The following is a 908,038-nucleotide window of genomic DNA, read 5'->3' on the forward strand; positions in this document are numbered from 1 at the left end:
CCCGGGTGGAAAAGTAAGCCCCTGGAACCGAAAAGCACCCAACAGGAGACCAGGTCGACCGAGCACGTTTTACGACAGAACCGCGCGCCCACAGCGCAGCGGCAGGCGCACCAAAGATTGGCCGCGGCCGCGTAAAAGTGGTATGTTTTTAGCGGTTCTGTGGCTACAATACGGCCCATCATGCGTCGGAACATCTCTGGTGCAAGAGCAGGAGGGCAGATCTTGGTCGTGCTGATGATCGCAAGCGCCGTAGCGGGTGTTCTTCTTGGGCGTTTTCTTCGCGCATACGCCCTTATTCCCGCAACGATGCTGATCCTGGTTGCAGCGTGGTATTTGGGTCTTGAGCAGGGTTTCGCCACGGGCGCGATAGCATTCGTCGCCAGCGCGGTAATTTTGCAAGTCGTCTATTGCGCGAGCCTCCTGATCTATCTGCTCATCGCGAACCTCTCGGTGCTCGACCAAGTGCAGTCGGAGGCATCACCGCAGATGCCTGAATCGCAAATCGCAGTCTAGTCACCCCCCTATCATGAGCGGCCAGCGAGCATGTTGTCGCATGGTCCGTGCATTGTGACATCCTCCTGCAGAAGCTCCGCACCTGTTTAATTGCCATGCAGATCATCCCGCAGGGCCGCATTCCTGCCGGTGTGCTTGTGAGCCGCTTCGTTTACGCGGCATGATCCCGTCCACGAGTGATGCTCCGCAGAAACCGTTGGCCACAACTCTAATCTGCTCTCAACGGCTCGACAGATCTCCTGCACCCAACTGAATACGCGTATGAATGCGTGGCGGAGGCTCCTTCCTTTGACTTTGATTTCGGCTCCTTGAAACCGCAGCGGAATGGCTGTGTTGCACAAAGGCCAAATGCTTTTGGATGACACGAATCCGCGACAAGCTGGTGCGACACTTCACTTTATGACTTTATGCTCAAGACGTTTGGGAATGAATGGCAATGCAATCTATTTGGAACCGACGCGAAACCGCCGGCCGATAGTCCTCGATTGCAAATAAGAAGCGCACATTTGTAGCTCGCCGCGGGCTTATGAGGCTAGATCAACCCGCTGGGACAATGTGACCGTCCATAGCACCTATATTCGCCGTCTTTATCGTAGATAATGCAGATGTGATCGGTTGGCTGGAAAATCTAAAATGGAATTGCTGGCGAGAGCAGCGGCGGGCGGCAACCGCGCGCGGAACGCGTTACAAGGGTCGATCGTAAGGGGTCAAGCGGCTGTCGCACTTTTGACGCCAACGCGATCACGGGCCAAGCATCCCGATCCAGTCATTCACCGGATTGATAGCAGGCCGCTCGACTTCGGCGCCGATGAGATCGTGGCTGTCGGCAAGCTTCGCAACGAAATGCTGCGATTACCCGATTTCCTGCGCCACCATCGCCGGCTCGGGGTCGGACGTTTCCTCGCGATCGATGATCGTTCGGATGACGGCACGCGAGCATTCCTACTCGATCAGCCGGATGTTCACGTGTTCGAGATCCGAGAGCCCTTTGCAGAATCAAGTGGTGGCGCGCGTTGGACCAGCGCCGTGCTCGACCAATTCGCGCCAGGACGGTGGGCGCTGACGCTCGACGCAGACGAACTCTTTGTCTATCCCGGTTGCGAAAATTTTGATCTTCGATGGCTGTGCCGATATCTGGAGAGCACCGGCGCAGATTGCATGACTGCGGAGATGGTCGATATGTATCCACGCTGGCTCGGTGGCCCGGAGCGCTACCATGCCGGTGAGAGCCTCGTCGCGTTCTGCCCCTACTTCGATTCAGATACCTATGTGAAGCGCCGTCGGCGCGGCTTTCCGACCAACTACCTGGTGGGTGGTGCGCGAGCAAGGTTGTTTTATGACGAACCGATGCCGCCGAAGATCGCTCTTTACGACGCACTTGTGCGGTTGCTTGAGCCATACGGGCTGGCGCGGCTGCTGCCTGCAGTTAACATCACGCGCTGGCAGCCACCGCTGCTCACTAAAGTGCCGCTCGCGCGCTGGTTGCCCGGCCGTCGCTATATCGCCGCCGGTCACCTGATGGCCCCACCAGGCAAGCCAGGCGATGTCACAGGCGCCCTGCTCCATTTCAAATTTCTCCACGACTTCACCGACAAGGTCGCAATCGCGGTCCGCGAGGGCAATTACTATCTCGGATCGGTCGAGTATCAGCGTTACGCGGAGCGGCTCGATCAGAATCCGTCATTCGAGCTCATCTATCCGAAAAGCCTGATCTACCAATCATCCGACGATCTTGTCCGTTGCGATCTGATGCGTCTCTCTCCGGCCTATCAGGCCGCGACGCGATAACCTGACCCACCGCTTCTCGTACACAGGAGGCGCGCTGGAGCCTTCCTCCAAACGTCATCGGACCCCGTCGTTGTGCTTGATGTTTTCGTCGGAAGGACCGACCGGTAGCCGCTGTTCCGGAGCATTGATCTCATCGATCAGCTTGCGGCCGAGAAGCCGAAGGAGAAGCTTCCTTCCGCGCACCAGTGCCGGATAAAGTGCCCTTGCGAGGCGTGGCCGGGAGAACACGAGCCGATTAAGGCGATTGAAGACAGTCGCCTCCCCGGCAAGCGTTGCCAGCAGATGCATTGCATCGGCCCCATAGTAATGCCGCCCACGCCAGCGAACCACCATGCCTTCATTGAGATCGAGATTGCGGGCGCGGATATCGCCTACGATTGGATGCTCCGAACGCGCATCGATCAGGTGAATGCGCTGCCCACGCTCCCGCAACTGGTACAGCAGAACATAGCGGCTGCATAAGGGGCATTCGCCGTCATATACCACCCAGATATCGTCATCACTATGGGTCAATTCGATAATCCGTACGCTTCCGAACGTCGCGCACAAGCTTGCCCTCCGCCAGACCGAGGCATACTGAGTCCACCACATAGTGATAGGCGACAATATCGTCCATGGCCAGCTTGTTGAATTCGCCATACAGCCATGGATTGGACAGCATGTGGTGCGGATAGGCATAAAAGCTGTTGTTGTCCTTCACCCAGGGATAGACACGGAAAAAGCGATCCGTCTCGCGGACCAATTTTTCCACGGCCTCCATGGGTACGCCTGTGTCCTGACGCGGAAGGATCTCCGGGCCGCAGGTGGTCGCGTCATGCCAAGTCGCAAGATCGTGGTTGTTGCCGCCAACGCGAGCCCGGAAATGATTCTCAGGGATGTACATGGTTCCGGTCCCGATCATGTACGAGTAGATGCCGAAATACGTGGAAGGCGCGAGAACCTGGCGACCATCGCGGGTCTCGACGAAAAGCCGCGGGCTTGCCAGCTTCGGCCCGTCCAGCCATCCGAGATGATTGGTGTAGAAGAAGAACCGGCCGCAGATGACGGTCACGACCATCACAACCTTCATCGCCGGGGTGAATCCATCACGCGGCAGCGTCCGCGCCGCGGCTACGATGAACAGGTTGAGCGCAATCCAGAAGAAGAACAGAGCCCCGAGCGTGAAGTACACGCCGATGTGGAAGATGTCGAACAGCAGGCAGAAGAACGACAGCGCGCGCGCCGAGATCGCAGCCAGGGGCGACAGGAGCTGGGCACCCAGCACGAAAACGTTGAAGATCAGCTGGTTGCTCGCGATCGCGTCCCAGATCGTCTGCAACGCGCCCGGCCATAGGCCGAGCGGGGCGTCGCCGCGTTCGAGTCCCATCAGGATTGAGGTTTGCGTGGGATTTGCGAGCAGCCAGGTCCATGGCTTCTCGCCACCAGCCTGCAGCTTTGAGATTCCCGACCAGAAATAGCTGCCGAGATGCGCCCCGACGGCGCACGCCCAAATCAAGCCATAGGCGCGATCGCGAAGCTGCTTCACGTTATCTGCGGAAGCGAACAAAGTTCGCAGCCACGGCACGCGATCGATCACCCAGGCGCTGGTGAGGACGATCGTGCCGAGTACGCCAAGGACGGCGAAGTTACCGACGTCGAGCATCCCGAGATAATCGGTCTCAGTCACGAAGATGCCGGACACGACGCTCACCATTTCGCGCCATGCATGATAGAAGTAGAACAGCGGCACCAGAAATGAAGGACGCCAGATCGCGGCTATTCCTGCCACAACCGCAAGCACCGCACCGTAGCGGAAGAACAGTGCTTTGTCGCTCGAACCGAACAGGATGTTGGGAGGCCCTGCGAAGGGCCCCAATGAATCGAACAGCAACTGCACGAAGATCGTCATTCCGATCGCGAAGGCGGTGATCCGCAATGGCGGCGAGAAATCACGGTAGCGAATGGAGCTGAAGGCGAGCGCGCCGGCAAATGCCAAGCAAACCAGCACCAGAGCGTAAATGTCAGACCAGCGCGCGAGATGCGTGACGGCCCGCCGCGAAATCGCAGAAAGAATGACGGCTACTGCAAGGAGGAAGAGAGGTCCCGCAAGCGACGCGACGCCAGACCGCGCTCCTTGCTGTGATGCAACGGTATACAACGTCATCCCGTCTCGGACCTCCGGAGCTTCGCCATCGAGATCAGCCGAACATTATAGAATCACGAGCGGTCTGCAAACATCGCAAGCGCAGCTTGCCCTTCGCCTGGTGTGAGTGCACAAAATCATCTCACGGGAACCTCAGCACTGCGAATTGAAATATGACAAACTGCGGGCATTGATGTGACCACAAGTCTCCGCATTGACATTGGTGATGGTCAGGCCATCGTTTGAAATCAGCTTCGACCAGGCTCGCCCAGGTACGCCGGTCCCACATCGCCCGATCACGTCTTCCGTTCGTGTCAAGGCCAAGCTAAAAGCCGGAGACGATCGGAACCGCCATCGTTCGGCGCGCTGGATTTCCCGCGGCATTTTTTGGCAGGCGCAAGACCGCGCAAGAACTGTTTGAGATCGCGGGGGTGAGCTCGTTGGACAAGGACAGCAAGTCACGGGCCGTAAACAACATCCTCATAACGGGCGGGTCCCAGGCCTGGAAACTGTCGGCCGGTTTTGTCTTGACGATATTCTCGACGCGAAATCTTGCCCCGTCCGACTTCGGCCTGCTGGCCATGTCTGCGACGGCTGCAACGTTCCTCGGGCTCATCAAGGACGTCGGCGTTGGACAGGCCATCATTCAACGCACGGAAATCGCCAAGGGCCAGATCGATGCGCTGTTCTGGCTATCGGTGCTCGCTTCCGCGGCATCTGCTCTCGTTCTGGCGTTGAGCGCGCATCCGGTTGCGCTGTTTTACGGCGATACGAGGCTTCAACAGCTCATGATCGCAATTGCCGGCCTAAGCTTCATTGCTGGCCTTGCGACCGTTCCGGCGGCGCTGCTTGCCAGAGAATCCCGGTTCAAGACCCTGGCAATCCTGGATGTCGCTGCGACAACCGCTTCCGTTGTCGCCGGGATCGTCGCCGTAATCATCTTGAGAGACTATTGGGCACTTTATCTGTCCACGCTCGTTCTCACGCTCATTTCGACAGTCGGGATCTGGGTCTATTCTGGCTATCGCCCCGGATATGCCCGTCTGGACAGCGAGACGCGGCACATGGCGCGATTTGGCCTGCACGTGTCAGGGTTCAATCTGGTCAACTATCTCTCGAGAAATGCGGACAACATTCTCATCGGCAAATTTCGAGGCGGCGACGAACTCGGCCTGTACGATCGGGCCTATAAGCTGTTGCTGCTGCCGATCGTCCAATTACACAACCCCATCGGTCAGGTGATTGTCCCGCTGCTTTCGCGGCTTCGTTTCGATAAGGAGAGATATCTCAGCACCTACAACGATGCCCTTTCCATGGTTATGCTCATATGTCAGCCGGGCATCGTCTTCGCCATCCTGCTCTCGGAGCCGCTCTTCAGAGTTCTCCTCGGGGAGCATTGGGTGGGTGCAGCCCCGATTTTTTCTTGGCTTGGTGTTGCGGGCTTGATCCAGGTCGCAACCGCGACGGCAGCTTGGCTGTTCCTCAGTCAAGGCCGTGGCCAGGAGTACTTCAGGCTCGGCGTTTGGACCGCCCTGATCAACGTGACCTCATTCCTCGTCGGTCTTCCCTGGGGCGCCCTCGGAATCGCGGCGGCGTATACGCTGGTGAACTGCACCGTCGTGCTGCCGCTTTACGCGATGTCAATCGGTCGTCATGGCCCGGTGACGACTAGGAGCCTGGTCAAGACGACCGTCCCACATTGGATCGGTTGTGGCGTTGCGGCGGCCGTCACAAGGATTTCGATTATCTCATTGCTGGATGGAAACTCTTTCGCTGGGTTAGTTACGCTGCTGGCGCTTGCCTATGCATCATATCTCCTCCCCATGACCTTCTTCGCGCGGAAACGGGAACTTGCGAAACGCGTATTACGCAACGTTTTTCGAAAGGCAAAGACCTTCAGCGAAGGATGAAGTCATGCAACTCGGCCAGATGGGCATCAATCGGGGCTACCGCGTGAACGGCGTCGACCTGATGAAGGCTTGAGTTAACATCTGGATAAGTGGTGGCCACGAGGAGCCTTGCCTTGGCCGATTCATGAAAAGCCTCGTTGCTGAACTCATATACGGTGGGGATAGCGGACTGCTCGAACACGAACCCGTCGTCTCGCGGGCGCGCGGGGCCGACGGCCGGTGCGGTAGGAGGAGGCTGCGACGGCGCAACCGCCGAAAAATCAAAGCTGGCCTTCGGAGGATCGATGACCAGCGTGCCCCCGGATCCGTCGCTCGAGAGATTGAACGTGGAGTTGGTGTAGTCGCCAACAAGCGAGATATGTGCCGTGTGATTTTGAGCATCGACCACGGTCAACACGCCACCGGCTGTATCGCCGGAAAAGGACGCCGACGTTCCCGCTCCATACGCGATGTCCTTCAGGTCCATATGATTGGAATTGGACGCGGTGCCGTCACCCGTCAGACCGATGAGCGTTCCCGTAAATTGCGACGCGTGGTCCAACACCAGATTGCCGGTCGACGCCTTGAAGGTGATCGACCCGGAAGCGGCGCCGGACAATTCGAGCGTGGCGCCGGGGTCGACCGTCGCGGCCTGTGACATATTGCCCAGATTCAATACGACATTTCCGGAGATCTTGAGGATGGTCGATGACGTATTGATTACACCATCGCCATTGAGGTCCTGATAAAAAGTCGTCTCGACCGCTTTAAGAGCAGGGTCGGTCGGGGCCACCTTGTTCAGGAGGTTCGATACATAGTTGCCATTGCTGTCCGTGGTCCACACACAGAGTTCGCCGGTGGCTGGAATCTTCCAGGCCACATCATAGCCGCTGGTCGTTTGCTCCACGCCCACCGGCGTCCAAGCGCCGAACTGTCCCGACACAACCGCTACGCCACCGTACTTCAAGGTCGGTCCCGCGCCGCTGGCCATCGCGTCGAGCAAGTAATTCGAGCCGACCAGAACCAGGCTGGTTGAGCCGGACGCCTCGATTGTCGTGCTTGAAACCTTCTCGGGTGCTGGTGGAAGACCAATCACGCCATCACCGTTGAGATCCTGGTGAAAGAGGGTCTCGCTCGACTCAAGAGCCGGGTCGGTTCCGGACACCTTGTTCAGATAGTTGGATACGAAATTGCCGTTGCTGTCGGTGCTCCAGACCGCGAACTGGCCGGTCGAGGGGATCTTCCACGCGACGAGATAGCCGTTCGACGACGCTTCCGCAGCTACTGGCACCCATGCGCCAAGCTGCCCCGCGACAACCGCGGTTCCGCCATTCTTCAAGATCACCGATGAGCCGGCCGTCGAAAGGTAGAAGTTGCTTCCCGACTTGATAAGCGATGTCGTGCCGGCCGCTTCGATCACCGTACCGACGGCGGAGCTGAAAGCGTTCGAAAGCTGGCTCAAATTGCCGGCGATGTCGGTGGCGGTCGCGGTGAAGCTGTGTTGCCCTGCCGTGAGCGATCCGGTGGTGACGCTCCAGGCCCCACTCGTCGCCGCGACGCCCGTGCCGAGCAAGGTCGAGCCTTCGTACAGCCGGACAGTGCTTCCGGCTTCTGCCGTGCCGGACACGATTATTGCGCTCGAAGCTCCAGGTGCACCCGAGGTCAGGATAGGTGCAACCGGGGCACGCGTATCGACCGTGACGTTCAACGCGCCGGACGAAGCGCTGACGTTGCCGGCGGCGTCCGCGGTCTTGCCGGTAAAGGTGTGATTACCGTCCGCCAAGGTTGCGGTGGCAAAGGACCAGGCTCCGTTGGTGTCGGCGATCGCCGTTCCTATCATCGTCGCGCCGTCGAAGACTTGCACCGTGCTCCCGGCGTCCGCGGTTCCAGTCAAATTCACGTGGTTGACATTGGTGACGCCATCGCCGGCAACGTTGCTGTCTGGCGAAAACGACGCGAGCTTGGGCACGTTCGGGGCGACCGTATCGATGGTGACATTCACCCCGGCTGAGAGCGCGGTGAGATTGCCGACACCGTCCATCGCTGCGGCGGCAAAGGCGTGGCCGCCTTCGGCCAGCATTGCGGTCGCCATACTCCAGTTACCGTTGCCGTCGGCGATCGCCGTGCCGATCTGAGTTGTCCCGTCGAAAACCTTGACGGTTACACCTGCCTGCGCGCGACCCGTGAGGACCAGATGATTTGTATTGATGAGGCCCGACACGATCGAACCGCTGTCGTTGACAGCCGAGATCGTCGGCACGGCGATAGGTGTCATCGCCATCGGCGAATTCGTCGCGGAAACGAATGAATAGTCGGCCGACGTCAAGCTGGTGACGCCCGCAATGCGCAGCGTATCTGCTCCACCCGCGTAGTGAACGGTCCACACGTCGTTCACATGGGTCAAATAGGCGCCGCTGTCGTATCCTTTCAGAATCAGCTTGTCGTGTTCGGCAGTCGAGGTCGTGAAGACGTGGAAATCGGCGACCGTATCGTTGCCGCTGCCTGCATTGTAAATGAACGTATCGTTTCCGGCTCCTCCGGAGAGCCAGTCATTCCCGCCCGCGCCATCCAGGGAATCGTCACCGCTCGAGCCGACCATGCGGTTTGCCATTTGGTTGCCGACGCCCGCGAGCCCGCCCATCATCAACGTCAGGTTTTCGACGTTTGCCGGCAACGTGTACGACGTCCACGCCTCCACGCTGTCAATGCCGCCGCCGGGATTCTCGACGATTTTCTGGTTCGCGTTACCGATGACGTAGGAATCGTCGCCGTTCCACCCGACGAGCGTGTCATCGATATTGACCGCCGAGAGCTTGTCGTTTGCCGCGGTACCGTACACCATGCGGCTGCTCGCTTTCCCGCTGATCCAGGACGTGATCGTCCCACCGACCGGGAGTGTTGCCGGCAATTGGAAATCGTCGCTGGTGAATGCCGAGACCGTCGTGTTGCGGAACACCACGGTGTCCTGGCTGGTCAACTTCAGATAGACGTCGCTTCCGACCTGGGTCATCGCCGCCTGCACATCGGCGAATGAGGTGAAGGCAAAGCCGTTGAGCTGGACGACGTCGTGCGCGGCACCCGATCCCGGAGAAAAGTCGGTGATGATGTCCGAACCATCGCCGGAGTTGACCACGAAGGTATCCGCACCGCCGCCGCCGGTCAGCATATCATTGCCGAGCCCGCCGGTGATCACGTTCGCCGCGGAATTGCCGATGATGATGTTGGACTGAATATTGCCGGTGGCGTTGATGGCCGCCGAACCGGTGAGCGTCAGATTCTCGACGTAGCTCGAAAGCGTATACGTCACGGAGGAGTTTACCGTGTCGATGCCTCCGCCATAGGCCTCGATAACCTTCGCACCGGAATCGGTCACGACATAAGTGTCATCGCCGGCACCGCCGGTCATGGCATCGGCGCCTCCTGCACCACCGATCAGGTCATTACCGGATGTGCCGCTCAGCGCGTCCGCAGCCGCGCTTCCCACGATCGTGTTGGTCGGTGCGCCACTCGTGAGCAGGGTGTAGTTCGCAAGCGTGTACTCCGGCAGTTGATAGGCTTTGATTGAATCGATGGTCATCGTCGCCGTCGATCCTGGAGCGGCGTTGCCCGGCCAGCTGCCGCCCATCGCCAGATTGGCGATCATGTACATCGCCGTATTCATGTCGGAGGGCGTCGCCTGCTGTGCGACCTCCTTCCCGTCGACGAAGAACGTCAAGTCGTAAGGGGTCCATTTGAGCGCAAACGTGTGCTCTCCACTGGTCAGGTTGGCTGTATTTGCCCACCCCCCATTCGTCGCAGGCGCGTAGGGCGAATGAATGGCCCAATGAGCCTGGTCAGGATCCTGACCAAATGCTTCGAGCACGTCGATTTCCGTGTTGAGGTTATTGGCAGTGCTGGGAAGCATCCAGAACGCCGGCCACGCGCCGCTTGTGCTGGGCAGCGTGGCCGTCATCTCGAAATAGCCGTAGGTCTGGGTAAAGCTGTTCTGGGTCGAGATCATGCCCGACGAAAATATGGCACTGCCTGTATAAGGCGTTGCGCTCGTAGGCAACGGTTGCGCCGTGATGACGAGGTGACCGTCCTGAATCGAGAACGGATTAAGCCCGAGCGACGTTGATGCCTGAGTGGCCGGCAGTCCGGAAAAGCTGGGATCGACATACACTTCCTGTTCGCCGGCCAGCCCGTACCCTGCGGCTCCGCTCCAGGCATAGCTCGTGCGCCAGGTCAGGCTCGGATCCTGGCCCGCGGAGAGCGTGTTGAAGTCGTCGTTGAAGGTCTGGACCAATCCGGTCAGCGGACTGACGATGTTTATATTGGCGGTCGTGAGATTCTGGAGGCTGGTGTTTTCAAGTGTTATCGTTTCGCCGCTCGCGAGTTTCAGAACAAGGTCGGTGCCGACCTGTTTCATGGCCGCCGTGACATCGGTGAACGTCTTGAAGCCGGTGTTGTTGAGCTGCAGGACGTCCCCGCCGGCGCCCGCCTGAAAGTCGGTGACGGTGTCATTGCCGTTGCCCGCTGTCACGACAAAGGTGTCGCGACCGGCCCCACCGGTCAGCACATCGTTGCCTCGCCCGCCGTCGATCATGTTGTCGCCGGCGTTGCCGACAATGATGTTGTTGAGGTCATTACCGGTGGCGGGAGACGGAACACTATCTGTCAGGACAAGATTCTCGACGTTCGGCGCATTGACGAGGCTGTATCCGTTGATGTTCCAGACACGGATCGTATCGATACCCTCTCCGGCCTGCTCGACGACCTTGGTGTTGTGGTCATAGACATAGTAGGTGTCGTCCCCTGCTCCGCCGATCAGCGTGACGCCCGTGCCGCCGGCCTCCATGCCGTCATTTGTCGCCCCGGTCGTCAGCGTGCCGCCTGCGGGGACGGTGCCCGCCCAGTTCCATGCCGTTCCGCTCGCTGGCAGCGGATTGTCCAGCACGACATTGCTTGCAACCAAGGTCGAAAGCGCGACATTCTGCAGCGTCAGGGTTTCGGTGGACGACAGCGTGACGACCGTATCGGAGCCCACTTGGGTGGCCGCTGCCAGGAAGCTCGCGAACGTCGCGAAGCCGTAGTTCTGCACTCGCAGCACATCGCCGCCTAAGCCCGCCTGAAAATCAGTGACGGTATCGGAGCCGTACCCCTTCGAGACAACGAAAGTATCGCTGCCTGCTCCTCCGGTCAGAACATCATTTCCGGTACCGCCAAACAGAACGTCGGCACCGGCGCTTCCATTGATAGTGGTCATGATGGATTACGTGCTCCTCTTACGTGGCACACAACTATGCACGCGTTCAAAAGAGCCTTATGGATTCGACGCAATTTGACGCATGACGAGAGAATCAGCTGACGGCTGGAGATTTCTGCGGAGACACCGGAATGCTACGGGCTCATGTGAAGTCCGCGCTGCTTTGCAACAAGCACGCTCAGTGCATTGCCCGTCGTTCCCTGGGCGGGCGCCGAACACGCTGGGTTCCGATTAGGGAACCGCATTTTGCATCCGATAGTATTCAACCCGTATGAGACCCTCGTTGGCCGAATAGAGTCGCAACACGTGGGTACGATCAATCGGCGGCATGCAGACGCGTGGAGCTGCCACAAAGGCCCGAAACGGTGCAATACGTGGATTGACGTTGCCAAATTATTGCTTCGCTGCGGTCTGGTCCGAGGGATAGAATCGCGCCTGATGCGCTTCCGATAGAACCTGTCCCGCCGATGATTTCACGAGGGCGGTCCATTCATACAGACCCGGCTTGCAAGGACCAAATGTCCGGATCGTCCCAGACGGCACAACGCCATTACCAGGAACCGGAACGTTCTGGCCTCCCATTTCGCGAGCACCTTCCGCAAGTGTGAGCGTCATCGAAGTGCCACCGGCGGGAATGTTGCGCAGACGTATCTCCGGATTTGGGAACAGCGTGACACAGCCGTGCGCCCCGCGCCATGAAAAATCCAACGTCATCGGATCGGCCGATGCAGGATGACAGACCGCTAGCAACAAAGCGACGGCAACAACAACAGCAGCTCTCACATATCGCTCCCAGTCCGGTTCGCTTCCGATCTTCGAGCGATCGGGGCACGCACTATTCACGATTCACGCAGAATAGATCGCCCATTTTAAGGCGCCATCGGTAAGCCCACTTGCAACCGATGCATTAAAAGAAGCAGTCACGAGTTGGCCATTCTTTTGACGGACCGTTGGTTCGTCCTTTGGCGTGCATCAACGACCATTCCCGCGCCTGCCAACGGATTAAGCAAACAACCGCAAGCGGCAGCTAAATCGTGTCCAGAGAAGTCCTGATTGTCATACCGGTACTGAACGAGGCCCCCCAGATTGAGACGGTTGTCCGCAACCTGGCCGGGGACAGTCTTCACGCAGGTCGCACAATAGTGGTTGCAGATGGCGGCAGCACCGATGGGACGCCCGACATTGTCCGCCAGCTCGCCAAAGACATTGGCGGCGTCCATCTGTTGCGCAATCCGCAGCGGCTGCAGAGTGCCGGGGTCAATCTAGCCGTAAAGGTCTATGGTGCTGCGGCGCAGGTCCTAGTGCGGTGTGACGCCCATTGCGGATATCCAGCGGATTATGTTTCGAGCCTCCTCGAGACTCTGGACGAGCGTAAGGCCGACTCGGTCGTGGTTCCCATGGACTCGCGTGGCGAGGGTTGCCTGCAGAAGGCCGTCGCCTGGGTCTCGGACACAAAGGTCGGTTCGGGTGGATCGGCACATCGCGGCGGAAAGCAAAGCGGCTTTGTCGATCACGGGCATCATGCGGCGATGACCATCGACGCATTCCGCAGGGCTGGTGGTTACGACGAAACCTTCGCTCATAATGAAGATGCAGAGTTTGACTGCAGGCTGCGTGCAATCGGCGGCCGGATATTTCTGGATTCGGACATCCGCCTTTCATATCGACCGCGGTCGAGCTTTCTGAGCCTGGCGAAGCAGTACTTCAACTACGGTCGCGGTCGATCGAGAACCGTGAGGCGGCATCCCGGATCGTTGCGACTGCGTCAATTCGTGGTGCCCACGCATGTTGCATTGACGCTTGGCGCCATCGTGCTGTCGCCGGTGGCGCCGCTGCTGTTGACATTGCCGGCAGCCTATCTGGCGATACTGGCGCTGACTGCAATGATGATTGCAGTAAAACATCGCTCTATTTGCGGGCTGCTTGCACTGCCGGCCGCTGTCGTGATGCACTTCGCGTGGGCACTTGGCTTTTTCTGGGGCATCCTGTCGATCCGCCAGGCCACCTGGCAGATGACCCCTTCAGTTTCCTGAACCCTGTAGAACCTGGGCACTGGCCGGCGCGCCCACACGCCGGCCCGCCTTCGCATAGGCCGCCTCGGTCAGGCGTGCAATCGAGGTCCACGTCGGCACCGAGTCTCGCAGATCCAACATTCCTTGACTCTTGCGGTTTCGATAATCAGGGTCGCTGATCAAGCGCTCGAGCGTCCGGGACAACGCGGCGGGATCACCTGGAGGAACGAGCGTCCCCTCTGCCCGATCGCTCAGCCATTCCGAAAACGTTCCAAGGTTCGAAGCGACGATCGGACGTCCCGCCGCGATCGCCAGCATCAGCACACCCGATGCGTCGATATCCCGGTACGGAAAAGCCAGGATGTCAGCGCGCGCGACCAGTGAGGTAACTTCATCTTCCGGAACGAAACGCAGGTCGAATTCGACATGGTCTTCGAGCTGCAGATCCTTCACCATCGCAAACAGCGGCTCCATCGCCATTTCCGGCCAGCCCACGACCTTCACCACGCAATGCGCCCTGACCTCTCGGGGAAGCAGCGCAAGCGCGCGAAGCATGACGTCGACGCCCTTGTAGGGCTTTATCTTGCCGAACAGGAGTATTTGAACGCGCCCGTTCCCGGCCGAGGTCTCGTCGGCCGGTCGGGTGATATGATCCGTCAGCAATCCGTGCGCGATAACGGATATCTTTTCGTCCGGGATACCAACGCGTAGCAGGCGATCGCGTGCAACGGTCGTATGAACGATAAGATGGTCGAAGCAATGCAGAATGCTGAACGCGCCAATTCGCTGTATCCGCGAGCTCGGATTGTTATTGAACGGATTCGAGTCATGAACGGTCAGAACCGTTGGCGCGACCCTCCTGAACTTGGGAATGAACTGGCTGTCGACGATCGCCAGCGGTGCCCATTGGAAATGGATCACATCAGGCGGCGTCCTCCTGAACCGCCTGATCAGCCGTGTCATTGATTCAGCGTGACTGAGGCCTTTCAGCCCCAGCTGCACGTTGCGTGGAAGTTTCTTGAAAAAGCGCGACTGCAATCCCGGATAAAAATGCCGGTCGAGAAACAGGTCTTCATCAACGGAAGGCTTCCGCCCGAGCTGGCGCCCGACAATGCTGGCTGCATGCCCAATATCGGTCAATCCTTTGGCTAATTTAAGATCATATGGCCAAGTAAACAGCGACGGATCGATCAGAGCGATTTTCATGCGATTGCCTCACCAACCATGCTTTGCGGACCGTGAAATTACTTCTGGCTCATCAAGGCATGGATTGATAGCCTCTTCTGTCACCTGCAAATTGTGAGCGACACGCGTTGAAGATCAGCATCGTCATAACTGTCTACAATTACGAACGGTATGTCGGATTGGCAATCGACAGCGCGTTGAATCAGACCCGTCCGGCGGACGAAATCGTCGTCGTCGACGACGGATCGATCGACGGTTCCCGCCAGATCATCGCCGGCTATGGTGACAGGATTCGAGCCATATTTCAGGCAAATCAGGGCAACATCGCAGCATTCGAAGTTGGGTATCGCGCAGCGATAGGCGATGTACTCCTGTTCCTCGATGCGGATGACATCCTGATGCCGACGGCGGTCGAAAACGTCGCGGCGCACTGGCGTGAAGGTGTTTCGAAAGTTCAGTTCAATCTGGACATCATCGATGGCGCCGGCAGGCGACTTGGGCGCTCGTTTTGTGCGTTTCCTAAATCCTACGCGCCAGACGATGTGCACGCAGAATTTACCCGGTCGGGAACGTACATCTGGCCAGTCATGTCGGGAAATGCGTACTCCCGAGAGTTTCTTCGACAGGTCATCCCGCTCAATCCGCCCGTGGGATACGACGGCGCCCTCAACACGATCGCGCCTCTTTACGGAGACGTGGTCACGGTGCAGGAAACCCTGGGGCAATATCGGCTCCATGGCAGAAATATCAGCCGAAATGACGCGAAGGGCCGGGCGCAGCGGTTTCCGGATTTTCCTAGGCAGATCGGGTTCCGTGTCGCAGAGTTCGATATCCTGAAGGCGCATTGCGACAAGAAGTCCATGCACGTGCAAGCGGCACGGCCGATCGATAACGAGATCGTCTTTGTCAACTATCGCCTCGCGTCGCGTAAACTGGGATTGCGCTATGTTCGGCAGGACGCGGACACATCGAGTTCACTTCTGCGCCGTGGGATATGGCTTGCGCTGACCACGACAACACATTGGCGCGCCGCCGCCTCTCATATCGTCTGGTTCACAGGGCTGTTCTTGAGCCCTTCCTGGCTTGCGTATCAGCTGATCATGCTCCGCTTCAACAGGGCAGAACTCTTGAGGCCGCTCGTCAGGTTCGGAAGTGTCATCCGGCGCAAGCCCGCCTGAGTGGGCAACGCCGCAAAGGCAACCCGCCTCGTCAGATCTCGTCCTACGCCTCCAGGCGTCGATCACACGCTTTCGATCGTACGAATTGTCTCCGGCATTGGCCCGGAAAGACTGGTTGCGCCGGCGAGGCGGGCGCGAATCCGCCTGTCGGACTGGCGAAGGCGGATATTTTCCGACAGGCGCAGAACATATTCCTTTGATTTCCACGCAAACCGAGCCGCTCTGTCAAACGCAGTAGGCTCGCGGACCGACTCCGCCGCCTTTGCGATCGAAGACGTCAGCGTCACCTCAAGGCACGGAAAAGGAAACAAGGCATAATTGTGGAGGCCATTTGCCCAGAAGCGATCCATCTCCCAGTCGATCGGCCGATGGATCGTTGTCACGCTGTCGATGAATCGACGCGCGGCATGGCCGGAGATTAGATAAGCCTGCGTTCCCATTGGCGCACGCTCAAACCGCACCAATTCCCGCTGATCCAGCCAGGCCACGTGCGTGCACGGCGCCATGTGTCGCCCATACAGCCGGAGATAGCCGATCTCGGCCGCCTTGCAGATGTCCGGAAGCGATCGAAAGCTGAACCCGGCATCGAGAATGACGTCGTCTTCGACCACAAGTGTCCATGAATCGTCGGCGTCTAACGCTGCCACTTGCGCCATGATGCTCATATGACTAGCTGCGCAGCCGATCTCGGCACGTGAAAGGCCCCTGCCCCAAAAGCGGATGGCCAGCGCCTCATCATATTGCGGGAGCCCCTTGGCGGGCACACGCAAGGCATCAAAGAAGGTCCATGGAATCTCAAGCGACTCCAGATTTGCACTCGCGCGCTCGCGGCGCACGGAACCGGCCAAACTAATCGCCACAATTTTGAGATTGCTGCCCATCAATTGATCAGTCCGACGCGTTGATTGGGAACCGTATTGCACGTGATCTCCAAACGATTACCGCGAACCGGTCTGTGCTGACAAGGACGCGGCGCCCGGCGGCTGCCATGCTGGTGGCCATTTCACATTCTTGTTTCGTAAAGCACGGCGAAATCTGCGGCTATACCTAAAGCGGTCGCATTCGGATGCCTTGGATCGAACCAACGGTTCCTCACAGACGAGTGAAACATGTACATCGCGAAAGTCGCGATGGTCTCAAGCAAAGAGGCGCGGATGCCATCAAAGCATCGATTCACCAGCACCATGGCAGCATTGTTCGTCGCATCATTGGTTGTCGGTGGCTCAGTACTTTATCTTGGCCTGAGCAACGATGGTTTGCGACAGCGCCTGCAATTCATCCCGCTGTTTAAGCAACGCAGCCAGGTCGTCGGCGGCGCCGTCGTCGGCCAGAACGGCAGTGGGTTGTATGCCGGCTATACGCTGTCCTGGGGTGATGAATTCAACACTCTCGATATCGTGGGTCCGGCAAACCCTCGCGGCAAGTTCTTCCCGACTGGCGCCTATCATCCAGGCATCCGCGGCAATACCACGTCGCTCGGGACCGCTTTTGATGCCGACCCGCTGACCACCGGCTACAAGGACCGCAACCGCGGCGTCGCGGTTGGCTTCGACAACATGTCGATCTCCGGCTCGGTGCTGCGCCTCGGAGCGCGCAAGGCAACAACGCGCGAGCAGGCATTCCTTACGCCGACCGACCGGTCCATCAACGGAGGCGTGCGGCCGCACCTATCCGCGATGATCCATACCGCCGGGGCGTTTGCATACTACCCGACCGCCAACGCCGTCATCATCGAGATGCGTGCCCGGTTCAGCCCCAGGCTTACAAATCCGGCCGGCTTTCATCCCGCGTTCTGGACCTATTCGGTCGCACCCGTGCTTAATCCAACCGGCAACGAGTGGGATCTCGAGTGCAACTCCCAAGGGATGCACTTCAGCAATATCGTCCATACCTCGGGGGCGATCTCGACCGACAACAGCGCCGGACCATTCGACTATATGGACGGCGCGTTCCACGTCTTCAGCTTTGTTTTTCGAAACGGCGGAAACACCCAACTCTACGTCGATGGCGCCCTTCGATCCCAGTTTGCCGGCGTGGATTCCAATACCAAGAATATGCCCTCATTTGTGCTGCTGACGTCACACATATTCAATAACACGTTCGCGGGCGAGGCGTATGACGCCGCAGCGTGGGCCAGTTCGGCGACCGGCGCCTATCTCGATGTCGACTGGATCCGCGGCTGGCGCACGACAGGCGTCAAGCATTGGAAGCCGCTGGTTTCGGTCGCAGATCTCAATGTCGATTACGACGGCAACGGCAAGATTGTGCTGCCGAGCGCCAAGGCCCTCTGGGGTGATGCGAGCGTTACCGAATTCGTCCAGGTCGTACCCTATGACAGCTCCGAACCGGGTATGACGGAGCAGACGACGTTTACGCAATTCCCGGAAGGCATTTCGTACGATGCGACATCGCGCACGATCAAGGCGGACTTCACCACTGCCAAGGGCAATGCCGGGCGGTCTCATGTCGTCGTTTATGGCTACAAGCCTGACGGCTCAACGATGGAGCCACTGCGATTCTCCATCAATCGCGGTCCGCGCGTGACGACGCGCCCCCTTTCATCCGCCGCAGGCGACAGCTACCGCCACGATATCTATGGGGAGTGCGATGTCGGAGTCATGATGCCGAAGATATTGTCCGTCAAAGGACTGCCGCAGGGGCTCGCTTTTGACCGTTCTACCGGACTGATCAATGGTGCTCCAACGACGCCAGGGGTCACCAGCCTGACAATCTCCTGCGCAAACAATGCGGGCCAGACAACAAAGAGGACGACAACGTTGACCGTCCACGCGCACGATCCGGCGAACCGCCCGTACGGAGGATGATGCTCGACCCTCAACCTTGATCCGTCGGGGCCGAACTGCCCTGGCAGATATCCAGAAAATTTGCGAGGGCGTCGTCCACACTCGTGCTCAGTGGCCGGCTCAACTTTTCGAAGGGCTTGCTCCACGCATCGACGAACGTGCTGATTTTCCCATAATTGTTGTCAAGGACCGAGTGCGGCACATTCAGCAACACGCAAAAGATATGCGTGTGAAGCCGGTCCGTGATCACGTAGGCCGACGATCCAACCTGCCTCATTCCACGGGCTACACGGTTCGACGCCAGCAGGTGAAACCACCGAATGCGCACGTCGAGCTCCGACGGCGTCATGCCCTTGAGCAAGAGGAGCGCCGTCTCGAGCAGCGCCTTGACAAACAACCTCTTTCCCAAGCCTCGTTGTTCGATGAGCCAGTCCTCGACAACTGCAAAGTTTGGGAGCGTCGGAAAACGCTTTTGCTCCACCTTCTCGTGATCGGTTCGGAGCAGCAGCAACAATTTCCTGGTTACTGCCGCTGACGAGCTCTGCGCCCCCAGGCAGAATGCCATGTCCGGACAGAGATCGACGGGCGCAGTAAATTCCGTTGTCGCGATATTCAAACTTTGCACGTCGCGGACCAAAATCCGGAATTTCTTATGCGAGTTGATGATCTCCGCGGCGCGTTTGAGACTTGCCTTCGAGGAGAAGTGTATGGTTTGCGGCAACTGAATGATCTGGCGATCCGGAAACTCCGACAGAAGCCTGAGCCGAAACTCCTGATGGCTAGGCCACAGGTCGCCGAAATTGCCGCCACCATGGATAAGGATAGGTCCGACAGGAACGGCTCTTTCAAACTCTTCCTTTGACCAGGTGTCATAGGTGCAGACGTAGGACGGTGCTCGGCCTAGCTTCTTCTGCAGATAGGTCTCTTCACCCAACCATATGGCGCTGTCGCCCACATTCGAGTGGTTGGGGAAGTCCACTAGCGCAAAATTCTCGACACCCTCCAGATGAGGCCCGATGACCTTTTCAATCTCATCCTGCATTTCTGCAATCAGTGTACGAGAGTCCTTCATGGGAGTTTCGGCCATCGTCCTGAGTTCGGTCCCGTCGGTCGCATCACAGCATCGAACGGCTTTCGATGCATCGGCAAAACTTCCCATTCGATTAATCCATTTCTGCCATTGCGCCAGGTACTCGCTGCGGTTGAGCGATGACGCATCTGCCTGCCGTCAGCGAGAACGCCGGACGTTTGCGCTGCGAGCTTCCCGCGTCAGTCATTCGATCTTTCGCGCTCAGCCGGCTTCTGCCTCTATCACGCACTCGTGCCTCTCTCGGTGTCCCCTCGCCGATGCGGAAGCTGACCGGGTTCCAGAGCACGGAATAGATCGGCTTAGCAGCCAAAAGGCAAGTCTCGGCAACGCTGCCGATTAGCGACAACACCGCACATATTCATGACAAGAATCGAATCTATTGAAGTCTTAAGGCAGGCAAATGTGTTGATCGCAACGAACATAGGCAGCGAGCCTGCGGGAATGCCGCTTCTTGCAGCAAGCCTGCACCCAGTGCGTTAGCGAGCTCGGAGTCACCATGATCGGTTTGTTGAAAGACTACGTAAAGGCCCGCCTGCTTGATAACGACTTTATGATATCCGGCACCTCAAAGGAGCAGGAGCTCAGGGAATTCTTCCGGGACCTTTTCCCTGTCGTGACGGACAAGAAATTGATTCGACTGGGCGGATCGGCTGATGGCGGCTATTTGGTTCCGGACGACCTCGATGGCTGCGTCGGTTGCTTTTCGCCGGGGGTCTACAACGTCTCTGACTTCGAGCTCGGCCTTGCCGAACGTGGCATCCCGTGTTTCCTCGCTGACTTCTCGGTGGATGCACCGGCGATCCACAATGACCTGCTCGATTTCGAAAAGAAGTTCCTCGGAAACGAAAACAACGCCAAGTTCATGACTTTAGAGAACTGGATGTCGAGAAAGGGCCCTCGGACCGGCGATCTCATCCTCCAGATGGACATTGAAGGCGGCGAGTACGAGGTTCTCATCGAAACGAGCTGCGACGACCTGAAGCGCTTCAGGATCATGATCATCGAGTTCCATTCCATGGACAGAATTCTCAATCCCATCGGTCTCAAGCTGATCGGCGCTGTTTTCAAGAAGATCACCAAGCACTTCGACGTCGTACACATTCATCCGAACAATTACTTCAAACCCATCGAGTACAGGGGCTTCAAGGTACCGCCGATCATGGAATTCTCGTTCTTGCGCAAGGATCGCGCTGCTCGCCGGACGCCTGCGAGAAAGTTTCCTCACGACCTCGACAGGAGAAACGTCGCAAACAGGGACGATGTCGTGCTGCCGAAATGCTGGTTCGCTCCGGAGTGATCGCCCCCGTGGCCGCGCCGACGAATCACGCCAGCCGCGCACGACGGGCGCGCGGATGCGTGACCGTTGGCTCGCAATGGCAGAAGTGCGCTTCCTACTCTCGCGCCTGCAGATTCTCGCCGAGATATGCCTGATAGGCCAGCTTGAGCCCATCCTCGAGCGGGGTCTTGGCCCGCCAACCCAGTTTCGCCAACCGGTTGACGTCGAGCAATTTGCGCGGAGTGCCGTCGGGGCGCGAGGTGTCAAAGCTGATCTCGCCTGAATAGCCGACGGTCTCCGCGACCACGCGGGCGAATTCGGCGATCGCAATGTCCACGCCGGTGCCGATGTTGACGAGCTCGCCGCTCGAATAGGTCTTCATCAGATGGATGCAGGCGTCCGCAAGATCGTCGACAAAGAGGAATTCGCGCCGCGGCGTGCCGGTGCCCCACACCACGACGTTCTTCGCTCCCGACGTCTTGGCCTCATGGAAACGACGGATCAACGCCGCGACGACGTGGCTGTATTCGGGATGATAATTGTCGCCGCGACCGTAGAGGTTGGTCGGCATCACACTGATGAAGTTTGAACCGTACTGGCTGCGATAGGCCTCGACCATCTTGATGCCCGCGATCTTGGCGATCGCGTAGGGTTCGTTGGTCGGCTCCAGCGGGCCAGTCAGCATCGACTCTTCGCGAATCGGCTGGACTGCTAGTTTGGGGTAGATGCAGGAGGAGCCAAAGAACATCAGCTTCTCGCATCGATTGACATGCGCGGCGTGGATGACGTTGGTCGCGATCGCCAGATTTTCGTAGAGGAACTCGGCGCGCAGCGTATTGTTGGCGACGATTCCGCCGACCTTGGCAGCAGCAAGGAACACTGCCTGCGGACGCCTTGCCGCAAACCATTTATCGACCGCGGCCTGGTCACGCAGGTCGACCTCGCTTCGCGAGACCGTCAGAAGTTCGACGTTTTCCTCCGCGAGCCGCCGCACCAACGCGGAGCCAACCATGCCGCGATGGCCGGCGACAAAGACGGTCTTACCGGCCAGCTCAAATGGAGTGCTTGGCATTGGTAACCTCTCGCCTGGCCTCGAGCAAATCGGAAGCCACCATTTCCTTGACCAGTTGCGCGAACGGGGTCCTAGATTTCCAGCCGAGCTTCTCGCGCGCCTTGCTGGGATCGCCGATCAGGAGATCGACCTCGGTGGGACGGAAATAGGTCGGGTCGATCCGCACGATGATCCTGCCTGACTTCTTGTCGATACCGGTTTCCTCGACGCCCTTGCCCCGCCATTCGACTTTGCGGCCGACTTCGGCGAAGGCGAGCTCCACGAACTCACGCACCGAGCGAGTCTCTCCGGTTGCCAGCACGAAATCGTCGGGCCGGTCGGCCTGCAGGATCATGTGCATGCCTTCGACATAATCCCTGGCATGGCCCCAGTCGCGCTTGGCTTCGAGATTTCCGAGATACAGCGTCTCTTCGAGGCCTGTCTCGATGCGGGCAACGGCACGCGTGATCTTGCGGGTGACGAAGGTTTCGCCGCGGATCGGGCTCTCGTGGTTGAAGAGAATACCGTTCGAGGCAAACATGCCGTAGGCTTCGCGGTAGTTCACCGTGATCCAATAGGCATAGAGCTTCGCCACCGCGTATGGGGAGCGCGGGTAGAAGGGAGTCGTTTCCTTCTGCGGCACTTCCTGCACAAGGCCGTACAGCTCGGAAGTGGACGCCTGATAGAACCGCGCCTCCTTCTCCATGCCAAGAATGCGAATCGCCTCCAATAGCCGCAGCGTTCCGATCGCGTCAGCGTTCGCGGTGTACTCCGGGCTCTCGAAACTGACCGCCACATGGCTCTGTGCGGCCAGATTGTAGATCTCGGTTGGCCGGATCTGCTGCATCAGGCGGATCAGGTTTGTCGAATCCGTCATGTCGCCGTAATGCATCAGGAACGGCACATTGCCGGCATGCGGATCCTGATAAAGATGATCGACACGGGCGGTGTTGAAGGAGGACGAGCGCCGCTTGATGCCGTGGACGATGTAGCCCAGGCCGACCAGATACTCGGCGAGATAGGCACCGTCCTGACCGGTGACGCCCGTAATCAGCGCGACGCGCCGCTTCGACCTTTCATTCATATTGCTCACCCGACTGCTCGGTTATCATCGACGATTTTTCCCATTTTCCCAAACCTATTGGCGATTGCGCCGAGGATTCGCAGGATCTCACGCTCGGGCCCGGCCGGCGCGCCTGTCGCTCGCCAGAATCCAAAGAGTGACCCGACATAGGCAAGAGCGCTCACGAGAACAACAGCGATCAACCGAGCATAGACGTGAGACTCATGGCCAAAAGATGTGATGAAAGCCCAATTCGTCAGAAGACCGACAATGATCATCGTGCAGGTGGACAAAGCGGTCCTCAGATTCACGAGAAATTGCCGGGAGACAGAAGTGTCGATCAATTCGCGGACCAGGACCATGTTGTAGACGACACCGCCGAGCGTAACCGCCACGCGGGCGACCAGCAGGCCAACTAGCCCTCCCATCCACAAGCCCGCAACAATGAAAGGCAGCCTCACGATCAGGATCGCAACGTCGCGATGAAATAACCTGCGCGTCTGGCCAAGGGCCAGACCAAGGGGTTGGACGGTCGCGCTGAGCGTGTGCAACGCAATTGCACCACCGAGAAGCTGGATCACGATCGTCGCGCCTGCCCAAGCCTCACCCAGTGCGAGCGGAACGAATTGATCGGCGATCAACGCGAAGCCGAACCCGGCCGGAAAGGCGATCGCACACAGCATTGATTGCGCTGACAGATAAGCTCGCTGAAGAGCGGCTTTGTCGTCCCTCAGCCTCACGAACGCGGGAAACAGCGTCCCGGCGAGCGGATTTGTTGCTTCTCTTGTCGGCGTGGCGGCGAGGTCGCTGCCAAGCACATATCCACCCAGGGCGGATTTCCCGAGAAAATATCCGATGATGATCTGGTCGAAACGCCAGTTCAGCGTGCTGACGGCCTGCCCGAGCGATAGCCACACAGAGAACGAGAATAGGGAGCGGCTACCCTTTATCCGGAATTTCGGCCGGAACGGCTGGATCAGATAAGAGGCGACGACATCGATGAAGTTGGCGACGACGGCTCCGGCGATAAGCGCCCAGTAGCTCCTGAAGCAAATGGCGATCCCGGAGGAGACGAGGATGGTTGCGAGCGCCCGGCTGCTGCTCGTCACAAATTCCTGCCAGAAGACGAGTTGACGCTGCATCATCGCAAGCATCGGATTTCGAAGGCCGGATATCACGATCGAACAGCTCAGGACCAACAGGATCGGAATCAAGCGGCCGTCGCCGTAGGACAATGCCACCGGATAGGCGAGCAACGACAGCAAGAGTGCCAGCAAGCAGGCACGAGCCAGGCTCAACGTCCACGCGGCGTGGAATTGATCTTCACTTGGATCCTTGTGGTGAATGAGCGCCGATGCCAGGGACAGTTCAGTCATCGACGTCAGAACAGCAATGATGGCCGTCGCGACGGCAACCAGGCCGAAATCTTCCGGCGTGAGCATTCTCGCCAATATGAGCGTGTTCAAGAAGCCGAGACTGGCAACCACCAGCCGGCTCACGCCGATCCAAGCAGCTCCGATGGCGATTGAATTTTTCGACAAAGGGAGCGTCGTACGCGCACCAATAGCGACCATTTTCAATGCTCGTTCATTGACAGATGGTTTCCAGTGCGCGCTCGAAGATGTCAGGCGCAACCTCGAAATCGAATGGACTGGGCCCAAACGCTCCCTGCGGGCGCGTTCCCTTGCTGTCCCCCACGATGTAAGAATAGTCCGCGCCGGCGGACGTTGCGATCGTGTAGTAGTAGGGATGCACGTGGTCTGACGGGATCAACTCCAGGACTTTCGTTCCAGGCGAGCAGAATACGAGATTGGTCAGCCCCGCACCATGTGCGCCAACGACAATCGAGCATTCCGAGAAAAACGCCGCTTCATCCTCAACGTCATCAAAGTCGTAGATCTGGAAGCCGAACTTTTTCAGTGCAGGCATCAGCTCTTCTTCGTTGGCGACCTTCCTTTGTCCTTTGCGCGGAACGTATACGCGCCTGTCGTGACGAAGCGGCGACTTGGCTACCTGCAAGCGGAAGAACTCCGTAAGCCAGGGCGCATAATTCCGTCGCAAGCCTGGAAACGAAGTGCCGATCACGAGATCGGCCTGGATATCCTCCTGGCCTGCCCACACGCACTTGTGCATCGGAATTCCAAGCCGGCGAACGAGCTTGGCTGCCGTTTCGGACCCAGGCTTGGGCAAATAGACATAATCGACATCATCGAGCGAGAGGCCACTTTTCTGAAATAGCGCCAAGCGTCCCAGGCAATCGAGCAGGAAGTGCCCATAGTTTCCTCCGGCGAAATCACTCGCCAGCGAGAGACAGGTGCCGCTTAGCGGCAGCGGCGTGCCGTAGGAAATTGATCGCGGATGGCGCGAGAACGACGATCCGTACCAGGTGCTCTCGTAGAGCAGCGATCCATCCTCCGTCACGAGCCAGCCGTCGGGACCGAGGATGCGGGCCTTGTCCAGGCGGAGAATGCCCAGCTCTGGCATTCTGTTGTCAACGCTTTCACCGAAACCTGCGTCGCGGCTGCCGAATCGAACCGGCGCCTTCCGCGCCAGTACCTCTTCCTCGACGGCAGTCAGCCAAGTATGCGGATGTTCACTTCGCCACGCGCGATGATCACAAAGCCGGCTCGGGCTGCCGCGCAATGCGCCACGGAGGATTTGCCTGACGGCGCGAACCTTTGAGTTCATGGATGACTACCATTGCAAGAGACACTGACCGTGACAGGCAAGCCCGCATGACGGCCCACCTGCCACAGCCAAAGCAAAATTCAGACCGGCCGTACCGATCGCAATCAGCGGTACTCGGCTTGATCCAGATCACACGGAGTTGTGCGCACGCTGGATGCACCCCTCCGATCAGCGTCGCACATGCAGCGACAATAGACGGCAAGATCTGGCTTTTTTTGGTTGGATCACCGTGGTGTCGCAAGCAACGGGGACTTCTTTGGGGCCGACCTCGCCCGCGACTTCAGCCGTCAGTTTGCTGCCCAGCAGATAGTTCCCTTCGCGCGGCACGGCGGGCAGCGCGAATTCGATCACGCTGACGCCATCTTCCCCTTCCTTGCGAGAGACCTGTTGCAGCGGCTTCTTTGCCGATGCGACCATGGCGCCGGTTGTTGCATCGAAGACGTACGCATGAAGCGTTCGATTTGTCGGATAGTCTTCCGGAATCTTGATGGGAATTTCGATCTTGAGCGGATCGGTTGTGCTCAGCGACAATACCCCCGCATTCGGCTTCTTATCCGCTACCACATTCGTAACATTGAGGAATGTCGGCTTGGGCATGTCGTTGAGCGCTGCCGTATATCCAAAATCATTGGGATCCGGTGTCACGTCGCTCGGACCGCATTTTCGGCTTCCCCGCTCGGACGTCGTGAACTGGCAGACGCGAACGTAGTCGATCTTGAACGTCTGCGGGAAAGCCGCATCATCGACCCCGTGCCGGCCGGCCCAGGCTGCTCCGCCGACGGCGTAATTGAGATCAATGTGCGCCGGCGGCCCCAGTTGGCCGTCCTTCCTGAGCCACTGGTACATGCGCGTGTAGATGAGACGGCCGTCCCAGAAGAACGAAATGCGGTCAGGAGCCCAAACGAAGCCGGCAATATGCCAGTCCTTGTTCAGATCCTCCTTGCCGACCATGTCCTGAAACCTGAGCACGAACGAGTTGTCTACATACGTGTAGGACTGTGGCGTCCACTTATCTTTACTCATGGCATTCGAGTGCAGCATGTTCGGCTTGTCTTCCACGCCATTGATGACGTACTCGAAAATGTCGATCTCCGGCGGATGCCAGAACTTTCCATCGATGTCGTAATCGGCTTCGAGCCAGAATGCCGGCCACGATCCCCGCGCATTCGGAAGAAAGACCCGCGCTTCATAGTAGCCATAGTAGAATGTCTGATGGCTACGGATCATCGCGGAATCGAACGTGTCCGCCCCCTCATTCTTTTTTGCAGTCAGATTCAGGGCACCTTCGGACACCACGTGGTTGTCGCGGTAGTGCTGCTTTTCATCATTGAAACGATCCATCGTTTCGTTGTTGTAAATGTATCGGGTCGCCCATTTGGTTCGATCAAGCTTGTCGCCGTTGAACTCGTCCGAAAAAACCAGCTCCCAGCCAGCGCACCAGGCCGGCGCTGCGGATCCGAGTGCAACGACTATCGAGGCGACACAAAGGACTTGCCTGCGCACGGCTGCGATCATCAACGAGATCCTTTCGGTTCGGCTGTTAGCCCGGCTGGGAAACGCTCTGCCGGCCCAATGCGCAAAGACGATGGCAATGGTGACGCGCCACGTCGCAAGCCGGCACAATCAAGCGCACGAGCTCTGCGGCATTTTCCCGAATAGACAGTCAACTTGCGATCGTTTTGGGGCGGTGACTTGTCGAACAATCAAGAACATTTGACTGTTCCCCGATCAGGTTCCCTCCTTGAGTGCCGTCGAGTGCTTGATTGATCGGCCGGACTGGCGGTTTCGCTTCCGAGGCCCTGTCGAGCCGTTTTCGAATTTGTCCCGTCGCCTTCACTTCAAGGAAGCGATGGCTGATCGTTGCAACGATAAGCGACGGCGGAAGCGAAACCAGGAGGAAAAACAGTTGCGATCCGCTCCCCAATGCATCGACCATGCCCGTCCGATACATGATCAGCTTGACCCCGGCCATGACGATCGGCGGCCAGAGATAAAAACTGAAGCTGATCGTTCCAAGCCACTGCATCACCTGCCAACGCAGCATTCTTCCGATCAGACCGTTTCCTCGGGACATGCCAAGCAGGAAAATAGTCCCGAAGACGCCACCAAGAACAATAAATGGAAAAGCAGAGATCCAGTCATGGAATGACAAATATGCCGGCGTGACAAAGCCAACGTAGTCTGTTGCGCTGGCCAGCTCGAGGCCTCTCCAGACAGTCAGGAACAGCACGAAGAAGATCGCCGGGTACTTCGCCAGGGATTGCAACAAGGTCGACGATAGGTACTTCTCCGCAATGAGCACGCCACCAATCATCAGGAGCGCGCGGGGATAGTACACGACCAACATCAGCGAACTGACGGCTAATGCCAGCGCCAGCGGCCGACTGACGCCGCTGATCAGGAAAACGACGGCACATACTCCATAGAACAGGAATTCGTATCCGAGCGACCACGCGGCGGGATTGATCTGGATGATGTCAACAAATGGAGGCGGCGCCAATAGATTTGCACCAACCAGCAGCAGACTTGGACCCTTTCCTAAAAGCCAGCCAAAAATCGCGATCGCGATCACGGTCGCCCAGAGCACAGGAAGAATCCTCGCATAGCGATCAAGAATAAAGGTCAAGACCGACGATGCGCGATACAGGCTTGGCAGAATGACGATTCCACTGATGCCGAAGAAGAACTCGACACCGAATTTTCCGGTCTGCAGCGCTTCTCCCAACAGCCCCCTGGCAAACAGATCGAACGTCGGGAGGCCGGAATGAACGACGTGATAGACGAATACCATGAGGCAAAACAAACCTCTGGCACCATGAACGTAAGGGTTAAATCTTGCGCTCGTGTCGTGTTCCATATGGGAAGTCACTACAGGCTCAAGTATAGAGGGTGAACAGCCTCACGAGCGAGACCAAGATCGACCGCGATCGTTGCCCTGCGCTCAGACGTACCCACCAATCGAGGCGCCAAGAAGCAGTAATCGACGAGTCCTAACATGGTGAGCCTCGACACATTCCCAGCCAGAACCTCGTCTAACAAGCGCGCTGCAGTAGCGTCAAGCGACGAGACCAACAGCGTCATTTTCGCGCATATCGCCTTCATTCTGTGCATTTGCATGCAGCGCTTCGGACTCCTCATAGGAACCGGACAGATCTTCTTTTCGCTGTTCGGATTCTTCGCGCTCGTTGCGTGGGGATGGTGGGTTGGTCTGGTGAGCATTCGCGGGCCGCAGACTCTTGCATTCGGACTCGTCGTCGTCTGGTCTCTCTTCAGCGCGGTCGCCGCAGCCGAATCTCCCGATCGCGGTGTCGAGACCAGTGCGGCATCACTTGCGATGGTTCTTGTCACGAATTCGATCTTCCTATTCGGACCCTCGACGAGATTCTCGAACGAGGCGGTCCTTCCCGTCTTCCTGTTCTATGTTCGCCTGTGCGCCGTTCTGGCAATCGTCCAGATCGTTCTTCAATTCGGCGGAATACGCATCTTCTCGTTCAAGGATGCAATCCCGGCGCTCGATCCGGTCCTCGTCGAGTCCGCCTACAATCAAAATGCGGTGGAATTTTATGGGTCTTTGAATCGGCGCGCGAACGGGTTTTTCCCGATGGAGCCGGGGGCGCTATCCCAACTGCTCGCTATAGGTGTGATCGTCGATGTGTTCATTTTGCGGCGACTTGCCTATCTTCCGTTGTACGCCATCTCGTACGTGCTCACTCGGTCCGGATCGGGCCTCCTGGTGCTCGTCGTGTCCCTCGGTGCCTATCCCCTGATTGCTCCGCTCAAATCACTGCGGGTTATCGCCATCGGGGCGGCCGTTGCCTTGGTGATCGGCACAACGTACCTCGTTGCACCGGAACCTTTTGATCCCATCGTTAGTAGGCTTGATGAATTCAGTTCAACCAAGTCGAGCGGCTATGCTCGCTACGTCGCACAACTACAGACCTGGGACTATCTCTTTCAGACCGACAGAGTGCTTATCGGCTCCGGGCCCGGCGGGTTGGAACGGTCGCCCGCCTACTTTGGCGGCAGCGGAAATCCCGTTCTCAAGCTCGTCGCGGATTACGGAATTATCGGGCTACTGATTTTCCTGTTCTATCTCATCCTCTCGATATTCAGGAAAGACAACTCGATGCTCGCATTGACAATGCTGGCCTGCTATCAGCTCGGCGGCGGCAACCTCGCCATGGCCCCATTCCTGATCATGATGGCAATGCTGTGCGTATGGTCGCAGCCGCCAGGCGCCGGCCTGAGGTCGATCCGTCCCAAAGCTGCCGTCTGACCGAAGCGTCCCAGCCCTGCCTTGATCATCGAATGATGCGGAATCGACCGAGCAAAGCGCGCAACCATTTCGGCCGCTGGGCGGGCACGTAGCGCAAACTCACCAGGGCACGACGGAAGTACTGCGGACTGATCAGGATGCAGAAGATCCAGGCCAGCAGCGATATGCGCTGCGATCTTGAGAAACCTTGCGGCGACGCAGCCGCTCCAAGCGCATCGACAGCGATGCTCAACGAGCTATCCGCTGCGATTGGATGAAGGTCCGGCCGCAGCTTGAACGACGCTATCCGCAAACAAAGAAATATCAAATTGCGCTTGAGTGCATCGGGCGCAACCGGCAGCTTCTCCGTGCGCGCGATCTCGGAAAAGAACTTGTACCGCCTCCGCGTGAGGTCGATCTCTCTCGCAAAGCGGGTATCGTCGAGTTGAAGGAAAGCCCCGTGATTGAGGCCGTGCACGCGATAGTCTGCCAACGGCTTGGTGATCGTTACGATCTCGCCACATGCAGGAGCGGCCGCCAAAAGATAACTGTCCGGAGCCCGATCAACGAAGTCGGACTCAAAGCCGAAGACACGCTCGACAAACCATTTCGGGTAGGCATTTCCCGACCCGGGCGGCGTCGGATAAGCGCCGGTGGTTGCCATCCACTTGAGGACGTCCTCCGAGGACGGACAGGAGAAGTACTGCGGCAGGACATTTCCGGTCGGCTGCCCGTCGGCATCGATCACGCGCATCTGAAACTGATATTTGCTCGCGGCTTTGGACCAGACGGATACGATCTCCGTCATGACATCAGGACGCAAGGCGTCGTCCGAGTCGAGAAATATGATGATATCGCCGGACGACCTGCGAAAGCCATTCACACAGGACATCATCTGCCCGGCGTTCGCCTGGCTGATGATTGTGACTTCGTCTGCAAATTCGTTGATGACGTCGAGTGAATGGTCCGTCGACCCGTCATCGACGACGATCACTTCGACGTTTGGCCATCGTATGTCCAGCGCGCTGCGGATCGCGGATCCCACGTAAGCTGCGTAATTGTGGTTCGGAATGACGACCGAGAGGCGCGGCAGGGTCGCCAGTTCGACTTCTGGCAACACAGCGTGCTCTGGTATATCCTTCAACATTCGCCGCCCAGAATACTCGCGTTGTAAGTACGTCGCATGACCGCCGACAGAACGTCATAGTCGACGGACGTCAGACACCCAATCCAGGAAGGTGCAGCCTCTAGCACGTGTTTTCAAGCGCAAGGAAGAGGCAAGATTCCTCCTGCAATCCGCGGAACCATTTTACGTGTCATTCTGTTGCCGCAACTGCAACTCTATCCTGCCGCCGACAATCGCGGCTTCGTTTCGAGAGCTGGCCCCAACCATCATGGATGTGCAGAGCAGTGAAGATGCATGATAACCGATCTAGGCGCTCAGACGGTTATGCGGCGATATGTGTAGCTATCGCTTCATCGCTCCTCGCAACGACGGCCGATGCTCAAATTTCCGGCTTCGGTCGCACATCTCCTCCGATGTATGGCGGCTCCGGCATTTCCACTCGGCCTTCGAGTTCGATTCGACCGATGGAAGGTACTTTCGCTCCAAATCACACGACAGCGGACGGAAAGCTTTGCATATCGGTCAATCCGTTGACGCACCCCCAAGCCAACAATCCCAAGATCATCGAGCAGATTGTGCTGGTTCAAAACATTTGCGGTCAATCGATCAGGGTTCGGGTTTGCTACGCGGGAAGTTCCGACTGCATTGTCGTTCCGCTCGCAGGCTACCAGAAGCTGCAGAGACTACTGGGGATTGCGGCCGGATCAACGAACTTTCAATTTGAGTATCGCGAACTCTATTGAGTCGTTGATTCAGACGAACACCCCTGGTTGAACGCTCACAAGAAATGTGCGCGTTGCCGCTTGAACCAACGCCACCGCATTCGGGATCGCCAAGATGGAACTGATGTTTCCGCGTTCACACGCGCTGCCTGTAACGATCTTGTTATCGCCGCATCAAAAACGCACGACTAACCAATTGCTGCCCCGATTTGCTCGCTTCATTGATATCCAGCAGCGAAAACGCTCGCGGTCGCGAGCGGGCGTACTGCGCGTCAAGCGATCTTGGTCTGTGCGGGCACAACTCTTGCAACGGCGGGGCGTGCAGTTCTTCAATGCGCGTGCTCGATCGTCAGCAAGCCTTGACCGAACTTCGTCGCAGTTGATTCAGCACCTTCACTCACGTTGACCCTCGCGCACATGTCCCATCCCACCCAGGCTATTGTATTCGGAGGCGCAGGCTTCATCGGTACACATCTGATGACGCGAATGCTCGCTTCCGGCCGCTACGACCGTATCGTCTCAGTGGATATCGGGAAGCCCAGGGCGTGCGTCGAAGGCGTCGAGTATGTCCATCATGATGTCCGTGAGCCAATCGACCCGAAGCTCGGTGGCGGGGTGCCTGCCGACATCTTCAACCTGGCTGCGGTCCATGTCACCCCGGGTCATCCGGACGGCGACTATTATTATACAAACGTGCTAGGTGCGGTGCACGTCTGCCGATTTGCGAGAGACACTGGCAGCCGGAATGTCATCTTTACCAGTTCGATATCGGTCTACGGTCCGACGGAAACCCCACTTACCGAAGATGCGACGCCAGTCCCGGTCAGTGCTTATGGACGTTCCAAACTCTCGGCCGAAGCAATCCATCGTCTATGGCAGTCGGAGGACCCGGACAGGCGGCTTACCATCGTGCGCCCCGCCGTCATCTATGGGCGCTACGAGCGAGGCAATTTCACGCGATTGTCGAGGCTTCTCGAAAGGCGGGCCTTCATCTATCCCGGCCGCACCGACACCATCAAGTCGTGCGGCTACGTGAAGGACCTGGTCTCGTCGATGCTCTTCATGGCGTCTCGCAACGACAGTCTGTCGATTTACAACTTCTGCTATGAGCACCGTTACACCATCAGCGAGATTTGCTCCGCCTTCTCTCAAGCTGCCGAATACCCCAAGCCGACGATAACGATTCCGGTATGGCTAATGAATCTCGCCGTGCTTCCATTCGAGGTGCTGCAGGCTGTCGGCATCAAGACCGGCATCAATCGTGACCGGATCAAGAAGTTGTGGTTTTCTACGAACATTCTGCCGAAGCATCTGATCGCAAGCGGGTTCAAATTCGACTACGATCTGGCAAGCTCGCTTGTGGATTGGAATCGGGAATCCTCCATCAAGGATTTTGATTGAGGTCCCGTTGCTTGATCTTTCGAGTGCCCGATCGATCGGGGATTCACCGTGGAACTGCGAAGCCGACCCTCGCCACCATAGTGGATGCTCCGAAACCGGACTCGTTCGCATTCCGCCGTCACGTGCTCAGTCGCAACCGCGAGACCGGATTCGCCTTGCCTGTGGCAGTTGCAAGATCCTCATGCTTGTCCGTCACACTCAGGTCGATATTGCATTGCAGAATTCGAGGCCGGTCGGACCCTGTCCACCGGCTCGGCACGTGAGATTCGTGGAACCCTGCCCAATTCGTGGGCGACCCATGATCTTCTCAGGCGGCGTAATTCGTCTCGATCTTGAAAGTCGCTTTTTTGGCAGAGTTGACGGAGATGGGCATTGTGACGATTTTGCGGCGAGCAGCACCGACAAAGGGCCGGCAGCGTTGCCGAAACTTCTCTGACCAACAACGTGTCGAACGACCTGGCTAGGTGTTTCGCCGAGAGCCTCGATGGCACTGGTCAACTCTCGAGCGCTGCGACGTCGACCACCACATCCGACGTGTCGAATTCTTACCAGCAGGAACTTCTACGTGACACTTTAACGTTCACGAGTTCAGCCGCGGCACGGCCAGCCTGATGCCGCATTCACAGAGATTTAAGTAGGCGGGCCGGATGCTTCAAAAGATCACATCTCGCGAGATTGAAACCACCGCACCGGAGGCTCCATCGCTGGAGCAGACCATCTCCTCTGCGCTTGCGCTGGTGAGCCGCCAGTATCCAGTGATGATTTTCACGCTGCTCCTGTGCATCTGTCTTGCCGGCGTTTACGTGTTCACGGCGCCGAAGCGATATACCGGAACGGCCATCCTGATGATCGACAGCCGCAAGATGCAGGGCCTGCAGACGCAAGCGCCTGCGAGCGGCGCAGACAACCCGATCGACTCGGCGATGGTCGACAGTCAGGTCGAACTTCTCAAGTCCGAGGCGATCGCCTCCAAAGTCATCAAGGACCTGAAACTTGCGGAGTCGGCAGACTTCATGAGCGACGGTGGCGGATTGCTCAGCAGCATCAGTAGCGCGATTACCGGAATATTCTCCGAGTCGACCCCGCCCACGGAAGAGCAAATACTGCGCGCGGCACTCGCTCGCTTTGCGAGCGGCCTCAGCATCAAGCGCGTCGGCGTGAGCTATGTTATCGAGATCTCCTTTCAGGCATTGTCGCAGGACCTGGCAGCACGGATCGCCAACGCGGTCGCCGACGGCTATATCGTGGACTCGTTGGAATCGAAATATCAGGCCTCGAGACGGGCGGCGGTCTGGCTGCAGGACCGATTGAAGGAATTGCGGTCGCAGGCGTCTTCCGCTGAACGCACCGTCGCGGATTTCAAGGCCAAGAACAACATCGTCGACGCCGGCGGGCGACTGCTCACCGAGCAGCAACTCGCTGAAATCAATACTTCGCTGACGGCTGCGCGTAGCCAGCGTGCGGAGGCACAAGCTAAGCTCGAACGCATCACCGCGATATTGAATGCGGACACCGACGATTCCAAGGTCATTCTGAATGAACTGGCGACTGTGAGCGAGACGATGGCCAACCCGGTCATCACCAAATTGCGCCAGACCTATCTCGAGTACGCGGCCAAGCAGGCCGATTGGTCGAACCGGTATGGATCGACACATCTGGCGGTTGTCAATTTACGCAACCAGATGCGAGAAATCCGACGCTCGATCATTGACGAACTGCGACGCACGGCCGAGGTCTACAAGAGTGACCTTGAAATTGCCAAGGCGCGCGAGGAGTCCAGCCAGAAGAGCTTGAACGATACGATCGCGGTCTCGAATAATACCAGCCAGGCCCAAATCATCCTGAGGGATCTGGAAAGCAACGCTCAGAGCGCTCGCGCATTATCGGACAACTTCCTGCAACTGTACATGGTCTCGGTTCAGCAGCAGTCGTTTCCCGTTACCGAAGCGAGGGTGATCAGTCAGGCCGCGTCGACTCTTCCCAACAAGACGTCGCCAAGAACGACACTCATCCTGCTTGCGGCGATTGTGGGTGGGTCGATTCTCGCAGCTCTCGTCGCAATCCTGCTTGATATGATGGATCGCGTCTTCCGTACCGTTTCGCAGGTCGAGCAGTTCGTGGATACCCGCTGTCTCGCTTCGATTCCGGTCATAGAGCAGGGTGCCATCAAAGCGAATTCCGCTCAATCGGGCAAAGCGGCCTGGCGATTCGGCAAACGCGACAAGCCCAAACCGCAGCAGGCATCACCGAGTCACGGGGCATCCGGCACGACGTTGCCACTCCACGGGTCCGCGCCCGCGTTCAGCCACCAACAGTCGCATCGCGACCGTCTGCTTTCAACCGAGGAGAGCGTCGGGCGGCACGTGATCAATGCCCCGTTTTCACGCTTCGCGGAGGGATTTCGGTCGATCAAGCTCGCCAGCGATTTCGCAAATTTCGGTGCAGGGTCCAACAAGGTCCTGGGGATTACCTCCGCTCTTCCGAACGAGGGAAAGTCAACCGTCAGCGAAGCGCTGGCGCAGACCTTGGCGCAAAGCGGCTGCCGTACGCTGCTGATCGATGGCGACATCCGCAACCCCAGCCTCACCGCAAGGCTTACTCCGGCTGCGCAGGACGGCTTAATCCATGTCGTCATCGGCCAAGCCGACTGGAGGGACGTGGTCTGGATCGACCCGCAGACGAATCTACATTTTCTTCCTTGTGCTATCACATCCCGCTTCTCGAATTCGAGCGACCTGCTGGCCTCGCAACAGATGGACGATCTGTTCCAGCAACTACGGCAGCACTTTGATCGCATCGTTCTCGATCTTAGCCCGCTGGCGCCGGTCGTCGACGTTCGGGCGACCAGGGGGCTGGCTGATTCCTATATCCTTGTCATCGAATGGGCGAAGTCGAAAATCGATATCGTCGAGCGCGTGCTAGGCGAAACGCCGGTTGTGCGCGAGCGGATGCTCGGTGCGGTTCTTAACAAGGTGAACGTGTCGGTGATGAGCCGCTACGATACGTACGGCGCAGCCTACTATCGCAATCGATACTACAAGAGGTATGGTTACGTCGATTGACGTCAGATGCTTGATCCGGAGCGGTGGGCAGCACTACAGGGCCCTTGGATACAACATGAATGATTTGGCGCTAGCGCATGTTAGGTCGGCGCTTCTGATGGTGCGCTCAGTTCTGCTCGGTGCTGGTCTCTTGATGACGACGGCTCCTGGTCGAGCCGAGCCGGTGCGTCCGGGCATTCTGAACTGCGGGTCTGGCATCAGCGCCGAGCAGCGTCGACGTTGCGACGAAGAGGCGTTCAAGCAGATCGAGTCCGGCAGCCAATCGACACAGCTTGAGAGCGGATGGCGACTAGTTAAGAGCAAAAATCCAGACGGCGGCGCCGATGCCATTTCAGTGATGCATGTCGTCGATAGTGCCAAGTCGGATACGCGCCTTGCTGGTCTGAGCCTGCAATGCGGGAAGAGTGGCATCGAAATTGTACTCATTGTACTCGAGCCACTGTCCCGCTCGGCGCGACCGAACGTAGCCCTCATAGCAGGAGAGAAGCGCGCAGAGTTCCAGGCATCTGTGATCCAGGGCGGCGTGGCGCTCCTACTACCCGCCGACGCCTCGAAGCTTGCTGCCAGCGACTGGCAGACCGCAAACGAGCTTGCGGTTGAAATTGGGACCACACCGAGCGCGATCCGCGGCGCGGTGCCGATGGCTGGACTGGCGACGGCTCTCCGTTACTTGTCGCAGTACTGCTATGCTCGATAGTTTAGCCGGTCACGGAACTGTCATGCCGGGCGAATCCCGCAAATCGACTGCATGTGACCAGTTGGCAGGCCGCGTGTGATGATGCTTTATAGTGGCAACTATCCGGCCATCCATCACCGAGACGACGGTGGCCTCGCATGCTCGGCTATGCGACGCGTATCAATGTCCCACTTGTGCAATGCTGCACTCCATTCCCGCTTCCACGTCTCACGGTTTTCCGATTGCTCATCGCTTCCTGGCTTTTGATCACATTGCTGGCCGCGACTCCGATCTTGGCCATCACAAGCGGGTCCTTCGCACAGCATGTGATTTCACTTGCTACGGCGTTAATGATGGCAATGGCAACAAGAGGTCCGGAGGCGCAAATCGCGTCGGCCGCGCAGTTGCTGAAGCAATTTCTCCTCATATTCTTGCTTCCGGTCGTCTGGATGACGTTGCAAATCTTTCCGATGTCTTCGCTTGCGAACCCGATCTGGTCGGCGACTTCGATCGCATTGAATCAGCCATCGCTGCCGGGCCGCATCAGCGTTGATACGGGCGCGACGTTGCAAAGCCTGTTCCTCTTTCTGGTCGATGTGTCGCTCCTGGTGTCGACCATCATCATCGCCAGGGATCGCCGTATGGCCGAAACGATCCTGTTCGTATTGAGCGCAGTGACGACCCTCATGTCAGTCGAGCTCCTACTCGGCCGGCTCGATTTATTCGCCGGAATCATTCCCCAATCCGGCGCAGCTACGAACCTGTTTCCGGCAGCAGCCGCTCTTGCGATATTGACAAATGGCGCGCTCGTCGCCCGGGCACTCGAACGCCACCTGCACCAGCAGAACATCCACAATCTGGCCTCGCCCCAACTGTGGGTCGGCGTTTTCTGCGGCCTGTTAGGAATTGCCGTAGCATTCGTCGCACTTGCGACCCTCGAACAACACACATTGGTGACGGCTACTGGCTGCGGATTGATGGTCCTCGTGTTCATAGCCGCTGTCCGGCGCTTGGGATTTCGGTTTTGGCCTTCGGCGCTATTGTTCTTGGTCCTTGCAGCGATCGCCAGCGCGATGGCTGTGCCGCACACTCTATCCGGAGGCTTGGGCCTGCTTGGATTCGTCAGCCTCCCCCCGGAAGCAGTTGCGCCGGCAAAGCACCTGCTCTCTGATGCACCGACGTGGGGCAATGGTCTCGGAACCTTTAGGCTGACTTCGAGAGCCTATCAGGAGTTCGGCGCTGCGCTGGCAGACCCTCCTTCCACCGCGGTCTTAATGGCTGTCGAGGCGGGAAGATTGGCGAGCGCCATCCTGGTGGCCTTCGCCGCCCAGTTCTTCCTCGTTAGCTTTCGCGGCGCCGTTCGGCGAGGACGTGATTCCTTTTTCGCGGCCGCTGCGGCCGCCGGCGTTGTCGTTGTACTCTGCGAGAGCTTTCTTGACTCAAGTCTCTCAAACCCCACGATTCAAGCGATCGTTGCGGTGATGATCGGAGTTGGACTTGCACAATCCGTGGGACGGACCAGTGGCGCCAACCACTCGGCGGCATCCGCGCGACCGTAACATTGGGCATCGAGAATGAGTTCATCGAGCAGATTTCGCATTCTTCTGATGGCGTCGGCCTTGACGGTCGGATCCTATGCGATCGTGTCGGCCGTAGCGGAGGTGACGGCGCGGGGGCGGATAACATTTCCCGCAGATGCGGCCGAGATTGGGGCGCGGTGGACTAGAGACGCCCCCTCATTGTTGGGAACGCGCTCGCCGTTTGGATCAGAGCTGGAGAGCAATTATGCATTGATCGCCGCGCTACAGACAATTGAGTCCGGTCAGCAAAGGGCCACGATCCTGCGATCAATAGCGCCCGATGCTCTCGGCCGGGTCAGGCGGACGCTGTCGATCTCTCCCTACAAACCCGAACTATGGCTGGCACTGGCTCTGCTTCAAGTCCAGCGCGACCCGTACGATCCGGTCGTGGTCGAGGCCCTGAAGATGGCATATTTTGTCGCACCAAACGACGCGCGATTGATGCCGGTGCGGATCGACATGGCGGCCCGCTTCGACGCACTCGCCCTTCCCGACGTCAAGGACCTCGTACGCAATGACGTTCGGCTCATCCTGATTCGCCGACCTGGGTCGAGATCGGCACTGGTGTCCGCTTATCGGCGGGCATCAAAACTGGGCAAGGCTTTCCTTGAGGATGCCGTTGAATCGATCGATCCGTCCTTCCTGGCGACACTGCGCGGTTGAATTCGGACAGGACACCTGATGAAGTGCGGGGAGCTGTCGGCACCAAAACACGAGGCGCGAACTTCGCCCGGAACAAGCACTCGCTTCGCTGCACTCATCCGAACCCAGCCTCACCGGTCGATCTGGGGTGATGCCGGAGTTGACCGCTTCGCTCATAGGTTACAGATCTTCGATCGTTCAGGAAAACGGTTATGATTGGCGCGCTGCCGCGCGTTTTCTTTTCACGATCAATCCTCTTGCGCAATACGGGGGCGGTTGCCGCCGCCGGCGAACTCACCTAGCGCTCGCGCGATCCATAGGTCCAGCGCCAACCGTAGTGGTACGGAGTCCACAAACGACGGTCATTGTCGTAGCCGATGTTTGCGCGGATTGATGAAGGCGGGCGTGAGGTGATCGAGATAGAGTATCTCCGGGAACTCGTCGGCTGAAAGGAGCCGGCTTACATTGCAACAGCGCTGTGCACCCTTTCCTTCTGAGGTTCCGACGGTTAATTTGACCCCATACTCTTGCATTTCGGTGGGACTGGATGACGGTACTTGCCATATTAAGCATCTGGCTACTGCTCAACGTTTTATTCGTGCTCATCGTGGTTCCTCCCCGCGGGGCGCGATCGCGGCTCAACAGGTCAGGAACAATCCTTGCGCCCGTCCCGATCGAAAAGCATCAAGACCAGCTCGATCACAACGAACAGTTCTCCCTTCGCCACGCTCTCGGATCATTCGCAACGGGAGTCTTTTTCGTCCTGATGCCCCGGCTGATCGCAATACGGGAGGCCATCATGCGGCTGTGGAACAGGGCGCGTAGGCATAAGACCTAAAACTTGGTGATTGGCGCGACGGCTGAAGGGCTCCAAAAGGAGCTCTCGCCTCAATCCGCATCTAGCTCAGCGCCTATGAGTCCGCGCCGCGCCGCCAATGACGCCTGCGCTGACCTAGTACGCCTCCTGGGAAATGACGGTAGCCGCCGTGCGCGCCATAATTTTCAGGTCGAGCCAAATGCTCCAGTTCCTTACATACCAAACGTCATATTCTACCCGCTTTTCCATCAGGTCGATGGTCGGCGTTTCGCCCCGGAAACCATTAACCTGAGCCCAGCCCGTGAGGCCCGGCTTCATGTGGTGGCGGTATACGTAATTGCTGATGATCTCGTCATAATAGTTGTCGTGGGCAAGCGCATGTGGGCGCGGTCCGACCAACGACATGTCGCCGCGCAGCACGTTCCAGAGCTGGGGCAACTCGTCAATGCTGGTCATGCGGAGGAAGCGCCCAATCCTCGTGACGCGCGCGTCCCTCTTGGTTGCTTGAGCAATCGAATGACCATTCTCGCACACGTACATGCTGCGAAATTTCCAGATGTCAAACGGCTTGCCGTTGAAGCCGCGGCGCGACTGTCGAAAGATCACGCTCCCAGGCGAATCCAGCTTGATCAGAATGGAGACGGTGATCAGCACCGGCGCCAGGGCCACTAGCGAAAACAACGCCAGACCGACGTCGAGGCAGCGCTTCTGGAGACGTTCAAACACGCTGAGCGGTGGTCGCTGAATCTCGATTGCCACCGTGCCGCTGACCGGCAAAAACGGACGCGATACCAGATCTGCAATCGAGTTATCCGGCAACAGACGGATCGGCTGTGGTACGGCGCGCAGGTGCAGTTCGAGTTGCTGCAACGACGGCAGCTCGTTCCAGTCAACCGCCAACAGGTACTCCTCGACATCTGCTGCACGGGATTGGAGGATGACATCGCGGATTTGCCTCTCCCAGCCGTTCCCATGGCTGTTAGCGGGAAGCACGAAATGGCGAACCACGTCGAATCCGTTCTTGCGCAGGTCCTTGAAACGGCTCGAGGTGAAATCAAGCGGCTTCAGGCTGAGCAGGGCAACCTTGCGATCGACCAATCTGCCCTTGGCAAAGCTCGTGCCGAGCGCCCACTGCCACGCAAAGCGCAGGCTGAGCAACCCAACGCCGCCAACGCCGGTGAAGATAAGGAACGTGCCGCGGGACAAATTGTCCGACGATTTCAATAGAAACGCCGCGACAGCAAGGATTGTCAGTGACACCAGCCAGATGATCACCGCTTTGCGCAATTGCCAGACCAGGCTGAGCAAACGGTGCGTTGCATACACACCCTGAAAATATGCGATCGCAACGAACACTGCGCTGACGATCAGTCCGGCGCCGATGGGCGCTCCGTCTCCAGATGACGGCGTAGCGAGGCTATACAGTTCCGACGCCACCGCGTAGCAGAGCAAGATCAGCAAAAGGTCGGCCGCGATGACGAGAAGCTGAAAGGGCCTCTGAAGAGCCGTGCCCCGTGCGGAGGACACCGCATAGGTGCTTTCAGAACCATAAGTTGCAACAACCATTCGATCCTCTACGTGTGGAGAGTGCCTGGCGGTCATTGTGATGCTGAAGATTTGCCGCTTCCCAGACGAAGGGTGTTAAGTGATCGCAGCGACATTGTGGCGCTGCATGCAAAACTTTTGCGATGCACTGATGCGTCGCGTCGAATGAGAAGTGATAATCCGACGCGCTGAAAATCTCGTCACAGTGCTGACATATCGGCGACGCGCTGCCCTATTTTGAATCGAGTTCCACATCCAACACGATGCTTTAATGCTCGCGCGAGCGCGTCTTCGCTCATCTTTGAGGCGCCGATCCGTTGCGAGACTGCGAACAGTATTTGCGGGAACTTCAATTTCTGACTACGAGGGCATCGTAGGATTTGCATTGAGGCATGCATCTTTGCCGCGCTCTGCAGTTCAGCGATGCAATTTCCACGGACCGCTCTTCGCTCGACCCGTTGCAAACAGGTAGGCAAAAAGTTCCGCCCTTCTTTTGGCGTGATCAAGCCGGAGAACGACGACGCTACCCTATTCACCGCACATTGTTCGCGTCAGATGGGGGAGTTCTCAGGTGCCGGCGACTTGGGGAAATTTTCTCGACCACCTCATCGATTGTGCGCCATGATATCTTTCGCCCGACCACGTCGGCCAATCCACAAGCCGCACCTGCCGGAGGGAATTCGCATCTATGCGATCTCGGATATTCACGGCTGTGCGCACTTGCTCCAGCCGATGTTGCGGGTGATCGACGCCGACGTGGCTCGCAGCCGCCCGCACTATGCGATCGAGGTCTTCATGGGCGATTACATCGATCGCGGCCCGGACACGCGCGCCACCCTCGACATCCTGGTCGAGCGTAGTCGCCGGGGCAATGCGGTCTTCCTCAAGGGTAATCACGAGGCATTTCTGGTGAGCGTGTTCGAAGACCCTTCACTGTTCGCGGACTGGATTGCCGTCGGGGGGAGCCAGACATTGATGTCTTACGGGCTCGCCCCGCCGGACTTGAAGCGCGACGAGCCGACGTCGATCTTGCGCGATTTGATTCGCGCAATGCCGACTGAGCATCTGGAATTCCTGGACAATCTGCGGCTGAGCTTTACGTGCGGGGATTTCTTCTTTGTGCATGCGGGCGTTCGACCGGGCGTGGCGTTATCCGAACAGCAGGAGAACGATCTTTTGTGGATTCGCGAGGAGTTCCTGGAGAGCAAAAAGCATTTCGGCAAATATGTCGTGCACGGTCACACGCCGGTGCGGAACGCCGATGTGCGAAATAACCGCGCCAACATCGATACCGGCGCCTATGCGACCGGCAATCTCACCCTGATGAGCATCCAGGGAAGCCGCATGCTCGCGGTGTGACATCTGGCAACCGCTTGCCATCTGCCAAAGCCTCTTCCGCGACGAGGGTCGAATGGGCCTCGGCGCCCAGAGGTGAAGCGCCTTGCTAATTGAGGACTTGCCTAATTGAGCAAGCAGGGCTTCTGCGGCCGGGCACGCGTCTCGGCCATCCAATCGTTCCAGGCTCGCTCATGCTTGACGTAGAGCTCCAGCCAACGCGCGCCGTGCTCGTTCTGCTGCAGACGACGCTCCTGGTCAGGTAAACCGGCGCGCAATCGCGCATCCGGATTGTCCAGCGTTTCGAACTCGACCGTCTCCGAAATCGTCAGGCCGACGAGAACACGCTGTCCCGCGCCATCCACGATGTATCGCCGCGGAGCGTCCTTCTTGGGTTCACTCATCTCGTCATGCCCCCATTCGTTTCAGTGAGACCCCCGCGTGCCCGCCGACGAGCCGGACGGTGCCTAAAAGGCTCGTCGGGCATGGCCGAATGTTGAGGTGGGAGTCGAGGTCTCACCGGAACTTGCAGCCCTTCGCTGGACGCGCCAAGCACGCAGCGCATATCCCACGATGAGGCCAGCGCCAAAAATGGAAGCGGAGACAAATGCAGAAGCCATGGAGAGTTGTCCCGGATAGTCCGGGGACACATCAAGACCGAGCAGTGTGTCGACATCATGATTCTCGATGGCTCCCGGCGCCGAAAGATTGTTCACGCCTCGACTTCTTGTGTGCATGCAATGCGGTGCCGTGTCAGATCGTCCTTTCCCACCTCTCATCTCGGTCGGCAACGATCACTCTCTCTATATAACGATCACTCTCTCTATATAGAGAAGCCTTTGCGACCTTGCGGGCCGGGCCTTTATCGTCGAACAGGAGCGCTTCGAGCTGACCTCGCCTCCCGCAATGGGAAATTTCGGGCTGATCGGTCGACCGATGCCCTTGCAACCGTCCGGGAGCCGTCGCATTATTTCGCATCGCATTTAGAAGGGATTCAATCCAATGAACTTCCGCGTGCTTATTCCATGCATTGCCCTGTCTGCCCTTGGCCTCACCTTGACGGCATCCGTGGCGCCAGCCGCCGAGCTCGCGCTTGGTCCGGCGCATCATCGGGCGGCTTCCGTCCAAGGCGGAGTTGTGCTGTGGGATGATGTCTACCCGCCCGCGATCTATGGTCCCCAGCTTCGCCCGGTCGAGGAAGTCGCGGCCATGAAGGCGCAGGCACGGCCCGTGTCCCAGCGCTGGTGGGGATACTGGTACGCCTGGTAAATTCGAGAGCGCTTGGCTGAGGCCGAGCCAGGCTCGGACTAACGACCGCCGCCACACCGGGCAACCGGATGGCGGCGGTCTTTGTTTTGAGGCGCGCCGCATATATCCGGCGGCCGCGGTGGGCCAGAGGGCCCCGACGCCGACGCCTCCAAAGCCTAGGTGATGAGGAAGTTGCCATTGTGCAGCGTGCCAGTGGCGTTTTGCAGGCTAACGTCCATATCACTGGCGCCGTCGCCGTCGATATCGATCTGGAGGTAGTCGTTGCCAGGCCCAAAACTCTGCAAATGGGCCGAAGCCTGGTTGGCGCCGAGGAGCGCCGCACTGTCCACATACTCGATGTGACCGCCGGCGATGCTGATGCCTGAGAAGGTAAAGCTATCGTTGCCCGCATCGAAATTGTGAATGGTGTCGGCAGCACCGGCGGCGGAATCTGCGATGCTGGCGAAACGGAAACTGTCGTGGCCCGCACTGGCGAAGATCTCATCCGCGCCCGCGCCGGCAGTGATCGTCGTGTTGCCTGACGTATTGCCGATCGTGATCCTGTCGAAATTCGCGCCAGCATTGATGTTTTCGACGTTGCTTACCGTGATGTCGTAGACGTTCGCGTTGAAGGTCAAGCTGTCGTTGCCGTCGCCGAGATCGATCACGTTCGCCGGACTGCCGTTCAACGTCAGGGTATCGTTCGACGAGCTCCCGTTGAGCAGATTCACGTTCCAGAGATTGTCGAACGAATTGCTGCCTGCGGCGAGATTCAGCACGTTGGCTGTACCCTCGCCGAGATTGACCGTGACGCCGGACACGGTGTTCAGGAGTGTGACCGTGTCGTCCGATGGGTTGAGATTGCCGGTAAAATCACTGCCGTTGAGGTTTTCGACGCCAACGATGCTGAGCGAATTGACGCCGTTGGCGAGAGAAACCAGATCGCTGCCACCGCCCATGTCGATGGCAATGCCGTCGACATTATCCGTCAAGCTCAAGGAATTATCGCCTGCATTGCCGTTGATGTGCTCGACACCGACCGCGGCAAATGCAGCGAAGTTTCCGTTAAGGACGATGGTGTCCTCGCCATTGCCGAGGTCAATTGCGACCCCGTTCGCAGCAGAGATCGCACCGGTCACGCTGAGAGTGTCATCACCCGCGGTTCCGTTGACGTGATTGACATCGAAGATATTCACGAACGAGTTCGCGCCGGCGGCGAGATTCATCGTGTTGTCGCCGTTGCCGAGGCTGATCTCCAGGCCAGTGACTGTCGTCGACAAGTTGAGCACGTCATTGACGCCAGGCGTCGCACCGAAATCGGATCCGGCGATCCCCTCGACATCCACGAGGCTCAGCGTGTTGGTACCACCCACGAGGCTGAGATGGTCATTGCCGCCACCGAGGTTTACAACCAATCCGTCAGCGTTGTTCGTCAGGTTGACGAATTCGTCGCCATTGCTGCCGACCAAATTCTCGACGCCGGCAAGATTGAGCGTGTAACCGTTGCCGAAGACGCTGCCGTTGAGCAAGACAGTGTCCGCGACCCCGCCCCCCAGATTGATCTGATGGCCGAAGATGTTGCTCCCGATACGAAGATAATCGTCACCGGCCGTTCCGATGACGGGCGCACTGCCGGAGATCTGCTGTTGCGTCGAGAGATCAATCGGACTGCCCGAAGCACCCGACGACAGCAGCACGATGCCGTCGCTGAACTGCAGAACTTCGACATTGGTCAGGCTGTCGGTGCCGTCACGGCCCGCCGTATTGTCTTGAACCACAATCGGTCCAGGCGTCGTGACGGTGTATTGCGATTGCGTCCCGCTGAAGATCACCATGTCGGTGCCGGCGCCGCCGTCGATCGTGTCGTTGCCGCCCTGGCCGGTGATGCCGTCATTGCCGCCGCCGGCACTGATCGTGTCGGCGCCGCCACCGCCGAAGAAGTACTCGTCATTTGAGCTGCCGACCAACGTGTCGGCCAGATTGGAACCCTGAACGCTGTTGACGCCACCCGTGATGACGTCGGCGCCTGCGGCCCCGCTCACCACTCCCGTCGAGAGATCGACGGAAACGCCTCCGCTTGCCTGGGAGTATGAGACGCGCGTATTGCCGTTGCCGGTGACGGTATCATTGCCGAGGAGGCCTTCGAATAAATTGAAGGTACCGAACAATCCGACGAATGTCGCCGCATTGTAAGTGTCGGCCTGATTGCTGCCGGTCACACTGTTGACACCCGTGTAGGTGTCGGCGCCGATCGAGCTGCCGCCGGTTGCAGTTCCCGCCTGCAGGTTGATCGTCACGGCATCGGTCGCGCTGGCGTAAATGATGCGGGTGTTGCCGTTTCCGGTGATGGTGTCGTTGCCGGCCAAGCCTTCGAACTGGTTGAAATTGCCGTTGTTGCCGACGTTGTTGACGGCGGCATTCTGGAAGCCAATCGCACCAAAATTCGTCGCCGTGAAGACGTCGTTCAAAGTGGTGCCCTGCGCGCCCTCGATACCGCGGAACGTGTCATTGCCGATCGAGCTATCGCCGCTCGCAGTGCCGACCGTGAAGTCGATAGTTACCGGGCCGGTGGAGAAGTAGATATTGTTGTAACTGATAATGTCGAAGCCGCCGCGACCATCGATGGAGTCGTCACCGGCAAGGCCCGTGAACGTCTCGGTAGCTGCGGTGTTATTGCTTCCATAAAGGACATCGTTGAACATCGAGGCCATCACGGCATTGACCCCGCTGAAGGTATCGCTGCCGGTGGATGCGTCACCACTCGCCGTGCCCGCCAGCAGGTCGACCGTCACGAGACCGGTCGCATTGGTGAACGCGATACGCGTGTTGCCGTTACCGGTAATGCTGTCGTTGCCTCCCATGCCGATGAATTCGTTGAAGGTCCCGTTGGAGCCGGCATTCGTGCTGCCTGCACCGAAGCCGGTGGCGTTGAAGACGTCCGCGTCGTTCGAGCCGCGCACGGATTCGATCGATCGAAGCGTGTCGGTGCCGACCGTCGCGGCGTCGCCCGTCACGGTTCCCGCAGCGAGCTGAACGTTGATCCCGCCCACGGCTGCCGGATCGAGTGCGTAGTCCGCCCGGTCGAAACCGGCCCGGCCATCGATGGAGTCGTTGCCGGCGCGACCTTCGAAGGTCTCCACGGTCCCCGGTCCGTTGGTGCTGCCCAGCAACTGGTCGGCAAATCCGGAGCCGACGATGCCGGCAAAGCCCGAGCCCACCAGGGTATCGGTCCCGACCGAGCTATCTCCCGTCGCCGAATGCGCGGCCAGATCCACTGTCACGCTACCCGTCGCGTTGGCGTAAGAGATGCGCGTCAGCAGCGCACCCAGGCTGTTGGTGGCTCCCGTGATGTTGTCATCGCCGCCGCGGCCCTCGAATTCGTTGAAGCCGAGATTCGTGCCGGCAATGCCGGTGTTGCCCGCAAAGCCGGTCGCGTTGAACGTGTCAGCAAAGCTGCTGCCGACGATGCCCTCGACGTTCACGAGCGTGTCAGTTCCGACACCCGGACCTGTCACCGAGCCTGCGGCGAGACTTGCGGTAATGCCGCCCGTTGCATCGGTATAGTCGGCGCGGTCGAAGCCGAGGCCGCCGTCGAGCAAATCATTGCCATCGAGGCCTTTCAGGCGGTCGTTGCCGCCGAGGCCACTCAGGCTGTCGGCATAGGCCGTGCCGGTCAGCGTGTTCGCGTTGCCGTCGCCAGTGAGGTTGACGCCTTGCCCCAGGATGAAATCGGCCGCCGTGAGGTTCGAGAGCGTCACGTTCGAGAGCGTCAGGCTGTCGCCATTGCCGAAGTCGATGACCGTGTTCAGCCCAACCTGAGTGGCAAGCGCCTGAACCTGCGCAAAGCTGGAGACGCCCGCGATGCCCGTGAGGTCGATCTTGTCGGTCTGCGCCTGCAAGAAGTCGCCGATGGTGTCCGCGCCACCACCGGTGGCGTAGACGAAGGTATCGGCGCCGAGACCGCCACCGAGGAAATCGTTGCCTGCACCGCCGTTGATCAGGTCGTTGCCGTTGTTACCGAACAACTGGTCGCCACTGGCCGAGCCGGTGATCGTGTCGTTGAAGTTCGAGCCCGCGACGTTGGTCACCCCTCCTGTGATGGTATCGTGACCCACCGAGCCGTCGCCGTCCGCGGTACCGCCAGCGAGATTGACGGTCACACCCGACGTGGCGCTGCCGTACTGGATCTGGGTGGAGCCGTTGCCGGTGATGGTATCGTTGCCGGAGCCGCCCTGGAAGAAGTTGGCCCCGACGAAGCCGGCCGCGTCGAACGTGTCGTTGCCGCTACCGCCGACCGCACTGTTGACGCCTGTGAAGCTGTCATGGCCGGTCGAGGCATCGCCACTGGCCGTGCCTGCCGTGAGGTTGATGGTCACGCCGGACGTCGCATTCCCGAACAGGATCTGCGTGTTGCCATTGCCGATGATGGTATCGTCGCCGCCCTGGCCCTGGAACGCATTGAACCCGACGAATCCCGTCGCGTCGAAGCTGTCGGCAAGATTGCTGCCGGTTGCGCTGTTGACACCCGTAAAGCTGTCGTGCCCGACTGAGGCGTCGCCGCTGGCGGTTCCGGCCTGAAGGTTGACAGTCACCCCGTCGGTCGCATTGGCATAGATGATGCGGGTGTTGCCGTTGCCGGTGATGACGTCATCGCCGCCCAGGCCCTCGAACTGGTTGTAGCTGCCGTTGTTGCCGACGTTGGAAGCACCGTTCTGGCCGTAGCCCGTTGCGTCGTAGCTGTCGGCGTAGCCGGTGCCCTGAATGCCCTCGATCGAACGCAGCGTATCGCTGCCGATCGACGCATCGCCGGTCGCCGTGCCCGCCGCCATGTCGACGGTCACACCGCCCGTGACCGTGCTGAGGCTGTTGTAGATGGCAACGTCGAACCCGCCGCGACCGTCGATGTAATCGTCGCCGCCAAGGCCGGTGAAGTTGTTGTTGAAGCTGCTCCCGAGCAGCGTGTCCGAGAAGGTCGAGCCCTGCACGGCGTTGACGCCGGTGAAGGTGTCGGTTCCCTCGGTCGCACCCGTGGCACTGCCGGCGACGGTGACTGCATTCGTCGTCCCGACGGCGCTGGTCTCGAGGTCGACGCTGACGCTCGAGGCGGCGATCTGGTAGTTCAGGCGGGTGAAGCCGTTGCCGATGATGGTGTCGTTGCCGCCGGCGCCGGCGAAGTCATTGAAGGCCCCCGAGGAGCCGACATTGGTCGCCCCGGCCTGACCGAAGCCGGCCGCATCGAAGGTGTCGTCAAAGTTGGTGCCGCGGGCGGCCTCGACGTTGCGCAACGTGTCGGTGCCGACGGTCGCATCGCCGTTCACAACGCCTGCGGCAAGGTGAACGTAGATGCCTGACGTCGTCGTCGTATCCGAATTGTAGGTGACCTGGTCGTAGCCGCCGCGGCCATCGATATAGTCGTCGCCGCCGCGACCCTCATAGGTCTCGTAGGTGAAGGCGGCATTGTCGCTGCCGTAGATGGTGTCGTTGTAGGCCGAGGCCCAGATGGTCGAGACATTGGAGAAGGTGTCGTGACCGACGGAGGCGTCGCCGTCGGCGGTGCCTGCGCCGATGTCGACCGTGACGGCACCGGTCGCGCTCAGATAGGACAATCGCGTCACCGCCTGCCCCAGGGCGTTCAGATCGCCAATGACGCTGTCGTCGCCGCCACGTCCTTCGAACTCACTTTGACCGGCTGCCACGCCGGGCAGGCCGGTCGAGTCGGTAAATCCAGCCGCGTTGAACGTATCCGCAAAATTGCTGCCGACCGCCCCCTCGATACCAACGAGCGTGTCGGTTCCGACGCCCGATCCTGAGGCGACGCCTGCTGCCAGATTGACCGTGATACCGCCGGTCGCGTCGGTATAGACGGCGCGGTCGAAGCCCGCTCCGCCATCCAGGAGGTCGCTGCCACCCAGGCCCTGAAGGCGATCGTTGCCGCCGAGGCCGCTGATGGATTCGGCATTTGCCGTTCCGACGAGGCTGTTGGCGTCGTCGTCGCCGACGATCGGCGCGGCCGGCGTTCCGAACAGGAAATCGCTCGCCGTCAGGCTGCTCAGAGTGACGTTCTGAAGCGTGAGCCCGTCACCGGAACTGAACGTGATGATCGTGTTCGGGCCGCTCTGCTCCGCGTGCGATTGCAGATCGGAGAGGCTATAGATGCCGTAGACTCCGGTCAGATCGATCTTGTCCTGGCCATGGACGAAATCCTGGATGAAGTCGAAACCACCGCCGCTCGCATAGACAAAGGTGTCTGCACCGGCTCCGCCGCTAAGGAAATCGTTGCCGGCTCGGCCATCCAGCGTGTCATTGCCGCCGCTGCCGGAGAGGCCGTCATTGCTGGCGCTACCGACGATCGTATCGTTGAAATTCGATCCGAAGACGTTGAAGACGCCCCCGGTGATGGTGTCATGGCCGACCGAGCCGTCACCGTCAGCCGTACCCGCGGTGAGATTGATGGTCACGCCGCTGGTCGCGCTGCCATACTGAATCAGGGTGTTGCCGTTGCCGGTAATGCTGTCGTTTCCGGCGTTGCCCTGGAATGAATTGAAATTCGCGTTGACGCCGATGAAGCCCGTTGCGTCATAGACGTCATTGAAATTGCTGCCGATGGCGCTGTTCACGCCGCTGAAACTGTCGTGGCCGACTGACGTGTCGCCGCTGGCAGAACCGGCCGCGAGATTGATGGTCACACCGCCGGTGGCGTTGTTGTACTGGATCTGGGTCGTGCCGTTGCCGATGATCTGGTCGTCGCCCCCCTGCCCCTGGAACGAGGTCCCGCTCGGGCCAGAGAATCCGGTCGCGTCGAAAATGTCGGCAAAGTTGCTGCCGAGGGCACTGTTGACACCGGTGAAGGTGTCGTGACCGATTGAACCGTCACCGGTAGCGGTGCCGCCCACGAGATTGATGGTCACGCCGCCGGTGGCGTTGGCGAAAATGAGGCGAGTGTTGCCGTTGCCGGTGATGACGTCGTCACCGCGCAGCCCTTCGAACTGGTTGAAGGTCCCGTTGTTGCCGATGTTGTCCCCGGTCACGCCGTAACCGGTCGCGTCATAGGTATCGTTGAAGTTTGTGCCCTGAATGCCTTCGATCGAACGAAGCGTATCCGTGCCGTTCGAGACATCGCCGGTGACGATGCCGGCCGCCATATTGACGGTGATGCTCCCCGTGGTGAAAAAGATGTTGTTGTAGGACGACACGTCGAAGCCACCGCGGCCGTCGATATGATCGTTGCCGGCAAGGCCGGTGAAGGTATCGTTGGTCGCGCCGCCGTAAAGGGAATCATCGAACATCGATGCTTGGACGGCGTTGACGCCCGTGAAATGATCGGTGCCGACGGATGAATCACCGGTGGCGATGCCGGTCACGAAGTCGATCTGGACGCCCGCCGTCGCATTGTTGAAACCGAGCCGCGTAAAGCCATTGCCGGTGATGGTGTCGTCGCCACCATTGCCGGTGAACTCGTTGAACGTCCCATTCGAGCCGGCATTGACGCTGTTGGAGCCGAAACCGGAGGCATTGTAGGTATCCGCGAAGTTGGTGCCGCGGATTGCCTCGATCGCGCGCAGCGTGTCCGTTCCGACGGTGGCGTCGCCGGTCACGATGCCGGCTGCCAGATTAACCGTGATTCCCGTCGCCGTGGTCGGATCGACGTTATAATCGACGCGGTCGTAGCCGCCGCGGCCGTCGATATAGTCGTTGCCGGCAAAGCCCGCGTACACCTCCGCGGTGAACATCGGATTGTTGCTGCCGAGAATCGTGTCGTCATGGGCCGAGCCCCAGACGCCGTTGAAGCCGGAACCGACCAGCGTATCGTGGCCCACCGACGCATCACCCTGCGCATAGCCGGCCGCGAGATCCACGGTCACCGCCCCGGTCGCGCTCACATAGGAAACGCGCGTGAGCTCCGCCCCCTGGCTGTTGGTATTGCTGATGATGGTGTCGTCGCCGCCCTTGCCCTCGAACTCGTTGTAGCCGACGGGGCTGCCCGGAACACGCGCGTCGCCGGTGAATCCGGCGCCGTTGAATGTGTCGGCGAATTCGCTGCCGATGGCGGCTTCGATATTGACGAGCGTGTCCGTATCCACTCCTGCGCCGGACGCTGTTCCCGCCGCGAGATTGATCGTGACTCCGCCGGTCGCGTCGGTATAGACGGCGCGGTCGAATCCTGGGCCGCCGTCGAGAACATCGTCACCGGCACCGCCCGTGAGATAATCCTTGCCCGCGCCACCAAAGAGAATGTCGTTCCCGGCGCCGCCGCTGATGCGATCGTTGCCGTCCTGACCGTCGATGAGATCGCTGCCGCTCCCACCCGAGAGCACGTCATCGCCGAGCGAGCCGAACTGGGCGCTGCCGACGGGCGTGAGCACGGCATTCTCGACCTGCTGGTCAAGGTTGTCGACGTAGAGAGTGGTGAGCTCAGTCACCGCCTCCGGGTCGGAAAAGTTCGTCGCGGCCAATTGGTCGGCGGCCGCGCCTTGAGCGACCTGGCCGGCCTGCGCCAGTTCAGTGACGTTCGTCGCCGACTGAATGCTGTCGTTCGCGGCAGCAACGACCTCGATAACCGTCGCGGCAGCCGCCGCATCGACGCCGGAGGACACCACCACGCTCTGCACCGTTTCCTGCGAGCTGAGATCGAAGGGCAGTGGATTGTCCGGATCGGCCTGAGCGGTCGCAACCGCATCCGCAATTGCGGCTATGACCGTATCCGGCGCAACGCCGACGGCCGAGACCTGCGCCACCGTGCTCTGGACCTGGATGGCCGCCGCAAGCACCGCGGTCGCCGTTGGATCGCTATTCACCGCGTCAGGCACCGGATCGTACGACCTCAAGTCGATACCGGTGAGGTCAAGGTCGAAGGCGGCGGCCACGGCGCTCATGGCCTGGTCCGCCGTCAGCGACGTGCTGTCGATCAAGGCAGCGACCAACGTCGTCAGCGGAGTGATGACGGTCGATCCCTCCGGCGCCCTCAGCACCCCAGCGACCTGCAGTCCCGTCGAGATGTCGACACCGCCGATGCTCACGAGTGGACCGGATCCGCCGGACAGCGTGAAGCTGCCGTCGGCTCGGGTCGTCGTGAACGCCTCGCCCGCATCGAGAATTCCGTTGTTGTTGGCGTCTGCAAAGACCGTGGCTCCGCCGATGTAGCCGTCGATATCCAACGCGTTGATTTCGTTGGCGCCGGGCGTCACGGTCAGCGTGAGCTCGGCCGAGTTCGACGCCTGATGCACGCCGTCGTCGGAGGTGGCCGTGACCTTCAGCGTGAACGGGGTCGTGCTGCCGACGGCATTGTGCGGGATCAAGACGATCTCGGAGATTGAATCGCCAGTCACGAGCCAGGTGCCGTCCCCGATTGCCACGCCGTTCTCAACGTCAAACGTCGTCGGCACACCTTCGATCTTGACCGACAGGGTGCTGCCTTGGTCGACTTTGCTGGCCGCGACGTTGAGCGTGATCTCTCCGTCGGCGGCGCCAGATGCGTCCTGAACGCTCAAGCTCGGCGCGTCCTGCGCGCCGTGAATATCGAAGCTGATGTCCTTGGTCGTGCCGTCGGCCGACGTGACGGTGAAGGTCTCCGTCTTGGTATCGCTGGCACCGAGATATTGGATCGCTGCGTTGTCGACCGAATAGGTGTAGTGACCGTCGGCAGACAGTGTCACCGCACCGAGATTACCCGATGCCGTAATCACGCCGGCCTGGAATGCGGCCTGGTTCTGGTCGGGATCGCTGATGGACAGCTGCCCCGATGCCGTCAGCTGGCTGTCCTCGGTGACGTCGTGCTCTGCAGGATCGCCTATCGCGGCTACGTCGTTGGCGCCCGTGATGTTCACCACGATATCAGAGGTGGCGCTGCCGTCGGCCGAGGCGACCGTCAGGGTGTCGGTGACGTGCTGCCCTGCGACGAGCGAATCCGATTTCGCAGGATCGAGCGTATAGGTCCAGGCACCGGTCGCTGGATTGAAGGTGAAGTTGCCGTAGGTGCCGGCCAGGGAGGCCGGGGCGGCGAAATGGTCTTGGCCGCTGTCGAGGTCGTGCACCGCTAGTTGGCCCGACGCGTTGGGATCGCTGGACACTGCGTCGGCAACGCCGCCGGCCTCGATCACCGAAATATCCTGGCTCCCTGACACGGTGATCGTGGCCGCGTCGTTGCTGCCGGTGACGGTCACCGTGAGCGTCGACGAGCCCGTTCCTCCGTGGTTATCGGCATTCGTGTAGGTGAACTGATCCGTTACCTGCTGGCCTTCGGCGAGCGCCTGCACGGACGCACTGGAATTGTTGAGCGTATAGGTGTAGGCGCCGGTCGCCTTGGTGACGACCAGCGTTCCATAGGCGCTGACGACGGTGATCGTGGTGCCGTTGTCGGTGCCTCCCGCTACCGCCGACACGATGTGGGTGTCGCCGACATCGGCGTCCGTGTCGTTTGCGAGCAAATTGCCGCTCGCAACCGTCGTCGCATCCTCCGTGACGGAGACGATATCTGCGACTGCGACCGGCGCATGATTGGTCGCGCCTTCGATGACGACCTCGACCTTCTCGATCGAGACGATGGCCAGGTTGAAGCTCCTGAACGCGTAGTCCGCGCTGCCATAGCGCGCGATAAGCGCCTGGATTGCCGCAAGATCGGACCTGAACGAAGCCGAGTTCGCCAGTTCCTGCGTGACGACGAGGCGGAGCGTGTCCTGGCCCTTGCCGCCGTCATAGATATCGCAAGAACCCACATTCTCCGAAACGCGGTAGATGAGGGTATCGTTGCCATTCTCGCCGCTGACGATGTCAAGACCCGCGCCGCCGTCGATGACGTCGTCGCCGTTGCCGCCGCCGATCAGATCGTTGCCCGTCCCACCGAGTAGCGTATCGTTGCCGTTGCCGCCGAAAATGAGGTCATTACCGGTGCCGCCATCCACCGTGTCGTTGCCATTTCCGGCGTCGATCAGGTCGTTGCCCGCACCGGCGTTTATACTGTCATTGCCGTTGCCGCCCTGAATGAGATCATTGCCTGCCCCGGCGTTGACGGTATCGTCGCCGTTTTTTGCATTGATGACGTCAGCCGCGTTAGTGCCGGCGATCTGATTGCTTGCGTCGGTGCCGTTGATGATCATGGCGGTTCATCTTCCTCGATAGGGCAACAGGCATTGCTCGCGAGCGCGCGGAAGCGGCTTGCGTTATGCGGATGGAGAAATCTTCAATCGTCGATGGTGGAACGCGATATGGACGCGACGCGTAACGTCGTGCGGTCCCTCATGGTGAGCCCCTTCGTAACCTCTTTGATTTTTCAAGTTCGCCGTCAGCCCAACGGCGCGAGTTGGAAATGAACTGGTCTTGTTATTGTTCTACTGAAGTACCGTTCGACGAGGCATCGTGATGCAGCATCGAACGTCGAAGTCGTATCGCGGACCGTCAAAAGGTTTTTGACAATTGCAAATTGTTTCCATTGTTGCGCGACAGCGTCAAGACAGCACAGCTGCTAACCTTAAGCAGGACGCGAACCGAACACTGCAGCTGCGAAATCATGCGTTTCCGATTTGCGACGGCCGGCCATCTCACCGAGCCAGAGCATCGACGCGTCGCCGGGCCACGGCGCAATCCGCACCGAAATGAAATGTGCGCGCTCTCCACCTTTCGCGATCGGACCAGATCGCTCAAGCTGCTGATAAAACGAATTGCTACCGTTGATAGCGCCGGCCCCCGGGCCGCGTCGCGTGCTGCAGACCGCACTGCGACACTCTGACGCGCCGAGGCGTCCCCACAGAAACAGAGCATGAGCGGAAACCGAAGACCTGCAACAAACTGGCTCAAGGCCTTAATTCCTGGATCAAAGACTATTCCTCGCCAATGGAATAGCGCTGGCACGTCTCGACGCATGACCCGAATGGGTCATTGAGAGATTGCTGGCGCCGCCTCACGGCGGCGATCTCATTAGACTTTCGTCGACCGCGATTCTTCAGGAAAAGCAGGCAACAGGGCTTGCTTCGAGCTGCCGCCTCACGAAGCATCCCGGACCAGGGAAGCGCGTTCGAGGGGCCCAATGTCGGTTGTGGGCCTTCTGCCGGCATGCAACGAAGCTCGCCGGCTGCAACGAATGCCTTGGGCACGGCGGAGGGGGGCCGCTCTTGAGGACCAATAAGATAGACGATCAAGAATTGTCGAAGGTCATCGATCGGCTTGGCGAAGCCGCCGTGAATCCGGATGCGTGGCGCGACATCATGGATGACATCTGCAAGGCGGTCGGGGCGTCGGCGGCACTACTGCTTCAGAGCGACATCAGGACCCCGGACGTCCCACGCACCGAATCGATCGACGAAGGGACCCAATTCTACTTCAGGAACAACTGGCATCTGAGGGATCCCCGCGCCAGGGGGTTTCCGCGCATGATGGCGGGCGAGGTCGTCACCGACCTCGACGTGATGACCCTGGAGCAGATTCGCTCCGATCCCATGTACAACGAGGTGCTATTTCCATTCGGATACCGTTGGTTCGCCGGCATAGGCTTCTGGGCCGACACCGCAGCATGGGCATTGACGATCCAGCGAACCGGACCCGAGGGCATGTTCGAGGCCCGCGACAAGCAATTGCTCGCGCAATTGGCGCCGCGCCTCACCGAGACCGCCACGCTCGCGACCGCCGTCGGCAGGGTCGCACTGACGTCGATGACCGACGTCCTCAGCCGTGTTCGACAACCTGCATTAGTCCTCAACCGAGAGGGAATGGTCCTGCGCACGAACGAGGTGGCCGACTATGGCTTTGACGATGAGATCCGCATCAGGGAGCGGCGTCTCGTTCTGCGCGACAAGCAGGCAATGACGAAGCTCGATCAGCTGATCAGCTTGATCCGGTCTACCCCTGATGCCGCCGCTATCCCCGCCTCTCCGATCCTCATTCGTCGGACGACAAAGCCGCCGGTTGTCTTGCGCATACTGCCAGTGGATGGCGCCGCGCGTTCCGTCTTCCTCGGAGCGCGTGCCGTGCTGATCCTATCCAACCTCGTCCCGCGCGCTGCGCCAGACCCGGCGCTCATCGGCCAAGCCTTCGACCTCACACGAGCCGAATCTCGATTGGCCGCGCTGCTTGCAACTGGCGCATCGATCGACAGCGCCTCCGAACACCTCGGCATTTCGCGCGAAACGGCTCGCAATCACCTGAAAGCGATCTTCTCGAAGACGGGAGCGCACCGCCAGTCGGAGCTGGTCACTCTCGTTTCTCAACTGGCATGAGCGGGACGTTACTATCAACGCTGCAAGACTCTTCGGCGTCCTCAAACAAAGGTCGCTACAGGTCCAGCTGGTTACGCAATGCGTCACGCTCTTCGAAGAGTTCTCGGAGTCGCTGAGCATTGTCGGATTGCATCTCCTGCCACTCGATGCGATCCTCCGCGGTCCACAAGTAAGACTCGCGATTGAATCGGTCTTTTTCTGCCTTATCAAATTCCATGTACAGTTTGATATCGCACTCAACTTGGTCAAGTTGCTCTCGAAGAGTTCTTGGCATCAGCCGTTCCCTCGGCTCTGCCTCTAGCCCACTTTTGATCTTTGACGCTATCGGTGCGGCGATCAATAGGCCTTCTCTCCCCACGGATGACACCCTCAATCTTATTTAAAGTTGTGTGGTCGGCGTGGCTCTCTCTGCGTCAATCCTTGGCCCGAACGATCAACAAGTCGGCCCTGTATAGGCCGCCTGCTGATGAACGCGTCACTCCAAGCTGCCGTAGCATTGTCCAGAATTATTCACTTACGATTTCAACGTATGCAAAGTGAAGAGTGATCGGTGTTTTTGAACCGTCCAATATGATGCGGAGGCTTTTGGGATGATATCCAGCACCAATCAAAGTCCCAGTTCTGCCAGACAACCGTGGCCCGGCAGATGGTCTTACCTCGATGCGAGCACCAACAGTAAATTGCTCTTTGATCGAGAGAGATTCTTGCATCGCTGATGCCTGCACCAAATTCCGGGTTTACTCGATCCAGGCTACGGCTTCTTCGTCGAAGCGCCGAAGACGCTGGCTTGCCATTTCATCACCAGGCGCGGTCCAACAAGGATTTCCTCGTCGGCGACTTTCGCTCAGCCCGCCGCTGTTGCTTGCGGACTCGCGAGCCGAAGGCAATAGTGACCTCACTTAGTAGCAAGCGTATTTTGCCCCCGGCCTGCATCCCTTCTTAGCGCCCTTGGCTTTGTCGGGTGTGTTTTGCTGAGCCAGCGCTGGTGGCGAATAGAGCGGCGCCACGGTTGAAATCGCGAATAGAATTAGAACTGTGAGCATGATCGATTTCATCGAAGACACCCCTTCTTGACCCGCACAGATTTATCTGCCATTTTAAATCCGACGCATTGATATAAAGTATTTAAAAACACCTCTTCAAGAGCTATTTTCAAATATCGTACTCATTCCCGCCCGGATGGAAGATGATGGACGAGAAGATTGTCCGTTTGCGCACATATCAGAAGAACATAGATCGGTATGTGCGCCTACTCGAAACGACGCTGACCGAAGTTGAACGGCAGTACATTGAGAGGCGCCTAACCGAAGAACGATCGGCTATGGCACTGCTGTCTGCCTCGTCGCTTCAGATGGCCATCGAGGCTAACGTTGCCAATCAGGCATGCAATCGCCAGCCCAGCTTCAACGCCGCAGAATAGAGCTAACATCGGTCAACCGAGATCCGCTGTGCAACTGCCCCGCAAGTGAGGATGCACAGAGATCCGGGCAACGACGAATGCACGAATCTGCGCAAGCGGCTGCCGTCCGCAACTCTACGCCAGCATGGCCGGAATCGGGCCCGGTGCCAAAAGCCGGTATTTTTTTGGTCATTGCATCGGTGACGCGCGCGCCGATGCTCTGGGCCTGCTGCTGCTTGCACAAAGCTGAAGGACAAGCTTGGGCAGCGGTTGCCTCTCTGATCGGGACTTAGGTCAACTAACCTTCGGATGTGCCTCGGAGCGCAATTTGAACAGCTTTGCGAATTCGCTCACCTTGGCTGGGGGCGATGCCATCCAAGTGGTAAATCCGGCATAGCAGGCCGTTGATGCGCCTTACGATAACGCGGTTACCGGAATGCCGGTTGCGCGCGCGCACCAACTGACGCCGCACCTCGATCAGGTCAAGGCGACGAAACGCTCTTGATCGTACCATGTGAGTTGGACCTTCCGCACGGGTGCCAACGCTCTCGTTTGATTCCGGGGTCGAACGATCATGGGCTTCAAAACAGATTCGGCGCCGACCGCACAATCTGTTTGCAGTTAATTTACGATGTGTTATTAACACAAAATTAATTAATTTCAATTTCTGAGTGGGGCACTATTTGAATACCCCATTAAACCAAAAGCTCGATGTTGCCGGATCTGAGGTCGCTTGGGAGTCCTTCAGCTTCCCTGAACCTCGCCCAGCCAACGCTCTCATCATTCCTGACGCGCATCTCCTGTTCTCGGGTGAATATGCACGTTCGGACCATGATCTCATCATTTCCGATCCCAACCATCGGATCACGATCCCCAATTACTTTCTCGGTGAGAAGCGTTCGCCGCTCAGCTCTGCGGACGGTGCGCTGCTCGATGCAAGAGTCGTTGAAGCTCTCACCGGCTACCAAACCTTTGCTCAAGCCGGAGGAAATGCTGCCGCTGGAAAGGTGATTGGCCATGTCGCCACCATAACGGGCAGCGCCAGCATCGTTCGCAACGGCGTTACTATCGAGGCGAATAACGGGGACGTCGTCTATCAGAACGATATCGTGCAGACTGGAAGCAGCTCTACCCTCGGCCTCGTTCTGATCGACGGCTCAACGTTCAACCTGAGTGCCAACGCTCGCTTCATGTTGAACGAGTTGGGGTATGAGGGGCAGAGTAGTGCGAGCGGTACCTTAGTCAGTCTGACGAGTGGCGCGAACCATTCGCTGTTCACTCTCGTCCAGGGCGCTGCCAGTTTCGTCGCCGGCCAGGTTGCCAAAACGGGTGACATGCAGGTTGCAACGCCTACCGCCGTGATCGGAATTCGCGGTACAGCCGTCCTTCTTAACGTCGATGCGGTGGATGGACAGGTCTCGGTTTCCGTTGCTGATCAGCAAGACGGTCAGGTTCATTCCGTACAGGTCTTCAAATGCGTCCCAACGAACTTGCTTCAAGGCGTTTGTACCGCGGGGGATCCAATCGGGATAGTTACCAGCGACGGTCCATCGATGACCATCACGCCAACCGCGAATTTCGAGGTGATCACCCAAGCCGTTAGTAAGAGCCCAGGCCAGGTTGCGCAGGAATTCAATGCCTTTCAGCAGGTGTTAACGACCTACGATATCGGGAAACAGATCGCTCCAGACACTCCGGCACCTAGCGACGGCAAGCGAGGAGACGTCGATACAAAATCACTGCAGAAGTTCGCTGGGAGCCCGCCACCATCACCCACCGAGGCTCCGACTACCGTTGTTGCGGACGACGTCAAGGGCCAACCTGGTGGCGGCTCGATCACTCCAACTTTTGCGCCCCTCGCCTCCATCACGGGAGGTTCTGCGTCCGCATCGAAACCGCTCGTCCCGACTTTGGATACAACGCAAGCTATCGCCTTGGTGTCGTTGGCGCCTGTAACAATCGCCAATGCAGGTGGGCCAACCAATAAAGGAGGCCAAACGATCAGCGGAACTGTCGATGCGTCCCTCGTTGGAACGACAGTGACGCTGTACGATACCTACAATGGTGTCACCACACAAATTGGAACGGTGACCGTTGGCTCCGGCGGTGTTTGGAGCACGGCAGTCACTCTGGCAGGAGATGGCGACCACAGCATCGTCGCTTTGGACGCTAGCGCCAACGTTAGCACAAGCGTGCCCGTTGTTTTCACCCTCGACACCACGGCACCCGCGGTCGCCATCACGAGCGCGGGCGGGCCAGTCAACCAGGCCAGCCAGACCATCACCGGCACGGTGGGCGTCGCCGATGCCGGCGCCACCGTCACCATCCTGGACGGCACCACCGCGATCGGCACCGCCATCGTGCAAAGCAACGGCAGCTGGAGCAGCGCGGTCACGCTCAACAACGGCCCGAACACGCTGACCGCGCGGGTGAGCGATGCCGCCGGCAACATCGCAACCAGCGGCGCGGTGGCCTACACGCTCAGCACCACCGGCCCGACGGTGACCGAGGCCCTGGTCGTCGACACCGGCACTTCAGTCACCGACCACGTCACCGCCAACCCGGCCGTGAGCGGCACTGGTCTTGCCAACACGGTGGTGCATCTGACGATCGATGGTGTTCTCAGCACCTCCACGGCGACGACCGATGCGCAAGGCGCCTGGTCGTTTACGCCGAGCGGGCTGGCCGACGGACCGCACACCATCGTGGCAAGCCAGACCGACACCTTCGGCAACACCGGCTCGGCGTCGCTGAGCTTCTCGCTCGACACGACGGCGCCTACCGTCGCGATCACCAGCTCAGGCGGGCCGGTCAACCAGGCGAGCCAAACCATCGCCGGCACGGTCGGCATCGCCGATGCCGGCGCCACCGTCACCATCCTGGACGGCACCACCACAATCGGCACCGCCACCGTGCAGGGCAACGGCAGCTGGAGCAGCACGGTCACGCTCAATAACGGCCCGAACTCGCTGACGGCACGGGTGAGCGATGCGGCCGGCAACACCGCGACCAGCAGCGCGGTGGTCTACACGCTCAGCACCACCGGCCCGACGGTGACCGAGGCCCTGGTCGTCGACACCGGCACCTCAGTCACCGACCGCGTCACCGCCAACCCGGCGCTGAACGGCACCGGTCTCGCCAACACCGTGGTGCACTTCACCATCGACGGCAGCCCGATCGCGGCAACCGTGACCACCGATGCGCAAGGCGCCTGGTCGTTTACGCCGAGCGGGCTGGCCGACGGACCGCACACCATCGTGGCAAGCCAGACCGACACCTTCGGCAACACCGGCTCGGCGTCGCTGAGCTTCTCGCTCGACACGACGGCGCCTACCGTCGCGATCACCAGCTCAGGCGGGCCGGTCAACCAGGCGAGCCAAACCATCGCCGGCACGGTCGGCATCGCCGATGCCGGCGCCACCGTCACCATCCTGGACGGCACCACCACAATCGGCACCGCCACCGTGCAGGGCAACGGCAGCTGGAGCAGCACGGTCACGCTCAATAACGGCCCGAACTCGCTGACGGCACGGGTGAGCGATGCGGCCGGCAACACCGCGACCAGCAGCGCGGTGGTCTACACGCTCAGCACCACCGGCCTGACCGTGACCGAGGCCCTGGTCGCCGACACCGGCACCTCGGTCACCGACCACGTCACCGCCAACCCGGCGCTGAACGGCACCGGTCTCGCCAACACCGTGGTGCACTTCACCATCGACGGCAGCCCGATCGCGGCAACCGTGACCACCGATGCGCAAGGCGCCTGGTCGTTTACGCCGAGCGGGCTGGCCGACGGACCGCACACCATCGTGGCAAGCCAGACCGACACCTTCGGCAACACCGGCTCGGCGTCGCTGAGCTTCTCGCTCGACACGACGGCGCCTACCGTCGCGATCACCAGCTCAGGCGGGGCGGTCAACCAGGCGAGCCAAACCATCGCCGGCACGGTCGGCATCGCCGATGCCGGCGCCATCGTCACCATCCTGGACGGCACCACCGCGATCGGCACCGCCATCGTGCAGGGCAACGGCAGCTGGAGCAGCACGGTCACGCTCAACAACGGCCCGAACTCGCTGACCGCGCGGGTGAGCGATGCGGCCGGCAACACCGCAACCAGCGGTGCGGTGGTCTACACGCTCAGCACCACCGGCCCGACGGTGACCGAGGCCCTGGTCGCCGACACCGGCCCTTCAGTCACCGACCACGTCACCGCCAACCCAGCCGTGAGCGGCACCGGCCTCGCCAACACCGTGGTGCACTTCACCATCGACGGCAGCCCGATCGCCGCAACGGTGACCGCCGATGCGCAAGGCGCCTGGTCGTTTACGCCGAGCGGGCTGGCCGACGGACCGCACACCATCGTGGCGAGCCAGACCGACAGCTTCGGCAACACCGGCTCGGCCTCGTTGAGCTTCACGCTGGACACGACGGCACCCAGCGGCGGCACGCCAGATCTGACGGCGGGCTCGGACAGCGGCAGCTCGAACACGGACAACATCACCTCGGCGACCTCGCCGAGCTTCACGGTGGCGCTGAACCCGGCGGCTGCCATCGGCGATACGGTGCAGCTGTTGCTGGGCGGCTCGCCGCTGGCGCATCCGGTCACGCATGTGATCACGGCAGTCGACGTGACGGCCGGCAGCATCAGCCTGACGGTGACTGCCGGCGATCTTGGCGCCGATGGCGCCAAGCAGGTCACGGCACAGTTCAGCGATGCCGCCGGCAACAGTTCGACGACTGCAGCGCTGAGCCTCACGGTGGACACGACGGCCCCCGCGGTCGCCATCACCAGCGCTGGCGGGCCGGTCAACCAGGCTAGCCAGACCATCACCGGCACGGTCGGCGTCGCCGATGCCGGCGCCACCGTCACCATCCTGGACGGCACCACCGCGATCGGCACCGCCATCGTGCAGGCCAACGGCAGCTGGAGCAGCACGGTCACGCTCAACAACGGGCCGAACTCCCTGACCGCACGGGTGAGCGATGCGGCCGGCAACACCGCGACCAGCGGTGCGGTGGTCTATCTTGTGGGCGTGCCCGGCGCCATTCTCGGCGACGCTGGCGACAACATCCTGACCGGGACCGCCGGGAACGATGTGTTCCAGGGCTTTGGCGGTAATGACATATTTAACGGCTTGTCGGGTGTTGATCGAGCGGTCTATGTCGACGCGACCGGGGGCATTACCGCAGATCTGACGACAGGGACCGTGACGGGTCCAGGTGTCGGCACCGATACGTTGATCGGTATCGAAGCCATCCAGGGCAGCAACTTTGCCGACCATTACTCGGCGGTCGGCTTCAGCGGCAATTCCGGGGTGCCTGGTACGCCAATTGGCTTCAACAGTTTCGAAGGCATGGGGGGCAACGATATCATCGTCGGCACGGTCAATCCTTCCGGCGAGAGTCTGACCCGCATTTCCTATGTCAGCGCGACAGCGGCAGTCGTCGTTGATTTCGCCGCGGGAACGGCGAACGGCGATGCATCAGTTGGCAACGACACCTTCACCAACGTCAACTCGGTCATTGGCTCGGCATTTGGAGACACGCTACGGGGCAGCGACAATCCGAACGGTACTTTCGAGCAATATGACGGTCGTGCCGGCAACGATCTGATCGACGGCCGCGGCGGCTACGATTTCGCCATCTATAACAACGACGTCGCCACAGCCACGGGCATAACCGTCAATCTGGCAACCGGAACCGTCACTGGCGATGCGACGATCGGAACCGACACGCTGCGTTCAGTGGAAGCCGTCCGCGGCACCAACTTCGCTGATACTTACGATGCCACCGGTTTCAGCGGCACCAGCACCAATGCCGGATCGAGCGGCACCTTCAACAATTTTGAAGGCATGGGCGGCAACGATACCATCATCGGAAATGGCAACACCCGAATCCAATATACGCAATCAAGCGCCGCCGTAACGGTCGATTTCCTCGCGGGCACTGCGATCGGCGATGCCTCGGTGGGTACCGATACATTCACCGGCGTCAACGCCGTCATGGGCTCGATGTTTGCCGACACCTTTTCGGGCAGCGGCGCCAACGAGAACTTCATGGGCCTTGCCGGCGATGATTTCATCGACGGAAAAGGCGGCTTCGACACGGCGCAGTATGCCAACCTCACCTTCACGACGGGTGGGATCAGCGTTCACCTTGCAGCTGGAACGGTGACAGGCGATGCCTCGAGCGGCACCGACACCTTGCGTTCAATCGAAGCCATTCAGGGCACTAACTTTATCGACACCTATGACGCGATCAATTTCGGCGTCACGGGAGCTATCGATCCCGCTACCGGCCTCCCCTATGCCAACGTCGGCAACAATGGCACCTTCAATCAATTTGAGGGAATGGGCGGTAACGACATCATCACCGGTAACGGCAATACGCGTCTAATCTACGCCAATGCGACCGGCCCTGTGACAATCACTTTCAGTCTCAATGGCTGGACCAGCAGCGCCAGCGGCGCGTCGGGCACCGTGACCGGCGATGGGTCCGTAGGCACCGACACCTTCTCCGGTGTCGGCTCGGTATCGGGATCGTCATTTGCCGACACCATCACCGGCTCGAACAATCCAAACAACACCTCCGAAGAATTTTCGGGTCGCGCCGGCAATGACTTCATCGACGGCAAGGGTGGGTTCGACAGAGCATTCTACAACAACGATGGCTCGGCTTCAGATATTCAAGTCGATCTGGCTTCGGGCGTGGTGACCGGCGATGCGGCTATCGGAACGGACACCCTCCGATCGGTTGAAGCGATCCGCGGGACCGCCTTCGCCGACACTTATGTCGCGACCAATTTCGGCGCCTCCGGGCCAAATATCGGCGATTTCGGTTCTCTCAACGAGTTTGAGGGGATGGCCGGCAATGACACCATCACCGGCAACGGCAATACCCGCATAGCATTCTACAATGCTCTGGATGGGGTGACTGTGGATCTCGCCGCCGGCAACTCCCACGGGACGGCCTCCGGTGACGTCGCAAGTGTCGGGACAGACACGTTCACCGGCGTGAATGCCGCCCGTGGTTCGTCGTTTGCCGACGTCATCCTCGGAGATGCCAATGCCAATACGCTCGACGGCAGGGATGGCAACGACCGGATCGATGGCCGTGGCGGTGCCGATACCCTGACTGGCGGGAACGGCTCTGACACTTTCGTCTATGCCGATGGCGGCGGAGCAGACACCATCACGGACTTTGACCGCAGCCAGGGCGACACCATTGATCTGACAGGTTTGTCCGGCATCTTCACGCTCGCGGACGTTCAATCGAAATCGACGGTGAGTGCCGGCAACACCATAATCAATTTCGGGAGCGGAAATACTCTGACGCTGATTGGTGTGACAAGCCTCCAGCAAAGCGACTTCATCTTTCCGAACGCCACTAACGGCACCTCGGGCTCGGATGTGCTGCTCGGAACGAGCCAAGCGGATGCAATTTATGGGCTTGCAGGAAATGATCGGCTTCAGGGGTTCGGTGGCAACGATCTGCTCGATGGCGGGGCCGATTTCGACCGCGCTGTCTACACCGATGCCACGGGCGGAATCTCCGTCGACCTCGCGGCGGGCACGGCATCCGGTCCGGGAGTGGGCACCGACACGCTCGTCGCGATCGAAGGTGCGATTGGCAGTGATTTCGCGGACACATTCAATGCGACCGGCTTCGCGGGAGCCACCGGTATTCCCGGCACACCCGTCGGGTTTAACGAGTTCGAGGGTCGAGGCGGCAATGACACCATTCTAACTGCCGTAAACTCTCTAGGCGCGGCTCTGACGCGGGTTTCTTATGTGAGCGCCACCGCGGGTGTGACTGTCGATATCGCGGCCGGTACGGCGGATGGAGATGGATCCGTTGGTCACGACACGTTTGTCGGCTCCGGCATTATTGCAGTCTGGGGCTCTTCGTTCGCCGATACCCTTTTCGGAAGCAACAATGGATTCGGCACGATCGAGGTCTTTGCAGGCTTTGCTGGCAACGATGTGATCGACGGCCGCGGCGGCTTCGACCGTGTCGACTATAATAACGATCCGACCACCACGTCAGGCATCACTGTCAATCTCGCGGCCGGCACCCTGACGGGAGACGCCACGGTTGGTAATGATACACTGGTGTCGATCGAAGCTGTTCGCGGTACCAATTTTGCCGATACCTACAACGCCTCCGGGTTTGGCAACACCAGCACGAACTCCGGATCATTGGGGACCTTCAACGAGTTCACCGGCGAGGGCGGCAACGACATCATCATCGGCAACGGCAACACGCGCATCGGATTCAATAATGCGACCGCGGGCGTTGTGGTGGACATAGCAGCCGGCACGGCTACCGGGGACTCCTCGGTCGGAAGCGATACGTTCACCGGCGTCAATGCCATCATGGGCACGATGTTCATCGATTCCCTGTCGGGAAGCGGCATCAACGAGACATTTACCGGGCTTGGCGGCAACGACACGATTGACGGTCGCGGCGGCTTTGATACTGCCAGCTATAACAACATCTACCTTTCGACCGGCAGTGTCACCATTGACATGGCGACCGGCACGGCTACGGGCGATTCCTCGATCGGCGTGGACACGCTGCGCTCGATCGAAGCTATCCAGGGAACCATCCTTGCCGATACCTACGTGGCAACCGGATACGGCCTCTCAGGCGCTCTTAACATCGGCAACAACGGCACCTTCAACCAGTTCGAGGGACTTGGTGGTGACGATTCCATCACCGGCAACGGCAACACGCGTCTGATCTACACCAATGCGACCGGTCCGGTGACGATCACTTTCGGCCTTAATAGCTGGACCAGCACCACCAGCGGCGCGTCGGGTACCGTGACCGGCGATGGGTCCGTAGGCACCGACACCTTCTCGGGCGTTGGCTCCGTATCAGGGTCGTCATTTGCCGACACCATCACCGGCTCTAACAATCCCAATGGTACAGCGGAAGATTTTGCGGGTCGTGGCGGCGATGACTTCATCGACGGTAAAGCTGGCTTTGACCGAGCGTTCTACAACAACGATGGCTCGGCTTCAGGTATTCAAGTCGACCTGGCTTCGGGCGTGGTGAGCGGCGACGCTTCGATCGGAACGGACACCCTTCGATCGGTCGAAGCGATCCGCGGGACCGCTTTCGCCGACACTTATGTCGCGACCAATTTCGGCGTGTCCGGGCCGAATCTCGGCGATTTCGGTACTTTCAACGAGTTTGAGGGGATGGCCGGCAATGACACCATCACCGGCAACGGCAATACCCGCATTGCATTCTACAATGCCCTGGATGGAGTGACCGTCGATCTCGCCGCCGGCGACTCCCACGGAACGGCCTCCGGTGATGCCGCAGGTGTCGGGACAGATGCGTTCACCGGCGTGAATGCCGTCCGTGGTTCAGCCTTCGCTGACCTCATTTTCGGCGATGCCGGCAACAACACATTGGATGGGCAAGCAGGAAATGACGTGATCCAGGGGCGCGGAGGCGCAGACACCTTGATAGGAGGAGCGGGAAACGACCAATTCGCCTTTGCCGCGGTGTCCGACTCTACGGTAGCAAGCCATGATACGATCAGCGATTTCGTTCATGGTGCAGACCTCATCGACACCTCGGCGATCGCGGGAGTAACGAGTGTCCAGGGCTTGCTAAGCGGGAGCGCCCAAGTCGCGGCGCATAGTATCGCGTGGATTCAGAGCGGCACGAATACAATTGTCTACGTCAACAGCTCGGGCGCTGCGCAGAACCAGGGGTCGGCGGATATGGAAATTGTTTTGACCAGCGTCACTGCGAATACTTTGACCAATCAGGACTTTCTTTTCCAGATCTAACGGCGCAATTCTTTGCCCCTCGGAGATCGAGGACAACCCGCTGCGCTACGGTTGTCGTTAGCCGGTCAAGTTCGAAGCACTGCTTCGCGATTGTGCATCGACTGCCTCACAATTGTCATAGCGCTTCCATTGCATCGCAATATAATTCGACTAGCAATCAGGAATGTCAGGCGAACTTTCGATGATCAGGCATGCTATGCGCATGCTGGCCATAATGTATTGCGTTTGCAGCCAGCCAGCCCATTCACACTACGAATCTCAAGCGGTGGCACCTCCGCTTTCATTCTCTCAATTCTGCATTCAATATCCCGGGGACTGCCAGCGCCACGATGACCGCAGGATCCGAGATTTCCGCTCCTCCATTCAACGTTGGCGAGAACTCGCCCAGATCAATGCAACGGTGAATTTCGGCATAGCGGCAAAGAATCCGCCCGCAAGTCGAAATGACGCGGAGTGGCAGATATTCCCTTACGAAGGCAATTGCGGCGACTATGCCGTCACCAAGCTGCTGCGATCCGGCTGGCCCAGCTCATCAGTCCTTCTCGCCGAGGTCATCATCCGAGCAACCGGAGAGCACCACCTCGTGCTGCTTGTGCGTGAGGGAAGAGCGGTCCTTGTCCTCGATAATCTGAGCCCGGTCGTGACGCCGCTAGTCGATGCGCTGGATCGGTACGTCATCGTGCGCGTGGAATCTGGTACAGATCCACAACAGTGGACACGGGACGTCACCGCCTTCTAGCTAGTCTACTGGCCGACTACCGGGCCAAGCCTGAAAGCTGTCATCAATCCGATCCACCCTTTCTCTGGGGAGGACTTTTGGCACACCCGCTGCAGCCGAGCTGCCGTTAATCTAAGCTTGATTTTCGTTCTGTTTAACCCTCCCTAGCCAAGTCAATTCCGTGTAAGCACAGATTTCCATTTTTGGGACTGATATGACAAAGAAGCGAGCACTTATTACCGGCGTCACCGGCCAGGACGGCGCTTATTTGGCCGAACTTCTTCTACAGAAGGGATACGAGGTCCACGGCATCAAGCGCCGGACCTCCCTCTTCAACACCGACCGAATCGATCACCTTTACCTTGACCCGCATGAGCCGGACCCGCCGTTCCGGTTGCACTACGGCGACCTCACGGACTCATCGAGCCTGATCCGGATCGTCGGGCAGGTGCAGCCTAATGAGATCTATAATCTCGCTGCCCAGAGCCATGTTGCCGTTTCGTTTGAGGAACCGGAATACACCGCAAATTCAGACGCGCTGGGCGCGCTTCGGATTTTAGAGGCAATCCGGATCGTTGGCCTGGAGAAGAAGACGCGTTTCTACCAAGCCTCGACATCCGAACTCTATGGCCTCGTGCAGGAGATCCCGCAAAAGGAGACGACGCCCTTCTACCCACGTTCCCCTTACGCGGTCGCCAAGCTCTACGCGTATTGGATCACCGTGAACTATCGCGAAGCCTACGGTATGTATGCCTGCAATGGCATCCTGTTCAATCACGAGTCTCCCGTCCGCGGCGAGACCTTTGTCACCCGAAAAATCACGCGCGCCATGGCGCGGATCCATTTGGGCCTGCAGGAACGTTTGTATCTCGGTAATCTCGACGCGCTGCGCGACTGGGGACATGCCCGCGATTATGTTGAGATGCAGTGGTTGATGTTGCAGCAGGAGAAGGCAGAGGATTTCGTCATCGCTACCGGCAAACAACACTCGGTGAGGGATTTCGTCAACGTCGCGGCCAGCGAGATTGGAATGCGAATTCGCTGGGAAGGCGCGGGGGTCGATGAAAAGGGATACGATGCCAAAACCGGAAAGTGCGTTGTATCGGTCGATCCCAGGTACTTCCGACCGACCGAAGTCGAGACGCTTCTCGGTGATCCTGCCAAGGCGAAACAGAAGCTCGGGTGGGAGCCGAAAACGTCGTTCGAGAGCCTAGTTCGGGAGATGATGAAGGAGGATCTCGAATCCGCGAAGCGGGACGAACTGATCAAGCAGCACGGCTTCCGCTACTTCGCGCGACACGAATAGCCCTGTCTGTGGGTCGACATCGCGATTGATGAGAAGCAAGTAAGCGCTCTCGCGGCGCTTACTGTTGGCTGCTCTTGCCCAAGCGTCGTCATCACGGTGTCATCCCTCTTTAGGCAAGCGAACCGCATCTTCCACCGGCAGTGAGGAATGAGGCGTTAGAGACCGGACCGACGTCTCGCTGCTCTTGCCAAGACGCCAAGGTTTCCGAGGAGATGTCTTGCCGCTATCGCCGCACTCTTGCCTTCGGTGACTTCCTGGAGCTTATACTCAAAGTAGTCGGGCAAGACGCGATCCAGGTCGAAGGGGCTGGTTAGCGAGGAATAACCTGCGGGACAACAATCGCCGCGACAAAAAACGAGAAGGTTCTGTCGATACCAGGGCCGAATTCGGCTGTCGTCATATATCTGCGGTCGGACGCAATCGAAGGCGCTGTAACCATGGCCGCCGAAACGTTCTGCCCAGTAGGATGGCCACTGCTCGTTCAGGTGGTTTCTACCGCCTTGCCCTTTGACTGCAGCAGAGAACAATACGATTGGTGCAGCGGCCACGAGCGCGGAAACGAACTCATTCGCGCTACTCTCGGGCAAATGCTCGGCCACCTCTAACGAACAAGCCAAATCGAATTTGCGGCCGATATCGGTGATGGATCGAAGGTCCATGGATCTGAACCTTTCCGACGGAATTCTGAGCTGATCACGAGGCACATAGTCGCCGTCAATTCCGAGATAATCGCTCACACCGTTCGTAGCGAATTCGTGCAGCCAAGCGCCGACACCGCAGCCGACGTCAACGACCGAATTGACTTTGAAAAGTCGAAGCACCAGTGGGACGATCACCGACGCAGATTCGAAAGACCCGCCTGACTGCTCCTTAAAGAACTGCGCACCGTAATGCTCAGCGACAGACTTCTCCATATCGACACCTCCGGACAACCAAGGCTGCGCCATGCCGGCGCATAACGTCAAGCCCGTCACCAATTGGAGTTTGCAGCAAAAATGTGACCTGTGCGATCGAGTTCCGCATTGCCACATTTGTGGTGCGCGACCTCGGCTCGCGGATCGCACCCTCAACTTCGGGCGCTGCAATAACGCATGCTCTATCGCGGCAATACGTTCGGCTTTCGGAAAAGACCTTCCTCCCTTCTTCAATTGATCTTTCACCGACTTTGAAGCAACTGGGCAACATCGCGTACTTCGTCGAATGCGTCGCCGCTTTGTCGCCATTGTTTCCAACGGAACACTGGCGTGCTTAGCATAGAGCGGGTTGACCTCCCTTCATGTGGAGGTCAAGTTGCCGGGTGGGCTGTTCAGGCGACAAGTACAGGTGAACTCATTATGCTCACAGCGCCGCTACGTTTTGCCGGCCGATTGCGCCGCTACATTTCCCGCCGCCTTTACGGCGATCCCGACTCCTATCTTGAACTATGTTCCGGCGTGATTCATGTCGGGGCAAATGCTGGCCAAGAACGAGAGCTCTATGCCCGACACAAGCTCAAGGTGGCGTGGATAGAACCTGTCCCGGAGCAATTTGAAAAGCTTCGACAAAACATCCGCTCGCTGCCTGACCAGCGGGCAATCAACGCGCTGATCGCCGATACTGATGGCAAGCCCTATACTTTCCATGTCTCGAACAATGATGGCCTGTCATCGTCCATTCTGGATTTGCATGACCACAAGGACATTTGGCCGGATGTGCACTTCGTCCGCGACATAACGATTCGTTCTTCGACGTTGAAAACGGCTCTTGAAATGTGGCAAGTCGATCCCGGGCAATACAATGCCCTTGTGTTGGACACCCAGGGCTCGGAGTTGCTGGTTCTGCGGGGTGCGCAAGAAATCTTGCGGCAATTCAGATTCATCAAGGCCGAAGCGGCGGACTTCGAGTCATACCGGAATTGTGCGACCGTTGATCAAATACGCTCGTATCTGAAAGCTTTTGGCTTTCAGGTGAGACGCGAGGACCGGTTTGCGAAGCGTGCATCTGGTGGCGCCTATTTCGACATCTTGTTCGAACGCGTCTAAGGCTGAGGTCACCGAATGACGCCAACCTGCCGGCTTTGGTCCGAGCGGATATTATCTGCAGATTACTTCCCCGCGCTTGGCGGGTCAGGCCCGACTTCTCCTTCGCGTATCCGCCGACACTAGCCCTTGCCTCGCCGCCGCCCCACGAACAGCCGAAAACGGACAAACTCCCCGAACGAAATGCGTGGTACTGATTGTTCGCGCGTTTCTAGATGCAATGTGCACAGCAATAGACATGCAGCCCGTATCGCGAGCGGCGACCCATTTCAGAGCTGATGTCGAGGGGCTGAGGGCGATCGCAGTTCTATCGGTGGTCGCCTTTCATTACGGAGTTCCGGGCTTAACCGGCGGATTTGTCGGTGTAGACGTGTTCTTCGTCATATCCGGCTTCCTGATCACGCAACTTTTGCTTCGGGAGATAGCCGCGACCGGGAAAGTCGATTTTCTTGGCTTCTATGGTCGCAGGGCTAAGAGACTCTTGCCTGCCGCCTTCGCGGTCACGCTAGCGACCTTGATCATCGGATACTTCGTGCTGGCGCCCTTTGAACAGAAGGAGATGGCCAAGTCGGCCGCAGCTTCAGCGCTGTATGCCGCCAATGTTTGGCTCCTCCGCCAATCCATGAATTATTTCGCCCCCGAAAGTTCGCTCAATCCCTTCCTTCATACGTGGTCACTTTCAGTCGAGGAACAATTTTACTTGGTCTGGCCCGCGTTTCTCCTCATTGTCGGTCGTTTCAGCCAAAAGATCATCCTGCTAGCTTTGCTGATCGTAGTGTTCGGATCGTTCGCTGGCTGCATCTACCTGACCTACGGCAAGCAAGCTTGGGCGTTCTATCTCGCGCCCCCTCGGGCGTGGGAGTTTGGAGCAGGAGCTCTGATCGCAACAAGACCCTTCGAGCGCTGGGCAAAGCAGCATGGCTCGAGTTCAATCGTTGGATGGTTGTCATTCGCACTTCTCATCCTGTCATTCTTTGCTATCGACGGCTTCATGGCGTTCCCGGGAGTAGTTGCCGTTGTTCCAGTGGCAGCTACGGCACTGCTGCTGCTCACGGGGAACAATCCTGCTGGACCGTCGGCTTTGCTCAGGACGTATCCGTTTCAGTTCTTCGGTGCCCGGTCCTACGCTATTTACCTCTGGCATTGGCCGATTGCAGTTCTTGGTACGGTGCTTGTTGGCAGCACGGCACTCGCCAATTGCCTTTTCTTTGTCATGACGATCGTTCTCTCGTCGCTCAGCCTCGCCTGGCTCGAATACCCCATCAGAGCTAGTCACTGGCTGGCACAACGACCTGTACGATCAATAGTCATGGGCGGCGCCGTTACGTTAACCGCCACAATTGCCGGCATCCTTTCGTTCGCGATTGCGCAGTACGTCACGAATGGCGCGCAAGCGAAGATAGTTGCTTCGACTTCGAAATATTCGCTCTCGAGCGAGAGTGGTTGTCTGGCCGGGTTCACCACACAAAGTCCCATCCGCTGCGTGTTCGGCCCATCCAGCTATACAAGGACAATTGTGCTGTTGGGAGATTCTCACGCCGATCAATGGACGACCGCGCTCGCGGCTATTGCCGAACAGAGAGGATGGCGGCTTATTACCTACCTGAAGGCCTCGTGTCCTATAGCCGATATCCCGGTTTCCAAGGTCTACAGTTTGCGACTTCGCCGGCTTTCGCCCCAGTGCGCGAGTTGGCGCGAGCAGGCAATCGCGATGATAAAAACTCAAGATGGCCCGGACGCGATACTGTTGGCGCAGTTTTCGAGCGGAAACGTCAAGGGACCATTCACCAATCTGGGACCTCACGCAGTGAGCATTGAGACCTGGGAGCGTGGATTATTTGGAGCGCTCAAGGAACTCGAACCGGTCAACGCCAAGCTCATTGTGATCCGCGACAATCCCACTCCTTACCACCCGGTCGGCAATTGTCTTGCTCGGGCGGAATGGCGGCGCTTACCATTCAGCACCTGCAGTCGCAGTCTTTCGCTCACTACAAGCAACGAAGTGTTCGAAGCGGAGCAACGTGCCGTCTCGTCCATCAACAACGCGCGCATGATCGACCTAACATCGTCGATTTGCACAGGCTTGGTATGTCCGGCCATTCGCGACGGCATCGTTGTCTATAGAGACGCAAACCATCTCACAGTCGATTTCACACTAGTGCTTATGGATCGTCTCGCCGCAGAACTAACAGCCGCCCTCTGAGGAAGATCGTGTCGGTCAAGCATCGCAGCGAGCGAGACTCGGGTATGAGCGCTCATCGCGGCGCTTACTTCCGGCTAGTCTCGGTCGACAAAACTATCGCAGCGCAGCTGGTTGAGGCTAGGCACCTCAGGGCACACGAACCGCATCCTCCACCGGCAATGCAACGTTGTCGTTAGCGCCTGCCGAGCCGCTTTCCTCTTTCCCAGTTGAGTTGGACTCGCCTGCCATGACTTCCGCCCACCGCCGAACGATGGTCCACCGATCCCATCGCTCGAGGGCGCGCTTTCGTCCTTCATCGCCGTAACGCCGGCGGAGTGCGGGCGACTCACTGAGCTGGCAGACCGCAACTTCCAGAGCGGACAAATCTCCCGGCGGAATCACGAGACCGGCGCCGGTCACTTCCGCCGCCAGCCCCGTACCTTCTTCGGCCATCGCTATGACCGGCCGCGCGGACGCGAAGATCGCACCAAGTTTCGAGGGCAACACCAGATCGGCCGCCTCGGCCTTCTGCGGAATGAGATGAAAATCGGCCGTCGCCATCAATTCGTTGAAGCTCTCGTTGGGCTGAAGTCCGAAAAAATGGACGTTGGAATGTCCGGCGCCCATCTGCTCGAGCCTCGTTTTGTGCGGTCCCTCGCCGGTAAGAATAAAGTGAACATTTGGATGGCTTTGCTCCAAGCTGACCGCAGCCTCGATTACGAGATCGAGCCCCTGCTTGTTCGACATCGTTCCAGAGTAGAGCGCAACAATATCGCCTTCGCCGAGGTTTAACTGCCGGCGGTATTTTGTCATTCGTGATCCGGGGCAGACCGCGCTGGTATCAATCCAGTTTCTGACCTCAAGCGCTTTGTTGGGCGCTAGCCCCTTGATTACCAGGCGCAGCAACATCGCCTCAGAAATAGTTGAGATGCGATCGAATGATTTGAGGATTGCAGCTTCCGTTCTCAACATCCACTTGCGCAGCGAATGGTTGCGCAGCAGACCAAGATCGAATGCCGCGTCCACCTCGAAATCCTGCACATGAAGCCATGATTTGGCGCCGACGCGACGAGCGACGAACGAGACGAAGGCAGCCGACATCAGCGATGGCGCGACGGCGATCATAACGTCTGGTCGCCAGGATAGCGCCTCGAAGAGGACCGGCGCCGCGCTTGTGAGTGCGAACGAAGCGTGATGGACCAGCCGTTTAGCGCCCGAGGGATGTCCGGGCACATAAATCGGCGCACGTGTTACTCGAACACCGCCAACATCTCTCGATCTGAAGTACGACGATTTGAACGCGGGGGGGATCTTCCAGGCCGGATAATAGGGAGGCGCCGTAATGACCCGAACTTCATGACCGTCGGCTGCCAAACTTTCGCAGAGCTCGGCGTTGTATTTCGCAACGCCGATCAGATCTGGGGCATAGTTGATGCCCACCAAGAGAACACGCATAAAGCCCCGCCCAAGTCAAAGTTCAGAATAAAAAGCTTTGTTGTAGTCCAAGTAGTCTACTCAGCGCGCTGCGCTGACTTCCAGATGACGTCCGTAGCCTTCCAAGAAATCTGCGTATGCGGCCGCGAGACCAGCCTGCAAAGCGACGTTCGGTCGCCAACCAAGCCCGCGAATTCTCGAGCTATCGAGCAGCTTGCGTGGCGTTCCGTCAGGCTTGGAGATATCGAACGCGAGCTTGCCTCCGTAACCCACGACTGCCGCTACGGCCGCCGCGAAGTCTGCGATCGATAACTCATCACCACTGCCGACGTTTATCGGCAGGTCGCTCGAATAATTCTTCAGAAGGAAAACGCAGGCATCGGCGAAATCATCGACGTTGAGAAATTCGCGGAGCGGCGTGCCGGTGCCCCATACGGAGACGCTCGGCGCATTGGCGATCTTGGCTTCGTGGAAGCGCCGGATCAGCGCTGCAGGGACGTGACTATGGTCCGGATGATAATTGTCGCCACGGCCGTAGAGATTGGTCGGCATCACCGAGATGAAATCATCGCCATATTGCCGACGATACGCCTGGCACATCTTGAGGCCGGCAATCTTGGCGATCGCGTACCATTCGTTGGTCGGCTCGAGCGGCCCCGTCAGCAATTCGCTTTCGGCGATCGGCTGCTTGGCGTGCTTGGGATAGATGCAGGACGAGCCGAGAAACAACAGGCGCTGCACGCCAACCGTGTGACTTGCGCGGATGACGTTCAATTCCACCGCAAGATTGTCGCAGAGAAAGTCGACCGGAAAACTGTTGTTGGCTGCGATACCGCCGACCTTTGCAGCGGCGTGCACCACTACGTCGGGACGATTGGCCTGCAGCCATTTCAGCGTGGGCTCTTCCTTTGTGAGGTCCAGCTCACGCCGGTCGGCCGTCAGCACAGTGCAATTCTCTGATGCAAGCCTTCGGACGACAGCTGATCCGACCATGCCGCGGTGACCCGCGACAAAGACACGTTTGCCCGTGAGATCGTAGGTTGAAACCCCTGTCATCGTATCCTCTACCAGCGACCGATTGGCCGGATCACCACTCCCAGGAGATCCAGCCACCGCCGCCTTAAGCAATCACGCTGCCGATGCAGCCCCGCCGATCTGGTAACACAATCTTCACCATGCGAAAGCCTATCCCGGCCCGACAAAGATATTCATGGTGAACCTGCGCTGCGCGCACAAAAGAGCAGCACTCTGCGAAACAAAAATGAGCAAGGCAGCCGCATGAGCTGTGCGGCTGCCTTTAAATCTTTGCAAGAAACGGCGGCCGCCGCTTGTTCAGCCCAAGCTTAGTATGCCCGACGTAGGACAGGGCCGACAGGCGCGCAAACGCGGTCCATGTACCAGCCATAGGGCGTCTCGACCCGCACCAAGGGGCAACGGCGCACCGGCACATAGCGGTACGGGTATGGCTGCGCCCAGAACGTAACAGGCGTCACTTGGCTCTCGCCCGTGAGCAGGGCTGCCGGTGCGGGCATCTGCATCGCGGCGCTTGCTCCGCTCGCTGCGCCGAGGGTAACAGTTGCGGCCAAAAGACCTGCTCGCATCAACGTCTTAAACATCCAAAAAGCTCCTCGCCCCTGCGGATTTGATCCCCGTGCTCGTCAGACCCCAGCCGGCCGACGTCGCGGTCCGCAACTAGCCCAAATAGTGAACCGAACTTTACCAAGGCCATCGGTAGAAATGCAACCGATGCCACGGCGGCCAAAGGCCTTTTGGGTCGATATGGCGCATAGGTGTGGCTTCTTGGTCCTACTTTTCCTCGCTCCAGGCGCCCGGGGCAGCGAGGTCGGGTGAACGGCGGTACACATCCCGAAGGAACTGGTAGTTGACCGTCTGAGCCAGCGGCACGTCTTCCTCGCCGAGCTTGGCGAAAATGAGTATGTCGCGGAGCGTCCGCCAGCGGCTTTCGTCGTAGTCGCCAATACGACCGCCCGTCGGCAGCACCAACGGCCGCTGCTGCTGCAGCTCGAATTTCAACCGCTCAGGGCTCAGCCTGGTCGGGCCGGCGCCGGCGAGAACGGGCACGCTCCGTGCATAGTCCGCGTAGGTAAATTGCCATCCTCGAATGAGGCCCTGAAGGATGTCGGCAATCATGGATGGCTGTTCATGGACGAGACCATTGCTCGCGAAGTAGACCAAGCCAGGGACATGGATGCCGTAGTCTTGCGGCTTGATGACATTCAGCTTCACGAAAGCCGAACTGGAGGGATCGGGTTGCTCGTCGATTGCGGTGATGATCGCATCCACCTCCCCGGCCCTCAGAGCTTCGAAGCTGTCGCGGTCGGGCACCTTGGTGATCTGGCTCCGGGGAAGCCCGAGCTGCGCCATCATGGCATCGAAAACGACGTCTCCCTCACTCGCCCTGCGGTATCCGACCCGCTTTCCGACCAGATCAGCCGGTCGCCGCAATCCCGAGGCTTCGAGCGTGAAAATCGCGACAGAAGTGTCGAGAAAGCTCGCAGCAAACGCGGTCACGGGCACGCCACGCCAGCTCGCCAGCAAGAACTTCTGGCCGCTGGTCACGCCGATGGCATGTTGGCGTGCAATGGTTTGGACGAAGTCAGGGTCTTCAGGCTGGGCCGACACCTCAATGCGGGAGGAGAAGTATCCCTGTCGGGATGCCGCGAGTTCGCCGGCAAACCGCGCGCCATATGGCCCGTCCAGGAGAAGCTTGACTGCGGCGGCCCTGGAAGCTGTCGGAGCTCGCATGGGCGCCCTATCGGGACGAAGAACGAGGAGTACGCTTCCTACCAACGCGACGACTGCAAGGCCAATGACGAGATAGCGCTTCCCTCTCGGCCGAGGTCGCCGCCGGGACTGGGTTCGAGGCAACGAGAACTTCCTAACGGGTTGTGAAATTTAACATATCAGTCACGAGGCGAGATGGGCTACAATACAGCTTGTGGGGTAAGGTTAATTTTTCCTTCGCCTTGTTCTAACAGCGATTTTGACCGATAGCACGGCGCGTTCGGGCAATGAATATTGCGTCAATGGGTTTGGCAGGATGACTATTCTTTCCACGCGACCGGTGCCCGTCGCTGATTCGGCGGGGGAAATTGGCGTGGTCGCGCCGGTCGCGTCCACATCTGCAGGGTTTGCGCCGAGCTGGCTACGACCTGTGGTTGTCGAGCGCTCGATGGCCGTGATCGATGCGGCGCTGATCGTGGTCAGCGGGATCGGCTGCGCGGTCGGGTATCACGTCATAACCGCCGGCACGCTCGGCAAGGCCGACGTCTATGCGGCGGCGAGCCTGCTCGTCGCCATCAATTTCGTGCTGCTGACCATCGTGCAGCAGGGCTATCGGCTGAAGGCCATCACCAACCTGCCGCGCACGTTCCGGATGACGCTGACGACGTGGACCTTCCTGTTCGGCGCGCTGCTGGCGATCGCCTTCACGATGAAGGTCAGCGACGAGTTCTCCCGCGGCACCACGATCTCGTTCTATCTGGTCGGCCTCGCCGTCCTCATCGCCTGGAAGACCGCCGCGGCGCGCTGGACCGCGCACGCCTTGCGCACCGGCGCCTTCGCCAACGGCCGCGCGCTTCTGATCGCCGAGTTCGGCCTCGCCACCTCGTCCAACGCGGTCGACGACCTCGGCCAGCACGGCTACCGCCTGATGCGGGTGATGGAGGTGCGGCCCAAGGAGCTCGATTCGCCGCTGCTGCTGTCTTCGCTGGCGCCGCGCTTCGAGGAGCTGATCGCGTACGCGCGCGAGCAGCGGATCGAGCACGTCTTCCTGCTGATCAACTGGAGCCGGCAGCATGCGATCGACAGCATTCTGGACGTGCTGAAGATCCTCCCCGTTCCGGTGCATCTGGTGCCGGACGCCAACACGGCGCGCTTCCTGCGCTATCCGCTCGAAGGCACCGGCAACACCTTCACCGCCGAGCTGCGCCGCGCCCCGCTCTCCTTTCGCGAACGCGCGCTCAAGCGCGCGCTGGACCTCGTCGGCGCGAGCCTTGCGCTGATCGTGTTCGCGCCGGTGATGCTGGTGACGGGAATCGTGATCAAGCTGACCTCGAAGGGCCCGGTGTTCTTCCGCCAGACCCGCCACGGCTTTGGCGGGCGCGCGTTCAGGATCTTCAAGTTCCGCACCATGCGCGTGCTCGAGGACGGCCCGACGATCGTGCAGGCGCAGAAGAACGACCCGCGCGTCACGCCAATCGGCAAATGGCTGCGCAAGACCTCGATCGACGAGCTGCCGCAGCTCCTCAACGTGCTCAAGGGCGACATGTCGCTGGTCGGCCCCCGCCCGCACGCGGCCGCCCACAACACCGAATATGAGCAGATCATCGGCAACTACGCCTTCCGCCACCACGTCAAGCCCGGCATCACCGGCTGGGCCCAGGTCAATGGTTATCGCGGAGAAACCCGCACGCTCGACCTGATGCAGAAGCGCGTGGAACATGACCTTTGGTACATCAATAATTGGAGCTTGTTGTTGGACATCAAGATCGTGGTTCGGACTGCATTCAGCATGCTTCAAAAATCGGCCTACTAGCGTCGGCAGGAAGAGCAGCGCGAAGGCGGACGATCGAGCTCAGCAGCGCTCACAACGGCCAAGGTAAGGACGAGTATTCCCCGCAATGATCATCAGTATTCCACTGTTCGCGATCCGACATGGTCAAATCGGCGGCGTAGAATCAGCTATCTACAATTTGGTGAAAGGGCTCCACGAAAACGGGGCTAAGCTGAACCTGCATTATGCCGAGCTTGATCGCCTCTCACCCTCGTTTCTGGATTGGGCACGATCTCGTTCGAACAACGTCTGCCTTCGCAAACACGTCGGACTTCCCGGACCGAAGGCAGGACGCTTCATCGAAGAAGCTCTGTTTGAATTTTCGGCGTCAGATGACTTTGTGATATATCCGAACTATTTCCTGCCTCCTCAGCTCCGGGCGAAACGGCAGCGGCGTGGAGTGGTCATTCACGACAGCCAGTTCAAGATTTTTCCTGAGTTCTTCAGCAGGAGTAAACGGCATTGGCTGCAAAGCACCTACGAACGTGCATTGAAAATGGCCGATTACATCTTTCTGATCTCTGAGCACGAAAAACAAATGATTATTGAGCACTTCGGAGCTCGATTTGCTGAACGATGCCACGTAATTTATAATGCGATCGATATTGACCGCTTCTCGCTGGGCGGATCGACACTGGCCAATTCGGGAATTCTGTCTGAGCGGTATCTGCTCAGTGTCTGCCATCAATTTCCCCATAAGAATGTGAAAACTCTTATCAAGGCGTTCGCCGTATTGGCCAACGAGCTACCGGACCTTCACCTATACCTGGTCGGGAAAGAGTCCAACGAAGCGCGCCTCTTATCAGACAGTCTCGACGAGAGCATTCGTCGAAGGATTCACTTTTTCGGGTTTATCTCCGATGCCGATCTGGGCGCGCTCTACAGTCGCGCTAGCCTCTTCGTTCTTCCCTCACTGTATGAGGGCTTCGGCATGCCAGCTGTCGAGGCATTGAGTTATGGTGTCCCGACTATCCTAAGCGATATTCCTGCCCTGTCGGAGATCGCATGCGGCCTAGCTCGGCTGATTCCTCCTCAGTCAGATCCTTCGGATTGGGCGCGAGCGATGGCCGAAGCGTTGAGCACGTCCCCCAAACTTTCGAACGACGATCGAGATTTTATTCGTTCCCGCTATTCGCCAGAGCGCGTAGGCGCGCGCTTATTGCAATCCATCGCATGTCAATAGTGTCGCTGCGGCTTGCACTGCACCTGACGCATTCTCTGCACTAGCGGAACGTATCGGGCACGATAGGGATGTCCGAGGTCAAAGCTGGAGCTATCGACATAGTCTCGGCAAGTTTCTGGGGGCCGAAAGGCTTCCCCCGAAGCGGAGACTCAAGTCGAAATCGAAAGTCGCCCTTGTCCACATTCACAAATGCAGGGTCGATCTCTATAGAGTTTTCATCGTGGCGGCGCCCCTTCCAATCCATAAAGGTCGTATCAGTTTTGTAAAACGTACCCTTGCCTCCATCGAACCAATAAACGTTGTGATCAGAAGCGAAGCTTGCTTCGCTGCACTTCTCCAAAAAAATAGGCGACGAACCACGGTGAAAAATGATGTTGTACTCAAACAACACAGAGTTGTGCATCTCACTTCTCGTGCACCTCACCTCGGAGTTTATGCCGAGAGCCAGCACATTATGTTCAAAAGTATTGGCCTTTCCGTAATGTACATGAAATCCCCCATCACGCGTCCGATATACGATGTTGTCGTAGATCCTCAAAAAGGATGAACCTTCATCAGCGTAAATTCCCCAGCCGCCATATTCGAACGCCTGAACGTCATGCACGATGTTTCCGCTAATCACTGTACCCGGACTTGGGCCAAGCGTGTAAATCGCCCCCAGATCGCTTAGCACTCCTTTTCCGATACTATGGATATGATTGCCGATAATCCGATTGTGGTGTGCGCCGCTCTTACCGTATCCCCATGTCCAGCCGACGGAAACACCCGAATAGTAAAAGTCGGCCACCTCATTGTTTTCAATCGTGACATTGTCCACACTACCAACCCATATCGCCACCGCTCCCGGACTTAAGCGTCCGCCTTCGGAAATGAGATTGTGGCTTACAACAACCCTGTCTCCATCGAGCGCCGGCGAAACATTCTCGGGGGCGGGCATCGCAGCTCCCACATTGGGGGTACCAATCTGCAATCCACCAGCTCCCAAATCTCTCATTTCGCTGTTTTGAATTCTAACTCGCAGACTAGACGACCCGATTGCCACGGCGTGAGCTCCGGTATGCACAACGGCCACACGGTCCAACGTAACTCCGTCTGCTGCGCCAATTTCGATAGCCGCGGGCAAACCCACTTCCGCCTGCGGAGAGCTGCGACCTAGAGGAGGCATATCCCAATTGGTGTGGGCAAAAACAATTCCGCGCACCTCAACCTGTCTAACAGACAGCTTCGAACCATAGCCATCGCCGATCTGCAGTAGCCTCGTGAGCCGCGGCGCAACAAATCGCGTCGATTCGGGTGCCTCGCCAAAAAGCGGTGCGTAAGTCAACTCTCCAGTCGAATAATCGAGGTGCCATTGTCCGGGCTTAAGTGCTGATACCGAAACATTGTCAAAAAAATACCGTGCACCTGTTCTGATCTTACCATTGCCGTTACTGGTAAAGGTATGCCCCTTCGTTGTGAGGACACTTTTCGTTCGATCGATCTCAGCGATTGGAAGCCTCGAGGTGGTCCAACTATGAAAGACGAACAATTCCGCATCACGTCCGAGAACGGAGTCATTAGGAAAGGTACGCGGATCGAATACAAATCGATTGTGACCAACCTCGCGCACCTCGTCTGTAGGATCCGCCGGACCGACAGCAGAAAGATATCCAGTTGTCGGATAACGAGGACGGCCTCTTCTCTGCTCGTCGACAAACAAATGGGAAAATTTCCACGTTCCGGTCGCAACGTCAGTAAGCTTCGTCCGCCAGCGGCCATCGGTCCCCACCTTCCAGTTCCTGATCTCACGACCGCCACTCAGAACTGGCCTCTCTCCTTGATATCCCTCTAGTACCAGCGGTGGTAAGCCTTCCCCTGAAATCGTCGGTGCTACGACTAACGGCTGCCCTAAGAAGTATGTCCCGCCGCGAAAGACGATACGTCGCGTGTCGGCCGAGCCCCGCCACTTCTCAAGGCATGAAGCCATTCGATCGAGCGCCAGTTCGGGTGAGCGTAGAGGCCCATCGACACGGCTCTCGTTAGGCTCAGCGATCGCCCCAGACCAAAGATCGGATCCGGCCAGTGACACGAAAAGAGTTCTGGGACACAACTCAGTAGCGGGTTGTGCCATAGCCAGTTTTTGCGAAACAGCCGAACTCACTCCCAGGAGAATGATGCTCGCTGTGCTTGCTTTGATCAAGAGCCTCCTCAAAATAGACCTCTAAGTCCCAACTCAAGAGAACGAGTGCTTTCCGACGAGCACCGCTCACGCGCACTTCTGCAACACAAAATCGATAACATCTCATACGTTCCTAAGTCGGCCTTCAGCTCTAGCTGCCTTGTCAGGCCGTCCGAGGGTTATCCTGCCGGCCGAAGGACTGCCTCCGATCAACATCCCGGCAAAAGGCAACAGAAAACCGGCATCAAAATATCCAGCACCGCGAATTACGTTTCCTATCATTAGATTCAGAAAGATTACGCCTAGCATTTTGCGTGGTCCTCTTCCGAAGGCATCCTTTGCGTGCTTCGCAAGCACAACCAGAAGCAAAATGAAACCAGGCCAACCGAATTCAGTCAAAAACTTCAGAACCGTACTTGATCCATCTCTCTCATTCAAATGACCAAAAGCTTTCGTAAGTTGAAAACCGTACATCCAATTCGCGAAGACGTAGTTGTCCAACCCAAAGCCAAAAGGGTAGTTCTCCATAACTCGTTGGAGAATGTAGACGCTCTTCGCATAAACGATTGAAGAAACGTTCTTGTGTTCATCAATTGAGCCCGACAGAATATCTAAGAGATCAACAATTCGCTGAAAGATCGGATTCTGATCTCGTAAGACGTATGCAATCGATAGAAGCGAGGGCGCTATAAACAAGCAGGCGAAGAGAATAAGTCGTCCTCGATTGCTGCGAGCCATTAGGATAGCGCAATTCAGCAAAACGCTCACAAACAAAGAAGCAGAAGGGCAAAGCACCACGATCAAGAGAAGAGAGACTGATTGAATTATTCCCATTTCCGCGAGCCACCGACGAGTGAACTGCAAGAACAGAGAAATTGGAATCGACAACATGATGCCGAGGTGAGAGGGCTCACGGAGCAGTCCGGCTTGTCGCTCAATCGGCAGGAAATAATGTTGATATTCGGAATTTCCAGACGAATAGCCAAGAACAAGTTGGGCCATCATCACGGCAGCCTGGAGAGGCAAAAATATCTTTACCGAGAACAAAATTCCTCTTTCGAAGGATCCAATAGACGAAGCGCTCTTCGCTATAGAACCCAGGGCCAGAGACACGAAGATCGCTACTGCTATGTGCCGCGCATCAACTCCCCCGCCTCCGGACGAAATGCCCGCGAATTCGGCGGCAATGTACAAGTGGAAAAGTAGCGCGAGGAAGGAGGCCAAAGTAACAAAAAGGAGGTTTGTCAGCGAGCCCAAACGCCCCACACAAACGAGGAAGAGAGGGATCGATACATAGAACCAAACAGGTGTGGTACCCAGCGCAAAATCAAATTTGATCCCCCAAGTATAAAGGTAAAAAAATAGCGCCAGGCCGAGAACTATGCCTGCCTCATTTGCACGAGATTTTTGTGCAGCAACTTTCATTATGCCTTCTTCCACCAAGGCTGAGTCGTTCCATCTAACCAGGCAAGAACGCGCCTTGATCTGATCGTCAGAAAAAGGGCAGTTAGTGTCGAGATGAAAATTACGACTCCTGGCAATCCACCAGAGAGGGCGGCCACTGGTAGAAGCGCGATATAGATCGCGAAGAACGTTAAATTGCCCGCGGCAATGAATTTGTCATCGTGAGCGCTAGCTAGTGTTGCGTTCATAGCCCCAGAAAGAATTGCCAGCCATTGATAGCATGCCATGGCCCCCGATAGCCAAAGATAAGGAACCACCTCGTCTCCTTTAACTAGCAGCGCTGAGAAATAGGCAGCAATTGCTGCTAGAAAGCAGAGACAGAGGGCGAAAACTGCAACTTGACGAAGATACTTCTTCACCTGAGCGACCCATTCCAAGTGACTGCGGTCAGGGTGCCGCATTCGAACTAGCTCGGGCCATTCCGTTTGAACTACTCCTGCTTCGACAAGCGTGAATACCGCATTTGCGAAAGCCCAGAAGAAGCCATAAATTCCGACCTCCCGTAGGCCCAAAAAGTAGGCGATGATATAGCGATCGACATTAGAGGCAATCGCATGAACAAGCTCGTTGAGATAGATATACCACCCCTTCCGAGCTAAAGCGAGGTAGCCACCAACTCTGACGTTAGTCCGAAAGAAGTTTCGATTACTCCAACTAACCAGGAGAGCAAGCACCGCCAAGTAACTCAGCAGAGTAAAGCCGATCCAAATATCGAAGAGCGCTTTCAGTGAAACGAGCCAGCCATATGCCAGATGCCCGCAAATAACGAGGGGTATCCATGCCGAGGACCGGAAAAAATAGATAGTGTTCGCGAGGACTGATTTCCGGACTGCATTGAGGCCAATTTGAATATCTTTTCCGATAACCTCGAGAAAACAGAGGCCAAGAATTTCCGGCGCAAGACCACCAAAACCGAGATCGATCCAAGAAATGACTGGTAATAGGACAATCGAAACGCCGCAGCACAGCAACGCTGACAGTGCCATGCGGTCGCGAATCTCAAGACTGACTTCATTCAAGGACGCGTGAACCAAATCGCGTCCCAAGAAAAAGTTGATTCCAAGTCCGAGCACTGCCGGCGATGGAGCAATCAAAGATTGTACTACGCTATAAACGCCGATGCTTTCGAGGCCCAATTCACGGGTAATAAAGAGGATTAGCGCGAACCTAAAGACAATCGAAGCGGCCCTCAATCCCGCGTTTGTTAGAGCTATCCATCCCATCTCTTGCCTTGCAGGTTGTCCATTCTTCCAAGCGATCGCAAATATTGCTTATGCTCTAGTTTTCTTTGCCGCGATCAATCGAATGAACTTGGAATGCGAATCGACCATTCTATGAGGGTCGATCATTTCCTTAACTGCCTGACGTGCGTTAGCTTGGAGATTTCGATACAGATCTTTATCGTTGCGCAGCCGTTCCACCGCCTCACCGAGAGAATCAGGCTCATCAGGATCGCAAAGCAACCCATTGACGCCATCTCGGATTATTTCAGGCAATCCGCCGCGGTTTGACGCAATGACAGGCAGGTGATGAGCACACGCCTCGAAGGCAACGCCAGGGAAAGTGTCAGGCCAAATTGACGGAATTATGCAAACATCGATTTGAGCGTAAAAGGATTTGGAATCAGAGTATCCTAAGAACTCGATATTCAATCCTAGGCTCAGTTGCTTTAGATGCGAGATATACTCTGCATCTCCGTAGCCTGCGATTAAGAGCCGATTGCCTATCTTCTTCTTAGAGAATTGAGCTAGCAGCCACGACAAACCCTTCGCGGGCATGATAGTGCCAATATAGCCGAATGTGAGTTCAGCCGGAGAAACCTCTTTTCGCGAGCGCGGCTGATCGACAATTGCACGGGCGTTGTGAATGGTGCGCGCTGCAGCTGCATTGAAATATCCCTCCGAACGAAAACGCTCTAGAATATAGTTGCTAACGCCAATAACGCCGTCGATCCTGTTCGTGACGATCCGGTGGGGCAGGCGAACCAGACGACAAGCCGTACATTGCCGGTTGCATGCATGGCCATTCTTGAACATGAGTGCGGAACGACAGAGCAAATAGGAGTCGTGAAGGACTGCAATGGTAGGTAGGCCGGCGCGCTTGGCTGCGACACAGGCTGATATGGACCATCCGGAGAGATTGTGAAATACAACAATGTCCGGCTTTTCCGCGCCAATCGCCTCTTGGAGGCGTCTACCCATCCATGGATTGTAAGTGTCCAGCAGATGCCAAAGAAGCCGCATAGGCTTTGGAGCTTTTTGTCTGCGAAGGTGCCAATAGATATTAGCGATTGGGATCCGGATGACCTTAATTCCATCGATTACCTCGATATTTTTTTCTCGTGAGCCGGTTGTTGCAAGAACAACGACTTGCGTGCCCGCCGCAGCTAATGATGTATATATCGAGTTGATCGTAATTTCCGCTCCTCCCCCTACATCAGGCTTGAAGAACGAATTGACCACTAAGACTTTCATCGAATCTCTTCCAAAACTCGCCTCAGACATGATGAGATCATCGCTGAGAGATCAAATATCTGAAAAATCGAATCCCCTTCATTGAGCCCAACACGGTGTCCACGCGCTTGTATGGTTGTAGGTCAACGTCATTGCAGTGATCGGAATTGAAATAGCACACTTTCACCTTTATCAGCCGCGCGCAGTTGTTTTTTATGCTCACCACGTGCTCCATCATTTGCGGATTGACGATTTGAGCTCTTGCCGCCGCCTCCACATCCAGGCACGGGCGGCCGAGTGGATCCTTTATTGAGGTCGCGCCAGATCGCTCTGGTCCGCTCTGCATATTGATCTTTGGCGACGTCTGAGCCACAGCTGGTTCGCAGCTCGCTGCGGCTAGCAAACCCAAGACAACCATAAAACTCCTCATCGGTATTTCTCGCTACCTGAACCAGGGCCGTACGTCGGCCTCTATTCCGGGAATCGACAGCAACGTGCCATCCCTGGCGAGAAGCTTCGACAACGCTTGCTTGGGTACCATATCGACGTCTCTGAGGCCCGCCAGTAGACGATCTCTGTGCGGCCAACCGATCCCCATAAGGGTGAGCGCGGCAGCTTCTGTAAAGTCGCTGTCGACCATATTCGCAAACTCGGAGATTACTTTTTCCTGCATCTTTTCGTTCAGGCTAGGAAAGGCCGCCAGCGCCAACCTGTTGCGCCGGAGTGCGATCCACCCTTCCAGCGGGCCGCTTTCGTAGGACTGATTAAGAAAGCCAATCAACCCATCATGGAAGCCATTGTGCGAGATTTCCACCGAGTAGAGCATCAGCCACAATAAGGAATCGGCAGGATTTAGAACGAGGGCAGATTTCAGCTTGCGATCCGCGACGGTGGCATTGTGGTCTAAGTCTTGTAGGTTCTTTTGCTCCATAGCTCCTTCTGCGATCCGTAGCCGTATGAGCGCTTCTGCCCGAGCTAAATCGCTGCGTAGGAGTGTACGTTCGTCGCGGATTTGAATAGACGCAAGCAGGTCGTTAAGCGCGCCTGGTTTGAAACGATCTCCGATGAAGATATGCGTACTTACGTCCTTCACGGACGCCGCCCGCCAGAAAACTGGCAGCGAGAGGCTGGTCCAAATTACGCCGGAAAAGCCGAGCAGCAGTAGTACCAAGCGCGGCCATGCGCGCCTCTCGTAACGAGGGCTACTCAACATACCCGTAACGAGCGTAGTATTTCTGGTAATAATACCGTCCGTGATAGGACTCGTAGCGAGCCAGCAGCTTGGTATCAGCCTTGTTCAGCACGACGCCGAGCAGCTTGTCCTGAATCTCCGGCGCGTTGCGCAGGTTGTGCTGCACGACATCCGTCTTCGTCTTTCCCCATTCAACGACGAAAACGTAAGAGTCGACAAATGACGAGGTGACGCGCACGTCCACCACTGGTGCCATCGGCGGCATGTCCAGCACGACGTAATCATATTTGCTGCGCAGGAGACTGATCACGGCGTGCATCGCCTTGGAAGCCAGGATCTCGTTCGTGTGCAGCAGCTTTGACGTGGTGCCGGCCGGCAGCACCGCAAGCCCAGTCTGCGGGTCAAGGCTGACGGCATCATCGAGCTGTACCTTCTGCGCGACCAGATCCACCAACCCGATCTTTGCGTCCGGCCTAAGTGCGCGAGACAGCGACGGATTGCGCAGGTCGGCATCGACCAAGATCACCTTGGCGCCCGAATGCGCGATGAGCTGCGCGAGATTGGTCGAGAGCGTACTCTTGCCCTCGTTCGGCAGCGTCGAGGTCACCGCCAGCACGCGGTTCTCGCGCACGATGGAGTTAAGATCGACCGCTACCTTCAAAGAGCGCACGGCTTCGGCAAAGCGGGAGAGCGGGTTGTCCACTACATAGCGCAACAGGTTCGGCTGCGGGTCGCTCTTCGATTTCCCTAATCTGTCGACAATGCCAGCGGGTGTAACGCCGCCAAGCGCCGGCAGGATGGCGATGCAGTTGGCCCCGAGTTGCTCCTCCACCTGAGAGGTGGTGCGGAATACCTTGTCGGTGAATTCGCGCGCCATGGCCGCGCCGAAGCCCAGCATCAGGCCGCCGAACAACCCTCCGGCCAGGATGATCAGCGTCTTGGGATAGCTTTTCTTCAGCGGCGTCGTCGCCGCGCTGATCACCCGCGCCTCGGTAATCGGGAACGATTGCTGCTGCACGCTCTCCATATATCGCTGGAGAAAATTGTCATACATCGCCTGATAGGACTGCGCGTTGCTCTCGAGCTCGCGGAGCTGAACCTGCGCCTGGTTGGTAAGCTGTGATTCCGAGACGACATTGTTCAGGCTCGACTTGATCGCCTCCTCGCGGGTCACGGCGATGTCGTAGTCGCTCTTGTAGGATTCCTGGATGCGCTTCAGCTCGTCGATGATGTTCTTCTTAATCTCCGCCATCTGCCGGCGGAGGTTGACCGCCGCCAAGTGATCCGAGCCGTATTTCATCGACCAGATCGATTCCTTGGAGGCCATGTCGACATATTGGCCGCGCAGCTTGACGATGGTGTCGTTCTTCAGCGCGTCGGCGACGCTGGCGTCCGGAATCTCCTGCTTGAGGATGTCGTTGATGCGGTCCATCCGCGCCTTGGCTTCGGCGGTGGCTGCATGGGCCATGACAAGCTGGCTATTGACCTCGGCGAGCTGCTGCTCGTTCATCAGCCGCCCGCCTGTGTCGACGATGTTGTTGGCGGTCTTGAAATCCACCACCGCCTTCTGCGCGGCGGAGGCTTGCGTGCGCAACTCCTTGATACGGTCCTGCAGCCAGACACTGGCGCGACGCGTGGCCTGGTACTTCGCCTCGAGCGTGTCGACTATATAGGCATCTGCAATCGCGTTGGCGATCTTCGCTGCTTTTTGCGGGTCCTTCGAGGTAAAGCCGATCTCCATCACATAGGTGAGGCCAAGGCGTTTGATGGTGCGGTTCTTCTCGAAGCGCTCCAGCGCCCTGCGGGTCAGCTCGAATTCAGACGATGCATGTCCGTCAGAGAACAAACTCCCAATAAAATCGACCACTGCGCCCACTACACCGCCACCAGCGCCGGTGAATTCGGGATCGTCAATCAAATGTTGGTCACGGATGACGGCGAGGCTGATGTTCTCGGATTTCAATATCTCGACCTGGGTTTCCACGGTCGCGGAATCGACCGCGATGTCGCCGAGCACGGATTGCTGCTGGAACAGCTGCACCTTGCGGGTGTCGATCACCATCGAGGCGGTGGAGGTGAACTGCGGCGCGGCGGTGAAGAGATAGAGCAGCGCCAGGATCACGCAGGCCGAGACGATCGCGACCACGGTCGGGAACTGGCGCTTGATAATGTCGAGATAGGAGGTCAGCGTCTGCGACGGGGAGCCGTCGGCCTCGGGGAAATCACGGTTGATCTCCGAGGTCGGCTTGTTCACCTGCAACATCTAGCAATTCCTGAAAATGGATCGATGTGACTTCTTGGGATTAATGTTCGTCAAAAGCCTGGATGCGTCCGGAGCAAACCTGATGCCAAAGCCCGCGCTACGCGAACCCCTAACATAATCCTGCCTGCAATTGAACGTGCTCGATGCTGCGCACAGCGCCGCTTGCACGACATTTTGCACGAAGCTTAACGGCGCAAAAGCAAAGCGGCGCCCGCTGGCGCCGCATGCCGTGATGTTCATGGACCGGCCGCTGGCCGGTTTCCGATCAGCGCGGGCTGACGGCGTTGGTCGTGCCGGTCACGCCATTGCTCGCGTTCGGCGTCACCGTCGTCGCGTAGTGCAGGCCGCCGAAGGTGCCGAGGCTGCCGCCCTGTCCGCCGTTGGCGAAGCCACCTCCGACCGGGCCGCCCGCGCCGGAGCCACCGCCGCCCGCGCCGCCGCCGGTCGCGGCGATCGCGACGTCGCCGGTCGCGGCCTGGTAGGCGGCGATCACGTCGGGGTTGCCGATGCCGGCGATCGCGGTCTGGATCTCATTGGCGAAAGCCGCATCGCTCTGCGCCGCCATGCGGGCGACCTGGGCGAGGCCGCCGACGATCGCGCGCATCTGGTCCTTGGTGGTCGCGGGATCCTTCAGAAGCGCGATCAGGCCCGGGAGCGTGGTCGGATCGGAGGCGCCGAGATCGCGCACGCGCGAGATCAGCTGCGGGCCGCCGGTCGGATATTGCTGCAACAGGCTATTGGGCGAGGACTTGAACTCGGAAATGATTTGGGCCGGCAGCTGGCGCTGCGGCGGATAAACGGCGGCGCTTGCGGCTGAGGTGATCGTCGCGGCGAGGGCCGCGGCGGCAGCCATGCGAAGCGCAATCCTGATAACGCTCATAAATAGACCTCCAAAAAATCAGCTGCCCCGATTTGCTTCCTCGGCCCGGGCAATGGCTTGCAGTTGCGGAACCTATCCGAAGAGAATTGGACTGTCCACTTATTCTAAAGACTTCGTAAACAGCGCAACTGCTTCAAATCTAGACACTTTTGTGAAGCTCGGGCATTCGCCGCGAGGTTGTGTCGGCGGTTGAGGCGTGGCGCTCGCCTCGCCCGCCGGTAGCGACGGCATCGCTTGCGGCGCGGCCCTCTTTGGTTCGGAAGGATTGCGCCAGGCCGGCGCCGAAAAGCGCAAAGAATGGAATGCTGTAGCCGGGCACCTGGAGCGTGAAGTCGAGGCACGAATGCAGCAGCGACAGCGTCGCGGTGGCCGCCGCCGCCAGCGGGATGATGGCATCGCGCCGTCGCCCGAACACGCCCCTGGCCAGAACGAGCAGCATGATCGCCCAGGCAGCCGCCACCAAGAGCGCCATCGGAATGCCCACCTCGGAGGCAAGCTCCAGCGGCGTCGAATGCGCGGCATCCCAGATGCCGCGAATCGAAATGTTGGGGCTGCGATAGGGCGGGAAGGCCCATTGGAAGGTGCCCATGCCGGTGCCGAACCAGGGATTGTCGGCGATGATCTTAAGCGTGGATTTCCAGGCCTCGACGCGCCCTTCGTCGACCAGGCCCTGGCTGTCGAACCGGCTCGAGACGCGGCCGCCCAGGAGCTGCAACAGGCCCAGCGCGACGGCAAGGCCGGAGCCGAGCGAGATCCAGATGCCGGTGCGTCGCGGCAGGTCCTTTCGCAGGAAGAGCGTGAACGCGACGATCATCGCCAGCAGCGACAGGCCGACGCCGGCGCGCGATCCCGTCATGAACATCGCCATCAGGCAGATCAGGAGGCATGTGAGCTGCGGCAGGATTTCCTTTGGCGGGATCGTGCGCAGGTCGAGCGACAGGCGTCGCCATTCGATATGCCGCTCCGGCAAGCGGCGGCGGACATCTTCCAGGATCAGCAGCATAAAGATCACCGCGCAGGAGCCGAAATAGGCCGCCGCCGTGTTGCGGTTGATGAAGGTGCCGGTGACGCTGCCGAGATAGGCCGTCTTGTCCCGCCACAGGATCATGGTCGGCTCGATCAGGAACGAGAGCACGCCGTAGAGCGCGTAGGCCGCGCCCGAGATCGCGATCACCCACAAGAGGCGGCGCGCGCGCTCGCGGTTCGCGCCGACCGTGATGCCGAGGACGATGGCGAGAATATTGGCGAGCGGCGCGCCGAGCGCAAAGAACGCCTCGTTCTTCACGATCGAAGCGGACGGGGCGATCGGCACGCCGAGCAGATCCGACGCCTGCTTCCAGATCGGCTGGAATGGCGCGAGGAAGGGATGATCGGACAGCTGCTCATGCAGCACGAACGCGTAAGCGGCGACGATCACGGCGATGCCGGCGAGCAGCCCTAGATGCGGCCTTCGCAGCTCGCGCGTCGGTGCGAACATCACCGCGATTCCCAAGCACAGGCACCAGAACGCGATCGACAGATCGTTGGTCGAGCCGAACGGAAACGGCGCGCCGGCGACCACGAAGAACAGGATGAAGGTCGCGGGCAGGCTCCACGACCAGCGAATCCTGGACCAGCTTATGTTGGGAGGCCAAAGGCGCATCGTCGTTCTGGAGCGAGCTTTGCTTTAGCTTCTAGAGGAAGCAATCAATCGGATAGATCTTCAGATCAACGTTGAGGCGGCTGTTCCGGGTCTGCGCCCGGAAGGCGTAGAATAGCCCAAGACTATCACGCCCCGGCTCGAGTTTTATTCCGGGGGTTAACTCATCCGGCGGGACCAGAAGGCCGATGTGCCGGTTGATGGCGGAAATCTCGATCCGCCCCTCCCCCTCGCCGAACCGACCCTCAAGCCGGGTCACGGTGACCTTCGGCAGGCCCCGGCGCTGATGGCAGACCTCCTCCTCCCAGAGCTTGATCTGTTGGACCAGCGGCTTGCCCGAGCCATCGGGGACGACGATCTCCGGGAAAGACGGGCGCAACATTCCGAAGAACCGGCTCTCTTTGGAGTTCGCCGACAGCCGGACGGTGAACGAGAGCTCGCCCTTGGCTCCGCGCAGACGCGACAAGATCGGCGCATCAGGTTCGGCGGAGACGATCACGTCGATGCGATGGCGAACGCCGAGCTCCCCTGCAGCAGCAAGGGCCTGCCCGAACGGTGCAAGTCCGACGGCAGCAGGGACGAGAGCCAGAAGACGCCAGAATGCTCGAAAGCGCATGTAGCCCCTTGCAACACTGCGGGGTGACCTATCGGCGCGACGTGCTCAGTGGCGCCTGGATCCGAATCCCGAACTCGTAGCCGCAGCAGAACCGCTTCAATTGCTAAACGAAAATGGCACCGGGACAAAGCCCCGGTGCCATCGGTTTTGGTCGATCAAGTCGGCGTCTTACGGCGCCGTCTTGATGTTGTTGCGGAAGATCAGGACATCGTTGGAGAGGTTCACGGCATCGCTGCCGGTCGCCATGATCACGCGCAGGTAGTTCAGGAACTTGGCAACTTCGACGTTGCGCGAGTTCGAGACGTAGATGATGTCCTGGTTCTTCATCATGACCTTGGTGGCGAGGAAGAAGCCACCCGGATCGCGGAAATTGACCGCGAAGATGACCGGGATCGTTTCTGACGTGTACTTGCTCACGTCGATGCCGAGCTGGGCGGCAACCTCGCGCGGCTCGCGGCGGTAGAGATACACGGCAGCCGGATCGGCCTGGCCATCCAAGAGACCACCGGCCTTGCCGACGGCTTCGCCGAGGTTGATGCGCCAGGCATCGAAATTGAACTCGCCGCTCTGGCCGCTGGCGCCGAACGCCAGGAACTTCTGCTGCTCGCGATAGACATAGATGCTGTCGTCGGGGCGAACATAGATGTTGTTCTCGGGCGTCATCACGAGATTTTCGAACGGCACGGTAGCCCGCCGTCCGCCACGCTCCAGCATGACCCAGGTCTCGAAGCCCTGACCCTTGATACCGCCGGCGCGGGTGATCGCGTCGAGCACGCGATCCTTCGCACCTGCCGCGCTCGCCGGATAACGCGCCGGCGTATTGACTTCGCCGAGCACGCTGATGAGCTGGGTTCGCTGCGAGGACATCGCAACCACAACCTGCGGCTCGATGGCGCGGTTGGATATCTTTTCAACGATGGCTCGCTGAATCTGAACCGCTGTGAGGCCCGCCGCCTTGACCTGACCGGCATAGGGCACGGTGATGAAGCCGTCATTGTCGACCGATTGATCCGGGATCGTCACGAAGTTACCCGGACGGACGCCGGCTTCCGCCGGGATGAACAGACCACCGGCGGCAGCTTCGAAGATGGTAACGCTGACGACGTCGCCGATGCCGAACACGATGCTGGCCGGCGGCCGCTTGTCCGTGAAGGCCCCCGCGAGCCCCTTGGGCTCATGGGTGTGCAGAATCTTCACCGTAGCCGGATTGATCGGCACCAGCTCATAGGCCGGCGCATTTTCGGTCTGGATCTTATTGTTGACGTCATCCGTCAGCGGGCCCGAACCGGGATTGGTTGAACACGCTCCGAGCGCTAGAGCGACCGCCAGAAATGCCGGCTTGAATACATAAGTTTTGGCAAAGGAATGCATGAATCGCGCCCCAAGAGACCCCAATTACCGTCGATTGGTACGGCGGCGCGGGCGGTGCGACAAGGGTTCCCTAGTGGTTAACGGTGCGATCAGTCGGCTACTGTTGCGTGCGAGCCACTGTTTGGGGCTTAGTTTAACCCTTTGTGACTATTTGTTGTATTTCGCGTGCCCGGTCGGCGAGCAAACCGCCCAAGTCAAGGGCTAGGTGTGTCGAGCGTGAGGCTTCTTGGCCTCGCCGCCCTCGGCTAAGGCTGGGCTATTAAGAGTAGGAATCCCCGTGTCTGGCCTCCTTCTGATCCCGCTGCTGGCAGGTTCCCTCCTTGGCGCCGCTGATCGCCCATTGGACGGTACAATACCTTGCGCTGACAGCGCCCGATCCACCTGCCACGGCCCGGCTGTTGCTGAGGTCGCCACCTCCGCCTCCTCCTCCGTCTGGAAATTCAGCCGGACCCAAGGGACGAAGGACGGCGAGAGCTTCGCCGCCATCATGAAGACGGCGGACACCAGCCAGTCCGACCCGGACTTCGCCGGCCTGATCGTGCGTTGCGCGCCGAAGGGCAAGATCGACGTGCTGGTAGCCTTGATCCGGCCTTTCCCGCCGCGGAGCCATCCCAAGGTCACGATCGCCGCGGCCGGCGGCGGCACCTTGACCTTTGATGCCAGCATGGCGGCCGCGGGGGCCGCAGTGCTCTTGCCCGACGAGGTCTCCGCCTTTGCCGCCGGAAAGTGGCAGACGACCCCCTCACTGTCCGTTGTCGTCAAGGAAAGCGACAGCGAGATCAAAGGTGCGGTGGCCCTAAATGGACTGCGGGAGGCCTATCATTCGCTGCTGGCAAATTGCAGCCAATAGGCCAAATTTAGCCTTACAACTTAAGGGTCTTTTTAGCGGGGGAACCTAGGGTCCGGAGCACGGAGAGTGTTTCGGATGACCGCGTTTTTGATTTTCAGCTTTCTCGTAGGTGCCGTGCTGGGCCAACGCTTTCGCGTCCTGGTGCTCCTGCCGTTGACCTTCGTCATCGTGCTCGCCGCGATTCCGGTCGGCTTGATGGTCGATCTCACCGTGGTTGAGAGTCTGAAAGACGTGGTGTTGGCCGCCATCGCCCTCCAGGGCGGCTACCTCTTTGGGTCAGGAGCGCGCTTTGGCCTTGCTGCCGCGCGTACCACCCGCGTATTCACCCGCCCGGTCAAAACTGTCCGCTGACGACGCCGGATTGACGCGGCAATGAACCTTTCGCGCGCGCGCGAAAGGTGAAGACCGAGCTGTTGTCCTGACAGAGCTCTGTTTGAAAACCCATCGCCCGCTTGTATGCTGACCTGACCGTTTCAGGATTCCCTTCGAGCGCGCCGTTTGTCCTTCGCTTATTTTGCCCTCATCGTTTCAATCGTCTCAGCTTCTGCTCTCGAAATTGCCGGCGCCAGGGTCGGTGCGCAGCTCGGGACGATGGCCGCAGCGCTGAGCTTGCTGGCGGCCGCTTCGGCCGCGCGGAAGGCCGACTACGACCACTATGTGCGCGCGGCCGCCTGGGGCCGGTGGATCCTGCTCGCCATTCCGCTGTGCATCGCCGCCCAACTCGCGCCTCTTCCGCTGAGCTGGGCGCATCCGATCTGGGCCAGCGCTCACGACGTCCTCGGCGGCCTGTCGCTCGGGCCGATCACGGCCGATACCGGCTTGACGGTGAACGCGCTGCTGCTGGCACTCGCGGCGATTTCGTTGCTCGGCGTCACCATCCTGGTGGTCCGCAACCGCGGCCGTGCCGAGCTGGTTCTCTTCGTGCTCAGCGGAGTGACCGCGGTCTCCGCCTTGACCTTGGACTTGCATCGACTGTCGCCGGCCGTTGCGGCAGCCGCGCCCGCTGACTTCACCACGACTTTGGCCGGCTTCGGGCTCATGCTCAATTTAGCGGTCATGCAGCTCGCTGCTGAACGGGCCGAAACGCATCACTCGGTCCTTCGCTCGATCGCGATCGGCCTTTGCGGCCTTGTCGGGACCCTGGTCTGCGCAGCCGCGATCTTTGGGTTTTCCGGGACGAACAGCGCGATCGCAGCGGCCTTTGGCGTTGTGCTGATCCTGCTGATCCTCGTCATCCGGAGGCTCGACCTCTCGCCATTGGCCGCGGGCGCATTGTCGGCAGCAGCTCTGATCGGCGCGACTATCGTCCTGACCTTCCTCTTCGAGAAGAGTTCTGGGCCGGTCCTCATGCGGCTCGTCCCGGATGCGGGAGGCGAGACGAAGGCCGCCCTCGAGCGGATGTTGGCCGACACACGCTGGTTCGGCGCGGGGGCAGGAAGCTTTTCGGCCGTCGCGAAGATCTATCAGAGCGAGGCTGGCACGACTTTGGCCGCGCCCTCGGCGGCCATCGCCGTCTTTGCGGACACGGGATGGATCGGCTTGACGGCCATGATGGCTGTAAGCCTGATCGCTCTGGTGCGCCTGTTCTTCGGCGCGCTCCAGCGCGGACGCGACTCGTTCTTCCCAGCGGCGACCGCGGCCTGCGTTCTCTTTGCACTCGTCCAGAGCTTCGCCGGTCCGGGACTGCTGCGCCCGGCAGCAATCCTGTGTCTTTCGGTGATCGTGGGACTGGGGCTGTCGCAGAGCGTCAGCCAATCCTCATCACGATAGAGCGCCGGTCATCAGACGGCGCGATCGCCGAGTGACGCCCAGTAGTTCGGGTTCTTGGGTGATTGGATGCGGACCCAGCGATAGGGCTTCTTCGACCACGGCAGGATGTGACCGGAGAGATTGTCCAGCACGAGATCGCCGGAGAAGGTGCGCACCACGACCACGAGATGATGCTCGCCCCATGTGGTCACGACCTCGCTGAGCAGCACCGAGCGCGCCGGAAAGCCCTTGGCGATCAAATCGTGGCGTTTTGTCACAGCGTAGTCGTTGCAGTCGCCGCTCGCCGGATGTAGCAGCCATTTCTCGCCGCGCAGCCCCTCCAGGTTGGCCTCGGGACGGATCGCGCTGTTGATCCGTTGGTTGATCTCTTGCATCTGCGCCAGCCGCTCCGGCGTGAGCTTCAGACGGCCGCCCCTGAACACGACCTGCTGCGGCCGCGGCCTGCACTCGTCCTTGTACTTCAGGCAAAAGAGCGTGAATGCCATCGGCGCCAGCGTCGGCTGGTCGAACTTGATGTACTGGATGGCACCGCGCAGCCCCAAGGGCGCGCCGACGAAGGCGGCTTCCGCTCTCTGCTGCACCCCCGCAGCAACGACGATTGCGGCCACGGCCGCCAGGAACTTTACAACTTTGCGCATGTCGCGCTCCCCTTCTTGTAGGAAAGGACGCTACGCGAGACCTCTTGAAATACGGCTCAAAGGCCACGCGATCCTTTAATCAAAATGCGGGCGCGTTGGTTGCAAACAATTAAGAATATCGATGTGTGACTGGTTCTGCTAAGAGCGGTCACGATGATCCGCTCGTGACGCTGGAAGCGATTCGACCGACCTGATGGGCCTTTCCTCACGCTTTCGAAAGAAGACCAAGCCTCGGCTTCCCGACGGCGTTCGCGTCTATGCGATCGGCGACGTGCATGGCCGCGCCGATTTGCTTCAATCGCTGTTAACCGTGATCGACGCCGATCTTGCCCGCTCGGCTCCCCAACGAGCCATTCAGGTCTTTCTCGGCGACTATGTCGACCGCGGCCCGGACTCGCGAGCCGTTCTTGATCTCTTGATCGCGCGCTCGAAATCACACGAGACGGTCTGTCTGAAGGGCAACCACGAGGTCTTCCTACTCGAGGTCCTCAAGGACCCCGCCCGCTTGCAGGAGTGGCGCCACTATGGCGGCCTCCTGACGCTGGTCTCCTATGGCATCAGGCCGACGATGAATCCGTCCGCGGAGCAGCAGGTCGAGCTGATCGATGAATTGAAGCGCGCGCTCCCGCCCGAGCATCTCGCCTTTCTCCAGCAATTGCCTTCCTCCTTCACCTGCGGCGATTTCTTTTTCGTCCACGCCGGCGTCAAGCCGGGCATCGCGCTCGATCGCCAAAAGGATGAGGATCTGCTCTGGATCCGCGAGGAATTCCTGGCCTCCGAGGAGCGCTTCGGCAAATATATCGTTCACGGTCACACGCCGGTCAGCGCGCCCGATATTCGACCAAACCGCATCAATATCGACACCGGCGCCTACGCGACCGGCAACTTGACGCTGTTGACGATCCAAGGCGATAGTCTGCTCGCAATTTAAGAGTTGAATGTCGGTCCCGTCGTCGGCTCGCGCTCATAGGCCTCGTCAATTCCACCATGAATCGCATGATCCTGCTTCGCGTCATCGGCATCTTGACCGCAATCGTGCTGGCGCTTCACGCCGGCATGACGTCCTACGGCGATCTCATACGACCGAACTTTCGCGCCAGCGACTTGTTCTCGGGCGAGATTCCGCCCGACAAGGCCAAGCTGGCGGCCGCCGGCGGCCTTGCATCCTTTTCATGGGATGGCGAGCTGCTTGCGAATTACGCGGCAGCGATGGCCGCTGACTTTCTTCATCGCCCCTCCACCGACGCGGGCGGCAGGGCCAGCGAGAACAAGGCAGCTCAAGGTGCCGTCGTGGCTGCCTTGAAAGTATCACCGATCAGGCCCGCGCTATGGCTCACGCTCGGCACGCTGCAGGCCCAGGCCGGCGAGGCGGTAACGCCTGCGGTGAAGATGTCTTACTTGACCGGGTCGGTGCCGATCGACGTTGCCTTCTCTCGCGTCCAAATCGTGACGTCGGGCGCGGCCGCGACCGATGAAGAGATCAAGCTCCTGGCGCAGTCCGACATCCGGTCGGCGCTGGCCAATCGCTCTCGTTACGAGCCACTGCTGATCGCGGCCTACGTGCAGGCGACTCCGCAAGGCAAGTCGCTGCTGCTGGAGACCACGAAAGTGGCCGACCCCAAATTCAACGAGATCATGCGGCGATACTGAACCCGGACGAGCTTCGTTGCCATCGCTCCTGGGGCTGCAGCGAATTCCTCAGCGCACCGATTTCGGGTTGACCGGCACAAAGTCGTGGTCGCGGCGCGGTTGCTCGGATCGCCCCTGGTAGACGAACATGCCTTTCTTGGTCGCGACGATGTCGCCCCTTTGCAGGCTCTCGTCGTTGAGGAGACGTTCGCTCGCGACAAGGTCCGGATCTTCGGGAATCGGCTTGTAGAGCTCTGGATGCTCGCGCCGCTCGCGCGAGACCTCCTTGGCCCGCCGCCGCGCATCCTCGATCCGCTGCCGCCATTCGTCGCGCGTAACTTCCGGCTCGCTTGGCGGAAGATAATCGTTGAGCGAGGGCTCCGGTTCGCTCTGAGCGAGACACAAGGACGGACTGGCGAGACCAAGGCCGAGCACGCCGACAACAATGATGACCGCCTGAGGCAGCTTCCCAAACCGCTTTTCACAGTGGCCACGTCGACCCGTTCGCACGCTGATGACTCCAGGCAGAGCGACAAGGACGACCATTGGCCAATTTCCTCATCTCCAGCTTTTCAATCTATACCTTTGCCGATTGCAAGAAAGCCAATTCGCCGGGCACCCTTTCCACTTTAGCGCGCGGGGATTTCAGCACCTGGGGCCGTTCGAGGACCATCCCATCAAAAAATTGAAAAACAACCCCATGCACAGTAGCCGACACCAGTCGGATCAATTTGTTACGCCTTTTCCGAAATTCGGGTTGACTCGTCGGGCAAAACAGGGGCAGGATGGCATGATCCGGAAAGAGGCCGACCGGAGGATTGATGTACCCGAGATCCGCGTCATTTGATCGGCTTAAGGGCAAACGGCCCTGTTCTAAGACCTCGTTAGGTCATTGCTGTTAACTTTGGCATGCGCTCGTGGAGTTGCCGAGAATGCGTGCAAGACCGTTATTGCTGTTAAGTATTGCCGTCGCGGCTTCCTTCATGTCTGGCCTGACGGCGCACGCCAGTCCCGTCTGCATCAAGGAGCGGACGCCTTTTGCCTTTTCGGAAGATTCAGTGAGATGGACGATGTCGATCGCGCCTGGGGCAGATTGCATCCAGGGACTGCGTTGGTCGTATATGCAGATTTTCAACGTGTCGGTCGTGAGCGGACCATCGTGGGGACAATTGGCGGTGGTCGGGTCCGGCTTCCGCTATTCGGCAGGAAACGAAACGCCCGGCGCCGACAAGTTCACGCTGGTGATCTCGGGCAAGAGCCGTCATCATCGCGGGACATCGATCCTGGAGGTCGAGGTAAACCCGCAATAGCTGTCTCACGACGCCACCGAAAGGTGCAGGCAGGGCTAACGACGGCTCGACCCGCTGCCCCGGGTTCTGTTCCCGTGATAGGGGCGGGCGTGTCCGCCCCTCGTCACGGGGGGCTCGATTCGACTCGGAATATTTGGCGTCGCTGTGGACGGCGAGGGCTGCGACGGGTTGACGATGATCACGTTGCGATTGGGCGTCGACGGATCGTTGACGCCCTGGGCCCAGGCGCCGGCAGGCACGACAAGCGCGAGTGTGATCAAGACTAAGCGTTTCATGCGAGATCTCCCGAGCAAGAACGTCAGGGAGGCGAACACCGTTCCTTCACGGCTGCTTCACGGTTCCTTGCGTGACCTCACCGAGGCACGGCAATCAGCTTGCCATCCCGCCAGACGCCTTGGGCCGCCCTTCCGGCAGGAAGGCTCCCCGTCACATTTCGGACGGCGGTCGGCCGCGACGCGGCCTGGATGGTCTGCGCCTTTTTCGTGGGCGTTGTGATGATGCTGGAGCTGGTAGTGTTGGCCTGATCCTTGACCCCTTGCGCCGAAGCGGGCTGAACCAGGAACGCCAAAAACGTGATTGCTGTCAAAATGCCGCGCATCATCAAACACCGGAAAGAGGAGTTCGGCGAAATGTCACAGGTTTTTGCCCAAAAGCAAGCTCTTCGAGACATGCGCGCGCAGGACCCAGGGATCCGGGGGTGAAAAAGCCTAGCGAAACAGCTGTATCCGGGGTAGTTGATCGGCCTTGATGACCGAGCCCGGCGACACTGCAGCCAACGCGGACGAGATCAAGGCCGGACTTGTCCGCCTGTTATCAGGGCGGATCCGCGAAATCTCCGACGACCCCCGGCAGATGCGGGACGTCGTTTACGAATTGGCCCGCATCAAGCTGCTGGAACAATTCAACCACGCCGATGCGCGGGAGGCGCGAGCGCTCCAGCAAGTGCTCGAACGCGCCATCCGGGAGGTCGAACGGTCCTTTGAGCGAAGCGAGCCGTCCTCACCGGCAAAGGCTGCCGGCACTGTCGTGGCGAATTCTCCGCCGGACAACGCCCCTGCTCCGCCGCCCATTCCGACGCCGCCGGCTCTGGCTTCACCAGCCCCTTCGACGGCCGCGGAAACGCCACGCGGACCTGCGGCACTGTCAAGATCGCTGGACCAACTCAAACGGAGCGGCGCCTTCAAATCTCTCGTTCGATTGACCGCCATCCTCCTGCTCATTGCGGGCGCCGGGGCCGCGGCTGCCTATTGGCTACATCTGAGGACACAAGTGACCGCATTGCCACAGGTGGCGCTGCCGTCCGCGCGCTCACCGGAAACCTCGGGCCCTCAGCCGACCGCCATCCCGACTCCCTCGGTGGGTGAACCCGCTGAACGGACGCCGGATAGCGCAAAGGAGCCGGCGCAAGCTGCACAACCGTCGATGCCTTTGCCGACGACGTTCGGCGTCTACGCCTTGAGCGAGGGCCAGCTCCATGAGCTCAAGCCGGTGCCCGGAAAGATTCCGGACCGGCGCGTCGCGATCTCGGCAGCCATCAACACGCCGAGCGCAACCACATTGATGGGCGGCGACGTCAGATTCATCGTGTTCAGGCCCGACGGGGGTGTCGATGCAAGCGGGACCGAAGTTCGGGTGGTCGCGAAAGTCTCCCGGGCGATGGGCGTCGATGCCACCGGGAAAGCCGCCATGGTCAGCGCCGGCGATTCCTGGGTCATCCGCAGCATGTCGTACCCCTACAAGGTAGGTCCGGTCGAAGACCAGTCGAGAATGCTGTTGCTCCAACCAGAGCAAGACGGCTTTACGCTCGCCCCCGGCCGCTACGTCGTGGTGGTCAAGGGTATGGGCTACGACTTCACGGTCGCCGGAACGGTCACTGATCCCAATCAATGCGTCGAACGCATCAATGCGGCGAACGGCGCGTTCTACTCGCCCTGTCCGCCGCCCCGACGCTAGAGCATGATCGGTTCTGATTGAATCAGAACCGAAGCTCTAGATTCTAGTTTTGACGCGTTTTCTTCACGCGAACCGGTATCCACTTCGCTCGAAAACGCTCCGGCCGTAGCCACCCTGTTCTTATTTCGCCGGCTTGTTGTCCTTTGGCGCGTCCGCCGGCATGTCGTCGACCTTGCCATTGTTGGCAACGCATTTTTGGAAGTATTCGCGCTTATCCTTGGCCGTTCCCTTAGTGCTCCCGGCCGCGGGGTTGCCGATCTGTCTGGGCGGAAAGGCCTTGGCCATCGCCGCATCGCATGCGCGGGCCACTTCCGCCGTGATGGCCGAAGCCGTCGCCGGCGCGGCCAGCGTCAAAGCGCATGCCAATCCAACCAACGTCCTCAAATTCTTGACTGGCACCTCTTCGCTCCTTCAATCCATGAATGCTTGCCGGGACCATATCAAAAAGGGTCGAAGCGCCCAACGGCAAAGCAGCGCCGAATTGTCACGCGGTCGTCCTTACTCGGCGCAGGGCTACTGCATTTGTGAGTGTTTCCCTGCGGCCATCCTTCGAGACGCCCGCTTTAGGCGGGCTCCTCAGGATGAGGACGGAGTGCGCGGCAGCAGTTTCAACGGGCACCGACGCCGATTAGCCTCATCCTGAGGAGACCGCTGGAAGCGGTCGTCTCGAAGGACGAGGCGCGCGCTCAGGCCGCCGCCAAGATCATATCCGATTGCCCTGCTACTCGGCGGGACATTGCGCGCGACAAAGCCGTGAAATCCGCGCGTCGCCTCGGCGTCGCGGCGCATCGCGATGCGGAGCATCGTCCAGTGCAATCCGGGTGAGGGGCCGCGGCAGACAACTGTAACCCCTCACCCGGATCGCATCTTTGATGCAATCCGACCTCTCCCTACGGGAGAGGGTGCCCTCCTCGGCTCGCACCGATTCAACCAAAGCTCAACTCGCTTTAGCTGTCGAGCTGCGGCGGCTTGAAATCCGGAAAGCGCGTGAGCATTGCGGTCTTGACGAACTTCAAGTGCGCGATGGCGCTTGCCAATTCCTTGAGCCGTCGCTGGCCATTCGAGATGTCGGCCGCAAAGAGATCCTGATGATAATTGTCGAGCGGCTCACGCTCGAGATATTCATCGGTGCCGTTTCCGAAGGTGACGGATGCACGTGCGAGGGCATCGTCAACACGCCGGTTGAGGCCGGCCTGCTCCCTCTCCGCCTCCTGCAGTGCTGTTTCGATCGCCGCCAGGACGGCACCGATCCGCGCGCGGTCGGTCTCTGCATCACGCTCGACGGAGCGGGCTTTAAAACCTTTGTCCTCACGGCGGGAGCCGAGAAGATTGTGTGCGCGCGCTCTCAGGAACAGCTGAAACATTTGGGCCATCCCACATTCGAGATTTAGGCGGCTACCATCGGTCAGACATAGTTAACAAAGCTTAAATCCTGCGCCCGCTCCGCCTGGCTTTGTGCGATCCACGCCCGCCAAGCCCCTTCGTGCTTGGAATAGAGCTCAAGCCAGCGAACTTCGTCCGCCGCAACGGCTCCGTCGTTCACGCAAATCTCGGACGCGAATTGCGCTGTCTCGTTCGATGAAAGATCCAGCGCTTCGAACTCCGCCGTCTCTTCCAAAGAAAGGCCGATCAGGACGCGATGCCCTTGGGCGTCGACGAAATACCTGCGGGGCGCGTTGTGCCTTTGATCAATCATTCGAATGGCCCTCATTCATGATCCAAGGCCGCGGAAGATCTTTCAACCGCCGATCAAAGGTACGAACAAAAGCGATCAAAATAAGGACGCACGTCGCGCCCAGCAACGCAATCAAATACGCCATCTACGCCCACCCATGCGGGCCCCGAAAAAATCGAGGCGGCTAAACTCTCACAATGAACCGATACGTTTTAGGTTGCCTTTCCGAAGCTCTCAAGGACCGCACCACGTTAACCTAACCGCACATGGTTATCCGACCTTGCCGCGAGGCAAGATCAACTTCCGACTGAAACATCGCGCCCATGGTTCTGCATTACGATGGATGCTCGCTTTGTTTCACTCCCATCGATGCCGGCGTGTAGGGCGCATAGAGGCGATATCGTGCTGATCGCTTGCGCGAGCGCCACGCCCGCACACCATAGCCACAGCCAAAGCCAGCTGCAAAAATCGAAATCAAAACCAGAATCGCAAGCATTTGGAATGTTCCCAATTTTTCGGAACGCTCCTCCCGGTACATTTCAAACGTGATGTTGCGACGACTTCAAGGTCATCGGCGCTGAAACTTTTGTCAGACGATCATGAAGTTTGTGCAACGTAGTGCTCGAAGTTTGGTCGTCGCGCGAAAACCTGGCGGCAGGAGAGGATGACAAAATCTCTCATTGTTCGAGAGCGATATCCAGCCGACGATGTTAACCCCTGTTCACCTCGGCAAGCAGCCTGAAGCCACGAGCGCGCTGGTGGTCGAGCGTGTCTGTCCTCTGCGTGATGAAGTCGCTTCCGACACATTTTTCGCACGCGGCTGCTGGCGATTGCAGACAACACCGACGAAACCTCCGTGGTTATACGGAGCGGCATACACCAACTTCATCGCGGTAAGGTTGAGCGGTTAGCTTAATCCGCGGTGTTTGTTGCGAAGTCTCGCGTTTCGCTTATCCATCTTCGCACCGGGCTCCCCCAAGTCCGGCCCCACCCAAGCAAAGCCGTCGAGCGAACATGGGTCGCTTGGCGGCTTTGTCCCTTGTGTCGACGAGAGGATCATTTCGGTTATGGCGCGCAAGCCCTGGTCGTTCAAGGAAGACCGCCGGCTCATGGAGCTGGCCAAGTCTTCGGCTTCGCTGGAAGAGGCGGCGAAAGTTCTCGGGCGCTCGCCTGATGCGATCAAGCGCATGGCGTTGCGGCTTGGTCTTTCGTTGAAGTCGAAAGCGAGCAAGAAAGGCTAGCCTCGGGAAAGGCTAGCCTCGGAAAGAGAGAGTCGAGGACGGCAGCGCCATCATCGCGGCAACGCTCCTCTTCGACCCAGCCGCAGCTTTTCGCCTTGGCAGGACGGAACCAAAGCAACCATTGGGTGTTTGATTCCAGACTTTCAGCGAGGTCTGGCAGTGCTCCACTTTGCCATTTCCGCGATATTGGTTTGGCTGGCGATCAACGTCGCTTTCGTGGTGCTTCGGCTGCGAGCCACTCGCCATCCCGTCACGCCCCACAGCGATAGGCCCAGCCGACCCTATCCAGAGGTCATTTCCGTCCGCCATCGCGGCGGGCGGTGAGCGTCGATTGAGCCGCCTGCCTGCGGCGGTCCGTCCGGCCCGTTCACCGGCCAGTTGTACGTCTTCTGGGCCCCCTCTAAGGCTGGCTCCGTAGCGGGGCATCCCCGTTCCTTCGTCCCGTTAAACGCTATCTTAGTCCCCGCAGGCTAGGATCAATTTTCCAGGCCTGCCCTGAATTTCGCCCGGACCGGATGAGATTACAGCGACCCAACCTCCTGTTTGCGGCGCTCGTGCTTGAGAGCACGATGGCGTTCGCCCTGGCGGGCCATTTCGCGGCGGAGGCCGTCATTCGCCACCAGCAGGCGCATCAGCTGAGCGAGTTGACCGAGGTCGTTCTGCGCCGCTCCGAATTTGCGGTCGATTTTGCCGCGGCCAGCCTGGACGAGCTCGCAAAACGCAATCTCGCCAGCTGCGAGCCCGGGGCGTTGCAAGCCATCCGCCTCCACGTCTACCAGCGCTCGGCGATCAAGGACGTCCGCCTCGTCAAACCGGATGGCTCGGTGATCTGCTCGGCCTATTCCGAGACGCTCGAATTCGACAAGGGATGGGTGAATCGCCGCGACATGCTGCCCTCGCGCGACAAGGCACTTTCGCTGTTCCGCGTGGAGCAGTTCGGCGGCGACGCCTTGGGCGTGCTCAGGGACATCAACGACAGCTCCGCCCTCGTCGCCATTGTCGGAATCAACGCCAGCCTGTTCGACATCATGCCCGCCGAATTGCGGGCGCACAGCGAGGTGATCCTCGCCTTGAGCAGTGGCGAGAAGCTCGGCGAATTCCAGACCGACGCCGGCAAATCCCTGCCGGAGCCGGTCAGTTTCGACAGGACTTCCGCGCGCTTCCCGCTTCATGCCACGATCGGGCTCGAGCACGCGGTGCTTTCGAGCTGGAACCACGAGGCTTATTGGCCCGTCCTCGCAGTAGCCCTTGGACTTGGCGCAATCTTTGGCATCCTGCTGGCACGCAGCCGCCGAATGGAGGGGCCCGTCGCCGATCTCGATCGGGCGCTGGCGGCCGGCGAATTCAAGCCGTACTACCAACCCATCTTCGATCTCGGGACAGGTCAGATCAAGGGCTGCGAGATTCTGGCTCGCTGGCTGCGCCGAGATGGCTCGGTCGTCCCGCCGATGAACTTCATTCCGCTCGCCGAATCCAGTGGACGCATCCAGGCGATGACCTGGCAGATCCTGGCATCGGCGCTCGCCGAGCTGAAGCCATTGCTGAGGGCAAACAAGAATTTCAAGATGTCCTTGAACGTCGTGCCCGGGCATCTCCTGAGTGCAGGCTTCGTTGAAACGCTGCGTCGCAAGGTTCTGACCGCAAGAGTCTCGGCGCGCCAGATCGTGGTCGAGATAACCGAGCGCGACGAGCTCGACGATCTCGCGCGCGCCGCGGCGGTTGTCGCCGAGCTGCGGGACCATGGCTTCCGAGTTGCCATTGACGACGTCGGCGTCGGCCATAGCGGACTGTCTCGACTGAAGGGCCTCGGCGCCGACATGATCAAGATCGACAAGTTCTTCGTGGACACGATCACGGTGGACGCGTCGACGACGACGATCGTGGAGATGCTGGTTGCGCTCGCGAGAGACCTCCATATGAGCGTGGTCGCGGAAGGCATCGAGACCGAGGAGCAGCTCCGCGCACTGCTCGCGTCCGGCGTAGCGGAGGGCCAGGGTTATCTCGTTGCGCCGCCCCTGCCCTTCGCCAGGTTTAGTGAGCTCGTCGAGTCGCGCCTTGTGCCGCAGTCAGGCGCGGCGGTCTCGAACGATGCGGCTTTGGCGGCCTGACGGTCGAGGAAGAACTTCTATTTCCCTAACGGGGGGTGAGCCGCCAAACGGTATCACCGTGCTTGTGCCAGCGGAGCCTTTGGCGGCGGCCAGCGCCTTTAACGATATTTTCGTCTTTCGAACCAGACGGGCGCCCAACCTTGTATGTTGGCGCCATGCGCAGGAGCCACCTCATCGCAGCCGCGAGCATCTGTCTAGCGCTGATCGTCTATGCCACCCTGGCGAAGCTGGCGGGAAGACCCGCGCTCATGGGACATCACGAGGCCTATTGGATTGTCGTGATCGAGCGCTTCAGTGCCTATGGTCTGCTCGGCTTCCTGCTTTCCTTCCTGTTGCCAGGACGGCTTGGTTTGGCTTGCTCGCTCGTCGTGGCGGTCGCTATGGGGCTGGAGCTGATGCAGGTGTTCATACCGGACCGGGATCCGGGCTTTCTCGACGTGCTCCAGAAGGCGGCAGGAGGCACCGTCGGCGTCATGCTCGCCCAGATGATCCTGGCGTTCTTGCCGAGACCGCCGTCCTAAGCAGCCAGCATCCCCTCAGCGAGATGACCGGTGGACGTACACCCGGTCTCTACTTCACTTCATCATCTGGCCGCGCAACTCGCCGCCCGGGTTCGCGGCCGTATGGATGTTCGCGTACCATTTTCCGGTCAGCAGATCTGCCGCCTGCGCGTCGGTGAGCGTGGCACTGCCCTGGATCGGGCTTTGCACCGTCTTGAACGGGAGGACGATGCCGGCGTTCTTGCCAGCTTCGCCGGGGCCATGGAAATGCGCCCCCATTGCGGGTCCCGTCAGCCCGGCATAGGTGACGGTGTAAGTCAGAACTTTCGTTACAGTGTCGTAGCTGGCTTCTGCCTTGCCCGATCCGGACGAGCTGTTCGGGGGCACTTCATTGCTTCCCTTGAGCTCGGCTTGCAGCTTCACGGCTTCCGCGTTTGCCATTCCGCTCGTCGCAACGACGCTTCCAACCAGCGCGAGCGTCCCCAACAGTGCCACCGACGGCCGACGCACAGCTTTGCTCATGCACTCCTCCTGCAGACTTCGCTCCCCATCGCGATTTGAACACCGACGACAGCCGGAAATTCCGCCGCAGAGCTTATGCTGATTCGGGACAACGAGCGCGGGAATTAGCCTTCGGCATGGGCCGGAACACGCGGAGGTTCAGGCCGCTCCACGCCTGTTATGGAGCTGGGTGGGAGCCAGGAGTTCGGCCATTTGCCGGTGGGTGTTGTGCAGCGCCTCAATGGCGCAATCGAGATCGAAATCCGCCTCACGAACGGATGCGAAGAACTTGGCCGTCAGTGCCAGATCGAGTTTGACGCGCGTCGTCCCGTCGCGACTTTTGCGACGATCGAGCGACAGATGGATGGCGCGATCCCTCGCCTCCATTGCACCGCAGCCGCAAAGCGCGCCGAGTTCATCGTATGTCATCCAGATTTGAGGCATGTTCTTCCACCACACTTGATCGGCCGCAAGGCTAGCCCTCGCTTCTAAAGGCAGAGTTGCTGCAGCGCGGCCGCGGCGTGATTTCGAGACAACAGCGTCAATGCAACGCTAATCACGAAGATGGGCGCGCGTGGAGCTGCGCGATTTCACTTGGACGGGCCTGCCGTGAACGGATGCCGCGGCCGGTAACGGCTGTCGGCCCCCTTGGGCAGCTTATCTGCATTCAGCCTCACGACCGCGCTCCTGATGTCGGCAGCCGGCGCGTCTTCCTGGCTGTAGATCAGCGTCGCCTCGAACTTCACCTCAGGCGCTTGCTTCGCCGTCCCCGAGCAGGTCGCTATCGCACCGCTGAAGACGCCGGAGAGATAGACTTCGACCTCGTCACGCCCGAACACGGTGGGCGGGCCCTCGGCATGCCGGCGCGTGGTTAGAACGGCCGTGAAACGCTGGTCGTCATCGAATTGATAGGAGCCGCCATAGGTGAAGAAGCTGTCGCTCCCCGAAATCCGGCCCTGGGACAGATGCACAATGCCGGTGCCTTGCGCCTGCGCGGTTCTAAACCACGCCGCGTATTTGCCCTCTTTCAGCATGGAAACATCCGTCGTGAATTCCATGCGTATTTGCAACGAACCGTGGGGCGCGACAATGACCGACGCGGCGCGCATTCCGCCACGGTTAATGCCTCGCAAAGTCAACCTGTCAAATTGCTGCCGACGCGCGAAGCCGGCAGCAACGTCAAAACAGTTCTATGCCGTCATCGGCGGTCTCGACCGCCTCGACCCGGCGCGTGGTGGCGATCGACGCCAGCCCGAGCGTTTGCAGGAATTCGCGGTGGACGTCCCGCTCGCGCTCCATCGTGTAGCGCGCGAAGAGTTCGTCGAGCATGGCCTCGTCCTGCGGACGCGGTTTCTGCGCGCCGGCACCGGCCGTCGCGAGGCGCGCAGCGACCGCGGGCAAAGCCGCGGAGCCTTCGCCGAGCGTGCTCATCAGGCCTTGCGCCGAATTCATCAGCCCCTCGAACTCCGCGCCTTCAACCACGAGCCGGTTCATTAGCTTGCCGAGCCGTTCATTGCCGGCCTCGACCTCGCGCAGCGCCTGAAGGATCTGCGGCTCGAGCTTAGCGAGCTGCGTGGGATCGCCCCGCACGCGCAGCTCCTTCAACTCCTTGGCCGAGCGCTCGATGCCGTCGAGCACCGGCCGCAAGCGTCCTGCCCCCGCCGAGACCTGGTCGGCCGTCGTCTTGAGCTCGTTGGCGATGACGACGAAGGCGCTGCCGCGGCTGCCGAGATGGCTTGCCTTGAGACCGGCATTCATCCCGATCAGCGTGATGTCGACGGTCGCCTCGGCAAGCCCGGCGATCGCCTGACGAAACTTCGTCAGCGTGTCCTCGACGATCGCAAGCGCTTCGTCCACCGAGCGGCCAGCACCCTCGCAGGTGGCAATCAGGGTCGAGGCGTGTGCCAGCGTCTGCTTGATGCGCGCCAGGAACGATGACGACCCGCCGTCCTCGCCGCCGAACAGCGTGCGGCCGTGGCCGACGACACTGCTCGCATCGTGCAGGATGGCGGTCAGCGCGCGAACGATCTGGCCGATGTCGCCGCCGAACTCGCGCTGGGCATCCCTGAGCTGGACCGCCTGCAACTGGCAAATCGCGCGCGCGCCGTCATTGCTCGCGCCCGGTTCGGGAACGAGGCTCGGGGCGGATTCCGAGGCGAGGCCGAGGCCGTGCGCGACATGCTCGAGGCGCTGGCGCGTGCTGTCGCCGGCCTGCAAGGAGATGATCGCGCTGCCCACCGCCTCGGCGATCTTCCTGGTGCTGGAACTCGCGCGGTCGGCGAGATGGCTGCTGTTGCGGCGCTGATCGTGCAATCCGGAATAGGCCGCACCAAGCTCGACGCTCTCGGCCGCCAGTTGATTCCGGTAGCGGCTCTCGAACTCCTTTTGCCGGCCGAGTGCGGTGGCGACCGCCTCGGACAGGCGCTGCTGATCCCGCGCGCAGCCCTCGATCGAGCCCTGCACGGCCTTTCCGAGATCGTAGGCTTCCTGCGTGAAGGCGAGAAAGCCCTCGCGGTCGCTGTCAAGCGAGGCAGCCTCGATCCGCGCGCTGCGGGCAATGATGGTGATCATCTGGATGTGCTTGAACACCGGCTTGAGCAGCGAGGACGCCTCCGCCGTGCTCCTGCCGATCGTCTCCAGCAGGGTAGTCTCGGCCGGAAGCGCCTGCGCCAGCTCGCTGAGCTGTGCGGCGATCTCCTGCAACGCGGTCGCGGCGCCCTCGATCTCGGCACCGGAGAGTTCCGAGGACAGCGTTGCGAGACCTTGGTTCAGCTCCTTGAAGATGAGATGGCCGCGCCCGAGCTCGTGACCGACGCGCGCGAACACGTCCTCGATGCGCGAGGAAACGTCCTCGATCGCAGCGATTGCCTCATTGAGCGTGTTGGCCGGAATGACGGACATTGCGATCAACCTGCCGCCGCGGCGTGGCCGGCCTGATACCAGTGCATGATCTCGCGCGGGATATGGTGCAGCGATACGACCTTCTCGACGCCGCCATGCGCGATGGCTTCCTTGGGCATGCCGAACACCACGCAGCTCTCTTCATCCTGCGCCCGCGTCGAGGCGCCGAGCTTGCGCATCTCCAGCATTCCGCGCGCGCCGTCGTCGCCCATGCCGGTCATGATCACCGCGAGCGCGTTGGCGCCGGCATGCTGGGCCGCCGAGCGGAACAGCACGTCGACGGACGGACGATGCCGCGACACCGGCGGGCCGTCCTTGATCGCGATCTGGTAGCGCAGGCCGATGCGCTGGAGCAGCATGTGACGGGCACCCGGCGCGATATAGGCGCAGTCCGGCAGCACCGGCTCGCCGTCCTCGGCTTCCTTGACCCGGATCTGGCAGACCCCGTCGAGACGTTTGGCAAAGGCCGCGGTGAATCCCGCCGGCATGTGCTGGACGATCAGAAGCGGAGGACAGTGCGGCGGCAACATCTCGAGGACGTCGTTGAGCGCTTCGGTGCCACCCGTCGAGGCGCCGATGCACACGATGCGCTCCGTGGTCGGCCGGACCTTGCCCTGCACCGGCGGCGGGATGATCGCATCGGCAGTCAGCTTCTTCTCGACCACCCGACGCTGCGCACGCGGCCGCACCCGGGCGCGGGCGGCCGACTTCACGGCCTCGCGAAGCCGCGTGGAGCATTCGAGCAGCGCCTGCCGCGTGTCGATCTTCGGCTTCGGCACGATGTCGACCGCACCCGCCTCGAACGCCTCGAACATCACGTTCGAGCCCTCCTCGGTCAGCGAGGAGCAGATGATCACCGGGATCGGACGTTGCGCCATGATCTTGCGCAGGAACGTCATGCCGTCCATGCGCGGCATCTCGATGTCGAGGATGATGACGTCGGGGATTTCGTTCTGGAGCCGGCGCGCCGCCGCGAACGGATCCGAAGCCGTTGCCATCACCTCGATGTCGGGATCGTCGTTGAGGATCGTCTGCAGGATTTGGCGCACCGACGCCGAATCGTCCACGATCAGTACGCGAACTTTCTCCTTCGGCATTTTTGGCGGCGCTCCGATCAAACCTGGAAGATGGTGGGCTGGACCTGCTTCAGACCAGGCACGGCGCTGTGAATCATCGATTCCGAATGCCCGACCAGCAGATAACCGCCGGGCCGCAAATGGCTGCACAGCTGCTCGATCACCTTGCGCTGGGTCTCGCGCTCGAAATAGATCAGGACGTTGCGGCAGAAGATGATGTCGACGTCGCGGTCGACGGGATAGGACGTATCCATGAGATTCATCCGCATGAAATGCGTCATGCGCCGCAATTCCGGCACCACCCGCACCTCGCCGCGCGACTTGTCCCGCGACGACAGGAAATATCGCTTCACGAAGTTTTCCGGCACCGGCGCAAGCACGTCGCGCGTGTAGATCGCCGTCTTGGCAAGGCGCAGCACTGCAGTCGAGATGTCGGTCCCGAGGATGCGATACTGGAAGCGCGAGCCGTTCCGCGTCATGTCGTCCAGCACCATGGCGGTCGTATAGGCTTCCATGCCGGTGGAGCTTGCCGAGCTCCAGATCTTCAGGTTCGCATTCTTGCGGCCATGCGATTTGAGCAGGGCGGGGATCGCGACATCCCGCAAGAAGGTGAAGTGCTGCGGCTCCCGGAAGAAATCGGTCTTGTTGGTCGTCACCACATCGATGAGATGAGTGAGCTCGGTATCGAAATGATCGGCCTCGAACAGGTTTTCGACGTACTCGTTCAGATCCGAATAGTTCAGCGCGCGCACGCGCTTGTGCAGCCGCCCCTCCAGCATCAGCCGCTTGCCCGGCGGCAGCTTGATGCCGACCTGGCCCTCGATCAATTGGGCGATGGTCCGGAAGTGGCGGTCCGACAGATGCACGGCCGTATCCTGCACGGCGAGCATCATGGCCGCCTGCCCCGGTCCGGGATGGCCGCCTGCAGTGAATGTCGGGCCGTCCTGGCCATCTTGAATCCTACGCGTTCACGTAACCGCTGAAAGCGGACCGGTCCACCGTCATCGAGCGGGCCGGCCCGCAGGAGCCCTCGCGGGCCCTAGCGCTGGAAATCGGCGTCCCGGTCGTCCCCGCCATCGTTCATGTCGAAGGCGAAGCCGCCGCCATTGGCAGCCTTCAGAGCGCGCACCGGCTTGCCTTGCGGCTTCTTGGCCGGACGCTCAGTGGCCGCCATTGTCGCCGCCTTGGCCCGCAACTGATTGACCGCCCGGTCGATTGGCGCCGCCGCCGGGCTCTTTCCGCCGTGCTCGATGCGGAAATAGGCGATCGTCGACTGCAGCTGTTCGGCCTGCGAGGCGAGCTCCTCGGAGGTCGAGGACACCTGCTCGGAGGCGCTGGCGTTCTGCTGGCCGACCTTGTCGAGCTGCTGAATCGCCTGGTTGATCTGCGCCGAGCCGACGTCCTGCTCGCGGCAGGCGGCGGTGATCTCCTCGACGAGCTCGGCTGTCCTCTTGATGTCCGGAACGAGCTTGGAAAGCATGGCGCCGGCCTCCTGCGCCACCTTGACGGTGTCGGCCGAGAGCGTGCCGATCTCGGCGGCGGCGGCCTGGCTGCGCTCGGCGAGCTTGCGCACTTCGGACGCCACCACCGCAAAGCCCTTGCCGTGCTCGCCGGCGCGGGCGGCCTCGACCGCCGCGTTGAGCGCGAGCAGGTCGGTCTGGCGCGCGATCTCCTGCACGATCGTGATCTTCTCGGCGATGGTCTGCATCGCGTTGACGGCGCGGCCGACGGCGGCGCCGCTGGCTTCCGCGTCCTTGGCGGACTGCGCCGCGATCTTCTCGGTCTGGTTGGCGTTGTCGGCGTTCTGCTTCACGTTCGAGGCCATCTCCTCCATCGAGGAGGAGGCTTCCTCGGCGGACGAGGCCTGCTCGGTCGCGCCTTGCGAGAGCTGCTCGGCGCTGGCGGAAAGCTCCTGGCTGCCAGCCGAGACATTCTGCGCCGCGGTGAGCGCCTCCGATACGATCTGCCGAAGCTTCTCCACCATGCGTTCGAGCGCAAGACCGAGCGTGTCCTTGTCCGACAGCGGCTTGGCTTCGACCATCAGATTGCCTTGCGAGATCTCATTGGCGACGGCCGCGGTCTTGTTGAGGTTGACGGTCATCGCGTTCAGGGATTTCACGAGATCGCCGATCTCGTCGTTGCTGGAAGCATCGATCTTCTGGCTGAGATCGCCGACCGCCACAGCATCCGCCAGTCCGACGGCCTTGGCGAGGGACCGGCTGATATTGATCGAAATCCAGACTGCGCTGATCGCGGCAGCGATGAGCGAGACGACGACGAGGACAATGAGGATCAACTGGGCGCGACGGCTGTCTTCATTGGACTGCACGGCCTGCTCGGCCATCTGCCTCTTCGTGTTCGCGACGTAGGCTCCCATCGCCTCCGTCGCGTCCGCGACCACCTTGCGCCCGTCACCCATCGAGCGCTCCGTTGCCTTGGTCTTGTCCGTCTTTGCCAGCCTGATCGTCTCTTCCTGGTAGACGTTCATCCTGGCGTAGACACTCGCAAAATTGTCGAGCAGCTTCTTGCCGCCTTCGCTGGCGAGCGCATAGACCTCGTCCCTGATCTTCGTCGCTTCCTCGCGGAGCTTGGCCGCGTTCGCGGCGAATTCATCGACTTCGCTTGGTGTTCCCAGAATTGCGTTCTTTTCCGCCCTGACCTGCTGCCAAATGATCCTTTCGACTTCGGATGCTTTCTCCATCCGCTTGGCGCGAAGCACCATGGAATCTGCAGTCGCGGCCATGTCGGCCAATTTCGTGTAGCTCACAGCGCCTGCCACAATGAACAGAAGGATGACGACGCCGAAGGCGCTGGCAAGCTTAGCTTTGACGGTGAATCTCATGTTCGATCTCATTGGTTCAAATTGGGATTGCTACTCGGCAACGCTTTACGCTTCGCAATTCATGCGGCGCGAGATGCATCGGCATCACGCCCCTCCGGGATCTCGTCATGCGCCATCAGCTTGGCGAGATCGAAGATGACGACGAACTTTTCGCCCTTGCGGCCGATTCCCGCAGCATAGTCGGATTGCCATTTCCCGCCGACTTCGGGGATGGGCTCGATCGCCTGCTCGTCGATATCGGTGACCTCGAACACGCAGTCGGCAACGAAGCCGACGCCGACCAGGCGATCCTTCATCGGTACATCGAGGATGATGATCCGGGTTGCTTCAGTGGCAGCGACGCTCGGCAGGCCGAGCTTGGTCCGGAGATCGACGATCGGATAGCCGCTGCCGCGCACGTCGATCATGCCGAGCAGGAAATCCGGCGCATGCGGGAGCCGCGAGATCGGCCGCATGTCGAGAATTTCGCGGACGTTGCGGATGCTGATGCCGAACGTCTCGCCGGCGAGCCCGAGCGTCAGATATTGCGAGGTTGCGGCCATGATGCAGTCCAAGGGTCCGAAGGAGGGTCCGAAGGTTTGGAAATGAGCACGGTCCGGCTCGAGGCCGGACCGATCAGTCAGCGTTGAAACTCGGTGTCGCGATCGTCTTCGCCGTCATGCATGTCGAAGGCGAAGCCGCCGCCGCTTGCGACCTTCATCGCACGCGCCGGCTTGCGGACGGGCGCGGGCTTCTTCGCGCCCCGGTCTGCCGCCGCCATGTGCGCGGCCTTGGCGCGGAGTTGGGTCACGGCACGGTCGATCGGCGCGGGCGTGGCACTCTCGCCCCGTCCGGCATGCTCGATGCGGAAGAACGAGATGGTCGACTGGAGCTGCTCGGCCTGCGAGGCGAGCTCCTCCGAGGTCGAGGACACCTGCTCCGAGGCGCTGGCGTTCTGCTGGCCGACCTTGTCGAGCTGCTGGATCGCCTGGTTGATCTGGGCCGAGCCGACGTCCTGCTCGCGGCAGGCGGCGGTGATCTCCTGAACCAGCTCGGCGGTCTTCTTGATGTCGGGCACGAGCTTGGACAGCATCTGGCCCGCCTCCTGCGCAACCTTCACGCTCTCGGTCGACAGCGTGCCGATATCTGCCGCAGCGGCCTGACTGCGTTCGGCGAGCTTGCGGACCTCGGAAGCGACCACGGCAAAACCCTTGCCGTGCTCGCCGGCGCGCGCGGCCTCGACCGCCGCGTTGAGCGCGAGCAGGTCGGTCTGGCGGGCGATCTCCTGCACGATGGTGATCTTTTCGGCGATGGTCCGCATCGCCTCGACGGCGCGACCGACAGCGACACCGCTGGCTTCGGCATCCTTGGCCGATTGGGCGGCAATCTTCTCGGTCTGGTTGGCGTTGTCGGCGTTCTGCTTCACGTTCGACGCCATCTCCTCCATCGAGGAGGAGGCTTCCTCCGCGGACGAGGCCTGCTCGGTCGCGCCTTGCGAGAGCTGCTCGGCGCTGGCCGACAGCTCCTGGCTGCCGGCGGAAACGTTCTGCGCCGCCGTGATCGCCTCAGCGACGATCTGCCGAAGCTTTTCCACCATGCCGTTCAGCGACTTGACGAGATCTCCGATCTCGTCGTTGCTCGCCGAAGGTATGGTCTGGCTCAGATCTCCCTCCGCCACCGCGCCTGCGAGGCCAACTGCCCTCCCGAGCGAACGACTGATCGAGATGGAGATCCAGAGCGCGGCCCCGATCGCAACCGCCAGCGAGACGCCGATCAGCGTCATCAGCAAGAATTGCGCCTGGTGCCCCTCTGCCTTGGATTGGACGGCCTGCTCGGCCATCTGCTTCTTGGTGTTGACGACATAGGCGCCCATCGCCTCCATCGCGTCTGCGACGACCTTGCGGCCGTCGCCCATCGAGCGCTCCATGGCCTTGGTCTTGTCCGTCTTCGCCAGCCGGATCGTCTCTTCCTGGTACGTATTCATCTTGGCGTAGGCGGCTGCAAAGCTGTCGAGCAGCTTCCTGCCCGCCTCGCTCGCCAACGCGTAGACCTCATCCCTGGTCTTCGTCGCCTCCTCACGAAGCCTGGCTGCTTCGGCTGCAAATTGTTCGGCCTGGGCTTCCGTTCCGAGAATGGAGTTCTTTTCCGCGCGCAGCTGAAGCAGGATATCCTTTTCGATCTGCGTCGCCTTCTCCATCCGGCTCGCGCGCAGGACCATGCTGTCTGCGGTCGCCATCATGTCGCTGAGCTTCATGTAAGCCACACCACCCGCAAGCGCGGACAGGATGATGATCAAGCCGAATGCAGTGGCAAGCTTTGCCTTGACGGTAAATCTCATTTCCAGCCCCTACCCCAGTCTCGCCCGAGACCCCGTTTCAATTCAGAATGCGTTCCATGTTGGGAACGATGACGAACTCTTCACGCCATTTGGCGATGAAGCGAATGAACTCCGGCTTCCAATGCATGCCGACGCGCGGCGTCTGCTGCACGTCCGTGTGCGAAATCTCCGTGACCTCGTAGACCTTGTCGGCAGTAACGCCGACCAGCACAGGCTCACCGTCAAGCTCGAGCTCGATGACGACGATGCGCGTATCGGCCGAATTGTCGAGCTGGGGCATACCGAAGCGGATACGGAGGTCGGCGAGCGGAATGACGTTGCCTCGCACATTGATCACGCTGGGAACGAAGGCCCGCGCGCCCGCCACCTTGGTCACCGGCACGGGGTCGATGATCTCGCGCACGAGGCCGGCGTCGAGCGCGAATTTCTCCTCCCCGAGGCCGATCATCACGACCTGCATCGCGTCATCCTGGCGCTCGCCAGCCAAACCATCGTTCATCACGCTGCCTCGCTGATGTGCTTCTCGACCTTCGACTGAGCCAGCGCGACGAGCTGCGCGACGTCGAGGATCAACGCCGCCGTGCCGTCACCGAGGATGGTCGCGCCGGAGAACATCGTGACATCCGAATGCAGCTTGGAGAGCGACTTGATCACGGTCTGGTGGTTGCCGATGATCTGATCGGCGACGAGGCCGACGCGGGTCTCTCCGGTCGAGATGATGATCGTCTTCTGGTGCCGGTCGGGCGCGCCGGATGCGGCCATGATCTCGCGCAAGCGCAGGAAGGGCACGAGATTGCCGCGCACGTTGAGGAAGTTGCGGCCGCGCGAACGTTCGTCCTCGGCCGTGAGCTCGACGCATTCTTCCACCGCCGACAGCGGAATGATGTAGCGGCCTTCGCCGACGCGGATCAGGAGGCCCTCGATGATCGCGAGCGTCAGCGGCAGCCGCAGCGTCACGGTGGTGCCCTGGCCCGGCCTGGTCGACAGGTCGATCGAGCCGCGCATGTTCTCGATGGTGCGCTTGACCACGTCCATGCCGACGCCGCGGCCGGACAGCGCCGAGATGGTCTGCGCGGTCGAGAAGCCCGGGTGGAACAGGAATTGGTGGATCTCGTGATCGGTGAGCACGGTCCCGGCCGCGATCAGCCCCTGCTCTTCCGCCTTGGCGCGGATGCGCGCGGTGTTGAGGCCGCCACCATTGTCCTTCACGGTGACGAGCACCTGCGCGCCGGAATGGACGGCGGCGAGCTCGATCCGGCCCTGCTCAGTCTTGCCGCTGGCAGCGCGCGTCGCGGTGTCTTCGATGCCATGGTCGATGGCGTTGCGGATCAGGTGCACCAGCGGATCGGCGAGGCACTCGATCATGGTCTTGTCGAGCTCGGTGTCCTCGCCCGAGGTGACGAATTCGACCGGCTTCGACAGGTCGCGCGACAGATCGTGCACCAGGCGGCGGAAGCGGCCGAACAGCGAGCCGATCGGCACCAGGCGCGCGCCCATCGTGGTGTCGCGCAAGGAGGACGCAAGGCGCTCGATCTCCTCGGCGATCATCTTGATCGAGAGGTCGGAGCCGGCGGCGGCGAGCTGGGTCAGCCGCGCTTGGGCGATGACGAGTTCGCCGACCCGATCCATCAGCTCGTCGAGGCGCTCGGCCTGGACGCGGACGGTGGCGATGCCGCGATCGTCGCGTTTGGCCTCGGCCTTCGGTTCCGGCTTTGATTCAGATTTCGGCTCCGCCTTTGCAACAGGCTGCTCGACGACCGGCGCGGCAGCAAGCTCAACCGCCGGCGCAGGCATCTCGGCCGTCGGGCCCGCCGGCTCCTCGTCGAGCAGCTGGAACAGCGGTACCGGGGCAGGCGCCTCAACATGCTCCAGCGGCGAGAGCGTCAGCTTCATCTCGTCCTGGACGAACATGAAGACGTCGTCGATCGCGTCCTTGTCGCAGGCCGCATGCAGCTTGACGTCCCACTTCAGATAGCAGTCTTCGGGCTCCATCTCGTCGAGGAACGGGATGCCGTCCGTGATCGGGACGACGAAACAGGGGCCGAGCTTGCAGAGATCTTCCAGCAGGTCGAGCGGGTTCGAGCCGTTGCGCAGGACGTGCGATTCGAATTCCAGATTGAGGTGCCAGCCGGCCTGCTTGCGCGCGCCGGGGGCCAGCGGCGGCGCTTCGGCGATCTCGACGACGGGAGCGGCAGGCTGGTCGGACGAGACGAAGCGCCTGAGGTCGTCGAGGATGGCTTCGCCGATGATGTCGTCTGTGGACTGGGGAGCCTCGATCAGCGCGCGGATGTAGTCCTTGGCGGCGAGCGCGACCGAGATCAGCTCCTGCGTCGGCTTGATCTCGCCCTTGCGGACGCGGTCGAAGGCGGTCTCGAATTCGTGAGTGAAGGAAGCGACCTTGTCGAAGCCGAACATGGCGCCCGAGCCCTTGATCGTATGCAGGGCGCGGAAAGCGGAATCGACCAGCTCGCGGTCGTCGGGACGCTGGCCGAGATCGAGCAGAGCCCCTTCCAGAACTTCGAAGAGCTCGCTGGCTTCCTGACGAAAGACCTCGGTCGGGTCCATTGCGCTCATGTACGCACCAGCTTGCCGACGACGGCGAGCAACTGCTCGGGCTTGAACGGTTTGGTGATCCAGCCGGTGGCACCGGCGCTCTTGGCTTCCTGCTTGACCGCATCGTTGGATTCGGTGGTCAGGAACACGATGGGCATGCCGACCGCGCTCGGCAGCTTGCGCAGCGCCCGGATCAGCTCCAGCCCGTTCATGACGGGCATGTTGAGGTCGGTGATGACGAGGTCGAGCTTGCCGGCCTGGGCCTTGGCGAGCCCCTGCGCGCCATCGCCGGCCTCGATCACGTTGTGACCGGCCGGCTCGAGCACGACCTTGATCATTTGCCGAATGCTGGGGGAATCGTCGACGGTCAGAATCGTGGCCATCAGGTGCCATCTTTCTTTTGCGGGAAGTGCTGATCCATCATCGCCTCGCTGGCAAAGCCGGCGCGGCGAAGGGTATTGCGCAGAGACTGAGAGAAGGAGGTCAGAACCACCGGGCGGCCCTGCGCCTCGCCCGTCTTGGCGGTCGACAGCAGAAGCTGGATCGAGGTCACGTCGGCCTTGTCGACGCTCGAACAGTCGATCTCGAGCCGCTCCTGGCGGCCGAACGCCTCGCGAATGAGGTCGTAGACGCTGCGAATGGCCGCAATGCTGCAATCGGCGGGCAACCGCAACGACCACTTCGGCTCCGTGGGATTGAGCGCCATCGCTGCCCCGCCTTTGCAAAATTCCGATACACGTTTGACGCGAATCGAATGAGCAAACCCCTAACGCGGGACTCCGTACAACTACGGGTCACATTCCGTGAGCCTTCGCGCAGTGCATGCAAGCGTGCATAGCGTGCCGAAATCCCATGCGACACGCGCATAACCGCAGCACCGGGACTCCCGATCCGCATTTGCTCGGCGTTAAACGCGCTCGGCTATGCCTTGGGTTCGTGCCTCCGCCAGCGAAGAGAGCTCCGGCCGCCGATGCTGACCCAAGCGCTTCTGGTTGATGACAGCCGTTCCGTCCTCAACTTCCTGAAACGTCACATCGAGGCTGGAGGTCTGGTCGAGGCCACCACCTTCCTCGATCCCGTCGAAGCGCTGGCCTGCGCGCAAGAACGCGTCTTCGATCTCGCACTGGTCGACTACGAGATGCCGCATATGGACGGCATCAGCTTCATCCGCGTCTTCCGCAGCCTGCCCGGCTGCGCCGACATCCCGATCGCGATGATCACCTCGCGACAGACCGATGACCTCAAGATAGAAGCGCTGCAGGCCGGTGCGACCGATTTCCTGCCCAAGCAGCCGCAAAGCGTCGAAATGACGGTACGTCTGCGCAACTTGATTCAGCTTGGTGCAGCCGTGCGCAAGCTCAGCGATCGTGCCGCGCATCTGGCCAGCGACGTCGCGGCAGCAACACGAAAGCTCGGCGAGCGCGAGGAGGAGATCATCCTGCGGCTCGCGCTCGCGGTCGAATACCGCGACAACGACACCGGCGAGCACACCCTGAGAGTCGCCCGCTATAGCCGCATCATCGCCGAACAGCTCGACCTGCCGGCCCGGCTCTGCCGCGACATTTATCTGGCCGCGCCCCTGCACGACGTCGGCAAGGTCGCCATTCCCGACAATATCCTGCTCAAGCCCGGCAAGCTCACCGAGGAGGAGATGGCGGTGATCAGGACGCATGCAACGATCGGCGAGCGGATCCTGGCGGATTCCAGCTGCGAGCTGATCCGGCTCGGAGCACAAATTGCCGCAGGCCATCACGAGCGCTGGGACGGCGCGGGCTATCCGAACGGCCTCAGGGCGGACGCGATTCCGGTCGCCGCGCGCGTGGTCGCGGTCGCCGATGTCTTCGACGCCCTGACAACCCGTCGGCCCTATAAGGAGCCGATGCCGCTCGAGGTGGCGCGCAATTACCTGGTCGAGAACAAGGGTCGGCAGTTCGATCCGGCCTGCGTCGAGGCCTTCCTGTCGCGCTGGGACGAGGTGGTCGAGATCGCCGCCGGTCGGCTTGATACCCGGTCGCCGATTTGAACCTGTTCCTGATAAAGTGCACCAATATCAAAGAGTGATTCTGGTCACACTTACCTGGGCGCGCCGCTGCTAAGCATCGGACCGGGACGGGGACCGGCAAAGCATCGGTCGAACTGAATGAGAATACGCATGAGAAGCCTGATCGGCGCCCTTGTCGGCGCGTTGTGTGTTGCGGGCCCCGCCTTGGCGGAGACCCCGGCCGCAATCGTCGAGGATGTGCAAGGCAAGATCGACGGCGTCGAGTTCATGGACTATGTGGCGCCGGGCAAAATCATCAAGCTCGGGCCCAAGACCAGCATTACCCTCAGCTATCTCAAATCCTGCTTGCGCGAGACGATCAGCGAAGGCGTCGTCCTGGTCGGCACCGAGCAGAGCACCGTGCAGCTCGGCGACGTGCAGCGCGCCAAGGTGCCCTGTGATACCAAGGCGGCGCAGCTCTCCGAACGCGAGGCGAACCAGAGCGCCGCGACCACGTTCCGGACCATGCGGTCCGATGCCAAGGGCGCTCCGTCCAAGCTGCCGACGATCTATGGCGTCGCGCCGCTGGTCCAGGCCAAGAGCGGCAGCACGCTGGTGATCGAGCGTACCGACGGCAAGGAGCCCACGATCAGCGTGCCGCTCAAGAACGACGTCATGATCCGCGGCAAGTTCTATGACTTTGCCAAGGCCGGAAAGTCACTGACCCCGGGCGGCAGCTATCTCGCCATTCTCGGCGCCAAGCGTTACGCCTTCCAGGTCGACGCCAGCGCCACCGCGTCGCCCAGCCCGGTGATCGGCCGCTTGCTGCGGCTTGAATAGACGGCCTCGACAGCACGATGCGGCGGATCGGCAGGCGGGACATCGTTGCGGCGATCCTGATCGCGCTCCTCGCGGGCGCGATCGTCACGTCCCCGCCGCTCCAGATGCTGCAAGGTCTCTCGCTCGACATCCTCACGGCGATGCGCGGCAAGCTGGTTGGCGAGCCCCGCGAACCTGCGACGTCGCCGGTCGTCGTGGTGGCGATCGATGGAGAGACCTACGACACCCCGCCCTTCAAGGGATCGCCGACCCAGACCTGGACGCGCGAGATTGGCCGGGTGCTCAGCAGCATCACCGAGGGCGGCGCCAAGGTCATCGGCTTCGACGTGATCTTTCCGAGCTCGATCGAGCAGTCGGAGATTCCTTTCGGCGACATGGCGGTCGGCAGCCGCATGAAGGGATTTGACCGGGATTATCTGATCGCCCTGCGGCAAATCTCCGACAGCGGCAAACTGGTGCTCGGCGAAATCCTGAGCATCGATCATCCGGAAGTGCCCTATCGCGCACAGCAAGTGGCCGTGCGCAACACCATCCGCGCGCTCAATGTCCACACCGATCCCGACGACGTGATCCGGCGCATGCCGTTGAGCTTTGCCATCGAAGGCAGGTCGGTGCCCGCGATGGCGGTCGAGCTCGCTGCGCATGCGCTTGGCGCAAAGCCCGAGATTGCGCCCTCCGGCGCGACCGAATTGTCCGGCTATGCGATCCCGAGCGCGATGCCGAATACAATGACGCTCAACTTTCGCGGGCTGGGACGCGACGTCCCGACCTTCTCCTTCGCCGACCTGCGCGCCTGCGTCGAGAAGGGCGATCGCGATTTCTTTCGCCGCGCCTTCGACGGCAAGGTCGTGCTGCTTGGCACCGTCCTGAATTTCGAGGACCGTAAGCTCACCTCGATGCGCCTGTCTGGCGGATATGACGGCACGCCGGCCGCGCGATGCGCCCTGCCCGCGCCGGAGCGTGGCGCGCAACGCCCGCGCAGCGATGTCGCCGGCGTGTTCGTGCACGCCACCGTCGTTCGCAACCTGATCGAACGCGATGCCGTGACCGAGCTCGGCTTTCCCGCGCGGAGCATTCTCACGATCGCGTTCGCCCTCGTCATCGCTTGCGCCGCCTGCATGCTCGCGCCGAGCGGCGCGCTGATTGCATGGCTCGGCCTCACCGCCGTTTACGCCGGCGTGGCCGTCGGTGCGTTCGTTCACGCATTGGCGCTGCCGCTGACCGAGCCTGCGCTCGCAAGCCTTGCGGCGCTCGCGATGATGATCGGCTACCGTTTCGTGCTGGCCGATCGCGACGAGCGCTTCCTGCGCAAGAGCTTTGCCCTCTATCTCGCCCCTGAAGTGATCAACACCATGGTTGCGTCCGGCAAGATGCCGGCGCTCGGCGGCGAGATGCGCAATGTCACCATGTTCTTCTCCGACCTCAGCGGCTTCTCCTCGATCGCGGAGAGGATGACACCTGGCGAGCTTGTGACCTTGATGAACGAGTATCTGTCCGCCATGACTGACATCATCGAGGGCCATGGCGGCTATGTCGACAAATATATCGGCGATTCCATCGTCGCCATGTTCGGTGCTCCGGCCGACGATCCCGCACATGCGCGCAATGCCGTCCATGCCGCGCTGGAGTGCCACCGGAAGCTGGCGGAGCTCAACGCCGACAATCCTGCCTTCGCCGGCCACGGCCTCTCGCACCGTATCGGCCTCAACAGCGGCGAAGCCGTGGTCGGCAACATCGGCTCGCGCCGCCGCTTCAACTACACCGTGATGAGCGACACCGTGAACGTGGCCTCGCGGCTCGAGGGCGCCAACAAATATTACGGCACCGCGATCATGGCCTCCGAAACCACGATGGCGCAGACCGGCGACACCTTCGCCTGGCGTGAGCTCGATGCGATCAGGGTGCTGGGGCGCGGCGAAGCGATCAGGGTGTTCGAGCCGCTGGCGGAGAGGGGCGCGGAGAGCGCCGAACAGACGAAGGTGGCCGCGGCGTATGCAGAAGGGCTGGCATGCTGGCGGGCGCGCGAGTTTCGCAAGGCGGTTGAAGCGTTCGACGGCGCAGCGAAGATCGATCCGCCGTCATCCATGTTCGCGGAGCGCGCAAAAGCATTAACTGCTAATCCGCCACCGCCGGAGTGGACGCCGGTAAACACGTTGGAAGGGAAGTAGCGACGTCAACCGCGGGCGTACTTCCCCTCTCCCCTTGTGGGAGAGGGTGGCTCGCCGCGCAGCGGCGAGACGGGTGAGGGGTCTCTCTCCGCGCGCACTTTTCTCAATGAGTCCGTGGAGAGACCCCTCATCCGGCGCCGTAGCCGAAGCTCCGCTTCGGCGTTCTTAAGAACGGCGGCCGAAGGCCGCCTATGCCACCTTCTCCCACAAGGGGAGAAGGGAAGACGTCCGCGCTAGACGCGCCCCTGCCTAAAACGGCAGCCCCACATAATTCTCCGCGAGCAGGCGCTGCGCGGTCTCCGACGAGAGCAGATAGTCCAGCTCCGTCTGCTGAAGCCGATCCTCGTATTCGAGCCGGTCGGGGAAGCGGTGCAGCAGCATCGTCATCCACCAGGAGAAGCGTTGCGCCTTCCATATCCGCGCCAGCGCCTTGGCGGAATAGCCCTTGAGGCCGGAATCGTCGCCGTGCTGATAGTGCGCGAGCATGGCGTGGTAGAGATAGTAGATGTCGGAGGCGGCGCTGTTCAGTCCGCGCGCGCCGGTCGGCGGCACGATGTGGGCGGCGTCGCCGGCGAGGAATAGGCGGCCATAGCTCATCGGCTCGGCGACGAAACTGCGCAAGGGCGCGATACTCTTCTCGATCGACGGACCGGTGATCAGGCGGCCGGCGACCTCTACCGGCAGGCGCCGCTTCAGCTCGGCCCAGAACGCATCGTCGCTCCAGTCTTCCACCTTGTCGGTCAAGGGCACCTGGATGTAGTAGCGGCTCAGCACCTGCGAGCGCAGCGAACAGAGCGCGAAGCCGCGCTCGTGCTTCACATAGATCAGCTCGGGCGATACCGGTTTCGTGCGCGACAGCACTCCTAACCAGCCGAACGGATAGACCTTCTCGTATTCGCGCAGCACGTCTTTCGGGATCGACTTGCGGCTGACGCCGTGAAAGCCGTCGGCGCCGACGATGTAGTCGCAATCGATGCGAACGGTCTCGCCGTTCGAACGATAGGTCACGTAGGGACGGTCCGACGTCAGATCGCGCGGCGTCACGTCCTCGGCATTGTGCACGACCTTGCCGCCGAGCCGGTCGCGCGCTTCGTAGAGGTCGCGCGTCAGCTCGGTCTGGCCGTAGACCAGCACGGAATTGCCGCCGGAATGCTTGTGCAGGTCGATCTGGGACAGCATGCCGTCATGGGCGATCTCGAATCCCCGATGGATCTCGCCCTCGCGGTCCATCCGCTCGCCGCATTGCGCCTCGCGCATCAGTTTTGCAAAACCGTGCTCGAGCACGCCGGCGCGGATCCGGGCCAGCACGTGGTCGCGGCTGTATTTCTCCAGCACGACCGTCTCGATGCCCTTCAGATGCAACAGCTGGGACAACAGCAGCCCGGACGGCCCGCCGCCGATGATACAGACCTGAACTTTCATTTTTGCGTCCTCCCGTCGGCGCTATTTTGCAGATTCAAAGCCGCAAACCGATGGAGGGTTTCGTCTTTGTCTTGTATTATTCGAACATGAGAAGCACAGCCCCTGCCCCGGCGATCCGGGTTTACAATCTCTTTGGCGAGTCCGGTGACCTGCCCGACGTCGTGCATTGCGAGACCATCGCCTCCCGCTCGGTGCTGCACGACTGGACACTGGCCGTGCACCGCCACGCCCGGTTGCACCAGGTGCTCCTGATCGAGCGCGGTGGCGGCGAGGCAACGCTGGACGGACGCGTGGTACCCTTGAGGCCGATGCAGATCGTCAACGTTCCGGTCGGACACGTCCACGGCTTCCGCTTCGTGCCCGATACCCAAGGATGGGTGCTGACCATCGCGGCGGAGATCCTGGACGAGGCGCTGCTCGCGGCCGAAGGTCTGCGCGGAGCCCTGTCGCAATCGGGCGTGGTGCGCGGCACGCCTCAGATCCGCGCCACCATGAAGCAGATCTTCGCCGAACACGCCGCCCGCGATTTCGGTCGCGCGCATGTGCTGCGCGCATTGTCGTCGGCCATGATCGGGCTCGTGGCGCGCGCGCTCACGAGCGAGAGCGGCGGCAACGGTTCAGCGGAAAGCGGATTGTTCCGCCGCTTCGAGGCGCTGCTGGAGCAGCATCATCTGGAGCGCTGGAGCGTCGCCGACTATGCCAATGCGCTGTCGGTGACGCCGACGCATCTCAACCGGATCACGCGGGCGGCGACCGGCGACACCGCCTCGCATCTGATCCTCAACCGGCTGATCCGCGAGGCGCGGCGCAACCTCGTTTACACCAACCTGCCGGTCTCGACGATTGCGTACGCGCTCGGCTTCGAGGATCCCGCCTATTTCAGCCGGGTTTATGCCGCTGCCACCGGGCTGTCGCCGCGCGCCTTCCGCGCGCAGCTCCATGGCAGCGAAAACTGAGGCCCCGGATGCCAAACTTCCAAGCGTCGCATTCTACTCGCGCGCGCTTTCGTGCCTGCCATGGATCGGCTCTTCCTCGGGATGCCTCTTGTCGTAATGGAGGAAGAGGTCGAGCAGCGCCAGAAGCACAATGACGATACCGAAGCCGATGCTGAGGTGCATCGCGCGTGTGTGCGGGAAGCCAAGCAACCAGGGCGACACGATGAGCCAAATGCCCATCAGAACGTTGAGCCACTCCTCCCAATCCCGATAGGCGATGATGGCAGCCAGCGACAGGATGCCGATGATCGCGCTCGTTACCCAGAGGTCGATCTTGCCTTGGCTGATCGTCAGCTTGAACAGCCACGGGGATATGAAGAGTATAGCGGCGAGAAACAGATTGTAGACGTCAGGGACAGTTTGGCGCTCTTGCAACCTGCTCATGACCCACCTCTCAACGAGGATATGTTGGAGGAAGCATTCGCCAGCGCTTTGGTTCCCGATCAACGCGCTTCGCATGATAGACTTTGGTCGCAGCCCGTGGTTTGAGCCGACCTCCTCAATCCGGCGTCTTCGCAGCCACTTACCTTCGTATATAGGCCCTTTACCTCAGTACAATTGAGTGGGGCATGCGCGCGCTTTAGCGTAGCTGCATTCGGCGCCCTGGCGCTGGTGGCATGGAACCTCCCTGACCTTGGCGCAAGACGGCCACCCCTGTCTGGTCGTCTGCGCCGCCTTTTTCAGCAAGCCATCGGCGCCTTCAGTGTTTTCGGGCTTTTTTGCGGAACTGGAGATTTGTGCACAATGTCTTCTCTCGAGAAGATCGCACTCTTTATCGATGGCTCCAATCTCTATGCCACCTCCAAGGCGCTCGGCTTCGACATCGATTTCAGACGGTTGCTCGGCGAATTTCAAAGCCGAGGCGCACTGTTGCGCGCCTTTTACTACACGACCGTCATCGAGGATCAGGAGTTTTCGTCAATCCGCCCGTTGATCGATTGGCTCGACTATAACGGATACACCGTCGTCACCAAGCTCACCAAGGAGTACGTCGACGCCACCACCGGCCGCCGCAAGGTGAAGGGCAGCATGGATGTCGACCTCGCCGTAAGAGCGATGGAGCTCGCCGAGCACGTCGATCAGATCGTGTTGTTCTCGGGCGACGGGGATTTTCGTTCGCTGGTGGAAGCCCTGCAACGCCGCGGTGTTCGCGTGACGGTCGTCTCCACGCTCTCCACTCAGCCGCCCATGGTCGCCGACGACCTGCGCCGACAGACCGACGTATTCATTGATTTGGCAGAGCTGAAACCAAAAGTGGGGCGCGATCCCGCCGACCGGCCGCGCGAGCTGCGGCAGCCACCGCAATTCCTCACGCGCGGATCGATCAATCGGGGCGACCCGGTGGAGTGATCCCAGGACGGCCGCCCGTCACACGTCGAAGAACACCGTCTCCTCCGGCCCCTGCAAATTGATCGTGAAGGCATACACGACCTTGCCGGCACGTCCGCTGCGCGTGGCGACCAGCGTCTTGCGGCGCACCGGCGGCTCGACCAGGTTGAGCACGGGGTCGGCGGCATTGGCGGCCTCTTCATCCGAGAAATAGAGCCGCGTGTTCAAGCCGATGTTGATGCCGCGCGCGACGATCCAGACATTGACATGCGGCGCGCATTTGCGGCCCGCCTTGTCGATGATGGCACCGGGCTTGATGGTTTCGAAGGTGACGAGGCCGCTGTCGAAGTCGGAGCCGGCGCGGCCCCAACCACGAAACTCCTGCTCCAGCGCACCCGCCGAGCGGTCGGCCGGATGGTTGTAGCGGCCGGCCGCATTGGCCTGCCAGATCTCCAGCAGCACGTCGCGCAGCGGCGTGCCGGTACCATCGAGGACCCTGCCTTCCAGCGTGATGCGTTCGCCCTTGGTGTTCGGCGTCACCAGGACATTCGAAAAGTTCTTCTCGAAGATGTCGAAGCCGGCCATTGCCGGGATCAGACCGATATGAACGTAGGGACCGGCGGTTTGCGAGGCGGTTTCCTTGAGGTAGTTGAGCGGCTGCGGCATGGCTCAGTTTCCTTCGGAGCGATTTTCGAAATAAGTGGAGCGCTGGCCGCGCAGCACGATGTCGAAGCGGTAGGCGAGCGAGTCGAAGGGCGTGGAGGCGTTGAGATCGAGCGGCGCGATGAGGCGGTCGAGCGCGTCCTTGTCCGGGATCGTCGTCAGGATCGGGCAGACCGGGATCAAGGGATCACCCTCGAAATACATCTGCGTGATCAGCCGCTGCGCAAAGCCGGAGCCGAACACCGAGAAGTGGATGTGGGCGGGGCGCCAGCTATTGACGTAGTTGCGCCAGGGATAGGGCCCGGGCTTCACCGTGCGGAAATAGTAGTAGCCGGTGTCGTCGGTCAGCGCGCGGCCGCAGCCGCCGAAATTGGGATCGATCGGCGCCAGATAGGTGTCCTTCTTGTGCCGGTAGCGGCCTCCGGCATTGGCCTGCCAGAACTCGACCAGCGTGTTCGGCACCCCGCGGCCGGTCTCGTCCAGCACACGGCCGTGGACGATGATGCGTTCGCCGACGGGATCGCCGTCCTTGGCGTAGTTGCGGATCAAATCATTGTCGAGCGGCCCGAGATCGTTGTGGCCGAACACCGGCCCCGTGATCTCCGAGACCGAGTTCTCCAGCGACAGCAGCGCCTGGCGCGGCGAACGCAGCACCGAGGACTTGTAGCCGGGCGCATGCGCCGGCGGATGGATCGAACGGTCGCGCTGGAAGAAGCCGCCGTCGCGGGGCGTGAACGGCTCGGGGCGGTTGAGGCGGGGATCCTGCAAGGCTGCGAATGGAGCCTGGGCATTCATCGGCGTTGTATCTCCCTTGGCGCCCGGGGTCCGGGGGCGCGGCTTATCGGGAGATCATGAGCCGGTCTATTCCACAGATAAATAGATCGATTATAATATATTGCATGAAAGAAATCGATCATTTGGCTCTCGACGGCCACGCGCTCGAGCTGTTCCTCGCCGTGCTGGAAGAAGGCTCGGTGACGGCGGCCGCCACGCGGCTCGGCCTGACGCAATCCGCCGTCAGCCACGCCCTGAACAAGCTGCGGCGGATCGCGGGCGACCCGCTGTTCGCCAAGTCCGGCCGCGGCATCGTCGCCACGGCGCACGCCCAGGCCCTCGCGGCGAAGGCGCGCGCGCTGATCGACGAGATGCGCAGCTTCGCCGGCGGCGTCGCTTTCGCGCCGGCGCAGGCCCAGCTATCGCTAACGATCGCCGCCAATGACTTCCAGCGCGACCTGCTGCTGCCACGGTTCTTCGATCATGTCGCCGCGCAAGTGAAGAGCTTGAACCTGCGCGTGATCCCCTCGCAGTCGCCCTCGCCTGCGATGCTGCGCGAAAACCGCTGCGATCTGCTGATCACGCCGTTGCCGCCCGCCGGCGTCGACATCGTGCAGAAGCGGCTACTGAGAGATCATTACGTCTGCTATTACGACGCCAAAGCGCGTGCCGCGCCAAGCGGCCGTAGCGCCTATCTTGCCGCGCGCCACATCACGGTCGTCTACACCGACAACGAGCGGCTCGACTTCGACCGTCGCCTGGCAGCGAATGGCTTCCACCGCGATATCGCCATCTCCGTGCCGAGCTTCTCTGGCGTGCCATCGTTCCTGCGCGGCTCGCAGATGCTCGCGAGCATGCCGAGCCTGCTGGCGCCTGGCGTCATGCTGGGCTTCGCCCACGTGCGAATTCCGCTGGCCTCGCGCACACAGACACTGGCCGAGCTGCCGATGTTCATGGTCTGGCACCAGCGCTACCAGAAGGATCCGGCCCATCGCTGGATCAGGAATCAACTCGAGACTGTCGCGGCGACGGCCGCCGCCTGAGCGACGGTCCGCGGCCTGCGAAAACCTGATTCCCACCAAACCCACTGGTTGCGCAGAGGGAGCCACGCTAAAATCCGCCCATGACCGTGACCGACATTGCGAGCCGAACCTACAATCACAGCTGGCGGCTGGATCCCATCATCCGCAGCCTGCTTGATACCGATTTCTACAAGCTGTTGATGTTACAGATGATTCGGGAGGATTACCCGGATCAGCAGGTGACCTTCTCGGTCATCAACCGCTCGCGCCATGTGCGCCTCGCCGAGATCATCGACGAGGGCGAGCTGCGCGCCCAGCTCGACCATGCCCGCACCATCCGTTTCTCCAAGAAGGAGCTGATCTGGCTTGCCGGTAACACCTTCTACGGCAAGACCCACATGTTCTCGGCGGACTTCATCCGCTGGCTGGCCGAATTCCGCTTGCCCGAATACGAGCTGCGTAAGGTCGAAGGCCAGTACGAGCTGCATTTCCACGGCCCCTGGACCCACACCACCATGTGGGAGATTCCGGCACTTGCGATCCTCAACGAGCTGCGCTCGCGCGCAGCAATGAAGGACCGCGGCCGCTTCGAGCTCGACGTGCTCTACGCCCGCGCCAAGGCCAAGCTGTGGACCAAGGTGGAGCGGCTGCGCAAGCTGGAGAATTTGCGGCTGTCCGACTTCGGCACCCGCCGCCGCCACGGCTTCCTCTGGCAGCGCTGGTGCGTAGAGGCGGTGAAGGAAGGCCTCGGCTCGTCCTTCATCGGTACCTCCAACGTTCTGCTCGCGATGGACAACGATCTCGAAGCCATCGGCACCAACGCGCATGAGCTGCCGATGGTCGCGGCCGCGCTCGCCAGGGACGACGAGGAATTGCGCTGGGCGCCGTATCGCATCCTCGACCAGTGGCGCCAGACCTATGGCGGCAATCTCCTGATCGCACTGCCCGACGCCTTCGGCACGAAAGCCTTCCTGCGCGATGCGCCGGAATGGGTCGCCGACTGGACCGGCTTCCGCCCCGACAGCGCGCCGCCGATCCAGGCCGGCGAGGAGATCGTCGCCTGGTGGAAGAAGAAGGGCCGCAATCCCAAGGACAAGCTGCTCGTCTTCTCCGACGCGATGGACGTCGGCTCGATCGAGGAGACCTATCACCACTTCGCCGGCCGTGTGCGGCTCTCGTTCGGCTGGGGCACCAACCTCACCAACGACTTCGTCGGCTGCGCGCCGGACGGCTCGTTCAATCTCGATCCCATCTCGCTGGTCTGCAAGGTGTCGTCGGTCGACGGCCAGCCGGCCGTCAAGCTCTCCGACAATCCGGAGAAAGCGACCGGCCTGCCCTCGGAGATCGAGCGTTACCTGCGTGTGTTCGGCGATGCCGGCCGCGTGCGCAAGCCGGTGCTGGTCTAGAGCGCGATAAGATCAGGATGAATCGTCATCGCGCTTTAGGTTATTGTTTGAGCATGATCTTTTCGCAAAACCGCTGCACACTTTTCCGGATCATGCTCTAGCAGCGCACCGGACTCCTCTCTCGATCGGTAAACGGCGCACGATGAATGCGAAGCATTGGTTCGCCGATGCCGCGCCAGTTCCGATTGACCAGTATTTGAAGCGATCTGCGCGCACCCACTTCACAGCGCCTTCACCCTGCGGCGCAGTCGCTCGCGTTTTCAGGTCGAGTTAAGCAACATTCTGCTCTACTTCGCGTTGTAGGCCAACGCTCCGCTGGGATCGTTGATCGATTTGGGGAACGCAGGGTGTTTCGCAGAACAGCGACGTCGACGAAGGGACACAGTTTCCTTCACGTCATCAAGCTCGTCTCGCCTTTCGTGATGGTCGTCCTGCTCCAGGCGGCGATCGCGGGATTCAGCCTCGAGGTGATGTCATCGGTCCGCGCCTATGTTGCGGGCGAAGCGTTGTGGTCGCGCTCGCAGAAGAACGCCGTCTATTTCCTCCATCGCTACCTGCATTCGGGCGAGGCAAGCCAGTTCGCGCAATACCGGGCCGCGCTCGCCGTTCCCATTGGCGACGAATTCGCGCGCTGGGCGCTCGAGCGCGATCCGGTCGACGTCGACGTCGCCCGCATCGGCTTCCTGCAAGGCGGCAACCATCCCGATGACGTTCCGGGACTGATCTGGCTGTTTCGCTACTTCAATCGCGTCAGTTTCCTCCAGGAAGCGATCCGCGAATGGGCTGCCACCGATCCGATGCTGCTGGAGCTCAGCGTGTTCGGCGAGGTGATCCGGTCCGAGCTCGAGAACGGCCCCATTCAAGACGACGACCGCCTGCAATTCCTGTCGTCGCGCCTCTCGGATCTCAACACCCAATTCACGGTGCACGCCAAGCGGTTCTCCACTGTCCTCGGTGAAGGCTCCCGTGCCATCAAGCTGACGCTGACTTGCATCAACATCGTCACCGCCGCGACGCTGATCCTGCTCCTGATCTGGCATACGCGGCGATTGGTGCTGCAGCGACAGGCATTCGAGGATGCCTTGCACGCCGAGAAGGAGCGCTTGGCCTGGCAGGCGTCGCACGACTGGCTGACCGGCCTGTCCAACCGCCGCGCCTTCGAGGCGCGTCTGCAAAGCGAGCTGGACAATAGTGCGGCGGGTTCGCTCGGCCTGATCCTGATCGACCTCGACCAGTTCAAGAGCGTCAACGACAGCTGCGGTCATCTCGCCGGCGACCGCCTGCTCTGCCAGATCTCGCGCCTCCTGCAACAGGACCGGCATGCGCATGATCAGGTGGCCCGGCTCGGCGGTGACGAATTCGGCCTGATCCTGCCGCGGTGCCCGCCCTCGAAAGCCGTCGATATCGCCGAACGGCTGCGCCGATCGTTCGAACTGTTCAATTTCGCCTGGGACGACCGTTGCTTTGCGGTGACCGCCAGCATCGGCGTTGCCTGCATCGCCGATCGCAACACCACGCTCGAGGACGCGATGCGGCGTGCGGATGCAGCCTGCTATCGCGCCAAGGAAAAGGGACGTAACCGGGTTCAGGTCGACGGCGGGAGACCGGATGTCGTCGTCGTGTCAGCCCGGCCACGCGAAGCTGCGCGCGCTTGACGCTGCCCGCCCCGTCACCGCCGAGGCAAAATGCCGAGGCCGGCGAGATGGGCGTCAACAAATTGTTCGATCTGCTGGCGCAGCATCTGCGGCGGCACGGCCACCATGCGCTCCTCGAGGCCGAGCGAGATGATTCCATGCACGGCGGAAAACAGCGTGCGCGACAACAGCGCGATCTTCACGTCATCCGCATCCGGCAATAGCCGCACCAGCGGTGGATGCATCAGCGCGAAGGCGTCCATGACCATCTGAAGGATGTCGTCGGGATAAGGACGATCGTCCTCCATCCGATGCTCGAACAGCGAGCGCAGCAGATTGGCGTGCTCGGCAAAGAAGTCGAGATAGGTCGCGGCAAGCCCATAGAGCTGGCGAACGGGATCCTCGGTGGGAACTCCGCGCAGCCGCGCCGTGAGCGCCTGAACCGTCTCCCGATTGACGGTCAGGATCACCCCATCGAAGTCGCCGAACTCGTTATAGACGCTGCCGACCGAGCAGCCGGCAGCCTCCGCGACATCCCGAACCTTCAATGATCTCAGCCCCTTACCGGAAATGATGCCGCGGGCGATCTCCACGATCTGAAGCCGTCGCCGATTTTTTTTTCGCCCGCGCAGCGATTCTTCTTGAACATTGTTCATTTTCAAGCTACTCATGTGAACATTGTTCAAATTAACCCGGAGACCTGCAAAATGCAAACCCTCGCTGTTGATATCGCCGCCACCTTCCTCGATGACGCCGCAGCTCTCGTGACCGGCTTTGGCCGGGCCCTGCTGCGGTTCGCCATGGCCCCGATCGATCGCATCGCAAATGCCTGCGACATCGCCGGCGTGCTCACCGAGCGGCGCGCGACCTTCCGGATGTGGCGGAAGAGCCGTGCTCGTGCGCGTCACGAGGGCCGCCGGTTCAGCCTGCTCGGCCGCCTCTCGCCCTTTCGCCACCTCGCCCATCTCACCTGAGACGGGCGCAGCCGGCACGTTCCGATCGGTTCGAATGCAATATCCGGTTGCAATAAAGGACTCACCATGTCCCGACATTCGCAACCGACACCGCGGCGCTAGACAATGCGGTTCAGCTTTTCCTCACCGCTGGGCCGATATCCCGACAAGGCGTTTCCGGCCGAACCTGGCCGCGATCAGATATTTGCGAACCGAACAAGACCACTTGGAGACCAACAGGATCGGAGGGATCGAGGGGACAAAGCAGGCCGGCAACCGTCGTCACCCTGCAATCGTTCGTCCCATACCTTCCGGTCGTGACGCTTCACAGACAACGTAACGAACCTCAGGCTGCCTTTTTCAAAACAGGACTAGTCATGATCAGGGAATTGATGTCGTCACGCCGCTTCGCGCCGCTGTTCTGGGCGCAATTCTTCTCGGCGCTCAATGACAACGTGCTCAAGAACGCACTCGTCATCATCCTGCTTTACAGTGCCGCGACCGGTCACGGCGATGCGCTAGTGACGGTGGCAGGCGCCGTCTTCATCTTCCCTTATTTCATCCTGTCCGGGCTCGGCGGCCAGCTCGCCGACAAATACGTCAAGTCCGTCGTCGCAAGGCGGCTCAAATTCGCCGAGATCTTCGCCGCTTGTTTTGCTGCCGCCGGCTTCTTCCTGCATTCGGTGCCGCTGCTGTTCGCAGCGCTCGCGCTGTTCGGCATCATCGCCGCCCTGTTCGGCCCGGTGAAATATTCCATGCTGCCGGACCAGCTCGAGCTCGGCGAACTCGCGACCGGCAACGCGCTGGTCGAAGGCGCGACCTTCATGGCTATCCTGCTCGGCACCGTCGCCGGCGGCCAGTTCGTGGCCGGCTCGGCGCATATGGGCTGGGTCGCATCGGCCGTGGTCGTGCTGGCCCTGTTGTCCTGGGCCTTCGCCTCCCGCATTCCCGCGACCACGCCGTCTGCGCCCGAACTGCCCGTCACCGCCAATCCCTGGACCTCGACGCTCAGCCTCCTCAAAACGTTGCACGCCGACCACCGGCTGTGGGATGGCACCGTGATCGTCTCCTGGTTCTGGCTGGTCGGCGCCATCGTGCTGTCGCTGCTGCCGGCGCTGGTGAAGGACGTCGTGGGTGGCACCGAGGGCGTGGTGACGCTGTGTCTTGCGATCTTCGCGATCGGCATCGCCATCGGCTCGCTGTTCGCCGCCAGCCTGAGCCACGTTCGCCCGAACCTCGCACTGGTGCCGATCGGCGCCATCATCATGGGATGCTCTGGCCTCGATCTCGCTTGGGCCATCGCCGTGACCACCAAGGGCCAGGACATCACCGCGGCCGGTTTCGCGACCTCGTTCGCGGGCCTGCGCATGATGATCGACTTCGTCGCCTTTGCATTCGGCGGTGGCTTGTTTGTCGTTCCCTCATTTGCGGCTGTTCAAGCCTGGTCGGCTCCATCCGAGCGCGCCCGCATCATCGCCGCCGGCAATGTACTGCAGGCCGCCTTCATGGTGGTCGGCTCGCTGTTCGTCGCGCTGTTGCAGGCGGGCGGATTGCATGTCGGCTGGATCTTCTTCGGCCTCGGCGTCGCGAGCTTCGGCGCGGTGTGGTTCGTGCTGACCAAGTGGGGCAAGGAAGGCGTGCGCGACTTCGGCGGACTGCTGTTCCGTGCACTGTTCCGCACCGAGGTGCGCGGGCTCGAGAACCTGCCTCCATCAGGCACCCGCATGCTGATCGCGCCCAACCATGTCAGCCTGATCGACGGCCCGCTGCTGCACGCCGTGCTGCCGATCGACGCCAGCTTCGCGGTGGATACCGGCATCTCGAAGGCCTGGTGGGCCAAGCCGTTCCTGCGCGTGGTCAAGCACTACACCATGGATCCGACCAAGCCGCTGGCTGCGCGCGACCTGATCAAGCTCGTCGCTGCCGGCGAGCCGGTGGTCATTTTTCCGGAAGGACGCATCACCGTCTCCGGCTCGCTGATGAAGGTTTATGACGGCACCGCGATGATCGCGGACAAGGCCGACGCCGTGGTCGTGCCGGTCCGCATCGAAGGCGCGCAGCGCTCCCATCTCAGCTATCTCAACAGCAGCCAGATCAAGCGCTCCTGGTTCCCGCGGGTGACGGTCACCATCCTGCCGCCCGTCAAGCTTCCGGTCGATCCGGCTCTGAAGGGCAAGGCGCGCCGCAACGCCGCCGGCAGCGCGCTCCAGGACGTGATGATCGACGCCCTCGTTAAGAATGCCATGCTCGATCACACCCTGTTCGAAGCCCTCGGGCACGCCTATCGCGACCGCGACACCGGCAAGGTCATCATCGAGGACGCGCTCGGTACCAAGCTGACCTACCGCAAGCTGATCCTCGGCGCGCAGGTCCTGAGCAGCAAGCTCGAAGCCGGCACCTCGGTCGGCGAGAATGTCGGCGTGCTGTTGCCGAATTCCGCGGGCGTCGCCGTCGTCTTCATGGCGCTGCAAAACATCGGCCGGGTGCCAGCGATGCTCAACTTCTCCGCCGGCCCGGTCAACGTCCTCGCCGCCATGCAGGCTGCGCAGGTCAAGACCGTGCTGACCTCGAAGGCCTTCATCGAGAAGGGCAAGCTCGACAAGCTGATGGCGGCGATCTCCACTGAAGCCCGCGTCGTCTATCTCGAGGACATCCGCGCCTCGATCAGTGCCGCCGACAAGATCAAGGGCCTGCTCGCCGGCACCGCGCCGCGCGTCACCCGCCAGGCGAATGATCCGGCCGTCGTGCTGTTCACGTCGGGCTCGGAAGGCACGCCCAAGGGCGTGGTGCTGTCTCATCGCAACATCCTCGCCAACGCGGCGCAGGCGCTGGCGCGGGTCGACGCCAATGCCAATGACAAGGTGTTCAATGTGCTGCCGGTGTTCCACTCCTTCGGGTTGACCGGCGGAATGATGATGCCGCTGCTGGCGGGCATTCCGATCTACATGTACCCCTCGCCGCTGCATTACCGGATCGTGCCTGAGCTGATCTATCAGACCGGCGCCACGATTCTGTTCGGCACCGACACGTTCCTCACCGGCTATGCGCGCTCGGCACATGCCTACGACTTCCGCACCCTGCGGCTCGTCATCGCCGGCGCCGAAGCGGTCAAGGATCGGACACGTCAGGTGTTCATGGAGCGCTACGGCATACGCATCCTCGAAGGCTATGGCGTTACCGAGACGGCGCCGGTGCTGGCGATGAACACGCCGATGGCCAATCGTCCCGGCACCGTCGGCCGCCTGTCGCCGCTGATGGAAAGCCGGCTCGATCCGGTCCCCGGCATCGAGGACGGCGGTCGCCTCTCGGTGCGCGGACCGAACGTGATGCTCGGATATCTTCGGGCCGAAAATCCCGGCGTGCTTGAGCCGCTCGCCGAGGGCTGGCACGACACCGGCGATATCGTGTCGATCGACGCGGCCGGCTTCATCACCATCAAGGGCCGCGCCAAGCGCTTTGCCAAGATTGCGGGCGAAATGGTTTCGCTGTCGGCGGTCGAGAGCATCGCGACGACGCTGTGGCCGCAGGCCGCATCGGTCGCCGTGTCGATCCCCGACCAGCGCAAGGGCGAGCGCATCGTGCTGCTGACGACGGAGAAGAACGCCGAGCGCAGTGCGATGCAGGCCCAGGCCAAGTCGATCGGCGCGTCCGAGCTGACCGTTCCAGCGGCGATCATGGTGGTCGACAAGGTGCCGTTACTCGGCACCGGCAAGACCGACTACGTCACGGCAACGACGATGGCCCGGGAGCAGGCATCGGCACCGGAGCGCGAGGTGGCGTAACGAGAGATGCATGGGGCGCCCCAAACAGGCGAGGCGCGATGCCCGGGAGTGGTTTTGCTTCATGGCATCGCGCGGACCTCTGCTTCCCTGACCAAGCTGGAACGGGCGCTCCAGGCAAGCAAGTTCGCGACACTCAACATCGACTATGCCAGCCGCAAGAAGCCAATCGCAGCGCTTGCGGACGATATCCACCCGGCAATCGTCCGCTTCGCCGAACAAAGCGCGCCGCTGCACTTCGTCGCGCATTCAATGGGCGGTCTCGTCGCGCGAGCTTACATCGCAAGATACCGGCCGCCCCGCCTTGGCGGCATCGTGGTGCTGGGCACGCCGAATGGCGGCAGCGAGGTCGCCGATCTCTTGAGCGGATCTCGGCTCTACCGCGCATTCTATGGGCCCGCCGGGCTGGAGCTCACCACGCCGGCGACCCAGCCGGGCGTGCTGCCGCCCGTGGACTATCCCGTCGGCGTCATCACGGGTAGCCGCTTCATCGATCCCGTCGCCGGCCTCTTCGTCCTGCCGAAGCCGAATGACGGGCGGGTGTCGGTGCAAAGCGCAATGCTCGTCGGCATGGCGGACCATACCATCGTGAAGGCGTCGCATACCGGGCTTCCGCGCCACGCAGTCGCAATCGAACAGACGATCGCGTTCCTGCGCGAGGGCCGCTTTCAGCCGGGGTAACGGTCACGCCGCCGTCCGCCGCTCCTGCGCGTAACGGACCAGCGCCGCGAAGCGATAGATGCCGTGCACGAACTTACCGTAGGGCATGGTGATGAACAGCGCGAACACCGCGCCGAGATGCAGCGCCAGCAACGGCCCCATCGCAGAGGTCTCGCGCAGGAGCAGAAGTGCCAAGCCTGTGATGCCGGTCAGGAACAGCATGGCGATGAAGCCGACATCCATGCCGTAGCGACTCTCGTCGAGCAACGCCGGATCGCGCCGCATCCTGGCCCAGAACAGGCCGATCGGCCCGATGATCAGGCCGATGCCGCCGAGCGTGCCCAGCACGACCGGCAGGTCCCACCACGGATACGGCGCCTCGCGGCCGAGCAGATAGTGATACAGCGTGGCGACCGAGGTCGCGGCAAAGCACAGCAGGAAGCCATATAAGGTCAGGTGGTGATAGAGCTTGCGCCGATCGGTCGGCTTGTCGTCTTCGTTATAGCAGCCGACGCCGCCGCCATGGAGATAGCGCAGCTCGCCGGCATCGCGGATCGCCTGAAAGATCGAACCGCCGTCGGCGCGGCCACCAATCGGTGGACCGATGTCACGCCAGAAGGCGCGTACGCTCAGGACGAGAGCCAGGATCGCATAAAGCAAGGCGGCGCTGAACAGCGCGGCCATCGCATTATGCGGCATCAGCCTGTAGAACGCGCCGGGGCCGGTGTGCACGCCGAACAGTACGCTGCGGTCGTTCCAGATGGCGAAGCCGAGGATGAAGGCAGCCATGCTGAGCGCAGCGATGATGCTGATGACGAGGCCGTTCCGCGCAAATGTGCCGGATAGCGCCCGCGGCCAGGCATAGGCCGCATAGGACTCGGCGCGCGCAATTGCCAGCGTCTTCGGAACGTTGACGTTGAATTCGTGCGGCGGCGAGAACTGGCAGTCGACATAGCAGGCGCCACAGGCGTGGCAGAGATTGGCGAGATAGTTGAGATCGCCGTCGGAGAAGGCGCGGCGCATCTCCATGGCCGGAAACACCGCGCACAGGCCCTCGCAGTAGCGGCAGGAATTGCAGACCGTCATCAGACGGTCGGCTTCGTCCAAAATTCTGGTTCCGTGCATGGCTTTACTTCGTCAGGCCCTTTGCTTCGAGCCATTTCTGGATCAGGCCTGCGACCTCAAGGTTGTTCTTGTCCATCATCACCATATGCGAATTGCCCTTGATGCCCGCCTGCGGCAGGTCGACGACGTCGACGCGGCCCCCGGCCGCCTTGATGGCGTCTGCAAAGGCGATGCCGTTGGCGCGGATCTTGGGCCAGCGCGAATCGCGCTCGATATAGTCGCCATAGATGATGAGGGTCGGAATGTTCTTCAGCACATCCGCCTTGGCGGGATCGCCGATGCCGGCCGGCTCGATCGCAATCAGCGCCTTGACCTTGTCAGGCCGGGCTTGTGCGACCTTGAAGCCGAAGCTGCCGGCCTGGCTGTGGAATAGGATCACCGAGGGACCGACGCGATCGATCTCGGCGATATAGGCGGCGATGGTTGCATCATCAGTCGTGGTCCAGCGCGGGACGTTCTGCTTGACGAAATTGTCGTAGCCCTCGACCGGAAACTGGCTGCCCGGCAACAGCTTTCGCTTGGCGGGATCGGGGTCGTAGGAGTTTGGCCCATCGCCGATCCGGAAACGCTCGAACGGATTGGCGGTGGTGAGGAAGACCGGCTCGCCCTTGAAGATGTCGGGGTATTGCGCCCAGCCTGCGCGCCCGCGCTCCACCGCGTCGGAATTGTAGACCGCCCACCCCTTGCGTAAGAAATAATTCAGCCAGCCTTCGCGTCCGTCAGGCGTGGTCTCGTAGGTGACGCCGGTCAGCCCGCCGCCATGCCACATCAGCAGCGGATAGGCCCCCTTCTCGTTTGCCGGCAGGAAGTATTGCACATACATCTGCTCGACCTGATAGGTGCCGTTGGGATCGACCTTGGCCGGCACGCCGCCGGGCGTGAACACGACCTCCTTCACCGGCTTGCCGGAGATTTCGACGAGACGCCCACCGACATGGAACGAACCCATGTCGCGCAGGGTGATCGGCTCGGCAGCGTGGGCGTGGCCGGCGATCAGCAGCGCCGCGATCGAAGCGATGGCAATGCGTGACATGGTTTCTCCCTGTCTTTTCTTCATTCTAGTTCTTCGCATGGCGTGCCGCTTCCCGTCCTGCGATCCGCCCGAACACGCTGCCGATGGTCATGCCCATGCCGGCGGCATAGCCCTTGCCGAGCACGTTGCCGGCCATGATCTCGCCGGCCGCGAACATGTTGGCCGACAGCCTGCCGTCAGCCATTAGCATGCGCGCCTCCTTGTTCACGCGCGTGCCGAGATAGGTAAAGGTAATGCCGGGCCGCACCGGATAGGCGAGATAAGGCGGCGTCTCGATCCGCCGCGCCCAATGGGTCTTCTGCGGCGTTATGCCCTCGGTGCGGCAATCGTCCAGGATGGTGTGATCGAAGGTGCCGGGCCGCACCGCGGCATTGAACTCGGTGATGGTCTTCTCCAGCGCCGCCGGATCGAGCTCCAGCTTGCCGGCGAGCTCCGCCACGGTCTGCCCGGCGATCGGCGGAAACAGCGTCGGCATGAAGCTCGTGACCACGGTCGAGTTGAAGATGATATAGGCGATCTGGTCGGGCTGCGCCGCGACCAGCCGGCCCCAGATCGCGTAGCGCTTCGGCCAGATGTCCTCGCCTTCGTCATAGAAGCGCTGCGCATGCTTGTTGACGACGATGCCGAACACGACGGAGTCGTGGCGAGTGATGATGCCGCCGTCGAATTTCGGCGCGCGGGCGTCGATCGCAACCGCATGGCACTGGGTGGGATCGCCGACCTCCTGCACGCCTTTGTCGAGCAGCATCTTCAGGATCGAGCCGCGATTATAGGGCGTGCCCCGGATCAGGAAATTGTCGGCGGCCTCGCCCCAATATTGCTTGAGCCATTCGATGTTGGCCTCGAACCCGCCGGCCGCCGCGACCAGCGAGGTGGCGCGGATCTCGGTCTCGCCCTTGATCGGCCGCTTGAGGCGCGCGGCGAGGAACATGCCGTCCTCGATCACGAGGTCGATGACTTCGGCATCGTATTCGACCTCGACGCCCAGCTGCTCGGCCGTGAGATAGAGCGCATTCAGCATCGCCCGGCCGCCGCCGAGAAAGAACGAGTTGGTGCGGCCGAGGCTCAGCGTGCCGCCGAGCGACGGCTGCCAGCGCACGCCCTGCTCCACGATCCAGTTCAAAATGTCCTTGGACTCCCGGATCATGTGACGGGCGAGCACCTCGTCAGTCTGCCCGCCGGTAACGCGCAGCAGGTCCTCCCAGAACTCCTCCTCGGTGTAGGGGCCGGTCAGGATTTCCGTGGCGGCGTCATGGGCGCAGCGCATGTTGCGGGTGTGGCGGGTGTTGCCGCCGCGATAGAACTTTGGCGCACCCTCGAGCACCAGCACCGACGCTCCGCCGCGCCGCGCGGCAATCGCCGCGCACAGAGCGGCATTGCCGCCGCCGATCACCAGCACGTCGTACTTGCTGCCCATACCGCCTGTTCCAATGGCGCGCGAGACTAGAGACATTCTGTCCGTCAACGGCCATGCCCAACCACGATCACCGTTGCGTACTTTTGTATACAAAGATATACATAGACGACGCAAGCGGCGTCTTCGCATGGGCCGGATGCGCATTGAGGAACAATGGCCAGACGTCCGGCAAAGACAGGCGGAACGATCGCGCGCGGCGGCGGTGTCGCGCTGGGCGAAGCCGTGTTCCGTTCGCTCTGCGAGGCGCTTCAGGCCGGGAGCTACCGCGCCGGCGACCGCCTGCGCGAGGAGGAGGTCGCGCAGCGGCTGAAGGTCAGCCGCACCCCGGTTCGCGAAGCCCTCGGCCGGCTCGCGGCGCGCGGCTTCGTCGAGCCGGCCGGCGGCCGCGGGCTGATCGTGCGCAACCTCGACATATCAGAGGTGCTCGAGCTCTACGCCATGCGCGAGATCATGGAAGGCGCCGCCGCGCGCCTCGCCGCCGAACACGCCTCCGCCACGGAGATCGACGCGCTCCGCGATATCGAGCAAGCCTTTGTCGAGGTATCGGAGAGCGACGCGGCCGAGATGGCGAGGCTCAATCGCGCCTTCCACGAAGCCATCTGCCGCGCCGCGCGCAACCGCTATCTCGACAACGCGTCGCGGGAATTGCAGGACTGGATCGCCCTGCTCGGCCCGACCACCTTTACGGTGACCGGCCGTCCTTCAACCAGCCACGGCGAACATCGGGCCATCATCGACGCCATCGCCGCACGCGACGGCGACAGGGCCGAGCAGCTTGCGCGTGCACACATTCGTGAAGCGCTGCGTTGCCGGCTGAAACTGCTGCAGAAGCAGTAGCGCGGATCACGCCTCGAAGACGCGCGTCAGCAGCCAGTAGCCGCCGAGCAGGCTGATTGCCGCGGAGACAGCATAGACCAGCCTCGCAGCCCGCACTGGCTTCGTCCGGTCGGCTGCAAACAGCCGATCGACCAGGCCAAGCAGCGGCAGCACGATCGAAACGATCGCGACCTGCCCGATCTCGACGCCAATGTTGAAGGCGGCGAGCGCCGGCACCACCGCGTTCGGCGGCAGGCCAATCTCCTGAAGCGCACCGGCGAAACCAAAGCCGTGGATCAGGCCGAACAGAAAGGTCACGCGCCAGCGCTTGTCGATGTCGCGCGAAAAGAAATTCTCCACGGCAACGAACAGGATCGAGGCGGCGATCGCCGGCTCCACGATCCGGCTCGGAATGACGAGGACGTTCAGCGCGGCCAGGGACAGCGTGAGCGAATGGGCAATGGTGAAGGCGGTGACGATCTTGATGACGGGAATGAGCCGGCGCGCCCACAGCACGACGGCGATCAGGAAGGCGATGTGATCGTAGCCGAGAAAAATGTGCTCGATGCCGGTGAGGAGATAGCGCTGCATCGTCGACCACAGCGGCGGCGCGGGGGCGGACAGCGTGACCGTGGTATTGCCAGAATCGAGCAGCGCCTGCGCCTCGGTCCCATTCTGCGCGACCAGCACCACCTGACGCGCGGTGGGATCCCTCTCGGTCAGCACGGTAGAGCGATAGACGATGTCACCGGCCACGGCGGCACAATCGAAACTGTTGCGATAGATGATGCCGTCGCCGTCCGCCAGGATCGCGGCAGTCCCGGCCGAGCACGCCGTGCCGCCGGCGCCGGTTACCGCGAGATGTGATCGCACATAGGTCAGGATCGATGCCGCGGCCACGTCGACCGCGGCCGGATCGACCGCATCTTGCTTCGCGTCATAGACCTTTGTACCGACAAGCCGGTCGACGTCGCTACCTTTGAGTGCCACCTCGATGGTCACGGCGCGAGCGGCGGTCAGTGCCACACGTGCGGTCGACAGATTGACCTGGTGTGCCCACGCCGGCATGCCGATGCCGAGCAGAATCATGCCGAGCAGCGCCAGGCGCGGCCGCATCATGATCCGGCTCCGACCGCGCGCAGCAGCTCCGTCAACCGGCGCATCTCGAACTCGGCCACCGTGACCACGGCGCCCTCGGGCGCGAGCCGCGCGTAACGATCGAGACTGTCGGCGGAGGCGCCGAATTCGAGCCTTGCGAGCGGCGCGGGCGCGTCGCGCGCGAAGACCAGAACGATCAGGCTCGGCAGATTGAGACCGTACCGCCCCAATTGCGACGGATCGGCAGCGCCAATCCGCGTCTCGACCGCAGCGGCATCGAACGCACGCAGCGCTGCATCGATGATGCGGGCCTGCTCGGGATCGGCGACATGGACGACATTACCGGCGGCATGATTGTGCTGACCGAGATGGCGGAACCAATTGCCACCGGCATCGCGCTCGAAACGGGTGAGCTTGCCGGCGAAGACGATCTCGAGCGCCCAGACCTGCGCCATCGATACCGGCAGCAACAGGCTCTTGCCGCGGCTCGCCGCATCGGCGCCGGCCGGACCGCGCAGGCGGCGTATCATGTCGAAGGTGACGCGCCACTCCTCGCCGACATGGCGCGGCATCAGGTATACGGCGGGGCGGCCGCTGACCCGGACATAGTGCGACGTATTCGCCGGATTCAGCGCGCCCACATTCACCGACGTCGCCGTACCGTCGACCGCCTCGATGACCGCGACGGTTGCGGGTGGGTCCAGACCGAAGCCAGCGAAGCTTGCCGGGCTGAGCTCGCCGGCGGGGATTTCGCGCGCCGGCTCGCTTACCGCGGCGAGCCGCAGCGCCGTCTCGAGATGCGTCCTGAGCTCAGCCGGCATGGTGCCATCCAGCCCCTCGATCGCCCATGCGCCTTCCCTGCGAAGCAGGACGACGCTGTCACCATCCGAACGGATCTCCACTCTCCGAACGTCGGCCGGCGTGAGAGCCAGGAGGCCCTTGGGTGCGAACGCGACCTTGCTGCGCAGCGCCGGCCACTCCCCGCTGAGAACCAGCAGCCCGAGGAGCGCCACCAGCACCACAGCCAGGAGCGGCATCAGCCATCGGGGCGTCCCGCCTCTGGCCGCCCCGGCCCTCACCGCCGCCTCCACCACATCGCAACACCGAACAAGGCCGTGCTCAGCGGCAACAGCACTTCCAGCACAATGAAAGTGTCGCGCATCTGGCTGCTGGTCAACACGATCTCCGGCAGCTTGAAGGTCTGCGGTGCGACACTTGGCGAGTGATCATCCTCGGCGAGCCAGCGTAGCGTGGCGAGCGACAGCTCGCCGTTGGAGACATAGGGGAAATATTCGTTGCTCGCGAACTTGCTTGTCCCGGCCACGACCATGCGGAAGCGCTTGTCTGGCGCGCCGCCCGGCCAGGTCCCCTCGAGAGCAACCGCGAGCGGCTGGGCACTGCGGGTCCCTGTTGCCGCCCCATCACTCGCAGCGGCAACAATCCTGGGCGAACGCAGGTAGCTGTCCTGGCTGCTGGCCGCGAGCACGATCGTGCTTACGCCGCTTGGCGGCTGCGCCACCGCGAGCGGCCGGACTTGCGGAAACACGGTCAGCGCCAGGCGCCGGGTGATCGGATGCGGCGGATAATAGGGGACCGCGACCTTGTCGGCGTCGGTGCGGAAATGATTGAGGGGATCGATCACGATCGCCGCCTCGGTCGACAAGCCGACAGGCCTCAGCAGCAGGCGCTCGAAATCGCCGTTGACCTCCGACAGCGGATCAATCAGCAGCAGAAGCCGGCCCCCTCCTCTGACATAGCCGCCAAGCAGCGCCGCCTCGTCAGCGGAAAAGGCGGTGCGTGGGCCGACATCGGCGACGACCGAGCAGTCCGACGGGATGCTGGAGGCAGTCGCCGTGACGAGATCGCGCATCTCGAAACCGATCTGGTTCAACGCGAGCTGGAGACGGTCGAGCGCTTCCGGCGCCGCCTCCAGCACGTCGCCGGCGCCGGGCGTCTCGTGCCCCTTCAGCGTCTCGACATGGCTGAAATGGAAATGCGAGGGCAACGGCCGAAATGTCTCGCCGTGACCCGTGACGAAGCACACAGTCTCCACCCGCTTGCGCAGCACCCGCAGCGCCGCATAGCCGATGCGGGCGGGATCAATGACGTTCTCGACCAGGACCTTGCGATCCTCGGCCTGGAGCACCGCCGTGTTGTAGGCACGAACGCCGAGATCGCGGGCAAGGCCTGGCTCCTTGTCGAGATCGATGGCGCGGAACGCGAACAGCGGATGATTGCGCGCGGCGGTCTGAACCAATTCCTTGACATTGACTGCATTTGCATCGCCCGCATTGTAGAAATAGGTCAGGGACAGCGGGACGCGCAATTGCGCGATCACGTCGGTGAGCTGCTGCGGCGGCGTGTTGCGCCCTTCGCGGCTGACGTCGAAGTGCAAATCATGGCGATAGAGCGCAATGTTGGCGCCGATCACGACGGCGATGGCGGCAAGCACGATCGACGTGTTCGCGAGCCAGGCCGAACCGCCGCCGCGCAACGGCAGCCTGATCGCGACGATGAAGAGTGCGAGCAAGGTGAGGACGCAGGCCATGAACAGCAAGGTGTTCGAGGCCGTCTCGCCGAGTCCGGCAAAGCCGAGTGCGCCGCAGATGATCGCTCCGGCCGCCAGGACGAGCAGCGCGACGTTCGATCTGGCGGGGCCGGTCATTCGGTTGCCTCTCACCGCCGCGCCAGTGCGCGGACCGTCAACAGCAGCGTCAGCAGCGTGACGCTGAGGAAGAAGCCCACGTCGGACAGGTAAATCGAGCCGACGGCAAAGGGACGGAAATGAACCGAGAGCGACAGGTTCACCACCAGCGTGTCGAACGGGCTCGGCAGCAGCCAGCCGAAATTGTCGATGATCCAGAGCAGAAGGAACACGCTGAGCGAGATCAGCGCCGCGATCACCTGGTTGGCCGTCAACGCCGAGGCCAACAGCCCCGCGCCGATCAGCGCCGAGCCGAATAGCAAGAGGCCGAAATAGCCGCTGTAGATCGGGCCGAAATCCGGATCGCCGAACCAGGCGAGCGCGGCCGCATAGGCCCCCGACAGCACAAGCATGACCACAATCAGGCTCATCGCGGCGAGAAATTTCGCAAGCACGATGGCGACCTCGGAGACAGGCGCGGTCAGCAGCACCTCCAGCGTCTTGAGCTTCCGCTCCTCCGCGAACAGGCGCATGGTGATCAGCGGCGCGGTCAGCATGAACAGCACGAACATCTGGAAAAAGACGTGCACCATGCTCGGCTGATGGCTGAGGAACAGCGTCAGCGTGAAGCTATAGCCCATGATCAGCAGGAACACGGTCATCAGCACGTAGGCGATCGGCGAAGAGAACAGCGCCGTCGCTTCCTTGCCCAGCAGCACGGCGAAGCTTCTCATGCGGCCGCCTCCGGCTGGCGGGTGAGGTCGAGAAACACCCGCTCGAGGTCGGGCCGCAGCTCGGTCAGCTCACGCACCGCAATTTGCGCACCGATCAGCGCGGACAGGAGGTCGGAGGCAAGTGCGGGACGCCGATCCGCCGCAACGAGAAAGCGCCCACCTCCATCGGCATCGGCGACGATGTCGCGCACGCCGGCGACCGCACCAGCCGCAGCGCGAATGGATTCGAGCGACGCATCCGCCGACAAGCGAAGCCGGAGATCGGGCGCGGCATCCTTCAATGCATCGGATGTCAGCAGCACGCCATCGAGCAGGATCATCACCCGCGAAGCAATCTTCTCGATCTCGGGCAGGATGTGCGAGGCCATGAGCACGGTGTGCCGTCCGGCCAGCGACTGGATCAGGTCGCGTACGGCGATCACCTGATGCGGATCGAGCCCGCTGGTCGGCTCGTCCAGCACCAGAACGTCTGGATCGCCCAAGAGTGCTTGCGCGATCGAGACACGCTGGCGGAAGCCGCGCGATAATTTGCCGGCCGTCAGCTTCATGACGCGCGCAAGGTCGAGCCGCTCGGCCGCCTCGTCGACCGCGGCCCTCGCCTTCGCCCCGTGCAGGCCTTTGAGTCCCGCCATAAAATGCAGGAATTCGCCGACCCGCATATGATCGTAGAGCGGCGCATCTTCCGGCACATAGCTGATGGCGCGGCGCACGCCGATGGAATCCTCAACCACGTCGTGGCCGGCGACCGCAATGCGCCCGCTCGTCGGCACCAGATAGCCCGTAAGCATGCGGAAGATCGTGCTCTTGCCGGATCCGTTCGGCCCGAGCAGTCCGACGATCTCGCCCGGCGCTATGGAAAACGAGACGTCGGCGACAGCGCGCCGCGGCCCGTACCATTTTGTCACGCGCTCGGCGACAACGACCGGAGAGACAGCCGGAAGCATGGAGACTTTAGATACCCCTCTGGCAGGTACTCCCTCGGAGCACCGAACGGAATCCCGGGCCCAGGGACCCGGGATAACGACTTGCGCGAGATGACCCGATGTCGCGACCGATCACTCGTAGAATTCGGGCGAGTGCTTGTGCGCCTTGAACACGTCGGGATCGTGGGCGTAGATGATGTCGGCGCCCTCGGTGTCGCGGACCCGCTTCACCCAGGCATAGGCATCGAGCATGCCGACCGGATCATAGACGCTGCCGATGCTCGGCAGGATGTTCTTATCCAGATTCTCCTGGAGATAGATGGCGTCGCTGGTCAGCACCACTGTTCCGGTCTTCGGCAACCGCACCACCAGGATCTGGCTTCCGGGCGTGTGCGACACGGTGCGATGGATGAAGACGCTGTTGTCCCCGAACAGATCGAGATCGCCGTCGAGCTCGATGGTCTTGTACTTGGCCGGCATGCCGCCGCCGACGCTGTTGCGCAGCATGGCGAAGTCGTCCGAGATGAAGAAGGTCGCGTAGCCAGGCGCCGGCCAGAACGCGTTCCTGATCTCGTCACGCTGGAACACGAAGGTCGAGTCCAGGAATTTTTGGATGTTGCCGGCGTGATCGACGTGGAAATGGCCGAGCACGACATATTTGATATCGGACGGCTTGACGTTGATCTTGGCAAGCTGGGCGTCGATGGCGATGTCGGGCGAACGGCCGGGGTCAAGCGCCTTCACGAACGGGCCCCAATAGTCGGGATCCTTGATGATGCGGTCGTTGTTGCCGCAGTCGAACAGCACGTCGCCCTTCGGATGCCGGATCAGAAAGAAGCCGACCGGGATCTGGACCTTGCCACTACTGCCATTCTGAATGATCGACTTGTCGAGATTGAGCGCCCCCGACGAGAAGACGTAGAGCTTCATCTCCTTCGGCGGCTCCGCGGCCGTCACGGCACCGGACATAAAAAAAAGTCCTGCGGCCAGCGAGCCAAGGACCTTCGACGCAATCACCCGCATGTCGTCCTCCCTGTTTTCGACGCACTTTTTTTCCGCGGATGTCGTACCCTACCATAGTCTAATGATGCTGTGCAGGCTCAATGCACGCGAGCCCGCAACAAATTCAACTTGCACGACGCCGCGTTTGTGCACCGCAACTGATGGCGCGTGCGACCGCCTGCGTGGTCAGGCGATCACGTCGGCCACGACTGCCTTGAGGACCTCGCGCGCATCGTCCGGCTTGAGCCGCACCTGTAAGCCGCGCTGGCCCCCGTTGAGATACACCTGTTCCTGCGTCATGGCCCGCCGGTCGATCACAGTGCGCACCGGCTTGCGCTGCCCGAACGGGCTGATGCCGCCGACCTTGTAGCCGGTGACGCGCTCGGCCTCGAGCGGCTTCATCATCTGCGCCGACTTGCCGCTCACGATTGCGGCGAGCTTCTTCATGGAGACTTCCTGGTCGGACGGGACGACCACGCAGACCGGCTTGCCGTCCACTAAGGCCATCAGCGTCTTCAACACCCGCGCCGGGTCTTCACCTAGCGCGGCGGCGGCCTGGAGCCCGATGCTTTCTGCGTCGGGATCGTAGTCGTATGTGTGGACGGTGAAGGCAACTCCGGCGGCTTCAAGCGCGCGCGTGGCGGGGGTGACTTTGGACATGAGTCACGTTTACCACCGTCATTGCGAGGAGCGAAGCGACGAAGCAATCCAGAATCTTGCCTTTGAGGCAGTCTGGATTACTTCGCTGCGCTCGCAATGACGATGCGGATGCAGACATGCGCCACACGCTCGATTGTCGTCCCGGCGAAGGCCGGGACCCATAACCACCGGGAGTGGTTTGACGGAGGCTAGTCGTTCGGGACTGCGACCGTCCGCAATCGATGGATCACGCGGTATGGGTCCTGGCTTTCGCCAGGACGACACTGAGGGTTTGGCGGCAGCGCGTCGCCGAACGAGGCCGTCCCTACTCCGCCGCGTCGCGCATCTCCACGCGCTCCGCCCTGGCCGCGCAGAACTTGAACTCCGGGATCTTGCCGAAGGGATCGAGCGCCGGGTTGGTCAACAGGTTCGCCGCCGCCTCTGCGTAGCAGAACGGCATGAACACCATGTTCTCGGGCACGTCGCGGTCGGAGCGCACCTTGACCTCGACGGCGCCGCGGCGGGTCTCCAGGCGAATGAAGTCGCCCGGCGCGAGCCTCTTCTTGCGCATGTCCTTCGGCGACATGAACGCGACCGCCTCGGGCTCGATCTGGTCCAGCACTTGCGCGCGGCGCGTCATCGAGCCGGTGTGCCAATGCTCGAGCACGCGGCCGGTCGACAGCACCATGGGATATTCGGCATCCGGCAATTCGTCCGGCGGGACGACCTTGGCCGGCACGATCTTGCCGCGGCCGCTCGCGGTCGGGAAGCCCGTGGTGAAGATGATCTCGTTGCCGGGCTTATCGGGAGCGTCGGCCGGATAGGTGACCGCGCCTTCGCGCACCAGCCGTTCCCAGCTGATGTTTTTCAGCGACGGCATCAGCTCCGCCATCTCGGTGTAGACGTCGCCGGGGCCGGAATAATTCCACGGCAGCCCCATCCGCTTGCCGATCTCCTGGATGATCCAGAGATCCTGCCGCGCGTCGCCGGGCGGCTTGATCACCTGGCGCGCGAGCTGCACGCGGCGATCGGTGTTGGTGAAGGAGCCCTCCTTCTCGGCGAAGGCCGAGGCCGGCAGGATCACGTCGGCGTGGAACGCGGTCTCGGTGACGAAGAGATCCTGCACCACGAGATGATCGAGCATGGCCAGCGCGTGGCGCGCGTGCTGGAGATCAGGATCGGACATCGCGGGGTTCTCGCCCTCGATGTACATGCCCTTGATCTCGCCGGCATGGATCGCGTTCATGATCTCGACCACGGTCAATCCTCGGACCGGATCGAGATCCTGCTGCCACAGCTTCTCGAAAGCGCCGCGCATGTCGTCGCGGCCGACCGGCTGATAGTCCGGCAGGAACATCGGGATCAGGCCGGCATCGGAGGCGCCCTGCACGTTGTTCTGGCCGCGTAGCGGATGCAGGCCCGTGCCGGGACGGCCGACTTGGCCGGTGATCAGCGCCAGCGCAATCAGGCAGCGCGCATTGTCGGTGCCGTGGACGTGCTGGCTGATGCCCATGCCCCAGAAGATGATCGAGGATTTTGCGCGCGCATAGGTCCGCGCGACCTCGCGCAGGGTCTGCGCCGGGATGCCGCAGATCGGCTCCATCTTCTCCGGCGTGAACTCCTTGATCTTCTCCTTGAGCTCCTCGAAGCCTTCGGTGTAGCCGGCAATGTACTGGTCGTCGGTCAGGCCCTCGGTGATGATCGTGTTGATCATCGCATTCAGCATGGCGACGTCGGAGCCCGGTTTGAACTGCAGATGCTTGGTCGCGTGGCGCGACAGCGACTGCCGGCGCGGATCCATCACGAACAGTTTTGCGCCGTTCTGCTTGACCGCGTTCTTGATGAAGGTCGCGGCGACCGGATGGTTCACGGTCGGGTTGGCGCCGATCACCCAGATGACCTCGGCATCCATCGCTGCAGCAAACGGCGCCGACACCGCGCCCGAGCTCAGGCCTTCGAAAAGTGCGGCGACTGACGAAGCGTGGCAGAGCCGTGTGCAGTGATCGACGTTATTGGAGCCGAAGCCGGTGCGCACCAGCTTCTGGAACAGATAGGCCTCTTCGTTCGAGCCCTTGGCCGAGCCGAAGCCGGCCAGCGCCTTCACGCCCTTCTCGTCGCGGATCTTGACCAAGCCCTTGGCCGCGATGTCGAGCGCTTCTTCCCAGCTCGCTTCGCGGAAGTGAGTGAAGGGATTGGCCGGATCGACCTGGTCGTTGGCATCCTTCTTCGCGTTCGGCAGCCGCACCAGCGGCTTGGTCAGCCGATGCGGATGGTGAATGTAGTCGAAGCCGAAGCGGCCCTTGACGCAGAGACGGTTGTGATTGGCGGGGCCGTCGCGGCCCTCCGCATAGATCACCTTCTCATCCTTGACCTCGTAGGTCACCTGGCAGCCGACGCCGCAGAACGGGCACAGCGAATCCACTTTCTTGTCCGCATAGGTGACGCGGGTCTGCTTCTCGTCGAGCATCACGGCCGGCATCAACGCGCCGGTCGGGCAGGCCTGCACGCATTCGCCGCAGGCGACGCAGGTCGACTCGCCCATGGGATCGTCGAAGTCGAACACGATCTTGGCGCCGGCATTGCGGTAGGCCATGCCGATGACGTCGTTGACCTGGACCTCGCGGCAGGCGCGCACGCACAGGCCACACTGGATGCAGGCATCGAGATTGACGCGCATCGCCGGATGGCTGGCGTCGGTCGCCCAGCGCTCGGCAGCAGGAAAGCGGCTCTCGGTGACACCCGTGGTCTCGGCCCAGTGCCAGAACTTCGAATCCGGATCGTGCGAGGTCTCGCGCGCCGGCTGATCCGCGACGAGCAACTCCATCACCATTTTTTGCGCGGCGACGGCGCGCGCGCTCTCGGTCTTCACCTTCATGCCGACCGATGGCGTGCGCTTGCAGGACGCCGCCAGCACGCGCTCGCCTTCGATCTCGACCATGCAGGCGCGGCAGTTGCCGTCAGGGCGATAATCGGGTGCGGGCGAATAGCAGAGGTGCGGGATCTCGCGGCCCTGGCGCTGGGCCACCTGCCAGATCGTCTCGCCGGGTTTGGCCTCGACCTGCTTGCCGTCAAGCTCGAACGTAATCTTGGTCATTCGGCCGCGTCCTTGAACTCGTCAGGGAAATATTTGATCACGGTGGTCAGCGGATTCGATGCCGCCTGTCCGAGCCCGCAGATCGAGGCATCGCGCATCGCCTGGCTCAATTCTTCCAGCAAGGCCCGGTTCCAGACCGGCTTCTGCATCAGCAGCGCTGCTTTCTGGGTTCCGACGCGGCACGGTGTGCACTGACCGCAGCTCTCGTCCTCGAAGAACTTCATCAGGTTCAACGCCGCTGCGCGCACGCTGTCCTTCTGCGACAGGATCACGATCGCGGCGGAGCCGATGAAACAGCCGTATTTCTCCAGCGTGCCGAAATCGAGCGGGATGCCGTCCATCGACGCCGGCAGGATGCCGCCCGACGCGCCGCCCGGCAGGTAGGCATAGAACTGATGGCCGTCGGCCATGCCGCCGCAATATTCGTCGATCAGCTCGCGCACGGTGATGCCCGCGGGCGCCAGCTTCATGCCGGGATTCTTGACGCGGCCCGAGACCGAGAAGCTGCGCAGGCCATGACGCTCATGGCGGCCATTCCCCTTCCACCAGTCGGCGCCCTTCTCGACGATGTCGCGCACCCACCACAGCGTCTCGATGTTGTTGATCAGCGTCGGCAGGCCAAACAGGCCGACCTGGAACGGGTAAGGCGGCTTGTGCCTGGGCAGGCCGCGCTTGCCCTCGATGCTCTCCAGCAGCGAGGATTCCTCGCCGCAGATATAGGCACCGGCGCCGCGGCGCATATGCAGCGTCGGACCGCCCGGCGGGAGCTTGGCGATCTCGCGTTCCAGGATCTCGCGTGAGGCCGGATATTCGTCGCGCAGATAGATGTAGACGTCGGAGGCCTGCACCACATGCGCGCCGATCAGCATGCCCTCGATGAAGCGATGCGGATCGGTTTCGAGATAGTAACGGTCCTTGAACGTGCCGGGCTCGCCCTCGTCGCCGTTGATCGCCATCAGCCGCGGCCCGGGCTCGCCGAGCACCGCGCGCCATTTGCGTCCCGTCGGGAAGCCTGCGCCGCCGAGACCGCGGAGCGAAGCGTCATCGAGCGCCTTCAGCAGCTCGTCCGTCGGTAATTCGCCGGAGCGCAGGCGATTGAGCAGCTTGTAGCCGCCGCCGCCGACATAGGCCTCGTAATCGATATATTTCGGCAGATGCGCGTGGGTGTCGCCGGCCTTCGCGGCCGCCATCACATTGGCGACGGTCGCGTGGTCGACGAAGTTGTGGCCGACCTCAGCAGCAGGTGCCGTATCGCAACGGCCGACGCAAGGCGCGCGCACGACGCGGATGCCAGGGCCCGAGGCGCTCTGCAAATCCTCGAGCAGCTTCTCGCCGCCGAGCATCGCGCAGGTCAGCGAATCGCAGACGCGGATCGTCAGCGGCGCGATGTCAGGCTCACCTTCCTTCACCACGTCGAAATGCGCGTAGAAGGTCGCGGTCTCGAACACCTCAGCAAAGGCGAGCTTCATCTCGTCGGCGAGCGCGGCGAGATGCGCGGCCGAGATCTGGTGGTATTTGTCCTGGATCAGATGCAGATATTCGATCAGCAGATCGCACCGCCGCGGCCTGTCGCCGAGCAGTTGCTCGATCTCGTGCGCCGCCGTAGGGTCGACCTGGCGCCCCTTGGGCGTCGCCTTGGCTCGCTTCCGTCCCTCGCCCGGATGTTCGAACGAGCGGACCTGTTGCACCTCGTGGCTCATCGCTGCGTCTCGTAGCCCTTCTTTAGAACAAGTCCAACTCTAATCATTGGCATACCAGATGCCAAGAGAATTCGTGCGTTGCAATAAGTATTTAGGGGGCATGCGGCCAAAAAGCCGCATGCCCCGCTCGGATCGATCTAGCGCCGCCCTCATGCACCTTGGAGTGGAGATTCCCGCTGCAAGAGAGCCTGCGCGATCAGAAGATCTTCACCGCGCTCTCGAGCGTCTTGTACACACCCCATGCCAGCGGAACACCGACGAAGGCCCAGAACAGCGCGGCCCTGGCATCCAAACCGCCCTTGCCGATGCCGAAGGAGCCATACTGGATGCCGGCCTGGGTCTTGGCACTTGCAGCCTGAAGCTTGGCAACCTCCTCCTCGCTCATGTTCCACTTCGGATCGACCGGCTTGATCAGGTAGTTGCAGATCAGGCCCGCGATCAGCATGGCGCAGAGGATGTACATGGTGGTGTTGTAGAGCTGGTCACGCGGAACGCCTGCCGCGAGCTGGAACTCGCGAATGTAGTTCACCACGACCGGGCCGATGATGCCTGCAGTCGACCACGCCGTCAGCAACCGGCCGTGAATGGCGCCGACGAACTGCGTGCCGAACATGTCGGCGAGATAGGCGGGCACGGTCGCGAAGCCGCCGCCATACATCGACAGGATGATGCCGAAGCCGAGCACAAAGAGCAGCTTCGAGCCCATCGCCGCGAAGGTCGGCGCCAGCGCGTAGAGAGCGATGCCGAGAATGAAGAACGTGTAGTAGGTGTTCTTGCGCCCCATGAGGTCCGACATCGACGCCCAGAAGAACCGGCCGCCGATGTTGAACAATGACAACAGACCGGCGAAGCCGGCGGCGATCGCAGCGATCGCGGCCTTCTGTTCGACCGAAAGCTGGCCGAAGGTCAGCTCGGGATGCCCTATCAGCTTGCCGGCGAAGATCTCCTGAAGCATCGGCGAGGCCATGCCGATCACGCCGATACCCGCCGAGACGTTCAAGCAGAGCACCCACCAGATCAGCCAGAACTGCGGCGTCTTGTGCGCGTTGTCGAGGTGCACATGGTGCTCGGTGATCATCGACTTCTTCTCGCTCGGCGGGGTCCAGCCTTCGGGCTGCCAGCCGGCCGGAGTCACGCGATAGGCGAAGGCGCCGATCATCATGAAGACGAAGTAGACCACCCCCATCGTGACGAAGGTCTCCCAGACGCCGACCGAACTGGGTGTCTTGAAGTAGTTGATCAAGAGATTGGCGAAAGGCGCTCCAATCATGGCACCGCCGCCGAATCCCATGATGGCCATGCCGGTCGCCATGCCGCGACGATCCGGAAACCATTTGATCAAGGTCGACACGGGGGAGATGTAGCCGAGCCCAAGTCCCACGCCACCGATCACGCCGGCGCCGAGCCACATGATCCAGAGCTGGTGGACGTAGACGCCGAAAGCACCGATCAGAAGACCACCGCCCCAACAGCAGGCGGCGACGACGCCCGCCTTGCGCGGACCGGCGCGCTCGAGCCAGCCGCCCCAGATCGCGGCGGAGACGCCGAGCAAGACAAAGAACAGCGTGTACATCCACCCCAGGCTTGCGACCTTCCAGTCGCAGGTGGTGGTGAAGAGCTCTTGCCACAGCGACATATCCGGGCAGGCTTTCGGTGCGGTCAACCCGATCGCGCGCGAGAGCGGCAGCCAGAACACCGAGAAGCCATAGGCCATGCCGATGCACAAATGGATGCACAGCGCTGCCGGCGGCACCAGCCAGCGATTGAAGCCGGCGGTCGCGATCGTGCGTTCACGATCGAGAAAGCCGGGAGCACCAATTGGTGCAAGAACGGTATCGGCAGTCGTCATAAGCATTACCTCCCAAGCGCGGCCTTGCCGGCACATCGGTTTGAGACCGGCCGTGCGAGCTTGGCAGCCGCGCATGACAGGTCGGACTTCATGCCGAAGCGGAATCGTCTGGTGCGCATCCGTCATGTGCGCCGAGCAAGCAGCTGGTTGCGGGTGATGTCCCTTCACCCCGCAAGCAGCGCTGCAGTGACGGCTATCGCGCCCTCATCCCCCTCAACACCCTGTCTTGAGATGAGCAACGCGCGTGCCAGAAGTCGCATCGTGATGATTCAACGACTTCCCGCAGCGCAATACGCTGCGCCGGACAGAATGTCCTGAGATCCTCGGACAAAATGTCCAATCAGGTCGCTTCCGGCAGCCACACCGTGAATGTGCTCCCGGAACCGACGCGGCTTTCGGCCGTGATCTGTCCGCCCTGGCGCTTGATCAGCGTCTGGCTGATGGAGAGGCCGAGCCCGGTGCCTTGCCGCCGTTTCGTGGTGTAGAAGGGGTCGAATATCTTTTCGATCACCTCAGTGCTCATGCCGATGCCGGTGTCGGCGACCTCGATGGCGACGCCTTGATGGCCATCGCGCTCCGCATCGAAGGAGCGGAGCGTCAGGGTTCCGCCTTCCGGCATGGCATGGATCGCGTTGACGATGAGATTGACCAGGACCTGCTGCAGCTCGTTGCGGTTCATCAGCACGAGCCGGTTGGCGCGGTCGTCCCTGACCACGGCGATCTCAGTCTTGTTCAGAAGATGCTGCACCAGCGGCAGACAGTCGGAGATGACGCTCGCCGGCGCATGGCGCTCGACATAGCCGGCATATTCCTCCGGCCTTGCAAACTGCAACAGCTTGGTCACGATCTGGCTAATGCGGTGAATCTGCTCGTCGAGCAGGCGAAACTCGACCTTCGCCTTGTCGGCATCGGCCCCGAACACGCTGCGGATGACGTCGAGATTGCCCTGCATCACCGCGATCGGATTGTTGATCTCGTGCGCAACGCCGGCGGTGATCTCGCCGATCGCAGCCAGCTTCTCCGACATGATGAGCTGCTTGGTGGTTGCCTCGAGCTTGAGATTGGCGTGCTCGAGGTCCCGGGTGCGCTCCCGCACGCGGACGTTCAGCTCCTCATTCCACTCCCGGAGCTGTCGGTCGCGTTCCTGGATCTGATCGAGCAGGCTATCGAGATGAACCGCGACGCGGCCGATCTCGTCACCCAACACCGGCATCTTGGTGCGGGCGGAAAGGTTCCCGCGCTCCACCTCGGTGATCGTCGCCGTGACGCGCTCCAGCGGCATGAAGATGGAGCTCGCCCAGCGCAGGAAGATTGGTACGGTCGCTGCGGTGATCGCGATGAACGCTACGATGATGATCATCAATGTCTGGTATTTGGCTTCACTGAACGGCTTCTCCAGAAAGCCGACATAGAGCATGCCGACCCGCTTGCCGTAACTGTCGACCAGCGGCTCGTAGGCGGAGATGTACCAGTCATTGACCACGAAAGCGCTGTCGAGCCAGGTTCGCCCCTCGCCCAGCACGGCCGAGCGCACCGCCGCCGACACGCGCGTGCCGAGCGCGCGCCGTCCCTCGAACAGACGGACGTTGGTCGATATCCGCACGTCGTCCAGGAACAGCGTCGCAGTGCCCTGGCTGCCCTCCGGCAGGCTCGCCGCGCGATAGACGAGATCGTTGATCGTGTCGATGAATTCGAGATTCTGGTTGAGCAGCGTGCCGCCGACCAGCGCAGCGGCGCCACCGTCAGGTAGCATCGCCCGGCTCGCCGCATGCACGACCATGCCGCGCGTCTCGGTGCTGCGGTCGGTCGGCACCGCGTTCGGGGTCGGCACGAGGTCTAATCGCGCGCGCTCAGCCAGGGCCGGCGAAATTGCCGCGAGCTCGTCATTGCCGAAAATGTCGACGCCCGTCGCAGGGACCTGTCCCGACAGCGCCGACCTGATGATCGGCCAGTCACTTCTCGGTCGATGCTGCAGCGGCGGCGATGAGGCCAGGACGTCGCCGCGATCGTTGGTCAGATAGAGGAAATCGAGACCGATTTCCTTGCGGGTCTCGTCGAGCAGATCCTGCAGGGAGCCGCGCGCATCCGGCGCCAGCACCTCATGGAAGCGGGCCGACAGGCTGAGCGCCCGGAGCTGGACGCCGGTCTTTTCCAGGATGCGGGCGAGATATTGGTGGGCGATGGTGAGATCGCCGTTGACCTTGGAGATCAGGGTCGCGTCGAATTTCGCGTTCCAGCGATAGATCGCAACCCCGAGCAGGAGCGGCAGGATGACCAGCATCGGCAGCAGCGCGATGGCGAGCAGCCGGAAGCGGACGGAGCGTCCCCGCACGGGCTCGCCGCTGCGGCCGGCAGCATCAGACATCCCACAACGCGCATTTGCGGTCGATGGTCTTGCGCGAGATACCGAGGCGACGCGCCGCCTCCTCGCGATTGCCATTGACCTCCTTCAGCACGCCGAGAATGTGACGGCGCTCGAGCTCCGCGAGACTGTCGGCAGGCGCCGACTGACCGTTGTTGCGGGGACCGGCGAAATCGTCGGGGAAGGCGCCGAGGATCAGCGTGCGCTCGATCAAATTGCGCAGCTCGCGCACATTGCCCGGCCAGTCATAGCTTGCGAGCGCCGCCCGCACCGAGGCGTCGATCGGCACCGGCGGCATGCCGAGCTGAGCCGACAGCTTGCTCATGAAGATGGCGGCAAGCTCCTGCACGTCATCGCCGCGATCCTTCAGGAGCGGCAGGCGGATTTGCATCACGTTGAGCCGGTAGAACAGATCGGCTCGGAAACGGCCCTTCTCGACCTCCTTCTGAAGCTCGGCATTGGTTGCGAAGATGAAGCGAAGGTCGACCGGAACTTCACGCTCGGAGCCAACCGGACGGACGCGGCGGTCTTCGAGCACGCGGAGCAGCTTGCTCTGCATCGGCAGCGGCAGCTCCCCGATCTCGTCGAGGAACAGCGTGCCGCCATGCGCATACAGGAATAAGCCCTCGCGCCCCGAATCGGCGCCGGTGAAGGCGCCCTTGATGTGTCCGAACAGCTCGGCCTCGATCATCTCGGGCGGGATCGCCGCGCAATTCACGGGCACGAAGGGCTTGTCGGCGCGGTCGGACAGCGAGTGGATCGAGCGCGCTGCCACTTCCTTGCCGGTGCCGGATTCGCCGGTGAGGAGAACCGAGGTCGGCAGGCGCGCGACCCGCGCGATGGTCTCGCGTACGCGCAGCGTCGCTGCCGATTGTCCGATCAGATTATCACGCAGAAAGGTGCGGTCGGACGAGGCACGCAAAGCATAGCGCAGGACATAGTTCTCGCGCTGGAGGCGGACACGGTCGAGGCATCGCGCCACCGCGTTGAGGATCTGGTTGGAGCGGAACGGCTTGAGCACGAAATCGGCCGCACCGGCGCGCAGGGCCTGGATCGCAGTGTCGAGGTCGGCATAGGCGGTGATCAGGATGGCGTCGGCGAAAAAGCCGACGGCGCGCTGCTCGGCGAGCCAATCGACGCCATTCTTGCCTGGCATGATGTTATCGAGAATGACGACGTCGTAGCGGTTGGAATCGAGCTTGCGCGAGGCCTGGTCGGTATCGGCTGCCTCGTCCACCAACTTGCAGCGCGGCGCAAGCGTGCGCACTAGGAAATTGCGCATGCCCGGCTCGTCGTCGACGATCAGGATGGAGGCCTGCGCCAGCGCGCCGAACTCCGGCCCTGCAGCCGTCTTGCCGAGCTTGACGGCAGGCTCGCGGCCCACCGCGGGACTCGCGGCTGTGCTTGCCCTCGGCGTTGAGAAAGTCATGCCCGATGTCTTAGGTTTGAGATCATCCACCGCAATATTCGGCGCCTTTCGCACTGCAGCGAAGCTTCGGCCGTCCCCCGCAGGCGCAGCATAGTCAAACGTCGCCGCCGTGAACATTCGCCTTTCTACGGGGCGTCGCTCTTTTCGACCAGGAATACGATGCGCGCCTCGTTGCGCTCGGTGATCTCGACCTTGTCGCCGGTCTCGCGAATCAGATTCGGAATGTCAATCACCGACAAGGGATCGGTGCAGTGCACTTCGAGTTGATCGCCAGGCTGCAACGGCTTTAGCGCCTTGCGCGTCTTCAGAGCAGGTAACGGGCATTTCAGCCCGGTGAGATCGAGCGTCGTTCGGGTCATGGGCGCAACATGGCGGGATGAGGCGATGGCGTCAACGCAGCCGCATCAGAGCAGATCGGCGTAGGGTAGGAAACCTACGCTGTGCCCCGGCTCGACGCCCGTGACGCTTTCGGCGAGTTCGACCAAGCCGTCGGTCTCGATCAGCGACGACAACAGTCCAGCGCCTTCCCGCGGGAACTTGATCGCCTCGAGCATGCCATCCTCTCCGCGCCGCAAGGAGACGCGAACATATTCGCGCCGGCCCGCCTTCTTCTTGTAAGTGAACGCGGCGCGCACAGGGATCGGCGTCAGCGGCTCCGGCAGGCTGCCGGCGAGCGCCAGCACCGTCGGCCGCACCACATGGACGAAGGTGACGAAGCTAGCAACGGGATTGCCGGGCAATCCGATCAGCGGCGTGCCGTCGATGATGCCCATTGCGACCGGCCGGCCGGGCTTGATCGCCATCCGCCACAGCACCAGCGAGCCGATGCTCTCGACCGCCGCCTTGACGTGATCCTCCTCCCCGGTCGAGACGCCGCCGGTGGTAAGGATAAGGTCGTGTTCGCCGGCGACCTGCTTCAGGCCGTTCGCAAGCGACGTCGGTTCGTCGCGCAAGATGCCGAGATCGCTGACCTCGCAGCCGAGCCGGCGCAGCATCGCCATCAGCATGAAGCGGTTGGAATCGAACAGTTGCGAGGCTCCGCGCGGCTCGCCGGGCGAGGCCAGTTCGTCACCTGTCGAGAACACCGCGACACGGATGCGCCTGACGACGTCGAGGCTGGTCAGGCCGAAGGCGGCAGCGAGGGCAACGTGCTGCGGCCGCAAGCGCTGGCCGGCGCGCAGCGCGACGTACCCTTCGGGAATGTCCTCGCCCGCAGGGCGAACATTGGCACCCGGCTTCAGTCCCGGCGGCAGCACGATCTTGCCGGAATCATCGATGCGGACATCTTCCTGCATGAAGACCGTTTCGGCATCCGGCGGCATCGGCGCGCCCGTGAAGATGCGCGCGGTGTGGCCGGGCTTGATCGGCGCTTGTGCAAGGCCGCCGGCCTGGATGCGGCCGTCGAGCGGCAACGCCTGCTCGGTGCCTTGCGGAAGATCCGCGCTGCGGACGGCGTAACCATCGACGGCCGAGTTGGTGAAGGGCGGCAGCGGCAAAGGCGCTGCGATATCGCGCGCCAGCACGCGCCCGTCCGCTTCGACGAGCGCCACGGTTTCGAGATCGGCGATCGCATTGACGCGCGTGGTGATCAGGCCAACGGCCTCGTCCACCGACATCATCGGGCCGCCGAAGGCAAAGCAATCGTCCGATAATTGCGCCATGGTGCCTCGTCAGCGCATTGCGGCGCTTTTCGCCACCGCTTCCTCAACCGGCATCGCCGCGCGCAGCAACAATGCCGCCACGGCTGGAATATCGTCGAGATGGACAGTCGGCAGCCGGGTTTCAATGGCCACGTCGGTCGCAATGCCGGCAATGCCGGGATCGTCTGGAAACAGCAGTGGCTTGCCATTGGCGCCGCGAAACACCTCGATCTTGCGATGTGGCTCGCGCTTGAAGCCCTCGACCACGACCAGATCGACCGCGGACAGCTTGCCCAGGAGTTCCGGCAGCCGCGGCTCCGCCGCGCCGCGCAATTCGTGCATCAAGGCCCAGCGGTTGGACGAAGCAACTAGCACCTCGGCCGCACCGGCCTCGCGATGGCGCCAGGAATCCTTGCCGGGCACGTCGACGTCGAACTGGTGATGCGCATGCTTGATCACGGAAACGCGCAGGCCCTGCGCGTTGAAATGCGGGATCAGCCGCGTCAACAGCGTGGTCTTGCCCGCCCCACTCCAGCCCGCAAGGCCGATGACTTTCATAACCACCCGATCTCCGCCAACGGCTCGCCAGCCGATGGAACTTCCGGCCTCTCCCCGCCATGCTTATATCGGCTTGACCCGAATGTCATGCTAACCTCGCAACCATGATGAAGATCGACAAGACCCCGGTGCCCCTGATCGTCCCTGACACGGACGACCCGCGCCTGACCCAGAGCGTGACCGGGACCGACCAGACCGGCGCCAGGGTCGAGATCAAGGTGCCGATGGAGCGGCCGCTGACGCTCTACCTGAATTCGCAGGAGATCGTCACCATGATGACGATCGGCGATTACCCCGAATATCTGGCGCTCGGCTACCTGCTGAACCAGAACATGCTGAAATATAATGATGCGGTCACCGAGGTCGAATACGACGACGACCTCCAGGTGGTCGTGGTGCGCACCTCACACCACACCAATTTCGAGGCCAAGCTGAAGAAGCGCACGCAGACGTCGGGCTGCGCGCAGGGCACAGCTTTCGGCGACCTGCTGGAGGCGGTCGAGAGCGTCGCATTGCCGAAGGCGGAGCTGCGCACCTCCTGGCTCTACCAGATGACCCAGACCATCAACACCATGCCCTCGCTGTACCTCGAGGCCGGCGCGATCCATGGCTGCGTGCTGTGCAAGGAGGGCACCCCGCTCTGCTACACCGAGGATGTCGGCCGCCACAACGCGGTCGACAAGATCGCGGGCTGGATGTACCGCCACGGCGTCGAGCCTGGCGACAAGATCCTCTACACCACGGGACGCCTCACCTCGGAGATGGTGATCAAGACTGTGCGCATGGGCATTCCGATCCTGGTGTCACGCTCCGGCTTCACCGCCTGGGGCGTCGATCTCGCAAGGCAGGTCGGGCTGACGCTGATCGGCCGCACCCGCGGCAAGCGCTTCATCGCGCTCGCGGGCGAAGACCGCATCGTCTACGACCAGAACCTCGCTTACGTCGAGGAGGAATCGGCGAAGCACAAGCGCAAGGGTGAAGGTGGTGACGACTAGTTTTCCGGCCGCGAGCATTCCGCCGACTCTTGGCGTGCTGCTCGCCGGCGGTCTCGCCCGCCGCATGGGCGGGGGCGACAAGCCGATGCGCAGCATCGGTGGCCGCACCATCCTGGAGCGTGTGATCGCGCGCCTTTCACCCCAATGTAGCGGACTGATCCTCAATGCCAACGGCGATCCCGCGCGCTTCGCCGCGTTCGGCTTGCAGGTGGTCGCCGACGACGTGCCCGGCTTTCCCGGTCCGCTCGCCGGCATTCTCGCGGCGCTCGACTGGACCGCGGCCAACCGGCCGGAGATAGAGTGGGTGCTCAGCGCCGCCGGCGACTGTCCCTTCCTGCCGCGCAACCTGGTCGCCCGCCTGCATGAGGCGCGGGCGCGCGAAAACGCGCAGCTCGCGGTCGCCGCATCGGGCGATCAGTCGCATCCGGTGATCGGCCTTTGGCGCGTCGACCTGCGCGACGAGCTCCGCCACGCGCTGGTGGTCGAAGACCTCCGCAAGATCGATCGCTGGACCGCGCGCTATCCGCTGGCGACGGTGACGTGGCCGACCGAGCTGCTCGACCCGTTCTTCAATGCCAATACCGTCGAGGACATCGCCGAGGCCGAGCGGCTGGCGGCGCTGGATGCCGCCTCGTAAGGCGGTGTGCTCCGGTTAGGTTGGATCATTGAGAAGCGCCGCTTCGTCAATCTACGCGGGCCGGAACCCCGCCCGCTCCAGCGCAGCGCGCGCTTCATTCGAGCCGAGCGCATCGAGAAAGGCCTGCACTGCCGGCCGGTCTTTGCGCGCCGTCACCAGCGCGAAGTCATAATGCTCCTCCGCGAGCGGAATGAAACCGAGGCCGACCGCATGGGCGACCGGCGCAATGGTCATGCCCCAGTCGGCACGATGCTGGGCGACGGCCGCGGCCACCGCATTGTGCGAGCGCGGCTGGTTCCAATAACCTTCCGGGTGCGCGCCGCCGAGCAGCCGGTCGATCAGGATGCGCGTGCCGGCGCCCTGGTTGCGGTTGACCATGATACAGGCGGGGTCAGCGAGCGCAGCCGCGACGGCGGCCTTTGCGCCGAGGCCTTCGAAACGCTTGTCGCCCTTGCGGAAGACAATGCCCTGCATCCGCCGCCAGCCCGGAACAAGCTCAAGGCCCTCGACGAGATAGGGCGTGTTGTAGGTCCCGCTTTTGCCATCGAACAGATGGATCGGCGCGAGATCGCACTCGCCACGCTTCGCCGCGGCGAGCCCGCCGAGGCTGCCGACCGCGATCGAGCGAACAGTCAGGCCAGCATGTGCGAGTTGTGCGGTGACGAGATCGAGGCCGGTGCAATGGCTGCCGACGATGACGAGATCGGGCACGCGCACATGCGGCGTGAACAGCGTCACCTCGGCCTCGGTCCCGGCCGGCATCTGGTCGGCGAGCGCATCGATACGCAGAAAACCATCGGCCTGCGCGAATGACGTGATCGCACCGGATCCCTTGCCGGAGGGATAGGCGATCAAGCCGTCCCTGCCCTCGACCAGCGAGACCATGACGAATTCGGTGCGGCCGAGTTCGGAAGCGATGCGCACCGGCACAGTCGCGTTCACCTTGGCCTCGGAGCGCGGCGGCAGCCCGGCCATCCTGCGCAGCACCGGCACGATCATGTCGTGGAAGGTGAACATCGCCGAGGTCGGAAAGCCCGGCAGGATCACCACCGGCTTGCCGTCGCAGACCGCAAGGCACAGCGGCTTACCGGGCTTCAGCGCAACGCCATGCGCGACGATACCGGGTTGGCCGAGACGGGCGATGATGCGGTGGGACAGGTCGCCCGCGCCTTTCGACGTGCCGCCCGACAGCACCAGCATGTCGGCATCCGCCAGCGCGCGGCGCATGGCGGCTTCGAGCTTGGCTTCATCGTCGGGAATGGCGCCGAGGAAGACCGCCTCGCCGCCATTCTCGTCGATCGCAGCAGTGACGATCGCACCATTGGTGTCGTAGATCTCGGCGGGCGCGAGCCCCTCTCCGGGCTGCACCAGCTCGTCGCCGGTGGAGACGACGGCCACAATCGGCTTGCGCGCGACATTCACCTCGGCGATGCCGCAAGCGGCCAGCATGCCGATCTCGCGCGAACCGATGATCGTCCCCGCACGCAGCAGCGCTTCGCCGCGCGCGATGTCGGATCCGGCATAGGAGACGAATTGCCCGGGAGACGTAGCGCGACGAACCTCGATCGCATCCGATCCGGCCGGCTGGGTGTGCTCGACCATGACGACAGCGTCGGCGCCGCGCGGCAGCGGACCGCCGGTGGCGATCGCCGTTGCGGATCCAGCCGCCACTTGCAGCGTCGGGGCTGTGCCGCAGTGGATGGTTTCAGCGTTCAGCGCGAGACGAACGGGTGCACCTTCCCCCGCCGCAACGACATCGGCTGAGCGGACCGCAAAGCCGTCGACATTGGAGCGGTCGAACGGTGGAACGTCGATCGGTGCCGTGACGTCTTGGGCAAGCGCTGCACCGAGTGCATCGGCGAGCTTGCACGCTGCACTCGAAATCGGACGCGGGAACAGCGCCGCCTCGAAGCGAGCCAACGCTTCCTCCCGCGACAGGATCTTGAGGAACTGCTCCTGTTCGAGCGCGCTGCGCTCTTGCGATCGCGGAATCATCGTCATGCCGGAACCCATATCATTCCCGCATCAGATAAGCACCGACCGGCGTGCCCGCCGCAAATCCCTCGTGGCTGGCGGGGACGAGCAGCCATGCATCGGCACGGGCGATCGCCTGGAGCGGCCATTCGCCCACGGCAAGCGGCATCCACGCATGATGTTCCTCGGCCAGCAGGACGATTTCGGCGATACCGACGCCGGATGCGATCTTGCGCGTGAGCGGCAAGCTCACCTGTCGGCGTGGCCGGCGCGCCGACAGGTGGTCAATGAGCGGCAGCACGAATGCGAGCCAGGCCGCGAGCGCATGATCGGGCGAGCCGGGCAAGGCGACCACGGGAATTCGCCCGAGCCGGCCGACGGCGGCGGTGCGTCCAGGCTGCAGCGCAAGGCCATGGGCAAGCACCTCGCCGCGCCGGGCTAGCGCCGTGACAGCTGCATCCCGGCGGCCGACGCCACTGCCGCCGACCGTCAGCAGCAGATCGCTGGATGACGCATCGAGCGCCTCGGCAATCGATGCTTCGTCGCGCGCACCGGCCTCAAACGTCTTCACATCCAGCCCCGCCGCGCGCGCGATCTCGGCGATCATCTGCGCCGTCGTCGTTGCGCCCGGCACAGTGACGATGCGCAGCCGCGGCCGCCGCACGAAAAGCTTTGCCAAGCCCGCAACGCGCGCGATCAGCAGATCAGCCGCACCGATGGGATAGCCCTCGGCGCCGGCGGGCGTGCGCGCGGCGACGTCACTTCCGGCGCGCCTGACGCCCTGCCCCGGCACGGCCTCTGCCAGCACCTGGGCCAGCGGACCCGATACCTCGACCGCGCCAGCATCGAGCACGCAGTCGCATCCCTCCGGCATCGCGTCACCGGCATCGACCCACGCAGGAGCCATCGCCAGCGGCAGCGGCGCGTACGCGGACGCACCGACGAGATCATTGGCCGAGAGCGCCCAGCCGTCTGCTGCGGCAATGTCGCACGGAGGATAGGCGGCAAGCAGCGGAGTGCCCACCGCGATGCAACCGATCGCTTCCGCCAACGGCAACTCCACCGGCGCAACAGCATCGACGCCTCGCAGCAACGCGGCGAGCGCAGTGTCGAGCGGCGTGAGCGAGGACGGCAGACGTTGGGTCATGCGCCATGATGGACCATGCATCGCCCGGTTTGGCAACCGCCGGCAATGCGGCCTCAGCCGCCCGATCTGTCCGAATTGGGAAAGAATAGCTGCTGCCCGTCGACCTTGTAGCCGGCGATCACCGTCTGCCCCTCCGGCGAGGTCAGCCAGTCGATGAAGGTCTGTGCGAGGTCCTTCTTCACGTTCGGAAACTTCTCGGGGTTCACCAGCATCACGCCGTACTGATTGAGCAGCCGCCTGTCGCCTTCGACGACGATGTCGAGATCGCCGCGATCCCTGAACGAGATCCAGCTGCCGCGGTCCGACAGCACATAGGCGTTCGCGGCGCGCGCGGCGTCGAGGGCTCTCGTCATGCCCGGCCCGGCCTCGCGATACCAGGCGCCCTTGGCGCTCGCGATGTCGATGCCGGCGACGATCCAGAGCGCGAGCTCCGCGGCATGGGTGCCCGAGCGGTCACCGCGCGTCACGAATGGCGCCCCCTTGGCCTCGATCGCCTTCAGCGCGGTCGCGATGTCCTTGCCCTTCACCGCGGCGGGATCGCTCTTCGGCCCGATCAGCACATAGTCGTTGTACATCACGTCGAGGCGCTTCACGCCGAAACCATCGGCGACGAATTTCTCCTCCTGCGGTCGCGCATGCATCAGCACGACGTCGACCTCGCCCCTTCGCGCCCCGTCGAGCACTTCATCGGCGCGCCGCGCGATCACCGTCACGTCGATGCCGGTCTTCGCGCGGAAGATCGGCAGCAGATAGTCGAGCAGGCCGGACTCCTGGGTTGCCGTCGTCGTGGCGATGACGATGCCACGCTCCTCCGCGGCTGACGCCGCAACGCCCGCGGCAAGGCCGCAAAGAAGCGCGAATGCAACGGCGAGGCGGCGGACGGCCATGATCGGGTTCCCATTAGCTGTGACGGAATCATGATGATGATCGATTGCGCCGCACTCGTGACGTCATCTGCTCCTTGCGCTCCCCACTCGGGAAATTTCGGCAAAGCGCGAGTGCTTTGGGATCGTTCACCAAAGCAGAAATCGCGCGCGCGGATGTGTTGCAAAGCAGCGAGATGATCGGGCATGGTTCCCGCGGACACGAATTGAAATGCAGAATTCCACCTGCGTCGAACGTCAAAAAGAAGCAAGAATTTGCATAGGAATGCAGGATGGAATTCCTGACGACCAGCGAAGCCGCCGACTATCTTCGGCTCGGCGAACGCAAACTTTACGAACTCGTCACCACCGGTGCGATCCCCTGCACCAAGGTGACCGGGAAGTGGCTCTTCCCGCGGCACGAGCTCGATCTCTGGGTGCTGTCGGGACTGGCGCGCCCGGCCGGCATGCTGATCGCGGAGCCGCCGCCGGTCGTCGGCGGCAGCCAGGACGAGCTCTTGGCTTGGAGCCTGCGCGAATCCGGCTCTGGGCTCGGATCGATGAGCGAGGGCAGCGCGCGCGGACTCGAGCGCTTGCAGCGCAACGAGGTGATGGCTGCGGCGGTGCACTTCCATGCCTTGGACGCCTCCGACAATCTCGCCAGCGATGCCAGTGTCGAGGCGCTGCGGGCAGCTCCCGATCTGCACGACGCGGTGCTGGTCGCGTTCGTGCGCCGCGAGCAGGGTCTCGTGCTGCCGCACGGCAATCCCAAGCATCTGCACGGCCTGTCCGACGTGCTCGCACGCGGCGCCAGGATGGTGATGCGACCACAGGGCACGGGCGCGCAGATGCTGCTCGACGGGCTGCTCAAGCGCGCCGGCGCCTCGACGCGGGATTTGCGCCGCATCGAGACGCAGGCTCTGACCGGCCCGGACCTCGTCGAGATCGTCCGCGCCGGCCAGGCCGATTGCGGTATCGCGACGCGCGCGGCGGCGCGCTCGGCCGGGCTGGATTTCGTGCCGCTGGTCTGGGAGAATCTTGACCTCGCGATGCGGCAGCGCAGCTATTTCCGCCCTGCCATGCAGGCCGTGCTCCGGCTGCTCGGCGAAAGGCGGCTGCGACAGCGCGCCGAGGAGCTGACCGGCTACGACCCCTCGCTGGCCGGACAGATCCGCTTCGCGGCCTGACATTGACGCCCGCCCCCAAATAGTTGCAAAAGAAACCAATTCAGCCGGGCATACCCGGGCAACACCGGCCAACGAGCCGGATCAGGGGAGGAGAAGCATGAATCCAATCAGATTTGCACTGCCGGTCGCGGCCGCCTTGGCGGCGCTGCTGCCGGGTGTGGCGTCGGCGCAGGTGTCGGACAACGTCGTCAAGATCGGCGTGCTCACCGACATGAACGGCCCGGCCTCGGCACCGACCGGCCAAGGCTCGGTGACGGCGGCGCAGATGGCGATCGACGATTTCGGCGGCACCGTGCTCGGCAAGCCGATCAGCGTCGTGATCGGCGACCACCAGCTCAAGGCTGATGTCGGCGGCGCGATCGCGCGGCGCTGGTACGACGTCGACCAGGTCGATCTGATCGTCGACGTGCCGGTCTCCGCGGTCGGGCTCGCGGTGCAGAACATCGCCAACGAGAAGAAGCGGCTGTTCATCACCCACTCCACCGGCACCGCGGATTTCCACGGCAAATTCTGCTCTCCTTACGCGATCCAATGGGTGTTCGACACCCGCGCGCTCGCGGTCGGCACGGCGGATGCGGTGGTCAAGCGCGGCGGCGACAGCTGGTTCTTCATCACCGACGACTACGCCTTCGGCCATTCGCTAGAGCGCGACGCCTCCGCCGTCGTCACCGCCAATGGCGGCAAGGTGCTGGGCTCGGTGCGGCCGCCGCTGGCAACGCCGGACCTCTCCTCCTTCGTGCTGCAGGCGCAGGCCTCCAAGGCCAAGATCATCGGCATTGCAGCCGGTCCCCCCAACAACATGAACGAGATCAAGACCGGCTCGGAGTTCGGCGTGTTCAAGGGCGGCCAGCAGATGGCGGCGCTGCTGGCGCTGATCACCGACATCCACGGTCTCGGCCTGCAGGCAGCCCAAGGCCTGCTCCTGACCACGTCGTTCTATTGGGACATGGACGACAAGACCCGCGAATGGTCGAAGCGCTATTTCGCCAAGATGAACAAGATGCCGTCGATGTGGCAGGCCGGCGTCTATTCCAGCGTGATGCACTATCTCAACGCCATCAAGGAGACCGGCACCGACGATCCGCTTAAAGTGGCCGCCAAGATGCGCGAGAAGCCGATCGAGGATTTCTTCGCCCGCAACGGCCGCTTGCGCGAGGACAATCTGATGGTGCACGACCTCTGGCTGGTGCAGGTGAAGACGCCGGAGGAGAGCAAATATCCGTGGGACTATTACAAGATCCTCACGACCATCTCCGGCGACAAGGCGTTCGGGCCGCCGGACCCGGCATGTGCGCTGGTGAAGAAGTGACGGCGTAGCAAGAAAGATCGTCATGCCCGGGCTTGACCCGGGCATCCACGTCTCGCCACGCGGACAGAAGAACGTGGATGCCCGGGACAAGCTCGGGCATGACGAGCGTGGGTGTGGTTGCGACCGTCACTTCGTCACGCCGATCTCGCGAAAATACTTCATCACGCCCGGATGGATCAGCTCCGGCTTCGGCGCTGCCGCGACCGTGTTCGCGGCCGTGGTCTCGCAGGCCTGCGCGAGCTTCTTGCAGAACGTCACTTCTGCGCCGTGCAGCGTCTTCGCCAGGCGATAGGCGACGTCATCCGGCAAATCCTCGCGCGTCAGGACAAAACTCCACGATCCCAGCGAAGCGATCGGCTCCGTCTGCTTCGGATAGCTATTGGCCGGCACGGTGAGCGGCTTCAGGAACGCATGCTTGGCGCGGATGCGTGTGATCTCTTCTGCGCTGGGCGCGATGAAGCGTGCGCCTGACGCGCTCGATGCGACCGCGGCAAAGCCGGGCCAGCCGATGCCGGCGCCCCACAGCGCGGCGACGCGGCCGTCTTCGACCATTGCGGGGCCGTCGCCGGCGCGGTCGAGATAAATCGCCTTGAAATCTTCGTCCTGCTTGAGGCCGAGGCCATCGAGCACGTAGCGCGCCAGGATCGGCAGGCCCGAGCCCTTGGCGCCGAACGCGACGGGCTGACCGACGAGATCGCGAATGGTCTTATAGGGGCTGTCCGCCCGCACCACGAACATTCCAGGGTTGGAATAGATCGCGGTGAGAATCTTCAGCCGCACAGGCGCACGGCCGATGCCGGCAAAGGCTTCATAGGCCGGCTCGCCTGCGACCAACGCGAGATCGAGCTCGCCTTTCTCCAGCAGCGGGATGTTCTCGTTGCTGCCCTTGGTGTTGCGCGGGACGATGGTGATTCGCGGATCGGCCGCGTTCATCACCTCCGCGAAAGCGTTGCCGTAGAGCGGAAAGCCGCCGCCGGGCGTCGCAGTGCCGAGGCTGAGTGTCGTGGTCGGAATGGCGTTGCCTCCGGTTTGGGCAGCAGCGGGGCCAAAGAGCAGCGCCGCGGCGAGAAGGATAGTCGCGAATCTCATGGTCATTTCCGCCGAGCCTGCGTCAACACCGACTTGCGACGATGTAGGCAGCAGGCCGATTTTGTGAAAGCATGCCCCCAACGACAATAGAACAATGGGAGGCGTCATGTTGCGAATTTTGCGTAACGGTGTTTTTGGGCTCGCAGTTCTTTTAGGTCTTTTCAGCGCAACACCTCCGGCCTCCGCCGCCTATCCCGACCGCCCCGTGCATTGGCTGATCGGCTTTTCCGCCGGCGGCCCGGTCGACATCGTGGCGCGGATCATGGCGCAGTGGCTGTCGGACCGTCTCGGCCAGCAATTCATCGTCGAGAACCGCACCGGCTCCGGCGGCAACATCGCGGCCGCCGCCGCGATCAACTCGCCGCCGGACGGCTACACGCTGCTGTTCGTCGCGCCCAACAACGCGATCTCGACCTCGCTCTACAAGAAGCTGCCGTTCGACTTCCTGCGCGATACCGTGCCGGTCGCGAGCATCATGCAGCTCACCAACATGCTGGTCGTCTCCAACGCGTTCCCGGCAAAGACGGTTCAGGAATTCATCGACTACTGCAAGGCCAATCCCGGAAAGGTCTCCTTTGCCTCCTCCGGCAACGGCACTTCGGTGCACATGTCGGCCGAGCTGTTCAAGGTGATGACCAAATGCGACATGGTGCACGTGCCCTATCGCGGCTCCGCCATCGCGTTCCCCGACATCATCTCCAACAAGGTGCAGCTGATCTTCGACAACCTGCCCTCCGCCATGGAGCAGGCGAAGGGCGGCAATGTCCGCGCGATTGGGGTGACCTCGCCGCAGCGCTGGCCGAGCGTGCCCGACGTGCCCGCGATCGCCGAGACCGTGCCGGGCTTCGAGTCCGTCGGCTTCTACGGCATCTCCGCGCCGAAGGGCACGCCGCCCGAGGTGATCGAGATCCTCAACAAGGCCGTCGGCGAAGCCCTGAAGGACCCGAAGCTGGTCGCCCGCCTCGCGGAGACCGGCGGCATCGCCAAGCCGATGACGCCGGCCGAGTTCGGCAAGCTGGTCGCCGACGAAACCGAGAAGTGGCGCAAGGTGGTCGAGTTCGCCGGAGTTTCGGTGGATTAGGCGGCGCCCCGCCGCGGGTGCATCGCTTCCCGGCAAGACGTTTGAGGGGACCCGACAGGCCCCCTCAACACAAAAAGTGCAAAAACAACCCCATGCACAGTAGAAGACGTGAGCAATCACAGTGGGTTAGAGAAACGCAAGAGCAGGAACCGGCCGGATGACCGCATGGCCGTTTGACTCGTCGGGCAAAACATTGGCAAAATGCGATTATTCCGAATCCAGCAATCATCCGACCAGCAGTGCTTGCCGCGCAGCCCCGGATTTCCGTTGACCAGAGCCGGCATTGCACCCCCGCCTCAGGCCCTGTAAACGAACCGCGCACCGTTGCGGGCCGCGCGAAGCGGCCGCCTCGCGGCGGGGCCTGTAGCTCAATGGTTAGAGCCGGCCGCTCATAACGGTCTGGTTGCAGGTTCGAGTCCTGCCGGGCCCACCAGCCTTCGCTCGCTTCGCGAGCTACGGCTCGGCAAGCCAGCTCAGGCGGCTATGGCGCGAAGTGTGCGAAGGCTGCCACGCCGGAGCCCGAAGGGCGAAGGCGGGCGCTGCCATGAAAGACTTCGGAACAGCCCATAACGCGCGGCAGGCTGAGATCGTTTGCAACTAGGGGTTTCGATGGCAAGCCTACGAAAAGGAAAGCGCCGCGCTCAGCGGCCAAGCTGAGCGCGCTCGACGACCTTCTCAAGGAAGACGGCAAGCTCGAAGAATTTCAAGCCGTAGCCATCAACGTCTTCAGTCCCACGCGGCTCGTAGGCTCTTTGGACGATACGTACGCGACGACTTGTGCATAACTGACCTGTTCCGCTTCTGGCGCGGATCATCGCGGGCATAGCCCGCTTGGCTAGCATCGTCGTCCCCTGTCAAATATACCACTTTTTTGCCCAGCACAGTAACGGCCGCATTTGCATTGCATTGTCGAATAGGGTGACATGCACCCAAATGACCCTCGTCAATTTCACGGATTCGGAGGCTCACGATTTAAGTGCGTCACCGTAATGCGAGGGGGCGGGGGAAGTTCCGGCGTCGGTCCTCGGATTTTTCTGCATTTGTCGGTGGCCTCATTAAGGTGCTGCACATTGAGTCCAACTAAGGGGACAGCCTGATGTCGGAGATCGACCCGCATACGCTGGAAGGCCATCTCTCGAAGCTAGTAGAGGACTGCGAATCCTTGACGATTGTGTTCGGCGTGCAGAATGCATGCACCATGTACCCGCCCTACATCGTGGGGAGGGATTTCATCGCTGGGAGCGATCATACGGACCACGCAAAAGCTAGGCCTCTCATGGCGCCGTTCAACAGCATCCAACAGATCATCTGTCACCCGACGAAGAGCTAGATGATCAAGCCCCCGCACATGGCAGGGGGTTTTACGTCACTACACGTATTGCCCCGCAGCAGCTCGACGCGCCGTGATGGGCGCCCCGGATTTGAGGATTTGGAAACGCCGCCTGCGGCATGGCGAGAGGAGCGCGATTTGACGGCGCGGAAGCTATTACGGTGACAGTGGATTCAATTGACCCGCCTCGACACGCATCATCGCGGGCATGGCCCGCTTGGCTCGCATCGTCGCCCCCTTGTCAACCGCACCACTTCGCCTAGCGCGGGACCAGCCGCACTCGTTGCCAATTGAGTGCACTGCCACCGTAATCTTGTAAACGAACCGCGCACCGTTGCCGGCCGCGCGAAGCGGCCGCCTCGCGGCGGGGCCTGTAGCTCAATGGTTAGAGCCGGCCGCTCATAACGGTCTGGTTGCAGGTTCGAGTCCTGCCGGGCCAACCAATAAATCAATCATTTGGCTGCTCTTCATTTCACAGACTGCTGGCCGCCGCACCAGAAATGCCTCGCTTCGTTGTGCCGAGCAGCGTCGCCAGCCTGGTTCGCGTCCAGCCTTCGCCTTGCTCCATGGCAAGACATGCCAGCAGCGCACGCGAGCGGCGACTGCGCACTCTTGCGCGTGCAAGTCCCGCCGTAGGTTGAACAAGTCGTTCTAGGCGAACGGCATGTCGATGAGCCGAAGCTGGATCGCCTTCGCTATCGCATGCGGCCTGTTCGACGCGTTGAGGTGCACGATCGCGCGCTTCATGTGCGAACGTACCGTCTCGCAGGACAAGCCGAGGATCAGGGCAATGTCGTCCGAGGTCTTCCCTTGCGCGGCGAGGGACAGGCACTCTTTCTCACGCGCGCTGAGCCATGCCTTGGTGTCGGCGGCTTGGTTCCACAACCATCTCCGCAGAGAGGTGTTCTGAAATTGATGACACAATGCGAACAGCCCATTGACAACCGTCGGTGAAGAACCGGCCTCATACTTGGTCGCGGTTTCCGAGATCGCACTGACGAACGCAAATGACCCGTTCGGCATGTGCATCGGAACTGTGATGCCGTAGTGCAGGTTCTTGTCGTTCAGGTGGTCCACGCACGCCCGCTCGCCAGCGCTCAGGCGTTCATGGGCTTGCACGTCGACCCACCTCAGAGGCAAGGTCGTCGTGAAGCAGAAGCGGTAGTAGGGGTCGCAAAGGTGGCTCCAGTGCCGATCCCATCGATTAGGGAAGGCTCGCGTCTTCACGATAGGTGACGTGAAGCTGCCGTCTTGCGCTCTCGGCGTGCTGGCCATGCCATAGGCGAAGGCGGAAAAACCCAGCCCCGACAGGGTTTGATGCAACGCATCCAAGGCGGACTCGAGGTCACCCGCCCGTTCGAGGTCGGCCGCGAAGCTTCCCATCAGAGCTTCGCGGTCGACGGTGGGAAATGCATGAGCTGCTGGGAGAGACATCAAGGTCCATCTCTCATCATGGGCCATAATGGTCCTCCTGCGGCCCGCAGGTGTCAAGCCACGCTAAAGCGCGATGAGATTGGGATGAATCGTCATCGCGCCTTAGGTTGTTGTTTGCGCATGATCTTTTCGGAAAACCGCTTCGCACTTTTCCGGATCATGCTTTAGACAGCCAGTTTCGGTCGCCGACGCTGCCAGGGGTGCGTCGCGCCTTCGAACGCGGACGCGATGCGGAACACCCTCAGGTCGTCATAGGCCGGACCGACAATCTGCATCCCGGTGGGCACGCTTGTTTCAGCATCGAAACCGGTGGGCACCGACATCACGGGAAGGGTGCCGACCAGGTTGAAGGGATACGTCATGAACCAGCCGATAAACGGGTTCACCGACTTACCGTTGATGGTGAGCGGCGCTTCGCTGCTTCGCCCTGCGACGATCTTCGTCGTTGCCGTCGTCGGGCAGATCAACGCGTCGTGGGTCTCGAAGATCTTCGTCATCGACGCGTACATCTTCTGCCGCACGGTATTCAGGTTATAGAACTTCGTGACGTCGTGCTTCTTGCCCTCTTCGAGGATCTTGATGACGAACGGGTCCACGTCGTTGCGGGACTTGGTCAGAAGACTGCCCGCCAGCGCGTAGAACACGCCTTGCCACCTTGTGTTCCACGTCTCTTCGATTTCCGTGGTCCAGCCGATGTCGACTTCATCGACCACGGCGCCGAGCGAGCGCAGGACCGACACAGCATTGCGCGTGTTCTTCTCGACCTCGGGGTCGACCGCGAAATAGCCCAGGTCCATCGACAGCGCGATCCTCATGCCGGCGATGCCGTCGAAGGTCGGCGGGATGATCACCTTGTCCCGCAGGGACGACATGTCGGCCGGATGCTGGCCGGACGTAACGTTCTGCATCAGCCCGCAATCGCCGACGCTGCGGGCCAGTTCGCCATAGTGGATCAGCCATTCATTCGGGTGCTCGCGGTCGTCGGGGTTGCGTCCCCATGGCGGCTTGTAGCCGAACACGCCGTTCATCGCAGCCGGGATGCGAATGGACCCGCCACCATCCGTGCCGTCCTGCAAGGTCGTGTAGCCGGCGGCCAAGGCCGCGCCGCCTCCGCCTGTCGAGCCGCCGGGGGTATAGGCAGGGTTCCACGGGTTGTGCGTGACGCCCCAAAGCAAGGACGCCGTCACACCTGAATGCGCGAACTCCGGTGTCGTCGTGCGGCAATGCAAGATCGCCCCGGCGTCGAGAAGGCGCTCCACGGTCGGCGCGGATTGGTCCGGAACGAAATCCTTGTAGAGCCGCGAGCCGTAGGTGGTGATCTTGCCCTTGACGGAGTGATAATCCTTGATGGCACAGGTGATGCCTTCCAGCGGGCGGACCGGTTCACCACGCGCGTACTTGCCCTCCGCAATCCGTGCCTGTTCCAGCGCCTCGTCGAAATAGGTGTATGTCAGTGCCTTGAGCGTCGGCTCCCATGCTTCGACCTGTTTGATCTGCGCCCGCAACAGTTCGACCGGCGATAGCTTCTTGGCCTTGAATCTCGCGAGCGCCTCGCTGGCCGTCAGGTAGGCAATGTCGTCGACATCGACCTTTTCGGACGGCCCGGCGGCGGCCGCGCTCGACGCTGCCGGCAGGACCGACCCGGCGACGCCTGCGAGGGCGATGCTCAGGAGCAGGCGGCGCTCCAGGTTCGGCTGGCCTTCAAAACTCTCGTAGCGGGCTTGGCTCATGATGTCTCGTCTCCCGTTGGTGGAGCTGGTGGGCGACCGAATGCTTGCGCCAATTCGACGCCGCGCGATTCCAAGTCGCAATTCCCCGAAAGGGTGAATCGAGATGAGAACGAGACGGAAATAGTGCTGCGTCGTCACGGAAAGTCCTGCCGGGCCCACCAGCGGATCAATGGACTAGATGCTTTTCATTTCGTAAGCAGTGCTTCCGCGTCACCGCGGTTTCCGCGGCATTACGATTCGCGGTCACCCGCTGCGTTCGGTGATCGAAACGGCCTTTTGACCGATTGAGAACCTACGAACGGAACGTACAGATCGGCGATGTCGACAGCGACGCATCCGCATGGCCTCTGCTCCTGCTCCAACCTCGAAAGCAGACATAGCGGCGGCCTGACCGAATCTCGGCTAAGGGCCGATTCCGTTGAAAAAGGCCGGCAGTATTTCGTTGTAATAGCTCCGTCGCGACGTGGCCGGAACTGCTCTTACTGACCCTATGCGAGCGTCGGGGTGGGCATCGGGATCAGCTTGGCCATCTTTCGAAGGTTTTGGGCGGTGGCTGCGAGGATGAACTCGTCGCGCGCGCCGTTTGGACCTCGTAAACGCAAACGGTCGAGCTTGAGAATGCGCTTGAGGTGCGCGAACAACATCTCGATTTTCTTGCGGAGCCGGCGCGAGGTGCCTCCCTCCCACGATCTCGCGATCTGGCGCGCCATGTCGCGAGCGCCCTCGTAGATCGAGCGGGGCACTCTCCGTGAAGCCTGCTTGGGGCAGCATCGGGGCTTCAATGCGCATCGATCACAATCGCGCTTGCTGGCGAGGTAAAGCATGGTAGCACCATCATTCACCAACGTTCCGGTCGTGGTAAGAATGTTGCCACCGGGGCAACGATAGATGTCCCCAGCATGGTCATAGGTGAAGTCGTCGCGCGAGAAGATCCCGTCTGTGCGGGCCGACTTGTCGAAGACTGTAACGTGCGGCTCGATCCCGTGCTCATAGACCAGCCAGGCGAGCATCTCGGCCGAGCCATAGCCGCTGTCACCGAGCAGCCGGCTCGGATAGAGATCAAACCGCTCCAGCGAGCGCTCAATCATGCGCTTGGCGGCCAATACCTCCGCCTGCCGGATTGCCGTCGTTGCCTCAACATCGACGATGATCGCGTTCTCGATGTCGACCAGATAGTTCGTCGAATAGGCGAAAAACGCTTGGCCGCCGTGCGCCCCCGTCCAGCGCGCCGCCGGATCGGAAGGCGATACGAACTTCGGGGTAACCTCGGTCGCGGCTCCGAAAGCGGCATCATCAAGGCCGGCCAGATACTCATCGATTGCTCGGCTGGCAGCCTCCGGCGGAAGTCCCTTATCGCCTTCGATCCCCTTCTGCCGATTGGCATCGGCCTTGATTAGGCTCGCATCGACTGCAAATCCCTCACCGCCGACCAGTCGTTCCTCGATGCAGCGGCGCAGCACGCTCTCGAACACGCGACGGAAGAGGTCGCTCTGCCGGAAGCGGCCGTGCCTGTTCTTGGAGAATGTCGAATGATCCGGCACCGTCCCGTCCAGACCGAGCCGGCAAAACCACCGGTAGGCCAAATTGAGGTGAACCTCATCGCACAGGCGCCGCTCCGATCGGATGCCGAAGCAGTAACCGATCAGGAGCATCCGGATCATCAACTCGGGATCGATCGAAGGCCGACCGATGCTGCTGTAGAAAGGCGCCAGGTCCCGCCGGACCTGTTCAAGATCGACAAACCTGTCAATCAACCGCAGCAAGTGATCAGTCGGGATATGTCTTTCGAGCGAGAACTCATAGAACAACGCGGTCTGTTCGACTTGCCGATGCCCCATCATGATCTTCAGTCCTGCCAATTAGACAGACTGAATCACTGATATCTCTGCGTCGCAACAGCCGTCTTTTTCAACAGAATCGGCCACAAGCGGAGATTCCACACAGCGCGGTTGATGAATTGAAATGAGATCAGAAATTCCCGAACAACCGCAATCACGGGGGTAGGCCCACGATGCGGCAAGCTCGCGTTATCCTTTCGAGGTGTTCCGGCCTGTAAATTCTAGCGAGCTTGGGAACGAGTGTAGAGACGCGCAGAGCCGGTCTCGCTTCCAGCAGGCGTGCCCCGATCATCCGGGCTTCCTCGACCCTTCCAGACATTGCCTGGCATGTCGCCAGAATAAATTGTGCGTTTAGATAGTTGGGCCGGTGCAGCACAGCCGACTTAGCCCATGATGACCCTTCCTCGTATTGACCTGTCAAAAAATGCGCAACTGCTATTCCGGTCTGCATCAGAAAAAGAAACGGATCCATAGGGCTTAAACGCACCCCGGCATGGAACTGCTTGAGCGCCGCCTCTATGTCGCCGCGGCGTATGTGTTCCCAGCCGATAGTATAGCGTGCGACAGCCAGATTTGGGTTAAGCTCATGCGCTCGGAAGACGAGGGTGATGCCATCGTCTACCTCATATAGTACGGCAGCAATTGTCTGCCCAACCCTCACGAGTACAGTTGGATCCTCCTTATCGAGCTCGATTGCGCGACTTGCCAATCGTCGGGTGTCGTTCAGTTCCTGATCCGCGTCGATCGTCCAGCCGAAGACCTTTCGTTGCAGATAGCAATAAGCACCAAGCGCGTATGCTGCGGCCAATCCGGGATCGATTTCGACAGCAAGTCGGGTCAATCTGAGGGCTTCAATGTTTTGTTCGCGGGTGAATTGGTAGAAGCTCGAAAGTGCGCGAAGATAGTAGTCGTAGGCTTGAAGATTTTCGGTTGGCTTGCGTTTTGCGCGCTCTATCTCGGCCCGCTCCAATTGAGGAAAGAGTGCGCCAATCACGCTACTCGTCACTTGGTCCTGCAGTTCGAAGATATCGCTGAGTTGGCTGTCGAAGCGGTCCGCCCAAAGATGGGCACCCGTCGTGGCCTCGATCAACTGCCCGGAAATGCGAACTCGGTCGCCGGATTTGCGCACACTGCCTTCGAGCACATACCGAACGCCTAGCTCGCGCCCGACCTGCCTGATGTCGATAGGCTTGCCCTTATAGATAAAAGTGGATTGGCGCGCGATGACGAACAGCGATTTGGACCGTGAAAGGCCGGTGATGATGTCCTCGACCATGCCATCGGCGAAATACTCCTGCTCTGGATCCGAGCTCAGGTTAGTGAATGGGAGAACGGCGAGCGACGGTTTGTCGGGAAGTGTGAGGGCAGGTTTAGCCGTCTCCCTTTGGATTTCGGTTACTGCCACGGTGGGAGCTCTGTGGGCTTCCTGCACCCTACCGATAAAGCGATAGCCCTTCCTCGGCAGCGTCTTGATCAGACGCTGGTCCTCCCCGGAATCGCCAATTGCTGATCGAGCGGCATTTAGCCGGGTCGTCAGCGCGGCATCGGACACGCACCGCCCCTTCCAAATGGCTGTGATGAGCTCGTCCTTGCCAACTACGCGCTCGCGATTGCGGATGAGATAGTCGAGCAGGTCAAAGGCCTGTGGCGCCACGGCAATGACGTTCGAGTCGCGGTATAGCTCGCGGCGGCCGGAATCTAGTTCGTAATCTTCGAAGAGATAGCGCAAGACGCGAAATCCCTTTAGGCGGTCGCCGGTTAGGCCCGGCAACACTTAGAAAGTAAAGAATAAGCTGCCCGTAAGGAAAATGTAAGCAGCACGTCAAGCGCGCTGGACCGGATCTTGGCAGCTTGTCTGGGTGGAAACAAGGCACCCGAGGATGCTGCAATGAGCACGATTTACCAGACAACGAGCTTGGTCCAGACGACCGTGTCGCAGCGACGCAATGTCAGTGCTTTCAAGAATTGTTGGGCCGCTTTTCAGGAGTGGCGAAAATGGGAGCGGCTGCGGCGCGACCTTTGCAACCTGAGTGATCAGGAGCTGATGGATATCGGGATTACGTATGGCGAGATCGACTACGTGGCCTCGAACCGAAATACTGACCCGCGAGGCATACAATCGGCCGAATGATGTCGACCGCCGGCAGAGCCGACGTATGGCGTAGTCTTTGGTCGCCAGGAAGACAAAGTTGCGGACACGATCACCTTGTTGCGAACACGATCACTTAAAAGCGAGTTCGACTTGGCGATCGTTCTATCAAAGGAGAATTGCGCCGCGCATCGCAAGCGCCAGCGCCGACGCAAAACGGACTCAGCGTCTCATCGGTCATGGAGATGCTTCTGTTCTTGAGTCAAGCTTGCGCTTCCTCGTCCGCCACAGCATTTATCGTGCAGGTGGTTCAGTCCCGAGGCTCCAACGAGAGATAGGGCCCTCGTCGCACACAGCGACTTTGTCCGAGTTTAAATCCAGCCTTTCGGAGAGCCTATCTTCGTCGTACCATGCTTCCCCCCGAAAAATCGGGTGAACGCGAGACGGCGCGAATTCCTCCGGGCGCAACGGCGGCCTGTTCGTCTCCCACTGGTGCTGAGGCGAGGGATGGACCGCAAGTCGGCCAGATGTTCCTCCAGCGCACGCGTCGTCTCTTTAAATTAAAAGTCAGTCATAGTGAACGACCCAATTGCCTAGTCCAGGCGCCGACGATGTCCGATCGACGATCGCCCGACATGGATTCATACCGCAGCGTCAGCTACGTCGGCGGTCTGGTCGTGATTGGAGCGATCTATTTCGCCTCGGCAAAGGGTGGCCTTGCCCTTGCCTCCATTCATCCCAGCGCAACGCCAATTTGGCCGCCGACAGGTGTCGCGCTGGCGGCGGTTCTGTTGCGGGGATATCGAACTTGGCCCGCAATTTTTGCGGCGGCGCTGATCGCCAATGCGACGACGGCAGGCTCCGTTGCCACTGCAACTGCGATTGCAACCGGGAACTCTCTTGAAGCGATTGCCGGCGCGTATCTCATCAATCAGTGGTCAGGCGGGTGTGAAACGTTCTCAACGCCAAATTCCGTCGCAAAGTTCACCCTGATCTGCGTCGTGATCGCGACACCGATCAGCGCCAGCATTGGACTGACCAGCCTGGCACTCTTCGGGTACATCGAGCCGGAGAATTTCGCGGACGCGTGGATCACCTGGTGGTTGGGCGATGTCACCGGCGCCCTGCTCATTGCCCCCGTGATCGTGCTGTGGGCATCAAACCACCATCATGCCTTCAACCGCCACGATTTTGCGGAGACGGCAGCGGTCCTCGCAACAGCGGCGGCTGTTGGCCTCATTGCTTTCAGCCCCCTGATCGAGCAGACGCCCGGCCGAGATCCACTCGGCTTTCTGGTGATCCTGCCCATGTTATGGGCGGCGCTGCGTCGCGGTCCACGCGATACCGCAACGGTTGCCCTCGTGCTCGCGGGCATCACGATTTGGGGAACGCACACGGGCGGCGGCCCCTTCGCGACACCAGATCCCAATGCGTCATTCCTGCTCGTGTTGATGTTCTTGATCAGCATTACCGTTCCAAGCTTGCTGCTGAGTGCGGATGTCGAGGTCCGCAAGAGCGCGGAAGGAAGCCTGCGCCGCGCGCACGTCGAACTCGAGCAGAAGGTCGCAGCGCGCACGCAGGAACTGGAGCTCGCCAACGCAGCGAAATCGCGCTTTCTCGCCATGGCAAGCCATGATCTGCGGCAGCCGTTACATGCGTTGGGGTTGTTCGTCGCCCAGCTGCGCACGCCGCTCAACCCGGAGGAAAGGACAAAGACGATCGAACGGATCGACGCCACCCGCAAGGAAATGGATGAAATGTTCAATTCGCTCCTGGACATGTCCAGGCTGGATGCCGGGATGCTTACGCCCAGGATCACCGAGTTCCCGATCGGGCGCCTGTTGCAAAAAATCGAGACGGCGTTTGACCAGACGACGCAAAAAAAGGGGCTGCGGCTACGCGTCAGGCCAAGTGACGCCTGGGTGCGAAGCGATGCGATGCTGCTCGAACGCATCATGCTGAATCTTGTATCGAATGCGGTGCGCTATACGTTGCAGGGCGGTGTCCTGGTCGGATGTCGTCGTCGCGGTGAAATGTTGCGCATCGAAGTATGCGATACCGGTCCTGGCATTCCCGACGATCAAAAGCACAATATCTTTGGTGAGTTTTTTCAAGTTCCTACCTCAGGACAGAACCGGTCCGGCGGACTAGGCCTCGGCCTCGCCATCGTCGACAAGCTTCGCCTGCTTCTCGACCATCAAATCGACCTGGCTTCGACTGTGGGCCGAGGTTCGCGATTTGCGATCCTGGTTCCAAAAGTCGATCAATGCGTCAGGTCAGCGGCGCCCGCCGACTTACCATACCCTGATGCCTTGGCGGTCGACGGCAAGGCAATTCTTGTTATTGCCGATACTCCGATCGTGCAGGAGGGAACGGGCGGATTGCTTAGCAAATGGGGATACTCGGTTCTTGCCGCCGGATCCGACGAAGCTGCACTTGTCCGGCTTGCCGAGCGCGAACAGCGCCCCGATCTCATCATCTCGGACTATCATCTCGCAAGCGGGAAGACCGGAATCAGGGCAATTGAACAAATCAATGCGGCGTTTGGCTCGTCAATTCCCGCCATTCTCATCAGCGGCGATACCGGGGCTGAACCTCTGCGGGACGCCAGGGACAGAGGATACATTCTGCTGCACAAGCCCGTCGACCCGATGCAGCTCCGCGCTGTCATGCATGAGCTCCTTAGCGATCATGATGGTGGAAGAGGCACCGGAGCAGTTTCATGATTCAGATTTCGGCGGCCATTCCCAGCCCATTTTTCCGACCTTTATGACGGCCTCAGTGCGCGTCGCTACGCCGAGCGCCTTGAGAACGACCGTGATGTGATTCTTCACTGTCGGCACCGCCATATTGAGCGTCCTGGCAATGACCTTGTTGCTTTTTCCCTTCATCAGCAGCGCAAGTACGTCGATCTGACGATCGGTCAATCCGCGCTCCTTGAGCAAGTCGCGAGCCAATGGTTTATCCGCAAATCGCGGACCCGCCGTTTCCTCCAGAATCTCCGAGGGAATGTAAACTCCGCCGGAGAACACCAACTCAATAGCGTTGAGCATCACTTCACGTTCCGTGGTTTTCGGGATGAAACCCAGCGCGCCAAGTTTGAAAGCGCGCCTGACCGTGTCGTGATCATCGGTGGACGAGAGAATGATGATAGCAATCGTCGCATAGCGATGGCGCAGTTCGCAAAGGACAGAGAAGCCGTCGCGGTCAGGCAAATTGATATCGAGCAAAATGAGGCTGATATCGGGATGCTGCTCGACGATGTGCATGGCCTCTCGACTGCTCGAAGCTTCGAATATCACGGCCTCTCGCTTCAATTGCTTCAGGACGCCGTGCAACGCCTCGCGGATCAATGTGTGATCGTCAACAACAAGAACCTTCATAAAAATGCTCTCCGTTCTCTGAGCGCCCGGAGATCAATGAAATCATACACCCACCTTCGAAACCGTCCACCTTCTATCTCTGGTCCAGTGGTTCCGCCGTCAAGCACTCAAAGTAGGAGTCGAGCGCTGCTGTGTGCAATGGTTGCAATCGGCACACAATCGTAGTGAGCGCGGACGACGTGAAGCGCGGTACTCGCTGGCCTCTCCGTCCACGCGAGCGATGAATTGCTCGTCACGTGTCTGAGGGTATCAAATAGATACCGCGGCCCGGACGATACCTTGGTCATAGGACCTAGGCACCTCTCTGTACCGACCTGCGGCCGATTTACACACTGCGCCACTTGAACGATGATGTCGACAGTCCGCCTCTCCACCAGCGTTTTACTCGGCGCGGCCATATGATCATTGTCGCAATTGCTGTCGTGGCCAGGTCGATGTGAAGCAACCCTGAACTGCGGCGCTGTCACGACCCGCAGCGCCGCGTTTTTTTCAAATTCGATCCGTCTCGATCGTTCCTCTTTAAGCGTGCGCGCACGCTGGACGAGGCAAGCCAATGCATGATCGAACAGCCACCCTGAAGCCATCCGCGGATGCGGCGCCGGAGCTGAAAGCCAACGGCGGCCGCGACCTGCGCATTGACGCCTGCCGCGGCATCGCGCTCTGGTGCATCTTTCTTGATCATGTCCCCAATAACATTGGAAGTTGGCTGACGCTGCGAAACTACGGCTTCAGCGATGCCGCGGAAGTGTTCATGTTCGTCTCGGGCGTCACCTGCGCACTGGCCTACGGAAAGGTATGGAGGTGCGAGGGATGGACCAGCGTGATCCGCCGGACGCTGCGGCGAAGCCGGGACATTTATGTCGCATTTCTGCTGCTCACGCTCGCCTGCGCCCTCCTGGTCCACATCGCTGGCGTGGAACGCCTTGCTGACGAGAGCAATACGCGCATTCTGCTGGACCAGCCGGGCGCGACGCTCGCGCATGCGGCGATTCTGCAGTACCGCCCGGTCAATACCGACGTGTTGCCGATCTTCGTGCTTCTCCACCTCTTGTTCGCGCCGTTGCTGTGGATGCTGCTCCGACTGCCGAACGTGACGCTTGGCGCCTCGTTGGCGCTTTATACGCTGGTGCATATGTTCGGCTGGTCCTTGCCGGCGTGGCCGAGCGGCCACTGGGCGTTCAATCCGCTGGCCTGGCAGCTGCTAGTGGTGCTTGGCGCGTGGATGATAATCGAGGGCGAAAGAGTGCGCCCCTGGTTAACGTCACGTATGGCGCTTACGCCTGCCGTTCTCTATCTGGTCTTCAGCCTCGTCATCGCATTGAGCTGGAGAATCAAGCCGCTGGAAGTATTGATCCCGCAGGGGCTGACGAAGTTGGCTTACCCGATGGACAAATCGAATCTCGATCCGTTGCGTCTATTGCATTTCCTGGCTCTTGCAGTTGTAGCGGTATGGTTCGTGCCGCCCAATCGACAAGCATTGACGACTGCGGTGATGCGCGGCGCCATCCTCTGTGGCAGGCACTCGTTGCCAATCTTCTGCCTCGGCGTTCTGCTTACGCTCGTCAGCCTCCTGGCGCTGCTCGACATATCTGCGGGGCTTGCGATGCAGATCACGCTCAGCGTTGGTGGCGTCCTAACGATGATCGTGGCGGCGACGCTGCTGAACTTGATCAAGATCAAATCCAGGCCGCAGCAGACCAATGCACTGCCGATGGGTGCGCGCGCCCCGCAGGACGCCTGGGGCACCGTTGGCTGGCGCACCCTGGAGGCGTTTCGCCGAGGACTGCGCGAGGTCGGATGGGCCGGCGGCCAGAAGCGCCTCATCGATGGCCGGTTCGCGGAGCGGCAATCCCACCAGGGTCCTCGCCTCGCAGGCGAATTGGCACGGCTCAAGGCGGATGCCATCGCGGCGTCGCCGTGCCCACCAAGTCAGTCCTCTTCCGTATCCGTCTGACCTGACTTCTATCACTCGAGCAGAAGGTCTGTTCCCTCCGCGACGGGCTTGGCGAAAAGGCCAGCATGATCGTCGCGGAGTCGAGGCGGACGCCCGGATCAGATCTTGGGGATCTTCGCCCGCTCAACCACGCCCGACCACTTCGCGATTTCAGACTGGATCAGCTTCTTCATCTCGTCGGGAGAGCTGCCACGGACTTCGCCTCCGACGGCCGTTTCCAGCCGCTGCTTGATCTCGGGATTCTTGAGGATGTCGAGTGTCGCTGAGTTGAGTGCGGCGACGACGGCAGGCGGCGTGCCCTTGGGAGCGAGAAGGCCCGCCCAAGTCCGCACGTCATATCCCTTGACGCCGGCTTCTTCGACCGTCGGAACATCCGGCAACAGCGCGGTCCGCGTCGGCGAAGTGACTGCCAAGCCCCGAATGGCCCCACTCTGGATTTGCGGTGCAAGCAGGACGGGCGTGCCGACGATCACGGGCACTTCTCCGCCCAGAAGCGCGGTGACCGATTGGGAATCCCCGCGATAGGGTACATGTACCATGTCGATGCCGGCCATCGCGTCGAGCAGCTCTCCCGCAAGATGATGCGTGCTGCCGAAACCGACCGAGCCGAAGCTGAGCGCGCCGGGCTTCTGCTTTGCCGCCGCGATCAATTCGCCAAGCGATTTGGCCGGGTAGTCGTTACGCACCGCAATGACAAGCGCGTAGTAGACCAGCGTCGAGATCATGTCGAAACTATCGGCCGGCTGGTAGCTCAGACTCTTGTAGGTCGCGGCCGATATGGCGTGGGCGCCCGTGACGAGTCCGATCGTGTAGCCGTCGGGCTCAGCCTTGGCGATCGCGTCCGCCGCAATGTTGCCGCCAGCGCCGGGCTTGGCCTCGACGACGATCGGTTGCCCGAGCTTCTTGGACAGCCCGTCGGCGACGATGCGCGACAGCGTATCGGCCGCACCGCCGGCGGCAAAGCCGTGAATCAAGCGTATCGGGCGCGACGGATAGTTGTCCGCCGACTGAGCCGGGCCGGCTGCCACAAAGCTGCCAAGCAGAAATCCGGTCGCAGCAAGTCGCTTCATCCATCGCATGGATGCATCCTCCCTTTGGCTGTTGTTTATGCTCTAGCGGGCGAACTCGACGCATTCCGGTGATGGCGGCAGACCCCAGACGTCGCGCGGCAGTCCGACCCAGACCTTCGGGCGCTGCGGACGATCGCGATGCCACGGACGCGGATCGAAATAGCCGAGCTCCTCATCGATCATGCGGTCGAGATCGTGGAACAGCTCGACCAGATGACCATCGGGATTGCGGTGATAGACGGCTGTGTTGTGGCCGGGACCGTGACGGACCGGTCCCCAAAGGATGGGGAGCTTGTGGCGGGCGAGATGATCGCAGGCCTGCTGCATGTGGGAAGGGCCGCGCAATTCGAATGCAAGATGATGCAGGCTGCGCACGGGAGCACGGGCGAAGTTCAGCGTGTGATGTTCATAGCCGCTGCGCATGAAGACGAAGCGGTCCTCGACCCAGTCGGAGACCCGGAAACCCATGACGTTCGCATAGAACTCCGAGGCCGCAAGCGGATCGGGCGTACGAAGCGCGACATGGCCGAGCTTGGTGACGGCGAGCGCACCGATCCGCTCCTGCGCCGGCGTCGGCGTCCAACCCTGGATCAGCTCGAATTGCGTTCCTTCGGGATCGATGAACGACAGCAGCCTGGAGACACCGGGCAGAGCATCACTCCGCAGTTCGGGACGCAAATCCGCGCGTTTCAGGGCGGCGCTCAGCGACTCGATCTCGACATTCGGAGAAATCTCGAAAGCGATGCTCTTCAGCGCCGCCTCGCCGGGCTCGATCACCAGCGAAAGCTGCTCGGAATCGCTGGCGAGAAAAATGCGATGTCCATCGCGACCGACCAGGCCGAGGCCAATCACTCCGCGGTAATAGTCGAGCAGTCGCTCGCAATCCGGCGAGGCGAAAGTGGCGTGTCTCAGCCGTGTGAATCGAGCAATGGGCGCTTGGGTCGTCATTGTGTTGGTTCACTCTCTCATGGCGTCATGATGATCTTGCCGAGCGCGGAGCCCTGCTCGAGCAGTGTGTGAGCTTGCCTGACCTGGTCGAGCTTCAGTGTCGCCGAGATCGCCGGCTTGATCGCGTTGCGGCTCAGGGCCTCAATCACGTTGCGCATCAGCGCACGACGTCCTTCGCGATCGTGGTCATAGATGTGGAAGGAGAAGCAACGCACGGCCGGGCAGATGTCGAGATGATTGCGCATCGCCGCCATCAGATTCTCTTCCGGCAACCCGGCGAAGGCGTTGTATGACAGCAGCGTGCCCCATTTGCCGAGCGCGCCAAGATAGGAGGTGAACTCGGATCCGCAGACGTGGTCGAGCACGAGACCGACACCTTCGCCATTGCTCAGCTCGCGGGCCCGCGCCACGACATCTTCGCTACGGTAGAAGATGACGTGGTCGGCACCGTTGCTTCGCGCAAAGGCGGCCTTCTCCTCGGTGGAGACCGTGCCGATCACGGTCATCTGCGCCAGCTTGGCCAGCTGCACCAGCGCAGTACCGACGCCGCCGGCCGCGCCGATCACCAGTACGCTTTTTGGCGCGCGCGGATGCCGACACTCGTGCAGCAGTGCGTAGGCCACCTGGTAGTTCGACAGGCACACCGCCGCTTGCAGATCGACATTGTCGGGAAGAGCATGAACGGCGTCTGCCGGAGCGACGACGTATTCGGCGTAACAGCCGCCGCGCTGCGACAGGTCACGCGCGCTCAGCAGGACCTTCTGGCCGACCTGCAGGCCTTCAACGCCCGATCCGAGCGCAGCAATACGGCCGGCAACATCATTGCCGGGATTGGCCGGCAGCGGCGGCATCCATTTGTAGACACCACGGCGGATCAGCACGTCGGGCTGCCCGACCCCGAACGCCTCGGCACGAATCTGAACCTGTCCGGCGCCGGGCGCTGGCACCGGCGCCTCGACCAGTTCGAGTGCATCCGGCCCGCCCGGCTGACGTACCAGAACCGCTCTCATGAGCTCATTCCCCCCTCCTCGAACCTATATTTTCGAAAATACTAGCGGTTGCGAAAATTATTGCAAGATGGTCGTTGGCGCGGCATCTTGGGCCATCGATTCATGGGCAGGACCATGCCTGACAGCGCCATTCGCCCCCGCAAGGAATTCGGCAAGACGATCGCCGCCGACATCACCCATCGGCTGCGAGAGGAGATCGTGACCTGCGGTCTGGCGCCGGGCGAGCCGCTGCGCTTCGACGTGTTGCGCGAGCGCTTCGGCGCGAGCTTCACCACTTTGCGCGAGGCGCTGACCGCCCTTGCCGCCGAGGGGCTGGTCGACGCCCAGGAGCAGCGCGGATTTCGCGTGGCGCCGGTCAGCCGTCAGGATCTGGTGGAGGTCACCGACGCCCGGGTTCTGATCGAAGTGGAGTTGATCCGCCGCGCGATCGAACGGGGCGACGACGACTGGGAAATCGCCGTCATCTCGACGCTGCACAGGCTGAAGCGCATCGAGCAGCGCGATCCCGAGCATCCCTTGCGCGATCCCGAATGGAAGATCGCCCACCGGCAATTCCATCAGGCGCTGGTCTCCGCCTGCGGCTCTGCGACCCTGCTCGCGATCCGCGCCGAGCTGTTCGATCGCGCCGAGCGTTACCGGCATCTGTCGGCCAATTTCCGGCCGCGCCCTCGCGACAAGGCCGGCGAGCACCAGGCGATCATGCAGGCGGCCATATCGCGCAATGCCGATCTCGCCGTGCAACTGATCGAGACGCATATCCGCACCACCGCGGACAATGTCGCGAAATACGCCGGACACCTGCTCGACGCCGAATAGATGGCGCGGCTTTTTCAGGCGCAGTGGGCTTGCGTCCCGCATGATTTTCGAAAATACTAGAGATCATCGAAAAATGCCAACTCGTGGGTCGTAATCATGAAGCTGCTGTCGTTCTTGGATGGAAATCGCGAAAGCTGGGGCGCCGTTGTCGAAAACGGGGTCGTGGATCTGGGCCGTGCCCTGCCCCAGTATCCGACGCTCGCGGACTTCGTCGGCAGCGACGACTACGCGCGACGCGATGCCATCGTCGCCCAGCACAAGCCGGCGATGGCGCTGAGCGCCATCAAATATCTCCCCGTCATTCCGCGCCCGGAGAAGATCGTCTGCGCCGTGCGCAACTATCTCGACCACCACAATGAAGCGGTCGCCTTCGGCATGAAGCGCGAGATCACGGAATTCCCGCCGATCTTCCTGCGAGTCTGGCGCTCCCAGGTCGGCCACAACGCACCTGTGATCCGGCCGAAGGTCTCGGACAATTTCGACTGGGAGGGCGAGCTCGCCGTCGTCATCGGCAAGGGCGGCCGTCACATCAGCCAAACCGACGCCTGGAATCACGTCGCCGGCTATTCGATCTACAACGACGTCAGCGTGCGCGACTGGCAGCGTCATGCGCAGCAGATCGCCTCGGGCAAGAACTTCGTCGGCACGGGTCCGTTCGGACCCTGGCTGGTCACGCCGGACGAGATCGGCGATCCCACTAAGCTGAAGCTCGAGACGCGGGTCAACGGCGCGACCGTGCAGTCCTCGGACACTTCGATGCTGATCTTCTCGATCCCGCGGCTGATCGAATATTGCTCGACCATTTTCGACCTCGTCCCCGGCGACGTCATCGCCACCGGCACGCCGGCCGGTGTCGGCTTCACCCGCAAGCCGCCGATCTTCCTCAAGCCCGGCGACGTGGTCGAGGTCGAGATCGAGAACATCGGCGTGCTCAGTAATCCGGTCGTGGACGAGGCATAGGTTCGCATGTCGTCCTATGACATTCGCAAGACCGCGCTCAGTGTCGAGACGGTCTGGCACGAGCGCGGCCCCCGGCTGGAAAAGCCGCTCCTGGTCGGGACGGCCGATGCGGTCGTCGCCAATCCCTTCGCGGGCCGCTACGAGCCGAACCTGATGCCGTTTCAAGCGTCGTTGCGTGAGCTCGGGCGCGAGCTCGCGAGCACGCTAATCGCGCAACTCGGCGGCGCGCCGCACATCGAAGCCTATGGCAAAGGCATCATCGTCGGCGAGGACGGCGAGCTCGAGCATGGCGCCGTCTGGCATGAGGCTGGCGGCCAGGGCATGCGCGAAGTGCTCGGGCAACCCAAGGCGATCGTTCCGGCGGCAAAGACCATCGGCGGTCCCGGCACGCGCCTGATGGTCCCGCTTGGGCACATCCATGCGTGTTATGTGCGCAGCCATTTCGGGACGGCGGAGATGACGCTCTGGGATGCGCCCAGGCGTGACGAGATCGCCTTCGGCCTGGTGATGGCGACCGGCGGCAGGCCGCATGCGCGGATCGGCGGGCTCGCCGCATCGGATATCTCGGTGCACGATGGGCAGCGCTGAGGATTGACGGCGGATCGCGCCACGAAACTCACAAGCCTGGCAGTCATGACGCCCGCGGGAGCTTCAGACGAGGCGCCGGTTCATTCCGGCGCCTTTTGTCTTGTTTGAAAGGCTCAGGCCAAGACCTACCTGGCGTCGCCGCGATCAAATCCCACCTCGATCATCATGCAGCTCTCATTTTTGATCTGAATCAAAGATCGCGACGATCGATATAATTAACATGTTAATCATTATAGCAAAGGGAGGTGCCCCATGGGTGAAATCGTGCTTGCAGCCAAGATTGCACACGTCCCCTCGATTCTGATTTCGGAACGTGAGGGACCCCTAAAGGGCAAGCGAGCGGCGGCAATTCAGGCGTTACGAGAGATCGGCAAGCGCGCCCGCAATAGAGGAGCCGACACATTCCTCGTGTTCGACACGCACTGGATCTCGAATTTCGGCTGCCACATGAACGCGAACGCGCGTCATCGCGGCGTGTATACGAGCCACGAGGCGCCGCACATGATCCAGAACATGAACTACGATTATCCTGGTGATCCAGAGCTCGGCGATGCCATTGCGGTCGAAGCCTCAAGGAGCGGCCTCCAGGTTCTGGCGCACAAGGTGGAGACGCTCCCGCTCGAGTACGGCACCATCGTGCCGATGCACTACATGAACGAAGGCGGCTGGGCGCGCGTCCTGTCGGTCGCAGCCCCGATCTTCGCCAGCATCGAGGAGAACCGCACGTTTGGAGCGGCCTGCGCCACGGCGATCGCCGCGTCGAGCCGCAAGGTCGCGGTCCTCGCCTCCGGCTCCATGTCGCACAAGCTAATTGCCAACGATCAGGTCGGCGACGGCCAATGGGAACAGGTCGGCAGCGAATTCAACCGTCAGGTCGACTTACGCGTCCTCGATTTATGGAAGGAGCGCCGCTATGCGGAATTCGTCCGCATGCTTCCCGAATATTCGACCAAGTGCAACGGCGAAGCCTTGATGGCCGACACCCACATGATGTTCGGCTTGCTCGGTTGGGATGCATATAAAGGCGAAACCGAAGTGCTGTGTCCTTATTTTCCGTCCTCGGGCAGCGGCCAGATCATCGCCGAACATCATCTGTGAACGAATCCGTGCTGTCGGCTCTGCCGCCGACTGCGCACATCCAGCGGGAAGTTCGCAGCATCCGGTCGAGGGATGGCCATGTTTTTTGTCACCAACTCAAGCCTTTCTGGGTCGCCTTGACCGCGGCCTGCCTTCGCCTCGGGACGGAGAACTCCCGGCAGCACGTGTCTCGGCGGGCATCAGATGCCCAAGCGGCAACTGCGAGGTTTGCTTCAGGCAATCGAGGACTATGGACGAGCGCACGTGCGCGACACTGTCGTGCGGCAGAAATACGCCGTTGAGAAGCATCGAGAGCGCCTTGAGGTCGGTGATCGCCACCTTGACGAGGTAGTCCGCTTCGCCCGTGAGTGCGTAGGCCTCCTGCACTTCTGCCAGGCTCTCGATGAGCTTGAGGAAGCGTCTCGAATTGTCCGGCGAGTGCGTTGCGAGCGTCACCTGTACGAAGACGACGATGCCCAGCCCAAGCGATTCGCGATCGAGATGGGCATGGTAGCTTGCGATCGTGCCGTCATTTTCGAGCGCCGCGCGACGGCGCGAACATTGAGATGCCGACAGGCCGACAACATCGGCCAGTTCAAAATTCGACAACCGTCCATCGGACTGGAGCGCTTGCAGCAATTTCACGTCAAACTGATCCATGCGCGATCCTTGCACGATAAGGGGGACGTGCGCATGTTTCACGCATAACTTGTCTTTGTCGAGCAGATTTTGCGGAGATCGTGCAGAGGGCTGGCAGTATATTTCTTTGGTCGGATCAAATACCATTCCAGGAGCGCGATATGGGCCCCTTCCCTCACGATGCCCCACCCGCCACGATTTCGGCAGCCAATCCAGCCGGCACCGACGGCTTCGAGTTCGTCGAGTTCGCCCATCCGGAGCCGCAGAAGCTCGCCAAGCTCTTCGAGCAAATGGGCTACACCGAGGTTGCCCGGCACAAGACCAAGGACATTTCCGTTTGGCGCCAGGGAAAGATCAATTACGTCCTGAACCGCGAGCCGAACTCCCATGCCGCCCGCTTTGTCGCCGAACACGGACCTTGCGCGCCGGCGATGGCCTGGCGCGTCGTCGATGCCAAACACGCCCTGAAGCGCGTCCTCGAACTCGGCGGAACGGAATACACCGGCAACGACAAGTCACTCGACGTGCCGGCCGTTATCGGCATCGGCGGATCCCTGCTGTATCTGATCGAGACCTATGGCGCGAAGGGTTCGCCCTATGCAGCCGAATATGACTGGACCGGCGAAGTCGATCCGACACCGAAAGGCGTTGGGTTCTACTATCTCGATCACCTGACGCACAACGTCATGCGCGGCAACATGGACACCTGGTACAAATTCTACAGCCAGACGTTCAATTTCCGCGAGATCCGCTACTTCGACATTTCCGGCAAGCTGACCGGCCTGACCTCGCGCGCTCTGACGTCACCCTGCGGCAAGATTCGGATCCCGATCAACGAAAGCGCCGACGACAAGAGCCAGATCGAGGAATATCTGCGCCAGTACAAGGGCGAGGGTATCCAGCACATCGCCGTCGGCACCGACGACATCTATGCGGCGACCGACGCTATCGCCGGCCGCGGGCTCGAGTTCATGCCGGGCCCGCCCTCGATCTACTACGACAAGTCGTTTGACCGCGTGAAGGGCCACACCGAGCCGCTCGATCGCATGCGCAAGCACGGAATCCTTATCGACGGCGAAGGTGTCGTCAATGGCGGTCTGACCCGCATCCTGCTTCAGATCTTCTCCAAGACTGTGATCGGCCCGATCTTCTTCGAGTTCATCCAGAGGAAGGGAGATGACGGTTTTGGCGAGGGCAACTTCAAGGCCCTGTTTGAGAGTATCGAGGCCGATCAGATTCAGCGCGGCGTGCTCAAGGCATCCTGATGGAGGCAGCCATACCTGACGCATGGAAGAGCTATCGCGGCGCGCCGGCCGAAGGAACCATCCTGTGCGACGCCCATGACGTTGGCGAAGGGAGCCTCAAGTCCATCAAGTTCGGTCCCGCAGATTTTCCGATCCTGATCGTCAGGTCGGCGGGCACTCTCGCAGCCTATGTCAATGCATGTCCGCATCAGTACCTACCCCTCGATCATCGCGGGGAGAACGTGCTGAGCGCGGACGGCACGGTTCTTCGGTGCACCAACCACAGCGCCGGATTTCGCGTTCAGGATGGCACCGGCGTCGAGGGACTGGGCCTGGATTGCGCCCTCGATGCCATTCCGATCGTCGTGGACGACGACGGTCGGATTCGCGTGCATGCCGCATCAGCGGCTTGAGCAATCCAAAGTCCACTGCCCGACCTTGGCAGTCGACAAGGATCATGCCTCATCTGCGATCGTGTTGCGCAGGATACCGACGCCCTCTGCTTCTATCTCGACGACGTCGCCGGGCTTCAGCCAGATAGGCGGCTCGAAGCGCGCGCCGGCACCTGTCGGCGTACCGGTCACGATGACATCGCCAGGAACCAGCGTCGTGAACGTCGAGATATAGTTGATGATCTTGCGGAAGGAGAAGATCATCCGGCTCGTGCGGTCCTGCTGGCGGACCTCGCCGTTGACCCGGGTTTCCAGCTTGATGTCGGCAAGCTGGCTCTCATCGGTATAGGGGATTAGCCAGGGTCCCATCGAACCGGTGCGATCGAAGTTTTTCCCCTGCGTCACGTTGAATTTGGCGTGCCGCACCCAATCGCGGATCGTGCCTTCGTTGCACAGCGATATTGCGGCGATATGGTCGAGCGCTGCGCTCTGTGGAATCCGGCGACCGCCCTTGCCGATCACGATGACGATTTCGCCTTCATAGTCGAGCTGCGGGCTCTCCGGGGGACGCAGCAGAGCCTGTTCATGGCCCGTAAACGAGCGCGGAAAACGGATGAAGAGCGAGGGATTCGAGGGGGCCGCCTGCCCGTCCTTGTATTCCTCGTTCCGGTCGGGGAAGTTCACGCCGACGCAGATGATTTTTTCCGGTGCCGGAATCGGAATCTCGTAGCGGATATCAGTGACCGGAAAATCCGCCGGCAACGCGGCGCTCTCCTCGGCCAGGGACACCAGCGCGCCGGCTTCGATCACCTCACGCAACGTACGCCAACGCTTGCCATGGCGGCCGGACAGGTCGACGACGCCCTGATCGCCCAGGAGACCGTAGCCGGGCGTGCCGTTGCGAGTGAAGCTGACGAACCTCGGACGAGACATGTGGTGCCTTTCCCTCGTTTCAGGCGATATGCGAATGCCGGTCACGGGGCGATGATCGGCTGGGCGGCCAGATCGGCGTCGCGCGGTTCAGCTCCGGCAAAGAGGCTGCCATGCTCGAACCAGGATTTGGGCGCGGGCGCTCCCCAAAGCGTCTGACGTTGCGGATCCTTCAGGTCCCATTTGATCGGCTCGAGATCGGGATCGACCGTCTGGTAATCCGAGCAATAGATCTCGATCCGATGACCGTCCGGATCAAGGATATAGAGGAAGAAGGCATTCGAGATGCCATGGCGGCCGGGACCGCGTTCGATGTTGGACACCCATCCGGTGGTGGCCATGAGGTCGAGAAGATCGATGATGTTGAGCGGGGTCGGCACCCAGAATGCGGTGTGGTGCAGGCGCGGGCCGCGGCCATTGGTGAAGGCCAGATCGTGAACGCCGCCCTTGCGGTGAGTCCAGGCCGCCCACAGCCGCCCAGTCTCCTCATCCGCCGTGTACTCCGTCACGCGAAAGCCGATCTCGTTGTAGAAGGCAACGGATTCATCGACGTTCGGCGAGAAGCAATTGAAGTGATCGATGCGGAGCGGCTTCACGCCCTTGTAGAGCGCGTATTTCTGATGAATCGGCGGCAGCCGGTCCATCTTGGAGTAGAACTCGAGGGGAATGCCGTGGGGATCGCGGGTGCGGAACGTGCGGGATTGATAGGGACGCTCGACCCACTCAACCGGCAGATCCCTGCTGCTGAAGAAGCTGGCGGCCTTGTCGAGATCTTCCTCGCTGAACACCTTGAAGCCGAGGTCACGGGCTTCGATCTTTTCGGACTTCCGCAGCACGATGCAGTGATGGCCGCGCTCTTCCATCGCGCGAAGATAGATCGCATCGGAGCTCTCGTCCGTCACCTGCAAACCAAGCGTGTCGACATAGAAGGCCCGTGACCTCGCAAGATCGCTCACGCCGAGTTCGACATGACTGAGACGCACGATGTTGAATGGTGGATAAAGGTTGGGCTTGGGCAATGCCATGATTTCCTCCGTTGGTCTGCTGCGGACCGCTTAGCCGCCCAATTTTTGGATGTTGTGCGCGGTGGTGGCGAACGCGACGTTCTTTGTCTCCATATAGAAATCGAACGACCAATCTCCTCCGTCGCGTCCGATGCCCGAGCTCTTCACACCGCCAAAAGGCGTCGGCAGGTGACGAACATTCTCCGAATTGACCCAGATCATGCCGGCTTGCAGCCGGTCGGTGAAACGGAAGGCACGGGTGACGTCGGCAGTCCAGAGATATCCGGTGAGGCCATACTGAACGTCGTTGGCGAGCGCGAGGGCATCGGCCTCATCCCTAAACGGGATCGCCGTCAGCACCGGCCCGAAGATCTCTTCCTGCGCGATGCGCATTTGGTTGTTGGCGCCGGTAAAGAGTGTCGGCGCAACGTAGCAACCGCCGCCGGGACCGTCGATCTTGCGGCCGCCGGTCGCAATCTTGGCGCCCTCCGTTCTACCAATCTCGACGTATTCGAGCACCTTCTTCTCGTGAACCGGGTGGATCAACGGACCGATGACGGTCTCGGGATCGAGCGGATGCCCCACTTTGATCCGGCTGGCCTTCTCCGCAACAATTGCCGTGAACTTGTCATAGATGCTCGCCTCGACGAGAAGACGCGAGGACGAGGTGCAGCGTTCACCGTTGAGAGAGTAGATCATGAACACCGCCGCGTCCGCGGCGCGTTCGAGGTCGGCATCCGCGAATACGATCACCGGATTCTTGCCGCCCAGTTCGAAATGAACACGCTTCAGCGTATCGGCGCCCTGTTTCATGATCATCGATCCGGTGCGGCTTTCGCCAACGAAGCCGATCGCCTTGATGAGCGGGTGCTCGGTCAGCGCCTTGCCCGCGTCCTCGCCAAAGCCGTTGACGAGATTCCAGACGCCCTTGGGCAGCCCGGCCTCCTCCGCAATCTCGATCAGCAGACGTGCAGTCAACGGCGAGAATTCGGCGGGCTTGTGAACGATGGTGCAGCCCGCCGCGAGCGCCGGCGCGATCTTCCACGTCGACAGCATGAAGGGCGTATTCCAGGGCGTGATGATGCCCACCGGGCCGATCGGCACGCGGGTGGTCATGTTCACCTGACCGGCGGTGCGAAGCGACTTGCCGTCGCGCGCCTCGGGCGCGCGGTCGGCGAAGAAGCGGAAATTCTCGGCTCCCCTCAGCGCGGCCTTGGCCATGAACTTCAGCGACTGTCCCGTATCCATGCATTCGACGAACGCAATCTCTTCAGCGCGGGCGACGATAGCGTCAGCGACCTTGTGCAACAGTTCCTTTCGCGCATCGCCGGATGTTTCGGCCCATTGCGGAAAGGCCGCCTGCGCCGCCCTCGCGGCGCGATCGATGTCCGCGGCCTTGCCATGCGATACCTTGGCGAGCGGCTTCAGGTCGACCGGAGAGATCGTTTCAAAAGTCGCATTGTCCGCAGCCGGGATGTCTTCACCGCCGATGCGGTTGAGCACGCCCGTCTCTCTGAAGCGGGCAAGGTGGCGCTCGGCCTTGGCGATATTTTCCTGCAGCTTGGACATGACGGTTCACTCCCTTTTGCAGCGCCGCACGCGGGCAGCGACCCTCCACCTGTTTTCCGCGAATCCAGGGACGAACGGCATCGCCCTTCCGACGCATCAATCCCGGGTACCGGTGGATATACTTAACATGTTAAGTATTTCGTCAGCTGTCAAGCGTTTTCGCACCTCCACTTCACGGCGAAACGCCCCGACCGGTTTGACACAGGGTACGAGACACGAGCCCATGCCGGGAATATTCTCCTCGGCCAAGCCATGGTCGAATCCATGGTTCCATAGATCGCATTGAAGAAATCGACGGCGCCGGCTTCCTTGAGGGATCAGCGCGTGCGCGTGATCCAACGGCTGCCGTTGTAATTGGACGCGCGGCGTCGGAGCTAAAATACCAGCAGCAGTCCCGAAACCAGCAAGATGCTGAGAATAATCCGCCGGAACAGCGCGTCATTGACGCAGCGAAAGACATAAATACCGAGCGCCGTTCCTGCGAGGAGCGCCGGGATGCTGATTGCGAAGTCAACCAGGACCTTTGTCGACAGATCTTTTCGGATCAGCATAAGAACAAGGGCGAATATCTGCATGGCGGCGATGAAGGGTTGAACCATTCCGCGCTGCTCGGTTTTGGGGACCCCGTGGATGTCACACCATATGGTCGGTATTGCACCCGGCATTGCCGTCAACCCGCCGATAAAGCCTCCGCCGAAACCGATTAATGCATTGCGTCCCGCATTCATCTGCAAGCGATGGGAAAGCACCGGCCGGAATAATGTGTAGGCCGCATAGCAGGCGACCGCGAGACCAAAGCTCTCCCTGAAGATCCGCGCGTCAGCGGCTTGCAGCAACCACACGGCGATCGGAACGCCAAGCAATCCGCCAACGACGAGAACCGAGCTCTGTTTCCAGCGGATGCTTTTTCTCAAGGCCCAAAGACCCGTGGCCTGCACGGTGATGCTGCAGGCCATCATCAGCGGGACCGCCTCCAGTGGCGGGAGAACGTGAAGGAGAATCGCGCCGGCCACCGCCGAAAAGGCAAAGCCCGCGAGGCCCGAGACGAACGCGCCGCAAAACACTGCGATACTGAGCAGGCAAAACGACGCAATGTCGCCCATGAGCTAATCTTTCATCCTGGAGTGGCGACCTTGCGATTAGTCCTCCGACGACAGTCCGGGCGGCTCGGGCGCGGCTCCGGCATCGCTCTGGCCGGTCGACGTCAACATCGTGGCTGCAAGGATGTGCAAAATGACAAAGCAGATGGCGATCGTTGCAAGCAGCGCATTCTCGCTCAACGCCGAAATCAGAAGCTTGCGTTCGAACAACTCTTCACTGACCGACATTGTCACCTCCGCCAATATCTGACCGAGAGGCAAACTGGTGCCACGTATTGTCGATCAGACGACGATACTGTCGAAGGGTGCGCCCTGCCTGCAGCCGTCGCGAATGGTGGAGCGTTTGAAGGAGGCGCCCAAACCGGTCTTCTTTTCGAGAAGAACCTGTGGAGGCGACAAACGAATTCGCTGAAAATGGCGCGTCGCTTTTGGTTGAAGCTCTGCTGTTGAATAATGGTACGGAGGGTGCCGCGATCGACTGACACATCTTGTGAAGCAACGCCCCATAGAACACGCGAGTGAGACGCGGCGCCCTTTCTTCCAAGCGCATGACACGAACACCTTGTGTGAGTGGCTGGATACGGCTGGAAGTATCGAACGGGACACCGCGCCGCGCTTTAAGACGAGCTTAATTTGTCCTTATCGTTTCCTTGATTTTGCAGGGTGTGCTTGATTTCGACCCCGTGTACCGGTTGAATATCCGCCTCGCGCGCACCTCCGAAGGCATTGTTTTGCTGTATCTATTTGACGAATTTGTTCTCGACACCGACCAGCGGGAATTGCGCCGCGACGGACGTGCGATTCCGTTGCAGCCTCAGGTTTTTGACCTCCTCGAATATCTGATCCGCCACCGTGCCCGGGTGGTGACCAAGGACGATCTGATCAGTGCAATTTGGGGCGGGCGCATCATCTCGGAGTCAGCGCTCACCACCCGCATCAACGCCGCTCGTACGGGAATAGGCGATTCCGGCGAAGCGCAACGGCTGATCAAGACTTTACCGCGCAAAGGCGTCCGCTTTATCGGCGCGGTGCGCGAAGCACCCAGGGAGGCCGAGAGCGCAGTCGCACCTCTGAAGCTCGAAACCTCCGCCCTGGTGGTCGGCCGGACAGCCCCCCTCGGGATTATCGACCAGATGGCCCGGCACGTATTGTCCGGCAAACGGCAGATGGCTTTTGTCACGGGAGAAGCCGGAATAGGCAAGACGGCATTCATCGCCAAAGCCATCGAGCGGCTGACGGAACAGGGCTTCGATCTGCTTTATGGGCGCTGTACCGAACGGTTCGGAACAGATGAGGTCTTTCTGCCGCTCATCGATGCCCTGGTGAACAGGTATCGAACGAACGGTCCCGAGCTGATTTCGGCTGTTCGCACCCACGCGCCCACCTGGCTGCTGCAATTGCCAGGCGCGATCGACGCATCGGAACGCGCGGCTTTTCAGAATGAAGTGTTCGGCGCGACGCGTGAGCGGATGCTGCGCGAGTTTTGCGATCTCCTCGAAGCGCTGAGCGCCGGCCGCCCCTGGGTGATTGTTCTCGAAGACCTGCATTGGAGCGACTTCGCGACACTCGACGTGCTGTCTCGTTTCGCGCGCGGAAACGGTAGGGCACGCGTGCTGGTCCTCTGCTCTTATCGGCCGGCCGACAGCGCCATCGGTGGGCATCCGATCCGCCGCCTGCACCAGGATCTCCAGGTTCATGGATGCTGCAGCGAATTGCACCTCGATCGATTGTCGCCCCAGGAGGTCGAGCACTACCTCGCATTGCGTTTCAATGACGCCGAATTGGCCTCGGCCCTGTCAAAGCCGGTATTCGAGCGAACGTTGGGGCACCCGCTGTTCGTTGCGTCACTGCTCAAGCATCTGATCGACCAGGAATGGATCGTCGAGGTGGACGGCAGATGGCGCCTATCTTCACAAGACGCATTTGCTCGAGACGGCATTCCAGACAGCCTCTTGAAGATGATCGGCCATGAACTCGAACGCCTTACCGATAACGAACGGCGCCTGCTCGATGTCGCCAGCGTTGCCGGCGAAGAATTTTCTGCAGCTCTCGTTGCAGCCGGCCTATCCGATGACACCATCGACGTTGAACGGGACATCGAAGCGTTGATCCGGAAGGATCATATCCTGGTTCGTTCAGGTGTTTCCGAATGGCCCGATGGAACTTATTCGGGTGCTTACGCCTTCCGTCACATTCTCTATCAGAACGTCATTTATCAGAATCTGCCGCCCGGACATCGCGCGCAGACACACAAGCGCTTGGGCAAAAGGCTGGAGGAGGCCTATGCGGGCCGCACCGGTGAAATAGCGCCAGAGCTCGCCCTTCATTTCGAGCAGGGTCGCGACTTCCCGAGCGCGTTGCGCTATCTCGGAGAAGCGGCACAGAACTCGATGAAGCGCCTTGGCCATGCCGAGGCCGCGAGCTATCTCACCCGCGCGCTCGGCATACTCGATCGCTTCGATGCTGCCGACAAACTCTCAACCCGCATCGCGCTTCTGCGGCAACGAAGCCTGGCTCTCCGTTCGGGTGGCGACCTCGTCGGCTCGATCCGCGATCTCCAGGATGTGATTGCGTGCGCCGAACAGGTCGGCGAAATCAAGCAGCAGCTCAACGGTCTCATGGCCGTGAGCTCTTTATGGCTGCGGGTCGATCGCCACGCCTGTCTCGAGGCAGCCGATGATGTATTGTCACGGAGCCAGGCGCTTGCGGACGACACATTCAAGGCCCTGGCCCAGGGCAGCAGCGCCAGCATCAACCTGTTCCTCAACGGCTGGCGGGATCAGGACGCCACGCTCTGCGACAGGGCGATCGAGTTGAGCGCCAGCGCGACCAACTATGGCATCCTCATCCGGCGTCATGGAATATCGGGGATCGTTGATTGTTGGAGATCGCGGTACCAGCAATGCCGCCGCGCCGGCACGGAGGGAAAGCGGCTGGCGCGCATGGTTGGCGACGTTTACACGTTCGTCCTGTTCAATGTCCTTGAGTCGATCGCGCTCATTCATCTCGGCGAGTGGCGCGAATTACAGCGCGAAATCACGGCCGGCCTCGAACTGGCGGTCAGGAACGCGAACGATCCCAGCAGCGCATTGTGCCGGCTGACGCTTGCGTGGTTGCATGTCGAAGCGATGGATTTCGAGGGAGCCCGGGAGCTCTGCGAAAGCGTCGACGACAGTCTGCTGGTGGGCGATCAGTCCACATATTTCCACAAGCGGGCCGTCCTTGCGAAGGCGTTTGTCGGCCTGAATGATCCGTTGGGAGCTCGCAAGCAATTCGATGATATTGAGCGCCGCAGGCGTGAAGAAGGCATCGACATCGAGTTTACCGCCGCAACGCAGGTGTATCATTGTCTCGGCGAATATTGCCTGCTGATCGGCGACTTTACCCAGGCTCGCAGATGGGCACGCCAGCTGCACGACTATGTCGCATCGGCGCCCGATCTCAATCACCTGGCCAAGGCCCACGAGCTGCTCGCGCGCATCGCATTTGGCCTGGGCGATTCGGGGGACGCTCTACCGCACCTCTCCCGCGCGCTGGAGATCGTTGACGACGCCGATTTCCCGATTGCTTCGTGGCGGGTGTACGGCACCGCCGCCGAGATCTTCGCGAGGTACGGAGACGTCGACAGGGCGGCGACTTATCGCTTGCGATTTGTCGAGACCGTCCGAAGGCTCGCGCGAAATTTCGAACCCGAGGATCGGCTGCACAAGAGCTTGCTCGCTGGGTTAGCAACGCGAACAGCGCAACTGGAAGCGATGACCTCGCTGCCTCTGCGACCCTCTTAGCCGACGGCCGTGCCGACGCGTTTGAGAACTCACCCCTCCACCCGCCACAGCCGCCACCGCTCCGGCACGCCTTTCAGCTGATGCACGCCGTGATCCCTGAACCGGATCTCGGGCTGCGAAACCAGCTCCTTCACCGCGCTCGACACCAAAACCTCCCCCGCCCGCGCCTTCGCGGCGACGCGGGTGCCGATGTGGAAGGCGAGACCGACCATTTCGCCGCCGCTGATCGTGTATTCGCCGGCGTGCAGGCCCACCCTGATCTCGAGGCCGAGCGTGCGCACGGCCCTCTGGATCGCGGTCGCGCAACTGATGCCGGCAGCGGGCTTCTTGAACGTTGCCAGCACGCCGTCGCCGGTGGTCACGACTTCCTTGCCGCGCGAGCTCTTCAGCTCCTTGCGGACGGCAGCGTAATAATGGCCCATCACCTTGGTCCAGCGCACATCGCCGAGCTTGGCAGCCTTCGCGGTGGAGCCGACGATATCGACGATCAGGATGGTGGCGAGCGCCTGCTTGAGCTCGGTGCCGCGCTCGGCGGATCGGCGCCGCAGCGCGATCGGTCCGGTCAGCGGCTCGTAGCGATGGTTACGACGCCGCGCGATCGCCGCCGTTGCGTAATCAATGGCACGTTGCGCCGTGCCACAACGAACGGTTTTCTGCTGCGGCGATCGCGACCAGTAGACTTTGCGCCCGTCGCCGGCGCCCTGCACCTCGACGGCGCCCCACTTCAGGAAGACTGCCGAGCCGACGCGCCTGACACACCACGCCTTCGACGTGTATCCGGAAACGTTGGACTGATGGACTCCGATGCGAAGGAATTTTGGCATGAACGAGCGGCCAAAGACCGTTTGGGCGGACCTTCGGCAAAACGTAGCCCTACAATCCAACGTTGGCAACAAGACTCCCGCCACTCCGCCCTCCGGGATCTAAGCCCGCTTCCTAAGCTCCCCTGCCGCCGCCCTGCTTGCCGATCGTGCAGCGCCATGCGGCCAGACGTTCGGCCGGATGCTGCGCCATCCATTCGGCGAGCTGCGGCGCGCCCATCAGGCAGGACTGCATCGTCACGTCGGCGAAGTTCGAGGTCGTGACGATCTGTTCACGACAGTCCGTCGGAGACGAAAGGCTACAGAGCACGGCAATGATCCTGATCATTTCACGCCAGCTCCTTCGACCAGTCGTATTCGGCTCTGGCGGCCGAGCGCTCCAACGCCCTGGCCGCATCGACGCTCGAAGTTTTTTCGGCGCGCCGCTGATAGTCCTCAGCCAGCATCTTCAACCGCGCCGCAACCACCTCGTCCGTCATGCTCCGCGCCGCGCGCAGCAGGCTCTGCGCCGTTTCGATATATTGCTTGCCTCGTCGTGACATCTGAAGCGTCATAGCGCCCTCGCGCGGTTCCGATGAAGCGGGCGGCATTCGTCGTCTGGGCCGCCAACGAAACCAGCCTACGGGTCTTGCGCGGGAATCTCTTTCAACAAGGCGCTCTCGATTGCCCATCCGCACGACGAGCGGCCCCGCGCATGAGGGCGGCCAAACGTCCCGTTTGCGCAACCGATGCGCCAGGCCAGAACGCGCCAGATCGCGGGGTCCGAATTTTCGTTCGATCTCGGAAACGCAACGACCAGGCAGGCGCGATCACGACCACGGCCGTTGCGGGCGCGACCATTCAGGCCAGCCCGCCCCCGAAACGACATGGAGATCTATGACGACGACGTCGCCGGTCTTCCGCGCGCCGTTACCCCTGATACGCAAACAGTTCGATGGGATCGCTGAAGCCGCGCACCTCGTGTTGGCCGACATGCTCCAGCTCGAACTTCCGCTCCACCAGCTCGGCGAAGGCGCGCGACAGCAGCACCGTTCGTCCCAGCTGCTTGGTCAGAGCCTCCAGGCGGGAGGCCATGTTGACGGCGGGGCCGATGACGGTGAAGTCGAGCCGGCTGGTCGAGCCGATATTGCCGTACATGACGTCGCCGACATGGACGCCGATGCCGTAATTCAGCGGCGCGCGGCCGGTCCCGTTGTTGCGCTCGTTCAGCGCGGCCATGGCCTTGCGGGCTTCGGTCACGGCATGCAGCAGGTTGGCGCAGGCATCGGGCTGGCTGAGCGGGAAGATGGCGAGCAGGCCGTCGCCGATGAATTTGAGGATCTCGCCACCATGTCGCGCGATCGGCTCGGACATCGCATCGAAATAGTCGTTGAGCAGATCGATGACGTCGTCGCGCGGCCAGTTGTCGGAGATCTTTGTGAAATCCCTGAGATCGCAGATCATGATCGCGGCGCGGACCGTTGTGCCGGTGCCGCGCCTGGTGGCACCGGCCAGGATCAGTTCGCCGGCATGGGAGCCGACATAGGTCTCGAGCAGCGTGCGCGCCAGCCGGTTCTTGACGCGGATCTCGCTGACCAGCGCTAGCACCGGCAGCAGCTTCTTCAGGCCCGCGATGTGCGCATCGTCGAACCCGCCGGGACGATCGGTGGCGAAGGTGACGAGATGGCGCTTCCCGAGTGTGTGGTAGAGCGGCCAGGCCACATAGTCGGTCAGGCCTCGTGCCCGCATCTCGTCATAGAGGGCGTGCTTGCGGCCGAGCGAGGAATCCTGCTCGAGCCGCTCGCGCACCTCGGCGGCGCCGTCATGGATTTCGTTGGCGGCGCTGCCGATATATTCGGACCGCTCGCGCACGTCATAGTCGACCAATGCAATCTCGGCCTCCCGCATCCCGTCGGACCACATCATCCGGGCCCCCAGCCATTGCGGGTGGTGGATCAGGATGTGAAGCGTCGACCGCTTGAGCGGGATGCCCGCCTGCTGGAGGCGGATGCACATCTGTGCGAAGATATTGTCGACGAAGCGCTCATCGCGCGTGCCGTTGGTCAGCCAGTCGACGACGCTGTCGGCTTGCGTAGGGGCGTTGTTGTCTGTCGGCGCGTTCATATCCTGCCCCTTTGAGCGGCGGTCTGCATCGAGCAGATATCGTGCTCCGACGCGGCGGCGTCAACCTGGCCAGTTGCCCGGTTTGTGCGCAGCGGCTCGGCGGGTCAGTCGCCGTCTAGCCGACGATCCGGATCGATCCCAGCACCGCCAGACCCGATGCAAGCGCGAGGCGCGATGGTTCGGTGACTTCGATCTTCAGCGTGCCGCCGCCAGGAATGGCAAAATGCGCGTCGCCAAGACGGATACTGCAATCGCCCCGAACCGCGTAAACCAGATGCGTGCCGGGAAACAACGATCGATCGCCGGGCTCCCTGAGCGCTTCGAGCTCGATCTCCGCCGCACCCCGCCGCGCCATCAGGTTCACGACCTCGACGGGACCCGCCTCGAGCTCGGTGACGATCGCGAGCTCGCCGGCAAAACGCACCGCGGTGAACGGCTCGCGCTCGTCGAATTCCTGCGTGGGCGACTTCAGCAGCAGCCCGCGCCCGCCTACGACCATCTGGAGCCTGTCGATGCCCGGCATATGGGAGAACGGACCCGGCGCCACGATCGGCGTCGAGGCGAAGCGCCAGAGCAGGCTGTCCCAATCCTTCACGGGCGCGCCAGCGCGATGGGCACCGGCGATATCGGTGAAAATGCCACCGCCATTCTTCCAGGGCGAGCGGGTGTAGTGTTCGGGCTTGAGCAGCGTGGTTTTCATGTCCGCATCATGCCCGTGATGGGCCGACTTTGCCAACCGGTTTGGCAAATGACGCGCGCCGATTCCGCGCGCCTGCCATCAGACCTTCGCGTCGGAGTCCGCCGGTCGGCTCGTTGAGCAATGCTTTTGCTACTTCGTCGTCAACGCTGCGACCGGACGCCAGGAGTCATCGGGTGCAGCGGCGGACAATTTCCGACAGCGCTCGCGCATCAGCTCGGCTGGACTATCGCGGCCGCGCTCAGACAGCACGGCTTCGAAATCGGCGAGCGCGGCAGTAAACCGGCGTGCGCGGTAGTGGGCAAGGCCCCGCGCGTAGTGACCGACCCAGGCGGGGGGTTCGTTGCCGACGCCATCCTCCCCGACGAGCCCGATCAGCTCGTAGACCGAAAATCCCTCCTCGCGTCCGTACACGGCAATGCTGTCGATCTCGCGCGTGATTATGGCGCCGCGGGCCAGACGTTCGGTTGCCTCGCCGATCAGGATTTGCGTGCCATAGGATTTGTTGGCGCCCTCGAGACGGCTGGCAACGTTCACGGCGTCGCCGATCACGGTGTAGTTCAGGCGCAGCTCCGAACCGATATTGCCGACCAGCATACGGCCGGAATTGATGCCGATCCGGATCTGGAGCGGCTGGCCGAGATCGTCGGCAAGGCCAGAGGCGTCGATTGCTCTCCGACAGCCGAGTGCCGCGCGGCAGCATCGCAAGGCGTGGTCGGACTGCGGCTGCGGCGCGCCCCAGAATGCCATCACGGCATCGCCGATGAACTTGTCGATGGTGCCGCCATTGGCAACGATGACCTCGGAGGCGAGGTCGAGATAGCGCGACAACAGCGGCACCACGCGGTCGCCGAGCCGCTCCGACAATCCGGTGAAACCGGCGATATCGATGAACATCACGCTGAGCAGCTGAATGCTGCCGCCGGGTTTGGCCTCGACGCCCTGACGCAGGAGCGAACGGACGAGATCGGCCGGAATGAACTTGCGGAACGCGGAGAGGCCGGCTGCCATTTCGGCGATCGCGCCCGACAGGCTCGCGATTTCCTTGAGACGCGACGGATGGCGGCGGACCTGCTCAAGCGCGAAAGCCTCGACGTGGCGGAGCTCGCCCACGACACGCGACAGCGGCGCCGCAATGACGGAGCGTGCCAACATTGCCGATGCCAGCGCCGCGAGCACGGCGCCGATTGCGAGGCCGAGGATCAGCCGCCGCAGCGTCGCCTCGACCGGCCCGAGAAACTCGGCCTCCGGGATCACCGTGGCGAGCGACCAACCGTGAAAAGGCAGCGGCGCGAGCGCGACTTCATAGGCGGCGCCAGCGAAATTCAGCCGGCTGCGCGAGGCCCGCTTGCGGCCCTCGTCACCTGCCGTCGCAAGCGCCAGCCGCGCCAATGGGAGCAGCTTGGTATCGCCCTTGGCGGGATGCAGCTCGTCGGCGTCCTTATCCGGTGCGGCGACCAGCTCACCGCTATCATCGATGATGAAGGCCGTTCCCGTCCGCCCGACCTCGAGCTGCGACAGGAAGCGCGCGAGCCGCGTATATTCAATCATGATCGCGAGCACGCCCTGCCGCTCCTGATAGACGTCGATCGGTCCTGCGAAGGCAATCGACGGCCGCTCGCCGGTGGGATGGTCCATCACCCTGAACCATTGCGGCTCCTCGGCGGCGAGCCCAGCCTTGAACCAGGCGCGGTCGGCGACGCGAAACTCGGTCGGCTCGAAACGGCGATTGGCGAACTCGATATCGCCGGGCACCACGTCATACTCGTCGACGCGCCGCTGGCCCGCATGGTCTGTCAGCGATATCTCCATCATCTCCAGGCGGCGATCGCCGAGCTTGTGCGCGGCGAAGAAGGAACCATCCGGCCAGCCGAAGGCGACCCAGGAGATCGTCGCCTGCGACTGCAACTGCGAGAGGAACACGAATTCGCGCTTGTCGGCCTCGCGGGTGTCGAGCACGTTCTGGAGGAACAGGGTGCGGATTGCGGTGTGCGCGGCGCGCGCCTCGTCGACGATGGCCGAGACCTCCTTGCGGACCGCCGCGACGATCTGCTCGTTGATAGTCGAAGCAAGCTGCCGGCTGGTCGCCTCCGCCGTTCGCCACCACAACAGGCTCGACAGCGCCGCGGTCAGCAGGATCGCGGCCAGGACCAGGGCCGAGACGGCCAGGCGAATGCTGACCGCCAGCCTGGCGATCGCGCGAAGCTGCCGTCCGGGATCGACGTTCATGGTTGTTTCCGCCTTCGGCCGGGCACGGCTCCTATCATTGCTCTACGCAGGCTTCCGCCGTTCATTACCTCTGGCAGGCCCAATCGATCGCAGCCAATGCTCTCCCGCTAATGTCTCGATAGCGCCAAGGCATTGGATTTGAACGGCCGCATGCCCGCTAATCCTGACCCAAGCGCACCTGTGGTGCGCCAGATCCAAACGGTCTCACGGATTCGTGAGCAGCTTCGCGGTAACGCGGGCTGCGCGCGGAGCGAAGCAGACCATGCGCCTTCGCCTACCCTGGCGATGCTATCTCGAACAGGAGAAACTCCGATGTCTGCCAAGCATGTCGTCACGTCGATCGTTCTCGCCGGCGCGGTATCAACCGCCCTCGCCACCTTTGCCGCCGCCGGCCCGCTGACCAAGGCGGAGGGCGATGCGGCCATCGCCGCCAAGAAGGAAAAATGCTTCGGCGTCGCGCTGAAGGGCCAGAACGATTGCGCGGCGGGGCCGGGCACGACTTGCCAGGGCACCTCGACCGTCGACTTCCAGGGCAACGCCTGGAAGTTCGTGCAGGGCGGCACCTGCGCCAGCATCGAGCTGCCGAACGGCAAGAAGGGTTCGCTCAAGCCGGTCTAACGCGCTGCGTCGCGCCCACGACAACATGGAAAAGCGGAGGAGACCATGACGACGGCAATCGTGCCCGACGTGTCTGCGGTGCCACTCCGCTACTCCGCTCCCATCGGCGGCGTTGCCGGGACGAGCTTCAAGCCCGAGCACCTCCAGGCCATCCTGAGCGCGGACCGGCAACGCGGATTCTTCGAGGTGCACGCCGAAAACTACATGGGCGCGGGCGGCCCGCCCCATCGCGCGCTGGAGGCGATCCGCCGCGACCATCCGCTGTCGCTGCACGGCGTGTGCATGTCGATCGGTGCACCCCAGCCGCTCGACAAGGCGCATCTGGCCCGCTTTCGAGGCTTGGTAGCTCGCTACCAGCCGGCGCTGGTCTCCGAGCATCTTGCCTGGTCGACGCATGACACCAGCTTCTTCAACGATCTTCTGCCACTGCCTTACACCGAAGCGACGCTGGCTTGCGTCTGCGACCACATCGACCAGGTGCAGGACGCGATCCGCCGTCCGCTGCTATTGGAAAACCCGTCGACCTATGTCGCCTTTCGCGAATCGTCGATGAGCGAGACCGATTTCATCCGCGCCATTGCCGAACGCACCGGCTGCGGGCTGCTGCTCGACATCAACAACGTCTTCGTATCCGCGACCAATCACGGATTTTCCGCGCTTGAGTATCTCGCGGAGTTTCCGCTGTCGCGCGTCGGAGAGATCCACCTCGCCGGCCATGCTGAGCAGGCCGACGACGAAGGCGACCTGCTGCTGATCGACAGCCATGACGGCCCGGTCGCGGATGCTGTGTGGAAGCTCTACGAGATCGTCATCCGGCGCCGCGGCGGCGTGCCGACGCTGATCGAATGGGACAGCATGATTCCGGACTGGCCGGTCCTGCAGGCGGAAGCCACCGCAGCACAAGCGATTCTGGATCGTTACGGCCCGGCCGTGCTGGTGGGAGACCGTCATGCCGCCTGAGCAGGATCTATCCTTTGCCGCCGCCTTTGCGCGGGGCCTGCTGGACCCCGCGCGGTCGGCGCCTGCGACCGTGGCGGGTCCCAACGGCAAGGCCGCCGGCAAGCGCTACGCCGTCTACCGCAACAATGTCACGGTGAGCCTGATCGACGCGCTCGCTGCGATCTATCCGGCAGTGCAGCGCATCACCGGTGCTGATTTCTTCCGTGCCATGGCGCGCTTCCACATCCGCAGCAGCCCGCCAACTTCCCCGCTGCTGTTCGAATATGGCCGCGAGTTTGCCGACTTCATCGCACAATATGAGTACGCGCAGACAATGCCCTGGCTTGCGGATGTCGCCCGCATCGAGCGGGCATGGCTCGATGCCTACCATGCGCGAGACGCCGCACCGCTGTCGCCCGCCGGGCTCGCAGCCGTCGCCTCGGAGCGACTTGCCGATCTCGTCTTCATCCCGCACCCCGCGCTGCGAATCGTACGCTCGTCATTTTCGGCGGTGACGGTCTTTGCCGCCAACCGCGACGACGCACCGGCTGGGCGCATCGACGCGTCCACGCCGGAAGACGCGCTGATCAGCCGGCCCGAATTCGACGTCATGGTGCGGCGCCTTCCGCCCGGCGGCGCAGTGTTTGCCGAACGTCTGGCGTCGGGCGAGCCACTCGGCGGGGCCGCTGCGTCGGCGCTGGATGCATGCCCCGATTTCGATCTCGCTTCCAACATCACCGGCCTGATCGAGGCTGGCGCGTTCACTTCGCTTGCTCTCGGAGACGCACGATGATCACCGACCAACGCATGACCGCAGGAAGCGGCCTGCCATCACTCGGGCTGCTGCTCGACAAGGCCAACGATTTGATACGGACGATTGCCGCGCCCTCGCTCGTTCAGCTCGTGCTGCGCACGGCGCTCGCCGTTCCGTTCTGGCGCTCGGGCATCCTCAAGTGGGACGGCTTCCTCAGACTCAACGACACCGCGGTGACGCTGTTCAGCGACGAGTTCATGCTGCATCTGCCCGGCGGGCCCTATCACTTTCCTGCGCCGGCGGTGCTGGCCTTCCTGTCGGGATGTGGCGAGATCATGTTTCCGATCCTTCTGGTGCTGGGTCTCGGCACACGGTTTGCCGCGCTCGGATTATTGTTCATGACCGTCATCGTCGAGCTCACCGTGCCCGACGGCTGGCCGCTTCACCTCACCTGGGCGGCCATGGCACTCGCTCTCATGGCTTACGGACCCGGGCATATCTCGCTCGACCATGTCATCTGTCGCGCGCGATCGCACGCGCGATAAGACGCTGCCGCGCTTACATCCCGCTCAGGCCGCTGTCGACCGCGAGCGTCTGCGCGGTGACGTAGACGCTTTCGTCCGACAGGAAGAACAGCACGGCAAGGCGATGCCGGAGCCGGTCTGGTTCACATCTTTGCTGGCGCGGTGACGTGGCGATCCGTGCTAGCTTGGATTTCGTGTCCAAAGCTTCAGCGAGGCAAGCATGTCCGACACTGACAAGGTTTTCGCCGGCTCGGTCCCAAGGCTCTACGACGAATATCTCGTCCCGATGATCTTCGCCGAGTATGCCGACGACATCGCAAGACGTGTCGCCGCGCTCTCTCCCTCCGTGTTGCTCGAAATCGCGGCGGGCACCGGCGCGGTGACGCGCGCCGTGGCAGCGGCGCTGCCACGCGGCGTCCGCTATGTTGCGACTGACCTCAACGAGCCGATGCTCGCGGTCGCAGCGCAGCGTCAGGCGGACGATGCTCGCATCACCTGGCGCCAAGCGGATGCGTCGGCTCTTCCGTTCGACGACGCCGAGTTCGACGTGGTCTGCTGCCAGTTCGGCGCCATGTTCTTCCCGGACCGCGTCAAGGGCTATTCGGAAGCAAGGCGCGTCTTGAAGCCAAGCGGCACGTTCCTCTTCAATGTCTGGGACCGCATCGAGGAGAACGTGTTCGCCCACGATGCAACGATGGCGCTCGGCAAGTTGTTTCCCGATGATCCACCTCGTTTCATGGCGCGGGCACCGCACGGCCATTTCGACCAGACGATCATCCGAGCGGATCTCGAACGCGCAGGTTTTGGCAACGTCTCGATCGAAACGCGGGCCACCATCAGCCGCGCGCCAACGGCGGACCACGTGGCGATCGCATACTGTCAGGGAACGCCGCTACGTGGCGAGATCGAAGCCCGGGATGCGAGCAAGCTTCAGGCTGCGACCGACGCCGTCGCCGAGGCGATCCGAATCCGCCACGGGTCAGGGCCGGTCGAAGCCAAGATCCAAGCGTTGGTGATCACGGCGCGCCGTATCTGATGATTTCGGCGTCCGTCACGTACGGCCCCGGCGCGGTGGCGCGCCCGCTTACCACCAATTCCGCTGCATCGGCTGCGTCGATTGATAGTACTGGTACTGGCCACGCTGCCGGCGCGGATTGACCGGTTGCACATACGGATCGCGCTGCTGGAAGAAGAAGAAGCCGTTGCCGCCATTGTCCCAGCCGTCATCGCTCGCGATCATGGCAGGCGCGGTCGGCTTGCGCGTGATGAAGCCGCCCTGCGGCTGATTGCTCAGCACCGCGACGAATTCGGTGCGGTAGTTGGTCTCACTGCTCAGCGGTTCGTCCGAGATGATGATCGAGGAGCGCGGCAACGCGGTCGGCGCGATGCGGTCAAGCACCTCCTGCGGGATGGTGATCCGGTCGAGCGCGTTCCTCGCCTCGTCGCCGTTTTCGATCGTCACCACGCTCCAGCGCAGACCCGTATCAGTCTTCGCCATCGCCGTGAAGATGTGCGTGCCGAGCGGCAGGTCGGGATTGCGGATCGTGACGGGGACCTCGATGCTGGTGTCGAACACCTCGCCGCCGCCGTCGGGCGCCGGCTTATGGGTGTTTCGCCGCACATACAGCTTCTGCGTCGCGCGGCTGATGTAGACCGAGACCGGCTCGAGCGCGAGCTTTGCGTCGGTCGCCGCCTTCACCGCGTCGGCCTTCTTGGTCGCCGTCGCCTTGGCGGCCTCCTTCGTGGCGGCGGCGGCGTCGCGCTTCGGCTGCGCGGCGGTCTTAGCGGCATCGAGCTGCGTCGCGGCCTCCGTCGCCTTGGTCGCGGCCTTCTGCTTCAACTCCTCGGCCTTGGCGCGAGCCTGATCGGTCTTTGCGTTCGCGAGCGACTTGTCGGCGAAGGCGAGCTCGGCGTCAGCGCGGGCCTTCTGCTGTTCCAGCTTGCGTAGCGCCGCCGGGAGCGAAGCAGCTTCTTTTGCGGCTGCCGATGCGGCCTTCTTGGCCTCGTCGGCGGCTCTCGTGGCCTCGTCGGCCTCGACGGAGAGCTTGTCGGCACGGCTCGGCGCCGCCGCCATGGCCTCCCGCTTCGGCATGAATAGCGACGGGTGAGAGAACTCGGTCGGGACCGCATCGTCCGGCGAGATGATCACGCGCATCCCGATATACGTCTTTTCGAACAAATTCTCGGCAAAGCCGAACGGCATCCGCACGCAGCCATGCGAGGCGGCATAGCCGGGCAGCGGCCCGCCATGCAGCGCGATGCCGTTCCAGGTGATGCGCTGCATGTTCGGCATCCAGGCATCGTCATACATGGTCGAATGATGGTCCTTGTCCTTCTCGATAACGGCGAAGACGCCGGCCGGCGTCTCGCGTCCCGTGGTGCCGGTCGACACCGGCGCGCGCAGGATCCAGCCGTCGGCGTCGTAGAAGGTGACCTGCTGGCTCTTGATCGACACAATCGCCATGATCGGCTCGCCGGCCACACGCGGCGCCACAGCCTCGGCCGCCTGGCGGGGCTGCTTGGCCGCGGTCGCCGGGGCCACCGCTGCAAACATGGCCACTGCCGCAAGCGCAATGATCCCGGCAGGCCCCCGACGCCGCATCGCCCTGGTGGATTGCGCCGTCGTCGATCGGTTTTTCATGCCATCCTCGGTCGAACTGCCAGTCTGCCGGTGTCGCTCAAATGTCAAATTGCGATCTTTGACTTAAGAATTCGCAGCCGCCTTACGTTCCCTCTGTGGCGAGATTCGGCACGTTCCGGCGACAATCTCTCATATATGACGGTTCGCACAGGCGGAAGGCGGCCTCCGGCCGAAGCTGGCCCGAAGCTGGCCTCGATCGCTGCGGCAGAATGTCCGGATCGGCCGCCCGGGGCCGGCGTCTGGCGGCGACCACGCCCACTGCGCAACTAGACGCCCAGCGCCTTCCGGTTGAACGTGCGCAGGAGGCGCAGTGACAACGTTCGCACGTTCGCAACGTTCATCAGCCACGCCGCGGCAGCGTAAGCGAGGCCACCGGCGAGGCTCACGACGATGAGCGACCCGAGACCGGTGCCGCCCGTTTGCGATCGCGCGATCAGGATCGCGACCGCCATCGCCGCAGCGGAAGCGGCAACAGCGGCGAGGCGGTTGAGGTCGAACGGGACCGGGTGGGCGCGATGCATCAGGACGACGGCAACGAGGAAACCGATCGCCTCGGTCGCGAAGGTTGCCAGCGCCGCACCGTAGAGCCCGTAGCCAGCGACCAGCGCGAACATCAAGACGACGCTGACGACCAGCGTGAGAAAGGACTGTGCCGCCAGCATGAAGGGCCGTTCGGCGAGCTGGAAGCTGATCTGGACATAGAACTGATTGGCAATGCCGAACAAGCGCGCGAGCACCAGGGTCGGCAGCAGCGCCGACACGCCGGCGCGGAAGTCGACGCCGACCAGCGTGCCGGCGACCTGGTCTGCCGCCAGCGCGAGCCAGACCGCGACCGGCGCGACGACGACGAGCAGCAGCTCGAGGCTCTCGGTCAGCCGCTCCCGCGTCACCGCATCGTTCTTTTCGGACAACGACCGGAACACCAGCGGCACGGTGGCCGCCGCGACGCTGGAAGCGATCATGACCATGAACTGGCGCGGCAGATCGGCGGCGACGCCAAAAATGCCGGCGGCGTCCGTGCCTAGCAAATAAGCGACGATGAGACGGTCGCAGGCTGAGTAGACCGCAACGGAAAGCCCGGCCAGCGTCAATGGAAGGCCGTAGCGCGCGAGCTGCATGAACTGACTGCGCTGGAAGCGCGCGATCTTGGTGCGGTCACCGACCAGATTCAGGATGATGCCGGTGAGCGAGCCCAGGCCGAATGCCGCAAGCAGCCCCAATCCACCCCAGCCGAGCCAGATGCCGGCGAGGCCAAAGCCGACGCTCGACACGCTGCGCACGATCGAGATCGCCGCGAACCGGTAGGGCCGCAGCTTGGCGCGCTCGAATTCCTGGCCGACATCGACCGCATTGGCCATGATCGCGACGAACATGCTGGCGAGCAGCAACTCGACGCTGACGTCGCTGCGGAACAGGAAGACCAGTGGAGTGGTGGCGCAGAGAACCGCGGCGGTCAGCGCAAAGGCGACCATGGCCGTGCCGCGAAAATCCACCTCCGCAGACATCGCCTGATAGCGCGACACCGACAGCTTGATCCAGGCGAAAAAGACCGCGCCCAAGATTCCGGCAAGGCTGATGCCGACGACATAGACGCCGTACTCCGCCGGCGTCAGCAGCCGCGTGTAAGCCGTGACCGCGAAGAACCCCACCGCCGCCGGCAGGATGTAGGCGACGAGATAGATCGAGAAATGGCGATTCAGCATGCGAGCACGGGACCGTTGGCGGCCATTGAGATTAACGGGTCGTTAAGACTGATGGACTTTGCTGGAGCAATCGAACTCCGCCGCTGGGCATCGGCAAGATACCCGCATAAGCCTGCAAATCGGACCGCGAATGAAACGTTCGCGCGGTTATCGCGCGTTAGCGTTAAATTTGCCCTGTTCTTGAACGGGCCGGCGGGATCACAGAAAAGAAGCAATGATATCGAAACGTCGCCCGACTCCTCCGATGCGCTGATGTGACTGACATGGACGTTGCCGAACGAACACGGGCGAAGCCGACCTCTCGGCCGCATCGCGGCGCTGACGCGCCGCTGGTTCCGGCAACCCCAGGCATGACTGGCGGCGACAGGATGGTCCTCAACCTCTTCTTCGAAGAGCGGGACGACCGCTGGTTTCCGGGCGACCGCCACCTCCGGCCGCTGCTACGGCGCTTGCTGCTGGGCAAGTCCTACGTCAGCGGCCAGCGGCGCGTGCTCCTCAATCTGTGCGCGGGCCTCGATCGGCTCGGCATCCGCTATCGCGTCAACGACTATCGCTACATCCAGAAGCATCCCGAAGAACTGGCCTGCATCATCGGCCGGCCGTTCGTGCTCGACTGGTTCAAGTGGAAGAACCCGCTGCTGCTCGGCGTCGCCATGTATGACCACCCGATCGATGCGCCGGAGAGTCTGAAGGACCTCGACGTAAAGCGCGTGCTGGTGCCATGCGCCTGGTACGCTGACATGTTCCGTCCGCACTGGCCCCATGTCGGCGCCTGGCCCGTCGGCATCGAGACCGATTTGTGGATACCAGCGCCAACCGAGCAGAAGTGCGTCGACGTGCTGCTCTATGACAAGGTCCGCTGGGATTACGAGCGGTACGAGGCGGAGCTGATCGAGCCGGTCCGCAGGTATCTCGAAGCGAGCGGCCGCTCCGTCGAGGTGATCCGCTACGGCTACTATAAGGAAGACGACTACAAAGCGGCGTTGGCGCGTTGCCGCAGCATGGTCTTCCTCTGCGAACACGAGAGCCAGGGCATCGCCTGCCAGCAAGCGCTGTCGAGCGGCGTCCCTGTCTTTGCCTGGGATCGCGGCGGGCCGTGGCAGGATCCAAAATATTTCCCGAACAAAGTGAGGTTCGAGGGCGGCGTATCCTCGGTGCCCTATTTCGACGCGCGCTGTGGCATGACCTTCACCGATGCGGACGGCTTCACCTCCGGCTGGAACGGCTTCTGGTCGCAGGCTAGCGCCGGCGGCTTCGCGCCGCGCGACTATGTGCTGGACAATCTGACGCTCGAGAAGGGCGCGCTTCACTATTACGAGATCGCCGAAGCGGCGATGCAGAACCACGCGTGACCAGGCTCGACAGACGCGAATTCCTGCTCGGTAGCGCCGCGACGCTCGCGACGGGCGCATCTGCGTCTGCCGCGCCGGCCTCGAAACGTGCCCAGCGCCGCCCGGGCTATGGTGCTGCGGCCACGCTCTGGGACCTGCAAGCCGATGCGCGGCTCGGGGACGCCATCAGCACCTATTGCACGCAGGTGGTGCCGGTGCTCGAGCTGAAATGGCCGATGCTGCGGCCGGACGCGCACACCTTCGCCTTCGAGCGCGCCGACGCGATCCTGGATTTCGCGCGAGACAACGATCTGACGATGCGCGGCCACGCGCTCGCCTGGTATCACGACATTCCGGACTGGACCAAGCAGATCAAGGACGGCAAGGGCGTCGAGCGCGCTTTCGTCGACCACATCGGCACCGTCGTTTCCTATTACAAGGACAAGCTGACGTCTTGGGACGTCGTCAATGAGCCGATCCCGGACAATCCGAAGAAGATCACCGATCGGCGCGACACGTTCTGGACGCAGCATCTTGGGAACAGCTGGATTCCGCTGGCCTTCCGCACCGCCGCCGCGGCCGACCCCTTCGTCAAGCTCGCGATCAACGAATACGACATCGAGTCGGCCAAGGACTCCTTCATCGCCAAGCGCGCGGCGTACCGCAACCTGATCATGGACCTGCTCGACCAGGGCGTTCCGCTCCACGCCGTGGGCTTGCAATCGCATCTGCATGCCGAGCTCGAGATCGACACGCACGGACTTGCCGAATTCGTCACCGAGCTGCGCTCCTGGGGGCTCGAGGTGCTCGTCACCGAGCTCGACGTCGACGATCAGAAGCTGACGGGGAGCCCGGCCGAGCGCGACGTCATCGTCGCCAAGCGCGTCGACGATCTGCTGACGGCCATTTCAACCAGCGGACCGGTGCGCTCGATCCTGACCTGGGGCATCTCGGATCGCTACAGCTGGATCAACGGCACCTTCGCCCGCAAGGACAAGCAGCCGAACCGTCCCCTGCCGCTCGACGGCGAGTTCAAGCCGAAGCCGTTCATGGACGTGATCAGCAAGTTCACGAAGGATGCTTGAGCGCGCTATTGTTTGAGCATGATCTTTCTGGAAAACCGCTACACACTTTGCGCGAACGCGGCCCTTCGGGTCGGGATCATGCTCTAGCGCGTCTTCGGCACCTCGAATGCGGCCACCTCTCCCATATCGTCGGGAGACAGGCTCGGCGCGCGCCGGTCGCGCGAATTCAACCGGAACACATCGCGGATGTCGTCGATCGAGGTCGATGAATAGGACTGGATGCAGAGCGCGACCTGTTCGGGCGAGGCGGCGCGCATCATCGCTTCGATGGCCGGACGGTCGAGGCGCGTGTCGTCCCAGTGCGAGACCGCGATGCTGTCTTCCGTGACCTGGTGAGTGGCCAGGTGCGCGGGCGAGCTCCCGACGAAATGGCCATAGAGCAGGTACTCGGAAAACTTCTTCTTCCGGCACAGCGCCAGGGCCCAGTTCAGCCCCGTCGCCGCCTTGATGGCGCCGGTCATCGCGCGCGCGGTGTCTCTGTCCCACACCAGCGCGTTGCCGACATAGTCGTCCGCAGGGAAGGACCTTTCCTTCACGCCGAGGAGCTGATCGACGGTGCGCAGCCACAGGGCGTGCAGCGGCGCATCGGCAGCGATGGCCTTCGGCGTGACGAAGAGCGGCGTCTTCTCACGGCCGGCGTATTGGCCGACGTCGAATTCGCGAAAGAACAGATTGTCCGAGTCCAGGATGCAGACGCGCTGCTCCGGCGCGTTGAGGACGCCGGCGATCTTCAGGATCTGCTGGATGTGCCAGCCGTGCACCGGCGACGACAGCAGCGAGAGCCAGACGCGCCGGCTGCTGATGAACTGGAGGGCCGGCGGCAGCGCGAAGAGCCATTTCGGAAGGTAACGCGAGGCCGGGACGATGACGCGCTTGTCGGAACCGAAGCGCTCGAACAGCGGCACGTCCTCATCGTTAACGAGAACATAATGCCGCGTGTATCCTGAGAGCCAGGTGTCGATGCTCTCGCTGAGCAGCGAAAAGCGCTCGATATCCTTGGCGTAGCTGGCGGTCAGCAGGGCAACGGAATGCATGGGCGCGCTCGAATGGCAGTCAGGCCGCAGTCATAGCCGCGTCAGGACGCGTTGGATACTTCCATTCGCAATCAAGGTAAAATGAAACGAAGCATTAGCCATCCGACGGCAGCCCCTGTTCGAGCCTGCGAAAGCGCAGCGGCGCCAGCGCGGAGGCGCGCTGCCACCAGTCGGCGACGCGGTCGTCGAGCGCGGACACGCCGCGGCCCTGGCCGGGAAATATCCGGATCTGCTGCACCGCCTCGGCTTCAAAACCCCTGCCCTTGCGCGTGATCTTGAGGGCGGCACCTTCACGGTCCCGCTGCGTCAGCGGCACCAGGAGGCGGCCGCGCGGACGGAGCTGCTCGAGCCAGAGTGGGTGCGGGTGCGAGAAGCCGGCGTGCACGATGATGACGTCGGCGAGTTCGCTGATCTTCTCACATCCATCGCCATGGACCACCTCGACATTGCGATAAGCGCGGAGGTGACCCGTAGCACGCTTCGCAAGCCGCTCGTCGCATTCGATTGCAAGCACCCTGCCCTTTGGGCCGACGATCTTCGACAGCACCGCGGAAAAATAGCCGAGCCCACAGCCGATCTGGACTACCCGGTCCTTCTCCCCAACCTCGAGCACGTCGATGAAGTGCGCCCACAGGCTCGGCAGCCCGGTATCAAGCTTGCGGCGCGCGTCGATCGCGACCAGCACATTGTCGTAGAGATGTACGGGATCGGCGTCCGGCGTCAGCCGATAGCTGCGCGCCGTCGCGCTCTTGATGCGCCAGGGTCCTCTTGGCAGAAAGCCCTCGCGCGGGACGGTGGCGAGCGCTTCGAGCAGGCGCTTTGAGGCAATCCGCTCGCGCTTTGCGATTGTCTCGGCGTAACGCGCACGCGCTGCGGCAAGATCGCTCATGTCAAGGGGCGGCCTGCTCGCGGACGAGCGCGTCCGCACCGAGCTCGTCGACCAGCTGCATCGCCTGCTTCAGGTCCGGCGTGTAGAAACCTTCGCTGAACTTGCCGACGATAGGCACGAGCAGGAGCCTTGCGTGCTCGCGCCTGCCGGCCTGGTGCGACAGCCGCGCGAGGCTGACGGCGGTACGAAGCTCCCAGGACAATGCGCCCTGCTTGCGCGCGGTCTCCAGCGACAGGGCGAACATATCCTCGGCCTCCCGCACTGATGCCGGGTCGCCGTCCGACAGCGTGATCTCGCCTTGCAGGCGATAGACTTCGGCGAGGTAGGAGTGATCGCCGGTTCGTCTTGCGGTCGCGAGCGCACCATCCAGCGCGCGCAAGGCGGCATCGCGCATCCCGACCTTGGCATAGGCCTCCGCGAGCAGGCAGCGGAACCAGCAGCCGGCGAGCCAGGAATCCATCGCCTCATACTCGTCGAGGCCAAAGCGCATCTGGCTGAGGCCTTCGTCGGCTTCGCCGAGCTGAGCCAGCGCCCAGCCGCGCAGGATCGCCGCCTGCTGCTTCCAGTGCAGGAAATTGTGCTCGGTGGCGATGATCATGGCGCGGTTGGCGTGATCACGTGTGCCCTCGACGTCGCGCAGATGCTGGCAGAGATAGGCGCCGAACATGAGCGCGAAAGCGAGCGTGAAGGGATGGCGGATCTTCTCGGCGTTCGCGATCGCTTGCTCGCTATGCTGGCGTGCCGCGTCGGGACGGCCGAGGAACCAGAGGAGATAACCGAGATAGGAGAGCGAGACGACGCCGGGATCGATGCCGTGGCGCTCCATCAGATCGGAGTGCAGCTCGGGGCTGTAGAGGTTGATGCAGCGGTGCAGGTGATGCTGGGCGGCAGCAAAGCGGCCGCGATAGAGCATGGTCATCGCGATTGCGCGGTGCGCCTCGATCAAATAGCCGGTCTGCTGCGACGGCTGCGTCCGCTGGTTCAGCCGCTCGCGCTTGGCGAATCTCAACAATTCGACGCTGAGATCGTGCGCGCGCGTGAGATCGGCGCGGATGAAATGGCAAACCCAGAGCCCGCGCGTGGCGGCGAAGGTCTTTTCGTCGTCGTCGAGCTGCTGGCCGAGCTCGAGCGCGCGGATGTAGTTCTCCTCGACCTCCTGCACGGCATAGCCTTTGGCGGCGATCAGCGCGTTGCCAAGTGCGATCCGCAGCTCGAGCTCCATCTCGTCGGCGCCCTGCATGCGCGCATTGGCCTGCACGACGCTGAGGCCGCGCCGCAAATGACCGATCGCTTCCAGATTGGCGCCGCTCTTGGCCGCCTGCTTGCCGGCCTTGAGCCAGAAGCTCGCGGCGCCCTCGCTCTGCCCGGATTCGGTCAGGTGATGAGCGAGCAGCTCCGGTTCGCGCTCTGTCTTCTCCGGATACATCTCGGCGAGCACCTGGGCGATCCGGGAATGCAGCTTGCGGCGCTCGCTGTGCAGCAGGCTCGCATGTGCGGCGTTCTGGATCATCACGTGCTTGAAGGAGTAGAGCGCGTCCGGCGGATGGCCGCGGCGCATGATCAGGCCCGCCTGCTCCAGATGATTGAGCGCGGCTTCGATCTGCTCGGCGGGCGTGTTGGCGACTGCGTGCAGCGTCTCGTAGGAAAACTCGCGGCCGATCGTGGCGCCGATCTGGGCGATCCGCTTGAACGGACCCATCCGGTCCAGCCGCGCCATCAGCGAGTCCGTCAGGGTCGCCGGGATCGCGAGCTGCCGCCACGGGCCCGACAGCACGTAGCGCCCGTGCCGCTCAGTCAGGAGGTTGGATTCCAGAACCGTCTTGGTCAGCTCTTCCAGGAACAGCGGCACGCCGTCGGTCTTGACGATGATCTCCTCGACGACTTCCTTAGGCAACTCTCGTCCGGCGACGCGCTCGACCAGCGTCGTGCGCAGCTGCCGGCTCAGACGGTTCAGCACCAGGGTCGTGACATGCGAATGCGCGTTCCAGCTCGGCTGGAATTCGGATCGCGCGGTGATGATGACCAGCATCGGCCGGTTCTGCACCCGGTCGACCAGGAGGTCGATCACCTCGCGCGAGGTTGGGTCGATCCAATGCAGATCCTCGAACACAATCACCAGCGGCATCTCGCGCGCAAGGCCGAGGAAGTGATTGACCAGCGCCGCGACGGTCGCATCCTTCTGCTGCTGCGGCGAAAGGTCGAGCCGCGGATAGCGGTCGCCGGTCGGTATCGACAGCAGCGCGGCAAACAGCGGCGCGACCTGATCGACGTCGCCATGCGCGGCGGCGATCGCGGTTTCCAGACTCGCCAGCGACTGCGCGGACGCATCCTCGCGGTCGAGGCCGAGGGAGAATTTGAGCTGTTCGACGAACGGATGGAACGCCGTGGAGGTGTAGTAAGGCGAGCACTGGAGCGAGACTTGTCCATGGCGATCGCCGGATATCCGTTCGAAGATTTCCTGGATGATGCGCGACTTGCCGATGCCGGGCTCGCCGAACTTGACGACGACCTGGCCGTCGCCGTCCTTGACCTGCTGCCAGCGCCCCATCAGCAGCGCGATCTCCTCCTCGCGGTTGACGAGCGGCGTTAGCCGCGTGCCCATGGCAGCGGCGAAGCGGGTCTCCACCCGCGAGGCGCGCATCACGTGCCAGGCTTGCGTCTTTTCGGAGATGCCCTTCAAGTCATGGACGCCGAGATTGCGGTAGTCGAACTTCCCCTTCAGCAGCGCTTGTGTCGAGGCGGAGATCACGACGCCGTTGGGCGGCGCCAGGCCTTGCAGGCGCGCGGCGAGATTGACGGTTTCTCCGACCGCGGAATCGCGCTCTTCGGTGCCCTGTCCGACGAGATCGCCGACCACGACGAGACCGGTCGCGATCCCGATGCGGACGGCGGGCGAGTGGCTCAGCGCGCCACGTGGCTCGGTCGCGCGCGCGCTCGACAGCACTCGCACGATCTCGAGCCCGGCGCGCACCGCGCGCTCGGCGTCGTCCTCATGAGCGGTCGGATAACCGAAATAGACCAGGATACCGTCGCCGACGAAACGGGCGGCAAAGCCCTCGTAATGCTTGACCACGCGGACGCAGGTTTCGCGGAAGCCCGCGATCATGTCGCGCACGTCTTCCGGATCGAACTGAACCGAGAGCGAGGTGGAATCCACCATGTCGCAGAACATGGTGGTGAGCTGGCGCCGTTCCGCGCCGACCTCCGCCCGCGCTTGCGGAGGCGCCACTGCCGCCGACGGCTCCGCCGTTTCAGCCTGGAATAGCGCCGACATGGCTCGCTGAAGCCGCTTGCGATCACCGAGCGGCAATCCGAGCTCGACCAGATCCGACTCGGTCAGGTCCGCCACGACGTCGAGATCGAGACGGTGTTGCGCGAACAGATCAGCGTAGTGGCCGAGACCGATGCCCTCGAGCCAGCGCTTCAGCCCGCCCTCCGTTCTCGTACCCGGCTCGTTCTCCAGCATGGTGATTTCTGCCCGACCATCACTCCGTCCTAGGGCTTTGGACCCCTCAACCACAGATTTTGGGGCCCGAACTTCACCTCAGACTGGACGCGTTCCCTAACTCCTGGAAAGAATAGCTCAATCAGATCAAAAGGGAATGGCGTTGTCGGACATTGCATCCGGAGCGAAACGGGAATCGGAAGGCATAGGCGCCGAAACCAGGTCGTTTGCCGATATCGGCGGCGTCCTCGACTTCCATGCGCGGAAGATGTCGGCGGCACCCGCCCTCCTCGCCCCGGGCCGGCCGGCCCTCAGCTACGGCGCACTGCGCGAGTCGATTCAGCAACTGGTCCATACCCTGCGTGGGCTCGGCATCGGTCCCGCAGACCGCATCGCCGTTGCGCTGCCGCGCGGCGCCGACAGCGCGCTGGCATTGATCGCAGTCGCCTCGAGCGGTGCCTGCGTCCCCATCAATCCCGATCTGACCGCGGACGAGCTGCAGCGCTATTTCAGCGAACTGAAGCTGACGGCGCTCGTGACCCGGGCCGACATGAACTCGGCGAGCCGCGACGTCGCTAGGTCGCTCGACATCGCAGTGATTGATTTCGTGCCGGGGCCGGTGAACGATCTTGGCGGCTGCGCGTTCATCGGGCCGACGATCGGGCCGGCAAATGCCAGCGGCACCTCGCGCGGCGACGACGATGCATTCATCCTGCTGACGTCAGGCACGGCGGCGCGGCCGAAAATGGTGCCGCTGACGCATCGCAATGTGTGCCTATCCGCCCACAATGCCGGCCGCGTGCTGTCGCTCACGTCGCACGATCGTCTGCTCAACGTCCTGCCGCTGTTTCACGCCCATGGTCTGATCTCCGGCCTGCTGACAGCGCTGACCGCAGGCTCCAGCGTGATCTGCACCGACGGTTTCGACGCCTCGTCCTTCTTCAGTTGGATGCGGCAGCTGCAGCCAACCTGGTACACGGCGGTGCCGACCATTCATCGCGCGCTGCTGACGGCGGCGGAAGCTGATCCGGACCGCGTCCGGCCGTCGTCCTTGCGCGTGATCCGTTCGGCCTCCGCCTCGCTGGCGCCGGCGATCCTCGAAGGGCTGGAGGCGACGTTCGGCGTTCCCGTGCTCGAGACCTACGGCATGACCGAGGCGGCCTCGCAGATCGCGGCCAACCCGTTCGAGCTACGCAAGGTCGGATCGGTCGGCCGCGCGGCGGGCCCGGAGATCGCGATTATGGACGAGACGGGCCGCGCAGTCGCGAGCGGCACGCATGGCGAGATCATGCTGCGCGGCCCCAACATGAGCCGCGGCTACTATAATGACGCGGCGGCGACAGAGGCCGCGTTCCGCAACGGCTGGTTCCGGACCGGAGATCTCGGCTATCTCGACGCCGACGGCTACCTCTTCATCGTTGGCCGCATCAAGGACGTCATCAACCGCGGCGGGCAGAAGATCTCGCCGCTGGAGGTGGAAGAGGTCCTGCTCAGCCATCCGGCGGTGCTGGAAGCCGGCGTGTTCGCCGTCCAGCACGACAAGCTCGGTGAGAACGTTGCGGCCGTCGTGGTGCTGCGACCGAATTCCGAGGCGAGCTCGGAGCAGTTGCGCCAGTTCGCGCGAAAGCGGCTCGCGGCCTACAAGGTGCCGAGCCTGATCCGCAGCGTGGCCGCGCTGCCGAAAGGCGCCAGCGGCAAGGTCAAGCGCAATGCGCTGGCCGATCTGATCGCAACAGTAGAGGGCGGCGACGAGGCCCGGCTGCCGCGCAACGCGCTGGAGACCCAGCTCGCCGCGATCTGGGCCGGTCTATTGGAGCTGCCGCAGGTCGGCGCCGATCAGGACGTCTTCGCGCTCGGCGCGGATTCGCTCGCGGTGACGCAGATGCGCTCGCGCCTGCGCGAACGCTTCAACGTCGATTTCTCGTTCGAGGACATTTTCGACTGTGCCACGGTCACAGCTCTTGCGGCCCGGCTCGAGACCGCCGCAAGCCACCGCGAGGCGGCGCTGCCGGCATGGCGCAAGGCCATAGACGCGAACGCGCCGCTGTCGTTCCAGCAGCAGCGGATGTATTTGCTCTCGCGGCTCGATCCGACCAACTACAATTACAATGTCGCCGAAGTCGCGCTTCTCAAGGGCCCGGTCGACGTCGCGGCGCTTTCTGCGGGCCTCGCGGCGATCTGCGTGCGCCACGAGGCGCTGCGCTCGGTTTTCACCGAACGGCAGGGCGAGCCGGCGCAGCTTGTGCTGCAATCGCCACCGCAGTTCGAGCGGATCAAGCTCAAGCCGTGCCCTGCGGACAAGCGGATCGCAGTGATCCGGCGCGAGGCGCTCAAGCTCGCACAACATCCGTTCGATCTTTCGCACGAACCGCCGCTCAAGGTGACGCTGCTGTCATTCGACAAGACGAGCCACGCGCTGGTGGTCAACGTCCATCACATCGTCACTGATGGCTGGTCGCAACGGCTGTTCTGGGAAGAGCTTGCCGCCCATTATGCGGCCGCGCACAAGAGGAGCGCCGCCGCGCTGCCGCCACCCGCCTTCCAATATCGCGACTTTGCGCTGTGGCAGCAGAGCTGGGCGCAGACGCCGGCGGCAAAGGAACAGCTCGACTATTGGCGGACCCAGCTCGACGGCGTCACCATGCTGCCACTGCGAACCGACCGGCCGAGAGCGGAGATCTGGAGCGGGCACGGCGCCCGTCGCTATCTCGAATTCTCAAGAACTCTGTCGGCCGATCTGCGCACGCTCAGCCAGAACCAGGGCGTCACGCCATTCATGACGCTGCTCGCCGTGTTCCAATGCCTGCTGTTTCGCCACACCTCGCATGAAGACGTCGCCACCGGCTCGCTGATCGCCAACCGCAACCAGATCGAAAGCGAGCGCCTGATCGGGCTGTTCGCCAACACTCTGATCCTGCGCAACGATTTTGGCGGCGATCCGAGCTTCGGCGAGATGTTGCGGCGGGTGCGGCAGGTCACGTTGGACGCCTACCGCAATCAGGACCTTCCAATCGAGGAGGTGTTGCGCGCGCTCCAGGTCGCGCGCCGTAGCGACGGCAATCCGCTGTTCCGGATCATGTTCATCCTCCAGAACGCCTCGATCGAGGCAGCGCACTTCCCGGGCCTCTCGATGCGGCGGCTGGAAGTCGATCCCAAGGTGGCGCGCTTCGACATCACGCTCGAACTGGTCGAGGCCGACGGCCGTTTCACCGGCTTCTTCGAATACGCCACCGATCTGTTCGACGCGGCGACGATCGACGGCATGGCCGCCCAGTTCAAGACCCTGCTCAAGGCGGCCATCGCCAATCCGGAGCAGCGCATCTCGCGCCTGCCGCTGCTGACCGAGGCCGAACGCCGGCAATTGCTGGCGAAAGGCCGGGGCGTGCCGGCCAATTTCACCACGCGCGGCAATTTGAGCGAACGCTTCGATCTTCAGGTCAGGACGACACCGAACGCTATCGCGGTGTCGGACGGACGCACGTCCCTGAGCTATCGCGAGCTGGCGCGCCGCAGCCAGGCGGTCGCGCGCTGGCTGACCCGCGAGGGCGTTGGTGCCGAGAGCGTGGTCGCCTTGCTGGCGGAGCGCGGGCCCGACCTGCTCGCCGCGATGATCGCGGTGCAGCGCGTGGGCGCGGCCTTCCTCAATCTCGATCCCGACCAGCCGACGGCACGGCTCGCGACCATACTCGGATCGAGCTGCGCCCGCGTGCTGCTGACCGGGCGGGCTCAGTCCGCCATGGTCGAGACGCTGATCGATCCGCTGGTCGAGCGCATACATGTGGCCGAGCTCGAAGACGCGATAGCGCCAGGGACGACCAAGCCGGCCCGCGCCGCACCGCGCGCCGCCGCGAGCCTAGCTTATCTCGTCTATACCTCCGGATCCTCCGGCACGCCGAAAGGCGTCATGATCGAGCAGCGCGGCCTGTCGAACCATCTGGCCTCGCTCATCTCCGAGCTCGGGCTCACGGCCAGGGACGTGATCGCGCAGACCGCTCCACAGAGTTTCGTCATTTCAGTCTGGCAGTTCCTCGCCGGGCCCATGGTCGGCGCACGCGTGCATATCTGTGGCAACGCGACCATGCAGGACCCGATCCTGCTGGCGCAGGAGATCGAGCGCGAAGGCGTCACGGTGCTCGAGATCGTTCCCTCGCTGTTGCGGGTCGTCGTCGAACGGATGAACGAGGCGCAGGTCCAACGCGCCTTCTCCAAGTTGCGGCTGCTGATCTCGACCGGAGAGCCGCTGCCCGTCGATCTCTGCCACGCCTGGTTCGCCCGCTACCCGAAAGTGCCGCTGATCAACGCTTATGGCGCGTCGGAATGTTCTGACGACGTCTCCCTGCATCGCCTGACCAAGGCGCCGGCAATCGCGACCGGCAACGTTCCGGTCGGCGCGCCGCTGCCGAACACCCAGCTCTATGTGCTCGATGCAAACCTCCAGCCGCAGCCGGTCGGCGTGACCGGCGAGCTCTGTATCGGCGGCGCTGGCGTCGGCCGCGGCTACATCAACGATCCCGCCCAGAGCCGGCAGCGTTTCATGCCCGATCCGTTCACGCGCCGGGTGGGCGCGCGGCTTTACCGGACCGGCGACCTCGCCCGCCGCCGCGCTGATGGCACGATCGAATGCCTCGGCCGCGCCGACCATCAGGTCAAGATCCGTGGCTACCGGATCGAGCTCAAGGAGATCGAGAGCGTACTTGCCGAGCATCCGACTGTGCACGCCGGCATCGTCGAGCCGCGTCGCGAGGCGAGCGGCGATGTCAGACTGATCGCTCATATCGTCGCAAGGCCCGGCAGCACGAGCAGCGCCAGCGAGCTGCGCGAATTCCTGAAGGGCCGGCTGCCGGGCCACGCCATCCCGTCCGCATTCCTGTTCCTCGATCAGGTGCCGCTCAATGCCCATGGCAAGCTCGACCGGTCTGCGCTGCTGGCGCCGGCGCAGCGGGACGTGTCCGGACCGGATGCGGCCGTGCCGGCGCGGCGCCTCACCGAGAAGGTGCTCGCCGACATCTGGATCGACCTATTGAAGGTCGAGAGCATCAGTGTGACCGACAATTTCTTCGATCTCGGCGGTCATTCGCTGCTCGCGGGACAGGTGATGGCGCGCATCGCCCGTGCGCTCGGCGTGTCGCTGCCGATCAAGACCATCTTCGAGGCCCCGACGATCGAAGAGCTGGCCCGGCAGGTCGACACGGCGGTGGCCGCGAAGCCGCGCAAGCCTGCCGCAAGCGGGACAAGGCAGACTGAAACGAGTCTGGCAGACCGCAGTCCTCCGGCGCTCTCGATCGCACAGGATCAGATGCTGCGGATCGAGCAGAACCTGCCGGGGCTGCCGCTGTTCAACCTGCCTTTCGCCTTCAGCCTCAAGGGCCCACTCGATCGGGACGCTCTGGCGCAGGCGATCGATGATATCGTCCGCCGGCACGAAGCGCTTCGAACCACATTCAGCTGGAACGGCGAGGGGCCCGTCAGCCAGATCGTCGCGCCCGGCACCCTCGGCCGCGTCCTGACCAATGAGGTCATCGGCGATGGTCTTCCCCACAACAACAAGCGACGCAGGGCCCTGGAGCTCAGGAAGATCGATCTCCTGATCGAGCAGGAAACCTATACTCCGATCGACACCACGCGCGCGCCGCTGATGCGCACCCGGTTGTTACGACTCCACGATAATGATCATGTGCTGCTGCTGGCGCTGCATCACGCCGTCGTCGACGGCTGGTCGATCGGCGTGGTGTTCGAGGAATTGTCGAACCGCTATGCGGCGCTGGCCGGATATCCGTCGGTGCCGCTGCCGAAACTGCCGCCGGCCTTTTCGGACGTCGCGCGCTGGCAGCGCTGGTGGTGCGGCACCGACGCGGCCCGCCGCCAGCTCGCCGACTGGACCGAGAATTTGCGCGGCGCGGCCCCGCTCTTCGATAGCGAATCAAGACCGGGTGCGTCCACCGGGCATCATCCGGTGAGCCTGGATCGTGAGCTGATCGGCCGGCTCACGGCGTTCGCCGGCCGGCATAACGCCACTCTGTTCATGTGCCTTCTCACCGGCCTGAAGGCGTTGCTGCTGGCGCGAACGGGGCGCACCGACATCGTGGTCGCCACCGCCATGGCCAATCGCGCCCAGCCGGATACTGACCGAATCGTCGGCCCGTTCGAGAACACGGTGATCGTCCGCACCAAAATCACGCCGGAGCTGTCGTTCGTGCAAGCCTTGGCGCGGGTGCGCCAGAACGTGCTGGACGCGCATGCCCGGCAGGAGCTGCCGTTCAACATCCTGGCCGAACATCTTGAGCGGGAGGGGGTAGATCCGGCCTCGCTGTTCCAGGTCTATTTCACCTTGCAAAATCCGCTGCGCCAGCCGCTCGATCTGCCCGATCTCGCGACAGAATCGATCGGCAACATCGCTCGCGAAGGCCAGCCGGTGCTGCCGATCGACCAGACCTGGCTGTCACTGATGCTCAAGGAACGCCCGACCGGAATCACCGGTTCATGCAATTACAAGCGGGAGCTGTTAGACGGCCGCATGGTCGGCGCCTGGATGGAGGATCTCGTCGCGTTGCTGGCGGCGGCGATCGCCGAGCCCAGCGCGCCTCTCGGCAAATTGCTCGACCGCAGAGCAGCCTGATTTCAAGCCGGAGGAAAACGCCGGCTCGTCGAAGCTGTGAATGATCCAGTTGCATCTTGATTATTTGGCGCCGCCGCGCAAGATTGTTCGCGGGCTTTGATTTGCACGATTATTTTCAACCGGGGAAATGTTATGGGTTTCATCAAATTTACGAAGAAGACCTCGCTCAGCGAGGAGGACCGCAAGGCACTGCGAGAGCTGCTCAACTTCGAGAAAGACAAGCTCAAGGTCGCGCTGAAGGATGTCGACGACAGCCTTAAGGCTCTGCGCGGGGCCAAGAAGAAATCCAGGAAGAAGAAAAAGTAAGCGTCGGCCGGGGACGCCGCACGATTGTTTAAAAATCGACCGCTCGCCTGTCGAGTTGGGGTCTCGCACAAGCTTGCGTCTGTAAACCGGCCAGCTATCGACAAGGATTCGCCCGAGTGGACCGCTAGAAGCGGTCTGCTCAATTGATTCTTGCGTCCCGCGCCGGGGGATCCCCTCCCGCCTGACGCCAAAGGCCTCATTGATGGCAGACGACGGAATTGAACTGTTTGTCGGACTGATCGAGACCATCGACACGCCAGGCGTCGTCGATGCGTGCTGGCGCCTGCTTTCGGCCGACGAGCGGATACGCGCCGACCGCTTCATGTTCGAGCGGCATCGCCGGCAATATATTTTCGCGCACGCCATGCTGCGCATGGCGCTGTCGCAGGTCGCCACCAACGTTGCGCCCTCCGACTGGTCCTTTGCGGCCGGCCGCTATGGGCGGCCGTTTGTCGCAGCGCCCAAGACCGCGACCGCGCTGCATTTCAGCCTGTCGCATGCCGACGGCTGCGTCGCCTGCGTCGTGTCGCGGCATGAGGCCGTCGGCGTCGACGTCGAAACCGTGTCCCGGCGCGTCGCGCCGTTATCCACCGCGCTTCGCTTCTTTGCGCCAGAGGAAGTCGAAACCTTGCGCGGATTGCCGGAGCCCGCCGCGATCGACCGCTTCTTCGACTATTGGACGCTCAAGGAGGCCTACCTGAAAGCCAGAGGCTTTGGGCTCAACTTGCCGCTGGACGCCTTTGCGATGCAGGTATCGCGCGAGGGCATCGAGATCAGCTTCAAGCCCGATATCGCCGACGATCCGCATGGCTGGCGCTTCTCGCTGTGCTCGCCATCGCCCTCACATCGCCTCGCGATCGCCGACGGCTCCCGTGCGCACGGCGGCCTTCCCATCAGCCGCAATGCCTGGCCGCTCCAGGAAGCGGCTGAATGACGACCTCGCGGCCGCGCGTCTGTCGAGGCAATGACGTGTTTTCCGGCCTCTGCCCGCATCCGCCTTCGCCAAGGCTTCGGGCAAGGGCGGCAAGAGGCGGAGATCACCGCGCCTCTTCGAACCCTGCCAGCACCGAGGTCAGGTTCGCGCCCAAAATATCCGAGAGATAGCCGCCCTCCTGCACGAACACGGTCGGCAGGCCCATTTTCGCGATGGCCCGGCCGATGCGGCGGAAGCCCGGCGTGGTGACGGCCAGTCCCTTCAGCGGGTCGTGCTCGGAGGCATCGAGACCGAGCGCGATGACGAGGGCGCCAGGCGCAAAGGACTCGATCGCCTTGCGCGCGACGTCCAGCGCCTGGATGTAGCCGTCATCGCCGGTGCCGATGGCCAAGGGAATGTTGAGATTGGTGCCGAGGCCGGGGCCCTCGCCCCGCTCATGGGCATAGCCCCACACGAACGGATAATACGCAATCGGATCGGCATGGATCGAGATCGTGTAGACGTCCGGTCGCGCGTAGAAGATGCCCTGCGTGCCGTTGCCGTGATGGACGTCGACGTCGAGGATCACGACACGCTCGTGCTTCTGCCGCAGATGCGCCGCTGCGATCGCGCTGTTGTTGAGGAAGCAGAAGCCGCCCGCCATATCGCGATAGGCATGATGGCCCGGCGGACGGCAGAGCGCATAGGTCGCATCCTCGCCGTCCATCACCATCTGCGCCGCCGTGACTGCAACGTCGGTCGCGGCACAGGCGGCCGCCCAGGTGCCCGGCCCGATCGGCGCGGCGGTGTCGGCGGTGTGCCAGCCGAGCTTGCCGACGATGTGGGTGGGATAGGTCGCGGCGTGGCGCACCGGATGGATGTTGCCGATCATCTCCGGGCCGGAATCGCCAAGCGCAGTCCAGGCATCCCAGGCTTCGCTCAGGAACGACAGATATTCCGGACTGTGAATGCGCGCGCGGGGGCCCTGCCCGAATTTCGTCGGCTCGACCAGTTGATGCTTGCCATCCTTCAATCCCTTGAGCAGGCGGTCGGCGCGCTCGGGCTGTTCGGTGGTGCGCTTGACGACACCGCGGACCAGGAAGAATTGCGGATCATGGCTGCGATGCAGTTCGGTATGGACGGCTTTCACTCACACACTCCGTGGGTCGCATGCTCTTTAATGTGCCGCAGAGTCTTGATCTCCGCGGCGGCCAGATGCAAGCAAGAAGAATGCCGCCCCTGTCGGGTTGCCCTGCGCTGAAGGCAGATCGCCCGTGATGCTCAGCAGCGCCCGCGCTGAAGACAGTGCTCGCGGCCCTGCTGATCGGTCCGGAAGGCCTCAATGAAGCCGCCCTGGCGCTGCGTGACGAAGACGGTCTTACCGTCGCCGCCGCCGAAGGCGAGGTTGGTCGGCTCCTTGGCCCTCAGCGCGATCTCGCGCTCGACCGCGCCGTTGGGCTTCATCAACGCGATCGTGCCCTTGAGAATGCGCGCCACATACAGCCGACCGGTGACATCGGTGCGCAGGCCGTCGATGGTGTCGGGCTGGAACGACTTGACGAGCTTTGCGTCGACGAGGTCGTTGCCCCGGATGCCATAGGACCAGATCTGGCCGCTGCTGGATTCGCCGACATAGAGCGTCTTGCCGTCAGGACTGAGATCGATGCCGTTGGTAGTGCCCATCGCGCGCGGCGCCGCCATGACCTGGCCCTGCACCGATCCGACCGCTGCCTTCGCGATGCGCCAGATGTGCCCCTCGCGGCCCTTCCAGTTCGGGTCGCTCGCATAGATCGTTCCGTCGCGGGCGATCGTGATGTCGTTGGGCTGGTTCATCTCGTCGGAGTGAAACCAGAGGGACGGCTCTGTCGCTCCCTTCGGAATCGTGAAGACGTTGTGCTTCTTGTAGTCGGCAATGAACATGGTGCCGTTCCGATCGAAACGGATGGCATTGCCGACGCTGCCTTCGGGCAGCATCGTGAACGGCTCCGACGCCGCCCCGCCGGCTGGCAGCCTGCCGATGGTGCCTTGCTTGCCGAGATTGACCACGAAGAGATTGCCGTCGAGGTCGGCGGCAGGCCCTTCGATGCCGAAGGTGTATTCGCCCGTGGGCGTCACCTGCACGCTTTCAAACAGCTTGGTCTCGGCAGCGGCCGGCAGCGTCGCGACGAGCAAAATGCTACTGCACAGGCACCAGAAATTCCTGCCGGATGTAATAGCCATCGTCGTCGGAGCACTCGCCGTTCAGATAGGGATCGGCCGGCCGGAAGAATCGGCTGAAGCCGGGTTTGTCTACAGCGCTCCTTTGTGTCACGACCACGACCTTGGCGGCCGGTATTTCGCCGCATTCCTTGTTGGTCTTGCCGAAGAACTTGCGCTGCGGCGGACCGGGCTTGATCCGCATCCGCGTGCCCGGAACCATTTTCGCAACGAGCAGGTCCGCAGTGTCGAGCAGCCGCGTGTAACCCGGCTCGCTCTTCGGCAGGCCCTCGCCGCCCGGCGGCATCAGCTTCTCCGCACCGAGACCGCGCAGCCGCGTGCGCAGCTTGCCGGCGTCGGGATCGCCCGGATAGATCCAGCCGTCCTGCGACAGCATGAAGCGGAGCACCGTCGAATCCTTCTCTGCGTCCGATTGTCCTGGTTTCAGGCCGAAATCCGAGTGGCAGCCGACGCAATGCTTCTCGACGTGGCCCTTGCGCAGCGTCGTGAGTCGGACGCTGTTCTGCGCGTCTCTGGCGACGAACGCCGCGAGCTGGTCGATCATCGCCTGGCTGCGGATGTCGCAGGGTAGCGGCGCCGGCGCGTCGCCCGCGGCGCGATCGATGCGGATCACGGTCTTGTTCTTGTCCTCGACCAGCCAGATCGCGCCGTCTTCCGCCACCGTCATGCCGACCGGGGCGCCTTGCGGCCGCGCGCCGTTGACGCGGTGCCAGCCTGAAATCAGCTCCTCGAACGGCGCGGCGGCGACTTCGCCGGCATCGGTCAGGAAGCTGCGGGTCGGGTCTGCGGCGCAGCTGACGTGATAGTGCACCGGCGCCGGGACAGGCTTGGGGAAGCCGTGGTCGTCGACGTCATAGATGAGGACGCGGCTGCCGGTCGGGCGATAGCCGTGCAGACCGACCAGCAGCTTACCCTCCAGCTCCGGGAATTTTGTGCCGTGATAATGATAATAGAGCATCGCGAGCGGCGCACCGTGCGGCGGCATCAGCGAGAGCGGCGGCTTGTAGAGCGCGTTGGCGGTGCAGAGCGATTTATAAATCCCGGACTGCAGCACGCCCCTGAATTCCGGGCTCGGCGTCGACGCATCGTAACAATAGGGCCAGCCATAGTGCCTGCCCTGCTCGATCGCGTTGATCTCCTCGTTGGGCTTGAGGATGTCTGGCAGGTCGCGGCCGTTCTCGCCTTGCAGGAAGGCGTAGCCGGTATCGGGAAAGTTCGGATGCAGCGCCAGCGCCATCGAGTTGCGCAAGCCCCGCGCATAGACGGTGTGCGGCGGATCGGGATCGTTCGGCTTCAGCGCCGGGAAGACGCCACCCGCAGGCGGCGTGTACAGCCAGATCGATGCCATCGCCGACGCGCCCTCGGCGGCCGCGCAAGGCTTCGTGATCGGTGCCGGCGTGATGCAGTCGTCGCTGTGCGAGCCGATATTGACGAACAGCCGCCCGTTCCTGTCAAAGACGAACTGCTTGAGCGGATGCGCGCTTTCGTCGAGCCTCGTGCCGTCGGGCAGACTGATCCGCCGGCCGGGCATGCGACGGATGATGGTCTCGACCGTGCCGCGCGGATTGTCCGCAAGCGGATCGAACCGGAAGATCGTCTCTGCGGTCGAGGCATAGAGCTTCCTGTCGGGGCCGATCACCAGGCCGAACGGATACTCGACCCCGGTCAGCAATTCCTTCAACCGTTGGCCTGGGGGCGCATGCGGATCGAGCAGCAGCAGCCGTCCGTCGGCATGGCCCCAGCCGCCCATGTCGGCCACCACGAACAGGTCGCGGCCCGGCACCTGGATGATCGCGCGCGGGAATTTCAGGCGGTCGTCCTCGCTGGCGACGAGGCCGGCGCAAAAGCCTGCCTTCATGTCGATCTGGATTCTGGGAAAAGCGAGATCGCCGCTGCCGCAGACGTCCGTGCCGATCGCATAGCCGCCTCGCCTGACGAGCTCGGATGATGCCCCGGGGGCAAGACCAAGCAGGAGCGCGGCGAAGGCGACTGCCCACGCGGGCAGGCTCCGGCCTTCCTTGCAGATTGTGAGATGTTTCACTGCCGCCCTCCCCCGACTTTCGTCGGAGGTTGTTCCATGCCGCCGAAGCGCGGTCCAGCTGATCATCACCCGCCTGTGATTAAACCTGTAACGACCTCGGAGGCGACCAATCTCCGTAAATTCCCTTACCGGGTTCGGCCCGAATGTTTCGCGAATGCCTCGGGTGGTATCAGTTTGCCATCCCAATCGCTCCCTACAGGAGGCGTATATGGTCCAGGTCTATTTTCACTGCTCCAATACCGAGGGCACACTGATCGATCGCTACGGCGCCGCCGTCTCCAATCTCACCGAGGCCCGCGACCGCGCCGCCCAGATCATGCGGTCGATGATCCTGACGCCGAGCAACGAGGATTGGCGCGACTGGGTGATCCATGTCAGCGACGACGATGGCGAGGAGATTTTCGATCTCCCCTTCACGGCCATGCTCGGCAAGCCGCATTGAGGTGATGCCATGCTGCTCGCTCCCTTGACCCTGCTCCGCCACCCCCTGAGCTTCGTCGCCACCAAATGGCAGACCTTGATGAGGGTCGCAGGCGATCCTTACCGCCCCGAGCTTCACTACATGCGCGGGCCCGGCCCGAAATGGCGCGCCAAGTATCAGGCCAGCCGGCTGACCCGCCCACTCTGAGCGCTCCGGCTCGTCGCTTTCCCATTGATCTGCGTCGTCATGGCCGGGCTTGTCCCGGCCATGACGTTCTTGGAGCACCCGCGGAAGACGTGGATGCCCGGGACTAGCCCCGGCACGACGAGCCAGTATCCCGACCGCGCCATCCCGCGCCTGTTTCACACCAGCCATGTCGCGCCTCCGTTTCGATGTTCTCGTTGGCGGCAATGTGCCATTGTCTGCGGGCTTCGCCAATTGCGGAGCCTCGACGTCAACGCAGCAAAGCCACGACAAACATCAAGACCACAACATGCCTCACCAGTTCAGCCGCGCCCAACAGATCCGCAAACCCGCAGTTAGAACCAAGGGCGGCATCGTCGCCGCGCAATCGCGCCGGGCCGCCGAGGTCGGCGCAGAAGTGCTGGCGGCGGGCGGCGACTGCGTCGACGCGATTGTCGCAACGACGTTTGCGCTGAACGTGCTGGAGCCCTGGATGAGCGGCATGGGCGGTGGCGGCGCGATGGTGCTCTACCGCGCCAAGGACAATCGCTACGAGGTGATCGACTACGGCATGTGCGCGCCGCAGAGCCTGCGCGTAACCGATTATCCGATCACGGGCGAAGGCGCGGCCTCCGACCTGTTCCCCTGGCCGCGGGTGAAGGACGATCGCAACATTCACGGGCCCGGCTCGATCGCGGTGCCCGGCGTCGTCGCCGGCATGGAGGAAGCGCATCGCCGCCACGCCAGGATGCCTTGGAAAGATCTGGTCGCGCCCGCCGCGACGATCGCGGGCGAAGGCCTGCTGGTCGACTGGTGGACGACGTTGATGATCGCAAGCACCGCCGCCGACCTCAGGCGCTATCCCGCCAGCGCGGAGATATTCCTGAAGGACGGTCTGCCGCCGAATGCGCCCTGGGGCATCAAGGCCGAGACGCGGCTGCCTCAGGACAAGCTGAAGGCGACGCTGGCCCATCTCGCCGCGGCCGGCCCGCGCGATTTCTATGAGGGCGATCTCGCCAAGAGCATCGCTTCCGACATCAAGGCCGATGGCGGTTCGCTGTCGGTGGAGGATCTCGCCGCGTTCCGTAGCCACCTGCGCGAGCCGCTCGCGATCCCCTATCGCGGCGGCAAGGTGTTTGCGACGCCGGAGCTCACGGCCGGGCCCACGATAGCGCATGCGCTACGCCTGTTGCAGCAGAACCTGAAGCCGGGCACCGCGCCGGATGCGGCCGCCTACGCTGAATACGCGCTCGCTTTGCAATCGGCCTACCGCCAGCGGCTGGGCGACATGGGCGATGCCGACGGCAAGCGCTCGCTCGGGGCGGAATATCTCGCGCCGGCCTGCACCACGCATTTCTCCGTAGTCGACCGTCACGGCAACATGGCCGCGGTGACGCAGACGCTGCTCTCCACCTTCGGCTCGAAATACGTGACGCCGCATAGTGGCATCCCCATGAACAACGGCATCATGTGGTTCGACCCGACGCCTGCTACCACCAACTCGCTCGCCCCCGGCAAGCGTTGTCTCACCAACTACACGCCCGTCATCGCCGAGACGAAGGACGGCAGGCGCCTCGCGGTCGGCGCCTCCGGCGGCCGCCGCATCTTGCCGGCGGTGACGCAGCTCGTGTCCTTTGCGATGGATTTCGGCATGGACCTCGATGCCGCCATCCACCAGCCGCGCATCGACGCCAGCGAAGGCGCGGTCGTGATCGGCGATGCCCGCCTGCCGGCGGAGGCGCGCAATACGCTGGCGGCGCGGTTCGACTATGAGGAGACGCAGGTGCAGGCACTGCCGATGAAGTTTGCTTGCCCGAGCGTGGTGATGCGCGAGGGCGACACCAATTCGGGCGCGGTCGAGATTTTCCAACCGTGGGCGGAAGCGGTGGAGGAAGGCTGAGCGCACGGATCGATGCGAGCTTGTGCCAACGTTCGTTGAGCCGTCGCGCCATTGCCATCTCCGCGAGCGTCATGACTCCTCCACATTCGCAGGGAACTTACCTACCTGCCGTTCGTTCAGTGAACGGACAAATGCGCTCGCCCCAGTGGAGGACATGATGAAGAAACTTGCGCTCGCCGCGTCGCTGATCGTTGCGGCCGGCCTCACACTTACCAGCCCTGCACTGGCCAAGGGTGGGCATGGACATGGGCACGGCTACGGTCGTGGCCACGCGATGGGCTATCATTACCATGGCACGCCGCCGGGATGGTACCACGGGCGCAAGGTCGGCTGGCGCGGCATGGGCTGCCCGCCCGGCCTGTGGAAACAGGGCCGCTGCTGAACATCGGATCGAGCAAGGCGCTGCCTCGGCAGCGCCTTTTCTATATTCCTAACCGATCTCTCACCCGCCCCGCGATCACCGCTGTAGTCACCCCGATCGGCCAGAACGCGTGCATCGGCATCGGCTTGATGCCCGTTATCGGCATATCGATCTCCACCTTCGGCCCGCCGATCAGCCGGCGCGCCAGCTGCGCGCCCATCGCGGTGGAGAGCGCAACGCCGCGGCCGTTGCAGCCCAGCGAGATCAGGATGTTCTCCGCGGGCTCATGCACATGCGGATAATGATCCACGGTGATCGCGAGCCGGCTGTTCCAGCCATGCGTCCAGGCGACGCCCTTGAGCTGCGGCCATAGCCGCTCGGCGTAACGCATGAGGTAGGCGACGTCGTTCGGCGACTTGATCCAGCGCATCGGGCCGCGGCCGCCCATCAACAGGCGGTTGTGCTGATCGATGCGATAATAGACCGTGATGTGGCCGCTCTCGTAGAGCACGGGACGCGTCGGCATGATCTCGCGCGCAATCGCGTCCGAGAGCGGCGCGGTGGCGGCGATCGAGGAAAACACCGGCACGATGGTGCGGCGAAGTGCCGGCCAGAGGTCGTCGGTGAAGCCATTGGTGGCGAGTAGGACTTTTTCGGCATGCACGATCGCGCGCGGCGTCTCGATGCGCCAGCGCGTGCCCTCGCGGCGCAGCGACAGCGCCGGCGTTTCTCCATACACTTTCGCGCCGGCGGAGATCGCCGCGCGCGCGAGGCCGCGGGCATAGCTGAGGGGATGCAGATCGCCGCCACGCGTATCCAGCATCGCACCGATATAGCGGTCGGTGCCGGTCATCTCGCGCAACTGCTCGCGGTTCAGGAATGACACCGGCATGCCGCGGCGGATGCATTGCTGCGCGGTATTTTCGATCGCGGCGGCGCCGGCCTCGTTATAGGCCGCGCGCAGCGTGCCGTTCTGCCGTGCCTCGCAGGGAATCTGGTAACGGCGGATCAATTCGTGGGTGAAGTTGGTGGTGCCGTAGGAGAAGTCGATCATGCGGCGGCCGAGATCTGTGCCGAAATCGGCCTCGATCTGATCGGGATCGTGCTTCAGTCCGGGATTGGTGTGGCCACCATTGTTGCCGGACGCGCCCCAACCGGGCTCCTGCGCCTCCAGCACCAGCGCCTCGACACCCTGCTCGGCCAGATGCAACGCCGTGGACAGGCCGGTGTAGCCGCCGCCGACGATCGCGACGGAGACAGTCTTGTCGACGTCGAGCGGCGGCGTGGCGATCGGCGCGACGGCGGTGTCGGCGTAGAGCGAGGGAGGCAGAGGCAGGCGTGTGGTCATGGCGAAGACCGATCAGAGCGGATGCAACACGCGGCGCAGAAAATCCTGCGTGCGCGGATGCTGGGGTTGATTGAGCAGCGCCTTGGCCGGCCCCTGCTCGACAATGACGCCGCCGTCGATGAACAGCACGCGATCGGCGACATCGCGGGCAAAGCCCATCTCGTGGGTGACGACGACCATGGTCATGCCGTCATCGGCAAGCTTGCGCATCACGCCGAGGACGTCGCCGACGAGCTCGGGATCGAGCGCCGATGTCGGCTCATCGAACAGGATGGCCTTGGGCTGCATCGCGAGCGCACGCGCGATAGCAACGCGCTGCTGCTGGCCACCGGAGAGTTGCGGCGGATGCGCATCGGCTTTCTCGGCGAGCCCGACCTGGGCGAGCAGCGCGCGGCCGCGCTCCAGCGCCTGCGCACGCGGCTCCTTCTTCACATAGAGCGGTCCCTCGACCACGTTCTCCAGCGCCGTACGATGCGGGAACAGGTTGAAGCGCTGGAACACCATCGAGACCTGGGTGCGGATCGCCACGATCGACGGTGCATCGCGATCGACCTTCAAACCTTCGACGCTGATCTCGCCGCGATCGTAGCTCTCCAGCCCGTTGATGCAGCGCAGGATTGTAGACTTGCCCGAGCCGGACGGGCCGATGATGCAAACCACCTCGCCCTTTTGCACCGACGCATTGATGCCCTTGAGCACCTCGACCTTGCCAAAGCTCTTGTGGACGTCGTTCAGCTTGATCATCGCTTGCCAGCCCGCTTCTCGAAGTGACGGACCAGCAGGATCAGCGGGATGCTCATGGTGAGGTACATCAGCGCAACAAGGGTGAACACGCTGGTGTTCTTGAAGGTCGAGGACGCGATCAATTTGCCTTGCAGCGCGAGCTCGGCGACCGTGATGGTGGAGGCCTGCGACGAATCCTTCAGCATCATGATCATGACGTTGCCGTAAGGAGGCAGCACGATGCGGACGGCCTGCGGCAGCACCACGCGGCGCATGGTGAGCCACCAGCCCATGCCGATTGTCTGCGCCGCTTCGATCTGGCCCTTGTCGATCGCCTCGATGCCGGCGCGGAAATTTTCCGCCTGATAGGCCGAATAGGCGATGCCGAGCCCGAGGATCGCGGCCTGCAACGCCGACAGCGTGACGCCGAGATCGGGCATCACGAAATAGAGGTAGAACAACAGCACGATGATCGGGATGCCCCGGATCACGTTGATCAGGCTGGCGCTGAGCATCGACAGCGCCTTGATGCCGGAGACCCGCATCATCGCCCAGACGAGGCCGAGCACCGTCGAGAGCAGCAGCGAGCCGACCGTGACGATGATCGTCAGCGCGACGCCGTTCAACAGGATCGGGAAGAACTCAACGGCGTCGCGCCAGAAGCCTTTCATCGGGCAGCCTTCATCGATCAGCCTCCTCTAATGATCAGCCTTGTGCCTTCAGGCCCCATTTATCGAGGATCTTGGCGATGGTGCCATTGGCCTTGAGCTTCGCCAGCGAGGCGTTGATCTTGCCGAGCAGCGCGGTCTCGCCCTTGCGAACGCCGATGCCGACCGAGCCGACGGTGACGGGCTTGTAGCCGTCGACGAGGCGCACCTCGGGGAAGCCGCCCTGCTTCAGATTGTAGGCGAGGATCGGATAGTCGGCGTAGCCGGCCTTGAGGCGGCCGGTGTTCACGTCGCGCAGGATGTCGGGGATGGTGTCGTAGGCCTTGACCTCGGCGAACAGGCCGGACTTCTTCAGCGCATCGACGAAGGCGGTGCCGACCTGGGCACCTACCGTCTCGCCCTTCAGGTCGTCCTGCGTGGCATAGGCCTTGGTGTCGCTCTTCGGCACGACGAGGCCTTCGCCATAAGTGTAGATCGGGTCGGAGAAGTCGACCACTTCCTTTCGAGGCGGCGTGATGAACATCGCGGCGGCGATGATGTCGATCTTGCTCGAGGTCAGCGACGGGATCAGCGCCGAGAATTGCATCGGCTCGATCTGCACGTTGAAGCCGGCGTCCTTGCCGATCTCGGTGACGAGATCGACCATGATGCCCTGGATGGTGTTGGTCTTGGTGTCGAGGAAGGTGAAGGGAATGCCCGTCGGTGTCGAGCCGACTTTCAGCACCTGTTGCGCCGAAGCCGGCACCACGGCTGCAATTGCGAGTGCCGCGATCGCGGCCAGACCAAAACGCTTCATCGCATCCCCCTTTGGGTCTGGCCGATGGCGGCGCTGGCGCGTGTCATGGGATCAGACGTTGCGGGCCAGACCGTTTCGGCCTATTTTCACCAATATGAAAATTTGGTCACACTTTCGCGGATCGCGCAAGCGGTTTTCATGCACATGAAGGAAGCGATCTGACGTGAGCGGTGGCAAAAGAATGCGCAAACCGGCCGCGAGGCCGGCGAAGAAGCTGAAGGCCAAAGCCAGGACCAAGGCTGTCACCAAACCCGCAGAGCCCGCAATGGACGTCGCGGTCGGCCGCCGCATCAGGGATCTCCGGCGCGTCAGGCAGTTTTCGCTGGAAACGGTCGCGGCGCGCACGGAGCTGTCGATCGGCTTCCTCAGCCAGATCGAGCGCGGCCTGTCATCTCCCTCGCTGCGCGTGCTGGCGACGCTGGCCGACGTGTTCGGCGTCGGCATCGCTGCGCTGTTCGGCGCGAGCCCGAGCGCTGACGGCGGATCCAACCAGGTCGTGACGCGTGGGCTTGAGCGCCCCGAGCTGAAGCTCTGGCGCACCGGCGTATCCAAGCAATTGCTGAGCCCGGCGAGCGCCGACAACAAGCTCAATCTGTTCCTGGTGCATCTGGAGCCCGGCGGCTCCACCGGCGACGAGCTCTACACCCATGACGGCGAAGAGGCCGGCCTCGTGCTCGAAGGTGAGATGATGCTGACGGTGGACAGCGAAACGTGGTCGCTGAAGAGCGGTGACAGTTTTAGGTTTGCGAGCCGGCGGCCGCACCGGTTTTCCAATCCGGCGCAGGATGCCAAGGCGGTGGTGCTGTGGGTGAATTGCGTGACGGGGGCGAGCTGACTGCTCTCCCTCTCCCCGTTCTTACGGGGAGAGGGCTGGGGTGAGGGGCTCTTTCCGCACGAATCGAGAGAGTTGGACTCGCGGAAGCTCCCCCTCACCCGGAATTTGCTCTCGCAAATTCCGGCCTCTCCCCGCACGCGGGGAGAGGCGAAGAGAACCACGGCGCCTCCGCGCCGTCATTGCGAGCGAAGCGAAGCAATCCAGAGTCTTTCGACAGAGACAGTCTGGATTGCTTCGTCGCAAGGGCTCCTCGCAATGACGCGCGGAGAGACCGTCACCCAAACCGGTGCTTGTACCGGTCCACCACCAGCGCGCTCACGTCGATGTCCGGCTTCTTGCCCGACAGCATGTCCGCGAGCACGCGCGCTGAACCGCAGGACATGGTCCAGCCGAGCGTGCCGTGGCCGGTGTTGAGGTGGAGATTGGCGTATGGCGTCGGGCCGATCACGGGTGGGCCGTCCGGCGTCATCGGACGCAGGCCGCTCCAGAACGTCGCCTTGGCGAGATCGCCGCCGCGCGGGAACAGGTCGGTCAGCGAGTGATCGAGCGTGGCGCGGCGGGCGTCGTACAGCTTGCTGGAATAGCCGGAGATTTCGGCGGTGCCGCCGACGCGGATACGGTTGCCGAGGCGGGTGATCGCGACCTTGTAGCTCTCGTCCATCACGGTCGATTCCGGCGCGCCGGAGGCGTCCTTGATCGGCACCGTGATCGAATAGCCCTTCACCGGATAGACCGGCAGCGAGATGCCGAGCGGCGCGACGAGCCGTGACGACCAGCTTCCGAGCGCAAGGACGTAAGCGTCTGCCTGTAACAGGCCGGCACTGGTCACAACGCCGCTGACACGCGCGCCGTCGGTGACGATGCGATCGATGCCTGTGTTGAACATGAAGCGCACGCCGAGCGCCTGGGCATGCTTGGCCAGCGCCTGCGTGAACATGTGGCAGTCGCCGGTTTCATCCTGCGGCAGGCGAAGCCCGCCGACGAACTTCTCCTTCACGCCGCCGAGCGCCGGCTCGACCGCGATGCAGCCCTCGCGGCTCAGCACCTCAAAGGGAACGCCGTACTGCTTGAGCACAGCGATGTCCTCGGCCGTACCGTCGAGCTGCGCCTGGTAGCGGAACAGCTGGAGCGTTCCTTTCGAGCGCTCGTCATATTGAATGCCGATGTCGCGGCGCAGATCGCGCAAGGAATCGCGGCTGTATTCCGCGATCGGGATCATTCGGCTCTTATTGACCGCGTAGCGCGCGCTGGTGCAGTTGCGCAGCATCTTGAGTAGCCAGACCCACATCACCGGATCCAGCTTCGGCCGGATCACCAGCGGCCCATGCTTCATCAACAGCCATTTGATCGCCTTCACCGGCACGCCGGGACCGGCCCAGGGCGAGGAATAGCCCGGCGACACTTCGCCGGCGTTGGCAAACGAGGTTTCCAGCGCCGGCTCGGGCTGGCGGTCGATGACCGTCACCTCATGGCCGGCACGCGCGAGGTAGTAGGCAGAGGTGACACCGATGACACCGCTGCCGAGGATCAAGACTTTCACGCTTCGTCAAACTCCCGCGGCATCACGCGCGCCGCTGCAAGAAGAAACTCCGTGAACCGCGGGAGCAATTATCAGGCCACCTTCTTGATGGCGTCGCCGAGGATCGAGACCATCTGATCGATGTGGCTCTTCTCGACGATGAGCGGAGGCGACATCGCGAAGCTGTCGCCGCTCATGCGCAGGTAGAGGCCCGTGTTGAAGCAATCGACCATGACGTCGTAGCCGCGGGCGCCGACGGCACCGTCGCGCGGCGCCAGCTCTACCGCACCCATCAGGCCGCAATTGCGGATGTCGACGACGTTCGGCAGGCCCTTCAGCGAATGCAGCGCATCGCGCCAGTATTCGGCGATCGACGCACCGCGCGTGAGCAGGCCTTCATCCTTGTAGATGTCGAGCGTCGCGATGCCGGCGGCGCAGGCGGTCGGATGCGCCGAATAGGTGTAGCCGTGGAACAGCTCCATCTGGTTCTCGGGGCCGACCATCAGGCCGTCATGCACCTTGCGGCTCGCAAACACCGCGCCGCAGGGAATGGTGCCGTTGGTGATGCCCTTGGCCGTCGTCATCAGGTCCGGCGTGACGCCGAAGAAGTTGGCGGCGAATGGCGTGCCGAGGCGGCCGAAGCCGGTGATGACCTCGTCGAAGATCAGCAGGATGCCGTGCTTGTCGCAGATCTCGCGCAGGCGCTCCAGATAGCCCTTCGGCGGCGGCAGCACCGCGGTCGAGCCCGGCACCGGCTCGACGATGACGGCGGCGATGGTCTCGGCACCGTGCAGGCCGACTAGACGCTCGAGATCGTCGGCGAGTTCGGCGCCGTGCTCAGGCTGGTCCTTGGCAAAGGCGTTGCGGGTGAGATCGTGGGTGTGGCGGATGTGGTCGACGCCCGGGAGCAGGGTCGCGAAGGCGCGGCGATTGGCGACCATGCCGCCGACCGAGGTGCCGCCGAAGCCGACGCCGTGATATCCGCGCTCGCGACCGATCAGGCGGGTGCGGCTGGCCTGGCCGTTGGCGCGGTGATAGGCGAGAGCGATCTTCAGCGCGGTATCGACCGACTCGGAGCCGGAATTGGTGAAGAAGACGCGATCGAGGCCCTTCGGCGCGATCTCGGCGAGCCGCTCGGCGAAGTCGAACGCCAGCGGATGGCCCATCTGGAACGAAGGCGCGAAGTCCAGCGTCATGAGCTGGCGCTCGACCGCGGCAGCAATCTGCTTGCGGCCGTGACCGGCATTGACGCACCACAGGCCCGCGGAGCCGTCGATCACCTTGCGGCCGTCGACAGTGGTGTAGTGCATCCCCTCAGCGGATGAGAACAGGCGCGGCGCCTTCTTGAACTGCCGGTTGGCCGTGAACGGCATCCAGAACGAGTCGGTCTTGATAGTGTTCGGAATCTGATGAAGGGTCACGGCCGCGCTCCTTTGCTGACCTGTTAGCAGAGCCACGGCTGATAAAGCGCAACAAGTCCTTTTCTGATCAGCTGCAAGCCATTGATTTCACTGGGGCTGCTGGTCCATATTTGCGCGATCCGCAACACCTGCAACACAGGACCAAGGCATGAGCGTCGACATCGGTGGACGGCTGCGATTCATCCGGGCGCGCCACAAGCTGTCGCAGCGTGAGCTGGCAAAACGAGCCGGCGTCACCAATTCGACGATCTCGCTGATCGAATCCAACCAGATGAACCCGTCGGTCGGCGCGCTCAAGCGCATCCTCGACGGCATCCCGATGGGGCTCGCCGAGTTCTTCGCGCTGGAGCCAGAGAGCCGGCGCAAGATCTTCTACCGCGCCGAGGAACTCACCGAGGTCGGCAAGAAGCCGATCTCCTACCAGCAAGTCGGCGACAATCTGTTCGGCCGCAGCCTCCAGATCCTGAAGGAGCGTTACGAGCCCGGCAGTGATACCGGGCGCGTCCACCTCATCCATGACGGCGAGGAAGGCGGCATCGTGATCTCCGGAAAGCTCGAGGTCACCGTCGAGGACGAGCGGCGGATCCTCAATCCGGGCGATGCCTATTATTTCGAGAGCCGCCGGCCGCATCGCTTCCGCTGCGTCGGCGGCAAGCCGTGCGAAGTGATCTCGGCCTGCACGCCGCCGACGTTCTGAAGCGAGCCCGCGTCGGCCCGCCGGCCTTCTTGCGCTAACTCAAGGAATTTGGTCCCGCTCGAATTCTCAGCGCGCTTGAGCCACCTCAATGTCCGCTGGCCGAACCTGGGCTAACTGTCATCACGTAGCCGAGCAGCCTCGCGCAAAAGGTGCTGAGGTTATGGCCCCGGACTCCTAGGCACTCCGGGGCCGCTTTGTTCCGGGACGGCAGCTAGAACTGCGTCAACAACTCGTCGATCCTGATCGGAAAGCGGCGGACACGCACGCCGGTCGCATGCCAGACCGCGTTGGCGACCGCGCCGGCGCTGCCGGTGATGCCGATCTCGCCGACGCCCTTGATGCCGAGCGCATTGACGTGCGGATCGTGCTCCTCGACCGTGATCACGTCGAGCGGCGGCACATCGGCATTCACGGGGATGTGGTACTCGCCGAGATTGGCGTTCATGATCCGGCCGCTGCGGCGGTCGGTGACGGCCTCCTCGTGCAGCGCGAAGGACAGACCCCAGATCATGCCGCCGAACAGCTGGCTCTGCACCATCCGCGGATTGACGATGCGTCCCGCCGCGAAGGCGCCAACCATGCGGGTGACCCGGACCTGGCCGAGCTCGGGATCGACCTTCACCTCCGCGAACACCGCGCCGTGGGCGTGCATCGCGTATTCCTCCATCGCCGCAGGGTTCGGCGCGCCGGTGCCGCGCGCCTCGACCTCGGAGACGCCAGCGCGTGCCAGGATCTCGGCATAGCTCTCGCCGCGGCTCTGGTCGTCGCGTCGAAACAGCTTTCCGTCGCGCGCGACCACGCCGGCATTGCCGGCGCCGAACAGCGGCGAGCGCTCGTCATTGGTTGCGAGATCGGCGAGCTTTGCAATCACGGCCGCGCCGGCGCTGTGGATCGCCGCACCGGCGGTTGCCGTGTGCGCCGAGCCGCCGGCGATGCCCGCGTCGGGCAGGTCGGACGTGCCGGCCTTGAACGTGAGGCGGTCCATATCGAGACCGACGGCATCGGCGGCAATCTGCGCCAATGCCGTCCAGGCCCCCTGCCCCATGTCATGCGCGCCGATCTCCATGGCCCCGGAGCCGTCACGGCGGATCACCGCGCGCGCCTCGGCCTGGAACATCAGCGCCGGGAAGGTCGCGGTTCCCATGCCCCAGCCGACTAGCAGGCCGGCATCGTCGCGCATCTGCCGCGGCTGGAGCGGGCGCTTCGCCCAGCCGAAGCGCGCCGCGCCCTGCTCGTAGCAGGCACGCAGCGCCTTCGAGGAGAAGGGCTTGCCGGTGATCGGCTCGACCTCGGCGTAGTTCTTCAGGCGAAAGGCCAGCGGATCCATGCCGCAGGCCCAGGCCATCTCGTCGATCGCACTTTCGAGCGCGATCGATCCGGTCGCCTCGCCGGGCGCGCGCATGAACAACGGCGTGCCGGTGTTGACGCGCACGGCGTCATGCGAGGTGCGGATTGCAGAGGCTGCATAGAGCGAGTGCGAAGCGCCGGCCGCGGGCTCGTAGAAATCATCGAACGTGCTCGACACAGTGCGGGCATGATGATCGAGCGCGGTCAGATGCCCCTCGCCATCGGCGCCGATGCGCAGGCGCTGGCGCGTCGGCGCCCGATGGCCGACCGGGCCATACATCTGCTCACGGCGCAGCACGAGCTTGACCGGCCTGCCGACCAGCCTGGCCGCCATGATACCGAGCGTCGGTGGACCGGCCATCAGCCCCTTGGAGCCGAAGCCGCCACCGAGGAACGGGCTGCGGATGTGGATCTTGTCGTGCGCGATGCCGAACAACTCGGCGATACGCGCCAGCGACATCATCAAACCCTGGGTCGGCATGTCGACCGACAATTTATCGCCGTCCCAGCTGGCGACGATCGCATGCGGCTCCATCGCGTTGTGATATTGCGGCGGTGTCTCATAGACCGCGTCGATCTGCTTCTCGGCAGAGGCAAGGCCCGCCTCGACATCGCCGTGGTGATGCGCCGCGGGGTTGCCGACGCCGACGACCGGCGGCACGAAACTTTCGCCGGCGTCGAGACCGATCAGCACGGGCAGCGTCTCGTAACGCGGCGCCAGCAGCGCCGCGCCTTCCGTTGCGGCCTCCAGCGTCTCCGCGATCACGACGGCGATCGGCTGGTTGGCGTAGCGGACCTCATTGCTCTGCAACACTTCCATCCGGAACACGAACGGATTGGTCTTGATCTCAGGGTCGATCGCGAGCTGCGGCTTGTGGTCCGGCGTCATGACGTCGACCACGCCGGGATGGCGCTTGGCGGCATCGACATCGAGCGAGGCCACACGGCCGCGCGAAATGCTGGCGACGGCCATCACCGCAAACAGCATGCCGGGCGGATGATTGTCGGCGGCATAGACCGCCTGCCCCTTGACCTTGAGGATGCCGTCACGGCGGGTCAGCGGCTGGCCGATGTTCGAGCCGTGGCGCAGATGGGCGGGCGCGCTGGTCAGGTTGAGCTCAGGCATGGATGGCTCCGGAGGTCGAGGCAAAGGGAGAGGCCGGCAGCGCCGGCAGGCGCGCCGGCGTACCGGCTGCGGCCAGCGTCAACGCGCGCACGAGAATGCGGCGCGCGAGCTCGATCTTGTAAGCATTGTCGCCGGACGGCTTTGCATCGGTGAGCGCGCGGCTGGCGGCTTCCCGGAAGGCGTCGGCCGTGGGCGCGACGTTCCTGAGAACATCCTCCGCGGCGCGGGCACGCCAGGGCCTTGCCGCGACACCGCCAAGCGCGAGCCGCGCCTCCGCGATCTTGCCGCTCTCGATCCGCAATGCGGCCGCAGCCGATACGACGGCAAAGGCATAAGACGTACGCTCTCGAACCTTGAGGTAGCGCGCATGCGCGGCAAAGCCGCGCGCCGCAGGCGGCAGGCGCACCGCAGTGATGAGGTCGCCGGGCTCGAGCGCCGACTCGCGCTCCGGGGTATTGCCGGGCAGGCGGTGCAGCTCGTCGAGCGCGATCTCGCGCCCGCCGTTCCTGCCCTCGATCTCGACAACGGCGTCGAGTGCGACCAGCGGCACGCAGAAATCGGACGGATGCGTGGCGATGCAGTTCTCGCTCCAGCCGAGCACGGCATGGCTGCGATTCTCGCCCTCACGCGCATCGCAACCGCTGCCGGCCTCGCGCTTGTTGCAACGGCTGGCGGTGTCGTAGAAATAGGCGCAGCGCGTCCGTTGCAACAGATTGCCGCCGACCGTCGCGGCGTTGCGCAGTTGCGCGGATGCACCCGAGAGCAACGCTTCGGCGACCGCGGGATACGATCTGGCGAATTCAACATCATGTGCGAGATCGGCGTTGCTGACGAGCGCGCCGATGCGCAACGACCCGTCAGCGAGGCGCTCGATCCCGTCGAGTCCATCGAGATGCGTGACGTCGACGAGACGATCCGGACGGCTGACGCCGCCCTTCATCAGATCGAGCAGATTGGTACCGGCGGCGAGATAGACGGCGCCCGGCTGGGCCGCGGCGGCGACAGCCTCGGCGACCGTGGCGGGCCTGACATAATCGAACGGTTTCATGCGGAACGCCTCTGATTGGATTCGTCCATGCGTCCTTGCGCGTCGAGCACGGCATCGACGATGCCGGCATAGGCGCCGCAGCGGCACAGATTGCCGCTCATGCATTCGCGGATGCGCTCGGGATCGTTGCCGACCTGCGCCTCGCTCATCATGCCGATGGCGCTCATGATCTGGCCGGGCGTGCAGAAGCCGCACTGAAAGCCGTCATGGGCGATGAAGGCGGCCTGCACGGGATGAAGCTGGTCGCCGCGCGCAACGCCTTCGATGGTGAGGATGTCGGCGCCGTCATGGCTGATGGCGAGTGCGAGACAGGAATTGATGCGCTTGCCGTCGGCGAGAATGGTGCAGGCACCGCACTGGCCGCGGTCGCATCCTTTCTTGGTTCCGGTCAGATGAAGGCGCTCACGCAGGAGATCGAGCAGCGTGACGCGCGGATCGTCGAGGACGAATTCGCGCCGCGCACCGTTCACGGTGAGGCTGATGGAGTGGTTCATACAAGGCTCCGATCAGATATGGACATGACTAGTCGTGCAGCGCGCCACCGCCGTGGCCGCCGTCAACGTGGCGCCGCCCGAACATGATCCGGGCCAACACTTGAGCGAAGATACGGAGGCACCCTCCGCTTAACAAGAGCCACAGGAAAATATTTGGAATTCGTCAAAACCCCGTGCGCCACCAACGCGATGCAGCCGGCCAAGGGTTCAACAAGGGTTCAATCTAACCAATTCGTGATCTACATTGCCGACATGGACGAGCACACCGACCAGACCCGAAAGCCCCGCGCCGATGCCGTGCGCAATCGCGAGCGCGTGCTCGAAGCCGCCAAAACCGTGTTCAGCGCCGGCGGCCCCGAGGCCAGCCTCGAGGCCGTGGCGAAACGCGCCGGCGTCGGCATCGGCACGCTCTACCGGCATTTCCCGACGCGCGAGGATTTGTTCGAGGCGGTTTACCGGCGCGAGGTCGAGCAGCTCAGCGAGCTTGCCGAGCAGCTGAAGAATGCCAAGGACCCGGTGGATGCGCTGCGGCGATGGCTGCGCTCCAACGTCGAATTCGTGGCCACCAAGAAAGGCATGTCGGCTGCACTGGCGCTGACGTTCCAGAGCTCGTCGGAGCTCGCGGCCTTCTCGATGGACCGGCTGACCAAGGCGATCGGCTCCCTGCTCGATCGCGCCGTCGCGGCCGGCCAGATGCGCGGCGATGTCAGCCCCGAGGACCTGCTGCGGGCATTTTTCGGGATGTGCTACATGCACGATCAGCCGGGGTGGCAGGCCTCGGTGCTGCGCCTGCTCGACGTGTTCGTGGACGGGCTGCGGGTGCAGCCCGTCACGAAAGCCAAGCCGCGCAGCGCCGTCGCCAAACCTGCGAAGCCCATCGCGAAGCGCAAGCGATAATGGAGGGCGATCAAAAGATAACCGGAGGCTCGCTGCTGAAAGCTGGACGGGAAGCCTAAGTCGCAAAGCCCGGGCCGGTCTTCGTTGCGTTCATCCGCGAGCGGATCAGAAGCAACACGACGATGCCGATGTTCAGCGCGTTCCATCCCACGCCGTTGGCGAACGCTGCGGCATAGGAGCCGGTGGCGTCGAAGATGACGCCGGACACCCAGCCGCCGAAAGACATGCCGAATACGGACGCAAAGATCACGATGCCGACGCGCGTTGCGGCTTCGCTCGCCGGCATCGCCTCGCGCACGATGATGGCGTAGCTCGGCACGATGCCGCCCTGGAACAGGCCGAACATCGCCGAGATCAGATAGAGCGAGGTGAGGCTGTCGAAGAACAAATAGAACACCAGCGCAAAGCCCTGCGCCAGCGATCCCACCAGCAGCGTGCGGATGCCGCCGATCTTGTCGGCGAGATAGCCCGACCCGATCCGGCTGACGATGCCGCAGCCCATCATCAAGGACAGCATCTCTGCACCGCGCGCCACGCCATAACCGAGATCGCCGCAATAGGCGACGATATGCACCTGCGGCATCGCCATGGCGACGCAGCAGGAGATGCTGGCGATCGAGAGCAGCACCGTCAGCGTGTTGGTCGACAGCTTGAGATCGACCCGCGGCGGCGGTGCATTGGCATGGTCGCGGATATGGTCGTCGCCCATCTGCGCGCGCAGGACGAGGACCAGAAGTGCCATCGTGCTCGCGCAGACGAGGCCGATGCCGATATGGGTGTAGCGCCAGCCGGCGGTCTGCGTGCCCCAGCTCACGATCGGCGGCCACATCGTGCCGGCGACATAATTGCCGCTGGCAACGATGGTCACCGCAAGTCCGCGATAGCGCTCGAACCAATGCGAGGCTTCCGCCATCAGCGGCGCGAAAGTCGCGGAGGTGCCGAGCCCGATCAGGAAATACGCCGCCACGAACTGCCAGAGCTGCGTCGATAGCCCCGCGAGCACGTTGGCGATGCCGAGAAAGGCGATGCTGATCGCCATCGCCAGCACGATGCCGAACCGGTCGGTGATCTTGCCGGCGATCACGCCGCCCAGCCCAAAACCGAACATCATCAGCGTGAAGGCTAGCGACACCGCGCCGCGTGTGGCACCGAATTCGGTCTGCACCACGGGAATCACGACCACGACCGCCCACATGCCGACGGCGCCGATCGAGCCGATCAGGAGCGCAATGACCAGCCGCATCCAGGCCTGACGCGAATCAGGGGTGAATGAAGCCGGGGTTTGTCCTGGATGATTTGGCGCGTGCACGGAACGGACCATGTTCGCTGATTGCCACATGGTCAAGCATTGTGGCGCGATATTGGGCATGCGCGGTGCACTGCGGTAAGAAGGAGCTTGGCGAACGCGGGTTTTGCCACTAGTTTGCAATCAGCGTGTGCAACATTGCCGCGCGGGGAACATGTCGGCGGAATGCTATTGCAATTGACACGATCGATGCGGATCAGAGTGGGGCGCCTCGTTGCCCTCGCCTATCTGTTCTGCGTGCTCGCGCCCGCAGCAGCGCTCGCCTGGGGCGGCGGTCCGGCACCGTGTCTTGCGGACGAGGCCCCGCTCGCCGATCTCGCGCCGGCGCACCACCAGATGCAGGCAAGCCATCAGCATGGCGCTCCCTCGCATGACCACGCGGGAGCGCATGCGCATCACCAGACCGCTGCGCAGGACGCGCCCGCTCCGCATCATCATGGCGGCAAGGGCACGACCGGACCGTGCTGCGGGATGATGTGCGTGAGTGCGCTGCCGACCGATCTGCCCAGCGTCGCCAAGCCGCTTCAGCCCATCTCCGCCTGCGCGCCCGAGATCGTGGCCAGCCTGCACAGCGCGACGCCGCCCCTGCACTACCGCCCTCCCATCGCCTGATTTGACGCGACGACGTCAGGCCGAGCGCGCGTCTGCGCGCGCGAACCTGTGGTCTCTACGGACAGATCAGGGATGAATCATGTTGACGCTTTCCGGGGCGAAGTCCGCCGCCGCATCCGCGGCGCGTGGACGACACTTTCTATTTAATTGGCCGCTGCTGGCCGTGATTGCGCTGGCGTTGGCCGGCTGCATGCCGGCAACGACACACATCGCCGCCGCGGATCCTGCCGATCCCGCGGCTAAGGTGGCGCCGACCATCTATCGTTCGACGATCGCGCCCTACAGCAGCCTGCGGCCGGCGACGCCGGCACCATGGCGCGAGCGCAACGAGAATGTCGCGCCGCAGCCGAAGCAAGACCGGTAGGAGCGCGCCATGGCACATCATTTCGCGCGAAGCCTGCTCGTTCTCGCTGCGCTCAGTCTGTCCGGCTGTGCCGCGTTCTCGCCCGACAGCGGGATGACGACGGTCTCGGAGCTGACGAGCCAGAGCATCAACAAGGACGTCGCCTTCGTGCGAACAAGCGAGGGAGAGGGCGCAGTTGACGGGCGCATGCGCCAGCTGCTGTCGCGGACATTGACCGCAGACACTGCCGTGCAGATCGCGCTGCTCAACAACAAGGGGCTGCAAGCGGCCTATAACGAGCTGGCGCTGGCCGAGAGCGATCTGGTCGAACAGAGCCTGCCGCCCAATCCTGTGTTCTCGATCTCGCGGATCTCAGGCAATGGCGCCAGCGAGATCGAGCGCCAGGTGGTGGGTGACATCCTCGCGCTCGCCACCCTGCCGTTTCGCTCCGACATCGCCCGCGACCGCTTCCGCCAGGCCCAATTGCGCGCGGCGCTGGCGACATTGCGGCTCGCCGCCGACGTCCGTCGCGCTTATTGGCGCGTCGTTGCCGGCAACGAGATGGTGGTGTTGCTGACGGACGCGAAGGCGACGGCGGAATCGACCGCACAGCTCGCGGTCAAGCTCGGCGAGACGGGCTCGCTCAACAAGCTCGACCAGGCGCGCGAGCAGGTGTTTTACGCCGAGACCACCGCCGACCTCGCCACCGCACGGCAGACGGCAGGGAGCGCACGCGAAAGGCTCGCGCGCCTGATGGGGCTGTGGGACGGCGGCCTCGACTTCCGCCTGCCGAACGCGTTGCCGCCGCTGCCGCGCCGGCCGCACACGTTGCCTTCGATCGAAACCGACGCGGTCGCCCATCGCATTGACCTGCAGATCGCGCGGCTGGAGCTGACGGCGCTGGCGAAATCGCTGCACCTCACCGAGGCGACGCGCTTCGTCACCCTGCTCGATCTCGCCGGCATCTCCCGCCGCACCCAGGATCCGGAAGGTGCGCCGTTCCGCGAACGCGGCTTCGACGTTCAGTTCCAGATCCCGATCTTCGACGGCGGCGAGGTGCGCGTGCGCCAGGCGGCGGAGACCTACAATTTCGCCTTCAACCGCCTGACCGAGCGCGCCGTCAACGTCCGTTCGGAGGCACGCGACGCTTATCGCAGCTATCGCTCCAGCTACGACATCGCCAGCCACTACCAGCGCGAGATCATCCCCTTGCGAAAGATCATCACCGAGGAGATGCAAGTGCGCTTCTCCAGCATGCAGGTCGACATCTTCGCGCTGCTCACTGAGGCACGGCAGCGCCTGGCGTCGCTGCGCGGCGCCATCGATGCCAAGCAAAGGTTCTTCCTCGCCCAATCCGACCTGCAGACCGTCGTCAATGGCGGCGGCTCGCCTGCGGCCGGCAGCGACAATCCAACCGCCATCGCCGCGGCAGCGCCTGCCGATGGCGGTCACTGACATGGAGGCCGACATGTTTTCCCGCCGAGGATTTTTAGGCACCGCCGCGCTTGCCAGCGCCTCAGCCATCAGCGGCCGCGTCCAGGCCGCGTCGATTCCGGAGGCTGCGCATATGGACAAGGTGGTGATGCAGCCGCCGCTGCATCCGATCAGCGGTCCGGACTACCGCCCCGTGGTCACGCTGAACGGCTGGGCGCTGCCGTTTCGCATGAACGGCGACTGGAAGGAATTCCATCTCGTCGCCGAGCCCGTGGTGCGGGAGTTCGCCGAAGGCATGAAGGTGAATCTGTGGGGCTATAACGGCCAGTCGCCGGGCCCGACCATCGAGGCGGTTGAGGGCGACAAGGTCCGTGTCTTCGTCACCAACAGACTGCCCGAATACACCACCGTGCACTGGCACGGCATGATCATTCCGAGCGGCATGGACGGCGTCGGCGGGCTGACCCAGCCGCACATCCAGCCGGGAAAGACCTTCGTCTATGAGTTCGAGATGAAGAAGAGCGGGACCTTCATGTATCACCCGCATTCCGACGAGATGGTGCAGATGGCGATGGGCATGATGGGCATGGTCGTCGTGCATCCGCGCGATCAAAACTTCCGGCCCGTCGACCGCGACTTCGTCTTCGTGATGAGCACCTATCGCGTCGATCCCGGCACCTATCTCCCCCTGGTCAATGAGATGACCGACTTCAATATGTGGACCTGGAACGCGCGGGTGTTTCCCGGCATCGATCCGCTGCCGGTGCGGCTCGGCGACAAGGTGCGCGTGCGCATCGGCAATCTCAGCATGACCAACCATCCGATCCATCTGCACGGCCACAGCTTTGCGGTGACCTGCACCGACGGCGGCTGGATTCCGGAGAGCGCGCAATATCCGGAGACAACGACCGACGTGCCGGTCGGCGCGGTGCGCGTGTTCGACGTGCTCGCCGACAATCCCGGTGACTGGGCGTTCCACTGCCATAAGTCGCACCACACCATGAATGCGATGGGGCACGAGGTGCGCAATCTGATCGGCGTGTCGCGCAAGGATCTCGCCAAGGCCGTCGGCAAGCTCGCGCCTGACAGCATGGCGATGGGCTCGACCGGCATGGCGATGGGCAACATGGAGATGCCCGCGCCCGACAACACGCTGCCGATGATGACCGGCACCGGCCAGTTCGGGCCGATCGAGATGGGCGGCATGTTCACCGTGATGAAAATCCGCGAGGACCTCGCACGCGACGACTATCGCGATCCCGGTCCCTACCAATTCCCGAAAGGCACCGTCGCCTACGAGGTCACGGCGCCGGCCACAGAGCCGGCACGGCAAAAACCGGGCAGCCCGCCGATGAAGAACATGAAGATGTGAGCGTTTCGATGAACCACCCCCAACTGGAGACTACAATGAAGAAGACCGTCACATTCGTCCTCGCGCTGGCAGCGCTCTCGATCTCGTCCGCCGGTGCGCACGAAAATCACGGCCATACATCCTTTTCAGCGGGCGAGCCTGGCGACCCCAAAAAGCCGGCGCGCACCATCGAGATCGCGCTGAGCGAGATGTCGTACGAGCCGTCGAACATCAACGTGAAGCGCGGGGAGCAGATCCGCTTCGTGCTGCGCAATGTCGGCAAGGAGGATCACGAGTTTCTGCTCGCCACACCCAAGGAGAATCTCGCGCATGCCGAGGTGATGAAGAAACATCCGCACATGGAGCATGACGATCCGAACGGAGTACGGCTTGCCCCGAACAAGACAGCTGAGATTCTCTGGAAGTTCAGCAAGGCCGGCACGTTCGAATTTTCGTGCCTCATTCCCGACCACCGCGACTACGGCATGGTCGGCCACGTCACCGTGAAGTAAGCAATGGAGACCCGCATGAACCGCATCATCCGTATCACTGCAGCGCTGGCGCTGACGTTAGGCGTTGCCACTGGAACTCTGGCAGCCGGGGCGGCCTCGATCAGCGGCGAGGTCAAGAAGATCGACGAGGGCGCCGGCAAGATCACGCTCAAGCACGGACCTGCGAAGAGCCTCGGCATGGAAGAACCCATGACCATGGTCTACCGCGTCAAGGACACCGCGATGCTGAAGCAGGTGAAGGTCGGCGACAAGGTGACCTTCGAGGCCGAGGAGGCCGCTTCGGGGTACACGGTGACGAAGATGGAGAAGGCGAAGTAGGCGACCGCTCTTCAGCCGTCATTCCGGGGCGCGCCTCTTGGCGCGAGCCCGGAATCCATTTCCCCACAACACCTGCAGCACGATGGATTCCGGGTTCGCCCTTCGGGCGCCTCGGAATGACAACCCTTGGTGGCCCGAAACACCCGCCCCGCGCTCCTGCCCCACCCCCCGTTAACCCTTTGCTAACCATACACCGGGCAAAAATTGCCGGGTGAAGTCGAGTGTCGTCAGCCGGGTAGAACGGGAGATCCCCCGTGGACGCCAGTGCGGTGCCTCACTTTCGGAACGGCGGCCCATCGGCCGCCGCGCAGACGTTTGGGGCGCGCGGACGGCAGTCGCGCGGGGAGGCAGCTACCATGGTCGACGTCACCGCAGGACAGGGCGTAGGCGCAGCAAGACCCTCGATCCCCTCCGTCAACGAGATCGTCACCATCCTCAAGCGCGGCGACATCGCGCTGGCGCTCGGCATCCTCACCATCCTGGTGGTGCTGATCCTCCCCCTGCCCGCGATCGTGCTGGATCTGTTCCTGGCGATCTCGATCACGCTCTCGATCCTGATCCTGATGACGTCGCTGTTCATTCAGGCGCCACTGGAATTCTCCGCCTTCCCGACCATCCTCCTGATCTCGACCATGCTGCGCCTGTCGCTCAACATGGCCTCGACCCGGCTGATCCTGTCGCACGGGCACGAGGGCACGGCTGCCGCCGGTCACGTTATCGAAGCCTTCGGCAGCTTCGTGATGGGCGGCAATTTCGTCATCGGTATCATCGTCTTCGCCATCCTGATCATCGTCAACTTCGTCGTCATCACCAAGGGTTCGGGCCGTATCGCTGAAGTTGCCGCCCGCTTCCACCTCGACGCCATGCCCGGCAAGCAGATGGCGATCGATGCCGATCTCTCTGCCGGTCTGATCGACGAGAAGGTCGCCAAGGAGCGGCGCAAGGAGTTGGAGGACGAGAGCGGCTTCTTCGGCGCCATGGACGGTGCCTCCAAATTCGTCCGCGGCGATGCCATCGCTGGCCTGCTGATCGTCTTCATCAACGTCGTCGGCGGCATGATCATCGGCGTGGCGCAGCAGGGCATGTCTTTTGCCGACGCCGGCCGCAGCTACACGCTGCTGACCGTCGGTGACGGCCTCGTCACCCAGGTGCCGGCGCTGATCGTCTCGACCGCGGCCGGCCTGCTCGTCTCCAAGGCCGGCGTCTCCGGCGCCGCCGACAAGGCGCTGATGAAGCAGTTCTCCGGCTATCCGCAGGCCCTGGCCATGTCCTCCGCGGTGATGCTGGTGCTGGCGGCCCTGCCCGGCATTCCGACCATCCCCTTCCTGGCGCTCGGCGCCGGCGCTGGCGCGCTGGCCTGGCACGCCCGCAACCACAAGAAGACCGCCGTCAAGGCCGAGGAAGCCGCCAAGGCCGCGCCTGCTCCGGGCATGCCGGGTGCGCCGGGCGCCGCTGCGGCCGAAGAGCCGATCTCGGCGGCGCTCAAGATCGACGACCTCAAGATCGAGCTCGGCTATGCCCTGCTGCCGCTGGTCAACGGCCCCGATGGCACCGACCGCCTCACCGAGCAGATCAAGGCGCTGCGCCGTTCGCTCGCGATCGAGATGGGCTTCGTGATGCCGGCGGTGCGCATCCTCGACAACGTCCAGCTCGAGGCCAACACCTACATCATCAAGATCAAGGAGGTCGACGCCGGCACCGGCAAGATCTGGCCGAACCAGTTCATGGTCATGGACCCCGGCGGCAGCCAGGTGCAGGTGCCCGGCATCCACACCACCGAGCCGACCTTCGGCCTGCCCGCGACCTGGGTCGATGCCAGCCTCAAGGAGGAGGCCTCGCTCAAGGGCTACACCGTCGTCGACGCCGCGACCGTGCTCTCGACCCATCTCACCGAGCTGCTCAAGGCCAACATGTCGGACCTGCTCTCCTATGGCGAGGTGCAGAAGCTGCTCAAGGAGTTGCCGAAGGAGCAGAGCGAACTGGTCAAGGATATCGTCCCCGGTCAGGTCACGGTCTCCGGCATCCAGCGCGTGCTGCAGCTGCTGCTCGCCGAGCGGATCTCGATCCGCGATCTCTCGACCATCCTCGAAGGCATCGCGGACTCGCTCGCCTTCTCGCGCAATCCCGCGACCATGGTCGAGCACGTCCGTGCCCGCCTCGCCCGGCAGATCTGCGCGCAGAACACCTCCTACAACGGCTATCTGCCGCTGATCGCGCTGTCGGCACGGTGGGAGCAGGCCTTCGCCGAATCCATCATCGGCCAGGGCGAGGAGCGCAGCCTCGCGATGCAACCCTCGAAACTGTCGGAGTTCATGACCGCCGTGCGCGAGGCGTTCGAGCGTGCCGCCCGCGAAGGCGAGGCGCCGGTGCTGGTGACCTCTGCCGCAATTCGTCCGTTCGTGCGTTCCCTGGTGGAACGGTTCCGAGCCCAGACCACCGTGCTGTCGCAGGCCGAAATCCACCCTAGGGCGAGGTTGAAAACGGTCGGAAGCATCTGATTTGCCTTAAGAAGCCGTGTGTTTTTCGGCCACAGGCAAATGGTTTTTGAGTTCCTGGCGCCTTGTGGACCAAGCATCGAGAAGGCAACCCGCAGGCGCATTACATCTTTGAAATAATTATATAATCGAACGATCCAGCGACGTTTTTGATCGCGACGTTTCACGTCATTTCACGCCCTTGTGATGGCCTCTTGGGAACGAATCCTCCCAATACTAGGTTGTTGGGCACCGGAAGCATGAACCGGCCTGAAAGGGCTGGCGACTACTTCGGGTAGATGGCGGCAGGAGGCTTCCATGAACCACTCGATCTACAGCGCTGATCGCGCGACCCATTTGAAGATTGTGGTCGTCGCCCTCGTCGCAGGGATCGCGGTGGCGGGCCTCGGCATCACGGCACGCACGGGTTCGGATGAAGGTCTGACCCAGACCGCCCGCGTCATCAAGGCCGACAAGCCGGTCGTTATCACCAGTTCGAACGCGTCCCTCGTTCGCTAAGGAGATCTGACGAGTTTTGTGAATTCACGCGGCTCTTTACCAGCCCCCCAAAGTCGCCACGTGGATATGTAGACGACCCCAACCCCAAGTCGACTACAGAAAGCGCCCGCCCCCCACGGGCGCTTTCTCACGTCTGGGTACCCGTCATTGCGAGCGCAGCGAAGCAATCCAGACTGTCTCCGGCGAGGTAGTCTGGATTGCTTCGTCGCATCAGCGCAAAATTGCTACGCAATTTTGTCGCGAGCTCCTCGCAATGACGGAGTGTGAGGCGAACGCTTCGTTGTCTCAATTCGCATCTTCATTGCAGACACACCTTCGCAGCCTCGCGGCATGCTTCGCCCGAGCTTTGCTTTATCTCTTCACCCTCAAATGAAAGAGGGCGCAGGGAAGACCGGGAGCCCGCTGGCACCCGCGGTCCACTGTGCGAAATTGCAGTGAGAAAATCTGCACAGCGGCATACAGGTGTAGCCAGGACATCCCGGCCTTCCCTGCGCAGTGGTTGGAACGGCGTATGTCGTGCTCTCCCCGGGGAGCGATGCACTATTGCCCCCGTCGCCTTGCAGATGGCTGATGCACGTGCCCGGTTGGGCCGCCACATCACTACAAGACTTGGCGCACAGACCCCGGGCGCCAGGACCACACGATTTTGCCGTACGCCGATCACACCGGTCGTATGCGCGAGGCCATTGCTCACGGTTACCCGCCCTGCAAAACCCTTCGCGCCGATGTGACCCACGTCCACCGCCGCCCGGCCCGCCTTCGTGACGATCGCGATACGCCCCTCTTCCTTGGGCCGGGTCGCCGCAATGGATACGCCGTATCCGAATTTCGGTAAAGTGGAATATTTTTGGTGGCGCCTGGTGTGTTTTGCCCGTCAGGCAACGCAAGGGCTTGTAGATGGACGCAACCTGCCGAATTGGAAGCGATCAGTAGCCTCTGTGTCAAATTTCTGGATTTGGAATCAAAGCTGACGTCGGCGAACCGCAGCGCAAGGTCAGCTAAGGGCCGATTCCGTTGAAAAAGGCCGGCAGTATTTCGTTGTAATAGCTCCGTCGCGACGTGGCCGGAACTGCTCTTACTGACCCTATGCGAGCGTCGGGGTGGGCATCGGGATCAGCTTGGCCATCTTTCGAAGGTTTTGGGCGGTGGCTGCGAGGATGAACTCGTCGCGCGCGCCGTTTGGACCTCGTAAACGCAAACGGTCGAGCTTGAGAATGCGCTTGAGGTGCGCGAACAACATCTCGATTTTCTTGCGGAGCCGGCGCGAGGTGCCTCCCTCCCACGATCTCGCGATCTGGCGCGCCATGTCGCGAGCGCCCTCGTAGATCGAGCGGGGCACTCTCCGTGAAGCCTGCTTGGGGCAGCATCGGGGCTTCAATGCGCATCGATCACAATCGCGCTTGCTGGCGAGGTAAAGCATGGTAGCACCATCATTCACCAACGTTCCGGTCGTGGTAAGAATGTTGCCACCGGGGCAACGATAGATGTCCCCAGCATGGTCATAGGTGAAGTCGTCGCGCGAGAAGATCCCGTCTGTGCGGGCCGACTTGTCGAAGACTGTAACGTGCGGCTCGATCCCGTGCTCATAGACCAGCCAGGCGAGCATCTCGGCCGAGCCATAGCCGCTGTCACCGAGCAGCCGGCTCGGATAGAGATCAAACCGCTCCAGCGAGCGCTCAATCATGCGCTTGGCGGCCAATACCTCCGCCTGCCGGATTGCCGTCGTTGCCTCAACATCGACGATGATCGCGTTCTCGATGTCGACCAGATAGTTCGTCGAATAGGCGAAAAACGCTTGGCCGCCGTGCGCCCCCGTCCAGCGCGCCGCCGGATCGGAAGGCGATACGAACTTCGGGGTAACCTCGGTCGCGGCTCCGAAAGCGGCATCATCAAGGCCGGCCAGATACTCATCGATTGCTCGGCTGGCAGCCTCCGGCGGAAGTCCCTTATCGCCTTCGATCCCCTTCTGCCGATTGGCATCGGCCTTGATTAGGCTCGCATCGACTGCAAATCCCTCACCGCCGACCAGTCGTTCCTCGATGCAGCGGCGCAGCACGCTCTCGAACACGCGACGGAAGAGGTCGCTCTGCCGGAAGCGGCCGTGCCTGTTCTTGGAGAATGTCGAATGATCCGGCACCGTCCCGTCCAGACCGAGCCGGCAAAACCACCGGTAGGCCAAATTGAGGTGAACCTCATCGCACAGGCGCCGCTCCGATCGGATGCCGAAGCAGTAACCGATCAGGAGCATCCGGATCATCAACTCGGGATCGATCGAAGGCCGACCGATGCTGCTGTAGAAAGGCGCCAGGTCCCGCCGGACCTGTTCAAGATCGACAAACCTGTCAATCAACCGCAGCAAGTGATCAGTCGGGATATGTCTTTCGAGCGAGAACTCATAGAACAACGCGGTCTGTTCGACTTGCCGATGCCCCATCATGATCTTCAGTCCTGCCAATTAGACAGACTGAATCACTGATATCTCTGCGTCGCAACAGCCGTCTTTTTCAACAGAATCGGCCACAACCGGACCTGCTCTGAATGCGACAGCCGCCCGTTAACGAGCAGTAAAGTAAGAGCATCCAAAAGAGCGCTGGAGCTAACGCGCCCTACAACTTCTGCATGCTATGTCGCTGGATGACTATCCGAGCCCTCGCTCCGCAAAGGGCGCTTGCTAGACAGGCCAAATGGGGGTCCACACGGCGATGGTGCGTTCACACATTCGCTTTTCTCTGGTGCTTGCGGTAGCCCTCGCACTCGCAGGATGCGGCAGAAGCGAGAGCTACCGTTACAAGCTGACATTGGCAGTCAACACCCCTGCCGGCGTCAAGCGTGGTTCGAGCGTGACAGAGGTAGCTTTCTTTGAGGTTTCGATCCCAGCGAGAGGAATTATGCACAAGCTTCGCGGGGAAGCGCTGTATCTGGACCTTGGTCCGGGTGCGCGGCCAATGATCGCCTTAATCGGGAGGAAATCTCGCCCGTCGTCTGGACAGTGGAGTCGCGATGGGGGACCTGCAACGACGCAGTTGTCCCGGCTCTACGATATTTCTCCCTCGACCGACGTCATGGATACCTTGGCCAAAATAGCACGCATGCGCGGCCCACGAAACATTACCGCGAATGAGCTGCCTGATCTTGTTACGTTCGCGAGCGTAAACGACCCGAACACCGTAACCGCGGTCGATCCAAACGATCTGCAGGCAACGCTGGGGCCGGGCATCACGTGGAATGAAATCATACTTGAGATCACCGACGAGCCGATCACAAAAAGCATCGAGCAGAAGTTACCTTGGATACCTTACTACTATTGTGCGATGCTCGATGGTGCACGGTACACGTCTAAGAACACCCTCGCCAACGGTCTTAGTACGGCTGACTTTCGCCAAACCGAGGAAGTGAAGAAGAGTAAAGAGCAAACGCCTGGCACCGATTGTTTGACACTCGTGAAAGATTGGCAACGGCAATCTCGATAGCGCACTCGGCTAGGACCGCTATGGGTCTTGGCCGTGTAAAAACGGCTTCAAAGGGCATCGGTCCGGAAGCTAGGAACCGCGCCTGTCTCAGGCCGCGATCGCAGTGATCAGTGGCTTGGCCCCGACGATGTTCATGACCCGTGTAAGATTATAGGCCAAGACCGAGAGTGCCATCTCGGCCGCTACTTTTGGGAGCGTTTTGGTGAGGAAGTGTGTCGCTCCCATGCGGGCCTTCATCGTGCCGAACGGATGCTCGACCGTCTCCCGACGCTGACGCATGGCTTCTGGGTTTGCGTCAAGGCGCTGCTGCACAGCCTCAAGCAGATGCTCGTGCTCCCAGCGTGTAATTCGCCGCTCTGGTCCTGTCGTGCACTGCGATTTGAGCGAACAACTTTGACAGGCAGTGGTCCAGTAGCGCCGCAGCATCTTGCCGTCTTCTTCGTTTGTGTAGCGATACGGCAATCGCTCCCCAGCCGGCAGCGATAGGCGTCCTCCTCTGGCAAATAGGCAAAGTCCTGCTTACCGAAGCGCCCCTCCGATTTGGCACCCGACGTCAGCGGCTTGGGCAGAGTTACGGTGATGCCGGCCTCGTGGCACGCGAGGATCTCCGGGCTGTTGAAGTAGCCGCGATCGGCTACAGCTTCGAGCGTCTCGGTCTCGAGAACAGCCTTCGCCTGCTTGGCCATATTGGCGAGTTGTGCCCGATCTGAGCCGCTGTTCGTCACCTCGTGCGCTACGATCAGATGGTGCTCGGTGTCGACGGCGACCTGCACGTTGTAGCCAACGGTGCCGGAGCCCCGGCCGCTTGTCGCCATCGAACGGCTGTCGGGATCGGTCAACGAGATTTGCTGATCGGGTGACGCAAGCATCTGCTTCTCGTAGACGGCAAGCTTGCCCATCTCTTCCCTCAGCTTCGTCAGCTTCTCGGTTAGCCTCGTCACCTTGGCGGCCAACGCCTCGCTCGGCTCCTGCCGGTCGGCCGTGTCCAGTTGGCTCAGATAGCGCGCGACGCTCTCCTCCAGCTGCGCGCGCCGCCGCTCCACCTTCGCGCGTGTGAAGTTCTTGTCCCGGTTGTTCACAGCTTTGAACTTGCTGCCATCGATGGCGACGCTCGACGTCGCGAGGAGACCCATTTCACGGCAGAGTTCGACGAAGCGTGCGCATACCTTGCGGAGCGCCAGGCCATTGTCTTTGCGGAAGTCCGCGATCGTCTTGTGATCAGGTGCGAGCCGGCCCAGCAGCCACATGGCCTCGACATTGCGTCCGGCCTCTCGTTCGAGCCGCCGGCTCGACTGCACCCGGTTCAGATAGCCGTAGATGTAAAGCTTCAGGAGAACCGAGGGATGGTATGACGGCCGACCGGTCGCCGCCGGCTTCACCCCCTCGAAGCTTAGCTCGGCCAAATCGAGCGCATCGACAAACACGTCGATCACGCGAACAGGGTTGCTCTCGTCAATGAAATCATCGAGGCACTCGGGCAATAGCGTCGATTGCCCACGATCCGCCTCCGCAACGAAGCGCTTCATTCCAGCCCCCCGCAAATCGTGCGGGAATCATATCGCGCGAATCACATCAAGCGCAGCGTTTTCACACAGCCAGGGCCAATTGCCGACCTCTCGGCAGCTAGCGGCAAGGTCGGCTAAGGGCCCCGGAGCGGACGAAGGCCGGCAGCCGCCGCGCTGGAGCTGTTCGCCCCAGGCGCTGCCGACTACAAGCTCCAACATGTCCGATGATGCCCCGGTTCTGAACGCTTGCGCTCATCTACGCGAGGCTGTTGCAAAGCGGGTCTCTTCCGTGGTCGTGGCGATTTCGACCATGCGAGTCCGTCGCCTACGTTTCGTTTCGACTGGCTGATGGACGCATGAGCCAGCTCAACGACGCGGCGCCCCATAGGTCGGCGGCGGCGCCTGCACCATCGGCGCAGCGGCCGCAAACAGCTCCTCCTTGCTACCCGTCAGCGGCGGATAAATTCGCCTGCGGTTGATCGTCTCTTTGGTCACTTTCGCCGCCGCGCCGGTGGCGCGCACCTCGCGGTCCCAGCCTTCGGTATAGAGCGCGCCCCAGCCGCCGAGGTCGAGCACGGTCACGTACCAGTCGATCCGCAGCGGCAGCATCGGCAGGCCGGCGAGATCGGCCACCACGTTGTGGCCGGCGAAGCGGCCCATGGGCCGCGCGAACTGACAGGACATCACGGTCGGATGCAGCCCGTCGATCACGCTCGAGGCAACGTCGCCGGCCGCGAACACGCCGCCGACATCCGCAACCCGCATGAAGGGATCAACCAGAATGCGCCCGAGGCGATCGCGCGCGTCCGGAAAGCTCGCCGCCAGGGGGCTTGCACGCATCCCTGCGCACCAGATCACCGTCTGTGTCGCAATGAACTCGCCCGAGCTCAGGCGCATGCCGGCGGCCTCCACGGAGACCACACGCACGCCGAGGCGTGTCTCGACGTCGAGCGACGACAATGCCGTCTCGATGACGGGGCGCGCGTGCGCGCCAATGGTCGCGCCGACCGCCGGATTGGGATCGACCAGGATGATGCGGCGGCTGCCACTGATGCCCGCACGCGCCAGCCTGGCCGGCATTTCGGCCGCGACCTCGATGCCGGTGAAGCCGGCGCCGACCACCACCACCGTCGAACGCCCCGGCGACGGGGCGCTGCGTCCGAGCGAGACGAGATGATCCTCGAGGCGAAGCGCCGCGGAATAGGTGTCGACGTCGAAGGCGTGGTCGGCAAGGCCTGGAATGTCCGGACGCATCACCTCGCTGCCGAGCGCCAGCACGAGGCGGTCATAGTGCAACGTCTCCTCGCCGCCGCTGGTGACCAGCGAGATTTCGCGATGTGCATGATCGATGGCTTCAACCTCGCCGAGACCATGGTTGACGCCGATCGGATCGAGCAGTTGCGGCAGCGGCAGCGCGACCTCGCCGAGGTCGACCTCGTAATTGCGCACGCGGATGTTGTGATAGGGATTGCGGTCGATGAGGCGGATCTCGATGTCCCGCCCGCTCGCGCCGATCTCGTCGCGCTTGCGCGCAGCACCGATGGCCGCCCACAGGCCTGCAAACCCGGCGCCGAGCACGACGATACGCGCCATGTCCGCCTACACTACTTTCCAAAGCAATCCCGCGGTCTGCCCGCGCAGGTAGATATAGCTCAACAGCCCGCATCCACCAACTACGGCAGCGCCGCACCGCTGCACAAAATCGCGACTTACGCCTCGCGCAGCTCCGACGGCGTCGCGCCAAAACGCTTGCGAAAGGCGCGATTGAAATAGGACAGATCGGCGAAGCCCGAGGCGTGCGCGATGTCGCTGATCTTGCGCGCCCTGGCGCGGGGATCGCCGAGCAGCTTGCGGGCGTGGAGTAGGCGCTGCTCCAGCACGAATTCAGTGAAGGTCGTGCCGGCTTGCTCGAACAGGCGCTGCGCCTGGCGCGGGCTGAGGCCCGAGCGCGTCGCGATCTCGGACAGGCAGAGATCGTTACGGCCGAGCGCGGCCATCACGTCGGCGCGCATGAGATCGAGACGCGCCGCGGCATGCCCGCGTCCGCGCGCAAGTCCGGCATGCTCGGCGTCGGTCCCGAGCAGGAGGCCGACGAGATCGACCATGTGTTGCGCGGTCAGACGCTGGCCGACGGCATCGAGATGCGGCGCCTGATTGGCGGCGAGCGCATGGTAGCGGAAGATGGTCTCGGCGACCGCGCCGTCGGAGAGCACCTGTGACAGCTTCTCCTCCGCGCGCGGATTAATGTCGAGCAGCGCGCGGCGCGGCATGCGGATGGTGGTGAAGCGCTCCTCGTCGGTGTGGCCGACGGTGCCGGTGATGCTCATGTCGACGAGCACCATCTGCGCCGGCGCGAGCTCGACGGTATGGCCGTTCTGCCCGACGCGGACGAGGCCCGCATGTGCTGCAATCAGCACAAGATCGTCGCTGCCGTCGGCAAGGTGGCTCTGCGTGCGTGAATATTGTGCGGAGGCGCCTTCGGGAATGGCGAGCGCGATGTTGTCGACGACGCTGACCTGGAGCCGGCAGTCGATGCTGTCGCCCTGGCTCGGGCCGATATCGAGGCCGCAGGACCCGAAGGCCCGCTCGCGCCAATGCTCGAATGCCGGGCCGTGCGGCAGCCCCGCATATTGGTGAATGAAGATGCCTGGCGTTCTCGCTGCATCCATCTGATTTCTAGCCCCTCTCCGGCACCATGATCGGCGTGCCGACTGCAAATTCCGGGGATTTGACGCCGCCAAGTGCGGGGAGGTTCAAATCGGGGGCGGATTCGGCAGGACTTGTCGGGATGCGACGGAGGGTGGACCGTGGCGACAATTTTTGCTCGTAGCCCGCATGGAGCAGAGCGGAATGCGGGACGGTGGACCCGGATTGCGCTGCGCTCCATCCGGGCTACGACACCTACTTCTTCGCCGGCGCCGGCGGCTGCGTCGGCGGCACGGTCTCGATCAGCTTGCCGGAAAACACCGGCGTCGAGGTCGGCTGGCCGTTGGGCGAACCGCCGGCCTGCTCGACCGTGACGGCATAGGTCGCGCCGTTGACGACGTCGGAATCGTAGGAAGCGAGCAGCGGACGCGCGGTGAAATCGCTCGCACCGATCACGCCGAGCGAACGCGGCCGCGGCAGCTTGTCGGAGATCAGCCAGAGCTCAAAGCTCTTGCCGGGCTCCGGGGTCGCGCCGACCTTCCGGACCGTGAAATTCCGCGTCGCACCGTCGACCGTGAGGATAAAGGCGGGGCCGCCACCCTGGCCCTGCAGCAGGGCAACATATTGCGCAGAGGCGGTGAGCGGCGCGGCCGGTGTCTTCACTTCAACCGTCTGGATGCGTGGCGCAGGACGCAAGAGGCCCGGCAGTGCATCAGGCAGGAAGATCTGAAGCGACAGCGTCACGAGCAGCGCGGCCGCAAGTGCGCCAACGGCGGATGCGATGTTGCGCCAGCGCTTCACGCGCCCCTCGAGACGGATCACATTGCCATCGTCGACGACCGGCGCCCGCGGCGCGCGGACGACATCGAGATCCGGAGCATGGACCTGCGGGATGAACTGCGCCGCGATGTCCGGGATGGCGTCGGGCTCGGGACGCGACGGCTGCGGCTGCTCCGCTTCGGGTTGCTGCGGCTCCGGGGACTGCACGCCCTCCGTCGCGGATTCCGATGACGCAGTCTCCGGCGAGGGCAATTCCGGTATGGGCGGAGGTGGCGGCGGCGAAGGCTCGGCAAGCGCAGGCGGCTCCTGCGCAAGCGCCGTGCGCGCGATCTCGGACCTGATGTTCTCCCACACGATCGGACGCGGTTCGACCGAGCCGACCATCTGGTTGAGGACGCCGAGCCGATGGGCCCAGGCCTGCACGATTTCGGCGAACGCCTCATCCACCGCCATCATGGTCTCGACCTGCGCGCGCTCATCGGCGTCGAGCGTACCGAGCGCATATTCCGCGGCGAGCGCGATATGGTCCTCCGTGTAGGCCATCAGTTTCCTTCACCTCTCCCCAACGGGGAGAGGTGGACAGTCGTTGCCGCGCTGGTTTCTGCCACTCTCATCATCTTCTAAAGTCCGAGGCACTCGCGGATATCCAACATGCTGCGCCGAAGCCACGTCTTCACCGTGTTGACGGGCGCGGCGAATTTCTCCGCCAATTGCTCGCGGCTCCAGCCGTTGTAATAGGCGAGAAGCACGAGGCGCTGGCGGTCCGGCTCGAGCCGGCCGATACATTCCAGGAGCCGCTTCAACTCCTCGGTCATCTCCCTCCGCGCCAGCGGATCAGGACTGTCGGCCGCCACCTCCATCGCCTGAGGCTCTTCCTCGATTGAGACTTCCGATTTCTTGCGCACGATGTCGATCGCACGGTTGCGCGCGATCGACGCCATCCACGTGATCGGCGAAGACATGGCCGGATTGAACTGGCCGGCGTTGTTCCAGATCTTGACGTAGGTCTCTTGAATGACCTCCTCTGAAAGATCCTGACGGCGCAAGATACGGAGCACGACGCCATAAAGTTTCGCGCGCGTGGCGACGTAGAGCCGCTCGAATGCGGCCTGATCGCCCTTCGCCACCGCCTCAATCAGCCCGACCAGCTCTGCCGGCGTCAGCATTCAGCCCCCTGAAACGCGGCCCGTCGCTTCCCTTCACCTCTCCCCGACGGGGAGAGGTCGATTTGCGCAGCAAATCGGGTGAGGGGGCGCAGGACTAACGGGAGACCGTCACCCCTCACCCGGCGCTCCGCGCCGACCTCTCCCAGGGGAGAGGTGGGCACCGCCGTCGCTGGCACAGCATTCATTCCCGCTACCATAGCGCGCGACAAAGCCGACCACCAAGCGGCGCGGCGCCACACTGTGGACAGCACATACGAAAACCCGGACCTTGCGGGTCCGGGTTTTGCAGATTTCTCGGCGATCTGGCTGCTGGCGCCGTTAGGCGACGGCGCCGATGCGGGCGCGCATCAGGCCGATGCTGTCGAGGTCGGCCTGCTCGCGGGCGTTCTCTTCGGCCCGTTCGCGGGCCTGGTCGCGCTCGTCCAGCAGCTCGACCTTCTTCAGCTCCTCGAAGGCCTCGGCCAACGCGGTCTTGGCTTCGTCGAGCTGGCCCTTGAGCTCGTCGGCCGAGCGGGTCAGATTCTCGCGGCGCTGGATCGCGGCCTTGGCGTAGGTCGGGTAGGCGAAGTGCGAGGGATCGTTAATCCCGGCGCGCTCCTGCTCGGTCTGGATCTCGCGCTCAAGGTCGACCGACATCCGCTGGAAGTCGGCGATCATGGTCTCGATCTGGGTGACCCGGCGGCGCTTCTCGTCGACCTGAAACTTCTTCAGGCGGATGAGGGTATCACGTGACTTCATCGACTCGTACTCCCCAGAAGTCCCCTCGCTGCACGTGGGACGGCACCGGTCTGCCCACAGGCCCGATTGCGGCCAAGACCGGCTCTGCTACTCTGTGGGATCGGATGATGAACTGACAAAGTTAGCGTTCCGTTTCCAAATCACCGAGGATTTGCGCCAACTGGCGATAGCCGTCCGCGAGTGATGCATTTTCGTCCTTGCGCTGGCGCAGGAAGGCCTCCAGCGGCTCGTGCAGGCGGATCGCCTCGTCGACCTCGGGGCTGGAGCCGGCCCGGTAGGCGCCGAGCCGGATCAATTCCTCCATGTCGGCATAGGTCGCCATCACCTGCCGTGCCCGCTGGATGGTCGGCCAGAATTGCGGATCGGCCGATTTCGGCATGGTGCGGGAGACGGATTTGAGGATGTTGATGGCGGGGTAGCGGCCGCGCTCGGCGATCGAGCGCTGCATCACGATATGGCCGTCGAGGATGCCGCGGACGGCGTCCGCAATCGGCTCGTTATGGTCGTCGCCGTCGACCAGCACCGTGAAGATCGCCGTGATGGCGCCCTCCCCCAGGCCCGGTCCGGCGCGCTCCAAAAGCTTCGGCAGCTCCGTGAACACGGTCGGCGTGTAGCCCTTGGCGGTCGGCGGCTCGCCAGCGGACAAACCGATCTCGCGCTGGGCCATGGCGAAGCGCGTCACCGAGTCCATCAGGCACAGCACGTCCTTGTCCTCGTCGCGAAAATACTCGGCGACCGCGAGCGTCAGATACGCGGCCTGACGGCGCATCAGCGCCGGCTCGTCCGAGGTCGCGACCACCACGACGGAGCGCGCCAGGCCCTCCTCGCCGAGGTCGTCCTGCAAGAATTCCTGCACCTCGCGGCCGCGTTCGCCGATCAGCCCGATGACGCTGACCGCCGCATCGACGTTGCGCGCCAGCATCGACAGCAATACCGACTTGCCGACGCCGGAGCCCGCGAAGATACCCATGCGCTGGCCGCGACAACAGGTGAGAAAGGTGTTCATCGCGCGCACGCCGAGATCGAGCGGCGCGCCGACACGCTTGCGCGAATGCGCGGGCGGCGGCGTATTGCGGAACGGCATCGGCGAGGAACCTTGCGGCAACGGCCCCTTGCCGTCGATCGGTTCGCCCAGCGCATTGACGACGCGGCCAAGCCAGGCCGCTGACGGTCGCACTTGATTGGCGGCATTGGCGATGACCGCCTTGCAGCCGCGGCGCACGCCATCGAGACCGGCGAACGGCATCACGACAGCATTGTTGCCGGAGAAGCCGATCACCTCGCAGGGGATGGAGCGGTTGGCGCCGGTCTCGATCACCAGCCGCGCGCCGACCGACATCGCGTGAATGGGACCGGCCACCTCGACCATCAGGCCGCGCACGCCGACCACGCGGCCATAAATGTTGATGCCGTCGATGTCGCCGATCTGTTCGGCAAGAGCCTTCATCGGTGAGCCTTCATTAAGGGGCGCGCCTAGGTCATCCGGGACTTCACGGTGAAACTCTTAAGTTTCGCCATATTTCTGAACGGCGCTTAACTTCGTGTTTACCCGCATCATTAATCATTGCGTCACTGTCTTTGAGACTGAGCGTGACTTCCCTTCAGAAGAAGGCTGAGTCGCGGGAGTCGGTTAGGTCCGTCTCTTAAAGTGGAGCTTGAACGGAATCGGGTGACGAAAGCTGCTTCGTACGCAAGACCTTAGGGCGATTCGACAAAAATTGCACCGGGGGGACTTGCGTTCCAGAATCAGAGTTTGTTAACCATCTGTTGTCAGGATCCGAATCAGTTGTTCAAAGGCGTTTTGTTGAGTGCCGCGAATGCGGCCGACCTGACGCCCAGGAGCGGCGACTATGGGGAACTGGCATGCGCGTTTTGCTGATTGAAGATGACAGCGCCGTCGCGCAGTCGATCGAGCTGATGTTGAAGTCGGAAAGCTTCAACGTCTACACGACCGATTTGGGGGAAGAAGGCGTCGATCTCGGTAAACTATACGATTACGACATTATTCTCCTCGACCTCAACCTGCCCGACATGTCCGGCTACGACGTGCTCAAGCAGCTCCGGGTCTCCAAGATCAAGACACCTATCCTGATCCTCTCCGGCCTCGCCGGCATTGAGGACAAGGTCAAAGGTCTCGGCGTCGGCGCCGACGACTACATGACCAAGCCCTTCCACAAGGACGAGCTGGTGGCGCGCATCCACGCGATCGTGCGCCGCTCCAAGGGCCATGCCCAGTCGGTCATCCAGACCGGCGACCTCGTCGTCAACCTCGACACCAAGACGGTGGAAGTCGGCGGCCAGCGCGTGCATCTGACCGGCAAGGAATATCAGATGCTGGAGCTGCTCAGCTTGCGCAAAGGCACGACCCTCACCAAGGAAATGTTCCTCAACCATCTCTATGGCGGCATGGACGAGCCGGAGCTGAAGATCATCGACGTCTTCATCTGCAAGCTCCGCAAGAAGCTCGCCAACGCTTCCGAGGGCCGCAACTTCATCGAGACCGTGTGGGGCCGCGGCTACGTGCTGCGCGAGCCGCATGAGGCCGACGAGCGCATCCCCGCCTGATCCTGGGTTTACGTCGCGAGCCCCTCGGGGCTCGCTCCTCCCAGCCTGGACCCCCGCCGCAAATGGCGGGGTTTTGTTTTTTGGGGACGCCTCATACGAAGCTTAATGTTTGAACCGCTACCCTCCGCCAGCCGACGAATTGGTCGCTGCACGATGGGGGAACGATGATCCTGCAATCACTCGCCGGCCTGCCCGCCTTCCTGGTCTATTTCTGCACCGGGCTGATCGCGATCGTGGCCTATCTGTTCGTCTACACCCGCATCACGGCGCATAACGAATTTCAGCTGATCCGCGACAATGAGCCGGCCGCGGCGATCGCGCTCGGCCTCAGCCTGCTCGGTTTCGTCGCGCCGCTGGTCAGCGCCATCGCGCATTCGGCCAACGTGCTGGACTGCCTGATCTGGGCGACGATCGCGCTGGTCGTGCAGGTCATCGTGTTCTTCCTCGTGAAGGTCCCGGTGCCGAACCTGTCGGCGCGGATCTCTGCCGGCGAGCTTGCCCCGTCGATCTGGCTCGGTCTGTCCTCCCTCGCCGCGGGCCTGCTGAACGCCGCCTGCATGATCTACTGACATGGCCGAGAAACTCTCCAAAAAGGAATTCGGCAAGCGTCGGCCGGTGGCCGAGCCACCGCCTCCGCGGCCGCCGGTGAAGCGCTCCGGCCATGTTGCGCTGCTGGTGATGGGCACGCTCGCGGTCGGTACCACCGCCTACACGATGATGCCGCGGCAGACCTGCGAGCCGCCTCCTCCCGGGGCGACAGTTTCCGGAACGGAGACGCCGGCACAGGTGAGCACCGCGTGCAGCAGCAGAAGCAGCTCCTCCAGTGGGAGCAGCTCGCGCTGGTCGTCGCGATCGAGTTTCTTCAGCAGCGATTCCTCGAGCCATTCCTCGTCGGGAACATCCTCCGATTCCGGCCACAGCAGCGTGAGCCGCGGCGGCTTCGGCTCGTTTGGCCATGGCTTCTCGGGCGGCGGCTAGCGCATGATCCGGAAAAGTGGCCACCGGTTTTCCGGCAAGATCATGCGCAGGAAATAACATGCAACGCATCGTTTGTCTCGAGCGCAACGACTGGCGTGAGACCGCAGCGCAATGCGGCTTCGTCTTCCACACCATCGACGGCGAACGCTATTGGGACGAGCGCGCCTATTACGGCTTCACCCTCGACGAGATCGAGCGCGGCATCGAGACGCCGACCGGCGAGATCGATGCCATGTGCCTGGAACTCGCCGGCCGCGTCATTAGCGACGAGCGCCATCTGCGCCGTTTGAAAATTCCGGAAGCGTTCTGGAGCTTGATTGCCGAGAGCTGGAAGCGCAACGACCGCAGCCTCTACGGCCGGCTCGACCTGAAATTCGACGGCAACGGTCCGGCAAAGCTGCTCGAATACAACGCCGATACGCCGACCTCGATCTTCGAGGCTGCGGTGTTTCAATGGACCTGGCTCGAACAGGCGATCGAACGCCGCATGATCCCGGCGCGCGCCGATCAATTCAACTCGATCCATGAGCGGCTGATCGCGGCGTGGAAGGAGATCGCCGCCGGCCGCCAAGTCCATCTCACCGGCATCACCGGCAATGAGGAAGACGCCGGCACGCTCGCTTATCTCGAAGACACCGCACGCCAGGCGGGGCTTTTGACCAAGCTGCTCGACATCGAACAGGTCGGCTGGCGCGATGAAGGTGGCGGCTTCATCGATCTCGACGATTGCGACATCGCGCTCGCCTTCAAGCTCTATCCCTGGGAGTGGATGTTCCACGACGCCTTCGGGGCAAAGCTCCAGGACGCACCGACGCGCTGGATCGAACCGCCGTGGAAGGCGGTGCTCTCCAACAAGGGCATCCTGCCGCTGCTCTGGGAGATGTTTCCGAACCATCCCAATCTGCTGCCAGCCTTCTTCGAGGACGATCCGCGCGCCGCTGAACTCAGCACGTCCTATGTGCGTAAGCCGCTGCTGTCGCGCGAAGGCGCCAACGTCACGATCGTGTCGGGCGGCATGCCGCTCGACGAGCAGGAGGGTCCGTACGGTGCCGAAGGTTTCGTGCGACAGGCTCTAGCACCGCTGCCGAATTTTTCGGGCTTCTATCCGGTGATCGGAAGCTGGCTGGTGAACCATGAGCCCTGCGGCCTGTCGATCCGCGAAGACGAGAGCCCGATCACGGGCAACCGCTCGCGCTTTCTGCCGCATGCGATTTTGTGAGACATATTTTTCTTCCCTTCTCCCCTTGTGGGAGAAGGTGGCGCGAAGCGCCGGATGAGGGGTTCTATCCGCGCGCCTCAATGCGAGAGATTCGCTTGCGGAGAGAACCCCTCACCCGGCTTCGCTATTGCGAAGCCACCCTCTCCCACAAGGGGAGAGGGAAGAAGCACCTCACCGCGCCGCGGCGATCTTCAGCGGCTGCGGCATCAGCCCGCCCATGGGGCGGCCGGAGCGCGTGGGGTTGAGCTGGTAGAGACCGCGGCGCTCAGTGATGGGGCGGAACGCGTCGGTGATGCCGACGACGGATTCGGCCGCGCCAAGCAGCAGCGTGCCGTCGGCTTCCAGTCCCTTCGCCATCCGCTCGAAGATCACCGCCTTGGTGTCCTGGTCGAAATAGATCAGCACGTTGCGGCAGAAGATCACGTCGAACGTGCCGAGATGGGAGAAGTCCTGCAACAGATTGAGCTGGCGGAACTGCACCATCGCGCGAATGTCGGCATTGAGCTGCCAGACTTCGCCGACTTGCGTGAAGTACTTCATCAGGTGCTGGATCGGCAGGCCGCGCTGCACCTCGAACTGGCTGTAGATGCCGGCCTTGGATTTCTCCAGCACCTCCTGCGACAGATCGGTGGCGACGATCTCGATGCGCCAGCCGGCAAAGACCGCGCCCATCTCCTTCACGCACATCGCGATCGAATAGGGCTCCTGCCCCGTCGACGACGCCGCCGACCAGATGCGCAGCGATTTGCGCGCCGCGCGCGCCTGGATCAGGCCGGGCAGGATGGTATTGCGCAGATGATCGAACGGGATCTTGTCGCGGTAGAAGAAGGTCTCGTTGGTTGTCATCGCTTCGACCACGTCGGTCGCGAGCCGGCCATCGCCGTTCCTGATCTTCAGCACGAGATCGGGAATGCCAGATAGGCTCGCCTTGCGGGCGAGCGGCAGCAGCCGGCTCTCGACCAGATATTGCTTGTCGGCGGACAGGTCGAGACCGGAGCGCTCTTTCAGAAACTTGCGCAAATAGTCGTAGTCGACCGGCGTCACGAGCGGTCTCCCGCGAACAGGCGATTGACCTTGGCGCCGATCTGGTTGAGCGGCAGGATCGCCGCGCAGATGCCGGCATTGGCGGCCGCGCCCGGCATGCCCCAGACCACGCTGGAAGCTTCGTCCTGCGCGATGACACTGCCACCGGCAGCGACGATGTCCTTGCCGCCGCGCATGCCGTCGGAGCCCATGCCCGTCAGGATCACGGAGAGGATGCCGCCGTGCCAGATGTCGATGGCGGAGGTGAAGAGCGGATCGACCGCAGGCTTGCAGAAATTGACGGCGGGGCCGTCGTCGAGCGCGATCACGGTGTCGGCCCCGCTGCGCACGACGCGCATGTGCTTGCCGCCGGGCGCCAGATAAATCCGTCCCGGCTTCACCGGCTCGCCGTCGATCGCCTCGGCCGCCGGCTTGCGGCTTGAGCGCGCCAGATGTTCGGCAAGAATGGTGGTGAAGGTCGGCGGCATGTGCTGGGTGATCAGCACCGGGACGCGGTCGATCACCGGGCCGAGCTCGGTGACGAGTGCCATCAGCGCCTGGGGACCGCCGGTCGAGGAGCCGATCAGCAACACCTTCGGCGTCTGCGTCGAGAACGGGCGCATCGCCAGCGCGCCCGACGACGGCGTGGCCGGGGCCGGCGCAGGCGCGGCGGATCGCGCGACGGCCGGTGCACGCATGGCCGGAGCCGGGCTCGCGGGCGCCAGCGGCGGGCTCGCAACCGCGGGCTTCCGGCGCAGCCGCGCGCCGAGGTGACGGATCTTCTGGATCAAATCGTGGTGGAAGGTGTCCGCGGCGGAGGCCTCGCGCGTCGACTCCGGCTTCGGAATGTAGTCGGCCGCACCAAGCGACAGCGCCTTGAAGCTGATCTCCGCGTTACGGCGAGTCAGCGTCGAGGCCATGATGATGACGAGATCGCGCTTCTTCGCCAGCAGTTGCGGCAGCGCCGAGAGGCCGTCGAGCTCGGGCATTTCGATGTCGAGCACGGCGACATCGGGATTGATGCGTTCGATCTGGTTGACCGCCTCGAGCCCGGTGCGCAGCGAAGCCGCGACCTCCATGTCGTGCTCCGCGCCGATCCAGCGCGAGATCAGACCGCGGATGACGATGGAGTCGTCGACGATCATCACCCGCAGCGGCCCCGCGTCGCGCGACGAACCCGTGGTCGAACTACCTGCGAACGCAGTACTCATTACTCACCAACTCAGACTGAAACGGTTCAGTTGAAAACAAGCGCCGAAGGATCCGTTCAGCCTCCGGGCGATCGCTCAGATAAGGCCGACTTCCTGGAATTTCGCCGTCACGATGTCCTTGTCGAAGGGCTTCATGATGTACTCGTTGGCGCCGGCGTGCAGCGCGCGCGCGATGTGGGCGACGTCGTTCTCGGTGGTGCAGAACACCACCTTGGGCTGGTCGCCGCCGGGCATGCGCCTGAGATGGCCGAGGAACTCGTAGCCATCCATGACGGGCATGTTCCAGTCGAGCAGCACCGCGTCGGGCAAGCCACGCTTGCAGGCCTCCAGCGCCTTCTCACCGTCTTCGGCTTCGAGGATCTGGAAGTCGAGGCCCTCCAGTATCCGGCGCGCAACCTTGCGGATGACGCTGGAATCATCAACGACGAGACAAGTTCGCATGTGAACCTCTGCTTCCTCCCCTTTGCCGGGGCACTTCCAGTTGCGGGCCCGATGATGGCAATGCCGCCGTATCAGGCCGCCATCATCTCGGGCGCGAGCTCGAGGACGCGATCGACGTCGAGGACGACCATGAGCTGGCCGTCGAGGCGGTGGACGCCGCCGGCGAGCTTGGCCATGCGCGGATCGAGGTTGACGGGGTTTTCCTCCTTGCCGTCCTCGGGCAGGCGCAGCACCTCGCCGATCTGGTCGATCAAGAGGCCATAGGATTCACCGCGCAGGTCGACGCCGACCGCCATCGGCACCTTGCCGTCTTCGGCCTTGGGCAGGCCGAGCCGGGCGCGCATGTCGACCACGGTGACGATGCGGCCGCGCAGGTTCAGGACGCCGGCGATCTCGCGCGAGGACAGCGGCACGCGGGTGACGCGCTCGGGCATGAACACGTCCTGGACGCGGGAGATCGGCAGGCCGAACAGCTGGCCGCCGATCATCGCGGTGACGTATTCGACCATGGCGCCTTCGCTGGACTGGGTCTTGCGGCTCATCGCTTGTCTCCTGATCCCTGCGCTTGTTTGAGCATGATCTTGTCGGAAAACCGCTTCACACTTTTCCGGATCATGCTTTAAGCCGCTGCCCGGCTCAGCTCGGAGGCGCCGGCGGCGCCCGCGGTCTGCTCCTTCAGCGCCGCGATCAGACCGGGACGGTCGAACTTGGCGACATAGTCGTGGAAGCCGGCCTGACGGCCGCGCTCGATCGCCGCCGGCGACACCAGCGCGGAGAGGCCGATGATCGGCATCGACCCCAGATTGTTGTCGGAGCGGATCAGTTCGGCGAACTCGAACCCGTTCATGTCGGGCATCTCGATGTCGGTCAGGACCACGTCGAAGCTCTGCGCGCGCAGCGCAGCCAGGCCCTCCTGCGCGGTCGGCGCGGTGCGGACGCGGTAGCCGGCCGCTTTCAGCACCGGCGCCAGCATGTTGCGGAAGAAGGCGCTGTCGTCGACCAAGAGCACCGACTGCGAGTGCAGCGACGGCTTCATCTCCTTGCGGGTGAACCAGTCGGCGAACGCCATCGGCAGGAAGTGACCGACGTCGATCACCTCGGTGGCCTGGCCCTTGATCACGGCCGAGCCCAGAATGCCCGAACCGGAGCCGCCGACCTCGATGTTGAGCCGCTCCTCGACGATGTCGATGATCTCGTCGACGACGAGGCCCATGGAGCGGCCGTCATCGGCGAACACCAGGATCGGCTGGGCGCCCTGGCTCGCGATGGTGACGCCCTCCATCGCGACCAGCGGCATCAGCTGCTCGCGGTACTGCACCATGTAGCGGCCGTTACTGAACTCGATCTTGTCGGCCGGCAGCTCCTCGAGGCGGGTGACGAGCCCGAGCGGGACCGCCTTGGGCTGGGACGAGCCGGCGCGGAACACCAGCAGCGAGGTGGTCTGCTCGCCGCTGCCGATGTGATGGCCTGCATTCTCGTCGGCCATGTCATGGGCCGAGGAGCCGGCGGCGCCGAGCGCCTTGGCAATGCCGTTGGGGTCGATGATCATGATGACGGCGCCATCGCCCAAGATGGTGTTGCCGGAGAACATGTCGATGTGACGCAGCTTGGTCGACATCGGCTTGACCACGATCTCCTCGGTGTGGAACACGCCGTCGACGACGATGCCAAAGGTCTGGCTGCCGACCTGGGTCACCACGATAAAACCGTTCTCGGGATCGGACGCGGCGCCGTCGTCGATCTTCAAGAGCTTCTTCAGATGGATCAGCGGCAGCAGCTTGTTGCGCAGGCGCAGCACCGCGGTGTCCTTGATGCGCTCGATGCGGTGCTCGCTGTTGGCGCGGGCGCGCACCAGCTCGACCACCGAGAGCTGCGGGATGGCAAAGCGGTCGCCGGCGGCTTCGACGATCAGGGCCGAGACGATCGCGAGGGTCAGCGGGATCTTGATGGTGACCGAGCTTCCCTCGCCGGCCACGCTCTTGATGTCGATGGTGCCGCCGATCTGGTCGATATTGGTGCGGACCACGTCCATGCCGACGCCGCGGCCGGAGACCGAGGTGATGGCGGCCGCGGTGGAGAAGCCCGGCGCGAAGATGAACTTGTGGATCTGGGCCTCGCTCATCTTCTCGAGCTCAGCCTCGGTGACCAACCCTGAGGAGATCGCCTTGGCCTTGATCTTCTCGGTGTTGAGGCCGCGGCCGTTGTCGGCGATGCAGATGATGATGTGGCCGCCCTCGTGATAGGCGGACAGCCGAATGGTGCCCTGCTCGCCCTTGCCGGCCGCTAAGCGCTCGGCGGGGGTCTCCAGGCCATGATCGGCGGAGTTGCGCACCATGTGGGTGAGCGGGTCCTTGATCAGGTCGAGCACCTGGCGGTCGAGCTCGGTGTCGGCGCCGTGCATCTCCAGCTCGATCTGCTTGCCGAGTTCGGAGGAGAGATCGCGGACGATGCGGGGCAGCTTCTGCCAGGCATTGCCGATCGGCTGCATGCGCGTCTTCATGACGCCCTCCTGCAGCTCGGCGGTGACATTGGACAGCCGCTGCAGCGGCACCTTGAACTCGGTGTCCTCGTTGCGGCGGGAGATCTCCAACAGCTGGTTGCGGGTCAGCACCAGCTCGGAGACCATGGTCATCAGATGCTCCAGCGTGTCCACGTTGACGCGGATCGACTGGTTGGCGATGCGGTCGCCTTCGCCGGCACTTTCGTCGGCCATCGACTTCTTCGGCGCGGGCTTTTGCTTGGCGGCTTGCTTCGCGGCAGGCGCCGGGGCTTCAACCACCGGCGCGGGCTCGGCCTTGGCTTCAGCCTTGGCAACGGGCGCAGCAGGCACCGGCGCTTCGATCGCGGTCTCGCGGAAGGCGCGCTCGAGCTCGTCGAGCGAGACTTCGCCGGGACGCAACGGGCGCTCCAGCGTCTGTGCGATCAGCGTGCCCGTGGTCATCGCCTTGGTGGGCGCAGCGGCAGCCGGGGCTTCCGGCGCCAGCGGCGGCGCGTCGGCGACCGCAGCTGCGCCAGCCGCCATCGCGGCCATGCCCTGCTCGACCATTGCCTCCAGCTTGTCGATGAGGTCGCGGTCGTTGCCCTCCGGCTCGGCTTCGGTCGCCTCCAGGCCAGCCAAAATCTCCTTGATGCGGTCGATCGAGGACAGGATCACCGTCACCGCCTGCCCGGTCACCGGCATGCCGTCGCGGAATTTGCCCATCAGCGTCTCGCCGGCATGCGCCAGCGCTTCCAGCCGCGGCAGGCCGAGGAAGCCGCAGGTGCCCTTGATGGTGTGGACCAGGCGGAAGATGTTATCCAGGATCTTGGCGTTGTTCGGCTCCTGCTCGAACTTCACCAGCTGATTGTCGACGGTGTCCAGGCTCTCGCTGGTCTCCGTCAAAAACTCCCGCAACAGATCATCCATGAAAACAGGCCTTCATACAGGAAGGGCGCGCACGAGGCGTGATGCGCCATTTCGGAATGGGGCCAGCTTCACCGCAAAGCGTTTAATATTGGTTGAGTAAGTGCAAAAGAACGGAACCAACAAAGAGATAAGGCGCTCCGGACAAGTCGAAGCGCCTCGTAAAGATTGGATTAAGACTTCGAGAGCGAAGGGCGCGTTTACGAAGCGGTAACGGTGATGGCTTCGCCTTCCGGTGCGAGCCTCACGGTGAGTCCGCAGGCCTGCGCCAACAGCCTGGTATAATAAGGCTGGATCGCATGCGCATCCGCGGCAGGTCCGCGCTCGCCGCTCAGGAGCTCGGAGATGTTCTGCGGCAGGCGCGCATTGTGTCCGGTCGCGGTGATGCGGAAGCTCATCGTCTCGCCCTCGCCGATCGGATCGATCGTCAGCATGCCGCCGCGCGGGATCGTGTGCTGGGCAACCACCAGCATGTTGAGCAGCAGCTTGACGCGATTCTTCGGCAGCAGGAGCCGCGGCAGATTCCAGGTGATCGAGCACTTGCCATCCTCGATGTGGCCGCGCGCCATGGTCTGGGCATCACCGAGATCGATCTGCGCGCCCGAGGAGCCGGCAGCGCCGAAGGCAAGACGGCAGAACTGGAGCCGGGCCGAGGCCGTCTTGGCACTCTTGCGGATGAGGTCGAGCGCGAACTCGCGGTCCTCGGGCTTGGGATCGTCGTCGAGCACTTCGAGCCCATTGACGATGGCGCCGACGGGGCTGATGAGATCGTGGCAGACCCGCGAGCACAAGAGCGCAGCGAGTTCGAGCATATCGGGAGCAGTAACGGTCGCGGGCGACGAGGCGTCAGACATATAATGGGGTCCTGGAGGGTTCCTGGAATTGCACGGCGCTGGACGCCGCGAATCACGCATGCTTGACGGATGCTGCGGGTTCTAACATTCGCAAGCCCGCGGCAGCTAGCTTGCGATCACTTCGAGGCGGCCATAAGCCCCCAATCGAATCAATCCGGGCGAATCAGTCGAGGAGGAACGAAATTGCCGATGAATGAGGCATCCAGGTGAAAAGGATCATCGACGCCGCGGTCGCAACCGGCCTGATGGAGCCGCTCACCGCGCTGGTGGTGAAGGCGGGCGAAGCGATCCTTGCCGTCAACCGCACGGCGATGCGGGTGGACGGCAAGCAGGACGGCTCACCGGTGACCGAGGCGGACCTTGCCGCCGACCGCATCATCGCCGAGGGCCTGGCGCAGCTTGCGGCCGACGTGCCGACGCTGTCGGAAGAGCGGAGCCAGCTCGCCTCGCCGCCGTTTCGCGAGAGCTTCTTCCTGATCGATCCGCTCGACGGCACCAAGGAGTTCGTCGCCGGCCGCGACGAGTTCACCGTCAACCTCGCCCTGGTGACTGAAGGCGTGCCGCTGCTCGGCATCGTCTCTGCGCCCGCGCTCGGGCTGCTCTGGCGCGGCGTCGTCGGCCGCGGCGCCGAGCGCGTGAGCTTTGACGGCGCAACCATCGGCGCGGCCGAGCCGATCCATACCCGCAAGCTGCCGGCGCCGGGCGAGCCCTGGATCGCGGCGGTGAGCCGCTCGCACGGCGATCCCAAGAGCGAGGCGTTCATCGATGGCAGGCCCAATGCCGTCAGACGGACGGTCGGCTCGGCCGTGAAATTCGGCCGGATCGCGGAAGGCAGCGCCGACATCTATCCCCGCTTCGGACCGACCTCGGAATGGGACGTCGGGGCCGGCTCTGCGGTCGTGACCGCGGCCGGCGGCAGGGTGACCGACGGCCAGGGCGGCGAGCTCCGCTTCGGCCAGCGCAGCGACAGCGGTTTCATCATCCCGGAGTTCGTCGCCTGGGGCGACCCGCAGGCGGTCGACCGCTACTGACCGAGCTGGTCCTGGAGCGCCGGCCAGCGCTTGCCGACCTCATAGAGGAAACGCTCCGGGTCGGCGGCGAAGGCGTCGCGATTGGCTTCCCGGCTGAACAGATAGAGCCGCTGCGCCACGAGCGCGAAGAAGCGAGGATTGCCGGCGATGACGACGCCGCGGGCGATATCGGCCGGATCATAGCCGCCGAATTGCGGCCCGTAGATCTCGGGATGGGACAGGAAGGAGGCCCGGTTGCCCTCGTTGCGGAAGCGCCAGACTGCGCCCCAGAGATTCGCCTCGAACTGCGCCTTCCCTCGCACGGCCGCGCCATCGACGAAATAGGCGACGGGATCGAAGCCCTCGATGGCAACGCCGCTGAACCGGTTGACGACGATCCGCTCGGTGGTGGCAGCCCTTGCCGGCAACCCTGCGCAGATGATCCAAATGCCCGCCAGCAGGCAGACGAGGCAAACGCGGCGGCCGATCAAGGCAATTCCGGGGCGCAAAGGGCTATCTTCCTGCCGTTGTGCCGTCATAGTTGCTGCGGATAACATCCGAGTCGAGGGGACATCCGGCGCAACCTAGAACCGTGCCTGTTGGCGTCAGGTTAAGGAAGCGATCGGTTTCGATACCAGGGGTTCTTTTATGACTTTCGCATCACGCCTTGCTGCGCTCGCGCTCGCCGCGATGGTCGGCTGGATCGTGCCGGCCTCCGCCCAGCAGGCGCCGCCGCCCAACCTGCCGCCGCCACAGCGCTCCCCGACGCCCAACACCTATGGGCCGGACGAGCTGGTGACCGCCGGTCATCGCTTCTTCGGCAACGTCTCGCGCGGACTCGCCTCGATCATCGAGAAGGCGGTCAGCCAATGGGGTCTGCCCAACGGCTATATCCTGGGTGAGGAAGGTTCCGGCGCCTTCGTCGCCGGCCTGCGCTACGGTGAAGGCACGCTCTACACCAAGAACGCCGGCGACCTGCGCGTCTATTGGCAGGGCCCCTCGCTCGGCTTCGACTGGGGCGGCGACGGCGCCCGCACCATGACGCTGGTCTATAACCTGCCCGCCACCAACGCGATCTACCAGCGCTTCGCCGGCCTCGACGGCTCGGCCTATATCATCGGCGGCTTCGGCATGACGGCGCTCACCGCCAACAACATCGTGCTGGTGCCGATTCGCTCCGGCCTCGGCCTGCGGCTGGGCGCCAATATCGGCTATCTCAAATACACGCCGCGTGCGACCTGGAACCCGTTCTAGGTCTCCTCTCCCAGCTGGGTACGGATCAAGGTTAACGACAGAGCGGGGCTGGCTTTTTGCCGGCCCGCCATGGCATTGTCGTTGGTAAATTTTTCCTTAGCTCTGGGAGTTTTGGCCCATGGTCGAACCGATCATGTACCTGGCGATCGGTTTCCTGCTCTCGATGCTGTGCGGGCTTGCCCTCGTGCCGCTGGTGCATAACCGCGCGGTGCGCCTGACCACGCGCCGGCTCGAGGCCGCCACCCCGCTGTCGATGGCCGAGATCCAGGCCGACAAGGACCAGCTCCGCGCCGAATTCGCCATGTCGGCGCGGCGGCTGGAGATGAGCGTCGAGCAGCTCAAGAACAAGACCACGAGCCAGCTCGCCGAGCTCGGCAAGAAGAGCGACGCCATCAACCGCATGAAGATCGAACTGGGCGAGAAGAACGCCACGATCTTCGCACTCGAGGCGCGCGAGAAAGCGGTGAAGGAGCAGCTCCGCGCCACCGAGGAGGAGTTCAACGCCAAGACCGAGGCGCTGCACGCCGCCGAGCTGGCGCTGAGCGACAAGCAGGCCGAGCTCGCCAAGATCAACTCTGAACTGTCCGACCGTTCGATCATGGCGGAGAGCCGCCAGGTCGAGCTCGTCGCCGTGCGCGCGCAGATCGAGGAATTGAAGAACCGCGTCGGCGATGCCGAGAAGGAGTTTGCCGCGACGCAAGCGCGCCTTGCGCACGAGCGCACCGAATCCGAGACCGCCTCGCGCGAACTCGGCGAGGCGCGCGGCCGCGTCGAGAATTTGAGCCAGCGCGTCACCGAGCTCGATCGCCAGCTCATCGTGCAGGTGAAGGAGGCCGAGATGCTGTCGGGCCGCGTCGCCGACCTCGAGGGACGTCTCGCCACGCAGGGCAAGCTGCTCGCCGAACGCGACTACGAGAACAACCAGCTCCGCCAGGCCAATGAAAGTGCCGAACGCACCGTCAAGGAGCTCCGCGTCGAGATCGCCGCCTTGAGCGGCGGCAAGTCGTCGGCCGCGTTCGAAGCGCTGCGCGCGGAGAAGACCGCGCTGGAAGAGCAACTCCGTACCGCGCGCGACGAGCGCGCAAAGCTCCAGCGCGACATCAACGCGATCCAGCAGCAGGCGGAGAGCTCCTGGGCGACCGAGCGGATGGAGAACGCGCTGCTGCGCGAGCGCATCAACGACATCGCCGCCGAGGTCGCCAAGCTCGCGATGCAGCTCGAAGGCCCGAACTCGCCGATCGAGGCGCTGCTCGCGGCCGAAGCGGGCCAGCCGCCGAAGCCGGCGCCGCGCCCGGCCAACGACGCCGCGAGCAACGGCGCGGCCGGTAGCACCCTGCCCGAGGGCGGCGGAACGCTCGCCGAGCGCATCCGCGCGCTCCAGGCCCACGCCTCCCGCGCCCGCCAACAGGGCGCGTAATCGGGCCAAAACCCGCCCCACCAGCGAATTGCCTGGCTTGCGGCAGGTTTTCCGGCCCCACGGCGCCTGGAAACTTGACACCTTGGGCCCGCACTTCTAAATCGCGGGCTCCGATCTGCCGGCCGGCCGAAAGTCCGGCCGCCTGCATGATGGTCCCGGGCGCATAGCTCAGCGGGAGAGCGTTCCCTTCACACGGGAGAGGTCCAAGGTTCGATCCCTTGTGCGCCCACCATTTTTCTTCCTGAACCACCCAGTTTCGAGCGATCGCGGCCGCCTGACGGCCCACTCGCGGCTGTCCGGACCCGTCTCATCAAAAAAATGGAAAAACAACCCCATGCACAGTAGCGGACGCGAGCGGAAACAATGGGTTACGAATTTTCCGAATTTCAGTTGACGCGTCGGGCAAAACACGGGCAGGATGGCATGATCCGGAGAGAGGCCTGCGTGAGGCTCTAATGAGCCATCAGGACAGGCAGATCCGCATGCTCCATGATATAGCTGGTCGCCCCGCCGAATATCATTTGCCGCAACCTGGTGCGGGTGAAGGCTCCCTTGATCAGGAGATCGCAGCCTTGAGCCCTGGCGGCATCGAGGACCGCCTCTCCGGTCTCGCGATTCTCCAGTCCAACCCTCGTCACATGGGCTGCAATGTCATTGTACCGCAATTGCTCGACGATCCGATCGGCAGATGGTCCTGGTACCCCCTGGCCGCCAATGACGGTTAGGACCGATACCCTTTCGGCCACACGGAGCAACGGCATGGCAAATGCGTTTGCCCGAGCTTGCTCGGTACTACCATTCCAGTGGATCATGATATTTGTCGCGATACTTCTTGGTGCATTCGATGGCGTCAGTAGGACGGGCCTGCCGCTCTCAAACAGCGCGGATTCAATCGCGCGACGGTGAGGGCTCGGAGCATCAATGTCAGACCGTGCCATCACGATCAGATCGAAAGCGCGCCCATAACTTCCGACAACGTCTTCGCCCTCCGGCGCGGTCTCCAGCCAGCCGAAGCATGGTCCACGCGATCCCGCAGTGGCTCGAGGAATATCGTGCTTCAACATGAATGCTTCGAAAAAGTTGCGCATGTCGTTCAATTCGGCTTCGGTCTTAACTTGATACGAATCTAAAAGGACGCCGGTGGCCAATTCCGCGGCTACATATTGAGGCATGCCGAAGCGGAGTGGAAAGCCTTCGATATAGGCGCCGGAACGTTGCGCGAGGCCTACGACGACATCGAGCGTGGATGTCATCATCGAAATATTTCGAAGCGGGACCAAGAGCGTCTTCATTTTGAACCCCCGGTGTTTTCGGTGAACATTGACGCAGGATGCCTAATTTCACTTGGGACGGCGCCTAGGAGATTACACCTTGCGAGCCGTTCCGGTTTGTCATCGACGACGAGAATGGTTGCAGTCATGCCGCTTGCTCGAGCCTTGTATCGATCTCCTGGCGCAGCGCCGCGAAGTCGATAGGTTTGGTCAACAGGTCGGCTGCGCCGTTCTCCAGCGCTTTGCGCTTGGTCTCGGCGTCACCGTAGGCTGTGATCATGATGACCGGAACATCGGGGCGGGCGGAGCGCACGATAGATAGCATCTCCAGCCCGCTCATTCCGGGCATGTTGATGTCAGACAGGATCAGGATCAGGGTGGCCTCCTCAATCTCGACTGCACGCTGCAGGGCCGCCGGTGCCGACGGGGCAAATTCCATGAGGAAACGACCGGCGCGCAGATCACGTCGGAACTGCTGGCGGAATAGCGCCTCGACATCGGGTTCGTCGTCGACGACCATTATATAAACGCTCAACTTCTGCCTCCGGTCTACAATGGTGCCGCCAGCGTGCGCGGCAGCGTAATGATGAACTCTGTATAATCGCCAGCCTCGGTCTCGACCTCGATGCTGCCGCCGTGTTGCTTCACAATGATGTCGTGGCAGATTGAAAGGCCAAGCCCGGTACCTTCGCCTGCGGGCTTGGTGGTGAAGAATGGATTGAATATTTTCTCTCTCAAGTCGGCCGGGATGCCCGCGCCATTATCGCGAATCCGGATTTCGACGGCGCCGCCGAGATTTGTGGTCGTCGCGCGCAGCCTTGGCTCGAAGCCGCCACCGGCGGCGTCCTTTTGTTTGCTAGCCGCGTAGAATCCATTTGAAATGAGGTTGAGGAACACCCGCGTGATTTCCTGCGGATACAGGTCGAGCGCCCCCGCGCTGGGATCGAGATTCCTTTCAAGCTTGATGTTGAAACCTGCCTTTTCAGCGCGCGCGCCGTGATAGGCAAGGTTGAGACTTTCCTCAACGATGGCGTTGATATCGGCCGAACGGCGCTCGCCAGAACCCTCGCGCGAGTGAAGAAGCATATTCTTGACGATGGAATCAGCGCGCTTTCCGTGCTGCACGATCCTTTCCAGGTTGCCTTGTAGCATGCGTATCAGCGCGTCGATGTCCTGCCTTGCTGCCTCGCCGAGGGCGGCTGAGCGCAGCCCGTCGCCGAGCTCGTCAATCAGTTCGGAGGAAAGCGCAGCAAAATTATTGACGAAATTGAGCGGGTTCTTGATTTCATGTGCGATGCCGGCGGTGAGTTGCCCGAGCGAGGCGAGCTTCTCGGTCTGGATCAACCGATCCTGCGCGTTTCGCAATTCCTCGAGCGATTGCGACAATTCCATAGTTCGCTCGCGCAGTTCATTCAGCAGGCGTGCATTCTCGATCGCGATCACACCCTGATGCGCGAAATTGGACACGAGCTCGACCTGTTTGTCCGTGAAGGGCTTAACCTCCTGGCGGAAGATCGTGATGGCGCCGATCAGCTCGTCTTCCCTAAGCATGGGCACGATGACGAGGGTCCTTGCGCCAGCAAGGTCGGCAAGCGCGCGAACGTTCGGGTTGCCTTCGACGTAGGGCGGCTGCGTTCTGATGTCGTCGATATGAACCATCTGATGAGTTTTCTCGACGGTGCCGAGCCCGCTCGCGGGATGTGGGCGAATGCTCTGGTGCAGCCGGGTCTCAACATAAGCTGGCGGCGCGTTGTGCAATGCGACCGTACGAAAGCCGCCTTCCTCGTAGAGATTCATAGTGCCGAAGCCGGCGCCGCAGATCCGTGTCGCATTCTCCAGCATCTTGTGGAAGACCGGAGTCAGTGCGCCCGATGAAGCGCTTATGATTTCCAGCACCTCCGACGTTGCGGTCTGCCGCTCCAGCGATTCGTTCAATTGCTCGAACAGACGCGCGTTGCCGATGGCGATAACGGCCTGATCTGCAAAAGTCTGGAGCAGGTTGATCTGCTTCTCGCCGAATGGACGAACCTCGGTGCGACGGAGCACGATCGCACCCATGCTCTCGCCTTCGCGCAACAGCGGCACGCTTAGAACAGTCCGAACGTTGGAGCGAAGCGCATATTCCCGTCCTGTCGGGAATTCGTCCCCTTCGGGCCCAAGCAGGTCGTGCACGTGAACGGTGCGGCGGTCGCTGATGGCCCGGCCGCTGGGCGATTGCACACTGATCGATCGTCGGCTCCACACCACGGGAACTGGTCCATGGTGCGCCTGGACAACGATGTCGTCGCCGTCCCTCAGAACGACTAGCGCATCATATGCCTCGCAAAGCCCGCATGCGCTTTCCACAATCGCTTCGAGCGCCGGACCGACTTCAGTCGGCGAGGAAGCTATAACCCTCAGGATATTGGCGCTGCCGGTCTGGTACGTCAGCGCCTCGGACAGATCCCGCGTCCTGCTTTGCAATTGTTCGAAGAGCCGTACGTTCTCGATGGCGATCACGGCCTGATCGGCAAACGTGGCGACGAGCTCGATCTGCTTTTCCGTGAAAGGCTGCACGCGCTTGCGAGCGATCACGATTGCGCCGATCGGCTCATTCTCGCGCAGGAGGGGAACACCGAGCGCCGTGCGCTGACCAGCCATGGTAATCGACTCGCGCAGGCCATATTCGGGATCGGCAGCGACGTCGAGGATCTGCACCGGACGGCGCTCGAGTACGGCCCGACCTGTGACCGTGCTCCGTCCGGGGATAATGGGGTGAGCTTGCAGATACTCGCTGTATTCCTCGGAAAACCCGACCGCGGCACCGGCGTGATATTCATCACCTTCGCGGCGCATGATGAACGCCATCTCCGCTTCGCACAGCCGTGCCGCCGAATCGACCAGCGTGTTGAGCACGGTTTGCAGGTCGAAGGTCGAGCGGCTGATCACCTTCAGCACATCGGCCGTCGCGGTTTGCTGTTGGAGCGATTCGGCGAGATCGCGCGTCTTCGCCTGGACCTCATCGAATAGCCGGACATTCTCTATGGCGATGACGGCCTGATCGGCGAAGGTCTGCAGAAGCTGCACATGATGTGGAGCGAAGGTGCCAGGCTCGACTCGCGTGACGCTGATCATGCCGATCACCACGCCGCCGGTCGTGAGCGGAACGAACAGCATGCTGCGAAAGCCGCGGGCGCGCGCGATAAATTTGATTTCGGTCGTCAGCGCCTCAGTGTCGGGGGTCGGTACCACCTTACCCGCCTGCGTTCTTGCGAAACTCTCAAAATCGGCAATCGGCCTCGGAAACATGTTCTGCAAAGCCGCATCGGCGGCAGGATTCGTCGGCGTGAATGCCGCCAGATGGGCCATGCCGTCGATGAAACGGAATACGGTCGTCGAAAAGCCGCCGAGCAAGGCATTGGCCCGCCTCGCGATTGCATCGAATACCGGCTTCACCTCCGATGGCGAACTGGCAATGATCTTGAGAATGTCCGCGGTGGCGCTCTCGCGATCTTGTGCGGCGCGCAATTCGGCCAGCAGCCGCGCGTTCTCTTGCTGCAAATCCGCCACCACGTCCTGAGGAAGCGCGGCCATCATGAAAATCCACGTCGCCAGCCGGTTCGGGGTCGACGTCAAAATCTGATCAAGAAACCATTGCGAATTATTCCACTGTCGGGTGCTTCCGACCAGACTTATCGTTAGTTGATTTTCAATCGACTACGCGTCAATTCGCCTCCGCGATCGACCGAACCGGCGAGTTCCACCAACTGCCGCTGCCGTCGACTTCCCTCATGCGGCATGATGGCAGGCCTTGACGAGCCGCTGGACCCAAGTGCTGCGCTAAGTGCGGCGCCCGCAAGATCCCAGCAACCAGCGTGCAACGATGACCGCACCGTTACCGGTGCAACCACCGAGCTGGAGGGAAGCTCTTGCGCAAAGCGGCATCCTTCGGACATGAAGTCCCGTGGTCATGCCCTTTTACTTACCCCGATATCGGAGCGCTTCCACGAGCAGCGAGAAGGCCGGCGAAGGCTGGCGCCGACTGGGATAGTAGAGATGGTATCCCGAGAACGGCGGGCACCAATCGGAGAGCACGCGGACCAGGCGGCCCTGGGACAGGTAGGGCTGCACATGTCCTTCCGTGAGGTAGGCGAGGCCCAAACCCTTCAACGCTCCGTCCAGCAGAAGTCCCGCGCTGTTGAACACGAGCTGGCCCTCCACCCGCACATTGAGCTCCCGCCCGTTCTTTTCGAATTCCCAGGCGTAGAGGCTGCCGCCGTGCGTCGGCAGGCGGAGGTTGAGGCAATTGTGGTGAGTTAGATCCTGCGGCGTCTTCGGTCGCTTGCGTTCGGCGAAGTATGAAGGTGACCCGACGACCGCCATCCGGAGGTCGGGGCTGACGCGCACGGCGATCATGTCCTTGGCGACGAGCTCGCCGGGACGGATGCCCGCATCAACCTGCTGCGCCACGATGTTGGTGAGCCCGTAGTCGATGATCACCTCGACATGGATATCCGGGTACTTGGGCAGGATCTTTCGGAGCGCCGGCAGCAGGATCTCGGCGGCGGCAAACTCCGTCGCCGTCAGCCGGATGGTTCCGGCAGGCTTTTCGCGCAATTCGCTGAGCGCAGCGAGATCGGCATCCATCTCGGTGAACTTCGGGCCGACGCTGAGGAACAGCCGTTCTCCGGCCTGAGTCGGTGTGACGCTCCGCGTCGTCCGGTTCAACAATCGTACGCCGAGCCGCTCCTCCAGATTCCGGATGATCTGACTGAGCGCGGATTGCGTCATGCCGAGCTTTGCCGCAGCGCGCGTGAAGCTGCGCTCCCTCGCCACTGCGAGGAAGGCGAGGAGATCGCTGGCATCCTCTCTGTTCATTCATAAGCCTGGCTAATGACCGCATGCGAAATCTATCACCTAATCGGTAAGCTGCGGAAGTCTTAGGTTCGGATCAGCCATCGGGTGGCAGGGCGGCTCCAGAACGAAGGCAAGGACCTATGACAGAAGCAATCGAGCTCCCGAACGTCGTCAGCGATGCGCAAGACGCCGATCGCCTGCGCCGACGCAGCACGAGCTCTGAGCTCGCATGTCGGTAACAGCCATTCGAGAGGCCGCTGCGCCGCGCGGCGTCGCCAACCTGATGCCGATCATGGCGGTGGTGTTCGTTGCCTTCCTGGTCATCGGCGTCGCGATGCCGGTCCTTCCGCTTCATGTCCACGATGGATTGAGCCTGGGTACCTTCGTGGTCGGCCTCGTCGCCGGCAGCCAGTTCGCCGCTTCGCTGATCTCGCGACCGTGGGCTGGCCACTTCTCGGATCGAAGCGGCGCGAAGCGCGGCGTGGTCGTCGGCCTGCTCGCTGCCGCGGCCTCCGGACTGCTTTATCTGGCTTCTCTCGGCTTCGCCAACACCCCGCTGGCGTCAGTCTCCATACTGCTGCTCGGCCGTGGCCTGCTTGGCGCGGCCGAGAGTTTCATCATCACCGCTGCGGTGAGCTGGGGACTGGCGCTCGCCGATTCCGGCAGCACCGGCAAGGTCATCGCCTGGGTCGGCTCGGCGATGTTTGCGGCTTTCGCGATCGGCGCGCCCGCGGGATCCGCGCTCTACGCCGCCTACGGCTTCGCGGCGATCGCGACCGCCGCTGCGGTTGCGCCGTTACTGACGCTCCTGCTCGTCGTCCGGCTCCCCGCGGTCCCTCCCCTCCACCACCAGGCCCACACCTCCTTCGCCGAGGTGTTCGGTGCCGTCTGGCTCCCGGGCTTGGGCTCGGCACTCGGCAGCGTCGGCTTCGGCGCGGTCACCACATTCGCCGCGTTGTTGTTCGCGAACCGCGGATGGGCCAACGGATGGCTGGCCTATTCCGCTTACGCCATCGCCTTCATCCTGGCGCGGGTGTTCTTCAGTCATGTGGCCGATGTGCTCGGCGGAGCAAAGGTCGCGCTGGTCTGCGCGGGAATCGAAGCCGCCGGCCAGGCGCTGATCTGGCTTGCCGTCCGGCCCGAGATGGCGCTCGCCGGCGCCGCGCTCACCGGCTTCGGCTTCTCGCTGGTCTATCCGGGGTTCGGCGTCGAAGCCGTGCGCAGCGTTCCCATGCAGAGCCGCGGGCTCGCCATGGGAGCATACACGGCGTTCCTGGATCTCGCGCAAGGGCTCGCGAGCCCGGCACTCGGATTGATCGCGACCGGCGCACGACTGAACGTCGTCTTTCTCGTCAGCGCCGTGACCGTGCTCTGCGCAGCCCTGGTGGCGCTGTGGCTGATGGCGCACCCGACAAGCTTGGAAGGAACCCCGTCATGAGGATGCTCGCGACCTTGCTTTCATTGTGTCTGTTCGCCGGCGCTGCCGCCGGACAGACGTCCATCGCAGGAGTAAATCCAATGCCAAAGCCGGAAGACGTCCGCGCCGTCGCTCCCGCCCTCGAAGGCTATGCGCAAAAATTCGTTCTCGGCGATCTCTGGAAACGACCGGGGCTGTCGCGGCGGGATCGCAGCATCGTCACCGTCGCCGCGCTGATCGCGCGCGATCAAACCGTCGAGCTGCCGTACTACCTGAACCTCGCGCTCGACAGCGGCGTGAAGCCGTCGGAGATATCGGAGATCATCACGCATCTGGCCTTCTACACCGGCTGGGCGAACGCAATGGATGCGATCCCGGCGGCGAGGGAGGTGTTCAGGAGCCGCAACATCGGGGCCGATCAGCTCCCGCCGGCCTCGGGGCCGCAGCTGCCGCTCGATGAGACCGCGGAGAAGCAGCGGGCGACGCGGGTTGCAGAGCAGTTCGGGCAAATCACGCCAAGCCTGGTCCAGTACACGACCGACGTGCTGTTCCGGGATCTCTGGCTCAGGCCGGCGCTGGCGCCGCGCGACCGCAGCCTGGTCACCGTGAGCGCTCTCATCGCGACCGGCCAGGTCGCGCAGATCACCTATCACCTGAACCGCGCGATGAACAATGGGTTGACGCGGGAGGAAACCGGCGAAGTGCTCGGCCATCTCGCCTTCTACGCCGGCTGGCCCAACGCATTCTCCGCAGCGCCAGTGATCAAGGACGTCATCGAGAAGCGTCCGCGCTGAGCGGAGACACACCGTGATCACACGACGGGACGTACTCATCGCCGGCAGCGCCGCCGCCACTCTCGGAATTCAGAGGGTGCAGGCGCGCGCGTCCGAAGCACAGAAGGAGGCTCAAATGGAAATCGACATCAAGAGAAACGGGTCTCGGCCCTCGCAGAAGGGCTCCCAAGACTGGTTTACCGGCAGCGTCCGCATCGATCCGCTGTTTCAGGCGCAGGATCCGGCTCGCACTGGGGCCGGCCAAGTCACGTTCGAGCCAGGTGCCCGGACTGCCTGGCACACGCATCCACTCGGGCAGACGCTGATCATCACGGCCGGACTCGGCTGGGTTCAGCGCGAGGGCGGCCCGATCGAGGAAGTCCGCCCCGGCGACGTCGTTTGGTTCCCGCCCGGACTGAAGCACTGGCATGGAGCTTCGCCGACGACGGCGATGACACACATCGCAATCCAGGAGTCCTCCGGCGGCAAGAACGTGGATTGGCTGGAGAAGGTGAGCGACGAGCAATATCGGAAGTGATGCGCAGGCGCTGTAGAGTACGTCCAGTAATCCGGAGAAACAGCGCATGGCGATCGTATTCATCACGGGCAGCACGGACGGTCTCGGCCGGGCGGCGGCACAATCACTCCTCGATCAAGGTCACCGCGTGGTGCTGCACGCACGATCGGTCGATCGCGCCGCGGCGCTTGGCGTGCTCAGGTCGCGTGCTGCCGGAATGGTGGTCGGCGATCTCAGAAGTGCGGCTGAGACGAAGAGCATCGCGGACCAGGTCAATGCGATCGGCCGCATGGATGCGATCATCCACAACGCCGGCGTCTACACCCAGCGGAGCCGCGGCTCGACTCCGGAAGGCCATGCGAGCACGCTGGCGATCAACACGCTTGCGCCGTACATGCTGACGGCACTGATCGAGCGGCCCCGCCGACTGATCTACCTCAGCAGCGGGCTGCACCGCGGCGGCGAGGGCTCGCTGGATGACCTCGACTGGAACAGGCGCGCCTGGGATTCGGCAAAGGCCTACGCCGACAGCAAGCTGCACGTGGTCGCCCTGGCGTTCGCGTTGGCGCGGCGCTGGCCCAACGTCCTCAGCAACGCCGTCGATCCCGGATGGGTGCGCACGAAGATGGGTGGTGCGAGCGCCCCGGTCGATCTCGACACCGGGCAACGGACTCAGACCTGGCTGGCGGTGAGCGAGGATTCCGCGGCCCTGGTCAGCGGGCGCTACTGGCATCACCTGCGGCAGGAGGAGCCAGCCGATGAGGCGACGGACCCGGGATTTCAGGAGGACCTCATCGCAAAATTGGGCAAGCTGACGGGCGTTGAACTCCCACAGGTCTAGGCGGGGGCCATAGACCGATGCGCTCGCTACGCGATCGACAGGATTTCGATCTCCTGGTTGCCTGAACCAACGACATCGCCGACCGCCTTCCCCATCAACGATCTCGCGACCGGCGAGACGAAGGAGATCGACCCTGCCTTCGGATCGGCCTCGTCCTCGCCGACGATGCGATAGGTTTGCACGCGGCCATCGGCGCGGCTGAAGGTCACCGTGCTGCCGAACGCGACTGTGTCGATCGAGGTCGGATCGGAAACGACCTGCGCCGTGCGCAGCCTTTCCGTCAGATAGCGGGCATCGCGCAAGGGCACGGCCGATTGCCGGCGCTTCTCGTTGACGTCCTCGATGGCTTGCGCGGCTTCATAGGCCGCGCGCGCCTCGGCAAGCTGAGCCTGCAATAACTGCAAGCCTTTTTCCGTCACGAGGTTTGGATGCGGCGAGATCGGGCGATCCGGCAACAGCGTCTCGGACGCGGTTTCGGCGCTCTCTTCCTTGGTAAAGGCGACGCTCAATTTCAAAATCCTGTCGAACTTGTTTTGGCTAATGGCGCGACGCTCGCGCCGCCCGCCGATTGCCCTGACTATATCTCAAGTTCGACGAAGCGGCGCAGCTTGAAGACGAGGTCCGGCAGGGCCTGGCGGAACCGGGTCGCGTTCCGGAACGTGGTCGAGAACGGCGCGAAGGTGATCATGGCGTTCCAGTGCCGGTAGCCATAGACCGTGACCGAGACGCCGGTCGCCGGAAAATTCTCGATCTTGCGCAATTCACCAAGCACGAGATCGGCAATTGCTTCCGCAGGCAGCAATTTCTTGCCGTCTCGTGTGGTGGCGATTTTCGGAGGTGGCGCGACCGGCTTGGTCTCGGCTGGTACGGCTTCGGGGGCCGGCTCAGACTCCGCCGGCTCCGCATCGGTGCTGGACGGCTCGACCGCCTCGAACCCGTTCGTCGGCGCTGTCGGAGGAGCCTCGGTGAGCGGCGGCGGCGTCACGACGTCCGCGCGCTTGTTGCCTCCAAGGATGCTGGTGATCATGGCCACAAGGCCAGCATCCTTCCCGTCGTCACTCATTCCTTCCCCCGGACTTAAGCCTAATCTAGCACCGCGCGCCACAATGTATGTGGTTGGATCCCATGGCCAAGGCCATCCTGCAATGGGCAACGGCGACGCAGCCTCTGATCCGGTCGCGCCGCCATGCGATCCGCTACCGCTTATCGAACGGAATGTATTGCTGGTACTGCTTGGGCACCGAGCTGCGGTAGCGCGCGGGAACGGTGCCGGTGTCGATCGAATGATCGATCTCCTGCTGCCGCGTCATCTTCTTCTTCGCCGGCTTCTTCAATGCGCTCTTCTTGGAATCGGTCGGCTGGCTGGAGGTGTCGGTGGTCGCAGCCGGTGCCGTCGTCGCGGCCGGCGCAGTGGTTGTCGCGGCAGGTGCAGCGGTTCCGCCGGCGGCCGGCGCGCTCTGCGCCAGCGCGAGCGGCGTTTGCATCATGAGCACCAGCGCTGCCGTTGCAGCCAGCAAATATGATTTCTGCATCAGAACCTCCAAAATGCCTGATCCGAATGAGGCAAGCCTAGTCCCACGGGATCGAGGCGTGCAAGGTCGTTGAGATAGGTCGGAACCTGTGCGCGAACTGTGGTGGAGATCACATTGTCCGGCGCCGGCTGCGTCACGATGTACATTATGTCGAACGCATCCCGCGTCGCGGACACCAACACAGCATGACCATGCGTCAGACAGCCACGGGAACGCCAAGGCACGGCCGTTCCACCATGCTCGAAGGAGATTTGAAATGCGTCGCACCATCCTCACGCTTGCATCGTTCGCAACCGTGATCGCAGCGTCATTGTCGGCGGCGCCGGCCCAGGCCGCAAACGACAGATACTGCCTGCAAGGCCGCCAGTGGGGCTATCCCGGCAATTGCCAGTTCGCGAGCTATCAGCAATGTGCGGCCACCGCCTCCGGCACGTCGGCCTATTGCGGCATCAACCCGCGCTACGCGTACTCGCAGCCGTACTATTACTGACGACCTGACGAGCTGGCGGCGTGCGTGACCGCGCACGTCGCGCTGCTCTATGCGCGAATTCCGAGGCCGGTCCCCTGAAGCCGCGTCGCGAACCAGCGCGACAGCGCCTCGTCGACGAGGCCGCTGACGTAAACCTCCGACATCGTCACGTGGTGCGCGTCCAGCACCAGCAGCAAGCCGATCCAATAGGGAAACCAGACATGCACGTCGGTCAGCGCCCTCAGCTTGTGCTGATCGTGCTCGAGCGGCGTGTGATTGCTCGCCTTGCGGATCTCGACAGTGAACAGATTGTTCGGGATCTCGCGCTGGTGCACGGCGACATCAGGATAGATCGATTTGCCGAGATGGTCGTCGGTCGAGATGATGCTGCCGTGCGGCAGATGCAGCGTGCGCTCGCCGAGCCGGTCGTAGTTGCAGTCGACTGACCAGCCGGAGAACTGCTTCTCCAGGTGCACGGCGAAGCGGTGCGTGATTGCGCGCTCGCCGACGTCCTTCTCGAACAGGAAAGCTTCCTGCGCGTAGAAGTCCCGGAGCGCCGCGATCACCTTGTTCAGCTCGGTCTGCATCGTGCCTCCGGGCTCACGGCGCTCCGTCTGTTGACGCCCTACATCTGAACTTCGATCAGCCGCGGGCCGGGCTCGGCGACGGCCTCAGTCAGCGCTTTGTTTAGCTCGTCGGCATTGGTGACGGCGCGGCCGGGCACGCCCATGCCCTTCGCCAGCGCGACGAAATCCAGCGTCGGCCGATCGAGCCGCAGCATGTCGTTGGCGCGCTGGCCGGGCTCGCCGGCGCCGACATTGTCGAACTCGCCGCGCAGGATCTGGTAGATGCGGTTGGCAAACACGATGGTGACGATGTTGAGGTTCTCGCGCGCCTGTGTCCACAGCGACTGGATCGTGTACATCGCGCTGCCGTCGCCGACCATGGTGATCACCTTGCGGTCCGGACAGGCGATCGCGGCGCCGATCGACAGCGGTGTCGAGAAGCCGATCGAGCCGCCCATGTTCTGGAGCCAGTCGTGCGGGGCGGCTGCCGCCGTCGGCGGGAAGAAGCCGCGGCCGGTGGTGAGGGATTCGTCGACCATGATCGCGTTCTCGGGAATCGCACAGGCGATCGCCTGCGCGATCGAGGCGAAGGTGAGCGCGCCGGTCGGCTTGACCAGTTCCTGCAACGCCAGCGGCTTGACGTCCCTAGCGCTGGCCTTCACGGCGCCGGCAAGCGCTTCCAGCGCCGCGACCGAGTTCTCGCCCCAGGAGGTCATGCGATGGACCTCGCAGCCCTGGGGCTTGAGCATGCTCGGCTTGTTCGGATAGGCGAAGAACGCCACGGGATCGTCGGACTCGACCAGCACGATGTGACGGAATTTTGCCAGCATCGGCAGCGCGTTCTCGATGACGTAATGGATGCGGTCGATCGAGAAACGGCCGCGGCCGCGCGCCATCTTCGGACGGAAGGTCGGGCCCATCACTGTGCAGCCGGTCTTGCCGGCGATGCGCTCGGCCAGTGCCAGGCCGTGCTCGCTCAGCGCGCTGCCGGTCATCAGCAGCAGCGTGCCCTCGCCGTCGCGATGCAGGATTTTTGCGGCCTGCTCGACCGCCTGCGGCGAATAGCTCGCCCGCTGCTGCTCAGCCGGAAGATCGGCGACGCCGTCGGCTTCGTTCCAGGCGGTGTCGGCAGGCAGGATCAGGGTCGCGATCTGCGGCGGCGCGCTTTTGGCGGCGGCAATCGCAGCGGCGCCGTCGGCAGCAACCGATTTGGAATCCGGCGAGGTGCGGACCCAGGATGACATCGGCCGGGCCAGGCCCTCGATGTCGGAGGTCAGCGGCGCGTTGTAGCCGATGTGGTAGACCGCGTGCTGGCCGACGATGTTGACGATGCCGGAATTGGCCTTCTTGGCGTTGTGCAGATTGGCAAGGCCGTTGGCGAGACCGGGGCCGAGATGCAGCAGCGTCGAGGCCGGCGTGCCCTTCATGCGGAAATAGCCGTCGGCGGCGCCCGTCACCACGCCTTCGAACAGCCCGAGCACGCAGCGCATGCCCGGTACGCGGTCGAGCGCTGCGACAAAATGCATCTCGGAGGTGCCGGGGTTGGTGAAGCAGACGTCCACCCCGCCCTTGACCATTGTCCGCACCAGGCTTTCCGCACCGTTCATTCCAAGGCTCCCACGACCGGCATTATCCAGATATCGGTTCGATCAATCATTGTTCGCGCGTGCCGTCAAAGCAATAGCCGCCATCGCTGCCCTGCCCCGCGTGACGACGCGCCGGCTTGGCTAATTCTTTTTCTTTTCGGCAAATTGGCGTGGTTGCCGATTTGGTAACGCCAATCGTTAAGCATGGTGTTCCTCACGGGGCCGTGGCTTGCGGAAAGCCTGCAAATATGGCCTGTGGCTGTCATTGAATCGATTTTTTGCTGGGGGAGACAATGATCCGGTTTTTTGCCGCGCCGATCGCCGCCATCGCACTGCTGTCGGCCATGGCGGGCGGCGTGCTCGCCGAAGAGTTCGACACGCGCGACATCATGGGTGGCGGCCCGAACTTCTTCCGTTCCGGCGCAAATCCCGTCCCCCGCACCACCGTCATCTATAACGGCAATTACGCGCCCGGCACGATCGTGGTGAACACCGGCGAGCGGCGGCTGTACCTGGTGCTCCAGAACGGCCAGGCGCTGCGCTACGGCATCGGCGTCGGCCGCGACGGCTTCCGCTGGGGCGGGGTGCACAAGATCACCGCCAAGAAGGAATGGCCGGCCTGGACGCCGCCGTCGCAGATGCTGGCCCGCCGGCCCGACCTGCCGCGCCACATGAAGGGCGGCCTCGACAATCCGCTCGGCGCCCGCGCGATGTATCTGGGCTCGACCCTCTATCGCATCCACGGCTCCAACGAGCCGGAGACGATCGGCCAGGCGGTGTCCTCGGGCTGCTTCCGCATGACCAATGAGGACGTCACCGATCTCTACAGCCGCGTCGCGGTCGGCACCACCGTGGTGGTGCTGAACAATTAGGCCGCTACAGCGGGAACCCGCGAGGCGCGTGAATTTGCGGGCTTGTGCGCGCGACGCGAATGCGGCAGCGTCGCACGACAATGAGCGCATTGAACCTGACCGCGCCCGCCTTCCGCATCGCCCTCTTGGCGCTCGCCGCGCTCACATTGGTGCCTGATACCGCTACCACGGCCCGCGCGGGTGAACTGCCTGCGATCGCCTCGCGCCAGCGCTCCGAGAAGAAGAGCTTTACCGACGGCGAGATCGTCGAGGGTTTTCTCAAGACGGCGTTCGGCGCCGAGTACCACCTCGCCGGCCGCGTCGACCGCATCCGCAAGTTCGACGGGCCGGTGCGCGTCTACGCCGAGGGCGACCGCGCCGATCGCAAGACGCAGCTTGCGAAGGTCGTGAACGACATCGCCACGCGCGTGCAGCATCTCGACATCGCCATGACCACGACCAGCGAGGCGGCGAATGTGCGGGTCAAGCTCGTGCGCGACCGCGATCTCTACCGCACCCTCACCAGCTTTTACGGCGCCGAGAAGGCGCGCGAGATCCGCACCTCGCTGGATCCGCAATGCCTGTCCGGCTTCCGCAAGAACGATAATTTCGAGATCGAGCATTCCGACGTCATCCTCACCGTCGACAACGGCGATTTCGTCTTCCTCGACTGCGCCTATGAGGAGCTGCTGCAATCGCTCGGTCCCATCAACGACACCGCCAGCGTGCCGTGGACCATGTTCAACGATAACGTCTCGATGGGCTATTTCGACGTCTACGATCAGTACATTCTCAATCTGCTCTACGATCCCCGCATCAAGGCGGGCATGACGGTGGCGGAGGTCAAGGCGCTGCTGCCCGCCGTGCTCAAAGATGTGCGCGCCTGGGTGAAGCGAGTGAATGATCTGAAGGAGTGAGATGCTTCTTTTCCCTCTCCCCTTGTGGGAGAGGGTGGCTCGCCGCATCGCGGCGAGACGGGTGAGGGGTTGTCTCCGCGAGTTCAATTCTCATTTGAGTATGCGGAGAGAGAGAGAGACCCCTCATCCGGCGCTTCGCGCCACCTTCTCCCACAAGGGGAGAAGGAAGAAAACACCTCTCCGCCCTACTGCACGAGATCGGCAACGGTGGTTGCGGCCTTCAGGCCCGTGCCGGTGAGGACGGCAACTGTGGTTTCGTTCACCTTGATGGCTCCGGCAGCGGAGAGTTTGTCCAGCGCGGCGGCTGCGCTGGCGCTGGTCGGCTCGGCGAACAGGCCTTGCCGCGCAAGACGCCGCAGGGCGGCGACGATCTCATCCTCGGTGAGCGCGACGGTGCCGCCGCCGCTCTCGCGCAAAGCGCCGATGATTTCGCGCAGACGCAACGGATTCTTGATGGCGGTGCCTTCGGCGATGGTTTTGTGCACCTCGCGCGCGACAGGCGTATCCACACCGGCCTTGAAGCTCGCATCGATCGGCGAGCAGTTGAGCGGCTGCGCCGCGAACAGGCGCGGCAGTTTTGCGATCTGACCGGCCCTCAGCAACTCGCGGAAGCCGAAGGCGCAACCGAGCAGGCTGCTGCCGGCCCCGACCGGAACGATGACGTTGTCGGGCGCGCGAAAGCCAAGGTCTTCCCAGATCTCATACGCAAGCGATTTGGTGCCTTCGAGGAAGAACGGCTGCCAATTGTGGCTGGCGTAAAACGTCTGATGCGACTGGCGGATGGCCTCGGCTTCCGACTCCTCGCGCGGGCCCTCGACGAGCTGCACCGCGGCACCATAGGCGCGCACCTGCGCGATCTTGGCCGGCGAGGTCGAGGCGGGCGCGAGGATCTTCACCCGCATGCCGCCGGCGGCACCGAGCCCCGCCATCGACGAGCCACCATTGCCGGAGGAGTCCTCCAGCACCGCATTGACGCCGATCTGGCGCAGGAAGGATAGCATCACGGAAGAGCCTCGGTCCTTGAAGCTGCCGGTCGGATTGAACCATTCCAGCTTGAACAACGGCCGCAGCTCGCCCCACTGCTGCTGGACCAATGGCGTGCAGCCCTCGCCGAGCGTGATCGGATTCTTGATCTCGACCGGCAGCGCGGCCCGGTAGCGCCAGAGCGAGCGCGTGCGGGGCTCGATGTCCTCGCGCGAGATACCGGCTCCCGGCGTCACCAGCAGTGGCGTGCGCTCGTCCGAGCACCAGCGCGGCTGATCCAACGGATAAAGTTGTCCGTTGCGGGGGTCGATGTAGCTGGCGGCGGGCATGGCAGTCTCCTGGGCAAGGGCGATCCGCACGATTGGCCTGATGTCACGTCTTGTCGAGAACCTGACACCCCGTCGCGCGAAACGACGCAGCCCCTTGAAAACATGAAAAATAGAAATATTTCAATTCCTTAAACTGGCCGCACAGGCAGAGCGGCGAGGTCGGCCAACGCGGGCGCGCGGTGTCAAACGGAGGGCCTGCCGGCGCGTTGACCGACGGGAATTTGGCAACAAAGACCCTGCCCGTCCGGCACGATTAACTTGTCTGTCGTCGCCGGCCGCTACAATATGTTGGATTGAGCTCGCGTCGCCGGTGTCCTCGACTGGCAACGCGACCGAGCCAGGCCCGTCCGAACGGCGGGCCGTTGGCTTTTTGGGAGCCTGGACATGAGCCGCGCGAATCGTACCGACCACATCCGCCTGACCTCCCATCCGGAGCCAGGCCGGAAGGCCGCCTTCCCGATCCATTGGGGCGCCGCCGACGCGCGCGCCCGCGGGCCGATCATCGGCACGGTGTCGCGCGCTGGGGATCGCAACGTGATCGGCAGCCATGGCGGATCCTATGCGATGTACCGGGCGCTCGCGGTGTCCGCCGGCGCGCTCGATCCGATCAGGCGTCCCGACCTCACCAACACGTTCCCGGCCGCGACCATCGGCCCGTTCCCGCAATGGAGTGATCCCACAAAAATCGTGGCGCTCGATCCCTGGGGGCATCTCGTCGCCGAGAATTTTCGCCGGGAGATCGCCGAAGGCGCCGATATCAGGCCGAGCATCGCGGTGACGCGAGCGCGCCTTGACCTGCCGGAGATCCGCGAGGCGCTAGCCGCAAAGCGGCTGCGCGCTGACGGCGAGGTCGTGCACGCCAATGGCAGCGTGTCGGTCGTCAAGATCGCGATCGATCCGGTCTGGCACCTGCCCGGCCTTGCGCAGCGCTTCGGCACCAGCGAGACCGAGCTGCGCCGCACGCTGTTCGAGCAGACCGCCGGCATGTTCCCCGAGCTGGTGACGCGGCCGGATATGAAGGTGTTCCTGCCGCCGATCGGCGGCACCACCGTCTACATGTTCGGCGACGTCAGCAAGCTGCCGGACCATCGAACCAAGATCACCTGCCGCGTGCATGACGAGTGCAACGGATCCGACGTGTTCGGCTCCGACATCTGCACCTGCCGGCCCTATCTCATCCACGGCATCGAGGAATCCGCGCGCGGCGCGCAGGAGGGCGGGCTCGGGCTCGTGGTCTACAACCGCAAGGAAGGCCGCGCGCTCGGCGAGGTCACGAAATTCCTGGTCTACAATGCGCGCAAGCGCCAGGAGGACGGCGACGCGGCCGCGGCCTATTTCGAGCGCACCGAATGCGTCGCAGGCGTCCAGGACGCGCGCTTCCAGCAATTGATGCCGGATACCATCCACTGGCTCGGCTTGACGCGCATCGACCGCTTCCTGTCGATGAGCGACATGAAATACGATGCGCTGACCTCGCAAGGCATCGACATCGTCGAGCGCGTGCCCATCCCGCCGGAGCTGATTCCCGCCGACGCCTATGTCGAGATCGCCGCAAAGAAGGCCGCGGGCTATTACTCGACCGACATCGCGCCGGAGAAGGACGTGAACGGCGTGGTCGGCCGCTCGCTGGAAAAATACTGATCGCGCGATGGCGGACGCTTTGGAACGAGAGGCGCGCTCGCTGCTCACCGCAGCGGCGGTTCGCGCGCGGGCCGCGCAGATGCTCGAGCTCGGCCTTGCCGGCGGGCTGAGCCATTTCACGATCGATCTCGACCGCATGGACGGCGCTGCGGAGGCGGTGCTCGCGGTGACGCGCAAGGCCTATCCGACGCTGGACGTTCCCTTCCATGCGCGGTGGCGGCATTTCGTGCTTGGCGGTGTCGATCGCTGGGCGGAGCTTGCGGACGCTGCGTCCTGGTCCGATCGCGCGGCGCGGGCGCGCGCGGAGTTCGACCTTGCCATCGTCAGCGTGCTGCTCGATGCCGGCGCGGGTGCGGCGTGGCGATACCGTGACGCGGTGACAGGAGAATGCATCGGCCGGTCGGAGGGGCTCGCGATCGCAAGCCTCGACATGTTCGCTGGCGGCCTCTTCTCGCGCGATGCCGGCACGCCGTTCAGGGCCGATGCGGAGGTGCTTGCGCAACTGCCGCTGGCTGCGCTCACATCCGCGTTTCAGGCAAGCGACGCCAATCCGCTGCTCGGCCTCGACGGACGCACCGATTTGCTGCGGCGTCTCGGCAAGCTGGTGGCGGAACGGGCTGAGGTTTTCGGCCTGCGCGATACGCCGCGGCCTGGCGGCCTGTTCGATCACATCGCGGCGCAGGCGAATGGCGGCATCATCGCCGCTCCGGCAATCCTGTCGGCAGTACTGAACCAGCTCGGACCGATTTGGCCATCGCGGCTCGAGCTAGCGGGAATTCCGCTCGGCGATTGCTGGCGCCATCCGGCGATCGAGGCCGATGACGCGACCACCGGTCTCGTACCGCTGCACAAGCTGTCGCAATGGCTGAGCTATTCGCTGATCGAGCCGCTCCAGCGCGCAGGCTTCGATGTGACCGACATCGACGGCCTGACCGGGCTGGCCGAATACCGCAATGGCGGACTGTTCATCGATCATGAGGTGCTGCACCTGCGCGATCCCGCGGACGCTGCGCGCGCGCATGCGGTGGACTCGCTGCTCGTCGTCGAGTGGCGCGCTCTCACTGTTGCCCTGCTCGATCGGCTGGCGGAGCGCATCCGCGCCAAGCTCGGCCGCACGCCAGAGACGCTGCCGCTCGCCAGCATCCTGGAAGGCGGCACCTGGGCAGCGGGCCGCACTATTGCCTTCGCGCGCCGGCCCGATGGTTCGCCGCCGCTCAAGGTGATCAGCGACGGCACGGTTTTTTAACCCTCTCCCCTTGTGGGAGAGGGTGCCTCGCGACAGCGAGGCGGGTGAGGGGTTCTCTCCGCGAACCCATCTCTCAGTGAAGTTCGCGGAGACGACCCCTCATCCGGCGCTTCGCGCCACCTTCTCCCGCAAGGGGAGAAGGAAGAAAGGCATCCCATCATGCAAGGCGTCACGATCGTCGATCACCCGCTGGTGCAGCACAAGCTGACGCTGGTGCGGGACAAGTCCATCTCGACCAAGTCGTTTCGCGAGCTGATCAAGGAGATCGGCATGCTGCTCTGCTACGAGGTGACGCGCGATTTGCCGCTCACCGACGTCGTGGTCGACACGCCGCTGGCGCGGATGCACTCGGCCAAGATCGCCGGCAAGAAGCTGGTGTTCGTGCCGATGCTGCGTGCCGGCACCACCTTCGTCGACGGCATGATGGACCTGGTGCCGACCGCGCGCGTCGCCCATATCGGACTCTACCGCGAGCCGCACAGCTTTGCCGCGGTCGAGTACTTCTTCAAATCGCCGTCCGATCTCGGCGAGCGCCTGGCGATCGTGGTGACGTCGGTGGTCGCCACCGCCAATACGGCCGTGGCCGCCATCGACCGGCTGAAGGAGCGCGGCGCCAAGGATATCCGCCTCGCCTGCCTGATCGCCGCGCCGGAAGGACTTGAGCGGCTGCGAGGTCTGCATCCGGACGTACCGATCTGGACGGCGGCAGTGGATGAGGGGCTCGACGAGAACGGCTTCATTCTACCAGGCCTCGGTGACGCCGGCGACCGCGCTTACGGGACGAGGTAGTTCAGAGCACGATGATGTTAGGTTCGGTCGGCTGTCCGTGGCTTACCTCTCCCCAGCGGGGAGAGGTCGGATTGCTTTGGCGCGCAATTGCGCGCCTGAGCAATCCGGGTGAGGGGCCACGGCGCTCTACTGTAACCCCTCACCCGGATCGCATCTTTCGATGCGATCCGACCTCTCCCTACGGGAGAGGTGATTCGAGTTCTGGGCTCGCACCAATTCAAGCAAAGCTCTTCCTGCTTCAGATCTTCCCGCTGCCGCAAATGCCCTTCAGCGACTGCCACTCCTTGTTCGTCAGCAGCGGCGGGCCGCTGGCGGGACGATCTTCCCTGGTCATCCGCGCGAGCCGGTCCTCCGTGAGCGGATGGCTGGCGAGGATATTTGTCAAACCAGAGCCGCCTTCCTTGCCGGTGATGCGGAACATCAGCTCGGCCGCGGGTTTCGGTGAGCGGCCGAGCGCATGCATGATCTCGATGGCGAAGGTGTCGGCGCCGGTCTCGGCCTCGCGCGAATAGGAGGCTTCGACCACACTGCGCGAGGCGAAGATCACGGCCGAGGAGCCGGTGACGTCGCCGAACAGCAGGCCGATCAGGAACGAGGTGCCGCCGTTGTAGATCAGGCCGCGCATGTTGTCGTGATGCTTGAGATGGCCGAGCTCGTGCGCGAGGATGCCGGCGAGTTCGTCGGGGCTTTCGGCCTTGTCGAGCAGGCCCTTCAGCACGAACACCTTGCCGCCCGGCAGCGCGAACGCGTTCGGCACCGGGCTCGGCAGCACGCCTGCCATCGTGGAATCGTCGTCGAGCCCGGCGGCATCGCGCAGGCGGTTGACGAGCTTTGTGAATGCGGCCTTGCCCGCGGGGTCCTCGCACACTCTGCGGCCGAAGATGGTCTTGACCTGAACCTCAGACGCATCGCCAATGCGTCGCTCGATCGGTTTCGGCACCAGCGGCGCGAGCCGGTCGGCGGCGAGCGGCACACCGAACAACACGACACAGACGATGGAGACGGCGGCGGCCACCGACCAGCCCACGATCTTTGCGACGCCGCGGCGCGAGGTCTGGTGCTCGTCGAGCCACAAGCATCGCGCGGTGAGATCCGCTGCAAGCGCGGCATCACGGATCTCGAGCCGCGCGAGCGGCGGCGCTGACGTCGATGCCAAGCGCAAAACCCCCTCTGGGCCGTCGGCACGGCGGATATCGGCATAGGCCCAGCGAACCGGCGCTTCGCCGTCTTCGGCGATCTCGAGCACGTCCCCGAGCGACAGCATCACCTGACGCCTGCGGCTCGAGACGCCGTCGAAGAAGATCGTCGGCTTCACGGACTGCGCCGGGGCCTCGGCAGACAACTCACTCACAGCTCAAAATCCTGCAACATCCAGTCCATCGGCAAAGCCTTCGCCGAGCGCGCTGGCGAGCTTTCCGCTGCCGCGCACATCCGCCGCGGCCGCGATGTTGTGCACCTCGACGGTCTCCAGCACCTTGGCCCAGAGATCGCGCTGAAGATAGACCCGCATGACGATGTTGACGGCAAGGGCGAGCGCGAAATAGCCGATCACCATCATCACCACCATCGGGATGCTCTTGGCAGCATTGCCAGCCCCGAACACCTCCTCGGCCGAAACGCCGGTCAGGGTGACGACGAGAAAGGCGCCGCCGCCCATGTAGGCCGCGAAGGCGGTCGTGAGCAGCATCCACCAGCCGATCACCTTCCAGTACAGGCCATAGAAGGCGTCATGAGGCAGGTGCGAGGACAGGCTGACGCCGCCGATGCGGATGCCGTCGAGCCACCAGCGCCATTCGCGCGCCTTGAACTCGGCATAGAAGAACGGCGCGAGCGGGAAGATCAGCAGCGCGATCGGGCTGAGCAGCCACAACCACCAGCCGCGCTTGAAGAACGTCCAGCCGTCGCCTTCGAAATCGCCGGTGAGATCGCCGTAATGGGTGTGCTGCATCTTGTAGCGTTCGAGTGCAGCCTCGCGCCAGGGCAGCGCCAGGCCGAGCGTCAGGAACACCAGCACACCCCACAGCATGGCGCGGAGCGAATAGGCCCAGCCCGAGCCATCCATCCAGAACCGCACGCCGCGCCAGACCGTACGCGTCAGGCGATAGCGCCGCGCGCGAAAAATCGCGAATTGGCCGAAGGCGTAGAAGGCGATGAAGAGCGGCGTCGAGGCAAAACCCTGCCAGCGCTCGAATTCGATGCCGACAAGAAAATACGCGAGATAGATCGGCATCAAGATCGCAAGCGCGAACAGGAAGCCGACCAAGAGCTCCTTAGCCCGTCCGGTGTATTCGGCGGCATCGCCGTCCACCGCGGTGTTCGTCCACAGATGACGGCGAATGTCGGTGACGAGCCAGAACCGGTAGAAGCCGAAGGTGACGAGTTCGAGCATGGCACCCTTGGTGGCCAATTTGCGGAACTCGGAGCGGTTGCCGGTGAAATCGACCCGCGTGGGCGGCAGCGGCGGCGGGACGGGTTCGGAGCCGATGGGGGCCCATTGCATGTCGTTCACGGCGGCAACCTCGGGGTGCGGATCTGTTACGGTCAAACTATAGATCAGAGGTTAGTCGATCCCCAACATGGCCGGGTTCGATTTACCCCGATTCCAGTTGGTTTCTTGCACGATTCCCCATCGAGCGGCGTGCGGGAGGTCACGTTGGCGTGGCAGCGTGACGGCCATCCGACGCTCGCGTGAAGGTTGGATGTGGCAAAACTCTCCCTTGCCCCGGCGCAGACAACCGGCTGTAATTGCAAATCAAATACCGCAGCGCAGAATTCAACGAGAACGCGCGGTTCACCACAGGGAGAGCGGTCATGCATGGGACCATCGAGAGCGCGGCCACGCTCGACGCACTTCGCGCACGCGCCACGTCGCTGCCGCTGGAGCAGTTCGATCCGGGCGATCCTGAATTGTTCAGGACCGATACGTTCTGGCCCTATTTCGACCGCCTGCGCCGGGAAGATCCGGTGCACTACTGCAAGAACTCGATGTTCGGGCCGTATTGGTCGGTGACGCGCTACAACGACATCATGGAGATCGAGACCAATCATTCGGTGTTCTCCTCGGCCTCCTCGCTCGGCGGCATCACCATCCGCGACATCGATCCGGACTTGCGTCGCGAGAGCTTCATCTCGATGGACCCGCCGCGGCATGCGGCGCAGCGCAAGACCGTGGCGCCGATGTTCACGCCGACGCATCTGGACAATCTCGCGCTGAACATCCGCAAGCGCTCGGCCGAGTGCCTGGACAACCTGCCGCGTGACGAGGTGTTCGACTGGGTCGACCACGTTTCGATCGAACTCACCACGCAGATGCTGGCGGTGCTGTTCGACTTCCCCTGGGAGGACCGCCGCAAGCTGACGCGCTGGTCCGACATCGCCACCACCATTCCCGGCCCCGACGGCCTCGTCGCGAGCGAAGACGAACGGCAGGCCGAGCTGACGGAATGCGCGGCGTATTTCTCTCGCCTCTGGAAAGAGCGCATCGCGCAGCCGCCGAAGAGCGACCTGTTGTCGATGATGGCGCATGGCACTGCTACGCGCGACATGGATGCGAAGAACTTCCTCGGCAATCTCATCCTGTTGATCGTCGGCGGCAATGATACCACCCGCAACACCATGTCGGGCTCGCTTCTCGCGCTGAGCCAGCATCCGGAGCAGTACCGCAAGCTGCGCCAAAACCCCGATCTGCTCGACAGCTTCGTGCCGGAGGTGATCCGCTGGCAGACGCCGCTCGCGCATATGCGGCGCACGGCGCTCTCCGATTTCGAGTTCCGCGGCAAGCAGATCAAGAAGGGTGACAAGGTCGTGATGTGGTACGTCTCGGGCAACCGCGACGAGGCGGCGATCGAGAAGCCCTACGATTTCATCATCGATCGCGCCCGCCCGCGCACCCACCTTTCCTTCGGCTTCGGCATCCACCGCTGCGTGGGCTTGCGGCTTGCCGAACTCCAGCTCAAGATTATTTGGGAAGAAATTCTCAAGCGCTTCGACCATATTGATGTGGTCGGCGAACCCAAGCGGGTCTATTCGAGTTTCGTCAAAGGACTTGAGACGCTGCCGGTGAAGATTGCGGCGTGAGTTAACTCCCTCTCCCCGTCCTTACGGGGAGAGGGTCGGGGTGAGGGGCTCTCTCCGCGAGCACGCTGAGAGACGGACTCGTGGAGAGTCCCCCTCACCCGGATTGCATCTTTGATGCAATCCGGCCTCTCCCCGCAAGCGGGGAGAGGCGAAGAAAAAGATCAACTGGAGCCACGACGATGAACATCCAAGCGCCGGTTAAAGTGGACAAGGCCGAACGCATGCGCAGGGCCCGCGAGGAGGCCTATGCGACGCCGCTGGCGCAATTCCACCCCGGCGCGCCCCGGCTGTTCCAGGACGACACGCTGTGGCCGTGGTTCGAGCGGCTGCGCAAGGAAGAGCCGGTGCATTACTGCACCAATGCGCCGATCGAGCCGTACTGGTCGGTGGTGAAGTACAACGACATCATGCATGTCGACACCAATCACGGCATCTTCTCCTCGGACTCGACGCTCGGCGGCATCTCGATTCGCGACGTGCCGGAAGGCTATGACTGGCCGAGCTTCATCGCCATGGACCAGCCCCGGCATTCGGCGCAGCGCAAGACGGTGTCGCCGATGTTCACCCCTCAGCATCTCGACGAACTGGCAAAACTGATCCGGCAGCGCTCGCAGACCGTGCTGGACAATCTGCCGCGCAACGAGACCTTCAACTTCGTCGAGCGCGTCTCGATCGAGCTGACGACGCAGATGCTGGCGACACTGTTCGACTTCCCCTGGGAGGAGCGGCGCAAGCTGACGCGCTGGTCCGACGTCTCGACCGCGCTGCCCAAGAGCGGCATCGTCGCCTCGGCCGAGGAGCGCCGCCGCGAGATGGACGAGTGCTACGCCTACATGTCCAAGCTGTGGAACCAGCGCGTCAACTCGGCGCCGCGCAACGATTTGCTGTCGCTGATGGCGCATAACGACGCCACGCGGTTCATGGATTCCGACAATCTCATGGGCAACATCATCCTGCTCATCGTCGGCGGCAACGACACCACGCGCAACACCATGACCGGCTCGGTGCTGGCGCTGAATGAGAACCCCGAGCAGTACGACAAGCTGCGTGCCAACCCGGCGCTGATCGATTCCATGGTGCCCGAGGTGATCCGCTGGCAGACGCCGCTGGCACATATGCGGCGCACCGCGCTTGCCGACACCGAGATTGGCGGCAAGCCGATCAAGAAGGGCGACCGCGTCGTGATGTGGTACGTCTCCGGCAACCGCGACGAGGAGATGTTCGAGAAGCCGAACGACTTCATCATCGACCGCCCGCGGCCGCGCACCCACCTCTCCTTCGGCTTCGGCATCCACCGCTGCGTCGGCATGCGCCTCGCCGAGCTCCAGCTCCGCATCGTCTGGGAGGAGATGCTGAAGCGCTTCGACCGCATCGAGGTGGTCGGCGAGCCGAAGCGGATCTATTCGAGCTTCATCAAGGGGTACGAGTCGCTGCCGGTAAGGATTCCGGGGTGATGGCCCCATCCTCCGTCATTGCGAGGAGCTCTTGCGACGAAGCAATCCAGACTGTCTCCGCAGAGGGATCCTGGATTGCTTCGCTGCGCTCGCAATGACGAGGTTTTGCACACTCGTAGCCGCGGCGCGTTGACGCCCGCCAGCTATAAAATTCCGGCATGACAGCTCGCTCAAGATGCGAAGGGCCGGCTGCGGGCTTGTGCCCTAAACCGCTGGCGCGGCAGCGTTCGGTGCGCTCCCTCGCCCCGCTTGCGGGGAGAGGGTTGGGGTGAGGGGGAATCTCCGCGGAGACGGTAACAGTGGGACTCGCGGAGACTCCCCCTCACCCGGAATTTGCTGCGCAAATTCCGGCCTCTCCCCGCAGGCGGGGAGAGGCGAAGATCACGCGAGCCTGATGTCCCACACACCCTCCTTGCGGCAGGCGGCGACCTCCTCGCGCAAAAGCGCGGTGATGGCGAGCGAGGCCGTCGAGGCCGGACGATCGATCGGAGAAGCAAAAATGAGCTCGCGCGTCATCGGCTTGGATACGGGCGCGGCCTCCAATCGCCCATCTGCGACCTCGCCGTGGACCGACGAGGGCGGCAGCAGCGCGAAACCGAGGCCCTCCTCGACCAGGCTCGTCAGCACGCGGAACGAATCCGCTTCTAACTGGACGTCGAGCTTGATCTTGCGCTGGGCGGCCGCGTGCTCGATCAGGGCGCGAAGGCCGTGGGAATGACTCGGCAGCACCAGCCGCTGCCGCAGCAGCCAGCCGATGTCGACGCTCTTTTTGCGCGCGAGACCACAGCCGCGCGGGCCGACCGCGACGATGTTGTCGCGCCCCAAGCTCTGCACATTGAGATGCAGATCGGCCGAGCGGCCGTAGAGGATGGCGAGATCCATCTCGCCGCGATGCAGCCATTCGACGAGATGGCCGCTGTAGCTCTCGACGATGCGCAGCGAGATGCCGGGAAATTTCTCGACGCAGCGCCGCGCAAAACGCGCCGACAGCACGCAGCTCACGGTCGGAACCAGGCCGAGCACGACTTGGCCCGACGGCGGGCCCTTGGCCGACTGGATGTCGTCGCGGATCTGGTCGATCTGCCGCACGATGCCGGAGGTGCGCGCCAGCAGCAGGCGACCGGCGTCCGTCAGCACCATGCCGCGGCCGTTGCGGGTGAACAGCTCGGTGCGCAGCTCGTGTTCCAGGAGCTTGATCTGGCGGCTCAGCGCCGGCTGCGCCACACGCAACGTGTCGGACGCCTTGGACAGGCTGCCGAGCTCCGCCACGCAACTGAAGGTCCTGAGCTGACGGAAATCCATGCTTGCCAATCCTGGAAGGCTACTTCATACGCTATAACAAATGAGCATAGGGGGCTGGCGTTGTTTTCACAACGCCAGAGGATTGGCCGGCGTTATCTTAACTGCCGCTACTGATTGGAAACGCCATGAGTCAAGAACACCACACCGAAGATTACGCCGACATCCGCGAAGCCGTCGCAAAACTCTGCGCGCAGTTTCCCGGCGAATATTGGCGCAAGCTCGATCGCGAGATGGCCTACCCGAAGGCATTCGTGGATGCGCTGACCGAGGCCGGCTATCTCTCGGTGCTGATCCCCGAGGAATATGGCGGCGCGGGGCTGAAGCTTTCGGCAGCCGCGGCGATCCTGGAAGAGATCCAGCGCGCGGGCTGCAACGGCGGCGGCTGCCACGCCCAGATGTACACGATGGGCACGGTGCTGCGGCATGGCAATGCCGAGCAGAAGGCAAAGTATCTGCCGAAAATCGCGAGCGGCGAATTGCGCTTGCAGGCGTTCGGCGTCACCGAGCCGACCAGCGGCACCGACACCACCTCGCTCAAGACCTTCGCGCGCAAGGACGGCAACGACAGTTACATCGTCAACGGCCAGAAGATCTGGACCAGCCGCGCCGAGCATTCCGACCTGATGATCCTGCTGGCACGCACCACGCCGAAGGAGCAGGTCAAGAGGCGCACCGATGGTCTTTCGGTGTTCATCGTCGACATGCGCGAGGCCAAGAACAATGGTCTGGAGATCCGCCCGATCCGCACCATGATGAACCACGCCACCACGGAAGTGTTCTTCACCGACATGAAGGTGCCGGCCGAGAATCTGATCGGCGAGGAAGGCAAAGGTTTTCGCTACATCCTCTCCGGCATGAATGCCGAGCGCATTTTGATTGCGGCCGAATGCGTCGGCGATGCCAAATGGTTCATCGCGAAGGCCACCAATTACGCCAAGGAGCGCGCGGTGTTCGGCCGTCCGATCGGCCAAAATCAAGGCATCCAGTTCCCGATCGCCAAGGCCTATGCCTCGATGCGTGCGGCCGAGTTGATGGTGAAGGAAGCCACGCGCAAATACGAGGCCGGGCTCGATTGCGGCGCCGAGGCCAACATGGCCAAGATGCTCGCGGCCGATGCGTCCTGGGAAGCGGCCAATGCCTGCATCCAGACCCATGGCGGTTTCGGCTTCGCCGAAGAATACGACGTCGAGCGCAAATTCCGCGAGACGCGGCTCTATCAGGTGGCGCCGATCTCGACCAATCTCGTGCTGTCCTATGTCGCCGAGCACGTGCTCGGCATGCCCCGCTCGTACTGAGGTCGCGCCATGGGAGCACTTGAGGGGATCAGGGTGATTGCGGTCGAGCAGGCGGTCGCGGCGCCGTTCTGTTCATCACGCCTAGCGGATGCCGGCGCGGAAGTGATCAAGATCGAGCGGCCCGAGGGCGATTTCGCCCGCGGCTATGACGCGGCGGCCAAGGGCCAGAGCAGCTATTTCGTCTGGCTCAACCGCGGCAAGCAATCGGCGGTGGTCGATCTCGCCACGAAAGAAGGCTGCGCCGAGCTGGAGAAGCTGATCGCGAGCGCCGACGTGCTGATCCAGAACCTCAAGCCGGGCTCGATGGACAAGCTCGGCTTTTCGCGCGAGCGGCTGCTGAAGGACTATCCAAAGCTGATCTCGTGCACCATCACCGGCTATGGCGATGAGGGTCCCTACGCGCATCGCAAGGCCTACGATCTCCTGATTCAGGCCGAGAGCGGCCTCGCCTCGATCACCGGCAACCCCGACGGCGCCTCGCGCGTCGGCATGTCGATCGTTGACGTCGCAACCGGCGCCACCGCACATGCGGCGATCCTGGAAGCGCTGATCGCACGCGGGCGCACCGGCAAGGGCGCCGACATCCGCATCTCCATGTTCGACGTGATGGCCGATTGGTGCACCGTGCCGCTGCTCAACTCCGAGGCCGGCAATCCGCCCAAGCGCATGGGCCTGCGCCATCCCTCGATCGCGCCCTACGGCGTGTTCACCTCCAAGGACGGCAAGGACATCCTGATCTCGATCCAGAGCGAGCGCGAGTGGAAGACGCTCTGCGCCAAGGTGCTGGACCAGCCGGATCTGCCGAGCGATCCGCGCGTCGCCAACATGGTCGAGCGCGTGCGCAACCGCGACTTCACCGATAAGACGGTCGCAGATATCTTTGGCAAGATGACGCGCGACGAGCTTCTGAAGCGGCTGTCGGACGCCGACATCGCCTTCGCCGAGGTCAACACCATGGCCGACCTGACCAGCCATCCGCATCTGCGCCGCATCGAGGTCGACACGCCGAACGGCCGCGTCAGCTATCCCGCGCCGGCGCCGATCATCGTCGGCGAGACGCGCTCGTATGGCCCGGTGCCCGCCATCGGCGAGCGTCCCCAATCCAGGAAATAACAAGAGCGAGGCGTCATGACCGAGAAGCTCGACATCGATCATCTCAGGCAATGGATCGGCCGCAGCACGGAGGCCACCGACATCGTCACCGCGCAGCTCGTGAAGGGCCTGCGCGCGACGCTGTTCCAGGACGTCGGCGAGCCCAGGACCGGCGATGCCGCACCGTTCACGGTGCATTGGTGCCTGGCGCAGCCGGTGTTTCCGATGTCGATGCTCGGCCCCGACGGTCACCCGACCCGCGGCGGCTTCCTGCCGCCGGTGCCGCTGCCGCGCCGGATGTGGGCCGGCGGCGAGATCGAATTTTTGCAGCCGCTGCGCGTCGGCGACGAATCGACGCGGACGTCGCATATTGCCGACGTACAGGTGAAATCAGGCTCGACCGGCACGCTGTGCTTCGTCTCGGTCGAGCACAGCATCTCTTCGCCGCGCGGGCTCGCCATTCGCGAGCGGCAGGACATCGTCTATCGCGAGATGACGAGCAGCGCGCCGGCGCCCGCAAAGGCTCCGCCCCCGCCACCGAAGGCGCAGCATCGCGAAACCCATGTCTCGGATCCCGTGCTGCTGTTCCGCTACTCCGCGCTGACCTTCAACGGCCACCGCATCCATTACGACCGCGACTACGTCACCAAGGTCGAGGGCTATCCGGGCCTGATCTTCCACGGGCCGTTGCAGGCGGCACTGATCATCGAAATGGCGGCGAAACTGCACGGCGGCAAGGCGCCGAAGAAGTTCACCTATCGCGGTGTGCAGCCGCTGTTCGAAGGCACGGAGTTCTCCATCAACGCGAATGACAGCGGCGAGAGCATGGAGCTGTGGACTGCGAACGCGGAAGGGCAGCCGACGATGAAGGGGACGGCGGTGTGGTAAGCCACCGCTGCCTCCTCGTCATTGCGAGGAGCGAAGCGACGAAGCAATCCAGACTGCCACGGCGGCGACAGCCTGGATTGCTTCGCTTCGCTCGCAATGACGAGTGCGGGGCTGCTACCTTCGCTAACCAACAAGGGACGGAACCATGTCCAAGAACGGCAAGACCGGCAGCAGATCCGTCACCGTGAAGCAGGCAACTCTCGACCTGCTGCGATCCTTCGGCATCAATAAGGTGTTCGGCAACCCCGGTTCGACCGAGCTGCCGTTCCTGAGCGACTGGCCCGATGACATCGACTACGTCCTGGCGCTGCAGGAAGCCAGCGCGGTCGGCATGGCCGACGGCTACGCCCAGGCGACGCGCAATGCCGGCTTCGTCAATTTGCATTCGGCGGCCGGCGTCGGCAACGCGCTCGGCAACATCTACACCGCGCATCGCAACCAGACACCGCTCGTGATCACCGCGGGCCAGCAGGCGCGCTCGATCCTGCCGCTACAGGCATTCCTCTATGCCGAGCGCGCCTCCGAGTTTCCGCGGCCTTACGTCAAATATAGCGTCGAGCCGGCGCGGCCCGAGGACGTGCCGGCCGCGATCGCGCGCGCGTATTACACCGCGATGCAGCCGCCGTGCGGCCCGACCTTCGTGTCGATCCCGATCGACGACTGGGCGCATGCGGCAGCTCCCATCGAGGCGCGCAAGGTCAGCCGCGAGATCGGGCCCGAACCTGACGCGATGCAGGCGCTGGTGAAGGCGCTGACGTCGAGCAAGCACCCCGCGCTCGTGGTCGGTCCCGGCGTCGACCGCGCCGGCGCGGTCGACCTGATGGTGCGCGTCGCCGAGAAGGCCAAGGCCAGCGTCTGGGTCAGCCCGTTCTCGGCGCGCTGCTCGTTTCCCGAGCGGCATCCGCAGTTCGCGGGCTTCCTGCATGCGTCGCCCGCGCAGCTGTCCGATGCGCTGCGCGAGCACGACCTCGTGGTCGTCATCGGCGCGCCGGTGTTCACCTTCCATGTCGAGGGCCATGCCGCGATTTTCGACGGCGGCGCGACGATCTTCCAGATCACGGATGATCCGGATGCGGCGGCGGTGACGCCGGTCGGCACCAGCATCATCGCCACCATGAAGCCGGCGCTGAGTCTGCTGCTCGACCTTTTGCCGGAGAGCAAGCGGTCAACGCCGAAAGGCCGCACGCTGCCGCCGCCGCCGCAAGCCGCCGATCCGCTGCCCGTCGACTTCCTGCTGCATTCGTTGTCGCAGGCGATGCCTGGGGGCGCGTCGCTGGTCGAGGAGGTGCCGTCGCACCGGCCGGCTATGCAGAAGTTCATGCCGATGCGCGGCCAGGACAGTTTTTACACGATGGCGAGCGGCGGCCTCGGCTACTCCCTGCCCGCCGCGGTCGGCATGGCGCTCGGCAAGCCAAAGCAGCGCACGGTCTGCCTAATCGGCGACGGCTCGGCGATGTATTCGATCCAGGCGCTATGGACCGCCGTGCAGCGCAAGCTGCCGCTCACCGTCGTCGTCATCAATAATTCCGGCTACGGCGCCATGCGCTCGTTCAGCCAGGTGATGCAGGTGCGTAACGTGCCGGGGCTGGAGCTGCCGGGGATCGATTTCGTGCGGCTCGCCGAAGGCATGGGCTGCCATGCGGTGCGGGTGAGCAAGGCGGCGGAGCTGGGCGAAGCGCTGAAACGCGGGATGGCACATGCAGGCACCTGCCTCGTCGAGGTCGTCGTGGATGCGGCGGTGCCGGTGCTGTACGGGCAGAAGCATTGACACTGTCGTAGCCCGGATGGAGCAAAGCGAAATCCGGGACTCCTGCCACAAGCGAGTTGGTCCCGGATTACGCTGCGCTCCATCCGGGCTACACATCACGACGCCAAAAATCCCCCATCAGCCGCGAGCACGTGTCCCACGACATACGACGACGCGTCCGACGCCAGCCACACCACCGCCTCCGCCACTTCCTCCGGGCTCCCCATCCGCCGCAGCGGCAGGCCGGCGCTCACCGTTGCGACATCGCCGACGCCGGCGCGTAGCATCATGTCGGTGACGACGCGCCCGGGCGCGATGGCGTTGATGCGGATGCCGCGGGGGGCATTCTCCATCGCGGCCGAACGCGTCAGCGAGATCGCGGCGGCCTTGGAGGCCGAGTAGAGCGAGAAGCCGGGATTGGGATTGCGCACGCCGCTGACGGAGGCGTTGACGACGATGCTGCCGCGGCCGTGCCCCAGCATAACAGGCAATTGATGGCGCAGGCACAGGAACAGCGCGCGGACATTGGTGTCGAACACGCTGTCGTAGATCTCCGTGCCCTGCTCCTCCAGCGGCGCGCGGCGCTCCTGGAATCCGGCATTGTTGAAAGCCACGTCGAGCCGGCCGCAACGCGTCACGGCCGCGCTGACGAGGCGCGCGACGTCGTCCTCTCGCGTGATGTCGGTCTTGACCGGAATGGCCAACGCACCGAGTTCGCTGCATGCCGCGGCGGTGGCTTCGATCTCGGCCTCGCGCCGCCCCGCGACAAAAATCGCGTCTGCGCCTTCGGACGCCATCCGCAGCGCGGTGGCGCGGCCGATGCCGCTGCCACCGCCCGTCACCAGGCAGACCTTGCCCCTCATCCGCATCCCCGCCGGCAAAGTTCCGCTCATGGCTACTCCAAAACGCTTGCGCGCGCCGTTGCACGCATATAGTTGTATGATACAACTATATGCCGGGAGTCAAGATGGCCGAGCTTTCGCTGATCGACGATATCCGCGCCGCCTCGCGCCTGATGGTGCGCGAGCTCGGCTTCATGGACGCGACGGTGGCGGCATCGGACTATCCGCCGTCGGCGGTGCACACCATCCTGGAGATCGGCATCCGCGGGCCCATGACCTCGGGAGAGCTCGGCGATTTCCTGCGGTTGGAAAAATCCAGCGTCAGCCGCCTGGTGCGCAAGCTGATCGACTGCGGCGAGCTCAGGGAAACGCCTGATGAGCTTGATGCACGCAGCAAGCTCATGTCGCTGACAGCGAAGGGACGGCGCACGCTGGAGGCGCTGCACGCGTTTGGGCGCCAGCAGGTGAGCGGAGCGCTGGCGGCGCTGACGGAGGCGGAGCAGCGCACCGTGCGCGAGGGGATGATGCTCTATGCGCGGGCGTTGCGGCAAAGCCGGATGGAGGAGGAGATGGCGGCGTAGCCGCACTCTCGGTGTCATCGCCCGGCTTGACCGGGCGATCCAGTACTCCGAGATGGTCGTAGTTTATTCGATAGGCCGCGGCGTACTGGATGCCCCGCCTGCCGCCTTCGCTAAAGCTTCGGCGCCCCTGGACCTCAACCCCGGCGAAGCCTGGGCGTAGCCGGGTCGCGGGGCATGACAGCGTCAAATGTGGCGGTCACTTCCCGAACTCCTCCCGCATCTTCGCCTGGATCTTGGCCATGCCGCCGATCCAGCGGTCGTAATTCTCGGTCTTCTTGCGCATGTAGCCGAGCACCTGGGGATGCGGCAGGATCAGGAACGTCTCCTGTTCGAGGCCGGCGAGCACGTCTTTCGCCACCTGCTCCGGCGTCAGGTCGCCGTCGCCGGATTGCGGGCCTTTCGGGATCGAGCGCAGCATGTTGGTGTCGACGCCCTGCGGGCAGAGGATCGAGACCTTGATGTTGTGGGCCTTGTGCGAGATCGCGAGATTTTCGGCAAAGCCGACCGCGGCGTGCTTCGTCGTCGAATAGGCCGGGCTGCCGACCTGCGACAACAGGCCCGCGGCCGAGATGGTGTTGAGGAAATAGCCGCCGCCACGCGCCTTCATGCGCGGAACCAGATGCCGCGCGGCATAGACGTGGGCCATGACGTGGATGGCCCAGCTGCGCTGCCACGGCTCGTCGGAGGCGCCGCCGGCATTTTCCGACATCGGATCGAAGCCGCCGCCGATGCCTGCATTGGAGCAGAACAATTCGATCGGGCCGAACTGCCGCTCGGTCTCCTCGATGACGTGCGCGATGTCCTTTTCCTGCGCGACGTCGCATTTGAAGGCGGCACCATCCACCATGGCCGCGACCGCCCTCGCATTGGCGGCGTCCATGTCCGCGACGACGACCTTGGCTGCACCCGCCCCTTGAAAAGCCTCGCACAGCGCCTTGCCGATGCCATTGGCGCCGCCCGTGACGACCACGATCTTGCCAGTCACCTGCATGCGACGTCTCCTCTTGTCCTGGACCGCGTCTCTTATACCGCTTCGCGGCTTGCTTAGCTCAACACGAGGTCGAGCACCGCGGTATAATGACACGCCGCGCCGGCCAAGACAAAGCCGTGCCAGATCGCATTCTGGAAGCGCAGCCGCCGCCAGGCGTGGAAGATCACGCCAAAGCTGTAGAGCAGGCCGCCTGCAAGGATGAAGCCCAGCACCAGCGAGGGCAACGCCCTGACGACGGCGTCGTAGATCATGAGGCCACTCCAGCCCATCGCGAGATAGATGCCGACCGAGACCCGGTCGAACCGGCCGGGATAGAGAAGCTTCAGCACGATGCCGAGGATCGCCACGCACCAGACGCCGGCAAGCAGCACCAGCGCGAACACGCTGTCCTTCACTTCCAGGATGAACGGCGTGTAGGTCGCCGCGATCAACAGATAGATCGCGGAATGGTCGAACCGCCGCAGCAGCCATTTTGCCGGCGACACCGGCCAGAGATTATAGGTCGCCGACAGCACCAGCATCGAGATCAAGCCGGCGACGTAGATCGAGACGCCGACGATGTCGGTGGTGTCGGAATAGACCGCGGCCAGCACCACCAGCACGGTCGCTGCGACGATGCCGAAGAGGACGCCGATCGCATGCACGACGCCGTCGGCGATCAGTTCGGCGCGATCGTAGTTCCAGCCGATCGCGTCGGCTGCGGCGTGGACGGAGCTGGATGCAAGCTGTTTCAGTTGGAAGACGGTCATGGCAATCCGCAAAGCGTGGCAATGCCCTCTTGTATGGGTCTTTCGAGATCGGCGCATCGTTCAAACGGCTGATTTGCCGACAAAGGCGGTGGAAGTATGAAGCTTGATTTTCCTCTGGCAGTTGCCACTTTTGTGAACGGTCGCACATTCCTCCCGCCCGAGATCCCCTAACGTTCATATGGCATTCAGTTTCCAGGATATGGTCGAGGAGGCGCGGCTGTCGGCGAGGGCGCTGATCGACTATGGCGAGCATTTCTTCAATCCGACGGTGCGGCTCGGGGTCACCGGCCTGTCGCGGGCCGGTAAGACGGTATTCATCACGGCGCTGATTCACGGCCTCACCCGCGGCGGCCGGTTTCCGGTGTTCGAGGCCTATGCCTCGGGCCGGATCGCGCGGGCGCATCTGGCGCCGCAGCCCGATGATGCCGTGCCGCGCTTTGCCTATGAGAACCATCTGCGCGCACTGATCGAGGAGCGGCGCTGGCCGAGCTCGACCGTCGATATCAGCGAGCTCCGCCTCGTCATCGACTATCAGCGCCCGAACGGCGCCGACCGCACGCTCACGCTCGACATCGTCGACTATCCCGGCGAATGGCTGCTGGACCTGCCGCTGCTGCAGAAGAGTTATGAGCAATGGTCGGCGGAAAGCCTGGCGCTGTCGCGTGAGGCGCCGCGTGCGCATCTGGCAACGGACTGGCACGCGCATCTCGCAACGCTCAAGCCCGACGCACGCGAGGATGAGCAGGCAACACTGACGGCCGCGAAGCTCTTCACCGATTATCTGCGCGCTTGCCGCGACGAGCGCTTCGCGATGAGCCTCTTGCCGCCCGGCCGCTTCCTGATGCCCGGCAGTCTCGCTGACACGCCGGCGCTGACCTTTGCGCCGCTCGACGTGCCCGCCGGCGGGCAGGCGCCGGAGGGATCGCTATGGGCGATGATGGTGCGCCGCTATGACGCCTACAAGGACATGGTGGTGCGGCCATTCTTTCGCGATCATTTTGCGCGGCTCGATCGCCAGATCGTGCTCGCCGATGCGCTCACCGCGTTCAACTCCGGACCCGAGGCGCTGCACGATCTCGAAGCCGCGCTTGCCGGCATTCTGGATTGCTTTAACATCGGTCGCAGCACGTTGCTCTCCAGCCTGTTCCGGCCACGCATCGACCGCATCCTGTTCGCGGCGACCAAGGCGGACCATCTGCATCATTCCAGCCACGACCGGCTCGAGGCCGTGCTGCGCCGTGCGGTCACCGGCGCGGTGACGCGCGCGGAAAATACCGGCGCGCAGATCGACGTGGTGGCGCTCGCCGCCATCCGCGCCACGCGCGAGGCGCAGGTGGCGCATGGCCGCGACAAATTGCCGTCGATCCTGGGAACGCCAACCGCGGGCGAAAGCGCAGGCGGCGAATTCTTCGACGGCAACACCGAGGTTGCGACCTTTCCAGGCGATTTGCCGCTGGATCCCGAACCGCTGTTCAACGGTACGGACGCGTTCCGCGGGCTCTCGACGCAGGCCGCCGAGAAGAGTGATTTCCGCTTCCTGCGCTTCCGCCCGCCGAAGCTCGAGCACGAGGGCACGGAAGAGCCGGCCCTGCCACACATCCGCCTCGACCGTGCCTTGCAGTTCCTGATCGGAGACAAGCTCTCATGAACGAGCGATCCCAGCAGCGGCGGCCGGCGACGTTCCGGCTGGACGATCCCAGTGTCGTCGTCACCGAAGCCGACGAGACGGGACGGATCAGTCGCGGCACCATCCAGATCACGCCGGAGCCCGATCCACTGGCGCTGCCGGTGCCGGTTCAAACCGCGCTTCCGGCGCGCCGCGGCTTTCCCTGGGGCGCGCTGTTCTGGTCCGGGCTCGCCGGATTGACGCTGCTCGGTACCGGGCTCGGTGTCGTCCGTCTGATCGAGGATCTGTTTGCGCGCAGCGAAAGCCTCGGCATGGTCGGCCTCGCTTTCGCGTTCGTCACCGCACTTGCGCTCGCGGTGGTGATCGGGCGCGAGGCGTTCGGGCTGGCGCGGCTCGCGACCATCGAGAAACTGCATCAGCGCGCCGCCGCGGTGCTTGCCAGTGACGATCGCAAGGAAAGCCGCGTCATCGTGCATGACCTCCTGAACATCGCGCACCAGAATCCACAGCTCGCGCGCGCCCGCGCCACGCTCGAGAGCCATGCCGGCGAGATCATCGACGGCGCCGATATGATCCGGCTCGCCGAGCGCGAGTTGATGTCGCCGCTGGATGCGGAGGCGCGGCGGCTGGTGTCGTCAGCGGCGCAAAAGGTCTCGATCGTCACGGCAGTCTCGCCACGCGCGGCGATCGACGTGCTGTTCGTGTTCGTCGCCGCGCTGCGCCTGATCCGCCAGCTCGCCTACCTCTATGGCGGCCGCCCCGGCGCGCTCGGCATGATCCGCCTGCTCCGCCACGTCATCGCCCATCTCGCCATCACGGGCGGCATGGCCGCGAGCGACAGCCTGGTGCAGCAGATGCTCGGCCACGGCATCGCCGCGAAGCTGTCGCAGCGGCTCGGCGAAGGCGTGCTCAACGGTCTGCTGACGGCACGGCTCGGCCTTGCCGCGATCGAAGTCACGCGGCCGCTGCCGTTCGCGGCCCTGCCGCCGCCGAAGCTGTCGGACCTTGCAACGGATCTGCTGCGGAAGAAGGACGAGGAGGAGTAGGGCTCTGCTCGTCCTTACCCTCCCCTGGAGGGGGACGGTCGGCTCACATTGAGCGGAGCGAAATGTGAGACGGGGTGGGGTGACAGTCTCGCCACATCCAACAGTGCCCGAGTGGAAAGATCACCCCACCCCGCTCGCGCTGCGCGCGATCGACCCTCCCCCTCCAGGGGAGGGTAAGAGAAACCGCGCGAGTCTCGCGCTGAATTCCCCCGCCAGCACGCGCCACTGGAACAGCGGCGAATCCTTCGGCGGCGATAGCTCGGGTGTCCAGCCGGTGAGCTTCTCAAGCACATAGGTGTCCATCACGCGCCCACGCCAGCGGCGCTCGACCTGGCCAAGCGGCTCGCGTTTCGCCGGGATGTTCTCCCACATCGATGATCGATTGTCCGGCTCCCGCCCGACATAGATGCCGGCGTGGCCCTTGATCCGATCCATGCCGGGATCGCGGAAATCCTGGAAGCGGCCGCGCTCGTTGATCTCGACGACGGGCACGCGGCCCCTGAACAGCCAGCGCATCATGGCGTAGGTGCGATAGTCCGTGGTGGCGATCCAGGTCGCGCCGGTCTCGTCCAGCGCGGCCTGCGCGCGCGCGGCGACCTGCTCGTAGCCGGCTTCCGCGCCGATCGGGTCGATCTTGCCGAGGAGATTCCAGGGCGCGGCCACGTAGTAGAGGAACACGATGACGACGAAGGCGATACCCGTCGTGATGGATGTCCTGGCCCAGAACGCCGACGATCTGAGCATGCGCGCCGACCATCCCTCCTTCGTCATCGTTGCGAGGTTCACAGCCGCCGCGGCGAAGCCGACCGGCCACATGAACATCGGCCAGGTGTCGCCGACCCGAAGCGTCATCGACTTGACCAGGAAATAGAGAAACGGCACCAGCACCGCGGTCGACAACAGGATCGCGACCGGCTCGCGCGTGCGATAGCCGCGCCATGCCGTCAGCACCAGGCCCGTCAGCACCACGGGTAGCATGACGAAGCCGACAAGGCCGAATTGCAGGCCGATGTAATCGCCGATGGTGCGCAGCGAGATGCCGTAACTGGCGGTGGCGCGGACGCCCTGGAAGCGGAACGAGGCCCAGTCATGCTGCGCGTTCCAGATCAGCACCGGCGAGAACACGAGGGTCGCGACCAGCACCGCGAGATAGGGATAGGGGCTGCGCAGCCAACGCCAGCGCCAATCTGGCACGAGTAGAAAAGCTGCCACGGCGGGCGCGAACATGATCGCGGTGAATTTCGACAGCATCGACAGACCCGCGAACAGGCCGGCCGCGAGCCACCAGCGTCCATCGCCGCTTTGCGCGAGCCGCACCAGCGACCACATCATCGCCACCGCAAACGGGATCATGGCGACATCGGGCGCGACTTTGGCCATCAGCAGGCCGTAATAGAGCGCGGCCTCCGGCATCAGCACCGCGATCATGATCGCTCGTGCGTCATGGGTGAGACGGCGAACGATGTCGGCGAGCAGCAGCTGCGTCACCAGCATCGCGACGATGCCGCCGAAGCGGACGCCAAGCGCGGTGTCGCCGAAGATCGCAGTGCCGAAGCGAATGACCCAGGCGACGCCAGGCGGATGATCGAGGAAGCTGAGCGCTGCCTCCTTCGACCAGGTCCAGTAATAGGCCTCGTCGGTGCGCAACTCGATCGCGGAGGCGTAGACGATGCGCAGCACGGTCATCGCGGCGATGATCGCTGCGGCCATCACGAAGGGCCGGCGCGCGGCGCCGCGGAGGGGCACGGTGATGTCAGGGGCTGTCGTCACGGCCGCGCTTTTGGCCAACCTGGGAGGGGGAGTCAATGCGGGGGGTTCCATTCTCCCTGTCGTCCCGGACAAGCGAGCGGAGCGAGCGCTGATCCGGGACCCATAACCACAGGGAGGTGTTTGGCGAAGACTCGTGGTTACCAGCTCGCGCCCAACCCGTTCCTGTGGTTATGGGTCCCGGATCGGCGCGCGCTTGGGGCGCGCTTGTCCGGGACGACGGCGGAGTGTGTGGCTCCCTGCCGCGCATGTGATCTTCAAAGCTGTCCAGCCCTGGAATTAAACGCTACGCTGGCTGTTCTCCTTCATGAACTGATACAACCGAATCATGGCCACCGCTCCCATACAGATGTCCGTCGTCCGTGCCACCAGCGTGCGGCAGGTACGGCTCATCTGTGGAATCATCCTGTTCTCCTACGTGGTCAGCCATTTCCTCAACCACGCCCTCGGCAACATCTCGGTCGATGCCATGGAGGCCGGGGTCTACTACCACACCTTATTCTGGCAGTTCCTCCCCGTCGCGATCGTGTTCTACACGGCCGCACTCACCCATATGGGGCTCGGCCTCTATGCGCTGTACCAGCGCCGGCAGTTCCGCTGGCGGACGATCGAGCCGCTCCAGCTGGTGCTGGGCTTGAGCATCCCCGCTTTGGTCATGGCGCATGTGATCGGGGTGCGGCTCGGCCAGACGCTGTACGGACACCAGAAACTCTATCCGCAGGAACTCTATCTGTTCTTCGTCGCATCGCCCGGCCGGCTCTGGCAGATGACGATCCTGCTTCTCATTGCCTGGGTGCACGGCTGCATCGGCATCTTCTTCTGGCTTCGCCTCAAACCGTTCTTCACGCGCGCGGCCCCCTATCTGCTCGCGGCCGCCGTGCTGATCCCGACGCTGTCGCTGCTCGGCATCTATCAGGGCGGCCGCAGCGTCGCCGTCGAGAGCGACGATGGAGAATGGCGTACGCACAATCTCACCCGCCGCCAGGTCGGCACGGTCGCGGAAGGCAATACGCTCGACCGCATCACCGGCGGCCTCACCGTCGGTTATTTCGGCCTGCTCGGACTGGCGCTGGCGGCGCGCGGCGTGCGCGCGTTGCGCGAACGGCGCGGCGGCATGATCGCGCTGTCCTACGGCAACGGCAAGACAGTGCGGATCCCCAAAGGGCTGTCGGTGCTGGAAGCGAGCCTGCGCCACAATGTGCCGCATGCCAGCGTCTGCGGCGGCCGCGCCCGCTGCTCGACCTGCCGCATCCGCATCATCGGCGATCACGGCGCCCTGCCCGAGCCGTCGCAGCGCGAGGCCTTCGTGCTGACCCGCGTCGGCACCAGCGATCCCTCGATCAGGCTCGCCTGCCAGCTGCGGCCGACGTCGGATCTCTCCTTCTTTCAGCTCTTCACCCCGCACACACTCTCCGCGAATGCGCAGGCCTCGACGCCTGCCAGAATCGGCCAGGAGCGCTATCTCGTCAGCCTGTTCGTGGACATGCGCGGCTCGACGCAGCTTGCCGAGAAGCGACTGCCGTTCGACACCGTCTTCATCGTCAACCGCTTCCTCGGCGCGGTGTCGCAGGCGGTGATCGAGAACGGAGGCCAGCCGAACCAGTTCGTCGGCGACGGCATGCTGGCGCTGTTCGGGCTGTCGGCCGATCCGCAAACTGCCTGCCGGCAGGCCCTGAAGGCGGCCGCGGGGATCGCCATGCATATCGACGAGCTCAACGAGCTCCTGAGCCACGATCTGCGCCAGCCGATCCGCTTCGGTATCGGTATTCACGGCGGCGAGGTCATCATCGGCGATATCGGCTATCGCGATCACATCGTCTTCACCGCACTCGGCGATGCCGTCAACGTCGCGGCCCGCCTCCAGGACATGACCAAGACGCTGACTTGCGAAGCGATCGTCTCGGAGGAAGTCCGCCGCACCGCCGGCCTTGTCGAGCACGCCCTGCCGCAGCAGGAGGTCGCGATCCGCGGCCGCGACGAGCCGATGGCGGTGCGCGTCATCGCGGATGCGAGGGAGCTGATGGCGCTGGTCGACGGGAGCGTGCGCGTCGCGGCGTAGCGCGCAAGCCACACGGAAGGTGCGCTCCCTCCCCCGCTTGCGGGGGAGGGTTGGGGAGAGGGTGTCTCCGCAACGGGACAATCCCCCAGAGGGAGAGAGCCCTCACGCGGCGCTCTGCGCCGACCTCTCCCGCAAGCGGGAGAGGTGAAGCGCACCGTCGCTGCCGTTACAACTCCAGTCCCTCTCATCACCACGTAACACCGGCCTGTTGCAACGCAGCGGCATGGGCTTGCTGCGAAAGCACGAATTGACTTCGTCCAAATCGTTGCAACAGATGAGCGCAGGATCGCGGTGATGACCGTGATCCAACGAAAAGCTCCGGGAGGGGACCAGAATGTTTGATCGACGCGACCTGCTCAAGGGAGCGGGTCTTTCCGCACTTGCGGCCACACTGAGCTCAACCAAAACGCTGGCGCTCGACACCGTCACCCTGCCCTTTGCCAACGGCGAGCGGCCGCTGGTGAAATATCCGCAGAAGCGGCCGATGATCAGCCTGACGAGCCGGCCGCCGCAGCTCGAGACGCCTTTTGCGATCTTCAACGACGGCCCGATCACGCCGAACAACGCGTTCTTCGTGCGTTATCATCTCTCCGACCTGCCCTACAATCTCGATCCCGACAAGTTCACGCTCGAGATCAAGGGCAAGGTCGACAAACCGCTGAAGCTGTCGCTGAGGGACATCAAGAAGATGAAGGCGACGGAGATCGTCGCCGTCAACCAGTGCTCGGGCAACAGCCGCGGCTTCTTCGAGCCACGTGTCGCCGGCGGCCAGCTCGCCAACGGCGCCATGGGCAATGCGCGCTGGCGCGGCGTGCCGCTGAAGGCGGTGCTGGAGATGGCGGGCGTGCAGGCCGGCGCCAAGCAGGTCACCTTCAACGGCATGGACGGCCCGGTCAACGACAAGACGCCCGATTTCATCAAGGCGCTCGATATCGATCACGCCACCGACGGCGAGGTGATGCTGGCCTATGGCATGAACGGCGAGGACCTGCCGTTCCTCAACGGCTTCCCGCTGCGCCTGATCGTGCCCGGCTATTACGGCACCTACTGGGTCAAGCACCTCAACGAGATCACGGTCATCGACAACGTCTATGACGGCTTCTGGATGAAGTCGGCCTATCGCATCCCTGATACGCCCAACAATGCAGTCGAACCGGGCACTGCGCCGAAGGCGACGATCCCGATCAACCGCTTCACCATCCGCTCCTTCATCACCAGCGTCCCGGACGGCGCCAAGCTGAAGGCGGGAGCTGTGACCCTGCGCGGCATCGCCTTCGACGGCGGCAAGGGCATCAAGGAGGTCCAGGTCTCCACCGACGGCGGCAAGAGCTGGACCAGCGCCAAGCTCGGCAAGGATCTGGGCAAATACTCGTTCCGCGAATGGAAGCTGCCGGTGAAGCTCCCGGCAGGCAGCCACGATCTCAAGGTCCGCGCCACCAGCAATGGCGGCGAGACCCAGCCGGACACGCCGCGCTGGAATCCCGCGGGTTATTTGCGCAATGTCGTCGAAACCGTCCGCGTGACCGTGGCCTGAAGGAGAATGATCATGCAGCGCACCGTTCTCCTCGCCATCTCGCTCGCCCTCGCCACCGCGGTGGGTTCGGCACTTGCGGCGCCGGTCAATTACAAAACCCCAGACGAGGTCGCGGCGTTCAAGCCGGGGCCCAATCTCGAGGTCGTGCAGGGCAATTGCGGCGCCTGCCACTCGTCCGACTACATCGCCACGCAGCCGCCGATGAAGGACAAGAGGGCCTTCTGGCAGGCCGAGGTGACCAAGATGATCAAGGTCTATGGCGCACCGATCGACGATGCCGATGTCGGCAAGATCGTCGATTATCTGGCCGCGACTTATTGACGGATGGCGCGCGGCGTGCCGGCCATTTGACCGTGAAACGGGCAAAACCGGCAAAAACGCTGCGAAGTTGAGCGGAATTCGGCGAAATGCCGATGTGGTTTGAGCTACCAAGCCTGCCACATTCCGCGTATCCTGTTAGGACCGAACCGGCCGGTTGGCGGGGACTGGCGGTTCGAGATCTCGGAGGAAGACCCGCGGAGAAGTCGTGATGGCTAAAGGTACGGTCAAGTGGTTCAACCCGACGAAGGGTTATGGATTTATCCAGCCTGCGTCGGGTGGCAAGGATGTGTTCGTGCATATCTCGGCAGTGCAGAAGGCCGGTCTGTCCACCCTCAACGAGGGACAGACGGTGGAATACGAAGAGATCGCAAACCGGGGCAAGACCTCCGCAGAGAACCTCAAAGTATAAGCCCGCGCCAGCCATTGCTGCCTCCCGGATCTGTCCGGGAGCGGGGCCAAAAAAATTTCAGAAGACGGCCAGTGCATTCGACGACAGGCGTTGCGATTGCACAGGGATAGCTATTTTTTTCGTGAAGACCGCTTATTCAACGCCACAGCAATGACAATCGCGACAGCACTTCGCTAACCCACCGGCAACGGTGCGTCGCGCTTGATCTCTTCCATCACCGCATAGGTCCGCGTCTCGCGCACGCCCGGCATCGACAGCAGGGTCTCGCCGAGGAAGCGTCGATAGGCGGTCATGTCTGCCAGCCGCGCCTTGACAAGATAGTCGAAGCCGCCGGCAACCATGTGACACTCCAGCACCTCGGGCGCGAGCTTCACGGCACGCGCGAAACGCTCGAAGTTGTCGGGCGTTGTCTTGTCGAGTAGCACCTCGACGAACACCAATAGACCGAGGCCAAGCCGGTGCGGATTGAGCCGGGCGCCGTAGCCCTCGACAAAGCCCTCGCGCTGCAAGCGCTTCAGCCGCTCGCCGATCGACGTCGGCGACAGCCCGATGCGCTCGGCGAGATCGACATTGGCGATGCGCCCATCCTCCTGCAAGATCGAGAGGATTTTCCGGTCTGTTCGATCAAGTTCCATATTATACGCGGCCAAACAGGGAATGATCTTAATTTTCTAAGGCAATTCGGTTAAATTGTCTATCGAACCACGGTAACGCGGGCCTTATCCTGGATTTCAGCCACAGGACACGCCATGCCGAACATTCCGCCGCCCTTCTCCGCCCCTTACGCGCCCGATGATAGTGACATCGCTGCGCGCCTGTTGCCGGCCTCGCATCTGTCCCCGCCGCAGGAGGCGCGGATCGACCGCACCGCGACGCGGCTGATCGAGGCAATTCGCAAGCGCGACGACCGGCTCGGCGGGGTCGAGGACATGCTGCGGGAGTTCGCGCTCTCGACCAAGGAGGGGCTCGCGCTGATGGTGCTGGCCGAGGCGCTGCTGCGCGTGCCCGACGCACGCACCGCCGACCAGTTCATCGAGGACAAGCTCGGCGAGGGCGACTTCATCCATCACGAGACCAAATCCACCGCCTTCCTGGTCAATGCCTCGGCCTGGGCGCTCGGCATCTCGGCGCGGGTGATCCAACCCGGCGAGACGCCTGATGGCACCATCGGCCGGCTGGTGAAGCGGCTGGGGGCGCCTGCCGTGCGCACCGCCACGCGCCAAGCGATGCGGCTGATGGGCAATCATTTCGTCCTGGGTGAGACCATCGAGCAGGCCTTGGAGCGCGGCCAGCCGCGCTCCGGCCAGAAGCCGCGCTATTCCTTCGACATGCTCGGCGAAGCCGCGCGCACGGCGGCGGACGCCAAGCGCTATTTCGACGCCTATGCGAGCGCGATCGAAACCATCGGCAAGACTGCCGGCAGCCATCCCCTCCCCGACCGGCCCGGCATCTCGGTCAAACTCTCGGCACTTCATCCGCGCTTCGAGGCGATCAGCCGCGAACGGGTGATGCGCGAACTGGTGCCGCTGCTGCTCGATCTGGCGCAACGCGCGAAGGCCCATGATCTCAACTTCACCGTCGATGCCGAGGAAGCCGACCGGCTGGAGCTGTCGCTCGACGTGATCGCGGCAACGCTCGCCGATCCCTCGCTTGCCGGCTGGGACGGATTTGGCCTGGCGATCCAGGCCTATCAGAAGCGCGCGAGTGCGGTGATCGACTATGTCGAGGCGCTGGCCCGCGCGCATGACCGCAAGCTGATGGTGCGGCTGGTCAAGGGCGCCTATTGGGACACCGAGATCAAGCGCGCGCAGGAGCGCGGGCTCGACGGCTATCCCGTGTTCACGCGCAAGGCGATGACGGACCTGAACTACATCGCCTGCGCGTCAAAACTGCTCGGCTTGCGGCCGCGCATCTTCCCGCAATTCGCCACCCACAACGCGCTGACCGTCGCGACCGTGCTGGAGCTTGCCGGGAAGAGCGGCGGCTTCGAATTCCAGCGCCTGCATGGCATGGGCGAAGCGCTCTACGAGCAGCTTGCCAAGGATCACCCCGAGATCGCCTACCGCACCTATGCACCGGTCGGCAGCCACCGCGATCTGCTCGCCTATCTGGTGCGGCGGCTGCTGGAGAATGGGGCAAACTCCTCCTTCGTGGCCCAGGCGGCCGATTATCGCGTGCCGGTCCCGGCGCTGTTGCAGCGTCCGGCCGATGCCATCGAACGTCCGCAACAGGCGGCCCATCCCAAGATTCCGCTCCCCCGCGATCTCTTCGCGCCGGAGCGCCGCAATTCGCGCGGCGTCGAATTCGGTGAGCGTGCCGCACTCGACCGGCTGCTGGCCGACGTTAAGGCCGAGGCGGCCGATCTCAAGCCCAACGCCGATGCGACGCCGGATCGGGCCAACGCAGCGGTGACTGCGGCGCGCGCCGGCTTTGGCGCCTGGAGCCGGACGCCGGCAGCTGCGCGCGCGGCGGCGCTGGAGCAGGCCGCGCATCTGCTGGAGAGCCGCAGCGCCCATTTCATCACGCTGCTGCAAGCCGAGGGCGGCAAGACGTTGGACGACGCGCTGTCCGAGTTGCGCGAGGCAGCCGATTTCTGCCGCTATTATGCCGCGCAGGGCCGCAAGCTGTTCGGAGTTGATGCCGCCATGCCGGGCCCGACCGGCGAGAGCAATGCGCTCGCCATGCGCGGCCGCGGCGTCTTCGTCGCGATCTCGCCGTGGAATTTTCCGCTCGCGATCTTCCTCGGCCAGGTCACCGCGGCGCTGATGGCCGGCAACAGCGTTGTGGCCAAACCTGCCGAACAGACCCCGCACATCGCGCGCGAGGCCGTGGCCCTGCTGCACGAGGCCGGTATCCCCAACAGCGCGCTGCATCTCGTCACCGGCGACGGCCGTATTGGCGCCGTGCTGACCGCGCATGCTGATATCGCCGGCATCGTCTTCACCGGCTCGACCGAGGTGGCGCGCGCCATCAACCGCGCGCTTGCCGCCAAAGATGGGCCGATCGTGCCGCTGATCGCGGAGACCGGCGGCATCAACGCCATGATTGCGGACGCGACCGCGCTGCCGGAACAGGTCGCCGACGACGTCGTGACCTCCGCGTTCCGTTCCGCCGGCCAGCGCTGCTCGGCGCTGCGGCTGCTGTTCGTGCAGGAGGACGTCGCCGACCGCATGATCGAGATGATCGCAGGCGCGGCGCGCGAGTTGAAGATCGGCGATCCCAGCGACGTCGCAACCCACGTCGGGCCGGTGATTGATCGCGAGGCCAAGCAGCGTCTCGATGCCCACATCGCGCGGATGAAGACGGAAGCGCGGCTGCACTTTGCAGGCCACGCACCGGAGGGCTGCTTCGTCGCGCCGCACATCTTCGAGCTCAAGGACGCCGGCCAGCTCACCGAGGAGGTGTTTGGCCCGATCCTCCACGTCGTCCGTTATCGGCCCGAGACCCTCGAACGTGTCCTGCAAGCGATCGAGCGCACCGGCTACGGACTCACACTAGGCGTCCACTCCCGCATCGACGACACCATTGAGGCGATCATCGATCGCGTCCAGGTCGGCAACATCTACGTCAACCGCAACATGATCGGCGCCGTGGTCGGCGTGCAGCCGTTCGGCGGCAACGGCCTGTCCGGGACTGGCCCCAAGGCCGGCGGCCCGCACTACCTCGCGCGCTTTGCCACCGAGCAGACCGTGACTATCAACACCGCGGCAGCCGGTGGCAATGCTGCGTTGCTTGCGGGGGAGGAGTGAGGCCCTGCGCCAGGCGCCGTTGCATCCCGCGGAAACATCGGTCTAATGCTCCCACGAGGCGCCCGCGCCAATTCCAGCGCGCGGGAAACGACAAGAGCGAGGGAGCAACGCCGCGATGGAAAAGGGCATTTTTGCGGGGCTGAAGGTTCTGGACTGCGCGAGCTTCATTGCAGCGCCCGCGGCCGCGACGGTGCTGTCGGATTTCGGCGCCGACGTCGTCAAGATCGAGCCGCCCGGCACCGGGGATCCTTACCGCAATCTGCCGAATCTTCCGGGCTATCCGACCGGCGAGCACAATTTCGCCTGGCTGCTGGAGGCCCGCAACAAGAAGAGCATCGCGCTCGACCTCTCCAAGCCGGAAGCGCAGGCCGTGCTCTACAAGCTGGTGGCGGAGGCCGACGTCTTCATCACCAACATGCCGCCGCCGGTGCGCGCCAAGCTCGGCATCACCTATGACCATCTCGCCCATCTCAATGACCGGCTGATCTACGCCTCCTTCACCGGCTATGGCGAGAAGGGCGAAGAGGCCAACAAGCCCGGCTTCGACAGCAACGCCTATTGGGCGCGCTCCGGCCTGATGGACCTCGTCCGCGCCGATACCCACACGACACCCGCCCGCTCGGTCGCCGGCATGGGCGACCATCCCTGCGCGATGGCGTTCTACGGAGCCATCGTCACCGCGCTCTATCAACGCGAGAAGACCGGCAAGGGCTCGCATGTCGCCTCCAACCTGATGGCGAACGGGGTGTGGGCCGCGAGCGTGCTGGCGCAGGCAAAACTCTGCGGCTCCAAGTTCGGCGAGCGGCGCCCGCGCGAGCGCGCGTTGAACGCGGTCGCCAATCACTACCAGTGCAAGGACGGCCGCTGGCTGATCCTGTCCCTACTCAACGAGGAGCGGCAGTGGCCGACGCTGGCGCGCTGCCTCGGGCGCGAGGATCTGATCGACGATCCCCGCTTCGTCACCAAGGCCGACCGCCACGCCCGCTCGGTCGAGCTGATCAAGATTCTGGACGACACTTTCGCGACCAGGGATCTCGCCGAATGGCGCAAGATCCTCGACGGCAATGGCCTCGTGTTCGGCGTCGTCGCCATTCTCGACGACATCCCGAACGACAAGCAGATGCTCGACAACGAGGTGCTGGTGCCGTTCGAGAACGACACCATGCTCACCATCAACAGCCCGATCTGGATCGATGGCGCCAGGAAGGTCCAGCCGCGCAAGCCGCCTGCAGTCGGCGAGCACAGTGACGAGATTTTGCGCGGCGCGGGATACGACGAGGCGGCGATCAGGCAGCTGCGCGGGTCGGGGGCGGTGGGGTAGGGTCGAGTCGCTCGCTCCGAACACCGTCATTGCGAGGAGCCCTTGCGACGAAGCAATCCAGACTGTATCCGCGGATGCATTGCTGGATTGCTTCGCTACGCTCGCAATGACGATGCCGTACTATCCCGATATAATTTCACGACCACATTCGTCGTCGTGAGGTCCCCGTGCCCAGCTATCGCCTGCACTACTTCCCGGAATCCGGCAACAGCTACAAGCTGGCGCTGATGCTCACGCTTTGCGGCGAGAAATTCGAGCCGGTCTGGACCGATTTCGGCGGCGGCGTCACGCGCACGGCGGAATGGCGCAAGGCCGTCAACGAGATGGGCGAGATCCCCGTGCTCGAAATCGACGGCGTCAAGATGACGCAAACGGCGCCTCTCCTGCTCAAGCTTGCCGATCAGTACGGGCGTTTCGGCGCCGAGACCGACGAGGAAAAGTTCGAGCTGTTGCGCTGGCTGTTCTGGGACAACCACAAGCTTACCGGCTACATGGCGACCTACCGTTTCATGCGCGCCTTCACCGAGAAAAACGATCCGCAGGTGCTGAAGCATTTTCGCCGGCGGCTCGAGGATTTCCTCGGCATCCTCGACGAACACCTCCAACACAATGAATTCGCGATCGGCGCAAGGCCGACGGTCGCCGATATCTCGATGATGGCCTATCTGCACTATCCGAGCGACGAGCACGGCTTCGAATTCGCCACGAGCCATCCCGCCATCCACGCCTGGCTCGGCCGCATGGCCGCCCTGCCCGGCTGGAAGCCGGCCTATGAGCTGCTGCCCGGAAAACGGATGACGAATTACGCGAAGTGAGGGCTTCGTTCTTCTCCCTCTCCCCGTTCTTACGGGGAGAGGGTTGGGGTGAGGGGCCTCTCTCCACACATGAGATCGCCGAGAGGCCTGTACCCCCTCACCCGGATTGCACCTTCGATGCAATCCGACCTCTCCCCGCAAGCGGGGCGAGGTGAACCCGCGGCTTGCTCCGTGCTTTCAATCGAAAGAGCTTGCGCAGCTACCGCAACGCCAGCCAGCCGAGCGTGAACAGGATTCCGCCGACGATGACGGCAACAGCGACCGCCCAGGTGCTGACGCGGATGCTGCCGGTGACCTGCTTGGCTTCCTCATTGCGCGCGATCTCGCGATTGCGCTCCTTGTTCGCCTCGCTCGTATCCGTCATGGGTCATCCAAATCGCTTGGTTGCTTTATCTTGCGCGTGATCTTTTCGAAGAACCGCTACACACTTTTTCGGATCACGCGCTAACGCGTCTTGATGAAGCACATGCCGATGCGGCGCGAGGCCGCGGCAGCCTGACAGGTGAGACCTTTAGCACAGCTCCATGACGTAAAACTCTTGTCCGCCGTTCCCGATCCCGCAGTTTGCAGGGAACAATGCGCGCCCCAGCCGTCCTGATATTCGGTGCCAGCGAGCTCGCGGCTGCCGCGGGTCTGTGGCCGGCTGGCAAATCCGCGTGAGAAATCAGGGCGCTTGCCCGCGGCGAATGCGGCCAGTATGTCGCGGCGGCGAACCTGGTCGCCGAAGAAATGCGGCGAGGCCGGCACGATGGTGGAATTGGACGGCTGGTCCGCAAGCCAATCCACGCCCGGGAAATGGAAGCCGCCGATGCCGCGGGTCTGGTGGCAGCCGGCGCAGGTGACGTCGTTGAGGCGGCGCTGAAAGCCCGCGACCGAGCGGACGTTCTGCAGATCGATGCCGCGCGCGGCAGCCTGCTTCAAGGCACCGACCACGTCGTCATCGCTGAAAACGGGATCGTCCCTGCCCTCCGCTTTTCCTTCTCCCTGCATCATGCCGAATTCCGGCTGCAAGACGGAGGCATCGAGCCCGGCGGGTGTCGGCACCACCGCAGCCATCGCCAGGAATTTCTCGGGGATCAGCACCGTGCCGCGATCGAACTCGCGCAGATTTTCGGGCGCGAGCAGCCAGGCCTTGAAGTCGCGCCGCAACGCGTCGTCGGCAAGGATCCGGTCGCGGTCGATCTGGTTCTCCAGCGTCGATTCCTCGAACTGCTTGGTGGCAGCGTCGTACTTGAACACCTTGAGCAGATAGTCGGAGCGGAAATCATGCAGCGCCGATTTCGGCGCGACGGAGACCTGGATGTTGGTCTCGATACGATCGAGCATGGCATCGTGAGGGGAGAAGCGACTGCCGATCAAATCTTGCCAGTCGCCATTGTCGAGCCAGCGCCGCGCGATCTCGGCGCAGCTGATGGGATTCCCGTTCGTCTGGCGCGCATCGCGCGCCTTCATCACCAGATTGAGCGTCATCGGCAGGCGCGTTGCGGTCTTGCCGCCGTCCGGCCTGCTCTCGAAACGCGCGAGACGGTAGATCAAGCGGATCTCGCCGCAGGCCTCGTCCGAGACATAGGCGCGGTCCATGCGGTTGACGATGCCGGCGAGGACGAAACGCGTGTCGCGGGATTTCAGATTGGCGAGATCGAACAATTGCACTTCAAAACCCTCGCCGACGCCAATCGTCTCGCCCGGATATGTCGCCTTGTACCGAGAGATGTAGCGGTCGAATTCCGCATCGATCGCCGGCGGAATCGCTTTGAGCTGCAGTAGCGACGAGAACAGCAGGTCGGTCGTGAGCGGAACGTCCGCGTTCCGCTCGGGCCATAGCAGACGCGCGATCGTGAGCGCGTCGCTCTGATCGAGCCAGCGCAACAGATCGGGATCGGTGATCGCGGTGCCGCGCGCCAGTTGCGCGTTCTCCGCCGCCGAAAGTGAAACGACGCCGCCCAACAATGCAGCGACAGCAACGAGAATTCGCAACGCGCGGCTCATGCCTCCAGTAACACCGCGCGGGGATGCCTATTCAAGCAAAAAGGCGCTTCACATGGTGGTGAAGCGCCTCTTCGAAAGTCGAATATCGGACGCTCAGCGCGCGACGATCAGGCCCTTGCTGGTGACGACCACCCAGCGGCCGTCCTGGCGGCGGATCGCATCGACGCGGCCGACGCCGGGGATGGGATCGCCGGGATAGACTTCGTAGAGGCCGTCGCGGCCCTCGATCAGCGCACCGCCATTGGCGGCGTTGCGCAGCCTCCAACCTTCGATCGTCGGCAGGCGGCCGACCTCGGTCTTGGGCGCGGCGGGCGTCGGAGCCGGGGCGGCCGCGGCGGTCGCGACCTGGGTCGGTGCGATCGAGCCGGTGGTCTCCTTGGCGGGCGCGGCGGCTGCGGCCGGCGCAGGGGCCGGCGGCGCGGCGCGGAGCTTGTCGACCATCTCCGAGAGCTTGGCGATCTTGGCCATCGGCTCGGCCTGCGCCTTCTCGAGCTTGTCGAGACGGTCGTTGGCCCGGTTGAGCTGGCTGACGCCGGTTTTCGAGCTGTGCTCGACATTGGCCTTGAGCGCGACGAGGTCGGCATCGATCCGCGCGACGGAAGCATCCAGCGCGCTGGTATCGGCGACCTGAACCGGCGCCGGGGCCGGGGCGGCAAAGTGCATCATGCCGGCGGTCGCGAGCGCGCCGCTGATCGCGCCGACGCAAGCGGCAATCGCCACCACCGCGGCCATCGCCGACAGGCGGCGCTTGCCGCCGGTCTCGCGCGGTTCCTCCGCCTTGACGTGGGGAGCAAAATCCTCGCGGTCCCAGGAGCGCTCCGAGGGCGCCATCACGATCAGCTTGCCGGGACTCGGCTCGACCTTGGGTTCAGCCTTGGACTCAGCCTTGACTTCGAACTTCGGCACCTCGATCCTTGGTGCCTCGATCTTTGGCGGCTCGACCTTGACCGGGTCAGGCTTGGGCGGTGCCTCGTGGTCGGGGGCGATCGAGGGGGCCTCGATCCCGGCAGCCTCGACGGCCTGCGGCGCGGTCGCTGCAGCTTCGACGGCGCCATGATCGAGGGCGGCCTGCTCGGGCATTGGTTCGCTCACGGCTCAAATACTCCAGTCTAAGTTGACCTTTTGGTAACTTTCATTGCTTGCGAAATCCTTACCTTAGGACCCGCTTACCGAAATTTTAGGAACTCGTCCGAGGCCGAATTTGGCCGGGAAAGTGGAACCGGCGTGGCGGCATGCAACAAATTGTAATCGAGGCAAGATGAACGGCCGCGCAACGGCCGGCCGACGCCCTTCGAAGCTCGCTGCGCTCGCGCCTCCAGCGATAACGGCTTCGCCGTTGCGCGAGGGCGATGGCGAGAGAGCCGGCCGCGCTGTCTCCAATTGTCATTGCGAGCGCAGCGAAGCAATCCAGAATCTTTCCGCGGGCAGACTCTGGATTGCTTCGCTGCGCTCGCAATGACGGAGTGCGCGGCGCCTACCTCGTCACATCACAGTCACATCACCACCGGCGCATCCGGCAGCTCGTTCGAATGCGGGCCTTGCGGCGGGAAATGCCGCGCCAGCTCGCGCGACACGGCCTCGATGCCGGCGATCACGCCGCGTTCGAACTGGCCTGACCTGAACTCCGCCTCCATCGCCCGGCAGATCTTTTCCCAGCCTTCCGCGCCAACCTTCGCGTCGATGCCGCGGTCGGCCACGATCTCGACGTCGCGGTCGGCGAGTAGAAGATAGATGAGGACGCCGTTGTTGTGCGCGGTGTCCCAGATGCGCAGATGCGAGAACACATCGAGCGCTCGCGCCCGCGCCGGCTGGTTGCGGAACAGCGGGCGGCCGTCGAGCGCGCCTTCGACCACGAAGCGGACCTGGCCGGAATGGGTGGCTTCGCCCCGCTTGATCGCCTGCTCGATGCGGTCGAGCACGGCTTGCGGGAAAATCTGCTTTGCCCGCCAATGATGCTGCACGAGGTGTCTGGCAATGCGCTTCATGCTCATGACCTACCAGCTCCCCGAGGCGCCGCCGCCGCCAAAACTGCCCCCGCCGCCACTGAAGCTGCCGCTGTCGCTGCTGCTCGATGAGCCGCTGCTCCAGCCGCCGCCTCCCGATGAGCCGCTCGACCACGAACCGCCGCGCGAGGATCGCGTGCTTGGCCCCATCGCCGAAAACAGATCGGCGATGAATCCGATGATGAAGCCGAGAACGCCGAGGCCGATCGCAAGCGCAAGAGAGCCGAGAATGAGCCAGGTCAGCGCCGCGATGATGCCACCGGTCGCCAATGATCCAAGCAGCCGCCCCAGCATGGCCCGGAAGAACCCGCCGATCCCGATCGAGGCGAACAGCGTCACGATGAAGACCGGCGCGAGGTCGTCCAGATGGCCGAAGCTGACGGTCGGCGAGGGAACCGGCAGCGGCTCACCGTCGATGACGCGGATCATCCGATCGACACCATCGGCGATGCCGCCGCTGAAATCGCCCGCCCTGAATTTCGGTGTGATGACTTCATCGATGATCCGCCGCGACGTGACGTCGGTGAGCGCGCCTTCGAGCCCATAGCCGACCTCGATGCGCAAATGCCGGTCGTTCTTGGCGACGATGAGGATCGCGCCGTCATCGACCTTCCTGCGCCCGATCTTCCAGGCGTCGGCAACGCGGATCGAGAACTGCTCGATCGTCTCCGGTTGTGTCGTCGGCACGATCAAGACGGCGACCTGGCTGCCCTTGCGGTTCTCGAAGTCACGCAGCTTTTGCGACAGCGCGGCGATGTCGCCGCCGGATAGCGTGCCGGTCTGATCGACCACGCGGCCGGTGAGCTCCGGCACGGCGACGTCGGCAGAGGCTGGGAGCGCGAAGGCGAGACACAGCATGAGCAGGAGAACGCCGCGCTGTAAGAAGGCAGAATGGGCGCGCCAAAACCTCGCTGTCGTCGCCCGGCTTGACCGGGCGATCCAGTATTCCAGAGACGCCAGAGGACTACGGTGAAGCTGCGACGTACTGGATTCCCCGCCTTCGCGGGGAATGACGGCGGTGGGTGGGGCTAAGGGCATTTGCGAAACGACGCGCGCTTACTTCGACGGCGCCGGGTTGAAGTCCACCTTCGGCGCGGTCGAGATTTCCTTCTCGTTCTCGACCGAGAAGTTCGGCTTCTCCTTGTAGCCGAACGCCATCGCGGTGAGGTTCGTCGGGAACGATCGGACGGTGACGTTGTACTCCTGCACTGCCTTGATGTAGCGGTTTCGCGCCACCGTGATGCGGTTCTCGGTGCCTTCGAGCTGCGACATCAGGTCCTTGAACAGGGCATCCGATTTGAGCTGCGGATAGTTCTCGGTGACGACGAGGAGCCGCGACAGCGCGCTGGTGAGCTCGCTTTGGGCGGCCTGGAATTTCTGGAAGGCGGCGGGATCGTTCAGCACCTCCGGCGTTGCCTGGATGCTGCCGACCTTGGCGCGGGCATTGGTGACGCCGAGCAGCACGTCCTTCTCCTGCTGGGCAAAACCCTTCACCGAATTGACCAGATTGGGCACGAGATCGGCGCGGCGCTGATACTGGTTCACGACTTCGGACCAATTGGCCTTGATCTGCTGATCCTCGCTCTGGATCGCGTTGTAGCCGCAATTGGTCAGGCTCAGCGAGGCCAGCGCCGCCAGCACGGTGAGGATCTTGCGCATCAAATTTCTCCCGGTGGAATCTGGTGCAAACTACCAGATTGAGCGCGTGAGAAAAGCAGCCGACTGACGCAAGCCTCTTGCCTATCCCTCGCCCACATAGTCAACTCGGGCAAAACAAGAACGGAAACGCCAGGGGAAAGCGATGAGCTCGTTCGAGACCATCCTCGTGGAGCGGCCGGAGCCGGCGATTGCCCGGATCGTGATGAACCGGCCCGAGGCGCGCAACGCGCAAAACCTGCAAATGACCTACGACCTCAACGCCGCCTTCGATGCGGCGGTGCAGGACGATGCGGTCAAGGTCATCATCCTCGCCGGCAACGGTCCGCACTTTTCGTCCGGGCATGACCTACGTCCCGGGTCTAAGAATGCCGCGGGCGTCGATTTTCCGCCGATTGGAAATTGGGGCGGTTTTGCCGAGCCCAATGCCCATGGCCGCTTCGCGCGCGAGCAGGAAATTTATCTCCAGATCACCCGGCGCTGGCGCAATCTGGCAAAACCGACCATTGCCGAGGTGCACGGCAAGTGCATCGCCGGTGGGCTGATGCTGGCCTGGGCCTGCGACCTCATCGTCGCCAGCGACGATGCGCAGTTCTGCGACCCCGTCGTCACCATGGGCGTCTGCGGCGTCGAATGGTTCGTGCATCCCTGGGAGCTCGGCCCACGCAAGGCCAAGGAGTTCCTGTTCACTGCCGACAGCTGGAGCGCGCAGGAGGCGCATCAGCTCGGTATGGTCAACCAGGTCGTGCCGCGCGCGGAGCTGTCATCAAGTGTGCTGGCGCTAGCGCGGCGGATCGCGACAAAACCGTCCTTTGCGCTGAAGCTGACCAAGGAGGCGGTGAACCGCTCGGTGGACGTGATGGGCCAGCCCGCCGCGATCGACCAGGCCTTTGCGCTGCATCAGCTCTGCCACGCCCACAATCTCCAGGAGTTCGGCATGATCGTCGATCCCTCCGGCCTGCATCCCTCCGTGCGCAAGCCGCCAGTGGCGGAGTAGCCCCCCATGGACCTCAATCTCAGTGACGAGCAGCGCCTGCTGCGCGAGAGCGCGGAACGGTTCGTGGCCGAAAGCTACGATGCCGATCATCGCCGCAAGATGGCGAGCGATCCGCTCGGCTTTAGCCCTTTGGTATGGAAACAGTTCGCCGAGCTCGGCTGGCTGGCACTGCCGATCGCGGAGGAATTTGGCGGGCTCGGCGGCGGCGCGGTCGATGTCGGCATCCTGATGGAAGCTTTTGGCCGCGGGCTGGTGTCGGAGCCCTATGTCGCAACCGTGGTGCTGGGAGCCGCGCTGATCGCTAGATGCGGCACTACGGAGCAGAAGCAAGCGAGCCTGCCCAAGGTAGCGGACGGATCACTGAAGCTCGCATTGGCGCATTCCGAGCGTGCGGCACGGTTCGATCTCGCCAAGGTCGCGATGGTCGCGGACAAAACGGCGCACGGCTGGCGCCTTTCCGGCAGCAAGATCGCCGTCCTCGACGGCCATGCTGCGGACGAGATCATCGTCTCCGCGCATGTTCACGATCATCGGGGACCTTCGGGACGGATCGGCCTGTTCCTGGTGCCGGCGACGACGCCGAGCATTGCGATCAGCGACTATCAGCGCCTTGGCGGCGGACGCGCCTGCAACATCGAGCTGTGCGACGTGCATCTACCCGAAGACGCTCTGCTCGGCGACGGCCACGACGCGCTACCCGCGATCGAATGGGCGGTCGATCGCGCCATGGCCGCGTTAGGTGCGGAAGCCGTCGGCATCATGCAGACGCTGCTCGACACCACGCTGGAATACACCAAGATACGAAAACAGTTCGGCCGTCCGCTCTCGGCCAACCAGGTGATCCGCCACCGCCTTGCCGACATGGCGATGCAGGTCGACGAATCCCGTTCGATGGCGCTGCGCGCCGCGCTCAAGGCGGATAGCCCGCCGGTCGAGCGCGCGCGAGCCGCCTCGGGTGCGAAGGCGAAGATCGGCAGGTGTGCGCGCTTCGTCGGCGAGCAGTCGATCCAGCTCCACGGCGGCATGGGCGTCACAGAGGAGCTCGAGGTCGGCGCCTACTTCAAGCGGCTCGTCGCCTTCGACACGCTGTTCGGCGGCAGCGCACACCACTATGCCCGCCACGCCGAGCTGAGCCGCACCGCCGTCTCGGCCTGAAACTAGGAGCGCATCATGGACCTGTCCTTCAACACTGAGGAGCGCGCCTTCCAGGACGAAGTGCGCGGCTTCATCGCGAAGAACCTCACCGAGGAGATGAAGCGCGCGACGGCGCTGACGCCGTCGGTGTTCTCCGATCCCGACATCGGCATGGCCTGGCAGCGTGCGCTGCACAAGCAGGGTTGGGGCGCGCCTGGCTGGCCAGTCGAATATGGCGGACCGGACTGGACACCGGCGCAGCGCTGGATTTTCGAGACCGAATGCGCGCGCGCCGGCGTGCCCAACGTCAACGTGATGGGCGTGAAGATGGTCGGGCCCGTCATCATCGGCTTCGGCAGCCCCGAGCAGAAGAATTTCTATCTGCCGCGGATTCTCTCCGGCGATGACTATTGGTGCCAGGGTTATTCCGAGCCGGGCTCCGGTTCCGATCTCTCGTCGCTGAAAACGCGCGCGGTGCGCGACGGCGACGATTACATCATCAACGGTACGAAAATCTGGACCACGCATGCGCATCACGCCAACCGCATGTTCGCGCTGGTGCGCACCAGCGACGGGCCGCGGCAGCAGGACGGCATCAGCTTCATCCTGATCGACATGAAGACGCCGGGCATCACCACGCGCCCGATCCTGACCATCGGCGGTGACCACGAGGTCAACCAGGTGTTCTTCGACGACGTGCGCGTGCCCGTCGCCAACCGCGTCGGCGAGGAAGGCAAAGGCTGGACCTACGGCAAATATCTGCTCGAGTTCGAGCGCGGCTCCGGCATCGCCTCAGCAAAACTGCGCGAGGGCCTGAAGGCGATCGCTGATCTCGCCGAGTCCGACCTGACGGGGCGCGCGATCGACAGCCCCGATATCGCGACGCGCATCTCGGAGGTCGAGGTCGACATCGATGCGCTGGAGATGACCGAGCTGCGCGTGCTCTCGGCGCTGCAGACCGGGCAAAATCCCGGCGCGGTGTCGTCGATCCTGAAGCTGCGCAACAGCGAAATCCGCCAAGCCGTGACGCGGCTCGGGGCCGACGTGATCGGCCACGACGCGCTCGCCGTCGAGCCGATGCGCCCGCTCTACAAGCTCAACCACGAGCCGGCGATCCCGGAGGAGATGCTGACGGTGCTGCCGGAATATCTCAACGGCCGCGCCTATACGATCTTCGGCGGCACCTCCGAGATCCAGCGCGACATCATCGCGAAGATGATGCTGGGGATTTAACCCCGGCTGTCGCAACACCCTCCGCTGTCGTCCCGGCCTAGTGCGCAATTGCGCACGGGGGCCGAGACCCATACTCCGGGGAGAAGCTGTGGTGCGAAGCTGATAACCACCAGCATTCGCCAAATTTGACTCGGTGATTATGGGTCCCGGCCCCCCGTGCGCAATTGCGCACTAGGCCGGGACGACGAGCTGAGTTTGGGGCAGCGACGGAGAACTCCTAACCCGCCTTCGCGTCCCGGATTGCCTGCCAGATCTTCTGCGGCGTCAGCGGCGTATTCAGCTGAGTGATGCCGAGCTCGGCCAGCGCGTCCATCACGCCATTGGTGACGCAGGGCGGGCCGCCGATGGCGCCGGATTCGCCGCAGCCCTTGGCGCCGAGCGGATTGGTGCGGCAGGGCGCGGAATCGTCCAGCGTCACCACGATCGGCGGCACGTCGTCGGCGCGCGGGATGCAGTAGTCCTGATAGCTCGCGGTGAGGAGCTGGCCGTCGGCGTCATAGGACACGCCCTCATACAGCGCCTGACCGATACCTTGCGCAACGCCGCCGTGAATCTGGCCCGTCACCAGCATCGGGTTGACGGCGATGCCGACGTCGTCGACGGTGGTGTAGCGCACGACGCGCGAGACGCCGGTCTCGGGATCGATCTCGACCTCGCAGATATGCGTGCCGTTGGGCCAGCTCGGACCATCCACCTCACCCTCGGAATCGACGCTGAGCTTGGCGCTGCTCTCCTTCTCGGCGAGATCGAACAGGCTGATGCGGCGGTCGGTGCCGACCACGGTGAGCATGCCGCCCTGATATTCGATGTCCTCGACCGAGGTCTCCAACACGTTCGCCGCTTTCTCGCGCGCCTTCTCGATCAGGTCGTTGGAGGAGACCGCAACGGCCGTGCCGCCGACGAACAGCGAGCGCGAGCCAACGCTGCCAAAGCCCATGGCGAGATCGGTGTCGCCCTGCACGACGTCGATCTTGTCCATGGCAATGCCGAGCGTATCCGAGATCATCTGGGTGTAGGTGGTCTGCAGCCCCTGCCCCATCGCCATGGTGCCGGAATGCAGGACGACGCGGCCCTGCGAGGTCGCGTGCAGGCTGACCTTCTCGGTATGCGCACGCCCGCCCGTCCATTCGATATAGGAGGTGAGACCGCGGCCGTAGAGCAGGCCCTTCTTCTTCGCCGCCTTCTTGCGCGCAGCAAAGCCGTCCCAGTCGGCGAGCTTCACGGCGCGATCGAGCATATGCGCGAAGGCGCCGGAATCGTAAACCTGGCCCGCCGCGTTCGTGTAGGGCAGCTGCGCCGGCTTGATGTAGTTGGCTTTGCGGATCGCGCGCGGATCCATGCCGATCTTGCGCGCAGCCGCGTCGAACAGGCGCTCGACGATGAAGACGGCTTCGGGCCGCCCCGCGCCGCGATAGGCGCCGACCGGCGCGGTGTGCGTCATCACCGACTGCACCTCGAAATGCACCAGCGGCAGATCGTAGACACCGGTCTGCACGAACGGCCCGAGCACCAGCGGGATGATGTTGGCCGCACCCGAGGAATAGGCGCCGGTGCAGCCGATCGACTTGACGCGATAGGCCAGCACCTTGCCCTTCTCGTCCAGCGCGAAGGAGGCGGTGGAGGTGAGGTCGCGGCCATGGGTGCCGCCGACGAACTCGTCGGTACGATCGCCGCGCCAGCGGATCTTCCGGTTCAGCTTAGTCGCGGCATAGGCGACGAGGCCATCTTCGGGATAGAGGTTGGTCTTCTGGCCAAAGCCGCCACCGATGTCACCGACCAGCACGCGCACGCTGTCCTTGGGACGCTTCAGCACGGCTTCCGCCAGCACGTCGCGGGTCGAGGCCGGCGTTTGCGACTGCACGTGCAGCAGCAGGCGGCCGGTCTTCTTGTCGATCTCGGCAATGGTCGAGCGCGGCTCCATCGCGGAAGGAACGAGGCGCTGGCTGACGAGATCGAGCTCGACGGTATGCGCGGCCTTGGCAAACGCCTCGTCCACCTTGGCCGCATCGCCGTAAGCCATCGCGCCGACGATGTTATCGGGCGCCTCCGGCCACACCACGGGCGCGCCGGGTTTTACCGCCTCGACCGGATCGACCACCGCCGGCTGCACGTCATATTCGACCACGATCGCTTCGGCCGCGCTCTGCGCCTCAGCGCGCGAGGCGGCCACCACTGCGGCGACCGCTTCGCCGGCGTAGCGCACGATTTCATGGGCCAGCAGGCGTCGCGGCGGCACCGTCATCGGCTTGCCGTCGGGACGCTTGAAGATGTTGAGCGTCGGAATGCCACCGATGTCGTCCTTGACGAGGTCCGCGCCGATATAGACCGCAGTGACGCCCGGCATCTCAGCCGCGGCGCTGGTGTCGATCGAGACGATCTTCGCGTGCGCATGCGGCGAGCGCAGCACATGCAACCACAGCGCGCCGTCCTCCGGCTTGTCGTCGATGAATTGCCCCTTCCCGGTAAGCAGCCGCTGATCTTCCAAACGCTTGACGGGCTGGCCCGCTCCGAAACGCAAATTGCCGGGAAGAATGTTCATTCCGCTATGTCCTTGAAATCCGGAAAACGACCGCGGCGGTTTTAGCCGATTTTGCAGTCGATACAACCGAGCCGCAGCACATCAGCATTGCGTGCCACGCCCCTTTTGGTCGCGCAGATTGCGAGGTCAGGAACGCTCGATGTCGATGATGCCCACATTCACGTCGCGGGTATCCGAGCCGCGCTTGACAGTGAGGCGGACGGTCTTCCCGGCCCCAGCCTGCTCCAGCGCATCGGACAAGTCGGCGAGGCGCCGCACCGGCTTGCCTTCGACCGCGGTGATGATGTCTCCGACCGCTCCGGTCGATAAGTTGACACCGCGAATCCCTGCCCGTTCGGCAGGGCTGCCGGGGGCCGTCCGCACCACGATCACCCCTTCGACGCCAAGCCGCGTCGAAACATCCTCGCTGGCGGCGACGATGCCGATGCCGGGCGTTGGCACCCGGCCGTTGCGAATGAGCTCAGGGACAATCCGGTTCACGACATCGACCGGCACCGCGAACCCGATGCCGGCGTTCGAGCCGGACGGTGAGATGATCGCCGTCGTGACGCCAATCAGGCGGCCTGCGGAATCCAGCAGCGGCCCGCCTGAATTGCCTGGGTTAATCGCGGCATCAGTCTGGATCACATTGGCAATCTCCCGGCCGCCATGGGTCGGAAGCCTGCGCTTGAGGGCACTGATGATGCCGCTGGTCATCGATTGATCGAGCCCGAAGGGATTGCCGATCGCAAAGGCGGATTGCCCGACCTTCAGGTCGCTCGAACTGCCGAGCGCCACCGGCGGAGGGAGTTCGCGCACGCTCCGGATTCGCAGGACCGCAAGATCGTAATTGGGGGCCGTGCCGATAAGGTCCACCTGGGCCACCTCTCCCGACGCAAAGCGCACGGCGATCTCGCCGCCATTGGCCACGACATGATTGTTCGTCACGAGGTGACCCTCGCGGTCCCAGACGAATCCCGTGCCGGAAGCGCCGCCCTGGCTTTCCTCACCCATGAGAGGATTGGCCGCCGATCTCGCCGCCACCTGGACAACCGAAGGAGACACGCGCTCGAAGATGTCGATCGTGGCCTTTTCAGCCTCGGACAGCGGCCCGCGCTGCTCGACGGCTCGCGCAGTGGGAGTGGTCCACGGCGCATGCTGGATTTTCGCAGCAGTAATTACGAGCAGCAGAGCGGCAAGAGCTGCCGCGGCAATTCCGTATCGACGATTCATGGCGATCACCGCGGTGTGTGCTGAAAGCAGTGTTCGAAATGCACATGCATGAGATGGCGGACCTCGCTCACGCAGCAACGTCGCAAGCGGCTGGAAGTTTCCTGATCAAGGCAGATAGGGAACGGCTTTGCTTTCGGCAGGGCGGCCGAGGACATATTGCCGCGTGACAATCGGCTATGCCAACTCCCGCAACGCCGCTTCCACGATCCCCCGCTGCTCGGCCGTCAGCGCGGCCTGAGGCGGGACGGGATCGCCGACGTCGTAGCCCTGGATCGAAAGCCCCGCCTTGATGCAGGCGGCGAGATTGAAGCGGGCGAAGGCCTCGTTGATCCGCCACAGCCGGCGCTGCAGCACTATAGCCTCGTCCCAGCGGCCGGCCTTGCAGAGGTCGTAAAGCGCAACGCTCTGGCGCGGGATGATGCAGGCTGGGCCCGCCATCCAGCCGCGGCCGCCGATCAGCATCACCGCGGCCGGAATGTGGGCGGAGGCCGAGAACACGCGCAAGCCATCGCCGCAGCGGTTCATGATCGAGAGCAGCCGCCCGGTGTTGGTCGAGGCGTCCTTGATGTAGCCGATGCGCGGATGCTCGGCGAGACGTGCGATGACATCGAGGGTGAGATCGGAGCGCTGGAATTGCGGATTGGTGTAGATGACGACGGGGATGTCCACGGCATCGGCGATGGCGCGGAAATAGGATTCGACCTGCGCATCGGCGAGCGGAAAGTAGGCTTCCAAAATCGCCAGGATGCCGTCGGCACCGAGCTTCTGGTACGCTTTCGCCTGCGCCACCGCATCCGCCATCGAGGTGGAGGCGACACCCGCGACAACAGGCACGCGGCCGTTGGCCGCCTCGATCGTGGTCTGCACGATCGCCATGCGCTGAGCGGCGTTGAGATAGGCGAACTCGCCGGTCGAGCCCAGCGGCGTCAGGCCATGCACGCCGGCGTCGATCAGATCGTCGCAGAGCGTGCTGAGAACTTCGCTGCGCACCGTGCCATCGGCGTCGACGGGCGAGACGAGATAAGGAAAGACGCCGTGGAAATCGGCCATGTCGGAGTGTACCCCGGAAGCTGGTTTACGCCAGACCGGTATTACCAACGCGCGTAGCCGCGATCAAACCCTGAGAAGCCGCACCCGCGTGCCCCAGGGATCGACGGCTTCCAGGCCGCTCCCGAGCGCTGTGACCTGCGCGCCGCTCTTGCGCAGGCGCTCCTCCTGTGCGGCAAGCAGTTCCTGCTTTTCCATGACCAGCGAGAACCAGGCGAGACCCGTCGCCTGATCGTCGCGTTGGCCGGCGCCCTGGCTCTGCCAGACGTTCATGCCGAGGTGATGATGATAACGGCCGGACGACAGGAACGCGGCGCCATTGCGGCGGCGGGTCGGGTCGAGGCCGATGGTGCCGTGATAGAAGCTCTCGGCCTGCGCGAGATCGCCGACACGCAAATGCATGTGACCGATACGCATTCCGTCCGGCGCCCTGGCATAATCGGCCACGCGCGTATTGGTGAGCGACAAGAGATCGGGGATGTTGAGCTCGTCGGTCGCCATCTTCACGCTGCCCTCGCTCCATTGCCATTGCGAGGGATCGCGGTCGGCATAGACTTCGATGCCGTTGCCTTCGGGATCGTCGAGATAGACGGATTCGCTGACGAGGTGATCGGCAAAGCCCGTCAGCGGCACGCGATGCGCGGCGGCTGCTACCAACCAGCGCGCGAGATCCTTCCGTGTCGGCATCAGGAAAGCGGTGTGGTAGAGGCCGGCGGCGTTGCGCGGCTCGATGGCGGCTTCGGGCCGGGTTTCCAGCACGAGCAGCGTGATGCCGGCCGTGCCGAGACTGGCTGCGGCCGCCGAGCGCTCCATTACGGTGAGCCCGAGCACGTCACGATAGTAGTCGGCGACCTTGTCGAGGTTCTTGACCCGGAGCGTCACCATGCCGACCCGCATCGGCGTACGGCTGGCATAGGTCGGCCCGCCGCCCTGCGCACTGCCTTCGGCGCGCGCCGCGGCTGCGGCCGCCATTGCGAGCGAGGTCGCGCCGGCAAGTTGAAGCAGGGTGCGGCGGGTGAGATCGATGGTCATCGGTCAGGGCTCGCGGAAATGGTTGAGGCCGTACGGCGCAATGTCAGGCCGATTGCTACACGTTCCCGTGAGCGGCTCCCAATCACATGTTCGTCGGCCGGCGCTGCGGAGGCCTGGCCGTCCCATATGTCCTGGCCACCCGGCCAGTTTCGCAAATGGCTGTGACGTCCCAGATTGAGGACAGCTATAGGAGCCTGCCATGACCGACCCCACTCCTCTGTCTTCGTTATCGTCCGCGCTCGCGGACGTGGTGGCGCGCACCGCGCCGTCCGTCGTCTCCGTGCATTCGCATCGCTCCCGCGCGACCGGCTTTGTCTGGAAGCCTGGTCTGATCGTCACCGCCGACGAGGCGCTGGCCGACGAGGGCTCGGTCGAGATCGGCCTTCCCGACGGCAGCCGAGTGGCCGCCGCGGTCGCCGGACGCGACCACACGACCGATATAGCGCTGCTACGCATCGATGCCGCCATTGCCCCGGTCAAGCTGACCACAGCGATCCCTGCGCTAGGTACGCTGTCGATCGTCGTCGCAACCAACCGCGATACGCCGAGTGCGGCGCTCGGGATGGTATCGGCGTCGGGCAAGAGTTGGCGCAGCCTGCGCGGCGGCGACATCGATGCGCGGATCGAGCTCGACGTCGGCCTGCGCGGCAGCCAGCAGGGCGGCCTTGCACTCGATGCATCGGGCGAAGCCTTCGGCATGGCCGTGCTCGGACCGCGGCGGGTGCTGGTGATCCCGAGTGCGACGATCGAGCGCGTCGCTCCCCAGCTCGAGGCGCGCGGCCGCATCGCGCGCGGCTATCTCGGCCTCGGGCTCCAGCCGGTGCGGCTCGACGACGGGATCGGCGCGATGGTGATGAATGTCGACAAGGCCGGGCCGTCGGCCGCGGCCGGAATCCGCCAGGGCGACGTGATCGTGGCGGTGAACGACCAGAAACTGTCCGGCGTGCGCGCGCTGTCGCGAACGCTGGGACCTTCGAGCGTCGGCACGGTGGTCGATATCGCGGCGCGCCGCGGTGGCGAGCCGGTCAGCTTCAAGGTCACGATCGGCGAGAGGCCAGAGGCGTGAGCGAGGACAACGCGCCGGAGATCGTGCTCGCCCTGGAGATCGACGACCCTGCCCTTGCCGATCGCCTCGCCAAGCTGCTCGGCAACGTCGCCGGACTTCGCCTCGCCGCGCCTGGCGAAGCCGCCGCGGCGACGGTTGTCGCCCGCGATCCGCGCATCATGCCCGGCGACATCGCGCTGACCCAGCGCGAGCTCGACGTGCTGGCGCTGATGGCCGAGGGATCCTCCAACAAGATGATCGCGCGCCAGCTTGGTATCTCCGTGCACACCGTGAAATTTCATGTCGGCTCGCTGCTCGACAAGCTGGATGCCACCGGCCGCACCGACGCGGTCGCGCATGCGGCGCGCCGCGGCGTGATCGAGCTCTGATGCCGTCCGATTCACGTCGTTGATGCCGCCTTAAAGCTGAGCCGGACGGTGAGGCCCGGCACATTGTCGTGCAGCGCGATCTCGGCGCCATGGAGGCGCGCGACCGCGGCGACGAGACTGAGGCCGAGGCCATTGCCCGGCGTATAGCGGCTCTGTTCGAGCCGGTAGAAGCGCTTGAATACGTGATCGCGCTCCCCAGTGGGAATGCCCGGACCGTCGTCGGCGATCGCGATCACCGCACAGCCATCGGCGCTGCGGCAGGTGACGGTCACTTGCCCGCCTTTGCGGCCGTGCTTGATCGCGTTGTCGACGAGATTGGCGATGGCATCGAACAAGAGGTCGCGGTCGCCGGTCACCGGCACCTCGCGGTCGCTGGCGAGGCTGAGCTTTGTAGCAACCTGCTCGGCCGCGGCATCGTAGAGCTCAACGACCTCACCGGCGATCTCGGCGAGGTCGAGCGCACGGAAAGCGCCGGTGCGGGCGCGGGTCTCGATCTCCGAGATCCGCGTGATGGAGGCGAACATGCCGAGCACGGCGTCGAGATCGGCGATGGTGTCGCCGATCAGCGCCGCGTCCGCCTCGCTGTTGCGCGGGGCGTGATAGGCCTTCTCCAGCCGGCCACGCATGCGCGTCAGGGGAGTGCGCAGATCGTGGGCGACGTTGTCGCTGACCTGCTTGACTTCGCCCATCAGCGTCTCGATGCGGTCGAGCATCTGGTTGAGGTTTTCCGCGACGCGGTCCCATTCGTCGTTGCTGCCGCGCAAGGGAATGCGCTGGTCGAGGCCGGCGAGCATGATGGCGCGGCTGGTGGCGTTGATCTGCTCGATCCGCCCGACCGTGCGCCGTGTCACCAGCACCGCCGCGAGCCCGGCGAGCACCAGAAGCAGCACGGCGACCGCGGCCATCGCGAGCTCGATCATGCCGGTGAAGCCGTCATGATCGCCGACGGTGCCGAGCCTACTCTTCACATAGGCGAGCGTGCCGAAATAGACATACGCCATGATGGCCGCGACGATCAGCCCGAACGCCGCGATCGCGATCAGCGCCAGACGGAAGGTCGAGGAGCGGAGCGTCTTAGCCAGGAGCACGGAGGCAATATCCGATGCCGCGGATGGTGTGGATCAGCGGATAGTCCTGGGCATCGTCGACCTTGCGGCGGACCCGTCCGACATAGACGTCGATGATGTTGGTGGAGGGATCGAAATGCAGGTCCCAGACGTGCTGGAGCAGCATTGCGCGGGAGACGACGCGGCCTTCGTTACGGACGAGATATTCGAGCAGTTGAAACTCGCGCGGCAGCAGCGGGATCTTGCGGCCGCGGCGGCTGGCACTGCGCGCGATCAGATCGATGGCGAGATCGCCAACCCGAATCAGCGTTTCCTTGGCAATGGTCTCGCTGCGGCGGCCGAGCGCCTCCAGCCGTGCGAGCAGCTCGACGAACGAGAACGGCTTGACGAGATAATCGTCGCCGCCGGCGCGCAGGCCACGCACGCGATCATCCACCTCGCCGAGCGCGGAGATGATCAGGAACGGCGCAGCAATGCCCTCGTCGCGCAGCTGCCGCATCACGGTGATGCCGTCGATATCGGGCAGCATGCGGTCGATGGTGATCACGGCATAATCGCGCGCGGCGCCATGGCTCAGGGCCTCGCACCCGTTAGCTGCGAGATCGACCTCGTAGCCGGAGGTCGTCAGTTCCTCGACGAGCTGGCCTGCGGTTTCCGGATCGTCCTCGACGACCAGGATGCGGCGGTGACCTCCGGTCATGACGAACTCCGCGCGACGATCGCCACCAGACTATCCCGTCCCGGGGCTGAGCGGAACTGCCCGGTGGCGACCGCGACAATGGTGCGGTACGGCGATGCGACTATCAATAGTCTCCGCACACATTGACCCATTGCCACCCATAGGGCGTCCAGCTCCTGCGCCAGCAGCCGTCGTTGTAATAGTTGGCATAGACGAACGGCGCGCCAATGAAGGCGAAGCGGTGGAAGCGATGATGCCGGAAGAAGAAAGCATGCCGGCCAACGAAATGCCTGCCGTGCCAGCCCGTGCCGGCAAACCGCGGGCCGAAGGCGGCGCGGGTCGCGAGCGGCGCACCGGCAAAGCGCGGCCCGATCGCCGCGTGAGCGGCCATCGGGGAACCGGCGAAGCGGGCGCCACCGAAATGAGCTCCGCCCATGCCACCCACTCGCATGCCGCCGCCCATACCGCCGACATGCATGCCACCGCCCATGCCGCCGGCGTGCATGCCGCCACCACCGAAATGCCCGCCGCCAAACCCGCCGTGGCCGCCACCGCCAAAACCGCCGCGCGCGAGAGCGGGCGCCGCAGCCGCCAGCGTCGCAGCCACTGCCGCTGCGACGAGCCCTGTGAGAAGCCTGTTCTTCATCGGAAGATCCTCCTTGCAGTGCAGCGCTAGTCCCGCTGCACGAGGAGGATCAGGAGAAGCGAATGTGCTGTCCCCATCAACTTACAAATGCGCCAGATTCTGACGCGGGTGTCAGGGAGGCGGCGCTCTGTCACTCCCTCTCCCCGTTCTTACGGGGAGAGGGTGGGGTGAGGGGTGCTTCGGCAAATTCGATTTGAGTTATGAGCCGGATATCCGACGAGTCGGATGGATTCCCGTCTCGGCACCATAGTGCCCTGCCCCTCACCCGGATCGCTGACGCGATCCGACCTCTCCCCGCAAAGGGCGGGGAGGGGTTAAGAGTCACACCCGCTTGCCGCCGCTCTTCTCGGCTGCACGCCGCAACGCCTCCGCAAGCGCGCCGCCGCCGGAGGATTCCTGCTTGCGCGGGGCCGACGAGGTCATGCGTGCGCTGTTGCGCGAATTGTTGTCGCGCTGCATGCCGGGCGCGTCCTTCTTGGCGCCGACCTCGTCATCCAGCCGCAGCGTCAGCGAGATGCGCTTGCGGGCGACCTCGAAGTCCAGCACCTTCACCTTGACGATGTCGCCGGGCTTCACCACCTCGCGCGGATCCTTGATGTAATTCTTCGACATCGCCGAGATGTGCACGAGGCCGTCCTGGTGCACGCCAATGTCGACGAAGGCGCCGAAGGCGGCGACGTTGGTCACGGTGCCCTCCAGGATCATGCCCTTCTTGAGATCCTTGATCTCCTCGACGCCTTCCTTGAACACTGCGGCCTTGAACGCCGGGCGCGGGTCGCGACCGGGCTTTTCGAGCTCGCGCAGGATGTCGGTGACGGTCGGCAGACCGAAGGTCTCGTCGACGAAATCCTTCGGCTTGAGCGTACGCACGATCTCGCTGCTGCCGATCAGCGCCTTGATGTCGCTCTTGGTCGCCGCGAGAATCCGGCGCACCACCGGATAGGCTTCCGGATGCACGCCGGAGGCGTCGAGCGGATCCTCGCCGCCGAGGATGCGCAGGAAGCCCGCGCACTGCTCGAATGCCTTCGGCCCGAGCCGCGGCACGTCCTTGAGCACCTTGCGCGACTTGAACGGGCCGTTGGCGTCGCGGTGCGCCACAATGCTTTGCGCAAGGCCTGCGCCGACGCCGGATACGCGCGCCAGCAGCGGCGCGGAGGCGGTGTTGACGTCGACGCCGACGGCATTCACGCAGTCTTCCACGACGGCATCGAGCGATTTTGCGAGCTTGGCCTGGCCGAGGTCGTGCTGATACTGGCCGACGCCGATCGCCTTGGGCTCGATCTTGACCAGCTCGGCGAGCGGATCCTGGAGCCGCCGCGCGATCGAGACCGCGCCGCGCAGGGTGACGTCGAGACCCGGCAATTCCTCCGAGGCGAAAGCCGAGGCCGAATAGACCGACGCGCCGGCTTCGGACACCACGATCTTGGTCATCTTCAGTTCGGGGAGACCCTTGACGAGGTCGGCCGCGAGCTTGTCGGTCTCGCGCGAGGCGGTGCCGTTGCCGATCGCGATCAGCTCGACGCGGTGCTTCAGCGCAAGCCTGCCAAGGGTCGCCAGCGACTCGTTCCATTGCCGCTGCGGCTCGTGCGGATAGATCGCGGTGGTGTCGACCACCTTGCCGGTGGCATCGATCACGGCGACCTTGACACCGGTGCGGTAGCCGGGATCGAGCCCCATGGTGACGCGGGTGCCGGCGGGCGCCGCCAGCAAGAGATCGCGCAGATTGGAGGCGAACACGCGCACGGCCTCGGTCTCGGCCGAGTTCCACAGCCGCATGCGCAGGTCGATGTTGAGATGGACCTGGATTTTTGTACGCCAGGCCCAGCGCACGGTGTCGATCAGCCAGCGGTCGCCGGCGCGCTTGAGATCGGCAATGCCGAACCGCTTCATGATCTTCAACTCATAGGCGCTCGGCACGCCGGGCGGCGGCGCCTCGGCCTCGGCCTGTATCTGCAGATCGAGGATCTCTTCCTTCTCGCCGCGGAACATCGCGAGGATGCGGTGCGAGGGCAGCTTCGTCAGCGGCTCGGAGAAATCGAAATAGTCGGCGAACTTCTCGCCCTCGGTCTTCTTGCCGTCGCGCACCTTGGAGGCCATGCGTGCATTGGTCCACATCTCCTCGCGCAGAGCGCCGATCAGGTCGGCGTCCTCGTCGAAACGCTCGACCAGGATGGCGCGGGCGCCGTCGAGAGCGGCTGCGGCATCGGCAACGCCCTTCTCGGCGTTGATGAAGGCCTCGGCCACGACCTTGGGATCGTTGCCAGGCTCCGCCATCAGCTGATTGGCGAGCGGCTCGAGGCCGGCTTCCTTGGCGATCTCGGCCTTGGTGCGGCGCTTCGGCTTGAACGGCAGATAGATGTCTTCGAGGCGTGCCTTGCTGTCGGCGGCGAGAATGCTGGCTTCGAGAGCCGCGTCGAGCTTGCCCTGCTCGCGGACCGATTCGAGGATGGCCTTGCGGCGGTCTTCGAGCTCACGCAGGTAAACCAGGCGCTCCTCCAGGGTGCGCAATTGCGCGTCGTCGAGCGCACCGGTCGCTTCCTTGCGGTAGCGGGCGATGAAGGGAACCGTGGCGCCGCCGTCGAGCAGCGTCACCGCCGCCTCGACCTGCTCGGCGCGAACCCCAAGCTCCTGCGCAATCTTCTGGTAGATATTTGCCACGCGAGAATCCCTCTATCCAAGCACGCGACGCAGCGGCGAACCACCGGCCACGGGACGCCGCTTATGGACCAGCCGGGGTTGATTCATCAAGGTGTGGCGGATGGCCGTCGACAGAGGATTTTTTGTTGAACCGATGCGATCTCGCCACAATCGTGGGGAGGACGACGTGTTCGTGCTGTGCTCTCGTGTCCCGGACGCGCTGCAGCGCGCAAGCGATGCGGCGCTGCGTCCGGGGCACGAGAGCGGAGTGCGGCGCCCGCTCTCTCCACGCCGTCATTGCGAGGAGCTCGCGACAAAATTGCAGAGCAATTTTGCGCTGATGCGACGAAGCAATCCAGAATCCGACCGCGGGGAGACTCTGGATTGCTTCGCGGAGCCTGTCATCGGGCCGCGCTTCGCGCGGACCCGGTGGCTCGCAATGACGGAGCGAGGGACATGCTCCATTGAGCCCGCGGGCTACGGTGTCCGGCGGCGGGCCGGTTGCAGCGATCGCGCGACTGTCGGATTGATACAGCCGGCAGCTCTGCGTCCCCGACCTCTCCGCCCCACGCAACCCTGCCCCTCGCGCCAGCTCGGTTGATTCACGCGGTTCCTTGCGAAAGGAAGGTGACGCCGCATCAAGGGGATTTTGACTACATGACTTTGCCGATGAGCTGGAATGAATGGGCGCAGCACGACGGCGTGGCGCTGGCCGCCCGCGTCCGCAACGGCGAGCTGACGGCGAAGGAACTGGCGCGGCAGGCCGCCGCCGGCGTCGCCAAGGTCAATCCGGCGCTGTCGGGCGTGGTCGAGCTGTTCGATGACGTGATCGCCGATCCCGCCAAGGACGGGGCCAACCTCTCCGGCCCGTTCGCAGGCCTGCCCTTCCTGATGAAGGATCTGGGACCGACCATGAAGGGCCGGCTGCAGGAGATGGGCTCGCTCCTGATGCGCGGCAATCGCGCGGCCGCCGATACCTTCCTGACCGGCAAATTCCGCCATGCTGGCCTCAACCTGATCGGACGCACCACGACGCCGGAATTCGGCGTGTGCAGCTCGGCCGACAATCCCGCCGTCTATGTCACGCGCAATCCCTGGAATACCGACTACACCACCTGCGGCTCGTCGGCCGGCAGTGCCGCGATGGTCGCGGCCGGCGTGGTGCCGATCGCGCATGCAACCGATGGCGGCGGTTCGATCCGCATTCCCGCCGGCGTCAACGGCAATATCGGGCTAAAGGTCTCGCGCGGCGTGTTCTCGCTCGCCCCGCACATGTCCGATCTCACCGGCCTTGTCTCGATCCAGGGCTGCCAGTCGCGCTCGGTGCGCGACACCGCTGCCTTCGTCGATCACGCAAGGGGACCGGCGCCCGGCGAGTTCATGCCGTTCTGGACCACGGCGCAGCCCTATTGCGAGATGATCAAGCGCGATCCCGGCAAGCTCCGGATCGCGCTGTCGCACACCTGGGGCGACTACACTGCGACGCCGCACATCGCAGCTGAGCTGGAGAAGACCGGCCGCTTCCTCGAAGGCCTCGGCCATCACGTCGATTACGCCCTGCCCGAACTCGACTTCCGCGGCGCGTTCGCGGCGCAGACCACCTGCTACATCTCCAACTTTGCGGTGGTGATCTCCAACATGCTCGCCGCGCGCGGGCTAACGACGCCGCCGGAAGACCTGATCGAGCCCATGAACATCCGCATCTGGGAAGCCGGCCGGCACACGAGCTTTGCCGAGCGCGCGAAGATGCAAGGCGTGTTCAACACGACCTCGCGCGGCTTCGGCGCCTTCTTCGAGCAGTGGGACGTGATCCTGACGCCGGTCACCGCGCTGCCGACGCCGAAGGTCGGCACCAAGGAATATCTCACGATCTCCGATAATCCCGATGTGCTCGACTGGTTCGGCAATCTCTGGCGCAATTTCGCCTTCACGCCGCTCGCCAATCTCTGCGGCATGCCGGCGATCTCGCTGCCGATGGCGACCCACGAGCACGGCCTGCCGCTCGGCATCCAGGCGATCGCGAAGCAGGCCAATGACGGCCTCTTGCTGCAACTCGCCGCCCAGATCGAGCGCGCGCTCGACGGCAAGTGGAACGGCGGCAAGAAGCCGAAGGTGCATGTGGGCTGAGAAGCTGCGATTGCGCTGACAGGCGATCGCGCTTCGGCCTCAATTCTTCACCGCGGGGATCTCTTCCGTCGGTGGCTGCTGCTGGCCCTGCTTGTACATCGCCAGCGCCTTGTCCAGCGCTTCGCGCAGCGCCAGCGCGGCGGCCACGCTGCAACGCAAGTGCGCGGTCTGGACCACGTCGACCCTGACGGCGGCGCCGACCGGCATCAGGAGGTTCGCGGCGAGCTCGATCTGGATCGCACCGTTGTGGTGACCGAAGCAGGAGGCGCCGTCGAAATAGATGATCGGCGCCCGCTCCGAGCTGGAGGTCGAAATGGTGACGGGCCCCTGGGCGGTCGAGGGCGTTTCGGGGTCGGTCATGGGCGCTCCTTACGGCTAGTCGAACGAAGCACCCACCATCGTCGCTTCGGCCCGCCCTGTCGAGGCCAAACCGCCCGAGGCAGACCGGCGGCGCCTATTCGGGGTTTTGCGGCGCCCGGCGCTGGTCTAGAACGTCATCATGTCCACTCTACCGACCACACTCCCCTTCGAGGAACTCGCCGAGGCCATCCAGGGCCGGCGCTCCGACTACGGCCATATCAGCGGGCTCCAGCTCGACCGCTTCGCACCCGGCGAAGCCTGGTCCAGCCTGCCCTACCGTCCCGTCTTCGTCGGCGACACCGAGACCGGCGTGTTGCACGGTGGCGTCGTCACCGCGATGCTGGACGAGAGCTGCGGCATGGCGGTGCAGCTCGCGCTCGACGGTACGCGCGCGATCGCGACGCTCGACCTGCGTATCGACTATCAGAAGCCGGCGACGCCCGGCCTCGACATCAAGGCGCATTCGGTCTGCTATCGCACCACGCGCTCGATCGCCTTTGTTCGCTCTACCGCCTATCAGGAGTCCGAGGACGATCCGGTCGCGACCGCGACGGCCTGCTTCATGATCGGCGCCAACCGCACCAACATGCTCGCCGACCGCAGGATGGATGCGCGCAGCATCCCGACGCTGGAGGCGCCGGAGGATCCGGATGGCCCGTTCGCGAATAGCCCGTTCGCGCGCTGCCTCGGCATTCGCGTCAACGACGACGGCACGCTGACGATGCCGTTCTCGCCGAAGATCATCGGCAATCCGATCCTGCCCGCGATCCATGGCGGCATGACCGGCGCTTTCCTGGAGACCACCGCGATCGTCGGGGTGGCGCGCGAGCTCGGCACCGCCGCGCCACCCAAACCGATCGGCCTCACCGTCAACTATCTGCGCTCCGGCCGTGCGCTCGACACCTTTGCCAACGTCTCGATCGTGAAGCAGGGCCGGCGCATCGTCGCCTTCGAGGCGCGGGCCTGGCAGGACGATGCGAACAAGCCGATCGCCACGGCCTTCGGTCATTTCATGTTGCGGCCGACGCCTGGAAGTGACGAGGAATAGGCGTATTTTACTTGACGGGCGGGGCGCAGGACACAACGATAGCGCGTTCCCGGCGAGAGGTATTGATTTGCGGCACCCGCTCGACATCGTCGCCATGTTCGCCGCACTCTGGCTGCTGGCCTCGATGGTGCTCGACGCGCTGACGCCGAAGGAGCTGACGGCGGTGATGATCGCCATTGCGATCGGGCCCGCCATCGTCGTCACCGCCGTGTTCTACTACCTGCGCTGCCCGCGTACGGATTTTGCGGTGATGTTCGCGGCGCTCTGGCTGATCTCGGACATCGCGATTGCCTTCATCTCGCCGAAGGAGCTGCCGCATTTCCTGATCATGCTCGGCTTCGTGCCGGCGCTGCTGATCGGCATCGTGCTGCACTGGCAGCGCTTCCAGCGCCGCCACGAGCGGATGCCCGCGCCCTCGATGAAGCGGGGCTAGCGCGATTCCCACCTCTCCCCGACGGGGAGAGGTCGGATTGCGCCTGGCGATGCGGAGCGTCAGTGCAATCCGGGTGAGGGGCCGCAGCAAACGATGAGACTGTAGCCCCTCACCCGGATCGCATCTTTCGATGCGATCCGACCTCTCCCTTCGGGAGAGGTGAACCGCGTTCGTGGCTCGCATTTGCTTACCCAACTTCGCCGCACTTCAGCGCGGCAGCAGGTTCGTCTTCGCGAGGTCGAGCACTTCGTCGCCGCGGCCGTTCATCACGGCGCGCAGCACCCAGAGGCTGAAACCCTTGATCTGCTCCGGCGTGATGGTCGGCGGCATCGACAGCTCCTGCTTGGCGGTGACGACGTCGAGCAGCGCCGGCCCGTTATGGGCCAGAACCTCCTTCATCGCGCCCGGGAGTTCGCCCGGATCCTCGACGCGCTTCGCAAAGACGCCCATCGCACGCGCCATCGCGGCGAAATCGGGATTCTCCAGATCGACATTGGTGTCGACGAAGCCCGCGGCCTTCATCTCCAGCGCGACGAAGCCGAGCACGCCGTTGTTGAACACGATCACCTTCACCGGCAGCTTCATCTGCGTCAGCGTGATCAGGTCGCCCATCAGCATGGTGAAGCCGCCGTCGCCCGACAGCGAGATCACCTGGCGGCCGGGCTGTGCAGCCTGCGCGCCGATCGCCTGCGGCATGGCGTTGGCCATCGAGCCGTGCACGAAGGAGCCGATCAGACGGCGGCGGCCGTTCATGTCGAGATAGCGCGCGGCCCACACCGTAGGCGTGCCGACATCGGCGGTGAACACGGCGTCGTCGGTCGCATGGTCGCTGTTGACTTTTGCAAGATACTGCGGATGGATCGGCTTGCTGCCGGGTGTGCCCTTCGCAAGCGAGTCCAGCCCTTCGCGGGCCTTCTTGTAGTGCGCGATAGCATCGTCGAGATGCTTGCGCTGCGTTTTGGTCTTGAGCAGCGGCAGCAGCGCCTCGATCGTGAGCTTGACGTCGCCGACGAGGCCAAGATCGATCTTGCAGCGCCGTCCCAGATTTTCCGGCCTGATGTCGATCTGCGCGATCTGACAGTCGGTCGGAAAGAACTGCTTGTAGGGGAAATCTGTGCCGAGCATCACCAGCGCGTCGCAGGCGTGCATCGCCGCATAGCCCGAGGAGAAGCCGATGAAGCCGGTCATGCCGACGTCGTAGGGGTTGTCGTGTTCGACATGCTCCTTGCCGCCGAGCGCATGCACGATCGGGCTCTTCAGGGTCTCCGCAAGCTGCATCAGCGGCGCGTGCGCGCCGGCGCAGCCGCGGCCGCAGAACAGCGTGATGCGCTCGGCGCCGTTCAGGAGATCCGCGAGCGCCTTCAACTCATCGGCCTGCGGCATGACCTTCGGCGCTGCCAGCGCGAGCCCGCGCGTCGTCGACAGCGCGCGCTTCGGCGGGCTGCGGAAAGCGACATCGCCGGGCATGGCGACGACGGCGACACCGCGCAGGCCCACCGCGGCACGGATTGCATTCTCCAGCACGTAAGGAAGCTGGCTCGGGTCGGAGACCAGCTCGCAATAATGGCTGCACTCGCGGAACAGGTTTTGCGGATGCGTTTCCTGGAAATAGCCGCCGCCGATCTCGGCTGACGGGATCTGCGCCGCGATTGCGAGCACAGGAACGCGGCTGCGATGCGCGTCGAACAGGCCGTTGATCAGATGCAGATTGCCCGGGCCGCAGGAGCCGGCACACACCGCAAGGCTTCCCGTCATCTCGGCTTCGCCGGCGGCGGCGAACGCCGCGACCTCTTCGTGCCGGACATGGATCCACTCGATGGCGCCGCGACGGCGCAGCGCCTCGGTAAATGCGTTCAGGCTGTCGCCGACGATGCCGTAGATGCGCTTGACGCCGGCCTGTTCGAGCGTTGCCACGAACAGATCGGCCACGTTGTTGATCGCCATGTCGGTCTCCTGCTTCAGCCAATCACATGCACACGATGCGCAGGCATCGATTGCGATGCCGTGAGGCACAATAAGCTATGACACGATCACCGCGTATCTGTTCCGGCTCACTCTTTCACAATCGCCCGATCGTAGGCTGTGATCGTCGCCTTCGCGCGCGCCGCGACATCGGCGGCCGACATGCCGGGCTTGTAGAGGCTGGAGCCGAGCCCGAACGCCGTCACGCCGCCCTTGATGTACTCGGCAAAATTCTGATCGGAGACACCGCCGACGGCGGCGATCATCACGCCGGCCCGCAGCACGGCGCGGATCGCCGCAATGCCGGACGCGCCGAGCACGCTCGCCGGAAAGAACTTCAGGCTCGAGGCGCCGGAGCGCGCCGCCAGCAGTGCCTCGGTCGGCGAGAACACGCCCGGCATCGTCACCATGCCTTGCTGGTGCGCGCGCGCCAGCACCGCGGTATCGACATTCGGCGAAACCATGAGCTTGCCGCCGACGTCGTTGAGACGATCGACATCCTGAGCCGTCAGCACCGTGCCGGCGCCGATCAGCACGCCGGCCGGCGCAAGCTTCACGGCGGTGCCGATCGAGCGGAACGGATCGGGCGAGTTCAGCGGGATCTCGATCGCGGTCATGCCGGCCTCGATCAGCACGCTGACGATCGCCTCGGCTTCCTCTGGCTTGACGCCGCGCAGGATCGCGACCAGCGGACGCTTCATCGGCGGAAAGGGAACGCTCATCTCAAGAGTCCTTCTATTTCGTCCAGATCGCCGCAGCCGCCATCGACAAACCGCGGCGGACGGCTTCATCGGCATCGATCGGCTGCACGGTGACCGACAGTGCGTCGAAAGCCAGCCGGTATAGCGTTGCAAGGCGACCCGATGCGAGCAACATGACGCCTGCTTTCGGTAGGGTACCGGAGAGCCCTGCCGCCAGCTCGACGCCAATCAACGTGCCCGACAGCGCTTCGCGCGCTGCGGCCGGCGTGCCGCCGAACAAGAGCTGCCGCGACCGCGCGGTGAACAGAAGATTGGCGGCGAAGGCCGGCGTCTTGAACGCTGCAATTACTGCCGCCCTGAAGCTTGCGACATCCTCGGCGTCATCGGCGCCGGCGACCGCGAGCGACAGGATGGTCTCGCGCGAGACGACACTGAAGAGCTCGCCGGTCATGAACGTCGAAAAGTGCTCGACAATGCCATCCTTCACGCGGACCCATTTCGAATGCGTGCCGGGCATGCAGACCAGGGCCTCGCCGGCGGCATCGAGGCCGAGCGCACCGAGCAATTGCGTCTCCTCGCCGCGCATGACGTCCGGCGCGTTTGCATCGCGCTGCGCGATGCCCGGCAGGATGCGGATATCGCGTGCCTCGCCCGGCACAAGCGCGGCCTGTTTCAAGATGGCAGCAAGTGGCGCCGGCGTGTCGACATAGCCAGCCTCGACCCAGCCCGTTTTGGCGCCGGCCATGCCGCAGACGAGAACCGGCAGATGATCCGGAGCTTCAACCGCCGCAAGATGCGAATGCAGTACGGCGGGAAAACCGGTCTTGGCCGCAGCCAGCATGCCCTCGCCGCTGCGGCGTTCCGCCAGCACCTGGCCGGCACGATCGATCAGCCAGAGCCGGAAGCTGCTGGTGCCCCAGTCCACCGCGGCATAGGCGGGTTCGGTCATCTCAATTCTCGTCCTCGTCTCACGGCCAAGACGCCGTCTCGCGACAATGAGACAGCGCCTTGCAAATCCGTCTCGGGATATCGGCTATTGCCGCCGTAAACCAGCCTTTTCTCGCAGGTCTGCGGCGCCGCCCGTGCTGGCACACCGCTTGCTGAAGCGTCCCCACTCACGTCCGTGAACCGCGCAACAAGACGCGTCAACATCAGATGAGGAAACCATGGAGATCGGTTATTTCACGATGCCTTCGCATCCGCCGGAGTGCGGCCTGAAGGAAGGGAACGACTGGGACTTGCAGGTCATGCGCTGGCTCGACGAGCTCGGCTATCAGGAAGCCTGGGTCGGCGAGCACCACACCGCGCCCTGGGAACCCAACCCCACGCCGGACCTCCTGATTGCGCAGGCGCTGATGCAGACCAAGAAGCTTCGCATCGGACCCGGCGGCTTCCTCTTGCCCTATCACCACCCGGCCGAGCTCGCCAACCGCGTCGCGATGCTGGACCATCTCTCCGAGGGCCGGCTCAATTTCGGCGTCGCGGCGAGCGGGCTGCCGAGCGACTGGGCGATGTTCAACGTCGACGGCATGAGCGGGCAGAACCGCGACATGACTCGCGAAGCGCTGGAGATCATCCTGAAGCTGTGGACTGAACCTGCGCCCTTCACCCATAAGGGCAAGTTCTGGACGGTGACCAAGCCGGGCACGATGTTCGACTTCCTCAAGCCCCACATCAAGCCGCTGCAGGCGCCGCATCCGCCGATCGGCGTCGCCGGGCTCTCCAAGAATTCGGACACATTGAAGCTCGCCGGCGAGCGCGGCTTCATTCCGATGAGCCTCAACCTCAATCCGGCTTATGTTGGCAGCCACTGGGACTCCGTGGAGATCGGCGCCGCCAAGACCGGACGCAAACCAAACCGGCAGGACTGGCGGCTGGTGCGCGAGGTGTTCGTCGCCGACACCGATGAAGAGGCGTGGAGGCTCTCGACCGGCGACATGATGGGCCGGATGATGCACGAGTACTTTCTGCCGCTGCTTGGCCATTTCGGCTTCAAGGACTATCTCAAGCACGCGCCCGACGTGCCCGATAGCGACGTCACGGTCGAATATTGCGCCAAGCGGAACTGGATCGTCGGCTCGCCCGCGACTGTCGCCGAAAAAATCGAGAAGATCTACGACGAGGTCGGCGGCTTCGGCGTGCTCCTGGTGTTCGGCTTCGACTACAAGCACAAGGCGGAAGCCTGGCACCACTCGCTGTCGCTGCTGAAGAACGAGGTGATGCCGCGCCTGGCGCATCTCGGCTCCGCGAAGAAGGCAGCTTGACCCACAGCGGGTGCGGCGCGATCGTGCCGCACCTGCATCATTTCGGAGATTTCCGCGTGACGGTCGACGCCAAGGATTTCAAGCAGGCGATGCGCCATTGCGCCGGCGCGGTCGCGCTGGTGACGGTTGGCGCCGAGCACGGCAAGCGCACCGGACTGACCGTGACCTCGGCCTGCTCGCTCTCCGACAATCCGCCCTCGCTGATCGTCTGCGTCAACCGCAACGCCAGCGCGCATGGGCGCATCCGCGAGGAAGGCGCCTTTGCGATCAACTTCCTGCACGAGGATCACGCCCTGCTGGCGCTGACTTTCAGCGGCCAGAAAGGCGTCAACGGCGACGACCGCTTCGCATTCGGACAATGGACGCGCGGCACCACCGGCGCGCCGGTGCTGACGGACGCGGTCGCGGCATTCGATTGCGTGCTGGCGCAGGAGTTCGAGACCAAGACGCATTCGATCTTCGTCGGCGAAGTACGCGGCGTGTCGCATGCGGCGACGGCCACGCCGCTGGTGTACTTGCGCAGCAGTTTTCATACACCCCACGAAATCCGCGAGACAGTTACAGTCGGCGACCTCGATTCGCGGCATCTGAGCTGGACGGATTTTTCGTAAGGGCGCTGCCCTCTTCCCTTCTCCCCTTGTGGGAGAAGGTGGCATAGGCGGCCTTCGGCCGCCGTCCTTGAGAACGCCGATGCTCCCCATCGGCTATGGCGCCGGATGAGGGGTATCTATCCGCGTATTGAAACGAGAATTGGACTCGCGGAGAGAGACCCCTCACCCGTCTCGCCGCTGCGCGGCGAGCCACCCTCTCCCACAAGGGGAGGGGGGAAGAAAGAGCGCCGCTTCGCAAACTGTTAGCTGCCTACTGCGCAGTCTCGATCTTCAGCTGCTTGATCTTGCGATACAGCGTGGCGCGGCTGAGTTTCAATGCGCGTGCTGCTTCCGAGACGCGGCCGCCGTGCTTGCGCAACGCGTCGACGATCGTGGCGCGCTCGGCCGCTTCGAGATTCGGCTCCGTCCTTCCGAACGGCGGCAAATCGAGATCGGCATCGGTGATGACACCGTCTTCCGCCGTGCAGCCGGCGAGTCGCAGCACATGGCGGAGTTGGCGCATGTTGCCGGGGAACGGATAGGCCACGAGATGTGACCAGGCTTCCTCCGCGAGGCGGCAGTTCGGCGCCTCCTCGCGCGCGATCTGGCGGATGACATCGTCGCGGTCGGCGCGCTCGCGCAAGGCCGGTAATCGCACCTCCATGCCGCGCAGGCGGAAATAGAGATCGGCGCGGAAGCCTCCCTCCTCGGCCATGCGGCCGAGATCGCGATGGGTGGCGCTGATCAGGCGGATGTCGACGGCCACAGGCTTGAGCGCACCGAGTGGCCAGACCTCGCGGTTTTCCAGCACGCGCAGCAGGCGGGTCTGGAGCGCGACCGGCATGTCGCCGATCTCGTCAAGGAACAGCGTGCCGCCATCGGCCTGCACGATCAGGCCCTTCGAGCCCTCGCGCCGCGCGCCGGTGAAGGCCCCGGCCTCGTACCCGAACAGCTCGGCGTCGATCAGGCTTTCCGGCATCGCCGCGCAGTTCAGCGCGACATAATTGTTGCGCGCGCGGCTGCTCGCGGCGTGAATGGCGCGCGCGAACACGTCCTTGCCGACGCCGGTCTCGCCATGCAGCAGCACCGGCAGATTGTGGTCGCCGATGCGCCTCAGCCGTTTCACGCTTCTGATCAGTCCGGGGTCGCCACCGGCAAGCCGGTGCAACATGACGAAGCGATCGACCGGGCCATCGCCGCGCGGTGCAAGCGGGCGCGTCGACCTTGCGCGCAGCGGTGGCGCGACATGGCCCCGGCCCACGGCACCGCCGTCGGCACGGCGCGGCTCAACAACATCATCCGCGCCACGCACGCCCTGACGGTCGACCTCGATGTAGCGCGACAGATCGATGCCGGATGCGATCGTGCCATCGGTGAGGCCGAGCAGGGCGCGCGCCGAACGGCAGGCGCCGACGACGCGCCGGTCCTCGTCATAGGCGAGCAGGCCGTTGCCGCCGTCACCTCCCGGCACGTGCGCGATCCAGGCGTCACGAAAGTGATCGCGGAAGATCGCGCCTTCGATGCGGCGCGTCGCCTCCATCGTGACTGCGAGTGCAAGCTGATGCGCGGTGCGGCTGAGATCGCCGCGGCACGAGGTGATGTTCACTGCACCCGCGATGCGGCCGGTGGAATCGAACAGCGGCGCCACCGCACAGGAGAAGATGCCCCATTGCTCGCGAAAATGTTCGTCGCGATGCACCAGGATCGGCTTCTCCTCCGCAAGCGCGGTGCCGAGCCCATTGGTCCCCTCGAAGCTTTCCGAGAAATTCGAGCCGGTATAGACCCCCCAGTGCAGGAAGATGTCGGCATCGGCGGCGCCCGGCAGCCAGCTGAGCAGAGCTGTTGCGCTGGGGTCTGCCAGATTGACGCAATAGCCGGCCTCGCGCAGGACCCGCGCGAGATTTTCGAGCTCCGGCGTCGCGAGCCTGATCAGCTGCTCCATCGGTTCGGCGGCATGCCGGATTTCGGCTTCGGTCAACGTCTGGGGCGGCCCGCGGCGGGCCGGATCGAGCTTGTGATTGACCAGGCAGCGCCGCCAGGAATTGGCAATCCGCGAAGAGGCATCGACGTCGGCCACGTGATTGGCGACGGACAAGACACGGGCGACATGGTTCGAGGCCGAAAGGCTGGCCATCGCGGACGTCTCCACCCTGTATTATTGTGCAAAGTCTGGCACCGCAGGCGGGGATGTCAATCGGGAACCGGGAACGCACGCGGCGCAGTCAAAATTGCTGCACCGCCCTCACCACGTATCGATGCACGGCCGCTTCTTCGCCGTCCGCGCCGGCGGCTTCGGCACCGACCGCAGGCCCGCCATGATCCAGCGCCGCGTCTCGGCGGGGTCGATGACGTTGTCGATCTCGAACACCGAAGCGATCGACACCGCCTTGCCGTTGGCGTAGAGCTCGGCGACCTTGTTGCGGTAGTAGGTCTCGCGCTCCTCGGGATCGGCGATCGCCTCCATCTCCTTGCGGAAGCCGAGGCGGACATAGCCCTCCAGCCCCATGCCACCGAACTCGCCGGTCGGCCAGGCCGCGGTGAAGAACGAGGCGTGGAAGCCGCCGCCGATCATCGACTGCGCGCCGAGGCCATAACCCTTGCGCAGCACGATGCCGAACAGCGGCACGGTGAGGCTGGCGCCGGTCACGAACATGCGCGAGACGTGGCGCACGATCGCGGTCTTCTCCGCTTCCGGCCCGACCATGAATCCAGGCGTGTCGCAGAGCGAGACGATAGGCAGATCGAAGGCGTCGCAGAGCTGAAGGAAGCGCGCGGCCTTGTCGCCGGCATCGGCATCGATGGCCCCGCCGAGATGGCGCGGATTGTTGGCGATCAGGCCGAACGGCTTGCCTTCGATGCGGATCAGCACGGTGATCATGCCGACGCCGTAGTCGCGGCGCAGCTCCAGCACGGAGTCCTTGTCGGCGACGAGGTCGATCACGCTGCGGATGTCGTAGACGCGAAGACGGTTCTCGGGAATGGCGCGGCGGAGCAGGCGCTGGTCGGCGGCCTGCCACTCCGTCACCGCGCCCTGGAAATAAGACAGGTATTTCTGGGCGACGGCCGTCGCCTCCTCCTCGTCCTCGACGAGGATGTCGATGACGCCGTTCGGGGACTGGAACGAGACCGGGCCGACCTCGGCAGGATGATAGACGCCGAGCCCGCCGCCCTCGATCATGGCGGGGCCGCCCATGCCGATCGAGGCGTTCTTGGTGGCAATGATCACATCGCAGCAGCCGAGCATCGCGGCATTGCCGGCGAAGCAATAGCCGGAGACGACGCCGACCACGGGCACGAGGCCGGACAGCCTTGCGAACTGCACGAAGGACGGGCCGTCCAGCCCGGTCATGCCGAGCCGGTCGGTGTCGCCGGGGCGACCGCCGCCGCCCTCGGCGTAGAACACCAGCGGCACACGCCAGTCTTCCGCCAGCGTCAGCATGCGGTCGATCTTCTTGTGGTTCATGTGGCCCTGCGTGCCCGCGAGCACGGTGTAGTCGTAGGCCACAACGATGCAGCGCGCGCTCTCGGGATCGAACTTTTCGGCGTTGACGGTCGCAACGCCCATGACGAGGCCGTCGGCCGGCGTGTTCTTGATGAGGTCGTCGAGCTTGCGCCGGCGGCGCTGCGCCGCGATCGCGAGGCTGCCGTACTCCATGAACGAGCCAGCATCGACGAGCTGGGCGACGTTCTCGCGCGCGGTGCGCTGGTTGGTGTTGCGGCGGCGCTCGACCGAGGCCGGCCGGTTCGCATCGAGCGTGTTGGCCTGGCGGGCGATCAGTTCGGCAAGATCGGGACGGATGTGATCGAGATCGACATCGGCTTCCGCCGCCGCGCTATCAGCCGCGACGTCGAGCGGCTCCAGGTACAGGATCGGCTCGCCATGCAGCAGCGTGACGCCGTCGCCGGCAACGAGCTTCATGACCCGGCCGCCCTGCTCGGCCATGACCAGGTGCTCCATCTTCATGGACTCGATCACGGCGAGCTGCTGGCCGGGGCGGACGATCTCGCCTTCCTTCACCTGGATAGTGACGATGGTTCCTTGCAAGGGCGCCGCGACCATCACCGCGCCTTCGGGTACGGCTTGCGCGACATGCGCCTCGGTGCCGTGAGCGCTGCTTCGCTCGGTCGCAGCAAAGTAGAGCGGCTTGGCGGCGCCATCGGCCGCTTCCACGAGCTTTGCGATGTTGCGATCGATGAAATCGGTCGCGATGCGGTTGGTCCTGAAATCGGGATGCACCAGCACGGCCTGAAGGAAGGCGATGTTGGTGACGACGCCGTCGATCCGGAACTCGCGCAGGACGCGCGAGGCTTTTGCGACCACGTCGTGCCAGGCCGCGCTCGGCGTGTGCACAATGACCTTGGCCAGCAGCGAGTCGAACGCCGCGCTGGTCTTATAGCCGGCATAGCCAAAGCTATCGACGCGAACGCCGGGTCCTGACGGCGGCTCGAACACGGCGAGCACACCACCGGTCGGATGCGTCGCCCCCGTTTCGTCGAGCGTCTCCATGTTGACGCGCACCTGCATCGCATGGCCGCGCGGCTTCGGAATATCCCCTTGCGCAAAGCCGATCGACGCGAGCGTCGCACCTGCGGCGACCGCGAGCTGGGCGCGAACAAGGTCGAGGCCGAGCACCGCTTCGGTCACGGTGTGCTCGACCTGAAGCCGCGGATTGGCCTCGATGAAGGCAAAACTGTCGTCGGCGCTGCCATCGACCAGGAACTCGAACGTGCCGAGATTGTCGTAAGAGGCGGCCGCGGCGAGTTGCTTCGCCGCCTCGATGATGCGGCCACGCAAGGGATCGCTCAGCGAGGGGCTCGGGGCCACCTCGACCAGCTTCTGGTGCCGACGCTGGATGGTGCATTCGCGCTCCCAGAGGTGGGAGATCACGCCGTGGCGGTCGCCGATGATCTGCACCTCGATGTGGCGCGCCTGCCGGATCAGCCGCTCGGCGTAGACGCCGTCGAAGCCGAATGCCGCCTTCGCCTCCGACTGGCAGCGCGCATAGGCTTCCGCGAGATCGGCGGCATCCTCCACGACACGCATGCCGCGACCGCCACCGCCGGCCATCGCCTTGATCACGATCGCCGCCTTGCCGCCGAGCGAGGTGAAGAACGCCGTGATCTCCTCCAGCGAGGATGGCCCGCTGGTGCCCGCGATGATCGGCACACCGCAGCGTTTTGCCAGTTGCCGTGCCGCAACCTTGTCGCCGAACAGCTCGAGCGCCGCGGGCTTCGGCCCGACGAAAGCGATGCCTGCGTCAGCGCAGGCTTTTGCGAACGCGGCGTTCTCGCTGAGAAAGCCGTAGCCGGGATGCACGGCATCGCAACCGGCGGCTTTCGCCGCCTTCACCACCGCATCGATGTCGAGATAGGCCCGCGCACCGCGGCCGGGAATTTCGACCGCCTCGTCGGCAACTCGCACATGCAGCGACAGCGCATCGTCGGCGGGATGGATCGCAACCGTTGCGATGCCGGCATCGGCCGCGGCGCGCGTGATGCGGATGGCGATCTCGCCGCGGTTGGCGATCAGGAGCTTCTTGAACGACATGCAACGCTCTCCATGCCCGCGAGGCCAGGCGCGGGTCGGCAGGTTCGATGATCCTGCTTCTTCACTTTAACCGCAGCCGTCAAGAGCGAGAAGACCGGTCACGATGACCGCTCCCGCAGGCCGGAATTTCGATCCGCAGCACGCGCCGTGACGAGGCGAATAATCCACGTCACGGCAGACAGATCGGCGACGATCAGGCCGCCCGCACGCCCGCAACGAAGGCGCCGACCTCGTCTTCGAGCGATTGCAGCTTCTGCGTCAGCCGGCCGCTCGATTGCAGTACGAGGCCGGCGGCCTGGCCGGTTTCGGCCGTGGCATCGGTGACGCCGGAGATGTTTTGCGAGACCTGGTCGGTGCCGGAGGCCGCCTCCTGTACGTTGCGCGCGATCGCCTGCGTCGCGGCGCCCTGCTCCTCGACCGCGGCGGCGATCGACGAGGAGATCTCGTTGACCTCCATGATGGTGGCGCGGATGCTCTCGATGTTGCCGACGACCTCGTTGGTCTCGGCCTGGATCGCGGTGATCTGCGCGCCGATCTCGTCGGTCGCCTTCGCGGTCTGGCTCGCCAGCGATTTCACTTCGCTCGCGACCACTGCAAAGCCCTTGCCGGCTTCGCCCGCCCGCGCCGCCTCGATGGTGGCATTGAGCGCGAGCAGATTGGTCTGCGAGGCGATCTGGTTGATGAGGTCGATGACCTCACCGATCTTGTGCGCGGCCGCGGCCAGCCCCTGCACGGTGTCGTTGGTGCGCTGACCGTCAGCGGCGGCCTTGTCCGCCACGCTGGCAGCCTGCGCCACGCGCTGGCTGATTTCGGTGATCGAGGACGACAGCTCGCCGGCGGCGGAGGCGACCGTCTGCACGTTGCTCGAGGCCTGCTGGCAGGCGGTGGCGACGAAGCTTGCACGGTCGGTCGCCTTGTTCGCGGTCTCCGACATGCCCTGCGCGGCCTGCTGCATCGCGCGCGCCTCGTTGAAGACGTCGCGGACGACGGCCTGAACGCTTGCCTCGAACTTGCCGGCGAGATCGGCCATCGCCCTGCGCTTCTCGTCGTCGGCCTTCTGCTTCAGCTCCTGCTGCTCGGCATGCATCCGGCTGACCGCCGACGCATTGTCCTTGAACACCGCGAGCGCCTTGGCGAGCCCGCCAATCTCGTCGCGGCGATCGGTGTGGGGCACGTCGAACGCGCTATCGCCGGCGGCGAGGCGCTCGGTCAGCGCGGTGATCCTGGTCAGCGGCCGGGTGACGCTTCGCCCGATCAGGAAGGAGGCGCCGAGAACCAGGATCAGCACAGCGAGGCATATATAGCCGAACGTCATCGCATTCTGGCGGAAGGCAGCGTCGACGTCGTCGAGATAGATGCCGGTGCCGATGATCCAGCCCCAGGGCGCAAAGCCCTTCACATAGGAGATTTTCCCGACCGGCTGGTCGAAACCGGGCTTCGGCCAGAGGTAGCCGTAGAAGCCCGCGCCATGCTTGTTGACGACGTCAACGAAGCCCATGAACAGCGCGTTGCCGGCGGGATCCTTCATCCCGGAAAGGTCCTTGCCGTCGAGTTCGGGCTTGATCGGGTGCATGACCATTTTGGGGGCCATGTCGTTGATCCAGAAATACTCGACCTTGTCGTAGCGCAGGCTCTTGATTTCGCCCATTGCACCCGCCTGGGCCTGCTCGCGCGAGAGTTTTCCTTCGCTCTCGAGCTTCTGGTAATGCGCCAGGATGCCGTAGCCGACATCGACCATGTGCTGCGTCTTGGCCTGGCGGTCAGCGATCATCTGCGCGCGCAGGGTCGACAGCGCGATCGGCGCCAGCGCGACCATGCCGAGGAGGCTGATGCCGACAATCAGGACCAGCTTGAAACTGATGCGGGAGAAAACCATCGGTGCTCGCAAGAATTGGAAGGGCTGATATGTCTGTTTATCCCGTTCCCCTTAGCAAAGCTTTAAGCATTGGATTCCCCAGAGCCCGTAGAACCGCTTAAGGATGGGGCGCCATTCATCCGGCGGCCACCTGCGTCCTCGATCCCCGCCGTCATGGACGTCGCTGGAGAGGGTTGGAATGCGTCGGCGCTTCCCTGCATTGGAATAGTTCGAGACAAGGCCAGAGAAGGCTCTTTAGATCTAGAAGACCTCGATATCGCCCCTCCAAGCGTTGACTTGCAGAGGGCTCTGGCAGAACGATCGGCGCAGATCATCAACACCAACCGTGGCGTGAGCGCAGCCGAAAGCCGGAACCTCAATGCATCAATCGACATACACCGGGTCCCTCGACCTTCCCGCGCTGAGCGCGGCGGAGCGGCTCTTCATCTGGGGATTTCGGGCCAAGGCACGCAGCGGAGGCGCTGTCCCGACCGCGGCCGATATCAAGCAGGTGTACGACCATTTTCGCGTCGGCGATGCCGTGCCCTCGCTGGAATCCATCATCGAGATCTTCGCGTGCACGGCGCATACGGCGATCGAAGTGCACTGCCCCACCTGCCCGCGTATGTCCGACAGCGAGCACGGAATCCTGCGGGCGATTGCCGCGGCCCAGCAGGAACGCATCGACGTCGCGCGCGAGCAGTTCGAGTGCTGGCTGCCGCCGGTCGGGGCCGATTGGGCGCTGGCGCCGGTGTGCGGGCTTGCAACGATCTTCCGCATGGCGGGCCTCATTCTGCCCGACCGGCACGTCCGCTCATTCGAGCCTGATCGGACGATGGCCATGAAAAGCTGGTTTGTGGGCAGTCCCACGCTGCACTGATGGGATCGTCGATGATGCAGGACGCGAGCGGCTCCGTGCCAGTCCCGAAGGCGGGCCAATCGCGGCTCTGTCCGCTCCAGGCCGTACTTTCGACGCCACGAAACCTCGAGAGCTACGATCAGTTTTCGCGCGTCGCGCTGTCGTTGTTCCGCTTCATCGAGGCGGCCTATGCGACCGGCGCATCCGATTGCTGGGAAGCAGCCTACCGCTTCGCCGACGAGACTCCTGATATTGCCGACAGCGCGTTGCTGGTGGCGCGGGCTGCCGCGCTGGTCAGGATCCTGCGCAGCGGCCGGCCATGCGAGCTGTGCTTCATGCCGCCGTCCTGCCGGCGTCTGTCGAAGGACGAGACGGAGCTGATGCGGTTGCTCGCCGTCGCCCGCCGCAAGCAGCCGGGCGAGCTCGAGTCCATGGTTTGCCAGTTCGTCGGCTCCGGCAAGGAGGATGCCGCGACACGCGCGGTCAACGCGCTTGCGCTGTGCTGAAACTTTGACGGGTTCTAGCCGCATCCGCAGCAGCCTTGCGGTATCAACATCGCCGTGGAGAGGCGGAGCTCGACGCCTTCCATGAAACCTCCAGACGATCCCAGCGCGATCATCGCTGGGATCGTTGTTTCTCGCATGTCCACCCAAAGCGCGATGAGATTAGGATGAAATCGTCATCGCGCTTTAGGTTGTTGTTTGAGCATGATCTTTTCGGAAAACCGCTGCGCACTTTTCCGGATCATGCTTTAGGCGCCCTTCTTGCCCAGCACGAGGTCGATCGTGTGGGCGGCGATCTTGCGCAATTGCGGCTCGTCGCCGAACGCGCGTTCAAGCACGGCGAGTCCACGCGTCATCGTGACGATGTGTAGGGCTGCGGTGGCGGGGTTGCCACTGAACTCGCCACGTTCGGCGCCGGCCAACAACGTGTCCTGGACCAGAGCAGTGATGCGCGAGACAAGGCTTGCAAAAGCTTGACGCGCCTCTTCATCCAGCCCTTCGTCTTCGGCCGCGCCGAGCTCCATCAAGCCACGCGTGGTCGGACATCCCCGCGGCGGAGAGCCCGAGCGGAAGTTGCTGATGGTCAGGTCGAAGAACGCGGTGAGGCGTTTGCGCAATGAGCCCGCGCCGAGCGCCTTTTGCAGGGCGACGAGATAATCGCCCGAATAGCGCTCATAGGCCTGGAGGAACAGCGCCTCCTTGCTGCCGAACGCATTGTAGAGGCTGCCGCGCTGGACGCCGGTGTCACGCGCGATGTCCGACAGCGACGTGCCGCGCACACCCTTGCGCCAGAACTGGTCGAACGCGATGCGCAGGACGTCGTCGTGGTCGAACTCGCGCGGTCTCAAATGGCGATCCTCCTGGACTGCCGGGTCCTGAATGAACCGGCAGTATTTGACATGATGTCAAGAACGTGCTTTTTTGACACTACGTCAAAAACAGATCGGGGTCGATCGCCCGCTTCGTCCCTGGACCGGCCCGCAAGCAGGCGGTCGCGCCGGAAAGCAAAAGGGGAATCCCGATGCCTCTGCTCCACATCTCGATGCGCGCCGGCAAGCCGGAAGCCTACCGGCAGGCGATCCTCGACGGCCTCTACCGCGCCATGCGCGAGGCGCTGAACGTGCCCGAGGGCGACCAATTCATGACCATCAGTGAGCTCGAGCCCGCGAACTTCCGCTGCGGCAACGCCTACGGCGTCGAGCGCAGCGATGACGCCGTGCTGATCCAGATCACCGTGTTCGCCTCGCGCACCGCCGAGCAGAAGACGGCGCTGTATCGCCGGATCGCGGACCTGCTCGGCGAAAATCCCGGCATCCGCCCCGAGGACGTTTTCGTGAACGTGCTCGATGCGCCCAAGGAGAACTGGTCCGTCGGAAACGGAATCGCACAATTCGCGTGAGTTTGCCGGATCTGCCGACGCCCTCTTGAGAATTGCCGGCCGGAAGGGTCTGATAGGCTGCGGAGGAAGACTCCGCCGAGCCGAACCCGGGACCTGAACGGCATGACCATGTCGATCGAGCAATTGTGGAGCTTGCCGGAAACGGCGCTGATTGGCGCCTATGCGGAGGCGCGGCGTCGCTACGCGGAGAAAAAGTTCGAGCGCGACACCCAGCGGGCACGACTCGAATGGATGCGCGCAAAGCTGTTCGTCAACACGCAAGGCAACGTGACCGAACGCAAGATGGCGGTCGACGTGTCGGAGGAACTGGCGCGCAAGGGCCAGGAGGTCCGCGAGATGACGCACAATCTCGACGTGCTGAAGATCGAGGTGGACGTGATCGACACCATGATCCGGCTGCGCGGCGCGCATGGCGCGCCCCCGGTCCATGCGGAAGAGGCTACTGAGAAGCCGATCGAGCCGGAGGGGGAGTGACTTCGGCTTAAGAGCTTCACCCCGCAACGCACGCCTCCATAATTTCATCGAGCTCCGCCTTGGAGAGGACGCCGAGCTCGGCGATGAAGACGATCCGCGTCCGCGCCGCGCCCGGCGTCGGCGCATCGCCCGGCGCCAGCGTGGCGCGGCCGGCGGCGAACTGAAACACCACCTGGCGGCCGGGCTGCTCGACCGTCTCGAACAGGCCTTTGGCGCGCGCGAGCTTTGGCGCAAGGCGGCTGATGGCCTGCTGCAAGCGGGGCAACGAGATGGGCTGGTCCGATGTCCAGCTCAGCGTCTCGAAGCGCTCTTCCGCCGGCCGTCGCGGCGCTACCTCGCGCGACGCGGGCGCGCGGTCGACATTGGCAGGGAACAGCAGCGCGGCAGGAATCTCGCCGTGGGTCGCATCGACCACCACGGCAGGGACGCGCTGGGCGCGGATCGCCTCGCGCATCCGTAACCCCGCGCCTTCATCCGCGAGATCCAGCTTGCTCAGCGCCACGATATCGGCGACCCGCAACTGCGACCGCTGGAGCGCATCCTCCAGGGCCGCGTGCGGTGCTGTCGCATCGAGCACGCAGAGCACGGTTTCGAGCGGCGCTTCGCGCAGGATCACCGGGTCCATGAGATTGCGCACGATGTCGGCGGGATCGGCGACGCCGCTGGTTTCGATGACGATGTAGTCCGGCTTGGGATCACGCCGCAGCAGCGTCGAGAGCGTACGCAAGAGATCGCCTTCGAGCGAGCAGCAGATGCAGCCATTGGCGAGGCTGACCACGCCGTCGCTGGCACCGGCGATCAGCTCCGCATCGATATTGATCGCGCCGAAATCGTTGACCACGGCGGCGATGCGTCGCCCGTCCGCGTGCGCCAGCAGACGGTTCACGACCGTGGTCTTGCCCGCCCCCAGAAAGCCCGTCACCAGGAGAATGGGGACCGGCATGAGTCAGCTCTCGACAACAGGCCGGCGAACGGGGCGGCCGGGCCGCGCCGCCACGTCAAGCACGCCGTCACTGATCAGCACCTGGCCGCTGACGATTAGATGCCGCACGCCCTCTGAGGGACGGTTCATCGCCGTGAAGGTCGCGCGGTCCGAGAGCCTCTCGTAATCGAACACGACGATGTCGGCATCGGCGCCCCTATCGAGCCGGCCCTTGGCGCGCATCGCGGGCGTGCTCTGCGACAAGATCTCCGCCGGGATCAGCGCGCATTTGCGCACGCCTTCGAGCAGTGACACGGTCTTGCGCTCGCGCACCCATTCGCGGATGAACTTCGTGAAGCAGCCCGCCGAGCGCGGATGCGAGGTGGCGTCATTCGGCAACGGCCAGGCATCGCCGGTGTAGGTCGAGCCGTCGGGCAACGTCCACGGCATCGCGTCGGACGCGATCGCACCGCCGGGATAGAGCACCGACATGTCGAGCAGGTCGCGGTGATGCGCGTTGTTCTCGGTGTCGAGGATGTGCCAGAGCACCAGCGAGGACGGCTCTTCGGCCTGCGCCTTGAGCAGCTCCTCGCGGTCGCGGAAGCGATGACCGTCGGTCACCCGCTGCACCGAATCGTAGCCGGTGCCATTGCGGTCGACGAACTCGGGATCGCTGAAGAAGGCGGCGGCCAGCACGGTCGAGCCCGTGCCGTAAGGATAGGCCTCGACCGTGATAGGCAGGCCCTGCGCCTGCGCCTTCTCGACCAGCACGCGGCAGCGCTCGATGTCGGTCTTGCTCGACGAGTTGAAATGGCAGATGTGCATGTGCGCGCCGGTGGCCCCGGCATAGCCGATCAGGCGGATATAGGCTTCAACCGCGCTCTCGGGATCGATGCGCGACATGAAGGCGACATGGGTGAAGGTCGGCACGTCCTTGGCCGCAGCGAGCTGGCAGACCGCGGTCAGCTCCTGCACGCCGGCGCCCGGAGCGTAGGCGTTCAAAATGCCGATGCCGATGCCGCCTTCGTTGAGGCCGCGCGAAAGGCGCTCGAGGATGCCGGCGACCTCCGCATCGGTCGCGACGTTCTCGATCCAGCGGCGGTCGCGCATGGCATTGCCGAACGCCTCCAGCGAACTCTCCGCATTGGAGCCCGTCATCGCGCCGATGCGCGCAAACGCCCAGTTGGCGGCGGCGCCGTAGTTCAGCACTCGCCCCTTCCTGGCCTGGCGTTCATACCAGGATGCGACCGGCAGCACCCCGGCCTCGAGATCGAGCGTCGTTGTCACGCCGTCGAACGCCTGCATGCGGTCGGCCGGGAGCGACTGGCCATGTGCATGCAGATCGATGAAGCCGGGCGCGACCACAAGGCCGGTGGCGTCGATCACCCGCTCGGCGCCGCCGAGCGAGGAGCCGACCGCGGCGATCTTGCCGTCCACCACCGCCACGTCGCCGATGGCGTCCATTCCGCTGGCGGGATCCACCACCCGGCCGCCAGAGATCACCAAGCCGCTCATATCAAAACTCCTCCGCGCTGAGATCGCATCAAGGCAGATTCCGGGGGCAACGACCACCTCCACTGCGGCCGATGCATCATGCTCACACGGAAGATCATTTGGCAGGCCAATCGCAGACGCGCGCTTGCAGCCTCGCGGCATGTTTTGCCCGAGCTGTGCTCTACTCTTCACCACCCTCTCGAAAGAAAGGGCGCAGGGAAGGCCGGGCGCCGGCTGGCACCCATAAGACCCCTGCGCTGAACGAATGCACACGCAATGCACAGGGGAGACACAGGGCAGCCGAAACCAGGCCTTCCCTGCGCGATGGTTTGACGGCCTATGCCACGCTCTCCCGGGAGCCGAGTTCCTTCTGGCCTCCCTCACCTCCGCGAAATGCACGGCAGCGCGCCGGTTGACGCGATGAGGGCCCCTCGGCGGCACGCCGATGCCAAAGCTAGGTTCCTCTTAGCAGTTCGAGCAGCAACGCCTCGGCAGCCCTGGCGGATATCCTCAGCAATGCTGAGAATTTCGGAATAATCGCTTCTTCCCGCTTCTTGCCTGACAGCCTGAATCTGCTTCCAAAAACTAGGCGCCGCACGCGACCGATAAGTCTGTTCCTGACGCAGATTATAGAAAGGTCGTAGGCTATTTCTCACCCTAGCGATTGCTGACGGCGGCCTTGCGCGCGACACTTGAAATTTCTCCGGATTGAAAGGGAGTGTACAATAATGACGATCAGGCGAAATCGCCGAAGCCACCAGTGGTAGTATACATTTTTCAAGCGCGTCCGGAAGCCTTCGCGCGTCCGACAGCGCGCTTGCCTAATGGTGACTGTTTCGCCGACAGATCGCGGACCACCTTCTGCGCTCTCCCAAGGCTCGCGCCGACATCGTTCCGGTTCGTGGCCCTCCGAGTTGTCGCATGAGCCGATGGTGGTCTGGATAGCGCGTGCATTCGCCCGCGGTCCGCCTCTGCCCGGTTGCGGCTTTGCATGATTTTCCTCCCGACCCGTGGCATTGGGAGCGGTAAGTTCATGTATCCTCATCGGAGTCTTGATTGGCATACGCCCGCGTCCTCGCGGCAGGTTTTGCCCGAGTGATGCTGTCCTTTCACACCCTCTCAATGAAAGGGCGATCGGCATAGAGGCGTGGAGTTTGGCTCCACGTCCCCTGCCACACCACCCGGCATGCGGGTCCGCACCGGGCGGTTCGATGGGTTGAGGTTAGCTTGCGAGGGAGGGGACTCCCAGCCGTCTGAAGCGTTCATTTGGCAACGCTTTGTTGAGCGCCACCTTCGAGGTGCGCCACCAGCGCCGTCTGTTGATGGCCACTCGCCTGGCTTCGTCGGGATGTACGCCGCGCGCGATCAATTCGCGGTAGACGACATGCCCGTTCTTCCAGTGCTTGAGCTGAACCGCCCGCAGACGATGCCGGATCCACCCGTCGATGTCGGCAAAGACGCCGGGCGTCTCTGCAAGGCGGAAGTACCCCTTCCACCCTGTCAGATACTTGCCGAGCGGCTTGCACATTTGTGCGAGACTGCGTCCGGCACTGCGCCGGGTCATGTCGCGCACGCGCTCTTTCATGCGTTCGATGGCCTGTGGTGCGACGCGCCGCCTGATCGTCCGTCCCGCAGCCACCCAAAAGGAGAAGCCGAGGAACTTCGATGCCGTGGCGCGTCGTACCTTGCTCTTGGTTTCGTTGACGCGGAGCTTCAGCTTCCCGAACAGCTCGCGCAGTGAGGTCATCACCCGCTCGCCCGAACGCTGCGTCCGAACGTAGACGTTCAGATCGTCGGCGTAGCGGACGAAGGCATGCCCGCGCCGCTCCAGCTCCTTGTCGATTTCGTCCAACAGCACGTTGGCCAATAGCGGAGACAGCGGACCGCCTTGCGGCGTCCCCTCACCCCGCTCGATCACCACCCCGTCTGCGAGCACGCCCGCATTGAGGTAGCGGCGGATCAGCCGCAGCACCCGACGGTCCGCGATCCGTTTGGCCAGCCTTCCCATCAGGATGTCGTGGTTGACCCGGTCGAAGAACTTCTCCAGATCGATATCCACCACGAAGCTGCGGCCTTCCTGCACATAGGCTTGCGCGCGACGCACCGCGTCGTGCGCACTCCGTCCGGGCCGGAAGCCATAGCTTGCATCCGAGAAGGTTGGGTCGAACTGCGGTTGCAGAACCTGCAGCAGGGCCTGCTGGATGAACCGGTCGAGCACGGTGGGGATGCCGAGCTCGCGCTCGCCCCCGCCGGGCTTCGGGATCGCCACCCGCTTCACTGGCTGCGGCTGGTACTGCCCCGCGAGCAATTTCTCGCGCAGGAGCGGCCAGTGCACGCGCAGATGGTTAGGTAGCTCCTCCACCGTCATCCCGTCGATGCCGGGACTGCCCGCATTCTGCCGAACACGCTTCAGTGCGGCCTGAAGGTTCTGGCGTTCACACACCTTCTCCATCAGATCGCTGCTTCCTGGGCGCTCGTCTCCACTTCCAGTCAGGGGCGCTTCCACGCGCCCGGCCGGCCGCTGCAGCTTCACCGCAGCGGTCGATCGTGCGTCCGGGGCTTCCGGCTTCTGTGGCATAATTCCCCCGAGGTTTGTGGGCGTTTCGCCCTTCCCATCGTTCGGCCCTTCACGGCTTTAAGCCGCTACTACGGCCTCTGCTGACTTCTCGCTCCGAGGGCCTTGCAACCCTCGTCACCCTTTCAGGTGCAAGCGAGATCTCCCCGGGTAAGACCTTCGACCTTCGCTGCACGACCGCCGGATCTACGTCGCCTGCCTTGATCACAACGGCTTTGCGGCTCCTGGCCCGCTCGCCCTGCTCGGCTCCGCCTCATATCCGATTTCTGTTCGTCGGCCCGCAGCTTCGCTCCCCGCTTCCTTCACGCCGGCCTCGCGGTCCGACACTCTGCGGTTCACTTCGCTCGCTGTGATCAGCTCACGGAAGGACTTTCACCTCCAAGTCGAAGCCCATGCCGGGCACACCAGGGAAGGCCGGGCGCCGGCTGGCACCCGTAAGACCCCTGCGCTGAACGAATGCACACGCAATGCACAGGGGAGACACAGGGCAGCCGAAACCAGGCCTTCCCTGCGCGATGGTTTGACGGCCTATGCCGCGCTCTCCCGGGAGCCGAGTTCCTTCTGGCCTCCCTCACCTCCGCGAAATGCACGGCAGCGCGCCGGTTGACGCGATGACGCCTTCGCGAAGGCTTGACCGTAGCAACGACGGCCAGGACCACACGGTTTCGCCGTACGCAGGCCATCCGGCTTCGCCAAGAGGCTTCGCCGGACATGGGCGCCGTCCGTCTTCGCGGGTTCGCGCCATGCTCACGAGGTTCATCTCGCCCTGCATGCTCGAAGCCCGCCTTAACGCCGCCCGCGTCCACCGCAACCCCCAACCCGCGTTCGTGACGACGTACGACCGCCCCTATGGTGGACTGGGATGGGTCGACACATACGACAAATCCGAATTTCGGTAAAGTGGAATATTTTTGACAGAGCGACTTGACAGTGGTGTTTCGCCTGAGAGCCGAGCCGATCCTTTCGGCCAGCTTCCGCGGAGCGCGGCAACTGCCCTTAGTATCCCAACGAGATACGAAGGCCTTGAATTACGTATCCCGACAAGATACGTATTGACATGATCCAGAGCTTCAAGGGGAAGTTCGCCGAGCCGATCCTTAAGGGCCGCACGATTCCGAAAGGTTTTCCGGCGGACCTCGCAAAGATCGCCCGCCGAAAACTCATCATGGTGGACGCTGCCGACTTTCTCGACGCCCTGAGATCACCTCCCGGCAACCGCCTCGAAGCTCTCAAGGGGAAGCTGGCGGGGAAGTACTCGATTCGCATCAACGATCAATGGCGGATCGTGTTCAGATGGACGGACGCGGGCCCCGAAGATGTCGAGATCATGGACTATCATTAGTCCGACAGGCCGATTGTGGCTAGCCAAAAGGAGTTCGCAGATGGCAAGGAAACTTCCGCCGATTCATCCCGGCGAAATCCTGCGTGAAGAATTTCTCGTTCCGCTCAAGCTGACGCCCTACGCGGTCGCGGCCGCTCTGAACGTGCCGCGCACCCGGATCGAACGCATTGCGCGCGAAGAAAAACCCGTCACCGCCGATACCGCGCTGCGGCTGGGAAAGTTCTTCAAGACAGGCGCCGCGTTCTGGATGAACATTCAGACCCGCTTCGACCTCGAAACGGCGGAGGACGTGCTCGCACCTCAGATCAAAAAGATCGCGGCTTACGAGGCGGTTTGAGAGTGCTGCAGTTGCGATGATATAGCGACCAAAGCCAATGCCTGTGAAGTTCCAAGACATCACCACAGCCTTCGAGTTCGCCAACACCAACGGCGACATGGGGGAATTCCGCGCCTTCGTCTGCAGGCAGACCGGGAAGATCTATTATCAAACAGATTTCATGGACGCAGCAGAGTTCAACGACGAACTGCCTGATGACATCGACGACGAGGAGAAATTTCTCGCGCTCCCGGACAAACGAGATCTCGGCCTCGGCAAGCCCCTGGTGCTGGCTTTCGTCCGCGAGTTCCTGCCGGATGATTTCGACGATGTCCGCTATTTCTTCAGCAAGCGGGGCGCCTATCCGAAATTCAAGTCCTTGCTCGCCAGACGCCGCGCGATCGATCGCTGGCATGCCTACGAGAATGAGGCGACGAAGCAGGCGTTGCGCGATTGGTGCACGCTACATTCGATCGAAATCATCGACTGACCTGGCGCTCGTTCGGACACTATGTCTACGCAACCGCGACGCTACTCCGCCGTCTTCTTGCCCCCATTGTCATTCAGGGAGCTAGGCGGGGCGGCGTTACGGTGGGCAAAGTTCCCAAAGGTTCCGTGTGATCGTCCGACGTCTTCTGCAACGCGACTCCGGTCGTTCTGTTTCGCGCCGCGCTCTCCTCGGCGGACTTGTGTCGGCAGGGAGTGCCCTCGCGCTCGGCGGATGCGCCGGCTTGGGTGCGACCGGCGCGCGCTTCGACGCGTCGTCTCTCTCCGTTGACCCCACATTGCTTGTCACCACCACGCGCAAGCCCGTGAACGGCGGTCGCACCAAACCCTGGTTCGGACCGGACCGCGCGACGAGCATGACGGTCGCGCGAGCGAAGCTGGTGGCGCCGGACGAGAGCCGTCTTTCCCTCGCCTCGGTTGGACTTGGCGATTGGCGCCTTGATCGGATCGAACCGGTGTCGGCCGAGGCCGGCGATCTCGCTGCGCAGGCCGGCGCAGGGGACGTGTTGATCTATGTGCACGGCTTCAAACAGACATTCGAGACGGCGGTGCTGGATGCCGCCCATCTCTCCGATGGGATCAAGTTCCGCGGCCGGACCATGGTGTTCTCCTGGCCTTCCAAGGCCGGACTGTTCGACTATGCCTATGACCGCGACAGCGCGATGTGGTCCCGCGACGCTTTCGAACGCGTGCTCTCCGCGCTCGTGTCGGCGCCAACCGGCGGCCGCGTGCACATCGTTGCGCACAGCATGGGAACCATGCTGACGCTCGAAAGCCTGCGTCAGCTCTATGCCCGATATGGCGACACCGTCACGAGCAAGATCGGCGCGGTGGTGTTTGCCTCGCCTGATATCGACATGGACGTGTTCTCGTCGTCGATCCAGCGGATCGGTCCGCTGACCGGCAAGATCACCGTGATTGCCTCAACCAACGATCGCGCGCTGGCGCTGTCGGGACAGATCGCAGGCGGAATGACCAGGGTCGGCGCCGCCGAGAAGGCTGCCATCGCGCAGCTCGGCGTGCGCGTGGTCGACGCCTCGCAGGAAGGCTGGGGCATCATCAATCACGATCTGTTTCTGTCGAATGCGGAAGTGCAGCGGGTGATCCGCCGCTCGATCGACGGCACGACCGCGTAAGAGAGTGCCTGCGCCGAGCGAAGCGAAAGCTTGCTCCTGCGCACGCCCGTTGCGGCTTCAAGCGACAAAACGGCCGGTGGCGGCAATGATTGAACTCTCTGAGCGCGCCGCTCCATGGGAGACGCGCCGCGCGGACAACACGCGCTGAGAAGACGATCCCGGCGGAGCAGGACCGCCCCCTGCGCCATCGTGTCGCGATCGAAGCGGCGGGACCTTTCGGTTCGCTGGCAGGTTACAGCCGGAGGAATCGAGTTGAACGCGGCAAGTTCCTCTCGCGTGGCGGGTAATGAGGCTGGGGAGAAATTAGAGGAAACACGTGCATGCCCACTGGACCCCACGGCTGGCGACCGGTGCCAGCATCGTTCTTGCGACGAGCCTCCTGTCCGGTTCACCAGCTTCAGCTTATTACGCCGGCTTCTTCTGCTCGGAGCAATCCGCCAAACGTGCCAATTACACCTGGGCCGATGGCAGCGCCACGACAACGGTCTATTACAACAACCACTGCGGGCGCAGGGTCAACGTCACGCTGAATTTCATAACAGTGATAGGCAAAGTCGTAAGCAAGTGTTGGCGCACCCCCGCCGGAAAGAGTCACAAGGTCTGGGGCTACTCGGATTTGAACGACATCGCCGGGGGATGCTGACGGACGCGCCGTATCGATGGCTCGCCGGACTTGAGCCCATGCGGCACTCGCGCCGCCGGATACGCTCGCGCCGCCGGATACGCTCGCGCCGCCAGATACGATCTGTCGGCCCGGATGTTGACCGCCAATGCCATGGGTTCACCCGGCGGGCGGAACAATCAATCGGGATCAGAGGAAGGTTGGTTTCGAGAAATGGCGCGCCACTCAGAAAAATGCGAACTCCTATACAATTGAAATTGCTGTATAATCCAGACGTAACCGACGGACGGTCAAGGGCGCCGGCTCCTGATTGAAGGCGACCTGAGACCGCTTGCTCAGCTTAAGGGGAGGAGCGAAGGGAGGTTCGCATCATGGTTGCCAAGGATCTGAAATTCGCGACCGAAGCGCGCGAACGGATGCTGCGGGGCATTGATACGCTGGCGAATGCCGTCAAGGTCACGCTCGGTCCCAAGGGGCGCAATGTGGTGATCGAAAGATCGTTCGGCGCGCCGCGTATCACCAAGGACGGTATCACCGTCGCCAAGGAGATCGAGCTTGAGGACAGGTTCGAGAACATGGGCGCCCAGATGGTGCGCGAGGTGGCGTCCAGGACCAGCGATATCGCGGGCGACGGCACCACGACCGCAACCGTGCTTGCAGAAGCCATTGTCAAGGAAGGCGCCAAGTCGGTCGCCGCAGGCATGAATCCGATGGACCTCAAGCGCGGCATCGATCTTGCGGTGGACGCGATCGTGCATGACCTGAAGTCTCATGCCAGGAAGGTGACGGCTAACGAGGAGATCGCTCAGGTCGCCACCATCTCGGCAAATGGCGACGCCGAGATAGGCAAGTTCCTCGCCGAGGCCATGAAGAAGGTCGGCAATGAGGGCGTCATTACGGTGGAAGAGGCAAAGAGCCTCAGCACCGAGCTCGAAATCGTCGAAGGCATGCAGTTCGACCGTGGCTACATCTCGCCCTATTTCGCCACCAATGCCGAAAAGATGCGCGTCGAGCTCGAGGACGTCTATCTGCTGATCCACGAGAAGAAGCTGTCTGTACTGCAGACCCTGCTTCCGCTCCTGGAGGCGGTGGCGCAATCGGGCAAGCCGCTTCTGATCGTCGCGGAGGATGTCGAAGGCGAAGCGCTCGCAACGCTCCTGGTCAACAAGCTGCGTGGCGGCTTGAAGGTCGCCGCGGTGAAGGCGCCGGGTTTTGGCGAGCGCCGCAAGGCGATGTTGGAAGACATTGCGATCCTGACCGGCGGCACCGCGATCTCCGAAGATATCGGCATCAAGCTCGAGAATGTCACGCTCGACATGCTCGGGCGCGCCAAGAAGGTCGTGGTCGATAAGGAGAGCACGACCATCGTCGACGGCGCCGGCGCGAAAAAGGACATTGAAGCGCGCACGACGCAGATCAAGGTGCAGATCGAGGAGACCACCTCTGACTACGACCGCGAGAAACTCCAGGAGCGTTTGGCGAAGCTTGCCGGCGGGGTCGCGGTGATCCGCGTCGGCGGCGCAACCGAGGTCGAGGTCAAGGAGCGCAAGGACCGCGTCGACGACGCGCATCATGCAACGCGCGCAGCGGTCGAGGAAGGCATCCTTCCCGGCGGCGGCGTCGCCCTGCTGCGAGCGCAGAAGGCGCTCAAGGGCATGAGGACGGCCAATGCCGATCAGAAGGCAGGCGTCGAGATCGTGCGTCGCGCGCTGCGGATGCCAGCATGCCAGATCGCGGAGAACGCGGGTGAAGAGGGCTCGCTGGTCGTCAACAAGGTGCTTGAGAACGACAACTACAATTGGGGGTTCAATGCTGCAACCGGCGAATATCAGGACATGGTGAAGGCCGGCGTGATCGACCCCGCCAAGGTCGTGCGTACCGCGTTGCAGGATGCCTCCTCCATCGCCGCGCTCCTGATCACGACGGAAGCGCTGGTCGCCGAAAAGCCGAAGAAGGCCGAGACGCATGCGCCGGGCATGCCGCCAATGGATTTCTGACGGCAACCAGCCGCTCCCTTCCGGGCGCGATCAAGCCTGCATCAGGCTTGCTCTTGCAATACTGCGGCACCGAGTTCGTCGAAACGAAACAGCTGAAAGATCCGCTGGCCATTGAAATCGAGGACCCTCAAGTCGTCTGTTTCGTGCAAATCGCTCTCGACCGCGTGGAAATGGCCGCCATAGCGCTCCTTCGCGAGATCAAGCGGCACATCGAAGGCGACAAACTTGCCGATTCCCTTGGCTTTGAGCCTGCCCAGGAACTTCGGATCGTGCAGCGTTCCGTGGGACGTGAGGACCAGCAACGGACCACTGGCCGTCAGCAGCAGAAAGGACCTCATCGATCAACTCCCTGGTCGTTGGTTTCATCAGCACCTATGCCGTGAACAAGGCCGCGGCAACCGTCGTGCTGGTGCGTATCGATAGATACATAAGAGCGAGCTGGCTCGACTGCACGGTTGCGATTGTTCAGAGAAAGGGGGCGGCATCGTCTTCGACACGCTCAATCTGCGACACGACCGCACCTGCGCTTCGGCGAACCGGACGGCAGCAGCCTATCGGCAGTGTCGTCGAGAGCTGTGCGCCGCGTGTCCTGATCCCAAGAGGTCGCCTTGTTTTCGAAGGCCCGTCGGCGATGACGACCAGGCCTTTACCGGGCCTTTCGCGCTATCGGCCAGTCGAAGTTATTGCGGGGGGGCATCAGGCTGGCTGCGGTACCGCAACCTGGTCTTGCCAGCAGAGCAAAGGCAATGGCGCGCCGCTCAGAACAAAACCGCGAACTCTTATGTAGTGGAAATACCGATACAATCCTGCACCGCACTGTGATGCGCTGCGGTTCACTGCTGCGCCGCACCAACTGAGGCATTGAGGGCGCTGCATTGCAATAGGCGCCACCTCATATGTGCGAGGAGAGAGGGAGCAAGCCTCGCCAGGTTGACTGAAACGATCTAAACTCGTTGCCAGCTCGTAACGCTCCCGCTGGACGTTGAGCGTGAATTGCGCTCCCGCCACGGCATAGGGAGTGCCGGATGATCGAATTTCTGAGACATGCATTCTTGAAACGGCCTCGCGCTGCGGGCGCCGCCAGCGCCCGCCTGCGCGAGAGCACCCTGCGGCCCGTGTGATTTCGAGGCTACGCGATAGCTTGGGAGACAGCGTATGTCACAAGGAACAGCAGAAGTGTCGGAAGCCGAGATCGCGGTCCACTGGCAGGAAGAGAATTATATCAACCCGCCGGAGAGATTTCTCGCGCAGGCCAACCTGACTGACAAAACGGTCTTTGATCGATTCAGTCTCGATAACGTCCCGGACTGCTTCAAGGAGTACGCCGATCTCCTTCATTGGTACCGGCCCTGGGACATCACGCTTGATACGAGCAATCCGCCGTTCTGGCGATGGTTCGTCGGCGGCAGGATCAACGCCAGTTACAACTGCGTCGATCGCCATCTCGCCAAGTACAAGAACAAGACGGCGATTCACTTCGTCCCCGAGCCGGAGCACGAAGCGATCCAGCACGTCACCTACCAGGAGCTCTATGTGCGCGTGAACGAGGTCGCGGCATTGTTGCAAGACGGCTGTGGTCTCAAGAAAGGCGACCGGGTGACGTTGCACATGCCCATGGTGCCGGAGCTTCCGATCACGATGCTGGCCTGCGCCAGGCTCGGGATCATTCACTCGCAAGTCTTCAGCGGCTTCAGCGGGAAGGCCACGGCAGATCGCATCGTCGATTCCGAAAGCCGTGTGTTGATCACGATGGATGCCTATCACCGTGGCGGCCAGCTTCTCGATCACAAGGAGAAAGCCGACGTCGCAGTCAGCGAGGCGGAGAAGGAAGGCGCCAAGGTCGAGAAGGTGCTCGTGTGGCAGAGATACCCTGGGCGATACTCAAGCAAGACGCCATTGGTTGAGGGCCGCGATTTCGTCATGAACGAGATGTTGTCGGGCTATCGGCGGCGCCGGGTCGACCCCGTGGAAATGCCCGCGGAAGATCCGCTGTTCCTGATGTACACCAGCGGCACCACCGGGAGGCCAAAGGGATGTCAGCACTCTACCGGTGGATACCTATCCTACGTCGCGGGAACGTCGAAATACATTCAGGACATCCATCCGGAGGATGTCTACTGGTGCATGGCCGACATTGGCTGGATCACGGGTCACTCCTACATCGTCTATGGGCCGCTGGCGCTCGCCGCCTCGTCGGTGGTGTATGAAGGGCTTCCTACCTATCCTGACGCGGGGCGCCCGTGGCGCATCGCCGAAGAGCTCGACGTCAATATCTTTCATACCTCGCCGACAGCAATACGGGCGCTTCGGCGCGCCGGGCCGGAAGAGCCGCCAAAGTACAACCACCACTTCAAGCATATGACCACCGTGGGCGAACCCATCGAACCGGCCGTCTGGAAGTGGTACCACGACGTCGTTGGCAAGGGCGAGGCGGTCATCGTCGACACCTGGTGGCAAACGGAGAATGGCGGTTTTCTGTGCAGCACGATTCCGGCGCTGAACCCGATGAAGCCGGGAAGCGCGGGGCCGGGAGTGCCGGGCATTCACCCGATCATCTACGACGAGGCAGGCGCCGAGATTCCACCGCGCTCTGGCCGTGCCGGAAACATCTGCATCCAGAACCCCTGGCCGGGCTCGTTCCAGACGATCTGGAAAGACTCCGATCGTTTCGTCCAACAGTACTACGCGCGTTACTGCAAGGATCGATCGAGCCACAACTGGCGCGATTGGCCGTACATGGCCGGCGACGGCGCTCTACAAGCGGCCGATGGCTATTATCGCATCCTGGGTCGAATCGACGATGTCATCAACGTGGCCGGGCACAGGCTTGGGACCAAGGAAATCGAGTCCGCGAGCCTGCTTGTTGAGGAGATCGCCGAGGCGGCAGTGGTTCCTGCCAGGGACGAAATCAAAGGCAAGGTCCCCGATCTCTACGTCTCGCTGAAGCCTGGGCTCGCCCCCAGCGAGGACATCCGCAAGCGAGTGGAAGACTCCGTGATCCGTGAGATCGGGGCGATCGCTCGTCCGCGCCGTGTCGTGATCGTCCCCGATATGCCGAAGACCCGTTCCGGAAAGATCATGCGCCGCGTTCTCGGGGCGATTTCGAACAACGAGGATGCGGGCGACATCTCGACGCTGGCCAATCCCGAGATCGTCGATGAGATTCGAAAGATGAAATCCTAGTCCGCGGTCTTCGTGGCTTGTCCCGCGAGATGCGTCGGACAGAACACGGAGGAGAGCGATGGAAACAAACGAAATCGTGGAGTGCATCCGGCCGTTGCTCGCAAGGTTCTCCGAGGATGAAGTGGTCGTGCGCCGCTTAGTGACGACAGACGGAACCTTCGACGCACTTTGCCACCAATACGGCCGCGTCACTGATCTCCTTAAAGCTTACGAGGCGAGAGCTGATCAGGAGGCGGAAGTTGAGTGGCTCAAGAAGCGCCGGGCTGTGCTGGAAGAAGAACTGCTGACGCGCATTGAAGGATATCAGCCGCAGTAGTGCTGCTCCTGCGAGGCGCGGAGCGCGCTGTCCGGCGGGCGATCGTCACAGGCACGCTTCAGCGCAAGCCAATTGCGGCGCGACGCGACCTGATAATTCCGAGCGTCCAGACACAAATGGCGCACCATTCAGAACAAAAACACGATCTCTTATGTGCTTGAGATTGCTATCTAATTCTAGACCGCGCTATCCAATCGAGCACGTCATGAAGACGCCGGAGCTCACGGACGAGCACCGCGCCGGCATCCTGGGCGACAACGCAGCCAAGCTACTCAAGATCAGCCTCAGCTGACGCTGCCCCAGCGCGACGACGCTGGCGCCCAGTAGCTCCGGCATCGTCCCTCGGACGACCGCCGTCTCACCGTGCTGCACCGGCGAGAGTGTGGATCATCCTCGAGCTATTCGCAGCTACCAGCCAGGCAGCCTGCGACCCCGTGGCCGTTCGCCGAGCGGAACAGTTCGGCGTCGGAGGCGTTTTTCGCACTGACAAAACGCCATGGGGGGACCTATGTGCTGATGCGAAACGACCGAACTGCGCTTACGCTTAAGTGTCCCGCGTGCAGTCGGGTGACGCCGCATCGGTTTCTTTACATTAAGAACGGTTGCGACATCTTTCAATGTCGTAACTGCGGACTGGGACGCACCGAGGCATCGAGCTTCGATCCTCTCGCCTATTATGACGATGGCTACTTTTCCGGCCGTCAGTCCGACGGCTACGCTGACTATCGCGGCGCCGAACCCGTGCTACGGCGCGAGTTCGCCCGCACGGTCGAGTTCATCCAGCGCCGCAAGCCACAGGGCTACCTGCTCGAGATCGGTTGCGCCTACGGCTTTTTTCTCGATGAAGCCCGCCGCGCCGGATTTGAGGTGAGCGGCATCGAGCCGGCGGAGGCGGCTGCTGCCCATGCTGGCGATCTCGGCTTGAACGTCGTCTGCGGCCTGCTGAGCGAAGCGACTCTCAACTCGTTTGGCACCCTGGATGTCATAGTGCTCCTCGACGTCATCGAGCATCTGCCCGACCCGCAGGAAGCCCTCGCGCTATTTGCGGACCATCTCCGGCCGGACGGAATCATCGTGCTGACGACCGGAGACTTCGGTTCCTTGGCGGCGCGCTCGACCGGCGCGCACTGGCGCCTGATGACGCCTCCGCAGCACCTGTGGTTCTTCAACCGCGACAGCATCGCGTCTCTGGCCCATTCGGTCGGCCTTTGCGTCGAGAGTTCCGATCACCCCTGGAAATTCGTGCCGTTCTCGCTGATCGCCTTCCAGGTCGGTCGCATGCTCGGCCGCAGGATCGCGGCCAGCCCGAGCGGCAACCGGTTCGCCATTCCGGTGAACCTGTTCGACGCGATGCGCGTGGTCTTGAGCAAGGCGCCCCCATATCCTGATACGAGCCTCCCATGACAGAGCGCCTCAACTTCGGCCAGATCGCATTGCTCCTCACCTACGCGGCCGGCATGGCGGCGGGCCAACTCCTGTTCAAGGCCGCCGCGCTGCGCCTCGGCAACGGCCATCCGTTGTCGGCGCGTGCGCTGCTGCTATTGCAGGACGCACCGTTTATCGGCGCCATCGCGCTCTATGCGGCGCTGTCCGTCCTGTGGGTCTGGCTTTTGACATTCACGCCGCTGTCGCGCGCGTATCCGTTCGTGGCCGTCGCGTTTGCGGTAACGCCCGTCCTCGGCGCGCTGGTGTTCGCCGAGCCGCTGTCGGCGCGCCTTCTGGTCGGAATCGCGGTGATCGCCTGCGGTCTTGTGCTTGTTGTGGGTTGATGAGACATGAACGGCCGGATTCGCAATCCCTGGGTCGTTGTCGCGGCGTACAATGAAGCGCCGGTGGTCGGCAGCGTCGTGTCCGGCATTCGCCGCGCGGGATACGCCGTCGTCGTAGTCGATGACGGCTCCGGCGACCGCACCGGCGACGTCGCGTTGCTCGCAGGCGCGGTCGTCGTCCGGCATCCGATCAACCTCGGACAGGGCGCCGCGCTGCAGACCGGCATCGACTACGCCCTCGAGCAGCGTGCGGATGCGCTCGTCACGTTCGACGCCGACGGCCAGCATTCCCCCGCGGCCATCGCCGCGCTGCTCGCGGCGATCGAGCAGCCCGGCATCGATTTCGCGCTCGGCAGCCGCTTTCTCATCGGTGCGACCGCAAATCTGCCGATGTCGCGCCGCATCCTACTCAGCGCCGCGCTCTGGTTCACGCGCGCGAGCACCGGGCTGCCGGTCACCGATACCCACAATGGCCTACGGGCGATGACCGCGCGCGGCGCCCGCGCGATCTTCTTGCGACAGAACCGAATGGCGCACGCGTCCGAGATCCTGCACCAGATCGCGCAGAGCCGCCTGCGCTTTGTCGAAGTGCCAGTAAATATCGAGTACAGCGCCTATTCGCTGGGCAAGGGTCAACGCATCACCGATGCGCTGACCATCCTGATCGATCTGTTTGCACGGAGGCTCTACCGATGATCGCGCAGCTGTTGCTGACGGCCCTTCTGATGTTGGTTCTGGTTTACGCCTGGTCGGCGCATCGGACGGTGCCGATCATCGGCCTTCTTGCGAGCGGCGCTGCGCTCGCCGGCCTCTACTTCGTCTGGGTGCAGGAACACGCTACAGCACTTGCGGCTCTCGTGGGAATCGGCCGCGGCTCCGACCTGATCGTCTATATCTGGGTCGTGATCAGCCTGCTCATCATGCTCAACTTGCATCTCAAGCTGCGGCTCCAGCTCGACATGATCACGCGGTTGGCGCGCGCCGTGGCGATCGATCGCGCCAGGGAGCGACGGCGTGAGGCAGTCCCTCCGCGAAAACGTCGCCCGGTCATGTTGGGTCGAAAGGCCGAGGCGCCCCCGATCGAGTCGCAGGCGAAGAAGTAGATGCCATTGCCAAGTCGCACCGGAACTTGACGTCACTCATCGAGCCCGCGATGATTGGCGTAGATCTTGGCGAACGGGCGGCCAAATCGCGTGACCTCGTCAACCAGTACGGCCGTCGTGCCGTCGGCACAAGGCCAGCGCTCGGTGGCGATCAGGTAGTCGGCCTCTTCCACATGTGTTTCGGCAATCCAGTTGCGTCGGAACATCACGCCTGCGAGTTGCTCGCGCCAGGCCAGGCAGAGGAGCACGCGCGGTGGATCGCCCGCGAACCGGCCTTCGGCGTCAATTCGATCCTCGAGGCGGCGCAGCGCCTCGGGAGCCGCCATGCTCCAATAGTCGAGGTCGAAACGGCCGTAAGCGCCGGCGACGCCGCCTGCCAGACTGTTCATCGCGATATATTCGAGCGGATGTAGGATGACGAGCGTCACCACGATGGCAGCCGTGTGCGCGCCCCCAAGGGCCACGGGCACAATCGGGAGGCGTCGCAAGAAGGGCAAGAGGCTCGTGAGCCCGCGCGCGGCCACGATGGCGAGCATTGGGATCACGAACAATACATGGCGGACACCGTCATAGAGCGTCGAGCCCTGCAGGATGAGCACTGCGATAGGCCCGAACGCCGCCACACTGACGACCAGCACCGCGCGCGATCCTGCGAGCTCGGCCGCGACCGGTCGCAGTCCCACGACGCCAGACCGGCGCAGGGCGCCGAGGGTGGCGCGGGTCCACGACGCTGCAGCACCGATCCAGACCGCCATGCCGAGCAACAGCAACGCCAAAAAGCCCTCGGGCAGACGCGCCAGGAGCTGTCCGGGGATGTACCAGGCGGGCACGTTATCGGTGAACGTGAGCCGGCCCCAGTTCTGGAATTCGAACGAGGTGTCGAGCGTACCAAAGTGCCGATAGGCCTCGAGGAATTGTATGAGCGGATTTCCAATCTGCAACCACGGCCAGAGCGCAATCGCCGTCAGCCAGGCGATGACGATGACGAGCAACGTATGCAAGGCGATCTGGCGCAATTGGCCATAGCCCGCGCGGCCATGGCGCAGCAGCGCCTCGAGCGCGCACAGGCTCATGCCGCCGACGAGGTAGGCGTGCGTGATCACCCCGCCGGTGCGCGTCGCGATGGCGAGGCCGGTGGCAAGGCCCGTCGCGAGGGTCAGAGGCCAGCTCGGCACCTCCTGCCGCACCATCAGGACGATCGCGAGCGTCGACCAGCTCATGGCGAACAGGAACGGCACGTCGATCGGGGCAAAGAACAGGTTGCCGTACAGGTAGCCGGTCAGCAGGCACAGGGTGAGCACCGTCAACCCAGCCCAGCGCCCGACGGTGAGCCGTGCCATCAGCACGACAGCGGCGAGCCCAACGAGGCCGAACAGGAAGGTCATCGCGTGCCGGACCGTGATCGGGCTCGCGAGATCAAGCGACTGCACGGCCGCGACGAGCACCTGAAACCACGGTCCATACATCCAAAGATACTCTTCGACCGTCTCGAACTGAGACCGGTCCGCAAACGCGCTCGTGTACCAGGCAAGTGCCTTGGGGCCGTACTCGTCGGTGTTGAATTCGTCGGTGGACAGCCCGTAATCCGCGGTGGTCACAAGCCCGATGATCAAGGCCACGCCCAGCACAAGGAGCACAAGCAACGTCTCGGCATGGCGAGCAGCGAATGCGAGGCCGAGTTTCGGCCTCGCAAACCCAGAAACGTCGCCATCCACCCGCTCAAGCGCCATGCATTGTCCTGTGATCGAGCCGCTGCACGAGGAATTCAAGCGGCGGATCAGGACGCGAACGGTTCTGCTTGCGCCCGCATCACACCAGGCGACATCCCGCTCAACCGCAATCGCGAACGAACCCCAGCACACCTCGAGTGTTGTCCTGCGCTGGGTTTCGATAACGCGTCTGAAGGGAACTTTGTTCCCGAAGCTTCAAATCAGGTCTCCCAAGGCGGGTTAGCAATGGCGATCCTTATCACCGGAGGTGCCGGATACATTGGGAGCCACATGGTGTACGAACTTGCTGATCGTGGCGAACAGCCCATCGTGATCGATGATTTTTCATCGGGCTTCGAATGGGCAATACCATCCGGAGTTCCGGTTTTCGTTGAGGACATCGGGGATCAGCGGCGAGTTGCGCCGCTGATCGCGAAGTATGGGATTTCCGAGATTATTCATTTTGCGGGTTCGGTCGTTGTTTCGGAGTCGGTTGCCGACCCGCTTCGATATTACCGCAACAACACCGCAAATTCCCGAAGTCTGTTCGAGATCGCAATCAGAAGTGGAGTGCGGCGTTTCATCCTCTCGTCGACGGCTGCGGTGTACGGGAATCCGCCGGCAAATCCTGTCACGGAAGAGACCCCCGTTGCGCCTGTATCACCTTACGGCGCATCCAAATTCATGGCCGAAACAATGCTGCGTGATGCTGCACGCGCTCATGGCCTGCGCTACGTCATCTTGAGGTATTTCAACGTAGCAGGCGCCGATCCTGCTCTGCGCACTGGACAGGCAACCCGAGGGGCAACGCATCTTATCAAGGTTGCAGCGGAGACTGCCGTGGGTCTGCGAGAGAGGATGCAGGTTTTCGGCACCGATTATCCCACGCCTGACGGGACCTGCATTCGCGACTATATCCACGTGAGCGACCTCGTAAACGCTCATTGTCACGCGCTTTCATACCTGCGCGGTGGTGGAGAGTCCCTGACGCTAAATTGCGGCTACGGCTGCGGCTTTTCGGTCATGCAGGTGATCGACGCCATGCGGCGCGAATCTGGATACGACTTTCCCGTCGAACTTGCCGCCCGCCGGCCTGGCGATCCGGCGGAGATCGTGGCGTCGGCGGAACGGATGCGCAACCTTTTAGGCTGGCGACCCCAATGGGATGATCTTTCCCTGATCGTCCGCCATGCGCTCGCTTGGGAACGCAAACTATTGGCACAAGGTAACGCCAGTCTTCCCTCCGGAGTGTCTCAGCTGGTCCCGCTCCGTCCCATTGTCAGCAAGGTTAGACGGGGCAAGCGTCTGCCGCGCGGAAGTTCAACGCTCGTCCAAGAACAGAGGAGGCGCCGGCGATGAGCCTGGTGATGGCAACCAGTGCCATCGCTGCGCTCGTTTTCCGTCAGCCGGGGGTGGGGGACTAGCGACGAGATTCGGCACAAGCGCGAGTCGCGCGCACAGGGGTCGTCTGGTCGGCAGCAGCCGTGATTCAGAGCCCCTTTGCCGGCCGCTACAAGCCGGACTCCGCCTTCCCTACGAGCGCACATTCTGTAGCCGCTTATTATGCGAATTGAGCCGCCAAGTCACAAAACTTCGCTGATGCAGTCGGCTGTGAGGGTCAGCTGGCGAGTGCGAATACTAGCGCCGCCTCACGGGGGGGCGGCATCGTAGAATGTCGTAGAACATCGCGGAAAATCGCAGAATGGCGCTCCCTAGGGGAATCGAACCCCTGTTTCAGCCTTGAGAGGGCCGCGTCCTAACCGCTAGACGAAGGGAGCGTGAGGGGTACGACATAGCCGCGAATTTTGCCGGCGGCAAGGTGAGATTGGGGGTTTCAAAGGTCCTCTCTCGGCCGTCGTCCTGGCGAAAGCCAGGACCCATTACCCCAAATGGTCGTGTTTGAATGAAATCGCGGCCACGATCTCATTCACGCAACTGGATTCGGTGGCTATGGGTCCTGGCTTTCGCCGGGACGACGATGGAGGCTGGCATCCGGGCCGCCTCACGGCTCATTGGCAAATTTCAGCTTTCCGGCCGGCTTCAATGTGTGGGCATCGAAGGTGCGGATCTCGATCACGCCGCCCACGTCCAGCGTGACCACGACGCGGTCGCCGGCCACGCCAGTTGCGACGATCTTGGCGCCCTTCGGCAGGGTGGCGGTGACGTCGCTGACCACCTCGACCGCCCTTCCCTCGGACTTGAAAAGGCGGTAGCCCACCGCGATCAGGACGGCGCAGATCGCCAGCGCCGTGGTCAACCCCGCGATCAACATCATCCGCCGCACCCGCGCGAACAGCGCGGCCTGCTCGGGGGTCGGTTCGGGAATAGCGGTATCAGACGTCGTCATGGACAATTTTGGCTCTGCGCAAAGGTTGGAGGTCGTGGTCGCCGGCGACGAGGGCTCGGCCCGGCTCGACCGCGTGCTGGCGGCGCACCTCACCGACCTGTCGCGATCGAGGCTGAAAGCCCTGATTTTGGCGGGCGCAGTGAGTTTGAAGGCTTCCGCGGTCCGCGACCCCGCTTATCACGTCGCATCCGGCGATACGATCACAATCGACGTGCCCGAGGCGGCGCCGGCGGAACCGAAGGGTGAGGATATCGCCCTCGACATCGTGTTCGAGGACGACGACATCATCGTCATCAACAAGCCCAAGGGCCTGGTCGTGCACCCCGCGGCCGGCCACGAGAGCGGCACGCTGGTGAACGCGTTGATCGCCCATTGCGGCGCTTCGCTCTCGGGCATCGGCGGGGTGCGCCGGCCCGGCATCGTGCACCGGCTCGACAAGGACACCACGGGGCTGATGGTGGTGGCCAAGAACGACCTCGCCCATGCCTCGCTGTCAGAGCAATTCGCCGACCACGGCCGCACCGGCGAGATGCGGCGTGGCTATATGGCCTTTGCCTGGGGCGTTCCGAACCGGCATCGCGGCACGGTGGATGCGCCGATCGACCGCCATCCGCATGCCCGCGAGAAGATGGCGGTACGCCAGGGCGGCCGCGAGGCGGTGACGCATTGGGAAATCCTGGAGAGTTTTGATGGGCGCGACGGCAAGGGCGTCGCCGCCCTGCTCGCCTGCGAACTCGAGACCGGGCGCACCCACCAGATCCGCGTCCACCTCGCCCATATCGGCCATCCCCTGCTCGGGGACGCCGTCTATGGCCCGCATTTCAAGACCAAGGCGAACCAGCTCGGGCCTCAGTCGCAGGCCGCTTTGGCGGCGTTGGGGCGGCAGGCCTTACATGCATACCTGCTGGTATTGCAGCACCCAAGGACGGGAGAACTTCTGCACTGGGAGGCGCCCCTGCCGGAGGATTTGCTTCTCCTCGAAAGCTGCCTGAAAGCGGCGCTATGACGCAGCCATTTTAAGAAAAGCGTTACATTACAAAAAGTTATAGCTGCCACACGGGGACGTGACGTCAGCAATCCTTCCCTTTTTGACCCCCGATGGGGTATATTGCGCCTGTGTTGGAAATGACCAACGCGGAACATCGCAGCCCGGCCGGCTTTGACACAGCGGTCGTCTGCCTGGCCCGCCGCTATCGGGGGCCTGAACCTTTTGGAGGGCGCACTATGGCCCGTACCGCTACGTTGCCGGTCCTCAATGGAGAATCCGGCCTTTCCCGTTACCTCGCCGAGATTCGCAAGTTTCCGATGCTGGAACCCCAGCAGGAATACATGCTCGCCAAGCGTTGGCGCGAGCATGATGATCGCGACGCGGCGCACCAACTCGTCACCAGCCATCTCCGCCTCGTGGCCAAGATTGCCATGGGCTATCGCGGCTACGGCCTGCCGATCTCCGAGGTCGTCTCGGAAGGCAATGTCGGCCTGATGCAGGCGGTGAAGCGATTCGAACCCGAGAAGGGGTTCCGTCTCGCCACCTATGCGATGTGGTGGATCAAGGCGTCGATTCAAGAGTACATTCTGCGTTCCTGGTCGCTCGTGAAGATGGGCACCACCGCGAACCAGAAGAAGCTGTTCTTCAACCTGCGCAAGGCGAAGAGCAAAATCAACGCGCTGGACGAAGGCGATCTCCGCCCCGACCAGGTCGCGACCATTGCCAAGCGGCTGGGCGTGACCGACCAGGACGTGATCGACATGAACCGCCGCCTCGGCGGCGACGCCTCGCTCAACGCGCCGATCCGCGACGACGGCGAAGCCGGCGAATGGCAGGACTGGCTGGTCGACAATACGCCGAACCAGGAAGCCCTGATGGCGGAGCACGAGGAGTATGATCACCGCCGTGACGCGCTGAACGGCGCCATGGGCGTGCTCAACCCGCGCGAACGCCGCATCTTCGAGGCCCGCCGCCTCGCCGATGAGCCGATGACGCTGGAAGACCTTGCCGCCGAGTTCGGCGTGTCGCGCGAGCGCGTCCGCCAGATCGAGGTCCGCGCCTTCGAGAAGGTGCAGTCCGCGGTCAAGGGCACGATCGCAAGACAGGAACAAGCCGCGCTGGAAGCCGCGCACTGAGCGGCATTACGGCGCCAGAGAGATTGGCGGATCGAAGTGAGACAAAAGCCGGCGGCAACGCCGGCTTTTTTGTTGGATCGATGCATCGTTTGAGCGATGCGCAAACGTCGCCGAAATGATGCGAAGCACAGCCCCACACTCGGTGTCATGCCCCGGCTTGACCGGGGCATCCAGTACGCCGCAGCGCCAATAGCAAGAGCGAGATCTTGAACGCACGCCTCTGGAATACTGGATCGCCCGGTTGAACCGGGCGATGACAGCGGCGAGTGAGATGGCCATCACATTTCCCTCTCCCTAAGCCCGACGTAGAACCATGCCTGCCTTGAACCCGCGTTGCCGGTCAGCCGACCCAAAACTGTCGGACCGACAGCATCGATTGGACGGACACCGTGTCGATCATCCTGCAATCCACCGTCGGCGGCTTCGAAGCCCAGTTCATGCGCAAGCTGCCGCTGGTCGAGCGGGCGATGCGCGAGCACGGGCTCGAGCCGTCGGAGTTCGTGATCTCGAAGGATTATGCGGGCACAGCGACGATCCCGCTCATGGGCCCGTTCTTCTATAGTTACAGCGTGTTCTTCGGCGAGGAGCAATTCACCGTCACCGAGCCGAACGACATGGTGTTTCTGGATTACTTCTTCAAACGCGTGCTGGCCGTCGATGATCCGCCGGAGCTGCCGCGGCGGCCTAGTTTGATCCGGCGGTTTTTCGGCTGGATGTCGCAGGCGGTTTAGCTGGCTCCCGTCATTCCGGGGCGCGCCTCTTGGCGCGAGCCCGGAATCCATCAGGCCGCAGAGTTGGTGGATGAATGGATTCCGGGCTCGCGCTGCGCGCGCCCCGGAATGACAGGCAACCCTACTCCCCCCAAACCCGCGCCAGCGTGGCGAGCCAGCAGCCTTCGCAATAGCGGGCATCCTTGTAGTCGATCCAGTTGTGCGCATAGACGTGGTCGAGCGTGATGCCGTAGCGCGCGCGCAGCACCTTGACGAGGATCTTCCAGGCCGCGACCTGCGCCTCGGTCGGGCCGGCCGCGACGTCGGGATAATTGCCGGCGAACTCGACGCCGATCGAATTGTCGCGCACGACCTGGCGATAGGTCGGCCTGTTGTCGATGTATTTGTTGTCGTTGCGGTTGGCGCCGTCGCCATGGGACGGCACCAAATTCTCCGCCACCGCCCAATAGACCGTGCCGTCGGTCTCGACCCACACCGTGACGCCGCGACGGGTTGGGTTCTTCGCCTGCGCCAGCGCGCCGCCGCGCGCCGATCCCGCCGGTCCTTCGGTCTGGTGCACGATGATGTTGCGCCAGGGGTTTGCGCTGCCGACGTCGCCCCATGGCGCCAGCCACACGATCTTCAGGCCGGGAATGTCGGGCGTACCGGAGGCGCGCGCGAATTTTTCCAGTTCGGCGTCCTCAGCGGTGGCGGGGGCTGTCAGAAACAGAGCGGCGAGAACGGCCGCGAACAGGCGAGACATCATGATGCGGATCCAATGCGGACCGTGATGTAGCACGCCTCTACGCGAAGTTGCGCACGGGCTCGCCGGGACCGACCGGCTCGGGCGAGAGCGGCGGCGCCGGATCGTAGACGGCAAAATCGTTCTTGCCGTTTTTCTTGGCGGCGTAGAGGGCGTGGTCGGCATGCGCGATCAGGCGGTCCGGGAATTGGCCGATGCCGCGGTCCCACTGCGCGACTCCGATCGAGATCGCGATCGGGATGTCGCCGCCGGTGCAGGTCGCGGCGTCCTGACGGCAGACCTCGAGCACGCGGCGGGCGATCGCGGCGGCCTCGCGCAGCGACGACGACGGCAGCACGATGCAGAACTCGTCGCCGCCGGTGCGGGCGAGCATGTCGCCGGGCCGCAACCGCGTCTGCGCCATCAAGGTGAAGTGCCGCAGGCAGGCGTCGCCGGCGGCATGGCCATGGGTGTCGTTGATGGTCTTGAAGCCGTCGAGATCGATCACCAGCAGCGAGAACGGCGCGCCGCCGCGCTCCGAGCGGGCGCATTCCTCGGTCAGGCGCTGCAGCAGATGCCGCCGGTTGGCGACGCCGGTAAGATCGTCGAGCAGCGCGAGGTCGGCAACCTCGTTGCGCAAGCTGTCCATCGCCATCAGCAGGAAACCGAAATTCAGCGTCATCGACAGGAACAGCAGCCCCAGCACGATCACGGCATGGGCCTGACCACCGGCGCGCGCCGACAGATCATGGCCGAGCAGATTGCCCACCGTGCGCACGAGCAGGATCGCGATGATGGTGAGGATGACGATGCCGGATAGCCGCGCGCCCGGGCTGACGCGCCCCTCCGGCGACAGCAACAGACGCAGCGCCAGCACCAGCGGCAGGGCCTGGCCGAGCGTGTAGCTGAGCATGCGCAGTTGCATGTGCTCGAAGCCGACCATGAAGACCACGACGCCGCCGAGGCTCAAGCCTCCCGTTGCGGTCATGAGGCGCCAGGAGACCGGCCGATCATAGAAGCGCTGAATGCCCATGGCGGCAAGGCAGCTCGCGGCAATGACGCCGCCAGCGCCGAGCAGAAGCGGCAGGGGAGAGGCGACGAACAGACGGATCAGGGCCGTCATCGCCCCAGCCGCGCCGACGAAGGACGAAGCCATCCAGAACCGCGCTGCTGCGAATTTCGGATAGGAGCGCGTCACGTAGGCCCAGATCACGCCGAGCGCCAGGAAGTTGACGACGAAGACCATCCACAATGTCGGTACGTTCAGCATGGCGCGTGCGGCACACGCAGCGTCGCGCCCCCCGTCCCCGGCAGCCGTCCGTCCATCACCCATCCCCGTTTTCTTGCGGGGAACAATGCGGCGGTTGCGCTTAACGGAGTCTCACTGCGATCCCCGAAAACGCGCCTTTGGTTTTGGATTCATGAACGGCGCGCGGCTGTTGTCGGATCGTTAAGCCTGTCGCCGGCGATGCCGCGCTGGCGCGGCGATGCGGATTCGCGCACCAAAATCACCTGAAAATGCATCTGAGCTGTGGATAACAGGATGACACGGATGTGACGGCGCGGGGCAGAGACCTGCGAATCTGCTGAGCTTATCGCCGAGGATGTTGCGAGGCTGGCCCTCCGCCGAGCATCCCTCGTGTCGCGTTCCACCATTAACCCCTAAGAGGATACTATGGCTAAGAAAGCGAAGAAGGCGGCGAAGAAGAAGGCGAAGAAGGCCAAGAAGGCGAAGAAGAAGTAACGCGGCTTCTTTTTCTTTGCCCGGGTGGAGCCTCGCTCCGCCCGGGCGTCGGGAAGGGTCGAGACGAAGTGAAGGTGGCGGGCGCAAGGCCCGCTTTTTTATTTGCGCGTTGCCGGGCTCCGCTCTTTCACTCCCTCTCCCCGTTCTTACGGGGAGAGGGTGGGGTGAGGGGCCTCTCCGCGCATGAGATATCCGTGAGACCTGTACCCCCTCACCCGCATCCCATCTACGATGGGATGCGACCTCTCCCCGCAAGCGGGGAGAGGTGAAGGGAAGTCTACCTCTCCGCAAACGCGAGCTTGGCGCCGAGCGCGGCAAAGCCGGCGGCAAAGCTGCGGCGCAGCCAGGCCATGACGCGGGGCCGGGAGATGACGCGCTCGCGCACCGAGGCGGCGCAGAGGCCATAGACGACGAACACCGCAAAGGTCATCGCCATGAAGGCGCCGCTCAATTCCAGCATCCGCGCCAGCACATGGGCCTCATCCAGCGCGATGAACTGCGGCAGGAAGGCGAGGAAGAAGATCGACAGTTTGGGATTGAGGATGTTGATCAGGAAGCCGGTGACGATGACGCGGCCGATCGACCGCTCCGCGATCTTGCCCTCGACCGCGAGCTCGCCTCGCTCGCGCAGCGCCTGCCAGGACATGTAGAGCAGATAGGCGACGCCGCACCATTTCAGCGCGGCGAAGGCGAGCGCGCTGGTGTGAAGCACCGCGGCAAGGCCGAGCATCGCCGCCATCATGTGTGGCACGATGCCCAGCGTGCAGCCGAAGGCCGCGGCGACGCTGGCGCGCGAGCCGCGGGTGAGCGCCGCGGCGAGCGTGTAGAGCACACCGGTGCCGGGCGAAGCGACGACGATGAGCGAGGTGAGCAGGAAGGACCAGGTCATTGGGCCGACCTTATCAGCTCGCGACGAGAAAGCGAGCCTGCGGAATAGCCGTCAGGACAGCTGCGCGATCTCGGCCTCGCGCAGCACGTCGAGCGGTGCCCAGGGTTTTGCCCAGAATTTTGCGCCGGCAGGCAAGGGCTGCTTCAAGGGACGGCCGGAGGTGACGACGACGTCGAGCTTGGGATTGCGCTCCTTGGCGACATGCGCGAGCTCGACCCCGTTCATGCTTCCGGCGAGCTGGACGTCGGTCAGCATCAGGCAAAGCGCGCCGGCGTTCTGGTCGAGGACGCGTTCGGCGTCCTCGGCGCTCTCGCACTGGATGACCTGGTAGCCGCTCTCTTCGAGAAGAAGACTCAGCATCTCCCGCTGCATGACGTCGTCTTCAACGATCAGCGCTGTTGCACGAAATGGTTGCGCCTGTCCCATCAGCGGCTCCCAATATTTGCTCACGTAACACATGTTAAAGGTCCAACTCGGCCATTGTTCAGTTCCATTCTGAAAAAATGTAAATCATGGTTCCCGCCCTCAGTGCGTGACTGGGAACCTCATGACTGGGATTCGCAGGCCGGCCATCATGAGAGCGGCAAGCGGCATCGGCCGTACGGTTAGCCATTGAGCTTGCGCAGCGCGGCTGTGACCTCCGTTGCAGCGGAGGCTGGAGAAGATGGCGAAAGGCAAGTAGTCGCTTGGTACGACAGCGGCACGACATCCTCCGCCGTCGTCCTGGCCTAGTGCGCAATTGCGCACGGGAGCCAGGACCCATAGCCACCGAATCCTATTTGACGAAGGCTGGCAGTTACTCAGCCAATGCAAGTGAATGCCAGTCGTCGCCAAACTCCTCCCTGGGGTAATGGGTCCTGGCCTTCGCCAGGACGACGATGGGGGAGAGATCGCGCGCGACTCTCAACCGTCATTGCGAGGAGCTCTTGCGACGAAGCAATCCAGGCTGTCTCCGCGGCGAGATTCTGGATTGCTTCCGCCTTCACCAAAGGCTTCGGCGGACAAGTCGCTTCGCTCGCAATGACGACCGCGGCTGTCGCCCCTCACTGCCCCATCAAACGATCCGCGAAATACCCGATGGTCTTCCTATAGACCACCGCCCTGTTCCACTCGCGCATCGCTTCGAAATTGGCGGTGCCTTCGCCATAGGGCTGGCCCATCTTGAAGCCGCTGGTGTGGAGCAGGTTCGCGGTCGAGGCGAGCACGTCGGCGACGCTGTGGCGGAGGTCGACATGGCCGTCGCCGTCGAAATCGACGCCGTATTTGATGTAGGACGACGGCAGGAACTGGGTCTGGCCGATCTCGCCGGCATAGGCGCCGATGAGGTCGCGCAGCGGCAGGTCGCCGCGCTGCACGATTTTGAGCGCGGCGAGCAGCTCGCCCTGGAACAGATCGGTGCGGCGGCAGTCATGCGCGAGCGTCGCCAGCGTCTTGATCACCGGCAGCTTGCCGGTGTCGCCCTTGCCGAAATCGCTCTCCAGTCCCCAGATTGCGACCAGGATATAGCGCGGCACGCCGAACTGCTGCTCGATGCGCGACAGCAGCGCGGCATGACGCTGGAGCAGCGCCCGCCCGCCGTTGATGCGGCCAGGGCCGACGCGGGTCGAGACATACTGCTCAAAACTCTTATTGAAGGTGTGACGCTGGCGGCGGTCGAAGGCGAGCACGGCGCCATCGGGGGTCACACCGCTGAGCGCCGCATTGGTCACGCTTGCCGAGACGCCGGCTCCTTGCGCTTCTGACGCCATGGTTGCGACAAAGCTGTTGAAGTCGCCGCCGCAGCGCGCGGCCTGCGCCGACCCGGCCAGACAAACGACGAACGCGGCGGCGAGAAGCAGTCTCGGCATGTGGAGCAATCCCCCCCAAAATCCTGGCGTGAAGCGGCGCGGATCATGCCCGGGAAAGCGGGAACCGTCAAAGCGGCGCGCTTGATCCGCATCAACGTATCTCGCGCCCTGCTTTCTAGATTGCAGCGAACAGGAGAGCCGCCCAGGAGACCAGCCAATGACCGGAATTACCTTGACCGCCGAGCAGATCCGCAATGCCCCCGCACCAGTGCAGCAATGGATCGAGCAGGAGGTAATCGCCGCGCTCGGCCTCGCGCCGCGGACGCCGGCCGCCGCCCCGCCGCAGGCCGCCCATCTCGTCGCCTGTAGCGTGGAGGACATGGCCAGCGTGCTCGAGCACATCCGCGGCGTATTTCCCGCGGTGAACGTGCTGTTCGAGCTCGGCCGTCCCGGCATCAGCTTCGGCCAGCCCGCGGTGATCATGGTCCGCCTGATGGACATCCTGCACCACACGCGACTTCAGGACGTTGGCCAGGTCATAACCTGCCTGGAGATGATCAACCAGGCGCTGACCGAGGTGAAGAAGGATCCGTCGGTGCGGTTTTGCGATTTCGACAATGAGGGCCACTGCCTGATCGCACCGCAGACGCAAGTGAGCATCGCAACGCTGTGGCAGACCATGATGGAGCGCCAGCAGGCGGCGCAGGAGCGCGAGGCCGACAGCCGGGTTGCGCCGGCGGCGTGAGATAAAGGGCGGCGCACACCCCGGTCATTTCGGGGCGCGTCGCAAGGACGAACGAGAAACTAGCCGCTATGATGCCCATGGTCGGACGGCGCGTTCGGCTTCTGCGTCAAGTGCCCGTGAGGCAATCACCCATGTCCCACCGCCAGCGGCCTCCTCGTCCAGCTCGCCGCGCCCTCCTCCGCATCCCCCTCTTCCGCCTGCTCGCCATCAACCTCGCGATCGGCGCCTGCGCTGCGGCGCTGCTCGTCGGCGGACTGCTCTGGCTCAATCCCGGACATCTGCGCGAGCTGATCTTCGCCGACCGTTCGCCCGGCATCGCGCTTGCGCTGCTGCTCGCGTGCTTCCTCATCACCTTCGGCTCCGCCGCGATGGGCAGCGCGATCATGGCGCAGGGTCGCAAGGAAGAGCGCAGCGGGCATGACCGCGGACACGGATCGCGGCTCGCCGCGCAGGAACTTGTGCCGCGCAGGCGCACACCTTGAGATATGCGCAGGTGATGGAACTCGCTTTTGCACATCGGATCACACCACCTGCACACGTGGGAAGGCGTGCAGGCCGGCGCGCTTTGCTACAAAGCGTGCCAGCCGCGCTGCCTTGCGATGGCAGGCAAGATGAACAAAAGTGATGATCCAAGCAATTGTTGCGACGCGCATCAAAACCGCATGCCACGACCAGCGCATATCTGATCCGCCCGCTGCGACATCAACGCCGCAATGATTTGCCTTGCCATCGCGTGGCGCGTTCTATAGAATTCTATTTTAGGTTGTCGCCCCGCCAGCCCCGGGCGACACTGAAGACCAAATGAACGGCGGGCTTTTCGGCCCGCCGTTTATTGAGGCTGAGGGTTTCCTCGAAGCCACCGCAGCAGGCGCCTGGCGCTGCTCGTCGATATGCAATCGCGGTCAAGCCAAGCCCGCTTCTGACCAGTCCAGAACGTGATGGTTTGCTCGACTGTCCGTGATTCACCTCTCCCCGACGGGGAGAGGTCGGATTTGCCATGGCGCGCAATTGAGCGCCTGAGCAATCCGGGTGAGGAGCCACGGCATTCCGCGAGACCAGAAGCCTTCACTCGGGATCGCATCTGTCGACAGCCGCCGAAGTCATTTGACTGCGGCCCCCTGATCGACGACAAGCCGCCATGGCAAAAAAACCCGGAACCAATCCCAAAGGCGAGTTCGCCTTTTTCAACGTCGTCTATGAAGACGGCTCACAACGCTCCAATCGCCGCGTGCCCGCTGAGTTGCTCGGCGGCCTCGACGGCGACGAGCCTGCGCGCGGCTTCATCATGGAGCAGGACCGCGAGATCGCGGAAAAGTCCGGTCGTCCCGCGCTCGAGATCAAGCGGATCGAGCGGGTGGGGGCGAAGAAGAAGTAGGCCTTCAGCTTCTCCACGTCATTGCGAGCGCAGCGAAGCAATCCAGAAATGCCTCTGCGGAAAGACTCTGGATTGCTTCGCTGCGCTCGCAATGACGACAAAACAAAAACGGCGGGCCAACGCCCGCCGTTTTGCTTTGGATCGCTGCCTACGATCAATTATCCAAGAAGCTCCGCAGCTTCCGCGACCGCGACGGATGCTTCAGCTTGCGCAGCGCCTTCGCTTCGATCTGGCGGATGCGTTCGCGCGTCACCGAGAACTGCTGGCCGACTTCTTCCAGCGTGTGGTCGGTGTTCATGCCGATGCCGAAGCGCATGCGCAGGACGCGCTCTTCGCGCGGGGTGAGCGAGGCCAGCACGCGCGTGGTGGTCTCGCGCAGGTTGGACTGGATCGCGGCGTCGATCGGGAGGATCGCGTTCTTGTCCTCGATGAAATCGCCGAGGTGTGAATCCTCTTCGTCACCGACCGGCGTCTCCAACGACAGCGGCTCCTTGGCGATCTTGAGGACCTTGCGGACCTTCTCCAGGGGCATGCCAAGCTTCTCGGCCAGCTCTTCCGGGGTCGGCTCGCGGCCGATCTCGTTGAGCATCTGGCGGGACGTGCGCACGATCTTGTTGATCGTCTCGATCATGTGCACTGGGATACGGATGGTGCGCGCCTGGTCGGCGATCGAGCGCGTGATCGCCTGCCGGATCCACCACGTGGCGTAGGTCGAGAACTTGTAGCCGCGGCGATACTCGAACTTGTCGACCGCCTTCATCAGGCCGATGTTGCCTTCCTGGATCAGGTCGAGGAACTGCAGGCCGCGGTTGGTGTATTTCTTCGCGATCGAGATCACGAGACGGAGGTTGGCTTCCACCATCTCCTTCTTGGCCTGACGTGCTTCGCGCTCGCCCTTCTGCACGGAGTGCACGATCTTGCGGAACTCGACGATCTCGAGGCCGGTCAGCGCGGCGAGCTGATGCACCTCGTGACGGAGGTCCTTGATGCGGTCCTTCTCGTGGTGAACAAAATTCTTCCAGCCCTTGGCCGACAGTTTTGAGACACGATTGAGCCAGCGCGGGTCCAATTCAGAACCGGTGTAGTTGCGCAAAAAGTCTTCGCGCGCGACGCCGTGGCTGTCGGCAAGGCGCATCAGGCGGCCCTCGTGCGAGACGAGGCGCTTGTTGATGTCGTAGAGCTGCTCGACGAGCGAGTCGATGCGGGCCTGGTTCAGGCGCAGCGACTTCACTTCGACGATGATCTCGTCCTTCAGCTTCTTGTACTTGCGCTCCTGGTGCGGTGAGAGCGACTCGTTCTGGAGCTGGTTCTGGATGTCCTGCTCCTGAAGCTTGCGCAGCTTCTTGTAGCTGTCGGCGATCTTGTCGAAGATCTCGACCACCTTCGGCTTGAGCTCGGCCTCGATCGCCGCGAGCGACATCTGGTTCTCGAACTCGTCGTCGTCCATGTCGGCTTCGGCGGCGGCCTCGCCCGGATCCTTCTCCTCGCCGGCCTCAGTGCCAGCGGCGGCCGGTGCGGCGCGGAACGGGGTCGGCGACGGGGGCGCAGCGGGCGGGGCGACATGCGCGGGGGCAGCTGTGGACGCGGTGGCGTCGCTACCCTCAGTCGACGCTTCGCCGCCCTCGCCGTTGGGGCCGGCAATCATCGCGGTGTTCATGCCGCCCTTGGCGTCGGGGCCGGCATAAGTCGCTTCGAGATCGATGATGTCGCGGAGGAAGATCTTGCCTTCGTTGAGCTCGTCGCGCCAGATGATGATGGCCTGGAAGGTCAGTGGGCTTTCGCAGAGCCCTGCGATCATCGCCTCACGGCCGGCCTCGATGCGCTTGGCAATGGCGATTTCGCCTTCGCGGGACAGCAGCTCGACCGTGCCCATCTCGCGCAGATACATGCGCACGGGATCGTCGGTGCGCTCGCCCGGCTCGCTCTTCTTGACCTCGGTGACGGCCTTCTGGGTGACCTCGACGAGCTCGTTATCGGTCTCGTCGTCGGCCTCGTCCTTCTCGTCCTCGCCTTCGGTGTCGTCGGCTTCGGTGACGTTGATGCCCATGTCCGAGAGCATCGACATGATGTCCTCGATCTGTTCGGGCGAGGTCTGGTCGGACGGCAAGACTTCGTTGAGCTGATCGAAGGTCACGAAGCCGCGCTTCTTGGCCTGCTTGATCATCTTCTTCACGGCGGCGTCGGACAGGTCGAGCAAGGGCGAGGGCGCGTCCTGGGAGTCCTTCTCCGGCGCATCCGCTGCCTTGTCGTCTTTTTCCTTGTCCTTCGCCTGCAGCGTCTTTGCCTTGGTGGCCATCCATTGCTCCTAAACGCGCTTCAATGCAGACGGCGCGCCCCGCCTGCCTGAATTCACATGAACCTGTTGCTCGACGCTCTCGCTTCGGCAGCTCTCGACACGGAAAGGGCGGCGCACATGTCTCTCGCCACCCCCAACTTTCTCTCGCCGGATTTGCCTAACGCTTCGTGAGCCTCTTTGCCGCAGCGGATGCAGGTGTAGTGCCAACAGTGTTCGCGCGGATTCATTCCTGACGCGTCTGTTCTGCCTGCGGCCGCCTCTGGGCCAAAGTGCTACAAGACCGTTAAGCCTCGATTAACCCTGTTTTTGCCGCCAAACCCAGGATTTGGCGAGTCTTTTAGCGGTTTCGGCCGCGGCCGTCCGCATGATTCTTCATCACATGCTCTTCTGGAGCCGGCCCGACAGCTCACCAAAACCCTCGATCAGGGCCTCGGTACCGTCGACTTCGCCTATCCGAGCCTTGACGTCACGCAGCCATGCCAAATTGGCCTCGCTGGGGTCCTCCCCCAAGGCCAGCTCGGCGTCTTTCAGCTCTCTAAGTAGTGAATGCCATTGCCGATGCAAGGCAACCAGCTGATGCCAGGTGGCAAGAACGTCGTCTCGCGCGGCGCCCTCGCGGGCGCCCCACACCGCCGCGGTCGTGATACCGTTCTCAACCCTTTGAAGAGTTTGAGAAAATCCGCCCTTTTCGAGGTCGCCGCGCATCTTCTCGGCCTGCTCGCCGGGGTCCGCTGAGTGGTGATGGTCGTTGGCAAAGGCGGCGATGATGCCGGCCCGGAGCTTATGGGCTTCGGGATGGGCCAGCTCCAGGGCGGCGACCTCCTCGAGGTGCTCATGCAGCAGCCAGGGGTGGTTGATCAGGCATTGCAGGATGAGGGCTTCCCGGCGGGAGATGGCGCTCCGCTGGCCGCGCATGATCGGGCTTGCCGCCAGCTGCGGGCTCGCCGCCTGGTAGGGACCCGAGGGCAGCGGCACGGGACCGGGCGGGCCGCGGCGGCCTCCACCAAATCCCTGGCCACCGAATCGATTCGCACCTCCCCCACTCCTCGGCTGGAAGGACCGGCCGGAATTGCCGCGGAAATTGCCCCGGCCACCAAAGCCGCCGCGCCCGCCCTCGGGCGCGAAGGCGCGCTGCAGCCGGTCGGCGAAGTCGTCGCGGTAATAGCGCCGCACCACCTCGTCGCGGATGCCGTTGGACAGCTCCTTGATGCGCGCCTCCAGCGCGGCGCGGCGCTCCGGCGTGGCGAAATTGCCGCCTTCGAGCTCGCGCGACCAGATCATGTCGGCGAGCGGACGCGCCGCCGCGATCACCTCCTCGATCGCGCCGCGCCCGCCCGAGCGCACGAGATCGTCGGGGTCCTGCCCTTCCGGCAGCAGCGCAAAGCGCAAGCTCTTGCCGGGTGCGAGGAAGGGCAGCGCGAGGTCGGCGGCGCGATACGCCGCCTTTTGTCCGGCGCGGTCGCCGTCGAAGCAGAGGATCGGCTCGTCCGCCATCTTCCAGAGCAGCGCGAGCTGGCTTTCGGTGAGCGCGGTGCCGAGCGGCGCGACGGCGCCTGCGAAGCCCGCGGTGACCATGGCGATGACGTCGACATAGCCTTCGACCACGATCAGCGGCGCGCCGTTGTGGGATGCGGCGCGCGCGGTCTGATGGTTGTAGAGATTGTCGCCCTTGTGGAAGAGCGGCGTCTCCGGCGAGTTCAGATATTTGGCCGGAACATCCTTCTCCAGCGCGCGCCCGCCGAAGGCGATGACGCGGCCGCGCAAGTCCGTGATCGGAAACATCACGCGGTCGCGGAAGCGGTCGTACGGCACGGGAATGTCGTCGCCGCCAATCAAGAGGCCTGTCTCGACCATGTCGTCGACGGAGACGCCGAGCTTGCCGAGATGCTCCTTCAGCGCGAAGCGGTCGGGCGAAGCATAGCCGAGGCGGAACTGCAATTGCGTTGCGGGTGAGATGGCGCGGTCGGCGAGATAGCCGCGCGCTTTCGCCCCCACGCGCGAGGCCAGCGTCTCCGCAAAGAATTTTGCCGCAAGATCCATGACGTCATGCAGCGATTTGCGCCGCTGCTCATACCGGGCCGCATCGGGCGTCACCGCCGGCAGCGGCAGGCCCGCCATGCCCGCGAGCCGCTCGACGGCCTCCGCGAACGGCACGCCGTCGGTCTCCATCACGAAGGTGATGATGTCGCCGTGCTTGCCGGAGGAGAAGTCGTGGTAAAATCCCTTCTGGTCGTTGACGTAGAAGGACGGCGTCTTCTCCTGCTGGAACGGCGACAGCCCCTTCCACTCCCGCCCCGCCTTCTTCAGCTTGACGCGCTTGCCCACGACTTCGGAGACCGAAAGCCGGGCACGAAGCTCGTCGAGGAATTGAGGCGTGAAGCGCATGGCGTGTGTGTAGCGCGAAACCGGGTGAGTCGGGCGAAAGGTTAGGGATATAGGTGCGGCTGGGCCAGAAGTCAGGTTTAAGCGGGTTATCCGGGTTATCCGCGCTGTTCACAGCCGAGCACCCAGCAGCGGCCGAAACAAAATCGTTGACTGCGGATATACAATCGTATATACAAGCGACTATCGAAAAAGATGCGATGGAGTGGAACGCCGGAGGGTAGCGGACGCAAACCGACTACTACACGGATTCCAAGGATGTCAGACAGGTTCGATCGTGAATCGTTCGATGGACTCGAATGGGACGAGGACAAGAAGAATTCAAACCTCGTCAAGCATGGAATCGACTTTGAAGATGCAATTGAGGTTTTCGATAGACCGCTTCTTCTTCGTCGATCCGATCGCCACAATGAGGAACGCTGGCTCGCGATAGGTATCTTGGAGGAGAGGCTGATTGCCGTCGCCTTTACGCGGCGCGCAAACATCCTTCGAATAATCTCCGCACGCCGCGCACGGAAAAATGAAGAAAGAGCGTATCGTAACAAGGGCATGGGGCGATCGCCGCAAGGGTAAGACTGACTGGGCGCGCGTCGATGCACTGACCGATGAAGACATTGCCAAGGCGGTCGCAGAGGATCCTGATGCTGCCCCCATCGACATCGATTGGTCGGACGCCGTGCTGGTGATCCCTCCGAAGAAAAAGGCCATCTCCATCCGCGTCGACGAGGACGTCCTCGATTTCTTCAAGCGCGAGGGCGAGGGCTATCAGCGGCGCATGAATGCGGTGCTGCGCTCCTACATGCAGCAGAAGTCCAAGCCGAAGAAGCGCGCCTGATCCGGAGCGAAAGCTGGTAAAAGAGGCCTTGAACCGCGCCCGGTTCCACGCTTCCATACCCCCCATGTTCAGGACCTTTCGAGGCGGCCAGAGCGGGGGCTGGCGTGTGACCTCGATTTCGCCTGTGACGGGCGAGCCCCTGCCCTTCGTGCCGGCGCTGTCGGTCACCGACAGCGAAGCCGTCTCGTTGCCGCTGGTGCCCTCGCGCAATGCCTGGCGGCTGGTCGGCGTCACGAGCAGCTTGCGTTACACCGAGCGGCCTGAGAAGGAGCAGCTCGTAGCTGTGCAGGCCGGCCTCGGCCGGTTAGAGGCGACCAGCGCAGCGCTGATCCCGATCCGCAAGTCGCAGGCCTGGTGGGAGCTGACGCAAGAAGAGCGGCGCAAGATCTTCGAGGACAGATCGCACCACATCGCGAGCAGCCTGCGCTACCTGCCCGCGATCGCGCGGCAGCTCTATCAATGCCGCGACCTCGGCGAGCCCTTCGACTTCCTGACCTGGTTCGAGTTCGCACCGGTTCATGCCGAGTTGTTCGAAGAGCTGGTGGCGATGCTGCGACGGACCGAGGAGTGGAGTTACGTCGAGCGCGAAGTCGACCTGCGCATGGTGAAGGAGGTGCTGTCGGCTTAGTAGTCGAGGAAGCGGCCGGACTCTATGCGCGGCAGATCGGTGACGGGCCAATTGTAGATGTAGGTCCAGGCCGTCTCGGTGGTGCCGTCCGGCAGTGTCACGTCGATCAGCCTGCGCAGATATTCGGTCGGCTCCGGAAAGCCCTCGCCGCAGGCCTCATACATATCGAGCTCGCGCAAGAGCTCGTCGCCCGCCCGCAAGTGAAAGAGCTCGCCATGAACGATGTCGGACGGCGCGTCCGACAGCAGCAGCCCCGGATAATGCTTCACTAGGACGAGCCTGCCGCGGCAGGTCGCTTCCCCCAGGAAATCCGCATGAGCCGCAAGCAGCCGCGCCATCGGATGATCAAAGCCGCGCATCAGGGTGCCGTAGACGAAAAGTCGATCGGTGGTCATGGGGAATCTATAACTGGCAATGATGCGGAACGACAGCGCCACATATTCGCTGTCGTCCTGGCGAAGGCCAGGACCCATAGCCACCGAACGCAGCAATGGGCAATCTGATCGCCCCAGTTTCGGGCCACACGGGCAGCCGGGGTAATGGGTCCTGGCCTTCGCCAGGACGACGATGTGTAGGCAATGACGCTCTCAGCGGCATCCTCGGTGAAGCATGGTGATTTGAAGCGAACCAATCTATACCGATTTCCCATCGACTTTCAGGGCGACTTTTTTCCATAGGCAATCAGGATGGCTTTAGACACCGCCGACGCGACCGATCAGCTCCTCGGCGAGGGCGACATTGCGCCGGTGCACGAGGTGAATACGGGAGGCCAATCGCCCTTCCTGCTCACCGCGGATCACTACGGACGGGTGCTGCCGGGCGCGCTGGGCGATCTCGGCATCGCGGAAAGCGATCTTGTCAGGCACATTGCCTGGGACATCGGCATCGCCGGCGTCGCCGAGCGGCTCGCAAAAATGCTCGACGCGCATCTGATCGCGCAGCGCTACTCGCGGCTCGTGATCGATTGCAACCGCCCGCCCGCCGTGGCGAGCTCGATTCCCGTGATTTCCGAAGCCACCGCGATCCCGCGCAACGAGGGCATTTCGGAATGGGAGCGCGAGGCGCGGCGGCGCGAGATTTTTGTGCCCTATCATCATCGCATTGATGCCGCGATTGCCCGCCGCCTGCACGGCAAGCAACCGACGGTGCTGGTGTCGCTGCACAGTTTTACGCCGGTCTATGCCGGCGTCGCGCGGCCCTGGCACATCGGCGCCCTGTATAACCGCGACACCGTGCTGCCGCAGCTGCTCTTGAAACATCTCCGCGCTGAAAGCGACCTCGTCGTCGGCGACAACGAGCCCTATGCGGTAAGCGACCACACCGACTACACCATCCCCGTGCACGGCGAGGCGCGCGGCCTCGTCAACACCGGCATCGAGATCCGCCAGGATCTGATCGCCGACCAGTCCGGCCAGCAGCAATGGGCCGAGCGGCTGGCGCGGATCTTTGCCGAGATCGAGGTCGAGCTGAAGGCGGAGCTGTTGGTGTAGGTCTCACTTCGCCCTTGTCAGCGCCAGCCAGATGCCGCCGCCAATCATGAAGCCGCCGGAGATGCGCGACATCATGCGCGTGCGGCGCGCCGAGAAGAATTTGCGGGCGCGTCCGGCGGCGATGGCGTAGAGCGCGTCCGTCATGACCGCCGTGACCATGAAGGTGGCGCCCAGCAGTGCGACTTGCGGAACGTGCGGCTGGTTCATGTCCATGAACTGCGGGATAAAGGCGCCGAAGAACACCAGGACTTTCGGGTTCGACAGCAGCACCAGAAATCCTTGCAGGAAGAAGCCGCCGCGCGGCGGCGGAGGCGGCGCGTCGACGCCGACGCCCTCGACCGGCGCCCAGATCAGCCTGATGCCGAGCCAGACCAGATAAGCGGCGCCGGCAAAGCGCACCCAGTCGAACCAGTAGCCCATGGTCGCCATCAGCGAGGTCAGGCCGACCGCGACGACGCCGATCACGATGGCGAGACCAGCTTGCGCGCCGGCGACATTGGTCAGTGCTGCACGCGTGCCGTGGCGCAGGCCGTTGGCGATGACGAGGGTGACGATCGGCCCCGGCAGCAGCGCCAGCGCAATGCAGGCGGCGACGAAGGCGAGATAGGCTTGCATGGACATCATGAGGAGGACTCGCTGCGGTTTGTACGCATTAATGCATGGCGGAGGCGGGAACGGAAGGCTCCTCAATCACAGCCGTCATGCCCCGCGGAGGCGGGGCATCCAGTAAGCCGCGGCCTCTCGGTATCCCCACCAGCGTCTCTGGAATACTGGATCCCCGCCTTCGCGGGGATGACAGCGGAGAATGTGGAAGCGGGCGCACCAACATCACCTTCCATCGAGCGCGGCGACCATCCATTGCTTCATCTCCTCCGTTTCTAGAAACGCTAGCGTCGCGCGCTGCAAGGCGTTCGCATCGCCCGCGCCTTGCGCGACCGCGACGAGCAGATCGCAGCGGCGCGACAGCGCGAGACCGGCGGCGGCGCGACGAACGCCATCGGGCATGTCGACATCGTAGCGCCTGGCGCGACCGCGCATCTCGCCAAACCCCACCTCCTCACCCGGTGCGGCCGCCGCAAACCGCGGGCTGATCAGATCGACGTCCGCAACACGATCCACCTCATCATCGTCGGCGACACCGCGGTCGCAATTGCAGAAGCCGCGCTTGGCGCGCACGTAGAGCTCCGTGCCCGCGCAGGCGCCATCGCAGCGGAATGCACGGCCCACCGGCCAGCCATCGCGCGGAAACGGCCAGGCGATCTCGCGCCAATGCGCCAAGTCGTGCACCGGCGGCGGCGCGAGCTGATAGGCCCCGACACCGGACACACCACACGCGATCAGCGCTGCTGCTATCGCGACGCCGCGCCGCATCGTCAGTTCTTCGGCAGGCCGGCGACGGTGCGCGCCGGTCCTGTCAGCTCGAGGATATGCAGGCCGGTATTGGCGCGATCGACGATGTAGATGTAGCCGCGGTCGTCGGTTTCGACATTGTTGGTCTGGATCGCGACCTTGCAGCGCTCGCCGCCTTCGACCGGGATGCAGCGCTTGTCGGTGGCAGCCGTGATCGACGGAATGAAATAGCCGACTTCCTTGGGGTGATAGGGATCGCGGATATCGAGCGCGCGCACGCCGGCATTGAAGAAGGCGATGAAGGCCATCTTCTTGTAGTAGACCGGCGCCATGCTCTCGTTGGAGGAATGCGAGCCGAAGCGGCCGCCGCGCTGGCAGAACTGCCCGCTCGCCTCCGGCACAGTGTAGCTCGAGATCATCATCGGCCGCGCCTCGGTGGTGACGTCGGCGAACCAGACCATCTGCCGCGCCTCGCCGCATTCGTTCAGGATGGCCTCGTCCACGATCATTACGATGTCGCGGGTCTTGCCGTCCTTGTCCTCGGCGAACTCGGCGATGGGCATATCGAGCATCGGGAACGTGGTGTGCGCGCCGTTGAAGGCGGACATCGGCATGCGCGAAATCTCCGGATAGCGCAGATTGTCCGGCGTCGGCTCCTTCGGTCCGTTCAAGAGCTTTTCGCGATCGACGATCTGCAAGATGCCGCCCTTGTTGGTGCCATAGCCGAAATAGACGCGATTGCCATCGGGCCCGGTCGAGATCGGACCGTGCAATTCGGTCGGCACCGCGCCGGTCGAGCCGGGCTCCTGCCCGGGCAGGCCGAAGTCGCGGATCTTCTGCGGATGCGCGGGATCGGAGAGATCGTAGACCTGCGTCATCCGCCGCGTGCGCCAGTCCGGTGCGCCCGAAACGAGGAAGGCAATGCCGGTGTCGCACTCCCACCAGCTCTTATGCGTGTCCTTCAAACCGCCGATGCGGGTAATGAGCACGGGGCTGGCGGGATCCGTGACGTTCCAGATCTCATGCGCCTCGCTGCCGAAGGTGCGCAGCATGTAGACAGGGTTGGGATCACCCTTCGGCAACGCCTTGCCGTCGCAGACCCGCACCATCTGGGCACCGCCGGATTCGTACTTGCCTTCCTGCCCCGGCAGATGCCGCAGGTATTTTGGATGTGCGGGATCGGTGACGTCGACAATGGACGTTCCGTTCGGTTCGGCCTTGCCCGTCATCGGATTGACGGACGCGGGCACGTCGTCGGTGCCGCCGTGATGGCCGATATAGGCGATCCAGCGATCGCCCTGATGATGGATGGTCGGTTGATAGGCGCTGCGCGCTTGGAGATCATTGGTGCCGACCAGCTTCATGTTGGAAGATTCCGGCGGCGCGCCGATCACTTGCTGCTTCTGGGCGTGAACGGCCGTGCTGCCAGCAAGAAAGACGAGGCAGGCAGCAGTCAAGACGCAACGGAACATGAAGTCCTCCCCGGAACCAATCTGCGTTGGCTGAGGCGTGAGGCTAGCACGGCTGATTGCACGCGACCAAAACACGATTTCTCAAGCCGCGCTTGACATGCAACCATTTGGTTGCCTATTATCTGACCATGGATGAGGTCTTCAAAGCGCTCGCCGATGCGTCACGACGCTCGCTCTTGGACAGGCTTCACGCCCGGAACGGCCAGACGCTGAACGAGCTCTGCGAGGGCCTTGCGATGACGCGTCAGGCCGTGACCAAGCACCTTGCCATTCTGGAGGAGGCCAACCTCGTCACCACCATCAGGCATGGCCGCGAGAAGCTGCACTATCTCAACCCCGTGCCGATCCATCAGATCGGCGAACGCTGGATCAGGAAGTTCGAGCGCGGCAAGCTCGCCGCGCTCAGCGAGTTGAAACGTCAGTTGGAGAAGCGCGATGAGTAAGCCGGAGTTCGTCTACGTCACCTATATCGAGACCACGCCGGAGAAGGTCTGGGAGGCGCTGACCAACAGCGCGTTCACGCGGCAGTACTGGTTCGACACCGAAGTCAGGTCCGATTGGAAGGTCGGCTCGCCCCTTGCCCTCGTGATGGGCGGCAAGGTCACGGACACCGGCGAGATCCTCGAGGCTGACCGTCCGCGGCGGCTCTCCTATACGTTCAAGCACGAACTGATGGAGGAGATGCGGAACGAGGCGGCGACGAAAGTCGTTTTCACCATCGTGCCTCACGGCAATCTCGTGAAGCTGACGGTGACGCATGAAGGCTTCGCCGCCGGCAGCAAGCTGCTCGACGGCATCTCCAAGGGTTGGCCCGCGATCCTGTCCGGGCTCAAGAGCCTGCTGGAGACCGGCAGGGCGCCCACGATTCCGCCCGCTGCGCTCGGTATCGAAGGATTTGAGTGATGAGCCTCGATCAATTCACGCCGCTCACCGTCTACACCATCTACATCGCCTCCACGCCGGAGAAGGTATGGGAGGCGCTGACCTCGGCGGAGTTCAGCCGGCAATATTTCTTCGGCAATGCCGTCGAGGTCGAACCAAGGCTCGGCGGTGCGTTCATCGTGCGCACGCCCGATGGCGCCGTGCACATCAGCGGCGAGGTTCTCGCCTACGATCCGCCGCGAAAGCTCGCGGTCACGTTCAACGTGAACTGGCCCGATCTGATCGAGAAGCTTGGCCCGACCCTCGTCACCTACGAGATCGAACAGGTCGGAGATGCGGTCCGGCTCACCATGATCGAAGGCCACGATCGTCCGCTCAGCGATGACATTCTTGCAGGCGGGCGCTCCGGCTGGCCAGCGATCCTGTCCAGCCTCAAGAGCCTGCTCGAGACCGGCAAACCGCTGGTCGTCAAGCTGGGCCCGCCGCAACGGATGCTCGATGCGCTGAAGGCGATGGGGATCAAGACGCCGTAGTTGCGGCAATCTCCGCTGTCGTCCTGGACAAGTGCCGCGAAGCGGCGCGCAGATCCAGGACCCATTGCCACCAAAGCCGATTTGGCGAAGGCTGGTCATGACCAGTTCGCGCCAAACTGCTCCCTGGGGTAATGGGTCCTAGCTTTCGCCAGGACGACTATGGAATCGGCACCACAAGCCGCCGATAGAGATGCCAGGTCGCATGCCCCAGCACCGGTAGCGTCACGATCAAGCCGAGAAAATAAGGCAGCGCCGAGACGATCAGCAGCATCACGATCACCGCGGCCCATGAGACCATCGGCAGCGGGCTCGTCACCACCGCGCGCACGCTCGTCACCATGGCCGTGACGAAATCGACGTCGCGGTCGAGCAGCAGCGGAAACGACACCACGGTCAACGAGAACAGGATCAGCGACAGCACGGCACCGACCGCGTTGCCGATGGCGAGGAACAGCAAGCCCTCGTTGGTCGTCAGCACCACCGTCATGAATTCCTGAAGGCTCGAGAACGAGGCGTGCAGGCCGAGCAGCAGCGCGATCAAGAGCCGCACCTGGTACATCCAGACCACGAACACGAACAGCGTCACGAACGCCATCCAGCCGATTTCGCTGCGCGAGCGCACGGCAGACCAGATCGCGCCGAAGGAGACGGGCTCGCCGCGCTCGCGGCGGCGGCTGACCTCATAGAGACCGATCGCGACGAATGGCCCGATCAGCGCGAAGCCCGCCGCCAGGGGATAGACCAGATAGACCATGCCGAACGCGGTGAGGCAGAGCATGATGACGATGCCGCCGGCGGCATAGAGCGCGCCGAAGCAGAGGCCGTAGAGCGGCAGCGCCTGGAAATCGCGCAGGCCCTCGACCAGCGCCTCGGCGATGTCGGTCGCCACGACCGGACGCACCACCGGATCAACCTTGCCCGAGATGGACATCAGCTCCCTCCCTCACGCGATCTTCGCCGCGTGTTGTTGGGCTGATGTTAGCTCGCTCTCGCGATCCTTGCATTGGAAGAGTTGACGGTCGGCTGATACCGCCATCCGCCACCGGAAAACTGGCGCTTGTCAGGCGCGCGATGTGAGCAGCAGCACCACACCGAGATTGGCCACGAACAGAGCCGCGTCGATGACGAAGATCCTGAGCATCGGGCCTTTCAGCACGGGCCAGTAAGCCACCCCGACGCGGCCGCCGCGCATCAGGACCGGAAGATTGTAGGCGAACTGGCTGAAATGGCAGGCGGCAAAGAACAGGAACAGCGCGAGCTGGGCCTCGACCGGCTGGAAGAAGGACGGACGCGCGGCCAGAAGATAGAACGACAACAGTCCAATAGGTAGATTCATCCCGCCAAGGAACGCGACGCTGGCCGCCAGGGTCGGCGCGATCGGATTGCTACGTTCTTCCCGCGGCAACAGGATCTTCAGCGTGTTGCGCTGGGCGATGCTGAACTGGATGAAGGCGCCGACGAACCAGAGCGTGTTGAGGAGCAGAACGATATCCGAAAAGCGCATGACTATTTTCCGTAAAAGGCTTCGCTGCGCACCACACGGCCCGCATCGTCGAAGTCCATGAACTCGCTGGCGCGTGTGTCGCCAAGCTGCCACCACACCGTCAGTCGCGCGATCGCCTCATCCCAGCTCCAGCCCAGGATCTTCAGGTCGGCGCTCTCGATGTGGCCATAGGCCTTGCGCCAATAGGCGCGGATGTTCTCGGCGCCCGTGACGAGTGGAGAGCCCGTCAGGGTGAGAGCGAGAGGACTGCGCATCTGCGCATCGTCGGCAAAATGCGCGACGACCGCATCGATATCGACCCTGCACCAGCTCGCGCACCATGCCGCGACAAATCGTTCGATGGTCGCGCGATTCATTGCCTGTGCACCCATGACCGGCGCCCTCCCTGGCTCGTTGGCCGGGAAAATGGCAAAGCCCGCACCTCATGTCAATTATATTGACTTGAGATTTCGATCAGTTGTTGTCGGCGATCGCCTCCATCACGCCCATCCATGCCACCGTACCCGGCGCGCCGACGCGGTCGAACGCTTCGCGCAGCACCTTGCGTTCGTGGTCCGATGCCCTTTGCTCGATGCGTTGTCCCGCCGCCGTGAGGCGCAGCAGTTTGGAGCGATGCTGCTCCGGCGAACGCTTCGACGTCACGAGCTTGCGCTCCAGCAGCAGGTTGAGCGGCCGGTTGAGGGCTTGCTTGGAAATGCCGAGGATCTCGATCAGCGACCCGATCGCGATATCGGGCCGGCGCGCCACCACGTAGAGGATGCGGTGGTGCGGACGCGACAGGCCCTGCTTCGCAAGATATGCGTCAGCCTCCAGCGTCATGCCGCGCCAGCCGTAATACATCAGCTCCAGCGCGGCATCCAGATCGTGCAACTTCGGCAGTGAGGCGCGGTGAAGCCCCGCGGCTTGAGGCGTCTTTGCCATTGTCAGAAGCTAACCTTTCGCCCGCAGCTCGCGCCGCAGCACCTTGCCGGTGGCGGTCATCGGCAACGTCTCCGCGAACGCGACGAAGCGCGGATATTCGTGAGCGGCGAGCTGCACCTTCACGAATTCCTGGATTTCGCGCGCGAGCGCGTCGCTGCCGGTAAAGCCGGGGCGCAGCACGATCCAGGCCTTGATCGATTCGGTGCGGATCGGATCGGGAATGCCGACCACGGCGGCCATCGCCACCGACGGATGCTTCATCAGCGTGTGCTCGATCTCGGACGGGCCGACGCGATAGCCGGCGGTGGTGATGACGTCGTCCTCGCGGCTGACATACCAGAAATAGCCGTCCTCATCCTGCACGCCGAGATCGCCGGTGAGCAGGAATTCGCCGGCATATTTCTTCGCCGTCGCCTCCGGGTTGCGCCAATATTCGAGCATGGTGACGGGACATGGCTGGCGCACGCCGATGATGCCGCGCTGTCCGCGCTTCTGCTCTTCGCCCTTGTCGTTGACGATGCGGACGTCGAAGCCCGGCGTCGCCTTGCCCATCGCGCCGGGGCGGATCGGAAACAGGTTGGAGTTGCTGCCGATCACGAGATTGCACTCGGTCTGGCCGAAGACTTCATGCGCATCGATGCCGAAGGTGTCGCGCACCCAGCCGAGCAATTCACCGCCGAGCGATTCACCGCCGGTAAAAATGCTGCGCAGCTTCACACCCGGATGTTTCACACCGGCCTGCCGCATCAGCTTCAGCGCGGTCGGCGGCAGGAAGACGTTACGCACGCCGAGGTCCGCCATCATCTGCATCGCCGCCTGTGGCTCGAATTTGCGCGCACGATGACCGACCAGGGGAATGCCGTGATACCAGAACGCCAGCAGGCCGTTGACGAGGCCGCCGATCCAGGCCCAGTCCGCCGGCGTCCACATGAGATCGCCGGGCCGCGGCAGGAAGTTGTGGCACATCTCGACGTTCGGCAGATGGCCGAGCACGACGCGGTGCGCATGCAGGGCGCCCTTGGGGTTTCCGGTCGTGCCCGAGGTATAGATGATCAGCGCGGGATCATCGGCGGAGGTGTCGACCCGCGTGAAGTCGGGCGAGGAAGCCTTGACCGAGTCCCAGAATGATTTCGCACCTGGCGGAATGCGCTCGCCGACGACATAGACATTCTTCAGCTCCGGCAGGCGATCGCGGATCTTTGCAAGCTTGTCCCAGCCGCCCTCGTCCGTGACGATCGCCTTGGCCTCGGAATTCGACAGGCGGAATTCCAGCGCATCCTCGCCGAACAGCGCGAACAGCGGGATCGAGATCAGGCCTGCGCGGAACGCCGCCATGTGCACGATCGGCAGCTCCAGCGACTGCGACAGGAACACCGCGACGCGGTCGCCGCGCGCGAGGCCATCCGCCGTCAGCACATTGGCGAAGCGGCGCGACATCTCGGCAACCTCGTCAAAGGACGTGCGCGTGGTGGCGCCGTTGTCATCGACATAGATCAGCGCGAGCCGGCCGGTGCCATCGGCATGACGATCGCAGCACGCCGCCGCCATGTTGAAGCGCGCGGGGATGTCCCAGCGGAAATTGCGATAGAGCTCGTCGTAGGTTGCGGCTTCGGTGAGCATGGGGTCGTTTCCACGGTCGGCGTCATGCCCGGGCTTGTCCCGGCCATCCACGTTCTTGTTCGTTGCCACCAGTTTAAGGCCATGGATGCCCGGGACAAGCCCGGGCATGACGCGCGAAGCGCCGGATGAGGGGGCTCTATCCGCGCGAACCAATGTGAGAGGCTCACTCGCGGAGAGAGACCCCTCGCCCGCCTCGCCATAGCCGATACAAAGCATCGGCGTTCTCAGCCGAAGGCCGCCTATGCCACCCTCTCCCACAAAGGGGAGAGCGGAAGAACGAGCTAGCCTGACAGCGCGGCCTTCACCAGGCCGGATGCCTTGCCGAAATCCATCTGTCCGGCGTACTTCACCCGCAACACTGCGATCACCTTGCCCATGTCCTTCATGCCGGCAGCACCAGTTTCAGCGATCGCACCCGAGATCGCCTTTTTCACCTCGTCGTCCGACATCTGCTTCGGCAGGTACGCCGAGATCACCGCGATCTCCTCGCGTTCCTGAGCGGCGAGCTCGGCGCGGCCGCCCTTGTCGTAGAGCTCGACCGCCTCCTGGCGCTGCTTGATCATCTTCTGCAACACGGCGAGGATGTCGGCGTCCGACAGCGGCGGCTTGCCGCTGCCGCGAGCGTCGATGTCGGCATTCTTGATGGTCGAGTTGACCATGCGCAGCGTGGACAGCTTGCGCTCGTCCTTGGCCTTCATGGCCTCCTTGACCGCATTGTTGATGTCGTCGCGCAGCATGGTCGGATCCTCTCAATCTGTCGCGCCTGATCTAAGCCGTTCGCGGGCAAGAGGCCATACCGGACCGGGCGCCGGTGCATTGTTTCCTTGCCAGGGCTCGAAATGGCTCAAAATTGCCAGTTCCGGCTTAAGTGCGTGAAGCCGCCCGCCAAATATGCAAAAACGCATGTGAATCCGGCTTCTCCCGCTTTGACGGCGGCGTTTGCGCAGACTATGAAACGCGCTCATGACACAACATGACAACGATCCTGCCTGGCCGGACCACAAACCGACCGCGCTCCTCGTGCTTGCCGATGGCACGGTGCTCGAAGGCTTTGGTCTCGGCGCCGAAGGCCACGCCGTCGGTGAAGTCTGCTTCAACACCGCGATGACTGGCTATGAGGAGATTTTGACCGATCCCTCCTATGCCGGCCAGCTCATCACCTTCACCTTCCCGCATATCGGCAATGTCGGCACCAACGAGGACGACATCGAGACGGTGAACATGGCGGCGACGCCCGGCGCGCGCGGCGTGATCCTGCGCACCGCGATCACCGATCCCTCGAACTACCGCGCCACCAAGCATCTCGACCAGTGGCTGAGGGCCCGGGGCATCATCGGCCTCTCCGGCATCGACACCCGCGCGCTGACCGCGCTGATCCGCTCGAAGGGCATGCCCAACGCCGTGATCGCGCATTCCAGGAGCGGCGAGTTCGACCTGCATGGCCTCAAGGAAGAGGCGCGCGAATGGCCGGGCCTCGAAGGCATGGACCTCGTGCCGATGGTCACCTCCGGCCAGCGTTTCACCTGGGACGAGACGCCCTGGCTGTGGGACAAGGGTTTTGGCCGCCAGGACGAGCCGGAGTTCAACGTCGTCGCCATCGACTACGGCATCAAGCGCAACATCCTGCGCCTGCTCGCCGGCGTCGGCTGCAAGGTGACGGTGGTGCCGGCGACGACCTCGTCCGAAGACATTTTGGCGATGAAGCCGGACGGCGTGTTCCTGTCGAACGGCCCTGGCGATCCCGCCGCCACCGGTAAATATGCCGTGCCCGTCATCCGGGATGTGATCAAGTCGGGCACGCCGACCTTCGGCATTTGCCTCGGTCACCAGATGCTCGGCCTCGCCGTCGGCGCCAAGACCAAGAAGATGCATCAGGGCCATCACGGCGCCAATCATCCCGTCAAGGACGAGACCACCGGCAAGGTCGAGATCACTTCGATGAACCACGGCTTTGCCGTAGATGAGACGACGCTACCGAGGGGCGCGACGCAGACCCACATCTCGCTGTTCGACGGCTCCAATTGCGGCATCCAGCTCGACGGCAAGCCGGTGTTCTCGGTGCAGTACCACCCCGAGGCATCCCCGGGCCCGCGCGACTCGCACTATCTGTTCCAGCGGTTCGCGGAGCTGATGCGGCAGAAGAAGAGCGCTTGAGGCACACTGCGGCTCTCGTGCCCCGGGCGCAGTACAGCGCGCCGCTTTTCGCGGCGTGATGCGCTGCTGAACCGGGGCCCACGCTGAGCTTTCTGGATCCCGGCTCAGCGACGCACCGCTGCGCGCTGCATCGCGTCTGGGACACGAACGGAACGCATTGCGGGCGACTCCGGTTGAACGAGCACGCGTTCTTTTCTCGGAGTCCCACCATGTCCGTCGTCCGCGACAAGGCCGAGCCGCTTGCCATCGTGTTCGAGGATGACGGGCTCGTGCCGAACAACATCCTCCCGTTCCTGGTTTACCAGAGCGCGGTGAAGCTCGATCCGGAGCATCCGGAGGAGACCATCGAAGCGCTGTTCGAAGCGAACGGCTGGGGCGGCACCTGGCGCAACGGCGTCTACGACTATCTGCACTATCATTCGACCGTGCATGAGGTGCTCGGCGTTGCGCGCGGCAGCGCTCGCGTCCGCTTCGGCGGCGATCATGGCCAGGAGCTACAGATCAAGGCCGGCGACGTCGCGATCCTGCCGGCCGGTACCGGCCACCAATGCATCAAGGCGAGCGACGATTTCTGCGTGATCGGCGCCTATCCGCCGGGCGCCAAGATGGAGATCACGCGCGCCACACCGGAGAACCACGCCAAGGCGCTAAAGACGATTCCCGAGGTCGCGATGCCGCCGGCTGATCCCGTGACCGGCAAGGATGGCGCGTTGATGCGGCTGTGGCGGTAGCCAAAACGCGGTGCCGTAGGGTGGGCAAAGCGACTCGTCCGCCGTAGCTCGAAGAGCCAAGGCGGAAGCGTGCCCACCAAACACATCGACCGTAAGGATGGATGGTGGGCACGGCGCGCAATGGCGCGCCTTTGCCCACCCTACGGCAGTTGCGTCCCCTACGCCGCGTTGCTGCCTTCCTGCCGTGTCGCTTCGAACAGGAACCAGGTGCGGCGCTCGGTCTCGTCGATGAAGATTTCGAGGATGCTGGCGCTGGCGACATCGCCGGCTTCGTCGCAAACATCGTGTGCCTTGCGCATCGCAGCGGCGACATGCTTGTTGTCCTGCATCAGCTCGCGCAGCATCTCGCGCGGCGGGACGTAGTTCTCGTTGTTGTCCTTGATGGTCTGGAGCTTTGCGACCTGGCCGATCGACTTCAGCGTGGTGCCGCCGATCTTGCGGACGCGCTCGGCGAGCTGGTCGGTGGTGGCGAAGATCTGATCGGACTGCTCGTCGAGCAACAAATGGTAATCGCGGAAATGCCGGCCGCTGATGTGCCAGTGGAAATTCTTGGTCTTGAGATACAGCGCGAACGCGTCGGCCAGAAGCACGTTGAGCGCCTCCGAGACCTTCTTGACCCCATCGGGCGACAGATCGGTGGGGGTGTCGAGATCGGGCGAGACCTTGTTGTTGGTTTTGCTCACGGGAGACCTTCCTGTTAGGAGGCGGACATTGACGGCGCGCCGTCGCACCCCTAACGCAAGGCGGGCAGGGCCGGTTCCTTTTAGCGGAACCATTTGGCCGGGACCCTCGAGTACCATGGACGATTGGATCGATTATTACGACTCCACGCATACGATCTATGTCAGCAAGCTGCATCGCGACTTGCACTTCCAGATCATTGCGCGGGACATCATCGGCTATATCCCCTCGCCCGAGGCGGTAGTGCTGGACTATGCCTGCGGCGAGGCGCTGTCGGCGAACCAGGTGGCATCCGCCTGCGGCACGCTGATCCTGGCGGAGCCCGCGCCCGGGGTGCGCGGCCGACTGATCGCGCGGTTCGCCCCGAACACCAAGATCCGTGTCCGCTCGCTCGACGATGTCCGCAAGATGCAGGACCAGTCGGTCGATCTCGTCGTGATGAACTCGGTCGCGCAATACATGACGCCGGAGGAGCTCGATGCCGCCCTCCTCAACATCCGCCGGATCCTGAAACCCTCCGGCAAGCTGGTGCTCGGCGATATCCTCCAGCCCAATGTCGGCATGGTGAGGGACGTGATGGCGCTGCTCGGCTTCGGCCTGCGGCACGGTTTCCTGAAAGACGCGCTGGTCGGGCTGATCAGCACCGCGCTGTCGGATTACCGCCAGTTGCGCACGCGCATCGGGCTGCAGCGCTACAGCGAGGCGGAGATCACCGCCAAGCTGACCGCGGCCGGGTTCGTGGTCCAGCGCGCACACAGCAATATCGGCCACAATCGCTGGCGCATGACCTTCGTCGCGCGGCCGCCTCTTATTCGTTAAGCATAACAATCAGCCGTTGTGGCTTGTCGCACTGCAATCGGTAATGATCGCCCTGGCCCGGTGGCGGAAGCGTCTACGCGAGGGCGGTGCAACGCTCTTCATCCTGGTTCAAATCCAGGCCGGGTCTCCACGCTTCGCCCCTGCGGGGCTACGCGTGGCGCAGCCACGTGAGGCCCGCAGGGGCGAAGCGTGTCCGGCGCAGCTGAAGCGAAGCGGAAACGTAGACAGACTGTATCCGCGGCTCAATCTGCCTCAATCAGATCGCACTCGGACAGAAGCTGAAGCCGGCCGGCATCCCTCGCCGCGGAATTGATGACGGCATCGAGCAGGCCGGGGAAGCGCGCGTCCAGATCCTCGCGGCGCAGCCGCATGAAGCGGTTGGTTCCGGCCACGCGGGTCTGCATCAGCCCACATTCGCGCAGCTTGGCGAAGTGATAGGCGAGGTTGGACTTGCCGCCGAGGCCGCTGAAATCGCCACAACAGAGTTCGCTGCTGACACGTTCTTGCTGCGCGAGCTGATAGACGATCGCCAATCGGATCGGATCGCTCAGGCAATCCAGGACCATCGGCAGCTCGATCTGCTCGCGGGTCGGATGAAGAGGCGTGCGGCTCATGGATCAATCATAGCAAAAAGGCCGCGATGTTCAATAGTTCTTGAACCAATTGACTCTTGGATCAAGCCAACCAATAGTTCAATAAACGTTGAACATAAGGATTTCTCCCATGAGCGTGTTCTGGCTGGCCCTGGCGGCCTTCGCGATTGGCACGGAAGGCTTTGTCATTGCAGGACTTTTGCCCGCGATCGCCACCGACCTCACGATTTCGGTCTCCGCCGCCGGGCAACTGGTCACGGCTTACGCCCTCACCTATGCCGTGGGCTCGCCGATCCTGGCGGTGACGCTCAACAACATCGACCGCCGCACCGTGCTGGCGCTGGCACTGACGACCTTCATCGCCGGGAACCTTGCCGCGATGGTGGCATCCAACTACGCCCTGCTGCTGGCCTCGCGCATGCTGATGGCGCTGGGCTCCGGGCTGTGCATGCCGACGGCGCTCGCGGTGTCCGTGGCGGTGGCCTCGCCCGAACGGCGCGGACGTGCGGTGGCCCTCGTCACCTCGGGCCTCACGGTCGCGACCGTCATCGGCGTTCCCCTGGGCAATCTCGTCGGCAGCCTGCTCGGCTGGCGCGCGACCTTTGCCATGGTCGCGCTGATCAGCGCCGTTGCGCTCGCAGGCCTCCTGCTCGGCCTGCCCAAAGGCCTGCCGCGCAACACGGCCTCGCTCAGCGAGCGGCTGGCGGTAGCGCGTCACAGCAACGTGCTGGTCGCGCTTGTGATCACCATTCTCTGGGCACTCGGCGGCTTCACCGTGTTCACCTATTTCGCGATTCCGCTGCGCGGCCTCGGCTTCGATGCTTCGCAGATCAGCCTGGCGCTGCTGGTGTTCGGCGGCGCCGCCGCGATCGGCAACATGCTCGGCGGCGTCCTGGCCGACCGGCTCGGCACGCTCGCCACCGCCACCGTCGGGCTCGCCGGCATGGCGAGCGCGCTGATCCTGCATTCGCTGGTCCTGAAGCTGATGCCGGGACAGGCGCATTATGCGGTGCTGGGCGCGATCTTCCTCTGGGGCCTCTCGGGCTGGGCGTTCTATCCGGCGCAGATCGCCAGCATCATCCGGATCGAGCCGCAGGCCTCGATGATCGCGCTCTCGCTCAACGCTTCCGCGATGTATCTCGGCTTCGCGATCGGCGGCGCGCTGGGCGGCGCGGTGCTGGCCACCCTCTCGCCCAACGACCTCGGCTGGATCGGCGGATCGAGCGTTGCGGCCTCGCTTCTGGTGCACCTCGCCCGCGGCTGGCAGGCGCGGCCAAAACCGGTCAAAATTGCCGGTTGATGGGCGTTTTTCGGGGTTTCGCCGCCCCGAAAACTGGTCTAAGACCCACCCGCGCGCGAGGGAGACCCCGCGCTCTCGCACAAGGGGACGCGCGGCAAGCGCGCCCTTTTTTTGTGCCCAAATTCCAGTCCGGCGAGAGTTGATGCCCAAACGTACAGACATCACCACCATCCTCATCATCGGCGCCGGTCCCATCGTGATCGGCCAGGCCTGCGAGTTCGACTATTCGGGCACACAGGCGGTGAAGACGCTGAAGGAAGAGGGCTATCGCATCGTCCTCGTCAATTCCAACCCGGCCACCATCATGACCGACCCGGAATTGGCCGATGCGACCTATATCGAGCCGATCACGCCCGAGATCGTCGCCAAGATCATCGAGAAGGAACGCCACGTCATTCCCGGCGGCTTCGCGCTGTTGCCGACCATGGGCGGCCAGACCGCGCTGAACTGCGCGCTGTCGCTGCGCCGGCAGGGCACGCTGGAGAAGTTCGACGTCGAGATGATCGGCGCCACCGCCGACGCGATCGACAAGGCCGAGGACCGCCAGCTCTTCCGCAATGCCATGGAGAAGATTGGGCTGCAGACGCCGAAGTCGCGGCTCGCCAACGCGTCCGAACTGAAGAAGTCGTTCCGTGACAAATACCACGCCGAACGCGAGAAGCTGTCGGGCGCGGCTCTCGAAGAGCTCGACCGGCAATGGACTCTCGGCGAAGGCGACCGCCGCAAGCGCTATCAGGAATATGCGCTGGGCCAAGCGATGATGGCGCTCTCCGAGATCGGCCTGCCCGCGATCATCCGTCCCTCCTTCACGATGGGCGGTACCGGCGGCGGCATCGCCTACAACAAGGAGGAATTCCTCGACATCATCGAACGCGGCCTTGATGCATCGCCCACCAACGAAGTGCTGATCGAAGAATCTGTGCTCGGCTGGAAAGAGTACGAGATGGAGGTGGTGCGCGACAAGAAGGACAATTGCATCATCGTCTGTTCGATCGAGAACCTCGATCCGATGGGCGTGCACACCGGCGATTCCGTCACGGTGGCGCCGGCGCTGACGTTGACCGACAAGGAATACCAGATCATGCGCGACGCCTCGCTGGCGGTGCTGCGCGAGATCGGGGTCGAGACCGGCGGCTCCAACGTGCAGTTCGGCGTCAATCCCGACGACGGCCGCATGGTCGTCATCGAGATGAATCCGCGCGTGTCGCGCTCGTCCGCACTGGCCTCGAAGGCCACCGGCTTTCCGATCGCAAAGGTCGCCGCCAAGCTCGCGGTCGGCTACACCCTCGACGAGATCGCCAACGACATCACCGGCGGTGCCACGCCGGCCTCGTTCGAGCCGACCATCGATTACGTCGTCACCAAGGTGCCGCGCTTCGCCTTCGAGAAATTCCCGGGTGCCTCCACCACGCTGACGACCTCGATGAAGTCAGTCGGTGAAGTCATGGCGATCGGCCGCACCTTCCAGGAAAGTCTTCAGAAGGCCTTGCGCGGGCTCGAGACCGGATTGACCGGCCTCGACGAGATCGAGATCGAAGGGCTCGGCCGCGGCGACGACAAGAACGCAATCCGCGCCGCACTCGGCACGCCGACGCCGAACCGGCTGCTCCAGGTCGCCCAGGCGATGCGGCTCGGCTGGTCGAACGAGGACATCTTCAACTCCTGCAAGATCGATCCGTGGTTCCTCGGCGAAATGCGCGGCATCGTCGACATGGAGGAGAAGGTTCGCAAGAACGGCCTTCCTGGCAATGCCTTCGGCATGCGCACCCTGAAGGCCATGGGCTTCTCCGATGCGCGCCTCGCGGTGCTCGCCGAGACGACGGAAGCGGAGGTGACGGCGAAGCGCCACGCGCTCGGCGTTCGCCCCGTCTACAAGCGCATCGACACCTGCGCGGCCGAATTCGCCTCCCCCACCGCCTATATGTATTCGACCTATGAGGCGCCGTTTGCGGGCACGCCTGCGGACGAGAGCACCCCGTCCGACATGAAGAAGGTCATCATCCTCGGCGGCGGGCCGAACCGCATCGGCCAGGGCATCGAGTTCGACTATTGCTGCTGTCACGCCTGCTTCGCGCTGCATGACGCCGGCTACGAATCCATCATGGTCAACTGCAACCCGGAGACCGTGTCGACCGACTACGACACGGCCGACCGGCTCTATTTCGAGCCGCTCACCGCCGAGGACGTGCTGGAGATCATTGCCAAGGAGCGCAGCAAGGGCACGCTGCACGGCGTGATCGTGCAGTTCGGCGGTCAGACCCCGCTGAAGCTGGCGCACGCGCTGGAAGCCGCCGAAGTGCCGATCCTCGGCACCTCGCCGGACGCCATCGACCTTGCCGAGGACCGCGACCGCTTCAAGCGCGTGCTCGACAAGCTCAGGCTCAAGCAGCCGAAGAACGGCATCGCTTATTCGGTCGAGCAGGCGAGGCTCGTCTCCGCCGATCTCGGCCTGCCGCTGGTGGTGCGCCCGTCCTATGTGCTCGGCGGCCGCGCCATGCAGATCATCCGCGAGGAGAACCAGCTCAACGACTATCTGCTCGGCACGCTGCCGGAGCTGGTGCCGGCCGACGTCAAGGCGCGCTATCCCAACGACAAGACCGGGCAGATCAACACCGTGCTCGGCAAGAACCCGCTGCTGTTCGACCGCTATCTGTCGGATGCGACCGAGGTCGACGTCGACTGCCTCTGCGACGGCAAGGACACTTTCATCGTCGGCATCATGGAGCACATCGAGGAAGCCGGCATCCATTCCGGCGATAGCGCCTGCTCGCTGCCGCCGCACTCGCTCGATGCCGGGATGATCGAGGAGCTGAAGCGACAGACCCGCGAGCTCGCGCTCGGCCTCGACGTGGTCGGCCTGATGAACGTGCAATACGCCATCAAGGACGGCGAGATCTACGTGCTGGAAGTCAATCCGCGCGCCTCGCGCACAGTGCCGTTCGTCGCCAAGGTGATCGGCACGCCGGTCGCGAAGATCGCCGCGCGCATCATGGCCGGCGAGAGGCTCGACGACTTCAAGCTGAAGAAGGCAGAGCTCAAGCACGTCGGCGTCAAGGAATCGGTCTTCCCCTTCGCCCGCTTCCCCGGCGTCGACACGGTGCTCGGCCCCGAGATGCGTTCGACCGGCGAAGTGATGGGCATCGACCGCTCGTTTGCGGTGGCGTTCGCCAAGAGCCAGCTCGGCGGCGGCACGCGGGTGCCGCGCAAGGGCACGGTGTTCGTCTCGGTTCGCGAGAGCGACAAGACGCGCATCGCCGACGCCGTTCGCGAGTTGCATTCGCTCGGCTTCAAGGTGCTGGCGACGTCGGGCACTCAGCGCTTCCTGACCGATCAGGGCATCCCGACCGAGAAGGTGAACAAGGTGCTGGAGGGCCGGCCGCACATCGTCGACGCCATCACCAATGGCGACGTCCAGCTCGTCTTAAACACCACCGAAGGCCCGCAGGCGCTCGCCGACAGCCGCTCGCTGCGGCGCGCGGCCCTCTTGCATAAAGTGCCGTATTACACCACTCTTTCCGGGGCCGTAGCGGCCGCGCAGGGCATCCGCGCCTATCTTGGCGGGGACCTTGAGGTTCGTACCCTGCAGAGCTACTTTTCGGAAACCTGATCGCTAGCGGGGGGCCAAGCCTTGAGGGCTCAAGCTTTCCGCTAAGTGATTGGCAATGAAGCCACAATGGCCGGAGGAACTGTCCGGCCATGGGGGTGTTCTGTTCCGACGCTAAGCCCATATCTGTCAACGTCCGGCGGCCCGCGTGTCGAGCCCCGGAAAGACCGACGAATCAAGGTTGGGCGCTCATTCATGTTCTGGGACGCGCGACCGAAGGACGAGAGAGAAGATGGAAAAGGTTCCGATGACTTCGGCCGGATTTGCCGCGCTCGGGGAAGAATTGAAGCATCGCCAGTCCGTGGATCGTCCGCGGATCATCGAGCATATCGCGGAGGCGCGCTCGCACGGAGACCTGTCGGAGAACGCGGAATATCATGCCGCGAAGGAAGAGCAGTCCCACAATGAAGGCCGCATCGCCGAGCTCGAGGACAAGCTCGCGCGCGCCGACATCATCGACATCTCGAAACTCTCCGGCGACACCATCAAGTTCGGCGCCACCGTGACGCTGGTCGACGAGGACACCGAGAAGAAGACGGTGTGGCAGATCGTCGGCGAGGTCGAGGCCGACGCCAAGAAGGGCCGCATCTCCATCACCTCGCCGCTCGCCCGCGCACTGATCGGCAAGAAGAAGGGCGCCTCCGTCGAGGTCAACACGCCGGGCGGCGCCAAGGCGTATGAGATCACCAAGGTGGAGTGGCGGTAAGGATTTGCCGTTGCCTGTGACGACGTTTCGAAAAAGGCCGCGCACTGCGCGGCCTTTTTTGTGTCTGCTCGGTGCCCGAGATGAATTCGCGCTCTCTCCACTCGTCATTGCGAGCGGAGCGAAGCAATCCAGACTGCCTCCGCGGAAGACTCTGGATTGCTTCGCGGAGCCTGTCATCGGGCCGCGCTTCGCGCGGACCCGTTGGCTCGCAATGATGGAGCAGGCGCTACCTTCGTCCCTTCACGTCCAGCGGCACCGCCGCCTCGTATTTCGAATTATGCAGAACCAGCGACGTGCGCACGTTGCGGACATGGGGCGCGGCGGTCAGGTGGGTGACGAAATCCTGGAAGGTCGCCATGTCGGGGGCGACGCATTTCAGGATGAAATCGACCTCGCCCGACAGCATCCAGCATTCCCGCACCAAGGGCTCGGCGCGGACGAATTCCTCGAAGGCGCGCAAATCCGTCTCGGCCTGGCTGGACAGGTGTACGGCCGCGAACACGGTGACGTCGAAGCCGAGCTTGCGGGCGTCCAGGAGGCCCCTATAGCCGTGGATGTAGCCCTCCTCCTCCAGCGCCCGGACGCGGCGCAGGCAGGGTGGCGGCGAGATGCCGACGCGCTTGGCCAGTTCGACATTCGTGATTCGACCGTCGGCCTGAATCTCGGTGAGAATCTTCAGGTCGATCTCGTCTAGGTTCCGCGACACGTGATTGGAACTCCTGCCCTTTGCGGCGGTATTGGGTGGTTTGTCGCAATCGTCATACCCCAGTCCACGCGCGCAGCGCAATTTTATTGCGCGTGCAGCGCAATCGACTTTTGTTCCTTGTTGGAAAAATCCGCCGACAGGGAATGCAATTCTTGCATAGCTCACCAGAAGGCTTAGATTAGCTCTGATATTTCAGCGCCTCCGCGAGGCCTCCCGGCACGTTCCGCGCCCGCGCTGCAAAATCCCCCGTGAAAGGCGTCCATCGAAATGTCCGCTCCTGTTCATGCAAAGGTCATCATCATTGGCTCCGGCCCTGCCGGCTACACGGCGGCGATCTACGCCGCGCGTGCGATGCTCGAGCCGATCCTGATCCAGGGCATCCAGCCGGGCGGCCAGCTCACCATCACCACCGACGTCGAGAACTATCCGGGCTTCGCCGACGTGATCCAGGGCCCCTGGCTGATGGAGCAGATGGAGAAGCAGGCGGTCCATGTCGGCACCACGATCGTCACCGACCTGGTCACCAAGCTCGAGACCGCGCAGCGGCCGTTCCGCCTTACCTGCGACAGCGGCGATGTCTATCTCGCCGACACCGTCATCCTCGCCACCGGCGCCCAGGCGCGCTGGCTCGGGCTGCCCTCCGAAGCGAAATTCCAGGGCGGCGGCGTGTCAGCCTGCGCCACCTGCGACGGCTTCTTCTACCGCAACAAGGAAGTCGTGGTGGTCGGCGGCGGCAACAGCGCGGTCGAGGAAGCCCTGTACCTCACCAACCATGCCTCGCAGGTTACCATCGTGCATCGTCGCGATCACTTCCGCGCCGAGCGCATCCTGCAGGAGCGTTTGTTCAAGCACCCGAAGATCAAGGTGGTCTGGGACTCAGCCGTCGACGAGATCTGCGGCACCGAGAACCCGAACAAGGTCACCCATGTCCGCCTCAAGAACGTCAAGACCGGCGCGCGCAGGGACCTGAAGACCGACGGCATCTTCATCGCCATCGGCCACGCGCCGGCGACCGAACTCGTCAAAGGCCAAGTCAAGCTCAAACCGTCGGGCTATGTCGAGGTCGCCCCGAACTCGACCGCCACCTCGGTGCCCGGCCTGTTCGCCGCCGGCGACGTCGCCGACGAGACCTATCGCCAGGCCGTGACGGCCGCCGGCCTCGGCTGCATGGCAGCGCTCGAAGCCGAACGTTTCTTGGCCCTGCGCGCCAGCGAGCGCGCCGCAGCGGAATAGAATCATGCCCCGAACACGCGACGGATTTACGGATATGGACTGGGACAAGCTGAAGGTGTTTCACGCGGCGGCGGAAGCGGGCAGCTTCACGCATGCGGGCGAGCAGCTCGGCCTGTCGCAATCGGCGGTGTCACGCCAGGTCTCGGCGCTGGAGCAGGAGCTCTCGGTCTCGTTGTTCCACCGCCACGCCCGCGGCCTGATCCTCACCGAGCAGGGCGACCTGCTGTTCCGCACTGCGCATGACGTATTCATGCAGCTGCAGGCGGCGCGCGCCAAGCTGACCGACAGCCGCGAGCGGCCGAGCGGCGACCTCAAGATCACCACGACGCCCGGCGTCGGCATCAACTGGCTGATCCCGCGGCTCGGCGAGTTCACTGCGCTCTATCCCGAGATCCGGATCTCGCTGATCGTCACCGATGAGGAGCTCGATTTGTCGATGCGCGAGGCCGACGTCGCGATCCGCACCCGCAAGCCGACGCAGCCCGATCTCATCCAGCGCAAGCTGTTCGCGATGGGCTTCCACGCCTATTGCTCGCCGGAATACATCAAGCGCTTCGGCACGCCGCGCACGCTGGAGGAGCTCGACTCTCATCGCATCATCACGCTTGCCGACGGCAACTTCGCGCCGCATCTGCAGAACCGCAACTGGCTGGTCGAAGCCGGTCGCAACGGGTCGGGGCCGCGCGAAGCCTATTTCAAGGTCAACAACATCCTCGGTCTCGTGCGCGCCTGCCAGCAGGGCCTCGGCATCGCCGCCCTGCCCGACTACCTCGTCGAGGAGCAGAGCAAGCTCGTGCAGCTGTTCGGTGAATCGGATTCGATCCAGCTCGATACCTATTTCGTCTATCCCGAGGAGTTGAAGACGGTCGCACGCGTGCAGGTGTTCCGCGACTTCGTGGTGAGCAAGGCGCAGCGCTGGCCGTCCTGATTTCCGCATGACTGACATGCGGCCTCGGCTGTTGCTGCAGGGCGCTCGTCAAGCTCATACTGTTTGCACGCTGAGCCTTCGCGTTGCGCATTTGTCCCCCTCCTCCAGTGGCGCGGGAGTTCAGTAATCCCTCTTGGAAGGTGATTGTGTCGGCCTCACGTGGCCAATACCTAAGCCGGGCCTTCGGGTCCGGCTTTTTTTCGTCAAAATGGTGCTTCGCCTTCCGCGTGTATTGACAGTTCCAGGCATACCCCGCATCATTTGCAAATGATCACGAAGTCGTGCGCACTCGTTTCGAAAAAAGGCCCCCATCTGGGGACCTCGGAATGTTGCGCGCGCTAGGCTGACTTCGTCATCGCGAGCTGATCCCGAAAACCCCGCCGCCTGGACGGGGTTTTTTCATGTGCCCTCCGTCTCAGGTTTTTTTTCCGAGAAGGAGATTGAAACATGACCGGACTACGAGACCAATTGCACGGGCTGTGGCTGCCGCTGGTGACGCCGTTTCGCAACGGACGTCTCGACGAGACATCATTGCGGCGGCTGACACGGCACTACGGCACACAGGCCGTCGACGGCTTCATCCTGGGGGCGACCTCGGGTGAAGGCATGACGCTGCGCGACACTGAGCTCGAGCGCCTCGTCGCCATCGTCCGCGACGAGATGGCGGCGGGCCGCCGCACCTTGCCGATCTGCCTCGGACTGTCAGGCGCGGACACCTCGCGCCTGATGGATCGCCTCGATGAAACCGCGGACTGGCCGATCGACGGCTACCTGATCGCGAGCCCTTACTATGTGCGGCCGTCGCAGCGCGGGCTGCTGGCGCATTTCGAGGCGCTCGCCGATCACGCCGCCTGGCCGATTGCGCTCTACAACATTCCCTATCGCACCTCGGTGAACATCACCAACCAGACGCTGCTGCGGCTCGCCGAACACAAGAACATCGTCGGCCTCAAGGATTGCGGCTCGAGCCGCGAGCAATCGATCGCGCTGCTGCGCGACCGGCCGAAGGAATTTCGCGTGCTCACCGGCGAGGACGCAAATTATTTCGAGGCGCTCACCGACGGCGCCGACGGCGGCATCGTGCTGTCCGCCCATGTCGAGACCGCGACATTTGCGGCCGTGTATGCGGAGCTCAAGCGCGGCAACCACGACGCCGCGCAGGCGCGCTGGCAGGAGGTCGCCGAGCTGACGCGGCTGCTTTTCGCCGAACCAAGCCCCGCGCCGGCGAAGTACTGGCTGTGGCGCAGCGGCCTCATCGACAGCCCCGAAGTGCGCCTGCCGATGGTGGAAGTGAGCAGCGAGCTCGCCGCAACGATCGATCGCGAGATCGAGCGACGAATGAAAGTCGCGGCGTAGGGCTTCATTTACCCTCCCCTGGAGGGGGAGGGTCGATCGCGCGCAGCGCGAGCGGGGTGGGGTGACGGTCTCTCGGCATCGAACACTGCCTGTGTAGAGAGATCACCCCACCCCGCTCCGCATTTCGCTTCGCTTCATGCGGAGCGACCCTCCCCCTCCAGGGGAGGGTAAGAGGCGCCCGTGGTTAATCCCACCCCACACCCCCTTCGCATTCGCCGCATGGTGCATCCACGCCTCGTTTACCCAACCGCGCCTATCGTTTCTGTCCAAGACCTTCCAAAGGGGGAACGACCATGGGACATCGCACCCGGCCTACGGCCGCGAGCCAATTCGCGCCGGCCGATCTCTTGCAGGGAATTCTGGTGGTGTCGTCGTTCGGGTTCTGGGCGGTGATGCTCGGCCTGATGCCGGTGCTGCTGTTTCGCGTCTGGCTGGCGGGCTGACAGCGCGGCGCGGATGGTTAACCCGTGGTAGCAGCTGTGTTCAAATGTGCAGCTAGCTGCGCCCCGGAATCTTAAAACATCCCGCGTATCACTGACGCCCATAAGCGAAGAAATCGCGGGGGCGTTTGTGAATAATCATAGTGAGATGGCGTCGCATTACGACGCCGGACAGCAGAGCTTTACCACCGAGGACATTCTCTGGGCCGCCGGCATCTGGTCGGTGATCCTGAGCCTTTCGCCGGTCATCGTGTTCTACATGCTGATGGTGGCGTAGCCTCCTTCAGCAGACCCGAAAAACGCAAAACGCGCGGCTCGTCCGCGCGTTTTCGTCCGGGGAAATGAATGATGAAATTATGCCGCCTGCTTGTGCATTGCGCCGGATGCCGACGCCGTGCCGCGAATAGCCTTCACTGAACGCTCGATCGCCGCCCACAGCCGTGCAATTTCCTGAGCCGCACGGCTCTCGGCCTGATACTCCCGCGCGCCTTCGCCGTGGCTGAGCGCCATCAACAAATCGGAACGGTTGGTGATCTGGCCACCCCACACCGGAGCGCGGAATTTCGCCAGCGCCTCGCGCGCGATGGTGACGATCGGGCTTTCCGACTCGTCGCGGCGCGCCGGCGCACCGTTGAGCACGACCGCGTAGGGCTTGCGCGCGGCGCGGCACATCTGGATGGTTTCCTGCACCGCGTTGACGTCGAACACGCCGGGCCGCGCCGGAATGATCACCATCGTCGCGTTCCTGATGGCGTCGTCGACGACGGCCGACAGGTTCGGCGGCGTGTCGATCAACACCCATTCATAACCGTCGCGCTTGGCCGCGGAGACGATGCCGCTGACGGAGTTCACGGCCGGCTTGATCGGCGGCTCGTTGGTGCCACGCAGCTTGTGCCACAGCGTGAGCGAGCCTTGCGGATCCGCGTCCACCAGCATGACCTGCTTGCTCGCCTTGATCTGCGCGGCGAGATGTGCAGCCAGGGTGCTCTTGCCCGAGCCGCCTTTACGCGATGCAAAAACAATAACGTTCATACCTTCGGCCTCCAGATTGACCCCGTGGCTCGAAAATGAATCAGCGCGGTGATTCGTGAAAGAAAAATTTATCGGGAGTTGCGTTGCCGCCACGAAATAACAAGCCGTGTTGGCTTTTGAGTCACACTGCCAGGTACGACGCCGATGAAAACTGCAAGAAAACGCCTGCAATCGTGCGTTTTTTGAGCAGCGAGGCGGGATAAAGTGGAATGCAACCTTGCCGGGCAAATCGCCCTGCGACTCTTTTCCATCGCGCGCGCCTCATCGCCGCAAGGCTAGCGCGCGAACAAAACGAGTCCGACGGAGGAAACGCAGCCGCAGGGTTTCAAGGATGAACGTGCTGTCGCACTCAGCCTTCGCTGGATTTCTTCTTCTTGCTCGTCTTCGCCGCCGGCTTGGTGCTCTTCTTCGCTGTCTTGGGCGCGACGTGGGTCGGCTTGCCGGCACGCACCTCGCCCGGCTCGGGTCCCGGGCGGAAGAACACCCGGCACTGCGGCGAGAGCTGCGACTTCTTCGCGATCATGCAGGCGGTGATGGCATCGACGTTCGGAACGAACTCGCCGCACAGCCGCATCGCATCAGGCGTGCAGGCCTGCTGCTCTTCCTGGGTGTAGGCGAAGCCGGCGCGCGGCAGGACCAGGACGGCCAGGGCAATCCCGAAGGTTGCAGCGGCCAAGGGTTTTGACTTCTTCAAGCGAAACGCCGGCATCGATCCCCCCACATGTCGAGTTCAGTTGGAATAGTGGGTGAACGGGCGTTGCTTGGCAACCGAGGGGAGATGCGAAAGCCGGCACGTGTGCGGTCTCGGCAACAGGGTGGGCGGTCCGACAGTCTCCGCTGTCGTCGCCCGGCTTGACGGGACGACCCAGTATTCCAGAGACGCCTGACGTCCTCGATAGGCCGCGGCGTACTGGATCCCCCGCCTTCGCGGGGGATGACAGTTGTGGGTGGGGCGAGATCGGGCTCGACCCGAGGCCTCAACGACCATCCAACCAATAACCGCGAAAACAACCCCATGCACAGTAGCCAAGTCCAGCTGCGGATTGGCTTTTACGGATTTTACGAAATCAATTTGACGCGTCGGGCAAAACAGTGGCATGATGGCATGATCGAGGATGCATGGGGTGGTCAGCCAGCTCCCCGTGAGGTGAGGGGTGCATGGCCACCGTATTGATCGTCGCGCCGGTGTTTGCGCTGATTGCGGCGGGCTATGCCGCGGTCCTGTTTCGCTTCGTTTCGGACAGCGCGCACAAGGGCATCAGCGAGTTCGCCTTCAGCATCGCTATCCCTGCCCTGCTCTTCCGCACCATCGTCGTCTCGGAATTCCCCGACGTCAGCCCCTACAGGATGTGGGGCGCCTATTACGGCGCGCTCGCCCTCACCTGGATCGCGGCGCTGGCGCTCTCGGTGCTGCTGCGCCCGCGGCGCGAGGACAGCGAGGACGGCGTCGTGTTCGCGATCGGCTCGGTCTACGGCAACATCGTGATGCTCGGCATTCCCTTGACGCTCTCGGCGCTGGGCAATGAGGCCGCGGGCCCGATGGCGCTGATCCTGTCGGTGAACACGCCGCTGCTCTGGCTCTGCGGCATCCTGCAGATGGAGCTTGTTAGCCGCAAGCGGACCGGCTCGGCGCTGTCGGTGATCTCGCCCGTGCTCGCCGACCTCGCGCGCAACCCGCTGATGCTGGCGATCGGTTTTGGCGTGATCTGGCGTTTTACGGGCCTCGGCCTCACCCCCGTCGTCGACAAGACGATCGAACTGCTAGCGCAGGCGGGATCGCCGACCGCGCTGATCGCGCTCGGCATCAATTTGTTCCGCTTCGAGGTCAAGGGCGAGAAGCTGAGCATTTTGGCGATGTGCGCGCTCAAGCTGATGGCGATGCCGGCGGCGGCGTATTTGCTCGCAAAACTGCTCGACCTGCCGCCGATCGCGGCCGGCGTCGTCGTGTTGTTCGCGGCGATGCCGACCGGCGCGAATGCATACATCTTCGCGGTCCAGTATCAGCGGCTGGTGAACCCGGTCTCGGGCGCGGTGGCGCTGGGGACGTTCCTGGCGGCGGTGACGTTGCCGGTGGTGGTGTGGGTGGTGGGGATGAGGTAGCTTCTTTAATTGTGCGTTACGTATGGATGTCGAGCGGAAACAATTCGCCATTTTTTATGTATGAGCCGACCTGCCAACAGATGCTGCCATGCTCCGTCACCGCATCGACCAAGACCTCGATGACCTTGTCCAGCCATTCGACATACTCTTCGAATGTCAGCTTTTCGGAACGCTCATAGATTTTGCCGATATTATAAGGAGGCGACGTTACGATTAGATCGAAACTGGCCCTCGGGAGCTTAGCTAGCACCCTCAGCACGTCGCCTTTGTGGAAGGTGGCAGTTGGAATGATCTTCGGTGAAGTGACTTGCAGCAATTGTCGGCCCCGAATCAAAGACATCGGGGAGTATTGCCGATTGCCTCCCATCGAGGGCGCAACAAGCGAAAATTTTATCCCCAACAACCAAAGGAGAAATCTAGCTCCTAGCTTCCCCTCGCGGTTCCCTCACGCTCAGAAAACCACAGGAGTCCCCAATTCGCAACCTGGGGCTGTACATACTTTCGGTGAAAGTGGGGTCTAACCGAGCCTAACCGAGCCGCCACGGCGAACAACCGCGGTCGACAGTATCGAATTGAAATCGCTGGTACAGTTGGGTGGGCTCGAACCACCGACCTCCTGTTCCACAGACAGGCGCTCTAACCAACTGAGCTACAACTGCATCCTGGCGAGCCGCTCCAAGGCGAGCCTGAAAAGGCCGGCGACCTAAGGGGGCTGGACGGGGCGGAAACTAGGTGCAACGGGCGTTTTTGGCAAGGCCGCAAACGGACGAAAAACCAGCGGAAATCACCCTCGGCGCGATGAAATCGGGCTTGATGGCGGCCATAACGGTTTGCGCTCCCGCTTGCAGGCAAGATTCCCCGTGGGGAGAGAACCCTCACCCGGCGCGCGCGGGACGATGCTTCGCATCGCCCGGGGGACGAATGCTTCGCATCGCCCGGACGCGCCGACCTCTCCCGCAAGCGGGAGAGGTGAAAAAAAACCCGGGCCGTTAAAGCCCGGGTTTCTTAATCAACTCAAACCGGCCAGTCCGCTCAGGCGGCGGGCGGGTAGTACTTCGAGGCGGAGGCCTTGATCGGCTCGGCGGTCTCATTGGCGACGCGCTGGCTGAGCTCGACCAGCTCCTTGGCCTGGGACTGGAAGGTCTCGAGCTGCTTGCGGGCGTGGCCGGTCCACAGCTCCAGCGCTTCCGACGGCGATTTGGCGCCGAACAGCTGCTGGGCGAAGTCCAGCTGGGCGCTGCTGTTGGCCTTCATGAACTCCACCAGCTTGGCGGTGTACTCGCTCGCGCCCTTGCTGGCGGAGGTGAACACGGCCTCGACGGTGCCATTGTGGGTCTCGGCGGCGTCCTTGAACTTGGCGTAGTTCTCGCGGGCCTGCGACACGCCCTTTTCGGCGAACGCACGCATCTGCTCGGGAACCTCGAACGGGATGATCGAGGCAGAAAACGGATCAGTCGCACCTGTCATGGTTGTCCTCACGCAAATTGAAAAAATGGAGTGAGCCTTCTGGCGCGCCCGCCGGCCCCGATTGTGGGCCCTCGCATTGAGCGGGTACGAAGACTGGAAACGCGAAACAAACGAGATGGCTCGCCCAGTACCGCCATTATTGCCGCGCATCATGTCAAGATTGTGCATCGCAATGCGATCCAACAGGCGTCGTAAAAATTTAATCTCGGAGAGGGTGAGGTTCCTGGGATGGGGAACCGGTGGTTGAGGTGGGAGGATTGGTGCCGAGGCGAGGCCGGCCCTTACCCCTGGAGGGTCCGAGACGAGCGGAGCTCGCTCGTGGGTCGATCGCGCAAAGCGCGAGCGGGGTGGGGTGATCTCTCCACCCGGGCACTGTCGGACGCGGAGACACCGTCACCCCACCCCGTCTCACATTCCGCTGCGCTCCATGTGAGCCGACCCTCCCCCTCCAGGGGAGGGTGGCACCGGTGATGCCGCGTGCGCGCACGTCACCTGGCATACGGCCTGACGACAGGCTTTGCCCGCGAATCCCTTGGATGCAATCGGGCTGCGGCTTGCGGGTTCGACACCATTAAGGTTATCGCGGCTTTAGGCCGGCTGTGAGAGACCGTGGCCGTGGACCTGCCCGCGCCTGCGGGCGATACTAACCCTTTCTTAAGGCTGCCATTCCCGGCAGCCGCCCCACGCTGAGAAGCGAGACTTAAAGCCGGTCGGATGAAGAGTTCGGATTTCCAGTTGCGAGGCGTGGGCGATCCCCGGCTGGCCGTGCACGCGACCTCTCCGCTGCCCGCCTGGCTGTGGTCGATCGACGGCACGCGCGTGCTCTGGGCCAATCCGGTCGGGGCAAAACTGTTCGGCGCGGCCCACGCCGCCGCCCTCGCGGACAGGATCTTCGGCCCGGCGGACAGCCACCGCCGCCAGGTCGCCCGGCTGGCCCGCAGCCTGCCGGCGAACGGCGCCGTGCGGCTCGAGCGGCTGCGCGGCTTCGGCGCCCGGCTCGGCATGCTGATGACCTGCGCCTGTACCCGGCTCGACTTTGCCGATGGCGGCCATGGCGTGCTCGTCGCCGCGATGGACCCGACCCTGCGCCCGATGCCGCTGGTCGAGCGGCTGCATCGTCTCGTCGCTGGCGCCAAGGTGCCGATGGCCGCGTTCGCGCCCGACGGGATGTTCGTCGGCGCCAGCGAAGCCGCCCGCTCCCTGCTCGGCTTTCGTGATCTCTTTGAGGCCGGCCTCGACCGGGCCCGCAGCGAAGCGCTGACCTGCGGCCGCGCCGCGACGCCGATCGGCATCGGCCAGATGGTGCTGCAACGGGTCGGCGTCGGCGCCGACATCGGCCTCGTCGCGCTAATCGATCCCGCGCAAGATGCGCGCGCAGCGTCGGCGCCTAAAAGCATGCCGAAGAACGATCCGTCATCGCAGCATCCGCCGGTCGGGATCGCATTGTTCGACGCCTTCGCAGAGCCGGCCGACGCAAGCGAAACCGCCGAGACCATGACGCCCGCGCCTGAACCTGCCGTGAGCGAAGCGCTCGTGGAGGCCTTCCAAGAACCGGTGCCCGACCAGACCACCGCGGCCAAGACTCCGGTTGAAAACTGCGCCCAGGCCATTGTGTCGCCGCAGGCCGCGCCGATCACGTCAGCCATGTTCGAGCTGCCGTCGGGCCACACAGAGACGCCCGCACCGCATCAGCATCCGCTGCGCTTCCTGTGGCAGATGGATGCGGAGGGACGCTTTGTGCTGCTCTCCGACGAATTCATCCGCCTGATGGGCCCGCACACCGCCGCCGGCTTCGGCCGCCCCTGGCGCGAGATCGCCGCGGAATTTGCGCTCGATCCCGAGGGGCGCATCGCAGAGGCGCTTGAAAGCCACGATACCTGGGCCGGCATCACCGTGAACTGGCCCGCCGATGGCGGCGAGCATCTGCCGGTCGAGCTCGCGGGCCTGCCGATCTACGATCGGGAGCGCAATTTCGCCGGCTTCAAAGGCTTCGGCGTCTGCCGCGATCTCGACGGCCTCAACCGGCTCGAAGCGCTCCGGCGCTTCGAGCGGCTGGCCGAGGTGCCGGCGCAGCGCGGCCTGTCCGCCGACGTCGTCGAGCCGATCTCCGAGCCGGAGGCCGAGGCCGCGACGCCGCCTCCGCCCATCGAACCGCCTGGGCCCGAGCCTGAAGCTGAACTGCCCGAACCCGCAACTGATGTGACTTCACACCCAACCGAGCCCGAGACGTCCGTGGAAACGCCAGTGGAAACGCCTCCCAATGTCGTGCCGTTCCGTCCGCATGGCGATGCGCGCTCGCCGACGCTGACGCCGGTCGAGAACAGCGCGTTCAACGAGCTCGCCCGGCAATTGTCCGAGCGCCTCGAACGCGAGCGCGAGACGATCGCGGCTGATACATCCGAGCCGCCGGCGGCAGAGATCACGCCCGAACCACCTACGCCGGAGTTTGAAGCGCCGCAAACCGCAGCCGAATGGCTGACCGAGCCTGCGCCGCCGGCACGCGCCGCGCCCGCGCGCGACCGCGCGCTGCTCGACCTGTTGCCGACGGGCATCCTGATCTATCGCCTCGATCGCCTGCTCTATGCCAACCCTGCCTTCCTGGCGCGCATGGGCTACGCCAACCTGGGCGCGCTGGAGGATGGCGGCGGGCTGGACGCGCTCTATGTCGAGCCGGGCGTCTCCACGGCCAGCAGCACGTCGCAAGGCGGCACGCCGGTGACGATCAGCGCGGCGATCGCCAACGGCGAAGCGCCGCTTGCGACCACCGAGGCGCATCTGCACACGATCGACTGGGACGGCGAGAGCGCGCATGCGCTGATCTGCGCGCTGCCGCAGGCCGCGCCAATTGTCGCCGCGCCCGTCATCGCCGAGACCATTGTCCCCGAATCCTTCCCCTACGCGCCCGACCTCGAGCCCACAGCCGGCGATGCCGACGCCGAGGATCTCGCCGCGATCCTGGACACCACGGCCGAGGGCATCGTGATGTTCGATGCCGAAGGCAACATCCACGCCTGCAACCGCAGCGCCGAGGCGCTGTTCGGCTATGACGGCGATGCGCTGCTCGAGCAGAATCTGGCGACGCTGTTCGCGCCGGAGAGCCAGCAGATCGTCGCCGACTATCTCGAAAGCCTGAAGAGCCAGGACGTTGCGAGCCTGCTCGACCACGGCCGCGAGGTGCTGGGCCGCGAGAAGAAGGGCGGCGTCATTCCGCTCGCGATGATCATGGGCCGCACGCGGCCGGACGGCCCGAACTTCTTCGCCGTGTTCCGCGATCTCTCGCAGAGCAAGAAGGGCGAGAGCGAGCTGACGCAGGCCCGCCGTCGCGCCGACGGCGCAGCGACGGCCAAGGCCGACATGCTGGCGCGGATCAGCCACGAGATCCGCACCCCGCTCAACGCCATCATCGGCTTTGCCGAGGTGATGATCTCCGAACGTTTCGGCGCGCTCGGCAACGAGCGCTATGGCGAATACATGAAGGACATCCGCGCTTCGGGCGAGCGCGTCATCGCCATCATCGACGATCTCTTGGAGCTGTCGCGGATCGAGACCGGCAAGCTCGACCTCAACTTCGCCAACCTCAATCTCAACGACCTCGTCGAGGCCTGCGTTACGGTGATGCAGCCGCAGGCCAACCGCGAGCGCATCATCATCCGCACCTCGTTGGCGCATGCGCTGCCGCAGGTGACAGTGGATGCGCGCGCGATGCGGCAGATCACCGTGAACCTGATCTCGAACTCGATCCGGCTTGCGAGCGCCGGCGGCCAGGTCATCGTCTCGACCGCGCTGACCGATCGCGGCGAGATCGCGCTTCGCATCCGCGACACCGGCCATGGTCTCAGCGAACGCGAAGTCGCCGCCGCGATGGAGCCGTTCCGCACCCCGCCGCCGGGCGATGCCGCGGACAGCGCCGCGCTCAGCCTGTCGTTGACCAAGGCGCTGGTCGAAGCCAACCGCGCCCAGTTCAACATCAAGAGCGCGGGCAATTCCGGCACGCTGATCGAAGTGGTGTTCGCACCGGCGCTGGCGAAGGCGTAAAGCGGCGTCGGGAGGCCACCTCTCCCAGCGGGGAGAGGTCGGATTGGGCTCGGCGATGCGAAGCATCGTCCGAAGCAATTCGGGTGAGGGGCTGCAGCGTTCCGTGAGACTGTTACCCCTCACCCGGATCGCATCTTCGATACGATCCGACCTCTCCCTACGGGAGAGGTGATCAACATCCTGGGCGCGCACCGATCCAATCGATAGCCCTGCCCTTTAGCTCTCGCGAACTCGGCTGGCCCGCCCCCGGATCGTCGACATCATAGACGATCAGGCTCTTCGCGGGATTGTCCGTCATCCTATCGTCGAAACGACGCGCCCGGCTTGGGTCAACTGACTTGGGTCAACTCGACGACAAACCACCCTCGACCTCGGCGCTCAGAAGAGTGGACATGATTTTCTGTCCCACGGACGAGGCGAGGCTGCCGGCGGACAGAACGACGACGCCATTGCCCGACGGAGCGTTTGCGCCGTTCTGAACCCAGCTCTCAAACCCCATCCACGAGCTGAAGCCCGGTACGCTGCCATCTTTCGACAGGACACGTCCCGCAGCGCCGGCGATTTTCGGAAAGAACCATCCAATCGCGACCGTGGGGCCCTGCGTCTGCACCTGGCAGGTGCCCGTCGTACCGCATTTGCCGCGGGCCGGGCTGGCCTGCTGCTGCATCTGCAGGATGGCGAATTCCGTTGGTGAAGGCTGCAGTTGGCCCATGTTGTAGAGCAGCCATTGAAGCATGTCCGAGGCGCAGCTGACGATCGCTCCGGCGCCGAACTCCATCGTTGGGCCCGGCTTATAGCTCTGACCCACGTCGTAAGGCTGCGTCCCGTTATATCCACACGCCATGCTGGGCACTTGGCCCGTACTGAACAAAGCGGTGTTGCTCATGCTCAGATCCGCGCACAGCTCCGCGAGTTGCGCGTTGTACCCATCATAGACGTCGACATAGGGTTTCTGCGGGTTGAGACCGACGATAGCCAGGAGCGACCAGGCAAGGTTTGAATAGGTGTAGCAGTGGCCCGCGGGGCAGATCCAGGACGAGTGCTGTCCGCTGTTGAACCAATCGACGAGGTCGGCGAGGTTCTGCAAGTTGCTTGGCGGGCAGAACTGTCCCCGCGGATCGGGGGGCTCGTCATTGTCCTGCGGAAACCCAGAAGCATAAGTGACGATATCGGCAACCGGAATCCCGCTGATCGCTACCGGCAGGGAAATCGAGGGCATGCAGGACCCAACCGTATTCCCGTCATATGTGCCTTGAAGACTGTAAAAAATCCTGGACGTGAAAACTTTTGAAATGGATCCGATTTCGAACAGAGTATTTGGCAGCTTCGCAGCGCTCACGACATCATGGTTTGAGTCCCAGACTTCAGTCTTAGAGGGAGAGAAGAACTTTGCGGAGGGGGTGCCGGAGCCGTCAAAATCCGTGAAGACGTAGACTGCCATCCCCATGTAATCGCTGACGGCCGCGTCTATGATGTTTTGGATCGCCGAGCTCGGGTCCGAAAAGGCCATTTGCGCCCCTCCCAAGCTTGCATCGCAAGCAAGCTTTAGCACCTTTCGCTGCGGTTGTCTTTATTAGAATGACACCGTGGAGGTTGATAGCGTGATTTGATGGTGAAGAGCGGTCCAAGTCCCCGCGTGGGCGCTCAAATAACGCGCAGCGCTCAAATAAAAAGGCACGGCGCTTGCGGCGCCGTGCCCTTTCGCGTTCCTGTGGCCTGGATCAGCTGTAGATCTCGAACAGGCCGGCGCCGCCCTGGCCGCCGCCGATGCACATGGTGACGACGCCCCACTTGGCCTTACGGCGCGCGCCTTCCTGCAGCAAATGGCCGGTGAGCCGCGCGCCGGTCATGCCGAAGGGATGGCCGATCGCGATCGAGCCGCCGTTGACGTTGTACTTGGCGGGATCGATGCCGAGCTTGTCGCGGCAATACAGGCACTGGCTGGCGAAGGCTTCGTTGAGCTCCCACAGATCGATGTCGTCGATCTTGAGGCCGGTGCGCTTCAGCAGCTTCGGAATCGCGAACACCGGGCCGATGCCCATCTCGTCGGGCTCGCAGCCCGCGGTCGCCCAGGCAACGAAGCGGCCGAGCGGCTTGAGGCCACGCTTCTCGGCGTCCTTGGCTTCCATCAGCACCACGGCGGCGGCGCCGTCGGAGAGCTGGCTGGCATTGCCGGCGGTGACGAACTTGCCGGGACCCTTGACCGGCTCGAGCTTGGCAAGGCCTTCCATCGTGGTGTCGGGCCGGTTGCACTCGTCGCGATCGACGACGTAGTCGACGATCGACTCCGCCTTGGTCTGCTTGTCGACCACTTTCATCTTGGTCTTCATCGGGACGATCTCGTCCTTGTACTTGCCGGCCTGCTGCGCCGCGGCCATACGGCGCTGCGATTCCAGCGAGAACTCGTCCTGATATTCGCGGCTGAGCTTGTAGCGCTCGGCGACGATGTCGGCGGTGTCGATCATCGCCATGAAGATGTCAGGCGCGACCTTGAGCAGTTCCGGATCGATCAATTCCTTCGGCGAGCCGCCGCCCGGAATCGAGATGCTCTCGACGCCGCCGGCGACGATGCAATCGGCGCCGTCGGAGCGGATCGAGTTGGCGGCCATCGCGATGGTCTGCAGCCCCGAGGAGCAGAAGCGGTTCACCGAGACGCCGGCGGTGGTCTTCGGCAGGCCCGCGAGCAGCGCCGCCTGGCGGCCGATGTTCGGCGCGCCATGGGCGCAATTGCCGAGATAGCAGTCCTCGACATAGTCCTTGTCGACGCCGGCGCGCTTCACCGCGTGCTGGATCGCGTGGGCCGCGAGCGACATCGGCGCCGTGATGTTGAACCCCCCGCGGCCGGATTTGGCAAGACCTGTGCGCGCATAGGAAACGATGACGGCTTCACGCATTGTGTTCTCCCTTTTCGAACGATTTTGAACGGAGCGTCCTTATCGCCATTGGTACACAAAGTTTGGCGAGCGCGGGAAAAATAAAACGCCGCCTCCAGGTGATGGAGGCGGCGTTGTTCCGCGCGTCGGAATATCTATGCGAGTGTCACTCTATCCACGCGTCATGCCCGGGCTTGTCCCGGGCATCCACGTTCTTCGTGACACTGGGCAAGGCGTGGATGGCCGGGTCAAGCCCGGCCATGACGAGAGGCAAGAGTTTCGCCTCAGAACGTCAGCGCCTTGGCCTGCTTGACCTGCGGCAGCGCCTGCACCTTGGCGAGCAGGTCCGTCGGCACCGCGCCGTCGACCTCGACGAGGGCAATGGCATCGCTGCCGGGTGCGACGCGGCCGAGATGGAAGGTCGCGATGTTGATCTTGGCATCGCCGAGCAGGCTGGCGAACCTGCCGATGAAGCCGGGCTTGTCCTCGTTGGTGACGTAGATCATCGACTTGCCGAACTCGGCATCGACGCGGATACCCTTGATGTCGACGAGGCGCGGCTTGCCGTCGGCATAGACGGTGCCGGAGACCGACCGCTCCTGCCGCTCGGTGGTGACGGTGACGGTGATCAGGCTCTCATAGTCGCTCTGGGCGGCGCGCACGATCTCGTCCACCACCATGCCGCGCTCCTTGGCGACGACGGGGGCGGACACCACGTTGACCTCGCCCAGCATCGGCCGCAGCAGGCCCGACAGCACCGCGGAGGTGATCGCCTTGATCTTCATCTCGGCGACGTGGCCCTCATAGGTGATCTCGACCTTGAGGATGCCGCTTTCGGTGAGCTGGCCGGCGAACGAGCCGAGCTTCTCGGCGAGCGCGATGAACGGCTTCAGCTTCGGCGCCTCTTCCGCGGTGATCGAGGGGAAGTTGACCGCGTTCGAGATCGCACCGGTGAGCAGATAGTCCGACATCTGCTCGGCGACCTGGAGCGCGACGTTCTCCTGCGCTTCCGTGGTGGAGGCGCCGAGATGCGGCGTGCAGATCACGTTGGGATGGCCGAACAGCACGTTGGACGTCGCAGGCTCCTCGATGAAGACGTCGAAGGCGGCGCCCGCGATGTGCTTGGAATTGAGCGCATCGACCACCGCCTGCTCGTCGACGAGGCCACCACGGGCGCAGTTGATCAGGCGCACGCCCTTCTTCATCTTGGCGATCGCGGCCGCATCGATGATGTTCCTGGTCTTCTCGGTCAGCGGCGTATGCAGCGTGATGAAGTCGGCGCGCTTGAGGAGATCGTCGAGATCGACCTTCTCGACGCCGATGTCCTTGGCGCGCTCCGGCGACAGGAACGGATCGAACGCGATCACCTTCATGCGCAGGCCGAGCGCGCGGTCGGCGACGATCGAGCCGATATTGCCGCAGCCGACGACGCCCAGCACCTTGCCGGTGATCTCGACGCCCATGAAGCGGTTCTTCTCCCATTTGCCGGCCTGGGTCGAGGCGTCGGCCTGCGGAATCTCGCGGGCGAGCGCCAGCATCAGGGTGATCGCGTGCTCGGCGGTGGTGATCGAATTGCCGAACGGCGTGTTCATCACGATGATGCCCTTGGCCGTGGCGGCGGGAATCTCGACATTGTCGACGCCGATGCCGGCGCGGCCGATCACCTTCAGCTTCGTGGCCTTGTCGATAATCTTGGCGGTCGCTTTCGTCGCGGAGCGGATCGCGAGGCCGTCGTAATTGCCGATGATCTCGGCGAGCTTGTCCTTGTCCTTGCCGAGATTGGGCTGGAAGTCGACCTCGACGCCGCGGTCCTTGAAGATCTGCACGGCTGCGGGCGAGAGCGCGTCGGAAATGAGAACTTTGGGTTTGGTCATGGGGATGATCCTTCGCCTTCCCTAACGGGAGGATCGGCCTGCGATGGCCGGAATTGAATGAGGCTTTGTCTTCCCCCTCTTCCCGTTCTTACGGGGAGAGGGTTGGGTGAGGGGCAGCCACAGGCGAAGGTGCAAGCGGAGAGAGCCCCTCACCCGGATTGCTGCGCAATCCGGCCTCTCCCCGTAAGAACGGGGAGAGGCGAAAAGAAAATCACGCCGCCTTGGCCAACTGCGCCTTGGTCTCGGCAAAGGCCCAGTCGATCCACTGCGTCAGCAGCTCGACGTCCTTGGCCTCGACGGTGGCGCCGCACCAGATGCGCAGGCCGGCCGGGGCATCGCGGTAATAGGCGAAGTCGAAGCCGGCGCCTTCCTTCTCGACCAGCGCGACCAGCTTCTTGGAGAAGTCGGCCTGCGCGTCCTCGGAGAGCGAGGTGATCGCGGGATCGGTGAACTTCAGGCACACCGAGGTGTTGGAGCGGATCGACGGATCCTTCGCCAGGAAGTCGATCCACGGCGTCTTCGCCTTCCAGTCGGCGAGCACCTTGGTGTTGGCGTCGGCACGCGCGATCAGCGCCTTGAGGCCGCCGATCGACTTGGCCCAGTTCAGCGCATCGAGATAGTCCTCGACGCAGAGCATCGAGGGCGTGTTGATGGTCTCGCCGACGAAGATGCCTTCGTTGATCTTGCCGCCCTTGGTCATGCGGAAGATTTTTGGCAGCGGCCAGGCCGGCTTGTAGGTCTCGAGCCGCTCCACAGCGCGGGGCGAGAGGATCAGCATGCCGTGCGCGGCCTCGCCGCCGAGCGCCTTCTGCCAGGAGAAGGTGACGACGTCGAGTTTTGCGAAATCGAGCGGCTGCGCAAAAGCGGCCGAGGTGGCGTCGCAGATCGTGAGCCCTTCGCGGGTCGCGCTGATCCAGTCCGCGTTCGGCACGCGCACGCCTGAGGTGGTGCCGTTCCAGGTGAAGACGACGTCGCTCTTGGGATCGACCTTGGAGAGGTCGGGGATCTCACCATAGGCTGCGTTCAGCTTGGTGACGTCCTTGAGCTTCAATTCCTTGACGATGTCGCTGACCCAGCCTTCGCCGAAGGATTCCCAGGCGATCGTGGTGACGGGCCGCGCACCGAGCAGCGACCACAGCGCCATCTCGACCGCGCCGGTATCGGAGGCCGGTACGATGCCGATGCGGTAATCGGCGGGGACCTCGAGCACTTCGCGCGTCAGATCGATCGCGAGCTTGAGCTTGGCCTTGCCGATCTTCGCGCGATGCGAGCGACCGAGGGCTGCGTCCTTGAGATTTTGGGCGTTCCAGCCGGGGCGCTTGGCGCAGGGGCCGGAGGAGAAGTGCGGCACATTCGGCCGCGAAGCGGGCTTCGCTACAGTCATCATCTACCCTTCCAGATAGTAAGCCTCCCGTTGGGGGGAGGTGTCCCGCCGCGGCTGATACGGGAATCGGGAAGAGCAGTCAAGGAAGTTCCGGCGTCTCACGGGGGAGTGAAGGCGCCTCTGGCGCGATACCAGGGGATTCGACGGCAGCGAGCGCATTCAGCAAGTCCGTGGCCTCGCTGATCAATTGCGCGGCTCTGCGGCGGCTGCCGACCTTCAATATGCATTTGTCATTGGCCTGCACGACGTAGTCGTTGCCGACCTTGATCATCGAATAGCTTGTCATCGAAATCCCCGAACCGACCGAGCTCGGTGTCTGACGCTGCCGTAGCACCATTCGTTCCTGTACAGACATGAACGACGGGCGGGTAGTTTATCAGCTCTTAAGATGAACGTATGCGCGATCCGAATGTGCTGATTGCGCAACGCCCGCGACCAGAGCCCCATTCCGATACAATCGGAACGGGACTCTGGATTTTTGTATTGACGCGTTTTCTTTACGCGAACCGGTATCCACTTCGCTCGAAAACGCTCTTGTTGCCTCAAAAGCGGACAGTCATGCCCACATGACTCGCAGCGAATCCGAGCCGCGTGTAGAAGCGCTGCGCATCGACGCGCGTCTGATGCGTCAGCAGCTCGACCAGATTGCAGCCGCGTGATTTCGCTTCCGCGATCGCCCATTGCACCAATCGCTCGCCGATGCCACGGCTGCGACAATCGGAAGCAACGCGGACGTCTTCGAGCAGGCCGCGCACGCCGCCTTGCGAGCTGATGCCGGGCAGGATCGCGAGTTGCAGGCAGCCGACCACCCTGCCCTCGCTCTCGGCGACCACGAGCATCAGATTCGGATCGCGCTCGACCCGCGCGAATGCCTCGTCATAGGCGGCGGGCAGCGGATCCTCGACGCGCTCACGCCCGCGTCCGAGATGATCATCGGCGAGCATCGCCACGATCGCGGCGACATCGTCGCGGCGCGCGCGGCGAATGGAAACGGCCTCAGTGTTCATGCGCGTTACTCCAGGCTCAGCGCGCCGGCGCAAGGCTGAGAAACGCCTCGGCCTCGTCGATCCAGCGACGGACGGCCGCATGGCGAGCGAGATCGAAGCCGCCCTCATGCGCAACGCGGGTATAGGCGAGCAGCGAGACATCCGCGAGCGAAACCGCCTCACCAGTGAAGAAGCGGCTGACCGAAAGATGCTGCTCCATGCGGTCGAGCGCCGCATAGCCGCGCTTGACCTTCTCGGGGTCGAGCTCGGATGCCTCCTTGCCGAGATAGACCAGGAGGAAACGGCACACCGCGATATAGGGCTCGTGGCTGTACTGCTCCCAGAACAGCCATTCGTCCATCTTGGCGGCAATGAAGGCGTCGCGCGGAACGAGCGCGCTGTCGCGGGCGAGATAGCGGATGATGGCGTTGGATTGGGCCAGCGTGCGGCCGTCGTCGAACGCGACGGTCGGCACCTGACCGGCGCCGTTCATCTTCAGGAATTGCGGCGTGCGGGTCTCGCCCTTGCGTGTGTCGATTTCAATCCACTGGTAGTGCAGCGCGAGCTTGTCGCAGACCCACTTCACCTTCAGACAATTGCCGGAATTGCTATCGCCGTAGATCTGCATCGCCGCCGCCCTGCTTTTGAGCGACAGAGCATCAGGACGGACGGGAGCTGTCAACCGCGGCGTGCGCGGCCGCGTCAGAACTTGTAGCCGAGGCCGGCGCGGACGGTGTTGATGCTGGTGTCGACCTGGGAGGTGAAGCGGATGTATTCGTACTCCGCACGCATGAACAATCCGCCGACCAGGTTGACGTCGACGCCGAGACCGGCGGTGTAGCCGTAGATCAGGTGATTGTGCTGGGCATCGGTCGAGCTCAACGGCGCGAGCGGCGTGTAGGTCCCCAACTGGGTCGCGCTCACGCGATCCTGCACGTTGGCAGTGCGCACAATGTCCGCATTACCGAGCGCGAGACCCGCAAACATGTAGGGCAGAAAGCATCCCCATGAGTAAGCGGCGCGGCCGCGGAACGTTCCGATGTCGCTGATGCTGATCGAAGATGTGGAGGTCGCCGTGACATCATGGAAATTGCCGTCTGCCAGTGCAGTGGCGCTGACACGCCTTTCGCTGGCCGACGACATTCCTCCGAACTTGCCGTGCAGCCAGCTCACTTCGAGGCCCATCACGACGTCGTCCCACTGCGCATTGTAGCCGACGAAGGCGCCGTAACCGGTCGTGCGCTGCGAGGCCTTGCCCAGTCCAAGATTCCACTGGGACACGCCCATCGAGCTCTCGATCAACGTATCCGCCAGCAATGCAGCCATCATGTTGCTGGTCGAGCCGTTGAAGTTCTCGTCGGACGAGCCATAACCGGCCTGCGCTCCGATATACGAGCCTTGCCAGTTGACTGTGGAGGTGCTCAGACCGTCGGTGAAGCTGCCGCGCAGGATCGGCAGGTCCGGCATGTCGGCCGCATGCGCGGCGGACACCGTCCCCAACATCGCTGCCGCCACCATCAGCCTACGCATCGCAACGCTCCATCGGACTCGAACTGTTGCGATGATCATCGCCTGTTAACCTTAACCAATGGTTGCGTTCGCCACGTTCGTCGCTGTCGCGCCATGAAAAATCCGCAAAGCAAAACGGCGCGGGATGAACCCGCGCCGTTAAGACGTCTTAAGCGATGAGGCTGACGATCAGCCCTTGGTGACCAGCGGCGGCGGCGCGTAGACCGGCGGGCTGTTGAGATCCCAGCGCACGCCGAGCTTGACGTCGTGCGAGGTGAGCTCCTTGATCTTGATCGAGGTCGGACCCGAGGCGCTGTTGTCGAACAAGCGGAAGTTGCCGGGCGCTGCGTCGCCGAGGTTCATGTAGCTGTAGGCCAGTTCGACGGTGAAGCCGGGATTGACCTTGTAGGCGAGACCGGCGTGGGCGGCCCAGGCGAAGTTCCACTTTCCGTTGTCGGCGAAGTAGGCGACGCTGTTGGACAGGGTGCCGCCGCTGAATGACACGCCGTCATCACGGAAGCCGCTGATCTTGTTGTAGGAGCCGCCGACACCGGCACCGACGAACGGAGTGATGCACCACCAGGTGCCGAGATCGACATAGGCGTTGGCCATGACGACCCACTCGGACTTGCTGCCGCTGTAATTGTTGGAGCCGACGAAGCCGGGCCCAATGACGTTGTCGGCACCATGCAGATTAGCCTTGCCCCGGTACTGGCCGATCACGTCCGCACGAAACCAGTTGTTGAAGCGATAGCCGACACCGAGATCGAACAGCGGCGACGAGTCGAAGCCGAGTCCCTCCGTCGTCCTCGTAAACCCCGGCGCTACGGCGGCGTCGATGCGCTTGGCGCTCTGGTTGGTCATGCCGATGTCGCCGCGGAGATACCAGCCACCGAAGTCGGCGGGCTGAGCGGGCGGCGCGTACATCGGAGGGGGCGCTGCGATCGGCATATCAGCGGCGAACGCCATCGACGAGATCAGGGTTGCCGCACCCGCGGCAAGGAGAGACTTAACGCTACGCATTTTGGCTTCGTCCTTATGGCCGGTGAGGCAAAAATGCAGACGCCCCACGTTCTGGAAACTCACGACCCGGACGATGGCAGCAAATGTTTAAGCGCCACTTAACCCTAATTTTTAAGGTTGATTTTTTCTCACCATACACGCGCGCGCCGCGCCAGCGTTGCAAGAATGCCGCGCCAAATGCGACGACCTCGCCGCAATTCCTAACGATGTGTGAAACCGCAACGCGGCGAGAGAGGATGCGTTAACGCGCGTGCCGCGGCAGCCTGGGCAGGAACACGGCAAGGCCTTCGACCGCCGTCTCTTAAGAACGCCGATGCTTGCATCGGCTACGGCGCAGCGGCGAGACGGGTAAGGCATCTCTCCGCTAGCTCGGAATCGTAGGGTGGGCAAAGGCGCACTTGCGCCGTGCCCACCATCAATCCAACACTGCAAATGAAACGGTGGGCACGCTTCCGCCTTCGTTCTTCGAGCTACGGCGGACAAGTCGCTTTGCCCACCCTACGTCACTGCGGGAGAAGGAAGACCTTACGCCGCCGCCTGGCCGAGCGCGGAGACGATGGTGTCGACGACGTCCTCGACCAGGATGCGGTCCTCGCCCTCGCCCATGACGCGGATCACGGGTTCGGTACCGGAAGAGCGGATCAGGAGACGGCCGCAGCCGTTGAGGCGTTTCTCGCCGTCGGAGATCGCCGACTTGACGTCGGAATCGTCGAGCGGCTTGCCGCCCTTGTGGCGGACGTTCTTCAGGATCTGCGGCAGCGGATCGAAGCGGTGGCAGACTTCGGACACGGGACGGCGCAGCTTCTGCACCACCGCCAGCACCTGCAAGGCCGCAACGAAGCCGTCGCCGGTGGTGGCGTAGTCGGACAGGATGATGTGGCCGGATTGCTCGCCGCCGAGATTGTAGCCGCCGTTCAGCATCTGCTCGAGCACGTAGCGGTCGCCGACGGGCGTGCGGACGAGATCGAGCCCCTGCCCGTTCAGGAAACGCTCGAGGCCGAGATTCGACATCACGGTCGCGACGATGCCCGGCCGCGACAGCCGGCCGTCTTCCTTCCAGCTCTGCGCGATCACCGCCAGCAGCTGGTCGCCGTCGACGAGATGACCGCGCTCGTCGACCAGAATGACGCGATCGGCGTCACCGTCGAGCGCGATGCCGATATCGGCGCGCATCTCGCGGACCTTCTTCGACAGCGCTTCCGGCGAGGTCGAGCCACATTCCTTGTTGATGTTGAAGCCGTCGGGCTCGACGCCGATCGGAACGACGTCGGCACCCAATTCCCACAGCGCTTCCGGCACCACCTTGTAGGCAGCGCCGTTGGCGCAATCGATCACGACACGCAAGCCATCCAGCGACAGATCGCGCGGCAGCGTGCGCTTGGCGAATTCGATGTAGCGGTCATGCACGCCGTCGATGCGGCGGGCGCGGCCCAAGCTCGCGCTCTGCGCGAGCCTCTTGTCGAGGGATTCGTCGAGCAGCTGCTCGATCTGCCGCTCGACGTCGTCGGAGAGCTTGAAGCCCTGCGGGCCGAACAGCTTGATGCCGTTGTCCTCGAACAGATTGTGCGAAGCCGAGATCATCACGCCGAGATCGGCGCGCATCGACTTGGTCAACATCGCGACCGCCGGCGTCGGCATCGGGCCGACCAGCAGCACGTCCATGCCGACCGAGGTGAAGCCAGCGACCATCGCATATTCGATCATGTAGCCGGACAGGCGGGTGTCCTTGCCGATCACGACCCGGTGGCGGTGGTCGCCGCGCTGAAACGCAAGGCCTGCGGCTTGGCCGACCTTGAGCGCGAGCTCCGGCGTGATCAGTCCGTTGGCGCGGCCCCGAATCCCGTCCGTCCCGAAATATTTGCGGCTCATATCGTCCCCCAGGCAACAATCAGGGGTCCCCTCGACAACCACGGGCTGCCCGAAAAGGCCCCGCATCCCTGATTTGCTGAGCTCTTATAAAACCATCGCGGCTAACTTGGCTTCAAAAAATATGATGAATCATTACGGAACCGGGCCCGCCGCGTGCCCGATAACGTATTGTTAACACTATATTTCCCTGCAGGGAAGCCGGAACGGACGGAACCCGGCCTAGCCGGTGCGCTTCACATGGCCGTCGCCGCGGCTCGGCGGTGGCTGGGTGACATTGACGGGATCGGAGGCCGGAAAGGTCTCTTCCAGGCCTTCTTCCAGCGCTTCCTCGAGGTCGCGCTTCTCCTTGATCTCTTCCGGCGAAGGTGCGGCGTGCGGCCTCGTCATGGCGCCCTCCTCTCAAACGATTTGGCTGTGCATCTAACCATGCTAGATGACCCCGAAATCATCCGATGCAAGACGGGCCGGGGAAACGATCATGAAGCACATCACCTGTATCGACGATCTTCGCGCGCTGCATAAGCGCCGCGTGCCGAAGGCGTTCTTCGACTATTGCGACCGCGGCTCCTATGCCGAGGAGACGCTGCGCGCCAACCGCGAGGACATGCAGGCGATCAAGTTCCGCCAGCGCATCCTGGTCGACGTCTCCAAGCGCGACACCTCGACCACGATCCTCGGCGAGCCCTCGACCATGCCGCTGATCCTGGCGCCCGTCGGCTTGCTCGGCATGCAGCATGGCGACGGCGAGATCCATGCCTGCCGCGCCGCGCAGGCCGCCGGTATCCCGTTCACGCAATCGACCATGTCGATCTGCTCGATCGAGGACATCGCCGCCAATGTCGAGAAGCCGTTCTGGTTCCAGCTCTACGTCATGAAGGACCGCGGCTTCATCAAGGATCTGATCCAGCGCGCCATCGCGGCCAAATGCAGCGCGCTGGTGCTCACCGTCGACCTGCAGGTGATCGGCCAACGCCACGCCGACATCAAGAACGGCATGACGGTGCCGCCGGAATGGTCGCTATCGAAGCTTCTGGATTTCGCCAGCAAGCCGGCCTGGGTCTCCGGCGTGCTGCAAGGCAAGCGCCGCACCTTTGGCAACATCGCCGGCCACGTGAAGAACACCGAGGATCTGAACCGCCTCGCCGAATGGACGGCGTCGCAGTTCGACACCTCCTTGAGCTGGAAGGACGTCGAGTGGGTCCGCAGCATCTGGCCGGGCAAGCTCATCATCAAGGGCATCCTCGACGTCGAGGACGCCGAGGAAGCCGCCAAGACCGGCGCGCAGGCCCTCGTCGTCTCCAACCATGGCGGCCGGCAGCTCGACGGCGCGCCGTCCTCGATCGAGGTGCTGCCCGAGATCGCGGACGCGGTCGGCGACAAGATGGAGATCATGTTCGACGGCGGCATCCGCTCCGGCCAGGACGTGATGCGCGCGCTCGCGCTCGGCGCAAAATCCTGCATGATCGGCCGCGCCTACGCCTATGGCTTAGGGGCCGGCGGCCAGGCCGGCGTCGCCAAGGCGATTGACATCATCCAGAAAGAGCTGCTCACCACCATGGGCCTGTGCGGCGTCAACAGGATCGACGAGATCGACGATCACGTCATTGCGGTGTGAGGCGAAACCGTCGCGTCAAACATAGCCGTCGTCCCGGACAAGCGCGCCCTAAGCGCGCGCCGATCCGGGACCCATAGCCACAGGCGGACGTGGCTACGGGGACTCGGAGTTACCTCCTTCGCGCAACAACTTGCCCCCGTGGTTATGCGTCCCGGACAAGCGTCAGCGCAGATCCGGGACGACACTGGGGGTGTGGCTGCAGCTCCGCTCACATCGGCGGCGTGACGCCGTCACGGCCGACGCCGACGCGGTTGGTCTCGAAAGAGCCGTCCGGCAATTGCTTCGTGAAGGCGATGATCTTGGCGCCGGCTTTGAGCTCGGACTTCTCGCCCGGCACATAAGTGACCACCGGGGTGTTGTCGGCGACGAACACCTTCTTCTCGCCGTCCTTGTACTTGACTAGCAGCGTGTGGCCGTCATTGCCGACCACGCTCTCGGCGACCGTCGCATTGGTCATGCTGGAATTGGGCTTGAGATCCCAGGGCCGCGAGCCCTCCCCGGTGCCGCGCATGCTCTCCGGAAAGACGTGGACCTCGACCGCATTCTGGCCGCCGTTCGGCCCAGGCACGGTGGTTGCGCCAATGAACGAACCCGGCTTGATGTCGGCGAGTGAAATCTTGGTGATGCCTGCGACGTTCACGTCAGAGGCGATGTGAAGCTTGACGTCTTCGCCGCTGCGCGACTTGACCTGCATGGTATCGCCATTGACGCTCTCGATCGTTCCGCGCACGCGCGTCGGCACCGGCGCTTTCTGGGCGAGGGCGCCGTAGGTCGAGAGGGCCACCATTGCGACGGCGAGAAGTGGACGTGTGAAAGTTGCACGTTGAACAGACATGACGGTCTCCGGTTATCCCCACGGAGGGAGAACTCCGGAACAGCCGCGCTATTCTTTCAAGTCTTTGTGAGATCGGCCTCGACCAGCGCGCGCAGCTCGGCGGTGACCTCCGGCCGCTGGCCGAACCACAGCTCGAAGCCGCGCACCGCCTGATGCAGCAGCATGCCGAGCCCGTCGGCGGTCTTCAGACCGCGCGCTTTTGCTGCTGCAAGCAGCGGCGTCACCAGCGGGACATAAACGAGATCGGCGACCACGGCCGCTTGCGGCAGGCGCGCAACATCGACATCGAGTGAAGGCTGGCCATGCATGCCGAGCGAGGTCGTGTTCACGAGAAGTTTTGCACGCGGCAGAACGTCGTTGATCGCATCCCATGCAACGGGGTGCACGTTCGGCCCGAACTGTCTTGCCAGCGTCTCCGCCCGCGCGATGGTGCGATTGGCGAGATGGATGCGCTTGATGCCCCGCTCGCGCAGCCCGAACACGACGGCGCGCGAGGAGCCGCCGGCCCCGAGCACCAACGCCTCCTCAGCCGTATCCCAGCCGGGCGCGCTGGCGTCGAGATTGCCGATGAAGCCTTCGACGTCGGTATTGGTGGCGTGCAGCTCGCCGTCTTCGAACCATAGCGTATTGGCCGCGCCGACGGCCGTTGCGCGCGCATCGGGTTTCGATAGCGCCAGCACGCCCTCCTTGTGCGGGATGGTGACGTTGGCACCGACGAAGCCGCGCAGCGACAGCCGCAGCACGAAGTCGCGCAGGCCCTCGGGCGGAACCGCCTCGATGACGTAGCCGCCCTCGATCCCGAGCGTGCGCAGCCAGTAATGATGAATCAGCGGCGAGCGCGAATGCGCCGCCGGCCATCCGATCAGACAAGCGGCGGGAGCCCTGGTCACGTCATCCTTCCCTCAAGCGATGTGGAAGGCGATCCATTTCGCGTCCCGAAGGCTCTGTCAAGCGCACGAGCGCCGCATCGCCACGGCGCCGTCAGCTCGCGGCAACCTCATCGGCCTCGGGCTGCGTTGCGCGGCCCTTGATATCGGCAATCGCGCGCTCGAGGCTCTGGCGATAGCGCGCGCGCGGCGGCGTCACGCCATGGGTGAGCAGCGCGCGGCGAACCGCCGGCGATGCCCCCGTGATGAACAGCCTGATGCCCTGGCGATGGGCCTTGGCGGCGACGCGCCCGAGCACGTTCGCCGCGGTGGAGTCCAGGAACGGCACCGCGGCGAAATCGACTACGAAGGCCTTGCGCTGGTCGGCGACGCCGTCGAGCACGCCTCCGATCGCAGAGGCGGCGCCGAAGAAGAACGCACCGGTGATGCGATAGACCAGCACGTCGCGGTCGACCGCCAGCGCGGAATCGTAGGGAACGCGCGCACCGTTGCTGTCATCGGGGCGATCGGGGACCACCAGCGGCGTGCGCTCCTCGATGCCCGTCATCTCCGCCATGCGGTGGATGAACAGCACCGCGCCGAGCGCGAAGCCGACCAGAATGCCTTCGGTCAGATCGCGGAAGATCGTGAGCAGGAAGGTTGCGAGCAGCACGACGGCATCGCCCCATGACGAGCGCAGGAGCGTCGCGAATTCCTGCTTCTCCGCCATGGTCCAGGCCACCACGACGAGCACGGAGGCGAGCGCTGCGAGCGGAATGTAGCTTGCGAGCGGCGCCGCGATCAGCATGAACAGCAGCAGGAAGATCGAATGCAGCATGCCCGCGAGCGGGCCGCGCGCGCCCGCGCGGATGTTGGTCGCGGTGCGCGCAATCAGGCCGGTGACGCAGATGCCGCCGAACAGCGCCGAGCCGATATTGGCGACGCCTTGCGCCACCAGCTCGCAATTGGAGCGATGACGGCGTCCGGTCATGCCGTCGGCCACCACGGCCGACAACAGCGATTCGATGGCGGCCAGCAGCGCGAACGCAATCGCATCCGGCAGCACGGCCTTTGCCTTCTCCAGCGAGAACGCGGGCAGCGCCGGCGAGGGCAGCTCGCGCGGAATGCCGCCGAAGCGCGAACCGATGGTCTCGACCGGCAGCGACAGCACGGCGCTGGCGACCGCCGCGAGCGCAACCGCGATCAGGATGCCGGGCCAGGACGGCCGCCAGCGCCGCAAGGCGGCGATGATGACGATGCTGCCGATCGCGACCACGACGGCCGATGGATTGATGGTGTTGAGGCCGCCGGCGAGCGCAACGAGCTTGGGAACGAATTCGCTGGGCTCTTTCCCGGCCAGCGTGATCCCGCCGAGATCGCGGAGCTGGCTCGCAAAGATTATGACGGCGATGCCGGCGGTGAAGCCGACGGTCACGGGATAGGGAATGAACTTGATGTAGGTGCCGACCCGCAACAGGCCCGCGGCGACCAGGAATAGCCCCGCCATCATGGTGGCGAGGATCACGCCGTCGACGCCGTGCCGCTCGGCCGTCACCGCAACCAGGACGATGAAGGCGCCCGCGGGTCCGCCGATCTGGAAGCGGCTGCCGCCGAGCAGGGACACGACGAAGCCACCGACGACGGCGGTGTAGAGGCCGCGGTCCGGTGTCACGCCCGAGGCGATCGCGATCGCCATCGACAGCGGCAGTGCCACGATCGCGACGGTGAGGCCGGCGAAGACGTCGGCGCGAAAGTCCGCGACGCCGTACCCCTCACGCCAAATGGTGACGAGCTTTGGCAAATACAATTCGACAAGGGTCGGCCGGCGAAGCTGATGCAGTTGGCCCGCTTGATCGCTTGTGATGCTCATGCCCACGATGCTCCGAAGCATCGTGCGTCCCGTGTTGCCGAGGTGCGACGATGCGCTATCCCATTCCTGATCCCGAGCATGATCAACGCCCGATCATGCCCCCACCCGCCGCGGCGGCCCCGGCTCCTTGAGGCGAACGCCGCGCCCGCCAATGTCGCTGCGCGCCTGCTCGCCGATCAGCTCGACGCCGGCCCGATCGAACGCCTCGACCACCTTGATCAGGGTCTCGACCACGCCGCGAACATTGCCGGTGCTGGCTTCCATCCGCTGGATGGTCGGCAGCGAAACGCCGGCGAGCTCGGCCAGGGTTTTCTGGTCAATGCCGAGCAGCGCCCGCGCTGCCCGCATCTGGAACGACGTGATCACCGTGGCCTCACGTATCAGAACCTATAAATGATATCTGGGACATATACAATGATATAAAATACATCATATGAGGCCGGGCGCAAGGGACTGCCCATCTACCTCCTTCGTCATTGCGAGGAGCCCGCGACAAAATTGCAAAGCAATTTTGCGCTGGTGCGACGAAGCAATCCAGACCGCCTCCGCAGAGACATTCTGGATTGCTTCCGCCTTCGCCAAAGGCTTCGGCGGACAAGTCGCTGCGCTCGCAATGACGGAGGTTGGGCGCGGGTTCGGCTCAATGAAATGCCGCATCCGCGGAGGCAGCCCCTCACCCCACCCTCTCCCCGTGAAGAACGGGGAGAGGGAGTGAGAGGCCGGTTGCCTCACTTACAGATCACGCCGCGTGCTGATGGGCGGCGATGATCTGGTCGGCGGCGCGGCCGGTCACTTCGGCCATGTGGTCGAACTGGCGGGTGAAGCTGCCGGCGCCGGCGGTGGCCGAGCGCAGCTCGACGATGAGTTCGCCGATCTCGGCTTCCGGCATCATGGCGCGGACGCAGTCCCAGCCGCTCCAGCCGTCGCGCGTGTCGAAGCCGAGGATCTGGCCACGCCGCGCCGACAGGATCGCGTTGATCTTGGCGGTGGCGTCGGTCGGGCAGACGATCTCGACCATGTGGATCGGCTCGAGCAACACCGGCTGGCATTGCGGCAGGCCCTCATTGAGTCCGACCCGCGCCGCCGTGCGGAAGGCGAGGTCCGACGAGTTGACGCTGTGATAGGAGCCGTCGGTCAGCGTCACCTCCACGTCGGTGACGGGGAAACCGAGCGGGCCGCGCGCCAGCCCGTCGACGACGCCTTCCTCCACCGCCGGGATGTAGTTGCGCGGCACCGCGCCGCCGACCACCTTCTCGGCGAACTTGAAGCCGTCGCCGCGCGGCAGCGGCCTGATGTCGAGCACGACATCGCCGAACTGGCCGTGACCGCCGGACTGCTTCTTGTGACGCCCGCGCTGGGTGATCGGCTTGCGGATGGTCTCCTGATAGCCGATCGCGGGCGGATGCGAGGTGACCTTGACGCCGAAGCGGTCTCGCAGCCGCTCGCCGGCCACGCGCAGATGCATCTCGCCCTGGCCCCACAGCACGGTGTCATGGGTCTGAGCGTTCTGCACCACGACCAGCGAAGGATCCTCCTCGTGCAGCCGGGCCATCGCCTGGCCGAGCTTCACGTCGTCCTTGCGATCTGTGGCCGCGATCGAGATCGCGAGCACCGGCGGCGTCGGCTCCACGGCGACGAGCGCAGCCGGCGGGGTCTTGCCGCTCGAGACGGTGTCGCCGGTCTTTACGGGATCGAGCTTGGCGAGCGCCACGGTGTCGCCGGCTTCGGCCGAGGCACGCTTGGTATCGTAGGCGCCGTTGACGGCGAGGATACCGGAGATGCGCCCCGTGCCGCCGGCTGAGGATTGCAGCGTCGCACCATCGTCGAGATGGCCGGCGAGCAGCCGCGTCAGCGACAGCTTGCCGCCGTGCTGCGAATGCAGCGTCTTGAAGACGTAGCCGAGCGCATCCTTGGTGTCGGGAACGCCGAGACGTTTTGCGGTCTCCGCAACGCCGGGCGCCTCGTGGCGCAGCGCTTTCATCAGACGCAGCACGCCGTTTTCGCGCGCGGCGGCGCCCAGCAGCACCGGACAGATCAGCCCTTCGCGCAATTCGCGGGCAAGGTCGTCGAACACGGCATCGCGCGGCGGCTGGATGTCTTCGAGCAGCTGCTCCATCAGCGCATCGTCGTGGTCGGCGAGCTTCTCCAGCATCGAGAAGCGAGCCTCCTTCTCGCGGTCGAGATTGCCGCCTTCGAGCGCGATCACCTCGGAGGCCTTGTGCTCGCGATAGACGAAGGCGCGCTCCAGCGCGAGATCGACGAAGCCCTCGATCAGCTCGCCGTTCCAGATCGGAATCTGGCGCAGCACCAGCGGCACGCACGAGGCGGGCTGGAGCATTGCGAGCGTCTCGCGGATGCGCTCGCTGGCGCGGTCGATCTTGTTGAGGAACAGGAAACGCGGGATCTTCAGCTCCTCCAGCTCGCGCAGGATGATCTGAAGCTGCGGCAGCTTCTTCTCGTCGGCCTCGCAGACCACGACCGCGGCATCGACCGCGGGCAACACGGCGCGCATATCGTGGGCGAATTCGACGGAACCGGGACAGTCGAGGAAGGTGTAGCTGTCACCCATGAAACTCGTGGTGGCGGCAGTCAGCCCGACGGTCATCTTGTGATCACGGGCCTCTGGCGTGGCGTCGCCGACGGAAGTTCCGGCATCGACGCTGCCGGCGCGCGGGATCGCACCCGTTCGCGCCAGGATTGCTTCGAGAAGTGTGGTTTTACCGCTTTGGAATGGGCCCACCAGCGCAATGCACCGTGGACCTCGGGGACTTCTGACGTCTTGTCCCATTCGCCGCCTCCTTCTTGTGGAGCTCGGCCCATGATTGGGTCGGCAAACGCAGATGCTCTGCCCGTCCCCAAGATTTGGCAAGCATCAAACGTCGCTGCGGTGCGTCGTCGGTATTCACCTCTCCCGGAGGGAGAGGTGAGTCTCGTAGCTGGCTCAGTCAATTAGAATTGACGACGGCTCAACGCCCCGGACGAAGTTCCAGGCTCTCCAGACCCGCGGCGACGTTGAGGCCGACCTGACCCTGCACGCTGAGCGGCTGGAGCGCGATCGAATTGTTGGAGCCGCCGACCAGCACGTTGCCACCAAGCCCGACGCCGACCGAGGCGCTGCCCTGCGCGCCCGCGTAATTGCCGGAGAGATCACCGGGGCCAAGCCGGTCGACCGGCGCGAACACGCCCCAGGCGAGCGCCGTCTCCTGGGTGATGCCGATGTCGAGGCCGACTTTGCGGATGGTCGCGACGTAGCGGTCGTCGGGCAAGCCGTCGGCGCGCAGCACGCAGCCGAGATGGGTCACCGATCCCACGATGAAGCCGACGCTGGCGCCGCCGCGACATTCGAGCACGCCGATCCGCGTCATCCGTTGCTGCGCGCCGGCAGCAACGACGGAGACAACGAGGCTTGCGGCGGTGAGCCCGGCGAGGAGGAACGAACGGCGCATGAAACGTCTCCGGCGATGAAGGTGATTGCGAGCAGGAAGGACGCGGCACACGCCGCGCGATCGTCTATGCCACAAGAGTCTTGGCGGTGCCAGATCGGACATATCTGGAATCGAATTCGCGGAAAGAGACCCCTCACCCCACCCTCTCCCCGTAAGAACGGGGCGAGGGAGTGCGCGAGCCTGCGCCCCTCGCGATGCGAGAAGAATTAGAGTGCGCAATCGGACGCGACTTAACCTCTCCACGCCCTTCTGCGGGGAGAGGTCGGATCGCGCAGCGATCCGGGTGAGGGGCATGGCAAGATGCCGACCAGAACAAAGGACCGTCCGACTCCGCTTATCGAAACACAACAAAAAAGGCCCGCACGAAGCGGGCCTTTTCAATTTGCAACTGTCGCGACAGGCTTACCGCAGATTGCCGCAAAAGCGCTGGATGCGCTTGCAGGCGTCTTCGAGGTCGGAGGTCTTGGTCGCATAGGAGATGCGGAACGCAGGTCCGAGGCCGAAGGCCGAGCCCTGCACCACGGCGACGCCTTCGGTCTCCAGCAGCTCGGTGACGAACGTCTCGTCATTGTCGATCACCTTGCCCGACGGCGCGGTCTTGCCGATGGTGCCGGCGCAGGACGGATAGACGTAGAACGCGCCTTCGGGCCGCGGGCACTCGATGCCCTTGGCCTGGTTGAGCATGGAGACGACGAGGTCGCGGCGCTCCTTGAACACCTTGTTGTTGGCGGGAATGAAGTCCTGCGGACCGTTCAGCGCTTCGACCGCCGCCCATTGCGCAATCGACGACGGGTTCGAGGTCGATTGCGACTGGATCGTCGACATCGCCTTGATCAGCTGCGCCGGGCCGCCGGCATAGCCGATGCGCCAGCCGGTCATGCAATAGGCCTTCGACACGCCGTTCACGGTGAGCGTGCGGTCGTAGAGTTTCGGCTCGACCTGCGCGACCGTGGTGAACTGGAAGTCGTCATAGACGAGATGCTCGTACATATCGTCGGTCATCACCCAGACATGGGGATGCCTGAGCAGCACGTCGGTGAGCGCCTTCAGTTCGGACTTGGTGTAGGCAGCTCCCGTCGGATTCGACGGCGAGCACAGGATCACCCATTTGGTCTTCGGCGTGATCGCGCGCTCCAGCGCCTCGGCCTGGAGCTTGAAGCCGGTCGCGGCGGTGCAGACCACCGGCACCGGCTCGCCGCCGGCAAGCGCCACCATTTCAGGATAGCTGACCCAATAGGGCGCGGGAATGATCACCTCGTCGCCCGGATTGATGGTTGCCATCAGCGCGTTGTAGAGCACCTGCTTGCCGCCGGTGCCGACGATGATCTGGTTCGGCTTGTAGGCGACGCCGTTCTCGCGCTGAAACTTGCCGATGATGGCTTCCTTCAGCTCGGGGATGCCGTCGACCGCGGTATACTTGGTCTTGCCGGCCTCGATGGCGCGGATCGCCGCCAGCTTGATGTTGGCGGGCGTGTCGAAGTCGGGCTCGCCGGCACCTAAGCCGATGACGTTGCGGCCCGCCGCTTTCAGCGCGCGTGCTTTATCCGTGACCGCGATGGTCGCGGACGGCTTCACACGGTCGAGCGCAGCGGCAAGGAAGGACATCGTCATCTCCTGACAAGCGTCGTGAAGCCCTCGGCCTCACGACTCTGATTGTGGGAATGAGCCACCCTAAAACGTGAGCCGCTGCACCGCAAGAAACTTCGGCCCGATCCCGCAAAAGTTTGCGGATTTCCCGCGTTTCGAGGCGCGATTGACCGCAATGTTCCGCAACTTTGCCGACCAAATTCCTCATATCCGGCAAGGCTTGTCCTCGGAGCAATTGATAGCCGGGTCCCGGGCATCCACGTTCTTCGAACCGCTTGACGCGGCGTGGATGGCCGGGACCTAGCCGAGCGGAAGCGATGGCGTCCTTCGGTCGGCTATGCCCGGCCATGACAACGCGGAAGCACTAGCGCCCTAACCCGATGCATACGGTCGTCCGCGGACTTCACGATTGCGCGGAGCAACGCATTTGTTTGCTGACGCAAGCGTGATCTCGGTTGCACGGTCGCGCGGAAATGATCTTCCGTGGCGCTGCAGTGCGGTAGGGTTTTCGAGTTTTTCTATGGGCCGGCTCTTGCGGCGGATTCGCATCGGCATCATTGTCTAGCCGCGCTGCAGGGCAGCCAGCGCCGCACCTTTCTATCCTCGGAAACGAACTCCCAGAATGTACAAGCTCTATTCGATGCAGCGCTCCGGCAATAGCTACAAGGTCCGCCTTGCGCTGGCGCTGCTCAACGTGCCCTATGAGGCCATCGAGATCGACATTCTGCGCGGCGAGAGCCGCACGCCGGACTTTCTGTCGAAGAACCCGTCCGGCCAGGTGCCGCTGCTCGAGGTCGGGAACGACCGCTATCTCGCCGAGTCCAACGCCATCCTATGGTACGTTGCCGTCGGCACGCCGCTCGCACCGGAGAACCGCATCGACCGCGCCGAGGCGCTGCAGTGGATGTTCTTCGAGCAGCACGCGCTCGAACCCAACATCGGCGCGGCCTATTTCTGGCTATCGCTGGTCAAGGGCGGCCGCGATCTGCAGACCCATTCGCTGGAGGATTGGATGGAGCGCGGCTATGGCGCGCTCCAGGTGATGGAGAACCATCTCAAGTGCAACGCCTATTTCGCCGCCCGCCAGCTCACGGTCGCCGATATCGCGCTCTATGGCTACACCCATCTCGCCGACCGCTGCGACTTCGATCTTTCGACCTTCCCGGCAGTCCGGGACTGGCTGAAGCGCGTGGAAGCTGCGCCCGGCTTCGTGACGATGGACTGGCGCCCGGCCGACATCGACGACCCCGCCAGCATTGCCGCGGGCGCCTGACAGGCCTGCCCCCTGCTCGGGCAAATAGCGGGCATAAGGGCCGCCTTTGCCGCAATGTCGCCGCTTTCGGCGCGACAGCCGCCGCAATATTGCCGGTTGAAACTGGGAAATTGTGGAAAGTCGCGGGTGATTCGCTCGCGTGTTGAGGGATTTAGACCCATGATTCGGGCGTCCGGCACGGCAGGCTTTCAGGGCCAATCCGCCACCGTCGCGTCTTCCCGGCTGACCAACGCGGTCGCGGCCTCGCTCGCCGTCGCCGCACTCTCGCTGTGCCTGATCGTCACTCTGACGGTGATGTCGACCAAGGCGACCATGGCGATGGGCCTGCCGATCTGATTCCCGTTTCATCCTGGACCAGCCTTCAAGGCGCCGTGCGGCCCGCGCCGACCGGCATTGCGACAGGACGTCGATGAAGTCACCTGTGGTAGTCGTTGCGATCACGCTGACTGCGGCCATCCTGGTCGCGGCATCGCTGTTGATTTTCACCGGCATGCGCAAGAGCTCGGGCAGCTCGACGCTGAATGCGCCTGCGCTGCAACAGCGTCTCAGGCACGCGCATTTGGTCTAAAATCATCCGAAAGATTTGCGCTCCGCCGCAAGCGCCCATTAAGCGCATCGCGCGAAATCGCATCGCATCGGCGCAACGATCCGCCAGTGTTGCGGTCTTACCTCGTGGGGGAGGAGCGAGACTGGCCCATGCGGTTCGGATGGCGCGCGATCTCCGGTCCGGTGCTGACGGCAGCGACCCTGCTGCTGGCGATGCTCTTCGATCGCGTCGTCCCCACTCCCTCGCCTGCGCCGCTGCTGGTCTGCCTCGTGGCGCTGGCCGGCGCGCTGTCGGGCCTCGCCTCGGCCATGACCAGTGCAGCGGTCGCGGTGATCGGCGCGGCACTGCTCTTCCTCAACCATCACGGCGTCTCCGGCTATGGCAACGCGGATCTGGTCCGGCTCGGCCTCCTGGCAATCACGGTTGCCGGCACCGCTGGCATCACCGGTCTGATGCGCGCGCGGATGCTCGGCACATTCGCGGCCGAGCGCCAGAGCCACGCCACCGCCGCACGCCTGTCGGCCGCGCTCGACCAGATCGATATCGGCGTCGTGCTGCTCGATGCCGAGACGCGGGCCGAATTCATCAACCGCGCGTTCCGCGAATATTTTGCGGTGCCGGACCAGATCGCCGACGGCAAGCCGCCCTTCATCGCGCTGATGTATCACGGCCGCGACACCGGCGCGTTCGAGCTGCCCGAGGACGAGCTCGGCACCTTCATCGCCCAGCGCATGGAGATGGTGCGGATCGGCGATGCCACGCCGATCAACATTGCCTTGCGCAACGGCGAGGTGCTGCGTTTCGTCTGCACCGCGCTGCCCGACGGCGGCCGCATGCTGAGCTACACGCCGGTGACCGACCTCGTGCGCCACACCGATGCGCCGGCGAGCGCCGACTACTACCGCTCGCTGCGCGATCCCGCGAACCGAAGGCTGATGAGCTATCTGCGCGTTGCGGAGTAGGCGCGGCAACGTGCGCGCATCGTACGCCGGCGCTCGCGGATACAGCCCCTCACCCTACCGTCTCCCCGTAAGAACGGGGCGAGGGAGCGAGAAGCCGGTGCGCACCTCACTTTCGACTGTGCCGATATCTCAACCTCTCCCCGCCCTTCTGCGGGGAGAGGTCGGATCGCACAAGCGATCCGGGTGAGGGGCAAGGCAAGCTGTCGCCACGACTAAGTGTCCATCCGACTCGCGAGACAAATTGATCAGCAAGCCCGTCATGGGTATGAAGTATCCTTCATCGATCGCGGAAATTCACATGTCCCTCACCATTCGCTCCGTTACGAAGCAGGACTACGATCAATGGCTGCCGCTGTGGGACGGCTACAATGCCTTCTACGGCCGTTCGGGCCCAACCGCGCTCGCGCCCGAGATCACGCGCATGACGTGGCAGCGTTTCTTCGACGCCTATGAGCCGGTGCATGCGCTGGTCGCCGAGAGCGACGGCCAATTGCTCGGCCTGACGCACTATCTGTTTCACCGCAGCACCACCGCAATCGAGCCGTCCTGCTATTTGCAGGATCTGTTCACGCTTGAAGCCACGCGCGGCAAGGGCGTCGGCTCCGCGCTGATCCATGGTGTGTATGAACGGGCGAAACTGGCGGGATCGCCGCGCGTCTACTGGCAGACGCACGAGACCAATCTCACGGCGCAGAGCCTGTACGACAAGGTCGCGGAACGCTCCGGCTTTATCGTCTATCGCAAGCTGTTCTGATTCCTTTCCACACCCTGTGGATAAGTCCCGCTGTCACCCTCGCGTAACATAGCGGGATTACGCTCACGCCTGCGTCTGATCAGGCCCCCCGTCACCGATCAAGCGCCCCAAGCGGTCCCCGTCAGTCGCCGCGTCTGACAGGGGCCGCATTTTTTTGTCCGCCTCATGGGCATGGCAGCAGCGCGGCGAGCGGCTTGCTGATGGGGGGCGCCGTGGTCAGAATGCGCCGCGGCTCATCTGACAGGATCTCCCATGGACATTCGCAATCTCGGCGCTTCCGGCCTGCGCGTCTCTGCGGTCGGGCTCGGCTGCAACAATTTCGGCCAGCGCACAGATCTGGAGACCTCGCGCAAGGTGATCCATCGCGCGCTCGATCTCGGCATCACGCTGTTCGACACTGCCGACATCTATTCGAACATGGGCGGCTCGGAGACGGTGCTCGGCGCCGTGCTGGGCGACCGCCGCAAGGACATCGTGCTGGCGACGAAATATTCGAAGCCGATGGCGGAGGACGGCACCAAGCAGGGCGCCTCGCGCCGCTACATCATGAGCGCGGTCGAGGCGAGTCTGAAGCGGCTCAAGACCGACTACATCGACCTCTACCAGCAGCACGATTATGATCCGCTGACGCCGATCGAGGAGAGCCTGCGCGCCCTCGACGATCTCGTCCGGCAGGGCAAGGTCCGCTACATCGGCAATTCGAACTTTCCGGCCTGGCGCGTCGCAGAGGCGGAGTACGTCGCACGCGCGATGAATGTCAGCCGCTTCGTCTCCTGCCAGGACGAATATTCCCTCCTCGTGCGCGACATCGAGAAGGATCTGTTGCCGGCAGCAACGGAATACAAGCTCGGATTATTGCCGTTCTTCCCGCTCGCAAGCGGACTTCTGACCGGCAAATACCGAAGGGGCGAGGCCGCGCCTGACGATACCCGCTTCGGCAAGGTGCCGCGGCTGCGCGACCGCTACGTCACGCCGCGCAACGAGGACATCGTCGAGAAGCTCACGGCCTTCGCCAAAACACGCGGGCACAGCATGCTCGAGCTCGCCTTCTCCTGGCTCGCCGCGCGCCCGCAAGTGTCGAGCGTGATCGCCGGCGCCACCAGCGTCGAGCAAGTCGAGGAGAACGTCAAGGCGATCGCCTGGCAGCTCAGCGCGGAGGAGATGGCGGAGATCGACAAGATCACTCTGAGCTAAACTCTGCGGCGCGCTACTTCGCGCCGCGCCCCACCGTCTGCATCACCTCAAAACCTTCGAACTGGGGATGGCCGAGATAGAGCGGCTTGTTGTCGCCGGCCTTGTGATGCGCCGCGCGAAACGCCTCCGACTTGGTCCACGCCTCGAACGCCGCGTAATTCGCCCAGACCGTGTGCGAGGCGTACAGCGTGTGGTCCTCGAGCTCGGGTCCCCGCAGCAGGTGGAATTCGACGAAGCCCGGCACCTTGTCCAGATGCGTGTCGCGCGTGAGCCAAACCTGCTCGAAAGTGGCCTCGGAGCCCTTGGCGACTCGGAAGCGGTTCATGGCGATGTACATGGGTGATTTCTCCTGTAGGCGCAATCGTCAGGGACGCGATGCTCTCTCGCTCCCTCGCCCCGTTCTTACGGGGAGAGGGTGGGGTGAGGGGCTGCCTCCGCGAGCTCGGTCTGAATTGTAGTCGAAGCGCATGAGGCACGCACCTTCATCGTACGAGTCGGATGGATTTTTGATGACGGCTACACCGTGCCCTGCCCCTCACCCGGATTGCTTTGGACGATGCTTCGCATCGCCAAGCGCAATCCGACCTCTCCCCGCAAAGAGCGGGGAGAGGTTAAGTGCGCCTCGATGGACCTTTCGATTGGTCTGGCATGTAAGGGACATACCGCTCTCTCTCGCTCCCTCGCCCCGTTCTTACGGGGAGAGGGTGGGGTGAGGGGCCGCCTCCGCGAGCTCGGTCTGGATTATAGTGAGAACACCTTCGATATTTTCAAGAACGTCATTGTTCCAGAAGCGAAGCACCCTGTAACCTTTCTCTGCTAGACGTTCATCACGAATTGCATCTGTTGCAGATTCATTGTGCCGACCGCCATCAACTTCGATGATGAGCCGCTTCTCCCGGAACACGAAATCACATATGTACCCGATGATCGGCTCTTGCCGCACGAACTTGTGTCCATCGATCCTCCGATTGCGAATGCGATTCCAGAGAACCGTCTCCGCATCCGTCTGATTGACGCGAAGGCGTCGTGCGAGTCGGATGGACTTCTGATCGTGGCCGCGCATTGCCCCCTGCCCCTCACCCGGATTGCTTTGGACGATGCTTTGCATCGCCAAGCGCAATCCGACCTCTCCCCGCAAAAAGCGGGGAGAGGTTAAGCAACCAATCCCTTCATCGGCCGTGCTCCCGCGCTATCCGGAAATACCGCCTCCGCGAGCACGCGATCCGAGAGCCCAAATTGCCCCTGCAGCACGCCCTTGATGACGGAGCGCAGATCCGTGGTGGGCTTGAGGTCGCGCCCTTCATGGAGGTTGGCGAGTTTGAGGCCCGGCCAGTCGGAGATGACGCGGCCGCCCTTCACGGCGCCGCCGGCGAGCAGCGCGATGGTTCCCGTGCCGTGATCGGTGCCGTCGGTGCCGTTGATGCGCGCGGTGCGGCCGAACTCGGTGGCGACCACGACCACAGTGTCGCGCCAGCGCGCGCCGAGCCCGCTTTCGAATTCGGCGAGCGCGCCGTCGAGCCCGCCGAGCAGGAAGGCGAGACGCCCCACAGGGCCGCCTTCGTTGGCGTGCGTGTCCCAGCCGTCGAAGGCGAGCGCGGCGATGCGCGGACCGTCGTCGGCGGCCATCAGCTTTGCCGCGCCGCGCGCCACCTGCCGCATCTGCGCGGCTGCATTGCCGCGTTTCGGCTTCATGTCGTCGCCGCTTGCAGCCTTGTCGAGCTGGAGGCCTTGCGACAAAGCCGTCGCCAGCACGGGATCGCGATGGCGGTAGAGCTCGACGAGGCGCATCGCGGTGTCGTCGTCGGCCTGCGGCAGCGCGACCGGCGCCCAGCCGACGGTCGGTGCATTGCCGCGCAGCACCAGCGGCGTGGTCGGGCCGACGGCAAGTCCGCTCGACACGCGCTCGCCGCGCGGCAGCGCTTCCAGCGCGCGATTGAGCCAGCCGGATTGCACCCGGCCCGGGCCGGCATAGCCGCTTTCGAGCACGTCCTGGCCGTCGAAATGCGAACGATCGCGATACGGTGTTGCGACCGCGTGGATCACCGCGGCATGCATCTCGCGATACATGCGCGCAAATTCCGGCATCGCCGGATGCAGCGCGAAGAACGAGTCGAGCATGATCGCGGGATGCGCGCCATCCGCGGTGAGCGCGATCGAGCCGTGCAGGCCGGCGTAATCGGGGTCGCCGATCGGGGCGACGGTCGAAAGCCCGTCGAGTGCGCCGCGCAGGATCACCACGACCAGGCGCGGATCGCGCCCGTCGGCGGCGCGGGCGAATTTGGGCAGATAAGCCCAGGCCGCGAAGGAGGCACCGCCGAGCAGGAGTCCGCGGCGCGAGGTGAGGAGCCGGTTCTCGACGCAGTCGATCATCATCATCTCCGCTGCATTTCCGGCGACATCAACAGCAGCGCCAGCGCCTGCTGCCGCGATTCCGCACGCTCGATGGTTCGCCGTGTCTCGATGGAGGCCGCGTCCGCCGCCGCGAATTCCAGCAGGTCGAGCGGATCGATGTTGTTGCCGAGCCGCGCACCCATTTGCGCCGCGATGTCGAGCCGCAGCTTCATGCCTTCGGGCGCGGCCCAGGCGGCGCCGGTGTCGGGGAAACCGTTCGGTCCCGCCGGCGACCACAGGGGTTGCCCGAGCAAGTTCAGATTGTTGAGATAGGCACCGGGATCCTCCGGCACGCGCGCGAGCAGCCGGCCGCTCGCGACCAGGAAATCGTAAGGCGAGCGCATCTTGGTCAGCGGCGCTTTCCACGCTTCATCGGAATCGACCAGCGCCATGGCAAGCGCCTTGAGGTCGCCGTCGGTCTTGACGAAGATGTCGCGCAACCGCACAACCAGAGCAGGCGGCGGATCATCGGCGACGAAGTGACGGACCAATTTGGTGGCGATGAAATTCGCGGTCGAGGCGTGGCGCGCGATGTCGGCGAGCGCGGCCTCGCCTTGCGCGAGGCCCGCCTGAGCGTAGGTCTTGCCGAGCAGGATCTGCGACCCGGGCTGATGCGCATTGACATTGAACACGAAGGAGCCAGGCACTCCTAATTGTCCCTGCCGTCCGGCAAAGGTCCAGCCGGTGATGACACGCGCGAGCGAGGTGACGTCGTCCTGCGTGTAGCCGCCGCCGACGCCGAGCGTATGCAGCTCCATGATCTCACGCGCCAGATTTTCGTTCAGCCCGCGCTTGCGGTTTTGCCCTGCGCGCGAATCCGGTCCGAGCGATTGCTGGTTGTCGAGGAAGAACAGCATCGCCGGATGCTGCTCGGCCGCCTTGAGCATATCGGCGAAGCGCCCGAGCACATGCGGCCTGATCGCCTCGCGCTCGAACGCGCCGGCCCAGATCCGCGCCAGCTCGCCCTTGCTGGCGGAGATGCAAAAATGGTTTGACCAGAACACGACGAGACGCTCGGTGAAGCCGCACTCGGCAAGGGTGGCGCGCTGCAACCGGGCCAGCGCCTCGGCGCGAAATGTCTTCTGGATAACGTTGAGCGGTTGCGGCGCGGGCTTTGCGGCAGGCGGCGCGGCGGCGTTGGGCTGCATGGCCTCCGGCTTCGCCGCATGATCGGCCGGTCTTGCATCCGCCATCTGGCCGGCGACCTCCGCCGCCGCTGCGTTCAGCGAGAGATTGCGGCGCAGGGCGGGCTTCTGATCGGCAGGCGCTTGTGTCGACGGTGCTTCAGCGGCCGCCTTCGCGGCCTCGCGCGCCTGCTTGACCTGGTCCTGATAGGCGAACACCGCCTGCCCAAGCTGCGGCGTCGATTGCAGGCCCGGCGCTTCCAGCAGCACGCCATTGGGGCGCGCGAGCTCTGCCTTCACGAAACCGCGCGGATCGGAGGCGGCGTTGATGAGATCGCCGGACGCGCCGCCGCGGGCGCCGAAGCCGAAGCGATTGAGCGCAACGAGCGCGGCTTGCGAATCGCGGGCCATCGATCTGTCCTTCGCGCGTTGGGAGCCGCTTTCGGAGTCCGTGCGCAACGCGTAATATACCGCAGCGACAGATGAACCCGACATGAAAATGACGGCGAAGCTTCGACGTAAATCATGACAAATCCGCAAGAATCCTCATCGCAGGACCCGCGCCGCCTCACCTGCTCCCGCTGCGGCACCGAGTTCGGCTGCGACCTCTCAGGCAATTGCTGGTGCGCGGAGGAGACGGCAAAACTGCCGATGCCAATCGAGGGCGAGGATTGTTTGTGCCGGGCGTGTTTGCGCAAGGCGGCGGGGCAGGCGCGTAGCCCGGATGGAGCGCAAGCGTAATCCGGGAATCATTTCGCGAACGCAAATCCCGGATTGCGCTTCGCTCCATCCGGGCTACGGCAGTATCGTAGGGTGGGCAAAGCGAAGCGTGCCCACCATTTCATTGCGTGTGTGGGAGATGGTGGGCACGGCGCTTTGCGCCTTTGCCCACCCTACGAAGCTTACACCTCATGCCCCGGCGACCTTCGCGCCATGCCGTCGAACGCATCCAGCAGTTTCTCGCGCCAGACGTAGACGGGGTCGTCCGCCTCGAGCAGCTTGAACGGGCTCACCACCCGCGCCCATTGAAAACCGCCGAACACGATGTAGTCGGCATAGTTCGGCGCGGCGCCGCCGATGAAGGGTTGCTTCTTCAACGTCTGCCGCATCACCTCCAGCGACCTGCGGAACGCGACCACGCCGGTGTCGCGGCTGGCCATGACCTCTTCCAGAGACTTGCCGCCGAAGCGCGCCTCGCGCAACTGGCGGAAATAGGCGGCATCGACCTCGGCGAGGTTGTTCGGAATGTCGGCGACGATCAGCGGAAAGATGCCGCCGACGATGGCGATATCGCCGAAGGCATTGATCATGCGCGCCATGGCGCGACCGCCCTCGCCGCCAAACAACGACGGACGATCCGGAAAATTGTCTTCGAGATAGTTCGCGATCGTCCAGGAATCGACCACGGGCTTGTCGTGATGCAGCAGCACCGGGACTTTCTCAGAGCCGTGCGGCGCGATCGCGCTCTTCTCGGTGAAGCGCCAGGGCAGCGATTGTGCCGTCAGGCCCTTATGCGCGAGCGCCATTCGCGTGCGCCAGCAATACGGGCTGAACGGGCGCGCGGCGTCGGTGCCGACGAGTTCGAAGAGTTTGAGTGACATGAAAGGCAACTCCATCCGCTCCGTCATTGCGAGGAGCTCTTGCGACGAAGCAATCCAGACCGCCGCCGCAGGGACATTCTGGATTGCTTCGCTTACGCTCGCAATGACGATGTGGAGAGCGGGGCGCGCCGACGACGACTGTCATGCCCCGGCTTGACCGGGGCATCCAGTACGCCGCGACGGTCGTGAGACACACTGCTGCTGGTGTTTACTGGATCATCCGCCTTCGCGGATGATGACAGCGAGGGCGTGGGGAAAGTGAAGGCATCACCGCCCGTTCGCGCGCAACAGCCGCTCGCCACCTTCCGTCACCGCGATGATCAGCCCGATTCCGGGCACCGTCTCGCGCGCGACGTAGCCACGGTCAGCGGCGTCTTCCCAGATGGTGAGGCGCGGGCACGAGGTCTTCCAGGTCGCGATCACCTCGGCATAGGCGCGCGGTTCGCGTGCGACCCATTCGACGAAATCCAGCACCAGCGGATCGGCGTTACAGCTCATTGCAAACCTCCCTTGTCGAAGGCCGCCAGCACCGGCGCTCGTAGCACGAGCCAGCCGCCATGGACGATGTAGTAGCAGGCGATGGTGGTGATCAGCTTGTTCGACCAAGCCACGAATTGCTGGTCGGTCATCGCTTCCAGGATGCGCCGCGCCAGCGTGGTGCCGAGCATGGAGGCCGCAATCGCGACGCCGGCGAGCACGGGATCGAGGCTCGCCGCCTGGTCGATGATGCCGCCGAAATAGACCAGCTTGGTGAAATGGCTGACGAGCTGGCACATTGCCTTGGTCGCCACCTTCTCGCGCCGGCCGAAATCGCCGCCGAGGAAGAAGGTGTCGAGCAGCGGGCCGGAGACGCCGGTCATCAGCATCAAACCCATGCAGATCGTGCCGTAGACCGTGCCCTGCCAGAGCCTATCAGGGTCCGGCTTGATGTTCGCGGGCAGCAGGCGCGCCATGAACGGGGTGATGCCGAGCAAGAGCAGCGCCATCGGCTTGTCCGGCACATAGCGGGTGAGCGACCAGGCCGCGAGTGCGATGGCAGCGCCGACCATGTAGTTCGCGACCGGCCGCCAGCGGATATGCGCCCGCCAGAGCAATGCGCGCCAGCCGTTCGAGGCCATCTGCGTGATCGCATGCAGCACCATCGCGGTCGGCAGCGGCATCAAGGCCAGCAGCACGCCGATCAGGATCAGCCCGCCCGCCATGCCGAACAGCCCGGATAGGAACGCGGTGGCGACCATCAGCAATCCGAGGGCAGCGATCATGATGGACGTCACGAAGGGGGTCTCCTGTGGTGGGCAGGTAAGGGACGTAAACTCTTTCACTCCCTCGTCCCGCCCTTGCGGGGGCGGGACGAGCAACGCTCGCCCTGAGAGCGTGGGGTGAGGGGGAGTCTCCGCAAGGGAGGTGACAGTTAAACTCGCGGGAGAGTCCCCCTCACCCGCAATTTGCTCCGCAAATTCCGGCCTCTCCCCGCGCGCGGGGAGAGGCGAAGGAGAACGTGCCTTGCTTGCCCTTCCTTCGCAAACTGAGTTATCTTGGCCTGGCATCAGCTTTCCTGAGGGTCGGGCATTTGCGGCGGCTGCTGTTTCTCAACGGCATCAAGGCATTCGAGGCGGCGGCGCGGACCGGCAGCTTTGCCGCGGCCGGCGTCGAGCTCAACGTCTCGGCGGCCGCCGTCAGCCGCATGGTGCATCTGCTGGAACAGCGGCTCGGCCTCGCGCTGTTCGAGCGCAAGGCCAACAAGCTCGTGCTGACGCAGGCCGGCCGTGCCTATCAGAGCGGTCTGACGCCGATCTTCGATGCGCTGGCGAGCCTCACCGCGCAGGTGACCGCGCCCTCCAGCGTGCGTGTGCTCACCATCGGCGTCGGCCACACCTTTGCGATGCGCTGGCTGATCCCACGCCTGTCGGAGTTTCGCAGCGAGGAGTCGGACATCGAGGTGCGCTTCACCACCGGCGGCGCCTCGGTGCCATTTGGCGAGGACTGGAGCTGCGGCATCAAGCTCGGCACCGGCGACTGGCCCGGCCTGGTCGCCGAGCCGCTGTTCGCCGGCGACCTCACGCCGGTCTGCGTGCCGCGCCTTGCGAGCGGCCTGAAGCGGCCGACCGATCTGAGGGGACCGAGCCTGATCCGCGTCGCGCATTCGCCGGAGGATTGGCCGCTCTGGCTCAAGGCCGCGAACCTGGCGCGCATCAACGCGCGCGGGCCAGAGTTCCAGTTCTACGGCCAGGCGCTCCAGGCCGCCGCCGACGGACTCGGCATCGCCATGGGCATCCGGCCCTATATCGACGACGATCTCGCCGCCGGGCGCCTGGTGGCGCCGTTCGATCTCTCAGTGCCCAAGGGCATGCGCTGGTACCTGCTCTATCGCAGTTTCCAGACCGAGCATCGCGACTTCGCCGCGTTCCGCCGCTGGATCATGCGCACGGCGTCGGAACCGGCGGCGCGTCCGGTGCGGCGGATCGGCCGTGCTGCGGCGCGGAACTGATGCGCTCGGCAAAAAAGCCCCGCGGCTTGTGAACGGCTTCACATCCTGAAATTCGCAAATGTGGTCCCCTGACCCTCCGAAAAGAAAAGTGGGACCTACAAGAATGACGACCCTTTACGACGGCTTTGACATCGAATCCTTCGAAGCTGGCAAGGGGCTGTGGCACGCGCGCATCCGGCGCGCCGATTTCAGCCCGGTTGCCATCGACGGCGTGCTGTTTCCGGCCATGGAAGTCGGCTTCGCCTGGCCTGATCGCGACGCCGCGATTGCCGATGCCAAGCACCACATCGATCGCTTCCGCCGGCGGGCCGACAGCGACGACGAATAATAGACGAGCGGGTCTGCAACGGACCCGCGACAGGGCGGCGGGGAACCGGTCATGTCAATCATCGAAGCCGACGGACTACGGCCGCGGATCTATGCCCGCGCCGTGCTGTCCAACTGCCCGGAATGCGACGGCGATCTCATGGTGCTCCGTGTGATCGGCGGTCGCGCCGGATGCGAGTACTGGACCATGCGCTGCCCCGATTGCGGCGGCATCCATCTCGACATCCTGAGGCCGCATCAGGCGGGCGAGGACGACGAGGGGCCGCTACCGGCGGCGTGAGCCTCGAGGCTGCTGCCAACCTGCTGTCAGCAGGCTGCATGACGATGGGCATTCGCCCTTTATCGCGGGGCGGACTCGTCCCATATTCGCCCCATGGCGAAGAAACCCGCATCCTCCGAAAAATCCGGCAAATCCCCGAAGACCAAGGCCCCGAACTCGAAGGCGCATCGCCCCGATGTGCAGCCGATCGGGCCGGCGCTGGCCGAGCTGCTCAATCCCGCGATCAATCGCGGCGATGCGGGCCTGGGATCGGGCACCGGCCTTCAGCCGCCGCCGGACAATTCGCGCGATCGCCGGTCCGGGGGCGAGGCCGCCGCGCATCGCGCGCGCGCATCAACGCCGAAGGAGTTTCCGCAGGATACGGCCAAGAACATTGCAAAGACTATTGCAAAGCCGATGCCGCCGCGGGCCTCGACCGAAGGCTTCGACGAAGCACCGCAGGCCAATTACGGAACCTCGGCCACGATCCCGAAACTCGATCCGGAACTGGCCCGTCAGCTCGGTCTTCCCACTGAAGAGGACGATGCCGAGGCGCTGGCGCGACCACCGCGCAGCAAGATGGAGGCGCTGGGCGTCAAGGCCACCGCGGATGCGCTGGAGGCGCTGATCCGCGAGGGCCGCCCGGAATTCCGCAAGGACGATGGCTCGATGCGGGTCTGGACGCCGCACCGGCCGCCGCGCCCGGAAAAATCCGAAGGCGGCGTGCGCTTCGAGATCAAGTCTGAATATGAGCCCAAGGGCGACCAGCCGACCGCGATTGCCGAGCTGGTCGAGGGCGTCGATCGCAACGATCGTTCGCAGGTGCTGCTCGGCGTCACCGGCTCGGGCAAGACTTACACGATGGCCAAGGTGATCGAGGCGACGCAGCGCCCCGCCCTGATCCTCGCGCCGAACAAGACGCTCGCCGCCCAGCTTTATGGCGAGTTCAAGAATTTCTTCCCCGACAACGCGGTCGAGTATTTCGTCTCCTACTACGACTATTACCAGCCGGAAGCCTACGTCCCGCGCACCGACACCTATATCGAGAAGGATTCCTCGATCAACGAGCAGATCGACCGCATGCGCCACTCGGCGACGCGCGCGCTGCTCGAACGCGACGACGTCATCATCGTCGCCTCTGTGTCCTGCATCTACGGTATCGGCTCGGTCGAGACCTACACCGCGATGACGTTCGCGCTGAAGAAGGGCGAGCGCATCGACCAGCGCCAGCTCATCGCCGACCTCGTCGCGCTCCAGTACAAGCGCACCCAGGCGGATTTCACCCGCGGCACGTTTCGCGTCCGCGGCGACGTCATCGACATCTTCCCCGCGCACTATGAGGACCGGGCCTGGCGCGTGAACCTGTTCGGCGACACCATCGAGAACATCGAGGAGTTCGATCCGCTCACCGGCCACAAGCAGGACGAGCTCGAATTCATCAAGATGTACGCCAACTCGCACTATGTGACGCCGCGCCCGACGCTGGTGCAGGCGATCAAGTCGATCAAGTTCGAATTGAAGCAGCGGCTGGACCAGCTCCACGATCAGGGGCGTCTTCTGGAGGCGCAGCGGCTGGAGCAGCGCACCATCTTCGACCTCGAGATGATGGAGGCGACGGGCAGCTGCGCCGGCATCGAGAACTATTCGCGCTATCTCACCGGCCGACGCCCCGGCGAGCCGCCGCCGACGCTGTTCGAATACGTCCCCGACAACGCGCTGATCTTCGCCGACGAGAGCCACGTCACAATCCCGCAGATCGGCGCCATGTTCCGCGGCGACTTCCGCCGCAAGGCGACGCTCGCCGAATACGGTTTCCGCCTGCCCTCCTGCATGGACAACCGCCCCTTGCGCTTCGAGGAGTGGGACATGATGCGGCCGCAGACCATCGCGGTGTCGGCGACGCCGAGCGGCTGGGAGCTCAACGAGAGCGGCGGCGTGTTCGTCGAGCAGGTGATCCGTCCCACCGGGCTGATTGATCCTCCCGTGGACATCCGCCCCGCCCGCACCCAGGTCGACGATCTCGTCGGCGAGGTCCGCGCCACCGCGCAGGCCGGCTATCGCTCGCTGATCACCGTGCTGACCAAACGCATGGCGGAGGACCTCACCGAATATTTGCACGAGCAGGGCATCCGCGTTCGCTACATGCACTCCGACATCGACACCATCGAACGCATCGAGATCATCAGGGATCTCCGCCTCGGCGCCTTCGACGCGCTGGTCGGCATCAACCTCTTGCGCGAAGGCCTCGACATTCCCGAATGCGCGCTGGTCGCGATTCTCGACGCCGACAAGGAAGGTTTTCTGCGCAGCGAGACCTCGCTGATCCAGACCATCGGCCGCGCCGCGCGCAACGTCGACGGCAAGGTGATCCTCTACGCCGACCAGATGACCGGCTCGATGGAGCGCGCCATCGCCGAGACCAACCGCCGCCGCGAAAAGCAGGTCGAGTACAACACCGCCAACGGCATCACGCCGGAGAGCGTGAAGAAGCAGATCGGCGACATCCTCAACTCGGTCTACGAGCGCGATCACGTGCTGGTCGAGGTCGGCGGCCACGACATGACCGACGACGTCATCTCGATCGGCCACAATTTCGAGGCGGTGCTCGCCGATTTGGAAACGCGCATGCGCGAGGCCGCTGCCGATCTGAACTTCGAGGAAGCCGCCCGCCTGCGCGACGAAGTCAAGCGCCTGCGCGCCACCGAGCTCGCGGTGGTCGACGATCCCACCGCGAAACAACGCACCGTGCAGGGCAAGGCCGGCGCCTATGCGGGCAGCAAGAAGTACGGCGACGCCGCCAACCTCCCGGTCAGCGCGATGAAGAACAAGAGCGCCGCAACGGCGCTCAAGGCCGGCGGCGGCAAGGGCTCACGCGTCCACAAGCCGCATCTCGACGAGATGCACGGCCCGGAATCGCTGCCCTACCGCGCGAGCCCGACGCTGCCGTCAAAGCCGTTCGGCAGCACCAGCCGGATCATCCAGCCGACGGACTCGCGGCAATCGGGGCCAGAGTTCGGGCCCGCGCCGAAGTCGACGGGCGGGGCGCCTTGGCGACGGGGCGGGTGGAAGAAGAGGTAGGGGCATCCGCGCGAGTGGTGGCTATGGATTCCGGGCTCGCCGCTTTGCGGCGCCCCCGAATGACGAGGAGAGATTTGCGCTGCTCACCCCACGCTCGCCGTTACCACGGCCATCACCGACAGCAGCAGTACGATGGTCACGAGCTGGAGCGAGGCGACTGGCTGGGTGCGCCAGGCGGTGATCTTGTCGGACAGCGACAGATGGGCCTCGAAGAGTTTTGGCTCGTAGACGGTCTTGAAAACGGCGGGGAAGCTCGGGCCCAGGGTCACCGCGAGCAGCGCGTGCGCGAGCGAGGCGATGGCGACGAAGATAGCGACGCCGGGGTCGCCGACCAGATCGTGATTGCCGACGAGCTTGAGCAGGAACGTGGCGGCGGCGAAGGTCGGGAAACTCTGGAGGATCGCGGTCAGCGCGAGACCCTCGAGCGCGTTGTGCAGGCGGGACTTTCTGGCGGTGGCGATGGCGGCCATGGCACGTCTCCCTGATGACATGGGGATGACGGTAGCGGTGTCGGGACAGGAGTGATGTGCGATGGGTCACGCGGTGCGGCGGGCCCTTCACCTCGCCCCGCTTGCGGGGCATGGCTACCGCATGTGATCTCTTGGAGCCGCCTGAGCAAGCGCCTCGTCCTTCGAGACGACCGCTCCGCGGTCAAGATGAGGCTAATTGGCCCGCTGAAACTGCTGCCGCACACTCCGCCCTCATCCTGAGGAGCCCACCAAAGCGGGCGTCTCGCGCGAGCGGACGGGATGTAAGGTCGGGCGGCGGCTCCGCTGCCCGCCATCGCCATGGTGTCGTCCTGGCGAAGGCCAGGACCCATTACCCGGACTGCCGGTGTGCCGGCGCGCGGTCAACCACCAGCCTGCCCATTGCGGAGGCCGGTGGATATGGGTCCTGGCCTGCGCCAGGACGACACCGGGGGTGGACGCGGGCCTTCGGTTCCATAAGGCCTGCGCTCAGAGCCGGGAAAATACGGGACTCTGTTGTAAATCTCACAAACCGCGTTCAATGGTGCTTTGCGAAAACGTGAATTGCGTTTTGACCGAAATCCCGTAGTTATTCGTACACGAACGAGTTGAGCCCCGGCACCCTTACTGTGCATGGGGTTGTTTTCCGTTTTTTTGCAAGCCAGCTTCAGGACTGCCCAAAATGACAGAGCACAGCCTCTGGCGTTTCTCGCGCGCGTTGCACCGCGCGATCAACGACCGGCATTTCAGCGATATCGAGGCCCTGATCGACAAGGACATCGAGTGGGCGCTGTACGGCCCGATCGACATGTTTCCATTCCTCGGTGCACGGCAGGGCAAGGACGCCGTGCTCGACGTCATCCGCCAGCTCGCCGACAATTTCCATGTGCGCCGCTTCGATCGCGAGAGCATCATGCTCGGCGTCGATTCCGCCGCCTCGATGCTGCGCTATTCGCTGACGGCGCTCGATTCCAACAAGCCGATCAGCTTGCGCGTCGCGCAGTTCGCCCAGTTCAGGGCGGGCAAGCTCGTCAGCATGCGGGTGCTGATCGACACCTTCGACCTGGTCGAGCAGGCACTCGGCCGCGCCATTCATCTGCCGAAGATGAGCCGCGCCGGCTGAGGGGGACGCCAACGGGTCCCGCTGTTCGGGACCGATGACGACACTCACATGACGCCCTGGCCTCCAGCCCCGCCGGATGCGGCCGTGTCAGAAGCTCGTCATCGGGCGCGCGCCTGCCGCGCGGCCCGTTGGTTCGTCATTTCGCGGCGAGCCGTCACAATTTCGCGACGATGAATCAGCATGTTTCGCGCGGAATGGCGCGTGGCTGAAGGCCGATATATATTATCGAAAAGCATGCGCTGGGGTTCGCGGGCAGGACTATGGAATTCTCGACAGGGTTTGGCTGGACCAGGCTGCCGTTGCTGGCGGCCACCTTCATCTTGGGCTCGGTGTTGACGGTCTCGGCGCAGATCATTCCGCCCACAGCGGCCGCGCCTGACGACGAGGCTGAGACTGCGGCGGCGGAGGCCCTCGACGTCAACGACTCCGATGTGCTCAAAGGCATCGACGTCGACAAGCTCGACTGGAGCCAGCTCGCGGTCGATGCCGGCACCGGCATTGACCCCATGGCCGCCAAGAAGCGCGCCCAGGCCGCGGCCAAGGATGGCCTGGACTGGTCGTCGAACCCCAATGCAAACGGTTCCTCGGCGGTGACGGTGAAGCAATCCGTGTTCTCGTTCTGGGATACGCGGATCGGCGCCGACATGACGGTGACGCGCGAGCCGCGGACGATGTCCGAGCTGCTGGCGCAGAAGGCCACCAATGGCGGCAGCCTGCCGCAATCCTCCGGCAGCGCCTGGGCCGCCGCGACCGCGCCGGGCGCGGGCTCGATCTGGGACAAGACCGCGGTGGAGGCCCGGGTCGATCCCGGCACTGAACAGAGCAAGATCGGGGCCTCGCTGACCAAGTCGGTCCCGCTGTCCGGCGACACGTCGCTGACGCTCCAGAACGGCTACAGCGTCAACCAGCAGGGCACGACAGCCGTCCCCGGCATCGGCGGCCACATCACGCGAAATTACGAGACCGACCAATCGGCCAAGATCACCCTCACTGACACCGGAACCAGCATCACCGCCGGCCAGACGCTGTCGACCACCGACGACAAATGGCTGCGCAAGTTCGGCGCCGAGCAGAAGCTGTTCGACAACGTCACCGTCTCCGGCTCGGTCGGCGAGACCTCGCAAGGCACGATCAACAAGAGCCTGACGGCCGGGTTCAAGAAGAGCTGGTAGGGCGAGCCTCCACTCTCCCCTCATCCTGAGGGCGCTCCGAAGGAGCGCGTCTCGAAGGATCGAGGCCTCTCTGCTAGAGCGGGGCCTGCATGGTTCGAGACGCGCGCGAAGGGCGCGCTCCTCGCCATGAGGGGATAGGTTTGCCGTCGCGGCTCCCCTATTCACACTCTCCTAACCATACGCCACGGCAAAACCCCCGAATGGTCCGCCCTTGCCGCATCTCGGCCCATTTGCGGTCAAAATCGGGCGTCCTAGTCGCCAAAACAGACGTCGTCGTGCGGGGGACACTCGCGCCGCGCTCAAACGCGAAAAGGGGAATAACGATGAACGCCATCCGTCCGGAAAAGACCGAAACCACCGAGACCGAGACCGTCGACAACAACCTCGCCGCCGTGACCGAGGTCGAGGCCGGCATCCGCGATTTCGTCCGCAACGACATCGCCTATCTGCGCCGGCCGGCGGCCACGACCGACGCGCCGCCGCTCGACCCGAGCGCGGAAGCCACCGTCAACAACGTCAACTCGCTGATCCAGCGCGTGGCCGGAACCTCACTGGCCGAGATCGAGAATTTGATCTCCGAGCTCGAGAGCCTGCGCGACCTGCTCCATGCCGAAGGCCAGCGCGTCCAGCGCGAGATCTCCGGCTACGCCCAGCTCAGCCAGGCCGCGATGAAATCGACCCGCATGATCGCCGACAACGTTGCGCAGTGGAAGCGCGCCGCCGACGGCCTGCGCAACAGCTGATCGCAAGCACAGCTTCACGCGCCGCCGCGTTCCCGGAAGGGAGCGCGGCGGTTTTGATTCTGGGATGCGTGACGGGTGCTCACACGTTCCCCAATGAAGGTGTCATCGTCCGACTTGATCGGGCGATCCAGTATTCCAGAGACAGCAGTGATTGAACCGGGAGGCCGCGGCGTACTGGATGCCCCGGTCCTGCCAGGTCCAGCCGGGGCATGACAGCGGTGGATGTGGCGCGAACGGATGGCAGGGCAGCGGCGGCATGCGGCCACGCAGTCTACGCGCTCCACGCATCCCCGCTTTGAACCCTCCACCCCTCCCCGGCGACGAATGCCAAGCGCCCGCAGCCTTTCGGCCGGGCCGGGGGACATGTCATGGAAAGCATTCGGCCCGACAACACGGACCCTATATCGCTGCGGCCCGCGCCGAATCAGCTCGGCACGATCATGCTGCGCTTTGTCGGATTGCTGGCGGTTGCGGTCGCGGTGCTGGCGTTCGTCTACAGCCGCTGACACGGGGCCGGACGCGGCCCTTTAACGAACTCTTACCGGGCGGCTTCCACGGTCGAAGCTTCCAGGGTGTAGCCGCCATCGGCATAGCCCTTCACCACCATGCCGGCGACCAGCATCACGGCCAGCGTCGCGGTCGCGAAGATGAATCCGACAAATTTGAGTGCGCCGCGATCTGCCATGGTCCTCGTCCCCTGTCCTCTGCCAATTCGTTTCAAATAGACAGCGACAGGTTCATAATTAGTTAGCAACTCGGTGGTTCCGCCAAACTGCTTCGCGGTAACCATGTTGCGCAGGCTTATGGCAGCCGCCCGGAATCGCGTCCATAGCGCGCGGGCAACACTCCCGCACTCAATTGGACCGTTCATCTTGGAACAGGTCTAACCACCCTTCCGCATCGGCACGAAGGCGGTGGCGGTGATCGAGTAGACCTCCTCGCCGTGCTGGTTGGTGCCGGTGGTGCGGGCCGTCAAAATGCCCCAGCCGGGGCGCGAGCCTGAGGCGCGCTTGTCGATGACGACGCTGACGTAACTGACGGTGTCGCCGGCGAGCACCGGCCTGATCCAGCGCAGGTCGCGAAAGCCCGGCGACGGGCCCCACACCGCGACCTCCTCGCCGCGCGAGACAGCCTCACGCGCCAGGCGCTGGCCGTCGGCGACAAGCAGGCTCATGCAGGCCGAGCCGACATGCCAACCGGAGGCGGCGAGCCCGCCGAACAGCGAGTTCTTGCCTTCCTCTTCGTCGAGGTGAAAGCGCTGCGGGTCGAACTTCGCCGCGAAAGTCTTGATGGAGTCCGCCGTGAACGTATAGGTGCCGATCTCGCGGCGCTGGCCGATCTCGATGTCCTCGAAGAACCGCATCAGAGCGCTCCCTCGCGCCGCTTGATCAGGATCGGCGAGGTCATCTCGGCAAGGGCCTGCCCCGCCGCGTTGCGCGCGGTACATTTGAACTTGACGATGCCGAGCTCCGGGCGACTCTTCGAGGTGCGCGCCTCCACGACGTCGACGTCGAGCATGAGGTCGTCGCCGGGCCGGAGCGGAGACAACCAGCGCACCTCGTCGACGCCGGGCGAGCCGAGCGAAGCGGCGCGCGTGATAAAACCGTCGGCCATCATCCGCATCATCAGCGAACAGAGATGCCAGCCCGAGCCGGACAGGCCGCGCAGCATGCTTCTAGCCGCAGCCTCCTCATCGAGGTGCATCGGCTGCGGATCGAACTCGACGGCAAAGGCCAAAATCTCGTCGCGGGTGACATGGTGCGGGCCGAACGTTCCGAACCGCCCGGGCGGGAAATCTTCGAAGGTCAGGGTCATCTTGGGATTGATTCGTGGAAATGACAGATTGTGGCCGCACTTTACGGCAATCTCAACCCGCGGGCCCGCATGGCTCGTGCTACATTCGGCGCAGCGGGGTTGGTCTTGAGTCGGATCAACCGGGGGTCGGGATCATTGAGCAAGGCCCAATTTGGCAAGGCCGCTTTGCCCTGGGGAGAGCGATGTTTTCATTCAGCGACCTGTTTCAATGGGACCGCTTCATCACACCGACGATCATCAAGACCTTCTACTGGCTGGTGATCGCGCTGATCTGCCTGTTCGGCCTCTCCGGCATCTTCTCCGGCTTGGCTGCGATGGCGATCAGTCCGTTCGGCGGCTTCCTGGTGCTGCTGTCGTCGATTGCGAGCGTCGTCGTCGGCGTGGTGTTCTCGCGCATCCTCGCCGAGCTGATCCTGATCGTCTTCCGCATCAACGAGCATCTCGGCGCGATCAGGGACCAGGGCAGCGGGACGCGGTGAGGACGGCGCAGGTGCCGTAGGGTGGGTTAGCCGAAGGCGTAACCCACCAACTTCGTTCGGCAAACGCGGAAGCATGGTGGGTTACGCCTTCGACTGCGCTTCGCGCAGCCAAGGGCTAACCCACCCTACGAATCTATCGAGATCTTACGTATTAAACCTGAAATGCATCACGTCGCCGTCGGCGACGACGTATTCCTTGCCTTCGAGCCGCAGCTTGCCGGCATCACGGGCGCCGGCTTCGCCGCCGAGGGCGACGTAGTCGTCATACGCGATGGTCTCGGCGCGAATGAAACCCTTCTCGAAGTCGGTGTGGATCACACCGGCCGCCGCCGGCGCCTTGGTACCGCGATGGATGGTCCAGGCGCGCGCTTCCTTCGGCCCCACCGTGAAATAGGTGATGAGGTCGAGCAGCGTGTAGCCGGCGCGGATCAGGCGGTCGAGACCGGCTTCTTCGAGACCCAGCGTCTCCAGGAAGTCAGCGCGTTCTTCACGCGAGATTGTCGCGATCTCCGACTCGATCTTGGCGGAGATGACGACGGCGACGGCGCCTTCCTTGGCGGCCTGCTCCTGCACGGCCTTGGAGAACGAATTGCCTGTGGCGGCCGAGCCTTCCTCGACGTTGCAGACGTAGAGCACGGGCTTTGATGAGAGCAGCCCCAGCATGGAGAAAGCGCGCTCCTCCTCGGCCTTGCGCTCGACGAGGCGGGCGGGCTTGCCCTCGCGCAGCAGCACCAGCGTGCGGTTGACGAGGTCGAGCTGCTCCTTGGCGTCCTTGTCGTTGCCTTTGGCTTTCTTGGAGAGGTTGTCGACACGCTTCTCGAGGCTGTCGAGGTCGGCGAGCATCAGCTCGGTCTCGATGGTCTCGATGTCGGCGAGCGGCGCGATCTTGCCCTCGACATGGGTAACGTCGGAATCCTCAAAGCAGCGCACGACATGCGCGATCGCGTCGACCTCGCGGATGTTGGCGAGGAACTGGTTGCCGAGGCCTTCGCCCTTGGAGGCGCCGCGCACGAGGCCGGCGATGTCGACGAAGGTCAATCGCGTCGGGATGATCTGTCCCGACTTGGCGATGGCCGCGAGCTTCTCCTGCCGCGGATCGGGCACGGCGACTTCGCCGACATTCGGCTCGATCGTGCAGAACGGATAGTTCGCGGCCTGCGCCGCGGCCGTCTCGGTCAGCGCATTGAACAAGGTCGATTTGCCGACATTGGGCAACCCGACAATCCCGCATTTGAATCCCACGAGCGTTATTCCTTGCCGTTCTCGTCCTTGGTCAAAAATCCCTTCGCCTGCATGGCGAGATGCACCCTGTTGGCGAAGGTCGCGTCCGTGCCCTTGGCGATCAGTGCCGCGTGCTCGGCAACCGCGTTGCACAGCGTCGCCACCCATTCGTTGTCGGCCTTGGCGAAGTCCGACAGCACGTGGCCATGCACCAAGTCCTTGATGCCGGGATGACCGATGCCGAGCCGCACCCGGCGATAGTCGTTGCCGATATGGGCCGAGATCGAACGCAGGCCGTTGTGCCCGGCGATGCCGCCGCCGATCTTCACCCGCACCTTGCCCGGCGGCAGCTCGAGCTCGTCATGGAACACGGTGACGTCGCCCAGAGCGATCTTGAAGAAGCCTGCCGCCTCCTGCACGGCGCGGCCGGACTCGTTCATGTAGGTCGCGGGCTTGAGCAGGATGACGCGCTCGGTGCCGAGCGTGCCTTCCGAGGTCTCGCCCTGAAAGCGGCGGCGCCATGGCGCAAAGCCATGACGCCGCGCGATCTCGTCGACGGCCATGAAGCCGATATTGTGCCGGTTACGTGCGTATTTCGCGCCGGGATTGCCGAGCCCAACAAAGAGTCGCATGACGCGGCGCGCCCCTCGCTCGGCGCGCGATCAAGGACCGCGCGCCAGCTTTGAGAGATTACTTCTTCTTGTCGCCGCCGGCCGGAGCCTTGGCAGCCGCAGCCGGAGCAGCAGCGCCCGCAGCCGGAGCAGCCGCCGGAGCAGCAGCACCCGCGGCCGGAGCCGCACCACCCGCCGCAGCCGCAGCCGCCGCCTTCTGCTCTTCGGCGTAGCCCGACGGCGGGACGATGGTGACGAGGGTCGCGTCCTCGCGGGTCATCGCCTTCACACCGGCCGGCAGCTTGATGTCCGACAGATGCAGGGAGTGACCGATTTCGAGCGAGCCGACGTCGGCCTCGATGTATTGCGGAATGCTCTCGACACCGCATTCGAGGTCGATCGCGTGGGCGACGATGTTGACGGTGCCGCCGCGCTTCACGCCGGGCGAGCCTTCCGCCTTCACCACGTGCAAGGGCACGCTGATGCGGATGGTGGCGCCTTCGCCGAGCCGCATGAAGTCGACATGGATCGGGAAGTCCTTGACCGGATCGAGGTGATAGTCGCGCGGAATCACGCGGTGCTTCTTGCCCTCGAGGTCGATGTCGACCAGCGTGGTCAGGAACCGGCCGGCGAGGATGCGCTGGCGCAAGTCGCGATCTTCAATCGAGATCGTCACCGGGGGCTGGTTGTTGCCGTAGATCACTCCCGGCACTCTGCCGGCGCGACGCTCAGCCCGGGCGGCCCCCTTGCCGCTCTTCGGACGTGCGGTCGCCTTCAATTCCTTGACGGTCGTCGCCATGTCGTTAAGTCCTTGTTTTTGCAAAAGTTAATGGGCCGCAGCGCGGCCCATGGCATAGTCCGCAGCAAGCCTCCAGGGGTGCGGGGGCCGCAGACGTGGCGGGCTTTTACCCGGAAGATGCGGAAATGACAAGGAGAATGGGCTGCCGGCCCGAGTTCCCACCCTCCCCCTCCAGGGGAGGATAAGAAGAAAGGATGCCCTTACGTCGGCGCGCCGCCGAGCTTGGCCTCCAGCGCGGCGATCCTTGCCTTCAGCGCCTCGTTCTCCTCGCGGGCGAGGCGGGCCATGTCCTTGACCGCCTCGAACTCCTCGCGCTTGACCAGATCCATGTCGCGCAGGAATTTTTCCGCCTGGGTGCGCATCACCGTGTCGAACTCGCGCTTGACGCCTTGGGCGGCACCGGCGGCGTCATTCATCAGGCGGCCGATCTCGTCGAAAAACCGGTTGCTGGTCTGGGTCATGGCGGCCTCCGATAAACTTTGCGCGAACTCTGCGAAACACAATGGCAATCCGAAGGGAACGGTTCAAGGGCCGAGCGGGGGTATCCTTGTCATGCTCCGGTTTCCTTGCAATCGTACTCAACGTCCCTGCATAAGAAGAATCACAGGGCGTCTGCTGGCGCTCGATCGCCGCAATCTCGTCCAGACATAGAAGGCGCGATGCCCTTTTTGCTCATCGACTTCCCAGCCTTCAAGCCGATCGCGATCGAGATCGGTCCGTTCGCGATCCGCTGGTACGCGCTGGCCTATATCTGCGGCATCGTGTTCGGCTGGCTCTATGCGCGCTCGCTCCTGAAGAACCACCGTCTGTGGGGCGGACCCGCACCGATCTCGCTGCTCCAGATCGACGACTTCATCCTCTGGGTCACGCTCGGCATCATCCTCGGCGGCCGCACTGGCTACGTCCTGTTCTACAATCTGCCTTTCTTCATCGAGCATCCCGCTGCGATCTTCAAATTGTGGGAGGGCGGGATGTCCTTTCATGGCGGCTTCCTCGGCTGCGTCGTCGCGGTGATGTTGTTTGCTTATCGAGGCGGCATCTCGATCCTGTCGCTCGGCGACATCACCACCGCGGTCGCCCCGGTCGGGCTGCTGCTCGGACGCATCGCCAATTTCATCAATGGCGAATTGTGGGGCCGCGCCACCGATGCGAGCCTGCCTTGGGCGATGATCTTCCCGAACGATCCCACACAGCTGCCGCGCCATCCGAGCCAGCTCTATGAGGCCGGCATGGAGGGCATCCTGCTGTTCACGGTGCTCGCTGTCATGATCCGCTTCGGTGCCCTGAAGCGGCCCGGCATGATCCTCGGTGCCTTCATCCTGATCTATGGTCTGACCCGGATCGCCGGCGAACACTTCCGCGAACCCGACGCACAGCTCGGCTTCCTCTGGGGCGGATTAACCATGGGCATGCTGTTGTCGATCCCGATGCTTATCGTCGGCGCCATACTTATTGTATGGGCTATCCGGCGCGGCGCGCCGAAGCCTATCGAGGCCATTCGTTAAATCATTTCGAGAACATGGATCGTGACCGACTCGCCGCTACTCAACGAGATCAAGGCGCTGATCAAATCCTCAGGCCCGATGCCGGTCTGGCGCTACATGGAACTGTGCTTGATGCACCCGCGCTATGGCTATTACGTCTCGCGCGATCCGCTCGGGCGTGAGGGCGATTTCACCACCGCGCCCGAGGTCAGCCAGATGTTCGGCGAGCTCTTGGGGCTGTGGGCCGCCTCGGTGTGGAAGCAGATGGGCTCGCCGCAATTTCTGCGGTTGATCGAGCTCGGCCCCGGCCGCGGCACCATGATGGCGGACGCGCTGCGCGCATTGCGCGTGCTGCCGCCGCTCTACCAGGCGCTCTATATCCACATGGTCGAGGTCAATCCGGTGCTGCGCGACCGGCAGAGCGCGACACTGTCCGCCGTGCGCAACATCGCCTGGCACGACAGCATCGACGAGGTGCCGGAAGGCCCGAGCATCATCCTCGCCAATGAATATTTCGATGTGCTGCCGATCCATCAGATGGTCCGGCACGAGAACGGCTGGCACGAGCGCGTGATCGAGATCGATCCCAACGGCAAGCTTCAATTCGGCGCGGCGCCCGAGCCGACGCCGCGCTTCGACGTGCTGCTGCCGCCCTTGGTGCGTGCCGCGCCCATCGGCGCCGTGTTCGAATGGCGGCCCGATGGCGAGATCATGAAGCTTGCGACGCGCGTGCGCGACCAGGATGGCGCGGCGCTGATCATCGACTACGGCCATTTGCGCAGCGATGCCGGCGATACGTTTCAGGCCATTGCGCGTCACAGCTTCACCGATCCCTTGAAGGCGCCGGGCCAGGCCGACGTCACCGCCCATGTCGACTTCCAGGCGCTCGCGCGCGCGGCCGAGGATGTCGGCGCGCGCGTGCACGGGCCGGTGACGCAAGGCGACTTCCTCAAGCGCGTCGGCATCGGCACCCGCGCGGCGGCGCTGATGCAGAAGGCGCCGCCCGAAGTCGCCACCGACATTTCGGTGGCGCTCAAGCGTCTGACCGATACCGGGCGCAGCGGCATGGGCTCGATGTTCAAGGTGCTCGGCATCTCCGAGCCGCGGCTATCCGGCCTTGCCGGCCTCAGCGATCTCGAACAGGCTGGAGAGCCCTCATGACGCTTGTTTCGTCGCTGCTGTCGGCCGTGCCCGGTCTGCGCCACGCCTTCTTCACCCGCGAGGGCGGCGTCTCCAGCGGCATCTATTCGGCGCTGAACGGCGGGCTCGGCTCCAACGACGATCAGGCCCTCGTCGCGGAGAACCGCCGCCGCATGGCCGAACATGTCGGCGTCGCGCCGGAACGTTTCCTCAGCCTGCACCAGATCCATTCGCCCGACGTGCTCGTCGCCGAAATGCCGTGGCCGAGCAGACCGCGCCCGAAGGGTGACGCACTCGTCACCAAGACGCCCGGCATCGCGCTGGGCGTCTCCACCGCCGATTGCGGGCCGGTGCTGTTCGTCGATCCCAACGCACGCGTGATCGGCGGCGCCCATGCCGGCTGGAAGGGTGCGCTATCAGGCGTGCTGGAAGCAACGATCTCGGCAATGGAGAAACTCGGCGCCACCCGCGGCGGCATCATCGCCGCGATCGGCCCCTTGATCCGGCAGGAAAGTTACGAAGTCGGCAACGAGTTCGTGGCACGCTTCATCGAAGCCGACGCGGAGAACGCCATGTTCTTCATCCCGTCGGTGCGCGAGGGCCATGCGATGTTCGATCTCGCCGGCTTCATCCGCAAGCGGCTCGAAGCCGCCGGCATCCTGATGATCGACGATCTCGGCCTCGACACCTACGCCGACGAGCGCTTCTTCAGCTACCGCCGCTCGGTGCATCGCAAGGAGCCGGATTACGGCCGCCACATTCACGCGATCGCGCTGGAAGCGTGAACACACCGGCAACATTAACGATCGTCATTCCGGGGCTCGCGAAGCGAGAACCCGGAATCCATCGTGCGGCAGATCACACGGCGAAATGGATTCCGGGCTCGCGCCGGGTGGCGCGCCCCGGAATGACAGTGCGTTTGTGGCGCTCCCGCCCTAGACCTTAATCGATTTTAACGATATCGCTGCCCTCCATAATGAGGGAAGCGTCATCTTTTCCGCGCCGCGCGGGCTCGCGCGTGCTGGCGGTCATGCTGCTGGCGGCTGCGACCATGCTCGCCGGCTGCGCCGGCGGCAATGCGCCGAGCAATTCCTATGCGATGGCGCCGAGCGGTGGCAGCGGCGCAACGGTCGCCTTCGAATCGATCGATGGGCCACCACCGCAGGTGTTCGACCGCATGGTCGGCGTGCTCGACAGCGAATCCAAGCTGCGCAGCCTGTCCGTGGTCTCCCGCGAGGGCACGGCCGCCTATCGCGTGCGCAGCTACCTCTCCGCCCAGGTCGTGCGCGGCAAGACCGTGATCGCCTGGGTCTGGGATGTCTACGACGCCAACCAGCAGCGGGCGCTGCGCCTCTCCGGCGAGGAACCGACCTCGGCGAAGGGTGGCCGCGATGGTGCCCGTGATCCTTGGGCGGCTGCCGACGATCTCGTGCTGCGCAAGATCGCCCAGGCCGGATTCAGCGGACTTTCCAACATGATCAACGGAACGCCCGATGCCCCGGGCACTGCTCCGAACCTGCGGGGACCGGCGGTGGCAGGCGTGATCCGGGAGGCGCCGGCGGCGGAGATGCCGGTCACGGCGCTCGGCTATGCCGAGCAATAACCCCCGCTAAACCACGGGCCCAAGTTACGGCCAAACCGTTGGCCCGACTCGGGATTTTCGAAGGGAAAACGTAGCATCCCGGGTTGCCATTGCCGCCCCCGGCCTGATATTTCCTCGCCCGTCGTAACCGTGCTTCCAGTGGGTATTCGTAGGATGTTGAACGTCGTATCCAGCAAAGCGCGGGAGGAAGCGTCCATGTCGGCCAAAAACGGCTCCATCAAGCTCGTCGCCGGCAACTCCAATCCGGCTCTCGCTCAGGCCATTGCGCAAGGCCTCGACCTGCCGCTGACCAAGGCGGTGGTCCGGCGCTTTGCCGACATGGAGATCTTCGTCGAGATTCAGGAGAACGTCCGCGGCTCGGATGCGTTCATCATCCAGTCGACGTCCTTCCCGGCGAACGACCATCTGATGGAATTGCTGATCATCACCGACGCGCTGCGCCGCTCCTCGGCGCGCCGGATCACCGCGGTGCTGCCCTATTTCGGCTATGCCCGGCAGGACCGCAAATCGGGTTCGCGCACGCCGATCTCGGCCAAGCTCGTCGCCAATCTGATCATGCAGGCCGGCGTCGACCGCGTCATGACGCTCGACCTGCATGCCGGCCAGATCCAGGGCTTCTTCGACATCCCGACCGACAATCTCTACGCGGCCCCGCTGATGGTGCGCGACATCAAGGAGAAGTTCGACCTCTCCAAGGTGATGGTGATCTCGCCCGACGTCGGCGGCGTGGCCCGTGCGCGCGGCCTTGCCAAACGCATCAACACTCCACTCGCCATCGTCGACAAGCGCCGCGAGCGTCCGGGCGAGTCCGAGGTCATGAACGTGATCGGTGACGTCGCCGGCCACACCTGTATCCTCGTCGACGACATCGTCGATTCCGGCGGCACGCTGGTGAACGCAGCCGACGCGCTGATCGCCAAGGGTGCCAAGGACGTCTACGCCTACATCACCCACGGCGTGCTCTCCGGCGGCGCCGCCGCCCGCATCTCCGGCTCGAAGCTGAAGGAGCTGGTGATCACCGACTCGATCCTGCCGACCGATGCGGTGACCAAGGCGCCGAACATCCGGATGCTGCCGATCGCCAGCCTGATCTCGGATGCGATCGCGCGCACGGCGGCCGAAGAGTCGGTGTCGAGCCTGTTCGACTGATTTTTCTTCTTCGCCTCTCCCCGCGTGCGGGGAGAGGCCGGATTGCATCGCAGATGCGATCCGGGTGAGGGGGACTCTCCGCGAGTCCAACTCTCACCGTCCCCGCTGAGACTCCCCTCACCCCACCCTCTCCCCGCAAGCGGGGCGAGGGAGTGCGCGGTCCTTCCGCCCCTTACTACCCCACGATCCCCGCCGCGACCTGGCCGCGCAGGCGTTCGAGGCCGAGCAGTGTCTCCGCGCAGGCGGCCGCGACCTCCACGCCCTTGATCGCAAAATGCTTGCGGAAGAAGTCGTAGTGCACCTCGGTCTCGTGGAATTGCTGCGGCGTCAGCACCGCCGAGAACACCGGCACCTCGGTGCGCAGCTGCACGTCCATCAGCGCCTTGATCACTGTGTCGGCGACGAACTCATGGCGGTAGATGCCGCCATCGACGACGAGGCCGGCCGCGACGATCGCGGTGTAGCGCCGCGTCTTGGCGAGGACCTGTGCGTGCAGCGGGATCTCGAACGAGCCCGGCACCTCGAACACGTCGACATGGGTAAGGTGCCGCGCTTCTGCCTCCTTTAGGAAGGCGATGCGGGCCTCCGCGACCACGTCGCGGTGCCAGCAGGCCTGCACGAAGGCCACCCGCTGCGGCTTTGCGAAGCGCGGGTGTTCGGGCGCAGGATCCTGCGGAACCGGCGGTCGGGCGACCTCAGTTTCGACTTTGGAGGTTTGGACTTGGGGATCTTGCAACATCTGATTCATGGCTTTCCTCGGTTTAAGGACCAGAATCAGGGCACACGGAACGACAAACAGCCGCATCTTGCGATGCGTCTGCCACCGACCGTTCTCTTTCATCCGGACTTTGACCGTCGGCTTCGGAGTTGCACCGAATCTGCTGACCCTTCCCTTCAGTGAAATCCTTTTCAGGACAGAACCTGGGGGAAGGCGCTCGCGGGCTTAGGCCTTTCGGCCCTTACCGCCGGTGGGGACTTTCACCCCGCCCTGAGAACATCGGCCGCTCGGGATGAACGGCCTGAGGCGAAATATGCCGCCGGCGAGCCGTCGCGGCAAGCGCGTTCCGCATGGGCAAATCGCATGGTCCCATGCCGTCGCGGTGGGAGCGGCCCTCGCGGGACGGAATTAGCGATTGAAGCCCGCCGCCCGAATCCGATTCCGGTTTGTTCTGCTTCGTCCGGCTTTGCCTCGCCCCGTTAAGAATTGTGGCGGAGATGAGCTGTGGACGAAGGAGTCCTGGCTTGTGGACGGACTCGGGACCCCGTTGCGCAGATTCCGCAAATCACATCACTTGATCCGCGACAGGCCCGCGTTGATCCGAGGGGATAGCGAGAGCGACCCCAGGGATCGCCGTAGCGACGTGAAGGGAGCGCGCGCCGGGCCAACCGCGTGCGTATCAAAGACAACAAGAAGGCAAGAGGTCGAGACGGCATGTCCCTGCTCGAAGGCACTATCGATTCCAAGAACCATCCGCTCGCGGTGGTCGAGGATATCGCTGCCAGCAACAACTGGCCGTTCGAACGCTCCGGCGAAGACGAACTCACGATTGTCTCGAAGGGACAATGGACCGACTACCAGCTCTCCTTCACCTGGATGGGCGAGATCGAGGCGCTGCATCTGGCCTGCGCCTTCGACATGAAGATTCCGCTGCCGCGCCGGAGCGAGGTGCAGCGGCTCGTCGCGGCGGTCAACGAGCAATTGTGGGTCGGCCATTTCGACCTATGGACCAACACCGGCATGATCATGCACCGCCAGGCGCTGGTGCTGCCGGGCGGGCTCACCGCCTCGACCGCGCAGTGCGAAGCCATGCTCGCCGGCGCCATCCACGCCTGCGAGCGTTACTTCCCGGCGTTCCAGTTCGTGGTGTGGGCCGGCAAGACCACCGCGCAGGCCATGGACGCGGCGATGTTCGACACGGTGGGCGAGGCGTAAGGCGCCTCTCGAGAAGTGAGGGAGCCAGAGCTCTCCCCTCATCGTCGTCCTGGACCAGCGACGCCGGCGCGAAGCGCTGTCGTCGCGCCGATCCAGGACCCATACCGCGAGGTGCCCGTGTGTGGCACAGCGCTTGTTGCCAACACCTCCATCCACTAGAACCACTTGGGGTAATGGGTCCTGGCTTTCGCCAGGACGACGGATTTGGCAGCAGCGATGGCGAACAACACCCTTCAAAACATCACCGGCACCATCCTCCTCGCCGGCGCCGGCAAGATGGGCGGCGCGATGCTGACCGGATGGCTGACGGGCGGGCTCGATCCGCGCCGCGTCGCCGTGATCGATCCGCACGTCTCGCCCGAGATCGCCGCGCTTGCGGCCAAGGGCGTTGCGCTCAATCCCGACGTGACGACCGTCGGCACGATCGAGACGCTGGTCGTCGCGGTGAAGCCGCAGATGTTCCGCGAGGCCGGCGTCAAGCTGAAACCATTCGTTTCGGACAAGACGTCGGTGGTCTCGATCATGGCGGGCACCACGATCGCCTCGCTTCGGGACGTCTGCGGCGGCGCCGTGGTGCGTGCGATGCCGAACACGCCGGCTGCGATCGGCCGCGGCATCACCGTCGCCGTCGCCGCACCAGACGTCAGCTCGTCTCAGCGCGCGGTGGCCGATGCGCTGCTGCGCGCCACCGGCTCGGTGGAATGGGTCGAGGATGAAGGCCTGATGGACGCGGTCACCGCCGTCTCCGGCTCGGGCCCGGCCTACGTGTTCCTGCTCGCCGAGGAGCTCGCGCGCGCCGGCGTCGAGGCGGGCTTGCCCGAGGCGCTGGCGACCAGGCTCGCGCGCGAGACCGTCGCCGGCTCCGGCGAGCTGCTGCACCAATCCGAGCTTGCATCCAGCACGCTGCGCCAGAACGTCACCTCGCCCGGCGGCACGACCGCTGCGGCCCTTGGCGTGCTGATGGGCGAGCCCGGCCTGCGCGAGTTGATGATCCGCGCGATTGCGGCGGCGACGCAGCGGTCGAAGGAATTGGCGAAGTAAGCAGGTGCCGTAGGGTGGGCAAAGCGACAGCGTGCCCACCAACTTCATCGCGGTCCCGGAAAGATGGTGGGCATGGCGCTACGCGCCTTTGCCCACCCTACGACGTCGTGCCCGCGGCTAGCCGCTTGTTGAACATCTCGACATTGACGAGACCGCGCGCGTGGCGGCCCTCGCCGAGCTTGCGGGCACCCTCGAACGCCTCGACCTCGAAGCGGATGACGCGGCGCTCGACCGCGACCACTTTTGCATTGGTCCGCACCGTGGCACCGACGAGAGCGGCGGCGAGATGGCGGATGTCGACCTCGGTGCCGACGGTGACCCAGCCCGGCTGGAGTGCGGAGCGGATCGCATCACCCGATGTCATCTCCATCTCCAGGATCATCATCGGCGTCGCGTAGACCATGGGCATGCCGGGCACGAAGTACCCGACCGTGCGCTCCACCGGCACCACCAGCATGCGCTCGGCGCTCATGCCGATTGTGATGAAGTCGCGTGCGTCCATCCTGCCTCAAACTCCGCTGTCGTCCCGGCCTAGTGCGCAATTGCGCACGGGGGCCGGGACGACGGTTGTGATTGTAGCTGCGGCTGCACTACGAGCCCCAGCGTCGGCTACTTCTTCGCAGCCGCCGCGCGCTCCACGAAGGTCTTGCCGCCCTTCATCTTATGGCGCAGCGGGGCTTCGTTGATCTGGATGACGACGGCATCGGCATCGACGCCGAGATTTTTCACCAGCGCCTGGGTGATGTCGCGCATCATGCCGGCCTTCTGCTCGTCGGTGCGGCCTTCGGCCATGCTGATGGTGATCTCAGGCATTTTTCTCTCCCTTGCGGCCGAACACCGGCCATTGACGGCCGCCATCAAACAAGACGTGGCTGCCTGGGACAAGCCCAGGCATGACGGCGTCAGCGAATGGCTAGCCCCAGCTCACGTCATGGCGCGCCAGGACCTCGCGCACCTTGGCGACGAGATCGGTCTCGCTGCACGAGAACTGCGCCGGGCGGCTCTCGCGCCATTCCTGGTTGGAGGCGATCGCGGCGGCGGCCTTGGCACCCTCGATCAGGTCCTTGATCTGCACCTCGCCGCGCGCCTTTTCATCCGAGCCCTGGATGATGACGCAGGGCGCGTTGCGGCGATCGGCATATTTAAGCTGATTGCCCATGTTCTTGGGATTGCCGAGATAGAGCTCGGCGCGGATGCCGGCAGTGCGCAAGGATGCGACCATCTTCTGATAGTCGGCGACGCGATCGCGGTCGAACACAGTGACGACGACGGGGCCGAACTCCGGCCGCGTGTCGAGCTTGCCGAGCAGCGTCAGCGCGGCCTGCAAGCGAGAGACGCCGATCGAGAAACCGGTCGCCGGCACCGGCTCGCCGCGAAAGCGCGAGACGAGACCGTCATAACGTCCGCCACCACCGACCGAGCCAAAGCGCACCGGGCGGCCCTTTTCGTCCTTGGTGTCGAGGAGAAGTTCGACCTCGTAGACCGGGCCGGTGTAATATTCGAGGCCGCGCACGACGGAGGGATCGATCTTGATACGATCCGCGCCGTAACCCGAGGCCGTGACCAGCTTGGCAATCTCTTCAAGCTCGCTCACGCCGGCCTGACCGACTTCGCTCTTGGCGAGGTAGGTTTCTGCCGCGGCAATTGCCTCTTTCCAATCGTCGCGCGGCTTGGTGATGGCAAGAACAACGTCAGCCTCCGCGGCGCTCAGATTGGCGCCTTTCGTGAAATCGCCCTTGCCTTCTTCGCCGCCATCCCACCGTCCGGGACCGAGCAGCTTGCGCACTTCATCGGCGGAAAACTTGTCGAGCTTGTCGATCGCGCGCAGCACGGTCAGCCTGCGTGCCGCATTCTCATCACCGCCGAGCCCGATGGCTTCCAGAACACCGTCGAGCACTTTTCGGTTGTTCACCTTCACGACATAGGAGCCGCGCGCAATCCCGAGCGCTTCCATCGTATCCGCCGCCATCATGCAGATCTCGGCATCCGCCGCCGGCGTGGCCGAGCCGACCGTGTCGGCATCGAACTGCATGAACTGGCGGAAGCGTCCGGGGCCGGGCTTCTCGTTGCGGAACACGTAGCCGGCGCGATAGCTGCGATAGGGTTTTGGCAGCGTGTCGAAATTCTCGGCGACATAGCGGGCGAGCGGCGCGGTCAAATCGTAACGCAGGCTGATCCACTGCTCGTCGTCGTCCTGGAACGAGAACACGCCCTCGTTCGGACGGTCCTGGTCGGGCAGGAATTTGCCGAGTGCGTCGGTGAATTCCATCGCCGGCGTCTCCACCGGCTCGAAGCCATAGAGTTCGTAGACGGCGCGGATCTTCTCGACCATCTCGCGCGTCGCCCGGATCGCGGCGGGATCGCGATCCTCGAGCCCGCGCGGCAGGCGCGCCTTCAGTTTCTGGGGTTTTTTGGGTTTCTCGGCCATCCGCGGCGTTTACCAGCCGACGCGGGATGCGGCAACCGCTGGCTTTGCTCGCCGCGCTAGCGGCGAGACGGGTGAGGGGTTCTATCCGCGGAAGCAGACACCTCATCCGGCGCGCCATAGCAGATGCGAAGCATCGGCGTTCTCGAGAACGGCGGCCGAAGGCCGCCTATGCCACCTTCTCCCACAAGGGGAGAAGGAAGAGCGCAGCCGAGTACTCCGCCTCAAAACACCTTGCGGATCCAATTGTGCGGATCGTTGGTGCGGCCGTACTGGATGTCGACGAGCTGCTTGCGCAGGCCCATGGCGACGGGGCCGGCCGCGCCGCCGCTGATGTCGAAATCGCCGCTGACCGAGCGCACCTTGCCGATCGGCGAGATCACGGCCGCGGTGCCGCAGGCAAAGGCTTCTTTCAACCTGCCGCTTGCGGCGTCCTTGCGCCACTGGTCGAGCGAATAGGGCTCCTCGCGCACCGTCTTTCCGGCATCGCGGGCGAGCGTGATGATGGAGTCGCGGGTGATGCCGGGCAGGATGGTGCCGAGCGGCGGCGTCGACAGCGAGCCGTCGTCGAACACGAAGAACACGTTCATGCCGCCGAGCTCCTCGATGTAGCGGCGCTCGACCGCATCGAGGAACACGACCTGATCGCAACCATGCTGGATCGCTTCGGCCTGGGCGCGCAGGCTCGCGGCATAATTGCCGCCGCACTTCACCGCGCCGGTGCCGCCGATGGCTGCGCGCGTGTAGTTCTCCGAAACCCAGATCGACACCGGCGCAGGTCCGCCCTTGAAATAGGAGCCGACCGGCGAGGCGATGACCGCGAAGATGTATTCGGAGGACGGCTTGACGCCGAGGAAGGTCTCGCTCGCGATCATGAAGGGGCGCAAGTAAAGACTGCCCTCGCCGCCCGGCATCCAGGCGCGGTCGATGCGCACGACCTGCTCGACCGCCTCGATGAAGACGTCCTCGGGCAATTGCGCCATCGCCATGCGGTCGGCCGAATCCTTGAAGCGCCGCGCATTGGCATCGGGGCGGAACAGGTTCACGCCGCCGTCGTCGCGCTTGTAGGCCTTCAGGCCCTCGAAAATTTCCTGGGCGTAATGCAGGACCGCGCCGGCAGGATCGAGCTGGAAGTTGGCGCGCGCCTCGATTTTGGCCTCGTACCAGCCGCCCTTGGCCTGGTTGTAGCGAACGATCGCCATGTGATCGGTGAAGACCCGCCCGAACCCGGGGTCCACCAGCTTGGCGATGCGGTCCTTCTCGGGAGTCGGATTGGATGCGGGCTGGATGTCGAATGTCATACTCATGTCCTTGGCTCCCGCTGCCGGTATCGGCGCTGTTCTGGCACCGCCTGCCCCTGTTCGGGGCCGGCTGGCTTCATTAGGTGTCTGTCTGGACCACCGCCAGCCTTGTTACGGCCGGTTTCCCGTGGCCAGCATGTCGCCGAGGACATGCTTTTGCCGAAGGCGGAAGTCCAGTATGTTTTGCCGAAATGCCGCTCGACAATCGCACGGTAGATCTGATCGCCCGTCGTCGCCTGTCCGGCTCTTTCCGCCGTTCCTGCTTCGACGCTGCCCGTCGCGAAACGATCTAAAATTTCGTGCGGGTCGATCGTTTTGTAACATTGAACCCAAGATACGTCAATATGCCTGACATAAATTTCGTAAATCCCTCTCAAGATGCCGCCGAGCCTCGGCCGGCCGCAGGGGATGGAGGCAATTTGCGCTGGGATATCATCGAGCTGCTGTTCTTCGCCTATCGCGATTTCGTGGGCGATCCCGACCAGGAGCTGGAAGCCTTCGGCTTCGGCCGGGCCCATCACCGGGTCATGCACTTTGTCTATCGCTATCCCGGCCTCAAGGTCGCCGATCTCCTCGACGTCCTGCGCATCACAAAACAGTCGCTCGGCCGTGTGCTCAAGCAGCTTCTCGACGAGGGCTACATCGTGCAGAAGACCGGCGACAATGACCGTCGCCAGCGCCTGCTCTACGCGACGCCAAAGGGCGAAGCGCTGGTGCAGAAGCTTGCCGGGCTCCAGACCACGCGGATCACCAAGGCGCTCGCCGAGATGGGTCCGCAGGATGCCGAGACCGTCAAGCGCTTCCTGCGCGCGATGATCGACCGCGATGATCCGGACAAGGTGCTCGAGACGATCTTCGCTTCCGTCAACCAAGACGCCAAGGAGTGACCGTGCCGCTCGCTGCCACGCTCGCCCGCCCGCCGGTGCAACCCGCCGACGATGCCCCGCATCTGCTGCTGGTCGACGACGACCGCCGCATCCGCGATCTGCTCTCGCGCTTCCTCGCCAGCGAAGGCTACCGCGTTTCGACCGCCGCCAGCGCCAGCGATGCGCGCGCCAAGCTCACCGGTCTGCATTTCGATCTGTTGATCCTCGACGTCATGATGCCCGGCGAGACCGGGTTCGAGCTCGCCCGTTTCATCCGCACCTCGTCCTCGGTGCCGATCGTGATGCTGACGGCGCGGCACGAGGCAGAAGCGCGCATCGAGGGCCTGCAAATCGGCGCCGACGACTATGTCGCAAAACCGTTCGAGCCGCGCGAGCTCGCGCTGCGCATCAACAACATCCTCAAGCGCGCCGCACCGCCGCCGCAGGCCGCGACCGTGGAGAAGATCGCCTTCGGACCCTATGTCTACCATCTCGACCGCGGCGAGTTGCGCCAGGGCGATGAGGTCATCCACCTCACCGACCGCGAGCGCGAGATGCTGCGCATCCTCTCGGAGACGCCGGGCGAGACCGTGCCGCGCAGCGCGCTCACCGGCAACGGCAGCGTCAACGAGCGCGCCGTCGACGTGCAGATCAACCGCCTCAGGCGCAAGATCGAGACCGATCCCGCCAATCCACTGTTCCTCCAGGCGGTACGCGGCATCGGCTACCGACTGGTGGCCTCGCCTTAAACCGCAGTGAAGCGCGACCGATGAGCACGATCGATACCGGCCTGACGCTTCTGAAGAGCGCCGCCGGCCGCGTCTCCGCCGCCAATGGCTGGATGGGCAACGCATTCAAGGGCTGGATGCCGACTGGCCTCTATGCTCGCGCGCTGCTGATCATGATCGTGCCGATGGTGATCCTGCAATCGGTCGTCGCCTTCGTGTTCATGGAGCGGCACTGGAACACGGTGACGCGCCGCCTGTCGGCCGCAGTGGTGCAGGACATCGCCGCGCTGATCGACGTCTACAAGGGCTATCCGCAGGACAAAGATCGCGACCAGATCCGCCGCATCGCCCAGCAGCGGCTCGGCCTCGTCGTCGATTTCCTGCCCGCCGGCGACATGCCGCCGCCGGGACCGAAGCCGTTCTTCTCGCTGCTCGACCAGACGCTGTCGGTGCAGCTCGGCCGCCAGATCGGGCGTTCGTTCTGGATCGACACCGTCGGCCGCTCCAACCTGGTCGAAATCCGCATCCAGCTCGACGATGCCGTGATGCGCGTGTTCGCGCAGCGCAGCGCCGCCTATGCCTCGAACTCGGAGATCTTCCTGTTCTGGATGGTCGGCACGTCCTCGATCCTGCTGATCGTCGCCGTGCTCTTCCTGCGCAACCAGATCAAGCCGATCCTTCGGCTCGCCGATGCCGCCGAAAGCTTTGGCAAGGGCCGCGAGGCGCCGAACTTCAGACCGCGCGGCGCGCGCGAGGTGCGGCGCGCCTCCGTCGCCTTCCTCGAAATGAAATCGCGCATCGAGCGCACGATGGAGCAGCGCACCGCGATGCTCGCCGGCGTCAGCCACGACCTGCGCACCATCCTGACCCGCTTCAAGCTCGAGCTGGCGCTGATCGGCGACAGTCCCGAGCTCGAGGGCATGCGCAAGGACGTCGACGAGATGTCGATGATGCTGGAGGATTACCTGGCCTTTGCCCGCGGCGATTCCGGCGAGCAATCGCAGCCGACCGACATGGCCCAGGCCCTGGAAGAATTGCGCAGTGACGCCGAACGCCACGGCCACACCGCGACCGTCGCATTCCACGGCCTGCCGGTGGTGACGGTGAAGCCGGCCTCGTTCAAGCGCTGCCTCGCCAACCTCGTCACCAACGCCGCACGCTACGGCAAGGCCATCGCCATCACCGGCCAGCGCGATCACCGTTATCTCATCGTCACTGTCGACGACGACGGGCCCGGCATTCCCGCGCATTTGCGCGAAGAGGTGTTCAAGCCGTTCCTGCGGCTGGATAACGCCCGCAACCAGGACGAAGGCGGCACCGGCCTTGGCCTCGCGATCGCCCGCGACATCGCCCGCTCCCATGGCGGCGACATCACTCTCGGCGACAGTCCGATGGGAGGATTGAGGGCAAGCGTGCGGATTCCGGTGTAGGCGGCTTCTTCACCTCTCCCCGCTTGCGGGGAGAGGTCGAATTCGATCGCAGATCGAATTCGGGTGAGGGGGTACAGGTCTCACAAAAATCTCGTTCGCGGAGAGAGGCCCCTCACCCCAACCCTCTCCCCGTAAGAACGGGGCGAGGGAGCGCACCGGTTGCGCGGTGAGTGCGTCTACTTCGGCAGCAGCGCCTTCAGCTTATCGACATCGCGCACGTTCATCTTGAAGCCGCCTGGCATCACGATGTCGCCGGGCTTCTGGTCCGGCTTGCAGGCCCCTAACCATTTGGCTTGGAGCGTCATGGTGCTATCGCGGCCGGCCGCGCCGGCGACGCCGCCTTGCGCATGCGAAGAGGTCTTCACGGTGTAGGCCGAATTGAAATCGCCTGATATCTCGGCATGCGAGGTCGTGCTGACGCCGGCGACGCTGCACTCGGAATCGCTGACATAGCCGGTCGCGGTCTTCTTGATCTCCTGCTTGGCGCAGATCTGCTTTGCCATCGGGGAGACGTTGTTGCTCATCTCCTTGTCGACGGTCTCGTCAGTGCAGTGCTGCATCGTCATCTCGGGCACGGGCGAGCCGGTCGTGACCAGCTTCATTTCCCATAGCCCGGCCTTGCGCATCGGCAGATCGTCGGCGCCGGCTGCGCCTGCCGACAGCACGAGACAAGCGACCGAGCCGAGCAAAGCGAGTTTGCGCGTCATGTGGAAGACTCCCGGCTTGAGAGCTTTGGGCGTTACGACAACGCCTCAGTAGAGAGTGCGGATCGGCCGCTCGGCGGCGCCATAGGGCACCCAGCGGCAGGAGAACGAGATGTAGCCGCCCTCATAGGCCTGCACCGCGAGGAATTTGACGACCTTGCCGTAGCGCGCGCAATGATCGACCGCGACCTGTCGCGCATCGGCCTGGGTCGCCATCGAATAGGCGATGATGCCGCCGGTGTCGTTGCCCTTGAACGGCGGCACTGGAAGGATATCGGCGCGCGCCGACTGGCTCGCCATCATACCCAAGGCAAGAAGGCCCGCGGCCGCAATGATTCGCATTCCCGTCACTCCAATTGGCTGCCCTCAGTTTACGGTGCCGGACTGGAAGTGAAAAGAACGGAAGCCCTGCCGGCTGCGACGATATGGTCAACTCCTGGCGAAGTGTTGCCGCGCTGCACTTGACCTCTCCCGGCCTTCGCGGCACCGTCCGACCTTCGCAAGACTTTAGCTGTCCGGATTGACCATGCGCGCCCCCTCCCCGAAATCGCTCCGCTTTGCCGCCGTGCTCGGCCTCATGTTCGGGGCGCTATCGCTCGGTGAGGCCAGGGCCGCCAATCCGCTGGAGCTGAATTTCTGGCTGAGCGGACCGCGCTACGACGGCGCCGTCGCCGATTGCGACAAGGCGCTGCCGACGATCGCCAACCAGTTCTGGGAAAAAGAAAGCTCGTTCTGGAATTCCTCGCTGAAAATCACCGGCTTCTCCGCCGTCCGCGAAATCGCGTTCCGTCCCTGGCAGTCCGATAACATTCCGCGCCGCTATTGCACCGGCGATGCCCTGCTCAATGACGGCAAGGTGCGCAAGGTGCATTTCTCGATCATCGAGGATGGCGGCTTCGCCGGCTACGGCAATGGCGTCGAATGGTGCGTCGTCGGCGTCGACCGCAACTGGGCCTATAATCCGGCCTGCCGCGCCGCAAAGCCCTGATTCGGGTCGATCTGGCGGCTGAATGGCGGTCGCCTGAATTTTGTTCTTGAAATGTTCTTATCGCCTGCTAGGCTTCCTTGCACAGTCTAGTTGAGGGGCGTCGCCATGTTTCATTCCAGATTGCATTCGTTCTCCCGCCTGGTGATCTCGCTGACGCTTTCCCTGATCCTTGCCGCGGGGCTGGCCTCGTTCGCCAGCGGCGCAAAGGCCCAGGACAAGCGGCAGAACGCGCCGGGCGAGTTCGATTTCTATGTGCTGTCGCTATCATGGTCGCCCTCCTTCTGCGAGGAAGCGGCCGAGCGCGGCGGCCGCTCACAGATGCAGTGCAGCGGACGCCCTTACGCCTTCGTGGTGCATGGGCTGTGGCCGCAATATGAGAGCGGCTTCCCCGAATATTGCCAGCGGCCGGCACCGCGGCTGAACCGCAGCATCGTCTCTTCGATGCTCGACCTGATGCCGGCGCCGGGCCTGATCTTCAACGAATGGGACAAGCACGGCACCTGCTCCGGGCTCGAGGGCCGCAGCTATTTCGAGACGATCCGCAAGGCGCGCGCCGCGATCAAGATCCCGGCAGAATATCTCGATCTGTCGCAGGCCAAGACCGTGGCGCCGGCGGAGATCGAGGACGCCTTCATCAAGGCCAATCCCGGCCTCAGCGATGCCGCCATCTCGGTCACCTGCAACCGGACCCGGCTCTCCGAGGTCCGCATCTGCCTCAGCAAGGACCTGCAATTCCGCGCCTGCGACGAGATCGAACGCCGCGCCTGCCGCCGCGACCAGGTGACGATGCCGCCGATCAGGGGTGGATAGTTCCGGTCATTGCGAGGAGCCCGCGACAAAATTGCGAAGCAATTTTGCGCTGGCGACGAAGCAATCCAAACTGCCTCCGCGGTAAGATTCTGGATTGCTTCGCTGCGCTCGCAATGACAAGGGGTTGGGATCGCGCGAGACAACATAGTCTGGTCCCATGAACTACCGCCACGCCTTCCACGCCGGCAACTTCGCCGATGTCATCAAGCACATCGTGCTGGCGCGCATCCTCACTTATTTGCAGGACAAGCCGGCGGCGTTCCGCGTCATCGACACCCATGCCGGCGCCGGTCTCTACGACCTCGGCAGCGACGAGGCACGCCGCGGCGGCGAGTGGCTGACCGGCATTGCACGGCTGATGCAGGCGCGCCTGTCGAACGAGACCGCGGCGCTGACCAAACCCTATCTCGACATCGTCCGCGCCTTCAATCCGAAGGGAGAGCTCAAGGCCTATCCGGGCTCGCCGCTGATCGCGCGCGGCCTGCTCAGGCCGCAGGACCGCCTCGTCGCCTGTGAGCTCGAGCCGAAGGCACGCAAGGCGCTGATCGACGTGCTGCGCCGCGACGAACAGGCGCGCGTGGTCGATCTCGACGGCTGGATGGCACTGCCGGCCTTCGTGCCACCGAAGGAGCGGCGCGGCCTCGTGCTGATCGACCCGCCGTTCGAGGCCAAGGACGAATTCGAGCGGCTCGGCGAGGCCTTCGCAACGGCTTTCGCGAAATGGCCGACCGGTATCTACGTAATCTGGTATCCGGCCAAGAACCGGCGCGCCACGGACACGCTGGCGCAAACGGTGGCGCGGCTCGCAGCCGCAGCAAAGCCGCCCGGAAAATGCCTGCGCCTCGAATTCAGCGTGGCGCCGCAGCTCGATGGTGCCGCCCTCACTTCCGCCGGTCTTCTGATCGTCAACCCGCCCTACACGCTGCACGGCGAGCTCAAGACGATCCTGCCGGAGCTCGAAATGCCGCTCGGCCAGGGCGGCGCTGCCAGATTCCGATTGGAGGTGCCGAGGCCGTAACACTCCGGCATTCTTGGGAAAAATATGCAGGAGCGGTAGTCAATCTGCGAAGAACCGTATTATGCTGTTGCCGTGACTGGCTTTACGTTCCGCTTCCGCGAATGGTTGCGGCGGAGTGAAGGCCTAAGAAAGATCCGGCCGGGCCGATGAGGTCCGCCCAAGGATGGCCAGCTCCCGGGCTTCGTAAGGTCCGGTCATGTCGTGACGTGAGTTTGCGTCGCGGCGGAGGAGCAATGAGGGGGAGTTTCCCGATGGCCATGACGGGAACGGTCAAGTTCTTCAACGGTGAGCGCGGCTACGGCTTCATCAAGCCCGACGACGGCGGCCGCGACGTCTTCGTTCACATCACCGCGGTGGAGCGGGCGGGACTGAAGGACCTTGCCGAAGGACAGCGTATTACTTTCGAAGTCGAACCGGACAAGAAGGGGAAGGGACCGAAGGCGGTCAATTTGGTCATCCTCTCCTAGCGAGCCTGGCTTAAAAAAATCCCGGCCGCGAGCGGCCGGGAGGTTGGTCCGGTATTTTCTTCTTCAGCTATCAGAAGTGATAGTTCACGCCTGCGCGGACAACGCTGGCGCTATAGCCGTTTGACACGCCCGTAATTGCGAACTGGCTCGTCGACAGGTCGATGTAGAGATATTCGAGCTTGGCGCTCCAGTTCGGCGCAAGGCCGACTTCCGCGCCGGCACCGATGGTCCAGCCGGCGGCGGTGTGCGACTCCGTCCAGCCGAAAGTCTGCGCGCGCAACTCGCCGAAGGCGAGGCCCGCGGTGCCGTAGAACAGCACGTTGCTGAAGGCATAGCCGGCGCGGCCGCGCAGGGTGCCGAACCACGGATTGGAGAACTTCCACGGCGCGAAGGTATCATCGGCACCGGCGGCCTGAATGTCGCCCTCGACGCCGAACACCCAAGGGCCGTTCTGGAAATTATAGCCGGCCTGCACGCCGCCGACGAAACCGGAGGGCTTTGAGGGATTGTTGTCGACCGAGCCCCATTCGTAGCCGATGTTGCCGCCCAGATAAGGACCAGCCCAGCTATACGCATTGAGCGGCTGATTGACGGTATAGGGCGCGCGCTGCCCGTAATTGAGATCGGCGGCCCCTGCCGAAGCTGTCCAGCCGGCTGCAGCCAACGCGGCTGCGCCCACAACGAGCCCCTTCATCACACACTCCAACGCAACTGCCGTCCCGCGCGATGCCTGCGCTGCCGCGCAAGGCCAGACCGCATGGTTACGGAACCACCACTTTTTCGCGTAAGATTTATCGAGAGTTCTAAGTTAAAGGGCTGTTAAGCCGGGTTACCGCGCTGTTAACAGGCTTAAGCAAGCGTTACCGGGAACTGCGCTCGCCATCCTGTGCGTGCACCACCGCCGGAACTTCAAATCGGCACCCCCAGCGCCTAAATTCGCACCATGGTTCACGATTCCCCCGACAACCCGGACGACGCACGCGCGCGCAAACCGGTGCGGGTCACCGCGCCGCACGCCCCGCCCCGGGAAGCGGAAATGGCGCCACCCGACCTCGATCCCGCGACAGCGAGCGGCGACGACGAGGACGATGCGCGGCTGCCGGATATCCTGGAAGAGAGCGGCGCGGTCGGCGAGGGCCCGCTGGCGACCGGTCATGAGGCGATCGAGCGCGCGGTCCGGCTCGCCCCCACCTCGGCCGGCGTCTATCGCATGCTCAATGCGAACGCGGACGTGCTCTATGTCGGCAAGGCCAAGAACGTCAAAAAGCGCCTGTCCAATTACGCGCGCCAGAGTGCGCCGCAGCCGGCGCGCATCCTGCGCATGATCGCCGCCACGGCGACCGTGGAGATCGTCTCGACCAACACCGAGACGGAAGCACTGCTGCTGGAGGCCAACCTCATCAAGCAGCTGCGGCCGCGTTTCAACGTGCAGCTGCGCGACGACAAGTCGTTTCCCTACATCCTGATCACCGGCGACCATTGGGCGCCCCAGATCCTGAAGCACCGCGGCGCGCAGACGCGGCCCGGCCGCTATTTTGGCCCGTTCGCCTCAGCGGGCGCCGTGAACCGCACCATCACCGCACTGCAGCGCGCGTTCCTGATCCGCTCCTGCACCGATTCGTTCTTCGAGAGCCGTACCCGGCCCTGCCTGCTCTACCAGATCCGCCGCTGTGCCGGCCCCTGCACCCGCGAGATCGACTTTCCCGGCTATACGACGCTGGTGCGCGAGGCGACCGACTTCCTCTCCGGCAAGAGCCATGCGGTGAAGCAGGAGCTCGCCGGCGAGATGGAGAAGGCCTCCGGCGAGCTCGAATTCGAGCGCGCCGCGCTCTACCGCGACCGCCTCGCCGCGCTGTCGGCGATCCAGTCGCAGCAGGGCATCAATCCGCGCACGGTCGAGGAAGCCGACGTGTTCGCCATCCACCAGGAGGGTGGCTTCTCCTGCGTCGAGGTGTTCTTCTTCCGCACCGGACAGAACTGGGGCAACCGCGCCTATTTTCCGCGCGCGGAAAAGACGTTTACCCCGGAAGAGGTGCTCGGCTCCTTCCTCGCCCAGTTCTACGACGACAAGCCGCCGCCGAAGAACATCCTGCTCTCGCACGAGATCGAGGAGAGCGAGCTGCTCGCCAACGCGCTGTCGATCAAAGCCGGCCACAAGGTCGAGGTCACCGCGCCCAAGCGCGGCGAGAAGAAGGAGCTCGTCACCCACGCGCTCACCAATGCGCGCGAGGCGCTCGGCCGCAAGCTCGCGGACACTGCGACGCAGAGCCGCCTGCTCGAGGCCATGGCCGCGACGCTAAGCCTGCCGCACGTGCCCAAGCGCATCGAGGTCTACGACAACAGCCACATCCAGGGCACCAACGCGGTCGGCGCCATGATCGTCGCCGGCCAGGATGGCTTCGTGAAGAACCAGTACCGTAAGTTCAACATCAAGTCGGAAGGGCTGACGCCCGGCGACGACTACGCCATGATGCGCGAGGTGCTGGAGCGACGCTTCAAGCGCCTGATCAATCCGCCCGAGGAGGGCCCGGCCAAAGCCAAGGACGACGATTTCCCGCAATGGCCCGATCTCGTCATCATCGACGGCGGCCGCGGCCAGCTCAACGCCGTCCGCGAGATCTTTGCAAATCTTGGCCTGACTCAGGTGTCGCTGATGTCGGTCGCCAAGGGGCCGGACCGGGATGCGGGCCGCGAGACCCTGTTCATGCCGGAGCGCGAGGCGATCAAGCTGGAGCCGCGCGATCCCGTGCTCTATTTCATCCAGCGCCTGCGCGACGAGGCCCACCGCTTCGTCATCGGCTCGCACCGCAAGCTGCGCAAGAAGGACATCCGCGAGGCCGGTTTGCAGGAGATCCCGGGCATCGGCCCGTCACGCAAACGTGCCTTGCTGCATCATTTCGGAACCCTGAAGGAGATCGAGCGGGCCTCGATCGCCGATCTCGGCAAGGTTCCGGGGGTCAGCGCCGAGAGCGCCCGCAGGATTTTCGAGTATTTCCATCCCCAGCCGGGATGAACTAAAGGGGGATCGCGGTCATATGATCGTTGCGTCCGCGCCTCATTGGGGAGCGGAACGGTTGACGTTCAGGCACCAGCGGTATTGGTAGGACGGATGAACATCGCAACGACACGAGGGGCAACCAGGCGCTCGATGTCCCTTCCCAACATCCTGACCTACGGCCGGATCGCCGCGATCCCGGTCGTGGTCGGATGCATTTACGCGCAGTCGATCGTGGACGGGCCGCTATGGCTGCGCTGGGTGGCGGTGGCCATCTTCATCGGCGCCGCGGTGACGGACTACCTCGACGGTTATTATGCGCGAATCTGGAATCAGCAATCGGCGTTCGGCCGGATGCTCGACCCGATCGCCGACAAGCTGCTGGTCGCCTCGTGCCTGCTGATGCTGGCTGCCGACGGCATCATCCATGGCTGGTCGCTGTGGGCTGCCATCGTGATCCTGTGCCGCGAGATCCTGGTCTCGGGCCTGCGCGAATACCTCGCCGCGCTGCGCGTCAGCGTGCCCGTCACCAAGCTCGCCAAATGGAAGACCACGGTTCAGCTCGTCGCCATCGGCTTCCTGCTCGCTGGTCCGGCCGGCGATGAGGTGGTGCCGGTGGTGTCGATGATCGGACTGGCGCTGCTGTGGGCTTCGGCGATCCTCACCATGTACACCGGCTACGACTATTTCCGCGCCGGCATCCATCACCTCATCAAGGAGGACGAGGGATGAAGGTGAAGTATTTCGCCTGGGTGCGCGAGCGCGTCGGCAAGGCCGAGGAGATGATCGAGCCGCCCGCGACGGTGCGCACCATCGAGGAGCTGATCGCCTGGCTGTCCGGCCGGAGCGAGGCCTACGCCTACGCCTTCGAGAAGCCGAAGGTGATCCGCGCCGCGATCGATCATGCCCATGTCAAGCAGGACACCGCGATCGCGGGCGCTCGCGAGATCGCGTTCTTCCCGCCGATGACAGGCGGCTAGGCCATGACCTCCGCTGTCACCACCTGCCCCGTCACAATCCGCGTCCAGGAGGACGATTTCGACATTGCGCGCGAGATCGCGATCCTGACCAAGAGCCGTACCGACATCGGCGCGGTCGTGAGCTTCTCCGGCATCTGCCGAGCCGACGAGGACAGCGCGAAGATCGCCGCGCTCACGCTCGAACATTATCCGGGCATGGCGGAAGAAGAGATCAAGCGTCACGTCGACGAGGCGATTTCGCGCTGGCCGCTGAACGGCGTCACGGTGATTCACCGTGTCGGCCGGTTCATGCCCGGCCAGAACATCGTGCTGGTTCTGACTGCCTCGCAACACCGCCAGGCCGCGTTCCAGGCGGCCGAGTTCCTGATGGATTATCTCAAGACGAGCGCGCCGTTCTGGAAGAAGGAAGAGAGCGAAGCCGGCACCGGCTGGGTCGAGGCCCAGGCCCGCGACGACGAAGCTGCCGCACGCTGGACCCGATCCTGATGGCAAGAGCATCCAAAAAGACCGCGCGCGGTCGCGCCGCGCCAAGACTTGCGAAGGTCGGTCCGGGTGAGCTTCTCACGCTGCTCGATTTCGTCCGCTATGCGGTGAGCCGCTTTGTCGAAGCCGAGCTCGCCTTTGCCCACGGCACGACCGATCCGGTTGCCGAGGCGGCCTTCCTGGTCAGCGAGGCGCTGCATCTCAATCCCGAACAGTTCGAGATTTTTGCCAACGCGCGCGTCACGGTCGCCGAGGGCAAGACCATCCTCGATCTCATCCATCGGCGCGTCACCACGCGCAAACCGGCCGCCTACCTCGTCAACAAGATCTACATGCGCGGCCTGCCCTTCTATGTCGACGAGCGCGTCATCGTTCCGCGCTCCTTCATCGGCGAGCTGCTGGATTCGCATTTCGGCAGCGACGGCGCTGCCGGATCGCTGATCGACGATCCCACGGCCGTCGAGCGCGTGCTCGATCTCTGCACGGGATCGGGATGCCTCGCCATCCTCGCCGCGCATCATTTTCCGAACGCTGCGGTCGATGCCGTCGACATCTCCAAGGGCGCGATCGAAGTCGCCACGCGGAATGTCGGCGAATACGGACTCGACGACCGGATCAGCCTGTATCGCGGCGATCTGTTCGCCCCGCTCGGCGATGGACGCTACGACCTGATCATCACCAATCCGCCCTATGTCGATGCCGAAGGCATGGCCGCGCTGCCGCCGGAGTGCCGGGCCGAACCAAAACTCGCTTTCGACGGCGGCGCTGACGGCCTCGACGTGGTGCGCCGCATCCTGCGCGAGGCGCCCGATCACCTGACGCCGGATGGCGGGTTGATCTGCGAGATCGGGCGCGGCCGCGAGCTGGTCGACGAGGCCTTTCCGGAACTGCCGTTGCTCTGGCTGGACACCGAAGACTCCGAGGGCGAGGTGTTCTGGATCGCAGCCGCCGATCTCGGCTGATCCTCTACGGCGGGCCCGCTCCCTCGGAACAAGTCAAATTCCGCCACGTTCATCCCCCGACGAATTTCGTGGCTCTCGGAGGATGTCCGCATGCTCGCGCCATCGGGCGAATTGCTGCGCGCCGGCGTGGCGCTGAAGCTCAACCATCTCAAGCGAGCCACGCAATCGTACTTGCGCGACCGCACCAGCCAGGCCACCGGACGCGCGACGTCCTACGCGGTTGCAGCCGGCCTGTTTGCGGTGGCCGGGCTGTTCGTCATCGCGGCCCTCTTTGTCGGTCTGGTCGCCCTGTATCGCTGGATTGAGATCACCTACGGGCAATTCTGGGGTTTCGGTGCTGTCGGTGCAGTGCTGCTGGTGCTGGCGGCGGTCTGTGCCGGCATCGCCATGACGATGATGAAGCGGCCGGCCAAGCCGGTCGTGCCGCTTGCCAGCCGCGTGCGCGTTGCGATCACCACCCCGCGGATTCCTCGTGGAACGGTCAAGGAGGCCGTGAAGGAGGTCGCAACGACGATCCCCCTCGTGCCGCTTGCGCCCGGCGAACGCGGTCGTGGCAGCAAAGCCTGGCCGAACCGCGCCAACCGTCCCGTGCAACTGGGCCTGATGCTCGCGGCCGTCGGCCTGGTCGGGCTTACGGCCGCACGCCGGCGGCGCCATAGGCACCGTCTGGAGGCGTGAATGCTGGTACGGCGCTCCGAGCAGATGGACAGCTGGTTGCTGGTGGCGGCCACGGCTGTGTTCGTGCTCACCGCCGAGCGCTACTTCCAGGACTCCGCCCTGGTCCGCTCGGGGCCCCCGCAGGACCACCGTAAAGGAGAGGCGAATTCACCGGAAACCGACCCGGCGCGCGCAGCCGTGCAGCCCGGCCATGGCCGCCGCGCGAAGAGCCCCTTCACGATCCCCTGGGCTGGCTGGAAGGATATCTTCTGGCGCACCTATCAGCGCATCGACGAGGATCGCCTGCTCGCGACAGCGGGCGGCGTGGTGTTCTTCGGGCTGCTCGCGATCTTTCCGACCGTGACCGCGCTGGTCTCGTCCTACGGGCTGTTCGCCGATCCCTCCACGATCAGCGATAACCTCCAGAAGCTGGCGATGATGCTTCCCGAAGGCACCTTCCAGATCGTCGAGGAGCAGGTCGGGCGTGTGGTGTCGAAGGGCAGCACGGCGCTGGGTGCCACCTTCCTGTTCGGCCTTGTGCTCGCGATCTGGAGCGCCAATGCCGGCGTCAAGGCGATCTTCGACGCACTCAACGTCGCCTATGAGGAGCGCGAGAAGCGCAGCTTCATCCGGCTCAATATGGTGTCGCTGGCCTTCACGGTCGGCGGCATCATGGCGCTGTTGCTGATGGTGGCTGCCGTCGTCGCCTTCCCGCTCGCGCTCAATCACCTCGGCCTGGCGCCCGAAAGCAAATTGATCGTGGCGCTGGCACGATGGCCGCTGCTGTTCCTGATCCTGCTCGTGGCGCTCGCCATCCTCTACCGCTTCGCGCCCAGCCGCGATGCGCCGCGCTGGCAATGGCTGAGCCTCGGCGCGGTGATGGCGGCCACCCTCTGGATCGCCGGCTCGGCACTGCTGTCCTGGTATCTCTCGGAATTCGCCAATTACAACGCGACCTACGGCTCGCTCGGTGCGGCGATCGGCCTGATGATGTGGATGTGGGTGTCTGCGATCGTGATCATGTTCGGAGCCGAGCTGAACTCGGAGATCGAACGGCAGACCCTGCGCGACACGACCACCGGGCGCCCCAAGCCGCTCGGAAGCCGCGAGGCCGTTTCAGCCGATACGGTCGGCGCCCCCGCGCCGGCCTGACGCCATGACGGTCCTGAACGCGCGTGCTGGAGGCTGCTATCCCCTCGAATCAACAATGATGTTAAGGTCATGCTGCTTGGGGGAGCATGAGGCGTGACGGGTCGGACAGCGGCCCGTGTTTTCCCGGGTAAGACAGTCAGCTCTTGAGGCGTAACGCGCGGCATGATTCGCATTTCGACGATCTTCATCGCCATCTGCATGGTTCTGGTCGCGGCCTCGCTCGGGCTGATGCTCTATTCGGTGGCCGGCATCAGCAGAACCGAGTCCGCGATCGTAGCGCTGACCGCGCTGACCTTCCTGATCCTCTACAACGCGGTGTCGATGCGGCTGCGCGACCGCAGCGACGTCGGCGGCCAGATCGCCGACCTCTCGCGCGGCACCGCCGACCTCGCCCGTCAGGTGGCCGAGTTCGGCCGCCGGCTCGCGGCGGTCGAGGGACGCATCGCCTCGTCCAATTCGACCAATTCCGACCGCATCCAGTCGGTGGTCGGCGAGATCAACGAGCTCGGCGGACTGGTCAGGCAGCTCGCGACCACCGTCTCGGCGCATGAGGACCTGCTGGCTGGCGGCGCTCCGGTATCAGCCGCAAGCCCGGTCGAGAAGCAGGAGCCGGTGGCGCCGCTCGACCTGATCGCGACGATCGACGAGCGGCCGGCTGCCCCGTCACCGTTGCCCGTGGCGCCCCCGCCTCCCGCAGCGCAGCCGCGGCCCGCACAGGCGGCCCCAACCCAGGTCGCCAACGGCCGCAACCAGACCCAATTGCTGGCGACGCTGCGCAACGCGATCGACGAGAACCGCATCGACATCTTCCTCCAGCCGATGGTGACGCTGCCGCAGCGCAAGGTGCGGTTCTACGAGGCCGTGACGCGCCTGCGCGACGAGCGCGACCAGCTGATCGCCGCCGAGGAGTTCATCAGCATCGCGGAAGCCTCCGGGCTGATCGGGCGCATCGACAACATGGTGATGCTGCGCTGTGTGCAGGTGCTGCGGCGCCTGATGGTGCGCAACAAGGATGTCGGCGTGTTCTGCAATGTCGCGGCCTCCACGCTCGGCAATTCCACCACCTTCGCGCAATGCCTCGACTTCCTCGAAGCCAACCGGGCGCTGGCGCCCTCGCTGGTGCTGGAGTTCAAGCAGTCGACCTTCCGCAACCTCGGCCCGGCCGAGACCGAGAATCTCGCCGCACTCGCCCAGCGCGGCTACCGCTTCTCGATCGACCATGTCACGGATTTGCGCATCGAGCCGCGCGAGCTCGCCGACCGCGGCGTACGCTTCATCAAGGTGCCGGCCACGCTGCTGCTCGATCCGAAGCAAGCCTCGGCCTCGGACATCCACCCGTCCGACCTCTCCGATCTGCTCGGCCGCTTCGGCATCGACCTGATCGCCGAGCGGATCGAGGGCGAGCGCGCGGTGGTGGACCTGCTCGATTATGACGTGCGGTTCGGCCAGGGCTTTCTGTTCGCACCGCCCCGGCCATTGCGGCCGGAAGGGGCATCTGCTACCGGCGGGGCCGCGCCGACCCAGGCGCAGGACATCCAGGGATCCAATGGCTCCGGCACATCCAGCTCAGGCGCGACGTCTTCAGCGCCTCCGCCACAACGCATCACCGGCAACGCGGCGCTCGCGCGCCGCATCTGATCGGCCGCGCGCATCATGACCACGTTGCATTTTGCCGAAAGCCTGCGCGAGCTCGTGGGTGGCGTTGACGTCGTGCTCAGCGACATCTGGGGCGTGGTCCATAACGGTCTCGAATCCTTCCCCGAGGCCTGCGAGGCGCTGCATACCTATCGCAGCCGCGGCGGCACGGTGATCCTGATCACCAACGCGCCGCGCCCGGCCGACTCCGTGCAGCGGCAATTGCGCAAGCTCGGTGTCGCGGACGAGACCTATGACGCGATCGTCTCGTCGGGCGACCTGACGCGGCTCTATGTCGCCGAGCATCCCGGCCGCAAGATGTTCTGGCTCGGCCCCGAGCGCGACAACTCGATCTACCGTGGCCTCGATGCGACGACCGCGCCGCTGGAGGAAGCCGATTACATCGTCTGCACCGGCCTCTATGACGACGAGACCGAGACGGCGGAAGACTATCGCGGCATGATGCTGAAGGCGCGCGAGCGCAAGCTGACGCTGGTCTGCGCCAACCCCGACATCGTGGTCGAACGCGGCGACCGGCTGATCTATTGCGCCGGCGCCATCGCCGAGCTCTATCGTGAGCTCGGGGGCGAGGTGATCTTCTACGGCAAGCCGCACCGGCCGATCTATGAGCGCGCGATGGCGCTCGCCGGCGAACGCCAGGGACACCAAATTGATCGCAAAAAGGTCTTGGCGATCGGCGATTCCGTCCGCACCGATCTCACCGGCGCGCGCGAGTTCGGCATCGACTGCCTGTTCGTCACCCGCGGCATCCATGCCGAGGAGTTCGAGGGTCTCGACCAGCTCGACCCGGCATCCGTGATGGAATTGTTCGGCCATCCGCCGAAGGCGCTCATGCGCGAATTGAAGTGGTGACACGACCACGAGCTTGGACGAATTGCAGGGCTCCAGACCTCGTCATGGCCGAGCTTGACCCGGCCATCCACGCCGTCCTTCGCATGTCCAGGAACGTGGATGCCCGGGACAAGCCCGGGCATGACGATCTCAATGGATGACTGTTTTCAGGCCAGGTGCCCTTACGCGCTCGCCATGTCCGGGAAGACCGCCTCGATCTTGGTCTTCAGCGTCGCCGCGTTGAACGGCTTGACGATGTAATTGTTCACGCCGGCCTTCTTGGCCGCGATCACGTTCTCGGTCTTGGACTCGGCCGTAATCATGATGAAGGGCGTGGTGGCGAGGTTCGGATCCGCGCGCACTTCGCGAAGGAGGTCGTAACCCGTCATCGGCTCCATGTTCCAATCGGAGATCACGAGCCCGTACTTCTTGCCGCGCATCTTGTTCAGCGCTGCCGAACCGTCGCTGGCATCGTCGATGTTCTCGAAGCCAAGCTGCTTCAGCAGATTCCTGATGATACGGATCATGGTGCTGTAGTCGTCCACCACCAGAACCGGCATCGACAAATCAACCGCCATCTCGACTCCCCCAACGCAAACCCAGGAATATTACGATCGGACCTGCCAGGCCCGAAGCCCGGCAGTTCCACGCTCAAGGACTAGCATCAAGGCGTTAAACAGCGCGTTAACTGCGGACGCCCCCAAAGGACTGAAATCGTGTTCGATGTCCCGGCTCCCCCGCTTGACTTCGTCAGGCCGGTCGAGCCACGGTCCCGACCTGTCCCGCCGCTTCGAGAATTCCCCTGATGGCTCCGCATTTTACCGTCATCCGCGACACCACGCCGGACTCTGCGATTCCGAGGGGCGCCGTGGTCGCCATGGGCAATTTCGACGGCGTCCATCTCGGTCACCGCGCCGTGATTGCGGCCGCCCTGGAAATGGGCCGCGCGCATGGCCGCCCTGCGCTGGCATTGACCTTCGAACCGCATCCGCGACGGTTTTTCAGCCCCAACACCCCGCAATTCCGCCTTACGGATGAGCCGGCCAAACTGCGGCTTTTGGCCGGCACCGGCCTTGCCGGCGCCGTGGTCATGACTTTCGACAAGGCGCGCGCCGGAACCAGCGCGCAAGACTTCATTCACCATGACCTGATCGGACGCCTCGGCGTCAGCGGCATTGCCGTCGGTTACGACTTCCATTTCGGCAAAGGTCGCGTCGGCTCGCCGAGCCTGCTGGTCAACGAGGCGCCCCGGCTCGGCATCGAGGTCGACGTGCAGCCCCATGTCGATATCGACGAGCGGCCGGTCTCCTCCAGCGCGATCCGGATCGCCCTCGCCGAGGGCCAGCTCGACGAAGCCACCACCATGCTGGGAGCCCCCTGGTTCATCACCGGCGAGGTGATCCACGGTGAGAAGCGCGGCCGCGACCTTGGCTATCCCACCGCCAACATCCGTCTGGACGCCAATTGCGGCCTGAAGCACGGCATCTACGCCGTGCGGGTCGGCCGCGGCGCCGAGCGCCTCGACGGCGTGGCGAGCTTCGGCCGCCGCCCGACTTTCGACAACGGCGCGCCGCTGCTAGAAATCTTCCTGTTCGACTTCAAGGGCGATCTCTACGGGCAGGCGCTCGACTGCGCCTTCGTCGGCTTCATCCGCGAAGAGCTGAAATTCGACAGCCTGGAGGCCCTGATCCGCCAGATGGACGACGATTCCGCCCGCGCCCGCGCCATGCTGGCCGCCGCCCCGGACGCGTTTCCGAAGCTTGGCGCGATCGATTAAGCCGGAAACCGGGCCACCCGAACCTTTGCGCTTCCCCCGCCCGGCTGCTATGGAGAGCCCATGTTTGCGCGGCGCATCATAGCGATTAGCGGCCCGGCTTCCGCCTGAGCCTTCGGCTCGGCGCAAGACCGGGATGTTGTCGTTTCACCCCCGCGATTCCTTATCGCTATCCGTTTTCCCGCGCCCCTTCCGAGCCAGTCAGCCTCATGTCCGAAAAGCCGCAGAAGTCCCAAAAGTCTGAAGTCAAAGACTATTCGAAAACCCTGTTCCTGCCGCAGACCGAATTTCCGATGCGCGCCGGCCTGCCGCAGCGCGAGCCGGAGATCCTCAAGCGCTGGTACGAGATCGGCCTCTACGAGAAGCTGCGCGAGAGCGCCAAGGGTCGCGCCAAATTCGTCCTGCATGACGGCCCGCCCTACGCCAACGGCAACATCCATATCGGCACGGCGCTGAACAAGATCCTGAAGGATCTCGTCACCAAGAGCCAGCAGATGCTCGGCTTCGATTCCAACTACGTGCCGGGCTGGGACTGCCACGGCCTGCCGATCGAGTGGAAGGTCGAGGAAGAGCACTATCGCAAGAAGGGCAAGCAGAAGCCCGACTTCCGCGACAGTGCCGCGATGATCGATTTCCGCAAGGAATGTCGCGCCTATGCCACGCACTGGCTCGGCGTGCAGCGCGAGGAGTTCAAGCGCTTGGGGGTTATCGGCGACTGGGACCATCCCTACGCCACCATGAGCTTTCCGGCCGAAGCCCAGATCGCGCGCGAGCTGATGAAGTTCGCCGCCAACGGCACGCTGTATCGTGGCTCCAAGCCGGTGATGTGGAGCGTGGTCGAGAAGACCGCGCTGGCCGAAGCCGAGGTCGAATACGAGGACTACACCTCCGATACGGTGTGGGTGAAATTCCCGGTCACCTCGCCCGCGCACGGCGCGCTCGCCTCCGCAAGCGTCGTGATCTGGACCACGACGCCATGGACGCTGCCGGGTAACCGCGCCATCTCGTTCTCGCCGAAGATCGGCTATGGCCTGTACAAGGTGACCGAGGCGCCCGCCGACAATTGGGCCAAGACCGGCGATCTCCTCATCCTCGCCGACGCGCTCGCTGAAGAAGTCTTCAAGCAGGCGCGCGTGACGGCCTATGAGAGGGTCCGCGAGGTCCCCGGCGACACCATGGACGCGATCGAATGTGCCCATCCGCTGAAGGGCCTAGCCGGCGGCTACGACTTCATCGTCCCGCTACTGCCCGGCGACCACGTCACGGACGACACCGGCACCGGCTTCGTGCACACGGCGCCCGGCCATGGCCGCGAGGACTTTGACGCGTGGATGGCGCAGGCGCGCGATCTCGATGCGCGCGGCATCAATACCGCAATCCCCTACACCGTCGATGAGAACGGCGCCTACACCGATCATGCGCCGGGCTTTGCCGGCAAGCGCGTCATCAACGACAAGGGCGAGAAGGGCGACGCCAACGAGGCCGTGATCAAGGCGCTCGTCGAAAGAGGCATGCTGCTCGCGCGCGGTCGGCTGAAGCATCAATATCCGCACTCCTGGCGTTCCAAGAAGCCGGTGATCTTCCGCAACACGCCGCAATGGTTCATCGCGATGGACAAGGACGTTGCCGCTGACGGCAAGACCAAGTCCGGCGACACGCTCCGCGCGCGCGCGCTGCATGCGATCTCGGTGACGCAATGGGTGCCGCCGTCGGGCGAGAACCGCATCAATGGCATGATCGAGGCCCGCCCCGACTGGGTGATCTCGCGCCAGCGCGCCTGGGGCGTGCCGATTGCCGTGTTCGTGCGCGAGAGGGGCGACGGCTCGGCCGAGATCCTCCAGGACGAGGCCGTCAATACGCGCATTGGGGAAGCTTTCGAGCAGGAAGGCGCGGACGCCTGGTATGCGAAGGGAGCGCGCGAGCGCTTCCTCGGGTCCCGCGCGAATGAAGACTGGCAAAAGGTCGACGACATTCTCGACGTCTGGTTCGATTCCGGCTCGACGCACGCCTTCGTGCTCGAAGACCCCGTGCATTTCCCGGGCCTCGCCGGCATCAAGCGCAAGGTCGATGGCGGCACCGACACGGTGATGTATCTCGAAGGCTCGGACCAGCATCGTGGCTGGTTCCACTCCTCGCTGCTGGAGAGCTGCGGCACGCGCGGTCGTGCGCCCTACGACATCGTGCTGACCCACGGCTTCACCCAGGCCGAGGACGGCCGCAAGATGTCGAAGTCGCTCGGCAACACCATCGAGCCGCAGGCCGTCATCAAGGAATCCGGCGCCGACATCCTGAGACTCTGGGTTGCGTCCTGCGACTACACCGACGACCAGCGCATCGGTCCCGAGATCCTGAAGAATACCGTCGAGACCTATCGCAAACTGCGCAACACCGTGCGCTGGATGCTCGGCACGCTGCATCACTATAAGCCGGCCGACGCGGTCGCCCCTGCCGACATGCCCGAGCTCGAGCGGCTGATGCTGCACGAGCTCGCGATCCGCGCTGCCGCCATCGACAAGGCCTATCGGGAGTTCGACTTCAAGAGCGTGGTGGCTATTCTGTCCGCCTTCCTCAACAGCGAGCTGTCGGCGTTCTATTTCGACATCCGCAAGGACACGCTCTATTGCGACCCGCCCTCTTCGCTGACGCGCAAGGCGGCGCTGACCACCATCGACCTGTTGTGCGCCTCGATCCTGAAATGGCTGGCCCCGATCCTCAGCTTCACCGCGGAGGAAGGCTGGCGCATGTACCGGCCCGACGCCGAGCCGTCCGTGCATCTGACGCTGTTTCCGAACGATCTCGAAAGCTTGCGCGACGACAAGCTCGCGGCGAAGTGGGAGACGATCCGCAACGTGCGCCGCGTCGTCACCGGCGCGCTCGAGCTCGAACGCGCCGCCAAGAATATCGGCTCGTCGCTGGAGGCCTCGCCGGTGATCTATCTCGCCGACCGGGCCATGCTGGCGACGCTGTTCGACGTCGATCTCGCCGAAGTCTGCATCACCTCGAACTACGAGGTACGTGAGGGCGAGGCGCCGGCTTCCGCGTTCCGTCTCGATGCCGTGCCCGGCGTCGCAGTCGTCGTCGAGAAGGCGGTCGGCACCAAATGCGCCCGCTCCTGGAAGATCTCACCGACGGTGGGCGAAGACCCCGAATACCCCGACGTCACCCCGCGCGACGCTCAGGCGCTGCGCGAATGGAAGGCGCTGGGGGTGCAGCTCTAACCAGGTGTCGTCCCGGCCTAGTGCGCAATTGCGCACGGGGGCCGGACCCATAACCACCGCAGCTGATCGTCGTGAACACTGATGACTCCGGGTCGATCCAACAACATCCGCCTCGGGGTATGGGTCCCGGCCTTCGCCGGGACGACACCGGTGCTAACGGCAGGCATCCCGGCATGACCCCGCTCCGCGCCGGCATCACCTCCGCCCTGGTCACACTCGTCCTCGACCAGGCCTCCAAACTTTGGTTGCTGAACGTGTTCGACCTCGCTCATCGCGACGTGGTGCGGGTGACACCGTTCTTCGATCTGGTGCTGGCGTGGAACATCGGCATCAGCTTCGGCTGGCTCCAGAACGACGGCCAGGCGGCGCAGCTCGCGCTGATGGCCGTCAAAGCTATCGCGGTGGTCGCACTGGCGATCTGGATGGCCCGCTCCCACACCCTTCTCGCGACCATCGCGCTAGGCTTGATCATCGGGGGCGCCATCGGCAATGGCATCGACCGCCTGGCCTATGGTGCGGTGGTGGATTTCGCCCTGTTTCACATCGAAATCGGCGGACATACCTATAATTGGTACGTGTTTAACCTCGCCGACGTGGCCATCGTTGCTGGGGTGGCGGCGCTATTGTATGATTCCTTCCTGGGGGTACCCGCCGCAAAAGCGCCCTGATCCCGGCCGATACGACCGGCAGGTGGAACCCGTTTTTGCAAGGGGTCAGGCCGCGTGCGAGCGGCAATCTGCCACAATATGGAACAGGTATGGTGATGCGCAGCTCGAAGACCAGCGGTTCAATGGTTCGAGACCCCAAATGGGGGTTCTGGCGGGCATTGAAATTGTCCGCTGTCGCGCTCGGCATCGGTCTCGTCATGTCGACCGGCGCCGCCCGCGCCGGTGACGACGACGAGGAAGACGACATGACCTTCGAAGAGAAGCTCATCGACAATCTGATGTCCGGCCTCGGCGCCAAGAGCATGGAGAAGCCCGGCATCGAGTACCGCGAGCGTTCGCCGCTGGTCGTGCCGCCCAAGCTCGACCTGCCGCCGCCGGCCGCTACCCAAGCCACGAATGCGCCGAACTGGCCGAAGGACCCCGACGAGAAGCGCCGCAAGGAAGCGATTGCCGCGCGCAAGAAAGCCACCAAGGCGACGGAGAACTGGCAGGCCGCCCGGCCCCTGACCCCCGCTGAGATGAAAGCGGGTGAGGTCGCCGCGGCCCCCCGCACCAGCAATGATCCGATCCAGCCGGGTACCAACGGCAACCCGTCGCTCAGCCCCGCCGAACTCGGATACAGCGGTGGTCTGTGGAACATGATGAAGGGCGGCAACAGCTCCGAAGAGAAGAAATTCGTTAGCGAGCCGCCGCGCCAATCGCTGGTCGAGCCCCCGCCGGGCTATCAGACGCCGTCGCCGAACTACGCCTATGGCGCCGGGCCGGACAAGTCGCGACGGACCTATTTCGACATCATGTCCGGCAAGGAGAAGGAACAATAACGTTCCTGTCGCGCCGCGACATCCGACAGAACCGCACCCTGCGCCGGCGGCTCGTGCACGCCGGACGCGGTTCCTAAATTGCTTATCAGTAACTTGCCTCCGCGTTGAGTTCTCTGCTTCGTGACGCGAAGCCTCAGCCGCACGGTGTAGCATGCCGTGCTTCCGAGCCGGACATCCGGACCTCGGCCTTTCACTAGGGATCATGATGTCCTCTTACCGATCGGCTGCCTGCCTCCTTGCCGCGCTGCTTTCGACGAGTGTCCTGACGGCCGGCGCGTCCCTCGCCCAGACCACGGTAACATCGGCCCCGCCCGCCAGCTTCACGCTCAGCAACGGCATGCAGGTCGTGGTGATCCCGGATCACCGCACGCCCGTGATCACGGAGATGATCTGGTACAAGGTCGGCTCGGCCGACGAGACGCCGGGCAAATCAGGCCTCGCCCACTTCCTCGAGCACCTGATGTTCAAGGGCACCTCGAAGCATCCCGTCGGCGAATTCTCGCAGACCGTGCTCCGCGTCGGCGGCAACGAGAACGCCTCGACCTCGGTCGACTACACCAATTACTACCAGCGCGTTCCGCGCGAGCAGTTGCCGACCATGATGGAGTTCGAGGCCGATCGCATGACCGGCCTCATCCTCAAGGACGAGAACGTGCTGCCCGAGCGCGACGTCGTGCTCGAAGAGTACAACATGCGCGTCGCCAACAATCCGGATGCGCGGCTGAACGAGCAGATCATGGCCGCGCTCTATCTCAACCACCCTTACGGCCGGCCGGTGATCGGCTGGCACCAGGAGATCGAGAAGCTCGATCGCGAGGATGCGCTCGCCTTCTACCGCCGCTTCTACGCGCCGAACAACGCGATCCTGGTGATCGCCGGCGACGTGGACGCCGCTGAAATCCGCCCGCTGGTCGAGCGCAATTTCGCCGCCATCCCGGCGCAGCCCGCCATCCCGGCGCGGCGCATTCGTCCGCAGGAGCCGGAGCCGGCCGCACCGCGCACCGTCACGCTGGCCGACCCGCGGGTCGAGCAGCCGAACTTGCGGCGCTATTATCTCGTGCCCTCGGCGACCACGGCCGCAGCCGGCGAGAGCGCGGCCCTCGACGTGCTCGCGCAGCTGATGGGCAGCGGCAGCAATTCCTATCTCTACCGCGCCCTCGTCGTCGACAAGCCGCTCGCGGTCTCGGCCAACGCCAGCTATTCGAGCATCTCGCTCGACCCGACCCAGTTCGCGATCTCGGCCGCACCGAAACCCGGCGTCAGCTTCGCAGAGGTCGAGCAGGCGGTCGACGGCGTCATCGCCAATGTCGCGCAGAACCCGATCCGCGCCGAGGATCTGGAGCGGGTCAAGACTCAGCTCATTGCGGAAGCGATCTATGCCCAGGACAACCAGGCAGTGCTGGCGCGCTGGTATGGCGGCGCGCTGACCACAGGCCTGTCGATCGAGGACATCAGGAGCTGGCCCGACCGCATCCGCGCAGTCACTGCCGAGCAGGTTCGCGCCGTTGCGCAGAAATGGCTCGAGAAGAAGCGCTCGGTGACGGGCTATCTGATCAAGGACACCGCCACCGCCAAGCGCGAGGAGAAGCGTTCGTGACCTATCCCTTCCTTCGCGCGCGTCACTTCGCGCTGTCCTTCGTTACCGGCGCGGCCCTCGTACTGGCCGCGGTCTCGCCGTCGCATGCAGCCGCAAAGATCCAGCATCTGATCTCTCCGGGCGGCATCGAAGCCTGGTTCGTGCAGGACGCAACCGTGCCGCTGATCGCCATGGAATATTCCTTCGCCGGCGGCTCGGCGCAGGATCCCAAGGACAAGTCGGGCGTCGCCAACCTCGTCGGCGACCTCCTCGACGAGGGCTCCGGCGATCTCGACTCCAAGACGTTCCATGAACGGCTCGACCGCCGCGCCATCGAGCTCTCCTTCAACGCCACCCGCGACACCTTCCGCGGCAGCCTGCGCATGTTGCGCGACAACAAGGACGAGGCCTTCGATCTGCTCAGGATGGCGCTGACATCGCCGCATTTCGATACGGCCGACGTCGAGCGCATCCGCGCGCAGGTCATCTCGGGACTGCGCCGCGAGACCACCAATCCGACATCGCTGGCGAGCCGCAAGTTCCTCGAGGTCGCCTTCGGCGATCACCCGTACGGCCGGCAGACCAACGGCAACCTCGATAACGTGCCCACCATCACGGTCGCCGACTTGAAGGACTATGTCGGCCGCGTGCTCGCCAAGGATGGGCTGAAGATCGCGGTCGTCGGCGACGTCGATCCGGCCACACTCGGCAAGCTGCTCGACCACACCTTTGGTAGCCTGCCCGCCAAGGCCAACCTCACGCCGGTCCCCGACGTCGATGCCGCAAAGCCGCCGCAGCGCGCCTTCGTGACGCTCGACGTGCCGCAGACCGTGATCACCTTCGGTGGCCCCGGCGTGAAGCGCAGCGATCCCAACTTCATGGCTGCCTACGTTGTCAACCACATCCTCGGCGGCGGCGGATTGTCCTCCCGGCTCTATCGCGAGGTCCGCGAGAAGCGCGGGCTGGCCTATTCCGTCTACGAATCGCTGCTGTGGATGGAGCATTCCGCGCTGTTCATCGGCAATACCGGCACGCGCGCCGACCGCGCCGGCGACACCATCGACGCCATCGAGAAGGAGGTCCGCCGCATCGCCGAGGAGGGCCCGACACAGAAGGAGCTCGACGAGGCCAAGTCCTACCTCAAGGGCTCGCAGATGCTGGCGCTGGACACCTCCTCCAAGCTGGCGCAAGCGCTGTTGCAGTATCAGCAGGACAAGCTGCCGATCGACTATATCGAGAAGCGCAACGCCATCGTCGATGCGGTGACGCTGGACGACGCCAAGGCTGCCGCGAAGCGTCTGTGGGACCAAGGCCTCCTCACCGTCGTCGTCGGCCGCGCCCCGCAGGCCGCCGCGCAGCCGGTGGCGGTACCGGCGACGAAGTCGAACTGACGATCCGATAAAGCGTCTCCTGAAATGGCCGGGCTCGCTGTCTCCGCCTGCGGCTTCGCCGGCCCAGCACTCAAAGCCCGGCGAAGCCATGGCGGAGCCGGGTCCCCGCCATTTGCGTTTCCACGATGCACCATTGCCGAACGTAGACGTTCGCGATATGTCCGGACGTCACGAATGGTGCCATCATGCTGCGGATATCCCGCGATCTCGTCATCGACGAGGACGACATCGAGATCGGCTTTGTCCGCGCCTCCGGGCCCGGCGGACAGAACGTCAACAAAGTCGCGACTTCAGCGCAACTGCGCTTCGACACGCGCAAACTGACCCTTCCGGAGGATGCCGCCATCCGGCTTGCCCGCATCGCCGGACAGCGCATGACCAAGGATGGCGTGATCGTGATCCACGCCCAGCGCTTCCGCACCCAGGAGCGCAACCGGCAGGATGCCATCGACCGGCTGGTCGAGATGCTGCGCGAGGCGATGGTGCGCCCGATCCCGCGGCGCGCGACACGGCCGACCTTCGCGTCCAAGCAGCGCCGGCTCGAAGGCAAGAAGCGGCGTAGCGACATCAAGGCCGGACGCGGTGGCCGCTTCGACGATTGATCAAGCAAAAAACCTTCGGTCGCGGAGCGACCGAAGGTTTGCCGGTTCGTAAGCTGGCGTCAGTAGCGCTTGCCGGTCGCAGCACCGCCCGTAGCCGCATCGTCGGCCGTGCCCTTACGTGTCGCGCTGCCAGTGGTTCCGGCGGTACCTTTACCCTTGGTCGACTTCACGCCGACCTTCTCGCCGGCAGCCCCCTGCTGCGCGCCGACATCATCATCCTCGCTGCCCACCGTGCCGCCCTGCATGGGTTTGCTTTGCACGGTGCCTCCGGGCTTGACGCCAGATGACGTACCTTGCGCGAGAACAGGCGTCGCAATGAGGGCCGAGAGAGCGCATGCGATTGCAGAGGTCTTCACCAACTTCATCCATTTCTCCTGGATTTTTTCGCGATGAACGGCACGGCGGCATCCCTGCGCCGCTCGCCTGCACCGGACCAGTTCATCGCAAAGAGAGATTGAACGGCGCGGTTGTGATGCAACCTGCGTCGTGTGGTCATCGTTTAGGGATTTCTGGGCGGTTTCGCGGAATTGTGCTCCTCATATGCGGCAGCGCGGAACACACGCCACGCGCGAGCCCCCGCTTGCAGCGAAACAGCCCGCTACTACCACCGCATCTCGGACGCCGCCTAGAGTTTGCGCACGCTGACTTCGAGGTGGATGGGGCGAGCTCTTGGCGATGCGCGCAGTCGTGCTGGGATTGTGCACCGCGATGGTGCTGATGATGCGGGTTGCCGGCGCGCAGATGCCTTTGCCGGCGGCAAAACCGCCGGATGGCGCGACACTCTTTAAACAGCAATGCGCAGTGTGCCACACCACCAGCCTGTCGGAGCCGATGCGGCAGGGTCCGCCTCTGGTCAAGATCGTGGGCCGGCCCGCCGGCAAGCTCGATGGCTTTCGCTACTCGGAGAATCTCGCGAAGGCCGACTTCGCCTGGGACGAGGCAAAGCTCGACGCCTGGCTGGCCAATCCTCAAGCGGTCGTCCCCGGCGTGGTCATGGCCTACCGGCAGGCGAAGCCGGAGACGCGCGCTGCCATCATCACCTATCTCAAGGAGCAGAACTGAATGGCAAAGCCCGTCCATTCCATGATCCGCGTGCGCGACGAAGCGCGATCGCTCGACTTCTACAGACGCGCCTTCGGCTTAGAGGTCGCCGACCATCTGAAATTCGCGGATTTCGCCCTGATCTATCTGCGTCACCCCTCCTCACCTTTCGAGGTCGAGCTGACGGTGAATTTCGATCGCAAGGAGCCGTACCAGCTTGGCGACGGCTACGGCCATCTCGCCGTCGTGGTCGAAGACCTCGACGCCGAACATGCCCGCTTCGAGCGCGAGCAGCTCGCGCCGGGCCCCTTACGCGATTTCAAGCACGACGGCAGGACGCTGGCGCGCTTCTTCTTCGTCAATGATCCCGATGGCTACAAGATCGAGGTGATCCAGCGGGGCGGCCGTTTCAATTGACCAAATCACGATAATCCAAATCACAAGAATTGAAGGAGGACATGCCATGAGAGAAGTCGACCGTCGAAGCAAGCACAGCCGCCGCGTCTTTCTCAAGGGCGCGGCAACCGCCGTACCGGTTGCGGCCGTCGCGACCAGCGTCGGTGTCAGCATCGACAATGCCTGGGCAGATGAAGCGAGCGCGCTATCGCCCGCGACAATGAAGACACTGCTGAAGGTCGCACGCGACATCTATCCGCACGATGTGCTCGGCGACAGCTACTACATCACCGCGATCAAGCCGTGGGATGGCAAGGCGGCCAAGGATCCCGCCGTCAAATCGCTGATCAGCGACGGCATTACGCGGCTCGACCAGAACGCGCGCGATCGCCACAAGGTGGCTTACGCCGAGGTGCCCTGGGAAGCCGACCGCGTGGTGCTGCTGAAGGAGATCGAGCAGAGCGAGTTCTTCCAGAAGGTGCGCGGCGACCTCGTCGTCTCGCTCTACAACCAGAAAGAGGTCTGGCCGCGGTTCGGCTACGAGGGCTCCTCGGCCGAGCATGGCGGCTACGTCAACCGCGGCTTTGCCGACATTGACTGGCTGCCGAAGGCTTAACGTCACCCAACGGGTTCAGGAGAACGCATATGGCAAAATTCGATCTGAACGACTCCAGCGTTGTGGTGATCGTCGGCTCCGGCGCCGGCGGCGGCACGCTGGGCAACGAGCTCGCGCAGAAAGGCGTCAAGGTCGTCATTCTCGAGGCAGGTCCCCGCATCGAGAATCACGACTTCATCAACGACGAATGGGAGAGCTTCTCGCAGCTCGCCTGGACCGATGCCCGCACCACCTCAGGCACGTGGCGCGTCGCCAAGGACTTCTCGGGTCTTCCCGCCTGGATCGTCAAGGCAGTCGGCGGCTCCACCGTGCATTGGGCCGGCGCCTCGCTGCGCTTTGACGAGCACGAGTTCAGGGTGAAGAGCACCTACGGCAACATTCCCGGCGCGAATCTGCTGGACTGGCCGGTCACGCTCGCGGAGATGGAGCCGTGGTACGCCAAGGCCGAGAACAAGATGGGCGTGACCCGCACCAACGGCATTCCCGGGCTTCCCGGCAACAATAACTTCAAGGTGCTGGAGGCCGGCGCGAAAAAGCTCGGCTACAAGACCGTGCACACCGGCAACATGGCGATCAACAGCCAGCCGCGCGACGGGCGCGGCTCCTGCCAGCAGATCGGCTTCTGCTTCCAGGGCTGCAAATCCGGCGCGAAATGGTCGACGCTCTACACTGAGATCCCGAAGGGCGAGGCGACCGGCAATCTCGAAGTCCGCGCCGGCAGCATGGTGGTCAAGATCGAGCACGATGCGAGCGGCAAGGTGACCGGCGTCGTTTACGCCGATGAAAATGGCGCAATGCAGCGCCAGAAGGCGCGCATCGTCGCGGTGGCCGGCAATTCGATCGAAAGCCCGCGATTGCTGCTCAACAGCGCCTCGACCATGTTCCCCGATGGCCTCGCCAATTCGAGCGGCCAGGTCGGCCGCAACTACATGCGCCACATGACCGGCAGCGTCTACGCCGTGTTCGAAAAGTCGGTGCACATGTATCGCGGCACCACCATGGCCGGCATCATCCGCGACGAGGCGGCCAACAATCCGAAGCGCGGATTCGTCGGCGGCTACGAGATGGAGACGCTGTCGATCGGCCTGCCCTTCATGGCGGCGTTCCTCAATCCCGGCGCCTGGGGCCGCCCGTTCACCTCAGCACTCGACGGTTATCCCAGGATGGCCGGCATGTGGCTGGTCGGCGAGGACATGCCGCAGGAGACCAATCGCATCACGCTCGACCCTGTCGTGAAGGACAAGTTCGGACAGCCGGTCGCGAGCGTGCATTTCGACGACCATCCCAACGACGTCGCGATGCGCGCACATGCTTACAAGCAGGGCGCTGCAGTCTACGACGCCGTCGGCGCCACCGTGACCTATCCGACACCGCCCTATCCGAGCACGCACAATCTTGGCACCAACCGGATGAGCGAGAAACCGCGGGACGGCGTGGTCAACAAGTTCGGTCAGAGCCATGACATCAAGAACCTGTTCGTCTCCGACGGCAGCCAGTTCACCAGCGGCGCGGCCTGCAACCCGACGCTGACCATCGTCGCGCTGGCCATCCGGCAGGCCGACTACATCGCCGGCGCGATGCAGAAGAAGGAGATTTGAGGTCGGGTGTCCTCGCCGTCGTTGCGAGCGCAGCGAAGCAATCCAGAATCTCTCCGCAGCGACAGTCTGGATTGCTTCGTCGCAAGAGCTCCTCGCAATGACGCCGGAGGGAGTATCTTAGTCCCGTAGCCCGGATGGAGCGCAGCGCAATCCGGGGCCGCTTTCACCTGTGGCTCGAATCCCGGATTGCGCTTCGCTCCATCCGGGCTACGCACTTTTGTTGGAACGTCTATTCCGCCGCGTCGAGAATCGGCTCCACCGTGCCCTTGAACTCCCGCACCGGCGCCATGCTCCTGGAGCGGTAGATCAGGCAGGAGCAGCGCAGCAGCGAGGCGAAATTGTTGACCTCGCCATGATGGTCGAGCACCTCGTTGTAGAGTGTCGTCAGGAACTTGCCGAGGCTCATGCTCTCCTTGGCCGCGATCTCCTCCAGCGTGTCCCAGAACGCCATTTCCAGCCGGATCGAGGTGCAGTGCCCGCCGATCCTTAGAGAACGGGTCTGTGATTCGTAGTCGCGTTGGGGCTGGTGCGCGAAGAGATGGCACATGGCGTCCTCCCGTCCTGTTGCCATTTTTTCACGATGCTACACCGCTCCCCGGCACCTCACAATCAGGACGGTGGCCGGAGATGCGTCCATGCCGGTTGCGGAATTTTCTCGAACGCCCAATGTCTTCAATGTGATAGTGAGCCCTCTTCCCCAGCCCGCCACTCCGGTGTTGCTCAGCCCATGCTTTTGACGCAACACGGCCTAGAATAGCGCCGTCTGCGAATCCCCGTTCGAGCCCCAAGATCGAGTTCATGCCCGTCCGCCAGCTTCCAGAGCAAGTCGTCAACCGCATCGCCGCCGGCGAGGTGGTCGAACGTCCGGCGAGCGTGGTCAAGGAGCTCGTCGAGAACGCGATCGATGCGGGCGCAAGCCGCATCGACGTCTTCACCGACGGTGGCGGGCGCCGGCGGATCGGCATCACCGATGACGGCGGCGGCATGCCTGCAAAGGATCTCGCGCTCGCAGTCGAGCGCCACGCCACCTCCAAGCTCGACGATGAGGACCTGCTCCAGATCCGCACCCTCGGATTCCGCGGTGAGGCGCTGCCCTCGATCGGGTCGGTCGCGCGCCTCTCCATCACGACGCGGCACGCCAGCGAGCCGCACGCCTGGGCCTTGACTGTCGAGGGCGGCGAGAAGTCCGAGATCATGCCGGCGGCGCTGGCGCATGGCACGCGGGTCGAGGTCAACGATCTCTTCTACGCGACACCGGCGCGGCTGAAGTTTCTGAAGACCGACCGCACCGAGGCGGAAGCCATTCGCGAAGTGGTCCGGCGCCTCGCGATGGCGCGGCCCGATATCGCCTTCACGCTCGCGGGCGAAGAGCGCGCGCCGGTGACCTGGGCCGCGGCGCTGCCCGGCGCGGCGGGACGCCTGACGCGGCTCGGCGATATCCTGGGAGCGGAGTTTCGCAGCCACGCCATCGAGGTCCATGCCGAGCGCGAGGGCGTCGTCGTCGCCGGCTATGCCGCCGCGCCTGCGCTGACCAAAGCCAACGCGCTCGGGCAATATCTCTTCGTCAACGGCCGTCCGGTGCGCGACAAGCTGATCCTCGGCGCGGTGCGCGCGGCCTATTCCGACTATCTGCCGCGCGACCGCCATCCCGTGGTGGCGCTGTTCGTCACGCTCGATCCACGCGAGGTCGATGCCAACGTGCATCCGGCCAAGACCGAGGTACGTTTCCGCAACGCGGGTCTGGTGCGCGCGCTGATCGTGCATGGATTGAAGGAAGGGCTCGCGCGGGAGGGCCGACGTACGGCGGCCAACAGCGGCGGTGCCGCCTTGTCCTCGTTCCGCCCTGCCTTCACGCCGCAACGGTCTGCCAGTTGGGACTGGCGCCAATCGCCATCCGTCCCGGTTGGGACGCCGCCGTCGTTCGAAGGTTCAGCAGCGCCCGCCTTCGCCGAGCGCGCGCAAGCCGCATTCGATGTCGGTGCGCCCAGTGCGGATGTGCGAATCGAGACGCAGCCCGCCGGCGATCTCGTCGACCGCCCGCTCGGCGCCGCGCGCACGCAGATCCACGAGACCTACATCGTCTCGCAAACCCGCGACGGGTTGATCATCGTCGACCAGCATGCCGCGCACGAGCGCATCGTCTATGAGCGGCTGAAGGCCTCGCTGGCGGCGAACGGCGTGCAGCGGCAGATCCTGTTGATCCCCGAGATCGTCGAGATGGACGAGGCGACAGTGGAGCGCCTGCTCGATCGCAGCGAGGAGCTGGCATCGTTCGGTCTCGCGATCGAGTCCTTCGGCCCCGGGGCGGTCGCGGTGCGCGAGACGCCGTCGCTGCTGGGCAAGACCAATGCAGGCGGGCTACTCCGCGATCTCGCTGAGCACATGGCCGAGTGGGACGAGGCATTGCCGCTGGAGCGCCGCCTGATGCATGTCGCCGCCACCATGGCCTGCCATGGCTCGGTCCGCGCCGGCCGCCGGCTGCGGCCGGAGGAGATGAACGCCCTGCTCCGCGAGATGGAGGACACCCCGAACTCCGGCCAGTGCAATCACGGTCGCCCGACCTATGTCGAGCTGAAGCTGAGCGATGTGGAGAAGCTGTTCGGGCGGAGGTGACGGTGCCGTAGGGTGGGCAAAGGCGCAAAGCGCCGTGCCCACGATCTTTCCACGAGAGCAATAGAAGCGGTGGGCAAAGGCGCGCGAAGAGCGCGCCTTTGCCCACCCTACGGCAGCGAGACTACGGCTTCCTCAGAAACACGAACTCCGTGTCGTCATAAGCCCGCCGCTCCAATTCCTCAAAACCCTCCGGCGTCACGAACTGCGCGGCCTTCGCCTCTTCCACCACCAGCAGTGCGCCCGGCGTGAGCCAACCGCCGTCGCGCAAGCTCGCCAGCGCCTTCTCCGCAAAGCCCTTGCCATAGGGCGGATCGAGGAACACCAGCGAGAACGGCTCGACCGGATGCGCGGGGCCTAGATCGGTCGCATCGCGGCGATAGACCTTGGTCACGCCGCCGAGGCCGAGCAACTCGACATTGTTACGGAGTAGCGCACGCGCTTCCGCTCCATTGTCGACGAACAACGTGAACTTCGCCCCGCGTGACGACGCCTCGATGCCGAGCGCTCCGGTGCCGGCGAAGAGATCGAGCACGCGCGCGTCCTCGATCGGATCGTCATAGGCGTGCACGAGAATGTTGAACACGGACTCGCGCAGGCGGTCCGCCGTCGGGCGGATGCCGCGCGAGGACGGTGAGGCGAGATTGCGCCCCTTCAAACGACCGCCGACGACGCGCAAGTTAATCCTCCCGCGGCGTCAGGTCGCGCTTGCCGTGATAACCGCGCTTGGGACGGCGCGGCGGGCCATAGCCGTTCGCTTCCAACTCGTTGCGCTCGCGCGCCTCCTCGCTGCCGGTACGCTGCACCAGCACGCGGCGGCCCTTGCGATCGTTGATGACAGCGCGCTTCATCGGCTTCTTCGGCGCATCGCCCTCGCGCGCGGCGGATTTCGCGGGCATGTCGAACTCGGCGCCCGACTTCTCGATGACCTTGTCGCCGAGCTGCTCGCGCAGCACCCGCGACTTGATCTCCTCGACCTGGCCTTCCGGAATCTCGCCGAGCTGGAACGGGCCATAGGAGACGCGGATCAGCCTGTTCACCTCGAGCCCGAGATGGGCGCAGACATTGCGCACCTCGCGGTTCTTGCCCTCGCGGATCGCGAACACCAGCCAGACATTGGCGCCCTGGTCGCGCTCCAGCGTCGCTTCGATCGGACCGTATTTGACGCCCTCAATCTCGATGCCACCCTTGAGCTCGTCGAGCTGCGCCTGGGTGACGTCGCCATGGGCGCGGACGCGGTAGCGGCGCAGCCAGCCGGTGTCCGGCAGCTCGAGCGTGCGGGCGAGGCCGCCGTCATTGGTGAGCAGCAACAGGCCCTCGGTGTTGAAGTCGAGCCGGCCGACGCTGATCAGGCGCGGCAGACCTTCGGGAAGATTGTCGAACACGGTCGGACGACCCTCGGGGTCGTCATGTGTCGTCATCAATCCGCGCGGCTTGTGATAGAGGAACAGCCGCGTGCGCTCGCGCGGCGGCAATGGCTTGCCGTCGACGGCGACGACGTCGTTCTGGGTGACGTCGAGCGCCGGCGAATTGATCACCCGGCCGTTGACGGTGACGCGGCCCTGCGTGACCAATTCCTCGGCATCGCGCCGCGAAGCGAGGCCGGCGCGGGCCAGCACCTTTGCGATGCGCTCGCCGGCCTTCTTCGGCTTCGGCGCGTCTTCACGGCGCGGACGCCCCTCGAAATCGCGATCGCGCTCGCGATAGGCGCCGCGGCCGCCGAAGGCGGGGCGCTTCTCGAAAATCCTGCTGTCGTCCTCGTTGTCGCGGCGCGGCCGATCGCGGAAGCGACCCTCGCTGCGGGGATGCTCCTGCCAGTCCATGCGGCCTTCCGGCCGCCTTTCGCGCGAGCGATTGAAGCGCGGACGATCGTCACCGGAGCGCTCCTCGCGCGGGCGCGAGAAACGCGGGCGATCATCGCCCTCATCGCGGCGCCGGGAAAAACGCGGACGGTCGTCGCCACGGCCACCTTCACGGCGGTCGTCGCGCTGACGCCAGGGCTTTTCATCGCCGCGATCACGGCCGCCGAAATCCTTGTCGAAGCTCTTGCGCGGCCGGTCGCCGCGCGGACGATCGTCGCGCTTCTGCCACGGCTTTGAATCGCCTCGCTCGCCACGATCTCTCGGACGGTCGCCAAAGCTGCGCTTGCTATCCCGGAAGTCTCGGTCGCGGCCAAAGTCCTTGCGCGGCCGATCGGAGTCGCCACGCGAAAACTTGCGGTCCTCGAACCGCCGCTCCGAACGCTCACCGCGCGGCGCGCGCTCATCACGATCGAACTTCGGACGGTCGCCGCGCGGCTTGAACGGCCTGTCGCCGCGCGGCTTGAAGCTGCGCTCGCCGCGGCCCTCTCCGCCGCGGTCGTCGCGCTTGAAGCGCGGACGGTCGCTGAAATCGCGGCGCGGCGCATCGCCCTCCTCGCGGCGGCGGAACGGACGGCCCTCACGACCCTCGCGGGGCGGGCGGCTGTCGCGATCGCGCTTGCCCTCGAAGCCGCGCTTGGCGAATTTCTTGTCCGGCCCCCGGGGCTTGCCGGTGCGGCCCTTGGACGGGCCACGATCACGCCGGCCGCGGGAATCGTTGTCTTTGTCGCTGTCGCGGGGCATGAATAATCTCACTTAGGGGTGGCGCGATGAGCATTGTGCGCGCTCGTTCCGAGCCGCATGCTCAGGCAAAATCGGTATCCACTCTTGCTGAAGGCGGAGCTAGTAGCAGGTTTCTGGCGATGATACGAGGCATGAAAGCCCCTTCTTTCATGGATTTGGCGCTTAGGACGGCCGAAAATGCCGGAAAATCGGGCGAAGTTCCGATCGGGTGCGTCGTGGTCCGCAATTACGAGGTCATCGCCACCGCGGCGAACCGGACGCTGACCGACTACGACCCCACGGCCCATGCCGAGATCATCGCGCTGCGCGAGGCGGCGAAGAAGATCGGCAGCGAGCGCCTCGTCGACTGCGACCTCTACGTGACGCTCGAACCATGCACCATGTGTGCGGGCGCGATCTCCTTTGCAAGGGTGAGGCGGCTCTATTACGGCGCCGCCGACCCCAAGGGCGGCGCGGTCGAGTCCGGCGTGCGGTTCTTTGCTTCCCCGACCTGCCATCACGCACCGGAGGTCTATTCCGGGGTCGGCGAGAGCGAGGCGGCGCGGCTGCTGCGGGAGTTCTTTCGCGAGCGGCGGTAGGTCTCTCCTCGTCATTGCGAGCGTAGCGAAGCAATCCAGATTCTTTCCGCGGAGACAGACTGGATTGCTTCGTCGCAAGAGCTCCTCGCAATGACGATGAGGATCAAGCCGAGAAAAACTCGCGCAACGCGCTCGCGGTCACGTCCGGGTTCTCCTCGGTGAGGAAGTGGCCGGAATCCACCGGCATACCCACGACATTCGTGGCCCATTCCTTCCAGGTCTCGAGCGGGGTGGCGGCAGCCTGCGCGATGCCGGCATTGCCCCACAGCGCCAGCATCGGAATGGTGATCTTCTTGCCGGCCTCGAAATCGGCCTTGTCGAGGTCGTAGTCGAAATAAGCGCCGGCGCGATAGTCCTCGCACATCGCATGCACCCGGGCGGGATCGCGGAACGGGGCGAGATAGTGCTCGAGCGCGCGCTCGTCGATCGCGTCCAACGTCTTCGACTTGGTCTGGCTTGCCATCTTGAAGCGCAGGAAGAACTCGCCATTGCTGGCGATCAGGGTCTCGGGCAACGGATAAGGCTGCGCCAGGAAGGTCCAGTGATAGATCTTCAGCGCATAGGCGCGATTCATCCGCTCCCAGTAATTGTAGGTCGGCAGGATATCGAGCACGGCGAGGCGCGACAGCCGGCCGGGATGGTCGAGCGCGAGGCGGTAGGAGACACGGCCGCCGCGGTCGTGGCCGGCAAGCGCAAAATGCACATGGCCGAGGCGCTCCATCACCTCGACCATGGCCTTGGCCATGGCGCGCTTGCTGTAGGGGATATGCAGCGCATCGCTTGCGGGTATGTCGGACCAGCCATAGCCCGGCAGGTCGGCAATGATCAGCGTGAACCTATCGGCCAGCTGCGGCGCCACCTGGTGCCACATCACATGGGTCTCGGAGAAGCCGTGGAGCAGGAGCAGCGGCGGCCCGCTGCCGCCGACGCGGGCGAAGATGCGGCCAAAGGAGGTGTCGATCCATTCGGCGGCAAAGCCCGGATAGAGGTCGGCGAGATCGGACATCTTTCTGCATCCTTGTCTGGTCAGTCCCGGAGCCGGCCCCGACAAACAAAAATGTCGAAAAACAACCCCATGCACAGTAGCGGTATTATCGGCGGGGCTGCTAACCCCAACAGCCGATTGCACATTCTGGAATATCGATGTGGCGGCGCGGTGACACCAAGCCTCGAGATTTTCGGACTGGTGCGCTTTGCGCATCGCCCGGGGTCGCGAGCCAGTCGCGTTAATTCCTGGCCTTCTCCGCTTCCACCGCCTGCCAGCCGATGTCGCGGCGGCAGAAGCCTTCCGGCCAGTCGATGCGGTCGACGGCCTGATAGGCACGGCTTTGCGCCTCGGTCACGGTCTTGCCGAGCGCGCAGACATTGAGCACGCGGCCGCCATTGGCGAGAATGGCGCCATCCTTCGCCACGGTGCCGGCGTGGAAGATCTCGACGGTGTCGACCTTGGCGGCGTCATCGAGCCCGCCGATGCGCGTGCCCTTCTGGTAGTCGCCGGGATAGCCCTTCGCCGCCATCACCACGGTGAGCGCGGATTCCGGATGCCAGCGCAGATCGAAATGCTTCAACTCGCCGTCACAGGCTGCAAGGAAAGCCGGCACGATGTCCGACATCATGCGCAGCATCAGGACCTGGCACTCGGGATCGCCGAAGCGCACGTTGAACTCGAACAGTTTCGGGCCCTGCGTCGTCAGCATGATGCCGGCATAGAGCACGCCGCGGAACGGCGTGCCGCGCTGTTTCATGCCGGCCACCGTCGGCAGGATGATCTTCGCCATGATCGCGTCGTGGATCGCAGGCGTGACCAGCGGCGTCGGCGAATAGGCGCCCATGCCGCCGGTGTTCGGGCCGACGTCGTGGTCGAACACGCGCTTGTGGTCCTGCGCCGAGGCCAGCGGGATCGCCGTCTCGCCGTCGCACAGCGCGAAGAAGCTGATCTCGCGGCCGGGTAGAAACTCCTCGATCACGACTTCAGCACCGGCCTCGCCGAAGGCGCCCTCGAACATCATGGCGATGGCGTCCTCCGCCTCGCGCACGGTCTTGGCGACCACGACGCCCTTGCCGGCGGCTAAGCCGTCGGCCTTGACCACGATCGGCGCGCCCTGGCTCTGGATATAGGCGCGCGCCTCATTGGCATCGGTGAAGCGCTTGTAGGCGCCGGTCGGAATGCCGAATTCGGTGCAGAGCGCCTTGGTGAAACCCTTGGAGCTTTCGAGCTGGGCCGCCACCTTGCTCGGCCCGAACGCCTTGATGCCGGCGGCGGTGAGGTCATCGACGATGCCGGCCGCCAGCGGCGTCTCCGGGCCGACCACGACGAGCTCGACCGCGTTTGTCTTGCAGAAGTCGATCACCGCGGCATGGTCGGCGATATCGAGCGCCACGCACTCCGCCTCCCGCGCGATGCCGGCATTTCCGGGCGCGCACCAGAATTTGGTCACCAGAGGGGAGGCTGCGATCTTCCATGCCAGAGCATGTTCGCGGCCGCCGGAACCGAGCAGGAGAATGTGCATCGAAGGCTCAGAAAATGAGGGGTTTTGCTGGGGGCGGAGGTCGCACGAATCGGGGTGGGGCTCAAGGGGGGCTGGCTCTTGCTCCCCATTCCCCGTCATTCCGGACGCGGCGTGGCCTTACCCTCCCCTGGAGGGGGAGGGTCGGCTCACATTGAGCGAAGCGAAATGTGAGACGGGGTGGGGTGACGGTCTCTCCACCTCGCACAGTGTCCGAGTGGAGAGATCACCCCACCCCGCTCGCGCTGCGCGCGATCGACCCTCCCCCTCCAGGGGAGGGTAAGAGTCAGACCTGCTTCCCCGCGATGATCTCCTGCAAAATCGCCACATGCCGCGCGAAGGCGCCGCGACCGGCGGCGGTGGCGGTGACCGTGGTCTGCGGCTTCTTGCCGACGAACGCTTTCTCCACCGAGACGTAACCGGCCTTGGCGAGGGTCTCGATATGTGCGCCGAGATTGCCGTCGGTGGCGCCGGTGAGCTTCTTCAGTCGCGCGAATTCCAGACCCACCTCCTGCGGCAGCGCGTTCAGCGCCGCCATGATCTTCAGGCGCAGCGGCTGGTGGATGATGTCGTCGAGCTCGGCCAATTCTAGCTCCGCCGCATCCAGAGGCCGCCGACGGTCAGCCCGCCGCCATTGACGACCGCCATCCACAACAGCAGCGAGAGCCCGGGGATGTAGGCATATCCGATCAGCGTCAGTGCAATGATGGTCGCTCCGATCACCAGGAAGGCATAGCCGAACCAGACCCCTGCCATCATGTAGAACAGCATGATGTAGATCGGCCAGAACACCGTCTGCTGGCGCGGCGTGAAATGACCGAAATAGCAGCAGAAAATGCCAAAGGCGGCGATCAACCCAAACGTCAGAAAATAGCGGCCGTCGAACACGCGAATGCGGCTCTTCGAACGGTGATACGCACCGAGAGCGATCAGGCCTATGGCCGACACCCCGTACACTGCGAACCAGAAGTAGAGCCCGTAGCGCGGCCAGAGCCAGCCCGAGATGTTGCCGACGAACGCCAGCACGCCCCACATCAGCAGGGCGAGACTGGAGACCTCGTAGATCTGCGACTGCCGCACGCGGCGGACGGTGTCCTCGATATCGTTCAGCGCTTCGGAAGCCTGCTTGCTGTCGATCACGACGGCGCTCCGCTCTGCTCGACCAGCCCGCTGGACATCGTCGGTGCATCCACTGGGGGCCGATGCTTCCGGATCAGGATGTACGCGATCATCATGGTCACAAGCGACGCGACCAGCGCAATCAATGCGACCTGCTCCCGCGTGGTCACAGGCAGCAACCGCGCCGCGATGTTCGTGATTGCCGCCGAGACAGGGGAGGCATAGGACCAGGCGATGAAGTTATAGTGCGTCCTTCGCCAGTTCGCCGGTCGCGGACTGCGCAGCAGTGGAACGATCGCCAGGACGATCAGGGTGAAGTTCACGATCGCGGCGACATGGAACGCGTTGAAATGGCCGGTGAACCGGTAGACCAGCAAGGTCGCGGCGTCGGAGGCCAGCATCGCGTAGACGTAGAAGTAGCCGCGCGCGCGATGGCCTGCACCACGCTTCGGGCGCAGAAACTGAATTAGCCCGGCAACGAGACACAGCGTCGCCAGCACGGCATGAATTGCGCCCGCGGATGTCAAATGCGCAATCATCGTCAGCTCCCCGCCGCACCGCGCGTCGCCACGTCCTCGGCGATCGCGGAGACTGCCTTCGGATTGGTGACGATGCCCATGTGGTTGATGCCGTCGATGATCTTGACGTCGATCGACGGTTTGATGGCCTGCACGGCCTGCGCATATTTGTCCGAGATCATCATCTCGTCCTCGGCGGCGCCGAAGATCGTGACTGGACGTGTCGTCGCCGGAAGATCGATGCGATAGCCGCGCGTCCCGAAGTTGCGCATCAGGCGGTCCGAATAAGTGGAGACGAGGTATTTTGCCGAGCTCGGCGGCACGGCCAAAGCGAGCACCGGCAGCTGCGAACAGCAGTCGATGCCGAGCCTGCGCAATGCCGTCAGGCCGAGGAAGCGCGGGAGATCGATGTTGGCCCAGCCGCCGGCCTTCGGCTTGTTGGTCGGTGCGTCATAGCCGAGATAGGGCGCGAGCAGCACGGTGCGGACGAACATGTCCTGCATGATCGGCGTGGCCGCGACGCGCAGCGAGAAGCCGGCGCCGGCGGAATGGCCGATCAGGGTCAGCGGCAGATCAGGCGCGTTCCTGCGGACATGAGCGACGAAATCGACGAGGTCGTCCTCGAGTTGGCCGACATAGCCGATGTCGCCGCGCGTGCCGGAGCCGCCATGGCCGCGGATGTCCAGCGCCCAGGTCTCCACCCCGCGCGCGGCGATCGCATGGGTCAGCGCGTGATTGACGGTGCCGCTGGAGCCGGAGGAGCCATGGATGAAGATCGCGCCGCGGCCCGTCTCCGGGCCTTTCGGCGCATAGTGGCGATAACCGATCCAGGTGCCATCGCGGGCCTGAAAACGTTCGAGCGGTGGCAACGTGGACCAGTCGATGCCCTTGGCTGAATCCGAGACCGACCGCATCTCAGGCGGCCGCTCCAGCGGCATTGCGATCATGGCGCCCAGGATCAGCGCCACGCCGCCGAGCGCACACAAGGCCCATTTCAGGCCGGTCAAAACGCCGCGCAGCAGCCGGATCGCCATGGCTCATCTCCCTAAACTCAACAAGCAATAGAGAACTCTATATTACAGAGTACTCTTCCAATCAATCCTGGGATTGGCGCCGCGGCGCGAAAATCCTTAACGTCGGGTTTGACCCCAAAATGCCGAATCGTTTGCCGATGCCGCCTGCGGAACAATTGCTCAACGCGCCCGAATTCACCGTCTCCGAGCTCTCGCTGTCCCTGAAGCGGACGGTCGAGGACGCCTTTGGCCATGTCCGGGTCCGCGGCGAGATCTCCGGCTTCCGCGGACCGCACTCCTCCGGCCATTGCTATTTCGCGCTCAAGGACGACAGCGCCAAGATCGAGGCGGTGATCTGGAAGGGCGTGCATAGCCGGATGCGCTTCAAGCCCCAGGAGGGGCTCGAGGTCATCGCCACGGGCAAGCTCACCACCTATCCGGGCTCTTCCAAGTACCAGATCGTGATCGAGGCGCTGGAGCCGGCCGGCATCGGCGCGCTGATGGCGCTGATGGAGGAGCGCAAGAAGAAGCTTGCCGCCGAAGGCCTGTTCGACCAGGCGCGCAAGCAGCTCTTGCCCTGGCTGCCGGAGGTGATCGGCGTCGTCACCTCGCCGACCGGCGCCGTCATCCGCGACATCCTGCATCGGCTGGAGGACCGCTTTCCCCGCCGCGTGCTGGTGTGGCCGGTCAAGGTGCAGGGCGAAGGCTCGGCCGAGCAGGTCGCGGCCGCGATCCGCGGCTTCAACGCGCTGCCCGAGGGCGGCAAGATTCCGCGGCCCGATGTGTTGATCGTCGCGCGCGGCGGCGGCTCGCTGGAAGATCTCTGGTCGTTCAACGAGGAGATCGTGGTTCGGGCAGCTAGCGACAGCATGATCCCGCTGATCTCGGCGGTCGGGCACGAGACCGACATCACGCTGATCGATTTCGTCGCCGACAAGCGCGCGCCGACGCCGACGGCGGCGGCCGAGATGGCGGTGCCGGTGCGCAGCGACCTCTTCGTCGAGGTCGCCGATCTCGGACGGCGCACCCGCGCCTGCTGGCAGCGCGGCCAAGAAAGCCGGCGCAACGAGTTGCGCGCGGCCGCGCGCGCGCTGCCGGCGGCCGGCGACCTGCTGGCGATCCCGCGGCAGCGGCTGGATTCGGCGGGCGCATCCCTGCCCCGCTGCCTCAAAGCCAACACGCATGCGCATTTCCGCAGGTTCACCGCCGCCAGCGCCAAGCTGACGCTGCGGGTGCTGCACGGCCAGATCGCGCAGGCCGATCACCGCCTCACCGTTTGCGGTGAGCGGCTCGGCCTGTCTGCGCGCTCGCTGCTGCGGCGGCGGCGCGACCACTTTGCCGGGCTCGAGGTTCGCTTGCGCGCGTCCAAGCTTTCCAACGCACAGGCGCAGCGCAACGCGATTCTGCGCCAGCGCGAGCACACGCATCGGCTCGCCGAGCGCGCGCAACGCGCGCTCGTCACGCTGCTACAACGGCTCGATGCGCGTGTCGAGAACAGCGGCAAGCTGCTCTCCGCGCTGTCCTATCGCAGCGTGCTCGCGCGCGGCTTTGCATTGGTGCGCGATGAAGTAGGCCACCCCTTGCATGCGGCCGACAGTGTCGGGCCGAATGCGCGGCTCGAGATCGAGTTTGCCGATGGCCGTGTGGCCGCGACTGCGGATGCGGACCGCCCGGCGCCTGCGGCGAAGCGTGCGCCCTCGCAGCCAAAGCCGGCCGCGCAAGACGCAAAGCCCGCGCCGAAGCGCGTGGCCAAGCCGGTGGATCAGGGCAGCTTGTTCTGAGGCGCGAGGGCGACGCTCCGCCCTCGGTGTCATTCCCCGCGAATGCGGGGAATCCAGTACGCCGAGGCTCCTCGGTGAATCACAGACGTCTCGGCGTACTGGATCGCCCGGTCCCGGCTCCGCCAAGGCTACGCCGGGGCCACAAGGGTGCTTGGCCGCCGAAGCTTCAGCGAAGGCGGCAAGCCGGGCGATGACAGCTCGTGTGTGGGAAGCGTGCGTGCCCCCTCGTCATTGCGAGGAGCCCTTGCGACGAAGCAATCCAGAATCCCTCAACGGAAAGACTCTGGATTGCTTCCACCTTCGCTGAAGCTTCGGCGGACAAGTCGCTGCGCTCGCAATGACGACTGCGGCGGCAGTCCGCCTTACCGGCAGGACAATCCCGCGTCGATCGTGGTCCAGAAGCCGCAATGTTCCGGCGCCGGCTGTGGTGCGCCAGCGTGGGCCTCATACAGGAAGATCGCGACAGTGAAAACGATGACAGCGGATGAGAAAAGGGCGATGCGGTTGCGCATACTGATTGCGTTTAATCGACATCGTGGTCGAATGATGGCGTCGCGACATGCTGAAACCGGCGCCACGCGCGATCCGTAGATTCCCGGTCGGCCATCATGGTCCGTGCAGGGCGGTGGTCGATGCGGGGCTGTCCGCCTGACGTTGTTCCTCGGCCGGCCCCGCTTCCGCCTTCGCTCTACCGAGCTACGGCGGGACAAGTCCGGGCTACGAACTACGGCACCATCCTCACCGCGCCAGCCATTCCGCGACGTCCTTCTGCGACTCCGCACGCGCCTGCGCATCGGTTCCGAGATGGCCATGCTCGGGCGCGGCCACGTCGGTGCCGCCGGCAGCTGCGTGCAGCGGCGTGTTGGCGCGGTCGAAATCGTGATAGGCGCCGGGATAGACCACGATGCGCGCGAGCGCGCTGCGGCCGCGCGCGCCGTCCACCATCTGGCGGCAGGCCGGCGGCGACGACACGTCGTCATCGGCGCCGATCAGCACCAGGGTCGGCACCCGCGTGCTCCAGCCGAGGCCGGCGGAGATCCGGCAATCGGGATAGAAGGCAATCGCGGCGCGAAAATCCGGGCCCAAATCGCGCGCCGCGCTCTGCGGCCGCACGGCCCACAGCAGCGCGCTGGCGCCGTTGGCCCAGCCGATCAGGCTGACGCGGTCGCGCGCCACCCAGCTCTGCTTCATCAGCCAGGCGCGTGACGCCGCGATGTCGGTGACGCGTTCGCGCCGCGCCTTGACGTGCATCTCCTTGACGCGACATTGCGGCCCGAGCTCGCGCGAGCCGTAGCTGTCAGGCAGCAGCACCGCATTGCCGGCCCTCAGCAGCCGCTCGGCCCAATCGCGATAGCGCGGCAGGACGGAATCGGAATGGCCACTGAGCCCGCCGCAGCCGTGCAGCGCGATCACGGCCGGAAACGGCCCCTCGCCCTCGGGCTTGTAGAGCTGCGCATGCAGGACACCCGACGACAGCGGGATGTCGACCTGCTGCGGCACAGGCGCGGCGTGCGCGGCCGACATCAGGAGCGTCAGGAACAAGGCGGTCAGTCGAAGGCGCATCGGACTCGGCGTCAAGACCCTGGGTCCAAGCACTACCACGCGGAAACGGCGCCAAAACATCACAAACCAGTGGGTTTACCGGGCGGACAAGCCACCCTATCTATGCTACATCCAGCCCGACACATCGTGCCCTCCAAGGAATTTCCACGGAGAGGCCTTCCACGGAGACTTTCGACCGTGCTGAACAAGTTTGGTCCTTCGGGCCATGGCGAAGCGCAGGTGCAATATCTCGACGGCGATTTCCGCGTGATCTCGCCGGGGACCTATGTGCGCTGCGCGATCACCGACACGCGCATCCCGCTCGACGAGTTGAAATATTGGAGCGTGGATCTGCAAGAAGCCTACGCCACGCCTGCCGCCGTGCTCCAGCGGCATTTCCCCGGCGCGCCGAAGCCGCAGGCGTGAGGCCGCGCCCGCGCGGCTATTGTTGCTCGGTGCCATCCGCGCCCACGCAGGTCTTGATGAAAGTCTTGCGGGCCTCGCCGACGATCTTCTGATCGATCGCCTGCTTGAGGCAATCGAACCGCGCCTGCGCCATGCAGAGCTGCAGCTGGTCGCGTTTATCCTGTCCCTTCAGGTTTTGCGTCGTGGCGAGGCACGTGACGCGCTTGGTCGCGAGAACTGGAACCGCACTTGTCGGATTTGCCGGAGCGGCCGCAGGCGGCGGCGAGGGGGTCTGAGCAAGGGCGGGCAAAACCGGCAGACAGGTGAGGCTGACGGCAATGATCGCGGACCGCAGTTTCATCGAATTCTCCTGATCGGAGATATATCGATAGGAGCGCGGCCATGAATGCCGGCTGAATGCCAGCCGATGTTTAAAATTGTCTCGTTTCCGTTGGGGCCGGTTTAAGTCGGTCTGCCGCACATTGCCACGGGAAAAAATGGCAAGCGGGCAGGACACACATGGACCGCCGGAGACTTTGCAGCCGTTCGTTCGATGCACGATTGAGCCCAGAGCGGCATGCTCGTCGGCGCGAGCGGGCGGTTAGCCTGCTTCAACGATTCGCCCGAGATCAGTCGGGCAGTTATGTGATCATTTCGGCGCTGCTGATGCCGGTCCTGGTCGGCACAGCAGGGCTCGGCACGGAAGTGGGCTGGTGGTACTACAAACACAAGAACATGCAGAGCGCGGCTGACTCTGGCGCGGTCAGCGCTGCGACAGCGGCGAGTGCAGGGACCGACCCCTCGTCCGAAGCCAAAGCGGTTACGGCAAACTACGGTTACGCGAACGGGGCGAACAACGTCACGGTCGCGGTGAACCAGCCGCCGAAGACAGGCAATCATGCATCGAATTCGCAGGCCATCGAAGTCATCGTGAGTCAACCGCAACAGCGGCTGCTATCAGCCTTGTTCGGCTCGGATCCTGTCCTCATAACCGCACGCTCTGTCGCCCTGCCCAATTCCGGGACAGGCTGCGTACTTGCGCTCAACTCGAGCGCAAGCCCCGCTGTCAACGTCAGCGGCGGCAACCAGCTCAACTTGATCAAGTGCAACCTTTACAGCAACTCGAGTGCAAGCCCCTCGCTCAACGTTGCCGGCAGCGCCTCGGTCGCTGCAAATCAGGTCGGAGTGGTTGGCGACGTCTCCGGCGCGAGCAGCATCACGGCGACCAACGGTGTCAAGACGCACATATTGCCCGTCGCCGACCCCTACGCCAACGTCTCTCCCCCCGCGAAGCCGAGTTGCACCAACGGCAAGATAGTGGTCAACTCCAATGGAAAAACAACCTCGCTCGACCCCGGCTGCTACACGGGCAGCATTACGGTCAATGCCGGCGCAGTCCTGAACCTCAATCCAGGCATCTATTATCTGGACGGGGCAAGCTTGAGCGTCGCTGGAAACGCCACCATCACGGGCAGCGGCGTAACCCTGGTGTTTACCGGCTCGGGAAGCAACTGGGGCACCGCTTCAATCGGCAGCAACGCGACCGTCGACCTGACGGCGCCGACCAGCGGCGCCACGAAAGGCATCGTCATGTACGGCGATCGCAATATGCCAGCCGGGACTGCTTTCAATCTCACCGGCGGCAGCACACAGAACTTCGGCGGTGCCATCTACCTGCCAAAGGCCAATCTCAGCTTCAGTGGCGGCAACGGCACGAGCACATCCTGCACCAAAATCATCGCGGATACGCTGACGTTCAGCGGCACGTCGAACCTCCAGGTCAATTGTACCGCGCTCGGCACCGCGACGATAGGTTCGCAAACCGCGCAGCTCATCGAATGAGGTTTGGTCCGATGCAAATCCAGAACTTCTCATCCAGGCGCCGCCCTCGATTGCTCGATTCTCTGATGGGGCACATGCGCGCCGCTATCGGCGACAAACGCGGCGTCGCGGCCGCCGAATTCGGCATCTTGATCCCGTTGCTATCTCTGATGGTCGTGTCGGTGACAGACATCGGACTTGCACTCTATCGCAAGATGCAGGTCGAAAATGCAGCACAAGCGGGAGCGCAATATGCAATTGCGCGCGGCTTTGACACGAGCGGCATTTCGAACGCCGTAACGAGCGCCACCAACGCCACGGACATCACTGCTTCGCCTGCGCCGGTCCAATTTTGCGGATGCCCAACGAGCGCGGGAGTTAGCACTGTCACTTGCGGGACGACCTGCACCGGCGGCGCGCAGGCTGGAACATATACGACGGTCTCGGCGCGAGCCACGTACTATACGCTCATCGATTATCAGATCGTGGCGGCCACATATACTTATAGCGCGCAATCCACTGCGAGGCTGCAGTGAAACTCACGGCGCTATGGCACGACAATCGGGGCGCGTCAGCGCTGGAATTTGCGCTGACCGCTCCCGCGTTCTTCCTGTTCATATTTGGGATCATCGAATGCGGGCTGCTGTTCTGGACTCAGCTGGGGATCCAGCATGGGAGCGAAATGGCGGCGCGTTGCGCAACCGTCAACAGCACGCTCTGCCCAAGCAGCAGCGCCATAACGAGCTACGCTGCCCAGCAGGCGTTCGGCCTCACCCTCCCTGCGGACACATTCACCTTTTCCACGTCAGCATGCGGCAACGAGGTAAGCGCGAGTTATGCATTTACGTTTCCGGAGATTCTCAATCTCTCCCCGGTGACGCTGACCGCCCGGGCATGCTTTCCGAGTTGAGGTCGTGAACAGACCGCCTCTACGGAATCATCGTGCGCTGAACCGTTCGCGCGCCTTGTGCGCGGCTCGCCCTCCCGCAATCGTTCCGATCCGACGTTGCATCGAACAGTGCTTGCACTCCGTAGTTTGTCATTTCGCGCTGTAGTTGGATTCTTTGTTGCAGATCGGCGCTCTTAAGTTGTTCGACGAAGTCTTGCTGAAACAAAGGGCTGCTATATTGGATGTTAGGTAATTAGCCCTGCTCTTTTTATCGCGCAGACAATCAAGTCAGCCAAACGGCGATCGAGCTTTGGAATTGGCGCAGTCTGTGAACGGGCTCATATCGAAGAGCCATCTGGCGGGCTACGATCACCTCGAAAATTCGCGGTGGAATATCTGTAAATCAGGGTCAAGCGATGGGGGTGTATCATGCCCACCATATTCGACATGCTCTATCGTGAATATTGCCGCGCCCGCCTCGCTGAAATGCGGAAACAGCTTCTGATCTCAGCCCAACGCTCTGAAGCTCTCGAAGCGCACTATCCGCCTGCGGACCAGGGTGATGATGAGAGGACGGACGCGCAGCGCAAGACCGATTGCGGCATGCCGAATTGAAGCGGCTCCAGGACCGGCGATCTCTCCCGCGTAGCGATGACCAAGCAAATTGCAGCTTGGGAGGCAGCAATGAATACACCCGAATGCTATACTGTGATGGTAGCCTGCGCCTCATGCCTGACCATTATTGGATTGATCGCCATCGGGGCGTGGTGAGCATGACTGAATGCTGCACCGCGATCCAGGCCGTTGCCGATGCCGCTGGCCAGCAAGTTCGATCGGCGTATGGCGCCGGACGCGGCACGCGCCGCATCTCATTGTCAGTCAATGGACGCCGAAAGGCCCTTCTCGGCTTGCAGATTTGATTGTTGCTGTGACGTGAGCGTTGCCGCCGCTTGGTGCTGCGGCGGCTTCGCTTCAGGTCGGGATGTCAGCTTCCAGGCGGGGTATACGAAGAACGCAGCTTTGCCGCGTTCTGGCGGACCTGCTTGATCTCGTCCTGCGTGAACAGCCGAGTCAGTTTCACATTCTGCAGGGTGCCCAACGCGACGGTCAGGCCGGAAATGGCGGGAGCGGCACTCGGGTCAGGCACGTCGAAAATCACCAAAACGCCGGGGCCGTCGGTTGCAACGCTGTACATCGAGATCAGCCTACCGCCGGCCGCTTCGATGAGCTTTCGAGCCGCCTCCTGGCGATCGGTCGTGGGATTTTCCAAAATGGCCGTGAGAGAGCGTTGTGTGTATTGTCCGGTGAGGCAAAAATGCATGGCATGTTCTCCTCTGTGACTCTTGGAAATAACTTTCGATGCCGCCCCGAACTCGTCGTTGCGGCCGTCGCATCTGAAATGATGAAGATAGTGCCCGCCGTGGGCATAAACGCCGCCGATGATTGCCGGGAGTTCGGCACGTCCCGGTGACGGCTCTCGTGAAAGGCTACATCAAGTCCCAAACGTGCGGAAGAGAATTCGTCGACCGTTACACTTCGCTTTTGGGGCTACGGCAGAGACGCTTGCCTAACGCACGATGAGATTAGGATGAATCGTCATCGCGCTTTAGGTTGTTGTTTGAGCATGATCTTTTCGGAAAACCGCTGCGCACTTTTCCGGATCATGCTTTAACGCACGAGATCAACGCGTGCTGAACCGCCGCTCGCGCGCCTTGTACAGATGATCGCTGATCAGCTGCCGCAGCTTTACCGGATCGTCGAACTCGAGTTGCACGGCGAACGGCACGATGCCTGTTGGCACGCCCGCACGGCCGCGCAAGCGCGCGAGATCTTTCTCCGTGGTCACCAGCGTGAGCTGCTCGCGCTGGGCCTCAGCCGCAAGTGCGGCGAGTTCGTCATCGGAGAACATGTGGTGATCGGCGAAGGAACGCGCGCGCGCGACGTCGACGCCGCTGGCGCGCAAGCTGCGGAAGAAGCGCTCGGGATCGCCGATGCCGGCGAAGGCGAAAACCCGCTTGCCAAGGAGCTGCGCGAGCAAGGCCGCATCCGCCTTCAGCCGCGCGCGCAGCTCCGGCTTGTCGCGCTTGGCAAGCTCGGCCGCGACATCGTTCGCGGCACGGCCGTCGCCGATCAGGACCAGCGCATCGGTGCGCGCGAGCTGTGCCTGCAGTGGCGCGCGCAAGGGACCGGCGGGAAACACCATGCCGTTGCCGACGCCGCGCTCGCTGTCGATCACAATCAGCGAGGCGTCCTTGAGCAGGCTCGGGTTCTGGAAGCCGTCGTCCATCAGGATCACGGTGGCCCCTTGCGACTTCGCCAGCGCGACGCCGTCGAGGCGATCGCGCGCGACCACGACGGGGACCTCGCGCGCCATCATCAGCGGCTCGTCGCCGACGTCGGCAGCGGTGTGGCGCATCCGGTCGACCATCACCGGCCCCTTCAGGCTTCCGCCATAGCCGCGGCTGAGCACCACCGGGGTCTCACCGAGCTCGCGCAGGAGCTTGGTCAGCGCCAGCACGGTCGGCGTCTTGCCGGCACCGCCGACATGGTAGTTGCCGACGCAGATCACGGGAATGCCGGCGTCAAAGCCCTGGCGCGCCATGCGGCGCGCCGTGATCGCGCCGTAGAGCGCGCCCAGAGGACTAAGGACATACGACTGCGGGGAACGTGGCCGGTACCAGAAGGCCGGCTCACGCATTGGCGGCCCCCATCTCGATCCGCAGCTGCAACAGATAGGGCTCGAGCGCGGTCATGGTGCGATCGAGCGCGCCGCCGAGCTGCTCGACCACGCCCGAGCCTGCGCGTTGCATCTTGTCACGTAAAGTGGGATCGGCCAGCAATTGGCCGAGCTGCTTGACCAGCGCCTCCTGCGTGTCGGCCTGGCGCGCCCCGCCGCTGGTGTCGAGCGCCTCGTAGACGTCAGTGAAATTAAAGACGTGCGGGCCGTGGACGATGGCGGCGCCGAGCTTGATCGCCTCGATCGGATTCTGGCCGCCGTGATGGATCAGCGATCCGCCCATGAAGACGATCGGCGAAAGGCGATAGAACAGGCCGAGCTCGCCCATGGTGTCGGCAACATAGATGTCGGTCGTCGCCGTCGGCAGTTCCTCGCGCGAGCGTAATGCCGGCTTCAGGCCGGAGGCCGTGATCAGGCCCGCGATCGAGGGGCCGCGATCCGGATGGCGCGGCACGATCACGGTCAAGAGTTGCGGGAAGAAACCGGCGAGGCTGCGATGCGCCGCGATCAGCATCTCGTCCTCGCCCGGATGGGTCGAGGCCGCGACGATGATCGGACGCCCGCGCGTCATGGCCATGAGCCGTTCGAGCCTGGCGGGATCGGCCGGCGGCGCCGGCACGTCGAGCTTGAGATTGCCCGTCGTGAGGACGTCGCGGCCGCCGAGCGCGGCAAAACGCTCAGCATCCGTCTGCGATTGTGCAAGACAAATGTCGAAGCGCGACAGCAGCGCCGAGATGGTGCCCTGCATGCGCCGCCAGCGCGGGAAGGAGCGCGGCGACATCCGCCCGTTGATCAGCACCATCGGCACCCGGCGCGCCGCGCCGGCGAGGATCAGGTTCGGCCACAGGTCGGATTCGATGAACAGCGCCAGCGATGGCCTCCAATGGTCGAGGAAGCGCGTGACATAGCACGGGGAATCATACGGCACGTATTGATGGATGACGTCGGGCGGGAAGCGCTTCGCCACCACGGCCGCCGAGGTGACGGTGCCGGAAGTGAGCAGGATGCGCAGATTGAGATCGCGCAGCCGCTCGACCAGCGCCGCCGCGGCCAGAACCTCGCCGACGCTGGCGCCGTGGATCCAGACCAGCGGGCCATGTGGCCGCACATCCCGCGACAAGCCCCGCCGCTCGCCGACGCGCGCGGGATCCTCCTTGCCCTGTTTCAACCGCCGCTTGATCAGCGCGGGCGCGAGCGGCACCAGGCCGGAGGCCAGCCGGCGATACATTCGCAGCGTCATCGGCAGCGGGTCAGACATCTTCCGGTCCCGGGCGGCCGAGTTGCGCATAGGCGCGGCGGGTCGCCTCGTTCAACGTCTCCTCCAACTCCAGCCGCAGCGTTTCCATAGTGGCTGCGTCGGCATCCGGCGGAACGTGGATCTCCTTGATGCCGACCAATGCGCCGCGCCCGAACGGCAAATTGATGGTGGTGCGGTCCCAGTTCTTGAGCCGGATGAAGCGGCTGGTCGCCATTGCAAAAGGCATGATCGGCCGCCCCGATTCCCGTGCCAGCATGATGATGCCGAGCCCGGCCACGCGCGAGCGTTTGGGGACATCGGCGGTCAGCGCGACATTACAGCCGTCCTGGAGCGTCCGCACCATTTCCTTGAAGGCGCCGACCCCGCCCTTGCGGTGGAAGGCGCTGCCATGGTCGCCGGAACCGCGGATGGTGCCGATGCCGAGCCGCTCGGCGGCGATGGCATTGAACTCGCCGTCGCGATGACGGGAGATCAGCACCTTGGCGCGGTACCAGCCCTTGTTCTTGATGAAGGGGGTGAGGAAATGCTGGCCGTGCCAGAAGGCGAAGATCGCCGGGATCTGCGGCTCGACGAGGTCATAGACGTCAGCCGGATCGAACGTGAACTTGTTGGTCCACCAGACCAGACGCAGATATTCGGCCGCCAGGACCCCGACGGCACGCTGAAACCAGCTGCTTCGCAGCGTATTGCGAAGCAGTTTTTTCAACGCGCCGGTTCTTGATTGGGGTCGAGCAGCCGGTGGAGATGGACGATGAAATAGCGCATCTGCGCGTTGTCGACCGTGCTCTGCGCCTTGGCCCGCCAAGCCGCGTGCGCGGTGGCATAGTTCGGATAGATGCCGACGATGTCGACGTCGTCGAGGTTCTTGAAGGTGTTGTGCTCGAGATCGACGAGCTCGCCACCGATGACGAGGTGAAGCAGTTGTTGCGGGGCACTATCTGACATGGGTTCTCTTCCTAACGGGCTGCCCGGCAAAGCAGTGTTCCACAAGCACGACGAAAGCGCTTTAGGCTAAGGGGCGGTTTCGAAAATGCGCGACAATGCCCGCATGACGATCGCGTCCCGCTGCCACCAGCACCCCGTGCGCCACTTCCCGGCGGTTATAGAGGATGGGTTCTCCGGAGAGGTCACTCATCTTACCATCCGCTTCCTGCACGATCAAATCGGCCGCCGCAAGATCCCAATCATGGCTATTGCCGCCCGCAAAAGCCGCATCCAGCGCCCCGTGGGCGACCCGGCACAGACGCAGCGCGAGCGAGCCGATTCGCGGATGCAGCTTGATTTCGCCAAGCGAGGGCTTCAGCCGTTCGACCAGCGGCTTCGGGCCGGCGACACGGGCGAAGTCGAGCTCGGACCCGGACGTCGTCCGCACCGGCTCGCCGTTGAGCGTCGTGCCCTCGCCGCGGACCGCGAAGAAGAACTCATCGCGCGACGGCGCGAACACCGCGGCAAGCACCGGCGAGGCGTCCTCGACCAGCGCGACGCTGACGCACCAATCGTCATGGCCGCCCAGATAATTGCGCGTGCCGTCGATGGGATCGACGATCCAGGTCAGCCGCCGCGATAGCCGTGCCGCATCGTCGGCGCTCTCCTCGGACAGCCAGCCATAATCGGGCCTCGCAGCGCGCAGGCGCGCTTCGAGCAGATCGTTGACCGCGATATCGGCTTCGGACACCGGCGAGGATACGCCCTTGATCCACTTCTTCAGCTCGGTGCGGAACATCGATTGCGCCAGCGCGCCCGCGTCTCGCACCGCGTCCTTCAGCAGTGCCGCGTCGCGTACAAGGATATTGTCGTCTATGAGAGTAGGGCTATTGGGTGAGGCCATTTGGTTCAATCAGGCCGCGTTTGGGAATCACCTCTCTCCATCGGGGAGAGGTCGATTTGCGCAGCAAATCGGGTGAGGGGGTTCAGGTCCCACGAGAGAGGGTAACCCCTCACCCGGATCGCATCTTGCGATGCGATCCGACCTCTCCCTACGGGAGAGGTAAGCGCGCCTGCATCTGCCCGATCAGCGTCCGCCAAGCGTCAAACCCTCGATGCGCACCGTCGGCGCATTGATGCCGTAGCGGAACTCGAGATTGTTCGCCGGCTGCATCGACTTGAAGATCTCGAAGAGATGGCCGGCGATCGTCACCTCGCTGACGGGATAGGTGATCTCGCCGTTCTCGATCCAGAAGCCGGAGGCGCCGCGGCTGTAATCGCCGGTGACGCCGTTGACGCCGGAGCCGATCAGGTCGGTGACGTAGAAGCCTTGGCTGATGTCGGCGATCAACTCGGCCGGTGTCGGCGTTCCGGCTTCGAGATGAAGGTTGTACGGCCCGGGCGACGGCGAGGAGGAGACGCCGCGATGGGCGTGGCCGGTGGTGGTGAGGCCGAGCTCGCGCGCGGTGGCGCAATCGAGCAGCCAGGTCGTCAGCACGCCCTCGTCGACGAGCGCGGTCTTCTTCACCGCGACGCCTTCGGCGTCAAACGTCTGCGAGCGCAGACCGCGCTTGCGCAGGGGATCGTCGACGATGCGGATGTTCTTGGCGAACAGCTGCTGGCCGAGCTTGTCCTTCAAAAAGCTGGTCTTGCGCGCGATCGAGGCGCCATTGATGGCGCCGACGAGATGGCCGACCAGGGAGCCCGCAACGCGCGGATCGAACACGACGGGCACCTTGCAGGTCTCGACCTTGCGCGGATTGTAGCGCGCCACAGTGCGCTCGCCGGCGGAACGGCCGACGGTTTCCGGCGACAGCAGATCGGCGCCGTGTGGCGCCGAAGTGAAGTCGTAGTCGCGCTCCATGCTGGTGCCTTCGCCGGATATGGCGGTGGCGGAGATGCCCTGGCTGGAGCGCAGGTAAGAGCCGTGGAAGCCGGTAGAGGTGACGAGCACCATGCCGCCGATGCCGGCGGAAGCCGAGGCGCCGCCGGATTTGGTCACGCCCTTGACGCCGAGCGCGGCAGCTTCGGCCGCAAGCGCGCGGCGCTCGAGCTCTGATGTCGTGGGCACGTCGGAATCGAGCAGGTCGAGATCGGGGAAGTCGCGCGCGAGCAGCGCGGGATCGGCGAGGCCGACATATTTGTCGTCGGGCGCAACACGCGCCATCGCCACCGCGCGTTCGGCGAGCTTGGTCACGGCATCGCCACTGACGTCGTTGGTCGAGACCACCGCCTGGCGCTGGCCGACCAGAACGCGCAGGCCGACATCGTCGCCTTCGGACCGCTCGGATTCCTCGACACGGCCGTCGCGCACCTCGACGCCCTGCGAGACGCCGCGCACTGCGACCGCATCGGCCGCATCGGCGCCGGCGCGCTTGGCCGCCTCGACCAGTCGCTGCGCGAGATCGGAGAGCGCGGACTGATCGAACAGGTCGCGATTGGCTGAGGTCGAAAGCGTCGAGCTTGCGGATGGTGAAGAGTTCACGAACGAAATCCTGTTGGGGCGGGGGTTCGGGACTGGAACCCACAGATGTGCCCTGATAGCGCGGACTTCAAGCATTTTCAGCCCGCCAAAAGCTCAGATTCGCGACTTCGGCGCAACGTCTCGTCAATCATGCGCGCCAAGGTCTTGTCAATCATGAGCAGCAGTGACGGTGGGTTAACCAGCCTTTTTAAGCGGTTTGGGAAAGGCGCGCGCTAAGGTCCTCGCATCGACCGGGAACATAATCCCGGCGGGGAGAACTAAAGCCGTGAGGCGTCAAACAGCAACATGCGGGGTCGCTCCCGCCGGGTCGAGCCGCTCCTTGCGGCTCGACCCTCTTTCCCTACCGGTTCGCTTCGATGCGCACGATCCGCGCGCCGACGGACATGTCAGGCAGATCGAGCTCCATCGCGAGCGTGTGGTGCTGCGCCGTGCCGTTCGCGGCATGCAAATGGCGATCAACGTCCGCGTCAGCGACTTCACCGGCGTCGCGCTCCGCGGCAACGACGAGGCGCAAGCCCTTATCCTCGTGCATCGCGATCCCTCGCTCTCCGTTCCGCTGCTGGTCGGTGCCGGTGGCGACGAGCTCACTGAAGCCTGGGCGATCTGGAGCGAGATCTTTGCGCTGCCGCAGCTCGACGAAGGCGCCCGCAAGCCCGCATCACGACGCCGCCGCGCCAATGCGATCCGCGCCCGCCGCCCGAAATTTTTGATGCGCCGGCGCATCGGCATCGCACGCGAGCTCACCGTTCATCAGGGCGAGCGCGAGATCATCGCGCGGAATTAAAGGTGCCGTAGGGTTGGCAAAGCGAAAGCGTGCCCACCTCTTCTATCCCAGTCTCGGAAACATGGTGGGCACGGCGCAAGGGCGCCTTTGCCCACCCTACGAGAGCTACGCCGCCCGCATCACCGCGTCCGCGAGCAATCCCGCAAACAGCAGCGCCCCCGCATACTTGTTCGACTTGAACAGGCGCAGGCAGAGCTCGGGATCGTTGATCCTTAACCGCACGATCTGCGACGCCAGATGCACGGCGAAGGCCGCAAGCCCGAGCCAGGCCGGCCAGCGCGCATCGCCGGAGGCCAGCGCGACGCCGATCAGCATCACCGCGAGCCCATAGAACAGGATCAGCGCCTGGTGCGTGTGCGCGCCGAACAGGCGCGCGGTGGACTTGATGCCGATCAGCGCGTCGTCCTCGGCGTCCTGATGCGCGTAGATCGTGTCATAGCCGATCACCCAGGAGATCGCGCCGGCATAGAGTACGAGCGCGGTGACGTCGATGCGTCCGAAGGTGACGGCAAATCCCATCAGGGCGCCCCAGGAGAAGGCCAGCCCAAGCACGATCTGCGGCCACCAGGTGATGCGCTTCATGAAGGGATAGATCGCGACGATCAAGAGCGAGGCGATGCCGGTCAGGACCGCGAAGCGATTAAACTGCAGCAGCACGAGGAGACCGATCAGCGCCTGTGCGATCATGAAGACCAGCGCCTGCTTCGTGGTCACCTGCCCTGATGGCAGCGGCCGCGAGCGGGTGCGCTCGACCTTGTCATCGAGGTCGCGGTCGGTGATGTCGTTCCATGTGCAGCCGGCCCCACGCATCACGAAGGCGCCGACGAAGAACAGGATGATGGTGAGCGGCAGACCGCGGACGTCGTGCGCGATGCCGGCGGCGAGCGCCGCCGACCACCAGCACGGCATCAACAGCAGCCAGGAGCCGATCGGACGGTCGAAGCGGGACAATCGCAAATAAGGCCGCGCCCATTGCGGCGCGAGCGTATCGACCCAGTTGCCAGTGGAATCGGCAACGCGGGCGGATGTATCGCTCATCGGGTCAGGACGTTGCCGTTGAGCGTATCGAAGGTGCTGCCGCCCTTCTTGCCGGCATTAGCTTCAGGCGCCGAGCCCGAACCCAGCACCTCGCTCAGCGATGGGCCGGCCGGGCGCGCCTGCTGCTGCTGCATCTGCTGCGCGACCGTGCAGACCTTCTTCTGCATGGTCTCGGTGTTCTTGTGGCCAGTCTTCATCTGCTCGCCGATCTGCGGCGGGATTCCGCATTTGGCGGCGTGGGACTCGATGTATTTGATCATCTTCAGCTCAGCCTGGCTGAAGTTGCCGATCAGCTTGCAGGCCTCGTCCGGCGGCGCATGACGGTCGCTCGCGGCCTTGATCAGCTTGCCGCGCTTCTCGGCTTCCTCGCGGAGCGGAATGAACGCTTTCATACAGTCCTCGCCGGGGCCGCCTTGCGTCGGCGGGGCCGCACTGAAGGCGCCGGCGCCGCCGATCGGCGCAGCGCCGTTCACGGGAAAGGACGATTGCGGCGCGGTGCCGACGGACGCGACGGGCGCCGAACCGTTCACGGGCGGAAACGCGGAACTGGTCGCGGCCTGATTTGGCAGCGGCGCCGGGAACGCGCTTTGCGCATAAGCGCCCGCGGCGCCCATGGTGACCATGGCGGCAGTGATCGGAACCATCAAATGACGGATCATCAAGATAGTCTCTCCGGCAGGAGCTTACGGGTTTCGGCGCCTTCCCAATTGAAGCGCAACCAGCGTGTTCGCGTTTCTACGATTCCCACCGGCGCTTAACAACCCGTGGAATAGGGCAAGAGCGCGGCGCTGGGACGCACCAGTTTGGCAATATTTACCCCCGAAATGGCGGCTTTCGGTTAAGAACGGCGATAAATCGGACCTTCGAACGATGCCTTCCCACGATTTTCGCGCCCCTCGCCTGTTCGTCGACGCTCCCCTGGCCCAGGACGCCAGGGTCCTGCTCGACCGCGACCAGAGCAACTATCTCGGCAATGTGCTGCGGCTTGCCGCCGGGGCCGAGGTCCTGGCTTTCAACGGCAACGACGGGGAGTGGCAGGCTGCCATCGAAGGCCGCAAGCGGCCGGACGGCCTCGTCATCCTCCAGCAGACCCGGCCCCAGGACCGACTGCCCGACCTCGCCTACGTTTTCGCCCCGCTCAAGCATGCCCGGCTCGACTACATGGTCCAGAAGGCCATCGAGATGGGCGCCGCCACGCTTCAGCCGGTCCTGACCCGGTTCACCCAGGCCTCCCGGGTCAACACCGAGCGGATGCGCGCCAACGTCGTCGAAGCGGCCGAGCAATGCGGCATCCTCAGCATCGCCGCGGTGGCCGAGCCGGTGCCGCTGGAGCGGTACCTCAGCCAGCGCGCCGCGGGCCGCCTGCTGATCTTCTGCGATGAGGCGGCGGAGGTCGAAAACCCCATTCAGAGCCTACAGAACGCGCGCGAGGCCGACCAAGGCATCGACGTGCTGATCGGCCCCGAAGGCGGCTTTGCCGAGGAGGAACGGGCGCTGCTGCTGCGGCAGCCGAACATCCTGCAGCTGGCGCTCGGCCCCCGGATCATGCGGGCCGACACCGCCGCGGTGGCGGCCCTGGCGCTGGTGCAGGCGGTGCTGGGCGATTGGGGCGGCAACACTGGCTAGCTTCCGTCGGCCTGACGATGAAACGATGAATTGCCCGGCCGTTAAGCGATTGATCCTTTGGAGGTCGAAACCGCTTTCCGGCCATGCTAAGGGCTGCGCCAAATCCCGTTTCCCCTTTGCCTGCCCGGTTCCACCGGATCGATGGACCCCTGTTATGACCGCGACTGCCACCTCAAATGCTGCCGGCTCCGCCGCCTGGGCGGACACGCTGCTGTTGTCGTTCGCGCAGGCCGGCTATGTCAGGGCCGAGCCCGCCATCCTGCAACCGGCCGAGCCGTTCCTGGACCTCTCGGGCGAAGACATCCGCAAGAGCCTCTACCTGACCACGGATCTCATGGGCGAGGAGCTCTGCCTGCGCCCGGACCTGACCATTCCAGTGGCGCGCGATTACCTCGCCTCTGCTCGCGCCGGCCAGCCGGCCGGGTTCAGCTATCTCGGCCCGGTGTTCCGCTACCGCAGCGGCCAGGCCAGCGAATTCCTGCAAGCCGGCATCGAATCGTTCGGCCGCCAGGACCGCGCCGCGGCCGATGCCGAGATGCTGGCGCTGGCGCTGGAGGCGACCGCCGCCTTCGGTGTCGGCGACGTCGAGATCCGCACCGGCGACGTCGCGTTGTTCAACGCCCTGCTCGATGCGCTCGATCTCTATCCGGTCTGGCGCCGCCGGCTGGTCAAGGATTTCAACCGCAAGATCAGCCTGGAGCAGGATCTGGAGCGGCTGGCGGCCGCGGCCACCGCGACCCGCAGCGAATATGAGGGCGTGCTCGCCGCGCTTGCCGGCTCCGATCGCAAGGCAGCGCTCGCCTTCGTCACCGATTTGATGTCGATCGCCGGCACCACCCATGTCGGCGGCCGCACCACGGCCGAGATCGCCGACCGCTTCCTCGAGCAATCGACGCTGAAGGGTGGCGCGCTGCCGCGCGAGGCGATCACCGTGCTCAAACGCTTCCTGTCGATCGCAGGCAACCCCGACGATGCCATCGCAGAGCTGCGCGCACTGACCACCGATGCCAAGCTCGATCTCACGGCTGCGATCGACCAGTTCGAGAGCCGGGTCGGCTTCATGGCGGCGCGCGGCATCGACGTGAAGCTGACGCGCTTCTCGACCGCGTTCGGACGCGGGCTCGACTATTACACCGGCTTCGAGTTCGAATTGCATCACAGAGGTAATGGCGCCGAGCCGCTGGTCGCCGGCGGCCGCTATGACGGGCTGATGACCCAGCTCGGCTCAGCGCAGCCGATCCCCGCGGTCGGCTTCTCGGTCTGGGTGGATGCGCTGACCAAGATCGGCCGCAAGGTGGGAGCTTAAGTCATGAGCGCGCCATTCGTTCTGGCCGTTCCCTCCAAGGGCCGCCTGCAGGAAAACACCGAAGCCTTCTTCGCCCGCGCCGGGCTCAAGCTGTCGAAGGCCGGCGGCGCCCGCGACTATCGCGGCACCATCGCGGGCCTCGACAATGTCGAGGTCGCCTATCTCTCGGCGAGCGAGATCGCCTCGCAACTCTCCCGCGGTTTCGCGCATCTCGGCGTCACCGGCGAAGATCTGGTGCGCGAGAACATCGCTGATGCCGACAAGCGCGTATCGCTGATCGAGGGGCTCGGCTTCGGCTATGCCGATGTCGTCGTCGCGGTGCCGCAGGCCTGGATCGACGTCCGCACCATGGCCGACCTCGACGACGTCACCACCGGCTTTCGCGAGCAGCATCACATGCGGATGCGGGTCGCGACCAAATTCATCAATCTGACCCGCGCCTTCTTCCAGAGCCATGGCATCACCGACTACCGCACCGTCGAAAGCGCCGGCGCGACCGAAGGCGCGCCCGCGGCCGGCAGCGCCGAGCTGATCGTCGACATCACCACGACCGGTGCAACGCTCGCTGCCAATGGCTTGCGGGTGCTCGACGACGGCGTGATCCTGCGCAGCCAGGCCAATCTGGTCGCCTCAAAGGAGGCCGACTGGTCGCCGCAGGCGCGCGAGACCGCGCGCGTCATCCTCGATCACATTGCGGCGCGAGCGCGGGCCAACAAGTACCGCGAGGTCCGCACCCGCTTCCGGCAGTGCGACGCCGCCCTGCTCGGCGAGGCCCACAGCCGGTTCGGCGTCGAGGCCCCGTTTGGCGGACCGACCTCGTCAGGCATGCTGACGCTGCACTGCCCCCCGGGGCAGCTCTATGCGCTGGCGAGCTTCCTGCGCGAGCATGGCGCCGAGACCGTCTCGGTGGTTTCGCTCGACTACGTGTTCGACCGGGAGAACCCGCTGTTCGCCAAGCTCGAAGCGTTCCTGGGGCGGTGAGCCCTGGCTTTGTTCAGCGTAGCGACAGCAAACGGCTGCTACCATATGCGGTTGAGAAGACCTAAACGCCTCTGGAACCTTGATCGATGACGCTGGGCTCTGACGTTTCCGGCATGACGACCACAGCGGCCAGCGCCGCCGCGAAGGGGCTGTCGATTGTCGTCCCCGTCTACAACGAGGCGGCGGGCCTCGCCGCCCTGCATCAGCGGATCTGCGAGCTCGCGAAGACCTTGCGGCAGCGCTATCGGCTCGCTTGCGAGGTCGTTTATGTCGACGACGGCAGCGCGGATGCGACGCTGTCGATCGCCCGCAGCCTGCCGGCCGACGCGATCGGCGTCCAGGTGGTCTCGCTGTCGCGCAATTTCGGCAAGGAGGCGGCGCTGATGGCCGGCCTCGACCATGCCCGGCTCGGCGCCGTCATGTTCATGGACGGCGACGGCCAGCATCCGCCGGCTCTGGTCGAGCAGCTGGTGCAGCACTGGATCGAAGACGGCTACGACGTCGTCTATACCGCCAAGGCGCATCGCGACAACGAGCCTTTCCTGCGGCGGCTCGCCGTGCACGGCTTCTACGCGCTGATCAATTGGGGCGCACGGCAGAAGATTCCCGAGGACGCCGGTGACTTCCGCCTGCTCTCACCGCGCGCGGTCGCAGCGCTGAGGCAGCTGCCGGAGCGCAACCGCTTCTTCAAGGGACTGGCCAGCTGGATCGGCTTCCGCCAGATCCGTGTCGACTACGAACCGGCGCCGCGCGCGCACGGCGTGACCACCTTCAACGCCGCTCGCCTGCTCGGCCTGTCGATCGAGGGCCTGACCTCGTTCTCGGTGGCACCGCTGCGCTTCGCCAGCCTGCTCGGCGCGGCTCTTGCCGGTATCGCCTTCCTGTTCGGCCTCTCCATCCTCTGGGAGGTCTTCACGACCGGCAAGCAGGTGCCCGGCTATCCCTCGCTCGTGGTCGGCCTGATGACCATCGGCGGCGTGCAGCTCATCATGATCGGCATCGTCGGCGAATATATCGGCAAGATTCTCTCCGAGCTGAAGGCGCGCCCGATCTACTTCGTCGCCGAGCACAGCGAAAAGCATTTCGAGGCCGACAACGCCGACGACGCTTCGAAAAGGACGGCCGCCGAATGAGTGCTGCCGCGGGCCTGCGGCGGATTTGGCTCTGCGCCGACGATTACGGCATCAGCCCGGGCGTCAACTGCGCCATCCGCGACCTGATCGAACGCGGCCGCCTCAACGCCACCTCGGTGATGATGGTGGGACCCGCGATCGCGCGCAGTGAGATCGAGGCGCTGGACGCGGCAGCCAAATCGAGCCCGCGCTGCGCCATCGGCTTGCACGTGACGCTGTCGGCGCCGTTCCGGCCCCTCACCATGCATTTCCGCCCTCTCGACGGCGACATGTTCCTGGCCTTTCCGAAGCTGCTGCGCGCCGGACTGATGCGGCGGCTCGACCGCGAATTCTTTCGCAATGAGGTGAAGGCGCAGCTCGCAGCGTTCACCGAAGCATTCGGGCGTGCGCCCGACTTCGTCGACGGTCACCAGCATGTGCAGCTCTATCCGCAGGTGCGCGACGGCTTCATCGATGCCGTTAGCGAGACCGCACCGAACGCCTGGGTACGCCAGTGCGGACGCAACCTGCCGCTGAAGCAGCGGCTGGCCTCACTGAAGGCCATGGTGCTCGATATCCTCAGCGCGCAATTCCGCCGCCGCGCCGGCGCGGCCGGTCTCAGCTTCAATCGCGGCTTCGCCGGCGCTTACGACTTCACGCGGGCAGCCGATTTCGGCGCATTGATGCGGCAGTTCCTGGAAGGCCTCCCCGAGGGCGGTCTCGTGATGTGCCATCCCGGCTTCGTCGATAACGTCCTTGTCGGCCTCGACCCGATGACGGATGTGCGCGAACGCGAGCATGCTTATCTCGCCGGCGACGCGTTCCCACGTCTGCTGGCGGACAGCGGCGTCACGCTGGGGTGAAGTCGCCGAAAACCGCCTTGCGGGGCAGCTTGTCGCATACGGAAATTTAATCCGGCCGGCACTGTTGGGGCCATAATGGAACCCTACATCTCCTGCGCGCTTGGTTTTGCGCGAAGGAGATTGATCATGACGCCGCAGGAACGCCAGCTCGTCGACGAGCTTTTCGACCGGCTTACCAAACTGGAAAATGCACCGCGCGATCCCGACGCGACCGCCGCGATCTCCGACGGCTTGCGCAAGGCACCCGGTGCGATCTACGCGCTGGTGCAGACCGTGTTGTTGCAGGACGAAGCGCTCAAGCGCGCCCACGCCCGTATCCAGGAGCTGGAAGCGGGGCAGGCGCCCGAGCAGGCGCAGTCCGGCGGCTTCCTGGATTCCATGCGCGAGACGTTGTTCGGCGGAAGTCCGTCGCGGGGTTCGGTTCCGAACGTGCCGCCGCGCGACTCGCGGCCGGTCTGGAATAGCGGCCAGGCCATGCAGCAGACCCAGCCGGGCTACGGCCAGCCGCCTTACGGTCAGGCCTACGGCCAGGGTCCGGGTCAGGGCTATGGCGCGCCGCCGATCGGCGGCGGTGGCGGCTCGTTCCTCGGCACGGCGGCGGCGGCCGCGGCCGGCGTCGTCGGCGGCTCGCTGCTGCTCTCCAGCATCCGCGGCATGATGGGCGGACCGCATCAGCAGGCCTTTGGCGACACCAACGCCCTGGACGACCGCAGCGCTGGTGGAAGTCCTTGGGGCGGCAGTGACCAGTCCGGCGGCTCGCTCGCGCGCGACGCGGGCCTCGACGATATCGGCTCGAACCGCCGCGACGACTCGCGCCAAGGCTTCTTCGACCAGGCGTCGAACGATCGGGACAACGACGACCAGAATTACAGCGACGATCGCGACGACAACATGGACACCGGCGACGACAGCGATTTCGGCGGCGGCGACGATGGCGGCAGCGATTACGCGTGAGCATTCACCCGGTAGATGCGAAACGGCCGCCTCTAGGCGGCCGTTTTCTTTTGCGGCATAGCTCAAGCGCCTCTTGTGCCACCGCGCGCAGAGAAGCCGTTCGATATAGTATGACTAATGCGCACGGTTGCTGGCTTACACTGAGCTGAACGTTGCTGCCGGACGCGCCCGAGTTCACCATGAAAAACGAAATCACTTTCTGACGCGCGCGGCCGTAGACTCCCGGATTTCCAAATTCGGACATGGGTGTTCAACTGGAAGAACACGTTGCTCATGCCACACACGATGTGGCTGCCGCTCTTGGCAACAGTCGGGGTTTTAAAATGAGTTCACTTCAGCAGCGCATTGCAACCTTATCCGACGTGACGACACATCTCATCACCGAATTGTACGAGTTGGAGGGACTGCACGAGCGGCTCAGGAAGGCAGAGCTGTCGGCGCGGCGGTTGAACCGCTCCGCTGGCGCACCACATTCCCATTCGTCAACTCGTCGTCGCTGCTCCGTTGCCGGGTCGACGCGGCACCGTCAGCGAGCATAGCTGGAAGGCGTTTGCCGGCGGCACGCAACGCCTTCGATGCCGCGCATCGCGAGCCGGCGCGGGTTGACGGCTCGCTTCAAGCGCACAACGCCTCACATCACCACGACTTTGGTGCCGACATTGACACGGCCGTAGAGGTCGATGACGTCCTCGTTGCGCATGCGGATGCAGCCGGAGGAGACGTTGGTGCCGATGGTCCAGGGCTCGTTGGAGCCGTGGATGCGGTAGAGCGTGGAGCCGAGATACATCGCGCGGGCGCCCAGCGGATTTTCCGGGCCGCCTTCCATGTGCCGGGGCAGATCGGGGCGGCGCGCCAGCATTTCCGCCGGCGGCGTCCAGTCCGGCCATTCGCGCTTGGCGGTGATCGACTTCACGCCGGACCATGTGAAGCCGGGACGGCCCACACCGATACCGTAGCGCATCGCCCTGCCGTTGCCCTCGACGAGATAGAGGAACTTGTTCGGCGTATCGACCACGATCGTGCCGGGACTTTCCTTGCCGCTATAGTCGACGAGCTGCTTCTCGAATTTCGGATCGAACGGACGCTGCCGCGGATCGACCGCATCCTGCTGGAGCGCGCCCTGCTGAACTCCGCCTTGCATCTGCGGCTCGCCCATCGGCGGCAGACGGCGCTGATCGTAATAGGCCGGCTGCTGCTGATACCCCGGCTGCTGCGGCGCGTAGGCCGGACCGCGGCCGGGACCGTCACCGAACAGGAATTCGATGAAGCCGCCGCCCATGTTCGAGTTGGAGGCGACGCGCACCGGCGCCGGCGGCACCTGCGGCGCATAGAGCACCGCGGGCGGATCGTTCGACACGGTGTTATCGAAGGCGCTGGCGCTGTTGGCGCCGGCAATGAAGGTGCAAGCGCTGCCGAGCAGCGCGACAGACATTTTCTTGAACATCGACGTACTCTGTACTGTTTCGTCTAGATCACATGCGTCGGGGAAGGCGCCTGGCTGATCGGCCGCCGCGACGTGGTCAATAAAAAGCAAAAGCCGTTTTGTTTGGTAAACGTATCAAGCGTTTGGATTCACCACGTCGTCAAGCGCGGGCCAATTTGGCGATCAGCGTTTATTTTCGATGAACGCAGCGCAGCCATGGTTAATCGCTTCTTTGCACGCCGTCGCGCGATGCCGCACAACAGTTCCGGCTGTGAACTTCGTGTTAAATCGCTTCTGCCTACAAAGACGCGTGAATGAGGTGGGGGGAGTATCCTGATGGCTGTTCACCGCAAGCGTTTTCGCGTCGAAGATATCGCCGGTGGCGAGATGCCGATTCTTGACGTAACCGAAGAAGCAATCCCGATGCATAGCGAGATCATGGCCGAGCTGCGTGCGATCCGCGCACAGATGGCGAAGGGCACTGTGCCCCTGTCCGGCAGCGCAGCCATGGCGGCGATCGACGCCTCCACCGCCCACGAGCTCTCGGAAGCCCGTACCATGCTCGAGACCTACCGGGCGCAGATCGAGCAGTGCGAGAAGCTGAAGGTCGAGCTCGACCTCATCCACGACGCCATCGACCGCACCAAGCGCGAGATCGCGACGCTGCACGGCAAGAGCTTCGACGGCGGCGAGATGGCCAAGGTCAATGGCGAGCTCGGCGCGGTCGTCGGCGGCACCGAGCAGGCGACGCAGCAAATCCTCGAAGCCGCCGAGTCGATCGACCAGGCGGCCAGCGCGATGTCCAAGGTGCAATCGGCCGATCAGCAGAAGCGGCTCGCCGACGACATCCAGGAACGCGTCATCTCGATTTTCGAAGCCTGCAACTTCCAGGACCTGACCGGCCAGCGCATCAGCAAGGTCATGACCACGATGAAGTTCATCGAGCAGCACATCAATGCGATGATGGAGATCTGGGGCGGCGTCGACGCGATCAAGGCCCATGTGCCGGCGCCTGTCGACAGCCGCAGCGATGACGAAAAGCTCCTCAACGGCCCGAAGCTCGCCGGCGACGTCGGCCATGCCTCGCAGGACGACATCGACGCGCTGTTCGACTGAGCGGGCGTCGACTACGGAAAGACGAAACGCCGGCGCAAGCCGGCGTTTTTTTGTTTGCCGTCATTGCGAGCGTAGCGAAGCAATCCAGACCGTCACCGTGGAAAGACTCTGGATTGCTTCGCTACCGCTCGCAATGACGCGTGGTTAGGCCGGAATCCCGATCACGCCCTCGGCGCGCAGCGGACGTAGACCATGTTGCCGTAGCGGGTGGCGGCGTCCTTGTCGATGAAGCGGGTGATCAGCACGCGGCCATCGAAGGAGATGATCTCGCGGTCCTGCTCGCCCGGCGTCGGGCCGGCGGGTCCGATGTAGTTCTTGCCGCTCGGCGAGCCCTTCAGCCGCAGCTCCTGCGGGGTCGCCTGGTCGGCCAGATGCATGATCACGCCGCCGGAGGAGCCGGCGGTGATCACATAGGGATTCTTGCACTGCGCCCGGGCGGCAGCCTCGGTGCGGGCGCGGTCGGCCGGATTCTGGAACGAGGCGAGACCCCAGCGGCCGACGATCTCGTCGGAGCGGATCGTCGCGGGCATTTCCGGGCCGGTGCCGGGCTCAGCCTCGGGCGGCGGCGAAGACGACGAGAAGGACGGCAGGCTCATGCCGCCGCCGCAGGCGCCCAGCAATAGCGCCAGACAAGACGCGGCGGCCAGATTGGCAACCGTGCGCGCGCGAGCTGAACTGATCATGGCATTCCCCCGAACAAGACCATGGCCGCACCCCTCCCGCAGCCAAGCGCAAAACAGCCGCCGGAGCAATGCCGTCGTTTGATACGCCGGCGCCCCGAACGAGTTTCCAATGCCACCATCCTATATCCGCCTCACCAATCGCTTAACCACCTTTGCTTGACAGGATCGCGGCCAAGCCATATTTCCGGGCGCACTATTAGCACTCGGAAAGCCCGATTGCTAAGCGTGCCGTTCGATCCTCGGGAAGAGGGTGGACGGAAGCGCCGCCCCAACCCACTTCCACTACTTCCGAAGCGAGCCTCCAAAGGGAAACGTCATGGCTAAATCCAAATTTCGTCCGCTGCATGACCGTGTCGTGGTCAAACGTATCGACGCCGAGGAAAAGTCCAAGGGCGGCATCATCATTCCCGACACCGCCAAGGAAAAGCCCTCCCAGGGCGAAATCGTCGCCGTCGGCCCGGGCGGCCGCGACGAGACCGGCAAGCTGATCCCGATCGACCTCAAGGTCGGCGACCGCGTGCTGTTCGGCAAATGGTCGGGCACCGAGGTCAAGATCGAGAACGAAGAGCTCCTGATCATGAAGGAGTCGGACATCATGGGCGTGCTGGCCTAAGGCCATCCGTCTGAACGGCCGCTGAATGTCATGCCCGGATCGCGCGATCCGGGCATCCATCATTCCGCCGGGTTCGACTTGCGGACCCGGGATTGGTGCAACACAAGCGGCAGATACATCACGAAACACGAGGGATTGCAGAAATGGCTGCCAAAGACGTCAAGTTTTCCGGAGACGCGCGCGATCGCATGCTGCGCGGCGTCGACGTTCTCGCCAACGCCGTCAAGGTGACGCTCGGCCCGAAGGGCCGCAACGTCGTCATCGAGAAGAGCTTTGGCGCCCCCCGCATCACCAAGGACGGCGTCACCGTCGCCAAGGAGATCGAACTCGAGGACAAGTTCGAGAACATGGGCGCCCAGATGGTACGTGAGGTCGCCTCCAAGACCAACGACCTCGCCGGCGACGGCACCACCACCGCGACCGTGCTGGCCCAGGCCATCGTGCGCGAAGGCGCCAAGGCGGTTGCCGCCGGCATGAACCCGATGGACCTCAAGCGCGGCATCGATTCCGCGGTTGCGGCCGTGGTCAAGGACATCGAGAAGCGCGCCAAGCCGGTCGCCGCCTCCTCCGAAGTCGCCCAGGTCGGCACCATCTCGGCCAACGGCGATGCCGCCATCGGCAAGATGATCGCCCAGGCGATGCAGAAGGTCGGCAATGAGGGCGTCATCACCGTCGAGGAGAACAAGTCGCTCGACACCGAGGTCGACATCGTCGAGGGCATGAAGTTCGACCGCGGCTATCTCAGCCCCTACTTCGTCACCAATGCCGAGAAGATGACCGCCGAGCTCGAGGACGCCTACATCCTCCTGCACGAGAAGAAGCTCTCGGGCCTGCAGGCCATGCTGCCGGTGCTCGAAGCCGTGGTGCAGTCGGGCAAGCCGCTCGTCATCGTCGCCGAGGACGTCGAGGGTGAGGCGCTCGCCACCCTGGTGGTCAACCGCCTGCGGGGCGGCCTCAAGGTCGCCGCCGTCAAGGCGCCTGGCTTCGGTGACCGCCGCAAGGCCATGCTCGAGGACATCGCGGTTCTCACCGGCGGCCAGCTCATCTCCGAAGAGCTCGGCATCAAGCTCGAGAACGTCACGGTGAAGATGCTCGGTCGCGCCAAGAAGGTGGTGATCGACAAGGAGAACACCACGATCGTCAACGGTGCCGGCAAGAAGCCCGACATCGAGGCCCGCGTCGGCCAGATCAAGGCGCAGATCGAGGAGACCACCTCGGACTACGACCGTGAGAAGCTTCAGGAGCGCCTCGCCAAGCTCGCCGGCGGCGTCGCGGTGATCCGCGTCGGCGGCGCCACCGAGATCGAGGTCAAGGAGAAGAAGGATCGCGTCGAGGACGCGCTCAACGCCACCCGCGCCGCGGTGCAGGAAGGCATCGTTCCGGGCGGCGGCGTCGCGCTGCTGCGCGCCAAGAAGGCGGTCGGCCGCCTGTCCAACGACAATGCCGACGTCCAGGCCGGCATCAACATCGTGCTGAAGGCGCTGGAAGCCCCGATCCGCCAGATCTCCGAGAACGCCGGCGTGGAAGGCTCGATCGTCGTCGGCAAGATCCTGGAGAACAAGTCCGAGACCTTCGGCTTCGACGCTCAGAACGAGGACTATGTCGACATGGTCGAGAAGGGCATCATCGATCCCGCCAAGGTGGTGCGCACCGCGCTCCAGGACGCCTCCTCCGTGGCCGGCCTGCTGGTCACCACCGAAGCCATGGTCGCCGAAATGCCGAAGAAGGAAGCTCCGCCCGCCATGCCGGCCGGCGGCGGCATGGGCGGTTTCTAAGGCCCATCCTCACCTTCCAGTGTTACGAAGGCCGCCTCCGGGCGGCCTTCTTTTTTGCCGACCCTGCCCCTCCGCTTTCCGATTCAACCGGCGGCCAAAACCCACTACGGTGGCCCCGATTCTGATTGCTCGAGGATTTCGTCGATGCGCGCGCTTCCGGTTTGTTCGACAGCCCTTTTGGTGGCCTTACTCGCCGCCTCGCCCGAGGTCGCTTCCGCCCAGATGAAGCTGTCGCCGAAGGCCACGACGCCCGGCGGCGTCGAGACGCGCTATTTCACCTCGATCGACGGGCTGATGGACGGCAATGCCGACGTGATCCTGAAGGAGACGCGCCAGGGCAAGACGGTCACGGCGGCCGTGCTCGACGTCTGCTATCCCGTCGCGAAGAATTCCGACCGGAAGGACCGCTTCGTCGTCAATCTCCAGGTCGCAGGCCAGAACCTGACGGGCACGACGCAGAGCCTCGGCGCGAAGGCGCCGGTCAGCGTCAAGCTGCTGCGCAAGCAGGCCGGGGACATGTTCGAGTTCCGCGGCCAGATCACGATCGGCCAGACCGTGACCGAGGTCACCTCGCCCGACAATTCCGATCTCAGCGAGAAGGAATTCCTGGACAACCAGACCTCCGACGACGGCATCACGCCGCAGCCGAAGGATTTCACCGACGTCTCGCCGGAGGCGATCGCGGTCAAGGTCAAGCTCGATGCCGCGAACGACTTCCTGAAGAGCCTGAAGGGCCAGGAGGTTGAGGTGACGCTGGCCAGCCTCAATGTCGGCTGCGACGCGCTGCGCGCCGGTGAGCAGACCATCAACATGTCGGTCGATCCGGAGCGCGCGGGGGCGCTGCTGTCAAAGTTCAAGGCGATGCCCGGCGTCACCGCCGCGGGCTGGACCGCGGGCATGACCGAGATGGACCGCACCATCCGCTTCCCGGCCGCCGACTGGCGCGACGGCGACAAGATCAACCGCGACAAGCTCGCGACCGCGGTTGCGGGCGTGCTGAGCAGGACGCTCGCGGCAAAGCCGGTCTCGCAGAGCTTCAACTCCGCCACCGGCAAGCTCAAGCTCGTCTTCAAGCGGCCGAACCAGGATTTTCCCGCGCTCGAGCTCACCGACACGATCGAGGTCGCAGGCCTCGTCTCGCCCGACAAGCCCGGCACGACCGACAAGCTCATGCTCTGGATCGGCAGCCCCGCGACGACCACATCCGATGAGAGCAGCGGCGCCAAGCTCAACCTGTCCGATGACGCGAGCCCGGACGAAGAAGGCGATCTGCCCGACGACAACGGCTCGATCGAGGCGCTTGCCAAGGAGCTGAAAGCCCAGCGCTGGGACGCCGACAAGTCGGTGTGGAAGTAGACTCTCGTGCCCCGGACGCAGCGCAGCACGTCAGTGATGCGCTGCTGAGCCGGGGCCCAGAAGCTACGAGCACGTCCGAGGATAGGATTCTGGGTCCCGGCTCTGCGGCGCAGCGCTTACGCGCTCCGCCTTGTCCGGGACGAGCGCACTGCGAAAGCTAATTCCCGTTGACGCGAAAGCGCAGCGGCTTGGGACCAACCAGCATGAGCACGTCGCCCTGGCGCTTCCAGGTTTCGACGCTGCCGAGCGCGGCCACGAGATCGTCATCGGCCTGCGCCTTTGCCGGCGGACAGGAGCGGTCCTGGATCTGGCCGGGGACGAAGATCACGGTGTTGCCGGCGACCGAGAACTGGCCCTTGCCGCCCTTGCACCAGAGCTCCAGCACCACCTCGCCATTGTCGCCGATCTCGATGTTCGGTATCCGCTTCGAGCCGGGCTGTGGCAGCGCTTCCAGCGTCATTTCGGTGCCGAAGGGGAACCCCTCCTCGGCACGCGCGAGCGTGGACATCGCGAGCATTGCAATTGCCGCACACACCAACCGCTTGAGCAAAACCATAAGACCTCTCGACCGACCTGACTTGCCGCACCTTCTATAAGACGGCAGCGTTCTTGAGAAGGTTCGCCCATGGTGGATGTAGAGACAAAATCCCCGCGAGGCGAGCCTCGCGGGGATTGGCGTCGCAGCCTGGCGTCGACCGCTACTTCAGCACCAGCGCCGTAAACGGCCAGACATAGGCCTGCAACGTCACGAGCACGCCGACAAGGCAGGCCAGCACGATCGAGTGCCGGAACACGAAGCGCAGGATGGTGCCCTCGTGGCCGTACCAATTGGTGGCGGTGGAGGCGACCACGATCGACTGTGCGTCGATCATCTTGCCCATCACGCCGCCGGAGGAGTTCGCCGCACCCATCAGGACCGGCGACAGGCCGAGCTGCTCGGAGGTGATCTTCTGGAGATTGCCGAACAGGATGTTCGACGACGTGTCCGATCCCGTCAGCGCCACGCCGAGCCAACCGAGCAGCGTGCCGAAGAAGGGATAGAGCACGCCGGTGGCGGCGAAGGCGAGACCGAGCGTCGCGTCGACGCCGGAGAGCCGCGTCAAGGTGCCGATCGCGAGCATCGCCGAGATCGTGATCAGGGAGATCGCGCACAGCCGGATAGTACGGCCATATTCAACGAGCAGCTTGCCGGGACCGACGCCCATGAGGAAGCCGGAGATGATCGCCGCGATCAGCATGCCCGTGCCAGTGAAGGACAGGTAGGTGAAGGCGAACACTGCGCCTTCCGGCGTCGGTTTCGCCGCCACCGGCGGCATCTTGTTGATCATCTTGTCGAGCTCGGGAACCGCGTAGTTGAAGGTGAAGATCGAGTTCGCCCAGGTCTTGAACCAGCCGCTTCCCCACAGCAGCATGACGACGCAGACGATGATCCACGGCAAGAGCGCGCTCCAGAGCTGGGCTTGCGTGAGCGGAGTTTTGTCGAGCGGCTTCGCCGGCGCCATGGTCGCATGCGACGCGTCGTGTCCGCGCAGTTCCGGCGACAACCACAGCTGCCTCGGGTGCCAGACCTTCAGAAACAGGATGAGAGCCCCCATCGAGATCAGCGAGGCGCCGATGTCGACGATCCAGGGATTGATGTAGTTGGAGATTACGAATTGCGGGATCGCAAAGGACACGCCGGTGACGAGGATCGCCGGCCAGACGTCCTTCATGCCCCGCCAGCCCGCGAACGCCCACACCACCCAGAACGGCACGATCAGCGAGAAGAACGGCAATTGCCGTCCGACCATCGCACCCAGGATGTAGGGATCGAGCCCGGTGACCGAGGCGAGGCCCTGGATCGGCGTGCCGAGCGCGCCATAGGCCACCGGCGCGGTGTTGGCGATCAGCGACAGGCCGGAGGCCGCGAGCGGCGAGAAGCCGAGCCCGATCAGCACGGCACCCGTGATCGCGACCGGCGTGCCGAAGCCCGAGGCGCCCTCGAAGAACGCGCCGAACGAGAACGCAATCAGCAGCAGCTGCAGCCGCCGGTCCTCGGTGACGCCGCCGATCGCGCGCTTCAACAGTTCGAAGCGCCCGGTCGCCACCGTCACCTGGTAGAGGAAGATGACGTTGAGGACGATCCAGCCGATCGGGAAGAACCCGGTGACGATGCCGAGGATCGAGGCGCGGACCGACATGTTCACCGGCATGGTGAAGACGAAGATCGTGATCAGGTTGGTGACGATCACGGCGATGATGGCGGCAATATGCGCCTTGACGCGACCGCTCGCGATCAGGACCAGCAGCGTGACGACGGGCACCGCCGCCGCAATCGTCGACAGCACCGGGCTGTGCAGCGGGTCATAGATTTGATTCCACATGGTCTTCCTCCCCACGCATGTTTGTGGCAGGCGACCCGCGTGGAGAGCCGGTCCTGCTTGACGCTGAAAGCGATAACCCCCGAGTCGGACGCGAATTCCTCGCGAATGCGGCGGTTCCCGTCCGCTCACAAGCTCGCGAAATCCCGAAGCACCCCGCCCCGCACCGTCGAGCCCCATGCTAGGGTTGCAAGCTGCGACAAGCCAACGCAAATTGCAGACCTTGCGACTTTAGTCTAAGCGCGCCCACTTTCGCCATTACCTCAGCCATATGGCTCTGGGCCGTTATGCACATCCCCTGAGGAGACCCAGCTCTGTGAAGAACATCCGCGCCACGCTCGCGATCGTCTGGCGAATCGCCGCCCCCTATTTCCGATCGGAGGACAAATGGGCCGGCCGCGGCCTGCTCGCCGCCGTCATTGCCATGGAGCTGGCGCTGGTGGCGATCAATGTTCTGGTCAGTCAGTGGCAAAACCGATTCTTCAGTGCGATCCAGGGATATGAACTGGACCGGTTCGTCAGAGAGATCTGGATCTTTCTTGGCCTTGCCTTCACCTTCGTCGCATTGGCGGTCTACAAGCTCTACCTGAACCAGTGGCTTCAGATTCGTTGGCGGCGCTGGCTGACGCAGCATTATCTCGGCGAATGGCTCAACGGCTCGACGCATTACCGCATGCAGCTCAAGGGCGACGCCGCCGACAATCCGGATCAACGTATCACCGAGGACGTCAAGAATTTCGTCGAGCAGACCCTGACCATCGGCCTCGGCCTGCTGTCGTCGATCGTGACGCTGGCCTCGTTCGTCGTCATTCTCTGGGGTCTATCGGACAAGGCGCCGCTGCACATCTACGGTACCGATATCGTCATCCCCGGCTTTCTGGTCTGGTGTGCGCTGGTCTACGCAATCCTGGGTACGGCGCTGACGCACTGGATCGGTGCCCCGCTGATCAACCTCAATTTCGAGCAGCAGCGCTTCGAGGCCGACTTCCGCTTCAACCTGATCCGCGTGCGCGAAAATTCCGAGCAGATCGCCCTTTTGAAAGGTGAGAGCGCGGAGCGGGGGAATCTGCTGCAGCGCTTTGGTTTCGTCATAGGCAACTGGTACGCGATTATGAGCAGGACCAAGCGCCTGACCGCTTTCACGGCAAGCTACAGTCAGGCTGCAGTGATCTTCCCCTATGTGGTGGTGGCTCCGGCTTACTTCGCCAAGAGAATCCAGCTCGGCGACTTGATGCAGACCGGCTCGGCGTTCGGCAGCGTGCAGGATGCGCTGTCGTTCTTCGTCACGGCGTATCGCTCGCTCGCGGAATGGCGCTCGGTGATTGCTCGTCTCGATGGCTTCGAGATGTCGGTCAGCTCAGCAGCCACCGTCGCGGCGCACGAGCCGGCCATCAGCGTTGCGCCAGGGAGCGCCAAGGCAATCACGCTCAAGCAATTGCTGGTGAACCTGCCAAACGGCGAGCCACTGGTCAGCGCCGATGCCTTCATCGTCCGGCCGGCAGAGCGAGTTCTGGTGACCGGACCGTCCGGTTCCGGCAAGTCGACGTTGTTCCGGGCCATTGCCGGCATCTGGCCTTTCGGCGACGGAACGATCGCCATTCCTGAGAAGGCGAAGCTGATGATGGTGCCGCAGCGGCCGTATTTCCCGATCGGCCCGCTCGGGGATGCCGTGATCTACCCCTCCGATCATGGCACAATCGCGCCCGAGAAGATCGCGGAAGCGCTGACAGCAGTAGGCATGCCGCGTCTGGCAAAGCGGCTTGCCGAGGACGGTCACTGGAACCGGATGCTGTCGCTCGGCGAGCAGCAGCGCCTGGGGCTCGCCCGCGCGCTGTTGCATGCGCCGGACTATCTGTTCCTGGACGAGGCCACGGCGTCGCTGGACGAGCCGTCCGAGGCCCGGCTGTACCGGCTGCTGGCAGAGAAGCTGCCGCAGGCGACCATTGTTTCGATCGGCCACCGCTCGACGCTCGATGCCTTCCACACCCGCAAGGTGGCGCTGGTGAAGGACGGCGAGATCCACGTCCTCGGCGGCGAACCGGCTGTAGCGGAGCCGAGCGCGGCGCGCTGAGGCGCGGCGCTCCGGATTCGTGTGCGCGGCGGCGTGATTTAGCGCGGTTTCGCGACACGAAACCATCCTCCCCTGGAGGGGGGATCGGTTCGCATGTAGCGAAGCGGAAGGTGAACCGAAGTGGGGTGACGGTCTATCCGCGTTGACACTGTCCTTGTCGAGAGATCACTCCACCCCGCTCGCGCTGCGCGCGATCGACCCTCCCCCTCCAGGGGAGGGTGGGAGCTTCTTCACGTCATGCCCGGGCTTGTCCAGGTCAGGCCGGCCATGACGATGTGGCCAACATCGAGCCCTCACCGCGCACGCCACGGCCGAACTCCTTTAGTCTATTAGCCCCAAAGCAAAAGGGCGGCAGATCGCTCTGCCGCCCTCGCCAAGTATTCCGGGAAAAATCTTACTTCAGGTTGGTCATCGCCGTCAGGTCGAACGACAGCTTGGCGATACCGGCCGCGCCGCACCAGTTGGAGCCGACTCCCGACGGATTGATCGGGGTCACGTCGGTACCGAGGTTCGGAGCGATGTTGCCGCGGGCGGAGAAGTCGCTGGTGAAGGCGTTGCAGTTACCCTTGGACAGGTCGGTGTCGGAATAACGCAGGTCCAGCGTGAACACCTTGTAGGTGAAGCCGATGCCGATGTTCCAGGTGTTGTAGTCGGCGTACTTGATGCCGTTCGGGAACGCCGGCACGCCGTAGAAGCTGTCGGAGGTGCCGAGCCACTGACGGCCGAACTCACCCGAGACATACATGCCGACGCCGCTCGAGCCGAAGACCGTGCTGGGCGCGATGTACTTGCCGGTGATCGAGGTGTAGTTGCCCCAGGCGCCGGAGTTCAGGTAGCTCGGGGTGTAGTATTCGTTGACGCCGAACGACCAGTTGTCGTTCACCGTATAAGTCATCTTGCCGTAGACTTCGAAGAAGCTCAGGTCCTTCTTGATCACGTTGCCATTGATCAGGGCCTGCGAGGCGCACTCGGCGCCCTGGAAGTTGCCGGCAAAGTCAATTCCGGGCGCGCCGAAGAAGCAGCTGCCGCCCGGATACAGATAGCCCCATACGCCGATGTCGAAGGCGAAGGCACCGAAGGTCGGGCGGATACCGCCATAGACGTCGATCTCGGCCGCGGCGCGGTTCGGGAAGGAGATGCTCTCACCGGACACGCCCACGTAGAGCTGGAGGTCCTTAGTGACGTTGTAGCGCGGCTCGAAATAGGCCGTGACCGACGGCTTGTGGTTCGACTGGGTGATACCGCGGAAAATATAGTCGCTCATGATGCCGCCGCCGAAGGCGACGTCCCAGGGCTCGAAGGCGGGCGGCGGCGGGGCTTTCAATGCCTTGACCGGCATATCTGCCGCGAAAGCCGAACCCGTCACCATTGCCAGCGCCGTTGCCAACAAAGCCACTTTTTTCATTTCGATCCCCATCGCCAGTTCTTAGACCTAGTCAGGTCCCAATAGCCCCCCGGGGCGCTCGACCTGATTGCAAATTTCGTAACTGCGGCAATGTGAATTGAGGGGTGCGAACGGTGAAGCAAAAAGCGCGGGCATCTGCCGACTTTTTAGGCGTTTTGACGATTCCACGAAAGGTTGTCAGCCTGTGTGTCTTCTCGAACACAGCAATTGCGTCGCAAACTGCAAAGGATGGTCCGTGCAAGTACGGGAAAGCCAGGAAGCGTGGCACCCAGGTTACGAATCAGACAGGCGCGAGAAAGGGCGGCCTCTGTAGGTGCTTGTGGCGATGCAAAAAGGCCGCAGCGTCACCGCAGCGGCCTTTCTGTTGTCGATCGCGGTCGCTGGGCCTACCCCTGTCCCTCGGCCGGCGCCGATTCCGTAGAAGACGAAGGCATCGCCCAGCTTGTCTCGGCGGCAGGCTCGGGAGCCGGAGCTTCCACCGGTGCTGATGGCTTCGGAGCAGGAGCTGCCTTCGCTTTCTTCGGTGCCGCTTTCTTCGCGGCCTTCTTGGGTGCGGCCTTCTTGGCCGACTTCGTCGCAGCCTTCTTGGCGGCTTTCTTCGGGGCTGCCTTCTTGGCAGATTTCTTCGCAGCTTTCTTTGCAGACTTTTTCGCGGACTTCTTGGCTGCCTTCTTCGCGGCCTTCTTCTTCGCCGCTACGACCTTCTTAGCCTTTTTGGCCTTCTTGCTTTTTTTCTTCTTCGCTTTCGCCATCGTGGTCCTCCTGTTGCCGCCGAACAATGGTCGATCGGGCGTCTTTCTGCCGTCACCTGCGGACGAAAGCTCGGCTTTTGAAAGCTCAAACTTGCGCGTTCAATGCCGGCCGCGACCCGCCCGTAGCCCAATCGAGAAGCTCAATCGTGTGTACGACCGGAATTGATGTGCCACTGGCAATCTGCACCATGCAGCCGATATTGCCCGCAGCAATCATGTCCGGCTTGACGCTCGCGATGTTGGCGACCTTGCGATCGCGCAACCGGTCCGCAAGCTCGGGCTGGAGAATGTTGTAGGTGCCCGCCGAACCGCAACACAAATGGCTCTCCGGCACATCTTTCACCACGAATCCATTCTTGGAAAGCAATTCTTTCGGAAGGCCCGTGATTTTCTGCCCATGCTGCAACGAGCATGCGGAGTGATAGGCGACCACGATGTTGTCCTGTGGCGCGGTGGCCGAAAGTCCGAGGCCGGCGACGTATTCGGTGATGTCCTTGGCAAGCGCGGACACCTTCGCCGCATCGGCTGCGAACGCCACATCCTCGCGCAGCAGATAGCCGTAGTCCTTGATCACGGTGCCGCAGCCGGACGCCGTCACCAGGATGGCGTCGAGCCCCTCGCCGGCCGCTTCCCGGCACCACGCAGCGATATTGGCGCGCGCCCGCGCCAATGCGTCGTGGTCGTTGCCGAGGTGATGGGTCAGCGCGCCACAGCACTGCTCGTCCCGGACCAGGACAACCTCGATGCCGTGGCGGGTGAGAAGGCTGATGGCGGCCTGGTTGATGCGCGGCGCCAGCACCTGCTGGGCGCAACCCTGCAGCAGGGCGACCCGGCCGCGTCTCTTGCCGAGCGCGGCGAACACGCTGCCGGCGGCGGGCCCCGGCAACGGCAGTCGGTTCGGCGCCAGCGCCAGCATCGCCTTGATGCGCTGGATCAGTCCGGGCGTGGCCGAGGGCCTGGGCGTCGGCAGGAAGACGGCAAGTGGGCGGGCCAGCCGCGCCAGCCACATGCTCGCGCGGAAACGCTGCGGGTCCGGCAGGACGAAGGCCAGCACTTGGCGCAACAACCGCTCAGTCAGCGGCCGCTGATAGCGCTGCTCGATCCGGACCCTGGCCTGGTCGACGAGGTGCATGTAGTTCACCCCTGACGGGCAGGTCGTCATGCAGGCAAGGCACGACAGACAGCGGTCGATATGTTTGACCACCTCCGCCGTCGGCTCCTGGTCCTTCTCCAGCATCTCCTTGATCAGGTAGATGCGGCCGCGTGGGCTATCGAGCTCGTCGCCGAGCAGTACATAGGTCGGACAGGTTGCGGTGCAGAAGCCGCAATGGACGCAGGCGCGAAGGATCTTGTCGGCTTCGGCGATGTCGGGGTCGGCGAGCTGCGCCAGTGAGAATTCGGTCTTCATGCCGCAGCGCCCCGCCTCAGGCGTCCCCGGTTGAGAATGGTCTTCGGATCGAAACTGGCGCGCACCCGCTCGCTCAGCGCCGCGATGCCAGGCGCTTGCGGCTGGAATACATCGATATCACACCTGACGTCCTCGGTCGCCCGGATCAGCGTGGCATGTCCTCCGAACGCGTTGGTGAGCTGGCGCACGGCCGGGGCATGCGCGTCCGGCTTCGGCGGCACCGCCGCCCAGATCAGTCCGCCGCCCCAATCATAGATCAGGTCGCCGCCGGTCTCGTGTGCCAATTGGGTGCCGAGCGCCGCACCCGACGCCGGCGGACAGACGATCCGCCAGACCGGCCAGGCGCCCAGCGCGCCGTTTGCCGCGAACGGCAGGACGTCGCGGATCGTGGCCCACAGCGCGGACGATGCGGCGTCTTCGATCAGGGTCGCGGTTCCGAACGGCGCCAGCAATTCGCGCAGCGAGCCGGCGCGGTGCGCGGCGGACGCCGTGATGCCCTCGAGCCGCAGCACGGTCAGCGCCTCGTCCTGGCCCGCGACGTCGCCGAGCCCATTGGCCTTGGCGCGAAAGGCCGATTTCGGCAGATGCGCGGCTCCGGAAACGTCGAAGGGCGAGCCGAGCGCCGCCGTCATCGCCTTGTTGGCGCGGGCATCGTCGAGCCCGCGGAGCAACAGCGTCCGCTCGGCCTCGGGCTTGGGCATCACCTTGAGCGTGACCTCGGTCATCACCGCTAGCGTGCCCCAGGACCCCGCGAGAAGCTTGCACAGGTCGTAGCCGGTGACGTTCTTCACCACCTTGCCGCCGGTCTTGAAGCTGTCACCGAAGCCGGAGACGGCGTGCGCCCCGAGCAGGTGATCGCGCGCCCCGCCCGCCCTGATCCGCCGCGGACCGGCGAGCCCGGTGGCGATCATGCCGCCGATGGTTCCGAGCGCCGGCGTGCCGAGCAGCGGCGCCGTGTTCATCGGCTCGAAGGCGAATTGCTGGTTCTTGGCATCGATCAGCGACAGCACATCGGCCAGCGGCGCACCGGCCTGGAGCGTGACGATCAGCTCGTTGGGCTCGTAGGAGGTGACCGCATTGAGCGCGGAGACGTCGAGCACGGCATTGGTCGCCATCGCGTGGCCGATACCGCGCTTGGAGCCATGACCGATGATCTCGAGCGGCTGCTCGTTGGCGATCGCCGCGCGCACCACCTCTTCGACGTCTTTGCCGTCTCTGACCTTGAGCGTATCCACGAGAGGAGGCGGTAACGAAATTCGCGCCGGAAATCAAATCTATCAGACACTGCGCTTCGCCCGGGCTGGCAATCTCTGGTGCAACGCGAAAGAGCGGTGGCCGGGGCGCTCCCGTTGGCAGGCAAGCCTTCCGCTGCTTGTCGTCAACTGGCGCATCTTACCGAAGCAGCCGCGCGGACGAAGCGAGCAAGGACGGTGGGGCGACGCAATCTCTCGGCGCCCGCAACCAGACTCCGCGTTCTGCATCAATCGTCGGGATCACCGGCACTGCTTCGGCGGATCGGCGCGACGCGCACATTGGGCATTTGCTGGACCCGCGATAATAGATTGATGAACAGGCGTTCATGGAACGGCGCAGTTTCCAACCCGTTGATCACGGTGCTTCCTTCAGAAGGAGGAATGAAGATGAAGAGGATAATTGTTGCACTTTCTGCCATCGCCCTCATCGGCACTGCGCCGGCCGTCTTTGCCCAAGGCGTATCAAGCAAGACGCCGGGCCAAGAGATGCAGACCAAGGGCTCCAAGGCAGGCCATCCGGGAGCATCCGGCTACACTCCGGGACATAAGAAGCACGCCATGGGTTCTAAGAAAGGTCACCCCGGCGCTTCTGGCTACGCTCCCGGCCAAACCACTGGCGCGAGCACGAAGTCTGGTGGCGCGAGCACGAAGTCTGGCTACTGACGGTCGTCTCGCAATTGCCAATAGGCCAATGACAAGAGCCGCCGCGGTCTCAACCCGGCGGCTCTTTGTGTGAGCGATCCCGGTCGCTCAGAACCGGGGAATATCCGGAAACGCGAGCTTACCTGCATGCACATGCATGCGGCCGAGCTCGGCGCAGCGATGCAGGGTCGGAAACACCTTTCCGGGATTGAGCAGACCCTGCGCGTCGAAGGCGCATTTCAACCGCTGCTGCTGGTTGAGGTCGATCTCGGTGAACATATCCGGCATGAGGTCGCGCTTCTCGATGCCGACGCCGTGCTCGCCGGTGAGCACGCCGCCGAATTCGACGCAGGCGCGCAGGATGTCGGCGCCAAAAGCCTCCGCGCGCTCGATCTCGCCGGGCTTGTTGGCATCGTAGAGGATCAGCGGGTGCAGATTGCCGTCGCCGGCGTGGAACACGTTGGCGCAGCCGAGCTGGTATTTTTCGCCGAGCTCGCGGATGCGCGCCAGCGCCTTCGGCAGCGCGCCGCGGGGAATCGTGCCATCCATGCAGAGATAATCGGGCGAGATGCGGCCCACGGCGGGAAACGCGGCTTTGCGGCCCGCCCAGAACAGATTGCGCTCGGCCTCCGAGGTCGAGATCTGGCAGGTGGTCGAGCCGCAGCCATTCGCGATCGCCTCGACGCGCGTGATCAGCTCGTCGACCTCGATCTTGGGACCGTCGAGCTCAATGATCAGCAGTGCCTCGACATCGAGCGGATAGCCAGCATGGACGAACGCCTCGGCGGCGTGGATCGCGGGTTTGTCCATCATCTCCATGCCCCCAGGGATGATGCCGGCGCCGATGATGCGCGCCACGCATTCGCCGGCGGCCTCGACCTCGGCGAAGCCGACCATCAGCGCGCGCGCGGTCTCCGGCTTTTGCAGGATGCGCACCGTGATCTCGGTGATGACCCCGAGCAGGCCTTCGGAACCGGTGATGACGCCCATCAGATCGTAGCCGGGGTTCTCCGCCGACTTGCCGCCGATGCGCAGGATCTCGCCGCTCATCAGCACGATCTCACAACCGAGCACGTTGTTGGTGGTCATGCCGTATTTCAGGCAATGCACGCCGCCGGAATTTTCCGCGACATTGCCGCCGATCGAGCAGGCGATCTGCGAGGACGGGTCTGGCGCGTAGTAGAAGCCGGCATGCGCGACCGCCTGACTGATGGCAAGGTTGGTGACGCCGGGCTCGGTGACGACGACGCGGTTGTCGAAATCGATCTCGCGGATGCGCTTGAACTTGCCGAGCCCGAGCAGCACGCCGTCCTCGAGCGGCAGCGCGCCCCCGGACAGCGAGGTACCGGACCCGCGGGGCACGACCTTGATGCCCTGCTCTGCACAATATTTCAGGACCAGCGAGACCTGCTCGGTGGTGTCAGGCAGCACCACGACCATCGGCGGCTGCCGATAGGCCGTCAATCCGTCGGATTCATAGGCTCGCATCTCGGCGGCGCTGTCGATCACGCCTTCGCCGGGGACTATTGCGCGCAGTGCGGCAACGACGTCCGCGCGGCGCGCGAGCACGGCCTGGTCGCTCGCAGGCATCATGATGGCCATATCAAATCCTTCATGGCATATCCTTCCGGCTCACGCCGCACAGTCCAATTTGTCGCGGTAAATCAACCACGTCCGGGGGTGTTTGGGTAGGCCATCCGAAAGTCGGACCCGCAATCGCCAGCGAGTTCGCTCTGGGACAAGTAGGAAATCGTGAAACCTGTCATGGTCTGGCGGCTTGTCCAAGCCGGGCAGGCCTGCCAAAACCGGCAGGTCCGACAATTGCCGCGCAGGCAAGAGACTGACTAGACCCACCAGGGAAGAGACGAAGAGCACCCGATGACAAAACTGACTTTTGGCGCACTGACGATCCTCACCGTGATTGCCACCGCACCCGCCGCGATGGCGCAGGATGTCGCGGCCGGCAAGACATCGTTCAACAAATGCCTGGCCTGCCACGCAATCGGCGAAGGCGCCAAGAACAAGGTCGGCCCCGAGCTCAACGGCCTCAACGGCCGCAAGTCGGGCACCGCTCCGGACTACAACTACTCGGATGCGAACAAGAATTCCGGCATCACCTGGGACGAGCCGACCTTCAAGGAATACATCAAGGATCCCAAGGCCAAGATTCCCGGCACCAAGATGGCGTTCGCCGGCATCAAGAACGAGACCGAGATCAACAATCTCTGGGCCTATGTCTCGCAGTTCGACAAGGACGGGAAGATCAAGCAATAGGCGGGAAAAGGCGGCCGCTAAAACTTCGGTTCTGATTGAATCAGAACCGAAGCTCTAGCTTCTTGTTTTGACGCGTTTCCTTCCCGCGAACCGGTATCCACTTCGCTCGAAAACGCTTTAATCGGCGGCCGCCTGCGCCTGGACGATCTTCCCGATCATCGTCTCGATCTCCGCCTTCACGACATCCGGTACGGCGTTCTGCACCATGTGGCCGAGATCGGGCAGCACGATCAGCTTCGCATTCGGCACGATCGCGGCAAAGGGGCGCGCGTGGATGCCGGTCGACACGGTCTTGTCGGGCTCGCCGGCGATGATCGTGACCGGCGCCGATATCTCGCCATAACGCGCGACTTGCGCAGCAACCGCTTCCTTCAGCGTCACCAGATCATAGGCATTGGCGATGAACTCGCGCGGACGCAACAGCAGCGGCGTCGCGGAGTCCTTGACGAAGCCGTCCGGCATGACTTGCGGCAGGAAGACGTTGCGCGCGCCGGATTCAGTGAGGACGTAGCCGAGCGGCAGCGTGATCGTGTAGGCGAGCAGCGGACCGATCACGGGCGTTGCGATGATCTCGTTGTAGCGACCGACGCCGCCGCGCCAGGGATGAGTGACGGGCGCGAGCATCACGAGGCCAGCGACGCGGTACGGGTGATCGAGCGCGATCCGCGCGCCGAGGGCGCCGCTCCAGGAATGCACCACGAAGACCGCGCGGTCGATCCCGAGCTTCTGAAGCGCATCATCGATCATCCGCGCCTGGATCTGCGGCGTCGAATCCTGCCGCCGGACACGCATGCTCCAGCCATGGCCGGGACGGTCGATCAGAATGACGCGATGATCCCTGGCGAGGAGATCACCGAGCGGCCGCCGCATCGCTTCGAGATTGGAGCTTGCCCCGTGCAGCATGACGATCGGCAGGCCAGCATTGCGCGGGCCGAGATCGACGACGTGAAGCACCGCGCCGTCGACCTCGATCATCCGGCCCTGCGGCGGATAGTCGCGCTGCACGACGAGGATTCCGGCCTGCGTGGCCAGCGCCAGCAGAACCAGCGCCGTCACGACTGACATCACGATCATTGAGCGAATCCGGGCGGTCCTGGGCACAGGGCAGTTACGGGTCTTGGCACACGGCAGTTTCGCTCAGTCGGCTTCAGGGCTTCCACCGGAAACAGTGGGGCTGTGGATATGTGCACAATTAGGGAACGTAAAAACCCAACGGAATCAACAATATTCCTTGGCGACACGCAAGCCTCGGACCAGCTTCATGCAGTCGTCATCGCGGCTTCCATATAATCGCCATGGTCGGTTCGGCCATCTAGGCGCGGGTGGGCGCCGATCCTCCTCGCAGCCTCGGGGATGCGGGAAAGACCGGCAGGATTTTTTCCTGGTTTGAACCGGAGGATTTTCGATGAGCTTCAGATCGAACGACACTGCGATCGACGAGATCGTCGCGAGCTGCAGCGGCGACCTGCGCGGTGCCGTGCGGGCGCTGCTCCTGATCAACGAACATCTCGAAGCTGAGCTTGCAAAGGCTTACGCCGCGGTCGCCGATCGCGGCCTCACCGAGCGCGGCGGCAGCGTCCTGCACTAAGGCCTGTTTACAGACAGGATTCCCAAATCAGTAGAAAATTGATTCAAGGCTGAAAATTGGAGATCAGCCTTGATTCGATTGATGTTGAGCGATGCGCAGTGGGAGCGGATTGCGCCGGAATTGTCTGGCAAAGCCGGTGATCCCGGCGGCACCGGGCGTAACAACCGGCTCTTTATCGAAGCAGTTCTTTGGATTGCGCGCACGGGCTCGCCGTGGCGAGATCTGCCGGAAGCGTTCGGCAAGTGGTTCACAGTGTATACGCGCTTCTGGCGCTGGGCGCAGAAGGGGGTCTGGGAGCGGGTCTTCAAAGCTCTCTGTGACGATCCCGATTTCGAATATGTCCTGATCGACGGCACACTCGTCCGGGTCCACCAACATGGCACCGGGGCAAAAGGGGGACTCAAAATCAGGCCATAGGCCGCTCGCGTGGTGGCCTGACTACCAAAATCATGGCTCTGGTCGACGCACTCGGCAATCTCATTCGCTTCACCCTGCTGCCCGGCCAGCGTCACGACAGCATTGGCGTCGAGCCTTTGATCACTGGCCTCGATTTTGAAGCGCTGATCGGCGACAAGGCCTTCGATAATAACTGGCTGCGCGCCAATCTGAACCAACGCGGCGCCGCAGCGGTCATCCCGTCCAAGGCCGACCGCGCCGGGCGCATCCCGCACGACGCCGAAATGTACAAATGGCGCCACCTGGTCGAGAACTTCTTCTGCCAGCTCAAGGCATTCCGCCGCATCGCAACTCGCTACGAAAAGACAGACGCCTGCTTTGCCGGCCTCCTCAATCTCGTCGCGGCTTTCCTCGCAAACTAGCGACTGTAAACAGGCCTTAGGTGTCCTGCACCAGGTGCAAGCGACTTAGTTCGACCCGTCCTCGTCCTTCTCCTCGTCGGGCGTGACCGCGGGACAGGCGCGGATCGTCGAACGGGCAAGCTTGGCGTCGGCCTTGGATTTGTAGGGGCCGTCACCGAACCAGATATCGCCGATGATCACGGGATTGCTGGTCACGATATCGCATTTGCCGGTGGCGCGGTTGCCGACCACCCAGAACAATCCGTCGGCAAGGCTCACCGTCCCTGACGCGAGCAGCAAGCTACCTGCAAAGATCAAACGCTTCATGGCTTTTGCTCCTGCCATGCAGGTAGGCCTGCGGCAGCCCCGGCAATAGCCCTCGCGACGCGACGCCTGCGATCGTGGTTAATCCGCGCCGGCCGCGATCGCTCAAGAAATGATCGAGTTATAGGCTAGATGTCGCGGCCTTCGACCTTCTCGGTCAGCGCCTTGACCTGGTCGGGGATCTTCTCGAGGTGCGGATTGACGGCGAGCGCCTTGCGGTAGGCTTCCAGCGCGCGCTTCTCGTTGCCGACCTCCTGCATGATCATGCCGAGCCCTGCGAGCGCACCGAAATGGCGCGGTTCGCGGATCAGCACTTGCTGGATGTCGGCGAGCGAGCGGCCATAATCGTTCTGCATGTAATAGAGCGTGGCGCGCCGGTTCCAGGCCTCGATATAGTCGGGCCTGAGCTTGATGATCGAATCCAGCAGCTTGATCGCGACATCGATCTTCTGCGCCTCGACCGCGGTCTTGGCGCGCGACATCAACAGTGCCGCGGTGTCGCTCGGGGTCTGGAGCCAGATCGCCCAGATCCGCGCCTCGACATGCTTGGCGCTGGTCTCGTCGGGCGCTGCCTTCAGCGCGCCGAACAGAAAATCGAGATTCTTGGTGCGGTCGACCTTGGGCAGCTTGGCCGGCGCTTCCGGCAGCTTCTTCTGCTGGCCGGGCGGAGGCGGCGGCTCAATCTGCTGCGCCAGCACCGGGGCGAAGCCGGCGGTCCCCAGGACCAGGGCCAGACACAGGGTGGGCGCGCAGAGGAATCTCAGTGCCATGGGCAAAGTCTAAACGCGCAAAGCCGCCCTTGCAAAGCAGGGCGGCGTCAAACTCGTGTGAGACCGTGGTCTTGCGGAGCGCGAAGGCGTCCGGCAGGGCGAGATCAGCCCTGACGCGCCTTGAAGCGGCGCTGCACCTTGTTGATCACATAGACCCGGCCCTTGCGGCGGACTAGGCGGTTGGCGCGATGGCGACCGCGCAGCGATTTCAGCGAGTTACGGACCTTCATGGCAGAATCCTGAACGTTCGAAAGGCCGTGTTCGGCACTACCGTTTCGGCACGCGCGAATGTGGCAAAATGAGATTTTTCCCGCTGGCGGATGACCGCCCGGGACGGGGCGGTTCTTAAGGCATCGCGGGAGGTGATGTCAATGTTAACTGCCCGGTTCCGAACCAGCAAAATTTGCGAAAACAACCCCATGCACAGTAGAAACGGCCGGATCGGCCCGATCTGCCAAGCCGAGAACCTACGGCAGCGCCTTGCCAAATTCGTTATATGATATAATCAATTTGGCAACCGTCGGGAGGAAACCCATGCCGAAGCTGAAGCTGCCCAACATCGACGATGTCGTTGCCATCGACATCCACACCCACGCCGAGGAGCCCTGCGGCTGCCATGCCGACGACGGCTATGACGATTTCCAGGCGCAGATGGCGGAGTATTTCAAGTCGCCCAACAAGCATCCGCCAACGGTGCCGGAGACCGCGGCGTACTACCGCTCCAAGAACATCGCCGCCGTGATCTTCCCGGTCGACGCCGAGCGCGAGACCGGCTTCCGCCGCTACAACAATTACGAGATGCTGGAGGTCGCCTCCGACCATCTCGACGTCCTCATCCCCTTCGTCTCGATCGATCCGCACAAGGGCAAGCTCGGCGCCCGCGAGGCGCGCAAGCTGATCGAGGAATACGGGGTGCGCGGCTTCAAATTCCACCCGACCATGCAGGGCTTCTACGCCAACGACCGCATGGCCTATCCGCTCTATGAAGAGATCAACAATGGCGGCGCGATCGCGCTGTTCCACACCGGCCAGACCGGCGTCGGCTCCGGCATGCCCGGCGGCATGGGCATGCGGCTGAAATATTCCAACCCGATGTACATGGACGATGTCGCGGCCGATTTCCCCGACCTCAAGATCATCCTCGCCCACCCCTCCTTCCCCTGGCAGGAGGAGGCGCTGTCGGTCGCGACCCACAAGCCGAACGTCTATATCGACCTCTCCGGCTGGTCGCCGAAATATTTCCCGCCGATCCTGGTGCGCTACATCAACTCGATTCTCCAGGACAAGATGCTGTTCGGCTCGGACTGGCCGGTGATCACGCCGGACCGCTGGCTGTCGGATTTTGCCAAGATCGACATCCGCGACGAGATCCGGCCGAAGGTGCTGAAGGCCAACGCGCGCAAGCTGTTGGGAATCTAGGCGCTCACCCATCGCCCGTAGCGCATCGAGGGCTTCGATCCCGGTGACCGAAGCCCTCGGCTCAGACGCTCGAGGCCTTAGACGGGTCTTCGCCCAGCGGGAGGCTCGGAATATAAAACGACGATAGCTGACCGTTCCGATATAGTCCGTGCGCCTGCAACGATCCAAGGGAGGGGTCAATGAGCATCAAAGCCGTCGTCTTCGACGCCTACGGCACGCTCTACGACATCCAGTCGGTCGCAGAGATTACCGAGGATGCGTTTCCGGGCTATGGCGAGATCATCACGCAGGTCTGGCGTATCAAGCAGCTCGAATACACCTGGTTGCGCTCGCTGATGCGGCGCTACCAGGATTTTGCCACTGTTACGCGCGACTCGCTTGCCTATACGCTGCGCGTGCTTGGGATTGCTTACGAGAACGACACATTCGAGCGTGTGATCGAGAAGTATCTGCACCTCGACCTCTATCCAGATGCGACAGCAGCGCTTGCGGCTCTGAGACCGCGAAAGCTTGCCATCCTCTCCAACGGCAGCCCGGACATGCTCAATGCGCTCGTGCGCAATTCCGGCCTCGACGCCCTTCTCGATGCCACCATCAGCGTCGACGCGAAGAAAATCTTCAAGCCGAGCCCGGACGTCTATGAGCTGATCGGCGAGGTGCTCGGCACCAAGGCGAACGAGGTTCTGTTCGTCTCCTCCAATCCCTGGGACGCCGCCGGCGCGAAATCGTTCGGATTGAAGGTCGCCTGGATCGAGCGGGTGACGCCCGAAGCCATGGCGCTGGCTTGCGTCGAGAACGAACTCGTGGCACCGCTGACGATGTTCAAGGCGATCCGCACCCAGATGGACGAGCTCGGCTTCGCGCCGGATCACCGCATCCGCGCGCTCTCCGAGCTGCCAGGAATCGCTTAAGGAATCGCCTAAGAAATCGCTTAGGGATCATCGCTCTTTTTGGAATGAGCTGTTTGGAATGAGCCTTCAATCCGTTCGCGATTTCTTCGCCGAGAAAGCCCCCGACATTACCGTCATCGAATCCCCGATCAGTTCTGCCACCGTGACGCTGGCGGCGGAAGCTTATGGCGTCGAGCCGGGACGCATCGCCAAGACGCTGTCGTTGCGCGTCGGCGAGCGCGTGATCCTGATCGTCGCTGCCGGCACCTCGCGCATGGACAACAAGAAGGTGAAAGCGCAGTTCGGGGGCAAGCCGAAAATGCTGGGACTGGAGGAGGTCGCCGAGATCACCGGGCACGAGGTCGGCGGCGTCTGTCCGTTCGGCCTGAAGGCGCCGCTGCCGATCTATTGCGACGTTTCGCTGAAAGCGTTCGACGTCGTGGTGCCCGCCGCGGGCTCGACCCACAGCGCCGTGCGCATCACGCCGGAGCGGATGGCTGAGCTCGTCGCGGCCGAATGGGTCGATGTCTGCGAACACCGATCCTAAGCGAGGCTAATCATCCTCGTCATAATAGGGCCGCGGCGGAGGGGGCGGCGCGGTGTTGTAGCGCAGCGGGGGCGCGGCGCGGTTGCGCGGCACCGGCTGCTGCGGCTGGGCCTGGTTGTTCGACTGGAACACTGCGCGGCAGCCGCTCGAGAGCTGCGGCGTGTTCTGCTGCAAGCAGGCCACGATACGGTTCACGTCGGGAATCTGATCGCTGCACAGACGCCACACATCAGGCGTGCAGGCCATCTGTTGTTCCATCGTGCCGCGATATTCCTGGGCGAATGCTGCGTTCTGCGCGGCGATGCCGCCGATCGCAAGCGCCACACCCAGCGCAATCCGCTCTGTTCGCATGTCCCGATCCTTCCCGAATCCGTCAAAACCTCCTCAATCAATGAGGCGGGGGAAGGTTCTGGGCCAACAACAAAATGTGAAAGAGCGCCTGGAACCTACTCCACCTTGCCGATCTTCTTCACCGCCGCGATCAGCCGCGCGCTGTCGGCCGCGACGAATTGCGCGAAGGCCGGCGCATCCTGATAGGCCACGAGACTGCCCGAGGTCTCGAACGATTTGAGCACGTCCGGACTGGTCATGACCTGCGCCATCGCCTCGCGCAGACGGGTCGCGATCGGGGCCGACAGCGCGCTTTGCGCGAACAGGCCGGCCCAGATGTACATCTCGACATCCCTGTAGCCGAGCTCCTGGAAGGTCGGCACGTCGGGGAAGCTCGCGATGCGCTGCGCGCCGCAATTGCCGAGCACGCGCAGCTTGCCGCCGTCGACCTGCGGCTTCAGCGTGCCGGGCGCGGCGGCGATCGCCTGCACGGTACCACTGAGGATCGCGGTCAGTGCGGGACCTGCCCCGCGGAACGGCACATGCAGCAGCTTGATGCCGGCGCTGCTGGTGAACATCTCCATCGCCACGTGCAGCGTGCCGTAGGGCCCGGACGAGCCGTAGGTGATCTGGCCCGGGCGCTTCTTCGCGTCCTCGACGAAATCCTGCGCCGTCTTCCACGGTGCCGAGGCCGGCACCGCGAGCAGCGTGGGATCGGCGAGCACGCGCGCGATCGGCATGAACTGCGAGACCTCGTAAGCAACGGGACGCTCGAACAGCCGGTCGGCTTCTGGGAGCACCGCGAGCGAAGACAGCGTCATCAGCAGCGTGTAGCCATCAGGCTCGGCGCGCGCCGCTGCGGCATTGCCGACCGATCCGCCGCCACCGCCGGCTCTGTTGTCGACGATCACGGGCTTGCCGAGGACCCGCTCCAGCGCCTGTGCCACCGGGCGCGCCGCAAGATCGGCCTGTCCGCCCGCCGGAAACGGCACGATCATGGTGATGTTGCGAACGGGATAGGTTTGAGCGAAGGCTTTGTCAGGTAACGCGGCGCGCAACAACGGCAGTGTAGCAGCGGCGCGAAGGACGTCGCGTCGATCCATGGCAGGTCCCTCCCCTCATTTTCTTTGTTTCGCCAGCCAGCCTAACGTTGCGATCGGCAAGAACAAGATGTTTACGAAGCATTAGCCATGTTCGGCCGAGCCCGGAACGCATCCCTGAGGCCTCCGTTGCCCTTCCAGGAGTGTGCCATGGGAAAACTCGCGACCATCGACGTTGCCTTGGACGAGATGCTGGTGAATCTCGCCGCGATCGTCCTGCGACTTTCAACGCCCGAAATGACGCAAACGCCGGAAGCGCGGCGCGCACTGGCACAATCCGTCCATCAATATGCGGTTTGCGCGAAGCGTTCGAGCGACCCGCGTGTCCACGAGTTGAAGTCGCAGCTGGAAGAGACGCTGAAGCCAAGCTTACGCATTGTCGCGATCGACGGCGTGAAGGTGTCGTAGTCTACCGTCATTGCGAGGAGCTCTTGCGACGAAGCAATCCAGAATCTCTCCACGGAGACACTCCGGATTGCTTCGCTGCGCTCGCAATGACGAAGTTGTTGGAGCGGGATCTCGTAGGGTGGGCAAAGGCGCGCTCTTCGCGCGCCGTGCCCACCATCACTCGCCGAAATGCCCCGCAACATCGCGCATATCCCCTCCCCAATCCAAGGGAAGGATGCCCTGGTCCACATAGCGATGAAAACTGCTGAGAGACCAGTCGCGCACTCGGGTGACGAGGCCGTGTTTCACGGGGTTGAAATGGATGTAATCAACGTGTCGCTCCAAGTCTGCGTCGTCGCGAATTGTGTGCTCCCAGAAACGTCGCTGCCAGATGCCCTTCTCACGTTTTCTCAGCTTGCTACTTGAAGGGAACCCAGCCTCCAAGCCACGCGAAAATCCGCTTTTGATCAGATTCCAACGCGATGAAAAGTCGACGACACCTTCCGGCAACGTCCAGATCGCGCGGAGGTGGTCGGGCAAGATACAAATTGCGACCGTCTCAAGCGGCCGGCGCTGAAAGACGGTTCGGTAAGTTCGCCTCAGGCGATCGGCTTGATCAACGAGTAGCGTGCTCGACCGATCTGCGAGCACGACGGTGAAGAAAAACATCCTGCCCTGTGCGCGCCGATATCGAGACACTTGTGATCACCTCGGGCAAAGCCGTGGGCACGCTTCGCTTTGCCCACCCTACGGCAGTTACATTGCCTTCGCACCCTTCTTCGGCCGGCGCTTGCACGTGCCCGGCAGCTTCGCGGCCAGGAAATCGCCGAGCGCCTCGACGCGCGCGGGACGCGGGCCGCCGGGCGGCGTCACCAAGTGCACGGCGCCTTCGGCCTGTTTCCAGTCCTTGAGGATCACCTCGACCTGGCCTGAGGAGATCGCCTCGCCGACGATGAACTCGGGCAGCTCGGCGATGCCGAGGCCTGCGATCAGCGCCGGCATCACCGCTTCGCCATTGTTGACGCGGAGCTGGCCGCCCGGGCGCACGCTGGCCTGCTCGCCCGCCGAATTGGTGTAGTGCCAGACGTTCGGCGTGGAGAGATAGGCGTAGCTGAAGCATTTGTGCTCGGCCAGATGCATCGGATGCGTCGGCCGGCCGTGCTGTTTGAGATAGGACGGCGCGGCCACGGTATAGCGCGGCATGGTGAAGAGCTGCCGTGCGATCAGCGAGGAATCCGGCAGCCGCGCGATCCGCACTGCCATGTCAAATCCTTCTCCGATCAGGTCGACGGTCGCATCGCTCAGATGCAGGTCGACCGAGACTTCCGGATAGGCCTGAAAGAATTCCGGCAGCAGCGGCGCCACCGCCTTGATGCCGAACGTCATGGGCACGGCGAGCCGGACCAGGCCGCGCGGTGCCACCGATTGCGCCAGCGCCTCGTTCTCCGCGGCTTCGCCATCGGCCAGCAGGCGCGTCGCGCGTTCGGCGAGCTTGTGGCCGGCATCGGTCAACGCGAGCCGGCGCGAGGTGCGGTTGAACAGGCGGGCGCCGAGCCGCTCCTCCAGCCGCGTGACCGCCTTGGAGACCGTCGCCTTGGACATCGCGAGCTCGCTTGCGGCCCCTGCAAATGACCGTAATTCCACAACTTTTGCGAAAACCGCGAGCGCCTCGAAATCGGGGAGTTTTGCCATGGGCCTTGGTCCAATCGATGTATTTAGGGAAACAATACGTTTCAACAGTTTCTATTTCTATACCACAGGCGGAGGCTTATCCAAGGGGTCATCAGACATTCAGGAACTGGAGAAATCCAATGACCAAGAAGCTCTCAGGCAAGGTTGCCCTCGTCACCGGCGGCTCGCGCGGCATCGGCGCGGCTTCGGCCCGCGCACTCGCCGATGAAGGCGCTGATGTCGCCATCAGCTATGTCGCTTCGCCCGACAAGGCGGAAGCCGTCGTCGCCGACCTGAAGGCCCATGGCGTCAAGGCCCGCGCCTACAAGGCCGATCAGGCCTCGGCCAAGGAGGTCGATCAACTGGTCAGGAGCGTCGCCAGTGATTTCGGCCGGCTGGATATCCTCGTCAACAATGCCGGCGTCGCCGTCGGCGGGTTGATCGACGATGCCGCCACCGACACCGCCGCGCTCGCCCGCCAGGAAGACATCAACGTGCACGGCGTGATCGCCGCGATCCGCGCGGCCTCGAAGCTGATGGGCGAAGGCGGCCGCATCGTCACGATCGGTTCCGGTATTGCCACACGCGCTTCGTTCCCTGGCCTCGCCGATTACGCTGCGACCAAGGCTGCGATCGTCGGCTACTCCAAGGGCGCTTCGCGCGACCTCGGACCGCGCGGCATCACGGTCAACGTGCTGCAGCCGGGCTCAATCAACACGGACATGAACCCTGACGACGATCGTGAATTCGCCGACGCGCAGCGCAAGCAGCACGCCCTGCAACGCTTCGGGACCGCGGAAGAAATCGCCGCCGGCGTCGTCTTCCTCGCAAGCCCGGAGGCCTCCTTCGTCACCGGCACCGTGCTCAATGTCGACGGCGGGTTCGGCGCCTGATCCGAACCGCCACCCGTTCAAACAAGGATTACGCAGATGATCGAACTCAGACCTTTCGCAAAGCTCGGCGGCGCCGATCACGGCTGGCTCAAGGCCAAGCATCATTTCTCCTTCGCCAGCCACTACGACCCGAACAACATGGGTCACGGCGCGCTGCGGGTATGGAACGACGACGAGATCGCGCCGAACACCGGCTTTCCCGCCCATCCCCACGCCAACATGGAGATCATCACCTATGTGCGCGAGGGCGCGATCACCCATCAGGACAGCCTCGGCAACGAGGGACGCACCGAGGCGGGCGACGTGCAGGTGATGAGCGCCGGCAGCGGCATCCGCCACTCCGAGTACAATCTCGAGCCGACCAGAACGCGGATCTTCCAGATCTGGATCGAGCCGACCTCACGCGGCGGTCAGCCGACCTGGGGCTCGAAACCGTTTCCAAAGGGGGACCGTTCCGGCAAGCTCGTCACCATCGCGAGTGGCTTCGAAGACGATGCGGACGCGCTGCCGATCCGCGCCGATGCGCGGGTGCTCGCCACCACGCTGAAGGCCGGCGAGAGCGCGGAATACGCGCCGCAGAAGTCGCGGCACCTCTATCTCGTGCCTGCGGCAGGTTCAGTCGAGATCAACGGCGTGCGCGTCAACGCCCGCGACGGCGCCGCGATCCGCGACGAGGACAGCTTGAAGATCACCGCTCTGGAAGATTCGGAGCTCGTGCTCGTCGACGCGGCGTAGGCGCCGTCACCACAGCAACTCGTCATGCCGGGCCTACGCCACGCCGAAGAGGCTTCGGCCTCGCAGGCGGGTCAAGCCCGGCAACGACGGCGAACAAACAACTCACCTCGTGATCCAACGGAGACCACCGATGACCAAAGTTCTCGTCCTCTATTATTCCGCCTATGGCCACATCGAAGCGATGGCCAATGCCGTTGCCGATGGCGCGCGCGAGGCCGGCGCCACTGTCGATATCAAGCGCGTGCCGGAGCTGGTGCCGGCTGAGGTCGCAAAAGCCTCCCACTACAAGCTCGATCAGGCGGCGCCCATCGCCAAGATCGAAGACCTCGTCAATTACGACGCGATCATCGTCGGCACCGGCACCCGCTTTGGCCGCATCGCCTCGCAGATGGCCAACTTCCTCGACCAGGCCGGCGGGCTCTGGGCCAAGGGCGCGCTGCACGGCAAGGTCGGCGGCGCCTTCACCTCAAGCGCGACCCAGCACGGTGGGCAGGAGACGACGCTGTTCTCGATCATCACCAACCTGCTGCATTTCGGCATGGTCGTCGTCGGCATGAACTACGGCTTCGCCGGTCAGATGAAGCTCGACGAGGTCACGGGCGGCGCGCCCTACGGCGCCACCACCATCACCGGCGGCGACGGCAGCCGCCAGCCCAGCGCCAACGAGCTCGCCGGCGCACGCTATCAGGGCCGCCAGATCGCGGAGACTGCGAAAAAGCTGCACGGCTGATGCGATCGCGGGCGGCGTTCTCGTTCGGGAATGCCGCTTCAGCGTGTCCCCTTGCCCATCGCCCGCGCCGCAAAGGCGGCGAGCCTGGGGTGACGGCGCAGGCCCTGCGCGGCATGGTCACGCCATGCATAGGGCAAACCGCGCCAGGACAGCGCGACGCTGACATCGGTCAGCGGGACCTTCTGAGCGCCGAAGCGGCGCTTGTAGTCCTGGTTGCCGATGCTGAGATCGAAACGGCGCACGCCCCGTGCATGCAGCGCCGCCATGGTGCGCTCGGTCACGAGCAGCCCCGGCGAGCAGCTCGACCATGATTCGCCGGCGTGACTGATGCGCAGCAGGTAGTAAGTCGCGCCTTGCCTGACGCCAAGCGAGGTAGCGACGATGCCGTCGTCGCAGACCAGCGCCGAGACGACGGCGTAGCCTTCCGCGACGCCTTGGCGGGCGACCTCGCGGTAGAATCGCGCATGGGTCTCGTCGTTGAGCACAAATGGCGAGCCGAGCTTTCGCATGCGCGCCTGCTGCTGGAGATCCATCACGTCCAGCAGTTCATGCGCGCGGGCGACATCCGTGGCGATTTCGAACCGCGCGCCGGCATGACGGCTGAAGACGCGCCAGCAGCGCGGCATCTGCATGCGCTTGATCGAGGCCTGGTAATCTTCATAGTCGTCGCCCATCAGCACGAGATTGCCGTTGAGCGAGGAGGATCCGATCCGGCCGAGCGACACCAGCGGATTCGGCTTGCCACCGATTTGGGCCGGCATCTTCCTCAGGCGCAGCAGATCGAAGCCATCGGGCACGGCGCGCAGCGCATCGATCAACGCCTTGCCGATGCCATCAGTCGCATCCGCATCAAGCGACAAGATCGGCGCGTTGTTGTCGGAGACGCCGAAATCGGCGAATTCGACCACGCGGATGCCGCGCCTGACATGGCTGATCATCGGCACAAGTGCGATGTCCTTGCCGGTCGCGACATCGGAAATCACGGCGATCAGCGGTGCGAGACCATGGAACGCTTCATACCAGGCGCCGAGCCAGTAGCCGTGCTGGAACGCGGTGCGATGGCCTGCGTTCAGGCGCAATGCGGCCCGCCGCCAGTCACGCACGAAATCGACCACGATTCCCGACGTGCTCGACACCCGACCTGCTGGTTGCTCGACGCTGAGGAACGTCATCCGCGGGACATACGGTTACTGAATGTTTCCAGATAGATTATGTTTCGTCGCAACCACAAGTTACGTCGCTGCTTATCGTTAAGCGATGCCACCCGAGCCGCTCCGCTGCGACAAGGTGTCAGTGCTCAGGTTCCACCTGCCCGACGCATTGGAACCTGGCCAGGAAGTGCAGGCCGGCCACGGCGAGGACGAACATGAACCAGATCGGGCTCTGTCGTTCGAGCAGGAAGGTCTCGGTGGCTCCGTAATACAGGCCGAACAGCCATACGGTGAGGAACAGCTTTGCCAGCGCGCTACTACGGTTGCGCGCCTGGGCCGACTGGAAATTGCCGAGCGGCGCCAGCACGAAGACGAGGATCACGAGCAGCAGCCCCGGCAGGCCGATGGTGACCGCGAGATCGAGATAGCTGTTGTGGCTGTGTGCCGCAGTCGTCGCCCATTCGGCGCCTTGGGCGGTCTGCCGCTCGGTCACGTCGTCCCAGAAGGCCGCATAGCCGTGACCGATGATCGGCTTCTCGGCGACGGCTGCGAGCGCGAATTCCCAGATGGCGGAGCGGCCGGTGAAGGTCGGATCGAGCGGAAGCAGCCGCGTCATGGCGCCGAGCGCCGGGCTCAAGACGCTGCCGACCGTCAGCAGATTCATCACGATAAGCGGCACGAAGCAGATGATCCGCTTCAGCCACAGGCTCCGCGTGATGTAGACCAGCGACGCCAGCCCGTAGATCGCGAGGCACAGCACCGAGGATGTCTTGCCGCCGGTGAAGATCAGGAAGATGCCCGCCAGCGCGGCGATCGCCGGGCCCATCACGAACGAGCCGACCGCGCAAAGGTAGATGCCGACATAGACCAGGATGGTCATCACGGGCGAGGCGACGTTCTTGTGACCAAAGCTGCCGCGCCAGTCGCCGGCAAGCTGCGGCTCGGTGATGTCGAGCGCGGTGTGGATCGAATATTGCGGCGCGAGGAAGACGCCGAGATAGCACAGTGCGAGCAGCGCGAGCGCGGCACCGCCGAGGCACAGGTTGAAGCTGCGCTGCGTCGGCGGCAGTAGCGGCAGGAGCACGGCGAGCGACGTCACGCTCGCCGCGAGCACGAAGCGCTGGAGCGAAACGCCGCGGCTCTCGGAGAAGGCGATGTTGATCAAAAGCCAACCGACAAGACAGAGATGCAGCGGGGTCACCAGGGTCTTCAGCGAGAGACCGTCGGTGGCGGCGGCGAGCAGCATCGCGACCGCAGCCAAGAGGCCGAAAGAGACGTAGGTCAGCGCCATTCGTCCGCCGACGACGGTGCCGACATCGGGGCTGCGCAGGTCCGGAAAGGGATCGAGCGTGACCAGCACCAGCAGCAGCGCTGTGACGGCGACCAGGCAGCGCGCCGCCTGCACGGCGTTCATCCCCGCGAGCCCATCGCGCAGGACGTGGCCGAACGATCGGCGCTCGACGTCAGTCATGTCAGCGGCGCTGCGATCCAAGCTGCAATCCATGGCTCAAGGCAGGTGACGAAGCTGATGGAAGGTCAAAGCGACATTCAAAGGAAGCTCGAGACCTTAACCAATCCCCGTTAACCGCCCGTCAACCAGCATGCAGGCGATGGCAGGCATCTTCTGCAACGGGGCAGCCCTGTCGCACTCCTTGCGAATTGCCACAAGCTCAATGCCGGCGGCTTAACGCTAATCCACGAAACCGGCACCACCCAGGCCTTCCGCGCAATGATTTGACCGTAATGCGGGTATCATCCGCAGCGGCCGAGGTTGCGATCGTTGGCGTTGCCAGCTCGGCGGATGCCGCCTGGTTAATGGATCATTAAAGACGAGCCGCAGCTTGATCACCGCCGACGACGTTCTCGAATTGCCGGCTACCTCACGCGTGATGCCGGCGGCACGCCCGCCGCTGCCGGTGCACCCGGGCGCGTCGGTCTCCGTCGTGATTCCCGCCAAGAATGCTGCGGCCTATGTCCGTGAAACCATTGCGAGCGCGCTCGCGCAAGGCGATGTCACCGAGGTGATCGTCGTGGACGACGGCTCGACCGACGGCACCGTGGCGATCGTCCGCGCCATGCGTGATCCACGGCTGCGTCTGATACGCAACGACTCCGCCGGCGTGTCGGCCGCGCGCAATCTCGGCGCGCGGCAGGCGATCGGCGATTGGCTGCTCTTCCTCGATGCCGACGACCGCTTGCGTCCCGATGCAGTGGCGGCACTGCTGGCGGCAGCGCGCGGCGCTCCGCGTGCGGTTCTCGTCTATGGCGACTACAACACGATCGATAGCGAGGGACGGCAGATCGGCCGGCGCGATCTGCTGAAGGCACGCCGCAAGCCGTCCGGCGACGTGCTGACGCGGCTCGCGGCCGGCAACTTCATCGTCAATGGCGGCATCGTGCTCACCCGTGCGGAGGCCTTCCGCGCCATCGGCGGCTTCGACGTCTCCCTCAGATATTGCGAGGATTGGCATTGCTGGTGCCGTCTTGCCGCGATCGGCGAGTTCGAATTCGCACCAAAGCTCCTGCTCGACTATCGCCTGCACACGGCCAACACGATGAACGCGGCGGTGCGGACGCCGCAGGACTTCTTCCCGGCGGTCGCGCGCGTCTTCGACGACGGGCTGATCCTGGCGAGACTGCCCGAAGGCACGGCCGGCGCACTGCGCCGGGCCGCCGAGATTCATCTCGTCACCTATTCGGCGATGCAGGCGGTCCGCTTCGGCAGATATCGCGAAGCTTTCGCCTATCTTGGGATGGTCGGCCAGCGGTCGCTCAGATCGCTGCCGCGCTCCGCGCTCCGGGTCGCCCTCGCCCGTTTTGGCATCTAACCCGCGACCAGGGCGTCAGGACACGATCTTCGAGGCTTCATAGGGCTTCGGCTCGATGCCGAACGCCGCGAGCACGGAGCCGAGCGCGACCATCACGGGATGCATCGCGACAACGGTCTTCGACGACGTCAGCAGACTGGCCGCCCGCACCAGCGACAACGGCAACCGTCCAACCATCTGCGCAAACACCAGCATGCGCGCCGCTACACTCTGCGCAGCCTTGGACTGCACACGATAATTGATCGCGCCGATGCGCAGGCCTCGTTTTGCGATCCAACCGAGACTGGTGCGGCTCTGCGGCACGGTCTCGGTGATGACTGCCTCCGCGGTCCAGTGGAATGTCATGCCGGCATCGCGACACCGCACGAAGAAATCGCAGTCGCCGCCGCCGAGGAAATTGAAACGCAGATCGAAGGCCGGTCGCTCGAACCGCTCGAACACCGCGCGCGTGATCAGACAATTGCCGCAGCCATAGATTAGCGGCACCGCGCCGCTGTAATCATAGGCAGGACAGAAGGCGGGATGACGCGACAGCCAGGGCTGGCTGTCGTCGTCGAAGACCGGCACCACCGGCCCGCCGACCACGTCGGCGCCGGTCGCCTCCGCGGTGCGAACCATCAGCTCGAGCCAATCGGGCGAGGCGATCTCGTCGTCGTCGATCATCAGGAAGCGGGTCGCGGCGGGAAACAGCGCCTGCGCCGTCTCGAACGCGGCGTTGATCGCCTGACAATTGCCTTGCCGCTTCTCGACGAGGCAGATGCCCTGAAGCCTGCCGCCAGCGAGATACTCCGCGGCGACCGGCGCGCTCTCGCGCCGCGCAGCATCGTTCTCGACCATGACGACGGCAAAGGAGCGGGGGGTGCGCTGGCTCACCAGCGAGTCCAGCGTCAGCCGCAGATGTTGCGGGCGGCGGAAGCAGGGAATGCAGACGACGATGCCGACCGACAGGTCGATGATACGGGAGGTCGCCACGATCTCCCGGTTGGGATCGCACACGACGTCCGCGATGCGCGTGGCGGACAGGTCTGTCGGGATCAATGTCATGACGTCCTAGATGTCCGAGATATATTGAAAAAGCCCTGCTTCGATCGCGCGGATAGGCCCCGTCCCGCGACGACACATCGCCGCGGCACAGATGCGTCCCAAAATGAACGACGGGCGCAGGATGCATGCGGGCGACCTCCAACCATCTCGGCACAACACCACGCACTTAACCGCCTTCGTGTGTTTCTGCTGCGAAACCTCGCGCGCGTGATAGTGCAATTCGCGGTCCACTGCACCGACAACGCCGCAACATGAACAATGCTGTAGTTAACGCCCATGCGCATTAACCCGACCGTAAGCACTGCGACCAGTGAGGTGGCGCGGCATCAGTTTTGCTCTTCGGGCGAGCGAGTTTTTTCCTGTAAATTTGAATAGAACAAGCGCAGTCAGAAAATCATGAACAAGCCAGCCACGATCGATTTCGCGACAGCCACGGCAATCAGTGTCTCCGCGGCCACTCCACCCACCCAGGCGCTGCACGATCTGATCCCTGGCGAAGCCCGCGACAGCCTGCTCGCCATTCATGACATGCTGCGCCGCGAACTTCCGCAGGGCCGGCTTGCCATCTATGAAGCAGGCGGCGGCTCGTGCAGCGTTCTGCCGCCGGAATTGCCGAGCCGCAGCCACGTCACCGTCGTCGACATCGACGAGGATCAGGTCCGCAACAATACCTACGCGGACGAGGCGATCCTCGGTGACGTCCAGACCTACCGTTTCGGGCGGGAGAGCTTCGATCTCGTGATCTGCTACAATGTGATCGAACACCTTCCTGACGTCGAGTCCGCATTATTGAATTTCCGAGATGCGCTCAAGCGCGGCGGAATGATCCTGATCGGCGCGCCCAATCCGCGCTCGCTGTCGGGCGTGATTACCAAATATTCGCCGCACTGGTTTCACGTCTGGTTCTACCGGAACATCCGCGGCATCAAGGATGCCGGCCTGCCCGGCGAGCCGCCGTTCCCGACGTTCTTCCATCCGCTGGTGACACTGCCGAGGCTCGAAGCATTCGCCGCCGCCAACGGTCTCGAGATGATCTATCGTCGCGAAGTCGAGAGCCCGCGCTATCCCGAGATGCGCCGGCGCAAGCCGCTGTTTGCGGCCGTGATCGACGCCGGCGCCGCGGTGCTGAACGCGGTGCTGCCGCGCGGCACCGACGTCCGTCGCGGCGACTATCACGTCATCCTGCGGAAGAGCTGACCGCCATGGCACGCGCACAGCGGATCGCACAACAAGCGAAGCTTCGCGGCCACGCTGCGCGCGGTAACGAACCGTTAATCTCTGGGGGACCTCGGCGTCGCGGCGACGCGCCGAAGAGCGGCATGCGCTTAAACGCTTTGTTTGCCATTTCGGTGAATAGTCCCTCAATGAGTATGGTTAATTTTCCCTGTTGCGTTGATTGGGCCCCCATATCCCGGGTGCGTGGCGTAAAGCGAAGAGTAACCCCTCAGCCCGCGGCAGTTGGAATGAAAGCTGGGGATCATGCTTGACTATGACCAGCCGATTGATCGGGCCAGACCGGAGGCCCCGCAACGGAAGCCTCAGGCCGGCTTCAGCGTGCTGGAGCTCGCCAATCTGCTCTGGCGGCGAAAGGTCGCGATTGCCGCGGCCGCCCTGCTCGGCGCGACGCTTGCGGTCACCATCGGCAAGAGCCTGACGCCTCGCTACACCGCCACCGCCCAGCTCTATGTCGACCCGCGCGAGCTTCAGCTCGTCGATCGCGAGCTCACGCCGCGCGCGCAGGACGTCTCCGGCATGTCCATGGTGGTGGAGAGCCAGGCGCGCCTGATCACCTCCAATAGCGTGCTGCTCCAGGTCATCCAGCAGGCCGGTCTCGACAAGGATCCGGAATTCGGCGGCGGCGAGGGCGCGAGCCTGATGTCGTCGCTGCTCGGCCTGATCGGCCTTCAGCCCCGCGCCCCCTCGGCCGCAGAGAGGAAGGAAGTGCAGCTCGCGGCGCTCGACGCGCTGAACAAGCACATCACGATCCGCAAAACCGAGAAGAGCTTCATCGTCGACATCGAGGTCTGGTCGACGGACCCCGCGAAAGCGGCGATGCTCGCCAACACGCTGACCAATGCCTACCTCGCGGAATCCCGCAACTCGCAGGCCTCGGCCGCTCGGCGCGCCACCAGTGATCTCTCCAGCCGGTTGAAGGAGCTGCGCGAGCGGCTGCGCAACGCCGAGACTGCGCTTGCCACCTACAAGGCCCAGAACAATTTCGTCGGCACCCAGGACACGCTGATCAGCGACCAGCAGCTCTCCGCTAGCAACCAGCGGCTGGCCGCGGCCCGCGCGGCGACGATGGATGCGCAGGCGCGGCTCGACCAGATCGAGGCGAGCCGGCGCACGGCCGCGGATGCGGGCGCGATCCCCGAGGCGCTGCAATCGCCGACGATTGCGAACCTGCGCGCGCAATATGCGGACGCCCGCAAGAAATATGCGGAGCAGGCCGGCGAGCTCGGCCCGCGCCACCCGGCGCTGCGCCAGACCGAGAAGCAGGTCGAGGATCTCAAGCGCACCATCAACGAGGAAATCGACCGCTTCGCCCAGTCCGCCAAGAACGACTTGACGCGTGCCCGCGACTTCGAAGCCTCGCTCAACCGGGCGCTGGAAGCGCAGAAGCGGCAGAGCGTCCAGCTCAGCCAGGCCGCAGTCCGCCTGCGCGAGCTCGAGCGCGAGGCCGACGCCAGCCGTGACGTCTATCAATCATTCCTCAAGCGTTCGCGCGAGACCGAGGAGCAGGAGAGCCTGAATACCTCCGCAGCCCGCGTCATCGGTGAAGCGACGGTGCCGCAGCGGCGCTCGTTCCCGCCGGCGATGAGCCTGTTTGCCATGATCGGCCTGATCTTCGGCGCGGTCGCAGCGTCAAGCTGGTTCGCTGCGGCCGAGCTCCTGTTCGCCGGTGCGACCGCGCCAGCGCCGACGCCTGCCCGTCCACAGCGCACGCCTGCGCCGGATGCAACGCGAGCTCCGCAGCGCGCGCGGGCTGCAGAGGCCTCGGAGGCTTCGCCGCCCCAGCAGGCCTCGCGAGCTCCGGAAGTTGAACAAGCTCCGCCGGAACTTGCCGCACCTCCGTTACAGCCTTCGATGGTCGAGAAGCCCTTGATCGAAAAGCCGCTGATCGCACGCCTCCAGGACGCCGACGTCATTCACACGCTCGGCGCCATTCTCGCAACGGGCGGCGGCGTCGATCTCACCCGGCTGGGCTGGCCGACCCTGCGTCCCGGCTTCCCCCTGACCACGCTGCTCAATGCCTGGCGCGACATGCGCGCTGCTATGGCCCGGCGGGCCGACGGCAAGGCGATGCCTGTCATCGCGCTCGTCGGCACTGGCGAGACCACCGGTCGCAGCGTGACCGCGCTGAATTTCGCGCTGGCGGCCGCGCGCGACGGCGCCCGTGTGCTGATGATCGATGCCGATCATCAGGCACGCTCGCTCTCGAACAAGCTCAACCGTCGCGGCAAGAGCGAACCGAGCCGGCTCGGCTGGCTCTCGATCGGCAGCAAGGACGCCCGCGAGATCAAGACGGTCAACGGCATCTCGGTGCTGCCGGCCGCAGAGGGCGATGTCGGCAAAACGGCTGAGGCCATCCGCAAAGCGATTGCGCAGGCGCGCGCCGCGGGCGGCTATGATCTCGTGATCCTCGACGGCCCCGCTGTGCCGCTCTCGGCCGGCGGCAGCAAGCTGCTGGACGAAACCGACGCGCTGGTGGCGGTGCTGCCGACCAGCCTCGACATCAACGACAGCCTGGAAGAGATCTTGACCGCGCTCGGCCGCGCCGAGCGCAAGCTCGTCGGCGTCGTGCTCGACGAGCTCACTCCCGCAGCCCAAACGCGCCAGCGAGGCAGACAATATGCTTGAGCGCCGCGTCAACCTCGATGGACGGGCGGCAACTGCCGAGGTGCCGCGGATCACCGTCGGCGGCCTTCGCATGGCCGCGATCGACCTGGAAGAAACCGCCGATTTCATGATCGAGGCAACCGATCCTGACAATCGCATCGGCCGTCCGCTGTTCCTGACCTCGGCCAATGGCGAGGTGCTGGCGCGCTGCTCGACGGAACCGCAGACCGAACGCCTGTTCCGCGCCGCCGACCTGATCAACGCCGACGGCCAGCCGCTGGTTGCGGCTTCGAAGCTGCAATCCTGGTTTCCGCTGCCGGAGCGCGTTGCGACCACGGACCTGTTCCACGTCGTCGCGCGCAAGGCGGAAGCGGTTGGCCGCACCTTCTACATGTTCGGCGCCAGCGAAGCCGAAAACATCGCTGCGGTCGAGAACGTCCAGAAGATGTATCCGAACCTCAAGATCGTCGGGCGCAGCCACGGCTATCTGCGCGGCGAGGCGCTGCGCGCGAAGGTCGAGGAAATCAACGCACTTGCGCCGGATTATCTGTGGATCGCGCTCGGCGTGCCCAACGAGCAGGCATTCGTGGAGGAATTCACTCCGCATCTCACCAATGTTGGCGTTATCAAGACATCCGGCGGCCTGTTCAACTTTTTGTCGGGCAGCCGTTCCCGCGCGCCGCAATGGATGCAGAAGATCGGACTCGAATGGGCCTGGCGCACCTGGCTCGAGCCGCGCCGCCTGCTCTGGCGCTATTTGACCACCAACCCCCGCGCGCTCTATCTTCTCTTCAGCCGCCACCGATCCCTCCGCTAAGAGAAGAGCAGAAGACGACATGACCGACCGACCGACCGTCCTCGTCACCGGGGGCGCAGGCTATATTGGCTCGCATGCGTGCCGCGCACTGACCGCCGCCGGCTATCAGCCCGTCGTTTATGACAATCTCTCGACAGGTCATCGCAGTTTCGTTACCGGCCCGCTGGTGACGGGCGACCTGCTCGACGGCACGGCGCTGGCGCGCGCCTTCGCCGATTACAACATTACGGCGGTGATGCATTTTGCGGCGGCGAGCCTGGTCGGGGAGTCCATGACCGACCCGCAGAAATATTACATCAACAACGTGCAGGGCACGCTGTCGCTGTTGCAGGCCATGCGTAACGCGAATTGCCATCGCATCGTGTTCTCCTCGACCGGCGCCGTCTACGGCAACGCCGATTCGAAGGAACTGCCGGAAGACTTTCCCTGCGCGCCGATCAACCCCTACGGCGCCTCGAAGTGGATGATCGAGCGCATGCTCGCCGATTACCGCACCGCCTATGGCTTCGGCGCGTTCTGCTTGCGCTATTTCAACGCCAGCGGCGCCGATCCGGCCGGCGGCATCGGCGAGCTGCGCGACAATGAAACCCATCTCATTCCGCGCGCGATGATGGCACTTCAGGGCCATGTCGAGTTCGCCGTATTCGGCAACGACTACGACACGCCCGACGGGACCGCGATCCGCGACTACATCCACGTCACCGACCTCGCGGCGGCGCATATCGCGGCACTGAAGCTTCTGGAGCAGGGGCATGCCGGCAGCAGCTTCAATCTCGGCACCGGCTCCGGCTTCTCCGTGCGCGAGATCCTCAGCGCCATCAGGCAGGAGACCGGACGCGAGGTGCCGCACACCATCAAGCCGCGCCGCCCCGGCGATCCCACCTATCTGGTCGCGGATCCCTCTGCTGCGAGAAAAGTGCTGAATTTCGTGCCCCATCACTCCGACCTGCCGACGATCATCCGCACCGCCTGGGCTTGGCACCAGAAGGCGCATCCGTTCAGATCGCGTTAGGCAATCGCGGCACCCGTAGCTTGCCTGCCGTGCCTCGAAACGGCTAGAATAGATATTCGCTGCCGCCGTTGGCGCATCGCTGACGGCCGCATATTTTCGCATTGCCGACGATGATGTCGGCTTGCATGGCTCGGCCGATTTGCGCGAGCTGATTTTTCCGAACGAAGGCCACGATCAATTCCGCCTGCCGCCCTGTCATTGGGCGTGGATTGAGGGAGTATCGACCGCATGCATCAGGCTGCACGCCTGGAGTTCGAGCGCGTGATGGAAGAGTTCGCCCGCTGGCAGGTCGTGCCCGAGGACGAGCGTTCCCCCGCGCCGGCCTGGTGGTGGGGGCCTGCGATGGCGGTGCTCGACGACAACGAGCCGATGGGTTGCGCATGGTGCGCCGAGCTCGGCTTGAACGAGGGGTCGAGCTTCGCCGAGGGCGCGCGCAGCATTCTCGCGCTGTTCGTCGAGCAGACGTCGCTGACTGGACCGCAGGAGTTTCCGAACAAGTCCGAGGCCGGAGAACACGCCGTCCGCGAGCTGCACCCGCAGCCGTCAGACGACAGCGCGTTTCAGCCGTAACGCTGCGGCCTGCTCGGCGACCGGATCCCGCTCGGGCTGGAGCGGTGGCGCCACGGGCAGAACCATCGGCCGCAGCAGTTCGGCCATCTGTCGCGGCGGCAGCGGCTTGGCGATCAGATAGCCCTGCATCTCGTCGCAGCCATGGGTGCGCAGGAACGCCTCCTGCTCGGCATTCTCGACGCCTTCGGCGACGACTGTCATGCCGAGCGCCTTGCCCATGCTGATGATCGCCTGGGCGATCGCCTGGTCTTCCGAATCCTGCGGCAGGTCGCGCACGAAGGAGCGGTCGATCTTGATGGTGTCGATCGGGAAGTGCTTCATCAGCGACATCGACGAATAGCCGGTACCGAAATCGTCGATGGCGAGGCGAATCCCACGGCTCTGGATGGCGTCGAGCACCCTGAGCGCGCGCCCGACATTGCGCATCATCATGCTCTCGGTGACCTCCAGCTGGAGCAGCACCGGCGACATGCCGCTGGCGGCGAGCGCCTCGTCGACGTCCTGCAACAGATGCTCGTCGGCGAACTGGCGCGGCGACAGGTTGACCGCCATCGACAGCGGCAGCAGGCCGCGTCGCTGCCAGGCCATGGCTTGCGCGCAGGCTTCATTCAGCACCCAGCGGCCGATCGGCACGATCAGCCCGGTCTCCTCCGCGAGCGGAATGAATTGCGCCGGCGAGACATTGCCGAGATCGGGATGCGTCCAGCGCAGCAGCGCTTCCACGCCCGTGATCTGGCCGGTCTCCATATCCACCTTGGGCTGGTAGTTCAGCGAAAACTGCTCGCGCTCCAGCGCCCGGCGCAGCGCGCTCTCCAGCGACAGACGTTCGATCGACTGCGTCTTCACTTCCTTGGAGAAGAAGCGATAGCCGTTCTTGCCGTCTTCCTTGGCGAGATACATCGCCATGTCGGCATTCTTGGTCAGCGTCTGCGCGTCGGAGCCGTTGGCCGGATACATCGCGATGCCGATCGAGGCCGTGGTGTGGCACTCGTGGCCGGCCAGTTCCGTGGGCTCGGCAAGCGCGGCGAGCAGTCCGCTGGCGATGCGCTGGACGTCGTCGATCTCGCCGCACTGGTCGAGGATCACCACGAACTCGTCGCCGCCGAGACGCGCCACCACGTCGCTTGTCCGCAGCGCGCCGCGCAAACGATTCGCCACTTCGAGCAGGAGCAGGTCGCCAGCCTCGTGACCCAGCGAATCGTTGATGACCTTGAAGCGGTCGAGATCGATGAACAGCACCGCAAAACGGTGATCGTGGCGCTGCGCCACGTCGATCGCCTCGCGCAGCAATCCGTTGAACGTCTCGCGGTTCGGCAGATCCGTCAGGCTGTCATGCGAGGCGAGGTATTCGATCCGCTCATCCGCCTTGTTCTTCTCGTCGGCGCGGTCGAAATTCTCCATCGCGAAGGCGACGTTGTCGGCGAGGCGCTGCAATAGCTCGACGAACTCGGCCGTGAACGTGTCCTTTTCGGTCGACATGTAGATCATGACGCCAACAGCCAGATCGTGAACGACGAGCGGAATCGCCGCGCCCGAGCGCGCACCGTCGCCGCGAACGATGGCGTGGAAGGCGCTCACGCGCTGGTCGTTGAGATAGTCGTTGCTGATGCAGGGCTGCCGGGTTCGGAACGCTGTGCCGGCCATGCCCCGGCCTTCGGGGCGCTCGGGATCGACCGAGAGGCGGACATTGCGCGTGGTGTCGGACGACGGTCCGGCGCTGGCGACGATCTTGAGCTGGTCGCTGTCGGCGCTGGCGAGCGCAATCGTCGTCGAGGTGAACTTGGCGCCGTTCGATGCGGCGAGGCACACGAGCTCGAACAATTCGGCGCGCGATTTCGCCCGCATGATCGCCTCGTTGGTCGCGCTCAGCGCCGCGAACATGCGGGTCAGGCGCTCTTTCTGCGCCTCGGTGCGGGCCTTTTCCTCGGCGCGATCGAAGTTGTCGAGCGCGAAGGAGACGTTTTCGGCAAGGCGAGCCAGCAGCTCGACCAGATCGGGCGTGAATGTATCCTCCTCCGGAGCAAGGAACAGCAGAATGCCGATCGGCTCCTGGCCGGCGCGCAGAAGCGGGAAGCTGGCAGCGGCGCGGGTCCCGTCCTCGACTGCCTTGGAGTGCCAATGTGCCGAGCGCGGGTCGTTCATATAGTCGTTGATGACACTGGGCCGGCACGTCCGCAGCGAGGTTCCGATGATCCCCTGGCCCTCGGGATGATCTGGGGAAATCGCGCAGGTGCGCCCGACCATTCGCTCCTGAAGCCGCCCCTTCACGGCGACGACCCGGACCAGCTCACGTGTCTCGTCGATGATTCCAATCGTCGCCGAGGCGAACATTCCGCCCAGCACGGCCGCCTGACATGCGACCTCGAACAGTTCCTCGCGGGTCTCGGCGCGCATGATGGCTTCGTTGGTGGCGCTCAACGCCGCGAACATGCCGCTCACCCGGTCTCGCTGCTTGTCGGCCTTCGCCTTCTCCTCGGCGCGGTCGAGATTTGCGATCGCAAATGACACATTGCGAGCGAGCCGTTCCAGCAGTTCGACCAATTCCGGCGTGAACGTGCCGATCTCAAGGGAATTGAACAGAAACACGCCCTCCGCGCGTTCGCCATTGAGCAACGGCAGCGCAGCGGAGGACTTGACGCCGGTGCGGCGGGCACTGTCGTGCCAGGGCTTGAGGCGCTCGTCGGCGAACAGGTCGTTGGTGAGGCACGGCTGCCCGGTGCGGAAGCACGTGCCGGTCAGGCCTCTTCCCTCCGGCACCTTGTCGGTCGTGGCGAATTTGAGCCTGCGTACTTCATCGGAGTTCGGCCCTGCAGAGGCGACGACCCGCAGCAGCTCGGAGGCAGGCTCGGCAAGCGCGATCGTCGCCGAGCCGAACTTGCCGCCTTGCACCGAAGCTTCACATACGAGATCGAACAGCTCGGCACGCGATGCGGCCCGGATGATCGCTTCATTGGTGGCGCTCAGCGCGGCGTACATGCGCGCGAGCCGTTCCTCCTCGCGCGCGATCTGCGCCTTCTCTTCGTCGCGATCGAAGTTCTCGAGCGCAAAGCACACGTTCTCGGTCATGCGCAGCAACAGCGCGACGATGCCCTCGTCCTTCGCCCAGGACTTGCTGACGAAGAAGAACATCACGCCGACGCTGGTTCCGCGCTTGATCAGTGGCGCGGCGACGCAGGCGACCGCGCCGGCATTGATGTTGGCTCGCTCCCAGGTCGTTCCCTTGGTGCGACCGACGAGATCGTCTTCGACCATCGCCTTCTGCGTCCGGAAGACCTGGCCGGAGATGCCCCGACCGTGAGGATTGTCTGGATCGACCGAGTAGCGCGCCTGCCTGATCAGGTCGAGATTTTGTCCGGTTGCGGCCACCGGCGTCAGCCAGTGCGAGTTCTCCTCGCGCAGCAGCACGAAAGTCGCCAGCGATTTGCCGCCATGCACTGCTGCGTCGCAGACCCGCTGATACAAATCCAATTCGGTGCCGGCTTTGAGGATTGCTTCGTTCGTCGCGCTCAGCGCCCCAAACATGCGATTGAGCCGCCGCATCGCCGCCTCGCTGTCCCGGCGCGCTCCTTCTCGCTCGAAATTCTCGATCGCATAGGAGATATTGGCCGACATGCGCTCGAACAGCGACACCATCTGCTCGTCCAGCGAGCCGGCTTCGCGGCGAGTCACGTAGAGCACGCCGACGCTGTTGCCATTGCAGAGCAGCGGCAGCGCCGCGGCCGCGCCGATATGGGCCTTGGCCGCCCCCTCGCGCCACGCCAGCGAACGCGGGTCGTTCAGATAATCGTTGCTGATGCACAGCTTCTGATCGCGAAACGCCTCGCCACCGACGCCGGATCCTTCGGGCGTGCCTGCTTCCGTCGTGATCATGATCGAGCGCAGCCGCGCAACGTCGTCGCCGCAACCGGCCGCAAAATGCAGCCGCCGGCAATCTGGTCCGACCAGGAATACGGCGACGGCCAAGAAGTCCCCACTCGAAAACCCGGCGTCGCAGACCTTCTGGTACAGCTCGTCCGGCGATTTCGCGTAGAGGATCGCTTCGTTGATGGCGCTCAACGCCGCAAAGGTGCGCGCGAGTGTCGTCGGCACGATCTCAGCTCCCGGGCATTTCTGCCCATTTCTCCCGGGTGACTTTATGAATGCCGATCGCCTAAGTGGTCGTTATTGCGCGCTGCAAACCGTCGATCAAAGTGAATGAGCTGCGAACGACTGGCGCCAAACTGTCAAAAATACCGCCGCACGGGATGAATCTTCGACCAAAGACGCGCTCTCTGTACGAATTTGCAGCCCTGTATTGGTTTACGGGAGATTGATATCGCAGCGGCGCTTTGAGACGATGGCACCCAACAAGCAGCCTGTTAAGGGCATCAAGCCGAGGGAACGCCATGCCGATCGTCAGGGCCGATCGCCTCACGCGCATCAGCGCCGCACTGCTCCGTGCCGCCGGAGCGTCCGAGGAAGAGGCCGACGCAGTCGCCACCGGCTGCGTCAACGCCAATCTCGCCGGCCATGACTCGCACGGCGTGATCGCCGTTCCCACCTATATCGACCGCATCAAGGCCGGACACATCGTGCCCGGCGCCAAATGGACCATCGTCCAGGAATCGCCGACCACGACCGTGATCGACGGCCATTGGGGATTCGGCTTCCACGTCAACGCAAAGGCGATGGCGCTGACCATCGAGAAGGCAAGGACGGCGAACGTCGCCGCCTGCACCGTGTTCCGGCAAAGCCATGTCGGCCGCCTTGCCGCCTATCCGTTGATGGCGATGCGCGAAGGCATGATCGGGATTGCGACCGCGGATTCCGGGCGCTCGCCGAAGCACGTCGCCCCGTTCGGCGGCAAGGAAGCGCGGCTCGGCACCAACCCGATCTCGATCGCGGTGCCGTCCGACCTCGACGCGCCGTTCTATCTGGACATGGCGACCTCGGCGGTGGCGGCCGGCAAGGTCCAGCTCGCCGTCGCCCGCAGCGAAGAAATTCCGACGGGATGGATCATCGATGCCGAGGGGCGGCATACCACCGATCCGACCCAATACCGCAAGGGCGGCGCGCTGCTGCCGCTCGGCGGCACCGAGGGCTACAAGGGCAGCGGGCTCGCCGCCATGGTCGAGGTGCTATGCGGCCTGCTCACCGGTCTCGGCTTCGGCGTCGAGCCGACGGGGCGGCACAATGACGGATGCTTCATGGCGGTGTTCAACGTCGCGGCCTTCCGTCCGCTGCAGGAGTTCAAGCGTGAAGTCGCCGAGTTTGCGCGCTACCTCAAATCGACCCCGCCGTCCGAAGGCAGCAAGGGCGTGTTCTATCCCGGCGAGATCGAGGGCCTGCGCGAGCAGCAACGCCTGCGCGACGGTATCGAGATCGAGGATGCCACTTGGGAAAAGCTGCGCGCGCTGGCGCGCGAGTACAGGCTCGACACCGTCCTCGATCTGGCCTGACGGCATCAGGAGAACAGCAGCATGACGCGGCAGATGGTACTGGTCGGCTTCCTCCAGGCTCAGAACTGCACGAACTTGCCGAGTTCCTGGCGGCATCCGGACTCGCGCAACGATTCCATGTCGGCGGATTACTATCAGGATATCGCGAAAATCCTCGAGGCCGGCAGGTTCCACATGGCCTTCTTCGACGATCGCCTGGCGATGCCGGACCGCTACGGCAACGACCATGCCCACACCGTCGAATACGGCATCCGCTGCGTGAAGATGGACCCGCTGATCGTGCTGACCACGATGGGCATGGTCACCGAGAAGCTCGGCCTTGGCGCAACCTGCTCGACCACTTATTACGAACCGTTCGACGTCGCGCGCCGCTTTGCAACGCTCGACCTGATGTCCGGCGGGCGTACCGGCTGGAACGTCGTCACCTCGCTCAATGACGGCGAGGCGCTCAATATGGGGCGCGACTCCCACCCGGAACATGATTCCCGCTACGACCGCGCCGACGAGTTCATGGAGGTCGTGCTCGGCCACTGGGACACCTGGGAGGACGGCGCGCTCATCATGGACAAGAAGAGCGGCCGCTTTGCCGATCCCGCCAAGGTGAAGCGGCTCGATCACAACGGGCCGGCCTTCAAGTCGCGCGGACCGTTCACCGTGCCGCGCTCGGACCAGGGCCATCCCGTGATCATCCAGGCCGGCGCGTCGGGCCGCGGCCAGCGCTTCGCGGGGCGATGGGGCGAGGTGATCTTCACCGCCGCGCGCAACCTTGCCGCCGCCAAGGACGGCTATGCTTCCGTACGCAACGAAGCTGCCAAGGCTGGCCGCGATCCCGACCAGATGTTCCTCTGCAACTTGACAACGCCGGTCTGCGCGGCGACCAGGGCGGAGGCCGAAGACAAGATGGCGCTGATCAATAAGCTGCCGCTCGAGATCGACGCGCTGTCGCTGCTGGCCGAAGCGCTCAACTATGACTTCGCCTCCAAGGATCTCGACGAGCCGCTGACGACGGAAGAACTGAAGAGCATGCAGGGCATCTTGGGCATTCGCGACGGCGTGCTGAAGAATTCGGGCAAGAGCAATCCGAGCGCGCGTGACTTCGTCACCTTCTCCGGCCGCGGCCAGGTCCAGGACGCAATGGTAGGTGGGCCCAAGGAGATCGCGGACAAGCTGGAGGAGATGTTCGTCGAGCGCGGCTGCGACGGTTTTGTTATCGCCGCGACTTACGTGCCCGGCTCCTACGCGGACTTCGTGCAACACATCGTGCCGGAATTGCAGCGGCGCGGGCTGTTTCAGAAGGAGTACCGCGGCAAGACGTTGCGGGACAATCTCGGGCTGAAGCGTCCGGCCGCAGGTGCCTGGAAGACGCGGCCCCGCGATGCCGCGGAATAATGACGAGGACCGGACATGCGTTGGCTGAAATTCACCGCGTCGGACAAGACATCCTGGGGCCTCGTCGAGGGTCACCAGGTGATCGCCGTCGACGGCGATCCCTTCGGTGAATGGCAGCGCACCTCGCGCACGCATTCGCTGGCACAGGTCAAGATCGAGCTGCCACTGATCCCGCGCACCTTCTATTGCGTCGGCCTAAACTATCTGAAGCACCTGAAGGAGGCCGCCGACAAACGCGGCGAGGTACCGGCGGTGCCCGACCGGCCCGAAATCGGCTATCGCGCGCAGAACGCGCTGATCGCGCACGATGAGGAGGTCGTGATCCCGTCCTTTGCGACGGACAGGATCCACTATGAGGGCGAGCTCGTCGTCGTCATCGGCAAGAAGGTGAAACATCTCACCGAAGCGAACGCGATGGATTGCGTGTTCGGCTACACCATCGGCAACGACGTCAGCGAGCGCAGCTGGCAGAAAGCGGACCGCAGCCTGTGGCGCTCGAAGAACGCCGACACGTTCAAGCCGATGGGACCGTGGATCGAGACCGAGGCCGATCTCGAAAAGATGGAGACCATCGTCCGGGTCAACGCCAAGGAGACCAATCGCTTCCATACCAACGACATGATCTTCGGCGTGGTGCCGTTCCTGGTCGAGCTGACGAAGTATTTTACGCTGTGGCCCGGCGACGTGATCTGGATGGGCACCGACGGCGCCTCGCCGGATATCAAGCACGGCGATGTCGTGGAGATCGAGATCGCCGGCATCGGCACGTTGCGGAACAGGTTCGTGCGGGAGGGGCAATAGCTCAGCGCGCGGCCCTGGATCGGCCCTTCACATGATCGATGAAGGCTCGAAGCTTCGGCATGATTTGTCGATGGCTGGGATAGTAGAGAAACACCCCCGGCGTCATCGGCGCGAATTTCTCCAGCACGGCGACGAGTTTTCCCGTTCTGACGGCGTCGGTCGCCAGCGGCCCTGGCACTTGCGCAAGGCCGACGCCTTCGACGGCGGCACCTAACATCGTCGGGAAGTCGTTGGCGATGAAGGGTCCCGCAACGGCAATCTCGATCGAACGACCGCCGTCGTTGAGCGACCAGGGTGCGAGCGCACCGTTTGATCGCCGCAATCTCAGGCATGCGTGCTCGCGCAGATCGTCCGGCCGCCGGGGCCGGCCGCGACGTTCGAGGTAGGCCGGGCTGCCGACGATCAGGAAAGGCAACGGCTTCGTCAGGCGGACCGCAACCATGTCCGGGGAGATGAACTGCCCCATCCTGATGCCGGCATCGAAACCTCCAGCGGCGAGGTCGACCAGCTCTTCGCTTGCAGCAAGCTCCACCTCGATCTCCGGAAAGGCCTGACAGAACGAGGCGACTAGAGGCTCCAGCAGAATCGGCACGACCGAGCGCGGCACCGTGAGACGCAAGAGCCCGGCCGGTCGCTGTCCGAGGTCGCGCGCGGCCCCGCTTGCCGCGACGAGCTCCTCGAAGGCAGGCCTTGCGCGCGCAAAGAACCGTTCGCCGGCCTCGGTCAGACTGACGCTGCGAGTCGTGCGCAGGAACAGCACGGCGCCGACGCGTGCTTCGAGTGCGCGCACCGCCTGGCTGATCGCCGACGGCGTGACCCCGAGCTCAGCAGCCGCCCGGCGGAAACTGCGGTGGTGGGCGACGCTCAGGAACGCCTCCACACCGTCGAGCGCACCTTGCCGGACTGTGAAGTTCTGCTTCATGGCCTATCAATATTATCGCGAATAGTCGCTCTCGCAAAGACGGCCTTACATCAGGATCGCAAATGCGCCGCGCCGCTGGGTGCGCCTGACATTCGCGACATCGCGGCAATGGCCGTGATCAGAGAGATGAAACCGATGAAGGCAATCCGCAACATCGTCCTGGCGCTCACCCTCACACTGACAGGTGTTACCTCCATGGCAGAGCCATCCCTTGCCCAAGCACAAACCACGTCACCGACAACCGGCGTGATGGTCATTCTGACTGTCAAGCCCGGCATCACACGCGAACAGGTCATGGCGGTGATGCCTGATGAAATCAGGCAAACCACCCAGCTCTATCTCAACGGGATGGTTCGCGAATGGTATTCGCGGTCCGATGGGCGCGGAGCCGTCTTCCTGCTGAACGTCAAGGATGTCGCCGAAGGGCACGCCATCATGGAAGGCCTGCCGCTGGCGAAGCAGAACCTCATCGACCACGAGTACATCGCGGTCGGTCCGCTCATGCCGCTCCGTCTGCTCATGGCCAAACCCTGAGCGTCGCCACGTCGAGCCGGATTGATAGGCATCGTCCCGGCTCGACAGCATGGTCAATCATAGGGAATCCGAACGTGCCGCCGAACTTCAATCTTCCATTCGTTCTCAGCGTCGCCGGCGCTTTCCTGACCAGCTCGGTGGTCGCTGCCATCTATGTTTGGCCGGCGATCCGCGTGATGCCGCGCTATGACGCCCTGAGACTCATCGCAGCTTTCCATGCGTTCAGGTTCTTGGGAATGAACTTCATGGTGACCGGGTTCGTCTCTGCGGAGTTGAGTTCGCGCTTTGCCGCCGAGGTGGGATGGGGTGATCTTATCGCTGCTGTCCTCGCGCTTCTGTCGATGGCGGCTCTCTCGTGGCGATGGTCGATCGCCATCCCGGTGGTCTGGATCTTCAACGTCTGGGGGACGCTTGACCTCCTGAACGCGTACTACATGGGCGCGACAAAGATCCCGGATCCCGGCCTGTTCGGCGCCGGCATTTATATCCCCACACTTTACGTACCACTGCTGCTCGTCGGCCACGCCCTTGCCTTCATGATTCTGCTCAGGGCCGGAACAGAGAAAAAAGTCCGTGACCTCGGACAGGATCGCGATCGGTCGGGTGCCGGCCGCGATGCTGCCCTTGCACACGCCCGCAACCACGGCGTTCCAAATGGAGTGAGCACATGAGCACCGATGCTGTTTCCGCCACCATGACTGCCCAGCGTCCCCTCTGGCTCAGCCTGACCTGGACCGTGCCGTTCGCCCTGCTGTGGACCTGGTTGATCATCGCGCTACCCGCACTTCCGGAGAGCGGCTTTCCTGCGCTTGGCGTTCGGTTGATGACCCATGGACTCATTGCGCTCGGCTTGTGGCTCTGCCTCGAAAACACGGAATTGGCGCCGGCACAGCGCCGGGCAACCTGGTTGGCCCTGATGGTCCCCTTCACGCTCTGGGCAGCCGTCACCTGGACCGCAGCCATCAACGGCGCATTCGGCACCGGCGCTTCGCCCTTGCCGCTGCTTCCGGCGGCGATCCTGCTGCCGGTAATCGTCGGTGCGCCGGTGTTGCTGTCGTCGAAGCGGATCGGACAATTACTCGATGCAATGCCGACGACCTGGCTCGTCGCCCTTCAACTCTACCGCATCTTCGGCAGCCAATGGCTGGCTTACTGGCTGCGCGGGCTGCTGCCGGGATTGTGGGCGCTACCGGCAGGAACCGGCGATGTGCTGACTGGCCTGCTTGCCGTGCCGGCGGCCATGGCTTTGGCAACCGGGACAGCTGACGGGCGGAAGGCAGGCATCTTCTGGAACGTCTTGGGCCTGGCGGACTTGGCTGTCGCGATCACCTTGGGGATGATCATGTCGCCGGGCCCGCTCCAGCTGATCATTCCGGACGGCCCGAGCATGGCGCTGGACCGTTTTCCGAACGTGCTGACCCCTGCCTTCGTCGTGCCATGCTCGATCCTGTTGCATCTCCTCTCGTTGCGCCAACTGCGCCGACGGTCGGAGACGGTGTGAGCCACGGATCCCTGGCGACATTGCTTCAAAACGGCAGCGCCACGCCGGTCTTGATCTCCTTCAGCACCACGTTGCTGCGGACGTAGCGGATGCCGGGGATGCGGAACATGAACTCGTCCAAGAACCTATTGTAGGCGGCCATGTCCTGCACGACGACGCGCAAGTGATAATCGGCATCGCCCGTGGTCGCAAAACACTCCAGCACCTCGCGGCGCTTGGTGACGCGAGACACAAACTCGTCGACGAACTTCGCGTCATGCCGCTCCAGCGAGACGTGGAGGATGGCTGACATCGCGAAGCCCGCCCGCTCGCGATCGATCAGCGCGGCGTAGCCGCGGATGACGCGGCTTTCCTCCAGCGCGCGCACCCGCCGCCAGCAGGCCGAGGTGGACATGCCGACCTCGTCGGCAAGCTGCTGGTTGGTGGCGCGGCCATCCTTCTGGAGGTGCGCAAGAATCCGCGTGTCCTGCTCTTCGATCATGAAATCCCGCCAAACTGGATAATTCCACCGAATAATAGGCCAAATCGGGCATATCTACCAGAACGAAGCTCCTATCAGGAAAGATAGGTAAGACCTACCAGCCGCCCGGGCCTAACCTCTGCTGATCCGGCAGGGAATGCCGCGGGAGGTCCGCATGGACGCCATTCCGACCCTCGACACCTACGAACTCTCCGACCGCTACGACCGTGAGGAAGGCCGTGTCTTCCTGACCGGCACACAGGCGATCGTCCGTGTCGCACTCGACCAGGTCAGGCGCGATCGCGCGCGCGGCCTTAACACCGCCGGCTTCATCTCCGGCTATCGCGGCTCGCCGCTCGGCGGCATCGATCTCGAGCTCTGGCGCATCCCGGAACGGCTCAAGCGTGACCGCATCGAATTCCTCCCCGCCGTGAACGAAGACCTCGCCGCGACCGCAGTGCTCGGCTCGCAGCAGGTCGAGACGCAAGCCGACCGCGAGGTCGATGGCGTGTTCGGGCTCTGGTACGGCAAGGGCCCTGGCGTCGATCGCTCCGGCGATGCGCTCAAGCACGGCAACGCCTATGGCTCCTCGCCGCATGGCGGCGTGCTGGTGGTTGCAGGCGACGACCATGGCTGCGTTTCGTCCTCGATGCCGCACCAGTCCGACGTTGCCTTCATGAGCTGGTTCATGCCGACGCTGCACCCCGCAAGCGTCAGCGAATACCTCGCATTCGGCGAATATGGCTACGCGCTGAGCCGCTTCTCCGGCATGTGGGTCGGCTTCAAGGCGATTTCGGAGATCGTGGAGTCGGGCGCCTCCGTGGCGCTAAGCCCGCCCCGCGACTTCCGCGCGCCCGACTTCACGCCGCCACCGGGCGGCCTGCACTATCGCTGGCCCGACCTGCCGGGACCGCAGATCGAGGAGCGGCTGGAAGCGAAGAAGCACGCCGTCTACGCCTTTGCGAAGGCCAATCCGATCGACAGGCACATCTACGACATTCCGAACGCAACCTACGGCATCGTTACCACGGGCAAGGCGCATCTCGACCTGATGGAAGCGCTGCGGCTGTTGGGCCTCGATGAAGCGGCCTGCCGCAGCATCGGCATCGACGTTTACAAGGTCGGCATGGTCTGGCCGCTGGCGCTGCATGACGCGATGGAATTCGTGAAGGGCAAGCGCGAGATTCTCGTGGTCGAGGAGAAGCGCGGCATCATCGAGAGCCAGTTCAAGGAATATTTCTACGACTATCCCGGCGAGAAGCCCGAGCGCATGGTCGGCAAGCACGACGAGCAAGGGGCGCGGCTGATCTCCTGGATCGGCGAATTGTCGCCGCGCGCGCTGACTGCCGTTCTGGCGCGGCGGCTCGACCCGATGTTTCCGGGCCTCAATCTCGCCGCGCGGGCGGCTGCCTTGATGCCGGAGGCGGCACGCACGATCAACGTCCCAGGGGCGACGCGCACACCCTATTTCTGCTCGGGATGTCCGCACAACATTTCGACCAAGGTGCCGGAGGGATCGAAGGCACTGGCCGGCATCGGTTGCCATTTCATGGCAAGCTGGATGGACCGCGAGACCTCCTCGTTGATCCAGATGGGCGGCGAGGGCGTGAACTGGGCGGCTTCATCGAAATTCACCGGCCACAAGCACGTGTTCCAGAATCTCGGTGAAGGCACCTATTATCACTCCGGCTCGATGGCGATCCGGCAGGCGATCGCCGCCAAGGCCAACATCACCTACAAGATCCTGTTCAACGATGCCGTGGCGATGACCGGCGGCCAGCCGGTCGACGGGCCCATCAGCGTGCATGCCATCGCTCACAGCGTCCGCGCCGAAGGTGTTGAGCGCATCGCGCTGGTGTCGGACCATCCCGCGCAATTTTCTCTGCCCGACCTGCCAGCCGGCGTCACAATCCATCCCCGCGAGGAGATGGACGCCGTGCAGCGCGAACTGCGCGGCGTGCCCGGCGTCTCCGTGCTGATCTACCAGCAGACCTGCGCCACCGAGAAGCGGCGGCGGCGCAAGCGCGGCCAGATGGACGACCCGAAGCGCTTCGCCTACATCAATGATCTCGTCTGCGAAGGTTGCGGCGATTGCTCGGTCGAGTCCAACTGTCTCAGCGTCGAGCCGAAGGAAACGCCGTTCGGCCGCAAGCGCCAGATCAATCTGTCGGCCTGCAACAAGGACTTTTCCTGCCTCAACGGTTTCTGTCCCAGCTTTGTTACCGTCGAGGGCGCGACGCGCCGGAAGAAGACCGCGAGCCAGATCGACGCGATCGGCCGCGCCGCGACGCTTCCCCTGCCCGTCTTCGCAACGCTCGACCGGCCCTATGACCTGCTGGTGACCGGCGTCGGCGGCACCGGCGTGATCACGGTCGGTGCGCTGATCGGTATGGCCGCGCATCTCGAACGAAGCGGCGTCTCGGTGCTGGATTTTACCGGCTTTGCGCAAAAATTCGGGCCCGTGCTGAGCTACATCCGGCTTGCCGCTTCCCCCGAGGTGCTGCACCAGGTGCGCATCGACCAGGGCGCGGCCGATGCGCTGATCGGCTGCGACCTTGTCGTGAGCTCCTCGCCGAAGGCCTCCGGCACCTATCGCCGCGGCACACGTGCCGCGATCAATACCGCGGAGATGCCGACCGGCGACGTCGTCCGCTTCCGCGACGCCGACCTCGCCTCGCCTGCCCGCCTGCGCGCGATCAGCCGCGTGATCGGCGACAACAATCTCGACACGCTCAACGCGAATGCGCTGGCCGAACGGCTGCTCGGCGATGCCGTCTATGCCAACATCATCATGCTGGGCTTTGCCTGGCAGCACGGACTGGTGCCGGTCTCGCTGCAAGCGCTGCTGCGCGCGATCGAGCTCAACGGCGTCGCCATCGAGCGCAACAAGCAGGCTTTCGCCTGGGGCCGCATCGCCGCTGCCGATCCGGAATTTCTGCCGAAGACGGACGATATGTCAACGGTCGAGACACTCGACCAGCTCATTGAACGCCGCGCCGATTTCCTCACCGCCTATCAGGATGAGGCCTATGCAGCGCGCTATCGGGCGATCGTCGCGAAGGTCCGCCGCGCCGAGGCTGTCCTGAGCAGCGAGGCCCTGACCGATGCGGTGGCCCGCGCCCTGTTCAAGCTGATGGCCTACAAGGACGAATACGAGGTGGCGCGGCTGCACATGCAGAGCGGCTTCATCGACGAATTGAAGCGCGAGTTCGAGGACGGCTTCAGCATCCACTATCACCTTGCCCCGCCATTCCTGCCGTCAAGGCGCGACGCACGTGGACGTCCGCGCAAGCGCGCCTTCGGGCAGTGGATCCAGATGCCGCTCGCCATGCTGGCGCGATTGAAGGGGCTGCGCGGAACACCGTTCGATCCATTCGGCTACACCGCCGAACGGCGCGCCGAGCGGGAGCTGATCGCCTGGTACGAGGACCTGATCGACCGGATGCTCGGCGAGCTCGACGCGGCACGCCTGGCAGATCTCATCGTCGTGGCCAAGGCCCCCATGAACATCCGCGGTTATGGGCCCGTGAAAGAGGCTGCGATCGCGTCGGTCAAGGCGGAGGTCGAATCCCTGCTGGCCCAGCCGATAACGGCGCGAGCGGCCTGACCGCCGCGCCGCTCATGAATAGGGATTGATCAGCTTCTGCTGCTCGGCGCTGTGATGCACGAGCATGTCGACGAAGGTCCTGACCTTCGCCGACAGATGGTGGCGGTGCGGATAGACCGCGTTCATCGACATCTCGACCGGGCGATATTCGGGCAGGAGCCGAACGAGGTGGCCCGCTTCAAGATCGTCCTGAACCAGAAACCCGGCCATCAGGCAGACAGCCGCCCCGTCCAGCGCGACTTTCCGCAGCGCTTCCCCGCTATTGGTGACGAAGCGGCCGGAGATGCGTACCGAGGCCGGAGCACCCTTGCGGTCGAAGAAGCGCCACTCGTCGCCAAAAGGATAGTTCAAGTGACGGGCACAATGGTGCGCGGCGAGTTCGTCGAGCTTCTGAACGCGACCATGCCTCTCGAGATAATCGTGCGAACAGCACAGCACGTGCCGCCAGGTGGCGAGACTGCGCACGATCAGGCTCGAATCCGGAGGCGCGGTCATACGCAGGGCAACGTCATAGCCTTCCTCGATGAGATCGACGTCGGCTTCGCCCATGCGCAGGTCGATCTTGAGCTCCGGATAAGTCGACAGGAGCTGCGCCACCACCGGCGCGACGAACGGCACCATATGCGTGGCGACGTGGATGCGCAGCGTACCGCGGGGCACCGACTGCAATTCGCTCGCGATGTCGTCGGCCTGCTCGAGATCGGCGAGGATCTGCGTGGCGCGGTCGTAATAGGCCTTGCCGATCTCGGTGAGGCTGACCTTGCGCGTGGTGCGATTGAGCAGCCGTACGCCGAGCCGGTCCTCCAGCGCCTGGACGTGGTTGCTCACCATGCTGGTCGACATGTTGAGCTTGCGGGCTGCTGCGGAAAAGCCGCCGGTCTCGACCACCCGGCTGAAGACTTCGAGGCTGGTCAATCGGTCCATGCCGCCTGATTATCCGCTCTTGATCGATAATCGCAAGGAATTCGCCGGGATTATCTAACAGATCACCCAGGCGGGGTCTCGTCCGCCTACAGATTCGCGCGGCGTGGGCCCTCGTTAGCAGCAATTGCGCGACAGCTGCGGCAATCGCTCTGGGGCAGTGGCACATCCGGTTCGGTAGACCTCAGACATCAAGGTGATATCCCCGGACTATCCACCCTTAATGGATAATCCTTCCGGTATTTAGCCGATTATCACCGGAGCTGGAAAGACAGATAGTCTCGGCACGCCGATAGGAGACCGCCATGTCCGAAATGCCGCGCACCGAAAACTTCCAGCAAGCAACTGAAATCATTGATGTTTATTCCAAGATGCCGCCGCGCCTGCCGGCCCGGACTTTGGTCCGGCGCGCGGCGTTGGTGCTCGCACTCCTCGCAGGAACGGCAACAATCGTCTATTTCGGACACGACTATTGGACCATCGGCCGCTACCTCGAATCCACCGACGACGCCTATGTGAAGGCCGATTCCACGATCATCGCGCCTAAGGTCTCCGGCTACATCGCGAAGGTGCTGGTCGGCGACAACGAGAAGGTCAAAGCGGGCCAGCCGCTAGCCAAAATCGACGATCGTGACTTCAAGGCAGCACTCGACCAGGCCCGCGCCGATGTCGGCGCCGGCGAAGCCTCGGTGCGCAACATCGATGCCCAGCTCGAATTGCAGCAGCCGATCATCGCCCAGAGCACCGCCGACGTCACTGCTGCGGACGCCAATTTGAAATTCGCCCAGGAGGAACGCGCCCGCTACGACGATCTGATGAAGTCGGGCTCAGGCACGATCCAGCGCGCGCAGCAGGCCGATGCGGCGCTGCGCGCCAGCACCGCGCAATTGCAGCACGCCAAATCCGGCCTCTTGGCGGCGCAGCGCAAGGTCGACGTGCTCACCACCCAGCGCGCCCAGGCGACGGCCCAGCTCGAGCGCGCCCGTGCGGTGGCGCAGCAGGCGGCGCTGAACCTGTCCTACACCGAGATCACCGCGCCGGTCGACGGCACGGTTGGCGCACGTTCGCTGCGCGTCGGCCAGTACGTGCAGGCCGGCACACAGCTGATGGCCGTGGTGCCACTCGATGCGGTCTATGTCGTTGCGAACTTCAAGGAGACTCAGCTCACGCATATGCGTCCCGGCCAGCCGGTCGAGCTGCGCGTCGACAGCTTCCGCAGCCAGCCCCTGCGCGGCCATATCGACAGCCTGTCGCCGGCGAGCGGGCTCGAATTCGCCCTGCTGCCGCCGGACAACGCCACCGGCAATTTCACCAAGATCGTGCAGCGCATGCCGGTGAAGATCGTGCTCGACGATCATCACCTCACCGGTCTGCTGCGCCCCGGCATGTCCGCGGTGCCGACCGTCGACACCAAGCAGGCGGTGCTGGCCGAACGCGAGACGGCCAGGCATCTCGCCGACAACACATCCCGCCCGAACGGCGGCTGAAGCTGACGAGGCTTCCATGAGCACGCTCCAACCCGCCCTCAACGCCGCAGCCGGCCTCCCCGCCCCTGCTGCGCCCGCCACGCCGGCGGTTTCCGCAAGAACATGGATCGCCGTGATCGGTGCGACACTGGGCGCCTTCATGGCGGTGCTGAACATCCAGATCGTCAACGCCTCGCTGGCCGACATCCAGGGTGCGATCGGCGCCGGCATCGACGACGGCGGCTGGATCTCGACCTCCTATCTGATCGCCGAGATCGTGGTGATCCCGCTCTCCGGCTGGCTCGCGCAGGTATTCTCGATCCGCATCTATCTGCTCACCAACGCGATCCTGTTTCTGGCTCTGTCCGCGGCCTGCGCGCTGGCGCAGGATCTGTCGCAGATGATCGTGCTGCGCGCGGTGCAGGGCTTCACCGGCGGCGTGCTGATTCCGATGGCCTTCACGCTGATCATCACGTTGCTGCCGCGCGGAAAACAGCCGGTGGGCCTTGCCCTGTTCGCGCTGTCGGCGACCTTCGCACCCGCGATCGGCCCGACCATCGGCGGCTATCTCACCGAGAATTTCGGCTGGCAATACATCTTCTACGTCAACCTCGTGCCCGGCGCGATCATGGTCGGCATGCTCTGGTACGCGCTCGACGCAAGGCCGATGAAGCTTTCGCTCCTGCGCGAGGGCGACTGGGCTGGCATCGTCACCATGGCAATCGGCCTGTCCGCGCTCCAGACCGTGCTGGAGGAAGGCAACAAGGACGACTGGTTCGGCTCGCCCTTCATCGTGAAACTGTCGGTGATCGCCGTCGTTGCGCTGACTGCGTTCCTGATCATCGAGCTCACGGTCAAGAAGCCGCTCCTGAACCTTCGCCTGCTCGTGCGCCGCAATTTCGGCTTCGGCATGCTCGCAAACTTCCTGCTCGGCGTCGCGCTCTACGGCTCGGTCTTCATCCTGCCGCAATATCTGGCTCGCATCCAGGGCTACAACGCCGAGCAGATCGGCTTTGTGCTGGCATGGACCGGGCTGCCGCAACTCATGCTGATTCCGCTGGTGCCGCGGCTGATGCAGAAGTTCGACGCGCGGATCATTATCGGTGTCGGTTTCGTCCTTTTCGCGGCCTCCAACTTCATGAACATCACCATGACCAGCAACTATGCCGCCGATCAGTTGCTCTGGCCCAATGTGGTTCGGGCGATCGGCCAGGCGCTGGTGATGGCTCCCCTGTCGGCCGTCGCGACATCAGGCATCGAGCCGGAGAATGCCGGCTCGGCGTCCGGCCTGTTCAACATGATGCGCAATCTCGGCGGGGCCGTCGGCATCGCGCTGCTGCAGACCGTGCTGACCAAGCGCGAGCAGTATCACTCCCACGTGCTGATGCAGTCGGTCTCGGTGTTCGAGCAGGCGACGCGCACGCGGCTGGAGCAGCTCACGCAATATTTCATCAATCACGGCATCCTCGATCATGTGGATGCGTCGCATCGCGCCTATGTCGCGATCGGTCGTATCGTGCAGAAGCAGGCCTATATCCTAGCCTTCAGCGACACCTTCTATCTGCTCGGCGCGGCGCTGATCGTTGCCCTGATCGCGGCTCTGTTCCTGAAGAAGCCCGGCCAGGCTTCCGCCGGCGGAGCCCACTGACCTCACCCCACGAAAGGAGAACGACCATGAAGCCCCGCATGAACTACTACCAGGCCGCGCCCGACACGATCAAAGCACTGATGGCGCTGGAGACGCAGATCCAGTCGACGGGCCTGGAGAAATCACTGATCGAGCTCGTCAAGATCAGGGCCTCGCAGATCAACGGCTGCGCCTATTGCATCAACATGCACACCGAGGACGCCCGCAAGCGCGGCGAGACCGAGCAGCGCATCTATCTGCTCAACGCCTGGCGCGAATCCCCGCTCTATTCCGACCGCGAGCGCGCCGCGCTGGCCTGGACGGAAGCGGTGACGCTGATCTCGCAGACGCATGCGCCGGACGACGTCTACGAGCAGGTCCGGGCACATTTCTCCGAGGAGGAGACCGTGAACCTGACCATGCTGATCGGCGCCATCAACGCCTGGAACAGGATTGCGATCTCGTTCCGCGCGGTTCACCCGGTGAAGGTGAAGGCGTCCGTGGCATGAGGGGGAGTTGCCGTCGCAACTCACTCCGCCGTCATGCGCCGCGCAGGCGGGGCATCCAGTACGCCGCGGCCTCTCGATCCAATCAGGACCGTCTCGGAGTACTGGATCGCCCGGTCAAGCCGGGCGATGACAGCGAAGTATGTGGGCTAAACCGCCGTCGCCTTGGCGAACTCCACATAGATCTCGCGCAGCCGCGTTGCCATCGGGCCGGGCTTGCCGTCGCCGATCTTCTTGCCGTCGATCGCGACCACCGGCTGGACGAACAGTGAGGCCGACGTCGCAAAAGCCTCCTTGGCGGCGAGCGCCTCGGCCACCGTGAAAGAACGCTCCTCGACGCGGAGCTGGCGCTCTTCGGCGAGCGCCACCACGGCCTTGCGAGTGCAGCCCGGCAGAATCGCGTTGGAGTTCTTGCGGGTCACGATGACGTCGTCCTGTGTCAGGATGAACGCCGAGGACGAGCCGCCTTCGGTGACATAACCGTCTTCCAGCATCCAGGCTTCGCCGGCGCCGGCTTCGGCCGCGGCCTGCTTCGCCAGCACCTGCGCCAGCAGCGCGACGCTCTTGATGTCGCGCCGCTCCCAGCGGATGTCGGGCACGGTGATCACGTTGATGCCGGTCTTCGCCGACGCCGCGTTGATGATGTCCTTCTCGGAGGTGAACATCACCAGGCTCGACTTGACGTCGCCCTTGGGAAACGCGAAGTCGCGGCCCTTGTCGGCGCCGCGCGTCACCTGGAGGTAGACGAGACCGCTCTCGACCTTGTTGCGCGCGATCAGCTCTTTCTGGAGCTCGGTGATGCGCTCGACCGTCTCCGGCAGCCTCAAGCTGATCTCGCCGACCGAGCGCTCCAGCCGGGCCAGATGCGACGCGTTGTCGACCAGCTTGCCGTCGAGCACGGCCGAGACCTCATAGATGCCGTCGGCGAACAGGAAGCCGCGATCGAGGATCGAGACTTTCGCGTCCGAGAGCGGGACGAATGAGCCGTTGACGTAGGCGATCGAGTCCAAGGCAGGTCTCCTGGCGGGAAATGGGGAATTTGGGGCGTTATACGCGAAACGGGGGTCGCGATCACCCCTGTTTCGTCATTCCGGGGCGGCGCGAAGCGAATGAACTATGATGCGCAATTGCGCATCTGAGAATCCAGCTCGCCTCGCGTACTGCCGCTCGATGGATTCCGGGCCCGCGCCAAGAGGCGCGTCCCGGAATGACGACAGGAATTAATGGGAAAGAATCTTCGACAAGAACTTCTGCGCGCGGTCGCTGCGGGGCTTACCGAAGAAATCGTCCTTCGCGGCATCCTCGACGATCTCGCCGCGGTCCATGAAGATGACGCGGTTGGCGACCTTGCGGGCAAAGCCCATCTCGTGGGTCACGACCATCATCGTCATGCCTTCGCGGGCGAGGTCGACCATGACGTCGAGCACCTCGCTGATCATCTCCGGATCGAGCGCCGAGGTCGGCTCGTCGAACAGCATGGCGATCGGATCCATCGCGAGCGCGCGCGCGATGGCGACACGCTGCTGCTGACCGCCGGAGAGCTGCGCCGGGAATTTCTGCGCCTGCTCTTTCAACCCGACGCGCTCCAAAAGCTGCGTGCCCTTGGTCAGCGCCTTGTCGTGCGACCGCCCCAGCACCTTCTCCTGCGCGAGGCAGAGATTGTCGATGATCTTGAGGTGCGGAAACAGCTCGAAGTGCTGGAACACCATGCCGACGCGCGAACGCAGCTTCGGCAGATTGGTCTTGGGATCGTTGACCTTGGTGCCGTCGACCAGGATATCGCCGCTCTGGAACGGCTCCAGCGCATTGACGCATTTGATCAGCGTCGACTTGCCCGAGCCCGACGGACCGCAGACCACGACCACCTCGCCCTTGGTGACGCTGGTGGTGCAATCCGTCAGCACCTGGAAACTCGGAGTGTACCATTTGTTGACGTGGCTGATTTCGATCATGTGTTTCTCAAGCCCTGCGGCAGACTCGGTTCACCTCTCCCAAGGGGAGAGGTCGGCGCGAAGCGCCGGGTGAGGGGTTCAGATTTATGGTTGGAGCAAAACCCCTCACCCGGATCGCTAGCGCGATCCGACCTCTCCCTATGGGAGAGGTGAAGGGCACCACCTGTCGAGAGCTCAAATCCACGTTCCGACCTAGCGAATGATGGCGATGCGCGCCTGGAGCCGGCGGACGCCGAAGGACGCGATACAGGAAATGGTGAAGTAGACGACAGCTGCGAACAGATACATTTCGACCAGGCGCCCGTCACGCTGTGCCACCTTGCTGGCGGCGCCGAGGAAGTCGGTGATCGACAGCACGTAGACCAGCGAGGTGTCCTGGAACAGCACGATGGTTTGCGTGATCAGGACCGGCAGCATGTTGCGGAAGGCCTGCGGCAGCACGACGTAGCGCATGGTCTGGGCGTAAGTCAGCCCCAGCGCGCTGGCCGCGGCGGGCTGCCCGCGCGAGATCGACTGGATGCCGGCGCGCATGATCTCGGAGAAATACGCCGCCTCGAACATGATGAAGGTGATGAGCGAGGATGCGAACGCGCCCACGCTGATCGGGCGCGAGGCGCCGGTCAGCCACTGCCCGATATAGGGCACCAGGAAGTAGAACCAGAAGATGACCAGCACCAGCGGCAGCGAGCGCATGAAGTCGACATAGACGCCGGCGATCCGGCCAAGGATCTTGAAGCCGGACAGGCGCATCAGGGCGAGCGCCGTGCCGAAGATGAGACCGCCGAGAGCCGCGAGCCCCGTTAGCGTCAGCGTGAAGGTCATGCCCTCGTAGAATAGGTAGGGCAGCGCGCGGCGGATGACGTCGAAATCGAAATTGCCGAGCATCGCTTATTTCCCCGTGATGTAGCCGGGGATCGCAACCCAGCGCTCGAGGAAGCGCATCGCGGTCACGACGACGGCGTTGACGAGGAGGTAGAGGATGGTCGCGGCGGTGAAGGCCTCGAACACCTGGAACGAGAATTCCTGCATGGAGCGCGCCTGTCCGGTCAGCTCGAGCAGACCGATGGTGATCGCGACCGCCGTGTTCTTGATGGTGTTGAGGAACTCGGACGTCAGCGGCGGCAGAATGATGCGGAACGCCATCGGCAGCAGCACGTAGCGATAGCCCTGCACCGTGGTCAGACCCAGCGCAGTTGCCGCCATCTTCTGCCCACGCGGCAGCGACGAGATGCCGGCCTGCAGCTGCACGGCCACGCGCGCCGACATGAAGAAGCCGACGCCGATCGCGGCCGTCCAGAACGGCGCGTTCGGCAGCTGTTTCAACCAGAGGCCTGCGGCCTTCGGCAGGATTTCCGGCAGCACGAAGAACCACAGGAACAGCTGCACCAGCAGCGGCATGTTGCGGAAGAATTCGACATAGGCGAAGCCGAACCAGGTGGCGCCCTTCGACGGCAGCGTCCGCATCACGCCGACAATCGAGCCGGTGATCAGCGCGATGACCCAGGCCAGCGCCGCGGTCTTGAGGGTCAGCACCAGGCCCGCCAGCAGCATGTCGAGATAGGTGCCGGTCCCCATCGGGTTCGGCTGGAAAAAGATTCCCCAGTTCCAGTTATAGTTCACGTGTCCCCCGCGCGAACGCGCCAGTCATGGATGTCCCGGCGCCTATGCAAATGTCCGGCCACCCTGGTGTCAAGAGTGGCCGGACATGATTCCGATCGAAAGATCGAGGTCTATATTACTTATAGTCGTCCGGGTTCGGCGAGTCCGTCGGCTTGGCGAACTCGTTCTTCAGCTCGGCCGAGATCGGCGTGTTGAGGTTCAGACCCTTCGGCGGGATTTTCTGCGTGAACCACTTGTCGTAGATCTTCTGGGCTTCGCCGGACGTATAGAGCGCCGCCGTCGCTGCATCGACCACCTTCTTGAAGGGGGCATCGTCCTTGCGCAGCATGATGCCATAGGGCTCGGGCTTGGAGAACGCGTCCTTGGAGATGGCATAGTCGTTCGGCGATTTCGAGCCGGCAACGAGGCTCGCCAGCAGGATGTCGTCCATCACGAAGGCGACCGCGCGGTCGGTCTCGACCATCAGGAAGGCTTCGGCGTGGTCCTTGGCCGGAATGATGTTGGCGCCGAGGCCCTTCGCGACGTTGGCTTCGGTGAGCTGCTTGATGTTGGTGGTGCCGGCGGTCGAGACCACCGACTTGCCCTTGAGATCGTCGATCGACTTCAGGCCGCTCGACTTCTTGAACACGTAGCGGCTGGCCGTCAGGAAGTGGGTGTTGGTGAAGGCGACCTGCTTCTGGCGCTCGGCGTTGTTGGTGGTCGAGCCGCATTCGAGATCGATCGTGCCGTTCGCCATCAAGGGGATGCGGGTTGCCGAGGTCACCGGGTTGAGCTTGACCTCGAGCTTGTCGAGCTTGAGCTCCTTCTTCACGGCGTCGACGATCTTGTAGCAGATGTCCATCGCGAACCCGACGGGCTTCTGGTTGTCGTCGAGATAGGAGAACGGGATCGAGGAGTCGCGGAAGCCCAGCGTGATCGCGCCGGTGTCCTTGATGTTCTTCAGCGTGCCGGTCAGCCCCTGGGCCCCAGCCTGGCTGACGACAAAGGTCGCGGCCAGCGCGAGCCCGATGTGACGGAAATGTTTCACTTTTTCTTCCCCTTTCGGATGATGCGGCCCGGATGCAAGCACAAATCGAGCCGGATTAGAATGTAACTTTCGGCTGGATCAAAGGCTCAGGTTAACGGCGCCGGCAATTCGCCGAGATCCCAGAACAGGCCGGCCATCACCGTCAAGGCCTCTTCGGTCAATGGCAGCAGGATGTGCTCATTGGGCGCATGCTGGGAGCAGCCGGGATAGGAGTGCGGCACCCAGATCGTCGGCAGGCCCAGGATCTCGGAGAACACGTCATTGGGCAGCGAGCCGCCGAAATTCGGCAGCACGGCCGGCGCCTTGCCGGTGGTCGACTGCACCGAATCCGCCGCCCATTTGATCCAGGGGCTGTCGAAGTCTGTGCGCGATGCAGCAAAACTCTGGGCCGCCCGCACCTCGACCATCGGAAAACCCCTCGCGACCAGATGCGCGCGGATGGCATCGATCAGGCCCTCGATCTTGGTCCCGACCACGAAACGCAATTGCAGCACAGCATTGGCATGGCCGGGAATGGCGTTCGCCGGCTTCTCGATATTGCCCGAGGACATCGCCAGCACTTCCAGCGTGTTCCAGGCGTAGAGCCGTTCGGCCGCCGATAGTCCATCCTCGCCCCAATTCTCGGCCAGCGCCGGCTCTTCCGCGGTCGGCACCACCTGCACGTCGGCGAGATAGCTGCGGATCTGGTTGGTGAGCCGCGGCGGCTTCAGTGCGTCGAGCTGGAGGCGGCCGTGGCCGTCGACCAGCGTGGAAATCGCGTTGACCAGGATGGTCGCGGGGTTGGCGAGCACGCCGCCCCAATTGCCGGAATGGTGGCCGCCATCACGCAGGTTCACGTCGAGATGGATGCGGATGCCACCGCGGCAGCCCAGGAACAGCGTCGGACGGTCGGCGGACAGGCGCGGCCCATCGGAGGCCATGAACAAATCGGCCTTGAGCGCGTCGCGATTGAGATCGCAGACCTTGCCGAGATCGGGCGAGCCGATTTCCTCGCCCATCTCGACGATGAATTTGGCGTTGAAGCCGAGCTTGCCGCCTCGCGCCTCGCGCACGGCGCGCAGCGCCGCCATGTTGATGCTGTGCTGGCCCTTGTTATCGGCGGTGCCGCGGCCATAGAGGCGCGTGCCCGCAACCGTCGTGCGCCAGGGATCGCGGCCATCGCGCCACTCCCCCTCCATGCCATCGACGACGTCGCCATGACCGTAGATCAGCACGGTCGGCACTGAGGCACTCTCGTGGTGCTCGGCAAACAGGAACGGCGCCTTGCCGCTCGGGGATTCGACGATGCGGCTGGTGAAATCAAGCGCAGCAAAGGCCGGCTGCATTTCCTGTTCCAGATAGGCGCGCAGCTCAGTGCCGCGCGACGGATTCTGGCTCTCGGTCCGATAAGCGACGCGGCGGTCGAGCTCGGTGAGAAACGCACCGGATTTGAAATCCTCACGGGCGCGGGCGATGGCGTCGGCTCTGGTCATGACTTGCTTTTCGAGGTTTTGAGACGAAGGACATTACCCGAGACGGGCGGGACTTCGAAAGTGGCGGGGACGTCGATAGTTCTTGGAGTTCTCTTGGGATTTGAGTTCGCTTGGGATTTCGTTCTTGCTCTCTTGAGATCGGCTTGCCAAGCGCGGCAGCGCTACGGATTTTGGCCTTGCCAAGGCCGAGACATCCAAGTCTAGGATATGCAAGAACTTCGCCAAATTCGGGCGCACGTCTACCATTCGAAGAGCGCTCAGTACAGAGTGCCGAGGGACATCATGGCCAAGCAGATCAGGCTCAACGCCTTTGCGATGAATTGCGTCGCACACCAGTCACCGGGCCTGTGGACTCATCCGCACGACCGCACTGCCGACTATAACCGCCTGCCCTACTGGATCGATCTCGCCAAGACGCTGGAGCGCGGCCGTTTCGACGGGCTGTTCCTGGCCGACGTGCTCGGGGTCTATGACGTCTACGGCAACAGCCCTGACGCAGCCTTGCGCAATGCGGCGCAGACGCCGTCGAACGAGCCGCTGCTGCTGCTCTCGGCGATGGCGGCGGTGACGCAAAATCTCGGTTTCGGCGTCACCAGCAATCTGTCCTTCGAGCCGCCCTACCCGTTCGCACGGCGGATGTCGACGCTCGATCACCTCTCCGAGGGCCGCATTGGCTGGAATGTCGTCACCGGCTATCTCGACAGCGCCGCACGCGGCGCCGGCAAGGACAGGCAGACCGGGCATGACGACCGCTACGACATCGCGGACGAATATATGGAGGTCGTCTACAAGCTCTGGGAAGGAAGCTGGGAGGACGATGCCGTACTGCGCGACCGCAAGCGCGGCATTTTCACCGATCCCACGAAAGTGCATCGCGTCAATCATGACGGCGCGAACTACCGCATCAACAACACCATTCATCTCAGCGAGCCGTCGCCGCAGCGCACGCCCGTGCTCTATCAGGCCGGCACCTCGCCGCGCGGCCGGCAGTTTGCGGCAAAGCATGCCGAATGCGTGTTCATGTCGGGACCGTCGGCCAAGGTGATCGCGCCGCGCGTGTCAGCAATCCGGCAGGAGGCCGCCGCGCTCGGCCGCAACCCGGCCGAAATCCTGATGTTCTCGATGATGACGATCATCCTGGGACGGACGGAAGCCGAGGCGAAAGAGAAATACGCCGACTACCGCCGCCACATCAGCCCGGAAGGCGCGCTGGCGCTGATGTCGGGGTGGACCGGCGTCGATTTCTCTGGCTACGACCTCGACCAGCAGGTGCGGCACGTCCAGAATGACGCCGGCCGCAGCGCCATGGACAACGTCACCCGTGCCGACCCCGATCGGGTCTGGACCGTGCGCGACGTCATCGAGCATGTCGGCATCGGCGGCGCCGGCCCGGTCGTGGTCGGCACGCCGGAGATGGTTGCCGACAAGATCGAGCAATGGTTCGAGGCGACCGACGTCGACGGCCTCAACGTCGCTTTCGCGATCTCGCCCGGTGATTTCGAGGACATCGCCGACATGCTGGTGCCGGAGCTGACGCGGCGCGGACGGTACAAGGCGGACTATGCCAAGGGTACGCTGCGGGAGAAGCTGTTCGGCGGCGGCCGTGCGCGGTTAGGTGCGCCGCATCCGGCGGCGGGGTATCGCGTGGGGAACAAGGGGTAGCCACCACACACTCGGTGTCATGCCCCGGCTTGACCGGGGCATCCAGTACGCCGCGGCTTCTCCGTAGACAACAGCTGTCTCTGGAATACTGGATCGCCCGGTCGAAGCCGGGCGATGACACTGAGTGTGTGGGAACTCGATCGCGTCTCAAACTTTCCCGTCCACCATCACCTCGATCAGCTTCGTCCCCGGCCGGCCAAACGCCGATGCCAGCGTCGCCCTCAGCTCCCGCGGATCGCTCACCCTGATCGCCTCGCAGCCCAGCGCCTTCGCGATGCCGGCGAAATCCACCGGCGGATCGACGAAATCCATGCCGACGTAATTGTCATCGCCATGGAAGGCAAGCAGGCGCTGCTTGATGATGCGGTAACCGCCATTGTTGGCGATAACGACGTTGAGCGGCAGCTTGTGATGCGCCGCCGTCCACAGCGCCTGGATCGAATACATCGCGCTGCCATCGCCGGAGAAACACACGACGGGGCGGTCCGGATTGGCGATGCTGACGCCGACCGAGGCCGGCAGGCCCCAGCCGATGCCGCCGGAGGCGAGGCCGTGATAGCCGTAGCGATCGCGGTGCGGACGCAGGCTCGTGATCTGGCGGCTGGAGGTGAGCCCTTCGTCGACGAGAATGGCATGGTCGGGCATGGCCTCGACCATTTGCAGCACCAGAAAATCCGGATCGATCGGTGTGCGGCCGGCGCTCTTGCTGATCTGCTCGATCAGCGCGGCGCGGCGCGCGGTCCAATTCTTCGGCGCAAGCTCGGCGAGGCGCTGCCTGGCGCGGCTTGCGAGTGTCGTGCCGCCCAACTCCTTCAGCAACGGGATCAGCGCGCGCAACGTTTCCTTTAAATCCGCCTTCAGCGCGATCTCGGCGCCGTAGTTCTTGGCGATCTCCCAATCCGCGAGACCGATCTGCACGATGCCGAGACCATCCGGCAGCGCATCGACCTCGCTATGGACCGACATGCGCAGGGGATCGCCGCCAAGCGCGATCAGGAGATCGTAAGGTGCGAGCGTATCGCGCGCCGCCTTCTGAACCCGCGCCAGCGCGCCGACGAAGCTCGGACTCTCCGAGAGGAAGTGCGAACCATAGGGCGTCGAGGATTGATACGCGGCGGCGCCGAGCAACTCGGCCAATTCAGCCGCCTCCTTCAGCGCGTCACTCTTGACCACTTCGTCCATGGTGACGATCACAGGGCGCTCGGCTTTCAGAAGCCGCGCAGCAAAGGCCCTGAGCGCGTCATCCGATGGCTTGGTACGCGCGTCGATGCGGGTGGACTGGCCGAGATCGATGCCTGCCTCGCTATTGAGGATGTCGCCAGGCAGCGAGATGAACACGGGGCCGGTCGGAGGCGTGGTCGCGACCTTTGCCGCGCGGCGCACGATGCGCGGCAGGTCTTCCAGACGCGTCACCTCGACCGCCCATTTCACTAGCGGCTCGGCCATGCGCACCAACGGACCGTACAGCACCGGCTCCATCAGGCCGTGGCCCTGCTCCTGCTGGCCGGCGGTGAGGATCAGCGGCGTGCCCGTGAACTGCGCGTTGTAGAGCGAGCCCATCGCGTTGCCGAGGCCTGGCGCGACATGGACGTTGCAGGCGACGAGCTTTCCGGAGGCGCGGCTGTAACCATCGGCGATCGCCACCACCAGGCTCTCCTGCATCGCCATCACATAGGTGAGATCAGGATGGTCCTTCAGCGCGTGCATGATCGGCAGCTCGGTGGTGCCGGGATTGCCGAACAGATGCGTGATGCCCTCGTCCTTGAGCAACGCGAGAAAGGCGGAGCGGCCGGTGATCTTGTTCTTCATGTTTCCTCCAGGAGCGGACGTTGCCGCAAGGACCTGAAAGCATGATGACCGAAGTCGGAGGAGGCGCGCAAGGAAGCGCGGTCATGGCTGCGTTGCGCGGGAGAGGCGCGCTACATCTCGTCGCGCCCGAGTTCGAACGGATCTTCGCCCCTCGTCCGCTTCTTCTTTTTCGAACGTTGCCAAACCACGCCCGGAAAACCCTGCAGCGGCACCAGCGGCTCGCCGGTATAGGCCCACTCCTGCAGCTCTTCGATCGCGATGTGATAGAGCGGCTGGCGGCCGGTGCGCTCGTTGAACAGCGCGCGGGGGATGTTGACCATGTGCGGACCGCGCGGGCGCTCATAGGCGATCGGCGTGCCGCAATGCGAGCAGAAGCTGCGGGTGGTCTTGGTGGCCTTGTCCTCGTAACGCGTGAGCGCGGCCTTGCCAGCGGTGATGCGAAAGCGCTTCTTCCAGCTCCCGACATAGGTCGCGTAGGCCGCGCCGTGGGCCCGGCGGCTGGCTGCGGAATGATCGTGCCAGGCCCAGCGCGCGGGCACGTCGATCTCGAAGCTGACCTTGCCGCACAGGCATTGGCCGGTGGCGATTCCTGCAGCGGCTGCGGCTTTGGCCATGGGGATTTCTCTCCGTCGTCATTGCGAGCGTAGCGAAGCAATCCAGACTGCCTCCGCGGAAAGATTCTGGATTGCTTCGCTGCGCTCGCAATGACGGAATATGTGGCGCGCTCGCAGCCACGCAACAACTCCGTAGCCCGGATGGAGCGAAGCGCAATCCGGGAATCTCGACGCTGGCACGAAACCCGGATTTCGCTGCGCTCCATCCGGGCTACGAAGGTCCCTACGCCGGCGTCAGCTCATCATACACCGGATAATCCGTATATCCCTTCTCCTCACCGCCATAGAACGTCGCGCGGTTGTACGGCGTAATCGGGTAATCGTGCGCCAGCCGGCGCGGCAGATCGGGGTTGGAGATGAAGATGCGACCGAAGGCGATGATGTCGGCGTGTCCCTCGGCGATCGCCGCATTCGCGGTCCCACCGGTGAAGCCGCCGGCGGTCATCAGCACGCCGCTGTAGAGCGGGCGGAACAGCACCATCGCGGACGGCACGTTCTGCCAGTTGACGTCGGCGCGGCCGGCGCCGCTGGAGCGCGGCTCGATGAAGTGCAGATAGGCAAGACCGAGCTTGTCGAGCGCCTTCACGACATGGGTATAGAGCGGCATCGGATCGCCCTCGCCGGAATCATTGGCGATACCGTGTGGCGACAGCCGCACGGCGACGCGGTTCGCACCCCAGACCTCGATCGCGGCTTGGGTCACTTCGAGCAGCAGGCGCGCGCGGTTCTCGATTCCGCCGCCATACTGATCGGTGCGCTGGTTGCTGCGCGATTGCAGGAACTGCTCGAGCAGATAGCCATTGGCGCCGTGGATCTCGACGCCGTCGAAGCCGGCGGCGAGCGCGTTCTTGGCACCTTGGCGGAACGCCTCGACGATGCCCTTGACCTCCTCGGTCTCCAGCGCGCGCGGCGTCTCGTAGTCGGCGATCTTGCCGTCGGCGGTCATCGCCTTCATGCCCTCGGCCTTGATCGGGATCGCCGAGGCCGACACCGGCAGCGCGCCGCCGTGGAAAGAAGAATGCGAGACGCGGCCGACATGCCAGAGCTGGAGGAAGATGATGCCGCCCTTGGCGTGCACGGCATCGACCACCTTGCGCCAGCCCGCGATCTGCGTCTCCGAATAGATGCCGGGGGTCGCCGGATTGCCACGGCCGTGCGAGAGCACCGGGGACGCTTCGGCGATGATCAGGCCGCCCGGCGTTGCGCGCTGGCCGTAATATTCGGCGTTGAGCGGCCGCGGCGAAAAGCTCTCGCGTTCGGCCCGCATCCGCGTCAGCGGCGCCATCGCGACGCGATGCGCAAGCCTGTATGGACCGACCTGCAACGGTTTGAACAACGCCGGAAATTTCATGCTGGCCCCGAATGTTTATGGAAGGATGCGGATCATACAGCGAGGGGCGGCCACCGGAAAAGCGCCGCCCCACGAAATCAAATATTCCCTCTTACGGAACGCGGAAGAGAGCAGGTCTTACGCTGTCTTGACCCAGACGGCCTTCACGTTGAGATATTCCTCGACGTGCTGCTTGCCGGACTCGCGGCCGTAGCCGCTCATCTTGTAGCCGCCGAACGGCACGGCCGGGTCCATCGTCTGGTAGCAATTCACCCACACCGAGCCGGCGCGCAGGCTCCTCGCCACCGCATGCGCCTTGCTGACATCGCGGGTCCACAGGCCGGAGCCGAGGCCGAACGTGGTGGCGTTGGCGCGCTTGACCAGCTCGTCCATGTCTTTGAAGGCGATCGCGGAGATGACGGGCCCGAAAATCTCCTCTTGCGCGATGCGCATATTATCCTGGACGCCCGCAAACACCGTCGGCGAGACGAAGAAGCCCTTCGACAGCGCGCCTTCGGTGACACGGCCGCCGCCGGCAAGCGCCTTGGCGCCTTCCTTCTGCCCGATGTCGAGATAACCGGTGACGCGCTCCAATTGCTGCTCGGACACCAGCGGGCCGATCTGCACGTTGGGATCGAGACCGTTGCCGACTTGCAGCTTCTTGCCGAACTCGGCGACGCGGCCGACGAATTCTTCGTAGATCGACTGCTCGACGAACAGACGCGTGCCGGCGCTGCAGATCTGCCCCGAATTGGCGAACACCGCCATCGCAGCGCCCGGCACCGCGGCATCGAGATCGGCGTCCGCAAACACGATGTCCGGCGACTTGCCGCCGAGCTCGAGCGAGACGCGCTTGAGGTTGCCGGCCGACGCACGGATGATCGACTGGCCCGTGACGTGCGAGCCGGTGAAGGCGACCTTGTCGACATCGTGATGCGAGGCGAGCGCCGCGCCTGCGGTCTCGCCATAGCCGGGAACGACGTTGATGACGCCGGGCGGCACGCCCGCTTCCATCGCGAGCTCGGCGATGCGCAGCGAGGTCAGCGGCGCCTCTTCGGCGGGCTTGAGCACCACGGTGCAGCCGGTCGCGAGCGCCGGGCCGATCTTCCAGATCGTCGCCGTCAGCGGCCCGTTCCAGGGGATGATGGCGCCGACGACACCGACCGGCTCCTTCAGCGTGTAGGAGAAGATTTCGCCGGGCAGCGAGTTCTCGATGGTTTCGCCATGGATCGCGGTGGTCTGGCCGGCGTAGTAACGCAGCATGCCGATCGCGCGCAGGCGATAGGCGCGGGTGCGGCTGACGGGAGCACCCATGTCGAGCGTGTCGAGTTGCGATAATTCATCGAAATTCTTCTCGACGAGATCGGCGAGTTTCAAGAGCAGGTTCTGCCGCTCGAACGGCTTGACCTTGCTCCAGGGCCCCTCGAACGCACGGCGTGCGGCGGCGACCGCACGGTCGATGTCTTCCTTGTCGCCTTCGGCAACCGTTGCGAGCAGTTCGCCGGTGGCGGGATTGCGGGTCTCGAAGCGCTTGCCTGAGGCAGCGTCGACCCACTTCCCGTCGATCAGCATCTGCTTGTAGGACCCGTTCGCGAATGGATGGCGCGTGATCGGAATAACCTGCGACACAGCCATGGCTGCACTCCCTGTCAGGTGATTGATTGGTTCGATCTGCGCGGGATCGTTCGTCAGACAAAATACAGCCGCGCCGGAAAGGCGTAAAGGCGGCGCGTAGCGAAGACCTCCCATGCCGACTTGTGCAGGGTCGGATGCGGCACGTGCTATAAGGCGATGGAGCGCAATGTAGCTTCGCCGGAGATCCCGCCATGTCACATCCCGCCATCGTCAAAGACAACGTTGCCGTGATCACGGGAGGCGCGTCCGGCATCGGATTTGCCGCCGCCGCGGCGTTTGCGCGCATCGGCATGAAGCTGTGCATCGCCGATGTCGATCAGCCGCGGCTGGCTGAGGCCGCAACAAAACTGTCATCCGTCGCAGGTGCCGGGAATGTGATGACGTCTGCCGTAGATGTCAGCAAGGCCGAGAGCGTGATGGAACTGGAACGCGCCGTGCGCGCACGTTTCGGCGGCACCGATATCCTGATGAATAATGCCGGCATCCAGCCCGGCAGCACATTGTTCGCCGGGCCCGACAATTGGCAGCGCATCATCGGCGTCAACATGTGGGGCATCATCAACGGCTCACGCATCTTCGCGCCCGGCATGATCGCGCGCGGCAAACCCGGCCTCATCATCAACACCGGCTCGAAGCAAGGCATCACCACCCCGCCCGGCGATCCCGCCTACAATGTCTCCAAGGCCGGCGTGAAGGCTTTTACGGAAGCCCTCCAGCACGAGCTGCGCAATACCAGGGACTGCCGCATCACCGCACATCTGCTCATTCCAGGCTTCGTCTTCACCGGCCTCACCGCCAAGGGCCGCACCGAGAAGCCCGCCGGCGCCTGGACGCCGGAGCAGACCGTGGATTTCATGCTGAGGCGGCTCGAGGCCGGCGACTTCTACATCCTGTGCCCGGACAATGACGTGCCCCGCGCACTCGACGAGAAGCGCATGCTGTGGGCCGCCGGCGATATCATCGAGAACCGCCCGCCGCTGTCGCGCTGGCATCCGGATTACGCGGATGCATTCAAGACGTTTGTGGAGAGGGGTTAGATCTTCTTCCCTTCTCCCCTTGTGGGAGAAGGTGGCATAGGCGGCCTCTGGCCGCCGTTCTTAAGGACGCCGAAGCAAAGCTTCGGCTATCGCGCCGGATGAGGGGTTCTCTCAACTCGCGCGATTGTCCGTGAGGAGAGAACCCCTCACCCGGCTTCGCTTCGCGAAGCCACCCTCTCCCACAAGGGGAGAGGGTACGACCACGACCCTACAGCGTCTCTTGCTTATGCCCGCAATTCTTGCAGGCGAACTTGACGCGGGTCTGGCCCTTTTCCGCCTGCACCCGGTTCGGCGCGCCGCACTTGCCGCAGACGGCCTCGATGCGGGTGGTGCCCTGCTTGACGACGATGGTCTTCTTTTCCATCGATTCGCGGATCAGGCGCTCGGCCTCCTCACGCAGGGACTGTTTTGACAAAGCTCATCTCCGGCTCTGGAAAGCGCGAGAGCCATATCGCACCTGCGTTCAAATCACAATCGGCAAAGCCTGCTCTGACCTCGACAATCACGTGCCAGTCCTCGGCATGCACGAGAAGGCTCTCGGCAACATATGGGCGCAACGCCCTGCCATGACGGCTCGACTGCATTTCGCAGACGATGCCGCGATTGTGGCAAATGACCGGAAATACAGCGGGCGGCGGATGCTCGGCATCAGCCGCCCTGCGCAGAGCGCTCCTTTCCCGCTCTGGTCTCCTCAAGCCGCCTTGGACACTTCCATCAGCAGCCGCTCGGCCTTGGCGTCCTCGATGCGGTTCACGAGACGGCTGCTCTCGTGATTGTCGCGCACAGTCTTGGTCAGCGTGATGCAGGTCTGGATCAGCATGACGATGCCCATGGTGAGATAGCCCTTCATCCAGAGGTCGATCGGCAGGAAAAAGATGCCGATGGCGACGAGGAAGGCGGAGGCTGCGAAGGACGCGTAAGTGAAGCTCACCCAGGCGCTGCTGTGGGGCTGGCCGTTCTGGTTCATGATGGGTCTCCTGTTGGTTCGAATGATGATTGGGTTCGAGGGATCGGATGTGAGATCAGGCTGACGGCATGCGCTTGGATTTCAACCGCGCCAGCACGTCCTCCGCGGTCGTCTTGAGCCGGGGACCAAAGCCCTGTTCGGCTAGCCTCTCGGCAGTGGCGAGCGGACCGGTGGCCGCGTCGAGCTCGACCAGGGCATCGTCGGCGGCCTGGGCTTCCATCTGCCGCTCGCGCAGACGCCTCAACGTGCCCTCCGCCTCCGGCAGTGTGGATTCGTAGGGACGTGCAGCCTCGATGCCGCCGCGACGAAGCGAGCGCACCGCTTCCGAGGCACGGGCAATACGGCGGCCGCGGTCGAGCTCGGTGATGCGGGCCTGCGCGCTGGCGACGTGGCGCTTCAGCCGCGCGATCTCGGTCGCGAACAGCGCGCGCGCCGTCATTGCCGCATCGCGATCAGCCTCTAAGCCCGCGATGGCTTCAGCGGCATCCTTGGCGAGGTCTTCGCGGCCGCCGTCGAGCGCCGCAACGGCACGGGTCTCGAGGGTCGGCGATGCGGGCATTCGTCGCTTCGAGCTTGCGGCCCTCCTGCTGGTCCTGCGCGATCGCCAGCGCCAGCGTGCGCTTGCTGCGCTCGACGGCCGCGGCCGCATCACGCATCTGCTGATCGAGGATCAGAAGAGCGGTCCGGTCTTCCAGTTCCTCGCCCGCAGCGGCCACGCTGCCGCGGAAAAGCGTCACTACGGTCTTGAACATTTGTTGCTCCCTGTTATGAGCGTTGCTCACGAATAACTTGTAGCACATCTTGAGCATTGCTCAAGATGTTTTTGAACAATGTTCACGAATCTGGTAAATAGATGTCTAAGGCCTTGGAACGTCGAGAGAAACTTCGAGCCGATCTGATCTTGGCGGCGGAGCGGATGATCGCTGAACGAGGATTGGCGGGCCTGAAGACACGCGATCTTGCCCGCGAGATCGGCTGCGCCAATGGCGCGGTCTATAATCTCGTGGCCGATGTCGACGAATTGATCCTGCGCGTCGGCTCGCGCACGCTGCTTCGGCTCGACGAGGCGCTCAGCGCGGCAGAGGGCGCTGGCGAGCCCTCGCCACAAGAAGCCTTGGTTCGCATCGCCATCGCCTATTGCGATTTCGCAGCCGAAAATCTCCAGCTCTGGCGCGCATTGTTCGAGCACCGCATGGAGGCCGACAAGATTGTCCCCGACTGGTCGATCCACGACCAGATGCAGCTGTTCCGCCACATCTACCAGCCGCTGGCCGCGCTGCTTCCCAAGCGCAGCCCGGAGGAACTGAGCATCACTGCGCGGAGCCTGTTCTCGGCGGTTCATGGCATGGTGGCGCTGGGGTTGGAACAGAAGTTGGTCGCCGTGCCACTGCCGGCGCTGCGCAAGGAGATCGCAGGCCTCGTGCGCGCAATGCTGGATGGGCTGGTCGCCCACGCAAAGTAGAGCAGCGCGGCGAAAGCATCGGCGAAGGCTGACTAAAATTTCGCCTGTCGCATCGCGGTCGCCGCGCTTAGCCTTCGCAGCGAGACGTCCCCTCACCTCTTCCGGAGCCCTTCATGCCCCTTCTCGTCCGCGGCGGCACCGTCGTCAATCACGATCATTCGCGCCGCGCGGACGTGCTGATCGACGGGGAGACCATCGTCGCGATCGGGGCCTCGCTCGATGCGCCCACCGGCACTGAAGTGATCGATGCCGGCGGCGCCTACGTCATCCCTGGTGGCATCGACCCGCATACCCATCTCGAAATGCCGTTCATGGGCACCGTCACCGCCGACGATTTCGAATCGGGAACCAAGGCGGCGCTCGCCGGCGGCACCACCATGGTGGTGGATTTCTGCCTGCCTGATCCCGGCCAGTCGATGCTTGGCGCCTATCAGGATTGGCGCCGCAAATCCGAGAAGGCGGCTTCCGACTACGGCTTCCACATGGCCGTGACGTCGTGGTCGAAGCATATCCATGACGAGATGGAGACCGTGGTCAAAACCTACGGCATCAACACCTTCAAGCATTTCATGGCCTACAAGGGCGCGCTGATGGTGAATGACGACGAGCTCTACAACTCGTTCGCGCGCTGCGCTCATTTGGGCGCCATGCCGGTGGTCCATGCCGAGAATGGTGACGTCGTCGCCCTGATGCAGGAGGCGCTGATCGCACGCGGCGTCACCGGCCCCGAAGGCCACGCCTATTCGCGGCCGCCGGAGGTCGAGGGCGAAGCCACCAACCGCGCTATCATGATCGCGGACATGACCGGCACGCCGGTCTACATCGTGCACACCAGCTGCCGCGAGGCGCATGAGGCGATCGCGCGGGCACGCGCGGCTGGAAAGCGCGTCTATGGCGAACCACTTATCCAGCACCTGTTGCTCGATGCGGATGAATATCAGAACAAGGACTGGGATCATTCCGCGCAGCGCGTGATGTCACCGCCTTTCCGCGACAGATCGCATCAGGACAGCCTGTGGGCCGGCCTGCAAGCCGGCTCGCTCCAGGTGGTCGCGACCGACCATTGCGCCTTCACCACCGCGCAGAAACGGTTCGGCCTCGGCGACTTCAGGAAGATCCCGAACGGCACCGGCGGCCTCGAAGACCGCCTCGCGCTGCTATGGACCGCGGGCGTCGCCGCCGGGCGGCTGACCAAGGAGGAATTTGTCGCGGTGACCTCGGCGAACATCGCCCGCATCCTCAACATCTATCCGCGGAAAGGTGCTGTCACCGTCGGTTCGGATGCCGACATCGTGGTGTGGGATCCCAAGGCGACCAGGACCATCAGTGCCAAGCGGCAGATGAGCCGGATCGATTACAACGTGTTCGAGGGCTTTTCCTGTATCGGCGGGCCGACGGTGACGCTGTCGCGCGGCCGCATCGCGTGGAAGGATGGGAGCTTGCGCGCCGAGGCCGGCGACGGCCATTATGTCGAGCGGCCGCCATTCTCGCCGGTACATGTCGCCAATTCGACCTGGAAGAAGCTAACGGCCCCGCGCGCGGTCGAACGCGGCGCGGTGACGCCGTAACACTCCCCACTGCGCGAAATGCTCGCCATCTCGAGGTCCTCAGTTGCCTGGCGCGGATGCGCGCCGCGTTCAACCACCCCTCGCGCGCAAGGCGGCACGCGCTGTCTCAAGTGTACTTCCAGTGAGTGAGGCGGCTCGCGCCTGCTCGGGCGGAGAGCCTCTTTCCAACCGAGCCGCGCTCGCGCGCAGCATCGCCGCATCGAGCCTGCCCTGCCGCGATCCCTGCAGGGCACAGCCAAAGACCCGGTAGAACTGCGCACCGTCATAGGCAACCAGCAGCAGATCGACGCCGGCATTGATCGCCTCGACCACGGCCTTGCAGACGTCGTGCTGGTAGATCGCGCCCATGACGAGATCGTCGGTCATCACCACGCCCTGGTAGTTCCAGGTGTCGCGGATGATCCCTTCGACGACGCGTTTCGAATGCGAGGCGGCGCGATCGGGATCGACAGCGGTGAGCGTGACATGACCGACCATGAGCGCGCTGCGCGAATGCGACAGCACCTCGCGAAATGGGAGCCAGTCCGTTGCTTCCAGCTCCTTCACCGGCGCATCGAGGTTGGCGCTGAAGTGATGGGTGTCGGTGCGCACGCGGCCGATGCCGGGAAAATGCTTGAGCGTGGCACCGACGCCTGACTCTTCCAGCCCGCGCACATAGGCTCTCGCGATCGTGCTGACGACAGCGGGATCAGTCGCAATCGCCCGTTGCCCGATCAGCGTGTGGAAATCGAGGCGGTTGCGCCTCGTCGGCGGCTTCAGGTCGAGCACCGGCGCGAGATTGAGATTGACGCCAAGGCCCGCGAGCTCGCGCCCGTGGATACGGCCGAACTCTTCGGCTTTGGCCTGCTGGTCGTCGGGCGCGAGTCCGCTGAGCGTCGCCAGCGCAGGCACCTTCGTCAGCGGCGGCGCGAGATGTCCCACGATGCCGCCCTCCTGGTCCGCGGCGACGACCAGCGGCGGCAGGCCGGCGGCGCGCCTGATATCCTGGAGCGCCGCGATCTCGACACGCAGCGCCTCGACCGTCCGTCCCCGGATGTTGTGCCGCGTAACGTAGACGCCGCCGATCAATCCCTGCTCGGCAAGTCGCGCAACTTCTGGAAACGACGAATAGCCGACCATGAAGTGAGGCCCGAGCTGTCGCGCCTCAGCGGGGCTCGCGGCGAGGACATCGTGCTTGCGCAGCTCGAATTTCAGATGCGCAGCAGACATCAACAGCGGTGGCAGGCACCAGAGCATGACGAGCAGCTTGCCCGCCGTGCTGCGCCAGCACCTGCGGCGCAGCAGGACGATGACGATCATGATGCTTGCGACGACAAGCGCGATGTTTCCAGCGCCGCGCAGCACGAGCAGATAGGGGTCGTTCTTGTTCGCGGCCGCGAATGCAGCGAGAGGCGCGGCAAGCCAGAGCAGGATGAGACCGATGCGGGGGAGGAATTGCATGATGCATTACACGCGATTGCAGTGAATGCTCCGCACCTATCAAAGCGATTTGCGCTACGCGAGCGGCAAAAGCGCGCCTGCACGAAAACTGCAAAAGACTCCTGAAACCGTGCAGACGATGATCCCGGTTTCTGCACAAGCCCCCTTCAGACTTCGTGACGCCACATATCACGAAAGGTCTCTTGGACATGACAAGCCTGGCTTCGACGATAGCAGCGGACCTCCAGCCGATCAGGCATTCCGCCATTCCGGCCAAGCTTGGCCTTGCGCTGGCGCTGGCTGCACTGGCCGACTGGCTGTTCTACGGCGAACGGATCGGGCTGTCGCTGACGCTCTTTGCGATCGCGACGGCCTGCGTATCGATGCTCTTCAATCATGCCGCGCTGGATCCGCGTCACGCGACGATCGGCGCCGCCATTCTCGTCGCCGGCCTCGTGCCGGCCATCGAGGAGCTCAACACGCTGTCGCTCCTGATCCTCGTCACGGCGCTGCTCACCGCACTATTGCTTACGACCAACCCGGAGACGACGGGGCTCGGTGACCGTGCTCGCGCGCTGCGCAACGTCGTCCTGCTCGGTCCCTTCAGGTTCTTCCTCGATGTGCCCCAGGTACTCAACGCGTCGGCGTTCACCCGCGGCATCGCGCTCTGGCTGATGCCTGCAGCGCTCAGCGCCGTCTTCATCGCACTCTTTGCCGCGGCCAATCCGGTGATCGAGCAGTGGGTGTCCCTGCTTCATCCGAAACTCATCCTCCAATATGTCAGCATCCCGCGCGTGCTGTTCTGGGCCATGATGCTCGCGCTGGTCTGGCCCTTCATCCATGTGCGCTGGCGGCGCAAGACGATTGTCACCACGACCGTTGCCGATGGTCCCGTGCCGCCGCCGCTCCCGTCCCAAGTCTCGGCGGAATTTCTCGGCCCCTCCACCATCCTGCGCTCGCTGATCCTGTTCAACCTGCTGTTCGCGGCACAGTCCATTCTCGACGGCATCTATCTCTGGGGCCATGTGGCGCTGCCCGACAATTTGACCTATGCGTGGTACGCCCATCGCGGCGCATATCCGCTGATCGTAACCGCGCTGCTCGCCGCCGCCTTCGTGCTGGTGGCGATGCGCCCGGGCGGGCCAGCCGAGAAATCGAAGGTGATCCGGCCGCTGGTCTATCTCTGGGTGGGCCAGAACGTGCTGCTCGTCGCCTCCTCCATCCTGCGCCTCGAACTCTACGTGGACGTCTACACGCTGACTTACTGGCGCATCGCGGCCTTCATCTGGATGGGGCTGGTCGCGCTGGGACTGGTCCTGATCGTGACCCGCATCGCCCTCAACCGATCCAACCAATGGCTCGTGGGCGTCAATCTGATCGCGCTCGCGATCGTGCTCTATGGTTGCTCGCTCGTGAACTTCGATGCCTTCATTGCCGACTACAATGTCACCCACAGCCGGGAAGCATCGGGCAAGGGCGTGCAGATCGACATCAACTATCTCCTGACGCTCGGGCCGCAGGCGCTGCCCGCCATCGACAAGGCCATCTTGCTGCGGTCTGGCACCCCCGAGAGCTGCCTTGTGTCGCGCCGCGACCGCCTTGTAGAACAGCAGCGCCAGGATCTGGCCTGGCGAAGCTGGGGTTTTCGCAACTGGCGGCTCCAGCGCAGGCTGGACGCCCAGGCGAAAGCTCAGTCCGGCAGCCAACCGGCAGGCTGACGAGCTAGCGGAGAAGTTCTTGGCGCATCGCATTCTCATCGTCGACGACGAAGGCCACATCCGCGAGGTCATCCGTGTCGCCCTCAGGAAGGCCGGCATGGACGTGATCGAAGCGCGCGACGGCAAGGAGGCGCTCGCCCGCTTCGCCGCCGACAAGCCCGATCTGATCGTGCTCGACATCGGCATGCCGGAGTTCGACGGCCTCGACGTCTGCCGCGAGATCCGCAAGACGTCCGACGTGCCGATCCTGTTCCTGTCGGCGCGCGATGAGGAGATCGATCGCATCCTTGGCCTCGAGATCGGCGGCGACGACTACGTGACAAAACCGTTCAGCCCGCGCGAGCTGGTCGCGCGGGTCAACGTCATCTTGCGCCGTCTCGGCTCGCGCAACGGCGAGATCAAGGCCGGTCCCACCGCGCTCGCGCAAGGCGGCCTGCTGATCGATCCCGAGCAGCATCTGGCATCCTTCGCCGGCACGCCGCTGAAACTGACGGCAATCGAGTTCGGTATTTTGCGCGCCTTCCTGACCCGGCCGACCTCAGTGTTCAACCGCGAGCAGCTGATGCGGGCGGCCTACCAGCTCAACATCCAGGTCTCCGACCGCACCATCGACAGCCACATCCGCAACATCCGCGCCAAGCTGGCGGCGCTGAATTGCGAGAACGTCATCGAGACCATCCACGGCGTCGGCTTCAAGCTCGGCCGCTGCGAGAAAGAGGCATGAGCGCGGCGCCCGACAAATGGCGGCCGTCGCTTGGGCTCGTCATCTTCACGGTGCTGACGACCGTCGCCGTGCTGCCGCTGGTCGGCCTGTTCTTCTTCCGCCTCTACGATAACCAGCTCATCCGCCAGACCCAGGCCGAGCTGATCGCGCAGAGCCGCGTGCTCGCGACGATCTATGCTCAGGAAGTCATTGCAAGGCTCGACAGCGGCCTGACGCTCGGCGCCGAGGTGCCGCCAGGCGTGCTGCCCGATCCCGGCGACCAGGTCACGCCGATCCGCCCCGCGCTCGACCTTACCGCCAATGATTTGTTGCGGCGGCGGCCGGATGCGCAGGCCGCAGCCCGGCCGGCGGAGCAGGCCTTTGTCGAGATCGGCACAAAACTGACGCCGATCATCCGCGAGACCCAGAAGGTGACGCTGGCGGGCTTTCGCATCCTCGATCCGCAAGGCGTGGTGATCGCCGGACGGCAGGAGGTGGGGCAGTCGCTCGCCCATATCGAGGAGGTCGCGGACGCGCTGCACGGGCAATACCGCGCCACCTTGCGCAACCGCGTGCCGGACAAGCCGCCGCCGCCGATCTATTCCTTCAGCCGCGGCCTCGGCGTGCATGTGTTCTCGGCGATGCCGGTCATCGTCAACAACCGCGTCGCCGGGGTGGTCTACACCACGCGGACGCCGAGCAACATTTTTGACCATCTCTACCAGGAGCGGGCGAAGTTCGTGCTGGCGGGGCTCGCCGTGATCCTCGGCACGATCGCGATCGGCCTCGTCTTCTCGCGCACCATCACGTTGCCGATGCGCGAGCTGATCGACCGCGCCGCCAGAATTGGCCACGGCGACCGCGAGGCGTTCCGGCCGCTCCGGCATTACGGCACGCGCGAGTTCGCCCAGCTCTCGCACAGCTTTCTCGGCATGGCCGAGCAGCTGGCGCGGCGCTCGGACTATATCGCGACGTTCTCGGCCCACCTCACCCACGAGCTGAAATCGCCGCTGACATCCATCAAGGGCGCGGCCGAGCTCTTGCAGGATTCACTTCAGGGCAAATCGGGCAGCCTGACGCCGGCCGAGCAGACGACGTTCATCACCAACATCCTGTCCGACACCCAGCGGCTGGAGGCAATGGCGCAGCGGCTGCGCGAGCTCGCCCGCGCCGAAAGCCTGCCGCAGAACGAGCGCACCGAGCTTGCCCCCGTGATTGCCGATCTCAAGAGCCGGTTTCCGGAAAGCGCGATATCGGCCAGCGGCAGCCTCGACCGCGCGATCGGCATGTCCGGCGAGAAGGCGCTGATCGTGCTGTCGCATCTCGCCGACAATGCGGTGCGGCACAAGGCGAGAACGATCAGGCTGGAGGCGACCTTCGAGCGCACGACCCTGCTGCTGACGGTGAGCAATGACGGCGAGCCGATCTCGGCGCCCAACCGCGACAGGATTTTCGATGCCTTCTTTACCACCCGCCGCGACCAGGGCGGCACCGGGATGGGGCTGGCGATCGCACGCGCGGTGATGGCGAGCCATGGCGGCTCAATCAGGCTCACGCCGACCGACGAGGGCGCGGTCTTCGAGCTCCAGTTTCCAGCTGCCTAAATGGCGAACACCCAGGCGGCGACGATGGCGGCGATGGTGACGAGACCGGCGATGGTCCAGCCGGCGGCATATTCCAGCTCAGGATGACCGGTCGCCCGCATGATCTCTGCCGGATCGGCGGTATGCTTCTCTGCCATGACAGCCTCGCACGTTACTTCCCGCGTCATATGTAAGTCGCACCAGTCGCCATTAGGTTCCATCACGGACGTGCGAGGAAATCTTATCGATGCCGCGGTCGAGCAGGACTTGATCGGCCGCATCGCAGCATTGCCGCTCCAGCGCTTCCAGTTCGGCGCCTTTGAGGGCAATCGCCGAGCTGCCACCGGGCGGCGTCCGGCACGTGCTGTGCCGGCCGTCCAAAACAAAAACTGCGAAAACAACCCCATGCACAGTAGAAAGCCGTTTCCGCAGCGAGGCTGGACGACGCCGGGCAACGCCTTGACGGATCGAGCTAAAAAAGCCGCGCGGCGCAATCGCCCCGGGGGCCGCGAACTTGCGTTGCAAAAGCAGTCGCGTGCCGACCAAAGGTGCCGTGAATTCGCCTCAAGGCCAGCTGACTAATGAGGCGAATTGAAAAGACAGGCCAAACCGGCGAGCCAATATGAGGCCCGCAAGGCCGGCACGACGATGAAGAATTATCTGGCATTTTTCCTGCTTTTGACCATGACCACGGCCTCCGCGCATGGACCTTTGCCGGCCCGGCCGTCGCCGCCGTCCGATCTCGTGCAAGTGGGCCTCACCGATTCCGACACGACTGCCGGCGGCACCGCGCGGCTGTGCGAGCAGGTCACCTTCTCGCGCGGCCTGCGCTACGGCGAGAGCGAGGCCAATGTGCTCGACGTCGCGACCAGCGCGACCAAGGCGGATACGCCGCGGCCGGTGCTGCTGTTCGTGGCCGGCGACACCTTCACCGGCGACCGCGCGGCGCCCGAGCTGGCCCGGCAGATCCAGGACCAGGCGATGTGCTTTGCCGCGCGCAACGACATGATCGGGGTGCGCGTCAACTATCGCCTGGCACCTTCGGCGCCCTGGCCCGCCGGCGCGAGCGACGTGGCGGCGGCGCTGTCCTGGGTTAACGGCAATATCGACCTGTTCAACGGCGATGCCCGCGAGATCGTCGCGGTCGGCTACGGCGCCGGCGCCTTCCATGTCGCGTCCCTGCTGGCGCATCCCGAGCTTCAGGCCGACCGCGCCGATGTCGCCGCCGTCGTCCTGGTGTCCGGCATCTACCGCGCGGGCAAGGACGCGAGCGACAGCGAGAAGGCCTATCTCGGCAGCGACGCCAGCCAATATAACAAGCGATCGGTCTTCCCCGGCATCCTCAATGTCGACGTGCCGATCCTGCTGGCCTGGGCCGCGGACGATTCCGCCGGCGTCGTCTCGCAAGGCGAGACCCTGAAGAAGACGCTCTGCGGCGCCGGACATTGTCCGCGCAGCACGCTGCTGCGCAGCCGCGACGGCATCGCGAGTGCCTTTGGCCTCGACGGCTCCGGCGACAGCCTCGCCGAGCCGACACTGCTGCTGGTGCATCAGCTCGAGGCGCGGGGGCTGCCGTAGGGGGGCTATAGAGCCGGGGTCTCCTCACCTCTCCCGCTTGCGGGAGAGGTCGCGCCGAAGGCGCGGGTGAGGGCTTCCTCCTCGTTGGGAGTCTCTCTGTGGAGACACCCTCTCCCCAGCCCTCTCCCGCAAGCGGGAGAGGGGGCAGACCTTCCTCGCGATCACATGGGGCTCAATCCGGCAAGCCCGATCGGCCTCACGCCGGCTTGAGCGATGCCCGCGCGCTTTCCAGCAGCGAAAGGACTCGCGGCGCGTCAACACGCCTGCCGTTTTGGCTCAATGCTCTGCAACATCAAAACCAGCGATCAAGCCATACGATCGCCAAACGCTTGACCTACATCAACCAGCCTTGGTGGGGATTGAGCCGACTCTATTCGGGGGCCAACAAGGTGTCGAGCATGCGCATCACCGGCAGGCTGCTGTTCGTTTTGATCGTCGCTTTGGCTTCGCTTGGGGCGATGTCCCTGCAACACGCGGAGCAAACCACGACCGACAAGGAAATCCGCATCGGCAATGTCATGCCGTATTCGGGACCGCTCTCGGAGTTCGGCGCCATCGGCCAGGCGGAGGTCGCCTATTTCGACATGATCAACGCGCGTGGCGGCATCAACGGCCGCAAGATCCGCTTCATCACGCGCGACGACAATTCCGATCCTGCGACGGCGCTGGAGCTGACGCGCAATCTGGTCGAGACCGAGGACGTGCACCTGATGTTCGGATCGTTCGGCACGCCCGGCAATCTCGCCACGCGCTGGTACCTGAACGAGAAGAAAATCCCGCAGCTGTTCGCCGCCTCCGGCGACGAGGAGCTGAGCCAGCCAAGCGCGTTTCCCTGGACCATGGGCTGGCAGCCGCCGTTCCGGTCGGAGGGACGCATCTACGCCAACTACATCCAGGCCTATTATCCCCGGAAGAAGATCGTGGTGCTCTGGCAGAACGACCAGTTCGGCCGCATGCTCTACAAGGGCATCCAGGAAGGCCTTGGCGACCTGAACCGTCATGTCCTCGTCGACATCGCCTTCGACATTGCCGACGAACATCTCGACGGACACGTCTCGATCCTCAAGCGCGCGGGCGCCGACATCTTCGTCTTTCTCGGCGTGCCGTCGACGGCATCCAAGGTGATCAAGCTGGCGGCCTCACTCAATTGGCATCCGGTCTTCATCGTGAACGACGCCTCGGCCTCGATCGCCAATGCGATGGCGCCCGCGGGCCTCGAGAACTCCGCCGGCGTGATCTCCGCGGCTTTTCTGAAGGATCCGAGCGATCCCGCATGGAAAGACGATGCCGCCATGAAGGACTGGTTCGCCTTCATGGACAAATACCATCAGGCCGAAAGCACCAACAGCAGCGCCGCGCTCTACGGCTACGCCGCGGCCGAAGCGCTGACGCAGGTGCTGAAGCAATGCGGCGACGACTTCTCGCGCGACAACATCATGCGTCAGGCGGCTTCGCTGAAGGGTTATCACCCCTCCGTTGCGCTGCCCAACATCAGGATGAATACCTCGCCCAGCAACTATCTGCCGATCAAGCAGATGCGGCTCGTCCAGTTCGACGGTCGTTCCTGGCAACCTTTTGGTGAGGTGATCGAGACGGCGTTCACGGAAGGCGCGGCAAGGTGAGTTTACCTTGGTGTGCCGCGGTGAGAGCAGGGCGCTTACCCTCCCCTGGAGGGGGAGGGTAAGGAGCGCCACATGGCGCACTCTCTCTGGAGGAGCGAAGGCTACGCACGCCCTCACGCCTTCACCACGGCAGGGCCGAGATTCGAGCTTGATGCGGCGCGCCTGGCGGCGCAGCAGCGAGAGAAGCGACAGCCCGCTGCCGGCGGCCAAGCACCTTTTCGTTTGATCACGGATGCTTAAGATCGGCGCCGACCTGCATCCGCTGCGCCGGGAGAGACCCATGACCGAGACCATCCGCATCAAGCGCTTCCAGGCGCGGCCCGTGATCGTGCCGATGAACCTGCCGCTCCAGACCTCGACCGGGGCGGTTGCCAAAGCGCCGCTGGTGCTGATCGACTGCGAGACCGACCAGGGCGTGCGCGGGCACGCCTATCTGTTCTCGATCACGCCGTCTGCCTTGAAGCCGCTGACGGCCATGGTCACGGAAATGTCGGAGCTCGTCGCCCGCGACGAGCTGCTGCCGTTCGAGATCGAGCGCAAGCTCGCCCAGCGTTTCACGCTGCTGGGCCTCGCCGGCCTGCAACGGCTGGCGCAATCCGGCATCGACATGGCGGCATGGGACGCACTCGCTCGTGCACGCGGCCTGCCGCTGGCGCGCCTGCTCGGCGGCGCGCCGAAGCCGGTCAGGGCCTACAATTCGAAGGGGCTCGGCATCATGCCGGCGGGCGCCGCAGTCGAGGAAGCGCACAAGCTGCTGGCCGAGGGTTTTCGGGCGGCAAAGATCCGCGTTGGCCGACCCGATGCGCGGGAGGATCTCGCCGTCGTGCGCGCGGTGCGCAAGGCCGTCGGCGATCAGGTGACGCTGATGTGCGACTACAATCAGGCGCTGACGGTCACGGAAGCCATTCGCCGCGGCGAGATGCTCGACGACGAGGGCCTCACCTGGATCGAGGAGCCGATCCGCCACGACGACTATGAGGGCTGCGCCCGCATTGCGGACGCGCTGCGCACGCCGGTCCAGATCGGCGAGAATTTCGACAGCGCATTCTCGATGCAGGCGGCACTCTCCGCGGAAGCCTGCGACTACGTCATGCCTGATGTCCAACGCATCGGCGGCGTCACCGGCTGGCTGCGTGCCGCGGCGCTGGCGCATGCCGCCGGCATCGAGATGTCGACGCACCTATTCTCTGAAGTGAGCGCGCATCTCTTGTGCGTGACGCCGACCGCGCATTGGCTGGAATATGTCGACTGGGCCGACGCGGTGCTGTCGACGCGGCTAACGATCAAGGACGGTTTTGCGCTTCCAAGCGAGGAGCCCGGCAACGGAATTGCGTGGGACGAGGCGGCAGTCGCCAAATATCTGGTCAGCTAATGGCGCCGACCGCCAGCGCCGCCGTCGTCCTGGCGAAGACCAGGACCCATTACCCCGGGGAGTAGTTTGGCGAAGACCGGCTGCTCGGTACTGCGAGCGCTCACAATCGAGGGATCACGCGGTATGGGTCCTGGCCTTCGCCAGGACGACCCTGGGGATGATGTGCGCAACTATTCATCGCCGTGGTAGGCGCGGTAAAGGGTAGGCCCGCGTAAGCCGCCCCCTTGCTTTGCAGGACGCGACGTCACGCGAAGGAAAAGCCGGGCTTGCCGCGAAGAAAGCCGTTGGCAAAGGCGACGCCCGGGTAAAGATCGGACAAGCGGCGGCTTGCGCTTTCGGCTGAGTTGCGTCCGTCGAGCACATCGCGAAAGATTCTGGCAACACCCACCATGTCGCAATCCTGCGGCGACAGGCGCAGCGAGCTGATTCTCGCCTCGCGCAATGCAGCGACGTCTCCGACGAGATTGGTGCAGGCATGCGACAAGGTCTGGACGCCGTTGATCGTGAGGAACTCCTGCTGGTCCAGCGTCTTCAACGCGAGCCCGTCCGGGTCCTTTTCGCAGACGAAGCGGCAATTGTCCTTGGACAGCTTGTGAAGCCGCGCATGGTAGCAACGGGCGGAGATCGCCAGCGGCACCCGGCCGAAGGCGAAAATCTCGATCACGGCCTGGGGCACCGCTGCGGCAATCACCGCCGCTGACGAGATCGGCAATTCCGGCGGTAGGCAGATGCGCGCTGCGCCTTGCCGAACGTGAAAGGCCGCGCTGGTCTCGTTGTAGATGTTGACGTAGGGACCGATCGCATGCGACCGGCCCTTGATCGAGCGAAGGCAGGTCAAGTCGTTCACCTCGACCAATGCGCCGTCAGTTGCGCAGAGCTCCTCGGTCTGACGCCGTTCGCGCCGCAGCGACACCAGGATCAGCGAACCCAGCAGGACCTGCTTGCCGGCACGCTGGAGCCGTTCGATCACGTCAGGCAGGTGCTCCGCGAAGAACGACGAGCGTTTCGAGCAGACGACCTCGCCTACGGACACGACATCGACCGGCGCCTCGTCGGCAATCCGGAAGTAGAAATCGCGCCAGCGTTCCGGCGCCCAATTGTAGAGGACGGGGCCGAGACTCAGCTGCATCGGGGCTTCTCTCATTGATGGCCGGCCGCCATCGGTTGCAATCATCGCCATTAATCATCGCCATGTCTTGCGATAGGCGCCGAGCGTAGAGGCCTGGCCTTCAGTGAAGGGCCGCAGGCTCACGATGTCCGCTTCGCGCCCCTGCTCGATTGTATCGAGTGCGCGGCGGAAATGACGGACCACGCTCTCGATATAGGCCCGTCCGCGCTGACGCCCCTCGATCTTCAGGGCGGCAACGCCGGCGCTTCGCAGTCCCCCGAGCAGCGTCGTGGCATCGAGGCTGACCGGGTCCTCGAAGATGTAGCCGTCGCCATGCGCGGTGGAAAACCGCCCCTTGCAGAGGGTCGGATAGCCCGCGGCCTCCTGCGGGGCGAAGCGGTTGATGGTGAAGCCGCCAAGCCGGGACGTCGTTCCCTGCGCGGTCTCCTCATAGGCCACGTGGCTCGCCGGTGAGCAGACGCCCTGCATGTTCGGGGATTTGCCGGTCGCATAGGACGACAGCGAGCAGCGCCCTTCGGCCATCACGCAAAGGCCGCCGAACACGAACACTTCGGTCTCGCACGTCGTCTCGCGGGCGATTTCGGCGATCTCCGCAACGCTGAGCACGCGTGGCAACACGACGCGGCGCGCCCCGAACGTCTCGACATAGAACGCGATGGCATCGGGATTTGCGGCGGCGGCCTGCACCGAAACATGAAGGCGCTGACCCGGATGACGCTTGGCGACGTAATCCATGAGCCCGATATCGGCGACGATCAGCGCGTCGGCTCCGGCATCGACGGCATCGTCCACGGCGCGCTGCCAGAGCGTCACGGACGACGCCCGCGGAAAGGTATTGATGGCGACGAGGATGCGCGCGCCGCGTTCATGGGCGAACGCGATTCCCTTGCGCAGCTCGTCGCGGCTGAAGTTCAGCCCCGGAAAATTGCGCGCGTTGGTCTCGTCGTTGAAGCCGCAATAGATGGCGTCCGCGCCGGCATCGATGGCGCTGCGCAGCGCGGCCGGCGTGCCGGCGGGACAGATCAGCTCCATCACCTCTGCTCCTGCGGCGGGCCGATCAGCCTGTCCCGCGCGGCCTCGAACGAGCGCCTTACCGGCTCGCCCAACGGACCGAACAGGGACGCCAGCTCCGCGGCGAGATCGAGCCGCGCATCGTCGATGGCATTGCGCAAGGCCAGCACCGCCTCCATGTCGCCTTCGATTCCGAGCTGGCGCGAAAACATCAGCGCGTCGCCGTCGACCCTGCCCTCGACCAGAGCAAGCAGGTTGGCGAGCGAGGCGGAGACATAGGCATCCAGGTCTTGCGGCAGCTCGCGCACCACCGACACAAGCGGCGGCGTGGCCTCGACGATGAAGGCGAACGGCAGATCGACCGGCCTGATCCCGAACCGTGCGCGGCGATGTGGTCCGAGCCGGTCGAGCAGTCCGGGATTGCGCCTCAATATCCGCGACAGGAAGCCACCGAGGGCGAATTGCAGCGGCAGCAGTGGCAAGGGACGTATCGCCAGAGCGAGAAGTGGCGGAATTGTCGGCAACGAACCGGACGCGACGGACGAATGACTCATTCCGTCATCTGAGCCGATTGCGCGCAAATGTATTTGAGCGGGAACAATGAAGATCGAAATCACGCCGGCTAGTTTCTGCTTTTTCAGGAGACCGTTCGCTTGCAACGTGACGTTCCGCGCTTCGGAGAATTATCCGACTTCCTGCACTTCCTCGAAGGCAAGGGACAACTGCGACGCATTCGCGAACCGGTTTCCGTGGTCCATGAGATCACCGAGATCCACCGGCGCGTGATCGGCGAACACGGCCCTGCACTATTGTTCGAACGCCCGGTCAGGGCCGACGGCCTTCCATCCGAGATGCCGCTGCTGACCAATCTGTTCGGCACGGTGGAGCGGACCGCGTGGGGCATGGGCATCACGCCGGATCGGCTCGAAGAGCTCGGCGTTTTGCTGGCCGAGTTGCGCGCGCCGCGTCCTCCGCATGGCGTCCGGGATGCCTGGCGCAAGCTGCCGCTGGCCCGCGCCGCCCTTGCCACGCGGCCACGATCGCGCCCTGCGGCGCCCGTGCAGGATCGCGTGGCGACGGGCGAGGACATTGATCTAATGAAACTGCCGGCGCAGATCTGCTGGCCGGGCGAGCCTGCACCCTTGATCACCTGGCCGCTGGTCATCACCGCGCCGCCGGAATCGCCCATCGCGGACCAGGAAGAGAATGTCGGCGTCTACCGCATGCAGATCCTCGGTCGCGACCGCGCGATCATCCGCTGGCTCGCCCATCGCGGCGGCGCCCGGCATCACCAGCAATGGAAGGCACGGGGGCGCGACATGCCGGTCGCGATCGTCATCGGAGCCGACCCCGCGACGATCCTCGCCGCCGTGCTGCCGCTGCCGGAGACGATATCCGAGCTGCGCTTCGCAGGTATCCTGCGCGGCGAGCGGCCCGAGCTGACGCGGTGCCTGACGATTCCTCTCGCGGTCCCCTCCGCGGCCGAGATCGTCATCGAGGGCCTCGTCTCGGCAACCGAGACGGCCGGCGAGGGCCCCTATGGCGATCACACCGGCTACTACAATTCGGTCGAAGCCTTTCCCGTGCTTCGGGTCACCGCCATCACGTCGCGCCGACAGCCGATCTATCTCTCGACCTTCACCGGCCGCCCGCCGGACGAGCCGTCCCGGATCGGCGAAGCATTGAACCGGCTGTTCGTGCCGCTGATCCGGCAGCAATTCCCCGAGGTGGCCGACTGCTGGCTGCCGCCCGAGGCCTGCTCCTACCGGGTCGCGATTGCTTCCATCAGGAAGCGCTATCCCGGTCAGGCGCGACGGCTGATGCTGGGCTTGTGGTCGATGCTGCCGCAGTTCAGCTACACCAAGCTGTTGATCGTGGTCGACGATGACATCGACATCCGCGACTGGCGCGCCGTGATGTGGGCGGTCGCGACCCGCAGCGACAGTTCGCGCGACCTCGTCACGCTCTCGGACACGCCGATCGACTATCTCGATTTCGCCTCGCCGAAATCCGGCCTCGGCGGCAAGCTCGGAATCGATGCCACCACCAAGATTCCGCCCGAGACGGAGCGGGCCTGGGGCGCGCCCCTGATGATGGATCCAGCCGTGGTCGCCAGGGTCGACAAGATGTGGCCGGCACTCGGGCTCGGCGCAATGGCTGGACCTCAACTGCGCGAGACCGCATGAGCGCGCGGCATGGCGTGGTCGTCGGCATCAGCGGCGCTTCGGGCGCGGCCATCGGCATGCGCATCGTCGAGCGGCTGGCGGAGAATCCGCACTGTGCGGTGCATCTCGTGATCTCACCGGCGGCCGAGCGCACGCTCACCGAGGAAGTCGGCGCCGGCGCGCTGCCTCGGCTGCGCGCCCTCGCCTTCCGCGACCATGATCCTTCCGACATCGGCGCCAGCATCGCCAGCGGCTCGTTTCCGGTCAGCGGCATGATCGTGGCGCCGTGCTCGATCCGCACCCTGTCGGCCATCGCCTGGGGGCATCTGGACAATCTGCTCGTGCGCGCGGCCGACGTGCAGCTCAAGGAGCGGCGGCGTCTGGTGCTCCTGGTCCGCGAAAGCCCGCTGCATCTCGGACATCTCCGCGCGATGCTCCAGGCGACCGAGATCGGCGCAATCATTGCGCCACCGCTGCCCGCCTTCTATCTGAAGCCGCAGTCGATGGCCGACATCGTCGACCAGATCGCCTGCCGCGCGATCAACCTGCTGGGCCTGCCCGACGTGTCGGCGCCGGCGTTGAGATGGCAGGGCCGTAACGCCGACGATTCATAGGCATCAGCGTGCGGCCGCGTTCAGATCCATCGTTTCGAGCAGGCTGTTCTGCCGCCAGTCGATGAAGGCGTCCTTCAGACGGCTGATGATTCCGGCGTGCTCGGGCATGCCGAAGAGATTGTGCCGTTCGAGCGGATCGGTCGCGAGATCGAACAGCTGCCCGTCCTCGGCGCCGTGAATGAACACGACCTTCCACCTGTCGTCGCGCACCATGGTAATCAGCCTTGCGCCGGTCATGGCGACGTCGCCAGCCTGCTCGCTGAACACGAAGCCACGGCCGGCCCACTCCTCGCCCTTCAGCGCCGGAAGCAGGCTGCGGGCCTGGAACGGCTTTGGACGCTGCGCGCCGGCGAGATCCAGAATGGTCGGGGCGAGATCGAACAGCTGGCACTTCCCGGCAATGCGGCGCCCGCCGGTGAACCGTCCCGGTGACCAGACCAGCAGCGGGATGCGGGTGACGGGCTCGTACATCGACCATTTCTGACTGAGGCCGTGCTCGCCGAGATTATCGCCGTGGTCCGACATGAAGATGACGACGCAATTGTCGAGATAGCCCCTGTCTTCCAGCGTTTGCAGGAGACGGCCGATCTGCTCGTCGATCATGGTGACGTTGGCATAATAATGCGCGCGCAGGCGCCGCATCTCGTCGTGCGTCGGCGCGAGCTTCCATGACACCGCGTCATGGTCGACTTCGGTGTCGTGGCGACGCTTCTCCTTCAGATAGGCCGGCAGCCCCTCGATCTCGGCTTCGGTCGGCTGCGGCACCGGAAGGTCGTTGCGCGCAAGGTAATGTTCCAGATAGTCCGGCAGCGGATCATAGGGCGGGTGCGGTCCGGGCAGGCCGATCTGCATGAACAGCGCTTCGGGCTTGGGTCGGGTCTCGAGCCACCACATCGCGGTCTCCGCGACGAAGATGTCCGGATGCAGCGATTTCGGCATCTCCCAGGTGAACGCGCCCATGCGATCGCCATAATCCGGCAGGCTGCGGTAGGCGGCACGCGACGGCTTTGTCAGCTTGTGGGCGGCAAAGGCCTTGTCGAGCTCGTCAGCGAACCAGCGGCCCTCGAAGAAGCGATCCTTGTTCTCGACGACGAAACGCTCGTGGAAGCCGGCCTTCGCATCGTAGGGGATCGTGTGCATCTTGCCGACATTGACGCAGTGATAACCGGCCTCCGCCAGATTGGTGACCCACGTCTTCTGCCAGTGCTGCCCGTTCTTCAGCACGCCAGAGGCGTGCGGATAGAGGCCGGAGAACAGCGCCGCGCGCGAGGGAACGCAGCTCGGCGCGTTGATGAAGCAATTGTCGAAATAGACGCCCTCACGCACCAGCCGATCGAGATTCGGCGTCTTCATGTAGGGGTGGCCGGTCGCCGCGATCGTGTCGAAGCGTTGCTGATCGGTCATGACCAGGACGATGTGGGGCTTTGTCACGATGGTTTTGTCCCGCGCGGCGTTGATCTGGGAGAAGATATGTCTGACATAATAATTCTTGTCAAACCTGCCGCCATGGGATTATCTTGCATGTGACGGCCGACATTCTGTCGCCGCGTCGTCAGCATCTGCAATAAATCAGACATTTGACTTCACGGAACCGGGTTCACCGTGGCCAAGACCGACAGCAGCGATAATCCGCAGGCGAGCGCCCAGGTGGCCCGCGAGGTGGCACGACTGATCCTGACCGGGGTATGGCGCGAGGGCACGATCTTGCCGCGCGAAGTCGAGCTGGCCTCGCGCTTCAGCGTCAGCCGCGCCTCGATCCGCGAATCGCTGTCGCTGCTGAAGGCGAAGGGATTGATCGCCTCGAAACAGAAAGCCGGCACGCATGTCCGCGCGCGCTTCGACTGGAACATGCTTGACGAGGAGCTGCTGAACTGGACGCTGTCGGCGCTGCCGACGCAGGAGTTCGCCAAGCAGATCATGGAGGTCCGCCGCATCGTCGAGCCCGAGGCCTGCGCGATCTGCGCGATGCGCGGCACGGATGAGGATTTTGCCCGAATCGAACGCGCCTATCGCGGCATGGACGCGGCCGGGATGGACCGGCTCGCCTATGCCGAGCCCGACTTGCAATTTCACCGCGGCATCCTGATCGCCACGGGCAATGACTTTCTGATCGCCTTCGGCGCGACGGTCGCAGCAGCCTTGCGGATGTCGTTCAACCTGTCGACGACCAATCCGGGCGCACCGCGGAAAAGCCTGCCCTATCATCGCGCGGTGCTTGACGAGATCTGGGCGCGCAATCCGGACGGCGCGCGCCAGGCCATGCACAAGCTCATGGATCTCACCGAACAGAACATCGTCTCGGCCCTGTCGCGCCAGCGAAGGAAGGATGCCGAGGACGAGAACGCCCGCACCAGACGGGCGCGTTGAAACCGGCAAACAATAATTGGGAGGACATGATGAAGAACGCATCGCGCGGAAGTTCGCTCACCCGCCGTAAACTCTTGCAGGCCAGCGCCGCGACCGCGGCGCTTGCGGCATTTCCCGCGCCGCTGATCGCACAGACGAAACCGTTTGCCGGCGTCACGCTGCACGGCGCCTCGTTCCAGCACCGCTTCTTCACGCTGCTGCAGAAATACATCCCCGAGTTCGAGGAGAGAACCGGGATGAAGGTCGATCTCCAGCTCTCGGCCTTCCCGGTCTACAACCAACAGGCCAATCTCGAACTGTCCTCCGGCGGCTCGGCCTATGATTTCGTCAACGTCACCTTCATCCTGGCCGCGCGCTGGGTCGCGGCGGGATTGCTGGCCAATCTCGACGAGTTCACCGGCGATGCCAATCTGACCCCGGCCGAATGGAATCCCAAGGACTTCGTCGAAGGCGCGCAGGTGCCCTACCGCGACGCCAAGGGCGCGACCTACGGTTATTCCTGGGAAGGCGGCGCGATGCTGATGGGGCTATCGCGCATGGACCTGATGGAGAAGAAGGGGCTGAGGATCCCGAAGACGTTCGCCGAGCTCCAGCAGGTCTGCGCCGAAATCAACGGCACCGACGGCGTCAGCGGCATCACCTCGTTCCAGCTGCATCACTGGAATCTGCCGCCTTACATCCAGGGCTTTGGCGGCAACATCTTCCGCAAGCCGCCCTCCGACATCATGCCGGCGTTGAACACGCCCGAGACCATCCAGGGCATCGAATTCTACGCGAACCTCCTGAAGAGCGCGCCGAAGGGCGTGCTGACCTACACCGAGGACCAGGCGCGGCAGTCGGTGCTCACAGGACGCGCCAACATCTTCATCCATTCCAGCGCCTGGGTGACGCCGATCCTGCTGTCCGAGGAGAGCAAGGTGAAGGAGACCTCGCGCGTGGTGCGGATGCCCGCGGGACCCGTGCATGACCACCCCGCCTCCAACAGCCAGGGGCTCGGCATTCCCAAGAACGCCAAGAACAAGAAGGCGGCGTGGGAATTCATCAAATGGGCGCTCTCCCCCGACATCTCGATGCGGCTCGTCAAGGAGCACGGCCATTCCTCGGTCTGCCGGCGCTCCATCATCACCAGCGAAGCTTATCGCAAGCTCAACACGGTCAACGGCCAGGATCTGGGCGCGCTCTATCTGGAAGTGCTGGAGCTGCGGGCCAAGGGCGAGAACTACATGGCCTATCGTACCGTGAAGGAGTTCCCGATCGTCGGCGACGTGCTCAACAAGGCGTTCGAGCAGGTCGCAACCGGCCAGCTGCCCGCGAAGGACGCGATGAACGCCGCGCAGGACCAGGCGATCGCCGCGCTCCGCCGTGCCGGGACGCAGCTTTGAGCGAGAGTGGAATTGATGCGGAGCGCCGCGGCTTCATCGCCTGCGCGCTCACGCCGAGCCTGATCGTGCTATTTGCGGTCGCCGTGCTTCCGGCGAACTATCTCGTCGTGACCAGCCTGACGCCGTTCCAGTTGACGGCGCCGGGCTCGGCGACCGATTTCAGCGTGCCGCTGCGCAATTACGGCCTGCTGCCCGGCGATCCCCGCTTCGTCAATTCGCTCTGGGTGCAGGCAAAACTGTCGTGCTGGGGGGTGCTGTTCCAGGTCCTGCTCGGCATGCTGCTCGCGCTGCTCCTCAACGTGCCGTCGCGCTTCGTCGAGTTCGCCCGCACCTTCTTCCTGATCCCGATGGTGCTGCCGCCGATCGTCGTCGCGGTGATCTGGAAGCTGATCTACACGCCCGACATCAGCCCGCTTTATTACGCCGCGCAGCTCCTCAATTTCACCATGCCGGCGCTGACCTCCAGCGTCGATTTCGCGCTGACCGCCATCATCATCGCCGACACCTGGGAATGGTTGCCCTTCACCTTCCTGATGGTGCTGGCAGCGCTCCAGACCATTCCCGACGAATATTCGGAGGCCGCCCTGGTCGACGGCGCCAGCAAGCTTCAGATCTTCTGGTACGTCACCCTGCCCTTCATCACGCCGATCCTCGTCATCTCCGGCATGTTCCGCCTGATCGACAGTGTGAAGGCGTTTCCGCTGATCTTCCTGCTGACCAGCGGCGGTCCGGGCACGGTCACGGAAGTCACGAACTACTATGCGTATCTCCTTGCCTTCGACACCAACGAGATCGGCTATTCCAGCGCGGTCACGGTCGTGATGCTGCTGCTCGTCGCCGGCATCAGCCTTGCCCTGGTCTGGATGGGGCGCCGGCGGGAGGCGATGGCATGAGCCACCATTCCGGACGCCGCGCGACGCCCGGGCGGCTGGTCACGATCACCATGACGCTGCTCGTCCTGCTCTCGCCGTTTCTGTGGCTGCTGCAGATGAGCTTCAAGTCCAATGACCAGATCCTGCAATTCCCGCCGCCGCTGATCTTCACGCCGACGCTGGAAAACTACATCTCGCTCTGGCACAGCGCGTTCTCGGCCTCCTTCGTCAACAGCCTCTTGAGCGCCTCGCTCTCGACCGCGCTCGCACTGCTGTTCGGCGTGCCCGCGGCCTACGCGCTGTCGCGCTGGGCCGGGCGCGGCAAGCATGCGCTCTCCTTTGCGATCCTGGTGACGCGCATGGCGCCGCCGATCGCCTTCACCATTCCCTTCTTCCTGTTCTATCGCTGGATCGGGCTGCTCGACACCGTCACCGGCCTGGTGCTGGTCTACACCAGCTTCAACCTGCCGCTGGTGATCTGGATGATGCAGCCGTTCTTCGACACCATACCGATTTCGCTGGAGGAAGCTGCCCTCGTCGACGGCGCACGGACGCGCACGGTGTTCACGAAAATCGTGCTGCCGATGGTGACGCCCGGCATCGCCGCGACCGCGATCCTCTGCTTCCTCTACGCCTGGAACGATTTCTTCTTCGCCCTGATCCTGACCCGGACCAATGCACGCACCGCGCCGGTCGCCGTCGTCAACTTCATGAACTACGAGGGCTGGGAATGGGGCAAGATCGCCGCCGGCGGCTCGCTGGTGATGGCGCCGGTGCTGATCTTCTCGCTCGCAGTGCGTCGTTATCTCGTCTCCGGGCTGACCGCCGGCGCGGTCAAGGGATGATGCCATGAAGCTTCCGACCGGCGCCTCGCGCGTCGTCTTCATCTTCGCCCATCCCGCCGGCCATGTCGGTGCGCCCAGATACTACACGCCTTATTTCGAGGAGCGGGGCCTCGACTGGCACATGGTGCCGATGGACGTGCACCCGGACGATCTCGCCGGGACAATCCGCACGCTGGCGAAATCGCCGAGCACCGCCGGCTTCAACCTGACCATGCCGCACAAGCCAGCGGCGTCGAACTCTGCGACGAGGTGGGACCTGCCGCGAGATTCGAAGGTGTGGTCAACACGATCCGGATCGAAGCGGACGGAAAGCTGGTCGGGGAGTCCTTTGATGGCGGCGGCTTTCTGAACGCCGCACGCGAGGCCAACATTTTCGATCCCGCGCGCCGCACTGTCGTGATCGGCGCGGGCGGCGCCGGCCGCGCGATCTGCCACGCACTCGCCGCAGCGGGCTTGAAGCGCCTGCGCATCCTCAACGAGGTGCCCGCTCCGGTCGAGTCGCTCGCGGCAAAGCTGCGCGCGCAATTCCCCGATCTCGATATCAGCCTCGAGGAGCGCTTCGACGACGCCGGCCTCAGCGTCAACGCCACGTCGCTCGGCCTGCGCGCGAGCGACGCGCTGCCGATGGATCCGTCGAACCTGCCGGGGGATTGCGCGGTATTCGACATCATCGCCGCCCGCCGCACTGAATTCATGGCAGCCTGCGCGAGCCGCGGCCTGAAGGTCGTCGACGGCGTTACGATGATCAAGCATCAGCTCCCGCTGCAGACGGCGTTCTGGCGGCTTGGACGGTAAGTCAGCTGCCGATCGCGACGGGACCGAGGCCTGAAGCGGCAAACGCTCTCATGATGATCCGCCCGGATCGCGCCGGTAGCGGAAATCGCAATGAGGTGCGCCTTGCATGATGGTTTGCGTGCGCGTGAGCCTGATGTCGGGGCCGAACCCTTCCGCGGTGGCAAAGTCGGCGGTGCAGATCAGGAGGAAGCCGAGCTCGGGCTCGCCGAGCGCCTTGTAGAACTCGGCATAGGCGCATCGCTTCACGTCGAATGCGAAGACGTCCTTCGACTGCTCGATGACGTCATAGGCGAGCGCATCGTCGCGGGCATAGGTCTTGAAGGCGGACGCGACCGCCTGGCCGAGGTCTGCCTCGTTCTCGTTTAGGCTCTTGGCTTTCCAGAATTCCTCGCCGAAGCCGCGATAGAGATCGCCGAGCGCCTTGCGCACCAGCGCGTTGGCGCGTGCCTCGCCGAGTTCGGCCTGGAGCGCCCTAACCAGCGGCACCAGCACCTGCGCCTGGATTTTTGCCTGTTCGATGACGGATATGCTCATCGCAAACTCCCGTCGCGGATCAAGGGGAGCGTAGATCCTATGGGTGACGGGCGGCGACCACCAACTCACCCAGAGGATCTACGGACTGCGGCAAGCATAGCCGCGATAGCGACGATTGGCTAACTTTCCGCAGGATAAACCAAGCGGCCGTCAGCCATGACGCGCGCCGCCGGATTCATCTCGGCCTGTTTGACCTGCCCTGGTCCCAGAATGTGAAACACGGTCTCGCCGGCGGCGAGCAGATAATCGGTGATGATGCGGCGGTGACATCGCCACCACAATGTTTCCGCGCACATGATGGCGCAGCGCTGCGTCTGCCCGAGATCGCGCAAATGAGCGAGACCTTCGTGAAAGGCCGCGCTCATGGCGTGGTCGGCATAATTGTGGAAGCTGCCATTCTGCCAGAAGGCATTGGTCTCGCGCGGCACCTCGCGCTTGCGGCTGCGCAGGCCGCCGAGCGAGGCGATATGCTCGTAGCCGATCGAAACGGCCGCGAGCGACTGCGGCAGCGTGTCGCGATTATACTGCGGGTTGGTGCGCGAGCGGGGCAGGGTGCGAACGTCGGCCAGATATGTGATCGAGCTGCCCTGCAACAACTCGATGAATTCCTCGATCGAGCGCGTGGCATGTCCGATGGTGAAGAAGGGATGAGCCATGGGATGCCTTGCTCACCTCACGTTCAACTCCGCAACAATCGCAACGCCTTTCCCTTGTGCAGGGCGACGTGGTCGGTCTTGTCGCTCTTGATCTCGTATTGCGGGTCGTCCGGCGTGGCGTGGTGGACGTAGCCCTTGTGGTCGACGTCCTCCGTGTGCACGCGCAGGATATGGCCGCGCACGCGCCCGGCCTCGGAATTCCAGCTGACGTGGTCGCCGCGCTTGAAGGTTTTTGTGGAGGACTTCGGCATGGCGGAACAATGCCGGGGGCGTCTCGGCGTTCCAGGATACTGAGCAAGGCGCACCAGTCCGTCTACGCTCTGCGAGCTACGCCGGACACACTTCGCGTTGGTTGAATCGTGGCTTGCCGAGCCGTAGCTCGCGGCGGCAGCCCGCCTGCGCCCTTTGGGCTTCGGCGTGGCATCCTTCTCTCTGCTATCGCGAGCGAAGGATGGTGGGCACGACAGGGATCGAACCTGTGACCCCTACCATGTCAAGGTAGTGCTCTCCCGCTGAGCTACGTGCCCTAGAGGTCGTCTAGATCGGGTGGGGTCCCTATAACGGCTCAGGGGAGCCGGCGCAAGGACGGAAGGGGGCCGATTCAGGCCGCCAGCATCTTGTTCACTTCGCTGACCAATTCGCGCAGATGGACGGGCTTGGACAGCACCTTGGCGTTCTTGGGGGCGTCCGAATCCGAGTTCAGGGCCACCGCGGCGAAGCCGGTGATGAACATGATCTTGATGTCGGGGTCGAGTTCCGAGGCGCGGCGGGCGAGCTCGATACCGTCCATCTCCGGCATCACGATGTCGGTCAGCAGCATCTCGAACGGCTCTTCCCGCAACCGCTGATAGGCGGCCATGCCGTTGTCATGGGACGAGACCTGAAAACCGGCGTTTTCCAGCGCCTTGACCAGGAAGCGGCGCATGTCGTTGTCGTCTTCGGCGAGCAGGATCTTTGGCATGGCAGGAAACGTCGAATCCCCAGAGGATATCAGCAGAGGTCACTAAGCCCGACAGAGGGTAAATTTGGGGTGAAAATCTTAACCCTGAGACGGCTGCTGCTGCCGGCCCTTTGTGAACCTGAACGCAGCTCGAATCAATCGAGCCGCGCACGGAGATCCCCACCTCGCTGCCCGCAGGGTTAAGACGTGTTCCAGTGCCCATCACATCTTTTCGCTTGGCAGAATGGTTGCGATTCCGGACAATGACGTCACATAAGAGCCGCTCGATCGGCCGAATCAATGCGATCTGGACCATGCCAGATCCCGGCGCGAAGGGACGAAGCCTGAGAAGATGACCCGGTTTGTCGGCGAGACGTCGCCAGCCTTCGAGATCGTGGAGCCCGCGCAATGGCGTGCCCCGGTCATCTTCAACTCGCCCCATTCCGGCTCGACCTATCCGGACCAATTCCTCAGCGCATCCAGGATCGACCTGCCGACGCTGCGGCGGTCCGAAGATTCCTTCATGGACGAGCTGATCGGCCATTTGAGCGATCGCGGCTTTCCGACCGTGCGGGTCAACTTTCCCCGCTCCTATGTCGACGTCAACCGCGAGCCCTATGAGCTCGATCCCCGCATGTTCACCGGCCGCCTGCCGAGCTTTGCCAACACCCGCTCGATGCGGGTCGCCGGCGGTCTCGGCACCATTCCGCGCGTGGTCGGCGACGGACAGGAAATCTACCGCGACCGCATCCTGGTCGACGATGCGCTGGGGCGGATCGAGACGCTGTACAAGCCCTACCACCGCGCGCTGCGCCGACTGATCAACAAGGTGCACCAGCTGTTCGGCACCGTGGTGCTGGTCGACTGCCACTCGATGCCATCGGTCGGCGTCAGCAGAGACGAGCCGCGCAGGCCCGATATCGTGATCGGCGACCGCTACGGCACGAGCTGCACGCCGCTGCTTCCCGACCGCGTCGAGGAGACCATGACGGGGCTCGGCTATTCGATCGGCCGCAACAAGCCCTATGCCGGCGGCTTTATCACCGAGCATTACGGCAACCCCGCGAGCGGCCTGCACGCGGTGCAGCTCGAGCTCAATCGCGCGATCTACATGGACGAACGGCGGCGCGAGCGCGGTCCGCGCTTTGCGCAAGTCGCAAGCGACTTCGGCATCCTCGCCGACGTGCTGGCGAGCACGATCCCGTTCGGCGATCTCGGCTCGTTCCAGGCCGCAGCGGAATAGCCGCCTCTTACTCTCGGACGACAGTGCCGCGCGCCAACGGCGCGAACGCGTTTTCGCTTCGCAAGTTTGCGCGCCCTGAAATGAAAACGGAGGCCCAAAGAAAAAAGGGCCGCTTCTGATGAAGAAGCGGCCCAAGTCTAGGGAGGAAACGCCCAAGGAGGGCAGCGGTAACGCCAAGCGCTACCGCACCGCAACAATATGCGACCGCGCCGCACAAAGTGCAAGGGCTTTTCAGTCATTTCCCATGCATTAGGACATGGCTCAATTGCTTCCATGGAAACCCAGATTCAGTTTCTTTGATAAGGAAATTCAATGGGTTGATAAGTGTTTGCATACAAACGAGGCATGGTCGGAACTAAGTTTTCAACACTGTGATCGATATTTGACCAGGAGATGACTGAGATGAGGCAGCCGGTTGCGGCATTCAAAATACCAGGGAGCAAATCAAGACAGCGCTGCAAGATTCTGCCGATTTGAGCTAGGCAGAAGCGAGCTTCATCCGACTTTCGCTTTTGAGGACACGCCGTGACGGTGATCGACTTCTCCGCCTTCATCGGACGGCTCGCCACCGCCTCCGGCGAAACCATCCTGCCGTTCTTCCGCACCTCGCTGTCGGTCGACGACAAGAGCAAGACCAAGGATTTCGATCCCGTGACGGAGGCCGACCGCGCCGCGGAGGCCGTGATGCGGCGGCTGATCAAGGCCAGCTTCCCCCAGCACGGCATCGTCGGCGAGGAGTTCGGCAATGAGCGCGACGACGCCGACTATGTCTGGGTGCTCGATCCCATCGACGGCACCAAATCCTTCATCGGCGGCTTTCCGATCTGGGGCACCCTGATCGCGCTGCTGCACAAGGGCGCGCCGGTGTTCGGCATGATGCACCAGCCCTTCATCGGCGAACGCTTCTCCGGCGACAACGGCTCGGCCAATTACAAGGGCCCCTCCGGCGAACGCCGGCTCCAGGTCCGGCGCTGCGCCTCGCTGTCGGAAGCCACGACCTACACCACAAGCCCGCTGCTGATGAACGAGAGCGACCGCGCCATCTTCGGCCGCATCGAGCAGGGCGCGCGGCTGTCGCGCTATGGCGGCGACTGCTATTCCTATTGCATGCTCGCCGCCGGCCATGTCGACCTCGTGGTCGAGACCGAGCTGAAACCCTACGATATCGCGGCGCTGATCCCGATCGTGACAGGCGCCGGCGGCGTCGTCACCACCTGGGAAGGCAAGCCGGCCCAGGGGGGCGGCCGTATCATCGCGGCCGGCGACCCCAGGGTTCACGAAGAAGCACTCAAGCTTTTGAACCAATAACAACGCGAGCGGAGGGCTTGCATGACCGTCTCACGCAGGCTGCTCGTTGAATTGTTCTTGGGATTGTTCCTGCTGCTGCCGTCATTGGCATCAGCGCAGAATTTCCCGGCCAAGCCGATCAAGCTCATCGTGCCGTTCCCGGCCGGCGGGCCCAACGACATCATCGCGCGGGTGATCGGCCAGCGCATGTCCGAGCTGTCAGGACAGCCGGTGGTGATCGACAATCGTGGCGGCCAGGGCGGCGTGCTCGGCACGGATGCCGTCTCCAAGGCCGCGCCCGACGGCTACACCATCGCGATCTCCTCGGCCGGCGCGCTCGCGATCAGCCCGAGCATGGAGAAGGTGGCCTATGACACGCTGACCGACCTCACGCCGGTGACGCTGGTTGCGACCGTGCCGGAAATGCTGGTGGTCGCGACCAATGTCCCCGTCAAGGACATCGGCGAGCTGATTGCGCTCGCCAAGGCGCAGCCGGGAAAGCTCAACTTCGCCTCCTCCGGCCCCGGCAGCCTGCCGCATCTCGCCGGCGAATTGTTCAAGCTGACGGCCAAGATCGACATCGTGCACGTGCCCTATCGCGGCGCAGCGCCGGCGGTGAATGATCTGTTGGGCCAGCAGGTCCAGATGACGTTCCTCGATCTCCCCGTGCTGTTGCCGCAGGTCAAGGCCGGCGCGTTGCGGCCGATCGCGGTCGGCTCGGCCGAGCGCGCGCCGACCGCGCCGGAGGTGCCGACCACGGCGGAAGCGGGCCTGCCGCAGCTGCGCATCGAGAACTGGTACGGCATGGTCGCGCCGAAGGGCACACCGAAGGAGATCGTCGCCGCGCTGCATGGCCTGGCAACGAAGGCAATGGCAGATCCGGCGGTGAAGGAGAAGCTCGCCGCCCAAGGCGCGACGCTGATCGGCGATGAGCCCGAGCATTTTCGCAGCTTCATCGCCGACGAGACCAAGAAGTGGGCGAAGGTGATCAAGGACGCCGGGATCGAGACGGCGAAGTAGCGCTGTTCTTACCCTCCCCTGGAGGGGGAGGGTCGATCGCGCGAAGCGCGAGCGGGGTGGGGTGATCTCTCCACACGGCCACTGTCCGACGCAGAGAGACCGTCACCCCACCCCGTCTCACATTTCGCTACGCTCAATGTGAGCCGACCCTCCCCCTCCAGGGGAGGGTAAGCGTAGCCCCTTCACACCGCCGCCGCCCTTAAATGCTCCACCAGCATCTTGGCCGGCCTTGGCAGCGTCTTGAAGCTGCGCGCGCAGATCACGAGCTTCCGGTTGGCGAAAGCATCGCGCAGGCGGACCATGGCAATCGGCATCGTCTTGGCGCAGCGGCGGGCGGCGGCTTCGGGCACGAGCGCCACGCCGACATCGGCGGCGACCATCTGGCAGATCGCATCGAAATCGCGCAGGCGCGCGCGGAAATGTGGGCGCATGCCGAGCCGGGCCGCGTGCTTCGAGATGTGCATTTGAAGCGCGGTGGCGCTGGTCAGGCCGACGAAGTCGCAGGCCCCCGCCTCCTGAAAGTCGATCTGGCGACGGCCGGCGAACGGGCCGCGGCGCGACGTCACCAGCGTCAACCGATCCTCGCTGAAGCGGAAACGCTCGATATGCTCGGGCAGCGCGTGCTCGGCGGCAAAGCCGAGATCGGCAGCGCCCGCGGTGATCGCCGCCGCGATGTCGGTGCTCTCGCGCTCCTCGATGTCGATCGCGACGTCACGATGCTCGCGCAGGAAGCCGGCCAGCGCCTTCGGCAGGTGCTCCGAGAGCCCTGAGGTGTTGGCGAGAAAATGCACGCTGGCGCGCACGCCGCTGGCAAAGCCGGCGAGATCGCCGCGCATGGCGTCGATCTGGTGGATGACGAGGCGCGCGTGATCGAGCAGGCTCTCGCCGGCCGCGGTCAATTCGACGCCGCGGCGCCCGCGCTTGAGCAGCGCGACACCAAGCGCGTCCTCGAGCCCCTTGATGCGCGCGCTGGCCGAGGCCAGCGCCAGGTGCGAGCGCTCCGCGCCGCGGGTGATGCTGCGCTGGTCGGCGACCGCGATGAAGAGCTGGAGGTCGACGAGATCGAAGCGCATGACGGGTTTCTCTCAACCTTATTGTTTGAGCATGATCTTGTCGGAAAACCGCTGCGCACTTTGCGCTAACGCGGCCCTCCGGGTCCGGATCATGCCCTAGCCTTCGTTCAGAACGAAGGCTGTCTCCGTAACCTCCAGATTGTGTCGGCGCGCGGCCTCGGTCAATGTGCAGATATGTTCGACCCGCTCCTCTTTGTCATCGCCGCCGTCTTCCTGATCGCCGGATTCGTCAAGGGCGTGGTCGGGCTCGGTTTGCCAACCGTGTCCATCGGCCTGCTCGCGGTGAGCATGGCGCCCAGCCGCGCGATCGCCATCGTGATCGTGCCCGCCATCGTCACCAACATCTGGCAGACCTTCGTCGGCCCTCACTTGCGCGACATCCTGAGGCGGCTGTGGCCGCTGATGATCGGCACCGTGATCGGATGCTGGCTCAATGCCGGCGCGCTGACCGGCCCTCATGCGCGCTACGGCACGATCGTGCTCGGCGCCCTGCTCGTCATCTACGCCGTGATCGGCCTGAACAAATTCCACTTCCGCGTCGCGCCTGAGAACGAGAGATGGGTCGGCGGCGTGGTCGGTGTCGTCACCGGTGTGATCTCGGCCTCGACAGGCGTGCAGGTGATCCCCTCGATGCCTTTCATGCAGGCGATCGGCATGGAGAAGGACGAGTTGGTGCAGGCGCTCGGCGTGTTCTTCACGACGGCGACGCTGGCGCTCGCCTTCAACCTGACCGCCGGCGGATTGCTGACGCCGGCCAATGCCGTGCCCGGCGCCGTCGGCCTTGCCATGGCCTTTGCCGGCATGTTCATCGGCCAGTCAGTGCGGGCGCGGATGCCGGCGGAAGCGTTTCGCCGCTGGTTCCTGATCGCGATGATTTTGCTGGGCCTCTATCTCGCCGGCAGCGCGCTGCTGAAGGAAATCGCCTGAAGGCTCAGGAAATCGATATGGGCTGTGACGCTCCGTTCACCTCTCCCGTAGGGAGAGGTGCGCGCCCCCGCGACACCTAATAGTGACTACCGCGTCTCCAGCATGGCGACGCGGATGCCGAGATAGATGAAGAGGCCGCCGAGCGCGCGGTTGACCCAGGCGATCACCCCCTCGGAGCGCCGCAAGCGATGGGCGGCCCTGGCCGCGAACGCGGCCAGCACCAGGCACCACAGCGTGCCCGTGCCGATGAAGATCAGGCCGAGTGTCAGGAAGGCGAGCGGTTTATGAGGCGCATCGGCTGCGACGAATTGCGGCAGGAACGCCAGGAAGAACAGCGCGACCTTGGGATTGAGCGCATTGGTGAAGACGCCCTGGAGGAACACCCGCCGCAGCGAGCTCCGCACGGGTTCGTCGATGGCCGAGGCCAGCGCCGGGCGCGACCACAGCATCTGAAGTCCTGTGACGACGAGATAGGCCGCGCCGACCAGCTTCAGGATCGAAAACGCGGTCGATGAGGCCATCAGCAGGGCCGAAAGGCCGATCGCAGCGGCCGTGACGTGGAAAAAGCAGCCGCAACTGATGCCGAACACAGCGGCGGCCCCACCCCGCCAGCCCATCTGCATGCTGCGTCCGATCACATAGACGGTATCAGGGCCCGGCGTGATGTTGAGCAGCACGCCCGACAGGATGAAGAGCCAGATTTCGTGAATGCCCAGCATGTGAGGTCCCCGCGTCGGCCTTGAGGCGGCATATTCGGTTCGCCCCTCCCCGTCCACTGCCGCAAATGCGTGGGATTTACCTCGAATTTGCAATGCGGATCATACTTTCGCGCCGCCTTATCTGCTCTATAAAGGCAGGGTTCTTGAAATGCGGGATTCGAGGCGACGGCCACGCCGTGGCCGGTCGCAGATCCGTTGGAGCTCCTGGGATATGGAAAGACGTCTGGCTGCCATCGTCTGCGCCGATGTCGCCGGCTATTCGCGCATGATGGGCAGCGACGAGGCCGGCACCCATGCCGCGTTCAAGGCCCATCGCAGCGCGATCCACCCCATCATCCTCAATCACGGCGGCCGCGTCGTGAAGAACACCGGCGACGGCTTCCTGCTCGAGTTTGCCTCGATCGTCGGCGCCACCGAAGCCGCGATGGCGATGCAGACGCTGATGGCGGAGCGCAACCGGCATCTACCCGCGGACCGCGCCATGCAGTTCCGGCTCGGCATCCACATGGGCGACGTCATCGCCGACGAGGACGAAGTGTTCGGTGACGATGTCAACATCGCCGTCCGCCTGGAATCGGTGGCGAGCCCCGGCGGCTTCGCCATCTCGGCCAAGGCCTATCGCGAGGCGAGCAAGCATCTCACCGTGCCGCTCACCGATGCCGGCAACCATCGCTTCAAGAACATCAAGGATGCGGTCGGGGTCTGGACCTGGACGCCCGAGGGCGCGCCGGCACTCGCGCCCGAGCTGAGGGAGGCGTCCGCTCTCTCACAGCAGTACCGCACCGCGATCGTCGGCGTGCTGCCCTTCGCCAATCTCAGCGATGCCCAGGACGAATATTTCTCCGACGGCCTGACCGAGGATTTGATCCACGCGCTGTCGCTGCAATCCTTCTATCGCGTGCTCAGCCGCAACTCGACCTTCGCTTTCAAGGGCAGGAACATCAGCACGCGGCTGATCGCGCGCGAGATCGACGCCACCTATCTGATCCAGGGCTCGGTGCGACGCGCCGGCGCCAAGATCCGCGTCACCGCCGAGCTGATCGCGCCGGAGACCGGCGAGCAGCTCTGGACCGGCCGCTACGACCGCGACATCGGCGACCTGTTCGCGATGCAGGACGAGATCACCACCAACCTGTCCGCCGCCATCGCCACCGAGATCGTCCGCGCCGAGGCCTCGGCGCCGGCGCGGCTCTCGACCGACGTGAGCGCCTGGGACCGCTTCCTCAAGGGGCTGTCGCACTACTACCGGCAGACCAAGGAGGATTTGGCCGCCGCCGTCGACCTGTTCCGCGAGGCCATCCGGCTCGATCCCAAGCTGTCGATCGCGCACGCCTATCTCGCCACGATCCAGATCCAGAGCATCCAGTTCGGCTGGATCAAGGGCACGCGGGAGATGTGGGCCGAGGCGATGAACCTCGCCGAGACCAGCGTCAGGCTCGACCCGCGTTCCTCCTTCGCGTTTTCGATCCTGTCCTGGGCCCATGCGATGGAAGGGCATTACGAGGCCGCGATGGACGCCGCCAAGCGCGCGGTCGCGCTCAACCCCTACGACAACGGCGCGCGCGGCGTGCTCGGCATCTGCCATTTCGTCATCGGCGAGCACCGCGAGGCGATCGAGCTGTTCTCGATGGCGGCGCAGCGCGACAACAGCGACCCGCGCTACCAATGGGCGGCGCTGAACGCCTTCAGTCACTACCTGTTGCGCCAATATGACGCGACCCTGTCATGGGCCCGCGAGCAGCTCTACATCAACCCGAACCACATGCAGGCGCTGGCGATCCGCGCCGCGGCATTGGCTCAAATGGGACGAAGCGGCGAGGCGAGCGAGGCCGTCGGCGTGCTGATGGGGAATTATCCAACCCTGAATGCCGACAGGCACTTGCGCAACTTCCACTGGAAGCGGCCCGAGGACATCGCCCATTACCGCGAGGGTCTGCTGAAGGCCGGCGTGCCGCTCGGCAAGCTGACCCTGGTGCAGAGCGACGTCAAACGCGCAGCCGAGTCCTGAACGGGCCTGCTGCGGTCCCGCCCTTCGCGGCAAGCTGCTCGCGCCCGCTGTTGTTGACAGGACAGTGAAATCAGCCACACTTCATCACACGCTGAAGTAGTATAGTCTGCTGTCGATTTGTTAGGACTTTCCGCGCTTGATCGGCGCGTCTTTTTTGCGATTCGCTGTTTTCAGGATTTGGGCCATGCATGACCGCGCTTCGAAGCCGCCCTTCGACCCCTCGATTCAGGTCTCGCCGAACAATCCCTGTCCATTCCTGCGCGGCCTCGTCGGCGAAGGCTTCGTCGATGGCGGGACCGTCCCGCTCCGGACGCTGTCACAGACCATCGCGAATGCAAGCGGCGAGACGGGGGTGAAGAAGATTTCGGCCCGCATCCAGGTCCGCGGCGTCGCGCTGATTGCCAACGGCGCCTGTCACATCCTGCAAAGCATCTTTTGGGGCGCGCAGCTCAATATGTTGCGCGGCGGCCCGCTCGACAAGCTCGGTGCCGGCTCGCGCATCCTCGGCGTCGACGGTCGCGTCAACGAGGACGAGATCGCGCGGCTCGCCAGTTTCGGCGGCACCTATACCGATCCCGATGGCGCCGGCACCGAGACCGGGCTCAACGCCTCGCAAATCCAGACCTTCATGAAGGACAACCTCAAGCGCGCTGGCAATCAATCGCGCTGGTACTACCCGATCCTGATGAAGTTCGAATGGCCGATCCTGCTCAAGATCATGGGCAAGGGTCAGGGTGATGACCGCTATCTCAGCGTGGCCGAGGTGAGGACATTGTTCAACGAGCGCAAATTCCCTGACAGGATCACCCAGCGAGTTGTCAGCCAGCCCGTCACCCCGCCCTCACTGATCTCGCGCGCTGCCGGCGGACTCGTCGCCGCGCTCCTCGTCTTTGGCATCGTGGCGCTGCGTTTTCCGGATCAATTCCAGCCCATGCTGCCCGGCATTCTCGGGGACCTGGTGGCGCCGCCATTGCCCGAGCACGTCGAACCCCGGGCCGCGTACTGGCTCGAGCAGAACTGGGCGCTGGAGGACCGGCACTGGTTTCATCACGCCAGCCAGGGCACCGCGACCTTCCCGGTGCCCTATCGCTGGTTCATGGCGCTCGAGCAGCCGCGGCTTCATTTCTTCGCAAAGCCCGGCATGCTGCATGACAGCGACCATCTGCAGCGCTTCGGCTTCATCCCGAGCCCGCAGACGATCAACACCGACGACGCCACGCTGCGCCAATTCGGCTATGCCAACGTCTACGACAAGACGAAGCCGGTGCCGGCGCGGCTCTGGGATCCGCCGGTGAACTGGGGTGCCGAGGCCGAAAACGTCGACGGCCTGCCCGTCGGCTTTGCGCGCATGACCGGCGTCCCCGATCCTGCGACCGGCCAGATCGGCGAGGACCGGATCGGCCTGACCTGTGCCGCCTGCCACACCGGCCAGATCCACTACAAGGGCATCGACATCCGTTTCGACGGCGGCCCCGCGATGACCGACCTGAGGAAGCTCGAGGTCACGACGGGCCTGTCGATCGCCTACACGCTGTTCGTGCCAGGCCGCTTTACGCGCTTCGCCGACCGCGTGCTCGGCGCCTCCGCCAGCGATGCGGACCGCGATGCGCTGAAGCAGAAGCTACGCGCGATCAGCACGTTCCTGATCGACTGGGAGAAGACCTACGCGAAAACCATCGACGGCAAGACGAGGTTCAACGAGAAGACGAAGCGGCAAGAGAAGCAGCAGGACACGGAGGAAGGATACGGCCGTCTCGACGCGCTCAACCGCATCGGCAATCAGGTGTTCGCCCAGGACATGACGCTCAGCGGCCTCAGCGGCTTCGAAAAGAATCTGCATGCCAAGGATGCGCCGGTCAGCTTCCCGCCGATCTGGACCGTGCCGTGGCTCAAATTCGCGCAATATGACGCGTCCATCGAACAGCCGCTGATCCGTAACGCCGGCGAAGCGCTGGGCGTGACCGCGCTGCTGAATCTGTCCGACACTACTCCCAAAGACAGGCTGTTTCGCTCGTCGATGGATATCAAGAATCTGAACTGGATCGAGGATCTGCTGAAGGGGTCGCCGCCCTATCCGAAAAAGCAGCTCTCCGGACTGACGTCGCCGAAATGGCCGTCGGATATCTTCGGCGATGATGCCTGGAGGATCGATGGCGACCGCGTCAAACGTGGCCGCAAGCTCTATGCGGAGATCTGCGTCGAATGCCATCTCGGGCCGGTCAACGATCCCGTGTTCGACGCCGAATTTCCGGCCCAGAGCATCTGGTCCTCCTCACGATGGGAAACCATCGGCGACGACAAATTCCTGAACGAGGTCCAGAAAAGCGCCAAAGGCATGGGGACCGACCCGGCTCAGGCCGGCGTGCTGGCGACGCGCACGGTTCAGGTGCCGGGTTTCCTACAGCCCGATCCCACTCAGAAGCTCAATGCCTGGTGGAGCTGCAATCTGCCGGATATTTCTTCGACCGACATGCCATACTCGCTCGGCCTGATGGTGCTCGTGGACATCGTCGCCCGCAAGGCGATGGACGATGCCAAGATCGAGCCGAAGGTTCAGCAAGCCTGGTGGGGTAAGCGCAAGAACTGCCCCAATCCCGGTCCGCAGCCGCCCGATAAAGAGGAGCGGGGGCCCTGGTATCGCGCGCGCCCGCTCAACGGCGTCTGGGCCACCGCGCCTTACCTGCACAACGGATCGGTGCCCTCGCTCTACTGGATGCTGAGCCCCGCGGCCGAGCGCCCGAAATCGTTCTGCATGGGTGGTGGTCGCGACTACGATCCGAAGCAGGTCGGCTTCGCGGTCGCCGACGGCGAGAGCTGCAAGACCGGGCAGTCGCGCTTCTCGACGCGGGCGTCTGACGGCACCGAGTTGTTCGGCAACAGCAATGCCGGTCACTCGTTCGACGGCACGCCGGGGCCGGGCAAGGACGGCACCATCGGCCGCGTGCTGAAGGAGCAAGAGCGTTACGACCTGATCGAGTATTTGAAGACGCTGTAGCGCCTTTTTCCTTCGCCTCTCCCCGCGCTTGTCCGCCGAAGCTTCAGCGAAGGCGGATGCGGGGACAGGCATCCACGCGTCATTGCGAGCGCAGCGAAGCAATCCAGACCGTCTCCGCGGAGGCAGTCTGGATTGCTTCGTCGCATCAGCGCAAAATTGCTACGCAATTTTGTCGCGAGCTCCTCGCAATGACGGAGAATGAGGACTCTTCGCGAGTCCCACTGCCACCTTCCCCGCAGCGTCACCCCTCACTTGAACAGCGGCGTGCCCGGCACGAAGGCGTCGAAGGCGGCCCAGAACTGGGAGCGGTAGCGGTCCTGCTCCTGGAGGATCTCGTGCTTCGAACCCGCGATGACGAGATGCGAGCCGGCGCGCAAATGATAGGCGAACTCCTCGATCGCGGCGGTCGAGACCACGGTGTCGCTGGAGGCAGCCAGCATCAGGATCGGCTGGCGGATCTCTGACGGATATTTCAGGCGCTTGAAGGTTTGCATCGCGCTGAAGGCAGCGTCGGCCCAGGCCACCGTCGGTGACGCCAGCCCCAGCGTCGGATCCTCCTCCAGGATCGCGGCATTGCGCGCATAGCGCACGGGATCGCTGGTGAGGGGATTGTTGATGAAGGGATCGAGCCCGGTGATGCGGCTGCTGCCGCCGGGGACATAACGGCCGCCCTGCCCGAACAGGCGCATCGCCTTGAGCAGCGCGCGGGCCGGAAACGACGTGGTGCGGCCAGGCAGGTCGATCATCGGCGCCGACAGCACCATGCGATCGAACCAGCGCTTGCCCGCGTGCGCGACCCGCAGCAGCACCGTGCCGCCCATCGAATGGGCGAGCGCGAAGAACGGCGGCGGACAATCCGGCAGCACCACCTGCTGCACGAAGGTCTCGACGTCGATCTCGAAATCGGCGAAGTCGCGCACATAGCCCTTGCGCGGATCGCGCAGGCGGCGCGAGGAATGGCCCTGCCCGCGCCAGTCGATCATCGCCACCGCAAAGCCGCGGTCGCGCAGGTCGCGCACCGTCTCGAAATATTTCTCGATCTGCTCGCTGCGCCCGGTGAAGACGCAGACCGTGCCCTTGCGGCCCGCCGGCGGCGCCCAGCGCGCAAAGCGCAGCTCGGCGCCATCGGGGGTCTTGATGGTGCCGCTGACGACGTTTTCGGGGACGGGATTGGACGGGATCGAGACCAGCGTCATAGGCGGCAAGTACTGCAAATCAAGGGGCTAAAGCGCCGAAAAGGCGCAAATGCCGCCCTCTTGAACGCCGTCTCGTTCCACCCATATCATTTTCGTGCAGGCCGCTACCAGTGTTTCGGAACCGGAACATCAGGCTGCACACAGACGAAAGCCCGGCCCGATTGGCGGGCGGGTTACCCAAACAGTCGCTCAATGGAGGACTTGACCATGCGTAGCTATGATCTCACCCCGTTCTATCGTTCCACCGTCGGCTTCGACCGCCTCTTTAGCCTGCTCGACCAGGCCGGCTCGGACGGCAGCCCCGGTTATCCCCCCTACAACATCGAGCGCACCGGCGAGAACGCCTACCGCATCACCGTTGCGGTCTCCGGCTTCGCCAAGGACGAGCTCTCCATCGTCGCGAAGGAAAACACGCTGACGATCAAGGGCGAGAAAGTCGCCAACGAGAACTCGAAGTCCGAAGTGCTCTACCGCGGCATCGCCGCGCGCGCCTTCGAGCGTGCCTTCCAGCTTGCCGATTTCGTGCAGGTGAAGGACGCCTCGCTCGAGAACGGCCTGCTTCACGTTGACCTCGTCCGCGAGATTCCCGAGGCCAAGAAGCCGCGCCAGATCGCGATCAACACCAGCGCCCCGAAGGCGCAGGTGATCGAGAGCTCGGCGCAAGCCGCCTAACGCACTCACGCCGCTTCCGAGTTGCGAAAACGCCCCGGTGCCCCGGGGCGTTTTTTTACGCGCTGTCGTCCTGGCGAAGGCCAGGACCCATTACCCCAGGGAGACGTTTGGCGAAGACTGGTCGTTCGGTACGAACACCTCACCCCAACCGATAGACCTCGCGGTATGGATCCTGGCTTTCGCCAGGACGACACCGTGAGTGTGGCCCGAGGCTCGGCCTCACAGGCATCAATTAAGCGCGCCTACTCCAAACCCTGCGCCGCCGGCATCTCTTGGGTCGGCAGGATCGTTGCCGCCGGTTTGGCCTGGACGGTTGAAGCAGTAGCTTCGGCGGGCTTGGCCTGGATGGCCGCGGTCTGCTGCGCCTGTGCCTGCGGCGCCTGAGCCTGCTGCGGCGCGGGTTCGGCCGGCTTCGCCGCTACCACCGGCACAGCCCCGCGCGGCGGGGCGGCCTTGGGCAGCGGCACGGCGCGGCTTGCCACATGCGGGATTGAAGCCGGCGGGCGCGGCGGGCTGCTGCGAATCACGGTCGGCGGCGGCAGCGCGCTTTGCGGGCCGTAAGGCGCGACCGCGCGCTCGTCATCGGCGGGCGCCATGCCGTAGGCGTCAGCGGCGGGCATGAAGCGGATGATCCGCCCGTCGCGAGCGTCGATCACCAGCCGGCCATCGTCGCCACGATGGTCGATCACCGCAATGGTGTAGACGCTGCCGCGCAGGCGCGGGATGCCGAGCGGCGAGAAGCCATTTTCGCGCAGCACCGCATAGACCTCAGTCGACGGCAGCAGCCCCGGGGCCGGACCGCGCTCCTCGTAGCCGTAACGCGGCGGCGGGGGCGGCGCGGCCTCTGGCGGCGCGTAGGGCCCGTCGAAATCCGACACTCCGATAACGGCCCCTCTCGCGATACCGTTGGCGGGGACCTGCGCGTGCCCCGCACTTGCAGCCAGCACCAGCGCGGCGGCAGCCACACATCCTGTGAAAAACTTCATGGTCGAGACGCTCCTGTCAGGCCCTCCGATGGCCGCCCTCTTTCGCTTCTCGCGGCGTGGCGCGCCTTCCGAAGGGTTGATCCGAAGCTTCATTGGGGATTTCGGCGCCCGCGGGGCCGGATCAGGGCGCGTTTGCTTCAAAACCGGGGCTGCGCAACTTTTGGAAAGCGATTGATTGACATATCGGGAATCGGGACTTCCGCGCGCTTGTGTGCTAGACAAAAATTTGGCAAGGTGATGGTTAGGACAGGAAAGCTGTCTCAATTTTTGCTTGCGGTTCCGGCATAGGGATTGCAGCGAGAACTGGTGCTCTCGAGCGCCGGGAAGGTACCAGGCCAAGCCGTTCTCGGGGACGAAGAACGCCTAGGCCTGAATTTAAGAAAATGCGGCTCGCAGCGGACGAGCGGTGACCCAGAGGCGGGTGCCGCGGAACGCCCAAGGTGCGCCGAAGATGGCGGTGAGGCACCTTGCCGCATGGAGAGGACAGGACAATGAACGGGTCGCAATTCGAGCGCGCAAACATCGTGGCAGAACAGCTGTCGGCGACGGTCGCCTCGAAAACGACCGATCCGATTCAGGAGCACAATTCGCGCCCCAAAGCCGAAGGCCTTTACGATCCCGCCCTCGAGAAGGATTCCTGCGGCGTCGGCTTCATCGCCAACATCAAAGGCAAGAAGTCGCGCGAGATCGTCTCGGACGCGCTCAGCATCCTCTGCAATCTCGAGCATCGCGGCGCGGTCGGCGCCGACCCGCGCGCCGGTGACGGTGCCGGCATTTTGGTGCAGATCCCGCACGCCTTCTTCAGCCGCAAGGCCGGGGAGCTCGGCTTCAAGCTGCCGGCGCCCGGCGAATACGCCGTCGGCGCGCTGTTCATGCCGCGCGACACCGCCTGGCGCAACGTCATCAAGAGCATCATCGCCGACCAGATCAAGGAAGAGGGCCTGACCCTGCTGGGCTGGCGCGACGTGCCGACCGACAACTCCTCTCTCGGCGTCACCGTGAAGCCGACCGAGCCCGCCTGCATGCAGGTGTTCATCGGCCGCAACGGCACCGCCAAGACCGAGGACGAGTTCGAGCGCCGGCTCTACATCCTGCGCAAGTCGATCTCGCAGGCGATTTACCTGCGCCGCGACCGCGGCCTTGCGGGCTACTATCCGTGCTCGATGTCGTGCCGCACCGTGATCTACAAGGGCATGTTCCTGGCCGACCAGCTCGGCAAGTACTATCCGGATTTGCACGAAAAGGACTTTGAGAGCGCGCTCGCACTCGTTCACCAGCGCTTCTCGACCAATACCTTCCCGGCCTGGTCGCTGGCGCATCCCTATCGCATGATCGCGCATAACGGCGAGATCAACACGCTGCGCGGTAACACCAACTGGATGGCGGCGCGCCAGGCTTCGGTGAGCTCCGAGCTCTACGGCAAGGAGATCAACCGGCTCTGGCCGATCTCCTACGAGGGACAGTCGGACACCGCCTGCTTCGACAACGCGCTCGAATTTCTGGTGCAGGGCGGCTACTCGCTGCCGCACGCCGTCATGATGATGATTCCGGAGGCGTGGGCCGGCAATCCCTTGATGGATGAGAAGCGCCGCGCCTTCTACGAATATCACGCCGCGCTGATGGAGCCGTGGGACGGTCCCGCCGCGATCGCCTTTACCGACGGCCGCCAGATTGGCGCCACGCTCGACCGCAATGGCCTGCGGCCCGCGCGCTATCTCGTCACCAAGGACGACCGCATCGTGATGGCGTCCGAGATGGGCGTGCTGACGATCCCTGAGGACCAGATCATCACCAAGTGGCGCTTGCAGCCCGGCAAGATGCTGCTGGTCGATCTCGAGCAGGGCCGCCTGATTCCGGACGACGAGATCAAGGCCGAACTCGCCAAGAGCCATCCCTACAAGGAGTGGCTGGAGCGGACCCAGATCGTGCTGGAAGAGCTGCCGAAGGTGCCGATCACCGGCGTGCGCTCCAACCTGTCCCTGCTCGATCGCCAGCAGGCGTTCGGCTACAGCCAGGAAGACATCACCATCCTGATGACGCCGATGGCGGCCACGGGCGAGGAAGCCGCGGGCTCGATGGGCAACGACACGCCGATCTCGGCGCTGTCGCACAAGGCCAAGCCGCTGTTCACCTACTTCAAGCAGAACTTCGCGCAGGTCACCAACCCGCCGATCGATCCGATCCGCGAGGAGCTGGTGATGAGCCTGGTCTCCATCATCGGGCCGCGACCGAACCTGTTCGATCTGCAAGGAATGGCCACGACCAACCGCCTCGAAGTGCGCCAGCCGATCCTGACGGACGCGGATCTGGAAAAGATCCGCTCGATCTCGGAGGTGGCCGACACGCACTTTAAGTCGCGCACGCTCGACACCACCTTCCACGCCGGTCTCGGCGCGGCCGGCATGGACCAGGTGCTCGACGAACTCTGCGCGCGCGCCGAAAGCGCAGTGCGCGAGGGCGTCAACATCATCATCCTGTCCGACCGCATGGTCGGCACCGACCGGGTGCCGATCCCGTCGCTGCTGGCCTGCGCCGCCGTGCATCATCACCTGATCCGCACCGGCCTGCGCACCTCGGTCGGCCTCGTCGTCGAATCCGGCGAGCCGCGCGAAGTGCATCACTTCGCCTGCCTTGCCGGCTACGGTGCTGAAGCGATCAATCCCTACCTCGCGTTCGAGACCATCATCGCGATGAAGGACCGGCTGCCCGGCTCGCTCGACGATTACGAGATCGTCAAGCGCTACATCAAGTCGATCGGCAAGGGCCTGCTCAAGGTGATGTCCAAGATGGGCATCTCGACCTACCAATCCTATTGCGGCGCGCAGATCTTTGACGCGGTCGGCCTCAAAGCGGATTTCGTCGCAAAGTTCTTCGCCGGCACGCACACCCGCGTCGAGGGCGTCGGTCTTGCCGAGATCGCGGAAGAGGCGGTGCGCCGTCATGCCGACGCATTCGGCGAGGCTCAGGTCTACAAGAGCGCGCTCGACGTCGGCGGCGAATATGCCTATCGCAGCCGCGGCGAGGACCATGCCTGGACCGCCGAGTCGGTGTCGCTGCTCCAGCACGCCGCGCGCGGCAATTCGCAGGAGCGCTACCGCGCCTTCGCCAAAATCCTCAACGAGCAGTCGGAGCGCCTTTTGACGCTGCGCGGCCTGTTCCGGCTCAAGAACGCGGAGGAGGAGAAGCGCAAGCCGATCCCGCTCGACCAGGTCGAGCCGGCCAAGGAGATCGTCAAGCGCTTCGCCACGGGCGCGATGAGCTTCGGCTCGATCTCGCGCGAGGCGCACACCACGCTCGCGATCGCCATGAACCGGATCGGCGGCAAGTCGAACACCGGCGAAGGCGGCGAGGAAGCCGACCGCTTCAAGCCGATGCCGAACGGCGATTCCATGCGCTCGGCGATCAAGCAGGTCGCCTCGGGCCGCTTCGGCGTCACCACGGAGTATCTCGTCAACTCCGACATGATGCAGATCAAGATGGCGCAGGGCGCCAAGCCCGGCGAAGGCGGCCAGCTGCCCGGCCACAAGGTCGACGCGACCATCGCCAAGGTCCGGCATTCGACGCCGGGCGTCGGCCTGATCTCACCGCCGCCGCACCACGACATCTACTCGATCGAGGATCTGGCGCAGCTCATCTACGACCTCAAGAACGTCAACCCGACTGGCGACGTCTCGGTCAAGCTCGTCTCCGAGATCGGCGTCGGCACCGTGGCTGCGGGCGTCGCCAAGGCGCGCGCCGACCATGTCACCATCGCGGGTTTCGAGGGCGGCACCGGCGCTTCGCCGCTGACCTCGATCAAGCATGCCGGCTCACCCTGGGAGATCGGCCTCGCCGAGACCCACCAGACGCTGGTGCGCGAGCGGCTGCGCAGCCGCATCGTGGTCCAGGTCGACGGCGGCTTCCGCACCGGACGCGACGTCGTGATCGGCGCGCTGCTGGGTGCCGACGAGTTCGGCTTCGCCACTGCGCCCTTGATCGCGGCCGGCTGCATCATGATGCGCAAATGTCATCTCAACACCTGCCCGGTCGGCGTCGCGACGCAGGATCCGGTGCTGCGCAAGCGCTTCACCGGTCAGCCCGAGCACGTGATCAACTACTTCTTCTTCGTCGCGGAGGAAGTCCGCGAGATCATGGCTTCGCTCGGCTTCCGCACCTTCAACGAGATGGTCGGCCAGGTGCAGCTGCTCGACCAGACCAGGCTGGTCGCGCATTGGAAGGCCAAGGGCCTCGACTTCTCAAAGCTGTTCGTCAAGCAGAAGGAAGAGAAGGGCCAGAAGATCTATCACTCCGAGCGTCAGAACCATCATCTGGAGGCGGTACTCGACCGCACGCTGATCGAGAAGGCGACGCCTGCGCTCGACCGCGGCGCGCCGGTCAAAATCGAAGCTGCGATCAACAGCACCAACCGTTCCGCCGGCGCCATGCTGTCGGGTGCGGTCGCCAAGATCTACGGCCATGCCGGTCTGCCGCACGACACCATCCATGTCAGCCTCAAGGGCACCGCCGGCCAGGCGTTCGGCGCCTGGCTCGCCCACGGCGTCACCTTCGAGCTCGAGGGTGAGGGCAACGACTATGTCGGCAAGGGCCTCTCGGGCGGCAAGATCATCGTCAAGCCACCGAAGAACTCTGCGATCGTGCCGGAAGAGAGCATCATCGTCGGCAACACCGTGATGTACGGCGCTATCGAGGGCGAGTGCTACTTCCGCGGCATCGCCGGCGAGCGCTTTGCCGTGCGCAATTCGGGGGCGGTGGCGGTGGTCGAGGGCGCGGGCGATCATTGCTGTGAATACATGACCGGCGGCATCGTCGTCGTGCTCGGCAAGACCGGGCGCAACTTCGCGGCCGGCATGTCCGGCGGCATCGCCTATGTGCTGGACGAGGCCGGCGATTTCGACCGGCTGTGCAACCTGTCGATGGTCGAGCTCGAGCCGGTGCTGTCGGAAGAGATGATCGCCCAGAGCGCCTACAACCAGTTCGGTGACCTCGAGGCGCACGGCCGGGTCGACGTGTTCAAGAACCTGCTCGCCTCCGACGTCGAGCGGCTGCACGTGCTGATCTCGCGCCATGCCAAGGCGACCGGCTCCAAGCGCGCCGCCGACATCCTGGCCAATTGGAAGGACTGGCTGCCCAAATTCCGCAAGGTGATGCCGGTCGAGTACCGGCGCGCGCTGCGCGAAATGGCCGCCAACGCGGACGCCGAGCCGAAGATCGCGATCGGGGCGTAAGGCATCACACCCCGTCATTGCGAGCGAAGCGAAGCAATCCAGACTTTCTTCCTTGATGCAGACTGGATTGCTTCGTCGCTTTGCTCCTCGCAATGACGGTTGAGGAAACAACAGACGAATTAGCCGGCAGGGACTACGGGTTTAATGGGCAAGATCACGGGTTTTCTCGAAATCGAACGGCATGACCGCAAGTACACCCCGGTCGCCGAGCGCGTGAAGCATTACAACGAGTTCGTCGTTCCCCTTTCCGAGAGGGAGGTGCGCGACCAGGCCGCGCGCTGCATGAACTGCGGCATTCCCTATTGCCACGGCACCGGCTCGGTCGCGCCTGGCACGCCCGGCTGCCCGGTCAACAACCAGATCCCGGACTGGAACGATCTCGTCTATCAGGACAACTGGCAAGAAGCCTCGCGCAACCTGCACTCGACCAACAATTTCCCGGAGTTCACGGGACGCATCTGCCCGGCGCCGTGCGAAGCGTCCTGCACGCTCAACATCGACGACAACCCCGTCACCATCAAGACCATCGAATGCGCGATCGTCGACCGCGCCTGGGACAATGGCTGGCTGAAGCCGGAAGTGGCGACCGAGAAGACCGGCAAGAAGGTCGCGGTGATCGGCTCGGGTCCCGCCGGCATGGCCTGCGCGCAGCAGCTCGCCCGCGCCGGCCACGACGTGCATCTGTTCGAGAAGTACGCCAAGGCCGGTGGCCTGCTGCGCTACGGCATCCCCGACTTCAAGATGGAGAAGGGCATCATCGACCGCCGCGTCAAGCAGATGGAAGCCGAGGGCGTCACCTTCCACTACAACAGCCATGTCGGCGCTGACGGCAATGTCGATCCGCGCGAGATGCTGAACGAGTACGACGCCGTCGCCCTGACCGGCGGCGCGGAAGCTCCGCGCGACCTGCCGATCCCCGGCCGCGACCTCCAAGGCATTCACTACGCCATGGACTTCCTGCCGCAGCAGAACCGCCGCGTCTCCGAGGAGCCGCTCGGCGGCGTCCAGGAGATCTTGGCCGGCGGCAAGCATGTCGTCGTCATCGGCGGCGGCGACACCGGATCCGACTGCATCGGCACCTCGCTGCGCCAGGGCGCGCTGTCGGTGACCCAGCTCGAGATCATGCCCGCTCCCCCTGAGCGCGAGAACAAGGGCCTGACCTGGCCGAACTGGCCGCTCAAGATGCGGACGTCCTCCAGCCAGGCCGAAGGCGCGATCCGCGAATACGCCGTGCTGACGCAGAAGTTTTCCGGCGAGAACGGCAAGGTCAAGAAGCTGCACTGCGTGCGCGTCGACGACAAGTTCAAGCCGATTGCCGGCACCGAGTTCGAGCTCGACGCCGAGCTCGTCCTGCTCGCGATGGGCTTCGTCCATCCCGTGCACGAGGGCCTGCTCAAGATGCTCGCCGTCGACCTCGACCCGCGCGGCAACGTCAAGGCCAACACGCTCGATTACCAGACCTCGCGCCCGAACGTGTTCTCCGCCGGCGACATGCGCCGCGGCCAGTCGCTGGTGGTGTGGGCCATCCGCGAGGGGCGGCTGTGCGCACAGTCGATCGATACGTTCCTGATGGGGAAGACGGATTTGCCGCGGTAGCAGCTGTCGTCCTGGCGAAAGCCAGGACCCATACCGCGGAATCTATCCAGGGCAGACGGTACTCATCCCGAACGACCAGTCGTCGCCAAACCACTCCTTGGGGTAATGGGTCCTGGCTTTCGCCAGGACGACGACTGAGAGCTTGGCAGCGCCGATGACCACCGGGCCACGCGCCGCCTAATTCTGCAGCCTCACCCCCAGCATCACCACCGTTCCCGATGAGCTTGCCCCCGCGACATTCGAATCCAGAATGTCGTGGCGCAGCGTGCCCTTGATCCAGATGTTGCGGTTGAGCTTGTAGATCAGATTGCTCTCGAGCGAGTAGGTCTTGTCGTTGCGATTCTGGTTCTGATAGTCGAGCGTGCCGTAGGTGAACTTGCCGACGGCGGTGAGCCAGCGGCGGAAGTCGTGGTCGACCTCGGCCGAATAGGTGCGCACCAGGACGCCGGAAGAGCCGGGAATCGTGGTCTCGGCGATCTGCGTGTCGGTGAAGAACTTCACCGTGGTGAGGCCGCTCGCATTCCAGATCAACGAGCCCGTGGTGAGGAAGCCCGAGAGCTGGCTGAGGCGCGGGTCGACATAGTTGCGCGCGGAATAGCCGACCGAGATTTCGCCGGTGAGGATGCGCGAGAACTCGAAGGACGAGCCGACCTTGGCATAGCCGCCGTTTGAATCGCGGAAGTAGCCGTTGCGGTCGGCGGCCTGGTCGTGGACGCGGGTGTCGCCCTGGATTTCCACGAACGGCTTGAGGCCCGGCTTCAGATCGTAGGAGAACCGCCCCACGCCGCCATACTGATTGAAGTCGCGATCGGTATTGGCAGAGGTCGAGCCGTCGGTGAGCTTTGAATCGGTGTAGGCGGTGCGATCGACGGTGGCGCCAGCCGCGACCTGGAAGCGATTGAAAGTCTGGTCGAAGCCGACGGTGGCGCCGTAGGCGGCGTAGACAGGGTATTTCTGCAGGCCGGCCTGCACGTTCGGGCTGCCGGGATTGTCGGTGGCGAGCCGCAGGCGGAGTTGCGAGGTCAGCTTGAAATCGCGGGTGACGTCGACGCGGCCGTCGACATGGCCGGTGAAATCGGGGCGGTCGACCTCGACCGGCGACGGCGAAGGGAAGCCGTTGATCGTCGCCGGCATGTTGTTGGTGTAGCCCGAGAACGAGCCGCGCAGATCAGCAACCAGCGCGTGGCGCTCCCAGTCGGACACCACGAGGAGATCAGGCGCGACCACATAGGCTGGCGAGCCGACCGGCTTGTTGAGGCGCGCGGGGTTGGTGTCGTAGCCGGTAGACAGTTCTAGCCCGCCCTTGATCAGGAAGCTGCCGGCATAGTCGCCGACCGCGCCGAACGGATCCTCATCCAGCTTGAGACGACGGCGCAGCGGCTGGCCGGGCACGTTGCCCGCCATCGCCGGCGGCACCGGCGTCCTGTGCGCGGTCTCGGACGGCGGCGGCGCGATGCGCGGCGGGGCGAGCGTTCGCTCCGGCGTTGCCGGCGCTACCTTTGAGCCGGGACCGACCGGGCGCTTCGGCTTGGGCTGTCCGGGATAGAGCTTCGGTTGCTGCCGTTTGCGGTTGAGCGAGTCGTAGCCGGAGCCGCTCGCGCCGTTGGCGGCGGGCAGGCCGTAGGTCGGGACCGGATTGCTCGAGCCTTGGCCGGCGCGCGGAGCTGCCGGCGGCTGCTGGCGCCTGCGCGGATCGTTGGGATCGGGCAGCGTCGGCAGCGCATCCGACGGCGCCTGCGGCACGCCGGCGGTGCGGCGCGTCGGCAGCGTCTCGGGCGAGGCGAAGCCGCCGCGGTTGGGATTGAACAGGTCAGGCGTGAGGCTCTGGGCGCCCGCCGGCGCGCTCTCGAAGGCCGTCAGCATGAGGCACGGCAAAGCGGCGCGCAGGAAATGCGCGCGTTTGCTCCGGCCGATGCCTGGAGACGACCCCACGATGGAAGAACTCCAACGAAATCAAACACTTTCACGACGGCCTCCCATCGGTTGGCGGGAACCATCGTTAATGGAGTTAAAACAATTATGGTTAATGACCCGTTGAGGGGTTCGGGGGCCGCGTCGCCTCCACGGCCGCGGCGTGCTAAGCAGGCGCCAACGGGCGAACGCCCCTCCTCCCTGGACCTGAACATGCCGAGTTCGAAACCGCTGATGACCGCATCATCCGGCTCCATCCCTGATAGCGTCGAATCCGCGCTCCGCACGCTGGAGACGGAGAGCGGCGGCATCAACGCGCTTGCCGCCGCCCTGCGCGGCCCGCTGGGTGCGGCATTTGCGAGAGCGGTCGACCTGATCCGCAACGCCAAGGGCCGCGTCATCGTCACCGGGCTCGGCAAGTCAGGCCATATGGGCCGCAAGATCGCGGCGACGCTGGCCTCGACCGGCACGCCCGCCTTCTTCGTGCACACAGCCGAAGCCGGCCATGGCGATCTCGGCATGATCACGCCCGACGATGTCATCATGGCGCTGTCCTGGTCCGGCGAGCAGCCGGAGATGAAGAACCTCGTGAATTATTCGGCGAGGTTCGCGATTCCCATGATCGCGGTGACCTCGAACGCGGCGTCCTCGCTGGGACAAGCCGCCGATCTCGTGATCGAGCTGCCGAAGGCGCGCGAAGCCTGCCCGCACAATCTGGCGCCCACCACCTCGACGCTGATGCAGGCCGCGATCGGCGACGCCATCGCGATCGCGCTGCTCGAAGGCCGCGGCTTCACTGCGCTGGAGTTCGCGCATTTCCACCCCGGCGGCAAGCTGGGGGCTATGCTGAAATTCGTCCGCGACTACATGCGCACCGGCACGGAAATTCCGGTCAAGCCGCTCGGCACCAAGATGTCGGACGCCGTGGTCGAGATGTCGGCCAAGGGACTGGGCTGCGTCTGCATCGTCAACGATGCAGGCGCCATCGCAGGCATCATCACCGACGGCGACCTGCGCCGCCACATGCGCCCCGACCTGCTGACCGCGACGGTCGACGAGATCATGACGAGGGAGCCGAAGACGGTGCCGCCCTCGATGCTCGCGACCGAGATGATCGAGGTGCTGAACACGCGCAAGATCACCACGCTGGTCGTCACCGAGGCCGACAAGGTGGTCGGTATCGTGCATCTGCACGATCTGTTGCGGGCGGGCGTTGCGTAGGGCGCACACTCTCTCCACTCGTCATTGCGAGCGCAGCGAAGCAATCCAGGATCTCTCCGCGGAAAGATTCTGGATTGCTTCGTCGCAAGAGCTCCTCGCAATGACGGCGGTTAGAGCGGTGCCGGAAACCGCGCCGCATGCTCCTCCAACGGCAGCCTTAAACCGTTCGCCAGATACGACACCGTGCGGTAGAAGCCGCACAACAGCATGATCTCCAGGATCTGCGCCTCGTCGTAATGCGCCGACAGCGCGGCAAACTCGGCCTCATCCAACGTCGCACGGTGATGCAGCGCGTCGACGGCGGCGATCAGCGCCTGCTCGGCCACCGACCAGCACGGCGACGTCGCATCGCCCAGCACGGTCGCGCGTAATTCATCCTCGGTGAGCTTTGCCGGCCCCGCAAAGATCGCGACATGCACGCCCCATTCGTACTCGCATTGGTTCAGCGCGCAGGTACGGTCGATGACGATCTCGCGTTGGCGCAGCGCGAGCGGGCCGGGATCGAGCAGGCCGCCGGCGCGAAACTTGTCCCAGGCGCGGCCGTGGCCTGCCATCACCCGGAACAGCAGCAGCGGCGGGGCGCCGCGCATGATGCGGTCGAACTGCGCCTGGATCTCCGGGGGATAAGGCGGATCAAGCGGCGCCAGACGCGGCATCGGCTGGGACATGGGCCGTCTCCTTTGCTACAATTATTGTAGCAAAACGCTACATTATCTGTAGCATGACGCAAGAGGCGACGATGTCGAAGCAGGCCACTACCAGATCGCGCAGCGTGCGCGGCTCGCGCACCGGGCGGCCGATCATGGCGCTGCTCGACCTCCTGGGGCGGCGCTGGAGCCTGCGGATTCTGTGGGAATTGCGCGGCGGCCCCCTCACCTCCCGCGGCTTGCGCTCCGCCTGCGACGAAGCTTCGCCGACGGTGCTGCAGGCGCGGCTGAGCGAGCTGCGCGAGGCGGGATTCGTGGAGCTGGGCGAGGCCGGAGGCTATGGGCTGACGCCGCTGGGGCGAGAATTGTGCGAGACGTTCATGCCGCTGCACAAGTTTGCGGAGAGGTGGAGGAGGTAGAGCTTCTCGCTTACCCTCCCCTGGAGGGGGAGGGTCGGCTCACATGAAGCGCAGCGAAATGTGAGACGGGGTGGGGTGACGGTCTCTCCACAGAAGCGGTGCCCGAGTAGAGAGATCACCCCACCCCGCTCGCGCTACGCGCGATCGACCCTCCCCCTCCAGGGTAGGGTAAGAGCGCTATGCCGCTGCCACCGTCAAATTCGCGCCGTCCACCTGCACCACCTTCACCCTTGTCCCCGCCGGTGTATCCGGGCCGGCAACACGCCAGACCGTGTCACCGATACGCACGGTGCCACTGCCGTCGATGATCGGCTTCTCCAGCGTGAACTCGCGCCCGAGAAGCGCCTCGGTGCGCTTGTTCAGGAACGGGCTCGTGCTTGCGTCCGGCTTCGGCCGAGCGAGGCGGCGCCACACCGGCACGGCGGCGGCAGCGAAGACCGCGAACATCACGAGCTGGATCTGCCAGGACACGGCAACAGCGAATGAGATCAGGCCGACCAGCAACGCGGCGAGCCCGAGCCAGAACAGGAACACGCCGGGCGCCAGCACCTCCAGCGCCATCAGAATGAAGCCGAAGATCAGCCAATTCCAGCTGCCAAGCGATGCGAACATGTCGGTCATGACACGATCTCTCTATAATATTGGCGCATGCCCTTGTCGGAAAACCGGTGTCCACTTTTCCGGGGCATGCGCTTTACCCCTGCCGCGGCGGCACCGCCGGCGGCGTGCCGCCGGTCGGCGGCACTGAGCCGGGACGGCGAGCCGCGGCGGCGGCGGACGCTGCACTCTCGCCGAACGTCGCCTTGGCGATCTCGCCGATGCCGGCGAGCGAGCCGAGCATGCTGGTGGCTTCCATCGGCAGCATGATGATCTTCTGGTTCGGCGCGTCCGCGAACTGGCCGAACGCCTTGATATATTTGTCGGCGATGAAATAGTTCAACGCGGCGACGTCGCCCTTGGAGATGGCTTCCGAGACGGCCTGCGTCGCCTTGGCCTCGGCTTCGGCCAGACGCTCGCGCGCTTCGGCATCGCGGAAGGCGGCCTCGCGGCGGCCCTCGGCTTGCAGGATCTGGCCCTGCTTGGCACCCTCGGCGCGCAGGATTTCCGACTGGCGCTGGCCTTCGGCGGCGAGGATGTCGGCGCGCTTGACGCGCTCGGCCTTCATCTGCCGGCCCATGGCTTCGACGAGGTCGGCCGGCGGCACGATGTCCTTGATCTCGATACGGTTGACCTTGACGCCCCAGGGCGAGACCGCGGCGTCGACGACGCGGAGCAGGCGCTCGTTGATCTCGTCGCGATGCGACAACACCTGGTCGAGGTCCATCGAGCCCATCACTGAGCGGATGTTGGTCATGGTCAGGACCGTGATCGCCTGGTTGAGGTTGGCGACTTCGTAGCTCGCCTTGGCGGCATCGAACACCTGGTAGAAGGCGACACCGTCCACCGTCACCGTGGCGTTGTCCTTGGTGATCACCTCCTGCTCGGGAATGTCGATCACCTGCTCCATCATGTTGATCTTGCGCCCGACGCGGTCGAAATAGGGCACGATCAGATTGAGCCCGGGGCTCAAGGTCTGGGTGTATTTGCCGAACCGTTCGATGGTCCAGTCATAGCCCTGCGGCACCGTCTTCACGCCGGCCACCAGCGTGACGATGACGAGCAAAACCAGAACAATCGCGAAAATGTCGAAACCGCTCATATGTCCTCCAAGGCAGGAAAAAGCCCTTTCCCGCGCTGTCATTGGTCGGGATCGCGACCCCACCGGTTCAGCGGTCGCGGGTAACGTCGGCATCAGCGCGATTCTGCACAAGACACGCGGAGAGGGAATGCTCACGATATGTATTTGCGGAAGGCTCTTGAAAGCGAGCGGCGCAGACCTACCGACAAATATTAACGAATCCGGCCATGCCGTCCGCCGCCGGCTTCATTCGATGACGTCGTCCGCGATTGCGAGCAGGCCTGCGGGAAGCGTGACGCCAAGCGCTTTGGCCGTCTTCAGATTGATCGTCAGCTCGAACTTGGTGGGATTCTGGACCGGCAGATCGGCCGCCGGCGCGCCCTTGAGGATACGATCGATGTAGGAAGCCGCGCGGCGCAGCTGCTCGGCGCTGTCGGTGCTGTAGGACATCAGCCCGCCCTCCTCGACGAAGGTGTGGCTCCAGAACACCGCGGGCACGCGCGCCTCCGCGATCGCCGCAAGCAAATCTGCGCGGTTGGCCATGGCGAAGAAGTCCGGCAGGACCAAGAGGCCGCCGTCCTTCCGCGAGGCCAGGGCGGCGATCGAGCCGGCGTCGTTCACCGGCGCGGGCTCGATGGTCACATGGAGCGTCCGCGCCGCCTCTTCGATGGTGCGCAGCATCAGGGGCGCGAACGGCGCGGTGGCGGGGTTGTAGACGACGAAGACGCGGCGGACGGGCGGCGTGACCTGCGTCAGCATCTCCAGCCATTTGCCGGCAAGCGGGCCGTCGTAGTCGGTGAAGCCGGTGACGTTGCCGCCGGGATGGGCGAGGTTTTTGACAAAACCCTGGCTGACAGGATCGGTGACGACGGCGAACACGATCGGGATCGTCGCGGTGCGCTGGCGCAGCTCCTCCACCGAGGGCGTGCCGACCGCGAGCAGGATGTCGGGCTTGAGCGCGACCAGCTCGTCCGCGAGGCGCGCGATCCGCGCCCGGTCACCGCCGCCGCTGCGCCAGTCGATCCGCAGATTATCGCGCTCCTTCCAGCCATGACCGGCGAGCGCCTCGACCAGGATGGTGCTGCGGGCCTGCCCGATCGCATCCTCAGCGGCCGTGACCGAGAGCACGCCGAGCCGGCGCATCGCATCTGGCTGCTGCGCCCGCACTGAGGCCGGCAGCGCCGCAATCATCCCAAGAAGCGCCAGACATTCGCGGCGATTCATGGGGCACATCATCAAATCCAGCCCTGAAGCTCGCGCAGCACGAGAGCGCGGATCACGTCCAGGCCAGGCTCGCTATCGTTGAGGCAGGGGATCGCGGAAAACTGCTCGCCGCCATTGTGCTTGAAAATCTCGGCGTTCTCCTGCGCGATCTCCTCCAGCGTCTCCAGGCAGTCGGCGGAAAAGCCCGGCGTCACCACCGCGATGCGGCGCACGCCGTCTTTCGCCAGACGCTCCATGGTCTTATCCGTATACGGCTGGAGCCACTCGTCATTGCCGAAACGCGACTGGAAGGTCAGCAGCAGCTTTGTCTCGTCCATGCCGAGCCGGCGGCGCAGCGCCTCCGTCGTGGCGATGCAGTGCTGCTGATAGGGATCGCCCTTGTCGACATAGGATTTCGGCATGCCGTGGAAGGAGGCGACGATCAGCTCCGGCTTGAACGGCAGGCTCGCCAGATGCGTCTCGATCGAGGTCGCGAGCGCCTCGATATAGGCCGCGTCCTCGTAATAAGGCGGCGTCACCCGCAGCGTCGGCTGGTTACGTAGGCGGGCGAGCACGCGGAACACCTCGTCGCAGACCGTCGCCGAGGTCGAGGCGGAATATTGCGGATAGAGCGGCACGGCGAGGATGCGCTCGCAGCCCTTCGCGATCAGCGCATCGATGCCCGCTTTGATCGAGGGATTGCCGTAGCGCATCGCCCAGTCCACGACCACATGACCGTGATCTGACAGCACGACCGCGAGCTTGTCGGCTTGCGAGCGCGTGATGGTCTTCAGCGGCGACTCGTTGCGCTCATTGTTCCAGATCTTGCGGTAGTCCAGCGCCTTGGTGCGGGGACGGGTGCGCAGGATGATCCCGTTCAGCACCAGCTTCCAGACCAGGCCCTGGTCCTCGATGACGCGGGCATCCGAGAGGAACTCCTTCAGATAGACCCGCACGCCGGGCGCATCGGCCGTGTCGGGCGTGCCGAGATTGATCAGGAGTACGCCGACGCGCGGCAGGGCGGATTGGGCGGCCGGTTTCGCGCTTTCGACGGGGACGACGCTGGTCATGGCTCTGTGCCTCGCGCGTTGGTCTGAACTTGTCAAGATGAGGCCGGTTTCGCTAGGGTCGCTACCCACGGGAGGGAAGATGACACTCGCGGAATGGTGCGTCCTGGGAGCGCTGCTGCTTTATCTCTCGACGATCGCCTCGATCAAATGGATCAGGTTTCGCACGTTCGACAATTCCCGGCCGCGCGACCCCGCCTTCTGTGCGGATGCCATCGCGCAGCGTGCTCTCGGCGCGCATCAGAACGGCATCGAGACGTTCCCCTTCTTCGCCTTTGCGGTGCTGCTCGCCGAATACAGGGATTCGCCGCAGCGGCTGATCGATGAGCTCGCGGCGCTGTTCCTGATCGTGCGGGTCGCCTATGTGCTGACCTATCTCGGCAACCGGCCGACGCTGCGCTCGATCCTCTGGAGCATCGGCTTTGCGATCAATCTCGGGATCTTCTTCATGCCGGCCTTGAAGCGGTTTCTGCCGGTGTGACTTTCTTCCTTCTCCCCTTGCGGGAGAAGGTGGCGCGAAGCGCCGGATGAGGGGTTCTATCCATTCGCAAGACTGTACGTGAGGAGACAGACCCCTCACCCGTCTCGCCGCTACGCGGCGAGCCACCCTCTCCCGCAAGGGGAGAGGGAGAAAAAGCTCAAAAACACGTCGTCCGTTCGGCGGCGATGTAGCCGAACAACAGGCCGACGCCGAACAGCAATACCAGGCCGGCGGCGCCGAATTCGATGCCGCGCATGAACAGCGCGCCGCCGCCATCGCGCCCGGCGCTGAGGCGGGCGGCGATGTCTTTGGCGGAGACGGCGACGATTGCGATGGCCGCGACCGTGATCGCTGTGCCCAATCCCATCAGGAAAGTCGCGGCGATGCCGGCCCAGAACAGGCCCTGAGCGAGCGCGAACACCAGCACCAGGATCGCCCCCGAGCACGGGCGGATACCGACGGTGAGGATCGCGGCAAAACCGCGCCGCCAGCCGCCGGGGCCGGCGAGCCCGCTCGGGGTCGGACCGTGGGAGTGGCCGCAATGCTCGTCATGGACGTGGTCGTGCCCGTGGTGGTGATGGGCGTGGGCGTGGGCGTGAGTGTGAGTGTGATCGTTGTGATGATGATCGTGGCCATGATGGTCGTGGGCATCATGATGATGGTGATGGCCGTGGCCATGGTGGTCATGCGGCACGCCCACAATCGCCGGCACCGGGCGCGTCGCCTGGAGCGCGCGGATGAACGCACCGCCCTTGACCCAGACGAGCCTCAGGCCGAACAGCGCGATCAGGCCATAGCTCGCGATCTCGATCGCGCCTTCGGCCTTGCACATGGTCTTGGCCGTCGCATTCAGCACCCAGGCCGATATGCCGACGATCAGGATCGCGATCAGCGACTGCATCAGCGCCGAGGCAAACGACAGCGCGATGCCGCGCCGCGCGGTTTCGCGGTTGGCGACGAGATAAGAGGCGATCACCGCCTTGCCATGGCCGGGGCCGGCGGCGTGGAAGATGCCATAGGCAAACGAGATGAAGAGCAGCGTCCACACCGCCGAGCCGTCCGACTTCGCGGCGCGGATGGTCGACGACATCTGGCGATAGAATTCCGACTGCTTTGCCAGCAGCCAGCCGATCAGGCCGCCGGCCTCGGGCTCGGCCGCCTGAGCCGGCCGCGGCGCACCAAAAGGATTATTTTGCGCGAAGAGATCGTGGAGCGCAGCATCAGCCATGCCCAACACGACGACGACCGCCGCACAGGTGAGCAGCCCGCGCGCGAGCGGAGATTGAAGACGACCGATCAAGGGCAATCCACCGTGATCTTGTTGGCGAACATCATGCCGAAATTCGAATTCTCGCCGTTCAGGAAGGTCTGCTCGTTGAGCTTCTGCGCACTCGCGGTGCCGTCATTCGGCCGCTCCAGCTTCATCTGGCAGCCGGCGGGCGCACCGACCAGCTTCACCGGATTGTCCTTGGCCATCTGGAAGTCGATGAAGAAGGAGCGGTCGAACACTTCGAGCACCAGCTGCTTGGGCCTGACCGGGGCCTTCAGCGGCAGCGTGAAGTGGAGGGTCAGCACCGTATCCTTGTAGTCGAGGAAATAGTCGACCGGCTCCTGGAATCGCTCCTTCTTGCCGTCGGCTCGCGCAAAGGTGAAGTAGGCGTATTCCTTGAGCGACTCGACATTGGTCTGCGCCAGCGGCCCGAGCTCCTCGCGCGTATAGGCGCCCTTGGTCTTGCTCTCGAGCCCCTGCACCGCATAGGCCGAGAACATGTCGTCAAAGGTCCAGGCGTGACGGACACCGGTGACGCTGCCATCCGGTGCGTAGAGCAGTTCGCTGGTCGCGGTGATCCAGACATGCGGATGCGCGCTCGCTGCGGGCGCGGCGAACGTCACCGCAGCGGCGACCAGCCATCCGAACAGGCGGCGCATCGGAGGCATCCGAACCGGCAAGATCATGGGCACTCCACCTCGATCGGGACGATGAACAACAGGCCGACAGCGACGTTCGCGCCGCCCTCCTTGAAGGTATCCTCGCTCGCATCCTGCACCAGCTTGCGGTCCCGGTCGTCGCCCGCTGACCGCCGCAGCCATACCTCACAACCGGCTGGCGCACCGACGAGTTTGAGCGGATGCTCTTTTTCCAATCGAAAATCGATAAAAAAGGAACGATCGAAAATAGTCAGGCGAACAGCCTTTGCCTTCACAGGCGTTTTCAGCGGCAGCGTGAAATGCAGAGTGAGGTGGTCGTCCTTGTAATCGAAGAAGTAATCGACCGGCTCTGCAAACGGGAGCCTCTCGTTTACCCTCAAGAAGGTGAAGTAGGCGTTATCCTTCAGCGACTCGACCTGGGTCTGCGCCAACGGCGCCAGCTCCTCGCGGGTATAGGCGGCCTTAGACTTCCCCCCAAGCCCCTGCACAGCATTGGCCGAGAATGCGTCGTCAAAGGTCCAGGCGTGGCGGAGGCCAGTGACGCTGCCGTCTTCGGCGTAGAGCAGCTCGCTGGTCGCGGTGATCCAGACATGCGGATGCGCGCGCGCCGCGCCCGCCACGAGCGTCATCGCGGCGGCAAGCAGCCATCCGAACAGGCGGCGCATGCTCATCAGGCCGCCTTGGCGTCGTCGAGCAGGCCGCGGCGGCGCAGCAGCGCGTCGGGCTCGGGCGGGCGGCCGCGGAAAGCCTCATAGGCGGCCTCCGGATCGACCGAGCCGCCCGAGGCGTAGATGTCGTCGTGCAGGCGCTTGGCGACCGCGGGATCGAAGATGTCGCCGACCTCCTCGAACGCGCCGAAGGCGTCGGCGTCCATCACCTCCGACCACATGTAGCTGTAGTAGCCGGCGGCATAATGATCGCCGGTGAAGATGTGGCCGAATTGCGTGGGACGGTGACGTAGCGAGATTTCCTCGGGCATGCCGATCTTCTCCAGCTCCTTCTTCTCGAAGGCGCGCACGTCGTGCGCGGCGGACGCCGGCTGGGTGTGGAATTCGAGATCGACCAGCGCCGAGGAGACGAACTCGACCGTGGCAAAACCCTGGTTGAATTTTCGCGCGGCGAGGAAGCGTTGCAGGAGGTCCTCCGGCAGGGGCTCGCCGGTCTGGTGGTGGCGAGCGAACTTCTGCAGCACCTCGGGCCGCTCCTGCCAGTGCTCGTAGAGCTGGGACGGCAGCTCGACGAAGTCGGTGAACACTGAGGTGCCCGACAGCGAGGGGTAGGTGACGTTGGAGAGCATGCCGTGCAGGCCGTGGCCGAACTCGTGGAACAGGGTGCGGGCGTCGTCGGGCGACAGCAGTGAAGGCTCGCCGCCGGCTCCCTTGGCAAAATTGCAGATGTTGAGAACCAGCGGCGCGACGTCGCCGTCGAGCTTTTGCTGGTCGCGCAGCGAGGTCATCCACGCGCCGGAGCGCTTCGAGGGCCGGGCGAAGTAGTCGCCATAGAACAGCGCCTTGTGCTTGCCGTCCCTGCCCTTCACCTCCCAGACCCGGACGTCCGGGTGCCAGACCGGAACATCCTTACGCTCCTCGAAGGTGATGCCGAACAGGCGCGTGGCGCAGTCGAAGGCGGCGGCGATCATGTGGTCGAGCGACAGATAGGGCTTGATCGCGGCGTCGTCGAAATTGGCGCGCTGAAGGCGCAGCTTCTCGGCGTAGAAACGCCAGTCCCAGGGGGCGAGCTTGAAATTGCCGCCCTCTTCCGCGATCAGCGCCTGCATGTCGTCGCGGTCAGCGAGCGCGCGCGTCCTCGCCGGCTTCCAGACCCGCTCCAAAAGGCCCCGCACCGCTTCCGGCGTCTTGGCCATGGAATCTTCGAGCCGGTAGGCGGCGAAGGTCGGGTAGCCCAGGAGCTTGGCGCTCTCTTCGCGCAGCTTCAGGATCTCGACGATGGTTGCGTTGTTGTCGTTGGCGTTGCCGTTGTCGCCCCGCGCAGTGAAGGCCTTGTAGACCTTCTCGCGCAGGTCGCGCCGCGCCGAGCTCTTCAGGAACTGTTCGACCGACGAGCGCGACAGCGTGACGATGGCTTTGCCTTCCATGCCGCGCTCTTCTGCCGCAGCCTTGGCACCGGCGACAAAGCTCTCCGGCAGGCCCTGGCGGTCGGCCTCGCCGAGCTCCAGGACCCAGTCCTGCTCGTCGCCAAGCAGGTGATGGCTGAAGCTGGTGCCGAGCTGGGCGAGCCTCTCGTTGATCTCCGCCATCCGCGTCTTGGCCTCGTCGGAGAGGCCGGCGCCGGAACGGTGGAAGCGGGTGTAGGTGCGCTCCAACAGGCGCAGCTGCTCGGGCGTGAGACCGAGATTGGCGCGGTTCTCGTGCAGCTGGGCGATGCGGCCAAACAGCACGGCGTTCATCATGATCGGATTCCAGTGCCGTGCCATCCGCAAGGAGACCTCCTTGTCGATCTCCAGGATGGCCGGGTTGGAATGCGCCGAGACGAGATCGTAGAAGACCGCCGCGACCTTGCTCAAGAGCTTGCCTGAGCGCTCCAGCGCCGTGATGGTGTTGGCGAAGTCGGGCGCGGCTGGATCGTTGGTGATCGCCGCGATCTCGGCGGAGTGATCGGCGAAGGCCTGCTCGTAGGCCGGGAGGAAGTGCTCCGGCTTGATCTCGTCGAAAGGCGGGGTCGCGAACGGCGTCACCCAGGCCCTCAGCAGCGGGTTGGTCTCGGCGTCCGTAGTTTGGCGCAGTTCTGACATCACAAGTCCCGATTTTTGAGCCAATTTGTTGCAGCCAGCTATAGCACGCGATGGGGCTTTTTTGGGCCGTTTGCCCTTGCTCCCGGCCGCCTTTTCGGGGAGATTGCGGCCCTCGAAGACACGGGATCCCTGAGCTCATGAACGCGCCTGCCTCCTCTTCCCGCCAGATCGCCTGGCCGAGCGTCATCACCGTCATCAGCGCCGCCATCCTGATTGGCGCGGAGGTGTTCGGCGCGGCGTTTGCCGGCGGCTGGGCGCTCGCGATCCTGTTCGGGCTCGGCGACCAGGGCGCGCACATCCTTCAGGCCGTGCTGTTCACACTGGGCGTGCTGGTGATGACCGCGTTCATCCGCGGAGCTCAGCGCGTCGAGCCGTTCACGAAGCGCCGCTGACGCTTCGTCGCGCGCGAGACACGCGCGCTGCGCAGAAAACTTAACGCGCGTTCATCTTCCGCGTCGCTCGCGCAACGCTGCGCAAGCAGGTGTTAGGCAATTCTGTTCTCAGCCTAAAAAAATTCTTGCGAAGCAGAGTCAAAACGCTTATGTGCGGATTTGCCCAATTTCGCACGTGCCTGTGGTCGTGTGTCAGTCGGTAGGTATCCGGACAAGAGGCCGGACAGCCGCCAAGGGGTGAAGAAGCCGAGGGGCTCTTCGGAAGTGCGGAAGTCAAAAGACCGAAGGTCGCAAGACCTGAAGGTCCAAAGATGAAGCAGACCCGGAGCGTCCAGCATCTCTCTCAAGAGATGCCATGTCGAAGGTGACTTCACTTTTTGCAACCGTGACTGGCAGCCGGAGGCGAACCGGCGCACCCCGCTCTCAACGGGGGACGCGACTTAAAGCAACGACGGATCGGGCTTTTTTGGTCTCTACCGGCAGTCCAACGCCGGCGCGGGCTACTGAAAAGGCTTGTCCTTCATTGCCAGGTGTGCGGGCGGGAAAACTCCCAACCAATCCACGGCAGCACAATTCGGTCCAGGGGTCTTGCCCTGTCGCGTCTCCATCGTGCGGCAGCGGCGTAGCACCCTCGTCCGAGAACCACTTTGAACGAGCTCCGTCGCTGGGGCCGCTTTGGAGAGTGCTATGACCGAACGTATCCAGGAATTCCTGCGCAATCGCCGCAAGGATGGCCTCGACACCGAGCCGTGCCTCGTCGTCGACCTCGAGGTCGTGCGCGACAATTACCAGAGCTTCGCCAAGGCACTGCCCGACAGCCGCGTGTTCTACGCCGTCAAGGCGAACCCGGCGCCGGAAGTGCTGGCCCTGCTCGCCTCCATGGGCTCCTGCTTCGACACCGCGACCGTCGCCGAGATCGAGATGGCGCTGGCCGCGGGTGCGACGCCGGATCGCATCTCCTTCGGCAACACGATCAAGAAGGAGCGCGACATCGCGCGCGCCTTCGCGCTCGGCATTCGGCTGTTCGCCGTGGACTGCGCCGCCGAGGTCGAGAAGGTCGCCCGTGCCGCCCCCGGTGCGAAGGTGTTCTGCCGCATCCTCTATGACTGCGCCGGCGCCGAATGGCCGCTGTCGCGCAAGTTCGGCTGCGATCCGGAAATGGCGGTCGAGGTGCTCGACCTCGCCAAGCGCCTCCGCTTGGAGCCGTACGGCATCTCCTTCCATGTCGGCTCGCAGCAGCGCAAGGTGAAGGCATGGGACCGTGCGCTGGCGATGGCCTCGCAGGTGTTCCGCGACTGCGCCGAGCGCGGCATCAACCTGTCCATGGTCAACATGGGCGGCGGCTTCCCGACCAAGTACCTGAAGGACGTGCCACCGGTCGTGACCTACGGCCGGTCGATCTTCCGCGCGCTGCGCAAGCACTTCGGCAACCAGATCCCGGAGACCATCATCGAGCCGGGCCGCGGCATGGTGGGCAACGCCGGCATCATCGAATCCGAGGTCGTGCTCATCTCGAAGAAGAGCGACGAGGACGAGGTGCGCTGGGTGTACCTGGACATCGGCAAGTTCGGCGGCCTCGCCGAGACCATGGACGAGTCGATCCGGTACGCCATCCGCACCCGTCACGACAGCGCGGACATGACGCCGTGCGTGCTCGCGGGGCCGACCTGCGACAGCGCCGACGTGCTGTACGAGAAGACCCCATATCCGCTTCCCGTGACGCTTGAGATCGGCGACAAGGTGCTGATCGAAGGCACCGGAGCCTATACGTCGACCTACTCGTCGGTGGCGTTCAACGGCATCCCGCCGCTGAAGACCTACCACATCTGATCCGCCTCTCTTTCGAGGCCTGACGAACCCGGGAGCCGGCCCTGCCGGCTCCTCCCTCACATTTCGATTTCTGACGACGTCTTGGACCGGCGTGCTCGCTCACGTCGGTTCAAGCGGGGACTGACGCGCCATGACTGCTCCTCGGAAGCCACAGATCGCCCTCACCTCGAAAGCCGCTCCGTTTGCGATCCGCAGCGAGCGTGCTGGCGACGTCGCGATGCGTGAAGCGCTGCTAGATGCCTGCTTTGGCGAGAACCGCCATGGCCGCACCTGCCAGCGCCTGCGCGACGGACGCGCGCCTGCCGCAGGCCTTGCCCTGTCGGCCGTGCGCGAGGGACAACTCGTGGGAACCGTGCGGCTGTGGCACGTCAGCGCCGGAGGCAGGCCCGCTCTGGTCCTCGGACCGCTGGCGGTCGACCCTGCCTGCCGCGAGCTCGGGATCGGCGCCGCGCTGATGCATCAAGCGCTGGCCGCCGCCCGGGCGCGCGGGCATGCTGCGGTGATCCTGCTCGGCGATGCCCCCTACTACGCGCGCTTCGGCTTCTCGGCCGACAAGACCGGCGCGCTGTCGCTGCCCGGCCCGTTCGAGCGCGACCGGCTGCTGGCGATCGAGTTCGCGGAAGGCGCGCTCGATGGCGCCGAAGGGATGATCGTTCCGACCGGAGCGGCCCTGCCCAAACGGAGGGCGGTTCGCGCTCTCCAGGCGCACGCGGCCTAAGGGATTGCCATGATGGCAACGACCGACGCCGCATCCAGCGGCCGTCCCCGGCTGCGCCTGACTTGATGCCTGTTCCTTTGGGGTTGCGCGGGCCCGAGAAACGCCCTTTAACCCCGCGAAACATCCCCCTTCAGTCGAGGTCCGAGAGCATGTCCCGTCGCCTGATTTCCACCGGCTCCCCGTTCGAGAAGACCGCCGGCTACAGCCGCGCCGTGATCGATGGCGAATTCGCCTTCGTCGCAGGAACCACCGGCTATGACTACACGACCATGACAATGCCGGTCGATGTCACGAGCCAGTCACGCAACTGCTTCAAGACCATCGAAGCTGCCCTGAAGGAGGGCGGATTCGAGATGGCCGATATCGTCCGCGTGACCTATTACCTCACCGACATCAAAGATGCAGACGCGCATTTCGCCGTCTGCGGCGAAGTCCTCGGAGACATCCGCCCGGCTGCAACGCTGATCGCCGTCTCAGCGCTCTACAAGCCCGAGATGAAGGTCGAGATCGAAGTCACCGCCAAGCGGCGTAGCGCCTGATCCACCCCTCACCCATTGTCTGCCAGCACGTTCCGGAGAAACCATCCCATGAGTCCCGCCTCGCAGATCTACGCGAAGATCACCGGTCCCATCGTCATGGTCGGCTTCGGCTCCATCGGCAAAGGCACGTTGCCGCTGATCGAGCGGCATCTCGATTACGACAAGTCGCGCGTCACCGTGATCGATCCCAAGGATGAGGGCCGCAAGGCGCATTGCGAGAAGCACAATGTCCGCTTCATCCAGAAGGGCGTGACCAAGGACAATTATCGGGAGTTGCTGACCCCGCTGCTCACCGAAGGCGGCGGCCAGGGCTTTTGCGTCAATCTCTCAGTCGACACCGGCTCCACCGACATCATGGAGCTCTGCAACGAACTTGGCGCGCTCTACATCGACACGGTCAACGAGCCCTGGCTCGGCTTCTATTTCGACGCTTCGAAGGGCCCGGAAGCGCGCTCCAACTACGCCCTTCGCGAAGTGACGCTGGCCGCCAAGAAAGCGCGGCCTAAGGGCTCGACGACGGCCGTCTCCTGCTGTGGCGCCAATCCCGGCATGGTCTCCTTTTTCGTCAAGCAGGCGCTGCTCAATGTCGCCGCGGATCTGAAGCTCAATGCCCCCAAGCCGAAGACCAAAGCCGAATGGGCGGACCTGATGCGGCAAGCCGGCGTCAAGGGCATCCACATCGCCGAACGCGACACCCAGCGCTCCAAGAAGCCGAAGGAGCCCGACGTCTTCGTCAACACCTGGTCGGTGGAAGGCTTTCTGTCGGAAGGCGTGCAGCCGTCCGAACTCGGTTGGGGCACCCACGAAAAATGGATGCCCGAGAATGCGCGGACCCACGAAGCCGGCTGCGGCGCCGCCATCTATCTGATGCAGCCCGGCGCCAACACGCGCGTGCGCACATGGTGCCCGACCCGCGGCGCGCAGTATGGCTTCCTCGTCACCCACAACGAGTCGATCTCGATCTCCGACTACTTCACGGTGCGTGACGCATCGGGCACGGCGATCTACCGGCCGACCTGCCACTATGCCTACCATCCGGCCGACGATGCCGTACTGTCGCTGCATGAAATGTTCGGCCGCGCGGCGAAGATGCAGGAAAAGCACCACATCCTCGATGAGAACGAAATCGTCGATGGCATCGACGAGCTCGGCGTGCTGCTGTTCGGCCACGACAACAATGCCTACTGGTACGGCTCGCAGCTCTCCATCGAAGAGACCCGCAGGCTCGCGCCCTACCAGAACGCCACCGGCCTGCAAGTGACCTCCGCCGTGCTCGGCGGCATGGTGTGGGCGCTGGAGAACCCGAACGAAGGCATCGTCGAAGCCGACGAGATGGATTTCGACCGTCTGCTGGAAATCCAGCTGCCTTATCTCGGCCCGGTGAAGGGCTTCTACACCGACTGGACGCCGCTGACGGATCGCCCGGGACTATTCCCGGAAGATATCGATACGAGCGATCCCTGGCAGTTCCGGAATATTCTGGTGCGGTGAGGGCGTCTCGCCCTAAAGCACCACTGTCATGCCCCGGCTTGGCAATGGCTTTGCCGGGGCATCCAGTACGTCGCGGCTTCTCCGTATCCACGCTCCGTCTCTGGAATACTGGATCACCCGCTTTCGCGGGTGATGACACCGAGTGCCGTGGCTAGGAGGGCGGCCGCAAACTACTTCTTCTCAATCGGCGGCGCGACCTTCTCGGCTGGAGCGGGCGGCAGCGTGGGCTTGGTCGCCGCGCCCTGCGTCTGAGGATCGGGCCGTGCGGGCTCGGGGGCCGGCGTGGTCGGGCGATCACCGCCGGGCTTGGACTCGGCGGGCGTCTTGCTCTGATCGTCGGACGGGGTGCCCTGGAGCGGTGGCGTTGCCTGCGCCATCTGCAGCCGGCTCTCGGCGCGAATCTGCGCCAGCGACAGGCCCGACACCACGACGCCTGCTGCGAACAGCGAGCAGGCGATCATCAGGTCGAGCTTCAGTCTGCGCTTGTCATTGCCTGTCATGTCGATCACCGCATTTGTCCGTGGGATCAACGAAATGGCCGCGCGCGGGTTCCGAGCCGGCAAGGTGGGAACCGCACACCGGCGCGCCAGAACGCCGCGCTCAATCCGTGGTGCTGACTTCCCAGGTGGCGTGGCGCACGCCCGGAAGGTGCTGGAGGTCCGTCGCCACTGCGTTCAGTTCGTTCGGATCGACCGCGGTCGCAACCAGCTTTGCGACGATCTCCAGGATGTCGTCGCCGATCTCGGCCACATCGATATCAGCGACCGAATATTTCGCGGCTTCCAACCTCTCGACGAGGCGGTCGCGCATGTCAGGCAGCGCGTCGGCCGCGACCGCCAGCTTGAAGTAGTAGGTCGCCTCCAGTGCCCGCTCATTCAGCGGAATGCGGTTGATGGCATTGACCAGCGGGCGCAGCAGCGTGTTGCCGGCGATGACGAACACGGTCAGCACCGCGGCTTGCGCGACCATGTCGGCGCCGGCACAGGAGCCGACCGCGGCCGAGGCCCACAGCGTCGCGGCCGTATTGAGCCCGCGCACGTCCATGCCCTGCTTCATGATGACACCGGCGCCGAGGAAGCCGATGCCGGATACGACATAGGAGATCACTCGCACCGCGCCGTCTGCGCCATCCAGATGCATGGCGAGATCGACGAAGGCGGCGGCGCCGACCGCGACCAGCACGTTGGTGCGCAGGCCCGCCGTGCGCTGGCGATACTGTCGCTCGGCGCCGATCAGCGTCCCCAGCACAAAGGCCGTAAACAGGCTGATCAGCGTGTCCGCAAAGTCGGCAATCTGGAATGTCGTCAGAAACCGCATGTATTCGCGCCGCCATTGAGGATGCGGTAGGGTGGGCAAAGGCGCGCTCTTCGCGCGACGTGCCCACCACCTTTGTTTCGCGGAGAGATGGTGGGCACGGCGCAAGGGCGCCTTTGCCCACCCTACGGCCGTAACGATGACGAATTAAAGCTCCAGCAGGCCGCCGTCCCCATTTTCATCCGCGAACGCCAGCAGCGTGCCCTTGGCGTTCCAGGCGAGTCCGGCGACCGGCGGGGTGCCGTTGCGGCGGACCAGGATCTCCGCGCCGTCCTCCAGCCGCACCAGCAGCACGGTGCCGTCGCTGTAGCCGGCGGCGAGGATGTCGTTCTTGGGGTGGCAGGCCACCACCGCCACGCGCGCCTGCAGCGGCGCGAGCATCGCGGGCTCCTTGCCCATCGGACCGTCCTTGCCGGCGAACGGCCACAGGATCACGGTGTCGGCGCCCGAGGTCGCCAGCGCCTTGCCGCCCGCGCTCCAGGACATCGAGCGGACGCGGCCGGGATAGCCGGTCATGCGCATGTGCCTGTTGTCGGCGAGCCGCCAGCCGTGCAGCGCCGCCTCGTGCATCGCAGTGACCAGGAATTTGTTGTCCGGGCTGAAGGTGACGCCGAGATGCGAGCCGGCCCAGGGCAGGAATTCGGCCGTAGCAGCCATGTTGGGAAACCACAGCGTCGCGCCGTTGTAATGCGCGATCGCGAGCCGCAGGCCTTTCGGCGCGAACGCAAGCCCGCCGACGGTCGAGGGCACCTCGATCGACTTCTCCTCGTTCTTGCCGCTCTTGACGGTCGCCGTCTTGCCGGCCGACCAGGCGAAGGCGCCATCTGGATGCAGCGCCACCGCGTCGATCCAGCGCCGCTTCGGATCAGTGGCGAGCAGTGTCACCTCGCCCTTGGCGTCGAGCGACACGACCTTGCCGTCGTCGCCGCCCATGACGAGGCGCTTGCCGTCGGAGGCGGTCGAGAGGATGCCGCCGCTATGCACGGCGACCTTGCTGATCTCGCCCTTGGCATCGACCAGCGCGACATTCTCCTCGCCGCCGACGAAGGCGGCCCGATCGGCGAGGAAATGCGCTGACGTCACGGCCATGCCGAGCGCGACCGGCTTGACGCGGTCGGTGACGGAAACGATCGAGGCGGAGTCGGGAGCCGGCGTAAACTCTTTCATCACGAGACGATGCAGCTCTCGAAGCCTTTACGGATGGCTTCTTCCGGCAGTTCGCGGCCGATGAAGATGAGGCGGCTCTCGCGCGACTCGCCCTCCTTCCACTTCCGCTGGTGGTTGCCCTCCAGCATCATGTGGACGCCCTGGAAGACGTAGCGGTCGTCATCGTCGTGAAAGGCGAGGATGCCCTTGGAGCGCAGGATCTTGCCGCCCTCGATCTGCACCAGGTTCTGGAGCCAGGGCATGAACACGTTGGGATCGAGCGGCTTGTCGGTCTTCAGCGCTAGCGATTGCATGTCCTCGTCGTGATAGTGCTTCAGGCCATGGCCGTGATCATGGTGATGGTGATGGTCGTGGCCATGGTGATCATGGTCGTGGTCATGATCATCGGCCTCCAGGAAATCGGGCTCGATGTCGAGGATGCGGTCGAGGTCGAACGCGCCGCGATCGAGCACGTCGGCCAGCGCCACCGAGCAGCGCTCGGTGCGATGCAGCTTCGCATAGGGGTTGATGCCGCGGATGCGGGCCTCGACCTCGGCGAGCTCGCCTTTGTTGACCAGATCGGTCTTGTTCAGCACGATCACGTCGGCAAAGGCGATCTGGTTCTTGGCCTCGGGCGCGTCCTTGAGCCGGTCGGACAACCATTTGGCATCGGCAACCGTGACCACCGCATCGAGGCGGGCGTTCTTCTGCACGTCCTCGTCGACGAAGAAGGTCTGGGCGACCGGCGCCGGATCGGCAAGGCCGGTGGTCTCGACGATGATGGCGTCGAACTTGCCCTTGCGCTTCATCAAGCCGTCCATGATGCGCACGAGGTCGCCGCGCACGGTGCAGCAGATGCAGCCGTTGTTCATCTCGAACACTTCCTCATCGGCGCCGATGATGAGGTCGTTGTCGATGCCGATCTCGCCGAATTCGTTGACGATGACGGCGTATTTCTTGCCGTGGTTTTCCGACAGGATGCGGTTCAAAAGCGTGGTCTTGCCGGCGCCGAGATAGCCGGTCAGTACGGTCACGGGAATTTTTGGGGCAGTCGCTTCAGACATAACAACTCCGGACTTTAAGGCTTTTCGCGCGACGCGAGGCGGGGTGGCCCCTGCCCTAGTGGTCAAGCGCGCTGGTCAGGGCCTTTATATTGTGCCTGACCATGTCAATGTAAGTGGGTGCAGGCCCCTTTTCGCCGGTCAAACCGTCGGAAATCAAGGTCCCGCCGACCTTTGCCCCGGTCTCGGCCGCGATCCGCCGGATCAGCCGGTCGTCGCTGATATTTTCCAGGAACACGGCCGGGATTTTTTGGACCTTGATCTGGCCGATGATCGCGGCGATGTCGCGCGCGCTGGGTTCGGTCTCCGTGGAGACACCCAAGGGGGCGATGAACTGGATACCATATTCGGCGGAAAAATAGCCGAAGGCTTCGTGGGTGGAGATCACCTTGCGCCGCTCCACGGGGATTTTGGCTACGGCCTCGCGGACCTCACGGTCGAGGGTTTCGAGCTTTTCCAAATAGGCTTTGGCCTGGGCGCGGAAGACATCTGCGTCATCCGGGGCGGCCGCGGCGAGCGCATCAGCGATGTCGGTGACATAGACCTTGGCGTTGGGGATGGACTGCCAGGCATGGGGATCGGCGGCCGAACCTAATTTCAGGGGCGTGATACCGGCGCTCGCAGTCACGACCGTCGCCTTGCTGCCCGAGGACTGCACGAGGCGCGGCAGCCACCCTTCGAGACCTAACCCGTTGACGATGACGAGCTTTGCATCCGCGATCCGCTTCGCATCGCTCGGTGCGGGCGTGTAGATATGGACATCGCTGTCGGCGCCGACCAGCGTGGTCAGATTGATCCGCTCACCCCCGACATTGTGGACGAAATCGGCGAGGATCGAGAAGCTCGCGACCACGTTGAGCCGCTCGGCGGCGTGCAGCGGCGAGGCGATCAGCAACAGCGCACAAAGCAGGATGAGCCGCATCGTCACGCTTCCAGATGCCGGCCGGGAAACAATTGCCGGACGATACCGCCGACGCGGCCGAACAGGACAGAGACCACGTAGAGCACCGTCGCTACGAGAATGATCGCGGGGCCCGACGGCACGCGGGTCTGGAACGAGAGCACGAGGCCGGCATAGCCCGAGGCGGCGGCAGCGACGACCGCGATGCAGATCATGGCCGTGAGATCGCGCGACCAGAACCGCGCAATGCCGGCCGGCAGGATCATGAGGCCGACCGCAAGCAGCGTGCCGAGTGCCTGAAAGCCGTTGACGAGGTTGATCACGACGAGCGCGAGGAAGGCGAGATGCGCAGGTCCCCCGGCGCGGCTGACGGTGCGCAGGAACAAGGGATCGACGCTCTCGATCACCAGCGGGCGGAAGATCACGGCGAGCACGAGCAGCGTCACCGTGGCGTTGAAGGCCACCACCAGCAGCGTCTGGTCGTCCATCGCGAGGATGTTGCCGAACAGCACATGCAGCAGGTCGATATTGGTACCCTTGATCGAAACGATGGTGACGCCGAGCGCGAGCGAGGCCAAATAGAAGGTGGCCAGCGAAGCGTCCTCCTTCAGCCCGGTCGAGCGTGCGACCACACCGGCAAGGATCGCGACCGCAAAGCCGGCGATCAGGCCGCCGGCGGTCATCGCGAATAGGTTGAGCCCGGAGAGCAGGAAGCCGACGGCGGCGCCCGGCAGGATCGCATGCGCCATTGCATCGCCGACGAGGCTCATCCGCCGCAGCATCAGGAACACGCCGATCGGCGCGCCTGCCAGCGACAGCGCGATCACGGCGGCGAGTGCCCGCCGCATGAACTCGAATTCGGTGAACGGACCGATCAGCGCGTCATAGGCCATTTGCGATCACGCCGCCTGCGAACGCCCGTCGTCGGCCGCGCAGGCCGCCGCGCTGTCGTCGAAGGCCTCGCACATCCGCATCGCGACCATCAAATTTTCCGGCGTCAGCACCTCGGCCGTCGGCCCCCAGGCCACGGGGCCGCGCGCCAGCACCAGCGTCTCGCTGAAATGGGTGCGCACCATCTCCATGTCATGCAGCGCGGCCAGCACGGTACGGCCCTCGGCATGCCACTCCTTCACCAGCGCGAGCAGATCGGCCGTGGTCTTGCTGTCGATGGCGTTGAAGGGCTCGTCGAGCACGATCAGGCTCGCGTCCTGGAGCAGCACCCGCGCGAACAGCACGCGCTGCATCTGGCCGCCGGAGAGCGTGCCGATCGGGCGGTTCTCGAACCCGTTAAGGCCAACGGCGGCGATTGCGCGCAGGATTTTTTGCCGCGCAGCCTTGCCGATGCCGCCGAACAGGCCGGTCCCGCGCCACAGCCCGGTGCCGACGAAATCGAACACCGAGATCGGAAAGCTGCGGTCGATCTCCGCGCTTTGCGGCAGGTAGGCGATGTCCCTGCTGTCGCGGCCGCCGAGATGGATGCTGCCGTCGAGCGGCTTGAGGATGCCGACGATGCCGCGCAGCAGCGTCGACTTGCCGGCGCCGTTCGGGCCGATCACGGCGACCAGCGCACCGGGTGCGACCTCGCCATTGAGATGGTGCACGGCCGGATGCCGGTCATAGCCGAGCGTGACGTTGTGGAAGGCTAGTTGTGCCATGGTCACCTCATCGCCAGGAAGACCATGCCCCAGAGCGCGGCGCAGACGGTGAGCGCGGCCGCGAGGCGCCCCGCCATGGTCATGCGCAGGATCGACCACGGCGCCGCCTGGGCCGGATGCGGCGAAGCCGCATCATGGACATGGGCATGGGTGTGATCGTGCCCGTGCGAATGGGCGTGGTCGTGGGAATGGTCGTGATGATGGGCGTGGGAGGCGGCGGGAACCATGCCAAGACGTTATATTATAACATTGCGCCTGTCCACGCCGGGCTCAGGGCCGGCCGATCAGCATGGCGATGGCGGCCGCTACGAACGGGAACGGCACCGACACCGCGCAACGGAACCAGACGAACCGGGCCGGCATGAATGGGATCTCCCACAGGATCACCCGCTGGAAGGCGAACAGGGCCCAGGCGACGACATAGGCAACCACCTGGGGCACCCCGCCGCCGGACTTCAGCGCCACCGTGCCGATGGAGAAGCCGATCACAGGTCCGCCCGGCGTGGCGGCACCAGCGACCACGGCAGACGCGACCCCAAGCCAGCCGCTGTCCGGCCCGAGCCAGCCGGTGATCACCTCCTGCGGGATGATGGCGGCGATGTAGCCGGAGCCGATCACCCCCAGTGCAATCCGCGGCACGATGTTGATGAAGTCCATCGAGCCTTCGCGCAGCGAAGCCTTGAACACGGCAGGGCCGCGGCGGAAGGCGATCAGGCCGACGCCAAACACTGAGCCCCACAACAGGATGTCGATCAGGAGTGCCGCGCTCACGTCTCGTCATCCTTCGAGATCTGTTTCGGATAGAGCCGGACATAGACGAAGCGGCCGAGCGCGCCGGCGAGCACCGGCAGCGGCAGCGAGATCACGATCCGCCACAGCGTGAAATCGGTGCCCATAATCGGGATTTCCCAGGCCACCGCCCGGCCGTAGCCGATCAGGGTCCAGCTGACGACCATGGCGATGGTGGCGCCGAAATCGGCACCGACCGCGAGCAGCGCGCTCGCCACCGGATAGGCGGTGAAGGGACCGCCGGGCAGGATCGCGCCGAAGGCGGTGCCGATCAGAAGCCCCATCAGGCCGGATTTCGGCCCGAGCGAGCGCGAGACTTTTTCGTGCGGCAGGATCTCGGAGATGAACGCACCAAGCAGGCAACCGGCGAGCACGCGCGGCAGGATGCCGCCGAACAGCGAGAGGTCGTGGGTGAGAATGTCGAGAACACCATCGGTGCCGTCACGCCGCCAGACCAGACCCGCGCTCACCGCTACCAGAGCCGCGATAATGATGGTCGACCAGCCGATCGGCTTGCGCGCACGCCCCGGCCGCGGCTCGGAGTCCGCGTCCTCGGCAGACGCCGGGTCTTTTGGGGAAGGTTCTGACAACGGGCTCGGGTCGGATCGAGGGGATGCCCGTCCTGCTTAAGGGGGCTGCCCATGCGATGCAAACGGAACGATCACAGGCCGATACGCGCACCGCGCAGGGCAATTCCGCACAGCAAAAAGGCGGCCGCGCACGCGACCGCCCTCTCTGTCATTCCGGGCGGCGCGTCAGCGCCGAACCCGGAATCCATCGGGCCTCAGCCCGAGTGGACAAATGGATTCTCAGATGCGCAATTGCGCATCATAGCTCGCGCTTGGCGCGCCCCGGAATGACTCCAAATGCCTACGCCTTCTCGAACAGAGACTCGACGTATTCCCAGTTCACGAGGTTCTCGACGAACGCCTTGAGATAGTCCGGACGGCGGTTGCGATAGTCGATGTAGTAGGAGTGCTCCCAGACGTCGCAGCCGAGGATCGGGGTGGCGCCGTGCACCAGCGGATTCTCGCCGTTCGGGGTCTTGGAGATCTCGAGCTTGCCGTTCTTGACCTGGAGCCAGCACCAGCCGGAGCCGAACTGGCCGACGCCGGCCGCCTGGAAGTCGGTCTTGAATTTATCGAAGCCGCCGAGGTCCTCGTTGATCTTCTTCTCGAGCTTGCCGGGCAGCTTGGTGCCGCCGCCATTGGGCTTCATCCAGCTCCAGAAGTGGATGTGGTTGTAATGCTGGCCGGCATTGTTGAACACCGCGGGGTTCTTGCCGAACGAGCCCTTGACGATCTCTTCAAGGGATTTGCCTTCCCATTCGGTCCCCTTGAGCGCGTTGTTGCCGTTGGTGACGTAGGCCTGATGATGCTTGTCGTGATGATATTCCAGCGTCTCCTTCGACATATACTGGCCGAGGGCGTCATAGGCGTAAGGGAGTGGGGGCAGCGTAAAGGTCATGGCTTCTTGTCCGCAACTGGTGGGGAACGAGTTCTAACGGTCACCCCTTATAGAAGGTTCCTGCGTCGTTAAATACCGCCAATTTGCGAAAATGCGTGATGCCAACGCTTGGCACGATTGCATAAAATCGTCGCAGCACGCGGACACTCGCGCGGCCTTGGTGGCGTGATGCAAAATATCATTGCCTTTGAGGTGCTTATCGAAGAACGAATGCACCACGGACCGACGTTGCGAAAGACAGAGCCATGAGCATCGAGATCGACATTCTGAACGGCGACGCCTCGTGGCCGATCGCGGAGCCGCTGCACCAGGCGGTCTGGGGCCCGCACATGGTCGCGGACAAGCCCTGGGCTCACGTCAAATGGGATAACGCTCATCTTCGCGTGCTGCTCGATGCGCCCGAGGACGGCCTCGTCTGCCATGTCGGTGTCTACTTCCGCACCGTCACCTGGAACGGGCAGAAGGTCCATGTCGGCGGCATCGGAGGCGTCTGTACCCGCGAGGACCGGCGCGGTCGCGGCTATGCAACCATGGCGATCGACGCGGCGGTGCACACCATGCGCGCCAACGATGCGGTGCGCTTCGCGCTGTTGTTCTGCGAGCCGCACAATTTCGCGTTCTACGAGGCGCGCCGATGGCAGCCCTTCAAGGGCGAGGTCTATTGCCAGCAGCCGGAGGGACGAATCCGCTTCGACTACATGGCACCCTACGTCTTCGACATCGTCCGCGCGCCGACGCTGGGCACCATCGACCTATGCGGCCTGCCCTGGTGAGCCCTGCGTGAGCGGAGGGCTGCGCCGGCCGCTTCACGCCTTATAATATGTCGATCATCATTTAATATTCCGCCCGGTGAACATGACGATCGACGCCCCTGCAGACGCCGTCCCGCCGCTTGCGCCGGTCGCCTCCCCCATCGCCAGCCTGCTGACGGCGCCGATCCTGCCGACATTGCTGCGGCTCGCGATCCCAAACATGATCGCGATGGTCGGCAGCACGCTGGTTGCGATCGCCGAGACTTCCTATATCGGCCGGCTCGGCACCATCCCGCTCGCCGCGATCGCGCTGGTCTTTCCGTTCGCGATGCTGACGCAGATGATGAGCGCGGGCGCGATGGGCGGCGGCGTCTCCTCCGCGATCAGCCGCGCGCTCGGGGCGGGGAATCGCGACCGCGCCGCGACGCTGGCGCTGCATGCCGCCATCATCGGCCTCTGCGGCGGCCTGTTCTTCACGGTGATGATGCTCGTCTTCGGCCGCTCGTTTTTCGCGCTGCTCGGCGGCCGCGAGCGCGTGCTGGAGGAGGCCAGCGGCTATTCGCAGGTGCTGTTCTCCGGCGCGGTCGCGATCTGGCTCGTCAACACGCTGGCTTCGGTGATCCGCGGCACCGGCGACATGCGGCTGCCTTCGACGACGTTGATCGGGGCGAGCCTGCTCCAGGTCGCACTCGGCGGCACGCTGGGACTCGGCCTGTTCGGCGTGAAACAATTCGGCATGCCCGGCGTCGCGAGCGGCCAGCTGATCGCGTTCAGCTGCGCCGCGGTCTTCCTGCTCTGGTATCTCTTGTCCGGCCGCAGCCGATTGCAGCTCGACTTCCGCGCCTTCCATTTCGAGCGCGCGATGTTCCTGGACATCCTCAAAGTGGGCGCGGTGGCCTGCCTGTCGCCACTCCAGAGCGTGCTCACCATTCTGATCTTCACAAAAATCCTCGCGAGCTTCGGCACCGAGATGCTGGCCGGCTACGGCATCGGCTCGCGGCTGGAATTCTTGCTGATCCCGATCACCTTCGCCTTCGGTATCGCATCGGTGCCGATGGTCGGCATGGCGATCGGCGCGGGACATCTGAAGCGCGCGCGGCGCGTGGCCTGGACCGCGGCCGCCGCCTCCGGACTCACGGTCGGCCTGATCGGCCTTGGGATCGCGCTCGATCCGTCGCTGTGGGTCGCGCTGTTCACGCGGGATCCCGGCGTCACCGCCGCCGCCCACAGCTATTTCCACTGGGCAGGTCCGGCCTTCGTGTTCTTCGGCATGGGCGTGTCGTTGTACTTCTCCTCACAAGGCGCGGCGCGCGTCGGCGGGCCAGTGCTTGCCTCCACAGTGCGGCTCCTGATCGTCGCGATCGGCGGCGTCGGCCTCATGACGATGCAGGCGCCGGCCTGGACGTTGTTCGCTCTGGTCGGCGGCGCCATGGTCATGTTCGGGCTCTCGACCGCCGTCTCGGTCGCCTTCGTGCAGTGGGGCAAATGAGCGCAGGCGAATAAGCGCAGACAGTAAGCGCAGGAATGTGATTCCATCCAGCGTTGCACTATTTTGCCGGACTGCTATGGAGGCGCCGTCATTTTCGGGGGCTCTCTCCATGTTCAGCAGATTCGCGATTCCCTTCGTCGTCCTGGCTGCGCTGCTCGGCGCAACGAGCGCCCAGGCGCAGAGCGCCGACGGGACCTGGCTCACCCAGGCGGGTGATGCGCGCGTGAAGATCAGCAAATGCGGCGGCGGCATCTGCGGCCACATCGTCTGGCTGCGCGAACCCACGGATACCGCGACCGGCCAGCCCGCGACCGACAACAAGAATCCCAATCCCGCGCTCGCCAGGCGTCCGATGATCGGCCTGCCATTGTTCAGCGGCATGCAGCCGTCAGCTCCGAACAAATGGTCGGGCCAGATCTACAATGCCGACGACGGCAGCACCTATGCGAGCAGTATCAGCGTGACGGGCGCGGATTCGCTGCGCGTCGAAGGCTGCGTCGGCGCCCTCTGCGGCGGCGAGACCTGGACGCGCGCGGGACGCTGAGCGCCCTCGTGTCCCGGACGCGATGCAGCGTGAAGCGCTGCTTCGCAGAGCCGGGACCATGCCATTCGCAATTTTCTCCAAGATTCTGGGCCCCGGCTCGGCAGCGCATCACTGCGTGCTCCGCTGCGTCCGGGGCACGAGAGACGTGTTACCCCATCATTGCCTTCAATGCCGTCGCAGCCGAGGCATAACCGCCCCGCGCGCCGTCAATGAAATGGACGTGGTCACTGCGCAGCGCCGAGGGCGTGAAGCAGGTCATCATCGCCGCGTCCTGCTGATAGAGGCCGTAGCGCACGATGCCCTCGCGCGCGGCTGCAGCGAGGCGATCGCTCAGCGCGCGCTCGAGCTCGCCCGTACAGTCGAGAATCATGCGCAAGCCGTCGTCATATTTCCTGAAGTCCGAGTTCTCGACCACCTGACGCTTGTAGACGTTTGGCACGAAGCCGCCGACCTTGATGTCGAAGCGCATGATCAGATAGGCGAACAACGTGTAGGCCAAGACGGCGGCCCGGCGGGCAAGCAGCGGGCCGCCGCGCCTGGTGCGGGCTTCATAGTCCAGCCCCTGCGGCGGCCATTTCAGCGGCGGTCCCTGCGCCGGCACCGGGCGGCCGCCATCCGGACTGCGCTCGACGAGATGGATGATATCCTCGATCACCTTGCGGAAAGCCAGCGGGTCAGCGCTACGCGCCGGCATCACCAGCACCGACAGGATCAATCCGCGTGACGCCGGCATCACCTCGAAGCGGCAGGACAGGCCGGAGAGATCGGGCTGCGTGCCGTCGGGCGCCTCGGTCACCGCGAACTCGCCGCGCTTCATCGCGGCGTCGGCCCAGGCGAGGCCGCCGCCGGAGAACATCGCATAGGACAGGTTCGCCGACGGACCGAAGCGTGCGACGCGTACGTCGAGGCCATGCGCTCGGATGGCACTGACCGGCACCAGGGCGACACGCATCTTCAGATCGAGATCCTCCCGCACCCAGGTCGCGGTTGCCGCCAGCGCGTCGCGGGCAAGCTCGAGATCGTGAGGCGCAACCGCAAAGCTGGCGCCGTCACCGCCGAACACGAAGGGGAATTCGCGCCCCTCCAACGCGTTCGTCACCGCCGCGATCACGGCGGCACCGGCCATGTTCACCGCCTTGTAGCGCTGCGCCGCGATGGCCTTGGTCGAATCGACGATGTCGGCAACGCCGATGCTCCAGTCGTCCGGCAGCGGCGCATACAGCACCGGATCCATCAGGCTGGTGAAGCCCCGGAAGACCGGAATGCCGCTATAGAAGGATTCGCCTGATGTCATCGGGTGATGCCGGATGGTTGGGATGGCGCGTTGCGAAAAGTAGATGCGTGGCAGGATCGATCCGGGTTCGCCGGCCGGTCTCCGCGAGGTCCCGATCATTGGCCGAAATGGAGCCGGACAACAAGCTCGCACCGCGATGCAATGCCGCAGTTTGTCATTGATCGGCATCAATCAGCACACCGCAAAAGGCGTTTACTCTTGATTTATCGAAAATGAATGCCCGGGATCATCGAAGTGTCCGACTTCGGCAACAAGGATTCGACCTCACCCGTACGCCGGCGCACGGGTCTCGACGCAATCAGCGCGGTGAAGATGCCGGAACGGCTGACCGCCGCCGTCGATGCCTGGGCTGAAGCCCATCAGCTGACCCGCTCGGATGCAATCTGCAAACTCGTCGAATTGGGGCTGAAGATCTCGCCTGCCGAACCGATCTCGGCGCACGAGATCACATCGGATGCCACGCAGATCGAGGACATCGCCGTGCACGAGATCGACGCGCTGCTCGATCCCGCATTGCCGGCAGACGAACGCGAGCGCCGCATCCGCCGCCTCACCGAGGGACCGCCGGAGTTCTCACATGAACGAATTGACTTGCCGAAGCATCAGAGGTGAGTGGCTAGTGCAGCTTCTCGTCCTGACGCTTGCGCACCGCTGATGCGGGGACATCGTGACAGCCGACCAGCCGCACGAATTGCTGCGGATACATTTCGTGGCCGTGGTCACCGGAGTTCTGATGCGACATCGGCTGGCAATGGACATCGTCCGGCCTCGAGCAAGACTGCTCTGCTGACGCCCGGCCCAGATTCGAAGCGGTCATGGACTGCTCCCTGTCGATTAGGGCAGATCGATTGACGTAACCCAACCGATTGCGGGGCATCTTACGACCAAATCCGGTGAATTCAAATTGAGCCGGATCAACCCTATTGCGGCGGCAGAGTTCCGCTACGCCGTATTCCCCGCGTCGATCGTGAAGATGGTGCCGGTGACGTTGCGGCCGCCCTCGCCGAGCAGATATTCCACCATGCGCGCGACGTCCTCTGTCTCCGGCAGGCGGCGCAGCGCGCTGCGGCCGGCGATGCGCTTGCGTCCCTCGTCGGAGAGATTGTGCGTCAGCTCGGTGTCGATGAATCCCGGCGCGATCGCATTCACGGTGATGCCGAGCTTGCCGACCTCGCGCGCCAGCGAGCGGGTGAAGCCGGTGGCGGCCGCCTTGGTGGCGCCGTAGACGGAGAGGCCATTATAGCCGGTGGTCGCGATGATGGATGAGATATTGATGATGCGGCCGGCGCCATCGGCCATCATCTGCCGCGCGACGTATTTGGTGAGAATGATCGGCGACAGCACGTTGAGCTGCACCAGCGCCGCGATCTCGGAATTGTGCATGGTGGCGAGCAGGCCCTCGGTGCCGAGGCCGGCATTGTTGACGAGGCCGTAGATCGGGCCGAATTCGTCGCGGACAAGCTTTGCGAACGCCGGGATCGCATCGATCACGGCGAGATCGCAGGCGCGGAAATGCAGGCGTCCCTCAGACGCGGCGATCGCGGCCTTGAGCTCCTCGCTCTCGCGCCGTGCGGCCGCAATCACGTTGAAGCCGGCGCCGGCGAGGCGCCTTGCGATCGCAAGGCCAATGCCGCGGCTGCCGCCGGTGACGAGAACGTTATGCATCGGTGCGCGCCAGTTTGCCGGCCGGAGTGACGTCGAGCGCCTCGACGAAGCGGATCACCGCCGGCACCTTGTGCGAGGCGAGCTGGGCGCGGCACTGATCCAGGATCTGGTCACGGATCTCCTTCGTGCGCGCGGGATCGGTACCGTCGGCGAGGATCACGTCGGCGACGACGATGCCGCCAGTGATCGGGCTGCGGCGGGATTTGGCCCGCGACATCCGCACGTCGGGATGGCGGTTGATCACCGCCTCGATCTCCTCGGGGTGAACCTTCAGTCCGCCGATATTGATGATGCCGCCGCGGCGGCCGACGAAATAATAGCGATCGCCACGCAGCTCGACGATGTCGCCGCTATCGACAAAGCCGTCCGCATCGGTGAGCGCAGCAGCGTTGCGGCCAATGTAAGCGTGCGCGGTGCGCGTCGAGCGGATGCGCAGCGAGCCGTCGACCACCTTCATCTCGACACCATTGCGGTTACCGAGATAGTCGGCCGGAAAACCCTCAAGCCCGTCATTGACAGCGAAGCCTACGCCGGCCTCGGTCGAGGCATAGGCATGACCGACGGAGGCATTGGGGAATGCCGCTTTCAAGCCGTCCAGCACCGCCTGATCGGCGATCTCGCCGGAGAGACGTACATAACCCGGCGCGAACTGTGCCGCCGAGCCGCTCATCAGGAGCTTGCGCCAGTGCGAGGGCGTGCCGGAGATATGCGAGACGCCGCGCGCATTCAGCCGCGCGACGTGATCGGCCAACGCCTCATGCGGGTCCGACAGCACCATCGAGCCGCCGGAGAGGATGGCGCGGAGGAAGATTTGCAGCCCGCCATACCGGCGGATGTCGTAGAACGTGGCCCACACCGGCGCAGGTCCGCGCGCGGGGCCTTCGGCGACGATTGCGCCGGTGAGTGCTTCCAGCGTGTGCCCGGCGATCTTGGGCACGCCCGAGGTGCCCGAGGTCAGCATCAGCCATTCCGTGGCACGTTCGGTCTTCGCCGGCGCGGCCGCTTCGAGCGGTAAGTGCGCGGTGACAATAAGCGCGACGCCGGTGTTGGCCCAGCGACCCGGCTCGTCAGTCACGACGGCATCGATCCCGGCATCCGCAATCAACGCGTCGAGATGCGCCGGGTTGAGATCGGGCGGGCACAGCAGCATGCGACGCGCGATGCCGTCGAGCTCGATCATGGCAAGGCCCGACCGGAGCTGGTCGGACAGCCTGAGTAGGACACAGCGGCCAGACAATTCGCGCAGGCGGCCGCCGAGGACCGTCTGCGACAGGATGTCCGTCAGCGACACGCTCGTCTCTGCATCCGACAGCGTGCGGCCCTTCAGCTCCGCGCCGAGATGGTCGCGAAGCGCAAAGATCTCACGCGGGGACATTTTCGTAGGCCCGCACGAAATCGCCCACGGTGGCGGGGAACGCTGCGTCCTCGGAAATGGTGAAGGGATCGACGCCGGTCTCGTCCTCGAGGCGCGCGACCAGGATCGCGAAGGCGAGCGAGTCGAAGCCCGTCTCGTGCAGGGACAGATCGTCCGAGAGTGCGGGAAGCGTGACGTGCTGTTCCTTGGCGATCTGCTGGATCGCTTCAATGACCTTAGACCTTACCGACATGGCTGGCTCGCTTGTTGTTATCGATCGTTCGCGTTGCGGCGGCTCTTGCTGACCGCCTCCCCTGGCCGCCTGTTTACCCGACAGAAGTAAATGGCTTCTTGGACAATTCAGATAAAATTGGACCTATCTGCGCATTTTTCGCAGCGTTACAGCCTGATCGTGCCGTCGTTAATTTGGGCATAGGCCTCGGTATCCATCGCGACATAGGCGCCGGATTTCGGATCAAGCATGAACAGCGGATCCGCTATCGCCTCTGGATCGAAGCCTTCGCGCGCGAGGTCGCCCTTCTTCTGCTTGAAGGTCTCGGTCGCATCGATCTCGCAAGAGATGCGAATGAAGACGGGACGGGCATAGGCCGGCAGCCGCTGTGCCAGATGCGCAGGCAGTGCGGCGATATCAAAGCCTTCATTGACGACGAGCGCGCTCATGCCGGCGCGGCCGTCGGTGCCGGGGATGCTGATGCCGTAAGTGGTGGCATCGATCACGCCAGTGAAATCGCGCACGGCATCGTTCACCTCCGACGTCGCGACGTTCTCGCCCTTCCAGCGGAAGGTGTCGCCGATGCGGTCGACGAAATGGAAGAAGCCCTTGTCGTCGAGCCGCATCAGGTCGCCGGTGCGAAACCAGGCATCGTCCCTGGCAAAGACGTCGCGCAGGATCTTCTTCTCGGTCTCGCCCGCGTCGGTATAGCCCTCGAAACGGCCGCCGCCCTGGTCCGCGGTGCCGATGCGGCCGATCGCTTCCCCGGCCTCGCCACGGACGCAGGCGATGCAAAAGCCCTCTTCGTTGCGCAGCGGCGCGCCGGTATCGGGGTCGAGCTTGACGAGGCTCGCGGGAAAGCGATGCGCGAGCAGCGGTGGGATGCGGCCGATCGCGCCCGGCTGGCCCTCGACGTTGAACAGCGAGAAATTACCCTCGGTTGCAGCATAGAACTCGAGGATGCCCGGAATGGAAAAGCGCGCCTGAAAGTCTTCCCAGATGTCGCCACGCAGACCGTTGCCGCAGACGAGCCGCAGACGATGCCTGTTCTCATATTCCGACGGCGGCGCCTTGAGCAGATAGCGGCAGAGCTCGCCGATATACTGGAACAGCGTGCAGTCATGCCGGACGATGTCGGACCAGAAATGCGAGGTCGAAAACTTCTCCGCAATCACCACCGAGCCGCCGGCAGCCAGCATGCTGCACGGCGCGACGATGCCACCGACCGAGTGGAACAGCGGCAGGCAATCGTAGAGCCGGTCCTGCGGCGTCGCGCCGGTGAGGCCGGCGAACCAAAAGCCCCAATTGAGGATGCGGCGGTGACTGATGCTGGCGGCCTTCGGCAAGCCCGTGGTGCCCGAGGTATAGATCAGCAGCGCGCGGTCATCGATGGTGACGTTGCCATGTTCGTCCGGCGAGAGCGCTCCATCGTCGAGCGCGGCCAGCGCTACGTCGATCGCGCGTTCGCCGCGGGCATCGCCATGGGTCCAGACTTTTGCTCCGGTCTTCAAATAAGGCGCTGCGCTGTCCCACATCTCCGTCAGCTCATGCGCAACGATGACATGCGACGGCTTTGCGACGTCGGCGCAATGTGCGAGCGATTGCCCAATGAGCTTGGTGTTGATCAGCGCAGCCACGCCGCCGATACGGCTGATGCCGAGCCAGGCCGCGACATAGTCGATGCCATTCGGCATGATCAGAGCAACGGTGTCGCCCTTGGCAACGCCAGCCGACCGAGCCCATCGCGCATAGCGGTTGATCCTCTTCGACAGACCTTCGTAATCGAGAGTGGCATCGTCGGTCACGAGCGCTGCGCGATCGGGCTGGCGCTGCGCCCAATCGTCGACGACGTCGGCGAACAGACGTCCCGGCAGCGTCTCGATCCGCGCGGTGAGCTCGATCGCCTTCAGCCAGATTTTCGAAGCCGAAGGGGCGCGCGCGGCTTTCGGTTGCTCGATGACACCGGTGGTCATGCCGTTCATTCTTTCGGGACGTGTCTGCTGATCCGGCAGCTTAGACGTGCGAGCCTGCCCAGGTGTTAAGAGACAGGCCAAAACCTGGTTAGTGCGGGATTAACGCTAGCGATTCCTTTACCAAACCGACGAGTTCAGCGGCATGCTGGCGGCGGAGATCGATCGCCGGCGCAAGGTGGTGGCGTTGTCGGGGATCAGGAAGGGGTAGCGGCAAGCCTCAGGCGAGACCGCGCGGCAATCCGCCCGGTGCTAACCATTTCGCCTATAACGCGGGCGCGATGCCGGGACGTTGACGGCAAAGTACGGATTGAGATCGCAAGTTGCGGCGCGGCCCGACGCCGTGGCGCGGCACTGCGGTACCGAGACGAAGGAGCACTCGTACCAGTCCCCGCCGCCGCCGTTCGAGCCGGAATAGACGTGCATGCACACCGGATAGCGCGGGTCGAAGGTCTGCGCATGCGACGGCGCGGCCACCAGTAAGGCACCGAAAGTCACGATCAGTCCGAATGAGTGGCGCATGAAAACGGTCCTCGGAAGTCGCATCGCGGAAGCGCTAGTGCACCTTCTTGTAGCGCCGGCGCGGCGGCGGTGGTTCATCGAAAGCGTAATAGGGATTGACGTCGCAGCTGGCCGAGCGGCCTGACGCCGTGGCGCGGCATTGCGGCAGCGAGGTGAAGGAGCAATCGTAATAATCGCCGCCGCCACCGGCGAAGCCGCCGGGTGTGTAGACATGCATGCATACCGGGTAGCGCGGATCGTAGGTCTGGGCGCTCGCATCTGACGCCACGAACAGCGTGGCAATGGCGGTGAGGGTCAGGATCGGCAGGCGCATCGGGCATTCCTCGAATCGTGGCAACGGCACGCATTATTCCATTTCGATATGGCACAACAACGCGGAAGAAGCGATTGTTCCTGTTCATACCTCTCCCGCTTGTGACACGCGCCAAAACGGATGAGACACGGCACTGCAACCACGCAGAAGCGGAAAAGAGCTCCGTTTCGGGCCTGCACAGGACGCATATCTCACGACAGCATTTCTTCGACAAAGGTCGCAAGGATCCGGAGCAGGAATCCGTTCGCAGGCTGCAGCGATCGGACTAGTCTTTCGATTACAACGCTGGCCCCGGACCAACGACGATCCAGGGCAATCAACAAACATACGGGCTGAAGGAAACGCACATTCGCGCTCGGGCTCTCGAGCGCGGCTCCGCCATGCGCGGGGGAAGATGCGCCGGCCGGTCTGCAGGCTCAGGGCATGCAAGAGAGCTTTTCGTCTCCCTTCATCCGCTATCCGATCGGCACCTCGCTGCTGATGGCGGGCATCCTGTTCGTAGGCCTCGTGGCCTATCCTCTGCTGCCGGTTGCACCGCTGCCCCAGGTCGACTTTCCGACCATCCAGGTTTCCGCGTCACTTCCGGGCGGCAGTCCCGAAACCATGGCCGCCTCGGTGGCACAGCCGCTCGAACGCCAGCTCGCGCAGATCCCCGGCATCACGCAGATGACCTCGACGAGTTCGCTGGGCTCGGCGTCGATCACCATCCAGTTCGATCTCAACCGCCTGATCGACGCCGCCGCCAATGACGTGCAGGCCGCGATCAACGCGGCGAGCGGACAATTGCCGAAGAATCTGCCTTCGCCGCCGACCTATCGCAAGGTCAACCCGGCGGACTCGCCGATCATGATCCTGTCGGCGACCTCCGACACGCTGCCGCTGACCACGGTCAGCGACCGCACCGACGCCCAGCTCGCCCAGCAGATCAGCCAGATCCCCGGCGTGGCGCAGGTGTTCGTCGGCGGGCAGCAAAAACCCTCGGTGCGCATCCAGATCGATCCGGCCAAGCTCGTCGCCAAGGGATTGTCGCTGGAGGACGTTCGCAGCCAGATCGCGACCGCCACCGCGGACAGCCCGAAGGGCAACATCGACGGCACGCGCCGCTCCTATACCATCTACGCCAACGACCAGCTGCTCGAGGCCTCGCACTGGAAGGACGTGATCGTCGCCTACCGCAACGGCGCGCCTTTACGGATCCGCGACATCGGCGAGGCCGTGTCCGGGCCGGAGGACATGAAGACCGCGGCCTGGGCCGACGGCAAGCGCGGCGTGTTCCTGGTCATCTTCAAGCAACCCGGCGCCAACGTGATCGAGACCGTCGACCGCATCAAGGAGAAACTGCCGCGGCTGATCGCGGCGATCCCGCCCGCGATCAAGATCAAGATCATCAGCGACCGCACCATCACCATTCGCGCCGCGGTCGACGACGTCCAGATCACGCTCATGATCACCATCGCGCTCGTGGTGATGGTGATCTTCATTTTCCTGCGCAGCTTCTGGGCCACGATCATCCCGAGCATCACGGTTCCGCTGGCTCTGCTCGGCGCCTGCTCGCTGATGTGGGTGTTCGGCTATTCGCTGGACAATCTCTCGCTGATGGCGCTGACCATTGCGGTCGGCTTCGTGGTCGACGATGCCATCGTGATGCTGGAGAACATCACACGCTATGTCGAGCGGGGCGAGAGCCCACTCGCCGCGGCGTACAAGGGCGCCGCCGAGATCGGCTTCACCATCGTTTCCATCAGCGTCTCGCTGGTCGCCGTGCTGATCCCGCTGCTGCTGATGGGTGGCATCATCGGCCGGCTGTTCCGCGAATTCGCGGTGACGCTATCGATGGCGATCTTCGTCTCGCTCGTGGTGTCGCTGACCCTGACGCCTATGATGGCCTCGCGCTTCCTGCGCGCCGACCGTGAGGCGCGGCGCGGCCGCTTCTACCAGTGGAGCGAGCGGATGTTCGAGCGCCTGCTCGGCGCCTACGAGCGCGGGCTGGACCTCGCGCTGCGGCACAGCTTCGTCACGCTTCTCATCTTCTTCGGCACCGTCGCGCTCTCGGCACTGCTGTTCATCGTGATCCCGAAGGGCTTCTTCCCGCAGCAGGATAACGGCTTCCTCACCGCGGTGTCCGAGATGCCCCAGGACATCTCCTTCGCCGAGATGAAGCGCCGGCAGGAGGAGCTCAACGCCATCGTGCAGGCCGACCCTGCCGTCGATTCCATTGCGATGTTCATTGGCGGCGGCGGCACGGCGCTGAATTCGGGGCGCATGTATGTCACGCTGAAGCCGATCGGTGAGCGCGATGCCAGCGCACAGCAAATTATCGCGAGGCTGCGGCCAAAACTCGCCGAAGTCGAGGGCGCACGCCTCTATATGCAGGCCTCGCAGGACGTGCGGCTCGGAGGGCGCGCCACCCGCACCCAGTTCGAGTTCACGCTCCAGGACGCCAATCTCGCCGAGCTGAACGAATGGGCGCCAAAGATCCTGGCGGGCATGAGAGGCCTGCCGCAACTGCGCGACGTCGCCACCGACCAGCAGACGGAGGGCACGACGCTGCAGCTTAGGATCAATCGCGACACCGCCGCACGCTACGGCATCCAGCCGCAATTGATCGACGACACGCTCTACGACGCCTTCGGCCAGCGCCAGGTCGCGCAGTATTTCACCCAGACCAACAGCTATCACGTCGTGCTCGAGATCACACCGGCGCTGCAGGGGCAGCTCGAGACGCTCGAGAAGCTCTACATCAAATCGCCGCTCACCGGCGAGCAGGTGCCGCTCTCCGTGATCTGCAACTGGACCAACGTGCCGGTGCGGCCGCTCGCGATCGCGCATCAGGGCCAGTTTCCGGCAGTCACGATCAGCTTCAACCTCGCCGAAGGCGTGGCCCTGGGACAGGCGACCGATGCCGTGCTGCGCGCGGTCAGCGCGATGGGCGCGCCGCCGACGCTATCGACGAGCTTCCAGGGCACCGCGCAGGCGTTCCAGCAATCGCTCGGCACCGTGCCGATGCTGATCCTCGCCGCGCTCGTCGTCGTGTATCTCGTGCTGGGCGTGCTCTACGAAAGCTACATCCACCCGCTGACCATCCTGTCCACGCTGCCGTCGGCCGGCGTCGGCGCGATCGCGATCCTGATGATCTTCGGCTTCGATTTCAGCCTCATCGCCCTGATCGGGGTCATTCTGCTGATCGGCATCGTCAAGAAGAACGGGATCATGATGGTGGACTTTGCCATCGTGGCCGAGCGCGAGCAGCATTTGACGCCTGAGCAGTCGATCCGTCAGGCCGCGCTGTTGCGCTTCCGCCCGATCATGATGACGACGATGGCGGCCCTGCTCGGCGGCGTGCCGCTGATGCTCGGCCACGGCACCGGCGCCGAGATCCGCCAGCCGCTCGGCTATGCCATGGTCGGCGGCCTTCTGGTGAGCCAAGCCCTGACGCTGTTCACGACCCCTATCGTCTATCTCTACCTCGACCGATTCTCCAACCTGCTTTCGCGCTGGATGGAGGGAAAGCCGGAGGCGGAGGCAGCTGGTGACAAGCAGAAGGATGCGGCCGAGTGAGCAATGCTGTGAGCAGCACGAGCGAGCGGCGTTCGAGATCGTCATGGCCGGGCTTGTCCCGGCCATCCACGTAGAGCCGCATGTGAGCAAGGACGTGGATGCCCGGGACAAGCCCGGGCATGACGATCGAGGAAGCAGTAATTCCGCCTATCCGCCCAGCCCCTGCAACACCAGCCGGTTCAGCCTCGCCGCAAACGCTGCCGGATCTTCCGGCAATTCGCCGTCCAGGATCTGCGCCTGTTCGAGCAGCAGCAGGCTGAGATCGTCGACGTCCCTGGAGCCGGCCTGCGCCTTGGTGATCGCAGTCACCAGCGGATGGCGCAGATTGATCTCGAGGATCGGCTTGGTCTTCATGCCCCGGTTCTGCTGCGCCAGAATGCGCTCCAGTTCGCGGCTCGGCCCCTGGCTGTCGGCAACCAGGCAGGAGGCCGAGCTGGTGAGGCGCGTCGAGGCCTTGACATCGCTGACGCGCTCGCCGAGCGCGGCCTTGATTACCGCGATGGTGGCGGCTTCATCCGCCTCAGGCTCGTCCTTCTTCGCCTCGTCCTTGTCGTCGAGGCGCGGGATCAGGTCGAGGTTGAGATCGCCCTGGCTCAGCGATTTCAGCGGCTTGCCGTCGAACTCCGAGGGCATCGAGGTCCAGAAGGCGTCGACCGGATCGGACAGCAGCAGCACCTCAATGCCGCGCGCAGTCGCCGCCTCGAGCCGCGGATTGGACTTCAGCCGCTCGATGCTGTCGCCGACGAGATAATAGATCTCGGTCTGGTTTGGCTTGAAATCGGCGATAACCTGCTTCAGCGACCGCTTTTCACCCGACGTCGTGGTGAAGCGCGACAGCGCCAGCAGCTTTTCGCGACGCTCGAAATCCTCGTAGATGCCTTCCTTCAGCACCGCGCCGAAGGCGTCCCAGATCTTGGCAAAATTCTCCGCGTCCTTCTCGGCGAGGCTTTCGAGCTCGGACACGACGCGGGTCGCCACGGCTTTACGGATCTGCGCGAGCTGCGGATTGTTCTGGAGCATCTCGCGGGAGATGTTGAGCGGGAGATCCTCGCTGTCGACGACGCCACGGATGAAGCGGAGGTAGCCCGGCAGCAGATCGGCATCATCGGTGATGAAGACCCGGCGGACATAGAGCTTGACGCGGCCCTTACGGTTCGGCTCGAACAGGTCGAACGGTTTCGTCGAGGGTGCGAACAGCAGCACGGCGTAGGAATAGCGGCCCTCGGCGCGGTAGTGCAGCGTCATCGCGGGATCGTCGAAGGCGGAGGCGATCTGCTGATAGGCCTTCTTGTAGTCGTCTGCCGTCAGCTCGGATTTCGAGCGTTGCCACAGCGCGCTTGCCGAATTGATCTGGCGCGGCTCGCCCTCGCCAGGCACGAGCTCGATGGGAAACAGGATGTTGTCGGAATAGGCACCGACGATGCGCTCGATCTCGTAGGTCTCGAGGTATTTCTTGGCGTCGTCCTTGAGGTGCAGGACGATCTCGGTGCCGCGGGCCACGCGCGCCGCGTCCTCGTCGCTGGCGCGGGCGATCTCGAATCCGGAGCCGCCGGAGGATGTCCAGGTCCAGACGTCACTCTCACCGGCGCGGCGGCTGACCACGTCGATCTTCTCGGCGACCATGAAGGCGGAATAGAAGCCGACACCGAACTGGCCGATCAGGCCGAGGCCGTCCTTGGCTTCCTTCAGCTTGGACACGAACGCCTTGGTGCCGGAGCGGGCGATGGTGCCGAGATGATCGATCAGCTCCTGCCGCTCCATGCCGATGCCGTTGTCGGCGACCGTGAGCGTTCCGGCCGACTTGTTCGGGATGATGCGGATCCTGAGCGCGTCACCCTCGCCGAGCAGGTCCGGACTGGCGATCGCCTCGTAGCGCAGCTTGTCGCAGGCATCGGAGGCATTGGAGATGAGCTCGCGGAGGAAGATGTCGGTTTCCGAATAAACGGAGTGCACCATGAGGTGCAGCAGTTCGGAAACTTCGGCCTGGAAAGGCTGCGTGTGCACAGCCGTATCTGACGTCGTCATGCGCTTATCCGGTCAAATCAAAGGGGAGGAACCCGGATATAGCGCGATGAAACGGCGGATCAAGAGGATGTGAAGGCTCTGCCGCAAGTCGCGACAGAGCAACCTTGGTCGGACCAATGGCGCGGATCAGGTCACACAGCGGCCGGGCTGGAGCAGCTTGGCGATCTCGGTCAGGGAGCTGACCATCGGCTCGCAGGCGATCGTCGGCTTGCTGCGGCCCTGCTTCTGGTTCTTCTGGTTCTGGAGCAGCACCGGCGGCTTGGCATTGCCGGTTTCGATCACCGCGGGGACCCGCAACAGCACCGACGTGTCGGCAAGATCGTTGAGCCGCATCGACACGGTGCGGGTGGCGACCGGTGCCGGCTTGATCTCGCCGAGCCGGTCGGCCTTGCCGGCACGATTGACGTTGTGGCTCGGGGCGAAGTTTGAGCTTTGGCTGGAGATGTCGGCGACCGCCTGCCAGCGATCGGCCAAATCATGGCCGGAGGCCAGTTGCACGGCACCCAGCGTGGCGGCAATCGCGACGGCGCCCAAAAATACCTTTTGAATCTGTGACATGGCTATGGATCCCTCGCCCCATGGCGATCGCGGGAACAACGCGGGCGGAGGATCAGGGGTTCTTGGCCGTTACGATCACTTAACCGTGTGCGAAAAATGCCGGAGGCCCGCAAAATATTTCGCAAGGCCTGGAACGACTTTTGCGGACGGGAGTCGTCTCAGCAGCCGGCTATTCCCCCCTGCCCCATAAGCCGGCGACGTAGGGCGCGACTGTGGTGATGCCAGTCGCGCCTTACTTTTTTCTCGGAGATTTCTACGAATCTTCCTCTCCGCCCCACCATCCGCCCCACCATTGTGCATACTTGAGCCAAGCCGGGCCTGGGAAGGCTACCCTCCCAAACGCTGCGAAGGTCAGTTCCCGCCTCGGGTGGTTGACGCCGAAGGCTTTTCCAATCGCACAGCAAATTGGAGGCCAAAGCGAATCGACGCCCAGGGGGTGAACAATTGCTCTCTCGGAATCAACGCGAACCCGTGCACCATCGAAGGTCGCTGACCATAAGGGGGTGGGCGAAAAGGCGGCCATTGAACCACCTTTATGCTTGCCGGCCATTGATCAACTCACGTCGAGAAATGCTTGAAGTGAGGATATAAGCACCAACCGCCGACGCCCGACCGTCCTCGTATGAAGTAGCCCCGCGCCTATCAACTCGTAGAGCTTGGTACGACCTAAGCCGGTGGCTTCACATGCTTCGTCGATCGTACAGGTCAACCGTTCGGTGAAAGGTATTTTTCTTTGCTCTGGTAGCTTCGCACCGGAACGATCTTGTGCGACTTGTTCTGCCTGTGCTCGATCTCGACCCATTGGCTCCGCCTCTCAACCTCGACCTGAGGGTTGCCCGTGCAGCGCGGCATCGTCAATGCGAACAGATGAGTGCGGCCGCGCACTCCAGCGTACAGCGGCGGTGATCTGGAAACTTTCGGCTTTCGGATTCGACGCGAACTTTCTCCGTCTTGGCTGACGCGATTACCACTTCCGGATCGCAGCAAGCTACTTTTGGCTATCGGCCACGTCCTTCGCGGCCGTCGGGAATTTCAAAAGGCCGGAGGCACCTGTGCGGGCGAGCAACGGTGGGGCCAGCCGACGGCCCCGCCACATTTTGGGAAGAGACCCGAAAAGTTCGGGACACGGTTGGATGCCTTGCGCGTTCGCGGCGCCGGCCTATGACCGACATCAAGGCCGTGAGTATTGAGCCAATAGAATGGAGAGCGAATGGGCCACGATGCGCGCCGTAGACACCGAGCCCTGGAGGAAGAGAACTGGCCCTCGTCATAAAATCGCAAATACGACAACACAATTTTGCAGTAAGGCCCCGCGTAAACGGGGCCCAAGACCTCAGGGCCAGTCGCCGCCTTCATCGCCCTCGTCGATCACGTCGGGCATTCCTGGCCGTCAAACGTTGGATAGAAGTTCACGCAAAGTCCGGCGCAATCGCGTTCGTATTCGGCATGGTCCGAAACGATGCCATAGTGCTCGGTCAGGACACCGGCCGCAAGGGCTACCGAGGCTTCGAGCGTGTTGATCAGTGCCTGCTTTGCGCCGTCAGGGAGCGTCGAGTCGCTGATGGCGTCGCAGAGGTCGTTGACGTTGAGGATCTTGGTCATGTCAGCGCCTCTCTAGTATTCGTCGGCGCCCATGATCGTCATCACGCGCTGTGTAACAGCCGGGTCGGCCGGGTTTGGGCGAGCCTATGGTGCCGCTCTGGTCGTAGTAGTCGATCTTGAAGAAGAAGCGGATGAATCGAGATCGATCGAGCCGAAGTCGTGCTCGCCGTGCGGGTCCTTGTCCCGCATGAAGCTGTCGAACTTGCGAACCGCTTCGAGCAACTCGGCCTGACGGCCGATTGCTAGGCTGGTTACACCAGGTGTAAGCAGGACGGTCCCGCCGAAAACCAGATTGCGCCTGAAGCTGTCGTTGAACTGCGGATTTTTGCAGTTTCAGTTGTGTCGGTCATTTGAGGTTCTCCCGTTGTTATGCCTGCAGTCCCCTCACTTTCTTGGCTCTCGGGCTAGCGGTTGCAGCTTTCTCGTTGATCGGCAGCCGGCTCTCCTCACGGATCAAGAGCGACATGGGACCGATTTGGCAAAATTCGCTGGTCGACGGCACTAATGTCGAAAGCGCGCCGGAAACCTGGATCTATTGGCTGCGCACCAGCATGCCTACCAGTGGGTCAAACGATTTTGGAAATTTCAGTTGGGCGCGACCCTCTCAGCCGTCTTGCTTTTTTACGCAGGAAGCATGGCGCTGAACCACCTCCTTTACGTCGTCATTGACGACGCCGGCCTTGTTTGCAGCGAGAATAATCCGACTGCGATGATCAGAGGAGAAACGAGAAAGCTGATCTTTGACACATCCTCGGTTTGCTCGCCCACCGGCATTCTCCTGGAGGATGGCGGACGTTATCTCATCACGATCAAAGCGCGAGAACCGCAATGGTTTGATCGGAGGATTGCGACTACGCCCGCTGGCTTCTACAGCCTAGACCCGCCCACGGTCTGGGAAAGGGCCGCGATGCTGTTCGCGCTTCCGATGCGCCGCGAACTGGTCAGGCCCTGGTTTAGGATAGTTGCCAGGACAGGCAGCGTAGGAGGCGAAGAAAGCTTTTTGAACCCGGATCCCAAAGACCATTCGATCGAAGAGATGATCCGCGCGAGGCGCGATGGCGAGCTCTTTTTCTTCGTCAACGACGCGGTCGTCGGAGTGCCCGGATTGGCCGGCATATTCTACGGGAATAATCGAGGTTCTGCTGAGATCACCGTAACGCGCCGGTAGCCGAAGCTGTCTTCTGTCGAGGTGCTTTTGGCCCTCTTAGGCCATCCTGTGGCGGAATGCCAGCAGGCACATGCGATAGCATGCAACCGTGCTGACCCGCCGTCCGCTGCCTGGAAACTTGCATCACTTGTCGGACGCGGTCTGCACGGCTCAGGACGACAAGTTCGTTTCCTCGCAACAAAGCAGTCATCGGGGTTCGAAATGGGCCCACGCGTCTACTGCGAACAACAGTGGCTCGCAGGAAGACCACAGTCACGAGCCGGTCATTGCCTTTGAGAGATCTTCACGTATGCTACGAGCTGTTGGAAGCTCTTCCGTTTAGCCCGTCAGCAATCTCTGTGACCTTATCATCACCGAATGACTGATCGTTCGCGCAGCCGCTTTCCGGCTGCGAATGAAGTCATTCACATCGTGTCTTATATAAAAGCGTCTACAATTCGACCACTCATTGATGCAGACAAAGCGATCAATCTGCGAGAAGAGGCGACTTCTTAGACTTAAGATCTTGCCGCCAAAGTAGCCGCTCATAAGCTATGCCTCGTCATCGCGCTTGCGATCCGACCAGATGCGGCGCATCATCGCTCTCAACTCCGAAAAAATTGCGCAAAGATATCCGTCCGAGCAGGCTTAGCTTGATCGGACGGCCTGTTCTCTTTCGTCGACAGATGATTTTAGCAAGAGAGGAGTTGGAAATGGCAAACACCCCCATGTATGCGCCGAGCACGTCTGGACTTGACGACGACGTTGGTATCCCCATGGGAAACGAAACGGGGACCGGAACCGCCACAGGCGAAGCGTTCGATTTCGGTGGCGTATTCAATCAGGTTAAGTCTTGGCTGGTAAAGAACGACGACAAGGTCATCCAGGTCGTCGTCCCGTGGCTGAAGAAGCAGCTGAAAAACGTGTCCGGCCTTGATGCTCTGGATCTCCCTAACTCGACTCCCATTACGCAGATGGTGCTGCCGAGCCAAGTTGCCCGCCTGTCGCCGGCAGTCAAACGACTGACCAAGTTGGACTTGATGGCGCTGGGCGGCTGGGGCGTAGCACGCAAGCTGCCGAGCGAACTCGGCCTAACCGCCAAGGATATTCAAACCATCCGTGATGTGTTTACACCACGAATGACGGGCGGTGCCGGCCTGGACGAGGAGCCGGAGGCATTCAGTTTGTCCTGCTGTTCCTGCACGCCATGCTGCTGCGCGGCATCCGTAACAAAGCCGCTTCGCCTAGTCGCCTAAAGCGGGCTACGAAAATGAATGTTCTCCTCATTTGGCCGAACTCCAGAAATGAGGTGCTCGGCTGGGGAGATCTGGGCGCGATCGCGGAGCCCCTCGCGCTGGAGTACTTGGCCGCAGGCCTCAAGCAGGACGGTCATTCGATCCGGATCCTGGACATGCGCCTGCATCCCGGTGCTCTGGTGGATGAGCTTCGCGATTGGCGACCAGATATTGTCGGGGTCACTGCGTTCTCCATGCATGTGCTGACCGTATTGGCGATATGTCGTCGCGTTAAGGCGGAACTGCCACATTGTATGACCGTCGTCGGCGGGCACCATGCCACTTTCCTGCCGGAAGATTTCTTTGAGCCTCAGGTCGACTTGGTGGTTTCTGGTGAAGGCGTTCAACCATTGCGCCGCATCGCCTCAGCCATCACCGAAGGACGCTCCCTGTCGCCGATTCCCGGGGTCTGGGCACGCGTCGGCATCGAATTCCGCAGCGGTGGCTCAAATCCTATGCTGCGGCTCGAGGACCTACCGCCGCCCGATCGCACTCTCACTTCACGCGATCGCGCATCTTATTTCATCGACTGGATGAAGCCAGTTGCGTTGATTCGAACCTCCGTCGGCTGCCCGTTCCGCTGCACATTCTGCTCGCTATGGAAAATTATGGATGGCAGATACTTGATGCGCGATGCAGATTCCGTGATCGAGGAAATGTCGACCATTCCCGAGGACTTCGTCTTCCTGGTCGACGATGAAGCATTCATCAATGGCCGCCGCATGAAGGCTCTCGCGCAGGCGTTGCAAGCGGCTGGTCTTCACAAGCGTTACTTCACCTACTGCCGCATGGATTCGCTCGTGCGCAATCGTGACGTTCTGAAAGAATGGCGCGAAATTGGTCTGGAACGATTGTTCGTGGGAGTCGACGCCATTAGCGAGAAGGATCTCGGAGAATACAATAAGAAGATAAGCATCGAAAAGATCGAGGCTGGTTTAAGAATTGCCCGCGAACTCGGGATAGAGATATTCGCCCAGTTCGTTGTCAATACCGACTACAGCCGCCGCGATTTCCAACGGCTGGTGCGCTTCATAGAGCATCACAAAATTCGTTATCCGTCATTTACCGTGCTGACGCCTATTCCAGGCACGGAACTGCTTTCAACCTTCGAGAAAGTCATTGCACGTCAACCGAACGGCAGACCCAACTGGGATTTGTTTGACTGCCAGAACGCCGTAACCCCAACGGCGCTTGCACCGGAAGAATTTAGACGCGAATACCAAAATCTATATCACGTGTTCAAAGGCAGCTACACCCAGTATCAAGAGCATCCATTTCTGATGGAGCGATCGATTCATGATGGCGACGTGGGCGCATTGACCGCGCACCTCGCCTCTCAGCGCGCACGACAGGATGATAGTAAACACGTTTGCGATTGAGGCGATCAAATGAACGCTCATCAACCAATCGATAATCGTAAGCTCACGCTTCAACGCCTTCAGCTTATTGAAACTGGAGATGGAATGCTCCTGAAGCGCGGACGCGCGATCGTGAATATCAAAGGGGCCCAATCGAGCAAGATCACGCAGGCTCTTCTCGCGGTCGCCGCCGAGCGCGACGCAACGCGCGCAGAACTATGCGAACCGTTCCCCGAGGAGATCCGACCGGCAATCACAGAGCTTATTGAAGCGCTCGAGTCACGGCGATTTCTGACCGAAGGCAGCCCGGATGAGCCTTCGAGCCCGGAGGCGCCGATTGACGTCTTCTTCTGGCATTTCGGCAAACGCACAGCCGATATCAGTCGAGCATTCGAAAGGGCGCAGGTGACGATCGTCGGGGTCAACAAAGTATCCAGGCAAATTGCGCAGGCACTCGCGGAATCGGGCGTAGGGTCGCTCGATGTAATTGATTATCCCTTGCTGAACAACGTACGGATGCTCGACGAGCGTGGTCAGATCGAGCCGTCTCAGTGGCCGGTTTCGTTGGCCAGGCCACGTCCCTATCGCGAATGGTTTGACATGACACACGGGCGAGGTGCGGGCTGCCTCGTGGTCACATCGGATTTCGGAGGCCAGCATCTGCTTCGCAACTGGAATCGGCATTGCGTGCGCGAGCGCATTCCGTTCTTGCCGGTGGTTTTGCAAGACCTAATTGGCCGTATCGGGCCGCTTGTGATCCCCGGCGAAGGTCCGTGCCTGGAATGCTTGCGAGCGCGCGAAAACACCAACATTGACGATCCGGACATGCAGCGGGCCGTCGAGCAAGCGGCTTATGAAGGTCAAGTTGTCACCGCATTCCATCCATCGATGGCGTCCGTGCTCGGCGACACCGCTGCTATGGAGCTCTTGAAGCTCTATGGCCAATTCATGCGGTCACGCCTGGTCGGAAGGATGATCGAAATCAACCTCGTAGTGCCGGATCTCGTGGAGCGCCGCGTCCTGAAAATGCCGCACTGCTCCGTTTGCGGCACCGATCATGGACGAACGCCGGTCAGCCTCAACAAGGTCGCTTTCATGCCGGGCCATGAGGTCGCAAGATGAACAACCGCCGTGCTGCGCTCGAGGCTTTGATCGGCGAACTCGGTGTTATTGTCGACCCGCGTGTCGGGATCGTACGACAGGTCGAGATTGTGCCGCGAGAAGCCGGTTCGCCCGATTTCTTCCATGTGGCAGGCAAGGCCTGCGCCACCAGTGCATTCACCCGACAGACCAACTTTGGTGCAACGGGCGGCGCATCGGCCGATCTCGACATTGCCGTTGCGAAAGCCGTGGGCGAGGCAATCGAACGGTATTGCTCGGCGATCTATGATTTCGAGGACCTGCCCCTGTACTCGCGAAATCGGGCGCCATTTGCTTGCGTCGCGGCAGAGGACTTCGCGCTGTATAGCGACGCACAGTATGAGCAACCAGGATTTCCCTGGGCGCCCTTGACCGACGAGACGCCAGTGCGATGGACCCCTGGCATCGACGCCGCTACCGGCGAGCCCTGCCACGTTCCCGCAGCCATGGTCTACATGCCTTATCACTACTACACTGACACTGGAGAGGTGCCGATAGCGCAACCTATATCCACCGGTCTCGCGTGCCATCTGGGAAGCGCCAGAGCAGCAATTTCCGCAATTTGCGAGGTCATCGAACGCGACGCGTTCACGATCGCCTGGCAAGCCGCGCTCGCACCGCCGCAAATCCGGGTCGAGACGCTCAGCGACCAGAATTACGACTTAGTGGAGCGCTTCGAGCAAACAGGCGGTGTGGTCACGCTGCTCGACATCACGACGGATAACGGAGTTTCGACCGTACTTGCGGTGCTCAGGAGCGAGGCGGCGACCTGCCCCGCAATGGTAGTTGCCGCTTCGGCCGACCTGGACCCGGAACATGCAGTCCGCAAAGCGCTCGAAGAGCTTGCGCACACGCGGCGCTATGCCCAGCAAATCAAAAAGCGAATGCCGCGTCTCGATGCCAGTAACCTCGACGGTGTCGCCGACCAGCTCGACCATCTGAACTTCTGGTGCGATCACGCAAATGCACAGCATGGCGACTTTCTATTGCGGTCAGCGGCACGCAAGGATTTTGACGACCTACCGAATCTGGCGACGGGCTCACCGGAGCGTGACCTCGCTGATCTTGTGACACGCATCAGCTCTACAGGACACCAAGTCGTCCTTTGCGACCTGACGACGGCTGATGTGAGCGGGCTCGGCTTCCGGGTGGTGCGAGCGATCATCCCTGGCTTCCATCCTCTGTTCATGGGATTTGCAAATCGCGCGCTCGGGGGACGACGTCTTCGTGAGGTACCGGAGAGGTTAGGTCTGAAATCACTCGTTTCCAAATGCGGCCACACGAGTTTGCCGCATCCGTATCCATAGTGAGATCCCGGCTATGACCCTCACAGACTTGCCCCGCCACCTAATTTCTGGACTGGCCGAGGATACCCACCTCTGGGAATTGTACCACGAGAACTCCAAAGCAGGACAGTATAGTTTCTACCTGCCGCCTGACGTCATCACCCAGCAGATGGAACGAATGCTGGAATCATTTGAGTACGACCACTATCCGGAAATCCCACTGCCCCGATCGCATACGCCGCTTGAACTGAACCTGGCATCGACCATCGCGAGCAGAGTCAGCGCGCGCGGGCTTTCTCCTTGTCGGCTGACGCTGGAACAGGTTGCAGCATTGCTGCGCGCCTCTTATGGCGTCACACGGGACAACCGGGGCACCGAGTTTCCGCGTCCGTTCCGAACCGTTCCCTCGGGCGGCGCCCTCTACCCACTCGAGCTCTATTTTCACTCTGCTCGAGTGGAGAACCTTGAGGCCGGCCTCTATCATTACAACCCGATGCGCGACAGTCTGCGCTTCCTCCGCTACGGCGATGACTCCCGGCGCTTGTCGGAATCGCTGGTCCAGCGCAACCTCGCCCTCGATAGCTCGCTCCTGCTGTTCATCACTGGCGTGTTCGAGCGATCGACATTCAAGTACGGAGAGCGCGGATACCGCTTCGTGCTGCTGGAAGCGGGCCATGTTGGGCAGAACCTCGCGCTTGCCGCGACCGCCATGGGGCTCGGCTGCCTGACAATCGGTGGTTACGTGGATCGGCAGATCGACGATCTTCTCGGGCTTGACGGCGTTTCACAATCGACTGTGTACATGGCCGCGGTAGGCGGCAATGCACCCGAATGTGACGGAGCAAATTTGCCTACAGGAGCGTGATCTCATGTATCAGCACGGCTGGTTCCAGGTCGCCTTCGAGCAAGAGCTCAAGCAAGAGATTTCTTCGGTCGTTGTCGGAAAAACGCGACTGATGATTTTGCGTTCCGGCGCAGCGATCAGCGTCTACGACTCCATTTGCCCACATCGCGGCGCAGACCTGAGCATTGGCGGCCGCCCCGAACGTGGTGCCGTGATCTGCCCATTTCACGGCTTTCGTATCGGCCTGGGCACCGAGTCGGAGCATGGTTTTTGCATCCGCAGATATCGGACCCTTGCAGTCAGCGGTTTGATTTTTGTGCAACTTTCGGACAAGCTCAGCAACGGCTTTGGCGAAGCGATACACAGGCTGGCGGAAAGTCACTTCATTATGCCCGGCTTCGCGCTCGATGTACGCAGCTCTGCGGACATAGTCGTCGAGAATGCCTTTGACCAATCGCACTTCGGCCCGGTTCACGCTATCGGTATGAACGGCGAGTTCGCCGTTCGGCCAAGCTGCAACGGCGAACTTACGGTCGATGGGGCGTTCGAACTCCCTTCCTCGCGCTGGCAACGCGGCCACACCGAAGGAAGCCGTGTGCCGTTCCGCGCCGTAGCGTTCAGCCCCGGTGTAGTGATTTCCGACCTCGGCGGCGAATATCCGTACACCGTCATTACGTCGTCGACACCGAATGTCGATGACACCTGCACAATTCGTCTGTCGCTTGCGTTGCCAAAAGACGATCACGGGCGCCCGCCAGCGCCAGAGCTCTGCCAATTCCTGCTGCGCCGAAGCCGGGAAGGCCTCGAACAAGATCGCGTCGTATGGGAACATCGCTGTGAAGAAAGGCCGGCGCGCTATACCGCCCTTGACCGGCCAGTTAGGGAATTTCGGACGTTTTGCGCCCGTTTTGCGGAGCTGCCGAACCATGCGCAGTCGATGGCCGATTAACAACCTCGACAGTTTCGCAATCATTTCGCAGCCGGCTAGCGGCGACGGCGTTCTCTGGATTCACGGCTACACTATGGATTCGCGCATTTGGATAAATCTGTGGCATGACCTGCCGCGCTGGCACCACCTCGCGATAGACTTGCCCGGACATGGCAGTTCGTCGCCACTGCCTGCCGGATGGGATTTACGTGATCTTGCGGTCGCGATTGGGCGTCTTGCTCGCGAGCGAGGTATTCGGCATCTGGTCGGCCTGTCGTTCGGCGGCATGGTCGCGCTTCAAGTTGCCATCGAACATCCCTGTGCTTTCGCGTCCTTGGTGCTTGGAGCGCCTGCTCTCGGCGGAGGTCCGCAAGACCGGCATGCACAGGCGCGAAACTTGGAGTTGGTCGAGCTCTACCGGCTGCGCGGCGTCGGTCCTTGGCTTCGCGATTTGTGGATGACATCCCCTCCGAACATCTTTCTCGGTGCTTCGCGGGACCCTGTCCTCTGGGACAACCTGCGCGAGATTATAGGCGAACATCGCTGGAGTGAGCTGGCGGACGGCCGGATGCAATCTGTGACCTGTCACCGTCAGACGCCGGAAGGATTGAATCGAATTAGCGCAGCAACGCTGGTCCTCATCGGAGAGGACGACTGCAATGCGTTTAAACGCTCGGCCGAGCTGATCCACCGGAACGTTCCGAACTGCCGCCGCGTCTATCTCGAGCGAACTGGGCATCTTACCCTGCTGGAGCGCGCGACGACAATTTACCCACTTCTCGACGATCATTTCAAGGCGGCGGCAACCCCGCGGCACAGTTTGTATTCCACGACATAGCAAGAGGAGAACGGTCATGGCCGGTCGGGACACCAAGGAGGTTGGGAATGTGCGGGCCACCAATCGCGTTTTGACGGCGCGCGAGCTGCGACCTGTCGTCGTCGCCGGCGACAGTCTCCAAAGCAGTGGATTCTATGTTCAGAAGGCCCGCGAGCATCTGCGATCCATCGCGGGATTCAACGGACTACCGGCCGAATTCGAAGCCAATCCGCGCGTCAGCAAGACCAGCGGCGGTTCGGCCGTCGTGCATATGCGCCAACAGTTCAAGAGCATTCCGGTGTTTCAGGGCGCCCAGGCCGTGCGCTTTGGCCCCTCTGGCGACGTCGAGAGCAGCACCGGGATTACCTTCGAGCTTAGCGAGGACACGCCAGTCGAACCGCGGCTCACAGCCGCGCAGGCAGTACTCGCAGCCGCGAAGCACACCCAGGATCTCGGAAATAGCCTGCTCGGAGAATCTGACGATTTTGGAAATGGCTTAGATGCGCCGCGCATTAACCTTGATGGCTTTCAGCCGACGGTCATTGCTGCATTCAACGACATTCCCTCCCAACCGACGGTGCTTGACCGCGGTCCGTTCGCCTACGCGATCAAGGCAAGCCTAATCTGGTATCCACCGCCCCCGAAGCAATTGCTCGGCTGGCAGATTATTCTCACGATGCCGCAGGGCGCGGGGCAATATCTGGTCGTCGTCGACGCGAACTCCGGCAACATTCTTTACTCTCGGCAGCTCGTCGATCTCCTCATCGCCCGCGGCGCGGTCTACACATCCGACGGCACGGCGCGGCAGCTCGTTACGTTTCCTCGTCCCTGGTCAGACTATGCAGTAGCTTTTGATCCCGGCGCGATCCCGACCGGCGTGCCGCGCGAACCGCTGGATTGGGTCGACGACGCCATGCGAGACACCCGTGGCAACTACACCCTCGCACATCTGGGCGACAGTGGCGCGGCCCTGGCGGCGACGATGACTGCAGAAGGAGCGATCTTTCAGCCCGCCGATCCTATGGGCGACGAGCAAAAGATTCTGAACATGTTCTATTTGAATAATTTTCTGCATGATCTCTTCTACTTGTTGGGATTCCGGGAGGAGGACGGAAATTTCCAATCTAAGGGCATCGGCGGAGTGCCGGGCGATCCCGTCGATGCACGCGCGCATAGCGGGCCGGTGTGGGGCACCGCAAACATGCTGACACCCCCCGACGGTACCAGCCCGATCATGAACATGGGTCTGGTGGCTAGCACGTCGCGCCACACCGCATTTGATGCAACCGTCGTGTTCCATGAATTCATGCATGGAGTGACCAACCGGCTGGTGGGCGGTGCACTGAACACGCACGCGCTCGAACAGCCTCAAAGCAAAGCAATGGGCGAAGGTTGGGGCGACTATCTAGCCTGCACGCTTACAGGCAATAACGTTGTCGGGGGCTGGGTGACCAATCAGCCGGGCGGCATCCGCAGCCATCCATATGACGAGCAATACTCCGGGACGTATGGAATGCTTGGCACCGGCATTTACGTCCAGCCACACAGGGTCGGCGAAATCTGGTGCGCCGCGCTTATGTCAATGAACCGCAATCTGAATGCCCGATTGGGCGAACCGCGCGGGCAGCGCCTCGCGCTTCAGATCGTAGTCGATGCACTCAAGCTGGCGCCCGCCAATCCCAACATGCTCGAAATGCGTGACAGCATCCTTCTGGCACTTGACCACAAGCGCAATGCTTCGCCCGGATTGAGCGATGCCGATTATCAAGCCACAAAGATCGGCATCTGGACTGCGTTCGCAAAATATGGAATGGGCGCCAAGGCACAATCTGCCGGTGCGGAATTCGGTAATATAGTCGAAAGCTTCGAGGTACCAGCTGGTGGCTCGCTGCCATCGAATACGGGCTCGACGTCCAACACGGGAAGCGCCTCAAATGCCGGAACCAGCCCGACGACCTCAGCCGGAACGATTCAGCTTAAATATCAGGAGCGGACCCTTATCCCGGACAATCTTGCAACCGGCGTAACGACGATCCGGCACTGCGCACTAGGGGGCACAATTAGTCACATCGAGGCAGACATCGACATTGCCCACGCCTATGTCGGCGACCTCGTCGTCAAGCTCATTGCACCCGGGCAACCTCATATTGTCTTGTACAATCAAACCTTCAGCGAAGCGCCTGACCTCAAGCTACACTTCACTTCAGGCGATAAGCTGGCACCCCTTCTGCACAAGCCTGCCCAGGGCGATTGGGCCATCTTCGCGGCCGATCTATCCGCTGGAGAAACAGGTGCCATTCGTGGCTGGTCGCTTAATATTCAGACCGAAACGGCTGGCGCTCTCTCAGGTTTTGACGTTCCGCCGGCGCCGACTTCTGGTCGGCAGGAAGCATTGGTTCTGCTTGACACGGTGAGCGACGCTCTTGGTCGCCTGACGCGTATCATCGCGCAGTGAGTGCGCGCGATGTGCGGCATCTTCGCACTGCTTTGCCGGGATGGCGGGGTCACCCGGCAAACAATGGCTGATGCGCTTGAGCAACTCAAGCATCGTGGTCCCGACGGCCGAAAGTATTGGATTGATGAGGAAAAGCGCGTTGGATTGGGTCATGCTCGTCTTGCCGTCATAGATCTTGTTGATGGCGAACAGCCGCTTGCGAGCGAAAATGGAACCGTTCGCGTGGTGGTCAATGGCGAGTTCTACGATTATCAGCGCGTGCGTCGGACGCTGGAGGAACGCGGTCACCGCTTCGGCAGTCGCACTGATAGCGAAATACTGGTCCATCTGTGGGAGGACCACGGGACGGGGGCGATCGAGCGGCTGCGTGGCGAGTTTGCGTTTGTGCTTTGGGATTCGGCCAAGAGAATCTTGCTGGCGGCCCGAGACCGCTTCGGGGCGAAGCCGCTCTACTACGCTGTCACTGACGATCAGATCTGGCTTGCTTCGGAAGCGAAAGCCCTATTTGCCGCTGGCGTGCCTGCGCGATGGGATCACCGATCCTTTTTCGAGATGTGCCACTTGTACTATCCACAAGGCCGGACGCTGTTTGCCGGCATCTCGCAGGTGCCCCCCGGCCATTATCTGATCGCTGAGGAAGGCAGCCTACGAGTCGTCAAGTATTGGGACCTCGATTATCCGCGGCGCGATGCCCCTCAGACCGAGCGGCTGCCAGCCCAGCATGCCGAGGCCCTGCACGAGGCTTTGGACGAGGCGATCCGCCTGCGCCTTCAGGCCGACGTTCCAGTTGCGTGCTATCTCAGTGGTGGCCTCGATTCCTCTGCTCTGCTCGGTATGGCGGCAACGCATGCGCCGTCGCCTATTCACGCATTTACGGTCGCATTCAACACAGAGACTTACGATGAATCCTTGATTGCGGCAGAAACGGCCCGATTTTCGAATGCACAGCACCACGTGCTCTCTGTCACGTCGGATCAAATCGTGGACAACTTCGCGGACGCAGTGTGGCACAGCGAGACGATCAATCCGAACACCAACGGCGTGGCGAAATATTTGTTGAGCAAGTATGTCCGGGATCAAAACTTTAAAGTCGTGATGACCGGCGAGGGTGCAGACGAAACCGCCGCAGGGTATGACTTTCTTGCGCGTGACATATTACTGTACGGAGGCAAGAGCATTGATCGTCGGCGTCGCGCAGTCGAGTTGCGCGGTCCCGGGGTGCCGGAGGGCAGTCACGCGGTCTCAACCGCTTCCATTCGCGAGCGCCTCGGGTTCGTGCCGTCGTGGGTGGAGTGGTTCGCCGAAGCGGCCGCGCATTCCCGAGCGCTGTGGTCACCCAACTTCCTTGCCGCTTTCGCCGGACACGATCCGTACAAGAGCTTCCTTGACGCGCTAGACTTCGATGGTCAGCTCGCGGGGCGTGAGCCTGTCCATCAGTCCCTTTACCTCTGGAACAAGTCGATGTTCCTCAACCTGCTTCTCAACCAGCTCGCCGACCGCATGGAAATGGCGCATGGCGTCGAAGGCCGAATGCCCTATCTCGACGAGCGCGTCGCCAGCTTGCTGCGGGATATGCCACCGTCAGTCAAAATTCGAGCATCAAATGGCAAACATGTCCTACGCGAGGCGGTTCGCCCCTACATCACGGAGGCCGTCTATCGCCGCAGAAAGCAACCGTTTCTGGCGCCACCGCCGTCGTCCGAATGCGGCAATCGGCTCAACCAAATGCTCCAGGACCTGCTCCGGAGCGACACGATGGCTCAGGTCCCCTTTTTCGATCAGCGAGCGATCATCCGCTTCCTGGATGATCTCCCTCGCCTTGGTATGCGATCACCGCACGCACTTGAAGGAATTGGCAATCAGCTGGTGTATCTCGCGAGCGCGTGCGTGCTGCAACAGCGCTTCGCGCTCGCCGCATAGCGTGGCCGCCAGAGAACCAGATGTTCGTCAAGAGCAATCCTCCAACACTTGCCGAACCTGAGGCGAGGCGCGCCCCGAGGACACGGGGCAATCTGTCTTGGCATCAATGGTGAACCGCGCTCGTCTTTGGTCAGATGAACGAACCGCCGGGCGCACGCTCATCGACGATCGAGCGCCGTCTACTGCAGAGCATGCTGCGCTTCTTGCACCCGCATGCCGGCGAGCGAACGCATTGCGCCAACAATGTCGAGCAACGTCCATGCTCGCGATATGGCTCTGGATTTCCGAAAGGCGCGTCATCGCGCTCTCTCCTGGGAAATCTTCCCGCCGACCGATTGGACCAGAGCGACCAGGCTCTCCTTGAGCCGAGCGTACGGCGTCGGGGAGCGGCCTGGCTTCGTCGTCGAGCGTCCGGATCTCGGGACAGTGTTCCCCAAGCCAGGGGGCCAGGCCGGCACGAAACGCGTCGATGCGATCCAGTGGCACGGAATCCAGCACGCCGTCGGCAACGGCGCACAGCGCCACCTGTTCGCCCAGCGACTGCGGCGCGAACTGCCGCTGGCCGAGAACGGCGCGAATGCGCCGTTCATGCTCGATGACCTTGCGGGTGCACTCGTCCACAATGGTCCCGAAGCGCGCCCACCAGAATTTCGAGCGCCATGAGTGGAATCGGGACGAAGAGTCCGGCCAGGGCGCGGGGAAGATGACGCGTGAGGACTTCGAGGGCGTCGAGCAACATGCGTGCCCAGGCTTTGTCGTTTGCGGTGCCCAGTACACAGCGAACACCATGGCGACGGCTATCGCCGCTCTAGGCCTCAGCCTTCTCGACTCACCTCTGATCGCCGCTGAAGACGACGAGAAGCTCGACTCGACCGAGAAATCAGCCCGGGTGTTGGTGCAGGCCATTGAGAAGGATCTGAAGCCCCGCGACATTATCACCGAAAGTCTCTTTCAAATGCTGTAGCGGTCGTGATGGCAACTGGAGGCTCGACCAACGCCGTGCTCCATTTTCTTGCGATTGCGAAAGCGGCGGGGTGCGGTGGGACATCGAAGACTTTGAGCGGGTTGCGCGCCGGACTCCGGTGCTGTGTGACTTGAAGCCTTCGGGCCGCTTCGTCGCAGTCGATTTCCATCGCGCCGGTGGCGTCCCGCAAGTGCTGAAGATGCTGTTTGAACATGATCGGATCGACGGTGATTGCATAACGATCACCGGTCGCACGCTGGCTGAAGAACTGGCGGACGTACCGTCGGAGCCAACCGGCGACCAAGAAGTAATTCGACCGTGGTCGAGCCCGCTCTACGAGCGCGGTCATTTGTCTATCCTGAAGGGGAATCTTTCGAGCGAGGGATGCGTTGCAAAGACGTCAGGCTCCCGCCCGAGTGTTCGATTCTGAGCAGGCATGCTTGAAGGCGATCCTCTCGAAGAAGATCAAGCCTGGAGACATCGTCGTTATTCGCTGAAGGTCCGAAAGGCGGGCCAGGCATGCCGGAGATGCTCTCTCCGACTGCAGCCCTCGTCGGCCAAGGGTTGCTCGACTCTGTCGCTATCGTCACGGATGGTCGCTTCTCTGGGGGATCCTGGGGCTGGATAGTTGGCCACGTGGCGCCGAAAGCCTTTGTTGGCGGGACGACCGCATTGGTGAAGGAGGGCGACCTCGATCGGAACAAGCGCCTCATTGAACTCCACGTGTCAGCAAAGGAACTTGCGGCACGAAAAGAGAAGTGGAAGGCACCGCGGCCCCGTTATAGGGACGGCATTCTCGCGGAATATGCGCGTCATGTCTCGTCGGCGAGCCTGGTGCCATTGCGGACTAATCCGGTCAGGCATTATTCCCGGTCCCGAATCGCACCGCGCACCAACGTCCGTAGCGAAAGTCTCATTTGCTGCGCCGCGCCAATTGTGGGTTTCGAGGCGCTGCATTGCGGTAGGCGCTCCCCTCACACGCTGCGAGGGCAACGCCAACTGAAACGATTTAACTACCCGTCCGGTCGTAACGCAGGCTGGGCGTGCGCCCAGAACCGCCAGCTAGCATGAGATCGTGCCTTGCCTCCTAATAGGTAATAGGCAATGGAGCTTTGTCTACACGTGATTTATTGCTAATATTCTTCAGTTAGGTATTTGGCCTTTTGGCTAGTGCTAGCGACTGCAAAGAATTTTGAGGAGGGAGCGATGGCCATAGCGGGGTCAGCCGCCCCGACCGCGCGCGCATCGGAAGCGGCACGATGGGGTCAACTCATCTTCGGTATCATCTGCATGGTGATGATCGCCAACCTGCAATACGGCTGGACGCTCTTCGTCAATCCGATTGACCAAAAATATCACTGGGGCAAGGCGGCGATTCAGGTCGCTTTCACCATCTTCGTGCTGACTGAAACTTGGCTGGTACCGTTCGAGGGCTATCTGATCGACAAGTTCGGCCCGCGCATCATGATCGGTGGTAGCGGCGCGCTTGTTGCGATCGCATGGGTCATCAATTCGGAAGCCAATTCGCTTGCGCTGCTCTACTTGGCTGCCGCCATCGGCGGCATTGGTGCGGGCGTAGTTTATGGCGGTTCAGTGGGCAACGCCCTCAAATGGTTCCCGGATCGCCGCGGCCTTGCCGCCGGTCTCACCGCAGCGGGGTTCGGCGCCGGATCCGCGCTGACCGTGATTCCTATCGCCAACATGATCAAGTCGAGCGGCTATGAAGCCGCATTCTTGTGGTTCGGTCTCGCCCAAGGAATCATCGTTATGATTGTCGCTGTGCTGTTGCGCGCGCCCGAACCCGGCGAAGTGCCGGCGCCAAGCGCTCCGGCGGTACAGCAGACGCGGCGCGATTACGCACCGGTCGAGGTTCTGAAAACCGCTCCCTTCTGGACAATGTACGTCATGTTCGTCCTTGTGGCAGCCGGCGGGCTCATGGCGGTCGCGCAGCTCGCGCTGATCGCCAAGGACTACAAGGTCGATACGATCCCGGTGACCCTGGTCGGCATAACCTTGCCGGCGCTGACCTTCGCGCTGTCGATCGATCGCGTGCTCAATGGCTTCTGTCGTCCATTCTTCGGCTGGGTGTCGGACCACATTGGCCGTGAGAACACCATGTTCATCGCCTTCCTACTTGAAGGGCTTGGCATCTATGTCCTCTTGATGCTCGCTGGCGATCCGGTCTGGTTCGTGATCCTATCCGGCGTGGTCTTCTTTGCTTGGGGCGAGATCTTCTCGTTGTTCCCTGCCACATCCACCGACCTCTACGGTCGCAAGTTTGCGACGGCCAACTACGGGATGCTTTACACAGCCAAGGGTACCGCGGCCTTGCTGGTCCCGCTCGCGAACGTATTGAAATCCGCCACCGGCGGTTGGCACGCGGTATTCTACGTAGCAGCGATCCTCAACATCATCGCGGCGGTGATGGCCTTGGCGGTTCTCAAACCGATGCGTGTCTCCGCCATCGCGAGGGAATGATCCCACCGCCCCAGCACGCGGCTATCAAGGTCGAGTGATTCCCGCACTGAGTGATTCGTGTACGCCGCCCGTCTCGCACCATTGCCAATCGCTTACGAAATCGGCCTGCGATCACTTTCAACGCGACCGAGTACCGCGTGGGGCTGTGTTGAAGAAGGGGCTCAATGGAGCGCTTGATGTCGCGACCAGTTGACTTTCGTTTGACCCACGAAGCGGCCAGTTGCACGAGGTGACCGACCAGTACCGCACTGCAGCCGTCTTGCGATCGCCAGCATCACCTTTGCGTATTCAGTGTCCGGATCATCCGCCGAGATCTTGAAAAGGCTCAATTCCGCAGGGTCGTTGACACGCTACTTGTGCACGGCCCCCATAAGTTTTTCGGGCAGCCAGGTTGCGATCTCGGGGAACAAGCACAGTATTACGATCGCCAGCATCATGCAGACCACATAAGGCAGCGTGCCCCACATTACCTTTGCTAGCGGGACGTCCGGGGCGATGGCGTTGACGATGTAGATATTGAGGCCGACCGGCGGATGGATCAGGCCGATCTCCATGTTGATGGTCAAAATCACGCCGAACCAGACCGGGTCGAAGCCTGCCGCAGTGATGATCGGCAACAGGATCGGGCTCGTCATTAGGATGATGGCTGCGGGCGGAATGAAAAAGCCGCAGACCAGCAAGAAGACGTTGATCAGGGACATCAACGCCCATCTGTTGACGTGCAGGTCGGCGATCGCCTGCGCCAGTGTCTGCGTCAGATAAAGCGAGGTAAGCATGTAACCGAATAGCACCGCGGTAGCGATGATGGTCAGGATCATCACTGACTCTCGCATGGTGTCGCGCAGGATGTGCCAGATCTGGCCCGGCCGCCAAAGTCGGTAGATCGCGATCGCCAGGATCAGGCAGAGAGCGGCGCCGACGCCGGCCGCCTCCGAGGGCGTAGCGATGCCGCCATAGAGCGTGTACATGACGCCGATCACGACGATCAGGAATGGTACGACCTTCGGGACCGCCGCGAACTTCTCCCTCCAGCTGTAGCGAAAGCCGGCGGCATGCGAACGAAAGCCACTGCGCCAGATCTTATATAGGGTCCACAGCATGAACATCGCAGTCAACATCACGCCCGGCATCACGCCGGCGATAAACAATCGGCCGATCGAAGTTTCGGTGGCAATGCCGTAGAGGATGAAAGTGACGGAAGGTGGAATGAGAATGCCGAGCGTTCCGCCGGCGCAGATCGAACCGGTCGCGACCTCGTCGGGATAGCCGCGACGTCGCATCTCTGGGATGCCCATTTTGCCGATAGCCGCGCAACAGGCGGGCGATGACCCGGTCAGCGCCGCAAAGATCGCACAGGCGCCGATATTGGAAATCGCCAATCCGCCGGGGAGGCGATAGAGCCAGCGATCGAGCGCTTCGTACAAGTCCTTGCCGGCCGGCGAGGAGCCGATCGCAGCGCCCATCATGACGAACATCGGAATAGCCACCAAGGTAAATTCGTCGAGCCCCGACCAGACGGTTTCAGCGACGACGTTCAGGCTGTCGAAGCCCTGGAAGATGACAAGGAAGGCCACCGCTATGGCGCCAAGGCCAAAGGCAACCGGGATACCGGACACCAGCATCAACAGCGTGACGATCAGAACAATGAGGCCCTGGACGCCCGGGCTCACAGGGGCTCTCCGACGGCTTCGTGCGCTTGCGCGCGGACAACGTCCTCCGCGCCCTGCTTCTCCGAAATGCCAAAAGGCGGAGCGCGCCCCGTCACAAGGCGAAGCAGCTCAACCAGGTATTGCAGGACCACAAGGCCAAGACCGATCGGCATTGAGAGATAGGGAATCCAGAGTCGTGCACGCCAGACAGTGTTGGACAACCAGCCTTCCGTGTAAGCCTCGTACCAGTAGATCGTACAAAGCACGAAGATCGCCACGCAGAAGGTGAGCGCAATCAGGCTAGTCACCAGGGCAAGCCAGTAGCGTGTGCGGAGGCCGACGTGGAGCGGCAGGATGTCGACATTGACGTGCCCGCGCGTCATCAGGACGTAAGCGCTGCTGATGAAAGTCGCGCCGACCACGCAATAGGTCACCACGTCGATCTGCCAGATCGTGGTGAGATTGAGCACGTAACGCTCGATCACCAGGTCGCAGATCACAAGAACGGCAAGGCCGATCAGCACCGCGCCTGTCACCCCGGCTACGCGCGACAGAAAGCTCACGGCCCGTATGAAATGATCCATCAAACTGTCCGAGCTGCTGCAATCTACATTCCGACCGGCGATCGGCGCCCGCCGGACGTTATGCCGGGCGCCGCCACTTGTCGCTATTTCACCGCGAGCGCTTCGTTGATCAGCTTTTGCCCGTTCGGCACGTCCTTGGCGAACTTGGCATAAGAGCTCGTCTTCGCCACCTCGAGCCAAGCCTGATAGTCGGCGTCGCTCAGCGTTACGACCTTCACCTTGTGGTCCTCGAACGCCTTGATGGCATCCTTGTTCACCGCGTCGGCCTTGCCCTCGTAATACGCCTGCGCCACCTTGCCGGCCGCCACGATGGCGTCCTGCTGCTTCTTGTCGAGCCTGTCGAAGTTCTTCTTCGACATCAGCACGGGCTCGTACATGAACCACAGCGCGTTGTCGCCCGGCGCGGTCAAGCAGTCTGTTACTTCATAGAGCCGCATCGACTGAAAGGTGCCGAGGCTCGTGTCGGTCCCGTTCACCACGCCGGTTTGGAAAGCGTTGTAGATTTCGTTCGACGGCGGACTCACGATGCTGGCGCCGGCCGCTTCCCACATGCCGGCGAAGGTTGGGCCGGCGGCGCGGAACTTGCGGCCCTTCATATCGTCCGGCTTCACAATGCAGCCGTTCTTCGAAGCCATGCCGCCCGCAAACCAGGCGTCAGACAGCACGACGGCGCCGTGCTTCTCGATTTCGGTGCGGATGTCCTTCATGAATTGCGAGTCGTTGATGCGTTTTGCACGATCCTGGCTGCGGATTAGGCCCGGCATCAGCGTAGCGCTGAAGGCTCGCACCTTGCCACTGGCATAGTCGAGCGGGAACAGCGTGATGTCGAGCTGACCGTTGACCATGGCGTTCCATTGGTCGTTAGGCTTGAACAGCGAAGCGCCTGGATAGACCTGAATGTCGATCCCGACATTGGCACCCTTCACTTCTTTGGCGATCATCTGCACCATGTCGTCGCGCACATCGCCTTTGCCGCCTGGAAACTGATGCGACGCCTTCATAATAGTCTGCGCCTGTGCTGCGCCTGAGATCGCAATCGCGGTGACCGCACCAGCTAAAATTTTGGAAATCCGTTTCATGTGTTCCTCCTGGATTGCTTTATCGTTGCCCCTAAGACGCCCGGGGCTTGCGATCAAATCCCACCACGAGGCGCACCGCCATTCCGGCACGCATATGACTTTAGTAGCATGCGACCAACGGGTACCGCCAAATCCTGGTTTCCGCAGCAGCGTGGGTTTCGCAACGGCTGGAGCTTCATGCACGCGAAGCCTAGCGCCGTTCGTTTCATACCCACGTCGATCGCTCACCCAGCCATCCGGCGATCACTGTTCATGCGACCAACGCTGCGGCGCGGCGAAGGCGAAGTCGTTGTTGAGGTCGGCGGTCGAATTGTGGCGTCGCCGCACACGGTCAGTAAGGACTAACTATACGCAAGACGAGCGACACGCTCTTGAGCAAGTGCAGGTCAGTTCTGCGAAAACATGCCGATTCGCGCATGGCGCGTGGCGTCGCCCCAGACTTTAGTAGAGCGCCGCGCCGAGAGCGCGTCCCGCCGGATGTGGATAGGGCAGCCGCCCGGCAAGCAAAGCTGCAGCAACGGCAAAAGCGGAAGAAACAAATGGATGGGATTAACCGGCGTGCCTTTTTAGGGAGGACGGCTGGCGTGGCGGGGACCTTGATCCTGCCGCTGCCGGCACGAGCTCAGACTGCCGCCTCAATGCTCACGCCGGGCGTCCCCGGCGGCATTGCGACCTACGCCAACAAAGCAACGCTACCAGCCGAGAAGCCGCTGATCGAGCTGGCAGACCGGCCGCCGAACTACGAGGCTCCGCCCGAGTATTTCCGCACGCCGATCACACCGAATGACCAGTTTTTCGTGCGCTATCACCTTACCGATATCCCGGAGGTGAATGTCGCCGACTACAAGATCAAGGTCGATGGCGACGGCGCCAACAATTCCACCGAGCTGACGCTCGATGACCTGAAGAAGATGCCGGCGGTCGAGATCGCCGCCGTCAACCAGTGCTCCGGCAATCGTCGAGGCCTGTCCACCCCGCACGTCCCCGGCGTGGAGTGGGGTTATGGCGCCATGGGATGCGCCCGCTGGAAGGGGCCGCGGCGTCCTTGACAAGGTCGGCATCAAGAAGGAGTGCATCGAAATTGCGCTCAATGGCGCCGACGGGCCGGCATTCGACAAGATCCCGGATTTCACCAAGAGCATCCCGATCTGGCGCGCGATGGGCGAATCCACTATCGTCGCCTATGAGATGAACGGGCAAGCGTTCCCGCATCTCAACGGCTTCCCGGTGCGGCTCGTCGTTCCAGTATACTAGTGACGGCCGACGTGAACACTGATCTCGGGCCCCTGGTCAGTATGGTCCAGAAGGGGACCTGGTGCCATGAAACCTCTCACGCAAACATCGCCGGCGTTACCTCCTCCACCTCGATGATCACGTCGGCCGGAATATTGGCGCGCCTTGCTGCGTTGCGAATGGCGTCAGCGCTTTCGGCCTCATAAAGACAGTAGGTCTTGCGCTTGTCTGCACTCAGAAAGGAGAAGATCCACTTCACTCCTTCCTCATCGTTGATGAGGTCGACTCTTTCGACTCCTTCCTTAGTGAACTCCAATTTTTCTGCGAAGTTTCGCTCGATAATAAAACGCGGCATGGCCCTCTCCCGTGTACGAAGTGACACGTCAGTGCAGTTGACCGCGGAGCCTCGTAAGCAGAGCGGTCATGTTCAGGCGACTTGCCATCGCCAGAGATTCGTTCAACAGCGCATCGGCATGTGTGATGTCGCCGTGGCGGCCGCGGCGGCGCAGCATGTGCGCGTATCGGTTCTGCGCGTGCGCCAGCCAAGGCCATGCATGCATGTGCCGGTCGATCCGTAGCGCCTCCTCGAAGTGCTCTTCGGAACGATCCCAGTCGCCGAGCATGTCGGCGAGGGCTCCGAGGAAGCGGCCGGCCGATCCGTAGCAGACGGTCACGACACCGGCCGTGACGGTCATGTGGCGGTAGGGCTCGAGCAGATCGTACAAGGCACGCGCGCAGCGCTCGTCCTCAAGCGCCGCGCAGACATCGGCAAGATAGGAAAGCGTCGTGCTCCGCTTCGCATCCATTGGGAAGGCGAAATCGGTCTGCCGCAGCTCGTCCAGCATCTTTTGTGCCTGCGGCTTGAAGCCCAGCTCCGTCGCGACGAGCGCGAATCCGGGCTTCCAGGTATTGCCTTCTGGTTCGTCATTGATCAACTGTTTGATGACAGGGGCAATCTCCGCCAGGCGTCCCTGCTCACGGCGGATTGTGAACATCTGCATGCCGTAAACGCCTTCGACACTCTCCCCATGCGTCCTGCGACCCATCGCATGCGCGTTCTCGGCGAGGTTCTCGGCGGCCGCAAAGTCGCCGATCAAAAGAGCCTGCATGGCTCGCCCTAGCTGCGCAACCCATTCCTGGTGCAGCATCTGACGGCCTTCAATTGATGACTGAAACTGGTCTAAAGCCGCGATCATCCCCTGGTAGTCGCCAAATTCGGCCGAATAATAGATGTGCACAGAAAGGATTCGGGTCCGGAGGTCGGCGTCATTCAGCCGATCGGCAATGGCGAGCGCCTCGCTGAGGCGGTTGCGCAGGTCCGCAGATTGCGTCCCCGAGAGTGCTGCCGGCACCAGAAATGGAGTAAACAGAACTTCACAGAGAGAGCGGTCGTCCTCGAGGCGGCGCGCCATTTCGATGGCCTCGGAATTGAAGACGTCAGCACGCTCGAAATCACCCTTCATCAAGAACGCTCGACCGAGCGCACTCAATATCTGGCAGCGCTGCCGGCTGTTTCCTTCTTCGATCGCCGATAAGGCTTCGAGCAGCAGCTTGATGGAAGGTTCAAGAGAGTCGTGATAGTAGAACCGGGCGTGTCCAAAACCGATGGCGCAGTTGGCGAGTGCATCACTGTTTCCACGGGCTCGTGCCTCGCCGGCGGCGCGCTCGAATGTGGCGGAAGCCTGTTGCAGATGGCCGGCCGCCGATTGCGCCCGACCCAATGCGATTCTTGTCTCGAGCACGGCGTCCTCGCGCCCTTCCAAATCGGGCAGTCTCTCAGCGATGGCCAGGGCCTTCCCGTAATGATCGATGGCCTCGTCGTTCGCCGAGCGCGCCAGCGCGCGCTCGCCGGCACGCCGCCAGAACGGCAGGGCCAACTGTGGTAGTCCGGCCTCGGAAAAGTGTCGCGCAACCAGCTCCGGCTGGGTGTCCGCTGTCTCACGGCGGTACTCGGCAAGGGCGCGGGCAATTGCCGCATGATACCGCTGTCTTCTGCTCGTCAGCAGGGACTGGTATGCCGTGTCCTGAATGAGGGCGTGCCTGAACGCCAAGGCATCCTCGGAAGGACCCCCTCTCAGAACCAGATGCGCCGCCATCAGCTCGGCGACGGCCGCATCGAGATCGGCGATCGGAAAATCGCACACATGAGCAAGCAGGTCTCGGCTGAACTCGCGGCCGATGACAGAGGCGATTTGGGCGGTTTCTTTCGCGGTCGGCTGGCAGCGATCGAGGCGTGCCATCAAGGAGCCCTGCAGCGTCGCCGGAAGCCCCACCTCTAATTCGCCCACGCCGGCCTCGCGCTCGACCAGAGAGCGGGCCAGCTCCTCGATAAACAGGGGGATGCCATCGGTCCGGCCGACGATCTCATCGATCATGCGCGCGCTGGCAGTGGCGCCGGCAATGTGCCGCACCATGTCGGCGATCTGAGGCTTTGCCAGCGGCCCGAGGGAGAGCTGCAGCACATGGCCGTAAAGGCTGGGCCATTCAGAAGTCCAGCTCGGCCGGTGTGTCACGAGCAACATGATCGGTGCTCGGTTGATTGGCGCCATCAGCGTATCGAGCAGCTCGGTGGTAGTGGGATCGATCCAGTGAGCGTCCTCGACAATAATCAGGACTGGAGAGCGCGCGGCGCGCTGCAGGAACCGGTCGACCAGCGTCTGCAGTGTGAGGCTCTTCCTTTGCTGTGGCGTCAGGTCGATCTTGCCGTACCGATCATGGCAATCGAGGGACAAAAGCTCCGCGTAAACGGGTGCCACCATTCGAAGGTCGGCACCCACCTCGGCGAGCATATGCTCAAGTTTGTCGAGCCGTTGTTCGTTGCTATCGCCCGGCCGAAAGTCGGCGGCGCGGCCGAGATTCTGAACAATCGGAAATAGGGTACTGTGGGTATGATAGGGCGAACATTGAAAACGCAGGACGACGTTCGGCGTCGCGCCCAGCTTTTCTGAAAAGGCCTGTACCAACCGGGATTTACCGATGCCGGCATCCCCCGAGAGCAGGATTGCCTGTCCCTCTCCTGCGCGCGCAAGCTCCCACCTTTCAACGAGCAGCGCGATCTCGTGCACGCGACCTACGAAAGGCGACAGCTCTCCGGCGTGCGCCGCGTGGAATCGGCTTTCGACCTCTCGCTCGGACTTGACGAGATGCACGCGAATGCCCATCCCAAATCCCTTAAGAGGCTTTTCACCGAGGTCCTCGACGACGAAGGCATCGCCGATCAGTCGCCTGGTCGCCTCCGCGATAACGAGTTGACTCGGCCGCGCGCTCGCCTGGAGCCTGGCTGCGAGATTGGGCGTCTCACCCGCCACCGCACCTTCCTCGCGGACCCAGCCTCCAACGAGGTCCCCGACAACGACGAGCCCCGTGGCTACCCCGACCCGGGCCTCGAGCTCGATAGCGTCGGGCTTCAGCAGTTGCACGGCGGCCAGGGCGTCGAACCCCGCTCGGACCGCGCGTTCGGCATGATCCTCGTAGGCGCATGGCCATCCGAAATACGCCATGACGCCGTCGCCCATGAATCGGGCGACGTAGCCGCCATAACGGGTGACCGCGCCGGCGACCCGATCCTGATAGCTGCGAAGCACCTCGCGCATATCCTCGGGATCGAGCCGCCGAGACAGCTCCGTGGAACCAACCAGATCGCAGAACAGGACGCTCAGCAGGCGTCGCTCCGGCGGCCGTTCCGGGGGAGCGCGCGGCAACGGCTGATCGTTCGAATGGAAATAGTTGACGCCTGCCGCCGATAGCGCGCCCCCGAAGGACTCAGCAACCGCCGCCAGGATGATCTTGCGGTGTCCGAGCGATACCCCCAGTTCGCGAAGATCCATCTCCGTAAGATGCGGGAGTACCCTCAGATCGACATCACCGGCGGCGAAGACATCACAATATTGCCCGAGGCCAAGAGCACGCAGCCACATATTGATGTCTTGGCTCATGAGCCCGCTCGCTGGTCTAGAGGTTTTTTCCTTATCTGCTCCCGGTCAACTTTGGAGCGCGTGCGCGCCTTTCGCCGGGGAAAGCGCCTCGCCCGCTCGGGTCAAGCAGAGCGGACGATATTCTGTGGCGACTACTCGGCAGTCGCAGACGATAGGACCTCGTGCCGATGCGAAGTCCCTACGCAGCACGCTGCATTTGGACATTTTACTGCAAACGTGCAGCCGAGCATAGAACTGCCGCAGCGCGATAATTTTAGGCAGGCCCGATCGGCAGCGGGTGCAGATATTTGCTCGCCGGCATAGCCTTCGCCAAGCCAGACGTTCACGTTATCATAGGCGAGCAGGCGGCGAGAACGTGCAGCCGTTGCTCATTGCGCGGGCCCTTGAGAGACCAGCGCTTTCGCGCGGAGAATCTCCTCCATTACTGACCTTTCCTTCCACGGCATCGACACCTCCCGCCCAGAACCGGAAAGTGTCACCTCTAAATCTCACCTTATGTCTCAGGTCGCTCATTGGTCCCTCCTTTGTCTCCCGTCAGGCGGTCACTGTACCGCGGACGGCCGCACGTTCTGGTTCAACCGGAACAGATTGTCCGGATCGTACTTGGCCTTCAGCGCCGCGAGACGGGCGTAGTTCGAGCCGTAGGCGCCTGTCACGCGATCGGTCTCGTCCTCCGGCATGAAGTTGACGTAGACGCCGCCAGTTGCGTGGGGCGCAGTCTCGGTAAAGAGCTTACGGGCCCAAGCGATCGAACGCTGCTCGTCGGTCGGGTCGCGCCATCGCGTATGAACGTTCATGACGAAATTTGCATCGCGGTGGGGGAAAGCCGTGGCGTCGACAGCCTTGCGGCCGGTGGCGCCGCCAAGCTGTCCAATAAAAATCTCGCACTCCCCGGTCGGCAGGCTCGTCGTATGGCCAACAAGCGTGTCGAGGAGGCCGTCGCTGAGCCCGACGAAATTGTGCGACTTCCAGTAATTGTAGGCGCCAGGCGTGAGCAGCGGGTCGAACGCGGTCTGCCAGGCCGCGAATGGCTGCATGCCGATCACGTCGGCGATTGGCTCTCCGAGCCCGCGCAAGGGTTCCAGCGCGCGATTACCCTCACTCTCCGCGCCTGTATAGCAGACGGCAAACGCGACGATCTCCTTGCCGTGAACCTCGGCAGGCAGGAACGGCAGCGGCGGCGCCTGCCTGAGCACCACCCACACGGTCAATTCATCGGGCGCCTTGGCGGCGACGTCGCGATAGCCTGCAAGCACCTCCTTCGCCCGTGCGAAGGGATGGACGATGAGCCCGGCCAGGACCATTGGTCCGACCGGATGCAGGCGGAAATCAAACGAGCTCACCACCCCGAAATTGGCGCCGCCTCCGCGCAGCGCCCAGAACAGGTCGGCATTCTCGGTGATGCTTGCCCGGACAAGCTCACCTTCGGCCGTCACCACGTCGGCCGAGATCAGGTTGTCGGCGGCAAGTCCGAACTTGCGGCTGAGCCATCCGAAGCCGCCGCCCAGCGTCAATCCCGCAACGCCAGTCGTCGAGTTGATGCCGAGCGGGGTAGCGAGGCCGAAAGCCTGCGCCTCATTGTCGAATTCGCCGAGCGTTGCGCCCGGCTCGACTTGCGCGGTGCGGTGAAACGGATCGACCCGGACCGAGCGCATCACCGAAAGATCGATCAAGAGCCCGCCTTCACAAACGGCATTGCCCGCGATGTTGTGGCCGCCGCCGCGCACAGCGACCAGAAGGCCATGCTCGCGCGCAAAACGCACGGCACGAATGATGTCTGCGGCCCCTTTGCACCGCACAACAGCGCCGGGGTGGCGGTCGATCATCGCATTCCAGATTGTGCGTGCCTCATCGTAGCCCGGCTCCTCGGCCAGGCAGAAATTGCCCCGTAATGTTTGGCGAAAGGCATCTATCGCATCGCCTCCAAGCGTAATCGCCCCGCCTTGCAGCGAGGCCAGCCGCATCTCCGTCATGGCATCTCCTCCGTAACTGGGCGCGAGTGTTCCCACGCCAGCTCACATTTCTGGACAGGATCAGCACAAAAGGCGGGCGCTGCTGACAGATGGATTCGCAACTGGAGCAGCGCAGAATCGTCCGCTGCCTACCGTTCGACATGGCGAACGGCGAATTTCCGCCTGAACGTGAGTCGGCTCGGCGAAAGAATGGTTCAGCGACAGAATGTCACGTTCGAACTAGCTGGCTCACAATCTCCTCTCTCCTGCCTGTGAGATCCAAGTTTCTGCTGGTTTGGCTCTCTATCGCTCGCACCTGCGCCGGAGCGCCGGCCTTGGCGGTTGCTGTTCGTATGACGAGCAACGGTGGTGCTTTGATCCAACACTCGCGACCGGACTTGTTGATGGCCGCCTGAACCTCCGCGCTCGCTGCGCCGATGTCTCCCGTCTCAACCAAGAGCAGCTGCAGGTCCAATATCGACATTGGATTGGAGGTCACCAATGGGGTGGCTGGCACAGACACCATTGTAGCCGAGGCTCGGCAGTGATCGGCGGCCTCGCCGCTGGCGCCTAGATTGGCGGCGCGATCGCGAACGCAAATGCAGTGGCCTACTGCGCACAGCACTACCGCTCCTATGATCCCGTCAGGAACGTACCTTGGGTACGACGGGATGCGGCACCCTTGCTGTTACTGGAGCAGCCCTCCGGTCGCCTCAATCGATGGGCGACAGCCCGGTACTTGAGGATCTCATCCCGACCAACCGGTTGCCATGTTCCCAGGGCTCACCTCGCGCTACCTTTGCCGCGAGATGCCTATGACCCCGTCGGGTTCTTATCCATCGCATGGATGGCCACGGTGTCGCGGCTGTCGTGCCCAGGTTTCGCTGCACACGTAGAGCTTTTGGCCTGCTTGCCTTCCGCAGAGACCGTGAGATAACCCGTTGAGTTAACATCCCAATGAGCTACCGGGCCCGACGTTGAGCGCTCAGACGCAGTTTGCGCCTCCGTATTGGACAGATAAAGACTAGTCTTCGGCAGCAGAAGGATAATTCCAAAAGCGGCGAGCTTCAGTCCCAATCGCATGCTGGCCTCCGCTCTTCCACATCAGCAGGGCATCGTCACGGATAGCAGGGGGAAGAAACGTCAGCAAATTCGCATGATACCCTAAGGGGACATACGGAGAAGGCGGAGGGGAGCTGCTCAATTGCGTCCCCTCTGCGTAAAGCCGGATATCATGCAACAATGATCTCACCCAGTCCGAACGGGAAGTCGCGGAAACCAAAGTCGCCCGATATGAGCAGCAACCCGGAAAGTTCCTTAAGGATCAGCTTCGGTCCTGCATGAGCCCGCAAGCCTTGGTCGGGTTGCATCGAACAGCTGACCGCCCTTAACTCGAATGAGCAGACGGCTTCGGGCACACGAGCGGCCATCTTGCTCGCGAGAACCGATCCTAGAGTCACGAGGCGGCACTTTCTCTAGGTGCCTAAAAACTCATCGCATCGCGCGCAAGGGCCGGTTCGCGCGCTACTACCCTGAAGGGACGCATGGATCTGCACTTGAGCCGATCTTCCGTCATCCATGACCACATCCTTGGAGGAGAACCAACGACCGCTCAGACTATTCGAGCCGACGCTGTGCTAACCTGTTATTATGGCAAATGAGACTGCCCCCATCTCTGGAGCCGGCATAGCCGGTCCGACGCTTTCGTATTGGCTCGCCCGGGCGGGGTGGAAGCCTACGATCATGGAGAGCGCGCCATCGATGCGGACGGGTGGCTACGTGATCGACTTTTGGGGGCTCGGATATGACGTTGCCGACCGGATGGGACTTTGTGGAGACCTTGATCGTCTCGGCTACCGCGCGAGGGAGATGCGGATCGTTGATGACCGAGGTAAGCGCAAGACTGGGGTCGGCACGAACGTCTTCCGCGAGATAATCGGGGGGCGTTTTGTTACCGTTCGGCGTAGCGACCTTGCGCGCCTGCTGCTGGAGAAAGCAAAGTCGGTCACGGAAATCATATTCGCCGAGCAGATAGTGGGCCTTGAGCAGGATCAGCATGGTGTAGATGTCACGTTCAAACGCGCTCATCCACGGCGGTTTGATCTTGTGATTGGCGCCGATGGTTTGCATTCAAATGTGCGAAATCTCGTTTTCGGTCCTGAAGAGCTGTTCGAACGATCGTTAGGCCACATGGTAGCTACCCTCGAATCTCGGGGATATTGACCGCGCGACGAGGACATCTATATCATTCACAATGAACCGGCTTGCATGCTTGGGCGCTTGGCTCTCCGCGACGACCGGACTCTGTTGCTTTTTGTGTTCGTGGACAGCGCTATTGAGCCCAGGTCGGCACATCACGTCGCATCCCAGAAGGCCCTGTTACGGAAACGATTCGGCGGTGGTGCGTGGGAGAAATCGCGCATCCTCGATGAGTTGGATCGTGCGGCAGACCTCTATTTCGATTGCGTCAGCCAGATACATATTCGTCCGTGGTCGCATGGGCGTATCGCTCTCGTGGGCGATGCCGCATTTTTTGCTTCGTTGATGGCGGGCCAAGGATCGCCGTTGACAATGACCGCCACCTACGTGCTCGCCGGCGAGCTCGCTCGTGCGGGTGGCCGATCCTACGCGGAAGCCTTTCATCGATATGAGAGCCGCCTGCGTCCCTACATTGAAAACAAACAGAGAGCTGCAAGAAATTTCAGCGGCGCGTTTGCGCCGAGGACCTCCCTTGGCTTGTTCGTCCGCAATCTGGTTATTTCTGCTACCGCGATCCTAGGACTAGCGCGACTAGCGTTCGGCAGGGACCTAGTCGATAAGCTGGCCCTTCCCGAATATGGTTGGCGCTGATATTTGGAGGCTGACGATTTGATGCCAGAGCGAAAACGACTCCTCCCGATCCTTGCGGGAGCGGCTGGTGGCGCGGTTGCTATTGGCATCATGGAAGCATTTTCGCTCTCCACAGCATTTCCGTTGGTTGCAATCCCGTTTGCCACCTCAATTGACTTGGTCTTGGGTTCGCCGGAAGCCGCCCCTGCGCAACCGCGGGCGCTCGCGGCCATATGGTTTCCACGGTGGTTGGTCTGCTGGTCGTCAAGACATGCGGGCCGGCCGTGTGGGCTGCCGCATTGGCCGTAGGCCTGGCCATGATTGCCATGCACCTGACAGGTACGTTTCATCCGCCAGCGGGCATCGACCCGCTGGTGGTGGTATCAAACAATATGTCGCGGTCATTCCTATTCGCGCCAGTTGGCATCGGCGCGGTGTTGCTGACGCTTTTCGCATTTGCTTGGCACAATCTTGTCGCGCGAGGAGCCAACAAGAGCGACGTCTGGCCTGTCAGATGGTGGTAGTCGATAGCCTGTTCGCGCCGGGGTATTTGACCATAAATGCTGACGGCGGAGGAGTCCGCCTTATACGCCCGAAGGGCCAATGACTCCTGTCGATTCCTCGCGCTCGATAGGAAGAGGCCATGGCCCCCATCGATCGATCGTTGATTGTCGCAAAGCACGATGCCCGCGCCGAGCAGGAGGTGATTGTGGACGCGCGACGACTGTTCACGGTTCGAGGATCGCAGGATGCTCGACTTGGGTCGTAACCACGTGCTCGCCGTTGCCGAGAGGTGCAAAGAATATGCCCTTAAGTGCAAGATTATTGGCTTCGCTGCCGCCGCTGGTAAAGACGATCTCGCTGCTACGGCACCCAAGCAACTCGGCGACCTTCGTGCGCGACGCCTTGAGCGCAGCTTTGGCTTCGAGCGACGTCCAGTGGCCGCTTGAGGGGTTGCCATAATGTTCCTTCAGAAACGACTCCATCGCGGCGACGACTGTGGGATCGACCGGCGTGTTAGCATTGTAGTCGAGATACAATGCGCTGCATCGGCCTCACCTCTCTAGAATGCCGGAACCTCATCGGCTTCCGCTGTAGGGTGCAGTGAGTTCTTTCCGCGCTGCGTCGGCACCGGAACCGAACCATTCATGCTACCTACCCGAGCATATCGCACCGCTTCTGCATGTATTCCTCGCGGTTGATCTCGCCCCGCGCGTAGCTCGTCAAGAGCATCAAGCCCGGGCGAACCACGCCAGGCGCGACCCGGACGATCCTCCCAGCCGGCGCTGCCGTATCGAACGACCGCCACCACGGCGGCAACGATTAAGCCGAGAATGAGCAGCGGAATCACAAAATGAAGCGGCCAAAGCCAGCCGAAGCCGCCCCATCCCATCATCCCATAGCCGCCGTTCCACATCATGACTAATCCTCCAAATTCTGAAAGAAACCGGAGTGACGGTTGATGGCGACGCGTTGCACCAGCGAATTGTCCTTCGTGACGATATCAGCCACGATCGTGTCGGCGTCCTTTTCCTTCACGTCGCCGACGTTCAAGCGGGGGTTGCCTTGCCAGGAAATCCAGCGATCGAGATAAGCCTTCACATTATCCGCGGAAAGCTTGAGATCGCCCGACGCACTCCAGGACGGACTATAGCCGCGCATCATGAATCCGGGGCCGCCACATCCACCCCACGGACCGGGAGCGCCCATCATCTGCGGCCCCATCATTCCCCACGGGCCGGCTGGATATGAGGACGCGACGAGAGCCCCATATCCAAACAGAAGCACAACAAGGGAGATCACGAGAATTTACCGAAATCAGGAAAGGTCTACGCATGACCGCCTCCTTGACAGATGATTCGATCACGTCCGAGAGCCAGCGGGTTGATTCTGATCAATATCGTGGAACGACTGCGCTAGCGCGAACGCCACGATCTTCGGTGTGACCGGGCTTGCTCCGGGTGCTCGCCCCCTGCAACGCCACCCGCAAGCATTTTTTTTTTCGCACGGTCAACATGACCCTCAAACACGACTTGATACGGATCAACCTCATCACGAGCTGAACCAGGCATTATGCTCCTTGAACTGGACGAACGTCTGCCATTCGAACCTGCCACCATGGCGGGCTTGCGGAACTGGGACCGAATCGCGCGGTCTTGGCGTCGCGGACAGCTAATGTGCGAACTATTTGCCATATCGAGCCGATTTCCCGTGACGGTCGACCTGTCGCTCGAGACGTTCTCGCGCCATGGTGGCCTCTCCGGCCCGCACAAGGATGGCTGGGGCATCGCCTATTACGAGGCGGGCGACGTCCGTCTCATCAAAGACACGACCGCTGCAAGCCAGAGCCCTTGGGTTCGGTTTGTGGAGGAGCGCGGGCTGCACAGCCAAATGGTAATTTCCCACATTCGCCGCGCAACGATCGGTGGCGTCGGCCTGAGGAACATCCAACCCTTCATACGCGAGCTTGGCGGATCTGTGCACGCATTTGCGCATAATGGTCATTGTGCGCGCGTCGTGTCAGATGACCGCTTCCGATTTGGGCATTACAGACCGATCGGAGAGACGGACTCCGAGCATGCATTCTGCGCGCTCCTCGGTCGACTGCAGCAGCTGTGGCTCAACAATGGGGCGGTGCCGCCCTTGGCCGAGCGCGCCGCGATTGTGAGAGGATTCGCCGCCGACTTGCGATCACTCGGGCCGGCGAACTTCCTATACTCTGATGGCGATGCCCTCTTCGCGCATGCCCATCGCCGCCGGCATGGAGATGCGATCCGCCCGCCCGGACTGCACGTGCTGGTGCGCAAATGTGGGAGGAGCGGCGACATGTTCGAGACAAGCGGGTTAACGATCGAAGCCGGCAGCCAGACTGTCGTGCTCTTCGCGAGCGTGCCGCTGACCGACGAGCCTTGGAAGCCCCTCGACGAAGGGAAGGTCATTGTGGCCCAAGATGGCGTGTTGATGCCGGAAAGAGTCGGTAGTGCGGCCGCGGGTGCCGAAATGCGGGCGGAGGGATGAACCGGGGCGCCCAGTACGTCGGAGACGACGGTCCCGGTCCGGCGACCGCCGTCGGCGCACTTGCTGCTCTCCGCTCCAGCCGCGACACCGGCCTTCAGACCGATGAGGCAGCGGCCCGGCTTGAGCGGGACGGCGCCAACGACGTCCCCGAAGAGAAAGCCCATCCGCTTACCCGCTTCGCACACAAGTTCTGGGGCCTCTCGGCCTGGATGATCGAGCTGATCGCCCTGCTGTCCCTGGTCCTCTACAAATGGGCCGACTTCTGGATTGCGCTGGCGCTCCTTCTCATCAACGCGATCCTTAGCTTCCTTCAGGAAAGCCGCGCCTCGGCCGCGGTCTCGGCGCTCAGACACCGGCTGCAGGTCACGGCACGGGTGCTGCGCGACGGAACCTGGCAGGCGATACCCGCGAGGAACCTAGTTTGCGGCGATGTCATCCGCGTGCGCTCTGGGGATTTCGTGCCTGCCGACGTCCAAATCGTCGACGGGGCGCTGGAAGTCGACCAGTCGGTGCTCACCGGCGAGTCACAGCTGCTCACCAAGGCAAATAACGACGCGCTCTACTCGGGCTCGATCGTGCGGCAGGGCGAAGCGACGGCCGTCGTCGTCGCGACTGGGGTCAGGACCTATTTTGGCCGCACAACCCAACTCGTCCAGAGCGCGCATCCGAAGCTGCACGTCGAGGAGGTGATCGCGCGCGTCGTCCGGTGGCTGTTCGTCATCGTCGGCATGCTGGTCTCAATTACCCTGGTCGCATCGTTCATCGAAGGCCTGCCGCTCATCGACATCCTGCCGCTGTCCCTGGTCTTGCTAATGAGTGCCGTACCCGTGGCACTTCCGGTCATGTTCACCGTCAGCATGGCAGTCGGTTCAGTCGAGCTCGCCCGCCACGGCGTGCTCGTCACGCGACTGAGCGCTGCGGAGGACGCAGCAAGCATGGATGTGGTCTGCGCCGACAAGACGGGAACGCTCACCATGAACCGGCTGTCGCTCGCGGGTACGCTGCCGCAGCCGGGACATGCCAAGGACGACGTCGTACGCGACGGTGCCTTAGCGTCAACCGAGGCGAACCAGGATCCGATCGATCTCGCATTCATACACGCTGCTCAAGAGCGCAAGCTTTTGGACGGAACAGAAAGGCTGCTCTCTTTCGTGCCCTTTTCGCCCGAAACCCGCCGGACCGAGGCGCGCGTCGAGCGCAGCGGTCGCAAGACGCGGGTCGTGAAGGGCGCGCTGCGCACGGTCGCGGAAGCCGTGGAGCTGGACTCCGAAGCAGTGCTCGCGCTTGAGGCGCGTGCTACAGAAGCCGCGCAGAAAGGCTTTCGCGTCCTCGCCGTCGCGCGGGCCGACGGCGACGAACCGCTGCGGCTTGTGGGCCTTGCACTGCTCTATGATGCGCCTCGCCCCGACTCGCGCCGGCTCATCGACGAGCTGCGCTTCCTTGGCGTTGTGGTCAAGATGCTGACCGGTGATGCACTGCCCGTCGCACGCGAGGTTGCCCGCGAGCTTGCTCTGGGCGAAGTCGTGCGAGTCCCCGAGCTGCGCGCCGCGGAGAATGCATCGACGGAGCGCGCGGCAGATTTGGTCCGGGGATCAAGTGGCTTCGCCGAGGTGTTCCCAGAGGACAAGTTCCTCGTCGTCAAGAGCCTCCAGCATGCCGGCCATGTGGTCGGCATGACCGGAGACGGAGTGAACGACGCGCCGGCGCTGAGGCAGGCCGAGGTCGGCATCGCGGTGAGCGGCGCAACCGATGTCGCCAAGGGCGCCGCAAGTGTGGTGCTCACAACGGACGGCCTCGAGGGCATCATCGACCTGGTCAAGAACGGGCGCGCCATCTATCAGCGCGTGCTCACATGGATCGTCAACAAGGTGAGCCGGACCATCCTCAAGGCGGGATTCGTGGTGATCGCCTTTCTTGTCACGGGCAAATTTGTCATTTCCGCATTGGGCATGATCCTGCTCGTCTTTATGACAGACTTCGTCAAGATCGCGCTTTCGACCGACCGGGTGCACCCGTCGCCGAAGCCGGAGAGCTGGAGGGTCGGCCCGCTGGTGGCGCTGGCGATTCTCCTCGGGCTGATCATGCTTGTGGAGGCGCTGGCCCTGCTCGCCATCGGCTGGACCAAATTTGATCTCGGTGCCGCCCCCGGCCAGCTCCATACATTCACGTTTCAAACGCTGCTGTTCTTCGCGTTGTTTTCGATCCTGTCGATCCGCGAACGCAGGGCATTCTGGGCCTCGAGGCCGAGCGCCATTCTAACGACGGCGCTCCTTGCCGACGCTTGCGTCGGGCTCCTGATCGGCAGGATCGGCCTGGCCGAACTGCGGCCTCTGCCCCTTGCCCAAACATGCCTGATTGTCGGATTCTCTCTTGTCTGTTCACTCGGTATCAACGACCTCGTCAAATCGCTATTGCTCGCGCGCTGCCGCGTGAGACCGCGCGTGCGTCCCAATCATACTGAATGTCTTTCTACCTTGTGATTTTCCACGGCGGCCGTTCTTTCCATGCAGCGCACGACCAGCCCATCAGCATCTCTGCTGTCCACCGCAGGCAAGTACGGCGAAGAAATCCGAATAATCACGACGCCGATGGAGGCGTCCAGGTTCACCTGTCGGTCGCGAACCCAAACGAGTACCTGCCCAAGAAGTCTCGCAGCGACCCGACGTTGTAAGACCAGCTATGAGCAGGCCTCTAAGGTTGACCCGCCACCGTCTGGCTTTGATGTAGATTAAGGAAACGATGGCAGCCGAGTGCAACATTGTGCGCCCAACCGGTTTGTATTGCAGGCCGCGCCGCCGAGGCGGCGCGGCCAGCAACCTGGATCAAATCTGTAACAATTGGCGATTGGGAGGAACGAAATGTCGTATTACTTTTCGAAATCGCTGGATGTACCTATGGCGCAAGCTGTGGAGAAAGCGGTTGACGCACTGAAATCGCGCGGATTCGGGATATTGACGAGAATCGATGTTCAATCGGTGCTGAAGGACAAGATCGGAGCCGATTTCCATCCTTATGTCATTCTCGGCGCCTGCAATCCAAGGATGGCCCATCAGGCGCTACAGGCTGAAGACAAGATCGGCACGATGCTTCCATGCAATGTGATCGTCCAGGAGGTTGGCGACAAGACCGAAGTCGCTGCCGTGGACCCGGTCGCTTCAATGCAAGCGATTCAAAATCCTGCGCTTGAGGCCATCGCCGTCAAGGTTCGGGAAGAGTTGAAGGCTGCGGTTCAGGCGATCTGACCGCTTGACGGAAATTGCCTCGCTTCATCGTCCACAGTGGCAAACCCGGACAGGTTGATTGTGCCCTCAGGAGCCTTGGATCGCCGGAGATAATGTCCCCAAGACGCTGACAATTCCCACGACGAGAGCACCAAGCATTTGTTCGCACAGAATGCCGCGGCGCAGTCTTTCGAGCGCAAGCTCGGACCGATTGATGCTCGATGCTTTCGCAAGGATCGGAACGAGCCAGAACCGGTTCGACGCCGCAAGACACAGCATCAAGCCAAACAGGGCAAGCTTCAACAACAGCAACTCGCCATAGCCGGTGCCGATCAGAGCCGACCAAGAGCCGAGGCGCAAGGCGCGCGGCCCACACGCGTCCGAAGCCGGTATCCCACAGCACCGACCACAATGCCTCTCCGTCGAACGCGCCTGCGAAGGTGCCGCTCATGTTTCCCACCGTGAAGAGAAACCAGACTAGGCCACTGAGAAGCACGCCGAAGGCCGCCCCAAGCAGCATGACCGCAAGCGGGCGCATCAGTCGTTTCAAACGACTGTCGGAAGCAGGTGAATACAGGACGAAAAATGCGCCGCCGAACAGGATGATCGCGCAGGTGAAATGAACGAAGCGGGAGAAAACGAGTCCCGCCTCGAGCATCATTGCGCAACCCTGAACGAGAAGTGGCCGTTCACCCTATGGGTATCTGCCGACACGGCGTTCCAATCGACATTGTACGTTCCGGGCGGAAGCGGCTTTGCGATCGGCACAATGAGCTGGCGTTTCTGGTTCGGATCAACCGTAGGCCCTCCCGTCTCGATCGCGCGCCCGCCTTCGTCCTTGACGGTCAATCCGGAAACATTTGGCGATCAGGTCCTCGCTGAACGTCAATCGGATCTCCGTCGGCGACGAAACGGTGGCGCCCTGGCCGGGGTTCGTGGATTGAAGAGCAGGATGGGCTTGCACCGCCCCGCTGACGATGCTGGTCAGCAGGATCGCAAGGACTTCGTTGCGGCGTTCTCGCAGATGGCACCGACCAAGACTCTATCCATTGTTCTGTGCGGCTTTTCGACGATTGAGTGCGAAGCCTATAGCTAGAGCCGCAATCATGAGTACCTGGGCCGCGACCGTTTGCATCGTTGGGAACAGACCAACCAACGAGATTCGTGGCACCGAGCGCAACGGTGCGATGCTGAAGATGCCGGCCTCTTGCAGGGCCGCGATGCCCTTGCCGGCCAGCACGACCGTCAGAACGGCCATCAGCCACGAACTGTAGGTGAAGAACTTGCCGATCGGCAGGTGGCGGCTATAGCGCAGCATCGCCCATGCGATGAAGGCCAGCGGTGCGCACGCGCTCAGCGCCCCGACGAGTATCGTTTCCCTGGGTCCACAGCGCCGCGTAGAAAAGGATCGTTTCGAACACCTCCCGGTAGACGACGATGAGAGTCCAAACAGTTACCAGGCCGAACCGCCGGACAACGCCTTCGCCATCTTTTCGCGAATGTAGTGTTGCCATTGGTCAGCTTGTGCCTTGCCGTGCATCCAGATGCCGACCGCGAGCAGGACCACGGCGGCGAAGACCGACCCGAACCCCTCCGTCAGTTCTCGGCTCGCGCCGCTGATCCCGATCACCCAGGTCGCGACGACCCAGGTCACGAAGCCGGCAACGAGGGCGCCTATCCAGCCCGCATGGACGTAGGGCATGACCTCCATCCGCTCGGCCTTGCGGAGAAAGGCGACCATGCCGCCACGATCAGCAGCGCTTCCAGCCCCTCGCGCAACAGGATCGTCGCCGCGCCCAGGAACGTCGAAAGACCGCTTGCGGCGTCAGGCGATAGCGCAACTTCCGCGTGGTCGAGAAGGTCGTTGAGGACCTGCGCGCGATCGGCGGGCGCATCGGCATTCTCTCCGCTCTGGATGGCAGCGCGGTACTCGCCCATCGCCCCCTCGATCCGCTCCATGAGCGGACGATCACGCGCGGCCAGCGTGGGCTCTATCGGCTCGAAGCCATCGAGATATGCGGACAACGCCAACTGGCTGGCGCGCTGCCGGTCCCCCGCACGATAAGTGGTGAGGCTTTCGGCCAGCCCGCCGCGCACCAGTGACAGGGGTCCAGCCTGCTGCCCCACCACGTCGGGATGGCGACGCAAGTACGCCATGAGGACGTCCGCCTTGTCCTGCCCGATCTTGCCGCCAAGCGCTGCGGGCGTCGTACCGACGAGCGTCTTCAGATCGGGGACAAGCCGTTAAAGCGAACGCTCCTGCTTCCATAGCCGCTCCCCCTCCGCCGCAGCAGCATCCGGGAAGGCAAAGTGACCGGCGTAGAACGCCAGGGCCCAGCGATCATCGGTCGAAAGGCTGTCAAAGTTCGGCATCGCGGTGCCGTCGAGACCTTGGGTGATCACCTGATAGAGGCCGAATACGCTACGTTGACGTGCGCGGTCGGTGTCGGTGAACGCGATGGGCGGCGTATCAAGTTTGGCGGCGTCCGGCCCATGACCGTCCCCGGCTTCGCCATGGCAGGCCGCGCAATTCTGGCCGAACAACGTCGCGCCGCGCGCGAAATCCGGAGCCTTTTTCGGCGCCGACGGCACCGGATAGGCCGCAAGCAACGCGGCAGCCAGGCCATGCGCGATACGTGCGACCTCCTCCGCATCGGCCTTGTCGGCAACGGCGTGCTGCACGCGGGCGGCTTCGGTCAGAAGCGCCTGCCGTTCCGGCCTGGGCGGCAGCGCCGCGAGCGTCGCGGTAACTGTCGTCGCGAACTCATCTGCTCGGCATATTCGGAAGGACTTAAGACCGTGCCATGCGACACGGCACCGGCATAATCCACCGCGATGTAATCCAACGATCGCCACGTGGTTTCGACATCGCTCGTCTCGGCCCTCGCTGCGCCCAAAAGAACTAGGACCAGCAGCATGGCGAGCACTGCAAGACGCGACGGTAAGGATAGCAGACTCACGGGATGCCACGTCGAATGTTGGATCCGACGACGGTCGTACCGCCGGTTTCGGGTCGGTGCAATTTGAGGCGTTCTAATTCCGCGCGAGGTCAACTTCTTTTGAGGCTCCTCCGCCGGCTTTCTCGCGGGGGTAACGCGGCGTGGACCCTATCGGAGTAATCTGGCCAACGGGCGTCACGCCGATCAGCAGACGACAACCGGACGCATAAAACTCTCGGCGGCCTTAACCCTTCTTAGAGCCAGACCGAACCGTCAGTGGCTGTCAGCTATGTGCGTTCGGCGGGCAAGGTGGCGGACAATCAATTGCCGAGCTCAATTGCTGCAGCATTCTTGTGCCACGAGGAATTGGCTGGACGAATGAGCATGTATCGCTATATTGCCTTTGCTGTGACAGCGGCGAGTGCCGCAGCGATGCTCTATGTCGGGTTATACCAGAGCCGACTCGTCGGCCGCCTGATTTGTCCGATCTTTGGCGAGGGGTGCGAAGGGGTCGCCGACGCCCCGTTCGCGCGCCCCTTCGGCATTCCCGACGGTTATATCGGCGCCGTCCTCTACATCGCGATCCTCGGCCTGTTGATCGCGCCTCCCGTCCGCTGGAGCTGGATCGCGCTGCTCGTACTCGCCGGTGCAGCAACCGCGGCAAACATACTCGGCCTGCGCGACATGATGAACTTCGGAGGCTACTGCTTCTATTGCCTGACGACGGCGCTCTTGTCCCGGGTGTTGCTCTGGTCGGTCTGGAAGCTCGGATGACATCGAAGGAGTTGCCGCATGGATTCCGAATCTTCCGCCACCGCTGACCACGCGCTGCACGACGCCGCCAATCGCAGGCGGGTCGATTCGGACTATGTGTTCCACGAATTGACCCGCAGCATCTGCCCATCCTGCAAGCGCCTGATCGACGCCAAGATCCTGCTGCGCGACAACAAGGTCTACATGAGCAAGCGCTGTCCCCGATGCGGACCGTTCATGTCGCTCATTTACGGTGATGCCGAGGCCTACATCTCATTCGCGAGATACAACAAGCCCGGAACGATTCCGCTGGCACGCGGCACTCAGATCGAGCACGGCTGCCCGCGTGATTGCGGGCTTTGCCCGGACCACGAGCAGCACGCCTGCCTCGGCATCATTGAGATCAACAGCGCCTGCGACATGGATTGCCCGCTCTGTCTTGCCGATGCCGAGCCCGGGTTCAGCCTGACGTTGGAGGAGGTCGAGCAAATGCTCGACGATTATGTGCGGACCGAAGGGCGGCCGGAGGTCGTGCAGTTTTCCGGCGGGGAGCCGACCATCCATCCTCACATCATCGATTTCGTGCGCGCCGCACAGGCGCGCGATATCCGCTTCGTCATGCTCAACACCAATGGCAAGCGCATCGCTCGCGACGATCGGTTCCTTGAGCAGCTCAATGACGTGCGACCGTCGCTCTATTTTCAGTTCGACGCCTTTGAGCGGGAGACGTACCGGGTCCTGCGCGACGAGCCTGATATCCTCGAGGAGAAGCTGCAGGCGCTCGATCGGCTCGCGGACATCGGGCTGAACATCACGATCGTTCCCGCCATCGAGCGTGGCGTGAACGACCATGAAATCGGCAGGATCGTAGAATTCGCGATCGAGCATCCGGCGATCAGGGGTATCACCTTCCAGCCGGCATTCCACGCCGGCCGCCATGGCTGCGACCGCCGGTGATGCGGGCGGCGTGCTGGCTCCTGCTTGCAGCGGTCGTCTTGACGCTGCTGGCCGTCAACCAAGGAATTCGTCCCGACCTGGGCCCAAGCGGCCGCGGACCGTCATTGAGACTCGTCGGGAGAGACGACGGCAGCAGCCCGCGGTGTTGTCGATGGCGAACGTAACCGTACGCATTTCTCGTCAAGCGCTTGAGGTGCTCCTTGTCGAGCGGCCGATCGGCGCCGATCGAGACCCGGGATCGCTGGAGGCCTTCCTGGTCAGCCTGCCGGACCACTGGCCGCAATGGCGGCTTGCAGCTTCTTGGATCTCGAAGAGCTCTTCGAATGCTTTCATTGGCGAACTTTCCAGCGACTCGCGGACTAGTTTACGAAGGTATGGTGTCAAGCAGCAAGCTACCTGAGCGTATTCGTACGCATGATATCTACGCGTCGATGATCGTGTCCCATGTAGTGGCGCAGACTGGTGGCAAGGCACCCGCGTTCGCCGACAAGGTCCGGTAAGGTCATCTTCAGCAAAGATCAGAGCGGATCGCACTCAATTGACGCGATTGCCGCTGTGTCGAGGGCACTGTAGTTGCCGTTCCGGACGGCACGAACCCTGGCGAGATCACCGAGGCTCAACTTGAGGCGATGATAGGCAGGGCCATCATGTAGAAGTTTGACGGCTTCGCCGACCACTAGGCTCGCGGCAGTGGTGCCGACGAAAGGAACTGCGACGGACTTGCCCGCGAGATCTCGGCGGCGCAAACGTCCTGCGCGAGCGTGTGACAGCCACGATTTTCGCTGGCAACGCGCTCCTGGTCGGCCTCGACCTTTGCTAACTCTTCCTTCGTTTGGTCGGGCCACAGCTCCTCGGGGCTGCGAGGATTGGGAAGGGTGTGGAAGCTGATCGTATCGAAGTTGTTCGCGGTGCCGCCGAGGCCGCTTTCGATTACTTGGGTAAATCCAGCACTGGGCAGGTCACGCCGGGCTGGATTGGTGTCAAAACCGCAAATGCAAGCGTGGGTTCGTCATCTTGAAGCCGAAAACCGGCATCGAATTTTCGTTCGACGAGCCGCACTTGCTCGAACCCACGCCGGTTGAGCCATATGTCACAGGCGCGCGGTTTGAACTTTCTGATGAAGCCTGTTTCGAAGAGAATGCCAGTCTCGACATTGTCCTTTATGACCTTGTCGAAATCGAAGAGGGCGAAGTCAGCATCTATCGGCCTGACGTAAGGCAAGGTCGCGAGTGTGAGCGTGGGAGAATTCGTGAATCTTTCCAAAACGCTCCGCGAAATACGTCTGGTGCGTGGGCACAGCCTGCGGGAGGTTGAGGACGCCACCGGTATTTCCAATACCTATTTGTCGCAATTGGAACGTGGTGACGCGTCGAAGCCATCACCGGACAAGTTGCAGGCGTTGGCGGAGCCGGAATGCGAAAGCTGCATCCATCGCGGCCACCGACAACGGGGCTGCTCAGCTCGCGGCACTGGAAGCCAAGCGGGCCAGCGAATATGCGCGGCTTGACAGCCTCAAGACGGACCTCGATCGCCTGAACCGGGAGCCGCGCGAACGCGGTTCTCCACTACGCTCATGCTGCAATCTCTTCGCGCACTTCGCCGGACCTGAGCAGGGGTGGCAGCCAGCCCGTTCCGGCCAGCAACTGCTCGGCGCGTTCGGCCATGGCCTTCTTCTTGAGGCTCACGATCCGGCGGGCGGCCTCGTCGCCCGCAGCTTCGCGAACCGCGTCAGCAATGCGATCCTTGCCGACCCGGCCAAGATAACCGGCGACGGTCGGTTGCCAGTAGCGGGCCATGTCGTGCTGCATGGCCTTGGCCAGACTTGCCGCATGTTCAAGCGCAAATGCCTGCGATTCATCACCGGGACGCTGGATGACGTCGAGCGACAGGGATGCGCAATGGGCGAGCAGGGACATCAGCTCATCCATGCTGAGCGAGGACACAAACGACCAGAGCGCCCTTCCCTCGATGGCCAGGCGTGATGCCCAAGCTTCATGCCGCGCGAGAATCGCCTGCCACGCCGCAGTCTCATCCATGCCGGACGCAGCGCTCGAAAGAGTTGTGGCGTTGAGCGCGAGGCCAAGGCAGGACAGGTCATTGAAGCGATAGAAGGCCTTCGCCGCCAGCGCAGTCGTGACCGCGATCAGGGCCAGCTCTGGAACCTGCGCGAGATCGTTGCGCAGCGCCGCTGTCCAGTGTGCGGTCAGCTCGGCAACCAAGGCGGCGGATAGCCCATCGGTTTTGGCGGCCGGTTTGGAGGATGCTTCGGCCTCCGGGCCATTCTTCTCCTCAGCTTCCTTCTCCGGCTCGTCCTGTTCGATGCGAGCCTCGCCGCCATTGCCGAGGGCGATAAAGACGCCTGCGCGGGCGATATCCTCGGGCCGAAACGTTTCCTCGGTCAGGGCCGCGCTTTCCTGTTCGAGGCGCTCGATCTCGTTGAGCGTCTCATCGGACGGATCATCCTGCTCGGCCTCACAGTTCAAGGCGCCTAGCCGCTCCTGCATAGCTTGCAGCTTCTGTTGCTCCTCTTCTGTCAGCTCCCTCGCAACCGTCTTGATCGTGGCCATGGCGGAGGTGCGGCGGTAGTCGAACTCGGGAACGACTTCGACCCATTTCTACCCTTCATCCATGACAGTCTCGGCAACAGACTGGAGCTTCTCGCGCACAAGACGGTTGAGCAGGGGCGGCGTCGGCAAGATAGCCGCCTTCCTAATAGAACAAATCGCGGATGACCGTGCCGCCCGCTCTCTCGTAGGCGTCGATGCCAACAAAGACGGCTCGACGGTCGCCGATGGAAACCTGACCTTCGGTCAGGGCATGCAGGATGGCCCGGCGGCTCTTGTCCCATCCGAGCATTTCCCAGACTTCTTCCTGCCGCGCGTGGTCGTCGGTGACGGTGAAGGCGGTCAGTTGGTCGAGGTTCATCTCGCCTGCACGGTAGAGATTAAGCAGGGCGGGACTGACCGCGCCGAGTGAGAGGCGCTGTTTGACAACCGCAGGGGCGACGCCATAGCGGCCCGCGAGATATGGTCATGCCTTCCTTGGTCTGAAGCTCGGCAAAGGCTTCATATTCGTCGGCGGGATGCATGTTGGAGCGGATCGCGTTCTCAGCGAGACTGATCTCGATGGCATTGTGCTCGACGTCACAAATGCAGGGGATCGGTTCATCCTTCTTGATCTCCTTGCGCTTCACGCGAAGCAATTGCGCGAGGCGGCGTCCCTCGCCTGCATTGACAAGGTTTAATGGCCGGTGGGTTTGCCCTTGGGGCCAAGCTCGGGCTCGACGACCGGGAATTGCAGCATGCCGAGGGAGGCGATGCTGGCGGCCAGCGCTTCGATCTCGACAGGCGTGTGCGGTACCTTGCGCACATTCTTCGGCGACTTCTTGATCTTGCCGAGCGGACCGCGCTTGCGCGGGGGAGCCAAAACCCGGAGGGCCTGCCCCCTTGCGCCGCGCCGAGGCGGAGCCTAAGCCCTCTGCCGCGGCAGCGGCGAAATGAAGCAAAAAATGAAAGCGTGCGCGCATGCGCATCGCCCCGGAGAAATGTCACCCGGCCGCGTGAGCATAGCGACCCGAAGGGGCACGCGGCACGAGTGTAGCGACGAGACCGGTTAAGAGCGGCACCCGGGAACGGGGCAGTGCGAGCGGTCGCCGCAGGCGCCCCCCTTTTCCGAGTGCCCCCCGCGAGGAGTACCTTGTGTCCTGCGCGAGGGATCGTTGCCCGCACGGCGTGCGCCGTTGTGGCGTGAAGAAGGGAGTGTTCGAAAGAATGGAGCCTACTGGTTTGGCTCTTATCTGCCCGACTTACCGGTGTCGGAAACGACTGAGACCTCGAAAGAGGAACGGGACCAGAGCATGTCGGGAAACGTCTCGAAATCGGGCGCCGCAGCCCGGTGGAGAGCACAAAGGTAAGGTGTGCATGGTGAAAGCTGTATTGCCTGAATCCCAGTTTCCAGTTGCCAAAGGGCTGGCGGTAGCGAACGCGGCTGACACGCTACGCCACGCGGGGCCAATCGCACCGGCCAGTGCGATTCGCCACCAGTCTGCGTGGGACGACCTCTGTCGGAGGATCAAGGAAGCGAATGGGACACCTAAACACACCGCAACTCCCCACACACGCAACTACGGGATCGCCTGCAGTAGGTTCGTTCGCGAACCTATGGCGACGGAGCCGTCGTAGTACCCAAATGCCCGGCGTAATGGCCGGGACAGCCGCCGCGAGGCGGACGATCATGCGTATAAGACCGGGTGACCGGTTCGAAAGCGCCTCCGATCGGGGGAAGGACGATGCCGCTAACAACGGCATGTGCAGTATGCGTAGAAGAGATTCTTCAACGGAGAGGTTCTGCTGATGCAGGCCGTTACCATCCAGAGGAGAATTGAATCACTTCCGACCTTGTCGCGGTCGGACAAGCGGATCAATGGCCTTCACCGCCTGATGAGATCTCCATTTCTCTTCGAGCGGGCCTACGAAAAGGTCTCCCAAAATAAGGGAGCTTTGACGCCCGGTGTTGACGGCAAGACCTTCGACGGCATGTCGCTGGCGAAGCTCGCCGACCTCGCCTGTCGCGTGGCAGAGGGCACATATCGCTTCCGGCCTGTCCGACGGGTGTACATCCCGAAGGACAACGGCAAAACACGACCGCTGGGTATCCCTACGGTGGAAGACCGGCTCGTTCAGGAGGCGGTCAGGATTCTACTCGAAGCGATCTACGAACCTGTGTTCCTCGATGAGTTCGCACGGGTTCCGCCCGGGACGATCCTGTCATACCGCACTCAAGTCCATCAAGAAGACCTGGACGGGCTGCAAGTGGCTAGTCGAAGTGGATGTACGTGGGTTCTTCGACAACATCGACCATGACATTCTGCTTGGGCTTCTAAAGAAGCGGATCGATGACGACAAGTTCATCGGTCTGATCGAAGGAATGCTCAAAGCAGGCTACATGGAAGATTGGGTCTACGGGCGCACTTACAGTGGCACGCCACAGGGCGGCGTTGTCTCGCCCTTGCTCGCCAATATCTATCTGCACGAGCTGGACCAGCACATGCAGATGATGAAGGCGGGCTTCGAAAAGGGTCGCGATCGACGTCCATTCCCGCGCTACGCGGCGTTGGAACGGCGCGTCCTTAGTCTCCGCCGGAAAATTGAACGGCTCCGCGCCGAAGGCGCGGATCGGGCCGAGATCGACGCTGCATTCGCGGAGATCAAAGCCATCAATCAGGAAAGACGGAAAGTGCCTTCCGTCGATCCGATGGACCCCAACTTCAAAAGGCTTCGCTACTGCCGGTACGCCGACGATTTCCTCATCGGCGTGATCGGGAGCAAGCGGGAAGCGTGTGAGATCATGGCTTGCGTCGAACAATTCCTGACGCAGACATTGAAGCTCAGCGTGTCGCCCGAGAAAAGTGGGGTCTACGCCGCTTCAAAGGGAGTGACCTTCCTGAGCTATCGCATCTCGACATACACATCCTATGGGGCTGGACGTAAATCCAACCGCACGGGACCGGATGGACGGACCTGGCGCGTGGTACGCCGGCCGACCACCGGCAATGTCAGTTTGCGAGTGCCGCGGAAGGAGGTTACCGAGTTCTGCAGGCGACATGGCTATGGCGATCTCGCCAGAAAAACTGGCCGTCCGCGCGAGCAGTTCTTGGTTACCAGCGATGTCGCAACCGTCCTCGCCTATAACTCAGAGTTCCGTGGCTTTGCCAACTACCATTCGTTTGCTGATGACTTCAAGGGCGCCTTGGGGCTGTTGGAGCTTGTTGTGTTCCGCAGCCTTGTGAAGACGCTGGCGATGCGACATCGGACGACGAGAGCGAGAACCATGGCGCGTCTGTGGAATGGTACGGACTACGAGGTCAGCTCTGTGGTCCGTGGTAAGCTTCGCAGCATCAAGCTGTGGAGGTTGAAGCATCTGACCCAAACCTACTGGACAAGTCCTGTAGTCGACAACGTCACAGCAGGGGCGTGGTGGGTCAAAAGCCCAAATGATCTGATCGATCGCCTCAACGCTCGCAGATGCGAAGCGTGCAGCGATACGACCGGACCATTTGAGATGCATCATCTCCGCCGCCTAGGGGACTTGCGAAGCGGATCGCTGACGGTCTGGAAGCGGTCCGGTTGGCGGCGCAAGACGATTGTCCTGTGCCCGTCATGCCGTGCAGCTGTTTCTGGTCGAGAGCATGCGCGTACGGAAAGCCGTGTGCATTGAAAGGTGCCCGCACGGTTTGGGGGGAGGCGTAGGGATATCCTCCTCGAGGTGTCCCGCGCCTACCCTACTGAGACGGGATGGCTCGGTGAGCTCGCTCATAGAGCCCGGTCCGCGCAGCGAACGCGCCGGCGGAAAGATCTTCAGACATGCGGCTGGACGGCGCCGAGCCAAGGTGAAATAATTTCCGGCTGCAATTTTAGCGCGTTCAGTATTTTAAACATGGGGCACATATGGGGACGGGATTTCCTCGCGCTTTTTCGTCACTCTCAGTTCTGGCTTGGCTGATGGTTGTCGCGCTCACCTGCGGCGCATGCACGCGCGCCGAGCTTGTCGACAAGGCCGATGCCTATGACCTCCAGCAACAAGCAGATTCTGCTGAATGCGGTGCGCGCCAGCCAGCCTGCGCCCATGTCGTTTGTCGGCTTTGGGGACGTGCTCGCAAGCCCGAACTTTTCGGGCAACGCGGGCGGCACGTTCAACTTCTCCCCGTCCGCTCTAAGCAACTATACGCTCAAACCGACAGTCGCTTATGGGGGCGGCTTCTCACAATTCACGATCAACAACCTGAACCATGAGAAGTTCGCGACAGCCAATGCGAAAGCCCGTCGATCCGAAACTTGTCGACTATTTTCATGAGCGGAATTGGCCCATTGAAATGGTCAACCTGCTTCTCATTCACGCGATCCAGATGCCGCCGGCCGATCATGAACGGATGATCCGCACCACCGAAGCAAAATGCGGTAGCGACCCTGCGGAACGGAGGCAACAAATCTGCCCTCAATTGTACCGTGACGACGAGGCTTATCAGGATTGCAGGGCTCGACACCTGACCCTCGATGATCCCGTCATCCTCAACTCGGCTCGCGAGTTTTGCACGATGCACAAGTTTCAATACACGCTGCGGATGCTCCGGCTCCTGAAAGAAAAGAGCTATCCTGTTTCCCGAAGACCCCCCGAAGGTATGCTCTATTACCTGGGTGAACTCATCGCCGCGCAAAATTACTCGATCCAGCAATACAGGCCACAGCTCTTCATCGCGAGCGAGGGGTCGCACCGCCTCGTCGACTTTTCGTGGTCGAACGAGGAATTTCGGCCAATGCCGCGGTTCAGATTATGTTGAATGGCGAAGGTTTCTATATTCCCCGGCCGCAAGTCGGCACTGTCGCAGAAGCACGTTCGCTCCAGGTTCTTGATCTCGTATCGCAGGCGATTGTGATGGCAACGTCGAAAGATAGCCTGCCCAAGACAAACAGCGTCAGCCTGGTTGCTGTGCGCTGACCCGTTGAAGTCTATCGCATGGCTTGCGGCCCTCGCCGCAAGCCATGCGAACGGTCGGAGAGACCATGGACGTGAGTCTACCACAACAATCTCTGAGACGGCGATACAACTATGGATTTTTTTAGGGAACAGGCGTAACCTGCGACGACTTGGGGCTGTCACATGCTGTCGCACATCGCCTTGGTGTCTCTCACTAGGGACGTCTCGCTGGCGCAACTGGCGCCGGTTTCTGCCGCGATTCAGAAGCAGGTCTCACGCGATTTCGGCCCACTCTGGAATGTGGACGCCACGGTCGATGCCTTCGACAAGCTGGAGGACGTTCCGGTCGGCTATTGGCACGTGTTGCTGCAGGACGAGCTGCCAAACGGAGCGGCGGGACTGCACAAGCGGGATGACGACAAGCAACCATTCGCTCTGGTCGGCTTGACCAACAACTGGACGGTCTTCCTGAGCCATGAAGTACTTGAAATGCTGGTCGATCCGCAGGGCACCCTCACGCGCGCGGGCAATTCCCTGAAGCCCGGCCAAGGGCGGGTCGAATACCTCATCGAGGTCTGCGATCCATGCCAGTCTTCAAAATTCGCCTATTCGGTGAACTCAGTCCTCGTCTCGGATTTCTATACGCCGCACTATTTCGACCCGGTGAAGAGCAGTGGAGTACGATACAGCTATTCGGGACAGCTGCGCGGCCCGCGCGAAGTGCTGGATGGAGGCTATCTCTCCTGGTTTGACCCACAATCTCGGCACCTGTTCCAGCTCCAAATGGACGGCAGCAAGTCGACGATCATCGATCGCGGCGAGATCCCCTTCGACACGAATAGCCTGCGGGCCTTTTCCGACCAGGTCTCGGCAGACCGACGCGAGGCGGTGCTGAACGGAGGATCGCGGGCAGGACTGCTTTTGAACGCCGCCGTCGATTTTCGGAAAACGAGCCGTATTGGACGATCGAAGCTGACGGCGGTGGACGAGGCTCAGACTGCGCATGCGGATAGTCTGCGGGCACAACTCGAGCGGATCACTTCGGCGCGCTAAATCTTGCTTCAAGGGGGATTACAAAATGAAACCTTCTCTGCTGGTTGCTTCGTCCATCGCCTTCATGTGCCTCACGACGGCATCCGCTCTCGCCGAAGAAGATATCCCGGCCCTTGGGCAGGTAACCACCAATAAGAAAACCGCCCTCAAGACGGCCCCCAGCGCTCAGGCGAGCGCCTCAAGGATGATCGAGCCCAACACCGACCTGCGCTGGGTGAGAGGCGATCGCAAGGGAAAATATGTGCGGGTTATTGCGCCGAAAGGACCAAGTGGCTGGGTCCTGGCCGCAGACGTCAAATCGCTCGTCAAGCCCGATTTGACCAGCATTGCTCTTGAAGCATCTGCGCCCCCATGTGTGTCTCCGGAGACCATAAAGGCCTGCACCACGAAGAAGCCGACCGGCTGTGCTGCACCCGACAGCGCCCACGGCGCAATCAACCGGATGAAGCGGACGATGCCACCGGAGGGAGCGGTCACAACCGTGACCTTCGATACGTTCTCCCAGCTCCAGAGCGTAGCCGAGGAGCGCGTCGGTCAAGCCGCCGAGATAGAGCCTGCCGATCGGGATCAGATCAAAAGTATCGAGATAGCCGAAGGCACCGTGGGTGAAGGATCTCTGGTTCGCCTCGTCGCCTTCCTATCGGCCGGCAAGCCGCATGCAAACACAGGCGAGTCCGTAAACTGCAATCTCAAGAGCGAAGAGAACAATGACCTGCATATTTCCGTCACCGAGAAGAAGAACGGCAGCGAATTTGACGGCATCGTGGTTGAGATGATCCCCCAAGATCGACCGGATAACTGGACCGCGTCCGACCTCGCGACGCTGCGAGGCAAGGTGCTCCTGATTGAAGGAGCGCTGCTGTACGACAATATGCATGTCACGAACGGCGATCCGAATAATCCGCTTAACGGGCAGCCCAAGCGCTTCTCATTGTGGGAAATTCACCCGATCACGTCGCTAAAGATCTGCAAGAAGGCCACCGCCAGTCAGTGTGACCCGGAGCGCGCTTCCGATTGGAAGGATTTTTAGCGCACGACCAGCAAGCGCATGCGGGACGAACAGAGGCACCACGGACCGACGCGAGCCCCGAGTACCCCGGCAGGGGAACATACCTCACTTGCTTCGGAGGCGGTGGGCTCGCGCTGGTCTTTGCGTTTACCTATCTTCTGTCGAAGCTTTCGTTGGCTCATGCGCTACCTTAACAACAAGCCATTTCACGGAATATCGCCGCGCTTGCGATTTCCGCCGATCGATTGCGGCCTATTCCAGAAAAATTCGCGATTGCCGGTAGCGGCTTCTGCGTACTGATCGATCGCTACGATAATTGCCTGGACGTGGTGATAGCACCATCCTTCATGCACGCCGATGCGCCGCACTTCCGCGAGCGTCTTGAGGAATGGCGGCTGATCCGGACTGTCCGTGAAATACTTCAGCGGCTCGCGCATCACCACCTTCGGCCGCCAAGGACGCGGCCTTTCACGGGACCCCGGCTGAAGCTTCTTCAACGCATCGCGTTGGGTGCACAGCCCTTCAATCTTAGCCTGCATGCGCACGAGCAGCGCCTCTGCCGAAGCGGTCGCGATGCCCGCGCGCTGGAGCAGAAGGAACGGCACAGAGGAAGGCCGCGCCAAGCTCGGCCACCAACTCCTCAACCGCGTAACCCTCGTCACCAAAGCGCTTACGGCCAAAGTCACGGTTGAGGCGCTTTTCGTGACGGGTCCAGTGCGTCGTTTCATGAGCGAGCGTTGCATAGTAGCTGACAGCATCCTCAAAGAAGTCGACGCAGGGCATGGATGTTGTCGGTTGAGGGCACGTAACAGGCGCGGCTCCCGCCATGGACAATATTCGCCCTCGTCACCGCAAAGAAGGCGTCAGAATGCGCGATGCGTTGCACTGGATCGGTCGGGGTGCCCATAGTAGTGCGCCGGAAGTCCCTCGATCTGTTCCACATTGAACACCGTGTAGCCTTTCATGAAGGGAATGGCGCGTTCGGCTCCTTCGCCGTTTCCTTGTTGGCGTCTTTGCGGATCATCTTGTCGGCGTAGACGACAAGGGTACCGGTCTCGCCCTTGCGGACATGGGCGCCGAGTTCACTCGCCTGCCGATAAGTCATCCAGATGGCAGCGCCATAGCCGTGATCGATGGCGGCGGACCACAGCACGAGGACATTGATGCCTTGATAGGGGATACCGTTGCCGCGCAGGGGACGGGTGACGCGTCCGTTGGCATGCTCGACTTCCATGGCTGGTGCCATGGCGTCACGCCGTTCTCGAGAGCAGCCCACACTGACATAATGACTGAGCAATTGTCGCGAGTAGCCGCGGGTTTTCAGCCATGCAGTATCGACGAGAATTCCCTCTGGAAGTTCCCTTTCGAGGCGGTTCAAAAGTCTCTGACTTTGTCCAGCCATGCTTGAGCATATTTTCAAACCGAGTTCCAGTTTGAAAAATGCCAAAAAAGTCAAGCAAAACTAGACGAAATGCTAATTCTATAAACCGGCCGCCTTGGCTGTCGGGGATCGGAGTTGGTTGCGGGAGCCGGATTTGAACCAGCGACCTCAAGGTTATGAGCCTTGCGAGCTACCAGGCTACTCCATCCCGCGGCCGAAGGGAGCACCGATATGCTCGCATCTTTCAAAAGTTGTATGACGATTATCTCACAACCCCAAGGCATCCGATCGGTTAGTCAGGTCCTCACGGCTTGGCTCTGAGGCTGGAATTTTCCGCGAACCACGCTCCAGTTTTTGTGCCGCTTTGTGCCAGTTTTGTGCTGTGGAGTTTTTGGTAGGGCTTGGTAATCGGCGCCGGGATTGACGAACTACTTGGAAAATAATGGTTTCCCTTGAAACTCGATGAGGAACAGGTAGTCCTGAGCGAGGTAGTGACGAAACGCCGCTTCTGCGAGCGAGCCGTCCGCCAACCCGTTTGTGAAGGGATGCTCGGTGAAGGCCCGCCACTCAGCGGACACTTCTGTCTTTAGACGCTCGAAGAACTCACGATCTTTTTTGCCTGGCTTGCTTTCCCGTGAACGTCTTTGGCTCGCTACCGATAGCGCGTTCCGAACCGGGTGGACGCTGACCATGAACAGGCCGCCGCGATCAACCGGCACGATGGCGCACGGAATTCGCTTGCCGTCGGTCGCCGGGACTGGACTTGCGTTCTCACGTTATCACCAACAAAAGGCACATGCCCTGTCTAAGTTTCAGTTACGGACGAACCGCACCAGTTTCGCACCAGAAACACCCCGCACGAAGTGCAACGAACGTGGTCGAACTCCACGGAAAGTGCAGGAAAATCAACGGCGGCGGCCATTATCCCGCCGCTCATAACGGTCTGGTTACAGGTTCGATTCAGGCTGAACTAGCCACGAAATCGATAACTGGGCAGAGTTTGTTGGTGACGGTGCCGGAGTCTCGCCCCGAGTATCTGCCTAGTGCCAAAGAGCTGGATGTACTGCATTCTAGCACCAAGCACTTCGGCGGGCGACGCCGTTCCAGGCTTCTTCTCTTTTTCTTCGCCGCGGCATCCAATTGCACGACGGGCTTATAGCGCCCGTTCCCCTTAGATATCGCGCCGAGCATGATGCTCGGGATGATCACCACCGCCGACATTTTATGGATTGGCGCCAGCGCAAGTGCGTGCACCTCGTTGAGTTGCGCGGTGACCTAGAGGTTCGATCGTGGGGGACGCGCATCGCAAATTGTCCTTGCAGACGAATCCAGACAAGGCGATCTTACGCCTCGCGCGCGTACTTGCTCGTCTGGCCGCGAGGGAAGATCATGAAAGAGAGCTCGCCAATCGAAGCGACAAGGAAGAGAGCGACGATCTATGCTCGATTTTCAACCGATCTTCAGAATGAGCGTTCAATTGAAGATCAGCTTTCACTTTGTCAAAGCTACGCCGAGCGCGAAGGCCTAACCGTTGTCAGCACCCATGAAGATCGGGCCCGTTCAGGTGGCTCTGTCATGGGACGCGAAGGCCTTCTGCAGATGTTGGACCAAGCGCGGGAGCGATGCTTTGACGTAGTAATCGTCGAAGCGCTCGATCGCCTCTCTCGCGACATGGAAGATCTCGCAGGCATCCATAAGCGGTTATCTTTTCTCGGGATCGAGATCCGGGCGGTTCACGAAGGCGTCGTTAACACCGTGCTGGTCGGTCTTCGCGGTCTGGTCGGACAACTCTATCGTGAGGACAATGCTCACAAAGTGCGTCGTGGCCAAGCGGGGCGTGTCAAGCAAGGTTTGGCTGGAGGTGGCCTGACATACGGATATGCCGCGGTCGCCGGAAAAAGTGGCGAGCGTGTCGTCGCTGAGGGCGAGGCACAAGTGATCCGGCGTATCTTTCAGGAATACATAGACGGCCGAACGCCTCGTGAAATCGCACACGATCTCAACAGGGAGAGGGTATCACCGCCGCGAGGGCGCGCGTGGAATGCTTCAACTATCAATGGCAACCCTGAGAGGGGAGCCGGCATTCTGCAGAACGAGCTTTATGTAGGGCGCCTCGTCTGGAACAAAGTAAGGATGGTCAAAGATCCCGATTCGGGAAAGCGTCTGTCACGACCAAATCCGAAGAGTGATTGGCAGATTGCTGAAGTGCCGCATCTTGCAATTGTCAGTCCAGAACTGTTTACGGCTGCTCAGCAACGCAAAGAGGAGCGCAGTCGCGCCCACCCCAGCCATCATCGTCGGCCTCGTAGAATGCTATCTGGCCTACTCCGTTGCGGTTCGTGCGGCTCGGGCATGGCAACGAACGGGCGGGACAAATCGGGGCGCGTTCGCATTCGCTGCTCGGCGGCGACGGAGAGCGGCACGTGTCCTGACGCCAAGACTTTCTATTTAGACACGGTCGAGAGTGCAGTCCTCAGCGGGCTAAAGGGCGAATTGCGCGCGCCGAAGGTTATTTCGGAATACGTACGGACGTATCTCGAGGAGCGGAAGCGACTGGCAGCTTCATCAAATGCAAAACGGCAGCGCCTTGAGCAGCAGCTTGGGCAATTAAACCGGGAAATCGATCGACTGGTGGATGCGATTGCAAAAGGACAGGGCGATCCATCCGTTCTCGGACCGAGATCGACTGCCTTAGATGCCGAACGGAAGCGGATATCTGAGGAGTTACAGAGTGAACCGCCCACCCCCAAAGAAATCGCGCTGCATCCTGCCATCCTCAAACGATACGAGGAGCAACTCGGTCGGCTTGAAGAAGCACTAGCGAAAGGGGTCAGTGCGGGCGACGGAGAGGCCGCAGAAGCCATCAGAGATCTGGTCGACACGGTCACTGTGTTCCGCGATCCACTGCGCCCGGGCGGTGCCGCCGTAGAGATAGCTGGCCGGCTAAATGCCCTGCTCGGGGAAAACGCCTATCCAAACCAAGTCAAAGGAGTGTGGGGAAAGGTGGTAGCGGGGGAGGGACTCGAACCCCCGACCCCAGGATTATGATTCCCGTGCTCTAACCAGCTGAGCTACCCCGCCACAGGGCTCGCGGTGGCCGAAACGGCCGATCTCGCGAACGCGCGGCATATAAGGAAGGGGGCGGCGGGAAGTCAAGCAAAGCCCGGTCGATTAGCTGAGTGAATTCAGCGACGGACCGGCCCATTCCGACACCAGACCCGTGGAGAGTCCCCCTCACCCGGAATCCGCGCTTTTGCGCGGATTCCGGCCTCTCCCCGCGGGCGGGGAGAGGCGAAGGAAGGGGGCGAAGAATCAGCCTATTTCGGCCGCACGTTCGGATCGCCGCCGGGGCTGCCCGGGGGTGGGATCACCGGGGTGTTGGCGCCGGTGTCGGGCGCGGGCGCGTGCATCTCGGGGTCGATGCCGGCGGGCGGGCAGAGCACGCCCTCGGATTTGGCCAGCTTGTCGCCTAGCGGTTCCCGGGCCTGGCCGGTGGTGGTGCCGTCAGGCTGGCGGTTCAGACGGTCCTGGGCTGTGCAATTGGTCGGATGTTGCGGGGACGGCGGCGCGGTCTGTTGCGGCGGCGTCGCCGGGGCGGGCGGGGCCTGCGCGATCGCGCTGCCGGAGGCGGCGATCAGGAGGCCCGCTAGGATGATGTTCGTGCGCATGGGAAGGAAACGCGCTGGGCCAGCGGCCCGTTCCCGGGCGCAGCGCGATGTGATCGCGCGGTCCCCTGAGGTATTCCCACCATCATTGCAATGACGGGGTGATGAAGCCTTTATCCGCGCGAGAGATATCGCTGGTGGAGAGAGCCCTCTCCCCAACCCTCTCCCGCAAGCGGGAGAGGGGGCGCACTGCCGGCTTGGCTGGCTGCGCGCCAGTCCAATCACCATCACGATTTGCGGTAGCGGATCAGCGAAAAATGCCCCATCGGCGGCATCGGTCGGCGCTCGGCAAGCGTGACGCCGCCGTGCTTGGCGGCCCAATTGACGAGGCGCTCCCACGGAAATTCCGGGCGCCAGCCGAGGCGGCGGGCTACAGGTGCGAAGGCGAGCTCGAACATTTTTCGCGGGCCCGTCTCGGCGCCGATGTGGTTGACGAGGATCAGCTCGCCGCCGTGCTTGAGCACGCGCACGAACTCGTCGAGCGTGCCTTCGGGATCGGGCACGGCGGTGATGACATATTGCGCGACCACCGCATCGAAGAAGTTTTCGGGGAAGGCGAGGTTTTTCGCGTCCATCACCGAGAGCACTTCGACATTGGAGAGCCGCAGCGCACGCACGCGCGCCTGCGCCTTGCGCAGCATCGGCTCGGAGATGTCGACGCCGCAGATTTTCGTGGTGCGCGCATAGTCCGACAGCGACAGGCCGGTGCCGACGCCGACGTCGAGGATGCGGCCGCCGATGCGGTCGGCCTCGGCGATGGTCGACTGCCGTCCGGCGTCGAACACCTTGCCGAACACGAGATCATAGACCGGCGCCCAGCGGCCATAGGCCTTCTCGACCCCGGCCCGCGAGATATCTGCTGCCATGCCCCCTGCCCTTACTTCACCTCTCCCCTACGGGAGAGGTGAACCCAGCCCGACCATCTGTGCTTGATGTCGTCATTTCCTCAGCCGCGCACGGCTTCCGCAAGCGGCCTTGCCGTGCTCGTAGCGACCTTCGCTGCGGCGCTCTGGATGAAGCCGCCGCCGAGCACGCGCGCCTGGCCGCCAGGCGCGTCGTAGAACACGCAGGCCTGGCCCGGTGAGACGCCCTCCTCGCCGGCCACGAGCTCGACCTCGTAATGACCATTGCCGCCGCGCAGCCACGCCGGCTGCGGGCTGCGGGTCGAGCGCACACGCACGAACATCTCAAGGCCGCCACCGATGGCGCGGTCGATGTCACCGTCGCCGATCCAGTTGACGTCGCGCAGCACGATGCGGTGCATCTTCAGAGCATCGCGCGGACCGACCACGACGCGGCGGTTTGCTGCATCCAGCCGCACCACGAATAGCGGCGCGGTCGCGGCGATGCCGAGGCCGCGGCGCTGGCCGACGGTGAAATTGGCGATGCCGTTGTGCTGGCCGAGCACGCGTCCGTCGAGACCGACGATGTCGCCGGGGTCCATCGCGTTCGGCCGCAGACGCGTGATGATGTCGGTGTAGCGTCCCGTCGGCACGAAGCAGATGTCCTGGCTGTCGTGCTTGTCGGCGACCGCGAGCCCAAAGCGGCGCGCGAGCTCGCGCGTCTGCGGCTTGGTCATGTCGCCCAAGGGAAAGCGCAGGAAGTCGAGCTGCTCGCGCGTGGTCGCGAACAGGAAATAGCTCTGGTCGCGATCGGCGTCGGCTGCGCACACCAGCGCGCGCGAGCCATTGTCGAGGCGGCGCGAGGCGACGTAATGGCCGGTGGCGAGCGCGGTGGCCCCCAGCTCGCGCGCGGTCTTCAGGAGATCGCGGAACTTGACCGAACGGTTGCACTCGATGCACGGCACCGGCGTCTCGCCGAGCGCGTAAGAGTCGGCAAAGTTGTCGATGACGGACTCGCGAAAACGGTCCTCATAGTCGAGCACGTAATGGGGGATGCCGAGCTTGGCCGCGACGTCGCGCGCGTCGTGGATATCCTGGCCGGCGCAGCAGGCGCCCTTGCGATGGGTCGCCGCACCATGATCGTAGAGCTGGAGCGTGATGCCGACGACGTCGTAGCCCTCAGCCTTGAGCAGCGCAGCCGTCGTCGAAGAATCGACGCCGCCCGACATGGCAACGACGACCCTGGTGTCCTCAGGACGGCCTTCGAGATCCAGACTGTTGAGCATGGGCCTTAAAGCGTTGTGACGGCGGCGTGGCGTGATCCGCGTTTCCTGTGCTTCCGGCGGGATATCAGGCGATCCCCGGGAACCCTGGTTCCCCCGGGGGGCATGACTGCCCGGTCGAAAGCGGCTGAGAGTGACCTCTTTAATATAGGCGGCATTCCGGTGAAGCAATCACGCGGGCGGCCAGCTTAGGGCAATTCTTGCCGGGGAGGCAGAAATGACGGGGTCGCGGCAGGCCTCGCGGCGGCCGCACCGATTTCACAAGGGATTGATTTTACTACTGAAATAAGCAGGAAAGGAGGCTGGCCCGCTCCTTGCTACCCTCCATGCCGAAGATGTTTCCAAGGGGTCGCCTGTGGTCGGTCGGACGTCAGATGTCGTGGCAAGCGTGCAAGTCCAAAGCACGCAGCAAAAGCCTGCCCGGTCGCAGGCGACGAAGGATCCGGCCGCGACCGACTCCTTCGGCTCGCTGGTCGACAGCAATACCCAGGCGATCAGCAACAACGCAGCCTCGCAGGCGCAGGACACTGCGCCGCGCCGGAGCGATGCTTCGTCCTCGTCGTCCTCCTCGGACAGAGCTGCGCGCGACACGTCATCCGCCGATCAGTCCTCGCAGAGCAAGGCGAGCGACGACGCCGACACGTCCGCGCCGACCAAGAACGATGAGACGAGCGACACGACGACCGATCCGGCCAAGGACGCCGGCAAGACCAAGGGCAAGGTCGAGGCCTCCGACGCCAAATCGGCCGACAAATCCGACGAGACCAAGGGTGACAAGACCGACGGCACCGACACCGTCGTCGCCGCCGTCGATGCGGCGGCCGCCGTGGCGACCGATGCGACGCAAGTCGCCGTGCCCGATCCAAACGCGATCGTCGTTGCCGCGCCGGTCGTGCCGGTCGATCCGAATGCGGCTGCGAACCAGGCCACCGGCTCCGCCTCCCCGCTGACCATCGCCGCCGCCGGCCTCGCCGCCAGCGCCTCCACCGCGGCGCAGATCCAAGGCGTCAAGACCGACACCACCACCGCGGGCGACAAGAGCGCCAAGACTGCGAGCGCCGAGGTCGATGCGGACACCACGACCACGCTCGGCGAGACCGCGACCGGCACGAGCGAGGCCACCGCGACTGATGCGAAAGCCAATGGCGGCCTGATCGCCGCCGTGGACCAGGGCACGCCGAAGACCTCATTCAAGGCCGCGGCCACGGCGCAGGCCCAGACCGACATCTCCAATATTGGCCAGGACACCGGCAAGGCGAACGCCGCCACGCCGCAAGCAGCGGGCGCAGCGCTCCTCAACGGCGCCGCGCATCCGCAGGCCGCCAAGCCGCAAAGCGATAGCGGAACGACTGACGCGAAGGCGGCTGGCACCGAGCGTACCGCTGATGCGGTCCCTGGCGCATCCGCCACGCACGTTCATGCGGGGCCGCAGGCGGCTGTCGCCGCGACGGATACCAGCGCACAAGCCGCCTCCGCCGTGCAGGCGCCGCTGACCAACACCACCTCGACTGCCACTGCATCGACCGCGACGCTCACAGCGACCGCGGCAAGCAACACGGCCGTGCCGATCAGCGGCATACCGATCGAGATCGCGGCCGCCGTGCGCGCCGGCAAGTCCCGCTTCGACATCAGCCTCGATCCGGTCGAGCTCGGCCGCATCGACGTCCGCATCAATGTCGACCGCAACGGCCAGGTCACCTCGCATCTCACCGTGGAGAAGCCGGAGACGCTGCAGATGCTGCGACAGGACGCGCCGCAATTGCAGCGCGCGCTCGACGACGCCGGCTTCAAGACCGGCAGCAACGGGTTGTCCTTCAGCCTGCGCGACCAGAATTCGTCAGGCCAGAACTCCGGCCAGAACAACGACAATGGCGGCAATGCCCGCCGGCTGATCATCAGCGAGGACGAAACCGTTGCAGCGGCGCCCGTCGGGCGTGGCTACGGCCGCATGTATGGGCCGAGCAGCGGCGTCGACATCAGAGTGTAAGGAGTATTCGACATGGCCACCACGAATGCCGCCACCGCACCTTCCGTCGTCTCCGGGACGACCGACATCCCGAAATCCTCCTCGTCGAACTCGCTGAGCTCGACCACGGGATCGACGCTCGCTGGCAATTTCCAGACCTTCCTGACGCTGCTGACGACGCAGCTGCAGAACCAGAACCCGCTGGATCCGCTCGACACCAACCAATTCACCCAGCAGCTGGTGCAGTTCGCCGGCGTCGAGCAGCAGCTCAAGACCAACGACTCGCTGTCCCAGCTCGTCACCCTGCAGCAGACCACGCAGGCGACCCAGGCGCTGGGCTTCGTCGGCAAGACCGCTCTGGTCGACGGCTCGACCGCGACCATGACGAAATCGTCGGCGACCTGGCATCTCAATGTGCCGACCGACTCGACCGTCGACATCACTGTCGCCAATGCCAGCGGCCAGACCGTGTTCACCGGCAAATATACCGCCGCCGCCGGCACCGACATCCCCTTCACCTGGAACGGCATGGGCAATGACGGCACGCAATGGCCCGACGGCAAGTACACGATCTCGGCCACGGGCAAGGATGTGGCGAACAACACCGTCGGCATCGCCGCGCAGGTGCAGGGCACGGTGTCGTCGGTCGACCTGACCCAGTCGCCGCCGCTGCTCACCATCGACGGCGCCAGCTACACCCTGAGCCAGGTCAAGAGCATCATCGCCACCGGCAGCAATTGAGATAGGTGCGGCTACACATTCAGTGTCGTCCTGGCGAAAGCCAGGACCCATAGCCACCGAAAGTCGCTTTTGAAGCGAGGACGTAACCCCGAGTCTTCGTGAGAACTACTCCCCGGGGTAATGGGTCCTGGCTTTCGCCAGGACGACAATTAGGGCCATGCAGCACCCCGCGCAGCCCTCGTTCGTTAGTAAAGTATTTACGAAGTCCCCCTCGACTGGCCTGGACGCACCCGTCCCGCCGGCCGAGACGAGCGCGTTCCAGCCAGTTTCAACGAGAATTGTATTGAAGCCTTAGGCTTAGCGGATTTTTAAGCCGCGGGGCGTAGGGTTACGGCGTGAGTTCAGTGGTTGAGAGTTTGTGAGTACGCCATGACAGAACCCCATCGCCCGAGGGTAAAATACGTCATCGGGCCGGACGGCAGTCCGTTGACGATCGCGGATCTGCCTGCACCCGGCACCAAACGCTGGGTCATCCGCCGCAAGGCCGAAGTCGTCGCCGCTGTGCGCGGAGGACTTCTCTCCCTTGAGGAGGCCTGCAGCCGTTATACCCTGACGGTCGACGAATTCCTCTCCTGGCAGTTTTCCATCGACCAGCACGGTCTGGCGGGTCTTCGCACCACCCGCATCCAGCAATATCGCCAGTAAGCGATCCGGAAATCTGCAGCTTTTGACGAAAATCGGCCTCGCCCTGCGGGGCCGATTTTTCATCGTGTTAACTTTTGTCGGACCTCTTAACCGTCGTTAACCATATCGAAACCATCACCTAGGCAATAATTGCCCACTCGGCCTTTCCAGTGAAAGCGGCCGAATCTGTTGGGGCGGTTGCTTGCAAGGTCTGGTCGACTTCCTGAAAGGTATCGGGGCCGCCCGATTCGGGGCGATGATCGCGGTCACCGCCGCGCTCATCGGCTTCTTCGCGTTCGTCATCATGCGCGTCACCACGCCGCAGATGACGACGCTGTTCACCGACCTCAGTGTCGAGGATTCCTCGGGCATCATCAAGGACCTGGAGCGCCAGGGCATCCAGTTCGAGATCCGCAACGAGGGCTCCATCATCATGGTGCCCAAGGACAAGGTCACGCGCCTGCGGATGAAGCTTGCCGAGGGTGGCCTGCCCAAGGGCGGCGGCGTCGGCTACGAGGTGTTCGACAAGTCGGACGCGCTCGGCACCACCTCCTTCGTCCAGAACATCAATCACCTCCGCGCGCTCGAAGGCGAGCTCGCCCGCACCATCCGCGCCATCGACCGCATCCAGGCCGCCCGGGTCCACCTGGTGCTGCCCGAGCGCCCGCTGTTCGCGCGCGAGGCGCCGGAGCCGTCGGCCTCGATCGTGGTCCGCGTCCGCGGCTCGCTGGAAGCCCAGCAAATCCGCGCCATCCGCCACCTCGTCGCCTCCGCCGTCAATGGGCTGAAGCCGCAGCGGGTCTCGATCGTCGACGAAGCCGGCCAGCTGCTCGCCGACGGCGCCGCGACCGATCCGGAGCAGGCGGTCGGCGACGAGCGCCGCATCGCCTTCGAGAAGCGGATGCGCAAGCAGGTCGAGGACATCGTCTCCTCCGTGGTCGGCTCCGGCCGCGCCCGCGTACAGCTCTCCGCCGATTTCGACTTCAACAAGGTCACCCAGACCTCGGACAAGTTCGATCCCGAAGGCCGCGTGCTGCGCTCGAGCCAGACCCGCGAAGAGCAGAGCATGACCGCCGACAACAACGGCCAGGTCACCGTCAACAACGAGCTGCCCGGCAATCAGCAGAACAACGGCGTCGCGGCCAAGGACCAGAGCAAGAAGACCGAAGAGACCAACAATTACGAGATCTCCCGCACCACCAAGACCGAGGTGACCGAGGCCGGCCGCGTCAACCGTATCTCGGTCGCGGTGCTGGTCGACGGCATCTATTCCAAGAACGACAAGGGCGAGCTGGCCTATCAGGACCGCACCAAGGAGCAGCTCGACCGCATCGCCGCGCTGGTGCGCTCGGCGATCGGCTTCGACCAGAAGCGCGGCGACCAGGTCGAGGTCGTCAATCTTCGCTTCGCCGACGCGCCCTCCACCGCTCCGATCGGCGAGCCTAGCGGCTTCCTCGGCATGCTCCAGTTCACCAAGGACGACGTCATGTACTTCGTCGAGCTCGGCGTGATGATGCTGCTCGGCCTGGTCGTGTTGTTCCTGGTGATCCGCCCGCTGGTCAAGCGCATTCTCGCCTCCGATGAAGTCGCCGCCGCTATCTCCGGTGTGCTGATGGGCCCCTCCGCTTCGGAAGAGGCCGCACCCGCCACCGGCCAGCCGCTGCTGCCGGGCGGCGCCGCCAGCGCCATCGACGTCGCCACCATCCAGGGCCAGGTCCACGCCCAGTCCGTTCATCGCGTCGGCGAGCTCGCCGAGCGCAACCCCAACGAAACCGTCGCCATCATCCGCCAGTGGCTGACCGAACCCGCGAAATAACCCAAGCCAAGTAACTTTGCCAAGTGAATCAAGAAGTGATCTGACATGGCCGCCAATTTGCAAAACGCCAACTCCAACGACATCACCAGCGTGATCTCCACGCTCGGTCAGCGCGCCGGCAACCGCGCGGGCGGCGCCAAGACCGCCGCGCTGGGCGGGCCGAAGCGTGCCGCGATCCTGATGCTGGCGCTGGGCGAGCAATATGGCGGCAAGATCTGGTCGCTGCTCGACGACGACGAGGTGCGCCAGCTCTCGCTTGAGATGTCGACACTCGGCACCGTCGAGGTCGACACCGTCGAGGACATGCTGCTCGAATTCGTCTCGCGCATGTCGGCCTCGGGCGCGCTGATGGGCAATTTCGACGCCACCGAGCGGCTGCTCCAGCAATACCTGCCGCCGGAGCGCGTCAACGGCATCATGGACGAGATCCGCGGCCCCGCCGGCCGCAACATGTGGGAGAAGCTCTCCAACGTGCAGGAAGAGGTGCTCGCAAACTATCTCAAGAACGAATATCCGCAGACCATCGCGGTGGTGCTGTCGAAGCTGAAGCCGGAGCACGCCGCGCGCGTGCTCGGCATCTTCCCGGAGGAGCTCGCGCTCGACGTCGTCAACCGCATGCTGAAGATGGAAGCCGTGCAGAAGGAGGTGATCGAGAGCGTGGAGAAGACGCTGCGCACCGAGTTCATGTCCAACCTGTCGCAGACCCGCCGTCGCGACGCCCACGAGGTGATGGCGGAAATCTTCAACAATTTCGACCGCCAGACCGAGACCCGCTTCATCACCTCGCTGGAAGAGGAGAACCGGGAATCGGCCGAGCGCATCAAGGCGCTGATGTTCACCTTCGACGACCTCGTCAAGCTGGATTCCGGCTCGGCCCAGACCCTGATGCGCAACGTCGACAAGGACAAGCTCGGTGTCGCGCTCAAGAGCGCCAACGAGGACGTCCGCAGCTTCTTCTTCGGCAACATGTCCTCGCGCGCGGCCAAGATGCTGCAGGACGACATGGCGGCGATGGGCCCGGTGCGCCTGCGCGACGTCGACGAGGCCCAGGCGCTGCTCGTCAACCTCGCCAAGGACCTCGCCGCCAAGGGCGAGATCATGCTGACCAAGAACCGCGCCGACGACGAGCTGGTGTACTGATGGGCGCTCCGGCAAAATTCCTGTTCGATACCGACTTCGCCGCACCCGAGCGCTCGACGCGCGAGAAGGCCGCGACGGCGGCCGAGATCGCCCAGAAGGTCGCGGAAGCCGAGGCACGCGCCTATCAGGACGGCTTTGCCGCGGGCCAGCGCGAGGCCAAGGCCGAGAGCGACCGCCGCGTCGCGCTCGCCATGGAGGAGATCAACATCGCGATCCGGGGCATCGCCTCCAGCATCGGCAACATCGAGTCCAAGATGGAGACCGAGGCGGTCGACGTCGCGGTCGCGGTGGCACGCAAGCTGTGCGCCGATCTGGTCGCCGCCGAGCCGCTCGGCGAGATCGTCGCGCTGGTCAAGGACTGCTTCTCGCATCTGGTCGCGACGCCGCATCTCGTCGTCCGCATCAACGACGCGCTCTATGACGCTGCGCGCGACAAGATCGAGCGGCTCGCCAAGCAGAGCGGCTTCGAAGGCCGGCTGGTGATCCTGGCCGAGCCGGAGATTGCCACCGGCGACTGCCGGATCGAATGGGCCGATGGCGGCGTCGTGCTGGAGCGCGGCGCCATCGCGGCCAAGATCGACGACATGGTCGGACGCTATATCGCGTCCCGCAGGGGGAATTAAGCCATGAGCGACACCGACGGACAGGTCCCGCTGCCCGATCTCAACGGCCCGATGCCGCCTGCCGGCACCGACGTCGGCTACAACGAGGACGAATATGCGGCGCGCGTCGCCGCCGACCTCGAAGCCGTGTTCGACGTGCCGGTGCAGGTCTCGGCCGTGCTCGGCCGCTCCAAGATGGATGTCGGCGAGCTGTTGAAGCTCGGGCCCGGCACCGTGCTCGAGCTCGACCGCCGCGTCGGCGAGGCCATCGACATCTACGTCAACAACCGTCTCGTCGCCCGCGGCGAGGTGGTGCTGGTCGAGGACAAGCTCGGCGTGACCATGACCGAAATCATCAAGACCGAACGCGGCTAGCGAATACACGGGAATGACGCGCAACAGCGCGACCAGACGGACAGGAGACTGACATGCGGCTTCTCATCGTTGGCACATTGAAGGGCCAGCTCACCACCGCCACCAAGATCGCGATGGAGAACGGCGCCACCGTGACCCATGCCGAGGATCACGAGCAGGCGATGCGCGTCTTGCGCGGCGGCAAGGGTGCCGACCTCCTGCTGGTCGACGTCGCGCTCGACATCCGCGACCTCGTAATGCGGCTGGAAGCCGAGCACATCCACGCTCCGATCGTCGCCTGCGGCATCACCAACGATGCCCGCGCCGCGGTCGCCGCGATCCATGCCGGCGCCAAGGAATACATCCCGCTGCCGCCGGATCCCGAGCTGATCGCCGCGGTGCTGGCTGCCGTTGCCAATGATTCCCGCGAGCTGGTCTATCGCGACGAGGCGATGGCCAGGGTGATCAAGCTCGCCCAGCAGATCGCGGGCTCCGATGCCTCGGTGATGATCACCGGCGAGTCCGGCACCGGCAAGGAAGTGCTGGCCCGCTACGTCCACACCCGCTCGGCACGCGCCAAGCGTCCGTTCATCTCGATCAACTGCGCCGCGATCCCCGAGCATCTGCTGGAGTCCGAGCTGTTCGGCCACGAGAAGGGCGCCTTCACCGGTGCGATCGCCCGCCGCATCGGCAAGTTCGAGGAAGCGACCGGCGGCACGCTGCTGCTCGACGAAATCTCGGAGATGGACGTCCGCCTGCAATCGAAGCTGCTCCGCGCCATCCAGGAGCGCGTGATCGACCGCGTCGGCGGCACCAAGCCGGTCGCCGTCGACATTCGCATCATCGCGACCTCGAACCGCAACCTCGCTGAAGCCGTGCGCGAAGGCACGTTCCGCGAGGATCTGCTGTTCCGCCTCAACGTCGTGAACCTGAAGATCCCGCCGCTGCGCGAGCGCCCCGCCGACATCCTCGAGCTCGCCCAGCACTTCGTGAAGAAATATGCCGAGGCCAACGGCGTGCCGCTGCGCCCGATCTCGGCGGAGGCGCGCCGCGTGCTCTCCAGCAACCGCTGGCAGGGCAACGTTCGCGAGCTCGAAAACACCATGCATCGCGCCGTGCTGATGGCGCAGGGCGACGAGATCGGCCTCGACGCGATCATCACGCCCGACGGCGACCGCCTCGACCTCGCCAAGACCGCGCCGGTGGTGGCGCATGCGACCATGGCCGCCGAGCAGGTGACGCGCGCGCTTGTGGGGCGCACCGTCGCCGATGTCGAGCGCGACCTGATCCTGGAGACGCTGAAGCACTGTCTCGGCAACCGCACCCATGCCGCCAATATCTTGGGGATCTCGATCCGCACGCTGCGCAACAAGCTCAACGAATACGCCGACGGCGGCATCCCGATCCCGCCCGCGGGCACGCCGGGTGAATATCCGCGCGTGCCGATCGGGGCGTGAGGCGGCCGCGCTGATTGAGAATGCAGATGCCCGGGCTTGGCCCGGGCATTTTGTTTTCAAGGCAACCTGCGCCGCACTCTCAGTGTCGTCCTGGCGAAGGCCGGGACCCATTACCCCAAGGTGGGGTTTGGCGAAGATTAGTCGTCCGGTACACCTACCGCCCATACTCGAGAGGTTCCGCGGTATGGGTCCTGGCTTTCGCCAGGACGACACTAAGGAGGCACTACGCGTCCCAATCCGCAGCACGCAACATGGCCGCACCGCATCCGGCGACTAGGTCGCGCCAGCGCGAGGCTCTATAACCCCCGTGAGAACCACACGGGGATAAACATGTCTGAAGCTCAAATCACGGACTGGCTGGCGGCGCAGCGGCAGGCGATGATCGATCTGCTCCGCGATGTCGTGAACATCGATTCCGGATCCTACGACAAGGAAGGCGTCGATGCGGTCGGTGCGCGGTTCGAGCGGCATTTTGCCGAGCACGGCATTCCGTTCCGGCGCGAAAGCCACGGCACGTTTGGCGACGCCATCCATGCCGAGGTCGCAAAGCCCGGCAGCAATGAGAAGCCGGTGCTGTTGATGGGACATCGCGACACCGTGTTCGGCAAGGGCGAGGCCGGACGGCGTCCATTCACGATTCGAGATGGCCGCGCCTATGGACCCGGCGTTGCCGACATGAAGTCCGGGCTCGTCATGAACGTGTTCGTGGCGACCGCCTTCCACAAATTCGGCGGCAATCCGCACCCGATCAAGCTGTTGATCACCTCGGACGAGGAGATCGGCTCGCCCTCCTCGCGGCCGGTGATCGAGCGCGAAGGACGCGCCGCGCGCGCCGTGTTCAATTCCGAGCCGGGCCGCCCCACCGGGAACGTCGTCACGGGGCGCAAGGGCGGCATCTTCATGCATCTTGCCATCACCGGCAAAGCCGCGCATTCCGGCGCCAATTTCGCCGCCGGCGTCAGCGCGATCGGCGAGCTCGCGCACAAGATCGTGCAGATCCACGCGCTGACCAATCTCGACAAGGGCATCACGCTCAATGTCGGCCTGGTCTCGGGCGGGCAATCCGTCAACACCACGGCGCCTTACGCGGAAGGCCAGATCGACCTGCGCTATGTCGATCCCGCAGACCGCGCGACGGTGATGGCCGCGATCGAGCAGATCGTCGCGACGTCCTACGTGCCGGGCACCAGCGCGACGCTGACGATCAAGGGCGAGTTCGTACCGGTGGTGCAGAGCGCGGAGTCGAGGGCGCTGTTTGAAGGCTATCAGGCCGCCGCAAGAAAGGTCGGCCTTACCACGCTCCAGGGCGAGTTCTCGGGCGGCTGCGCCGATTCCGGCTTCACCGCCGCCGTGGGCACGCCGACCATCTGCGGCCTCGGACCGGTCGGCGGGCTCGCGCACACGCCGGAGGAATATCTCGAGCTCGACAGCATCGTGCCGCGCGCACAGGCGCTGGCACTGGCGATTTTACGGGGGTGAACGCAGGTGCCGTAGGGTGGGCAAAGGCGCACTTGCGCCGTGCCCACCATTTGTCTTCGCTGGATAGAAGTGGTGGGCACGCTTCGCTAACCCACCCTACGAGACCGTCACGAATAACTCGGCGCGTCGGGCTTGCGGAAGATATGGATGGGGTCGCCCGGCACGATCGGCTGGCCGCTGAACATCGCATAGGCGTAGAGCGCGAGATAGGCGATCGCGAGCGCGCCGATAGCGTAGAAGGCCCAGGTCGCGACGCGCTTCATCCATCCGCTCCATTGCCGTTCCGGCGGGAAGGCTGAGGGCGCTTCTAGAGCGATGACGGGGAAAAGACCAGCCTCTGCGCCGACAGCCAGCGGCGATCAAATGCCGCGCCGGGCGCGCACGGGAACGCTGACGTCGGCGAGCCTGGCCGCGTCTTCGTCCTGGTCGACTGCCACATATTGCCCATGCCAATAGGCCAGCGCGGCGGTGCGGGTCGAGCTCCTGATATCCCTGACACGGCCGATGACGATGCCGTGCGAGTGACGCTCGATGATCTCCTCGACCTCGCAGTCGAACGCCGAGAGCGCGCCCACCAGCAGCGGAACACCCGAGACGGATGTCACCCATTGGGCGCCTGCAAAGCGGTCGGCGCCCTTCAGTCCACCCTTGCCGGCAAAACGTTCGGCGACATCGAGCTGGTCGGCATTGAGGATGTTCACGCCGAAGGCACTGTGGCGGCGGATCAATGGAAAGGACGAGGCGTCCCTGTTGATGCTGACCAGCAGTGTCGGCGGTTCGACTGATAGCGAGGTCACCGAGGTCACCGTCATGCCGGTGATGTCCCTGCCCCGCCCGGCAGTGATGACGCTGACGCCGCCGGTGAGGTGGCGCATGGCGCCGCGGAAATCGGCGGACGAGACGGGGATTTCGGTCATGAGATCGCGGGGCACTACATTCATGGCGTTGCTCCCCGAAGCGGGGTTCCCTGTATTTAGGTACGATCGTCCGCCGATAACAGGTGGCTCAGGATCGAGCCTTCGAGGCCCGCAAGCTCGGCCGAACCGCGTTGCCGCGGCCGGGCCGCGTTAACCGTGACGTCATGGGCGATCCGGCCGTCCTCGATCACCAGCACGCGGTCTGCCAGCGCGACGGCTTCGGCGACATCGTGGGTCACCAGGATCGCGGTAAAGCCCTGGTCGCGCCAGACGCGCTCCAAGAGACGCTGCATCGAGATCCGGGTCAGCGCGTCCAGCGCGCCGAGCGGCTCGTCGAAGGCGAGCACGCGCGGGCGGGAGACCAGCGCGCGGCCAAGCGCGACGCGCTGCTTCTGGCCGCCTGACAGCACCGAGGGCCATTGATCGCGCTTGTCGGCCAGCCCGACCTCTCCCAGGGCTTTCTCGGCGCGCGCATGCGCATCGCCGGAGACGCGATCGCGACCAAGGCCGACCTCGACATTGGCGAGCACGCGCGCCCAGGGCAGCAGCCGCGGCTCCTGGAACATGACGCGGATGTCCTCGGGCTGGATATCCTGGCCAAAGCTGATGCTGCCGGCATCGATCTTCTCCAGGCCGGCGATGAGGCGCAGCAGCGTGCTCTTGCCGCAACCGCTCTTGCCGACGATGGCGACGAACTGGCCGGCGGGGATGTGCAGATCGATGCCGCGCAGCACCTCGTTGTCGCCGAAGGATTTGCGCAAGCCACGGATGCTGAGCGGCAGGCCGGCGGTCGTCGTCGGGCGCTCCTCGCGCACCACACGGGCGTGCGGCGCGAAATTGGCGCGGCTGGCGAGCTCGGTTTTCGGAAGAGAGGTACGAAGCGCTGTCTGCATGGGATTCCCAGTATTTCTGCTCAACGTTTCTGGAAGGCGGGGTGCCAGGAGAGTGTCAGGCGCTCCAGCACGCGGGAGGCGCTGTCGGCGAGCTTGCCGAGCAGGGCGTAGATCAGGATCGAGAGCACGACGACGTCGATCAGCATGAACTCGCGCGCCTGCATCGCCATGTAGCCGAGGCCCGACGAGGCCGCGATGGTCTCGGCGACGATCAGCGTCAGCCACATGATTCCGAGCGCGAAGCGGATGCCGACGAAGATCGAGGGCAGCGCGCCCGGGAAGATCACCCGGCGAAACAATTCGCCGTCGGTCATGCCGTAGATGCGGCCCATCTCGATCAGCTGCGGGTCGACCGTGCGGATGCCGTGCAGCGTGTTGAGATAGATCGGGAAGAACACGCCCAGCGCCACCAGGAACAGCTTTGCGCTCTCGTCGATGCCAAACCACAGGATGACCAGCGGGATCAGCGCCAGATGCGGCACGTTGCGCACCATCTGGAGCGTGGTGTCGGTGAGCTTTGCCGAGAGCTGCGACAGGCCGTTGGCGAGCCCGAACGCGAAACCGATGCTGCCACCGATCAGGAAGCCGATCGAGGCACGCCAGAACGAGACCCAGATGTTGCGGACGAGCTCGCCGGAGAGCAGCAGTTTCCAGCCTGCGAGCACGACGTCGCTTGGCGCCGGCAGCACCCGCGTCGGCACGAAGCCAGTGACGCTCGCGACCTGCCAGATCGCGATGATGGCGAGCGGCACGATCCACTGGATCAGGCCGTCGACCCGCGGCAAACGAATGCTGCGCGGGAGCGAAATGCTGTCGATCAGGCTCATGACTGCGACACCCGATGCTGCGGACGGAAATCGCTGCCGACCGTTTCGCCGAAGGGACCGCCGTTGAAGTGCAGCTTCGTCACGTTCGAGGGCTGCTCCAGCGCGAGCAGCGGGAACACCAGCTCGGCGAAGCGATAGGCTTCCTCCAGATGCGGATAGCCCGACATGATGAAGGTATCGATGCCGAGATCCTGATACTCCCTGATCCGCGCCGCGACGGTCTGGGCGTCGCCGACCAGCGCGGTGCCGGCGCCGCCGCGCACGAGGCCGACACCGGCCCACAGGTTCGGCGCGATCTCGAGCTGGTCGCGCTTGCCGCCATGGAGCTGCGCCATGCGCTGCTGGCCGACGGAGTCCATGCGGGCAAAGTTCTTCTGCGCCAGCGCGATGGTGTCGTCGCTGACATGCTTGATCAGCTCGCTCGCGGCGCGCCAGGCCGCTTCATTGGTCTCGCGGACGATCACGTGAAGGCGGATGCCGAAGGAAAGTTTTCGCCCGCGCGCGGCGGCGACATCCCTCACTTTCGCGATCTTCTCGGCCACCAGCGCCGGCGGCTCACCCCAGGTGAGGTATTTGTCGACGGTGTCGACGGCGACGTCGATGCCGGCATCCGAGGAGCCGCCGAAATAGAGCGGCGGACGCGGCAACTGCACGGGAGGAAACAGCAACTTGCCGCCCTCGATATGGATGTGCTTGCCCTCGACATTGACCATCTTTCCGGCGAGCAGGTCGCTGTAGACGTTGAGGAACTCGCGGGTGACCTCGTAGCGCTCGTCATGGCCGAGGAAGATGCCGTCGCCCTTGTTCTCGACGGGATCACCGCCGGTGACGACGTTGACGAGAAGCCGGCCGTTCGAGATGCGATCGAGCGTCGCCGTCATGCGCGCGGCGACACTCGGCGATTGCAGGCCGGGCCGGACGGCGACGAGATAGCGCAGCCGCTCGGTGAATGGCGCGACGCTGGAGGCAACGATCCAGGAATCCTCGCAAGACCGCCCCGTCGGCAGCAGCACGCCGAAATAGCCGAGCTGATCGGCAGCTTGCGCAATCTGGCGCAGATAGTTGAAGTTGACCTCGCGGCCGCCGATGCCGGTGCCGAGATAACGGCCGTCGCCGTGGGTCGGCAGGAACCAGAGGATGTTGGCGTTCGCTTGCTTGCTCATCGTGCTGCTCATGTTCCTGGTTTGCGCGCCACGTCGGAAATCTTGATTGCCTTGGGGATCAGACCTAGCGCGACGAACGCGTCCGCGACCTGCTGCTGGTCGGCGATGACGGCATCCGTGATCGGCTTGATGCCGTAGGCCTGCCGCTTCAACGCGACCTCGACCACGGGGACCGACAGACCGATCGATGGCGCCAGTTGCTCGGCCACCGCATGGATGTCGCCCTTGGCCCAATCGTCGACAGTGCTGAGCTCGGCGAGCACGGCGTCGACGATCTTCGGGTCGGCTTCGAGGAATTTTTTGGAGGAGAAATAGAACTGGTAGTTGGCGACGATGCCGGTGCCGTCGGCGAGCGTGCGCGCGCCCGTGGCCGCCTCCGCCGCGGCCTGGAACGGATCCCAGATCACCCAGGCATCGACCGCGCCGCGCTCGAAGGCGGCCCGCGCGTCGGCCGGCGCCAGGAACACCGGCTCGATCTCGGAATATTTCACGCCCGCCTTCTCCAGCGCCTTGACCAGGAGGTAGTGGACGTTGGAGCCCTTGTTGAGCGCGACCTTCTTGCCCTTGAGGTCGGTGACCGATTTCAGCGTGCTGTCCTTCGGCACCAGGATCGCCTCGCCCTTCGGCGCCGGCGGCTCATAGGCGACATACTGGATTGGCGCGCCGGCGGCCTGCGCAAAGATCGGCGGGGCTTCGCCGGTGTTGCCGAAATCAATGGCGCCAACATTGAGCGCTTCGAGCAGCGGCGGGCCGGACGGGAATTCGGTCCACACCACTTTGTAGCCGTCGGCGGCGAGCTTCGGCTCCAGCGTGCCCTTGCTCTTGAGCAGCACCAGCTTGCCGTATTTCTGGTAGCCGATGCGGACCACCTTGTCCTGACCATAGGAGGTGCCGACGGCGGCGGCGACGATGCCGATCGACAGCACGATGGCCGCGATCAGACGCTGAATGATACGCCTCATGTTCAAACCCTTTTGGATAGGAAGGCTGGTCGGCACGATCAGGCTGCCGGGTTGCGCCAGACGATGTCGCGGATGACGATCGGCTTCGGGATCAGGCCGAGTTTGTAGAAGCGGTCGGCAACGCCCTGCTGGGTCGCGACGATGTCGTCGGTGACCGGGCCGACCACGAAGTTCGCGCGATTGGCCGCGACGGTCTGAATGTCCAGCGGGACGCCGGTGATCGCGGCGAGCGATTTGGCGACCTCGTCGCGGTGCTGTTCGGCCCATTTACCCACCGCGGTCGTCACATCGACGATCTGTTGCAGGACCGCCCCGTGGTTCTTCGCGAATTCGCGATTGGCGATGTAGAAGGAGTTGGTCCTGGTGACGTCGCGCGAATTGATCAGGATGCGGCCACCCTGCTTGGTCTCGCCGATCGCAAAGTAAGGATCCCAGATCGCCCAGGCCTCGATGCTGCCATTGGCAAAAGCAGGCCCGGCATCCGGCGGCGTCAGATAGACCGGCGTGATGTCGGCATAGGTGAGACCCACTTTCTCCAGGGTCTGCACCACGATGTTGTGGGCGCTGGAGCCCTTGGTGAAGCCGATACGCTTGCCCTTGAGATCAACGATGGAGCGGATCGGCGAATCCTTCGGCACCAGGATGCCCTGGCCGTTGGTGATGGGTTGGCCCGCAGCATAGACGATCGCGGCGCCCGCGGCCTGCGCGAACACCGGCGGGGAATCGCCGACCGCGCCGAAATCGACGCTGCCGACATTCATGGCTTCCATCATCGGCGGGCCCGAAGAGAACTCGATCCATTTCACGTCGATACCTTGCGGCGTGAAATGTTTTTCCAGCGCGGCCTGCTGGCGCGCGATCACCAGCACGCCGGTCTTCTGGTAGCCGATACGAATTTCCTTCACCGCGCCTTGCGCGTTGGACGCGAACGCCGCTGCGGCCGCAGTTCCAACGGAAAGCTTCAAAAAGTCCCGACGCTGCATTCAACACTCCCGGCCGCACGCGGCCGTCCTTCATTCGCGTTTCTCGAATGATGGTGCGACTTATCGGAGGTGTCGAGACGTGCGGAGAAATAGCGATACGAGCACTGCGCGCGAGGCGGCGCGCATGATCAATCTTTCAATCGGGGAAGCGAATGCAACGCGAATTTTTTCTGCACGCGAATGTGACAATCGCACGCACCCGGTAAGAAAGTGCGAAAACAACCCCATGCACAGTAGCCAAGGTCTTGCTTCAACACGGATTTCTTATTTTACGAACTTCGTTTGACGCGTCGGGCAAAACAGTGGCATTATGTCATCGTCGCGGACTAGGAGCCGTGTGGCGCGAAGCTCCATGCACCACCTCCGCTGTCATTCCCCGCGAAAGCGGGGAATCCAGTATTCCAGAGACGTCAATGCTTCACACAACTGCCGCGGCGTACTGGATCGCCCGCCTTCGCGGGCGATGACACCGAACGTACGAGGGGCGCATGCCATCCCGCTGACACTCGCGCAGGCACCAGCCGGTCTAATGCCATCTCAACGGCAGATTGAGCAGCCCGCGGAAGGCCCAGCCGCCGAACCGCGCCGGCTCGTCATCGGCGATCTCGAGCTGCTTGACGCGCGCGAACACGGTCGGCAGCGCGACGTCGGCGATCATGGCGCGGGAAGCCCAGGCGCCGGCGCAGAAATGCGGGCCGGCGCCGAAGGCGACGCTCTTCGACGTGTCTCGTCTTACGTCAAACTGGTCGGCACGCTCAAAATGCTTCTCGTCGCGATTGGCCGAGCCGAACATCAGGAACACGCGCTCATCGAGCTCGAATGACACGTCGCGGATGCTCCAGGGTCTTGCGATGCGGCGCGGCGACATGCCGATCGGCGAGATCCAACGGGCATATTCCTCGAACGCCTGGAGCCAGGACACCTCGCTCCTGCGCACGAGATCGAGCTGGTCGGGATGGGTGAGCAGCGCCCATACCGTGCCGGCGATCGCTTTGCGCGGCTCGTTCTGGCCGCCTGAGATCGCGAGCTTGACGTTGGCGCGCACGCTTTCCATGGGCATGCCGGAGGCGAGGAGCACGCTGAGGATGCTCCGGTCGGGATTTCTGCGCATCACCGGCAGGATGTCGTCGATCGCGGCGTCGATGCCTGACGTCGCGGCATGGCAGCGCGCCTCGACCGCGGGATCGCCGGCATAGTTGGCGATGCCCTCGATCATGCCCTGCGACCACGCATCCATGTCCTGGAAACCGATATTGGTGAGGCCGGTGATCGACTTCAGGCATTCGCCGGAGAACGGCAAGGCGAAGTCGCGCATGAAATCGATGCGCCCGGGTTCGATCGCGTCGAGGATGCGGTCGGCATGGGCCTGGAACTGCGCGGTCCAATGCGCCTTCACCGTCTTCGGCGACACCGTTGGAAACATCGCGCGGCGCTCGACCTGATGCGCCTCGCCGTCCTTGCGCATCATGTTGTGGCCCATCAGCCGGTTCATCAGGCCCGCGGGCTGGTGCGAGGAGAACACGTCGATCTGCTTCTCGGAAATCGAGATGTCGTCGCGGCTCGCCAGCAGCGTCGAGCCGAGCTGCGGCACGAAGGCGATCGGCGCCTCCTCGCGCATTTTCGCGAGCATCGGATAGGGGTCGGCCCAGAATGTATCAGGGTCGATGTCGATGCGCGGCGCGGTGCTCAAGGCGGTCTCCCCTGGATTCTCGTTTGTTCCAGGCCAGACTAGCGAACTCCGCGGCAGGCGTCTGTCCCTAGCGATAGGGACGGACTGAGTTACTGGGCCTCGGCGATCTTCGGTCCAAATGACGGCATCTGCGCGTTAGCCGCCGAGGGCCGCTTCGACGGCGATGCCGGGTCCGGCAACCGGAAAGCGGCGTCGGACGGCGCTCCCTGGGATGGTCGGCGGGCAGCGGTTGCCGGAAGCACGATCACTTTCGCCCCGACCTTCACCCGCTCATAAAGGTCCACGACGTCCTCATTGGTCAGCCGGATACAGCCGGACGAAACCCGCTTCCCGATCGTATCGGGCTTGTTGGTGCCGTGAATTCGATATTCGGTCTCGCCGAGATACATCGCCCGAGCGCCGAGCGGATTGCCGGGACCGCCTGCCATGAACCGTGGCAGATAAGGCTGACGCGAGACCATCTCCGCAGGCGGATGCCAATCCGGCCATTCTGCTTTACGGGCCACAGTCTGTTCACCGGACCATGTGAAACCTTCGCGGCCGACACCGATGCCGTAGCGCATCGCTTGCCTGTCGTTCAGAACGAAATAAAGGAAAGTGTTTCCGGTATCGATGATCACGGTGCCCGGCGTCTGATGGCTGGCGTAGTCAACCACCTGCCGAACAAGGGCTCCGGGACCGTCAGCAGCTTTTGGTGGTTCGGCCAGAGGCGCCGGGGCCGGAATCGGAGCCGGAGCCGGAGCCGGCGCTGATGCATGAACGGGAGTTGCCACGTAAACCGGAGTTGACGACGCCTGGGCTTGTTGCGCGGCCGGTTTTCGTATCGGTTGCACGCTCGTCGGGCGAGACAGCAAACCGTACCCCAATGCGGCGACGGCCACGACGCCAATCGCGACTCTCGCGACCATTGGTATCGCGAGCGTCTCTGCCTTTCCACGTTTCGCCCGCTTACCCATATCTTTCCCCAGGTCACTATGCCTGGAAGAGGTACCCAGCAAAATTTAAGAAACTTCGAAGCGATGTCGCTCAGATCGGAACCGTCTGCGATGGTTAACGCCGAATCCTTGTTCGGCGTATCCGCTTTGGAAATAGATATCGCGGACTTAGAGTCCCCTCAGTTCAGGCCATGAGGCCCCGCAAGCAGGCGCAGCACGATCGCGAACAGTTCATTCTGCGAGGAGATGCCAAGCCGCTCATAGGCGCGCTTGCGATAAGTCAGGGTCGAATGCAGGCTGATGCCGAGCCCTTTCGAGATCGCCTCGGAGCTGTAGCCTGCGAGGATGTGCCTGCAGACCTCCTGCTCGCGCGGGGTGAGAGCGGCGAGCGGAGCGCAGCTCGCGAATAACGCGGCCAGTGTCTGATCGGGCGTTGCGGTCTGCTGAAAATGACGGGCGACGCTGGCGCCGATCGCCGGTGCAATCGCCCGAAGCCGCTCGCGCTGCGCGGCGCTGAATCGGCCTTGCGCGGCGATGCGGTAGAAATTGACGTAGAAGCAGGTGTCATCGACCCAGATCGCGGTCGCGCATTTGTCGACGATGCCGGAATCCTGGAAGAAGATTTTCCGGTAGCGCGCCCCATACATGCGCGGCGCGAACGCGGGCAGCATGATCGGCGCGCCGCTCTCGCGTTCGAACAGCGCATCGCGGTTGGGATCGGATTCGTGAAACTGTCCGGCATAGGCGGCACCGAGATCGCCGCCGATCGGGATGTTGCCGGCATCGAGCAGGCAGCGCGCAGCGCCGGCGCGGCTCAGCGCGAACACCATGCAATGGCCGACATCGGCCTGCCGCCGCAGCGTATCGATCAGGACGTTCGGGAAATCGGCTCGGCCGATGGCGAGCACCGCCGACGTGACATCGCCAGCCGCTGGATGTGCAGGCACCGCCTGAGACCGCATCGTTCTCTCCCTAGCGCTTTGTGCCGATTTTACCAGCAACTGCGATAGGTCGAAAGGCTGCAACGGGGTCAAAACCTGCCGTGGACCAAGGCCGATGTTGTGTCCGCGATGGGCCCGGAAGCGTAAGCGGTAACGGCCGGCAATCTAGGCGGTGGTTGCAGCGAGCTCACCAGTTCCGCCGCGAGGAACGATCGCATCAGCCCGGCTTTATTCGTCAGCATCATCAGAGTTTGAAGCGGTTTGCGGTATCCGGGCCGCCAACCGAAGGACCCGGTAATGCGCATCCTTCTCGTTGGGGGTACGGGGCTTATTGGATCGGCAATCCACGCCAGGCTGTCCGCCGAAGGGCATGAATGCGTATTGGTGTCGCGTCATGCGGCGGCACCCGATACGCGCCACATCAGCCTCGATGTTGCTCGGACCACCGATGCTTCGACATGGAAGAGCCTTCTTGCAGGCGTCGATGCCGTCATCAATGCGGCGGGTGCGCTACAGGGACAGAACATGCAAGGCGTTCATGTCGCCGGCAGCGCGGCGCTTTATGCGGCCTGCGAAAGCGCGGGCGTCCGCCGTGTCATCCTGTTCTCGGCGATCGGCAGCAATCGCGATGCCCGGACCGATTTTTCTCGCACCAAACGGGACGGCGAAGCCGCCTTGATGGCGCGTGACCTCGATTGGGTCGTGCTGCGGCCTTCGGTCGTGGTGGGCCGGCCCGCCTATGGTGGCAGCGCGCTGTTGCGAGGGCTGGCGTCACTACCGGTTCTACCGGTCATGCCGGACACGGCGGCGATCCAACCGGTGCATCTCGACGATGTCGTCGACACGGTTGTGTTCTTCCTGCAACCCGGCGCGCCTTCCCGCCTCGCGCTTGATCTGGCCGGTCCGCGGCGGATGGTCTTCAGCGACGCGGTCGCGCTGTTTCGCTCTTGGCTGCGCTGGAGGCCGGCTTACCGCCTGCACCTGCCTTCCTGGGCGGCTTCGGCAGCCTACCGCGCCGGTGACGTTGCGCAGATGCTGGGCTGGGCAACGCCGGTCAACGCGACGGCACAGGGCGAGATGCGGCGCGGCGCGACCGGTGATCCCGAGCCCTGGCGTCAGGTCACCGGCATGAGGCCGCGCGATCTCGAAGTCGCGCTCGCACGCGAACCCGCCTCGGTGCAGGAACGCTGGTTTGCACGGCTCTATGTGCTCAAGCCGCTGGTATTCGGCGTCTTCGGCCTGTTCTGGATCTCCACAGGCATCATCTCGCTCGGCCCGGGCTGGGAAATTGGAATGTCGTTGCTCCGGGAAGGCAGGCTGCAAGAACAATTCGCGGCTCTCACCGTCATCGCCGGCGCACTCGCCGACATCGTCATTGGCCTTGCGATTCTTTGGCGGCCTTTGAGCCGCTATGGGCTGTGGGCAGCACTGATCATCTCGCTCACCTATGTCGTGATCGGTACGACACTGGTGCCGCGGCTGTGGGCCGATCCACTTGGGCCGATGCTGAAGATCTGGCCGGTGCTGATGCTCAATCTGGTCGCCATGGCGATCCGAGAGGATCGCTGATGCTCTATTTCCTTGTGAAGATGCTGCACATCATCGGTGCTGCGGTCCTGCTCGGCACCGGTGCCGGTATCGCCTTCTTCATGCTGGTGGCGCATCTACGCGGTGACCCGCGCGAGATCGCGGGGGTCGGGCGGACGGTCGTGCTGGCCGACTTCCTGTTCACGGCGAGTGCCGTGATCCTGCAGCCGATCACCGGCACATGGCTCGCCTGGTCGGGCGGGTATTCCCTTGGCGATGGCTGGATTGCGGCATCCATCGCACTCTATGTGGTGACCGGCGCCTTCTGGCTGCCGGTGGTGTGGATGCAGATGCGAATGCGCGATCTTGCCGTCCGTGCGGTCGAGACCGACGCCAAGTTGCCCGCCGAATATGACCGTCTCTTCCGGCGGTGGTTCGCCTTCGGATTTCCGGCGTTCGCAGCCGTGCTGGCTATCTTCTGGCTGATGATCGCCCGCCCAGCTATTCCATACTGGGACTAGATTGACGCGTCTCTTCAGAGCCTCGCTGTCCGGGACGTGCACTGCCTCTTCCACGTGGGATTTTCAGCCCACCGGTCCCAGTGTCCAATCGTCCCCTGAAAGCGGGCTGACTCTCACGTCCTTAATGACTCCGCGCTCCAGGCTTGGATCGAAATGGCGCATCGTGCGCTCGTTGAAGTCAATGATGCGGCCGGGCCGGAGTGGTCCGACGTCATTGATCTTGACGATGACCTTCTTGCCTGCGGCCTCGACGAGGGCATATTTCGGCCTCACACCAAATTGGACCCCACCAAATTTCCGGCGCAAGCTTGTCTTGATGGCAGCCGTCCAGGCAGAGGGATCATAACGCTCGCCGGATGCTGTGCGCGGACCGCCCTCCTCCTTGCCGGGCTTGAATGGATTGTACATGGATGCGGCGCCTACGACCGCATTCCCAGAGATGGCATCGACATCGACGACGGCATTTGAGTGACCCCCACGCGTTTCACTTCGAGCAACGGTAACAGAAACGGCAAGCGCAAGCAGGGCGCCGCAAATTGCGGCGCTCGAGCGGAACAGCATCATAACTCCTGTGATTTTTTCGTCGTCCGGTTCCCGACACCGCAAACAGGCGCAAGCGAACGCGGAAGCGTTCACGAAACTTGCGCCGATGTTTTGCGGATTCGCGCCAACCCCTTGGCTATGGAACCGTTGTGTGAACCAGGGCGGTTCCCACGCAGTGTTTTAAGTTGTCACCGACTAAGACAGAGATTGCGTCAGCAACATGACTTAGCGAACGGCCTATTCCGCGGCCGCCTTCACCGGGGCGACGTTGATCGCGAGCTTGCCGTAGCGATCCGTAAAAGCCTGGGTGTCGATCTCTTCCAGCTTGATCTCGCCGCTCATCACGCCCTGCTTCCAGGCCGCCTGCGCCGGATCGTTCTGGAACTCGGGCATCACCTCGCGGCCGAATAGCTCGAGCGATTCGCAGATGTGCTCGTGGCTGTTCTTGCCGGCCTGGTTGAGCAGGATGACCTGGTCGATATGCGAAGACTGGAAGCGCTTCAGCTTCCTGCGGATGGTCTCGGGCGAGCCGATCAGGCCGCCGCGCAAGGCCGCCTCCTGCGCTTGCGGATTGTCGCGCTTCCACTTGTTGTACTCGTCCCACATGTTGACGGTGCCGGGCGCGGGCCGCTGGCGGTTCTGCGAGGCGCCGTAGAAGCGCAGCGCGAACTGGAAGAAGGTGGCGCCGTCGGCGCGGGCACGCGCCTCCTCGTCGGTCTTCGCGCACATGAAGAACGAGACCAGCGCCATGTTGGGATTGATCTCGTAATCGGCGAGCTTGGTGAGCCGCTTGGTCATCGCGTTGTAATAGGCGTGCACCCAGGCATGCGCGGCATCGGCGCTGACGAACTGAAAGCCGAGCGCGCCGAAGCCGTGGCGGCCGGCGCGCTCGATGGTCGGCAGTTGCGAGCACGCCATCCACAGGGGCGGATGCGGCTTCTGCACTGGCTTCGGCACGACGTTACGCAAGGGGATGTCGAAATACTTGCCGTGATGCTCGCTGCCGCCATCTTTGAACATCGGGAAGATCGCGGCTACGGCCTCCTCGAACACCTCCTTCTTGGTCTCCATGTCGCGGCTGAACGGGGTGAGCTCGGTGATGGACGCGCTCTCGCCCATGCCAAATTCACAGCGGCCGTTACTGGGCAGATCGAGCACCGCGACGCGCTCGGCGACGCGTGCCGGATGGTTGGTCGTAAGCTGGAGGATGCCGTGGCCGAGCCTGATCTTCTGCGTGCGCTGGCTTGCAGCGGCGAGAAAGGATTCCGGCGAAGGCGAATGCGAATATTCTTCGAGGAAATGATGCTCGACCACCCAGGCATGGTCGTAGCCGAGCTTGTCGGCAAGCTCCATCTGCGAGAGCGCGTTCTGGTAGAGCCTGAGTTCGTCGCCGGCCACCCAAGGCCGTGGCAGTTGCAGCTCGTAGAAGATACCGAACTTCATGGCGTCGCTCTCCCGCATTGTTCTTGTTAAGCGCATCTTAATGCGCGAGGTGGCGCTGTCCACCGACTAGCAATTCCGTCATACGGACATCGCTCGGCCTGACGCGGGATCAACGCAACGCTAACGCTTGCTGTGTGCGACATGCCCTCGCCCTGAGCCGTTGATTCAAATCAAGGTAACTGGACCTCATCCTCCTAAGGTGCCGGCAGGTAACGGCCCGGATGCCGTCTCGCTTCCCATATCCCTATCAGAGAGTCCGAATATGTCGGCCCCTGACGACACGACAGACCGCGTGCGCCGTAAGCGCATGGAGATCTTCGCCTTCCTGTTTCTGACCGCGGTCGTGATGCCCGTCCTCGCGGTTGGGACCGTCGGCTCTTACGGCCTCGGCGTCTGGATCTACCAGATGTTCGCCGGCCCTCCCGGCCCGCCACCCTCCCCGCATTGATCCCTAAGAAGCGAAAGGCAGGCATCATGGCCCAAGCCTCACTGAACAAAGCCTCAGTCAACAAAGCCTCACTCAACAAGGCCACACTCAACCGCCGTGCCCTGATCACCGGCCGGGTGCTCAGCGATGAGCGCATCATCCCGCCACCGGGATGCGAGATCGCCAGCATCCTGGTGCAGGCGCGGCCCGAGCGGCTCGCCGAGGTCGAAGCCGAAATCACCGCGCTGCCTGGCTGCGAGATCCATGGCCGCGACGCGCGCGGCAAACTCGTTGTCGTGACCGAAGCGCCCGATGCCGGCAGCCTCGGCACCCTACTCAACACCATCCAGTCGCTGCCAAACGTTTATTCCGCCGCGCTGGTCTTTCACGCCATCGAAACCGCCTAAAGGCCGGGAGAGCCATCATGACATCGCCCAAGCTCGACCGCCGCCAGATGCTGAAGTTGGAGGCGGCCGCCATCGCGGCCGCTGCTGCCGGGCTGCCGGCTCCGGCGCTCGCCGCCAATCTCGTCACCGAGCGCAACAACAGCCAAATGAAGTGGGACAAGGCCGCGTGCCGCTTCTGCGGCACCGGCTGCTCGGTGATGGTCGCGACCAAGGACAATCGCATCGTCGCCACCCATGGCGACATCAAGGCCGAGGTCAATCGCGGCCTCAATTGCGTCAAGGGCTACTTCCTCTCCAAGATCATGTACGGCCATGACCGCCTGACGCAACCGATGCTGCGCAAGACGGCTGGCCAATATGACAAGAACGGCGAGTTCACGCCTGTTACCTGGACCGAAGCCTTCGACATCATGGAGCTGAAGTGGAAGGAGGCGATTAAGAAGCGCGGGCCGAACGGCGTCGCCATGTTCGGCTCCGGCCAGTGGACGATCTGGGAAGGCTACGCAGCCTCAAAGCTGTTCAAGGCCGGCTTCCGCACCAACAACATCGATCCCAATGCGCGTCACTGCATGGCTTCCGCGGTGGCCGGCATGATGCGCACCTTCGGCATCGACGAGCCGCCCGGCTGCTATGACGACATCGAGGCGACCGACGCCTTCGTGCTGTGGGGCTCCAACATGGCGGAGATGCACCCGATCCTGTGGACGCGTCTGGCCGACCGCCGTCTCTCCGCGCCGCATGTCCGCGTCGCCGTGCTCTCGACCTTCGAGCATCGCTCGTTCGACCTCGCCGACATCGGCATGGTGTTCAAGCCGCAGACCGACCTCTACATCCTCAACGCCATCGCCAACCACATCATCAAGACCGGCCGCGTCAACAAGGATTTTGTTGCCGCACATACGGTGTTCAAGCGCGGCCAGACCGACATTGGTTATGGATTGCGGCCCGAGCACCCGCTCCAGAAGAAGGCGACCGGCGCGGCGAAACCCAACGATTCCACGGACATGAGCTATGACGAGTTCGTCAAGTTCGTCTCGGAATATACGCTGGAGAAGGCGGCGCAGATGTCCGGCGTGCCGCTGAACCGCCTCGAGGCGCTCGCTGAGCTCTACGCCGATCCAAAAACAAAAGTGGTCTCGTTCTGGACCATGGGCTTCAACCAGCACACCCGCGGCGTCTGGTGCAACAACCTTGTCTACAACATCCATCTTCTGACCGGAAAGATCTCCGCGCCCGGCAACAGCCCGTTCTCGCTGACCGGTCAGCCGTCGGCCTGCGGCACCGCGCGCGAGGTCGGCACCTTCTCGCACCGCCTGCCGGCCGACATGGTCGTGACCAACAAGGCGCATCGCGATCACGCCGAACACATCTGGAAGCTGCCCGAGGGCACGATTCCCGACAAGAACGGCGCGCACGCCGTGCTGCAAAGCCGGATGCTGAAGGACGGCCTGATCAACGCTTATTGGGTGCAGGTCAACAACAACCTGCAAGCCGGGCCTAATGCCAACGAGGAGACCTATCCCGGCTTCCGCAACCCCGACAATTTCATCGTGGTCTCGGACGCCTATCCCTCGGTGACCGCGCTTGCCGCCGATTTGATCCTGCCGACCGCGATGTGGGTGGAGAAGGAAGGCGCCTATGGCAATGCCGAGCGGCGCACGCAGTTCTGGCATCAGCTCGTCTCCGCGCCCGGCGAGGCGAAATCCGATCTCTGGCAGCTGATGGAATTTTCAAAACGCTTCAAGATCGAGGAGGTCTGGCCCGAGGAGCTGATCGCCAAGAAGCCGGAGGTGCGCGGCAAGACGCTGTTCGACGTGCTCTACCGGAACGGCCAGGTCGACAAATTTCCGGTCTCCGACATCGAGCCCGGCTATCTCAACGACGAGTCCAAGGCGTTCGGCTTCTACGTCCACAAGGGCCTGTTCGAGGAGTACGCCACCTTCGGCCGTGGCCATGGCCACGATCTCGCGCCGTTCGAGGCCTATCACCGCGAGCGCGGGCTGCGCTGGCCGGTGGTCAACGGCCAGGAGACGAAGTGGCGCTTCCGCGAGGGCAGCGACCCCTACGTCAAGCAGGGCACTGACGTGCAGTTCTACGGCTATCCCGACGGCAAGGCCCGCATCTTCGCGCTGCCCTACGAGCCGCCGGCGGAATCGCCCGACAACGAGTATCCGTTCTGGCTGTCCACCGGCCGCGTGCTGGAGCACTGGCATTCCGGCACCATGACGCGCCGCGTGCCCGAGCTCTACAAGGCGTTTCCCGAAGCCGTCTGCTTCATGCATCCTGACGACGCGCAGGAGGCGAAGCTCCGCCGCGGGGATGAAGTGAAGGTGGTCTCGCGCCGCGGCTTCATCCGCGCCCGCGTCGAGACGCGCGGCCGCGACCGGCCGCCGCGCGGCCTCGTGTTCGTGCCGTGGTTCGACGAATCCAAGCTGATCAACAAGGTGACGCTGGACGCCACCGATCCGATCTCGCTGCAAACCGACTTCAAGAAATGCGCCGTGCGCATCGAGCGGGTGAGCATGTCATGATGAAACGATCCGCAATCGTCCTGCTCGCCCTCGCGATCGCGGCCGGCGCGAGCTCCCTGACCGCGCAGACGGTGACATCGGGCCTGCGCGGCCCGACCCCGCTCAACGACGAGGGCCCGGCGCCGCCGATGCTGCCGAACCGCAATACTTCCGAGAGGGAGGTGCGCAACTATCCCGAGCAGCCGCCGGTGATCCCCCACACGATCGATGGCTACCAGGTCGATCTCAACGGCAACAAGTGCCTGTCCTGCCACGCGCGGGCGCGCACCGCGGAATCGCAGGCGCCGATGGTCTCGATCACGCACTTCATGGACCGTGACGGCCAGTTGCTGGGCTCGGTCTCACCGCGGCGCTTCTTCTGTACGGAATGCCACGTGCCGCAGAATACCGCCAATCCGCCCGTCAGCAACGATTTCACCGACATCGACACGCTGCTGTCGCGCGCCAGCCCCGGTGGGCGCCGATGACCACGACAGCTGATGACTCCAATGCAGAGCGCAAGGCCAGGCGCGGCTTTCTCGCGCGCAGCTGGGATTTTGCGCTCGAACTCTGGCAGGTGCTGATCCGGCCGAGTTCGGTGTTCGGGCTCGGCGTGCTGGTGCTGGCGGGCTTTGCGGCCGGCGTGATCTTCTGGGGCGGCTTCAACACCGCGCTGGAAATCACCAACACCGAGAAGTTCTGCACCGGCTGCCACGAGATGAAGGACAACGTTTTTGCCGAGCTGAAATCGACCATCCATTTCAGCAACCGCTCCGGCGTGCGTGCCACCTGCCCGGACTGCCACGTGCCGCACAACTGGACCGACAAGATCGCGCGCAAGATGCAGGCCTCCAAGGAGGTCTGGGGCAAGATCTTTGGCACGATCGACACAAGAGAGAAATTCCTCGACCACCGGCTCGAACTCGCGGCGCATGAATGGGCGCGTTTCAAGGCCAACGATTCCCTAGAATGCCGCAACTGCCACAGCGCCGATTCCATGGACATCACCAAGCAATCGCCGCGGGCCTCGGTGGCGCACCAGCGCTTCCTGTTCACCAAGGAAAAGACCTGCATCGACTGCCACAAGGGCATCGCCCATCAATTGCCCGACATGCGCGGCGTTCCCGGCTGGCAGTAGGGTGGTCGGCCCGGCTTGAACGGGCGCTGCGAATGGTTAGTTTTGGGGGATGGCGAATCGGTCGATTTCGCCCTTCTTCAAGACAGAGATGGCGACATTCACCCCGCATCAGGACGCCGCGCTCAAGGCCGTTGGCGATTGGCTCAAAGCAAAGCCCGGCCGGGGCGGCACGCCGCCGGTGTTCCGCCTGTTCGGCTTTGCCGGCACGGGCAAGACCACGCTGGCGCGGCACATCGCCGAGGGCGTTGACGGCGAGGTGAAGTTCGCCGCCTTCACCGGCAAGGCCGCGTTGGTCATGCGCAACAAGGGTTGCGACGATGCCTCCACCATCCACTCCCTGATCTACCGCGCCCGCGAATCAGGTGAGGAGCAGCCGAGTTTTGAGCTGTGGGACGACGCGCCGGCGTCCAAGGCCAAGCTGATCGTGATCGACGAATGCTCCATGGTCGACGCCGAATTGGGCCGAGACCTGATGTCGTTCGACTGCCCGCTGCTGGTGTTAGGGGACCCCGCGCAGCTGCCGCCGATCCAGGGCGGCGGCTTCTTCACCAATTCGGAGCCGGATGCGATGCTGACCGAGGTGCATCGCCAGGCCCAGGACGATCCGATCGTGCGGATGTCGATGGACGTTCGCGAGGGCCGCGAGCTCGACATCGGCCGTTACGGCGAGAGCGAGGTGGTCTCCCGCAAGGAGCTCGACCCCGATCGCGTCATGGGCGCCGACCAGGTCCTGGTCGGGCGCAACAACACACGACGCGCCTACAACATGCGGGTGCGCCAGCGCCAGAACATCGAGGATCAATTCCCGGTCGCCGGCGACAAGCTGGTGTGCCTGCGCAACAACCGCAAGAAGGGCCTGTTCAATGGCGGCCTGTGGCGCGTGAAGTCGCGCAACACCTCGCGCTCGAAATCGCGCATCCTCAGCATGCGGCTGTCACCGGACGAGGATTTCGGCCACAAGGTGACGAAGGTCTCGGTACGTGCCGACTGCTTCGAGGGCGGCATCGAGCAGATCGCCTGGGAGCAGCGCAAGCCCTATGACGAGTTCGACTACGGCTACGTGCTCACCGTGCACAAATCGCAAGGCTCGCAATGGGACGACGTCGTGCTGTTCGACGAGAGCTTTGCGTTTCAGGACTCGAGGGCGCGGTGGCTGTACACCGGGATCACGCGGGCGGCGAAACGGCTGAGCATCGTGGTCTAAGGCTGCGGTCCCGTAGGGTGGGCAAAGGCGCATAGCGCCGTGCCCACCATTTTTCTGAGTACGCATCAAGAATCGTGGGCACGCTTCGCTTTGCCCACCCTACGGGACCGCGCATGAGGCGCGCGTCTCGCGTCCCACACGCCCCCTCACTTCCTCGCAACAAAATAAAAATCCTCGCGCCCCGGCGGCGAGCCGTAGGTGAACGGCTGCTGTTCGTGCCGGGTGGCGGCCCAGACGTCGTCACGGATGATGTCGAACAATTTCCTGATCTCGACGCGCGGCTGCCTGATTTCGCGGGCGAGCGCGGTGGCGAACGGGCTGTTGGCGCTGCCGTCGCCGTCCATCGCGGTCTCGCCGTGCTTGGCGGCGTAGACCACCATGAAGCCGGCACCGGGCTCGATGTTGGAGAAGCCCCTGTCGACCAGTTTCAGTGCCAGCGTGCGCTGCATGGTCGGCGCGAACGGATTGTCGCGGCAGGCATCCAGGACCACGAGACGCACTTTCCGCGCGGCGCCGACGGCGGCGATCACCTGCTCCAGCGCGACCGCTTCGGTCTCGGCGTCCTTGTCCGCAGTGAGCTTTGCGTCGACCGGAACGAGATAGTTCACGCCGCCGATCTCGAAACCGTGGCCGGCATAGTACACCACGGCCCAATCGGCCTTTTCCGCTTCCTCGGCGAAGGCCTGCAGCGTCTGGAAGAATTTGTCGCGGGTGAGGTCGCTCGTGGACATCACGGTCTGAAAGCCGAGATCGCGCAGCACGCCCGCGATCAGCTTGGAGTCGCGCGGCGGATTGGGCAATGCATGCACGTTCTTGTAAGCGCCGTTGCCGATCACCAGCGCGACGCGGCGCCCGACGGCCGCGCCGCCCGGCGTTTGCGGCGTCAGCGCGGCGAGCCGCTCCTGGGCGATAGCGCGGGCGCGCGCAACCTCGGTCTCGTCGAACCTGGTCAGCGAATAGGCCGCGGCGCGGTAATCGGCGCGCGCCTGGGCGAGATCCTTCCTGCGCTCGTAGATCTGGCCGCGGCCGGAATGGGCGCGGACATTGTTGGGGTTGATCTGGATGGCCGTGTTGTAGTCCTTCAGCGCGGTGTCGAGATCGCCCTTCATCATGTTGACGTCGGCGCGGTTGTTGATCGCAAACACGTTCTTCGGCTGCTTCTCGATCAGGCCGTTGCAGTCGGCAAGGGCCTGCGCGTACTTGCCCATCATGCCATAGGTGATGCAGCGATTGGCCGCGATCTGCGGCGCGGCCGGATCGATCTTCTCGGCTTCCGCAAAGTCGGCGATCGCGCCATCGAAATCCTTCATCAGCGTGCGCACGCGGGCACGGTTGGTCCAGCCGAGCAGGAATTTGGGCGTGTATTTGATCGACAGGCTGAAATCGTCGAGCGCACTTTGCAGCGCCCCCCGGCGCGCCTGGATGACGCCGCGGTTGTTGTAGGGAACGCCGTAGGCCGGCCGCTTCTGGAGCGCGAGGTTGTAGTCGGCCATTGCGAGGTCGTCCTCGCCCCTGCGCTCATGGGCGAGGCCGCGCAGGTTGAGCGCTACGACATAATCGGGATCGAGGTCGAGGGCCGTGGACAGGACTTCGATGGCGTGGACGTAGTCGCGCTTGTTGATCAGCGTGTTGCCGCGTACGGACAGCGCGATCGCCTTGTCCTTGCCGGCGACACGGTCGGCGTTGAGCAGATTGTCGCAGGCCGTCGCGCGGGCCTGAAGCTCCGCCTGGCGGTCACGGCAGATGGCAAGGTCGTCACCGGCTTCGGCGTGCGCCGTGCCCGTGGCCAGGACGACGAGGATCAGGGAAATGACGCGCAGCATGTTATCAGGCCAGCTCTAGCCACCATTTTTCTAGGTCGATCATCGATCGTGCGGGTTCATCTAGCGCGGAGTTCCCGATCCCGCCAAGTCGCGCGGTCCGAAGCCACTTCTCACGGACTCGTGTCCGTCCCGGCGTAACGATCGCCCCCCGTCCCCGTATCTCGGATGATCGAAAACGCCGCCGCGCAGGCTGTTCGCCCGACGCCGGCCGCCCTAGACTGTCAGACCTTCGGAAAGAGGATCGCCATGCGCCGACCTGTCGCCCTGTCCCTGTTCGCCGCAACCGCCGCCCTGACGCTGGCTTTTGCCATGCCGTCCCGGGCTGCGGAGGATGCGGTCGTGATCCCCACCCCCGCCATGGATGCAGCGCCCGCGAGCGGCATCCAGACCGCCGTCATCGCCGGCGGCTGCTTCTGGGGCGTTCAGGGCGTCTTCCAGCACACCGCGGGCGTCGTCAATGCCGTCTCCGGCTATGCCGGCGGCACCAAGGCGACCGCCGACTACCAGACTGTCTCCAGCGGCCGCACCGGCCACGCCGAGTCCGTCGAGATCAAGTACGACCCGAAGAAGATCTCCTACGGAAAGATCCTCCAGATCTACTTCTCGGTGGTGCACGACCCGACCCAGCTCAACCGCCAGGGCCCTGACGTGGGCTCGCAATACCGCTCGGCGATCTTCACCACCTCCGACGAGCAGAAGAAGGTGGCGGAGGCCTATATCGCCCAGCTCAATGGCGCCCGCGTCTTCAACAAGCCGATCGTGACCAAGGTCGGTGCGCTGGAGGCATTCTATCCGGCGGAGGCCTATCATCAGGACTATCTGACGCTGCACCCGAACCAGCCCTACATTGCCTATAACGACCTCCCCAAGGTCGAGAACCTGAAAAAGCTGTTCGCGGATAATTACATTGAGAAGCCGACGCTGGTGAATGCCAGCAAGGCAACCAACTGATCGCGAGATCACGAGAGAAACGGGAGACCCATGCCCGACGCCAAGACGAAAATAACGGACGACAAGGTCATCAAGAGCGAAGAGCAGTGGCGGCGCGAGCTGACGCCGATGCAGTACGCGGTGCTGCGCGAGAAGGCGACCGAGCGTCCCTTCTCCGGCGAATATGAGCACGACGAGCGCGCCGGCACTTACGTCTGCGCCGGCTGCGGCAACGTGTTGTTCGAGTCCGACGCCAAGTTCGATTCCGGCTGCGGCTGGCCGAGCTTCACCGAGCCCGCGGTCGAGAGCCATATCGACGAGGAGCGCGACACCAGCCACGGCATGATCCGCACCGAGGTTCTGTGCTCCAAGTGCAGCGGCCATCTCGGCCATGTCTTCCCCGACGGCCCCGGGCCGACCGGCCTGCGTTACTGCATCAACTCCGCCGCGCTGAAGCTCGAGCCGAAATAAGCTCGCGCTCGCCGGGTTCCAGCATGGAACCCGGCGGCTTGATGTGCTTTTCTCCTCTGGCGGTGCGGCCGATCAGCGCATTTTGGCGGCCGCCAGGGAGGGATGCCATGTCACTCGGGACCATCCTGATCATCCTGGTGATCATCTATCTCGTGGGCGGCCTGTCCGGCCGCTTCGGCGGTTATGGCTATGGCCTTGGCCATTCCGGCATGGGGATCGGTGGCGTCGTGCTGGTGGTGCTTGTCGTGCTGTTGCTTCTTGGCAAGTTGTAAACTATGTAACGCATTGAAATTGCTTGATTTATTTCGTGCGCGGGGCTGCCATGCGCGGATTCACGTTCTCCCATCGCAGGGGTCGCATTTCTGTCAAAACGGCCTATATTAGGGGGCGAAAATGACATGTGTGGCGGGCCCGCTCGATTGCGACCTCTGCCCTCCCCAACCCCACGCGCTTAAAGCCCCAGAGAAGATCACGAGGTCTTTGACCATGCGTCCACTGCGTCCGTTCAACTTCAACACCTCCGCCGAACTTTTCCCCGCCGCGATCCGCAAGAAGAAGCGGGCGGGCTTCACCTATCGCCGGTTCGGCACCGCGGCCGAAGCCGTGCAGTTCGCGATGGAGCAGTTGCCGACGGATTCGCTGAACGGCGCCTATCTCCAGGTCGAGGAAGCGCGCTTCGACCAGAACGGCATCCGCTCGCTCTATGAGAGCGAAGCCTTCCCGCTGCCCCGTCGCCGCAAGGCTGATGCCAGCACCGACGCCGACGCGGCGTAAGCGCAAGCCTCCGATGTGCGCAGAAGGCGCGATGGCCGAAGGGCCATCGCGCTTTTTGCATTGTTAGTTCTCCCTCTCCCGCTTGCGGGAGAGGGCTGGGGTGAGGGTATCTCCGCGATCGAGAACCCCCAAGAGGCGAAAACCCCCACCCGGCGCTACGCGCCGACCTCTCCCGCAAGCGGGAGAGGTGCAGCGAGCCTGACGCTCGAACGGCTCATCAAAATTCCTAGGGCTTCAGATCCGCGGCTGCTTCTCCAGCCAGCGGCGGAGCAGGCGCACGTTGCGCATGTTGGCGCGGAACATGACGTCGAAGGCGTCGCCCGCGAACGGCACCATGCCGACCACGCCGTCGACCGCGACATTGCCGAGCATGCGCGCCGTGATGTACCAGGGCGCGCCCAGCGCCCTCGCCTCGCGCACCAGCCACAACGAGATCGCGGTGGTGATGATGTCGCCGACGACCGGGATCAGTCCGATCAGCCCGTCGATGCCGTAGCGGATGTTGGTGCCGGGCAGGATGAAGGCGACATCGAGCAACTTTGCGATCGCCTCGAGCCGCGCGATCCGCTGCTCGCGCGTCAGATTGCCGAACGGATTGCCTTGGCCGAACTCGAAGCGAAACTCGCGAAACCCCTGCTCCAGCGTCTCGGGACGGATCTCGTGCCCCTCCTGGTCGATGATCGGCCCGCGCGCCTCCTTGCCTGAAAAGGTCGCCCGCGAGCCGCTTCCCGAACGGGATCGGCGCGGAGCAAGGATATCGTCGTCGGACATGGTCATGGCCTCCAAAGAACGCGGTGCCGCGGCAGAGGTTGCGGCGCCGCGCCCGATGGTCGCGCGCTCAGGTCGGTGCCGCCACGGCTTGCGGCTCCTCGACATATCTATGCACGAGCCAGGACGAAATCACCGCGGGCACGAACCCGACGAGGCCGTACAGGATGAACTGCACCGCGCCCGAATCCGGCCCGCGCGAGCTGTAGATCAGCGAGGCCAGGACGAAGGCGAGCAGGCCGACCAGCAGCATCCGCAAGCCCGGGCCGATCCGCCTGATGTGGACCAGGATGTCGTCGACCGCGCCAAGCATCACCGAGGGCAGGATGCCGAACAGATAGCTGTATTGCAGGGACTTGAAGAACACAGCGAACAGCTTGCCAACCTCGCCGAGGCTGGTCTGGGCCCAATAGCCGGACTGATAGGTCGTCGTCAGCAGCAGCAGGAACCCGCCGACGAACGGGCCGACCAGCGCAAACACCAGATAGCGTTTCATCGAGCATCCCCTCAACTTCGCCAGCCTTATAGCAGCGCCACGGGAACCTTGAATAGCGGGGCGCAAGCCTCCTTGAGGGGAACAAGTGGCAGGGCGATGAGTTCATGCAGGACCTGAATTTAACCCTGGCAGATTGGAGCCGCCGATGGCCCGTCAACTCGTTCTGGCGACAATCGCGCTGGCAGCCCTGACCGGTCTGTCGAACGCACCTGCTCTTGCCCAAGGCCAAGGCCACATGGGCACGCCGCAGGAGCAGAAGGCCTGCTCGCGGGATGCATCGCGCCTGTGCCGCAAGGACCTCGGCAATGACAGCGCGGTTCAGAGCTGCCTGCAGGCCAACCGGGCCAAGCTGTCGAAGTCTTGCAGCAAGGTGTTTCAGAGCCACGGCATGTGAGGACCGGAACCCGCGAACGGAGTGTGAAGCCATGCTGCGCGACGAACAACTCTCGATCCTGCGGGACATCAGCCAGTCGGTTGCCTTCGCCGACGACCGCCACGGCAAGATCGGCGAACTGATCGCCGATGGCTATGTGATGAAGGACGGCGATCTGTTCGAGCTCACGCCCAAGGGCGTCACCGCCGTCGAGGAACACGCCGCCGCTCTCGGCGCGAGCGATGCAGAACAAGCGAGCGCATCCTCCGATCGGCCGATCTGATCGCGCGCGACGTGACTCGCGTGCAACAATTGCGAATTCCTTTGCGCTGACCATTGCAGCCGCGTGACAATGGCGCATACTTCGCTTCGGGCGGCGCAGCACTTTTCGATTCGAACATCAGGAAATCGAGCGACCACATGCGGGATTGAGTTCCCGACGTGAAGGCTGAGACATGCGGCAGATCAAGCCGCGTGCGGCGCCCCAAAAACCAAGTGGCTCAAGCCCACGGAACTCGGGGACCCAATCCGCATGACACGCTCTCAGACGATCGCAGCTCTCTTCGCCGTCGCCACCACCGCCGTCGCATTCCAGTCATCACCTGGTCTCGCCTTCTCGTCCGAAGCGCAGCAGATGTGCTCGGGCGATGCGATGCGGCTGTGCTCCAGTGAAATCCCTGATATCCCCAGGATCACCGCCTGCATGGTGCGGAACAAGGCGCGTGTCAGCCCTGCCTGCCGCGCCGTCATGGACCGCGAGCACGCAGCTGCCGCAGCATCGCGCAAGCGGGAAGCGGCGGCGCAGTAGCGCCGGATTGATTTCGGCTGGATCATTGAGGCTCGGTTCACCTCTCCCCGCCGGGGAGAGGCCGGATTGCACAGCAATCCGGGTGAGGGACCGCAGCGAACAGTGAGACTGTAACCCCTCACCCAGATCGCATCTCTCGATGCGATCTGACCTCTCCCTGCGGGAGAGGTGAACCCTGGGCTCGCATCGATTCAAACAAAACTCATCGCGCTTCAATCGCCCCATTGCGCGAACGCGTCGTTGAAGGCGCGCTCGCCGGGGGCGCCCTTCTCGATCGCGATGATGGCGCGGCGCTGGTTGGCGTAGACCAGCGGCACGTCGAACCATGAGCGCTCCTTCAGGAGCTGGACGTTGCGGGAGCGGTCGGCGTCGACATTGGACAGGCCGACCAGGAAGAAGCCGTCGGTGACCTTGACCGCGAGGCCGGCGAGCGGCGTACCGCGCGCCTGCTCGTTCGACTTCATCAGGATGCCCGGCACGTTGGAGACGCTGCCGCCGGGAAAATCCTGCGGCAGGATGAAGGTCAGTTCCGCGGTGTGGCTCGCCGGCAGCGAGGAGTCGGTATTGCGGCGGAACGACATCGTCATCTTGAACTTGCGGTCGGGGATCTCGATGTCGGCGCGCACGGCGAGGTCGGCCTTCTGGTTGCCGGACGCCTTGATCGGCTCCAGCCGCCACACCACCGAGCCGACATATTGCTTGCCCTTCGGATCGGACGGATCCTCGTCATAGAGCACGACCTTCTGCGCCACGGGCGCGACCGGCTGGTCGCTCGCCGAAGGCTGGCCGACGCGATCCGGGATCTTCGGCTTGCTCTGCGGCTGGGCCGGACTCGGCGCCTCCACCACCTGGGTCGCGGACGGCTTGAGAAAGCCGTTGACGACCTGGACCAGCTGCTTGCCCCAGAGGATGCCGGCACCGACTAGGATCAGCACGATGCCGACGGCGATCGCGCTCTTGAACGGGAAGGCGGAGCCGGTGCGGACGCGCTTCTTGGCGTCGCGCTCGGCCGCGATGCGCGGACGCGGCGACTGCGACGCGTAGCGCTCGGCCTCCTCGATCGACTCGTCGTAGGAATAGGGCGCCTCTGCCTCGCCGCTACGGTTTTCCAGGCTCGGCTCCAGCCGGTCGAACTCCGGTGAGGGCGAGGGCACATTGGCGTAGGTGCGGCGCGCGGCACGGCTCGCCTGCGCGGCAGCACCGCCGAGATCGTTGGCATCGGCCGTGATGTCGCGGAAGCCGCGCACGCCCGGTGCGGGTGGCAGCGGTGGCGGCGGGCCCATGTCCGGCGGACGGCGCGCACCCGCGCGATCGCGTCCGGCCGGTGGAGGCGCCGGCGGCTCCGGCGGCGGCGCGGACGGGCCGGGCTGGCGCGGGGCGTCGAAACGCGGCGCGCGCGGCGGCCGCGGCGCCTCGTCCTGGTCATCGACGTTGAAGGACGGGCGGTCGGCACGCGGCGGGGTCGGGGCCGGACGCGTGCGCGGTGCGGCCGGCTGAGATGCGGGAGCGTTGCCTTCGGCGGCGCGGGCGCTGGCCCGGCGGAAGGCATCGCCGCTGCCGCTGCTGCGCGCGCCCCCACCGGGGCGCGAGGCCTCGCGGGCGCGCTGGGCGGCCTCCGATTCGACCTTGCGGACGGCCTCTTCCAGCGACAGCCGTTCGCGGGTGATCTCGGATTCGGAGAGCGGCGGCTGCACGCTGCGGAGCTGCGCGATCAGCGCCGTGCGCGCCCGCTCATAGAGCGCGCGACGGCTTTCGCCGGGAGCGTTGGGATCCAGGGCGGCAATTGCGCGGGCGATCAGCGGATAGTAATCAGCCATTTCAACTCAACTATACGCGCGTCCCGGTAAGATATCGTTAAGCCTCAAACGGATTTTGCACCAGGATAGTATCCTCGCGTTCGGGGCTGGTGGAAAGCAGAGCGACCGGGCAGCCGACCAATTCCTCGATCCGGCGGACATATTTGATGGCCTGAGCCGGCAGGTCGGCCCAGGACCGCGCGCTGGCGGTCGGCTCCTTCCAGCCCTCGATGGTCTCGTAGATCGGCTCGACCCGGCTTTGCGCGCCCTCGCCGGCCGGGAAATGGTCGATCTCCTTGCCGTCGAGCTTGTAGCCAGTGCAGACCTCGATCGTGTCGAAGCCGTCGAGAATGTCCAGCTTGGTCAGCGCCAGGCCGTTGATGCCACAGGTCCGGACCGCCTGGCGGACCAGCACGGCGTCGAACCAGCCGCAACGGCGGGGCCGCCCGGTATTGGTGCCGAACTCGCGGCCGCGCTCGCCGATCTTGCGGCCGGTCTCGTTGTCCTGCTCGGTCGGGAACGGGCCCTGGCCGACGCGGGTCGTGTAGGCCTTGCACAGGCCAAGCACGTAGCCGACCGCGCCCGGCCCGAGGCCGGCGCCGGTCGCGGCCTGCGCCGCCACGGTGTTGGACGAGGTGACGTAGGGATAAGTGCCGTGATCGACGTCTAGCAGCGCGCCTTGCGCGCCCTCGAACAGCATGCGTTTGCCGGCGCGCCGCTCGATGTCGAGCAGCCGCCATACCGTCTCGGCGTAGGGCAGCAGCTGCGGCGCCATCGCCATCAGCTCTTTCAGGATCACCGCGCTGTCGAATTCCGGCAGGTTGAGGCCACGGCGCAGCGCGTTGTGATGCGCCAGCAGGCGGTCGATCTTGTGCGGCAGGGTCTGATGATCGGCAAGATCCATCAGGCGGATGGCGCGGCGGCCGACCTTGTCCTCATAGGCCGGGCCAATGCCGCGGCGCGTCGTCCCGATCGCGGTCGCTGCGCTGGCGGATTCGCGGTGCGCATCGAGCTCGCGGTGCAGCGGCAGGATCAGCGTGACGTTTTCCGCGATGCGCAGATTGTCTGGGCTGACTTCGACCCCCTGCGCCCTGAGCTTGGCGACCTCGTCGAGGAAGGCGGCCGGATCGAACACCACGCCATTGCCGATCACCGACAGCTTGCCCTCGCGCAGCACGCCGGAGGGCAGCAGCGCGAGCTTGTAGGTCTTGCCGTTGATCACCAGCGTATGGCCGGCGTTATGGCCGCCCTGGAAGCGGACGACGATGTCCGCCTGCTCCGACAACCAGTCGACGATCTTGCCCTTCCCTTCGTCGCCCCACTGGGCGCCGACGACGACAACGTTGGCCATTCGCGGGTAATCCCTGTTCAATCTGTCTCTAGGAGGCATGATCCTCGCGGAAAACCGGTGCCCACTCTTCCGGGATCATGCCTGCGCCCAGCCCAATCGGCGGCCGGAGCCGCCCGCACGCAAGGCAGCCAACCGGATAAAGGAAGCAGCCCCTCTAGGCAAGCAAGAACGGGGCTTTTTCGAGGTCCAAAGCCCGACCCAAGCCTTTGATATCCCCTGAAAATCCAGAAGCCTCAGGGAACGGCGGAACGGGCTTCGACCAAAGCGTAAGGCGCCATGTCAGTCCCTGCATAGTCGCGATGCATCCGCCCCCCGTTGATGCGATCTCGATTTCCGTGTCTTTGAGCAGAGCCGGGCGATGAGCCGGCCCGGACCTTTCCGGGCCGGGGCGCTCGGCGCTATCCGCGGGGCCATGACGATCACAATGTCCGCAACCGCCCAGACCACCGGCACCGATACATCCGGTCACAGCTGGATCGCCAACCAGCCCTACCTACTGCTCAGCATCACCGCGCTGTGCTGGGCCGGCAACGCCATCGTCGGTCGGCTCGCCGCCGGCCACATCCCGCCGGTGACGCTGTCGTTCCTGCGCTGGTTCCTCGCGTTCCTGTTGGTGCTGCCGTTCGCCTGGAAGCATCTTGCGCAGGACTGGGCCGCGATCCGCGGGCGGCTCGGCCTGATGGTCATGCTCTCGGTCACCGGTATCGGCGCCTTCAACACGCTGCAATATTGGGCGCTGGAGCATACCCAGGCGCTGAACACGCTGCTGCTCCAGTCGGCCGCGCCGCTGATCGTGGCATTATGGTCGCTGGCCATTCTCGGCCTCCGACTCACCGCGGCGCAGACCTTCGGCGTGCTGCTGTCGATGTGCGGCGTGCTCACGATCCTGCTGCATGGCGATTTCACCACGCTGTCGAACATCGAGTTCAACAAGGGCGACCTCATCTTCATCGTCGCGCTCGTCATTTTCGCGCTCTATTCGGTGCTGACCTTGAAGCGTCCACCGATGCACGGCCTCTCGTTCCTCGCCTTCACCTTCGGCTGCGGCGCCGCCTGCCTCATTCCGCTGGAGATCTGGGAATTGTTCGCGCGCCCCGTGATGAAGCTCGACGGGCCGAACCTGCTGACCCTGTTCTATGTCGCGGTGTTCCCCTCGACGCTCGCTTATCTCTGCTTCAACCGCGGCGTCCGGCTGATCGGCGCCAACCGCGCCGCGCCGTTCTTCCACGTCGTGCCGGTGTTCGGCTCGATCATGGCGATGGTCTTTTTGGGCGAGCGCCCGCAGGCGTTCCACTTCATCGGTTTTGCATTGGTGCTGTCGGGCGTGTTCGTGGCGTCGCGGAAGCAGGCGAGCTAGGCATCCTTCAGATGTAGCGCGCTGCGCCCATGCAGAGCGCGGCGATGCCGAGCAGGCCCGCCGCCACGCGTTGAGCCCCGGCGATACGTGAACGCAGATCCTCCGGATTGCCGACGCCACGACGCAAGGCCGCGAGCGCACGGGGACCGATTGCCGCCTGAACACCGGCCGCGATCAGCGCGCAGACCGCGCCGACCGCGAGCACCTGCTCTGTCGTGCCGAAGCTGCCGGCATGAACGAGATGTCCGAGATAGCCGCCGGTCAGGATCGCAATTGTCGCCGCGCCGAGTTGTGGAAAGACCAGTTGCTCGCCGCCCACTCCGCCGATGCGGGCCAACGCGAAGCTTGATCCCGCCCAGAACACGGATGACAACACGTGAAGCGACAGGGCGATCACAAGGGCGGTGTGCATGGCAAGCTCCGAACCAGCTCCTAAATTGGATATACAATATGTATAGTCAATACGTCAACAGAATGGCAAGGCCATGCCGAAGCGCAACTATGTGAGCTCCGCGCGGGCTTCCGCGGCGGCGGAGACGCGCGAGCGCATCATCGCGGCCGGCGCGCGCCTCTTGCGCAAGGACGCGAGCATTGCGAGCTTCTCCCTCGACGTCGTCGCGAAGGCGGCCGGCGTCACGCGGCTGACCGTCTACAACCAGTTCGGATCGCGGCGCGGATTGTTGGAAGCCGTGTTCGACGACATCGCCCGCCGGGGCGGGCTGTTCGATCTCGCTGAAGTGATGACGATGGCGGACCCGCGGGCCGCCCTCGACCGCATCGTCACAATCTTCTGCAACTTCTGGGCGCACGACCCCGCCATCGGCGCGCTGAATCAGGCGATCGCGACCGATCCCGAGTTCGGCGAGGCCCTGCTCGCGCGCAACGAGCGCCGGCGGGAGCTGCTGACCGGACTTGTCGCGCGCATCACGGAGAAACGCGCGGCCAAGCGGGCCGCGCAGGACGCGGTCGACCTGATCTTCGTGCTGACGAGCTATCCGACTTTTGCAGCGCTGAGCCGGCAGCGCTCGGCCGCGGGGGTCTGCCGCCTGTTACAGACGGCATGCCACGCGGCCGTGGATGCGTTGACGCCGGACCAGCGTGGAAGCGCGGAACGGAAGAAGTAAATGTCGTCGTGATGCCCCTTCTTCCTTCTCCCCTTGTGGGAGAAGGTGGCGCGAAGCGCCGGATGAGGGGTCTCCATCCGCGCACTCAAATGAGAGTTGGACGCGCGGAGAGAGACCCCTCACCCGTCTCGCCGCTATCGCGGCGAGCCACCCTCTCCCACAAGGGGAGAGGGAAAGAGCGCGCGCTACTTTGCCGTAAGCTTGCTGTACGCCTCGCTGGTGGCAATGATGACGTGCTCGGCGCAGCCGTTGACGCGATGCGGGTCGGCCTGCGTCTCGTAGGCCTCCGATGTCATCATGTCGAGGAAGGCTGTGACCGACGGATAGAGGACCAGCGCGACGAAATCCCAGTCGTTCCCCTCCTGCGGTCCGAGCGCGACCGCCTTGGCCTCGCCCGTCCAGAGCAAGGTGCCGCCGCGCGCCTTGATCATCGGCACGGTGATCGCGCTGTAGCGCAGATAAGCATCCCAGCCGGAGCCGTTGCCGTCGCGCGAACGCGCGTGGAAGCGCATCAGGTTCAGCATCACCACCGGCGCATTTGGATCGAGCCGTTCCAGGCCCTCGATGTTCAACATATTAACCGCCAAAGGCGCCTCCCCGGTTCATGTCTGCATTGTAGCATTGCGGCTGCGTGGCTTGTGCCACGACGGCAATCCGGCGCAAGCTCGTATCCGACGCCAATGACGATCGCTTCGCCCGCGCCACCGGCCTCCAATCCAGCCAGTTGGCTCAACAACCAGCCTTATCTGCTGCTCAGCCTGAGCTCGCTGTTCTGGGCGGGCAACATCGTGCTCGCGCGCCATGTCGGTGCGCATGTGCCGCCGCTGACGGTGACCACGATCCGCTGGTTCGGCGTGTTCCTGATCCTGTTGCCATTCGCATGGCCGCATCTGAAGCGTGACTGGCCCGCCTTGCGCAACAGCCTTCCCCTGATGCTGTTCCTGTCGCTGGTGGGCTTTGCCTTCAACAACGCGATCTCGTACTGGGCGATGCAATATACGGAAGCGCTGAACGCGCTGCTGATCCAGTCGGCAGGTCCGCTGTTCGTGGCGCTGTGGTCGCTGGCGCTGTTCGGGGTGCGGCTGACCGGCGCGCAGTTCGCGGGCATCGCGATCTCGCTTGCCGGCGTGCTGATCATCATCCTGCGCGGCGATCTCGCCGCGCTCGCGAGCATCAGCTTCAACAGGGGCGACATCATGTTCGCCTCCTCGCTGGTGGCGTTCGGTCTCTACTCGGCCTTCATCCCGCGGCGGCCGAAGATCCATCAGCTCTCATTTCTCTCCTTCACCACCTGCTGCGGCGCGACCATGCTGCTGCCGACCGCGATCTGGGAGGCGGCAAGCGGCCGCGTGCTGCAATTCGACGGGATGACGCTGGCGACTCTCGGCTACATCCTGATTTTCCCCTCGACGCTGGCCTATCTCTTCTTCAACCGCGGCGTCGCGCTGATCGGGCCGAACCGCGCCGCGCCGTTCTTCCATCTGGTGCCGGTGTTCGGCTCGGCGCTGGCGATCCTGCTGCTCGGCGAAAAGCTCCAGCCGTTCCACTTGATCGGCTACGCGCTGGTGCTTGCCGGCGTCGTGATCGCCTCGCGCCAGGGTTCTGCGGTGAAGTAATTCCGCGGCGCGGACGCGTTCACTACCTACGGCCATCTTTCGAATCCGGTTTTGACAAGCTACGTTCCCCGCCAACGAAAAAGAGGGAACGTCCAGACATGATTTCAGCGTTGATTCGAAACCTGCGTGCCATCGGCGCGGCCGCGCTGTGCCTCGCCGCTGCATCCACGGCCCAGGCCGACAATTATCCGAGCCGCAACATCACGCTGGTGCTGCCGTTCGCCGCCGGCAGCGGCACCGACACCACGACGCGGCTGATCTCGCAGCATCTGTCGCAGGCGCTCGGCGTCGGCATCGTGATCGAGAACAAGGCGGGTGCCAACGGCATGCTCGCCGCGACCTATGTCGCGCGCGCCGCGCCCGACGGCTACACGCTGCTGGTGACGACCAACACCACGCATTCGGCCAATCCGTTCCTGCTCAAGAGCCTCACTTACGATCCGGTCAAGGATTTCACGCCGATCGCGCGTACCGGCGATTTGCCCTTCATGCTGGTCATCAATCCGGAAGTGCCGGCCAAGACCGTTGGCGAGCTGGTCGCCTATGGCAAGGCCAATCCGGGCAAGCTGAGTTATGCCTCGGGCTCTTCCTCGGCGATCGTGTCGGGCGCGACCTTTGCGCACAATGCCGAGCTCGACCTGTTGCACGTGCCCTACAAGAGCTCGCCGCCGGCGCTCAACGACGTCATGGGCGGCCGCGTCTCGATGATGTTCGTCGACATCCTGACTGGCCTGCCGCATGTCAACGGCAACGCGCTGCGCGCGCTCGCGGTCACCACCAAGGAGCGCTCACCGCTGGTGCCGCATCTGCCCTCGATGCAGGAAGCCGGCGTGCCGGACTTCGACATCTCGTCATGGCAGGGCTATTTCGGCCCGGCCGGCATGCCGAAGGAGATCGTGACGCGGCTCAACGCCGAGATCAGGAAGATCGTCGAGAATCCGGAGATCAAGGCCAAGCTCGCCACCCTCGGCATGGACGCCTTCTCCGGTACGCCGGAGCAGCTTGGCAGCTTCGTGAACGAGCAGCTCGTGCTGTGGGAGAAGCTGATCACGAACGCGAAGATCGAGAAGCAGTAGGCAGTCTCGTAGGGTGGGCAAAGCGTAGCGCGCCTACCATTAGGTCGTCGCAAAAAAGAAGAAGGTGGGCACGACGCTTCGCGTCTTTGCCCGCCCTACGAATTCAGTGCAAGAATTTACGCCGCGCGGACCTTGGCGAGGAAGCCGTCGACGGCGCTGCGCAGCGCGCCGGACTGGTTGTCCAGCTCGCGGGCGTTGGAGAGCACGTCGGTGGCCGCACTGCCGGTCGCTTCCGCGGCCGAGGTGACGCTGCCGATATGGGCATTGATCTCGCTCGAGCCGGCCGCGACCGACTGGATGTTGCGGGCGATCTCTCGGGTCGCTTCTCCCTGCTGCTCGATCGATGCGGAAATGCCGGCGGTGATCTCGCTCATCTCGGCGATGGTCTGGGTGATGCCGGAGATGGCCGTGACCGCGTCGCTGGTCGAGGTCTGCATCGCCGCGACCTGCGCGGATATCTCCTCGGTCGCCTTCGCGGTCTGGTTGGCGAGCGCCTTGACCTCGGAGGCGACGACTGCGAAGCCGCGGCCGGATTCACCGGCGCGTGCCGCCTCGATGGTGGCGTTGAGCGCGAGCAGGTTGGTCTGCGCGGCGATCGAATGGATCAGCTTGACGACCTCGCCGATCTTCTCGGCGCCGGTCGAGAGCACCTGCACGGTGGCGTTGGTCCGCTCGGCATCGCTGACGGCGCGGCTCGCGACTTCGGTCGAGCGGGTGACCTGACGGGAGATTTCCGCAACCGAGCTCGACAGCTCTTCGGCGGCAGCCGCAACCGTGCCGACATTGCCGGAGGCCTTTTGCGAGGCAGCGCCGACCGTTGCGGCACGCGCGGAGGCGTCGCTCGCAGTCGCGGTCATCGACTGCGCCGTGCTCTGCATGCCGGCCGCGGCCGAGGAGACCGAGCGGACGATGCCGTTGACGCTGCGTTCAAAGTCGTTGGCGATGTCTTCCATCGCGCTGCGACGTTCCGCCGCGGCACGCTCCTTGGCATCGGCCTCGGTCTTTTCGAGGTCACGGATGCGGACCGCGTTGTCCTTGAAGATCTGCACGGTCGAAGCCATCGCGCCGACCTCGTCGCCGCGGCCGACACCCGGGATGTCGCCCTCGAGCTTGCCGTCGGCCAGCTCCTTCATGCGGGTACCGAGCAGCGCGAGCGGGCGGCTGATGCTGCGGCCGATCAGCCAGGCGACGCTCCCCGCAACGATGACGATGCCGAGAATGGCGAAGCCGAGCAGCCAGTAGACCGGGCCCATCTTCTCGTCGATGTCCTCGAGATAGGCGCCGGTGCCGAGATACATCTCGAAGCCGGGCACCGCGACGGCGTAGCCAAGCTTGCGGATCGGCTTTGCTTGGCCGGGCTTCACATATTCGTAGAACAGCAGGATCTCGCCGTTCGCCTTGACCCCATCCATGATCTCGCGGGACAGCTTCCGACCGTTGGTCTCCACATCCATGCGGTTGGCGCCGATCTGCTTCGGATCGGGCGCGAGCTGCGTGATGCCATCATAGGTGGTGCCGAACAGATAGCCGGAGCCCTTGTCGTAGGTCATCGCATTGCCGTAGCGGCGCAGCTCAGCGAGCGCGACGTCCTTGGTCAGCTCGCCGGCATTGACCCGTTTCACCAGCGTGGCCGCGTAGTTGCGGGCCAGCTCGACGATCGCCTTGGTCTGGTCGATGCGCGCATTCACCATCTCGCGCTTCATCAGGTAGCCGGCAAGGACACCGGAGATGCACAGGCCGAACAAGGTGACGCCGACAAGGACACCCAGCTTCGGGGCGATCTTCAGATTGCTCAATTTCACGGGATGGCTCCGGCAACAATGGGATACGGCACGCGACCAGATCGATCAAAATCGAATCAACTTTTATGTGTGAGGCCTTATCAAGTTACTTACGGGCCTCCGTAGAAGCCCGTACGCAGCCGCGAAAACCGGCAATTTATCTCAACACCGGCAACCGGGAATTGTACGCGACCGCATCGATTTCGCGTAAAAGACGCAAAGGCCAGCCACGAAGGCGGGTCACAACAAGAAACCAAATCGGGAGCAGAAAATGCCGAAATACAGGGTGGTGACGCCGAAGGGCGCGAGCTTCACGGTCGCGGGCAGCGATTACTCCTATGAGCGCGAGGCGCTCGATCCGATCGATGCCGAGATCGTCGAAGCCCCGGCCGACGAGGCCGGCTTCATCGCCGCCGCGAAGAACGCCGACGCTATCTATGCCAAGGGCATTCCGATCACCAAGACCATCATCGACACGTTGGAGAGTTGCAAGGTCATCACGCTCGGCTCGGTCGGCGTCGACAGCGTCGACGTCAAGGCCGCCACCGCTCGCGGCATTCCCGTCACCAACATCCCCGACACCTTCATCGAGGAGGTCGCAGACCACGCCATGATGCTGCTGCTCGCCGGCTTCCGCCGCCTGGTCGAGCAGGACCGCATGGTGCGCGACGGCCGCTGGGCCGAGGGCCGGCCGGCGCTGCTCAAGATCCCGAGGCTAATGGGCCAGACGCTCGGCTTCATCTCGTTCGGCCGCGTCGCGCGTGCGGTTGCGAAACGCGCAGCCCCGTTCGGCCTGCGCATGATGGCCTATGATCCCTTCATCCAGGAAACGCTGATGTACGACCACGGCGTGATCCCGGCGACGCTGAACGAGGTGCTGTCGCAATCCGACTTCGTCTCGATGCATGCCCCCGCCCGGCCGGAGGTGCATCACATGCTGACCGAGAAGCATTTCCGGCAGATGAAGAAGGGCTCGATCTTCATCAACACCGGCCGCGGTGCCACGGTAGACGAGGAGAGCCTGATCAAGGCGCTGCAAGAAGGCTGGATCGCGCATGCCGCCCTCGACGTGCTGGAGAAGGAACCGCCCTCGCACAACAATCCGCTGATCGGCATGGAGAACGTGACCCTGACCGCCCACGTCGCTTCGGCCTCGGCACGGTTCGACGAGGCGCGCAAGCGCCGTGTGGGCTACGAATTGTCACTGGTGCTTCAGGGCATGTGGCCGGTAAGCTGCGTCAATCCGTCGGTGCTGCAAAGCACCGCGCTCCGCCGCTGGCAGCCTGTCAGCATGGATCGCGGACCGAACAGCTAGGCGGACGGCGCAAAAGGCGCCGGTAACCGGAACGACCCTTCACCGGCGATCAACGCCGGGAAGGGAGACATTTAGGGAGGAACTGATGAGGAACGACATCACGCGTCGTGATGCCTTGGCGCTGGGCCTGTCCGCTGCAACGCTCGCGGCCACTGGTGCTGCAGCGCAAACAACGCAATCCAACATCAAGGCTGCCGATGTGGCGGCGCCCAAGCGCGACATCGAGAAAGGCGCATCCTTGCGCATGCTGCGCCCGGTGCGTTTCGTCCAGGCCGACGAGGACGTGTTCCGCGCCAATGCGGCAAAATTCACCAAGGAGACCGGGGTCGAGGTCAAGGTCGACTTCGTCGGCTGGGAAGACATCAACCAGCAGACCGCGGTGACCTCGAATTCCGGCGCCGGCCCCGACATCATCATCGGCTTCTCCGATGCTCCGCACATCTATATCGACAAGCTGATCGAGCTGACCGATGTCGCCGACTATCTCGGCAAGCGTTATGGCGGCTGGCTGCCGCTGGCGCAGCGCTACGGCAAGAAGAACAAGAGCGACGCCTGGATCGGGCTGCCGTTCGGCGCCACCGCCGGTCCCCTGATCTACCGCAAGTCGATCCTGCAATCGGTCGGCTTCGACAAGGTGCCGGAAGACCATGCCGGAATCGTCGACCTGTGCCAGAAGCTGCACAAGGCCGGCAAGCCGGCCGGCTTCGCGCTCGGCAACGCCAAGGGCGACGGCAACGGTTTTGCGAACTGGGCGCTGTGGTCGCACAACGGCTCCCTGCTCGACGAGGACGGCAACGTCGTCATCAACAGCAAGGAGACGATTGCCGCGCTGAACTGGGTCAAGCAGCTCTACCCGACCTTCATCGCCGGCACGACATCGTGGAACGACGTCAGCAACAACCGCGCCTACTCCTCGCAGGAGATTTCCCTGACCGCCAACGGCGTCTCGCTGTACTTCTCGTTGAAGAACGACCCCGCGACCAAGGCGATCGCCGAGGACAGCGAACATCAGTTGCTGCCGAAGGGCCTCGCCAAGGTTTCGCCGATGGCGGGCCTGACGCTGAACGCCATGGTGTTCAAGCACAGCCAGTACCCCAACGCGGCAAAGGCATTCCTGCAATACATGCTTGAAAAAGACCAGTACGAGCCGTGGCTCAATGCCAACTCCGGCTATTGGTCACAGCCGCTGGCCGCCTATGCCGAGGCCGCCGTGTGGTCGCAGGATCCCAAAGTGAAGCTGTTCAAGGACACCATGAACAGCACCTACTATGACGGCTACAAGGGCCCGATCTCGACCGCGACGGGTGCCGTCAGTGCTGACTACGTGCTGATTCAGATGTTCTCGTCCGTAGCCACCGGCGCTGCCACGCCGGAGGCCGCTGCGGCAGAAGCCGAGCAACGCTGCAAGCGGTACTTCCGGCGACAGAGCCGGTAACGGGCGACGACAAAGCGGCCGTCATTGCGAGGAGCACTTGCGACGAAGCAATCCAGACTATCTCCGCGGAGACAGACTGGATTGCTTCGCTTCGCTCGCAATGACGGTGGAGTGACTTTCACAGACGGGACAACAAACTGATGTCCGTGACCACCCTCTCCTCCCCCGCCCTGGCGCAGCGGCAGCCGAACTGGCTGGTACGCCTGTTCGACTACAAGCCGTTCCTGATCGTGATGTGTCTTGCGCCTGCGATCGGGCTGCTCGCGGTCTTCCTGACCTATCCGCTCGGCCTCGGCGTCTGGCTCGCTTTCACCGACACCACGATCGGCCAGCGTGGCATCTACGTCGGCTTCGAGAATTTCCAGTATCTGCTCACCGATTCGCTGTGGTGGAACGCGGTGTTCTACAGCGTCGTCTACACGGGCATCGCGACGTTCGGGAAATTCGCACTCGGCTTCTGGCTCGCGCTGCTGCTCAACAACCATTTTCCTTTCAAGAGCGTGCTGCGTGCGATCATCCTGCTGCCCTGGATCGTGCCGACCGTGCTGTCGGCGCTGGCGTTCTGGTGGATCTACGATCCCCAATTCTCGATCATCTCCTACCTGCTGGTCGACGTGCTGCATTGGCGCGACAGCAATATAGACTTCCTCGGTTCGCCCTGGCCGGCGCGCTTCTCGCTGATCGCCGCCAATATCTGGCGCGGCATTCCCTTCGTCGCGATCTCGCTGCTGGCGGGGCTTCAGACCATCTCGCCCTCGCTCTACGAGGCTGCGATGCTCGACGGCGCCAGCGCCTGGCAGCGCTTCCGCTACATCACCTTCCCGATGATGATGCCGATCCTCGCCATCGTCATGACCTTCTCGATCATCTTTACCTTCACCGACTTCCAGTTGGTCTACGCCATCACCCGTGGCGGGCCCGGCAACTCGACCCATCTGCTAGCAACGCTGGCCTTCCAGCGCGGCATCGCCGGCGGCGAGCTCGGCGAAGGTGCCGCGATCGCAGTGTCGATGATCCCGTTCCTGGTGTTCGCGACGCTGTTCTCCTATTTCGGCCTGGCGCGCCGCAAATGGCAGCAGGGAGAGAGCAATGACTGATACTGTCGCCCAACCGGCTGTCGCCGACGCGAAGGCAGCGCCCGACACGATGGCCTGGGATTCCGGGCTGCGGCGGCTGATGATGATCTATCTGCCGCTCGGCTGCTTCGTGCTCATCCTGCTGTTCCCGTTCTACTGGATGGCGATCACCTCGTTCAAGCCGAACGCGGAGCTGATGAACTACAAGGAGCACAATCCGTTCTGGATCTCCTCGCCGACGCTGGCGCATATCAAGCACCTCTTGTTCAACACCGCCTATCCGCATTGGCTGTGGACGACAATGTTGGTGGCAATCGGGTCGACCACGCTGTCGCTGATCGCGAGCACGCTCGCCGCCTATGCCATCGAACGCCTGCGCTTCCGCGGCAGTCCTTATGTCGGCCTCGGCATCTATCTCGCCTATCTGGTACCGCCGTCGATCCTGTTCATTCCGCTCGCCACCGTCGTCGTGCAGTTCGGCCTGTTCGACTCACCGTTGGCACTGATCCTGGTCTACCCGACATTCCTGGTGCCGTTCTGCACCTGGCTCCTGATCGGCTATTTCAAGTCGATTCCGTACGAGCTCGAGGAGTGCGCGCTGGTCGACGGCGCCACGCGGCTCCAGATCCTGCGGCGGATCACGCTGCCGCTCGCCGTGCCCGGCCTGATCTCGGCCGGCATCTTCTCCTTCACGCTGTCCTGGAACGAGTTCATCTATGCGCTCGCCTTCATCCAGAGCGGCGCCAACAAGACCGTGCCGGTCGCGATCCTGACCGAGCTCGTCACAGGCGATGTCTATCAGTGGGGTGCGCTGATGGCGGGCTCACTGCTCGGCTCGCTGCCGGTTGCGATCTTCTACTCGCTGTTCGTGGATTATTACGTGTCGTCGCTGACGGGCGCGGTCAAGGAGTAGACGGCCGCTGCGGCCTTTGGCCCGGCTTCACAAAACTGCAACGTGCCGTCCGCATAAGGCATGCGTCCGCCAACAGGAGACGCACATGCGCGCGACTTTTCTCAGCACCGTCGCAACGATCATTCTCACCGCGAGCGCAGCGCTCGCGCAGAGCGAAGGTGAATTCCCGGCCAAGCTCGCCGGCCACGTGGTGATGCCGGCCGCCTCGTTCATCGACGCGCCCGCCGACGCCCCCGCCGATCTCAAGACCTCGGGCAAATACACCACGGGCAAGCGCGTCGACGCGCTCGGCACCGTGATGGGCAAGTCCTATGAGCGGGCGACCGGCGTGTCGCTGCCGTTCAAGGGCCAGCCGCTCCAGGGTCATTCCGGCATCAAGACCATGCCCGACGGCACGTTCTGGGTGATCACCGACAACGGCATGGGCGCGCGCGCGAACTCGCCGGATTCGATGCTGTATCTAAACCGCTACAAGATGGATTGGGCGGGCGGCAAGATCGAGCGGCTGGAGACCATCTTCCTGCACGATCCCGACAAGAAGGTGCCCTTCCGCATCGTGCACGAGGACACGCAGAAGCGTTACCTCACCGGCTCGGACTTCGACACCGAGGGCTTCCAGATCATCGGCGATGTCTTCTGGATCGGCGACGAGTTCGGCCCCTACATCCTGAAGGCCGACAAGACCGGCAAGATCCTGGCCGTGTTCGAGACGGTCGCCGACGGTAAGCCGGTGCGCTCGCCCGACAACTGGGCGGTGGGAACGCCGGGCGCGCCGGGCGCGACCTACACCAACGTCAACCTCCGCCGCTCCAAGGGTTTTGAAGGCTTTGCGTCGTCGAAGGACGGCAAATTCCTCTACGGCCTGCTCGAAGGACCGCTGTGGGACGCCGACAAGAAGGACTGGGAGAAGGTCGACGGCAAGGAAGCCTCCCGCATCCTCGAGTTCGACGTCGCCGCCGAGAAGTTCACCGGCCGCTACTGGCAGTATGTGTTCGAGCAGAACGGCAACGCCATCGGCGACTTCAACATGATCGATCAGGCCTCCGGCCTCGTCATCGAGCGCGACAACGGCGAAGGCACCGCCGACAAGGCCTGCCCGCAGGGCACCCGCGGCGCGAACTGCTTCCCGGACCTCGCCAAGTTCAAGCGCATCTACAAGATCGAGCTCAGCGACGCCAATGTCGGCAAGCCCGTGCGCAAGATCGGCTATATTGACCTGATGAAGATCCAGGATCCCGACAAGAAGGCGAGGAAGCCGCTCAATGACGGCGTCTACACCTTCCCGTTCTTCACCATCGAGAACGTCGATCGCGTCGACGACACCCACATCATCGTCGGTAACGACAACAATCTGCCGTTCTCGTCCAGCCGCGATCCCAACAAGGCCGACGACGATGAGTTCATGCTGCTCGAGGTCGCGGATTTCCTGAAGGCGAAGTGAGGCCCTGCTCTCTCAACACGGTCATCGCCCGGCTTGACCGGGCGATCCAGTACGCCGCGGCGCCAGCGATTGGATCGTTAGGCCTCGGCGTACTGGATGCCCCGCCCCCGTGCGCAATTGCGCACTAGGCGGGGCATGACAACGGAGGATTTATCGCACCGTAAACTCCCTACCCAGCCGGCACGATCACCATGCCCTTGTCTTTCGGCCAGCGGATGCGCCAGGCGAAGTTGATGTCGCGGGCCTCGCCGGGCTTGGCGTCGAATGTCCATTCCAGCACGCCGCGCTTGTCGCGGATATTGCTCGCGGTCGGCGGCGTGGTCACGGGCAGCATCTCGACCACGATGTCCTCGTTCTCGCTGACCGGCAATTGATCCTCGATCGCAACCTTGATCGGGAAATCGTGACCATTGCGGATCGTCGTCTTGAATGAACGCTCGTCGGTCTTCGACGTCGTGACCAGCAGACCCGCCGAGCCTTCGTTGCGCTTGAGCACCGCGCGCTCGATCTTGATCTTGTCGTCGGCGCCGAAGCCAAGCCGCACGATGTCGTCCTTGGCCGACGCCGTGATCTTGCCGCGGCCGACGAAGATGCCGTCGCGGTAGATCGCGACCTTGCCAGGCAGCAATGTCACCTCGTCGGTCTGCTTGAAGCTGGCCTCGAGGAAGGCGGTCGGGTCCAGCACCGGCGCGGCGCGCACCGCCAGATCGGCGGGCACATTCACCGAAGCGATACGGAGGCTATTGGCGCCCTCGGCGGCACCGAGACTGACGCGGCCGGGAATCCTGAACGCGGCCTGGAAGTCGCCGATTTCGGCAACCGCCTGCTGTTCTTCGGCGCGTTCACGCGGCTCAGAAGCCTCCGCGACTTTGGGCATCAGCGGCTGCATCTGGCGTGCCATCGGAGCGGGCCGCGCCAAATCAGAGGCCGTGCCAAGCGCCAGCGGCTTCGGCACCTGCGGATATTGCGCAACCAGCGAATTCAGCTCCGGGGCGCTGCCGCCGCGGCCGATACGCACCGTGGAGACGCCGAGTGTGACGTTGGACCAATCTTCGCCGGTCGATTGCGTGATCTCGGCACGGCGGACCAGCTCGAGCTGCGGCTTGCGGTCCTTGGCGCCGGTGTCGAGCCGGGCGTCGTAGAGCGGCAGCCAGCGCGCGTTGCGCACGGCATAGGTCACCCGCAGCGTCGCCTTGGTCGCGGCGGCCGAGGCGACGTCGATCCGCACCTCCAGCTTGCTCGGCGGCTTGGCCGAGCGCTCGGCTTCCAATTGTGCGATCTCGCGATCGATCTCGCGCTGTTTTCGTGTGGCATCGCGGATCGCAGTGTCGGCGGTCGCGATCTCCTCGGCGACGGCGGCAAAGGCCGCGCGCCATTCGGTGATCGGCCGCGCTTCACCCTTCTCGCCAAGGCCGGCGGGCGAAGCTTCAGCGAAGTGCTGCGCGAACTGACGCCGTGCGGTGGCCGAGTCGATCGCACCTTGTAGGTCCGCCCGCTGATCCCTGAGCGCCTCGATGCGCTTGTCGAGCTCGGGCAGATTCACGGGCGGCGCCGTACGCGGCGGCCGTGCGTCGATCGTGCCGATAGTCAGCTTGGCGCCCGCCTCGCCTTCGACGCGGAGGGAGGACGGGTCGAGCGAGAGCGGAAAATCCTTGGCGACCAGCGTCGAGTCACCGGAGGCGAGATCCAACGAAATGACGCGGGTCACGGTGGCGCCATCGGGATAGACCGTGACCGTATCGATCGCGGATTTGGCGTCCACGTCGGCTGCCCATGACGGCACCGCGACGGCCGAGGTCACCAGGACCAGGCTCGTGGTTGCCAAATATTTCGCGATGATGCGCATAAATCCCTCCTGCCATTATCGCCGCGCCGCCAGCCGGACGCGTGCGATCAGATGCCTCGCCATCGTGATGAGACGCGGCGGGGAAGGAACTGGTTCGATTGGGGTTTCCGTGGGGCGCTACGGCGGCGGCACGGTGGCCGCGGAACACGTTATGGTCCCGCCAGGCCTCAGATCTGGGTTGGCGAGCCCTGGCCGAAGATGCGGCGGAGCAGATCGGTCACGTTGCGGGCGCCAGCCTTCCTCAGGATGCTGGCGCGGTAGCCCTCGACGGTCCGCGCGCTCAGATGCATGCGCCGGGCGATTTCCTTGTTGGTCAGGCCCGCGGCGAGATGCTCGAGCACCGCGCCTTCGCGCGCGGTGAGGGGTTCGCAGCCGGGCAGCCAGCGCTGCCGGCTCGAGCCGGGCTGCGCGAACTCGTCGATCGCAGCATCGATCCGATCGACGATGTCACGGCCGCGGAACGGCTTTTCGATGAAGTCGGCCGCGCCGCTCTTGATGGCGTCGACCGCCATGGAAATGCTGCCGTTCGCCGAGGTCACCAGCACCGGCGCCATGCAGTTTTCCTCGCGCAGCCGCTTGAGCACGTCGAGGCCGGAGCGATCTGGCGGCATCTCCAGCAGCACGCAGGCCGGCATCCGCGCTCTCGCCTCCGACAGCAGCGAGGCGCCATCGGCGAAGCAGATCACGTCATAGGCGCTCTGTCGAAGCGCGGTCGAAAGCTGCTCGCGGGAGACCGCGTCAGTTTCAATGATGAACACCTTACCCTTGGAAACCATGTTTCCCGGCATCATCCCGATCCAGCAATGTCTTGGTCAAATGGCCCGAGACGGCAGCGGGCCCCGTCGCCTACCGCGCCCTCGTGAGCACGGCATTCACGCCAGTGCTTCGGTTTCCCCTATGTATGTTCCAACGCGTTCCCGGATTTGACGGATGGGGACATAAACTTTACATTTCGGGACATCCCCTCGGGAATGGCGGAACGGGTCGCATGACCGACCTCATTCGCAGCGCAGGCTTGAGCTATTATCCGGAGGTCGCCCGGTCGGTCGGACTCGACCCCAGGCAGATGATGCGCAAGGTCCGACTGCCGCTGGCCTGCCTCGACAAGCCCGACACGCCGATCGCCGTCGCCGGCCTGCGCCGCCTGCTCGAATTGTCGGCCGAGGCATCCGGCGCCGAAGATTTCGGCTTGCGCCTTGCCGAGCGGGGCGGCCTGACCAATTTCGGCGCGGTCGGTTTGATCGTGCGCGAACAGGCGACAGTCGGCGAGGCCATCGCAGCATTCTCACGCTTCATTCATGTCCATCACGAGGGCATGCGGCTCGATGTTGCGCACGACAAGCACACCGTGACCGTCACGCTGCATCTGCGCGGCCGGCAGCCGAGCGCGCCGCGTCAGGCCATCGACATGGCACTCGGCAGCGTCCACCGCATCATCCAGTCGCTGTTCAGCAGCGATTGGCGGCCGCTGGAGGTGCACCTGCATTATCCGCCGCCGCACGACCGCAAGCGCTATCGCGAGTTCTTCGGCTGCCGCGTCACCTTCAATGCGGATGACGATGCGATCCTGTTGTCGGCGCACGACATGGAGCGCCGGATCCCGAGCGCGCATCCGCTGATCGCGAATTATCTACGCAAGCGAATCGAGGCGATCGAGACGCGCCCCGCAAGCTGGGAGGCAAAGGTCGACGAGGTCGTGCGTAGCCTGCTCGCCAGTGGCGATTGCACCGTCGAGCGCGTGGCCGAGCATCTCGCCTGCACCCGGCGCACCATCCACCGGCGCCTTGCTGCATCAGGCACCAGCTTCTCGGCCATCCTCGATGCACAGCGCGCCTATCTCGTGATCCAACTGATCGACGACACGCGCCGGCCGCTGGCCGACGTCGCCATGCAGCTCGGCTTCTCCGCGCAGAGCGCCATGGCACGCTGGTTCCGCGGCCGTTTCGGCTGCACCGTCACCGAATGGCGCAAGGGCATGCGGGGCGAGGTGCCCTCGGAGACGGCGGCGTAAACTCAGCGTGCCGGGACCGGCACGCCCATGATGGCAAGCGCGCGCCGGCGGCTGCCGGCAAGCAGCGGGCCGAACGCAATGGCAAATCCGAGGAATGCGACGACCCAGCCGCAGGCGGCAATGTGCAGCAGGGCGCCACTGTGCGCAGGCAGTACCACCGCGGCGATCCGCGCCAGCGCCGTGACGATGATCGCGACGTAGATCCCCTGTGTCGCCGGCGAAGCCGTCAGCGCCTGCCCGGTGTGACCGAGGCTCGCGCGCGTCATCACCGCGAGCGTCATGGTTCCGGCCGCCCCGGCCATCCAGGCGTGAATGCCCGCACTCGGCAGCAGCGCGCCGAAGGCAGCCAGCGCATGCAGGATGAAGCCGAGCGGCACAAAAAAATAGCCGACGTGGAGGATCAAGAGCAGCCGTTCGCGGAAGGTGCGGTCGCCGGCCCAGCGCGCGAGCCGCACCAGGTGCAGCACGCCGACGAGCGCCATCGCGACGCCGGTGACGGCATTCAATGGCGCCACGATCCACGAGATGAGCGCGAGCGCGCTGCATCCGATCACCGCGCCGTCGAAGCGTCCGAACGGCACCGGCAGGCGGCCGGGATTGAACTTGACCAGCCAGTTGCGGGTGAAGCTCGGGATGATGCGGCCGCCGATCAGCGCGATCAGTAGCACGACCACGCCGATGCCGACGCGGATGCCGATATCGGCCGTGCCTTCGAAGTGCGTTTCGAGATGAAAGGCGATGTTGCCGGCAAGCAGCACCAGCACGAGCGCCACCACAGGCAGGTTGCGCCAGTTACCGCCTGCGACGATCTCGCGCGCCGCGGCTGCGACGACCAGCGCCAGGAAGGCTGCATCGACGAGGAGCGCGAACACCCAGCCCGTGTCGGCCGACAGCATCACCGCAATGCGCCCGGCAAGCCAGACCACCAGCAGCGCCCCCAGCGAGGTACCCTGGATCGGCAACCGCCCGGTCCAGTTCGGGATCGCCGTGAACAGGAATCCGGTGATCACCGCAGGCAGGAAGCCGTAAAGCATCTCGTGGACATGCCAGTCGCGCGGTGCGAAGGCTGATGTCACCGACAGCTCGCCATAGAACATCGGCAGCCAGACCAGGATCGACACGGCGGCCTGGATCGCGGCGAACAGGAAAAAGGGCCGAAAGCTGTTCGCAAACAGCGGCCAGCCCTCAAAGTTGCGGGATCGGGCGCCAGCCATGGGGTCAACTCCTGGAAATTCAAACCGGTGTCTGGAAAAATACTGCCGCCCGGCCGGCCCGTTTTGCGCTATCGCAAACTGTTGGACGATTGCAGGTGCCATCACACTCCCCAGCGCCAAGGAGACAGAATGGCCAAGGTCGACACATCGCTGGTTGCGCATCTGCCGCTGTTTGGGGGCGTCAAGCCGGAGGACCTCGAGGAAATCCTGCGCGAGGCCCGCTCGGCGCGTTACCCCAAGAACAGCACCATCTTCGAGCAGGGGGCGGACGCGCAGTCCTTCTTCCTGCTGCTGCACGGCCACGTCCGGGCCGCCAAGACAACGCCGACCGGCGAGCAGATCGTGGTGCGCTATGTCGCGCCCGGCGAGACATTCGGCCTCGCGATGGCGATCGGAGCCGCGCACTATCCGGCGACGGCGATGGCGGTCGACGACAGCGTGGTGCTGATCTGGCCGACCTCTGCCTGGCCGCGGCTGATCGAGCGGTTTCCCTCGCTCGCCGCCAACACGCTCCAGACGGTCGGCACGCGTCTCCAGGAGAGCCACACCCGCATCCTGGAAATGTCGACCCAACAGGTCGAGCAGCGCGTCGCGCATGTGCTGCTGCGCCTCGCCAAGCAGTCCGGCAAGAAGCTCGATCACGGCATCGAGATCGACTTCCCGATCAGCCGCCAGGACATCGCGCAGATGACCGGCACCACGCTGCACACCGTCAGCCGTATCCTGAGTGGCTGGGAGAGCCAGGGTCTCGTCGAGAGCGGCCGTCAGCGCATCATCCTGCGCGAACCGCACAGGATCGTCGTGCTGGCGGAGCGGAGCCCCGACAGCGGCGCGGCGTGAGAGCCGCGCCAGGGCGTTTCCCTGCCTGCAAGATAGGAGCGAGGGGCGCTCCGCTTACGGCGAAAGCGCGCCCTCACCCGGGAATCCGCACGCGCCCGCGCGAATTCCGGACCACCTCACGCCGGCACGCAGTCGCAGAGCGCGGCGAGGAATTTCTCGCGGTCGATGCCATGCTCGCGGCAGGCGTCATCCACCGTGTGGAAGGTCGCGATCGGGCAGCCGACGCAGGCCATCCTGAAGGCGAGAAACACACGGATCGTGTGCGGCGCCGTGCGCATGATGTCATCGACCAGATCGTCGGATCGGAAAGACATGGACAACTCCGTTCCGAAACGACGATAGCGGAGCGGGGCGGAGTTTCTTTGTTGAAGCGCAAGCTGTTGCCAACTCACCAACGCGTCATTCCGGGGCGCGCGCAGCACGAGCCCGGAATCCATTGTGCAGCGCGTGATGTGGAACAATGGATTCCGGGCTCGCGCCAAAGAGGAGCGCCCCGGAATGACGGAGAGAGCGTCTAAACCGCTCGGCTGTGCAGCTGCTTTCCTGGATCCAGATGCGCGTCGAACGCCGCCGCGACGCTGCGGACCAGGAAGCGCGAGTCCCTGGCGACCGCGAGCTTATCGCCGTCCAGCCTCACGACGCCGTCAGAGATCAGCGGCTTCAGACGCGACGCCGATTTCAGCATCGCCTCGGGCTCTGCGCCATGGCGCGCGCAGATGTCGCCGAGATCGGCGCCGAACTCGCACATGATACGCTCGATGATGTCGGCGCGCAGCCGGTCATCATCGGTAAGCCCATAGCCCTTCGCGGTGGCGAGACGGCCAGCGCCGATGCACTGCGCGTAGGCGCCGATCTGCACCTCGTTCTGGACGTAACCTTGCGGCAGGTGTCCGATCGCGCTCGCGCCGAAACCGAGCAGCACCTCGGCCTTGTCTGTGGTGTAGCCCTGGAAATTGCGCCGCAGCGTCCGCTCCTCGAAGGCCACGGCCATGGAATCGTCGGGTCGCGCGAAATGATCGAGCCCGATCTGCACGTAGCCGGCCTCCTTCAGCGCATTCGCGATCGCGCAAGCCTGGTCGTGACGCGCAGGGCCGTCGGGCAGGACGGCCTCGTTGATCATGCGCTGATGCTTCTTGAAATCAGGCACATGGGCATAGCCGAACACCGAGAAGCGGTCGGGCGCGAGCGCGAGCGCGCGCCGGACCGTGTCCAGGCACGAGGCGACGGTCTGGTGCGGCAGCCCGTAGATCAGGTCGAAATTCACTCCCGCGATATCGGCGCGCCTGAGCATGTCGACGACGCAAGCCGTCTGCTCGAAACGCTGCACGCGGTTGATCGCGCGTTGCACGACGGGATCGAAACTCTGAACCCCGAGGCTCGCGCGGTTGACGCCGGAGAGCCGCATCGCCTCCACCATGTCGGCGGTCAGCGTCCGAGGATCGATCTCGACCGCGATCTCGGCCGTGGGCAGCACGAAGAATGCCTGGCGCATCGTTGCCATCAACTCGGCGAAAGCTTCCGGCGCCATGATCGTCGGCGTGCCGCCGCCGAAATGAATATGCTCGACCTTGATGCGGCGGCCGATGGTGTCGGCCACTTGCACGATCTCGCTGCGCAATGTCCGCTGATAGGCCGCGATCAGATCGTCGCGGCGGACGATCTGGGTATGGCAGCCGCAATACCAGCACATCTCGCGGCAAAACGGCACGTGCAGATAGAGCGACGCGCTGGCGCCCGCCGGGAGCTCGGCAAGCCACCCGGCGTAGGTGTCTCCACCGATCGCAGGCGAAAAGTGCGGTGCGGTCGGGTAGCTCGTGTAGCGCGGCAACCGTTCGTCGCCGTAGCTCACCGCGAGATCAGCTCTCATATCTTACCCATTCGTAAATTCGGCCGCTTGCTGACGCCGCGGCGAGTCACGGAATGCATTCAGCTAACCCGGATTCGCGCCGGCGACCTTGCGCTCGCGCAAAGTCCGGATGGAGCGGCGAGGGCAAACATTGCGCTCGCGCAAAGCGCAATGACCGGTTCCGCGCCATGCTTATGGTCGATCGCACGGCCATCCGGAGCGTTTGCCATGAGGCTTCTCGCACTCGAATTGATCCTGTCCCTGCTCGATGTCCGCGGCCATATCCCGCGCTTCGACGACTTCCGCCCCGTCCCGGCAGCTCCAGCGACCGGCCCTGTCGGCATCGCGCGCGCTCTGGCCGCCGCAATCGCTGTCTTCATCGTGCTGTCGCTGGCGGTCTGGGCAACGGTCTTTCTCGCCATACAGCTGCTCTAGTCGCATCTTCGCGAAAGCCTCGATCATGATCTCATCCAGACGCATCCTCGCCGGCGCGGTCGCCTTGTCGTGCCTTGCCGGGCCGCCCGCCTTCGCCGCCGACACGACCTGTGGCGATCTCGTCATCACCGCAGCATGGAGCCGGGCGACGCCTGGTGGCGCCAGAGTCGCCGGCGGCTATCTCACGATCGAGAACAGAGGGCTCGCACCGGAGCGGTTGAAGACCGCATCGACCGCGCATGCGCTGAGAACCGAAATCCACGAGATGGCCGTCAACGACGGCGTCATGACCATGCGTCCACTGGACAACGGACTCGTCATCGCGCCCGGCCAATCCCTCTCGCTCGCACCCGGCGGCGGACACCTGATGTTCATCGGGCTCGACGCACCGCTGCGCGTGGGCGACGAGGTGCCGGTGACGCTGTCGTTCGAACATGCCGGCGACGTGACGGTGATGCTCGACGTGCAGGCCATCGGCGCACAGGCGCCGGACAAAGCCGGCAGCAAGCAGGCCGCCGAGCCCGCGCCGCAGCCGAAACAAACGATGTCGGCGCCGCCCGCGGCAACGTCCGAGGCGGACGAGAGCTTCTTCACCCATCTTCACGCCGAGAAGGCCATGGCGAACGTCACGGTCTCGCCCGGTCGCGCCGGGCCGGTCGAGATCGCGATCCAGCTCGAAGATGCGAACGAGTTGCCGCTGGGCGCCGACGCAGTGGCGGTCACGCTCGGCAATCCCGAGCATGGCGTGGCGCCGGTGACGGCAAACGCCGAACGTGTCGGTCACGATCAGTGGCGCGTCACAATGTCGGCGCCGTTGTCGGGACGCTGGTCGCTCGGCCTCGACATCCGCATCACGTCCTCGGACGCGGTCAACGTCGTGTCGCCAATACTACTCCGGTAAGCGACCTAAGTACTGTCGCGGAGGCAAATCTGGCTGAAGGTTGTTGCAGCGCAAATCATCTTGCTGTGATCGGCGCACACTGCATCCGTCATCAAAACCATTTCAGATGAAGGATGCTTCCGATGTTCACCCGCAGAGCTGCACTGATCGGCGCCGCCGCGACTGCGCTGATGTTGGCGACCCCCGCTTTGGCCGCTGATGATCTCAAACTGCCTCGACAGAAGGTCGAGCTGGTCGCTCCGCCTTTCGTGCATGCGCACGAGCAAGCGACCAAGCAGGGCCCCAAGATCATCGAGTTCAAGCTCACCATCGAGGAGAAGAAGGTCGTCATCGACGAGAAAGGCACCACCTTCCAGGCGATGACCTTCAACGGCTCGATGCCGGGACCGCTGATGGTCGTGCATGAGGGCGACTACGTCGAGACGACGCTGGTCAATCCCGCCACCAACACCATGCCGCACAACATCGACTTCCATTCCGCGACCGGTGCGCTCGGCGGCGGTGCGCTCACGCTGGTCAATCCCGGCGAGCAGGTCGTGCTGCGCTGGAAGGCGACCAAGACCGGCGTATTCGTCTATCACTGCGCGCCGGGCGGCCCGATGATCCCCTGGCATGTCGTCTCCGGCATGAACGGCGCCGTGATGGTGCTGCCGCGCGACGGACTGAACGACGGCAAGGGCCACGCGCTGAAATACGACAAGGTCTACTATATCGGCGAGCAGGACATGTACGTGCCGCGCGACGAGAAGGGCAATTTCAAGTCCTACGATTCGCCCGGTGAAGCCTTCACCGAGACCGAAGAAGTGATGAAGAAGCTCACGCCGACCCATGTCGTGTTCAACGGCAAGGCCGGCGCGCTGACCGGCAAGAACGCGCTGACCGCCAATGTCGGCGAAAACGTGCTGATCGTGCATTCGCAGGCCAACCGCGACAGCCGTCCGCACCTGATCGGCGGCCATGGCGACTATGTCTGGGAGACCGGCAAATTCGGCAATGCCCCCGAAGTCGGGCTCGAGACCTGGTTCATCCGCGGCGGTTCTGCGGGCGCGTCGCTGTACAAATTCCAGCAGCCCGGCATCTACGCCTACGTCACGCATAACCTGATCGAGGCCGCAGATCTCGGCGCCACCGCGCACTTCAAGGTCGAAGGCAAATGGAACGATGATCTGATGACCCAGGTGAAGGCGCCGGCCGAAATTCCGGCGCAGACGCAGGGCGCGCTGGAGACCGGCCGCAAGACCAACTGACAAACAGAGGGGCCGGCAAATCGCCGGCCCCTTTTTCTTTGCGGGGATCACCATGCTGATCGCATTCAAGCTGAAGTTGGCGCTGGCCTGCGCGGCCGGACTCGCGGGACCGCTGGCGGTCGCGCCTCTGGTCTCCGAGATGGCGACCCCGCGCGCGGGCGGCGAGCCGGCGATCGTCGAGATCGCCGCCGGCAGCTTGGTCTATCGCGAGGCCGGTGATTTCACGCGCGCCGGGCAGCAGGCCGAAGCGCCGCTGCGAAAGCTGCGGTTCAACAGACCGCTTCACATCATGCGCGAACAGGTCTCCTCCGCCGACTTTCAGCTCTGCGTGCAGGATGGCGCATGCCGCGCGCTGGGCCGCGACATCGTCGTCGCGCCCGATCGCCCTGCGGTCCAGGTGAGCTGGTACGACGCCGAAGCCTATGCGGGCTGGCTGTCGCGCAAGACCGGCAGGCATTATCGCCTGCCGAGCGACGAAGAATGGGCATTTGCCGCCGGCAGCCGTTTTAAGGATGACGGCGTGCCGGTCGACGCAAGCGATCCTTCGAGGCGCTGGATCAGCCGCTACGAGCGTGAGTCCGAGCGCGACCTCGCCGACACCACCGCCTATCCGTTCGGCAAGTTCGGCGTCAACGAGCACGGTCTCGAAGACATCTCCGGCAACGTCTGGGAATGGACCTCGACCTGCTTCGTGCGCTCGCGGGTCGACGAGACCGGCAATGCCATCCGCCCGACCGTGAATTGCGGCGTGCGCGTCGCAGAGGGCGCGCACCGCGCCTATGTCACCGATTTCATCCGCGACGCCCGCGCCGGCGGCTGCGCGCAAGGCGTGCCGCCCGCCAATCTCGGCTTCCGCCTGGTGCGGGAGGAAAGGTCGTGGGTCGCGAGCGTGTCGGCGCGCTGGGGCAAGGTGTGGTCGGCGCGGTCTTGACGCTGGTAGCGGGAGCGCGCTCGTGCCTCTCCAATGTCGTCCTGGCCTAGTGCGCAATTGCGCACTAGGCCAGGACGACACCGGGGATGTAGAAGCGACCTGCCGCCTCGCGACCTCCCAGGCCCGATCACCCGCCTGACCCGCACGTTCAAACGAAAATGGCCGGGCAAGCCCGGCCATTCGCAACTACTTCCAGCTGCGTTACGTATTCTTCAGCGCGACGCGGAATTCGGCTTCGGTCTTGGCCTTGACCTCGTCGAGCGTGACGCCGTCAGCGAGTTCGATCAGGGCCATGCCGCCGTCGCCGTGCTTGTCGATGGTGAAGACGGCAAGATCGGTGACCACCATGTCGACCACGCGCTCGCCGGTGAGCGGCAGATTGCACTTCTTCAGGAGCTTCGGACCGTCCTTGGCGGAATGCTCCATCACCACGACGACGCGCTTGACGCCGGCGACGAGGTCCATCGCGCCGCCCATGCCCTTGACCATCTTGCCGGGGATCATCCAGTTGGCGAGATCGCCGTTCTGGGCCACCTGCATCGCGCCGAGGATCGAAAGATCCATGTGGCCGCCGCGGATCATGCCGAAGGAATCGGCGCTCGAGAAATAGGACGTCGAGGGCAGCTCGCTCACGGTCTGCTTGCCGGCGTTGATCAGGTCCGCGTCCACCTCGTCTTCATAGGGGAACGGGCCCATGCCGAGCATGCCGTTCTCGCTCTGGAGGCTGACGTCCATGCCGTGGGGGATGTAGTTCGAGACCAGCGTCGGGATGCCGATGCCGAGATTGACGTAATAGCCGTCGCGCAATTCCTTCGCGGCGCGCGCGGCCATCTGTTCACGGGTCCAGGCCATCGTTGTGCTCCTGTCGATTCTTTAGTGGCGCATGATCTGATCGGAAAACCGGCTTCCACTTTTCCGGATCATGCGCTGGTGCGCGGGCGGGTGTTGCGGAATTCGATGCGCTTCTTGGCCGTGCCGACCTCGACGATGCGCTTCACGAAAATGCCGGGCGTGTGAATGTGGTCGGGATTGAGTTCACCGGCCGGAACCAGATGCTCGACCTCGGCCACCGTGATCTTGGCGGCGGTCGCCATCATCGGGTTAAAGTTGCGCGCGGTCTTGCGATAGATGAGGTTGCCGGCGGTGTCGCCCTTCCAGGCATGCACGATGGCGAGGTCGGCGAACAGGCCGCGCTCCATCAGATACTTCTCACCGTCGAACTCCTTCACTTCCTTGCCTTCGGCGATCAGCGTGCCGACGCCGGTCTTGGTGTAGAAGGCCGGGATGCCTGCGCCGCCGGCGCGAATGCGCTCGGCCAGCGTGCCCTGCGGATTGAATTCGAGTTCCAGCTCGCCGGCGAGGAATTGCTGGGCGAACAGCTTGTTCTCGCCGACATAGGACGAGATCATCTTCTTGATCTGCCGGGTTTCCAACAGGCGGCTGAGCCCGATGCCGTCGACGCCGGCATTGTTGGAGACCACCGTCAGGCCCTTGACGCCGGACTCCCGGATCGCGTCCGACAGCTCCTCGGCGATGCCGCAGAGGCCGAAGCCGCCCGACATGATCATCATGTTGTCTTTGAGAATGCCGTCGAGAGCCGACTTGGCGTCGGGATAGACCTTGTTCATGCAAATGACCTTCGACTGAACCTTCGGCTTGCGGGCGTCGCGCCTTATTGGCGGCGATTATTAGGCGAAATTCTCCGAGGCCGTCAATGATACGGGGTTCTCCGTTCCGCCCCCGGGTGGTAGAAGCTGCCCACGCCGTGGGCAGAATCGCCCGCGGCCTTGAAAGCGACAAGAAAACCCATCAAGTTGCGGGGGTTGGGCGTGGGCACGCAGGTTTCCCGACCCGCCCTTCTGGCTCCAACGACCAACCCGATCAGGACATGCCATTGACCATGGCCCAAGGAATGAAGCGCCTCGGGACGCCGATCGCGGCGCTGCTCGGCGTGGCGCTGATAGCCTTGATCGCGACCTCCTGGCTCATCAACCGTGACGCGCTGCGCAAGGCGGTGGAAGCGCAGATCCGCGACGTGACCGGGCTCGAGCTCAGTGTCGCAGGCAACATCGACATTTCGGTCCTGCCGGCGAGCTACATCTCCTTCCGCGACGTCGGTCTCAAGGGCGGCGGTGCCAACGATCCCGCGCTCCATGTCGACGTGCTCACCGCCAATTTGCGGCTGCTGCCGCTGCTGCTGCAACGATTCGAGATCGCCGACCTGGCGCTGCTGCGGCCGCGCATCCATGTCAGCCTGAAGCCGGACGGCGAGAGCAACTGGACACCCTTCATCCAGACCATTGCACGCACCATGAAGCCCGGCGCCGACAACCAGGTGTCGTTCTCCGAGATCAGGATCCAGGACGGCGTACTCAATTACGAGGACGCCGCCACGCACGCCGCCGAGAAGCTCGAGGACATCGACCTGTCGCTGGCCTGGCCCTCGATCTCGCGCTCCTTTGCCGCGACCGGACAGTTCGACTGGCGCGGCGAGCGCGTCGACGGCTCGATCAGCTTTTCCGATTTCGTCGCCGCCCTCTCCGGCGAGCGGTCGGGGTTGAAGGCGCGGATCGCGAGCGCGCCGCTCAAGCTCGCCTTCGACGGCAGCGTCGCCAACCGCACCAGCCCGATGATGGAAGGCACCCTCACCATCGACAGCCCGTCCTTGCGCAACGCCCTGCGCTGGACCGGACAGCCGCAGCCGGGCAGCGGCGGCTTCGGCCGTTTCGCGCTGAAGGCGCGCGCCAACGTCGTGGGTGCCTCGATCGCGCTCACCAACGTCAATGTCGAGCTCGACGGCAATACCGCCGAGGGCGTCATGACCTACGCCAATAACGGCCGGCAGACGCTGCAGGCGACGCTCGCCGCCGACGCGCTCGACTTCACGCCTTATATCTCGACCTTCCGCCTGCTCGCGAGCGGAGCGCGCGACTGGAACAGACAGTTGTTCGATCTCAACGGATTATCGACCACCGACCTCGACATGCGCCTGTCGGCGGCAAAGCTGACGGTCGGCCCGTCGAAGCTCGGCCGCACCGCGATCGGCGCCAATTTGCGTAACGGCACGCTGGCGCTCTCGGTGGGCGAGGCCCAGATCTTTGGCGGCATCGCCAGAGGCTCGTTCGGCATCGCGCGCGCCGACAGCGTCGCCGACATCAAGGCGCAGTTCCAGTTCACCGATGTCGATCTGCAGGCCTGCGCCACCGAGCTGTTCGGCATCAGCAAGCTCTCGGGGCGCGGCAACATCAACGTCTCTCTCCTCGCCTCCGGCTCGAGTCCGTTCGGTCTCGTGCAGTCGCTCGACGGGACAGCTACCGTGACCGGGCATGACGGCGCGATCGCGGGCTTCAACGCCGAGCAACTGCTGAAGCGTCTGGAGCGGCGGCCGCTGTCCGGCGGCGGCAATTTCCGCAACGGCTCGACCCCTTATAACAATCTCACCATCGCGGTGAAATTCGCCGACGGGATCGCGACCGCCGAGGACATCCGCATCGAAGGGCCCGCGGCGAAGATCACGATGACCGGCACCGCCTCGGTGCCGACGCGCGAATACGACATGAAGGGCGTGGCGAGCCTCAACACGACGTCCGGCTTTCAATTGCCCTTCATGGTGCAGGGGCCCTGGGACGATCCCCTGATTTTCCCCGACCCCGAAAGCTTGATCCGCCAGTCGCCAGCGGCGTCGCCCTTCCTCGATCTCCTGAAGCAGCGCATCACCGGGGGCGGAAAGCGCCCCGCGCAGGATGGATCGCCGACGGCGGAGAATGCGAAGGACAGCGCCAAATCCAACTAGAGTGATCAACGTCGCTCTCTTAGGGGTCGGCAGCCTGCGGGCCACGGGCTCGATTTGCCAAGCTGAATACTGCGACCGATTTGCAAACGCTGCGTCAAGCGGCCGATTGCGTCGTCGAGATCCAGCTCTTGTCCTCCCGCACCAGCGCTGCCTCCCCGATCTTCGTCCCGGCCGCGGCCGTGACAGTGCCGCTCTGCCCCAGTTCACGGGCCAGCACCTCGCGGTCACAGGCGTCCTCCCACAGCGAAACGGTGATGGACGCGACACAGTTGCTGATCATGCTGGTCAGCGCCCGCGCCTCCGACATGAAGCGGTCGATGCCGACAAGCAGCGCCACGCCGGTCACGGGCAAATCCGGCATCACGGAGAGGGTCGCGACAAGCGCGACGAAGCCGCTGCCGGTGACGCCGGCCGCCCCCTTGGACGTCAGCAGCATCAGTCCGAGCATCGCCGCGATCTGACCCCATGACAGGTGAATGTCACAGGCCTGCGCAATGAAGATGGAGGCCAAGGTGAGATAAATGGCGCTGCCGTCCAGATTGAAAGAGTAGCCCATCGGCAACACGAGCCCTGACACGCCTTTCCGGCATCCGAGCTGCTCCAGCTTGCGCAGCGCGCCAGGCAGTGCCGGCTCCGACGACGACGTGCCGAGCACGATCAGCAGTTCTTCCCTGAAGTAGCGGATGGTCTTCCATAGGCTGAAGCCGTTCAGCCGCGCCAGCGTACCAAGCACGACGACCACGAAGACGGAGCAGGCGATATAGAATGTCAGGATCAGCAGTCCGAGCGAACCAATCGAGCGGATGCCGTAGCGGCCTACTGTGAACGCCATGGCGCCAAAGGCGCCGAGCGGCGCGAGCTTCATGATGAAGCCGAAGGATACAAACAGCACGTGTGAGAACGAGGCGACTGCCTTTGTCACCACGACACCCCCATCGCCGGCGCGGCTTAAGCCAAAGGCGATCAGGACGGAGATCAGTAGCACCGGCAGCACTTCGCCATCGGCAAACGCTCCAAAGAACGAATGCGGGATGATGTGCAGCATGAAGTCCGCAAATCCGGTCGCACCTGCCTGCTTGGTGAATTTCGCAGCCACCGACGGGTCCAGCGTATTGACGGAAACATGCATGCCCGCGCCCGGCTGGATCAGCGACACGGCGATCAGCCCGGCCAGCAGCGCGAGCACGGTCAGCAGGTAGAACAGCGCCATGGATTTCACCAGCGTGCGGCCGACCTCGCGGGAATCGCTGATGCTGTTGATGCCGCTGACGATGGTGCAAAACACGATCGGCGCGATCATCATCTTGACCAGCTTGACGAAGCCGTCTCCGAAGGGCTTCAGCGCCGCACCAAATTCAGGCCAGAAATGGCCCGTGAGGACGCCCAGCAGGAGACCGATCAGCACCTGGACGTAGAGAATCCGGTAGAATGGCTTCCGCGCCTCGGTGTTCGGCTGTCCAACCAGCGCTTGCTTGTGCATTCTCGTTTCTCCCATGGCTCTGATTTTCTTGATGGCTGCGGAGGCGGCGGGCTTCAGGCCGCCAAGACCGAATGAGGCACGTGCGACCGGCGGGCGAAGACGTGGCCCTCGAAGATCCGCCGGGCAGTCCGCTGCACCCGGGCGACCGGACCGGGCTCCAGCCGAACCACGAGCTGGCCGGAGGGATGGGCGAGCGTGATCGGCACCGGCAGCGCCAGCGGTCCCACCATGTCTGCGGCGATCGTTCCGGGCGTGAGGCACGCTGTCGCGATCGCGACAGCACCGGTCACGGCCAACGCGCCATGGCAGTCATGCGGCATGAAGTATCGGGTGTTCAACGTCGCCTCGCCCGCAGACGCAATCAGAACCGGCTTCGGGATCACCATTGTCGCGGAATTTGGAAAACCCATCAGGCGGCCGGCCTCGATGCGCAAGTTCTCGAGACGCGCGCGGAAGCCGCTGTCGGCAAAGTCCGAAGGTGTCTCACGGCCGGTCCATCCCAGATCCGACGCGCGGACCAGCATGACCGGCATCGCCGCGTCGATGCAGGTCAAATCGATTCCTTCGATGCGGTCGATCGGACGTCCCGTCGGCAGCAGGCGACCGGTGCGTGCGCCGGCCGCGTTGGGGAAAGACAGTTCGATGGGCGCGGCCGTTCCCGGTACGCCGTCGATCCGCGCCTCGCCCTCGTAAGTCACCCGCCCTCCGGGGGTGGCAACGGTCGCATCAATCAGCTTGCCGGTGTTGACATTGTGGATGCGGACATGGGTGCGATCTGCGGTCGCGGCGACCAGGCCGGCCTCGATTGCGAACGGTCCCACCGCCGCCAGCATGTTTCCGCAGTTCGGCGAGGTATCGACGATCCCTTCACGAACACGTACCTGGGCAAACAGGTAGTCAACGTCGGCGCCGGGCACCGTTGCCGGTCCGATGATCGCGACCTTGTTGATAACGGCATTGCCGCCGCCGATTCCATCGATTCCAAGATCGTGCCCACCTCCCATCACAGACAACAGGACCGCGTCGCGCGACCTGGGGTCGGCGGGAAGATCGCGGGCCAGGAAAAACGGTCCGCGCGAGGTGCCCCCGCGCATGACCACACAGGGAATGGCAATCTGATCGTTCATGGAGTTCTTCCGTTCGGCGACATCTTCGCCCGAACCGAAGCATCCTCCCTCTGAACTCTTTTGTGAAATGCAAATATCTGATGTATTATTTCGTTTACAGAAATAATGGAGTCCTGCCATGAACGCAGAACTGCTCGACCTCAGGGCGTTCATCACCGTCGCGGAGACGGGAAGCTTTGTCCGGACCGCCAAGGCGCTGAACCTGTCTCAACCAGCGCTCAGCCGACGTATTCAGAAGCTGGAAGAAAGCCTCGGCGCGCCGTTGCTCGAGCGGTCGACGCGCCACGTTAATCTCACCATGACCGGCCGTGACTTCCTGCCGAAGGTGCGCCGCCTCATCGACGAGTTCGAGACCTCGGTGCTCGCCATCCAGGATATCGGCGCGCGAAGTTCAGGCTTGGTCTCGGTGGCTGCGGTGCCGACAGCGGTGTTCTATTTCCTGCCGCGAGCGATCGGCCGATTTGCCGAAGCGTATCCGCGCATTCGCATCCGGATTCTGGACATCGGTGCCAATGAGGGATTGGAAGCTGTCGCGCGCGGCGAAGCCGACTTCGGCATCAATTTCATTGGTGCTTCGCATGCCGAAATTGAATTTGAGAAACTGGTTGAGGATCCTTTCGTCCTGGCCTGCCGTCATGACCATCCGTTGGCATCGCGCAAACAGGTCAGTTGGTCGGAGATCGTGCCGCACCGGGTCATCACCGTCGGTCGCAACAGCGGCAATCGCGCGTTGATCGACAATGCGCTGGCGCGACACGGCCTGCAGCTGAACTGGTCCTATGAAGTCGCGCATCTCTCTGGTTCGCTTGGCCTCGTCGAAGCGGGACTCGGAATCGCCGTGCTACCGAAGCTCGCGACGCCAGCCGCCGGCCATCCGATCATTCACACCCTTCGGTTGATCGAGCCGGAAGTGTCGCGGACGATCGGAATCGTGCGCAGGCGCGGGGCGACACTATCCCCTCATGCCAGCCAATTTCTCAAGATGCTGCTCGAGGCATGGCGCTCTCCTTTCCGGACAAGCGGGCAAGGCAAGCCGCGGTCCCGATCCGCCGAGGCAAGTTCAAATACAGCTTCGACGGGTCTGAAGCGGAAACGCTGATAGCTCGCCGGCAGAGCGGGGCAAGACCGTTCCCTGTCGAACCGGAGTTCCTCGGATCAATCCGCCCGTTTCACAGAGGCATTTTTGGCCCTGCAGCCAGAGCACCGCTGCCTTGCGAGCGGGTTGCGTTGCGTTCAGTCCTCATACTGCTTAAAATGCCTCTCGCTGGCGGCGAGCAGCCGCGCATTGTCAGGCCAAGCCAGAACGCACAAGGCGAATTGATTGCCGCGAATTGATGCGGCGATTGGATCGATGCACGCATTAAGCATCTCCGCGAGGCTCCATCCCCACGACATTGGTCTGACAAGATGGCGCTAGATCAGACTTCCGCCATGCGCTAGTGTTTTATACGACCGGTTAAAAACACCGGCCGTTTGAGGGAGAAAAACGTGAGATCCAAGGTTATTGGCGCAGTATCATTGGCGGTCGCTGCGGTTGGGCTGTTTGCGGCCACTGCACCCGCCTTTGCGCAGCAGAAGACGATTACGGTCTGGTGGGGCAAGGGCTTCTATCGCTCCGAAGACGATGCGTTGATCGACACGATCAAGAAGTTCGAAGCCAAGACCGGCATCAAGGTCGAATTGTCGCAGTACGCGATCCAGGACATGATTCCGAAGACGGTCGCCGCACTCGATGCCGGCACGGTGCCCGATGTCGCCTACTCCGACTCTTATGACGTGCAAGCGCAGGGCAAGTGGGCTTACGAGGGCAAGCTCGAGGACCTCACGGATGTCATGGAGCCGATCAAGGGCCGGTTCGTGCAGAACACGCTGGACGCGTCGATCCTCTACAACGACGTGACCAAGAAGAAGGCTTATTACGGCTTCCCGCTGAAGCAGCAGAGCATGCACGTCCAGATCTGGAACGACATGCTGGAGAAGGCCGGCTTCAAGCAGAGCGACATTCCGACCGATTGGACGGGCTACTGGACGTTCTGGTGCGACAAGGTGCAGCCGGCGATCCGCAAGGCGACCGGCCAGCGCATCTATGCCGTCGGCCAGCCGATGGGCGTGGAATCCACCGACGCCTTCCAGTCGTTCTACACCTTCATGGACGCCTACCACGTCAAGCTGGTTGACGACGACGGCAAGCTGCTGGTCGATGATCCCAAGGTCCGCGAGAACCTGATCAAGGCGATGAAGGACTACACCGACACCTACATCAAGGGTTGCACGCCGCCCTCCTCGACGACCTGGAAGGATCCTGACAACAACGTCGCCTTCCACAACAAGACCATCGTGATGACTCACAATTTCACGATCTCGATCGCGGCGAAATGGTTCGAGGACTCGCAGAACCAGGCCCTTACCCAGGAGCAGCGCGACGCCGGCAAGAAGGCCTATGAACAGGACATCATCACGGCGTCCTTCCCCAAGGCGCCCGATGGTTCGACCATCCGCTACCGCTCCGACGTCAAGACCGGGCTGGTCTTCACCGCGGCCAAGAACAAGGCCGAGGCGAAGCAGTTCATCAGCTTCCTGCTCCAGGAAGAGAACGTCCGTCCCTATATCGAGGGCGCACTCGGCCGCTGGTTCCCGGTGACGAAGGAAAGCCAGGAAAGCCCGTTCTGGCAGGCTGACAAGCACCGCAAGGCGGTCTACACGCAGTTCAAGGGCGGCACCGCCGCGTTCGACTTCACCAAGAACTGGAAGTTCACGATCCTCAACAACGAGAACGTGTGGGCGAAGGCGATGAACCGGGTGGTGAGCGAGAAGGTTCCGGTCGACAAGGCCGTCGACGAACTGATCGCCCGCATCAAGCAGGTCGCGGGTTAAGTCATCCGCCCCTCTCCCCGCGTTGCGGGGAAAGGTATAAGAACAACACCGGCCGCGTTTCGCGGCCGGCTTCTCTTTGAAGAGACCGAAAAGAATGGCGATCACGCTCTCTGGCGATCAGGCAATCCCCGGCCCGCCCCTGTCGTCGCGGCTGACCCCGGCGCAGGTCTGGGGCATCGTACTGCTCGCGCCCTATCTGCTCGTTTTCCTCGCCTTCGTCGTCTATCCCGTCGGCTACGGGCTGTGGCTGGCGCGCGCCCCGGCGAACTATGTCGCGCTCTACAACGACCCGATCTTCGCGCGCGCCGCCGTCAACACGCTGATCTTCCTGGTCATCGGCATCAACATCAAGATGCTGATCGCGCTGTTCCTGTCCGGCTTCTTCGCCCAGCAGCGCACCTGGATCAAATGGCTCTCGGTGATCTTCATCCTGCCCTGGGCCGTGCCGTCGATCCCGACCATCCTGTCGGTACGCTTCATGCTCAATCCCGAATGGGGCATGATCAACCACTTCATCTTCACCCTCACCGGCGACGACGGCCCGAACTGGCTGAACGATCCCACCGTGGCGCTGACCATGGCGATCGCCGTGCACATCTGGAAGTCGCTACCGTTCTGGACGCTGATCCTGATCACCGGCCGCCTCGCGATCTCCCACGATCTGTTCGAGGCCGCCGAGGTCGACGGCGCGAGCTGGTGGCAGAAATTCCGCTACATCACCTGGCCGTCGATGCAGACGCTCTACGTCACCTGCACGCTGCTCTCGATGATCTGGACGCTCGGCGACTTCAACAGCGTCTATCTGCTCACCGGCGGTGGCCCGGCCGACCTAACGCACGTGCTGTCGACGCTCGGCATCCGCTATCTCCGGCTCGACCAGCTCTCGCTGGCCATGGCGTCCATCGTCTGCGCGATGCCGTTCGTCCTGCCGCTCGTGTACTTCATGATGAAACGGTTGTCGCGATGAAGCTCCCCTCCTTGCGCGAAGTCGCGATCGAAGCGCGGCTGCTGCTGATCGGTATCCCCGTCTTCCTTTGGACGATGATCCCGATCTATCACATGTTCCTGTTCGCGATCTCCCCCAAGGAGGACGCGTTCTCGGGCAAGCTGTGGCCGGATCATCCAACGCTGCATAACTTCGAGATCGTGTTCAAGCAGCAGCATTATTTCCTGCGCGACTTCTACGTTCAGTTCTGGAATTCGACGCTGATCGCGGCGTCCGTCGGCGTGCTGACCCTGTTCATTGCGACCGCGGCGGCGTTCTCGATCTCGCGGCTGAAGGTGCCGGGCGGACGCATGGTGTTGAACCTCGCGCTCTTCACCTATTTCATCCCCGCGGCGTTCCTCGCCGTGCCGATGTATCGCACCATGGGCAATTACGGCCTGCTCAACAATCACTGGTCACTGATCCTGGCCATGGTGACGATCGCGAGCCCCTACGCGATCTGGGTGCTCAAGCAGGCCTCCGACAAACTGCCGGTCGAGCTGGACGAGGCCGCCGTCATGGACGGCGCGACGACGCTCCAGATCTTCCGCCTGGTCTATCTGCCGTTGATGATGCCGTCGCTGGTCGCGATCGGTACCTATGCGGTGCTGCTGGCCTGGAACGAATATCTCTACGCGTTCCTGCTGCTCTCGAACGACCGCGAGATCACCCTCCCCGTCGCGCTCGGCAACTTCCTCGCCGCCGACGACTCGCCGTGGGAGCTGTTGATGACGACCGGCTTCATCTACGCGCTGCCGCCGGCCGCGGTCTACTACGCCTTCCGCCGCTACATGGTAGGCGGGCTCACGGCAGGTGCGGTGAAGTCGTAACAGCCCTTCGTGTCATTGCGAGGAGCGTAGCGACGAAGCAATCCAGAGTGTTTCCGCGGGGGGCATTTCTGGATTGCTTCGCTTTGCTCGCAATGACGATCGGCTCACAGCGGCGCCGCGCTCTCGCCCTGCGAACTCGACAGCTTCGAGGCGAGCGAGGCGATGACGATCACCACCGCGATCAGGGCGATCACCAGCGTGCAGATCGCGTTGATCTCCGGCTTCACCCCCAACCGCACCTCCGAGTAGATCCGGATCGGCAAGGTCGCGGAGCCGGGGCCGGTGGTGAAGCTCGCGATCACGAGATCGTCCAGCGACAGCGTGAATGCCAGCATCCAGCCGGCGACGATTGCCGGCGCAATCAGCGGCAGCGTGACGGCCACGAAGGCGCGGACAGGATCGCAGCCGAGGTCCATCGCCGCCTCCTCCAGCGAACGATCGAGCGAGCCGAGACGGGACTGCACGACCACGGCGACGAAGCACATCGTCAGCGTTGTGTGGGCGATCGTCACCGTCCAGAAGCCGCGCTCGGCATTGAGCGCGACGAACAGCAGCAGCAGCGACAATCCGGTGATCACCTCCGGCATCACCAGCGGCGCATAGAGCATGCCGGAGAACAGCGTCCGGCCGCGAAACCGCTCGCCGCGCGACAGCGCGACCGCTGCGAGCGTGCCGAGCAGCGTGGCAATGGTCGCGGACGAGACCGCAACCCGCAGACTCATCCAGGCAGCCTCGATCATGGCGCGGTCGTTGAAGAACTCGTGATACCAGCGCAGCGACCAGCCGCCCCATACCGTCACCAGGCGCGAGGCATTGAAGGAATAGATGACGAGGATGAGGATCGGCAGGTAAAGGAACGCCAGCCCCAGCGCGAGCGAGGCGATGTTGAAGCGGGAGAGACGGGAGAGCTTGCGCATCGTCTCAGCGCCCCTGTTCCAGCTGCCGCTTCTGAAGCCGCTCGTACAGCAGCAGCGGCACCAGCAGCACCACCAGCAGCACGATGGCCGCCGCGGACGCGACCGGCCAGTCCTTGTTGGTGAAGAATTCGAGCCAGAGGGTCTGGCCGATCATCAGCGCGTTGGAGCCCGCGAGAAGGTCCGGAATGACGAACTCGCCGACGATGGGAATGAAGCACAAGAGCACGCCGGCGCCGACGCCGGGCAGCGACAGCGGGAAGGTGACGAGCCAGAACACCTGCCAGGGCGGCGCGCCGAGATCGCCGGCCGCCTCCTCCAGCGCCGGCTCCATCTTGGCGAGCGTGGCGTAGAGCGGCAGGATCATGAACGGCAGATAGGAATAGACGATGCCGATATACATTGCGCTGTCGGTGGAGAGCCACACGACGGGCTGGCTGACCAGATGCAGTGCCAGCAGGATCTGGTTGAGCAAGCCGTCGTGCTGGAGGATGTTGATCCAGGCATAGATGCGGATCAGGAACGAGGTCCAGAACGGCACGATCACCAGCACCATCGCCACCGCCTGCCAGCGCTTCGGCAGCCGCGCCATGCCATAGGCGATGGGATAGCCGATCAGGAGCAGGAGCACGGTCGCCGTGACGGCGACGGTGAGACTGCGCACATAAGCGAATACATAGATGTCGTCGGAGATCAGCAGCCTGAAATTATCGATCGACAACGCAGCAAGCGCCGTCTTCAGCGCTTCCCATCCCGCCGCCAGGTCGAACACGGGCTCGTAGGGTGGCTGCGCAATCGCCGTCTGCGACAGGCTGATCTTCAGCACGAAGGCGAACGGCACCAGGAAGAACAGCACCATCCAGACGTAAGGCGCGATGGCAGCAAAACGCGCCGGCCGCGCGAAGATGCGGCGTCCGCTCATGACGGCAACACCACGCAGTCGTCGGGCGTGAACCAGGCGACGACGTTCTGGTTCACGCTGTAGGCGTCGACGTCGAGACGCGCGCTGTTGACGACTGAAGCTTGCACCATTCCGCCGTCGTCGAGCTTCACCTTATAGGTGGTGATGCCGCCGAGATAGCAGATGTCGGCGATCACACCGTCCAGACTGTTGATCGCCGTTTCACGACCGGCCTCAAACACCGGGCCGCGGCGCGAGAGCTTGACCTTCTCGGGTCGGATCGCGACCGACAATTTCGCCTCGCTCACCCGCTCGCGCGGCTCGGCCGCAACCAAAGTCCCGGCCTCGCGCGTGGCGATGACCAGGCGATGACCGTCGCGCAATTTGAACTCGCCCTCGAACAAATTGACGTCGCCGACGAATTCCGCGATCCAGCGCGAGCGCGGCGCCTCGTAAAGTTCGCGTGGGCTCGCGACCTGCGCCAGCTTGCCGGCATTCATCACGCCGATCCGGCTCGCCATCGTCATCGCCTCCTCCTGGTCGTGGGTGACGATGATGAAGGTCATGCCGAGCCGGCGCTGCAGCTCCATCAGTTCGGCTTGCGTGCTCTCGCGCAGCTTCTTGTCGAGAGCTGCGAGCGGCTCATCGAGCAGCAGGAGCTGCGGTCGGCGGGCCAGCGCGCGGGCCAGCGCCACGCGCTGGCGCTGGCCGCCGGAGAGCTGGTCGGGCTTGCGCTTCTCAAGTCCCTCGAGCTTCACCAGTGCGACCATCTCCGCCACACGCGAGGCGACGTCGGCGCGCGCCATGCCGGCACGCTTCAGGCCGAAGGCGATGTTGTCGCGCACCGACAGGTGCGGAAACAGCGCGTAGCTCTGGAACATCATGTTGATCGGACGCTCGTGCGGCAAGGCCTGCGCGATATCCTTACCCCCGAGCAGGATGCGCCCCTCGTCCGGCGCCTCGAAACCGGCGAGCATGCGCAAAAGCGTGGTCTTGCCGCAGCCGCTCGGACCAAGCAGCGCGAAAAACTCGCCGGCCTTGATGTCGAGCGACACGCCGTCCACGGCACGGAACGTCCCGAACGTCTTGGCGACGCCCTCGATGCGCAGCAACGGCTGCCCGGCCGCCGGATGTTGATCTCCGCTGGCCGCATTGGCCGCGTCTGTTCTGGGCAACTCGTCCGTCATGTTCCCTGCCAGCCCCGATTCCGCCGCACGCTAGCGGCCGATCGTCCCTAGCTCAACCGGTTCGGGATGAATCGTTCACATCCGACATGAACGCGGCCAGCGCGTCGCGATCAGCCGCGGGCATGGTCAGGCCGAGCTTGGAGCGGCGCCACAGGACGTCGTCGTGAAAGCGAGCCCATTCGCAGGCCATCAGATAGCGCACTTCGGCGCCGGTCAGTTCGGGACCGAAGGCGGGGCCGAGCTCTTCACGGGTCTTCGCCTCGCCGAGCACCGCCGGCAGGCGCGAGCCATAGGCCGCGACCAGGCGCTGGGCCTGCGGCTCCGAAAGAAAGCGCCAGCGGTCTCGCGCGAGGTCGACCTCGGTGTCGAAACGATCCCAGGCAAAGTCCCCGCCCGGTAGCGCCGCGCCGGCGGTCCAGCGCGGCGACATCGGATAGAACGGCGTCAGCTTCGTTATCGCTCGCTCCGCGCGCAGGCGCGACGTCGTGACATCGCCGCCGAACATGGTGATCAGCGGCGCCTTGCGCCGGCGCGCGTGGAACAGGGTCGTGCCATCGCGTTGCCGCACGGACGCCAGCGTCAGATTGACACCGGAGACCGTCCGGACCACGTCGCTCGGGGTCACGCGCTCGCGGAAATAGCGGCTGGCCGCCTCGCAGAGATAGCTGATGTCGGCTCCCGGCATCGCCACGATCGCGGGATCGCCGGTGAAGTCGTGCGTCACCGTGCCGATCAGGGTGAAGTCGCGCTCGAAGGGCTGGGCAAAGATCAGTCGTCCATCGTTGTTCTGGAAAACGTAGACGTTATCGGAATAGAACAGCCGCGGCACGATGATCTGGCTCATCTGCGTGGCGGCCATGGCGGGCTGCGGCTGCCGCAGCACCGTCTCCGCGACCATCGGCGTCCAGGCGCCGGTGGCGTTGGCCAGAGCCCGTGCCGTGATCGTACGGCGGTGGCCACGATCGACCACCGCAAGCCGCCAGGTGTCGGTTCGATCGGCGCGGACACAGCGCGCCCCGGTCCGGATCGCCGCGCCACGTTCGGCGGCATCGAGCGCCGTGAGCACCACCAGGCGGGAATCATCGACGACGCAGTCCGAATATTCGAACGCCGTGCCGAACGGACGCTTCAGCGCGTTGCCGACCGGATGATGCGTGATGTCGAGGGTCGTCGCGACAGGCAGCCCATTCCGGCTGGAGAGGCTGTCATAAAGCAACAGGCCGGCACGCAGCAGCCATGGCGGGCGTTCCTCGGAATGGGCGGGGATGACGAAGTGCATCGGCCGGACCAGATGCGGCGCGATCCTGAGCCAGGTCCGGCGCTCCGCCAGCGCCCGCCGCACCCGCCAGAAGCCGCGCCGTTCCAGAACCGACAGATCGCCATGAACGAGCCGCGGCGTCGCCGACGACGCGCCGGCGCCGAGATCGCCCTGCTCGAACAGAATGACCCGCAGGCCACGGCCAGCCGCATCGCGCGCGAGGCTGACACCGTTCAAGCCGCCGCCGATGATCGCAAGGTCGTAATCCGCCATGAGGCCGTTGAGAAGGAGCGAAGCGCCCCATCATCATTAGCCGGTCTTGAGCGCAAGCTCCATGACCTCAGCGCGGCCGACGAGGCCTGCATATTTCCCGATCGGCAGAGGCTTGCCGAGCAGATAGCCCTGCACGCCATCGCAGCCCTCCTTGGCAAGGAAGGCGAGCTGATCGAGGGTCTCGACGCCCTCGGCGATGATCGACATTTCGAGGCCGTGACCGAGATCGATCACAGCGCGCACGATCGCCGCCGATTGCGGGTTGCGGCCGAGATTGATGATGAAGGCGCGGTCGATCTTGATCTTGTCGAACGGGAACGCCTGGAGATAGCTCAGCGAGGAATAGCCGCTGCCGAAATCGTCCATGGAGATCCGCACGCCGAGCGCCTTCAGCCGGCGCAGCAGCGCAAGGCCGCGGTCGAAGTCCTCGATCAGCACGCCCTCGGTGATCTCGAGCTCGAGCCGACCTGGTGCAAGGCCGGTCTCGATCAGGATCGAATGGACGAGGCCAACCACGTCACCGTGCATGAACTGCGCCGGCGACAGATTGACCGCGACCTGGAGCGGTTTTGGCCAGGACGCGGCCTCGCGGCAGGCCTCGCGCAGAATCCACTCGCCCATCTCGACGATCAGGCCACTCTCTTCCGCGATCGGGATGAATTCGGCCGGCGAAACCTGGCCACGCACCGGATGCTGCCAGCGCGCCAATGCTTCGAAGCCGATGATCTCGCTCTCGGCGACGCTGTGGCCGGCGGCGCCCTGCGGCTGGAAGGCGAGCGAGAGCTCGCCATTCTTGATCGCCATCGAGAGGTCCTGGTGCAGCACGCGGCGGTCGCGGATCTGCTGGTCCATCTCCGGCTGGTAGAGGCTGATCGTGCCGCGCGACTTCTGCTTGGCGCGGAACAGCGCCGCGCCGGCATTGGCAAGCAGCGAGGCGCCATCGGCGCCATTGTGGGGGAAGATCGACATGCCGGTGGTGGCGCCAGCACGGACCGGTCGGCCGTCGATCTGGAATTCCCGGGCGACGGCCTCACCGAGCTGCTGCGCCAGCGCCAGACCCGCCTCCGGCTGCTTGCCATCGATGATGAGGCCGAACTCGTCGCCGGACAGGCGCGCCACCACGCCGCCGCGCGCCGAATCCTGGAGCCGCTGGGCCACCTCGATCAGGAGCTTGTCACCGAGCGCATGGCCGAAGACATCGTTGACCTCCTTGAGGCCGTCGAGGTCGACGCAGAGGACGGCGAACTCCTCGCCGGTGCCTTCGCAGGCCTCGATCATCTGGGTCAGCGCCTGGAGGAAGGCGGCGCGGTTCGGCAGGTCGGTGAGGCCGTCGTGATAGGCCATATGCGCCATGCGCGACTCGGTCTGCCGGCGATCGGTGACGTCCTCGTGGGTCTTGATCAGATATTGCGGGTCGCCGGCATCGCTCAGCACGGTGGCGCGGCGGGTCAGGAACAGCCGCAGGCCGTCCTTGGTGGAAATCGGATGCTCCTCGGTGATCATCCCGCGCTTCTTGATCGCGGCCTCGTCGCGCGCGATGATCAGCTTGGCTTCCTTGGGATTGAAGATATCGGCGGCGGTCAGGCCCGTGGCCTCCTCGCGCCTGCGGTTGAGAATCGTCTCGGCGCTGCGGTTGGCGAGCAGATAGCGGCCATCCTTGACCTGCTCGACGATCAGCGCCACCGGGATGTTGTCGACCACGAGCTCGAGGAACTTCTTGGCGCTCTCCAGCTCCTGCGACAGTGAGCGGCGGTCGGTGATGTCCTCGAAGACCAGCAGCAAGAATCCGGGCCGATTGCTTTCATTGCGGACCGCGATCCGGATCGAGGCGACCATGCGCCGCTCCCCGCCACGCTCGACCTCGAATTCGTTGCGGAATTGGCCGTCCGGCGAATTGAGCGCGGCCTGGTCGGCCGCCTCGATGCTGGCCGCCGAGGCGGGCGCAAACAGCTCGCGCGCATTCTTGCCGACGACGTGATCCCGCGAGAAGCCCCAGAAGCGCTCATAGGCGGTGTTCGCAAAGATGTAGCAGCCGTCCTCGATGTTCTTCGCGGCAACACAGGCCGGCACGTTGTCCAGCACCGTTTCCAGGAACTGCTTGGTGGCGGCGAGCTGTTGCGACAGCCTGCGCTGTTCGCTGACGTCGAGATGCGTCGCCACCGAGCCGCCGTTCGGCAGCACGTGAAATTTCACCAGGATGGCCCGTCCATCCGGCAATTCGGTGATCAATCCGTTGCTGCTTGTCGCCTTCTCGTAGAACTCGTCGTCGGAGGCGCCGCCGAGCACCCCGCGCTTGCGTCGCAGCGCGAGGAGTTCGTAGCCGTTCATGTTGGCCCGGACATCCGACCGCGTCAGGCCATAGATATCGAGATAGCGGTCGTTGCAGAAGATGACGCGCCGCTGCGCATCCGTCATCACCACGCCCTGGTTGAGATTGTTCATGGCGGAGGAGACGAAGGCATTGCGCCGCAGCTGCAAACGCCTGGTCCGGCGCAGCGAGGAATGGATCCACAGCGCGATCGCGGCGAGAAACGAGCAGACGACGAGGCCCGCGATCAGGACTTCCCAGATCACGCTGGCATCGAGCTTGGCGAGATCACCTGGAGCGGTGAAGCTGTCCGACAGCGCAACGGCGCGTGCGGGCGCGACCGCGCCGGCCAGGCACAGGACGGCCTGCACAGCGATCGGAAGCGTGCTGCCCACGTGCCAGTTCTTCTCAGACATCAGCCACCCGCTATTTCAACGTCGGATTGTCTGGCTTCACGGGTTTGGATCGGGTAAACGCCTGTATGTGCAACGGAAAAATTTGACGCGAAATACGGCAATTGCCCTGACATGATAAATGCTTCCTTAACGGAAAACGGCCGCGCGCCCTCGATTCCAGAGCCGCTGCCACCGGCGCTTCCAGCGGACGTCCTGCACGACCATGGATAAAGTCGATTGCGTCGTCATCGGAGCCGGCGTGGTCGGGCTCGCGGTGGCTCGACGGCTCGCGCAGGCCGGACGCGAGGTCATCGTGCTCGAGGAAGCCGAGGCCATCGGCACCATCACCTCCTCACGCAACAGCGAGGTGATCCATGCCGGCATCTACTACCGCGCCGGCAGCTGGATGGCGCGCATGTGCGTCGGCGGCAAGCACGCGCTCTACCGCTACTGCGCCGAGCGCGGCATCCCGCACAAAAATTGCGGCAAGCTGATCGTCGCGACCAGCGCGAAAGAGACGGAGAAGCTGCAATCGATCAAGGCACATGCCGAGGCCAACGGCGTGCTCGACATGCAGCTGCTTTCGGGCGAGGCCGCACGCGCGCTGGAGCCGGCGCTCGCCTGTGACGCCGCGCTGCTGTCGCCGTCGACCGGCATCATCGACAGCCACGCCTACATGCTCTCGCTGCGCGGCGACGCCGAGGAGGCCGGCGCGGCCTTCGCGTTCCACACGCCACTGGTCCGTGCCAAGGCAGCCGCCGGCGGTATCGAGATCGAGGCTGGCGGCGAGGCGCCGATGACGCTGCAATGCGACCTGCTCATCAATGCTGCGGGGCTCTCGGCAACGACGGTGGCGCGCAACATCGACGGCATGCCGCTGGACCGGATTCCGCCGGCCTATCTTGCCAAGGGAAATTACTTCAGCTGCAATGCAAGGGCGCCGTTCTCGCACCTGATCTACCCGGTGCCCGAGCCCGGCGGGTTAGGGGTGCACCTGACGCTGGACATGGCAGGGCAGGCCCGCTTCGGCCCTGACGTCGAGTGGATCGAGACGATCAATTACGAGGTCGATCCGTCACGCGCGGAGCGCTTCTATCCCGCGATCCGCAAATACTGGCCGACGCTGCCCGACGGGGCGTTGATGCCGAGCTATTCAGGCATTCGCCCGAAGATCGTGCCGCCGGCGGTGGCCACGCAGGATTTTCTGATGCAGGGCCCGCGCGATCACGGCGTCGCAGGCTTGATCAACCTGTTCGGCATCGAATCGCCGGGACTGACGTCGTCGCTTGCGATCGCCGATCACGTCTCCGAACTCGCAGACATCTAGGCGCCGCGCAAATTTTGCACGACGCACATTGCAGCAGGGGTGAGCGCAAACGCACTCATCCCCGCTTGAAAGGGTATGATCAACTCTACGCTGTTACGGGGGTCACTAGTGGAGCGTGTCGCCTTGCTTCAGACGCTCGATCTGGTCCTTGACCATCAACTTCCGGCGCTTCAACTCAACAATTTGCAGGTCGTCTGTTGAAAGGTGCACGAGAGCTTCGTGCAATTCGTTTTCGAGAAGTTTGTGCTTCCGTTCCAATTCAACAAGATGTGCCTGAATTGTCATTCGAAACCTCCTCGGTAGGGTTGAACCTCAGGATTCGATCCGGACGAGAGACTGTACATCACCGATTCGTTCTGTCGATGGGTATCCGTCGTCGCGGCGTCATTTTTGAAAATTCATATGTAACGAAGCGTGAGTAAGGAACCACGCGAGAAAAATCCATGATATCAATGCGTCTGCGCGGCGGCGCAGCGACTCGCAGAAATATGTTGCGGGAGATCGGCGGGCAATGACCGCAGATCGCTTGCGGTCACGCCGCGCAAGGACGATAATTTCCACAGGGCATCCACAGCCCAGATCTCACGCCTATCGGTTTTCGGCCACCGCAGACATGACCAATGAAAACGAGCGTGAGCTCGAAGTCGAGCTCACCCGGTTGCAGCAGGAACACCGAGATCTCGATGCGGCGATCGATGCACTGCATCAATCGCCCGCCCCCGACCTGTTGCGGTTACAGCGGTTGAAGAAGCGTAAGCTCTTGTTGCGCGATCGCATCGCGTTCATCGAAGACCAGATCACGCCCGACATCATCGCCTGAGCCCTGAGCCGGTCGTTCGCGGCGGCTCGCCGTATCCGAATCCGCTTGACTCAAAAAGAACAAAATAGGAACATTCAGGACGACCCGGCTCCAGACAGGCCAGGGAAAACGCCAAGGGAAAACGCCAAGGAAAGGCAGAAGGACAACGCAGATGTCGGCAACCGCCCTTCTCGACAACAGCCATTATGAACAAGCTTGCGATCAGGCGATCGCGATGTGCGACGGCAATCTGCGCAGCACCATCAAGGCGCTGATCATGGCCAATGAATATCTGGAAGCCGAGCTGGCGGAATTGCAGGCGGCGATTTCCGCCGGCTGCATTCCGGAGACCTCGCTCAGCAAGATGCGGAGCAAGAGCAGCGCCGCCTGAGTTCAACATCGGAGCAACGCCATGTCGGATGTGACCTACTACGTTGCAATGCCCTTCCTGATCGATGCTGACGGATCGCCCGTCGCGGGCGCCGCAGAGGAGTGCCAGAGTTCGGCGGCCGCGTTGCGGCGGGCCGAAATCTTGTCGCGCGGTGCCGGTCACATCGGCGCGATCGCGTTCAGCCGCAGCGGCGATCCCATGACCGGCGAATTCGGCGACGCCACACTGCTGCGCAAGTTCGGCAATGTGCCGCAAGATCTCACCACGCTGTAGGATCAGCTGCTGACGGGCCTGATCTGCCGCTCGTGGCGCCGGTGCGCCTTGCGCACATACATGGCGGCATCGGCTTCCTCGAGGGCGCGGCCCGCGTCGGACTGCGGCCCCAGCAGCGCCACGCCAGCCGAAGCGCCCGCAACCACGTGCCGGCCCTGAAACGTGAAAGACAATTCGTCGATCGCCTGCTCGAGGATGGCGGCCTTCGCCTTGGCGTCGGTCTCGCTGAGATTCCACAGCAACAGCGCGAACTCGTCGCCGCCAAGACGACCGACCACATCCGAGGCGCGGACCCGCCGCGTCAGCGTCGCGGCAATCGCCTTCAGCACCTCGTCGCCGGCGGCGTGTCCGAAGGAATCGTTGATCGGCTTCAGCCGATCGACGTCGAGCACGATCAGCGCGCCGCTGGCGCGGTAGCGCTTCATGTAGGCAATGGCACGGTTGAGCTCGCGCTCGAAACCGCGCCGGTTCGGAATCTCGAGCAGGAAATCGGTGTCAGCGGCCGCCTCGAGCTCCGCGACCCGCCGCTCCGCCGCCTTGAGCTTGCTCCGCAAGCCGCGGATGGTCGCCTTGATGGTTTCCGTGGCGCCATCGGCCGGCGTCCGGCGCCGCGCCGGCCTGGCCGGACGCTTGGCAGCGGCTTTGGAGCGGCTGGCGCTGGTCTTTCGGCCCGTTTTGGCCTTCGCAGCACTCGCCCTTTTTGGTTTCTTCATGGGCATCCTGCTCAATGAAGGCTTGCGGGGATTCACCAAGACAGGATAGTGCATTCCCTTCTCCTTGCCACCGCCTTGCGAGCCGCCGGCCGGAACCTTTAATCTGGCCTATCTTTCTGTTTTCCGGGCACATTTGACGTCATGACCGCGCCGATCGCCATCATCATGGGAAGCCAGTCGGACTGGGACACGATGCGGCATGCCGCCGATACGCTTGCCGCGCTCGGTGTCGCCGCCGACACCCGCATCGTTTCGGCGCACCGCACCCCCGATCGGCTGTTCGCTTTCGCCAAGGGCGCCAAGGCGGCGGGTTACAAGGTCATCATCGCCGGCGCCGGCGGCGCCGCGCACCTGCCGGGCATGGCGGCGTCGCTGACGGAACTGCCGGTGTTCGGTGTGCCCATCGAATCGAAGACGCTCAAGGGCCTCGATTCGCTGTATTCGATCGTTCAGATGCCCGCCGGCATCCCGGTCGGCACCCTCGCGATCGGCAAGGCCGGCGCGATCAATGCGGCGCTGCTGGCGGCTTCCGTGCTGGCGCTGTCCGACCCCGCCCTGTCCGGTCGCCTGGCCGCCTGGCGCAAGGCGCAGACCGAGGCGGTTGCCGAGCGTCCGGAGGACAAGGCGTGACCGACGCCAGGCAGGTGAAGCTGAAGCCCGGTGACACCATCGGAATTCTCGGCGGCGGACAACTGGGCCGGATGCTGGCCATGGCTGCGGCGCGGCTCGGGCTGCGCTGCCAGATGTTCTCGCCCGATCCGGATTCGCCGGCCTTCGACGTGGTCCTGAATGCGACCTGCGCCGAATATGCCGATGTCGAGGCGCTCGAGCTGTTCGCCAACGACGTCGACGTCATCACCTACGAATTCGAGAACGTGCCGGCGGCCGCCGCGATGGTGCTGGATGCGCGCCGCCCGGTGCTGCCCAACCGGAAGATCCTCGAGACCACCCAGGACCGGCTGGCCGAGAAGGATTTCGTGACGCGGCTCAGCATCGGCACGGCCGCCTATGCCGACGTCACCTCCGTCTCGTCGCTGCGCGAGGCGATCGCGCGAATCGGTCTTCCGGCCGTACTGAAGACCCGCCGCTTCGGTTATGACGGCAAGGGCCAGGCCATCATCCGCGAGGGCGACGACATCGCCAAGGTGTGGACCAGTCTCGCCACCAAATCGGCGATCCTGGAGGCCTTCGTGCCGTTCGAGCGCGAGATCTCCGTGATCGCCGCGCGCTCGGCCGCGGGTCAGGTCGAGTGTTTCGACGTCACCGAGAACGAGCACCGCGACCACATTCTGAAGATATCGCGCGCGCCCGCGCCGATCCCGGATTCTCTCGCCGAGGAAGCGCGCAGCGTCGCCGGCAAGATCGCGACCGCGCTCGACTATGTCGGCGTGCTCGCCGTCGAGATGTTCGTGCTCGCCAATGGCACCGGACCGAAGGTGCTGGTCAACGAGATCGCTCCGCGCGTGCACAATTCCGGACACTGGACGCTGGACGGCGCATCCATTTCGCAGTTCGAGCAGCACATCCGCGCCATCGCCGGCTGGCCGCTCGGCAAGCCCGTGCGCCACGGCGAAGTCGTCACCATGACCAATCTGATCGGCGACGAGATCAAGGACTACGACAAGTGGCTGACCGTTCCCGGCGCCACGGTGCACATCTACGGCAAGGGCACGCCGCGCCCCGGCCGCAAGATGGGACACATCACCGAAGTCAGGCCGATGAAAGGCACGTGAAGGGACCGCAGCAATCGCTGCGATCCCCCTAATGATCTTTCCGGAAAACCGCTGCACACTTTTCCGGATCATGCTCTAGCGATTACGCGGTCTTCACGCCTGCGACGATGCCTGTGGGCTCCTCGCTGAGCCAGCGGTAGATCACCCCGCCCAGCGCGCCGCCGATCAATGGCGCGACCCAGAACAGCCAGAGCTGCGACAGCGCCCAGCCGCCGACGAACAGCGCGGGACCCGTGCTGCGCGCCGGGTTCACCGAGGTGTTGGTGACGGGGATGCTGACGAGATGGATCATCACCAGCGAGAGCCCGATCGCGAGCGGCGCGAAGCCCGCGGGCGCACGGCCATGGGTGGCGCCCATGATGATGAACAGGAACATCATGGTCATCACCACCTCGGTGAGGAAGCACACGATCATGCTGTACTGGCCGGGCGAATGCGCGTCATAGCCGTTGGACGCGAAGCCCTTGGTGACGTCGAATCCGGGCGCCCCGCTCGCGATGACATAGAGCAGCCACGCGGCAACGATCGCGCCCGCCACTTGGGCGATCACATAAGGCAGGATCTGGCCGGCCGGAAAGCGCCCGCCGGCGGCAAGGCCGATCGTGACGGCCGGATTGAGATGGCAACCCGAGATGTGGCCGATCGCATAGGCCATGGTGACGACGCTGAGCCCGAACGCCAGGGACACACCGACGAGACCGATGCCGACCTGGGGAAAGCCGGCGGCAATGACCGCGCTGCCGCAGCCTGCGAATGTGAGCCAGAAGGTGCCGATGGCTTCCGCGGCGTATTTTTTCATATCCATGTGTCAGTCCCCTGATTTCAAGTTTCCGGAGCAAAGCTCCGGAAACGGCCCCATCATTGGCACCGAATCGCCCAAATCGGGGCCGCACAGAGGTATTTTCGCCGCATTTAATGGCCGAACTTGGCCCAAAATCCCCCTTGGCCGGTGGACATCTGCAGTTTTGTCTGATACATCCGCGCGCTCAAGGTTAAGGGCTTGCGCGTTTCGCCATCCCCTTTGACTTATCAGAATTCAAATCCGATCCACCTGAAGAGGATGCCGCGTGCAGGTTCTCGTTCGCGATAACAATGTCGATCAAGCCCTCAAGGCGCTGAAGAAGAAGATGCAGCGCGAGGGAATTTTCCGCGAGATGAAGCTCCGCGGCCATTACGAGAAGCCCTCAGAGAAGAAGGCCCGCGAAAAGGCCGAAGCCGTGCGCCGCGCGCGCAAGCTGGCCCGCAAGAAGCTGCAGCGCGAAGGCCTGCTGCCGATGAAGCCGAAGCCGGTGTTCGGCGCAGGTCCCGGCGGTGATCGCGGTGGTCGTGGCGGCCCCGGTGCGGGTCCGCGCGGACCGCGCTGATCTACCGGATCTTGCAAGACTTCAGTTTTCGATGACGCGGGCCCCTGGCCCGCGTTATTGTTTTGTGAGCGGCGCCTTCGCTGGGACGGGGGCACTACCGATGCGGCGCTAAAGCGCGATGAGATTGGATTGAAAGCCATCGCGCTTTGGTTTGATGTTTGAGCATGATTCTTTCGGAAAACCGCTGCACACTTTTCCGGATCATGCTCTAAGGCCTGTTTACAGACAGGATTCCCAAATCAGTAGAAAATTGATTCAAGGCTGAAAATTGGAGATCAGCCTTGATTCGATTGATGTTGAGCGATGCGCAGTGGGAGCGGATTGCGCCGGAATTGTCTGGCAAAGCCGGTGATCCCGGCGGCACCGGGCGTAACAACCGGCTCTTTATCGAAGCAGTTCTTTGGATTGCGCGCACGGGCTCGCCGTGGCGAGATCTGCCGGAAGCGTTCGGCAAGTGGTTCACAGTGTATACGCGCTTCTGGCGCTGGGCGCAGAAGGGGGTCTGGGAGCGGGTCTTCAAAGCTCTCTGTGACGATCCCGATTTCGAATATGTCCTGATCGACGGCACACTCGTCCGGGTCCACCAACATGGCACCGGGGCAAAAGGGGGACTCAAAATCAGGCCATAGGCCGCTCGCGTGGTGGCCTGACTACCAAAATCATGGCTCTGGTCGACGCACTCGGCAATCTCATTCGCTTCACCCTGCTGCCCGGCCAGCGTCACGACAGCATTGGCGTCGAGCCTTTGATCACTGGCCTCGATTTTGAAGCGCTGATCGGCGACAAGGCCTTCGATAATAACTGGCTGCGCGCCAATCTGAACCAACGCGGCGCCGCAGCGGTCATCCCGTCCAAGGCCGACCGCGCCGGGCGCATCCCGCACGACGCCGAAATGTACAAATGGCGCCACCTGGTCGAGAACTTCTTCTGCCAGCTCAAGGCATTCCGCCGCATCGCAACTCGCTACGAAAAGACAGACGCCTGCTTTGCCGGCCTCCTCAATCTCGTCGCGGCTTTCCTCGCAAACTAGCGACTGTAAACAGGCCTTAGCGCGAGCGAACCGTAGATGGCCTCCCCTTTCCCCGAGCGCAGCTTGGCGCGGCTGCGCCAGATCTGGCAGCGGCCGTTCGTGCTGGCTTTGATGGGGATTGCGCTGTGCAGCTGCTCCTTCGATCTGGGATCGCTGATGCCGGAGAAGGAGAAGCCTCAGGAGGCGCCGAAGGCGACTGCGGCCGCCGAAAGCGCGGTCAGCGCCGTCAATGTCAGCGAAGCCCAGGTCCACACGGCAAAGGCCCAATCCCTGGCGAAGTCAGGCGAGACCGCAGCTGCGCTCGACGAGTTCAATCGTGCGGTCGGGCTCGATCCCTACAATGCGCAGGCGCTCTATGGCCGTGCCTTGATCTATCAGGGCAATAACCAGCACGATTTCGCTATCGCCGATTTCAGTGCTGCGAGCGGGCTCAACCCGCAGAAGGCCGAGCCGCTGCTCGGCCGCGCCACCAGCTATCTCGCGCTCGGCAAGGTCAAGGAGGCCGCAGCCGATCTGGACGAGGCCTCCGAGGCCGATCCGCACAACGCCCAGGTCTGGACCACCCGCGGACAGGCCTATGAGCGGCTGGGCGACAGGGCCAAGGCAGCGGCGTCCTACACCAAGGCGGTCTCGCTTCGCCCACGCGACGATGCCGCCCGCAGCGGCCTCGCCCGCGTCGGCGGCTGACAGCGCGGCTCAGATGCCGTCCTAATCGGGGGTGGCGGGCTTCGGCAGAACGGCGTGGAACATCGACTTCATGCCGGACAGCATTTCATCGGCGACATTGGTCTTCGGCCGCTGCATGGTCGTGGTCGCGCCGGCGTCGGCACGCAGATCGAGCGGGGGTGCGATCACCGGCACGGGAATATCAGCCGGCGGCGTCACCCGATTCGGGTCGTCATTGCCGACCGAGGCCGTATAGGGCGGGTTGACCGGCGACGAGCCGCCATTGCCATAGGCCTCGGATGACGGCGTCGACACCGTGATCGGCGGCGGCAGCGGACGCACCGTGGACGGCTCCGCAGTGATCACACGCGGGGCCTCCGGGATGCGGGCGGCTTCTCTCAACCCAGGCTCCGCCGGCCTTTCAGCGGACTTGGTTTCCGAAGACTTGGTCTCGGCCGATTTGGCCTCAGCGGCTTTGCCCTCAGGCGATTTGCGCAGACGCTCGATCGCGGCGCGCACGAGGTCGTTGGCGTCGGGGCTCGCGGCTGGGGAAGCCGCAGCCGGCGCCGAATTGGCCTCCACCACCGGGGCGGTGGCGGGAGCCGCGGCAGCCGGAGCGGTGGCCGCAGGGGCGGACTTGGCGACCGCCTTCTCGCGTGCGGGGGTGCGGCCACGCGGGCTGGTCTCGGCAGGAGCCACGTCTGCGGCCTTGGTCTCGGCAGGCTTCTCGGCCGCCGCCTTGTCCGTCACGTTCTTCTCGGAAACGCTCTTCTCGGAGACCCCCTTGGCCTTGACGCCGGGTGCGGGAAGGTTGGCGGTGTCCGCCGGCTTGCGCTCACTGCCAGTCTGGGCAGGCGCCACCACGGTCGCAGGAGCATCAGGCGCGGGCTTGGCATTGATGTAGTGATTAACGATGTAGGCCCCGATGATCGTCGCGAGCACCGAGGGGAAAATATCCATCGAGATTTTAGCGAGGTATTTCAGCATTTCTCGGCCACTCCCCGCGCGATCTGATGCGGGAACTTTGGGGCATTGTGAGGGATCAACTGCGACGGATCGATGGCAAACGGTAACGCCAACTTACGGTTTTAGCTCGATTTCAAGGAACACGATCTCGGTTGAGGTTTCGTTAAGTACGTCATGCTGGACGCCGGCTTTGCGGAAATAGGATTTGCCGGCCGCAAGCTGCGCCTTGGACCTCTCGCCGCCGGGCGCCACGATGGTCATTTCCCCGGCCACCACGGGAACAATCACATAGTCCATGCCGTGGGTGTGGTGCCCGGTGGCGCTCCCCGGCGCAAGCCGCCACTCGGTCACACGAACCTGCTCGTTGTCGACCTGAACCTCGGACCTGGCGGCAAGCATCGGGAACTCTCCTTATCGCGCCTCAGGGCACGAAGACCATGAACACGTAGACGGCAAATACCACCATATGGACCAGTCCGAACAGGACGTTGGTCCTGCCCGTGCCGAAGGTCAGCATGCTCAGGAAGAAGGTCAGGAGCAAAAGCACGCTGCCCTGGGCGTTGAGGCCGAGCTCGAGCTCCTTGTCGAGCGCGTAGGTGGCAACGCCGACGGCCGGGATGGTCAGCCCGATGGTTGCCAGCGACGACCCGAGCGCAAGGTTGATGCTCTTCTGGAGGTCGTTCCTGCGGGCCGCCGAAACGGCCGCGACGCCTTCCGGCATCAGGATCAGGAGGGCGACCAGAAGTCCGGTAAAGGCCGGCGGCGCACCGATCTTGGCCGCGACGGCGTCGACCACCAGCGAAAACTTCTTGGCGAGCAGCACGACCGCCAGTAGCGCAATCAGCAGCAGCACGACGCTGAGCACCAACATCCGGCCCGATAGAAGCGCTCCACCGCTGCCGCCGTCCGCGCGCTCGTGAACGAAGTAATCCTTGTGCAAGACGGTCTGGGTGTAGAGAAACACCCCGTACAGCGCGAGCGTGACCACGTCGACGAAGCCGAGCTGAACCGCCGAATAGACCGGCCCGGGCGTGGTGGTGGTGTAGTTCGGCAGAATCAGCGTGATGGTTGCCAGCGCGAACAGCACGCTGAGATAGACGTTGGCGCCGGAGAGCTGAAAGCCCTGCTCGCGATAGCGCAGGCCGCCGATGAAGATGCAGAGCCCGACGAGGCCGTTGCAGACGATCATGACCACGGCGAACACGGTGTCGCGCGCAAGTTCCGGCGCGGGCTTGTCGCCCAGCATGATCGTGGTGATCAGCGCCACCTCGATGATGGTCACCGACAGCGTCAGCACCAGCGTGCCATAGGGTTCGCCAACCCGCTCCGCGATCACCTCGGCATGATGAACCGCAGCGAATACCGTGCCGAACAGGATGACCAAAAGGACAATGGCGAAGACGAGCCCGCCCAGCGACAGCGTGAACACGTAGTCCGTCGCGCTGACGGCCGCGAACAACAGCACCGCCAGCGCCGGGAAGATCCAGGCCGACCGGGGCATCGGACTATGCGCGCTCATCCACCGCTTCCATTTGCTCGAATGAGCAGTAGCAAATCAGGCGCGAGATTCAATGCCAGTGCAGGATCGGCGCGACCGGCAGCAGTGTCAGCAGCAGGAACAGCGGGATCAGCACGGCGCCGGCGCGCAAGAGATAGCCGAAGAAGCTCGGCATCTCGACGCCGTTCTCGCTGGCGATGCTGCTCACCATGAAGTTCGGCGCGTTGCCGATATAGGTGAGCGCGCCCATGTAGACCGCGCCCATGGAGATCGAGGCGAGCGTGCCCGAGAGCTCATGCATCAGCGCTTGCGGGTCGCCGCCGGCGAGCTCGAAGAACAACAGATAGGTCGGCGCATTGTCGAGGAACGCGGACATCAGGCCGGTGAACCAGAAATAGGCGACCTCGCGCGGCACACCGTCCGGCGCCGTCACAGCCGACAACAGCCAGGCGAAGGCGCCGTGATGGCCGGCATTGAGCATGGCAATGACCGGGATGATCGCGACAAAGATCCCCGCGAACAGTTTCGCGACCTCGCGGATCGGCTCCCAGGTGAAGCCGTTGGCCAGCCTGTGCTCGTCCGGCGTCAGCCACACCGACAGCGCCGCAATGGCCAGCAGCACCGAATTGCGGACGACGTCCTCCAGGTCCAGCTTGGTGCCGAGAATGTCGAACGCCACGCCGGGCTTCCACATCGCCGACGCCAGCAGGCTCACGACGATGGCCGCAATCAGCACCAAATTGACGAGGCCGCGGATGCGCGGCGGCTCCCCGCGGCCGGCTTCGCCGAGCGGCGGCTCGCTACGAAAGCGCCAGACATCAATGACGACGAAGATCGCGAGCAGCAGTCCGGCGACGATTGCGGTCTGCAACCAGATGGTCCGCGTGGTCCAGAAGAAGTCGATGCCGTGCAGGAAACCGACGAAGAGCGGGGGATCGCCAAGTGGACTCAGCGCGCCGCCGACATTGGCGACCAGGATGATGAAGAAGATGATGACATGGGCGTTGTGACGCCGCAGCCGATTGGCGCGAATCAGGGGACGGATCAGGATCATCGCGGCACCCGTGGTGCCGACAATGCTCGCACCCAATGTGCCGAGCGCGAGGATGCCGACATTGGTCGCTGGCGTCGCCTTGATGTCGCCGGTGATGAGAATGCCGCCGGCCACGACATAGAGCGAGAAAAGGAGCACGATGAAGCCGAGATATTCGGCGAGCATGGCGTGGACGAGCGCCGCCAGTGTTGCCATGCTGCCGGCAAACACGACAAGCGCGGCGAGTGCCAGCAGCGACCAGGCCGCGGCCATCTTGCCGTAGTGATGATGCCAGAATTTTGGAAACAGCAGCGGCCCCAATGCGATCGACAGCAACAGGCCGGCAAAGGGCAGCGCATAGGGCCAGCGCATCGCAGCACCATCGAGCCCGGTCGCGGCCCATGCGTGTTGCGGCGACAGCATGAGGATCGCGGCGAAGGCCAGGCTCCAGGGCCACGTGACGAGCCGTTTAGGATTCAATGAAGCGCCTTGCCGTTTCGATCGCACCGAAAGCATCGAGATTGTCATGTCCGCCGCCCGCGAAGCGAACGAACTGCTTCGGTTCATGTGCGAGCGCGAACAGACGCTCTCCGAACACGATCGAAATGGCAAGGTCATTGGTGCCATGCATCACCAGGAGCGGCACCGTGACGCGCGTGATGCGCTGGTCCGAATGGAACGGATCGCGCATCAGCAGGCGCACCGGAACGAACCAGAACGACGACGCTGCAACGTCGACCGTCGACGTATAGGGGGCTTCCAGGATGAGTTTTCCGACACGATGTTCCGAGGCGAGCGCAACCGCCGCGCCCGTCCCGAGCGAAAAGCCCCAGGCGATGATTCGTTCCGCCGCGTAGCGCGCGATCGTGAAGGCGTAGGCGGTTGCGGCATCGCGCAGCAGGCCCTCCTCGCTCGGCGCACCGCTCGAGCCGGCATAGCCGCGATAGGACAGCGCGACGAGGCCGGTGCCGTCAGCCGTCATCGCCCTGAAGCGGCTGACGCGACCGGCGAGAAAATCGCCATTGCCTGGAAAATACAGGATCACGGGACGGCCTGGCTTCGCCGGCACGTGCCAGACGATGACCTTCTCACCGTCCGACGTGGTCAGAATGTGTTCTTCCGCCTCGGGAAGGCCCGCGGCATCGGGGGCGGTGCGCCCGACGGACGGGATCGGAAACAGCATCTCGCGCTGCCGGACAAACAGCACAAGGAGACCGACGCAATAGACGGTCACGAGCAGGATGGCGATCCACTTGACGATGGTCATGATGCGCGGCCGGCCTTTCGGCTCAGGGCTTGCGACGGCTCCGCAGCAATTTCATGACATCGGGTGGAAGGTTGGCCGGAACATCGCGGCAGCCGTACGCCGCCTTGTGGGCGGCATGCGATGGGACCGGTGCCATTCCTTGTTGATGGCCACGGTCCGTTTACTTCCGCGCTACATCGCCTTGACGATGTTCTCGGTGACCTTCTTGGCGTCGCCGAGCAGCATCATGGTGTTGTCGCGATAGAACAGCGGATTGTCGATGCCGGCATAGCCGGAGGCGAGCGAGCGCTTGATGAACATCACCGTGCCGGCCTTCCAGACCTGGAGCACCGGCATGCCGTAGATCGGCGAGGTCTTGTCCTCTTCGGCAGCCGGGTTGGTGACGTCGTTGGCGCCGATCACGAAGGCGATGTCGGCCTGCGCGAATTCGGAGTTGATGTCCTCGAGCTCGAACACCTCGTCATAGGGCACGTTGGCTTCGGCGAGCAGCACGTTCATGTGGCCGGGCATGCGGCCGGCGACCGGGTGAATGGCGTATTTCACCTCGACGCCTTCCTTCTTCAGCATGTCCGCCATCTCGCGCAGCGCGTGCTGGGCCTGCGCCACCGCCATGCCGTAACCGGGCACGATGATGACCTTTGAGGCGTTCTTCATGATGAAGGCGGCATCGTCGGCCGAGCCGAGCTTGGCGGGCTTCTGCTCGCCTGTAGCCCCGCCGGCGGCCGCGGTCTCGCCGCCGAAGCCGCCGAGGATGACCGAGATGAAGGACCGGTTCATCGCGTGGCACATGATGTAGGACAGGATCGCGCCCGAGGAGCCGACCAGCGCGCCGGTGATGATCAGCGCGGAATTGCCGAGCGTGAAGCCGATGCCGGCCGCGGCCCAGCCGGAGTAGGAGTTGAGCATCGAGATCACGACCGGCATGTCGGCACCGCCGATCGGGATGATCATGAGCACGCCGAGCAGGAGTGCCAGGATCACGTTGAGCCAGAAGAACACCGGGCTGCCGGTCATCACGAGGCCGATTATGCAGACGACCAGTGCGATCGCGAGCGCGATGTTGATGAGGTGCCGCGCCGGCAGGATGATCGGGGCACCGCTCATGCGCGCCGAGAGCTTCAGGAACGCGATCACCGACCCGGTGAAGGTCAGCGCGCCGATCGCGACACCGAGCGACATTTCGACCAGGCTCTGGGTGTGGATGTTACCGGGCGTGCCGATGTCGAAGGCTTCGGGCGCATAGTACGCGCCGGCGGCGACCAGCACTGCGGCCATGCCGACCAGCGAGTGGAAGGCGGCGACCAGTTCCGGCATCGAGGTCATCGGCACGCGGCGGGCGATCACCGCGCCGATGCCGCCGCCGATCGCGACCGCGAGGATCACGAGGACCCATGCCACGCCGTCCGCCGGCGGATGGCTTGCGAGCGTGGTGGCGACCGCGATCGCCATGCCGATCATGCCGAACAGATTGCCCTGGCGCGACGATGCCGGGCTCGACAGCCCGCGCAGCGACAGGATGAACAGCACCCCCGCCACGAGATACAAGAATGCAGAGAGATTGGCGCTCATCTCAGGTCCCCATTAATCCCTTCAGCCCGAGGTGGCCGCTTACTTCGACTTCTTCTTGTACATCGCCAGCATGCGCTGGGTGACAAGGAAGCCGCCAAAGATGTTCACACAGGCAAAGATGAGCGCGACGAAGCCGAAGCCGCGCGCCCAGCCCGAGCCGCTCGAAACCATGCCGACGCCGACCGCGAGCAGCGCGCCGACCACGATCACCGAGGAGATCGCGTTGGTCACGCTCATCAGCGGCGTGTGCAGCGCCGGCGTCACCGACCACACCACGAAATAGCCGACGAAGACGGCGAGGACGAAAATCGACAGCCGGAAGATGAAGGGGTCGACGACCTGTGCAACATGCTCCATGGCGGCTCTCCTTAAACCTTCGGCTGGAAGTTCGGGTGGATCACGGCGCCGTCTTTCGTGAGCGCAGTGGCCTTGACGAGTTCGTCGTCCCAGTTGACGGCGAGCTTCTGCTCTTTCTTGTCGACCATGGTCTCGATGAAGGAGAACAGATTGCGGGCATAGAGGCTGGAGGCCGAGGCCGCGACGCGCCCGGCGACGTTGGTGTAGCCGACGATCTTGATGCCATCGAGGTCGACGACCTCGCCGGCCCTGGCGCCCTCGACATTGCCGCCGCGCTCGACGGCGAGATCGACCAGCACCGAGCCCGGCTTCATCGACTTGACCATGTCAGCGCTGACGAGCTTCGGCGCCGGCCGGCCCGGAATCAGCGCGGTGGTGATCACGATGTCCTGCTTCTTGATGTGCTCGGCGGTGAGCGCGGCCTGCTTGGCCTGATATTCCTTGGACATCTCCTTGGCGTAGCCGCCGGCCGTCTGGGCGTTCTTGAACTCCTCGTCCTCGACGGCAAGGAATTTCGCACCGAGCGACTCGACCTGCTCCTTGGTGGCAGGCCGCACGTCGGTCGCGGTCACGACGGCGCCGAGACGACGCGCGGTCGCGATCGCCTGGAGGCCGGCGACGCCGACGCCCATCACGAACACCTTGGCCGCGGGCACGGTGCCAGCCGCCGTCATCATCATCGGGAAGGCGCGGCCGAAGGCCTCGGCGCCCTCGATCACGGCACGATAGCCGGCAAGATTGGCTTGCGAGGACAGCACGTCCATCACCTGCGCGCGCGTGATACGCGGCATCAACTCCATCGCGAAGGCGGAGACGCCGGCATCGGCCATCGTCTTCAGCGAGGCCTCGTTGCCGTAGGGATCCATGATGGCGATGACGAGCGCGCCGCGCTTGTATTGTGAAAGCTCCGACGCCTCGGGACGCTTCACCTTGATGATGATATCGGCGTCCTTGAGCGCGTCAGCGCTGACAGTGGCGCCCACGGCGGTGAATTCGGAATCCGGCAGGCCTGACTTGATGCCGGCGCCCGGCTCGACGGCGATCTCGGCACCGAGCGCCTTAAACTTCTTCACCGTATCAGGCGAAGCGGCGACCCGCGGCTCTGACGGATCGATTTCCTTGGCAACGGCGATCTTCATAGGTCCTCCGGCGGCGCGGGACAGCGCACGCGCAAACTAAGCGTAACTCCCGCTGCGTTCGATACCGGTTCTGGGACCGGTTTGTATGCAAGTATTCTGGGCAGCTGCTGCCGCTGGCGTGTGCAGCTACCGAAGACGGATCAGGTCAGGAAAATCGCCATCAGGATCACGATGAGCGCGACCGAGGCCGTGCCGTACTTCACCAGCTTGATGAAGCCCTCATAGGTCTGCTCGTGCGCAACGTAGTCGTTGCCGTCGGCGGTGGTGTACGCCACTTCGCTATGGTCAGCCATGGATGTCCCCAGTCGAAAGTCGAATTCTGGGGCTGGGATACCGCAAACTTTCGGGCAGGGCAACGGCACGCGGGCGCGGTTTTTCCGCAAATCAGGTCATTTGGAATTCCAATTGTCGCGGATCCAGCGCGTGAGGCCCTGCTCGCCGACTTCGCCCGCAGCGAGCGAGAGGATAATCGCGGCCGCTTCCGCCTCGGGCACGATGAAGTCGATGCTGTTCACGCCGAGAAATGTGTACAGCGCAAGGAGTGACACGCGCTTGTTGCCGTCAACGAACGGACGGTTGCGTGCAATGCCGAAAGCGTAAGCGGCCGCCAACTCAGCGAGATCGGCGTTCTCAGAAGACCATTTGTTCCTCGGCCGATCGAGCGCAGGGTCCAGCATACCCTCATCTCGCAAGCCACTTGCGCCGCCATGGATCACGAGCTGCTCGTCGTGGATCGCAATGATCATTCGACGCGTCAGCCAGAACGGCTCGCTCATTTGGCCAGCTCGGCGAGGGCGTTGTGATAACGCTTGATGCCTCGCCGCGCGACTTCCATCGCTTTTTCAAAATCAGGATCATGAGGCGTCAGCAAGATCCCACCGTCCGGTTGCTCGACCGGGAACAGTTTGTCGCCCTCTCTGAGATTCAGACGAGCAGCAAGCTCCTTCGGCAGGATAACGCCGATCGAATTTCCGATCTTGCGCACCTGAAGCACGGTGGAGGCGCTCTTCAAATCCTTCGGATCCGCGTTCTCGCCCATAGCCGCACCTCATTGCTCGTTATACGTTTGTATAACATCTTTGCGACCCACCGTTCAACAAATGTTTTACGCTTTCCTTGCCTACAAATGAGGCAGGCTCGCGCCTCAGCCCATCGCCTCCAGCTCGTCGATCATCCCGGCGATGACGCTGAGCCCGCCGTCCCAGAACTTCGGGTCCTTCGCGTCGAGCCCGAATGGCCGCAGCAGCTCGGAATAGTGCTTGGTGCCGCCCGCGGCGAGCATGTCGAGATAGCGCTCGGCAAAGCCCTCGGCCGCATGCTCGTAGACCGCATAAAGCGAGTTCACGAGACAATCGCCGAACGCATAGGCGTAGACATAGAACGGCGAGTGGATGAAGTGCGGGATATACATCCAGTAGTTCTCGTAGCCCGCCTTGATCTCGATCGCGGGCCCCAGGCTCTCGCCCTGCACCGACAGCCAGATCTCGCCGAGCCGCGTCGCGGTGAGCTCGCCGTTCTTGCGCTCGGTGTGGACCGCGCGTTCGAACGAATAGAACGCGATCTGCCGCACCACGGTGTTGATCATGTCCTCGACCTTGCCGGCGAGCAGCGCCTGGCGCTGCTTTGCATTCTTGGTCTGGGCAAGGAGCCGCTTGAACGTAAGCATCTCGCCGAACACGCTCGCGGTCTCCGCCAGCGTCAGCGGCGTCGGCGCCATCAGCGCACCGTTCTTCGCGGCGAGCACCTGATGCACGCCATGGCCGAGCTCATGCGCCAGCGTCATCACGTCGCGCGGCTTGCCCTGGTAGTTCATCAGCACATAAGGGTGCGCCGACGGCGTGGTCGGATGCGAGAACGCGCCGGGCACCTTGCCCGGCCGCACCGGTGCGTCGATCCAGCGGTCGGTGAAGAAGCGCTCCGCGATGTCGGCCATCTTAGGCGAGAAGCCGCGATAGGCCGTCAGCACCATGTTCCGCGCATCGGGCCAGCCAATGACGTCGGTCGCGGCAAAGGGCAGCGGCGCGTTGCGGTCCCAATAAGCCAGCCGCTTCTTGCCGAACCACTTCGCCTTCAGCGCGTAGTAGCGATGCGACAGCTTTGGATAGGCCGCGTGCACGGAAGCAACCAGCGCATCCACCACCTCGCGCTCGACGCGGTTGTTGAGGTGGCGGGAATCCGCGACGTCCTGAAAACCGCGCCAGCGGTCGGAGATGTCCTTGTCCTTCGCGAGCGTGTTGGTGATCAGCGCAAAGGTGCGCTCGTTGGCCTTGAAGGTTTTGGCCAGCGCCTCCGCTGCGCTCTTGCGCTTGGCGCCGTCGCGGTCCTGCAGGAGATTCAGCGTCGGCTCGATCGCGAGCTCTTTGGCGCCGACCTTGAAGCGCAGGCCCGAGATGGTCTGGTCGAACAGCCGGTTGAAGGCGGAATAGCCGGTCTGCGCCTTCTCCAGGAAGAGCTGCTCGAGCTTGTCGTCGAGCTGGTACGGCTTTTCCTTGCGCAAATCCTCGATCCAGGGACGATAGTGCGCGAGCTCGGCGGCCTGCATCGCGCGGTTCAAAATATCGTCATCGATCCGGTTGAGCTCGAGCGCGAAGAACAGAAGATGCGTCGACGCCGCCGTCAGGCGCTCGGACACGTCGCCGTAAAACTTTGAAATCGCAGGGTCCACGCTGTCGCCCGCATGGACCAGGCCGGCATAGGAGCCGAGGCGGCCGGCGAGGTCGTCGATTGCCTCATAGCGTCGCACGGCTTCCGCGAGCCATTTTCCGCCATCTTCGTTTGCTGTCCCTGTCGCGAGCTTGCCTTTGTAGTCCGTCTCGAACGCGACGCAATCGGCATCCATCCTTTCGAGATCGCGCGCCACTTCCGGCGCATCGATCCCGGAATAGAGATCGGCCAGGTTCCACTCCGGAAGCTTGCCGGTCTTGCTTGCAGGCTTTGCGGGTGAAGGCTTTGCGGGTGAAGATTTGGCGAGTGAAGGCTTGGCGGACGAAGGCCTGGACTTTGCTTTGACGGCGGATTTCCTGGTGCTCGGCTTGCGGGGAGCGGGCTTGCTGGAAGCAGCCTTCTTGAGAGCAGACTTTTTGAGAGCGGGCTTGGAGCGCGAATTCATTGTGTGGGAAACCTGTGTTCAACAGTCGCGACGGCGGGCGTGGGCATCAAGGTTTAAGAGTGCGTTAATCGGCTTCGGCCAGAGTGCCCCGATTCGAGACAGATAGTTGTAGCGTGCAGGGAACACCATGGCTGCCAGTATTTTGATCGCCGACGACGACGCTGTAGCCCGCCGGCTGGTCGAAAACATGGTGCAGAAATGCGGCTATGAGACGATCGTCGTGGAGTCCGGCGACGCTGCGATCGCCGCGCTCACCGCTCCCGACGCTCCGGCCATCGACGGCGTCATCCTCGATCTCGTGATGCCCGGCCTCGACGGCATGGGCGTGCTGGCGAAAATCCGCGAAGCCGGCCTCAGCATCCCCGTCATCGTGCAGACCGCGCATGGCGGCATCGACAACGTGATCTCGGCGATGCGTGCCGGCGCGGCCGATTTCGTCGTCAAGCCGGTCGGCCTGGAGCGGCTTCAGGTTTCGCTGCGCAACGCGCTCAACGCCTCCGCGCTCAAGGGCGAATTGCAGCGCATCCGTCACAGCCGCGAGGGCCGGCTGACCTTCTCCGACATCATCACCCGCTCCGAGGCGATGGCGGGCGTGATGCGCGCCGCGCAGAAGGCGGCGAACTCCTCGATTCCCGTGCTGATCGAGGGCGAGTCCGGCGTCGGCAAGGAGATGTTCGCGCGCGCCATCCATGGCAGCGGCGAGCGCAAGGCAAAACCTTTTGTCGCCGTGAATTGCGGCGCGATTCCCGACAACCTCGTCGAGTCCATCCTGTTCGGCCACGAGAAAGGCGCTTTCACCGGCGCCACCGAGCGGCACATGGGCAAGTTCGTCGAGGCCCATGGCGGCACGCTGTTCCTGGACGAGGTCAGCGAGTTGCCGCTGACCGCGCAGGTCAAGCTGTTGCGCGCGCTCCAGGAAGGCGCGGTCGAGGCGGTCGGCGGCCGCAAGCCCGTCAAGGTCGACGTGCGCATCATCTCCGCGACCAACCGCAAGCTCCTGGAGCGGGTGAAACAGGGACACTTCCGGGAAGATCTGTTCTATCGCCTGCACGTGCTGCCGCTGACGATCCCGTCGCTGCGCGCCCGGCGCGAGGACATTCCGCATCTGCTGCGGCATTTCCTGGCGCGCTTTGCCGCCGAGGAGAACCGCCCCATCACCGGCATCAACGGCGAGGCGGTGGCGCACCTCGCCCAGCTCGACTGGCCCGGCAACATCCGCCAGCTCGAAAACGCGGTCTACCGCGCGGTGGTGATGAGCGACGGCGACCAGCTTGGCCTCGGCGATTTCCCCCTGCTCGCCTCGCAGCCGCATCCCGCAGCCGACATTCCGACTGCGCCATTGCTGCTCGAGCCGATCGCGGCGCCTTCCTTGGTATCGGGTAACGAAATACCGATCGCTCCCTTCCCGTCAGCGGGAGCTCTCTCCATGCTGACCGCGAGCGGCGATGTCCGCCCGCTGGAGGACATGGAGAACGAAATCATCCGCTTCGCGATCTCGCATTATCGCGGGCAGATGTCCGAAGTCGCCCGCCGTCTCAAAATCGGTCGGTCCACGCTCTACCGCAAACTCGACGAAGCAGGCGTGCCTGGCCATGGCGGGAAAAGCGATGAGGAGACGCACTGAGCCATATCTGAACAGCGGCTTGGCCGATGTTGCGACGAGGCCGCAAGCCCTTCGCATTTCGGCGAAATTTGGCCGCGACGTGAACCGTGACCTGGAAGTGACAGACACAGGGAAAAGCGCGTGGGGCAAGCGCATAATCCGTTGCCAAAGAGGCTGCCTTGACGTCAGTTTGTCGTGAGTTGTCCCGGGTAGCGCTGGCCGCAAAAGCGGGGCCTGTATATCGTCTGCGTATGAATCGTTGCGTGCAGGCGTGCGACATTCGAGAGGCCGGCGCGGTTTAGCCGAAGATTTAGAGACGATAACGAAGCTGTTCCACGAGGGACAGTTCACCCGAGGGGTGTGACACAATGCGTGACTGTTTGAACCACCGTGCAGGCTTTGACCGTGTCTTGATGACGGTCGCGGCGACCTTCCTCACGGTGTCGGCCAGCTCAGCCCTGGCGCAGGATCAGATGCGCAGCAGCGCCGCCGAGCTCGCGATCGAAGCCGCGATCCCGCGCCCCGAGCCGGCCAACGTCCCGCCTCCGACTGCTTCCGACATCAAGCTCGACACCACCGCCACCATCCCTGACTCTGCGAAAGAGCCCGTGAAGGCCGAAGTCGCACCGGCGCCCGACAAGGTCGAGACCAAGCCTTCCGACGTTGCCACCTCGCCCGCCACCGAGGCGCCGAAGAACGAGACGGCCAAGACCGAACCCGCGAAGACCGAACCCGCGAACACAGAACCCGCCAAGGCCGACACTGCGACGGCGCCTGCGGCACCTGCTGCGACTCCGGCCGCCGAGCCGGTGAAGGCCGCGAGCAACGTTCCCGCTGCCGACCAGCCGGTCGCCGACAAGCTCAGGGACATCATCGGCGCCAAGACCTCGCGCAATTTCGACCGCAAGAACGAGCGCGCCGCGATCGAGAAGTTTTACGGTGCGCGCGATTTCGCGCCGGTCTGGACACAAGGCGGCAGCCTGACCGCTGCGGCCAAGGGCGTCATCGCGCGGCTGAAGGATGCAGCCTCCGACGGCCTCAACCCCGCCGACTATCCGGTGCCGGATTTCGCCACCGCCACCACGCCCGATGCGCTCGCCGATGCCGAATTGAAGCTCACCGCCAGCATGTTCGACTATGCGCGGCAGGCCCAGAGTGGCCGCATGCACTGGTCGCAGGTCAGCGGCGACATCCTCTATCCCGAACATCCGGTCGACCCGAACGAGGTGCTCGCCAAGGTCACGACCGCGACGGACGCCTCCGCGGCGCTCGACAGCTACAATCCGCCGCACAAGCTCTACAAGGAGCTGAAGGCCAAGCTCGCGGAACTGCGCGGCCAGGGCAACGGCCCCGCGATCGAGATCGCCGACGGTCCGGCGCTGAAATACACCCCGGCCGGCAAGAAGCAGGCCGAGATCGTCGTGGAAGATCCGCGCGTGCCGCAGCTGCGCGCCAAGCTCGGCATCACCGAGAACGCGAATGACACCCGCTATGATGCGGCGGTCGCCGATGCCGTGCGCAAATTCCAGAGCGGCGTCGAGATGAAGGCGACCGGCATCCTCGACGACAAGACCGTCAAGGCGCTCAACACCCCCAAGCGCGACAAGCAGATCGACGTGGTGCTGGTGAACATGGAGCGCTGGCGCTGGCTGCCGCGCGACCTCGGCGCGCCCTCACTTGGCGATGCCTATGTCATCCTCAACATTCCCGACTACACGCTGAAGGTGATGCAGCGCGGCCAGCAGGTTTGGACCACCCGTGTCGTCACCGGCAAACCTGGCACGCATGCCACCCCGCTGCTCAGCGAGACGATGAAGTACATCACGGTCAATCCGACCTGGAACGTGCCGCCGTCGATCGTCTACAACGAATATCTGCCGGCGCTTCAGCAGGACCCGACCGTGCTTCAGCGCATGGGCCTCAAGCTCGAGCAGAACCGCGACGGCTCGGTGCACATCTCGCAGCCGCCGGGTGAAGCCAATGCGCTCGGCCGCATCCGCTTCAATTTCCCGAACAAGTTCCTGGTCTATCAGCACGACACGCCGGACAAGCATCTGTTCGCCAAGGAAGATCGCGCCTTCAGCCACGGCTGCATGCGCGTGCAGAACCCGGATCAGTACGCGTCCGTGCTGCTCAACATCACCATGCCGAGCGACAAGTACACGCCGGAGCGCGTGCGCAGCATGTACGGCAAGAGCGAGATCGACCTGAAATTCCCGACCCCGATCCCGGTCAACATCACCTATCAGACCGCGTTCGTGGATGACGCCGGCAAGCTGCAATTCCGCAAGGACGTCTATGGCCGCGACGCAACCATGATCAACATCCTGAAGAACAATCGCGGCAAGGACCTCGAGGCTATCGTGGCGCATTCCCAGCCGAGCTATTCGCGCCCGGCGACGACGCTCCCCTCAGGCGTCGCGGTGGCCAACAATGGCGGCGGCTTCGGCTCATCCGGCCCGAATTTCTTCGAGCGACTGTTCGGAGCACCGACCCCGCCGCCGGCGCCGGTCGGCCGCCGGCCGCAGCGGGTGTTCACCCGCTGAGGCTCAGCTCCTTATTCTTTAGAATTCTGCAATGGAATCAGCGACCCCGTCCCCTGGATGGGGTCGCTTGATGTTAACCACCCTCCACCCGGGGCCCGGGCAGCGGGCGTTTTTTTGCCACAGTCAACCGTTTAGGATCGTATTCTGACTTGGTTTGGGGGCGGGAAGGTCAACCTCGAATTAACCTTCTCGCTTTAAGAAAGCGTTCACCCTCTTTCGCGCTGCTAACGGGGTTGGCGGGAGAGTCCATTTTGAACGCTCGTCGACTGGGTGGGCTCATACGTGCTGACTGGTCTCGCACGCCAATTCGCTGTGCTGTCGTTGTCCCATGCGGGAGTGAAGGCCGGATCCCGGATCGGCCTCGCTTCCGTATTGCTGCTTGCCGCCGCAGGTTCGGTTCATGACGCCGCCGCGCTGAACGAAACCAAGACGCTCTCGTTCCATCACACCCATTCCGGCGAAGACCTCACCGTCACCTTCAAGCGCGACGGCCGCTATGACGAAGCCGCGCTGAAGCAGCTCAACCACTTCCTGCGCGACTGGCGCACCCAGGACGAGACCGTCATGGACCGTCGCCTGTTCGACATCCTCTGGGAAGTCTATCGCGACGTCGACGGCAAGCAGCCGATCCAGATCATCTCCTCCTACCGCTCCCCCGCCACCAACGCCATGCTCCGCCGCCGCTCCTCCGGTGTGGCGCGCTTCAGCCAGCACATGCTGGGCCATGCGATGGACTTCTATATCCCGGGCGTGCCGTTGGAGCAGATCCGCTTCGCCGGTCTGCGGCTCCAGCGCGGCGGCGTCGGCTTCTATCCGACTTCCGGCTCGCCCTTCGTGCATCTGGACACCGGTGGCATCCGGCACTGGCCGCGCATGACGCATGACCAGCTCGCCCGTGTCTTCCCCGACGGAAAAACGGTGCATCTGCCAACCGACGGCGTTCCGCTGAAGGGCTATGAGCTCGCCAAGGCCGAGATCGAGCGCCGCGGCAGCGGCGACGATTCCGGCAGCAAGACGAATTTCTTCGCCGCCTTGTTCAAGGGCAAGTCGTCAGCTCCGGCCGCCAGCAGCAGCGACGAGGATGACGAGGGCGCACCCGCCGCGGCCGCGAAACCGTCCGCGCCGACCGTGGTCGCCGCCGTGGCCAAACCCGCCGAGCCGGTGCCGACGCCGCGCGCCAAGCCGCAAATGGCCGCAACGCTCCAGCTCGCCTCGGCCGATGCGCAGATCGTTGCGCCGCCCAAGCCGAAGCCCGCGCCCGTGGCTGACAAGCCAGCGGCCGGCAAGCCCGAGACCCCGGCCGACATCATCAATGCCCGCGGCTTCTGGGATGATATCCCGGCTGCGCCGCAGCAGGCGACGCCGGCGCAGGTCGCCGCGTTGAAGGCCCGCCAGGCGCTCGCCGCCGCCACCGATCCGCAAGCCACCGCGAGCGTCTCCAGCGCGGCTTATCAGGCGCTGGCCTTTGCGCCGGCATCCGCCTCGCCGGTCGATCGCGCCAACGTCGTCGCCGCCTCCGCGCCGATCCCGCGCTCCGCCCGGCCCGCTTCCGCGACGCGCAGCCTCGCTCAGGCGACGGAGATCAACACGGTGGTCGGCAAGAGCATCGATGGCAGGATCGCCACCGCGACCCGGCTCTCCGCGGCCAAGGGCGACAGCATCTGGCTCAAGATCGTGATGCTGTCACCGAGCGCCAGCCGTGCGATGTCGGTGACGCTGATGGGCGAGCTCGATACGGCGGCGCTGCGCCGCTTTTTCGTCAAGCCGCAGGCCGTGATCGCGATGGGTTTTGTCGAGGACCCGATGCAGGGACTGTCCT

The 908,038-nt window shown here is 63.5% G+C and carries 831 protein-coding genes, 9 tRNA genes, 6 pseudogenes and 1 riboswitch (1 of these 847 cut by a window edge); of the genes and pseudogenes, 403 read left to right on the plus strand and 443 right to left on the minus strand.

Going from position 1 to position 908,038, the window contains the following annotated elements; genetic code table 11:
- The first annotated feature begins 222 nt into the window (after positions 1-222).
- Together ACR9YP_RS36990 and ACR9YP_RS36995 are read left to right on the plus strand one after the other, a co-directional pair.
- Positions 223-513, plus strand: coding sequence for a hypothetical protein (locus ACR9YP_RS36990; RefSeq protein WP_130211929.1), 291 nt, complete (start codon positions 223-225; stop codon positions 511-513).
- Between the two features lie 633 nt (positions 514-1,146).
- Positions 1,147-2,301 carry a glycosyltransferase family 2 protein gene (locus ACR9YP_RS36995; RefSeq protein ID WP_091894099.1) on the plus strand — a complete coding sequence of 385 codons (1,155 nt, stop codon included), beginning with the start codon at positions 1,147-1,149 and terminating at the stop codon, positions 2,299-2,301.
- Between the two features lie 54 nt (positions 2,302-2,355).
- Here ACR9YP_RS36995 and ACR9YP_RS37000 read toward each other — a convergent pair whose 3' ends face one another.
- Together ACR9YP_RS37000 and ACR9YP_RS37005 are read right to left on the minus strand one after the other, a co-directional pair.
- Positions 2,356-2,814, minus strand: coding sequence for a thiol-disulfide oxidoreductase DCC family protein (locus tag ACR9YP_RS37000; RefSeq protein ID WP_244551273.1), 459 nt, complete (start codon positions 2,812-2,814; stop codon positions 2,356-2,358).
- A complete protein-coding gene (locus ACR9YP_RS37005) occupies positions 2,804-4,444 on the minus strand; it encodes a hypothetical protein (protein WP_474218355.1) in 1,641 nt (546 codons plus the stop codon). The genes ACR9YP_RS37000 and ACR9YP_RS37005 overlap by 11 nt, the downstream gene beginning before the upstream one ends.
- Before the next feature lie 419 nt (positions 4,445-4,863).
- Here ACR9YP_RS37005 and ACR9YP_RS37010 point away from each other — a divergent pair, with 419 nt between their 5' ends.
- Positions 4,864-6,333: a lipopolysaccharide biosynthesis protein gene (locus ACR9YP_RS37010; RefSeq protein WP_474218356.1), complete on the plus strand. Its 1,470-nt coding sequence runs from the start codon at positions 4,864-4,866 to the stop codon at positions 6,331-6,333.
- On the opposite strand, the gene ACR9YP_RS37015 is transcribed toward ACR9YP_RS37010, so the two are convergent.
- Together ACR9YP_RS37015 and ACR9YP_RS37020 are read right to left on the minus strand one after the other, a co-directional pair.
- Complete coding sequence (locus ACR9YP_RS37015) at positions 6,320-11,557, minus strand: Ig-like domain-containing protein (protein ID WP_474218357.1); 5,238 nt, start codon at positions 11,555-11,557, stop codon at positions 6,320-6,322. The two genes, ACR9YP_RS37010 and ACR9YP_RS37015, sit on opposite strands and share 14 nt — an antisense overlap.
- 393 nt (positions 11,558-11,950) lie before the next feature.
- Positions 11,951-12,340 carry a hypothetical protein gene (locus ACR9YP_RS37020; protein ID WP_474218358.1) on the minus strand — a complete coding sequence of 130 codons (390 nt, stop codon included), beginning with the start codon at positions 12,338-12,340 and terminating at the stop codon, positions 11,951-11,953.
- A 251-nt stretch (positions 12,341-12,591) separates the two neighbouring features.
- On the opposite strand from ACR9YP_RS37020, the gene ACR9YP_RS37025 reads away from it, so the two are divergent.
- Positions 12,592-13,590 (plus strand): glycosyltransferase family 2 protein, encoded by a 999-nt coding sequence (locus ACR9YP_RS37025; RefSeq protein ID WP_474218359.1) that lies wholly within the window; start codon positions 12,592-12,594, stop codon positions 13,588-13,590.
- Here the strand turns inward: ACR9YP_RS37025 and ACR9YP_RS37030 are convergent.
- Positions 13,579-14,775, minus strand: a complete 1,197-nt coding sequence (locus ACR9YP_RS37030) for a glycosyltransferase (protein WP_474218360.1) — start codon at positions 14,773-14,775, stop codon at positions 13,579-13,581. The two genes, ACR9YP_RS37025 and ACR9YP_RS37030, sit on opposite strands and share 12 nt — an antisense overlap.
- Before the next feature lie 107 nt (positions 14,776-14,882).
- On the opposite strand from ACR9YP_RS37030, the gene ACR9YP_RS37035 reads away from it, so the two are divergent.
- Positions 14,883-15,932 carry a glycosyltransferase family 2 protein gene (locus tag ACR9YP_RS37035; protein WP_474218361.1) on the plus strand — a complete coding sequence of 350 codons (1,050 nt, stop codon included), beginning with the start codon at positions 14,883-14,885 and terminating at the stop codon, positions 15,930-15,932.
- Positions 15,933-15,994: 62 nt separating this feature from the next.
- Here the strand turns inward: ACR9YP_RS37035 and ACR9YP_RS37040 are convergent, their stop codons facing one another.
- Complete coding sequence (locus ACR9YP_RS37040; protein WP_474218362.1) at positions 15,995-16,813, minus strand: glycosyltransferase family 25 protein; 819 nt, start codon at positions 16,811-16,813, stop codon at positions 15,995-15,997.
- Between the two features lie 228 nt (positions 16,814-17,041).
- Between ACR9YP_RS37040 and ACR9YP_RS37045 the strand changes: the two genes are divergently transcribed.
- Entirely contained in the window at positions 17,042-18,757 is a 1,716-nt protein-coding gene (locus ACR9YP_RS37045; RefSeq protein WP_474218363.1) for a putative Ig domain-containing protein, read from the plus strand.
- A gap of 10 nt (positions 18,758-18,767) precedes the next feature.
- Here the strand turns inward: ACR9YP_RS37045 and ACR9YP_RS37050 are convergent, their stop codons facing one another.
- Positions 18,768-19,895 (minus strand): polysaccharide pyruvyl transferase family protein, encoded by a 1,128-nt coding sequence (locus ACR9YP_RS37050; RefSeq protein ID WP_474218365.1) that lies wholly within the window; start codon positions 19,893-19,895, stop codon positions 18,768-18,770.
- Positions 19,896-20,322: 427 nt separating this feature from the next.
- Here ACR9YP_RS37050 and ACR9YP_RS37055 point away from each other — a divergent pair, with 427 nt between their 5' ends.
- Positions 20,323-21,123 (plus strand): FkbM family methyltransferase, encoded by an 801-nt coding sequence (locus ACR9YP_RS37055; RefSeq protein ID WP_370988199.1) that lies wholly within the window; start codon positions 20,323-20,325, stop codon positions 21,121-21,123.
- A gap of 94 nt (positions 21,124-21,217) precedes the next feature.
- On the opposite strand, the gene fcl is transcribed toward ACR9YP_RS37055, so the two are convergent.
- The 6 genes from fcl to ACR9YP_RS37085 all read right to left on the minus strand — a co-directional run bounded on the left by fcl (position 21,218) and on the right by ACR9YP_RS37085 (position 28,761).
- The gene (gene fcl, locus ACR9YP_RS37060) at positions 21,218-22,174 is read right to left on the minus strand and encodes a GDP-L-fucose synthase (RefSeq protein WP_130211918.1); all 957 of its coding nucleotides are present in this window, start codon (positions 22,172-22,174) and stop codon (positions 21,218-21,220) included.
- Positions 22,155-23,237, minus strand: coding sequence for a GDP-mannose 4,6-dehydratase (gene gmd, locus ACR9YP_RS37065; RefSeq protein WP_370988197.1), 1,083 nt, complete (start codon positions 23,235-23,237; stop codon positions 22,155-22,157). The genes fcl and gmd (ACR9YP_RS37065) overlap by 20 nt, the downstream gene beginning before the upstream one ends.
- A 5-nt stretch (positions 23,238-23,242) precedes the next feature.
- Entirely contained in the window at positions 23,243-24,790 is a 1,548-nt protein-coding gene (locus tag ACR9YP_RS37070; RefSeq protein WP_091894123.1) for a lipopolysaccharide biosynthesis protein, read from the minus strand.
- Positions 24,791-24,803: 13 nt separating this feature from the next.
- Complete coding sequence (locus ACR9YP_RS37075; RefSeq protein ID WP_474218366.1) at positions 24,804-25,904, minus strand: glycosyltransferase family 61 protein; 1,101 nt, start codon at positions 25,902-25,904, stop codon at positions 24,804-24,806.
- Between the two features lie 168 nt (positions 25,905-26,072).
- Positions 26,073-27,419 carry a glycoside hydrolase family 16 protein gene (locus ACR9YP_RS37080; protein ID WP_474218367.1) on the minus strand — a complete coding sequence of 449 codons (1,347 nt, stop codon included), beginning with the start codon at positions 27,417-27,419 and terminating at the stop codon, positions 26,073-26,075.
- 148 nt (positions 27,420-27,567) lie between these two features.
- Entirely contained in the window at positions 27,568-28,761 is a 1,194-nt protein-coding gene (locus ACR9YP_RS37085) for an acyltransferase family protein (protein ID WP_474218368.1), read from the minus strand.
- Positions 28,762-28,899: 138 nt separating this feature from the next.
- On the opposite strand from ACR9YP_RS37085, the gene ACR9YP_RS37090 reads away from it, so the two are divergent.
- Positions 28,900-30,180 (plus strand): hypothetical protein, encoded by a 1,281-nt coding sequence (locus ACR9YP_RS37090; RefSeq protein ID WP_474218369.1) that lies wholly within the window; start codon positions 28,900-28,902, stop codon positions 30,178-30,180.
- Between the two features lie 25 nt (positions 30,181-30,205).
- Here the strand turns inward: ACR9YP_RS37090 and ACR9YP_RS37095 are convergent, their stop codons facing one another.
- Entirely contained in the window at positions 30,206-31,276 is a 1,071-nt protein-coding gene (locus ACR9YP_RS37095) for a glycosyltransferase family 2 protein (RefSeq protein ID WP_474218370.1), read from the minus strand.
- Between the two features lie 473 nt (positions 31,277-31,749).
- On the opposite strand from ACR9YP_RS37095, the gene ACR9YP_RS37100 reads away from it, so the two are divergent.
- The 6 genes from ACR9YP_RS37100 to ACR9YP_RS37125 all read left to right on the plus strand — a co-directional run bounded on the left by ACR9YP_RS37100 (position 31,750) and on the right by ACR9YP_RS37125 (position 39,389).
- Positions 31,750-32,028 carry a hypothetical protein gene (locus tag ACR9YP_RS37100; protein ID WP_128935719.1) on the plus strand — a complete coding sequence of 93 codons (279 nt, stop codon included), beginning with the start codon at positions 31,750-31,752 and terminating at the stop codon, positions 32,026-32,028.
- A gap of 396 nt (positions 32,029-32,424) precedes the next feature.
- Positions 32,425-33,408 (plus strand): NAD-dependent epimerase/dehydratase family protein, encoded by a 984-nt coding sequence (locus ACR9YP_RS37105; protein ID WP_370988188.1) that lies wholly within the window; start codon positions 32,425-32,427, stop codon positions 33,406-33,408.
- A gap of 647 nt (positions 33,409-34,055) precedes the next feature.
- Positions 34,056-36,470, plus strand: coding sequence for a polysaccharide biosynthesis tyrosine autokinase (locus ACR9YP_RS37110; RefSeq protein WP_091894142.1), 2,415 nt, complete (start codon positions 34,056-34,058; stop codon positions 36,468-36,470).
- Between the two features lie 55 nt (positions 36,471-36,525).
- Positions 36,526-37,167 carry a hypothetical protein gene (locus ACR9YP_RS37115; RefSeq protein ID WP_370988185.1) on the plus strand — a complete coding sequence of 214 codons (642 nt, stop codon included), beginning with the start codon at positions 36,526-36,528 and terminating at the stop codon, positions 37,165-37,167.
- 137 nt (positions 37,168-37,304) lie between these two features.
- Positions 37,305-38,705, plus strand: coding sequence for a hypothetical protein (locus ACR9YP_RS37120; protein WP_474218373.1), 1,401 nt, complete (start codon positions 37,305-37,307; stop codon positions 38,703-38,705).
- Between the two features lie 15 nt (positions 38,706-38,720).
- A complete protein-coding gene (locus tag ACR9YP_RS37125) occupies positions 38,721-39,389 on the plus strand; it encodes a hypothetical protein (protein WP_474218374.1) in 669 nt (222 codons plus the stop codon).
- A 931-nt stretch (positions 39,390-40,320) separates the two neighbouring features.
- Here ACR9YP_RS37125 and ACR9YP_RS37130 read toward each other — a convergent pair.
- Positions 40,321-41,751 (minus strand): undecaprenyl-phosphate glucose phosphotransferase, encoded by a 1,431-nt coding sequence (locus ACR9YP_RS37130; RefSeq protein ID WP_370988182.1) that lies wholly within the window; start codon positions 41,749-41,751, stop codon positions 40,321-40,323.
- Positions 41,752-42,351: 600 nt separating this feature from the next.
- Between ACR9YP_RS37130 and ACR9YP_RS37135 the strand changes: the two genes are divergently transcribed.
- Complete coding sequence (locus ACR9YP_RS37135) at positions 42,352-43,089, plus strand: metallophosphoesterase family protein (RefSeq protein ID WP_370988181.1); 738 nt, start codon at positions 42,352-42,354, stop codon at positions 43,087-43,089.
- A 101-nt stretch (positions 43,090-43,190) separates the two neighbouring features.
- Here ACR9YP_RS37135 and ACR9YP_RS37140 read toward each other — a convergent pair whose 3' ends face one another.
- The gene (locus ACR9YP_RS37140) at positions 43,191-43,469 is read right to left on the minus strand and encodes a hypothetical protein (RefSeq protein WP_370988180.1); all 279 of its coding nucleotides are present in this window, start codon (positions 43,467-43,469) and stop codon (positions 43,191-43,193) included.
- 63 nt (positions 43,470-43,532) lie between these two features.
- Positions 43,533-43,781, minus strand: a complete 249-nt coding sequence (locus tag ACR9YP_RS37145; protein ID WP_474218375.1) for a hypothetical protein — start codon at positions 43,779-43,781, stop codon at positions 43,533-43,535.
- A gap of 352 nt (positions 43,782-44,133) precedes the next feature.
- Here ACR9YP_RS37145 and ACR9YP_RS37150 point away from each other — a divergent pair, with 352 nt between their 5' ends.
- The gene (locus ACR9YP_RS37150) at positions 44,134-44,334 is read left to right on the plus strand and encodes a hypothetical protein (protein ID WP_370988179.1); all 201 of its coding nucleotides are present in this window, start codon (positions 44,134-44,136) and stop codon (positions 44,332-44,334) included.
- A gap of 155 nt (positions 44,335-44,489) precedes the next feature.
- Here ACR9YP_RS37150 and ACR9YP_RS37155 read toward each other — a convergent pair whose 3' ends face one another.
- Positions 44,490-55,406, minus strand: a complete 10,917-nt coding sequence (locus tag ACR9YP_RS37155; RefSeq protein WP_474218376.1) for a VCBS domain-containing protein — start codon at positions 55,404-55,406, stop codon at positions 44,490-44,492.
- A gap of 1,041 nt (positions 55,407-56,447) precedes the next feature.
- Between ACR9YP_RS37155 and ACR9YP_RS37160 the strand changes: the two genes are divergently transcribed.
- Positions 56,448-57,518 carry a helix-turn-helix transcriptional regulator gene (locus ACR9YP_RS37160; protein ID WP_474218377.1) on the plus strand — a complete coding sequence of 357 codons (1,071 nt, stop codon included), beginning with the start codon at positions 56,448-56,450 and terminating at the stop codon, positions 57,516-57,518.
- 55 nt (positions 57,519-57,573) lie between these two features.
- On the opposite strand, the gene ACR9YP_RS37165 is transcribed toward ACR9YP_RS37160, so the two are convergent.
- A complete protein-coding gene (locus ACR9YP_RS37165; protein WP_245471518.1) occupies positions 57,574-57,858 on the minus strand; it encodes a hypothetical protein in 285 nt (94 codons plus the stop codon).
- A gap of 846 nt (positions 57,859-58,704) precedes the next feature.
- Between ACR9YP_RS37165 and ACR9YP_RS37170 the strand changes: the two genes are divergently transcribed.
- The 4 genes from ACR9YP_RS37170 (at position 58,705) to gmd (ACR9YP_RS37185) (ending at position 70,750) form a co-directional block, all read left to right on the plus strand.
- The gene (locus ACR9YP_RS37170; protein ID WP_091894168.1) at positions 58,705-58,938 is read left to right on the plus strand and encodes a hypothetical protein; all 234 of its coding nucleotides are present in this window, start codon (positions 58,705-58,707) and stop codon (positions 58,936-58,938) included.
- A gap of 662 nt (positions 58,939-59,600) precedes the next feature.
- On the plus strand, positions 59,601-68,726 hold the full coding sequence (locus ACR9YP_RS37175; RefSeq protein WP_474218378.1) for an Ig-like domain-containing protein: 9,126 nt from the start codon (positions 59,601-59,603) through the stop codon (positions 68,724-68,726).
- Positions 68,727-68,889: 163 nt separating this feature from the next.
- On the plus strand, positions 68,890-69,465 hold the full coding sequence (locus ACR9YP_RS37180) for a transglutaminase-like cysteine peptidase (protein ID WP_474218379.1): 576 nt from the start codon (positions 68,890-68,892) through the stop codon (positions 69,463-69,465).
- 193 nt (positions 69,466-69,658) lie between these two features.
- Positions 69,659-70,750 (plus strand): GDP-mannose 4,6-dehydratase, encoded by a 1,092-nt coding sequence (gene gmd / locus ACR9YP_RS37185; RefSeq protein ID WP_370988173.1) that lies wholly within the window; start codon positions 69,659-69,661, stop codon positions 70,748-70,750.
- 155 nt (positions 70,751-70,905) lie between these two features.
- Here the strand turns inward: gmd (ACR9YP_RS37185) and ACR9YP_RS37190 are convergent, their stop codons facing one another.
- The gene (locus tag ACR9YP_RS37190; protein WP_474218380.1) at positions 70,906-71,664 is read right to left on the minus strand and encodes a class I SAM-dependent methyltransferase; all 759 of its coding nucleotides are present in this window, start codon (positions 71,662-71,664) and stop codon (positions 70,906-70,908) included.
- Between the two features lie 420 nt (positions 71,665-72,084).
- Here ACR9YP_RS37190 and ACR9YP_RS37195 point away from each other — a divergent pair, with 420 nt between their 5' ends.
- On the plus strand, positions 72,085-72,771 hold the full coding sequence (locus ACR9YP_RS37195; RefSeq protein ID WP_370988171.1) for an FkbM family methyltransferase: 687 nt from the start codon (positions 72,085-72,087) through the stop codon (positions 72,769-72,771).
- Between the two features lie 184 nt (positions 72,772-72,955).
- Complete coding sequence (locus ACR9YP_RS37200; RefSeq protein WP_474218381.1) at positions 72,956-74,971, plus strand: acyltransferase family protein; 2,016 nt, start codon at positions 72,956-72,958, stop codon at positions 74,969-74,971.
- Between the two features lie 126 nt (positions 74,972-75,097).
- Here the strand turns inward: ACR9YP_RS37200 and ACR9YP_RS37205 are convergent, their stop codons facing one another.
- From ACR9YP_RS37205 to ACR9YP_RS37220, 4 genes are all read right to left on the minus strand, one after another.
- Positions 75,098-76,405 (minus strand): WcaI family glycosyltransferase, encoded by a 1,308-nt coding sequence (locus tag ACR9YP_RS37205; protein ID WP_474218382.1) that lies wholly within the window; start codon positions 76,403-76,405, stop codon positions 75,098-75,100.
- Positions 76,406-76,465: 60 nt separating this feature from the next.
- Positions 76,466-77,440, minus strand: coding sequence for a GDP-L-fucose synthase family protein (locus tag ACR9YP_RS37210; protein ID WP_474218383.1), 975 nt, complete (start codon positions 77,438-77,440; stop codon positions 76,466-76,468).
- Between the two features lie 287 nt (positions 77,441-77,727).
- Positions 77,728-78,000 carry a hypothetical protein gene (locus ACR9YP_RS37215; protein WP_245473839.1) on the minus strand — a complete coding sequence of 91 codons (273 nt, stop codon included), beginning with the start codon at positions 77,998-78,000 and terminating at the stop codon, positions 77,728-77,730.
- A 190-nt stretch (positions 78,001-78,190) separates the two neighbouring features.
- Entirely contained in the window at positions 78,191-79,150 is a 960-nt protein-coding gene (locus tag ACR9YP_RS37220) for an ABC transporter substrate-binding protein (RefSeq protein WP_474218384.1), read from the minus strand.
- Between the two features lie 427 nt (positions 79,151-79,577).
- Here ACR9YP_RS37220 and ACR9YP_RS37225 point away from each other — a divergent pair, with 427 nt between their 5' ends.
- Both ACR9YP_RS37225 and ACR9YP_RS37230 read left to right on the plus strand, forming a co-directional pair.
- Positions 79,578-80,942, plus strand: a complete 1,365-nt coding sequence (locus ACR9YP_RS37225) for an undecaprenyl-phosphate glucose phosphotransferase (RefSeq protein WP_474218385.1) — start codon at positions 79,578-79,580, stop codon at positions 80,940-80,942.
- Positions 80,943-81,027: 85 nt separating this feature from the next.
- Positions 81,028-82,143 (plus strand): glycosyltransferase family 4 protein, encoded by a 1,116-nt coding sequence (locus ACR9YP_RS37230; protein WP_474218386.1) that lies wholly within the window; start codon positions 81,028-81,030, stop codon positions 82,141-82,143.
- A gap of 40 nt (positions 82,144-82,183) precedes the next feature.
- Here ACR9YP_RS37230 and ACR9YP_RS37235 read toward each other — a convergent pair whose 3' ends face one another.
- From ACR9YP_RS37235 to ACR9YP_RS37280, 10 genes are all read right to left on the minus strand, one after another.
- A complete protein-coding gene (locus tag ACR9YP_RS37235) occupies positions 82,184-84,322 on the minus strand; it encodes a right-handed parallel beta-helix repeat-containing protein (protein ID WP_474218387.1) in 2,139 nt (712 codons plus the stop codon).
- Positions 84,323-84,424: 102 nt separating this feature from the next.
- Positions 84,425-85,726, minus strand: a complete 1,302-nt coding sequence (locus ACR9YP_RS37240; RefSeq protein WP_474218388.1) for a hypothetical protein — start codon at positions 85,724-85,726, stop codon at positions 84,425-84,427.
- Positions 85,726-86,988 carry a lipopolysaccharide biosynthesis protein gene (locus tag ACR9YP_RS37245; RefSeq protein WP_474218389.1) on the minus strand — a complete coding sequence of 421 codons (1,263 nt, stop codon included), beginning with the start codon at positions 86,986-86,988 and terminating at the stop codon, positions 85,726-85,728. The genes ACR9YP_RS37240 and ACR9YP_RS37245 overlap by 1 nt, the downstream gene beginning before the upstream one ends.
- A gap of 48 nt (positions 86,989-87,036) precedes the next feature.
- Positions 87,037-88,269 (minus strand): glycosyltransferase family 4 protein, encoded by a 1,233-nt coding sequence (locus tag ACR9YP_RS37250; RefSeq protein WP_474218390.1) that lies wholly within the window; start codon positions 88,267-88,269, stop codon positions 87,037-87,039.
- 391 nt (positions 88,270-88,660) lie between these two features.
- Entirely contained in the window at positions 88,661-89,389 is a 729-nt protein-coding gene (locus ACR9YP_RS37255) for a hypothetical protein (RefSeq protein ID WP_474218391.1), read from the minus strand.
- Between the two features lie 31 nt (positions 89,390-89,420).
- Positions 89,421-91,673 (minus strand): polysaccharide biosynthesis tyrosine autokinase, encoded by a 2,253-nt coding sequence (locus ACR9YP_RS37260; RefSeq protein WP_474218392.1) that lies wholly within the window; start codon positions 91,671-91,673, stop codon positions 89,421-89,423.
- Positions 91,674-91,938: 265 nt separating this feature from the next.
- A complete protein-coding gene (locus ACR9YP_RS37265; protein ID WP_474218393.1) occupies positions 91,939-92,553 on the minus strand; it encodes a hypothetical protein in 615 nt (204 codons plus the stop codon).
- A gap of 139 nt (positions 92,554-92,692) precedes the next feature.
- Complete coding sequence (locus tag ACR9YP_RS37270) at positions 92,693-94,195, minus strand: O-antigen ligase family protein (protein WP_474218394.1); 1,503 nt, start codon at positions 94,193-94,195, stop codon at positions 92,693-92,695.
- Positions 94,196-94,226: 31 nt separating this feature from the next.
- Entirely contained in the window at positions 94,227-94,691 is a 465-nt protein-coding gene (locus ACR9YP_RS37275; RefSeq protein ID WP_474218395.1) for a hypothetical protein, read from the minus strand.
- 285 nt (positions 94,692-94,976) lie between these two features.
- Positions 94,977-96,179: a polysaccharide biosynthesis/export family protein gene (locus tag ACR9YP_RS37280; RefSeq protein WP_474218396.1), complete on the minus strand. Its 1,203-nt coding sequence runs from the start codon at positions 96,177-96,179 to the stop codon at positions 94,977-94,979.
- A gap of 487 nt (positions 96,180-96,666) precedes the next feature.
- Here ACR9YP_RS37280 and ACR9YP_RS37285 point away from each other — a divergent pair, with 487 nt between their 5' ends.
- From ACR9YP_RS37285 to ACR9YP_RS37295, 3 genes are all read left to right on the plus strand, one after another.
- A complete protein-coding gene (locus tag ACR9YP_RS37285; RefSeq protein WP_474218397.1) occupies positions 96,667-97,029 on the plus strand; it encodes a hypothetical protein in 363 nt (120 codons plus the stop codon).
- Between the two features lie 75 nt (positions 97,030-97,104).
- Positions 97,105-97,380: a hypothetical protein gene (locus ACR9YP_RS37290; protein WP_474218398.1), complete on the plus strand. Its 276-nt coding sequence runs from the start codon at positions 97,105-97,107 to the stop codon at positions 97,378-97,380.
- A 240-nt stretch (positions 97,381-97,620) separates the two neighbouring features.
- Positions 97,621-98,799: a hypothetical protein gene (locus ACR9YP_RS37295; RefSeq protein ID WP_474218399.1), complete on the plus strand. Its 1,179-nt coding sequence runs from the start codon at positions 97,621-97,623 to the stop codon at positions 98,797-98,799.
- A gap of 11 nt (positions 98,800-98,810) precedes the next feature.
- Here the strand turns inward: ACR9YP_RS37295 and ACR9YP_RS37300 are convergent, their stop codons facing one another.
- A complete protein-coding gene (locus ACR9YP_RS37300; protein WP_438111224.1) occupies positions 98,811-99,437 on the minus strand; it encodes a transglutaminase-like cysteine peptidase in 627 nt (208 codons plus the stop codon).
- Between the two features lie 193 nt (positions 99,438-99,630).
- Here ACR9YP_RS37300 and ACR9YP_RS37305 point away from each other — a divergent pair, with 193 nt between their 5' ends.
- Complete coding sequence (locus tag ACR9YP_RS37305) at positions 99,631-100,368, plus strand: metallophosphoesterase family protein (RefSeq protein ID WP_370988148.1); 738 nt, start codon at positions 99,631-99,633, stop codon at positions 100,366-100,368.
- Positions 100,369-100,424: 56 nt separating this feature from the next.
- Positions 100,425-101,087: a hypothetical protein gene (locus ACR9YP_RS37310; RefSeq protein WP_474218400.1), complete on the plus strand. Its 663-nt coding sequence runs from the start codon at positions 100,425-100,427 to the stop codon at positions 101,085-101,087.
- 48 nt (positions 101,088-101,135) lie between these two features.
- Here the strand turns inward: ACR9YP_RS37310 and ACR9YP_RS37315 are convergent, their stop codons facing one another.
- Positions 101,136-101,612: a hypothetical protein gene (locus tag ACR9YP_RS37315; protein WP_438111221.1), complete on the minus strand. Its 477-nt coding sequence runs from the start codon at positions 101,610-101,612 to the stop codon at positions 101,136-101,138.
- 386 nt (positions 101,613-101,998) lie between these two features.
- On the opposite strand from ACR9YP_RS37315, the gene ACR9YP_RS37320 reads away from it, so the two are divergent.
- A complete protein-coding gene (locus ACR9YP_RS37320) occupies positions 101,999-102,376 on the plus strand; it encodes a hypothetical protein (protein WP_128935768.1) in 378 nt (125 codons plus the stop codon).
- A gap of 352 nt (positions 102,377-102,728) precedes the next feature.
- Here ACR9YP_RS37320 and ACR9YP_RS37325 read toward each other — a convergent pair whose 3' ends face one another.
- Positions 102,729-102,977 (minus strand): hypothetical protein, encoded by a 249-nt coding sequence (locus tag ACR9YP_RS37325; protein ID WP_370988145.1) that lies wholly within the window; start codon positions 102,975-102,977, stop codon positions 102,729-102,731.
- A gap of 146 nt (positions 102,978-103,123) precedes the next feature.
- On the opposite strand from ACR9YP_RS37325, the gene ACR9YP_RS37330 reads away from it, so the two are divergent.
- On the plus strand, positions 103,124-104,329 hold the full coding sequence (locus tag ACR9YP_RS37330; protein WP_474218401.1) for a hypothetical protein: 1,206 nt from the start codon (positions 103,124-103,126) through the stop codon (positions 104,327-104,329).
- A gap of 120 nt (positions 104,330-104,449) precedes the next feature.
- On the opposite strand, the gene ACR9YP_RS37335 is transcribed toward ACR9YP_RS37330, so the two are convergent.
- The 4 genes from ACR9YP_RS37335 to ACR9YP_RS37350 form a co-directional block, all read right to left on the minus strand.
- Entirely contained in the window at positions 104,450-104,683 is a 234-nt protein-coding gene (locus ACR9YP_RS37335) for a hypothetical protein (protein ID WP_245471156.1), read from the minus strand.
- A 593-nt stretch (positions 104,684-105,276) separates the two neighbouring features.
- Positions 105,277-105,693: a hypothetical protein gene (locus ACR9YP_RS37340; RefSeq protein WP_091884443.1), complete on the minus strand. Its 417-nt coding sequence runs from the start codon at positions 105,691-105,693 to the stop codon at positions 105,277-105,279.
- Between the two features lie 41 nt (positions 105,694-105,734).
- Positions 105,735-106,025, minus strand: coding sequence for a hypothetical protein (locus tag ACR9YP_RS37345; protein WP_130212924.1), 291 nt, complete (start codon positions 106,023-106,025; stop codon positions 105,735-105,737).
- 313 nt (positions 106,026-106,338) lie between these two features.
- A complete protein-coding gene (locus ACR9YP_RS37350) occupies positions 106,339-106,500 on the minus strand; it encodes a hypothetical protein (protein WP_176945474.1) in 162 nt (53 codons plus the stop codon).
- A gap of 571 nt (positions 106,501-107,071) precedes the next feature.
- Between ACR9YP_RS37350 and ACR9YP_RS37355 the strand changes: the two genes are divergently transcribed.
- From ACR9YP_RS37355 to ACR9YP_RS37365, 3 genes are all read left to right on the plus strand, one after another.
- Positions 107,072-107,245 (plus strand): hypothetical protein, encoded by a 174-nt coding sequence (locus tag ACR9YP_RS37355; RefSeq protein WP_165405291.1) that lies wholly within the window; start codon positions 107,072-107,074, stop codon positions 107,243-107,245.
- Between the two features lie 569 nt (positions 107,246-107,814).
- Positions 107,815-109,353 (plus strand): EAL domain-containing protein, encoded by a 1,539-nt coding sequence (locus ACR9YP_RS37360; protein WP_474218402.1) that lies wholly within the window; start codon positions 107,815-107,817, stop codon positions 109,351-109,353.
- 155 nt (positions 109,354-109,508) lie between these two features.
- On the plus strand, positions 109,509-109,874 hold the full coding sequence (locus ACR9YP_RS37365) for a VanZ family protein (RefSeq protein WP_130212922.1): 366 nt from the start codon (positions 109,509-109,511) through the stop codon (positions 109,872-109,874).
- Positions 109,875-109,928: 54 nt separating this feature from the next.
- Here ACR9YP_RS37365 and ACR9YP_RS37370 read toward each other — a convergent pair whose 3' ends face one another.
- The 13 genes from ACR9YP_RS37370 to ACR9YP_RS37430 all read right to left on the minus strand — a co-directional run bounded on the left by ACR9YP_RS37370 (position 109,929) and on the right by ACR9YP_RS37430 (position 122,749).
- Positions 109,929-110,375: a CHRD domain-containing protein gene (locus ACR9YP_RS37370; protein WP_130212921.1), complete on the minus strand. Its 447-nt coding sequence runs from the start codon at positions 110,373-110,375 to the stop codon at positions 109,929-109,931.
- Positions 110,376-110,513: 138 nt separating this feature from the next.
- Positions 110,514-110,798, minus strand: a complete 285-nt coding sequence (locus ACR9YP_RS37375) for a hypothetical protein (protein WP_091884431.1) — start codon at positions 110,796-110,798, stop codon at positions 110,514-110,516.
- A gap of 146 nt (positions 110,799-110,944) precedes the next feature.
- Positions 110,945-111,388, minus strand: a complete 444-nt coding sequence (locus tag ACR9YP_RS37380; protein WP_130212939.1) for a hypothetical protein — start codon at positions 111,386-111,388, stop codon at positions 110,945-110,947.
- Between the two features lie 145 nt (positions 111,389-111,533).
- Positions 111,534-113,255: a chemotaxis protein gene (locus tag ACR9YP_RS37385; protein ID WP_474218403.1), complete on the minus strand. Its 1,722-nt coding sequence runs from the start codon at positions 113,253-113,255 to the stop codon at positions 111,534-111,536.
- Between the two features lie 5 nt (positions 113,256-113,260).
- A complete protein-coding gene (locus tag ACR9YP_RS37390) occupies positions 113,261-114,352 on the minus strand; it encodes a protein-glutamate methylesterase/protein-glutamine glutaminase (protein ID WP_474218405.1) in 1,092 nt (363 codons plus the stop codon).
- 17 nt (positions 114,353-114,369) lie between these two features.
- A complete protein-coding gene (locus ACR9YP_RS37395; RefSeq protein WP_474218406.1) occupies positions 114,370-115,224 on the minus strand; it encodes a CheR family methyltransferase in 855 nt (284 codons plus the stop codon).
- A 146-nt stretch (positions 115,225-115,370) separates the two neighbouring features.
- Positions 115,371-117,173: a methyl-accepting chemotaxis protein gene (locus ACR9YP_RS37400; protein ID WP_474218407.1), complete on the minus strand. Its 1,803-nt coding sequence runs from the start codon at positions 117,171-117,173 to the stop codon at positions 115,371-115,373.
- A 59-nt stretch (positions 117,174-117,232) separates the two neighbouring features.
- Entirely contained in the window at positions 117,233-117,715 is a 483-nt protein-coding gene (locus tag ACR9YP_RS37405; protein ID WP_128938196.1) for a chemotaxis protein CheW, read from the minus strand.
- Positions 117,716-117,792: 77 nt separating this feature from the next.
- Positions 117,793-119,490, minus strand: coding sequence for a methyl-accepting chemotaxis protein (locus tag ACR9YP_RS37410; protein WP_474218408.1), 1,698 nt, complete (start codon positions 119,488-119,490; stop codon positions 117,793-117,795).
- Positions 119,491-119,527: 37 nt separating this feature from the next.
- Positions 119,528-119,989: a chemotaxis protein CheW gene (locus tag ACR9YP_RS37415; RefSeq protein WP_438111194.1), complete on the minus strand. Its 462-nt coding sequence runs from the start codon at positions 119,987-119,989 to the stop codon at positions 119,528-119,530.
- A complete protein-coding gene (locus ACR9YP_RS37420; RefSeq protein WP_474218409.1) occupies positions 119,989-122,064 on the minus strand; it encodes a chemotaxis protein CheA in 2,076 nt (691 codons plus the stop codon). Before ACR9YP_RS37420 ends, ACR9YP_RS37415 begins: the two co-directional genes overlap by 1 nt.
- Positions 122,061-122,426 (minus strand): response regulator, encoded by a 366-nt coding sequence (locus tag ACR9YP_RS37425; protein WP_122405062.1) that lies wholly within the window; start codon positions 122,424-122,426, stop codon positions 122,061-122,063. Before ACR9YP_RS37425 ends, ACR9YP_RS37420 begins: the two co-directional genes overlap by 4 nt.
- Positions 122,426-122,749, minus strand: a complete 324-nt coding sequence (locus tag ACR9YP_RS37430) for an STAS domain-containing protein (RefSeq protein ID WP_128938203.1) — start codon at positions 122,747-122,749, stop codon at positions 122,426-122,428. Before ACR9YP_RS37430 ends, ACR9YP_RS37425 begins: the two co-directional genes overlap by 1 nt.
- Before the next feature lie 264 nt (positions 122,750-123,013).
- Between ACR9YP_RS37430 and ACR9YP_RS37435 the strand changes: the two genes are divergently transcribed.
- From ACR9YP_RS37435 to ACR9YP_RS37445, 3 genes are all read left to right on the plus strand, one after another.
- Complete coding sequence (locus ACR9YP_RS37435) at positions 123,014-124,066, plus strand: HD domain-containing phosphohydrolase (RefSeq protein ID WP_474218410.1); 1,053 nt, start codon at positions 123,014-123,016, stop codon at positions 124,064-124,066.
- A gap of 129 nt (positions 124,067-124,195) precedes the next feature.
- Positions 124,196-124,864 carry a hypothetical protein gene (locus ACR9YP_RS37440; protein ID WP_474218411.1) on the plus strand — a complete coding sequence of 223 codons (669 nt, stop codon included), beginning with the start codon at positions 124,196-124,198 and terminating at the stop codon, positions 124,862-124,864.
- Positions 124,865-124,881: 17 nt separating this feature from the next.
- The gene (locus ACR9YP_RS37445; protein WP_474218412.1) at positions 124,882-127,032 is read left to right on the plus strand and encodes a CHASE2 domain-containing protein; all 2,151 of its coding nucleotides are present in this window, start codon (positions 124,882-124,884) and stop codon (positions 127,030-127,032) included.
- A gap of 249 nt (positions 127,033-127,281) precedes the next feature.
- Here ACR9YP_RS37445 and pobA read toward each other — a convergent pair whose 3' ends face one another.
- Positions 127,282-128,454 (minus strand): 4-hydroxybenzoate 3-monooxygenase, encoded by a 1,173-nt coding sequence (gene pobA, locus ACR9YP_RS37450; RefSeq protein ID WP_474218413.1) that lies wholly within the window; start codon positions 128,452-128,454, stop codon positions 127,282-127,284.
- Positions 128,455-128,504: 50 nt separating this feature from the next.
- Between pobA and ACR9YP_RS37455 the strand changes: the two genes are divergently transcribed.
- Positions 128,505-129,410, plus strand: coding sequence for a helix-turn-helix domain-containing protein (locus ACR9YP_RS37455; RefSeq protein ID WP_474218414.1), 906 nt, complete (start codon positions 128,505-128,507; stop codon positions 129,408-129,410).
- A gap of 33 nt (positions 129,411-129,443) precedes the next feature.
- Here ACR9YP_RS37455 and ACR9YP_RS37460 read toward each other — a convergent pair whose 3' ends face one another.
- Positions 129,444-129,833, minus strand: coding sequence for an SPW repeat protein (locus ACR9YP_RS37460; protein WP_474218415.1), 390 nt, complete (start codon positions 129,831-129,833; stop codon positions 129,444-129,446).
- 360 nt (positions 129,834-130,193) lie between these two features.
- On the opposite strand from ACR9YP_RS37460, the gene ACR9YP_RS37465 reads away from it, so the two are divergent.
- The gene (locus ACR9YP_RS37465) at positions 130,194-130,799 is read left to right on the plus strand and encodes a LabA-like NYN domain-containing protein (protein ID WP_438111187.1); all 606 of its coding nucleotides are present in this window, start codon (positions 130,194-130,196) and stop codon (positions 130,797-130,799) included.
- Positions 130,800-130,817: 18 nt separating this feature from the next.
- Here ACR9YP_RS37465 and pcaG read toward each other — a convergent pair whose 3' ends face one another.
- Together pcaG and pcaH are read right to left on the minus strand one after the other, a co-directional pair.
- On the minus strand, positions 130,818-131,444 hold the full coding sequence (pcaG, locus tag ACR9YP_RS37470) for a protocatechuate 3,4-dioxygenase subunit alpha (RefSeq protein WP_474218416.1): 627 nt from the start codon (positions 131,442-131,444) through the stop codon (positions 130,818-130,820).
- A gap of 3 nt (positions 131,445-131,447) precedes the next feature.
- Entirely contained in the window at positions 131,448-132,236 is a 789-nt protein-coding gene (gene pcaH, locus ACR9YP_RS37475) for a protocatechuate 3,4-dioxygenase subunit beta (RefSeq protein ID WP_438111183.1), read from the minus strand.
- 104 nt (positions 132,237-132,340) lie between these two features.
- On the opposite strand from pcaH, the gene ACR9YP_RS37480 reads away from it, so the two are divergent.
- The 3 genes from ACR9YP_RS37480 to ACR9YP_RS37490 all read left to right on the plus strand — a co-directional run bounded on the left by ACR9YP_RS37480 (position 132,341) and on the right by ACR9YP_RS37490 (position 136,298).
- Entirely contained in the window at positions 132,341-133,258 is a 918-nt protein-coding gene (locus ACR9YP_RS37480; protein ID WP_474218417.1) for a LysR family transcriptional regulator, read from the plus strand.
- Between the two features lie 80 nt (positions 133,259-133,338).
- Positions 133,339-134,643: a nicotinate phosphoribosyltransferase gene (pncB, locus tag ACR9YP_RS37485; RefSeq protein ID WP_128935797.1), complete on the plus strand. Its 1,305-nt coding sequence runs from the start codon at positions 133,339-133,341 to the stop codon at positions 134,641-134,643.
- A gap of 347 nt (positions 134,644-134,990) precedes the next feature.
- Positions 134,991-136,298, plus strand: coding sequence for a GGDEF domain-containing protein (locus tag ACR9YP_RS37490; RefSeq protein ID WP_438111179.1), 1,308 nt, complete (start codon positions 134,991-134,993; stop codon positions 136,296-136,298).
- 14 nt (positions 136,299-136,312) lie between these two features.
- Here the strand turns inward: ACR9YP_RS37490 and ACR9YP_RS37495 are convergent, their stop codons facing one another.
- The gene (locus tag ACR9YP_RS37495; protein WP_438111177.1) at positions 136,313-136,933 is read right to left on the minus strand and encodes a TetR/AcrR family transcriptional regulator; all 621 of its coding nucleotides are present in this window, start codon (positions 136,931-136,933) and stop codon (positions 136,313-136,315) included.
- A gap of 51 nt (positions 136,934-136,984) precedes the next feature.
- Between ACR9YP_RS37495 and ACR9YP_RS37500 the strand changes: the two genes are divergently transcribed.
- From ACR9YP_RS37500 to ACR9YP_RS37510, 3 genes are all read left to right on the plus strand, one after another.
- On the plus strand, positions 136,985-137,251 hold the full coding sequence (locus tag ACR9YP_RS37500) for a hypothetical protein (protein ID WP_164940883.1): 267 nt from the start codon (positions 136,985-136,987) through the stop codon (positions 137,249-137,251).
- Positions 137,252-137,607: 356 nt separating this feature from the next.
- Complete coding sequence (locus tag ACR9YP_RS37505; RefSeq protein WP_474218419.1) at positions 137,608-141,012, plus strand: acyl-[ACP]--phospholipid O-acyltransferase; 3,405 nt, start codon at positions 137,608-137,610, stop codon at positions 141,010-141,012.
- A gap of 6 nt (positions 141,013-141,018) precedes the next feature.
- On the plus strand, positions 141,019-141,690 hold the full coding sequence (locus ACR9YP_RS37510; protein ID WP_474218420.1) for an alpha/beta hydrolase: 672 nt from the start codon (positions 141,019-141,021) through the stop codon (positions 141,688-141,690).
- A 3-nt stretch (positions 141,691-141,693) separates the two neighbouring features.
- Here the strand turns inward: ACR9YP_RS37510 and tcuB are convergent, their stop codons facing one another.
- Genes tcuB through tcuA form a run of 3 tightly spaced genes read right to left on the minus strand, consistent with a single transcriptional unit; the run spans position 141,694 to position 145,244 of the window.
- Positions 141,694-142,794, minus strand: coding sequence for a tricarballylate utilization 4Fe-4S protein TcuB (tcuB, locus tag ACR9YP_RS37515; RefSeq protein ID WP_474218421.1), 1,101 nt, complete (start codon positions 142,792-142,794; stop codon positions 141,694-141,696).
- 4 nt (positions 142,795-142,798) lie between these two features.
- Positions 142,799-143,827 carry an alpha/beta hydrolase gene (locus ACR9YP_RS37520; protein WP_474218422.1) on the minus strand — a complete coding sequence of 343 codons (1,029 nt, stop codon included), beginning with the start codon at positions 143,825-143,827 and terminating at the stop codon, positions 142,799-142,801.
- A 25-nt stretch (positions 143,828-143,852) separates the two neighbouring features.
- Positions 143,853-145,244, minus strand: a complete 1,392-nt coding sequence (gene tcuA / locus ACR9YP_RS37525) for an FAD-dependent tricarballylate dehydrogenase TcuA (RefSeq protein ID WP_474221178.1) — start codon at positions 145,242-145,244, stop codon at positions 143,853-143,855.
- Positions 145,245-145,397: 153 nt separating this feature from the next.
- Between tcuA and ACR9YP_RS37530 the strand changes: the two genes are divergently transcribed.
- Entirely contained in the window at positions 145,398-146,081 is a 684-nt protein-coding gene (locus tag ACR9YP_RS37530; protein ID WP_474218423.1) for a GntR family transcriptional regulator, read from the plus strand.
- A gap of 6 nt (positions 146,082-146,087) precedes the next feature.
- Here ACR9YP_RS37530 and ACR9YP_RS37535 read toward each other — a convergent pair whose 3' ends face one another.
- From ACR9YP_RS37535 to mobB, 15 genes are all read right to left on the minus strand, one after another.
- Positions 146,088-147,179 (minus strand): HupE/UreJ family protein, encoded by a 1,092-nt coding sequence (locus ACR9YP_RS37535; RefSeq protein WP_474218424.1) that lies wholly within the window; start codon positions 147,177-147,179, stop codon positions 146,088-146,090.
- Positions 147,176-148,195: a DUF4340 domain-containing protein gene (locus ACR9YP_RS37540; protein ID WP_474218425.1), complete on the minus strand. Its 1,020-nt coding sequence runs from the start codon at positions 148,193-148,195 to the stop codon at positions 147,176-147,178. Before ACR9YP_RS37540 ends, ACR9YP_RS37535 begins: the two co-directional genes overlap by 4 nt.
- A 38-nt stretch (positions 148,196-148,233) precedes the next feature.
- Positions 148,234-149,823 carry a Gldg family protein gene (locus tag ACR9YP_RS37545; protein WP_474218426.1) on the minus strand — a complete coding sequence of 530 codons (1,590 nt, stop codon included), beginning with the start codon at positions 149,821-149,823 and terminating at the stop codon, positions 148,234-148,236.
- 11 nt (positions 149,824-149,834) lie between these two features.
- Positions 149,835-150,536, minus strand: coding sequence for an ABC transporter permease (locus ACR9YP_RS37550; RefSeq protein WP_474218427.1), 702 nt, complete (start codon positions 150,534-150,536; stop codon positions 149,835-149,837).
- Complete coding sequence (locus ACR9YP_RS37555) at positions 150,533-151,480, minus strand: ABC transporter ATP-binding protein (RefSeq protein ID WP_474218428.1); 948 nt, start codon at positions 151,478-151,480, stop codon at positions 150,533-150,535. The genes ACR9YP_RS37550 and ACR9YP_RS37555 overlap by 4 nt, the downstream gene beginning before the upstream one ends.
- 111 nt (positions 151,481-151,591) lie before the next feature.
- Positions 151,592-152,482 (minus strand): N-acyl homoserine lactonase family protein, encoded by an 891-nt coding sequence (locus ACR9YP_RS37560; RefSeq protein WP_474218429.1) that lies wholly within the window; start codon positions 152,480-152,482, stop codon positions 151,592-151,594.
- A 165-nt stretch (positions 152,483-152,647) separates the two neighbouring features.
- Positions 152,648-153,121: a Cys-tRNA(Pro) deacylase gene (gene ybaK / locus ACR9YP_RS37565; RefSeq protein WP_438111156.1), complete on the minus strand. Its 474-nt coding sequence runs from the start codon at positions 153,119-153,121 to the stop codon at positions 152,648-152,650.
- Between the two features lie 304 nt (positions 153,122-153,425).
- Positions 153,426-156,194: a formate dehydrogenase subunit alpha gene (gene fdhF, locus ACR9YP_RS37570; protein ID WP_438111154.1), complete on the minus strand. Its 2,769-nt coding sequence runs from the start codon at positions 156,192-156,194 to the stop codon at positions 153,426-153,428.
- A complete protein-coding gene (locus tag ACR9YP_RS37575) occupies positions 156,191-157,894 on the minus strand; it encodes an NADH-ubiquinone oxidoreductase-F iron-sulfur binding region domain-containing protein (protein ID WP_474218430.1) in 1,704 nt (567 codons plus the stop codon). Before ACR9YP_RS37575 ends, fdhF begins: the two co-directional genes overlap by 4 nt.
- A 196-nt stretch (positions 157,895-158,090) precedes the next feature.
- Positions 158,091-159,743: an OFA family MFS transporter gene (locus ACR9YP_RS37580; protein WP_438111150.1), complete on the minus strand. Its 1,653-nt coding sequence runs from the start codon at positions 159,741-159,743 to the stop codon at positions 158,091-158,093.
- A gap of 340 nt (positions 159,744-160,083) precedes the next feature.
- Complete coding sequence (locus ACR9YP_RS37585) at positions 160,084-162,108, minus strand: sensor histidine kinase (protein WP_474218431.1); 2,025 nt, start codon at positions 162,106-162,108, stop codon at positions 160,084-160,086.
- Positions 162,101-163,534: a sigma-54-dependent transcriptional regulator gene (locus ACR9YP_RS37590; RefSeq protein ID WP_474218432.1), complete on the minus strand. Its 1,434-nt coding sequence runs from the start codon at positions 163,532-163,534 to the stop codon at positions 162,101-162,103. The genes ACR9YP_RS37585 and ACR9YP_RS37590 overlap by 8 nt, the downstream gene beginning before the upstream one ends.
- 125 nt (positions 163,535-163,659) lie before the next feature.
- A complete protein-coding gene (locus ACR9YP_RS37595) occupies positions 163,660-163,893 on the minus strand; it encodes a sulfurtransferase TusA family protein (RefSeq protein ID WP_028142272.1) in 234 nt (77 codons plus the stop codon).
- A 45-nt stretch (positions 163,894-163,938) separates the two neighbouring features.
- Positions 163,939-165,195 carry a molybdopterin molybdotransferase MoeA gene (locus ACR9YP_RS37600; RefSeq protein ID WP_474218433.1) on the minus strand — a complete coding sequence of 419 codons (1,257 nt, stop codon included), beginning with the start codon at positions 165,193-165,195 and terminating at the stop codon, positions 163,939-163,941.
- 9 nt (positions 165,196-165,204) lie between these two features.
- The gene (gene mobB, locus ACR9YP_RS37605) at positions 165,205-165,732 is read right to left on the minus strand and encodes a molybdopterin-guanine dinucleotide biosynthesis protein B (RefSeq protein ID WP_474221180.1); all 528 of its coding nucleotides are present in this window, start codon (positions 165,730-165,732) and stop codon (positions 165,205-165,207) included.
- 104 nt (positions 165,733-165,836) lie between these two features.
- Here mobB and ACR9YP_RS37610 point away from each other — a divergent pair, with 104 nt between their 5' ends.
- On the plus strand, positions 165,837-166,727 hold the full coding sequence (locus ACR9YP_RS37610; RefSeq protein WP_370988099.1) for a formate dehydrogenase accessory sulfurtransferase FdhD: 891 nt from the start codon (positions 165,837-165,839) through the stop codon (positions 166,725-166,727).
- A complete protein-coding gene (gene mobA, locus ACR9YP_RS37615; RefSeq protein WP_474218434.1) occupies positions 166,714-167,364 on the plus strand; it encodes a molybdenum cofactor guanylyltransferase MobA in 651 nt (216 codons plus the stop codon). Before ACR9YP_RS37610 ends, mobA begins: the two co-directional genes overlap by 14 nt.
- 51 nt (positions 167,365-167,415) lie before the next feature.
- On the opposite strand, the gene ACR9YP_RS37620 is transcribed toward mobA, so the two are convergent.
- Genes ACR9YP_RS37620 through ACR9YP_RS37630 form a run of 3 tightly spaced genes read right to left on the minus strand, consistent with a single transcriptional unit; the run spans position 167,416 to position 171,372 of the window.
- Positions 167,416-169,365 carry a molybdopterin biosynthesis protein gene (locus ACR9YP_RS37620; RefSeq protein WP_474218435.1) on the minus strand — a complete coding sequence of 650 codons (1,950 nt, stop codon included), beginning with the start codon at positions 169,363-169,365 and terminating at the stop codon, positions 167,416-167,418.
- Between the two features lie 13 nt (positions 169,366-169,378).
- A complete protein-coding gene (locus tag ACR9YP_RS37625; RefSeq protein WP_474218436.1) occupies positions 169,379-170,485 on the minus strand; it encodes a molybdopterin-binding protein in 1,107 nt (368 codons plus the stop codon).
- A 53-nt stretch (positions 170,486-170,538) separates the two neighbouring features.
- Positions 170,539-171,372: an ABC transporter substrate-binding protein gene (locus tag ACR9YP_RS37630; RefSeq protein ID WP_474218437.1), complete on the minus strand. Its 834-nt coding sequence runs from the start codon at positions 171,370-171,372 to the stop codon at positions 170,539-170,541.
- Between the two features lie 269 nt (positions 171,373-171,641).
- On the opposite strand from ACR9YP_RS37630, the gene ACR9YP_RS37635 reads away from it, so the two are divergent.
- Both ACR9YP_RS37635 and ACR9YP_RS37640 read left to right on the plus strand, forming a co-directional pair.
- Positions 171,642-172,535: a substrate-binding domain-containing protein gene (locus ACR9YP_RS37635; RefSeq protein WP_474218438.1), complete on the plus strand. Its 894-nt coding sequence runs from the start codon at positions 171,642-171,644 to the stop codon at positions 172,533-172,535.
- Positions 172,536-172,632: 97 nt separating this feature from the next.
- The gene (locus tag ACR9YP_RS37640; RefSeq protein ID WP_474218440.1) at positions 172,633-173,844 is read left to right on the plus strand and encodes an ABC transporter substrate-binding protein; all 1,212 of its coding nucleotides are present in this window, start codon (positions 172,633-172,635) and stop codon (positions 173,842-173,844) included.
- A 126-nt stretch (positions 173,845-173,970) separates the two neighbouring features.
- Here the strand turns inward: ACR9YP_RS37640 and ACR9YP_RS37645 are convergent, their stop codons facing one another.
- Entirely contained in the window at positions 173,971-174,933 is a 963-nt protein-coding gene (locus tag ACR9YP_RS37645; protein WP_474218441.1) for a TAXI family TRAP transporter solute-binding subunit, read from the minus strand.
- Between the two features lie 106 nt (positions 174,934-175,039).
- Here ACR9YP_RS37645 and ACR9YP_RS37650 point away from each other — a divergent pair, with 106 nt between their 5' ends.
- The 4 genes from ACR9YP_RS37650 (at position 175,040) to ACR9YP_RS37665 (ending at position 177,787) form a co-directional block, all read left to right on the plus strand.
- Positions 175,040-176,014, plus strand: coding sequence for a Bug family tripartite tricarboxylate transporter substrate binding protein (locus ACR9YP_RS37650; protein ID WP_474218442.1), 975 nt, complete (start codon positions 175,040-175,042; stop codon positions 176,012-176,014).
- A 357-nt stretch (positions 176,015-176,371) separates the two neighbouring features.
- Positions 176,372-176,447 (plus strand) — tRNA-Ile (locus ACR9YP_RS37655).
- Positions 176,448-177,110: 663 nt separating this feature from the next.
- Positions 177,111-177,344 (plus strand): hypothetical protein, encoded by a 234-nt coding sequence (locus ACR9YP_RS37660; protein ID WP_130219806.1) that lies wholly within the window; start codon positions 177,111-177,113, stop codon positions 177,342-177,344.
- A gap of 367 nt (positions 177,345-177,711) precedes the next feature.
- Positions 177,712-177,787 (plus strand) — tRNA-Ile (locus ACR9YP_RS37665).
- 208 nt (positions 177,788-177,995) lie between these two features.
- Here the strand turns inward: ACR9YP_RS37665 and ACR9YP_RS37670 are convergent.
- The 4 genes from ACR9YP_RS37670 to ACR9YP_RS37685 form a co-directional block, all read right to left on the minus strand.
- Positions 177,996-178,805 carry a helix-turn-helix transcriptional regulator gene (locus tag ACR9YP_RS37670; RefSeq protein ID WP_474218443.1) on the minus strand — a complete coding sequence of 270 codons (810 nt, stop codon included), beginning with the start codon at positions 178,803-178,805 and terminating at the stop codon, positions 177,996-177,998.
- A gap of 137 nt (positions 178,806-178,942) precedes the next feature.
- Entirely contained in the window at positions 178,943-180,508 is a 1,566-nt protein-coding gene (locus ACR9YP_RS37675; protein WP_474218444.1) for an amidase, read from the minus strand.
- 488 nt (positions 180,509-180,996) lie between these two features.
- On the minus strand, positions 180,997-182,349 hold the full coding sequence (locus ACR9YP_RS37680; RefSeq protein ID WP_091880269.1) for a transposase: 1,353 nt from the start codon (positions 182,347-182,349) through the stop codon (positions 180,997-180,999).
- A 151-nt stretch (positions 182,350-182,500) separates the two neighbouring features.
- Complete coding sequence (locus ACR9YP_RS37685) at positions 182,501-184,075, minus strand: winged helix-turn-helix domain-containing tetratricopeptide repeat protein (protein ID WP_474218445.1); 1,575 nt, start codon at positions 184,073-184,075, stop codon at positions 182,501-182,503.
- A 159-nt stretch (positions 184,076-184,234) separates the two neighbouring features.
- On the opposite strand from ACR9YP_RS37685, the gene ACR9YP_RS37690 reads away from it, so the two are divergent.
- Together ACR9YP_RS37690 and ACR9YP_RS37695 are read left to right on the plus strand one after the other, a co-directional pair.
- Complete coding sequence (locus tag ACR9YP_RS37690; protein ID WP_474218446.1) at positions 184,235-184,477, plus strand: DUF1127 domain-containing protein; 243 nt, start codon at positions 184,235-184,237, stop codon at positions 184,475-184,477.
- Between the two features lie 569 nt (positions 184,478-185,046).
- On the plus strand, positions 185,047-187,161 hold the full coding sequence (locus ACR9YP_RS37695) for an MASE1 domain-containing protein (protein WP_474218447.1): 2,115 nt from the start codon (positions 185,047-185,049) through the stop codon (positions 187,159-187,161).
- Here ACR9YP_RS37695 and ACR9YP_RS37700 read toward each other — a convergent pair.
- Positions 187,156-187,818: a response regulator gene (locus ACR9YP_RS37700; RefSeq protein ID WP_474218448.1), complete on the minus strand. Its 663-nt coding sequence runs from the start codon at positions 187,816-187,818 to the stop codon at positions 187,156-187,158. The two genes, ACR9YP_RS37695 and ACR9YP_RS37700, sit on opposite strands and share 6 nt — an antisense overlap.
- Positions 187,819-188,371: 553 nt before the next feature.
- Between ACR9YP_RS37700 and ACR9YP_RS37705 the strand changes: the two genes are divergently transcribed.
- Complete coding sequence (locus ACR9YP_RS37705; RefSeq protein ID WP_474218449.1) at positions 188,372-189,772, plus strand: OpgC domain-containing protein; 1,401 nt, start codon at positions 188,372-188,374, stop codon at positions 189,770-189,772.
- Between the two features lie 98 nt (positions 189,773-189,870).
- On the opposite strand, the gene ACR9YP_RS37710 is transcribed toward ACR9YP_RS37705, so the two are convergent.
- From ACR9YP_RS37710 to ACR9YP_RS37720, 3 genes are read right to left on the minus strand one after another with little or no spacing between them, the layout of a single operon-like run.
- Complete coding sequence (locus ACR9YP_RS37710; protein WP_474218450.1) at positions 189,871-190,851, minus strand: Bug family tripartite tricarboxylate transporter substrate binding protein; 981 nt, start codon at positions 190,849-190,851, stop codon at positions 189,871-189,873.
- 33 nt (positions 190,852-190,884) lie between these two features.
- On the minus strand, positions 190,885-191,790 hold the full coding sequence (locus tag ACR9YP_RS37715) for a VOC family protein (protein ID WP_474218451.1): 906 nt from the start codon (positions 191,788-191,790) through the stop codon (positions 190,885-190,887).
- Positions 191,791-191,807: 17 nt separating this feature from the next.
- Positions 191,808-192,800: a zinc-dependent alcohol dehydrogenase family protein gene (locus ACR9YP_RS37720; protein ID WP_474218452.1), complete on the minus strand. Its 993-nt coding sequence runs from the start codon at positions 192,798-192,800 to the stop codon at positions 191,808-191,810.
- A gap of 114 nt (positions 192,801-192,914) precedes the next feature.
- Between ACR9YP_RS37720 and ACR9YP_RS37725 the strand changes: the two genes are divergently transcribed.
- From ACR9YP_RS37725 to hpaD (ACR9YP_RS37740), 4 genes are all read left to right on the plus strand, one after another.
- On the plus strand, positions 192,915-193,616 hold the full coding sequence (locus ACR9YP_RS37725) for an FCD domain-containing protein (RefSeq protein WP_438111108.1): 702 nt from the start codon (positions 192,915-192,917) through the stop codon (positions 193,614-193,616).
- Positions 193,617-193,712: 96 nt separating this feature from the next.
- A complete protein-coding gene (locus ACR9YP_RS37730; RefSeq protein WP_438111106.1) occupies positions 193,713-194,576 on the plus strand; it encodes a fumarylacetoacetate hydrolase family protein in 864 nt (287 codons plus the stop codon).
- Between the two features lie 6 nt (positions 194,577-194,582).
- Positions 194,583-195,164, plus strand: coding sequence for an amino acid synthesis family protein (locus ACR9YP_RS37735; protein WP_474218453.1), 582 nt, complete (start codon positions 194,583-194,585; stop codon positions 195,162-195,164).
- Between the two features lie 252 nt (positions 195,165-195,416).
- The gene (gene hpaD / locus ACR9YP_RS37740) at positions 195,417-196,262 is read left to right on the plus strand and encodes a 3,4-dihydroxyphenylacetate 2,3-dioxygenase (protein WP_474218455.1); all 846 of its coding nucleotides are present in this window, start codon (positions 195,417-195,419) and stop codon (positions 196,260-196,262) included.
- 96 nt (positions 196,263-196,358) lie between these two features.
- Here the strand turns inward: hpaD (ACR9YP_RS37740) and ACR9YP_RS37745 are convergent, their stop codons facing one another.
- Entirely contained in the window at positions 196,359-196,901 is a 543-nt protein-coding gene (locus tag ACR9YP_RS37745) for an Lrp/AsnC family transcriptional regulator (RefSeq protein ID WP_474218456.1), read from the minus strand.
- A gap of 140 nt (positions 196,902-197,041) precedes the next feature.
- Here ACR9YP_RS37745 and hppD point away from each other — a divergent pair, with 140 nt between their 5' ends.
- Both hppD and ACR9YP_RS37755 read left to right on the plus strand, forming a co-directional pair.
- The gene (gene hppD, locus ACR9YP_RS37750) at positions 197,042-198,145 is read left to right on the plus strand and encodes a 4-hydroxyphenylpyruvate dioxygenase (protein ID WP_474218457.1); all 1,104 of its coding nucleotides are present in this window, start codon (positions 197,042-197,044) and stop codon (positions 198,143-198,145) included.
- Positions 198,145-198,537 carry a Rieske (2Fe-2S) protein gene (locus ACR9YP_RS37755; RefSeq protein WP_474218458.1) on the plus strand — a complete coding sequence of 131 codons (393 nt, stop codon included), beginning with the start codon at positions 198,145-198,147 and terminating at the stop codon, positions 198,535-198,537. Before hppD ends, ACR9YP_RS37755 begins: the two co-directional genes overlap by 1 nt.
- A gap of 42 nt (positions 198,538-198,579) precedes the next feature.
- Here the strand turns inward: ACR9YP_RS37755 and ACR9YP_RS37760 are convergent, their stop codons facing one another.
- The 5 genes from ACR9YP_RS37760 to ACR9YP_RS37780 form a co-directional block, all read right to left on the minus strand.
- Positions 198,580-199,449: a fumarylacetoacetate hydrolase family protein gene (locus ACR9YP_RS37760; protein ID WP_474221182.1), complete on the minus strand. Its 870-nt coding sequence runs from the start codon at positions 199,447-199,449 to the stop codon at positions 198,580-198,582.
- A gap of 41 nt (positions 199,450-199,490) precedes the next feature.
- Entirely contained in the window at positions 199,491-200,471 is a 981-nt protein-coding gene (gene hpaD, locus ACR9YP_RS37765; RefSeq protein ID WP_128956617.1) for a 3,4-dihydroxyphenylacetate 2,3-dioxygenase, read from the minus strand.
- Positions 200,472-200,501: 30 nt separating this feature from the next.
- Complete coding sequence (gene hpaE, locus ACR9YP_RS37770) at positions 200,502-202,019, minus strand: 5-carboxymethyl-2-hydroxymuconate semialdehyde dehydrogenase (protein ID WP_474218459.1); 1,518 nt, start codon at positions 202,017-202,019, stop codon at positions 200,502-200,504.
- Between the two features lie 374 nt (positions 202,020-202,393).
- Entirely contained in the window at positions 202,394-203,122 is a 729-nt protein-coding gene (locus tag ACR9YP_RS37775) for a sulfite exporter TauE/SafE family protein (RefSeq protein WP_474218460.1), read from the minus strand.
- A 36-nt stretch (positions 203,123-203,158) separates the two neighbouring features.
- Positions 203,159-203,347, minus strand: a complete 189-nt coding sequence (locus ACR9YP_RS37780; protein ID WP_474218461.1) for a hypothetical protein — start codon at positions 203,345-203,347, stop codon at positions 203,159-203,161.
- A 437-nt stretch (positions 203,348-203,784) separates the two neighbouring features.
- Between ACR9YP_RS37780 and ACR9YP_RS37785 the strand changes: the two genes are divergently transcribed.
- The gene (locus tag ACR9YP_RS37785; protein WP_474218462.1) at positions 203,785-206,904 is read left to right on the plus strand and encodes an ATP-binding protein; all 3,120 of its coding nucleotides are present in this window, start codon (positions 203,785-203,787) and stop codon (positions 206,902-206,904) included.
- 29 nt (positions 206,905-206,933) lie between these two features.
- Here the strand turns inward: ACR9YP_RS37785 and ACR9YP_RS37790 are convergent, their stop codons facing one another.
- The 6 genes from ACR9YP_RS37790 to ACR9YP_RS37815 form a co-directional block, all read right to left on the minus strand.
- Entirely contained in the window at positions 206,934-207,728 is a 795-nt protein-coding gene (locus tag ACR9YP_RS37790) for an adenylate/guanylate cyclase domain-containing protein (protein WP_370988069.1), read from the minus strand.
- Between the two features lie 112 nt (positions 207,729-207,840).
- Complete coding sequence (locus ACR9YP_RS37795; protein WP_438111091.1) at positions 207,841-208,053, minus strand: hypothetical protein; 213 nt, start codon at positions 208,051-208,053, stop codon at positions 207,841-207,843.
- Between the two features lies 1 nt (position 208,054).
- Positions 208,055-208,279, minus strand: coding sequence for a hypothetical protein (locus ACR9YP_RS37800; RefSeq protein WP_474218463.1), 225 nt, complete (start codon positions 208,277-208,279; stop codon positions 208,055-208,057).
- A 355-nt stretch (positions 208,280-208,634) separates the two neighbouring features.
- A complete protein-coding gene (locus tag ACR9YP_RS37805; protein WP_474218464.1) occupies positions 208,635-209,828 on the minus strand; it encodes an adenylate/guanylate cyclase domain-containing protein in 1,194 nt (397 codons plus the stop codon).
- Positions 209,829-209,943: 115 nt separating this feature from the next.
- Positions 209,944-210,528, minus strand: coding sequence for a HutD/Ves family protein (locus ACR9YP_RS37810; RefSeq protein ID WP_474218465.1), 585 nt, complete (start codon positions 210,526-210,528; stop codon positions 209,944-209,946).
- 129 nt (positions 210,529-210,657) lie between these two features.
- The gene (locus tag ACR9YP_RS37815; protein ID WP_474218466.1) at positions 210,658-212,754 is read right to left on the minus strand and encodes an adenylate/guanylate cyclase domain-containing protein; all 2,097 of its coding nucleotides are present in this window, start codon (positions 212,752-212,754) and stop codon (positions 210,658-210,660) included.
- Between the two features lie 312 nt (positions 212,755-213,066).
- On the opposite strand from ACR9YP_RS37815, the gene ACR9YP_RS37820 reads away from it, so the two are divergent.
- From ACR9YP_RS37820 to ACR9YP_RS37835, 4 genes are read left to right on the plus strand one after another with little or no spacing between them, the layout of a single operon-like run.
- Entirely contained in the window at positions 213,067-213,372 is a 306-nt protein-coding gene (locus tag ACR9YP_RS37820; RefSeq protein WP_474218467.1) for a BufA1 family periplasmic bufferin-type metallophore, read from the plus strand.
- Between the two features lie 45 nt (positions 213,373-213,417).
- Complete coding sequence (bufB, locus tag ACR9YP_RS37825) at positions 213,418-214,332, plus strand: MNIO family bufferin maturase (RefSeq protein ID WP_474218468.1); 915 nt, start codon at positions 213,418-213,420, stop codon at positions 214,330-214,332.
- Positions 214,322-215,104: an HvfC/BufC N-terminal domain-containing protein gene (locus tag ACR9YP_RS37830; protein WP_474218469.1), complete on the plus strand. Its 783-nt coding sequence runs from the start codon at positions 214,322-214,324 to the stop codon at positions 215,102-215,104. Before bufB ends, ACR9YP_RS37830 begins: the two co-directional genes overlap by 11 nt.
- Complete coding sequence (locus ACR9YP_RS37835) at positions 215,101-215,610, plus strand: DoxX family protein (protein WP_474218470.1); 510 nt, start codon at positions 215,101-215,103, stop codon at positions 215,608-215,610. Before ACR9YP_RS37830 ends, ACR9YP_RS37835 begins: the two co-directional genes overlap by 4 nt.
- Positions 215,611-215,623: 13 nt before the next feature.
- Here ACR9YP_RS37835 and ACR9YP_RS37840 read toward each other — a convergent pair whose 3' ends face one another.
- Positions 215,624-215,791, minus strand: coding sequence for a hypothetical protein (locus ACR9YP_RS37840; protein WP_474221218.1), 168 nt, complete (start codon positions 215,789-215,791; stop codon positions 215,624-215,626).
- 18 nt (positions 215,792-215,809) lie between these two features.
- On the opposite strand from ACR9YP_RS37840, the gene ACR9YP_RS37845 reads away from it, so the two are divergent.
- Entirely contained in the window at positions 215,810-216,625 is an 816-nt protein-coding gene (locus ACR9YP_RS37845) for a class I SAM-dependent methyltransferase (protein WP_474218471.1), read from the plus strand.
- A 48-nt stretch (positions 216,626-216,673) separates the two neighbouring features.
- Here ACR9YP_RS37845 and ACR9YP_RS37850 read toward each other — a convergent pair whose 3' ends face one another.
- The gene (locus ACR9YP_RS37850; protein WP_474218472.1) at positions 216,674-218,230 is read right to left on the minus strand and encodes a L,D-transpeptidase family protein; all 1,557 of its coding nucleotides are present in this window, start codon (positions 218,228-218,230) and stop codon (positions 216,674-216,676) included.
- A gap of 266 nt (positions 218,231-218,496) precedes the next feature.
- Positions 218,497-219,933 (minus strand): oligosaccharide flippase family protein, encoded by a 1,437-nt coding sequence (locus tag ACR9YP_RS37855; RefSeq protein ID WP_438111078.1) that lies wholly within the window; start codon positions 219,931-219,933, stop codon positions 218,497-218,499.
- Positions 219,934-220,196: 263 nt separating this feature from the next.
- Between ACR9YP_RS37855 and ACR9YP_RS37860 the strand changes: the two genes are divergently transcribed.
- Entirely contained in the window at positions 220,197-221,285 is a 1,089-nt protein-coding gene (locus ACR9YP_RS37860; protein WP_474218474.1) for a glycosyltransferase, read from the plus strand.
- Positions 221,282-222,349 (plus strand): endo-1,4-beta-xylanase, encoded by a 1,068-nt coding sequence (locus tag ACR9YP_RS37865; protein WP_474218475.1) that lies wholly within the window; start codon positions 221,282-221,284, stop codon positions 222,347-222,349. The genes ACR9YP_RS37860 and ACR9YP_RS37865 overlap by 4 nt, the downstream gene beginning before the upstream one ends.
- An 83-nt stretch (positions 222,350-222,432) precedes the next feature.
- Here the strand turns inward: ACR9YP_RS37865 and ACR9YP_RS37870 are convergent, their stop codons facing one another.
- The 3 genes from ACR9YP_RS37870 to ACR9YP_RS37880 all read right to left on the minus strand — a co-directional run bounded on the left by ACR9YP_RS37870 (position 222,433) and on the right by ACR9YP_RS37880 (position 227,738).
- Positions 222,433-223,383: a DUF6492 family protein gene (locus ACR9YP_RS37870; RefSeq protein WP_474218476.1), complete on the minus strand. Its 951-nt coding sequence runs from the start codon at positions 223,381-223,383 to the stop codon at positions 222,433-222,435.
- A gap of 94 nt (positions 223,384-223,477) precedes the next feature.
- Entirely contained in the window at positions 223,478-224,272 is a 795-nt protein-coding gene (locus ACR9YP_RS37875; protein WP_474218477.1) for a protein-L-isoaspartate O-methyltransferase family protein, read from the minus strand.
- Between the two features lies 1 nt (position 224,273).
- A complete protein-coding gene (locus ACR9YP_RS37880) occupies positions 224,274-227,738 on the minus strand; it encodes an ATP-binding protein (RefSeq protein ID WP_474218478.1) in 3,465 nt (1,154 codons plus the stop codon).
- Between the two features lie 136 nt (positions 227,739-227,874).
- On the opposite strand from ACR9YP_RS37880, the gene ACR9YP_RS37885 reads away from it, so the two are divergent.
- The 3 genes from ACR9YP_RS37885 to ACR9YP_RS37895 all read left to right on the plus strand — a co-directional run bounded on the left by ACR9YP_RS37885 (position 227,875) and on the right by ACR9YP_RS37895 (position 235,573).
- A complete protein-coding gene (locus tag ACR9YP_RS37885; protein WP_474218479.1) occupies positions 227,875-234,333 on the plus strand; it encodes an amino acid adenylation domain-containing protein in 6,459 nt (2,152 codons plus the stop codon).
- Between the two features lie 132 nt (positions 234,334-234,465).
- Positions 234,466-234,639: a hypothetical protein gene (locus tag ACR9YP_RS37890; RefSeq protein ID WP_164934413.1), complete on the plus strand. Its 174-nt coding sequence runs from the start codon at positions 234,466-234,468 to the stop codon at positions 234,637-234,639.
- 202 nt (positions 234,640-234,841) lie between these two features.
- The gene (locus tag ACR9YP_RS37895) at positions 234,842-235,573 is read left to right on the plus strand and encodes a 4'-phosphopantetheinyl transferase family protein (RefSeq protein ID WP_474218480.1); all 732 of its coding nucleotides are present in this window, start codon (positions 234,842-234,844) and stop codon (positions 235,571-235,573) included.
- 103 nt (positions 235,574-235,676) lie between these two features.
- Here ACR9YP_RS37895 and ACR9YP_RS37900 read toward each other — a convergent pair whose 3' ends face one another.
- From ACR9YP_RS37900 to ACR9YP_RS37910, 3 genes are all read right to left on the minus strand, one after another.
- Positions 235,677-236,702: a histone deacetylase family protein gene (locus ACR9YP_RS37900; protein ID WP_474218481.1), complete on the minus strand. Its 1,026-nt coding sequence runs from the start codon at positions 236,700-236,702 to the stop codon at positions 235,677-235,679.
- A 131-nt stretch (positions 236,703-236,833) separates the two neighbouring features.
- Positions 236,834-237,772, minus strand: a complete 939-nt coding sequence (locus tag ACR9YP_RS37905; RefSeq protein ID WP_438111063.1) for an SMP-30/gluconolactonase/LRE family protein — start codon at positions 237,770-237,772, stop codon at positions 236,834-236,836.
- Entirely contained in the window at positions 237,729-239,810 is a 2,082-nt protein-coding gene (locus tag ACR9YP_RS37910; RefSeq protein WP_474218482.1) for a PQQ-dependent sugar dehydrogenase, read from the minus strand. The genes ACR9YP_RS37905 and ACR9YP_RS37910 overlap by 44 nt, the downstream gene beginning before the upstream one ends.
- A 208-nt stretch (positions 239,811-240,018) precedes the next feature.
- On the opposite strand from ACR9YP_RS37910, the gene ACR9YP_RS37915 reads away from it, so the two are divergent.
- The 4 genes from ACR9YP_RS37915 to ACR9YP_RS37930 all read left to right on the plus strand — a co-directional run bounded on the left by ACR9YP_RS37915 (position 240,019) and on the right by ACR9YP_RS37930 (position 242,696).
- Entirely contained in the window at positions 240,019-240,252 is a 234-nt protein-coding gene (locus tag ACR9YP_RS37915; protein ID WP_091884042.1) for a DUF6894 family protein, read from the plus strand.
- A gap of 9 nt (positions 240,253-240,261) precedes the next feature.
- Positions 240,262-240,438: a hypothetical protein gene (locus ACR9YP_RS37920; protein WP_164934414.1), complete on the plus strand. Its 177-nt coding sequence runs from the start codon at positions 240,262-240,264 to the stop codon at positions 240,436-240,438.
- A gap of 286 nt (positions 240,439-240,724) precedes the next feature.
- On the plus strand, positions 240,725-242,314 hold the full coding sequence (locus ACR9YP_RS37925; protein WP_474218483.1) for a gamma-glutamyltransferase: 1,590 nt from the start codon (positions 240,725-240,727) through the stop codon (positions 242,312-242,314).
- 157 nt (positions 242,315-242,471) lie between these two features.
- Positions 242,472-242,696 (plus strand): hypothetical protein, encoded by a 225-nt coding sequence (locus ACR9YP_RS37930; RefSeq protein ID WP_176945469.1) that lies wholly within the window; start codon positions 242,472-242,474, stop codon positions 242,694-242,696.
- 40 nt (positions 242,697-242,736) lie between these two features.
- Here ACR9YP_RS37930 and ACR9YP_RS37935 read toward each other — a convergent pair whose 3' ends face one another.
- From ACR9YP_RS37935 to ACR9YP_RS37950, 4 genes are read right to left on the minus strand one after another with little or no spacing between them, the layout of a single operon-like run.
- Positions 242,737-244,023, minus strand: a complete 1,287-nt coding sequence (locus ACR9YP_RS37935; RefSeq protein ID WP_474218484.1) for an NAD(P)/FAD-dependent oxidoreductase — start codon at positions 244,021-244,023, stop codon at positions 242,737-242,739.
- A 12-nt stretch (positions 244,024-244,035) separates the two neighbouring features.
- Complete coding sequence (locus tag ACR9YP_RS37940; RefSeq protein ID WP_474218486.1) at positions 244,036-244,767, minus strand: amino acid ABC transporter ATP-binding protein; 732 nt, start codon at positions 244,765-244,767, stop codon at positions 244,036-244,038.
- The gene (locus ACR9YP_RS37945; protein ID WP_474218487.1) at positions 244,764-245,417 is read right to left on the minus strand and encodes an amino acid ABC transporter permease; all 654 of its coding nucleotides are present in this window, start codon (positions 245,415-245,417) and stop codon (positions 244,764-244,766) included. The genes ACR9YP_RS37940 and ACR9YP_RS37945 overlap by 4 nt, the downstream gene beginning before the upstream one ends.
- Before the next feature lie 34 nt (positions 245,418-245,451).
- Positions 245,452-246,210, minus strand: a complete 759-nt coding sequence (locus tag ACR9YP_RS37950; protein WP_370988042.1) for an ABC transporter substrate-binding protein — start codon at positions 246,208-246,210, stop codon at positions 245,452-245,454.
- Positions 246,211-246,234: 24 nt separating this feature from the next.
- Between ACR9YP_RS37950 and ACR9YP_RS37955 the strand changes: the two genes are divergently transcribed.
- Positions 246,235-246,372 (plus strand): hypothetical protein, encoded by a 138-nt coding sequence (locus ACR9YP_RS37955; protein WP_164934416.1) that lies wholly within the window; start codon positions 246,235-246,237, stop codon positions 246,370-246,372.
- 19 nt (positions 246,373-246,391) lie between these two features.
- A complete protein-coding gene (locus tag ACR9YP_RS37960; protein WP_474218488.1) occupies positions 246,392-247,045 on the plus strand; it encodes a helix-turn-helix domain-containing protein in 654 nt (217 codons plus the stop codon).
- A gap of 274 nt (positions 247,046-247,319) precedes the next feature.
- Here ACR9YP_RS37960 and ACR9YP_RS37965 read toward each other — a convergent pair whose 3' ends face one another.
- Together ACR9YP_RS37965 and aptA are read right to left on the minus strand one after the other, a co-directional pair.
- The gene (locus ACR9YP_RS37965; RefSeq protein WP_474218489.1) at positions 247,320-248,585 is read right to left on the minus strand and encodes a D-amino acid dehydrogenase; all 1,266 of its coding nucleotides are present in this window, start codon (positions 248,583-248,585) and stop codon (positions 247,320-247,322) included.
- Positions 248,586-248,656: 71 nt separating this feature from the next.
- Positions 248,657-249,985: an omega-aminotransferase AptA gene (gene aptA / locus ACR9YP_RS37970; RefSeq protein ID WP_474218490.1), complete on the minus strand. Its 1,329-nt coding sequence runs from the start codon at positions 249,983-249,985 to the stop codon at positions 248,657-248,659.
- A 148-nt stretch (positions 249,986-250,133) separates the two neighbouring features.
- On the opposite strand from aptA, the gene ACR9YP_RS37975 reads away from it, so the two are divergent.
- Positions 250,134-250,682 carry a cupin domain-containing protein gene (locus ACR9YP_RS37975; RefSeq protein ID WP_474218492.1) on the plus strand — a complete coding sequence of 183 codons (549 nt, stop codon included), beginning with the start codon at positions 250,134-250,136 and terminating at the stop codon, positions 250,680-250,682.
- Positions 250,683-250,893: 211 nt separating this feature from the next.
- Here ACR9YP_RS37975 and ACR9YP_RS37980 read toward each other — a convergent pair whose 3' ends face one another.
- Genes ACR9YP_RS37980 through ACR9YP_RS37990 form a run of 3 tightly spaced genes read right to left on the minus strand, consistent with a single transcriptional unit; the run spans position 250,894 to position 254,697 of the window.
- The gene (locus ACR9YP_RS37980; protein ID WP_474218493.1) at positions 250,894-253,155 is read right to left on the minus strand and encodes a xanthine dehydrogenase family protein molybdopterin-binding subunit; all 2,262 of its coding nucleotides are present in this window, start codon (positions 253,153-253,155) and stop codon (positions 250,894-250,896) included.
- Positions 253,148-254,203, minus strand: a complete 1,056-nt coding sequence (locus ACR9YP_RS37985) for an FAD binding domain-containing protein (RefSeq protein WP_474218495.1) — start codon at positions 254,201-254,203, stop codon at positions 253,148-253,150. The genes ACR9YP_RS37980 and ACR9YP_RS37985 overlap by 8 nt, the downstream gene beginning before the upstream one ends.
- The gene (locus ACR9YP_RS37990) at positions 254,200-254,697 is read right to left on the minus strand and encodes a (2Fe-2S)-binding protein (protein ID WP_474218497.1); all 498 of its coding nucleotides are present in this window, start codon (positions 254,695-254,697) and stop codon (positions 254,200-254,202) included. The genes ACR9YP_RS37985 and ACR9YP_RS37990 overlap by 4 nt, the downstream gene beginning before the upstream one ends.
- Positions 254,698-254,949: 252 nt before the next feature.
- Between ACR9YP_RS37990 and ACR9YP_RS37995 the strand changes: the two genes are divergently transcribed.
- On the plus strand, positions 254,950-255,594 hold the full coding sequence (locus tag ACR9YP_RS37995) for a TetR/AcrR family transcriptional regulator (RefSeq protein ID WP_438111777.1): 645 nt from the start codon (positions 254,950-254,952) through the stop codon (positions 255,592-255,594).
- Between the two features lie 55 nt (positions 255,595-255,649).
- On the opposite strand, the gene ACR9YP_RS38000 is transcribed toward ACR9YP_RS37995, so the two are convergent.
- Positions 255,650-256,915 (minus strand): MFS transporter, encoded by a 1,266-nt coding sequence (locus ACR9YP_RS38000; RefSeq protein ID WP_438111043.1) that lies wholly within the window; start codon positions 256,913-256,915, stop codon positions 255,650-255,652.
- Between the two features lie 174 nt (positions 256,916-257,089).
- Here ACR9YP_RS38000 and ACR9YP_RS38005 point away from each other — a divergent pair, with 174 nt between their 5' ends.
- From ACR9YP_RS38005 to ACR9YP_RS38040, 8 genes are all read left to right on the plus strand, one after another.
- A complete protein-coding gene (locus ACR9YP_RS38005) occupies positions 257,090-257,512 on the plus strand; it encodes a hypothetical protein (RefSeq protein WP_438111041.1) in 423 nt (140 codons plus the stop codon).
- Between the two features lie 79 nt (positions 257,513-257,591).
- Complete coding sequence (locus ACR9YP_RS38010) at positions 257,592-257,876, plus strand: hypothetical protein (RefSeq protein WP_438111039.1); 285 nt, start codon at positions 257,592-257,594, stop codon at positions 257,874-257,876.
- Positions 257,877-257,885: 9 nt separating this feature from the next.
- On the plus strand, positions 257,886-259,310 hold the full coding sequence (locus ACR9YP_RS38015; RefSeq protein ID WP_474218498.1) for a TolC family protein: 1,425 nt from the start codon (positions 257,886-257,888) through the stop codon (positions 259,308-259,310).
- Between the two features lie 13 nt (positions 259,311-259,323).
- Complete coding sequence (locus tag ACR9YP_RS38020; RefSeq protein WP_474218499.1) at positions 259,324-260,661, plus strand: copper oxidase; 1,338 nt, start codon at positions 259,324-259,326, stop codon at positions 260,659-260,661.
- Positions 260,662-260,696: 35 nt separating this feature from the next.
- Positions 260,697-261,152, plus strand: coding sequence for a cupredoxin domain-containing protein (locus ACR9YP_RS38025; RefSeq protein WP_164940391.1), 456 nt, complete (start codon positions 260,697-260,699; stop codon positions 261,150-261,152).
- Between the two features lie 15 nt (positions 261,153-261,167).
- Positions 261,168-261,470, plus strand: a complete 303-nt coding sequence (locus ACR9YP_RS38030; protein ID WP_474218500.1) for a copper-binding protein — start codon at positions 261,168-261,170, stop codon at positions 261,468-261,470.
- 356 nt (positions 261,471-261,826) lie between these two features.
- Positions 261,827-263,968: a flagellar biosynthesis protein FlhA gene (flhA, locus tag ACR9YP_RS38035; protein WP_474218501.1), complete on the plus strand. Its 2,142-nt coding sequence runs from the start codon at positions 261,827-261,829 to the stop codon at positions 263,966-263,968.
- A 294-nt stretch (positions 263,969-264,262) separates the two neighbouring features.
- Entirely contained in the window at positions 264,263-264,463 is a 201-nt protein-coding gene (locus tag ACR9YP_RS38040; protein WP_128935890.1) for a hypothetical protein, read from the plus strand.
- Between the two features lie 1,084 nt (positions 264,464-265,547).
- Here ACR9YP_RS38040 and ACR9YP_RS38045 read toward each other — a convergent pair.
- Positions 265,548-266,900, minus strand: coding sequence for a transposase (locus ACR9YP_RS38045; RefSeq protein WP_091880269.1), 1,353 nt, complete (start codon positions 266,898-266,900; stop codon positions 265,548-265,550).
- A gap of 247 nt (positions 266,901-267,147) precedes the next feature.
- Between ACR9YP_RS38045 and ACR9YP_RS38050 the strand changes: the two genes are divergently transcribed.
- The gene (locus ACR9YP_RS38050) at positions 267,148-267,933 is read left to right on the plus strand and encodes a hypothetical protein (protein ID WP_474218502.1); all 786 of its coding nucleotides are present in this window, start codon (positions 267,148-267,150) and stop codon (positions 267,931-267,933) included.
- An 87-nt stretch (positions 267,934-268,020) separates the two neighbouring features.
- Here the strand turns inward: ACR9YP_RS38050 and ACR9YP_RS38055 are convergent.
- The 7 genes and pseudogenes from ACR9YP_RS38055 to fliI form a co-directional block, all read right to left on the minus strand.
- Positions 268,021-269,459, minus strand: a pseudogene (locus ACR9YP_RS38055) (IS1182 family transposase).
- Between the two features lie 345 nt (positions 269,460-269,804).
- Positions 269,805-271,031, minus strand: coding sequence for an NAD(P)/FAD-dependent oxidoreductase (locus ACR9YP_RS38060; RefSeq protein WP_474218504.1), 1,227 nt, complete (start codon positions 271,029-271,031; stop codon positions 269,805-269,807).
- A 116-nt stretch (positions 271,032-271,147) separates the two neighbouring features.
- Positions 271,148-272,107 carry a helix-turn-helix transcriptional regulator gene (locus ACR9YP_RS38065; protein WP_474218505.1) on the minus strand — a complete coding sequence of 320 codons (960 nt, stop codon included), beginning with the start codon at positions 272,105-272,107 and terminating at the stop codon, positions 271,148-271,150.
- A 232-nt stretch (positions 272,108-272,339) separates the two neighbouring features.
- Positions 272,340-273,407: an anti-sigma factor gene (locus tag ACR9YP_RS38070; RefSeq protein WP_474218506.1), complete on the minus strand. Its 1,068-nt coding sequence runs from the start codon at positions 273,405-273,407 to the stop codon at positions 272,340-272,342.
- A gap of 77 nt (positions 273,408-273,484) precedes the next feature.
- Complete coding sequence (locus ACR9YP_RS38075; RefSeq protein ID WP_370988028.1) at positions 273,485-274,030, minus strand: sigma-70 family RNA polymerase sigma factor; 546 nt, start codon at positions 274,028-274,030, stop codon at positions 273,485-273,487.
- A 318-nt stretch (positions 274,031-274,348) separates the two neighbouring features.
- Positions 274,349-274,768 (minus strand): flagellar export protein FliJ, encoded by a 420-nt coding sequence (gene fliJ, locus ACR9YP_RS38080; protein WP_370988027.1) that lies wholly within the window; start codon positions 274,766-274,768, stop codon positions 274,349-274,351.
- A 121-nt stretch (positions 274,769-274,889) separates the two neighbouring features.
- The gene (gene fliI / locus ACR9YP_RS38085) at positions 274,890-276,215 is read right to left on the minus strand and encodes a flagellar protein export ATPase FliI (protein WP_091883920.1); all 1,326 of its coding nucleotides are present in this window, start codon (positions 276,213-276,215) and stop codon (positions 274,890-274,892) included.
- A 416-nt stretch (positions 276,216-276,631) separates the two neighbouring features.
- Between fliI and ctrA the strand changes: the two genes are divergently transcribed.
- The 4 genes from ctrA (at position 276,632) to ACR9YP_RS38105 (ending at position 279,530) form a co-directional block, all read left to right on the plus strand.
- Positions 276,632-277,333 (plus strand): response regulator transcription factor CtrA, encoded by a 702-nt coding sequence (gene ctrA / locus ACR9YP_RS38090; protein WP_016848562.1) that lies wholly within the window; start codon positions 276,632-276,634, stop codon positions 277,331-277,333.
- A 164-nt stretch (positions 277,334-277,497) separates the two neighbouring features.
- Positions 277,498-277,902: a DUF350 domain-containing protein gene (locus ACR9YP_RS38095; protein ID WP_130217761.1), complete on the plus strand. Its 405-nt coding sequence runs from the start codon at positions 277,498-277,500 to the stop codon at positions 277,900-277,902.
- Between the two features lies 1 nt (position 277,903).
- Positions 277,904-278,311: a hypothetical protein gene (locus ACR9YP_RS38100; RefSeq protein WP_474218507.1), complete on the plus strand. Its 408-nt coding sequence runs from the start codon at positions 277,904-277,906 to the stop codon at positions 278,309-278,311.
- 58 nt (positions 278,312-278,369) lie between these two features.
- Complete coding sequence (locus ACR9YP_RS38105) at positions 278,370-279,530, plus strand: glutathionylspermidine synthase family protein (RefSeq protein ID WP_474218508.1); 1,161 nt, start codon at positions 278,370-278,372, stop codon at positions 279,528-279,530.
- A 171-nt stretch (positions 279,531-279,701) separates the two neighbouring features.
- Here ACR9YP_RS38105 and ACR9YP_RS38110 read toward each other — a convergent pair whose 3' ends face one another.
- The 6 genes from ACR9YP_RS38110 to chpT form a co-directional block, all read right to left on the minus strand.
- Entirely contained in the window at positions 279,702-280,574 is an 873-nt protein-coding gene (locus ACR9YP_RS38110) for a CheR family methyltransferase (protein WP_474218509.1), read from the minus strand.
- A complete protein-coding gene (locus tag ACR9YP_RS38115) occupies positions 280,571-281,764 on the minus strand; it encodes a protein-glutamate methylesterase/protein-glutamine glutaminase (RefSeq protein ID WP_474218510.1) in 1,194 nt (397 codons plus the stop codon). The genes ACR9YP_RS38110 and ACR9YP_RS38115 overlap by 4 nt, the downstream gene beginning before the upstream one ends.
- 75 nt (positions 281,765-281,839) lie before the next feature.
- The gene (locus ACR9YP_RS38120; protein WP_007600538.1) at positions 281,840-282,205 is read right to left on the minus strand and encodes a response regulator; all 366 of its coding nucleotides are present in this window, start codon (positions 282,203-282,205) and stop codon (positions 281,840-281,842) included.
- 71 nt (positions 282,206-282,276) lie between these two features.
- Complete coding sequence (locus ACR9YP_RS38125; protein WP_474218511.1) at positions 282,277-282,747, minus strand: chemotaxis protein CheW; 471 nt, start codon at positions 282,745-282,747, stop codon at positions 282,277-282,279.
- Between the two features lie 77 nt (positions 282,748-282,824).
- A complete protein-coding gene (locus ACR9YP_RS38130; RefSeq protein WP_474218512.1) occupies positions 282,825-285,611 on the minus strand; it encodes a hybrid sensor histidine kinase/response regulator in 2,787 nt (928 codons plus the stop codon).
- 197 nt (positions 285,612-285,808) lie between these two features.
- Positions 285,809-286,462, minus strand: a complete 654-nt coding sequence (chpT, locus tag ACR9YP_RS38135) for a histidine phosphotransferase ChpT (protein WP_164935214.1) — start codon at positions 286,460-286,462, stop codon at positions 285,809-285,811.
- A 206-nt stretch (positions 286,463-286,668) separates the two neighbouring features.
- On the opposite strand from chpT, the gene cysQ reads away from it, so the two are divergent.
- Positions 286,669-287,493 (plus strand): 3'(2'),5'-bisphosphate nucleotidase CysQ, encoded by an 825-nt coding sequence (gene cysQ, locus ACR9YP_RS38140; protein WP_438111003.1) that lies wholly within the window; start codon positions 286,669-286,671, stop codon positions 287,491-287,493.
- Here cysQ and ACR9YP_RS38145 read toward each other — a convergent pair.
- Positions 287,487-287,981, minus strand: coding sequence for a YHS domain-containing (seleno)protein (locus ACR9YP_RS38145; protein WP_474218513.1), 495 nt, complete (start codon positions 287,979-287,981; stop codon positions 287,487-287,489). The genes cysQ and ACR9YP_RS38145 overlap by 7 nt on opposite strands.
- Positions 287,982-288,120: 139 nt before the next feature.
- On the opposite strand from ACR9YP_RS38145, the gene ACR9YP_RS38150 reads away from it, so the two are divergent.
- From ACR9YP_RS38150 to ACR9YP_RS38160, 3 genes are all read left to right on the plus strand, one after another.
- Entirely contained in the window at positions 288,121-288,726 is a 606-nt protein-coding gene (locus ACR9YP_RS38150; RefSeq protein ID WP_091893924.1) for a DUF1134 domain-containing protein, read from the plus strand.
- A gap of 118 nt (positions 288,727-288,844) precedes the next feature.
- Positions 288,845-290,143, plus strand: coding sequence for a hypothetical protein (locus ACR9YP_RS38155; RefSeq protein ID WP_474218514.1), 1,299 nt, complete (start codon positions 288,845-288,847; stop codon positions 290,141-290,143).
- Positions 290,144-290,300: 157 nt separating this feature from the next.
- Positions 290,301-290,375, plus strand: a tRNA-Val gene (locus tag ACR9YP_RS38160).
- Between the two features lie 220 nt (positions 290,376-290,595).
- Here the strand turns inward: ACR9YP_RS38160 and ACR9YP_RS38165 are convergent.
- From ACR9YP_RS38165 to ACR9YP_RS38180, 4 genes are all read right to left on the minus strand, one after another.
- Positions 290,596-291,435 carry a universal stress protein gene (locus tag ACR9YP_RS38165; RefSeq protein ID WP_370986153.1) on the minus strand — a complete coding sequence of 280 codons (840 nt, stop codon included), beginning with the start codon at positions 291,433-291,435 and terminating at the stop codon, positions 290,596-290,598.
- Positions 291,436-291,559: 124 nt separating this feature from the next.
- Positions 291,560-291,949 (minus strand): response regulator, encoded by a 390-nt coding sequence (locus ACR9YP_RS38170; protein ID WP_474218515.1) that lies wholly within the window; start codon positions 291,947-291,949, stop codon positions 291,560-291,562.
- A gap of 14 nt (positions 291,950-291,963) precedes the next feature.
- On the minus strand, positions 291,964-294,987 hold the full coding sequence (locus ACR9YP_RS38175; RefSeq protein ID WP_474221184.1) for a GAF domain-containing protein: 3,024 nt from the start codon (positions 294,985-294,987) through the stop codon (positions 291,964-291,966).
- Between the two features lie 384 nt (positions 294,988-295,371).
- Positions 295,372-296,271 (minus strand): LysR family transcriptional regulator, encoded by a 900-nt coding sequence (locus ACR9YP_RS38180; RefSeq protein ID WP_128931664.1) that lies wholly within the window; start codon positions 296,269-296,271, stop codon positions 295,372-295,374.
- Positions 296,272-296,479: 208 nt separating this feature from the next.
- Here ACR9YP_RS38180 and ACR9YP_RS38185 point away from each other — a divergent pair, with 208 nt between their 5' ends.
- From ACR9YP_RS38185 to ACR9YP_RS38200, 4 genes are all read left to right on the plus strand, one after another.
- A complete protein-coding gene (locus ACR9YP_RS38185) occupies positions 296,480-297,688 on the plus strand; it encodes an arabinose transporter (RefSeq protein WP_474218516.1) in 1,209 nt (402 codons plus the stop codon).
- Positions 297,685-298,461: a carboxymuconolactone decarboxylase family protein gene (locus tag ACR9YP_RS38190; RefSeq protein WP_438104869.1), complete on the plus strand. Its 777-nt coding sequence runs from the start codon at positions 297,685-297,687 to the stop codon at positions 298,459-298,461. Before ACR9YP_RS38185 ends, ACR9YP_RS38190 begins: the two co-directional genes overlap by 4 nt.
- Positions 298,462-298,582: 121 nt before the next feature.
- Positions 298,583-298,978, plus strand: coding sequence for a (R)-mandelonitrile lyase (locus ACR9YP_RS38195; protein WP_370986503.1), 396 nt, complete (start codon positions 298,583-298,585; stop codon positions 298,976-298,978).
- Between the two features lie 46 nt (positions 298,979-299,024).
- Positions 299,025-299,798 carry an SDR family NAD(P)-dependent oxidoreductase gene (locus ACR9YP_RS38200; RefSeq protein ID WP_474218517.1) on the plus strand — a complete coding sequence of 258 codons (774 nt, stop codon included), beginning with the start codon at positions 299,025-299,027 and terminating at the stop codon, positions 299,796-299,798.
- Between the two features lie 26 nt (positions 299,799-299,824).
- On the opposite strand, the gene greA (ACR9YP_RS38205) is transcribed toward ACR9YP_RS38200, so the two are convergent.
- The 3 genes from greA (ACR9YP_RS38205) to ACR9YP_RS38215 form a co-directional block, all read right to left on the minus strand.
- On the minus strand, positions 299,825-300,307 hold the full coding sequence (gene greA, locus ACR9YP_RS38205; protein ID WP_438104873.1) for a transcription elongation factor GreA: 483 nt from the start codon (positions 300,305-300,307) through the stop codon (positions 299,825-299,827).
- A gap of 68 nt (positions 300,308-300,375) precedes the next feature.
- Entirely contained in the window at positions 300,376-300,861 is a 486-nt protein-coding gene (locus ACR9YP_RS38210) for a hypothetical protein (protein WP_370986160.1), read from the minus strand.
- A gap of 133 nt (positions 300,862-300,994) precedes the next feature.
- Entirely contained in the window at positions 300,995-301,330 is a 336-nt protein-coding gene (locus ACR9YP_RS38215) for a hypothetical protein (protein WP_438104876.1), read from the minus strand.
- A gap of 256 nt (positions 301,331-301,586) precedes the next feature.
- Here ACR9YP_RS38215 and ACR9YP_RS38220 point away from each other — a divergent pair, with 256 nt between their 5' ends.
- Positions 301,587-301,820 (plus strand): DUF3551 domain-containing protein, encoded by a 234-nt coding sequence (locus ACR9YP_RS38220; protein ID WP_370986162.1) that lies wholly within the window; start codon positions 301,587-301,589, stop codon positions 301,818-301,820.
- Positions 301,821-301,867: 47 nt separating this feature from the next.
- Here ACR9YP_RS38220 and ACR9YP_RS38225 read toward each other — a convergent pair whose 3' ends face one another.
- Together ACR9YP_RS38225 and ACR9YP_RS38230 are read right to left on the minus strand one after the other, a co-directional pair.
- Positions 301,868-302,386 (minus strand): hypothetical protein, encoded by a 519-nt coding sequence (locus ACR9YP_RS38225; RefSeq protein WP_474218518.1) that lies wholly within the window; start codon positions 302,384-302,386, stop codon positions 301,868-301,870.
- 38 nt (positions 302,387-302,424) lie between these two features.
- Complete coding sequence (locus ACR9YP_RS38230) at positions 302,425-303,972, minus strand: acetolactate synthase large subunit (protein ID WP_474218519.1); 1,548 nt, start codon at positions 303,970-303,972, stop codon at positions 302,425-302,427.
- 272 nt (positions 303,973-304,244) lie between these two features.
- On the opposite strand from ACR9YP_RS38230, the gene ACR9YP_RS38235 reads away from it, so the two are divergent.
- Positions 304,245-304,823 carry a L,D-transpeptidase gene (locus ACR9YP_RS38235; RefSeq protein ID WP_128941481.1) on the plus strand — a complete coding sequence of 193 codons (579 nt, stop codon included), beginning with the start codon at positions 304,245-304,247 and terminating at the stop codon, positions 304,821-304,823.
- 80 nt (positions 304,824-304,903) lie between these two features.
- Positions 304,904-305,719, plus strand: coding sequence for a DUF2927 domain-containing protein (locus tag ACR9YP_RS38240; protein WP_438104883.1), 816 nt, complete (start codon positions 304,904-304,906; stop codon positions 305,717-305,719).
- Between the two features lie 185 nt (positions 305,720-305,904).
- On the opposite strand, the gene ACR9YP_RS38245 is transcribed toward ACR9YP_RS38240, so the two are convergent.
- Positions 305,905-307,032, minus strand: a complete 1,128-nt coding sequence (locus tag ACR9YP_RS38245; protein WP_474218520.1) for a threonine synthase — start codon at positions 307,030-307,032, stop codon at positions 305,905-305,907.
- Between the two features lie 384 nt (positions 307,033-307,416).
- On the opposite strand from ACR9YP_RS38245, the gene ACR9YP_RS38250 reads away from it, so the two are divergent.
- The 3 genes from ACR9YP_RS38250 to upp all read left to right on the plus strand — a co-directional run bounded on the left by ACR9YP_RS38250 (position 307,417) and on the right by upp (position 310,708).
- Entirely contained in the window at positions 307,417-308,673 is a 1,257-nt protein-coding gene (locus ACR9YP_RS38250; protein WP_474218521.1) for a GTP cyclohydrolase II, read from the plus strand.
- Positions 308,674-308,680: 7 nt separating this feature from the next.
- Complete coding sequence (locus ACR9YP_RS38255; RefSeq protein WP_474218522.1) at positions 308,681-309,919, plus strand: URC4/urg3 family protein; 1,239 nt, start codon at positions 308,681-308,683, stop codon at positions 309,917-309,919.
- Between the two features lie 159 nt (positions 309,920-310,078).
- Positions 310,079-310,708, plus strand: a complete 630-nt coding sequence (gene upp, locus ACR9YP_RS38260) for a uracil phosphoribosyltransferase (protein ID WP_091881044.1) — start codon at positions 310,079-310,081, stop codon at positions 310,706-310,708.
- A gap of 238 nt (positions 310,709-310,946) precedes the next feature.
- Here the strand turns inward: upp and ACR9YP_RS38265 are convergent, their stop codons facing one another.
- Entirely contained in the window at positions 310,947-312,059 is a 1,113-nt protein-coding gene (locus ACR9YP_RS38265; RefSeq protein WP_438104888.1) for a M48 family metallopeptidase, read from the minus strand.
- A gap of 3 nt (positions 312,060-312,062) precedes the next feature.
- Positions 312,063-313,208: a YjgN family protein gene (locus tag ACR9YP_RS38270; RefSeq protein ID WP_438110533.1), complete on the minus strand. Its 1,146-nt coding sequence runs from the start codon at positions 313,206-313,208 to the stop codon at positions 312,063-312,065.
- A 311-nt stretch (positions 313,209-313,519) separates the two neighbouring features.
- Here ACR9YP_RS38270 and ACR9YP_RS38275 point away from each other — a divergent pair, with 311 nt between their 5' ends.
- Together ACR9YP_RS38275 and ACR9YP_RS38280 are read left to right on the plus strand one after the other, a co-directional pair.
- Positions 313,520-314,785, plus strand: a complete 1,266-nt coding sequence (locus tag ACR9YP_RS38275; protein ID WP_438104890.1) for a cytochrome P450 — start codon at positions 313,520-313,522, stop codon at positions 314,783-314,785.
- A gap of 179 nt (positions 314,786-314,964) precedes the next feature.
- Positions 314,965-316,239 carry a cytochrome P450 gene (locus ACR9YP_RS38280; protein ID WP_370986172.1) on the plus strand — a complete coding sequence of 425 codons (1,275 nt, stop codon included), beginning with the start codon at positions 314,965-314,967 and terminating at the stop codon, positions 316,237-316,239.
- Positions 316,240-316,620: 381 nt separating this feature from the next.
- Here the strand turns inward: ACR9YP_RS38280 and ACR9YP_RS38285 are convergent, their stop codons facing one another.
- A complete protein-coding gene (locus tag ACR9YP_RS38285; RefSeq protein WP_438104892.1) occupies positions 316,621-317,541 on the minus strand; it encodes a LysR substrate-binding domain-containing protein in 921 nt (306 codons plus the stop codon).
- A 125-nt stretch (positions 317,542-317,666) separates the two neighbouring features.
- Between ACR9YP_RS38285 and ACR9YP_RS38290 the strand changes: the two genes are divergently transcribed.
- The 4 genes from ACR9YP_RS38290 (at position 317,667) to mdlC (ending at position 322,584) form a co-directional block, all read left to right on the plus strand.
- Positions 317,667-318,836 (plus strand): acyl-CoA dehydrogenase family protein, encoded by a 1,170-nt coding sequence (locus ACR9YP_RS38290; RefSeq protein WP_438104894.1) that lies wholly within the window; start codon positions 317,667-317,669, stop codon positions 318,834-318,836.
- 9 nt (positions 318,837-318,845) lie between these two features.
- A complete protein-coding gene (locus tag ACR9YP_RS38295) occupies positions 318,846-319,949 on the plus strand; it encodes a CaiB/BaiF CoA transferase family protein (RefSeq protein WP_438104895.1) in 1,104 nt (367 codons plus the stop codon).
- A gap of 15 nt (positions 319,950-319,964) precedes the next feature.
- Positions 319,965-320,816: an HTD2 family dehydratase gene (locus ACR9YP_RS38300; RefSeq protein ID WP_438104897.1), complete on the plus strand. Its 852-nt coding sequence runs from the start codon at positions 319,965-319,967 to the stop codon at positions 320,814-320,816.
- Positions 320,817-320,961: 145 nt separating this feature from the next.
- Positions 320,962-322,584, plus strand: coding sequence for a benzoylformate decarboxylase (gene mdlC, locus ACR9YP_RS38305; protein WP_438104899.1), 1,623 nt, complete (start codon positions 320,962-320,964; stop codon positions 322,582-322,584).
- Positions 322,585-322,679: 95 nt separating this feature from the next.
- Here the strand turns inward: mdlC and ACR9YP_RS38310 are convergent, their stop codons facing one another.
- Positions 322,680-323,456, minus strand: a complete 777-nt coding sequence (locus ACR9YP_RS38310) for an SDR family NAD(P)-dependent oxidoreductase (RefSeq protein WP_474218523.1) — start codon at positions 323,454-323,456, stop codon at positions 322,680-322,682.
- A gap of 74 nt (positions 323,457-323,530) precedes the next feature.
- Between ACR9YP_RS38310 and ACR9YP_RS38315 the strand changes: the two genes are divergently transcribed.
- Positions 323,531-323,986, plus strand: a complete 456-nt coding sequence (locus ACR9YP_RS38315) for a MarR family winged helix-turn-helix transcriptional regulator (protein ID WP_438104901.1) — start codon at positions 323,531-323,533, stop codon at positions 323,984-323,986.
- A 196-nt stretch (positions 323,987-324,182) separates the two neighbouring features.
- Here ACR9YP_RS38315 and ACR9YP_RS38320 read toward each other — a convergent pair whose 3' ends face one another.
- Together ACR9YP_RS38320 and trhA are read right to left on the minus strand one after the other, a co-directional pair.
- The gene (locus ACR9YP_RS38320) at positions 324,183-324,977 is read right to left on the minus strand and encodes an SDR family oxidoreductase (RefSeq protein WP_438104902.1); all 795 of its coding nucleotides are present in this window, start codon (positions 324,975-324,977) and stop codon (positions 324,183-324,185) included.
- A gap of 53 nt (positions 324,978-325,030) precedes the next feature.
- Positions 325,031-325,726 carry a PAQR family membrane homeostasis protein TrhA gene (trhA, locus tag ACR9YP_RS38325; RefSeq protein WP_438104904.1) on the minus strand — a complete coding sequence of 232 codons (696 nt, stop codon included), beginning with the start codon at positions 325,724-325,726 and terminating at the stop codon, positions 325,031-325,033.
- Positions 325,727-325,904: 178 nt separating this feature from the next.
- On the opposite strand from trhA, the gene ACR9YP_RS38330 reads away from it, so the two are divergent.
- The gene (locus tag ACR9YP_RS38330) at positions 325,905-327,374 is read left to right on the plus strand and encodes a YcjX family GTP-binding protein (protein ID WP_438104906.1); all 1,470 of its coding nucleotides are present in this window, start codon (positions 325,905-325,907) and stop codon (positions 327,372-327,374) included.
- Positions 327,371-328,399 (plus strand): YcjF family protein, encoded by a 1,029-nt coding sequence (locus ACR9YP_RS38335; RefSeq protein ID WP_474218524.1) that lies wholly within the window; start codon positions 327,371-327,373, stop codon positions 328,397-328,399. The genes ACR9YP_RS38330 and ACR9YP_RS38335 overlap by 4 nt, the downstream gene beginning before the upstream one ends.
- A gap of 120 nt (positions 328,400-328,519) precedes the next feature.
- On the opposite strand, the gene ACR9YP_RS38340 is transcribed toward ACR9YP_RS38335, so the two are convergent.
- Positions 328,520-330,109 (minus strand): glycosyltransferase family 39 protein, encoded by a 1,590-nt coding sequence (locus ACR9YP_RS38340; protein WP_474221187.1) that lies wholly within the window; start codon positions 330,107-330,109, stop codon positions 328,520-328,522.
- A gap of 385 nt (positions 330,110-330,494) precedes the next feature.
- On the opposite strand from ACR9YP_RS38340, the gene ACR9YP_RS38345 reads away from it, so the two are divergent.
- The 4 genes from ACR9YP_RS38345 to ACR9YP_RS38360 all read left to right on the plus strand — a co-directional run bounded on the left by ACR9YP_RS38345 (position 330,495) and on the right by ACR9YP_RS38360 (position 334,489).
- Positions 330,495-332,225: an adenylate/guanylate cyclase domain-containing protein gene (locus ACR9YP_RS38345; protein ID WP_474218525.1), complete on the plus strand. Its 1,731-nt coding sequence runs from the start codon at positions 330,495-330,497 to the stop codon at positions 332,223-332,225.
- Between the two features lie 334 nt (positions 332,226-332,559).
- A complete protein-coding gene (gene sorA / locus ACR9YP_RS38350; RefSeq protein ID WP_438104910.1) occupies positions 332,560-333,759 on the plus strand; it encodes a SorA family sulfite dehydrogenase catalytic subunit in 1,200 nt (399 codons plus the stop codon).
- 12 nt (positions 333,760-333,771) lie between these two features.
- Positions 333,772-334,080, plus strand: a complete 309-nt coding sequence (sorB, locus tag ACR9YP_RS38355) for a SorB family sulfite dehydrogenase c-type cytochrome subunit (RefSeq protein ID WP_438104912.1) — start codon at positions 333,772-333,774, stop codon at positions 334,078-334,080.
- A gap of 208 nt (positions 334,081-334,288) precedes the next feature.
- Positions 334,289-334,489, plus strand: coding sequence for a cold-shock protein (locus ACR9YP_RS38360; protein ID WP_008563500.1), 201 nt, complete (start codon positions 334,289-334,291; stop codon positions 334,487-334,489).
- Positions 334,490-334,662: 173 nt separating this feature from the next.
- Here ACR9YP_RS38360 and ACR9YP_RS38365 read toward each other — a convergent pair whose 3' ends face one another.
- On the minus strand, positions 334,663-335,124 hold the full coding sequence (locus ACR9YP_RS38365) for an Lrp/AsnC ligand binding domain-containing protein (RefSeq protein WP_212080526.1): 462 nt from the start codon (positions 335,122-335,124) through the stop codon (positions 334,663-334,665).
- A 114-nt stretch (positions 335,125-335,238) separates the two neighbouring features.
- On the opposite strand from ACR9YP_RS38365, the gene putA reads away from it, so the two are divergent.
- From putA to ACR9YP_RS38380, 3 genes are all read left to right on the plus strand, one after another.
- The gene (putA, locus tag ACR9YP_RS38370; RefSeq protein WP_438104916.1) at positions 335,239-338,238 is read left to right on the plus strand and encodes a bifunctional proline dehydrogenase/L-glutamate gamma-semialdehyde dehydrogenase PutA; all 3,000 of its coding nucleotides are present in this window, start codon (positions 335,239-335,241) and stop codon (positions 338,236-338,238) included.
- A 115-nt stretch (positions 338,239-338,353) separates the two neighbouring features.
- On the plus strand, positions 338,354-339,559 hold the full coding sequence (locus ACR9YP_RS38375) for a CaiB/BaiF CoA transferase family protein (protein ID WP_438104918.1): 1,206 nt from the start codon (positions 338,354-338,356) through the stop codon (positions 339,557-339,559).
- Positions 339,560-339,726: 167 nt separating this feature from the next.
- Positions 339,727-340,374 carry a glutathione S-transferase family protein gene (locus tag ACR9YP_RS38380; RefSeq protein WP_438104920.1) on the plus strand — a complete coding sequence of 216 codons (648 nt, stop codon included), beginning with the start codon at positions 339,727-339,729 and terminating at the stop codon, positions 340,372-340,374.
- Positions 340,375-340,573: 199 nt separating this feature from the next.
- On the opposite strand, the gene ACR9YP_RS38385 is transcribed toward ACR9YP_RS38380, so the two are convergent.
- The 6 genes from ACR9YP_RS38385 to ACR9YP_RS38410 form a co-directional block, all read right to left on the minus strand.
- A complete protein-coding gene (locus ACR9YP_RS38385) occupies positions 340,574-340,738 on the minus strand; it encodes a hypothetical protein (protein ID WP_438104921.1) in 165 nt (54 codons plus the stop codon).
- A gap of 80 nt (positions 340,739-340,818) precedes the next feature.
- Positions 340,819-342,363 carry a hypothetical protein gene (locus ACR9YP_RS38390; protein ID WP_438104922.1) on the minus strand — a complete coding sequence of 515 codons (1,545 nt, stop codon included), beginning with the start codon at positions 342,361-342,363 and terminating at the stop codon, positions 340,819-340,821.
- A 93-nt stretch (positions 342,364-342,456) separates the two neighbouring features.
- Positions 342,457-343,443: a hypothetical protein gene (locus tag ACR9YP_RS38395; protein WP_438110535.1), complete on the minus strand. Its 987-nt coding sequence runs from the start codon at positions 343,441-343,443 to the stop codon at positions 342,457-342,459.
- Positions 343,444-343,856: 413 nt separating this feature from the next.
- Positions 343,857-344,354: a TPM domain-containing protein gene (locus ACR9YP_RS38400; protein WP_438104924.1), complete on the minus strand. Its 498-nt coding sequence runs from the start codon at positions 344,352-344,354 to the stop codon at positions 343,857-343,859.
- Positions 344,355-344,357: 3 nt separating this feature from the next.
- Positions 344,358-345,224 (minus strand): TPM domain-containing protein, encoded by an 867-nt coding sequence (locus ACR9YP_RS38405; RefSeq protein ID WP_438104925.1) that lies wholly within the window; start codon positions 345,222-345,224, stop codon positions 344,358-344,360.
- Positions 345,225-345,422: 198 nt separating this feature from the next.
- On the minus strand, positions 345,423-346,025 hold the full coding sequence (locus ACR9YP_RS38410) for a LemA family protein (protein ID WP_091881097.1): 603 nt from the start codon (positions 346,023-346,025) through the stop codon (positions 345,423-345,425).
- A gap of 142 nt (positions 346,026-346,167) precedes the next feature.
- Here ACR9YP_RS38410 and ACR9YP_RS38415 point away from each other — a divergent pair, with 142 nt between their 5' ends.
- The 3 genes from ACR9YP_RS38415 to ACR9YP_RS38425 are packed head-to-tail and all read left to right on the plus strand — an operon-like array spanning position 346,168 to position 349,386.
- On the plus strand, positions 346,168-347,019 hold the full coding sequence (locus tag ACR9YP_RS38415) for an enoyl-CoA hydratase (RefSeq protein WP_438104927.1): 852 nt from the start codon (positions 346,168-346,170) through the stop codon (positions 347,017-347,019).
- Positions 347,020-347,025: 6 nt separating this feature from the next.
- A complete protein-coding gene (locus ACR9YP_RS38420) occupies positions 347,026-348,174 on the plus strand; it encodes an acyl-CoA dehydrogenase family protein (RefSeq protein WP_438104929.1) in 1,149 nt (382 codons plus the stop codon).
- 15 nt (positions 348,175-348,189) lie between these two features.
- On the plus strand, positions 348,190-349,386 hold the full coding sequence (locus ACR9YP_RS38425) for an acyl-CoA dehydrogenase family protein (protein ID WP_438104931.1): 1,197 nt from the start codon (positions 348,190-348,192) through the stop codon (positions 349,384-349,386).
- Positions 349,387-349,603: 217 nt separating this feature from the next.
- Here ACR9YP_RS38425 and ACR9YP_RS38430 read toward each other — a convergent pair whose 3' ends face one another.
- The 4 genes from ACR9YP_RS38430 to ACR9YP_RS38445 form a co-directional block, all read right to left on the minus strand.
- Positions 349,604-351,925 (minus strand): xanthine dehydrogenase family protein molybdopterin-binding subunit, encoded by a 2,322-nt coding sequence (locus tag ACR9YP_RS38430; RefSeq protein WP_474218526.1) that lies wholly within the window; start codon positions 351,923-351,925, stop codon positions 349,604-349,606.
- Positions 351,926-352,051: 126 nt separating this feature from the next.
- On the minus strand, positions 352,052-353,137 hold the full coding sequence (locus tag ACR9YP_RS38435) for a S1C family serine protease (RefSeq protein WP_474221190.1): 1,086 nt from the start codon (positions 353,135-353,137) through the stop codon (positions 352,052-352,054).
- Positions 353,138-353,311: 174 nt separating this feature from the next.
- Entirely contained in the window at positions 353,312-354,187 is an 876-nt protein-coding gene (locus ACR9YP_RS38440; protein ID WP_438104935.1) for a dihydrodipicolinate synthase family protein, read from the minus strand.
- Positions 354,188-354,250: 63 nt separating this feature from the next.
- Complete coding sequence (locus tag ACR9YP_RS38445; protein ID WP_438104937.1) at positions 354,251-355,216, minus strand: VOC family protein; 966 nt, start codon at positions 355,214-355,216, stop codon at positions 354,251-354,253.
- 199 nt (positions 355,217-355,415) lie between these two features.
- Between ACR9YP_RS38445 and ACR9YP_RS38450 the strand changes: the two genes are divergently transcribed.
- Both ACR9YP_RS38450 and ACR9YP_RS38455 read left to right on the plus strand, forming a co-directional pair.
- On the plus strand, positions 355,416-356,282 hold the full coding sequence (locus tag ACR9YP_RS38450) for a S1C family serine protease (protein ID WP_438104939.1): 867 nt from the start codon (positions 355,416-355,418) through the stop codon (positions 356,280-356,282).
- A complete protein-coding gene (locus ACR9YP_RS38455; protein ID WP_091881117.1) occupies positions 356,279-356,650 on the plus strand; it encodes a response regulator transcription factor in 372 nt (123 codons plus the stop codon). The genes ACR9YP_RS38450 and ACR9YP_RS38455 overlap by 4 nt, the downstream gene beginning before the upstream one ends.
- Before the next feature lie 11 nt (positions 356,651-356,661).
- Here the strand turns inward: ACR9YP_RS38455 and ACR9YP_RS38460 are convergent, their stop codons facing one another.
- From ACR9YP_RS38460 to ACR9YP_RS38475, 4 genes are all read right to left on the minus strand, one after another.
- Positions 356,662-357,738: a sensor histidine kinase gene (locus ACR9YP_RS38460; RefSeq protein ID WP_438104941.1), complete on the minus strand. Its 1,077-nt coding sequence runs from the start codon at positions 357,736-357,738 to the stop codon at positions 356,662-356,664.
- Positions 357,725-358,417 carry a response regulator transcription factor gene (locus ACR9YP_RS38465; RefSeq protein WP_474218527.1) on the minus strand — a complete coding sequence of 231 codons (693 nt, stop codon included), beginning with the start codon at positions 358,415-358,417 and terminating at the stop codon, positions 357,725-357,727. The genes ACR9YP_RS38460 and ACR9YP_RS38465 overlap by 14 nt, the downstream gene beginning before the upstream one ends.
- Positions 358,418-358,520: 103 nt before the next feature.
- Entirely contained in the window at positions 358,521-359,042 is a 522-nt protein-coding gene (locus ACR9YP_RS38470) for a hypothetical protein (RefSeq protein ID WP_438104942.1), read from the minus strand.
- A 321-nt stretch (positions 359,043-359,363) separates the two neighbouring features.
- Positions 359,364-361,700 (minus strand): Tex family protein, encoded by a 2,337-nt coding sequence (locus tag ACR9YP_RS38475; RefSeq protein ID WP_474218528.1) that lies wholly within the window; start codon positions 361,698-361,700, stop codon positions 359,364-359,366.
- A gap of 636 nt (positions 361,701-362,336) precedes the next feature.
- Here ACR9YP_RS38475 and ACR9YP_RS38480 point away from each other — a divergent pair.
- Positions 362,337-363,806, plus strand: coding sequence for an amidase (locus ACR9YP_RS38480; RefSeq protein WP_438104945.1), 1,470 nt, complete (start codon positions 362,337-362,339; stop codon positions 363,804-363,806).
- Between the two features lie 39 nt (positions 363,807-363,845).
- On the opposite strand, the gene ACR9YP_RS38485 is transcribed toward ACR9YP_RS38480, so the two are convergent.
- The gene (locus ACR9YP_RS38485) at positions 363,846-364,166 is read right to left on the minus strand and encodes a hypothetical protein (protein ID WP_164934991.1); all 321 of its coding nucleotides are present in this window, start codon (positions 364,164-364,166) and stop codon (positions 363,846-363,848) included.
- Between the two features lie 139 nt (positions 364,167-364,305).
- On the opposite strand from ACR9YP_RS38485, the gene ACR9YP_RS38490 reads away from it, so the two are divergent.
- Both ACR9YP_RS38490 and ACR9YP_RS38495 read left to right on the plus strand, forming a co-directional pair.
- Positions 364,306-365,214, plus strand: coding sequence for a PaaI family thioesterase (locus ACR9YP_RS38490; protein WP_438104947.1), 909 nt, complete (start codon positions 364,306-364,308; stop codon positions 365,212-365,214).
- Between the two features lie 67 nt (positions 365,215-365,281).
- Entirely contained in the window at positions 365,282-365,647 is a 366-nt protein-coding gene (locus tag ACR9YP_RS38495; protein ID WP_164939688.1) for a hypothetical protein, read from the plus strand.
- A gap of 207 nt (positions 365,648-365,854) precedes the next feature.
- Here ACR9YP_RS38495 and poxB read toward each other — a convergent pair whose 3' ends face one another.
- The 3 genes from poxB to ACR9YP_RS38510 form a co-directional block, all read right to left on the minus strand.
- Positions 365,855-367,591, minus strand: coding sequence for a ubiquinone-dependent pyruvate dehydrogenase (gene poxB, locus ACR9YP_RS38500; RefSeq protein ID WP_474218529.1), 1,737 nt, complete (start codon positions 367,589-367,591; stop codon positions 365,855-365,857).
- Positions 367,592-367,698: 107 nt separating this feature from the next.
- A complete protein-coding gene (locus ACR9YP_RS38505; protein WP_474218530.1) occupies positions 367,699-368,331 on the minus strand; it encodes a 2-dehydro-3-deoxy-6-phosphogalactonate aldolase in 633 nt (210 codons plus the stop codon).
- A 13-nt stretch (positions 368,332-368,344) separates the two neighbouring features.
- Positions 368,345-369,259 carry a 2-dehydro-3-deoxygalactonokinase gene (locus ACR9YP_RS38510; protein ID WP_438104951.1) on the minus strand — a complete coding sequence of 305 codons (915 nt, stop codon included), beginning with the start codon at positions 369,257-369,259 and terminating at the stop codon, positions 368,345-368,347.
- 217 nt (positions 369,260-369,476) lie between these two features.
- Between ACR9YP_RS38510 and ACR9YP_RS38515 the strand changes: the two genes are divergently transcribed.
- Together ACR9YP_RS38515 and ACR9YP_RS38520 are read left to right on the plus strand one after the other, a co-directional pair.
- Positions 369,477-370,574 carry an LLM class flavin-dependent oxidoreductase gene (locus ACR9YP_RS38515; protein ID WP_438104953.1) on the plus strand — a complete coding sequence of 366 codons (1,098 nt, stop codon included), beginning with the start codon at positions 369,477-369,479 and terminating at the stop codon, positions 370,572-370,574.
- 56 nt (positions 370,575-370,630) lie between these two features.
- Positions 370,631-371,185: a flavin reductase family protein gene (locus ACR9YP_RS38520; protein ID WP_438110538.1), complete on the plus strand. Its 555-nt coding sequence runs from the start codon at positions 370,631-370,633 to the stop codon at positions 371,183-371,185.
- 250 nt (positions 371,186-371,435) lie between these two features.
- On the opposite strand, the gene ACR9YP_RS38525 is transcribed toward ACR9YP_RS38520, so the two are convergent.
- The 3 genes from ACR9YP_RS38525 to ACR9YP_RS38535 all read right to left on the minus strand — a co-directional run bounded on the left by ACR9YP_RS38525 (position 371,436) and on the right by ACR9YP_RS38535 (position 378,588).
- A complete protein-coding gene (locus ACR9YP_RS38525; RefSeq protein WP_474218531.1) occupies positions 371,436-373,298 on the minus strand; it encodes a sigma-54-dependent Fis family transcriptional regulator in 1,863 nt (620 codons plus the stop codon).
- Between the two features lie 108 nt (positions 373,299-373,406).
- Positions 373,407-376,712 (minus strand): acetyl-CoA carboxylase family protein, encoded by a 3,306-nt coding sequence (locus ACR9YP_RS38530; RefSeq protein ID WP_474218532.1) that lies wholly within the window; start codon positions 376,710-376,712, stop codon positions 373,407-373,409.
- Between the two features lie 193 nt (positions 376,713-376,905).
- Complete coding sequence (locus ACR9YP_RS38535) at positions 376,906-378,588, minus strand: methyl-accepting chemotaxis protein (RefSeq protein WP_438104956.1); 1,683 nt, start codon at positions 378,586-378,588, stop codon at positions 376,906-376,908.
- Positions 378,589-378,946: 358 nt separating this feature from the next.
- On the opposite strand from ACR9YP_RS38535, the gene ACR9YP_RS38540 reads away from it, so the two are divergent.
- Together ACR9YP_RS38540 and ACR9YP_RS38545 are read left to right on the plus strand one after the other, a co-directional pair.
- Complete coding sequence (locus ACR9YP_RS38540) at positions 378,947-379,447, plus strand: hypothetical protein (RefSeq protein WP_438104958.1); 501 nt, start codon at positions 378,947-378,949, stop codon at positions 379,445-379,447.
- Positions 379,448-379,458: 11 nt separating this feature from the next.
- Complete coding sequence (locus ACR9YP_RS38545; protein ID WP_438104959.1) at positions 379,459-379,932, plus strand: hypothetical protein; 474 nt, start codon at positions 379,459-379,461, stop codon at positions 379,930-379,932.
- Between the two features lie 245 nt (positions 379,933-380,177).
- Here ACR9YP_RS38545 and ACR9YP_RS38550 read toward each other — a convergent pair whose 3' ends face one another.
- The gene (locus ACR9YP_RS38550) at positions 380,178-380,777 is read right to left on the minus strand and encodes a TetR/AcrR family transcriptional regulator (RefSeq protein WP_438104960.1); all 600 of its coding nucleotides are present in this window, start codon (positions 380,775-380,777) and stop codon (positions 380,178-380,180) included.
- 173 nt (positions 380,778-380,950) lie between these two features.
- Between ACR9YP_RS38550 and ACR9YP_RS38555 the strand changes: the two genes are divergently transcribed.
- Both ACR9YP_RS38555 and ACR9YP_RS38560 read left to right on the plus strand, forming a co-directional pair.
- Positions 380,951-381,328, plus strand: coding sequence for a tautomerase family protein (locus ACR9YP_RS38555; RefSeq protein WP_438104961.1), 378 nt, complete (start codon positions 380,951-380,953; stop codon positions 381,326-381,328).
- A gap of 102 nt (positions 381,329-381,430) precedes the next feature.
- Positions 381,431-381,802, plus strand: coding sequence for a hypothetical protein (locus ACR9YP_RS38560; RefSeq protein ID WP_438104963.1), 372 nt, complete (start codon positions 381,431-381,433; stop codon positions 381,800-381,802).
- Between the two features lie 16 nt (positions 381,803-381,818).
- Here the strand turns inward: ACR9YP_RS38560 and ACR9YP_RS38565 are convergent, their stop codons facing one another.
- From ACR9YP_RS38565 to ltrA, 3 genes are all read right to left on the minus strand, one after another.
- Positions 381,819-382,745 (minus strand): CobW family GTP-binding protein, encoded by a 927-nt coding sequence (locus ACR9YP_RS38565; protein ID WP_438104965.1) that lies wholly within the window; start codon positions 382,743-382,745, stop codon positions 381,819-381,821.
- Positions 382,746-382,748: 3 nt separating this feature from the next.
- On the minus strand, positions 382,749-384,239 hold the full coding sequence (locus ACR9YP_RS38570) for an amidohydrolase family protein (RefSeq protein WP_438104967.1): 1,491 nt from the start codon (positions 384,237-384,239) through the stop codon (positions 382,749-382,751).
- Positions 384,240-385,440: 1,201 nt separating this feature from the next.
- The gene (ltrA, locus tag ACR9YP_RS38575; protein ID WP_474217289.1) at positions 385,441-386,796 is read right to left on the minus strand and encodes a group II intron reverse transcriptase/maturase; all 1,356 of its coding nucleotides are present in this window, start codon (positions 386,794-386,796) and stop codon (positions 385,441-385,443) included.
- A gap of 1,054 nt (positions 386,797-387,850) precedes the next feature.
- Between ltrA and ACR9YP_RS38580 the strand changes: the two genes are divergently transcribed.
- From ACR9YP_RS38580 to groL (ACR9YP_RS38605), 6 genes are all read left to right on the plus strand, one after another.
- Positions 387,851-388,135 (plus strand): type II toxin-antitoxin system RelE/ParE family toxin, encoded by a 285-nt coding sequence (locus ACR9YP_RS38580; protein WP_091896996.1) that lies wholly within the window; start codon positions 387,851-387,853, stop codon positions 388,133-388,135.
- Between the two features lie 40 nt (positions 388,136-388,175).
- Positions 388,176-388,472, plus strand: a complete 297-nt coding sequence (locus tag ACR9YP_RS38585) for a HigA family addiction module antitoxin (protein WP_438104969.1) — start codon at positions 388,176-388,178, stop codon at positions 388,470-388,472.
- 37 nt (positions 388,473-388,509) lie between these two features.
- On the plus strand, positions 388,510-388,941 hold the full coding sequence (locus ACR9YP_RS38590) for a hypothetical protein (protein ID WP_474218533.1): 432 nt from the start codon (positions 388,510-388,512) through the stop codon (positions 388,939-388,941).
- Positions 388,942-389,068: 127 nt separating this feature from the next.
- Positions 389,069-390,094 (plus strand): alpha/beta hydrolase, encoded by a 1,026-nt coding sequence (locus ACR9YP_RS38595; RefSeq protein WP_438104972.1) that lies wholly within the window; start codon positions 389,069-389,071, stop codon positions 390,092-390,094.
- Positions 390,095-390,410: 316 nt separating this feature from the next.
- On the plus strand, positions 390,411-390,737 hold the full coding sequence (locus ACR9YP_RS38600; protein ID WP_438104974.1) for a hypothetical protein: 327 nt from the start codon (positions 390,411-390,413) through the stop codon (positions 390,735-390,737).
- A gap of 350 nt (positions 390,738-391,087) precedes the next feature.
- Positions 391,088-392,713 (plus strand): chaperonin GroEL, encoded by a 1,626-nt coding sequence (groL, locus tag ACR9YP_RS38605; RefSeq protein ID WP_438104975.1) that lies wholly within the window; start codon positions 391,088-391,090, stop codon positions 392,711-392,713.
- Between the two features lie 41 nt (positions 392,714-392,754).
- Here groL (ACR9YP_RS38605) and ACR9YP_RS38610 read toward each other — a convergent pair whose 3' ends face one another.
- Positions 392,755-393,051 (minus strand): hypothetical protein, encoded by a 297-nt coding sequence (locus ACR9YP_RS38610; RefSeq protein WP_027575249.1) that lies wholly within the window; start codon positions 393,049-393,051, stop codon positions 392,755-392,757.
- A gap of 817 nt (positions 393,052-393,868) precedes the next feature.
- Here ACR9YP_RS38610 and acs point away from each other — a divergent pair.
- The 6 genes from acs to ACR9YP_RS38640 all read left to right on the plus strand — a co-directional run bounded on the left by acs (position 393,869) and on the right by ACR9YP_RS38640 (position 399,084).
- The gene (acs, locus tag ACR9YP_RS38615; protein WP_474218534.1) at positions 393,869-395,896 is read left to right on the plus strand and encodes an acetate--CoA ligase; all 2,028 of its coding nucleotides are present in this window, start codon (positions 393,869-393,871) and stop codon (positions 395,894-395,896) included.
- Positions 395,897-395,954: 58 nt separating this feature from the next.
- A complete protein-coding gene (locus ACR9YP_RS38620) occupies positions 395,955-396,212 on the plus strand; it encodes a hypothetical protein (protein ID WP_438104980.1) in 258 nt (85 codons plus the stop codon).
- A 516-nt stretch (positions 396,213-396,728) separates the two neighbouring features.
- Positions 396,729-397,616 carry a class I SAM-dependent methyltransferase gene (locus ACR9YP_RS38625; protein WP_370986508.1) on the plus strand — a complete coding sequence of 296 codons (888 nt, stop codon included), beginning with the start codon at positions 396,729-396,731 and terminating at the stop codon, positions 397,614-397,616.
- On the plus strand, positions 397,613-397,981 hold the full coding sequence (locus ACR9YP_RS38630; RefSeq protein WP_438104982.1) for a DMT family transporter: 369 nt from the start codon (positions 397,613-397,615) through the stop codon (positions 397,979-397,981). Before ACR9YP_RS38625 ends, ACR9YP_RS38630 begins: the two co-directional genes overlap by 4 nt.
- A gap of 6 nt (positions 397,982-397,987) precedes the next feature.
- Positions 397,988-398,677 carry a glycosyltransferase family 2 protein gene (locus ACR9YP_RS38635; protein WP_370986226.1) on the plus strand — a complete coding sequence of 230 codons (690 nt, stop codon included), beginning with the start codon at positions 397,988-397,990 and terminating at the stop codon, positions 398,675-398,677.
- Positions 398,674-399,084 (plus strand): DUF2304 family protein, encoded by a 411-nt coding sequence (locus ACR9YP_RS38640; RefSeq protein ID WP_474218535.1) that lies wholly within the window; start codon positions 398,674-398,676, stop codon positions 399,082-399,084. The genes ACR9YP_RS38635 and ACR9YP_RS38640 overlap by 4 nt, the downstream gene beginning before the upstream one ends.
- A gap of 32 nt (positions 399,085-399,116) precedes the next feature.
- On the opposite strand, the gene ACR9YP_RS38645 is transcribed toward ACR9YP_RS38640, so the two are convergent.
- Positions 399,117-400,814: a hypothetical protein gene (locus ACR9YP_RS38645; RefSeq protein ID WP_438104989.1), complete on the minus strand. Its 1,698-nt coding sequence runs from the start codon at positions 400,812-400,814 to the stop codon at positions 399,117-399,119.
- Between the two features lie 225 nt (positions 400,815-401,039).
- On the opposite strand from ACR9YP_RS38645, the gene galE (ACR9YP_RS38650) reads away from it, so the two are divergent.
- Positions 401,040-402,152 carry a UDP-glucose 4-epimerase GalE gene (galE, locus tag ACR9YP_RS38650; protein ID WP_474218536.1) on the plus strand — a complete coding sequence of 371 codons (1,113 nt, stop codon included), beginning with the start codon at positions 401,040-401,042 and terminating at the stop codon, positions 402,150-402,152.
- A gap of 344 nt (positions 402,153-402,496) precedes the next feature.
- On the opposite strand, the gene ACR9YP_RS38655 is transcribed toward galE (ACR9YP_RS38650), so the two are convergent.
- Together ACR9YP_RS38655 and ACR9YP_RS38660 are read right to left on the minus strand one after the other, a co-directional pair.
- Positions 402,497-402,571 (minus strand) — tRNA-Glu (locus ACR9YP_RS38655).
- A 224-nt stretch (positions 402,572-402,795) separates the two neighbouring features.
- On the minus strand, positions 402,796-403,140 hold the full coding sequence (locus ACR9YP_RS38660; protein WP_438110542.1) for a hypothetical protein: 345 nt from the start codon (positions 403,138-403,140) through the stop codon (positions 402,796-402,798).
- Between ACR9YP_RS38660 and ACR9YP_RS38665 the strand changes: the two genes are divergently transcribed.
- From ACR9YP_RS38665 to ACR9YP_RS38675, 3 genes are all read left to right on the plus strand, one after another.
- The gene (locus tag ACR9YP_RS38665) at positions 403,139-404,146 is read left to right on the plus strand and encodes an RluA family pseudouridine synthase (RefSeq protein WP_438105013.1); all 1,008 of its coding nucleotides are present in this window, start codon (positions 403,139-403,141) and stop codon (positions 404,144-404,146) included. The two genes, ACR9YP_RS38660 and ACR9YP_RS38665, sit on opposite strands and share 2 nt — an antisense overlap.
- Before the next feature lie 218 nt (positions 404,147-404,364).
- Positions 404,365-405,264 carry an RNA polymerase sigma factor RpoH gene (rpoH, locus tag ACR9YP_RS38670; RefSeq protein ID WP_091896948.1) on the plus strand — a complete coding sequence of 300 codons (900 nt, stop codon included), beginning with the start codon at positions 404,365-404,367 and terminating at the stop codon, positions 405,262-405,264.
- Between the two features lie 389 nt (positions 405,265-405,653).
- Entirely contained in the window at positions 405,654-405,995 is a 342-nt protein-coding gene (locus ACR9YP_RS38675; protein ID WP_474218537.1) for a hypothetical protein, read from the plus strand.
- Between the two features lie 121 nt (positions 405,996-406,116).
- Here the strand turns inward: ACR9YP_RS38675 and ACR9YP_RS38680 are convergent, their stop codons facing one another.
- From ACR9YP_RS38680 to ACR9YP_RS38700, 5 genes are all read right to left on the minus strand, one after another.
- A complete protein-coding gene (locus ACR9YP_RS38680) occupies positions 406,117-406,743 on the minus strand; it encodes a peptidoglycan recognition protein family protein (protein ID WP_370986509.1) in 627 nt (208 codons plus the stop codon).
- Positions 406,744-406,777: 34 nt separating this feature from the next.
- Complete coding sequence (locus ACR9YP_RS38685; protein WP_438105015.1) at positions 406,778-407,986, minus strand: GGDEF domain-containing protein; 1,209 nt, start codon at positions 407,984-407,986, stop codon at positions 406,778-406,780.
- A gap of 751 nt (positions 407,987-408,737) precedes the next feature.
- Positions 408,738-409,349 carry a LysE family translocator gene (locus ACR9YP_RS38690; protein WP_474218539.1) on the minus strand — a complete coding sequence of 204 codons (612 nt, stop codon included), beginning with the start codon at positions 409,347-409,349 and terminating at the stop codon, positions 408,738-408,740.
- A 51-nt stretch (positions 409,350-409,400) separates the two neighbouring features.
- Positions 409,401-409,775, minus strand: a complete 375-nt coding sequence (locus tag ACR9YP_RS38695) for a response regulator (protein ID WP_438110543.1) — start codon at positions 409,773-409,775, stop codon at positions 409,401-409,403.
- 617 nt (positions 409,776-410,392) lie between these two features.
- The gene (locus tag ACR9YP_RS38700; RefSeq protein ID WP_370986233.1) at positions 410,393-411,196 is read right to left on the minus strand and encodes a lytic murein transglycosylase; all 804 of its coding nucleotides are present in this window, start codon (positions 411,194-411,196) and stop codon (positions 410,393-410,395) included.
- A gap of 157 nt (positions 411,197-411,353) precedes the next feature.
- Between ACR9YP_RS38700 and ACR9YP_RS38705 the strand changes: the two genes are divergently transcribed.
- A complete protein-coding gene (locus ACR9YP_RS38705; protein WP_438105018.1) occupies positions 411,354-411,881 on the plus strand; it encodes a hypothetical protein in 528 nt (175 codons plus the stop codon).
- Between the two features lie 131 nt (positions 411,882-412,012).
- A complete protein-coding gene (locus ACR9YP_RS38710) occupies positions 412,013-412,363 on the plus strand; it encodes a hypothetical protein (protein WP_438105019.1) in 351 nt (116 codons plus the stop codon).
- A 39-nt stretch (positions 412,364-412,402) separates the two neighbouring features.
- Here ACR9YP_RS38710 and ACR9YP_RS38715 read toward each other — a convergent pair whose 3' ends face one another.
- Positions 412,403-412,561 (minus strand): hypothetical protein, encoded by a 159-nt coding sequence (locus ACR9YP_RS38715; RefSeq protein ID WP_438105021.1) that lies wholly within the window; start codon positions 412,559-412,561, stop codon positions 412,403-412,405.
- 458 nt (positions 412,562-413,019) lie between these two features.
- Between ACR9YP_RS38715 and ACR9YP_RS38720 the strand changes: the two genes are divergently transcribed.
- The gene (locus ACR9YP_RS38720; RefSeq protein ID WP_128931503.1) at positions 413,020-413,256 is read left to right on the plus strand and encodes a hypothetical protein; all 237 of its coding nucleotides are present in this window, start codon (positions 413,020-413,022) and stop codon (positions 413,254-413,256) included.
- Between the two features lie 154 nt (positions 413,257-413,410).
- Here ACR9YP_RS38720 and rpoD read toward each other — a convergent pair whose 3' ends face one another.
- Together rpoD and dnaG are read right to left on the minus strand one after the other, a co-directional pair.
- The gene (gene rpoD, locus ACR9YP_RS38725) at positions 413,411-415,552 is read right to left on the minus strand and encodes an RNA polymerase sigma factor RpoD (protein ID WP_370986235.1); all 2,142 of its coding nucleotides are present in this window, start codon (positions 415,550-415,552) and stop codon (positions 413,411-413,413) included.
- A gap of 375 nt (positions 415,553-415,927) precedes the next feature.
- Positions 415,928-417,937: a DNA primase gene (dnaG, locus tag ACR9YP_RS38730; RefSeq protein WP_474218541.1), complete on the minus strand. Its 2,010-nt coding sequence runs from the start codon at positions 417,935-417,937 to the stop codon at positions 415,928-415,930.
- Positions 417,938-418,192: 255 nt separating this feature from the next.
- Here dnaG and ACR9YP_RS38735 point away from each other — a divergent pair, with 255 nt between their 5' ends.
- From ACR9YP_RS38735 to ACR9YP_RS38745, 3 genes are all read left to right on the plus strand, one after another.
- Entirely contained in the window at positions 418,193-418,507 is a 315-nt protein-coding gene (locus ACR9YP_RS38735) for a BrnT family toxin (RefSeq protein WP_438105026.1), read from the plus strand.
- Positions 418,455-418,769, plus strand: a complete 315-nt coding sequence (locus ACR9YP_RS38740; protein WP_370986238.1) for a BrnA antitoxin family protein — start codon at positions 418,455-418,457, stop codon at positions 418,767-418,769. The genes ACR9YP_RS38735 and ACR9YP_RS38740 overlap by 53 nt, the downstream gene beginning before the upstream one ends.
- A 64-nt stretch (positions 418,770-418,833) precedes the next feature.
- The gene (locus ACR9YP_RS38745) at positions 418,834-419,397 is read left to right on the plus strand and encodes a chlorite dismutase family protein (protein WP_474218542.1); all 564 of its coding nucleotides are present in this window, start codon (positions 418,834-418,836) and stop codon (positions 419,395-419,397) included.
- Here ACR9YP_RS38745 and ACR9YP_RS38750 read toward each other — a convergent pair.
- Positions 419,394-419,792: a gamma-glutamylcyclotransferase family protein gene (locus ACR9YP_RS38750; RefSeq protein WP_474218544.1), complete on the minus strand. Its 399-nt coding sequence runs from the start codon at positions 419,790-419,792 to the stop codon at positions 419,394-419,396. The two genes, ACR9YP_RS38745 and ACR9YP_RS38750, sit on opposite strands and share 4 nt — an antisense overlap.
- A gap of 291 nt (positions 419,793-420,083) precedes the next feature.
- Between ACR9YP_RS38750 and ACR9YP_RS38755 the strand changes: the two genes are divergently transcribed.
- Positions 420,084-420,887 (plus strand): N-formylglutamate amidohydrolase, encoded by an 804-nt coding sequence (locus tag ACR9YP_RS38755; protein WP_438105030.1) that lies wholly within the window; start codon positions 420,084-420,086, stop codon positions 420,885-420,887.
- Between the two features lie 3 nt (positions 420,888-420,890).
- Here ACR9YP_RS38755 and ACR9YP_RS38760 read toward each other — a convergent pair whose 3' ends face one another.
- The 3 genes from ACR9YP_RS38760 to ACR9YP_RS38770 form a co-directional block, all read right to left on the minus strand.
- The gene (locus ACR9YP_RS38760; protein ID WP_176946147.1) at positions 420,891-421,511 is read right to left on the minus strand and encodes a LysE family translocator; all 621 of its coding nucleotides are present in this window, start codon (positions 421,509-421,511) and stop codon (positions 420,891-420,893) included.
- A 204-nt stretch (positions 421,512-421,715) separates the two neighbouring features.
- Positions 421,716-422,258, minus strand: a complete 543-nt coding sequence (locus ACR9YP_RS38765) for a hypothetical protein (RefSeq protein WP_438105032.1) — start codon at positions 422,256-422,258, stop codon at positions 421,716-421,718.
- Positions 422,259-422,260: 2 nt separating this feature from the next.
- On the minus strand, positions 422,261-423,709 hold the full coding sequence (locus tag ACR9YP_RS38770) for an LVIVD repeat-containing protein (RefSeq protein WP_474218545.1): 1,449 nt from the start codon (positions 423,707-423,709) through the stop codon (positions 422,261-422,263).
- 128 nt (positions 423,710-423,837) lie between these two features.
- Here ACR9YP_RS38770 and ACR9YP_RS38775 point away from each other — a divergent pair, with 128 nt between their 5' ends.
- Genes ACR9YP_RS38775 through ACR9YP_RS38785 form a run of 3 tightly spaced genes read left to right on the plus strand, consistent with a single transcriptional unit; the run spans position 423,838 to position 425,124 of the window.
- Positions 423,838-424,152, plus strand: coding sequence for an ArsR/SmtB family transcription factor (locus ACR9YP_RS38775; protein ID WP_091898771.1), 315 nt, complete (start codon positions 423,838-423,840; stop codon positions 424,150-424,152).
- Complete coding sequence (locus ACR9YP_RS38780; RefSeq protein WP_438105038.1) at positions 424,145-424,612, plus strand: SRPBCC family protein; 468 nt, start codon at positions 424,145-424,147, stop codon at positions 424,610-424,612. Before ACR9YP_RS38775 ends, ACR9YP_RS38780 begins: the two co-directional genes overlap by 8 nt.
- The gene (locus tag ACR9YP_RS38785; RefSeq protein ID WP_438105040.1) at positions 424,612-425,124 is read left to right on the plus strand and encodes an SRPBCC family protein; all 513 of its coding nucleotides are present in this window, start codon (positions 424,612-424,614) and stop codon (positions 425,122-425,124) included. Before ACR9YP_RS38780 ends, ACR9YP_RS38785 begins: the two co-directional genes overlap by 1 nt.
- 157 nt (positions 425,125-425,281) lie before the next feature.
- Here ACR9YP_RS38785 and ACR9YP_RS38790 read toward each other — a convergent pair whose 3' ends face one another.
- From ACR9YP_RS38790 to ACR9YP_RS38815, 6 genes are all read right to left on the minus strand, one after another.
- Positions 425,282-426,055, minus strand: a complete 774-nt coding sequence (locus tag ACR9YP_RS38790; RefSeq protein ID WP_438105042.1) for a DUF2189 domain-containing protein — start codon at positions 426,053-426,055, stop codon at positions 425,282-425,284.
- 129 nt (positions 426,056-426,184) lie between these two features.
- On the minus strand, positions 426,185-426,628 hold the full coding sequence (locus ACR9YP_RS38795; protein WP_438105044.1) for a hypothetical protein: 444 nt from the start codon (positions 426,626-426,628) through the stop codon (positions 426,185-426,187).
- Positions 426,629-426,630: 2 nt separating this feature from the next.
- A complete protein-coding gene (locus tag ACR9YP_RS38800; RefSeq protein WP_438105045.1) occupies positions 426,631-426,999 on the minus strand; it encodes a nuclear transport factor 2 family protein in 369 nt (122 codons plus the stop codon).
- Positions 427,000-427,081: 82 nt separating this feature from the next.
- Positions 427,082-427,549, minus strand: a complete 468-nt coding sequence (locus tag ACR9YP_RS38805) for a MarR family winged helix-turn-helix transcriptional regulator (RefSeq protein WP_438105047.1) — start codon at positions 427,547-427,549, stop codon at positions 427,082-427,084.
- A 9-nt stretch (positions 427,550-427,558) separates the two neighbouring features.
- A complete protein-coding gene (locus tag ACR9YP_RS38810) occupies positions 427,559-429,169 on the minus strand; it encodes an acyl-CoA synthetase (RefSeq protein ID WP_438110545.1) in 1,611 nt (536 codons plus the stop codon).
- A 281-nt stretch (positions 429,170-429,450) separates the two neighbouring features.
- Entirely contained in the window at positions 429,451-429,906 is a 456-nt protein-coding gene (locus tag ACR9YP_RS38815; RefSeq protein WP_438105049.1) for a GatB/YqeY domain-containing protein, read from the minus strand.
- A 226-nt stretch (positions 429,907-430,132) separates the two neighbouring features.
- On the opposite strand from ACR9YP_RS38815, the gene carA reads away from it, so the two are divergent.
- A complete protein-coding gene (gene carA, locus ACR9YP_RS38820; RefSeq protein WP_438105051.1) occupies positions 430,133-431,323 on the plus strand; it encodes a glutamine-hydrolyzing carbamoyl-phosphate synthase small subunit in 1,191 nt (396 codons plus the stop codon).
- Between the two features lie 209 nt (positions 431,324-431,532).
- Positions 431,533-432,054 (plus strand): cupin domain-containing protein, encoded by a 522-nt coding sequence (locus tag ACR9YP_RS38825; protein WP_438105053.1) that lies wholly within the window; start codon positions 431,533-431,535, stop codon positions 432,052-432,054.
- Positions 432,055-432,212: 158 nt separating this feature from the next.
- Here ACR9YP_RS38825 and ACR9YP_RS38830 read toward each other — a convergent pair whose 3' ends face one another.
- Positions 432,213-432,737 carry a Dps family protein gene (locus tag ACR9YP_RS38830; protein ID WP_438105054.1) on the minus strand — a complete coding sequence of 175 codons (525 nt, stop codon included), beginning with the start codon at positions 432,735-432,737 and terminating at the stop codon, positions 432,213-432,215.
- A 115-nt stretch (positions 432,738-432,852) separates the two neighbouring features.
- Here ACR9YP_RS38830 and ACR9YP_RS38835 point away from each other — a divergent pair, with 115 nt between their 5' ends.
- Both ACR9YP_RS38835 and ACR9YP_RS38840 read left to right on the plus strand, forming a co-directional pair.
- A complete protein-coding gene (locus ACR9YP_RS38835; protein WP_474218546.1) occupies positions 432,853-433,554 on the plus strand; it encodes a class I SAM-dependent methyltransferase in 702 nt (233 codons plus the stop codon).
- Positions 433,555-433,608: 54 nt separating this feature from the next.
- Positions 433,609-433,684 (plus strand) — tRNA-OTHER (locus tag ACR9YP_RS38840).
- A gap of 112 nt (positions 433,685-433,796) precedes the next feature.
- On the opposite strand, the gene ACR9YP_RS38845 is transcribed toward ACR9YP_RS38840, so the two are convergent.
- On the minus strand, positions 433,797-434,168 hold the full coding sequence (locus tag ACR9YP_RS38845; protein WP_438105056.1) for an ArsR/SmtB family transcription factor: 372 nt from the start codon (positions 434,166-434,168) through the stop codon (positions 433,797-433,799).
- 109 nt (positions 434,169-434,277) lie between these two features.
- Between ACR9YP_RS38845 and ACR9YP_RS38850 the strand changes: the two genes are divergently transcribed.
- From ACR9YP_RS38850 to greA (ACR9YP_RS38860), 3 genes are all read left to right on the plus strand, one after another.
- The gene (locus tag ACR9YP_RS38850) at positions 434,278-435,447 is read left to right on the plus strand and encodes an MFS transporter (RefSeq protein ID WP_438105057.1); all 1,170 of its coding nucleotides are present in this window, start codon (positions 434,278-434,280) and stop codon (positions 435,445-435,447) included.
- Positions 435,448-435,589: 142 nt separating this feature from the next.
- Complete coding sequence (gene carB / locus ACR9YP_RS38855) at positions 435,590-439,054, plus strand: carbamoyl-phosphate synthase large subunit (protein ID WP_474218547.1); 3,465 nt, start codon at positions 435,590-435,592, stop codon at positions 439,052-439,054.
- A 229-nt stretch (positions 439,055-439,283) separates the two neighbouring features.
- Complete coding sequence (gene greA / locus ACR9YP_RS38860; RefSeq protein ID WP_027525218.1) at positions 439,284-439,757, plus strand: transcription elongation factor GreA; 474 nt, start codon at positions 439,284-439,286, stop codon at positions 439,755-439,757.
- A gap of 226 nt (positions 439,758-439,983) precedes the next feature.
- Here the strand turns inward: greA (ACR9YP_RS38860) and ACR9YP_RS38865 are convergent, their stop codons facing one another.
- Positions 439,984-440,463, minus strand: a complete 480-nt coding sequence (locus ACR9YP_RS38865) for an Lrp/AsnC family transcriptional regulator (protein ID WP_091886563.1) — start codon at positions 440,461-440,463, stop codon at positions 439,984-439,986.
- A 267-nt stretch (positions 440,464-440,730) separates the two neighbouring features.
- Between ACR9YP_RS38865 and trxB the strand changes: the two genes are divergently transcribed.
- The 5 genes from trxB to ACR9YP_RS38890 all read left to right on the plus strand — a co-directional run bounded on the left by trxB (position 440,731) and on the right by ACR9YP_RS38890 (position 444,697).
- Positions 440,731-441,696 (plus strand): thioredoxin-disulfide reductase, encoded by a 966-nt coding sequence (gene trxB / locus ACR9YP_RS38870; protein ID WP_370986257.1) that lies wholly within the window; start codon positions 440,731-440,733, stop codon positions 441,694-441,696.
- A gap of 4 nt (positions 441,697-441,700) precedes the next feature.
- Complete coding sequence (locus ACR9YP_RS38875) at positions 441,701-442,624, plus strand: LysR family transcriptional regulator (protein ID WP_027575284.1); 924 nt, start codon at positions 441,701-441,703, stop codon at positions 442,622-442,624.
- 447 nt (positions 442,625-443,071) lie between these two features.
- Entirely contained in the window at positions 443,072-443,980 is a 909-nt protein-coding gene (gene dapA, locus ACR9YP_RS38880; protein ID WP_438105062.1) for a 4-hydroxy-tetrahydrodipicolinate synthase, read from the plus strand.
- A gap of 293 nt (positions 443,981-444,273) precedes the next feature.
- Complete coding sequence (locus ACR9YP_RS38885; RefSeq protein WP_164934661.1) at positions 444,274-444,423, plus strand: hypothetical protein; 150 nt, start codon at positions 444,274-444,276, stop codon at positions 444,421-444,423.
- Between the two features lie 91 nt (positions 444,424-444,514).
- Complete coding sequence (locus ACR9YP_RS38890; RefSeq protein ID WP_438110546.1) at positions 444,515-444,697, plus strand: hypothetical protein; 183 nt, start codon at positions 444,515-444,517, stop codon at positions 444,695-444,697.
- A gap of 77 nt (positions 444,698-444,774) precedes the next feature.
- On the opposite strand, the gene ACR9YP_RS38895 is transcribed toward ACR9YP_RS38890, so the two are convergent.
- Both ACR9YP_RS38895 and ACR9YP_RS38900 read right to left on the minus strand, forming a co-directional pair.
- Positions 444,775-445,452 (minus strand): ParA family protein, encoded by a 678-nt coding sequence (locus ACR9YP_RS38895; protein ID WP_091886574.1) that lies wholly within the window; start codon positions 445,450-445,452, stop codon positions 444,775-444,777.
- A 349-nt stretch (positions 445,453-445,801) separates the two neighbouring features.
- Complete coding sequence (locus ACR9YP_RS38900) at positions 445,802-446,161, minus strand: hypothetical protein (RefSeq protein WP_438105064.1); 360 nt, start codon at positions 446,159-446,161, stop codon at positions 445,802-445,804.
- A 449-nt stretch (positions 446,162-446,610) separates the two neighbouring features.
- On the opposite strand from ACR9YP_RS38900, the gene ACR9YP_RS38905 reads away from it, so the two are divergent.
- Positions 446,611-447,552: an AEC family transporter gene (locus ACR9YP_RS38905; RefSeq protein ID WP_438105066.1), complete on the plus strand. Its 942-nt coding sequence runs from the start codon at positions 446,611-446,613 to the stop codon at positions 447,550-447,552.
- A 16-nt stretch (positions 447,553-447,568) separates the two neighbouring features.
- On the opposite strand, the gene ACR9YP_RS38910 is transcribed toward ACR9YP_RS38905, so the two are convergent.
- The 3 genes from ACR9YP_RS38910 to ACR9YP_RS38920 all read right to left on the minus strand — a co-directional run bounded on the left by ACR9YP_RS38910 (position 447,569) and on the right by ACR9YP_RS38920 (position 449,019).
- Positions 447,569-447,868, minus strand: a complete 300-nt coding sequence (locus ACR9YP_RS38910; protein WP_474218549.1) for a DNA methyltransferase — start codon at positions 447,866-447,868, stop codon at positions 447,569-447,571.
- Positions 447,869-448,134: 266 nt separating this feature from the next.
- Positions 448,135-448,211: transfer RNA gene (locus ACR9YP_RS38915), tRNA-His, on the minus strand.
- A gap of 373 nt (positions 448,212-448,584) precedes the next feature.
- Positions 448,585-449,019 (minus strand): phasin, encoded by a 435-nt coding sequence (locus tag ACR9YP_RS38920; RefSeq protein ID WP_130212981.1) that lies wholly within the window; start codon positions 449,017-449,019, stop codon positions 448,585-448,587.
- A gap of 714 nt (positions 449,020-449,733) precedes the next feature.
- Between ACR9YP_RS38920 and ACR9YP_RS38925 the strand changes: the two genes are divergently transcribed.
- Positions 449,734-453,054: a PAS domain S-box protein gene (locus tag ACR9YP_RS38925; protein ID WP_474218551.1), complete on the plus strand. Its 3,321-nt coding sequence runs from the start codon at positions 449,734-449,736 to the stop codon at positions 453,052-453,054.
- A gap of 343 nt (positions 453,055-453,397) precedes the next feature.
- Here the strand turns inward: ACR9YP_RS38925 and ACR9YP_RS38930 are convergent, their stop codons facing one another.
- From ACR9YP_RS38930 to ACR9YP_RS38980, 11 genes are all read right to left on the minus strand, one after another.
- Positions 453,398-454,564, minus strand: coding sequence for a serine hydrolase (locus ACR9YP_RS38930; protein WP_474218552.1), 1,167 nt, complete (start codon positions 454,562-454,564; stop codon positions 453,398-453,400).
- A gap of 211 nt (positions 454,565-454,775) precedes the next feature.
- On the minus strand, positions 454,776-455,948 hold the full coding sequence (locus tag ACR9YP_RS38935; RefSeq protein WP_438105073.1) for a thiolase family protein: 1,173 nt from the start codon (positions 455,946-455,948) through the stop codon (positions 454,776-454,778).
- 263 nt (positions 455,949-456,211) lie between these two features.
- Positions 456,212-457,801 (minus strand): phosphoglycerate dehydrogenase, encoded by a 1,590-nt coding sequence (gene serA, locus ACR9YP_RS38940; RefSeq protein WP_128947306.1) that lies wholly within the window; start codon positions 457,799-457,801, stop codon positions 456,212-456,214.
- Between the two features lie 211 nt (positions 457,802-458,012).
- The gene (locus ACR9YP_RS38945; RefSeq protein WP_438105075.1) at positions 458,013-459,185 is read right to left on the minus strand and encodes a phosphoserine transaminase; all 1,173 of its coding nucleotides are present in this window, start codon (positions 459,183-459,185) and stop codon (positions 458,013-458,015) included.
- Positions 459,186-459,264: 79 nt separating this feature from the next.
- A complete protein-coding gene (locus ACR9YP_RS38950; RefSeq protein ID WP_474218553.1) occupies positions 459,265-459,456 on the minus strand; it encodes a hypothetical protein in 192 nt (63 codons plus the stop codon).
- A 271-nt stretch (positions 459,457-459,727) separates the two neighbouring features.
- The gene (locus ACR9YP_RS38955) at positions 459,728-460,192 is read right to left on the minus strand and encodes a GNAT family N-acetyltransferase (RefSeq protein WP_370986270.1); all 465 of its coding nucleotides are present in this window, start codon (positions 460,190-460,192) and stop codon (positions 459,728-459,730) included.
- A 16-nt stretch (positions 460,193-460,208) separates the two neighbouring features.
- Positions 460,209-460,799 (minus strand): glutathione S-transferase family protein, encoded by a 591-nt coding sequence (locus tag ACR9YP_RS38960; protein WP_438105078.1) that lies wholly within the window; start codon positions 460,797-460,799, stop codon positions 460,209-460,211.
- A gap of 74 nt (positions 460,800-460,873) precedes the next feature.
- Positions 460,874-461,701: an outer membrane protein gene (locus ACR9YP_RS38965; protein WP_438105080.1), complete on the minus strand. Its 828-nt coding sequence runs from the start codon at positions 461,699-461,701 to the stop codon at positions 460,874-460,876.
- Positions 461,702-461,869: 168 nt separating this feature from the next.
- Positions 461,870-462,703, minus strand: a complete 834-nt coding sequence (locus ACR9YP_RS38970; protein WP_370986273.1) for an outer membrane protein — start codon at positions 462,701-462,703, stop codon at positions 461,870-461,872.
- A 525-nt stretch (positions 462,704-463,228) separates the two neighbouring features.
- Positions 463,229-464,572, minus strand: coding sequence for a phosphoglucosamine mutase (gene glmM, locus ACR9YP_RS38975; RefSeq protein ID WP_091886618.1), 1,344 nt, complete (start codon positions 464,570-464,572; stop codon positions 463,229-463,231).
- Positions 464,573-464,791: 219 nt separating this feature from the next.
- Positions 464,792-464,959 carry a hypothetical protein gene (locus ACR9YP_RS38980; RefSeq protein WP_164939789.1) on the minus strand — a complete coding sequence of 56 codons (168 nt, stop codon included), beginning with the start codon at positions 464,957-464,959 and terminating at the stop codon, positions 464,792-464,794.
- Between the two features lie 91 nt (positions 464,960-465,050).
- Here ACR9YP_RS38980 and ACR9YP_RS38985 point away from each other — a divergent pair, with 91 nt between their 5' ends.
- Entirely contained in the window at positions 465,051-466,187 is a 1,137-nt protein-coding gene (locus ACR9YP_RS38985) for an alpha-hydroxy acid oxidase (protein ID WP_091886621.1), read from the plus strand.
- Positions 466,188-466,395: 208 nt separating this feature from the next.
- On the opposite strand, the gene ACR9YP_RS38990 is transcribed toward ACR9YP_RS38985, so the two are convergent.
- From ACR9YP_RS38990 to ACR9YP_RS39020, 7 genes are all read right to left on the minus strand, one after another.
- A complete protein-coding gene (locus ACR9YP_RS38990; protein WP_370986274.1) occupies positions 466,396-467,022 on the minus strand; it encodes a hypothetical protein in 627 nt (208 codons plus the stop codon).
- Positions 467,023-467,078: 56 nt separating this feature from the next.
- Positions 467,079-467,912, minus strand: a complete 834-nt coding sequence (locus ACR9YP_RS38995; RefSeq protein WP_438105083.1) for a shikimate dehydrogenase — start codon at positions 467,910-467,912, stop codon at positions 467,079-467,081.
- 91 nt (positions 467,913-468,003) lie between these two features.
- Entirely contained in the window at positions 468,004-469,758 is a 1,755-nt protein-coding gene (locus ACR9YP_RS39000) for a SulP family inorganic anion transporter (protein ID WP_438105085.1), read from the minus strand.
- Positions 469,759-469,851: 93 nt separating this feature from the next.
- On the minus strand, positions 469,852-470,124 hold the full coding sequence (locus tag ACR9YP_RS39005) for a helix-turn-helix domain-containing protein (protein WP_091886630.1): 273 nt from the start codon (positions 470,122-470,124) through the stop codon (positions 469,852-469,854).
- A 373-nt stretch (positions 470,125-470,497) separates the two neighbouring features.
- Positions 470,498-472,546, minus strand: a complete 2,049-nt coding sequence (locus ACR9YP_RS39010; protein WP_474218554.1) for an elongation factor G — start codon at positions 472,544-472,546, stop codon at positions 470,498-470,500.
- A gap of 178 nt (positions 472,547-472,724) precedes the next feature.
- Complete coding sequence (locus ACR9YP_RS39015) at positions 472,725-473,204, minus strand: DUF992 domain-containing protein (protein ID WP_438105089.1); 480 nt, start codon at positions 473,202-473,204, stop codon at positions 472,725-472,727.
- Between the two features lie 402 nt (positions 473,205-473,606).
- Positions 473,607-474,809 carry a pyridoxal phosphate-dependent aminotransferase gene (locus ACR9YP_RS39020; RefSeq protein ID WP_091887068.1) on the minus strand — a complete coding sequence of 401 codons (1,203 nt, stop codon included), beginning with the start codon at positions 474,807-474,809 and terminating at the stop codon, positions 473,607-473,609.
- A gap of 604 nt (positions 474,810-475,413) precedes the next feature.
- Here ACR9YP_RS39020 and ACR9YP_RS39025 point away from each other — a divergent pair.
- From ACR9YP_RS39025 to ACR9YP_RS39050, 6 genes are all read left to right on the plus strand, one after another.
- Entirely contained in the window at positions 475,414-476,064 is a 651-nt protein-coding gene (locus tag ACR9YP_RS39025) for a glutathione S-transferase family protein (protein ID WP_091886645.1), read from the plus strand.
- A 159-nt stretch (positions 476,065-476,223) separates the two neighbouring features.
- Complete coding sequence (locus ACR9YP_RS39030; RefSeq protein WP_164934664.1) at positions 476,224-476,400, plus strand: hypothetical protein; 177 nt, start codon at positions 476,224-476,226, stop codon at positions 476,398-476,400.
- Positions 476,401-476,473: 73 nt separating this feature from the next.
- The gene (locus ACR9YP_RS39035) at positions 476,474-476,632 is read left to right on the plus strand and encodes a hypothetical protein (protein ID WP_091886648.1); all 159 of its coding nucleotides are present in this window, start codon (positions 476,474-476,476) and stop codon (positions 476,630-476,632) included.
- Between the two features lie 128 nt (positions 476,633-476,760).
- Positions 476,761-477,573, plus strand: a complete 813-nt coding sequence (locus ACR9YP_RS39040; protein WP_128939785.1) for a PAS-domain containing protein — start codon at positions 476,761-476,763, stop codon at positions 477,571-477,573.
- A 298-nt stretch (positions 477,574-477,871) separates the two neighbouring features.
- A complete protein-coding gene (locus tag ACR9YP_RS39045) occupies positions 477,872-478,327 on the plus strand; it encodes a GNAT family N-acetyltransferase (protein WP_438105091.1) in 456 nt (151 codons plus the stop codon).
- A 252-nt stretch (positions 478,328-478,579) separates the two neighbouring features.
- The gene (locus ACR9YP_RS39050) at positions 478,580-479,521 is read left to right on the plus strand and encodes an aldo/keto reductase (protein ID WP_438105092.1); all 942 of its coding nucleotides are present in this window, start codon (positions 478,580-478,582) and stop codon (positions 479,519-479,521) included.
- Between the two features lie 13 nt (positions 479,522-479,534).
- On the opposite strand, the gene hmuQ is transcribed toward ACR9YP_RS39050, so the two are convergent.
- The 4 genes from hmuQ to ACR9YP_RS39070 form a co-directional block, all read right to left on the minus strand.
- Entirely contained in the window at positions 479,535-479,858 is a 324-nt protein-coding gene (hmuQ, locus tag ACR9YP_RS39055; protein ID WP_370986281.1) for a heme-degrading protein HmuQ, read from the minus strand.
- Between the two features lie 354 nt (positions 479,859-480,212).
- Complete coding sequence (locus ACR9YP_RS39060) at positions 480,213-480,584, minus strand: endonuclease domain-containing protein (RefSeq protein WP_438110548.1); 372 nt, start codon at positions 480,582-480,584, stop codon at positions 480,213-480,215.
- A gap of 89 nt (positions 480,585-480,673) precedes the next feature.
- The gene (locus tag ACR9YP_RS39065) at positions 480,674-481,891 is read right to left on the minus strand and encodes a DUF1501 domain-containing protein (protein WP_474221196.1); all 1,218 of its coding nucleotides are present in this window, start codon (positions 481,889-481,891) and stop codon (positions 480,674-480,676) included.
- Between the two features lie 2 nt (positions 481,892-481,893).
- The gene (locus ACR9YP_RS39070) at positions 481,894-483,447 is read right to left on the minus strand and encodes a DUF1800 domain-containing protein (RefSeq protein WP_474218555.1); all 1,554 of its coding nucleotides are present in this window, start codon (positions 483,445-483,447) and stop codon (positions 481,894-481,896) included.
- A gap of 114 nt (positions 483,448-483,561) precedes the next feature.
- Here ACR9YP_RS39070 and ACR9YP_RS39075 point away from each other — a divergent pair, with 114 nt between their 5' ends.
- Positions 483,562-483,777 (plus strand): cysteine-rich CWC family protein, encoded by a 216-nt coding sequence (locus ACR9YP_RS39075; protein WP_438105096.1) that lies wholly within the window; start codon positions 483,562-483,564, stop codon positions 483,775-483,777.
- A 161-nt stretch (positions 483,778-483,938) separates the two neighbouring features.
- On the opposite strand, the gene ACR9YP_RS39080 is transcribed toward ACR9YP_RS39075, so the two are convergent.
- The 3 genes from ACR9YP_RS39080 to ACR9YP_RS39090 all read right to left on the minus strand — a co-directional run bounded on the left by ACR9YP_RS39080 (position 483,939) and on the right by ACR9YP_RS39090 (position 485,911).
- Complete coding sequence (locus ACR9YP_RS39080; protein ID WP_438105098.1) at positions 483,939-484,637, minus strand: glutathione S-transferase family protein; 699 nt, start codon at positions 484,635-484,637, stop codon at positions 483,939-483,941.
- Positions 484,638-484,904: 267 nt separating this feature from the next.
- Positions 484,905-485,135: a hypothetical protein gene (locus ACR9YP_RS39085; RefSeq protein WP_438105099.1), complete on the minus strand. Its 231-nt coding sequence runs from the start codon at positions 485,133-485,135 to the stop codon at positions 484,905-484,907.
- The gene (locus tag ACR9YP_RS39090) at positions 485,132-485,911 is read right to left on the minus strand and encodes a TSUP family transporter (RefSeq protein ID WP_438105100.1); all 780 of its coding nucleotides are present in this window, start codon (positions 485,909-485,911) and stop codon (positions 485,132-485,134) included. Before ACR9YP_RS39090 ends, ACR9YP_RS39085 begins: the two co-directional genes overlap by 4 nt.
- Before the next feature lie 296 nt (positions 485,912-486,207).
- On the opposite strand from ACR9YP_RS39090, the gene ACR9YP_RS39095 reads away from it, so the two are divergent.
- The 4 genes from ACR9YP_RS39095 to uvrB all read left to right on the plus strand — a co-directional run bounded on the left by ACR9YP_RS39095 (position 486,208) and on the right by uvrB (position 490,789).
- On the plus strand, positions 486,208-487,125 hold the full coding sequence (locus tag ACR9YP_RS39095) for a LysR substrate-binding domain-containing protein (RefSeq protein WP_438105102.1): 918 nt from the start codon (positions 486,208-486,210) through the stop codon (positions 487,123-487,125).
- 103 nt (positions 487,126-487,228) lie between these two features.
- Complete coding sequence (locus tag ACR9YP_RS39100) at positions 487,229-487,453, plus strand: hypothetical protein (protein ID WP_091886682.1); 225 nt, start codon at positions 487,229-487,231, stop codon at positions 487,451-487,453.
- Between the two features lie 51 nt (positions 487,454-487,504).
- Entirely contained in the window at positions 487,505-487,732 is a 228-nt protein-coding gene (locus ACR9YP_RS39105; protein ID WP_370986289.1) for a TFIIB-type zinc ribbon-containing protein, read from the plus strand.
- Between the two features lie 93 nt (positions 487,733-487,825).
- On the plus strand, positions 487,826-490,789 hold the full coding sequence (gene uvrB, locus ACR9YP_RS39110) for an excinuclease ABC subunit UvrB (RefSeq protein ID WP_474218557.1): 2,964 nt from the start codon (positions 487,826-487,828) through the stop codon (positions 490,787-490,789).
- A gap of 83 nt (positions 490,790-490,872) precedes the next feature.
- Here uvrB and ACR9YP_RS39115 read toward each other — a convergent pair whose 3' ends face one another.
- Positions 490,873-491,259 carry a hypothetical protein gene (locus tag ACR9YP_RS39115; protein WP_474218559.1) on the minus strand — a complete coding sequence of 129 codons (387 nt, stop codon included), beginning with the start codon at positions 491,257-491,259 and terminating at the stop codon, positions 490,873-490,875.
- Between the two features lie 679 nt (positions 491,260-491,938).
- Between ACR9YP_RS39115 and ACR9YP_RS39120 the strand changes: the two genes are divergently transcribed.
- The 4 genes from ACR9YP_RS39120 (at position 491,939) to ACR9YP_RS39135 (ending at position 494,800) form a co-directional block, all read left to right on the plus strand.
- Complete coding sequence (locus ACR9YP_RS39120) at positions 491,939-492,379, plus strand: nuclear transport factor 2 family protein (protein ID WP_438105105.1); 441 nt, start codon at positions 491,939-491,941, stop codon at positions 492,377-492,379.
- Between the two features lie 260 nt (positions 492,380-492,639).
- Complete coding sequence (locus ACR9YP_RS39125; RefSeq protein ID WP_438105106.1) at positions 492,640-493,551, plus strand: hypothetical protein; 912 nt, start codon at positions 492,640-492,642, stop codon at positions 493,549-493,551.
- Between the two features lie 323 nt (positions 493,552-493,874).
- Complete coding sequence (locus tag ACR9YP_RS39130; RefSeq protein ID WP_438105108.1) at positions 493,875-494,294, plus strand: hypothetical protein; 420 nt, start codon at positions 493,875-493,877, stop codon at positions 494,292-494,294.
- A gap of 368 nt (positions 494,295-494,662) precedes the next feature.
- Complete coding sequence (locus ACR9YP_RS39135; protein ID WP_438105110.1) at positions 494,663-494,800, plus strand: hypothetical protein; 138 nt, start codon at positions 494,663-494,665, stop codon at positions 494,798-494,800.
- A gap of 32 nt (positions 494,801-494,832) precedes the next feature.
- On the opposite strand, the gene ACR9YP_RS39140 is transcribed toward ACR9YP_RS39135, so the two are convergent.
- The 3 genes from ACR9YP_RS39140 to ACR9YP_RS39150 form a co-directional block, all read right to left on the minus strand.
- Positions 494,833-494,979 (minus strand): hypothetical protein, encoded by a 147-nt coding sequence (locus ACR9YP_RS39140; protein ID WP_164934669.1) that lies wholly within the window; start codon positions 494,977-494,979, stop codon positions 494,833-494,835.
- A gap of 198 nt (positions 494,980-495,177) precedes the next feature.
- Positions 495,178-495,657, minus strand: a complete 480-nt coding sequence (locus ACR9YP_RS39145) for a MaoC family dehydratase (RefSeq protein ID WP_438105111.1) — start codon at positions 495,655-495,657, stop codon at positions 495,178-495,180.
- A complete protein-coding gene (locus ACR9YP_RS39150; RefSeq protein WP_474218560.1) occupies positions 495,657-496,109 on the minus strand; it encodes a MaoC family dehydratase in 453 nt (150 codons plus the stop codon). Before ACR9YP_RS39150 ends, ACR9YP_RS39145 begins: the two co-directional genes overlap by 1 nt.
- A gap of 182 nt (positions 496,110-496,291) precedes the next feature.
- On the opposite strand from ACR9YP_RS39150, the gene ACR9YP_RS39155 reads away from it, so the two are divergent.
- Entirely contained in the window at positions 496,292-496,588 is a 297-nt protein-coding gene (locus tag ACR9YP_RS39155) for a DUF4282 domain-containing protein (RefSeq protein ID WP_091886710.1), read from the plus strand.
- Between the two features lie 144 nt (positions 496,589-496,732).
- On the opposite strand, the gene ychF is transcribed toward ACR9YP_RS39155, so the two are convergent.
- From ychF to ACR9YP_RS39175, 4 genes are all read right to left on the minus strand, one after another.
- Positions 496,733-497,830: a redox-regulated ATPase YchF gene (gene ychF, locus ACR9YP_RS39160; protein WP_128939793.1), complete on the minus strand. Its 1,098-nt coding sequence runs from the start codon at positions 497,828-497,830 to the stop codon at positions 496,733-496,735.
- A gap of 5 nt (positions 497,831-497,835) precedes the next feature.
- Entirely contained in the window at positions 497,836-498,441 is a 606-nt protein-coding gene (gene pth / locus ACR9YP_RS39165) for an aminoacyl-tRNA hydrolase (protein ID WP_474218561.1), read from the minus strand.
- Between the two features lie 58 nt (positions 498,442-498,499).
- Positions 498,500-499,219: a 50S ribosomal protein L25/general stress protein Ctc gene (locus tag ACR9YP_RS39170; RefSeq protein WP_438105119.1), complete on the minus strand. Its 720-nt coding sequence runs from the start codon at positions 499,217-499,219 to the stop codon at positions 498,500-498,502.
- A 200-nt stretch (positions 499,220-499,419) separates the two neighbouring features.
- Positions 499,420-499,680 carry an accessory factor UbiK family protein gene (locus ACR9YP_RS39175; protein ID WP_370986297.1) on the minus strand — a complete coding sequence of 87 codons (261 nt, stop codon included), beginning with the start codon at positions 499,678-499,680 and terminating at the stop codon, positions 499,420-499,422.
- Between the two features lie 198 nt (positions 499,681-499,878).
- On the opposite strand from ACR9YP_RS39175, the gene lgt reads away from it, so the two are divergent.
- The 5 genes from lgt (at position 499,879) to ACR9YP_RS39200 (ending at position 504,595) form a co-directional block, all read left to right on the plus strand.
- A complete protein-coding gene (gene lgt / locus ACR9YP_RS39180; protein WP_474218564.1) occupies positions 499,879-500,724 on the plus strand; it encodes a prolipoprotein diacylglyceryl transferase in 846 nt (281 codons plus the stop codon).
- Between the two features lie 21 nt (positions 500,725-500,745).
- Positions 500,746-501,864, plus strand: coding sequence for a class I SAM-dependent methyltransferase (locus ACR9YP_RS39185; protein WP_438105121.1), 1,119 nt, complete (start codon positions 500,746-500,748; stop codon positions 501,862-501,864).
- Positions 501,861-502,628 (plus strand): peptidoglycan editing factor PgeF, encoded by a 768-nt coding sequence (gene pgeF / locus ACR9YP_RS39190; RefSeq protein WP_438105123.1) that lies wholly within the window; start codon positions 501,861-501,863, stop codon positions 502,626-502,628. Before ACR9YP_RS39185 ends, pgeF begins: the two co-directional genes overlap by 4 nt.
- 191 nt (positions 502,629-502,819) lie before the next feature.
- Positions 502,820-503,446: a hypothetical protein gene (locus ACR9YP_RS39195; protein WP_474218565.1), complete on the plus strand. Its 627-nt coding sequence runs from the start codon at positions 502,820-502,822 to the stop codon at positions 503,444-503,446.
- Positions 503,447-503,641: 195 nt separating this feature from the next.
- Positions 503,642-504,595 carry a ribose-phosphate pyrophosphokinase gene (locus ACR9YP_RS39200; protein ID WP_370986302.1) on the plus strand — a complete coding sequence of 318 codons (954 nt, stop codon included), beginning with the start codon at positions 503,642-503,644 and terminating at the stop codon, positions 504,593-504,595.
- 175 nt (positions 504,596-504,770) lie between these two features.
- Here ACR9YP_RS39200 and ACR9YP_RS39205 read toward each other — a convergent pair whose 3' ends face one another.
- The gene (locus ACR9YP_RS39205; protein ID WP_438105127.1) at positions 504,771-505,343 is read right to left on the minus strand and encodes a 6,7-dimethyl-8-ribityllumazine synthase; all 573 of its coding nucleotides are present in this window, start codon (positions 505,341-505,343) and stop codon (positions 504,771-504,773) included.
- 77 nt (positions 505,344-505,420) lie between these two features.
- Positions 505,421-505,595, minus strand: a riboswitch (FMN riboswitch).
- Positions 505,596-506,027: 432 nt separating this feature from the next.
- Between ACR9YP_RS39205 and ACR9YP_RS39210 the strand changes: the two genes are divergently transcribed.
- On the plus strand, positions 506,028-506,528 hold the full coding sequence (locus ACR9YP_RS39210) for a type III secretion system chaperone family protein (RefSeq protein ID WP_128947327.1): 501 nt from the start codon (positions 506,028-506,030) through the stop codon (positions 506,526-506,528).
- 216 nt (positions 506,529-506,744) lie between these two features.
- Positions 506,745-507,569 (plus strand): pyrroline-5-carboxylate reductase, encoded by an 825-nt coding sequence (gene proC / locus ACR9YP_RS39215; RefSeq protein ID WP_438105129.1) that lies wholly within the window; start codon positions 506,745-506,747, stop codon positions 507,567-507,569.
- Between the two features lie 97 nt (positions 507,570-507,666).
- Here proC and ACR9YP_RS39220 read toward each other — a convergent pair whose 3' ends face one another.
- The 5 genes from ACR9YP_RS39220 to ACR9YP_RS39240 form a co-directional block, all read right to left on the minus strand.
- Positions 507,667-508,071, minus strand: coding sequence for a thioesterase family protein (locus tag ACR9YP_RS39220; protein WP_438105130.1), 405 nt, complete (start codon positions 508,069-508,071; stop codon positions 507,667-507,669).
- A gap of 107 nt (positions 508,072-508,178) precedes the next feature.
- The gene (locus tag ACR9YP_RS39225) at positions 508,179-508,427 is read right to left on the minus strand and encodes a tautomerase family protein (RefSeq protein WP_128937147.1); all 249 of its coding nucleotides are present in this window, start codon (positions 508,425-508,427) and stop codon (positions 508,179-508,181) included.
- Positions 508,428-508,482: 55 nt separating this feature from the next.
- Positions 508,483-509,997: a histidine--tRNA ligase gene (gene hisS / locus ACR9YP_RS39230; RefSeq protein WP_474218566.1), complete on the minus strand. Its 1,515-nt coding sequence runs from the start codon at positions 509,995-509,997 to the stop codon at positions 508,483-508,485.
- Between the two features lie 221 nt (positions 509,998-510,218).
- Positions 510,219-511,301 carry a branched-chain amino acid aminotransferase gene (locus tag ACR9YP_RS39235; RefSeq protein ID WP_474218567.1) on the minus strand — a complete coding sequence of 361 codons (1,083 nt, stop codon included), beginning with the start codon at positions 511,299-511,301 and terminating at the stop codon, positions 510,219-510,221.
- Complete coding sequence (locus ACR9YP_RS39240; protein WP_370986526.1) at positions 511,298-511,672, minus strand: hypothetical protein; 375 nt, start codon at positions 511,670-511,672, stop codon at positions 511,298-511,300. Before ACR9YP_RS39240 ends, ACR9YP_RS39235 begins: the two co-directional genes overlap by 4 nt.
- Between ACR9YP_RS39240 and ACR9YP_RS39245 the strand changes: the two genes are divergently transcribed.
- Genes ACR9YP_RS39245 through ACR9YP_RS39255 form a run of 3 tightly spaced genes read left to right on the plus strand, consistent with a single transcriptional unit; the run spans position 511,640 to position 514,319 of the window.
- A complete protein-coding gene (locus ACR9YP_RS39245) occupies positions 511,640-512,182 on the plus strand; it encodes a MarR family winged helix-turn-helix transcriptional regulator (protein WP_244551117.1) in 543 nt (180 codons plus the stop codon). The genes ACR9YP_RS39240 and ACR9YP_RS39245 overlap by 33 nt on opposite strands.
- A complete protein-coding gene (locus tag ACR9YP_RS39250; RefSeq protein ID WP_438105134.1) occupies positions 512,179-512,910 on the plus strand; it encodes a response regulator in 732 nt (243 codons plus the stop codon). Before ACR9YP_RS39245 ends, ACR9YP_RS39250 begins: the two co-directional genes overlap by 4 nt.
- A 20-nt stretch (positions 512,911-512,930) precedes the next feature.
- Positions 512,931-514,319 carry an ATP-binding protein gene (locus ACR9YP_RS39255; protein ID WP_438105136.1) on the plus strand — a complete coding sequence of 463 codons (1,389 nt, stop codon included), beginning with the start codon at positions 512,931-512,933 and terminating at the stop codon, positions 514,317-514,319.
- A 176-nt stretch (positions 514,320-514,495) separates the two neighbouring features.
- Here the strand turns inward: ACR9YP_RS39255 and ACR9YP_RS39260 are convergent, their stop codons facing one another.
- Both ACR9YP_RS39260 and ACR9YP_RS39265 read right to left on the minus strand, forming a co-directional pair.
- Positions 514,496-515,026 (minus strand): DUF3617 domain-containing protein, encoded by a 531-nt coding sequence (locus tag ACR9YP_RS39260; protein ID WP_438105138.1) that lies wholly within the window; start codon positions 515,024-515,026, stop codon positions 514,496-514,498.
- Between the two features lie 45 nt (positions 515,027-515,071).
- Positions 515,072-515,365: a hypothetical protein gene (locus ACR9YP_RS39265; protein WP_091886779.1), complete on the minus strand. Its 294-nt coding sequence runs from the start codon at positions 515,363-515,365 to the stop codon at positions 515,072-515,074.
- Between the two features lie 184 nt (positions 515,366-515,549).
- On the opposite strand from ACR9YP_RS39265, the gene ACR9YP_RS39270 reads away from it, so the two are divergent.
- The 4 genes from ACR9YP_RS39270 to ACR9YP_RS39285 all read left to right on the plus strand — a co-directional run bounded on the left by ACR9YP_RS39270 (position 515,550) and on the right by ACR9YP_RS39285 (position 518,306).
- On the plus strand, positions 515,550-516,011 hold the full coding sequence (locus ACR9YP_RS39270) for a hypothetical protein (RefSeq protein ID WP_474218568.1): 462 nt from the start codon (positions 515,550-515,552) through the stop codon (positions 516,009-516,011).
- A gap of 105 nt (positions 516,012-516,116) precedes the next feature.
- Entirely contained in the window at positions 516,117-516,821 is a 705-nt protein-coding gene (locus ACR9YP_RS39275) for a ribonuclease T2 family protein (RefSeq protein ID WP_438105140.1), read from the plus strand.
- Between the two features lie 157 nt (positions 516,822-516,978).
- Positions 516,979-517,839: a 23S rRNA (adenine(2030)-N(6))-methyltransferase RlmJ gene (locus tag ACR9YP_RS39280; protein WP_438105142.1), complete on the plus strand. Its 861-nt coding sequence runs from the start codon at positions 516,979-516,981 to the stop codon at positions 517,837-517,839.
- 251 nt (positions 517,840-518,090) lie between these two features.
- Positions 518,091-518,306, plus strand: a complete 216-nt coding sequence (locus tag ACR9YP_RS39285; RefSeq protein WP_008544396.1) for a cold-shock protein — start codon at positions 518,091-518,093, stop codon at positions 518,304-518,306.
- A gap of 70 nt (positions 518,307-518,376) precedes the next feature.
- On the opposite strand, the gene ACR9YP_RS39290 is transcribed toward ACR9YP_RS39285, so the two are convergent.
- Positions 518,377-519,000: an outer membrane protein gene (locus ACR9YP_RS39290; RefSeq protein WP_438105146.1), complete on the minus strand. Its 624-nt coding sequence runs from the start codon at positions 518,998-519,000 to the stop codon at positions 518,377-518,379.
- A 249-nt stretch (positions 519,001-519,249) separates the two neighbouring features.
- Here ACR9YP_RS39290 and uvrC point away from each other — a divergent pair, with 249 nt between their 5' ends.
- From uvrC to ACR9YP_RS39335, 9 genes are all read left to right on the plus strand, one after another.
- Positions 519,250-521,319: an excinuclease ABC subunit UvrC gene (uvrC, locus tag ACR9YP_RS39295; RefSeq protein WP_474218569.1), complete on the plus strand. Its 2,070-nt coding sequence runs from the start codon at positions 519,250-519,252 to the stop codon at positions 521,317-521,319.
- Between the two features lie 96 nt (positions 521,320-521,415).
- A complete protein-coding gene (gene pgsA / locus ACR9YP_RS39300; protein WP_091886795.1) occupies positions 521,416-522,033 on the plus strand; it encodes a CDP-diacylglycerol--glycerol-3-phosphate 3-phosphatidyltransferase in 618 nt (205 codons plus the stop codon).
- Positions 522,030-522,281 (plus strand): molybdopterin converting factor subunit 1, encoded by a 252-nt coding sequence (moaD, locus tag ACR9YP_RS39305; protein ID WP_091886798.1) that lies wholly within the window; start codon positions 522,030-522,032, stop codon positions 522,279-522,281. The genes pgsA and moaD overlap by 4 nt, the downstream gene beginning before the upstream one ends.
- A 3-nt stretch (positions 522,282-522,284) precedes the next feature.
- The gene (locus ACR9YP_RS39310; RefSeq protein ID WP_438105150.1) at positions 522,285-522,767 is read left to right on the plus strand and encodes a molybdenum cofactor biosynthesis protein MoaE; all 483 of its coding nucleotides are present in this window, start codon (positions 522,285-522,287) and stop codon (positions 522,765-522,767) included.
- Positions 522,767-523,726 carry a 50S ribosomal protein L3 N(5)-glutamine methyltransferase gene (prmB, locus tag ACR9YP_RS39315; RefSeq protein WP_474218571.1) on the plus strand — a complete coding sequence of 320 codons (960 nt, stop codon included), beginning with the start codon at positions 522,767-522,769 and terminating at the stop codon, positions 523,724-523,726. Before ACR9YP_RS39310 ends, prmB begins: the two co-directional genes overlap by 1 nt.
- Before the next feature lie 90 nt (positions 523,727-523,816).
- On the plus strand, positions 523,817-524,404 hold the full coding sequence (locus ACR9YP_RS39320; RefSeq protein ID WP_474218572.1) for a phage holin family protein: 588 nt from the start codon (positions 523,817-523,819) through the stop codon (positions 524,402-524,404).
- Positions 524,405-525,535, plus strand: a complete 1,131-nt coding sequence (locus tag ACR9YP_RS39325; RefSeq protein ID WP_438105151.1) for a YihY/virulence factor BrkB family protein — start codon at positions 524,405-524,407, stop codon at positions 525,533-525,535.
- A gap of 162 nt (positions 525,536-525,697) precedes the next feature.
- Positions 525,698-527,173 carry an EAL domain-containing protein gene (locus tag ACR9YP_RS39330; RefSeq protein ID WP_438105152.1) on the plus strand — a complete coding sequence of 492 codons (1,476 nt, stop codon included), beginning with the start codon at positions 525,698-525,700 and terminating at the stop codon, positions 527,171-527,173.
- 15 nt (positions 527,174-527,188) lie between these two features.
- Entirely contained in the window at positions 527,189-528,043 is an 855-nt protein-coding gene (locus ACR9YP_RS39335) for a TIGR01459 family HAD-type hydrolase (RefSeq protein ID WP_370986316.1), read from the plus strand.
- A gap of 161 nt (positions 528,044-528,204) precedes the next feature.
- Here the strand turns inward: ACR9YP_RS39335 and ACR9YP_RS39340 are convergent, their stop codons facing one another.
- On the minus strand, positions 528,205-528,600 hold the full coding sequence (locus ACR9YP_RS39340) for a response regulator (protein ID WP_008567674.1): 396 nt from the start codon (positions 528,598-528,600) through the stop codon (positions 528,205-528,207).
- A 227-nt stretch (positions 528,601-528,827) separates the two neighbouring features.
- On the opposite strand from ACR9YP_RS39340, the gene ACR9YP_RS39345 reads away from it, so the two are divergent.
- The 7 genes from ACR9YP_RS39345 (at position 528,828) to arfB (ending at position 538,072) form a co-directional block, all read left to right on the plus strand.
- Positions 528,828-529,799, plus strand: coding sequence for a bifunctional riboflavin kinase/FAD synthetase (locus tag ACR9YP_RS39345; RefSeq protein WP_091886817.1), 972 nt, complete (start codon positions 528,828-528,830; stop codon positions 529,797-529,799).
- Between the two features lie 206 nt (positions 529,800-530,005).
- Positions 530,006-533,014, plus strand: a complete 3,009-nt coding sequence (gene ileS / locus ACR9YP_RS39350; protein WP_474218573.1) for an isoleucine--tRNA ligase — start codon at positions 530,006-530,008, stop codon at positions 533,012-533,014.
- A gap of 173 nt (positions 533,015-533,187) precedes the next feature.
- Positions 533,188-533,682 (plus strand): signal peptidase II, encoded by a 495-nt coding sequence (lspA, locus tag ACR9YP_RS39355; protein ID WP_164940249.1) that lies wholly within the window; start codon positions 533,188-533,190, stop codon positions 533,680-533,682.
- A 95-nt stretch (positions 533,683-533,777) separates the two neighbouring features.
- Positions 533,778-534,503: a chromosomal replication initiator protein DnaA gene (locus ACR9YP_RS39360; protein WP_176945558.1), complete on the plus strand. Its 726-nt coding sequence runs from the start codon at positions 533,778-533,780 to the stop codon at positions 534,501-534,503.
- A gap of 202 nt (positions 534,504-534,705) precedes the next feature.
- Positions 534,706-536,100: a M16 family metallopeptidase gene (locus ACR9YP_RS39365; protein WP_474218574.1), complete on the plus strand. Its 1,395-nt coding sequence runs from the start codon at positions 534,706-534,708 to the stop codon at positions 536,098-536,100.
- Positions 536,097-537,470 carry a M16 family metallopeptidase gene (locus tag ACR9YP_RS39370; RefSeq protein WP_438105160.1) on the plus strand — a complete coding sequence of 458 codons (1,374 nt, stop codon included), beginning with the start codon at positions 536,097-536,099 and terminating at the stop codon, positions 537,468-537,470. Before ACR9YP_RS39365 ends, ACR9YP_RS39370 begins: the two co-directional genes overlap by 4 nt.
- A 185-nt stretch (positions 537,471-537,655) precedes the next feature.
- A complete protein-coding gene (arfB, locus tag ACR9YP_RS39375; protein WP_128931409.1) occupies positions 537,656-538,072 on the plus strand; it encodes an alternative ribosome rescue aminoacyl-tRNA hydrolase ArfB in 417 nt (138 codons plus the stop codon).
- A gap of 59 nt (positions 538,073-538,131) precedes the next feature.
- On the opposite strand, the gene ACR9YP_RS39380 is transcribed toward arfB, so the two are convergent.
- Positions 538,132-538,437 (minus strand): hypothetical protein, encoded by a 306-nt coding sequence (locus tag ACR9YP_RS39380; protein WP_128931408.1) that lies wholly within the window; start codon positions 538,435-538,437, stop codon positions 538,132-538,134.
- Positions 538,438-538,747: 310 nt separating this feature from the next.
- On the opposite strand from ACR9YP_RS39380, the gene ACR9YP_RS39385 reads away from it, so the two are divergent.
- From ACR9YP_RS39385 to ACR9YP_RS39400, 4 genes are read left to right on the plus strand one after another with little or no spacing between them, the layout of a single operon-like run.
- Entirely contained in the window at positions 538,748-539,134 is a 387-nt protein-coding gene (locus ACR9YP_RS39385) for a c-type cytochrome (protein WP_474218575.1), read from the plus strand.
- Complete coding sequence (locus ACR9YP_RS39390; protein ID WP_474218576.1) at positions 539,135-539,530, plus strand: VOC family protein; 396 nt, start codon at positions 539,135-539,137, stop codon at positions 539,528-539,530.
- Between the two features lie 46 nt (positions 539,531-539,576).
- A complete protein-coding gene (locus tag ACR9YP_RS39395; RefSeq protein ID WP_474218577.1) occupies positions 539,577-540,125 on the plus strand; it encodes a gluconate 2-dehydrogenase subunit 3 family protein in 549 nt (182 codons plus the stop codon).
- Between the two features lie 29 nt (positions 540,126-540,154).
- Positions 540,155-541,723, plus strand: a complete 1,569-nt coding sequence (locus tag ACR9YP_RS39400) for a GMC family oxidoreductase (protein WP_474218578.1) — start codon at positions 540,155-540,157, stop codon at positions 541,721-541,723.
- Between the two features lie 229 nt (positions 541,724-541,952).
- Here ACR9YP_RS39400 and ACR9YP_RS39405 read toward each other — a convergent pair whose 3' ends face one another.
- Positions 541,953-542,270, minus strand: a complete 318-nt coding sequence (locus ACR9YP_RS39405) for a ribbon-helix-helix domain-containing protein (protein WP_474218580.1) — start codon at positions 542,268-542,270, stop codon at positions 541,953-541,955.
- A 251-nt stretch (positions 542,271-542,521) separates the two neighbouring features.
- Here ACR9YP_RS39405 and mutL point away from each other — a divergent pair, with 251 nt between their 5' ends.
- On the plus strand, positions 542,522-544,336 hold the full coding sequence (mutL, locus tag ACR9YP_RS39410) for a DNA mismatch repair endonuclease MutL (RefSeq protein WP_474218581.1): 1,815 nt from the start codon (positions 542,522-542,524) through the stop codon (positions 544,334-544,336).
- Between the two features lie 121 nt (positions 544,337-544,457).
- Here mutL and rsmD read toward each other — a convergent pair whose 3' ends face one another.
- Positions 544,458-545,012 (minus strand): 16S rRNA (guanine(966)-N(2))-methyltransferase RsmD, encoded by a 555-nt coding sequence (gene rsmD, locus ACR9YP_RS39415; RefSeq protein ID WP_474218582.1) that lies wholly within the window; start codon positions 545,010-545,012, stop codon positions 544,458-544,460.
- A gap of 1 nt (position 545,013) precedes the next feature.
- Entirely contained in the window at positions 545,014-546,936 is a 1,923-nt protein-coding gene (locus tag ACR9YP_RS39420; RefSeq protein WP_474218583.1) for a pseudouridine synthase, read from the minus strand.
- Between the two features lie 119 nt (positions 546,937-547,055).
- On the opposite strand from ACR9YP_RS39420, the gene ACR9YP_RS39425 reads away from it, so the two are divergent.
- Positions 547,056-547,514, plus strand: coding sequence for a nucleoside deaminase (locus ACR9YP_RS39425; protein WP_130221193.1), 459 nt, complete (start codon positions 547,056-547,058; stop codon positions 547,512-547,514).
- Positions 547,515-547,617: 103 nt separating this feature from the next.
- Here ACR9YP_RS39425 and ACR9YP_RS39430 read toward each other — a convergent pair whose 3' ends face one another.
- The 6 genes from ACR9YP_RS39430 to ACR9YP_RS39455 all read right to left on the minus strand — a co-directional run bounded on the left by ACR9YP_RS39430 (position 547,618) and on the right by ACR9YP_RS39455 (position 552,692).
- The gene (locus ACR9YP_RS39430; RefSeq protein WP_474218584.1) at positions 547,618-548,520 is read right to left on the minus strand and encodes an alpha/beta fold hydrolase; all 903 of its coding nucleotides are present in this window, start codon (positions 548,518-548,520) and stop codon (positions 547,618-547,620) included.
- 220 nt (positions 548,521-548,740) lie between these two features.
- Positions 548,741-550,024 carry a phosphoribosylamine--glycine ligase gene (purD, locus tag ACR9YP_RS39435; RefSeq protein WP_438105174.1) on the minus strand — a complete coding sequence of 428 codons (1,284 nt, stop codon included), beginning with the start codon at positions 550,022-550,024 and terminating at the stop codon, positions 548,741-548,743.
- Between the two features lie 283 nt (positions 550,025-550,307).
- The gene (locus tag ACR9YP_RS39440) at positions 550,308-550,607 is read right to left on the minus strand and encodes a winged helix-turn-helix domain-containing protein (protein WP_438105176.1); all 300 of its coding nucleotides are present in this window, start codon (positions 550,605-550,607) and stop codon (positions 550,308-550,310) included.
- Between the two features lie 2 nt (positions 550,608-550,609).
- The gene (locus ACR9YP_RS39445; protein ID WP_474218585.1) at positions 550,610-551,161 is read right to left on the minus strand and encodes a hypothetical protein; all 552 of its coding nucleotides are present in this window, start codon (positions 551,159-551,161) and stop codon (positions 550,610-550,612) included.
- A complete protein-coding gene (locus tag ACR9YP_RS39450; protein ID WP_474218586.1) occupies positions 551,158-551,679 on the minus strand; it encodes a DUF2306 domain-containing protein in 522 nt (173 codons plus the stop codon). Before ACR9YP_RS39450 ends, ACR9YP_RS39445 begins: the two co-directional genes overlap by 4 nt.
- A 2-nt stretch (positions 551,680-551,681) precedes the next feature.
- Complete coding sequence (locus ACR9YP_RS39455) at positions 551,682-552,692, minus strand: alpha/beta hydrolase (protein WP_474218587.1); 1,011 nt, start codon at positions 552,690-552,692, stop codon at positions 551,682-551,684.
- Positions 552,693-552,829: 137 nt separating this feature from the next.
- Between ACR9YP_RS39455 and xseA the strand changes: the two genes are divergently transcribed.
- Positions 552,830-554,452, plus strand: coding sequence for an exodeoxyribonuclease VII large subunit (xseA, locus tag ACR9YP_RS39460; protein ID WP_474221201.1), 1,623 nt, complete (start codon positions 552,830-552,832; stop codon positions 554,450-554,452).
- 738 nt (positions 554,453-555,190) lie between these two features.
- Here the strand turns inward: xseA and ACR9YP_RS39465 are convergent.
- A complete protein-coding gene (locus ACR9YP_RS39465; RefSeq protein WP_474218588.1) occupies positions 555,191-556,015 on the minus strand; it encodes a dienelactone hydrolase family protein in 825 nt (274 codons plus the stop codon).
- A 177-nt stretch (positions 556,016-556,192) separates the two neighbouring features.
- Between ACR9YP_RS39465 and ACR9YP_RS39470 the strand changes: the two genes are divergently transcribed.
- Positions 556,193-556,420: a DUF2093 domain-containing protein gene (locus ACR9YP_RS39470; RefSeq protein WP_195800562.1), complete on the plus strand. Its 228-nt coding sequence runs from the start codon at positions 556,193-556,195 to the stop codon at positions 556,418-556,420.
- A gap of 16 nt (positions 556,421-556,436) precedes the next feature.
- Here the strand turns inward: ACR9YP_RS39470 and ACR9YP_RS39475 are convergent, their stop codons facing one another.
- On the minus strand, positions 556,437-556,916 hold the full coding sequence (locus ACR9YP_RS39475) for a hypothetical protein (protein ID WP_474218589.1): 480 nt from the start codon (positions 556,914-556,916) through the stop codon (positions 556,437-556,439).
- Positions 556,917-556,918: 2 nt separating this feature from the next.
- Here ACR9YP_RS39475 and ACR9YP_RS39480 point away from each other — a divergent pair, with 2 nt between their 5' ends.
- From ACR9YP_RS39480 to ACR9YP_RS39495, 4 genes are all read left to right on the plus strand, one after another.
- The gene (locus tag ACR9YP_RS39480) at positions 556,919-558,241 is read left to right on the plus strand and encodes a TadE/TadG family type IV pilus assembly protein (RefSeq protein ID WP_474218590.1); all 1,323 of its coding nucleotides are present in this window, start codon (positions 556,919-556,921) and stop codon (positions 558,239-558,241) included.
- An 11-nt stretch (positions 558,242-558,252) separates the two neighbouring features.
- Positions 558,253-558,756: a TadE/TadG family type IV pilus assembly protein gene (locus ACR9YP_RS39485; RefSeq protein WP_474218591.1), complete on the plus strand. Its 504-nt coding sequence runs from the start codon at positions 558,253-558,255 to the stop codon at positions 558,754-558,756.
- Positions 558,753-559,130, plus strand: a complete 378-nt coding sequence (locus ACR9YP_RS39490) for a TadE/TadG family type IV pilus assembly protein (protein WP_245471468.1) — start codon at positions 558,753-558,755, stop codon at positions 559,128-559,130. Before ACR9YP_RS39485 ends, ACR9YP_RS39490 begins: the two co-directional genes overlap by 4 nt.
- A gap of 408 nt (positions 559,131-559,538) precedes the next feature.
- Positions 559,539-559,724, plus strand: coding sequence for a hypothetical protein (locus ACR9YP_RS39495; protein WP_474218592.1), 186 nt, complete (start codon positions 559,539-559,541; stop codon positions 559,722-559,724).
- Positions 559,725-560,094: 370 nt separating this feature from the next.
- On the opposite strand, the gene ACR9YP_RS39500 is transcribed toward ACR9YP_RS39495, so the two are convergent.
- The 7 genes from ACR9YP_RS39500 to ACR9YP_RS39530 all read right to left on the minus strand — a co-directional run bounded on the left by ACR9YP_RS39500 (position 560,095) and on the right by ACR9YP_RS39530 (position 566,513).
- The gene (locus ACR9YP_RS39500) at positions 560,095-560,430 is read right to left on the minus strand and encodes a GYD domain-containing protein (RefSeq protein ID WP_130220038.1); all 336 of its coding nucleotides are present in this window, start codon (positions 560,428-560,430) and stop codon (positions 560,095-560,097) included.
- A gap of 360 nt (positions 560,431-560,790) precedes the next feature.
- Positions 560,791-561,807, minus strand: coding sequence for a tetraacyldisaccharide 4'-kinase (lpxK, locus tag ACR9YP_RS39505; protein ID WP_474218593.1), 1,017 nt, complete (start codon positions 561,805-561,807; stop codon positions 560,791-560,793).
- Positions 561,800-563,134, minus strand: coding sequence for a 3-deoxy-D-manno-octulosonic acid transferase (locus tag ACR9YP_RS39510; protein WP_474218594.1), 1,335 nt, complete (start codon positions 563,132-563,134; stop codon positions 561,800-561,802). Before ACR9YP_RS39510 ends, lpxK begins: the two co-directional genes overlap by 8 nt.
- A complete protein-coding gene (locus tag ACR9YP_RS39515; protein WP_474218596.1) occupies positions 563,097-563,810 on the minus strand; it encodes a lysophospholipid acyltransferase family protein in 714 nt (237 codons plus the stop codon). Before ACR9YP_RS39515 ends, ACR9YP_RS39510 begins: the two co-directional genes overlap by 38 nt.
- Positions 563,807-564,049 (minus strand): DUF4170 domain-containing protein, encoded by a 243-nt coding sequence (locus tag ACR9YP_RS39520; protein ID WP_474218597.1) that lies wholly within the window; start codon positions 564,047-564,049, stop codon positions 563,807-563,809. Before ACR9YP_RS39520 ends, ACR9YP_RS39515 begins: the two co-directional genes overlap by 4 nt.
- 61 nt (positions 564,050-564,110) lie before the next feature.
- The gene (locus ACR9YP_RS39525) at positions 564,111-564,932 is read right to left on the minus strand and encodes a 3'(2'),5'-bisphosphate nucleotidase CysQ (RefSeq protein WP_474218598.1); all 822 of its coding nucleotides are present in this window, start codon (positions 564,930-564,932) and stop codon (positions 564,111-564,113) included.
- Positions 564,933-565,115: 183 nt separating this feature from the next.
- Positions 565,116-566,513 carry a TldD/PmbA family protein gene (locus tag ACR9YP_RS39530; protein ID WP_164934681.1) on the minus strand — a complete coding sequence of 466 codons (1,398 nt, stop codon included), beginning with the start codon at positions 566,511-566,513 and terminating at the stop codon, positions 565,116-565,118.
- Between the two features lie 265 nt (positions 566,514-566,778).
- On the opposite strand from ACR9YP_RS39530, the gene ACR9YP_RS39535 reads away from it, so the two are divergent.
- On the plus strand, positions 566,779-567,297 hold the full coding sequence (locus ACR9YP_RS39535) for a DUF6101 family protein (protein ID WP_474218599.1): 519 nt from the start codon (positions 566,779-566,781) through the stop codon (positions 567,295-567,297).
- A gap of 105 nt (positions 567,298-567,402) precedes the next feature.
- Here ACR9YP_RS39535 and ubiA read toward each other — a convergent pair whose 3' ends face one another.
- Positions 567,403-568,335 carry a 4-hydroxybenzoate octaprenyltransferase gene (ubiA, locus tag ACR9YP_RS39540; RefSeq protein ID WP_474218600.1) on the minus strand — a complete coding sequence of 311 codons (933 nt, stop codon included), beginning with the start codon at positions 568,333-568,335 and terminating at the stop codon, positions 567,403-567,405.
- Positions 568,332-568,994, minus strand: a complete 663-nt coding sequence (locus ACR9YP_RS39545) for a hypothetical protein (RefSeq protein WP_091886933.1) — start codon at positions 568,992-568,994, stop codon at positions 568,332-568,334. Before ACR9YP_RS39545 ends, ubiA begins: the two co-directional genes overlap by 4 nt.
- Before the next feature lie 211 nt (positions 568,995-569,205).
- Here ACR9YP_RS39545 and ACR9YP_RS39550 point away from each other — a divergent pair, with 211 nt between their 5' ends.
- From ACR9YP_RS39550 to ACR9YP_RS39575, 6 genes are all read left to right on the plus strand, one after another.
- Positions 569,206-569,961 carry a 16S rRNA (uracil(1498)-N(3))-methyltransferase gene (locus tag ACR9YP_RS39550; RefSeq protein ID WP_474218601.1) on the plus strand — a complete coding sequence of 252 codons (756 nt, stop codon included), beginning with the start codon at positions 569,206-569,208 and terminating at the stop codon, positions 569,959-569,961.
- 154 nt (positions 569,962-570,115) lie between these two features.
- Positions 570,116-571,267, plus strand: a complete 1,152-nt coding sequence (locus ACR9YP_RS39555; RefSeq protein WP_474218602.1) for an ATP phosphoribosyltransferase regulatory subunit — start codon at positions 570,116-570,118, stop codon at positions 571,265-571,267.
- Between the two features lie 3 nt (positions 571,268-571,270).
- The gene (gene hisG / locus ACR9YP_RS39560; protein WP_091886940.1) at positions 571,271-572,248 is read left to right on the plus strand and encodes an ATP phosphoribosyltransferase; all 978 of its coding nucleotides are present in this window, start codon (positions 571,271-571,273) and stop codon (positions 572,246-572,248) included.
- Between the two features lie 86 nt (positions 572,249-572,334).
- The gene (locus ACR9YP_RS39565; protein ID WP_128931379.1) at positions 572,335-573,381 is read left to right on the plus strand and encodes a glycosyltransferase family 2 protein; all 1,047 of its coding nucleotides are present in this window, start codon (positions 572,335-572,337) and stop codon (positions 573,379-573,381) included.
- Positions 573,378-574,223, plus strand: coding sequence for a ChbG/HpnK family deacetylase (locus tag ACR9YP_RS39570; RefSeq protein ID WP_474218603.1), 846 nt, complete (start codon positions 573,378-573,380; stop codon positions 574,221-574,223). The genes ACR9YP_RS39565 and ACR9YP_RS39570 overlap by 4 nt, the downstream gene beginning before the upstream one ends.
- A gap of 126 nt (positions 574,224-574,349) precedes the next feature.
- Positions 574,350-575,177 carry a DUF2076 domain-containing protein gene (locus ACR9YP_RS39575; RefSeq protein WP_474218604.1) on the plus strand — a complete coding sequence of 276 codons (828 nt, stop codon included), beginning with the start codon at positions 574,350-574,352 and terminating at the stop codon, positions 575,175-575,177.
- A 631-nt stretch (positions 575,178-575,808) separates the two neighbouring features.
- Here the strand turns inward: ACR9YP_RS39575 and ACR9YP_RS39580 are convergent.
- The gene (locus ACR9YP_RS39580; protein ID WP_474218605.1) at positions 575,809-576,621 is read right to left on the minus strand and encodes a L,D-transpeptidase; all 813 of its coding nucleotides are present in this window, start codon (positions 576,619-576,621) and stop codon (positions 575,809-575,811) included.
- A 315-nt stretch (positions 576,622-576,936) separates the two neighbouring features.
- Between ACR9YP_RS39580 and ACR9YP_RS39585 the strand changes: the two genes are divergently transcribed.
- Positions 576,937-577,716, plus strand: a complete 780-nt coding sequence (locus ACR9YP_RS39585; RefSeq protein ID WP_370986354.1) for a protein phosphatase CheZ — start codon at positions 576,937-576,939, stop codon at positions 577,714-577,716.
- Positions 577,717-577,877: 161 nt separating this feature from the next.
- Here ACR9YP_RS39585 and ACR9YP_RS39590 read toward each other — a convergent pair whose 3' ends face one another.
- Positions 577,878-578,399, minus strand: coding sequence for a hypothetical protein (locus ACR9YP_RS39590; RefSeq protein ID WP_164934682.1), 522 nt, complete (start codon positions 578,397-578,399; stop codon positions 577,878-577,880).
- A 316-nt stretch (positions 578,400-578,715) separates the two neighbouring features.
- On the opposite strand from ACR9YP_RS39590, the gene ACR9YP_RS39595 reads away from it, so the two are divergent.
- From ACR9YP_RS39595 to ACR9YP_RS39605, 3 genes are all read left to right on the plus strand, one after another.
- Positions 578,716-579,012 (plus strand): co-chaperone GroES, encoded by a 297-nt coding sequence (locus tag ACR9YP_RS39595; protein WP_091886950.1) that lies wholly within the window; start codon positions 578,716-578,718, stop codon positions 579,010-579,012.
- 143 nt (positions 579,013-579,155) lie between these two features.
- Positions 579,156-580,787 carry a chaperonin GroEL gene (groL, locus tag ACR9YP_RS39600; protein ID WP_091886952.1) on the plus strand — a complete coding sequence of 544 codons (1,632 nt, stop codon included), beginning with the start codon at positions 579,156-579,158 and terminating at the stop codon, positions 580,785-580,787.
- A gap of 144 nt (positions 580,788-580,931) precedes the next feature.
- A complete protein-coding gene (locus ACR9YP_RS39605; protein ID WP_438105206.1) occupies positions 580,932-582,143 on the plus strand; it encodes a hypothetical protein in 1,212 nt (403 codons plus the stop codon).
- Between the two features lie 157 nt (positions 582,144-582,300).
- Here ACR9YP_RS39605 and ACR9YP_RS39610 read toward each other — a convergent pair whose 3' ends face one another.
- Positions 582,301-582,699: an META domain-containing protein gene (locus ACR9YP_RS39610; protein WP_370986356.1), complete on the minus strand. Its 399-nt coding sequence runs from the start codon at positions 582,697-582,699 to the stop codon at positions 582,301-582,303.
- Positions 582,700-582,841: 142 nt separating this feature from the next.
- Positions 582,842-584,506 (minus strand): L-lactate permease, encoded by a 1,665-nt coding sequence (locus ACR9YP_RS39615; protein WP_474218606.1) that lies wholly within the window; start codon positions 584,504-584,506, stop codon positions 582,842-582,844.
- A gap of 313 nt (positions 584,507-584,819) precedes the next feature.
- Between ACR9YP_RS39615 and ACR9YP_RS39620 the strand changes: the two genes are divergently transcribed.
- On the plus strand, positions 584,820-586,574 hold the full coding sequence (locus ACR9YP_RS39620; RefSeq protein ID WP_474218607.1) for an ABC transporter ATP-binding protein/permease: 1,755 nt from the start codon (positions 584,820-584,822) through the stop codon (positions 586,572-586,574).
- Positions 586,575-586,968: 394 nt separating this feature from the next.
- Here the strand turns inward: ACR9YP_RS39620 and ACR9YP_RS39625 are convergent, their stop codons facing one another.
- The 6 genes from ACR9YP_RS39625 to ACR9YP_RS39650 all read right to left on the minus strand — a co-directional run bounded on the left by ACR9YP_RS39625 (position 586,969) and on the right by ACR9YP_RS39650 (position 593,636).
- The gene (locus tag ACR9YP_RS39625) at positions 586,969-587,979 is read right to left on the minus strand and encodes a TorF family putative porin (protein WP_091887077.1); all 1,011 of its coding nucleotides are present in this window, start codon (positions 587,977-587,979) and stop codon (positions 586,969-586,971) included.
- Between the two features lie 386 nt (positions 587,980-588,365).
- Entirely contained in the window at positions 588,366-588,731 is a 366-nt protein-coding gene (locus ACR9YP_RS39630; protein ID WP_474218608.1) for a histone, read from the minus strand.
- Between the two features lie 85 nt (positions 588,732-588,816).
- Positions 588,817-590,139 (minus strand): glycolate oxidase subunit GlcF, encoded by a 1,323-nt coding sequence (glcF, locus tag ACR9YP_RS39635; protein WP_474218609.1) that lies wholly within the window; start codon positions 590,137-590,139, stop codon positions 588,817-588,819.
- Positions 590,136-591,374 carry an FAD-binding protein gene (locus tag ACR9YP_RS39640; RefSeq protein ID WP_474218610.1) on the minus strand — a complete coding sequence of 413 codons (1,239 nt, stop codon included), beginning with the start codon at positions 591,372-591,374 and terminating at the stop codon, positions 590,136-590,138. Before ACR9YP_RS39640 ends, glcF begins: the two co-directional genes overlap by 4 nt.
- A gap of 245 nt (positions 591,375-591,619) precedes the next feature.
- Positions 591,620-591,898 carry a hypothetical protein gene (locus tag ACR9YP_RS39645; RefSeq protein WP_474218611.1) on the minus strand — a complete coding sequence of 93 codons (279 nt, stop codon included), beginning with the start codon at positions 591,896-591,898 and terminating at the stop codon, positions 591,620-591,622.
- A gap of 244 nt (positions 591,899-592,142) precedes the next feature.
- Positions 592,143-593,636, minus strand: coding sequence for an FAD-linked oxidase C-terminal domain-containing protein (locus ACR9YP_RS39650; protein ID WP_091886972.1), 1,494 nt, complete (start codon positions 593,634-593,636; stop codon positions 592,143-592,145).
- Positions 593,637-593,912: 276 nt separating this feature from the next.
- On the opposite strand from ACR9YP_RS39650, the gene cycA reads away from it, so the two are divergent.
- Positions 593,913-594,308, plus strand: a complete 396-nt coding sequence (gene cycA / locus ACR9YP_RS39655) for a cytochrome c-550 CycA (protein WP_091886974.1) — start codon at positions 593,913-593,915, stop codon at positions 594,306-594,308.
- A gap of 117 nt (positions 594,309-594,425) precedes the next feature.
- Here the strand turns inward: cycA and ACR9YP_RS39660 are convergent, their stop codons facing one another.
- Positions 594,426-595,382 carry an alpha/beta fold hydrolase gene (locus ACR9YP_RS39660; protein ID WP_474218612.1) on the minus strand — a complete coding sequence of 319 codons (957 nt, stop codon included), beginning with the start codon at positions 595,380-595,382 and terminating at the stop codon, positions 594,426-594,428.
- A 331-nt stretch (positions 595,383-595,713) separates the two neighbouring features.
- Between ACR9YP_RS39660 and ACR9YP_RS39665 the strand changes: the two genes are divergently transcribed.
- Positions 595,714-595,896 (plus strand): hypothetical protein, encoded by a 183-nt coding sequence (locus tag ACR9YP_RS39665; RefSeq protein WP_091886978.1) that lies wholly within the window; start codon positions 595,714-595,716, stop codon positions 595,894-595,896.
- 69 nt (positions 595,897-595,965) lie between these two features.
- Positions 595,966-596,714, plus strand: a protein-coding gene (locus ACR9YP_RS39670; protein WP_474217651.1) for an IS5 family transposase whose coding sequence is annotated in 2 segments (ribosomal slippage) — positions 595,966-596,296 and positions 596,296-596,714 — 750 coding nt in all. Because the reading frame shifts where the segments join, the coding sequence is not laid out codon by codon here.
- A 45-nt stretch (positions 596,715-596,759) separates the two neighbouring features.
- Here ACR9YP_RS39670 and ACR9YP_RS39675 read toward each other — a convergent pair.
- The 3 genes from ACR9YP_RS39675 to ykgO form a co-directional block, all read right to left on the minus strand.
- Entirely contained in the window at positions 596,760-597,020 is a 261-nt protein-coding gene (locus ACR9YP_RS39675; protein WP_091886980.1) for a hypothetical protein, read from the minus strand.
- Between the two features lie 125 nt (positions 597,021-597,145).
- Positions 597,146-597,787 carry a tetratricopeptide repeat protein gene (locus ACR9YP_RS39680; protein WP_091886982.1) on the minus strand — a complete coding sequence of 214 codons (642 nt, stop codon included), beginning with the start codon at positions 597,785-597,787 and terminating at the stop codon, positions 597,146-597,148.
- A gap of 104 nt (positions 597,788-597,891) precedes the next feature.
- Positions 597,892-598,017: a type B 50S ribosomal protein L36 gene (gene ykgO / locus ACR9YP_RS39685; RefSeq protein WP_006611362.1), complete on the minus strand. Its 126-nt coding sequence runs from the start codon at positions 598,015-598,017 to the stop codon at positions 597,892-597,894.
- Between the two features lie 304 nt (positions 598,018-598,321).
- On the opposite strand from ykgO, the gene ACR9YP_RS39690 reads away from it, so the two are divergent.
- The 3 genes from ACR9YP_RS39690 (at position 598,322) to ACR9YP_RS39700 (ending at position 600,643) form a co-directional block, all read left to right on the plus strand.
- The gene (locus ACR9YP_RS39690) at positions 598,322-599,206 is read left to right on the plus strand and encodes a 4-hydroxyphenyl-beta-ketoacyl-CoA hydrolase (protein WP_011090280.1); all 885 of its coding nucleotides are present in this window, start codon (positions 598,322-598,324) and stop codon (positions 599,204-599,206) included.
- A 179-nt stretch (positions 599,207-599,385) separates the two neighbouring features.
- The gene (locus ACR9YP_RS39695; RefSeq protein ID WP_474218616.1) at positions 599,386-600,117 is read left to right on the plus strand and encodes a haloacid dehalogenase type II; all 732 of its coding nucleotides are present in this window, start codon (positions 599,386-599,388) and stop codon (positions 600,115-600,117) included.
- A gap of 58 nt (positions 600,118-600,175) precedes the next feature.
- Positions 600,176-600,643 carry a YbaK/EbsC family protein gene (locus tag ACR9YP_RS39700; protein WP_474218617.1) on the plus strand — a complete coding sequence of 156 codons (468 nt, stop codon included), beginning with the start codon at positions 600,176-600,178 and terminating at the stop codon, positions 600,641-600,643.
- A 6-nt stretch (positions 600,644-600,649) separates the two neighbouring features.
- On the opposite strand, the gene ACR9YP_RS39705 is transcribed toward ACR9YP_RS39700, so the two are convergent.
- Positions 600,650-600,994, minus strand: a complete 345-nt coding sequence (locus ACR9YP_RS39705; RefSeq protein WP_474218618.1) for a hypothetical protein — start codon at positions 600,992-600,994, stop codon at positions 600,650-600,652.
- A 95-nt stretch (positions 600,995-601,089) separates the two neighbouring features.
- Entirely contained in the window at positions 601,090-602,076 is a 987-nt protein-coding gene (locus ACR9YP_RS39710; protein ID WP_474218619.1) for a tripartite tricarboxylate transporter substrate binding protein, read from the minus strand.
- Between the two features lie 147 nt (positions 602,077-602,223).
- Between ACR9YP_RS39710 and ACR9YP_RS39715 the strand changes: the two genes are divergently transcribed.
- Entirely contained in the window at positions 602,224-602,481 is a 258-nt protein-coding gene (locus ACR9YP_RS39715) for a hypothetical protein (protein WP_474218620.1), read from the plus strand.
- A gap of 156 nt (positions 602,482-602,637) precedes the next feature.
- Here ACR9YP_RS39715 and ACR9YP_RS39720 read toward each other — a convergent pair whose 3' ends face one another.
- Complete coding sequence (locus tag ACR9YP_RS39720) at positions 602,638-603,159, minus strand: REP-associated tyrosine transposase (RefSeq protein WP_474218621.1); 522 nt, start codon at positions 603,157-603,159, stop codon at positions 602,638-602,640.
- A 57-nt stretch (positions 603,160-603,216) separates the two neighbouring features.
- Complete coding sequence (locus tag ACR9YP_RS39725; RefSeq protein ID WP_474218622.1) at positions 603,217-604,152, minus strand: LysR family transcriptional regulator; 936 nt, start codon at positions 604,150-604,152, stop codon at positions 603,217-603,219.
- A gap of 119 nt (positions 604,153-604,271) precedes the next feature.
- On the opposite strand from ACR9YP_RS39725, the gene ACR9YP_RS39730 reads away from it, so the two are divergent.
- From ACR9YP_RS39730 to wrbA, 3 genes are all read left to right on the plus strand, one after another.
- Positions 604,272-605,024 (plus strand): SDR family NAD(P)-dependent oxidoreductase, encoded by a 753-nt coding sequence (locus tag ACR9YP_RS39730; protein WP_438105228.1) that lies wholly within the window; start codon positions 604,272-604,274, stop codon positions 605,022-605,024.
- A gap of 36 nt (positions 605,025-605,060) precedes the next feature.
- Complete coding sequence (locus ACR9YP_RS39735) at positions 605,061-605,759, plus strand: pirin family protein (protein ID WP_474218623.1); 699 nt, start codon at positions 605,061-605,063, stop codon at positions 605,757-605,759.
- A gap of 130 nt (positions 605,760-605,889) precedes the next feature.
- Complete coding sequence (wrbA, locus tag ACR9YP_RS39740) at positions 605,890-606,489, plus strand: NAD(P)H:quinone oxidoreductase (protein WP_474218624.1); 600 nt, start codon at positions 605,890-605,892, stop codon at positions 606,487-606,489.
- A 38-nt stretch (positions 606,490-606,527) separates the two neighbouring features.
- Here the strand turns inward: wrbA and ACR9YP_RS39745 are convergent, their stop codons facing one another.
- Both ACR9YP_RS39745 and ACR9YP_RS39750 read right to left on the minus strand, forming a co-directional pair.
- Complete coding sequence (locus ACR9YP_RS39745; protein ID WP_474218625.1) at positions 606,528-607,661, minus strand: GNAT family N-acetyltransferase; 1,134 nt, start codon at positions 607,659-607,661, stop codon at positions 606,528-606,530.
- Positions 607,662-607,779: 118 nt separating this feature from the next.
- Positions 607,780-609,132: an O-antigen ligase family protein gene (locus tag ACR9YP_RS39750; RefSeq protein WP_474218626.1), complete on the minus strand. Its 1,353-nt coding sequence runs from the start codon at positions 609,130-609,132 to the stop codon at positions 607,780-607,782.
- Positions 609,133-609,481: 349 nt separating this feature from the next.
- Here ACR9YP_RS39750 and ACR9YP_RS39755 point away from each other — a divergent pair, with 349 nt between their 5' ends.
- The gene (locus ACR9YP_RS39755; protein ID WP_474218627.1) at positions 609,482-610,468 is read left to right on the plus strand and encodes a glycosyltransferase; all 987 of its coding nucleotides are present in this window, start codon (positions 609,482-609,484) and stop codon (positions 610,466-610,468) included.
- Between the two features lie 15 nt (positions 610,469-610,483).
- On the opposite strand, the gene ACR9YP_RS39760 is transcribed toward ACR9YP_RS39755, so the two are convergent.
- Positions 610,484-611,512 carry a glycosyltransferase family 2 protein gene (locus ACR9YP_RS39760; protein ID WP_474218628.1) on the minus strand — a complete coding sequence of 343 codons (1,029 nt, stop codon included), beginning with the start codon at positions 611,510-611,512 and terminating at the stop codon, positions 610,484-610,486.
- Between the two features lie 396 nt (positions 611,513-611,908).
- On the opposite strand from ACR9YP_RS39760, the gene ACR9YP_RS39765 reads away from it, so the two are divergent.
- From ACR9YP_RS39765 to galE (ACR9YP_RS39780), 4 genes are all read left to right on the plus strand, one after another.
- A complete protein-coding gene (locus ACR9YP_RS39765; protein ID WP_474218629.1) occupies positions 611,909-612,709 on the plus strand; it encodes a class I SAM-dependent methyltransferase in 801 nt (266 codons plus the stop codon).
- 282 nt (positions 612,710-612,991) lie between these two features.
- Positions 612,992-615,373 (plus strand): exopolysaccharide transport family protein, encoded by a 2,382-nt coding sequence (locus ACR9YP_RS39770; RefSeq protein WP_474218630.1) that lies wholly within the window; start codon positions 612,992-612,994, stop codon positions 615,371-615,373.
- Positions 615,366-616,169 carry a WecB/TagA/CpsF family glycosyltransferase gene (locus ACR9YP_RS39775; RefSeq protein ID WP_128939866.1) on the plus strand — a complete coding sequence of 268 codons (804 nt, stop codon included), beginning with the start codon at positions 615,366-615,368 and terminating at the stop codon, positions 616,167-616,169. Before ACR9YP_RS39770 ends, ACR9YP_RS39775 begins: the two co-directional genes overlap by 8 nt.
- Before the next feature lie 19 nt (positions 616,170-616,188).
- Positions 616,189-617,181 (plus strand): UDP-glucose 4-epimerase GalE, encoded by a 993-nt coding sequence (gene galE, locus ACR9YP_RS39780; RefSeq protein WP_474218631.1) that lies wholly within the window; start codon positions 616,189-616,191, stop codon positions 617,179-617,181.
- Between the two features lie 43 nt (positions 617,182-617,224).
- Here the strand turns inward: galE (ACR9YP_RS39780) and ACR9YP_RS39785 are convergent, their stop codons facing one another.
- On the minus strand, positions 617,225-617,359 hold the full coding sequence (locus ACR9YP_RS39785) for a hypothetical protein (RefSeq protein ID WP_474218632.1): 135 nt from the start codon (positions 617,357-617,359) through the stop codon (positions 617,225-617,227).
- 50 nt (positions 617,360-617,409) lie between these two features.
- Here ACR9YP_RS39785 and ACR9YP_RS39790 point away from each other — a divergent pair, with 50 nt between their 5' ends.
- Positions 617,410-617,751: a hypothetical protein gene (locus ACR9YP_RS39790; protein WP_474218633.1), complete on the plus strand. Its 342-nt coding sequence runs from the start codon at positions 617,410-617,412 to the stop codon at positions 617,749-617,751.
- Here the strand turns inward: ACR9YP_RS39790 and ACR9YP_RS39795 are convergent.
- Positions 617,725-621,840 (minus strand): bifunctional diguanylate cyclase/phosphodiesterase, encoded by a 4,116-nt coding sequence (locus tag ACR9YP_RS39795; RefSeq protein WP_474218634.1) that lies wholly within the window; start codon positions 621,838-621,840, stop codon positions 617,725-617,727. The two genes, ACR9YP_RS39790 and ACR9YP_RS39795, sit on opposite strands and share 27 nt — an antisense overlap.
- 296 nt (positions 621,841-622,136) lie before the next feature.
- Between ACR9YP_RS39795 and ACR9YP_RS39800 the strand changes: the two genes are divergently transcribed.
- From ACR9YP_RS39800 to ACR9YP_RS39810, 3 genes are read left to right on the plus strand one after another with little or no spacing between them, the layout of a single operon-like run.
- Positions 622,137-623,189, plus strand: coding sequence for an Ldh family oxidoreductase (locus tag ACR9YP_RS39800; protein WP_474218635.1), 1,053 nt, complete (start codon positions 622,137-622,139; stop codon positions 623,187-623,189).
- A gap of 21 nt (positions 623,190-623,210) precedes the next feature.
- A complete protein-coding gene (locus ACR9YP_RS39805) occupies positions 623,211-624,578 on the plus strand; it encodes an LLM class flavin-dependent oxidoreductase (RefSeq protein WP_474218636.1) in 1,368 nt (455 codons plus the stop codon).
- 15 nt (positions 624,579-624,593) lie between these two features.
- Positions 624,594-625,379 carry a fumarylacetoacetate hydrolase family protein gene (locus tag ACR9YP_RS39810; protein WP_438105244.1) on the plus strand — a complete coding sequence of 262 codons (786 nt, stop codon included), beginning with the start codon at positions 624,594-624,596 and terminating at the stop codon, positions 625,377-625,379.
- A 1-nt stretch (position 625,380) separates the two neighbouring features.
- Here ACR9YP_RS39810 and ACR9YP_RS39815 read toward each other — a convergent pair whose 3' ends face one another.
- Positions 625,381-626,301, minus strand: coding sequence for a LysR substrate-binding domain-containing protein (locus tag ACR9YP_RS39815; protein WP_474218637.1), 921 nt, complete (start codon positions 626,299-626,301; stop codon positions 625,381-625,383).
- Positions 626,302-626,409: 108 nt separating this feature from the next.
- Here ACR9YP_RS39815 and ACR9YP_RS39820 point away from each other — a divergent pair, with 108 nt between their 5' ends.
- The 3 genes from ACR9YP_RS39820 to ACR9YP_RS39830 all read left to right on the plus strand — a co-directional run bounded on the left by ACR9YP_RS39820 (position 626,410) and on the right by ACR9YP_RS39830 (position 628,336).
- A complete protein-coding gene (locus ACR9YP_RS39820) occupies positions 626,410-626,835 on the plus strand; it encodes a hypothetical protein (RefSeq protein WP_438105245.1) in 426 nt (141 codons plus the stop codon).
- A gap of 74 nt (positions 626,836-626,909) precedes the next feature.
- Positions 626,910-627,506 (plus strand): hypothetical protein, encoded by a 597-nt coding sequence (locus tag ACR9YP_RS39825; RefSeq protein ID WP_438105246.1) that lies wholly within the window; start codon positions 626,910-626,912, stop codon positions 627,504-627,506.
- Positions 627,503-628,336, plus strand: a complete 834-nt coding sequence (locus ACR9YP_RS39830) for an MFS transporter (protein ID WP_474218638.1) — start codon at positions 627,503-627,505, stop codon at positions 628,334-628,336. The genes ACR9YP_RS39825 and ACR9YP_RS39830 overlap by 4 nt, the downstream gene beginning before the upstream one ends.
- 25 nt (positions 628,337-628,361) lie before the next feature.
- On the opposite strand, the gene ACR9YP_RS39835 is transcribed toward ACR9YP_RS39830, so the two are convergent.
- Positions 628,362-628,817 (minus strand): Lrp/AsnC family transcriptional regulator, encoded by a 456-nt coding sequence (locus tag ACR9YP_RS39835; protein WP_091887029.1) that lies wholly within the window; start codon positions 628,815-628,817, stop codon positions 628,362-628,364.
- Positions 628,818-628,971: 154 nt separating this feature from the next.
- Between ACR9YP_RS39835 and ACR9YP_RS39840 the strand changes: the two genes are divergently transcribed.
- Complete coding sequence (locus tag ACR9YP_RS39840; RefSeq protein ID WP_474218639.1) at positions 628,972-632,403, plus strand: indolepyruvate ferredoxin oxidoreductase family protein; 3,432 nt, start codon at positions 628,972-628,974, stop codon at positions 632,401-632,403.
- 12 nt (positions 632,404-632,415) lie between these two features.
- On the opposite strand, the gene ACR9YP_RS39845 is transcribed toward ACR9YP_RS39840, so the two are convergent.
- A complete protein-coding gene (locus ACR9YP_RS39845) occupies positions 632,416-633,327 on the minus strand; it encodes a LysR family transcriptional regulator (protein ID WP_438105250.1) in 912 nt (303 codons plus the stop codon).
- A 302-nt stretch (positions 633,328-633,629) separates the two neighbouring features.
- On the opposite strand from ACR9YP_RS39845, the gene ACR9YP_RS39850 reads away from it, so the two are divergent.
- Genes ACR9YP_RS39850 through ACR9YP_RS39860 form a run of 3 tightly spaced genes read left to right on the plus strand, consistent with a single transcriptional unit; the run spans position 633,630 to position 636,926 of the window.
- Complete coding sequence (locus ACR9YP_RS39850) at positions 633,630-634,811, plus strand: HlyD family secretion protein (protein WP_474218640.1); 1,182 nt, start codon at positions 633,630-633,632, stop codon at positions 634,809-634,811.
- A gap of 16 nt (positions 634,812-634,827) precedes the next feature.
- Complete coding sequence (locus tag ACR9YP_RS39855; RefSeq protein WP_474218641.1) at positions 634,828-636,438, plus strand: DHA2 family efflux MFS transporter permease subunit; 1,611 nt, start codon at positions 634,828-634,830, stop codon at positions 636,436-636,438.
- Between the two features lie 26 nt (positions 636,439-636,464).
- Positions 636,465-636,926: a carboxymuconolactone decarboxylase family protein gene (locus tag ACR9YP_RS39860; RefSeq protein WP_128931335.1), complete on the plus strand. Its 462-nt coding sequence runs from the start codon at positions 636,465-636,467 to the stop codon at positions 636,924-636,926.
- A gap of 146 nt (positions 636,927-637,072) precedes the next feature.
- Here ACR9YP_RS39860 and ACR9YP_RS39865 read toward each other — a convergent pair whose 3' ends face one another.
- The 6 genes from ACR9YP_RS39865 to ACR9YP_RS39890 form a co-directional block, all read right to left on the minus strand.
- Positions 637,073-637,933: a D-amino-acid transaminase gene (locus ACR9YP_RS39865; protein WP_128947599.1), complete on the minus strand. Its 861-nt coding sequence runs from the start codon at positions 637,931-637,933 to the stop codon at positions 637,073-637,075.
- A 210-nt stretch (positions 637,934-638,143) separates the two neighbouring features.
- A complete protein-coding gene (locus tag ACR9YP_RS39870) occupies positions 638,144-638,875 on the minus strand; it encodes an amino acid ABC transporter ATP-binding protein (RefSeq protein WP_370986394.1) in 732 nt (243 codons plus the stop codon).
- A gap of 192 nt (positions 638,876-639,067) precedes the next feature.
- A complete protein-coding gene (locus ACR9YP_RS39875; protein WP_091887045.1) occupies positions 639,068-639,760 on the minus strand; it encodes an amino acid ABC transporter permease in 693 nt (230 codons plus the stop codon).
- A 3-nt stretch (positions 639,761-639,763) separates the two neighbouring features.
- A complete protein-coding gene (locus tag ACR9YP_RS39880) occupies positions 639,764-640,495 on the minus strand; it encodes an amino acid ABC transporter permease (RefSeq protein WP_474218642.1) in 732 nt (243 codons plus the stop codon).
- Positions 640,496-640,610: 115 nt separating this feature from the next.
- The gene (locus ACR9YP_RS39885) at positions 640,611-641,522 is read right to left on the minus strand and encodes an amino acid ABC transporter substrate-binding protein (RefSeq protein WP_091887049.1); all 912 of its coding nucleotides are present in this window, start codon (positions 641,520-641,522) and stop codon (positions 640,611-640,613) included.
- An 86-nt stretch (positions 641,523-641,608) separates the two neighbouring features.
- Complete coding sequence (locus ACR9YP_RS39890; RefSeq protein WP_474218643.1) at positions 641,609-642,994, minus strand: M20 family metallopeptidase; 1,386 nt, start codon at positions 642,992-642,994, stop codon at positions 641,609-641,611.
- Between the two features lie 282 nt (positions 642,995-643,276).
- On the opposite strand from ACR9YP_RS39890, the gene ACR9YP_RS39895 reads away from it, so the two are divergent.
- A complete protein-coding gene (locus tag ACR9YP_RS39895; RefSeq protein WP_474218644.1) occupies positions 643,277-644,656 on the plus strand; it encodes an LLM class flavin-dependent oxidoreductase in 1,380 nt (459 codons plus the stop codon).
- 147 nt (positions 644,657-644,803) lie between these two features.
- Here ACR9YP_RS39895 and ACR9YP_RS39900 read toward each other — a convergent pair whose 3' ends face one another.
- The 4 genes from ACR9YP_RS39900 to ACR9YP_RS39915 all read right to left on the minus strand — a co-directional run bounded on the left by ACR9YP_RS39900 (position 644,804) and on the right by ACR9YP_RS39915 (position 650,044).
- Positions 644,804-646,465 carry a thiamine pyrophosphate-binding protein gene (locus ACR9YP_RS39900; protein ID WP_474218645.1) on the minus strand — a complete coding sequence of 554 codons (1,662 nt, stop codon included), beginning with the start codon at positions 646,463-646,465 and terminating at the stop codon, positions 644,804-644,806.
- A 110-nt stretch (positions 646,466-646,575) separates the two neighbouring features.
- Positions 646,576-647,079 (minus strand): GFA family protein, encoded by a 504-nt coding sequence (locus tag ACR9YP_RS39905; RefSeq protein ID WP_474218646.1) that lies wholly within the window; start codon positions 647,077-647,079, stop codon positions 646,576-646,578.
- 223 nt (positions 647,080-647,302) lie between these two features.
- Positions 647,303-648,430 (minus strand): alkene reductase, encoded by a 1,128-nt coding sequence (locus tag ACR9YP_RS39910; RefSeq protein ID WP_474218647.1) that lies wholly within the window; start codon positions 648,428-648,430, stop codon positions 647,303-647,305.
- Positions 648,431-648,547: 117 nt separating this feature from the next.
- Positions 648,548-650,044 (minus strand): aldehyde dehydrogenase family protein, encoded by a 1,497-nt coding sequence (locus tag ACR9YP_RS39915; protein WP_474218648.1) that lies wholly within the window; start codon positions 650,042-650,044, stop codon positions 648,548-648,550.
- 191 nt (positions 650,045-650,235) lie between these two features.
- On the opposite strand from ACR9YP_RS39915, the gene ACR9YP_RS39920 reads away from it, so the two are divergent.
- Positions 650,236-651,081 (plus strand): SDR family NAD(P)-dependent oxidoreductase, encoded by an 846-nt coding sequence (locus ACR9YP_RS39920; protein WP_474218649.1) that lies wholly within the window; start codon positions 650,236-650,238, stop codon positions 651,079-651,081.
- A gap of 208 nt (positions 651,082-651,289) precedes the next feature.
- On the opposite strand, the gene ACR9YP_RS39925 is transcribed toward ACR9YP_RS39920, so the two are convergent.
- The 4 genes from ACR9YP_RS39925 to ACR9YP_RS39940 form a co-directional block, all read right to left on the minus strand.
- Positions 651,290-651,496, minus strand: coding sequence for a hypothetical protein (locus ACR9YP_RS39925; RefSeq protein ID WP_025033895.1), 207 nt, complete (start codon positions 651,494-651,496; stop codon positions 651,290-651,292).
- A gap of 276 nt (positions 651,497-651,772) precedes the next feature.
- Entirely contained in the window at positions 651,773-652,048 is a 276-nt protein-coding gene (locus ACR9YP_RS39930) for a YiaA/YiaB family inner membrane protein (protein WP_061846546.1), read from the minus strand.
- 55 nt (positions 652,049-652,103) lie between these two features.
- Positions 652,104-652,607 (minus strand): PspA/IM30 family protein, encoded by a 504-nt coding sequence (locus tag ACR9YP_RS39935; RefSeq protein ID WP_474218650.1) that lies wholly within the window; start codon positions 652,605-652,607, stop codon positions 652,104-652,106.
- Positions 652,525-652,800, minus strand: a complete 276-nt coding sequence (locus tag ACR9YP_RS39940) for a PspA/IM30 family protein (RefSeq protein ID WP_474218651.1) — start codon at positions 652,798-652,800, stop codon at positions 652,525-652,527. The genes ACR9YP_RS39935 and ACR9YP_RS39940 overlap by 83 nt, the downstream gene beginning before the upstream one ends.
- Before the next feature lie 101 nt (positions 652,801-652,901).
- Here ACR9YP_RS39940 and ACR9YP_RS39945 point away from each other — a divergent pair, with 101 nt between their 5' ends.
- Together ACR9YP_RS39945 and hydA are read left to right on the plus strand one after the other, a co-directional pair.
- Positions 652,902-653,510, plus strand: coding sequence for a TetR/AcrR family transcriptional regulator (locus tag ACR9YP_RS39945; protein ID WP_438105267.1), 609 nt, complete (start codon positions 652,902-652,904; stop codon positions 653,508-653,510).
- Between the two features lie 113 nt (positions 653,511-653,623).
- Positions 653,624-655,078 carry a dihydropyrimidinase gene (hydA, locus tag ACR9YP_RS39950; protein WP_438105269.1) on the plus strand — a complete coding sequence of 485 codons (1,455 nt, stop codon included), beginning with the start codon at positions 653,624-653,626 and terminating at the stop codon, positions 655,076-655,078.
- Positions 655,079-655,147: 69 nt separating this feature from the next.
- On the opposite strand, the gene ACR9YP_RS39955 is transcribed toward hydA, so the two are convergent.
- Positions 655,148-656,518 (minus strand): glycoside hydrolase family 3 N-terminal domain-containing protein, encoded by a 1,371-nt coding sequence (locus tag ACR9YP_RS39955; protein ID WP_474218652.1) that lies wholly within the window; start codon positions 656,516-656,518, stop codon positions 655,148-655,150.
- Positions 656,519-656,706: 188 nt separating this feature from the next.
- Here ACR9YP_RS39955 and ACR9YP_RS39960 point away from each other — a divergent pair, with 188 nt between their 5' ends.
- The 3 genes from ACR9YP_RS39960 to ACR9YP_RS39970 are packed head-to-tail and all read left to right on the plus strand — an operon-like array spanning position 656,707 to position 660,522.
- Complete coding sequence (locus ACR9YP_RS39960) at positions 656,707-658,215, plus strand: DUF4153 domain-containing protein (protein WP_438105271.1); 1,509 nt, start codon at positions 656,707-656,709, stop codon at positions 658,213-658,215.
- A 19-nt stretch (positions 658,216-658,234) separates the two neighbouring features.
- Positions 658,235-658,939: a response regulator gene (locus ACR9YP_RS39965; RefSeq protein WP_438105273.1), complete on the plus strand. Its 705-nt coding sequence runs from the start codon at positions 658,235-658,237 to the stop codon at positions 658,937-658,939.
- Positions 658,936-660,522 (plus strand): ATP-binding protein, encoded by a 1,587-nt coding sequence (locus ACR9YP_RS39970; protein WP_474218653.1) that lies wholly within the window; start codon positions 658,936-658,938, stop codon positions 660,520-660,522. The genes ACR9YP_RS39965 and ACR9YP_RS39970 overlap by 4 nt, the downstream gene beginning before the upstream one ends.
- Here the strand turns inward: ACR9YP_RS39970 and ACR9YP_RS39975 are convergent.
- Both ACR9YP_RS39975 and ACR9YP_RS39980 read right to left on the minus strand, forming a co-directional pair.
- Positions 660,519-660,659, minus strand: a complete 141-nt coding sequence (locus ACR9YP_RS39975; RefSeq protein WP_164934688.1) for a hypothetical protein — start codon at positions 660,657-660,659, stop codon at positions 660,519-660,521. The genes ACR9YP_RS39970 and ACR9YP_RS39975 overlap by 4 nt on opposite strands.
- Positions 660,660-660,711: 52 nt before the next feature.
- A complete protein-coding gene (locus ACR9YP_RS39980) occupies positions 660,712-661,026 on the minus strand; it encodes a hypothetical protein (protein WP_474218654.1) in 315 nt (104 codons plus the stop codon).
- A 123-nt stretch (positions 661,027-661,149) separates the two neighbouring features.
- Between ACR9YP_RS39980 and ACR9YP_RS39985 the strand changes: the two genes are divergently transcribed.
- The 3 genes from ACR9YP_RS39985 (at position 661,150) to ACR9YP_RS39995 (ending at position 665,073) form a co-directional block, all read left to right on the plus strand.
- Positions 661,150-662,079: an alpha/beta hydrolase gene (locus tag ACR9YP_RS39985; RefSeq protein WP_474221202.1), complete on the plus strand. Its 930-nt coding sequence runs from the start codon at positions 661,150-661,152 to the stop codon at positions 662,077-662,079.
- A gap of 398 nt (positions 662,080-662,477) precedes the next feature.
- Positions 662,478-663,701, plus strand: a complete 1,224-nt coding sequence (locus ACR9YP_RS39990; protein WP_474221204.1) for an ABC transporter substrate-binding protein — start codon at positions 662,478-662,480, stop codon at positions 663,699-663,701.
- 280 nt (positions 663,702-663,981) lie between these two features.
- Entirely contained in the window at positions 663,982-665,073 is a 1,092-nt protein-coding gene (locus ACR9YP_RS39995) for an enolase C-terminal domain-like protein (protein WP_474218655.1), read from the plus strand.
- A gap of 244 nt (positions 665,074-665,317) precedes the next feature.
- Here the strand turns inward: ACR9YP_RS39995 and ubiV are convergent, their stop codons facing one another.
- Genes ubiV through ubiT form a run of 3 tightly spaced genes read right to left on the minus strand, consistent with a single transcriptional unit; the run spans position 665,318 to position 667,695 of the window.
- Positions 665,318-666,202 (minus strand): ubiquinone anaerobic biosynthesis protein UbiV, encoded by an 885-nt coding sequence (ubiV, locus tag ACR9YP_RS40000; protein ID WP_474218656.1) that lies wholly within the window; start codon positions 666,200-666,202, stop codon positions 665,318-665,320.
- A gap of 54 nt (positions 666,203-666,256) precedes the next feature.
- Complete coding sequence (ubiU, locus tag ACR9YP_RS40005) at positions 666,257-667,234, minus strand: ubiquinone anaerobic biosynthesis protein UbiU (RefSeq protein WP_474218657.1); 978 nt, start codon at positions 667,232-667,234, stop codon at positions 666,257-666,259.
- Positions 667,234-667,695 (minus strand): ubiquinone anaerobic biosynthesis accessory factor UbiT, encoded by a 462-nt coding sequence (gene ubiT / locus ACR9YP_RS40010; RefSeq protein ID WP_474218658.1) that lies wholly within the window; start codon positions 667,693-667,695, stop codon positions 667,234-667,236. Before ubiT ends, ubiU begins: the two co-directional genes overlap by 1 nt.
- 171 nt (positions 667,696-667,866) lie before the next feature.
- Here ubiT and ACR9YP_RS40015 point away from each other — a divergent pair, with 171 nt between their 5' ends.
- A complete protein-coding gene (locus ACR9YP_RS40015) occupies positions 667,867-669,399 on the plus strand; it encodes a UbiD family decarboxylase (protein WP_474218659.1) in 1,533 nt (510 codons plus the stop codon).
- Positions 669,396-669,992, plus strand: coding sequence for a UbiX family flavin prenyltransferase (locus tag ACR9YP_RS40020; RefSeq protein WP_438105284.1), 597 nt, complete (start codon positions 669,396-669,398; stop codon positions 669,990-669,992). Before ACR9YP_RS40015 ends, ACR9YP_RS40020 begins: the two co-directional genes overlap by 4 nt.
- 3 nt (positions 669,993-669,995) lie before the next feature.
- Here ACR9YP_RS40020 and ACR9YP_RS40025 read toward each other — a convergent pair whose 3' ends face one another.
- The gene (locus tag ACR9YP_RS40025; RefSeq protein ID WP_474218660.1) at positions 669,996-671,423 is read right to left on the minus strand and encodes a sulfatase family protein; all 1,428 of its coding nucleotides are present in this window, start codon (positions 671,421-671,423) and stop codon (positions 669,996-669,998) included.
- A gap of 171 nt (positions 671,424-671,594) precedes the next feature.
- Here ACR9YP_RS40025 and ACR9YP_RS40030 point away from each other — a divergent pair, with 171 nt between their 5' ends.
- The 6 genes from ACR9YP_RS40030 to ACR9YP_RS40055 are packed head-to-tail and all read left to right on the plus strand — an operon-like array spanning position 671,595 to position 676,253.
- Positions 671,595-672,359, plus strand: coding sequence for a FadR/GntR family transcriptional regulator (locus tag ACR9YP_RS40030; RefSeq protein ID WP_474218661.1), 765 nt, complete (start codon positions 671,595-671,597; stop codon positions 672,357-672,359).
- A gap of 26 nt (positions 672,360-672,385) precedes the next feature.
- Positions 672,386-673,741, plus strand: coding sequence for an ABC transporter substrate-binding protein (locus ACR9YP_RS40035; protein WP_474218662.1), 1,356 nt, complete (start codon positions 672,386-672,388; stop codon positions 673,739-673,741).
- Positions 673,738-674,634, plus strand: coding sequence for a carbohydrate ABC transporter permease (locus ACR9YP_RS40040; protein WP_474218663.1), 897 nt, complete (start codon positions 673,738-673,740; stop codon positions 674,632-674,634). Before ACR9YP_RS40035 ends, ACR9YP_RS40040 begins: the two co-directional genes overlap by 4 nt.
- Positions 674,631-675,458: a carbohydrate ABC transporter permease gene (locus ACR9YP_RS40045; RefSeq protein ID WP_438105293.1), complete on the plus strand. Its 828-nt coding sequence runs from the start codon at positions 674,631-674,633 to the stop codon at positions 675,456-675,458. The genes ACR9YP_RS40040 and ACR9YP_RS40045 overlap by 4 nt, the downstream gene beginning before the upstream one ends.
- A gap of 4 nt (positions 675,459-675,462) precedes the next feature.
- On the plus strand, positions 675,463-675,807 hold the full coding sequence (locus ACR9YP_RS40050) for a hypothetical protein (RefSeq protein ID WP_474218664.1): 345 nt from the start codon (positions 675,463-675,465) through the stop codon (positions 675,805-675,807).
- Positions 675,735-676,253 (plus strand): shikimate dehydrogenase family protein, encoded by a 519-nt coding sequence (locus tag ACR9YP_RS40055; RefSeq protein ID WP_474218665.1) that lies wholly within the window; start codon positions 675,735-675,737, stop codon positions 676,251-676,253. Before ACR9YP_RS40050 ends, ACR9YP_RS40055 begins: the two co-directional genes overlap by 73 nt.
- Before the next feature lie 48 nt (positions 676,254-676,301).
- Here ACR9YP_RS40055 and ACR9YP_RS40060 read toward each other — a convergent pair whose 3' ends face one another.
- From ACR9YP_RS40060 to cpdR, 5 genes are all read right to left on the minus strand, one after another.
- Positions 676,302-676,787: an L-2-amino-thiazoline-4-carboxylic acid hydrolase gene (locus ACR9YP_RS40060; protein ID WP_474218666.1), complete on the minus strand. Its 486-nt coding sequence runs from the start codon at positions 676,785-676,787 to the stop codon at positions 676,302-676,304.
- A 119-nt stretch (positions 676,788-676,906) separates the two neighbouring features.
- Positions 676,907-677,443 (minus strand): DUF488 domain-containing protein, encoded by a 537-nt coding sequence (locus tag ACR9YP_RS40065; RefSeq protein ID WP_474218667.1) that lies wholly within the window; start codon positions 677,441-677,443, stop codon positions 676,907-676,909.
- Between the two features lie 23 nt (positions 677,444-677,466).
- A complete protein-coding gene (locus ACR9YP_RS40070; RefSeq protein ID WP_474218668.1) occupies positions 677,467-677,694 on the minus strand; it encodes a hypervirulence associated TUDOR domain-containing protein in 228 nt (75 codons plus the stop codon).
- A gap of 201 nt (positions 677,695-677,895) precedes the next feature.
- A tRNA-Val gene (locus tag ACR9YP_RS40075) sits at positions 677,896-677,970 on the minus strand.
- A gap of 74 nt (positions 677,971-678,044) precedes the next feature.
- Positions 678,045-678,404: a cell cycle two-component system response regulator CpdR gene (gene cpdR / locus ACR9YP_RS40080; protein ID WP_007597092.1), complete on the minus strand. Its 360-nt coding sequence runs from the start codon at positions 678,402-678,404 to the stop codon at positions 678,045-678,047.
- Positions 678,405-678,735: 331 nt separating this feature from the next.
- Between cpdR and ACR9YP_RS40085 the strand changes: the two genes are divergently transcribed.
- A complete protein-coding gene (locus tag ACR9YP_RS40085) occupies positions 678,736-679,626 on the plus strand; it encodes an N-formylglutamate amidohydrolase (protein ID WP_474218669.1) in 891 nt (296 codons plus the stop codon).
- 287 nt (positions 679,627-679,913) lie between these two features.
- Here the strand turns inward: ACR9YP_RS40085 and ACR9YP_RS40090 are convergent, their stop codons facing one another.
- A complete protein-coding gene (locus tag ACR9YP_RS40090) occupies positions 679,914-680,180 on the minus strand; it encodes a hypothetical protein (protein WP_474218670.1) in 267 nt (88 codons plus the stop codon).
- On the opposite strand from ACR9YP_RS40090, the gene hisN reads away from it, so the two are divergent.
- The gene (gene hisN / locus ACR9YP_RS40095) at positions 680,152-680,934 is read left to right on the plus strand and encodes a histidinol-phosphatase (protein ID WP_128931303.1); all 783 of its coding nucleotides are present in this window, start codon (positions 680,152-680,154) and stop codon (positions 680,932-680,934) included. The two genes, ACR9YP_RS40090 and hisN, sit on opposite strands and share 29 nt — an antisense overlap.
- 21 nt (positions 680,935-680,955) lie before the next feature.
- A complete protein-coding gene (locus ACR9YP_RS40100) occupies positions 680,956-681,933 on the plus strand; it encodes a Bug family tripartite tricarboxylate transporter substrate binding protein (protein ID WP_474218671.1) in 978 nt (325 codons plus the stop codon).
- A 182-nt stretch (positions 681,934-682,115) separates the two neighbouring features.
- Here the strand turns inward: ACR9YP_RS40100 and ACR9YP_RS40105 are convergent, their stop codons facing one another.
- Positions 682,116-683,006 (minus strand): LysR substrate-binding domain-containing protein, encoded by an 891-nt coding sequence (locus tag ACR9YP_RS40105; RefSeq protein ID WP_474218672.1) that lies wholly within the window; start codon positions 683,004-683,006, stop codon positions 682,116-682,118.
- 174 nt (positions 683,007-683,180) lie between these two features.
- On the opposite strand from ACR9YP_RS40105, the gene ACR9YP_RS40110 reads away from it, so the two are divergent.
- Entirely contained in the window at positions 683,181-683,933 is a 753-nt protein-coding gene (locus ACR9YP_RS40110; protein WP_474218673.1) for a sulfite exporter TauE/SafE family protein, read from the plus strand.
- 86 nt (positions 683,934-684,019) lie between these two features.
- Here the strand turns inward: ACR9YP_RS40110 and ACR9YP_RS40115 are convergent, their stop codons facing one another.
- Positions 684,020-684,652, minus strand: coding sequence for a LysE family translocator (locus ACR9YP_RS40115; protein ID WP_438105513.1), 633 nt, complete (start codon positions 684,650-684,652; stop codon positions 684,020-684,022).
- A gap of 211 nt (positions 684,653-684,863) precedes the next feature.
- On the opposite strand from ACR9YP_RS40115, the gene ACR9YP_RS40120 reads away from it, so the two are divergent.
- The gene (locus ACR9YP_RS40120; protein ID WP_438105514.1) at positions 684,864-686,660 is read left to right on the plus strand and encodes an adenylate/guanylate cyclase domain-containing protein; all 1,797 of its coding nucleotides are present in this window, start codon (positions 684,864-684,866) and stop codon (positions 686,658-686,660) included.
- Positions 686,661-686,844: 184 nt separating this feature from the next.
- Complete coding sequence (locus tag ACR9YP_RS40125; protein WP_474218674.1) at positions 686,845-689,655, plus strand: di-heme-cytochrome C peroxidase; 2,811 nt, start codon at positions 686,845-686,847, stop codon at positions 689,653-689,655.
- Between the two features lie 248 nt (positions 689,656-689,903).
- Here ACR9YP_RS40125 and ACR9YP_RS40130 read toward each other — a convergent pair whose 3' ends face one another.
- Positions 689,904-690,851, minus strand: coding sequence for an alpha/beta fold hydrolase (locus ACR9YP_RS40130; protein WP_474218675.1), 948 nt, complete (start codon positions 690,849-690,851; stop codon positions 689,904-689,906).
- Positions 690,852-691,058: 207 nt separating this feature from the next.
- Here ACR9YP_RS40130 and ACR9YP_RS40135 point away from each other — a divergent pair, with 207 nt between their 5' ends.
- Positions 691,059-691,523 carry an Hsp20 family protein gene (locus tag ACR9YP_RS40135; protein ID WP_165405838.1) on the plus strand — a complete coding sequence of 155 codons (465 nt, stop codon included), beginning with the start codon at positions 691,059-691,061 and terminating at the stop codon, positions 691,521-691,523.
- 242 nt (positions 691,524-691,765) lie between these two features.
- Here ACR9YP_RS40135 and ACR9YP_RS40140 read toward each other — a convergent pair whose 3' ends face one another.
- Entirely contained in the window at positions 691,766-692,509 is a 744-nt protein-coding gene (locus tag ACR9YP_RS40140) for a hypothetical protein (RefSeq protein WP_438105515.1), read from the minus strand.
- A gap of 491 nt (positions 692,510-693,000) precedes the next feature.
- Between ACR9YP_RS40140 and gltB the strand changes: the two genes are divergently transcribed.
- Positions 693,001-697,734 (plus strand): glutamate synthase large subunit, encoded by a 4,734-nt coding sequence (gltB, locus tag ACR9YP_RS40145; RefSeq protein ID WP_474218676.1) that lies wholly within the window; start codon positions 693,001-693,003, stop codon positions 697,732-697,734.
- A gap of 144 nt (positions 697,735-697,878) precedes the next feature.
- Positions 697,879-699,330: a glutamate synthase subunit beta gene (locus ACR9YP_RS40150; RefSeq protein ID WP_474218677.1), complete on the plus strand. Its 1,452-nt coding sequence runs from the start codon at positions 697,879-697,881 to the stop codon at positions 699,328-699,330.
- A gap of 177 nt (positions 699,331-699,507) precedes the next feature.
- On the opposite strand, the gene ACR9YP_RS40155 is transcribed toward ACR9YP_RS40150, so the two are convergent.
- Complete coding sequence (locus ACR9YP_RS40155) at positions 699,508-701,262, minus strand: outer membrane beta-barrel protein (protein WP_370986452.1); 1,755 nt, start codon at positions 701,260-701,262, stop codon at positions 699,508-699,510.
- Positions 701,263-701,454: 192 nt separating this feature from the next.
- On the opposite strand from ACR9YP_RS40155, the gene ACR9YP_RS40160 reads away from it, so the two are divergent.
- On the plus strand, positions 701,455-702,462 hold the full coding sequence (locus tag ACR9YP_RS40160; RefSeq protein WP_474218678.1) for a KpsF/GutQ family sugar-phosphate isomerase: 1,008 nt from the start codon (positions 701,455-701,457) through the stop codon (positions 702,460-702,462).
- Positions 702,463-702,572: 110 nt separating this feature from the next.
- Here the strand turns inward: ACR9YP_RS40160 and ACR9YP_RS40165 are convergent, their stop codons facing one another.
- The gene (locus tag ACR9YP_RS40165) at positions 702,573-703,130 is read right to left on the minus strand and encodes a carboxymuconolactone decarboxylase family protein (RefSeq protein ID WP_474218679.1); all 558 of its coding nucleotides are present in this window, start codon (positions 703,128-703,130) and stop codon (positions 702,573-702,575) included.
- Positions 703,131-703,201: 71 nt separating this feature from the next.
- Here ACR9YP_RS40165 and ACR9YP_RS40170 point away from each other — a divergent pair, with 71 nt between their 5' ends.
- On the plus strand, positions 703,202-703,528 hold the full coding sequence (locus tag ACR9YP_RS40170; RefSeq protein ID WP_474218680.1) for a winged helix-turn-helix transcriptional regulator: 327 nt from the start codon (positions 703,202-703,204) through the stop codon (positions 703,526-703,528).
- Between the two features lie 177 nt (positions 703,529-703,705).
- Here ACR9YP_RS40170 and ACR9YP_RS40175 read toward each other — a convergent pair whose 3' ends face one another.
- The 4 genes from ACR9YP_RS40175 to hemH all read right to left on the minus strand — a co-directional run bounded on the left by ACR9YP_RS40175 (position 703,706) and on the right by hemH (position 707,479).
- Positions 703,706-704,149: an NfeD family protein gene (locus ACR9YP_RS40175; RefSeq protein WP_091892100.1), complete on the minus strand. Its 444-nt coding sequence runs from the start codon at positions 704,147-704,149 to the stop codon at positions 703,706-703,708.
- Positions 704,150-704,222: 73 nt separating this feature from the next.
- Positions 704,223-705,227 carry an SPFH domain-containing protein gene (locus ACR9YP_RS40180; RefSeq protein WP_438105521.1) on the minus strand — a complete coding sequence of 335 codons (1,005 nt, stop codon included), beginning with the start codon at positions 705,225-705,227 and terminating at the stop codon, positions 704,223-704,225.
- Between the two features lie 225 nt (positions 705,228-705,452).
- Entirely contained in the window at positions 705,453-706,430 is a 978-nt protein-coding gene (locus ACR9YP_RS40185) for an ABC transporter substrate-binding protein (protein ID WP_474218681.1), read from the minus strand.
- An 11-nt stretch (positions 706,431-706,441) separates the two neighbouring features.
- Positions 706,442-707,479 (minus strand): ferrochelatase, encoded by a 1,038-nt coding sequence (gene hemH / locus ACR9YP_RS40190; RefSeq protein WP_474218682.1) that lies wholly within the window; start codon positions 707,477-707,479, stop codon positions 706,442-706,444.
- A 79-nt stretch (positions 707,480-707,558) separates the two neighbouring features.
- Between hemH and ACR9YP_RS40195 the strand changes: the two genes are divergently transcribed.
- Positions 707,559-707,957, plus strand: a complete 399-nt coding sequence (locus ACR9YP_RS40195) for an MAPEG family protein (RefSeq protein ID WP_474218683.1) — start codon at positions 707,559-707,561, stop codon at positions 707,955-707,957.
- A 157-nt stretch (positions 707,958-708,114) separates the two neighbouring features.
- Here the strand turns inward: ACR9YP_RS40195 and ACR9YP_RS40200 are convergent, their stop codons facing one another.
- Genes ACR9YP_RS40200 through ACR9YP_RS40215 form a run of 4 tightly spaced genes read right to left on the minus strand, consistent with a single transcriptional unit; the run spans position 708,115 to position 712,638 of the window.
- Positions 708,115-709,263 carry a nickel/cobalt transporter gene (locus ACR9YP_RS40200; RefSeq protein ID WP_474218684.1) on the minus strand — a complete coding sequence of 383 codons (1,149 nt, stop codon included), beginning with the start codon at positions 709,261-709,263 and terminating at the stop codon, positions 708,115-708,117.
- Entirely contained in the window at positions 709,254-709,886 is a 633-nt protein-coding gene (locus tag ACR9YP_RS40205; RefSeq protein ID WP_474221205.1) for a DUF1007 family protein, read from the minus strand. Before ACR9YP_RS40205 ends, ACR9YP_RS40200 begins: the two co-directional genes overlap by 10 nt.
- Positions 709,887-709,909: 23 nt before the next feature.
- Positions 709,910-710,557, minus strand: coding sequence for a DUF1007 family protein (locus tag ACR9YP_RS40210; protein ID WP_474218685.1), 648 nt, complete (start codon positions 710,555-710,557; stop codon positions 709,910-709,912).
- The gene (locus ACR9YP_RS40215; protein WP_474218686.1) at positions 710,557-712,638 is read right to left on the minus strand and encodes a M3 family metallopeptidase; all 2,082 of its coding nucleotides are present in this window, start codon (positions 712,636-712,638) and stop codon (positions 710,557-710,559) included. Before ACR9YP_RS40215 ends, ACR9YP_RS40210 begins: the two co-directional genes overlap by 1 nt.
- A 137-nt stretch (positions 712,639-712,775) precedes the next feature.
- Between ACR9YP_RS40215 and ACR9YP_RS40220 the strand changes: the two genes are divergently transcribed.
- The 5 genes from ACR9YP_RS40220 to ACR9YP_RS40240 all read left to right on the plus strand — a co-directional run bounded on the left by ACR9YP_RS40220 (position 712,776) and on the right by ACR9YP_RS40240 (position 717,608).
- A complete protein-coding gene (locus ACR9YP_RS40220; protein WP_091892120.1) occupies positions 712,776-713,030 on the plus strand; it encodes a hypothetical protein in 255 nt (84 codons plus the stop codon).
- 687 nt (positions 713,031-713,717) lie between these two features.
- The gene (locus tag ACR9YP_RS40225) at positions 713,718-714,860 is read left to right on the plus strand and encodes a type III PLP-dependent enzyme (RefSeq protein ID WP_370986464.1); all 1,143 of its coding nucleotides are present in this window, start codon (positions 713,718-713,720) and stop codon (positions 714,858-714,860) included.
- A 130-nt stretch (positions 714,861-714,990) separates the two neighbouring features.
- Positions 714,991-715,578: a GNAT family N-acetyltransferase gene (locus ACR9YP_RS40230; protein ID WP_370986465.1), complete on the plus strand. Its 588-nt coding sequence runs from the start codon at positions 714,991-714,993 to the stop codon at positions 715,576-715,578.
- 149 nt (positions 715,579-715,727) lie between these two features.
- Entirely contained in the window at positions 715,728-716,117 is a 390-nt protein-coding gene (locus tag ACR9YP_RS40235; RefSeq protein WP_370986466.1) for a RidA family protein, read from the plus strand.
- A 48-nt stretch (positions 716,118-716,165) separates the two neighbouring features.
- The gene (locus ACR9YP_RS40240) at positions 716,166-717,608 is read left to right on the plus strand and encodes a homospermidine synthase (RefSeq protein WP_474218687.1); all 1,443 of its coding nucleotides are present in this window, start codon (positions 716,166-716,168) and stop codon (positions 717,606-717,608) included.
- A 170-nt stretch (positions 717,609-717,778) separates the two neighbouring features.
- Here ACR9YP_RS40240 and ACR9YP_RS40245 read toward each other — a convergent pair whose 3' ends face one another.
- The 11 genes from ACR9YP_RS40245 to ACR9YP_RS40295 all read right to left on the minus strand — a co-directional run bounded on the left by ACR9YP_RS40245 (position 717,779) and on the right by ACR9YP_RS40295 (position 725,941).
- Entirely contained in the window at positions 717,779-718,108 is a 330-nt protein-coding gene (locus ACR9YP_RS40245; protein ID WP_370986519.1) for a hypothetical protein, read from the minus strand.
- A 100-nt stretch (positions 718,109-718,208) separates the two neighbouring features.
- Positions 718,209-718,925 carry an MgtC/SapB family protein gene (locus tag ACR9YP_RS40250; RefSeq protein WP_091892133.1) on the minus strand — a complete coding sequence of 239 codons (717 nt, stop codon included), beginning with the start codon at positions 718,923-718,925 and terminating at the stop codon, positions 718,209-718,211.
- Between the two features lie 144 nt (positions 718,926-719,069).
- Positions 719,070-720,089: a WD40 repeat domain-containing protein gene (locus ACR9YP_RS40255; protein ID WP_438110580.1), complete on the minus strand. Its 1,020-nt coding sequence runs from the start codon at positions 720,087-720,089 to the stop codon at positions 719,070-719,072.
- A complete protein-coding gene (locus ACR9YP_RS40260; protein WP_370986468.1) occupies positions 720,089-721,132 on the minus strand; it encodes a CobW family GTP-binding protein in 1,044 nt (347 codons plus the stop codon). The genes ACR9YP_RS40255 and ACR9YP_RS40260 overlap by 1 nt, the downstream gene beginning before the upstream one ends.
- 55 nt (positions 721,133-721,187) lie before the next feature.
- On the minus strand, positions 721,188-722,051 hold the full coding sequence (locus ACR9YP_RS40265; RefSeq protein WP_474218688.1) for a metal ABC transporter solute-binding protein, Zn/Mn family: 864 nt from the start codon (positions 722,049-722,051) through the stop codon (positions 721,188-721,190).
- 2 nt (positions 722,052-722,053) lie between these two features.
- Entirely contained in the window at positions 722,054-722,923 is an 870-nt protein-coding gene (locus tag ACR9YP_RS40270) for a metal ABC transporter permease (protein ID WP_370986470.1), read from the minus strand.
- A gap of 6 nt (positions 722,924-722,929) precedes the next feature.
- The gene (locus tag ACR9YP_RS40275; RefSeq protein ID WP_474218689.1) at positions 722,930-723,685 is read right to left on the minus strand and encodes a metal ABC transporter ATP-binding protein; all 756 of its coding nucleotides are present in this window, start codon (positions 723,683-723,685) and stop codon (positions 722,930-722,932) included.
- A 2-nt stretch (positions 723,686-723,687) separates the two neighbouring features.
- A complete protein-coding gene (locus tag ACR9YP_RS40280; RefSeq protein ID WP_370986471.1) occupies positions 723,688-723,912 on the minus strand; it encodes a hypothetical protein in 225 nt (74 codons plus the stop codon).
- 43 nt (positions 723,913-723,955) lie between these two features.
- Positions 723,956-724,456 carry a hypothetical protein gene (locus ACR9YP_RS40285; RefSeq protein ID WP_130214576.1) on the minus strand — a complete coding sequence of 167 codons (501 nt, stop codon included), beginning with the start codon at positions 724,454-724,456 and terminating at the stop codon, positions 723,956-723,958.
- Entirely contained in the window at positions 724,453-725,064 is a 612-nt protein-coding gene (locus ACR9YP_RS40290; protein ID WP_474218690.1) for a permease, read from the minus strand. Before ACR9YP_RS40290 ends, ACR9YP_RS40285 begins: the two co-directional genes overlap by 4 nt.
- Positions 725,065-725,344: 280 nt before the next feature.
- Positions 725,345-725,941 carry a superoxide dismutase gene (locus ACR9YP_RS40295; RefSeq protein ID WP_061846478.1) on the minus strand — a complete coding sequence of 199 codons (597 nt, stop codon included), beginning with the start codon at positions 725,939-725,941 and terminating at the stop codon, positions 725,345-725,347.
- 245 nt (positions 725,942-726,186) lie between these two features.
- On the opposite strand from ACR9YP_RS40295, the gene ACR9YP_RS40300 reads away from it, so the two are divergent.
- From ACR9YP_RS40300 to ACR9YP_RS40310, 3 genes are all read left to right on the plus strand, one after another.
- Positions 726,187-726,714, plus strand: a complete 528-nt coding sequence (locus ACR9YP_RS40300; protein WP_438105533.1) for a GNAT family N-acetyltransferase — start codon at positions 726,187-726,189, stop codon at positions 726,712-726,714.
- An 82-nt stretch (positions 726,715-726,796) separates the two neighbouring features.
- The gene (locus ACR9YP_RS40305) at positions 726,797-728,182 is read left to right on the plus strand and encodes an MATE family efflux transporter (protein WP_474218691.1); all 1,386 of its coding nucleotides are present in this window, start codon (positions 726,797-726,799) and stop codon (positions 728,180-728,182) included.
- A gap of 109 nt (positions 728,183-728,291) precedes the next feature.
- Positions 728,292-728,726 carry a DUF2147 domain-containing protein gene (locus ACR9YP_RS40310; protein WP_370986475.1) on the plus strand — a complete coding sequence of 145 codons (435 nt, stop codon included), beginning with the start codon at positions 728,292-728,294 and terminating at the stop codon, positions 728,724-728,726.
- Between the two features lie 148 nt (positions 728,727-728,874).
- Here the strand turns inward: ACR9YP_RS40310 and ACR9YP_RS40315 are convergent, their stop codons facing one another.
- A complete protein-coding gene (locus ACR9YP_RS40315; RefSeq protein ID WP_474218692.1) occupies positions 728,875-730,020 on the minus strand; it encodes a DUF3095 domain-containing protein in 1,146 nt (381 codons plus the stop codon).
- A gap of 225 nt (positions 730,021-730,245) precedes the next feature.
- Between ACR9YP_RS40315 and ACR9YP_RS40320 the strand changes: the two genes are divergently transcribed.
- On the plus strand, positions 730,246-730,632 hold the full coding sequence (locus ACR9YP_RS40320) for a hypothetical protein (protein WP_474221206.1): 387 nt from the start codon (positions 730,246-730,248) through the stop codon (positions 730,630-730,632).
- Positions 730,633-730,636: 4 nt separating this feature from the next.
- Here the strand turns inward: ACR9YP_RS40320 and ACR9YP_RS40325 are convergent, their stop codons facing one another.
- From ACR9YP_RS40325 to ACR9YP_RS40355, 7 genes are all read right to left on the minus strand, one after another.
- Positions 730,637-730,837 (minus strand): hypothetical protein, encoded by a 201-nt coding sequence (locus tag ACR9YP_RS40325; protein ID WP_091892161.1) that lies wholly within the window; start codon positions 730,835-730,837, stop codon positions 730,637-730,639.
- Between the two features lie 125 nt (positions 730,838-730,962).
- On the minus strand, positions 730,963-731,685 hold the full coding sequence (locus ACR9YP_RS40330; protein ID WP_438105537.1) for an SDR family NAD(P)-dependent oxidoreductase: 723 nt from the start codon (positions 731,683-731,685) through the stop codon (positions 730,963-730,965).
- Positions 731,678-733,060: a class I adenylate-forming enzyme family protein gene (locus ACR9YP_RS40335; protein WP_438105538.1), complete on the minus strand. Its 1,383-nt coding sequence runs from the start codon at positions 733,058-733,060 to the stop codon at positions 731,678-731,680. The genes ACR9YP_RS40330 and ACR9YP_RS40335 overlap by 8 nt, the downstream gene beginning before the upstream one ends.
- Positions 733,047-733,292, minus strand: coding sequence for an acyl carrier protein (locus ACR9YP_RS40340; RefSeq protein WP_015688794.1), 246 nt, complete (start codon positions 733,290-733,292; stop codon positions 733,047-733,049). The genes ACR9YP_RS40335 and ACR9YP_RS40340 overlap by 14 nt, the downstream gene beginning before the upstream one ends.
- Positions 733,293-733,438: 146 nt before the next feature.
- Entirely contained in the window at positions 733,439-735,253 is a 1,815-nt protein-coding gene (locus ACR9YP_RS40345) for a long-chain-acyl-CoA synthetase (RefSeq protein WP_474218693.1), read from the minus strand.
- A gap of 240 nt (positions 735,254-735,493) precedes the next feature.
- Positions 735,494-735,763: a DUF3551 domain-containing protein gene (locus ACR9YP_RS40350; RefSeq protein ID WP_438105541.1), complete on the minus strand. Its 270-nt coding sequence runs from the start codon at positions 735,761-735,763 to the stop codon at positions 735,494-735,496.
- Positions 735,764-735,797: 34 nt separating this feature from the next.
- The gene (locus ACR9YP_RS40355; RefSeq protein WP_438105542.1) at positions 735,798-736,076 is read right to left on the minus strand and encodes a DUF3551 domain-containing protein; all 279 of its coding nucleotides are present in this window, start codon (positions 736,074-736,076) and stop codon (positions 735,798-735,800) included.
- 423 nt (positions 736,077-736,499) lie between these two features.
- On the opposite strand from ACR9YP_RS40355, the gene ACR9YP_RS40360 reads away from it, so the two are divergent.
- Entirely contained in the window at positions 736,500-739,634 is a 3,135-nt protein-coding gene (locus ACR9YP_RS40360; protein ID WP_474218694.1) for a multidrug efflux RND transporter permease subunit, read from the plus strand.
- Between the two features lie 147 nt (positions 739,635-739,781).
- Here the strand turns inward: ACR9YP_RS40360 and htpG are convergent, their stop codons facing one another.
- The 5 genes from htpG to ACR9YP_RS40385 all read right to left on the minus strand — a co-directional run bounded on the left by htpG (position 739,782) and on the right by ACR9YP_RS40385 (position 744,041).
- Complete coding sequence (htpG, locus tag ACR9YP_RS40365) at positions 739,782-741,659, minus strand: molecular chaperone HtpG (protein ID WP_474218695.1); 1,878 nt, start codon at positions 741,657-741,659, stop codon at positions 739,782-739,784.
- Positions 741,660-741,785: 126 nt separating this feature from the next.
- A complete protein-coding gene (locus ACR9YP_RS40370) occupies positions 741,786-742,217 on the minus strand; it encodes a hypothetical protein (protein WP_128939958.1) in 432 nt (143 codons plus the stop codon).
- Between the two features lie 553 nt (positions 742,218-742,770).
- Complete coding sequence (locus ACR9YP_RS40375; protein WP_474218696.1) at positions 742,771-743,019, minus strand: helix-turn-helix domain-containing protein; 249 nt, start codon at positions 743,017-743,019, stop codon at positions 742,771-742,773.
- 566 nt (positions 743,020-743,585) lie between these two features.
- Positions 743,586-743,819 carry a hypothetical protein gene (locus ACR9YP_RS40380; RefSeq protein WP_474218697.1) on the minus strand — a complete coding sequence of 78 codons (234 nt, stop codon included), beginning with the start codon at positions 743,817-743,819 and terminating at the stop codon, positions 743,586-743,588.
- An 84-nt stretch (positions 743,820-743,903) separates the two neighbouring features.
- On the minus strand, positions 743,904-744,041 hold the full coding sequence (locus ACR9YP_RS40385) for a DUF3768 domain-containing protein (protein ID WP_474218698.1): 138 nt from the start codon (positions 744,039-744,041) through the stop codon (positions 743,904-743,906).
- A 367-nt stretch (positions 744,042-744,408) separates the two neighbouring features.
- Between ACR9YP_RS40385 and ACR9YP_RS40390 the strand changes: the two genes are divergently transcribed.
- From ACR9YP_RS40390 to asnB, 10 genes are all read left to right on the plus strand, one after another.
- Positions 744,409-744,987, plus strand: coding sequence for a hypothetical protein (locus tag ACR9YP_RS40390; RefSeq protein ID WP_474218699.1), 579 nt, complete (start codon positions 744,409-744,411; stop codon positions 744,985-744,987).
- 692 nt (positions 744,988-745,679) lie between these two features.
- On the plus strand, positions 745,680-746,222 hold the full coding sequence (locus ACR9YP_RS40395) for a hypothetical protein (protein ID WP_474218700.1): 543 nt from the start codon (positions 745,680-745,682) through the stop codon (positions 746,220-746,222).
- Positions 746,223-746,236: 14 nt separating this feature from the next.
- Positions 746,237-747,640 carry a B12-binding domain-containing radical SAM protein gene (locus ACR9YP_RS40400; protein WP_474218701.1) on the plus strand — a complete coding sequence of 468 codons (1,404 nt, stop codon included), beginning with the start codon at positions 746,237-746,239 and terminating at the stop codon, positions 747,638-747,640.
- A gap of 9 nt (positions 747,641-747,649) precedes the next feature.
- On the plus strand, positions 747,650-748,741 hold the full coding sequence (locus ACR9YP_RS40405; RefSeq protein ID WP_474218702.1) for a TOMM precursor leader peptide-binding protein: 1,092 nt from the start codon (positions 747,650-747,652) through the stop codon (positions 748,739-748,741).
- Positions 748,738-750,066, plus strand: coding sequence for a YcaO-like family protein (locus tag ACR9YP_RS40410; RefSeq protein WP_474218703.1), 1,329 nt, complete (start codon positions 748,738-748,740; stop codon positions 750,064-750,066). Before ACR9YP_RS40405 ends, ACR9YP_RS40410 begins: the two co-directional genes overlap by 4 nt.
- A 13-nt stretch (positions 750,067-750,079) precedes the next feature.
- Positions 750,080-750,910 carry a SagB/ThcOx family dehydrogenase gene (locus ACR9YP_RS40415; RefSeq protein WP_474218704.1) on the plus strand — a complete coding sequence of 277 codons (831 nt, stop codon included), beginning with the start codon at positions 750,080-750,082 and terminating at the stop codon, positions 750,908-750,910.
- Between the two features lie 4 nt (positions 750,911-750,914).
- Entirely contained in the window at positions 750,915-751,838 is a 924-nt protein-coding gene (locus ACR9YP_RS40420; protein ID WP_474218705.1) for a Rieske 2Fe-2S domain-containing protein, read from the plus strand.
- Entirely contained in the window at positions 751,816-752,655 is an 840-nt protein-coding gene (locus ACR9YP_RS40425; RefSeq protein WP_474218706.1) for an alpha/beta fold hydrolase, read from the plus strand. Before ACR9YP_RS40420 ends, ACR9YP_RS40425 begins: the two co-directional genes overlap by 23 nt.
- A gap of 16 nt (positions 752,656-752,671) precedes the next feature.
- On the plus strand, positions 752,672-755,089 hold the full coding sequence (locus ACR9YP_RS40430) for a M36 family metallopeptidase (protein ID WP_474218707.1): 2,418 nt from the start codon (positions 752,672-752,674) through the stop codon (positions 755,087-755,089).
- A 9-nt stretch (positions 755,090-755,098) separates the two neighbouring features.
- Positions 755,099-757,009 (plus strand): asparagine synthase (glutamine-hydrolyzing), encoded by a 1,911-nt coding sequence (gene asnB / locus ACR9YP_RS40435; RefSeq protein WP_474218708.1) that lies wholly within the window; start codon positions 755,099-755,101, stop codon positions 757,007-757,009.
- 27 nt (positions 757,010-757,036) lie between these two features.
- Here asnB and ACR9YP_RS40440 read toward each other — a convergent pair whose 3' ends face one another.
- Positions 757,037-757,798, minus strand: a complete 762-nt coding sequence (locus tag ACR9YP_RS40440; protein ID WP_474218709.1) for a hypothetical protein — start codon at positions 757,796-757,798, stop codon at positions 757,037-757,039.
- On the opposite strand from ACR9YP_RS40440, the pseudogene ACR9YP_RS40445 reads away from it, so the two are divergent.
- Positions 757,713-759,044: pseudogene (locus ACR9YP_RS40445) on the plus strand (dihydroxy-acid dehydratase domain-containing protein). The gene ACR9YP_RS40440 and the pseudogene ACR9YP_RS40445 overlap by 86 nt on opposite strands.
- Before the next feature lie 135 nt (positions 759,045-759,179).
- Entirely contained in the window at positions 759,180-760,451 is a 1,272-nt protein-coding gene (gene oxlT, locus ACR9YP_RS40450) for an oxalate/formate MFS antiporter (RefSeq protein ID WP_474218710.1), read from the plus strand.
- Positions 760,452-760,801: 350 nt separating this feature from the next.
- Here oxlT and ACR9YP_RS40455 read toward each other — a convergent pair whose 3' ends face one another.
- The 3 genes from ACR9YP_RS40455 to dctP form a co-directional block, all read right to left on the minus strand.
- Positions 760,802-762,121 (minus strand): TRAP transporter large permease, encoded by a 1,320-nt coding sequence (locus ACR9YP_RS40455; RefSeq protein WP_474218711.1) that lies wholly within the window; start codon positions 762,119-762,121, stop codon positions 760,802-760,804.
- Positions 762,118-762,684, minus strand: coding sequence for a TRAP transporter small permease subunit (locus ACR9YP_RS40460; protein WP_474218712.1), 567 nt, complete (start codon positions 762,682-762,684; stop codon positions 762,118-762,120). The genes ACR9YP_RS40455 and ACR9YP_RS40460 overlap by 4 nt, the downstream gene beginning before the upstream one ends.
- Before the next feature lie 83 nt (positions 762,685-762,767).
- The gene (gene dctP / locus ACR9YP_RS40465; protein WP_474221207.1) at positions 762,768-763,763 is read right to left on the minus strand and encodes a TRAP transporter substrate-binding protein DctP; all 996 of its coding nucleotides are present in this window, start codon (positions 763,761-763,763) and stop codon (positions 762,768-762,770) included.
- Between the two features lie 638 nt (positions 763,764-764,401).
- Here dctP and ACR9YP_RS40470 point away from each other — a divergent pair.
- Positions 764,402-765,017, plus strand: a pseudogene (locus ACR9YP_RS40470) (molybdopterin-dependent oxidoreductase).
- A 76-nt stretch (positions 765,018-765,093) separates the two neighbouring features.
- Here the strand turns inward: ACR9YP_RS40470 and ACR9YP_RS40475 are convergent.
- From ACR9YP_RS40475 to ACR9YP_RS40490, 4 genes are all read right to left on the minus strand, one after another.
- On the minus strand, positions 765,094-765,351 hold the full coding sequence (locus ACR9YP_RS40475; RefSeq protein WP_474218713.1) for a DUF4242 domain-containing protein: 258 nt from the start codon (positions 765,349-765,351) through the stop codon (positions 765,094-765,096).
- A 28-nt stretch (positions 765,352-765,379) separates the two neighbouring features.
- Positions 765,380-768,931: an ATP-binding protein gene (locus tag ACR9YP_RS40480; RefSeq protein WP_474218714.1), complete on the minus strand. Its 3,552-nt coding sequence runs from the start codon at positions 768,929-768,931 to the stop codon at positions 765,380-765,382.
- A 542-nt stretch (positions 768,932-769,473) separates the two neighbouring features.
- Entirely contained in the window at positions 769,474-770,904 is a 1,431-nt protein-coding gene (locus ACR9YP_RS40485) for an FAD-binding oxidoreductase (RefSeq protein ID WP_474218715.1), read from the minus strand.
- A 1,211-nt stretch (positions 770,905-772,115) separates the two neighbouring features.
- Complete coding sequence (locus ACR9YP_RS40490) at positions 772,116-772,313, minus strand: hypothetical protein (RefSeq protein ID WP_474218716.1); 198 nt, start codon at positions 772,311-772,313, stop codon at positions 772,116-772,118.
- A 220-nt stretch (positions 772,314-772,533) separates the two neighbouring features.
- On the opposite strand from ACR9YP_RS40490, the gene ACR9YP_RS40495 reads away from it, so the two are divergent.
- The 3 genes from ACR9YP_RS40495 to ACR9YP_RS40505 all read left to right on the plus strand — a co-directional run bounded on the left by ACR9YP_RS40495 (position 772,534) and on the right by ACR9YP_RS40505 (position 774,236).
- Positions 772,534-773,106: an FAD-dependent monooxygenase gene (locus ACR9YP_RS40495; RefSeq protein WP_474218717.1), complete on the plus strand. Its 573-nt coding sequence runs from the start codon at positions 772,534-772,536 to the stop codon at positions 773,104-773,106.
- Between the two features lie 93 nt (positions 773,107-773,199).
- Positions 773,200-773,733 (plus strand): FAD-dependent monooxygenase, encoded by a 534-nt coding sequence (locus tag ACR9YP_RS40500; protein WP_474221208.1) that lies wholly within the window; start codon positions 773,200-773,202, stop codon positions 773,731-773,733.
- A gap of 212 nt (positions 773,734-773,945) precedes the next feature.
- Positions 773,946-774,236 (plus strand): HPP family protein, encoded by a 291-nt coding sequence (locus ACR9YP_RS40505; RefSeq protein ID WP_474218718.1) that lies wholly within the window; start codon positions 773,946-773,948, stop codon positions 774,234-774,236.
- A gap of 204 nt (positions 774,237-774,440) precedes the next feature.
- On the opposite strand, the gene ACR9YP_RS40510 is transcribed toward ACR9YP_RS40505, so the two are convergent.
- From ACR9YP_RS40510 to ACR9YP_RS40520, 3 genes are read right to left on the minus strand one after another with little or no spacing between them, the layout of a single operon-like run.
- Positions 774,441-774,752 (minus strand): aminotransferase class V-fold PLP-dependent enzyme, encoded by a 312-nt coding sequence (locus tag ACR9YP_RS40510; RefSeq protein ID WP_474218719.1) that lies wholly within the window; start codon positions 774,750-774,752, stop codon positions 774,441-774,443.
- A gap of 23 nt (positions 774,753-774,775) precedes the next feature.
- Positions 774,776-775,132: a hypothetical protein gene (locus tag ACR9YP_RS40515; RefSeq protein ID WP_474218720.1), complete on the minus strand. Its 357-nt coding sequence runs from the start codon at positions 775,130-775,132 to the stop codon at positions 774,776-774,778.
- Between the two features lie 2 nt (positions 775,133-775,134).
- The gene (locus tag ACR9YP_RS40520; RefSeq protein ID WP_474218721.1) at positions 775,135-775,425 is read right to left on the minus strand and encodes a hypothetical protein; all 291 of its coding nucleotides are present in this window, start codon (positions 775,423-775,425) and stop codon (positions 775,135-775,137) included.
- Positions 775,426-775,887: 462 nt separating this feature from the next.
- Here ACR9YP_RS40520 and ACR9YP_RS40525 point away from each other — a divergent pair, with 462 nt between their 5' ends.
- The 3 genes from ACR9YP_RS40525 to ACR9YP_RS40535 all read left to right on the plus strand — a co-directional run bounded on the left by ACR9YP_RS40525 (position 775,888) and on the right by ACR9YP_RS40535 (position 779,972).
- Positions 775,888-776,730, plus strand: a complete 843-nt coding sequence (locus ACR9YP_RS40525; RefSeq protein WP_474218722.1) for a class II glutamine amidotransferase — start codon at positions 775,888-775,890, stop codon at positions 776,728-776,730.
- The gene (locus tag ACR9YP_RS40530; RefSeq protein ID WP_474218723.1) at positions 776,727-779,210 is read left to right on the plus strand and encodes a plasma-membrane proton-efflux P-type ATPase; all 2,484 of its coding nucleotides are present in this window, start codon (positions 776,727-776,729) and stop codon (positions 779,208-779,210) included. The genes ACR9YP_RS40525 and ACR9YP_RS40530 overlap by 4 nt, the downstream gene beginning before the upstream one ends.
- Before the next feature lie 378 nt (positions 779,211-779,588).
- Positions 779,589-779,972 (plus strand): DUF302 domain-containing protein, encoded by a 384-nt coding sequence (locus ACR9YP_RS40535; protein WP_474218724.1) that lies wholly within the window; start codon positions 779,589-779,591, stop codon positions 779,970-779,972.
- A 66-nt stretch (positions 779,973-780,038) separates the two neighbouring features.
- On the opposite strand, the gene ACR9YP_RS40540 is transcribed toward ACR9YP_RS40535, so the two are convergent.
- The gene (locus ACR9YP_RS40540; RefSeq protein ID WP_474218725.1) at positions 780,039-780,311 is read right to left on the minus strand and encodes a CopD family protein; all 273 of its coding nucleotides are present in this window, start codon (positions 780,309-780,311) and stop codon (positions 780,039-780,041) included.
- A gap of 259 nt (positions 780,312-780,570) precedes the next feature.
- On the opposite strand from ACR9YP_RS40540, the gene ACR9YP_RS40545 reads away from it, so the two are divergent.
- Complete coding sequence (locus ACR9YP_RS40545) at positions 780,571-781,047, plus strand: hypothetical protein (RefSeq protein ID WP_474218726.1); 477 nt, start codon at positions 780,571-780,573, stop codon at positions 781,045-781,047.
- Here the strand turns inward: ACR9YP_RS40545 and ACR9YP_RS40550 are convergent.
- From ACR9YP_RS40550 to ACR9YP_RS40565, 4 genes are all read right to left on the minus strand, one after another.
- A complete protein-coding gene (locus ACR9YP_RS40550) occupies positions 780,994-781,269 on the minus strand; it encodes a hypothetical protein (RefSeq protein WP_474218727.1) in 276 nt (91 codons plus the stop codon). The genes ACR9YP_RS40545 and ACR9YP_RS40550 overlap by 54 nt on opposite strands.
- Before the next feature lie 135 nt (positions 781,270-781,404).
- Positions 781,405-781,653 (minus strand): FTR1 family protein, encoded by a 249-nt coding sequence (locus ACR9YP_RS40555; RefSeq protein ID WP_474218728.1) that lies wholly within the window; start codon positions 781,651-781,653, stop codon positions 781,405-781,407.
- Positions 781,626-782,108 carry a hypothetical protein gene (locus tag ACR9YP_RS40560; RefSeq protein ID WP_474218729.1) on the minus strand — a complete coding sequence of 161 codons (483 nt, stop codon included), beginning with the start codon at positions 782,106-782,108 and terminating at the stop codon, positions 781,626-781,628. The genes ACR9YP_RS40555 and ACR9YP_RS40560 overlap by 28 nt, the downstream gene beginning before the upstream one ends.
- An 87-nt stretch (positions 782,109-782,195) precedes the next feature.
- The gene (locus ACR9YP_RS40565) at positions 782,196-782,807 is read right to left on the minus strand and encodes a c-type cytochrome (protein WP_474218730.1); all 612 of its coding nucleotides are present in this window, start codon (positions 782,805-782,807) and stop codon (positions 782,196-782,198) included.
- A 392-nt stretch (positions 782,808-783,199) separates the two neighbouring features.
- Between ACR9YP_RS40565 and ACR9YP_RS40570 the strand changes: the two genes are divergently transcribed.
- Both ACR9YP_RS40570 and ACR9YP_RS40575 read left to right on the plus strand, forming a co-directional pair.
- A complete protein-coding gene (locus ACR9YP_RS40570) occupies positions 783,200-783,664 on the plus strand; it encodes a vitamin K epoxide reductase family protein (RefSeq protein WP_474218731.1) in 465 nt (154 codons plus the stop codon).
- An 18-nt stretch (positions 783,665-783,682) separates the two neighbouring features.
- Positions 783,683-784,600: a radical SAM protein gene (locus tag ACR9YP_RS40575; protein ID WP_474218732.1), complete on the plus strand. Its 918-nt coding sequence runs from the start codon at positions 783,683-783,685 to the stop codon at positions 784,598-784,600.
- A 930-nt stretch (positions 784,601-785,530) separates the two neighbouring features.
- On the opposite strand, the gene ACR9YP_RS40580 is transcribed toward ACR9YP_RS40575, so the two are convergent.
- Positions 785,531-785,863 (minus strand): hypothetical protein, encoded by a 333-nt coding sequence (locus tag ACR9YP_RS40580; protein ID WP_474218733.1) that lies wholly within the window; start codon positions 785,861-785,863, stop codon positions 785,531-785,533.
- Here ACR9YP_RS40580 and ACR9YP_RS40585 point away from each other — a divergent pair.
- Positions 785,850-786,107, plus strand: coding sequence for a helix-turn-helix domain-containing protein (locus ACR9YP_RS40585; RefSeq protein ID WP_474218734.1), 258 nt, complete (start codon positions 785,850-785,852; stop codon positions 786,105-786,107). The genes ACR9YP_RS40580 and ACR9YP_RS40585 overlap by 14 nt on opposite strands.
- A 64-nt stretch (positions 786,108-786,171) precedes the next feature.
- Here the strand turns inward: ACR9YP_RS40585 and ACR9YP_RS40590 are convergent, their stop codons facing one another.
- From ACR9YP_RS40590 to ACR9YP_RS40605, 4 genes are all read right to left on the minus strand, one after another.
- Positions 786,172-787,167, minus strand: coding sequence for a hypothetical protein (locus ACR9YP_RS40590; protein ID WP_474218735.1), 996 nt, complete (start codon positions 787,165-787,167; stop codon positions 786,172-786,174).
- Positions 787,168-787,309: 142 nt separating this feature from the next.
- On the minus strand, positions 787,310-787,525 hold the full coding sequence (locus tag ACR9YP_RS40595) for a hypothetical protein (protein WP_474218736.1): 216 nt from the start codon (positions 787,523-787,525) through the stop codon (positions 787,310-787,312).
- 19 nt (positions 787,526-787,544) lie between these two features.
- A complete protein-coding gene (locus ACR9YP_RS40600) occupies positions 787,545-787,793 on the minus strand; it encodes a hypothetical protein (RefSeq protein ID WP_474218737.1) in 249 nt (82 codons plus the stop codon).
- A 47-nt stretch (positions 787,794-787,840) separates the two neighbouring features.
- Positions 787,841-788,026, minus strand: coding sequence for a hypothetical protein (locus tag ACR9YP_RS40605; protein ID WP_474218738.1), 186 nt, complete (start codon positions 788,024-788,026; stop codon positions 787,841-787,843).
- A gap of 926 nt (positions 788,027-788,952) precedes the next feature.
- Here ACR9YP_RS40605 and ACR9YP_RS40610 point away from each other — a divergent pair.
- From ACR9YP_RS40610 to ACR9YP_RS40635, 6 genes are all read left to right on the plus strand, one after another.
- A complete protein-coding gene (locus ACR9YP_RS40610; RefSeq protein ID WP_474218739.1) occupies positions 788,953-789,462 on the plus strand; it encodes a hypothetical protein in 510 nt (169 codons plus the stop codon).
- Positions 789,386-790,816, plus strand: coding sequence for a reverse transcriptase/maturase family protein (locus ACR9YP_RS40615; RefSeq protein ID WP_474221209.1), 1,431 nt, complete (start codon positions 789,386-789,388; stop codon positions 790,814-790,816). The genes ACR9YP_RS40610 and ACR9YP_RS40615 overlap by 77 nt, the downstream gene beginning before the upstream one ends.
- A 348-nt stretch (positions 790,817-791,164) precedes the next feature.
- On the plus strand, positions 791,165-791,452 hold the full coding sequence (locus ACR9YP_RS40620) for a hypothetical protein (RefSeq protein WP_474218740.1): 288 nt from the start codon (positions 791,165-791,167) through the stop codon (positions 791,450-791,452).
- Positions 791,409-791,936, plus strand: coding sequence for a hypothetical protein (locus ACR9YP_RS40625; protein ID WP_474218741.1), 528 nt, complete (start codon positions 791,409-791,411; stop codon positions 791,934-791,936). Before ACR9YP_RS40620 ends, ACR9YP_RS40625 begins: the two co-directional genes overlap by 44 nt.
- A 320-nt stretch (positions 791,937-792,256) precedes the next feature.
- The gene (locus ACR9YP_RS40630; RefSeq protein ID WP_474218742.1) at positions 792,257-793,126 is read left to right on the plus strand and encodes a hypothetical protein; all 870 of its coding nucleotides are present in this window, start codon (positions 792,257-792,259) and stop codon (positions 793,124-793,126) included.
- 25 nt (positions 793,127-793,151) lie between these two features.
- On the plus strand, positions 793,152-794,156 hold the full coding sequence (locus ACR9YP_RS40635) for an SH3 domain-containing protein (protein WP_474218743.1): 1,005 nt from the start codon (positions 793,152-793,154) through the stop codon (positions 794,154-794,156).
- A gap of 185 nt (positions 794,157-794,341) precedes the next feature.
- Here the strand turns inward: ACR9YP_RS40635 and ACR9YP_RS40640 are convergent, their stop codons facing one another.
- From ACR9YP_RS40640 to ACR9YP_RS40665, 6 genes and pseudogenes are all read right to left on the minus strand, one after another.
- Positions 794,342-794,758, minus strand: a complete 417-nt coding sequence (locus ACR9YP_RS40640) for a hypothetical protein (protein WP_474221219.1) — start codon at positions 794,756-794,758, stop codon at positions 794,342-794,344.
- Entirely contained in the window at positions 794,664-794,963 is a 300-nt protein-coding gene (locus ACR9YP_RS40645) for a zincin-like metallopeptidase domain-containing protein (protein ID WP_474218744.1), read from the minus strand. The genes ACR9YP_RS40640 and ACR9YP_RS40645 overlap by 95 nt, the downstream gene beginning before the upstream one ends.
- Before the next feature lie 133 nt (positions 794,964-795,096).
- Positions 795,097-795,381 (minus strand): ArdC-like ssDNA-binding domain-containing protein, encoded by a 285-nt coding sequence (locus ACR9YP_RS40650; protein ID WP_474221210.1) that lies wholly within the window; start codon positions 795,379-795,381, stop codon positions 795,097-795,099.
- Between the two features lie 78 nt (positions 795,382-795,459).
- Positions 795,460-795,537, minus strand: a pseudogene (locus ACR9YP_RS40655) (hypothetical protein); the annotation flags it as partial.
- A 115-nt stretch (positions 795,538-795,652) separates the two neighbouring features.
- A tRNA-Met gene (locus tag ACR9YP_RS40660) sits at positions 795,653-795,729 on the minus strand.
- A gap of 242 nt (positions 795,730-795,971) precedes the next feature.
- Positions 795,972-796,094: pseudogene (locus ACR9YP_RS40665) on the minus strand (thiaminase II/PqqC family protein); the annotation flags it as partial.
- 811 nt (positions 796,095-796,905) lie between these two features.
- Between ACR9YP_RS40665 and ACR9YP_RS40670 the strand changes: the two are divergent.
- On the plus strand, positions 796,906-798,564 hold the full coding sequence (locus ACR9YP_RS40670; RefSeq protein WP_474221211.1) for a recombinase family protein: 1,659 nt from the start codon (positions 796,906-796,908) through the stop codon (positions 798,562-798,564).
- Here the strand turns inward: ACR9YP_RS40670 and ACR9YP_RS40675 are convergent.
- The 4 genes from ACR9YP_RS40675 to mnmA form a co-directional block, all read right to left on the minus strand.
- Positions 798,521-798,597, minus strand: a tRNA-Met gene (locus tag ACR9YP_RS40675). The genes ACR9YP_RS40670 and ACR9YP_RS40675 overlap by 44 nt on opposite strands.
- A gap of 236 nt (positions 798,598-798,833) precedes the next feature.
- A complete protein-coding gene (locus ACR9YP_RS40680; RefSeq protein ID WP_438105623.1) occupies positions 798,834-799,184 on the minus strand; it encodes a hypothetical protein in 351 nt (116 codons plus the stop codon).
- 224 nt (positions 799,185-799,408) lie between these two features.
- The gene (locus tag ACR9YP_RS40685; protein ID WP_438105624.1) at positions 799,409-800,047 is read right to left on the minus strand and encodes a class I SAM-dependent methyltransferase; all 639 of its coding nucleotides are present in this window, start codon (positions 800,045-800,047) and stop codon (positions 799,409-799,411) included.
- A gap of 80 nt (positions 800,048-800,127) precedes the next feature.
- Entirely contained in the window at positions 800,128-801,309 is a 1,182-nt protein-coding gene (gene mnmA, locus ACR9YP_RS40690; RefSeq protein ID WP_438105625.1) for a tRNA 2-thiouridine(34) synthase MnmA, read from the minus strand.
- A gap of 352 nt (positions 801,310-801,661) precedes the next feature.
- Here mnmA and ACR9YP_RS40695 point away from each other — a divergent pair, with 352 nt between their 5' ends.
- The 9 genes from ACR9YP_RS40695 to ACR9YP_RS40735 all read left to right on the plus strand — a co-directional run bounded on the left by ACR9YP_RS40695 (position 801,662) and on the right by ACR9YP_RS40735 (position 811,485).
- Complete coding sequence (locus ACR9YP_RS40695) at positions 801,662-803,293, plus strand: flagellar hook-length control protein FliK (RefSeq protein ID WP_474218745.1); 1,632 nt, start codon at positions 801,662-801,664, stop codon at positions 803,291-803,293.
- 12 nt (positions 803,294-803,305) lie between these two features.
- The gene (locus tag ACR9YP_RS40700; RefSeq protein ID WP_091888371.1) at positions 803,306-804,013 is read left to right on the plus strand and encodes a flagellar hook assembly protein FlgD; all 708 of its coding nucleotides are present in this window, start codon (positions 803,306-803,308) and stop codon (positions 804,011-804,013) included.
- Between the two features lie 369 nt (positions 804,014-804,382).
- Complete coding sequence (gene sciP, locus ACR9YP_RS40705) at positions 804,383-804,658, plus strand: CtrA inhibitor SciP (RefSeq protein ID WP_002714638.1); 276 nt, start codon at positions 804,383-804,385, stop codon at positions 804,656-804,658.
- Positions 804,659-804,839: 181 nt separating this feature from the next.
- The gene (gene fliF, locus ACR9YP_RS40710) at positions 804,840-806,453 is read left to right on the plus strand and encodes a flagellar basal-body MS-ring/collar protein FliF (protein ID WP_474218746.1); all 1,614 of its coding nucleotides are present in this window, start codon (positions 804,840-804,842) and stop codon (positions 806,451-806,453) included.
- Positions 806,454-806,498: 45 nt separating this feature from the next.
- Positions 806,499-807,593, plus strand: a complete 1,095-nt coding sequence (fliG, locus tag ACR9YP_RS40715; RefSeq protein WP_128936423.1) for a flagellar motor switch protein FliG — start codon at positions 806,499-806,501, stop codon at positions 807,591-807,593.
- Positions 807,593-808,216, plus strand: a complete 624-nt coding sequence (locus ACR9YP_RS40720) for a FliH/SctL family protein (protein WP_370988278.1) — start codon at positions 807,593-807,595, stop codon at positions 808,214-808,216. Before fliG ends, ACR9YP_RS40720 begins: the two co-directional genes overlap by 1 nt.
- Before the next feature lie 3 nt (positions 808,217-808,219).
- Complete coding sequence (gene fliN / locus ACR9YP_RS40725) at positions 808,220-808,570, plus strand: flagellar motor switch protein FliN (protein WP_091888362.1); 351 nt, start codon at positions 808,220-808,222, stop codon at positions 808,568-808,570.
- 53 nt (positions 808,571-808,623) lie between these two features.
- A complete protein-coding gene (flbD, locus tag ACR9YP_RS40730; protein WP_474218747.1) occupies positions 808,624-810,006 on the plus strand; it encodes a sigma-54-dependent transcriptional regulator FlbD in 1,383 nt (460 codons plus the stop codon).
- Between the two features lie 330 nt (positions 810,007-810,336).
- On the plus strand, positions 810,337-811,485 hold the full coding sequence (locus tag ACR9YP_RS40735; protein WP_438105631.1) for a M20 family metallopeptidase: 1,149 nt from the start codon (positions 810,337-810,339) through the stop codon (positions 811,483-811,485).
- A 107-nt stretch (positions 811,486-811,592) separates the two neighbouring features.
- Here the strand turns inward: ACR9YP_RS40735 and ACR9YP_RS40740 are convergent, their stop codons facing one another.
- The 10 genes from ACR9YP_RS40740 to ACR9YP_RS40785 all read right to left on the minus strand — a co-directional run bounded on the left by ACR9YP_RS40740 (position 811,593) and on the right by ACR9YP_RS40785 (position 820,817).
- Entirely contained in the window at positions 811,593-811,748 is a 156-nt protein-coding gene (locus tag ACR9YP_RS40740; protein ID WP_008131268.1) for a hypothetical protein, read from the minus strand.
- A 96-nt stretch (positions 811,749-811,844) separates the two neighbouring features.
- Positions 811,845-812,426 carry a flavin reductase family protein gene (locus ACR9YP_RS40745; protein ID WP_438105632.1) on the minus strand — a complete coding sequence of 194 codons (582 nt, stop codon included), beginning with the start codon at positions 812,424-812,426 and terminating at the stop codon, positions 811,845-811,847.
- 32 nt (positions 812,427-812,458) lie between these two features.
- The gene (locus tag ACR9YP_RS40750; RefSeq protein WP_438105633.1) at positions 812,459-813,295 is read right to left on the minus strand and encodes an ATP-binding cassette domain-containing protein; all 837 of its coding nucleotides are present in this window, start codon (positions 813,293-813,295) and stop codon (positions 812,459-812,461) included.
- 20 nt (positions 813,296-813,315) lie between these two features.
- A complete protein-coding gene (ssuC, locus tag ACR9YP_RS40755) occupies positions 813,316-814,122 on the minus strand; it encodes an aliphatic sulfonate ABC transporter permease SsuC (RefSeq protein ID WP_212372598.1) in 807 nt (268 codons plus the stop codon).
- Positions 814,119-815,297, minus strand: a complete 1,179-nt coding sequence (ssuD, locus tag ACR9YP_RS40760; protein WP_474218748.1) for an FMNH2-dependent alkanesulfonate monooxygenase — start codon at positions 815,295-815,297, stop codon at positions 814,119-814,121. The genes ssuC and ssuD overlap by 4 nt, the downstream gene beginning before the upstream one ends.
- Positions 815,294-816,247 carry a sulfonate ABC transporter substrate-binding protein gene (locus ACR9YP_RS40765; protein WP_438105635.1) on the minus strand — a complete coding sequence of 318 codons (954 nt, stop codon included), beginning with the start codon at positions 816,245-816,247 and terminating at the stop codon, positions 815,294-815,296. Before ACR9YP_RS40765 ends, ssuD begins: the two co-directional genes overlap by 4 nt.
- A 38-nt stretch (positions 816,248-816,285) precedes the next feature.
- Positions 816,286-817,230, minus strand: coding sequence for a sulfonate ABC transporter substrate-binding protein (locus tag ACR9YP_RS40770; RefSeq protein WP_438105636.1), 945 nt, complete (start codon positions 817,228-817,230; stop codon positions 816,286-816,288).
- A gap of 526 nt (positions 817,231-817,756) precedes the next feature.
- The gene (locus tag ACR9YP_RS40775; RefSeq protein WP_438105637.1) at positions 817,757-818,920 is read right to left on the minus strand and encodes a cytochrome P450; all 1,164 of its coding nucleotides are present in this window, start codon (positions 818,918-818,920) and stop codon (positions 817,757-817,759) included.
- An 89-nt stretch (positions 818,921-819,009) separates the two neighbouring features.
- Positions 819,010-819,876, minus strand: a complete 867-nt coding sequence (locus tag ACR9YP_RS40780) for a L,D-transpeptidase (protein ID WP_438105638.1) — start codon at positions 819,874-819,876, stop codon at positions 819,010-819,012.
- A 158-nt stretch (positions 819,877-820,034) separates the two neighbouring features.
- Positions 820,035-820,817 (minus strand): helix-turn-helix transcriptional regulator, encoded by a 783-nt coding sequence (locus ACR9YP_RS40785; RefSeq protein ID WP_438105639.1) that lies wholly within the window; start codon positions 820,815-820,817, stop codon positions 820,035-820,037.
- Between the two features lie 276 nt (positions 820,818-821,093).
- Here ACR9YP_RS40785 and ACR9YP_RS40790 point away from each other — a divergent pair, with 276 nt between their 5' ends.
- Both ACR9YP_RS40790 and ACR9YP_RS40795 read left to right on the plus strand, forming a co-directional pair.
- A complete protein-coding gene (locus ACR9YP_RS40790; RefSeq protein WP_438105640.1) occupies positions 821,094-822,365 on the plus strand; it encodes an SDR family oxidoreductase in 1,272 nt (423 codons plus the stop codon).
- Positions 822,365-822,844, plus strand: coding sequence for a DUF2269 family protein (locus ACR9YP_RS40795; protein ID WP_438105641.1), 480 nt, complete (start codon positions 822,365-822,367; stop codon positions 822,842-822,844). The genes ACR9YP_RS40790 and ACR9YP_RS40795 overlap by 1 nt, the downstream gene beginning before the upstream one ends.
- A 63-nt stretch (positions 822,845-822,907) precedes the next feature.
- Here the strand turns inward: ACR9YP_RS40795 and ACR9YP_RS40800 are convergent, their stop codons facing one another.
- Together ACR9YP_RS40800 and ACR9YP_RS40805 are read right to left on the minus strand one after the other, a co-directional pair.
- Positions 822,908-823,408, minus strand: a complete 501-nt coding sequence (locus ACR9YP_RS40800) for a septal ring lytic transglycosylase RlpA family protein (RefSeq protein ID WP_438105642.1) — start codon at positions 823,406-823,408, stop codon at positions 822,908-822,910.
- Between the two features lie 216 nt (positions 823,409-823,624).
- On the minus strand, positions 823,625-824,830 hold the full coding sequence (locus tag ACR9YP_RS40805; RefSeq protein WP_438105643.1) for an LLM class flavin-dependent oxidoreductase: 1,206 nt from the start codon (positions 824,828-824,830) through the stop codon (positions 823,625-823,627).
- Positions 824,831-825,092: 262 nt separating this feature from the next.
- Here ACR9YP_RS40805 and napE point away from each other — a divergent pair, with 262 nt between their 5' ends.
- The 6 genes from napE (at position 825,093) to ACR9YP_RS40835 (ending at position 830,516) form a co-directional block, all read left to right on the plus strand.
- Positions 825,093-825,278, plus strand: coding sequence for a periplasmic nitrate reductase, NapE protein (gene napE, locus ACR9YP_RS40810; RefSeq protein ID WP_128936439.1), 186 nt, complete (start codon positions 825,093-825,095; stop codon positions 825,276-825,278).
- Positions 825,279-825,304: 26 nt separating this feature from the next.
- Complete coding sequence (locus tag ACR9YP_RS40815) at positions 825,305-825,664, plus strand: chaperone NapD (RefSeq protein ID WP_438105644.1); 360 nt, start codon at positions 825,305-825,307, stop codon at positions 825,662-825,664.
- A gap of 17 nt (positions 825,665-825,681) precedes the next feature.
- On the plus strand, positions 825,682-828,195 hold the full coding sequence (gene napA / locus ACR9YP_RS40820; RefSeq protein ID WP_438105645.1) for a nitrate reductase catalytic subunit NapA: 2,514 nt from the start codon (positions 825,682-825,684) through the stop codon (positions 828,193-828,195).
- Complete coding sequence (locus tag ACR9YP_RS40825; RefSeq protein WP_438105646.1) at positions 828,192-828,662, plus strand: nitrate reductase cytochrome c-type subunit; 471 nt, start codon at positions 828,192-828,194, stop codon at positions 828,660-828,662. The genes napA and ACR9YP_RS40825 overlap by 4 nt, the downstream gene beginning before the upstream one ends.
- The gene (locus ACR9YP_RS40830; protein ID WP_474218749.1) at positions 828,659-829,312 is read left to right on the plus strand and encodes a NapC/NirT family cytochrome c; all 654 of its coding nucleotides are present in this window, start codon (positions 828,659-828,661) and stop codon (positions 829,310-829,312) included. The genes ACR9YP_RS40825 and ACR9YP_RS40830 overlap by 4 nt, the downstream gene beginning before the upstream one ends.
- An 88-nt stretch (positions 829,313-829,400) precedes the next feature.
- Positions 829,401-830,516, plus strand: coding sequence for an ATP-dependent DNA helicase (locus tag ACR9YP_RS40835; RefSeq protein ID WP_164934741.1), 1,116 nt, complete (start codon positions 829,401-829,403; stop codon positions 830,514-830,516).
- A gap of 146 nt (positions 830,517-830,662) precedes the next feature.
- On the opposite strand, the gene ACR9YP_RS40840 is transcribed toward ACR9YP_RS40835, so the two are convergent.
- Positions 830,663-832,339, minus strand: a complete 1,677-nt coding sequence (locus ACR9YP_RS40840; protein ID WP_438105647.1) for a caspase family protein — start codon at positions 832,337-832,339, stop codon at positions 830,663-830,665.
- Between the two features lie 246 nt (positions 832,340-832,585).
- On the opposite strand from ACR9YP_RS40840, the gene msrA reads away from it, so the two are divergent.
- The 4 genes from msrA (at position 832,586) to ACR9YP_RS40860 (ending at position 834,514) form a co-directional block, all read left to right on the plus strand.
- A complete protein-coding gene (gene msrA / locus ACR9YP_RS40845) occupies positions 832,586-833,290 on the plus strand; it encodes a peptide-methionine (S)-S-oxide reductase MsrA (RefSeq protein ID WP_438105648.1) in 705 nt (234 codons plus the stop codon).
- 30 nt (positions 833,291-833,320) lie between these two features.
- The gene (msrB, locus tag ACR9YP_RS40850) at positions 833,321-833,740 is read left to right on the plus strand and encodes a peptide-methionine (R)-S-oxide reductase MsrB (RefSeq protein ID WP_128936446.1); all 420 of its coding nucleotides are present in this window, start codon (positions 833,321-833,323) and stop codon (positions 833,738-833,740) included.
- A 107-nt stretch (positions 833,741-833,847) separates the two neighbouring features.
- Entirely contained in the window at positions 833,848-834,012 is a 165-nt protein-coding gene (locus ACR9YP_RS40855; protein WP_091888324.1) for a DUF3309 family protein, read from the plus strand.
- A gap of 214 nt (positions 834,013-834,226) precedes the next feature.
- Positions 834,227-834,514 (plus strand): hypothetical protein, encoded by a 288-nt coding sequence (locus tag ACR9YP_RS40860; RefSeq protein WP_091888322.1) that lies wholly within the window; start codon positions 834,227-834,229, stop codon positions 834,512-834,514.
- A 234-nt stretch (positions 834,515-834,748) separates the two neighbouring features.
- Here the strand turns inward: ACR9YP_RS40860 and ACR9YP_RS40865 are convergent, their stop codons facing one another.
- Together ACR9YP_RS40865 and ACR9YP_RS40870 are read right to left on the minus strand one after the other, a co-directional pair.
- The gene (locus ACR9YP_RS40865; protein ID WP_091888320.1) at positions 834,749-835,291 is read right to left on the minus strand and encodes a DUF4112 domain-containing protein; all 543 of its coding nucleotides are present in this window, start codon (positions 835,289-835,291) and stop codon (positions 834,749-834,751) included.
- 61 nt (positions 835,292-835,352) lie between these two features.
- Complete coding sequence (locus ACR9YP_RS40870; protein WP_091888318.1) at positions 835,353-835,778, minus strand: DUF5413 family protein; 426 nt, start codon at positions 835,776-835,778, stop codon at positions 835,353-835,355.
- Positions 835,779-835,923: 145 nt separating this feature from the next.
- Here ACR9YP_RS40870 and ACR9YP_RS40875 point away from each other — a divergent pair, with 145 nt between their 5' ends.
- The 3 genes from ACR9YP_RS40875 (at position 835,924) to ACR9YP_RS40885 (ending at position 836,959) form a co-directional block, all read left to right on the plus strand.
- The gene (locus tag ACR9YP_RS40875) at positions 835,924-836,172 is read left to right on the plus strand and encodes a hypothetical protein (protein WP_091888316.1); all 249 of its coding nucleotides are present in this window, start codon (positions 835,924-835,926) and stop codon (positions 836,170-836,172) included.
- 31 nt (positions 836,173-836,203) lie between these two features.
- Complete coding sequence (locus ACR9YP_RS40880; RefSeq protein WP_370988253.1) at positions 836,204-836,434, plus strand: hypothetical protein; 231 nt, start codon at positions 836,204-836,206, stop codon at positions 836,432-836,434.
- A gap of 249 nt (positions 836,435-836,683) precedes the next feature.
- Positions 836,684-836,959, plus strand: coding sequence for a hypothetical protein (locus ACR9YP_RS40885; RefSeq protein WP_244551141.1), 276 nt, complete (start codon positions 836,684-836,686; stop codon positions 836,957-836,959).
- A gap of 212 nt (positions 836,960-837,171) precedes the next feature.
- Here the strand turns inward: ACR9YP_RS40885 and ACR9YP_RS40890 are convergent, their stop codons facing one another.
- Both ACR9YP_RS40890 and ACR9YP_RS40895 read right to left on the minus strand, forming a co-directional pair.
- Complete coding sequence (locus ACR9YP_RS40890; protein ID WP_474218750.1) at positions 837,172-838,776, minus strand: hypothetical protein; 1,605 nt, start codon at positions 838,774-838,776, stop codon at positions 837,172-837,174.
- Positions 838,777-838,813: 37 nt separating this feature from the next.
- Positions 838,814-840,106, minus strand: a complete 1,293-nt coding sequence (locus ACR9YP_RS40895; RefSeq protein WP_091888310.1) for an adenylosuccinate synthase — start codon at positions 840,104-840,106, stop codon at positions 838,814-838,816.
- 424 nt (positions 840,107-840,530) lie between these two features.
- Between ACR9YP_RS40895 and ACR9YP_RS40900 the strand changes: the two genes are divergently transcribed.
- On the plus strand, positions 840,531-841,463 hold the full coding sequence (locus tag ACR9YP_RS40900; RefSeq protein WP_438105651.1) for a DMT family transporter: 933 nt from the start codon (positions 840,531-840,533) through the stop codon (positions 841,461-841,463).
- Positions 841,464-841,470: 7 nt separating this feature from the next.
- On the opposite strand, the gene ACR9YP_RS40905 is transcribed toward ACR9YP_RS40900, so the two are convergent.
- Positions 841,471-841,875, minus strand: coding sequence for a hypothetical protein (locus ACR9YP_RS40905; protein ID WP_370991149.1), 405 nt, complete (start codon positions 841,873-841,875; stop codon positions 841,471-841,473).
- 73 nt (positions 841,876-841,948) lie between these two features.
- Between ACR9YP_RS40905 and ACR9YP_RS40910 the strand changes: the two genes are divergently transcribed.
- Complete coding sequence (locus ACR9YP_RS40910; RefSeq protein WP_438105653.1) at positions 841,949-842,587, plus strand: TetR/AcrR family transcriptional regulator; 639 nt, start codon at positions 841,949-841,951, stop codon at positions 842,585-842,587.
- A gap of 185 nt (positions 842,588-842,772) precedes the next feature.
- On the opposite strand, the gene ACR9YP_RS40915 is transcribed toward ACR9YP_RS40910, so the two are convergent.
- Positions 842,773-843,162 carry a DUF1330 domain-containing protein gene (locus ACR9YP_RS40915; RefSeq protein WP_474218751.1) on the minus strand — a complete coding sequence of 130 codons (390 nt, stop codon included), beginning with the start codon at positions 843,160-843,162 and terminating at the stop codon, positions 842,773-842,775.
- 105 nt (positions 843,163-843,267) lie between these two features.
- Between ACR9YP_RS40915 and ACR9YP_RS40920 the strand changes: the two genes are divergently transcribed.
- Both ACR9YP_RS40920 and ACR9YP_RS40925 read left to right on the plus strand, forming a co-directional pair.
- Positions 843,268-844,203, plus strand: coding sequence for a DMT family transporter (locus ACR9YP_RS40920; protein WP_438105655.1), 936 nt, complete (start codon positions 843,268-843,270; stop codon positions 844,201-844,203).
- A gap of 98 nt (positions 844,204-844,301) precedes the next feature.
- Positions 844,302-845,279: a Bug family tripartite tricarboxylate transporter substrate binding protein gene (locus tag ACR9YP_RS40925; protein ID WP_438105656.1), complete on the plus strand. Its 978-nt coding sequence runs from the start codon at positions 844,302-844,304 to the stop codon at positions 845,277-845,279.
- A gap of 116 nt (positions 845,280-845,395) precedes the next feature.
- Here ACR9YP_RS40925 and ACR9YP_RS40930 read toward each other — a convergent pair whose 3' ends face one another.
- Positions 845,396-847,081, minus strand: a complete 1,686-nt coding sequence (locus ACR9YP_RS40930) for a methyl-accepting chemotaxis protein (RefSeq protein ID WP_474218752.1) — start codon at positions 847,079-847,081, stop codon at positions 845,396-845,398.
- A 250-nt stretch (positions 847,082-847,331) separates the two neighbouring features.
- Here ACR9YP_RS40930 and ACR9YP_RS40935 point away from each other — a divergent pair, with 250 nt between their 5' ends.
- From ACR9YP_RS40935 to ACR9YP_RS40955, 5 genes are all read left to right on the plus strand, one after another.
- A complete protein-coding gene (locus tag ACR9YP_RS40935; RefSeq protein ID WP_438105658.1) occupies positions 847,332-848,375 on the plus strand; it encodes a C-terminal binding protein in 1,044 nt (347 codons plus the stop codon).
- An 85-nt stretch (positions 848,376-848,460) separates the two neighbouring features.
- Positions 848,461-849,810 (plus strand): ABC transporter substrate-binding protein, encoded by a 1,350-nt coding sequence (locus tag ACR9YP_RS40940; protein WP_091888292.1) that lies wholly within the window; start codon positions 848,461-848,463, stop codon positions 849,808-849,810.
- Positions 849,811-849,950: 140 nt separating this feature from the next.
- Entirely contained in the window at positions 849,951-850,907 is a 957-nt protein-coding gene (locus ACR9YP_RS40945) for a carbohydrate ABC transporter permease (protein WP_438105659.1), read from the plus strand.
- Complete coding sequence (locus ACR9YP_RS40950; RefSeq protein ID WP_091888289.1) at positions 850,900-851,799, plus strand: carbohydrate ABC transporter permease; 900 nt, start codon at positions 850,900-850,902, stop codon at positions 851,797-851,799. The genes ACR9YP_RS40945 and ACR9YP_RS40950 overlap by 8 nt, the downstream gene beginning before the upstream one ends.
- A gap of 85 nt (positions 851,800-851,884) precedes the next feature.
- Positions 851,885-853,240, plus strand: coding sequence for an esterase-like activity of phytase family protein (locus tag ACR9YP_RS40955; RefSeq protein ID WP_438105660.1), 1,356 nt, complete (start codon positions 851,885-851,887; stop codon positions 853,238-853,240).
- 169 nt (positions 853,241-853,409) lie between these two features.
- Here ACR9YP_RS40955 and ACR9YP_RS40960 read toward each other — a convergent pair whose 3' ends face one another.
- Both ACR9YP_RS40960 and ACR9YP_RS40965 read right to left on the minus strand, forming a co-directional pair.
- On the minus strand, positions 853,410-855,086 hold the full coding sequence (locus ACR9YP_RS40960) for a mucoidy inhibitor MuiA family protein (RefSeq protein ID WP_474218753.1): 1,677 nt from the start codon (positions 855,084-855,086) through the stop codon (positions 853,410-853,412).
- Positions 855,087-855,253: 167 nt separating this feature from the next.
- On the minus strand, positions 855,254-855,874 hold the full coding sequence (locus ACR9YP_RS40965) for a response regulator transcription factor (RefSeq protein WP_438105662.1): 621 nt from the start codon (positions 855,872-855,874) through the stop codon (positions 855,254-855,256).
- 200 nt (positions 855,875-856,074) lie between these two features.
- On the opposite strand from ACR9YP_RS40965, the gene ACR9YP_RS40970 reads away from it, so the two are divergent.
- Complete coding sequence (locus tag ACR9YP_RS40970; RefSeq protein ID WP_438105663.1) at positions 856,075-857,097, plus strand: AraC family transcriptional regulator; 1,023 nt, start codon at positions 856,075-856,077, stop codon at positions 857,095-857,097.
- 2 nt (positions 857,098-857,099) lie between these two features.
- On the opposite strand, the gene ACR9YP_RS40975 is transcribed toward ACR9YP_RS40970, so the two are convergent.
- Complete coding sequence (locus tag ACR9YP_RS40975) at positions 857,100-858,311, minus strand: NnrS family protein (RefSeq protein ID WP_438105664.1); 1,212 nt, start codon at positions 858,309-858,311, stop codon at positions 857,100-857,102.
- A 129-nt stretch (positions 858,312-858,440) separates the two neighbouring features.
- Between ACR9YP_RS40975 and ACR9YP_RS40980 the strand changes: the two genes are divergently transcribed.
- Complete coding sequence (locus tag ACR9YP_RS40980) at positions 858,441-859,151, plus strand: Crp/Fnr family transcriptional regulator (protein WP_091888281.1); 711 nt, start codon at positions 858,441-858,443, stop codon at positions 859,149-859,151.
- Positions 859,152-859,267: 116 nt separating this feature from the next.
- Here the strand turns inward: ACR9YP_RS40980 and ACR9YP_RS40985 are convergent, their stop codons facing one another.
- A complete protein-coding gene (locus tag ACR9YP_RS40985) occupies positions 859,268-859,465 on the minus strand; it encodes a DUF1858 domain-containing protein (protein WP_091888479.1) in 198 nt (65 codons plus the stop codon).
- A 200-nt stretch (positions 859,466-859,665) separates the two neighbouring features.
- A complete protein-coding gene (gene hemN / locus ACR9YP_RS40990) occupies positions 859,666-861,018 on the minus strand; it encodes an oxygen-independent coproporphyrinogen III oxidase (RefSeq protein ID WP_474218754.1) in 1,353 nt (450 codons plus the stop codon).
- A 207-nt stretch (positions 861,019-861,225) separates the two neighbouring features.
- Here hemN and ACR9YP_RS40995 point away from each other — a divergent pair, with 207 nt between their 5' ends.
- From ACR9YP_RS40995 to ACR9YP_RS41010, 4 genes and pseudogenes are all read left to right on the plus strand, one after another.
- Positions 861,226-861,432 carry a hypothetical protein gene (locus ACR9YP_RS40995; RefSeq protein ID WP_370990290.1) on the plus strand — a complete coding sequence of 69 codons (207 nt, stop codon included), beginning with the start codon at positions 861,226-861,228 and terminating at the stop codon, positions 861,430-861,432.
- A 25-nt stretch (positions 861,433-861,457) separates the two neighbouring features.
- Positions 861,458-861,934, plus strand: a pseudogene (locus ACR9YP_RS41000) (copper chaperone PCu(A)C); the annotation flags it as partial.
- Between the two features lie 521 nt (positions 861,935-862,455).
- Positions 862,456-863,580, plus strand: a complete 1,125-nt coding sequence (nirK, locus tag ACR9YP_RS41005; RefSeq protein WP_474218755.1) for a copper-containing nitrite reductase — start codon at positions 862,456-862,458, stop codon at positions 863,578-863,580.
- A gap of 52 nt (positions 863,581-863,632) precedes the next feature.
- A complete protein-coding gene (locus ACR9YP_RS41010) occupies positions 863,633-864,511 on the plus strand; it encodes an SUMF1/EgtB/PvdO family nonheme iron enzyme (protein WP_474218756.1) in 879 nt (292 codons plus the stop codon).
- Positions 864,512-864,712: 201 nt separating this feature from the next.
- On the opposite strand, the gene ACR9YP_RS41015 is transcribed toward ACR9YP_RS41010, so the two are convergent.
- Both ACR9YP_RS41015 and ACR9YP_RS41020 read right to left on the minus strand, forming a co-directional pair.
- Positions 864,713-865,363, minus strand: coding sequence for a 3-oxoacid CoA-transferase subunit B (locus ACR9YP_RS41015; RefSeq protein WP_128940156.1), 651 nt, complete (start codon positions 865,361-865,363; stop codon positions 864,713-864,715).
- A gap of 68 nt (positions 865,364-865,431) precedes the next feature.
- Complete coding sequence (locus ACR9YP_RS41020; protein WP_027573157.1) at positions 865,432-866,139, minus strand: CoA transferase subunit A; 708 nt, start codon at positions 866,137-866,139, stop codon at positions 865,432-865,434.
- Positions 866,140-866,411: 272 nt separating this feature from the next.
- On the opposite strand from ACR9YP_RS41020, the gene ACR9YP_RS41025 reads away from it, so the two are divergent.
- Positions 866,412-868,304, plus strand: a complete 1,893-nt coding sequence (locus ACR9YP_RS41025) for an AsmA family protein (protein WP_474221212.1) — start codon at positions 866,412-866,414, stop codon at positions 868,302-868,304.
- Positions 868,305-868,398: 94 nt separating this feature from the next.
- Here ACR9YP_RS41025 and dctA read toward each other — a convergent pair whose 3' ends face one another.
- Positions 868,399-869,784: a C4-dicarboxylate transporter DctA gene (gene dctA / locus ACR9YP_RS41030; protein ID WP_438110584.1), complete on the minus strand. Its 1,386-nt coding sequence runs from the start codon at positions 869,782-869,784 to the stop codon at positions 868,399-868,401.
- A 53-nt stretch (positions 869,785-869,837) separates the two neighbouring features.
- Positions 869,838-870,911, minus strand: coding sequence for a 4-oxalomesaconate tautomerase (locus ACR9YP_RS41035; RefSeq protein ID WP_474221213.1), 1,074 nt, complete (start codon positions 870,909-870,911; stop codon positions 869,838-869,840).
- A 118-nt stretch (positions 870,912-871,029) separates the two neighbouring features.
- Between ACR9YP_RS41035 and ACR9YP_RS41040 the strand changes: the two genes are divergently transcribed.
- The 4 genes from ACR9YP_RS41040 (at position 871,030) to ACR9YP_RS41055 (ending at position 875,600) form a co-directional block, all read left to right on the plus strand.
- Positions 871,030-872,010, plus strand: coding sequence for a LysR family transcriptional regulator (locus ACR9YP_RS41040; protein ID WP_438105670.1), 981 nt, complete (start codon positions 871,030-871,032; stop codon positions 872,008-872,010).
- Between the two features lie 389 nt (positions 872,011-872,399).
- On the plus strand, positions 872,400-873,785 hold the full coding sequence (locus tag ACR9YP_RS41045) for an ABC transporter substrate-binding protein (RefSeq protein WP_091888259.1): 1,386 nt from the start codon (positions 872,400-872,402) through the stop codon (positions 873,783-873,785).
- A 94-nt stretch (positions 873,786-873,879) separates the two neighbouring features.
- Entirely contained in the window at positions 873,880-874,752 is an 873-nt protein-coding gene (locus tag ACR9YP_RS41050) for a carbohydrate ABC transporter permease (RefSeq protein WP_128946844.1), read from the plus strand.
- Positions 874,749-875,600: a carbohydrate ABC transporter permease gene (locus tag ACR9YP_RS41055; RefSeq protein WP_091888255.1), complete on the plus strand. Its 852-nt coding sequence runs from the start codon at positions 874,749-874,751 to the stop codon at positions 875,598-875,600. Before ACR9YP_RS41050 ends, ACR9YP_RS41055 begins: the two co-directional genes overlap by 4 nt.
- Before the next feature lie 104 nt (positions 875,601-875,704).
- Here the strand turns inward: ACR9YP_RS41055 and ACR9YP_RS41060 are convergent, their stop codons facing one another.
- Genes ACR9YP_RS41060 through ACR9YP_RS41080 form a run of 5 tightly spaced genes read right to left on the minus strand, consistent with a single transcriptional unit; the run spans position 875,705 to position 882,857 of the window.
- Complete coding sequence (locus tag ACR9YP_RS41060) at positions 875,705-876,517, minus strand: ABC transporter permease (protein ID WP_028138355.1); 813 nt, start codon at positions 876,515-876,517, stop codon at positions 875,705-875,707.
- Positions 876,518-876,521: 4 nt separating this feature from the next.
- Complete coding sequence (locus tag ACR9YP_RS41065) at positions 876,522-877,436, minus strand: ABC transporter permease (protein ID WP_438105674.1); 915 nt, start codon at positions 877,434-877,436, stop codon at positions 876,522-876,524.
- Positions 877,433-878,602, minus strand: a complete 1,170-nt coding sequence (locus tag ACR9YP_RS41070) for an ABC transporter ATP-binding protein (protein WP_474218757.1) — start codon at positions 878,600-878,602, stop codon at positions 877,433-877,435. Before ACR9YP_RS41070 ends, ACR9YP_RS41065 begins: the two co-directional genes overlap by 4 nt.
- Before the next feature lie 52 nt (positions 878,603-878,654).
- Positions 878,655-880,133: a glycerol-3-phosphate dehydrogenase gene (locus ACR9YP_RS41075; RefSeq protein WP_474218758.1), complete on the minus strand. Its 1,479-nt coding sequence runs from the start codon at positions 880,131-880,133 to the stop codon at positions 878,655-878,657.
- Positions 880,134-880,169: 36 nt separating this feature from the next.
- Entirely contained in the window at positions 880,170-882,857 is a 2,688-nt protein-coding gene (locus ACR9YP_RS41080) for a sensor domain-containing protein (protein WP_438105677.1), read from the minus strand.
- A 202-nt stretch (positions 882,858-883,059) separates the two neighbouring features.
- Here ACR9YP_RS41080 and ACR9YP_RS41085 point away from each other — a divergent pair, with 202 nt between their 5' ends.
- Positions 883,060-884,163 (plus strand): NAD(P)/FAD-dependent oxidoreductase, encoded by a 1,104-nt coding sequence (locus ACR9YP_RS41085; protein ID WP_438105678.1) that lies wholly within the window; start codon positions 883,060-883,062, stop codon positions 884,161-884,163.
- A gap of 105 nt (positions 884,164-884,268) precedes the next feature.
- Here ACR9YP_RS41085 and ACR9YP_RS41090 read toward each other — a convergent pair whose 3' ends face one another.
- A complete protein-coding gene (locus ACR9YP_RS41090; RefSeq protein WP_025034152.1) occupies positions 884,269-884,448 on the minus strand; it encodes a YdcH family protein in 180 nt (59 codons plus the stop codon).
- A 328-nt stretch (positions 884,449-884,776) separates the two neighbouring features.
- Between ACR9YP_RS41090 and ACR9YP_RS41095 the strand changes: the two genes are divergently transcribed.
- From ACR9YP_RS41095 to ACR9YP_RS41105, 3 genes are all read left to right on the plus strand, one after another.
- Positions 884,777-884,983, plus strand: coding sequence for a YdcH family protein (locus tag ACR9YP_RS41095; RefSeq protein ID WP_091888239.1), 207 nt, complete (start codon positions 884,777-884,779; stop codon positions 884,981-884,983).
- Between the two features lie 151 nt (positions 884,984-885,134).
- On the plus strand, positions 885,135-885,353 hold the full coding sequence (locus ACR9YP_RS41100) for a hypothetical protein (protein ID WP_370990272.1): 219 nt from the start codon (positions 885,135-885,137) through the stop codon (positions 885,351-885,353).
- A gap of 21 nt (positions 885,354-885,374) precedes the next feature.
- Positions 885,375-885,626 (plus strand): hypothetical protein, encoded by a 252-nt coding sequence (locus ACR9YP_RS41105; RefSeq protein WP_091888235.1) that lies wholly within the window; start codon positions 885,375-885,377, stop codon positions 885,624-885,626.
- 2 nt (positions 885,627-885,628) lie between these two features.
- Here ACR9YP_RS41105 and ACR9YP_RS41110 read toward each other — a convergent pair whose 3' ends face one another.
- Positions 885,629-886,339, minus strand: a complete 711-nt coding sequence (locus ACR9YP_RS41110; RefSeq protein WP_474218759.1) for a GGDEF domain-containing protein — start codon at positions 886,337-886,339, stop codon at positions 885,629-885,631.
- 141 nt (positions 886,340-886,480) lie between these two features.
- Between ACR9YP_RS41110 and purE the strand changes: the two genes are divergently transcribed.
- Positions 886,481-886,969 (plus strand): 5-(carboxyamino)imidazole ribonucleotide mutase, encoded by a 489-nt coding sequence (purE, locus tag ACR9YP_RS41115; RefSeq protein WP_091888231.1) that lies wholly within the window; start codon positions 886,481-886,483, stop codon positions 886,967-886,969.
- Positions 886,966-888,072 carry a 5-(carboxyamino)imidazole ribonucleotide synthase gene (locus ACR9YP_RS41120; protein WP_474218760.1) on the plus strand — a complete coding sequence of 369 codons (1,107 nt, stop codon included), beginning with the start codon at positions 886,966-886,968 and terminating at the stop codon, positions 888,070-888,072. The genes purE and ACR9YP_RS41120 overlap by 4 nt, the downstream gene beginning before the upstream one ends.
- A gap of 82 nt (positions 888,073-888,154) precedes the next feature.
- Here ACR9YP_RS41120 and aqpZ read toward each other — a convergent pair whose 3' ends face one another.
- Complete coding sequence (gene aqpZ, locus ACR9YP_RS41125) at positions 888,155-888,877, minus strand: aquaporin Z (RefSeq protein WP_438105680.1); 723 nt, start codon at positions 888,875-888,877, stop codon at positions 888,155-888,157.
- 262 nt (positions 888,878-889,139) lie between these two features.
- Here aqpZ and rpsU point away from each other — a divergent pair, with 262 nt between their 5' ends.
- The 3 genes from rpsU (at position 889,140) to ACR9YP_RS41140 (ending at position 891,153) form a co-directional block, all read left to right on the plus strand.
- On the plus strand, positions 889,140-889,436 hold the full coding sequence (rpsU, locus tag ACR9YP_RS41130; protein WP_008546194.1) for a 30S ribosomal protein S21: 297 nt from the start codon (positions 889,140-889,142) through the stop codon (positions 889,434-889,436).
- A 281-nt stretch (positions 889,437-889,717) separates the two neighbouring features.
- A protein-coding gene (locus ACR9YP_RS41135) for an IS5 family transposase (RefSeq protein ID WP_474217651.1) occupies positions 889,718-890,466 on the plus strand; the annotation gives its coding sequence in 2 pieces (ribosomal slippage) (positions 889,718-890,048 and positions 890,048-890,466; 750 coding nt in all).
- A 36-nt stretch (positions 890,467-890,502) separates the two neighbouring features.
- Positions 890,503-891,153, plus strand: a complete 651-nt coding sequence (locus tag ACR9YP_RS41140; RefSeq protein ID WP_438105681.1) for a tetratricopeptide repeat protein — start codon at positions 890,503-890,505, stop codon at positions 891,151-891,153.
- Positions 891,154-891,174: 21 nt separating this feature from the next.
- On the opposite strand, the gene ACR9YP_RS41145 is transcribed toward ACR9YP_RS41140, so the two are convergent.
- The 12 genes from ACR9YP_RS41145 to ACR9YP_RS41200 form a co-directional block, all read right to left on the minus strand.
- Complete coding sequence (locus ACR9YP_RS41145; protein ID WP_438105682.1) at positions 891,175-892,119, minus strand: hypothetical protein; 945 nt, start codon at positions 892,117-892,119, stop codon at positions 891,175-891,177.
- A 93-nt stretch (positions 892,120-892,212) separates the two neighbouring features.
- Positions 892,213-892,497, minus strand: coding sequence for a cupin domain-containing protein (locus ACR9YP_RS41150; protein WP_128936488.1), 285 nt, complete (start codon positions 892,495-892,497; stop codon positions 892,213-892,215).
- Between the two features lie 22 nt (positions 892,498-892,519).
- On the minus strand, positions 892,520-893,617 hold the full coding sequence (locus tag ACR9YP_RS41155; RefSeq protein ID WP_438105685.1) for a calcium:cation antiporter: 1,098 nt from the start codon (positions 893,615-893,617) through the stop codon (positions 892,520-892,522).
- A gap of 49 nt (positions 893,618-893,666) precedes the next feature.
- Positions 893,667-895,145 (minus strand): sodium:proton antiporter, encoded by a 1,479-nt coding sequence (locus ACR9YP_RS41160; RefSeq protein WP_474221214.1) that lies wholly within the window; start codon positions 895,143-895,145, stop codon positions 893,667-893,669.
- On the minus strand, positions 895,099-895,896 hold the full coding sequence (locus tag ACR9YP_RS41165) for an alpha/beta hydrolase (RefSeq protein WP_474218761.1): 798 nt from the start codon (positions 895,894-895,896) through the stop codon (positions 895,099-895,101). The genes ACR9YP_RS41160 and ACR9YP_RS41165 overlap by 47 nt, the downstream gene beginning before the upstream one ends.
- Positions 895,897-896,067: 171 nt before the next feature.
- Positions 896,068-897,465, minus strand: coding sequence for an NAD(P)(+) transhydrogenase (Re/Si-specific) subunit beta (locus ACR9YP_RS41170; RefSeq protein ID WP_474218762.1), 1,398 nt, complete (start codon positions 897,463-897,465; stop codon positions 896,068-896,070).
- 39 nt (positions 897,466-897,504) lie between these two features.
- Entirely contained in the window at positions 897,505-897,822 is a 318-nt protein-coding gene (locus tag ACR9YP_RS41175; protein WP_091888212.1) for a proton-translocating transhydrogenase family protein, read from the minus strand.
- Between the two features lie 11 nt (positions 897,823-897,833).
- Entirely contained in the window at positions 897,834-898,961 is a 1,128-nt protein-coding gene (locus ACR9YP_RS41180; RefSeq protein ID WP_474218763.1) for a Re/Si-specific NAD(P)(+) transhydrogenase subunit alpha, read from the minus strand.
- 140 nt (positions 898,962-899,101) lie between these two features.
- The gene (locus tag ACR9YP_RS41185) at positions 899,102-899,254 is read right to left on the minus strand and encodes an aa3-type cytochrome c oxidase subunit IV (RefSeq protein WP_008136857.1); all 153 of its coding nucleotides are present in this window, start codon (positions 899,252-899,254) and stop codon (positions 899,102-899,104) included.
- A gap of 96 nt (positions 899,255-899,350) precedes the next feature.
- On the minus strand, positions 899,351-899,737 hold the full coding sequence (locus ACR9YP_RS41190) for a type II toxin-antitoxin system death-on-curing family toxin (protein WP_474218764.1): 387 nt from the start codon (positions 899,735-899,737) through the stop codon (positions 899,351-899,353).
- Positions 899,734-900,000 carry an AbrB/MazE/SpoVT family DNA-binding domain-containing protein gene (locus tag ACR9YP_RS41195; RefSeq protein ID WP_438105693.1) on the minus strand — a complete coding sequence of 89 codons (267 nt, stop codon included), beginning with the start codon at positions 899,998-900,000 and terminating at the stop codon, positions 899,734-899,736. Before ACR9YP_RS41195 ends, ACR9YP_RS41190 begins: the two co-directional genes overlap by 4 nt.
- Positions 900,001-900,105: 105 nt before the next feature.
- The gene (locus ACR9YP_RS41200; protein ID WP_474218765.1) at positions 900,106-902,070 is read right to left on the minus strand and encodes a M3 family oligoendopeptidase; all 1,965 of its coding nucleotides are present in this window, start codon (positions 902,068-902,070) and stop codon (positions 900,106-900,108) included.
- A 127-nt stretch (positions 902,071-902,197) separates the two neighbouring features.
- Here ACR9YP_RS41200 and ACR9YP_RS41205 point away from each other — a divergent pair, with 127 nt between their 5' ends.
- The 3 genes from ACR9YP_RS41205 to ACR9YP_RS41215 all read left to right on the plus strand — a co-directional run.
- Positions 902,198-903,694 (plus strand): sigma-54-dependent transcriptional regulator, encoded by a 1,497-nt coding sequence (locus ACR9YP_RS41205; protein WP_474218766.1) that lies wholly within the window; start codon positions 902,198-902,200, stop codon positions 903,692-903,694.
- Between the two features lie 347 nt (positions 903,695-904,041).
- Positions 904,042-906,219, plus strand: a complete 2,178-nt coding sequence (locus ACR9YP_RS41210; protein WP_474218767.1) for a L,D-transpeptidase family protein — start codon at positions 904,042-904,044, stop codon at positions 906,217-906,219.
- A 282-nt stretch (positions 906,220-906,501) separates the two neighbouring features.
- On the plus strand, positions 906,502-908,038 hold the 5' portion of the coding sequence (locus tag ACR9YP_RS41215; protein WP_474218768.1) for a peptidoglycan L,D-endopeptidase MepK. The gene runs 77 nt beyond the window's last position; 1,537 of the gene's 1,614 nt are visible here — the first part of the coding sequence; the start codon lies at positions 906,502-906,504; the stop codon falls past the right edge of the window.

The sequence above is a fragment of the Bradyrhizobium sp. BR14999 genome (genome assembly GCF_056106085.1).

Excerpts from the sequence above, each read along its gene's own strand:
- ACR9YP_RS36995 (WP_091894099.1), top strand. The coding sequence starts at position 1,147 with ATGGAATTGCTGGCGAGAGCAGCGGCGGGCGGCAACCGCGCGCGGAAC.
- ACR9YP_RS37005 (WP_474218355.1), bottom strand. The coding sequence starts at position 4,444 with ATGACGTTGTATACCGTTGCATCACAGCAAGGAGCGCGGTCTGGCGTC.
- ACR9YP_RS37015 (WP_474218357.1), bottom strand. The coding sequence starts at position 11,557 with ATGACCACTATCAATGGAAGCGCCGGTGCCGACGTTCTGTTTGGCGGT.
- ACR9YP_RS37030 (WP_474218360.1), bottom strand. The coding sequence starts at position 14,775 with ATGAAAATCGCTCTGATCGATCCGTCGCTGTTTACTTGGCCATATGAT.
- ACR9YP_RS37040 (WP_474218362.1), bottom strand. The coding sequence starts at position 16,813 with ATGGGCAGCAATCTCAAAATTGTGGCGATTAGTTTGGCCGGTTCCGTG.
- ACR9YP_RS37045 (WP_474218363.1), top strand. The coding sequence starts at position 17,042 with ATGTACATCGCGAAAGTCGCGATGGTCTCAAGCAAAGAGGCGCGGATG.
- ACR9YP_RS37050 (WP_474218365.1), bottom strand. The coding sequence starts at position 19,895 with ATGGGAAGTTTTGCCGATGCATCGAAAGCCGTTCGATGCTGTGATGCG.
- ACR9YP_RS37055 (WP_370988199.1), top strand. The coding sequence starts at position 20,323 with ATGATCGGTTTGTTGAAAGACTACGTAAAGGCCCGCCTGCTTGATAAC.
- fcl (WP_130211918.1), bottom strand. The coding sequence starts at position 22,174 with ATGCCAAGCACTCCATTTGAGCTGGCCGGTAAGACCGTCTTTGTCGCC.
- gmd (WP_370988197.1), bottom strand. The coding sequence starts at position 23,237 with ATGAATGAAAGGTCGAAGCGGCGCGTCGCGCTGATTACGGGCGTCACC.
- ACR9YP_RS37070 (WP_091894123.1), bottom strand. The coding sequence starts at position 24,790 with ATGGTCGCTATTGGTGCGCGTACGACGCTCCCTTTGTCGAAAAATTCA.
- ACR9YP_RS37075 (WP_474218366.1), bottom strand. The coding sequence starts at position 25,904 with ATGAACTCAAAGGTTCGCGCCGTCAGGCAAATCCTCCGTGGCGCATTG.
- ACR9YP_RS37080 (WP_474218367.1), bottom strand. The coding sequence starts at position 27,419 with ATGATCGCAGCCGTGCGCAGGCAAGTCCTTTGTGTCGCCTCGATAGTC.
- ACR9YP_RS37085 (WP_474218368.1), bottom strand. The coding sequence starts at position 28,761 with ATGGAACACGACACGAGCGCAAGATTTAACCCTTACGTTCATGGTGCC.
- ACR9YP_RS37090 (WP_474218369.1), top strand. The coding sequence starts at position 28,900 with ATGGTGAGCCTCGACACATTCCCAGCCAGAACCTCGTCTAACAAGCGC.
- ACR9YP_RS37100 (WP_128935719.1), top strand. The coding sequence starts at position 31,750 with ATGGAAGGTACTTTCGCTCCAAATCACACGACAGCGGACGGAAAGCTT.
- ACR9YP_RS37105 (WP_370988188.1), top strand. The coding sequence starts at position 32,425 with ATGTCCCATCCCACCCAGGCTATTGTATTCGGAGGCGCAGGCTTCATC.
- ACR9YP_RS37110 (WP_091894142.1), top strand. The coding sequence starts at position 34,056 with ATGCTTCAAAAGATCACATCTCGCGAGATTGAAACCACCGCACCGGAG.
- ACR9YP_RS37115 (WP_370988185.1), top strand. The coding sequence starts at position 36,526 with ATGAATGATTTGGCGCTAGCGCATGTTAGGTCGGCGCTTCTGATGGTG.
- ACR9YP_RS37120 (WP_474218373.1), top strand. The coding sequence starts at position 37,305 with ATGCTCGGCTATGCGACGCGTATCAATGTCCCACTTGTGCAATGCTGC.
- ACR9YP_RS37125 (WP_474218374.1), top strand. The coding sequence starts at position 38,721 with ATGAGTTCATCGAGCAGATTTCGCATTCTTCTGATGGCGTCGGCCTTG.
- ACR9YP_RS37130 (WP_370988182.1), bottom strand. The coding sequence starts at position 41,751 with ATGGTTGTTGCAACTTATGGTTCTGAAAGCACCTATGCGGTGTCCTCC.
- ACR9YP_RS37135 (WP_370988181.1), top strand. The coding sequence starts at position 42,352 with ATGATATCTTTCGCCCGACCACGTCGGCCAATCCACAAGCCGCACCTG.
- ACR9YP_RS37140 (WP_370988180.1), bottom strand. The coding sequence starts at position 43,469 with ATGAGTGAACCCAAGAAGGACGCTCCGCGGCGATACATCGTGGATGGC.
- ACR9YP_RS37155 (WP_474218376.1), bottom strand. The coding sequence starts at position 55,406 with ATGATCATCAACGGCACCGACGCAAGCAATCAGATCGCCGGCACTAAC.
- ACR9YP_RS37170 (WP_091894168.1), top strand. The coding sequence starts at position 58,705 with ATGATGGACGAGAAGATTGTCCGTTTGCGCACATATCAGAAGAACATA.
- ACR9YP_RS37180 (WP_474218379.1), top strand. The coding sequence starts at position 68,890 with ATGTCAGGCGAACTTTCGATGATCAGGCATGCTATGCGCATGCTGGCC.
- gmd (WP_370988173.1), top strand. The coding sequence starts at position 69,659 with ATGACAAAGAAGCGAGCACTTATTACCGGCGTCACCGGCCAGGACGGC.
- ACR9YP_RS37190 (WP_474218380.1), bottom strand. The coding sequence starts at position 71,664 with ATGGAGAAGTCTGTCGCTGAGCATTACGGTGCGCAGTTCTTTAAGGAG.
- ACR9YP_RS37195 (WP_370988171.1), top strand. The coding sequence starts at position 72,085 with ATGCTCACAGCGCCGCTACGTTTTGCCGGCCGATTGCGCCGCTACATT.
- ACR9YP_RS37205 (WP_474218382.1), bottom strand. The coding sequence starts at position 76,405 with ATGCGTGTTCTCTTGGTGGGCATCAACTATGCCCCAGATCTGATCGGC.
- ACR9YP_RS37210 (WP_474218383.1), bottom strand. The coding sequence starts at position 77,440 with ATGACAGGGGTTTCAACCTACGATCTCACGGGCAAACGTGTCTTTGTC.
- ACR9YP_RS37215 (WP_245473839.1), bottom strand. The coding sequence starts at position 78,000 with ATGTTTAAGACGTTGATGCGAGCAGGTCTTTTGGCCGCAACTGTTACC.
- ACR9YP_RS37220 (WP_474218384.1), bottom strand. The coding sequence starts at position 79,150 with ATGCGAGCTCCGACAGCTTCCAGGGCCGCCGCAGTCAAGCTTCTCCTG.
- ACR9YP_RS37225 (WP_474218385.1), top strand. The coding sequence starts at position 79,578 with ATGGCCGTGATCGATGCGGCGCTGATCGTGGTCAGCGGGATCGGCTGC.
- ACR9YP_RS37230 (WP_474218386.1), top strand. The coding sequence starts at position 81,028 with ATGATCATCAGTATTCCACTGTTCGCGATCCGACATGGTCAAATCGGC.
- ACR9YP_RS37240 (WP_474218388.1), bottom strand. The coding sequence starts at position 85,726 with ATGAAAGTTGCTGCACAAAAATCTCGTGCAAATGAGGCAGGCATAGTT.
- ACR9YP_RS37245 (WP_474218389.1), bottom strand. The coding sequence starts at position 86,988 with ATGGGATGGATAGCTCTAACAAACGCGGGATTGAGGGCCGCTTCGATT.
- ACR9YP_RS37250 (WP_474218390.1), bottom strand. The coding sequence starts at position 88,269 with ATGTCTGAGGCGAGTTTTGGAAGAGATTCGATGAAAGTCTTAGTGGTC.
- ACR9YP_RS37260 (WP_474218392.1), bottom strand. The coding sequence starts at position 91,673 with ATGTTGCAGGTGAACAAGCCGACCTCGGAGATCAACCGTGATTTCCCC.
- ACR9YP_RS37265 (WP_474218393.1), bottom strand. The coding sequence starts at position 92,553 with ATGAGCGTTATCAGGATTGCGCTTCGCATGGCTGCCGCCGCGGCCCTC.
- ACR9YP_RS37270 (WP_474218394.1), bottom strand. The coding sequence starts at position 94,195 with ATGCGCCTTTGGCCTCCCAACATAAGCTGGTCCAGGATTCGCTGGTCG.
- ACR9YP_RS37280 (WP_474218396.1), bottom strand. The coding sequence starts at position 96,179 with ATGCATTCCTTTGCCAAAACTTATGTATTCAAGCCGGCATTTCTGGCG.
- ACR9YP_RS37285 (WP_474218397.1), top strand. The coding sequence starts at position 96,667 with ATGAAGACGGCGGACACCAGCCAGTCCGACCCGGACTTCGCCGGCCTG.
- ACR9YP_RS37290 (WP_474218398.1), top strand. The coding sequence starts at position 97,105 with ATGACCGCGTTTTTGATTTTCAGCTTTCTCGTAGGTGCCGTGCTGGGC.
- ACR9YP_RS37295 (WP_474218399.1), top strand. The coding sequence starts at position 97,621 with ATGGCCGCAGCGCTGAGCTTGCTGGCGGCCGCTTCGGCCGCGCGGAAG.
- ACR9YP_RS37300 (WP_438111224.1), bottom strand. The coding sequence starts at position 99,437 with ATGCGCAAAGTTGTAAAGTTCCTGGCGGCCGTGGCCGCAATCGTCGTT.
- ACR9YP_RS37305 (WP_370988148.1), top strand. The coding sequence starts at position 99,631 with ATGGGCCTTTCCTCACGCTTTCGAAAGAAGACCAAGCCTCGGCTTCCC.
- ACR9YP_RS37310 (WP_474218400.1), top strand. The coding sequence starts at position 100,425 with ATGAATCGCATGATCCTGCTTCGCGTCATCGGCATCTTGACCGCAATC.
- ACR9YP_RS37315 (WP_438111221.1), bottom strand. The coding sequence starts at position 101,612 with ATGGTCGTCCTTGTCGCTCTGCCTGGAGTCATCAGCGTGCGAACGGGT.
- ACR9YP_RS37320 (WP_128935768.1), top strand. The coding sequence starts at position 101,999 with ATGCGTGCAAGACCGTTATTGCTGTTAAGTATTGCCGTCGCGGCTTCC.
- ACR9YP_RS37325 (WP_370988145.1), bottom strand. The coding sequence starts at position 102,977 with ATGATGCGCGGCATTTTGACAGCAATCACGTTTTTGGCGTTCCTGGTT.
- ACR9YP_RS37330 (WP_474218401.1), top strand. The coding sequence starts at position 103,124 with ATGACCGAGCCCGGCGACACTGCAGCCAACGCGGACGAGATCAAGGCC.
- ACR9YP_RS37340 (WP_091884443.1), bottom strand. The coding sequence starts at position 105,693 with ATGTTTCAGCTGTTCCTGAGAGCGCGCGCACACAATCTTCTCGGCTCC.
- ACR9YP_RS37345 (WP_130212924.1), bottom strand. The coding sequence starts at position 106,025 with ATGATTGATCAAAGGCACAACGCGCCCCGCAGGTATTTCGTCGACGCC.
- ACR9YP_RS37350 (WP_176945474.1), bottom strand. The coding sequence starts at position 106,500 with ATGCTTGCGATTCTGGTTTTGATTTCGATTTTTGCAGCTGGCTTTGGC.
- ACR9YP_RS37355 (WP_165405291.1), top strand. The coding sequence starts at position 107,072 with ATGGCGCGCAAGCCCTGGTCGTTCAAGGAAGACCGCCGGCTCATGGAG.
- ACR9YP_RS37360 (WP_474218402.1), top strand. The coding sequence starts at position 107,815 with ATGGCGTTCGCCCTGGCGGGCCATTTCGCGGCGGAGGCCGTCATTCGC.
- ACR9YP_RS37365 (WP_130212922.1), top strand. The coding sequence starts at position 109,509 with ATGCGCAGGAGCCACCTCATCGCAGCCGCGAGCATCTGTCTAGCGCTG.
- ACR9YP_RS37370 (WP_130212921.1), bottom strand. The coding sequence starts at position 110,375 with ATGAGCAAAGCTGTGCGTCGGCCGTCGGTGGCACTGTTGGGGACGCTC.
- ACR9YP_RS37375 (WP_091884431.1), bottom strand. The coding sequence starts at position 110,798 with ATGCCTCAAATCTGGATGACATACGATGAACTCGGCGCGCTTTGCGGC.
- ACR9YP_RS37380 (WP_130212939.1), bottom strand. The coding sequence starts at position 111,388 with ATGCTGAAAGAGGGCAAATACGCGGCGTGGTTTAGAACCGCGCAGGCG.
- ACR9YP_RS37385 (WP_474218403.1), bottom strand. The coding sequence starts at position 113,255 with ATGTCCGTCATTCCGGCCAACACGCTCAATGAGGCAATCGCTGCGATC.
- ACR9YP_RS37390 (WP_474218405.1), bottom strand. The coding sequence starts at position 114,352 with ATGCCGAAGGAGAAAGTTCGCGTACTGATCGTGGACGATTCGGCGTCG.
- ACR9YP_RS37395 (WP_474218406.1), bottom strand. The coding sequence starts at position 115,224 with ATGATGCTCGCCGTGCAGGATACGGCCGTGCATCTGTCGGACCGCCAC.
- ACR9YP_RS37400 (WP_474218407.1), bottom strand. The coding sequence starts at position 117,173 with ATGAGATTCACCGTCAAAGCTAAGCTTGCCAGCGCCTTCGGCGTCGTC.
- ACR9YP_RS37405 (WP_128938196.1), bottom strand. The coding sequence starts at position 117,715 with ATGGCCGCAACCTCGCAATATCTGACGCTCGGGCTCGCCGGCGAGACG.
- ACR9YP_RS37410 (WP_474218408.1), bottom strand. The coding sequence starts at position 119,490 with ATGAGATTTACCGTCAAGGCAAAGCTTGCCACTGCATTCGGCTTGATC.
- ACR9YP_RS37415 (WP_438111194.1), bottom strand. The coding sequence starts at position 119,989 with ATGAACGATGGTTTGGCTGGCGAGCGCCAGGATGACGCGATGCAGGTC.
- ACR9YP_RS37420 (WP_474218409.1), bottom strand. The coding sequence starts at position 122,064 with ATGAGCGCAATGGACCCGACCGAGGTCTTTCGTCAGGAAGCCAGCGAG.
- ACR9YP_RS37425 (WP_122405062.1), bottom strand. The coding sequence starts at position 122,426 with ATGGCCACGATTCTGACCGTCGACGATTCCCCCAGCATTCGGCAAATG.
- ACR9YP_RS37430 (WP_128938203.1), bottom strand. The coding sequence starts at position 122,749 with ATGGCGCTCAATCCCACGGAGCCGAAGTGGTCGTTGCGGTTGCCCGCC.
- ACR9YP_RS37435 (WP_474218410.1), top strand. The coding sequence starts at position 123,014 with ATGCTGACCCAAGCGCTTCTGGTTGATGACAGCCGTTCCGTCCTCAAC.
- ACR9YP_RS37440 (WP_474218411.1), top strand. The coding sequence starts at position 124,196 with ATGAGAAGCCTGATCGGCGCCCTTGTCGGCGCGTTGTGTGTTGCGGGC.
- ACR9YP_RS37445 (WP_474218412.1), top strand. The coding sequence starts at position 124,882 with ATGCGGCGGATCGGCAGGCGGGACATCGTTGCGGCGATCCTGATCGCG.
- pobA (WP_474218413.1), bottom strand. The coding sequence starts at position 128,454 with ATGAAAGTTCAGGTCTGTATCATCGGCGGCGGGCCGTCCGGGCTGCTG.
- ACR9YP_RS37455 (WP_474218414.1), top strand. The coding sequence starts at position 128,505 with ATGGAGGGTTTCGTCTTTGTCTTGTATTATTCGAACATGAGAAGCACA.
- ACR9YP_RS37460 (WP_474218415.1), bottom strand. The coding sequence starts at position 129,833 with ATGAGCAGGTTGCAAGAGCGCCAAACTGTCCCTGACGTCTACAATCTG.
- ACR9YP_RS37465 (WP_438111187.1), top strand. The coding sequence starts at position 130,194 with ATGTCTTCTCTCGAGAAGATCGCACTCTTTATCGATGGCTCCAATCTC.
- pcaG (WP_474218416.1), bottom strand. The coding sequence starts at position 131,444 with ATGCCGCAGCCGCTCAACTACCTCAAGGAAACCGCCTCGCAAACCGCC.
- pcaH (WP_438111183.1), bottom strand. The coding sequence starts at position 132,236 with ATGAATGCCCAGGCTCCATTCGCAGCCTTGCAGGATCCCCGCCTCAAC.
- ACR9YP_RS37480 (WP_474218417.1), top strand. The coding sequence starts at position 132,341 with ATGAAAGAAATCGATCATTTGGCTCTCGACGGCCACGCGCTCGAGCTG.
- pncB (WP_128935797.1), top strand. The coding sequence starts at position 133,339 with ATGACCGTGACCGACATTGCGAGCCGAACCTACAATCACAGCTGGCGG.
- ACR9YP_RS37495 (WP_438111177.1), bottom strand. The coding sequence starts at position 136,933 with ATGAACAATGTTCAAGAAGAATCGCTGCGCGGGCGAAAAAAAAATCGG.
- ACR9YP_RS37500 (WP_164940883.1), top strand. The coding sequence starts at position 136,985 with ATGCAAACCCTCGCTGTTGATATCGCCGCCACCTTCCTCGATGACGCC.
- ACR9YP_RS37505 (WP_474218419.1), top strand. The coding sequence starts at position 137,608 with ATGATCAGGGAATTGATGTCGTCACGCCGCTTCGCGCCGCTGTTCTGG.
- ACR9YP_RS37510 (WP_474218420.1), top strand. The coding sequence starts at position 141,019 with ATGCATGGGGCGCCCCAAACAGGCGAGGCGCGATGCCCGGGAGTGGTT.
- tcuB (WP_474218421.1), bottom strand. The coding sequence starts at position 142,794 with ATGCACGGAACCAGAATTTTGGACGAAGCCGACCGTCTGATGACGGTC.
- ACR9YP_RS37520 (WP_474218422.1), bottom strand. The coding sequence starts at position 143,827 with ATGTCACGCATTGCCATCGCTTCGATCGCGGCGCTGCTGATCGCCGGC.
- tcuA (WP_474221178.1), bottom strand. The coding sequence starts at position 145,244 with ATGGGCAGCAAGTACGACGTGCTGGTGATCGGCGGCGGCAATGCCGCT.
- ACR9YP_RS37530 (WP_474218423.1), top strand. The coding sequence starts at position 145,398 with ATGGCCAGACGTCCGGCAAAGACAGGCGGAACGATCGCGCGCGGCGGC.
- ACR9YP_RS37535 (WP_474218424.1), bottom strand. The coding sequence starts at position 147,179 with ATGATGCGGCCGCGCCTGGCGCTGCTCGGCATGATTCTGCTCGGCATC.
- ACR9YP_RS37540 (WP_474218425.1), bottom strand. The coding sequence starts at position 148,195 with ATGCCGCTCCTGGCTGTGGTGCTGGTGGCGCTCCTCGGGCTGCTGGTT.
- ACR9YP_RS37545 (WP_474218426.1), bottom strand. The coding sequence starts at position 149,823 with ATGACCGGCCCCGCCAGATCGAACGTCGCGCTGCTCGTCCTGGCGGCC.
- ACR9YP_RS37550 (WP_474218427.1), bottom strand. The coding sequence starts at position 150,536 with ATGAGAAGCTTCGCCGTGCTGCTGGGCAAGGAAGCGACGGCGCTGTTC.
- ACR9YP_RS37555 (WP_474218428.1), bottom strand. The coding sequence starts at position 151,480 with ATGCTTCCGGCTGTCTCTCCGGTCGTTGTCGCCGAGCGCGTGACAAAA.
- ACR9YP_RS37560 (WP_474218429.1), bottom strand. The coding sequence starts at position 152,482 with ATGCGGGTGATTGCGTCGAAGGTCCTTGGCTCGCTGGCCGCAGGACTT.
- ybaK (WP_438111156.1), bottom strand. The coding sequence starts at position 153,121 with ATGTCCAAAGTCACCCCCGCCACGCGCGCGCTTGAAGCCGCCGGAGTT.
- fdhF (WP_438111154.1), bottom strand. The coding sequence starts at position 156,194 with ATGACCAAGATTACGTTCGAGCTTGACGGCAAGCAGGTCGAGGCCAAA.
- ACR9YP_RS37575 (WP_474218430.1), bottom strand. The coding sequence starts at position 157,894 with ATGAGCCACGAGGTGCAACAGGTCCGCTCGTTCGAACATCCGGGCGAG.
- ACR9YP_RS37580 (WP_438111150.1), bottom strand. The coding sequence starts at position 159,743 with ATGACGACTGCCGATACCGTTCTTGCACCAATTGGTGCTCCCGGCTTT.
- ACR9YP_RS37585 (WP_474218431.1), bottom strand. The coding sequence starts at position 162,108 with ATGTCTGATGCTGCCGGCCGCAGCGGCGAGCCCGTGCGGGGACGCTCC.
- ACR9YP_RS37590 (WP_474218432.1), bottom strand. The coding sequence starts at position 163,534 with ATGACTTTCTCAACGCCGAGGGCAAGCACAGCCGCGAGTCCCGCGGTG.
- ACR9YP_RS37595 (WP_028142272.1), bottom strand. The coding sequence starts at position 163,893 with ATGACCCGAACGACGCTCGATCTCACCGGGCTGAAATGCCCGTTACCT.
- ACR9YP_RS37600 (WP_474218433.1), bottom strand. The coding sequence starts at position 165,195 with ATGGCGCAATTATCGGACGATTGCTTTGCCTTCGGCGGCCCGATGATG.
- mobB (WP_474221180.1), bottom strand. The coding sequence starts at position 165,732 with ATGAAAGTCATCGGCCTTGCGGGCTGGAGTGGGGCGGGCAAGACCACG.
- ACR9YP_RS37610 (WP_370988099.1), top strand. The coding sequence starts at position 165,837 with ATGATGAAGATCGACAAGACCCCGGTGCCCCTGATCGTCCCTGACACG.
- ACR9YP_RS37620 (WP_474218435.1), bottom strand. The coding sequence starts at position 169,365 with ATGACGATGATTCCGCGATCGCAAGAGCGCAGCGCGCTCGAACAGGAG.
- ACR9YP_RS37625 (WP_474218436.1), bottom strand. The coding sequence starts at position 170,485 with ATGACCCAACGTCTGCCGTCCTCGCTCACGCCGCTCGACACTGCGCTC.
- ACR9YP_RS37630 (WP_474218437.1), bottom strand. The coding sequence starts at position 171,372 with ATGGCCGTCCGCCGCCTCGCCGTTGCATTCGCGCTTCTTTGCGGCCTT.
- ACR9YP_RS37635 (WP_474218438.1), top strand. The coding sequence starts at position 171,642 with ATGGAATTCCTGACGACCAGCGAAGCCGCCGACTATCTTCGGCTCGGC.
- ACR9YP_RS37640 (WP_474218440.1), top strand. The coding sequence starts at position 172,633 with ATGAATCCAATCAGATTTGCACTGCCGGTCGCGGCCGCCTTGGCGGCG.
- ACR9YP_RS37645 (WP_474218441.1), bottom strand. The coding sequence starts at position 174,933 with ATGAGATTCGCGACTATCCTTCTCGCCGCGGCGCTGCTCTTTGGCCCC.
- ACR9YP_RS37650 (WP_474218442.1), top strand. The coding sequence starts at position 175,040 with ATGTTGCGAATTTTGCGTAACGGTGTTTTTGGGCTCGCAGTTCTTTTA.
- ACR9YP_RS37660 (WP_130219806.1), top strand. The coding sequence starts at position 177,111 with ATGTCGGAGATCGACCCGCATACGCTGGAAGGCCATCTCTCGAAGCTA.
- ACR9YP_RS37670 (WP_474218443.1), bottom strand. The coding sequence starts at position 178,805 with ATGGCCCATGATGAGAGATGGACCTTGATGTCTCTCCCAGCAGCTCAT.
- ACR9YP_RS37675 (WP_474218444.1), bottom strand. The coding sequence starts at position 180,508 with ATGAGCCAAGCCCGCTACGAGAGTTTTGAAGGCCAGCCGAACCTGGAG.
- ACR9YP_RS37680 (WP_091880269.1), bottom strand. The coding sequence starts at position 182,349 with ATGATGGGGCATCGGCAAGTCGAACAGACCGCGTTGTTCTATGAGTTC.
- ACR9YP_RS37690 (WP_474218446.1), top strand. The coding sequence starts at position 184,235 with ATGAGCACGATTTACCAGACAACGAGCTTGGTCCAGACGACCGTGTCG.
- ACR9YP_RS37695 (WP_474218447.1), top strand. The coding sequence starts at position 185,047 with ATGTCCGATCGACGATCGCCCGACATGGATTCATACCGCAGCGTCAGC.
- ACR9YP_RS37700 (WP_474218448.1), bottom strand. The coding sequence starts at position 187,818 with ATGAAGGTTCTTGTTGTTGACGATCACACATTGATCCGCGAGGCGTTG.
- ACR9YP_RS37705 (WP_474218449.1), top strand. The coding sequence starts at position 188,372 with ATGCATGATCGAACAGCCACCCTGAAGCCATCCGCGGATGCGGCGCCG.
- ACR9YP_RS37710 (WP_474218450.1), bottom strand. The coding sequence starts at position 190,851 with ATGCGATGGATGAAGCGACTTGCTGCGACCGGATTTCTGCTTGGCAGC.
- ACR9YP_RS37715 (WP_474218451.1), bottom strand. The coding sequence starts at position 191,790 with ATGACGACCCAAGCGCCCATTGCTCGATTCACACGGCTGAGACACGCC.
- ACR9YP_RS37720 (WP_474218452.1), bottom strand. The coding sequence starts at position 192,800 with ATGAGAGCGGTTCTGGTACGTCAGCCGGGCGGGCCGGATGCACTCGAA.
- ACR9YP_RS37725 (WP_438111108.1), top strand. The coding sequence starts at position 192,915 with ATGCCTGACAGCGCCATTCGCCCCCGCAAGGAATTCGGCAAGACGATC.
- ACR9YP_RS37730 (WP_438111106.1), top strand. The coding sequence starts at position 193,713 with ATGAAGCTGCTGTCGTTCTTGGATGGAAATCGCGAAAGCTGGGGCGCC.
- ACR9YP_RS37735 (WP_474218453.1), top strand. The coding sequence starts at position 194,583 with ATGTCGTCCTATGACATTCGCAAGACCGCGCTCAGTGTCGAGACGGTC.
- hpaD (WP_474218455.1), top strand. The coding sequence starts at position 195,417 with ATGGGTGAAATCGTGCTTGCAGCCAAGATTGCACACGTCCCCTCGATT.
- ACR9YP_RS37745 (WP_474218456.1), bottom strand. The coding sequence starts at position 196,901 with ATGGATCAGTTTGACGTGAAATTGCTGCAAGCGCTCCAGTCCGATGGA.
- hppD (WP_474218457.1), top strand. The coding sequence starts at position 197,042 with ATGGGCCCCTTCCCTCACGATGCCCCACCCGCCACGATTTCGGCAGCC.
- ACR9YP_RS37755 (WP_474218458.1), top strand. The coding sequence starts at position 198,145 with ATGGAGGCAGCCATACCTGACGCATGGAAGAGCTATCGCGGCGCGCCG.
- ACR9YP_RS37760 (WP_474221182.1), bottom strand. The coding sequence starts at position 199,449 with ATGTCTCGTCCGAGGTTCGTCAGCTTCACTCGCAACGGCACGCCCGGC.
- hpaD (WP_128956617.1), bottom strand. The coding sequence starts at position 200,471 with ATGGCATTGCCCAAGCCCAACCTTTATCCACCATTCAACATCGTGCGT.
- hpaE (WP_474218459.1), bottom strand. The coding sequence starts at position 202,019 with ATGTCCAAGCTGCAGGAAAATATCGCCAAGGCCGAGCGCCACCTTGCC.
- ACR9YP_RS37775 (WP_474218460.1), bottom strand. The coding sequence starts at position 203,122 with ATGGGCGACATTGCGTCGTTTTGCCTGCTCAGTATCGCAGTGTTTTGC.
- ACR9YP_RS37780 (WP_474218461.1), bottom strand. The coding sequence starts at position 203,347 with ATGTCGGTCAGTGAAGAGTTGTTCGAACGCAAGCTTCTGATTTCGGCG.
- ACR9YP_RS37790 (WP_370988069.1), bottom strand. The coding sequence starts at position 207,728 with ATGCCAAAATTCCTTCGCATCGGAGTCCATCAGTCCAACGTTTCCGGA.
- ACR9YP_RS37795 (WP_438111091.1), bottom strand. The coding sequence starts at position 208,053 with ATGATCAGGATCATTGCCGTGCTCTGTAGCCTTTCGTCTCCGACGGAC.
- ACR9YP_RS37800 (WP_474218463.1), bottom strand. The coding sequence starts at position 208,279 with ATGACGCTTCAGATGTCACGACGAGGCAAGCAATATATCGAAACGGCG.
- ACR9YP_RS37805 (WP_474218464.1), bottom strand. The coding sequence starts at position 209,828 with ATGAACGCGCCGACAGACAACAACGCCCCTACGCAAGCCGACAGCGTC.
- ACR9YP_RS37810 (WP_474218465.1), bottom strand. The coding sequence starts at position 210,528 with ATGAAAACCACGCTGCTCAAGCCCGAACACTACACCCGCTCGCCCTGG.
- ACR9YP_RS37815 (WP_474218466.1), bottom strand. The coding sequence starts at position 212,754 with ATGAACGTCGATCCCGGACGGCAGCTTCGCGCGATCGCCAGGCTGGCG.
- ACR9YP_RS37820 (WP_474218467.1), top strand. The coding sequence starts at position 213,067 with ATGTCTGCCAAGCATGTCGTCACGTCGATCGTTCTCGCCGGCGCGGTA.
- bufB (WP_474218468.1), top strand. The coding sequence starts at position 213,418 with ATGACGACGGCAATCGTGCCCGACGTGTCTGCGGTGCCACTCCGCTAC.
- ACR9YP_RS37830 (WP_474218469.1), top strand. The coding sequence starts at position 214,322 with ATGCCGCCTGAGCAGGATCTATCCTTTGCCGCCGCCTTTGCGCGGGGC.
- ACR9YP_RS37835 (WP_474218470.1), top strand. The coding sequence starts at position 215,101 with ATGATCACCGACCAACGCATGACCGCAGGAAGCGGCCTGCCATCACTC.
- ACR9YP_RS37845 (WP_474218471.1), top strand. The coding sequence starts at position 215,810 with ATGTCCGACACTGACAAGGTTTTCGCCGGCTCGGTCCCAAGGCTCTAC.
- ACR9YP_RS37850 (WP_474218472.1), bottom strand. The coding sequence starts at position 218,230 with ATGAAAAACCGATCGACGACGGCGCAATCCACCAGGGCGATGCGGCGT.
- ACR9YP_RS37855 (WP_438111078.1), bottom strand. The coding sequence starts at position 219,933 with ATGCTGAATCGCCATTTCTCGATCTATCTCGTCGCCTACATCCTGCCG.
- ACR9YP_RS37860 (WP_474218474.1), top strand. The coding sequence starts at position 220,197 with ATGGACGTTGCCGAACGAACACGGGCGAAGCCGACCTCTCGGCCGCAT.
- ACR9YP_RS37870 (WP_474218476.1), bottom strand. The coding sequence starts at position 223,383 with ATGCATTCCGTTGCCCTGCTGACCGCCAGCTACGCCAAGGATATCGAG.
- ACR9YP_RS37875 (WP_474218477.1), bottom strand. The coding sequence starts at position 224,272 with ATGAGCGATCTTGCCGCAGCGCGTGCGCGTTACGCCGAGACAATCGCA.
- ACR9YP_RS37880 (WP_474218478.1), bottom strand. The coding sequence starts at position 227,738 with ATGCTGGAGAACGAGCCGGGTACGAGAACGGAGGGCGGGCTGAAGCGC.
- ACR9YP_RS37885 (WP_474218479.1), top strand. The coding sequence starts at position 227,875 with ATGGCGTTGTCGGACATTGCATCCGGAGCGAAACGGGAATCGGAAGGC.
- ACR9YP_RS37890 (WP_164934413.1), top strand. The coding sequence starts at position 234,466 with ATGGGTTTCATCAAATTTACGAAGAAGACCTCGCTCAGCGAGGAGGAC.
- ACR9YP_RS37895 (WP_474218480.1), top strand. The coding sequence starts at position 234,842 with ATGGCAGACGACGGAATTGAACTGTTTGTCGGACTGATCGAGACCATC.
- ACR9YP_RS37905 (WP_438111063.1), bottom strand. The coding sequence starts at position 237,772 with ATGGCTATTACATCCGGCAGGAATTTCTGGTGCCTGTGCAGTAGCATT.
- ACR9YP_RS37915 (WP_091884042.1), top strand. The coding sequence starts at position 240,019 with ATGGTCCAGGTCTATTTTCACTGCTCCAATACCGAGGGCACACTGATC.
- ACR9YP_RS37920 (WP_164934414.1), top strand. The coding sequence starts at position 240,262 with ATGCTGCTCGCTCCCTTGACCCTGCTCCGCCACCCCCTGAGCTTCGTC.
- ACR9YP_RS37925 (WP_474218483.1), top strand. The coding sequence starts at position 240,725 with ATGCCTCACCAGTTCAGCCGCGCCCAACAGATCCGCAAACCCGCAGTT.
- ACR9YP_RS37930 (WP_176945469.1), top strand. The coding sequence starts at position 242,472 with ATGAAGAAACTTGCGCTCGCCGCGTCGCTGATCGTTGCGGCCGGCCTC.
- ACR9YP_RS37935 (WP_474218484.1), bottom strand. The coding sequence starts at position 244,023 with ATGACCACACGCCTGCCTCTGCCTCCCTCGCTCTACGCCGACACCGCC.
- ACR9YP_RS37940 (WP_474218486.1), bottom strand. The coding sequence starts at position 244,767 with ATGATCAAGCTGAACGACGTCCACAAGAGCTTTGGCAAGGTCGAGGTG.
- ACR9YP_RS37945 (WP_474218487.1), bottom strand. The coding sequence starts at position 245,417 with ATGAAAGGCTTCTGGCGCGACGCCGTTGAGTTCTTCCCGATCCTGTTG.
- ACR9YP_RS37950 (WP_370988042.1), bottom strand. The coding sequence starts at position 246,210 with ATGAAGCGTTTTGGTCTGGCCGCGATCGCGGCACTCGCAATTGCAGCC.
- ACR9YP_RS37955 (WP_164934416.1), top strand. The coding sequence starts at position 246,235 with ATGGCGGCGCTGGCGCGTGTCATGGGATCAGACGTTGCGGGCCAGACC.
- ACR9YP_RS37960 (WP_474218488.1), top strand. The coding sequence starts at position 246,392 with ATGCGCAAACCGGCCGCGAGGCCGGCGAAGAAGCTGAAGGCCAAAGCC.
- ACR9YP_RS37975 (WP_474218492.1), top strand. The coding sequence starts at position 250,134 with ATGAGCGTCGACATCGGTGGACGGCTGCGATTCATCCGGGCGCGCCAC.
- ACR9YP_RS37980 (WP_474218493.1), bottom strand. The coding sequence starts at position 253,155 with ATGCCTGAGCTCAACCTGACCAGCGCGCCCGCCCATCTGCGCCACGGC.
- ACR9YP_RS37985 (WP_474218495.1), bottom strand. The coding sequence starts at position 254,203 with ATGAAACCGTTCGATTATGTCAGGCCCGCCACGGTCGCCGAGGCTGTC.
- ACR9YP_RS37990 (WP_474218497.1), bottom strand. The coding sequence starts at position 254,697 with ATGAACCACTCCATCAGCCTCACCGTGAACGGTGCGCGGCGCGAATTC.
- ACR9YP_RS37995 (WP_438111777.1), top strand. The coding sequence starts at position 254,950 with ATGGACGAGCACACCGACCAGACCCGAAAGCCCCGCGCCGATGCCGTG.
- ACR9YP_RS38000 (WP_438111043.1), bottom strand. The coding sequence starts at position 256,915 with ATGGTCCGTTCCGTGCACGCGCCAAATCATCCAGGACAAACCCCGGCT.
- ACR9YP_RS38005 (WP_438111041.1), top strand. The coding sequence starts at position 257,090 with ATGCGGATCAGAGTGGGGCGCCTCGTTGCCCTCGCCTATCTGTTCTGC.
- ACR9YP_RS38010 (WP_438111039.1), top strand. The coding sequence starts at position 257,592 with ATGTTGACGCTTTCCGGGGCGAAGTCCGCCGCCGCATCCGCGGCGCGT.
- ACR9YP_RS38015 (WP_474218498.1), top strand. The coding sequence starts at position 257,886 with ATGGCACATCATTTCGCGCGAAGCCTGCTCGTTCTCGCTGCGCTCAGT.
- ACR9YP_RS38020 (WP_474218499.1), top strand. The coding sequence starts at position 259,324 with ATGTTTTCCCGCCGAGGATTTTTAGGCACCGCCGCGCTTGCCAGCGCC.
- ACR9YP_RS38025 (WP_164940391.1), top strand. The coding sequence starts at position 260,697 with ATGAAGAAGACCGTCACATTCGTCCTCGCGCTGGCAGCGCTCTCGATC.
- ACR9YP_RS38030 (WP_474218500.1), top strand. The coding sequence starts at position 261,168 with ATGAACCGCATCATCCGTATCACTGCAGCGCTGGCGCTGACGTTAGGC.
- flhA (WP_474218501.1), top strand. The coding sequence starts at position 261,827 with ATGGTCGACGTCACCGCAGGACAGGGCGTAGGCGCAGCAAGACCCTCG.
- ACR9YP_RS38040 (WP_128935890.1), top strand. The coding sequence starts at position 264,263 with ATGAACCACTCGATCTACAGCGCTGATCGCGCGACCCATTTGAAGATT.
- ACR9YP_RS38045 (WP_091880269.1), bottom strand. The coding sequence starts at position 266,900 with ATGATGGGGCATCGGCAAGTCGAACAGACCGCGTTGTTCTATGAGTTC.
- ACR9YP_RS38050 (WP_474218502.1), top strand. The coding sequence starts at position 267,148 with ATGGGGGTCCACACGGCGATGGTGCGTTCACACATTCGCTTTTCTCTG.
- ACR9YP_RS38060 (WP_474218504.1), bottom strand. The coding sequence starts at position 271,031 with ATGGCGCGTATCGTCGTGCTCGGCGCCGGGTTTGCAGGCCTGTGGGCG.
- ACR9YP_RS38065 (WP_474218505.1), bottom strand. The coding sequence starts at position 272,107 with ATGGATGCAGCGAGAACGCCAGGCATCTTCATTCACCAATATGCGGGG.
- ACR9YP_RS38070 (WP_474218506.1), bottom strand. The coding sequence starts at position 273,407 with ATGGCCTACACGGAGGACCATATCGCGCTCGCCGCGGAATATGCGCTC.
- ACR9YP_RS38075 (WP_370988028.1), bottom strand. The coding sequence starts at position 274,030 with ATGCTGACGCCGGCAGAGCTGGTCGGGCTGATTGAGGCGGTGGCGAAG.
- fliJ (WP_370988027.1), bottom strand. The coding sequence starts at position 274,768 with ATGAAGTCACGTGATACCCTCATCCGCCTGAAGAAGTTTCAGGTCGAC.
- fliI (WP_091883920.1), bottom strand. The coding sequence starts at position 276,215 with ATGAAGGCTCTTGCCGAACAGATCGGCGACATCGACGGCATCAACATT.
- ctrA (WP_016848562.1), top strand. The coding sequence starts at position 276,632 with ATGCGCGTTTTGCTGATTGAAGATGACAGCGCCGTCGCGCAGTCGATC.
- ACR9YP_RS38095 (WP_130217761.1), top strand. The coding sequence starts at position 277,498 with ATGATCCTGCAATCACTCGCCGGCCTGCCCGCCTTCCTGGTCTATTTC.
- ACR9YP_RS38100 (WP_474218507.1), top strand. The coding sequence starts at position 277,904 with ATGGCCGAGAAACTCTCCAAAAAGGAATTCGGCAAGCGTCGGCCGGTG.
- ACR9YP_RS38105 (WP_474218508.1), top strand. The coding sequence starts at position 278,370 with ATGCAACGCATCGTTTGTCTCGAGCGCAACGACTGGCGTGAGACCGCA.
- ACR9YP_RS38115 (WP_474218510.1), bottom strand. The coding sequence starts at position 281,764 with ATGAGTACTGCGTTCGCAGGTAGTTCGACCACGGGTTCGTCGCGCGAC.
- ACR9YP_RS38120 (WP_007600538.1), bottom strand. The coding sequence starts at position 282,205 with ATGCGAACTTGTCTCGTCGTTGATGATTCCAGCGTCATCCGCAAGGTT.
- ACR9YP_RS38125 (WP_474218511.1), bottom strand. The coding sequence starts at position 282,747 with ATGAGCCGCAAGACCCAGTCCAGCGAAGGCGCCATGGTCGAATACGTC.
- ACR9YP_RS38130 (WP_474218512.1), bottom strand. The coding sequence starts at position 285,611 with ATGGATGATCTGTTGCGGGAGTTTTTGACGGAGACCAGCGAGAGCCTG.
- chpT (WP_164935214.1), bottom strand. The coding sequence starts at position 286,462 with ATGTCTGACGCCTCGTCGCCCGCGACCGTTACTGCTCCCGATATGCTC.
- ACR9YP_RS38150 (WP_091893924.1), top strand. The coding sequence starts at position 288,121 with ATGACTTTCGCATCACGCCTTGCTGCGCTCGCGCTCGCCGCGATGGTC.
- ACR9YP_RS38155 (WP_474218514.1), top strand. The coding sequence starts at position 288,845 with ATGGTCGAACCGATCATGTACCTGGCGATCGGTTTCCTGCTCTCGATG.
- ACR9YP_RS38165 (WP_370986153.1), bottom strand. The coding sequence starts at position 291,435 with ATGAAGACGCTCTTGGTCCCGCTTCGAAATATTTCGATGATGACATCC.
- ACR9YP_RS38175 (WP_474221184.1), bottom strand. The coding sequence starts at position 294,987 with ATGGCCGCGCTTCCTCAGGACGTGGTGGCGGATTTGCAGCAAGAGAAC.
- ACR9YP_RS38180 (WP_128931664.1), bottom strand. The coding sequence starts at position 296,271 with ATGAACAGAGAGGATGCCAGCGATCTCCTCGCCTTCCTCGCAGTGGCG.
- ACR9YP_RS38185 (WP_474218516.1), top strand. The coding sequence starts at position 296,480 with ATGTCGGTAACAGCCATTCGAGAGGCCGCTGCGCCGCGCGGCGTCGCC.
- ACR9YP_RS38190 (WP_438104869.1), top strand. The coding sequence starts at position 297,685 with ATGAGGATGCTCGCGACCTTGCTTTCATTGTGTCTGTTCGCCGGCGCT.
- ACR9YP_RS38200 (WP_474218517.1), top strand. The coding sequence starts at position 299,025 with ATGGCGATCGTATTCATCACGGGCAGCACGGACGGTCTCGGCCGGGCG.
- ACR9YP_RS38210 (WP_370986160.1), bottom strand. The coding sequence starts at position 300,861 with ATGAGTGACGACGGGAAGGATGCTGGCCTTGTGGCCATGATCACCAGC.
- ACR9YP_RS38215 (WP_438104876.1), bottom strand. The coding sequence starts at position 301,330 with ATGCAGAAATCATATTTGCTGGCTGCAACGGCAGCGCTGGTGCTCATG.
- ACR9YP_RS38220 (WP_370986162.1), top strand. The coding sequence starts at position 301,587 with ATGCGTCGCACCATCCTCACGCTTGCATCGTTCGCAACCGTGATCGCA.
- ACR9YP_RS38225 (WP_474218518.1), bottom strand. The coding sequence starts at position 302,386 with ATGCAGACCGAGCTGAACAAGGTGATCGCGGCGCTCCGGGACTTCTAC.
- ACR9YP_RS38230 (WP_474218519.1), bottom strand. The coding sequence starts at position 303,972 with ATGAACGGTGCGGAAAGCCTGGTGCGGACAATGGTCAAGGGCGGGGTG.
- ACR9YP_RS38235 (WP_128941481.1), top strand. The coding sequence starts at position 304,245 with ATGATCCGGTTTTTTGCCGCGCCGATCGCCGCCATCGCACTGCTGTCG.
- ACR9YP_RS38240 (WP_438104883.1), top strand. The coding sequence starts at position 304,904 with ATGAGCGCATTGAACCTGACCGCGCCCGCCTTCCGCATCGCCCTCTTG.
- ACR9YP_RS38245 (WP_474218520.1), bottom strand. The coding sequence starts at position 307,032 with ATGCCCGCCGCCAGCTACATCGACCCCCGCAACGGACAACTTTATCCG.
- ACR9YP_RS38250 (WP_474218521.1), top strand. The coding sequence starts at position 307,417 with ATGAGCCGCGCGAATCGTACCGACCACATCCGCCTGACCTCCCATCCG.
- ACR9YP_RS38255 (WP_474218522.1), top strand. The coding sequence starts at position 308,681 with ATGGCGGACGCTTTGGAACGAGAGGCGCGCTCGCTGCTCACCGCAGCG.
- upp (WP_091881044.1), top strand. The coding sequence starts at position 310,079 with ATGCAAGGCGTCACGATCGTCGATCACCCGCTGGTGCAGCACAAGCTG.
- ACR9YP_RS38270 (WP_438110533.1), bottom strand. The coding sequence starts at position 313,208 with ATGCAATGGGCCCCCATCGGCTCCGAACCCGTCCCGCCGCCGCTGCCG.
- ACR9YP_RS38275 (WP_438104890.1), top strand. The coding sequence starts at position 313,520 with ATGCATGGGACCATCGAGAGCGCGGCCACGCTCGACGCACTTCGCGCA.
- ACR9YP_RS38280 (WP_370986172.1), top strand. The coding sequence starts at position 314,965 with ATGAACATCCAAGCGCCGGTTAAAGTGGACAAGGCCGAACGCATGCGC.
- ACR9YP_RS38285 (WP_438104892.1), bottom strand. The coding sequence starts at position 317,541 with ATGGATTTCCGTCAGCTCAGGACCTTCAGTTGCGTGGCGGAGCTCGGC.
- ACR9YP_RS38290 (WP_438104894.1), top strand. The coding sequence starts at position 317,667 with ATGAGTCAAGAACACCACACCGAAGATTACGCCGACATCCGCGAAGCC.
- ACR9YP_RS38295 (WP_438104895.1), top strand. The coding sequence starts at position 318,846 with ATGGGAGCACTTGAGGGGATCAGGGTGATTGCGGTCGAGCAGGCGGTC.
- ACR9YP_RS38300 (WP_438104897.1), top strand. The coding sequence starts at position 319,965 with ATGACCGAGAAGCTCGACATCGATCATCTCAGGCAATGGATCGGCCGC.
- mdlC (WP_438104899.1), top strand. The coding sequence starts at position 320,962 with ATGTCCAAGAACGGCAAGACCGGCAGCAGATCCGTCACCGTGAAGCAG.
- ACR9YP_RS38310 (WP_474218523.1), bottom strand. The coding sequence starts at position 323,456 with ATGAGCGGAACTTTGCCGGCGGGGATGCGGATGAGGGGCAAGGTCTGC.
- ACR9YP_RS38315 (WP_438104901.1), top strand. The coding sequence starts at position 323,531 with ATGGCCGAGCTTTCGCTGATCGACGATATCCGCGCCGCCTCGCGCCTG.
- ACR9YP_RS38320 (WP_438104902.1), bottom strand. The coding sequence starts at position 324,977 with ATGCAGGTGACTGGCAAGATCGTGGTCGTCACGGGCGGCGCCAATGGC.
- trhA (WP_438104904.1), bottom strand. The coding sequence starts at position 325,726 with ATGACCGTCTTCCAACTGAAACAGCTTGCATCCAGCTCCGTCCACGCC.
- ACR9YP_RS38330 (WP_438104906.1), top strand. The coding sequence starts at position 325,905 with ATGGCATTCAGTTTCCAGGATATGGTCGAGGAGGCGCGGCTGTCGGCG.
- ACR9YP_RS38335 (WP_474218524.1), top strand. The coding sequence starts at position 327,371 with ATGAACGAGCGATCCCAGCAGCGGCGGCCGGCGACGTTCCGGCTGGAC.
- ACR9YP_RS38340 (WP_474221187.1), bottom strand. The coding sequence starts at position 330,109 with ATGGCCGCAGCGATCATCGCCGCGATGACCGTGCTGCGCATCGTCTAC.
- ACR9YP_RS38345 (WP_474218525.1), top strand. The coding sequence starts at position 330,495 with ATGGCCACCGCTCCCATACAGATGTCCGTCGTCCGTGCCACCAGCGTG.
- sorA (WP_438104910.1), top strand. The coding sequence starts at position 332,560 with ATGTTTGATCGACGCGACCTGCTCAAGGGAGCGGGTCTTTCCGCACTT.
- sorB (WP_438104912.1), top strand. The coding sequence starts at position 333,772 with ATGCAGCGCACCGTTCTCCTCGCCATCTCGCTCGCCCTCGCCACCGCG.
- ACR9YP_RS38360 (WP_008563500.1), top strand. The coding sequence starts at position 334,289 with ATGGCTAAAGGTACGGTCAAGTGGTTCAACCCGACGAAGGGTTATGGA.
- ACR9YP_RS38365 (WP_212080526.1), bottom strand. The coding sequence starts at position 335,124 with ATGGAACTTGATCGAACAGACCGGAAAATCCTCTCGATCTTGCAGGAG.
- putA (WP_438104916.1), top strand. The coding sequence starts at position 335,239 with ATGCCGAACATTCCGCCGCCCTTCTCCGCCCCTTACGCGCCCGATGAT.
- ACR9YP_RS38375 (WP_438104918.1), top strand. The coding sequence starts at position 338,354 with ATGGAAAAGGGCATTTTTGCGGGGCTGAAGGTTCTGGACTGCGCGAGC.
- ACR9YP_RS38385 (WP_438104921.1), bottom strand. The coding sequence starts at position 340,738 with ATGACGGATACGAGCGAGGCGAACAAGGAGCGCAATCGCGAGATCGCG.
- ACR9YP_RS38390 (WP_438104922.1), bottom strand. The coding sequence starts at position 342,363 with ATGAGCCGCGCGTTGCGAATTCTCGTTGCTGTCGCTGCATTGTTGGGC.
- ACR9YP_RS38395 (WP_438110535.1), bottom strand. The coding sequence starts at position 343,443 with ATGCCCGAGCAGGCCGCCCTCGATCATGGCGCCGTCGAAGCTGCAGCG.
- ACR9YP_RS38400 (WP_438104924.1), bottom strand. The coding sequence starts at position 344,354 with ATGAGCATGAAGCGCATTGCCAGACACCTCGTGCAGCATCATTGGCGG.
- ACR9YP_RS38405 (WP_438104925.1), bottom strand. The coding sequence starts at position 345,224 with ATGCTGTGTCTCGCCTTCGCGCTCCCAGCCTCTGCCGACGTCGCCGTG.
- ACR9YP_RS38410 (WP_091881097.1), bottom strand. The coding sequence starts at position 346,025 with ATGCGCAAGATCCTCACCGTGCTGGCGGCGCTGGCCTCGCTGAGCCTG.
- ACR9YP_RS38415 (WP_438104927.1), top strand. The coding sequence starts at position 346,168 with ATGAGCTCGTTCGAGACCATCCTCGTGGAGCGGCCGGAGCCGGCGATT.
- ACR9YP_RS38420 (WP_438104929.1), top strand. The coding sequence starts at position 347,026 with ATGGACCTCAATCTCAGTGACGAGCAGCGCCTGCTGCGCGAGAGCGCG.
- ACR9YP_RS38425 (WP_438104931.1), top strand. The coding sequence starts at position 348,190 with ATGGACCTGTCCTTCAACACTGAGGAGCGCGCCTTCCAGGACGAAGTG.
- ACR9YP_RS38430 (WP_474218526.1), bottom strand. The coding sequence starts at position 351,925 with ATGAACATTCTTCCCGGCAATTTGCGTTTCGGAGCGGGCCAGCCCGTC.
- ACR9YP_RS38435 (WP_474221190.1), bottom strand. The coding sequence starts at position 353,137 with ATGAATCGTCGATACGGAATTGCCGCGGCAGCTCTTGCCGCTCTGCTG.
- ACR9YP_RS38440 (WP_438104935.1), bottom strand. The coding sequence starts at position 354,187 with ATGGCCGATTTCCACGGCGTCTTTCCTTATCTCGTCTCGCCCGTCGAC.
- ACR9YP_RS38445 (WP_438104937.1), bottom strand. The coding sequence starts at position 355,216 with ATGACCATCGATCTCACCCGCCGCACCCTGCTTCAACTTGCCGGCGCG.
- ACR9YP_RS38450 (WP_438104939.1), top strand. The coding sequence starts at position 355,416 with ATGACCGACCCCACTCCTCTGTCTTCGTTATCGTCCGCGCTCGCGGAC.
- ACR9YP_RS38465 (WP_474218527.1), bottom strand. The coding sequence starts at position 358,417 with ATGACCGGAGGTCACCGCCGCATCCTGGTCGTCGAGGACGATCCGGAA.
- ACR9YP_RS38470 (WP_438104942.1), bottom strand. The coding sequence starts at position 359,042 with ATGAAGAACAGGCTTCTCACAGGGCTCGTCGCAGCGGCAGTGGCTGCG.
- ACR9YP_RS38480 (WP_438104945.1), top strand. The coding sequence starts at position 362,337 with ATGACTTTGCCGATGAGCTGGAATGAATGGGCGCAGCACGACGGCGTG.
- ACR9YP_RS38485 (WP_164934991.1), bottom strand. The coding sequence starts at position 364,166 with ATGACCGACCCCGAAACGCCCTCGACCGCCCAGGGGCCCGTCACCATT.
- ACR9YP_RS38490 (WP_438104947.1), top strand. The coding sequence starts at position 364,306 with ATGTCCACTCTACCGACCACACTCCCCTTCGAGGAACTCGCCGAGGCC.
- poxB (WP_474218529.1), bottom strand. The coding sequence starts at position 367,591 with ATGGCGATCAACAACGTGGCCGATCTGTTCGTGGCAACGCTCGAACAG.
- ACR9YP_RS38505 (WP_474218530.1), bottom strand. The coding sequence starts at position 368,331 with ATGAGCGTTCCCTTTCCGCCGATGAAGCGTCCGCTGGTCGCGATCCTG.
- ACR9YP_RS38510 (WP_438104951.1), bottom strand. The coding sequence starts at position 369,259 with ATGACCGAACCCGCCTATGCCGCGGTGGACTGGGGCACCAGCAGCTTC.
- ACR9YP_RS38515 (WP_438104953.1), top strand. The coding sequence starts at position 369,477 with ATGGAGATCGGTTATTTCACGATGCCTTCGCATCCGCCGGAGTGCGGC.
- ACR9YP_RS38525 (WP_474218531.1), bottom strand. The coding sequence starts at position 373,298 with ATGGCCAGCCTTTCGGCCTCGAACCATGTCGCCCGTGTCTTGTCCGTC.
- ACR9YP_RS38530 (WP_474218532.1), bottom strand. The coding sequence starts at position 376,712 with ATGTCGTTCAAGAAGCTCCTGATCGCCAACCGCGGCGAGATCGCCATC.
- ACR9YP_RS38535 (WP_438104956.1), bottom strand. The coding sequence starts at position 378,588 with ATGGTTTTCTCCCGCATCAGTTTCAAGCTGGTCCTGATTGTCGGCATC.
- ACR9YP_RS38540 (WP_438104958.1), top strand. The coding sequence starts at position 378,947 with ATGCATCAATCGACATACACCGGGTCCCTCGACCTTCCCGCGCTGAGC.
- ACR9YP_RS38545 (WP_438104959.1), top strand. The coding sequence starts at position 379,459 with ATGATGCAGGACGCGAGCGGCTCCGTGCCAGTCCCGAAGGCGGGCCAA.
- ACR9YP_RS38555 (WP_438104961.1), top strand. The coding sequence starts at position 380,951 with ATGCCTCTGCTCCACATCTCGATGCGCGCCGGCAAGCCGGAAGCCTAC.
- ACR9YP_RS38560 (WP_438104963.1), top strand. The coding sequence starts at position 381,431 with ATGACCATGTCGATCGAGCAATTGTGGAGCTTGCCGGAAACGGCGCTG.
- ACR9YP_RS38565 (WP_438104965.1), bottom strand. The coding sequence starts at position 382,745 with ATGCCGGTCCCCATTCTCCTGGTGACGGGCTTTCTGGGGGCGGGCAAG.
- ACR9YP_RS38570 (WP_438104967.1), bottom strand. The coding sequence starts at position 384,239 with ATGAGCGGCTTGGTGATCTCTGGCGGCCGGGTGGTGGATCCCGCCAGC.
- ltrA (WP_474217289.1), bottom strand. The coding sequence starts at position 386,796 with ATGCCACAGAAGCCGGAAGCCCCGGACGCACGATCGACCGCTGCGGTG.
- ACR9YP_RS38580 (WP_091896996.1), top strand. The coding sequence starts at position 387,851 with ATGATCCAGAGCTTCAAGGGGAAGTTCGCCGAGCCGATCCTTAAGGGC.
- ACR9YP_RS38585 (WP_438104969.1), top strand. The coding sequence starts at position 388,176 with ATGGCAAGGAAACTTCCGCCGATTCATCCCGGCGAAATCCTGCGTGAA.
- ACR9YP_RS38590 (WP_474218533.1), top strand. The coding sequence starts at position 388,510 with ATGCCTGTGAAGTTCCAAGACATCACCACAGCCTTCGAGTTCGCCAAC.
- groL (WP_438104975.1), top strand. The coding sequence starts at position 391,088 with ATGGTTGCCAAGGATCTGAAATTCGCGACCGAAGCGCGCGAACGGATG.
- ACR9YP_RS38610 (WP_027575249.1), bottom strand. The coding sequence starts at position 393,051 with ATGAGGTCCTTTCTGCTGCTGACGGCCAGTGGTCCGTTGCTGGTCCTC.
- acs (WP_474218534.1), top strand. The coding sequence starts at position 393,869 with ATGTCACAAGGAACAGCAGAAGTGTCGGAAGCCGAGATCGCGGTCCAC.
- ACR9YP_RS38620 (WP_438104980.1), top strand. The coding sequence starts at position 395,955 with ATGGAAACAAACGAAATCGTGGAGTGCATCCGGCCGTTGCTCGCAAGG.
- ACR9YP_RS38625 (WP_370986508.1), top strand. The coding sequence starts at position 396,729 with ATGCGAAACGACCGAACTGCGCTTACGCTTAAGTGTCCCGCGTGCAGT.
- ACR9YP_RS38630 (WP_438104982.1), top strand. The coding sequence starts at position 397,613 with ATGACAGAGCGCCTCAACTTCGGCCAGATCGCATTGCTCCTCACCTAC.
- ACR9YP_RS38635 (WP_370986226.1), top strand. The coding sequence starts at position 397,988 with ATGAACGGCCGGATTCGCAATCCCTGGGTCGTTGTCGCGGCGTACAAT.
- ACR9YP_RS38640 (WP_474218535.1), top strand. The coding sequence starts at position 398,674 with ATGATCGCGCAGCTGTTGCTGACGGCCCTTCTGATGTTGGTTCTGGTT.
- ACR9YP_RS38645 (WP_438104989.1), bottom strand. The coding sequence starts at position 400,814 with ATGGCGCTTGAGCGGGTGGATGGCGACGTTTCTGGGTTTGCGAGGCCG.
- galE (WP_474218536.1), top strand. The coding sequence starts at position 401,040 with ATGGCGATCCTTATCACCGGAGGTGCCGGATACATTGGGAGCCACATG.
- ACR9YP_RS38665 (WP_438105013.1), top strand. The coding sequence starts at position 403,139 with ATGGACAATTTTGGCTCTGCGCAAAGGTTGGAGGTCGTGGTCGCCGGC.
- ACR9YP_RS38660 (WP_438110542.1), bottom strand. The coding sequence starts at position 403,140 with ATGACGACGTCTGATACCGCTATTCCCGAACCGACCCCCGAGCAGGCC.
- rpoH (WP_091896948.1), top strand. The coding sequence starts at position 404,365 with ATGGCCCGTACCGCTACGTTGCCGGTCCTCAATGGAGAATCCGGCCTT.
- ACR9YP_RS38685 (WP_438105015.1), bottom strand. The coding sequence starts at position 407,986 with ATGCTGAACGTACCGACATTGTGGATGGTCTTCGTCGTCAACTTCCTG.
- ACR9YP_RS38690 (WP_474218539.1), bottom strand. The coding sequence starts at position 409,349 with ATGACCTGGTCCTTCCTGCTCACCTCGCTCATCGTCGTCGCTTCGCCC.
- ACR9YP_RS38695 (WP_438110543.1), bottom strand. The coding sequence starts at position 409,775 with ATGGGACAGGCGCAACCATTTCGTGCAACAGCGCTGATCGTTGAAGAC.
- ACR9YP_RS38700 (WP_370986233.1), bottom strand. The coding sequence starts at position 411,196 with ATGCCGAGACTGCTTCTCGCCGCCGCGTTCGTCGTTTGTCTGGCCGGG.
- ACR9YP_RS38705 (WP_438105018.1), top strand. The coding sequence starts at position 411,354 with ATGACCGGAATTACCTTGACCGCCGAGCAGATCCGCAATGCCCCCGCA.
- ACR9YP_RS38710 (WP_438105019.1), top strand. The coding sequence starts at position 412,013 with ATGTCCCACCGCCAGCGGCCTCCTCGTCCAGCTCGCCGCGCCCTCCTC.
- ACR9YP_RS38715 (WP_438105021.1), bottom strand. The coding sequence starts at position 412,561 with ATGCGCTGGTCGTGGCATGCGGTTTTGATGCGCGTCGCAACAATTGCT.
- ACR9YP_RS38720 (WP_128931503.1), top strand. The coding sequence starts at position 413,020 with ATGGCAAAAAAACCCGGAACCAATCCCAAAGGCGAGTTCGCCTTTTTC.
- rpoD (WP_370986235.1), bottom strand. The coding sequence starts at position 415,552 with ATGGCCACCAAGGCAAAGACGCTGCAGGCGAAGGACAAGGAAAAAGAC.
- dnaG (WP_474218541.1), bottom strand. The coding sequence starts at position 417,937 with ATGCGCTTCACGCCTCAATTCCTCGACGAGCTTCGTGCCCGGCTTTCG.
- ACR9YP_RS38735 (WP_438105026.1), top strand. The coding sequence starts at position 418,193 with ATGTCAGACAGGTTCGATCGTGAATCGTTCGATGGACTCGAATGGGAC.
- ACR9YP_RS38740 (WP_370986238.1), top strand. The coding sequence starts at position 418,455 with ATGAAGAAAGAGCGTATCGTAACAAGGGCATGGGGCGATCGCCGCAAG.
- ACR9YP_RS38745 (WP_474218542.1), top strand. The coding sequence starts at position 418,834 with ATGTTCAGGACCTTTCGAGGCGGCCAGAGCGGGGGCTGGCGTGTGACC.
- ACR9YP_RS38750 (WP_474218544.1), bottom strand. The coding sequence starts at position 419,792 with ATGACCACCGATCGACTTTTCGTCTACGGCACCCTGATGCGCGGCTTT.
- ACR9YP_RS38755 (WP_438105030.1), top strand. The coding sequence starts at position 420,084 with ATGGCTTTAGACACCGCCGACGCGACCGATCAGCTCCTCGGCGAGGGC.
- ACR9YP_RS38760 (WP_176946147.1), bottom strand. The coding sequence starts at position 421,511 with ATGATGTCCATGCAAGCCTATCTCGCCTTCGTCGCCGCCTGCATTGCG.
- ACR9YP_RS38765 (WP_438105032.1), bottom strand. The coding sequence starts at position 422,258 with ATGCGGCGCGGCGTCGCGATAGCAGCAGCGCTGATCGCGTGTGGTGTG.
- ACR9YP_RS38770 (WP_474218545.1), bottom strand. The coding sequence starts at position 423,709 with ATGTTCCGTTGCGTCTTGACTGCTGCCTGCCTCGTCTTTCTTGCTGGC.
- ACR9YP_RS38775 (WP_091898771.1), top strand. The coding sequence starts at position 423,838 with ATGGATGAGGTCTTCAAAGCGCTCGCCGATGCGTCACGACGCTCGCTC.
- ACR9YP_RS38780 (WP_438105038.1), top strand. The coding sequence starts at position 424,145 with ATGAGTAAGCCGGAGTTCGTCTACGTCACCTATATCGAGACCACGCCG.
- ACR9YP_RS38785 (WP_438105040.1), top strand. The coding sequence starts at position 424,612 with ATGAGCCTCGATCAATTCACGCCGCTCACCGTCTACACCATCTACATC.
- ACR9YP_RS38790 (WP_438105042.1), bottom strand. The coding sequence starts at position 426,055 with ATGTCCATCTCGGGCAAGGTTGATCCGGTGGTGCGTCCGGTCGTGGCG.
- ACR9YP_RS38795 (WP_438105044.1), bottom strand. The coding sequence starts at position 426,628 with ATGCGCTTTTCGGATATCGTTCTGCTCCTCAACACGCTCTGGTTCGTC.
- ACR9YP_RS38800 (WP_438105045.1), bottom strand. The coding sequence starts at position 426,999 with ATGGGTGCACAGGCAATGAATCGCGCGACCATCGAACGATTTGTCGCG.
- ACR9YP_RS38805 (WP_438105047.1), bottom strand. The coding sequence starts at position 427,549 with ATGGCAAAGACGCCTCAAGCCGCGGGGCTTCACCGCGCCTCACTGCCG.
- ACR9YP_RS38810 (WP_438110545.1), bottom strand. The coding sequence starts at position 429,169 with ATGCTCACCGAAGCCGCAACCTACGACGAGCTCTATCGCAATTTCCGC.
- ACR9YP_RS38815 (WP_438105049.1), bottom strand. The coding sequence starts at position 429,906 with ATGCTGCGCGACGACATCAACAATGCGGTCAAGGAGGCCATGAAGGCC.
- carA (WP_438105051.1), top strand. The coding sequence starts at position 430,133 with ATGACACAACATGACAACGATCCTGCCTGGCCGGACCACAAACCGACC.
- ACR9YP_RS38825 (WP_438105053.1), top strand. The coding sequence starts at position 431,533 with ATGTCCGTCGTCCGCGACAAGGCCGAGCCGCTTGCCATCGTGTTCGAG.
- ACR9YP_RS38835 (WP_474218546.1), top strand. The coding sequence starts at position 432,853 with ATGGACGATTGGATCGATTATTACGACTCCACGCATACGATCTATGTC.
- ACR9YP_RS38845 (WP_438105056.1), bottom strand. The coding sequence starts at position 434,168 with ATGAGCCGCACGCCTCTTCATCCGACCCGCGAGCAGATCGAGCTGCCG.
- ACR9YP_RS38850 (WP_438105057.1), top strand. The coding sequence starts at position 434,278 with ATGAGCGTGTTCTGGCTGGCCCTGGCGGCCTTCGCGATTGGCACGGAA.
- carB (WP_474218547.1), top strand. The coding sequence starts at position 435,590 with ATGCCCAAACGTACAGACATCACCACCATCCTCATCATCGGCGCCGGT.
- greA (WP_027525218.1), top strand. The coding sequence starts at position 439,284 with ATGGAAAAGGTTCCGATGACTTCGGCCGGATTTGCCGCGCTCGGGGAA.
- trxB (WP_370986257.1), top strand. The coding sequence starts at position 440,731 with ATGTCCGCTCCTGTTCATGCAAAGGTCATCATCATTGGCTCCGGCCCT.
- ACR9YP_RS38875 (WP_027575284.1), top strand. The coding sequence starts at position 441,701 with ATGCCCCGAACACGCGACGGATTTACGGATATGGACTGGGACAAGCTG.
- dapA (WP_438105062.1), top strand. The coding sequence starts at position 443,072 with ATGACCGGACTACGAGACCAATTGCACGGGCTGTGGCTGCCGCTGGTG.
- ACR9YP_RS38885 (WP_164934661.1), top strand. The coding sequence starts at position 444,274 with ATGGGACATCGCACCCGGCCTACGGCCGCGAGCCAATTCGCGCCGGCC.
- ACR9YP_RS38895 (WP_091886574.1), bottom strand. The coding sequence starts at position 445,452 with ATGAACGTTATTGTTTTTGCATCGCGTAAAGGCGGCTCGGGCAAGAGC.
- ACR9YP_RS38900 (WP_438105064.1), bottom strand. The coding sequence starts at position 446,161 with ATGCCGGCGTTTCGCTTGAAGAAGTCAAAACCCTTGGCCGCTGCAACC.
- ACR9YP_RS38905 (WP_438105066.1), top strand. The coding sequence starts at position 446,611 with ATGGCCACCGTATTGATCGTCGCGCCGGTGTTTGCGCTGATTGCGGCG.
- ACR9YP_RS38920 (WP_130212981.1), bottom strand. The coding sequence starts at position 449,019 with ATGACAGGTGCGACTGATCCGTTTTCTGCCTCGATCATCCCGTTCGAG.
- ACR9YP_RS38925 (WP_474218551.1), top strand. The coding sequence starts at position 449,734 with ATGAAGAGTTCGGATTTCCAGTTGCGAGGCGTGGGCGATCCCCGGCTG.
- ACR9YP_RS38930 (WP_474218552.1), bottom strand. The coding sequence starts at position 454,564 with ATGGCCTTTTCGGACCCGAGCTCGGCGATCCAAAACATCATAGACGCG.
- ACR9YP_RS38935 (WP_438105073.1), bottom strand. The coding sequence starts at position 455,948 with ATGCGTGAAGCCGTCATCGTTTCCTATGCGCGCACAGGTCTTGCCAAA.
- serA (WP_128947306.1), bottom strand. The coding sequence starts at position 457,801 with ATGACCAAACCCAAAGTTCTCATTTCCGACGCGCTCTCGCCCGCAGCC.
- ACR9YP_RS38945 (WP_438105075.1), bottom strand. The coding sequence starts at position 459,185 with ATGACTGTAGCGAAGCCCGCTTCGCGGCCGAATGTGCCGCACTTCTCC.
- ACR9YP_RS38950 (WP_474218553.1), bottom strand. The coding sequence starts at position 459,456 with ATGATCAAGGTCGGCAACGACTACGTCGTGCAGGCCAATGACAAATGC.
- ACR9YP_RS38955 (WP_370986270.1), bottom strand. The coding sequence starts at position 460,192 with ATGAACACTGAGGCCGTTTCCATTCGCCGCGCGCGCCGCGACGATGTC.
- ACR9YP_RS38960 (WP_438105078.1), bottom strand. The coding sequence starts at position 460,799 with ATGCAGATCTACGGCGATAGCAATTCCGGCAATTGTCTGAAGGTGAAG.
- ACR9YP_RS38965 (WP_438105080.1), bottom strand. The coding sequence starts at position 461,701 with ATGCGTAGGCTGATGGTGGCGGCAGCGATGTTGGGGACGGTGTCCGCC.
- ACR9YP_RS38970 (WP_370986273.1), bottom strand. The coding sequence starts at position 462,703 with ATGCGTAGCGTTAAGTCTCTCCTTGCCGCGGGTGCGGCAACCCTGATC.
- glmM (WP_091886618.1), bottom strand. The coding sequence starts at position 464,572 with ATGAGCCGCAAATATTTCGGGACGGACGGGATTCGGGGCCGCGCCAAC.
- ACR9YP_RS38980 (WP_164939789.1), bottom strand. The coding sequence starts at position 464,959 with ATGACGAGGCCGCACGCCGCACCTTCGCCGGAAGAGATCAAGGAGAAG.
- ACR9YP_RS38985 (WP_091886621.1), top strand. The coding sequence starts at position 465,051 with ATGAAGCACATCACCTGTATCGACGATCTTCGCGCGCTGCATAAGCGC.
- ACR9YP_RS38990 (WP_370986274.1), bottom strand. The coding sequence starts at position 467,022 with ATGTCTGTTCAACGTGCAACTTTCACACGTCCACTTCTCGCCGTCGCA.
- ACR9YP_RS39000 (WP_438105085.1), bottom strand. The coding sequence starts at position 469,758 with ATGAGCATCACAAGCGATCAAGCGGGCCAACTGCATCAGCTTCGCCGG.
- ACR9YP_RS39010 (WP_474218554.1), bottom strand. The coding sequence starts at position 472,546 with ATGGGACAAGACGTCAGAAGTCCCCGAGGTCCACGGTGCATTGCGCTG.
- ACR9YP_RS39015 (WP_438105089.1), bottom strand. The coding sequence starts at position 473,204 with ATGCGCCGTTCGTTCCTCCTCGCCGGGCTCACCGCCGCAAGCCTCGTT.
- ACR9YP_RS39020 (WP_091887068.1), bottom strand. The coding sequence starts at position 474,809 with ATGTCCTTCCTTGCCGCTGCGCTCGACCGTGTGAAGCCGTCCGCGACC.
- ACR9YP_RS39025 (WP_091886645.1), top strand. The coding sequence starts at position 475,414 with ATGTACAAGCTCTATTCGATGCAGCGCTCCGGCAATAGCTACAAGGTC.
- ACR9YP_RS39030 (WP_164934664.1), top strand. The coding sequence starts at position 476,224 with ATGATTCGGGCGTCCGGCACGGCAGGCTTTCAGGGCCAATCCGCCACC.
- ACR9YP_RS39035 (WP_091886648.1), top strand. The coding sequence starts at position 476,474 with ATGAAGTCACCTGTGGTAGTCGTTGCGATCACGCTGACTGCGGCCATC.
- ACR9YP_RS39040 (WP_128939785.1), top strand. The coding sequence starts at position 476,761 with ATGCGGTTCGGATGGCGCGCGATCTCCGGTCCGGTGCTGACGGCAGCG.
- ACR9YP_RS39045 (WP_438105091.1), top strand. The coding sequence starts at position 477,872 with ATGTCCCTCACCATTCGCTCCGTTACGAAGCAGGACTACGATCAATGG.
- ACR9YP_RS39050 (WP_438105092.1), top strand. The coding sequence starts at position 478,580 with ATGGACATTCGCAATCTCGGCGCTTCCGGCCTGCGCGTCTCTGCGGTC.
- hmuQ (WP_370986281.1), bottom strand. The coding sequence starts at position 479,858 with ATGTACATCGCCATGAACCGCTTCCGAGTCGCCAAGGGCTCCGAGGCC.
- ACR9YP_RS39060 (WP_438110548.1), bottom strand. The coding sequence starts at position 480,584 with ATGCGCGGCCACGATCAGAAGTCCATCCGACTCGCACGACGCCTTCGC.
- ACR9YP_RS39065 (WP_474221196.1), bottom strand. The coding sequence starts at position 481,891 with ATGATCGACTGCGTCGAGAACCGGCTCCTCACCTCGCGCCGCGGACTC.
- ACR9YP_RS39070 (WP_474218555.1), bottom strand. The coding sequence starts at position 483,447 with ATGGCCCGCGATTCGCAAGCCGCGCTCGTTGCGCTCAATCGCTTCGGC.
- ACR9YP_RS39075 (WP_438105096.1), top strand. The coding sequence starts at position 483,562 with ATGACAAATCCGCAAGAATCCTCATCGCAGGACCCGCGCCGCCTCACC.
- ACR9YP_RS39080 (WP_438105098.1), bottom strand. The coding sequence starts at position 484,637 with ATGTCACTCAAACTCTTCGAACTCGTCGGCACCGACGCCGCGCGCCCG.
- ACR9YP_RS39085 (WP_438105099.1), bottom strand. The coding sequence starts at position 485,135 with ATGAGCTGTAACGCCGATCCGCTGGTGCTGGATTTCGTCGAATGGGTC.
- ACR9YP_RS39100 (WP_091886682.1), top strand. The coding sequence starts at position 487,229 with ATGACGACCCTTTACGACGGCTTTGACATCGAATCCTTCGAAGCTGGC.
- ACR9YP_RS39105 (WP_370986289.1), top strand. The coding sequence starts at position 487,505 with ATGTCAATCATCGAAGCCGACGGACTACGGCCGCGGATCTATGCCCGC.
- uvrB (WP_474218557.1), top strand. The coding sequence starts at position 487,826 with ATGGCGAAGAAACCCGCATCCTCCGAAAAATCCGGCAAATCCCCGAAG.
- ACR9YP_RS39115 (WP_474218559.1), bottom strand. The coding sequence starts at position 491,259 with ATGGCCGCCATCGCCACCGCCAGAAAGTCCCGCCTGCACAACGCGCTC.
- ACR9YP_RS39120 (WP_438105105.1), top strand. The coding sequence starts at position 491,939 with ATGACAGAGCACAGCCTCTGGCGTTTCTCGCGCGCGTTGCACCGCGCG.
- ACR9YP_RS39125 (WP_438105106.1), top strand. The coding sequence starts at position 492,640 with ATGGAATTCTCGACAGGGTTTGGCTGGACCAGGCTGCCGTTGCTGGCG.
- ACR9YP_RS39130 (WP_438105108.1), top strand. The coding sequence starts at position 493,875 with ATGAACGCCATCCGTCCGGAAAAGACCGAAACCACCGAGACCGAGACC.
- ACR9YP_RS39135 (WP_438105110.1), top strand. The coding sequence starts at position 494,663 with ATGGAAAGCATTCGGCCCGACAACACGGACCCTATATCGCTGCGGCCC.
- ACR9YP_RS39140 (WP_164934669.1), bottom strand. The coding sequence starts at position 494,979 with ATGGCAGATCGCGGCGCACTCAAATTTGTCGGATTCATCTTCGCGACC.
- ACR9YP_RS39145 (WP_438105111.1), bottom strand. The coding sequence starts at position 495,657 with ATGCGGTTCTTCGAGGACATCGAGATCGGCCAGCGCCGCGAGATCGGC.
- ACR9YP_RS39150 (WP_474218560.1), bottom strand. The coding sequence starts at position 496,109 with ATGACCCTGACCTTCGAAGATTTCCCGCCCGGGCGGTTCGGAACGTTC.
- ACR9YP_RS39155 (WP_091886710.1), top strand. The coding sequence starts at position 496,292 with ATGTTTTCATTCAGCGACCTGTTTCAATGGGACCGCTTCATCACACCG.
- pth (WP_474218561.1), bottom strand. The coding sequence starts at position 498,441 with ATGCGACTCTTTGTTGGGCTCGGCAATCCCGGCGCGAAATACGCACGT.
- ACR9YP_RS39170 (WP_438105119.1), bottom strand. The coding sequence starts at position 499,219 with ATGGCGACGACCGTCAAGGAATTGAAGGCGACCGCACGTCCGAAGAGC.
- ACR9YP_RS39175 (WP_370986297.1), bottom strand. The coding sequence starts at position 499,680 with ATGACCCAGACCAGCAACCGGTTTTTCGACGAGATCGGCCGCCTGATG.
- lgt (WP_474218564.1), top strand. The coding sequence starts at position 499,879 with ATGCCCTTTTTGCTCATCGACTTCCCAGCCTTCAAGCCGATCGCGATC.
- pgeF (WP_438105123.1), top strand. The coding sequence starts at position 501,861 with ATGACGCTTGTTTCGTCGCTGCTGTCGGCCGTGCCCGGTCTGCGCCAC.
- ACR9YP_RS39195 (WP_474218565.1), top strand. The coding sequence starts at position 502,820 with ATGAGGGAAGCGTCATCTTTTCCGCGCCGCGCGGGCTCGCGCGTGCTG.
- ACR9YP_RS39200 (WP_370986302.1), top strand. The coding sequence starts at position 503,642 with ATGTCGGCCAAAAACGGCTCCATCAAGCTCGTCGCCGGCAACTCCAAT.
- ACR9YP_RS39205 (WP_438105127.1), bottom strand. The coding sequence starts at position 505,343 with ATGAATCAGATGTTGCAAGATCCCCAAGTCCAAACCTCCAAAGTCGAA.
- ACR9YP_RS39210 (WP_128947327.1), top strand. The coding sequence starts at position 506,028 with ATGTCCCTGCTCGAAGGCACTATCGATTCCAAGAACCATCCGCTCGCG.
- proC (WP_438105129.1), top strand. The coding sequence starts at position 506,745 with ATGGCGAACAACACCCTTCAAAACATCACCGGCACCATCCTCCTCGCC.
- ACR9YP_RS39220 (WP_438105130.1), bottom strand. The coding sequence starts at position 508,071 with ATGGACGCACGCGACTTCATCACAATCGGCATGAGCGCCGAGCGCATG.
- ACR9YP_RS39225 (WP_128937147.1), bottom strand. The coding sequence starts at position 508,427 with ATGGCGGCCGTCAATGGCCGGTGTTCGGCCGCAAGGGAGAGAAAAATG.
- hisS (WP_474218566.1), bottom strand. The coding sequence starts at position 509,997 with ATGGCCGAGAAACCCAAAAAACCCCAGAAACTGAAGGCGCGCCTGCCG.
- ACR9YP_RS39235 (WP_474218567.1), bottom strand. The coding sequence starts at position 511,301 with ATGAGTATGACATTCGACATCCAGCCCGCATCCAATCCGACTCCCGAG.
- ACR9YP_RS39245 (WP_244551117.1), top strand. The coding sequence starts at position 511,640 with ATGCCTGACATAAATTTCGTAAATCCCTCTCAAGATGCCGCCGAGCCT.
- ACR9YP_RS39255 (WP_438105136.1), top strand. The coding sequence starts at position 512,931 with ATGAGCACGATCGATACCGGCCTGACGCTTCTGAAGAGCGCCGCCGGC.
- ACR9YP_RS39260 (WP_438105138.1), bottom strand. The coding sequence starts at position 515,026 with ATGACGCGCAAACTCGCTTTGCTCGGCTCGGTCGCTTGTCTCGTGCTG.
- ACR9YP_RS39265 (WP_091886779.1), bottom strand. The coding sequence starts at position 515,365 with ATGCGAATCATTGCGGCCGCGGGCCTTCTTGCCTTGGGTATGATGGCG.
- ACR9YP_RS39270 (WP_474218568.1), top strand. The coding sequence starts at position 515,550 with ATGCGCGCCCCCTCCCCGAAATCGCTCCGCTTTGCCGCCGTGCTCGGC.
- ACR9YP_RS39275 (WP_438105140.1), top strand. The coding sequence starts at position 516,117 with ATGTTTCATTCCAGATTGCATTCGTTCTCCCGCCTGGTGATCTCGCTG.
- ACR9YP_RS39280 (WP_438105142.1), top strand. The coding sequence starts at position 516,979 with ATGAACTACCGCCACGCCTTCCACGCCGGCAACTTCGCCGATGTCATC.
- ACR9YP_RS39285 (WP_008544396.1), top strand. The coding sequence starts at position 518,091 with ATGGCCATGACGGGAACGGTCAAGTTCTTCAACGGTGAGCGCGGCTAC.
- ACR9YP_RS39290 (WP_438105146.1), bottom strand. The coding sequence starts at position 519,000 with ATGAAGGGGCTCGTTGTGGGCGCAGCCGCGTTGGCTGCAGCCGGCTGG.
- uvrC (WP_474218569.1), top strand. The coding sequence starts at position 519,250 with ATGGTTCACGATTCCCCCGACAACCCGGACGACGCACGCGCGCGCAAA.
- pgsA (WP_091886795.1), top strand. The coding sequence starts at position 521,416 with ATGAACATCGCAACGACACGAGGGGCAACCAGGCGCTCGATGTCCCTT.
- moaD (WP_091886798.1), top strand. The coding sequence starts at position 522,030 with ATGAAGGTGAAGTATTTCGCCTGGGTGCGCGAGCGCGTCGGCAAGGCC.
- ACR9YP_RS39310 (WP_438105150.1), top strand. The coding sequence starts at position 522,285 with ATGACCTCCGCTGTCACCACCTGCCCCGTCACAATCCGCGTCCAGGAG.
- prmB (WP_474218571.1), top strand. The coding sequence starts at position 522,767 with ATGGCAAGAGCATCCAAAAAGACCGCGCGCGGTCGCGCCGCGCCAAGA.
- ACR9YP_RS39320 (WP_474218572.1), top strand. The coding sequence starts at position 523,817 with ATGCTCGCGCCATCGGGCGAATTGCTGCGCGCCGGCGTGGCGCTGAAG.
- ACR9YP_RS39325 (WP_438105151.1), top strand. The coding sequence starts at position 524,405 with ATGCTGGTACGGCGCTCCGAGCAGATGGACAGCTGGTTGCTGGTGGCG.
- ACR9YP_RS39330 (WP_438105152.1), top strand. The coding sequence starts at position 525,698 with ATGATTCGCATTTCGACGATCTTCATCGCCATCTGCATGGTTCTGGTC.
- ACR9YP_RS39335 (WP_370986316.1), top strand. The coding sequence starts at position 527,189 with ATGACCACGTTGCATTTTGCCGAAAGCCTGCGCGAGCTCGTGGGTGGC.
- ACR9YP_RS39340 (WP_008567674.1), bottom strand. The coding sequence starts at position 528,600 with ATGGCGGTTGATTTGTCGATGCCGGTTCTGGTGGTGGACGACTACAGC.
- ACR9YP_RS39345 (WP_091886817.1), top strand. The coding sequence starts at position 528,828 with ATGGCTCCGCATTTTACCGTCATCCGCGACACCACGCCGGACTCTGCG.
- ileS (WP_474218573.1), top strand. The coding sequence starts at position 530,006 with ATGTCCGAAAAGCCGCAGAAGTCCCAAAAGTCTGAAGTCAAAGACTAT.
- lspA (WP_164940249.1), top strand. The coding sequence starts at position 533,188 with ATGACCCCGCTCCGCGCCGGCATCACCTCCGCCCTGGTCACACTCGTC.
- ACR9YP_RS39360 (WP_176945558.1), top strand. The coding sequence starts at position 533,778 with ATGCGCAGCTCGAAGACCAGCGGTTCAATGGTTCGAGACCCCAAATGG.
- ACR9YP_RS39365 (WP_474218574.1), top strand. The coding sequence starts at position 534,706 with ATGATGTCCTCTTACCGATCGGCTGCCTGCCTCCTTGCCGCGCTGCTT.
- arfB (WP_128931409.1), top strand. The coding sequence starts at position 537,656 with ATGCTGCGGATATCCCGCGATCTCGTCATCGACGAGGACGACATCGAG.
- ACR9YP_RS39380 (WP_128931408.1), bottom strand. The coding sequence starts at position 538,437 with ATGAAGTTGGTGAAGACCTCTGCAATCGCATGCGCTCTCTCGGCCCTC.
- ACR9YP_RS39385 (WP_474218575.1), top strand. The coding sequence starts at position 538,748 with ATGCGCGCAGTCGTGCTGGGATTGTGCACCGCGATGGTGCTGATGATG.
- ACR9YP_RS39390 (WP_474218576.1), top strand. The coding sequence starts at position 539,135 with ATGGCAAAGCCCGTCCATTCCATGATCCGCGTGCGCGACGAAGCGCGA.
- ACR9YP_RS39395 (WP_474218577.1), top strand. The coding sequence starts at position 539,577 with ATGAGAGAAGTCGACCGTCGAAGCAAGCACAGCCGCCGCGTCTTTCTC.
- ACR9YP_RS39400 (WP_474218578.1), top strand. The coding sequence starts at position 540,155 with ATGGCAAAATTCGATCTGAACGACTCCAGCGTTGTGGTGATCGTCGGC.
- ACR9YP_RS39405 (WP_474218580.1), bottom strand. The coding sequence starts at position 542,270 with ATGTGCCATCTCTTCGCGCACCAGCCCCAACGCGACTACGAATCACAG.
- mutL (WP_474218581.1), top strand. The coding sequence starts at position 542,522 with ATGCCCGTCCGCCAGCTTCCAGAGCAAGTCGTCAACCGCATCGCCGCC.
- ACR9YP_RS39420 (WP_474218583.1), bottom strand. The coding sequence starts at position 546,936 with ATGCCCCGCGACAGCGACAAAGACAACGATTCCCGCGGCCGGCGTGAT.
- ACR9YP_RS39425 (WP_130221193.1), top strand. The coding sequence starts at position 547,056 with ATGATACGAGGCATGAAAGCCCCTTCTTTCATGGATTTGGCGCTTAGG.
- ACR9YP_RS39430 (WP_474218584.1), bottom strand. The coding sequence starts at position 548,520 with ATGTCCGATCTCGCCGACCTCTATCCGGGCTTTGCCGCCGAATGGATC.
- purD (WP_438105174.1), bottom strand. The coding sequence starts at position 550,024 with ATGCACATTCTCCTGCTCGGTTCCGGCGGCCGCGAACATGCTCTGGCA.
- ACR9YP_RS39450 (WP_474218586.1), bottom strand. The coding sequence starts at position 551,679 with ATGATTGCGCATTTGACATCCGCGGGCGCAATTCATGCCGTGCTGGCG.
- ACR9YP_RS39455 (WP_474218587.1), bottom strand. The coding sequence starts at position 552,692 with ATGGCGATCCGGCTGCTGCGCGGCGTTTTGACCGGCCTGAAATGGGCC.
- xseA (WP_474221201.1), top strand. The coding sequence starts at position 552,830 with ATGCCGCCTGCGGAACAATTGCTCAACGCGCCCGAATTCACCGTCTCC.
- ACR9YP_RS39465 (WP_474218588.1), bottom strand. The coding sequence starts at position 556,015 with ATGCGCCTTCGACTGACCGCCTTGTTCCTGACGCTCCTGATGTCGGCC.
- ACR9YP_RS39480 (WP_474218590.1), top strand. The coding sequence starts at position 556,919 with ATGGACCGCCGGAGACTTTGCAGCCGTTCGTTCGATGCACGATTGAGC.
- ACR9YP_RS39485 (WP_474218591.1), top strand. The coding sequence starts at position 558,253 with ATGCAAATCCAGAACTTCTCATCCAGGCGCCGCCCTCGATTGCTCGAT.
- ACR9YP_RS39495 (WP_474218592.1), top strand. The coding sequence starts at position 559,539 with ATGCCCACCATATTCGACATGCTCTATCGTGAATATTGCCGCGCCCGC.
- ACR9YP_RS39500 (WP_130220038.1), bottom strand. The coding sequence starts at position 560,430 with ATGCATTTTTGCCTCACCGGACAATACACACAACGCTCTCTCACGGCC.
- lpxK (WP_474218593.1), bottom strand. The coding sequence starts at position 561,807 with ATGCGTGAGCCGGCCTTCTGGTACCGGCCACGTTCCCCGCAGTCGTAT.
- ACR9YP_RS39510 (WP_474218594.1), bottom strand. The coding sequence starts at position 563,134 with ATGCGCAACTCGGCCGCCCGGGACCGGAAGATGTCTGACCCGCTGCCG.
- ACR9YP_RS39520 (WP_474218597.1), bottom strand. The coding sequence starts at position 564,049 with ATGTCAGATAGTGCCCCGCAACAACTGCTTCACCTCGTCATCGGTGGC.
- ACR9YP_RS39525 (WP_474218598.1), bottom strand. The coding sequence starts at position 564,932 with ATGGCCTCACCCAATAGCCCTACTCTCATAGACGACAATATCCTTGTA.
- ubiA (WP_474218600.1), bottom strand. The coding sequence starts at position 568,335 with ATGAGCGATACATCCGCCCGCGTTGCCGATTCCACTGGCAACTGGGTC.
- ACR9YP_RS39545 (WP_091886933.1), bottom strand. The coding sequence starts at position 568,994 with ATGATCCGTCATTTGATGGTTCCGATCACTGCCGCCATGGTCACCATG.
- ACR9YP_RS39550 (WP_474218601.1), top strand. The coding sequence starts at position 569,206 with ATGCCTTCCCACGATTTTCGCGCCCCTCGCCTGTTCGTCGACGCTCCC.
- ACR9YP_RS39555 (WP_474218602.1), top strand. The coding sequence starts at position 570,116 with ATGACCGCGACTGCCACCTCAAATGCTGCCGGCTCCGCCGCCTGGGCG.
- hisG (WP_091886940.1), top strand. The coding sequence starts at position 571,271 with ATGAGCGCGCCATTCGTTCTGGCCGTTCCCTCCAAGGGCCGCCTGCAG.
- ACR9YP_RS39565 (WP_128931379.1), top strand. The coding sequence starts at position 572,335 with ATGACGCTGGGCTCTGACGTTTCCGGCATGACGACCACAGCGGCCAGC.
- ACR9YP_RS39570 (WP_474218603.1), top strand. The coding sequence starts at position 573,378 with ATGAGTGCTGCCGCGGGCCTGCGGCGGATTTGGCTCTGCGCCGACGAT.
- ACR9YP_RS39575 (WP_474218604.1), top strand. The coding sequence starts at position 574,350 with ATGACGCCGCAGGAACGCCAGCTCGTCGACGAGCTTTTCGACCGGCTT.
- ACR9YP_RS39580 (WP_474218605.1), bottom strand. The coding sequence starts at position 576,621 with ATGTTCAAGAAAATGTCTGTCGCGCTGCTCGGCAGCGCTTGCACCTTC.
- ACR9YP_RS39585 (WP_370986354.1), top strand. The coding sequence starts at position 576,937 with ATGGCTGTTCACCGCAAGCGTTTTCGCGTCGAAGATATCGCCGGTGGC.
- ACR9YP_RS39590 (WP_164934682.1), bottom strand. The coding sequence starts at position 578,399 with ATGATCAGTTCAGCTCGCGCGCGCACGGTTGCCAATCTGGCCGCCGCG.
- ACR9YP_RS39595 (WP_091886950.1), top strand. The coding sequence starts at position 578,716 with ATGGCTAAATCCAAATTTCGTCCGCTGCATGACCGTGTCGTGGTCAAA.
- groL (WP_091886952.1), top strand. The coding sequence starts at position 579,156 with ATGGCTGCCAAAGACGTCAAGTTTTCCGGAGACGCGCGCGATCGCATG.
- ACR9YP_RS39605 (WP_438105206.1), top strand. The coding sequence starts at position 580,932 with ATGCGCGCGCTTCCGGTTTGTTCGACAGCCCTTTTGGTGGCCTTACTC.
- ACR9YP_RS39610 (WP_370986356.1), bottom strand. The coding sequence starts at position 582,699 with ATGGTTTTGCTCAAGCGGTTGGTGTGTGCGGCAATTGCAATGCTCGCG.
- ACR9YP_RS39615 (WP_474218606.1), bottom strand. The coding sequence starts at position 584,506 with ATGTGGAATCAAATCTATGACCCGCTGCACAGCCCGGTGCTGTCGACG.
- ACR9YP_RS39625 (WP_091887077.1), bottom strand. The coding sequence starts at position 587,979 with ATGAAAAAAGTGGCTTTGTTGGCAACGGCGCTGGCAATGGTGACGGGT.
- ACR9YP_RS39630 (WP_474218608.1), bottom strand. The coding sequence starts at position 588,731 with ATGGCGAAAGCGAAGAAGAAAAAAAGCAAGAAGGCCAAAAAGGCTAAG.
- glcF (WP_474218609.1), bottom strand. The coding sequence starts at position 590,139 with ATGAAGACCGAATTCTCACTGGCGCAGCTCGCCGACCCCGACATCGCC.
- ACR9YP_RS39650 (WP_091886972.1), bottom strand. The coding sequence starts at position 593,636 with ATGGCCATCATGATGCCTGCGAGCGACCAGGCCGTGCTCGCGCGCCGC.
- cycA (WP_091886974.1), top strand. The coding sequence starts at position 593,913 with ATGACAAAACTGACTTTTGGCGCACTGACGATCCTCACCGTGATTGCC.
- ACR9YP_RS39660 (WP_474218612.1), bottom strand. The coding sequence starts at position 595,382 with ATGATCGTGATGTCAGTCGTGACGGCGCTGGTTCTGCTGGCGCTGGCC.
- ACR9YP_RS39665 (WP_091886978.1), top strand. The coding sequence starts at position 595,714 with ATGAGCTTCAGATCGAACGACACTGCGATCGACGAGATCGTCGCGAGC.
- ACR9YP_RS39675 (WP_091886980.1), bottom strand. The coding sequence starts at position 597,020 with ATGAAGCGTTTGATCTTTGCAGGTAGCTTGCTGCTCGCGTCAGGGACG.
- ACR9YP_RS39680 (WP_091886982.1), bottom strand. The coding sequence starts at position 597,787 with ATGGCACTGAGATTCCTCTGCGCGCCCACCCTGTGTCTGGCCCTGGTC.
- ykgO (WP_006611362.1), bottom strand. The coding sequence starts at position 598,017 with ATGAAGGTCCGTAACTCGCTGAAATCGCTGCGCGGTCGCCATCGCGCC.
- ACR9YP_RS39690 (WP_011090280.1), top strand. The coding sequence starts at position 598,322 with ATGCCGAAGCTGAAGCTGCCCAACATCGACGATGTCGTTGCCATCGAC.
- ACR9YP_RS39695 (WP_474218616.1), top strand. The coding sequence starts at position 599,386 with ATGAGCATCAAAGCCGTCGTCTTCGACGCCTACGGCACGCTCTACGAC.
- ACR9YP_RS39700 (WP_474218617.1), top strand. The coding sequence starts at position 600,176 with ATGAGCCTTCAATCCGTTCGCGATTTCTTCGCCGAGAAAGCCCCCGAC.
- ACR9YP_RS39705 (WP_474218618.1), bottom strand. The coding sequence starts at position 600,994 with ATGCGAACAGAGCGGATTGCGCTGGGTGTGGCGCTTGCGATCGGCGGC.
- ACR9YP_RS39710 (WP_474218619.1), bottom strand. The coding sequence starts at position 602,076 with ATGGATCGACGCGACGTCCTTCGCGCCGCTGCTACACTGCCGTTGTTG.
- ACR9YP_RS39715 (WP_474218620.1), top strand. The coding sequence starts at position 602,224 with ATGGGAAAACTCGCGACCATCGACGTTGCCTTGGACGAGATGCTGGTG.
- ACR9YP_RS39725 (WP_474218622.1), bottom strand. The coding sequence starts at position 604,152 with ATGGCAAAACTCCCCGATTTCGAGGCGCTCGCGGTTTTCGCAAAAGTT.
- ACR9YP_RS39730 (WP_438105228.1), top strand. The coding sequence starts at position 604,272 with ATGACCAAGAAGCTCTCAGGCAAGGTTGCCCTCGTCACCGGCGGCTCG.
- ACR9YP_RS39735 (WP_474218623.1), top strand. The coding sequence starts at position 605,061 with ATGATCGAACTCAGACCTTTCGCAAAGCTCGGCGGCGCCGATCACGGC.
- wrbA (WP_474218624.1), top strand. The coding sequence starts at position 605,890 with ATGACCAAAGTTCTCGTCCTCTATTATTCCGCCTATGGCCACATCGAA.
- ACR9YP_RS39745 (WP_474218625.1), bottom strand. The coding sequence starts at position 607,661 with ATGACGTTCCTCAGCGTCGAGCAACCAGCAGGTCGGGTGTCGAGCACG.
- ACR9YP_RS39760 (WP_474218628.1), bottom strand. The coding sequence starts at position 611,512 with ATGACATTGATCCCGACAGACCTGTCCGCCACGCGCATCGCGGACGTC.
- ACR9YP_RS39765 (WP_474218629.1), top strand. The coding sequence starts at position 611,909 with ATGAACAAGCCAGCCACGATCGATTTCGCGACAGCCACGGCAATCAGT.
- ACR9YP_RS39770 (WP_474218630.1), top strand. The coding sequence starts at position 612,992 with ATGCTTGACTATGACCAGCCGATTGATCGGGCCAGACCGGAGGCCCCG.
- ACR9YP_RS39775 (WP_128939866.1), top strand. The coding sequence starts at position 615,366 with ATGCTTGAGCGCCGCGTCAACCTCGATGGACGGGCGGCAACTGCCGAG.
- galE (WP_474218631.1), top strand. The coding sequence starts at position 616,189 with ATGACCGACCGACCGACCGTCCTCGTCACCGGGGGCGCAGGCTATATT.
- ACR9YP_RS39790 (WP_474218633.1), top strand. The coding sequence starts at position 617,410 with ATGCATCAGGCTGCACGCCTGGAGTTCGAGCGCGTGATGGAAGAGTTC.
- ACR9YP_RS39800 (WP_474218635.1), top strand. The coding sequence starts at position 622,137 with ATGCCGATCGTCAGGGCCGATCGCCTCACGCGCATCAGCGCCGCACTG.
- ACR9YP_RS39805 (WP_474218636.1), top strand. The coding sequence starts at position 623,211 with ATGACGCGGCAGATGGTACTGGTCGGCTTCCTCCAGGCTCAGAACTGC.
- ACR9YP_RS39810 (WP_438105244.1), top strand. The coding sequence starts at position 624,594 with ATGCGTTGGCTGAAATTCACCGCGTCGGACAAGACATCCTGGGGCCTC.
- ACR9YP_RS39815 (WP_474218637.1), bottom strand. The coding sequence starts at position 626,301 with ATGAAGCAGAACTTCACAGTCCGGCAAGGTGCGCTCGACGGTGTGGAG.
- ACR9YP_RS39820 (WP_438105245.1), top strand. The coding sequence starts at position 626,410 with ATGGCCGTGATCAGAGAGATGAAACCGATGAAGGCAATCCGCAACATC.
- ACR9YP_RS39830 (WP_474218638.1), top strand. The coding sequence starts at position 627,503 with ATGAGCACCGATGCTGTTTCCGCCACCATGACTGCCCAGCGTCCCCTC.
- ACR9YP_RS39835 (WP_091887029.1), bottom strand. The coding sequence starts at position 628,817 with ATGATCGAAGAGCAGGACACGCGGATTCTTGCGCACCTCCAGAAGGAT.
- ACR9YP_RS39840 (WP_474218639.1), top strand. The coding sequence starts at position 628,972 with ATGGACGCCATTCCGACCCTCGACACCTACGAACTCTCCGACCGCTAC.
- ACR9YP_RS39845 (WP_438105250.1), bottom strand. The coding sequence starts at position 633,327 with ATGGACCGATTGACCAGCCTCGAAGTCTTCAGCCGGGTGGTCGAGACC.
- ACR9YP_RS39850 (WP_474218640.1), top strand. The coding sequence starts at position 633,630 with ATGTCCGAAATGCCGCGCACCGAAAACTTCCAGCAAGCAACTGAAATC.
- ACR9YP_RS39855 (WP_474218641.1), top strand. The coding sequence starts at position 634,828 with ATGAGCACGCTCCAACCCGCCCTCAACGCCGCAGCCGGCCTCCCCGCC.
- ACR9YP_RS39860 (WP_128931335.1), top strand. The coding sequence starts at position 636,465 with ATGAAGCCCCGCATGAACTACTACCAGGCCGCGCCCGACACGATCAAA.
- ACR9YP_RS39870 (WP_370986394.1), bottom strand. The coding sequence starts at position 638,875 with ATGATCGAAATCAGCCACGTCAACAAATGGTACACTCCGAGTTTCCAG.
- ACR9YP_RS39875 (WP_091887045.1), bottom strand. The coding sequence starts at position 639,760 with ATGCTCGGCAATTTCGATTTCGACGTCATCCGCCGCGCGCTGCCCTAC.
- ACR9YP_RS39890 (WP_474218643.1), bottom strand. The coding sequence starts at position 642,994 with ATGACCAGAGCCGACGCCATCGCCCGCGCCCGTGAGGATTTCAAATCC.
- ACR9YP_RS39895 (WP_474218644.1), top strand. The coding sequence starts at position 643,277 with ATGGCCAAGCAGATCAGGCTCAACGCCTTTGCGATGAATTGCGTCGCA.
- ACR9YP_RS39900 (WP_474218645.1), bottom strand. The coding sequence starts at position 646,465 with ATGAAGAACAAGATCACCGGCCGCTCCGCCTTTCTCGCGTTGCTCAAG.
- ACR9YP_RS39905 (WP_474218646.1), bottom strand. The coding sequence starts at position 647,079 with ATGGCCAAAGCCGCAGCCGCTGCAGGAATCGCCACCGGCCAATGCCTG.
- ACR9YP_RS39910 (WP_474218647.1), bottom strand. The coding sequence starts at position 648,430 with ATGAAATTTCCGGCGTTGTTCAAACCGTTGCAGGTCGGTCCATACAGG.
- ACR9YP_RS39915 (WP_474218648.1), bottom strand. The coding sequence starts at position 650,044 with ATGGCTGTGTCGCAGGTTATTCCGATCACGCGCCATCCATTCGCGAAC.
- ACR9YP_RS39920 (WP_474218649.1), top strand. The coding sequence starts at position 650,236 with ATGTCACATCCCGCCATCGTCAAAGACAACGTTGCCGTGATCACGGGA.
- ACR9YP_RS39930 (WP_061846546.1), bottom strand. The coding sequence starts at position 652,048 with ATGAACCAGAACGGCCAGCCCCACAGCAGCGCCTGGGTGAGCTTCACT.
- ACR9YP_RS39935 (WP_474218650.1), bottom strand. The coding sequence starts at position 652,607 with ATGCCCGCATCGCCGACCCTCGAGACCCGTGCCGTTGCGGCGCTCGAC.
- ACR9YP_RS39940 (WP_474218651.1), bottom strand. The coding sequence starts at position 652,800 with ATGTTCAAGACCGTAGTGACGCTTTTCCGCGGCAGCGTGGCCGCTGCG.
- ACR9YP_RS39945 (WP_438105267.1), top strand. The coding sequence starts at position 652,902 with ATGTCTAAGGCCTTGGAACGTCGAGAGAAACTTCGAGCCGATCTGATC.
- hydA (WP_438105269.1), top strand. The coding sequence starts at position 653,624 with ATGCCCCTTCTCGTCCGCGGCGGCACCGTCGTCAATCACGATCATTCG.
- ACR9YP_RS39955 (WP_474218652.1), bottom strand. The coding sequence starts at position 656,518 with ATGCAATTCCTCCCCCGCATCGGTCTCATCCTGCTCTGGCTTGCCGCG.
- ACR9YP_RS39960 (WP_438105271.1), top strand. The coding sequence starts at position 656,707 with ATGACAAGCCTGGCTTCGACGATAGCAGCGGACCTCCAGCCGATCAGG.
- ACR9YP_RS39970 (WP_474218653.1), top strand. The coding sequence starts at position 658,936 with ATGAGCGCGGCGCCCGACAAATGGCGGCCGTCGCTTGGGCTCGTCATC.
- ACR9YP_RS39975 (WP_164934688.1), bottom strand. The coding sequence starts at position 660,659 with ATGGCAGAGAAGCATACCGCCGATCCGGCAGAGATCATGCGGGCGACC.
- ACR9YP_RS39985 (WP_474221202.1), top strand. The coding sequence starts at position 661,150 with ATGAAGAATTATCTGGCATTTTTCCTGCTTTTGACCATGACCACGGCC.
- ACR9YP_RS39990 (WP_474221204.1), top strand. The coding sequence starts at position 662,478 with ATGCGCATCACCGGCAGGCTGCTGTTCGTTTTGATCGTCGCTTTGGCT.
- ACR9YP_RS39995 (WP_474218655.1), top strand. The coding sequence starts at position 663,982 with ATGACCGAGACCATCCGCATCAAGCGCTTCCAGGCGCGGCCCGTGATC.
- ubiV (WP_474218656.1), bottom strand. The coding sequence starts at position 666,202 with ATGCAGCTGAGTCTCGGCCCCGTCCTCTACAATTGGGCGCCGGAACGC.
- ubiU (WP_474218657.1), bottom strand. The coding sequence starts at position 667,234 with ATGGAGCTGATCTGTCCCGCCGGCACGCCGGCCGCGCTGCGCAGCGCC.
- ACR9YP_RS40020 (WP_438105284.1), top strand. The coding sequence starts at position 669,396 with ATGAGCGCGCGGCATGGCGTGGTCGTCGGCATCAGCGGCGCTTCGGGC.
- ACR9YP_RS40035 (WP_474218662.1), top strand. The coding sequence starts at position 672,386 with ATGATGAAGAACGCATCGCGCGGAAGTTCGCTCACCCGCCGTAAACTC.
- ACR9YP_RS40045 (WP_438105293.1), top strand. The coding sequence starts at position 674,631 with ATGAGCCACCATTCCGGACGCCGCGCGACGCCCGGGCGGCTGGTCACG.
- ACR9YP_RS40050 (WP_474218664.1), top strand. The coding sequence starts at position 675,463 with ATGAAGCTTCCGACCGGCGCCTCGCGCGTCGTCTTCATCTTCGCCCAT.
- ACR9YP_RS40060 (WP_474218666.1), bottom strand. The coding sequence starts at position 676,787 with ATGAGCATATCCGTCATCGAACAGGCAAAAATCCAGGCGCAGGTGCTG.
- ACR9YP_RS40065 (WP_474218667.1), bottom strand. The coding sequence starts at position 677,443 with ATGGCTCATCCCTTCTTCACCATCGGACATGCCACGCGCTCGATCGAG.
- ACR9YP_RS40070 (WP_474218668.1), bottom strand. The coding sequence starts at position 677,694 with ATGCCGAAGTCCTCCACAAAAACCTTCAAGCGCGGCGACCACGTCAGC.
- cpdR (WP_007597092.1), bottom strand. The coding sequence starts at position 678,404 with ATGCCAAAGATCCTGCTCGCCGAAGACGACAACGACATGCGCCGCTTC.
- ACR9YP_RS40085 (WP_474218669.1), top strand. The coding sequence starts at position 678,736 with ATGACCCGGTTTGTCGGCGAGACGTCGCCAGCCTTCGAGATCGTGGAG.
- ACR9YP_RS40090 (WP_474218670.1), bottom strand. The coding sequence starts at position 680,180 with ATGAAGGCGGAGAAGTCGATCACCGTCACGGCGTGTCCTCAAAAGCGA.
- ACR9YP_RS40100 (WP_474218671.1), top strand. The coding sequence starts at position 680,956 with ATGACCGTCTCACGCAGGCTGCTCGTTGAATTGTTCTTGGGATTGTTC.
- ACR9YP_RS40105 (WP_474218672.1), bottom strand. The coding sequence starts at position 683,006 with ATGCGCTTCGATCTCGTCGACCTCCAGCTCTTCATCGCGGTCGCCGAC.
- ACR9YP_RS40110 (WP_474218673.1), top strand. The coding sequence starts at position 683,181 with ATGTTCGACCCGCTCCTCTTTGTCATCGCCGCCGTCTTCCTGATCGCC.
- ACR9YP_RS40115 (WP_438105513.1), bottom strand. The coding sequence starts at position 684,652 with ATGCTGGGCATTCACGAAATCTGGCTCTTCATCCTGTCGGGCGTGCTG.
- ACR9YP_RS40120 (WP_438105514.1), top strand. The coding sequence starts at position 684,864 with ATGGAAAGACGTCTGGCTGCCATCGTCTGCGCCGATGTCGCCGGCTAT.
- ACR9YP_RS40125 (WP_474218674.1), top strand. The coding sequence starts at position 686,845 with ATGCATGACCGCGCTTCGAAGCCGCCCTTCGACCCCTCGATTCAGGTC.
- ACR9YP_RS40130 (WP_474218675.1), bottom strand. The coding sequence starts at position 690,851 with ATGACGCTGGTCTCGATCCCGTCCAATCCCGTCCCCGAAAACGTCGTC.
- ACR9YP_RS40135 (WP_165405838.1), top strand. The coding sequence starts at position 691,059 with ATGCGTAGCTATGATCTCACCCCGTTCTATCGTTCCACCGTCGGCTTC.
- ACR9YP_RS40140 (WP_438105515.1), bottom strand. The coding sequence starts at position 692,509 with ATGAAGTTTTTCACAGGATGTGTGGCTGCCGCCGCGCTGGTGCTGGCT.
- gltB (WP_474218676.1), top strand. The coding sequence starts at position 693,001 with ATGAACGGGTCGCAATTCGAGCGCGCAAACATCGTGGCAGAACAGCTG.
- ACR9YP_RS40150 (WP_474218677.1), top strand. The coding sequence starts at position 697,879 with ATGGGCAAGATCACGGGTTTTCTCGAAATCGAACGGCATGACCGCAAG.
- ACR9YP_RS40160 (WP_474218678.1), top strand. The coding sequence starts at position 701,455 with ATGCCGAGTTCGAAACCGCTGATGACCGCATCATCCGGCTCCATCCCT.
- ACR9YP_RS40165 (WP_474218679.1), bottom strand. The coding sequence starts at position 703,130 with ATGTCCCAGCCGATGCCGCGTCTGGCGCCGCTTGATCCGCCTTATCCC.
- ACR9YP_RS40170 (WP_474218680.1), top strand. The coding sequence starts at position 703,202 with ATGTCGAAGCAGGCCACTACCAGATCGCGCAGCGTGCGCGGCTCGCGC.
- ACR9YP_RS40175 (WP_091892100.1), bottom strand. The coding sequence starts at position 704,149 with ATGACCGACATGTTCGCATCGCTTGGCAGCTGGAATTGGCTGATCTTC.
- ACR9YP_RS40180 (WP_438105521.1), bottom strand. The coding sequence starts at position 705,227 with ATGAGCGGTTTCGACATTTTCGCGATTGTTCTGGTTTTGCTCGTCATC.
- ACR9YP_RS40185 (WP_474218681.1), bottom strand. The coding sequence starts at position 706,430 with ATGAATCGCCGCGAATGTCTGGCGCTTCTTGGGATGATTGCGGCGCTG.
- hemH (WP_474218682.1), bottom strand. The coding sequence starts at position 707,479 with ATGACCAGCGTCGTCCCCGTCGAAAGCGCGAAACCGGCCGCCCAATCC.
- ACR9YP_RS40195 (WP_474218683.1), top strand. The coding sequence starts at position 707,559 with ATGACACTCGCGGAATGGTGCGTCCTGGGAGCGCTGCTGCTTTATCTC.
- ACR9YP_RS40205 (WP_474221205.1), bottom strand. The coding sequence starts at position 709,886 with ATGCGCCGCCTGTTCGGATGGCTGGTCGCCGCTGCGGTGACGTTCGCC.
- ACR9YP_RS40210 (WP_474218685.1), bottom strand. The coding sequence starts at position 710,557 with ATGAGCATGCGCCGCCTGTTCGGATGGCTGCTTGCCGCCGCGATGACG.
- ACR9YP_RS40215 (WP_474218686.1), bottom strand. The coding sequence starts at position 712,638 with ATGTCAGAACTGCGCCAAACTACGGACGCCGAGACCAACCCGCTGCTG.
- ACR9YP_RS40220 (WP_091892120.1), top strand. The coding sequence starts at position 712,776 with ATGAACGCGCCTGCCTCCTCTTCCCGCCAGATCGCCTGGCCGAGCGTC.
- ACR9YP_RS40225 (WP_370986464.1), top strand. The coding sequence starts at position 713,718 with ATGACCGAACGTATCCAGGAATTCCTGCGCAATCGCCGCAAGGATGGC.
- ACR9YP_RS40230 (WP_370986465.1), top strand. The coding sequence starts at position 714,991 with ATGACTGCTCCTCGGAAGCCACAGATCGCCCTCACCTCGAAAGCCGCT.
- ACR9YP_RS40235 (WP_370986466.1), top strand. The coding sequence starts at position 715,728 with ATGTCCCGTCGCCTGATTTCCACCGGCTCCCCGTTCGAGAAGACCGCC.
- ACR9YP_RS40240 (WP_474218687.1), top strand. The coding sequence starts at position 716,166 with ATGAGTCCCGCCTCGCAGATCTACGCGAAGATCACCGGTCCCATCGTC.
- ACR9YP_RS40245 (WP_370986519.1), bottom strand. The coding sequence starts at position 718,108 with ATGACAGGCAATGACAAGCGCAGACTGAAGCTCGACCTGATGATCGCC.
- ACR9YP_RS40250 (WP_091892133.1), bottom strand. The coding sequence starts at position 718,925 with ATGCGGTTTCTGACGACATTCCAGATTGCCGACTTTGCGGACACGCTG.
- ACR9YP_RS40255 (WP_438110580.1), bottom strand. The coding sequence starts at position 720,089 with ATGAAAGAGTTTACGCCGGCTCCCGACTCCGCCTCGATCGTTTCCGTC.
- ACR9YP_RS40260 (WP_370986468.1), bottom strand. The coding sequence starts at position 721,132 with ATGTCTGAAGCGACTGCCCCAAAAATTCCCGTGACCGTACTGACCGGC.
- ACR9YP_RS40265 (WP_474218688.1), bottom strand. The coding sequence starts at position 722,051 with ATGCGGCTCATCCTGCTTTGTGCGCTGTTGCTGATCGCCTCGCCGCTG.
- ACR9YP_RS40270 (WP_370986470.1), bottom strand. The coding sequence starts at position 722,923 with ATGGCCTATGACGCGCTGATCGGTCCGTTCACCGAATTCGAGTTCATG.
- ACR9YP_RS40275 (WP_474218689.1), bottom strand. The coding sequence starts at position 723,685 with ATGGCACAACTAGCCTTCCACAACGTCACGCTCGGCTATGACCGGCAT.
- ACR9YP_RS40280 (WP_370986471.1), bottom strand. The coding sequence starts at position 723,912 with ATGGTTCCCGCCGCCTCCCACGCCCATCATCACGACCATTCCCACGAC.
- ACR9YP_RS40295 (WP_061846478.1), bottom strand. The coding sequence starts at position 725,941 with ATGACCTTTACGCTGCCCCCACTCCCTTACGCCTATGACGCCCTCGGC.
- ACR9YP_RS40300 (WP_438105533.1), top strand. The coding sequence starts at position 726,187 with ATGAGCATCGAGATCGACATTCTGAACGGCGACGCCTCGTGGCCGATC.
- ACR9YP_RS40305 (WP_474218691.1), top strand. The coding sequence starts at position 726,797 with ATGACGATCGACGCCCCTGCAGACGCCGTCCCGCCGCTTGCGCCGGTC.
- ACR9YP_RS40310 (WP_370986475.1), top strand. The coding sequence starts at position 728,292 with ATGTTCAGCAGATTCGCGATTCCCTTCGTCGTCCTGGCTGCGCTGCTC.
- ACR9YP_RS40315 (WP_474218692.1), bottom strand. The coding sequence starts at position 730,020 with ATGACATCAGGCGAATCCTTCTATAGCGGCATTCCGGTCTTCCGGGGC.
- ACR9YP_RS40325 (WP_091892161.1), bottom strand. The coding sequence starts at position 730,837 with ATGACCGCTTCGAATCTGGGCCGGGCGTCAGCAGAGCAGTCTTGCTCG.
- ACR9YP_RS40330 (WP_438105537.1), bottom strand. The coding sequence starts at position 731,685 with ATGCATAACGTTCTCGTCACCGGCGGCAGCCGCGGCATTGGCCTTGCG.
- ACR9YP_RS40335 (WP_438105538.1), bottom strand. The coding sequence starts at position 733,060 with ATGTCCCCGCGTGAGATCTTTGCGCTTCGCGACCATCTCGGCGCGGAG.
- ACR9YP_RS40340 (WP_015688794.1), bottom strand. The coding sequence starts at position 733,292 with ATGTCGGTAAGGTCTAAGGTCATTGAAGCGATCCAGCAGATCGCCAAG.
- ACR9YP_RS40345 (WP_474218693.1), bottom strand. The coding sequence starts at position 735,253 with ATGAACGGCATGACCACCGGTGTCATCGAGCAACCGAAAGCCGCGCGC.
- ACR9YP_RS40350 (WP_438105541.1), bottom strand. The coding sequence starts at position 735,763 with ATGCGCCACTCATTCGGACTGATCGTGACTTTCGGTGCCTTACTGGTG.
- ACR9YP_RS40355 (WP_438105542.1), bottom strand. The coding sequence starts at position 736,076 with ATGCGCCTGCCGATCCTGACCCTCACCGCCATTGCCACGCTGTTCGTG.
- ACR9YP_RS40360 (WP_474218694.1), top strand. The coding sequence starts at position 736,500 with ATGCAAGAGAGCTTTTCGTCTCCCTTCATCCGCTATCCGATCGGCACC.
- htpG (WP_474218695.1), bottom strand. The coding sequence starts at position 741,659 with ATGACGACGTCAGATACGGCTGTGCACACGCAGCCTTTCCAGGCCGAA.
- ACR9YP_RS40370 (WP_128939958.1), bottom strand. The coding sequence starts at position 742,217 with ATGTCACAGATTCAAAAGGTATTTTTGGGCGCCGTCGCGATTGCCGCC.
- ACR9YP_RS40375 (WP_474218696.1), bottom strand. The coding sequence starts at position 743,019 with ATGGGTCGAGATCGAGCACAGGCAGAACAAGTCGCACAAGATCGTTCC.
- ACR9YP_RS40380 (WP_474218697.1), bottom strand. The coding sequence starts at position 743,819 with ATGACCAAGATCCTCAACGTCAACGACCTCTGCGACGCCATCAGCGAC.
- ACR9YP_RS40395 (WP_474218700.1), top strand. The coding sequence starts at position 745,680 with ATGGCAAACACCCCCATGTATGCGCCGAGCACGTCTGGACTTGACGAC.
- ACR9YP_RS40400 (WP_474218701.1), top strand. The coding sequence starts at position 746,237 with ATGAATGTTCTCCTCATTTGGCCGAACTCCAGAAATGAGGTGCTCGGC.
- ACR9YP_RS40405 (WP_474218702.1), top strand. The coding sequence starts at position 747,650 with ATGAACGCTCATCAACCAATCGATAATCGTAAGCTCACGCTTCAACGC.
- ACR9YP_RS40410 (WP_474218703.1), top strand. The coding sequence starts at position 748,738 with ATGAACAACCGCCGTGCTGCGCTCGAGGCTTTGATCGGCGAACTCGGT.
- ACR9YP_RS40415 (WP_474218704.1), top strand. The coding sequence starts at position 750,080 with ATGACCCTCACAGACTTGCCCCGCCACCTAATTTCTGGACTGGCCGAG.
- ACR9YP_RS40420 (WP_474218705.1), top strand. The coding sequence starts at position 750,915 with ATGTATCAGCACGGCTGGTTCCAGGTCGCCTTCGAGCAAGAGCTCAAG.
- ACR9YP_RS40425 (WP_474218706.1), top strand. The coding sequence starts at position 751,816 with ATGCGCAGTCGATGGCCGATTAACAACCTCGACAGTTTCGCAATCATT.
- ACR9YP_RS40430 (WP_474218707.1), top strand. The coding sequence starts at position 752,672 with ATGGCCGGTCGGGACACCAAGGAGGTTGGGAATGTGCGGGCCACCAAT.
- asnB (WP_474218708.1), top strand. The coding sequence starts at position 755,099 with ATGTGCGGCATCTTCGCACTGCTTTGCCGGGATGGCGGGGTCACCCGG.
- ACR9YP_RS40440 (WP_474218709.1), bottom strand. The coding sequence starts at position 757,798 with ATGGTGTTCGCTGTGTACTGGGCACCGCAAACGACAAAGCCTGGGCAC.
- oxlT (WP_474218710.1), top strand. The coding sequence starts at position 759,180 with ATGGCCATAGCGGGGTCAGCCGCCCCGACCGCGCGCGCATCGGAAGCG.
- ACR9YP_RS40460 (WP_474218712.1), bottom strand. The coding sequence starts at position 762,684 with ATGGATCATTTCATACGGGCCGTGAGCTTTCTGTCGCGCGTAGCCGGG.
- dctP (WP_474221207.1), bottom strand. The coding sequence starts at position 763,763 with ATGAAACGGATTTCCAAAATTTTAGCTGGTGCGGTCACCGCGATTGCG.
- ACR9YP_RS40475 (WP_474218713.1), bottom strand. The coding sequence starts at position 765,351 with ATGCCGCGTTTTATTATCGAGCGAAACTTCGCAGAAAAATTGGAGTTC.
- ACR9YP_RS40480 (WP_474218714.1), bottom strand. The coding sequence starts at position 768,931 with ATGAGCCAAGACATCAATATGTGGCTGCGTGCTCTTGGCCTCGGGCAA.
- ACR9YP_RS40485 (WP_474218715.1), bottom strand. The coding sequence starts at position 770,904 with ATGACGGAGATGCGGCTGGCCTCGCTGCAAGGCGGGGCGATTACGCTT.
- ACR9YP_RS40490 (WP_474218716.1), bottom strand. The coding sequence starts at position 772,313 with ATGGCCGCTCGTGTGCCCGAAGCCGTCTGCTCATTCGAGTTAAGGGCG.
- ACR9YP_RS40495 (WP_474218717.1), top strand. The coding sequence starts at position 772,534 with ATGGCAAATGAGACTGCCCCCATCTCTGGAGCCGGCATAGCCGGTCCG.
- ACR9YP_RS40505 (WP_474218718.1), top strand. The coding sequence starts at position 773,946 with ATGGTTTCCACGGTGGTTGGTCTGCTGGTCGTCAAGACATGCGGGCCG.
- ACR9YP_RS40515 (WP_474218720.1), bottom strand. The coding sequence starts at position 775,132 with ATGATGTGGAACGGCGGCTATGGGATGATGGGATGGGGCGGCTTCGGC.
- ACR9YP_RS40520 (WP_474218721.1), bottom strand. The coding sequence starts at position 775,425 with ATGATGGGCGCTCCCGGTCCGTGGGGTGGATGTGGCGGCCCCGGATTC.
- ACR9YP_RS40525 (WP_474218722.1), top strand. The coding sequence starts at position 775,888 with ATGTGCGAACTATTTGCCATATCGAGCCGATTTCCCGTGACGGTCGAC.
- ACR9YP_RS40530 (WP_474218723.1), top strand. The coding sequence starts at position 776,727 with ATGAACCGGGGCGCCCAGTACGTCGGAGACGACGGTCCCGGTCCGGCG.
- ACR9YP_RS40535 (WP_474218724.1), top strand. The coding sequence starts at position 779,589 with ATGTCGTATTACTTTTCGAAATCGCTGGATGTACCTATGGCGCAAGCT.
- ACR9YP_RS40545 (WP_474218726.1), top strand. The coding sequence starts at position 780,571 with ATGAACGAAGCGGGAGAAAACGAGTCCCGCCTCGAGCATCATTGCGCA.
- ACR9YP_RS40550 (WP_474218727.1), bottom strand. The coding sequence starts at position 781,269 with ATGCTGCGCTATAGCCGCCACCTGCCGATCGGCAAGTTCTTCACCTAC.
- ACR9YP_RS40555 (WP_474218728.1), bottom strand. The coding sequence starts at position 781,653 with ATGCCCTACGTCCATGCGGGCTGGATAGGCGCCCTCGTTGCCGGCTTC.
- ACR9YP_RS40560 (WP_474218729.1), bottom strand. The coding sequence starts at position 782,108 with ATGGCGTACTTGCGTCGCCATCCCGACGTGGTGGGGCAGCAGGCTGGA.
- ACR9YP_RS40575 (WP_474218732.1), top strand. The coding sequence starts at position 783,683 with ATGGATTCCGAATCTTCCGCCACCGCTGACCACGCGCTGCACGACGCC.
- ACR9YP_RS40590 (WP_474218735.1), bottom strand. The coding sequence starts at position 787,167 with ATGGCCACGATCAAGACGGTTGCGAGGGAGCTGACAGAAGAGGAGCAA.
- ACR9YP_RS40595 (WP_474218736.1), bottom strand. The coding sequence starts at position 787,525 with ATGAACCTCGACCAACTGACCGCCTTCACCGTCACCGACGACCACGCG.
- ACR9YP_RS40610 (WP_474218739.1), top strand. The coding sequence starts at position 788,953 with ATGCAGGCCGTTACCATCCAGAGGAGAATTGAATCACTTCCGACCTTG.
- ACR9YP_RS40620 (WP_474218740.1), top strand. The coding sequence starts at position 791,165 with ATGACCTCCAGCAACAAGCAGATTCTGCTGAATGCGGTGCGCGCCAGC.
- ACR9YP_RS40625 (WP_474218741.1), top strand. The coding sequence starts at position 791,409 with ATGCGAAAGCCCGTCGATCCGAAACTTGTCGACTATTTTCATGAGCGG.
- ACR9YP_RS40630 (WP_474218742.1), top strand. The coding sequence starts at position 792,257 with ATGCTGTCGCACATCGCCTTGGTGTCTCTCACTAGGGACGTCTCGCTG.
- ACR9YP_RS40635 (WP_474218743.1), top strand. The coding sequence starts at position 793,152 with ATGAAACCTTCTCTGCTGGTTGCTTCGTCCATCGCCTTCATGTGCCTC.
- ACR9YP_RS40645 (WP_474218744.1), bottom strand. The coding sequence starts at position 794,963 with ATGGCGGGAGCCGCGCCTGTTACGTGCCCTCAACCGACAACATCCATG.
- ACR9YP_RS40650 (WP_474221210.1), bottom strand. The coding sequence starts at position 795,381 with ATGGCACCAGCCATGGAAGTCGAGCATGCCAACGGACGCGTCACCCGT.
- ACR9YP_RS40670 (WP_474221211.1), top strand. The coding sequence starts at position 796,906 with ATGAAAGAGAGCTCGCCAATCGAAGCGACAAGGAAGAGAGCGACGATC.
- ACR9YP_RS40680 (WP_438105623.1), bottom strand. The coding sequence starts at position 799,184 with ATGCGCACGAACATCATCCTAGCGGGCCTCCTGATCGCCGCCTCCGGC.
- ACR9YP_RS40685 (WP_438105624.1), bottom strand. The coding sequence starts at position 800,047 with ATGGCAGCAGATATCTCGCGGGCCGGGGTCGAGAAGGCCTATGGCCGC.
- mnmA (WP_438105625.1), bottom strand. The coding sequence starts at position 801,309 with ATGCTCAACAGTCTGGATCTCGAAGGCCGTCCTGAGGACACCAGGGTC.
- ACR9YP_RS40700 (WP_091888371.1), top strand. The coding sequence starts at position 803,306 with ATGGCCACCACGAATGCCGCCACCGCACCTTCCGTCGTCTCCGGGACG.
- sciP (WP_002714638.1), top strand. The coding sequence starts at position 804,383 with ATGACAGAACCCCATCGCCCGAGGGTAAAATACGTCATCGGGCCGGAC.
- fliG (WP_128936423.1), top strand. The coding sequence starts at position 806,499 with ATGGCCGCCAATTTGCAAAACGCCAACTCCAACGACATCACCAGCGTG.
- ACR9YP_RS40720 (WP_370988278.1), top strand. The coding sequence starts at position 807,593 with ATGGGCGCTCCGGCAAAATTCCTGTTCGATACCGACTTCGCCGCACCC.
- fliN (WP_091888362.1), top strand. The coding sequence starts at position 808,220 with ATGAGCGACACCGACGGACAGGTCCCGCTGCCCGATCTCAACGGCCCG.
- flbD (WP_474218747.1), top strand. The coding sequence starts at position 808,624 with ATGCGGCTTCTCATCGTTGGCACATTGAAGGGCCAGCTCACCACCGCC.
- ACR9YP_RS40735 (WP_438105631.1), top strand. The coding sequence starts at position 810,337 with ATGTCTGAAGCTCAAATCACGGACTGGCTGGCGGCGCAGCGGCAGGCG.
- ACR9YP_RS40740 (WP_008131268.1), bottom strand. The coding sequence starts at position 811,748 with ATGAAGCGCGTCGCGACCTGGGCCTTCTACGCTATCGGCGCGCTCGCG.
- ACR9YP_RS40745 (WP_438105632.1), bottom strand. The coding sequence starts at position 812,426 with ATGAATGTAGTGCCCCGCGATCTCATGACCGAAATCCCCGTCTCGTCC.
- ACR9YP_RS40750 (WP_438105633.1), bottom strand. The coding sequence starts at position 813,295 with ATGCAGACAGCGCTTCGTACCTCTCTTCCGAAAACCGAGCTCGCCAGC.
- ssuC (WP_212372598.1), bottom strand. The coding sequence starts at position 814,122 with ATGAGCCTGATCGACAGCATTTCGCTCCCGCGCAGCATTCGTTTGCCG.
- ssuD (WP_474218748.1), bottom strand. The coding sequence starts at position 815,297 with ATGAGCAGCACGATGAGCAAGCAAGCGAACGCCAACATCCTCTGGTTC.
- ACR9YP_RS40765 (WP_438105635.1), bottom strand. The coding sequence starts at position 816,247 with ATGAGGCGTATCATTCAGCGTCTGATCGCGGCCATCGTGCTGTCGATC.
- ACR9YP_RS40770 (WP_438105636.1), bottom strand. The coding sequence starts at position 817,230 with ATGCAGCGTCGGGACTTTTTGAAGCTTTCCGTTGGAACTGCGGCCGCA.
- ACR9YP_RS40780 (WP_438105638.1), bottom strand. The coding sequence starts at position 819,876 with ATGGGTAAGCGGGCGAAACGTGGAAAGGCAGAGACGCTCGCGATACCA.
- ACR9YP_RS40785 (WP_438105639.1), bottom strand. The coding sequence starts at position 820,817 with ATGCGGTCTCAGGCGGTGCCTGCACATCCAGCGGCTGGCGATGTCACG.
- ACR9YP_RS40790 (WP_438105640.1), top strand. The coding sequence starts at position 821,094 with ATGCGCATCCTTCTCGTTGGGGGTACGGGGCTTATTGGATCGGCAATC.
- ACR9YP_RS40795 (WP_438105641.1), top strand. The coding sequence starts at position 822,365 with ATGCTCTATTTCCTTGTGAAGATGCTGCACATCATCGGTGCTGCGGTC.
- ACR9YP_RS40800 (WP_438105642.1), bottom strand. The coding sequence starts at position 823,408 with ATGATGCTGTTCCGCTCGAGCGCCGCAATTTGCGGCGCCCTGCTTGCG.
- ACR9YP_RS40805 (WP_438105643.1), bottom strand. The coding sequence starts at position 824,830 with ATGAAGTTCGGTATCTTCTACGAGCTGCAACTGCCACGGCCTTGGGTG.
- napE (WP_128936439.1), top strand. The coding sequence starts at position 825,093 with ATGTCGGCCCCTGACGACACGACAGACCGCGTGCGCCGTAAGCGCATG.
- ACR9YP_RS40815 (WP_438105644.1), top strand. The coding sequence starts at position 825,305 with ATGGCCCAAGCCTCACTGAACAAAGCCTCAGTCAACAAAGCCTCACTC.
- napA (WP_438105645.1), top strand. The coding sequence starts at position 825,682 with ATGACATCGCCCAAGCTCGACCGCCGCCAGATGCTGAAGTTGGAGGCG.
- ACR9YP_RS40825 (WP_438105646.1), top strand. The coding sequence starts at position 828,192 with ATGATGAAACGATCCGCAATCGTCCTGCTCGCCCTCGCGATCGCGGCC.
- ACR9YP_RS40830 (WP_474218749.1), top strand. The coding sequence starts at position 828,659 with ATGACCACGACAGCTGATGACTCCAATGCAGAGCGCAAGGCCAGGCGC.
- ACR9YP_RS40835 (WP_164934741.1), top strand. The coding sequence starts at position 829,401 with ATGGCGACATTCACCCCGCATCAGGACGCCGCGCTCAAGGCCGTTGGC.
- ACR9YP_RS40840 (WP_438105647.1), bottom strand. The coding sequence starts at position 832,339 with ATGCTGCGCGTCATTTCCCTGATCCTCGTCGTCCTGGCCACGGGCACG.
- msrA (WP_438105648.1), top strand. The coding sequence starts at position 832,586 with ATGCGCCGACCTGTCGCCCTGTCCCTGTTCGCCGCAACCGCCGCCCTG.
- msrB (WP_128936446.1), top strand. The coding sequence starts at position 833,321 with ATGCCCGACGCCAAGACGAAAATAACGGACGACAAGGTCATCAAGAGC.
- ACR9YP_RS40855 (WP_091888324.1), top strand. The coding sequence starts at position 833,848 with ATGTCACTCGGGACCATCCTGATCATCCTGGTGATCATCTATCTCGTG.
- ACR9YP_RS40860 (WP_091888322.1), top strand. The coding sequence starts at position 834,227 with ATGCGTCCACTGCGTCCGTTCAACTTCAACACCTCCGCCGAACTTTTC.
- ACR9YP_RS40865 (WP_091888320.1), bottom strand. The coding sequence starts at position 835,291 with ATGACCATGTCCGACGACGATATCCTTGCTCCGCGCCGATCCCGTTCG.
- ACR9YP_RS40870 (WP_091888318.1), bottom strand. The coding sequence starts at position 835,778 with ATGAAACGCTATCTGGTGTTTGCGCTGGTCGGCCCGTTCGTCGGCGGG.
- ACR9YP_RS40875 (WP_091888316.1), top strand. The coding sequence starts at position 835,924 with ATGGCCCGTCAACTCGTTCTGGCGACAATCGCGCTGGCAGCCCTGACC.
- ACR9YP_RS40880 (WP_370988253.1), top strand. The coding sequence starts at position 836,204 with ATGCTGCGCGACGAACAACTCTCGATCCTGCGGGACATCAGCCAGTCG.
- ACR9YP_RS40885 (WP_244551141.1), top strand. The coding sequence starts at position 836,684 with ATGACACGCTCTCAGACGATCGCAGCTCTCTTCGCCGTCGCCACCACC.
- ACR9YP_RS40890 (WP_474218750.1), bottom strand. The coding sequence starts at position 838,776 with ATGGCTGATTACTATCCGCTGATCGCCCGCGCAATTGCCGCCCTGGAT.
- ACR9YP_RS40895 (WP_091888310.1), bottom strand. The coding sequence starts at position 840,106 with ATGGCCAACGTTGTCGTCGTCGGCGCCCAGTGGGGCGACGAAGGGAAG.
- ACR9YP_RS40900 (WP_438105651.1), top strand. The coding sequence starts at position 840,531 with ATGTCCGCAACCGCCCAGACCACCGGCACCGATACATCCGGTCACAGC.
- ACR9YP_RS40905 (WP_370991149.1), bottom strand. The coding sequence starts at position 841,875 with ATGCACACCGCCCTTGTGATCGCCCTGTCGCTTCACGTGTTGTCATCC.
- ACR9YP_RS40910 (WP_438105653.1), top strand. The coding sequence starts at position 841,949 with ATGCCGAAGCGCAACTATGTGAGCTCCGCGCGGGCTTCCGCGGCGGCG.
- ACR9YP_RS40915 (WP_474218751.1), bottom strand. The coding sequence starts at position 843,162 with ATGTTGAACATCGAGGGCCTGGAACGGCTCGATCCAAATGCGCCGGTG.
- ACR9YP_RS40920 (WP_438105655.1), top strand. The coding sequence starts at position 843,268 with ATGACGATCGCTTCGCCCGCGCCACCGGCCTCCAATCCAGCCAGTTGG.
- ACR9YP_RS40925 (WP_438105656.1), top strand. The coding sequence starts at position 844,302 with ATGATTTCAGCGTTGATTCGAAACCTGCGTGCCATCGGCGCGGCCGCG.
- ACR9YP_RS40935 (WP_438105658.1), top strand. The coding sequence starts at position 847,332 with ATGCCGAAATACAGGGTGGTGACGCCGAAGGGCGCGAGCTTCACGGTC.
- ACR9YP_RS40940 (WP_091888292.1), top strand. The coding sequence starts at position 848,461 with ATGAGGAACGACATCACGCGTCGTGATGCCTTGGCGCTGGGCCTGTCC.
- ACR9YP_RS40945 (WP_438105659.1), top strand. The coding sequence starts at position 849,951 with ATGTCCGTGACCACCCTCTCCTCCCCCGCCCTGGCGCAGCGGCAGCCG.
- ACR9YP_RS40950 (WP_091888289.1), top strand. The coding sequence starts at position 850,900 with ATGACTGATACTGTCGCCCAACCGGCTGTCGCCGACGCGAAGGCAGCG.
- ACR9YP_RS40955 (WP_438105660.1), top strand. The coding sequence starts at position 851,885 with ATGCGCGCGACTTTTCTCAGCACCGTCGCAACGATCATTCTCACCGCG.
- ACR9YP_RS40960 (WP_474218753.1), bottom strand. The coding sequence starts at position 855,086 with ATGCGCATCATCGCGAAATATTTGGCAACCACGAGCCTGGTCCTGGTG.
- ACR9YP_RS40965 (WP_438105662.1), bottom strand. The coding sequence starts at position 855,874 with ATGCCGGGAAACATGGTTTCCAAGGGTAAGGTGTTCATCATTGAAACT.
- ACR9YP_RS40970 (WP_438105663.1), top strand. The coding sequence starts at position 856,075 with ATGACCGACCTCATTCGCAGCGCAGGCTTGAGCTATTATCCGGAGGTC.
- ACR9YP_RS40975 (WP_438105664.1), bottom strand. The coding sequence starts at position 858,311 with ATGGCTGGCGCCCGATCCCGCAACTTTGAGGGCTGGCCGCTGTTTGCG.
- ACR9YP_RS40980 (WP_091888281.1), top strand. The coding sequence starts at position 858,441 with ATGGCCAAGGTCGACACATCGCTGGTTGCGCATCTGCCGCTGTTTGGG.
- ACR9YP_RS40985 (WP_091888479.1), bottom strand. The coding sequence starts at position 859,465 with ATGTCTTTCCGATCCGACGATCTGGTCGATGACATCATGCGCACGGCG.
- hemN (WP_474218754.1), bottom strand. The coding sequence starts at position 861,018 with ATGAGAGCTGATCTCGCGGTGAGCTACGGCGACGAACGGTTGCCGCGC.
- ACR9YP_RS40995 (WP_370990290.1), top strand. The coding sequence starts at position 861,226 with ATGAGGCTTCTCGCACTCGAATTGATCCTGTCCCTGCTCGATGTCCGC.
- nirK (WP_474218755.1), top strand. The coding sequence starts at position 862,456 with ATGTTCACCCGCAGAGCTGCACTGATCGGCGCCGCCGCGACTGCGCTG.
- ACR9YP_RS41010 (WP_474218756.1), top strand. The coding sequence starts at position 863,633 with ATGCTGATCGCATTCAAGCTGAAGTTGGCGCTGGCCTGCGCGGCCGGA.
- ACR9YP_RS41015 (WP_128940156.1), bottom strand. The coding sequence starts at position 865,363 with ATGGCCTGGACCCGTGAACAGATGGCCGCGCGCGCCGCGAAGGAATTG.
- ACR9YP_RS41020 (WP_027573157.1), bottom strand. The coding sequence starts at position 866,139 with ATGAACAAGGTCTATCCCGACGCCAAGTCGGCTCTCGACGGCATTCTC.
- ACR9YP_RS41025 (WP_474221212.1), top strand. The coding sequence starts at position 866,412 with ATGGCCCAAGGAATGAAGCGCCTCGGGACGCCGATCGCGGCGCTGCTC.
- dctA (WP_438110584.1), bottom strand. The coding sequence starts at position 869,784 with ATGCACAAGCAAGCGCTGGTTGGACAGCCGAACACCGAGGCGCGGAAG.
- ACR9YP_RS41035 (WP_474221213.1), bottom strand. The coding sequence starts at position 870,911 with ATGAACGATCAGATTGCCATTCCCTGTGTGGTCATGCGCGGGGGCACC.
- ACR9YP_RS41040 (WP_438105670.1), top strand. The coding sequence starts at position 871,030 with ATGAACGCAGAACTGCTCGACCTCAGGGCGTTCATCACCGTCGCGGAG.
- ACR9YP_RS41050 (WP_128946844.1), top strand. The coding sequence starts at position 873,880 with ATGGCGATCACGCTCTCTGGCGATCAGGCAATCCCCGGCCCGCCCCTG.
- ACR9YP_RS41055 (WP_091888255.1), top strand. The coding sequence starts at position 874,749 with ATGAAGCTCCCCTCCTTGCGCGAAGTCGCGATCGAAGCGCGGCTGCTG.
- ACR9YP_RS41060 (WP_028138355.1), bottom strand. The coding sequence starts at position 876,517 with ATGCGCAAGCTCTCCCGTCTCTCCCGCTTCAACATCGCCTCGCTCGCG.
- ACR9YP_RS41065 (WP_438105674.1), bottom strand. The coding sequence starts at position 877,436 with ATGAGCGGACGCCGCATCTTCGCGCGGCCGGCGCGTTTTGCTGCCATC.
- ACR9YP_RS41070 (WP_474218757.1), bottom strand. The coding sequence starts at position 878,602 with ATGACGGACGAGTTGCCCAGAACAGACGCGGCCAATGCGGCCAGCGGA.
- ACR9YP_RS41075 (WP_474218758.1), bottom strand. The coding sequence starts at position 880,133 with ATGGCGGATTACGACCTTGCGATCATCGGCGGCGGCTTGAACGGTGTC.
- ACR9YP_RS41080 (WP_438105677.1), bottom strand. The coding sequence starts at position 882,857 with ATGTCTGAGAAGAACTGGCACGTGGGCAGCACGCTTCCGATCGCTGTG.
- ACR9YP_RS41085 (WP_438105678.1), top strand. The coding sequence starts at position 883,060 with ATGGATAAAGTCGATTGCGTCGTCATCGGAGCCGGCGTGGTCGGGCTC.
- ACR9YP_RS41090 (WP_025034152.1), bottom strand. The coding sequence starts at position 884,448 with ATGACAATTCAGGCACATCTTGTTGAATTGGAACGGAAGCACAAACTT.
- ACR9YP_RS41095 (WP_091888239.1), top strand. The coding sequence starts at position 884,777 with ATGACCAATGAAAACGAGCGTGAGCTCGAAGTCGAGCTCACCCGGTTG.
- ACR9YP_RS41100 (WP_370990272.1), top strand. The coding sequence starts at position 885,135 with ATGTCGGCAACCGCCCTTCTCGACAACAGCCATTATGAACAAGCTTGC.
- ACR9YP_RS41105 (WP_091888235.1), top strand. The coding sequence starts at position 885,375 with ATGTCGGATGTGACCTACTACGTTGCAATGCCCTTCCTGATCGATGCT.
- ACR9YP_RS41110 (WP_474218759.1), bottom strand. The coding sequence starts at position 886,339 with ATGAAGAAACCAAAAAGGGCGAGTGCTGCGAAGGCCAAAACGGGCCGA.
- purE (WP_091888231.1), top strand. The coding sequence starts at position 886,481 with ATGACCGCGCCGATCGCCATCATCATGGGAAGCCAGTCGGACTGGGAC.
- aqpZ (WP_438105680.1), bottom strand. The coding sequence starts at position 888,877 with ATGGATATGAAAAAATACGCCGCGGAAGCCATCGGCACCTTCTGGCTC.
- ACR9YP_RS41140 (WP_438105681.1), top strand. The coding sequence starts at position 890,503 with ATGGCCTCCCCTTTCCCCGAGCGCAGCTTGGCGCGGCTGCGCCAGATC.
- ACR9YP_RS41145 (WP_438105682.1), bottom strand. The coding sequence starts at position 892,119 with ATGCTGAAATACCTCGCTAAAATCTCGATGGATATTTTCCCCTCGGTG.
- ACR9YP_RS41150 (WP_128936488.1), bottom strand. The coding sequence starts at position 892,497 with ATGCTTGCCGCCAGGTCCGAGGTTCAGGTCGACAACGAGCAGGTTCGT.
- ACR9YP_RS41155 (WP_438105685.1), bottom strand. The coding sequence starts at position 893,617 with ATGAGCGCGCATAGTCCGATGCCCCGGTCGGCCTGGATCTTCCCGGCG.
- ACR9YP_RS41160 (WP_474221214.1), bottom strand. The coding sequence starts at position 895,145 with ATGCTTTCGGTGCGATCGAAACGGCAAGGCGCTTCATTGAATCCTAAA.
- ACR9YP_RS41165 (WP_474218761.1), bottom strand. The coding sequence starts at position 895,896 with ATGACCATCGTCAAGTGGATCGCCATCCTGCTCGTGACCGTCTATTGC.
- ACR9YP_RS41170 (WP_474218762.1), bottom strand. The coding sequence starts at position 897,465 with ATGAGCGCCAATCTCTCTGCATTCTTGTATCTCGTGGCGGGGGTGCTG.
- ACR9YP_RS41175 (WP_091888212.1), bottom strand. The coding sequence starts at position 897,822 with ATGGAGCATGTTGCACAGGTCGTCGACCCCTTCATCTTCCGGCTGTCG.
- ACR9YP_RS41180 (WP_474218763.1), bottom strand. The coding sequence starts at position 898,961 with ATGAAGATCGCCGTTGCCAAGGAAATCGATCCGTCAGAGCCGCGGGTC.
- ACR9YP_RS41185 (WP_008136857.1), bottom strand. The coding sequence starts at position 899,254 with ATGGCTGACCATAGCGAAGTGGCGTACACCACCGCCGACGGCAACGAC.
- ACR9YP_RS41190 (WP_474218764.1), bottom strand. The coding sequence starts at position 899,737 with ATGAGCGAGCCGTTCTGGCTGACGCGTCGAATGATCATTGCGATCCAC.
- ACR9YP_RS41195 (WP_438105693.1), bottom strand. The coding sequence starts at position 900,000 with ATGGGCGAGAACGCGGATCCGAAGGATTTGAAGAGCGCCTCCACCGTG.
- ACR9YP_RS41200 (WP_474218765.1), bottom strand. The coding sequence starts at position 902,070 with ATGAATTCGCGCTCCAAGCCCGCTCTCAAAAAGTCTGCTCTCAAGAAG.
- ACR9YP_RS41205 (WP_474218766.1), top strand. The coding sequence starts at position 902,198 with ATGGCTGCCAGTATTTTGATCGCCGACGACGACGCTGTAGCCCGCCGG.
- ACR9YP_RS41210 (WP_474218767.1), top strand. The coding sequence starts at position 904,042 with ATGCGTGACTGTTTGAACCACCGTGCAGGCTTTGACCGTGTCTTGATG.